General features: G+C 62.2%; 804 protein-coding genes, 21 tRNA genes, 6 rRNA genes, 3 other RNA genes, 16 pseudogenes and 7 riboswitches (2 of these 857 only partly in view). Of the genes and pseudogenes, 366 read left to right on the top strand and 484 right to left on the bottom strand.

Features of this window, described 5'->3' with window-relative positions:
• From AT984_RS22440 to AT984_RS08110, 5 genes are all read right to left on the bottom strand, one after another.
• Positions 1–677: the 5' portion of a toxin-activating lysine-acyltransferase gene (locus AT984_RS22440; protein WP_082679870.1), read on the bottom strand. The gene continues 64 nt to the left of window position 1, outside the view; the window shows 677 of its 741 coding nt (coding positions 1–677); its start codon is at positions 675–677; its stop codon lies off the left edge, out of view.
• A 129-nt stretch (positions 678–806) separates the two neighbouring features.
• Positions 807–1,745: a TraB/GumN family protein gene (locus AT984_RS22435; protein WP_082679869.1), complete on the bottom strand. Its 939-nt coding sequence runs from the start codon at positions 1,743–1,745 to the stop codon at positions 807–809.
• Positions 1,742–1,894, bottom strand: a complete 153-nt coding sequence (locus tag AT984_RS22915; RefSeq protein WP_156421947.1) for a hypothetical protein — start codon at positions 1,892–1,894, stop codon at positions 1,742–1,744. The genes AT984_RS22435 and AT984_RS22915 overlap by 4 nt, the downstream gene beginning before the upstream one ends.
• 274 nt (positions 1,895–2,168) lie before the next feature.
• Positions 2,169–2,510 (bottom strand): hypothetical protein, encoded by a 342-nt coding sequence (locus tag AT984_RS22910; protein ID WP_156421946.1) that lies wholly within the window; start codon positions 2,508–2,510, stop codon positions 2,169–2,171.
• A gap of 369 nt (positions 2,511–2,879) precedes the next feature.
• Positions 2,880–3,926, bottom strand: coding sequence for an HlyD family secretion protein (locus tag AT984_RS08110; RefSeq protein WP_197418280.1), 1,047 nt, complete (start codon positions 3,924–3,926; stop codon positions 2,880–2,882).
• Between AT984_RS08110 and AT984_RS23225 the strand changes: the two genes are divergently transcribed.
• Positions 3,907–4,332, top strand: a complete 426-nt coding sequence (locus AT984_RS23225; RefSeq protein WP_197418279.1) for a hypothetical protein — start codon at positions 3,907–3,909, stop codon at positions 4,330–4,332. The two genes, AT984_RS08110 and AT984_RS23225, sit on opposite strands and share 20 nt — an antisense overlap.
• 253 nt (positions 4,333–4,585) lie before the next feature.
• Here AT984_RS23225 and AT984_RS08105 read toward each other — a convergent pair whose 3' ends face one another.
• Both AT984_RS08105 and AT984_RS08100 read right to left on the bottom strand, forming a co-directional pair.
• Positions 4,586–5,785, bottom strand: a complete 1,200-nt coding sequence (locus AT984_RS08105; protein WP_058719666.1) for an IS256 family transposase — start codon at positions 5,783–5,785, stop codon at positions 4,586–4,588.
• A gap of 289 nt (positions 5,786–6,074) precedes the next feature.
• The gene (locus AT984_RS08100) at positions 6,075–7,247 is read right to left on the bottom strand and encodes a tyrosine-type recombinase/integrase (RefSeq protein ID WP_058719665.1); all 1,173 of its coding nucleotides are present in this window, start codon (positions 7,245–7,247) and stop codon (positions 6,075–6,077) included.
• Positions 7,248–7,358: 111 nt separating this feature from the next.
• Here AT984_RS08100 and AT984_RS08095 point away from each other — a divergent pair, with 111 nt between their 5' ends.
• The gene (locus tag AT984_RS08095; RefSeq protein WP_058719664.1) at positions 7,359–8,357 is read left to right on the top strand and encodes a DNA-binding protein; all 999 of its coding nucleotides are present in this window, start codon (positions 7,359–7,361) and stop codon (positions 8,355–8,357) included.
• 49 nt (positions 8,358–8,406) lie between these two features.
• Here AT984_RS08095 and AT984_RS08090 read toward each other — a convergent pair whose 3' ends face one another.
• From AT984_RS08090 to AT984_RS08080, 3 genes are all read right to left on the bottom strand, one after another.
• Positions 8,407–8,649, bottom strand: a complete 243-nt coding sequence (locus AT984_RS08090) for a hypothetical protein (RefSeq protein ID WP_156421945.1) — start codon at positions 8,647–8,649, stop codon at positions 8,407–8,409.
• A 207-nt stretch (positions 8,650–8,856) separates the two neighbouring features.
• Positions 8,857–9,528 (bottom strand): response regulator, encoded by a 672-nt coding sequence (locus AT984_RS08085; RefSeq protein WP_058719662.1) that lies wholly within the window; start codon positions 9,526–9,528, stop codon positions 8,857–8,859.
• Positions 9,525–11,480 (bottom strand): type IV pili methyl-accepting chemotaxis transducer N-terminal domain-containing protein, encoded by a 1,956-nt coding sequence (locus AT984_RS08080; protein WP_058719661.1) that lies wholly within the window; start codon positions 11,478–11,480, stop codon positions 9,525–9,527. Before AT984_RS08080 ends, AT984_RS08085 begins: the two co-directional genes overlap by 4 nt.
• Positions 11,481–11,872: 392 nt before the next feature.
• On the opposite strand from AT984_RS08080, the gene AT984_RS08075 reads away from it, so the two are divergent.
• Both AT984_RS08075 and AT984_RS08070 read left to right on the top strand, forming a co-directional pair.
• A complete protein-coding gene (locus tag AT984_RS08075; protein WP_058719660.1) occupies positions 11,873–13,054 on the top strand; it encodes a site-specific integrase in 1,182 nt (393 codons plus the stop codon).
• Positions 13,051–14,541 carry a tyrosine-type recombinase/integrase gene (locus tag AT984_RS08070; RefSeq protein WP_058719659.1) on the top strand — a complete coding sequence of 497 codons (1,491 nt, stop codon included), beginning with the start codon at positions 13,051–13,053 and terminating at the stop codon, positions 14,539–14,541. The genes AT984_RS08075 and AT984_RS08070 overlap by 4 nt, the downstream gene beginning before the upstream one ends.
• A 239-nt stretch (positions 14,542–14,780) precedes the next feature.
• Here the strand turns inward: AT984_RS08070 and AT984_RS08065 are convergent, their stop codons facing one another.
• Positions 14,781–17,069: a hypothetical protein gene (locus AT984_RS08065; RefSeq protein ID WP_082680311.1), complete on the bottom strand. Its 2,289-nt coding sequence runs from the start codon at positions 17,067–17,069 to the stop codon at positions 14,781–14,783.
• 469 nt (positions 17,070–17,538) lie between these two features.
• Positions 17,539–19,296: a peptidase domain-containing ABC transporter gene (locus AT984_RS08055; protein ID WP_197418278.1), complete on the bottom strand. Its 1,758-nt coding sequence runs from the start codon at positions 19,294–19,296 to the stop codon at positions 17,539–17,541.
• On the opposite strand from AT984_RS08055, the gene AT984_RS08045 reads away from it, so the two are divergent.
• Positions 19,295–20,421, top strand: a protein-coding gene (locus AT984_RS08045) for an IS3 family transposase (RefSeq protein ID WP_442952168.1) whose coding sequence is annotated in 2 segments (ribosomal slippage) — positions 19,295–19,538 and positions 19,538–20,421 — 1,128 coding nt in all. Because the reading frame shifts where the segments join, the coding sequence is not laid out codon by codon here. The genes AT984_RS08055 and AT984_RS08045 overlap by 2 nt on opposite strands.
• Here AT984_RS08045 and AT984_RS22430 read toward each other — a convergent pair.
• The 12 genes and pseudogenes from AT984_RS22430 to AT984_RS08015 form a co-directional block, all read right to left on the bottom strand.
• Positions 20,414–20,917, bottom strand: coding sequence for a cysteine peptidase family C39 domain-containing protein (locus tag AT984_RS22430; protein WP_082679866.1), 504 nt, complete (start codon positions 20,915–20,917; stop codon positions 20,414–20,416). The two genes, AT984_RS08045 and AT984_RS22430, sit on opposite strands and share 8 nt — an antisense overlap.
• 28 nt (positions 20,918–20,945) lie before the next feature.
• Entirely contained in the window at positions 20,946–21,794 is an 849-nt protein-coding gene (locus tag AT984_RS22425) for a CPBP family intramembrane glutamic endopeptidase (protein WP_197418277.1), read from the bottom strand.
• 51 nt (positions 21,795–21,845) lie between these two features.
• On the bottom strand, positions 21,846–22,022 hold the full coding sequence (locus AT984_RS22905) for a hypothetical protein (RefSeq protein WP_156421942.1): 177 nt from the start codon (positions 22,020–22,022) through the stop codon (positions 21,846–21,848).
• A 94-nt stretch (positions 22,023–22,116) separates the two neighbouring features.
• Positions 22,117–23,406: an HlyD family secretion protein gene (locus AT984_RS08040; RefSeq protein ID WP_058719654.1), complete on the bottom strand. Its 1,290-nt coding sequence runs from the start codon at positions 23,404–23,406 to the stop codon at positions 22,117–22,119.
• Between the two features lie 73 nt (positions 23,407–23,479).
• Positions 23,480–23,583, bottom strand: a riboswitch (cyclic di-GMP riboswitch).
• Between the two features lie 326 nt (positions 23,584–23,909).
• Complete coding sequence (locus AT984_RS22420) at positions 23,910–24,194, bottom strand: tyrosine-type recombinase/integrase (RefSeq protein WP_082679864.1); 285 nt, start codon at positions 24,192–24,194, stop codon at positions 23,910–23,912.
• Positions 24,187–24,504 carry a hypothetical protein gene (locus AT984_RS08035; protein WP_156421941.1) on the bottom strand — a complete coding sequence of 106 codons (318 nt, stop codon included), beginning with the start codon at positions 24,502–24,504 and terminating at the stop codon, positions 24,187–24,189. The genes AT984_RS22420 and AT984_RS08035 overlap by 8 nt, the downstream gene beginning before the upstream one ends.
• A 245-nt stretch (positions 24,505–24,749) precedes the next feature.
• Positions 24,750–25,106: pseudogene (locus AT984_RS22900) on the bottom strand (IS481 family transposase); the annotation flags it as partial.
• A 177-nt stretch (positions 25,107–25,283) separates the two neighbouring features.
• Entirely contained in the window at positions 25,284–25,748 is a 465-nt protein-coding gene (locus AT984_RS22895; RefSeq protein ID WP_156421939.1) for a hypothetical protein, read from the bottom strand.
• A gap of 381 nt (positions 25,749–26,129) precedes the next feature.
• Positions 26,130–26,279: a hypothetical protein gene (locus AT984_RS08025; RefSeq protein WP_156421938.1), complete on the bottom strand. Its 150-nt coding sequence runs from the start codon at positions 26,277–26,279 to the stop codon at positions 26,130–26,132.
• 109 nt (positions 26,280–26,388) lie between these two features.
• A complete protein-coding gene (locus tag AT984_RS08020; protein ID WP_197418276.1) occupies positions 26,389–27,234 on the bottom strand; it encodes an HlyD family efflux transporter periplasmic adaptor subunit in 846 nt (281 codons plus the stop codon).
• 208 nt (positions 27,235–27,442) lie between these two features.
• A riboswitch (cyclic di-GMP riboswitch) is annotated at positions 27,443–27,546 on the bottom strand.
• A 411-nt stretch (positions 27,547–27,957) separates the two neighbouring features.
• Positions 27,958–28,155, bottom strand: a complete 198-nt coding sequence (locus AT984_RS23940) for a hypothetical protein (protein WP_156421936.1) — start codon at positions 28,153–28,155, stop codon at positions 27,958–27,960.
• Complete coding sequence (locus AT984_RS08015; protein WP_058719649.1) at positions 28,148–28,852, bottom strand: hypothetical protein; 705 nt, start codon at positions 28,850–28,852, stop codon at positions 28,148–28,150. The genes AT984_RS23940 and AT984_RS08015 overlap by 8 nt, the downstream gene beginning before the upstream one ends.
• Before the next feature lie 886 nt (positions 28,853–29,738).
• Here AT984_RS08015 and AT984_RS08005 point away from each other — a divergent pair.
• Positions 29,739–30,377, top strand: coding sequence for a Cap15 family CBASS effector (locus AT984_RS08005; RefSeq protein ID WP_058719647.1), 639 nt, complete (start codon positions 29,739–29,741; stop codon positions 30,375–30,377).
• Positions 30,377–31,498 (top strand): hypothetical protein, encoded by a 1,122-nt coding sequence (locus AT984_RS08000; protein WP_082680310.1) that lies wholly within the window; start codon positions 30,377–30,379, stop codon positions 31,496–31,498. Before AT984_RS08005 ends, AT984_RS08000 begins: the two co-directional genes overlap by 1 nt.
• A 403-nt stretch (positions 31,499–31,901) precedes the next feature.
• Here the strand turns inward: AT984_RS08000 and AT984_RS07995 are convergent, their stop codons facing one another.
• Both AT984_RS07995 and AT984_RS07990 read right to left on the bottom strand, forming a co-directional pair.
• Complete coding sequence (locus AT984_RS07995) at positions 31,902–33,191, bottom strand: NAD(P)/FAD-dependent oxidoreductase (RefSeq protein WP_058719646.1); 1,290 nt, start codon at positions 33,189–33,191, stop codon at positions 31,902–31,904.
• Between the two features lie 45 nt (positions 33,192–33,236).
• Positions 33,237–34,601 (bottom strand): glutamine synthetase family protein, encoded by a 1,365-nt coding sequence (locus AT984_RS07990; RefSeq protein WP_082679863.1) that lies wholly within the window; start codon positions 34,599–34,601, stop codon positions 33,237–33,239.
• A gap of 155 nt (positions 34,602–34,756) precedes the next feature.
• On the opposite strand from AT984_RS07990, the gene AT984_RS07985 reads away from it, so the two are divergent.
• Positions 34,757–35,473 (top strand): TetR/AcrR family transcriptional regulator, encoded by a 717-nt coding sequence (locus AT984_RS07985; RefSeq protein WP_058719645.1) that lies wholly within the window; start codon positions 34,757–34,759, stop codon positions 35,471–35,473.
• A gap of 27 nt (positions 35,474–35,500) precedes the next feature.
• Here AT984_RS07985 and AT984_RS07980 read toward each other — a convergent pair whose 3' ends face one another.
• From AT984_RS07980 to AT984_RS07930, 11 genes are all read right to left on the bottom strand, one after another.
• Positions 35,501–36,931 carry an amidase gene (locus AT984_RS07980; RefSeq protein WP_058719644.1) on the bottom strand — a complete coding sequence of 477 codons (1,431 nt, stop codon included), beginning with the start codon at positions 36,929–36,931 and terminating at the stop codon, positions 35,501–35,503.
• A 39-nt stretch (positions 36,932–36,970) separates the two neighbouring features.
• Positions 36,971–38,491, bottom strand: a complete 1,521-nt coding sequence (locus AT984_RS07975; protein WP_197418275.1) for an aldehyde dehydrogenase family protein — start codon at positions 38,489–38,491, stop codon at positions 36,971–36,973.
• A 152-nt stretch (positions 38,492–38,643) separates the two neighbouring features.
• Positions 38,644–40,227, bottom strand: coding sequence for a flavin monoamine oxidase family protein (locus AT984_RS07970; protein ID WP_058719643.1), 1,584 nt, complete (start codon positions 40,225–40,227; stop codon positions 38,644–38,646).
• A gap of 8 nt (positions 40,228–40,235) precedes the next feature.
• Positions 40,236–41,600: an APC family permease gene (locus AT984_RS07965; RefSeq protein ID WP_058722166.1), complete on the bottom strand. Its 1,365-nt coding sequence runs from the start codon at positions 41,598–41,600 to the stop codon at positions 40,236–40,238.
• 46 nt (positions 41,601–41,646) lie between these two features.
• Complete coding sequence (locus AT984_RS07960) at positions 41,647–43,062, bottom strand: amidase (RefSeq protein WP_058719642.1); 1,416 nt, start codon at positions 43,060–43,062, stop codon at positions 41,647–41,649.
• Positions 43,063–43,123: 61 nt separating this feature from the next.
• Positions 43,124–44,014 carry a WD40/YVTN/BNR-like repeat-containing protein gene (locus tag AT984_RS07955; RefSeq protein WP_231741584.1) on the bottom strand — a complete coding sequence of 297 codons (891 nt, stop codon included), beginning with the start codon at positions 44,012–44,014 and terminating at the stop codon, positions 43,124–43,126.
• 177 nt (positions 44,015–44,191) lie between these two features.
• On the bottom strand, positions 44,192–46,585 hold the full coding sequence (locus AT984_RS07950) for an efflux RND transporter permease subunit (protein ID WP_058719641.1): 2,394 nt from the start codon (positions 46,583–46,585) through the stop codon (positions 44,192–44,194).
• 32 nt (positions 46,586–46,617) lie between these two features.
• On the bottom strand, positions 46,618–48,249 hold the full coding sequence (locus tag AT984_RS07945; RefSeq protein ID WP_156421935.1) for a DUF1302 domain-containing protein: 1,632 nt from the start codon (positions 48,247–48,249) through the stop codon (positions 46,618–46,620).
• Positions 48,250–48,276: 27 nt separating this feature from the next.
• Positions 48,277–49,629 carry a DUF1329 domain-containing protein gene (locus AT984_RS07940; protein ID WP_058719639.1) on the bottom strand — a complete coding sequence of 451 codons (1,353 nt, stop codon included), beginning with the start codon at positions 49,627–49,629 and terminating at the stop codon, positions 48,277–48,279.
• A gap of 195 nt (positions 49,630–49,824) precedes the next feature.
• Entirely contained in the window at positions 49,825–51,315 is a 1,491-nt protein-coding gene (locus tag AT984_RS07935; RefSeq protein ID WP_058719638.1) for an aldehyde dehydrogenase family protein, read from the bottom strand.
• Between the two features lie 17 nt (positions 51,316–51,332).
• Positions 51,333–52,538: a saccharopine dehydrogenase family protein gene (locus AT984_RS07930; RefSeq protein WP_058719637.1), complete on the bottom strand. Its 1,206-nt coding sequence runs from the start codon at positions 52,536–52,538 to the stop codon at positions 51,333–51,335.
• Positions 52,539–52,806: 268 nt separating this feature from the next.
• On the opposite strand from AT984_RS07930, the gene AT984_RS07925 reads away from it, so the two are divergent.
• On the top strand, positions 52,807–55,980 hold the full coding sequence (locus AT984_RS07925; RefSeq protein WP_197418274.1) for a tetratricopeptide repeat protein: 3,174 nt from the start codon (positions 52,807–52,809) through the stop codon (positions 55,978–55,980).
• Here AT984_RS07925 and AT984_RS07920 read toward each other — a convergent pair.
• The 6 genes from AT984_RS07920 to AT984_RS07895 all read right to left on the bottom strand — a co-directional run bounded on the left by AT984_RS07920 (position 55,964) and on the right by AT984_RS07895 (position 62,052).
• Positions 55,964–56,344, bottom strand: coding sequence for a hypothetical protein (locus AT984_RS07920; RefSeq protein WP_156421933.1), 381 nt, complete (start codon positions 56,342–56,344; stop codon positions 55,964–55,966). The genes AT984_RS07925 and AT984_RS07920 overlap by 17 nt on opposite strands.
• Before the next feature lie 138 nt (positions 56,345–56,482).
• Complete coding sequence (locus tag AT984_RS07915; RefSeq protein ID WP_058719634.1) at positions 56,483–57,190, bottom strand: Crp/Fnr family transcriptional regulator; 708 nt, start codon at positions 57,188–57,190, stop codon at positions 56,483–56,485.
• A 69-nt stretch (positions 57,191–57,259) separates the two neighbouring features.
• Positions 57,260–57,940 carry a DUF2894 domain-containing protein gene (locus AT984_RS07910; protein WP_058719633.1) on the bottom strand — a complete coding sequence of 227 codons (681 nt, stop codon included), beginning with the start codon at positions 57,938–57,940 and terminating at the stop codon, positions 57,260–57,262.
• Complete coding sequence (locus tag AT984_RS07905) at positions 57,933–58,601, bottom strand: OmpA family protein (protein ID WP_058719632.1); 669 nt, start codon at positions 58,599–58,601, stop codon at positions 57,933–57,935. Before AT984_RS07905 ends, AT984_RS07910 begins: the two co-directional genes overlap by 8 nt.
• Complete coding sequence (locus tag AT984_RS07900; RefSeq protein ID WP_058719631.1) at positions 58,598–61,318, bottom strand: DUF802 domain-containing protein; 2,721 nt, start codon at positions 61,316–61,318, stop codon at positions 58,598–58,600. Before AT984_RS07900 ends, AT984_RS07905 begins: the two co-directional genes overlap by 4 nt.
• 2 nt (positions 61,319–61,320) lie before the next feature.
• Positions 61,321–62,052, bottom strand: coding sequence for a DUF3348 family protein (locus tag AT984_RS07895; RefSeq protein WP_156421932.1), 732 nt, complete (start codon positions 62,050–62,052; stop codon positions 61,321–61,323).
• 306 nt (positions 62,053–62,358) lie between these two features.
• Here AT984_RS07895 and AT984_RS07890 point away from each other — a divergent pair, with 306 nt between their 5' ends.
• The 11 genes from AT984_RS07890 (at position 62,359) to AT984_RS07840 (ending at position 79,213) form a co-directional block, all read left to right on the top strand.
• Positions 62,359–62,802, top strand: a complete 444-nt coding sequence (locus AT984_RS07890; protein WP_058719629.1) for an MbcA/ParS/Xre antitoxin family protein — start codon at positions 62,359–62,361, stop codon at positions 62,800–62,802.
• An 18-nt stretch (positions 62,803–62,820) separates the two neighbouring features.
• Entirely contained in the window at positions 62,821–63,537 is a 717-nt protein-coding gene (locus AT984_RS07885; protein ID WP_058719628.1) for an RES family NAD+ phosphorylase, read from the top strand.
• 75 nt (positions 63,538–63,612) lie between these two features.
• The gene (locus AT984_RS07880; RefSeq protein WP_058719627.1) at positions 63,613–64,476 is read left to right on the top strand and encodes a hypothetical protein; all 864 of its coding nucleotides are present in this window, start codon (positions 63,613–63,615) and stop codon (positions 64,474–64,476) included.
• Positions 64,473–66,815, top strand: a complete 2,343-nt coding sequence (locus AT984_RS07875) for an ATP-dependent DNA helicase (protein WP_058719626.1) — start codon at positions 64,473–64,475, stop codon at positions 66,813–66,815. Before AT984_RS07880 ends, AT984_RS07875 begins: the two co-directional genes overlap by 4 nt.
• A gap of 122 nt (positions 66,816–66,937) precedes the next feature.
• Positions 66,938–70,276 carry an amidohydrolase family protein gene (locus tag AT984_RS07870; RefSeq protein WP_082679856.1) on the top strand — a complete coding sequence of 1,113 codons (3,339 nt, stop codon included), beginning with the start codon at positions 66,938–66,940 and terminating at the stop codon, positions 70,274–70,276.
• A 16-nt stretch (positions 70,277–70,292) separates the two neighbouring features.
• Entirely contained in the window at positions 70,293–70,754 is a 462-nt protein-coding gene (locus AT984_RS07865) for a GNAT family N-acetyltransferase (RefSeq protein ID WP_058719625.1), read from the top strand.
• A 97-nt stretch (positions 70,755–70,851) separates the two neighbouring features.
• On the top strand, positions 70,852–72,546 hold the full coding sequence (locus tag AT984_RS07860) for a hypothetical protein (protein WP_058719624.1): 1,695 nt from the start codon (positions 70,852–70,854) through the stop codon (positions 72,544–72,546).
• 212 nt (positions 72,547–72,758) lie between these two features.
• A riboswitch (glycine riboswitch) is annotated at positions 72,759–72,862 on the top strand.
• 9 nt (positions 72,863–72,871) lie between these two features.
• Positions 72,872–72,981, top strand: a riboswitch (glycine riboswitch).
• A gap of 52 nt (positions 72,982–73,033) precedes the next feature.
• Complete coding sequence (gcvT, locus tag AT984_RS07855; RefSeq protein ID WP_058719623.1) at positions 73,034–74,149, top strand: glycine cleavage system aminomethyltransferase GcvT; 1,116 nt, start codon at positions 73,034–73,036, stop codon at positions 74,147–74,149.
• Between the two features lie 115 nt (positions 74,150–74,264).
• Positions 74,265–74,642, top strand: coding sequence for a glycine cleavage system protein GcvH (gcvH, locus tag AT984_RS07850; protein WP_058719622.1), 378 nt, complete (start codon positions 74,265–74,267; stop codon positions 74,640–74,642).
• Between the two features lie 158 nt (positions 74,643–74,800).
• Entirely contained in the window at positions 74,801–77,695 is a 2,895-nt protein-coding gene (gene gcvP, locus AT984_RS07845; protein ID WP_058719621.1) for an aminomethyl-transferring glycine dehydrogenase, read from the top strand.
• Positions 77,696–77,821: 126 nt separating this feature from the next.
• Complete coding sequence (locus AT984_RS07840) at positions 77,822–79,213, top strand: L-serine ammonia-lyase (RefSeq protein WP_058719620.1); 1,392 nt, start codon at positions 77,822–77,824, stop codon at positions 79,211–79,213.
• Positions 79,214–79,278: 65 nt separating this feature from the next.
• On the opposite strand, the gene AT984_RS07835 is transcribed toward AT984_RS07840, so the two are convergent.
• Positions 79,279–80,055 (bottom strand): substrate-binding periplasmic protein, encoded by a 777-nt coding sequence (locus tag AT984_RS07835; protein ID WP_058719619.1) that lies wholly within the window; start codon positions 80,053–80,055, stop codon positions 79,279–79,281.
• A gap of 315 nt (positions 80,056–80,370) precedes the next feature.
• On the opposite strand from AT984_RS07835, the gene AT984_RS07830 reads away from it, so the two are divergent.
• Positions 80,371–80,898: an SRPBCC family protein gene (locus tag AT984_RS07830; protein WP_058719618.1), complete on the top strand. Its 528-nt coding sequence runs from the start codon at positions 80,371–80,373 to the stop codon at positions 80,896–80,898.
• Between the two features lie 69 nt (positions 80,899–80,967).
• Here AT984_RS07830 and AT984_RS07825 read toward each other — a convergent pair whose 3' ends face one another.
• The 5 genes from AT984_RS07825 to AT984_RS07805 form a co-directional block, all read right to left on the bottom strand.
• Entirely contained in the window at positions 80,968–84,207 is a 3,240-nt protein-coding gene (locus AT984_RS07825) for an efflux RND transporter permease subunit (protein ID WP_058719617.1), read from the bottom strand.
• A gap of 11 nt (positions 84,208–84,218) precedes the next feature.
• Positions 84,219–85,400: an efflux RND transporter periplasmic adaptor subunit gene (locus tag AT984_RS07820; RefSeq protein WP_082679855.1), complete on the bottom strand. Its 1,182-nt coding sequence runs from the start codon at positions 85,398–85,400 to the stop codon at positions 84,219–84,221.
• 164 nt (positions 85,401–85,564) lie between these two features.
• Positions 85,565–86,761, bottom strand: coding sequence for an MFS transporter (locus AT984_RS07815; RefSeq protein WP_231741582.1), 1,197 nt, complete (start codon positions 86,759–86,761; stop codon positions 85,565–85,567).
• Positions 86,758–87,864, bottom strand: coding sequence for a chorismate synthase (gene aroC, locus AT984_RS07810; protein ID WP_058719615.1), 1,107 nt, complete (start codon positions 87,862–87,864; stop codon positions 86,758–86,760). The genes AT984_RS07815 and aroC overlap by 4 nt, the downstream gene beginning before the upstream one ends.
• A 110-nt stretch (positions 87,865–87,974) precedes the next feature.
• Positions 87,975–88,445 (bottom strand): CBS domain-containing protein, encoded by a 471-nt coding sequence (locus tag AT984_RS07805; RefSeq protein WP_058719614.1) that lies wholly within the window; start codon positions 88,443–88,445, stop codon positions 87,975–87,977.
• Between the two features lie 98 nt (positions 88,446–88,543).
• Between AT984_RS07805 and AT984_RS07800 the strand changes: the two genes are divergently transcribed.
• Positions 88,544–89,848, top strand: coding sequence for an O-acetylhomoserine aminocarboxypropyltransferase (locus AT984_RS07800; RefSeq protein ID WP_058719613.1), 1,305 nt, complete (start codon positions 88,544–88,546; stop codon positions 89,846–89,848).
• 27 nt (positions 89,849–89,875) lie between these two features.
• A complete protein-coding gene (locus AT984_RS07795) occupies positions 89,876–90,676 on the top strand; it encodes an alpha/beta fold hydrolase (RefSeq protein ID WP_058719612.1) in 801 nt (266 codons plus the stop codon).
• A 6-nt stretch (positions 90,677–90,682) separates the two neighbouring features.
• On the opposite strand, the gene AT984_RS07790 is transcribed toward AT984_RS07795, so the two are convergent.
• The 4 genes from AT984_RS07790 to kbl all read right to left on the bottom strand — a co-directional run bounded on the left by AT984_RS07790 (position 90,683) and on the right by kbl (position 95,316).
• A complete protein-coding gene (locus AT984_RS07790) occupies positions 90,683–91,984 on the bottom strand; it encodes a glycerate kinase type-2 family protein (protein ID WP_058719611.1) in 1,302 nt (433 codons plus the stop codon).
• An 82-nt stretch (positions 91,985–92,066) separates the two neighbouring features.
• Positions 92,067–93,065 carry a MipA/OmpV family protein gene (locus AT984_RS07785; protein WP_058719610.1) on the bottom strand — a complete coding sequence of 333 codons (999 nt, stop codon included), beginning with the start codon at positions 93,063–93,065 and terminating at the stop codon, positions 92,067–92,069.
• A gap of 56 nt (positions 93,066–93,121) precedes the next feature.
• Positions 93,122–94,066: an NAD-dependent epimerase/dehydratase family protein gene (locus AT984_RS07780; RefSeq protein ID WP_058719609.1), complete on the bottom strand. Its 945-nt coding sequence runs from the start codon at positions 94,064–94,066 to the stop codon at positions 93,122–93,124.
• A 44-nt stretch (positions 94,067–94,110) separates the two neighbouring features.
• Positions 94,111–95,316: a glycine C-acetyltransferase gene (kbl, locus tag AT984_RS07775; RefSeq protein WP_058719608.1), complete on the bottom strand. Its 1,206-nt coding sequence runs from the start codon at positions 95,314–95,316 to the stop codon at positions 94,111–94,113.
• Positions 95,317–95,421: 105 nt separating this feature from the next.
• Between kbl and AT984_RS07770 the strand changes: the two genes are divergently transcribed.
• Positions 95,422–96,000 carry a helix-turn-helix domain-containing protein gene (locus tag AT984_RS07770; RefSeq protein ID WP_058719607.1) on the top strand — a complete coding sequence of 193 codons (579 nt, stop codon included), beginning with the start codon at positions 95,422–95,424 and terminating at the stop codon, positions 95,998–96,000.
• On the opposite strand, the gene AT984_RS07765 is transcribed toward AT984_RS07770, so the two are convergent.
• The gene (locus tag AT984_RS07765; RefSeq protein ID WP_082679854.1) at positions 95,991–97,283 is read right to left on the bottom strand and encodes a YihY family inner membrane protein; all 1,293 of its coding nucleotides are present in this window, start codon (positions 97,281–97,283) and stop codon (positions 95,991–95,993) included. The genes AT984_RS07770 and AT984_RS07765 overlap by 10 nt on opposite strands.
• Before the next feature lie 18 nt (positions 97,284–97,301).
• On the opposite strand from AT984_RS07765, the gene AT984_RS07760 reads away from it, so the two are divergent.
• Together AT984_RS07760 and AT984_RS07755 are read left to right on the top strand one after the other, a co-directional pair.
• Positions 97,302–97,727, top strand: coding sequence for a DUF2069 domain-containing protein (locus tag AT984_RS07760; RefSeq protein WP_058719606.1), 426 nt, complete (start codon positions 97,302–97,304; stop codon positions 97,725–97,727).
• Entirely contained in the window at positions 97,724–99,154 is a 1,431-nt protein-coding gene (locus tag AT984_RS07755; protein ID WP_058719605.1) for an FAD-binding oxidoreductase, read from the top strand. Before AT984_RS07760 ends, AT984_RS07755 begins: the two co-directional genes overlap by 4 nt.
• A 61-nt stretch (positions 99,155–99,215) precedes the next feature.
• Here the strand turns inward: AT984_RS07755 and AT984_RS07750 are convergent, their stop codons facing one another.
• From AT984_RS07750 to rpsO, 25 genes and pseudogenes are all read right to left on the bottom strand, one after another.
• Complete coding sequence (locus tag AT984_RS07750) at positions 99,216–102,419, bottom strand: efflux RND transporter permease subunit (protein WP_058719604.1); 3,204 nt, start codon at positions 102,417–102,419, stop codon at positions 99,216–99,218.
• Positions 102,420–102,423: 4 nt separating this feature from the next.
• On the bottom strand, positions 102,424–103,569 hold the full coding sequence (locus AT984_RS07745; RefSeq protein WP_058719603.1) for an efflux RND transporter periplasmic adaptor subunit: 1,146 nt from the start codon (positions 103,567–103,569) through the stop codon (positions 102,424–102,426).
• A 188-nt stretch (positions 103,570–103,757) separates the two neighbouring features.
• Complete coding sequence (locus AT984_RS07740) at positions 103,758–104,321, bottom strand: DUF1178 family protein (RefSeq protein WP_058719602.1); 564 nt, start codon at positions 104,319–104,321, stop codon at positions 103,758–103,760.
• A gap of 27 nt (positions 104,322–104,348) precedes the next feature.
• The gene (locus tag AT984_RS07735) at positions 104,349–104,969 is read right to left on the bottom strand and encodes an NUDIX domain-containing protein (RefSeq protein ID WP_058719601.1); all 621 of its coding nucleotides are present in this window, start codon (positions 104,967–104,969) and stop codon (positions 104,349–104,351) included.
• Positions 104,959–105,270 (bottom strand): DUF2818 family protein, encoded by a 312-nt coding sequence (locus AT984_RS07730; protein ID WP_058719600.1) that lies wholly within the window; start codon positions 105,268–105,270, stop codon positions 104,959–104,961. Before AT984_RS07730 ends, AT984_RS07735 begins: the two co-directional genes overlap by 11 nt.
• 10 nt (positions 105,271–105,280) lie before the next feature.
• The gene (gene nuoN, locus AT984_RS07725; protein ID WP_058719599.1) at positions 105,281–106,762 is read right to left on the bottom strand and encodes an NADH-quinone oxidoreductase subunit NuoN; all 1,482 of its coding nucleotides are present in this window, start codon (positions 106,760–106,762) and stop codon (positions 105,281–105,283) included.
• Between the two features lie 116 nt (positions 106,763–106,878).
• Positions 106,879–108,345, bottom strand: a pseudogene (locus AT984_RS07720) (NADH-quinone oxidoreductase subunit M); the annotation flags it as partial.
• Between the two features lie 21 nt (positions 108,346–108,366).
• Positions 108,367–110,424, bottom strand: coding sequence for an NADH-quinone oxidoreductase subunit L (gene nuoL, locus AT984_RS07715; protein ID WP_058719598.1), 2,058 nt, complete (start codon positions 110,422–110,424; stop codon positions 108,367–108,369).
• Positions 110,425–110,431: 7 nt separating this feature from the next.
• Positions 110,432–110,746: an NADH-quinone oxidoreductase subunit NuoK gene (gene nuoK / locus AT984_RS07710; protein WP_156421931.1), complete on the bottom strand. Its 315-nt coding sequence runs from the start codon at positions 110,744–110,746 to the stop codon at positions 110,432–110,434.
• A complete protein-coding gene (locus tag AT984_RS07705; RefSeq protein ID WP_058719596.1) occupies positions 110,746–111,396 on the bottom strand; it encodes an NADH-quinone oxidoreductase subunit J in 651 nt (216 codons plus the stop codon). The genes nuoK and AT984_RS07705 overlap by 1 nt, the downstream gene beginning before the upstream one ends.
• A 59-nt stretch (positions 111,397–111,455) precedes the next feature.
• A complete protein-coding gene (gene nuoI / locus AT984_RS07700) occupies positions 111,456–111,953 on the bottom strand; it encodes an NADH-quinone oxidoreductase subunit NuoI (protein WP_058719595.1) in 498 nt (165 codons plus the stop codon).
• A gap of 13 nt (positions 111,954–111,966) precedes the next feature.
• Entirely contained in the window at positions 111,967–113,025 is a 1,059-nt protein-coding gene (gene nuoH / locus AT984_RS07695; protein ID WP_058719594.1) for an NADH-quinone oxidoreductase subunit NuoH, read from the bottom strand.
• Between the two features lie 13 nt (positions 113,026–113,038).
• Positions 113,039–115,372, bottom strand: coding sequence for an NADH-quinone oxidoreductase subunit NuoG (nuoG, locus tag AT984_RS07690; RefSeq protein WP_058719593.1), 2,334 nt, complete (start codon positions 115,370–115,372; stop codon positions 113,039–113,041).
• 25 nt (positions 115,373–115,397) lie between these two features.
• Positions 115,398–116,750, bottom strand: a complete 1,353-nt coding sequence (gene nuoF / locus AT984_RS07685) for an NADH-quinone oxidoreductase subunit NuoF (RefSeq protein ID WP_058719592.1) — start codon at positions 116,748–116,750, stop codon at positions 115,398–115,400.
• Positions 116,751–116,768: 18 nt separating this feature from the next.
• A complete protein-coding gene (locus AT984_RS07680) occupies positions 116,769–117,278 on the bottom strand; it encodes an NADH-quinone oxidoreductase subunit NuoE family protein (RefSeq protein WP_058722162.1) in 510 nt (169 codons plus the stop codon).
• Positions 117,279–117,299: 21 nt separating this feature from the next.
• Positions 117,300–118,553 (bottom strand): NADH-quinone oxidoreductase subunit D, encoded by a 1,254-nt coding sequence (locus AT984_RS07675; protein WP_058719591.1) that lies wholly within the window; start codon positions 118,551–118,553, stop codon positions 117,300–117,302.
• A gap of 3 nt (positions 118,554–118,556) precedes the next feature.
• Positions 118,557–119,150 carry an NADH-quinone oxidoreductase subunit C gene (locus AT984_RS07670; RefSeq protein ID WP_197418273.1) on the bottom strand — a complete coding sequence of 198 codons (594 nt, stop codon included), beginning with the start codon at positions 119,148–119,150 and terminating at the stop codon, positions 118,557–118,559.
• A gap of 18 nt (positions 119,151–119,168) precedes the next feature.
• Entirely contained in the window at positions 119,169–119,645 is a 477-nt protein-coding gene (locus AT984_RS07665) for a NuoB/complex I 20 kDa subunit family protein (RefSeq protein WP_058719589.1), read from the bottom strand.
• Between the two features lie 110 nt (positions 119,646–119,755).
• Positions 119,756–120,115: an NADH-quinone oxidoreductase subunit A gene (locus AT984_RS07660; RefSeq protein WP_058719588.1), complete on the bottom strand. Its 360-nt coding sequence runs from the start codon at positions 120,113–120,115 to the stop codon at positions 119,756–119,758.
• 216 nt (positions 120,116–120,331) lie between these two features.
• Positions 120,332–120,416: transfer RNA gene (locus AT984_RS07655), tRNA-Leu, on the bottom strand.
• A gap of 200 nt (positions 120,417–120,616) precedes the next feature.
• The gene (gene secG / locus AT984_RS07650) at positions 120,617–120,988 is read right to left on the bottom strand and encodes a preprotein translocase subunit SecG (RefSeq protein WP_058719587.1); all 372 of its coding nucleotides are present in this window, start codon (positions 120,986–120,988) and stop codon (positions 120,617–120,619) included.
• Between the two features lie 46 nt (positions 120,989–121,034).
• Positions 121,035–121,775 (bottom strand): triose-phosphate isomerase, encoded by a 741-nt coding sequence (gene tpiA, locus AT984_RS07645; RefSeq protein ID WP_058719586.1) that lies wholly within the window; start codon positions 121,773–121,775, stop codon positions 121,035–121,037.
• A gap of 9 nt (positions 121,776–121,784) precedes the next feature.
• Positions 121,785–122,780 (bottom strand): NAD(P)H-quinone oxidoreductase, encoded by a 996-nt coding sequence (locus tag AT984_RS07640; protein ID WP_058719585.1) that lies wholly within the window; start codon positions 122,778–122,780, stop codon positions 121,785–121,787.
• Positions 122,781–122,801: 21 nt separating this feature from the next.
• Positions 122,802–124,940 carry a polyribonucleotide nucleotidyltransferase gene (gene pnp, locus AT984_RS07635; RefSeq protein WP_058719584.1) on the bottom strand — a complete coding sequence of 713 codons (2,139 nt, stop codon included), beginning with the start codon at positions 124,938–124,940 and terminating at the stop codon, positions 122,802–122,804.
• A 283-nt stretch (positions 124,941–125,223) separates the two neighbouring features.
• Complete coding sequence (gene rpsO, locus AT984_RS07630; RefSeq protein WP_058719583.1) at positions 125,224–125,493, bottom strand: 30S ribosomal protein S15; 270 nt, start codon at positions 125,491–125,493, stop codon at positions 125,224–125,226.
• Between the two features lie 422 nt (positions 125,494–125,915).
• Here rpsO and AT984_RS07625 point away from each other — a divergent pair, with 422 nt between their 5' ends.
• Positions 125,916–126,395 (top strand): Hsp20/alpha crystallin family protein, encoded by a 480-nt coding sequence (locus AT984_RS07625; RefSeq protein WP_058719582.1) that lies wholly within the window; start codon positions 125,916–125,918, stop codon positions 126,393–126,395.
• On the opposite strand, the gene tsaD is transcribed toward AT984_RS07625, so the two are convergent.
• From tsaD to uvrB, 9 genes are all read right to left on the bottom strand, one after another.
• Complete coding sequence (gene tsaD, locus AT984_RS07620; protein WP_058719581.1) at positions 126,388–127,443, bottom strand: tRNA (adenosine(37)-N6)-threonylcarbamoyltransferase complex transferase subunit TsaD; 1,056 nt, start codon at positions 127,441–127,443, stop codon at positions 126,388–126,390. The two genes, AT984_RS07625 and tsaD, sit on opposite strands and share 8 nt — an antisense overlap.
• A gap of 12 nt (positions 127,444–127,455) precedes the next feature.
• A complete protein-coding gene (gene fdx / locus AT984_RS07615; protein WP_058719580.1) occupies positions 127,456–127,794 on the bottom strand; it encodes an ISC system 2Fe-2S type ferredoxin in 339 nt (112 codons plus the stop codon).
• Between the two features lie 17 nt (positions 127,795–127,811).
• The gene (hscA, locus tag AT984_RS07610) at positions 127,812–129,668 is read right to left on the bottom strand and encodes a Fe-S protein assembly chaperone HscA (RefSeq protein ID WP_058719579.1); all 1,857 of its coding nucleotides are present in this window, start codon (positions 129,666–129,668) and stop codon (positions 127,812–127,814) included.
• A 4-nt stretch (positions 129,669–129,672) separates the two neighbouring features.
• Positions 129,673–130,191 carry a Fe-S protein assembly co-chaperone HscB gene (gene hscB, locus AT984_RS07605; RefSeq protein ID WP_058719578.1) on the bottom strand — a complete coding sequence of 173 codons (519 nt, stop codon included), beginning with the start codon at positions 130,189–130,191 and terminating at the stop codon, positions 129,673–129,675.
• Between the two features lie 81 nt (positions 130,192–130,272).
• Complete coding sequence (gene iscA / locus AT984_RS07600; RefSeq protein WP_058719577.1) at positions 130,273–130,596, bottom strand: iron-sulfur cluster assembly protein IscA; 324 nt, start codon at positions 130,594–130,596, stop codon at positions 130,273–130,275.
• 42 nt (positions 130,597–130,638) lie between these two features.
• Positions 130,639–131,034 (bottom strand): Fe-S cluster assembly scaffold IscU, encoded by a 396-nt coding sequence (gene iscU, locus AT984_RS07595; RefSeq protein ID WP_058719576.1) that lies wholly within the window; start codon positions 131,032–131,034, stop codon positions 130,639–130,641.
• A 91-nt stretch (positions 131,035–131,125) separates the two neighbouring features.
• Positions 131,126–132,340 (bottom strand): IscS subfamily cysteine desulfurase, encoded by a 1,215-nt coding sequence (locus tag AT984_RS07590; RefSeq protein ID WP_058719575.1) that lies wholly within the window; start codon positions 132,338–132,340, stop codon positions 131,126–131,128.
• Between the two features lie 29 nt (positions 132,341–132,369).
• Positions 132,370–132,903, bottom strand: a complete 534-nt coding sequence (locus tag AT984_RS07585; RefSeq protein ID WP_058719574.1) for a Fe-S cluster assembly transcription factor — start codon at positions 132,901–132,903, stop codon at positions 132,370–132,372.
• A 235-nt stretch (positions 132,904–133,138) separates the two neighbouring features.
• A complete protein-coding gene (uvrB, locus tag AT984_RS07580; protein WP_058719573.1) occupies positions 133,139–135,214 on the bottom strand; it encodes an excinuclease ABC subunit UvrB in 2,076 nt (691 codons plus the stop codon).
• 215 nt (positions 135,215–135,429) lie between these two features.
• Here uvrB and AT984_RS07575 point away from each other — a divergent pair, with 215 nt between their 5' ends.
• The 3 genes from AT984_RS07575 (at position 135,430) to rsxB (ending at position 138,908) form a co-directional block, all read left to right on the top strand.
• Entirely contained in the window at positions 135,430–136,632 is a 1,203-nt protein-coding gene (locus AT984_RS07575; RefSeq protein WP_058719572.1) for an amino acid aminotransferase, read from the top strand.
• Positions 136,633–136,875: 243 nt separating this feature from the next.
• Complete coding sequence (locus tag AT984_RS07570) at positions 136,876–138,189, top strand: polyhydroxyalkanoate depolymerase (protein ID WP_058719571.1); 1,314 nt, start codon at positions 136,876–136,878, stop codon at positions 138,187–138,189.
• Between the two features lie 59 nt (positions 138,190–138,248).
• On the top strand, positions 138,249–138,908 hold the full coding sequence (gene rsxB, locus AT984_RS07565) for an electron transport complex subunit RsxB (protein ID WP_058722161.1): 660 nt from the start codon (positions 138,249–138,251) through the stop codon (positions 138,906–138,908).
• A 30-nt stretch (positions 138,909–138,938) separates the two neighbouring features.
• Here the strand turns inward: rsxB and AT984_RS07560 are convergent, their stop codons facing one another.
• From AT984_RS07560 to AT984_RS07545, 4 genes are read right to left on the bottom strand one after another with little or no spacing between them, the layout of a single operon-like run.
• Entirely contained in the window at positions 138,939–139,745 is an 807-nt protein-coding gene (locus AT984_RS07560; protein WP_058719570.1) for a ChbG/HpnK family deacetylase, read from the bottom strand.
• A complete protein-coding gene (locus AT984_RS07555; protein ID WP_058719569.1) occupies positions 139,742–140,125 on the bottom strand; it encodes a GtrA family protein in 384 nt (127 codons plus the stop codon). The genes AT984_RS07560 and AT984_RS07555 overlap by 4 nt, the downstream gene beginning before the upstream one ends.
• A complete protein-coding gene (locus AT984_RS07550; protein ID WP_082679851.1) occupies positions 140,122–141,156 on the bottom strand; it encodes a glycosyltransferase family 2 protein in 1,035 nt (344 codons plus the stop codon). Before AT984_RS07550 ends, AT984_RS07555 begins: the two co-directional genes overlap by 4 nt.
• Positions 141,156–142,601, bottom strand: coding sequence for an ArnT family glycosyltransferase (locus AT984_RS07545; RefSeq protein ID WP_058719568.1), 1,446 nt, complete (start codon positions 142,599–142,601; stop codon positions 141,156–141,158). Before AT984_RS07545 ends, AT984_RS07550 begins: the two co-directional genes overlap by 1 nt.
• Before the next feature lie 95 nt (positions 142,602–142,696).
• Between AT984_RS07545 and nth the strand changes: the two genes are divergently transcribed.
• The 6 genes from nth to AT984_RS07520 all read left to right on the top strand — a co-directional run bounded on the left by nth (position 142,697) and on the right by AT984_RS07520 (position 145,419).
• Positions 142,697–143,341 carry an endonuclease III gene (gene nth / locus AT984_RS07540; protein ID WP_058719567.1) on the top strand — a complete coding sequence of 215 codons (645 nt, stop codon included), beginning with the start codon at positions 142,697–142,699 and terminating at the stop codon, positions 143,339–143,341.
• Between the two features lie 16 nt (positions 143,342–143,357).
• Positions 143,358–143,576: a cell division protein ZapB gene (zapB, locus tag AT984_RS07535; RefSeq protein ID WP_058719566.1), complete on the top strand. Its 219-nt coding sequence runs from the start codon at positions 143,358–143,360 to the stop codon at positions 143,574–143,576.
• Positions 143,573–143,896 carry a cell division protein ZapA gene (locus AT984_RS07530; protein WP_058719565.1) on the top strand — a complete coding sequence of 108 codons (324 nt, stop codon included), beginning with the start codon at positions 143,573–143,575 and terminating at the stop codon, positions 143,894–143,896. The genes zapB and AT984_RS07530 overlap by 4 nt, the downstream gene beginning before the upstream one ends.
• Positions 143,897–143,936: 40 nt before the next feature.
• Positions 143,937–144,113, top strand: a non-coding RNA gene (gene ssrS, locus AT984_RS23935) — 6S RNA.
• Between the two features lie 41 nt (positions 144,114–144,154).
• Entirely contained in the window at positions 144,155–144,610 is a 456-nt protein-coding gene (locus AT984_RS07525) for an EVE domain-containing protein (RefSeq protein WP_058722159.1), read from the top strand.
• A complete protein-coding gene (locus AT984_RS07520; protein WP_156421930.1) occupies positions 144,607–145,419 on the top strand; it encodes a sulfite exporter TauE/SafE family protein in 813 nt (270 codons plus the stop codon). Before AT984_RS07525 ends, AT984_RS07520 begins: the two co-directional genes overlap by 4 nt.
• A gap of 7 nt (positions 145,420–145,426) precedes the next feature.
• Here the strand turns inward: AT984_RS07520 and AT984_RS07515 are convergent, their stop codons facing one another.
• Positions 145,427–146,449, bottom strand: a complete 1,023-nt coding sequence (locus AT984_RS07515; RefSeq protein ID WP_058719563.1) for a GGDEF domain-containing protein — start codon at positions 146,447–146,449, stop codon at positions 145,427–145,429.
• 366 nt (positions 146,450–146,815) lie between these two features.
• Between AT984_RS07515 and AT984_RS07510 the strand changes: the two genes are divergently transcribed.
• From AT984_RS07510 to AT984_RS07485, 6 genes are all read left to right on the top strand, one after another.
• Positions 146,816–148,027 (top strand): NAD(P)/FAD-dependent oxidoreductase, encoded by a 1,212-nt coding sequence (locus AT984_RS07510; protein ID WP_197418272.1) that lies wholly within the window; start codon positions 146,816–146,818, stop codon positions 148,025–148,027.
• 194 nt (positions 148,028–148,221) lie between these two features.
• On the top strand, positions 148,222–148,434 hold the full coding sequence (gene rpsU, locus AT984_RS07505; RefSeq protein ID WP_007833691.1) for a 30S ribosomal protein S21: 213 nt from the start codon (positions 148,222–148,224) through the stop codon (positions 148,432–148,434).
• 147 nt (positions 148,435–148,581) lie between these two features.
• Positions 148,582–149,028, top strand: a complete 447-nt coding sequence (locus AT984_RS07500; protein WP_058719562.1) for a GatB/YqeY domain-containing protein — start codon at positions 148,582–148,584, stop codon at positions 149,026–149,028.
• A gap of 25 nt (positions 149,029–149,053) precedes the next feature.
• Positions 149,054–149,395 carry a TIGR01244 family sulfur transferase gene (locus AT984_RS07495; protein WP_058719561.1) on the top strand — a complete coding sequence of 114 codons (342 nt, stop codon included), beginning with the start codon at positions 149,054–149,056 and terminating at the stop codon, positions 149,393–149,395.
• 133 nt (positions 149,396–149,528) lie between these two features.
• Positions 149,529–150,137, top strand: coding sequence for a TRAP transporter small permease subunit (locus AT984_RS07490; protein WP_058719560.1), 609 nt, complete (start codon positions 149,529–149,531; stop codon positions 150,135–150,137).
• Between the two features lie 2 nt (positions 150,138–150,139).
• Complete coding sequence (locus AT984_RS07485) at positions 150,140–151,675, top strand: TRAP transporter large permease (protein WP_058722157.1); 1,536 nt, start codon at positions 150,140–150,142, stop codon at positions 151,673–151,675.
• A gap of 74 nt (positions 151,676–151,749) precedes the next feature.
• On the opposite strand, the gene AT984_RS07480 is transcribed toward AT984_RS07485, so the two are convergent.
• Together AT984_RS07480 and pmbA are read right to left on the bottom strand one after the other, a co-directional pair.
• Positions 151,750–152,832, bottom strand: a complete 1,083-nt coding sequence (locus tag AT984_RS07480; protein WP_058719559.1) for a TRAP transporter substrate-binding protein — start codon at positions 152,830–152,832, stop codon at positions 151,750–151,752.
• Positions 152,833–152,938: 106 nt separating this feature from the next.
• Positions 152,939–154,360: a metalloprotease PmbA gene (gene pmbA, locus AT984_RS07475; RefSeq protein WP_058719558.1), complete on the bottom strand. Its 1,422-nt coding sequence runs from the start codon at positions 154,358–154,360 to the stop codon at positions 152,939–152,941.
• A 167-nt stretch (positions 154,361–154,527) separates the two neighbouring features.
• On the opposite strand from pmbA, the gene yjgA reads away from it, so the two are divergent.
• Positions 154,528–155,103, top strand: a complete 576-nt coding sequence (gene yjgA / locus AT984_RS07470; protein ID WP_082679849.1) for a ribosome biogenesis factor YjgA — start codon at positions 154,528–154,530, stop codon at positions 155,101–155,103.
• A complete protein-coding gene (gene mog, locus AT984_RS07465; RefSeq protein ID WP_058719557.1) occupies positions 155,096–155,710 on the top strand; it encodes a molybdopterin adenylyltransferase in 615 nt (204 codons plus the stop codon). The genes yjgA and mog overlap by 8 nt, the downstream gene beginning before the upstream one ends.
• A 73-nt stretch (positions 155,711–155,783) precedes the next feature.
• On the opposite strand, the gene cysE is transcribed toward mog, so the two are convergent.
• Both cysE and AT984_RS07455 read right to left on the bottom strand, forming a co-directional pair.
• The gene (gene cysE / locus AT984_RS07460; RefSeq protein ID WP_058719556.1) at positions 155,784–156,560 is read right to left on the bottom strand and encodes a serine O-acetyltransferase; all 777 of its coding nucleotides are present in this window, start codon (positions 156,558–156,560) and stop codon (positions 155,784–155,786) included.
• A gap of 166 nt (positions 156,561–156,726) precedes the next feature.
• Positions 156,727–157,473, bottom strand: a complete 747-nt coding sequence (locus AT984_RS07455) for an RNA methyltransferase (protein WP_058719555.1) — start codon at positions 157,471–157,473, stop codon at positions 156,727–156,729.
• 174 nt (positions 157,474–157,647) lie between these two features.
• On the opposite strand from AT984_RS07455, the gene AT984_RS07450 reads away from it, so the two are divergent.
• The 9 genes from AT984_RS07450 to AT984_RS07410 all read left to right on the top strand — a co-directional run bounded on the left by AT984_RS07450 (position 157,648) and on the right by AT984_RS07410 (position 167,368).
• Positions 157,648–158,613 (top strand): inositol monophosphatase family protein, encoded by a 966-nt coding sequence (locus AT984_RS07450; protein ID WP_058719554.1) that lies wholly within the window; start codon positions 157,648–157,650, stop codon positions 158,611–158,613.
• Between the two features lie 109 nt (positions 158,614–158,722).
• Positions 158,723–161,308: a DNA mismatch repair protein MutS gene (mutS, locus tag AT984_RS07445; protein ID WP_058719553.1), complete on the top strand. Its 2,586-nt coding sequence runs from the start codon at positions 158,723–158,725 to the stop codon at positions 161,306–161,308.
• Positions 161,305–162,144 (top strand): alpha/beta hydrolase, encoded by an 840-nt coding sequence (locus tag AT984_RS07440; RefSeq protein WP_058719552.1) that lies wholly within the window; start codon positions 161,305–161,307, stop codon positions 162,142–162,144. The genes mutS and AT984_RS07440 overlap by 4 nt, the downstream gene beginning before the upstream one ends.
• A gap of 89 nt (positions 162,145–162,233) precedes the next feature.
• Complete coding sequence (locus AT984_RS07435) at positions 162,234–163,880, top strand: CTP synthase (protein ID WP_058719551.1); 1,647 nt, start codon at positions 162,234–162,236, stop codon at positions 163,878–163,880.
• Between the two features lie 15 nt (positions 163,881–163,895).
• Positions 163,896–164,186 carry a DUF1330 domain-containing protein gene (locus AT984_RS07430; RefSeq protein ID WP_058719550.1) on the top strand — a complete coding sequence of 97 codons (291 nt, stop codon included), beginning with the start codon at positions 163,896–163,898 and terminating at the stop codon, positions 164,184–164,186.
• A gap of 111 nt (positions 164,187–164,297) precedes the next feature.
• Entirely contained in the window at positions 164,298–165,584 is a 1,287-nt protein-coding gene (gene eno / locus AT984_RS07425) for a phosphopyruvate hydratase (RefSeq protein WP_058719549.1), read from the top strand.
• A 117-nt stretch (positions 165,585–165,701) separates the two neighbouring features.
• Complete coding sequence (locus tag AT984_RS07420; RefSeq protein ID WP_058722156.1) at positions 165,702–165,971, top strand: septum formation initiator family protein; 270 nt, start codon at positions 165,702–165,704, stop codon at positions 165,969–165,971.
• Between the two features lie 30 nt (positions 165,972–166,001).
• Positions 166,002–166,646 carry a nicotinamide riboside transporter PnuC gene (gene pnuC, locus AT984_RS07415; RefSeq protein WP_058719548.1) on the top strand — a complete coding sequence of 215 codons (645 nt, stop codon included), beginning with the start codon at positions 166,002–166,004 and terminating at the stop codon, positions 166,644–166,646.
• Entirely contained in the window at positions 166,643–167,368 is a 726-nt protein-coding gene (locus AT984_RS07410) for an AAA family ATPase (RefSeq protein WP_058719547.1), read from the top strand. The genes pnuC and AT984_RS07410 overlap by 4 nt, the downstream gene beginning before the upstream one ends.
• Positions 167,369–167,419: 51 nt before the next feature.
• Here AT984_RS07410 and hslO read toward each other — a convergent pair whose 3' ends face one another.
• Both hslO and AT984_RS07400 read right to left on the bottom strand, forming a co-directional pair.
• Positions 167,420–168,376 (bottom strand): Hsp33 family molecular chaperone HslO, encoded by a 957-nt coding sequence (hslO, locus tag AT984_RS07405; RefSeq protein WP_058719546.1) that lies wholly within the window; start codon positions 168,374–168,376, stop codon positions 167,420–167,422.
• A gap of 68 nt (positions 168,377–168,444) precedes the next feature.
• Positions 168,445–168,969, bottom strand: a complete 525-nt coding sequence (locus tag AT984_RS07400; protein WP_058719545.1) for a gamma carbonic anhydrase family protein — start codon at positions 168,967–168,969, stop codon at positions 168,445–168,447.
• Positions 168,970–169,079: 110 nt separating this feature from the next.
• Here AT984_RS07400 and AT984_RS07395 point away from each other — a divergent pair, with 110 nt between their 5' ends.
• Positions 169,080–169,883 (top strand): ferritin-like domain-containing protein, encoded by an 804-nt coding sequence (locus tag AT984_RS07395; RefSeq protein ID WP_058719544.1) that lies wholly within the window; start codon positions 169,080–169,082, stop codon positions 169,881–169,883.
• 62 nt (positions 169,884–169,945) lie between these two features.
• Positions 169,946–170,857, top strand: coding sequence for a DMT family transporter (locus tag AT984_RS07390; RefSeq protein ID WP_058719543.1), 912 nt, complete (start codon positions 169,946–169,948; stop codon positions 170,855–170,857).
• 58 nt (positions 170,858–170,915) lie between these two features.
• Here the strand turns inward: AT984_RS07390 and AT984_RS07385 are convergent, their stop codons facing one another.
• The gene (locus tag AT984_RS07385) at positions 170,916–171,386 is read right to left on the bottom strand and encodes an Lrp/AsnC family transcriptional regulator (RefSeq protein ID WP_058719542.1); all 471 of its coding nucleotides are present in this window, start codon (positions 171,384–171,386) and stop codon (positions 170,916–170,918) included.
• 138 nt (positions 171,387–171,524) lie between these two features.
• On the opposite strand from AT984_RS07385, the gene AT984_RS07380 reads away from it, so the two are divergent.
• From AT984_RS07380 to AT984_RS07330, 11 genes are all read left to right on the top strand, one after another.
• On the top strand, positions 171,525–172,832 hold the full coding sequence (locus AT984_RS07380) for an aspartate aminotransferase family protein (protein WP_058719541.1): 1,308 nt from the start codon (positions 171,525–171,527) through the stop codon (positions 172,830–172,832).
• A gap of 40 nt (positions 172,833–172,872) precedes the next feature.
• Entirely contained in the window at positions 172,873–174,186 is a 1,314-nt protein-coding gene (locus tag AT984_RS07375) for an NAD(P)/FAD-dependent oxidoreductase (RefSeq protein ID WP_058719540.1), read from the top strand.
• An 11-nt stretch (positions 174,187–174,197) separates the two neighbouring features.
• A complete protein-coding gene (locus AT984_RS07370) occupies positions 174,198–174,986 on the top strand; it encodes a gamma-glutamyl-gamma-aminobutyrate hydrolase family protein (protein ID WP_058722155.1) in 789 nt (262 codons plus the stop codon).
• 71 nt (positions 174,987–175,057) lie between these two features.
• The gene (locus AT984_RS07365) at positions 175,058–176,425 is read left to right on the top strand and encodes a glutamine synthetase family protein (protein ID WP_058719539.1); all 1,368 of its coding nucleotides are present in this window, start codon (positions 175,058–175,060) and stop codon (positions 176,423–176,425) included.
• A 37-nt stretch (positions 176,426–176,462) separates the two neighbouring features.
• A complete protein-coding gene (locus AT984_RS07360; protein ID WP_197418271.1) occupies positions 176,463–177,869 on the top strand; it encodes an aspartate aminotransferase family protein in 1,407 nt (468 codons plus the stop codon).
• A 203-nt stretch (positions 177,870–178,072) separates the two neighbouring features.
• Positions 178,073–179,188, top strand: coding sequence for a polyamine ABC transporter substrate-binding protein (locus AT984_RS07355; RefSeq protein WP_058719538.1), 1,116 nt, complete (start codon positions 178,073–178,075; stop codon positions 179,186–179,188).
• A gap of 43 nt (positions 179,189–179,231) precedes the next feature.
• A complete protein-coding gene (locus tag AT984_RS07350; RefSeq protein WP_058719537.1) occupies positions 179,232–180,335 on the top strand; it encodes an ABC transporter ATP-binding protein in 1,104 nt (367 codons plus the stop codon).
• Positions 180,332–181,279, top strand: coding sequence for an ABC transporter permease subunit (locus AT984_RS07345; protein ID WP_058719536.1), 948 nt, complete (start codon positions 180,332–180,334; stop codon positions 181,277–181,279). Before AT984_RS07350 ends, AT984_RS07345 begins: the two co-directional genes overlap by 4 nt.
• Entirely contained in the window at positions 181,276–182,157 is an 882-nt protein-coding gene (locus tag AT984_RS07340; protein ID WP_058719535.1) for an ABC transporter permease subunit, read from the top strand. The genes AT984_RS07345 and AT984_RS07340 overlap by 4 nt, the downstream gene beginning before the upstream one ends.
• Positions 182,158–182,239: 82 nt before the next feature.
• A complete protein-coding gene (locus tag AT984_RS07335) occupies positions 182,240–183,655 on the top strand; it encodes a DUF3138 family protein (RefSeq protein ID WP_058719534.1) in 1,416 nt (471 codons plus the stop codon).
• Between the two features lie 28 nt (positions 183,656–183,683).
• Positions 183,684–185,186, top strand: a complete 1,503-nt coding sequence (locus AT984_RS07330) for an aldehyde dehydrogenase (RefSeq protein WP_058719533.1) — start codon at positions 183,684–183,686, stop codon at positions 185,184–185,186.
• Positions 185,187–185,245: 59 nt separating this feature from the next.
• Here AT984_RS07330 and AT984_RS07325 read toward each other — a convergent pair whose 3' ends face one another.
• From AT984_RS07325 to AT984_RS07305, 5 genes are all read right to left on the bottom strand, one after another.
• Positions 185,246–189,544: an AAA family ATPase gene (locus tag AT984_RS07325; RefSeq protein WP_058719532.1), complete on the bottom strand. Its 4,299-nt coding sequence runs from the start codon at positions 189,542–189,544 to the stop codon at positions 185,246–185,248.
• Entirely contained in the window at positions 189,541–190,977 is a 1,437-nt protein-coding gene (locus AT984_RS07320) for a toll/interleukin-1 receptor domain-containing protein (RefSeq protein WP_058719531.1), read from the bottom strand. Before AT984_RS07320 ends, AT984_RS07325 begins: the two co-directional genes overlap by 4 nt.
• Positions 190,978–191,151: 174 nt before the next feature.
• The gene (locus AT984_RS07315; RefSeq protein WP_058722153.1) at positions 191,152–192,237 is read right to left on the bottom strand and encodes an MBL fold metallo-hydrolase; all 1,086 of its coding nucleotides are present in this window, start codon (positions 192,235–192,237) and stop codon (positions 191,152–191,154) included.
• An 8-nt stretch (positions 192,238–192,245) separates the two neighbouring features.
• Positions 192,246–192,665: a DUF6691 family protein gene (locus tag AT984_RS07310; RefSeq protein WP_058722152.1), complete on the bottom strand. Its 420-nt coding sequence runs from the start codon at positions 192,663–192,665 to the stop codon at positions 192,246–192,248.
• Between the two features lie 13 nt (positions 192,666–192,678).
• Positions 192,679–193,122 carry a YeeE/YedE family protein gene (locus tag AT984_RS07305; RefSeq protein ID WP_058719530.1) on the bottom strand — a complete coding sequence of 148 codons (444 nt, stop codon included), beginning with the start codon at positions 193,120–193,122 and terminating at the stop codon, positions 192,679–192,681.
• 181 nt (positions 193,123–193,303) lie between these two features.
• Between AT984_RS07305 and AT984_RS07300 the strand changes: the two genes are divergently transcribed.
• From AT984_RS07300 to AT984_RS07280, 5 genes are all read left to right on the top strand, one after another.
• Positions 193,304–194,215, top strand: coding sequence for a DMT family transporter (locus tag AT984_RS07300; RefSeq protein WP_058722151.1), 912 nt, complete (start codon positions 193,304–193,306; stop codon positions 194,213–194,215).
• Between the two features lie 57 nt (positions 194,216–194,272).
• A complete protein-coding gene (locus AT984_RS07295; protein WP_058719529.1) occupies positions 194,273–195,259 on the top strand; it encodes a succinylglutamate desuccinylase/aspartoacylase domain-containing protein in 987 nt (328 codons plus the stop codon).
• Positions 195,256–195,897, top strand: a complete 642-nt coding sequence (locus AT984_RS07290) for a DsbA family oxidoreductase (protein WP_058719528.1) — start codon at positions 195,256–195,258, stop codon at positions 195,895–195,897. Before AT984_RS07295 ends, AT984_RS07290 begins: the two co-directional genes overlap by 4 nt.
• Before the next feature lie 85 nt (positions 195,898–195,982).
• A complete protein-coding gene (locus tag AT984_RS07285) occupies positions 195,983–196,384 on the top strand; it encodes a hypothetical protein (protein ID WP_058719527.1) in 402 nt (133 codons plus the stop codon).
• A gap of 58 nt (positions 196,385–196,442) precedes the next feature.
• Positions 196,443–196,988, top strand: a complete 546-nt coding sequence (locus AT984_RS07280; RefSeq protein WP_058719526.1) for a PaaI family thioesterase — start codon at positions 196,443–196,445, stop codon at positions 196,986–196,988.
• Positions 196,989–197,021: 33 nt separating this feature from the next.
• On the opposite strand, the gene AT984_RS07275 is transcribed toward AT984_RS07280, so the two are convergent.
• Both AT984_RS07275 and edd read right to left on the bottom strand, forming a co-directional pair.
• Positions 197,022–197,654 (bottom strand): bifunctional 4-hydroxy-2-oxoglutarate aldolase/2-dehydro-3-deoxy-phosphogluconate aldolase, encoded by a 633-nt coding sequence (locus AT984_RS07275; protein WP_197418269.1) that lies wholly within the window; start codon positions 197,652–197,654, stop codon positions 197,022–197,024.
• Positions 197,655–197,704: 50 nt separating this feature from the next.
• On the bottom strand, positions 197,705–199,519 hold the full coding sequence (gene edd, locus AT984_RS07270) for a phosphogluconate dehydratase (RefSeq protein ID WP_058719525.1): 1,815 nt from the start codon (positions 199,517–199,519) through the stop codon (positions 197,705–197,707).
• A 264-nt stretch (positions 199,520–199,783) separates the two neighbouring features.
• On the opposite strand from edd, the gene AT984_RS07265 reads away from it, so the two are divergent.
• Both AT984_RS07265 and AT984_RS07260 read left to right on the top strand, forming a co-directional pair.
• Complete coding sequence (locus AT984_RS07265) at positions 199,784–202,153, top strand: mechanosensitive ion channel domain-containing protein (protein WP_058719524.1); 2,370 nt, start codon at positions 199,784–199,786, stop codon at positions 202,151–202,153.
• A 31-nt stretch (positions 202,154–202,184) separates the two neighbouring features.
• Positions 202,185–202,754 carry a YSC84-related protein gene (locus AT984_RS07260; protein ID WP_058722149.1) on the top strand — a complete coding sequence of 190 codons (570 nt, stop codon included), beginning with the start codon at positions 202,185–202,187 and terminating at the stop codon, positions 202,752–202,754.
• Positions 202,755–202,851: 97 nt separating this feature from the next.
• Here AT984_RS07260 and AT984_RS07255 read toward each other — a convergent pair whose 3' ends face one another.
• Genes AT984_RS07255 through AT984_RS07240 form a run of 4 tightly spaced genes read right to left on the bottom strand, consistent with a single transcriptional unit; the run spans position 202,852 to position 206,415 of the window.
• Positions 202,852–203,574, bottom strand: coding sequence for an ABC transporter ATP-binding protein (locus tag AT984_RS07255; RefSeq protein ID WP_058719523.1), 723 nt, complete (start codon positions 203,572–203,574; stop codon positions 202,852–202,854).
• A gap of 14 nt (positions 203,575–203,588) precedes the next feature.
• A complete protein-coding gene (locus tag AT984_RS07250) occupies positions 203,589–204,368 on the bottom strand; it encodes an ABC transporter ATP-binding protein (protein ID WP_231741581.1) in 780 nt (259 codons plus the stop codon).
• 14 nt (positions 204,369–204,382) lie between these two features.
• A complete protein-coding gene (locus tag AT984_RS07245) occupies positions 204,383–205,468 on the bottom strand; it encodes an ABC transporter permease subunit (protein WP_058719521.1) in 1,086 nt (361 codons plus the stop codon).
• 23 nt (positions 205,469–205,491) lie between these two features.
• Positions 205,492–206,415 carry a branched-chain amino acid ABC transporter permease gene (locus AT984_RS07240; protein ID WP_058719520.1) on the bottom strand — a complete coding sequence of 308 codons (924 nt, stop codon included), beginning with the start codon at positions 206,413–206,415 and terminating at the stop codon, positions 205,492–205,494.
• A gap of 334 nt (positions 206,416–206,749) precedes the next feature.
• Between AT984_RS07240 and AT984_RS07235 the strand changes: the two genes are divergently transcribed.
• Both AT984_RS07235 and AT984_RS07230 read left to right on the top strand, forming a co-directional pair.
• Positions 206,750–208,636 carry a sensor histidine kinase gene (locus AT984_RS07235; protein ID WP_231741579.1) on the top strand — a complete coding sequence of 629 codons (1,887 nt, stop codon included), beginning with the start codon at positions 206,750–206,752 and terminating at the stop codon, positions 208,634–208,636.
• Positions 208,629–209,972 carry a sigma-54-dependent transcriptional regulator gene (locus tag AT984_RS07230; protein ID WP_058719518.1) on the top strand — a complete coding sequence of 448 codons (1,344 nt, stop codon included), beginning with the start codon at positions 208,629–208,631 and terminating at the stop codon, positions 209,970–209,972. Before AT984_RS07235 ends, AT984_RS07230 begins: the two co-directional genes overlap by 8 nt.
• A gap of 30 nt (positions 209,973–210,002) precedes the next feature.
• Here AT984_RS07230 and AT984_RS07225 read toward each other — a convergent pair whose 3' ends face one another.
• Positions 210,003–211,025: an amino acid ABC transporter substrate-binding protein gene (locus tag AT984_RS07225; RefSeq protein WP_082679848.1), complete on the bottom strand. Its 1,023-nt coding sequence runs from the start codon at positions 211,023–211,025 to the stop codon at positions 210,003–210,005.
• Positions 211,026–211,238: 213 nt separating this feature from the next.
• Here AT984_RS07225 and AT984_RS07220 point away from each other — a divergent pair, with 213 nt between their 5' ends.
• Positions 211,239–211,871 carry a gamma-glutamylcyclotransferase gene (locus AT984_RS07220; protein WP_082679847.1) on the top strand — a complete coding sequence of 211 codons (633 nt, stop codon included), beginning with the start codon at positions 211,239–211,241 and terminating at the stop codon, positions 211,869–211,871.
• Positions 211,872–211,896: 25 nt separating this feature from the next.
• Here the strand turns inward: AT984_RS07220 and AT984_RS07215 are convergent, their stop codons facing one another.
• Positions 211,897–212,577, bottom strand: coding sequence for a nucleotidyltransferase family protein (locus AT984_RS07215; RefSeq protein WP_058719517.1), 681 nt, complete (start codon positions 212,575–212,577; stop codon positions 211,897–211,899).
• 219 nt (positions 212,578–212,796) lie between these two features.
• On the opposite strand from AT984_RS07215, the gene pdxH reads away from it, so the two are divergent.
• A complete protein-coding gene (gene pdxH, locus AT984_RS07210; protein ID WP_058719516.1) occupies positions 212,797–213,432 on the top strand; it encodes a pyridoxamine 5'-phosphate oxidase in 636 nt (211 codons plus the stop codon).
• A 61-nt stretch (positions 213,433–213,493) separates the two neighbouring features.
• Here pdxH and AT984_RS07205 read toward each other — a convergent pair whose 3' ends face one another.
• The 7 genes from AT984_RS07205 to AT984_RS07175 form a co-directional block, all read right to left on the bottom strand.
• Positions 213,494–215,623 carry a TonB-dependent receptor gene (locus tag AT984_RS07205; protein WP_082679846.1) on the bottom strand — a complete coding sequence of 710 codons (2,130 nt, stop codon included), beginning with the start codon at positions 215,621–215,623 and terminating at the stop codon, positions 213,494–213,496.
• An 88-nt stretch (positions 215,624–215,711) separates the two neighbouring features.
• Positions 215,712–216,113 (bottom strand): hypothetical protein, encoded by a 402-nt coding sequence (locus AT984_RS07200; RefSeq protein WP_058719515.1) that lies wholly within the window; start codon positions 216,111–216,113, stop codon positions 215,712–215,714.
• A gap of 7 nt (positions 216,114–216,120) precedes the next feature.
• On the bottom strand, positions 216,121–216,663 hold the full coding sequence (locus AT984_RS07195; protein ID WP_058722145.1) for a DUF3299 domain-containing protein: 543 nt from the start codon (positions 216,661–216,663) through the stop codon (positions 216,121–216,123).
• 59 nt (positions 216,664–216,722) lie between these two features.
• Positions 216,723–218,030, bottom strand: coding sequence for an ABC transporter permease (locus AT984_RS07190; protein WP_058719514.1), 1,308 nt, complete (start codon positions 218,028–218,030; stop codon positions 216,723–216,725).
• Positions 218,027–218,713, bottom strand: coding sequence for an ABC transporter ATP-binding protein (locus AT984_RS07185; RefSeq protein ID WP_231741575.1), 687 nt, complete (start codon positions 218,711–218,713; stop codon positions 218,027–218,029). Before AT984_RS07185 ends, AT984_RS07190 begins: the two co-directional genes overlap by 4 nt.
• Entirely contained in the window at positions 218,710–219,255 is a 546-nt protein-coding gene (msrA, locus tag AT984_RS07180; RefSeq protein WP_058722143.1) for a peptide-methionine (S)-S-oxide reductase MsrA, read from the bottom strand. Before msrA ends, AT984_RS07185 begins: the two co-directional genes overlap by 4 nt.
• 30 nt (positions 219,256–219,285) lie before the next feature.
• On the bottom strand, positions 219,286–223,230 hold the full coding sequence (locus tag AT984_RS07175) for a DUF748 domain-containing protein (protein WP_058719513.1): 3,945 nt from the start codon (positions 223,228–223,230) through the stop codon (positions 219,286–219,288).
• Positions 223,231–223,605: 375 nt separating this feature from the next.
• Between AT984_RS07175 and AT984_RS07170 the strand changes: the two genes are divergently transcribed.
• The gene (locus AT984_RS07170; protein ID WP_231741561.1) at positions 223,606–224,262 is read left to right on the top strand and encodes a YdcF family protein; all 657 of its coding nucleotides are present in this window, start codon (positions 223,606–223,608) and stop codon (positions 224,260–224,262) included.
• 182 nt (positions 224,263–224,444) lie between these two features.
• Here AT984_RS07170 and AT984_RS07165 read toward each other — a convergent pair whose 3' ends face one another.
• A complete protein-coding gene (locus AT984_RS07165; RefSeq protein ID WP_058719511.1) occupies positions 224,445–226,016 on the bottom strand; it encodes a UbiD family decarboxylase in 1,572 nt (523 codons plus the stop codon).
• A gap of 264 nt (positions 226,017–226,280) precedes the next feature.
• Between AT984_RS07165 and AT984_RS07160 the strand changes: the two genes are divergently transcribed.
• The 18 genes from AT984_RS07160 to AT984_RS22415 all read left to right on the top strand — a co-directional run bounded on the left by AT984_RS07160 (position 226,281) and on the right by AT984_RS22415 (position 242,596).
• Positions 226,281–227,144, top strand: a complete 864-nt coding sequence (locus tag AT984_RS07160; protein WP_058719510.1) for a lytic transglycosylase domain-containing protein — start codon at positions 226,281–226,283, stop codon at positions 227,142–227,144.
• Between the two features lie 37 nt (positions 227,145–227,181).
• Positions 227,182–227,319, top strand: a riboswitch (ZMP/ZTP riboswitch).
• A gap of 65 nt (positions 227,320–227,384) precedes the next feature.
• Positions 227,385–228,635: a serine hydroxymethyltransferase gene (gene glyA / locus AT984_RS07155; protein ID WP_058719509.1), complete on the top strand. Its 1,251-nt coding sequence runs from the start codon at positions 227,385–227,387 to the stop codon at positions 228,633–228,635.
• 21 nt (positions 228,636–228,656) lie between these two features.
• Positions 228,657–229,100, top strand: coding sequence for a transcriptional regulator NrdR (gene nrdR, locus AT984_RS07150; protein WP_058719508.1), 444 nt, complete (start codon positions 228,657–228,659; stop codon positions 229,098–229,100).
• A gap of 183 nt (positions 229,101–229,283) precedes the next feature.
• Positions 229,284–229,820, top strand: coding sequence for a GspH/FimT family pseudopilin (locus tag AT984_RS07145; RefSeq protein WP_058719507.1), 537 nt, complete (start codon positions 229,284–229,286; stop codon positions 229,818–229,820).
• A gap of 192 nt (positions 229,821–230,012) precedes the next feature.
• Positions 230,013–230,516, top strand: a complete 504-nt coding sequence (locus AT984_RS07140; protein WP_082679844.1) for a type IV pilin protein — start codon at positions 230,013–230,015, stop codon at positions 230,514–230,516.
• Positions 230,501–231,082 carry a pilus assembly FimT family protein gene (locus tag AT984_RS07135; RefSeq protein WP_058719505.1) on the top strand — a complete coding sequence of 194 codons (582 nt, stop codon included), beginning with the start codon at positions 230,501–230,503 and terminating at the stop codon, positions 231,080–231,082. The genes AT984_RS07140 and AT984_RS07135 overlap by 16 nt, the downstream gene beginning before the upstream one ends.
• Complete coding sequence (locus AT984_RS07130; protein WP_058719504.1) at positions 231,076–231,810, top strand: PilW family protein; 735 nt, start codon at positions 231,076–231,078, stop codon at positions 231,808–231,810. The genes AT984_RS07135 and AT984_RS07130 overlap by 7 nt, the downstream gene beginning before the upstream one ends.
• Positions 231,807–233,132 carry a pilus assembly PilX family protein gene (locus tag AT984_RS07125; RefSeq protein WP_082679843.1) on the top strand — a complete coding sequence of 442 codons (1,326 nt, stop codon included), beginning with the start codon at positions 231,807–231,809 and terminating at the stop codon, positions 233,130–233,132. The genes AT984_RS07130 and AT984_RS07125 overlap by 4 nt, the downstream gene beginning before the upstream one ends.
• 1 nt (position 233,133) lies before the next feature.
• Positions 233,134–234,357: a type IV pilus modification PilV family protein gene (locus AT984_RS07120; protein ID WP_058719502.1), complete on the top strand. Its 1,224-nt coding sequence runs from the start codon at positions 233,134–233,136 to the stop codon at positions 234,355–234,357.
• A 193-nt stretch (positions 234,358–234,550) separates the two neighbouring features.
• Positions 234,551–235,576 carry a recombination-associated protein RdgC gene (locus AT984_RS07115; protein WP_058719501.1) on the top strand — a complete coding sequence of 342 codons (1,026 nt, stop codon included), beginning with the start codon at positions 234,551–234,553 and terminating at the stop codon, positions 235,574–235,576.
• Between the two features lie 4 nt (positions 235,577–235,580).
• Entirely contained in the window at positions 235,581–236,738 is a 1,158-nt protein-coding gene (ribD, locus tag AT984_RS07110) for a bifunctional diaminohydroxyphosphoribosylaminopyrimidine deaminase/5-amino-6-(5-phosphoribosylamino)uracil reductase RibD (RefSeq protein ID WP_058719500.1), read from the top strand.
• Between the two features lie 49 nt (positions 236,739–236,787).
• A complete protein-coding gene (ribBA, locus tag AT984_RS07105; protein WP_058719499.1) occupies positions 236,788–237,924 on the top strand; it encodes a bifunctional 3,4-dihydroxy-2-butanone-4-phosphate synthase/GTP cyclohydrolase II in 1,137 nt (378 codons plus the stop codon).
• Between the two features lie 28 nt (positions 237,925–237,952).
• Positions 237,953–238,423, top strand: a complete 471-nt coding sequence (ribH, locus tag AT984_RS07100) for a 6,7-dimethyl-8-ribityllumazine synthase (RefSeq protein ID WP_058719498.1) — start codon at positions 237,953–237,955, stop codon at positions 238,421–238,423.
• Positions 238,420–238,926 (top strand): transcription antitermination factor NusB, encoded by a 507-nt coding sequence (gene nusB, locus AT984_RS07095; RefSeq protein WP_058719497.1) that lies wholly within the window; start codon positions 238,420–238,422, stop codon positions 238,924–238,926. The genes ribH and nusB overlap by 4 nt, the downstream gene beginning before the upstream one ends.
• 459 nt (positions 238,927–239,385) lie before the next feature.
• A complete protein-coding gene (locus tag AT984_RS07090) occupies positions 239,386–239,742 on the top strand; it encodes a hypothetical protein (protein WP_058719496.1) in 357 nt (118 codons plus the stop codon).
• Between the two features lie 183 nt (positions 239,743–239,925).
• Entirely contained in the window at positions 239,926–241,026 is a 1,101-nt protein-coding gene (locus AT984_RS07085) for a primase-helicase family protein (RefSeq protein WP_058719495.1), read from the top strand.
• A 65-nt stretch (positions 241,027–241,091) separates the two neighbouring features.
• Positions 241,092–242,218, top strand: a protein-coding gene (locus AT984_RS07075; protein WP_442952147.1) for an IS3 family transposase whose coding sequence is annotated in 2 segments (ribosomal slippage) — positions 241,092–241,335 and positions 241,335–242,218 — 1,128 coding nt in all. Because the reading frame shifts where the segments join, the coding sequence is not laid out codon by codon here.
• A 51-nt stretch (positions 242,219–242,269) separates the two neighbouring features.
• Positions 242,270–242,596 carry a tyrosine-type recombinase/integrase gene (locus AT984_RS22415; RefSeq protein WP_197418266.1) on the top strand — a complete coding sequence of 109 codons (327 nt, stop codon included), beginning with the start codon at positions 242,270–242,272 and terminating at the stop codon, positions 242,594–242,596.
• Between the two features lie 18 nt (positions 242,597–242,614).
• On the opposite strand, the gene AT984_RS22880 is transcribed toward AT984_RS22415, so the two are convergent.
• From AT984_RS22880 to AT984_RS07055, 4 genes are all read right to left on the bottom strand, one after another.
• Positions 242,615–242,785, bottom strand: a complete 171-nt coding sequence (locus AT984_RS22880) for a hypothetical protein (RefSeq protein WP_156421927.1) — start codon at positions 242,783–242,785, stop codon at positions 242,615–242,617.
• 14 nt (positions 242,786–242,799) lie between these two features.
• Positions 242,800–243,153 carry a hypothetical protein gene (locus AT984_RS22875; RefSeq protein ID WP_156421926.1) on the bottom strand — a complete coding sequence of 118 codons (354 nt, stop codon included), beginning with the start codon at positions 243,151–243,153 and terminating at the stop codon, positions 242,800–242,802.
• Positions 243,154–243,216: 63 nt separating this feature from the next.
• A protein-coding gene (locus tag AT984_RS07065) for an IS3 family transposase (protein WP_156421925.1) occupies positions 243,217–244,412 on the bottom strand; the annotation gives its coding sequence in 2 pieces (ribosomal slippage) (positions 243,217–244,154 and positions 244,154–244,412; 1,197 coding nt in all).
• 79 nt (positions 244,413–244,491) lie between these two features.
• On the bottom strand, positions 244,492–244,803 hold the full coding sequence (locus tag AT984_RS07055) for a hypothetical protein (RefSeq protein ID WP_156421924.1): 312 nt from the start codon (positions 244,801–244,803) through the stop codon (positions 244,492–244,494).
• 271 nt (positions 244,804–245,074) lie between these two features.
• Between AT984_RS07055 and AT984_RS07050 the strand changes: the two genes are divergently transcribed.
• Complete coding sequence (locus tag AT984_RS07050; protein WP_156421923.1) at positions 245,075–245,728, top strand: hypothetical protein; 654 nt, start codon at positions 245,075–245,077, stop codon at positions 245,726–245,728.
• A gap of 20 nt (positions 245,729–245,748) precedes the next feature.
• Here AT984_RS07050 and AT984_RS07045 read toward each other — a convergent pair whose 3' ends face one another.
• Complete coding sequence (locus AT984_RS07045) at positions 245,749–247,365, bottom strand: recombinase family protein (protein ID WP_082679841.1); 1,617 nt, start codon at positions 247,363–247,365, stop codon at positions 245,749–245,751.
• 27 nt (positions 247,366–247,392) lie between these two features.
• On the opposite strand from AT984_RS07045, the gene AT984_RS07040 reads away from it, so the two are divergent.
• From AT984_RS07040 to tolA, 5 genes are read left to right on the top strand one after another with little or no spacing between them, the layout of a single operon-like run.
• Complete coding sequence (locus AT984_RS07040; RefSeq protein WP_058719488.1) at positions 247,393–248,586, top strand: pyridoxal phosphate-dependent aminotransferase; 1,194 nt, start codon at positions 247,393–247,395, stop codon at positions 248,584–248,586.
• The gene (gene ybgC / locus AT984_RS07035; protein WP_058719487.1) at positions 248,583–249,017 is read left to right on the top strand and encodes a tol-pal system-associated acyl-CoA thioesterase; all 435 of its coding nucleotides are present in this window, start codon (positions 248,583–248,585) and stop codon (positions 249,015–249,017) included. Before AT984_RS07040 ends, ybgC begins: the two co-directional genes overlap by 4 nt.
• Positions 249,014–249,715: a protein TolQ gene (gene tolQ, locus AT984_RS07030; RefSeq protein WP_058719486.1), complete on the top strand. Its 702-nt coding sequence runs from the start codon at positions 249,014–249,016 to the stop codon at positions 249,713–249,715. The genes ybgC and tolQ overlap by 4 nt, the downstream gene beginning before the upstream one ends.
• A gap of 3 nt (positions 249,716–249,718) precedes the next feature.
• Positions 249,719–250,165, top strand: coding sequence for a protein TolR (gene tolR, locus AT984_RS07025; protein ID WP_058719485.1), 447 nt, complete (start codon positions 249,719–249,721; stop codon positions 250,163–250,165).
• Positions 250,166–250,184: 19 nt separating this feature from the next.
• A complete protein-coding gene (tolA, locus tag AT984_RS07020; RefSeq protein ID WP_058719484.1) occupies positions 250,185–251,123 on the top strand; it encodes a cell envelope integrity protein TolA in 939 nt (312 codons plus the stop codon).
• 26 nt (positions 251,124–251,149) lie between these two features.
• Here tolA and AT984_RS07015 read toward each other — a convergent pair whose 3' ends face one another.
• From AT984_RS07015 to AT984_RS07000, 4 genes are all read right to left on the bottom strand, one after another.
• Positions 251,150–251,554 (bottom strand): DoxX family protein, encoded by a 405-nt coding sequence (locus AT984_RS07015; protein WP_058722142.1) that lies wholly within the window; start codon positions 251,552–251,554, stop codon positions 251,150–251,152.
• 106 nt (positions 251,555–251,660) lie between these two features.
• Positions 251,661–252,452 carry an HvfC/BufC family peptide modification chaperone gene (locus AT984_RS07010; RefSeq protein WP_058719483.1) on the bottom strand — a complete coding sequence of 264 codons (792 nt, stop codon included), beginning with the start codon at positions 252,450–252,452 and terminating at the stop codon, positions 251,661–251,663.
• A complete protein-coding gene (locus AT984_RS07005) occupies positions 252,449–253,339 on the bottom strand; it encodes a DUF692 domain-containing protein (RefSeq protein ID WP_058719482.1) in 891 nt (296 codons plus the stop codon). Before AT984_RS07005 ends, AT984_RS07010 begins: the two co-directional genes overlap by 4 nt.
• A gap of 7 nt (positions 253,340–253,346) precedes the next feature.
• Positions 253,347–253,637, bottom strand: coding sequence for a BufA1 family periplasmic bufferin-type metallophore (locus AT984_RS07000; protein WP_058719481.1), 291 nt, complete (start codon positions 253,635–253,637; stop codon positions 253,347–253,349).
• Positions 253,638–253,782: 145 nt separating this feature from the next.
• On the opposite strand from AT984_RS07000, the gene AT984_RS06995 reads away from it, so the two are divergent.
• The 16 genes from AT984_RS06995 (at position 253,783) to AT984_RS06920 (ending at position 272,392) form a co-directional block, all read left to right on the top strand.
• Positions 253,783–254,343: a sigma-70 family RNA polymerase sigma factor gene (locus AT984_RS06995; protein ID WP_058719480.1), complete on the top strand. Its 561-nt coding sequence runs from the start codon at positions 253,783–253,785 to the stop codon at positions 254,341–254,343.
• Entirely contained in the window at positions 254,340–254,534 is a 195-nt protein-coding gene (locus AT984_RS06990) for a zf-HC2 domain-containing protein (RefSeq protein ID WP_058719479.1), read from the top strand. Before AT984_RS06995 ends, AT984_RS06990 begins: the two co-directional genes overlap by 4 nt.
• Positions 254,535–254,655: 121 nt before the next feature.
• On the top strand, positions 254,656–257,187 hold the full coding sequence (locus AT984_RS06985) for a GspE/PulE family protein (RefSeq protein ID WP_082679840.1): 2,532 nt from the start codon (positions 254,656–254,658) through the stop codon (positions 257,185–257,187).
• 28 nt (positions 257,188–257,215) lie between these two features.
• Positions 257,216–258,958 (top strand): GspE/PulE family protein, encoded by a 1,743-nt coding sequence (locus tag AT984_RS06980; RefSeq protein WP_058719478.1) that lies wholly within the window; start codon positions 257,216–257,218, stop codon positions 258,956–258,958.
• Positions 258,958–260,202: a type II secretion system F family protein gene (locus AT984_RS06975; RefSeq protein WP_058719477.1), complete on the top strand. Its 1,245-nt coding sequence runs from the start codon at positions 258,958–258,960 to the stop codon at positions 260,200–260,202. Before AT984_RS06980 ends, AT984_RS06975 begins: the two co-directional genes overlap by 1 nt.
• 266 nt (positions 260,203–260,468) lie before the next feature.
• Positions 260,469–260,861, top strand: a complete 393-nt coding sequence (locus tag AT984_RS23835) for a type II secretion system protein (protein WP_058719476.1) — start codon at positions 260,469–260,471, stop codon at positions 260,859–260,861.
• Positions 260,862–260,895: 34 nt separating this feature from the next.
• Positions 260,896–261,354, top strand: a complete 459-nt coding sequence (locus tag AT984_RS23830) for a type II secretion system protein (RefSeq protein ID WP_058719475.1) — start codon at positions 260,896–260,898, stop codon at positions 261,352–261,354.
• Positions 261,354–261,950 carry a type IV pilus modification PilV family protein gene (locus AT984_RS06960; RefSeq protein ID WP_058719474.1) on the top strand — a complete coding sequence of 199 codons (597 nt, stop codon included), beginning with the start codon at positions 261,354–261,356 and terminating at the stop codon, positions 261,948–261,950. Before AT984_RS23830 ends, AT984_RS06960 begins: the two co-directional genes overlap by 1 nt.
• Entirely contained in the window at positions 261,937–262,818 is an 882-nt protein-coding gene (locus AT984_RS06955; protein WP_058719473.1) for a PulJ/GspJ family protein, read from the top strand. Before AT984_RS06960 ends, AT984_RS06955 begins: the two co-directional genes overlap by 14 nt.
• Positions 262,819–262,846: 28 nt before the next feature.
• Positions 262,847–263,251: an agglutinin biogenesis protein MshP gene (locus tag AT984_RS06950; protein ID WP_156421922.1), complete on the top strand. Its 405-nt coding sequence runs from the start codon at positions 262,847–262,849 to the stop codon at positions 263,249–263,251.
• Between the two features lie 7 nt (positions 263,252–263,258).
• Complete coding sequence (locus AT984_RS06945) at positions 263,259–267,263, top strand: DUF6701 domain-containing protein (protein WP_058719471.1); 4,005 nt, start codon at positions 263,259–263,261, stop codon at positions 267,261–267,263.
• Positions 267,264–267,314: 51 nt separating this feature from the next.
• A complete protein-coding gene (locus tag AT984_RS06940; protein ID WP_058719470.1) occupies positions 267,315–268,349 on the top strand; it encodes a hypothetical protein in 1,035 nt (344 codons plus the stop codon).
• A 29-nt stretch (positions 268,350–268,378) separates the two neighbouring features.
• Positions 268,379–269,122, top strand: a complete 744-nt coding sequence (locus AT984_RS06935; RefSeq protein ID WP_058719469.1) for a PilN domain-containing protein — start codon at positions 268,379–268,381, stop codon at positions 269,120–269,122.
• A complete protein-coding gene (locus tag AT984_RS06930) occupies positions 269,119–269,964 on the top strand; it encodes a hypothetical protein (protein WP_058719468.1) in 846 nt (281 codons plus the stop codon). The genes AT984_RS06935 and AT984_RS06930 overlap by 4 nt, the downstream gene beginning before the upstream one ends.
• Positions 269,961–270,515 carry a hypothetical protein gene (locus AT984_RS06925; protein WP_058719467.1) on the top strand — a complete coding sequence of 185 codons (555 nt, stop codon included), beginning with the start codon at positions 269,961–269,963 and terminating at the stop codon, positions 270,513–270,515. The genes AT984_RS06930 and AT984_RS06925 overlap by 4 nt, the downstream gene beginning before the upstream one ends.
• A complete protein-coding gene (locus AT984_RS06920) occupies positions 270,512–272,392 on the top strand; it encodes a secretin N-terminal domain-containing protein (protein ID WP_058719466.1) in 1,881 nt (626 codons plus the stop codon). Before AT984_RS06925 ends, AT984_RS06920 begins: the two co-directional genes overlap by 4 nt.
• A 42-nt stretch (positions 272,393–272,434) precedes the next feature.
• Here AT984_RS06920 and AT984_RS06915 read toward each other — a convergent pair whose 3' ends face one another.
• Genes AT984_RS06915 through AT984_RS06900 form a run of 4 tightly spaced genes read right to left on the bottom strand, consistent with a single transcriptional unit; the run spans position 272,435 to position 275,550 of the window.
• Positions 272,435–273,256: a substrate-binding domain-containing protein gene (locus AT984_RS06915; RefSeq protein ID WP_058719465.1), complete on the bottom strand. Its 822-nt coding sequence runs from the start codon at positions 273,254–273,256 to the stop codon at positions 272,435–272,437.
• A gap of 20 nt (positions 273,257–273,276) precedes the next feature.
• The gene (locus AT984_RS22870) at positions 273,277–273,981 is read right to left on the bottom strand and encodes an ATP-binding cassette domain-containing protein (protein ID WP_058719464.1); all 705 of its coding nucleotides are present in this window, start codon (positions 273,979–273,981) and stop codon (positions 273,277–273,279) included.
• Positions 273,978–274,682, bottom strand: a complete 705-nt coding sequence (locus AT984_RS22865) for an ABC transporter permease (RefSeq protein ID WP_058719463.1) — start codon at positions 274,680–274,682, stop codon at positions 273,978–273,980. Before AT984_RS22865 ends, AT984_RS22870 begins: the two co-directional genes overlap by 4 nt.
• The gene (locus tag AT984_RS06900; RefSeq protein WP_058719462.1) at positions 274,675–275,550 is read right to left on the bottom strand and encodes a DMT family transporter; all 876 of its coding nucleotides are present in this window, start codon (positions 275,548–275,550) and stop codon (positions 274,675–274,677) included. Before AT984_RS06900 ends, AT984_RS22865 begins: the two co-directional genes overlap by 8 nt.
• A gap of 134 nt (positions 275,551–275,684) precedes the next feature.
• On the opposite strand from AT984_RS06900, the gene AT984_RS06895 reads away from it, so the two are divergent.
• Complete coding sequence (locus AT984_RS06895; protein ID WP_197418265.1) at positions 275,685–276,659, top strand: hypothetical protein; 975 nt, start codon at positions 275,685–275,687, stop codon at positions 276,657–276,659.
• A 46-nt stretch (positions 276,660–276,705) separates the two neighbouring features.
• On the opposite strand, the gene AT984_RS06890 is transcribed toward AT984_RS06895, so the two are convergent.
• Complete coding sequence (locus AT984_RS06890) at positions 276,706–277,656, bottom strand: IS481 family transposase (RefSeq protein ID WP_058719460.1); 951 nt, start codon at positions 277,654–277,656, stop codon at positions 276,706–276,708.
• A gap of 316 nt (positions 277,657–277,972) precedes the next feature.
• Here AT984_RS06890 and AT984_RS06885 point away from each other — a divergent pair, with 316 nt between their 5' ends.
• Positions 277,973–278,680: a substrate-binding periplasmic protein gene (locus AT984_RS06885; protein WP_156421921.1), complete on the top strand. Its 708-nt coding sequence runs from the start codon at positions 277,973–277,975 to the stop codon at positions 278,678–278,680.
• A gap of 95 nt (positions 278,681–278,775) precedes the next feature.
• Here the strand turns inward: AT984_RS06885 and AT984_RS06880 are convergent, their stop codons facing one another.
• The 3 genes from AT984_RS06880 to AT984_RS06870 all read right to left on the bottom strand — a co-directional run bounded on the left by AT984_RS06880 (position 278,776) and on the right by AT984_RS06870 (position 281,795).
• Entirely contained in the window at positions 278,776–279,753 is a 978-nt protein-coding gene (locus AT984_RS06880; protein WP_058719458.1) for an AlkA N-terminal domain-containing protein, read from the bottom strand.
• A 72-nt stretch (positions 279,754–279,825) separates the two neighbouring features.
• Positions 279,826–280,608 carry a LytR/AlgR family response regulator transcription factor gene (locus tag AT984_RS06875; RefSeq protein ID WP_058719457.1) on the bottom strand — a complete coding sequence of 261 codons (783 nt, stop codon included), beginning with the start codon at positions 280,606–280,608 and terminating at the stop codon, positions 279,826–279,828.
• Positions 280,605–281,795 (bottom strand): sensor histidine kinase, encoded by a 1,191-nt coding sequence (locus AT984_RS06870; protein WP_082679837.1) that lies wholly within the window; start codon positions 281,793–281,795, stop codon positions 280,605–280,607. Before AT984_RS06870 ends, AT984_RS06875 begins: the two co-directional genes overlap by 4 nt.
• Before the next feature lie 165 nt (positions 281,796–281,960).
• Between AT984_RS06870 and AT984_RS06865 the strand changes: the two genes are divergently transcribed.
• Together AT984_RS06865 and AT984_RS06860 are read left to right on the top strand one after the other, a co-directional pair.
• Positions 281,961–283,349, top strand: coding sequence for a phosphomannomutase/phosphoglucomutase (locus tag AT984_RS06865; protein WP_058719456.1), 1,389 nt, complete (start codon positions 281,961–281,963; stop codon positions 283,347–283,349).
• Positions 283,346–284,668, top strand: coding sequence for a 3-deoxy-D-manno-octulosonic acid transferase (locus AT984_RS06860; RefSeq protein WP_058719455.1), 1,323 nt, complete (start codon positions 283,346–283,348; stop codon positions 284,666–284,668). The genes AT984_RS06865 and AT984_RS06860 overlap by 4 nt, the downstream gene beginning before the upstream one ends.
• A gap of 139 nt (positions 284,669–284,807) precedes the next feature.
• Here the strand turns inward: AT984_RS06860 and AT984_RS06855 are convergent, their stop codons facing one another.
• The 4 genes from AT984_RS06855 to AT984_RS06840 form a co-directional block, all read right to left on the bottom strand.
• Positions 284,808–285,950 carry a branched-chain amino acid ABC transporter substrate-binding protein gene (locus AT984_RS06855; protein ID WP_058719454.1) on the bottom strand — a complete coding sequence of 381 codons (1,143 nt, stop codon included), beginning with the start codon at positions 285,948–285,950 and terminating at the stop codon, positions 284,808–284,810.
• Positions 285,951–286,330: 380 nt separating this feature from the next.
• The gene (locus AT984_RS06850) at positions 286,331–287,077 is read right to left on the bottom strand and encodes a hypothetical protein (RefSeq protein WP_058719453.1); all 747 of its coding nucleotides are present in this window, start codon (positions 287,075–287,077) and stop codon (positions 286,331–286,333) included.
• Positions 287,074–287,496, bottom strand: a complete 423-nt coding sequence (locus AT984_RS06845; RefSeq protein ID WP_058719452.1) for a DNA polymerase III subunit chi — start codon at positions 287,494–287,496, stop codon at positions 287,074–287,076. Before AT984_RS06845 ends, AT984_RS06850 begins: the two co-directional genes overlap by 4 nt.
• Positions 287,497–287,515: 19 nt before the next feature.
• Complete coding sequence (locus AT984_RS06840) at positions 287,516–288,985, bottom strand: leucyl aminopeptidase (RefSeq protein ID WP_058719451.1); 1,470 nt, start codon at positions 288,983–288,985, stop codon at positions 287,516–287,518.
• A 28-nt stretch (positions 288,986–289,013) separates the two neighbouring features.
• Between AT984_RS06840 and lptF the strand changes: the two genes are divergently transcribed.
• The 5 genes from lptF to AT984_RS06815 are packed head-to-tail and all read left to right on the top strand — an operon-like array spanning position 289,014 to position 293,802.
• On the top strand, positions 289,014–290,114 hold the full coding sequence (gene lptF / locus AT984_RS06835) for an LPS export ABC transporter permease LptF (protein WP_058719450.1): 1,101 nt from the start codon (positions 289,014–289,016) through the stop codon (positions 290,112–290,114).
• Positions 290,111–291,256 (top strand): LPS export ABC transporter permease LptG, encoded by a 1,146-nt coding sequence (lptG, locus tag AT984_RS06830; protein WP_058719449.1) that lies wholly within the window; start codon positions 290,111–290,113, stop codon positions 291,254–291,256. The genes lptF and lptG overlap by 4 nt, the downstream gene beginning before the upstream one ends.
• Before the next feature lie 5 nt (positions 291,257–291,261).
• Complete coding sequence (locus tag AT984_RS06825) at positions 291,262–291,660, top strand: sirohydrochlorin chelatase (RefSeq protein ID WP_058719448.1); 399 nt, start codon at positions 291,262–291,264, stop codon at positions 291,658–291,660.
• The gene (locus AT984_RS06820) at positions 291,657–292,601 is read left to right on the top strand and encodes a CysB family HTH-type transcriptional regulator (protein WP_058719447.1); all 945 of its coding nucleotides are present in this window, start codon (positions 291,657–291,659) and stop codon (positions 292,599–292,601) included. The genes AT984_RS06825 and AT984_RS06820 overlap by 4 nt, the downstream gene beginning before the upstream one ends.
• A gap of 13 nt (positions 292,602–292,614) precedes the next feature.
• Positions 292,615–293,802 carry a pyridoxal phosphate-dependent aminotransferase gene (locus AT984_RS06815; protein ID WP_058719446.1) on the top strand — a complete coding sequence of 396 codons (1,188 nt, stop codon included), beginning with the start codon at positions 292,615–292,617 and terminating at the stop codon, positions 293,800–293,802.
• Positions 293,803–293,864: 62 nt separating this feature from the next.
• Here AT984_RS06815 and AT984_RS06810 read toward each other — a convergent pair whose 3' ends face one another.
• Positions 293,865–295,895 carry a type IV pilus assembly protein FimV gene (locus AT984_RS06810; RefSeq protein ID WP_156421920.1) on the bottom strand — a complete coding sequence of 677 codons (2,031 nt, stop codon included), beginning with the start codon at positions 295,893–295,895 and terminating at the stop codon, positions 293,865–293,867.
• Positions 295,896–296,116: 221 nt separating this feature from the next.
• On the opposite strand from AT984_RS06810, the gene AT984_RS06805 reads away from it, so the two are divergent.
• Positions 296,117–296,821, top strand: coding sequence for a Crp/Fnr family transcriptional regulator (locus AT984_RS06805; RefSeq protein WP_058719444.1), 705 nt, complete (start codon positions 296,117–296,119; stop codon positions 296,819–296,821).
• 8 nt (positions 296,822–296,829) lie between these two features.
• On the top strand, positions 296,830–297,903 hold the full coding sequence (locus tag AT984_RS06800; RefSeq protein WP_058719443.1) for a phosphotransferase: 1,074 nt from the start codon (positions 296,830–296,832) through the stop codon (positions 297,901–297,903).
• A 71-nt stretch (positions 297,904–297,974) separates the two neighbouring features.
• On the opposite strand, the gene AT984_RS06795 is transcribed toward AT984_RS06800, so the two are convergent.
• Positions 297,975–298,718, bottom strand: a complete 744-nt coding sequence (locus tag AT984_RS06795) for a hypothetical protein (RefSeq protein ID WP_058719442.1) — start codon at positions 298,716–298,718, stop codon at positions 297,975–297,977.
• Between the two features lie 62 nt (positions 298,719–298,780).
• On the opposite strand from AT984_RS06795, the gene AT984_RS06790 reads away from it, so the two are divergent.
• Positions 298,781–299,482 (top strand): glutathione S-transferase N-terminal domain-containing protein, encoded by a 702-nt coding sequence (locus tag AT984_RS06790; protein WP_058719441.1) that lies wholly within the window; start codon positions 298,781–298,783, stop codon positions 299,480–299,482.
• 116 nt (positions 299,483–299,598) lie between these two features.
• On the opposite strand, the gene AT984_RS06785 is transcribed toward AT984_RS06790, so the two are convergent.
• The 3 genes from AT984_RS06785 to AT984_RS06775 form a co-directional block, all read right to left on the bottom strand.
• Positions 299,599–299,675, bottom strand: a tRNA-Arg gene (locus AT984_RS06785).
• 95 nt (positions 299,676–299,770) lie between these two features.
• Complete coding sequence (locus tag AT984_RS06780; protein WP_058719440.1) at positions 299,771–301,759, bottom strand: OPT family oligopeptide transporter; 1,989 nt, start codon at positions 301,757–301,759, stop codon at positions 299,771–299,773.
• Positions 301,760–301,988: 229 nt separating this feature from the next.
• Positions 301,989–302,065, bottom strand: a tRNA-Pro gene (locus tag AT984_RS06775).
• 229 nt (positions 302,066–302,294) lie between these two features.
• Between AT984_RS06775 and trxA the strand changes: the two genes are divergently transcribed.
• The 4 genes from trxA to AT984_RS06755 all read left to right on the top strand — a co-directional run bounded on the left by trxA (position 302,295) and on the right by AT984_RS06755 (position 306,342).
• Positions 302,295–302,624: a thioredoxin TrxA gene (gene trxA / locus AT984_RS06770; RefSeq protein WP_058719439.1), complete on the top strand. Its 330-nt coding sequence runs from the start codon at positions 302,295–302,297 to the stop codon at positions 302,622–302,624.
• 245 nt (positions 302,625–302,869) lie between these two features.
• The gene (rho, locus tag AT984_RS06765; protein ID WP_058719438.1) at positions 302,870–304,135 is read left to right on the top strand and encodes a transcription termination factor Rho; all 1,266 of its coding nucleotides are present in this window, start codon (positions 302,870–302,872) and stop codon (positions 304,133–304,135) included.
• Positions 304,136–304,284: 149 nt separating this feature from the next.
• The gene (locus AT984_RS06760; RefSeq protein ID WP_058719437.1) at positions 304,285–304,542 is read left to right on the top strand and encodes a type B 50S ribosomal protein L31; all 258 of its coding nucleotides are present in this window, start codon (positions 304,285–304,287) and stop codon (positions 304,540–304,542) included.
• Positions 304,543–304,692: 150 nt separating this feature from the next.
• On the top strand, positions 304,693–306,342 hold the full coding sequence (locus tag AT984_RS06755) for a hypothetical protein (protein WP_058719436.1): 1,650 nt from the start codon (positions 304,693–304,695) through the stop codon (positions 306,340–306,342).
• Between the two features lie 38 nt (positions 306,343–306,380).
• Here AT984_RS06755 and phoR read toward each other — a convergent pair whose 3' ends face one another.
• From phoR to pstS, 7 genes are all read right to left on the bottom strand, one after another.
• Positions 306,381–307,745: a phosphate regulon sensor histidine kinase PhoR gene (gene phoR, locus AT984_RS06750; protein ID WP_082679836.1), complete on the bottom strand. Its 1,365-nt coding sequence runs from the start codon at positions 307,743–307,745 to the stop codon at positions 306,381–306,383.
• 40 nt (positions 307,746–307,785) lie between these two features.
• Positions 307,786–308,487 carry a phosphate regulon transcriptional regulator PhoB gene (gene phoB / locus AT984_RS06745; RefSeq protein WP_058719435.1) on the bottom strand — a complete coding sequence of 234 codons (702 nt, stop codon included), beginning with the start codon at positions 308,485–308,487 and terminating at the stop codon, positions 307,786–307,788.
• 140 nt (positions 308,488–308,627) lie between these two features.
• On the bottom strand, positions 308,628–309,335 hold the full coding sequence (gene phoU / locus AT984_RS06740; RefSeq protein WP_058719434.1) for a phosphate signaling complex protein PhoU: 708 nt from the start codon (positions 309,333–309,335) through the stop codon (positions 308,628–308,630).
• 84 nt (positions 309,336–309,419) lie between these two features.
• Positions 309,420–310,205, bottom strand: coding sequence for a phosphate ABC transporter ATP-binding protein PstB (gene pstB / locus AT984_RS06735; protein ID WP_058719433.1), 786 nt, complete (start codon positions 310,203–310,205; stop codon positions 309,420–309,422).
• A 15-nt stretch (positions 310,206–310,220) separates the two neighbouring features.
• Entirely contained in the window at positions 310,221–311,123 is a 903-nt protein-coding gene (gene pstA, locus AT984_RS06730) for a phosphate ABC transporter permease PstA (protein ID WP_058719432.1), read from the bottom strand.
• Positions 311,120–312,133 (bottom strand): phosphate ABC transporter permease PstC, encoded by a 1,014-nt coding sequence (gene pstC, locus AT984_RS06725; RefSeq protein WP_058722139.1) that lies wholly within the window; start codon positions 312,131–312,133, stop codon positions 311,120–311,122. The genes pstA and pstC overlap by 4 nt, the downstream gene beginning before the upstream one ends.
• Positions 312,134–312,267: 134 nt before the next feature.
• Positions 312,268–313,308 (bottom strand): phosphate ABC transporter substrate-binding protein PstS, encoded by a 1,041-nt coding sequence (gene pstS, locus AT984_RS06720; protein WP_058719431.1) that lies wholly within the window; start codon positions 313,306–313,308, stop codon positions 312,268–312,270.
• Positions 313,309–313,513: 205 nt separating this feature from the next.
• Between pstS and AT984_RS06715 the strand changes: the two genes are divergently transcribed.
• Positions 313,514–314,014 carry a fasciclin domain-containing protein gene (locus AT984_RS06715; protein ID WP_058719430.1) on the top strand — a complete coding sequence of 167 codons (501 nt, stop codon included), beginning with the start codon at positions 313,514–313,516 and terminating at the stop codon, positions 314,012–314,014.
• A gap of 141 nt (positions 314,015–314,155) precedes the next feature.
• Here AT984_RS06715 and glmM read toward each other — a convergent pair whose 3' ends face one another.
• The 4 genes from glmM to AT984_RS06695 form a co-directional block, all read right to left on the bottom strand.
• Positions 314,156–315,487: a phosphoglucosamine mutase gene (glmM, locus tag AT984_RS06710; protein ID WP_058719429.1), complete on the bottom strand. Its 1,332-nt coding sequence runs from the start codon at positions 315,485–315,487 to the stop codon at positions 314,156–314,158.
• Positions 315,488–315,544: 57 nt separating this feature from the next.
• On the bottom strand, positions 315,545–316,384 hold the full coding sequence (gene folP / locus AT984_RS06705; protein ID WP_058719428.1) for a dihydropteroate synthase: 840 nt from the start codon (positions 316,382–316,384) through the stop codon (positions 315,545–315,547).
• A 61-nt stretch (positions 316,385–316,445) separates the two neighbouring features.
• Entirely contained in the window at positions 316,446–318,350 is a 1,905-nt protein-coding gene (gene ftsH, locus AT984_RS06700) for an ATP-dependent zinc metalloprotease FtsH (RefSeq protein ID WP_058719427.1), read from the bottom strand.
• A 196-nt stretch (positions 318,351–318,546) separates the two neighbouring features.
• A complete protein-coding gene (locus AT984_RS06695; RefSeq protein WP_058719426.1) occupies positions 318,547–319,227 on the bottom strand; it encodes an RlmE family RNA methyltransferase in 681 nt (226 codons plus the stop codon).
• A gap of 20 nt (positions 319,228–319,247) precedes the next feature.
• On the opposite strand from AT984_RS06695, the gene AT984_RS06690 reads away from it, so the two are divergent.
• Complete coding sequence (locus AT984_RS06690; protein WP_058719425.1) at positions 319,248–319,724, top strand: YhbY family RNA-binding protein; 477 nt, start codon at positions 319,248–319,250, stop codon at positions 319,722–319,724.
• Positions 319,725–319,860: 136 nt separating this feature from the next.
• Here AT984_RS06690 and AT984_RS06685 read toward each other — a convergent pair whose 3' ends face one another.
• The 5 genes from AT984_RS06685 to AT984_RS06665 form a co-directional block, all read right to left on the bottom strand.
• Positions 319,861–320,283 (bottom strand): DUF4149 domain-containing protein, encoded by a 423-nt coding sequence (locus tag AT984_RS06685; RefSeq protein ID WP_058719424.1) that lies wholly within the window; start codon positions 320,281–320,283, stop codon positions 319,861–319,863.
• A 13-nt stretch (positions 320,284–320,296) separates the two neighbouring features.
• Complete coding sequence (greA, locus tag AT984_RS06680; protein ID WP_058719423.1) at positions 320,297–320,773, bottom strand: transcription elongation factor GreA; 477 nt, start codon at positions 320,771–320,773, stop codon at positions 320,297–320,299.
• An 84-nt stretch (positions 320,774–320,857) separates the two neighbouring features.
• Positions 320,858–324,124 (bottom strand): carbamoyl-phosphate synthase large subunit, encoded by a 3,267-nt coding sequence (gene carB, locus AT984_RS06675; RefSeq protein ID WP_058719422.1) that lies wholly within the window; start codon positions 324,122–324,124, stop codon positions 320,858–320,860.
• Positions 324,125–324,137: 13 nt separating this feature from the next.
• Positions 324,138–325,298: a glutamine-hydrolyzing carbamoyl-phosphate synthase small subunit gene (carA, locus tag AT984_RS06670; protein ID WP_058722138.1), complete on the bottom strand. Its 1,161-nt coding sequence runs from the start codon at positions 325,296–325,298 to the stop codon at positions 324,138–324,140.
• Positions 325,299–325,569: 271 nt separating this feature from the next.
• On the bottom strand, positions 325,570–325,974 hold the full coding sequence (locus AT984_RS06665) for a GlcG/HbpS family heme-binding protein (RefSeq protein WP_058719421.1): 405 nt from the start codon (positions 325,972–325,974) through the stop codon (positions 325,570–325,572).
• Between the two features lie 158 nt (positions 325,975–326,132).
• On the opposite strand from AT984_RS06665, the gene AT984_RS06660 reads away from it, so the two are divergent.
• On the top strand, positions 326,133–326,828 hold the full coding sequence (locus tag AT984_RS06660; protein WP_058719420.1) for a Bax inhibitor-1/YccA family protein: 696 nt from the start codon (positions 326,133–326,135) through the stop codon (positions 326,826–326,828).
• Positions 326,829–326,987: 159 nt separating this feature from the next.
• Here AT984_RS06660 and rlmD read toward each other — a convergent pair whose 3' ends face one another.
• The 5 genes from rlmD to surE all read right to left on the bottom strand — a co-directional run bounded on the left by rlmD (position 326,988) and on the right by surE (position 332,083).
• Positions 326,988–328,352: a 23S rRNA (uracil(1939)-C(5))-methyltransferase RlmD gene (gene rlmD, locus AT984_RS06655; protein WP_082679834.1), complete on the bottom strand. Its 1,365-nt coding sequence runs from the start codon at positions 328,350–328,352 to the stop codon at positions 326,988–326,990.
• 54 nt (positions 328,353–328,406) lie between these two features.
• Positions 328,407–329,450, bottom strand: a complete 1,044-nt coding sequence (gene rpoS / locus AT984_RS06650; protein WP_156421919.1) for an RNA polymerase sigma factor RpoS — start codon at positions 329,448–329,450, stop codon at positions 328,407–328,409.
• 26 nt (positions 329,451–329,476) lie between these two features.
• The gene (locus AT984_RS06645; protein WP_058719418.1) at positions 329,477–330,361 is read right to left on the bottom strand and encodes a peptidoglycan DD-metalloendopeptidase family protein; all 885 of its coding nucleotides are present in this window, start codon (positions 330,359–330,361) and stop codon (positions 329,477–329,479) included.
• A 157-nt stretch (positions 330,362–330,518) separates the two neighbouring features.
• Positions 330,519–331,337: a protein-L-isoaspartate(D-aspartate) O-methyltransferase gene (locus AT984_RS06640; protein ID WP_058719417.1), complete on the bottom strand. Its 819-nt coding sequence runs from the start codon at positions 331,335–331,337 to the stop codon at positions 330,519–330,521.
• A complete protein-coding gene (surE, locus tag AT984_RS06635) occupies positions 331,334–332,083 on the bottom strand; it encodes a 5'/3'-nucleotidase SurE (RefSeq protein WP_058719416.1) in 750 nt (249 codons plus the stop codon). The genes AT984_RS06640 and surE overlap by 4 nt, the downstream gene beginning before the upstream one ends.
• Positions 332,084–332,191: 108 nt before the next feature.
• On the opposite strand from surE, the gene AT984_RS06630 reads away from it, so the two are divergent.
• Positions 332,192–333,166, top strand: a complete 975-nt coding sequence (locus tag AT984_RS06630; protein WP_058719415.1) for an NADPH:quinone oxidoreductase family protein — start codon at positions 332,192–332,194, stop codon at positions 333,164–333,166.
• A gap of 105 nt (positions 333,167–333,271) precedes the next feature.
• Positions 333,272–334,015, top strand: a complete 744-nt coding sequence (locus AT984_RS06625) for a LuxR C-terminal-related transcriptional regulator (RefSeq protein ID WP_058722137.1) — start codon at positions 333,272–333,274, stop codon at positions 334,013–334,015.
• A gap of 170 nt (positions 334,016–334,185) precedes the next feature.
• Here the strand turns inward: AT984_RS06625 and AT984_RS06620 are convergent.
• The 7 genes from AT984_RS06620 to uvrC form a co-directional block, all read right to left on the bottom strand.
• A tRNA-His gene (locus AT984_RS06620) sits at positions 334,186–334,261 on the bottom strand.
• A gap of 149 nt (positions 334,262–334,410) precedes the next feature.
• The gene (locus AT984_RS06615; RefSeq protein WP_058719414.1) at positions 334,411–336,321 is read right to left on the bottom strand and encodes a peptidylprolyl isomerase; all 1,911 of its coding nucleotides are present in this window, start codon (positions 336,319–336,321) and stop codon (positions 334,411–334,413) included.
• Between the two features lie 136 nt (positions 336,322–336,457).
• Positions 336,458–336,533: transfer RNA gene (locus AT984_RS06610), tRNA-Val, on the bottom strand.
• A gap of 23 nt (positions 336,534–336,556) precedes the next feature.
• Entirely contained in the window at positions 336,557–336,829 is a 273-nt protein-coding gene (locus AT984_RS06605) for an HU family DNA-binding protein (protein ID WP_058719413.1), read from the bottom strand.
• 317 nt (positions 336,830–337,146) lie between these two features.
• Positions 337,147–337,713, bottom strand: coding sequence for a CDP-diacylglycerol--glycerol-3-phosphate 3-phosphatidyltransferase (pgsA, locus tag AT984_RS06600; protein WP_058722136.1), 567 nt, complete (start codon positions 337,711–337,713; stop codon positions 337,147–337,149).
• An 82-nt stretch (positions 337,714–337,795) separates the two neighbouring features.
• Entirely contained in the window at positions 337,796–338,359 is a 564-nt protein-coding gene (locus AT984_RS22860) for a hypothetical protein (RefSeq protein ID WP_156421918.1), read from the bottom strand.
• Between the two features lie 325 nt (positions 338,360–338,684).
• Positions 338,685–340,604, bottom strand: coding sequence for an excinuclease ABC subunit UvrC (gene uvrC, locus AT984_RS06590; protein ID WP_058722135.1), 1,920 nt, complete (start codon positions 340,602–340,604; stop codon positions 338,685–338,687).
• Positions 340,605–340,844: 240 nt separating this feature from the next.
• Here uvrC and earP point away from each other — a divergent pair, with 240 nt between their 5' ends.
• From earP to AT984_RS06575, 3 genes are all read left to right on the top strand, one after another.
• The gene (gene earP, locus AT984_RS06585; RefSeq protein ID WP_058722134.1) at positions 340,845–341,909 is read left to right on the top strand and encodes an elongation factor P maturation arginine rhamnosyltransferase EarP; all 1,065 of its coding nucleotides are present in this window, start codon (positions 340,845–340,847) and stop codon (positions 341,907–341,909) included.
• 213 nt (positions 341,910–342,122) lie between these two features.
• Entirely contained in the window at positions 342,123–342,677 is a 555-nt protein-coding gene (efp, locus tag AT984_RS06580; RefSeq protein ID WP_058719411.1) for an elongation factor P, read from the top strand.
• A gap of 76 nt (positions 342,678–342,753) precedes the next feature.
• A complete protein-coding gene (locus AT984_RS06575) occupies positions 342,754–343,554 on the top strand; it encodes a GNAT family N-acetyltransferase (protein ID WP_197418264.1) in 801 nt (266 codons plus the stop codon).
• On the opposite strand, the gene ilvB is transcribed toward AT984_RS06575, so the two are convergent.
• Positions 343,530–345,281 (bottom strand): biosynthetic-type acetolactate synthase large subunit, encoded by a 1,752-nt coding sequence (ilvB, locus tag AT984_RS06570; protein ID WP_058719409.1) that lies wholly within the window; start codon positions 345,279–345,281, stop codon positions 343,530–343,532. The genes AT984_RS06575 and ilvB overlap by 25 nt on opposite strands.
• Before the next feature lie 99 nt (positions 345,282–345,380).
• Between ilvB and AT984_RS06565 the strand changes: the two genes are divergently transcribed.
• The gene (locus AT984_RS06565) at positions 345,381–345,854 is read left to right on the top strand and encodes an Lrp/AsnC family transcriptional regulator (RefSeq protein ID WP_058719408.1); all 474 of its coding nucleotides are present in this window, start codon (positions 345,381–345,383) and stop codon (positions 345,852–345,854) included.
• Between the two features lie 2 nt (positions 345,855–345,856).
• On the opposite strand, the gene AT984_RS06560 is transcribed toward AT984_RS06565, so the two are convergent.
• From AT984_RS06560 to AT984_RS06520, 9 genes are all read right to left on the bottom strand, one after another.
• Positions 345,857–346,270 (bottom strand): hypothetical protein, encoded by a 414-nt coding sequence (locus tag AT984_RS06560; RefSeq protein ID WP_058719407.1) that lies wholly within the window; start codon positions 346,268–346,270, stop codon positions 345,857–345,859.
• An 87-nt stretch (positions 346,271–346,357) separates the two neighbouring features.
• Positions 346,358–347,227, bottom strand: a complete 870-nt coding sequence (locus tag AT984_RS06555; RefSeq protein ID WP_058719406.1) for a 2OG-Fe(II) oxygenase — start codon at positions 347,225–347,227, stop codon at positions 346,358–346,360.
• 11 nt (positions 347,228–347,238) lie between these two features.
• On the bottom strand, positions 347,239–348,021 hold the full coding sequence (yaaA, locus tag AT984_RS06550; RefSeq protein WP_058719405.1) for a peroxide stress protein YaaA: 783 nt from the start codon (positions 348,019–348,021) through the stop codon (positions 347,239–347,241).
• Between the two features lie 71 nt (positions 348,022–348,092).
• Complete coding sequence (locus tag AT984_RS06545; RefSeq protein WP_058719404.1) at positions 348,093–349,457, bottom strand: TolC family outer membrane protein; 1,365 nt, start codon at positions 349,455–349,457, stop codon at positions 348,093–348,095.
• A 38-nt stretch (positions 349,458–349,495) separates the two neighbouring features.
• Positions 349,496–349,831, bottom strand: a complete 336-nt coding sequence (locus AT984_RS06540; protein WP_058719403.1) for a rhodanese-like domain-containing protein — start codon at positions 349,829–349,831, stop codon at positions 349,496–349,498.
• Positions 349,832–349,836: 5 nt separating this feature from the next.
• Positions 349,837–350,490 carry a protein-L-isoaspartate O-methyltransferase family protein gene (locus AT984_RS06535; protein WP_058719402.1) on the bottom strand — a complete coding sequence of 218 codons (654 nt, stop codon included), beginning with the start codon at positions 350,488–350,490 and terminating at the stop codon, positions 349,837–349,839.
• A gap of 49 nt (positions 350,491–350,539) precedes the next feature.
• Complete coding sequence (locus AT984_RS06530; RefSeq protein WP_058719401.1) at positions 350,540–353,683, bottom strand: efflux RND transporter permease subunit; 3,144 nt, start codon at positions 353,681–353,683, stop codon at positions 350,540–350,542.
• A gap of 16 nt (positions 353,684–353,699) precedes the next feature.
• Positions 353,700–354,899 (bottom strand): efflux RND transporter periplasmic adaptor subunit, encoded by a 1,200-nt coding sequence (locus AT984_RS06525; protein WP_058722133.1) that lies wholly within the window; start codon positions 354,897–354,899, stop codon positions 353,700–353,702.
• The gene (locus AT984_RS06520) at positions 354,896–355,615 is read right to left on the bottom strand and encodes a TetR/AcrR family transcriptional regulator (protein WP_082679831.1); all 720 of its coding nucleotides are present in this window, start codon (positions 355,613–355,615) and stop codon (positions 354,896–354,898) included. The genes AT984_RS06525 and AT984_RS06520 overlap by 4 nt, the downstream gene beginning before the upstream one ends.
• Positions 355,616–355,897: 282 nt before the next feature.
• Here AT984_RS06520 and AT984_RS06515 point away from each other — a divergent pair, with 282 nt between their 5' ends.
• From AT984_RS06515 to AT984_RS06485, 7 genes are all read left to right on the top strand, one after another.
• On the top strand, positions 355,898–356,722 hold the full coding sequence (locus AT984_RS06515) for an undecaprenyl-diphosphate phosphatase (RefSeq protein WP_058719400.1): 825 nt from the start codon (positions 355,898–355,900) through the stop codon (positions 356,720–356,722).
• Between the two features lie 144 nt (positions 356,723–356,866).
• Entirely contained in the window at positions 356,867–357,682 is an 816-nt protein-coding gene (gene map, locus AT984_RS06510) for a type I methionyl aminopeptidase (protein ID WP_058719399.1), read from the top strand.
• 4 nt (positions 357,683–357,686) lie between these two features.
• Positions 357,687–360,311, top strand: coding sequence for a [protein-PII] uridylyltransferase (locus tag AT984_RS06505; protein ID WP_058719398.1), 2,625 nt, complete (start codon positions 357,687–357,689; stop codon positions 360,309–360,311).
• A 21-nt stretch (positions 360,312–360,332) separates the two neighbouring features.
• Complete coding sequence (gene mnmH / locus AT984_RS06500) at positions 360,333–361,394, top strand: tRNA 2-selenouridine(34) synthase MnmH (RefSeq protein WP_058719397.1); 1,062 nt, start codon at positions 360,333–360,335, stop codon at positions 361,392–361,394.
• Positions 361,395–361,540: 146 nt separating this feature from the next.
• The gene (locus AT984_RS06495) at positions 361,541–362,332 is read left to right on the top strand and encodes a DUF2189 domain-containing protein (RefSeq protein ID WP_231741555.1); all 792 of its coding nucleotides are present in this window, start codon (positions 361,541–361,543) and stop codon (positions 362,330–362,332) included.
• A gap of 5 nt (positions 362,333–362,337) precedes the next feature.
• Positions 362,338–362,547, top strand: coding sequence for a DUF2788 domain-containing protein (locus AT984_RS06490; protein ID WP_058719396.1), 210 nt, complete (start codon positions 362,338–362,340; stop codon positions 362,545–362,547).
• Positions 362,548–362,554: 7 nt separating this feature from the next.
• A complete protein-coding gene (locus AT984_RS06485; RefSeq protein ID WP_058719395.1) occupies positions 362,555–363,184 on the top strand; it encodes a YitT family protein in 630 nt (209 codons plus the stop codon).
• 34 nt (positions 363,185–363,218) lie between these two features.
• Here AT984_RS06485 and AT984_RS06480 read toward each other — a convergent pair whose 3' ends face one another.
• The 7 genes from AT984_RS06480 to AT984_RS06450 all read right to left on the bottom strand — a co-directional run bounded on the left by AT984_RS06480 (position 363,219) and on the right by AT984_RS06450 (position 368,293).
• Entirely contained in the window at positions 363,219–364,088 is an 870-nt protein-coding gene (locus AT984_RS06480; RefSeq protein WP_058719394.1) for an alpha/beta hydrolase, read from the bottom strand.
• A gap of 214 nt (positions 364,089–364,302) precedes the next feature.
• Positions 364,303–364,377, bottom strand: a tRNA-Val gene (locus AT984_RS06475).
• 70 nt (positions 364,378–364,447) lie between these two features.
• Positions 364,448–364,522, bottom strand: a tRNA-Val gene (locus AT984_RS06470).
• A 95-nt stretch (positions 364,523–364,617) separates the two neighbouring features.
• Positions 364,618–365,340, bottom strand: coding sequence for a DNA polymerase III subunit epsilon (gene dnaQ / locus AT984_RS06465; RefSeq protein ID WP_058719393.1), 723 nt, complete (start codon positions 365,338–365,340; stop codon positions 364,618–364,620).
• A gap of 27 nt (positions 365,341–365,367) precedes the next feature.
• Complete coding sequence (lgt, locus tag AT984_RS06460) at positions 365,368–366,198, bottom strand: prolipoprotein diacylglyceryl transferase (RefSeq protein ID WP_058722131.1); 831 nt, start codon at positions 366,196–366,198, stop codon at positions 365,368–365,370.
• Positions 366,199–366,298: 100 nt separating this feature from the next.
• Positions 366,299–367,291, bottom strand: a complete 993-nt coding sequence (locus tag AT984_RS06455) for a tetratricopeptide repeat protein (protein ID WP_197418263.1) — start codon at positions 367,289–367,291, stop codon at positions 366,299–366,301.
• A 99-nt stretch (positions 367,292–367,390) separates the two neighbouring features.
• On the bottom strand, positions 367,391–368,293 hold the full coding sequence (locus tag AT984_RS06450) for a LysR family transcriptional regulator (protein WP_058719391.1): 903 nt from the start codon (positions 368,291–368,293) through the stop codon (positions 367,391–367,393).
• A 136-nt stretch (positions 368,294–368,429) separates the two neighbouring features.
• Here AT984_RS06450 and ilvD point away from each other — a divergent pair, with 136 nt between their 5' ends.
• On the top strand, positions 368,430–370,118 hold the full coding sequence (gene ilvD / locus AT984_RS06445; protein WP_058719390.1) for a dihydroxy-acid dehydratase: 1,689 nt from the start codon (positions 368,430–368,432) through the stop codon (positions 370,116–370,118).
• 206 nt (positions 370,119–370,324) lie between these two features.
• Here the strand turns inward: ilvD and AT984_RS06440 are convergent, their stop codons facing one another.
• The 10 genes from AT984_RS06440 to AT984_RS23750 form a co-directional block, all read right to left on the bottom strand.
• Positions 370,325–372,889 carry a glycoside hydrolase family 3 protein gene (locus AT984_RS06440; protein ID WP_058719389.1) on the bottom strand — a complete coding sequence of 855 codons (2,565 nt, stop codon included), beginning with the start codon at positions 372,887–372,889 and terminating at the stop codon, positions 370,325–370,327.
• 149 nt (positions 372,890–373,038) lie between these two features.
• Positions 373,039–374,874, bottom strand: a complete 1,836-nt coding sequence (ptsG, locus tag AT984_RS06435) for a PTS glucose transporter subunit IIBC (protein ID WP_058719388.1) — start codon at positions 374,872–374,874, stop codon at positions 373,039–373,041.
• Between the two features lie 18 nt (positions 374,875–374,892).
• On the bottom strand, positions 374,893–377,493 hold the full coding sequence (gene ptsP, locus AT984_RS06430; RefSeq protein ID WP_058719387.1) for a phosphoenolpyruvate--protein phosphotransferase: 2,601 nt from the start codon (positions 377,491–377,493) through the stop codon (positions 374,893–374,895).
• Positions 377,494–377,650: 157 nt separating this feature from the next.
• Positions 377,651–378,616, bottom strand: a complete 966-nt coding sequence (glk, locus tag AT984_RS06425) for a glucokinase (protein WP_058719386.1) — start codon at positions 378,614–378,616, stop codon at positions 377,651–377,653.
• 66 nt (positions 378,617–378,682) lie between these two features.
• Positions 378,683–380,215, bottom strand: coding sequence for a tryptophan halogenase family protein (locus tag AT984_RS06420; RefSeq protein WP_058719385.1), 1,533 nt, complete (start codon positions 380,213–380,215; stop codon positions 378,683–378,685).
• Between the two features lie 8 nt (positions 380,216–380,223).
• Positions 380,224–381,240 carry a cupin-like domain-containing protein gene (locus AT984_RS06415; protein WP_058722130.1) on the bottom strand — a complete coding sequence of 339 codons (1,017 nt, stop codon included), beginning with the start codon at positions 381,238–381,240 and terminating at the stop codon, positions 380,224–380,226.
• Between the two features lie 10 nt (positions 381,241–381,250).
• Complete coding sequence (locus AT984_RS06410) at positions 381,251–381,952, bottom strand: SapC family protein (protein ID WP_058719384.1); 702 nt, start codon at positions 381,950–381,952, stop codon at positions 381,251–381,253.
• Positions 381,953–381,968: 16 nt separating this feature from the next.
• The gene (locus AT984_RS06405) at positions 381,969–384,992 is read right to left on the bottom strand and encodes a TonB-dependent receptor (protein ID WP_058719383.1); all 3,024 of its coding nucleotides are present in this window, start codon (positions 384,990–384,992) and stop codon (positions 381,969–381,971) included.
• 174 nt (positions 384,993–385,166) lie between these two features.
• Positions 385,167–385,709: a substrate-binding domain-containing protein gene (locus tag AT984_RS23755; protein WP_197418262.1), complete on the bottom strand. Its 543-nt coding sequence runs from the start codon at positions 385,707–385,709 to the stop codon at positions 385,167–385,169.
• Complete coding sequence (locus tag AT984_RS23750; protein WP_197418261.1) at positions 385,690–386,211, bottom strand: LacI family DNA-binding transcriptional regulator; 522 nt, start codon at positions 386,209–386,211, stop codon at positions 385,690–385,692. The genes AT984_RS23755 and AT984_RS23750 overlap by 20 nt, the downstream gene beginning before the upstream one ends.
• 170 nt (positions 386,212–386,381) lie before the next feature.
• Here AT984_RS23750 and AT984_RS06395 point away from each other — a divergent pair, with 170 nt between their 5' ends.
• The 8 genes from AT984_RS06395 (at position 386,382) to AT984_RS06360 (ending at position 394,652) form a co-directional block, all read left to right on the top strand.
• A complete protein-coding gene (locus AT984_RS06395; protein ID WP_058719382.1) occupies positions 386,382–387,662 on the top strand; it encodes an ABC transporter substrate-binding protein in 1,281 nt (426 codons plus the stop codon).
• Entirely contained in the window at positions 387,659–388,582 is a 924-nt protein-coding gene (locus tag AT984_RS06390) for a carbohydrate ABC transporter permease (protein ID WP_058719381.1), read from the top strand. Before AT984_RS06395 ends, AT984_RS06390 begins: the two co-directional genes overlap by 4 nt.
• Positions 388,579–389,400, top strand: coding sequence for a carbohydrate ABC transporter permease (locus AT984_RS06385; protein ID WP_058719380.1), 822 nt, complete (start codon positions 388,579–388,581; stop codon positions 389,398–389,400). The genes AT984_RS06390 and AT984_RS06385 overlap by 4 nt, the downstream gene beginning before the upstream one ends.
• Positions 389,400–390,761, top strand: coding sequence for a GH1 family beta-glucosidase (locus AT984_RS06380; RefSeq protein ID WP_058719379.1), 1,362 nt, complete (start codon positions 389,400–389,402; stop codon positions 390,759–390,761). Before AT984_RS06385 ends, AT984_RS06380 begins: the two co-directional genes overlap by 1 nt.
• 20 nt (positions 390,762–390,781) lie before the next feature.
• Positions 390,782–391,666: a glycoside hydrolase family 16 protein gene (locus tag AT984_RS06375; RefSeq protein WP_058719378.1), complete on the top strand. Its 885-nt coding sequence runs from the start codon at positions 390,782–390,784 to the stop codon at positions 391,664–391,666.
• Between the two features lie 50 nt (positions 391,667–391,716).
• Entirely contained in the window at positions 391,717–392,766 is a 1,050-nt protein-coding gene (locus AT984_RS06370; RefSeq protein WP_058719377.1) for an ABC transporter ATP-binding protein, read from the top strand.
• A gap of 77 nt (positions 392,767–392,843) precedes the next feature.
• Complete coding sequence (locus AT984_RS06365) at positions 392,844–394,085, top strand: acyltransferase family protein (RefSeq protein WP_082679830.1); 1,242 nt, start codon at positions 392,844–392,846, stop codon at positions 394,083–394,085.
• 144 nt (positions 394,086–394,229) lie between these two features.
• Positions 394,230–394,652: a hypothetical protein gene (locus AT984_RS06360; RefSeq protein WP_058719376.1), complete on the top strand. Its 423-nt coding sequence runs from the start codon at positions 394,230–394,232 to the stop codon at positions 394,650–394,652.
• A gap of 48 nt (positions 394,653–394,700) precedes the next feature.
• Here AT984_RS06360 and AT984_RS06355 read toward each other — a convergent pair whose 3' ends face one another.
• The 3 genes from AT984_RS06355 to AT984_RS06345 all read right to left on the bottom strand — a co-directional run bounded on the left by AT984_RS06355 (position 394,701) and on the right by AT984_RS06345 (position 398,396).
• Positions 394,701–395,402 (bottom strand): YebC/PmpR family DNA-binding transcriptional regulator, encoded by a 702-nt coding sequence (locus AT984_RS06355; RefSeq protein WP_058719375.1) that lies wholly within the window; start codon positions 395,400–395,402, stop codon positions 394,701–394,703.
• A gap of 71 nt (positions 395,403–395,473) precedes the next feature.
• Positions 395,474–396,754, bottom strand: a complete 1,281-nt coding sequence (locus AT984_RS06350; RefSeq protein WP_082679829.1) for a DUF1501 domain-containing protein — start codon at positions 396,752–396,754, stop codon at positions 395,474–395,476.
• A gap of 49 nt (positions 396,755–396,803) precedes the next feature.
• Entirely contained in the window at positions 396,804–398,396 is a 1,593-nt protein-coding gene (locus tag AT984_RS06345) for a DUF1800 domain-containing protein (protein ID WP_197418259.1), read from the bottom strand.
• A gap of 282 nt (positions 398,397–398,678) precedes the next feature.
• Between AT984_RS06345 and AT984_RS06335 the strand changes: the two genes are divergently transcribed.
• The 22 genes from AT984_RS06335 to AT984_RS06230 all read left to right on the top strand — a co-directional run bounded on the left by AT984_RS06335 (position 398,679) and on the right by AT984_RS06230 (position 431,077).
• Positions 398,679–403,511, top strand: coding sequence for an NAD-glutamate dehydrogenase (locus AT984_RS06335; RefSeq protein WP_082679828.1), 4,833 nt, complete (start codon positions 398,679–398,681; stop codon positions 403,509–403,511).
• Positions 403,512–403,568: 57 nt separating this feature from the next.
• A complete protein-coding gene (locus tag AT984_RS06330; RefSeq protein ID WP_058719371.1) occupies positions 403,569–404,900 on the top strand; it encodes a DUF3422 family protein in 1,332 nt (443 codons plus the stop codon).
• 323 nt (positions 404,901–405,223) lie between these two features.
• Positions 405,224–405,925: a sensor histidine kinase gene (locus AT984_RS06325; protein WP_058719370.1), complete on the top strand. Its 702-nt coding sequence runs from the start codon at positions 405,224–405,226 to the stop codon at positions 405,923–405,925.
• Positions 405,922–406,608, top strand: coding sequence for a response regulator transcription factor (locus AT984_RS06320; RefSeq protein ID WP_058719369.1), 687 nt, complete (start codon positions 405,922–405,924; stop codon positions 406,606–406,608). The genes AT984_RS06325 and AT984_RS06320 overlap by 4 nt, the downstream gene beginning before the upstream one ends.
• A 120-nt stretch (positions 406,609–406,728) precedes the next feature.
• The gene (locus AT984_RS06315; RefSeq protein ID WP_058719368.1) at positions 406,729–407,298 is read left to right on the top strand and encodes a DUF4255 domain-containing protein; all 570 of its coding nucleotides are present in this window, start codon (positions 406,729–406,731) and stop codon (positions 407,296–407,298) included.
• On the top strand, positions 407,295–408,014 hold the full coding sequence (locus tag AT984_RS06310) for a hypothetical protein (protein ID WP_058719367.1): 720 nt from the start codon (positions 407,295–407,297) through the stop codon (positions 408,012–408,014). The genes AT984_RS06315 and AT984_RS06310 overlap by 4 nt, the downstream gene beginning before the upstream one ends.
• 33 nt (positions 408,015–408,047) lie before the next feature.
• The gene (locus AT984_RS22400; protein ID WP_058719366.1) at positions 408,048–409,991 is read left to right on the top strand and encodes a phage tail sheath family protein; all 1,944 of its coding nucleotides are present in this window, start codon (positions 408,048–408,050) and stop codon (positions 409,989–409,991) included.
• Between the two features lie 122 nt (positions 409,992–410,113).
• A complete protein-coding gene (locus AT984_RS06300) occupies positions 410,114–410,572 on the top strand; it encodes a phage tail protein (protein WP_058719365.1) in 459 nt (152 codons plus the stop codon).
• Between the two features lie 7 nt (positions 410,573–410,579).
• Positions 410,580–411,080 carry a phage tail protein gene (locus AT984_RS06295; RefSeq protein WP_058719364.1) on the top strand — a complete coding sequence of 167 codons (501 nt, stop codon included), beginning with the start codon at positions 410,580–410,582 and terminating at the stop codon, positions 411,078–411,080.
• A gap of 42 nt (positions 411,081–411,122) precedes the next feature.
• A complete protein-coding gene (locus AT984_RS06290; protein WP_058719363.1) occupies positions 411,123–411,326 on the top strand; it encodes a DUF5908 family protein in 204 nt (67 codons plus the stop codon).
• A gap of 4 nt (positions 411,327–411,330) precedes the next feature.
• On the top strand, positions 411,331–412,038 hold the full coding sequence (locus AT984_RS06285; protein WP_231741554.1) for a CIS tube protein: 708 nt from the start codon (positions 411,331–411,333) through the stop codon (positions 412,036–412,038).
• Between the two features lie 15 nt (positions 412,039–412,053).
• Entirely contained in the window at positions 412,054–413,844 is a 1,791-nt protein-coding gene (vgrG, locus tag AT984_RS06280; RefSeq protein ID WP_058719362.1) for a type VI secretion system tip protein VgrG, read from the top strand.
• 19 nt (positions 413,845–413,863) lie between these two features.
• Positions 413,864–414,163 (top strand): PAAR domain-containing protein, encoded by a 300-nt coding sequence (locus AT984_RS06275; protein WP_058719361.1) that lies wholly within the window; start codon positions 413,864–413,866, stop codon positions 414,161–414,163.
• Positions 414,164–414,165: 2 nt separating this feature from the next.
• Entirely contained in the window at positions 414,166–414,573 is a 408-nt protein-coding gene (locus AT984_RS06270; RefSeq protein ID WP_058719360.1) for a GPW/gp25 family protein, read from the top strand.
• An 18-nt stretch (positions 414,574–414,591) separates the two neighbouring features.
• Entirely contained in the window at positions 414,592–418,629 is a 4,038-nt protein-coding gene (locus tag AT984_RS06265; protein WP_058719359.1) for a hypothetical protein, read from the top strand.
• Positions 418,626–419,492: a hypothetical protein gene (locus AT984_RS06260; protein WP_058719358.1), complete on the top strand. Its 867-nt coding sequence runs from the start codon at positions 418,626–418,628 to the stop codon at positions 419,490–419,492. The genes AT984_RS06265 and AT984_RS06260 overlap by 4 nt, the downstream gene beginning before the upstream one ends.
• Positions 419,489–422,206: a hypothetical protein gene (locus tag AT984_RS06255; RefSeq protein WP_058719357.1), complete on the top strand. Its 2,718-nt coding sequence runs from the start codon at positions 419,489–419,491 to the stop codon at positions 422,204–422,206. The genes AT984_RS06260 and AT984_RS06255 overlap by 4 nt, the downstream gene beginning before the upstream one ends.
• Positions 422,203–424,875, top strand: coding sequence for a contractile injection system tape measure protein (locus AT984_RS06250; protein ID WP_058719356.1), 2,673 nt, complete (start codon positions 422,203–422,205; stop codon positions 424,873–424,875). Before AT984_RS06255 ends, AT984_RS06250 begins: the two co-directional genes overlap by 4 nt.
• Before the next feature lie 5 nt (positions 424,876–424,880).
• Entirely contained in the window at positions 424,881–426,218 is a 1,338-nt protein-coding gene (locus tag AT984_RS06245; RefSeq protein WP_058722126.1) for an ATP-binding protein, read from the top strand.
• Positions 426,215–428,857, top strand: coding sequence for an Ig domain-containing protein (locus tag AT984_RS22855; RefSeq protein ID WP_156421913.1), 2,643 nt, complete (start codon positions 426,215–426,217; stop codon positions 428,855–428,857). Before AT984_RS06245 ends, AT984_RS22855 begins: the two co-directional genes overlap by 4 nt.
• Positions 428,854–430,086 (top strand): hypothetical protein, encoded by a 1,233-nt coding sequence (locus tag AT984_RS06235; RefSeq protein ID WP_058719354.1) that lies wholly within the window; start codon positions 428,854–428,856, stop codon positions 430,084–430,086. Before AT984_RS22855 ends, AT984_RS06235 begins: the two co-directional genes overlap by 4 nt.
• Positions 430,031–431,077 carry an eCIS core domain-containing protein gene (locus AT984_RS06230; protein WP_082679823.1) on the top strand — a complete coding sequence of 349 codons (1,047 nt, stop codon included), beginning with the start codon at positions 430,031–430,033 and terminating at the stop codon, positions 431,075–431,077. Before AT984_RS06235 ends, AT984_RS06230 begins: the two co-directional genes overlap by 56 nt.
• A gap of 18 nt (positions 431,078–431,095) precedes the next feature.
• On the opposite strand, the gene AT984_RS06225 is transcribed toward AT984_RS06230, so the two are convergent.
• From AT984_RS06225 to AT984_RS06215, 3 genes are all read right to left on the bottom strand, one after another.
• Complete coding sequence (locus AT984_RS06225) at positions 431,096–431,803, bottom strand: riboflavin synthase (protein WP_058719352.1); 708 nt, start codon at positions 431,801–431,803, stop codon at positions 431,096–431,098.
• A gap of 38 nt (positions 431,804–431,841) precedes the next feature.
• A complete protein-coding gene (locus AT984_RS06220; protein WP_058719351.1) occupies positions 431,842–433,044 on the bottom strand; it encodes an ammonium transporter in 1,203 nt (400 codons plus the stop codon).
• A gap of 267 nt (positions 433,045–433,311) precedes the next feature.
• Positions 433,312–433,656, bottom strand: a complete 345-nt coding sequence (locus tag AT984_RS06215) for an ArsC family reductase (RefSeq protein WP_082679822.1) — start codon at positions 433,654–433,656, stop codon at positions 433,312–433,314.
• Positions 433,657–433,748: 92 nt separating this feature from the next.
• Between AT984_RS06215 and aat the strand changes: the two genes are divergently transcribed.
• The gene (aat, locus tag AT984_RS06210; protein WP_058719349.1) at positions 433,749–434,504 is read left to right on the top strand and encodes a leucyl/phenylalanyl-tRNA--protein transferase; all 756 of its coding nucleotides are present in this window, start codon (positions 433,749–433,751) and stop codon (positions 434,502–434,504) included.
• A gap of 28 nt (positions 434,505–434,532) precedes the next feature.
• Positions 434,533–435,267 (top strand): arginyltransferase, encoded by a 735-nt coding sequence (locus tag AT984_RS06205; RefSeq protein WP_058719348.1) that lies wholly within the window; start codon positions 434,533–434,535, stop codon positions 435,265–435,267.
• A gap of 43 nt (positions 435,268–435,310) precedes the next feature.
• Here AT984_RS06205 and AT984_RS06200 read toward each other — a convergent pair whose 3' ends face one another.
• The 3 genes from AT984_RS06200 to AT984_RS06190 form a co-directional block, all read right to left on the bottom strand.
• The gene (locus AT984_RS06200; protein WP_058719347.1) at positions 435,311–436,594 is read right to left on the bottom strand and encodes a putative Na+/H+ antiporter; all 1,284 of its coding nucleotides are present in this window, start codon (positions 436,592–436,594) and stop codon (positions 435,311–435,313) included.
• Positions 436,595–436,702: 108 nt separating this feature from the next.
• Positions 436,703–437,380 carry an exopolysaccharide biosynthesis protein gene (locus AT984_RS06195; RefSeq protein ID WP_058719346.1) on the bottom strand — a complete coding sequence of 226 codons (678 nt, stop codon included), beginning with the start codon at positions 437,378–437,380 and terminating at the stop codon, positions 436,703–436,705.
• A gap of 32 nt (positions 437,381–437,412) precedes the next feature.
• The gene (locus AT984_RS06190) at positions 437,413–437,934 is read right to left on the bottom strand and encodes a hypothetical protein (protein WP_058719345.1); all 522 of its coding nucleotides are present in this window, start codon (positions 437,932–437,934) and stop codon (positions 437,413–437,415) included.
• Positions 437,935–438,168: 234 nt separating this feature from the next.
• Here AT984_RS06190 and AT984_RS06185 point away from each other — a divergent pair, with 234 nt between their 5' ends.
• The 5 genes from AT984_RS06185 to AT984_RS06165 all read left to right on the top strand — a co-directional run bounded on the left by AT984_RS06185 (position 438,169) and on the right by AT984_RS06165 (position 441,173).
• Entirely contained in the window at positions 438,169–438,387 is a 219-nt protein-coding gene (locus AT984_RS06185) for a TOBE domain-containing protein (protein WP_058719344.1), read from the top strand.
• Positions 438,388–438,409: 22 nt separating this feature from the next.
• The gene (locus tag AT984_RS06180; RefSeq protein ID WP_058719343.1) at positions 438,410–439,006 is read left to right on the top strand and encodes an RBBP9/YdeN family alpha/beta hydrolase; all 597 of its coding nucleotides are present in this window, start codon (positions 438,410–438,412) and stop codon (positions 439,004–439,006) included.
• Positions 439,007–439,084: 78 nt separating this feature from the next.
• The gene (locus tag AT984_RS06175) at positions 439,085–439,732 is read left to right on the top strand and encodes a peroxiredoxin (protein WP_058719342.1); all 648 of its coding nucleotides are present in this window, start codon (positions 439,085–439,087) and stop codon (positions 439,730–439,732) included.
• A 113-nt stretch (positions 439,733–439,845) separates the two neighbouring features.
• Positions 439,846–440,799, top strand: coding sequence for a CysB family HTH-type transcriptional regulator (locus tag AT984_RS06170; RefSeq protein ID WP_058719341.1), 954 nt, complete (start codon positions 439,846–439,848; stop codon positions 440,797–440,799).
• A 77-nt stretch (positions 440,800–440,876) separates the two neighbouring features.
• Complete coding sequence (locus tag AT984_RS06165) at positions 440,877–441,173, top strand: hypothetical protein (RefSeq protein WP_058719340.1); 297 nt, start codon at positions 440,877–440,879, stop codon at positions 441,171–441,173.
• Positions 441,174–441,285: 112 nt separating this feature from the next.
• Here AT984_RS06165 and AT984_RS06160 read toward each other — a convergent pair whose 3' ends face one another.
• The 4 genes from AT984_RS06160 to AT984_RS23210 all read right to left on the bottom strand — a co-directional run bounded on the left by AT984_RS06160 (position 441,286) and on the right by AT984_RS23210 (position 444,336).
• The gene (locus AT984_RS06160) at positions 441,286–442,224 is read right to left on the bottom strand and encodes a DHH family phosphoesterase (protein ID WP_058719339.1); all 939 of its coding nucleotides are present in this window, start codon (positions 442,222–442,224) and stop codon (positions 441,286–441,288) included.
• 681 nt (positions 442,225–442,905) lie between these two features.
• Positions 442,906–443,328 carry a hypothetical protein gene (locus AT984_RS06150; protein ID WP_058719337.1) on the bottom strand — a complete coding sequence of 141 codons (423 nt, stop codon included), beginning with the start codon at positions 443,326–443,328 and terminating at the stop codon, positions 442,906–442,908.
• The gene (locus AT984_RS06145; RefSeq protein WP_082680302.1) at positions 443,316–443,915 is read right to left on the bottom strand and encodes a type II toxin-antitoxin system MqsA family antitoxin; all 600 of its coding nucleotides are present in this window, start codon (positions 443,913–443,915) and stop codon (positions 443,316–443,318) included. Before AT984_RS06145 ends, AT984_RS06150 begins: the two co-directional genes overlap by 13 nt.
• Before the next feature lie 13 nt (positions 443,916–443,928).
• A complete protein-coding gene (locus AT984_RS23210) occupies positions 443,929–444,336 on the bottom strand; it encodes a hypothetical protein (RefSeq protein ID WP_197418258.1) in 408 nt (135 codons plus the stop codon).
• A gap of 301 nt (positions 444,337–444,637) precedes the next feature.
• Here AT984_RS23210 and mads1 point away from each other — a divergent pair, with 301 nt between their 5' ends.
• The 4 genes and pseudogenes from mads1 to istB (AT984_RS06120) all read left to right on the top strand — a co-directional run bounded on the left by mads1 (position 444,638) and on the right by istB (AT984_RS06120) (position 448,230).
• On the top strand, positions 444,638–444,838 hold the full coding sequence (gene mads1 / locus AT984_RS06135; RefSeq protein ID WP_058719335.1) for a methylation-associated defense system helix-turn-helix domain-containing protein MAD1: 201 nt from the start codon (positions 444,638–444,640) through the stop codon (positions 444,836–444,838).
• Between the two features lie 76 nt (positions 444,839–444,914).
• Positions 444,915–445,661 (top strand): annotated as a pseudogene (locus tag AT984_RS06130) (DEAD/DEAH box helicase); the annotation flags it as partial.
• A 257-nt stretch (positions 445,662–445,918) separates the two neighbouring features.
• Positions 445,919–447,469 (top strand): IS21 family transposase, encoded by a 1,551-nt coding sequence (istA, locus tag AT984_RS06125; RefSeq protein WP_058718810.1) that lies wholly within the window; start codon positions 445,919–445,921, stop codon positions 447,467–447,469.
• Between the two features lie 23 nt (positions 447,470–447,492).
• The gene (gene istB, locus AT984_RS06120) at positions 447,493–448,230 is read left to right on the top strand and encodes an IS21-like element helper ATPase IstB (RefSeq protein ID WP_058718811.1); all 738 of its coding nucleotides are present in this window, start codon (positions 447,493–447,495) and stop codon (positions 448,228–448,230) included.
• Positions 448,231–448,340: 110 nt separating this feature from the next.
• Here the strand turns inward: istB (AT984_RS06120) and AT984_RS22850 are convergent, their stop codons facing one another.
• The 4 genes from AT984_RS22850 to AT984_RS06100 form a co-directional block, all read right to left on the bottom strand.
• The gene (locus AT984_RS22850; RefSeq protein ID WP_156421912.1) at positions 448,341–448,712 is read right to left on the bottom strand and encodes a hypothetical protein; all 372 of its coding nucleotides are present in this window, start codon (positions 448,710–448,712) and stop codon (positions 448,341–448,343) included.
• 325 nt (positions 448,713–449,037) lie between these two features.
• On the bottom strand, positions 449,038–449,865 hold the full coding sequence (locus AT984_RS06110; protein WP_058719332.1) for a hypothetical protein: 828 nt from the start codon (positions 449,863–449,865) through the stop codon (positions 449,038–449,040).
• Positions 449,866–449,870: 5 nt separating this feature from the next.
• Entirely contained in the window at positions 449,871–450,317 is a 447-nt protein-coding gene (locus AT984_RS06105) for a hypothetical protein (RefSeq protein WP_058719331.1), read from the bottom strand.
• 87 nt (positions 450,318–450,404) lie between these two features.
• Positions 450,405–451,352 carry a hypothetical protein gene (locus AT984_RS06100; protein WP_058719330.1) on the bottom strand — a complete coding sequence of 316 codons (948 nt, stop codon included), beginning with the start codon at positions 451,350–451,352 and terminating at the stop codon, positions 450,405–450,407.
• 50 nt (positions 451,353–451,402) lie between these two features.
• Between AT984_RS06100 and AT984_RS06095 the strand changes: the two are divergent.
• The 4 genes and pseudogenes from AT984_RS06095 to AT984_RS22385 form a co-directional block, all read left to right on the top strand.
• A pseudogene (locus AT984_RS06095) lies at positions 451,403–451,768 on the top strand (DUF2924 domain-containing protein); the annotation flags it as partial.
• The gene (locus AT984_RS06090) at positions 451,765–453,123 is read left to right on the top strand and encodes a recombinase family protein (protein WP_058719329.1); all 1,359 of its coding nucleotides are present in this window, start codon (positions 451,765–451,767) and stop codon (positions 453,121–453,123) included. The pseudogene AT984_RS06095 and the gene AT984_RS06090, both read left to right, overlap by 4 nt.
• Complete coding sequence (locus AT984_RS06085; RefSeq protein ID WP_058719328.1) at positions 453,120–453,551, top strand: hypothetical protein; 432 nt, start codon at positions 453,120–453,122, stop codon at positions 453,549–453,551. The genes AT984_RS06090 and AT984_RS06085 overlap by 4 nt, the downstream gene beginning before the upstream one ends.
• 123 nt (positions 453,552–453,674) lie before the next feature.
• Positions 453,675–454,535: a patatin-like phospholipase family protein gene (locus AT984_RS22385; RefSeq protein WP_197418257.1), complete on the top strand. Its 861-nt coding sequence runs from the start codon at positions 453,675–453,677 to the stop codon at positions 454,533–454,535.
• Between the two features lie 99 nt (positions 454,536–454,634).
• Here AT984_RS22385 and AT984_RS22380 read toward each other — a convergent pair whose 3' ends face one another.
• The 8 genes from AT984_RS22380 to AT984_RS06050 form a co-directional block, all read right to left on the bottom strand.
• A complete protein-coding gene (locus AT984_RS22380) occupies positions 454,635–455,111 on the bottom strand; it encodes an OsmC family protein (RefSeq protein WP_082679819.1) in 477 nt (158 codons plus the stop codon).
• Positions 455,112–455,418: 307 nt separating this feature from the next.
• On the bottom strand, positions 455,419–455,811 hold the full coding sequence (locus tag AT984_RS06080) for a tautomerase family protein (RefSeq protein WP_058719327.1): 393 nt from the start codon (positions 455,809–455,811) through the stop codon (positions 455,419–455,421).
• 47 nt (positions 455,812–455,858) lie between these two features.
• Positions 455,859–456,275 carry a MarR family winged helix-turn-helix transcriptional regulator gene (locus AT984_RS06075; RefSeq protein WP_058719326.1) on the bottom strand — a complete coding sequence of 139 codons (417 nt, stop codon included), beginning with the start codon at positions 456,273–456,275 and terminating at the stop codon, positions 455,859–455,861.
• A 444-nt stretch (positions 456,276–456,719) separates the two neighbouring features.
• The gene (locus AT984_RS06070; protein WP_058719325.1) at positions 456,720–456,968 is read right to left on the bottom strand and encodes a hypothetical protein; all 249 of its coding nucleotides are present in this window, start codon (positions 456,966–456,968) and stop codon (positions 456,720–456,722) included.
• Between the two features lie 16 nt (positions 456,969–456,984).
• The gene (locus AT984_RS06065; protein ID WP_058719324.1) at positions 456,985–458,193 is read right to left on the bottom strand and encodes an XRE family transcriptional regulator; all 1,209 of its coding nucleotides are present in this window, start codon (positions 458,191–458,193) and stop codon (positions 456,985–456,987) included.
• On the bottom strand, positions 458,190–458,861 hold the full coding sequence (locus AT984_RS06060) for an alpha/beta hydrolase (RefSeq protein WP_231741552.1): 672 nt from the start codon (positions 458,859–458,861) through the stop codon (positions 458,190–458,192). The genes AT984_RS06065 and AT984_RS06060 overlap by 4 nt, the downstream gene beginning before the upstream one ends.
• Positions 458,862–459,060: 199 nt before the next feature.
• The gene (locus AT984_RS23455; protein ID WP_231741550.1) at positions 459,061–459,903 is read right to left on the bottom strand and encodes a hypothetical protein; all 843 of its coding nucleotides are present in this window, start codon (positions 459,901–459,903) and stop codon (positions 459,061–459,063) included.
• Positions 459,904–459,915: 12 nt separating this feature from the next.
• Complete coding sequence (locus tag AT984_RS06050) at positions 459,916–460,926, bottom strand: Fic family protein (RefSeq protein WP_231741548.1); 1,011 nt, start codon at positions 460,924–460,926, stop codon at positions 459,916–459,918.
• A 196-nt stretch (positions 460,927–461,122) separates the two neighbouring features.
• Between AT984_RS06050 and AT984_RS22375 the strand changes: the two genes are divergently transcribed.
• The 5 genes from AT984_RS22375 to AT984_RS06025 all read left to right on the top strand — a co-directional run bounded on the left by AT984_RS22375 (position 461,123) and on the right by AT984_RS06025 (position 466,427).
• On the top strand, positions 461,123–461,530 hold the full coding sequence (locus tag AT984_RS22375) for a hypothetical protein (RefSeq protein ID WP_082679818.1): 408 nt from the start codon (positions 461,123–461,125) through the stop codon (positions 461,528–461,530).
• Positions 461,531–461,701: 171 nt separating this feature from the next.
• Positions 461,702–463,267 carry a recombinase family protein gene (locus AT984_RS06040; protein WP_257721173.1) on the top strand — a complete coding sequence of 522 codons (1,566 nt, stop codon included), beginning with the start codon at positions 461,702–461,704 and terminating at the stop codon, positions 463,265–463,267.
• Complete coding sequence (locus tag AT984_RS06035) at positions 463,264–464,166, top strand: plasmid partitioning protein RepB C-terminal domain-containing protein (protein ID WP_058719320.1); 903 nt, start codon at positions 463,264–463,266, stop codon at positions 464,164–464,166. The genes AT984_RS06040 and AT984_RS06035 overlap by 4 nt, the downstream gene beginning before the upstream one ends.
• Positions 464,163–465,044: a plasmid partitioning protein RepB C-terminal domain-containing protein gene (locus tag AT984_RS06030; RefSeq protein ID WP_058719319.1), complete on the top strand. Its 882-nt coding sequence runs from the start codon at positions 464,163–464,165 to the stop codon at positions 465,042–465,044. Before AT984_RS06035 ends, AT984_RS06030 begins: the two co-directional genes overlap by 4 nt.
• Before the next feature lie 18 nt (positions 465,045–465,062).
• Positions 465,063–466,427 (top strand): DUF3987 domain-containing protein, encoded by a 1,365-nt coding sequence (locus AT984_RS06025; RefSeq protein ID WP_231741543.1) that lies wholly within the window; start codon positions 465,063–465,065, stop codon positions 466,425–466,427.
• Positions 466,428–466,569: 142 nt separating this feature from the next.
• Here AT984_RS06025 and AT984_RS06020 read toward each other — a convergent pair whose 3' ends face one another.
• The 4 genes from AT984_RS06020 to AT984_RS06005 all read right to left on the bottom strand — a co-directional run bounded on the left by AT984_RS06020 (position 466,570) and on the right by AT984_RS06005 (position 470,999).
• Entirely contained in the window at positions 466,570–467,241 is a 672-nt protein-coding gene (locus tag AT984_RS06020; protein ID WP_058719318.1) for a hypothetical protein, read from the bottom strand.
• 135 nt (positions 467,242–467,376) lie between these two features.
• Positions 467,377–468,426, bottom strand: coding sequence for a hypothetical protein (locus tag AT984_RS06015; RefSeq protein WP_058719317.1), 1,050 nt, complete (start codon positions 468,424–468,426; stop codon positions 467,377–467,379).
• A gap of 11 nt (positions 468,427–468,437) precedes the next feature.
• The gene (locus AT984_RS06010; protein ID WP_058719316.1) at positions 468,438–468,971 is read right to left on the bottom strand and encodes an HD domain-containing protein; all 534 of its coding nucleotides are present in this window, start codon (positions 468,969–468,971) and stop codon (positions 468,438–468,440) included.
• A 27-nt stretch (positions 468,972–468,998) separates the two neighbouring features.
• Positions 468,999–470,999, bottom strand: a complete 2,001-nt coding sequence (locus tag AT984_RS06005) for an NUDIX hydrolase (protein ID WP_197418254.1) — start codon at positions 470,997–470,999, stop codon at positions 468,999–469,001.
• 151 nt (positions 471,000–471,150) lie between these two features.
• Here AT984_RS06005 and AT984_RS06000 point away from each other — a divergent pair, with 151 nt between their 5' ends.
• From AT984_RS06000 to AT984_RS05965, 8 genes are read left to right on the top strand one after another with little or no spacing between them, the layout of a single operon-like run.
• Positions 471,151–472,065, top strand: coding sequence for a WYL domain-containing protein (locus AT984_RS06000; RefSeq protein WP_058719314.1), 915 nt, complete (start codon positions 471,151–471,153; stop codon positions 472,063–472,065).
• 10 nt (positions 472,066–472,075) lie between these two features.
• Entirely contained in the window at positions 472,076–472,531 is a 456-nt protein-coding gene (gene brxF / locus AT984_RS05995) for a BREX-3 system P-loop-containing protein BrxF (protein ID WP_058719313.1), read from the top strand.
• Positions 472,532–472,553: 22 nt separating this feature from the next.
• Positions 472,554–476,306 (top strand): DUF6079 family protein, encoded by a 3,753-nt coding sequence (locus tag AT984_RS05990; protein ID WP_231741542.1) that lies wholly within the window; start codon positions 472,554–472,556, stop codon positions 476,304–476,306.
• 50 nt (positions 476,307–476,356) lie between these two features.
• Positions 476,357–479,197: a DNA methyltransferase gene (locus tag AT984_RS05985; RefSeq protein WP_058719312.1), complete on the top strand. Its 2,841-nt coding sequence runs from the start codon at positions 476,357–476,359 to the stop codon at positions 479,195–479,197.
• Positions 479,198–479,199: 2 nt separating this feature from the next.
• On the top strand, positions 479,200–482,043 hold the full coding sequence (locus tag AT984_RS05980) for a DEAD/DEAH box helicase (RefSeq protein ID WP_058719311.1): 2,844 nt from the start codon (positions 479,200–479,202) through the stop codon (positions 482,041–482,043).
• The gene (gene pglZ, locus AT984_RS05975) at positions 482,040–484,061 is read left to right on the top strand and encodes a BREX-3 system phosphatase PglZ (RefSeq protein WP_058719310.1); all 2,022 of its coding nucleotides are present in this window, start codon (positions 482,040–482,042) and stop codon (positions 484,059–484,061) included. Before AT984_RS05980 ends, pglZ begins: the two co-directional genes overlap by 4 nt.
• Positions 484,058–484,780 carry a hypothetical protein gene (locus AT984_RS05970; RefSeq protein ID WP_058719309.1) on the top strand — a complete coding sequence of 241 codons (723 nt, stop codon included), beginning with the start codon at positions 484,058–484,060 and terminating at the stop codon, positions 484,778–484,780. Before pglZ ends, AT984_RS05970 begins: the two co-directional genes overlap by 4 nt.
• 16 nt (positions 484,781–484,796) lie before the next feature.
• Positions 484,797–485,126 (top strand): hypothetical protein, encoded by a 330-nt coding sequence (locus AT984_RS05965; protein WP_058719308.1) that lies wholly within the window; start codon positions 484,797–484,799, stop codon positions 485,124–485,126.
• Here the strand turns inward: AT984_RS05965 and AT984_RS05960 are convergent.
• The gene (locus AT984_RS05960) at positions 485,094–486,044 is read right to left on the bottom strand and encodes an IS481 family transposase (RefSeq protein WP_058719307.1); all 951 of its coding nucleotides are present in this window, start codon (positions 486,042–486,044) and stop codon (positions 485,094–485,096) included. The genes AT984_RS05965 and AT984_RS05960 overlap by 33 nt on opposite strands.
• Before the next feature lie 215 nt (positions 486,045–486,259).
• Between AT984_RS05960 and AT984_RS05955 the strand changes: the two genes are divergently transcribed.
• From AT984_RS05955 to AT984_RS05945, 4 genes are all read left to right on the top strand, one after another.
• Entirely contained in the window at positions 486,260–486,949 is a 690-nt protein-coding gene (locus tag AT984_RS05955; protein WP_156421911.1) for a hypothetical protein, read from the top strand.
• 39 nt (positions 486,950–486,988) lie between these two features.
• Positions 486,989–488,143: a DUF262 domain-containing protein gene (locus tag AT984_RS23450; RefSeq protein ID WP_231741540.1), complete on the top strand. Its 1,155-nt coding sequence runs from the start codon at positions 486,989–486,991 to the stop codon at positions 488,141–488,143.
• Positions 488,144–488,287: 144 nt separating this feature from the next.
• Positions 488,288–488,824, top strand: a complete 537-nt coding sequence (locus tag AT984_RS23445) for an HNH endonuclease family protein (RefSeq protein ID WP_231741539.1) — start codon at positions 488,288–488,290, stop codon at positions 488,822–488,824.
• An 18-nt stretch (positions 488,825–488,842) separates the two neighbouring features.
• Positions 488,843–489,604 carry a hypothetical protein gene (locus tag AT984_RS05945; RefSeq protein ID WP_058719305.1) on the top strand — a complete coding sequence of 254 codons (762 nt, stop codon included), beginning with the start codon at positions 488,843–488,845 and terminating at the stop codon, positions 489,602–489,604.
• Between the two features lie 7 nt (positions 489,605–489,611).
• On the opposite strand, the gene AT984_RS05940 is transcribed toward AT984_RS05945, so the two are convergent.
• The 27 genes from AT984_RS05940 to AT984_RS05810 all read right to left on the bottom strand — a co-directional run bounded on the left by AT984_RS05940 (position 489,612) and on the right by AT984_RS05810 (position 514,726).
• Positions 489,612–490,076 (bottom strand): lysozyme, encoded by a 465-nt coding sequence (locus tag AT984_RS05940; protein WP_058719304.1) that lies wholly within the window; start codon positions 490,074–490,076, stop codon positions 489,612–489,614.
• Complete coding sequence (locus AT984_RS05935) at positions 490,073–490,549, bottom strand: hypothetical protein (protein WP_058719303.1); 477 nt, start codon at positions 490,547–490,549, stop codon at positions 490,073–490,075. Before AT984_RS05935 ends, AT984_RS05940 begins: the two co-directional genes overlap by 4 nt.
• On the bottom strand, positions 490,546–490,848 hold the full coding sequence (locus AT984_RS05930) for a DUF6127 family protein (RefSeq protein ID WP_058719302.1): 303 nt from the start codon (positions 490,846–490,848) through the stop codon (positions 490,546–490,548). Before AT984_RS05930 ends, AT984_RS05935 begins: the two co-directional genes overlap by 4 nt.
• A 76-nt stretch (positions 490,849–490,924) precedes the next feature.
• Positions 490,925–491,146: a hypothetical protein gene (locus AT984_RS05925; RefSeq protein ID WP_058719301.1), complete on the bottom strand. Its 222-nt coding sequence runs from the start codon at positions 491,144–491,146 to the stop codon at positions 490,925–490,927.
• Positions 491,139–493,157, bottom strand: a complete 2,019-nt coding sequence (locus AT984_RS05920; protein WP_058719300.1) for a hypothetical protein — start codon at positions 493,155–493,157, stop codon at positions 491,139–491,141. The genes AT984_RS05925 and AT984_RS05920 overlap by 8 nt, the downstream gene beginning before the upstream one ends.
• Before the next feature lie 3 nt (positions 493,158–493,160).
• Positions 493,161–493,556, bottom strand: coding sequence for a hypothetical protein (locus AT984_RS05915; protein WP_058719299.1), 396 nt, complete (start codon positions 493,554–493,556; stop codon positions 493,161–493,163).
• Positions 493,553–494,638, bottom strand: coding sequence for a hypothetical protein (locus tag AT984_RS05910; protein WP_058719298.1), 1,086 nt, complete (start codon positions 494,636–494,638; stop codon positions 493,553–493,555). The genes AT984_RS05915 and AT984_RS05910 overlap by 4 nt, the downstream gene beginning before the upstream one ends.
• A 3-nt stretch (positions 494,639–494,641) precedes the next feature.
• A complete protein-coding gene (locus AT984_RS05905) occupies positions 494,642–495,913 on the bottom strand; it encodes a hypothetical protein (protein ID WP_058719297.1) in 1,272 nt (423 codons plus the stop codon).
• A gap of 23 nt (positions 495,914–495,936) precedes the next feature.
• Complete coding sequence (locus AT984_RS05900) at positions 495,937–499,500, bottom strand: hypothetical protein (protein WP_058719296.1); 3,564 nt, start codon at positions 499,498–499,500, stop codon at positions 495,937–495,939.
• A gap of 1 nt (position 499,501) precedes the next feature.
• Complete coding sequence (locus tag AT984_RS05895; protein ID WP_058719295.1) at positions 499,502–499,909, bottom strand: hypothetical protein; 408 nt, start codon at positions 499,907–499,909, stop codon at positions 499,502–499,504.
• 10 nt (positions 499,910–499,919) lie between these two features.
• Positions 499,920–503,963 carry a tape measure protein gene (locus AT984_RS05890; RefSeq protein ID WP_058719294.1) on the bottom strand — a complete coding sequence of 1,348 codons (4,044 nt, stop codon included), beginning with the start codon at positions 503,961–503,963 and terminating at the stop codon, positions 499,920–499,922.
• A 3-nt stretch (positions 503,964–503,966) separates the two neighbouring features.
• Positions 503,967–504,611 carry a DUF6441 family protein gene (locus AT984_RS05885; protein ID WP_058719293.1) on the bottom strand — a complete coding sequence of 215 codons (645 nt, stop codon included), beginning with the start codon at positions 504,609–504,611 and terminating at the stop codon, positions 503,967–503,969.
• Between the two features lie 5 nt (positions 504,612–504,616).
• Positions 504,617–504,775, bottom strand: a complete 159-nt coding sequence (locus AT984_RS05880) for a hypothetical protein (RefSeq protein ID WP_231741827.1) — start codon at positions 504,773–504,775, stop codon at positions 504,617–504,619.
• A gap of 41 nt (positions 504,776–504,816) precedes the next feature.
• On the bottom strand, positions 504,817–505,218 hold the full coding sequence (locus AT984_RS05875; RefSeq protein ID WP_058719291.1) for a hypothetical protein: 402 nt from the start codon (positions 505,216–505,218) through the stop codon (positions 504,817–504,819).
• A gap of 11 nt (positions 505,219–505,229) precedes the next feature.
• Complete coding sequence (locus AT984_RS05870; protein WP_058719290.1) at positions 505,230–505,982, bottom strand: hypothetical protein; 753 nt, start codon at positions 505,980–505,982, stop codon at positions 505,230–505,232.
• Complete coding sequence (locus tag AT984_RS05865; RefSeq protein WP_058719289.1) at positions 505,979–506,173, bottom strand: DUF7210 family protein; 195 nt, start codon at positions 506,171–506,173, stop codon at positions 505,979–505,981. Before AT984_RS05865 ends, AT984_RS05870 begins: the two co-directional genes overlap by 4 nt.
• 5 nt (positions 506,174–506,178) lie before the next feature.
• Positions 506,179–506,625: a hypothetical protein gene (locus AT984_RS05860; protein WP_058719288.1), complete on the bottom strand. Its 447-nt coding sequence runs from the start codon at positions 506,623–506,625 to the stop codon at positions 506,179–506,181.
• 4 nt (positions 506,626–506,629) lie between these two features.
• The gene (locus AT984_RS05855) at positions 506,630–506,932 is read right to left on the bottom strand and encodes a hypothetical protein (RefSeq protein WP_058719287.1); all 303 of its coding nucleotides are present in this window, start codon (positions 506,930–506,932) and stop codon (positions 506,630–506,632) included.
• On the bottom strand, positions 506,929–507,948 hold the full coding sequence (locus tag AT984_RS05850) for a major capsid protein (RefSeq protein ID WP_058719286.1): 1,020 nt from the start codon (positions 507,946–507,948) through the stop codon (positions 506,929–506,931). The genes AT984_RS05855 and AT984_RS05850 overlap by 4 nt, the downstream gene beginning before the upstream one ends.
• A gap of 17 nt (positions 507,949–507,965) precedes the next feature.
• A complete protein-coding gene (locus AT984_RS05845) occupies positions 507,966–508,346 on the bottom strand; it encodes a head decoration protein (protein ID WP_058719285.1) in 381 nt (126 codons plus the stop codon).
• 1 nt (position 508,347) lies between these two features.
• Positions 508,348–509,577 carry a S49 family peptidase gene (locus AT984_RS05840; protein ID WP_058719284.1) on the bottom strand — a complete coding sequence of 410 codons (1,230 nt, stop codon included), beginning with the start codon at positions 509,575–509,577 and terminating at the stop codon, positions 508,348–508,350.
• Between the two features lie 9 nt (positions 509,578–509,586).
• On the bottom strand, positions 509,587–511,098 hold the full coding sequence (locus AT984_RS05835) for a phage portal protein (RefSeq protein ID WP_058719283.1): 1,512 nt from the start codon (positions 511,096–511,098) through the stop codon (positions 509,587–509,589).
• On the bottom strand, positions 511,098–511,319 hold the full coding sequence (locus AT984_RS05830; RefSeq protein WP_058719282.1) for a phage head-tail joining protein: 222 nt from the start codon (positions 511,317–511,319) through the stop codon (positions 511,098–511,100). Before AT984_RS05830 ends, AT984_RS05835 begins: the two co-directional genes overlap by 1 nt.
• Complete coding sequence (locus AT984_RS05825) at positions 511,319–511,711, bottom strand: hypothetical protein (RefSeq protein ID WP_058719281.1); 393 nt, start codon at positions 511,709–511,711, stop codon at positions 511,319–511,321. Before AT984_RS05825 ends, AT984_RS05830 begins: the two co-directional genes overlap by 1 nt.
• Positions 511,711–512,202 carry a hypothetical protein gene (locus AT984_RS05820; protein ID WP_058719280.1) on the bottom strand — a complete coding sequence of 164 codons (492 nt, stop codon included), beginning with the start codon at positions 512,200–512,202 and terminating at the stop codon, positions 511,711–511,713. The genes AT984_RS05825 and AT984_RS05820 overlap by 1 nt, the downstream gene beginning before the upstream one ends.
• Before the next feature lie 17 nt (positions 512,203–512,219).
• Positions 512,220–514,187 carry a phage terminase large subunit family protein gene (locus tag AT984_RS05815; protein WP_197418253.1) on the bottom strand — a complete coding sequence of 656 codons (1,968 nt, stop codon included), beginning with the start codon at positions 514,185–514,187 and terminating at the stop codon, positions 512,220–512,222.
• Positions 514,187–514,726: a hypothetical protein gene (locus AT984_RS05810; protein ID WP_058719279.1), complete on the bottom strand. Its 540-nt coding sequence runs from the start codon at positions 514,724–514,726 to the stop codon at positions 514,187–514,189. Before AT984_RS05810 ends, AT984_RS05815 begins: the two co-directional genes overlap by 1 nt.
• 117 nt (positions 514,727–514,843) lie before the next feature.
• Between AT984_RS05810 and AT984_RS05805 the strand changes: the two genes are divergently transcribed.
• The 4 genes from AT984_RS05805 (at position 514,844) to AT984_RS05790 (ending at position 516,520) form a co-directional block, all read left to right on the top strand.
• The gene (locus AT984_RS05805) at positions 514,844–515,041 is read left to right on the top strand and encodes a DUF6900 domain-containing protein (protein WP_058719278.1); all 198 of its coding nucleotides are present in this window, start codon (positions 514,844–514,846) and stop codon (positions 515,039–515,041) included.
• A gap of 98 nt (positions 515,042–515,139) precedes the next feature.
• On the top strand, positions 515,140–515,664 hold the full coding sequence (locus AT984_RS05800; RefSeq protein WP_058719277.1) for a DUF3489 domain-containing protein: 525 nt from the start codon (positions 515,140–515,142) through the stop codon (positions 515,662–515,664).
• Positions 515,665–515,693: 29 nt separating this feature from the next.
• On the top strand, positions 515,694–516,053 hold the full coding sequence (locus tag AT984_RS05795; protein ID WP_058719276.1) for a hypothetical protein: 360 nt from the start codon (positions 515,694–515,696) through the stop codon (positions 516,051–516,053).
• A gap of 98 nt (positions 516,054–516,151) precedes the next feature.
• Positions 516,152–516,520, top strand: a complete 369-nt coding sequence (locus AT984_RS05790) for a hypothetical protein (RefSeq protein ID WP_058719275.1) — start codon at positions 516,152–516,154, stop codon at positions 516,518–516,520.
• On the opposite strand, the gene AT984_RS05785 is transcribed toward AT984_RS05790, so the two are convergent.
• The 18 genes from AT984_RS05785 to AT984_RS05700 form a co-directional block, all read right to left on the bottom strand.
• The gene (locus AT984_RS05785; protein ID WP_058719274.1) at positions 516,484–517,755 is read right to left on the bottom strand and encodes a site-specific DNA-methyltransferase; all 1,272 of its coding nucleotides are present in this window, start codon (positions 517,753–517,755) and stop codon (positions 516,484–516,486) included. The genes AT984_RS05790 and AT984_RS05785 overlap by 37 nt on opposite strands.
• Entirely contained in the window at positions 517,752–519,161 is a 1,410-nt protein-coding gene (locus AT984_RS05780; protein WP_058722119.1) for a site-specific DNA-methyltransferase, read from the bottom strand. Before AT984_RS05780 ends, AT984_RS05785 begins: the two co-directional genes overlap by 4 nt.
• Before the next feature lie 315 nt (positions 519,162–519,476).
• Positions 519,477–519,893: a DUF6362 family protein gene (locus AT984_RS05775; protein ID WP_058719273.1), complete on the bottom strand. Its 417-nt coding sequence runs from the start codon at positions 519,891–519,893 to the stop codon at positions 519,477–519,479.
• The gene (locus tag AT984_RS05770) at positions 519,886–520,095 is read right to left on the bottom strand and encodes a hypothetical protein (RefSeq protein ID WP_058719272.1); all 210 of its coding nucleotides are present in this window, start codon (positions 520,093–520,095) and stop codon (positions 519,886–519,888) included. Before AT984_RS05770 ends, AT984_RS05775 begins: the two co-directional genes overlap by 8 nt.
• Position 520,096: 1 nt before the next feature.
• On the bottom strand, positions 520,097–520,561 hold the full coding sequence (locus tag AT984_RS05765) for a crossover junction endodeoxyribonuclease RuvC (protein ID WP_058722118.1): 465 nt from the start codon (positions 520,559–520,561) through the stop codon (positions 520,097–520,099).
• A gap of 128 nt (positions 520,562–520,689) precedes the next feature.
• Positions 520,690–522,981, bottom strand: a complete 2,292-nt coding sequence (locus AT984_RS05760) for a phage/plasmid primase, P4 family (protein ID WP_058719271.1) — start codon at positions 522,979–522,981, stop codon at positions 520,690–520,692.
• A complete protein-coding gene (locus tag AT984_RS05755; protein WP_045535108.1) occupies positions 522,978–523,232 on the bottom strand; it encodes a hypothetical protein in 255 nt (84 codons plus the stop codon). The genes AT984_RS05760 and AT984_RS05755 overlap by 4 nt, the downstream gene beginning before the upstream one ends.
• Positions 523,229–523,966, bottom strand: coding sequence for a PD-(D/E)XK nuclease family protein (locus AT984_RS05750; RefSeq protein WP_058719270.1), 738 nt, complete (start codon positions 523,964–523,966; stop codon positions 523,229–523,231). The genes AT984_RS05755 and AT984_RS05750 overlap by 4 nt, the downstream gene beginning before the upstream one ends.
• Positions 523,963–524,463, bottom strand: a complete 501-nt coding sequence (locus AT984_RS05745; protein WP_058719269.1) for a DUF6511 domain-containing protein — start codon at positions 524,461–524,463, stop codon at positions 523,963–523,965. Before AT984_RS05745 ends, AT984_RS05750 begins: the two co-directional genes overlap by 4 nt.
• The gene (locus AT984_RS05740; RefSeq protein WP_058719268.1) at positions 524,460–525,314 is read right to left on the bottom strand and encodes a P63C domain-containing protein; all 855 of its coding nucleotides are present in this window, start codon (positions 525,312–525,314) and stop codon (positions 524,460–524,462) included. The genes AT984_RS05745 and AT984_RS05740 overlap by 4 nt, the downstream gene beginning before the upstream one ends.
• A 10-nt stretch (positions 525,315–525,324) precedes the next feature.
• The gene (locus tag AT984_RS05735; RefSeq protein WP_024973179.1) at positions 525,325–525,951 is read right to left on the bottom strand and encodes a hypothetical protein; all 627 of its coding nucleotides are present in this window, start codon (positions 525,949–525,951) and stop codon (positions 525,325–525,327) included.
• A 5-nt stretch (positions 525,952–525,956) separates the two neighbouring features.
• Positions 525,957–526,805: an ATP-binding protein gene (locus AT984_RS05730; protein ID WP_058719267.1), complete on the bottom strand. Its 849-nt coding sequence runs from the start codon at positions 526,803–526,805 to the stop codon at positions 525,957–525,959.
• Entirely contained in the window at positions 526,802–527,284 is a 483-nt protein-coding gene (locus tag AT984_RS05725) for a hypothetical protein (RefSeq protein ID WP_058719266.1), read from the bottom strand. The genes AT984_RS05730 and AT984_RS05725 overlap by 4 nt, the downstream gene beginning before the upstream one ends.
• Positions 527,285–527,295: 11 nt before the next feature.
• Positions 527,296–527,559 (bottom strand): helix-turn-helix transcriptional regulator, encoded by a 264-nt coding sequence (locus tag AT984_RS05720; RefSeq protein ID WP_058719265.1) that lies wholly within the window; start codon positions 527,557–527,559, stop codon positions 527,296–527,298.
• An 85-nt stretch (positions 527,560–527,644) separates the two neighbouring features.
• Entirely contained in the window at positions 527,645–528,577 is a 933-nt protein-coding gene (locus tag AT984_RS05715; protein WP_058719264.1) for a hypothetical protein, read from the bottom strand.
• 13 nt (positions 528,578–528,590) lie between these two features.
• On the bottom strand, positions 528,591–530,027 hold the full coding sequence (locus AT984_RS05710; RefSeq protein ID WP_058719263.1) for a hypothetical protein: 1,437 nt from the start codon (positions 530,025–530,027) through the stop codon (positions 528,591–528,593).
• Positions 530,028–530,129: 102 nt separating this feature from the next.
• Positions 530,130–530,966 (bottom strand): hypothetical protein, encoded by an 837-nt coding sequence (locus AT984_RS05705; protein WP_058719262.1) that lies wholly within the window; start codon positions 530,964–530,966, stop codon positions 530,130–530,132.
• On the bottom strand, positions 530,967–531,245 hold the full coding sequence (locus tag AT984_RS05700; protein WP_058719261.1) for a helix-turn-helix domain-containing protein: 279 nt from the start codon (positions 531,243–531,245) through the stop codon (positions 530,967–530,969). It lies immediately after the preceding gene.
• A 227-nt stretch (positions 531,246–531,472) separates the two neighbouring features.
• Between AT984_RS05700 and AT984_RS22370 the strand changes: the two genes are divergently transcribed.
• From AT984_RS22370 to AT984_RS05680, 5 genes are read left to right on the top strand one after another with little or no spacing between them, the layout of a single operon-like run.
• Positions 531,473–531,664, top strand: a complete 192-nt coding sequence (locus AT984_RS22370; RefSeq protein WP_045535126.1) for a hypothetical protein — start codon at positions 531,473–531,475, stop codon at positions 531,662–531,664.
• Complete coding sequence (locus AT984_RS05695) at positions 531,664–532,116, top strand: DUF2924 domain-containing protein (RefSeq protein ID WP_013246687.1); 453 nt, start codon at positions 531,664–531,666, stop codon at positions 532,114–532,116. The genes AT984_RS22370 and AT984_RS05695 overlap by 1 nt, the downstream gene beginning before the upstream one ends.
• Positions 532,113–533,501: a recombinase family protein gene (locus tag AT984_RS05690; protein ID WP_058719260.1), complete on the top strand. Its 1,389-nt coding sequence runs from the start codon at positions 532,113–532,115 to the stop codon at positions 533,499–533,501. The genes AT984_RS05695 and AT984_RS05690 overlap by 4 nt, the downstream gene beginning before the upstream one ends.
• Positions 533,501–533,872 (top strand): hypothetical protein, encoded by a 372-nt coding sequence (locus AT984_RS05685; RefSeq protein WP_058719259.1) that lies wholly within the window; start codon positions 533,501–533,503, stop codon positions 533,870–533,872. Before AT984_RS05690 ends, AT984_RS05685 begins: the two co-directional genes overlap by 1 nt.
• Positions 533,869–534,348, top strand: coding sequence for a hypothetical protein (locus AT984_RS05680; RefSeq protein ID WP_058719258.1), 480 nt, complete (start codon positions 533,869–533,871; stop codon positions 534,346–534,348). The genes AT984_RS05685 and AT984_RS05680 overlap by 4 nt, the downstream gene beginning before the upstream one ends.
• Before the next feature lie 305 nt (positions 534,349–534,653).
• Here the strand turns inward: AT984_RS05680 and ssrA are convergent.
• From ssrA to ompA, 4 genes are all read right to left on the bottom strand, one after another.
• Positions 534,654–535,026, bottom strand: a transfer-messenger RNA (tmRNA) gene (ssrA, locus tag AT984_RS22365).
• A 13-nt stretch (positions 535,027–535,039) separates the two neighbouring features.
• Complete coding sequence (gene gph, locus AT984_RS05675; RefSeq protein WP_058719257.1) at positions 535,040–535,741, bottom strand: phosphoglycolate phosphatase; 702 nt, start codon at positions 535,739–535,741, stop codon at positions 535,040–535,042.
• A complete protein-coding gene (ubiG, locus tag AT984_RS05670) occupies positions 535,738–536,439 on the bottom strand; it encodes a bifunctional 2-polyprenyl-6-hydroxyphenol methylase/3-demethylubiquinol 3-O-methyltransferase UbiG (RefSeq protein WP_058719256.1) in 702 nt (233 codons plus the stop codon). The genes gph and ubiG overlap by 4 nt, the downstream gene beginning before the upstream one ends.
• A gap of 95 nt (positions 536,440–536,534) precedes the next feature.
• The gene (ompA, locus tag AT984_RS05665; protein WP_058719255.1) at positions 536,535–537,188 is read right to left on the bottom strand and encodes an outer membrane protein OmpA; all 654 of its coding nucleotides are present in this window, start codon (positions 537,186–537,188) and stop codon (positions 536,535–536,537) included.
• A 266-nt stretch (positions 537,189–537,454) separates the two neighbouring features.
• On the opposite strand from ompA, the gene gyrA reads away from it, so the two are divergent.
• The 13 genes from gyrA to AT984_RS05600 all read left to right on the top strand — a co-directional run bounded on the left by gyrA (position 537,455) and on the right by AT984_RS05600 (position 553,008).
• Positions 537,455–540,133, top strand: coding sequence for a DNA gyrase subunit A (gene gyrA, locus AT984_RS05660; RefSeq protein WP_058722117.1), 2,679 nt, complete (start codon positions 537,455–537,457; stop codon positions 540,131–540,133).
• 8 nt (positions 540,134–540,141) lie between these two features.
• The gene (locus AT984_RS05655; protein ID WP_082679816.1) at positions 540,142–540,741 is read left to right on the top strand and encodes a DUF2059 domain-containing protein; all 600 of its coding nucleotides are present in this window, start codon (positions 540,142–540,144) and stop codon (positions 540,739–540,741) included.
• A gap of 92 nt (positions 540,742–540,833) precedes the next feature.
• Positions 540,834–541,955, top strand: a complete 1,122-nt coding sequence (serC, locus tag AT984_RS05650; RefSeq protein WP_058719254.1) for a 3-phosphoserine/phosphohydroxythreonine transaminase — start codon at positions 540,834–540,836, stop codon at positions 541,953–541,955.
• Entirely contained in the window at positions 541,948–543,072 is a 1,125-nt protein-coding gene (pheA, locus tag AT984_RS05645; protein WP_058719253.1) for a prephenate dehydratase, read from the top strand. The genes serC and pheA overlap by 8 nt, the downstream gene beginning before the upstream one ends.
• A gap of 33 nt (positions 543,073–543,105) precedes the next feature.
• On the top strand, positions 543,106–543,984 hold the full coding sequence (locus AT984_RS05640) for a prephenate dehydrogenase (RefSeq protein ID WP_058719252.1): 879 nt from the start codon (positions 543,106–543,108) through the stop codon (positions 543,982–543,984).
• Positions 543,985–544,101: 117 nt separating this feature from the next.
• Positions 544,102–546,201 (top strand): 3-phosphoshikimate 1-carboxyvinyltransferase, encoded by a 2,100-nt coding sequence (aroA, locus tag AT984_RS05635; RefSeq protein WP_058719251.1) that lies wholly within the window; start codon positions 544,102–544,104, stop codon positions 546,199–546,201.
• Between the two features lie 159 nt (positions 546,202–546,360).
• The gene (gene rpsA, locus AT984_RS05630; RefSeq protein ID WP_058719250.1) at positions 546,361–548,070 is read left to right on the top strand and encodes a 30S ribosomal protein S1; all 1,710 of its coding nucleotides are present in this window, start codon (positions 546,361–546,363) and stop codon (positions 548,068–548,070) included.
• 250 nt (positions 548,071–548,320) lie between these two features.
• Positions 548,321–548,626: an integration host factor subunit beta gene (locus tag AT984_RS05625; protein WP_058719249.1), complete on the top strand. Its 306-nt coding sequence runs from the start codon at positions 548,321–548,323 to the stop codon at positions 548,624–548,626.
• 67 nt (positions 548,627–548,693) lie between these two features.
• Complete coding sequence (locus tag AT984_RS05620) at positions 548,694–548,993, top strand: lipopolysaccharide assembly protein LapA domain-containing protein (protein WP_058719248.1); 300 nt, start codon at positions 548,694–548,696, stop codon at positions 548,991–548,993.
• Positions 548,983–550,137, top strand: a complete 1,155-nt coding sequence (lapB, locus tag AT984_RS05615) for a lipopolysaccharide assembly protein LapB (RefSeq protein ID WP_058719247.1) — start codon at positions 548,983–548,985, stop codon at positions 550,135–550,137. The genes AT984_RS05620 and lapB overlap by 11 nt, the downstream gene beginning before the upstream one ends.
• Before the next feature lie 141 nt (positions 550,138–550,278).
• A complete protein-coding gene (locus AT984_RS05610; RefSeq protein WP_442952166.1) occupies positions 550,279–550,992 on the top strand; it encodes a glycosyltransferase in 714 nt (237 codons plus the stop codon).
• A gap of 19 nt (positions 550,993–551,011) precedes the next feature.
• Positions 551,012–551,983, top strand: coding sequence for a glycosyltransferase family 32 protein (locus AT984_RS05605; protein WP_058719245.1), 972 nt, complete (start codon positions 551,012–551,014; stop codon positions 551,981–551,983).
• On the top strand, positions 551,983–553,008 hold the full coding sequence (locus tag AT984_RS05600) for a glycosyltransferase family 2 protein (RefSeq protein ID WP_058719244.1): 1,026 nt from the start codon (positions 551,983–551,985) through the stop codon (positions 553,006–553,008). Before AT984_RS05605 ends, AT984_RS05600 begins: the two co-directional genes overlap by 1 nt.
• On the opposite strand, the gene AT984_RS05595 is transcribed toward AT984_RS05600, so the two are convergent.
• The gene (locus tag AT984_RS05595; protein ID WP_058719243.1) at positions 553,005–554,126 is read right to left on the bottom strand and encodes a glycosyltransferase; all 1,122 of its coding nucleotides are present in this window, start codon (positions 554,124–554,126) and stop codon (positions 553,005–553,007) included. The two genes, AT984_RS05600 and AT984_RS05595, sit on opposite strands and share 4 nt — an antisense overlap.
• 38 nt (positions 554,127–554,164) lie before the next feature.
• Here AT984_RS05595 and msbA point away from each other — a divergent pair, with 38 nt between their 5' ends.
• Positions 554,165–555,904: a lipid A export permease/ATP-binding protein MsbA gene (msbA, locus tag AT984_RS05590; RefSeq protein ID WP_058719242.1), complete on the top strand. Its 1,740-nt coding sequence runs from the start codon at positions 554,165–554,167 to the stop codon at positions 555,902–555,904.
• A gap of 64 nt (positions 555,905–555,968) precedes the next feature.
• On the opposite strand, the gene AT984_RS05585 is transcribed toward msbA, so the two are convergent.
• Both AT984_RS05585 and dnaE read right to left on the bottom strand, forming a co-directional pair.
• Positions 555,969–557,288 carry a patatin-like phospholipase family protein gene (locus AT984_RS05585; RefSeq protein ID WP_231741535.1) on the bottom strand — a complete coding sequence of 440 codons (1,320 nt, stop codon included), beginning with the start codon at positions 557,286–557,288 and terminating at the stop codon, positions 555,969–555,971.
• A 193-nt stretch (positions 557,289–557,481) separates the two neighbouring features.
• A complete protein-coding gene (gene dnaE / locus AT984_RS05580) occupies positions 557,482–561,105 on the bottom strand; it encodes a DNA polymerase III subunit alpha (RefSeq protein ID WP_082679814.1) in 3,624 nt (1,207 codons plus the stop codon).
• Positions 561,106–561,502: 397 nt separating this feature from the next.
• On the opposite strand from dnaE, the gene AT984_RS05575 reads away from it, so the two are divergent.
• The 5 genes from AT984_RS05575 (at position 561,503) to AT984_RS05555 (ending at position 566,937) form a co-directional block, all read left to right on the top strand.
• Positions 561,503–561,880: a hypothetical protein gene (locus AT984_RS05575; protein WP_058719241.1), complete on the top strand. Its 378-nt coding sequence runs from the start codon at positions 561,503–561,505 to the stop codon at positions 561,878–561,880.
• Positions 561,881–561,914: 34 nt separating this feature from the next.
• Positions 561,915–563,024, top strand: a complete 1,110-nt coding sequence (locus tag AT984_RS05570) for a TolB family protein (protein WP_197418252.1) — start codon at positions 561,915–561,917, stop codon at positions 563,022–563,024.
• Between the two features lie 72 nt (positions 563,025–563,096).
• Positions 563,097–564,881, top strand: a complete 1,785-nt coding sequence (locus tag AT984_RS05565) for a hypothetical protein (protein WP_058719239.1) — start codon at positions 563,097–563,099, stop codon at positions 564,879–564,881.
• A 62-nt stretch (positions 564,882–564,943) separates the two neighbouring features.
• A complete protein-coding gene (locus AT984_RS05560) occupies positions 564,944–565,603 on the top strand; it encodes a PEP-CTERM sorting domain-containing protein (RefSeq protein WP_058719238.1) in 660 nt (219 codons plus the stop codon).
• Between the two features lie 290 nt (positions 565,604–565,893).
• Positions 565,894–566,937: a peptidylprolyl isomerase gene (locus tag AT984_RS05555; RefSeq protein ID WP_082679812.1), complete on the top strand. Its 1,044-nt coding sequence runs from the start codon at positions 565,894–565,896 to the stop codon at positions 566,935–566,937.
• A gap of 89 nt (positions 566,938–567,026) precedes the next feature.
• On the opposite strand, the gene phnE is transcribed toward AT984_RS05555, so the two are convergent.
• From phnE to AT984_RS05535, 4 genes are read right to left on the bottom strand one after another with little or no spacing between them, the layout of a single operon-like run.
• Positions 567,027–567,851: a phosphonate ABC transporter, permease protein PhnE gene (gene phnE, locus AT984_RS05550; RefSeq protein ID WP_058719237.1), complete on the bottom strand. Its 825-nt coding sequence runs from the start codon at positions 567,849–567,851 to the stop codon at positions 567,027–567,029.
• Entirely contained in the window at positions 567,848–568,702 is an 855-nt protein-coding gene (locus AT984_RS05545; protein ID WP_058719236.1) for a PhnE/PtxC family ABC transporter permease, read from the bottom strand. Before AT984_RS05545 ends, phnE begins: the two co-directional genes overlap by 4 nt.
• A complete protein-coding gene (locus AT984_RS05540; RefSeq protein WP_082680300.1) occupies positions 568,693–569,547 on the bottom strand; it encodes a phosphonate ABC transporter ATP-binding protein in 855 nt (284 codons plus the stop codon). Before AT984_RS05540 ends, AT984_RS05545 begins: the two co-directional genes overlap by 10 nt.
• Positions 569,548–569,569: 22 nt before the next feature.
• Complete coding sequence (locus tag AT984_RS05535; RefSeq protein WP_058719235.1) at positions 569,570–570,436, bottom strand: putative selenate ABC transporter substrate-binding protein; 867 nt, start codon at positions 570,434–570,436, stop codon at positions 569,570–569,572.
• A 114-nt stretch (positions 570,437–570,550) separates the two neighbouring features.
• On the opposite strand from AT984_RS05535, the gene selD reads away from it, so the two are divergent.
• Positions 570,551–571,621: a selenide, water dikinase SelD gene (gene selD, locus AT984_RS05530; protein ID WP_058719234.1), complete on the top strand. Its 1,071-nt coding sequence runs from the start codon at positions 570,551–570,553 to the stop codon at positions 571,619–571,621.
• Positions 571,622–571,747: 126 nt separating this feature from the next.
• On the opposite strand, the gene AT984_RS05525 is transcribed toward selD, so the two are convergent.
• The 3 genes from AT984_RS05525 to AT984_RS05515 form a co-directional block, all read right to left on the bottom strand.
• Entirely contained in the window at positions 571,748–572,248 is a 501-nt protein-coding gene (locus AT984_RS05525) for an OmpA family protein (protein ID WP_058719233.1), read from the bottom strand.
• A gap of 87 nt (positions 572,249–572,335) precedes the next feature.
• Positions 572,336–574,621, bottom strand: a complete 2,286-nt coding sequence (locus AT984_RS05520) for an NHL repeat-containing protein (RefSeq protein WP_082679811.1) — start codon at positions 574,619–574,621, stop codon at positions 572,336–572,338.
• Between the two features lie 4 nt (positions 574,622–574,625).
• A complete protein-coding gene (locus tag AT984_RS05515; protein WP_058719232.1) occupies positions 574,626–574,880 on the bottom strand; it encodes a TIGR04438 family Trp-rich protein in 255 nt (84 codons plus the stop codon).
• Between the two features lie 211 nt (positions 574,881–575,091).
• On the opposite strand from AT984_RS05515, the gene AT984_RS05510 reads away from it, so the two are divergent.
• Positions 575,092–575,421: a c-type cytochrome gene (locus AT984_RS05510; protein ID WP_058719231.1), complete on the top strand. Its 330-nt coding sequence runs from the start codon at positions 575,092–575,094 to the stop codon at positions 575,419–575,421.
• 273 nt (positions 575,422–575,694) lie between these two features.
• Here the strand turns inward: AT984_RS05510 and acs are convergent, their stop codons facing one another.
• The gene (gene acs, locus AT984_RS05505; protein WP_058719230.1) at positions 575,695–577,656 is read right to left on the bottom strand and encodes an acetate--CoA ligase; all 1,962 of its coding nucleotides are present in this window, start codon (positions 577,654–577,656) and stop codon (positions 575,695–575,697) included.
• A 216-nt stretch (positions 577,657–577,872) separates the two neighbouring features.
• On the opposite strand from acs, the gene AT984_RS05500 reads away from it, so the two are divergent.
• A complete protein-coding gene (locus AT984_RS05500; protein WP_058719229.1) occupies positions 577,873–578,502 on the top strand; it encodes a TIGR00645 family protein in 630 nt (209 codons plus the stop codon).
• 6 nt (positions 578,503–578,508) lie between these two features.
• On the opposite strand, the gene nhaA is transcribed toward AT984_RS05500, so the two are convergent.
• Complete coding sequence (gene nhaA / locus AT984_RS05495; RefSeq protein ID WP_058719228.1) at positions 578,509–579,687, bottom strand: Na+/H+ antiporter NhaA; 1,179 nt, start codon at positions 579,685–579,687, stop codon at positions 578,509–578,511.
• Between the two features lie 131 nt (positions 579,688–579,818).
• On the opposite strand from nhaA, the gene AT984_RS05490 reads away from it, so the two are divergent.
• The 3 genes from AT984_RS05490 (at position 579,819) to AT984_RS23825 (ending at position 584,501) form a co-directional block, all read left to right on the top strand.
• Positions 579,819–581,372, top strand: a complete 1,554-nt coding sequence (locus AT984_RS05490) for a fumarate hydratase (protein ID WP_058719227.1) — start codon at positions 579,819–579,821, stop codon at positions 581,370–581,372.
• A 232-nt stretch (positions 581,373–581,604) separates the two neighbouring features.
• Positions 581,605–582,522: a GGDEF domain-containing protein gene (locus tag AT984_RS05485; RefSeq protein ID WP_058719226.1), complete on the top strand. Its 918-nt coding sequence runs from the start codon at positions 581,605–581,607 to the stop codon at positions 582,520–582,522.
• A 182-nt stretch (positions 582,523–582,704) separates the two neighbouring features.
• Positions 582,705–584,501, top strand: a complete 1,797-nt coding sequence (locus AT984_RS23825) for a methyl-accepting chemotaxis protein (protein ID WP_058719225.1) — start codon at positions 582,705–582,707, stop codon at positions 584,499–584,501.
• A 77-nt stretch (positions 584,502–584,578) separates the two neighbouring features.
• Here AT984_RS23825 and AT984_RS05475 read toward each other — a convergent pair whose 3' ends face one another.
• The 4 genes from AT984_RS05475 to AT984_RS23205 all read right to left on the bottom strand — a co-directional run bounded on the left by AT984_RS05475 (position 584,579) and on the right by AT984_RS23205 (position 588,007).
• Positions 584,579–585,358, bottom strand: a complete 780-nt coding sequence (locus AT984_RS05475) for a LytR/AlgR family response regulator transcription factor (protein ID WP_058719224.1) — start codon at positions 585,356–585,358, stop codon at positions 584,579–584,581.
• The gene (locus AT984_RS05470) at positions 585,355–586,344 is read right to left on the bottom strand and encodes a sensor histidine kinase (protein WP_231741534.1); all 990 of its coding nucleotides are present in this window, start codon (positions 586,342–586,344) and stop codon (positions 585,355–585,357) included. Before AT984_RS05470 ends, AT984_RS05475 begins: the two co-directional genes overlap by 4 nt.
• A 204-nt stretch (positions 586,345–586,548) precedes the next feature.
• Positions 586,549–586,959, bottom strand: coding sequence for a hypothetical protein (locus tag AT984_RS05465; protein ID WP_058719222.1), 411 nt, complete (start codon positions 586,957–586,959; stop codon positions 586,549–586,551).
• Between the two features lie 13 nt (positions 586,960–586,972).
• Positions 586,973–588,007, bottom strand: a complete 1,035-nt coding sequence (locus AT984_RS23205; RefSeq protein WP_197418251.1) for a tetratricopeptide repeat protein — start codon at positions 588,005–588,007, stop codon at positions 586,973–586,975.
• A gap of 336 nt (positions 588,008–588,343) precedes the next feature.
• Between AT984_RS23205 and AT984_RS05455 the strand changes: the two genes are divergently transcribed.
• Positions 588,344–589,348: an alpha/beta hydrolase family esterase gene (locus AT984_RS05455; RefSeq protein WP_058719220.1), complete on the top strand. Its 1,005-nt coding sequence runs from the start codon at positions 588,344–588,346 to the stop codon at positions 589,346–589,348.
• Between the two features lie 53 nt (positions 589,349–589,401).
• The gene (locus AT984_RS05450) at positions 589,402–590,151 is read left to right on the top strand and encodes a hypothetical protein (RefSeq protein ID WP_058719219.1); all 750 of its coding nucleotides are present in this window, start codon (positions 589,402–589,404) and stop codon (positions 590,149–590,151) included.
• 20 nt (positions 590,152–590,171) lie between these two features.
• On the opposite strand, the gene AT984_RS05445 is transcribed toward AT984_RS05450, so the two are convergent.
• Positions 590,172–590,792, bottom strand: coding sequence for a glutathione S-transferase (locus tag AT984_RS05445; RefSeq protein ID WP_058722113.1), 621 nt, complete (start codon positions 590,790–590,792; stop codon positions 590,172–590,174).
• Positions 590,793–591,227: 435 nt separating this feature from the next.
• Between AT984_RS05445 and AT984_RS05440 the strand changes: the two genes are divergently transcribed.
• Positions 591,228–592,361, top strand: a complete 1,134-nt coding sequence (locus AT984_RS05440; protein ID WP_058719218.1) for a PEP-CTERM sorting domain-containing protein — start codon at positions 591,228–591,230, stop codon at positions 592,359–592,361.
• A 34-nt stretch (positions 592,362–592,395) separates the two neighbouring features.
• Here AT984_RS05440 and AT984_RS05435 read toward each other — a convergent pair whose 3' ends face one another.
• Together AT984_RS05435 and AT984_RS05430 are read right to left on the bottom strand one after the other, a co-directional pair.
• On the bottom strand, positions 592,396–593,499 hold the full coding sequence (locus AT984_RS05435; protein WP_082679810.1) for an AraC family transcriptional regulator: 1,104 nt from the start codon (positions 593,497–593,499) through the stop codon (positions 592,396–592,398).
• On the bottom strand, positions 593,496–594,419 hold the full coding sequence (locus AT984_RS05430; RefSeq protein ID WP_082679809.1) for a GGDEF domain-containing protein: 924 nt from the start codon (positions 594,417–594,419) through the stop codon (positions 593,496–593,498). The genes AT984_RS05435 and AT984_RS05430 overlap by 4 nt, the downstream gene beginning before the upstream one ends.
• A gap of 235 nt (positions 594,420–594,654) precedes the next feature.
• On the opposite strand from AT984_RS05430, the gene AT984_RS05425 reads away from it, so the two are divergent.
• Positions 594,655–597,252 carry a TonB-dependent receptor gene (locus tag AT984_RS05425; protein WP_082680298.1) on the top strand — a complete coding sequence of 866 codons (2,598 nt, stop codon included), beginning with the start codon at positions 594,655–594,657 and terminating at the stop codon, positions 597,250–597,252.
• 17 nt (positions 597,253–597,269) lie between these two features.
• Positions 597,270–598,880 carry a phytase gene (locus AT984_RS05420; protein ID WP_082680297.1) on the top strand — a complete coding sequence of 537 codons (1,611 nt, stop codon included), beginning with the start codon at positions 597,270–597,272 and terminating at the stop codon, positions 598,878–598,880.
• A gap of 122 nt (positions 598,881–599,002) precedes the next feature.
• Here AT984_RS05420 and AT984_RS05415 read toward each other — a convergent pair whose 3' ends face one another.
• The 4 genes from AT984_RS05415 to AT984_RS05400 all read right to left on the bottom strand — a co-directional run bounded on the left by AT984_RS05415 (position 599,003) and on the right by AT984_RS05400 (position 606,044).
• Entirely contained in the window at positions 599,003–601,801 is a 2,799-nt protein-coding gene (locus AT984_RS05415) for a PEP-CTERM sorting domain-containing protein (protein ID WP_156421907.1), read from the bottom strand.
• Positions 601,802–602,030: 229 nt separating this feature from the next.
• A complete protein-coding gene (locus tag AT984_RS05410) occupies positions 602,031–602,705 on the bottom strand; it encodes a PEPxxWA-CTERM sorting domain-containing protein (protein WP_058719215.1) in 675 nt (224 codons plus the stop codon).
• 109 nt (positions 602,706–602,814) lie between these two features.
• Entirely contained in the window at positions 602,815–605,391 is a 2,577-nt protein-coding gene (locus AT984_RS05405; RefSeq protein ID WP_058719214.1) for a hypothetical protein, read from the bottom strand.
• Complete coding sequence (locus AT984_RS05400) at positions 605,391–606,044, bottom strand: hypothetical protein (RefSeq protein WP_058719213.1); 654 nt, start codon at positions 606,042–606,044, stop codon at positions 605,391–605,393. The genes AT984_RS05405 and AT984_RS05400 overlap by 1 nt, the downstream gene beginning before the upstream one ends.
• A gap of 243 nt (positions 606,045–606,287) precedes the next feature.
• Here AT984_RS05400 and AT984_RS05395 point away from each other — a divergent pair, with 243 nt between their 5' ends.
• The gene (locus AT984_RS05395; protein ID WP_058719212.1) at positions 606,288–608,075 is read left to right on the top strand and encodes a helix-turn-helix transcriptional regulator; all 1,788 of its coding nucleotides are present in this window, start codon (positions 606,288–606,290) and stop codon (positions 608,073–608,075) included.
• A gap of 225 nt (positions 608,076–608,300) precedes the next feature.
• The gene (locus AT984_RS05390) at positions 608,301–608,993 is read left to right on the top strand and encodes a PEP-CTERM sorting domain-containing protein (protein WP_058719211.1); all 693 of its coding nucleotides are present in this window, start codon (positions 608,301–608,303) and stop codon (positions 608,991–608,993) included.
• 53 nt (positions 608,994–609,046) lie between these two features.
• Here the strand turns inward: AT984_RS05390 and AT984_RS05385 are convergent, their stop codons facing one another.
• The 10 genes from AT984_RS05385 to AT984_RS05340 form a co-directional block, all read right to left on the bottom strand.
• Positions 609,047–610,267, bottom strand: a complete 1,221-nt coding sequence (locus AT984_RS05385) for a M48 family metalloprotease (RefSeq protein WP_082679807.1) — start codon at positions 610,265–610,267, stop codon at positions 609,047–609,049.
• Positions 610,264–611,166 carry a hypothetical protein gene (locus AT984_RS05380; RefSeq protein ID WP_156421906.1) on the bottom strand — a complete coding sequence of 301 codons (903 nt, stop codon included), beginning with the start codon at positions 611,164–611,166 and terminating at the stop codon, positions 610,264–610,266. Before AT984_RS05380 ends, AT984_RS05385 begins: the two co-directional genes overlap by 4 nt.
• 11 nt (positions 611,167–611,177) lie before the next feature.
• Positions 611,178–612,818 (bottom strand): hypothetical protein, encoded by a 1,641-nt coding sequence (locus tag AT984_RS05375; RefSeq protein ID WP_156421905.1) that lies wholly within the window; start codon positions 612,816–612,818, stop codon positions 611,178–611,180.
• A gap of 286 nt (positions 612,819–613,104) precedes the next feature.
• The gene (locus tag AT984_RS05370; protein ID WP_058722109.1) at positions 613,105–614,037 is read right to left on the bottom strand and encodes a hypothetical protein; all 933 of its coding nucleotides are present in this window, start codon (positions 614,035–614,037) and stop codon (positions 613,105–613,107) included.
• Complete coding sequence (locus tag AT984_RS05365; RefSeq protein WP_058719207.1) at positions 614,034–614,612, bottom strand: hypothetical protein; 579 nt, start codon at positions 614,610–614,612, stop codon at positions 614,034–614,036. The genes AT984_RS05370 and AT984_RS05365 overlap by 4 nt, the downstream gene beginning before the upstream one ends.
• A gap of 5 nt (positions 614,613–614,617) precedes the next feature.
• Positions 614,618–615,874, bottom strand: coding sequence for a 2Fe-2S iron-sulfur cluster-binding protein (locus AT984_RS05360; protein WP_082679806.1), 1,257 nt, complete (start codon positions 615,872–615,874; stop codon positions 614,618–614,620).
• Positions 615,871–617,049, bottom strand: a complete 1,179-nt coding sequence (locus AT984_RS05355; protein WP_082679805.1) for an AI-2E family transporter — start codon at positions 617,047–617,049, stop codon at positions 615,871–615,873. The genes AT984_RS05360 and AT984_RS05355 overlap by 4 nt, the downstream gene beginning before the upstream one ends.
• Positions 617,049–617,474, bottom strand: a complete 426-nt coding sequence (locus AT984_RS05350) for a DUF302 domain-containing protein (RefSeq protein ID WP_058719206.1) — start codon at positions 617,472–617,474, stop codon at positions 617,049–617,051. Before AT984_RS05350 ends, AT984_RS05355 begins: the two co-directional genes overlap by 1 nt.
• Before the next feature lie 148 nt (positions 617,475–617,622).
• On the bottom strand, positions 617,623–618,819 hold the full coding sequence (locus AT984_RS05345; RefSeq protein WP_156421904.1) for a DUF5666 domain-containing protein: 1,197 nt from the start codon (positions 618,817–618,819) through the stop codon (positions 617,623–617,625).
• Positions 618,803–619,627: a DUF6502 family protein gene (locus AT984_RS05340; RefSeq protein ID WP_058719204.1), complete on the bottom strand. Its 825-nt coding sequence runs from the start codon at positions 619,625–619,627 to the stop codon at positions 618,803–618,805. The genes AT984_RS05345 and AT984_RS05340 overlap by 17 nt, the downstream gene beginning before the upstream one ends.
• 80 nt (positions 619,628–619,707) lie before the next feature.
• Between AT984_RS05340 and AT984_RS05335 the strand changes: the two genes are divergently transcribed.
• Together AT984_RS05335 and AT984_RS05330 are read left to right on the top strand one after the other, a co-directional pair.
• On the top strand, positions 619,708–620,148 hold the full coding sequence (locus AT984_RS05335; protein ID WP_058722107.1) for a (2Fe-2S)-binding protein: 441 nt from the start codon (positions 619,708–619,710) through the stop codon (positions 620,146–620,148).
• Positions 620,149–620,160: 12 nt separating this feature from the next.
• A complete protein-coding gene (locus tag AT984_RS05330; protein ID WP_058719203.1) occupies positions 620,161–622,410 on the top strand; it encodes a xanthine dehydrogenase family protein molybdopterin-binding subunit in 2,250 nt (749 codons plus the stop codon).
• 82 nt (positions 622,411–622,492) lie between these two features.
• Here AT984_RS05330 and AT984_RS05325 read toward each other — a convergent pair whose 3' ends face one another.
• A complete protein-coding gene (locus tag AT984_RS05325) occupies positions 622,493–623,761 on the bottom strand; it encodes a mechanosensitive ion channel family protein (protein WP_058719202.1) in 1,269 nt (422 codons plus the stop codon).
• Positions 623,762–623,910: 149 nt separating this feature from the next.
• Entirely contained in the window at positions 623,911–624,846 is a 936-nt protein-coding gene (locus AT984_RS05320) for a histone deacetylase family protein (RefSeq protein ID WP_058719201.1), read from the bottom strand.
• Between the two features lie 67 nt (positions 624,847–624,913).
• Between AT984_RS05320 and AT984_RS05315 the strand changes: the two genes are divergently transcribed.
• The 4 genes from AT984_RS05315 to mltB are packed head-to-tail and all read left to right on the top strand — an operon-like array spanning position 624,914 to position 630,168.
• Positions 624,914–625,852 carry an AAA family ATPase gene (locus tag AT984_RS05315; protein WP_058719200.1) on the top strand — a complete coding sequence of 313 codons (939 nt, stop codon included), beginning with the start codon at positions 624,914–624,916 and terminating at the stop codon, positions 625,850–625,852.
• 22 nt (positions 625,853–625,874) lie between these two features.
• Complete coding sequence (locus tag AT984_RS05310) at positions 625,875–626,864, top strand: DUF58 domain-containing protein (RefSeq protein WP_058719199.1); 990 nt, start codon at positions 625,875–625,877, stop codon at positions 626,862–626,864.
• A complete protein-coding gene (locus AT984_RS05305) occupies positions 626,861–628,981 on the top strand; it encodes a transglutaminase TgpA family protein (protein WP_082679804.1) in 2,121 nt (706 codons plus the stop codon). Before AT984_RS05310 ends, AT984_RS05305 begins: the two co-directional genes overlap by 4 nt.
• 5 nt (positions 628,982–628,986) lie before the next feature.
• On the top strand, positions 628,987–630,168 hold the full coding sequence (gene mltB, locus AT984_RS05300; protein WP_231741533.1) for a lytic murein transglycosylase B: 1,182 nt from the start codon (positions 628,987–628,989) through the stop codon (positions 630,166–630,168).
• Positions 630,169–630,218: 50 nt separating this feature from the next.
• Here the strand turns inward: mltB and AT984_RS05295 are convergent, their stop codons facing one another.
• A complete protein-coding gene (locus AT984_RS05295; RefSeq protein ID WP_231741532.1) occupies positions 630,219–632,765 on the bottom strand; it encodes a DNA internalization-related competence protein ComEC/Rec2 in 2,547 nt (848 codons plus the stop codon).
• Positions 632,766–632,807: 42 nt separating this feature from the next.
• On the opposite strand from AT984_RS05295, the gene AT984_RS05290 reads away from it, so the two are divergent.
• The 3 genes from AT984_RS05290 to ubiM all read left to right on the top strand — a co-directional run bounded on the left by AT984_RS05290 (position 632,808) and on the right by ubiM (position 635,163).
• Complete coding sequence (locus AT984_RS05290) at positions 632,808–633,299, top strand: RidA family protein (protein WP_058719198.1); 492 nt, start codon at positions 632,808–632,810, stop codon at positions 633,297–633,299.
• 45 nt (positions 633,300–633,344) lie between these two features.
• Complete coding sequence (locus AT984_RS05285; RefSeq protein ID WP_231741531.1) at positions 633,345–633,836, top strand: disulfide bond formation protein B; 492 nt, start codon at positions 633,345–633,347, stop codon at positions 633,834–633,836.
• A gap of 67 nt (positions 633,837–633,903) precedes the next feature.
• Positions 633,904–635,163, top strand: coding sequence for a 5-demethoxyubiquinol-8 5-hydroxylase UbiM (gene ubiM, locus AT984_RS05280; RefSeq protein WP_058719197.1), 1,260 nt, complete (start codon positions 633,904–633,906; stop codon positions 635,161–635,163).
• 36 nt (positions 635,164–635,199) lie between these two features.
• On the opposite strand, the gene AT984_RS05275 is transcribed toward ubiM, so the two are convergent.
• The 4 genes from AT984_RS05275 to AT984_RS05260 form a co-directional block, all read right to left on the bottom strand.
• Positions 635,200–637,065, bottom strand: coding sequence for a gamma-glutamyltransferase family protein (locus AT984_RS05275; protein WP_058719196.1), 1,866 nt, complete (start codon positions 637,063–637,065; stop codon positions 635,200–635,202).
• A gap of 24 nt (positions 637,066–637,089) precedes the next feature.
• The gene (locus tag AT984_RS05270; protein WP_058719195.1) at positions 637,090–637,728 is read right to left on the bottom strand and encodes a CoA transferase subunit B; all 639 of its coding nucleotides are present in this window, start codon (positions 637,726–637,728) and stop codon (positions 637,090–637,092) included.
• On the bottom strand, positions 637,728–638,438 hold the full coding sequence (locus AT984_RS05265) for a CoA transferase subunit A (RefSeq protein ID WP_058719194.1): 711 nt from the start codon (positions 638,436–638,438) through the stop codon (positions 637,728–637,730). The genes AT984_RS05270 and AT984_RS05265 overlap by 1 nt, the downstream gene beginning before the upstream one ends.
• A 178-nt stretch (positions 638,439–638,616) precedes the next feature.
• Positions 638,617–639,399: a hypothetical protein gene (locus tag AT984_RS05260; RefSeq protein ID WP_058719193.1), complete on the bottom strand. Its 783-nt coding sequence runs from the start codon at positions 639,397–639,399 to the stop codon at positions 638,617–638,619.
• Between the two features lie 384 nt (positions 639,400–639,783).
• Between AT984_RS05260 and AT984_RS05255 the strand changes: the two genes are divergently transcribed.
• On the top strand, positions 639,784–640,761 hold the full coding sequence (locus AT984_RS05255) for a transglycosylase SLT domain-containing protein (protein ID WP_058719192.1): 978 nt from the start codon (positions 639,784–639,786) through the stop codon (positions 640,759–640,761).
• A 48-nt stretch (positions 640,762–640,809) separates the two neighbouring features.
• Here the strand turns inward: AT984_RS05255 and AT984_RS05250 are convergent, their stop codons facing one another.
• The 3 genes from AT984_RS05250 to nikR all read right to left on the bottom strand — a co-directional run bounded on the left by AT984_RS05250 (position 640,810) and on the right by nikR (position 644,679).
• Complete coding sequence (locus tag AT984_RS05250) at positions 640,810–641,652, bottom strand: SDR family NAD(P)-dependent oxidoreductase (RefSeq protein WP_058719191.1); 843 nt, start codon at positions 641,650–641,652, stop codon at positions 640,810–640,812.
• Positions 641,653–641,880: 228 nt separating this feature from the next.
• Entirely contained in the window at positions 641,881–643,968 is a 2,088-nt protein-coding gene (locus AT984_RS05245) for a TonB-dependent receptor (protein WP_197418249.1), read from the bottom strand.
• A 213-nt stretch (positions 643,969–644,181) separates the two neighbouring features.
• The gene (gene nikR, locus AT984_RS05240) at positions 644,182–644,679 is read right to left on the bottom strand and encodes a nickel-responsive transcriptional regulator NikR (protein ID WP_082679802.1); all 498 of its coding nucleotides are present in this window, start codon (positions 644,677–644,679) and stop codon (positions 644,182–644,184) included.
• Between the two features lie 239 nt (positions 644,680–644,918).
• Here nikR and gmk point away from each other — a divergent pair, with 239 nt between their 5' ends.
• The 3 genes from gmk (at position 644,919) to AT984_RS05225 (ending at position 648,164) form a co-directional block, all read left to right on the top strand.
• The gene (gmk, locus tag AT984_RS05235) at positions 644,919–645,539 is read left to right on the top strand and encodes a guanylate kinase (RefSeq protein WP_058719189.1); all 621 of its coding nucleotides are present in this window, start codon (positions 644,919–644,921) and stop codon (positions 645,537–645,539) included.
• Between the two features lie 24 nt (positions 645,540–645,563).
• Complete coding sequence (gene rpoZ, locus AT984_RS05230) at positions 645,564–645,767, top strand: DNA-directed RNA polymerase subunit omega (protein WP_058719188.1); 204 nt, start codon at positions 645,564–645,566, stop codon at positions 645,765–645,767.
• Positions 645,768–645,875: 108 nt separating this feature from the next.
• On the top strand, positions 645,876–648,164 hold the full coding sequence (locus AT984_RS05225) for a RelA/SpoT family protein (RefSeq protein ID WP_058719187.1): 2,289 nt from the start codon (positions 645,876–645,878) through the stop codon (positions 648,162–648,164).
• A gap of 42 nt (positions 648,165–648,206) precedes the next feature.
• Here the strand turns inward: AT984_RS05225 and greB are convergent, their stop codons facing one another.
• Positions 648,207–648,785 carry a transcription elongation factor GreB gene (gene greB, locus AT984_RS05220; RefSeq protein ID WP_058719186.1) on the bottom strand — a complete coding sequence of 193 codons (579 nt, stop codon included), beginning with the start codon at positions 648,783–648,785 and terminating at the stop codon, positions 648,207–648,209.
• A 44-nt stretch (positions 648,786–648,829) separates the two neighbouring features.
• Between greB and AT984_RS05215 the strand changes: the two genes are divergently transcribed.
• Positions 648,830–649,939 (top strand): CaiB/BaiF CoA transferase family protein, encoded by a 1,110-nt coding sequence (locus tag AT984_RS05215; RefSeq protein ID WP_257721172.1) that lies wholly within the window; start codon positions 648,830–648,832, stop codon positions 649,937–649,939.
• Positions 649,940–649,993: 54 nt separating this feature from the next.
• On the opposite strand, the gene AT984_RS05210 is transcribed toward AT984_RS05215, so the two are convergent.
• From AT984_RS05210 to hemC, 6 genes are all read right to left on the bottom strand, one after another.
• Positions 649,994–650,070, bottom strand: a tRNA-Arg gene (locus tag AT984_RS05210).
• A gap of 267 nt (positions 650,071–650,337) precedes the next feature.
• Positions 650,338–650,414: transfer RNA gene (locus AT984_RS05205), tRNA-Arg, on the bottom strand.
• A 61-nt stretch (positions 650,415–650,475) separates the two neighbouring features.
• Positions 650,476–651,723: a heme biosynthesis HemY N-terminal domain-containing protein gene (locus AT984_RS05200; protein WP_058719185.1), complete on the bottom strand. Its 1,248-nt coding sequence runs from the start codon at positions 651,721–651,723 to the stop codon at positions 650,476–650,478.
• A gap of 22 nt (positions 651,724–651,745) precedes the next feature.
• Complete coding sequence (locus AT984_RS05195; RefSeq protein WP_231741530.1) at positions 651,746–652,900, bottom strand: uroporphyrinogen-III C-methyltransferase; 1,155 nt, start codon at positions 652,898–652,900, stop codon at positions 651,746–651,748.
• On the bottom strand, positions 652,893–653,678 hold the full coding sequence (locus tag AT984_RS05190) for a uroporphyrinogen-III synthase (protein ID WP_058719183.1): 786 nt from the start codon (positions 653,676–653,678) through the stop codon (positions 652,893–652,895). The genes AT984_RS05195 and AT984_RS05190 overlap by 8 nt, the downstream gene beginning before the upstream one ends.
• Positions 653,679–653,680: 2 nt before the next feature.
• Complete coding sequence (gene hemC, locus AT984_RS05185; RefSeq protein WP_058719182.1) at positions 653,681–654,625, bottom strand: hydroxymethylbilane synthase; 945 nt, start codon at positions 654,623–654,625, stop codon at positions 653,681–653,683.
• A gap of 141 nt (positions 654,626–654,766) precedes the next feature.
• Between hemC and ppc the strand changes: the two genes are divergently transcribed.
• Positions 654,767–657,613 carry a phosphoenolpyruvate carboxylase gene (gene ppc / locus AT984_RS05180; RefSeq protein ID WP_058719181.1) on the top strand — a complete coding sequence of 949 codons (2,847 nt, stop codon included), beginning with the start codon at positions 654,767–654,769 and terminating at the stop codon, positions 657,611–657,613.
• 49 nt (positions 657,614–657,662) lie between these two features.
• Positions 657,663–657,866: a putative motility protein gene (locus AT984_RS05175; RefSeq protein WP_058719180.1), complete on the top strand. Its 204-nt coding sequence runs from the start codon at positions 657,663–657,665 to the stop codon at positions 657,864–657,866.
• Between the two features lie 48 nt (positions 657,867–657,914).
• On the opposite strand, the gene AT984_RS05170 is transcribed toward AT984_RS05175, so the two are convergent.
• From AT984_RS05170 to AT984_RS05155, 4 genes are all read right to left on the bottom strand, one after another.
• Positions 657,915–659,213: an ABC transporter ATP-binding protein gene (locus tag AT984_RS05170; protein ID WP_058719179.1), complete on the bottom strand. Its 1,299-nt coding sequence runs from the start codon at positions 659,211–659,213 to the stop codon at positions 657,915–657,917.
• Between the two features lie 14 nt (positions 659,214–659,227).
• On the bottom strand, positions 659,228–660,955 hold the full coding sequence (locus AT984_RS05165) for an ABC transporter permease (protein WP_058719178.1): 1,728 nt from the start codon (positions 660,953–660,955) through the stop codon (positions 659,228–659,230).
• A gap of 202 nt (positions 660,956–661,157) precedes the next feature.
• Entirely contained in the window at positions 661,158–662,003 is an 846-nt protein-coding gene (locus tag AT984_RS05160) for a LytR/AlgR family response regulator transcription factor (RefSeq protein WP_058719177.1), read from the bottom strand.
• Between the two features lie 65 nt (positions 662,004–662,068).
• Positions 662,069–663,184 carry a sensor histidine kinase gene (locus AT984_RS05155; RefSeq protein ID WP_082679801.1) on the bottom strand — a complete coding sequence of 372 codons (1,116 nt, stop codon included), beginning with the start codon at positions 663,182–663,184 and terminating at the stop codon, positions 662,069–662,071.
• 86 nt (positions 663,185–663,270) lie between these two features.
• On the opposite strand from AT984_RS05155, the gene argH reads away from it, so the two are divergent.
• From argH to AT984_RS05135, 4 genes are read left to right on the top strand one after another with little or no spacing between them, the layout of a single operon-like run.
• Positions 663,271–664,710: an argininosuccinate lyase gene (argH, locus tag AT984_RS05150; RefSeq protein WP_058719176.1), complete on the top strand. Its 1,440-nt coding sequence runs from the start codon at positions 663,271–663,273 to the stop codon at positions 664,708–664,710.
• Between the two features lie 13 nt (positions 664,711–664,723).
• Entirely contained in the window at positions 664,724–666,379 is a 1,656-nt protein-coding gene (locus AT984_RS05145) for a sensor histidine kinase (protein ID WP_058719175.1), read from the top strand.
• Between the two features lie 20 nt (positions 666,380–666,399).
• A complete protein-coding gene (locus AT984_RS05140) occupies positions 666,400–666,795 on the top strand; it encodes a YccF domain-containing protein (RefSeq protein ID WP_058719174.1) in 396 nt (131 codons plus the stop codon).
• A gap of 6 nt (positions 666,796–666,801) precedes the next feature.
• Entirely contained in the window at positions 666,802–667,500 is a 699-nt protein-coding gene (locus tag AT984_RS05135) for a response regulator transcription factor (RefSeq protein ID WP_058719173.1), read from the top strand.
• Positions 667,501–667,682: 182 nt separating this feature from the next.
• Here AT984_RS05135 and AT984_RS05130 read toward each other — a convergent pair whose 3' ends face one another.
• Positions 667,683–668,267, bottom strand: coding sequence for a hypothetical protein (locus tag AT984_RS05130; RefSeq protein ID WP_058719172.1), 585 nt, complete (start codon positions 668,265–668,267; stop codon positions 667,683–667,685).
• A 269-nt stretch (positions 668,268–668,536) separates the two neighbouring features.
• Between AT984_RS05130 and AT984_RS05125 the strand changes: the two genes are divergently transcribed.
• The gene (locus tag AT984_RS05125; RefSeq protein WP_058722101.1) at positions 668,537–669,022 is read left to right on the top strand and encodes a hemerythrin domain-containing protein; all 486 of its coding nucleotides are present in this window, start codon (positions 668,537–668,539) and stop codon (positions 669,020–669,022) included.
• Positions 669,023–669,027: 5 nt separating this feature from the next.
• Here the strand turns inward: AT984_RS05125 and AT984_RS05120 are convergent, their stop codons facing one another.
• Positions 669,028–669,888, bottom strand: coding sequence for a hypothetical protein (locus tag AT984_RS05120; RefSeq protein WP_197418248.1), 861 nt, complete (start codon positions 669,886–669,888; stop codon positions 669,028–669,030).
• Between the two features lie 512 nt (positions 669,889–670,400).
• On the bottom strand, positions 670,401–671,798 hold the full coding sequence (locus tag AT984_RS23820) for a methyl-accepting chemotaxis protein (protein WP_058719170.1): 1,398 nt from the start codon (positions 671,796–671,798) through the stop codon (positions 670,401–670,403).
• A 203-nt stretch (positions 671,799–672,001) separates the two neighbouring features.
• Between AT984_RS23820 and dinB the strand changes: the two genes are divergently transcribed.
• Positions 672,002–673,255 (top strand): DNA polymerase IV, encoded by a 1,254-nt coding sequence (gene dinB, locus AT984_RS05110; RefSeq protein WP_058719169.1) that lies wholly within the window; start codon positions 672,002–672,004, stop codon positions 673,253–673,255.
• 31 nt (positions 673,256–673,286) lie between these two features.
• On the top strand, positions 673,287–674,438 hold the full coding sequence (locus AT984_RS05105) for an alpha-hydroxy acid oxidase (protein WP_058719168.1): 1,152 nt from the start codon (positions 673,287–673,289) through the stop codon (positions 674,436–674,438).
• A 47-nt stretch (positions 674,439–674,485) separates the two neighbouring features.
• Here AT984_RS05105 and AT984_RS05100 read toward each other — a convergent pair whose 3' ends face one another.
• From AT984_RS05100 to AT984_RS05085, 4 genes are all read right to left on the bottom strand, one after another.
• Positions 674,486–675,058 (bottom strand): GNAT family N-acetyltransferase, encoded by a 573-nt coding sequence (locus tag AT984_RS05100; protein WP_231741529.1) that lies wholly within the window; start codon positions 675,056–675,058, stop codon positions 674,486–674,488.
• Positions 675,059–675,081: 23 nt separating this feature from the next.
• The gene (locus AT984_RS05095) at positions 675,082–675,459 is read right to left on the bottom strand and encodes a VOC family protein (RefSeq protein ID WP_082679800.1); all 378 of its coding nucleotides are present in this window, start codon (positions 675,457–675,459) and stop codon (positions 675,082–675,084) included.
• A 136-nt stretch (positions 675,460–675,595) separates the two neighbouring features.
• Positions 675,596–677,782 (bottom strand): S46 family peptidase, encoded by a 2,187-nt coding sequence (locus AT984_RS05090; RefSeq protein WP_058719167.1) that lies wholly within the window; start codon positions 677,780–677,782, stop codon positions 675,596–675,598.
• Between the two features lie 234 nt (positions 677,783–678,016).
• The gene (locus AT984_RS05085) at positions 678,017–679,330 is read right to left on the bottom strand and encodes a glutamate carboxypeptidase (protein ID WP_082679799.1); all 1,314 of its coding nucleotides are present in this window, start codon (positions 679,328–679,330) and stop codon (positions 678,017–678,019) included.
• A 243-nt stretch (positions 679,331–679,573) separates the two neighbouring features.
• On the opposite strand from AT984_RS05085, the gene AT984_RS05080 reads away from it, so the two are divergent.
• Both AT984_RS05080 and AT984_RS05075 read left to right on the top strand, forming a co-directional pair.
• Complete coding sequence (locus AT984_RS05080) at positions 679,574–681,130, top strand: methyl-accepting chemotaxis protein (RefSeq protein WP_058719165.1); 1,557 nt, start codon at positions 679,574–679,576, stop codon at positions 681,128–681,130.
• A gap of 241 nt (positions 681,131–681,371) precedes the next feature.
• On the top strand, positions 681,372–681,635 hold the full coding sequence (locus AT984_RS05075; RefSeq protein ID WP_058719164.1) for a hypothetical protein: 264 nt from the start codon (positions 681,372–681,374) through the stop codon (positions 681,633–681,635).
• 97 nt (positions 681,636–681,732) lie between these two features.
• Here the strand turns inward: AT984_RS05075 and AT984_RS05070 are convergent, their stop codons facing one another.
• The 7 genes from AT984_RS05070 to AT984_RS05040 all read right to left on the bottom strand — a co-directional run bounded on the left by AT984_RS05070 (position 681,733) and on the right by AT984_RS05040 (position 690,251).
• Entirely contained in the window at positions 681,733–682,086 is a 354-nt protein-coding gene (locus AT984_RS05070) for a hypothetical protein (RefSeq protein WP_058719163.1), read from the bottom strand.
• Between the two features lie 106 nt (positions 682,087–682,192).
• On the bottom strand, positions 682,193–682,762 hold the full coding sequence (gene dcd / locus AT984_RS05065; RefSeq protein ID WP_058719162.1) for a dCTP deaminase: 570 nt from the start codon (positions 682,760–682,762) through the stop codon (positions 682,193–682,195).
• Positions 682,763–682,820: 58 nt separating this feature from the next.
• The gene (locus AT984_RS05060) at positions 682,821–684,353 is read right to left on the bottom strand and encodes an ABC transporter substrate-binding protein (RefSeq protein ID WP_058719161.1); all 1,533 of its coding nucleotides are present in this window, start codon (positions 684,351–684,353) and stop codon (positions 682,821–682,823) included.
• 155 nt (positions 684,354–684,508) lie between these two features.
• Positions 684,509–687,574 carry an efflux RND transporter permease subunit gene (locus AT984_RS05055; protein ID WP_058719160.1) on the bottom strand — a complete coding sequence of 1,022 codons (3,066 nt, stop codon included), beginning with the start codon at positions 687,572–687,574 and terminating at the stop codon, positions 684,509–684,511.
• Positions 687,575–687,581: 7 nt separating this feature from the next.
• Positions 687,582–688,820 (bottom strand): efflux RND transporter periplasmic adaptor subunit, encoded by a 1,239-nt coding sequence (locus AT984_RS05050; RefSeq protein WP_231741528.1) that lies wholly within the window; start codon positions 688,818–688,820, stop codon positions 687,582–687,584.
• A 163-nt stretch (positions 688,821–688,983) separates the two neighbouring features.
• Positions 688,984–689,427 (bottom strand): ribonuclease HI, encoded by a 444-nt coding sequence (rnhA, locus tag AT984_RS05045; protein ID WP_058719159.1) that lies wholly within the window; start codon positions 689,425–689,427, stop codon positions 688,984–688,986.
• A 50-nt stretch (positions 689,428–689,477) separates the two neighbouring features.
• Positions 689,478–690,251: a class I SAM-dependent methyltransferase gene (locus AT984_RS05040; RefSeq protein WP_058719158.1), complete on the bottom strand. Its 774-nt coding sequence runs from the start codon at positions 690,249–690,251 to the stop codon at positions 689,478–689,480.
• 26 nt (positions 690,252–690,277) lie between these two features.
• Here AT984_RS05040 and gloB point away from each other — a divergent pair, with 26 nt between their 5' ends.
• Complete coding sequence (gene gloB, locus AT984_RS05035; RefSeq protein ID WP_058719157.1) at positions 690,278–691,096, top strand: hydroxyacylglutathione hydrolase; 819 nt, start codon at positions 690,278–690,280, stop codon at positions 691,094–691,096.
• On the top strand, positions 691,075–692,730 hold the full coding sequence (locus AT984_RS05030; RefSeq protein WP_231741527.1) for a transglycosylase SLT domain-containing protein: 1,656 nt from the start codon (positions 691,075–691,077) through the stop codon (positions 692,728–692,730). The genes gloB and AT984_RS05030 overlap by 22 nt, the downstream gene beginning before the upstream one ends.
• A gap of 59 nt (positions 692,731–692,789) precedes the next feature.
• On the opposite strand, the gene AT984_RS05025 is transcribed toward AT984_RS05030, so the two are convergent.
• The 4 genes from AT984_RS05025 to dnaX all read right to left on the bottom strand — a co-directional run bounded on the left by AT984_RS05025 (position 692,790) and on the right by dnaX (position 696,612).
• The gene (locus tag AT984_RS05025) at positions 692,790–693,182 is read right to left on the bottom strand and encodes an MAPEG family protein (protein ID WP_058719156.1); all 393 of its coding nucleotides are present in this window, start codon (positions 693,180–693,182) and stop codon (positions 692,790–692,792) included.
• Positions 693,183–693,247: 65 nt separating this feature from the next.
• On the bottom strand, positions 693,248–693,829 hold the full coding sequence (gene recR, locus AT984_RS05020; RefSeq protein WP_058719155.1) for a recombination mediator RecR: 582 nt from the start codon (positions 693,827–693,829) through the stop codon (positions 693,248–693,250).
• Between the two features lie 139 nt (positions 693,830–693,968).
• Positions 693,969–694,295, bottom strand: coding sequence for a YbaB/EbfC family nucleoid-associated protein (locus AT984_RS05015; protein WP_058722097.1), 327 nt, complete (start codon positions 694,293–694,295; stop codon positions 693,969–693,971).
• A gap of 52 nt (positions 694,296–694,347) precedes the next feature.
• Positions 694,348–696,612 (bottom strand): DNA polymerase III subunit gamma/tau, encoded by a 2,265-nt coding sequence (gene dnaX, locus AT984_RS05010; RefSeq protein ID WP_058719154.1) that lies wholly within the window; start codon positions 696,610–696,612, stop codon positions 694,348–694,350.
• Positions 696,613–696,656: 44 nt separating this feature from the next.
• On the opposite strand from dnaX, the gene AT984_RS05005 reads away from it, so the two are divergent.
• Complete coding sequence (locus AT984_RS05005) at positions 696,657–697,793, top strand: AIR synthase-related protein (RefSeq protein ID WP_058719153.1); 1,137 nt, start codon at positions 696,657–696,659, stop codon at positions 697,791–697,793.
• A gap of 55 nt (positions 697,794–697,848) precedes the next feature.
• Positions 697,849–697,945: signal recognition particle sRNA small type (gene ffs, locus AT984_RS22360), an RNA gene on the top strand.
• A gap of 258 nt (positions 697,946–698,203) precedes the next feature.
• On the opposite strand, the gene AT984_RS05000 is transcribed toward ffs, so the two are convergent.
• The 16 genes from AT984_RS05000 to AT984_RS04925 form a co-directional block, all read right to left on the bottom strand.
• Positions 698,204–698,542: a rhodanese-like domain-containing protein gene (locus AT984_RS05000; protein ID WP_058719152.1), complete on the bottom strand. Its 339-nt coding sequence runs from the start codon at positions 698,540–698,542 to the stop codon at positions 698,204–698,206.
• A gap of 153 nt (positions 698,543–698,695) precedes the next feature.
• A tRNA-Lys gene (locus tag AT984_RS04995) sits at positions 698,696–698,771 on the bottom strand.
• A gap of 91 nt (positions 698,772–698,862) precedes the next feature.
• Positions 698,863–698,938: transfer RNA gene (locus AT984_RS04990), tRNA-Lys, on the bottom strand.
• 53 nt (positions 698,939–698,991) lie between these two features.
• Entirely contained in the window at positions 698,992–699,813 is an 822-nt protein-coding gene (locus AT984_RS04985) for a tRNA threonylcarbamoyladenosine dehydratase (RefSeq protein ID WP_231741526.1), read from the bottom strand.
• Between the two features lie 85 nt (positions 699,814–699,898).
• Entirely contained in the window at positions 699,899–700,681 is a 783-nt protein-coding gene (gene ybgF / locus AT984_RS04980; protein ID WP_058719150.1) for a tol-pal system protein YbgF, read from the bottom strand.
• Position 700,682: 1 nt separating this feature from the next.
• Positions 700,683–701,231: a peptidoglycan-associated lipoprotein Pal gene (pal, locus tag AT984_RS04975; RefSeq protein ID WP_058719149.1), complete on the bottom strand. Its 549-nt coding sequence runs from the start codon at positions 701,229–701,231 to the stop codon at positions 700,683–700,685.
• Positions 701,232–701,320: 89 nt separating this feature from the next.
• Positions 701,321–702,637, bottom strand: a complete 1,317-nt coding sequence (gene tolB, locus AT984_RS04970) for a Tol-Pal system beta propeller repeat protein TolB (protein ID WP_058722096.1) — start codon at positions 702,635–702,637, stop codon at positions 701,321–701,323.
• Between the two features lie 255 nt (positions 702,638–702,892).
• Positions 702,893–704,383, bottom strand: a complete 1,491-nt coding sequence (rng, locus tag AT984_RS04965; RefSeq protein WP_058719148.1) for a ribonuclease G — start codon at positions 704,381–704,383, stop codon at positions 702,893–702,895.
• Positions 704,384–704,458: 75 nt separating this feature from the next.
• Positions 704,459–705,064, bottom strand: a complete 606-nt coding sequence (locus AT984_RS04960; RefSeq protein ID WP_058719147.1) for a Maf family protein — start codon at positions 705,062–705,064, stop codon at positions 704,459–704,461.
• Positions 705,065–705,083: 19 nt separating this feature from the next.
• The gene (gene rlmH / locus AT984_RS04955; protein ID WP_058719146.1) at positions 705,084–705,551 is read right to left on the bottom strand and encodes a 23S rRNA (pseudouridine(1915)-N(3))-methyltransferase RlmH; all 468 of its coding nucleotides are present in this window, start codon (positions 705,549–705,551) and stop codon (positions 705,084–705,086) included.
• Positions 705,552–705,566: 15 nt separating this feature from the next.
• Positions 705,567–706,373 (bottom strand): ribosome silencing factor, encoded by an 807-nt coding sequence (gene rsfS / locus AT984_RS04950; protein WP_058719145.1) that lies wholly within the window; start codon positions 706,371–706,373, stop codon positions 705,567–705,569.
• A 7-nt stretch (positions 706,374–706,380) separates the two neighbouring features.
• Entirely contained in the window at positions 706,381–706,995 is a 615-nt protein-coding gene (gene nadD, locus AT984_RS04945) for a nicotinate-nucleotide adenylyltransferase (protein WP_058719144.1), read from the bottom strand.
• On the bottom strand, positions 706,986–707,921 hold the full coding sequence (gene hemF, locus AT984_RS04940) for an oxygen-dependent coproporphyrinogen oxidase (protein WP_058719143.1): 936 nt from the start codon (positions 707,919–707,921) through the stop codon (positions 706,986–706,988). Before hemF ends, nadD begins: the two co-directional genes overlap by 10 nt.
• A 2-nt stretch (positions 707,922–707,923) precedes the next feature.
• Complete coding sequence (locus AT984_RS04935) at positions 707,924–708,568, bottom strand: 1-acyl-sn-glycerol-3-phosphate acyltransferase (protein ID WP_082679794.1); 645 nt, start codon at positions 708,566–708,568, stop codon at positions 707,924–707,926.
• Positions 708,565–709,845: a phosphoribosylamine--glycine ligase gene (gene purD, locus AT984_RS04930; protein WP_058719141.1), complete on the bottom strand. Its 1,281-nt coding sequence runs from the start codon at positions 709,843–709,845 to the stop codon at positions 708,565–708,567. The genes AT984_RS04935 and purD overlap by 4 nt, the downstream gene beginning before the upstream one ends.
• Positions 709,842–710,567, bottom strand: a complete 726-nt coding sequence (locus tag AT984_RS04925; RefSeq protein ID WP_058719140.1) for a YebC/PmpR family DNA-binding transcriptional regulator — start codon at positions 710,565–710,567, stop codon at positions 709,842–709,844. Before AT984_RS04925 ends, purD begins: the two co-directional genes overlap by 4 nt.
• Before the next feature lie 87 nt (positions 710,568–710,654).
• Between AT984_RS04925 and AT984_RS04920 the strand changes: the two genes are divergently transcribed.
• The 6 genes from AT984_RS04920 to AT984_RS04895 all read left to right on the top strand — a co-directional run bounded on the left by AT984_RS04920 (position 710,655) and on the right by AT984_RS04895 (position 717,837).
• Positions 710,655–712,196, top strand: coding sequence for a helicase HerA-like domain-containing protein (locus AT984_RS04920; protein WP_058719139.1), 1,542 nt, complete (start codon positions 710,655–710,657; stop codon positions 712,194–712,196).
• A 160-nt stretch (positions 712,197–712,356) separates the two neighbouring features.
• Positions 712,357–712,911, top strand: a complete 555-nt coding sequence (locus tag AT984_RS04915; RefSeq protein ID WP_058719138.1) for a DUF6622 family protein — start codon at positions 712,357–712,359, stop codon at positions 712,909–712,911.
• Between the two features lie 98 nt (positions 712,912–713,009).
• Complete coding sequence (locus AT984_RS04910; RefSeq protein ID WP_058719137.1) at positions 713,010–714,125, top strand: sensor histidine kinase; 1,116 nt, start codon at positions 713,010–713,012, stop codon at positions 714,123–714,125.
• A gap of 43 nt (positions 714,126–714,168) precedes the next feature.
• A complete protein-coding gene (locus AT984_RS04905; protein ID WP_058719136.1) occupies positions 714,169–715,011 on the top strand; it encodes a LytR/AlgR family response regulator transcription factor in 843 nt (280 codons plus the stop codon).
• A gap of 64 nt (positions 715,012–715,075) precedes the next feature.
• Positions 715,076–715,882, top strand: coding sequence for a MipA/OmpV family protein (locus tag AT984_RS04900; protein ID WP_058719135.1), 807 nt, complete (start codon positions 715,076–715,078; stop codon positions 715,880–715,882).
• 152 nt (positions 715,883–716,034) lie between these two features.
• Entirely contained in the window at positions 716,035–717,837 is a 1,803-nt protein-coding gene (locus tag AT984_RS04895) for a glutamine--tRNA ligase/YqeY domain fusion protein (RefSeq protein WP_058719134.1), read from the top strand.
• A gap of 86 nt (positions 717,838–717,923) precedes the next feature.
• On the opposite strand, the gene AT984_RS04890 is transcribed toward AT984_RS04895, so the two are convergent.
• Entirely contained in the window at positions 717,924–718,148 is a 225-nt protein-coding gene (locus tag AT984_RS04890; RefSeq protein ID WP_335338585.1) for a hypothetical protein, read from the bottom strand.
• Between the two features lie 203 nt (positions 718,149–718,351).
• Positions 718,352–719,770, bottom strand: coding sequence for an ATP-dependent RNA helicase DbpA (dbpA, locus tag AT984_RS04885; RefSeq protein ID WP_058719132.1), 1,419 nt, complete (start codon positions 719,768–719,770; stop codon positions 718,352–718,354).
• 224 nt (positions 719,771–719,994) lie between these two features.
• On the opposite strand from dbpA, the gene AT984_RS04880 reads away from it, so the two are divergent.
• Positions 719,995–721,761: a sensor histidine kinase gene (locus AT984_RS04880; RefSeq protein WP_058719131.1), complete on the top strand. Its 1,767-nt coding sequence runs from the start codon at positions 719,995–719,997 to the stop codon at positions 721,759–721,761.
• Between the two features lie 55 nt (positions 721,762–721,816).
• Here the strand turns inward: AT984_RS04880 and AT984_RS04875 are convergent, their stop codons facing one another.
• The 5 genes from AT984_RS04875 to AT984_RS23930 form a co-directional block, all read right to left on the bottom strand.
• Positions 721,817–722,203 carry a translation initiation factor Sui1 gene (locus AT984_RS04875; RefSeq protein ID WP_058719130.1) on the bottom strand — a complete coding sequence of 129 codons (387 nt, stop codon included), beginning with the start codon at positions 722,201–722,203 and terminating at the stop codon, positions 721,817–721,819.
• The gene (locus AT984_RS04870) at positions 722,200–723,213 is read right to left on the bottom strand and encodes a tRNA dihydrouridine synthase (RefSeq protein WP_231741525.1); all 1,014 of its coding nucleotides are present in this window, start codon (positions 723,211–723,213) and stop codon (positions 722,200–722,202) included. The genes AT984_RS04875 and AT984_RS04870 overlap by 4 nt, the downstream gene beginning before the upstream one ends.
• Entirely contained in the window at positions 723,210–723,716 is a 507-nt protein-coding gene (locus AT984_RS04865; RefSeq protein ID WP_058722095.1) for a YgjP-like metallopeptidase domain-containing protein, read from the bottom strand. The genes AT984_RS04870 and AT984_RS04865 overlap by 4 nt, the downstream gene beginning before the upstream one ends.
• On the bottom strand, positions 723,716–725,635 hold the full coding sequence (locus AT984_RS04860) for a M3 family metallopeptidase (RefSeq protein WP_197418247.1): 1,920 nt from the start codon (positions 725,633–725,635) through the stop codon (positions 723,716–723,718). Before AT984_RS04860 ends, AT984_RS04865 begins: the two co-directional genes overlap by 1 nt.
• Positions 725,636–725,796: 161 nt before the next feature.
• The gene (locus AT984_RS23930; protein WP_197418246.1) at positions 725,797–727,560 is read right to left on the bottom strand and encodes a helix-turn-helix domain-containing protein; all 1,764 of its coding nucleotides are present in this window, start codon (positions 727,558–727,560) and stop codon (positions 725,797–725,799) included.
• 375 nt (positions 727,561–727,935) lie between these two features.
• Between AT984_RS23930 and AT984_RS04850 the strand changes: the two genes are divergently transcribed.
• The 3 genes from AT984_RS04850 (at position 727,936) to AT984_RS04840 (ending at position 730,421) form a co-directional block, all read left to right on the top strand.
• The gene (locus AT984_RS04850) at positions 727,936–728,526 is read left to right on the top strand and encodes a 1-acyl-sn-glycerol-3-phosphate acyltransferase (RefSeq protein ID WP_058719128.1); all 591 of its coding nucleotides are present in this window, start codon (positions 727,936–727,938) and stop codon (positions 728,524–728,526) included.
• A complete protein-coding gene (locus tag AT984_RS04845) occupies positions 728,523–728,810 on the top strand; it encodes a VF530 family DNA-binding protein (RefSeq protein ID WP_058719127.1) in 288 nt (95 codons plus the stop codon). The genes AT984_RS04850 and AT984_RS04845 overlap by 4 nt, the downstream gene beginning before the upstream one ends.
• A 78-nt stretch (positions 728,811–728,888) precedes the next feature.
• Positions 728,889–730,421 carry a BCCT family transporter gene (locus AT984_RS04840; protein WP_058719126.1) on the top strand — a complete coding sequence of 511 codons (1,533 nt, stop codon included), beginning with the start codon at positions 728,889–728,891 and terminating at the stop codon, positions 730,419–730,421.
• Positions 730,422–730,484: 63 nt separating this feature from the next.
• Here the strand turns inward: AT984_RS04840 and minE are convergent, their stop codons facing one another.
• The 3 genes from minE to minC form a co-directional block, all read right to left on the bottom strand.
• A complete protein-coding gene (gene minE, locus AT984_RS04835; protein ID WP_058719125.1) occupies positions 730,485–730,745 on the bottom strand; it encodes a cell division topological specificity factor MinE in 261 nt (86 codons plus the stop codon).
• A 12-nt stretch (positions 730,746–730,757) separates the two neighbouring features.
• Positions 730,758–731,573 (bottom strand): septum site-determining protein MinD, encoded by an 816-nt coding sequence (gene minD, locus AT984_RS04830; protein ID WP_058719124.1) that lies wholly within the window; start codon positions 731,571–731,573, stop codon positions 730,758–730,760.
• Positions 731,574–731,666: 93 nt separating this feature from the next.
• Positions 731,667–732,416: a septum site-determining protein MinC gene (gene minC, locus AT984_RS04825; RefSeq protein WP_335338584.1), complete on the bottom strand. Its 750-nt coding sequence runs from the start codon at positions 732,414–732,416 to the stop codon at positions 731,667–731,669.
• A gap of 729 nt (positions 732,417–733,145) precedes the next feature.
• On the opposite strand from minC, the gene AT984_RS04820 reads away from it, so the two are divergent.
• The 5 genes from AT984_RS04820 to AT984_RS04800 all read left to right on the top strand — a co-directional run bounded on the left by AT984_RS04820 (position 733,146) and on the right by AT984_RS04800 (position 738,513).
• The gene (locus AT984_RS04820; RefSeq protein WP_058719122.1) at positions 733,146–733,334 is read left to right on the top strand and encodes a hypothetical protein; all 189 of its coding nucleotides are present in this window, start codon (positions 733,146–733,148) and stop codon (positions 733,332–733,334) included.
• Positions 733,335–733,520: 186 nt separating this feature from the next.
• Complete coding sequence (gene metG / locus AT984_RS04815; protein WP_058722093.1) at positions 733,521–735,566, top strand: methionine--tRNA ligase; 2,046 nt, start codon at positions 733,521–733,523, stop codon at positions 735,564–735,566.
• Between the two features lie 113 nt (positions 735,567–735,679).
• Positions 735,680–737,377: a SulP family inorganic anion transporter gene (locus AT984_RS04810; RefSeq protein WP_058719121.1), complete on the top strand. Its 1,698-nt coding sequence runs from the start codon at positions 735,680–735,682 to the stop codon at positions 737,375–737,377.
• Between the two features lie 32 nt (positions 737,378–737,409).
• Positions 737,410–737,613 carry a DUF3460 family protein gene (locus AT984_RS04805; protein ID WP_058719120.1) on the top strand — a complete coding sequence of 68 codons (204 nt, stop codon included), beginning with the start codon at positions 737,410–737,412 and terminating at the stop codon, positions 737,611–737,613.
• A gap of 102 nt (positions 737,614–737,715) precedes the next feature.
• Positions 737,716–738,513 carry a segregation and condensation protein A gene (locus AT984_RS04800; protein WP_082680294.1) on the top strand — a complete coding sequence of 266 codons (798 nt, stop codon included), beginning with the start codon at positions 737,716–737,718 and terminating at the stop codon, positions 738,511–738,513.
• 96 nt (positions 738,514–738,609) lie between these two features.
• Here the strand turns inward: AT984_RS04800 and AT984_RS04795 are convergent, their stop codons facing one another.
• The 3 genes from AT984_RS04795 to AT984_RS04785 form a co-directional block, all read right to left on the bottom strand.
• Positions 738,610–739,362, bottom strand: a complete 753-nt coding sequence (locus tag AT984_RS04795) for a response regulator (protein ID WP_058719119.1) — start codon at positions 739,360–739,362, stop codon at positions 738,610–738,612.
• A 127-nt stretch (positions 739,363–739,489) separates the two neighbouring features.
• Positions 739,490–739,945: a MaoC family dehydratase gene (locus tag AT984_RS04790; RefSeq protein ID WP_058719118.1), complete on the bottom strand. Its 456-nt coding sequence runs from the start codon at positions 739,943–739,945 to the stop codon at positions 739,490–739,492.
• Positions 739,938–740,579: a ParA family protein gene (locus AT984_RS04785; RefSeq protein ID WP_058722091.1), complete on the bottom strand. Its 642-nt coding sequence runs from the start codon at positions 740,577–740,579 to the stop codon at positions 739,938–739,940. Before AT984_RS04785 ends, AT984_RS04790 begins: the two co-directional genes overlap by 8 nt.
• A gap of 187 nt (positions 740,580–740,766) precedes the next feature.
• Here AT984_RS04785 and kefF point away from each other — a divergent pair, with 187 nt between their 5' ends.
• The 3 genes from kefF to AT984_RS04770 all read left to right on the top strand — a co-directional run bounded on the left by kefF (position 740,767) and on the right by AT984_RS04770 (position 743,809).
• A complete protein-coding gene (kefF, locus tag AT984_RS04780) occupies positions 740,767–741,396 on the top strand; it encodes a glutathione-regulated potassium-efflux system oxidoreductase KefF (RefSeq protein WP_058719117.1) in 630 nt (209 codons plus the stop codon).
• On the top strand, positions 741,393–743,213 hold the full coding sequence (gene kefC / locus AT984_RS04775; protein WP_082679791.1) for a glutathione-regulated potassium-efflux system protein KefC: 1,821 nt from the start codon (positions 741,393–741,395) through the stop codon (positions 743,211–743,213). Before kefF ends, kefC begins: the two co-directional genes overlap by 4 nt.
• Positions 743,214–743,377: 164 nt before the next feature.
• Positions 743,378–743,809 (top strand): DUF1841 family protein, encoded by a 432-nt coding sequence (locus tag AT984_RS04770; protein ID WP_058719116.1) that lies wholly within the window; start codon positions 743,378–743,380, stop codon positions 743,807–743,809.
• Between the two features lie 153 nt (positions 743,810–743,962).
• Here AT984_RS04770 and AT984_RS04765 read toward each other — a convergent pair whose 3' ends face one another.
• From AT984_RS04765 to flgA, 3 genes are all read right to left on the bottom strand, one after another.
• On the bottom strand, positions 743,963–744,364 hold the full coding sequence (locus tag AT984_RS04765; RefSeq protein ID WP_058719115.1) for a hypothetical protein: 402 nt from the start codon (positions 744,362–744,364) through the stop codon (positions 743,963–743,965).
• Positions 744,365–744,484: 120 nt separating this feature from the next.
• Positions 744,485–744,814: a flagellar biosynthesis anti-sigma factor FlgM gene (gene flgM / locus AT984_RS04760; protein WP_082680293.1), complete on the bottom strand. Its 330-nt coding sequence runs from the start codon at positions 744,812–744,814 to the stop codon at positions 744,485–744,487.
• Between the two features lie 124 nt (positions 744,815–744,938).
• Positions 744,939–745,673, bottom strand: coding sequence for a flagellar basal body P-ring formation chaperone FlgA (flgA, locus tag AT984_RS04755; RefSeq protein ID WP_058719113.1), 735 nt, complete (start codon positions 745,671–745,673; stop codon positions 744,939–744,941).
• A gap of 186 nt (positions 745,674–745,859) precedes the next feature.
• Here flgA and flgB point away from each other — a divergent pair, with 186 nt between their 5' ends.
• From flgB to AT984_RS04685, 14 genes are all read left to right on the top strand, one after another.
• The gene (flgB, locus tag AT984_RS04750; RefSeq protein WP_058722089.1) at positions 745,860–746,273 is read left to right on the top strand and encodes a flagellar basal body rod protein FlgB; all 414 of its coding nucleotides are present in this window, start codon (positions 745,860–745,862) and stop codon (positions 746,271–746,273) included.
• 46 nt (positions 746,274–746,319) lie between these two features.
• Positions 746,320–746,733 (top strand): flagellar basal body rod protein FlgC, encoded by a 414-nt coding sequence (gene flgC, locus AT984_RS04745; protein ID WP_058719112.1) that lies wholly within the window; start codon positions 746,320–746,322, stop codon positions 746,731–746,733.
• A 34-nt stretch (positions 746,734–746,767) separates the two neighbouring features.
• Positions 746,768–747,430 carry a flagellar hook assembly protein FlgD gene (locus AT984_RS04740; RefSeq protein ID WP_058719111.1) on the top strand — a complete coding sequence of 221 codons (663 nt, stop codon included), beginning with the start codon at positions 746,768–746,770 and terminating at the stop codon, positions 747,428–747,430.
• A 38-nt stretch (positions 747,431–747,468) separates the two neighbouring features.
• Positions 747,469–748,779, top strand: a complete 1,311-nt coding sequence (gene flgE, locus AT984_RS04735) for a flagellar hook protein FlgE (RefSeq protein ID WP_058719110.1) — start codon at positions 747,469–747,471, stop codon at positions 748,777–748,779.
• Positions 748,780–748,805: 26 nt separating this feature from the next.
• Positions 748,806–749,531 (top strand): flagellar basal-body rod protein FlgF, encoded by a 726-nt coding sequence (gene flgF, locus AT984_RS04730; RefSeq protein WP_058719109.1) that lies wholly within the window; start codon positions 748,806–748,808, stop codon positions 749,529–749,531.
• A 12-nt stretch (positions 749,532–749,543) separates the two neighbouring features.
• Positions 749,544–750,326 carry a flagellar basal-body rod protein FlgG gene (flgG, locus tag AT984_RS04725; RefSeq protein WP_058719108.1) on the top strand — a complete coding sequence of 261 codons (783 nt, stop codon included), beginning with the start codon at positions 749,544–749,546 and terminating at the stop codon, positions 750,324–750,326.
• Between the two features lie 8 nt (positions 750,327–750,334).
• Entirely contained in the window at positions 750,335–751,012 is a 678-nt protein-coding gene (locus AT984_RS04720) for a flagellar basal body L-ring protein FlgH (protein WP_058719107.1), read from the top strand.
• Positions 751,013–751,057: 45 nt separating this feature from the next.
• Positions 751,058–752,176, top strand: coding sequence for a flagellar basal body P-ring protein FlgI (locus AT984_RS04715; protein WP_058719106.1), 1,119 nt, complete (start codon positions 751,058–751,060; stop codon positions 752,174–752,176).
• A gap of 1 nt (position 752,177) precedes the next feature.
• Positions 752,178–753,047, top strand: coding sequence for a flagellar assembly peptidoglycan hydrolase FlgJ (flgJ, locus tag AT984_RS04710; RefSeq protein WP_058719105.1), 870 nt, complete (start codon positions 752,178–752,180; stop codon positions 753,045–753,047).
• A gap of 22 nt (positions 753,048–753,069) precedes the next feature.
• Positions 753,070–755,061, top strand: coding sequence for a flagellar hook-associated protein FlgK (gene flgK / locus AT984_RS04705; protein WP_058719104.1), 1,992 nt, complete (start codon positions 753,070–753,072; stop codon positions 755,059–755,061).
• A 93-nt stretch (positions 755,062–755,154) separates the two neighbouring features.
• Entirely contained in the window at positions 755,155–756,384 is a 1,230-nt protein-coding gene (gene flgL, locus AT984_RS04700) for a flagellar hook-associated protein FlgL (RefSeq protein WP_082679789.1), read from the top strand.
• 124 nt (positions 756,385–756,508) lie between these two features.
• Positions 756,509–757,687 (top strand): EAL and HDOD domain-containing protein, encoded by a 1,179-nt coding sequence (locus tag AT984_RS04695; RefSeq protein WP_058719102.1) that lies wholly within the window; start codon positions 756,509–756,511, stop codon positions 757,685–757,687.
• Between the two features lie 62 nt (positions 757,688–757,749).
• A complete protein-coding gene (locus AT984_RS04690; protein ID WP_058719101.1) occupies positions 757,750–761,304 on the top strand; it encodes a PAS domain S-box protein in 3,555 nt (1,184 codons plus the stop codon).
• Between the two features lie 199 nt (positions 761,305–761,503).
• Complete coding sequence (locus AT984_RS04685) at positions 761,504–762,115, top strand: response regulator (RefSeq protein WP_058722088.1); 612 nt, start codon at positions 761,504–761,506, stop codon at positions 762,113–762,115.
• Between the two features lie 75 nt (positions 762,116–762,190).
• Here the strand turns inward: AT984_RS04685 and AT984_RS04680 are convergent, their stop codons facing one another.
• Positions 762,191–763,609 (bottom strand): sensor histidine kinase, encoded by a 1,419-nt coding sequence (locus AT984_RS04680; protein WP_156421900.1) that lies wholly within the window; start codon positions 763,607–763,609, stop codon positions 762,191–762,193.
• Between the two features lie 316 nt (positions 763,610–763,925).
• On the opposite strand from AT984_RS04680, the gene AT984_RS04675 reads away from it, so the two are divergent.
• Genes AT984_RS04675 through AT984_RS04665 form a run of 3 tightly spaced genes read left to right on the top strand, consistent with a single transcriptional unit; the run spans position 763,926 to position 768,511 of the window.
• The gene (locus tag AT984_RS04675) at positions 763,926–764,348 is read left to right on the top strand and encodes an Hpt domain-containing protein (protein WP_082679787.1); all 423 of its coding nucleotides are present in this window, start codon (positions 763,926–763,928) and stop codon (positions 764,346–764,348) included.
• Positions 764,349–764,395: 47 nt separating this feature from the next.
• Entirely contained in the window at positions 764,396–766,600 is a 2,205-nt protein-coding gene (locus AT984_RS04670) for a putative bifunctional diguanylate cyclase/phosphodiesterase (protein WP_231741524.1), read from the top strand.
• 30 nt (positions 766,601–766,630) lie between these two features.
• Positions 766,631–768,511 (top strand): GGDEF domain-containing protein, encoded by a 1,881-nt coding sequence (locus AT984_RS04665; protein ID WP_058719098.1) that lies wholly within the window; start codon positions 766,631–766,633, stop codon positions 768,509–768,511.
• Between the two features lie 91 nt (positions 768,512–768,602).
• On the opposite strand, the gene AT984_RS04660 is transcribed toward AT984_RS04665, so the two are convergent.
• The 16 genes from AT984_RS04660 to flhD (AT984_RS04585) form a co-directional block, all read right to left on the bottom strand.
• Entirely contained in the window at positions 768,603–769,910 is a 1,308-nt protein-coding gene (locus AT984_RS04660) for a methyl-accepting chemotaxis protein (RefSeq protein ID WP_231741523.1), read from the bottom strand.
• A 176-nt stretch (positions 769,911–770,086) separates the two neighbouring features.
• Entirely contained in the window at positions 770,087–770,800 is a 714-nt protein-coding gene (locus tag AT984_RS04655) for an RNA polymerase sigma factor FliA (protein ID WP_058722086.1), read from the bottom strand.
• A gap of 18 nt (positions 770,801–770,818) precedes the next feature.
• Positions 770,819–771,670, bottom strand: a complete 852-nt coding sequence (locus AT984_RS04650; RefSeq protein ID WP_058719096.1) for a MinD/ParA family ATP-binding protein — start codon at positions 771,668–771,670, stop codon at positions 770,819–770,821.
• A 24-nt stretch (positions 771,671–771,694) separates the two neighbouring features.
• On the bottom strand, positions 771,695–773,401 hold the full coding sequence (gene flhF, locus AT984_RS04645) for a flagellar biosynthesis protein FlhF (RefSeq protein ID WP_058719095.1): 1,707 nt from the start codon (positions 773,399–773,401) through the stop codon (positions 771,695–771,697).
• Between the two features lie 79 nt (positions 773,402–773,480).
• The gene (flhA, locus tag AT984_RS04640; RefSeq protein WP_058719094.1) at positions 773,481–775,577 is read right to left on the bottom strand and encodes a flagellar biosynthesis protein FlhA; all 2,097 of its coding nucleotides are present in this window, start codon (positions 775,575–775,577) and stop codon (positions 773,481–773,483) included.
• Positions 775,574–776,764: a flagellar biosynthesis protein FlhB gene (gene flhB / locus AT984_RS04635; protein ID WP_058719093.1), complete on the bottom strand. Its 1,191-nt coding sequence runs from the start codon at positions 776,762–776,764 to the stop codon at positions 775,574–775,576. The genes flhA and flhB overlap by 4 nt, the downstream gene beginning before the upstream one ends.
• A gap of 229 nt (positions 776,765–776,993) precedes the next feature.
• Entirely contained in the window at positions 776,994–777,635 is a 642-nt protein-coding gene (locus AT984_RS04630) for a protein phosphatase CheZ (protein ID WP_058719092.1), read from the bottom strand.
• 14 nt (positions 777,636–777,649) lie between these two features.
• Positions 777,650–778,030, bottom strand: a complete 381-nt coding sequence (gene cheY, locus AT984_RS04625; RefSeq protein ID WP_442952164.1) for a chemotaxis response regulator CheY — start codon at positions 778,028–778,030, stop codon at positions 777,650–777,652.
• A 39-nt stretch (positions 778,031–778,069) separates the two neighbouring features.
• Positions 778,070–778,999, bottom strand: coding sequence for a flagellar motor protein MotB (gene motB / locus AT984_RS04620; protein WP_231741708.1), 930 nt, complete (start codon positions 778,997–778,999; stop codon positions 778,070–778,072).
• Positions 779,000–779,102: 103 nt separating this feature from the next.
• Positions 779,103–779,960, bottom strand: a complete 858-nt coding sequence (gene motA / locus AT984_RS04615) for a flagellar motor stator protein MotA (protein WP_058719089.1) — start codon at positions 779,958–779,960, stop codon at positions 779,103–779,105.
• 112 nt (positions 779,961–780,072) lie between these two features.
• Positions 780,073–780,801: a class I SAM-dependent methyltransferase gene (locus tag AT984_RS04610; RefSeq protein ID WP_058719088.1), complete on the bottom strand. Its 729-nt coding sequence runs from the start codon at positions 780,799–780,801 to the stop codon at positions 780,073–780,075.
• A 28-nt stretch (positions 780,802–780,829) separates the two neighbouring features.
• On the bottom strand, positions 780,830–781,366 hold the full coding sequence (gene flhC / locus AT984_RS04605) for a flagellar transcriptional regulator FlhC (RefSeq protein WP_058719084.1): 537 nt from the start codon (positions 781,364–781,366) through the stop codon (positions 780,830–780,832).
• A 38-nt stretch (positions 781,367–781,404) separates the two neighbouring features.
• Entirely contained in the window at positions 781,405–781,728 is a 324-nt protein-coding gene (gene flhD / locus AT984_RS04600; RefSeq protein ID WP_058722085.1) for a flagellar transcriptional regulator FlhD, read from the bottom strand.
• Between the two features lie 210 nt (positions 781,729–781,938).
• Complete coding sequence (locus AT984_RS04595) at positions 781,939–782,970, bottom strand: glycosyltransferase (protein WP_156421899.1); 1,032 nt, start codon at positions 782,968–782,970, stop codon at positions 781,939–781,941.
• Positions 782,971–782,991: 21 nt separating this feature from the next.
• Positions 782,992–783,528 carry a flagellar transcriptional regulator FlhC gene (gene flhC, locus AT984_RS04590; protein WP_058719086.1) on the bottom strand — a complete coding sequence of 179 codons (537 nt, stop codon included), beginning with the start codon at positions 783,526–783,528 and terminating at the stop codon, positions 782,992–782,994.
• Positions 783,529–783,691: 163 nt separating this feature from the next.
• Positions 783,692–784,015, bottom strand: a complete 324-nt coding sequence (gene flhD / locus AT984_RS04585) for a flagellar transcriptional regulator FlhD (RefSeq protein WP_058722085.1) — start codon at positions 784,013–784,015, stop codon at positions 783,692–783,694.
• Between the two features lie 353 nt (positions 784,016–784,368).
• On the opposite strand from flhD (AT984_RS04585), the gene AT984_RS23425 reads away from it, so the two are divergent.
• The 3 genes from AT984_RS23425 to AT984_RS04575 are packed head-to-tail and all read left to right on the top strand — an operon-like array spanning position 784,369 to position 787,477.
• Complete coding sequence (locus AT984_RS23425; RefSeq protein ID WP_231741522.1) at positions 784,369–785,016, top strand: glycosyltransferase family 32 protein; 648 nt, start codon at positions 784,369–784,371, stop codon at positions 785,014–785,016.
• A 2-nt stretch (positions 785,017–785,018) separates the two neighbouring features.
• Complete coding sequence (locus AT984_RS23420) at positions 785,019–785,696, top strand: methyltransferase domain-containing protein (protein WP_231741521.1); 678 nt, start codon at positions 785,019–785,021, stop codon at positions 785,694–785,696.
• Between the two features lie 2 nt (positions 785,697–785,698).
• The gene (locus AT984_RS04575) at positions 785,699–787,477 is read left to right on the top strand and encodes an O-linked N-acetylglucosamine transferase, SPINDLY family protein (RefSeq protein WP_058719085.1); all 1,779 of its coding nucleotides are present in this window, start codon (positions 785,699–785,701) and stop codon (positions 787,475–787,477) included.
• Between the two features lie 23 nt (positions 787,478–787,500).
• Here the strand turns inward: AT984_RS04575 and flhC (AT984_RS04570) are convergent, their stop codons facing one another.
• The 3 genes from flhC (AT984_RS04570) to AT984_RS04560 form a co-directional block, all read right to left on the bottom strand.
• On the bottom strand, positions 787,501–788,037 hold the full coding sequence (flhC, locus tag AT984_RS04570; protein WP_058719084.1) for a flagellar transcriptional regulator FlhC: 537 nt from the start codon (positions 788,035–788,037) through the stop codon (positions 787,501–787,503).
• 162 nt (positions 788,038–788,199) lie between these two features.
• A complete protein-coding gene (flhD, locus tag AT984_RS04565) occupies positions 788,200–788,523 on the bottom strand; it encodes a flagellar transcriptional regulator FlhD (RefSeq protein WP_058722085.1) in 324 nt (107 codons plus the stop codon).
• Positions 788,524–788,874: 351 nt separating this feature from the next.
• Positions 788,875–789,390, bottom strand: coding sequence for a tetratricopeptide repeat protein (locus AT984_RS04560; protein ID WP_058719083.1), 516 nt, complete (start codon positions 789,388–789,390; stop codon positions 788,875–788,877).
• 771 nt (positions 789,391–790,161) lie between these two features.
• Here AT984_RS04560 and AT984_RS04550 point away from each other — a divergent pair.
• The 9 genes from AT984_RS04550 (at position 790,162) to AT984_RS04510 (ending at position 798,014) form a co-directional block, all read left to right on the top strand.
• Entirely contained in the window at positions 790,162–791,001 is an 840-nt protein-coding gene (locus AT984_RS04550) for a flagellin N-terminal helical domain-containing protein (RefSeq protein WP_058719081.1), read from the top strand.
• 363 nt (positions 791,002–791,364) lie between these two features.
• Entirely contained in the window at positions 791,365–792,207 is an 843-nt protein-coding gene (locus AT984_RS04545) for a flagellin N-terminal helical domain-containing protein (RefSeq protein ID WP_058719080.1), read from the top strand.
• Between the two features lie 327 nt (positions 792,208–792,534).
• The gene (locus tag AT984_RS04540) at positions 792,535–793,380 is read left to right on the top strand and encodes a flagellin N-terminal helical domain-containing protein (RefSeq protein WP_058719079.1); all 846 of its coding nucleotides are present in this window, start codon (positions 792,535–792,537) and stop codon (positions 793,378–793,380) included.
• Between the two features lie 163 nt (positions 793,381–793,543).
• Positions 793,544–795,001 (top strand): flagellar filament capping protein FliD, encoded by a 1,458-nt coding sequence (fliD, locus tag AT984_RS04535; protein WP_058719078.1) that lies wholly within the window; start codon positions 793,544–793,546, stop codon positions 794,999–795,001.
• A 251-nt stretch (positions 795,002–795,252) separates the two neighbouring features.
• Positions 795,253–795,633 (top strand): flagellar export chaperone FliS, encoded by a 381-nt coding sequence (fliS, locus tag AT984_RS04530; RefSeq protein WP_231741520.1) that lies wholly within the window; start codon positions 795,253–795,255, stop codon positions 795,631–795,633.
• Positions 795,634–795,692: 59 nt separating this feature from the next.
• Positions 795,693–795,992: a flagellar protein FliT gene (locus AT984_RS04525; protein WP_058719076.1), complete on the top strand. Its 300-nt coding sequence runs from the start codon at positions 795,693–795,695 to the stop codon at positions 795,990–795,992.
• A gap of 64 nt (positions 795,993–796,056) precedes the next feature.
• Positions 796,057–796,830 carry a flagellar brake protein gene (locus AT984_RS04520; protein WP_058719075.1) on the top strand — a complete coding sequence of 258 codons (774 nt, stop codon included), beginning with the start codon at positions 796,057–796,059 and terminating at the stop codon, positions 796,828–796,830.
• A complete protein-coding gene (locus AT984_RS04515; RefSeq protein ID WP_058719074.1) occupies positions 796,827–797,348 on the top strand; it encodes a type II secretion system protein in 522 nt (173 codons plus the stop codon). Before AT984_RS04520 ends, AT984_RS04515 begins: the two co-directional genes overlap by 4 nt.
• A gap of 153 nt (positions 797,349–797,501) precedes the next feature.
• Positions 797,502–798,014, top strand: a complete 513-nt coding sequence (locus tag AT984_RS04510; protein ID WP_058719073.1) for a hypothetical protein — start codon at positions 797,502–797,504, stop codon at positions 798,012–798,014.
• Positions 798,015–798,054: 40 nt separating this feature from the next.
• On the opposite strand, the gene fliE is transcribed toward AT984_RS04510, so the two are convergent.
• On the bottom strand, positions 798,055–798,378 hold the full coding sequence (gene fliE / locus AT984_RS04505; protein WP_058719072.1) for a flagellar hook-basal body complex protein FliE: 324 nt from the start codon (positions 798,376–798,378) through the stop codon (positions 798,055–798,057).
• A 249-nt stretch (positions 798,379–798,627) separates the two neighbouring features.
• Between fliE and fliF the strand changes: the two genes are divergently transcribed.
• From fliF to tnpA, 14 genes are all read left to right on the top strand, one after another.
• A complete protein-coding gene (gene fliF / locus AT984_RS04500) occupies positions 798,628–800,328 on the top strand; it encodes a flagellar basal-body MS-ring/collar protein FliF (RefSeq protein ID WP_058719071.1) in 1,701 nt (566 codons plus the stop codon).
• A gap of 39 nt (positions 800,329–800,367) precedes the next feature.
• Positions 800,368–801,363: a flagellar motor switch protein FliG gene (gene fliG, locus AT984_RS04495; protein WP_058719070.1), complete on the top strand. Its 996-nt coding sequence runs from the start codon at positions 800,368–800,370 to the stop codon at positions 801,361–801,363.
• A 32-nt stretch (positions 801,364–801,395) separates the two neighbouring features.
• On the top strand, positions 801,396–802,199 hold the full coding sequence (locus tag AT984_RS04490; protein ID WP_082679786.1) for a FliH/SctL family protein: 804 nt from the start codon (positions 801,396–801,398) through the stop codon (positions 802,197–802,199).
• 113 nt (positions 802,200–802,312) lie between these two features.
• The gene (fliI, locus tag AT984_RS04485) at positions 802,313–803,695 is read left to right on the top strand and encodes a flagellar protein export ATPase FliI (protein WP_058722084.1); all 1,383 of its coding nucleotides are present in this window, start codon (positions 802,313–802,315) and stop codon (positions 803,693–803,695) included.
• 73 nt (positions 803,696–803,768) lie between these two features.
• Positions 803,769–804,239, top strand: a complete 471-nt coding sequence (gene fliJ / locus AT984_RS04480) for a flagellar export protein FliJ (protein ID WP_058719069.1) — start codon at positions 803,769–803,771, stop codon at positions 804,237–804,239.
• A 10-nt stretch (positions 804,240–804,249) separates the two neighbouring features.
• On the top strand, positions 804,250–805,689 hold the full coding sequence (locus AT984_RS04475) for a flagellar hook-length control protein FliK (protein WP_058719068.1): 1,440 nt from the start codon (positions 804,250–804,252) through the stop codon (positions 805,687–805,689).
• Positions 805,690–805,860: 171 nt separating this feature from the next.
• Positions 805,861–806,457 carry a flagellar basal body-associated FliL family protein gene (locus AT984_RS04470; RefSeq protein WP_058719067.1) on the top strand — a complete coding sequence of 199 codons (597 nt, stop codon included), beginning with the start codon at positions 805,861–805,863 and terminating at the stop codon, positions 806,455–806,457.
• Positions 806,458–806,488: 31 nt separating this feature from the next.
• A complete protein-coding gene (gene fliM / locus AT984_RS04465; RefSeq protein WP_058719066.1) occupies positions 806,489–807,493 on the top strand; it encodes a flagellar motor switch protein FliM in 1,005 nt (334 codons plus the stop codon).
• On the top strand, positions 807,483–807,920 hold the full coding sequence (fliN, locus tag AT984_RS04460; protein WP_058719065.1) for a flagellar motor switch protein FliN: 438 nt from the start codon (positions 807,483–807,485) through the stop codon (positions 807,918–807,920). The genes fliM and fliN overlap by 11 nt, the downstream gene beginning before the upstream one ends.
• 102 nt (positions 807,921–808,022) lie before the next feature.
• Positions 808,023–808,385, top strand: a complete 363-nt coding sequence (gene fliO / locus AT984_RS04455) for a flagellar biosynthetic protein FliO (RefSeq protein ID WP_058719064.1) — start codon at positions 808,023–808,025, stop codon at positions 808,383–808,385.
• Positions 808,375–809,148, top strand: coding sequence for a flagellar type III secretion system pore protein FliP (fliP, locus tag AT984_RS04450; protein ID WP_058722083.1), 774 nt, complete (start codon positions 808,375–808,377; stop codon positions 809,146–809,148). Before fliO ends, fliP begins: the two co-directional genes overlap by 11 nt.
• 74 nt (positions 809,149–809,222) lie before the next feature.
• Positions 809,223–809,492, top strand: coding sequence for a flagellar biosynthesis protein FliQ (gene fliQ, locus AT984_RS04445; protein ID WP_058719063.1), 270 nt, complete (start codon positions 809,223–809,225; stop codon positions 809,490–809,492).
• Position 809,493: 1 nt separating this feature from the next.
• Positions 809,494–810,258, top strand: a complete 765-nt coding sequence (gene fliR / locus AT984_RS04440; RefSeq protein WP_058719062.1) for a flagellar biosynthetic protein FliR — start codon at positions 809,494–809,496, stop codon at positions 810,256–810,258.
• A gap of 506 nt (positions 810,259–810,764) precedes the next feature.
• On the top strand, positions 810,765–811,121 hold the full coding sequence (gene tnpA / locus AT984_RS22350; protein ID WP_082679784.1) for an IS66-like element accessory protein TnpA: 357 nt from the start codon (positions 810,765–810,767) through the stop codon (positions 811,119–811,121).
• On the opposite strand, the gene AT984_RS04435 is transcribed toward tnpA, so the two are convergent.
• Positions 811,060–811,764, bottom strand: coding sequence for a TOPRIM nucleotidyl transferase/hydrolase domain-containing protein (locus AT984_RS04435; protein WP_231741519.1), 705 nt, complete (start codon positions 811,762–811,764; stop codon positions 811,060–811,062). The two genes, tnpA and AT984_RS04435, sit on opposite strands and share 62 nt — an antisense overlap.
• Positions 811,765–811,847: 83 nt before the next feature.
• On the opposite strand from AT984_RS04435, the pseudogene AT984_RS04430 reads away from it, so the two are divergent.
• Together AT984_RS04430 and AT984_RS04425 are read left to right on the top strand one after the other, a co-directional pair.
• Positions 811,848–812,090: pseudogene (locus AT984_RS04430) on the top strand (transposase); the annotation flags it as partial.
• Positions 812,091–812,301: 211 nt separating this feature from the next.
• Positions 812,302–813,333, top strand: coding sequence for an IS5 family transposase (locus AT984_RS04425; protein WP_058719059.1), 1,032 nt, complete (start codon positions 812,302–812,304; stop codon positions 813,331–813,333).
• Positions 813,334–813,466: 133 nt separating this feature from the next.
• Here the strand turns inward: AT984_RS04425 and AT984_RS04420 are convergent.
• From AT984_RS04420 to AT984_RS04405, 7 genes and pseudogenes are all read right to left on the bottom strand, one after another.
• Positions 813,467–814,449: pseudogene (locus AT984_RS04420) on the bottom strand (IS3 family transposase); the annotation flags it as partial.
• Between the two features lie 64 nt (positions 814,450–814,513).
• Complete coding sequence (locus AT984_RS22830) at positions 814,514–816,019, bottom strand: hypothetical protein (protein WP_197418245.1); 1,506 nt, start codon at positions 816,017–816,019, stop codon at positions 814,514–814,516.
• A gap of 2 nt (positions 816,020–816,021) precedes the next feature.
• Positions 816,022–816,783, bottom strand: coding sequence for a toxin-activating lysine-acyltransferase (locus AT984_RS22345; protein ID WP_082679783.1), 762 nt, complete (start codon positions 816,781–816,783; stop codon positions 816,022–816,024).
• Positions 816,784–816,826: 43 nt separating this feature from the next.
• Positions 816,827–817,789 (bottom strand): TraB/GumN family protein, encoded by a 963-nt coding sequence (locus tag AT984_RS22340; protein WP_197418244.1) that lies wholly within the window; start codon positions 817,787–817,789, stop codon positions 816,827–816,829.
• Positions 817,790–817,869: 80 nt separating this feature from the next.
• Positions 817,870–818,199, bottom strand: coding sequence for a Blp family class II bacteriocin (locus AT984_RS23195; protein ID WP_197418243.1), 330 nt, complete (start codon positions 818,197–818,199; stop codon positions 817,870–817,872).
• 120 nt (positions 818,200–818,319) lie between these two features.
• Positions 818,320–818,580, bottom strand: a pseudogene (locus tag AT984_RS04410) (integrase core domain-containing protein); the annotation flags it as partial.
• Positions 818,581–818,631: 51 nt separating this feature from the next.
• A protein-coding gene (locus AT984_RS04405; RefSeq protein WP_442952147.1) for an IS3 family transposase occupies positions 818,632–819,758 on the bottom strand; the annotation gives its coding sequence in 2 pieces (ribosomal slippage) (positions 818,632–819,515 and positions 819,515–819,758; 1,128 coding nt in all).
• 67 nt (positions 819,759–819,825) lie between these two features.
• Between AT984_RS04405 and AT984_RS04395 the strand changes: the two are divergent.
• Together AT984_RS04395 and AT984_RS22335 are read left to right on the top strand one after the other, a co-directional pair.
• Positions 819,826–820,221 (top strand): annotated as a pseudogene (locus tag AT984_RS04395) (Tn3 family transposase); the annotation flags it as partial.
• Between the two features lie 61 nt (positions 820,222–820,282).
• Positions 820,283–821,289 (top strand): annotated as a pseudogene (locus AT984_RS22335) (IS3 family transposase); the annotation flags it as partial.
• A 162-nt stretch (positions 821,290–821,451) separates the two neighbouring features.
• Here the strand turns inward: AT984_RS22335 and istB (AT984_RS04380) are convergent.
• Both istB (AT984_RS04380) and istA (AT984_RS04375) read right to left on the bottom strand, forming a co-directional pair.
• Positions 821,452–822,189, bottom strand: coding sequence for an IS21-like element helper ATPase IstB (gene istB, locus AT984_RS04380; protein ID WP_058718811.1), 738 nt, complete (start codon positions 822,187–822,189; stop codon positions 821,452–821,454).
• 23 nt (positions 822,190–822,212) lie between these two features.
• Positions 822,213–823,763 (bottom strand): annotated as a pseudogene (istA, locus tag AT984_RS04375) (IS21 family transposase).
• Between the two features lie 315 nt (positions 823,764–824,078).
• Here istA (AT984_RS04375) and AT984_RS04370 point away from each other — a divergent pair.
• Both AT984_RS04370 and AT984_RS22825 read left to right on the top strand, forming a co-directional pair.
• A pseudogene (locus tag AT984_RS04370) lies at positions 824,079–824,387 on the top strand (Tn3 family transposase); the annotation flags it as partial.
• A gap of 32 nt (positions 824,388–824,419) precedes the next feature.
• Positions 824,420–824,512 (top strand): annotated as a pseudogene (locus AT984_RS22825) (IS6 family transposase); the annotation flags it as partial.
• Positions 824,513–824,768: 256 nt separating this feature from the next.
• Here AT984_RS22825 and pilP read toward each other — a convergent pair.
• The 7 genes from pilP to istA (AT984_RS04340) all read right to left on the bottom strand — a co-directional run bounded on the left by pilP (position 824,769) and on the right by istA (AT984_RS04340) (position 832,381).
• Complete coding sequence (pilP, locus tag AT984_RS04360) at positions 824,769–825,215, bottom strand: type IV pilus biogenesis protein PilP (protein ID WP_082679780.1); 447 nt, start codon at positions 825,213–825,215, stop codon at positions 824,769–824,771.
• 12 nt (positions 825,216–825,227) lie between these two features.
• Positions 825,228–826,991, bottom strand: a complete 1,764-nt coding sequence (locus AT984_RS22820) for a secretin N-terminal domain-containing protein (RefSeq protein ID WP_156421895.1) — start codon at positions 826,989–826,991, stop codon at positions 825,228–825,230.
• Positions 826,992–827,006: 15 nt separating this feature from the next.
• Entirely contained in the window at positions 827,007–827,588 is a 582-nt protein-coding gene (locus tag AT984_RS04355; protein ID WP_058719052.1) for a TcpQ domain-containing protein, read from the bottom strand.
• A 153-nt stretch (positions 827,589–827,741) separates the two neighbouring features.
• A complete protein-coding gene (locus AT984_RS22815; protein ID WP_156421893.1) occupies positions 827,742–828,002 on the bottom strand; it encodes a hypothetical protein in 261 nt (86 codons plus the stop codon).
• Positions 828,003–828,339: 337 nt separating this feature from the next.
• Positions 828,340–829,866, bottom strand: coding sequence for an IS3 family transposase (locus AT984_RS04350; RefSeq protein ID WP_058719050.1), 1,527 nt, complete (start codon positions 829,864–829,866; stop codon positions 828,340–828,342).
• A 159-nt stretch (positions 829,867–830,025) separates the two neighbouring features.
• Complete coding sequence (gene istB / locus AT984_RS04345) at positions 830,026–830,862, bottom strand: IS21-like element helper ATPase IstB (protein ID WP_058719051.1); 837 nt, start codon at positions 830,860–830,862, stop codon at positions 830,026–830,028.
• On the bottom strand, positions 830,852–832,381 hold the full coding sequence (istA, locus tag AT984_RS04340) for an IS21 family transposase (protein ID WP_058722081.1): 1,530 nt from the start codon (positions 832,379–832,381) through the stop codon (positions 830,852–830,854). Before istA (AT984_RS04340) ends, istB (AT984_RS04345) begins: the two co-directional genes overlap by 11 nt.
• 131 nt (positions 832,382–832,512) lie before the next feature.
• Here istA (AT984_RS04340) and AT984_RS04335 point away from each other — a divergent pair, with 131 nt between their 5' ends.
• Complete coding sequence (locus tag AT984_RS04335) at positions 832,513–834,039, top strand: IS3 family transposase (RefSeq protein WP_058719050.1); 1,527 nt, start codon at positions 832,513–832,515, stop codon at positions 834,037–834,039.
• The gene (gene ltrA / locus AT984_RS04330; RefSeq protein ID WP_082679778.1) at positions 834,036–835,199 is read left to right on the top strand and encodes a group II intron reverse transcriptase/maturase; all 1,164 of its coding nucleotides are present in this window, start codon (positions 834,036–834,038) and stop codon (positions 835,197–835,199) included. The genes AT984_RS04335 and ltrA overlap by 4 nt, the downstream gene beginning before the upstream one ends.
• Positions 835,200–835,401: 202 nt before the next feature.
• Here the strand turns inward: ltrA and istB (AT984_RS04325) are convergent, their stop codons facing one another.
• On the bottom strand, positions 835,402–836,139 hold the full coding sequence (istB, locus tag AT984_RS04325; protein ID WP_058718811.1) for an IS21-like element helper ATPase IstB: 738 nt from the start codon (positions 836,137–836,139) through the stop codon (positions 835,402–835,404).
• A gap of 23 nt (positions 836,140–836,162) precedes the next feature.
• Positions 836,163–837,713 (bottom strand): annotated as a pseudogene (gene istA / locus AT984_RS04320) (IS21 family transposase).
• Between the two features lie 204 nt (positions 837,714–837,917).
• Between istA (AT984_RS04320) and AT984_RS04315 the strand changes: the two are divergent.
• The gene (locus AT984_RS04315; RefSeq protein WP_058719049.1) at positions 837,918–838,112 is read left to right on the top strand and encodes an integrase core domain-containing protein; all 195 of its coding nucleotides are present in this window, start codon (positions 837,918–837,920) and stop codon (positions 838,110–838,112) included.
• 81 nt (positions 838,113–838,193) lie between these two features.
• Here the strand turns inward: AT984_RS04315 and AT984_RS04310 are convergent, their stop codons facing one another.
• The 5 genes and pseudogenes from AT984_RS04310 to AT984_RS23925 all read right to left on the bottom strand — a co-directional run.
• Positions 838,194–840,320 carry a peptidase domain-containing ABC transporter gene (locus AT984_RS04310; RefSeq protein WP_156421892.1) on the bottom strand — a complete coding sequence of 709 codons (2,127 nt, stop codon included), beginning with the start codon at positions 840,318–840,320 and terminating at the stop codon, positions 838,194–838,196.
• A 29-nt stretch (positions 840,321–840,349) separates the two neighbouring features.
• Positions 840,350–841,501 (bottom strand): hypothetical protein, encoded by a 1,152-nt coding sequence (locus AT984_RS22810; RefSeq protein WP_197418242.1) that lies wholly within the window; start codon positions 841,499–841,501, stop codon positions 840,350–840,352.
• Between the two features lie 588 nt (positions 841,502–842,089).
• On the bottom strand, positions 842,090–842,455 hold the full coding sequence (locus AT984_RS22805) for a hypothetical protein (protein WP_156421890.1): 366 nt from the start codon (positions 842,453–842,455) through the stop codon (positions 842,090–842,092).
• A 70-nt stretch (positions 842,456–842,525) separates the two neighbouring features.
• The gene (locus AT984_RS04300) at positions 842,526–843,425 is read right to left on the bottom strand and encodes an HlyD family secretion protein (RefSeq protein WP_231741517.1); all 900 of its coding nucleotides are present in this window, start codon (positions 843,423–843,425) and stop codon (positions 842,526–842,528) included.
• Positions 843,426–843,512: 87 nt separating this feature from the next.
• Positions 843,513–843,596: pseudogene (locus AT984_RS23925) on the bottom strand (biotin/lipoyl-binding protein); the annotation flags it as partial.
• A 283-nt stretch (positions 843,597–843,879) separates the two neighbouring features.
• A riboswitch (cyclic di-GMP riboswitch) is annotated at positions 843,880–843,983 on the bottom strand.
• Between the two features lie 278 nt (positions 843,984–844,261).
• Here AT984_RS23925 and AT984_RS23415 point away from each other — a divergent pair.
• Positions 844,262–844,785 (top strand): annotated as a pseudogene (locus tag AT984_RS23415) (transposase); the annotation flags it as partial.
• Between the two features lie 126 nt (positions 844,786–844,911).
• On the opposite strand, the gene AT984_RS04290 reads toward AT984_RS23415, so the two are convergent.
• From AT984_RS04290 to AT984_RS04280, 5 genes and pseudogenes are all read right to left on the bottom strand, one after another.
• Positions 844,912–845,877, bottom strand: a complete 966-nt coding sequence (locus AT984_RS04290; protein ID WP_058719045.1) for an IS5 family transposase — start codon at positions 845,875–845,877, stop codon at positions 844,912–844,914.
• A gap of 609 nt (positions 845,878–846,486) precedes the next feature.
• Positions 846,487–846,708, bottom strand: a pseudogene (locus AT984_RS04285) (IS6 family transposase); the annotation flags it as partial.
• A gap of 21 nt (positions 846,709–846,729) precedes the next feature.
• Complete coding sequence (locus AT984_RS23920) at positions 846,730–846,813, bottom strand: cysteine peptidase family C39 domain-containing protein (RefSeq protein ID WP_442952183.1); 84 nt, start codon at positions 846,811–846,813, stop codon at positions 846,730–846,732.
• The gene (locus tag AT984_RS23410; protein ID WP_231741516.1) at positions 846,797–847,222 is read right to left on the bottom strand and encodes a hypothetical protein; all 426 of its coding nucleotides are present in this window, start codon (positions 847,220–847,222) and stop codon (positions 846,797–846,799) included. The genes AT984_RS23920 and AT984_RS23410 overlap by 17 nt, the downstream gene beginning before the upstream one ends.
• 418 nt (positions 847,223–847,640) lie before the next feature.
• Complete coding sequence (locus AT984_RS04280) at positions 847,641–848,348, bottom strand: biotin/lipoyl-binding protein (protein ID WP_197418241.1); 708 nt, start codon at positions 848,346–848,348, stop codon at positions 847,641–847,643.
• Positions 848,349–848,583: 235 nt separating this feature from the next.
• A riboswitch (cyclic di-GMP riboswitch) is annotated at positions 848,584–848,687 on the bottom strand.
• 401 nt (positions 848,688–849,088) lie between these two features.
• On the opposite strand from AT984_RS04280, the gene AT984_RS04270 reads away from it, so the two are divergent.
• Positions 849,089–849,724, top strand: coding sequence for an ArsR family transcriptional regulator (locus AT984_RS04270; RefSeq protein WP_156421888.1), 636 nt, complete (start codon positions 849,089–849,091; stop codon positions 849,722–849,724).
• On the opposite strand, the gene AT984_RS04265 is transcribed toward AT984_RS04270, so the two are convergent.
• The 16 genes from AT984_RS04265 to AT984_RS04185 form a co-directional block, all read right to left on the bottom strand.
• A protein-coding gene (locus tag AT984_RS04265; RefSeq protein ID WP_442952163.1) for an IS3 family transposase occupies positions 849,717–850,843 on the bottom strand; the annotation gives its coding sequence in 2 pieces (ribosomal slippage) (positions 849,717–850,600 and positions 850,600–850,843; 1,128 coding nt in all). The two genes, AT984_RS04270 and AT984_RS04265, sit on opposite strands and share 8 nt — an antisense overlap.
• 175 nt (positions 850,844–851,018) lie before the next feature.
• On the bottom strand, positions 851,019–852,929 hold the full coding sequence (locus AT984_RS04255) for a hypothetical protein (RefSeq protein ID WP_231741515.1): 1,911 nt from the start codon (positions 852,927–852,929) through the stop codon (positions 851,019–851,021).
• Positions 852,930–852,948: 19 nt separating this feature from the next.
• Entirely contained in the window at positions 852,949–854,721 is a 1,773-nt protein-coding gene (locus tag AT984_RS04250) for a hypothetical protein (RefSeq protein WP_156421886.1), read from the bottom strand.
• Positions 854,722–854,782: 61 nt separating this feature from the next.
• Positions 854,783–855,901: an integrase gene (locus AT984_RS04245; RefSeq protein ID WP_231741514.1), complete on the bottom strand. Its 1,119-nt coding sequence runs from the start codon at positions 855,899–855,901 to the stop codon at positions 854,783–854,785.
• Between the two features lie 344 nt (positions 855,902–856,245).
• A tRNA-Leu gene (locus AT984_RS04240) sits at positions 856,246–856,332 on the bottom strand.
• A gap of 209 nt (positions 856,333–856,541) precedes the next feature.
• A tRNA-Gly gene (locus AT984_RS04235) sits at positions 856,542–856,617 on the bottom strand.
• Positions 856,618–856,682: 65 nt separating this feature from the next.
• Positions 856,683–856,758 (bottom strand) — tRNA-Gly (locus AT984_RS04230).
• Between the two features lie 10 nt (positions 856,759–856,768).
• Positions 856,769–856,842, bottom strand: a tRNA-Cys gene (locus tag AT984_RS04225).
• A gap of 75 nt (positions 856,843–856,917) precedes the next feature.
• Positions 856,918–856,993 (bottom strand) — tRNA-Gly (locus tag AT984_RS04220).
• 207 nt (positions 856,994–857,200) lie between these two features.
• Complete coding sequence (gene lon / locus AT984_RS04215; protein ID WP_058719038.1) at positions 857,201–859,609, bottom strand: endopeptidase La; 2,409 nt, start codon at positions 859,607–859,609, stop codon at positions 857,201–857,203.
• A 122-nt stretch (positions 859,610–859,731) separates the two neighbouring features.
• The gene (clpX, locus tag AT984_RS04210; protein ID WP_058719037.1) at positions 859,732–861,000 is read right to left on the bottom strand and encodes an ATP-dependent Clp protease ATP-binding subunit ClpX; all 1,269 of its coding nucleotides are present in this window, start codon (positions 860,998–861,000) and stop codon (positions 859,732–859,734) included.
• Positions 861,001–861,118: 118 nt separating this feature from the next.
• Positions 861,119–861,727 (bottom strand): ATP-dependent Clp endopeptidase proteolytic subunit ClpP, encoded by a 609-nt coding sequence (clpP, locus tag AT984_RS04205; protein ID WP_058719036.1) that lies wholly within the window; start codon positions 861,725–861,727, stop codon positions 861,119–861,121.
• Positions 861,728–862,050: 323 nt separating this feature from the next.
• Positions 862,051–863,367 (bottom strand): trigger factor, encoded by a 1,317-nt coding sequence (tig, locus tag AT984_RS04200; protein ID WP_058719035.1) that lies wholly within the window; start codon positions 863,365–863,367, stop codon positions 862,051–862,053.
• Between the two features lie 23 nt (positions 863,368–863,390).
• A tRNA-Leu gene (locus AT984_RS04195) sits at positions 863,391–863,477 on the bottom strand.
• 203 nt (positions 863,478–863,680) lie between these two features.
• Entirely contained in the window at positions 863,681–866,827 is a 3,147-nt protein-coding gene (locus AT984_RS04190; RefSeq protein ID WP_058719034.1) for an efflux RND transporter permease subunit, read from the bottom strand.
• A gap of 17 nt (positions 866,828–866,844) precedes the next feature.
• Positions 866,845–867,987, bottom strand: a complete 1,143-nt coding sequence (locus tag AT984_RS04185) for an efflux RND transporter periplasmic adaptor subunit (protein WP_058719033.1) — start codon at positions 867,985–867,987, stop codon at positions 866,845–866,847.
• A 217-nt stretch (positions 867,988–868,204) separates the two neighbouring features.
• On the opposite strand from AT984_RS04185, the gene hpnC reads away from it, so the two are divergent.
• From hpnC to hpnE, 3 genes are read left to right on the top strand one after another with little or no spacing between them, the layout of a single operon-like run.
• Positions 868,205–869,056: a squalene synthase HpnC gene (gene hpnC / locus AT984_RS04180; RefSeq protein ID WP_082679777.1), complete on the top strand. Its 852-nt coding sequence runs from the start codon at positions 868,205–868,207 to the stop codon at positions 869,054–869,056.
• Complete coding sequence (gene hpnD / locus AT984_RS04175) at positions 869,053–869,901, top strand: presqualene diphosphate synthase HpnD (RefSeq protein ID WP_058719031.1); 849 nt, start codon at positions 869,053–869,055, stop codon at positions 869,899–869,901. The genes hpnC and hpnD overlap by 4 nt, the downstream gene beginning before the upstream one ends.
• Complete coding sequence (hpnE, locus tag AT984_RS04170; RefSeq protein ID WP_058719030.1) at positions 869,898–871,193, top strand: hydroxysqualene dehydroxylase HpnE; 1,296 nt, start codon at positions 869,898–869,900, stop codon at positions 871,191–871,193. Before hpnD ends, hpnE begins: the two co-directional genes overlap by 4 nt.
• Positions 871,194–871,226: 33 nt before the next feature.
• On the opposite strand, the gene AT984_RS04165 is transcribed toward hpnE, so the two are convergent.
• Complete coding sequence (locus tag AT984_RS04165) at positions 871,227–872,204, bottom strand: TIGR03790 family protein (protein ID WP_058719029.1); 978 nt, start codon at positions 872,202–872,204, stop codon at positions 871,227–871,229.
• A gap of 336 nt (positions 872,205–872,540) precedes the next feature.
• Between AT984_RS04165 and AT984_RS04160 the strand changes: the two genes are divergently transcribed.
• Positions 872,541–873,311 (top strand): IclR family transcriptional regulator, encoded by a 771-nt coding sequence (locus AT984_RS04160; RefSeq protein WP_058719028.1) that lies wholly within the window; start codon positions 872,541–872,543, stop codon positions 873,309–873,311.
• A gap of 106 nt (positions 873,312–873,417) precedes the next feature.
• Here the strand turns inward: AT984_RS04160 and pbpG are convergent, their stop codons facing one another.
• From pbpG to AT984_RS04125, 7 genes are all read right to left on the bottom strand, one after another.
• A complete protein-coding gene (gene pbpG, locus AT984_RS04155) occupies positions 873,418–874,473 on the bottom strand; it encodes a D-alanyl-D-alanine endopeptidase (RefSeq protein WP_082679776.1) in 1,056 nt (351 codons plus the stop codon).
• A 172-nt stretch (positions 874,474–874,645) separates the two neighbouring features.
• Positions 874,646–876,187, bottom strand: coding sequence for a 2-isopropylmalate synthase (locus AT984_RS04150; RefSeq protein WP_058719026.1), 1,542 nt, complete (start codon positions 876,185–876,187; stop codon positions 874,646–874,648).
• A gap of 65 nt (positions 876,188–876,252) precedes the next feature.
• Entirely contained in the window at positions 876,253–877,944 is a 1,692-nt protein-coding gene (leuA, locus tag AT984_RS04145; protein ID WP_058719025.1) for a 2-isopropylmalate synthase, read from the bottom strand.
• A 221-nt stretch (positions 877,945–878,165) separates the two neighbouring features.
• The gene (gene pssA / locus AT984_RS04140) at positions 878,166–879,008 is read right to left on the bottom strand and encodes a CDP-diacylglycerol--serine O-phosphatidyltransferase (RefSeq protein ID WP_058719024.1); all 843 of its coding nucleotides are present in this window, start codon (positions 879,006–879,008) and stop codon (positions 878,166–878,168) included.
• 87 nt (positions 879,009–879,095) lie between these two features.
• On the bottom strand, positions 879,096–880,112 hold the full coding sequence (ilvC, locus tag AT984_RS04135; RefSeq protein ID WP_058719023.1) for a ketol-acid reductoisomerase: 1,017 nt from the start codon (positions 880,110–880,112) through the stop codon (positions 879,096–879,098).
• A gap of 55 nt (positions 880,113–880,167) precedes the next feature.
• The gene (gene ilvN / locus AT984_RS04130; RefSeq protein ID WP_058719022.1) at positions 880,168–880,659 is read right to left on the bottom strand and encodes an acetolactate synthase small subunit; all 492 of its coding nucleotides are present in this window, start codon (positions 880,657–880,659) and stop codon (positions 880,168–880,170) included.
• 158 nt (positions 880,660–880,817) lie between these two features.
• Positions 880,818–882,611: an acetolactate synthase 3 catalytic subunit gene (locus AT984_RS04125; RefSeq protein ID WP_058719021.1), complete on the bottom strand. Its 1,794-nt coding sequence runs from the start codon at positions 882,609–882,611 to the stop codon at positions 880,818–880,820.
• Between the two features lie 256 nt (positions 882,612–882,867).
• Between AT984_RS04125 and AT984_RS04120 the strand changes: the two genes are divergently transcribed.
• The 4 genes from AT984_RS04120 to AT984_RS04105 are packed head-to-tail and all read left to right on the top strand — an operon-like array spanning position 882,868 to position 885,287.
• On the top strand, positions 882,868–883,434 hold the full coding sequence (locus AT984_RS04120) for an RNA polymerase sigma factor (protein WP_058719020.1): 567 nt from the start codon (positions 882,868–882,870) through the stop codon (positions 883,432–883,434).
• Positions 883,431–883,880 carry a DUF3619 family protein gene (locus AT984_RS04115; RefSeq protein ID WP_058719019.1) on the top strand — a complete coding sequence of 150 codons (450 nt, stop codon included), beginning with the start codon at positions 883,431–883,433 and terminating at the stop codon, positions 883,878–883,880. The genes AT984_RS04120 and AT984_RS04115 overlap by 4 nt, the downstream gene beginning before the upstream one ends.
• A gap of 13 nt (positions 883,881–883,893) precedes the next feature.
• Positions 883,894–884,739 (top strand): DUF3106 domain-containing protein, encoded by an 846-nt coding sequence (locus AT984_RS04110; protein ID WP_082679775.1) that lies wholly within the window; start codon positions 883,894–883,896, stop codon positions 884,737–884,739.
• Complete coding sequence (locus AT984_RS04105; RefSeq protein ID WP_058719018.1) at positions 884,736–885,287, top strand: RDD family protein; 552 nt, start codon at positions 884,736–884,738, stop codon at positions 885,285–885,287. The genes AT984_RS04110 and AT984_RS04105 overlap by 4 nt, the downstream gene beginning before the upstream one ends.
• Before the next feature lie 7 nt (positions 885,288–885,294).
• Here AT984_RS04105 and AT984_RS04100 read toward each other — a convergent pair whose 3' ends face one another.
• Both AT984_RS04100 and AT984_RS04095 read right to left on the bottom strand, forming a co-directional pair.
• Complete coding sequence (locus tag AT984_RS04100) at positions 885,295–885,633, bottom strand: P-II family nitrogen regulator (RefSeq protein WP_058719017.1); 339 nt, start codon at positions 885,631–885,633, stop codon at positions 885,295–885,297.
• Between the two features lie 42 nt (positions 885,634–885,675).
• On the bottom strand, positions 885,676–887,364 hold the full coding sequence (locus AT984_RS04095) for an NAD+ synthase (protein WP_058719016.1): 1,689 nt from the start codon (positions 887,362–887,364) through the stop codon (positions 885,676–885,678).
• An 11-nt stretch (positions 887,365–887,375) separates the two neighbouring features.
• Between AT984_RS04095 and AT984_RS04090 the strand changes: the two genes are divergently transcribed.
• Positions 887,376–888,548 (top strand): GNAT family N-acetyltransferase, encoded by a 1,173-nt coding sequence (locus tag AT984_RS04090; RefSeq protein ID WP_058719015.1) that lies wholly within the window; start codon positions 887,376–887,378, stop codon positions 888,546–888,548.
• A gap of 55 nt (positions 888,549–888,603) precedes the next feature.
• On the opposite strand, the gene ppa is transcribed toward AT984_RS04090, so the two are convergent.
• Entirely contained in the window at positions 888,604–889,143 is a 540-nt protein-coding gene (gene ppa, locus AT984_RS04085) for an inorganic diphosphatase (RefSeq protein ID WP_058719014.1), read from the bottom strand.
• Between the two features lie 253 nt (positions 889,144–889,396).
• Between ppa and AT984_RS04080 the strand changes: the two genes are divergently transcribed.
• Together AT984_RS04080 and AT984_RS04075 are read left to right on the top strand one after the other, a co-directional pair.
• Entirely contained in the window at positions 889,397–891,829 is a 2,433-nt protein-coding gene (locus tag AT984_RS04080) for a sodium-translocating pyrophosphatase (RefSeq protein WP_058719013.1), read from the top strand.
• A gap of 125 nt (positions 891,830–891,954) precedes the next feature.
• Positions 891,955–892,866: a hypothetical protein gene (locus AT984_RS04075; RefSeq protein ID WP_156421884.1), complete on the top strand. Its 912-nt coding sequence runs from the start codon at positions 891,955–891,957 to the stop codon at positions 892,864–892,866.
• Between the two features lie 99 nt (positions 892,867–892,965).
• On the opposite strand, the gene AT984_RS04070 is transcribed toward AT984_RS04075, so the two are convergent.
• The 22 genes from AT984_RS04070 to polA all read right to left on the bottom strand — a co-directional run.
• Positions 892,966–895,893 carry a hypothetical protein gene (locus tag AT984_RS04070; RefSeq protein ID WP_058719011.1) on the bottom strand — a complete coding sequence of 976 codons (2,928 nt, stop codon included), beginning with the start codon at positions 895,891–895,893 and terminating at the stop codon, positions 892,966–892,968.
• Positions 895,894–896,498: 605 nt separating this feature from the next.
• A 5S ribosomal RNA gene (gene rrf / locus AT984_RS04065) occupies positions 896,499–896,611 on the bottom strand.
• Between the two features lie 204 nt (positions 896,612–896,815).
• Positions 896,816–899,696 (bottom strand): 23S ribosomal RNA (locus AT984_RS04060).
• Positions 899,697–900,016: 320 nt separating this feature from the next.
• Positions 900,017–900,092, bottom strand: a tRNA-Ala gene (locus tag AT984_RS04055).
• A 15-nt stretch (positions 900,093–900,107) separates the two neighbouring features.
• Positions 900,108–900,184 (bottom strand) — tRNA-Ile (locus AT984_RS04050).
• A gap of 190 nt (positions 900,185–900,374) precedes the next feature.
• Positions 900,375–901,898, bottom strand: a 16S ribosomal RNA gene (locus AT984_RS04045).
• A 424-nt stretch (positions 901,899–902,322) separates the two neighbouring features.
• Positions 902,323–902,435, bottom strand: a 5S ribosomal RNA gene (gene rrf, locus AT984_RS04040).
• A gap of 204 nt (positions 902,436–902,639) precedes the next feature.
• A 23S ribosomal RNA gene (locus AT984_RS04035) occupies positions 902,640–905,520 on the bottom strand.
• Positions 905,521–905,840: 320 nt separating this feature from the next.
• Positions 905,841–905,916: transfer RNA gene (locus tag AT984_RS04030), tRNA-Ala, on the bottom strand.
• A 15-nt stretch (positions 905,917–905,931) separates the two neighbouring features.
• A tRNA-Ile gene (locus tag AT984_RS04025) sits at positions 905,932–906,008 on the bottom strand.
• Positions 906,009–906,198: 190 nt separating this feature from the next.
• Positions 906,199–907,722 (bottom strand): 16S ribosomal RNA (locus AT984_RS04020).
• Together the 16S, 23S and 5S rRNA genes with 4 tRNA genes alongside form the textbook arrangement of a ribosomal RNA operon.
• A gap of 497 nt (positions 907,723–908,219) precedes the next feature.
• A complete protein-coding gene (locus tag AT984_RS04015) occupies positions 908,220–909,728 on the bottom strand; it encodes a tripartite tricarboxylate transporter permease (protein WP_058719010.1) in 1,509 nt (502 codons plus the stop codon).
• Between the two features lie 10 nt (positions 909,729–909,738).
• On the bottom strand, positions 909,739–910,203 hold the full coding sequence (locus AT984_RS04010) for a tripartite tricarboxylate transporter TctB family protein (RefSeq protein ID WP_058719009.1): 465 nt from the start codon (positions 910,201–910,203) through the stop codon (positions 909,739–909,741).
• Positions 910,204–910,294: 91 nt separating this feature from the next.
• Positions 910,295–912,085: a GspE/PulE family protein gene (locus tag AT984_RS04005; protein ID WP_058719008.1), complete on the bottom strand. Its 1,791-nt coding sequence runs from the start codon at positions 912,083–912,085 to the stop codon at positions 910,295–910,297.
• On the bottom strand, positions 912,082–912,894 hold the full coding sequence (locus tag AT984_RS04000; RefSeq protein WP_058719007.1) for a spermidine synthase: 813 nt from the start codon (positions 912,892–912,894) through the stop codon (positions 912,082–912,084). The genes AT984_RS04005 and AT984_RS04000 overlap by 4 nt, the downstream gene beginning before the upstream one ends.
• A gap of 1 nt (position 912,895) precedes the next feature.
• Positions 912,896–913,384 carry a DNA-deoxyinosine glycosylase gene (locus AT984_RS03995; RefSeq protein WP_058722077.1) on the bottom strand — a complete coding sequence of 163 codons (489 nt, stop codon included), beginning with the start codon at positions 913,382–913,384 and terminating at the stop codon, positions 912,896–912,898.
• A 109-nt stretch (positions 913,385–913,493) separates the two neighbouring features.
• Positions 913,494–914,330 carry a TatD family hydrolase gene (locus tag AT984_RS03990; RefSeq protein WP_231741512.1) on the bottom strand — a complete coding sequence of 279 codons (837 nt, stop codon included), beginning with the start codon at positions 914,328–914,330 and terminating at the stop codon, positions 913,494–913,496.
• Between the two features lie 31 nt (positions 914,331–914,361).
• The gene (gene purU, locus AT984_RS03985; RefSeq protein ID WP_058719006.1) at positions 914,362–915,240 is read right to left on the bottom strand and encodes a formyltetrahydrofolate deformylase; all 879 of its coding nucleotides are present in this window, start codon (positions 915,238–915,240) and stop codon (positions 914,362–914,364) included.
• Positions 915,241–915,274: 34 nt separating this feature from the next.
• Positions 915,275–915,976 (bottom strand): lipoprotein-releasing ABC transporter ATP-binding protein LolD, encoded by a 702-nt coding sequence (gene lolD / locus AT984_RS03980; protein ID WP_058719005.1) that lies wholly within the window; start codon positions 915,974–915,976, stop codon positions 915,275–915,277.
• Positions 915,969–917,225: a lipoprotein-releasing ABC transporter permease subunit gene (locus AT984_RS03975; protein WP_058719004.1), complete on the bottom strand. Its 1,257-nt coding sequence runs from the start codon at positions 917,223–917,225 to the stop codon at positions 915,969–915,971. The genes lolD and AT984_RS03975 overlap by 8 nt, the downstream gene beginning before the upstream one ends.
• Positions 917,226–917,362: 137 nt before the next feature.
• On the bottom strand, positions 917,363–918,034 hold the full coding sequence (locus tag AT984_RS03970; protein WP_058719003.1) for a PEP-CTERM sorting domain-containing protein: 672 nt from the start codon (positions 918,032–918,034) through the stop codon (positions 917,363–917,365).
• 128 nt (positions 918,035–918,162) lie between these two features.
• Positions 918,163–918,556: the 3' portion of a DNA polymerase I gene (gene polA, locus AT984_RS03965; protein ID WP_058719002.1), read on the bottom strand. Its footprint extends 2,450 nt past the window's final position; 394 of the gene's 2,844 nt are visible here — the last part of the coding sequence; the start codon falls outside the window, past its right edge; it ends in the stop codon at positions 918,163–918,165.

The raw sequence follows: 918,556 nt of genomic DNA, 5'->3' as shown, positions 1-918,556 counted from the left end.
AGCTCTGCACGACCACTCTCAATACTTCTGATCGTTAGAAAGCATGGCTCCTCTGGAAACATCATCCCGCCAATATCCTCCGCAATTGAAGAAGCATTATCCTTTGTTATAACAAGGTCGCGAAAACACAAAGCATCACCTTCATTCCATTCGGATGAATGAATATCTGATATTGGTGTTGCGCGTAGCTTTTGTATCGTGTATTGCGATACCCATGCCCAACTTACGAATCCACTAGAAATACCTTTTTGATCAAAATATACCTTATTCTGCTGAATATTGAAGGTCGAAACTAACATTGCGTGTACTGAGCCAATAGATTTATCTAGATATTGTGGAGATCTTGCTAGCGCAGTCATTGCTTGACCGTAATTCAGAAATTTCTCTACGGTGGCAGTCATGCGATGCACGGCATTCATCGATGGCCTGCCACGATTCTTAAAACTAGCGTTAGGCTCGAAGCAATTGGCTTGCTGGATTCTTCCGTGCTCATCAAAATAAATGGAAATTTCCGCATCTTTAATTCGTGCATAAAAATCCTTAATTGAGAGTTTCGTTCGGACGGCCATGCCTTCCCGTGCAGTCATCGCCAAGTAATAACCCAACTTAATGCAAACTAGATCAACCTTGATATTACTCTGATCGCACACATCTTTGACGGAGTATAATTTCCTCATATTTTCATTAAGGACAGAGATCACTCTGTGTGAGAGTGCTTTGTTTGACAATGGTGCAAAGTTATTCTTGGTAAAACATCTCAAAAGGTCTTTTCATTTAATTTTAAAGCATCATTAAGGCCCTGAGTATTACCTGGAAATTCTAGAGTTTCCGGTTAAGCTGACGCATGTTTCTTTGCATCGTTGAACTTCATAACCATATCTCTGCAATATACTAATTACGCTATTATTTCCAATTAAGTGGGACCACCCAATAACGGCAAAAATTCTATTTACCGAGGAATTCAAATTTAACAAATAGGCGGCTTGTGTATTGTTCGCGGATTCCACATAGGTTGCCATCCATGGCAATGGACTGTCAGTTACGGCCATTTTAAAAGCAGCTACATCATCACCAGCGATGTACAATGACGCAAGGCTTTCAAGTGGCGTTGAATCCTTTTCATCCTGGCACGAAAATCGATTAATTGAATCTTCAAATACTTGGCTCCATCTATGTACATCGGAGTTAACAAATGAACGAAACTGACTAGCACCATCCTGAGTAAAATATATTGATTTACCCAGACTTTTCGCCATTACATGGATTTCAAAGTCGAAGCCTTTTGCATAAGACTGAGTTTCTTTTGTATTTTCGCAAGATAACGATATAAAATGGATGTATGGATGGAAGGTATTTAGGGTTTTCCAGGGAAGTTGGCGCTCTTCTGGGAGTTTTCTGACTAAAAATTTTATATTTTTGATCGCAGCTTCGCTCAAAACCCCCTGATCGAGTCTATGCCCTGCCATTTGTTCACTGAGGATGGAATTTATTTCTATTCCCGGGGTTTGTTCCCAGAAATTAGTTTCAAAAACTAATCCATCTGCTAAGGCAATGTCGGCCCTTAAGTCTGATATTTTTTGAAGAGAACTTATGTTATTCGGCCAAGCGTGAAGTGCTGCTAGCAACGTTATTTGTTTTCCGTCTTTTGCTGCGGAATACAAAGTAAATGCTGCTGAAATTTCCACACAAAAGACGGCCTGCAGCGCTACAACGACTCGAGTAATGAACAAAAATCTATTTTTCATTTTTCCGTTCTAAATAATTTGTAGGCACCCACAACTAGCACTGCCGAAGTTGCCGCAATCAGAAACGATCCAATCGCCCATTCAGGATAAATAAAAAACAGAGCAATCCAAATAAGTAGAGTAATGCCGAAACTTTTTGTCTTGCCCATAGTAATTTCATTCTATTATTCAAGTGGGATGATTCTAATTTAGTTTTTGCCTATATTTTTTTAATTGCTTTAAGATTTGCAATATATTTTTCTTGGGCAACTCTGTTTTATTATATTTATTTCATAAATTCTTCTGGATGTGGATATATTTGTAATCAGGAAGCCAGTCTACGTTTCTCCGAGTGAAAGCTGGCTATTTGGTGAAGAAGTAAATTTCTGAATATTGCCGTCACTTCATTAGGCAACAGGCCGCTCCTAGAGCGGCCCTTTTACTTTACGGCAACTGTCGAGCCATCATGCGGTATCCGCCGGAGCACGAGGGTGCGTTATACAGCGTGAAGCCTGCTGCTGCAGTTCCAGCAACGGCCGCGGCAGGCAAAGCAAGTTGTGCCTGGCCGAGATATATGGCCGCCTGGGCCCCAGTTCTGGCTCCTGCAACACCAGCAGCGGTCACGGCGCCAAGGCAACCTGCCGGACTAGACGCCGAGCCATTTGCTACTGCAATGGCACCATAGTGTGCAGCTTCTTCATCGGAGACAGATCCATCGCTATTTTCAAAGCACCAAAGATCACCTCCGCAAACGGCGGAAATTTCAAAGTCTTCCAGAGTTTTCATATTATCCTCAGTTTAAAAAATTCTTCTCATTCAATTGATCATTTTGAATTTGAAGAAGGGCTTGTCAGCGTCCTGACGAAGGTTTTCAGTTATTAGCTATTCTTTCGTTCGTTCACCAGCTCCATGAACTAGACAGGGTCTGCAAAACCACGGCCGCCGAAGCTGACGGGTAGCTTTACTCAGCCTGAACTCTGAAATGCGTAATGGCGTGCTGATTTCGTTCTCAATCTGTGCAAATTTCAACACCTTGCCCCTTTCGGCGTGTGGTTGACGCACTCATTCATCTGTTACCACCCCACCTCACGCCAACCGAATGGCCCAGAGGCTTTGCAGACCTTCCCTGGCTGCTTTCGTCTTGTGTCAATTTGTTCATGATCTGTGGTTCAGAGCCAAGACCGGTTCTAGCACCCACTGCCAGATGGCTCTGCGATCCTGCATTACATCGGCATCCAGTGCCATTCCGGCTTTCAGCAACTGCGTGTTGCCATAGGTGGTGATTGCCTGCTTTTTCAACTTCACACTAATCCGATAGAGGGGTTCATTGGCCTGGGCCGCCGTTAGTAAAGCCTGCCCCTGACCGACTGGCAAATCCTGCGCAGCAATGGGCGTTTCGCTAATGCTTTGCACCTCGCCTTCGGCCATCCCGAACTTCTGATAGGGGTAGGCGGCATAGCGCAGCCAGACAACCTGGCCAGGTTTGACGAACCCTGCCGTTCGGCTTGGCCCATAAAGTTGCGCCGCCAAGGCTGAGGCGCCCTGCTGCGCACTTTCAGGAATCAAGTTCACGAGCGTCTGCCCAGCCTGCACAGGCTGCCCGAGATGAATGGTGATTGCGCTCACCCGGCCTGACTGGGGTGCGGTGAGCGTTAATCCGCCACGGGCATCGTTCTCAGTGAATTCCTGGCTGAGGCTAGCCAGCCCACGATCAATTTGAGACAGGCTGGTGCTGCTGCTGGTTTCGTTGTTGAGCAGTTCTGCTTTTGTGGCCTGAATGTCGCGCTGCAGGGCGGCCAAGCTGCGCTCGGCGTTGCGCTCACGCAGTTGCACATCCAGCAGTTCTTCCTGCTTCTGCTGCAATTGCACGGCCGAAACAAAGCTGTCTTTCTCTAATTCGACGTAGCGAGTCAGACTCTTGGCCGCCAGGCCAGCTCGCAAGCGGTTGGTTTCCAGCTCAGCCTGAGCCTGACGTTCTTCGGCGGATAAGCTGCGCAGTCGGTCGTTGAGAGCTTGCTGTCGTTGACGTTGCTGCTGTTGCGTTAGCAGCCGCTCGGTTTCTAGCGTTTGCCGGCGTTGAGCCAAGGCCTGGGCGTTGAGGATTGCTGCATCACCAAGCGATGTTGTGCGCTCGCTTCGCAACCGCATCACCGGCTGACCCGCGTCGACCAGATCGCCTTCCTTGACCAGCAACTCAGTCACGACTCCGACTTGTGGGGCGCTCACGGTCAACATCCCGGCCGTTGGCATCAACAAGCCCGGTAGCTTGGCCTTGCGGGTAACTTCACCACAGATGGCAAAGGTGACCAAGGCCAACGCCATGGTCAAAGATACGCCGGTTACCCATGCAAAGCTGGGCGGGCGAGCGATGCGGATGCTGCCGAGCCACTGGGATTGGCTGGCGTGCATCACCTCTTGCCTGAACAGGCTGCCTCCACTAGACATATCAAATCCAGCTATCTTTTTTGTAGCCTACGGGCATTTTTTGGGCAGACTGAACTTTGGGATGAATGGCGACTCAAAGGGAACAAAAGGTCAAAAAAAGACCATCAATCAAAAGTCTGTTCCTCTTGTCATGATCCGCGAGTTCGGGATCTGCGTCTCTTAAGGCTTGTAAAGGTTGCTGTTCAGAATCGTTAAAGCCGAGATGGCGTGGCGTCGAGCGCCTGCCTTGTTGGCTCAGTAGACTGCCTGGCGCCAATAGGCTCCAGCATCTTCTCGCTCAGCTCGTGTTTCTCCGTCAGGCGCCTAAGGTGCGGATGCTGGCACGGTCCGGAATTCGGCTCGATCTGGGATCGCGTCCCGCGGAGTGGTGTAACTCAGTGAGCCCGGAGAGGGTCTCGATACGCGGGGACTGGGGTTCAGCGCTGAATGGCTGAGACCCGAGTCGGAACAGTATCGCTGAGGCTCTGCAGACCCTCAAGCTGCATGTAGCGGCGGTTCAAGCTCCACTCGTCGCTTTGCTCCGGCAACATGGCGCCCACGAGGCGAGTGATGGACGCGTCGTTGGGGAAGATACCCACGACGTTGGTGCGCCGCTTGATCTCGGCGTTCAGCCGCTCTAACGGGTTGGTGGAGTGAATCTGCAGCCAGTGCGCTCGAGGGAAGGCCATGTACGACAGCACCTCGTGCTCGGCGCTGTCCATCATCTTGGCCAGCTTGGGCAAGCTGGCGCGGAACTGGTCGGCAATGACGCGCCACTGCTGGTGCGCGTCCTGGGCTGACTCCTGGGCGAAGACGGTGGCAATCGCAGCACTGACCATGCGGCGCTGGGTCTTGTTGGCGTAGGCCAAGGCGTTGCGCATGAAGTGCACGCGGCAGCGCTGCCAGGGGGCCTTGAGCACTTTGGCGGCGGCGGCCTTCAGGCCCTCGTGGGCGTCAGAGATCACCAACTTCACGCCGCGCAGGCCGCGGCGCATCAGGCTGCGAAGGAAGTCGGTCCAGAACGTCTCGGCCTCGCTGGGGCCGGTCTTCATACCGATGACCTGGCGCTGGCCCTCGGTGTTGACTGCCACAGCCACTATCACCGCCACGCTCTGGATCGAGCCCGCCTCGCGCGCCTTGACGTAGGTGGCGTCGATCCACAGGTAGGGCCAGTCGCCCTCGATGGGGCGGGTCAGAAACGCACCCACCCGCTCATCGAGCTCCGCGCACAGCCGGCTGACTTGGCTCTTGGAGACCCCGCTCATGCCCATGGCCTTGACCAGATCGTCCACCGAGCGGGTGGATACGCCGTGCACGTAGGCCTCCTGGATGACGGCAGCCAAGGCCTTCTCGGCGGTACGCCGGGGCTCCAGGAAGGCTGGGTAATAGCTCCCCTGGCGCAGCTTGGGCACGCGCAGCTCGACGGTTCCGGCGCGGGTTTCCCAGGACCGATCCCGGTAACCGTTGCGGCTGTTGATGCGCTCGGCCGGGTTCTTCTCGTCGTAGCCGGCTCCGCACAGGGTGTCGACCTCCATCTCCATCAAGCGCTGAGTGGCGAACTGCACCATCTGGCGCAGTACATCGACATCGGCACCTTTCTCGGCCAACTCGGCCAGTGCGATAGTTGCGTTGGTCATCGTGATTTCCTCTTCAAGGATCAAGGTTGGTATTCGCACCTCAACCCTATCCGGAATCACGATGACCGCCTGACAAAGCGCGGTCGCCGCCGGGCGCATAGCCGCTTCGGGCTACGCCCTACGCGCCTGTCCGCCCGCCTTGAGACTTACACCACTTGCCGGGACGCGATCCGATCTGGTCGGCCAAGAATCAAAAGGTCGCCCAACTTTTGTGGTGTTCTAGCGGGCTAGCATTTACCTCAAACCACCAAGCATTGTGCGGGTCGAAGTGGCGTCGCGTGCAGGCCAACTACTTGACAGTCCATCCCGCTCGATGTGCTCCAGAGGTTGCGTCATGACGGGCGTCGTCTTCGGCGTGAACATAGGTGTTCGTGGTCGAAATGTTGGAGTGACCCAGGTTGTCGCGCACAACCTTGATATCCACTTGATTGCTCAGGTGGGACCCTGCGGTATGCCGCATCCAATGCGTTGAGGCTTGCTCGATGTGTGCCGCAGCGGCGGCATCCTCCGGGTTGCCGCTCTTCCTCAATCGGTCAGCGGTACCTCGCATCACAGATTTCACAATCTCATGCAGCGCCGTGCGGGCCATGGGTTTAACCGGTTTATGGAGAGGTAGCACCAGGGGCGTTGTTTCATCGTGTGCGCAAAGAGCCGGCAGGCCAAGCGAGCGTCGATATTGCATCAGCTCGCCCATCAACTCCGTCGTCGCTGGAATCAAGCGGGTCTTACCCCCTTTGCCCTTGACTTCTAACCACCACCGCTCCTTGCCATCAGCCCCGCGACGGCTAAAAAATCCTGCCATCGTGGTGTCGCAGACTTCGCTGACCCGTAAACCGGCGATGTACAACAAAGAAAACAGCCAGCGCACCCGTGCTGCCTGCGCACGCTTCCGCCCGGTCTCATGAGGCAAAGTTTCAATCGTAGTCCGCACGGCTTTCCAGTGATCCATAGGCAGGAAGCGAGTCACTCGCGGGGCCCGGTGATTGCGTTGACGCCTGGCCAGCGCCAAGGGATTGCCGGCCAAGTAGCCAGCGGCCACCAGCCAATTGAACAAACTGTTGATGATGGACAGCGCTTGTCGCACGCTCTGCGGGCTCAACGGTCCGGCAAATGGTCGCCACAGGGGTGAATGACGCGCTGGCTTCTGGCCAGGGGCAATCACCCACATGGCCTGGGGTGATGGGTTGGCCAAAAAGTGCTGATAAACCAGCAAGTCCTCATGGGTCAGGCTGGACAGCGCCACTCGGTGCTGCAGCACGCACCACATCAGCAGTCGCTCCGATTCCTTGCGATAGCTCGCCAACGTGGCGGGGGAGTCTGCATAGCGAGCCAGCCAGGCCAGGATGGCGGCGCGGTCCTCCTGTGCGGCGATTTGCATGTGGCCTTTGCCGCGATTGCTGCCGGCGCTGCCGTCTAACGAGTTGGGTGCGACCAAACTGTCAAAGGTGATGAGTTCTGGCACTCGATGATTCCAAAAGGTTGATTTTGATCAATTATGGACATTAGGCTGATTATGTCCATAGGAGAAATTCAAAGTCATGAATATAAACGCTTTACGTTGTATTATTTATGAATGAGCATTGAATCAGAAATCCAATCCGAGATCGAAGCCCTGAAAACCCGCTTCAGCGAGACCAAAACCCTGTACCGAGAGGCCTGCGCGCTGCTGTTTTTCCGGTACGGAATCACGCCCACTGCCAGCAAGCTCTACCAGTACGTGCGCAAGGGTTCAATGAGCGCACCGGCAGATGCCTTGTTCAATTTCTGGGAAGAACTGCGCAGCAAAGCCCGGGTACAGATCGACCACCCAGCACTGCCAGAGGCGCTTAAGGTTGCCGCCGCCGACGCCGTGCAGGTACTTTGGGGGCAGGCCACCGAGTTGGCCCGTACAGAGTTGGCTAGCCTGCGTGTTGAAGCGCAAGCCGAGGCAGCCAAAGCCGCGGCCGATCTGGGCGCTGAGAGGCAGCGCGCGGGGGGGCTTGAGGTCACGCTCAAGGCAATGGCGCATCGCGCCGAGGAACTGGCTGCCCAGCACCATGCGTGCGCGTCACTCCTAGAGGACGAGCGCCGGTGCCACGCAGCCACCACTGCAAAGGCCGACTCCCTGCAGCGCCAGGTAGAAGAACTGCAAGTCCTGCAGGAGCGGATTAGGGGGGATTTCAGCAGCGAATTGGACAAAGGGCGCGCAGCCATTGAGGCAGCGCATGAGCGCGCAACCGGTGCTGAGCGCCGGGCACTTCGCGAGATCGAGCAAGAGCGCGTCGCTCGCGCCGACGCGGAGAAGCAACTGGAAGCCATGCGCAGTCGGCTGACTGAGGTCGAACATCAAAGCCAATCGCAAGCCTTGGAATTCGCCACGAAAAATGCTCGCCTCGGCGCCGAATTGGAGACGGCCAGGAGCGCAGTTGCTGGATTCACCGCAACTTGTGACGGCCAAGCAAAACAACTGAAAGAGGTCATGCAGCAAGTCTCACAATTCAGGACCGAGGCCGAGACCTTGCGCAGCTTGGTCGAACAATTCAAACCGGCTGCGCCTTCAAAGTCAGTGCGCGCAAAACGCAGCGTCGGCTGATCGAAAAATTACGCAACAACAAGGACTTAGGTCAATTCCTGCGGATTTTTCAGGAATCACGGCCGACCCTCATCAAAAGCTCCATCGTTCGCCGCGCATTGGCACGGGTAGTTGCGTTGACGATGTTGGCGGCTTCAGCCTTGACCCAGTCTTGCTGAATCATGGTCCGGCTGACTTCGCCGAGAGCTTGCATCCGCGTCGAGGCCAATCCAATCGAGGCCACTAACAAGAGAATCAGGGTTCCGAAACCGGCACCGAGCAATACGCGCAGCGGCAAGTGGGCGGTCTTCATCAGCATCCCTCCGGGCTTGGGCCAAAAGCTACTTGCGCTGCTCGCGTGACATCTCTGAGAACGCCCGTGCGAAAGCGTGAGTTTTTGGATACTGCCCGTAGGCCGCGGCGATGGTCAATGTCATTAATACGGTTTCTTGAACTGCATCAAGAACAAAGCTTGGCGCACGAGACCTCGTGCCCAGCAAGACATGAAATCTCGCCGCGCTCAAGCGACCATGCCGCGCTCACTACCCCAAACTGCTGCCTGCACTCGGGAGCTGACCCCCAGCTTGCGCAAGATGTGCTGAACGTGGATCTTGACTGTGGGCTCGGCGATGCTCAGTTGCCGTGCGATTTCCTTGTTACTTGAGCCCCGGGTAAGTTCGCGCAGGATTTCTAACTCGCGGGGCGACAAAGGCAAGGGCTCGACCCGCTCAGGGTCTGCGCATGCTGCGGGCGCAACTGCTGCGGCGCTGCTGCGGAAGGCATTGAGCAGCTTGTGCGACATCTCGGGGCTGACCACCGATTCACCGCGCATGGTCCGTATCAAAGCCGCAGCCAAGTCCTCGCCGTCCACCGTTTTCAGCAGATAACCTTGGGCACCGTTGCGTAGTGCTTCGCTGAGGTCTTGCTCATCTTCGCTAACGGTCAACATCAACACCCGGGCGCCGGGCACCTTGCGACGCAACTCAGGCAGCAGGTCAACGCCGCGCATGCCGGGCATGTGGTTGTCCAGCAAGATCAAATCGGGCTGCAAAGTCAGGGCCGCGCTCAAGGCCTCACTGGCGTCGGCCGCTTCACCCAGTACCACCACGCCGTCTTCCTGCTTGAGCAAAGCGATCAGGCCACGGCGAAACAGGGTGTGGTCATCGACGACCAGGACGGAAATGGGCTTCATGTCAGGGCAGGGGACTGTTGGTTTTGCTGGGTCGAGGCATCCAAGGACAGCTCAGCTTTGCTGCTGGTGAATGCGCTTTGCATAGGCAGTTGCAGGCGCACACGGGTGCCGCCTTCGGGTGGGCTGTCAATGCTGAGCTGAGCACCTATGCGTTGGGCGCGCTCCCGCATGATCTGTAGTCCCACATGGATATGACTATCGTCAGGCGGCAGGCGCTGGAATCCACTGCCGTTGTCTTGCACCTCAAAGGTCCAGCGCGGCAGCTGCTCAACCCGCAGCGAGACATGATCGGCCTGGGCATGCTTGCGCACATTGGACAAGGCTTCTTGGATGATGTGTAGGACTTGAATTTGGGCATCGGGGGGCAGGGGGAGGCCGTCGCCTTGCAGGCTCAGATGGGTGCTGAGCCCGCTTTGGCGCTCGAACTTGCTCAGGGTGTTGCGCAGGGCATGTTCAATGTCTTCGTGGCCGGGCCGGGTGCGGAAATGCACCAGCAGCTCCCGCACATTGGCGTAACACTCCTTCACCCCGGCATCGATTTCGTCCACCGTGAGTTCGATTTGCTCGGGCCGGTTCTTGCTCATGGCACTTCGTAGCAGCTGCACTTGGATCTTCAAAAACGCCAAGACCTGGGCGATGGAGTCGTGCAATTCCTGAGCCAGCAGATTGCGCTCCTCCGATACCGCCATTTCGCGGTCGCGCGAAACCAAGCGGAGGTTGTCGACCTGCACCCCGAACTGGCCGACCAGGGCATCCAACAACACGCCTTCCGATTCACTCAGGCGGCGTTCGCTGCTGAAAAACAATTCCACCTCACCCACCAAGCGAGCGCCGGCCCGCATCGGAATGGACATCACGCTTTGAAAGCCCGCAGCTTCGCAATGCCCCAGCTTGGGGGTCGGCAAGGCCTGAATGGCAATCACCTTGGGGCCAGTGGGGGGCTGCGGCGAGGCTTGCAGCGTGGCGCCACAAGCACATTCGCCTTTGCGAAGACAGCGCTCCGCATCAATCATGGTTTGCGGCAAAGAGGCTTGGCCGAGTAGCAAAAGGCGCTCGCCATCTTCAGCCGCCAAACGCACCGCGCAGGCATCGGCACGAGCGATGCGAGCGAGTTTTTCTGCAAATGAGTGCGCCAGGGTCTCAAGGGTCTGATCCGTGAGGCCTGACATCTGGGCCACGTCATACAAGGCTTCCAGGCGTTCATTTTGCTGGGCCAAGTGCGCAGTCTTTTCTTTGACTTTGCCTTCCAGCCCTGCATAGGCCTGCTGCAAAGCAATAGCCATGTGGTTGAAGCCCTTGGCCAAGCTAGTGAACTCTTCAACCGGCGACTGCTCGTCCACACGCGCCGCCAAATTGCCTGCGCCCATCTGCTGTAAGCCATCGCGAAGCCGCTGCAGAGGCTGGATGATCCAGACAAAAGCCCCAGAGACAAAAGCCACCGAGGCTGCCACGACCAGCACCACAAGGCCGAAGCAAAGCGCGCCCAATATGGCGGTGCGCGCCGCAATGGTGTGCTCAATCGCCCCCACCAGTTCGTCCACCTTCGCAACAAATGCATCGGCTTGTTGGCGCAGTTCTCCCGCATCAGTTGGGCCCAAAAGACTGGCGCGGAAGATGGGCCATTGGTTTTCAACCAAGGCCAGGCGATCACTGCAGTCGGCAGTGTCCGGCACGAACAAAGGCCTTTGCGCATCACCCTTACGCAGGCCGCCCACCATCGCATCAAAGTTGCGCACGTCCTCTTGCAACTGTGTCTCTCGCTCCTCCGTATGCGACAGCGTCATCCGGTAGCTGAGCATGCGCATGCGGCCAGCCTCATTGATGGCACCGGCACCACCTTCCAACTGCCAAGACACCCATAAGGTAAAAGCGATCGAGGCGAGTGCTACCAGCAGAAAGCTGGTTTGAATAAGGGCCAGTTTTCCGACCAGGCTGCGAACGCGCGTAAACATGCGGCCACCATATGTGGCTGCGCGGAATGCGGTCTTGACCTGAGTCAAGCTTGTATGGTTGTGCTTTGGTCGATCGCGTAGTCCACACAGGGCCAAGAGTTCAAAACCTCGGTTGATCGCTGTTTCAAATTTGGCTTCTAGACGTGACTATTTCAGCGGTAGGCTTGGTACCAACTCCAGAAAGGGACTGGTTAACCCATTTGGTGGCCAGAATTTTGAAGGGTGTTATTGAAACTCCCTGGGGTCAGCATCCACTTGGATTGACAACCCAATCGGATTAATTTTACATAATACACATTGTCAGCATTCGGGGTAGTAATCTCAGTGTTGCGTTTGAAGATGCCCAGGAGTCTCTAAAATGGCTTTGGATACTCTGATATCGTTGCACAACAATGCTTACAAAAATCACCGACCGACGCCCGGTCCTTGTTGATGACCACCAACTTCCTCGGTACTGGCCGGCTGTCTGGGAACTGCTTCACGGGGCCAGTTTGGCCACCTCCACATTGGAAGAACGGCTGAGTCACATCGAAGCCTTCTATCAACATACGGAACTGGCCGGCGGGTGCCTGGATGACGCTATTGCCGACCTCGACTTTGACCTGCTGGCCACCGCGCTAGAGGCCTTCTTTGTTTCGCTCCGAAATGTCCCGGCACCGACGACGCGAGCTCAGAAGCGTTGGAACGCCGCGTTCCATTTCGTTCGGGACACCTGCAATCGAATCGCCTCCAACCCCAGGGCCGGCAATCGAATGGCTGATATCAAGGGGCAGATTGACAGATTGGATCGGCTCTACCTTGGGCTTCGACCGCTTAAGAAGCGGCTTGGAGCGATGCCCAGAGCGCTTCCGCGCTTAGTCCTGTCAGATTTGCTCGATGTCGCAACGCCCGGCAATGCAAGGAATCCGTTTCCTCGTGGCCAAACTCAATGGCGGGCGTACGCGCTGGTTTTGCTATTCCTCATCCAGGGTCTACGGCGAGGCGAAGCACTGACGCTGCGAGCTGACGCCATTCGCGCGGAGCGTGATCCCGCGACTGATGCCATTCGTTGGCGCCTTGCCGTGGAAACAAGTGACGGCGATGGAGACACGCGCGCCAATCGGCCGAGCATCAAGACCAGCCAATCAATCCGACAAGTCCCGGTATCAGCCCAGACGGCAGAAGCGCTACTCACCTATGCCGAAAACTATCGGGGAAGAGTCAATCACCCGTACTTGGTCAGCAGTGCACGCCGCTCACCGCTTTCCATTGCCGGCGTAACGAAATTGATGCAGAAGCTCTCGACGGGTCTATCTACAGAAGCCCGGCTTGAACTCAAAGGTCGGACTGGCACCGAAACGGTAACGGCGCACGCCCTCCGTCACACGTGCGCGGTCGTTCGCATGAAGCAGTTGCTAGCCAAGGAATCGACCACCGATCGAGCCATGATGCACTTGCGCAGCTTCTTTGGATGGTCCAAGACCTCAATGATGCCACTTCACTATGCCAAAGCAGCCTTGGATGAAAGGTTGAACGAGGTCTGGGAAGACGAGCTTGATGTCCGCCTGAACATGCTGCGGAGCTTGCCCCAATGATTCGCACTGCACCCACTGCTGATGACAAATTCGTCCTGGCGCTTCAATCTCTTCCGCAACTTCCAAGGATCATTCAATACGAAGACGACTACGACGAGCGGCTTCGTTCAATTCACGTCGAGGAGAGCGTAGACGCCGCTGATCTACACCTTTCAGGGGAGGTCGCAAAGCTGCATTTCAGTAAGTTTGAACCAAGGACTCGTCCCCTCCTCCGCTCATTCCTGTTCATCAGTCTGCAGACCCTTTCACCAGCTACGGTTATAAACCACTACAAGAACCTGATCCGGGTCGATGGTGACGATATCGAATTTCTGGCCCTTTCCAAGCCGATTGATGCGAAGGCATCTTGGCCTGTGATGTTGGCAAAGTATTCTGAGGAAATTGCTCTCGTGCTAAAGGCGCTGGTCGCGTTCCTCTGCCAAGCTCGCTTCAGTCAGTGGACTCCATTGCATGCCGATTTTGTCCGTACAGCATTGTCTGTTCCAAAAGGCCGTGATGCATACGCTTCTGTTCGCGCGGGTGACTGCTTTCTAAGCATTGATGAGGAGGCACGTCTAGTTCGGTGGATCGACGACACCGCACGATCTGCTTCCACGATGAGAAAGACGGAATTGGAAATTGCGTGCTTGGTCGTCTGTTCCTATCAAATGGGAATGAGGCCGAAGCAGTTGGGTATGCTTAGAAAGCGAGACTGCTCCGTTCGCCTTAGCGAGGTTGACGGCAGTGAAATCGTGCACCTCCAGTTTCGAATGCTGAAGCAAAGGGACACGAATCTGTCAGGACTGCCGCTGGTTCGCAAAGTCAAGCGCGAATGGGCCTCGCTATTTGTGGCCCTATGGGACCTAAAGAATTCTGACAGCGAAGACTCATTCTTGTTCGGCTTCAAGAGTCGATCAACCCTCAGTGCTGCGTTGATTGATCAACTCGACGAAATTCTTCCCAACGGCGGTCGCGTTGCCTACGATCTTCGCCATTCGCTGGCACAGCGCTTGGTGGATTCCGGCGCTAGTCATGAGGAATTGGCCGCAGCAATGGGGCATTCCGAACTGCGGACCGGTCTCGTCTATTTCCGCGCCTCTGCAAACCAAGCTGAGCTCGTGAACAAGGCACTCGGGGTCTCGGAAACCTATCGCACCGTGGCCCGGATTGCCACAGAAAGATTCATCGACGAGAGCGAATTGGCAAAGCTCCGGGGCGACCAGCAAATCGCGGGAGTTCCGCACGGCATTCCCATTTCCGGCATCGGTGGATGCAAGTCCGGTCAACCGAGTTGCCCGCTGAACCCAGTCACGGCTTGCTACGGCTGCCCCAAGTTCATGCCTGTGCGTGATCTCGCTCTCCACGAGCAGGTCCTCAGAGATTTCAGAAGCATCGTGCTGCTCTACAAAGACGTTGGCCACGGCGAAGTGGCGTCACCCGCATACCTACAACTCCAGCGGACTATTTCCGAGGTACAGGGTGTGATCCGTGAACTGGAGCGTGCATGAACAACGTGCTGAACTTCCAGGCTGCCCTGCCCTTTGCACACGACGCCAACCTTCGCAGTTCCTGCTGTCGCGCCTGCGCCTCTTCCAGCAACCCCCGACGCTCAACGTGCCGGGTGAAATCGCTGGCGTTTTTCACGCAGGAATGCAATCTTGCTACTGCGCGAGCGGTGATGTCCTCGTCGCGGGCAACCATGTCCGTCAGCAGCTCCCGCAGTTCGGAGTGAGAGGGATCCTTTGTCCTACGCACCATGTAGCACGCTCTGTCGTTGTGTAGAAGAAGTTTCCGAAAGATCCTTGCCGTCCGGGAAAACCGATTGCCCGGGCAGGGTTGTCATCAAGGCCTCCACCCCCTTGATCCGTTCCATCGCATGGGCGATCTGATTCGCCTTGCCCACGGTCCCATCGGGGCGTGCCTGCGCGCTCTCCAGCGCAATCTTCAACCGCCCGTGCAGCTTCAGGATGTTGTCCTGGTGCTCCGGCAAGTTCGTTGCTGACAGGTGCCGGCAGCCCGAGAAGCATTCAAGATGCTTGGGGCAAGGGTCCACGGTAAAGGAGTTCAGGCAAGTACCGTAAGGCGTTGCATGGAATCCGTCGGCCTCGGTTGCCAAGAAACGCAAGGCCGCCTCGTCGCCTTCCTTGGCCTGGATGTTCTTGAACTCACGAACGATGGGGCCGTTGGCTCGCCCGGCCTGGATCATCTTGGCTACCGTTGCGGCCTTGCTTGGACCGATCATGAGTTCCCATTCCTCAGGGAGCTCGATCTGGTCAAGTTCCTCGGCCAGGCTGCGATGATCGTAGTCGTAGCTCTGCGCCACGCTTCGTCGATTGAAGCGCTTGGAGATGATGGTGTCGGCAACGCCGAGGCGGAACAACTCGGTATTTTGAAGGTGGCGGAAAGCGTGGCTCTTGATGCTCAGCTTTCGGTCTTCGTCAGATTGACCATACATCGTAAACAGCGAAATGGCCTTTCGATCATCTGCGCCTAGCACAAGCTGAACCAGCGCCTCGTCGGCAATGCCAATCGATGACATCAACAATGGGTCTATGACGGTATCCCCTCGACCAGCGCCAACCGCCCTCTTCGGCATTAGGAACAGCATTTCCCAGGGCGCAATGGTGGTGCCGTTGTCGAGAAGGAGGGGGCTCAAGTCTGAAATCTTCGTCGGCTGATGCGCTGCGACAAATGCTTCAACTTCAGAGATGCGCAGATAGCTTCCCCGGATGCCTCGATCCTGACGGCTTCCGTCTGCTCGCCTTGGAATGAGCCCGAGCCCTCGGCGCTCAGCGGTGAAGTACCTACTGACCGCCGCCGAAAGCACTTCGGTAGACGCTTGAAGCGTCTGGAGATCAGCGAGGTCGCGCGCATCAAAGGAATCGGCATACCGGGAGATGGCGGCCTCAACCTCAGCCGAAGGTGTCGCCGCCCAGACTGGATTGCCCGACATGCGGACATACATTTCGACCGAATCAACAAGCTGATCTGGTGCGTACATCGGGAAGATACGGCCAGACTCATATTGCGCCTTGAGCGTAGCCCGCAGCGGCGCCGTCAACGCTGCAATCTCGTCCAGGGTGCTCTCCAACTGCTCTCGGAACATGTCCGGCACGAACTGCGTTTCCTCGTAGAGCTTGTTGTTGTCCTGCTTCTCCGCGAAGTGGCGGATTGAGAGGGTTTCGGAAATCCCGCCAAGTTCACCAGCAGGGCGACCCGAATCATCCACGTAAGCGCGAGTCCGCTTCCAGTCGAGCGGGAGGTGTGCGACCTCGCCAACACGAAGGCCAGTGAACAGCAGCACCTTGATCATTGCGAAGCGAAGCGCGTCGTTGAAGGTGCGAGGCTTCTCGGTGAAGACGATTCGAACAAGCTCCCAGAACGCACGGCGCTCCGGCAGTTTCTCCTCGGCCTTCCGCTCTGCCAAGGTCTTCGCCAGCTTCCTTGTGGTTTGAGCAAAGCGCGCCCGTCCTGCCCGCATCTTTTCTGGCCTGGAGAGCAAACCGCTCAATGGGCAGGCATTGAACAAATGGAGCGGATCGACGACGCTTGAGATAAACCCCAAGATGACAATAGTGCGGCCACGAGACGGTTGGAGCTCGTCCGAAATCTCGCAGGCAAGGCGAAGGTCTTCGGCTGTAGTCTCCCAAGGTTCCCGCCGAGAAATCGTGGCGACGAATCGAAGCGCAGCAGCTGCCTGGCTGATGTACGGAATACTCTTTTTTCGCACCCGCACGTGCTCGATCGTGTACGCCTTGATGAGGTCCTGCCAGGCTTTCGAAACAGGGCCGGCCTGTCGAGATCCGTCGAGAATCCCTCTCCGTTCCATCACTTGAAGGGCATCCTCGCACTCAGTAAACGTACGCAGGATGAGTTTCTTCGGGCGGCCATCGTTGGACATGCGCCTGAGATCCCACTCGAACCCCTTGGCGGCGTTTCCTGCTGCGTTGACCCGCATGTCCCAGTGGAACCCGGCATCAGAGGCAATTTGCTCGGCTTGCTCGATGAAAGCTGAAAAATTCGGATTCGCGGGCAAGGTGAGGCATGATGGAGCGCGAGCCACAGCCGAGAAGCTTCAATCGACCCAAGAACGCGTTCGCGAACTAGAGGCCAACGAAGCGGCTCGGGTAGCCAGTCACCTGGCCATGATTCATGCAGTAGCGGAGCTAGGCGGGACGGCGAAGTTGCTAGCCTTCTATCGCACGTACGCTGACATCCGAGATCGGCTGCACCGGCAAGGTGCCCTGCCCTCGCCGTTCGCAGATGCCAGTCGTCAGCAGCGATAAGCTCTTCGATGTCAATCATCTTCAAGTGGCCCAACCGGCGATACGGCTCGTTCAAGAATCACTGTTCTTTCACGGTGGGTGTGAACAGCGCGAGAAGGTCCTTCTCCGCCATGTCGGCGTGCAACTGCGGGTACGCCGTTTCATTGATGCTGTTCATCAGGTCATATCCTTGATGAGGTCGGTGTTACGCCGAATTCCGACTGCATCGTGGCCGCTGAACTAAGCCTGCCAAGTTTCAGTAGAGGCGGCGGGCACAGCTCTCGCAAGTTCCATCACCCGTCCTTCACGCACGATCACTACCCGCTGCGCGCCGGCAATCGTTTCCGGTCGGTGGGCGATGATCAATCGAGTCAGTGGTAAGTTGCTCAAGGCCGCGGTGACTGTGCGCTCGTTCTGCAAATCCAAATGACTCGTCGCTTCGTCCAAAGCCAAGATGCGCGGCATCTTGTACAAGGCCCGTGCCAGCAAGAGCCGCTGTTTCTGCCCTCCCGACAAACCCGAGCCCAAGTCGCCCACCAAGGTTTGGTAGCCCATGGGCATGCGGCAAATGTCAGTGTGTAGTTGCGCCAATTCCGCGCAGGCCTGAATTCGGGCCTGATCGGGCTGCACATCGAAGAAGGCGATGTTGTCGCTGAGTGAGCCCGTTAGCAAAGCATCCTCCTGCATCACCGTGCCGATCTGCCGACGAAAGTTCTGCAGGCCCAGCTGACGCACCGGCATACCGCCAAAAAGCACCTCGCCCTCGCTGGGTTTGAGCAGGCCCAACGCAATCTTGAGGAGGGTCGTCTTGCCGGCGCCCGAAGGGCCGGTGACGGCTACGCTCTCAGCCGCTTCCACGCGGAAGTTGGCATTGCGCAGAATCCAGGGCTCACCCTCGCCGTAGCGGAAACTGACGTCTTTGAGTTCGATGCTGGGCAACAAGTGCCGCAAATCGTTGGCAGGCGCGTCGTCCTTCTCGGGCGGCTCCAAGGCAATGTCGGCCAGGCGCTCCGCATGCAGGCCCAGCATCTTGAGTTCCACGGCGTAATTGATCAGGGCCGACACGCGGCCCGTGAACTGGCCCTTGTAGCTGAGGTAAGCGAACAGCATGCCCACCGTCATGGTCACAGCCCCAGCCTGCTGCCCCGTCATGATGAGCTTGGCACCCAGCCACAGCACCAGCAGGTTCTCCAGACCAAAGATGAAAGTGTTGGCCGTCGAAAACCCAATGCTCATCTTGGCCGTGCGCACATCGCGGTTTTGCACATCCACGATCAGGTTCTGCCAACGGGCACGGCGCTCTTCCTCCCGACCGAACAATTTGAGCGGGGTGATGGCGCGCAGGGTTTCCAGGAAATGGGTGTTTTCTTTGGCGGCCACCACCAAGCGCTCGGCTGCGGCATCGCGGAAGGGTCGGTAGGCCGCCCAGCGCAGAAGGCCGTAACCTACGACGGCTGTGACGGTCACCGCGCAAAGCGTGGGCGCATAGATCAGCATCATCACCAGCGCGGCCACGGCCATCAGGCCATCCAGCACCGCCTCAATGGCGGCCGTGGTCAAAGTCTTTTGAATGGCACTGACGGCGCCGAAGCGCGAGGTGATGTCGCCCAAGTGCCGCTTCTCAAAAAAGTCCACGGGTAAACGCACCAGATGAGCAAACACATTGCCCATCCACTGCAAGGACAAGGTCTGGCCCAAGACCATCACCATCCAAGACCGGGCCAGCCCGACAGCAGTCTGCACCACCAGCAGCAAGCCGAAGCCGATCACCAGCACTGACAACAGATCGCGGTCACCCGACGTGAGCACATCATCCACCACCATCTGGTTGAACAAGGGCGCAAGAACAGCAAACATCTCCAGCACCACGGCCACGGCGAAGATTTGCAGGAGCGAGCGCTTAAGGCCCATCACCTTGCCGGTCAAGGTGACCTGCACCCTCCCAGCCGTACCAGCGTAATGGAGAGGAAGTCCATCAACCAGGAGAATGATGGACATGAAAAAGAGCAGATTCACTGAGGAACAAATCATTGGGTTCCTGAAGCAGGCCGAGGCCGGCATGCCGATCAAGGAGCTGTGCCGGCAAGGCGGCTTCAGCGACGCCACGTTCTACAAGTGGCGGGCCAAGTACGGCGGCATGCAGGCCACGGATGCCAAGCGACTGCGCGAGCTCGAAGGCGAGAACGCCAAGCTCAAGCGCCTGCTGGCAGAGGCCCACCTGGACATCCACGCGCTCAAGGACGTCTTCGGCGTAAAGCCCTAGCCCCGCAGGTCAGGCGCGACGCGGCGACCCAGATGATTGCCCAGCACCATCTGTCCGAACGCCGCGCGTGCCGCCTGGTGGGGCTCTCCAGAGACAGCTATCGCAACCCGCCCGTGGTCGATGAGGCCACGCAGCAACTCAGCGCCAAGATCGTCGAGATCGCACAGGTGCGGCGCCGCTTCGGCTATCGCCGCATCCATGACCTGCTGCGCCCACAGTTCCCAGGCGTCAATCACAAGCGCGTCTATCGGTTGTACAGCCAGGCGCAGTTGGCGGTGCGCAAGCGCAAGAAGATCAGACGGGCAGCCAGCGAGCGCGTTCCGCTCACCGTGCCGACCCGAGTCAATGAGGTGTGGAGCATGGACTTCGTTTCCGACAGCCTGGCCAATGGCCGGCGTATCAAGTGCCTGACTGTGGCCGACGACTTCACGCACGAGTGTGTGGACATCGCCGTGGACTACGGCATCTCGGGCCAGTACGTGACGCGGTTGCTGGACCGGGCCGCGATCTTCAGGGGCTACCCTGCGGCGGTGAGAACCGACAACGGGCCGGAGTTCACCTGCCGGGCCTTCATCGCTTGGGCGCAAGCTCACGACGTGCGGCACATCCTCATCCAGCCAGGGCGGCCCATGCAGAACGGCTACATCGAGAGCTTCAACGGCAAGTTCCGCGACGAGTGCTTGAACGAGCACTGGTTCCAGACGCTGCCGCAGGCGCGCTCGGAGATCGCCATCTGGCGGCAGGACTACAACGAGGTGAGGCCGCACAGCAGCCTGGGTCGGATACCGCCGGCCGAGTTCGCGCAGCGCCACCGCACCAAGAACCAGGCGCCACCGGCTACACGCAACGAGATCAAGTAACCTTCAACCGGGACTTCCGCATGGCTGGTACGGCGGGAGGGGGCAGGTCAAAGGCTCGCAATGACACTTTTGGCGCCGAAGCTTGGGACTTGAACTCCCCATTGGGGCTCAACTCCAAAGCTACGCCGGTGAAGTGGCGAGAAACTTCAGCCATCGACAAATTCCTCTCACCAACGGCAGGGTCAAGGAGCACGACAGACTTCTTGCGGACGCTTTTGAGCACTACAGCATGATTTAAGTCCCAATGAAGGATACAGGGTGTCTGTAGCTCTTTCAGTTCCTCTAGTTCGAGTCTTAAAGCACGAGCCGAAAACCCAAATTCAGCAGCGTAGCCAGTCAATTGATTGAAGTTGGTTCCTTTTTTAGTACCAAGCGGAAATCGCCGGCGAACATCGGAAAGATTTACCGCTGCCCCATATGCGCTGCTAATCATGGCCAGACATGCTAGCCCGCATTCGCTAGTTTCTTGCTGAAGTTGGATGCTTATTTTAAGCATTGAGGTGACGCATTGGTAAGTTTGGAATTTAGGAGGTAGATTTTATATTTGAAGAGACTAAGCTTGCATTTCGCAATAGTCGCAATAAAAGTAAAATGGATACAACAATTGCGCACCGCTTCACCACTACAAATTCATTCACGCCTATATTTAATAAAGGGCCCGCAAACCAAACTTTACTGCCACCTGTAAGCAGTCCGGACCAGATGTTTGACCAAGAATGAAGTAAAATCGCAACCCATAATCTATGGCTCGCCCGATAAGCTAAGCCCAAGAATAGGCCCACGAATAATAGATCAATAAAAATTGGATAATGGGACCTGGCTGCCTCCCCGTGAAATAGTGCAAAAACTATAGATTGGAAAAATATGCAAGCTGGCGTTGACAAATTTGAGTGCTGCAACATTAATCTTAATAACACCCCTCGAAATAGAAATTCCTCTATTGCAGCAGCACTGATTATTATTGCCAGCGATATTGGAAGGAGCTGCCAGCGCATGACGCTATTGATTTCAATATCATTCCGAGAAACCAATGCAAAAACAATACAAATGAAGGGGAATGCTATTACCGGCAGGATAGCCAGAATGAAATTCGAAGCACTGGCTTCATTTGAGAAGAAATTCAACGGTCGACTGTAGATTTTTAATTGAAAGAACGATGATTTTTTATACAGAATAAATATTGCGCCTGAGATTGCAGCTTGAATCACAAAGAAAATTGCAGTCCTATAGAGGTAACTTACTTTCTCCGACCCAACTAGGTTTACAAAAGCGTCAGCAATGCAATGAGAGCTCCAGATCAAAAAAGTAAATATCGCGACAAATGTTGCCATACAAGCAACAATCTTCGCCGTAGAAAAAATAATCTTTTTCATGCAAAAATGTGGCCGCATGTCCGCGGCCACTTAATTTTAATGCCGCACGACTTAGAAGAGGCAAATATACCAAGCTTCTAACCAATTTCGGCCATTAGCGCCGAGGCATTGAATCAAATCATCGCGGGAGTTGACTTTACCCGTATAGTGATAATCATCACCCATACGAGTTGCGCCAACTTCACCGCAAGGAATATTATCAAGTTGCGAATCGCTCAGAACTTTCATTTCTCTACCTTTCACATATGCCCGATAACGGCCGGGCGTTCCGCTCCATGCTTAAGGCGAGTTCCAATATATGGATTTCGCCTTATGGCTCAGATTATTTTCCACCTGCCACAGAAATAATTGGTTCAAGCAACCATTCCCAAATCTTTCTGCTTTCTTGGCGTACATCCGCGTCAAGCGCCATGCCTGCCTTGAGCAGCTGCGTGTTGCCATAGGTGGTGATTGCCTGCTTTTTCAACTTCACACTAACTCGGTAGAGAGGTTCATTGGCCTGCGCCGCAGTGAGTAATGCCTGCCCCTGACCGACCGGCAAATCCTGCGCTGCAATAGGCGTTTGGCTAATGCTTTGCACCTCGCCCTCCGCCATGCCGAACTTCTGATAGGGGTAGGCGGCGTAGCGTAGCCAGACAACCTGGCCGGGTTTGACGAAACCCGCTGTTCGGCTCGGCGCGTAGAGTTGCGCCTCCAAGGTTGAGGCGCCTTGCTGCGCAGTTTCGGGAATCAAGTTCACGAGCGTCTGCCCAGCCTGCACCGGCTGTCCAAGATGAATAGTGATGGCGCTCACCCGGCCTGCCTGGGGTGCGGTCAGCGTCAATCCGCCGCGAGCATCGTTTTCGGTGAATTCCTGGCTGAGGCTTGCCAGCCCACGATCAATTTGAGTCAGGCTGGTGCTGCTGCTGGTTTCGTTGTTGAGCAGTTCTGCTTTTGCCGCTTGAGTGTCGCGCTGCAGGGCTGCCAAACTTCGCTCGGCGTTGCGTTCACGCAGTTGCACGTCCAGCAGTTCTTCCTGCTTCTGCTGCAGTTGCACGGCCGAGACAAAGCTGTCTTTCTCTAATTCGACGTAGCGGGTCAGACTCTTGGCCGCCAATCCGGCTCGCAAGCGATTGGTTTCCAACTCAGCCTTGGCTTGACGCTCTTCGGCGGCCAAGCTGCGCAGTCGATCATTGAGCGCTTGCTGCCGTTGACGTTGCTGCTGTTGCGTCAGCATCCGCTCGGTTTCTAGCGTTTGCCGGCGCTGAGCCAAGGCCTGGGCGTTGAGGATTGCCGCGTCACCCTGCGACGTTGTGCGATCGCTTCGCAGCCGTATCACTGGCTGACCCGCAGCGACCCAATCGCCTTCCTTGACCAGCAACTCAGTTACGACACCGACTTGTGGGGCGCTGACGGTCAGCATCCCGGCAGTGGGCATCAACAAGCCCGGTAGCTTGGCCTTGCGGGTGACTTCACCAAAGATGGCAAAGGTGACCAAGGCCAACGCCATGCTCAGCGAGATACCGGTGACCCATGCAAAACTGGGTGGCCGGCCAATGCGAATACTGCCGAGCCATTGAGCTTGGCTGGCCTGCATCACCTCTTGCCTGAACAACGCTTGCGTCAAAGCCATGCTCTCTGAACCCTCAAAGGATTCGAAGGCGGGCCGACTAACGCTGAGCTTGATGACGGCCTGAGGAACTCAGACCGGCAACCCCGCTATCTTGCGAAGGTCCCGTATTTAAAACGGAACCCTCCAACACCGGAGGCTTTGCGTCGCCGGCTCACGCCGGGTTTGCGATTCAGGCCCACCCTAAAAGGCATCGGCCTTGTTTTGATCCCAAAGCTGCCAATGCAACTTTGTTGGCAATCCATGACTTTGTTCATGAAGTGCTGATCCGGCGGCCAATCTAACTGTCGAGCTGAAAACTTGGTAGGCCCCACATCGAGGGGGGTATCAAAATATGTCGCCATGTGGTAAAGCAGCACTCAATCCAAGGAACGGTAACTCAGCGAGGTCGTAACTAGGCGGCGGCGGCAGACTTGGGCAGGTCAGCAGCCCAGTTGCACTGCACTGATTGCCAAGTCAGGCCTATTCGCCAATGCAAGGAGCTTGAGAGTTGCAGTTGCGCCTCTTCAGTTTTGTTGCCACCCCGCTCGATGAGCCCCCGACGTCGCATCATTGCGGGCATCGTCCTCGGCATGGACATAGGTGTTTGTGGTCGAAATGTTGGAGTGCCCCAGGTTGTCGCGCACGATCTTGAGGTCCACTTGATTGCTCAAGTTGGATCCTGCGGCATCCCGAACAGTCATTTCAGCGTGATGGCGGACAGTTTGGGCGCGCGCAAGCGCCTGGGTTGATGGTCGCTCAGCCTTGTCGAGCGCCAGAGTTGGAACATGAATCTCGTGGCCGTTAAGCATTCTCGTCGCATGCTGGGGGAACCATACGGGGCTTGAGCCAGGCGGGCAGCTTTTGAACGTCGATCATGACCACATCGTCTGCGACTTGCTCCAGATCCGCCAAGTAGGACAAGCCACTCTGGTGGTCCTCCAGTTCTAAGTCGATACCTGTCCAGCCAGGCTTGACCGAGTTCATGCGATCCTTGATGGCCGCCACGGGAACCCGACGATCCTCCGGAAGGACGTATTTCACCCGCGCGATAGAACTTCGGTCGGTGGCCGATATCGTTTGGAGCCCGTGGACGTCTCGGAGTTCCCAAAGCAGGAACATGCATTGACGCTCCTCGCGAGGCGTCATGCGTCCGCGCTCTATTGCATCACTCATTCTCTGGATGAGTTCGCAAAACCTGACCTGCTGCAGGCCAGAGAGAGGGGGGAGAGCTGAGCCATTGTTCATCGATGTGTGCAAGGTCCCATCAACGCTCTGCACCCGACGATGTGACCTGCAACCACTGCCGCAGATTCCAGTAATCGGCTGTCTACTTGACAGGGGAGCTTACGGTCAGCCGGATTGAGCTCAGCACGCAAGGCTCGCAGATTGCCGGCATCGTGCCGCACCAGGCAACGATTGAGCGCCGAACGCGAGACCTCGGCGTTGATGAATTCACGCGTGATGACGAGCAGATCATCCAGTGGCAGCAAGAGCATGCGGCGCAATGCAACAACGACAGCCTCTTCGCCGGCAGACAGGGTCGTGCAAAGCTTGTGGGGGCGGTGGCTCAGGTCGGCAGGCGCCTCACGGCCCTTCCATTTGCGAACTGTGGCCTTGGTGATGTTGTAGCGCCGAACCAGTTCGGCGATGGATTCTTGAGAAGCCCTGATCTCGGCACGAACCAGCGGCGTTGTGCGGGCTTGAGGGTGGATGCGGGTCAAAGGAAAGCCAGGTTGAAATTTGGATCGATCACGCCAAGCATGATGCTACGGGCTCGAAGCAGCGGCCAGCTTCGAGTGGGGACATGATCTCCTGGAATCCAACAGTTATGCAACGGTCTCAGATCATGGCGAGGCTGGCAAGGGCGCCTTCGCTGGAGTCTGATTGGAGGTGTAGCTTCATTTATGCAACTGTGCTCGAAGGCGGCGAATAATTGAGTAGGGACCTGTTACGGTTACAGTTTCACTATTTAAATATACATATACATCGCTCTCGTCCCACCTTAGAAAACTGGGCCCCTTTTGACAAAAAACCAGAGGCTCAACATCGCCGACATCAACATACCCAAGATATTTAACGTTTTCGAAAAATATATCCAAAGCGGCAGCGTCATCTCTATTAAATGAAAAAGTAGCTGGCAACGCGATCACAACAGAAACCAATGACCCAAGGCCGATCAGCATTACGAATACAACAGGAGATTCAATGTCAACCGAAATGTAGTCAAAAATTAGTTTTGAAAAAAAAATAGTTAGCGCCAAGCAAGCTGCCCAAGAAGTAAACTGCTTGAAAGATTGAAAAAGCAGAAGTCGTCGCCCAAGCGACAATCCCCAGGAAATATTTGAAATTGATCTCTTTGACATCAAACACTCCGGATTAAAATTCAACCGACGGCGCACGTGTGCGCCGTCAAGCTAATATATTACCTTACATAAACCTTGTAGACATAATACGAACCGGCGCCCACCATTCCTCCTATGATTGCACCGACTGGACCTGCGGCAGAGCCAAGAGTTGCGCCAAGGCGAGCCCCAGCCAGGTAGCTGCCAATTTGCGCTCCTCCGACAGTTACTCCTGCCGCAGTTACGGCGGACGCCAGATTCGCACCATTCACTTCATTCGTCTGCTCAAAAGTCAATACTTGCATACCAATTTCCAAGTTTCCAGGCAGATTCCGGGCGCCCGGTTCCCGCTTTAGGCACAGCGCCTAATATTACGAGTCCTATCGATTGTTTTGTTAAAAGCTAAATTCTTACCAATGCAGCCAACACCAGCTCCAACACCCACTCCCAAACCTTCCTGCGGTCCTGCATCACATCCGCATCCAACGCCATGCCAGCTTTCAGGGCTTGGGTATTGCCGCAGGTATTGATGGCCTGCTTCTTCAATTTCACGCTAATCCGATAGAGGGTTACCTGCGCCGCTGTGAGCAAAGCCTGTCCTTGACCTACCGGTTAATCTTGCGCGGCAATGGGCGTTTGGCTGATGCTTTGCACCTCGCCCTCAGCCATCCCGAACTTCTGATAGTGGTAGGCCGCATAGCGCAGCCAGACAACCTGGCCAGGTTTGACGAAACCCGCCGTTCGGCTCGGCGCATAAAGCTGAGCTTCCAACGCTGAGGCGCCTTGCTGCGCAATTTCTGGAATCAAGTTCGCGAGCGTCTGCCCGGCCTGCCTGGGGTGCGGTGAGCGTCAATCCGCCGCGAGCATCGTTTTCGGTGAATTCCTGGCTGAGGCTTGCCAGCCCACGATCAATTTGAGTCAGGCTGGTGCTGCTGCTGGTTTCGTTGTTGAGCAGTTCTGCTTTTGCCGCTTGAATGTCGCGCTGCAGGGCTGCCAAACTTCGCTCGGCGTTGCGTTCACGCAGTTGCACGTCCAGCAGTTCTTCCTGCTTCTGCTGCAGTTGCACGGCCGAGACAAAGCTGTCTTTCTCTAATTCGACGTAGCGGGTCAGACTCTTGGCCGCCAATCCGGCTCGCAAGCGATTGGTTTCCAACTCAGCCTTGGCTTGACGCTCTTCGGCGGCCAAGCTGCGCAGTCGATCATTGAGCGCTTGCTGCCGTTGACGTTGCTGCTGTTGCGTCAGCATCCGCTCGGTTTCTAGCGTTTGCCGGCGCTGAGCCAAGGCCTGGGCGTTGAGGATTGCCGCGTCACCCTGCGACGTTGTGCGATCGCTTCGCAGCCGTATCACTGGCTGACCCGCAGCGACCCAATCGCCTTCCTTGACCAGCAACTCAGTTACGACACCGACTTGTGGGGCGCTGACGGTCAGCATCCCGGCAGTGGGCATCAACAAGCCCGGTAGCTTGGCCTTGCGGGTGACTTCACCAAAGATGGCAAAGGTGACCAAGGCCAACGCCATGCTCAGCGAGATACCGGTGACCCATGCAAAACTGGGTGGCCGGCCAATGCGAATACTGCCGAGCCATTGAGCTTGGCTGGCCTGCATCACCTCTTGCCTGAACAACGCTTGCGTCAAAGCCATGCTCTCTGAACCCTCAAAGGATTCGAAGGCGGGCCGACTAACGCTGAGCTTGATGACGGCCTGAGGAACTCAGACCGGCAACCCCGCTATCTTGCGAAGGTCCCGTATTTAAAACGGAACCCTCCAACACCGGAGGCTTTGCGTCGCCGGCTCACGCCGGGTTTGCGATTCAGGCCCACCCTAAAAGGCATCGGCCTTGTTTTGATCCCAAAGCTGCCAATGCAACTTTGTTGGCAATCCATGACTTTGTTCATGAAGTGCTGATCCGGCGGCCAATCTAACTGTCGAGCTGAAAACTTGGTAGGCCCCACATCGAGGGGGTATCAGAATATGTCGCCATGTGGTATAGCAGCACTCAATCCAAGGAACGGTAACTCAGCGAGGTCGTAACTAGGCGGCGGCGACAGACTTGGGCCGGTCAGCAGCCCAGTTGCACAGCACTGATTGCCAAGTCGGGCCCATTCGCCAATGCAAGGAGCTTGAGAGTTGCAGTTGCGCCTCTTCAGTTTTGTTGCCACCCCGCTCGATGAGCCTCCGACGTCGCATCATGGCGGGCATCGTCCTCGGCATGGACATAGGTGTTTGTGGTCAAATGTTGGAGTGCCCAAGGTTGTCGCGCACGATCTTGAGGTCCACTTGATTGCTCAAGTTGGATCCTGCGGTATCCCGAACAGTCATTTCAGCGTGATGGCGGACAGTTTGGGCGCGCGCAAGCGCCTGGGTTGATGGTCGCTCAGCCTTGTCGAGCGCCAGAGTTGGAACATGAATCTCGTGGCCGTTAAGCATTCTCGTCGCATGCTGGGGGAACCATACGGGGCTTGAGCCAGGCGGGCAGCTTTTGAACGTCGATCATGACCACATCGTCTGCGACTTGCTCCAGATCCGCCAAGTAGGACAAGCCACTCTGGTGGTCCTCCAGTTCTAAGTCGATACCTGTCCAGCCAGGCTTGACCGAGTTCATGCGATCCTTGATGGCCGCCACGGGAACCCGACGATCCTCCGGAAGGACGTATTTCACCCGCGCGATAGAACTTCGGTCGGTGGCCGATATCGTTTGGAGCCCGTGGACGTCTCGGAGTTCCCAAAGCAGGAACATGCATTGACGCTCCTCGCGAGGCGTCATGCGTCCGCGCTCTATTGCATCACTCATTCTCTGGATGAGTTCGCAAAACCTGACCTGCTGCAGGCCAGAGAGAGGGGGGAGAGCTGAGCCATTGTTCATCGATGTGTGCAAGGTCCCATCAACGCTCTGCACCCGACGATGGATCAAGGCGTTCCGGATTTCCGCCGTAGCCTCGTACAGAGCTACCAATGCATCCCAGACGAGCTGTGAAATTTCCGTCATCTGGCCACCGAGATGAGTGCGAAGCGCCTTGATCTTTGCTGAAGCCTGAAACGGCACCTTTATCGTCGTAACCCTGCACAGGGCTAGCTCTACCGCCATGTCCAAAACCTTCCATGCTGCGATGAAAAACAGCGTCATGAGACGTCGACGCAGTAGGTTGGTCGCATGTGTGCAGCGGCCGTCGTGAAAATCGACTTCAAGGTGTATGCGAACACCATGCGCTGAGAATATGAAGGTCTCTGAAGACGCCACAAGCGACGCAACCGGCACCCCTTCGGCTAGAAGCTGCCGCTCTAGCTCAGTGCATTCGAGAAAATGAGATTTGGGCATAGCCAGTATTTTCTCGCTCCCCCTTCACCCCGAAGACTATGGCGCTGAGCAATTGCTGCCATTCTTTGGGCGACCATGATACGGCGCAGTTTAGTCAGTGCGCACGCCTCAGCGCCGCTGTAGGCCTGCCTGCAAACTCTGCATGCCCCGGGCCTGGGTGGACTGCCCCGGCTTCTGCGGAGGTCGGTTGGTGCGAGCCAGTCTGGCTTAGCCGGATTTGCGAGTTACCGATGGTAGTTCGCCTCGGCTTCAGTCGGCTGGACGGAGCCGGCCGCCGCCCCGGCGAACGCGGAAGCGTACCGCGCGTCGGCGCGTCAATGAGTTGATCACCCAGCAGATGCACCTAGCGCCCCCCCCCCGCCCACCTTGAAGGTCTTCCGAAATGCCGGCGGCTTGGCTGCTTCGACCCACAAGCGAAAGCTAAGCTTCATCGACGCGCTGTACGTCCACACCGAAGTTTTGGCGCGCCGCGTGGACTGGATGCCGTCGTCCTGAATCTGGCGGCGGACAGGTCTGCTGAAGCTCCGCTTAGTAAATCGATCAGCCCCCCGCATTCATGGGGGTTGGAGTCCGATTGCGCGCCCCGAAATCCAAACCTGCCGATGTTGGCGGGTCCTTTTGACGTTGACGTGCTTTCTTCGGTTGACCCAGTAGTAAGCCGCCCGCCCAAACAACAACGATCCGGGAATGAAGCTTGACGCCGACTAACGACCATGAATACGCCGTGCTGGGCGGAGTGAACCGTGCCAGCATCGGCCGCTACCTGGCCATCCTCTCCAGCTCGATCTCCGCCGGGCTGGTGTTCGTGCTGCTGCAGGCACAGAACTACGCCCAGACGATGGGCTTGGATGTCAATTTGCCGCCGATCGTCTTGTCGTTGGTCGGAGCCGGCGCGGTCTACACGGTGCTCTTCTGGCTCCTCAAGAACCACGCCTGGAAATGGCGGCCGCTGTCAGCGCTGCTCAAGGTACCCAACTTGGCCGGCACCTGGGACTGCAAGGGTGAAACCCTGGACCGTGACGGCAAGATCACCTACGCGTGGACGGCCGAGGTCACGATCATTCAGTGCTGGGACAAGCTGCGTGTGCGGCTAAAGACCTCGCAGTCGGGCTCGAACAGCATGGCAGCCGCGCTGACCCATGACAGCGTTGATGGCTGGCTGCTGCTCTACCAATACCGAAACGACCCAAGGATCGGCGAGCCCGAGCTGAACTCGCACGTCGGCACTTGCAGCGCGACGTTCTCTAAGGATCTCAAATCCGCCACCGCTGAGTACTTCAATGGTGTGGGGCGGGCAACGTTCGGCAAGATGACCTGGACCCGGAGGCAATGATGGCGCGCGATATCAATCAACGACTGCAGCAATTGCGCACGCGCCGCGACGGAACTGGCGGCACCGTCAATGAGGGGTTTACGCTGGACTCGCTCTTTGCCAAGTCTGCACTGCCCGTCGAATTGTGGGAGTCCCGCGGCAAGGCGGACCAGCCTCACACCCGTTACGCACTAGGCTCTATGCAAGCCGTCAGTGACACCTACACCAAGGTGAGCAAGGAAACGGCGTTTCGCGTCGCCAACCAGCTAAAGGACCGTCTAGCGAAGCGCGGCATCGTCGCGGAGTTCGAGCTGCAAGGCTCGGTTCCGCTCGACGTTCACATCAAGGGCGTCAGCGACGTCGACCTGCTGACGCTGGCCAGCGAACTGTTCTCGTACGACGTCAAGGGCTTCAAAGCGCTGCATGGCAAGTACTGCAATCCGGCAAAACGTACGGCGCTGGAGGTTCTGATCGAACTTCGTGGCCACGTCGAAACCGACTTGGCCGACGCCTTTTCCGCGGCCAAAGTGGACAAGACCGGTGCGAAGGCTGTCAAGATTTCTGGCGGCTCGCTGGCCCGCGACGTGGACGTTGTCCCCGCCGTCTGGTTCGATACCGCGCAATATCAGTTGACTGGCCTGGCCTCAGATCGAGGCACAAAAATTCTCGACAAGAAGGCCAGCAAGACCATCGAGAATCAGCCCTTCCGCCACATCGAGCTGATTGGCGCGCGCTGCGACAAGATCGGCGGAGGCCTGCGCAAGGCGATTCGCCTGTGCAAGAACATCAAAGCTGACTCTGACCGGAACATCACGCTTCCCAGCTTCGACATCGCTTCGACCATGTACCACGCAGACATGAAGGCCTTGCGCCTTGGATCCTTCTACGAACTCTCGATCCTTGCCGAGACGCAGCGGCATCTCGACTACCTCGCCTGCAATCACGGCGTGGCGAAGACCTTGTACGTGCCCGACGGCAGCCGATTGATCTTCGATACGAACGAGAAGCTGCGCAGCTTGAACGACCTGTCGCGCGACATGGACGAGTTGCTGGACGCCGTCTATGCGGAACACACTCCCGCCTATTTGGCGCAGTACCTCATGAGCGACAAGCGCCAAGCGATCAGCAAGCTGGCGGCTTGACCTCTAACTCCTGGGCTTCAGCCATCTTCGAGGCGGCGGCAGCCTGCGGTCAGCCCCGCTCCAGATCGAGTTCATCACGGGTTAGCGGCAGTGCCATCGGCGGGGGGCGCTGCGCTCGAATCGCGAGATAGAAGCTCCGAAGCGTCTTGCCCCAACAGATCAGGACTCACCTCAGTCGTCAGTCGCTAGACTTGCGTTGCGCCCGCCGAAGCAAACGCAACACCCAAACGTCCGAACACCTAGTCGTTCAAAAATTCAGCAAAAGCAAACGCAACGCTGAGCCGGTTTTGTGATTTGCAACGGATTTTGCGTGGATTTCGCAGCTTCTCCTGGGAAAGTAAACGCAACAGCGAACCCGAAGTACTTGGTTTCGATAAATTTTAAGCGTCGCCAACAACTAGGCTCAGCGGAATCGCTCAAGCTGCAGGTAGTACCACATCCCCAAAGCCAGCATCTTGCGCCCCAGCCAATCGCCCACCGGCGCGCGGACATGGTTGAAGCGCTGGAAGACGTCGAAGGTCTCGGTCTCGGCCATCACGGCGGCCGCCATCACCTCACCGACGATATGGGACGTGGCCAGGCCGTGGCCAGAATAGCCCTGCGCGAACAACACATTGGGGGCCAGTTTGCCGAGCTGCGGAATGCGATTGATCACGATGCCCATATTGCAGCTCCACTGGTAGTCGATCGCCACGCCGCGCAATTGCGGAAATGTGCGCTCGATGCAGGGGCGCAGCTCCGCGGCAAGGTCGCGCGAAGGTTCACCTGAATAGTTGGCGCCGCCACCGAAGAGCAAACGGCCATCCGCCGTCATGCGGTAGTAGTCGAGCACAAAGCGGCTGTCATAGACCGCCAGGTCATACGGATTGAGTTGGCTTGCCAACGCGCCCAAAGGCTCGGTCGTGACGATGCCGCCAGGCGCCGGAAAAATCATGCCGCTCAACTTGCGCTGCTCCAGCTGGTGATAGACATCACCGGCCAGCACGATTTGATCCGCAACGATGCGCCCCTGGGGCAAGCGCAACGAAGGCGTGGCGCCATGCACGATTTCCAGCACTGGGGAATTCTCGAAAACCAACCCACCCAAATCGGTCAATGCCTGCGCCTCGCCCAAGCAAAGATTGAGCGGATGCAGATGCATATTGCGGCGGTTGTAGATGCCACCGTGGTAAAGCGGCGTATCGAGAAAACGCCCAATGTCCTTGGCCTGCACCAACTCCACCTCATCGGCCATCCCGCGGCGAACCATTTCGGCATGGGCACGGCTGAACTCACCCATGGCCTTGGGGGTGTAGGCCGCGTGCAGATGGCCCATCTTGAGATCGCAGTTGATGCCGTATTGCTGCACGCGGCGGCGGATGATGTCGTGGCCGCGCCAACGCAGCATCCAGATGAAGTCGTCGGCCGCCTGCTCGCTCATTTGCCGCAGCAATTGGCGGCGCATGGCACCGTCCCCCGAGAGGCTGCCGGTCACCTGGCCGCCGTTGCGGCCCGACTGTCCCCAGCCGATGGATTGCGCTTCCACCAAAGCCACTTTGCGGCCGCGTTCAGCCAGCTCCAGCGCGGTGGCCACACCCGTGAAGCCGCCGCCGATAACGGCCACATCCACGCGAATTTCGCCCTCGAGCGTGGGATAGCGCCGGTCTGAGTTTCGCGTAGCGTTGTAGTAAGACGGCGTGACTTTTGCTTGCATAGGGAGAGTAGTTTTGTCGTTAGGCCAAGTAAGCATCGAGCCAATTCACGCCAGTTCGAGATAGCGCGCCAGCTCCCAATCCGTCACGCATTGATTGAAGCGCGCCACTTCTGACTGGCGGGTTTCAACAAAGTGATTCACGAACTCTGGACCGAACAATTCTTTGGCCAGGCTGGATTGGCTCATCGCGGCCGTGGCCTCGGCCAGGGTGGCGGGCAGGCGCTGCACGTCTTCCGCACCGTGATTGGCGCCGTTGACTGCCGGCAGCTCAAGCGCGAGCTGATGTTCAATGCCATAGAGGCCCGAGGCCAGTGCCGCTGCAATGGCGAGGTAGGGATTGGCGTCAGCACCAGCACCAGCACTGCGCGTCTCCAGCCGCAGCGATGAAGCCGCGCCGGGGATCACCCGCAGCGAGGCATTGCGGTTATCGATCGCCCAGGTCGGCTTGACCGGCGCCAGATTGTTGTCCACCAAGCGCTTGTAGCTATTGATGAAGGGCGCGTACATCGGCAGCAACTGTGGCAGGCCGTATAGCTGACCAGCGATGAAATGACGCATGGTGTCGCTCATGCCGGCCGCGCCCTTGGCATCATGGAAGGCATTGCGGCCATCGCGCCAAAGGCTTTGGTGCAGGTGCTGGCCGCAGCCGGGATAGTCCACCGAGAACTTGGCCATGAAGGTGTTCAAGAGCCCGTGACGGCGGCCAATCTCACGCACCGACTCCTTGAATAGCACCGCACGGTCGGCCGCTTGCAAAGCCTCGGTGTAGCGGATCGCGGCCTCAAAATTGCCGGGGCCGGCTTCGGTATGCAAAGCCTCCAGCGGCACATCCATGGCGTTCAGGCTGGCGAACAAGTCGCGCACAAACGCCTGCTGAGCATCGATGCGAAATGGCGAGTAGTTGGTGGCGCCATGGGTGGCGGTGAGCAGGTCGCGATAGCCCTTCTGGCGCACCGACAGCTCGGTTTCCGCCAGCACAAACCATTCGAACTCAACCCCGACCTGGGCCGTGAAGCCCATGCGCTCGGCCTTTGCCAGCACCCGTTTGAGCACCTGGCGCGGGCAGATCGGCAAGGGCTGGCCATCAGCCTGCACATGCTCGCCCAGGATCAACCAACGGCCATCATCCCAAGGCAGCTGGCGCGCGGTGCTGGGGTCTAGCCGCAAGCCAATGTCAGGGAAGCCGGTGTGAAAGCCGGTGAAGCTGACGCGGTCGTAGAGACGGTCCTCGATGTCCCAGCCGAACACCGCGCTGGCAATGGTGCCGCCGCCCTCCAACATGCTGGCCATCTTCTCGCCGCTGAGGTGCTTGCCGCGGCAGACGCCGTCGATGTCGGTGACGGCAAATCGCACATAGGGCTCTTTTTCCAACGCCGTCCGGGACAGCGGGTTCGCTGGCGCATCAGCCATGAATCGTCTCCAAAAAATTGCCCCTCATTGGCGGGGCGTACAGGACCGTAGCAAGGGTAGTCAGGCACATCTTCTCAGGGCACCTGCGTGGTAAAATTAGGTGCTTGCCCCCGGTGTCGTTATTCATCTGAATTTCTTTCGGAATCACCCTCGCAGTGGATCAACCCGTCCCCATCACACGACCTGCTCACAAGCCGCCCGGCAAGCGCCGCATTCCTCAACAGGAGCGCGGCATCAAGACCATCGAAATCATCTTGGCCGCAGCTGGCACCGAGATTGAGCAAGGCGGTTTGGCCAAGCTAACCACCAAACGCATCGCCGCCGCAGCGGGCCTCTCGGTCGGTGGTTTGTACGAATACTTCCCCAACAAAGAGGCCGTGCTTCATGCCCTGGCCAGCCGTTGGCTGGAGCAGATCAAAGACGCCATCGCCGGGATTCACCCCAGCCTGACCGGTTGCAAGGACTTGTTCCGCTACCTCACCATGGTCTACGAGGTGGTCAAGCCCCTGTACCAGCAGGTGCCCGGCGTGAGTGGTTTGATCTCGCTGCTGTCCTCGGTGCCCGAGTTGAAGGCCCTGGAAGACGATATCGATGTACAGGTGAATGGCCTGTTAGCGGATGCCATCCACTGCCTGGTCCCGCACGTCAGCACTGAGCAGTGCATGGCCGTGGCCCGCACCTTGACGATTCTGGATCATTACCTTTTGATCGAATCGATCTTGCGCGACCCCGCCAACGCCACACTCTACGAAGACCACCACCGCGTTTGTCAGTACGCGTTAGTGACCAATATGCTGCTGATGAATGAAAGAGAACGGGCCGCCACGCTTGTGAAGAACAAGGCCGCCCTCCCCTCAGCAAGCATCAGCTGAAGCCTGCATCAGCGCGGCTTAGCCCCATCAAGCCGCGGGTGGAAACTGATCGATGAAGAGGCGCGAAGTGCCGGCCAGCGCATGGTTGGCAGCAACCCGGAACACGGTCTCGTCGTCATAGGCATTGGCAACGATCTGCATCCCGGTGGGGACGCCAATGTCCGACAGCCCGGTCGGCGCAGCCAGCACCGGGTAGCGATTGAGCAAGTTGAAGGCCGGCGTCAGCACCCAGCCCAGGTAGGCATCGACATCATGGCCATCAAGCTTGAGCATAGGCTCCAGCACAGGGTCCTGATCGGCGGGCAGATCGCTGCTCAGCATGGTGGCGCAGACAAAGGCTGAGTAGCCCTGCCCCCAGACCTTTGCCTGCATATCGCGGTGCAATTGTTGGGCCAGGATGGCGCTGGGCATTATGGATACCTTCTTGTCCTTGCCCTTGTCGTGCAAGAAATTGACATAACTGCACAGCTTATCGGTCTCGGATTGCGGGATGTTCAGCATGAACTCATCGACAAAGATGGCGCGCAAGCCGTCGAGCAAGACCTGGTTGATGCGCTCTAAGTCCCAGTCCAGCGTGACTTCTTCGACCACAGCCCCACGGCTACGCAAGCCATCAAGCGCCTGCATCAGATTGCGGCGAACGTCGGCAGCCAAGGCCGGGTGGCCAAAGGCCGGGCTGTAGGCGATGCGCATGCCGCTCAAATCGCCATACGTCGTCGGCAAGGGCGTGTAGGGCAAGGTCGTATAGGACTTGGGATGCGGGCCGGCCAGCACGTTTTGCATCAACACCAGATCGTCAAAAGTGCGTGCCATCGGGCCTTCCACGGCCTGAACAAAGTACTCGTCCGTGGGGGTGCAGGCCAGGCGACCAAAGGGTGGCTTGAAGCCGTACACACCGCACAGCGACGAGGGAATGCGGATGGACCCCGCCATATCGCTGCCTGTGGCCAGCGGCGCCACGCCGGCTGCCAAAGCCGCGCCAGAGCCACCGCTGGAGCCGCCACAGGAATGGGCCAAGGACCAGGGGTTACCTGTCACCCCGTACATCTTGCTCCAGGTGTGACCGAGCACGCAGAACTCCGGATTGGTGGCCTGGAAATAGGGAATAGCGCCGGCCTCGAGCAGCTTGTCCACGATGGGGTGGTTCTCGGCCGCAATCCGGTCCTTGAAGACCAAGGACGCCATCGGCCGGGGCCAACCCTCCACGGCGGTTTCTTCCTTGATGATGACGGGCACACCCTCCAGCGCCCGGGCTTGCCCGGCACGGTAGCGGCGGCTTGACTCCTGTGCTCGGGCGCGAGCCTCCTCAGCAAAGATGCCGGCCGCGCAGTTGACGCTGGACTGCTGGCTGTGCGCGGTAGCCAGAACGGTTTCCAGATAGTTCACCGGATCCAGGGTTGCGGCCTTGAACCTTGCCAGCAATTCGGTGGCGCTCAAATATGTGTTTGCGTTGTACATGGCTGTTTTCGTTTGGAAAGAATGAGAAATGGCCTGCGCTCAGCCTTGCTGGGACGAGATAAATGCCTCGTCCGGGCGAGGCAGCCACCAGTCATGGATGCGGGGTTGGTGGTCCAGCACCACCATCTTGGTGCGGCGAAACGCGTCAAGGCCGAAGCGGCCGAGCTCACAGCCCAGGCCGGACATCTTGGCGCCGGAAAAGGGCAAGGCGTCGTTGTCGATCAGCGGGTTGTTGATCCAGACCATGCCGGACTCCAGCCGATCGGCCGCCTCCATGGCCTCGGCCAGATTGGTGGTGAAGACCGAGGCGCCCAGGCCGAATTCACTGTCATTGGCCAGGCGCAAGGCTTCGTCAAAGTCGGCCACGCGGCAGATCGCCGCCACCGGGCCGAAGCATTCTTCGCGCATGATGGCCATCTGTGGGGTGACGTCGGTGAGGATGGTGGGCTCATAAAACCAGCCGTTCGGCCAGTCGGGTGGAATGCGGCCGCCGCAGACCACCCGCGCGCCCTGGCTGACGGCCTCCGCCACCAAACGCGCCACCTTGTCGCGCGCCGCCTGGCTGACCAGCGGCCCGATCTCCGCCATGCCCATGCCATCACCCACACGCAATTGGCGGGTACGGCGGGCGAACTCGGCCACAAAGGCCTCATGCACCTCGTCCACGACAAAGAAGCGCTCCGAAGAGGTGCAGACCTGGCCGCTCAAGAGAAAGGCCGAGTTGACGCAGCCCGCCGCAGCAATCTCGATCGGTGCGTGGCGCGAGATGATCATCGGGTCGCTGCCACCTGCTTCCAGCACGCAGGGCTTCATGCGTTCGGCGCAAGCAGCTCCGACGGCACGGGCAGCCGCCACACTGCCCGTAAACGCCACGGCATGAGTGCCTGGCGAAGCAATCAAGCCCTGGGCGGTTTGGCCATCGCCAGGCAAGCAGCTGATCAAGCCGGGCGGCAGCGCCTCGAAATAGGCCATGAAGCGCAGCGTGGCCAGCGATGTCGCCTCGGCCGGCTTGATGATGCAGGCGTTGCCGGCCGCCAGAGAGGCGGCCACGGTCCAGCACATCAGCAAGAAGGGGTAGTTGAAGGGCAGGATGTGAACCGAGACGCCATAAGGCTCGTAGCGCATGTACTGGAAGGAACCGGTCTGGTTGGTTCCGGCCACCTTGCCGCCATCGTCGCGCGCCATTTCGGCGTAGTAGCGAAACACCGATGCACAGAGCGAGATTTCGCCCGCGGCATCCGGGTAGGGCTTGCCCATCTCACGGCACAAGAGCTGCGCCAACTCAGCCCGCAAGGGGGAGCTTTCAATCGCCTGCGCCACCGCATGCAGCAGGCCCGCGCGGGTCTGGGTATCGGTGCGCTTCCATTCGCGTTGGGCGCGCTGCGCCACGACTACGGCGCGTTCAATATCCGCCTCGGCGCAGAGCGGGTAGTTGCCCAGCGGCTCGAGCGTGGCCGGGTTGATCGAGGTCTTGAAGCGCTCAGACAGGGGCGCGAGGTAAGCGCCTGCTAGATAGACCTGGGCTTGGCGCGCATCAAACGGGTCGCAGTTCATTGACATATGAGATTCAAAAAAGTGGGATCAGCCAAAGGCGGCTATGAGGGCAATGCGATGCATGGCGGGGTGAGGCGCAGGCAGCAGCGGCGGCCTTGACGCGCAAGGGAGACGCGCGCCCTCCCCTGCATCAAGAGGCCGCCGAAACCAGCCGCACGTCAGCCCGCGCCGCGCAGGTCGGCCAGAATGGCCCGGGCGCAGTTCTGGCCGGTTTCCACCGCGCCATTGAGGAAGCCGGAGTGCAGCACAGAGGCGTGTTCGCCAGCGAAGTGGCAGTTTTGCTGCCGCACGCCGGCATAGCCGTAGTGGGCGGTGTAGCTGCCCACCGGGTGTGCGCCATAAGCGCCCTTGCTCCAGGGATTGCCGGGCCAGTAGTTCAGCAAGGCCCTGCCATTCCATAGCGGTTTGATGCCGGGAAAGACCAGGTTCAAGCTGTCGAGCATGGCCTCGGCCTTCTGGGCGATGGGCCGGTCATTCATCGCCACGGCTGCCTTGTCACCGGTGAAGCTGGTCAAAATGCCCGCCGTGCCGGCTTGGGCGCGGGTGACTTCCCAGCTGATCTGGTACCCGCCACTGTCGTTATCGCTCAGGCCGGTATAGCCCTGCTCGCGCCAGATGCGCCGATTGAACTGCAGCTGGAACTTGGTGTGCATGCCCATCGTGAAATTCTGGATGGTGGCCACCTTCCTGGCATCGAAGCCCGCACGGCTGTAGTCCACCGAACTCTGCAAGATCGAGAAGGGCAAGGCCAAGACCACATGGTCGGCCAGTACGCTGAGGCGTTGGCCCGCAACAGTGAAGCACAGCTTGTAAGTACCGTCTATGTTGCGCTCCACTGCGGTGAGCGCATGTCCTGTGCGGATCTGCGCCGGGTCCAGTCTTGCCGCCATGCCCTTGACCAAAAGGTCATTGCCACCGCGGATGTGGAAGCGCTCGTCCGAGCCCCTGGGTGCAAAGAAGCCCACCAGATCCAAGGCGCTTGCCTTGGACGCCGCCACGCCGGCTGAGGCATCCATCAAGACCTGCAGCAGCTGCCCCTGCCGCGAGCTCAGGCCGCCCGGCACATAACGGCTGATGTAGTCGGTGACCGACATATGGTCCAGCTCCCAGCCGCGCGGCGTGTATTGCTGATAAGTCTGCGGGAATGGCGCGGCCTTGTTGTCGGCGTCAAACTGCGCGGCGCAGGCAGCAAAGTCATTCACCTGCTCGTCCCAGGTGTAGCGGCCACCGGCAATCCAGAAGGTGAGCTCGCCGCCCTGGGCCGTATCAAAGGCCGCCAAGTCGTCCAGCTCCAGGCCCAGTTCGCGGGCCAGGCCGCGCAACTCACGGTGAGCGGTGTCAATCAGCTCACCGCCGTTCTCGGCGACCTGGCCGGGAAACGCGGTGGTGTTTGACCAGCAGCGCCCACCCAATCGATCAGACGCCTCATAAACCGTGGCGGTCAAGCCGGCCTTCTTCAACTCGTAGGCCGCAGCCAAGCCGCCCAAGCCAGCCCCAACCACCACGATGCGCGGCGGCGTGACAGGCGCCACACCGCGCCGTGGCCGCTTCTCTGCGGTGGCCGTAGCCAATAGCGGGGTTGTGCCCAGCATGGCGGCGGAACCGGCTGCTGCGGTCTTGAGCAGTTTGCGGCGCTCGATCAGAAGCGCCTGCGCTTCCCGGTTGGACACACCATGCTCGTTGCGCACGCGCGCCACGTCCATCACGTTCACCAGGGCTTGCATCAAAGGATTGCGAACCATCTTGACTCCTAAACGTTCTTCTGCGCGGGCTCGGCGGGGTTGGCGATCGTTGCCCCGGGCAGCCCGCTTCGAGACAACAGTCGATAGAGAAGGCCGAGCAGCAACCAGACGCCGCCGACGGTCAAGGCCATCTGCCCGAGATGGGTCAGGATGGTGAGAATGGTGGCGATGCCGACCATTGGCGCCACCACATGGGCCCACCAACGGCGCCCGGCATGGCGACCGAACTGCACCAGCACGGACAGATGCACAAACATGAAGCCGGTCAGCGCGCCAACGCTGATGAACATGGCCAGCTCACTGATGCGATCCCGCATCAGCAAGGCGATGGCCAGGGACACCGCGGTCGAGACAATCATGGCCATATAGGGGTTGCCATTGCGCGGATGAACCTTGGCCAAGACCGCCGGCAATGTGTGCTCACGCCCCATCGCGAACAGCACGCGGGCCACACCCACCTGCATCGGCAGCACATTGGGAACACCCACCACAATGACCAGGAACCAGGCCAGCGCAATGGCGGCCTGTGGGCCGAGCATGGCGCCCAAAAGGTCGTAGATCAGGCGTGCGGGGTCCTGCATTTCGAAGCCAAGCAGCAGATTGCCCAGCACCCAACCGCTCAGCACAAACAAGCACACCGTGATGGCCAGATTGGTCAGGATGGCCTTGCCGACCACGCGGGTGTCGCCATCCTTGACCTCCTCGGCCAAGGTGGACACAGCGTCAAAGCCCAGATAGCTCATCACGCAGACCGAGGTAGCGGCCAGCACGGCCGTGCCGTCCCATTGCGCTGGCGTGTAGAACGGCGCCAGGGTCAGCGCGCCGCTCCCCTGCCCTTTCAGCAAAGCGAACAGGCAGATCACGAGCACCCCGGCCAGCAGCATCAGTTGCAAGACCACCGACCACAAGCTCACGCGCGAGGTCACTGAAATGCCGAACCAGTTGACGGCGAAAGTCGCCAGCACCGAGATGACGACCCAAGTGCCCCGGTCAACGCCTGGTAGCAGCGTCTCCAGGCTGACCGCGCAAAGCGCATAGGTGAAGGCCGGCACCAGCAAGTAGTCCAGCAGAATCATCCAACCGGCCAGATAGCCGGCAAAAGGGCCCATCGTGCGGCCCGCAAAGCCGTAGACCGAGCCCGCACTGGGCATGGCCCGGGTCATGACGGCATAGCTGCTGGCCGTGAAGTAGACGCACAAGGCCCCAAGCAGATAGGCCAGGGCGATCAGGCCGCGCGACTCCTCCCAAACAAAGCCCGCCATCGTCAAGGGCGCGACCGGCGCGGTATAGGCCAGGCCGTAAAAGACCAAGTCCCGATAGCTCAGGGCGCGCTTGAGCTGGCCTTTCTGGCTGCTGTCGTTTTCGCTGCTCATGGTGGTGGCTCGCTTGTTTGTGGAGTTAAGGAGGCGCGCAGGGATTTCAGAGCGCCGGCCGGCGGCTTTGCCAAAGGGCCAGCTCAATGGCCGCACCGATCTGGAACACGGTCGCCTCATCCAAGGTGCGGCCCACCACCTGCACGCCCATGGGCACCCCATTGCTCGCCAGGCCCGAGGGCACGCTGAGCACCGGATGGCGGCTCAAGAGGTTGAAGGGATAGGTCATGGCGTCCGTGCGCAGCATCTCGTTGGCGTCAACACCGCCTTCGGCAGGGCTGCCGATGCTGGCCATGGTGGGGCAGATCAGCGCGTCATAACTGGCCATCACCTTGGACATCGAGTCATACATGCGGCCCACCACTTGGTTGGTGGCCAGGTACTGCTCGCCGGTGACATTCATGCCGTCGATGGCGAACTGGCGGATGTAGTCGCTGGTGGGCAGGTTCTGGCGCAGGATGCGGCAGGCAAACTCACGCCCGGTTTCAAAGCCCAGGCGCTGGAACACCGCGTCGGCGCCGTTATCGGCCCAGCCCAGCTTGACCGGCTCAACAATCGCCCCCTGATCGCGCAGCGCTTGCGCCGCCTGCTCTAGGCCGCGCAGCACATCGGCATGCACCTCAAACGTATCGAGGTCGTAGGACAAGGCGATACGCAGGCCCTTGACCGACTCAAAGGCCAGCGGCACTTCCAGCTTGGGCCTGATGGCGGCCGGATCGTCCGCGTGCGGGCCGTTCACCACATTGAACATCAGGGCGCAATCGGCCACGGTGCGGGCCATCGGGCCGATGTGGTTCATGGTGTGCAAGGCGTAGCCAATCGGCGTCACCGGCACCCGGCCATAGCTGGGTTTGAGGCCGACCACGCCGCAGTAACTGGCGGGGATGCGAATTGAGCCGCCAATATCCGAACCCGAAGCCATGGCCGTCAAGCCGGCCGCCAGTGCCGCGCCACTGCCGCCGCTGGAGCCGCCGGGCGTCATGGCCAGGTTCCAAGGGTTGCGGCTCACACCATGCCGCTCGGAGCGGGTGAAGCAGGCCATATAGAACTCAGGCACATTGGTCTGCGCGTGGATCACGGCGCCGGCATCCAGCAAGCGCTGAGTGATGGGCGCGTTGACCGTGTCGACTTGATTGCCCAGCAACCACGAGCCCTTGGTGGTGACCCAGCCGCACAGCGTGTGTTCATTCTTCAACGCCACCGGCAGACCTTCGAGGGCGCGCAGGGGTGCCTCGCTCTTGCTGTGGCGATTGCTGTAGCGCTGTTCCGAAAGGCGAGCGGCTTCTTGGGCTTCGTCCAAACGCTGGGCGCTGAAGGCATTGAGCTGCGGCTCCAGTTTCTCGGCCCGGGCTTGGTAGGCATTGAGCAGTTCCACCGGTGACAAAGCGCCCTCGCGAAAAAGCGCCAGTGCTGCCGTTGCAGGCAAAAAGCAAAGATCGTCGTGACTGATTGGCTTGGACATGGAATTGGCTTGAGCTGAGCTCAGATGATTGGATTGAGAACGGTGCCTAGCGCTAGGCTCGTCAGGGTTGTGAGGTCAAAGGGCCTTGGCCGGAGAACAGCAATGCGGGCTTGTTGGCATTGGCCAGCACCGCGGCGAGACGCGCGCGGTCCTGGCGGGGGGCCGCTTGATAGCTGGCGCCGTTGTCGGTGCTGAGCAGCTGCAAGCCGTCTTGCCCGACTGCCAGGCAGCTGCGCTCTCCTGTCTGCGCCCAGGCGGTGATGGCGGCTTTGGACTCATGCTGGATGCGATTCCAGCTGCGCCCGTTGTCGCCACTGCGGTAGAGCGCGCCACGCAGCCCACCCACCAGCAACACACCGTCCGGCATGGCAAGACCCGACCAGAAGGAACCGCGGTAGCCGGTGCTGAGGTAGTCCCAGCTTTGCCCACCGTCGGCCGAGTGCAAAACATATCCCTTCTCGGCCGCGGCATAGAGCGCGCCTCCGGGGCCGGCAAACAAGCCGAATAAATTGAGGTCGGCGCGCTGGGAGCCCGGCGGCGGTGCCAGCTCTTGCGTCTGCCAGTGGCGGCCGCCATCACGCGTCACCAGCACCAGGGACCACAGGCCCACGGCCACGCCGCGCTCGCGGTCAAAGAAATGCACCGCGAAGAGGGGCCGGTCCTGGCTCAGCTCGCTGCGCTGCAGCTGCCAGCGCTCTCCCCCATCCTGGGTGTGCAGCACCACGCCGCCATGCCCCACCGCCCAGCCTTCGCGCTCATTGGCGAAAGACAGCCCCGTCAGGGTCAATTGAGTGGGCACCACACTGGCCTGGCGCCAGCTAGCGCCGCGGTCGTCCGACAGCAGCACCGTGCCATGTGCCCCCACCGCCACGGCACGTGCGCCGGCCCAGGCGGCCGCCAGCATCGGCGCTTGCTGGGCGTGCGCCGAGCGCGTCGCTGGGCGCAGTTGCACCGGCGTCGGCGCAGGCTCGCTCGCCTGACCTGGCAAGGCAGCGGCAAATGCTACTGCGATGGCTATGGTGCGAAAAGCGGCGCGGAAGATGGCTCGAGAAGTCGCTGGGGAGTGGCCCCAAGCTGAGATTCGCGCTGATTCAAACATTGGCATATTCACTTTGGGTGGCCCGCTGCATCAGTGCTGCATCAGCCCAGGGACGCGGGCGGCTTGGGTGCGCGGAAACAAACGCTCCAGCCAGACTGCAAAAGCGGGCAGCGCGGTCATCGCCATGACCATATTGACCATGAACATAAAGGCCAGCAGCTTGCCCATATCGGCCTGGAACTTCAGCTCGGAGAAGGACCAGGTGGCCACGCCCACCGCCAGCGTGACGGCGGTGAAGATGGTGGCGGTGCCCACCTCCAGAATGGCTTGCTCCAGCGCCGCGCTGATCTCCAGGCCACGGGACAGATGCAGCTGCAAGCGGTTGTAGATGTAGAAGGCGTAGTCAACACCGATGCCCACGGCCAGCACCATCACTGGCAAGGTGGCCACCGTCAGGCCGATCTGCAGCTCCTTCATGAACCAGTAGCCGATGAAAGTGCCAATGGTGAGCGGCAGGCAGCAGGCCAGCACGGCGCGGAAGTCACGGTAGGTCAGCAACACCAAGGCGACGATGGCGGCGTAGACATAGAGCAGCATGGGCAACTCGCTCTGCTCCAGCGTCTCGTTCACAGCTGCCAGCACGCCGGCATTGCCTGAGGCCAAGCGAATTTGCACACCCGGCTCGGTATTGCTGGCGGCGAAGGCCTTGACGGCATCGATGACCCGGTGGATGGTGACCGCCTTGTGATCGTTCAGGTACAGATGCACCGCCGTCATGCTGCAATCCTTGCGCATGGTGCCGCGACCGCGCGAGATCTCGGTGGCCAAGGCCGCGAAGTTGGCGGCATCGAGCGGCACCGACTCCATCTTGGGATTGCCCTCGTTGTAGCCCAGGTTGTACTGCTTCATTTGCTCGGAGAAAGCGGCAATCGACAGCACCCCCTCCACCGGCTGCATCGCCCACACAAAGCGGTCCTGGTACAGGCCGATATTGACGTTGCCGCAAAAGCCGATGCCGGGGTCGGGCGCGGCTGCGCCAGTAGCGGACTTGGCCTCGAAGATGATGGTCAGCCAGTCCAGGCCGGTGTCGTAATTGCTGGCGATCGACACCGCGTCGAGATTGAAGCGCGCATCCGGGCGCAGCTCGGGCGCGCCAGGTAGCACGGTGCCCACCACCCGGCCATGGCTTTGCCAAACCGCCAGGCCAAACACCGCGCCCACCAACGTCAAGCAGATGGCCGCATTGCGCGGCTGCGCAATGCGCGCCAGCTTGCGCAACCAGACAGCGCGGGCCTCGCGCAAATTCATGGCGGCGTTGGCGTAGTCGGGGCTCATCTGGAAGAAGGACGCCAGCACCGGCAGCATGACCAGATTGGTGATGATCTTGAAGCCCACCCCCAGCGAGGCGGCAATCGCCAGCTCCCGCACCATGGGAATCGGAATCAGCAGCAAGGTGATGAAGGACACAAAAGCTGTCGCCAAGGCCAAGGTGCCGGGGATCAAGAGCCCCGACAAGCTGGCGCGACAAGCCTGCTCGCAGCTGCGGCCCAGTGAGACTTCACGGACGATGAAGTTGATCTGCTGCACACCATGCGACACGCCGATGGCGAAGACCAAAAATGGCACCAACACCGCCAGAGGATCGAGCCCGAAGCCAAGCAGATGCAGCGCGCCAAACTGCCAGATCAGCGAGGTGAAGGAGCACAGAATCGGCAGCAGCGTGAACAGCAGCGAGCGGCAGTACCAGTACACGGCTACTGCGGTGAGCAAGATGGCCAGGGCGAAATACACCAGCACCGAGCTTGCGGCATCGGCGATCTCGCCGATTTGCTTGGCAAAGCCGATGATCTCGATCGAGAAGTCGGCGTCCTCGAAGCGCTGGCGAATCTGCTCCTCGAGGATGCGGTTGTAGTCGACATAGTCGAGCTTGTGGCCGTCCTTATCGGTCTCGATCAGTTCGGCCGTGACCATGGCACTGTCTTGGCCACGCGAGACCAAGGTACCGATGAATCCCCCCTGAATCGCAGCGGCCTTGATCTTGAGAATCGCCGCTTCGTCCAGCGCTTCCGGCGTGATGCTGCCATCGATCAAGGGGTCGGCACGGAAGCCTTCTTCGGTGATCTCGTTGACAAAGCTATTGGGCGTCCACAGCGACTGCACGCCGAGTCGCTCCACATTGGGCAAGAACGTCACCGCTTGACTCACCTGGTAGAGCCGGCTCAGGCCGGCCGCTGTCCAGATCGTCCCCTTCTTCGCACGCACCACGATATTGAGCCGGTTGGCTCCCATCACGTCGTCACGATAGGCGTGGAAGGTATCCACATAAGGGTGGTGAGTCGGCATCTGCTTTTCGAAGCCGGCCTCCATGCGCAGCTGCTTGCCGAAGAAACCCATGGCCAGAGTCAGCGCAAGCAGCAGCCACATCAGCAGCTTGCGCCGGCCAAAGCAGAGGGCTTCGAAACGGTCGAGATAACGGTGAGTCATTGATCGCCTTGCCAGCAAAAAAGTCGTGCAGCTTAGAAATTGCGCGAAAGATTCAGGCCGATGAAGTCGCGGTCGCGGTAAGGCTGGTCAAAGGCGCTGTCGCCCCCCATGAAGCGGGCGTAATTGATCGCGAACTGCCACTTGGCCGGGTTCTGGATGAAGCTCACGATGTAATTGGCCGAGCTCGCGCCCTTCATGAAGGTGGCGGCGCCGTTCGGTGTGCGGCCCGAGAGTGCGCGGAAGTAGTACACCTCGGGCACCACCTGCCAGCCCGGAATCAAGGTGCCGTCGTAGACCCAGCTGAAGTCAAAGCTGAAACCCGACGAGTTCTTGGTGCCCACCGCCAAGGGCGTGCCCGCGACCGACTTCTCCTGTCCCCAGCCCCAGCCGCCCGCGGCAATCAAGTCATCGCCGTACTGCGTCTTCAAATTGGGGAAGCGGATCGCCACGGCCTCGGCCAGCAGCGTGCCGGAGTCAGCGCCCAAGACCTTTAGCAGTGTTGGCGAGGTGTCCGGGCTGAGGCTGAACAAGCCCGTCAGCGCCATCTGAATGCGCGCGCTGTCCACCGCGCAAGTGCCGTTCTGCGAGGCACAGCCATTGGCGGCATTGAGGGTCACCGCATCTTTTGGCCGGTAGGACACTTCGCCACCAATGGCCCAGTCGCCGAGCGGGAAGTTGGCCGACAAGCCGTACAGCTTGCGATCCTCGCCGTACACCCAGCCCATCGCCCCGTCCGGGTTGTTGAAGGTGAAGGTGGGTGACTTGTCGTGGTAGTTGATGACGTAGGCGCCCAGGTTCAGCTGTGTGCCTTGCGGCTGATAGCGCAGCGACACGCCCCACTGGCCGCTATTGCGCGCCTTGTCCTCTTGCAGGCCGTAGCTGTCGTGGCCTGCGCCCAGGCCATTGGAGACCGACCAGTAGCTGCCGGTCGGCGGCATGTAGTTGGCGTTCCAGCCCAGCTGCACATAGGCCTCGGCGTTCAAACCATTGCCCAGGCCGGTGGCCGCGCTGATGATGGGCGCTGGCAGGATGGCTTCCTTGATTTGCGTGCCGGGCTGCGACAAGCGCATCACGTCCACCGCGTTGGTGACGTTGATGCCACCTGGCACGAACAGGCTTTCGCCCCAACTGATGACCTGATTGCCGGCCCGCACGCGCACCGACTGATCGCCGATTTCGAACTTCTTGCTGACCCAGAGGTCCAGCAAACGCGCCTTGAACTTCAGATCGCTGCGCGCATCGTCGGCCAGGTTGCCGTCCAGGCCGGGCGGCGTGGTGGCGCTGGTCCAACCGGTGGTGCGGGTGGCCGCAAAGTCGCGCAGCCAGCTGACCCGCGCCATGGCCGTGAAGTTCTCCGGGAACTTCAGCAGCAGTTCATGCGAGCCTTTGAGGTAGCGGGTGAAGGCGTCGTTCTTGGCGTAGTTCAGGTCGCCCTGGTCACCCATGGCGCTGGTGATCGCCAGTTGCCCGGCGGGCCCGCCTTGATTGCCTTCAATGATCAAGGCCCCACTTGGCGCCTTGGTGCGAATGCCTGTGCCAAGGCTCAGCGTGGAGTCAAAGCTACCAGTGAAGTAGTCGGTGCTGAAGGTTTCAGCGGAGGCACCGGCGCAAGCGATGGCCGCAGCGGCGGCGAGCACGCCCGCCGCGAAATTTGGTTTTTTCACGAATTTCTCCTTGAGGATGGCGAGGCGTCAACGGTCGCTGATGGCGCGCAGGTTTTCGGAGGTGAAGAACGAGGGCTTCATGCGGTCACCGCTGGCCTCGGTCAGCCACCTGACGTCCGCGCCTGCAGCGACGGTGCTGAAGTCCAGGATGTAGCGGCCTTCCGGCAGGTTGTATTGGCTGAAGGCGGCCACGTCACAGGTGCCGGTCTCGTAGACCGGGATCAGGAAGCCCTCGCGCACCTTCCACAGCGCACCCTGCATGTCGTAGTCCTCGGCCAGCACCGCGTTCCAGCTGTCCTCATCGAGGTAGTAGGTGCGCTTGGGCGAGACATGGCGAGCACCCTTCTTCACGCTGGCTTCGACCACCCAGACCCGGTGCAACTCGTAGCGGCGCGAACTCGCCGCCAGCGCGTTCTTCTGCATCACCTCGGACGTCTTGGCCTTGAAGTCATAGGCCCCGAATACGTTGTAGGGCACCAGCATTTCCTTCTTGCCGACCAGCTTCCAGTCAAAGCGATCCAGAGTGCCGGTGAACATAATGGTCTCGTCCAGCAGATACTGGTTCTCGAAACCGATCTGCGGCGCGTCGTAGGCATAGGCCGGCAGGCGGCGCACGCGGCGCTGGCCCGGGAAGTAGTAAAAGGTTTCGCTGCTGGCGGTGTCGAGGTAGACATTGGCCGCCAAGGCCTGGCCGGCTAGCGCCGCCGGCGACTTGTAGCTGAAGTAGGTGAAGTACTCGATATTGCCCACGTCGGACAATTTGTTGGAGCCCTTCTTGCCCCAGGGATAGAACATGGTTTGTTCGAAGCCGGCCTGGATCCAGTCCTCGCTGCCGCGGCGTGGCGAGACGAAGGTGAAGCCATTCGGATAGTCGATGCCAACCCCGTGGTAGCGCATCTTCCAGTTCATCATGGCTTGCTCGCCGCTGGTGGGCGTGGGGAACGGAATGCCCGGCACCACCGCTTGCTTCAAGCTCCAACCGTCATCACCCAGCTTGGCCGTGCCGATGTTCTTCTTGGTGTTCTCGGCCACAAAGTCCGGCGCGCCGCAGCTGCGCCGCGTCGGGTAGACATCCATCTGAAAGCCGGGGTTTTGCTTGAGCAAGGCCAGTTGGCCGGGGCTCAGCTGCTCCGCGAACTGGGCCGCATTGCTGGCGGTGATCGAAGCGATGGGCTTGTCGCCCTTGTACTTCCAGTGATCCTTGCGCAGCTTGCCGTAGGACCAGCCCTCCACCGCTTGCGCCTCGTTGACCCAGGCTGGGATGCGACCATCCTTATTGCCCGCCACCTCCCCACCGAGCGGCGTGCGCCCGGGCCCAAGCGCGGGGGCATCGGAGGCGAAAGCGGCAGAACTCGCCACGGCCAGGGCCATCCCCGCCATCAGGCAAGACAGCGTTGTTCGGCGCAAGCGGGCTGCGCGTGTCCGATGTTCAAGATGCTGAAGAACCATGTTTGATCTCCCGTCTGATTGGTGGAGTTGCCGTCGCCGGCGATTGCGTCACGTTGAAACGCGTAAGACTGAACTTCGATTCACCCGATAAACAAACTTCAAGAACTTGCTGATGTCGCCCTCGGCTCACGCGGGCTTCGCCTTGTCCGGGTACCAGCCCCAGGGCTCATCGCTCACAAAACTGGTGATCTGCTTGATCTCCATAAAGGCCTCGATGCCGTGCCGCCCGAGTTCCCGGCCAATGCCCGAGGCCTTGTAGCCACCCCAGGGCAATTGAGTGAAAGTGGGTTGCGAGCAGTTGATCCAGACCACGCCCGCACGGAGCGCGCGCGCCACGCGGTCGCAGCGTTCTAGATCGGCCGACATCACCGCGCCTGCCAGGCCGTAGCGGCTGTCGTTGGCCAAGGCGATGGCCTCGGCCTCGTCGTCAAAGGCATTGATGCCAACCACCGGGCCAAACACTTCTTCGCGCCACAAGACGTGGTCGGTGGGGACATCGGTGAAGACGGTTGGCTGAAGAAAGTAGCCACGGGACAGATGCGCAGGCCGCTCGCCGCCCGTCACCAAGCGGGCCCCGCCTTGCACGCCGGCCGCAATGGCACCCATCACCTTGGCATGCTGCGCGGCGCTGACCAGCGGGCCCATCTGCACGCTGTCCTCATCGCCCCGCCCGATGGTGATTGCTTCGGCCGCGGCCTTCAAACGCGCCACCAGCGCGGCATACAAAGGCCGCTGCACCAAGACCCGCGAGGTGGCGGAACAGACCTGGCCCTGATTCCAAAAGATGCCGAACTGGATCCACTGCACCGCTTGATCGAGGTCAGCGTCGGCAAAGATGATGAAGGGCGACTTGCCGCCCAACTCCAGGCTGACTTTGCGGATGTCGCGTGCCGCCTCGGCCATGATCTTGGAACCGGTTGCCTGCGAGCCGGTGAAGGCCAGTTTGTCGACGCCCGGATGAGCCGCCAGCGGCGCGCCAGCCTCCGGCCCCGTGCCGGTAATCAGGTTAAAGACGCCGGCTGGCAGGCCGGCTGCGTGCAGGTAACGAGCCAGTTCACCGCAACTCAGCGGGCATAGCTCGGAAGGCTTGAGCACCACGCTACAGCCTGCAGCCAAGGCAGGCGCCACCTTCCAAGCCGCCATCAGCAGCGGGAAGTTCCAAGGCGTGATGGCACCCACCACACCGAGCGGCTCCTTGCGCACGCGGCAGGCAAAGCGTGCATCGCCCACATCCACCGCAGCCTCACCCTCGGCTTCGATTTGTTCAGCCATATCGGCGTAGAAATCAAAGCAAAAGGCGGCGTCACTGACATCCCAAAGCGCTTCTTTCAAAGGCTTGCCGTTGTCACGCAGCTCCAGCTGGGCCAGCGCTTGCTGATCCTGCCGGATGGCACTGGCCACGTGGCGCAACACGGCGGCGCGTTGCCCGGCAGCCATCCGTGGCCAAGGGCCGTGATCAAAGGCATGGCGAGCTGCCGCCACCGCTGCGTCGACATCCGCAGCACTGGCCGCCGCGGCCTGAGCGAACACCTCTTCGCAAGCCGGATCGATGACGTCCAAGTAGACGCCGCCGACGGGCTCGACGAAAGCACCGTTGATGTAGAGCTGGTGGCGCATGCTGGCTGCTGCCGTGTTCAAGCCAACTCGCGTGTCAGCGAGATCGCGAACTTGCGCTTTCTGGCCTCTTCAAAGTAGGCATCCACCTTGAAGTAGGCCTCTGGGGCGTAGACGCCGGGGCGACGCGGATCACGCAACATCAGCTGAACGGCGATGGAGGCGTTCATCGAGGTTGCCGCATCCACATAGCCGGCGTACATCGGGTCGGCATGAACCAGCACCTCGCAACGCACCGTGGCCGCTTGGCCGCCAACCCGGCCGTGCCCGATGGCGAAGTGGATCTCACTGCTCTTTTGCTCGGGAATCTGCGCTGCCTTCTCGCTGATATTGCGGCTGATGACGGCATTCAGCACATCCAGCGGGCGAACCGCGACGCCGTTGATCTCCACCGGCCGGTCGAAATCACCAAAGCCGGCCTTGACCAAGCCGACCCAGGCCTCATGCTCGCGCTTGGGCAGATGCAGCTTCCAGGTGAATTCCTTGATGCCCTTTTCGCGAATGCCCTCCGCCAGCGGCACAGTCAGCTGCTCGGAGTGGATCGAATACATGAATTCGCAACGCCCCCAAGGCTGCGGCAGATCGATCACTTCGATGCCGGTCTGCGGCGCGCATTCCACATGACGGCCATCCAGGAACTGCAAGCAGGGATGCGCGTACTCGGCCAAGACCGTCGAGACACTGTAGGGCGGCACCAGCACCGGATTCTCGGGGCCGGACAGTGTCGCGGCCCAGTAGAGCTTGATGCTGTCGATCTCATCGAGCTCATCCGCCACGGCGCGGCAGATCACATTCGACATGCCTGGATCGGCGCCGACGCCGAGCACGGCCACCACACCTTCGGCGCGGAAACGCTCATGCCACTCCAGCTGTTTGACCGTGTAGGTCCCCAAGCCACCCAGATCGACATAGTCCACCTTGGCAGCCAAGGCAGCCTCAAAAATGGCCATTTGAAAGCCGGCCAGCGTCGGCACTGAGTTGACGCAAATGTCTGAGCCATCGAGGGAGCGGGCGAGCGCCTGGGGATCGCTCACATCCAGCTCATGCAGCGTCAGGCGCGCGTCGTTGAGCTCCAGGGTCAAGGCCGTCATGCGCTCGCGATTGGAATCAAACAGCTTGATTTCCGCGACATCGACCACGGCGCGCTCAGACAACAAATCGCGAATGATGCCCTGCCCCATCATGCCCGCGCCGCCCAGGATGGCGATCCTTACCTTCTTGCTCATTGCCGACTTCCTTTTTGTGTTGCCCTCACTTTAAAGCCGAACCATCACTCGGCTTATGGTGGTTTCCCTAGAATTCAGAGAGAGCCCCGCCATTCACGCCACTCATTCAGCAACGAAGCATTCTCTAGGCGTGATGCTGAATTTTTCCGGGCAACATTGAATCGAAAGCTTCTTGCGGCCAAATTCATTAAGGCGAACTTTTAATCGGCTATTGAAAACCGGGGGGGCTGGTTCTCTGATGGGGTGCTGGCGAGCCGCGGCCACATCCATGACGAGGAGATTGGCGTCACCATGCCCCTTGAAACTTAGTGCTTTGAGCCTGCCCAGGCAGGACACCAAATCGGACCACCGGCAGCACATCCGAGCAGCCCTGGCGGCGCCAGCTACACCGGCCCGCCCAGCGGCGAGCCATATCAGCACCGAAGCCGGCGCTGATGTGCAAGCCCACCACGCCATGGCGCACTCGCATCGCATACCATCGGCCTGCGCCCCAGCCACCAAGGGCAAGGCCGCTCCTCAATTGGCACAACTCGATCTTGCTTGCCTGCTTTTGATCGACATCGTCGATAGCGCGGCGCTTTCTGAGCGCCTTGGCGACCAGCAAATGGCCCAGCTGTGGCTGGCCCATGACAAGCTGGCCCGCAGCCTGCTTCACGAATGGCACGGCCGGGAAATCGACAAGGCCGATGGCTTCTTATTGATCTTCGAGCGGGCCGGTGACGCGCTTGGCTTCGCCTTCGCCTATCACCAGGCCCTGGCGGCCCTGCCCGAGCCCTTGTTAGCGCGCGTCGGCCTGCATGCCGGACCCGTGACCCTGCGTGAAAACAGCCCCCACGATGTGGCCATTGGCGCCAAGCCGCTGGAAGTGGACGGCCTGGCCAAGCCGGTGGCGGCGCGAGTGATGGCGGCCGCACGCGGTGGGCAGACCTTGCTGAGCAAGGCGGCGCGTGAACTGCTGGGGCAAAACGAGCAAGGACTGATCTCGCACGGCCATTGGCGACTCAAAGGGCTGCCGGAGCCACTTGAATTGTTCGAGGCGGGCACGGCAGATGCCCCATTCCTCCCGCCACCCGATTCCGACAAGGCCTATCGTGTGGTCCAGCAAGCCGGCCATTGGCAACCGGTGCGGGACATACGCCACAGCTTGCCGGCCGAGCGCGACGCCTTTGTCGGCCGGCGCGCGCCTCTGCAGGAATTGGCCCGTCGCTTTGCCCTTGATGCCCGTCTGGTTTCAGTATTAGGCATTGGCGGCGCGGGCAAGACCCGCCTGGTCACGCACTTCGGTTGGACTTGGCGCGGCAACTACCCCGGTGGCGTCTGGTTTTGTGATTTGGCGGCCGCACGCAGCGTCGATGGACTTGCTTCCGCCGTAGCGCAAGGGCTGGGCATGCGACTGGACAAGCTCGATCCGGTCGAGCAACTGTGCCGTGCCATTGCGGGGCGTGGCCGCTGCTTGCTCATCCTCGACAACTTCGAACAAGTGGCACGCCACGCGGAAGACACCTTGGGCCAATGGCTAGACCGCGCCCCGGACGCCCACTTCCTGGTGACGACCCGCGAGGTGCTGGGCATTCCGGGCGAAGAGACCTTGGCCTTGGCCCCCCTGCCCTTGCCGGACGCCGAGAAGCTATTTTGGTTGCGCGCACATGCGGCGCGCATCGACTTTCACCCCAGCGACGAAGACCGCGCGGCCGTCGGCGCCCTCGCGCGCCTGCTTGACGGCTTGCCGCTCGCCATCGAATTGGCAGCTTCCAGAGTACGCATCCTGCCGCCTCGGGCCATGCTGGCGCGCATGAGCGAGCGCTTCAAGCTGCTGGCCAGCACTGGTGGGCGGCACGACAGGCAGTCCACGCTGCGGGCAGCCTTTGACTGGTCATGGGATCTGCTTAGCCCCGCGGAGCGCGCAACTCTGGCCCAACTATCGGTGTTTGAGAACGGCTTCAATCTCGCCGCAGCCGAAAGCGTGATCGATCTGAGCGCGTTTGCTGACGCGCCCTGGAGCGTGGACGCACTGCATTCGCTGGTCGACAAATCCTTTGTCCGAGCCATCTCCAGCGAGCGATTCGACTTGCTGGTCAGCGTACAAGCCTATGCCGATGAACACCTGCGTACCCCCGGGCGCTTTGCAGGCAGCGGGCCGGCCGCTTTGCGGGCGGCACAGGCCAGGCACGCGGCGTGGTTTGCGGCGCTGGGCCCGGATCACGCCAAGGACGGCAATTGCAGCGACCTTGACAACCTGATCGTCGCCTGCCGCAGGGCTGTTCATTGGGGCGACGGCAGAGTAGCCACCGGCGCCCTGGAAGGCGCCTGGTCGGCGTTGAGCTTGCATGGGCCGTTCAAGGTGGGCGTGAGCTTGGCACTGTCGGTATCGCAGAAGCAGAGCTTGGACGACGAGTTGACGGCGCGGGTCGAGTTGCTGCTGGCTCAGGCAAGCCATGCCAGCGGGGTCCTGCTGGACGCTAGGCGCCATGCCGAAGCTGCTTTACTCGCAGGGCAGGCAATTGGCCACAAGCGCACGGTCGCGGCCGCATCGATCTTGCTCGCGCAGCTATTTGCTCGCGAAGGCCAGCTAGAGGCCGCGACGCAGTTCGCCGCCCAGGCTTTGCAGCAAGCCCAGGCAACGCCAGATCCTCGTTTGGAATGTTCAGCACTCAACACACTGGGAATTCTGGCTTCCCAGGCAGGTCAGCTGGACGAAGGCAAGAGCAACTACCTCGCTGCATTGACCTTAGCGCGCAAGCACAAAGATCTGCATTGGCAAGCCAGCGTGCTCGGCAATTTAGGCATCTTGGATCTTGGGCGAGGCCACTTGGCGCCGGCCGAGCAGCATTTCGAAGCCACGCTCAAAGTTGCACGTCAGCTCGGTGACCGCAAATGTGAGGGCAATGCGCTTTGTAATCTGGGCTTGCTGCACCATTTGCAACAACGCGCCGATGACCCGATTACGCTCAGTCGAAACGCCTTGACGATTGCCAGAGAACTGGGGCACGCCCGTCTGGAATGCGTCGCCCTTTGCAATCTAGGCATCTTCATGAGCAATAAAGATCAGGCGATAGATGCCCTGCACTTTTTGCAAGATGCACTCAGCATGGCCCGGAGCTTGAGTGATCGTCAGTTGGAGGGGCAGGTGCTTTGCTATCTCGCTGGGGCGCATCTGCAACTGAAGCAGTTCGATCGGGTTCACAGCTGCCTACACGAGAGCCGGCCCTTGCTCGAAGCGGCCGACGACCAAAGCGGGCTCGGCGTTCTGCTCTGCATCCAAGCGCAGTGCGCGCATCTGCAAGATGAGTCCGAGGCCGCCCTTGCCTCGCTAGCTGCTGCCGAAGCTCTGGCCGCCCTCCTTCAGATCGGAGAGGCGACCGAGCTTGGCATGGCCCTGCGGCGCACTGCTGCACTGCTAGGCCCGGCCAAGCACGATGGCGACGCTATTCGTTATGAATGACGGGATCCAAAGACAGCGGCTGCCCCTGGCCATCCTTTAAGTTGACGTCGTATTTGAAGTCCTTGCGATCGATGTGCCGCAGCTTCTTGCAAGCGAATTTCTTGCCTTTGTTGCCAATAGGTCCGCAGTCGCCGTAGTCGCCATTCGCGTCTTTGATGACGATGCCATTGGCTGCAAAGGTGTAGCCATCAGTGTTCAGCGTCCATTCGATCCGATTCTGGTTCCGCGCCATATTCACCGGATCGGGAGCCACCTTGATCGCGCCGGCAGCAACTTGTACGTCCACCTTTCGGTCGGCGCCTTGGGCCATGGCGGCATGCGCCATCAGTGAGAGTCCAGCCAGCAATACCCATCGATTCAACATCGTCAATCTCCTTGAGTTTGGGCCGCCGATCCAGCGATCAGCCGAGCGGATTCTGTTCCGATTCCCCAGCTTGCGAAAGCCAGGCCGGTTGCGAAAAAGCTAAAGCTACTGAAGCAGCCTGCGCGCTGAAGCGGGCTTTCAAGCCGGAGCTTTGGGCTCGTCGACATCCGGCTGCAAGCGCTGCTGCAAGCGCCTAACGTCATTGCTCAGGCGACCAGCAATCATGCGCACCACCTCGAAGCCGAACTCGGGGTTTTGAAAGTACAGCTGCTTGAAGGTGGTCTCATCCATCGACATCACGGTGCTGGCACGCACGCAACGTGCGGTGCCAGTCCGCATGCGGTCGGGCGCGAAAAAGGCGATCTCGCCGAAGATCTGGCCGGGCTTGATTTGATAGCCGCCTTCAACGATCTCCACCTGCCCCTCCACCAAAAAGTAGAGCCGGTCAGCCAGATCGCCCGCCCGGAACAGCACGCTGCCAGCCTTCAGCTTGCGCTGCTTCATATAGGGGCGCAGCCACACGCCAGACAGATCAGCCGCCTCCGCCGAGGCGCGCACCCGGCGGGTGAGCCTGTGCATCTGCCAGGCCCGCACCAGATTCACCGGCAACAGCACCGCATGCAGAGCCAGCACCATCCATGCCTGGCCGAGTGCGCCGTAGATGACGAAGCCCACATTGCTGCCCACTGCCAGCCAGCGCAGCGGAATGATGGTCTTGACAATGGTGCTGGCGATGATCAGGGCGCCGGCCAGCAAGGCCGAAATGACCGCCACCACACCCTCCGGGTGCGAAAGCAACTCGGCAAAGCGAGCGGTGGCAGCCGTCAAGAGTTCGGTGTTGGACAAGGCACGCTCCTGGGCTTGGCGGGGCCAGTATGCATCAGCACCACGCACTGCGGTGCTAGTGGCTTGTGCTTAGCCGCGTGGCTTGGCGGCGGCCGCTTTCTTCGCCTGTGACGGGCGCGCTTTTGGCGGCGGATCCTGCGCGAACTGCTGCTCGTTGAACTGATCCAGCCACAGCAAGTTGTCCACGTAGCCGACGAAATGCTCGAGGTAGGCGGGTGAGATCTGCTGCATCAGGCTCAGGGTGCGATGCACGATGTGGTGCGAGTTCAGCGGTCCGGCGTTTCGCGGCAAGGCTTTGCGCGACTGGGCCAATTGCCGGTCCACGCTGAGCCGCGCCCAGGTGCGCCGGAAAAACTGCAGCTCCTGGGGTTCAGCTGGCGGACGCGAGGCCGCCGCTGCCTTTTGGCTTGATGCTGGGCCCGCAACTGGACCAACAGGCTGACCCAGCGGAGCGCCACCGGCCAGCTCTTTTTGACCTTGAATATGCCGCAAGAGTTCGGCCAATGGGCTTGGTTTGGGCTGGGGCGGTACTGGGCTCGCGTCGCTCTTCAGCGACGCGGCGCCCTGCTCTTCCACGCTGCCGCTCTGCGTCGCCAAACGCAGCGTGCTCAGCCGGGCTTCCAGCCGCTCACGCGCGCTGCCCTCGAGCGTGCTGGCCCGCCGGGCCATCACCTCGATCAGGCGTTGGCGCACCCGCGCCGAACTGGCCTGAGCGGGCGCTGGATTGAGCCGAGCGGCTTCATCAGCCATGTGGCGCTTCCGGCTTGTTGCGAGAGGGCCTGGCGATCGGCGCCATTTCCACCCGGCGGTTGCGCGAGCGGCCTTGCGCATCGTCATTGGGCGCTACCGGCTGCTCCGAGCCAAAGGCGGCGGCGAAGATGTCGGAGGACGGCACCGAAGCCTCGATCAGCGCGCGGGTGACCGTCAAAGCCCGCTGGGCTGAGAGCTCCCAGTTGTCGGCGAACTGCTGATTGCTGCCGCGCATCTGCCGGTCATCGGTGAAGCCGCTAACCATCAAGATCTCATCCCGCGCTTGCAGATAAGTCGTCAGCGGTCCGGCCAAGGTCTTGAGCAGCGCCCGGCCTTCGGGCTGCAGCTCGGCGGAATTGAAGGCGAACAGCACGCTGCCGCTGATGCCGATGCGGCCATGCTCCAAGGTCACGCGCCCGGCGGCCAAGGGAATGGCCAGCGCCCGCTCCAGCGCCTGACGCCGCTGCTCTTCCCGCTGATGCTTGCTGATCTCTTCTTGCAGCTTGGTGGCAAGCTCCAGCTGCGAGGCAATCGCCATCAGCAAAATCAGCACAAACGCGCCCAGCAGACCGGCCATCAGGTCGCCAAAAACGGCCCACACCGGGGTGGTGGCTTCCAGGCCAGCGTCTTCGCTGGCGTCGATGTCCAGACCTTCACTCATGGTGCTGAGGCAGTTTGAGCGGGTCGCGCGTCAGTGCGGCCGGAAGGTGCAGCCAGACGCTGCAAGTCTTCAATGATTTGCTTTTGCGACAGCAGGCTGAGATCGATCACCTCGCGCGCCTGGCTAACGTAGTAGCTCAGCTGCTCATCGCTGCGGCCCATGGCCGCGCCGAGTGCGGTGTCAATGCGCTGCAGGTGCGCGCTGAGCTTGTCATTCGACTCACAGAAGAGCTGCACCGCAAAGCCAAAGCTCTCGCCCAGGCTGGCCACCTCGACCGCGCTGCTGGTGACTTGCGCGGCCACATCGGCCAGTTTGCCGGTTTGCGCATCCAGCTCCGCATTGAACTGGCCGCCCACATGCTCAAGCATCTTGGCCGACGACGCTACCAGCGCGTCGATGGCGCTGCGTTGCTCCAGCGCCGATTGGTTCATGCCGTCCACTAGGCCGCCCAGAGTCGCCAGCACGCGGGCGCGTTCTTCCAGCATCTGGTTGTCGCGCGCCAGGCTGTCGGACAGTTGCTGGCGCAGCGCGCCCACCATATCGGCGGCGGCACGCGGGGCCTCGGAGGCCGACTGCATCAAGCGGGCAATCTCGTGGCTGGTGCTGCGGGCCTGCGTCTCGGCCTGGGCGGTGATCTCAAGCGCGGTGCGCTCCAGGGTTTCGCACACCCGCTGCTGCTGGGCCAGTGTGTCGGCGCCAGCGGCCTGCCATTCCTGGCGCAAGGATGCGGCCATGGCCTCCAGCGCCTGGGTCATGGCTTGCACGCGTTGCTGCTCATGCTGGCCAACGCTGTTTTGCAGCTCAGCCTGGCCCGCTTGCATCCGGCCCAGCAAAGCCTGGCCGTGCTGTTCGAACTGGCTGGCGGCACCCGCCAGCGCCTGCTGGTTTTGCTGGCTCAGCTGGCTGCTGACTTGCTCGTGCTGGCTCAAGGCCTGCTGCCAGCCTTGGGTAAGTTGTTGCACCGTGCGATCCAGGCGCTCGGCCACTTGCTCCAGATGACCACTCACCGAGCGGCTCATCAAATCCTGAGTGGCTTGCGCCTGACCGTTCATCCGGCTCAACGCCTCGGCCATCTCGGTCTGCCAAGCCAGGTGACGCTGGGCCACTTCATCCAGATGCGCGGCCGCAGCCGCCTTGATGCTGGCTTGCAGCGCTTGGGTTTCGCTGGCCATGCCGCTCAGCATGCTGGCGGCCTCGCCCTGCCAAGCACCATGACGTTGGGCCACGGCATCGAGATGCTGGCTGAGCGCACCACCCATGGCGCTGTGCAAGGCTTGCGTCTCACGGCCCAGGCTGCTGAGCGTGGCGGCGGTCTCCGCCTGCCAGCTGGCGTGGCGCTGGTCCAGCTGAGTCAGGTGTTGGCTGGTCGCAGCAACAACTTCCGCTCGCAGAGCCTGGTTCTCGGCGCTCTGGGCACCCATGGTCGCTGCCATTTCGCCCTGCCAGCTGGCGTGGCGTTGATCCAATTCGGACAGGTGCTGGCTGGCCGCCGCACTGATCTTCGCCTGCACGACCTGGTTCTCGGCAGCCATGGTGCGCATGGCCGCGGCCATTTCAGCTTGCCAGCCTGCGTGGCGCTGGGCCACTTCGGCCAGCAAGGCGCTGCTGCCTTGGGCAAAGGTAGTGGCAAAACCTTCATGGCTGGCGCGCACCGCGTCCACCACCGACAGGTTGCTGCTTTCCTGGCGCGCCAGCAAGGTCTGGCAGGCCGCGCTGATGGTTTGCGCGCTGGAGTCGAAGCGTGCGGACAGTTCCATCTGCTGCGCCTGCATGGCGGCTGTCAGGCTTTGCTGCAGCGCCTTGGTTTCGCTGGCGATGCTGCCCAAAGTGCTGCTGGCCACGGCATGCAGAGTTTCACCCGCACGTTGGGCACTGGCCTTGACGCCACTTTGCAAGGTTTGATCCAACGCCTGGGCCAAGCCGGTGTAAGCCGCGTCGGCCTTGGCGTGGAAACGTTCCTGGCTGGCCAGCAGGCGTTCATTGGCGAGTTCGGCTTGGCGCTCGATGCTCGCCATCAGCGCTTGCAAGCCATTCACCAAGGCGGGCATCTGCGTGGCTTGCTGCTGCATCAGGGCGAGTGATTCCTCGCGCTGATGCACGGCGGAGAAGCCGCGCAAATGGCCGGCAATGCATGCATCCAGGCGCTGCGCGACCTGCACACGCTCACGCCGGCACAAAGCAGCCAAAAGGCCCAGAGCCGCCGACGCCGCCACCCCGGCCACCGAAGTGCCAAAAGCCAGACCCAAACCCTTGACCGGGCCGACCAGCGAATTGCGCACCGCCACCAAATCCGACGCACTTTCCAGCGCCGCGCCAGTGCCGCGCAAGGTCAGCACCATGCCGACGAAGGTGCCCAACATGCCCAGCAAAACCACCAGACCCGCCAGCGTAGGCGCCAGGGCCGGGCCGGGCAAGGCCACAGGTGCGCCTTCTACCCGGCGGCGCACGGCATGGCGCAAGGTCGCCGGTACGGCCTCCAGCCAAGTGTTCAGGCTAGCGGGTGCTGCACTCAGACCCTCAATCGCTTGCGCCAAAGCTTGGGTCGCTTGCTGAAAACGGCGCAGCTCGAACACACCCATCAGATAGAAGGCAGCAATCAGCGCCGTCAACATCAAAGCCAAAGGATGGCTGCCCCAGTAGCCATAAGCCACCCAGCCGATCACGGCCAAGCCGGCCAGCAAAGTGGCCCAGCGAAGGAGTAGAAAACGTTTCATCATGATCAGGAACTTTGGGCAACTTGGGATTGTCGGAAGGCTTCCAGCAAGCCATCGACCGCTTGCAGGCGGAAGTCCAGCTCCGCTTGCAGCAAGGCGCGCATCTCGCGGTGGAACTGAGTCAGCCAGGGGGAATTTTCGCTGGTGGCCGGGCTTGGACTCGCGTCGGCCTGGGTGCGGCGCAGCTGGGCATAGCGCGGCGCCAAGCGGCCGGGCACACCGGCCAGCAATTCACGCTCGCGCGCGCCGAGTGCACGTTCCATCAAACCATCCAGCTCGGCCAGCTTGGCAAGGCCGGGCGACTGTTTGGCCAAGGCATCACGCAGGCGTTGGCGCAAGGGCCCAACTTGCGAGGCAAAAGCTTGCTGGCAGCTCGCGTATGCCTGCCTTTGCGCGGCGAAATCGGGTTCAGCCTCCCCTGCCACAACGCCATCGGTGACCCCGGCAGCAGCTTGACTGACGAGCTTTTGCAGGGCCGCCCGGGTATGTGCACAATCGGCTTCCAGCATCGCCAAGGCCTTGCTGCTCGCCACAGCCGGCCGCCCCACGCCTGGGGGTGCCTCAGCCAAAGCCGCTGACAGCTCAATGGCGTGGGTCCAGTCCAGCCATTGGCTCAGCCTTTGGGCAAAAGCGTCCGTGGAGGCGGGGCTGCCGGCGTCACCGAGCACCGCGAGTGCCGCGAGCGCGCGAACAAAACTCGATCCGGTTTGAGGGGTGGGCCGCGATTCGGGCGTCATGCTGCCAATCAATGTCGCAGAAGAAAAGTGGGGCTGAAAACGGGCGAAATCAGCACAAAAAATGGGCAAAAGGGGCGCAGTCTACTCCTGTCCGTGGCCGCGCTCGCTTGGCACGCAGCTCCGCTCAGGACGGCGACCTAGCGGCCACGCCGGGCGAAATCATGGGCAAGACCTGACCCTTGGCAGAGCCAATGCCCTGGCGGAGGAGATCACGGCGTTCGGCACTCGAATTCACTACCGGACTAAATATTTGATTAAATCCGCTAGCGAACGTAAACTGGCCATATCAAGGTTCAGGAGACCCTCATGACCCTCGCCACCGCCGCCCGTAAGTCCAGCGCCAAGACCACTGCCCGTGCGACCGGGACTGCCGGACCTGATCTGCAGTCCAAGGCCACCGCCGAGGGCGCGCTGCGTACTTTTTTCAATATCGCCGCGGCCTGGGGCCTGAGCAATGAGGAGCAGCAGCGCCTGCTGGGCTGTGGCCGCACGACTTTCTTCGACTGGAAGGCCGGTCGCGTGAAAAGCGGACTGGACGCCGCCACGCTGGAGCGACTTTCCCATGTGTTTGGCATTTACGCCGGCCTGCAAATCCTGCTACCCATCCCCGAGCGCGCCGATGCCTGGATCAAAAAGCCCAATACCGCACCCCTTTTCGGCGGCAGCAGCGCGCTGAGCCGCATGTTGGCCGGCCAGGTGTCTGATCTGTTCGTGGTGCGCCAGTATCTGGATGCGCAACGCGGCGGCTGAGTGGCGAATGAACGCCGCATGAGCAACAACTTTGCCTATCCCACCACGCAGTTGCACTGGCCCGACAGTTGCCGCCTGATCCCCAGCCGCTTCCCGCCCATCTCTTTGTTTGAACGGGTCTGCCAGGCGGCCGATCTGGATCTGGTGTTTGCGATTGAAGCAATCGGCAACCCGCGTTTGAGGGACGAGGTTGGTGAACTGAGCCTGGTGCCGGCCGAGCAGCGCCTGAGCGGCCCGGGTTGCAGCGCCATCATGGCCGCCTTCACCCACCTGAACCCGGACGGCAGCCGCTTTTCGGACGGCAGCTACGGCGTCTACTACGCCGCCGCCGATCTGGACACCGCGGTGGCCGAGGTCAGCTACCACCAGGCGCGCTTTCTGGCCTGCACACAGGAAGCGGCAATTGATGTGGACATGCGCTGCTACCGCGTTACCGTCAGCGCCACCCTGCACGATCTGCGCGGCCTGGGGAGCGCCCCCAAGCATCGCGCCCTTCGCGCCGTATATGACCCGCTGTCTTACGCGGCCAGCCAAGCGCTGGGCGCCCAGTTGCGCGCCGCCGGCAGCCTCGGTCTCGTTTACGACAGCGTGCGCAAGCCGGGCGGCCAATGCCTGGGCCTGTTCAATCCGCAAGCGGCGACGCCACCGGCACGCCAGGCCGAACATGTCACCCTGCGCTGGGACGGCACAGGCATTCATGAGTGGTATCTGAAGTCCGGCCATCACCGGATTTAACGGCAGCAGTCGCTCAGCCAGCCGGGCCCGCGGCATGCCAGCCAGCACCGCACACCACTGTACACTTGTACAGCCATGCTGCCCGCCCTGCCCCTCAAACCCAGCCGCGCCCACCTGAGTCGCCTGATGAAAATCTGGCGCTCGGCGGGCTGGCCCAGCCACGATGCCATCGAGATTGATCTGCTGGCCGCGCAGTGGGTCACGTTGGAGCCGCAGGCCAATGGCGCGGCCCTGCTGCGCCTGAGCCCCGCCGGCATCCAGCTGCTGGCCAGCTCGCGGCAGCAAAACCAGCGCGCCGCCAGTGCCCATGATCAATTGGCCGAGCAAATGGCCCGGCGCTTGCAGCAAGACGGTCGCATCGTGTGGCACGAGCTGTCCTTGCGCGCTCAGCTAAGCCAGAAAGACGAGGCGGCGCCGAGCTCGCAACAGAGCTGGCTGACTCAGGAATCGGAAGCGCCCTACGGGATGTCCGACAGTGCGCCGGCGCAGCACTCCTGGCGCATGGCCCGGCCAGATCTTTTTTCGGTACGCAACACCTCACAGGCCAAGTATCTGCAACCCCAGGTGCATGAGATCAAGGTCAGCCGCGCCGATCTGCTCTCAGACCTGCGCCATGAAGCCAAGCGTGAGTGCTACCAATGGCTCAGCAGCGAAGTGTTCTACGTCTTTCCGGCTGACATTGCCGAACCTGAGGAGCTGCCGCCAGAGTTCGGCGTGTGGCTGCTGCACGGCGCGGGCAGCACTGGCGACACAGCAGCGGGCACGAGGCTGGAACTAGCCCGCCCGGCCCGTCCAGTGAACCGAGTGAAGCAAAACAACAGTCAAGCGCATGAGTTGCCCTTCCCCGTCTGGCTGGCCCTGGCCAAGGCAACGCCGCTGCGCCGCGATGACGCACCCGCCGCCCAAACCGAACTGGGCGCACCGGACGACAGCCCTTGAGCACGAGTAGCGAAAGCACCTGCACGGTCGCCGTGCGCAGCTTGTGCGAGTTCACCGCCAAGCGCGGCGATCTGGACCTGCGCTTCACCCCCAGCCCGACGGCGCAAGAAGGCATGGCCGGCCACGCCTTAGTAGCCGAGCGGCGCGGGACGGACTATCAAACCGAAGTGAGCCTCAGCGGCTGCCACGGCGCCTTGCAAGTGCGCGGCCGCGCCGACGGCTTTGACGCCAAACGCCAGCGCCTGGAAGAGATCAAAACCTTCAAAGGCCGGCTCGAAGCCATGCCGGCCAACCACCGCGCCCTGCATTGGGCGCAGCTGAAAATCTACGGCGCCTTGCTCTGCGCCAAGCTGGGCCTGGACGAGCTGGAACTGGCGCTGATCTATTTCGACGTCAACAAGCAGACCGAAACCGCGCTGGTCGAAACCCATAGCCGGGCCGATTTGCAGGCCTTCTTCAGCCACCACTGCGATCAGTTCCTGGCCTGGGCCGAGCAGGAGGCGCAACACCTCCGCAACCGGGATGCCGCGCTGACGGCGCTGACCTTTCCCCACGCCCAGTTCCGCAGCGGCCAGCGCGAACTGGCGGCCGAGGTCTACCGCGCCGCCGTGGCCGGCCGCTGCCTGATGGCGCAAGCGCCCACCGGCTTGGGCAAGACCTTGGCGACGCTGTTCCCGCTGCTCAAGGCCGCACCGGGCCAGCGCCTGGACAAAATCTTCTTCCTCACCGCCAAAACCTCGGGCCGCGCCTTGGCACTGGACAGCCTGGCCACCGTGCACAAGCATGCGCCGGGGCTGCCGCTGCGCAGCTTGGAACTGGTGGCCAAAGAAAAGGCATGCGAACACCCCGACAAAGCTTGCCACGGAGAGTCCTGCCCGCTGGCCGAAGGCTTTTACGAGCGCTTGCCGCAGGCCCGCCAGGCCGCCATCCAACACGGCACGCTGGACCGCGAGACCTTGCGCCGGCTCGGCCAGCAATACAGCGTCTGCCCCTACTACCTGGGCCAGGAAATGGCGCGCTGGGCCGATGTGCTGGTGGGCGACTACAACTACTACTTCGACCAAAGCGCCATGCTGCACAGCATGACCGAGGCCTACGGCTGGCGGGTCGCCGTGCTGGTGGATGAAGCCCATAACCTGGTGAGCCGGGCGCGTGCCATGTACTCGGCCAGCGCGCGGCAAGACAGCCTGACTTCGCTGCGGCACAGCGCGCCGGCTCAGCTCAAAAAGCCGCTGGACCGGCTCAAGCGTTGCTGGACCGAGCTGGGCAAAAGCCATGATCAGCCCTTTGAGCTGCAAACGCTGCTGCCGGACAAGCTGCTGCAAGCGATGCATCAGGCCGTCAGCGCCCTTGGCGAGTACTTTCAAGACCACCCCGCGCAGCAGGATGAGGCGCTGCAGCGCTTTTACTTTGAAGCCCTGCAGTTCACCCGCATGGCCGAGGCCTTTGACGCCAACTCCCTGTGCGATATCGAGCGCGAGGATCTCAGCGAGGGTCAGGCCTTGCCTGGTGGCGGGGCCGCCGCAAGTAGCTTCCGCATGGGCGGCAACAGCCGTGCCAAACCTAGGCTGAGCTTGAACCTGCGCAATGTGGTGCCCGCACCTTTTTTGCGCCAGCGTTTCTTGAGCGCACACACGGTGACGCTTTTCTCGGCCACCTTGCAGCCGGCGCAGTTCTACACCGATCTGCTGGGCTTGCCGGATGGCACGCCTTGGGTGGAGGTGGCCTCGCCTTTTCAGGCCGAGCAATTGCAAGTCCACATCGCCGGCCACATCTCCACTCGCTACCAGCACCGCCAGACCTCGTTGCGCGCCTTGGTGGATGTGATGGCGCAGGCCTACGCCGCCATGCCGGGCAACTACCTGGCCTTTTTCAGCAGCCACAGCTATCTGCAAGAAGCCCTGCAATGCTTGCAGACGCACTACCCCGATCTGCCCTGCTGGGCACAGGGGCGGCGCATGTCGGAAGCCGAGCAGCAAAGCTTTTTGGCCCGCTTCACGCCAGAGTCCTGCGGCATCGCCTTCGCGGTGTTGGGCGGCAGCTTTTCCGAGGGCATCGACTTGCCCGGCGCCCGCCTGATCGGCGCCTTCATCGCCACCCTGGGCCTGCCCCAAGTCAACCCGGTGAACGAGCAATTCAAACGCCGCTTAGATGAATTGTTATGTCAAGGCTATGACTACACCTATGTCTACCCGGGTATGCAAAAAGTGGTGCAGGCCGCCGGCCGGGTGATTCGCACGGTGCACGACCAAGGTGTGATCCATTTGCTGGATGACCGCTACTTGCGCCGCGAGGTGCAGGCTTTGCTGCCGAGTTGGTGGCAGATCACGCCAGCATGACTTTTGGCACCCGCAGCGCTCGAAAAATCGAGGCCTGAAGGCTCGCAAACCTGCATGGAAAGGCGCTGTCGCGTGCAAACACCGAGCGAAAGCGCTGCGTTCAGGCGCTAAGCTGCGAGCCCATGAAAACCCAATTCTTTGCCCCCAGCGCCATCGCCTTGGCGACCCTGAGCTTGGCCCTGGTCAGCGGCCTCAGCCAGGCTGCCGAGACCACCACCCAGAACCCCGCCACCGACATCAAGGCCGCCGAGCCTGCCGCGTCCGCAGCCAAAGCCTGGGACGTCAACAAGCCGCCCGGTGTGGCCAAGACCGTCAACATCGACACCCGCAGCGGCACTTGGATGAGCGTGGACGTCAGCCCCGACGGCAAGACCCTGGTGTTCGACCTGCTGGGCGACCTCTACAGCCTGCCCATCAGCGGCGGCGAGGCCAAGCCGTTGACGCATTCCATCGCCTGGGAACACCAGGCCCGCTTCTCACCCAATGGCAAGCAGATTGCCTTCATCAGCGATGCCGGCGGTGGCGACAACGTCTGGGTCATGAATGCCGACGGCAGCAATCCGCACGCCATCAGCAAGGAAGACTACCGCTTGCTCAACAACCCGGTCTGGCATCCGAACGGCAAATACATTGCCGCGCGCAAGCACTACACCGGCACGCGCTCGGCCGGCTCGGGCGAGATCTGGCTCTACCACGTGGATGCGCCGGCTGCGTCCAACAAGGGCGTGCAACTCAACGAGAAGCCGAACTGGCAAAAGGATCTGGGCGAGCCCGCCCTGTCGCCCGACGGCAAATACCTCTACTACTCGCACGACACGACGCCGGGCAAGACTTTTGAATACAACAAAGACAGCAATAAGGAGATCTTCAAGATCTTCCGCCAGGACCTGAGCGATGGCTCGGTGGAGGCATTTGTGCAAGGTGCTGGCGGCGCCATTCGCCCCACGCCCTCGCCGGACGGCAAGTACCTGGCCTTTGTGCGCCGCGTGCGCAACCAGAGCACCTTGTTCCTGAAAGACCTGCAGACCGGCGTGGAACGCGCCGCCTGGGGCGGGCTGGAGCGCGACCTGCAAGAGGCCTGGTCCGTGTACGGCGTCTACCCCAGCTTCGCCTGGACGCCGGACGCCAAGCAGATCGTCGTCTGGGCGCAAGGCAAGCTCTGGCGCGTCGATCCCTTCAAGGCTGTGAATGGCGAGAAGGCCGATGGCAAGCAAGCTGTCGAGATTCCCTTCCATGTGAAGGACACGCGTGAAGTGCGCGAGGCCCTGCGCTTCGCGCAAGAGGTGGCCCCGGATCAATTCGGCGTCAAGCAGCTGCGTTGGGTCAATGTGGCGCCGGACGGCAAGCGTGTGGTCTATTCCGCACTGGGCCAGCTCTATCTCAAGGATCTGCCGGAGGGCACGCCCAAGCGCATCACCGCGCAGAACGAGGCCTTCGAGTTCTTCCCCAGCTTCTCGCGCGATGGCCGCGAGCTGGTCTATGTCAGCTGGAACGACGAAAAGCTCGGCAGCGTGCGCAAGCGCGATCTGGCCAGCGGCCGCGAGACCGTGCTGACGCCGATGCCAGGCAAATACCTCGCGCCGCAGTTCTCGCCCGATGGCAAGACGGTGGTCTTCGTCAAGGAAAAAGGCGGCTACTTGACCAGCCCCTGGCATGGCCTGGAGAACGGCGTGTTCATCGTCGCCAGCGACGGCAAGAGCGCGCCCAAGCGCATCAGCAAGAGCGGCGAAACACCGCAATTCGGCGCCAGCAGCGATGCGGTGTTCATCACCCGCTCAAGCATGAGCAGCGAGGTGGATTCGCAGCAAAAGCTGATCCGCATCAACTTGGACGACCGCAGCGAAACTGAAGTGGCCAAGGGCGAGTTCGTCAGCCAGTTCAGTGTGTCGCCGGACGGTCGGTGGCTGGGCTTCGTCGAGCGCGCCCATGCATTCGTGACGCCCTTGCCCATGGTCGGCAAGTCCATCAACGTCGGCCCCAAGATGGACGGCTTGCCGGTGCGCAAGCTTGATGTCAACGCGGGCGAAATGATGCACTGGAGCGGCGACAGCCATCGCGTGCACTTTGCCTACGGCGACGAGCTGTTCACCACCGCGCTGACCGGCACTGACAAGCCGGTGGCCACCGGCCAGAAGATCGGCTTCAAGCAGCCCAGCGACAAACCCAGCGGCAGAATCGCCATCACCGGCGCCCGCATCGCCACGATGAAGGGCGACGAGGTCATCGAGCAAGGCGTGATCGTGGTGGACGGCAACCGCATCAGCGCAATCGGCACGGCGGCGCAGGTGCAAATCCCGGCAGACGCCAAGCGCGTCGACGCCAGCGGCAAAACCATCATCCCCGGCCTGATCGATGCCCACTGGCATGGCGGCATGGCCGAGAACGAGATCATCCCGCAGCAAAGCTGGATCAACTACGCCTCGCTGGCCTTTGGCATGACCACCATCCACGACCCCTCCAACCGTAACAGCGACATCTTCAGCCAGGCCGAGCTGCAACGCGCCGGCCGGGTGGTGGGGCCACGCATTTACTCGACCGGCTCCATCCTCTATGGCGCCAAGGCCGGTGTGACGGCGGTGGTGAATAACCTCGACGATGCACTGACTCATCTGAAGCGCCAGCAAGCCGCCGGCGCCATCAGCGTCAAGAGCTACCAGCAGCCGCGCCGCGAGCAACGCCAGCAAGTGATCGAGGCCGCCCGCCAGACCAGCATGATGGTGGTACCCGAAGGCGGCTCCCTGTTTCAACACAATATGGGCATGATTGTTGACGGCCACACCGGCATCGAACATGCGCTGCCGCTGGCCGAGGTTTACGACGACGTGACCCAGCTGTGGACGCAAACGCAAGTTGGCTACACCCCCACGCTCAACGTCGCTTACGGCGGCCTGGACGGTGAGCATTACTGGTACGCCCGCACGGATGTGTGGAAGCACCCCATCCTGAGCCAGTTCGTGCCGCGCACGGTGCTCGAAGCGCGCAGTGTGCGCCGTCCTACCGCGCCTGAGGAGGACTTCAACGTGCTGCGCGTGGCCAAGACCGCCACCGCCTTGCAGCGCGCCGGCGTGCGCGCCAATATCGGCGCCCACGGCCAACGTGAGGGTCTGGGCGCCCATTGGGAGATGTGGATGTTTGGCCTGGGTGGCATGAAGCCGCTGGAGGCCATTCGCACCGCCACCGCCAACCCGGCGCATTACCTGGGCTTGGACAAAGACTTGGGCTCGCTGGAAGTGGGCAAGCTGGCCGATATGGTCATCATCAGTGGCGACGTGCTGGCCGACATCCGCAACAGCGACAAGATCAGCCATGTGATGCAAAACGGCCGCATGTTTGAGGTGCCGACGATGAATGAGGTGGTGTCGCGCAGCAAGGCCCGCAAGCCCTTCTTCTTCGAAGGCAGCAACGCCAATGTGCCGATCGACGAAGAGCTGATCAGCCACGGCCATGGTCATGGCGATTGAGCAAACAAGGACGAGTATGAGCAACACCAACATCGACTTTCGCCCGGCTCAAGCCGAAGACGCGGCGGAGTGCATACGCGTTCGCGGGCTGACGCGTGAGAACGCAGCGTCAGCGGAACGGCTGGCGGAGCTGGGTGTCACCGTGGCGTCTTGGGGCGAACAAATTCGCTCGGGCCAGCTGCCAGGTCATCTGGCCTTGCACCAAGGCCAGCTGGTCGGCTACTGCTTCGGCGACGTTGGCAGCGGCGAAGTAGTGGTGCTGGCCCTCTTGCCCGAGTTTGAGGGCCTGGGCCTGGGCAAGCTGCTGCTGCACAAGGTCATGGCGGAACTGCGCAGCCATGGCCATCAGCGCCTTTTTCTGGGCTGCTCGGACGATCCCGCCTCACGCTCTTACGGCTTCTACCGCCACCTGGGCTGGCGCTCCACCGGTCAGCGTGATGGCTTGGGTGACGAGATGCTGGAGCATGTTCTGAATTGATTCCACGCACTCGTCACAGTTGGTGACGGCAAGCGCAGGGCTGCTTTCTAAGCTTCAGCCACCAAGCAATTCGCTTGATGAAGCCCAGGAGAGTTCCATGCGCAAGCAGCATTCCCTCACCATCGGCCTGCTCGCCGCTGCCGCCCTCGCGGCTTGCGGCGGCAGCGGCTCAGACGTCTCAGACCCGGTGGTGTCCGAGACGCCCGCACCGGCAGCCACGCCCGGCACATTCACCCTGGCCGGTACTGCGGCCAAGGGCGCTGCCCTGGCCGCGGCCACGGTCAAAGTCAAATGCGCCACTGGCGCTGACAAAACCGAGACCAAGGCCGACGGCAGCTACAGCCTGACACTCACCGGCGCCACCCTGCCCTGCGCCCTTGAAGTGACGGGCACCGAAGGCAGCGTCTTTCACTCGGTCGTACCGGGCAGTGGTGGCAGCGGCAGCTACACCGCCAACATCACGCCCTTGACCACCATGATGGTGGCCCAACTGGCAGGAGCTTCACCGGCCAACTACTTTGCTGACTTTGGCAGCAACACCGCAGTTAGCCCTGCCGCGGTGACTCAAGCGCTCGACTACATCAAGACGGCAGTGGCCAGCATCACCGACCTCGGCACTATGAACCCGCTCAGCGACGCGCTGGTGGTCGGCAACGCCTTGGATCAGAAGATCGACGCGGTGATGAGTGCCCTGACAAGCGCCAAGTTGACACTGCAAGACGTCACCAACAATATCGCCAGCAACCCCGCCGCCCCGGCCGTACTCACGACCCCGCTGGCGCCCGCAGCCGGCACATGCGCCTGGCTTAAGAGCGGCAAGTTCCGCATGATCAACCCGGCCGAGCCCGACCCCAAATGGCGCCACCATGTGCTGAGCATCGATGCGAAGGCCCTGCAAGCCACCGATCAAGATGGTGTCAAACTGAACTTTGAAGACAAAGGCAAATGCCTGTTTAGCGTAACCGGCAGTTCAGACGGCAGCGCCACTGGCGCCCAGGTGATGGTAGCCAGCGGCGGCGTTTTGCTTGCGCACAACCAGCCCACGGCCAATGACCCGCGATCACTCGCTGTTGGTTTGCCTGAACAGAACTTGCCACTGGCGGAGATGGCAGGCACATGGTCGATTGCGGTCTGGGACAATCAATACTCAAATGCCACCGCCAATGGCCAGGTGGCCGTGCTTGGCGAGATCGAACTCGACGCCAAAGGCGCGATCATCAGCGACAAGGACTGCATCGGCATTCAAGCCTGCACGGCTGTTGCCGGTCCCTCGGCCACATTGACCAGCAATAGCACCGGCGGCTTTGATTTGAACCAAGGCGGTAGCAAGGTTGGCCGGGCTTTCCTCTACAAGTCGCTGGGCGGCCAAGCTGTCTTCGTCTTCGTCAGCGATGAGGGAAATTGGGGCGTCGGCACCCGCAAGCAAGCGCTGCCGGCGGCCTTGCCCACCGTAGGTTCGGTGAACCACTACCGCGAAGTCAGCCTGTCGGGCAACGGCAGCATCAGCGCTTTGCGTGAAGACAGCAACACCGTCACCGCCATTGATGCCGGCAGCCGAAGCGTGTCCCGTTTGCGGGCCAGCGATCAGCGCGGCGACAGCTATGTCTACGACAAGCCCCGCGACGGTCTGCGCTATCGGGCGCCCAATAGCTGCACCTTTGCGGGCGTACCCGGCAATTGCGCCGAAGTCGTCGGCATGCCACTGCAAGGCATGGGCATCAACCTGAGCCTGTCTACGGTGCTGACACCGTCCTCAGCGTTCTTCAACGTCACGGTTGGCAAACCGGACTGATGTGGGTGCAGAGCGGCCCATTGCGCAGCTGGGCCGCTCTGTTTCAGGTCAGGTCTTGGCGCCAAGCCAAACAGCACAAGATGCCAAGCAAAGCGCCATGCAATCGCTGACCATTCGCCCACGATAAATGCCCATTCGCGCCCAGTCGGGCGGCAGCCAGACCTTGAAAACACGCAAAAACTGACGCCCGCGTCGCAAAAGCATGGCTACAATCCGCCCCGTCAGGAGAGAGCTTTCTAGCGAAAGCCGCCGAAGGCGCAGTGGCACTGGTGATCCCACGCTGCGAACGCTCAGGCAAAAGGACTGACAAAACGCTCAAAACCGGGCGTTCCTCACTGGAGAGAGATGGGTCTTTGAGCCCATCCACTGAAGGGGCAAGCTGCGGGCGATATGCCGGCGGCCAATCTCTCAAGTAAAGCGGACAGCGAGGGCATAACCCCACCCAAGATGGGTGGGCCATTTATCGCCCTCGACCGAGTACCGCACCATGTCCGCCGACCTCCTCAAGACCCCCCTGCACGCTTTGCATATCGAACTCGGCGCCAAGATGGTGCCCTTCGGTGGCTACGACATGCCCGTGCAATACCCGGCCGGCGTGATGGCCGAACACAAACACACCCGCGCAGCCGCCGGCTTGTTTGACGTCTCCCACATGGGCCAGGTGCTGCTCAAGGGCGCCAATGCCGCTGCTGCACTTGAAAGCCTGGTGCCGGTCGACGTGATCGACCTCGACCTCTTCAAGCAGCGCTACGCCCTGTTCACCAATGAGGCCGGTGGCATCCTGGACGATTTGATGATTGCCCGCCGCCCCGACGACCTGTTCGTGGTGGTCAACGCTGGCTGCAAGGTGCAAGACATCGCGCACATGCAAGCCAAGATCGGCGGCCAGTGCGAAGTGATTCCTCTGCCCGAGCAAGCCCTGCTGGCCCTGCAAGGCCCACAAGCCGTGACCGCGCTGGCACGCCTGAACCCCGAAGTGGCCAAGCTGACCTTCATGACCGGCGGCTTCTTCAATTTGGACGGCATCGACACCTTCCTGACCCGCTCGGGCTATACCGGCGAAGACGGTTTCGAAATCTCGGTGCGCGGCGACCAAGCCGAAGCCCTGGCCCGCAAGCTGCTGGCTCAGCCCGAAGTCAAGCCCATCGGCCTGGGCGCGCGCGACTCGCTGCGCCTGGAAGCCGGCCTGTGCCTGTACGGCCATGACATCAACACCGAGATCACACCGGTCGAGGCTTCGCTGACCTGGGCGATCCAGAAGGTCCGCCGCGCCGGCGGCGCGCGTGCCGGGGGTTATCCCGGCGCTGCCGTGGTCGACCAGCAACTGGCCGAAGGTGCAGCGAAGAAGCGCGTCGGCCTGGTCAGCAGCGAGCGCATGCCGGTGCGCGAAGGCGCCAAGCTGGTGGACGAAGCCGGCGTGGAAATCGGCGTGGTCACCAGCGGCACCTTGGGCCCCACCGTGGGCAAGCCGGTCGCCTTGGGCTACTTGGCCAAGAGCCACAGCGCCCTGGGCACGCAGGTCTACGCCATCGTGCGTGACAAGCGCACGCCGATGACCGTCAGCAGCACGCCCTTCACGCCCAACGGTTACTACCGCGGTTGATCGCGCTTAATCCCGGCAAAGCCCAAAGCAACGCTGTCGATTCGCTGCCCACATTTCAGCCGCCTTTTCAGCCGCGTTCAACGAGAATTCCTTTTCACAAATTAACGGAGCCAGCATGAGCAACATCAAGTACACCAACGACCACGAGTGGGTCCAGATCGAAGCCGACAACATCGTCACCGTTGGCATCACCGTGCACGCGCAAGACGCGCTGGGCGATGTGGTGTTTGTGGATCTGCCCACAGTGGGTACCACCTTCGCAGCGCACGACGTGGCCGGTGTGGTTGAGTCGGTCAAGGCCGCTGCTGACGTGTACATGCCTGTGTCGGGCGAGATCACCGAGGTCAACGAAGCCCTGCGCGACGACCCGGCTCTGGCCAACACCGACCCGCTCAAGGCCGGCTGGTTCTTCAAGGTCAAGCTCAGCAACGCTGCCGAGCTGGACGGCCTGATGGACGGCACCGCTTACGACGAATTGGTCAAGAACAGCTGATTTGACTTCTTGGCAGGCTGGCGCGCTGCCACGCAGCGCCGCCACTCGCCAGCCAAGCCTCAGCGCTCATTGTCGGCATTCGCGGCAACGCGAATACCCACCTCCCGAATGAATGGTCGGCCGCCGCCACAAGCGCGGGCCGTCCCCAAGGATTTGCCATGTTGATGTCTGCCCTGCCCACGCTCGCTTCGCTCGAGAACGCCAACGAGTTCCACGCCCGCCACATCGGCCCCGATGCCGCTGACGAAGCCGGCATGCTGTCGGTGATTGGCGCCGCATCGCGCCGCGCCCTGATCGAAGCGATCGTGCCAGACAGCATCAAACGCAGCGCCGGCATGCAATTGCCCGCCGCCTTGACCGAGGCCCAAGCCTTGGCCGACTTGAAGGCCGTGGCCAGCCAGAACAAGGTGCTGAAGAACTACATCGGCCAGGGCTATTACGACACCCTGACGCCCGGCGTCATCCTGCGCAACATCCTCGAGAACCCCGCCTGGTACACGGCCTACACGCCTTACCAAGCCGAGATCTCGCAAGGCCGCATGGAAGCGCTGGTGAACTTCCAGACCATGGTCACCGACCTGACCGGCATGGCCATCGCCAATGCCTCGATGCTGGACGAAGCCACCGCCGCCGCCGAAGCTATGACTCTGGCCGCCCGCGTGGGCAAGAGCAAGAGCCAGACCTTCTTCGTCGCCGACGATGTGCTGCCGCAGACGCTGGAAGTGATCCGCACCCGCGCCGCACCCATCGGCTTCAACGTGGTGGTGGGCCCGGCCGCTGAAGCGGGCAAGAGCGAGTGCTTCGCCGCCCTGCTGCAGTATCCTGGCGTAAACGGCGATGTGCGCAGCTTGCAAGCCGCCGCCGACGCCTTGCACGCCCAAGGCGCGCTGCTGATTGCCGCGGCCGACCTGCTGGCCCTGACCCTGATCAAGGCTCCGGCCGAAATGGGCGCGGACATCGCCATCGGCACGACCCAGCGCTTCGGCATGCCGCTGTGCAACGGTGGCCCGCACGCCGCTTACATGGCCTGCAAGGACGAGTACAAGCGCAATCTGCCCGGCCGCCTGGTCGGCGTGAGCATCGACTCTCATGGCAACCCGGCCTACCGCCTGGCCCTGCAGACCCGCGAGCAGCACATCCGCCGCGAGAAGGCCACCTCGAACATTTGTACCGCCCAGGTGCTGCCGGCCGTGGTCGCCAGCATGTACGCGGTCTATCACGGCCCGCAAGGCTTGAAGCGCATTGCTCAGCGCGTGGCTGCCTTCACCGCGCTGCTGGCCCAAGGCCTGAAGTCGCTGGGCTTTGTCATCAACAACGCCAGCGCCTTCGACACCCTGAATGTGCAGACCAATGGCAAGACCGCCGAGATTCTGGCCGCCGCCCTGGCCGCCGGCATCAATCTGCGCCGCGCCTCCGCCACCACGCTGGGCATCTCGCTGGACGAGACCACGACCCGCGCTGATGTGCAGACCCTGCTGGGCCTGTTCGCTGGCGGCAAGGCCGTGGCAGGCTTTGATGCCTTCGAGAAGGGCATCGCTTCCTTGATCCCGGCTGAGTTGCAGCGCAGCAGCGGCTATCTGAGCCACCCGGTGTTCAACCGCTATCACTCCGAAACCGAAATGCTGCGCTATCTGCGCGCCCTGTCGGACAAGGATCTGGCGCTGGACCGCAGCATGATCCCGCTGGGTTCTTGCACCATGAAGCTGAACGCCACCAGCGAGATGATCCCCATCACCTGGCCTGAGTTCGCCGCCATCCACCCCTTCGCGCCGCGCGACCAACTCAAGGGCTATGAGTTGCTGAACGAGCAGCTCACCGGCTGGCTGTGCCAGGCCACCGGCTATGCCGGCATCAGCCTGCAGCCCAATGCTGGCTCGCAAGGCGAGTACGCCGGCCTGCTGGCCATCAAGGCCTTCCACGATGCCCGCGGCGAAGGCCATCGCAAGATCTGCCTGATCCCCGAATCGGCGCACGGCACCAACCCGGCCTCCGCCCAGATGGTGGGCATGAGCGTGGTTGTGACCAAGTGCGACAAGGAAGGCAATATCGACTTGGCCGACCTGAAGGCCAAGTGCGAACTGCACAGCGCCAATCTGGCCGCCATCATGATCACCTACCCCTCGACATACGGCGTCTTCGACACCCAGGTCAAGGAGATCTGCGCCCTGGTCAAGAGCCATGGCGGCCGTGTCTATGTGGACGGCGCGAACATGAATGCACTGGTGGGCGTGGCCGCACCGGGCGAGTTCGGTGGCGATGTGTCGCACCTGAACTTGCACAAGACCTTCTGCATCCCGCACGGCGGTGGTGGCCCGGGCGTTGGCCCGGTTTGCGTGGTGGCCGATCTGGTGCCCTACCTGCCGGCGCACCGCTCGGCTGGCTACGAGAGCGCCACAGCCATTGGTGCCGTGTCCGCCGCGCCGTTGGGCAATGCGGCCGTGCTGCCAATCAGCTGGATGTATGTGCGCATGATGGGCCCGGACGGCCTGCAAGCCGCGACCGAAGTGGCGATTCTGTCCGCCAACTACGTGGCCGCCCGCCTGGCCGATGCCTACGACATTCACTTCAGCGGCAATATCGCTGGCGTGAAGGGCGGCGGCGTGGCGCATGAGTGCATCTTGGACATCCGCCCGCTGAAGGACGCCACCGGCGTCGGCGCCGAAGACGTGGCCAAGCGCCTGATCGACTACGGCTTCCACGCCCCCACCCTGTCCTTCCCGGTGGCCGGCACGCTGATGGTGGAGCCCACCGAGAGCGAATCCAAGTTCGAGCTAGACCGCTTCTGCGACGCCATGCTGGCCATCCGCGCCGAGATCGACCAAGTCGCCAAGGGCAACTGGACGGCCACCGACAACCCACTGGTCAATGCCCCGCACACCGCCGAAAGCCTGCTGGCTGCCGAGTGGACGCATGGCTACAGCCGCGAAGTGGCCGCCTATCCGGTGGCCAGCCTGCGCCGCCAAAAGTACTGGGTGCCGGTGGGTCGCGTGGACAACGTCTACGGTGACCGCAATCTGGTCTGCTCTTGCCCTCCGATGAGCGACTACGAGTAAATCGCTGAGCAGGCTTGAGTTCAAGCACTGCGCATTTTTTGCTCATTGACTAGCCGGCCGCGCCCTGTGTGATCCACTGCGCCGCCGGCTTTTTTTGAACCTCACACATCCATCCGAGGAGGCCTCATGGCCGTTTCAGTTTTCGACCTGTTCAAGATCGGCATCGGCCCGTCCAGCTCCCATACCGTGGGCCCGATGCGCGCCGCTCGCCTGTTCTCGCTGCGCCTGAAGGCGGATGGCCTGCTGGCCCAAACCCACCGCGTGGTGTCGCAAATGTATGGCTCGCTGGGTGCCACCGGCAAAGGCCACGGCACCGACAAGGCCGTGCTGCTGGGCCTGGCTGGCCACGAGCCCGACACCGTGGATGTGGAGCAAGTACCCGCGCTGCTGGAGGCGATTCGCGCGGGTAGCCGCATCAAGCTGCTGGGCGAGCATGAGATCGCCTTCAACGAGGCCAAGGATCTGGTGATGTTTCGCCGCCAAAGCCTGCCCTTCCACGCCAACGGCATGCGCTTCATCGCCTTCGATGAGTTGGATCAACAAATTGCCGAGCGCACCTACTACTCGGTGGGTGGCGGCTTTGTGGTCAGCGACGAAATCGCGGCCGACGGCAGCAAGCAAAAAGTTATCGCCCCCGATGCCACCGTGCTGCCCTACCCCTTCAAGAGCGGCGACGATTTGCTGCAGATCTGCAAGACCCACGGCATCAGCATCGCCGAGATCATGCGCCGCAATGAACGCCACTGGCGCAGCGACGAAGAAACCCGCACCGGCCTGCTGAAGATCTGGCAGGTGATGCAGGACTGCGTGACGCGCGGCTGCAAGACCGAGGGCATCTTGCCCGGCGGCTTCAAGGTCAAACGCCGCGCCGCCCAATTGCACGCCGACCTGACCCGCAATCCCGAGGCGGCCCTGCGCGACCCGCTGCAGGTGATGGACTGGGTCAACCTCTACGCCCTGGCGGTGAATGAAGAAAACGCCGCGGGAGGCCGTGTGGTCACAGCGCCCACCAACGGCGCCGCCGGCATCATTCCGGCCGTGCTGCATTACTACACCCGCTTCGTCCACCATGCCAGCGATGAGGGGGTGATCGATTTCTTGCTGACCGCCGCGGCCATCGGCATCCTTTACAAAGAAAACGCCTCCATCTCGGGCGCCGAAGTGGGCTGCCAAGGCGAGGTGGGCGTGGCTTGCTCGATGGCGGCTGGCGCGCTCTGCCAGGTGATGGGTGGCACGCCCGAGCAAGTGGAAAACGCTGCCGAGATCGGCATGGAGCATCACCTCGGCCTGACCTGCGACCCCGTTGGCGGCCTGGTGCAAATCCCCTGCATCGAGCGCAATGCGATTGCCTCGGTGAAGGCCATCAACGCCGCCCGCATGGCTTTGCGCGGCGACGGCACCCATTTCGTGAGCCTGGACAAGGTCATCAAAACCATGCGCGACACCGGCGCCGACATGATGACCAAGTACAAGGAAACGGCCCGCGGCGGGCTGGCGGTGAATATCGTTGAGTGCTGATGGCGGCCGCTTGTTTGGCGCACGCTGAGGGCGACTGAACCTATGACCGCGAATGCAATGAAGGCCTAGCGCCCCATGGGCGCTTGATCGTTCGGCAACCAGCGCTTGTAGATGGCAGCAAAGCTGCCGTCCCGCTTCATGGCCTCAAGCTGTTGGGCCCAGGCCTTCACCAAAGCATCAGGGGTGTCTTTGGAGAAGGCGATATAGCCTTGCGAACTGGCATAGGTGTAGACCGCTTCCAGCGAACTTTCGGGCAGACCCGCCTGCGCCATGATGCCCGGCATGGACTGTCGCTCGGTGGCGAATAGCGGCGCGCGCTTGGCCAGCAGCATGCGCAGCGCAGTGACGGGGTCGCTGACCGGCACCAAATTCTTGAAGCCGAGGGTTGTTAGCTCTTCGGCGGTGAACCAATCCCGCACCACCAGCACCGATTCGAAACGCTTGGCATCCTCCAAGCTTCGCAAACGCAAGCCCCCTTGGGCAGGCGCGTAGATCGCGCTGTAAAAGGTCACCACCGGCCCTACCCACTTGAAGAGTGGCTCCCTCACCGGCGTACGCGCCATGGTGAACAAGGCGATCTGGCCCGGCCCTTGAACCTCTCGGTAGGCACGGCTCCAGGGCATGAACTCGATGGTCTGTTGCTGCTGCCCAAGCCGACGTTGAATCTCTTCGACCAGTTCGACGGCCAAGCCTTTGGAAACGCCGTTTTGGGTGAAGGTAATGGGGGGAAACTCCTCGCTCAGCAGCCTCAAGGTCGCCGCTTGGGACGCAGCTTGGGGCGCGGCTTGGGCCGAAGCACTCAGGCCAAGCCCAAAGCAAAACAACAAGGAAAGCAAGCGCATGAAACACCCGGGAAGCAGTCGCGGGCATCTTAGGTCGATTCAATAACCATGGGCTGGAGGCGGGACAAGGCAAAGTTCGGGCCATTGCCAAATTCGCCGCAATACCCCGCAATTCGTTCGCCACTTCCTGAACTCATCGCCCAAGCAAGCCGAAGCTGCTTGCCTGCTTGAGTGCGCGAATGCCCGGCCACTAGGGAGTTGCCCTGAACGACCCGCCAGGCCGATCGCCAAGCCTTAGCATGCGGCTTCGCAGACATTGGCCGTCGTAGGCAAGTGGCCAATGCCTGCAGCTACAGGACTTGAAAGGACGCCGAAATGCTCAAGAAAATTGGCCTCGCCCTCGTGGCATTGATCGCCGGCCTGCTGGTGTTCACCCTCACCCGGCCCGATGACTTTCGTGTGCAGCGGGAGATCGTGATCCAGGCGCCGCCGGAGAAGCTCATGCCCTTGCTGACCGACTTCCAAAAATTCGGACTCTGGTCACCCTGGGAGCATCTGGACCTCGCCATGCAGCGTGATTTCAGCGGTCCGGCCAGTGGCGTCGGCGCGGTTTATGCCTGGAAGGGTAATGACGAAGTCGGCAAGGGCCGGATGGAAATCCTCTCGGCCAGCGCCGACAAGGTGGTCGTCAAGCTCGATTTCTTAAGCCCTTTCGAGGCCCACAACACGGCTGAGTACACCCTCAGCCGCCAGGGCGAGGCCACCAAGATGAGCTGGGCCATGTACGGCCCGGCCAATTTCGTGACCAAGCTGATGGGCGTCTTCGTCAGCATGGACGCGATGGTGGGCAAGGACTTCGAGAGAGGTCTCAAGCAGATTAAGGAAGTCGCGGAGAAGCCCTGAGGTCACAAGAAAAAAGCCCTGCGGTCGGGAGGCCGCAGGGCTTGGCTTGGCTTGACTTAGGCGCCGTCTTTACTTAGCACCCTTGGCCACGAGTCCGTGCTCAAGACCCGCCGCCACATTCGTTTCCGGCGCTGGCGTTGGTGCTGCCTTAGGCTTGCGCTCCCGCACCAGATAGGAATACAGCACCGGCACCACCACCAAGGTCAGCAGGGTCGAGGTGATGACACCGCCGATGATGGCTCGGCCCATGGGCGCCTGGATCTCGCCACCGTCGTTGAGCGCAATCGCCATGGGCAGCATGCCGAAGACCATGGCCGCCGTGGTCATGATGATGGGGCGCATACGGATCAAGCCGGCTTGCAGCAAGGCGTCCGGAATGCTGGCGCCGCCCTTGCGTGCCTGGTTGGCAAAGTCCACCAACAAGATCGCGTTCTTGGTCACCAAGCCCATCAGCATCACCAGGCCGATCATGGAGAACACATTGAGCGTGCTGTTCCACAGCAGCAAGGCCAGCATCACGCCAATCAAGGCCAGGGGCAGTGAGGCCATGATGGCTAGGGGCTGCACAAAGCTGCCGAACTGGCTGGCCAGCACGATGTAGATGAAGATCACCGCCAGGCCCATGGCCGCCAACAAGCCGTTGAAGGCCTCGGCCTGCTGCTTGCCCGCACCGTCCACATTGAAGCTGATGCCCGGGGGCAGTTCGGTGGCCTTGATGAGCTTTTGCACATCGGCATTCACATCACCCGAAGGCCGCCCTTCCACGCCGGCAAACACCGCCTCGCGGCGCTGCAGGTTCTGGCGGCGGATCACCTCGGGGTTGAACACGCTCTCGATCGTGGCTACTTGGTCCAGCGCGATGGGCGAGCCGTCTTTGGCGAAGGCCACCGGCAGCTTGCTCATTTGCTCAATGCGCTGGCGTTGCTCCACCGGCAAGCGCAGCAGCACTTCGACCTGGTTGCCGTCCGGCGTGGTCCAGTAAGTGGCGACCTCACCGTTGACGTAAGCCCGCAGCGATGCGGCGATCTGCGGCGCGGTCAGGCCCAACTCGCGGATGGCGGAGTCCTTCAGCCGCACGGCGTAAGCCGGCAGGCCGGGTTTGACCGTCAGGTCCACATCCACCGTGCCAGGAATCTTCTTCAGCTTTTCTGCGAACTCTTGCGCCACACGGGTCAGGACCACGGGGTCGCTGCCCAAAATGGTGACCCAGACCGGGCGGTTAAAGCCCACGCTGGTTTCGATGCCGGGGATCTTGGCGATGTCGGCGCGGATGGCGTCCTCGATCTGCTTTTGCGTGCGCTTGCGCTCTTTGCGCGGCGTCAGCGCAATATTGAGCGAAGCTTGGTTGCGACCCGTGGCCATGCCCTCCCCGGTGCTGCCCACCACGGTGGAGAGCATGCGGATCTCGGGGTACTTGCTCAGCACCTCTTCCACCTGCGCCACCTTGGCATTGGAGCGCTCCAGGCTGGAGGCCACCGGCATGCGCAGCGTCACCTGGGTGAAGCCCTGATCGGTTTGCGGCGCAAACTCGCTGCCCACCAGGGGCACCAGGCCCAGCGCCACCACAAAGCTCATGACACCGGCCCACAACACCACACCGCGCGGGGTCAGCGTGGCCAGGCGCAAGCGCCGTGGCAAGGATTTGTCGCGCTGGCCTTGGGCGTCAAAAGGACGCGCAAACACAGGGACCGGCGGCACGAAGACCCGGTAGCGGCGGCCCGAGAAAGCCCAGCGCAGCAGGTTCTCGTAGGTGCTGTGCAGCTTGTCCATGCCTTTGTCGGTGGCGCGAATCATGGCGCCCAGCACCGGCACACGTTGCAGCTGCGCGCTCGGTGGATCCTTCCAGATCGAGGACAGCATGGGGTCCAGGGTGAAGCTAACGAACAAGCTCACCAGCACAGCCACCGCCACCGTGATGCCGAAGGGGTAGAAGAACTTGCCGATGATGCCGCCCATGAAGGCCACGGGCACGAACACCGCGCAAATCGCGAAGGTGGTGGCCATCACGGCCAGGCCAATCTCGTTGGTGCCGTCGAAGGCCGCTTGGCGGTGGCTCTTGCCCAGGCCCACATGGCGGACGATGTTCTCGCGCACCACGATGGCGTCGTCAATCAACAAGCCAATGCACAAGCTCAAGGCCATCATGGTCATGAAGTTGAGCGTGAAGCCAAAAGCATGCACGGCGATGAAGCTGGAGATCACCGAGATCGGCAAGGTCAGCCCTGTGATGATGGTGGAGCGCCAGCTGTGCAGGAACAAGAACACGATGGCCACGGTCAGCAGCGCGCCTTCAATCAGCGTGTGCTGCAGGCCGTCGAGCGAGCTCTTGACGAAGTCGGAGTTGGCGTAAATCAGTTCCAGCTGCACATCGCTCGGCAGGGTCTTCTTCAGCTCCGCCATCGCTTCCTTGACCGCCTCGCCGCTCTTCACCACATTGGCGTCTTGCTGCTTGAAGACATTGAAGGTCACGGCTTGCGCGCCGTTGATGCGGGCAATGCTGTCGGGTTCACGCTCGCGCTCCACCAACTGGCCCAGGTCGCCCAGGGTCAGCACCAGGTTGCCACGACGTGCCACCACGATATTGGCGAACTGCTTGGGGTCTTTGACGCGGCCCTCCACGCGCAAAATCGCATCCGCATTGCGGTCGGACAACAAGCCCACCGGCTGATCGGCATTGGCTTCTTTCAGCGCTGCGGAGATCTCCGCCGGCGTCACGCCATAAGCGCGCAGGCGCAGCGGGTCGAGGTCGATGCGCACCTCGCGGCTGACCATGCCGCCCACATCCACGCGGGCCACACCCTCGACGCGCGAGAGCCGCTTGGCCACGATCAGCTCACTCATCATCGAGAGCTCGCGGGCCGGGCGGGTCTTGCTCATCAAGGCCAGCACGACGACGGGCTGGGCGTTGTCCATCTGCTCGCGCGAGACGGCTGCCGGCTTGACGTCTTTGGGGAATACCGACTGCACGGCGGCGACGCGGTCGCGCACCTCCTGCATGGCGCGGTTCATATCGGCGTTGAGGCCGAACTCCACTTGCGCTTGCACGCGGCCTTCATAGCTGCGCGACATCACGCGTTCGACGCCGGCCACGGTGTTGAGCGCTTCTTCCAGTGGCTTGGCCACTTCGCGTTCCACCGCCTCGGGCGAGGCACCGGGGTAGCGCACGTCCACCGAGGCCACCGGGATGGAAATATCCGGCATGTTTTCCACGCCCAGCTTGGCGTAGGAAAACAGGCCCAGCACACACAAGGCCACCATCACCATGGTGGCGAAGACCGGGTTTTGAATCGAAATGCGGGTCATCCACATGGCGGCGCCCCTTAGCGAACGGCGGCCGAGCTGGCCACCTTGGTCTTGCTGGCCACCACGGCCACCTTGGCACCCTCTTTGAGGTTGTCAAAGCGGGTTGCCAGCACCTGAGCTTTGGCGTCCAGGCCTTGTAGCACCTCGACACGACCCTCGCGGGTATCGCGCCGGCCGGTGGTGACGATGCGGCGCACCAAGCTGCCGCCCTCGATCATCCAAACCTGATCCTGGCCGCCGCTGCTGCTCAGCGCGGTTTCGGGCAGGGTCAGGCGTTGCGTGTCGTCCGGCAGGGCCACACGGGCCATGGCGTATTGGCCAGCGCGCAGGGTTTCGCCCGGGTTGGCTAGCTCCAGCGTCACGCCGATCGAGCGGGTACCGGCTTCTGCCGCCGGGGCGATGCGGCTGATGCGCGCCTCCACCGTTTGCTCCACCCCTTCCACCTTAACCTGCACCGCCATGCCCGGCTTGAGGCGGCTGACCTCATGCGTGCCCACCAAGCCGGCCAGCTCCAGCTTGCTCAAATCAACAATGCTCAGCACTTGCTGCTCGGCCGCCAGCTTTTCACCGGCCACCGCATAGCGCTTGGCGACGATGCCGCTGATGGGCGCCACCAACGCTGCTTGCTTGTACAAAGACTGCGCCGTATCGAGCTGGGCCTTGGCCGACAGCACCTGCGCCTTGGCGGCTTCCTGTGCGGCACGCGAGGTATCCAGCGCGGTGGAGGCAATGAAATTCTGCGCGGCCAAGCCTTGGCTGGCCTTGAAATGACGCTCGGCCTGATCCAACTGGGCCTTGGCTGACTCCACCGCTGCGCTGCGCTCGGCAATGCGCAAGCGCAGCTCTTCCAGGTCGATCAGGCCCAGGGTCTGGCCGGCCTTGACCCGGCTGCCTTCGGCCACGGCCAGATTCAGCAGGCTGCCACCGGCCTTCGCCCGCACGATCACCGTGCCTGGCGCCACCAGCGGGCCGGAGAATTCAATCATGCCGGGCATGCTGAAACGGCCGGGCTGCGTGACCTCGGCGGGCGTGAACTCCAGCACCGCGACGGCGCCCTGCTTGTCGGCCGGCGCCTTGGGCTTGGCCTCCCCGCCTTTGCTGGCGTAGACCGCCAGGCCCGAGCCCGCCGCCAACACGGCAGCCAACGATGCCCCGGCAATCCACACCTTACGCTTTGATCCCAAGCGAATACTTGTCATGTCCGTCCCCTGTGCAATTAGCACCGGCCCACCGAAACGATTGATCTATCGGGCAGCCAGCGCAGTCTGAATGGGCCGGAGTGTAGGGACGGGCCTTGGCATTGCCAGGGCCACTGCGATGAACTGCTGAAAGCCGGGGATGATCTGCGCCGGCTCGGGATCAATCAGGAAGCAGCGTCGAGCTTCAAGCTACGCCAACAGCACCAGGCGCCGCCCAAGGCCGCCGCACTGGCGGCCCAGAACACGGCCGCATAACCTTGATGGGCGATCAGCCAGGCACCACCGACGCCGCCCAGCACGCCAGAAAAGCCATAGCCCAGCACCGAATACAGGGCCTGGCCGCGCCCGCGCAGGCGCCCCGGAAAATAGCGCGACACCAGCCCGATGCAGGCAGTGTGCTGAGCCGCGAAGGTGATCGCATGGGTGCATTGCGCCAGCAGCAAAACCGTCAAGCTGCCACCAAAGCCGGCGGTCAGGGCAAAGCGCAAGGCAGTCAGCAAGGCCGCGCCAATCAGCCAGTGGTGCAAGGTGCCGCGCTCCAGCATGCGGCCCTGCAGGGCGAACCAGGCAATCTCCACCAGCACCGACACGGCCCAGAGCAAGCCCACCGTCTGCTTGCCATAGGCCAGTGAATCAAGATAAAGACTGAAAAAGGCATACAGCGCCGAATGCGCCAGCACCGTCAGGAACACGCCGGCAAAGAACCAGGCCACCCGGGGCTGCGCCAGCACCTGGCGGATGGGCAGATCGGCGGCAACTTCCGAATGCGCGTGCGGCGTGGCGGCCTGCTCGGGCATGCGCCAGGCCATCAGCACCACCACGCCGAGCAAGACTAAGGTCACGGCACCAAACACCTGCATGCCGTAGACCTGAAAGAGCCAGCCCGCCAGCACCACGGTCAGCAAAAAGCCCACCGAACCCCAGACCCGCACGCGGCCATAGCGGCGCGCATCCATGCCGCCCTGGCCATCGCTGAGCTGCGCGGCCACCACCGTTTCGCTCAAAGGCACGATGGCGGCGTTGAAGCTGAACATCAGGAAGATGGCCACGCTCAGGCTGGCGAAATGCGGCGGCAGCAGCACAAAGCCCAGAGCCGCCACAAAGCTGGCCAAGGCCGCCCAGCGGATGATGGCTACGCGCTTGCCGCTGCGATCCGCCAGCGCGCCCCAGGCATAGGGCGCAAACAGCCGGGTCCAGCTCTGCAAGGACACGAGCACGCCGATGGCAAACACCGGCAGGCCCAGCTCCTTGTACCAAAGCGGTGCAAAAGGGTTGAAGCCGCCGATGGCAGCGAAGTAAGCGAAAGACAGGGCTGCGCAGGCGCGCAGCGTGCGCTCAGATGGCACCAGGGGCTGGTTCAAGCCTTGGGTGCCAGCGCGGCAATCGCCTCGATCGGCAGCTGCACATCACCACACTGAGCGCGGTGGCGCAGCACATGGTCCATCAGCACCAGGGCCAGCATGGCCTCGGCGATGGGCGTGGCGCGAATGCCAACGCAGGGGTCATGACGGCCAAAGGTCTCCACCACGGCCGGCTCACCGGCGCGGTTGATGGAGGCCTTGGGCGTACGGATGGAGCTGGTCGGCTTGATGGCAATCGAAGCCACGATGTCCTGGCCGGTGGAGATACCGCCCAACACGCCGCCCGAGTTATTGCTGGCGAAACCCAGCGGGGTCAGCTCGTCGCCGTGGGCGCTGCCGCGCTGGGCCACGACGCCGAAGCCCTCGCCGATCTCCACGCCCTTGACGGCGTTGATGCCCATCAGGGCGTAGGCGATATCGGCGTCGAGCTTGTCAAACAGCGGCTCGCCCAGACCCACCGGCACGCCGGTAGCCTCGACGCGGATGCGCGCGCCCACGGAATCGCCGCTCTTGCGCAGCGCGTCCATATAGCTTTCCAGCTCGGCAATCTTGCTGGCGTTGGCGGCGAAGAAGGGGTTGTTGCCCACATGCTCCCAGCCCTCGAAGGGAATCTCAATCTCGCCCAGCTGGGTCATGCAGCCGCGGAACTCCACGCCATGCTGCTGTTTCAGCCATTTGCGCGCCACTGCGCCGGCGCCCACCATCGGTGCGGTCAGCCGCGCCGAGCTGCGGCCACCACCGCGCGGGTCGCGCAGGCCGTATTTGCGCCAGTAGCTGTAGTCGGCGTGGCCGGGGCGGAAGGTGTCGAGGATATTGCCGTAGTCCTTGCTGCGCTGATCGGTGTTCTTGATAAGCAGGCAGATCGGCGTGCCGGTGGTCATGCCTTCATAGACGCCGGACAGAATTTCCACCGCATCGGGCTCATTGCGCTGGGTGACGTGGCGCGAGGTGCCGGGGCGGCGGCGGTCCAACTCGGGCTGGATATCGGCCTCGCTCAGGGCTAGGCCGGGTGGGCAACCGTCGATCACACAGCCGATGGCCGGGCCATGGCTTTCGCCGAAATTGGTGACACGAAACAACTCGCCGAAAGTGCTGCCTGACATGGGGAACCTATTTGCCTGCTGAGACTCAAGGATTCATTCTATCGGGGCATAAAAAAACGGCCCTCGCGGGCCGCTTTTGCGTCGTGCCGATTCAGGCTGAATGCCAAGCCTCACAGCTTGGATTCGCCCGCCGTTTCGGGGTTGTCTTCCACCGGCCAGTCGCGGATATAGGCCTTGAGCATGCGGTTCTCAAAGTCCTGACCATCCACCACGGCCTTGGCCACGTCGTAGAAAGAAATGACGCCCATCAGGGTGCGGCCGTTCAGCACCGGCATATAGCGGGCGTGGCGGCCCAGCATCATGCGGCGCACTTCGTCGATTTCGGTTTCGGGCGTGCAGGTCAGCGGATGGTCGTCCATCACGCTGCGCACCAAGCTGGTTCCGACCGAGCCGCCGTTGCGGGCGATCGCGGCGATCACTTCGCGGAAGGTCAGCATGCCGACCAGATCGCCATGCTCCATCACCACTAGCGAGCCGATATCACGCTCGGACATGGTGGCCACGGCCTGGGCCAAGCCCTCATCGGGGGTCACGGTGAACAGCGTGCCGCCCTTGACGCGCAGGATGTCGACGACTTTCATGGCTTGTTTACTCCTCTGAATCGGGCCTCAGCCCTGCAAGTCAAATACTGGTGAGAAACATAGCACACAATCTGCGCATCAAACAGGATGGAGACACCATGGCCGGCTATGCGGACCCCGCTTTTGACACCTTGGCGCTACACGCCGGGGCTGCCCCCGATCCGACAACGGGCGCACGCGCCACGCCCTTGCACCTGACGACCTCTTTCGTCTTCGACAGCGCCGAGCACGCCGCCTCGCTGTTCAACTTGGAGCGCGCCGGCCATGTCTACAGCCGCATCTCCAACCCCACCACCGCCGTGTTCGAAGAACGCGTGGCGGCCCTGGAAGGCGGCGTTGGCGCCGTTGCCACCAGCAGCGGCCAAGCGGCCTTGCACCTGGCCATCGCCACGCTGGCGGGTGCTGGCTCCCACATCGTCGCCAGCAGCGCGCTTTACGGTGGCTCACACAACCTGCTGCACTACACCCTAAGCCGCTTCGGCATCGCCACCACCTTTGTGCGCCCCGGCGATATCGATGGATGGAAGGCCGCGATTCAGCCCAACACCAAGCTGCTGTTCGGTGAAACCTTGGGCAACCCAGGCCTGGACGTGCTGGACATCCCGCGCATTGCCGACATCGCCCACGCCGCCGGCCTGCCCTTGCTGGTGGATGCCACCCTGACCACGCCCTATCTGCAGCGCCCCTTCGAGCATGGCGCCGACCTGGTCTACCACTCGGCCACCAAATTCCTCAGTGGCCACGGCACCGTGGTGGGCGGCGTGCTGGTGGACAGCGGCAACTTTGATTGGGAAGCGGCGCATGCCCGCCACGGCCTCTTCCCCGAGTTGTGCGAGCCCTATGCCGGCTTTCACGGCATGGTGTTCACCGAGGAAAGCACGGTGGGCGCCTTCTTGCTGCGCGCCCGCCGCGAGGGCTTGCGCGACTTCGGCGCCTGCATGAGCCCGCATACCGCCTGGCTGATTCTGCAAGGCATCGAGACCCTGTCCCTGCGCATGCAGCGCCATGTGCAGAACGCACAGAAGGTAGCCGAGTTTTTGGCCGGCCAGCCGGGCGTCGCCCGCGTGGGCTACCCCGGCCTGAGCAGCCACCCTGACTACGCGCTGGCCCAGCAGTTGCTGCCGCGTGGCTGCGGCTCGGTGTTCAGCTTTGATTTGAAGGGCACCCGGGCGCAGGGCAAAACCTTCATCGAAGCGCTGAAGATTTTTTCCCACCTGGCCAATGTGGGCGACTGCCGCTCGCTGGTCATCCACCCGGCGTCCACCACGCATTTCCGTATGGACGATGCGGCGCTGGCGCAAGCCGGCATCACGCCCGGCACCATTCGCCTGTCGATCGGCCTGGAAGATGCCGACGATTTGATTGACGACCTGAAGCGGGCCCTCAAGCTCGCCTCGAAGTAAGCCAGCCAGTGAATCGAGAACAGCACGATGAAATTGAGCGTTAACGGACATCAGGCTTATGCCTACACGGGCGGCAAGCCCCTGGACCCCAGCCTGCCCTGCGTCGTCTTCATCCACGGCGCCTTGAACGACCACAGCGTGTGGACGCTGCTGGCGCGCTGGTTCGCCCATCACGGCCACAGCGTGCTGGCGGTGGACCTGCCCGGCCATGGGCGCAGCGAGGGCGCGGTGCTCAACGATATCCCCGCCCTGGGCGCTTGGGTCTGGCAACTGCTGGGCGCAGCCGGCCTGAGCAAAGCTGCCCTGGTGGGGCACAGCATGGGCTCGCTGATCGCACTCGAGGCCGCCGCCCAAGCGCCCGAACGCTGCAGCCAGCTGGCCATGCTGGGCACGGCCTATCCGATGAAGGTGTCGGAAGCCCTGCTGAACACCGCCCGCGACACGCCCGATCGCGCCATTCAGATGGTCAACGCCTTTTCATTCGCCAGCTGGGCGGCTAAGCCGTCCTATCCCGGCCCGGGCAGCTGGTTGCAAGGCGGCGAGATTGCGCTCAAGCGCCGCATCCAGGGCAAGCAGACCGGTGTGAATCTGTTCGAGCACGACTTCCGCCTGTGCGACGCCTACGCGGGTGGCCTGGAGGCTGCGGCCAAGGTGCAATGTCCCGTCAGCTTCATCCTCGGTGAGCGTGACCAGATGACGGCGCCCAAGCAAAGCCAGGTTTTGGCCGATGCCCTCAAGGCCAAGGTGAGCCGCCTGCCCTGCGGCCACTCGCTGATGGCCGAGGCGCCCGATGCCTTGCTGGCTGCGCTGCGCGTGGCTTTGGCCTAGTGCGAATCAACGCAAGAGGATGGCGCGGAAGTCGTTGACGTTGGTGCGCGTCGGGCCGGTCACGACCAGATCATCCAAGGCCTTGAAGAAGTGATAAGCATCGTTGCGCTGCAAATGGTCGGCGGCGGATAGGCCCAAGTCAGCCGCGCGCGCCAGGCTGGCGGGGCTCAACAGCGCGCCGGCATTGTCTTCCACGCCGTCGATGCCATCGGTGTCGCAAGCCAGCGCATGCAGCTCGGGCACATCGGCGCCGCTCAGCGCCAAGGCCAGCAAGAACTCGGCATTGCGCCCACCGCGGCCGTTGCCGCGCACCGTCACCGTCGTTTCGCCACCGCTGAGAATCACGCAAGGCGCCGCCACCGGCTGCTGGAATTGGCGGATCTGCCGGGCGATGCCGGCATGCACCGCCGCCACATCGCGCGATTCGCCCTCCAAGCTGCCGCCCAAAATCAGCGGCAGCAAGCCATGCTGGCGCGCCACGGCAGCGGCGGCCTCCAGACTCATCTGCGCCGTGGCCAGCACCTTGACCTCGCGCGGGCCCGCCACGGGCTTAACCTGCGCAGGGCTCAGGTCCTGGCTGCGCAGCAGGTGCAGCCGAACCGAGTCGGGCATCTCGATGCGATGCCGCTGCAAGACCTCCAGCGCCAGGGCCGGTGTGCTGTGGCTGGGCAAGGTGGGGCCGGAGGCCACCACGGCCGGGTCATCGCCCGGCACATCGGAGATCACCAGCGTCAGCAGCCGCGCCGCGCCGCACGCCTCGGCCAGCTTGCCACCCTTGATGGCCGAGAGCTGGCTGCGCACGCAGTTGATCTCGCTGATGGGCGCGCCGCTTTTCAGCAACTGGGCGCAGACCTGGCGCTTGTCGGCGGCATTGACGCCCTCCGCCGGCAAGCTCAGCAAGGCCGAACCGCCGCCAGAAATGAGGGCGATGACCAGGTCCTCGGCCTGCGCACTGCCCGCCAGGGCCAGCATCTGCAGGGCCGCATCGGCGCTGGCGGAGTCGCTGTGCGGATGACCGGCCTGCAAGACCTGGATGCGCGAGGTCGCTTCGCCATGGCCGTAGCGGGTCACCACCAGGCCGGATACTTCCGCGCCGGGAGCCTGCACAGGCCAAGCCTGCTCCACCGCCAGCGCCATGCGCGCCGCCGCCTTGCCGGCGCCCAGCACAATCACCCGCCCCTGCTGCGGGCGCGCTGGCAAAGCCGGGCCGACCACCTGCAAAGGGTCAACCGCAGTGACAGCGGCTTGAAACAGCTTGAGCAGAAGTTCGCGCTCATCAAGCGCTTGGCTGGGGGCGTGCTGGGTCATGGTGGCGAGCAGTGAGTTCAAGCGGGGCGATGACGGTGATCGTACTCACAAAGGGACGGCAACCCAGCCCATGCAAGAAGACTCAGTTCCGATAGCCTATCCCCATATTGAGGCTATAGCCGTAGCGCCGCTCGGTCAGCGGGCTTGCCGCCGCGGGACCCAACAAACTCATCGCACCGGCGTTGGCATTGAACATCCAACGCGGCGTCAGCGCGCGAATGTAAGACAGACTCAGACCCAGCTCATTGAGCCCCGCTCCGGGCTCAAAGCTCTGACCCAGGCGCTTCGCGGCCGGGCTATCGGGCGGCACGCCGAAATAGCTGCGCATGTAGCGGCTATCGCTGGCACTCAGGCTCAGTCCGGCCATCAGCTCGCTGCTGCTGGAGCGGAAGAGGCGGCGGGCCAGATTCACATCGAAGTTGGCGCCGCCCTGTCGGCCCAGGGCATCCTGGCTCCAGGCGGCGGACAGCTGCCACTCGGGAGTCAGCACATAGCTCGCGTAAAAGCGCAGGCGCACGGTGCGCGGCACATCGGGCAGGCCCTCGGTGTAAGCGGCCGCCTGGCTGTCGCGGCCATTGTCCAAGCGCAAGCTCAGGCCCAGACGCAGCTTCTCGCTGCGCAGCAAATCACGGCTGGCGCCCGAGCCTGGGCCGATGGACTCAAGCCCGAAGCCCATCAAGCCCGCACCGCCGGAGCTGGACAAACGCCACTTGCCCCAACTTGCGGCCCACATGGGCTTCAAACCTGCCGACATGCGCCGGGCGCCCGCGTACTCGGGGTTGTAGCTGGCACTGGCACCGATCAGGTAGTGAAAGTCATCGCCCGGCATGGTGAACCAAGACGGTTCCTCTGCAGAGGTGACTGCGGGCGCAGGGGGCAAACCTGGGCCAGGCGCTTGGGCCTTTGTCAGGTCGGGCGTGGTCGCCGCACTGGCCGCAGCGTTGGCATTTGAGCCACCTGCCGCTGGCAAGGCGGCGCTGGCCGCTGCATCGGCCGGGGTCAGGGCTTGCCCCAGCGCCAGGCCGGGCTGTATCGCAGCCAAGCCAAGAAGCCAAACCAACGGCAGATTGAAGGGGGCCATGCGCCCCAGCTTAGCTGGGTTTGGCGCCAGAAACCGTCACCCCCTACAAAAGCGGATCAGGCGCGGGAAAGCGCGGCCAGTTCCTTGAGCATATCGGCCACGATGGCGCGCAAGTCGTACTTGAGCTGCCAGCCCCAGTCCTTGCTGGCCTCGCTGTCGTCGATGCGCTGCGGCCAGCTGGCGGCAATGGCTTGACGGAAATCGGGCGCGTAGCTGATCTCGAAGGTGGGCAGGTGCTCACGGATGGCGGCAGCCATCTGCGCTGGCGTGAAGCTCACGCCGGCCAGGTTGTAGGAGCCGCGCTGCTTGATCGCCTCCGCCGGTGCTTCCATCAGCTCGATGGTGGCGCGCAGAGCGTCAGGCATATACATCATCGGCAAGCCCTGACCCTGCTCCAGGAAGCAGCTGTAGCTGCCGGTCTTGAGGGCGTGGTGGAAGATGTCCACCGCGTAGTCGGTGGTGCCGCCGCCGGGCGGGGTTTTGTAGCTGATCAGGCCGGGGTAACGCAGGCTGCGCACGTCCACACCGTGGTTGGCGTGGTACCAAGCGCACCAGCGCTCACCTGCCAGCTTGGAGATGCCGTAGACCGTGGTCGGGTCCATTACGCAGGTTTGCGGCGTGTCATGGGTAGGCGTCGAGGGGCCAAAGGCGGCGATGGAACTGGGCCAGAAAATGCGCTCCAGCTTTTGCACCCGAGCCAGTTCCAGCACATTGAGCAAGCCCTTCATGTTCAAGTCCCAGGCCCACATCGGATGCTTCTCGCCGGTGGCCGACAAGGCGGCCGCCAGGTGATAGATCTGCGTGATGCCGTGGCGCTTGACCACGGTGGCCAGCGCGGCTGCATCGGTGACGTCCAGCATCTCATGCACCAGTTGCGGCACCCGGCCTTGCGGGGCCAGGTCGCTGGTGATGATGTTGACGTCGCCGTGGCGCAGGGCCAGCTCTTGGGCCAATTCAGAGCCGATCTGGCCGTTGGCACCGATGATGAGGATCTTGGTCATGTCTTTGAAACTGCTTGCTGACTTGCTACTGCTGAAGAATGGGCTCAGGCCTTGATCAGGCCCAGTTCGCGGCCGGCCTGGGTAAAGGCGGCCACGGCTTTTTCAAGATGCTCACGCTCATGCCCGGCGGACACCTGCACGCGGATGCGCGCCTGGCCCTTGGGCACCACGGGGAAGAAGAAGCCCACGGCATAAATGCCCAGCTCCAGAATGCGGGCGCTCAAGCGCTGTGCCATTACCGCGTCGTAGACCATGATGGGCACGATGGGGTGGGTGCCGGGCTTGATCTCAAAGCCGGCGGCCTGGATGGCGACGCGGAAATAGGCGGTATTGGCTTCGAGCTTGTCGCGCAGGGCGGTGGAGGCTTCCAGCAGATCCAGCACCGCGATCGAGGCGCCCACAATGCTGGGCGCCACCGTGTTGCTGAACAGATAGGGGCGCGAGCGCTGACGCAGCAACTCAATCACTTCCTTGCGGCCGGAGGTGAAGCCGCCCGATGCGCCGCCCAAGGCCTTGCCCAGGGTGCCGGTGATGATGTCGATCTTGCCAAACACACCGCGGTATTCATGCGTGCCGCGGCCGGTTTTGCCCAGAAAACCGCTGGCGTGGCATTCATCAATGCCCAGCAGCGCGCCGTACTGGTCGCACAGGGCGCGGATCTTGTCCAGCTGGGCGATGGTGCCGTCCATCGAGAACACGCCGTCAGTGAAGACCATGGTGTGGCGAGCGCCGGCCGCCTTGGCTGCTTCCAACTGGACCTGCAGATCGGCCAGATCGTTGTGCTTGTAGCGGAAGCGCTTGGCCTTGCACAGGCGAATGCCGTCGATGATGGAGGCGTGGTTCAGCTCATCGCTGATGATGGCGTCTTGCTCGCCCAGCAGGGGCTCGAACAGGCCGCCGTTGGCGTCAAAGGCTGCGGCGTAGAGGATGGTGTCCTCGGTGCCCAGGAACTTGGACAGACGCTGCTCCAGCGTCTTGTGCAGATCCTGCGTGCCGCAGATGAAGCGCACCGAAGACAGGCCGTAGCCATGCGTGCGCAAGGCCTCATGCGCCGCTTCGATCACTTGCGGGTGCGAGGACAAGCCCAGGTAGTTGTTGGCGCAGAGATTGATGACCTCGCGGCCGTCATTCGTGTGCACCACCGCGCCTTGCGCGCCGGTGATGACGCGTTCGCTCTTGTAAAGCCCCGCCTCGCGGATGCCGGCCAATTCGGCCTGGATATGGGCATAAAAGTCTTGCGTGCTGGCCATCGCTTGTCTCCCGCTGTGCGCTTGATGCACAATTCATTAAATTGAACACAGTTCGATATATCGAATTCGTGTGCAGTATCCAGGATTTCAAAACCAAGGTCAAGCATGTCGCTCACGAATCCAGAGAGTCTCGAGCCCCCCAAGGTGGGCGCCACTTTGCAAGCGCTGCGGCAAGCACAGGGCTTGTCGCTGGACGAGCTCTCACGCCGCGCGGGGGTGTCCAAGTCCATGTTGTCGCAGATTGAACGCAATCAGGCAAACCCGACCGTCGCGGTGGTTTGGCGCCTGGCCAATGCCCTTCGGGTGGAGCTGACGGAGCTGCTGGGCGGCGAGCGCAGCGCGCCGCCGGCCATCGAAACCGTGCCCGCCCACGCCACACCGGGCATGAGCAGCCCGGACGGGTTGTGCCAATTGCGCATCCTCGGGCCCATTGATCTGGCCGGGCAATTCGAGTGGTATGAGCTGACGGTGCAGCCCGGCGGTGCGCTGGAATCCGCCGCTCATCAGCCCGGCTCGCGCGAGCACTTGAGCGTGCTCAAAGGCCATTTGGTGGTCAGCGCCGGCGGCGCTTCACAGACCCTGAGCGCCGGCGAAACTGCGCGTTATGCGGTGGATGGGCCGCACGCCATTCGCAATAGCAGCAAGCAGCCGGCGGTGGCCTTGCTGGTGGTGCTTCACGCCTGAGGGGCGCCCTGCGGCTCGGCGAGCAAATCAGCCAGCAAATCAGCCAGCGTCAAGCGATCCCAGTCACTGCGCTGCCACAGCGGCGCCAGCGCGGTGCTTCGTTCGGCCAGCATGGCATTGAGCAGCCGGTGCGCAGGCGTCAGACTAGGCTGGCAGAGCAGCACCAAGCGCTGCGCCCCGCCCTCTTCCAGGCGCCCGATCCAGTCCAGGCCAACGAGGCTATCCAGCACGCCCTCTAGCTGCAGCGGGTCCACTCGGATTGCATGCGCCAGCTGCGAGCTGGCCAGGCCGCCCTGGCCCGTGCCCTGCACGCGCCACAACTCACGCAACACATCCAGCGCCAAGGCAAAACTCACGCCCGGCGTATCCGGCCGGCGCGGCATGCCGCCGCCCAGGCTGGGCGCATTGGCTGCCAGCACGGCGCCGATCAGCATGATCACCCAGCCCAGGTAGAGCCAGATCAGGAAGATGGGCACGATGGCAAAGGCGCCGTACAGCGTTGAGTAAGTCGGCACTGCTTTCAAGTACCAAGCCAAGCCAGACTTGGCCGCCGTGAAGGCCAGGGCAACAAATAGCCCACCCACCGCCGCATGGCGCCAGCGCACATGGGTATTGGGCACATAGTGGAACAAGCCCGCCACGCCGCCCGCAAGAATCAAAACCTGCACCACATTGAAGCCGATGAACCAGTTGCCGGCCAAGTCGCCCAGCAAATCTCGGCCCGTGGTGACGGCATAGCTGGTCAGCGCGATGCTGCCGCCCAGAATCAGCGGGCCCAGCGTCAAAGCCGCCCAGTAAACCAGCACGCGTTGCGCCAGGGGACGCGGCCGCTTGACCCGCCAGATCAGGTTCAGGGTGCGGTCGATGGTCAGCATCAAGGCCAGCGCGGTGATGCCCAGAAAAGCCAGGCCCATGGCACCCAGGCCCTTGGCCTTCATGGCGAACTGGGTCAGGCCCGTCATCACCGGCCGGGCGATGTTGATGGGAATCAGGTTTTGTAGAAAGTACTTCTCCAAGGCGCCCTGAAAAGAGGAAAACATGGGGAAGGCGGTGAACAAGGCCAGCATCACGGTGATCAGCGGTACCAGCGAAATCAGCGTAGTGAAGGTCAGGCTGCCGGCGGTCAGGCCCAGGTGTTCTTCCAGAAAACGAGTGCGCAGATTGACCAGAACCAGCCACAAGCGGCTGCTACGAATGCGGTCGAAATGGCGGCTGGGCGCGGATGCGGAAGTGCTGATGACAGGGCGCAAGCTGTGGCCCTTGGACGGAGAAGAAATGCTCATGCTGGCTATGATGCCAGCATGTCGTCCACCACGCCCCTCACACCTACCTCCCGCACCCAAGCCAGCCAGCGCGAGGCGATGACCCGCCTGCTGGCCCTGGGCTCGCTGATCGCCCTCTTCCTGCTCTGCTTAGCTTGGGAGTTATGGCTGGCGCCCACCGGCCGCGGCACCCTGGCCATCAAGGCCTTGCCCCTGCTGCTGCCCATGCTGGGCTTGTGGCGCTACCGGCTCTACACCTTCCGCTGGCTGAGCCTGATGATTTGGCTTTACTTTGCCGAAGGCGCCGTGCGCGCCACCAGTGAAGCCGGCCCTGCGGTCTGGCTGGGATCGCTGGAAGTGCTGCTGAGTGTGCTGATTTTTGTGGCCTGTGCCATGCATGTGCGCTTGCGCATTGCCGCGGCCAAAGCCGCGAACGCGAACAGCACTGAACCTGCAAGCGCATGAATCAAATGTCCTTGCTGACGGCGCTGCGCGATTTGCTCGGCGAGGCAGGCCTGCGTGTTGGCTTAGCGAGCGGTGGCACAGAGGAGGATTTGTCAGCCTTTGAAAAAGACTGGCGCGGCCGCTACCAAGGCCGCGCCCTGGCAGTGGCCAGCCCCAGCAACACCGAGCAAGTCGCCGCCGTGGTGCGCCTGTGCGCGGCACATGGCGTGAGCATCGTGCCGCAAGGCGGCAATACGGGTCTTGTGGGCGGCGGCGTGCCGGATGCCAGCGGCAGCCAGATCCTGCTGAGCTTGCGGAGACTGCATGCCGTGTGCGAACTCGATGAAGCGAACTTGACCCTGACGGTAGAAGCCGGCTGCAGCTTGCAAGCTGTACAGGAAGCCGCCGCTGAAAAGGGCCTGCTGTTCCCGCTGAGCCTGGCCTCGGAAGGCAGCTGCACCATTGGCGGCAATCTCGCCAGCAATGCCGGTGGCACGCAAGTGCTGCGTTATGGCAATGCCCGCGAGCTGTGTCTGGGCCTGGAAGTGGTCACAGCCAGCGGCGACATCTGGTCTGGCCTGAGCGGCCTGCGCAAGGACAACACCGGCTATGACCTGCGCCACTTATTCATCGGCAGCGAGGGCACGCTGGGCATCATCACGGCGGCCACGCTCAAGCTCTATCCGGCACCGAAGGCGCAGCTGACGGCCCTGGCCACTTGCGCCGATCTGAATGCCACGGTGGCCTTGCTGGCCTTGGCGCAAGCCCAGGTGGGCGCTTCGCTGACGGCGTTTGAGTTGATGAACGATGCAGCCATGACCTTGCTGCGCCGCCATCTGCCGCAGCTGGTACAGCCCCTGGCGCCCAGCCCCTGGACGGTCTTGCTGGAACTCTCAGACAGCGAAAACGAGGCCCATGCGCAAGCGCAGCTGGAGCAGCTGCTGAGTGAGGCCGTGGACCGCGGCCTGGTGCAAGACGCCGCTGTCGCCCAAAGCCTGGCGCAGAGCCACACCATGTGGCAGCTGCGTGAGTCGATCTCCATGGCGCAGAGCAAAGAAGGGCTCAATATCAAGCACGACATCGCCCTACCCGTTTCGCGCATCCCCGCCTTTGTGGCGGCCACCGATGCGGCTTTGCGGGCGGCCTTCCCAGGCGTGCGACTGATCACCTTCGGCCATCTGGGGGACGGCAATCTGCACTACAACGTGCAAGCACCCGAAGGTGTCAGCGCGGCGGAATTTCTGGCCACGCAAGAGCCAGCCATCAACCGTCTTGTCTACGACGCGGTACAGCAGTTTGGCGGTTCGATTTCGGCCGAGCACGGCATCGGCCAGCTCAAACGCGAGGAGTTGGCGCAGCGCAAAGATCCGGTCGCCTTGGCGCTGATGCGGTCCATCAAGAGCGCGCTGGACCCGCAGGGTGTATTCAATCCAGGGCGCTTGTTGTAAGCCCCAGCTGCCGCAACGCGGCAACTGGGACTGACCCTTCAGCCCCTAGCGCCAGGGCTGCTTAGCGACCCAACACCGCGCGCTGGCCCACCAAACGGCCAAGCAAACGGGTAGCTAAGCGCCACACCAGGCGCAGCATCAGCAAGGCCATCAGCGCTTCGCCCACGGTCAGACAGAAGGCCACAAAGCTGCCCCAACGCGGTTCACGCCGGTGGAACTTGGCGATGGCGCGGTCGCGGGCTTGCTCGATGCTGTCGTAGAAACTGGGCACCACCAACAAGGTCAGCAAGGTCGAGGTAATGGTGCCGCCGATGATGGCCACGGCCATGGGGCGATAGAACTCGCCCCCCTCGCCGATGCCGATGGCCACCGGCATCATGCCGGCGATCAGGGCAAACGTCGTCATCAAGATGGGCCGCAGGCGCTTGCGGCCGGCTTGCATCAGCGCTTCCTCACGGTCAACGCCCTCGGCCTCCAACTGGCGCGCGGCGTCGAGCAAGAGGATGGCGTTCTTGGCCACCAAGCCCATCAACATGATCACGCCAATGAAGCTCATCAGATTGAGCGTGCCCTTGGTCATCAACAAGGCCAAGACCACGCCGATCAGCGAGAGCGGCAAGGACAGCATCACCGCCAGCGGCGCAGTGAAGGAGCTGAACTGCATCACCAAAATCAGATACATCAGTCCGATGCCGCTGATCAGGGCGATGCCCATGGCGCCAAACACTTCTTCTTGCTCGCGCGAGGAGCCTTCCAGGTCGATGCCATAGCCGGGCGGGTAGCTCATGGCCTTGGCGATCTTCATCGCGTCTGCAGTCACCTCGCCGGCCGAGCGGTCTTGTGCGTTGGCGGCCACGGTGATGGTGCGTTTGCCGTCGGCATGCTCGATCTTGGACGGGCCGCGACCCATGCTGACCGTGGCGATCTGCTCCAGCGGCACCATCTGGTTGGTGCCGGTCACGGCGATGGGCAGGCGCTCGATATTGCTCAGATCCACCCGGTCATCGGGATGCAGGCGCACGGCGACATCGCGGGCTTCACCGGTCGGGTCAACCCAGTCGCCCACCTCAACGCCGGCAAAGGCCACGCGCAAAGCTTGTGCCGCATCGCCCACCGAGATGCCCAGGGAATTGGCCAAGCCGCGGTTCAGCTCGATCTGCAACTCGTTCTGCGGATCTTGCTCGGACAGGCCCACGTCCACCGCGCCCTTGACCTGGCGTAGCTTGGCCATGAATTCAGTGGTGATCTCCTGCAGCTTGCGTGAGTCGGGCCCGGAGAAGCGGATCTGCACCGGCTTTTGCGCGCCGTTGTTGAAGTCGTCCAGCACCACATACTCGGCGCCCACCAGGCGGGCCACTTTGCCGCGCAGGTCCACGGCGATCTCGGCGGCCGAGCGCTTGCGCTCAGTGCTCTTGCCGATGTCCACATAGATGCGACCACCACCCGAGTTCACATTGCTGTTCGTGGCCACCACTTCCGGGATGCTGCGCGCCAACATGGCGGCGCCCTCGAGCTTGCGGCGGGAGTATTCCAAATTGCTGCTAGCCGGGCTGCGCACATCAATCGCCAGCATGCCGTTGTCGGAGGCCGGCAAGAAACTTGAGCCGCCGAACTTGGCTTGCAGAACAATCGCCGCGATCAGGCTCAGCACCGCAAAGGCCGCCATCCAGCGCCGGTGATGCAAGGCCCAGGCGATGACGTTGCCGTAGCGGTCGCTTTGATGGTCAAACCAGTCGTTGAAACGGGCGAGCTGCTTGGAGATGCCGGTCTTGGGCGCATGGTGATGGCCCGGTGGGTCGCCCCAATAGGCCGACAGCATGGGATCCAGGGTGAAGGAGATGAACAAGCTCACCAACACCGAGGCCACCACGGTGACGGCGAAAGGTCGGAACCATTCACCCGCACCGCCGGGCATGAAAGCCACCGGCACAAACACCGCCACGATGGAGAAGGTGGTGGCGGCCACGGCCAGGCCGATTTCGGCGGTGCCGTTCAAAGCTGCGCTGCGCCGGTCGGCGCCGCGCTCCATATGCCGCACGATGTTCTCGCGCACCACGATGGCGTCATCAATCAGCACGCCGATGGCCAGTGACAAGCCCAGCAAGCTCATGAAATTGAGCGTGAAGCCACACAGCCAAACGGCGATGAAGGCGGCAATCACCGAGGTCGGCAAGCTCAGCGCCGTGATCAGGGTGGAGCGCCAGGAGTTGAGGAAGATGTAGACCACAAAGATGGTCAAGCCGGCGCCGAACACCAGCGCGTGGATGACGTTGTTGAGGTTGTCTTCCGCTTCCTTGCCGCCGTCGCGGGTGATTTCCAGCTTGCTGCCCTTGGGCAGGTTGGCATTAAGCTCATCGATCAGCTTGCGCACTTGATTGGCCACCGTCACGGTGGAGGCATCGCGCGCGCGGTTGATGGACAGGCCCACATTGGGGTGGCCGTTGCGCACGCTGAAGCCGCTGAGCTCGGCAAAGCCATCGCTGATCAAGGCCACTTGGCCGAGCCGGATCAGCTCATTGCCGCTGCGGCGAATGACAATTTGCTGGAACTCCTCGGGGCTTTCGATACGGCCGGCCAGGCGGATGCTTTGATCCTCCAGCGTGCCACGCACCTTGCCCACCGGGGCGCTGACGTTCTGGCTGCGCAAGGCATTCACCACCTCGGACACCGAGACGCGGTACTCGCGCAATTTTTCGGCCCGCAGCAGCACGCTCAACTCGCGTTTGAGCGCACCGTTCACATAGACCACCGAGACGCCGGGGATCCCGCGGAACTTGTCCGCCAGCTGATCCTCCGCCAAGCGGGAAATTTCGGCGTGGGTTTGGGTGGTGCTGGACAGGGCCAGCTGCATGATGGGCTCGGCGCTGGGGTCAATGCGCTCGATCACCGGCTCGCGGATTTCTGTCGGCAGCTTGTAGCGCACCGTGGCGATGGCGTTGCGCACCTCCTCGGCCGCCTCGATCATGTTCTTCTTGAAGTTGAAGATCAGAAAGAAGCTGGCATTGCCTTCACGCGCGGTGGCCCGCACCCGACTGATGCCGGAAATGCTTTGCAGAGATTTCTCGATGCGGTTGAGCACCTCGCGCTCCACCGTTTCGGGTGATGCGCCGGGGTAGTTGATGTTGATCACCAACATCGGCTCTTGCACATCCGGGATCTGGTTGACGCGCAAGTTCTTCAGGGCCAGCAGCCCCAAGCACATCAGCGAGATGATGATGACCAGGGCCGCGATGGGCTTTTTGATACTGAAGTCTGAGAGAAACATGGGTTTACCTCGCTGCGCTGGCGGCAGACGCAGCGCTCGCCGGTGCCGACTTGCCCACCAAGGTGACGGCTTGGCCATCACGCAGATTGGAGCCGGGGCTGCGCAGAATCATGTCGCCCTCGGCCAGGCCGGAGCGCAGCGCGTAGTTGCCGCGGCGGCTATCGCGCTCGCCCAATTCGAGCTTGACCTTGGCGAGCTTGCCGTCCTTGACCCGCCAGGCGTAGCTGGCGTCACCCACGCGCAGCAAGGCCGCTTCGGGCAGCATCAGGCTCTTGACCGAGCTGGACTCCACGCGCCCTTCGGCATACAGGCCCGACACCTCGGGGCCCTTGCCACCATCGAAATCCACCAGCACCTCGACTTGACGGGTGGTGGCATTGGCGGCGGCATCAACGCGGCGGATCTTGCCCTGGAAATCGCTCTTGGCGTAGCCGTTGACGCGGAAGTTCACCACTTGCCCGACTTGCAACTCTTGCATGCGATCGGCCGACACCAGGCCTTCGAAACGCATGCTGCGCGGATCGATCACCTTGACCAATTCCTTGCCGATCTGGGCCGTGTCGCCGATGGACACCTTGCGTTCGCTCACGACACCATCAAACGGTGCCCGCACTTCGGTGCGCGTGAGCAACTGGCGGGCCGTGACCACACGGGCCTTGGCTGCGACCAGATCGCTTTGCGCGTTATTGCGGCGCTGCTCGGCATCTTCCAGCGATTGCATGGAGCTCATGCCCTGCGCCTGCAAGGTCTTCTGGCGTTGGTATTGGCGCTCGGCTTGTTCAAACGATTGACCGGCAGCGCGCGCGGCTTCACTGGCCGAAGTCAGACCGTCGCGAATGGCGGTGTCATCCAGATGCACCAGCAATTCACCGCGCCGAACCGTTTGGCCGTTTTCTTTGAGCACCTGCTGCACCACGGCAGACACCTCGGCGCGCAAATCAGCCTTTCTTTCGGGCTGCACCGAGCCGGTGATCACCGGCCCGACGGCATAGGCGCCCACGCGCAGGCTGAGCAAGTCCTCTGGAGCAATCAACAGTGTTGCGGCCGAGCCTTCTGCTGCGCTCGCCCCACTGGCGGCCGAGGCCGCTGCAGCCGCCTTGCCATCCGCCGGCTTGCCACATGCGCTGAGCGCCAACACACCTAGCAACATCAACGCCGCTGGCAGGGCGCGAGCGCGGAGAAGGCTAAGAGATGGTGTCGGCGACGCGCTCGTGCGGGCAGTCGAGAAAGAAGGCAGGAAACTGGCGGGGGACATCGGGCGAACTCCGAACTATTGTTTTGGCTCGCGAGCTTATCCTGAATCAACGTCCCTGCCGTTGGTCATGCACAGCTTTGACCCTATTGCAGAGGACCCTTGAGGCCCTGCGGCAGCGGCAAGGTGACAACGTCGATGCCTTCATCCAGCAAGGCCGCCGTTTCGTCGGCACTGGCTTGGCCGCGGATGCCGCGCTGCTGCGACTCTCCGTAGTGGATTCGCCGGGCTTCTTCGGCAAACTGCGAGCCCACATCCTCGGTATTGGCCAGCACCTGTTGAACCGCTTGCAGCAATTGCGCTTGCAAGCCCTGCAAAGCCTCTGCCGAATGACCCAGCGATTCGGCAGGCTGCGATGGCGCGGCAACAGGCGCCACCGAATTGGCATCAACAGGGCGGCTAGGCGCAACCGCGGGCGTTGACTCCGCCGCTGGCGCTGTCGTTTGAGGCCCCGCTTGATTGCCAGCCTTCGAGGCGCGCAAATGGGAGACGTTGAGATGCGGAGCTGTTGGCATGCGGCTGATGCGTTGATCGCTGCACATGGGGCATGTGAGCAAGCCACTGGTGGTCTGCGACTCGAAGTCGCTGGCTGAGCCGAACCAGCCTTCAAAGCGATGACCGTGGCTACAAGCCAGATTGAGAACGAGCATGTGAAAGGGAAATCGACCGGCCAGCGCTCAGGCCGCCGGCTGCCAGTCCAGCGCCCAAGCGCCCGATTGCCAGCGCTGCAGCCAAAGCAGGCCGATCAGGGTCTTGGCATCGGTCAAGCTGCCGTCGGCAGCCCAGGCTTCCAATTCGGCCGCGCTGTGGCTGACCAACTCCAGGAACTCGCCTTCGTCCAGATCTTGGTGCCCGGCCACTAGGCCGCGCGCAAAGAAGATCTCGATGCCTTCGTCGGAATAGGCAATGGCGTTGTGCAAAACACCGGCATGGGCCCATTCGCGCGCACGGTAGCCAGTCTCTTCCAGCAACTCGCGCTGCGCGCACCGCAAGGGCGCTTCGCCGGCATCGAGCTTGCCAGCGGGGAACTCCAACATCACCCGGCCCATGGGGTAGCGGAACTGGCGCTCCAGCAGCAAACGGCCGTCGTCCAGCAGAGGCACGATCATCACAGCGCCGGGGTGGCGGATGTACTCGCGGGTTGCGACTCGGCCATCGGGCAGGCGAACATGATCGCGCTGCACTTTGAGGAAATGGCCGTCGAAAACTTTTTCGCCTTGGACTAAGACCTCGCGCAGATGCGTGTCCTCAGCGTCAGGGCTAGCGCCCTGCCCTTCACCTGGCAACTCAGTCGCCATGACGACGGCGGCGCAGATAACACCACACAAAACCCGGGAAGCCCAGGGTGATGAAGAGGCAAAAGGCAGCGGCGTAAAACTCCCAGCCCTGCGGCTGACGCTGGCCCAAGCGTGCCTCGAGAGCAAAGCCCAGGGCCAGGCTCAAGCCCGCCATCAGCGCCAATTCCAGCAGGCGCCAGCCCACAGGCTTGCGCGCGTGGTCCGGGCCAAAGAAGAAAAAGATGCGTTCGGAGAAATAAGGCAGGTTGGCGGCCAGCACAGCAGCCGCCAACACCAGCCAGACGGCTGTGGTCTGATCCATCAGCGGGAGTTCAGGTCGCCAGCGTCTTCACGATGGCTTGCGCGCACCAGGCCATCAGGCCACCAGGCAGCAAACCGAAGACCAGCACGGCAGCGCCGTTCAACGACATCACCAAGCGGACATCGCCAGGGGCCGTCAGCGGTGCGCGGTCGGTGGGTTCGTCGAAGAACATGACCTTCACCACACGCAGGTAGTAGAAGGCACCGATCAGGGACACCACCACCGCAAACACGGCCAGGTAAAGATAGGCGGTCACATTGCTAGACACGAGAGCCTGCAGCACCGACAGCTTGGCGTAGAAACCAGCGGTAGGCGGAATGCCTGCGAGCGAGAACATAAAGATGCTCATCACAGCGGCATACCAGGGGCTGCGCTTGGCCAGGCCGGCCAGATCACGGATTTCCTCGGCCTCGTGCCCTTGGCGCGACATCAGCAAAATCATGCCGAAGCTGCCCAGCGTCGTCATCACATAGACGATGGCGTAGAACATCGCCGAGCTGTAGGCATTGGCGGCCGACAAGGTGTTGTCATTGACCACGCCCGAAGCCAGGCCCAGGAGCATGAAGCCCATCTGAGCGATGGTCGAGTAGGCCAACATGCGCTTCAGATTGGTCTGCGCAATCGCGGCCAAGTTACCGACCAGCAGGGACATGATGGACAAGACCACCAGCATCTGTTGCCAGTCGACGGCCAGACCGATCATGCCTTCCACCAGCAGGCGCACGGTGATGGCGAAAGCTGCCAGCTTAGGCGCGGCACCCAAGAGCAAGGTCACAGCCGTGGGCGAACCTTGGTAGATGTCAGGCACCCACATATGGAAAGGCGCGGCACCGAGCTTGAAAGCCAAGCCGGCAGTGACGAAGACCAGACCGAAGATCAGCACCGACTTGTTCGCTGCACCCGTGCTGATGACCTTGAAGACCTCAGGGATCGACAGCGAGCCGGTGGCGCCGTACATCATCGACAGACCGTAGAGCAAGAAGCCGCTGGCCAAAGCGCCGAGCACAAAGTACTTCATCGCAGCTTCGGTGGCGTTGGCATTATCGCGGCGCAGGGCCACCAGGGCATACAGCGACAAGCTCATCAACTCCAGGCCCAGATAGATGACCAGGAAGTTGTTGGCCGACAGCATCACGAAAATGCCCAGCAAGGAGAACAGCGTCAGGGTGAACAACTCACCCTTGAGCAGTTCGCGCGAGGCAGCGTAAGGCCGGGCGTAAACCAGCGTGACGATGGTGGCCACGCAGGCAAAGAAAGCCAGCAAATGCCCCATCGGGTCGGAAACCACCATGCCTTGCATGGCATAGACCGTGTCGCCGGCGCTGAAGTAAGACAGGTGCATGGTACCGACCACGGCCACCGTCAGCTGCGTCAGCCAGTAGGTCGGGCGGCGCTGGGAGTCAGTCACAAACAGATCCACGATGGCGATGACGCAGGTCATGACCAGGAGGATGATTTCGGGATAAACCGCGAGCCAGTTCATATTGTTCATTTGTTCTCGGCCCTTGATCAGTTAGCGCTGGCCGCCGAAGCGGCTGGCTCTGCCACGACATCAGCCGCTTCAACCACTTCTGCCGCTTCAGCAGCCGGCACAGCAATCAGCGTAGGCAGTTTGGAGGTGCCCACATGCTTGAGCAACTGGCTGACCGACTTGTCCATCACATCGGTGAAGGGCTTGGGATAGATACCCATGTACAGCACCGCAATCGCCAGCACAGCCATCATGCCGAACTCACGGGCATTGATGTCGGTCAGGTTCTTGACGTTGTCATTCGTGACCGGGCCGAAGTAGACGCGCTTGTACATCCACAGCGAGTAGGCCGCGCCGAAGATTAGCGCAGTCGAGGCAATCGCGCCAAGCCAGAAGCTGTACTTCACGGTACCCAGAATCACCATCCACTCACCGACGAAACCAGCGGTGGCAGGCAGGCCGCAATTGGCCATGGTGAAGAAAAGGGCGAAGGCTGCGAACTTGGGCATGGTGTTCACCACGCCGCCGTAGGCTGCAATTTCACGCGAGTGAACGCGGTCGTACAGCACGCCGATACTCAAGAACATGGCGCCCGACACAAAGCCGTGCGAGATCATTTGCACCAGGCCACCAGAAACACCCAGGTCGTTGAAGATGAAGAAGCCCAGGGTCACAAAACCCATGTGCGCGATGGACGAATAGGCCACCAGCTTCTTCATGTCTTGCTGCACCAGCGCAACCAGACCGATATAGACCACAGCGATCAGGGACATGGCGATGATCAGCCACGACCAGTGATGTGCAGCGTCCGGAGCGATCGGCAGCGAGAAGCGCAGGAAGCCATAAGCACCCAGCTTCAACATGATGGCAGCCAGCACCACCGAACCGCCCGTGGGCGCTTCAACGTGGGCGTCGGGCAACCAGGTGTGCACGGGCCACATCGGCACCTTGACCGAGAAGGCGGCCAAGAAGGCGAAGAACAACAGCGTCTGCGTGTGCATCGGCAGCGGCAGCTTGTGCCAAGTCTGGATGTCGAAGCTGCCAGCAGCTGCGAAATACAGATACAGCAGGGCGATCAGCATCAACAGCGAACCGGCGAGCGTGTAGAGGAAGAACTTGAATGCTGCGTAGACCCGGTTCGGGCCGCCCCAGACGCCGATGATGATGTACATCGGGATCAGCGTGGCTTCGAAGAAGACATAGAACAGCATGCCGTCCAGGGCAGAGAACACGCCGATCATCAGACCCGACAGCACCAGGAAGGCGCCCATGTACTGATTGACGCGCTTCTCGATCACTTCCCAAGCGGCCACCACCACAATCACGGTGATGAAGGCCGTCAGTGGCACGAACCACATCGAGATGCCGTCCACGCCCAGGTGGTAGCGGATATTGAAGCGTTCGATCCAGGGCTGGTTCTCGACGAACTGCATCGCAGCGCTGGCATTGTCGAAACCGCCGATCAGAGGCAAGGTCACAGCAAAGCTGATCAGTGCAGCCAGCAGCGCAAGCCAGCGCACGGCCTTGACCTGATCATCACGGCCCAGGGCCAGCAAAATCAGGCCGAAGGCGATGGGCAGGAAGATTGAAAGACTAAGCAACATATTTTTGTTCTCCGCCCCAGGTCACAGACCCAGACCCATCAGGGTCTTGAATTGAGGACCGATATAGGGCCACAGCTGCCAGGTCATCAAGCCAATGACACCCAACATCATCACCAAGGCATACCAGTACAGATGGCCGGTTTGCACGCGTCGCACCAGACCTGCCACGCCACCGACGGTGCGGGCCGAGCCATTGATGATGACACCGTCAATCAAGCCCACATCGCCGCCCTTCCAGAAGGCCAGGCCCAAGCCACGCGCGGCCTTGGCCAACACGTTCTCGTTGAACCAGTCCATGTAGTACTTGTTCTCCAGGATGTTGACCAGCGGACGCAGCACGCGGGACAGCGTCGCAGGGATGCTGGGAGCGACCATGTAGAACACATAAGCCGTGACCACACCACCCAAAGCCAACCAGAACGGCAGCGTCATCAAGCCATGGCTGGCCATTGCGGCAGCGCCGTGGAACTCAGACTTCAGCTCTTCCATCGCGTGATGCAGTTCGTGGTTGACCACGATGGCACCGTTGAAGAAGTCACCATGCAGCATCGGTCCGATGGTCAGGTAGCCGATCACCACCGAGGGGATCGCCAACAAGATCAGCGGTGCCGTCACCACCCATGGCGACTCGTGCGGCACGTGCGGCTCGTGATGACCATGGTCGTCATGGTGATCGTGCTCGCCCGGGAAAGGCTTGTGACGGAAGTTCTCCTTGCCGTGGAAGACCAGGAAGTACATCCGGAAGGAATAGAACGCTGTAACGAAGACACCTGCAGTCACCGCGAAGATCGCGAACTGTGCGCCCGGCAGATGGCTGGCGTGCACGGCTTCGATGATGCTGTCCTTGGAATAGAAACCAGAGAACAGCGGCGTGCCGATCAGTGCCAAGGAACCCAGCAAGGACGTGATCCAAGTGATGGGCATGTACTTGCGCAGGCCGCCCATATTGCGGATGTCCTGGTCATGGTGCATGCCGATGATCACCGAGCCAGCGCCGAGGAACAACAAAGCCTTGAAGAAGGCGTGCGTCATCAGGTGGAACACGGCAACCGAGTAGGCCGACACGCCCAGCGCCACGGTCATATAGCCCAGCTGCGACAAGGTCGAGTAAGCCACCACGCGCTTGATGTCGTTCTGGATAATGCCCATGAAGCCCATGAACAGCGCCGTGATCGAGCCAATCACCAGCACGAAGTTCAAGGCCGTGTCCGACAACTCGAACAAGGGGCTCATGCGCGAGACCATGAAGATGCCGGCCGTCACCATGGTGGCGGCGTGGATCAGCGCGGAGATAGGCGTCGGGCCTTCCATCGAGTCAGGCAGCCAGACGTGCAGAGGGAACTGCGCGCTCTTGCCCATGGCGCCAATGAACAAGCAGATGCAAGCCACCGACAACATCATCCAATCACTGCCCCACAGCGGCGCGGTGAAGGCGATTTGAGCCAGCTCGTCCTTCTTGGCGAACACTTCGCCGTAGTTCAGCGAACCGCTGTACGCGACCAGCAGGCCAATGCCCAGGATGAAGCCGAAGTCACCCACGCGGTTGACCAAGAAGGCCTTCATATTGGCGAAGATCGCGGTCGGCTTGGTGTACCAGAAACCGATCAGGAGATAACTCACCAGGCCCACGGCTTCCCAGCCGAAGAACAGCTGCAGCATATTGTTGCTCATCACCAGCATCAACATGCTGAAGGTGAACAGCGAGATATAGCTGAAGAAGCGCTGGTAGCCCGGATCCTCTTCCATATAGCCAATGGTGTAGATGTGCACCATCAGCGACACAAAGGTCACCACGCACATCATCATCGCCGTCAGGCTATCGACCAAAAAGCCGACTTCCATCTTCAGGCCACCCACCACCATCCACTCGTAAATGGTCTGGTTGAAATGCGCGCCGTCATTGACGACGGCATTGAGCGTCATCGCCGACAAGATGAAGGAGATCAGCACGCCGAGAATCGTCACGCTGTGGGCGCCACGGCGGCCCACTTGCTTGCCGAAGAAACCCGCGACCACGGCGCCGACCAGCGGTGCCAGCGGCACCGCCAGCAACATGTTTTGAGAAAGTTGTGCAGACATACAGCGATCAGCCCTTCAGCGAGTCGAGTTCATCGACATTGATGGTGGCGCGATTACGGAACAGCACGACCAGAATGGCCAGGCCGATCGCCGACTCGGCCGCCGCCACGGTCAGGATGAAGAACACGAAAACCTGACCCTGCATATCGCCCAGATAGTGCGAGAAGGCCACGAAATTCAGATTCACCGCCAGCAGCATCAATTCGATCGCCATCAAGAGCACGATCAAGTTCTTGCGGTTCATGAAGATGCCCACGACCGACAGGGCGAACAAAACCGCGCCCAGCGTCAGGAAATGGCCCAATGTAATTGCGGCACCCATCATGCAGCTCCCTTGCTGTTCTCGGCTGCTGCCGTTGCCTCAACGGCTGGCACTTCCACCGTCGGCGCCATCTTGACGATGCGCAGACGATCGCCCTTCTTCACCTTGACCTGGTCGCCAGGGTTCTGGCTACGCGAATCCTTGCGGCCACGCAGCGTCAGGGCAATGGCAGCAATGATGGCCACCAGCAGCAGGACGGCCGCAATTTCCAGCGGGTAGAGATATTGCGTGTAGATCGCGATGCCCAGCAGCTTGGTGTTACCCAGCTGCAAAGCCAGCGCGCTCGGTTCGGGCGCAGCGTTCAGGCGGAAGCCGCCCATCAGCACAGCGGCCATTTCCAGCGCCGCAAAGGCACCGACCAAACCGCCCAGGGGCAGATGTTTCCAGAAGCCTTGGCGGACCTTGTCGCTGTTGATGTCCAGCATCATCACGACGAACAAGAACAGCACCATGACAGCGCCGATATAGACCAGCACCAGCGTGATAGCCAGGAACTCGGCCTTCAACAGCATCCAGATACAGGCTGCATTGAAGAAGCCCAGAATCAGGAACAAGGCAGCGTGCACGGTGCTCGGCGCCGTGATCACACGGAAGGCCGAACCCAGCAGCACGGCCGAGAAGATGTAGAACAAAACGGTTGTGATATCCATGCGATTCCTGCAAGCAAACCACTAAGGCAAGACCTGACCCCAAGGATCAGGCCCGGGCTTCAGCGGTACTTGGCGTCGGCCTCCTTTTGGGCTGCGATCTCGGGTTCGAACTTGTCACCCACAGCCAGGAGCATGTCCTTGGTGAAGTACAGGTCGCCACGCTTTTCGCCGTGGTATTCGAAGATGCTGGTTTCAACGATCGAATCAACCGGGCAGCTCTCTTCGCAGAAGCCGCAAAAGATGCACTTGGTCAGATCGATGTCGTAGCGCGTGGTGCGGCGTGAACCGTCTTCGCGCACATCGGACTCAATCGTGATCGCCATTGCCGGGCAAACCGCTTCGCAGAGCTTGCAAGCAATGCAACGCTCTTCACCGTTTTCATAACGGCGCAGCGCATGCAAACCACGGAAACGCGGCGACAGCGGCGTCTTCTCTTCCGGGAATTGCACCGTGATGTTGCGGCTGAAGAAATGTCGACCCGTCAGGGCCAGGCCCTTGAACAGCTCGATGAGCAAAAAGCTCTTGAAGAAATTAATGGAGGAACTCACTGCAGACATGTTTGGCCTCAGCTCACTTCCAAATATTCATAGGAGACTGAATCCACAGGCCGATCACGACCAGCCAGACCAGAGTCACAGGGATGAAGATCTTCCAGCCCAGACGCATGATCTGGTCATAGCGGTAGCGCGGGAATGAGGCGCGCACCCACAGGAAGACAGTAACGACCAAGAAGGTCTTGATGCCAAGCCAGATCCAGCCTGGAATGAAATCCAGCGCCGCGAACGGTGACAGCCAGCCGCCCAAGAAGAGCGTGACGGTCAGGATGGATACCAAAATCATATTGGCGTACTCAGCCAAGAAGAACATGGCGAAGGACATGCCCGAGTACTCGACCATGTGGCCGGCCACGATTTCCGATTCACCTTCCACCACGTCAAAGGGGTGACGGTTAGTTTCTGCCAGACCCGAGATGAAGAACACCACGAAGATCGGCAGCAGAGGCAGCCAGTTCCAGGACAAGAAGCCCAGGCCCATATTGGCGAATGTGCCCTGCCCTTGCTGGACCACGATGGCGCTCATATTCATCGTGCCGCTGATCATCAGCACCACCACCAGGCAGAAGCCCATGGCGATTTCGTAACTGATCATTTGTGCGGAAGCACGCAGCGCGCCGAGGAAGGCGTACTTCGAGTTCGATGCCCAGCCGGCGATGATGACGCCGTAGACCTCGATCGAGGTGATCGCCATCAAGAGCAGCAGGCCGGCATTGACGTTGGCCAGCACCACATCGGGGCCAAAAGGGATCACGGCCCAAGCGGCCAGAGCCGGCATGATGGTCATGATCGGGCCCAGGAAGAACAGGCCCTTATTGGCCGCCGTGGGGCGGATGATTTCCTTGAAGATCAGCTTGACCGCATCGGCGATGGGGGTCAGCAAACCGTAGGGACCGACGCGGTTTGGGCCGGGACGAATCTGCGTCCAGCCAATGGCCTTGCGTTCCCACAAAGTCAGGTAGGCCACACAGACCATCAACGGTGCCACCACCGCGATGATCTTGATCAGCGCCCAGACGACGGGCCAAGCGCCGCCGAGCAAGCCAGCGCCAGATTGGTAGAGGGTTTCAATCATTGCTGTTATTACCTCAGGCCTTGGTCACATTCAGGCTGCCGAAGGCAGAGCCCAGGGCCGCTGTTTCGGGCAGGCCGGCAGGCACGCGCACCACATTGGCAGGCAGCTTGGCGTCGAGCTTGGCGGGCAGTTGCACGGTGCCGGCATCGTCCTGGCTGACGCGCACTTGGTCGCCCACGCTCAGGCCAAGCTGTGTCCACAAGCCTTGAGGCAAAGTGGCAACGGCGGCTTCGCGGGCATCACTGCTGAGCTGCAGCGAGCTGGCGTTACGGACCAGCGCATCGGTCGCGTAAATCGGCAGATCGGCCAGACGTTCCAGTGCGGCAGATTGAGCTGCACCAGCGTGAACCACAGCGCTACCGCTATTGTTCAGGCGGGCCGACAGGTCCAGATCAACACCGAGTGCCTCGGCACGAACCTGTTCCGAGCTCTCTTGCTGGAAGCCATTCAGGGCCAACAAATTGCCCAGCACGCGCAGAATCTTCCAGCCCGGACGGGTCTCGCCCAAGGGCTTGGCCACGCCGACAAAGCTTTGGGCGCGGCCCTCGGCATTGACGAAGGTGCCCGAAGTTTCGGTGAACGGCGCGGTAGGCAGCAAAACGTCGGCGTAGTCCAGACCGGTCTTGAACGGGCTCATCACAACGACCATGTCGATGGCGGCCAATGCCTTTGCCGCAGCAGCCGGGTTGGCAGCATCGAGCACCGGATCGGTGTTCAGCAGCAGCAAGCCCTTCAGCGGCGAGCCGGCTGACAGCATCTGAGCGGCGTTCAAACCACCGTTGACTGCTTGAGCGCCAACCAGTTGCGCACCCACCGTATTCGCAGCGGCAGTGAGATAACCCACGGTGGCGCCGGTTTGTGCGCCGATCCAGTTGGCCAAGCTCAACAGGCTAGCGGCCTGCGGATGTTGCGCAGCGGCATTACCCAGCAGAATCGCTTTGCGTTGACCCGACAGCAGCGAGGCGGCAATGGCTTGCGCTTCGGCGCTGGCCGAACCAGCCGCTGGTGCTGCCACGCCGTTGGCAGCGGCCACGGCAGCCGCCACATCGGCCAAGGTTTGCACCCAGGCGCTCGGCGCCACGGTGGCACGGGCGCGCACCGGCATCAGCCAGTCGTCCGCATTGGCGTGAATGCTGCTGACCTGCGCGCCGCGGCGAGCGGCTTGGCGCAGGCGCTGTGCAAACAGCGGATGATCCTTGCGCAGCGACGAGCCGATCACCAGCGCGCGGTCCAATTCGGACAGCGAAGCGACCGAGCGGCCCAGCCAATGGGCTTGACCGGCAGGTGCGGCATTGCTGAAGTCAGCTTGGCGCAGGCGGTGATCAATGTTCTCGCTACCCAGGCCACGCACCAGGGCGGCCAGCAGATGTAGTTCTTCAACCGTGCTGTGCGCGGAAGCCAGGGCACCGACGCCATTGGCACCATGCTCGGCCTTGATGACCTTGATGCCGTTGGCGATGTATTCCAGCGCAGTCGTCCAGTCAACCGTCTTCCAAGCCCCGCCCTGCTTGATCATCGGCTGGGTCAGGCGTTGGTCGCTATTCAGCGCTTCGTAGGAGAAGCGGTCGCGGTCGGCGATCCAGCATTCGTTCACCGCGTCGTTTTCCAGCGGCACCACACGCATGACCTGGTTGTTCTTGACCTGAACGATCAAGTTGGCACCGGTCGAATCGTGCGGGCTGACGCTCTTGCGACGCGCCAACTCCCAAGTGCGGGCGCTGTAGCGGAAGGGCTTGCTAGTCAGCGCGCCGACCGGGCAGATGTCGATCATATTGCCCGACAACTCCGAGTCAACCGTGCGGCCGACAAAGGTCTGGATCTCGGCATGCTCACCGCGGTGGGCCATGCCCAACTCCATCACGCCGGCGATTTCTTGGCCGAAGCGCACGCAGCGGGTGCAGTGAATGCAGCGGCTCATTTCCTGCATGGAAATCAGCGGGCCGACATTCTTCTGGAACACCACACGCTTTTCTTCGGTGTAGCGCGACTTGCTGGCACCGTAGCCCACGGCCAAGTCTTGCAACTGGCACTCACCGCCTTGGTCGCAAATCGGGCAATCCAGTGGGTGGTTGATGAGCAAAAACTCCATCACGCCTTGCTGGGCCTTCAGAGCCTTGTCGCTCTTGGTGCGCACGATCATGCCTTGCGTGACCGGCGTGGCGCAGGCAGGCATGGGCTTGGGCGCCTTCTCCACGTCCACCAAGCACATACGGCAGTTGGCAGCGATGGAGAGCTTCTTGTGATAGCAAAAATGCGGGATGTAGGTACCGGCCTTTTCAGCGGCATGCATGACCATGCTGCCTTCCTGGACCTCTACCTTCTGGCCGTCGAGTTCGATTTCAATCATTGCTTGTTCGTCCTGTCCTGCTGCTTCAGACCGCGGCCGGCACGAGAGGCGTCTTGTGTTCGATCAAGTGAACGAACTCGTGTTTGAAGTTCTTGATCATCGCCCGCACCGGCATCGCGGCGGCATCACCCAGGGCGCAAATCGTGCGGCCTTGAATGTTGTCGGCCACCGAATTGAGCAGGTCGATGTCTTCTGGCTTGCCATGGCCGTTGGCGATGCGCTCGACCACACGGTGCATCCAGCCCGTGCCTTCGCGGCAAGGCGTGCACTGGCCACAGCTTTCGTGGGCGTAGAAGTAGCTCAGGCGCAGCAGGCTCTTGACCATGCAACGCGAATCGTCCATCACGATCACGGCGCCAGAACCCAGCATGGAGCCGGCCTTGGCGATCGAGTCGTAGTCCATGGTGCAGTTCATCATCACCTCAGCGGTCAAGACCGGCGAGGAGGAACCACCAGGAATCACGGCCTTCAGCGTGCGACCCTTGCGCACGCCGCCCGCCAGTTCCAGCAGCTTGGAGAAAGGCGTGCCCAGCGGAATCTCATAGTTGCCGGGGCGCTCAACGTCACCCGACACCGAGAACAACTTGGTGCCACCGTTATTGGGCTTACCGATTTCCAGATAGGCCTGGCCGCTGTTGCGGATGATCCATGGCACAGCGGCAAAGGTTTCGGTGTTGTTGATGGTCGTCGGGCGGCCATACAAACCGAAGCTGGCCGGGAACGGCGGCTTGAAGCGCGGTTGGCCCTTCTTGCCTTCGAGCGATTCCAACAGTGCCGTTTCTTCGCCGCAGATGTAGGCGCCGAAACCGTGGAAGGCGTGCAACTGAAAGCTGAAGCCCGAACTGAGGATGTTGTCACCCAGGAAACCGGCTGCACGAGCCTCCTCAAGCGCTTCTTCGAAACGGTCATAGACCTCGAAGATTTCGCCGTGGATGTAGTTGTAGCCGGTCTTGATGCCCATGGCGAAGGCGGCAATGATCATGCCTTCGATGACGATGTGCGGGTTGAACATCAAGATGTCGCGGTCCTTGCAAGTACCCGGCTCGCCCTCGTCGGAGTTGCACACCAGGTACTTGTCGCCAGGGAACTGGCGCGGCATGAAGCTCCACTTCAGGCCGGTGGGGAAACCCGCGCCACCGCGGCCGCGCAGGCCAGAGCCCTTGACCTCGGCAATCACCTGGTCTTGCGTCAGCGGTGTACCTTCGGGCGCGCCCTCGCCTTTGAGAATCTTGCGCAGCGCGGCATAGCCGCCACGGGCGACGTAATCCTGCAAACGCCAGTTCTTGCCGTCCAGGCCGGCATAAATCTGCGCGCCGATGTGGCGATCATGGAAACAGGTCTCTTGACCCGTGGACTGAAATTTGGAGAGATCCAGCATGCTTGTTCTTTCCACCGGTCAGTTCTTGGCAGCGTGAGCTTTGAGCACGTCCACCAACTCGTCCAGCCGCTCATGGCTCATGAAGCTGCACATCTGGCGGTCATTGACCAGCATCACCGGTGAGTCGGCGCAAGCACCCAGGCACTCGCTCTTTTGCACGGTGAACAGGCCGTCGGCGGTCGTGCCGCCCTCTTCCACACCGAGCTTTTCGCACAGGTGGTTGAGTGCCTTTTGACCGTCGCGCAACTGGCAAGGCAAGTTGGTGCAGACGTTCAACTTGAACTGACCCAGCTTGCGCTGGTTGTACATGTTGTAGAAGGTCGTGACCTCGTAGACAGCGATGGGCGGCATGCCCAGATATTCGGCAATGGCGTCTTCGCTCGCGCGCGAGACAAAGCCGATTTCCTGCTGCACGATGGCCAGGCAGGCCATCACGGCCGAAGACTTTTGCTCGGCCGGGTATTTGGCGACTTCGCGGGCAAAGCGCGCGGCCGTGGCCTCGCTCAATTGATAGGTTTCAGTACTCATCATCGTTTTTCGCTGGTTGCCTCAACGATCAATCTCGCCGAACACGATGTCCATGGTGCCGATGATGGCCACCGCGTCCGCAATCATGTGGCCACGCCCCATCTCGTCCAGCGCAGCCAGATGCGAGAAGCCAGGCGCGCGGATCTTCAGGCGGTAAGGCTTGTTGGCGCCGTCGCTGACCATATAGATGCCGAACTCACCCTTGGGGTGTTCCACCGCAGCATAGGCCTCGCCTTCGGGCACATGGAAACCTTCGGTGAAGAGCTTGAAATGGTGGATCAACTCCTCCATATTCGACTTCATATCCACGCGCGATGGCGGCGCCACCTTGTGGTTATCAGTGATCACCGGGCCGGGATTGGCACGCAGCCAAGCCACGCATTGCTGGATGATGCGATTGCTCTGGCGCATTTCTTCAACGCGCACCAGATAGCGGTCGTAGGTGTCGCCGTTGGTACCGACCGGCACATCGAAGTCCATTTGCGCGTAAGCGTCGTAGGGCTGCTTCTTGCGCAAGTCCCAGGCAATGCCCGAGCCACGCAGCATTGGACCCGAGAAGCCCAGATTCAGTGCACGCTCAGGCGTCACGACGCCAATGCCCACGGTGCGCTGCTTCCAGATGCGGTTATCGGTCAGCAGGGTTTCATAGTCGTCAACGTTCTTCGGGAAGCGCTTGCAGAAGTCTTCGATGAAGTCCAGCAGCGAGCCCGAGCGGTTCTCGTTCAAACGCGCAATCGCCTTGGCGTTCTTGATCTTGCTGACCTTGTATTGCGGCATGCTGTCCGGCAGGTCGCGGTAAACGCCGCCCGGACGGAAGTAGGCTGCGTGCATGCGCGCACCCGACACTGCTTCGTACATATCGAACAGATCTTCCCGCTCGCGGAAGCAGTAGATCAGGATGTTCATCGCGCCGCAGTCGATGCCATGCGCGCCCAACCACAGCAGGTGGTTGAGCAAGCGGGTGATCTCGGCGAACATCACGCGGATGTACTGCGCGCGCAGGGGCACTTCCAGGCCCATCATCTTCTCGATGGCCAGGCAGTAAGCCTGCTCATTGGCCATCATGGAAACGTAATCCAGTCGGTCCATATAAGGCAGCGACTGGATATAGGTCTTGCTTTCGGCCAACTTCTCGGTGGCGCGGTGCAGCAGGCCGATGTGCGGGTCAGCGCGTTGGATGACTTCACCGTCCAGCTCAAGCACCAGACGCAGCACGCCGTGCGCAGCCGGGTGCTGGGGACCGAAGTTCAGCGTGTAGTTTTTGATTTCGGCCATAGCTCAAATACCGCCGTAGTTTTCTTCGCGGATGATGCGCGGCGTGATCTCACGCGGCTCAATCGACACGGGTTGATAGACCACGCGCTTGGTCTCTGCGTCGTAACGCATTTCGACATGGCCCGAGGTCGGGAAGTCCTTGCGCATCGGGTGGCCGATGAAGCCATAGTCGGTCAGGATGCGACGCAGATCTTCGTGGCCATCAAAGATGATGCCGAACAGATCAAAGGCTTCGCGTTCAAACCAGTTGGCCGCATTCCAGATGGGCGTCAGCGCAGCCACGCAGGGGAAGCTGTCGTCGGGGCAGAACACCTTCAACCGCAGACGCCAATTCTTGTTGATCGACATCAGGTGGCTCACCACCGCATAGCGCTGACCTTCGTAAGCGCCATCTTTGTAGGCACTGAAGTCCAGGCCGCAGAGGTCGATCAATTGCTCGAAGCGCAGTTCCGAGTGGTCGCGCAGGATCTTCGCCACCGCCAGATAGTCTGCGGCAGCGACCTGCAAGGTGACCTCGTCGAACTCGGTCTTGAGGTTTTGAATCTTCCCGCCAAGCGCTGACTCCAGGGCCAGCTTCAGGGTGTCAAGTTTGCTCATCAGTTCAGACCCTTGGCGTCAACGTGCAATGGTGTTTTCGCGGCGAATCTTGGCTTGCAGCTGCAAGATGCCGTACAGCAGGGCTTCCGCGGTGGGCGGGCAGCCAGGCACATAGACGTCGACCGGCACGATGCGGTCGCAACCACGCACGACCGAGTAGCTGTAGTGGTAGTAGCCACCGCCATTGGCACAGGAACCCATCGAGAGCACCCAGCGCGGCTCAGCCATCTGGTCGTAAACACGGCGCAGGGCCGGCGCCATCTTGTTGCACAGCGTGCCGGCCACGATCATCAAATCGCTCTGCCGTGGGCTGGGACGGAACAACATGCCGAAGCGGTCGATGTCATAACGGGCTGCACCCGCGTGCATCATCTCCACCGCACAGCAGGCCAGACCGAAGGTCATGGGCCACAGAGAACCGGTCTTGGACCAGTTGATGAGCTTGTCGACCGAAGTGGTGACAAAGCCTTCTTTCAATACGCCTTCAATACCCATTGCAAGCTTCCAATCGTTCGGGCCGCGCCGGGCCAACCCATCGGCCAGCCGCCAGGCTGGCAGTCCCTCAAGGAGTCACCCGACACTGGGGTCGGGCGAGGGGCATTATTTCATTCCCAATCCAGGGCGCCTTTTTTCCACTCGTAGATAAAGCCTACGACCAGAATACCCAGGAAAATCATCATCGCCCAGAAACCTGCCGAGCCAATTTCCTTCAGCGTCACCGCCCAGGGAAACAGGAAAGCAATTTCCAGGTCAAACAAAATGAACAAAATGGCCACGAGGTAGTAGCGCACGTCGAACTTCATTCGCGCGTCTTCAAAGGCCTCAAAGCCACATTCGTAGGGGGAGTTTTTCGCCGCATCAGGGCGATTGGGGCCGAACAGAAAGCCGAGCACCTGAGGCGCCACGCCGACGCCCGCGCCGACCAGGATGAAGAGGATGACGGGTAGGTACTGATCCAAGTTCATGGGTGACGCTCTCTCAGAACTGCTTCAGGCCTCCAAGCCCTCCACAGCGATTTCCACAAAAGCAACGGGCGCGCCGCCAGCGAATTCTTTCGCCTACGGACTGCGCCCGCCTGATCCCCTGCTTATTTGCCCGAAAGATATTTCGAACAACTCCGCTTCGGGGCGCTTTGGCCAATATTCCACGGGCTCCAACCCTTGGATACTAACCGATGTATCTGGTGCCGTCGGCGAGACTCGAACTCGCACAGCTTTCGCCACTACCCCCTCAAGATAGCGTGTCTACCAATTTCACCACGACGGCTATATTCAAATTTCTTGGCCTGAACCAAGTAAAGACTAACTAGAGTTGCGTGAGGAGTTGCTATCTAGTCAGCCTCGAATTCTATACCGAAAATTTCACGCCTTTAGCGAACTCAAGACAAATTCTGCTTTTTTGACGCGCAATGTTCGGGGTCCTGCGTCGCTCACAAGACACAGCTTGCGAGCGACGCCTTCACCGAATTACTTCGAGGCAGAGGGAGCAGGCGTGTCCACCGCAACAGGTGCGGCGCCAGGGATGGCAGCAGCGCCGGAAGCAGCCGGCGCAGCGGGCGCTGCCTTGTCAAGAATCGTCTCGGTCGTCGAAGCACCGCTACGGCTATTGGACATATAGGCCAGGCCCAGGGTGCAGACAAAAAACACCGTGGCGCAAACAGCTGTGCTGCGCGACAAGAAGTTGGCGCTGCCCGTGGCGCCAAACAAGCTGCCGGAGGCGCCGCTGCCGAAGGACGCACCCATATCGGCGCCCTTGCCATGCTGAACCAGTACCAGGCCAATCATTACCAGGGCGCTCAGCAACTGCACCACTAACACCAAATTCATCCAGAATTGCATCTCAAAAGCTCCAAAAATCTCAGGCAAAAAAACAAATCGATTGCGATCAAGCTGCCGCGCGGCAGATCACGCTGAAGTCGCCAGCCTTCAAGGCGGCGCCACCAATCAAACCACCATCAATGTCAGGCATGGCGAACAGCTGGGCCGCGTTATCCGGCTTGACGCTACCGCCATACAGAATGCGCATCGCGTCAGCCTTCTGCGTGGCCGCCTGCAATTGCATGCGCAACACGGCATGCACAGACTGCGCCTGCTCCGGGCTGGCCGTCAGGCCCGTGCCGATTGCCCACACCGGCTCATAAGCCAGCACGATTTCACCGATGCAATGCGTCAAGGTGTGAATCACCGCAGCCAGTTGGCGCTTGACCACGACCTCGGTTTGACCCGCCTCACGCTCAGCCAAGGTTTCGCCAACGCACACAATGGGCGTCACGCCATGCGCCAGCGCAGCCTTGGCCTTATCGGCCACCAGCTGATCGCTTTCAGCATGAAAGGCGCGGCGCTCTGAATGGCCAACGATGACATAGCGGCAGCCCAAATCAGCCAACATGGCCGATGACACTTCACCCGTGAAAGCGCCCTGCTCATGTGCCGAGCAATCTTGCGCACCAAAGGCAATGGCCTGACCCGTCAAGGCCAGGGCCGTTTCAGTGATGTAGGGAAACGGCACGCAAACCGCCACATCGGCGCTCCACGGCCCCGCCTCGCGCAAGCCCGCCAACAAGGCGGCATTGCTGGCGCGATTGCCATGCATCTTCCAATTTCCGACCACCAGTTTCTTACGCATACTCAAATCTCACTCCCTACCCCAGCTCAGGACAATCTTGCCCACGTGCTCGCCAGACTCCATCAAGGCATGCGCGGCCGCCGCTTCATCACCCGACAACTCACGGTAAATCACCGGCTTGATCTGGCGCGCCGCCAACTTGGGCCAAACGCGCTCGCGCAACTGCGCGCCAATACCTGCCTTGAAGGCGAGCGAACGCGGCCTCAGGGTTGATCCGCTGATGGTCAAACGCCGCCGCAACACCGCACCGGCATCAAAGCGAGCATCCAAGCCACCTTGCACTGCAATGATGACCATGCGGCCATCGTCGGCCAGGCACTGCACGCCACGCTCGACGTAGGACCCAGCCACCATATCCAAAATCACATCGACGCCGCGCCCCGCCGTGGCGGCCTTGACCTCAACCACAAAGTCCTGGGACTTGTAGTTGATGGCCACGTCCGCCCCTAATTGCAGGCAGGCCGCAGCCTTGTCTTCGCTACCGACGGTGACGATGACCTTGGCCCCAAAGGCCTTGGCCAACTGAATCGCCGTCACGCCAATACCGCTGCTGCCACCATGCACCAGCAGCGTCTCGCCAGCCTTCAGGCCCGCCCGCTCGAACACATTCGACCAAACGGTGAAAAAGGTCTCCGGCAGGCTCGCCGCCTCGGCCATGGTCCAGCCAGCAGGCACCGGCAGGCATTGCGCCAAGGGCGCCGTGCAAAGCTCGGCGTAGCCGCCACCCGCCACCAGGGCGCAGACAGCGTCCCCAAGCTTCAAGCCAGCCGCAGCCAACTCTGCCGCATCACCCGACACAATGCGCCCCGCCACTTCCAGGCCCGGCAAATCGCTAGCCCCGGGAGGTGGCGGATAGGCACCCTTGCGCTGCAACACGTCAGGGCGGTTGATGCCGTAAGCCTCAACAGCGATCAGGCACTCACCCACACCCGCCACGGGATCCGGCCGCTCGACGAGCTGCAGAACCTCGGGGCCGCCGGTTTGGCTAATAGCAATGGCTTTCATGCCTGATCCTGTACCAAGAACTTACTGCTGAGCTTCTGCGTCAGCAGCAGGTGCGACAGGCGCCGCGTCACGGTCGATCAAGGCCTTCATCGACAGCTTGATGCGACCCTTCTCGTCGGTTTCCATGACCTTGACCTTGACGATCTGGCCTTCCTTGAGGAAGTCGGTCACCTTCTCGACGCGCTGGTGAGCGATCTGGCTGATGTGCAGCAGACCGTCCTTGCCAGGCAGCAGATTCACGAGTGCACCGAAGTCCAAGATCTTGGTGATCGGGCCTTCGTAGACCTTGCCGATTTCGACTTCAGCGGTGATCTCTTCGATGCACTTCTTGGCGTGCTCAGCCTTGTCAGCATCGGTCGAAGCGATGGTGATGGTGCCGTCTTCGCCGATGTCGATGGTGGTGCCGGTTTCTTCGGTCAGCGCACGGATGGTGGCGCCGCCCTTGCCGATCACGTCACGGATCTTCTCGGGGTTGATCTTCATGGTGTACAGACGCGGCGCGAATTGCGACACCTCGGTATTGGCCGTGCCCATGGCTTCCACCATCTTGCCCAGGATGTGCAGACGGGCTTCTTTGGCTTGCGCCAAAGCGACCTGCATGATTTCCTTGGTGATGCCCTGGATCTTGATGTCCATCTGCAGAGCAGTGATACCACCGGTCGTGCCAGCCACCTTGAAGTCCATGTCGCCCAGGTGATCTTCGTCACCCAGGATGTCGGTCAGCACGGCGAAACGGTTGCCGTCCTTGATCAAGCCCATGGCGATACCGGCCACGTGAGCCTTCATCGGCACACCAGCGTCCATCAAAGCCAGGCAGCCGCCGCAGACCGAAGCCATCGACGAGGAGCCATTGGACTCGGTGATCTCCGACACCACACGCATGGTGTAGGGGAAGTCTTCCTTGTTCGGCAGCGCGGCGATCAGCGCGCGCTTGGCCAGACGGCCGTGGCCGATTTCGCGGCGCTTCGGGCTGCCCACGCGGCCGGTTTCGCCGGTGGCGAAAGGAGGCATGTTGTAGTGCAGCATGAAGCGGTCTTCGAACTCGCCAGCCAGCGCGTCGATGCGCTGTGCGTCACGGTCGGTGCCCAAAGTCGCAACGACCAGAGCTTGCGTTTCGCCACGGGTGAACAGGGCCGAGCCGTGCGTGCGGGGCAGCAGGCTGTTGCGGATTTCGATCGGGCGCACGGTGCGGGTGTCGCGGCCGTCAATGCGGGGCTCGCCGGCCAGGATCTGACCACGCACGATGCGGGCTTCGATCTCGAACAGCAGGCTTTCCACCTCGACCTTGTCGAACTCAATGCCATCAGCCTTCAGGCCGGCGAACACATTGGCCGTGACGGCGCGGCAAGCCTGAGTGCGAGCTTGCTTGTTGCGGATTTGATAGGCAGCAACCAGGGCTTCATCGGCCAGAGCGCCAACCTTGGCGATCAGCGGCTCGTTCTTGGCAGGCGCAGTCCAGTTCCAGCTCGGCTTGCCAGCGTCGCGCACCAACTCGTTGATGGCGGCGATGGCCACATTGCCTTGCTCATGACCGAAGACCACAGCGCCCAACATGATTTCTTCCGACAGGCCATCGGCCTCGGATTCCACCATCAGCACGGCGGCTTGCGTACCCGCCACAACCAGGTCCATCTTGCTGTTGATCAGCTCGGTCTTGCCGGGGTTGAGGATGTACTCGCCATTCACATAGCCCACGCGCGCAGCGCCGATGGGGCCATTGAAAGGAATGCCAGACACGGCCAGCGCGGCGCTCGACGCGATCAAGGCGGCGATGTCGGCTTGCACCTCAGGATTCAAGGACAGAACGTGCACGACGACCTGAACTTCGTTGTAGAAGCCTTCCGGGAACAGCGGGCGGATCGGGCGGTCGATCAGGCGGCTGGTCAGGGTCTCCAACTCGCTGGGGCGGCCTTCACGCTTGAAGAAGCTGCCAGGGATCTTGCCGGCGGCGTAGGTCTTTTCCAGATAGTCAACGGTCAGCGGGAAGAAATCCTGGCCGGCCTTGGCTTCGGTCTTGGCGACCACAGTGGCCAGAACGACGGTGCCTTCGATATCAACGACGACGGCGCCGCTGGACTGACGGGCGATTTCGCCGGTTTCCATGGTGACGGCGTGGTTGCCCCACTGGAAGCTCTTGGTGACTTTATTGAACAAACCCATGTATCTCTCCTTTATGCCTGTAGCCCGCACATGCGGCGCTCCAGGCTATTTGCCAAGGCGGCTTGTCGGCCCGCCTCAAAACCGGGAGTGAGTCTGGGTTTGGCGGGATGCCATTCCAGTGCGTCTGAGCAACTCAGCAGTTGCAGAAGCGTTGGAATGACACAGCAGCGCCACGTCAGCTCAACTCCAAACAATCAAACTCTCAACGGATAAAAAACAAAGAGCCTGTGCAGGTGCAATACCCAGACAGGCTCTGTTGTTTCACGCGTTGTTCACGCGTTCATTACTTACGCAGACCCAGCTTCTGAATCAGGTCGGTGTAACGCACTGCGTCCTTGGACTTCAGGTAGGCCAGCAGGCTCTTACGAGTGTTGACCATCTTCAGCAAACCACGACGGCTGTGGTGATCCTTCATGTTTGCTTTGAAGTGAGGCATCAGCGCGTTGATGCGAGCGGTCAGCAGAGCCACTTGGACTTCCGGCGAGCCGGTGTCGTTGGCGCTACGGGCGTTCGACTTGACGATGTCTGCTTTGTTGATATCGGCGACTGACATGTTTCCGTTCCTAGATATCGGAAGCCGCCGGGCTGCGCGAATCGCAGCACACAAACGGTTTCCAGGTTTTTGACTTGCGGCCAAGGGTGAAACCGACCCTTGCCGTGCTCTTTCAGCGACTTCAACTACTTGGCAATTGCTTGGTCAGCACTATTCGTCGCTACTTGCTTTGCCACACCAGGCGAACCTGACGCAACAAAACCCGCTGATTATAGACCAGATTCATCCGCGCTCCAAGGTCGTGCCGGGCAGCCCACGCAGTTGGAGACGCTTGCCGCACTTCCAAGCTAGGGTTTGAAGAAATTTTTTGGGCTTGAATCAGCGCCGGGCAGGCCAATTTGGCAAAGCATGGGACGGCAACGCAGCCACACGCAAACCCGGCAGCCAGCGTCCCTCCACCTTGACACCCTCAGGAGCCCCGCATGTTTGTTCTGCCCATCAACACCCTGTCCCGCCACTCGCAACGCCATTCGCAGCACCAGGCCAGCGAGTTCTCGCGCCGCTTGGAGAGCATGTTTCACGCCGATGCCGACCAGGCCATGACCTTGCGCAGCCCTGCTCTGGATGTGAGTGAAACCGCGACCGCCTACACCTTGCAGCTGGACATGCCCGGCGTCAGCAAAGAGGCGATCAAGATCAGCATCGAGGGCCGCCGCGTCAGCATTGATGCCGAGCAGGCCAAGCCCGCCCCAGCCCCGACCAATGCAGACGCAAGCCAGCCGCCTGCTCCCGCCGCCCAGTTGCTCTACCGCGAACGGGCCCTGACCCGATACTCGCGCAGCGTCAGCCTGCCGCAGGAAGTCAATCAGGCCGACTCGAATGCCAAACTGGAAAACGGCGTGCTGACCCTGACTCTGGTGAAGCGCCAGGCCGCCGGCGCCAGCCATCTGACGGTCAGCTGATCGCCCCCAAGGGCCATCGCGGCTTGATCTCGAAAGCGCCGGCACCCTGCCCCGTCGGCGGCAAGATGGCCATGCCGCGCTGCAAGCGCATGGCCGCGGCCATGGCGATCATGGCGCCGTTGTCGGTGCACAGGCTCAACTCGGGGTAGTGCACCCGCACGCCGCGTTTGGCGCAAGCCGCATTGAGCTGCTCGCGCAGCACGCTGTTGGCGCCCACGCCACCCGCCACGACCAAGCGCTTGAGCCCCGACATCTTCAGAGCCAGCATGGATTTTTTGACCAGCACTTCGACGATGGCAGCCTGCGTCGCGGCGGCCAAATCGGCTTTTTGCTGATCAGTCGGCGCCTCGCCCAAGCGTTTGACCTGGGTGAGTACCGCGGTTTTCAAACCCGCAAAGCTGAAATCAGGCTTGCCACTGTGCAACAGAGGGCGCGGCAGCTCAAAGGCCGTGGCATCGCCGAACAGCGCCAACTTGGCGAGATGCGGGCCGCCGGGATAAGGCAAGCCCAAAAGCTTGGCGCTCTTGTCGAAAGCCTCACCGGCCGCATCATCAATCGTTTCGCCGAGGATCTCGTACTGGCCGACCTCGGCAACTCGCATCAGCTGGGTGTGCCCACCCGAGACCAGCAAGGCCACAAAAGGGAATTCGGGCGCGTCGGCCGACAAAAAGGGCGACAGCAAATGGCCCTCCAGATGATGGATGCCCAGGGTCGGCTTTTCCAGCGCTGCCGCCAGCGACACCGCCACACCCGCGCCCACCAGCAAGGCGCCGGCAAGACCTGGCCCCTGGGTGTAGGCGATCAGATCCACATCCGCCAAGGCGATGCCTGCCCCAGCCAAGACCTCGCGGGTCAGCGGGATGACCCGGCGAATGTGATCGCGCGAGGCCAATTCGGGCACCACGCCGCCGTAGGCTTGGTGCATGCTGATCTGGCTGTGCAAGGCCTGGGCCAACAACTGCGGCGCTTCAGCCGAACCCGGCGCAGGCACCCGCACCAAGGCCACGCCTGTTTCATCGCATGAGGATTCGAAACCGAGAACCAACATGGCGACGCGAACTCAGTGGTTTTCTTTGGCGTGATTGATCGAGTACTTCGGGATCTCGATCGTCACATCCTGCTGGCCCAGAATCGCCTGGCAACTCAGGCGTGAGTCAGGCTCCAGACCCCAGGCGCGGTCCAGCATGTCTTCCTCAGACTCTTCCATCTCGGACAGCGAGCGCATGCCCGCCCGCACGATGACGTGACAAGTGGTGCAGGCGCTGACCATATCGCAGGCGTGCTCGATGGCGATCTTGTTGTCCAGCAAGGCCTCGCAGATCGAGGTGCCGGCGGGTGCGCTGACCGTGGTGCCCTCGGGGCAGTATTCGGCGTGAGGCAGGATTTTGATGATAGGCATGGTGCGTGGCCGTCCGACTAAATTTGTTCGATGCTGCGGCCGGTCAAGGCCTTGTGGATGCCGCGGTTCATGCGCGCGGCGGCGAAGGCTTCGGTGCCATCGGCCAGGGCCTTGACGGCCGCGTCGATGGCGTCAGCATCCTCGCCTTGCGCCGTATCGGCCAGGGTCTGCTGCAAGGCGGCCAAATCGGCGCGCTCGGTCGCGCTGAGCAAGTCACCATCGGCCGCCAGGGCCGATTGGGTGGCCAGAATCATGCGCTCGGCCTCAACCCGCGCCTCACGCAATTTGCGTGCAGTCATATCGGTCTCAGCACTGGCGAAGCCGTCTTTGAGCATTTGGGCGATGGCATCATCAGACAAGCCATAGCTGGGCTTGACCGTGATGGCCGCCTCCACGCCTGAGACCATTTCCTTGGCCGAGACACTCAGCAAACCATCCGCGTCGACCTGGAAGGTCACCCGGATACGCGCAGCACCCGCCACCATCGGCGGAATGCCGCGCAGCTCGAAGCGCGCCAAGGAGCGGCACTCGCTGACCAATTCGCGCTCACCCTGCAGCACATGCAGAGCCAAGGCGGTTTGCCCATCTTTGAAAGTGGTGAAGTCTTGCGCCTGGGCCACGGGGATGGTGGCATTGCGCTCGATGATGCGCTCCACCAGGCCGCCCATGGTTTCCAGACCCAGCGAGAGCGGAATCACGTCCAACAGCAAGATCTCGCCATCGGCCGCATTGCCGGCCAGCTGATTGGCCTGAATGGCGGCGCCCTGCGCCACCACCTCGTCGGGGTTCAGATTAATCAGAACCTCGCGGCCAAACAAACCACTCACCGCAGTGCGCACGCAAGGCATGCGGGTGGAACCGCCCACCATCACCGTGCCCTGCACCTCGTCGGCCTTGACCTTGGCGTCACGCAAAACACGCCGCACGGCTGCCAGGGTCTTGGCCAGCAAGGGCTGAGCCAATTCATCAAACTGCGCGCGGCTAACGGCAACATTCAACGCGCCGATGTCCAGCGTGGCTTGCACTTGCGCCTGATCCTGGCTGGACAGCAATTCTTTGGCGGCGCGCGCCGCCACCAGCACGGCACGCTTGTCATGCGCCGTTTCCGGCGCCAGGCCGGCTTGAGCCAAGGCCCAGTCGGCCAGCAGGCGATCAAAATCATCGCCACCCAGGGCTGCATCGCCGCCGGTGGCCACCACCTCAAACACGCCCCGGCTCAGACGCAGAAGCGAGATGTCAAAGGTGCCGCCGCCCAGGTCGTAAACCGCATAAAGCCCTTCGCTTGCATTGTCCAGGCCATAGGCGATAGCAGCGGCAGTGGGCTCATTGATCAAGCGCAGCACGTTCAGGCCGGCCATCTGAGCCGCATCCTTGGTGGCTTGACGTTGGGCGTCGTCGAAATAGGCCGGCACGGTGATGACGGCACCGAACACATCGTCGGCAAAAGTGTCTTCAGCGCGGAATCGCAGCGTGGCCAGAATCTCGGCCGAAATCTCCACCGGCGATTTGGCGCCGTGGCGAGTGTTCAGCGACACCATGCCAGGCGTGTCTTCAAAGCGGTAAGGCAGCTTGCCCGCTTCGGCAATATCCGCCAGGCGCCGTCCCATGAAGCGCTTGACCGAGACCACCGTGTTTTCGGGATCTTCGGCCTGCGCCGCCAGGGCTTGGGCGCCGATTTGGCGGCGGCCTTCGTCCAAATAGCGTACCGCCGAGGGCAGAATCACCGCGCCCTGCTCGTCCGGCAAGCACTCGGCCACGCCGTGGCGCACGGCAGCCACCAAGGAATGCGTGGTACCCAGGTCAATGCCCACGGCAATGCGCCGCTCATGCGGATTGGGCGATTGGCCGGGTTCGGAAATTTGCAAAAGTGCCATGTTTTTATTGTCCTAGGGCGTCTAGCCGGCGGTCGATATCGGCGCGGAAACGGTTGATGAACATCAACGCACGCACTTGCTCGGCGGCCGCGGCCGCATCATTTTTTTCGTCCAGCAACTGCTGGACCGTGTTCAAAATGGCGGCCTCGCGCTGGGCCACCTCGGCATCAATGGCTTGCACCTCGGCCTCGCCGCTGGCTTCATCCAAGCCTTCACGCCAAGCCATCTGCTCCATCAAAAACGCCGCCGGCATGCGGGTATTGCTTTCAGCCTGCAGAGGCACGCCGCGCAACTCGCACAGATAGGCCGCGCGCTTGAGCGGGTCGCGCAAGCGCTGCTGCGCTTCATTGACCCGCATTGCCCATTGCATGGCCAGGCGCTGCGCAGCCGCGCCCTCGGCCACGAACTTGTCGGGATGCACCTTGGCCTGCAGCGCTTTCCAGCGGGCGTCGATATCGGCGCGGTCCTGGGCCTGCTGCTGCGGCAGGCCGAACAAGCTGAAATCGTCGTCGCTGAGTTGCATGAGTGGGAGGCTGCGTTGAAGTTCAGAAGTCATTAAAAAGGCGCGGACACCAGGCCGCGCCTCTACACAAGGAGCGGCACTTTACACGCGGAAGGACTCACCGCAGCCGCAGCGATCTTTCTCGCGCGGATTGCGGAACTTGAATCCTTCGTTGAGGCCTTCGCGAACGAAATCGAGCTCGGTGCCTTCCAAATAGGGCAGGCTTTTGGGGTCGATCAGAATCTTCACGCCGTGACCTTCAAACACCACATCCTCGTCCGCCACTGCGTCGGCGTACTCGAGTTTGTAGGCCAAGCCGGAGCAACCGGTGGTCTTCACGCCCAGGCGCACACCCACACCGCTGCCGCGTTTGGCGATGTAACGCGTCACGTGGCGGGCCGCCGCTTCGGTCAAGGTCACTGACATGCAGACTCCTTCTTCTTGTTTTTTACTCAGTCGCCCGAGGGCTTACTGCGCTGCCGCGCCGTGCTTGGCGCGATAGTCATCCACGGCCGCCTTGATGGCGTCTTCGGCCAAGATGGAGCAGTGGATCTTGACCGGCGGCAGAGCCAGCTCTTCGGCGATTTGCGTGTTCTTGATGTCCAAAGCCTGGTCCAGGGACTTGCCCTTGACCCATTCCGTGACCAGCGAGCTCGAGGCAATCGCCGAACCGCAGCCATAGGTCTTGAACTTGGCGTCTTCGATCAAACCGGTGACCGGGTTGACCTTGATCTGCAACTTCATCACATCGCCGCAGGCCGGCGCGCCGACCATGCCGGTGCCAACCGTGTCGTCGCCCTTTTCAAAAGCGCCGACGTTGCGGGGGTTTTCGTAGTGGTCAACAACCTTGTCGCTGTAAGCCATGATGTTCTCCTAGTAGTTGGCAGCTGGGCGGCTCGCTAGCCACTCAGCCTGCCCACCGCGGATCGCAGTCCGCAGTGGAATCTTGTCAAGATCAGTGGGCAGCCCACTGGATGGTGCTGATGTCGATGCCGTCCTTGTACATATCCCACAGGGGCGACAGTTCACGCAGCTTGGCCACACGATCCTTCAACGTGGCAATGGCGTAATCGATTTCTTCTTCGGTGGTGAAGCGGCCAATCGTCATGCGCAGGCTGCTATGTGCCAACTCGTCGCTGCGACCCAGGGCGCGCAAGACATAGCTGGGCTCCAGGCTGGCCGAGGTGCAGGCCGAGCCGGAAGATACGGCCAAGCCCTTCACGCCCATGATCAGCGACTCGCCTTCCACATAGTTGAAGGAGATATTCAAGTTGTGCGGCACGCGGCGCTCAAGGTCGCCGTTGACGAAAACCTGCTCGATGTCTTGCAAGCCGCTCAGCAGGCGCTTGTGCAGGGCCAGGATGCGGGCGTTGTCCACCGCCATGTCTTCCTTGGCGATGCGGAAAGCCTCGCCCATGCCGACGATCTGGTGCGTGGCCAGGGTGCCCGAACGCATGCCGCGCTCATGCCCGCCACCGTGCATCTGCGCTTCCAGACGGATGCGCGGCTTGCGGCGCACGAACAGCGCGCCGATGCCCTTGGGGCCATAGGTCTTGTGCGAAGCCAGGCTCATCAAGTCGATGGGCAGCTGGGCCACATCGATCTCGATCTTGCCGGTGGCTTGGGCCGCATCGACGTGGAAGATGATGCCGCGCTCGCGGCACAAATTGCCAATGCTCACCACGTCTTGAATGACGCCGATTTCGTTGTTGACGAAAAGCACCGAGACCAAGATGGTGTCGGGGCGGATCGCGGCCTTGAACTTCTCCAGATCCAGCAGACCGTTTTCTTCGACGTCGAGGTAAGTCACCTCAAAGCCCTGGCGCTCCAGCTCACGGCAGGTGTCCAGCACCGCCTTGTGCTCGGTGCGCAGGGTGATGATGTGCTTGCCGCGGGTCTTGTAGAAATGCGCAGCACCCTTGATGGCGAGATTGATGGACTCGGTCGCGCCCGAGGTCCAGACGATCTCACGCGGATCGGCGCCGATCAGGGCGGCGACTTGCTCGCGAGATTTTTCAACAATCGCCTCGGCTTCCCAGCCCCAGGCATGGCTGCGCGACGCGGGGTTGCCGAAATGCTCGCTCAACCAGGGCACCATGGCGCTCACAACGCGCGGGTCAACCGGCGTCGTTGCGCCGTAGTCCATATAGATGGGGAAATGCGGTGTCATCTTTTTATGCCAGAAAAGGGGGTCAGATTTTATTTGGTGAAAGCATTGCCCAAGGCGAAGACCGAATTCGGCGCCGTGATGCGGATGGGTTTGAGTACCGGCTGCGAGGAGATGGCGCGCTTGATCGACGCTTCCTCGATCGTCACGCCCTTGGCCAACTGGTCTTCAACCAGCTTGCGCAAGGACACGGAGTCGAGGTACTCGATCATTTTTGCGTTCAGGCTGGTCCAGAGCTCATGCGTGATGCATTTGCCGGTGTTCTCGCCCATGCAGTTTTCGTGGCCGCCGCAGCCTGTGGCATCTAACGGCTCATCGACAGCGACGATGATGTCGGCCACCGTGATTTCGCTGGATTTGCGACCCAGCGAATAACCGCCGCCCGGGCCGCGCGTGCTTTCCACCAGCTCGTGACGACGCAGCTTGCCGAACAATTGCTCGAGGTAAGACAAAGAGATCTGCTGGCGTTGACTGATGGCCGCCAGGGCAACCGGGCCGCCGTTTTCACGCAGGGCCAAATCAATCATCGCGGTGACGGCAAAACGACCTTTGGTGGTAAGGCGCATCGAACTCTCCTTCGCTCAACAAAACCCGGGCGCGAGGATTTATGTACGGCGCGCCTTGGGAGTCACTCGCGGCACGATAGTCGCGCGTTAACCCTGGGTTATTTCCGACTATTTTACTCAATTACTGCCGCGCTTGCTGCCACCCCGATTCCACCGCACCGGAACTAGGGCTTTTAGCCCCGCAGCCTTGCGCGCCCAATGCGCCCGAGCGGCAGCTCAGCGCGGCCGGGGTCCGTCAGCTTTGAATATGGTCATGCACCACGGCGCCGAAGGCCTGCTCACGCAGCTGCGCCAACTGATCCCGCACGCGCGCCGCCTTCTCAAATTCAAGATTGCGCGCATGTTCGAGCATCTGCTTTTCCAGCAAGGCCATGCGTTTGCTGAGGTCTTTCTCCGACATCTCCTCCACCGCCGCCACTTGCAGCAGCTTTTGATCGTCGCGCCCCGACTTCTCGGAGTAGACGCCGTCGATCATGTCCTTGATGCGCTTGACGATGGAGCGCGGCGTGATGCCATTGGCCTCATTGAAGGCCAACTGCTTAGCGCGCCGGCGCTCGGTCTCGCCCATGGCCTTGCGCATGGACTCGGTGATGCGATCGGCATACAGAATCGCCTTACCGCGCAGATTTCGGGCCGAGCGGCCGATGGTCTGGATCAGGCTGCGCTCGCTGCGCAAGAAACCTTCCTTGTCGGCATCCAGAATCGCCACCAATGACACCTCCGGAATATCCAAGCCCTCGCGCAGCAAGTTGATGCCGACCAGCACATCGAAGGCGCCCAGGCGCAGGTCACGCAGAATTTCCACCCGCTCAACCGTATCCACATCCGAGTGCAAATAGCGCACCTTGACGCCGTTGTCGCTGAGGTAGTCGGTGAGCTGCTCGGCCATGCGTTTGGTCAGCGTGGTGATCAGCACGCGCTCATTGAGCTCCACCCGCTCGCGGATTTCTTGCAGCACATCGTCGACCTGATGGGTCGCGGGGCGCACTTCAACAATGGGGTCCACTAGGCCGGTGGGCCGCACCACTTGCTCCACCACCTGGCCCGAATTCTCTTGCTCGTAGGCCGCCGGCGTGGCGGTCACGAACACGGCCTGGCGCATCTTGCGCTCGAACTCAGCAAACTTGAGCGGCCGGTTATCCAGGGCCGAGGGCAAACGGAAACCGTATTCCACCAGCGTGGATTTGCGCGCCCGGTCACCGTTGTACATGCCGCCGAACTGGCCGATGAGCACATGGCTTTCATCCAGGAACATCAAGGCATCGGCGGGCAAATAGTCGATCAGCGTGGGCGGCGCCTCGCCCGGCTGGGCGCCGCTGAGGTGACGGGTGTAGTTCTCAATGCCCTTGCAGTGGCCAACTTCCTGCAACATTTCGAGGTCGAAACGTGTGCGCTGCTCGATGCGCTGGGCCTCCACCAGCTTGCCATCGCGCACAAATTCACCCAGCCGCGTGCGCAGTTCTTCCTTGATGCCGTCCATCGCGGCCAACACGCGCTCACGCGGGGTGACGTAATGGCTGCTGGGGTAGACGGTGAAGCGCGGAATCTTCTGGCGGATCTTGCCGGTGAGGGGGTCGAAGAGTTGCAGGCTCTCGACTTCGTCATCAAACAACTCGATGCGCAGCGCCAATTCCGAATGCTCGGCCGGGAAGACATCGATGGTGTCCCCGCGCACGCGGAAGGCGCCGCGGCTGAACTCAACTTCGTTGCGGGTGTACTGCATGCGAATCAGCTGCGCGATCACATCGCGCTGGCCCATTTTGTCGCCGTGGCGCAAGGTCATCACCATCTGGTGATAGTCAGCCGGGTTGCCGATACCGTAGATGGCCGAGACAGAGGCCACGATCACCACATCGCGCCGCTCCATCAAGCTCTTGGTGGCGGAGAGGCGCAGCTGCTCAATGTGCTCGTTGATGGCGCTGTCCTTCTCAATGAAGAGATCGCGCTGCGGCACATAGGCCTCGGGCTGGTAGTAGTCGTAGTAGCTAACGAAATACTCCACCGCATTGTTCGGAAAGAAATCCCGAAACTCGCTGTAGAGCTGGGCCGCCAAAGTCTTGTTGGGCGCAAAGATGATGGCCGGGCGCCCCAGGCGCGCGATCACATTGGCCATGGTGAAGGTCTTGCCCGAGCCCGTCACGCCGAGCAGGGTTTGAAAACTCAGGCCGTCGTTGATGCCCTCGCACAGTTGCGCAATCGCCGTGGGTTGATCGCCGGCGGGCGGAAAGGGCTGAAAAAGCTGAAAGGGCGAACCCTCAAAGGACACGAATTCGCCCTTGGGACGTTCGGCCAATTCATTGGCTTCGTCCATGAGCTTGACGGATGAGGAATCTTGCATGCTGGGTCCCGGGAATCACGGCCAGTCCGGCAAGTGACCGGGCTGGCGTCGCCGCAGCCCGTAAAATCGTGGCGCTGCGCAACCCGACAGATTAGCGCAGACTGGCCCGGCCCGCTTGAGCGAGTCGTCCAGCCCCAAGATCTGCCACCCCTCCTTCCGTTCACGCCAACGTCCCGTCAGGAACTTCCATGTCTTTGTTTGCCGCCGTCGAAATGGCCCCCCGCGACCCCATCTTGGGTCTCAACGAGCAGTTCAATGCCGACACCAACCCCGCCAAGGTCAATCTGGGCGTGGGCGTGTATTTCGACGCCAATGGCAAGCTGCCCTTGCTGCGCTGCGTGGCCGAGGCGGAAGCCGCCATGCAAGCCGACCCCAAGGCACGCGGCTACCTGCCGATCGACGGCATCGCCGCCTACGACAAGGCCGTGCAAGGCCTGGTGTTTGGCGTCGACAGCGCCGTGGTGCAAGCCAAGCGTGTGGCCACCGTGCAAGCCATTGGCGGCACCGGCGGCCTGAAGATCGGCGCGGATTTCATCAAGCGCCTGAGCCCCTCGGCCACCGTCTTGATCTCTGACCCCAGCTGGGAAAACCACCGCGCACTGTTCACCAATGCCGGTTTCACCGTTGGCACCTACCCCTACTACGACGCCGACAAGCTGGGCATCAACTTCGATGCCATGCTGGCCGGCCTGAACGCCGCCGCTGCCGGCACCGTGGTCGTGCTGCACGCTTGCTGCCACAACCCGACCGGCTATGACCTCAGCCCCGCCCAGTGGGACCAAGTGGTCGCCACCGTCAAGGCGCGCGGCCTGGTGCCCTTCCTGGACATGGCATACCAAGGCTTTGGTGAAGGCATTGCCGAAGACGGCGCGGTGATTCAGCAATTCCTGGCCGCTGGCCTGGACTTCTTCGTGTCCACCAGCTTCTCCAAGAGCTTCTCGCTCTACGGCGAGCGTGTCGGCGCGCTGAGCGTGGTTTGCGCCTCGGCCGAGGAATGCAGCCGCGTGCTGAGCCAGCTCAAGATCGTCATCCGCACCAACTACTCCAACCCACCAACCCATGGCGCTCAAGTGGTGGCCAATGTGCTGAGCAACCCCAGCCTGCGCGCACTGTGGGAAGAAGAGCTAGCCGGCATGCGCCTGCGCATCCGCGCCATGCGCACGGCCTTGGTGGCCGCCTTGCAAGCCGCTGGCGTGACCCAAGACCTGAGCTTTGTGACGCGCCAGAAAGGCATGTTCAGCTACTCCGGCCTGAACGCTGCGCAAATGCAGCGCTTGCGCGCCGAGTTCGGCATCTACGGCGTGGACTCGGGCCGCATCTGCGTGGCCGCCTTGAATGAGCAGAACCTGCCCGCCGTCGCTAAGGCCATGGCCGCCGTGATGCGCGGCTGATTGCTGAGCCAATTCGCCAAACCCGCAAGTTTGGCGTAAGAAATCGGCAGATTTGATTCCGTTGCGGTTTTTGCGGAGTGACGGGATCAGATTTGCCGGTTAGCCTTAGGCTTACGTCAAGTGATCCGCCCTCCGCTTCAAGTCAAAGACAGGCGGTGTTTGGCCCATTGTCAAAATTGCTGCACTGCACAATTTCTGGCATGATGGCCTCACTTCCCCCATCCGAAAACGCGAGTCAATCCCATGCTGTATCAACTTTTTGAAACCCAGCGCGCCCTGATGAGCCCCTTCTCGGAGTTCGCCAGTGCTTCGGCCAAGCTCTACAGCCACCCGCTGTCGCCCTTTGCGCATTCCCCGATGTCGCAGCGCGTTTCGGCCGGTTTAGATCTGATGCACCGCCTCGCCAAGGACTATGAAAAGCCCGAATTCGGCATTCGCGGCGTTGAAGTGGACGGCGTTGAAGTGGCGGTGCAGGAGCTGATCCCCATCACCAAGCCTTTCTGCCGCCTGTTGCGCTTCAAGCGTTACACCGATGACCCGGCAGTGCTGCTGAAGATGAAGGACCAGCCCACCGTGTTGGTGGTTGCGCCCCTGTCTGGCCACCACAGCACCTTGCTGCGCGACACCGTGCGCCAATTGCTGAAGGACCACAAGGTCTTCATCACCGACTGGACCGATGCCCGCATGGTGCCGCTCGAAGTGGGCGCCTTCCATCTGGACGACTACATCAGCTATGTGCAGGACTTCATCCGCCACGTCGGCCCGGACTGCCATGTGATCTCCGTCTGCCAGCCCACCGTGCCGGTGCTGGCCGCCATCTCGCTGATGGCCTCCGCAGGCGAGCAAACGCCGCGCAGCATGACCATGATGGGCGGCCCCATCGACGCTCGCAAGAGCCCGACCGCCGTCAACAACTTGGCCATGAACCGCAGCTACAGCTGGTTCGAAAACAATGTGATTTACCGCGTGCCGACGAACTTCCCGGCGGCGGGCCGTGCGGTCTACCCCGGCTTCTTGCAGCACACCGGTTTCGTGGCCATGAACCCGGACCGCCACCTGACCTCGCATTACGACTACTTCCTCGACCTGATGCGCGGCGACGATGACAGCGCCGACTCGCACCGCCAGTTCTACGACGAGTACAACGCCGTGCTGGACATGCCGGCCGAGTACTACCTCGACACCATCCGCGTGGTCTTCCAAGACTTCTCGCTGGTCAACGGCACCTGGGATGTGAACGGCCAGCGCGTGCGCCCGCAAGACATCACCGGCACCGCCTTGCTGACCATCGAAGGCGAGCTGGACGACATCTCCGGCGCCGGCCAGACACGCGCCGCCCACGGCTTGTGCTCAGGCATTGCGGCGGACCACCAGTTCCACTACGACGCTATCGGTGCCGGCCACTACGGCATCTTTGCCGGCCGCCGCTGGCGCGACAATGTCTACCCCGAAGTGAAGAGCTTCATCCTGAAGTACGACCGGCCGGATGCACTGAGCCAGAGCAGCAGCTCCAGCACCCCCGCCCCCCGCAACAGCCGCAGCAAGAAGAGCGCTTGACCCCTCCGAGTTCCACCAGCCCCAGCCGTTCCGTCAAGCCAGAAGGCGCTACCCACAGCATCACCCTCACGCTGACGGAACGTATTGACGCGGCCCTGCCGCAGACCCAGTGCACCCGCTGCGGCTACCCCGACTGCCGCAGCTATGCCCAGGCCGTGGCCGAGGGTAGCGCCGAGATCAACCAATGCCCGCCGGGCGGCGCCGAAGGTGTGGCGCGTCTGGCCGCGCTGACCGGGCGCCCCGCCCTGCCCCTCAACCCGGACTTTGGCAGCGAAGGCCCGCGCCTGCTGGCCGTCATTGACGAAGCCTGGTGCATTGGCTGCACCTTGTGCATCAAAGCTTGCCCGGTGGACTGCATCGTCGGCGCGCCCAAGGCCATGCATCTGATCGTCGATGCCCAGTGCACGGGCTGCGAGCTTTGCATTCCAGCCTGCCCGGTGGACTGCATCAGCATGGTCAATGTCAGCGGCGAACAAACCGCTTGGGCCGCCTGGAGTGCGCCCCGGGCCGAACATGCCCGCCAACGCCACGACTTCCACCTCAAGCGCATGGCGCGCGAGCCGGGCGAAAACAGCCTGCGCCTGCAAGCCAAGGCCGAAGCCAAGCTGGCCGATTTGGCCGCCGCCTCCAAACTCACCGCTCCCAGCGATCTGGAGCGCAAGCGCGCCGTCATCGAAGCTGCATTGGCCCGGGCCAGGGCACAGCGCCAGGGCGGCTGAGGGCGATTCAGCGCGGCAAGGCGGGCGCAATCAGGCCTGCGGCCAATCCTCGCTCATGCCCAGTTGCACGCCCAGGCTGGCCAGCAATTCGCCGGCCTCGCTGCTGAGCCAGAACTGACGCTCGCGCATCCGCGCGGCACGGATCGGGTCGGGCCGGGTTTGGGTGCCGCCAGCGCGTCCGGGGTGCGTCATCATCAAACCGCCATCAGGCAGTGAAGCCAACCAGCCCGCCACCAACTCGGCGAAGCTGATCTTTTCGTCAAAGCCGTAAACGCCCGCGAAGTCGGTATTGCAGCGCAGCCCTGCCCGGCGCGCCCCGCGCCGCAGCGCTGCAGCGCCCAGGCCTGCAATCACGGCGGCCTTAGTCCCGCGCCAAGTCTGGTTGCGGGTCGAGCGCAGAGCGCAAGCCTGGCCATAACGCGTCGTCAAGGCTGACAGCAATTCCTCACGAATCACCGGCAATTGGTGCACATGCTGGTGCCCGTCCACATAGCTGGGCGCCTGCTTCATATGCGCCTCAAAGGCATCGAGCTGGTTGGCAATCCAATCCCGCACCGCCCCGCGCGGCAACTGGCGGAAATAACTCAGTCGGATCCAAACCGACAGGCCGCGACCCGGGGCATAGGGTGCAAACTCGTTCACATCCAGATGCAGGCCGTAGTCGGCGGCGCCCTGCCGCTCACGCAAGGCGCCGGCCCAGGTCGGCCAGGCGGGCGACAAGACCATGCAACTGGTGGCGCTCAGCCGGCCGGCGTCTATGCATTCCAGAATGCCTTGGCTGACGGCATCATCAAAGCCAAAGTCATCTGCGCAGATCTGAATTCGCTTGGCGCTCATCCTGCCGCCAGCCTGTTGCGAAAGGCCCAGAAGCGGCTCAAAACCCAGGTCATCACGGCCACCGCCACCAAGACGATCAACAGCGCCAGGCGGTACTCCAGGCCCATGCCCAGCAGCACGGCGTAAAGCAGTTCATTGCAGACAAAACCCAGCACCGCCACTAGGGCAAAACGCGGCAAAGCCGATTTCACCGTGGCCTGCTGCGCCGCAAAGCTGAGCCGGTGATGGCCCAGGAAGCTGACGCCAAACGCGATCAGAAAACCGGCCACATTTGCCGCCAGAGCGGGCAATTGCCACTGCGAGACCAGAAGCCAGACGACCGAGAAATGCACCGCCGCCGCGCTGGCTCCAACCAGGCCGAACCAGAGCAGCGAACTCACAACTCCTCCGGCCCGCTCAAGGGCGGTGTCAGCTCCTGCACCAGGTAGAGCGGGCGCTGCTTGACCTCGTCGAACACGCGGCCCAGGTACTCCGCAATGATGCCCAAGCAAACCAGCTGCACACCGGCCAGAAAGGTGATCGATGCCGCCAAAGTGGCAAAGCCCGAGACCGGATTGCCCAGAAACACCTTCTCCAGAATGATCCAGAAGGCAAAGAACACCGAGAACACCGAAACCACCATGCCCAGCAGCGACACCATGCGCAGCGGCACTTTGCTGAAGGCCGTGAGCCCCACCACCGCCAGCGACAAGAGGCGCATGAAATTGAAACTGGTCTCGCCATGCGCGCGCGCATCCGGCACGAACTCAATCGCCTTGGACTTGAAGCCCACCCAGGCGAACAAGCCCTTCATATAACGCGCCCGCTCGGGCAAGCTGCGCAAGGCCAGGACCACGCGGCGGTCCAGCAGGCGGAAGTCGCCGGCATCCGAAGGCAGCTCAAAGCGCGAATCGCGCTGCATCAACCAGTAGAAGAACTTGGTGTAGCTGCGCCGCGCGACCGACTGCGACTCACGCCGGCCGGTCTGCACGCCGTAAACCACGTCGTAACCAGCGCGCCACAGCGGCAGCATGGCCAAGACGGTAGCAATCGGATGCTGACCGTCTGCATCCATGCTCAGCACCACATCGCCCTCTGCGGCATCCAGGCCAGCCGAAAGCGCGGCCTCTTTGCCGAAATTGCGCGACAGGCGCAGCAGCCGCACCGGCAAGCCTTGCTGGATCAAACTGTGCACCACCAAGGCGGTGTCGTCCTTGCTGCCGTCATCCACCACCAACAATTCCAGCCGCCGCGCCTCACCGGCCAATTTGGATGTCAACTCGGGCAAAAACCAGGCCAGATTGGCGGCCTCGTTGAAGGCCGGCAAGACAACAGACAGCAGACCCGGCTGGGCGCGCTCCGGCGCCGCCACACCCTGTGAGGTGGCCAGTGAGGTGTTCAAATTGGAGGTCGAAAGGTAGGTCTGTTGCATCAGCGTGTGGATCCTGCGACGCCGTCGTCGCGCAGCAAGCATTGTTCCTTGTTGCAGGCCAATGCTGCACTGGGGCGGGAAGATTTTTTCGGCACCGGCACGACGATATAAGCCGCCGCGCCGGGCTGACCAGGCATGCCTTCATAGAGCCGGCCGGAAGTATAGAAAAAGGCCGAATACGGCGGCTTGGCCTGATAGGTCAGGCGGCAATCCTGGGTCGGGCAAGCCGCCTGGTAAGCCTGAATCAGAGGCAGATCCGAGTGTTGGCGACCCACTTCGGGGAGTTTGATGAAGAAGGCCCAGGTGTAGACCAGGCCCAAAATCCCGGCCAAGCCCCAGGCCGGGGCGCGCGCCCAGGACTTCGCCGGCAGAACCATCACGGCCAAAATGGCCAGGCCCGGCAAGGCCGTCATCGCATAAGTGAAGATCAGGTTGCGCGCCATGCTGAACAAAAGCAGCGGCGCCAGGGAGATACACAAGGCATAGCAGGCCAGCTCCACGCCGCCTGAGCTACGCAACTGCGCTAGCACCGCGCCCTTGCCTTGGCGCAGGCGCAGCAGCGGCAGGCGGGTCAATAGCAAAAGCACAGCCGGCAAAGCGGCCACTGCCGTGAATGCCCAGATGATGCCCAGGGGCTGCGCGTGGGCGAAGCCGTAGCGGTCGCCCTTCCAGCCGGGCTGCAAGAAGCGCATCACATGCTCACCGAGCACGAAATACTGCAAAAAGCCGGGCGTTTTGAGTTCCGCCACGATGTACCAGGGCAGCGAGAGCCCTAGGCAGATCAGCCACACCGAAGGCATGCGCAAGACCGTCCACACCAGCGCCCAATGGCCGCGCCAGCCCGCGTGCATCAAGATGGGCAGCAAGGCCAGCACGGCAGCCGCCGGGCCCTTGGTCAGCAAGGCCAGCGCCATGCCAAATCCCAATATGCGGGCGGCCTGAACACGTGCTTGGCCCTCACTTTGCAAGACCCGCCACCAAGCGGCCTGCACCAGCATCACACAAGCGCCCAGGGTGGCGTCCGTCATCACCGCGCCGGCACTGATGAAGAACAAGGGGCTCAAGCTCAAAACGCCCAAACTGGCCCAGACCTGCACCCGGCTCAGGCTGGCGCTCAGCATCCAAGCCAGGGCCACCAGGCTCAGCACGCTCCAGCCCACGGCCGGCAGGCGTGCCGCCCATTCGCTGACGCCAAAGACCTCAATCGACAAGGCCTGGCCCCAGGTGGACAGCGGCGGCTTGGCCCAAAACACCTCGCTGGGCGTGATGTGCGGGCTGATCCAGTCGCCCAGGCTGACCATCAGGCGGGCAATCTCCGCATAGCGCGCTTCGGTGTGATCAGTCAGCGGCATGGTGGCTAGGCTGAACAAGCGCAGCAGCAGCAACAGCCCCAACAAAATAATCCAGGGGCGTGCGGCGGAGCGATTCTCGGAAGGCAGGTTCATGGGAGGCGAAAATGCGGGCGGTGATGAGGCAACAAGACAACGGGCGCCATCATGCCTGAGCTTTGGCAACGATGGGCAGTGGACAATGCCGCCCCATGAACAGCGCGCAAATCCAAACCTTCTTCCACACCCTGCGCGCCGCCAACCCGTCGCCGCAGACCGAGCTCGAATATGCCAGCGTGTTTGAGCTGCTCGCGGCCGTGCTGCTATCCGCCCAGGCGACCGATGTCGGCGTCAACAAGGCGACGCGGCGCTTGTTCCCGGTCGCCAACACGCCGCAGAAGATTGTCGACTTAGGCCTCGAGGGCTTGAGCGACTACATCCGCACCATCGGCCTCTACCGCAGCAAGGCCAAGCACCTCTTTGCCACCTGTCAGATCCTGCTTGAGCAGTATGGCGGCCAGGTGCCGCGCACCCGCGAAGCCCTGGAAAGCCTGCCGGGCGTGGGCCGCAAGACCGCCAATGTGGTGTTGAACGTGGCCTTCGGCGAGCCCACCATGGCCGTGGACACCCATTTGTTCCGTGTCAGCAATCGCACCGGCCTGGCGCCCGGCAAAACGCCCTTGGCGGTGGAGCTTGGCCTACTCAAGCGCATTCCGGCGGAATTCATGGTCGATGCCCATCATTGGCTGATCCTGCATGGGCGCTATGTCTGCAAGGCCAGGCAGCCTTTGTGCGCTGCCTGTGCAGTGGCCGCCCAGTGCGACCATGGCCGCCGCCTACAATCAACGATTGATTAGATAGCCACGGGAAGCCATGCCAAGCCTGACCGACCTGCTGGAACGCGTTGAGCGTTTGCTGCTGCGACACGATGAACTGAAACGCACCAATGCCTTGCTGCAAGAGCAAGTGCAGCAATTGAGCCAGGAGCGCGACAGCCTGCGCTCGCGCTTGAACGCGGCCCGCGCCCGCATCGATGCGCTGCTTGAGCGCCTGCCCGTCGACAACGATTCCGGAAAGAACCCTGCACCATGAAGCAGATGGAAGTCACCATCATGGGACAAAGCTATTTGCTCGGCTGCCCCGAAGGCGGCGAGGCTGCGCTGGGACAAGCCGTTAGCCAGGTGGACAAAGAGATGTGCGCCATCCGCGACTCCGGCCGCGTCAAGGCGCGCGAGCGCATTGCGGTGCTGGCCGCATTGAACCTGGCTTACCAATTGGCCGAAGGCGGCAACACGGCGACCAAGCCCGCCAGCCCGAAGCCCATCGACAACAACTTGCCCGACTTACCCGATCTGGCCGGCCTGATGCGTCGCCTGGATGAAGCCCTTGGGCATGACGGGCATTTGATCTGAGTGCCGGGGCCGCCTCGCCGGCAGGCCTTAGAATCACTTCCGTCCACTGCGTTTGCGTGAGTCCTATATTTCCTTGAACCAATGCGCATTGCGCCCGGGCTTGGAACATATCCTCTGCAGGTGTGATCATCTCGCGTCAGATGAACCCGAAGCTTGGCTGACCTCGCCCACCTGAACCTCCGGTTCAGGAATGCGGCTCACGGCTCGCGGTGGACACCTATCTGAACTTTCAAAGCCCGGGCCTTGAACTACTGGTTGATGAAGTCCGAGCCCGCCGAGTGCTCGATTGACGATCTGGCACGAGCGCCGGCACAGACGCTGCCTTGGGTGGGCGTGCGCAACTACCAAGCCCGCAATTTCATGCGCGACGCGATGCGCGTCGGCGATGGTGTGCTGTTCTATCACTCGTCATGCCCAAAGCCCGGCATAGCCGGCCTCGCGGAAGTGGCCTCCGCGGCCTATGTCGACGCCACGCAGTTCGAACCCGACAGCCCCTACTTCGACCCCAAGTCCTCACCTGACGCACCGCGCTGGTTGCATGTGGATGTGCGTTATGTGCGCAAGACCCAGCTGCTGAGCCTAGCGGATTTGCGCTCCGAGCCACGCCTGCAAGGCCTGCGCATCCTGCAGCCAGGTAGTCGCCTGTCCATCACGCCAGTTGAGCCCCAAGACTGGGCCCTGCTGCAAACCCTGTTGAAAGACTGTCCCGCATGATCGATCCCTTGCTGCTGGTCGAGCTTTTGGCCCTGGGCCTGGTCGCGGGTTTTCTGGCCGGCTTGCTGGGCATAGGCGGCGGCATGCTGATGGTGCCCTGGCTGACTTGGATTTTGTCGCAGCGCGGCGTGGACGCCGGCATGGCTGTGAAGATGGCCATCGCCACCTCCATGGCCACCATCATGTTCACCTCGTTGTCGAGTGTGCGTGCGCATCACAAGCGCGGCGCCGTGCGCTGGGACCTGGTGCGCGGCCTGGCACCCGGTATCTTGCTGGGCGGCTTGATCGGTGGGGCGGGCATCTTCGCGCTGCTCAAAGGGCGCTCGCTGGCCTTGGTTTTCGCGGCCTTCGTGGGCTTTTCGGCCTTCCAGATGTTGCGCAATAAAAAGCCCAAGCCCAGTCGTGAGATGCCGGGCACCTTGGCCCAAATCGGCGTCGGCACCGGCATTGGCACTTTGTCTGGGCTGGTGGGGGCGGGCGGCGGCTTTGTGTCGGTGCCCTTCATGACCTGGTGCAATGTCGCCATGCACCAAGCCGTTGCCACCAGCGCCGCACTCGGTTTTCCGATTGCACTGGCCAATACCGTGGGCTATGTGGTGAGCGGCTGGAGTCTGCCAAGCGCCCTGCCCGGCGCCTTTGGCTACCTTTACCTGCCGGCCTTGCTGGTGATCGCCTCGGCCAGCGTCAGCATGGCGCCGCTGGGCGCGCGCGCCGCCCACGCCATGAATGTGCAGCAGCTCAAACGCGCTTTTGCCGGACTGCTCATCCTACTGGCGAGCTATATGCTTTACAAAGGCCTGCAGGCCTAAAAAGCGCTCAAGCCTCGAAGGAAATCGAGGCCAAGACCACCTGATTGCCGCCGCGCCGCTGGGCCTCGGCCACCGCCGCCTCGCTAGCTGCCTGTAATTCGTCCTTCTTAGACGCGGTATGCGGGAAACTGGATACCCCCATGGACAGCGACAAGCCCATATCGAGCCCGTTCGTCACGATGATCTGGGTGGCGCATTGGCGCCGCAGCTGTTCCATGCGCGCATGCGCGGTGGCCAAGCCCACGCCAGATAGCAAGACGGCAAAGTGCGTCTCACCGATGCGGCAAGCCGCGTCCATGGCGCGGGTATTGGCGCGCAGCATGCGGCCCATGCCTTCGAGCAGGCGCTCATTGGCCTCAGCGCCGATTTGCTCCACATTGGCCGGCAAGGGGTCCAGCGCGATGATGACCAGGGCGAACTCCCGGTGCTCGCGGGTGGACAAATCAATTTCACGCAGCAGCTGGTCGTCGAACTGGGCGCGCAGATAGAGGCCCGACAAATCGTCGCGGCCACTGCCCTGCTGCAACTCGCGCCGCACCTGTTCCAGATTCTTTTGCTGCTGCTCGATCTGCAGCAAGGCGCGCTGCAAATGCGACTCGCGGTGGCGCTCTTCGGTGCGCTCGTGCCACACCGCCAACAAGAAGTCTTTGTTCAGAGCGATGCGCGTGACGGTGAACTCGCGCCGGCGGCCACCCAGCTCCAGCCTGTGTTCGCTGACCACCACCGACTGCTGCGCCATCACCGCCTGTTCGACCCGGCGGATGCTGACCGCCTCTTCGGCGCGCATCAGCTCGCTGTCATTGCTGCCCACCAGGGTGGCTTGTGCAAACAACTGCGCCAGGCCCGCGCTTGCAAAAACATAACGCCCGGACACCAGTGACTTGACGGCTGCGAAGTTGTTCAGGGGCTCGATCAAGCCAACCCAAGCGGCGGCGACGCCTTGAGCCAGCTCGGCATGCGCACCAAGCCATTGCTGCAAGCTGCCCGGCGGGGGCGAAGTGTCATCGCGCGAAAGGGCTGAAATGTCCATGAATCCTCGAAAATTAGCCATGACAAACAAGTAGCCCTGCGGCAGCACTACACATCAGCAGCCATCGCAGATCACAACAGAGCGAATGTAGACGCGCTCTACTTGCCTGAGCAAGAGTCAGGGCGCTGTAGCGCACACTTTCCCCCTAGGTTGGCAGTGCGGTCGATGGTACCCACAACATGCGGCGTTAGCAGGCCGAAAAGCATAGCTTTTTGCGCGTTTGATTGGCTTGCCGCCACTCAATCAAGGGGTATTCGCGCATTCTTGACCAAGGCCGGCCAGCGCCAACTGCCGTTTAGCCTTTCGGCGGGACAATAGCGAGCCGCGCAACACGGGTTTGCGCGAACTGCCGGAAAAATTTTGAACATGCAATTTGACTTGATCGTGGTGGGTGCTGGCGCAGCTGGCTTGTTTTGCGCCGGCATGGCTGGGCAACGTGGCCAGCGCGTTTTGCTGATCGACCATGCCGAAAAGGTGGCGGAGAAGATCCGCATCTCCGGCGGCGGGCGCTGCAACTTCACCAACCGCGATGTCGGCCCGGCCAACTTTCTGTCCGACAACCCGAATTTCTGCCGCTCGGCCCTGGCTCGCTACAGCTCACAAGACTTCATCAGCCTGGTGCAAAAGTACGGCATCGCCTTTCACGAAAAGCACAAAGGCCAGCTCTTTTGCGACGACTCGCCCGAGCAAATCATCGCCATGCTGCTGCGCGAATGCGAGCTGGGCGGCGTGCAGCGCTGGCAGCCCTGCACCGTGGCCAGCGTCCAGCACAGTGCTGAGCGAGGCTTCGAGCTGGAAACCTCGCGCGGGCCGGTGCAGGCACCGCGCCTGGTAGTTGCCACGGGCGGCCTGCCGGTGCCGAAGATTGGCGCTAGCGACTGGGGCATGCGCCTTGCGCAACGTTTCGGCCACAAAATTGTCGAGCCCCGCCCGGCCCTGGTGCCGCTGACCTTTGACGCCGAGGCCTGGGCGCCCTTCGCCAGCTTGTCCGGCTTGTCGCTGCCGGTCGCGGTCAGCACCGGCAAAGGAAAAACTCAAGGGCGCTTTCTGGAGGATTTGCTGTTCACCCACCGCGGTTTGAGCGGCCCAGCGATTCTTCAGATCTCCAGCTTCTGGCAAGAAGGCCAGGCACTGCAGATTGATCTGGCGCCAGAAGCGGATTTGGGCGAGCAGCTGCAGGCTGCCAAAAGCGATTCCAAGCGCCAGCTCGGCAATGTGCTGGCAAGCCTGTTCCCGCAGCGCCTGGCGCAGGCCTGGCTGGAACGCTTAGGGCTGCAGAGCCAGCGACCCATGCCGGAATGCAAGGATAAAGACCTGCAAACCCTGGCCACCCAGCTGCAAGCCTGGCAGCTCACGCCCAATGGCAGCGAGGGCTGGCGCAAGGCCGAAGTGATGCGCGGCGGGGTCGATACCCGCGAGCTGAATTCGCAAAATATGGAGAGCAAACGGGTGCCTGGCCTTTACTTCATTGGCGAGGTGATGGATGTCACCGGCTGGCTGGGCGGCTATAACTTTCAGTGGGCTTGGGCCAGTGCAGCAGCTTGTGCACGTTCCCTGGACGCAAATTTGTCAAATTGATAAATTTCAGGCTACAATCTTCGTCTTTGCTGGCAAACCATGCGCGTCGATTCGCCACTGATCCAATATAAAAATTGGTTTGGTGCTGAGGCGGATTTCCGGATAAGCCGTTTCAGACGCTTTTCAGAACGTAGTTCAATGTTCTAAAAAGTGACTGGCGAACACCGAGCGCTACTTGAAGGAATTACCTTTTCATGACCACTATTCGCGTCAAAGAGAACGAGCCATTTGATGTGGCACTGCGCCGCTTCAAGCGCACTATCGAAAAACTGGGCTTGCTGACCGATCTGCGCGCCCGCGAGTTTTACGAGAAGCCCACGGCTGAGCGTAAGCGCAAGAAGGCTGCTGCCGTCAAGCGTCACTACAAGCGCGTGCGCAGCATGCAGCTGCCCAAGAAGCTGTACTGATCCCTTCGATACTCGCAAGTAGCCCCGGCGTCTTGCGAAGTTCAGAGATCTGCTAGAAAGAGCCCGCACAGGACGCTGTCGCGGGCTTTTTCTTTTACTACCCCACCATTTCCACGAATTACCTTCCCTCTCTGCCAAGGACTAGCCATGAGCTTGAAAGACCGCATCACCGACGACATGAAGAACGCCATGCGCGCCAAGGAAGCCGACAAGCTGACCACCATCCGTGGCCTGCTGGCAGCCGTGAAGCAAAAGGAAGTGGATGAGCGCGTGGTGGTGGACGATGTGGCCTTGATCGCCATCGTCGATAAGCTGGTCAAGCAGCGCAAAGACTCCATCACCCAATTCATCGCCGGCGGTCGCCAGGATCTGGCCGACAAGGAAGCTGCCGAGCTGAGCATCCTCGAAGCCTATCTGCCGCAGCGCATGTCGGCCGAAGAAATCACGGCTGCCGTGGGCGCCATCGTGAGCGAATTGGGTGCCAAGGGCGCCGCCGATATGGGCCGCGTGATGGCCGCCGTCAAGGCGCAGCTGGCAGGCAAGGCCGATATGGGCCTGGTGTCGGGCGCCGTCAAGCAAGCCCTCAGCAACTGAGTTCTGCCCAAGCGAGGTCAGCATCATGAGCCTACCTATCCAAGCCCTGACGCCTGAGCTGTGCGTGGCCCCGCAATTGGCGCCACAAGCGATGCAGGAAGCCGCAGACGCCGGTTTCAAGAGCGTGATCAACAACCGCCCCGATTTCGAAGGCGGCCCCGATCAGCCCACCAGCGCCGACATGGCCCAAGCCGCCGCAGCAGCGGGCTTGGCTTACCAGCATCTGCCCGTGCAGGGCGGCTACCAGTCGCCGGAAGAAATTGAAGCCTTCCGCGCGCTGCTGGACAGCCTGCCCAAACCGATTCTGGCCTTCTGCCGCTCAGGTGCGCGCTCGTCGCGCCTGTTTGCAGCGGCTTCGGCACTCTGATTCCTCGGTAGTTTCCCTGGATCAGCGGCGTTTCGCCCGGCAAGGGCAGCGCGCCTCGCTACAGTGACACATCGGGCGCTTTGCGCCCTTCACTTTTTGTTGGTTGGCCCAAGCCGCCAGCAGAGGATGTGTCATGAATGCCCTTCTTGCCCTCGCCCGGGCGATCGATCGACTCAGCGCCCGCTTTGGCCGCCTGGCCAGCTGGGCGGTGCTGCTGTCTTGCCTGATCAGCGCCGCCAATGCGCTGGTGCGCTACGGTTTTGACTACAGCGCCAACGCCTTCACCGAAATCCAGTGGTACCTCTTTGCTGCCTGCGTGATGCTGGGCGCGGCCGAGGTGCTCAAGCTCAATGAGCATGTGCGGGTGGACCTGCTTTACAGCCGCCTGTCCGGGCGCGGCAAGGTCTGGCTGGATCTCCTGGGCCTGGTGTTTTTCCTGCTGCCCGTGATGGCCTATCTGGCCTGGCTTTCCGCCGATATGTTCTGGCTCAAACTCAGCACCGGCATGCAGCCGGGCGATAGCGTGGCCAGCCTAGGACTTGGCCCCTATCTGTGGAAGCTGTTCAGCAGCGGCGAAGTGTCGGCCAATGCCGGCGGCCTGATCCGCTGGCCGGCCGCGCTGCTGCTACCCCTGGGCTTTGGCCTCGTTTGCTTACAAGGCTTGGCCGAGCTGATCAAGCGCGCGGCCTGGCTGAACCATCGCCTGGAGATGGACATTCACTACGAAAGGCCGCTGCAATGATGATGGCGATGGAGAGCTTCCCGCCGCTGATGTTCGCGGGCCTGATCGCCGTTCTGCTGATTGGCTTCCCTGTCGCCTTTTCGCTGGCGTCCCTAGGCCTGGCTTGCGGCTTTTTTGCGGTCTCGCAAGGCTGGTTCCCGGCCGAGTTCATGAGCAATCTGCCGCAGAACGTCTTTGGCATCTTGTCCAACGACTTGCTGCTGGCCATCCCTTTTTTCACCTTGATGGGCGCCCTGCTGGAGCGCTGTGGCCTCGCCGAGGACATGCTCGACTCGATGGGCCAGCTCTTCGGCCCGGTGCGCGGCGGCCTCGGCTATTCGGTCATCATCGTCGGCTTCATTCTCGGCGCCATCACCGGCACGGTGGCCGGCCAGGTGATTGCGATGGCGATGATCTCGCTGCCGGTGATGATGCGCTACGGCTACAACATGCGCTATGCCACCGGCGTGCTGGCGGCCTCGGGCACTATCACGCAGTTGGTGCCGCCCTCGCTGGTGCTGGTGGTGCTGGCCGATCAGCTGGGCCGCTCGGTGGGCGATATGTACAAGGCCGCCTGGGGCCCCTCGATTCTGCAGGTGCTGATCTTTGCGATCTACACCTTTGCGCTGAGCCGCATCAAGCCGGACTATTTACCGGGAGTGCCAAAGTCGGCCCGCACCCTGCAAGGCTGGGCGCTGTGGAAGAAATGCCTGCGCGGCATCATCCCTTCCGCGATTCTGATCTTCGCCGTGCTGGGCAGCATGGGCGGCTTGCCGGGCATCAACACCGCCATTTGCACCCCCACCGAGGCCGGCGCCATGGGCGCAGTCGGCGCCTTCATTCTGGCCGCCCTGCATGGCCGCCTGAATTGGCCCCTGGTGCGAGAAGCCATGGCCGGCACCATGCGCATCACCGCCATGGTGGTGTTCATCCTGATCGGTTCACGCACGTTTTCGCTGGTGTTTCAGGGCGTCGAGGGTGGCATCTGGATCGAGCAATTGCTGAGCCATTTGCCAGGCGGGCAGATCGGCTTCTTGATCGCCGTAAACATCTTCATCTTCTTCCTGGCCTTCTTCCTCGACTTCTTCGAGATCGCCTTCATCATCCTGCCCTTGCTGGGACCGGTGGCTGACAAGATGGGCATCGACCTGGTCTGGTTCGGCGTGATGCTGTGCGTGAATATGCAAACCAGCTTCATGCACCCGCCCTTCGGCTTTGCGCTGTTCTATCTGCGCGGCATTTCCGACACCTTGTTCAAAAGCGGTGCCATCCCGCGCAAGGTCGAATCGGCCGACATTTACATGGGCGCCATTCCCTGGGTGCTGATGCAGCTGATCCTGGTGGCGGTGGTGATATTTGTGCCGCAGTCGGTCACCTTCTTCCTGGACAAGGAGAAAGCCGTGGACATGAATCAGGCGACCGAGTTGCTGCAGAACATGGGCAAGGCCGCGCCAGCACCAGAACCAGCTTCTGGCTCAAGCGCCCCGGCAGACGGGGCTGAAGATGACCCCATGGCGGCTGTGCGGCGCGCTATGGAACAGGATGCCGCCAAGAAGTAAGGCCTGAAAAGACGCCCCACCCATCAGGCCTGTTCCGCACTAGTGCGGCCCGGCCTGATCTAGGTCACTCTTGCTTAGAGCTTTTGCGACTGCATGAAGTCGTCGAACTTCGCCTCGGTGAAGCGGAACCAGATGTTCTGGTCGCGGCGGAAGGTGGCGAAGTCTTCGTAGACCTTCTTCCAGCGCGGATTCTTGGCCGACAACTCAGCGTACACCGCTTGCGACTCCTTGAACGCGATGTCCATCACGTCCTTGGGGAAGGGGAAGAGCTTGGTGCCCGAGCCCACCAATTGCTTGAGCGCCTGAGGATTTCGGGCGTCGTACTTGGCCTGCATATCCACATGGACCATGGCCGAGGCGCACTCGACGATGGCCTTGTACTCGGCGGGCAGGCTGTCAAAGGACTTGGTGTTGATGAAGAAGTCCACCTGCGGGCCGCCCTCCCACCAAGCCGGGTAGGCGTAGAAAGGCGCCACCTTGTTGAAGCCCAGTTTCTGGTCGTCGTAAGGACCCACCCATTCGGCCGCGTCCACCGTGCCCTTTTCCAGGGCCGAATAGATTTCGCCACCCGGCAGATTCAGCGGCACCGTGCCCATGCGCTCCAAAATGCGCCCGGCGAAACCGCCGACGCGGAACTTGAGGCCCTTCATATCCGCCACCGACTTGATTTCCTTGCGGAACCAGCCGCCCATCTGCGCGCCGGTATTACCGCCGGGGAAATTGATGATGTTGTAGCCGCGGTAGAACTCGCGCATCAGCTTGAGGCCATTGCCCTCCACCATCCAGGCCGTCATTTGCCGGCTATTGAGCCCGAAGGGAATGGCGCAGCCCAGGGCGAAGGTTTCGTCCTTGCCGAAAAAATAATAGGGCGCCGTATGCGCCATCTCGACCGCGCCGCTTTGCACGCCGTCCACCACCTGGCCCGGCGGCATCAACTCGCCGCCGGCATGGGTGGAGATTTGGAACTTGCCACCGCTCATCTCGCCAACCTTCTTGGCGAAGAGCTCGGCCGCGCCGTACAGCGTGTCCAGCGACTTCGGGAAGCTCGAGGCCAGGCGCCAGCGGATGGCCGTCTGCGCATGCACCACAGCGGGCGCGGCGCCGGCGGCCAGAACACCGGCCAGGCCGGCGTGGCTAACGAAGGATCGACGTTGCATGAAAGGTCTCCTGATCGGTTGTGAGTTTTTCTATCACAACGATTCTAGGGAAGCCTCTCCACCCTTCCGCAGGGGCAAACCCGCCCTGCCCCTCGGCCCATCAACTTTAGCTGCCGGCGAGTTTCATTTTGCTGATCAGCAGCGAGCCGACCGTCTTGCCGCCCATGGTGTAGGTGTCGCGGCCGATGCCGATGATGTTTTGGAACATCTCCGGCAGGCTGCCGGCAATCGTCACCTCATGCACGGGGAAGGCGATCTCGCCGTTCTCAACCCAGTAGCCGCTGGCGCCGCGCGAGTAGTCGCCGGTGACGTAGTTGACGCCCTGCCCCATCAGCTCGGTCACGAACAAGCCCGTGCCCAGACGGCGCAGCATGGTGGGCAGGTCATCGCCCGGCGCAGTGAAGCGGCTGGTCATGCGCAGATTGTGCGAACCACCGGCATTGCCGGTCGTCTTTAGCCCCAGCTTGCGGGCTGTGTAAGTGGACAAGAAATAGCCTTGCAAAACGCCGGCGTCGACCACCTTGCGGGCACGCGTGGTAACGCCTTCGTCGTCGAAGGGCGAACTGCCCTTGCCCTTGCGCTCATGCGGATCCTCGGCGATGTCGATGTGCGAGGCCAGCACCGGCTTGCCCAGGCTGTCGAGCAAAAAGCTGGCGCGGCGATACAGCGCCCCGCCGCTGGTGGCCTGCACCAAGGCACCCAAGATGCCGGCGGCAGCGGAGTTCTCGAACAGCACCGGCACCTCGGCCGTGGCCACACGGCGCGACTTCAAACGCGACAAGGCGCGCTCGGCGGCATAGCGGCCGATGGCCTCGGGCGAAGCCAGATCATTGGCGTCGCGCATGGAGCTGTACCAAGCGTCACGCTGCATATTCGCACCGCGCCCGGCAATAGGCGCCACCGAGATGGAATGGCGCGAGCTGGCATAGCCACCACGGAAGCCGCGGCTATTGCCCGAATAGAAATGCGAGGTCTGGGCCGAGACAGCAGCGCCTTCGCTATTGGTGATGCGCTTGTCAGTGGCGAAGGTCGCGGCCTCGCAGCGCAGGGCGATCTGCGCAGCCTCGTGCGCGTCGATGACCCAGGGGTGGAACAAGTCCAGCTCCGGGCGGGCGCTGGCGTCCAGCGACAAATCTTCCGGGTCAGGCAAGCCGGCAACGGGGTCTTCGGCCGTGAAGCGGGCGATGTCGAAAGCAGCGCGCACCGTGTCGCGCAGGGCCTTGGGCGAAAAGTCGGAAGTGCTGGCATTGCCGCGACGCTGGCCCACATAGACCGAAATGCCCAGGGACTTGTCGCGGTTGCGCTCCACATTCTCCAACTCACCCATGCGGGTGGACACCGACAGGCCGCAGCCCTCCGACACCTCGGCCCCGGCGTCACTGGCACCGATGCGCTTGGCCTCGGCCAACACATCCTCGATCAATTCCTGAAATTGCTCCACCCGATAGGCAAAACCGCTGCCTGCGGCGGACGATTGGGCGGACTGAGCGGGGGAAATAGGTGAGGAAGGCAGGTCGAGCTTGGGCATGAATATGAGCTTTGGGAGTGAAGCGGCCGACAAATCAGCAAAGCCGTAAGGCCCGGCTGGGCGGCAAAGCGCAGAACTGGGGGACAATCATAAGGTCGCGGAGCCATGCCAGCGCATCCGCAGCCGCTTTACTCAAAGCGCGCCAAAACCAGCAGCACCGCAGCAATATGAGAACACAAGAAGAATTCCCCTCAGAGGACGACGACTTTGATCGTCCCAGTAAAAGCCAGCTCAAGCGCGACATGCTTGAGCTGCAAGATCTCGGCGAAGATCTGCTGACCTTGCCGGCCAGCCGTATCGATCCCTTGAATTTGCCCGAAATTCTGGCCGACGCCATCAAGGCAGCCAAGAAGATCACCGCCCATGAAGGCCGCCGCCGCCAGATGCAATACATCGGCAAGCTGATGCGCCGGGTCGATCCTGAGCCACTGCGCGAGGCCGTTGCCGCCTTCAAGCTTGGCCATGCCAAGGACAGCCTGGCCCTGCACCAGAGCGAAGCCTGGCGCGAACGGCTGCTGAAGGATGACGCCGCCCTGCAGAGCTTCATCCAAGAGCACGAAGGCATCGACGTGCAACAACTGCGCAGCCTCGTGCGCGCCGCCCGCAAAGATGCTGCGCTGGAGCCTGAAAAGCGCAGCGGCCGCGCCTACCGCGATCTATTCCAGTTCATCAAGGCTGAGCAATTGCGCGTCAACCCCAAGGAGGCAGCTTCCGACCCCGATGAGGAAGCCGCCGATGAGTGAGGCGAAGCCTGCGCCGACATCGGAGCCGGTGCGCATTGGCATCGTCTCCATCAGTGACCGGGCCAGCAGTGGCGTTTACGAAGACAAAGGCCTCCCGGCCTTGCAAGACTGGCTGAGCCGCGCGCTGCGTAACCCGGTCAGCTTCGAGCCACGCCTGATTCCCGACGAGCGCGCGCTGATCGCCCAGACCTTGCGCGAACTGGTGGACGAGGCCAAGTGCGACCTGGTGCTGACCACCGGCGGCACCGGCCCGGCGCTGCGCGATGTGACGCCCGAGGCCACACTGGATGTGGCGGACAAAGAAATGCCCGGCTTCGGCGAGCAGATGCGGCAAATCTCGCTGCGCTTTGTGCCCACAGCCATTCTGTCTCGCCAGGTGGCGGTTATTCGCGGCCAAGCCTTGATCATCAATCTGCCCGGTCAGCCCAAGGCAATCGCCGAAACACTGGAAGGCCTCAAGAGTTCAGACGGCGAAACCCTAGTCGCCGGCATCTTTGCGGCCGTGCCTTATTGCATCGATCTGATTGGTGGGCCGTACCTGGAATGCCGCGAAGAAGTGATCAAGGCATTTCGGCCGAAGTCCGCGCAGCGGCCAGTAGCCGGCTAAGTGCAGAGCATGGCGGGAGCCATGCCCGGCCCCAGATGCGCGAGCCAAGCAGTTTCGCGAGACGCGCAGTTGCTTACTTGACCAAGCGGCTCAGTGAGGCCGCATCAAAGGTCTCATCCTGCTGCGCATCATCCGGCACGCAATTGCCCATCTTCTCGCCCGAAGCGGCCGAGAGTTTGCACACCGCCTGCCAGAGCAAGGCAATTTGATGGTCTTGCAGGGCTGCGCTGTCAATCAAGCCGCGCATGGCTTGCGCCATCGGGTCATCGCCTTGCGACACACCGTAGGCCGAAAAACCCATGCGCGCGGCCACTTCCTCGCGCTTGGCATCGGCCTTGGCCTCGATGATGCGGGCCGGGTTGCCCACGGCGGTGGCGCCGGCCGGCACCGGCTTGGTGACCACCGCGCCCGAGCCCACGCGGGCACCTGCGCCCACCGTGAACCCGCCCAACACGCAGGCATTGGCGCCGATGATGACGCCGGCCTCCAGCGTCGGGTGGCGTTTGGCGCCCTTGACCAGCGCGGTGCCGCCCAGCGTCACGCCTTGGTAAATGGTGCAGCCTTCGCCGATTTCGGCCATCTCACCGATGACGATGCCCATGCCGTGGTCGATGAAGACACGGCGCGCGATGGTGGCACCGGGATGAATTTCGATGCCGGTGAAAAAGCGCCCCAGGTGCGAGATGAAGCGGCCCGCCCATTTCAGCCCATGGGTCCAGCACCAGTGCGCCACGCGATGGAACATCAGGGCGTGCAGGCCGGGGTAGCAGGTCAACACCTCCCAGGCGGATCGCGCAGCAGGGTCGCGCTCAAGAATGCAGGCAATGTCTTCGCGCAGGCGATTGAACATGATGGGGGCGTGGGCGGGGAGCCGGATCGGAACAGGGGCCGGCCAGTTTAGCGGGCCGCGCCGAATCACGTCAGGCGCACCCTTGAAACGGCTGCCTAGCCAGGGCTTTAATCGGACGGCCCAACGATCAGATAGCCGGCCAGTCCGCGAATCCGACCAGCCGACTTCAGTCTTCGCTATTCGATCCCGTCTTGGCGCCCGCAGCCGCCGCAGTCTTGAGCATGGCGCGCGCCACGCCGCGCCAGATATGCACTTCTTCCTTGGTCAGCTGCGCGCGATTGAACAGCTGATTCAGGCGCGGCATCAGCTTGCCGGGGAGTTTGGGGTCTAGATAGTCAATCGCCTCCAGCCCTTGCTGCAGATGCGTCAGCAAGCCTTGCACGGCGGGCATATCGGCCAGCTGCGGGTCAGGCGTGCGCGCCTGCACCGCAAATCCACCCAGGGCTTGGCGCCAGTCATAGGCCAAGAGCTGCACGGCTTGGGCCAGATTGAGCGAGCCGTAGTCGGGGTGGGTGGGAATCGACAAGACGGCGTGGCAGCGATACACATCCTCATTGCTCATGCCGTAGCGCTCGGAGCCGAACACCAGCGCCAGTTTGTGATCGCTGGCGGCCAGCTCGGCAAACAAATCGCGCGGCGCGCGCAGCGGCGGGCCGAAGTCGCGCGGCGTCATGGCCGTGGCGCAGGCAAAGGTGCAGCCGTCCAGGGCTTCATCGAGCGTGGCGACGATGCGCGCGCGCGCCAGAATGTCGGCCGCGCCACTGGCCATGGCCACGGTTTCTTCCTGACACAGCACATCAGCGAAGCGCGGCGCCACCAGCACCAACTCGGAAAAACCCATCACCTTCATGGCCCGGGCCGTGCTGCCCACATTGCCCGGATGGCTGGTTTGAATCAGAACAAAACGTGTCATAAGTTGGCCGCCGCACAGCAAAGCTCGACGCGCACAGGTTTAAGCGGTTAAAATCAGGGATTATCCGGGGTCGCTAGCTCGACTCTGCGAGATGCTCTTTATTTTTGCCAGTCCACCTCACCCGCTGCCTTTTCTTCGCAAAAGCGTCAGCGGTCAAATATCAAGGTTCTACGAATGACGCAGCAAGCCGCTCTCCATCCCATGCTCAATGTCGCCATCAAGGCGGCGCGTGCAGCTGGTGCCATCATCAATCGGGCCTCCATGGACCTCGATATTCTGCGCATCAACACCAAGTCGCCCAATGACTTCGTGACCGAGGTGGACCAAGCCGCTGAGCAAATCATCATCGAAACCCTGTTGCAAGCCTATCCCGACCACGGCATCCTCGCCGAAGAGTCGGGCCGCGAGCATGGCAACAAGACTTCTGAGTTCGTCTGGATCATCGATCCGCTGGACGGCACCACCAACTTCATCCACGGCCTGCCGATGTACTGCGTGTCGATCGCGCTGGCGCATCGCGGCGTGGTGCAGCAAGCCGTCGTTTACGACCCCACCCGCAACGATTTGTTCTACGCCACCAAGGGTCGCGGCGCCTTCATGAACGACCGCCGCCTGCGCGTGTCTAAGCGCACCCGCCTGAGCGACGCGCTCATCGGCACCGGCTTCCCCTTCCGCCGTGGCGACAACTTCAAGCGTTATATGAAGATGTTTGAAGCCGTGATGGTGGAATGCGCCGGTCTGCGCCGCCCAGGCGCCGCCGCCCTGGACCTCTGCTATGTGGCCGCCGGCTACTACGACGCCTTCTTTGAAACCGGCCTGCAGCCTTGGGATGTGGCGGCTGGCTCTCTGATCATCACCGAAGCCGGTGGCCTGATCGGCAACTTCACTGGTGAGTCCGACTTCATGCATCAGCGCGAAGTGCTGGCCGGCAGCCCCAAGATCTACGGCCAACTGGTGCCTATCCTGGCACCCTACACCCGCGTGATCAAGGAAGAAGAAGCCGCTGCCGACGCCGCCGGCGTGGGCAAAGACAGTGCCGCCGCCGCAAACGCCGCTGATGCCGTGGCCGCAGCCGCCGCGCCGAAGAAGCGCGCCGCCGTGCGTATCCGCAAGGGCGAAGAAGGCGACGAACAAGCTTAAACAAAGCAATCCACACGAAGGGAACTAAACTCCGTCCCAAGCTTCGTGTCACACCAAACAAAGCCCTCTTCCGAGGGCTTTGTTCATTTTTCCGCCCATTTCCTCACTCATGAGTCAAACCCCAGACTTCTCGGCCCACACCCCGGTGATGGCGCAATACCTGCGCATCAAGCATGAACATCCGGACGATCTGGTGTTTTTCCGCATGGGGGATTTCTACGAAGTCTTTTTTGACGACGCCCGCCAAGCCAATGCCTTGCTGGACATCACCCTGACCACGCGCGGCCAAAGCGCGGGCGAGCCGGTGGTGATGGCCGGTGTGCCGGTCAGCGCGCTGGAGTCCTATCTGGCCAAGCTGATCAAGCTGGGCGTGCCGGTGGCGATTGCCGAGCAGGTGGGCGATGTGGCCACCAGCAAAGGCCCGGTGGAGCGCAAGGTGGTGCGCGTGGTCACCCCCGGCACCGTGACCGACACGGAATTGCTGGCCGACAAGCAAGACTCGGTGCTGATGGCCGTGGTCACGCAAGGCAAAACCTACGGCCTGGCGTGGCTGTCGCTCACCCAAGGCCATATCGGCTTGGCCGAATGCAGCGACAAAGAGCTGCCCTCCTGGCTGGCGCGCTTGAGCCCGGCCGAGGTGCTGGTGGACCGCGAACGCCAGCCCGCCGCAGTGCTGGCCGCGCGTGCGCCCATCACCAACCGCCCCAGCTGGCAGTTCGACAGCGCCCTGGGTGCACGCAAGCTGTGTGAGCAACTGGCCGTGGCCAGCCTGGCCGGCTTCAATGCACAAGAGTTGAAGGCGGCCCACGCCGCCGCTGCCGCCTTGTTGAGCTATGCCGAACACACCCAGGGCCGTGCCCTGGCGCATGTGAAGGCCTTGACGGTACAGCGCAGCGGTGAGCTGCTGGACATGCCTCCCGCCACCCAGCGCAATCTGGAACTGGTGCAGACCTTACGCGGCGAAACCTCGCCCACGCTTTTGTCCTTGCTGGACAGCTGCCGCACTGGCATGGGCAGCCGCGCCCTGCGCCATTGGCTTTTGAACCCCAAGCGGCAGCGCACCGAAGCGGTGGGCCGCCACGATGCGATCGACGCTTTTTTGCGCAGCAGCCCCGAGCCGCTGCGCGAAAGCCTGCGCCAGGTTTCGGATGTGGAGCGCATCGCCGCCCGCATTGCCCTGCGCCAGGTAAGGCCACGCGAGCTGGCGGGCTTGCGCGCCACCTTGCAAGCCTTGCCCGCCCTGCACAACACCTTGCCGGCAGGCAGCGCCTTGATTGACGAGCTGGCCGCCGGGCTGCGCGCCTCGCCGCATATCGAAGAACTGCTGCGCCGCGCGATTGCCGAGGAACCGGCAGTGCTAGTGCGTGACGGCGGCGTCATCGCCAGCGGCTTTGATGCGGAGCTGGACGAGCTGCGCGCCATCAGCCAGAACTGCGATGCGTTTTTGCTCGACCTCGAAACCCGCGAACGCAGCCGCACCGGCATCGCCAATCTGCGGGTGCAGTACAACCGGGTGCATGGCTTTTACATCGAGGTCACGCAAGGCCAGGTGGACAAAGTGCCGCTGGACTACCAGCGCCGCCAGACGCTCAAAAACGCCGAGCGCTACATCACGCCCGAGCTGAAGGCCTTTGAAGACAAAGCCTTGTCGGCGCAAGAGCGGTCCTTGTCGCGCGAGAAGCTGCTGTTTGAGCAGATCCTCGACCAGTTGATTGAAGAATTGGCACCGCTGACCCTGCTGGGCCGCGCCCTGGCCAGCCTGGATGCGTTGGCCGCACTGGCCGAGCGCGCCAGCAGCCTGGGCTGGTGCCGGCCCGAGTTTGTCAGCCAGCCCTGCATCGCCATCACCGCAGGCCGGCACCCGGTGGTGGAAGCGCGCCTGCGCGAGACCGGCGCGGGTGAGTTCATGGCCAATGATTGCCAGTTCGACGCCCGCACCCGCTTCGCCGTCATCACCGGCCCGAATATGGGTGGTAAGAGCACCTTCATGCGCCAGGTGGCTCTGATAGCCTTGCTGGCGGCCATGGGCAGCTATGTGCCGGCCACTGCCTGCCGCCTGGGGCCGCTGGACGCCATCCACACCCGCATCGGCGCGGCGGATGACCTCGCCAACGCCCAGTCCACCTTCATGCTGGAGATGACCGAGGGCGCGGCGATTTTGCACAGCGCTACCGAACAATCGCTAGTGCTGATGGATGAGATCGGTCGCGGCACCTCCACCTTTGACGGCCTGGCCCTGGCCGGCGCCATCGCCAGCCATCTGCACGACAAGACCCGCGCGTTCACGCTGTTCGCGACGCACTATTTCGAGCTGACCGAATTCCCCACCAAGCACCCGCAAGCCATCAACTGCCATGTTGGCGCGGTGGAGAGCGGCGAGAACATCGTCTTCCTGCACGAGATTCAGCCCGGCCCCGCCAGCCGCAGCTATGGCGTGCAAGTGGCACGCTTGGCCGGCATGCCCGCCAGCCTGGTGCGCCAGGCGCGCGCGACGCTGGAAGCGCTAGAAGCCAAGGCCAGTGCAGGTGACGTACAGATCGATTTGTTTGCCGCGCCACCGGAACCCAGCAGCCCTGCCGCCGAGGTGACAAGTGCGTTGCAGCAGGCGATGAATGATGTGAACCCAGACACCCTCAGCCCCCGCGAGGCCCTGGACCTGATCTACCAACTCAAACAACTGAGCCTTCCCGCATGAGCGCCGCCGCCAGCAAGACCCTTGTTTTCTCGCACGCCAATGGCTTTGCCTCGGGCTGCTACCGCGTGCTGTTTGAAAGCTGGCGCGCTGCTGGCTGGCAGGTCCACGCCCTGCCCCAATTCGGCCACGACCCCAAATTTCCCGTCACCAGCAACTGGCCGCATTTGCGCGATCAGCTGATCCATTTCATCGAGCGCGAAGTTCAGCCGCAAATGACCACGCCGGGACCGGTGATGCTGCTTGGCCACTCGCTGGGCGGCATGCTGAGCTTGCTGGCCGCTTGCCGGCGTCCCGATCTGGCCCAGGGCCTGCTGCTGCTGGACTCCCCCGTTTTCACCGGCTGGCGCGCCCATAGCGTGCGGGTGATGAAGGCCACGCGCTTGATGCCGCGGGTGTCTCCGGGCCGCATTGCCCAGCAACGCCGCCACGAATGGCCCGACCGGGCCGCGGTATTGGCCCACTTTGCCGCCAAGCACAAATTCGCCCGCTGGGACCCGCGTGTCTTGCAAGACTATGTGGACAGCGGTTTCGAAGAGCGCCATAGCAAGACGCATATGAAGTTTCACCGCGAAGTGGAAACCCGCATCTACGACACCCTGCCGCATCACCTGGGCCCCTTGCTCAAGCGCCACCCGCCGCAATGCCCGGTGGCCTTCGTGGCCGGCACCCAATCCGAAGAGCTGCGCCAGACCGGGGTAGGTGCCTCCAAAGCCCTGGCCGGCAGCAATTTTCACTGGATGGAGGGCAGCCATCTTTTCCCCTTCGAGCGCCCCGATGACACGGCCGCTTTGGCCCTGCAATTGCTCGATGTGATGCGTGCGCAGCGCGCGCTCTGACATCGTCGACACGGCTTCGCCCGAATTCGGGCCGCCACCTCGCTATAATCACTTTTTACCACCACAGCGTTTTTGAGACGCTGCAAGACATGACCAAATACGTCTACGTCACAGGCGGTGTGGTGTCCTCACTCGGCAAGGGCATCGCATCAGCTTCTTTGGCTGCCATCCTCGAATCGCGCGGCCTTAAAGTCACCCTCATCAAGCTCGATCCCTACATCAATGTGGATCCGGGCACGATGTCGCCCTTCCAGCACGGCGAGGTCTTCGTGACCGAAGACGGCGCGGAAACCGACCTCGATTTGGGCCACTACGAGCGCTTCATCACCACGCGGATGAAGAAGGCCAATAACTTCACCACCGGCCAGATTTATATGTCCGTGCTGGAGAAGGAACGCCGCGGCGACTACCTGGGCAAGACCGTGCAGGTCATCCCTCACATCACCAACGAAATCCAGGATTTCGTGCGCCGTGGCGCCGGTGCTGGCACGCCTGACGCCGTGGATGTGGCGATCGTGGAAATCGGCGGCACGGTGGGTGACATCGAGTCCCTGCCCTTCCTCGAAGCCGCGCGCCAGATGAGCCTGAAGGCCGGCCCGAACAACGTCGCCTTCGTGCACTTGACCTATGTGCCCTGGATCGCTGCAGCCGGCGAGCTGAAGACCAAGCCGACCCAGCACACAGTGCAAAAGCTGCGCGAAATCGGTATTCAGCCCGACGCCTTGCTGTGCCGCGCTGACCGCCGCATCCCCGACGACGAGCGCGAAAAGATTTCGCTCTTCACCAATGTGCCCGAGTACGGTGTGATCTCCATGTGGGACGTCAACACCATCTACAAGGTGCCACGCATGCTGCACGAGCAAGGTCTGGATCAGCTGATCTGCACCAAGCTGCAACTGAACACCCGCTCGGCCGATCTGAAGCGTTGGGACACCCTGGTCAACGAGGTTGAGAACCCCGCCAAGGACGTCACCATCGCCATGTGCGGCAAGTACACCGACCTGTCGGACAGCTACAAGTCGCTCAACGAAGCCCTGCGTCACGCCGGCATCCACAACCACTCGCGCGTCAACATCGAGTATGTAGACAGCGAAATGCTGACGGCCGACAACATCGATCAGTTGAAGCAATTCGATGCGGTGCTGGTGCCCGGCGGTTTCGGCAAACGCGGCGTGGAAGGCAAGATTCTGGCCGCCCAATATGCCCGCGAGCACAAAGTGCCTTACCTGGGCATCTGCCTGGGCATGCAGGTCGCCACGATCGAATACGCACGCCATATGGCAGGCCTGGCTGGCGCTAACTCGACCGAGTTCGATCCCGAGTCGCCGCATCCGGTGATCGCCCTGATCGACGAGTGGCAAGACGCTGACGGCAGCATCCAAAAGCGCGACGAGAAGAGCGACCTCGGCGGCACCATGCGCCTGGGCGCGCAAAGCTCGGACGTGGCCCCCGGCACGCTGGCCTATGACATCTACGGCCCGGTTGTGACCGAGCGTCACCGCCACCGTTTTGAAGCCAACGAGCAATACCTGGAGCGCCTGCAAAGCGCCGGCCTGGTGATCTCGGCCATCACCCAGCGCGAAAAGCTGACCGAAATGGTCGAGCTGCCGCGTGCGGTGCACCCCTGGTATGTGGGCGTGCAATTCCACCCGGAATTCAAGTCCACCCCTTGGGACGGCCACCCGCTGTTCACGGCCTTCATCAAGGCCGCCCTGGATCACAAAGCCGCAGCGTGAGCCTGAACTGACCGCATGAGCAGCGCCTACATCCTTGCCAACGTCCAAGTGACCAACCCCGTCCAGTACGGGGAGTACATCAAATTCTCCAGCCAGGCCATGCAAGCCCATGGCGCGGAGGTTTGCGTGCGCGGCGGCAAGGTGGAGGTGCTGGAAGGGGACTGGGCGCCCGAGCGCGTGGTGCTGCTCAAGTTCCCTTCGCTGGCTGCGGCCAAAGCGTTTTACGAATCCCCCGAATACAGCCAAGCTCGGCAGGCCCGCGCCGGCGCCGCTGTGATGCGCATGGTGTTGATCGAAGGCGTTTGAGACCCGCAACACAAGACGCGGCGGCAGCCGTCCTCTTGTTCTGCGCTGGTAACGCAAAACTGGCACCATGCACGGCTTGAATTGAGATTTTGACCTTTTGGAGACTGAAGAATGAGTGCCATTGTTGACATCGTCGGCCGCGAAATCCTTGACAGCCGCGGCAACCCCACCGTTGAGTGCGATGTGTTGCTGGAATCCGGCGTGATGGGCCGTGCCGCTGTGCCCTCGGGCGCCTCCACCGGCTCGCGTGAAGCCATTGAACTGCGTGACGGCGACAAGAGCCGCTACCTGGGCAAGGGCGTGTTGAAGGCGGTTGAGCACATCAACAGCGAAATCTCCGAAGCCGTGCTGGGCCTGGACGCTTCCGAGCAAGCCTTCCTGGACCGCACCTTGATCGAGCTGGACGGCACCGACAACAAGGGCCGCTTGGGCGCCAACGCGATGCTGGCCGTCTCCATGGCCGTGGCCCGCGCTGCGGCCGAAGAATCTGGCCTGCCCCTGTACCGTTACTTCGGCGGCATGGGCGCGGTGCAACTGCCGGTGCCGATGATGAACGTCATCAACGGCGGCGCACACGCCAACAACAGCCTGGACCTGCAAGAGCTGATGATCATCCCCGTCGGCGCACCGAGCTTCCGTGAAGCCGTGCGCTGGGGCGCGGAAGTGTTCCACGCGCTGAAGAAGATCTTGCACGACAAGGGCATCAGCACCGCCGTGGGCGACGAAGGTGGTTTCGCGCCTAGCGTCGAGAACCACGAAGCCGCCATCCAGATGATTCTGGACGCGATTGCCCTGGCCGGTTACACCGCTGGCGAGCAAATCGCCATCGGCCTGGACTGCGCTGCCAGCGAGTTCTACAAGGACGGCAAGTACGTGCTGGAAGGCGAAGGCGGCCTGCAGCTGACGGCCCAAGAGTGGACCGATATGCTGGCCACCTGGTGCGACAAGTACCCCATCATCTCGATCGAAGACGGCATGGCCGAAGGCGACTGGGATGGCTGGAAGCTGCTGACAGAGCGTCTGGGCAAGAACGTGCAGATCGTGGGCGATGACTTGTTCGTCACCAACACCAAGATCTTGCAAGAAGGCATCGACAAGGGCATCGCCAACTCGATCCTGATCAAGATCAACCAGATCGGCACCCTGACCGAGACCTTCGCCGCCATCGAGATGGCCAAGCGCGCCGGCTACACCGCCGTGATCTCGCACCGCTCAGGCGAAACCGAAGACTCGACCATTGCTGACATCGCCGTCGGCACCAATGCCGGCCAGATCAAGACCGGCTCCATGAGCCGCTCTGACCGCATGGCCAAGTACAACCAGCTCCTGCGCATCGAAGAGGACCTGGGCGATGTGGCCTTCTACCCCGGCCGTAAGGCTTTCTACAACCTGCGTTAAAACAGGTTTGGTGCATTGAGATGCGGCCCTGGTGCGAATTGCACCCGGGCCGTATTGCTAATTGCTCACGTCATTCGGCCGCAAGAATTGGCCACGAGCTTTGGTTACACTGCCAACGTGAAATCCATCAGCTTCATCCTCGCTGCGTTTTTGCTCATCATCCAGGCTCAGCTCTGGCTGGGCAAAGGCAGCCTGCCGCGCGGCGCCCAGCTGCGTGAGGAGCTGGCCAAGGCCCAAAGCGCCAATGAACAAGCGCGCGGCCGCAATGCCCAAATCGAGGCCGAGTTGCGCGACTTGCGCGAGGGCCTGGAGATGGTGGAAGAAAAAGCCCGCAACGAGCTGGGCATGATCAAACCCGACGAAATCTACGTCCAAGTTCGGCGCTGAGCTTCCCGAATCGCTTTAGCCCAGAACCCCATGATGGACGACCTGCTGCAGTTGCTGCAACCCCTTCTGACGCCCGCCTTCACCCTGCTGGGCAGCCCGATTACCTGGACCGAAGTGCTGGCCTTTGTGATGGCCGTGTGGATGGTGATCTGCAATATGCGGGTCCATGTGCTGGCTTGGCCGCTGGCCATCCTCAGCTCCTTGCTTTACTTCTTGCTCTTCTGGAACGGCAAGCTGTATGGCGAAGCCTCACTGCAATTGATGTTCGCAGGCCTGGCCGTTTGGGGCTGGTGGCAATGGCTGCGCGGCAAGGATGATCAAGGCCAGCAACTGCGCGTGCGGCGCCTGAGCCCACGCGGCCTGGGCGCGGCCGTGCTGCTCACCCTGCTGGCTTGGCCCGTGCTCGGCCTGTTCTTGCATCACCAAACCGACTCCACCCTGCCTTACTGGGATGCCCTGCCGACGGTGGCCAGTCTGCTGGGCCAGTGGTTGCTGGGACGCAAGTACCAAGAAAACTGGTCGGTGTGGGTGTTGGTCAATATCGTCAGCGTGACCCTCTTTGCCTACAAGGGCTATTGGCTCACTGTCGTGCTCTACGCCGTGTTCATTCCCATGTCTGTGGCCGGTTGGCGCGCTTGGCAAAAGCAGCTGCCCGCCGCTAGCCACGCCGCATGAGCCTCTCTAGCCCTACGTCCCCGATTCAGCCGCAGCCGGGCTTGTTGATCGCCTTGTTGGGCGCCGAGAGCACCGGCAAATCGGTGCTGGCCCAGGGCTTGAGCCAAGCGCTTGAGCAGGCCACCGGCCTGCGCTGCACCACCGTGCCCGAGTATTTGCGCGCGTGGTGCGACCAGCATGGCCGCACCCCACTCGCCAGCGAACAGCTGGACATTGCCCGCATGCAAGCGGCACACATCGATGCCGCCGCCCAGACCCATCAGTTGGTGGTCTGCGACACCACGCCGGTGATGACGGCCGTCTACAGCCAGCTGCTGTTTCAAGACAGCAGCTTGTGGCCCGAGGCCCTGGCCTTTCAGCGCCGCTGCAGCCTCACCCTCGTCACCGCGCTGGACTTGCCCTGGGTGGCAGACGGCATGCAGCGCGATGGCCCTCAGGTGCGCGCGCCGGTCGATGCCGCCCTGCGCCAAGGCTTGATTCAGGCGGGCTTGAGCTGGTCGGTGGTTTCGGGCAGTGGGGCGGCGCGGCTGGAATCAGCACTCAACGCCGTCAGCCCCTTGCTGATGAAACGCCATGGCGTGCCCGCCATGCCGGCACGCGGCTTGTTCACCCGCTTAGATGAGCGCCAAGCCAATCTGCCGGCGTGGCAATGGCTGTGCGAGAAATGCGATGTGCCGGAGTGCGAGCACCAGAGCCTGCGGCTGGCGCAGAAACTGGCCTAAGGATAAAAGCCAGGGCCGCTGCAAGCAGCTCGCCCTGCGCCCTCAAAGCGTTTACTGAACCGTCTCGGTGCCGCCGGGCTGGGCCAAGTCCGCCGCGAAGAGCGCACCCATGTCCACGGCATCGAAGTGATATTGCAGGCCGCAGAACTCGCAGCCGATTTCCACATTGCCACGCTCGGCCAGAACGCTGTTAACTTCCTCCACACCCAAGCCCTTGAGCATCTGGCCAACCCGTTCACGCGAGCAGCTGCAGGCAAAGCGAGGCGTCAGCGGCTCGAAGCGGCGCACGGTTTCTTCCCAGAACAGGCGGCGCAGCACGGTGTCGGCATCCAGGGTCAGCAACTCCTCGGACGTCAAAGTCGCGGCAAGCATGCTGATGCGATTGAAGGCATCCGACAAGCCGATGTCGTCCTCATGCTTGCTGCCGCCCAAATTGCCCACGCCCTCCAGCGGCAGGCGCTGAATCAAGAGGCCGGCGGCCATCTCGTCGTTGGCGGCCAAGACCAGCTTGGTGTCGAGCTGTTCGGACTGCAGCATGTAATGCTCCAGCACCTCGGAGAGCTTTTGCAGCGGCTCGCGCTGGTCGCCATGCAAGGGCACCACGCCTTGGTAGGGCTGCTGGCCCGGGAACTTGTCCTTGGGGTCCAGGGTGATGGCGCAGCGACCTTGGCCGTGCACATTCAGCATGGCTTCGAGTTGCGCGCCCTCGGGCACCTCGCCCACCAGCTTGGCGGTGGCACGGAAGCTCAAATCATGCTGCGCTTCGGCCACGGCCAGCTTGACCGGCCCGTCACCAAACACCTGCAGCACCAAGGCGCCGTTGAACTTGATATTGCTCTGCATCAGCACGGCTGCCGCGGCCATTTCGCCGAGCAAGGCGCGCAACTCCGGCGGATGGGCACCGACGGTCTCACGGCGCTTGAGCACCTCACGCCAGCCTTCGGTCAGGCGCACCAAGATGCCGCGCACGGGCAGGCCTTCGAACAAGAATTTGTGCAGTTCACTCATCAGTCAATTTCTCTAATTCAGTGGGTGACAGAGTGAGTCGCTGTTGGCGCGAGGTCTGCCACGCCGGTTCAAGCCAGCTTCTTCAGGCCGCGCGCGTAGGCGCGGCCGTTCTCGATGTAATGGGCGGCGCTGAGCTTCAGGCCTTCGATCTGCTCGGGGCTCAAGGGGCGAATCACCCGCGCCGGGCTGCCGACGATCAGCGAGCCGTCCGGGAACTCTTTGCCCTCGGTCACCAGCGCGCCCGCGCCCACCAGGCAATGCTTGCCGATCTTGGCGCCGTTGAGCACGATGGCACCGATGCCGATCAGCGAATAGTCGCCCACCGTGCAGCCATGCAGCATCACTTTGTGCCCCACGGTCACGCCCTCGCCCAGCACCAGCGGAAAGCCATGGTCGGCGTGCAGCACCGAGGCGTCCTGGATATTGCTGCGCGCGCCGATGGTCAGCGATTCGGTATCGCCACGCAGCACCGAGTTGAACCACACGGTGACATCTTCACCCAGCGTGACCCGTCCGATCACCTCGGCGCTGTCGGCCACCCAAGCCGAATCGGCGACGGTGGGGGCATCCTCATCCAGTTGATAAATGGCCATTGCGTTTCAAACTCCAGGGCAGGCACTGCAGAGCTATTGCCCTGCTTGCAGCAAAAACGAATGATTTTACCGGCCAGCCCAATTCCGCGTGCAGGCGGGACAATGTGGGCATGGAAATTCGTCGCCGCGCCCTGGAAGTCCTCCGTATCCCCGACCCCGCCCTGAAAGCCGCCGCCGCCCGCGAGCTCTATCAAGCCGCCTTGGCGCAAGTGCAGCAAGGCCTCGCGCTGGATACCGACACCGTCTTCACTACCCCTGCCGACCTGCCCGGCCGCCCGGTCCGGCCACGGCTGCTATCGGCCTTGCAAGTGCCGCATCGCTCGCCCTTCACCCGCGAGGGCAGGGCTGCGCTGATTCACGCCATTGCCCATATCGAATTCAACGCCATCAATCTGGGCCTGGACGCCGCCTGGCGCTTCGCCGGCATGCCAGTGCAGTTTTATCTGGACTGGCTGCAAGTGGCCGCCGAAGAGGCCCTGCATTTCAACCTGCTGCATGAACATCTGCAGCAGACCCTCGGCCATACCTACGGTGACTTTGATGCCCACGACGGCTTGTGGACCATGGCCGAAAAAACCGCTGCCGATGTGCTGGCCCGCATGGCCCTGGTGCCGCGCACCTTAGAAGCGCGCGGCCTGGATGCCACGCCGCCCCTGCAGGCCAAACTGGCGCGTGCAGGGGATCAACGCGCGGTGGACATTCTCGACATCATCTTGCGCGATGAGATCGGCCATGTGCAGATTGGCAACCACTGGTACCGCCACTGCTGCCGCGAGCGCGGCCTGGACCCGATTGCGCTCTACCCCGAGTTGGTGGCGCGTTATGAGGCGCCGCGCCTGCGGCCGCCCTTCAATTTCGATGCCCGTGAAGCCGCCGGCTTCAGCGCCGAAGAGCTGGCTTACTTGCGCAGCTGATAATTGAGGGCTTTGCCGCCCTTAGCCCGCCCTTCCCGGCTCTCCCTGCCTCAGCTTCCTCCATGACACGCGTTCAAGCCAACTTCCTGCTCGTTTTCATCGCTCTGATCTGGGGATCGGCCTTCGTGGCCCAGGCGCAAGCCATGGCGCATCTGGGGCCTATGTTGTTCACCGGCGTGAGGTTTTTGATCGGTGCGCTGGTGATCACGCCCTTCGTCTGGATGGAGTGGCGCAAGCAGTCGGCCCGCGGCAAGGCATTGAAGCCGCGCGACTTCGGCAAGATCGGTGCGCTGGGTAGCTTGCTGGTTTTGGGAGCGGCCATGCAGCAAATCGGCATCGTCAGCACCACGGTCACCAATGCCGGTTTTCTGACCGCGCTCTACGTGCCCTTGGTGCCGGTGCTGGGCTGGCTGCTCTTGCGGCAGTTGCCGCATTGGTCGGTGTGGCCGGGGGCGCTGGCCTGTTTAGTGGGGGCCTTCTTGTTGTCGGGCGCGCAGCGACTGGAGATCGGCACCGGCGACCTCTGGGTGATCTGTTCGGCCCTGCCCTGGGCGGTACATGTCTTGATGGTGGGCCGGGTGGCTGATCACATGGCCGCCCCCTTTGCCGTTGCCTTCGGGCAGTTTGTCGTCTGTGGTTTGCTGGCCCTGGCCTGGGGCCTGCTGTTCGAGACCAATCAATGGGCCGATGTGCAAGCCGCGCTGAGCCCCTTGCTCTACACCGGCGTGTTGTCGGTCGGCGTGGCTTTCACCGCGCAGGTGGTGGCGCAGCGTTACGCGCATGCAGCGGACGCGGCCATCATCTTGTCCTCCGAGACCTTGTTCGCCGCCGCCTTCGGCTTCGTGCTGATGGGCGACCGGCTCAGCCCCGCCGGCTGGCTGGGCTGCGGCCTGATCTTCGTCAGCATGGTGATGGTGCAGTTGCTGCCTACCCTGAGCAGCTTGCGCAGCAGCTGGAATTCGCGCGAGGCGTGACGCACTCAGCAGCGGCCCACTCCAGATGGGGCGAGCCGCTGCTGAGGGATGAGCCGGCCTACAACTCGAAAGCCGTAGTCTTCTTGACCGTGCGCAGCACCAACATGGAGTTGGAGCGCGCCACGCCGGGCAGATGCATCAGCACATGGCTGTGCAGGCGCTCCAGATCCTCGGCGTCCTTGTACGCAAAGCGCAGCAGGTAGTCGTTCGTGCCGGCGACGTAAAAGCAATCGAGGATCTCGGGAATATCGCGCACCGCTTGCTCAAAAGCGCCCAGCGCCTGCGGCGTCATGCGTTCCAGATTGACGATGGTGTAGCTGGTGCCCGGCTGGCCGATGGCCTTGGGGTTGATCAGCGCCACATAGCCGCTGATGACCCCCGCCTCCTCCAGCGCCTTGACCCGCCTCAAGCAGGCCGAGGGCGATAAGTGCACCTGCCCGGCCAGCTCCACATTGGAGAGCCGGCCATCCTTTTGCAGGACATTGAGAATATTGCGATCAATCGCATCCAAATTCACTTCCGAACTCATTTTTCGAATTTTCTGCCGCTAGAGCGCAAGATCATCGCACGAACGTGCAAAACCGAGGGTTTGACCGAGCCAGCAAGCGCAAGCACATTGCGCGCCACTCTCTCTAAACTGAGCGTCAGTTAAAGGAGTGCTTGGCCCATGTCTCAGAACCTCGATGCTTACTGGATGCCCTTCACGGCAAACCGGCAATTCAAAAAATCTCCGCGCCTGATCACTGGCGCTGACGGTATGTATTTCCGCGACGACAAGGGTCGCCAGATCCTCGACGGCGTGGCCGGTCTGTGGTGCGTCAATGCCGGCCACAACCGCCCGCGCATCGTCAAGGCGATTCAGGAGCAAGCCGCCGAGCTGGACTTCGCCCCGCCCTTCCAGATGGCGCACCCCAAGGCCTTCGAGCTGGCCACGCGCTTGGCCGAGATCAGCCCGGCCGGCCTGAACAAGGTTTTCTACACCAACTCCGGCTCCGAATCGGTGGAGACGGCGCTGAAGATGGCAATCGCTTATCACCGCGTTCGCGGTGAAGGCGCCCGCACCCGCCTGATCGGCCGTGAGCGCGGCTACCACGGCGTGAACTTTGGCGGCATCTCGGTCGGTGGCATGGTGGGCAACCGAAAGATGTTCGGCACCATGTTGGGCGGTGTGGACCATATCCGCCACACCCATGATCCGATGCGCAATGCTTACTCGGTCGGCCAACCCGCTTATGGCGCCGAGCTGGCCGATGATCTGGAGCGCATGGTCGCCCTGCATGATGCGTCCACGATTGCGGCCGTGATCGTCGAGCCCGTGGCCGGCTCCACCGGCGTGCTGATCCCGCCGCAAGGCTATCTGCAGCGCTTGCGCGAGATTTGCGACAAGCACGGCATCTTGCTGATTTTTGACGAGGTCATCACCGGCTTCGGCCGTACCGGTCAGCCCTTTGCGGCCCAGACCTTCGGCGTCACGCCCGATCTGATGACGGTGGCCAAGGGCCTCACCAATGGCTGCGTGCCCATGGGCGCGGTGCTGGCCAAACAGCACATCTACGACACCTTCATGACCGGGCCCGATCATTTGATCGAGTTCTTCCACGGCTACACCTACTCGGCCCACCCACTGGCCTGCGCCGCGGCCATCGCCACCCTGGACACCTATGCCGAAGAAGGCCTGCTGACCCGCGCCAGCGAGATGCAAAACTACTTCGCCGAGAGCCTGCACTCCCTCAAGGGTGAGCCGCATGTGATTGATGTGCGCAATATCGGCCTGGTCGGCGGGGTGGAATTGGCGGCCTTGCCGGGCGAGCCGGCCAAGCGCGCCTTCAATGTGTTCCTCGATTGCTGGGAACAAGGCTTGCTGATCCGCACCACAGGTGACACCATCGCCTTGAGCCCACCGCTGATCATCGAGCGCAGCCACATCGATCACATCATCGCCACCCTGCGCGCAGCACTGCGCCGGGCCGCCTAAGACTCATCCGAGCCAAGCAACGAGGATTTGCCTAGCGTTTATGACTTTACTGAGCATCGACCGCGAGCTGAGCCGCGACTCCTACTACCAGGCCAGTGCCACCCGCACTGAATCATTCGCCCCCTTGCAGGAGAGCATCAGCGCAGATGTCGTCATCGTCGGCGCGGGCTTGGCGGGCTTATCGGCAGCGATTGAGCTCGCGCAAGCCGGCCGCCAAGTGGTGCTGCTGGAAGCAGGATTGGTCGGCGGCGGCGCCTCCGGCCGCAACGGCGGGCAGGCCATCCACGGCCTGGCCTGCGACCAAGAATCCATCGAGGCCCAGGTCGGCCTGAGCGAAGCCAAAAAGATCTGGGCCATGACGCTGGAAGCACTGGACATCGTCCAGCAACGCTGCAGCGAGCACCAGATTGAAGCCGACTGGCAAAACGGCTTCCTCAGCCTGGCTACCTCGCCGGGCAAAGCCCGCCAACTGCTGCAATGGCAGCAGCGCATGGCCGAGGTCTACGACTACCCGATGACGCCGATCTCGGTGCACGAAATCCAAGACTGGATTGCCAGCCCGCGCTTTTGCGCCGGCGTGCACGACCCGCGCTCCGGCCATCTGCATCCGCTGAAATACTGCTTGGGGATGGCGGCCGCAGCACGCAAACTGGGCGTGCGGATTTTTGAGAATTCCGCCGTCACCCGCCTCGACGAGGGTCAGGTCTTGACCGTGCACACGGCCCAAGGCCAGGTGCGGGCGGGCCAGGCCCTGCTGGCCGGCAACGTCTATCTGCAGGAAGTCGCCCCCAGCTTAGCGCCCGCACTTGGTGCACGCATCATGCCAGTCGGCACCTATATCGTGTGCAGCGAGCCGATTGAAGCCAACCGCATGCAAGCCTTGATTCCCAGCCGCTCCGCCGTGTGCGATACCAACTTCGTGCTGGACTATTTCAGGCCCACGGCCGACCAGCGCATCCTTTACGGCGGCCGGGTCAGCTACAGCACCGCCTCGCCACGCTCGGTGAAGGACAGCATGCGCCAACGCCTGCTGCTGAGCTTCCCGCAACTGAGCGATGTTGGTATGGAATATGCATGGGGAGGGTTTGTGGATATTTCTATGAATCGCGCGCCAGATTTTGGTCGCCTCGGCGCCGCCCGCAACGTTTACTACTTGCAAGGTTTCTCGGGCCATGGCCTGGCGCTGACAGGCCTGGCCGGGCGCGTGGTGGCCGAGGCCATGCAAGGCGATAGCTCACGCTTCGATGTATTCGCCCAGTTGCGCCATCACCCCTTCCCGGGTGGCAAACTGTTCCGCATGCCCGCGCTGGTTTTGGGCATGGCTTACTACCGTTTGAAGGACTTGTTAGCGTGAAGCGCGAATCCATGAACCGAAGCAAGCCGCTGGTGTTGGTGCCGGGATGCAATCGACCCGTGGGCGATCACCCCTTCCACATCGTCGGCAAAAAGTACATCGACGCGGTGCGCCTGGCCGGCTGCCTGCCCCTGGTGGTGCCGGCCTCCACCGAGGACGAGTTGGACGAGTTGATGGCGCTGGCCGACGGCCTGCTGCTGACCGGCTCACCCTCGAATGTGCACCCCAGCCATTTCGATGAAGAGGTGCACAACCCCGAGTTGCCGCTGGACCCGACACGCGACGCCTGGACCCTGCCACTGATTCGGGCCGCTGTAGCCAAGGGCCTGCCCATCTTTGCCATTTGCCGTGGCTTTCAAGAAACCAATGTGGCCCTGGGCGGCAGCCTGCACCAAGCGGTGCAAGAACAGCCCGGTTTGCAAGACCACCGCGCGCCGGAGAACCAGCCGCCCGAGATTGCCTACGCGCCGCAGCACCCGGTCAACATCATGCCCGGCGGCGTGCTGGAGCAATTGCTGGGTCACGGCACAGTGATGGTCAATTCCCTGCACGGCCAAGGCGTCAAGCAATTGGCGCCGGGCTTGCGCATCGAGGCGGTCGCGCCCGATGGGCTGGTGGAAGCCTTCAGCGTTGAAGCCAGCCCCGGTTTTTCGATCTGCCTGCAATGGCACCCGGAATGGCAAGCGGCGCAGAACCCCGTGTCCATGGCCTTGCTGCAGGCCTTTGGCCAGGCCTGCAAGGACTACCGCGCACGCAGCAATAAACCCATGGTGGAGGCGGTTCGCGACCCTGAGACGTAGTGCCTTTGTTCGCTGGTCTAACACCCCCGGGTGCCTAGGGCCCCGGGTTCATCGACGAACAAAGGAATCTCATGGTTAACCGCAACAACTTCACCTTCAGCGAACTCGAAACCTGGCTGCAAGAGCAGCGCGTGACAGAAATTGAATGCCTGGTGCCGGACTTGACCGGCGTGGCGCGCGGCAAGATTTTGCCGCGCCAGAAATTCACCGAAGACCGCGGCATGCGTTTGCCCGAAGCGGTGGTGGCGATGGGCGTGACGGGCGAGTTCCCGGAAGAAGGCCCCTACTACGACGTCATCAGCCCCAACGACCGCGATATGCATTTGCGCGCCGACCCCACCACGGCCCGCCTTGTGCCTTGGGCAGTGGACCCCACCGCGCAAATCATCCACGACTGTTTTGACCGCGACGGTGAGTTGGTGCCCTTCGCCCCCCGCTCGGTGCTGCGCCGTGTTTGCGGCTTGTTCGAAGCCGAGGGCTGGGACCCAGTAGTGGCACCTGAGCTGGAGTTCTATCTGGTGGCCCGCAATAGCGACCCCGACATGCCGCTGAAGCCGCCCATCGGCCGCTCCGGCCGCGCCGAGACTTCGCGCCAGGCTTACTCCATCGACGCCGTCAACGAGTTCGATCCCCTGTTCGAAGACGTCTACGAATACTGCGAGAAGATGGAGCTCAACGTCGACACCTTGATTCACGAGGTGGGCGCCGGGCAGATGGAAATCAACTTCTTCCACGCCCACCCCATGGGCTTGGCCGACGAGGTGTTCTTCTTCAAGCGCACGGTGCGCGAGGCGGCGCTGCGCCACGATATGTTCGCCACCTTCATGGCCAAGCCGATTGCCGGCGAGCCGGGCAGCGCCATGCATATCCATCAAAGCGTGATCAACAAGAAGACCGGCCGCAATCTGTTCAGCAACGAGGACGGCTCGGCCAGCGATGAATTCCACTGGTACATCGGCGGCCTGCAGAAGTACATTCCCGCCGCCATGGCCTTGTTCGCCCCCTATGTGAACAGCTATCGCCGCCTGGCCCGCCACACCGCCGCCCCCATCAATATTCAATGGGGCACCGACAACCGCACCGTCGGCATCCGCTCACCGCTGGCGCCGCCACAAGCGCGCCGCATCGAGAACCGCGTCATCGGCGCCGATGCCAACCCCTATGTCGCCCTGGCCGCCACGCTGGCCTGCGGCTATCTCGGCATCAAGAACAAGATCGAACCCTCGCCCGAGTGCAAGGGCGACGCCTATCTCGGCGACTTCCAGCTGCCACGCAGCCTGGGTGAAGCGCTGACGCTGCTGCGCGAAGAGAAGGAACTCGCGGCCATCTTGGGCGAGCAATTCGTGACCGTCTACACCGAGATCAAGGAGATCGAGTACGCCGAGTTCATGAAGGTCATCTCACCTTGGGAGCGCGAGCATCTGCTCTTGCATGTTTGAACCCGCGCCGCCCGACACAAGATTTCAGGAGAAGCTCATGAGCCACAACCCAAGCTCCAACACATTGACCAGCAAACGCAGCACCGCCGAATGGCAGGCCGCTGACTCGCGCCACTTCCTGCACCCCTTCACCGACTTCAAGGGCCTGGCCCAGAAGGGCGCGCGCATCATCGAGCGTGCCGACAACATCTACCTCTGGGACAGCGAGGGCCACAAAATCCTCGACGGCATGAGTGGCCTGTGGTGCGTCAACGTGGGCTATGGCCAGCAGTCGCTGGTGGACGCCGCCACCGCGCAGATGAAGCAACTGCCCTTCTACAACGCTTTCTTCCAGACCTCCACCACGCCGGCCATCGAGCTGGCCGAAGTGCTGGCCGAGATCGCGCCCCCCGGCTTTGAGCATGTGTTCTTCACCAGCTCGGGTTCGGAAGGCAATGACACCGTGGTGCGCATGGTGCGGCGCTACTGGGATGTGCTGGGCCAGCCCGAGCGCCAAATCATCATCGGCCGCAACAACGGCTATCACGGTTCCACCATGGCCGGGGCATCGCTGGGCGGCATGAGCGGCATGCATGCACAAGGCGGCCTGCCCATCCCCAATATCAGCCATATCGAGCAACCGCATTGGTTTGAGCTGGGCGGCACGCAAAGCCGCGAGGAGTTCGGCATCACCGCCGCGCGCTGGCTGGAAGAAAAGATCCTGGCCGTGGGCCCAGAGCGGGTGGCGGCCTTCATCGGCGAACCCATCCAGGGTGCTGGCGGCGTGATCGTGCCGCCATCGACCTACTGGCCCGAGATCCAGCGTATTTGCGATAAATACGGCATCTTGCTGGTCAGCGACGAAGTGATCTGCGGCTTTGGCCGCACCGGCAACTGGTTCGGCTGCGAAACCGTCGGCTCCAAGCCCGACCTGATGACCTTCGCCAAGGGCGTCACCTCCGGCTACATCCCCCTGGGCGGTGTGATGGTGGGTGAACGCGTGGCCCGCGTGCTGATCGAGCAAGGCGGCGAGTTCAACCACGGCTTCACCTACTCCGGCCACCCCACGGCCTGCGCGGTGGCCCTGGCCAACCTGAAGCTGCTGCGCGAACAAGACACGGTGCGCAAGGTGCGCGAAGAGCTCGGCCCCTATCTGGCCAAGCGCTTTGCCGAACTCAATGAGCATCCACTCGTGGGCGAAACCCAGACCTGCGGAATGATGGGCGCGGTGCAGTTGGTGAAGGACAAGGCCACCCGCCAGACCTTCGACGGCGCACTGGAAGTCGGCATGATGTGCCGCGCGCACTGCTTTGCTAACGGCCTGATCATGCGGGCTGTGGGCGACCGCATGATCGTGGCGCCGCCGCTGGTGATGACGCTGGCGCAGATCGACGAAATGATGGTGCTGATCAAGCGTTGCCTGGATCAGACGCTGGCTCAACTCAAGAGCCAGGAACTGCTTTGATGTTGCTTGGCGGGGCTGACACAGCCCTGCCCTTTCCATGGCAGATCGGGCTGACACAGCCCCGCTTTTGTCATGGCGGATGGGGCTGAATGTCGCCCCCTTCGGGTAATGGCGGATGGGGCCAAGCTGTACCTAGCCCTAGACTGATTTTTGACAGTTTGTCCCTAGCTCAACCTCGCTCAACACTTCAGGAGTGTCACTTCATGATCGCTAAAAATCTTCGCCGTCTGGGCTGCCTGAGTTTTGCCATTGCGGCTCTGCTGGGCGCCAATGCCCATGCGCAAGAAGAAGAAAAGGTCTTGAACGTTTACAACTGGTCGGACTACATCGCCGAAGAAACGCTCAAGAATTTCGAGAAGGAAACCGGCATCAAGGTGCGCTACGACATTTTCGACAATAACGAAATCGTCCACGCCAAGCTGGTGGCCGGCAAGACCGGTTACGACATCGTCGTGCCCTCGAGCTACTGGGCCAAGTTGCAGGCCGACGGCGGCCTGCTGCGCAAGATCGACAAGTCGCAGATCCCGAACTACAAGAACCTTGACCCCGATCTGCAGGCCCAGCTGGCCAAGCTCGATCCGGGCAATGAGTACATGGTGAACTGGCTCTGGGGCTTCACCACTGTCGGCATCAACGTCGACAAGGTCAAGGCCGCGTTGGGCAGCACGCCTATGCCGGACAACGTCTGGGATCTGGTCTTCAAGCCCGAGTACATCTCCAAGCTCAAAAGCTGCGGCGTGAGCTTCCTGGACTCCGCCACCGAAGTGGTGCCGGCCGCCCTGCACTATCTGGGCAAGCCCGCCTACAGCAAGAGCCTGTCTGACTACGCCGCCGTGCCCGCACTGCTGAAGTCGATCCGCCCCTCGGTCACGCTGTTCAGCTCCTCGGGCTATATCAACGATATGGCCAATGGCTCGATCTGCCTGGCACTGGGTTGGTCCGGTGACATCAACATCGCCCGCCAGCGCGCCATTGACGGCAAGACCGGCCAGAAGATCGAAGCGCTGATTCCGAAAACCGGCGGCATCATCTTCATGGACACCATGGTGATCCCCGCCGATGCCAGCCACCCCGGCAACGCGCACAAGTTCATCAACTACATCCTGCGCCCCGAGGTCCACGCCAGCTTGACCAACAAGGTCTTCTACGCCAATCCCAATAAGGAGTCGAAGAAGTTCATCAAGCCCGAAGTGGTCAACAACCCCAGCGTGTTCCTGAGCGATGCGGATATGAAGCGCATGGCCGCGCCCGACGCGATCAATAACGACGTCCGCCGCCAGATGACGCGCATGTACACCTCGTTCAAGACCGGCCTGTAAGCAGCGGCTTCGGCGCGCATAAGAAAACCTTCGAGGAGGAGCGATGAGCTCAAGCCCGGCCTATCTGCAAATTCAAAACGTAGTGAAAGACTTTGGGGGCGGCTCCATCGCCGTCAACAATGTTTCCATCGACATTGCCAAGGGCGAGATCTTCGCGCTCCTGGGCAGCTCGGGCTGTGGCAAGACCACCTTGCTGCGCATGCTGGGCGGCTTTGAGACGCCCACCAGCGGCCGCATCATCTTGAACGGGCAGGATTTGGCGGGCTTGCCGCCCTATGCCCGGCCCATCAATATGATGTTCCAGAGCTATGCCTTGTTCCCTCACTTGACGGTGTGGGACAACATCGCTTTCGGCTTGCGGCGCGATGGCATGCCCAAGGATGAAATCGGCTCTCGCGTCGAAGCCATGCTCAAGCTGGTGCAGTTGGGCAAATTCGCCAAGCGCAAGCCGCATCAGCTCTCAGGCGGTCAGCAGCAACGCGTGGCCCTGGCGCGCAGCCTGGCCAAGAAGCCGCAACTGCTTTTGCTGGATGAACCCCTGGGCGCGCTGGACAAAAAGCTGCGCGAAGAAACCCAGATCGAATTGGTCAACATCATCGAAGACGTGGGCGTGACCTGCGTGATGGTGACCCATGACCAGGAAGAGGCCATGACCATGGCCACCCGCATCGCGGTGATGAGCGAAGGCAGCATTCTGCAAATCGGCGCGCCGGCCGACATCTACGAAACCCCGGCGACGCGTTTCGTGGCCGACTTCATCGGCAACGTCAACATGATGGAAGGCAGCTTGTCGAGCGACAACCCTGACCACGTCATCATCGACTGCGCCGACTGCCAGCATTACGTCGGCCACGGCATCACCGGCGTGGCGGGCATGGCCGTCAGCGTGGCCTTGCGGCCCGAGAAGATTCGCCTCAGCACCGACAAGCCCGCCAACCCGCTGGGCGAGTACAACCAGGTGCTGGCCAAGGTGCGTGAGCTGTCTTATTTCGGCGCCTTCACGCTCTATCACCTGCAGCTGCCCAGCGGCCAGATCATCAAGGTGAGCGAAAGCAATCTGGAGCGCCACCGCAGCGACCCGCTGACCTGGGACCAAGAGGTCTGGGCCAGCTGGTCGCCCACCTCGCAAGTGGTGCTGACGCAATGAGTGCGCCCAGCCGTTCCCTCCTGCCTGCCCGGCTGAGCAAGCTATTGCGCGGGCGCAGCCTCGTCATCGGCATTCCCTATGCCTGGCTCTTGATCTTTTTTGCCCTGCCTTTTTTGATCATCCTGAAGATCAGCGTTTCCGAGATGGAGACGGTGCACTTCAAGGACCTGACGAGTTATACCGACGGCGTCTTTCACATCGCCATCAAGACCGCCAACTACCTCTTCATCACCCAAGATGATATGTATGTGCGGGCCTATCTGATCAGCCTCAAATACGCCGCCGCCACCACCCTCGGCTGCCTGCTCATCGGCTACCCCTTTTCCTACTTCATGGCGCGTGCCAAGCCCAATCTGCAGCCTGCCCTGCTGATGCTGGTGATGCTGCCCTTCTGGACCAGTTTCTTGCTGCGCGTCTACGCCTGGAAAGGCCTGCTGGGCGAAAACGGCTGGGTAGCCAATGCCATCGAAGCGCTGGGCTTTGATCGCGTCTTGCTGGCAACCGGCCTGATTCCGGCACTGGGCAATTTGATGCACACGCCCTTCTCGCTGGTGGTGGGCATGGTCTACACCTATCTGCCCTTCATGATCCTGCCGCTCTACGCCAATCTGTCCAAGATGGATCTGCGTTTGCTGGAGGCCGCCAGTGATCTGGGCGCCACGCCGTGGACCGCTTTTTGGCGCATCACGGTGCCGCTGTCCAAGGCGGGCATCATTGCCGGCTCCATGCTGGTGTTCATTCCCTGCGTGGGCGAGTTCGTCATTCCTGAGCTGCTCGGCGGCCCGGAGACCTTGATGATCGGCCGCGTCTTGTGGGACGAGTTCTTCAGCAATAACGATTGGCCCATGGCCTCGAGCGTGGCCGTGGTGATGGTGCTGCTGATCCTGGTGCCGCTGGCGCTGTTCAGCAAGTACCAGGCCGAAAGCCAGGAGGCCCGCCCATGAGCGCCGAGATCAAAAGTAACGCCAAGCGCGCCCTCTTCGGCCCCGGCTTCACACGCGGCTTTGGCCGCAGCTGGCTGAGCCTGGGCTTTTTTTTCCTCTACCTGCCCATCCTGGCCCTGATCGTCTACTCGTTCAACGACTCGAAGATTCCATCGGTCTGGGGTGGCTTCACCATGCGTTGGTACAGCGCCTTGCTGGAGGACCGAGAAGTCTTGAACGGCCTGCGCCTGTCGCTGGAGATTGCTGGCCTGACGGCCTGCGCCTCGGTCATCCTCGGCACCTTCGCCGCCTTCGCCCTGGTCAAGTACAAGCGCTTCACCGGCCGCACCTTGTTCACCGGCATGGTCAATGCGCCGCTGGTGATGCCCGAGGTCATCATCGGCTTGTCTCTGTTGCTGATGCTGGTGTCCATGCAGCGCGCCACCGGCTTCCCCGAGCGCGGCGCCATGACCATCTGGCTGGGCCATCTGCTGCTGGGCATGTCCTATGCCACGGTGGTGATTCAGGCACGCCTGACCGAGCTCAACCCGCAATTGGAAGAGGCGGCCATGGACCTGGGCGCCAAGCCCATGCAGGTGTTTGCTTTGGTGACGCTGCCGATGATTGCGCAGTCCATGCTCTCCGCCTGGCTGCTGACCTTCACCTTGTCGCTGGACGATGTGGTGCTCTCGGCCTTCCTGTCCGGCCCCGGCTCCACCACCCTGCCCCTGGTGATCTTCTCGCGAGCGCGGCTTGGCGTCAGCCCCAGCATCAATGCGGTGGCCACCGTGATCATCGTGGTGGTCTCCATCGGCGTGGTGCTGGCCAGCTACTGGATCGCCCGCAAGGAGCGCCAACGCACCCTTGAAATGATGGCCGCCCAGCGCAGCCACGGCTGAGCCAGTCAACAAGCTCAGCGCGCCCGACATCTCAGTTCACCCCATTCACCCAATTTCAACCCTCAATGCGGAGTCCCACCAAATGAAGAAAAAAGCATTTGCAGCCCTGCCTCTGGCCCTCAGCCTGGCCCTTGCCGCGGCCTACCCTGGCTCCGCCCTGGCGCAAAGCAATGAAGAGTTGTTGAAAGAGTTGCGGGCCCTGCGCGACCGCGTCGGTCAGTTGGAAGACAAGCTCAAAGCGGCCGAGTCCAAGCCAGCAGCCACCGCGCCGCAATGGGGCATGACCCCGCAGCAAGTGCAGGACTTCAACCGCATCGCCGTCAAGACCGAGGCGCTGGAAGATGCGCAGGAGATGCTGGGCATGAAGAACCTCAAGGTCTCGGGCTTCCTCGACCCGACCTTCATCTACAACCGCAACAACAATAGCGCCGGCTTTCAGCTCTTCAACAAAGACGCCTACGGCTACGACAACGGCTACTTCGGCATGGCCGCGCTGGACATCACCAAGGAAATGGAAGGCGGCACCAAGTGGCGCCTGACCCTGGCGCCGGAGCGCGGCGCGGGCGCTTCTTTCAACACCGGCTCCATCGTGCATGAGGCCAGCGTCAACATCCCGCTGGGTGACTTGCAGACTCGCCTGTGGCTGGGCCAAATTCCGGACTGGACGGGCTATGAAATCACCCTGCCGCCCGGCAACAAGCTGATCACCCACAACCTGCTGTTCGACTTCACCGCGCCCACCGCCTACACCGGCGCCGTGATGGACCTGACCATCGACAAGTGGTTGGTCAAGGTCGGCCTGGCTAACGTCAACAATGCACGCAAGTCCAGCGGCAACAAGACGCCGGCCCTGATCTACCGCGTGGACTATGCCAAGGGCGAATTCCAGGGCTTTGGCTTCACCGGCCTGCACGGTAAGGCTTACAACTATGCCGCCGACGCCCTCGATGCGAACGGTGACCTGCGCTTTGCCGGCGATAACGGCCGTGACACCCGCGTCGATATGCTGGAGCTTGACGCCTATTTCATTCGCGGCGACTGGACCCTGCAAGGCCAACTCAGCTGGGGCCAGCAGCGCAAGAGCGCCATCTTCAACGAAGACGGCCAGATGCGTGATGCCACCTGGACCGGCGTGTCCGCCCTGGCCGCCTATAAATTCATGCCGCGCTGGGAGATGGTGGCGCGCGCCGACTACCTCAGCAATAGCAAGAACGGCGGCGGCTTGTTCGGCTACAGCAGCGACGACGGCCGCAACGGCCTGGGCCGCGGCTATGGCTTTGCCTGGGATGATGCCAACCCCGATCCGGAAGTCGCCAGCAAAGGCGCCAACCGCTACGAGTTGAGCCTGGGCTTCAACTACCTCTTCAACGCCAACACCACCTTCAAGTTCGAGTACCGCTTTGACGGCTCCGACCGCGCCGTCTTCATGGACCAAAGCACCGGCAACTGGCGCAAGAACAACCATCTGCTGGGCACCTCGATGGTGGTCAATTTCTAAGACGACAAGCGAATAGAGAAGGAAGACCATGAGCGCCACACCCCCTGCCATCGACTGGCATGCTCGCGCCCGTGCGCTGACGATTGACGGCCGGCCTTTCATCGGCGGCCGCCGCGTCGACAGTGTTGACGGCCAGAGCTTCGAGTGCATTTCCCCCATCGATGGCCGGGTGATCGGCAGCGTTGCGCGCGGCCAAGCGGCCGACATCGACGCCGCCGTGCGTTCGGCCCGCGCAGCCTTTGAGGACGGGCGCTGGTCGCAGCGCGCGCCGGCCGCGCGCAAGCGCGTCTTGCTCAACTTTGCGGAAAAAATTCTGGCCGCCAAAGAAGAGCTGGCCCTGCTGGAGACGCTGGACATGGGCAAGCCCATCCAGTATTCCCTGGGCGTTGACGTGGCATCCACGGCACGCTGCATCGCCTGGTACGCCGAAGCCGTGGACAAAATCTACGACGAAATCGCGCCCACCGGCCCGAACGCCTTGGCCCTGATCCAGCGTGAGCCCATGGGCGTGATCGGCGCCATCGTGCCCTGGAACTACCCCATGATCATGTCGGCCTGGAAGCTGGGCCCGGCCCTGGCTGCAGGCAATTCAGTGGTTTTGAAGCCGAGCGAAAAGTCCCCACTGACCGCGCTGCGCCTGGCTGAATTGGCACTAGAAGCTGGCCTGCCCGAAGGCGTGTTCAACGTCGTACCCGGCTTTGGCCACGAAGCCGGCGAGGCCCTGGCCTTGCACATGGATGTGGATGCGATTGGCTTCACCGGCTCCACCCGGGTCGGCCGCAAGATGCTGGACTACGCGGGCCGCAGCAATCTGAAGCGCGTCTACAACGAGCTGGGCGGCAAGTCGGCCTTTCTGGTCTTCCCCGATTTCGACGATTTGAAACGCGCTGCCGCCACTGTGGCCGGCAGCATGTTCTTCAACCAGGGCGAGAGCTGCAATGCGCCCTCACGCGTGCTGGTGCATGAAAGCATTGCGGACGAGTTCGTCGCCCTGCTCGCTGCCGAGGCCCCGCAATACCAAGCCGGCGATCCGCTGAATCCCAAGACCGTGATGGGTGCTTTGGTGGACGAAGGCCAGCTGCGCACCGTGATGGGCTATATCGACAGCGGCCGCAGCGAAGGTGCGCGCGTCGTGGCCGGCGCCGAACAAGCACGCATCGACACTGGTGGCTACTTTGTGCAACCCACCATTTTTGACGGCGTGACGCCAGAGATGAAGATTGCCCGCGAGGAGATCTTCGGCCCGGTGATGAGCGTGCTGCGCTTCAAAGACGAAGCCGAGGCCGTATCAATAGCCAACAACAGCCCCTACGGCTTGCAAGCCAGTGTGTGGAGCAGCCATATCGACCGCGCCCACCGCGTGGCCCGCGCCCTGCGCGCTGGCACCGTGCACGTCAACCAATATGACGAGGACGATATGACCGTGCCCTTCGGCGGCTACAAGCAAAGTGGCAACGGGCGCGACAAGTCCCTGCATGCTTTTGACAAGTACACCGAGCTGAAGACGACCTGGTTGCGCATCAATAAGTAAAGCAAGCACAGTGGCGGGCGAGCGGCGCACTCCGCCGCCCCGCAACTATTCCCCGCCCCCTATTTGCTCAGACCCCACCAGCCAGACTGCAGTGAGTCACGCAGTCTGCTGCTGGTGTTTTCTTTGAGCCAGGCTTGGTCATCTGTCGTCAAATGAAGCTGCTGCTTGGCCCGCTGCTTCAGATCAGGCAGCGACTGTACGCAAGCACTGCAGGGCGTCAGCAAGGCATTGCCGTCGTCACCGACCGAGATGATTTTCTGCCCGTCCGGATGAAAGGCCGCCAAATTGATCTTGCCGCGGTGGCGCCCCAGCAAGGCGGCTTTTTCCTGCCCGGAGTTGGCATCCCAAACTCGAATGCTGCCATCGGCGCCAGCGGTGACAACGAACTGGCCGTCCGGGCTGAAGTCCGCCGAGCTGAGGGAGCTGCTATGCCCGCCGGCCAGCTCGCGCGAGGGCGGTGAACGGTCTGCCTGCAAATCCCTCAAATCCCAAACACGCGCGGTTCGGTCAACGCTGGCGGTAACCAAGCGCTGGCTGTCGGGGCTGAAGTTGAGATCCCGCAGGTCCCCTTGATGCCTGTCCAAGGTGGCCAACAATTGCGCCTTAGCCGCAGCGCGCGACCACAGCATCACCACATTGCCCGCCGCTGCGGCGATCATCTTGCCGTCGGGGCTCAGGGCTAGATTGGTGCAAGCCGTAGCGCCGCAACTGAGCTCCTGCAGCTTGGCTGAGGCAGGCGCTTCGTCTGCACTCTCGGTCAGCACCTTGTTGGGCCACAGGCTGATCGCACCGCTTTGGTCCAGCAAGCCGAACTCAGGCCTTTTCGAGTCAAAGTAGGCGGTGACGCTGCGGCTCAGCCAGGCAGGGGTGTCGATCGCCGCGCCATCCTTGTCCAGGTCAAGCAGCCACAGCTTGCGGTCGGCATAAAGGTTGTATTCCTGCGAGTACACCATCGCCAATTTGCCATCGGCCGAGAAGCGCGCGGCATAGGTGGTGTGGCTGATATTGAGCGAATTCCGCGCGCCCGCATCAAGAGGCTTAGCCGCATGCGCCTGGAAATGCTCGGAAGCGACGGCGTTCTCCGCTGAAGTTGCAAGCGCTGTTTGGGCGGCGCTGCCGGACAAAGGCCTGAACGCGCAGGCGTATTGATCCCCGGCCCCTGCACTTTCCGCACGACTGCCCGATTCGCCGCAAATCATCAACAAGCGATCCACCCCCATTTCCAAGCTGCCTGCGGGCGACAGCGCAAAAACACTCTGCGGCCTCTTGCTGGCCAGTAGCAAGGTAGGAGGGTTGAGCCGCCAGATGCGCAGGGTGCCGTCAAGGCTGCTGGTGATGACGCGGCGCACCTCCTGCCTATCTGTGCTTTCCGCCCCGCCCTGACCACCCGGCTTGCCCTGCTCATGCAGCATGGCATGGCTGATCGAGCTGGTGTGGCCACGCAAGGTGGTCAGCGGCACGATGGATCGGCTGGACCAAAGCCGTGCCGTGCCGTCGGCACTGGCAGAGACCAGCAATTCGCCGTCCAGTTCCGACGCGTCCAGCAAAGTGACCCAATCATCGTGGCGGCGCTCCTCATGTTGCTGCTCATTGCTCCACAAATTGACGCGCCAGTCCGACACCGTGAGCAGCAAATTCTTGTCGTCTGCCCGGTCGAGAAACTGCACTTGGCTGACGCTGCGCTCATGCCGTAAATGATGGGCCGCCTGGGCTGCCGGAGGCGCATCCGCCCCGGCCAGCTTGCCTTTGTGCAAATCCAAACGCCACACGCGGGCAAAGCCATCGTCGCCGGCTGAGGCCAGCAAATCCGGCCGTGACTTGCTGAAGCTCAGGTCATTGATGGCAGCGCCATGGCGCAGCGGCCCGACCGTCCCAGGCTTGGCTTTGTCGCCATGAATCCAGGCCTGCTCGCTTCCCGGCCCTTGCCGCCATATCTGCACCTGGCCGCCACTATCGCCTGCAGCCAATAGCGCGCCATCAGGCGAATAAGCCAAGGCCGTGGTGGGTGAGTTGCTGATCGGACTTAGCAAACGCTGCTGTTGCGACACGCTGCCAGGCGCGCCCAAGGACCAGCGTGAGAGTTGGCTAGACCAATCGCCCCCAACGCAACTGGCGCTCAATTCCGGCTTGCGCGGGTTGAGTGCCACCGCCCAGCTGACCGCATCGTCGGCGCAAAACAGCTGAGTATTCAGTTGCCCATCAGCCTCCAGCAAGCGCAGCAGGCCCTTGCTGTTCAGCACCAGCACACGCCCGTCATCCAGCAGCCAGGCCCTGGCCAGCTTGCCCAACTGCTCTGGCAGCTTGAGCTTGAGTGCCCCCAACTGCTCAGCGCGCAGCACGGACACCTCGCCACGCTCAGCCGTATCCATCAAGCGCTGGTCATCCAGAATCCAAACCGTGGCCTCGCTGGCCACCAGCAAGCGCTTGCGATCCGGGCTGTAGCGGGTCTCAATCACCGGCGCATCGAAATCAACAATTTGCTCGGCAGCAGCCACCTCCAGCGCCGCCATGGCGCGGCGGAACGCGAACTCGGCGCGCTCGTTATTGCCGTCTTTCTCCAAGGCCGCCAAAGCCAGCGCGGCGCTGCGGGCTGGATCCTGGACGATTTGCAAAATGGCCTTGGCACCCCATTCACGAGACAAGGCCTGGCGATGCAAGATCTGGCCGTACAAAGCCGCCAGCACAGACACGCCCGTCACCAGCGCCGCCAAGCCGCGCAAGCCCCACAGCATGCGGCTGGACTTGCGCCGCTCCTTTTCTTGCACCGCAGCGCTCTTGTCCAAGAAGCTCTGCACCAGATGGAAAGCGGCGCCAGCTTCTTCGTCTGTGCCCCCCATGCACAGCTTGACCCAAGCCGCATTGGGATGGTTGCGCTGCTGCCAGACGCGTGCGCGCTCCAGGCTGCGGCCATGCCACAGTTCACCATTGGCCTGTGCGTGCGCCCGGGCATCGCCGACCAGGCGCAGCAAGGTGGCTTTGGCCTCGGCCTCTGCCACCACCCAGTCGCGCAGGCGCTGCCACTGCCGAATTAAGCTCTCGTGCGAGATGTCGATGATGGCATGCGCATCTAAGGGCTGGCTGCCACCGGGCACCAAAAAGGCGGTATCGCTTTGCCGGTAGCGTTCCACCACCGCCAGCACCTCGGCCTCACCAGCCGGTCCACGTTTGCAGATGGCGCATAGCTGCCCCAGCTCGATGGGGCGGCGCACTTCGGTGCCTTCGGCCATGCGCTCGGTCAGGGCGCGGAACACCCGCTCGACCGCGCCGCCGGGCTCGCCCAACGGCCCCAGGCTCAGCCGTGCTTCATCGGCATGGCGCGACAACGCATCCACCGCCGCGCCGATCTTCTCGTAATCGCCTAGATCGATGGGACGGCCGCCCTGGCAGGCTTGGGCCCAATGCCGCCAAGTGCGCGATAAAGCGTGCTGCATGACTGGCAAATCGTCAAAGTCCGAACTCACATCGTTGAGCAGGCGCTGCACCAGGCGCGGCGCAATCTGCGCGCCACGCCACTCGATCGGCTTGACGATGGCGTCCTTGCGCTGCTGCCGCGTCAGCCGTGGCACCAAATAGCCACCGGCACTGACCGCCTCGGGCAGACCGGGGAAATCGGCGCAACCGCCCAAGGTGTCGGAACGCATGGTCAAGACCACACGGATGCGCGAGGCGGGGTCTCCCGCCGCGTGCAATAGCAGTTTCACAAAAGCGCTGGCTTCCTCGGTATTGGCCATGCGCTTGAAGCGAAACAACTCCTCGAACTGATCCACCACCACCAGCAAGCGCACCCCCGGCGGCAGATGGGAGCGGCGCACCAACTCCACCAGCGCCATGCCGCCCATGCGCAACTGGCCGCAGATCGAGGCCACGCGCCGCGCGGCAGGGCTGAGTTCTTCGGGCTCGGCGTTGTCAACCGGAGTGGCCGGATCAGTTGCAGCCGCGCCGGGGAGCGAGTCGATTGGCGCCGGCGCCATTGCCGTCACTGCCGGCTCTGGCAGGTCTATCGGTAAGGCGGCGGGCTCAAGCCTGGCCGCTTCAGCCGCTGGCAAACACTCGGCCAGCACGGCAGCCAGGTTTTGCAGCGGCTGAATGCCCGGCCGCATGACCACCGCCCGCCATTCGGCCTCATCGTCCTGCTCGTGCCGGCGTTTGAGTTCGTTCAGCAAGCCGGCCTTCACCAGGGAAGACTTGCCGCAGCCCGAGGCCCCCGACACCGCCACCAGCGGCACCTGGCTCAAGCGCAAGAGCAAGGCCTCGATCTGGCTTTCGCGGCCAAAAAATCGATCTGCTTCGCTAGGCTCGAACGAGCGCAAACCCGGAAAGGGATTGGCCGCCAGCAGGGCCTCCAAGCTCGCCGTCATTGCCGGGTCCGCCCCAGTGTTTGCGCCTGGGCCACGAAAGCGGCCAGGCCATCCCCACCCGCCGCCTGCGCCCGCAAGACCGTGGCCTTGCTGCTGACAAAGGCAGCCTTCTCAGCACTGGGCTCGCCGCAGATATAGACCGCCAGCCGGCTCTTGCTGCACAGGCCCGCGAGCTCGGGCAGGTCCAGCAAGTCGTAGACCCATTCCTCCTCTTGCTTCCCCCAGAAGATCAAGGCCTGCTCGCAGCCGGCCAGGGTGCGCTGCAGACGCTCGGCGTCCTTCGCCTTGCTGCCGCTGAACTTGATCGGGCGCGGCTCGGCACTGAGTTGATCAACCAGGCGCCCTTTTAGCTCGCCCAGCTCCGCCACATCGCCCTCTTCCACCAACAAGGCCAACTCCAGCGGCTTGCTCGGCGCCGCGGCAATCGGCTTGGGCAGCATGTCCAGCATCTGCGTTTTCAGCTCCTCGAGGCTGCCTTGCAAATAGTCGACACCTTCGTTGGCAAGCTCTTGTTCGATGAACTTAACCAAGTCCTGCTTGCTCGGGTCGGTGTCTGTGCCGCTGCCGTTGCCCGTTCCTGCACCAGCCTGAATCCATACCAAGGGGGCGGGCATGCCGCGTTGCTGCATGCGGGCATGGGCGCGTTCGAGTTGCTGGCGATCGCGCTGGGCGGTCAGTGACTCAATGGAAGCACTGCGGGCGACCAGATGGATGCTCAGCAAGGCCTTGTCCAGATCAGCATCCATGCGCGCAGCGCAGTCATCCGCATTCCACAAATACTCGGTTTCCGGCACGACCAGATAGCCGCGTTGACGCAAATCGGCGCGCAGGCGTTCGCGCTCCTGAATCAGCTCCGGCCCCACCCGGGCGATGAACACCGTGCCCAGGGCCTGTTTTTTTTGCCGCCCCAGCAATTCCTCTAGCGCCACGCTGAGGTCTTGCACCATGCGGCTCATGCGCTCCCAGTAGTCGTCTTTGTCGCGGTTGGGGTCCAGTTCGCGCCAGGCTTGCGCGTCTTGCTTGAAAAACTCGTAGTGGCCGATTTCGCGCAATTCGGCCGGCAACTCATCCGGGCTGCGGCTGGGGTGCTTGAAGATGGGCACCAGCTTGCAGCGCTCGGCGCCGCCGGCTGCTTTCAAGCGGCCCAGAAAGCGATCGAGCTCCTTGCGACATTCATCGCTGTCGAAATAGGTGCGCGAGATCAGGGCCAGGAAAATCCCGGTCGATTCCAACGCTGCCGCGATCTCGGGCCGCCAGTAATCACCGGCGCGCAACTCTGCGGTGTCACGCCAGATCGCCACCTCGCCCACCCGGTCGCGCAGCTCCGAGCGCAGATGGCTGCAAAAGCTATCCACCCAGCGATCGGGCGAATCATTCGCCGCGCGGCGATAGCTGATGAAGAGATCGTTCTGGTATTGCGGCAGAAAACTCATGCGCTCACCCCCGTGCAGGGAGCGACGCCCAAGCTCGCGACACTACTTGCGGCTGGCCCTGCTGAGCGCGAGTATCACCCTTGGGCTCAGCATTTCAAGCCCAAGTGTGAACAGTGGCGGTGATGCCACGGCCCAACTCCTCAGGCTTGAGGACTGGCGCCGCCAGCGCTGCGTTTACTGCCCGCCCGCCTCCACCGGCAGGCCCTCGGCACGCCAGCGCAACATGCCGCCGTTCAAATTGGCTACCAAGCCAAAACCCGCTTTGCGCAAGAGGACGGTAGCTTGGGCCGAACGGGCGCCCGAGCGGCACACCGCCACCACCGGCCGGCTGGCGTCGAGTTCTGTCGCGCGCTGGGCCAGCTCAGACAGCGGCAGCAAACGCGCGCCGCGCAAATGGCCCAGCACATCGCTGAACTCCGGCGCTTCACGCACATCCACAATCTGGATGCTGGCACCGTCACTGGCGGCCAGGCGTTCATACAAGGCATTGGCCTGAATCTCCCAGATGCCGCTGAAGTTGCAGGTCAGCGGCGCCCAGTTCATCTCGTTCGGGGTCAGGTCTTGCGCCTGCGGTTGACCGCAGCGCAAATTGGCCGGCACGGCAATGTCCATCAGCTTGGGGTGCGGCAGGCCCAGGTGGTTCATATAACCGGCGAAGTCGGCCTCGTTGATGTCGCCGCCCAGGCGGGGGTTGAAGCGCCGCTCTTCCTCCACACTGGTCACCGTCAAGCCACGGTAGTCATGGCCGGGGTACAGCAGGCAGCTGGCAGGCAGGCTCAGCAATTGCTCGCGCACCGAGCGATACAACTGGCTGGGGCTCCCTTGCTGGAAATCGGTGCGGCCGCAGCCGCGGATCAACAAGCTGTCGCCTGTGAAGGCCTTGCTTTGATCGTCCAGCACATAGCTCAGGCAGCCGCTGGTGTGGCCGGGTGTGGCCCGCACTTCGACAAAACGCTGGCCGAACATGACGCGGTCCCCATGCCGCAGCGCCCGGTCCACATTGGCGGCACCCGCTTGCTCGGCCAGCAGGATCTGGCTGCCGCAGGCTTGTTTGAGCAGCCAGGCGCCGGTCACATGATCGGCATGCACATGGGTGTCCAGGCTGGCCACCAGGCGCAGGCCCAGTTCACGCAACAAGGCGATATCGCGGCGTTCGTTCTCGAACACCGGGTCAATGATCAAGGCCTCGCCCGAGATCGAATCGCCCAGCACATAGGTGTAGGTGGACGATGTGGGGTCAAACAATTGGCGAAAGATCAACATCTGCGCTACTCCTGATTCCGAGCCGAGAAAAAATCAACCAAGCCCATGCCCAGCAGCATGGCGGGTACAAAGATCCAAGCCTCAGGCAAACCGCTGCTCAAGGCCACCAAGGCCGGGCCAGGGCAAAAGCCGGCAACACCCCAGCCAACACCAAACAAAACGCCGCCGCCGATCAAGCGCCAGTCAATGCGCCGGTCCTGCGGCATCTCGATGCGATCACCACTCCAGGCGCGCTCACGCCGCTTGGCAAGCGCAAAGGCCAGCAGACCAATGGCAATGGCCCCGCCCATCACCAAGGCCAGGCTCGGGTCCCAGGCACCGAACAAATCCAAAAAGCCCTTCACCTTGGCCGGATCGGTCATGCCGCTGAGCAGCAGGCCAAGGCCAAACAAAAGCCCACTCAATAAAGCCAAAACGAATCGCATCACGCCAGCCCTCTCACCCAACATGCCGCAGCACCAGCACGGTCACAAAACCCGCGCCCATGAAGCAAAGCACATTGACCAGCGAGCGCAAGGACAAGCGGCTCAAGCCGCAAACACCGTGGCCGCTGGTGCAGCCATTGGCTAGGCGCACGCCAACACCCACCGCCAGGCCGGCGAAGACCAAGCCCCAGGTCCCCACATCCACCCGCGCGCTTGGCAAAGGCGCAAGCAAACGCCACAGCCATGGGGCCAGCAGCAGCCCCAACAAAAAGGCCAAGCGTGTCAGCTCAGGCCGCCAGTCGCTGCGGGTGAACAAGGCCCGAATTGGGCTGGCGACGATGCCGGAAATGCCGGCGATGCGGCCATTGCCGAGCAAAAACAAGGCGCTGGCAAGGCCGATCAGCAGGCCGCCGGCCAAGGCAGTCCAGGGGGTGAAAGATGTCCAGGCGATGCTCATGAGGGAAAAAGAAAGCTCAAGGCTTGTTGAAGAGTTCTAAAAAGTTGAAGTGGCGCTGCGCCAGCGGCGCGGCCCGGGGCGGGGCGGCGGTCTCTCAGTTTAGCCTTCAGGCCAGCGCCGATTGGCGCAAAACAAACCCGCGCTGGGGCGGGCTTTGGCCGCACAAGGCATGATGCCGGCCATGACTCGCAGTCCAAACCTTCACACACCCTGGGCCGCCTACGCCTGCCTGGCCCTCAGCACCAGCTTGGTCGGCAGCTATGTCGGCTTGTCTAAGCTCTTGGTAGCCGTGTTCCCCGTGTTCTTGCTAGCTTGGCTGCGCTTTGGCATGGCGGCGGTGCTGATGGCGGCGTGGCTCAAGCCAGCCAGTGGCGAAGCGGCCTTGGACCGGCGCAGCAAAATCTTGCTGTTCTGGGAGTCCTTCATCGGCAACTTCCTGTTTTCGATCTGTCTGCTGTTCGGGCTGCAGCACAGCTCAGCCGTGGTGGCCGGGGTGATTTTGGCGGCCATCCCAGCGGCGGTGGCCTTGCTGAGCCGGATATTGCTGGGTGAGCGCATTGCTGCTCGCGTCGGCTGGGGGATTGCCCTGGGCGTGGCCGGCATCGCCTTGGTGGCGCTGGAGCGCGGGCAAATCACAGCGCAAGCGAACACGCCAACATCGGCGCTGGGCGCCCTGCTGCTGATCGGCGCGGTGTTCTGCGAAGCCGCTTATGTGGTGATCGGCAAAAAGCTCACCGCCCAGGTCTCGCCCAAACGCATCAGCGCGCTGATCAATCTTTGGGGCCTGGTGCTGGTGACACCGCTGGGCCTTTGGCAGGCGCAGAGCTTTGATTTCAGCCTGCCCAGCTTGTCTATCTGGGGCTTGCTGCTGTTTTACGCAGGGGCCGCCAGCATGGTGACGGTGTGGCTGTGGATGACGGGCTTGCGTCAAGTGCCGGCCGCCAAGGCGGGCGTATTCATGGTCTTCCTGCCGGTGGCGACCGGCTTGGTGGGCCTGGCACTCGGCGAGCGCTTGAGCCCCGTACAAGCCCTGGCCTACGCGATGGCGCTTGTCGGTGTTCTGCTGGCGACAGCACCGTCCCGGCGTGCATGAGAAACTGGCACCTCAAACCAATTCCAGGCAAGACCTGACCCTCATTCACCCGCACCCATGAGTTCTGTTCCAACGCCCACCCATCTGCGCAGCCACCAATTCGCGGGCCTCAAAGCCGGCCCTCGCCTGCTGGTCAGCGCCGCCGTGCACGGCAATGAAGTCTGCGGCGTGCAGGCGATTGAGGCCGTGATGGCCGAACTTGACAGTGGCCGCCTGACGCTGCTGCGCGGCACGCTCACCCTGGTGCCCATCGTCAACCCGCTGGCGCATGCCCTGGGTCGGCGTGAAGGTGAGCGCAATCTGAACCGCAATCTGCGCCCGCCGGTGATCGCCCAAGATTTTGAGGATCGCATCGCCGCGCGCCTATGCCCCTTGCTCGCCAGCCACGATGTGCTGCTGGACCTGCACTCCTTCCAAGGCCAGGGCCAGCCCTTTGTGATGCTGGGCCCGCGCGACAACCAAGGCGAGTTGGAACCCTTTGCCTGGGCCGCCCAAGAAGCGGCCATGGCCGCCTGCCTTGGGCCGGCGCGCATTGTTGAAGGATGGCTGTCCACCTACGCCCTGGGTCTGCAACGGCGTGCCGCCAAAGGCAGCGACGGCTCGCGCGCCCAGGCCCTGGTGCAAGACCCGCATTACGGCGTTGGCACCACCGAGTACATGCGCTCGCAAGGCGGCTATGGCCTCACCCTGGAATGCGGCCAGCACCAAGATCCCGGCGCGCCGGAAGTGGCCCGGCTGGCAATTCTGCGTACCCTGGTCTTGCTGGGCATGATTGACCCAGCGGCAGTGGAAGCCCACCGGCCGGCCATCGCGCCCGAGTTGCTGCAGCTCTACGAAGTCATCGACCGGGAGCATGCCGATGACAGCTTCGAGCGTGAATGGGCCAGCTTTGACGCCGTGGAACAAGGCCAGCGCATCGGCACCCGCCACGACGGCAGCCCGGTGCTGGCGCCAGCGGCGGGCCGCATCGTTTTCCCCAATAACAAGGCCCAGCCAGGCCAGGAATGGTTCTACCTGGCGCGGCCCAGCGAGCGCAAATTATGAAAATCGATTTTGTCTCTGATGTTTCTTGCCCTTGGTGCGCCATCGGCCTGAAGTCCCTCGAACAGGCCCTGGCTCGCGTGCCCGAGCTGCAGGTGGACTTGCACTTCCAGCCCTTCGAGCTGAACCCGCAAATGGCGCCGGAAGGCGAAGAGATCAACGCCCATCTGGCGCGCAAATACGGCGCAGGCCCTGAGCAAATGGCCCAAACCCGCGAGATGATTCGCGAGCGCGGCGCGGCCCTGGGCTTCACCTTCACCAAGGGCGCACGCGACCGCATCTACAACACCTTCGACGCCCACCGCCTGCTGCACTGGGCCGGCATGCAAGGCGGCGAGGCGCAAAAAACCCTCAAGCACGCCTTGCTGAAAGCCTACTTCACCGAAGGCAAGAACCCGGGCGACACGGCCGTGCTGCTGGAAGCCGCCACGGCCGCCGGACTCGATGCGACCGAGGCCGCCGAGGTGCTGGCATCGGGCCGCTACGCCGATGAAGTGCGCCAGGCCGAGGCCTTCTGGCAAAGCCAGGGCATCAACTCGGTGCCGGCCATCATCATCAACGAGCGCCATCTGATCTCGGGCGGCCAGACGCCTGAGGTGTTCGAACAGGCCTTGCGTCAAATCGCGCAGCAGATGCCCTGAGCGGCATAGGCGCCAGACTTCTGCAAGTCTGGCGCCCTACACTCGGGCAGTTCGAAACACCAACCCCGAGACGACAGATAAAGCGATGAGCGACTGGGCACAGCATGGCGAGTTCACCTTGCACTGGCAGGGTGATGTTTTGATGGCCAATTACAGCGGTACTTGGAACGAAGAAGCCGCCCGCCAATTGCACAAAAAAGCCACGCTACTTTGGCAGATGCGTGATGGCCGCCCTTGGGGCCTGCTCAGCGACGGCCGGCAATGGGAAGGCGGCACGCCCGAGGCCCTGGAATTGTGGTGGGGCTTCTTCGAAGACGGCGTACGCCACGGGCTGCGGGCCGCGACCGATATCTTGCCCACCAGTTTCCATGGGCTCATGGTGCGTGCTTTGAAAGAGCGCGCCGAGCAGCTAGCCCTGTATCGGCGCAGTGACAGCATCGAAGACGGCTTGCGCTGGTTGAGCGCCCAAGGATTCAACAGCGACTGAAGCGCTGGCTTGCCAACTAATTCAATCCGGCCGAGGGGCCGCTAGGGAGGCGACTGAAATGAACGACACCCATACCCAAGTCTTGCAGCAATGGCAAGAGGAAGAAGCCGCCGTACGGGCGAAGCTGCAGCAAGCCGTGGGCGTTGCCCGCCTGGATCAGGTTCGCGACCTGAGCGGGCTGGAGGCCATGCAAGCCATGCTGGACGGCGAGCTGCCGCCGCCGCCCATCGCCGAAACGCTGGACTTCATGCTGATATCGGTCGCACCTGGCGAGGCCGTCTTTCAGGGCCGCCCGCTGCGGCGCCACTACAACCCGCTGGGCACCGTGCACGGCGGCTGGTTTGCCACCTTGCTGGACTCGGCCCTCGGTTGCGCGGTGCACACCACCATGCCGGTGGGTCGCTCATACACCACGCTGGAATTCAAGGTCAATCTGGTGCGCGCACTGACCGAGCGGGTGCCGCTGGTGCGCGCCATCGGCAAGGTGGTGCATTCAGGCCGCCAGGTGGCCACGGCCGAAGCCAGCTTGGTGGGCCATGACGGACGTTTGTACGCCCACGCCAGCACCACCTGCCTGGTGTTCGAGATGCCGGAGCAGACCTGAGCGCGCGCCGGTCTTGCGGCCGGCGCTCGGACCTTAGCCGCGCGGAATCGCCGCAGCCTCAGCCGCCAGGCGAGTGATGCGGGCCCAATCTCCCGAATCAATCGCGTCTTGCGGCGTCAGCCAAGAGCCGCCGCACACCTTGACGTTGGCCAGCTTCAAAAACTGCGGCGCCGTTTCCAGCGTGATGCCGCCGGTGGGGCAAAAAGCCACATCCGGGAAGGGGCCGCCCAAGGCCTTGAGCAGATTGATGCCGCCCACCGCCACGGCCGGGAAGAGCTTGAGAAAGTTGTAACCCGCAGCATTGGCCTGCATCACCTCGCTGGCTGTCGAGACGCCGGGCAGCAAAGGCAGATCCAGTTCATGGCAGGCCGCACCGATGGCGTCGGTGTAACCGGGGCTGACGCCGAATTGGCAGCCGGCGTCACGCGCCGCTTTCACATCCGCGACCGAGCGCAAGGTGCCGGCGCCAACAATGGCCTCGGGCACCGCACGCGCCATCGCTTCCATGGCCTGCAAAGCCACCGGCGTGCGCAGCGTCACTTCCAGCACACGCACGCCACCGGCCACCAGGGCTTGGGCCAGCGGCACCGCGTCTTCCAGGCGCTGAATGACGATGACGGGAATGACGGGGCCGTAACTGGCCAGGCTGAGGGTATTGATGCTCATGTTTGTTCTTGTCTAGTGAATGGGTTTCAGGCGCGGTGATGCGAACTCGCTTAGAGCCAGCTGACCGCACCCTCTTCGGCCGTGCGCACATTGCGGCGCATGCCGGCAAACAAATCCCGGCCCAGGCCATGGCCGTTTTCCAGCACTTGCTCGGGCGTGATCCGCGCGTGTTCACGGGCGGCCCACTCTTCCGCCGGCACCAAGGCCTGCAAATCGCCCGAGACGGCGTCCATGCGCACGATGTCGCCATCACGCAGCTTGCCCAGCGGCCCACCGGCCAGGGCCTCGGGGCTGACGTGAATGGCAGCGGGCACCTTGCCCGAGGCGCCACTCATGCGGCCATCGGTCACCAAAGCCACCTTGAAGCCCCGGCCTTGCAGCACGGCCAGCGGCGGGGTCAGCTTGTGCAACTCAGGCATGCCATTGGCCTGCGGGCCTTGGAAGCGCACAACCACGATCACATCACGCTCCAGCTCACCGGCGTTGAACGCCGCCAACATGGCTTCTTGCGTGGTGAAGATGCGGGCCGGGGCTTCGATGATGTGGCGGTCATCCGGCACCGCCGAGACCTTGATGACGGCGCGGCCCAGATTGCCATCCAGCAGCTTGAGGCCACCGGTGGCACTGAAAGGCGCATCGGCGCGGCGCACCACGGAATCGTCACCACTGGCAGGGGCCAGGTCTTGCCAGGCCACTTGGCCATCAGCCAAATGCGGCACGCGGGCAAAGGGGCGCAGCGAATCGCCGGCCACGCTCAGCACATCTTCGTGCATCAGGCCTGCATCCATCAGCTCGCGGATCACAAAGCCCGGGCCGCCAGCCGATTGGAACTGGTTCACATCGGCAGCGCCATTCGGGTAGACGCGGGACAGCAAAGGCACCACACCGGACAGCTCCGAGAAATCGCTCCAGTCGATCAAGATGCCGGCCGAGCGCGCCACCGCCACCCAATGAATCAGGTGATTGGTGGAGCCGCCGGTGGCCAGCAGGGCCACCATGGCGTTGACGATGCAACGCTCATCCACCAGGCGGCCGATGGGGGTGTAACGCGCCCTGGCCGTGATCGCCAAGGCGTTGCGCACGGCCTCACGCGTCAGCGCTTCGCGCAGCGGGTCGTGCGGGTGAATGAAGGCGGCACCCGGCACATGCAAGCCCATGGCTTCGAGCAGCATCTGGTTGCTATTGGCCGTGCCGTAGAAGGTGCAGGTGCCCGCGCCGTGATAGGCCGCCGATTCGGCCTTGAGCAATTCCTCACGGCCGACCTTGCCTTGGGCATAGAGCTCGCGCACCTTGGCTTTTTCATTATTCGGCAAACCGCTGCTCATCGGCCCGGCCGGCACGAACACGCAGGGCAAATGGCCGAAGTGCAAGGCGCCGATCAAGAGGCCCGGCACGATCTTGTCGCATATGCCCAGCAGCAGCGCCGCGTCGAAAACATCGTGGCTGAGGCCAATGGCCGCGCTCATTGCGATGTTGTCGCGCGAGAACAAGCTCAGCTCCATGCCCGGCAGGCCTTGGGTGACCCCGTCACACATGGCGGGCACGCCGCCGGCCACTTGCACGGTGGCACCTTGCTTGTGCGCCTCGTCGCGGATCAGGGCCGGGTAGGCTTCGTAAGGCTGATGGGCCGACAACATATCGTTGTAAGCGGTGACGATGGCCAGATGCGGCCCCTTCTCCGCCACGATGCGGAACTTGTCATTGGCCGGCATCGCCGCCACCGCATGCGCCACATTGGCGCAACCCATGCGTTCCACGCCGCGCTTGCGGCCCGCCATGCGGTCAATCTGCTGCAAATACTCAGCACGCGTCGAGGCGCTGCGCTGGCGAATGCGATCGGTGACGGCAAGCAGGGTCTTGTTCATACGCAGGGCCGTGTAACTCGGCTTAGTGAAAATTAGTAACCATATTACAAGATTCACCCCGCCTCCGGGTTACATCAGAGGTACGAAGCAAGGCCATTCGGTCGCAGCACGCACCGCCCAAGGCGCCGGGAAGATCAAATCTTGCCACTTGCTTGCGGCGAAGTGGGCCATAGGCATGCGAGGATCGCGGCTTGCATTTTCTACCCACCGCCCTGCGGACCGCACCCCATAGCCTCGACACCTGACCCGACGCCCGCCCCGCCCATGTTCAGCAAACCGCTCAGCGCCAACGCCACTCTCAAGCCAACACCCATTGCCGCCGCGCTGTACCGGCTGATTGAGATTGGCGCTCTCCTCGGGCTTTTGCATTTGGGCCTGCACGCCAGCAACGCGCTGGCCATCGAGCTACCCAAAGGCCTTGTGCCGGAGGCGGTGCGCACGCAGATCAACAGCATTGGCGCACCCGCGGCGACCAGCGGCAAGGCCGCCAGTTCAGCCACAGCAAGCGGCACCGACTGGGCCGCCCGATTGGATGCGGCGCGTGCCTATCACCAGCAATTGCAGCTCAAAAGCAGCGAGAGCGAGCCTTTGCTGCCTGAGCGCACCTTGGCCGCCGCGCGCCGCCTGATGCTGCTGTCCGCCCAGCTGCAAACCAGCATGGAGCCCAGCGCCAATGGCGGTGCCAATGCTGCGGGCGGGCCAGCAGCCGCCACACTGACCCCGCTGCCCGGTCTGCCGCCCTACAGCATGATCGATGTGGATGCCCTGCGCGATCAGCTCGACGCTTTGCTGGGGCGCCAGGCGGGGCTGAAAATGCAGGGCAAGTCGCTGGAGACCGAGGTGGCCGCCGCGGTCGAAGCGCGCACCAGCGCCGAAGCCACTTTGCGCCGTCGCCAAGACCAGGCGGCGCAGCTCCGCTTGGCCGATGGCCAGAAAAAGGCCGCGGCTCAGCTGGAACTCAGTCAGATTCAAGCCGAAGTCGCCGACCTTGAAGTGCTGCAGGCCGATCAAGCCCGCAGCAAGGCCCGCGATGCCCTGGAAAGCCTGGCCCAGCCCATTGCGCAGTTGCAAGCCGAGGTAGCCCGCGTCAGCCCGCATCAAGAACTGTCTGACGCCGAACTGCGCCGCCTGACCAAGGAATTCGCCAAGGAAAAAGACCGCGCGACGGCCGAGCGCCTCAAGCTGGAAGCCCAGATCGGGCGGCTGCAAAGCGCCGAGCTGCCCAGCTCGGGCGCCGAGAGCCTTCGTCTGGAGCTTGAAGCCCTGCGCATGGCGCTGAGCGGTCTGCGCGAACTGGAGTCCCTGGCCCGCGAGAAGACCCGTCTGTGGCAAGCCCGCCAAGCCGCCTGGGCGGCGGGCGATAGCGCCGAGAAAAAGCAGGCCGCGGCCGAGAGCCTCAATCGCGGAGACGAGTTGGTGCTGGGGCGGCTGCAAGGTGCGGCCAAACAAGGCGACTTCCTGCGCGCCGAGTTACGCGGCCAGGAGGCGCGGATGCAGGACATGGCGGCTGACGACGTCCACCGTGCCGAACAGCAGCGCATCTTGACGGCTTTGCAAACTCAGCTGAATGTGCGGGAGCGCTTGATTTCGGAGCTCAGCCGCGCCCATCTCTTGTTGACCCGCAGCCGTGCCGATATGGGCCTGGGCCTGCAGCCCGACGATGCCAAGAGCTGGCTCAAGCAGCTGGCCAGCTGGTCGGCCGGCTTTGCCGCTTATCTCTGGAATTACGAGCTCTTCAGCGCCACCGAGAACACGCAGATCGACGGCAATGTCGTCACCGTCGACTACGGCGTGACCGTGGGCAAAAGCCTGGGCATCTTGATCATGCTGGGCGCGGGTTACGGCCTCTCGCGCTGGTTGTCTAACGTGCTGATCAATCAGATGGCGCGGCGCCTGCATCTCTCGGCCGCCTTGGCGCGCGTGCTGCGGCGCTGGTTGAACACCATCTTGCTGTTGGTCGTCTTGATGATCGTGCTGAAGCTGGCACGCATCCCGATTACCGCCTTTGCCTTCCTGGGTGGCGCCTTGGCGATTGGCGTTGGCTTTGGCGCGCAAAACGTCATCAAGAACCTGATCAGCGGCATCATCATCTTGTTCGAGCGCAAGATCCGGGTCGGCGATATTGTCTCGGTGGGCGGTATCTCGGGCACGGTGCAAACCGTGGATTTGCGAGCCACCACCTTGCGCGGCTTTGACGGCATTGATGCCATCGTGCCCAACTCCACCCTGCTTGAAAACCAGGTCAGCAACTGGAACGGCAGCAGCCCGGACATCCGCCGCGTGATCCTGGTCGGCGTGGCCTATGGCTCCGATGTGCGCCGGGCCACGCAATTGATCACCGACTGCGCCGCCAATCACCCCAGCGTCTTGCAAGACCCACCGCCCGAGGTCTTCTTCGACGACTTCGCTGCCGATGCGCTGAGCCTGCGCCTGCAGTTTTGGTTTCGCCTCAACGGCCCGCGCAGCGGCGCCGGGGTGGACAGCGATTTGCGCTTTGCCATCAACGACGCCTTGGCCGCCGCCGGCATCTCGATTGCATTCCCGCAGCGCGATGTGCATCTGGATCTAGTGGGCCCGATCAAGGTGGCGCTCGAAACAGCACCCAGCACCGACCAGCCAGCGACACCGCGCTAACCACCCGTTCTTTCAACCGCAAGGAATGTTCATGAACAAACGACTTTTCTTCTCGGCACTGGGCCTCACCGCACTGAGCCTGGCTGCCACGCCCGCCTGGGCGGATCAGTACCAGAACACCATCAAGGCCTTTGCCAAGGCCGAGCAGAGCGGCAAGATTGCCGAGACGGCCTATGGCTACGCGGTCTTCCCGACCATCGGCAAGGCTGGCTTTGGCATCGGCGGCGCCTACGGCCAAGGCCGTGTCTACGAGAAGGGCAAGCACATCGGCAATACCTCGATGACTCAGCTCAGCGTGGGCTTCCAACTCGGCGGCCAAGGCTTCAGCCAGATCATTTACTTCGAAGACCAGGCGGCCTTGAAGACCTTCACCAAGGGTGAGTTCGAATTCGGCGCCGAGGCCTCGGCCGTGGCCATCACCGCGGGTGCGGGCGCCAAGACAAGCACCACCGGCTCATCGGCACAGATCAGCGGTGACCGGGAGAACGCCAAATCGGTCGGCGCTTACAACCACGGCATGGCCATCTTCACCCTGCCTCAGGGCGGGCTGATGTATGAGGCCACCGTCAGTGGGCAGAAGTTCAGCTACAAAAAGAAGTGAGGCTGGAATGGCTCGGCTTCGCACAAGCCGAGCTGTTCGATCAAGGCGTACAGCGGGCTTGTTCGCCCGCTGTACTGGCCCGATTCACTGACGCGATTTACTCACCCAAATAAGCCGCCCTAACCTTCGGGTCATTGAGCAAGCTCATGCCCTCCCCGCTCATGGTGACTTCGCCGGACTCCATCACATAGCCGCGGTTGGCAATGGCCAACGCGCGGCTGGCGTTTTGCTCCACCAGCAGGATGGTCACGCCTTGCTTGTGGATGTCGCTCACCACTTCGAAGATCTTGTCCACCATGATGGGGCTCAAACCCATGCTGGGCTCGTCCAGCAGCAAGACTTTGGGCTGGGCCATCAGCGCGCGGCCCATGGCCAGCATCTGCTGCTCGCCGCCGCTCATGGTGCCGGCGAGTTGGTCTTTGCGCTCTTTGAGGCGCGGGAAGATGGTGAAGACTTTGTCGATGTCGGCCAGGATTTGCGCCTTGTCGCTGCGGATGTAGGCGCCCATCTGCAGGTTCTCGGTGATGGTCATGCGGGTGAAGGTGCCTCGGCCTTCGGGCACCATCACCAGGCCTTGCTTGACCAGATCCCAGCTGCCCTGGCCCTTGATGGCTTTGCCCAGGTACTCGACGCTGCCGTCGGCGATAGGTTGCAGGCCGGTGATGGCTTTGAGGGTGGTGGTCTTGCCCGCGCCGTTGGCGCCGATCAGGCTGACCAGCTCGCCTTGGCGCACTTCGAAGCTCGCCCCTTTGACGGCCTGAATGCCGCCGTAGGCCACCTTCAGGTCGCTGACCTTGAGCAATACATTGTTGTTCGACATGGTCACTGCTTCTTTTAATGGTTGGTGTGGCCCGCGCCCAGATAGGCTTCGATGACCTTCTCATTGCGCTGCACGTCGTAGGGCGTGCCTTCGGCGATTTGCTTGCCGTAGTCCAGCACCGTGACGCGGTCGCACAAGCCCATCACCAGCTTCACATCGTGTTCGATCAAGAGGATGGTGCGGCCGTCTTTGCGGATGCGGTCGATCAGCTCGCGCAGCACCACTTTCTCGGTGGCGTTCATGCCCGCGGCCGGCTCGTCCAGGGCGATCAGCTTGGGGTCGGTGGCCAGGGCGCGTGCGATCTCCAGGCGGCGCTGGTCGCCGTAGCTCAGGGTGCGGGCTTTGAAGTCGGCGTACTTGCCGATGCCCACATAGTCGAGCAGCTCTTGCGCGCGCTTGGCAATGGCCGCTTCTTCCGCCTTGAAGCTGGGGGTGCGCAGCACCGCGCCCAGCAGGCCCGAGCCCGAGCGCACGTGGCGGCCCACCATCACGTTCTCCAGCGCCGTCATTTCAGCGAAGAGGCGGATGTTCTGGAAGGTGCGCGCAATGCCGGCCTTGGCCACTTGGTGCACGGCCTGCGGGGTGTAGGGCGCGCCGCCGAGCTCGAAGGTGCCAGCGTCCGGCGTGTAGAGCCCGGTGATGACGTTGAAGAAGGTGGTCTTGCCTGCGCCGTTGGGGCCGATCAGGCCGTAGACCTGACCCTTCATGATTTTGATGCCCACGTCGCTGAGGGCTTGCAAGCCGCCGAAGCGCTTGGACACGCCGCTGACGTGCAGAACGATTTGATCTGTCATGTTGTTCTCCTCGCTCATTTCTTCGTCGGCACAGGGGCGGCCTTGCCATGCTCAGGGGCGGGCCACAGGCCACGCGGGCGGATCAGCATGATGCTGATCATGGCCAGGGCCACCAGCAGCTGGCGCAGGATGGCGGCGTCCAGGCGACCGCCGGTCATTTCTTGCAGCGGGCCGGCGGCGTAGCGCAGCACTTCAGGCAGGGCCGACAGCAGCAGCGCGCCCAGGATCACGCCGGGGATGTGGCCGATGCCGCCCAGCACCACCATGGCCACGATCATCACGCTCTCTTGCAGGCTGAAGGACTCCGGGCTCACAAAGCCCTGGAAGCTGGCGAACATGGAGCCGGCGACACCGCCGAAGGTCGCACCCATGCCGAAGGCCAGCAATTTGAGATTGCGGGTGTTGATGCCCATGGCCTTGGCGGCGATCTCGTCTTCACGGATGGCCATCCAGGCGCGGCCAATGCGGCTGTTCTCCAGCCGGTAGCAGATCAGCACGCTGAACACCACCAGGGTCAGGAAGAGGTAGTAGTACAGGGTCACCGAGGGCAGCGTGGTGCCGAAGATTTCCAGGCCCTTGCCCAGGTCAACGCCGAAGAAGTGAATGGCGTCGATCTGGCCGATGCCGCGCGGGCCGTTGGTGATGTTGGCCGGGTGCTCCAGATTGTTCAGGAAGACGCGGATGATTTCGCCAAAGCCAAGCGTCACGATGGCCAGATAGTCGCCGTGCAGCTTCAGCGTGGGCGCACCCAGCATGACGCCGAAGAAGGCCGCCAGGCCCGCGCCCAGCGGCACCACGATCCACAAGGGCGAATGCAGGCCATCGGGGAAGGCGGCGCGGAAGGCTTCGAAGTTCTCACTCAGGTGCGGGCTGCTCAGCAGCGCGAACATATAGGCGCCGACGGCGTAGAAGGCCACATAGCCCAGGTCCAGCAAGCCGGCGTAGCCGACCACGATGTTCAGGCCCAGAGCCAGCATCACGTAGAGCAAGGCCAGGTCGATGATGCGCACCGGGCCGTTGCCCAGCTGCTGCGCGAACAGCGGCAGCACCAGCAAGCCGATGGCCGCCAGGCCGAAGACGAAGAGTTTGTTCTTTTGCATATTGAGTTCTCCTTCAGCCACGCTCAGGCACGGTCGGCCACACGCTCACCCAGCAGGCCCGAGGGTCGCAGGGTCAGCACCAGGATCAGCGCCACGAAGGCGAAGATGTCGGCGTAATGGCTGCCCAGCACGCCGCCGGTCAGATCACCCAGATAGCCCGCGCCGATGGCTTCGATCAGGCCCAGCAAGACGCCGCCCACCATCGCACCGGCCAAGTTACCCACACCGCCCAGCACCGCGGCCGTGAAGGCCTTCAGGCCAGGCATAAAGCCCATGGTGTGTTGCACCGTGCCGTAGTTGGCCGCCCACATCAGGCCGGCCACCGCGGCCAGGGCCGCACCGATCACAAAGGTGGTGGAGATGATGAAGTCGGGCTTCACGCCCATCAGGCCGGCCACCTTGGGGTTCTCAGCCGTGGCGCGCATCGCGCGGCCCAGCTTGGTGTGATTGACCAGCCACATCAGCGCGGCCAGGATCACCACCGTCACGCCCAGAATCAGGCACTGCGTCACCGAGATCACCGGGCCACCGAGGTCGATGGGCGTGGTGGGCAGCAGCAGCGGGAAGGGCTTGGGGCTCGGCTTCCAGATGATCATGGCCAAGGTCTGCAGCAGCAGCGACATGCCCATGGCCGTGATCAGGGGGGCTAAGCGCGGCGCATTGCGCAAGGGCCGGTAGGCCACCTTCTCGACCACGAAGTTCAGCGTCACGCAGGTCACCACCGCGCAGCCCAGCGCGATCAGCATCAGCGCCCAGCCCGGCAGGCCCGAGTCCGCCAGCGCCGTCACCACCGTCCAGCTCACCATACCGCCCACCATCAAGATCTCGCCATGCGCGAAATTGATCAAGTTGACGATGCCGTACACCATCGTGTACCCCAGGGCCACCAGGGCATACATGCTGCCCAGCACCAGACCATTGATGATCTGTTGCATAAAAGTTTCCATGCTTGAGTCCTTTGCTGCTTTTTTTCGGGAAGCGACAACAGGGTTGCCGCGCTGATCTGCGTCAAAGGTTTGCAATCCACGTGCCAAAAATCGCGCAGCGCGGGTATTCACCGAGGGCGCCCTATGCCGCGGCGGCCGCGCCAGCAGCCCCGGCGCCGGCATTCGGGCGGAATTCGACACAGGGGCTAGCCGGCGAGTGCGGAATCTCACACAACACCCTCCCCGGCCTCGTCCAAAACCGTGCGCGGCGTGGCACTTTCAAGCTTGCGCACTGCGCGACAGCGGCGCCAGCTTTAGGCACACTGGCGGGCTAATGCCCAAGCCCCACTTACTTTTGCACTCAACTTCCGGCCAACGCTGGCGCAATCGGCTCAGCCATCCCAGCATCGTGGCCAGCCTCACCCTGGCCTTGATCGCGCTGGGCCTGAACATCGGCCACAGCCTGAGCGAGCGCGCCGGCATGGAGCAGCTCGCCGCCGTGGCCGCCGAGCGGCTGGAGCTTTACGCCGCCAGCCTGGAAGCTCAGCTGGCACGCTACGACTATCTGCCCAGCCTGATCGCGATTGACCAGGATTTGATGACTGCGGTGGCGCAGCCCGGCGATACGGCAGCGCGCCAGCGTGCCAGCCGCAAGCTCGCGCGCATCAATGTTCGTGCGGGCCTGGGGCTGATCTTTATTTGCGATGCACATGGCCGGGTGATCGCCTCCAGCGACGACTACGCCAGCAGCCATGCCATCGCGCCCAAGCAAGAACCGCCGGCCGAGACCTTGATGCGGCGCCTGGGCAAACAGATTGGCGCCGGCAGCGGCCAGTTCTTCGCCGCCAACGAGGCCAATGCCAGCACCGACTACTTGCTCAGCCAAAACCTGCAACGCGACGGCAAGGTCGTTGGCCAAGTGGTGGTGATGCTGAACCTGGCGCCGCTGGAGGCGACCTGGGTGGATCAAGGCATGCGCTCACAAGGCGAAAAGCTGCTGGTGGTGGACAGCAATGATGTGGTGATCATGTCCTCGGTGCCGGCCTGGAAGTACCGCTTGCTCAACCGGGGCAGCGCCGCGAAACACGCCGAGCTTCTGGCCAGCGGACGCTATGCCAGCCATCTAGGCCCCGATCTGGCCCTGGCCACCGAGGATTTGAACCAACAGGACACCAGCTTGGTGCAAGTGCCCGCGCTCGACGGCGAGACCCGCAGCCGCCCGCTGTTGGCACAAGAGAGGCCCATCGTGCCGCTGGCCCTGCGCCTGGTCACCTTGTCAGACCCCAGCGAGGTCTGGCGCCATGCGCGCTACGCAGCCTGGGGCGGCGCGGCCGTGGGCGCCAGCCTGGGCTTGGTTTTGCTGTACCTGGCCTATCGTCGGCGCGCCCTGGAGCAACTGTTCCGCGCCAGCGAGGCCTTGAAGCAAGCCCACAGCGAGCTGGAACAACAAGTGGCCGAGCGCACCCAGGAACTGCGCCACAGCAATAGCGAGTTGAAGCATCAGATCAATCAGCGACTGCAAGCCGAGGACGAATTGATGCAGGCCGGCAAGCTGGCCGTGCTGGGCCAGATGTCAGCCGGCATTTCGCATGAAATCAACCAGCCCCTGACGGCCCTGCGCGCCCTCTCCCGCAACAGCCTGCTGCTGCTGGAGAAAGGCCGCAACAGCACGGTAGCCGAGAACCTGCGCGCCATCGATGCCATGGTGGAGCGCATGACCGCCATCACCCGCCAGCTCAAGAGCTTCGCCCGCAAGGCCGAGGCCGCGCAAGCGCCGGTCTCGCTGCTGGCGGCGATTCAGGGCGCGCGCACCCTGCTGGAGCACCGCATTCAGGCCGAGCAGGTGACGCTGAACATCGAGGTTAGCGAGCAACTGCGGGTGAGCTGCGACGGCAACCGGCTGGAGCAGGTCTTGGTCAATCTGATCGGCAATGCGGTCGACGCGATGCAAACCAGCGCGAGCAAGACCCTGCGCATCTACACCGACATGCATGAGGCCCGCCTGAGCCTGCTGATCAGCGACAGCGGCGCGGGCATGCCCGAGGACTTGCTGCCGCGCCTGTTTGAACCCTTCTTCACCACCAAACCCGCCGGCCAAGGCCTCGGGCTGGGCCTGGTGATTTCATCGAAAATCGTGCACGAATTTGGCGGCCAACTGCGCGCCCGAAACAACCCGCCGCCGGCCACCGGTATGACGTTTGAGTTTGATTTGGCCCTGAGCCCGAAAGAGTCCCATGTTTGAGGGTTACAAGATTTTGTTCGTCGAAGACGACCCGCCGGTGCGCGCCAGCCTGACCCAGACCCTGGAGTTGGAAGGCCTGGAGGTTTGCGCCTGCGCCAGCGCCGAGGAAGCCCTGCCCCATATCCAGGCCGGCGCGCAGATCGTGGTGGCCACCGATGTGCGCCTGCCCGGCATGAGCGGCTTAGGCCTGCTGGACCATGTGGTGGCGACCGACCCCAACATTCCCGTCGTGCTCGTCACCGCCCACGGCGATGTGGCCATGGCGGTGCAAGCCATGCGGGTCGGTGCCTACGATTTTCTGGAAAAGCCCTTCGCGCCGGAGCGCTTCATCGACACCCTCAAGCGCGCGCTCGACAAGCGCGTGCTGCGCGTGGCGGTGGATGAGTTGCGCGGCCAGTTGCAGCGGCGCAGCGGTGTGGAGGCGGTGTTGCTGGGCAACTCCAGCGCCATGCAGCAGGTGCGCGCCCAGGTGCTGAATCTGGCCGACACCTCGGCCGATGTGATGATTCTGGGCGAGACCGGCACCGGCAAGGAATTGGTGGCGCGCTGCCTGCACGACCAGAGCAGCCGGCGCGACCGCAACTTCGTTGCCATCAACTGCGGCGGCCTGCCCGAGGCCTTGTTCGAGAGCGAGTTGTTCGGCCATGAGCCCGGTGCCTACACCTCGGCCGGCAAGCGGCGCATCGGCAAGATCGAGCATGCCAACGGCGGCACCCTGCTGCTGGACGAGATCGAAACCATGCCCATCGCCCTGCAGATCAAGCTGCTGCGGGTGCTGCAAGAACGCCGGGTCGAGCGCCTGGGCTCCAACGAAGAACTGCCCATCAATGTGCGGGTGATCGCCGCCACCAAGGCCGATCTGCGCGCCTTGAGTGAGCAAGGCAAGTTCCGTGGCGACCTTTACTACCGCCTCAATGTGGCCACCTTGCAACTGCCGCCCCTGAGCCAGCGGCGCGAGGATATTCCGCTGCTGTTCGAGCATTTCGTCGCCCAGGCCTGCGCCCGTTATGAGCGCCCGGCACCGGAGTTGTCACCCCAGCGCCTGCGTGAGTTGATGGCGCATGACTGGCCGGGCAATGTGCGCGAGGTGCGCAATGCGGCCGACCGCTTTGTGTTGGCCATCAACAGCCAAGAAGGTGCGAGCGCTCAAGCGGATGGCGAGCCCGGCCACACGCTGGCCCAACAGATGGATCATGTGGAGAAAGCCTTGATCGAACAAGCGCTGCGCAAATGCCAGGGCCGCATTCCTGCGGCGATGGAGTTGCTGGGAACGGCCAAAAAGACGCTTTACGACAAGCTGCACCGGCATGGCATCGAGCTGGAAAAATTCCGCTGACCGGAGTCAGCGCATCAACAGCTCGGCCGACTATCGATAGGCCGCGGGGTCGGCCGAGTCCGTGGGCTTTTGCACCAGGCGTTTAAAAGCCTCGCCCATGGGCAAATTCAGATTGATGCCGCGCGGCGGAATCGGTGACTGGAACCATTTGCGGTACAGGGCCTGAATTTCGCCGCGTTGGTAAATGCCCGCAATGACGCCGTCCACCAAACTCTTGAATACAGCGTCATCGCGCGGCAGGCCGATGGCATAGGGCTCGACCGAGAACACCTCGTCCGAGATCACAAAGTCCTCCGGCCGCGCCGCGCTGATCTGCGACATGCGCAGCAGCACATCGTCCATGGCATAGGCGGCAGCGCGGTCGGTCAGCAGCAGGCGAAAAGCGTCATGGTCGTCTTGCCCCACCACAATGCGCATGCCGAGCTGCTGGTTCAGATTGGCCTGATGCAGCAGCTGGATGCTGGTGGTGCCGATGGTGGAGGCCACCGACAGGCCTCGCAAATCGTCGAGCTTGCGCAGCGGTGCCACGCGTTTGGACATTAGCCGGGTCTGGGCCAGAAAGATCGTCAGCGAGAAGGACTGGGTCTTTTGCCGCTCCAGCGTGTTGGTGGTGATGCCGCACTCCAGATCCACTGTGCCATTGGCCACCAAGGGCATGCGGGTGGCAGAGCTGACCGGCAGGTATTTGACTTCCAAGGCAGGCAGATCGAGGCGCTGCTTAATCGCCTCCACCATCTGCGTGCAGAGATCAATGGAGTAGCCCATGGGCTTGAGCCGCGCATCCAGATAGGAAAACGGTGGCGATGCGGCCCGGTAGCCCAACACGATCAAGCCGGTGTCGCGGATTTTTCGCAAGGTGTTGGAGCCCTCCCCGCTGGCCAGGGCTGATGCCGGATTGCCTGATACGGTGCTTGCGGCTACTGGGGGAGCTGTGCTCGGTGATCCGGGAGACACCACGGGGCTGGCACTGGCGGCCACCGGGGCGGGCGAAGCTGCAGCCCAAACCAAGTCGGGCGTCGCCAAGCCCAGAAGACTCAGGAGGACCGCACTCATGCCACCGGCGGTACGAAGGCGCAAAACTTGGCGGTGAAGAGAGAGGAAGAGTCTGTTATCCATGCGGCCGCACATTGTCGCCAAGCCCACCGAGCGGACAAGCGGCAAAACCCCATTGCGTTTTGCGCAATGCGCCGGCGCCATTCGCACGGGACAATGCGCCCCCAACTCGCGCTGGGCGCAAGGCCTGCAAAGCTATGGCAGCATGGGTGCATGTCGCCATCAAGACCTGACCCCGAGTTACCGGCCATCATTCAAGCCCTGCCCGCGCGCAGCCAAGCGCTGTATCGCCAGGCGGAGCAGCAATGGTGCCGCCAGCAAGGTCTGCTGCTGTTTGCCTACGGCTCACTGATCTGGAAGCCCGGCTTCGAAGCCGTGGAGCAAGGCCCGGCACAGGTGCACGGCTTTCACCGCGCGCTGCGCCTGCGCTCACTGGTCAACCGAGGCAATGCGGCCCAGCCCGGCCTAGTGCTATGCCTCTTGCCGGGCGGCAGTTGCCGGGGCTTGTTCTACCGCGTGAGTCCGGAGCAAAGCCCGGCCGTGCTATGCGAGTTGTGGGCACGCGAAATGGTGGTGGGCTCCTACCAGCCGCGCTGGCTGAACTGCCTGAGCAGCAGCGGCCCACGCCGCGCACTGAGCTTCACTCTGGAGCGGCAAAGCCCTGGTTTGGTGCCGCACTTGAGCGACGCCGCCCTGCTGCAAATTTTCGAAGCCGCCCATGGCCGCTACGGCAGCACGCTGGACTATCTGCAACGCACGGTGCAGAGCTTGCAGGCCCACGGCATCCGGGACCGGGAGTTGGAGCGGCAGCTGCATTTGGCGGCGCAGCAGGGTTTGCTCGGCTGAGGCCAGTCTGCCTGAACGCGACTCGTCAACCGACCTGCCCGCGCAGGCGATCCAGGTCTTCGACCGTGTCCACATCCACCAGCACGCCGGGATCGTCGATGTCCACGGCCTGCGAGGGATAACGGGCCAAGATGCGCCGCGCGCCCTCGTCGCCTTGCAGGTCAACCAACTCGGAATACAGCTCGGCGTTGAAACCCACTGGATGGCCTTGGCGGCCCTTGTACTGGGCGAAGGCCACCGGGTATTGCTCCAGCGCATCGGCCACGGCCAAGATGCTGCTTGCGCGCAGCAAGGGCATATCGGCCGGCATGATCAACCAGCCTTCCGCATCACCGCTGGCGCGCACCCCGGCCGCAATCGAGTAGCCCATGCCGACCGGGCTGGCCCGACCCTGCTGATCCATCTCGGGCAAGACCACCAGGTCCACCGAAGCGACCCAGCCCTGCACCAGGTGCAATAACTTAGGGGTCGTGACCACCACCAACTGCAAGCCTGTGGCCATGGCATTGCGCAGGCTGCGTGACAACAGGGTGTCTCGCGAGGCATCGTCGATATCGGCTTGGAAGGCCTCGTCTTCGGCTGGCATGGGGGATGGCTCGCCACCGGTGTCTGCACCGAGCCGCTGCGCCAGCTTATGGCCCTGGCCGTGAAATCTGATACCGCGCCCTGCCGCAAGCACGACCAGCGCCGGTCGCCTTCTTTTCATCCTGAACCTTATGTTTTTCCCCAGTGTTGCCCGATCAAAGCGCCGAGCTTGCACTGACCGTCAGCATGCCGCCCGGGCCGCCAGCGTGGAAGTGGGGCCAACACCTAAGGTGTTTTACGCACCGACTGGGCCTTGCAGGCGTGTTCGGCACGCTGGGCGTGATGAGCGCGTCACCCAGGCGCCAGTCCGGCAATGCCCAAACGTCGCATACTTAGGCCTATGAGCAAACTATCCGACCTCCGCAAGAGCTACGAACAAGGCGAACTCGATGAAGCCTTGAGCGCCGAGCAACCCCTGGCCCAATTCAAGACCTGGCTGGATCAAGCCCTGGCCAGCGAAATCCCCGAGCCCAATGCCATGACCCTGGCCACGGTCGGCGCGAACGGGCAACCGTCCACCCGCATCGTGTTGATCAAGGGTTTTGATGAGCGCGGCCTGGTTTGGTTCACCAATTACGACAGCCGCAAAGGCCAAGAGCTGGCGCACAGCCCGCTGGCCGCACTCCAGTTCCACTGGGTGGAGCTGGAGCGGGTGGTGCGCATCGAAGGTCGGGTCGAGCGTGTCGACGGCGCCGAGTCCGACGCCTACTACCGCTCGCGGCCGCTGGATTCCCGGCTGGGCGCCTGGGCCTCACCGCAAAGCCAGGTGATCAGCTCGCGTGGCGTTTTGGTTACCAATGCCGCCAAAGCCGCCATGACTCACGGACTCAACCCCGAGCGCCCACCGCATTGGGGCGGCTACCGCCTGGTGCCCCAGCGCTGGGAGTTCTGGCAAGGTCGCCGCTCACGCTTGCATGACCGGCTGTGCTATCGCCAAGAAGGCGGGCAGTGGATCAAGGAGCGCTTGGCGCCTTGATGACTTGAGTCCCCTGCCACGCCCTGACGCGTCCTGACGCGCTAAGTCAGGCCCTTTCAGCTCAGAAGCGAACCTGCACCCCGGTGTGCAGAGAACGACCGGCCATAGGGCTCAGCTCGCGAATGGTCGCCACCGAGGTCGCGCTATAGGCCAGCTTGTTGGTGATGTTGTCCAGCTTCAAGTACCACAGCGCGTCGGACTGACCCAACATGAACTGGCGCGCAATGCTGGCCTTGAGCAGGCCGTAACCCGCCGTGGGCGTGTCCAGACTAGGCACCCGATCCTGGCGGGCCGACAGACGCCATTCCAGTCGGCCGGACCACAGCCCGCTCTGCGCATCCAAGCCGAAGCTGGCGCGCAGCGGCGCCAGCCGCGGCAAAGCTTCGCCGGTGGCGCGGTTCTCGCCGCGCACGCCGTCGAGCTGGGCCGACAGGCTCAGCACCGTACCAGCCCCTGCGAAGGCGGACATCGCCGCCGGCAAGGTCCAGCGTCCTTCCAGCTCAAAGCCCTTCAAGGTGGCCGGCACCGATTTGAAGGCGTAGACCGGCATGCCTTCGATCTCGGGCTCGCCGGTGGCATCCAGCGCGATATAGCTAGAGAAGCGGGTCTGGTAGACATTGAGGCGCAACAAATGCTCGGCCGTTTTCCATTGCAGGCCCAGGTCAACACCCTTTGCTTTTTCCAGGCCCAAGCTGGCGTCACCACGCTCATAAGCTCCGCTGGCCACATGCACGCCATTGGCATGCAGCTCGTAAAACATCGGCGCCCGTTCGGTGCTGTTGAGATTGGCGTTGAGGCTCAAGCCTTGCGCGATCTGCGGCAGGCGGTAGCTCGCGCTGAGCGAAGCGCTGCGCGGCTTGTAGCGCTGTGTTACGGCTGGGCCGAAGCGCGGCTCGGCGCCAGCGGCGTCGCCTGCGGACTCAATCCGCACCGACTCCAAGCGGCCACCGAGCGACAGGCTGAATGGCCCGGCCTCGTATTGCTCGAGCACAAAGATCGCCGCGTTCTCGGTTTTTGAGCTGGGTACCAGCGCTTCGGCGCCTTCGGCACTGAAGTCCGACTTTTCCCATTGCACACCGACCATGCCGTGGACGGGGCCGAGCGCGCCATGCTGCGCTTCAAGCCGCAAATCATGGCCCACGCTCTTGAACACGGTCCCAACTTCGCCCGTGCCCTCCACTTCCTTGTGTTCGTAATTGCTGCGGCTCAGTTGCCAGCTCAAGCGCTGCAGCAAGGCCGCAGTGTCACCTTCTGCAGCGCGCCATTCGCCGGCGGCGGCGAAGCGTTGGCGCTGCATCTTGATCTTGACGTCGGGCTCCACCGTGACGCCGTAGTCATTGCGGTAGTCATCCACCGACACGCCGGCATAGCCATTGCTGAAGACATAGGAGCCGCCCAAGGCGCCACCATGGCTATCAGCGGCGGAATTGCGCACCTGCTTGCTGCGGCCATCCTCGCTGGTGAATTCGGGCGTGCGCAGGTCGCTGGCGCGGCGCGCGGCCAAGTCGGCATGCCAGGCAAAGCCGCTCGGGCCCGTGCCGGTGCCGCCGTCCAACACCACAGCGCCACTGCGTTCGGCCGCCGCGCCGCCCAGGCGCAATTCGGCCGCGCCGCTCAGGCCGGCTTGGGCCTTGCGCGGAATGCGGTTGTCCAAGGTGTTGACCACGCCGCCAATGGCATTGCCGCCGTAGAGCAAGGCAGCAGCCCCGCGCAGCACTTCAATCCGGTCGACCACCAAAGGGTCCAGGGGCACGGCATGGTCGAAGCTGAGGCTGGACGCATCGACCGAGCTGCCCGAATTGCTCAGCATGCGCACCCGGTCGCCGTCCAGGCCGCGAATGGTGGGCCGGTTGCTATTGGGACCGAAATAGGTCGAGGCCACGCCGGGCAGACCGTCCAGGGTCTCACCCAGGCTGGAGGCGCGGCGCAGGATCAGGGCGTCGCCCTGCAAAACGTCGACCGCTTGGGTCAGCTCGCCCGCACGCAGGGGGTTGCCGGTGAGCACCACGCGGTCCAGCTTTTCGGCCGAAGCCGCATTGCCGGCCACAGCAGCCGCCGTCGCATTGCCGCTTGGGGCAACTGGCCCCTGCTGAGCCAAGGCTGGCGCAGCGATGAAAGAGGAAAAGCCGGCCAGGCAAAGCAGGCTGGCGCCGACGGCCAGGGGCCGACGCGCAAAAGTTTTTGTTCGCATAAATCACTCGTTAGCCAGCGCCGAGAAGCTTGTCGGCGTGGCAGGCATGAAAACGCCACTCACCCGCGGGTGAGTGGATCGCTGGGATTCATGCCGAGTGAGGGGGACCGCGCGCGCCGCGCTTCCAGAATGGCTGCGCCGCGGCGCTGGCCGGCGCCTGCTGCAAAAAGCGCAGCGGGCTGAGTTCGGCCAAGACCACCGGCGCCGCAACATGCGGCAGATTGTCTTGGGCGATATGGTCGAACACCGAGCACACGTTGTCGCCCAGTTGGTGGCCCCACAGCGTCAAGCTCGCTGAGGCAATACGCCCCACGTCTTTCGTCTGAATTTGCGACTGAACTTGAGCCAGCCCCACAGGCCCGGCCGTGGCGTGAGCCACCCGGTGCCAGTGACCCAGGCCTTGAGCGGCGAGCAAGCACAGCGCGCACAGCCAAGCCAGCCAGATGCTTCTGGCTTGCCCGCGTGGACGCTGATCAAGGTACCGGCTCATCGCATGCTCAGGGCTTGCTGACCACGGCTTGGCCCTCATTGACCCGGTAGAACAGGCCGTAAGGGTCGTCATTGAGCACCGCCAACACGCCCTGCACCGTCACCGGCTCTAGGCTGTAGCGCACCGGCTCCTTGGTGCGCACTTCGATCAGCCCTTCGGCGCCGGCCGGTACGCAAAAGGAGCAGGAGGTGGGCACGGAAGACAGCAGGAAATGCTTCTGTTTGTCGCCCGGCTCCAGCGGCATCATGAAGCCCTGGACCTTGACGGTCTTCTTGTCCAGGGCTTGCACTGCGCTCGGAAAAATGGGGATCAAACGCGTCTTGTCAGGCTTGGTCGTCACCGAAGACAACAAAGCCCAGGTCAGCACGCCCTCTTTCTCCTGCAAGGGTTTGAAAGGACTGCGCGGATCGTGAAAGCCCGGCCCCTGGCCAATCACCGGTGCAGGCTGCGCCCATACCGAGTCCATCGGGGTGATCGAGCCGATGAGGCCCAGGGCCAAACCTGCGGCCGCAGCAAGCCCGGCGGCAGATCGACATTGAAAGCGGGACATGGTCTTGTTCATCTCAGCCGCCATTGTGCCTGCGCCACCGGTCACCTGCCCAAAGTCACTCAATGCGGCGCCTGCAATAACTCGGTCACATCCAGGCGGTAAGCCCGCCAAGCCGGCCAAGTCGCGGCCAACAAGGCAAGGCCCAGGCCCAGTGCCGGCAGCATCAACTCGATCCAAGAAAACCACCAAGCGCTGACGGCCAAGGACTGCTGCTGGGCCATCAAGACGCCCAATCCTGCCGCCAAGCCGTGACCCAGAGCCAAACCCAGCAAACAGGCCAGGCCGCTCAAACTCAGGGCTTCCAGCGCGATCAAACTCGCCACCCGCGCGGGGCTGGCCCCCAGCATGCGCAGCATGGCCAGATCGCTTCGCCGAGCACGTACCGCGTGCAAGAGCGCCACAAACACCGACAGGCCTGCCGAGATCAGCATCACCAGGCCAAAGCCGCGCAGCACCACCTCACCTGCCCCCACCATACGTTGCAAGCGGGCGGTCTCCAGCGCGGGTGCGCTGGCCTGCAAGCCCGGCTGCGCATTGACCCAGCGCGGCAGGCTGATGGCGGCGAGCGGACTGCGGTAGCTCAGCAGCACCATGGTGATCTCGCGCGGCTGGGTGGGGGTTGGCAGGCTGACCGGGGCGGCCTTGCCATGCGCCCCGTGATCGTCGTCATTTTTGTCGTGATCGGCGTGGTCGCCGTGATCTTCTTTGCCGGTATGCGTCTCTTTCACCGTCGCCGCACTCGGCGTTTGATGCATTTCATGACTGATCCACACCGAAGCCAAGTCGGTCAACACCAGCCGATCCAGCGCCCCGCCCTGCGCGGCCAGCACGCCCACCACGGTGTACAACTGCTCACCATGCGCATCGCCCTGCTCACCCAAGCCGTGGCTGCTGCTGAACTGCTGGCCCAGGGTCAAGCCAGTGCTGCGGGCCACTTCAGCCCCCAGCACGGCTTGCATGGGCTTAGCCCACAAACGCCCTTCAGCCAAGCGTGCCCCACCGATCTCCAGGTATTGCGGGGTGGTGCCGACCAGCCGGAAGCCGCGCACGCTATCGCCCAGCGACAGCGGCACAGCACGCGCCACCAAAGGGTGCGCGCGCAAAGTCTCGAGCGTGTCGAGGGGGATATTGCCGGTGGGCACATCCAAGTGAAAGACACCCGCCAACATGATTTGCATCGGGCTGCCCTTGGCACCCACCACCAAGTCAATGCCCTGCAGATCGCGGCGCATGCCGGCATCGAGCTGCTCACTCACCACGATCACAAAGCTGATCGCACCTAGCCCCAAGCTCAAGAGCAGCAGATTCAAAGCCGCCGTCAAAGGCTGCGACCACAAATAGGTCCAGGCCATGCGCCAAAGCCTCATGCCGACGCTCCCAAATCCAAGGTCTGAAAGCCGCTGGCCTCTTGGGCCTGCGCCAGCAAACGGGCGTCGTGCGTCGCCACCAACAAGGAGGCGCCGGAATCCGATGCAGCCTGCATCAACAAGGCCATCATCTGCGCGGCATGCTCATCGTCCAAGCTCGCACTGGGCTCATCGGCCAACAAGATGCGCGGCCGGCGTACCAAGGCCCGCGCCAGCGCCACCCGCTGGGCTTGACCCACACTCAGCTGATGCGGCTTGCGTCCGCCCAAGCCTTGCAGGCCAAGACTTTGAAGCAAGCCTGCCGCCCGCTCGGTGTCAGGCGGCAGGCCGGCGCAAAGAAATGGCAGCGTGACGTTGTCCAGCACCGTCAAGGCACTGCTGAGGTGCAAGCGCTGTGGCACAAAGCCCAGGCATTCACCCCGCCAGGCGTCCCGGCGGCGCTGGCTCAGGCTTTGCAGCTCCGTGCCTGCGATCAAGACCTGACCCTCGCTGGGGCTCAACAAACCCGCCAACAAGGCCAGCAAGGTCGACTTGCCGCTGCCGGACTTGCCGCGCAGCAGCAGATGCTCCCCGGTAGCCAAATGAATATCAGCAAAGCGCAGCGTTTGCCCCGTGTCAGCACCGGCACGGCTCGCAGGCGGGTAACGGTATTGCAGGCCACGCGTCTCGATCAAAACAGTCAAGCTCGCACCAAGCTAGCAAAAGTGGCCTGAAATTTATCCACCTTGGGGGCCACCACAAAGGCGCAATAGCCCTGCTCCGGGTTGCGGGCAAAGTAATGCTGGTGATAGGCCTCGGCCGCGTAGTAATTGCGCTCAGGCAGCAGCTCGGTCACAACGCGACCTTGATGCGCCTGCTGCGCCTGGGCCAAAACCTCGCGTGCCTGAGCCTCTTGCTCGGCATTGTGGAAATAGATGCCCGAGCGGTACTGGCTGCCCACATCGGCGCCTTGGCGATTCAAGCTGGTCGGGTCATGGATGGCGAAAAAGACTTCGAGCACTTCGCGCAGGCTCAGCTGACGGGGATCGAAATCCACCCGCAGCACCTCGGCATAGCCGGTATTGCCCGAGCAAACTTGCTCATAACTGGGTTGAGGCCCCAGGCCATTGCAATAGCCCGACTCGACCGCGTGAACGCCACGCACTTGCTCGTACACCGCCTCCAGGCACCAGAAGCAACCACCACCTAAGGTGATGCGCTCAAGGTTTGACGGCGACACATCCATACTGCTCATAACAATCCAATTCAAAAAAGGTCAGTCGCCGCCGAGCTTGAGCTCGACCAAGGGCTTCCAGCCGCTGTCACCGGCTTCGGCCGAGTGCAGCTTGGGTGCGGCCACAAAAATGCGTTGGTTGGGCAAGCCCTTGGCAATCAGCCCGTCGCGCACCGCCACGCCGCGCGCGAGGCTCAGTGCATGCGCCGTCTCTTCATTGACGGTGTAGCTGGCCAGCATAAGGCTGCGCATCTCGGCCACAGAAATGTCTTTGGCAAAACCCAGCATATTGCGGGGCTTGTTGGGCAGCTTGGTCGCCTCGTAAACCACCTTGAGCAGACGGTTGCGCTCGGCTTCGCTGAGCGTGAGTTCGGCCGCGGCTTGGGCATCCGCGCCGGCAGTCTGGCGGCGCTGCAGCTCCAGGCGCTTTTGCGCCAGCAAGGCCGCATCCAACTGCGCCTGCTGCAAGGCACTGCGCTCCAGGGCCAGATCGGCCCAGCCAGTGATGGTCAAGGCCAGCGTCGGCTTGTCTGCCAAAGACTTGGCAATTTTCTCCAGCGTGGCGGGGTTGCTCGGCTGCGCACTACCAAGTGCGAACTCGATTTGGCTGTGCTCACTACCACCGACACCCGAGAGCAGCGAAAACGGCGACGTCAGAGCCTTGCCAATTAGGTTGATGATCAGCTTGAAAATCACCCCACCGACACTGAATTGCGGATCGTTGAGCGAGCCCGAGACGGGCAACTCAACATCGATCACGCCATCGCTGTCCTTCAGCAGTGAAACCGCCAGGCGCACCGGCAGCTTGGTGGCATCCGGGCTATTGACGGCCTCGCCAAAGGTCAGCTGATTCAAAATCAGTTGATTGGAGGCTTTCAGCTGGCCGTCGGGATCGATTTTGTAGGCCACCTTGGTGGACAACTTACCGCGCTCGATTTGGTAGCCGGCGTACTTCTCGGCATAAGGAGACATCGGCGCCAGTTCAATATCGGTGGCCGAGGCCTTGATATCCAACATCAAGGGCGCCCCCAAGGGATTGAGCGCACCATCAATCGCCAGCAAGCCGGTGCCGGCGACCCGACCGCGCAATTGCAAGGGTGCCATCTCGGCGCGGCCGCTGCGCACCGCACCCAGGCCGCCTTGCAACTCGGTCAGCTGCGCGCTGTAGTTCGGTCGAATGAAACGGTCGGCAAAGTCCACCCGGCCTTTGCTAAGGGTTGTTTGACCGAGGCTGATCTGGATCGGCAGGTTTGCACCTGGCGCGGCATTGGCTGCGGCACTGCCCGGGGCAGCGGACGCAGCGGGAGCATTGGATGTAGCGGGTGAAGCCACCAGCGCAATACCCACTTCGGATGCCGGTTTGGCCTGCACCGCAGCCTCGGGCTCGGCGCGAATATCACTCAGGTTGAGGCGCCCCTTCTCGTTGATCAAGACGCTGGCATAGAAGTCATTCAGGCGCAGCTCCTTGACGGCCAAGTCGGGCTTGCTGCCGGGCTTCATTTCAAAGCGTACACCGTCCAGGTGGAAGGCCTGCCAGGTCAGCAAATCCGTGCCGGGCAGACCCATCGCGGCTTGCTTTCGCCCTTGCTGCAGACTCAAATCGGCCAGCAACAGATCGCCATTCACATTGACCTGCCAGTCTTTGGGCAGCTGGCGCACATTGAAGTCACCGCGCCATCCCAGGTCGACACGTTGCAGGTTCAAGTCCAGGCTTGGATCCATATAAGCACTGAGCAACTGCAGCGGCAAACGCTCGGCCCGCAACTTGCCACTGGCCGCCAACGGCGCCAAGGCAATATTGCCCTGCCAGCTAAAGCTACCCGGCGAATTCGCCGCGGCCTTGGAAAGCGCGGACAGTGGCCTGGCGGGAGCCGAGGCCTGCTGCCCCTTGCGCGAAGCAGCTTGCTTGGCAACCGCCTCACCCGCAAGCTTGAAGCTGAGTTGCGCCGGGCTGCTGCCCGATGCTTTGGGCCAAGCCAGTTGGCCTAAGCGCAAAGTCAGCTGTTGGACACTCAAATTGGCCTGGCCACCGGGTGCGGCCGCATCTTGCAAACGCACCGAACCACGATTGAGCTTCAAATCACGCAGGGCCACTTGCCAGTCGGTGGCTGACTTTGAAGTCGAAGCGACGGGAGCTGTGGACGTGGCCACGCTCACACGCCCAGCGTCGTCCTCACCCCCTAGCTTCAAGACCGGGCGGCCACGGGGCACTGGCTTGCTCACAGCCTTGGCAGACTCAGACTGCGGCAAAAGGGCTTGCCAGTTCCAATCATTGTTCTTTGCACGCGCCAGCATCAGGCCGGGGGCATCCAGACTCAATTCACCCAGCTGAACGGTCTTGGCGCCATACGCCATGTCGAGGCTATCCAACTTGACGCTGTCCAGGCGAAGCAAGGGCTCGCCTGTTGGCGACTTGGCTGCCCCAAGAGCCAACTGCTCGATCAGCAAATCTTGCACACCCACTTGCAGCCGAGCCAGCGGGTCAGCGTCCAAAGGCTGGGTGACACCCAGACTCAAGCGCCCGGCCGCCTTGGCCTTGAGCTGCATCGGCAACTGGGCCGCCCAATAGGGCTCAAACCACTGCAAGGCCAGCTGATCCCATTGCAGATCCAGCTTGGCTTCGGCGGCACTCAGGCTGCCCTGCCCCTTCAAATTGGCGGCCGCCACAGCAGACTCCGCCTTCTTGCCGCCGGGCTTGGCTGCCGCCCCTTCGGGCTGGATCTGCATATCAAAGCTCAGCGGCGTGAGCGCCTTCAAAGGCCATTGCACGGTGCCCAGCTCCAGCTTGAGTGCTTTCGCCTGCAAAGCCGCCTTGCCCGGCACGGACGCATCGCGCCAGTTGACTTGGGCATCACCCAGGCTGAATTTGGCCAGGCTGACAGCCCAAACCGGCGCTGCGGGAGCGGAAGGAACGGCTTTGGCTTGCTTTTGGTCTTGCACGTTTGCCGCGGGGGCAGCAGAGGCAACAGGCGCAGGCGCTGCCGTGGGCAGCCAGAGTTGGCCTGCGGCATCGCGAGCCAGATTCAGGCGCAAGCCCTGCCAATTCACCTCGCCAAAAGCCAATTTCTGTTGAAAAGGCTGCACCGCCTGCATGCCAATGCTCAGCTTTTGCCAGGCCAGCCAGGGGCTGCCGCCCGGCTGCTGCAAATCAAATTCACTCAAACCCACCCGGCCGTTGATATCAAGCTTAGGGGCATGTTTGGGCGGCTGCTGAAAGCGCACGGTGAGATCCGCATCCACCTTGCCGGCAGCCAAGCGCAAAGGCAAACCGGCGGGTACATAGGGGATGTAGGGCGCGAGATCCAGGCTGCCCAGTTTAAAACGCAGCGTGGCATCACGTTCCGTTGAAAAAGGCAGGGCCTCGACCTGGCTACCAAATTCCACCCCGTTCAACTGGCCCGAGACGGAGGGCTGAACCAGCACCTTCACATCGGCATCACGGGTCGACAAAAAGGGCAGCCCAATATTCAGATGCGCCAACTCATGTTTGCGCGCCATCGGCCGGTCGTCGAACAAGACCTGGCCCTGGTCCAGCGTGATGTTGTAGAGCGCCAGCGCCGGCGGCGGGCCGGAAGACGGCTCGGCCGGCTTGGCGCTGAATTTGGCAATCAGGTCATCCACATCGTAGGCACCCGGCGCCGTACGGCTCAGCCTGAGCACGGGCCGGCTCAAGGCCAAGGACTCAATCACGGGGACGAAATGCCAGAAGGTGCGCGCCGACAGGGCCACCTTCGCCTGCGCCATCTCAAACAAAGGCGGATCCTGGTCCGTGCGGCCGGCAATGCGCAAATCCTTTAGTTCCAGCGCCAAGCGCCAGGGCTGCACGCTGACCTCGCCGATCGTGACGGTTCGGCCCAATGCCTCACTCGCAATCCTGGCCCCAGTGGACTGGATGACTCGCGGCAGAACAAATACCGCAGCAGCCATCAAGACCAGCAAACTCAGAACAAAGCCGGCAAGCCAGCGCAGCCAGCTCTTCTTGGGCAAGACAGCGGGGGGGTGTTGGCGAATGTGGGCACGTCAGTGATGTCTAGGCTAGGTGACGGGGTTTTTGACTGAATGAGCGTCCAAGGGTGAATCAATCCAAAAACCGATCCAGCATCAGCCGCCAAAGCCACGCAACTTCAGCAAGCTCGCTGCGGCGCAGTGCGCTTGCACGAGACCTCTCGGGAGAGGCGATGATGTCGCCGCTCCTGCTCATGTTTGGATTTTGTCGTGAATCTGACTCTGCTCTACCCGGAATTGAAACCTTTTCTTGTGGCCGTATTACTACCGCCCGGTCCCTTTCTCGCCCTGAGCCTGGTGGGCGCGGCCGTGCTGCGCCGCCATCGCTGGCGCGGCCGCCTAGTTTTGAGCCTGGGCATGCTCGGCATTTGGCTGAGTTGCACCGAGGGGTTTGCACAAATCCTGGCGGAAAAGCTCGTTCATGCCCCCCCCGCCGTGAGCGCTGAGACGCTGCAGCAATTAAAGCTTGAATCTCAAGCCGGAGAAAAGTTGGCCGTTTTGGTGCTCGGTGGAGGCGCACGCAACAATGTGCCGGAGTACCAAGGCCCGGCCCTGAAGCTCGTCAGCGAGGAGCGACTGCGCTACGGCGTGTGGTTAGCCAGGCAAATCGATGCGCCCTTGGGTTTTAGTGGCGGCATCGGCTGGGGCGCACGAAATCTCAGCATTTCAGAGGCTTCGGCGGCTAAATCCAGCGCGCAAGAAACCTACAAGCTACCTTTGCGGTGGGCCGAAGGGCAATCGCGCGACACCCATGAAAACGCCCAACTGAGCATGGCGATGCTACGCGCCGACGGCATCCAAACCGTGGTTCTCGTCACGCACGATTTGCACATGCCGCGCGCCATGCGCGCTTTTTCACAGGCAAACCCAAGCCAGATGCGCTTGGTGGCGGCGCCGGTCGGTTACCGCCGCGATGGCCCCTTCGATTGGCAAGACTGGAGCCCCAGCGAAGAGGGATTGCCTCGGGTGCGCTATGCCATTTACGAGTGGCTTGGGCAAATATCGGGCCGCTGAAGCAAAAGGGGCGCCCGAAAAGTAGAAACCCCTTTCAGTCCGAAGTCTGAAAGGGGTCGGATGGCTGACGCCATCAATGGAGCTCTACCGCGATTTGCCGAAGGGCTCCTGGCGCGCAATGATTGCGCCAGTGAAGATGCCTGTAAGAGGCTTTACAACACTAGTGCAATTGATAAGGCTATTCAAGGAGAAGTTTTGCTTTCCTTGGAAAAAAGCTCATCAAACAAGACATTGGCGCGCGCCTGCACGTCTGGCGTCATCACAATGGTTCGGCCCCACTCCCGAGTGGTTTCGCCGGGCCATTTATTGGTCGCATCCAAGCCCATCTTGCCGCCCAAACCGCTCACCGGGGAGGCGAAGTCCAGGTAGTCAATTGGTGTGCCCTCCACCAAAGTGCAGTCGCGCACCGGGTCCATGCGGGTGGTGATGGCCCACACCACCTCTTTCCAGTCCCGCACATCCACATCCTCATCCACAACAACGATGAACTTGGTGTACATGAACTGGCGCAGATAACTCCACAAGCCAAACATCAGCCGTTTGGCATGACCCGGATAGGCCTTCTTGATGGAAATCACCGCCATGCGGTAGCTACAACCCTCGGGCGGCAGGTAGAAATCAATGATTTCGGGAAACTGCTTTTGCAGGATGGGCACGAACACTTCATTCAAGGCCACGCCAAGAATGGCCGGCTCATCGGGCGGCTTGCCGGTGTAGGTGGAGTGGTAAATCGGTTGTGGTCTTTGCGTCAGCCGCTGAACTTCGAAGACCGGGAACCAGTCTTGCTCGTTGTAATAGCCGGTGTGATCACCGTACGGTCCCTCCAACGCGTGCAAATAGCCGCCCTTCTCTTTCAATGGCACGCCGTCCTCGCTGACACCCACAAAGCCGGGCGCGGCGATGGGAATATGACCTTCCAGCACGATTTCGGCGCTGGCGGGCACTTGCAGCATCTGGCCTGCCTCGCCAACACCGCTATCCACCAACTCGGTTCTTGAGCCACGCAGCAGGCCGGCAAACTGGTACTCCGACAAGCTGTCGGGCACTGGGGTCACGGCACCCAAGATCGTGGCCGGGTCGGCACCCAGAGCCACCACGATCGGGAAAGGCTGGCCTGGATTGGCCAAGGCGAAGTCCCTGAAATCTAGGGCACCGCCGCGATGCGCCAACCAGCGCATGATCAATTGCTTGCGACCAATTAACTGCTGTCGGTAGATGCCCAGGTTTTGGCGCTGGCGCGGCCGGGCGATGCTTTGCGGCCCACGGGTGACGACCAAGCCCCAAGTCAGCAAAGGCGCCACATCGCCGGGCCAACAGGTTTGAATCGGCAACTTCTTCAAATCTACATCGCTGCCTTCGAACACCTCTTCTTGACATGGAGCGCTACGCACTTTCTTCGGCTTCATGTCCCAAAGCGCTTTTGCCATGCTCATCAGACGGCCGGCATCTTTGAGCCCACGCGGCGGCTCAGGCTCTTTCAGGCTGGCCAAGACATGGCCCACGTCACGCAACTCCTGCAGGCTTTGAGCCCCCATGCCCAAGGCCACCCGACGCGTCGTGCCAAACAAATTGGTCAGCGCGGGCGTTTGAAATCCCGTCGGCTGCTCGAACAGCAATGCGGGGCCTTCGGCGCGCAAAACGCGGTCGCTCAAGGCCGTCATCTCCAGAACCGGCGAGACCGGCTGCTGAATCCGGCGGAGCTCCCCCAGGCCCTCCATTTGGCCAATAAAGTCACGCAGATCTCTGTACTTCATATTGATTAGTTATATAAAACCGGTCGTTTAAGCTTGACGGGTTATTTTTCAACCCTAGAATTTGCCAAACATTGGAATTCAAGGGTTTACCCGCGCCCACCCCAGGACTGCTTGGAGGGCGTCAACCGCTGCTGATTAATAGGTCGCCCGTCTCGTTTAGCTTTGGCCAAACGACTTCGGCGGATCGACTGATTATCACTTTCGTGTCTCGGATCGAGAGCGCTTGTCGCCCGACCCGAGCATGACTGAGAACAAAGGAGTTGCATGACAGCGCGCCACGATCTTTTATCCCTTGCCCGCGGCACCCGTGCCACCTTGTCCCTGTTCGTCAAGGACATCGGCCAAGGGCTTTTAGTTGTTAGCCACAATAGTTTGGCCCTGCTTGGCTTGGCCGTTGTGGCCTTGGGCTTGGTCTTTGTTAGCCAAGCCGATCTGCGTCAAGACCTTGAAGGCCAAGCCCTGGGCTGGCTGAATGCCCGGGAAGAAGCCCGCGCCCAGGCCGACGGCAACACCTTGTTCGCCGTCTCCGAGCCCAATGCCGTGGACCGCGCCACCGCCGCTGATCCAAAAGACTTGCCGCGCCAGCAAGCTGCCGTGGCGATGTGGTTGTCGCGTCGCTACAAGGTCGCACCGGAACCCATCAGCCGCTTGGTCCAAGAAGCCTGGGCCATCAGCCGCAAGGCTCAATTGGAGCCCACCCTCATTCTGGCCATCATGGCGGTTGAGTCCAGCTTCAACCCCTTTGCGCAAAGCCCGGTCGGCGCCCAAGGCCTGATGCAGGTGATGACCCACGTGCACAACGACAAATACGAAGCCTTTGGCGGCAATTTGGCCGCCTTTGACCCCATCACCAATTTGCGTGTGGGTGTGCAGGTGCTCAAGGAGTGCATTCAGCGTGCTGGCAGCTTGGACGAAGGCTTGCGCTACTACGTCGGCGCCGCCAATCTGCCCGATGACACGGGCTATGCCGCCAAGGTGTTGGAACTGCACGAACAAATGAAGAGTGTGGCGACCGGCCGGCCCGTTCAAGCCAAACCGATCCGCGAAACCAGCCCGATGGCCAGCGCCACGCCGCTGGCTTCTGCCGATACCGACGTGACAGCCTCAAAAGTCGCGCTGGTTCAATAAGGCAAATCCTGGGCCGGTGCGCCCAGAGGCTACACTGATGGCTTCGCGCGACTGGCGATCAGGATCATGACGCCCTGCTACAGGGCGATGGTTTGAGGTGGTGGACCACCGGGGAGCGCGAACGGTTCATGGATTTGGTCCTGAACTGAATTTGCCGTTCGCCTGGGCCGTCCTGCTTGAAAACCTCGGCTGATGAGGTTTTTGTCTGCAGCGACTCCACTTCTACCGCAAGCCACCATCATGTTTGACCGCAGCACATCCACACTTGCCCTCGTTGACCCCGATTTGTGGGCCGCAGTTCAGAACGAGAACAAGCGCCAAGAAGACCATATTGAACTGATTGCGTCTGAAAACTACACCTCGCCCGCTGTGATGCAGGCCCAGGGTAGCCAGCTGACCAATAAGTACGCCGAAGGCTATCCAGGCAAGCGCTACTACGGCGGCTGCGAGTACGTGGACGTGGTCGAACAACTGGCCATCGACCGCCTGAAGGAACTCTTTGGCGCCAACTACGCCAATGTGCAGCCCAACTCTGGCTCGCAAGCCAACCAAGGCGTTTTCTTCGCCCTGCTGCAACCGGGCGACACCATCATGGGCATGAGCCTGGCCGAAGGCGGTCACCTGACCCACGGCATGGCCCTGAACATGAGCGGCAAATGGTTCAACGTCATCTCCTACGGTCTGAATGCCAAGGAAGAGATCGACTACGACGCCATGGAGGCCCTGGCCCGTGAGAAGAAGCCCAAGCTGATCATCGCCGGCGCCTCGGCCTACAGCCTGCGCATCGACTTCGAACGCTTTGGCAAAATCGCCAAAGAAATCGGCGCCTATTTCATGGTGGACATGGCGCACTACGCCGGCCTGATCGCCGCGGGCGTCTACCCCAACCCGGTGCCGCATGCCGACGTCGTCACCTCGACCACCCACAAGAGCCTGCGCGGCCCACGTGGCGGCATCATCTTGTGCAACGATGAAGCCATCGCCAAGAAGATCAACTCGGCCATCTTCCCCGGTATCCAAGGTGGCCCGCTGATGCACGTCATCGCCGGCAAGGCCGTGGCTTTCAAAGAAGCACTGACACCTGAGTTCAAGGCCTACCAGGCCCAAGTGGTCAAGAACGCCAAGGTCCTGGCGGACACCCTGATTGAGCGCGGCCTGCGCATCGTCTCTGGCGGCACCGAAAGCCATGTGATGCTGGTGGACCTGCGCCCCAAGAACCTGACCGGCAAGGAAGCCGAGGCCATCCTGGGCGCCGCCCACATGACCTGCAACAAGAACGGCATTCCCAACGACCCGCAAAAGCCCATGGTGACCAGCGGCATCCGCCTGGGCACGCCCGCCATGACCACCCGCGGCTTCAAGGAAGAACAGGTTCGCATCACCGCCCACCTGATTGCCGACGTGCTGGACAAGCCGCACGACGAAGCCAATCTGGAAGCCGTGCGCGTCAAGGTTGCCGCGCTGACCCGCGACTTCCCGGTCTACCGCTAAGCAGCAAAGGCAAGCCCGTCGATGCGTTGTCCTTTTTGCAGTCATGGCGAAACCCAGGTCTCTGAGACCCGTGAATCGGATGAAGGCGATGTTGTACGACGCCGGCGGCGCTGCCTCGGCTGTGACAAACGCTTCACCACCTACGAGCGGGCCGAAATCGCCTTGCCCGTGGTGGTTAAGAAAGACGGCACCCGCGCCGACTTCGATGCGAAGAAGCTGCGCGCCTCCATGCAACTGGCCCTGCGCAAGCGGCCAGTGAGCATTGAACAGATCGACGCCGCCCTGGCTCAGATCGAAGAAACCCTGTTAACCAGCGGCGCCCGCGAGCTGCCATCCACCCGCTTGGGTGAGTTGGTGATGCGCGAATTGAAACGCATCGACAAAGTGGCCTATGTGCGCTTCGCTTCGGTTTACCGCAGCTTCGAAAACGTGGATGAGTTCCGCAAGCTGATCCGGGATATTTAACCCGGGACAGGGCCCGCGACAAAGCGGCGCGTCGAATCCGCTTGGCCGATGCCAATAAATCGAAGCACCCGCAGCGACAAGACCCCCACTTTTGGGGGTGCCACTCCCCCCTTCGGTGGGACAGAAAGCCACCTGACCGACGCCTAAATTGTGTTCATGCCACTGAACATTTAGGAGTCCATCATGGCCAATACCCAACATTCATCACGGGGCATCAGCCTGGTCGAGGTCTGCGTGGGGCTGTGCATGAGCGGCATCTTGACCGCGCAGGCGGTTCCCGCCTTCGAGCGCATGCAGCAGCGCCAACGCCTGCAGCTTTCCGCGCAAACCCTGATGACCGACATCCAGCAAGCGCGCAGCGAAGCCGTGCAAAGCGGTCAAACCGTCTATCTGCGTTTCAGCCAAAGCAATCAGGGCAGTTGCTACATCATGCACACCGGCAGCTCTGGCCAATGCCGTTGCGACGATGGCGGTGTGGCCGCATGCACCACCAAAGCGCAGTTGATCAAGCTGCAATGGTTGCCTGCAAGCCAAAAAGTGTCGCTCAGAGCCAATGTTCAGCAACTCAGCTTTCAGGCCCGCCAAGGAACCGTCACCGCAACCGGCAGTGTGGACGTTCAAGGGGCAGCGGGCGAGAGCATTCGCCATGTGGTGAGCATTGCCGGGCGGGTGAGAAGCTGCAGCCCCCAAGGCGCCATGGCGCAATTCGCGACTTGCTAACTGATCGCACGTCGGAACGCTTCAGCAAGACATAGGCGGGAAGCCCCACGATTTTCTTCGCCGAGGGAAGAATTACCAATTCGATGACGAAAACCTCACCGAACAAGCCTAGAGCCGACGGACGCGCCAGATTGGTCGACAAGCGGTAAAGCACCTACACCCGCCGCCACACTCGCTTCCCATAATCAAAGCATGTCAAGCAACCGCTGCATGTCTAGGAATGTCTGTCGCTCGCAGTTCATGCAAGCGGGCTTTAGCTTGGTTGAAGTGATGATCACGGTCGTCATCGTCGCCGTCTTGGCCATGGTTGCGCTGCCCGTCTTTCAGAAGCAGATTGCAAAGGGCCGGCGCGCCGACGCGATCGGCGCCTTGTCCACCATTGTTCAAGCTCAAGAGCGCCTGCGCAGCAATCGCGGCAGTTATGCCTCGACGATGGAGGATGCTGAGTTGGCGAAATTGGCCTTCGCCAACAACTTGACGCCCAAAAGGCACTATCAACTCAGCCTTGTCGGCCTTGGCAACCCACCCGACTTCACCTTCGGCTTCATCGCCCGGGCTGCCGTGAGCAGCGATTCACCCCAGGCGAATGACAGCGACTGCGCGACCATGTTCATCCAGCTCCGCGGGGGCAATATGAGCTACGGCGCAACCGATAGTGCGGGCAGCGACAGCAGTCGAAAATGTTGGCCGCGCTGAATCGCAAAGCACTGCCCGGCTTGACCTTGGTCGAGTTGATGATTGTTGTTGCCGTTTTGGGCATCGTCCTGGCCGTCGCGGCGCCCTCTTTCATTGACTTGCTGAACCGGCGCCGCGTGCAACTCGTAGCCACCAATCTCAGCAATGACCTGGCATTCGCGCGCGCCGAGTCCGGTTTGCGCCCGGATGACGTCATCGTCTATTTCAAGAAGACGCTCACCATGAGTTGCTACACCATTGCCTACGGCAAGGGGCAATTCGGCAGTTGCGACTGCACCCAAGCGCCGGGCTCGGCCTGCAATCCAGCCCTGACCAGTATTCGCGAATTGAAGACAGAGCAGGTGCTCGACAGCTCCGGCGTCATTTTTGTCGCTACCGGAGATTGGCCCGCCTGGGCCGCCAATCGCTTTGCTTTTGTTGCCCCGCAGATGTTGCCGACCTATAGCAATGTCGCCATCACCGTGACCGGAACCGGCGGCAGCAAGATGCGGGTCCAGCTCAACGGCATGGGCCGAGTTCATATGTGCAGCCCGAACGGGAGCTTCAGCGGGGTGGCGCAATGCTGAACGCACGCGCTTCAAGTCTCGGCCAGCCGCTACGACAGCGCGGTCTGAGCTTGATCGAGATGATGGTGGGCATCACGATCGGCATGATCGTGGTGGCGGGCGCCAGCGTCATGCTCACCCAACAATTGGCCGAGCACCGCCGTTTGGTGCTGGAAACCCAGATACAACAAGATCTGCGCGCAGCGTCTGACTTGATCTTGAGGGAGTTGCGCAGAGGTGGGGCTCACGCCGTTGCCGAGCGTTTGGTCTGGGCGCCCGGCAGCGGCATCGCAGCCCCCATCACCAACGACTACGCCAAGCAAACCGCGGTGCCAGCGACGCAGAACCAAGTCATCTACAGCTACTTCAGCCATGATGACCGGGGAGGCCCCAACCCGCTCAACCCCGAGGACAATCTTTCCGCCAACAACGAGCGCTTTGGCTTTCGGGTCAGCAATCAAACGCTGCAATTCATGCTCGGCAATGGCAATTGGCAGCCCTTGACCGACCCACAGACGCTGCTGATCACCAATTTCACGATTCAGCAGCAGAGCCAAAGCGTCTCCCTGATCGACAGTTGCGAGATTTCGATATGCCCGGCGGGCAGCGCGACCTGCCCACCCCAGCTGCAGGTCAAGCGCTTTGACATCAGCTTGACCGGCAAAGCTGCTCATGACGACCAGGTGCAGCGCACGCTCAAGGTCAGCAGCCGCATGCGCAATGATGAGATCACCGGAGCGTGCCCATGAGTACGCTAACCTCAATCGCAGCAACGAGGGCAGCCACCACCCCGACTCGGGCAAGCCAAGGCGGCGCCGCGACCCTGGTGGTGGTGATGGTGCTGTTTCTGATCATGGCCATGATGGCGGCATTTGGCAGCCGCAACTTGATCTTTGAGCAGCGCGTGGCCAGCAATTACTACCGGGCCGGTGTGGCGCTGGAAGTTGCCGAGGCTGGCATTGAATGGGGCCTGGCCCAACTCAATGGCCTCAATATCGACACCGCCTGCGTGCCCAATGGCGCTGGCCCGAACAACTTCAGGCGGCGTTACCTCAAGATTGACCCGGCCAACCGCAACATCACGCCGGTGAACCCACCAACGGCTTCCACTGACTGCGTCCGCAACGGTGCTTTGGGCTGGGTTTGCCAATGTCCGACCGGCCCTTTGCCTGCGCGTCTGCCGCTGCCCAGCGAAAACCAGATGCAACCCCGATTTGCACTGACATTCAAAGCCATCGCCACGCCGGTGGATCGGCCCGGCGTGATTCGCCTCTACAGCGAAGGCTGCACCGACAGCGGCACGGCCAACTGCGACATCAAGAGCCAGTTCGCGCGCGACGCCTCGCTGGGCATGTCCAACGTCACCGCTGATATTGCCCTGGTCAGCGCGTTGAAAACGCCACCCATCACGCCGCTGGTGGTCAGCGGCAGCCTGGATCTTGGCCCCAATGGCATCGGTCTGCACAATAGTGAGCCGCGCAGCAGCGGCCTGCTTTTGACCACTGGCGCCGCCCTACCCACCTTCACCGGCACAGCCGCAGACCGGCTTGAAAGCCTGCCCGGCACACCAGGCACTCAGGCCATGTTGGGCAATGACCCGGGCTTGACCAATGCTGCTGGCGCTCAAGTCTTCAAGCAGTACTTCGGTATGTCCTTGGCCAGCTATCGCGACCAACCCGCAATGCGCATGATCACCTGCCCGCAAGGCGATTGCGGCGCAGTCTTGCTGGCGGCCTACAACAGTGGGGTACGGCTGGCCTGGGTGGACGGGCCCTTGACCATCACCAGCAATATCACCCTAGGCGCGGCCACCAGCCCGATGGTCATCGTGGCCAATGGCGCCGTCACACTGAACGGCCCCATGCAACTGACCGGCCTGCTTTTCAGCAACGGCAACCTGGTCTGGGACAACGGCAGCGCCATGCCGGCCTTGCTGACGGGCGCACTGATCGTGGCGGGCCAAATGGCAGTCAGCGGCACGGTCGACCTTTGGTACCGGGCCGCCGTGATGGACGAGTTGAGCAACCGCGCCGGCAGCTTTGTTCGCATCCCCGGCGGCTGGTGGAACTGAGATGGACAAGTTCGCGCGCCCTCCTCGTCCAAGCCAGCTTTCTGCGCCCAATGGCCAACTAGGCGTGGCCTTGCTGGAAGCCCTGGTGGCGCTGCTGATCATGTCTTTTGGCATGCTGGCGCTCGCCGGCCTGCAAGGCAATCTGCGCCAAAGCGCTGATCTTGCCAAGCAGCGCGGCGAGGCAGTTCGCCTGGGTCAGCAGGAAATGGAACGCCTGCGCAGCTTCAGCCAATTGCCCGCGCCTAACCCGCCCAATGCGGGCGTACGGGCTTTTGAGGACATCACCGAGCCGCCCAACGGCGTGGCTGGCACCTTCAGCGCCGATACCAACACGACCTTCACCGTCACCCGGCAGGTGACCGACATCGCCGAGCCGCCGCAAAAAGCGCTGCGCATCAACGTCAGCTGGACAGATCGCACCGAAGGCGCGCAATTCATCATCCTGGACAGCATCCTCTCCCGCACCGACCCCATCCTTGGCGGCGGCTTGGCTTTGAGCAGCAAAGCGCCTAGCGCGCGCCAGCCCAGCAACCGGGATGCCAATATCCCAACCCCAGCCAAAGACCTTGGCAACGGCAGCAGCGCCTTCAAGCCACTGACGGGTGGTGATGTGGTGTGGGTCTTCAACAACCTCACCGGCGTCATCACCGGCGTGTGCAATATCCCCGCCACGCCCATGGTCGATTTGGTGGCGACAGATGTGGACTCTTGCAAGAACAACACCCTGGGCTATTTGCTCAGTGGCTTCGTCAGGTTCTCCGATGCCTCACCCAGCGACCCCGGCAAACCGCTAGGCCTGGCCCTGCCGATGGACCTGAACTTGGCCTTGACCCAGTCCAGCGCGCTCACACCCAGCTACCAGTGCTTCAACAACGCCCCCATCACCTCGCCCTCGACCCAGACCTTCGTCACTTACTACTGCATCGTTTACCCAAATGCCGACACGCCGCCGATCTGGTCGGGCCAGCTGACACTCACCGATATCCCTTTGAGCGGCATTGGCGCCCGCACGATCTGCCGCTACAGCGCCGACTACGACGCTAACGGCAGCATCAGCAATGCCGAACATCCCTTGGTCTACAGCAAGGTCACCGGTTCGCTGGCGCGGCAAAACTTTCTGGTCATTCCTGGCACCGAAACCTGTCCGGCTGGCCACGACATCGACCCTGCCCAGGGCTTTTTCAGCAATACCGCCACGGTGCGACACCAGCCCAACGGCATTTAGGCCGACCAAGCGCTCTGTGCGCCCTGCGCGAGTGCGCCCCGTGCGCCTTTTTGAGGTTTTTTGCCTTGTTCGCCAGTGACTCGATTGACCGGCATTCGCCGAGCACCCCACCAGACCCTGAGACAATCCTCCTTTTGCCCGTCGACCAAGTCGGCGGGCATTTCCGCACTACCGGCGTACAAGGATTGCAGCAGTGTTCAAGAACCTGATGGTTTACCGCATCGGCCCCAACTGGCAGGCCACCGTGGAACAGATTGAAGAAGCGCTCGAGAAGCAAATTTTCGTGGAATGTGGCGCCACGCAAGCCCAAACCATGGGCTGGACCCCGCCCCGCGGCATCCCTCACGCCCCCCTGGTCGAAGACGTTGGCGGCCACTGGCTCTTGAAGCTGATGCTGGAGCAGCGCGTGCTGCCCAGCTCGGTGGTCAAGCGCCGCGTTGACGAAATGGCCGCCCGGGTTGAACAAGAAACCGGCCGCAAACCCGGCAAAAAGGTCAGCAAGGAGCTGAAGGAGCAAGCCACGCTGGAATTGCTGCCCATGGCTTTCACCAAGCAGTCCAGCATCCGCGTCTGGATCGCGCCGGCCCAGCAGTTGTTGATGATTGACGCCGGCAGTGCCAGCCGCGCCGAGGAAGTGGTTACCTTGCTGATCAAGGAACTCGCGGGCCTGAACCTGCACTTGATCCAAACCGCCGAATCGCCCGCCGTGTGCATGGCCGCCTGGCTGATGGACGGCGTGCCGCCGGAAGGCTTCACCATTGACCGCGAATGCGAGCTCAAGAGCGCGGACGAGATGAAGTCCGTGGTGCGCTATGCCCGCCACTCGCTGGACATTGACGAGGTGCGCCAGCACCTGGCCGGCGGCAAGGCGCCCACCCGCCTGGCCATGAGCTGGAGGGACCGGGTGTCCTTCATGCTCACCGACACCATGCAGATCAAGAAGATCAGCTTTTTGGACGTGGTGTTTGAAGGCCGCGAGTCCGCCGACAAGGATGAAGCTTTTGACGCAGATGCGGCCATTGCCACCGGCGAGCTGTGCAAGCTGATCCCCGAGCTGATTGACGGCCTGGGCGGTGAGCATGACTTCCTGGCCGCCGGCGCCGCGCTGGCCGCCCTGCCACCCACCTTGAGCGGTGAGCCAAGCGGTGAGCCAGCGAGCGAATCGCCTACATCAACAGCTTCCGCCACCACCACTCTCGAAACCGCCCCCTGGGATTGATGCCATGAGCGCGCCCCAGCACCATCAGAGCGCCCTCAGCGCCATGCAGCACGCCCTGGCTCTGGCCGAACAGGCCGTGGGCCTGACGGAGCCCAACCCACGGGTGGGTTGCGTCATCGTCGATGCGCAAGGTCAGGTGCTGGGCATCGGCCACACACAGGCCGCCGGCCAAGCCCATGCCGAGGTGATGGCGCTGCGCGATGCGCAGGCGCGCGGCGCGGATGTGCGCGGCGCCACCGCCTACGTCACGCTGGAGCCCTGCTCCCACCAAGGCCGCACAGGCCCTTGCTGCGACGCGCTGATCCAGGCCGGCCTGGCCAAGGTGGTGGCCGCCATAGGCGACCCCAACCCCCAGGTGGCAGGCCAAGGCATGGCCCGCCTGGCGACCGCCGGCGTGCAGACCGAAGTGGGTTTGCTGGCGGAACAAGCCCGCGAGCTCAATATCGGCTTTTTCTCCCGCATGCAACGCGCCCGCCCCTTTGTGCGCCTGAAGATCGCCGCCTCGCTGGATGGCCAAACCGCCCTGGCCAACGGCCAAAGCCAATGGATCACCGGCCTGCCGGCACGCACCGACGGGCATGCCTGGCGCAAGCGCGCCGGCGCGGTGCTGAGCGGCATTGGCACCGTGCGCGAGGACGACCCGCGCCTGGACGTGCGCCTGGTGCCCTGCGCGATGCAGCCGCTGCGGGTGGTGATCGATTCGCGCTTGGAGATGTCGCCCGGCGCCAAGCTGCTGAGCGAACCCGGCGGGCCGGTGCTGATCTTTTGCGCACTGGACGAGGCTGAGATGATGGGCGACGGCTCTGCTGCAGCTTCAGCCGCCGCCTTGCGCGCCGCCGGCGCCGAGCTGCAAAGCCTCGGCAACGGTCAGGGCAAGGTCGACTTGAGCGCGGCCATCCTTGAGCTGGGCCGCCGCGGCATCAACGAGTTGCATATCGAGGCAGGCGAAAAGCTCAACGGCTCGCTGCTGCGCGCTGGCCTGGTGGACGAATTGCTGGTTTACCTGGCGCCCAAGCTGCTCGGCCGCGGCCGCGGCATGGCGGATTTGGGTGGGCTCACCCAGCTGCAAGACGCTTTGAATTGGCAGTGGTTGGACTGCGTGCCGGTGGGTGATGACCTGCGCTTGCGGGCGCGCCGCGTGCCGACCGAAGCCAAACTCTAGGCCCTACGCCAGCAAGGCGGCCGAGGCCGCCTACAATCGGGGGATGCCCATGTCATCTGCCCCCCACGCCCCGGTCACCAGCACCGCCATCGCCCCCGTCCATGAGCTCGTTGCCGAGCTCGCCGCTGGCCGCATGGTCATTCTGGTTGACGAAGAAGACCGCGAGAACGAGGGCGACCTGGTTCTGGCCGCCGACCATGTCACCCCCGAAGCCATCAATTTCATGGCCAAGTTCGGGCGCGGCCTGATCTGCCTAACCCTCACCCGCGAACGCTGCGAAAAGCTCAATCTGCCGCCCATGGCCACCCGTAATGGCACCAAGCATGCCACGGCCTTCACGGTGTCGATTGAAGCCGCCACCGGCGTCACCACGGGCATCTCCGCCGCAGACCGCGCCCGCACGGTGCAAGCCGCCGTGGCACGCGATGCCCAGGCCCGTGATCTGGTGCAGCCGGGTCACATCTTCCCCCTGCAGGCTCAAGACGGCGGCGTGCTGATGCGCGCAGGTCATACCGAAGCCGGTTGCGACTTGTCCAAAATGGCCGGCCTGACGCCCTCCGCCGTGATCTGCGAGATCATGAAGGACGACGGCACCATGGCCCGCCTGCCGGACCTGATCGAATTCGCCAAAGAACATGGCCTGAAGATCGGCACCATTGCCGACCTGATCGAACACCGCAGCCGCAATGAAAGCCTGGTGCAACGTGTCGGCCAGCGCAAGCTGCAAACCGCCCAAGGCGAATTCGACTGCACCATTTACCAAGACCGCACCGGTGGCACCCACTTGGCGCTGAGCCACGGCCAGTGGCAAGCCGGCGACGACGTGCTGGTGCGCGTGCACGAGCCCCTGTCGGTGCTGGACCTGCTGGACGTCAGCACCACCGGCCACGCCTGGCCGCTGCCCGCCGCGCTGGCCGAGTTGCAACGTGCCCCTTGCGGCGTGGCCGTGCTGCTGAACTGTGGCGAAGACGCCGCCGGCCTGCTGCAACGCCTGCAGCCTGAGCAGCAAAACGCCGCCCCGGCCGCCAAGATCATGGACCTGCGCACCTACGGTGTGGGTGCGCAAATCCTGCGTGACCTGGGCGTGCAACGCATGCGCTTGTTGGGCAACCCGCGCCGCATGCCAAGCATGACCGGCTACGGCCTGGAAGTCACCGGCTTTATGGCCGCAGGCGAACGCGCCTGATCGACCTAAACAAAAAAACCAACAGCATATGCAAGCATCAGACAAGGGACAGGCCAGCAGCGCTTCGCTCAACGGCGAAGACCTGCGCATTGGCATCGTGCAAGCCCGCTTCAACAACGAAATCACCAGCCGCCTGGCCCAAGCCTGCCTGGAAGAGCTGGCTGCCTTGGGCGTGGCCGAACACCATATCCGCCACGTCACCGTGCCCGGCGCACTGGAAGTGCCCATCGCCCTGCAAGCCATGGCTGACAGCGAGGACTACGACGCCTTGGTCGCCCTGGGCTGCATCATTCGCGGTGAGACCTATCACTTCGAGTTGGTGGCCAACGAAAGTGGCGCCGCCGTCACGCGCATTGCGCTGGACAATGCCACGCCGATCGCCAACGCGATCCTGACGGTGGAAAACGAAGAACAAGCCTGGGCGCGAGCCGAGGAAAAAGGCCGTGATGCGGCGCGCGTAGCGGTCGAGATGGCCAATTTGATGGAAGAACTTCAGTGAGCACAAACGACAGCGCCCCGGCAAAAAAGCCCGCAGCAGGCAAGACTCCCGCTAAGCGTGCCCAACCCAAATCGGCCCGCCGGCGCTCGCGCGAAGCCGCCCTGCAAGGCCTCTACCAGTGGCTGATCACGGGTGATGACGTCGCCACCATCGACGCCCATATGCGCGAGCAAGAAGACTTCGGCAAGGCCGACCGCGCCCACTTCGATGCTTTGCTCAACGGCTGCATCCTGGAAGCCGTGGATCTGGACGCCGTGCTGGCCAAGCATGTTGACCGCAAGACCACCGAGCTCTCGCCGATCGAACACGGCGTGCTGATGATTGGTGCTTACGAACTCAAGCATTGCCTGGACATCCCCTACCGCGTCGCCATCAACGAAGCGGTCGAGCTGGCCAAGTCCTTCGGCGGCACCGATGGTCACAAGTACGTCAACGGCGTGCTGGACCGCGCTGCCGGTGATCTGCGTCCGACCGAAGTCGCCGCGCGGGCCAACAAGGGCTGATCAGCCGATCACAGTCCACTGAAGCCGACTCAGCCGACGATTAGCGCCGAATGAAGCTCGCCGCCCGGCTCGATCACATCGAGCCCTTTTACGTGAACGTTTAACCAATAAAACGTACTATATCCCGCGTATTGGGCCTCTTTATTTCACGATGTGGAATAAGGAGGCCTTTTTGCGTCCGTATCACCAAAACTGGGTGATCGAAGCCAATTTCTGATTGCAGACATCTGCAAACCACTCAGGCAACCCCACCGCTATAAACACAAAGGGCGCTCAATCGAGCGCCCTTTTTTTGTTGTTTTTCTAATTATCACAAAGGTGAAAAACCTAGGAAAAGTTACAGGTGTAACTGTGTCAACTAACTACAAAACCACCTAGGCGTGCAAGCTTGCAGTTGTTAAATTTCGTATCACGGTGCACCGAAAAAGCCACATCCAAACAAATCTAGGGTAATTGATCATGTCATTTCTGTCCAATCTCGACCAGTTCGGCCAAGGTATCAACCGTGCATCCGTGACGCTTGCGAAACCACCTCGCGCTCGTTTTGTCGCTGCAGCTTCGGAGCAAATTCGCCAAATCGAAACCAACTCTAGCTCACCCAGTAATTGGTATATCCAAAACAGTGATGGCACTGTGGATGTCACGTTGCGCAATGGTGTCGCTATTTTGAAGGTTGGCGGTGCATCCAAGCGCCGTTGCGCCAATGCCGACGCGGCTACCGCATACATCAAGGCAGCAATTACTGCTGTTGAAGCCGGTGAATTGGATGAAATGCTGGAAGCTACCCAGCTCAAGCGCAAGCCCAAATCCGCCTAATCAGGTATTGAGTGAGTCGCGGGCCTCCCCCAAAACTGGGGGACTCCCTGACTTTCCAATGATTTTTCACAAAAGATCAAATTATCCAGAACTAACCAACTGGATAACTCCGCACGCTCGTTCGCCACCCCGGCCCTTCCCGGGCCGGACCCCGAACTTGCCGTGCACAGTCGGATTCACACCATGACTAAAAAATCGCTCGAACTCATTCGAACTCGCGCACTCATCGGGAAGTTGATCGAACAAGTCGCTGACCCAAAAGACAAGGCCGACTTCCTGGCCGCACTGCAAAACCCTGACATCTCAGACAGCATTGAACTTCTGAATGAGCTTAAAGGCATCGTCAATGCCGCAAGTCCTGAAGTTGCTGCTGTCGAAGAAAAAGTGTTCGCCAGCAAATCGGAGGCAATGGAATTCCTTTCCAGCACGGTCTTTCCGATGATCAGCAGTCACTTCCGTTTGTTCAAAACCTCGAAGCTTCGACAAGATGAGTACATCGTCATCAACAGAGACTGGCTCGATGACGCCCGAATCTATGACACCTATGCAAGCCCCTTCGATGTCGCAGACCGTTTAGCGTCAATCGGCATCCCAAGCACCGTGCACTACTTCACCCAGAGTTCAGGTGGCAAGTCATCCGTGCAAAAGCTGAATGTTTTGTCGATGTGGCGGCGTGACCCGCAGACGCAATCTGGTCGCCTTAGCACGTTGCAGTACATCCCAGGTGCTTCCGACATCGTTGGCTATGCATTCAACACGTTCAAGGATGTCTCCGTTACCGCTGTCCCTGATGTAGACCTCAGCATCTTTCTTGGGCACATGCAGGACAACTTGTGCAACGGGAACACCCTGCACTACGAGTACTTGCTGAACTGGCTTGCGCACTTGGTTCAACATCCATCCAAGAGGCCGATGACTGCTGTTTCAATCATCGGCGGGCAAGGTACTGGCAAGGGCATCTTCATCGATTTCATTTCCAGAATGCTTGGTGGCCGGAGGAACTGCAACACCACTACTTCGCCGCAGGACACCAAAAACTTCAACACCGCTATCGCTGGCAAGCTTTTTGTGGTGTTCGATGAGGCCACGTTTTCAGGTGATCACCAACAGTCTGACTTTATGAAGAAGTTGGTGACTGAGCCGTATGTTCGGATTGAGCCAAAAGGCATCGATGCCTATGAAGTCGAAAACTATGTTCGGTGTTTCATCACCTCGAACAACATGGAATCGGCAGTTCCAGCCACCATCGGTGCGCGGCGTTGGTTGATTATTGAGTGCAAATGACCTGCACCCTCCCAGCCGTACCAGCGTAATGGAGAGGAAGTCCATCAACCAGGAGAATGATGGACATGAAGAAGAGCAGATTTACTGAGGAACAAATCATTGGGTTCCTGAAGCAGGCCGAGGCCGGCATGCCGATCAAGGAGCTGTGCCGGCAAGGCGGCTTCAGCGACGCCACGTTCTACAAGTGGCGGGCCAAGTACGGCGGCATGCAGGCCACGGATGCCAAGCGACTGCGCGAGCTCGAAGGCGAGAACGCCAAGCTCAAGCGCCTGCTGGCAGAGGCCCACCTGGACATCCACGCGCTCAAGGACGTCTTCGGCGTAAAGCCCTAGCCCCGCAGGTCAGGCGCGACGCGGCGACCCAGATGATTGCCCAGCACCATCTGTCCGAACGCCGCGCGTGCCGCCTGGTGGGGCTCTCCAGAGACAGCTATCGCAACCCGCCCGTGGTCGATGAGGCCACGCAGCAACTCAGCGCCAAGATCGTCGAGATCGCACAGGTGCGGCGCCGCTTCGGCTATCGCCGCATCCATGACGTGCTGCGCCCACAGTTCCCAGGCGTCAATCACAAGCGCGTCTATCGGTTGTACAGCCAGGCGCAGTTGGCGGTGCGCAAGCGCAAGAAGATCAGACGGGCAGCCAGCGAGCGCGTGCCGCTCACCGTGCCGACCCGAGTCAATGAGGTGTGGAGCATGGACTTCGTTTCCGACAGCCTGGCCAATGGCCGGCGTATCAAGTGCCTGACTGTGGCCGACGACTTCACGCACGAGTGTGTGGACATCGCCGTGGACTACGGCATCTCGGGCCAGTACGTGACGCGGTTGCTGGACCGGGCCGCGATCTTCAGGGGCTACCCTGCGGCGGTGAGAACCGACAACGGGCCGGAGTTCACCTGCCGGGCCTTCATCGCTTGGGCGCAAGCTCACGACGTGCGGCACATCCTCATCCAGCCAGGGCGGCCCATGCAGAACGGCTACATCGAGAGCTTCAACGGCAAGTTCCGCGACGAGTGCTTGAACGAGCACTGGTTCCAGACGCTGCCGCAGGCGCGCTCGGAGATCGCCATCTGGCGGCAGGACTACAACGAGGTGAGGCCGCACAGCAGCCTGGGTCGGATACCGCCGGCCGAGTTCGCGCAGCGCCACCGCACCAAGAACCAGGCGCCACCGGCTACACGCAACGAGATCAAGTAACCTTCAACCCGGACTTCCGCATGGCTGGTACGGCGGGAGGGGGCAGGTCAGGTGAGTATCAATGCTGATACTGCACGGGTTTTGAGGAAATGGCGTGCTGTTTGTGAGTCCGAATACATCTACTCAGGCCAGCGTGGAAAACTCACAACTGCTGCCTGGGGACGGATGATCAAAGACTGGTGCAAAGCTGTTGGCAATGAAGGAAACTTCTGCGGGCACACAGCACGAAAGACCTTCGTGCGGGTCCAGTACGACGAGTTCGGAACGTCGCTTCCAGTGCTGATGACCATTCTGAACCATAGCTCAGAGCGGATCACACTAGGCTATATGGGCCGTCTTACCGAAGACGTTGAACAAGCTTACTCCAACGCCATCTGACCCAATACACCGCATAGCTCAATCAAAGCTTGCTTCTGGCCGCTCGGTCTTCTTGCCGCGCTCCTTGCCAGCACTGTCATTGTGTGCCGCTAACTGGTCTTTGATCTGCCTGAACATTGGTGGCAATGTGCAATGACTGCCCCAGTAGTGGCGCTTGAAGATAGCGATGGGCTGCTTTCTGTTGCTCATGGTGTGGGTTCCTCTTAAAGCGCACGACGAGCGTGTGTGAGGTCCAGCAACTGGGTCTTGGTGCAATTGCTGTTGTACTTCGCATTGCTGGTCATCACCGTACCTTGAACGGAAACCACATGCTCAACATTGACGCCACTGAAGCCGTTCTCGGCTCTCAACGTAACGCATACAAGTGACCCATCGTCAGATGTCAGCACTTCTTCAAATGCAACTGACGCGGGATTTCTGGCCGACTTCTTGATGGACTCAAGAGCGCGGACTACGCGTTGAAAGCGGACTTCGACTCGCGCATTCTCGGCAATTTGCTCCGGCGTCAACGGTGGCTGTACAGGTGCTTGTTCAGCAGCGGGCTTTGAAATCAGCACGATTGCCGTTACCAGTGCAAAGCCTGACCTTGCCCCTCTTCCCCGGAGTTCTTAGCAACCTTGTTACGCGGCTTTATCCTGCTGGGCCGCGTGCCAGTTTTTCTCAAACGTCATGGGGCTGACGTAGCCCAGGGTCGAGTGAATTCGACTGTGGTTGTAGAAGGTCAACCAGGCAATCACTTCATCCTTGGCCTGCCGTTTTGTGCTGAACTTCTGACCGTGTAGCCGGCCCACTTTCAGTCGCCCCCACAGGCTCTCCGTCGGCGCATTGTCCCAGCAATCACCCTTGCCGCTCATCGATGAGCGCATGCCGAATTTCTTCAAGTCGCCTTGAAATTCTCGGCTGCAATACTGGCTTCCGCGGTCGCTGTGGAAAATCAGCCCAGGCGCCGGTCGACGCCGAAACCAGGCCATGCGCAGGGCGTCCGTGATCAGGCTGGTTTGCATATGGTCCTGCATGCTCCAGCCCACCACTTGCCGGCTGTGCAGGTCGACGACCGCCGCCAGATAGAGCCAGCCTTCAGCCGTCTCGATGTAGGTGATGTCACTGGTCCACTTCTGATTCGGAGCCTGCGCCTTAAAGTCCCGCCGCAGCAGATTTGGCGCCACCGGCAGGCTGTGCTTGCTGTCCGTGGTCACAACAAATTTGCGCTGGCCGCGCGCACGAATCCCGTGACGCTGCATCAACTTGCGCACCCGTTCCTTGCCCACTCGATGTCCACGCGCAACCAGCTCCTTGGCCATGCGAGGCCAGCCGTACTCCTGACCCACTTCGCCATGGACTGCGCGGATGTGGGTCAGCACCGCTTCATCGCTCAAACGCGGCGTGGCGGCCTTGCTGGGCCTTCTGGCGGCCTTGGCCTTCTGGTGTTCGAAATAGCCGCTCACGCTCACATCCAGGACCTTGCAGCTCAGGCTAACCGGCCACTGAGTCTTCATTTCTTGAATCCAGGCGTACCTTGCAGAAGATCCTGCGCAAAGTACGCCGCCGCTTTTTTTGCGATGTCTCGCTCCATCGTCATCCGAGCCAATTCGGCCCTCAAGCGCGCTAACTCCATCTGCTCAGGCGTCACAGGCTTGTCGCCGGCTCCGCTCAACTTCCCGTCCTCGCTGAGCCGTACCCAGTTGCTCAGACTGGCCTTGGGTATGCCCAAAATCTGCGCCGTCACCGCGGCCGACTGCCCGCCCTTGACCAGGCGAACCGCCTCCATCTTGAACTCCAGCGTGTACTTGCCACGCACCTGCTTTTGCTGACTCATTTCATCGTTCCTCGCTCTGATTTCATCACGAGCTAAGAACTCCGTTTTTTGGGGACAAGGTCACATAGCCATTTGCCAATTACGGCGTATCCGCCTTTGAGCTTCGTGACTTGGAAAGCTCGGTTCGCTGTATTGACAGGGTTTTGCCCTGCTCCGCAAGCAGAGACTTTTGCTCTGCCAGAAGCTCACGCTGATTTTTCAGCACCGCCTTCAGCTCCGACAGGTTTGTATTCTGCTCAGAGAGCGCTACCTTTTGTTCATTAAGAGCTTGGCTCACATTGCCGCTCCGGTCGGCGGGCTCAACCTTCACAATCAGTTCATGTGCTTGGGCCAACATGGAAGTGAACGCAAGTGCTGTAACCAATGCCGTGGAAAAGAGTCGAAAACTCACGTTGAAGTCTCCCTAAAGGTGAACGGAAAGCCAGTATGCCTAACGTCCTGTATGGCGCCCATTGGCGCAGAGTACTGCCAGGGGCCGCAACGCAATCGCGCCTCCAGAAGTTCATCACAGTTTAGCCGTTAGGTCGGCTAGTAGCCGCTCAAGTTAACTGTTCGCGCACTCTACGCGCAGGAACTCAGCACTCAGGTGCTTCGATGACGTGTGAAGTGCTTCCTGCCACCGATGTGGCACCATCAGTGCACATTCTGGGAGGGAAGGAAAAATGGTCAACAAGCTATCACCGGGACACAAAATTGCGCCAATTTCCTTGTATTGCACCTACATGGATGACATCAAGGCCCGTATCAATCGGATCAACAAGATAATTGTTGTGGGTCATTCCCCAATGAAGAGTGAGCCGTGGGACACAGAGGTGGTGTTCCTCTTCTTGCGCAAGAGTCTTGAGCAACTGGTGTTCTCCTGGCTTGTGGCCAACAAAGACGCGTACGCTGATGCGCATAAGGACTTCGCCACCAATTGGAAGCTAAAGAACCTCATCAAACGCATAGCCGCGCTGAATGAGGACTTCTATCCAAAGCCCGTGCTGTTTCCAGAACATGCCAATTCCAATGGGGTCAAGCAACTGGCGGATGTGGAAGACGGGTTTCTTACCTGTGATGAGCTTGAGACGCTTTACGACCTGAGCAGCGAAGTCTTGCACACGTGGAACCCCTATAGACCAGGGGCATGGCATCTGGATACCGGGAAGTCAATAGCTGAGTGGGTTCAGCGCCTACAGCGCTTACTCGATCATCATTACATCCGACTGCTGGACGGTTCTGTTTGGCTTGTTCAAATGGTTCACCCAGTTGACGGGAAGACTCATGCTTTTCTAGCGGCACCTGCTCCGGGTGGAGTCACTGATCTGGCAACCTAGACCCGTCCAATCACCGCATATCAGCACTCAGGTGCTTCGATGACGCGTGATTCGCCACCGACAAAGTGAATGTTGGCGTACCGCTGTTCAGCGGTTTCCTTCGCATCTCGGCCCATCGGGAACATTTCGATGCGCTCAACTACTTGATGGATTTCCGTTGAAATCTTCTCCCGCAGCACACGCAACTGGACCTCATCGGTGGTGTCTCTCAAGGCCCTAAACAAGACCAACCACCCTTGCGGAACGGATGCAACCGAGCTACCCCGAGACACCATCGCATGCACTTTGCGCTCTTGTTCAGCGTGCAACTTTTCAGCAGCTTCAAGATCGTCAATTGCTTGATTCAAGAGCTTCACCATGCCTTTCGCACCTTCCGCAATGGACTCTTGAATGTTGGTGATCTTTGAATTCAATGAGCTGACCTTTGCGGCCAAGGTCGCCAAAGCACTCCGTGCAGCATCCATGTCCGACGCGTCTTTGGCACCGATGACCTTGGCAAAGTCGATGTTGGTCAGCCAGAACAACATGTCCTTTTCGAACTCATCAATCGACCAGCCATGCATCCGGCACTCGGTGCTGCCAGTTCTCGCGCCGTAGCATCCGAAGTACTTGGTCTGAATCTTGGTCTTCGTGGATGTGTAGCTCCCAATGTGCATCGCTGAATTGCAGTACCCGCATGTGAGCAAACCGCTGAACAAGTTCGTGACCGTTTTGCCCTTGCGCGTTGATGCTTTGCCCTTGGCCCGTGTTGCTCGTTTTGACTGCAAGAACACGAACTCGTCGTAGCTAATGACTGGTGGGTAGAAGCCTGGAATGACCTCATCAACACCCTTGACCTTGATGCCACCGTACAGGGCAGGATTGATCAGCACCTTTTGGATGTATGACGGTTGCCAGTGATGTTCCGTACCGTTTTCAGTCCGTTTATCGTCTTCCTTCTGGGACCGTGACCAAGGCGGTGTGTCTTGGTTCAAAAGGTTCACGATGCTGTGATTGCCAGCACCGTCCATTGCCAGCTTGACGATTCGCTTGATGACCTCTACACGCTCAGTGTTGAGGCTGTAAGTTCTGTTCCTCGGTGGTCCGTCCACGTTGATCCACATCGGCACCATGCCCGTCATTGGCTTCTTTTCCGTAACGGCAAGCTGCCTTCTCCGCTCCCATGAGTCACACAACCGGTCTGACTTCAAGTTGCTCTCAGCGTTGGCCCGGTTCATTTCCATCAGCGCTTCGAAAAGCTGGAACATGTTTTGGTCAATGCTGGCTGTGGAGAACTTCTTTGGCGGATCGGTCAGCGTGACCAAGTTCAGACCAGCTTCCACGATGGTCATAAAGATATTCAGGGCTTCACGCGGGGTGGCCCGAGAAAGCCTATCGAAGCTTTCTATAATCAGGGTTGCACCACTTGGGACCTTTCCCGCCTGAATCGCCTGCAAAAACAGGCTCAACGCACCTTTGTTGACGTTCGTTTTGTCCCAAGCTGAAACGCCCAAATCCCTAAAGCTCAACGCACGGTCTATGACCAAGCCGTTGGCTGCGGCGTACGCTTCCGCTTTCTCTACCTGCCGGATCAATGAAGAACCCTCGCTTTGCGCTGAAGAGCTGAATCGAGCGTACGAAATTGCTATGTTTGACATGTGTTGCCCACCTCACAGGTACGGAATTTGAAGCTGGCTGAACGTTTACGTTTTATTGAACCATTTTACGTCATGGAATGTGCCAAGGCCGCCAGCGAGATCGCTCGCGGGCCTTTGTGCGACCCGGCCCAGGGTGGCCGGCCCATGATTTACCTGAACATCGGTGAGCCTGACTTCGGTGCCGCGCCAGCGGTGCAAGCCGCGGCACAGGCCTGCATCAGCCAAGGCCTGACCCAGTACACCGCCGCCACCGGCTTGCCCGCATTGCGCGAGGCCTTGGCGGCCTGGTACCAGCAGCACTTCGGCCTGAGCATTGCGGCCGAGCGCATCGTCATCACCGCTGGCGCCTCGGCCGCCTTGCAACTGGCCTGCCTGGCCTTGTTCGAGCGCGGCGACGAAGTGCTGATGCCCGACCCTTGCTACCCCTGCAACCGCCATTTTGTGGCCGCAGCGGATGCCCGCGCCGTGCTGCTGCCCACCGGACCCGAACAACGCTTTCAACCCAGCAGCGCGCAAGTCAGCGCCGCCTGGGGGCCGCAGACTCGCGGCGTGGTGCTGGCCTCGCCCAGCAACCCCACCGGCACCTCGATCGAGCCGGCCGAGTTGCGCGCCATCGTCGAGACGGTGCGTGCCCACGGCGGTATCAGCATCGTCGATGAGATCTACCTGGGCCTGAGCTACGACCCGCGCTTTGCCGGCTCGGCCCTGGCGCTGGGCGAGGACGTGATCTCGGTCAACAGCTTTTCCAAATACTTCGGCATGACCGGCTGGCGCCTGGGCTGGCTGGTGCTGCCGCCGGACTTGGTGGCGCCCATAGAAAAGCTGGCGCAAAACCTCTTCATCTGCCCTTCCACCATCGCCCAGCACGCCGCTTTGGCCGCGTTTGAACCCGCATCCATCGCCGAGTTCGAGCGTCGCCGCGAGTTGCTGCGCGAACGCCGCGACTTCATCGTGCCGGCCCTGCAAGCCCTGGGCTTCAAAGTGCCGGTCGTGCCCGATGGCGCCTTCTATGTGTGGATGGACTGCAGCGATCTGCACCCCAATGCCTGGGACTTCGCCTTTGAGCTGATGCACAGCGCGCAAATCGCCCTCACCCCCGGGCGCGATTTCGGCCGCATCGGCGCCGAGCGCTGGCTACGCCTGTCCTTCGCCAGCAGCCTGGAAGATTTGCAAGCCACCGTGGCGCGCCTGAGCGAGGTGCTGCGCCCCCGCCGCCCATGACGACCGCGTACAAGCATTCCATCAGAATTTATTGGGAAGACACGGACGCCGGCGGCGTCGTGTTTTACGCCAACTACCTGAAGTTTTTCGAGCGTGCCCGCACCGAATGGCTGCGCGCCCTCGGCTTCGAGCAAGAAGCCATGCGCCACGCAGAGGGCGCCATGTTCATCGTCAGCAGCACGCAGGTGCGCTACCTGCGCCCCGCGCGCCTGGATGATTGGCTGACCATCACGGTCGAGATTCACGAACTGGGCCGCGCCAGCATGGTGCTGTTCCAGCAAGCTTGGCGCGCTGACACGCTGCTGAGCGAAGGCGAGATTCGCATCGGCTGTGTAGCCAGCGACATTGTGGCCAGCAAGGGCCAAAGCCAAGACTTCAAACCCACCCGTATTCCTGCCGCCTTGTTTGCGGCGCTTGTCGAGCAAAAATGAACCAAGACCTTTCCATTGTTGCCCTGATCCTGCATGCCAGCCTGGCCGTCCAGCTGGTCATTACTGCGCTCTTGCTGATGTCCCTGGCCAGTTGGAGCGTGATCTTCAGCAAGCTGATTTCCATCAACCGCATCAACAAGGGCAACGAGGATTTCGAGCAGGAATTCTGGTCCGGCAAAAACCTCAACGAACTCTACAGCGGTGTCTCCAACCGCACCGACGGCGCGCCGCTGGAGCGCATCTTCGCCTCCGGCATGCGCGAGTTCTTGAAGCTGCGTGAGCGCCGTGTCACCGAACCCAATGCCTTACTGGACGGCGCCCGCCGCGCCATGCGCGCAAGCTTCCAGCGTGAGCTCGATGCGATGGAAAGCAATCTCTCCTTCCTGGCCTCGGTGGGTTCGGTCTCGCCCTATGTGGGCTTGTTCGGCACCATCTGGGGCATCATGCATGCCTTCGTCGGCCTGTCCAATCTGACCCAGGTGACCCTGGCCACGGTGGCGCCCGGCATTGCCGAAGCCCTGGTGGCCACGGCCATCGGCCTGTTCGCCGCCATCCCGGCCGTGCTGGCTTACAACCGCTTCGCGCGCCAAATCGACCGCAGCGCCATCACGCTGGAATCCTTCATCGAAGAGTTCAGCAATATCTTGCAGCGCAACGCCAGCCAGCCCCCGGCCGGCGCAGCCAGCCACAGCCGCTAAGCCATGGCCGCCATCAGCTCGCGCGGCTCACGCCGCCGCCGCACCATCAATGAAATCAATATGGTGCCCTTCATCGATGTGATGTTGGTGCTGCTGATCATCTTCATGGTCAGCGCCCCGCTCATCACCACCGGCCTGGTGGACTTGCCCAGCGTGGGCAAGAGCCGCGCTCAACCCGAGCATGTGATCCATGTGATCGTGGGCGCCGACGAGAAGCTCAAGCTCAAGCTCGACAAAGAAGAGGCCGAAGGCATTAAGCTCAACCACCTGGCCGACCGCGTCAAGAGCGCGCAAGCCGGCGAGGCCAGCACGCCCGTGGTGATCTCGGCCGACAAGAGCGTCAAGTACGAGGCCGTGGTCAAGGTCATGGACGTGCTGCAAACCGCTGGCATCCAACGCGTGGGCCTGGCCGTGCGCAGTGGTGCGAGCAACGACAGCAAGGCGCCCTGACCCGCAGATGACTGCCGCGATGAACGCCTTCTCGCTTCCCGCCAAAGACCCTTTGCGTCCGCCCGCAGCGCCCGGCCTGGGGCGTGGCCTCGGCTTTGCCGTGATCGCCCATGCCGCCTTGCTGGCGGCCTTGAGCGCTGGCGTGAGCTGGCGCAGCGAAAGCACGCCGGCCTTCGAGGCCGAGCTGTGGTCCGCTGTGCCGCAGGCCGCCGCGCCCAAGGAGCAATTGCCGCCCGAACCCGAGCCTGAGGCCGAGCCCATCAAGCCGCCGCCCAAGCCCGTGGTGGCACCACCTCCTCCACCGCCGCCGCCCGATTTGCAGGCCGAGCGCGATGCGGAGATCGCCATCGCCAAGGCCAAAGAGAAAAAGAAGAAGGACGAGCTGGAGGCCAAGCGCTTGGCCGAGCTCGAAGCCCAGCGCAAGAAGGACAAGGAACGCGAAAAGGCGGAGCGCGAGCGGCTGGAGAAGCTGGAGAAACTGGCTAAGCAAGAAAAACAAGAGAAACAAGAAAAGCAGGCCAAGCTCGCCAAAGAAGCCAAGGACGCTGAAGCCAAAAAGCTCAAGGAAAACGCAGCCGCGACGGCCAAGGCCGAAGCGCAACGCCAGGAAAACCTGCGGCGCATTCAAGGCCTGGCAGGCGCCAGCGGCGCACCTGACTCGCGCGGCACGGCCCTGCAGTCCAGCGGCCCTTCGGCCAACTATGCGGGCCGCATCAAGGCACGCATCCGGCCCAACATCATCTACCCCGAGACCGGCGTGGCCAACCCCGTCGCCGAGGTGGAAGTGCGCACCGCGCCGGACGGCAACATCATCGCCCGCAAGCTGCTCAAGCCCAGTGGCGACAGCGACTGGGACAACGCCGTGCTGCGCGCCATCGACAAGACCGAGACCCTGCCCCGCGACACCGACGGGCGGGTGCCTTCGGTCTTGGTGATCAGCTTCAAGCCGCGGGAGTAAGGCGGCGCGGCTAGAGGCCCGGTGGCTTAAGCGCGCCGGCCCAGCCATGCGTCCAAGGACCAACGCCCCGAGCCCCACAGCGCCACCAACAGCAAGAGCACGCCCCAAAGCTGGTGGCCGGCCAAGGCGGCCGGGGCCAACTCGCTCAAGCTAAGCACCGCCATCAAGTTGACGACGCTCAGGCCCAGGGCGGCAAAACGCCCGCCCAGGCCCAGCACCAATAAGACCGGCAGGACCAACTCGCCCGCGGTGCCCAGGTAGGCGGCCAGCTCAGGAGGCAGCAGGGGCACGTGGTATTCGTCTTCAAACAAGGCCAAGGTGCTGGACCAGTCACGCAGCTTGGACAGGCCAGACAAAAAGAACACCTGGGCCACGTAAAGGCGTGCCAGCAACAGCCCTAGCGACTGCGCTTGGCTCAAGAGTTGCCGCATCCAAGTCGGCAGCGGTCGGCCAGTCGGGTCGCTGAGTTGCGAGCCCAGGCCGGGATCACGGCACAGCCGCAAGAAAGCAAATGCGATGGTTTTCATTCGATCGTCCTCAAAGATTTGAATCGCTCGGTGATGGCGAAATCGGGCCGGCCGCATCCGCTTGGACGGGCGCCAATGTTTCGACCGCCTGTACCCACCCTCGCTGCAAGGCTTGTTGAAGCCAAGCGCCGAAGTCAAAGTCCGGCGCCGCGGCCAAAGCCTCCTGCAAGGCACTGTCGAGGTCGCGCCCTTGCAGCGTGGCGGCCATCAACGCAGCATCGCCCGCACCCAAGATCTGCTGCTCGGCACGCCAGACTTCGCGCCACACCAGCACATGCTGACGCGGCTGTTCCGCATTCAGGCCACAGACCTGCGGCAGCAAATGCAGGAGGCACAACCCCGGCCTAAGACACAAGCGCAGCACCTCAGGCGACTGGCTTTGCAGCAAGTTCAAAGACTCAACATCCAGTCGGCTGTCTGCAGCGCGTTCGGCCGCATGCCTAGCCCAGCCCAGGCGGGCCAAATCGCACAGCCACGCCTCCACGCCGGGCTGAGCCGCCAAGAACTCAGGCAAGGCCTGACCCCATTCAGCCAAGTCACCCTGGCTGGGTGGGCTGGCGCGCCAGAAGGCCCAGGCCAAGGTGTCAAATGACGCCTGCCCCAGCTCATTCAACAACAGCGGATGGGCGGCAGCCAAAGATCGCGCCGCCAGCCCTTGAGCATTGCGGCGATAGGTCTGGATGCCATCCGCCTCGGTAAGTCCAGGCAGAGCCCGCCAGCCTGTCGCCGCCAACAGGTCTTGGGCCTTGTCCCAACTGCCGGCCTGTATCGCCGCCAGCAAGGCTTGCTGAGCGGCGATCATGATGGCTCCGGCTGCGCCACCAGGGCGCACTCGGCCATGATGCGCTCGGCCTGAGCCGCCTCGTCCAGCAGCACCGCGAGTTCCGGCACATCGTTGTCCCACTCGATCAGGCTGAGTTGTGGCCCAAAGCGCTGAACAGCATGACGGTAGACCTGCCAGACCTCCGGGCCGACCCGGCTGCCGTGGTCGTCGACCACGATGCCGGGCAGTTCGGCATGGCCCGCCAGATGAATCTCACCCACCAAGCCCGGGCTCAAGGCATCGACCCAGGCACAAGCCGCATCGGCCGCTGCCGCTTTGTCCAAGCCCGCATTGCGGGCGTTGACGACCAGATTGTTCACATCCAACAGCAGGCCGCAGCCGCTGCGCTGGCACAGCTGATTGAAGAATTCCGGTTCAGCCAGAGTGTCATTGCCCCAGGCCAGATAGGCGCTGAGGTTCTCCACCAAGATCTGGCGCTGCAGGCGCTCCTGCACTTGTTGCACATGCCGGCACATCAGATCCAGGCTGGCATCAGTAAAGGCAATCGGCAGCAGATCGCTGCCATGCACAAAGCCAGGCCCCATCTGACTGGCCGGCACGCGGGCGAAGCTGGCGTGCTCCGACACCCGCAGCGGCTCGACGCGAGCCACCAAATCCGCCAGCTGATCCAGATGAGTGCTGTCCAGCCCGCAGGCCGAACCCAGCGACAGGCCTACCCCATGCAGGCTGATGGGGTAATGCTCGCGTGCCCCCATCAACACCGCCATGGCCGCGCCGCCGCTGGCAAAGAAATTTTCGGAATGAAGCTCCAGAAAGCGCAGCGGTGGGCGCTGCGACATCAGGCTTTCGTAGTGCGGCTGTCGCCAGCCAATGCCCACCGATGATGAGGTCTCCTGAAGCTTCATCACTGGCTCACTTCTTGGCGGCCTTCATCTTGGCCTTGGCCTCTTCGGCACTCATGCCGCCAAGGCTCTTGCATTGGCCTTTGGGCACATAGTTCCATTCCTCAGCGGCGTCACCCGCCTTGGACTGGCCGGCACAGGAATGGCTGCCGCTGAGGTTGGCGCAGTCGTTTTGGCCGGCCTTGGCAATGCCGTAGCACTTCTCGCGGGCGACTTTGTCGTCAGCTGCGGCGGCTTGAGCGACCAAGCCAAGAGACAGGGCGCCCGCCAGGGCGGAAGAAACAAGCAGGGAAGTTTTCATGGTCGGTCCTCATTGAGGTTGAAAAAGGTTGAGGGAGTCAAAGCGTCTGTGAATTCAAGCCAACAGCGAATCACTCGCCCCACTAGGTCGCACCAGCCCCAGTCCTACTTACACTGCGCACAAGAAAAATTTTCGAGAGCCCCGCATGACCGACATGGCCAACCGCCTGCAAGCCCTGCGCCCCCAGCTGCTGAAGTACGCCCAGCTACAGCTGCGCAATGCCGCCTGGGCGGAAGATGCGGTCTCCGAGACGCTGCTGGCCGCGCTGGAGAAGCCGCAGAGCTTTGCCGGCCAGTCGCAACTCAAGACTTGGCTGATCGGCGTGCTCAAACACAAGCTGGTGGACCAGATCCGCCGCAATAGCAAAGAAATGTCCACCACCGCCGAAGACGGGCAAGACCTCGATGAAGACTTGTTCCGCCCCGATGGCCATTGGCGCGAGACCCCGCAAGACTGGGGCGACCCCGAACACTGCCTACGCCAGCAGGACTTCATGCGCGTGCTGGAGGCCTGCGTGGAGCATCTGCCGGGCCAGCAAGGCCGCTTATTCATGATGCGCGAATGGCTGGAGCTCGATAGCGATGAAATCTGTAAGGCGCTGGGCATCAGCTCGACCAATCTCTGGGTCATGTTGCACCGCGCACGTTTGCGCCTGCGCGAATGCCTGCAACTGAACTGGTTCGATGCCCAAGGATCCCAAGCATGAGCAAGCCCATGCGCAACTGCCGTGAAATCACCGCCCTGGTGCTGCAAGCCGAAGACCGTCGGCTGGGCCTGGGTGAACGCCTGAGCGTTCGCATGCACATGCTGATTTGCAAGGCCTGCCCGCGCTTCCTCAAACAAGTCAGCCTGATGCGCAAGGCCAGTGCCCGCTGGCGCAGTTATAGCGAAGAGTAGGCCCGCTGTTTGTGGCAATTCCGAGCTTCACCCCGAGCCGCGCCAAGTAGCATCCGCCTCACGTGCAGTGTGCGCGTGGTCCGCCCTGCCCGCCCTGCCTGATACGACCCTGGAGATTTGAATGCGCGATTTGTCTGCCCCGCTAGCCTGGCCAAATGGCAAGCCAGAGGCTGGTGTGGGCTCCGCCGCTCAGCCCGCCGACAAGCCTAGCTTTGTCTGGCCCATGCCGCCTTATGCGGCCTACCCGCTGGCCTTGCCGCAAACCTCGGCCGAGCCCTGCGAGGTGCTGGGCACCAATGGCAGCCGCAGCCCCGGCCATCTGATCCTGCTCGCACCGTCGGAGCGGGTAGCGCAAATCATGGTGCCGCCGGCCCGCCATGCGATTCCGCTGAAGTTCACCCAATTCCGCGTGCTCAAGCTGCTGCGCCCGGTGCAAGTGCCGCCGCACGACGACACCTTGGCGCTGGATGAACGCCCCCGCAGCCCCTTCAAGCTGCGCTTTGTGGGCGGCGGCGAACTCAAGGGCCGCACCATCGGCCATGTGCAGAATGAGCTGGGCCTGTTCCTGTTTCCGCCTCTGAGCGACCGCGACGACTCCGTGCTGCGCGTCTTCATCCCGAACGAGTCGCTGGACAAATTCGAGGTCGGCGAGCGCATCGGCGATGTGCTCTTGAAAGAAAACCTCGCCACCGCCGCGCAGATCAACGAAGCCGCCTTCGCGCAGCAGGAAATGCGCTCGCGCCGGGTGGGCGACATCTTGGTGGCCGAGCGCATCGTCAGCGCCGAACAGCTGATGATGGCGATTGAACAGCAAGCCCGCATGCCCATGGTGCGCATCGGCGAAGCCTTGCTGGCCTTGGAGCTGATCACCGAGGAGCAACTGGAATATGCGCTGGAGTTGCAGCGCGAAGACCGCTCGGTACCGCTGGGTGAGTTGCTGGTGCGCCGCGGCATCGTCAGCCGCCAGGCCTTGCAATCGGCCCTGGCCCGCAAGATGGGCTACCCGATTGTGGACGTGGACGCCTTTGCCATCGAGGCCGATGCGGTCAAGACCCTGCCCTTCGCCGTGGCCAAGCGCCTGGAAGTGCTGCCTCTGCTGATCCGCGATGGCCGCCTGATCGTGGCGATGGAAGACCCAACCCGCCGCGAGGCGCTGGATGAGGTTGAGTTCATCTCCCAACTTAAAGTCACCCCAACGCTGACCAAGCTGGGCACCCTGGCGCTGGCCATCCCGATCACCTACGAGCGCTACGGCGGCGACAGCGTCAGCCGCAGCGAGTTGATGCCCAGCATGCCTGGCATGGACTTCTCGCTCGACCGGGCCGACCAGCTGATCGAAACCCTGGAGCGCGAGGTCAATGGCCGCGAAGGCCGCGACGGGCGCGACGACGACACCCCGATCGAGCAAAGCGACAACTCGCTGGTGCGCCTGATCAACACCATGATCATCGACGCCAGCACGCAGGGCGTGTCCGACATTCACATCGAGACCTATCCGGGTAAGGAAAAGCTCAAGATCCGCTTCCGCCGTGACGGTGTGCTCAAGCCCTATCTGGAGCTGCCCAACACCTACCGCAACGCCATGATCGCCCGCATCAAGATCATGTGCGAGCTCGACATCTCCGAGCGCCGCAAGCCGCAAGACGGCAAGATCAATTTCGCGCGCTTCTCACCCCAGCACCGACTGGAGCTGCGCGTGGCCACCATCCCCACCAATAACGGGCTGGAAGATGTGGTGATGCGTTTGCTGGCCTCCTCCAAGCCGCTGCCGCTAGAAAAGCTGGGCCTGACCGCGCGCAACCTGGAAGAGCTCAAAAAAGCCGTCGCCCGCCCCTACGGCATGGTGCTGTGCGTGGGCCCGACGGGCTCGGGCAAGACCACCACCCTGCACTCGGCGATGAGCTATATCAACACGCCCGAGCGCAAGATCTGGACCGCCGAGGACCCGGTGGAAATCACCCAGGCCGGCCTGCGCCAGGTGCAGGTCAACCCCAAGATCGACTGGACTTTTGCCAAGGCCTTGCGGGCCTTTCTGCGCGCCGACCCGGACGTGATCATGGTGGGCGAAATCCGCGATGAGGAAACCGGCGAAATCGCCGTTGAAGCCTCGTTGACCGGCCACTTGGTGATGTCCACCCTGCACACGAATAGCGCGGCCGAGACCATCACCCGCCTGCTGGACATGGGCATGGACCCCTTCAACTTTGCCGACTCGCTGCTGGCCGTGCTGGCCCAGCGCCTGGTGCGGCGCTTGTGCACCAGCTGCCGCACTTCGCAGCCCATCGCCCAGGCTGAGCTGGACGAAATGCTGGACGACTATCTGAAGATCTACCCCGCGGAAGCCCGCCCGCCCCGCCAAACCGTGCTGGACGAATGGACCAAGGCCTACGGCCAGAACGGACAGATCCTGCGCTACCACAGCCCCGGTTGCCCGGTCTGCGAGAACAGTGGCTTCAAGAGCCGCGCCGGCCTGCACGAGCTGCTGGTGGTGTCCAAGACCTTGCGGCGCCAGATCCAGACCGGCGCACGCGCCGAGGAACTGCTGCAGACCGCCCTGCTGGAGGGCATGCTGTCCTTGCGCCAGGACGGTATTCTCAAAGTCTTGCAAGGCATCACCACCATGGGCGAGGTCCGCGCCACCAGCAACGCCTAGAGAACCTAGAGAAAAAAGAAGAGACGATATGGACGCCGATCTGAACCCCAGCCCCGCCAACAGCAGCGCGGCCGCGCCGCCGAAGAAGGTCAGACTCGGCGACGTGCTGGTCCAGCAGCAGCTAATCTCCGAGCAGCAACTCAGCCAGGCTCTGGAGTTGCAACGCGCCAGCGGCAAGAAGCTGGGCCGCTTGCTGATCGACGCCGGACTGATCACCGAAGAGGCCCTGGCCCATGTGCTGGCGCGGCAGCTGCGCATCCCCTTCGTCAACCTCAAGACCTTCCCGCTCAAGACCGAGCTGGTGCGCCTGCTGTCCGAAACCCCTGCGCGGCGTTTCCGCGCCATCGTGCTGGAAGATCGTGGCGAGGCCTTGCTGGTGGCCATGGCCGACCCGCTGGACCTGTTCGCCTACGACGAGCTGAGCCGCGTGCTCAAGCGCCGCATCAGCATGGCCGTGGTGGCAGAAAGCCAATTGCCCACAGCCTTTGACCGCCATTACCGGCGCAGCGAAGAAATCAGCGGCCTGGCCAAGGCGCTGGAAAAAGACATTGGTGACACGGTCGACTTCGGCGCCTTGCAGGCCAGCGTGGGCCAAGAGGGCGCGCCCGTGGTGCGCCTGCTGCAAAGCGTGTTCGAAGACGCCACTCAAGCCGGGGCGTCCGATGTGCACATCGAGCCGCAAGAGGGCGAGCTGCTGATCCGCACCCGTATCGACGGCGTGTTGCAGACGCAGACCCATGCCGACAAGCGCATCGCCGCCGCCCTGTCGCAGCGGCTCAAGCTGATGGCTGGCCTGGACATATCTGAGAAGCGCCTGCCGCAAGACGGCCGCTTCACCCTGCGCCTGCGCGACAAAACGATTGATGTGCGCCTGTCCACCCTGCCCGGCCAATACGGCGAGTCGGTGGTGATGCGTTTGCTGGGCCAGGGCACAGCCATCCGGCGCCTGGGCCAGATCGAGATGCCAGCCGATATGCTGGCGCGCTTTCGCGAGATCCTCGGTCAGCAATCGGGCATGGTGCTGGTCACCGGCCCCACCGGCTCGGGCAAGACCACCACGCTCTACGCCGCCCTGAGCGAGCTCAATGCCGAACAAAGCAAGATCATCACCGTGGAAGACCCGGTGGAATACCGACTGCCCGGCCTGACCCAGGTGCAGGTAAACGAAAAGATCGAGCTGGACTTTGCCCGCGTGCTGCGCGCCACCTTGCGCCAAGACCCGGACGTGATTCTGGTCGGTGAAATGCGTGACCCGCAGACGGTGGAGATTGGCCTGCGCGCGGCCATCACCGGCCATATGGTGCTGTCCACCCTGCACACACGCGATGCGATGAGTACGCCGTTCCGCCTGCTCGATATGGGCGCGCCGCCCTTCATGGTCGCCACCTCGCTGCAAGCGGTGATCGCCCAGCGCCTCTTGCGCGCCGTGTGCGAGCACTGCGCAGAAGATCATCACCCGAATGCGCAAGAGGCCGCGTGGCTGGCGGCAGTGGCCGGTGCAGACGCTGCCGGCATCACGACTCGCAAGGGCGTGGGTTGCTCACAGTGCAATGGCACCGGCTATGCCGGGCGCCGCGGCATTTACGAGATGCTGGAGATGAATGCCGATATGGCCGTGGCCGTGCAGCGCGGCGACGCCGCCGGCTTTATGCAAGCCGCCCGCCTCAGCCTCAAGGGCAAGACCCTGGCCGACCGCGCTCTGGCACTGGTCAAGGCGGGCAAGACCTCGCTGAGTGAAGCCATGCGAATCTCTTTTGACAACGACGACTGATGCAAGCCTTTGCCTGGCGAGGACGCAATAACCGCGGCGAATTGCTGGATGGCGTGATCGACGCCACCGACGCCGATGCGGTCGCCGCGCAACTGATGGCCGGTGGCGTGATCCCCGTCAGCATTGCCCTCAACGGCGGCAGCGGCGCCAGCATCAGCGCGCCCCAGCAAGACTGGCTGCAGATGCTGCAGAACCGGCCGGTCAGCACCGAAGACTGTCTGGTCATGACCCGCCAGCTCTACACCTTGCAAAAAGCCGGCGTGCCCATCCTGCGCTCGCTCGCCGGCCTTGAGGCCTCGACCGCACAGCCCGCCATGATTGCCCTGCTGCAAGACCTGCGCGCCAGCCTGGACCAGGGCCGCGAGTTGGCCACGGCCATGGGCCGCCACCCCAAGGTCTTCAGCCCCTTCTACATCGCCATGGTGCGAGTGGGCGAGATGACCGGCAAGCTGACCGAGGTGCTGCTGCGCCTGTCCCAACACCTGGAGTTTGAACTCGACATCCGCGCCCGCATCAAGCAGGCGCTGCGGTACCCGGTAATGGTGCTGGTGGCAATGGCGATTGCCATCATCGTCATCAATATCTTCGTGCTGCCCACTTTCGCGGCCGTGTTTGCCGGCTTCAAGGCCGAGCTGCCACTGATGACCAAGCTGCTGCTGGGCTTTTCCGCCTGGACCCTGCGCTGGTGGCCGATGGTGATTGCCGGCAGCGCCGGCCTGGTGATGCTGATCCGCAGCTATCTGGCCACGCCGAACGGGCGCTACCGCTGGGACCGCCGCAAGCTGCGCCTGCCGATTGCCGGCGAGATTGTGCTCAAGGCCACGCTGGCCCGCTTCGCCCGCAGCTTTGCCCTGGCCTACAGCTCGGGCGTGCCCATCAGCCAGGCCATGACGGTGGTGGCGCAGACGGTGGAGAACGCCTACATCGGCAGCCGCATCGAGCAAATGCGTGACGGCGTGGAACGCGGTGAAAGCATTTCGCGCTGCGCTGCCGCCTCCGGTGTCTTCACGCCCATCGTCTTGCAGATGATCGCCGTGGGCGAGGAAACCGGTGAACTGGATGGGCTGATGCTAGAGATCGCCGGCATGTATGAGCGCGAAACCGACTACAGCATCAAGGGCCTGTCGGCCTCGATCGAGCCCGTCTTGCTGCTGATCATCGGCGTACTGGTTTTGATCCTGGCACTGGGCGTGTTTCTGCCGCTGTGGAACCTGGGCCAGGCGGCCATGGGCCGGGGTGGCTGACAGGGATGGCCGATAGGGATGGCCGATAGGGATGGCGAGGGCGTGATGAAGTGCACGCACGCGCAGGAAGCAAAAGGGATTAGCTTGGCAAAAGTCTGCAATATCTCAAACAAGGCCAAGGTCGCCCGATATAGAGTGTGAAACATAGCTTGAGCCTTGCTTGCCGCTGCCAGACAAAGATGGCAGCCACAGCAATCAAGGTATTCACTGCATCAATGGCATTGACGATTTCTCCGACATTCCGACTCCCCAACCGAAGGACAAACATGAAAAAGCAAGCCGGCTTCACTTTGATCGAACTCGTCATGGTCATCGTCATTCTGGGCATCTTGGCCGCCGTGGCCTTGCCCAAGTTCGTTGACCTGAAAACCGATGCCAAGCAGGCAGCAGTGGCCGGTGTAGCCGGTGCCCTGAGCAGCGCCTCGGCCGTCAACTACGCTGCCCGCAAGGCCAAGGGCGCCACCAGCGCGACCACCGCCATCACCACCTGCGGCTCCGTCGCCAATGCTTTGCAAGGCGGCATGCCCGCCACTGTCGTGATCACCCCGGCCATTGCCGCCTCGGCTGTGCCGGCCGACACCTCGGTGGCCACCTGCACCGTGCAAGACTCCGTCGACAACACCATCACGGCCAGCTACACGGCCATCGGCATCCTGTAATCGGCGGGCTCGCCCGGCCAATCCCAAACCCCTTGTGTTCCAGCCTTCACAAGACCGGGCCAGGGGCTTTACGCTGATCGAGCTGGTCGTCGTCATGACGATGATTGGCGCCCTGGCGGTCTTCGCCTTGCCGCGCCTGCTGGACACCGAGATGTGGCGCTTACGCGCCTTCTCGGATGACTTGCAAAGCCAGATGCAAGCCATGTTGCGCCTGTCCCTGGTGCAACGCCGCCCCATCGTCGCCAGCATCAGCGGCACGGGCGCCAGCTTTGCCTACGCTGCCGGCGGCGCGCTGGGCACCGTCAGCTGCCCAGCCACGTCCAGCCCCTGCATCGCGGAGAGCGCGGTCCGAACCATTACCTTCAACCACGCCAACAGCGGCAGCAGCATCACCTCCACCGCTGCGGCCATGCCCGTCACGGTCAGCGTGGGCGGCTTCAGCCAGGCCTTTGTGTTGGAGAACGAGACCGGCCTGTTCTACGCCAGCCCATGATGAGCACGCGCGCCTCTACCGCCACACGCTCCCTCATCCGCCCCACGGCCAGGCCCCAACGCGGCTTGTCCATGATCGAGCTGATCATGTTCATCGTCGTCATCGGCGCGGCGCTGGCGGGGGTCTTGAAGATTTTTGTGCAGGCCGGCGCCAGCAGCGCCGACCCGCAAATGCAACGCCAGGCGCTGGCGATTGCCGAGTCGCTGATGGAAGAGGTGCAGCTGCAAGCCTTCACCTATTGTGACCCCGACGACGCCAATCTGGAAACTGCGGCCAGCAGCGCCGGCTGCGCCAGCCAGGTGGAAAACCTCGGCCCCGAGGCCGGGGAGACCCGCTTCGGCACGCCGCAGTTCGACAATGTCAATGACTACATGGGCTATGCCATGAACGCCGGCATCGTCGACATCAACAACGTCGCGGTGTCAGGTCTTGCCGGCTACAGCGCCAACATCGATGTGGCCAACGCGGCGCTGGGCAGCATCAGCCAGGCCAGCGGCGACGCGCTGCTGATCACCGTCACCGTCAACGGCCCCGGCGGCACGCAAGTCGTACTCAGCGGCTACCGCAGCCGGCACTCGCCCAATGCCGCACTTTAAGCATTTGCCTCTTGCTGCACGGTCCGGCCGCGCCCGGAGCCAGGCCGGCTTCACCTTGATCGAGGCGGTGATCGTGATCGTGCTGACGGGCATTCTGGCCGCCATCGTCAGCGTCTTCATCGTCTCGCCGGTGCAGAACTATCTGGCCACCGCCGCCCGCGCCCAGCTGGTCGACCAGGCCGACACCGCCATGCGCCGCATCGCGCGCGACCTGACCCTGGCCCTGCCCAATAGCGCCCGAGTCACTGCGAATGGTCTGAGCCTGGAGCTGATTCCCACCACCGGTGCGGCGCGTTATGCCACCCAAGGTGCCGACCCGCTGCAGTTCGGTGTGCTGGACACCAGCTTCAATCTGGTCGGTCCGGGCCTGGACCTAGGCAACAGCCAGCAATTGGTGTTCTACAACCTCGGCCCCGATGTGCCCGACGCCAATGCCTATGCCGATAACTCATCGGCCGTCACGCAGGCCACCTCAAACCGTCGCAGCGCCAGCAATGGCGCCGGCCCGGCCACCAGCATCAGCCTCAATTCGCTGGCCGCCCTGCCGGTGGGCTTGTTCGCCGAGCCCTATCGGGTCTACGCCGTCAGCGCCCCGGTCACCTACCGCTGCGACCTGAGCGCCGGCGTGCAGACCCTGAGGCGCTATCAGAACTACGGCTTTATGCCCAACCAACCCGACCCGCCCAGCACCGGGAGCAGCACCGTGCTGGCCACCGGCGTGAGCGCCTGCAATTTCAGCTATGCCCCGGCCGCCGTGGCCGCGCGCGCTGCGCTGGTGACGCTGAAACTGACGCTCAGCGCCGACACTCGCTCCGGCACCGAGTCGGTTTCGCTCTACCATGCCATCCACATTGACAACCTGCCCTGAGCCGCGCCCTTTGATGAGAGGATTCACCTTGATTTCCATGCTCTTCATCTTGGTGGTGCTGGCGGCGCTGGGCGCGGCCATGGCCAAGTTCAGCATGCGCCAGCAGCTCGGCAGCAGCAGCGAGTTGGCGGCGGCCAAGGCCATGCAGGCCGCCAATGCCGGGTTGGAGTGGGCTAGCTTTCAAGTGCTTCGCCCAGCGGCGGCGCCCGCCTGCTTTGGCGCCACCAATATCGCCCTGCCCGGCAATCTGAGTGACTTTGTGGTCAGCATCAGCTGCAACCTGAGCAGCGGCAGCGACGGCGGCAACACGCTGAACTTCTACCAAATCACTGCCACCGCCTGCAACGCGCCGAGTGCGGGCGCCTGCCCCACCACTGCGGCGCTCAACCCCAGCTATGTCGAGCGGCAATTGACACGCCGCTTGGTGCGCTGAGCCCACCATGGTGAACAGGCTGAACCTCCTCTTGCACTGGCGTGCATTTTTCCTGGCGCTGGCACTTTGCCTGAGCCTGCCTCTTGCCCAGGCTGCGGCCTACAGCTTCCCCGGCAATCTGCCGCCGGGCTGCAGCGCGGCCGGCAGCAGCTACACCTGCGGTTCACTCGCCCTGAGCACCGGCGACAGCATCAGCATCAGCGCGCCCAAGCCCGCCAATATCCGCTTCACCGGCACGCTCGACATCAGCAATAGCGCCACCATCAATGCGGGCGGCGTGGCCAGCGATCTCAATCTGACGGTCAATGGCGCCCTGACCATGGCCTACCAAACCGTGATCATGGGCAATGTCACGGCGGGCTCTGTGAACACCGTCAACAACGGGCTGGTGATTGGTGGCAGCGTCACCGCCACCAGCGGCAGCATTCAGCTGCAAGACTGCGCCGCCATTGGCGGCACCATCAGCAGTAACGCCGGCAGTATTGCCGTGGGCCAATTCTGTGTGGTCAACGGCGGCATCAGCAGCAGCAGCGGCAGCATCACGACGGGGATGAATAGCCAGATCAAGGGCAATTTGAACAGCGCCGGCGCCATCAATGTGGGCCAGGCCTCAATCGTCACTGGTACGGTGAGCAGCACAGGCAGCACGGTGGATCTGGCCTACCAGGCCCAGGTCAGCGGCAGCATCAGTGGCGCGGGCAAAGTCACCCTGGGCCAGGCCGCCATCATCGGCGGCGACGTTAGTGCTGGCGGCAGCAGTGCGATCAGCCTGGACTTCCAAACCCAGGTCAATGGCAATGTCAGCACGATTGGCCCCATCACGGTGAGCCAGCAGGCCGTCGTCAGCGGCAAGATCACCGGCGGCACAGGCGCCATCAATTTCGGTTACGGCGCCAAAGTCGTCGGCGATGTCAGCAGCAGCAGCGGCACCATCTTTTTCGAGCAAGCCAGCATCGCCCAGGCCTGCGTGCGCTCCACTGCATCGGCCAGCATCACCCTGGGCTACACAGCAGCCATCAACAGCGTGTGTTGCGGTGCCAGCTGTGGCAATGCCTGCGTGATCAACAACACCGGCGGGGCCATGCCGCCCGCCTGCCTGCCAACACCTGTTGCCGACTATCACTTCGACGAATGCAGCTTCAAAGGCACGTCCGGCGAAGTCATTGACAGCCGCGGCAAGTACCCTGCCACCGCCGTGAACGGCGCCAGCAGCAGTGGCACGGCGCCGACTGTGCTGGACCGGTATGCCGATCTCTCCGCCAGCACGGGCCTGCGCTATATCAGCCCCAACACGGCCATCCCCCTCCCCAGCGCCTGGAGCCTGAGCGCCTGGATGAAAACACCGCTGTCCACCGGCGGCAGCCAGTACCACATCCTGGCCGCGGTCAATGGCGGCGGTGATCTGTTCTATATGGATGACAAGAACGGCTTTTTGTGGGGCGCTTATGTGCCCGGCAGCATCGTCAACGGCACGTTCAAGTTCAGCACCCTGGCCGCTGGTTGGCACCACATCGGTCTGGTGGGCAGTGGCGGCAAAACCTCGCTCTATGTGGACGGCGTCTTCAAGGAAACCATCAACCAGCAAGCCAAGGGCAGTCTGGCCTTCATTGGCGCCTCCTGGGACATTGACGCCGGCACCCGGGAAGGTCTGAACACCCAGCTGGATGAGTTCATGGTCTTTGACAGCGCCATCTCGGCCGCCAATATCAGCACCATCTACAACAATCAAAAAGCCGGCAAAAACTACGACGGCAGCGCCCGCACACCGAGCAATTGCACCCCAGCCATTGGCAGCTTTGTGGTCAGCAGTGCCAGCGCGGCCTCGACCTGCACGCCGCAAACCTTCAGCGTGACCGCCAAAGACGCGACCGGCGCCACGCTGATCGGCTACACCGGCAGCATCAAATTGAGCACCTCCACCGGCAAGGGGGATTTTGCTGTTGGCAGCGGGCCGGCGCCCAGCGGAACCCTCACCCCGGGGGCAGCCAATAGCGGACAAGCGACCTACACCTTTGCCGCCGGGGATGCCGGCGTGGTCAATCTGCGCCTGAGCCACAACCTGGCCCAGAACCTGGTGATCACCGTACAAGACAGCAGCGTCGCCGCCGCCGTGGGCAGCTCCGGCAGCATTCAATACCGCGACAACGCCTTTGTCTGGAGCGAAGACATGGGCAACCAAATTTTCGGCAGCAATGTCGCCGTGGCCGGCCGGAATCACGATTTGCAAGTAGCACTTTGGAAAAAGGATGCCGTCACAGGCAACTGCGCCATCGCCACCGACTACAGCGGCAGCCGTAACCTCAAGCTTTGGCGCACCGACAACGGCGGGCCCTGGACGGCGCCCAGCATCATCAGCCCGGCACTCAGCGTTCCCGCCGCCCGGCCAGGCGCCAACAACCTCATCGGCCTGAGCTTCACCGCCGGTGTGGCCGGCATGAACCTAGCCAGCACCGACATCGGCAAGTTCAGCCTCAATCTCGACGATGACAGCTTGCTGTACGCCGCCACCACCATCAGCGGCAGCCTGGGCGATCTGACCCTGCGCCCCTTTGCCATCACCGTCACCGGACTGACTCTGGGTGGCGTGAGCAACCCCGGTGGCAGCCTGTTCAGCGACCCCAAGTTCGGCGCGGCAGGGGCCACCTTCAGTGCCACCCTGGGCGGCTATCGATGGAGCGCATCGGCTGACACCACGAACAGGGGCGCTTTCGACACCACCGCCTCCCTGGCCCAGGTCACGGCAGGCGGCCTGGCGCCAAGCTTTAACAGCCCCATCACCCTAAGCCCGGTGGCGGGTAGCCAGACCCCGAGCACCGGCGTGCTGGGGGTGCTTAGCAATGCCAGCGCCACCAACCCCACCATCAGCGGGTTTGTAGGCGGCACGCTGACGGTGAATGACCTCAAGTACAGCGAGGTGGGCAGCTTCTTGCTGAACACCACTGGCGTGCTCAGCAATTTCCTGGGCACGGCCGGGCTCAATCTCAACTCCACCGTCTTCGTCGGCTCGGTGCAAAACAATCGCATAGGCCGCTTTGTGCCGGCCGGTTTTGTGGCCAGCAACACTATCCTCAGCGACCGCTTGGCGGCCGCCTGTTCACCCATTTCCACCTTCACCTATCTGGGCGAGGCCTTCAAGCTCGGCTTCACCCTGACCGCCCAAAATGTGCAGGGCACCACCACCCAGAATTACACCGGCGCCTTCGCCAAGCTGGACCTGGCGGCGGCCAATGCGCTCAACCCTGCGGGCATCAATGGCACAACGCCCTTCAAGATCGGTGCGCGGCTGAGCGCCACCAGCAGCGGCACTTGGAACCTGGGCCAATCCACCAACGCGCAGCTCAGCGCCACCGTCTCACGCCTGAGCACACCCGACGGCCCCTTCCCCGGAAGCAGCTTCGGCATCGCCCCGGTGGACAGCGACGGCGTGGGCATGATGAGCTTCAACCTGGACACCGACAGCCCACCCAATGGCAATGACCGGGCGGCGCTGCGCTCGGTGCTGGCGCCATTGACGGCGGTGCCGGTGAATCTGCGCTTTGGCCAGCTGCGCTTGCAAAACGCCATCGGCTCGCAAAACCGCGACCTCAGCATGCGCGTGCTCGCGCAATACTGGGACGGCAGTAACTTTGTAACTAACACACTGGACAGCTGTACTTCCATCGATTCCAAAGCGCTGAATTACGGAAACTACCGCAAGACTTTGACTACCAGCGATGGCCTCTCGCCCGTCAAAACCTACAAGCTGCTCAGCGGCGCCAGCAGCCTGACCTTGAGTAAACCCGGAGGGGGCCGCAGTGGCAGCATGGATGTGGCCTTGAGCTTGAGTACCGTGAGCGATCAAAGCTGCTTGCAAAGCTGGACACCCGGCGTGGCGGCCACTTTGGCGGCGGGTTTGGCCTATCTGCAAGGGCCTTGGTGCGCGGGCACGTACAGCAAGGATCCTTCGGCGCGGGCGACGTTTGGCCTCTACCGCGGCTCTGACAATGTGGTGTATCAGCGCGAAAACTATTGATTGAAGTATTGACCTGCGCCTGACTTGTTTTCACGGATCGGACTATTCCAGATGAGATGGCCTTGGGGCAAACAACGCAACACCTTACGCCTGAGCGTGCGCTGCCACGACGGGCTATTTGCCTATGTATTGACCGATCAGGCCCAAGCGACTGACAAGCCCCTTGAAGTGCTGCAATGGGGTGTGTTGCGCAATCTGGCCGATGAGGCGGAGGCGCGCGCCAAAGCCATTCGCAGCCTGGGATTGCATGCTGGTGAGGTACTGGCCCTGCTGGAGCCCAGCCAATATCAAATCCTCAAGGTCGACACTCCCAATGTGCCCGCTGGTGAGTTGAAAGCCGCCGCGCGCTGGCTGATCAAAGAGCTGGTGGAAGTGCATCTGGATGACCTGACCCTCGACGTCATGCATGTGGGCGGCGATGTGCCGCGCACCCAGCGCCAGTTGTTTGTGGTGGCGGCGCGCAATGCGGCCATCACGGCGCTGAGCAGCACCTGCCAGGCCGCTGGCCTGAGCCTGAACGTGGTGGACAGCTGGGAATGCGCACTGCGCAATGTGCAGACCGCACAGGCCCGGGCTGACGCCATGCCGGAGCGTGCCACCGCCGCCTTGTTGATGCAGGGCGAGCAGTGCCTGCTGACCATCAGCGTGGGTGGCGAGCTGTTCTTCACCCGCCGGCTCGATGGCGACCCGCGCCTGACGGCGCGCGCCACCGGCAGCCAGACTCACAAGCCGCTGGAAGAAGCCCCGCTGGGTTTTGAGTACACACCGGGCACCAGCCTCTCGGGCTTGGGCATGGGCATGGGCGAGGACAGCGAAGAGTCGGTGCTGATCATCGAGCTGCAACGTTCCATCGACCTGTGGGAACGCTCCTGGCCCGAGTTGCCGCTGGCGCGCCTCTACCTGCTGGTGGCCGAGCATGGCGATCAGCTGGCCAATTTGATGCAGCGCGAGCTCGGCCTGCGCACCCTGGCGATACAGCTACCCGCGCTGTTCAGCGGTATTGCCGCTGACGCCGATGCCGCGCAGCTCAGCGAGTGCCTGCCCTTGCTGGGGGCTGCCCTGCGCCAAGAAACCCGCGCACTCTGAGGCCCAGGACCCAATCACCCGACCCCGCCATGGCCCAGCAAATCAATTTACTCACCCCCATTCTGCTTGCGCCGAAACGCTATTTCTCGGCCCTGACCATGGTGCAGGCCATGGCCATGCTGCTGGCGGCCACGCTGGCTTTGTGCCTGTGGCTGAACCTGCAAGCCCAGCAATCTAAGCGCGACTTTGCCCAGGCCCAAGCCCGCGGTGCACTTGAATTGCAAACCCTGACCCAAGCCCTGGCCGCGCTGCCGCCACCGGTGGATCCCAAGCTCTTGGCCCAACAGATCAATCAGTTGGAACTCTCCAATCAAGCGCAGCTGCTGACCCTCAACATCCTCAACGGCGGTTTGGCGGCAGAAGGCTATCGGCATTCCGACCTGCTCAAGTCTCTGGCTCAGACCGTGCCCGCCAGCGTCTGGCTGGGTTCGCTGCGCTGGATGCCGGGTCAGCTGGAACTCAACGGCGCCACTCTGGACCCAGTGGCGCTGCGTACCTGGCTGGAACGCCTGGCCGGGCAGCCACTCTTGGCTGGGCTGCAACTGGGCTCGGTGAAGGTGGAGAAATGGGGGCCTGACGGCCCGCTTGGTGGCGAGGCCAATGATCCAGCAGGAACTGCTGCTGCACCAGCCGCCTGGCTGAGCCCTTCCACGCCGAAGCCACGCCCCGGCTTGGCGGTCTGGTCCTTCCGCGTCGTCAGCGCACTGCCTGCACCGGCCAACAAGCTGGGCGCCCCCGGCGCCAGCGACCTGAAAGCAGGCACAACACCATGATGGCCGGCAACAAAACCCTGAGCAGCTGGCAAGCCACATGGCAGAGCTGGGCCAAGCGCATTGACGCGCTCAGCCTGCGGGAGCGCGCCTTCATTTTTCTGTGCCTGGCCGCCATCTTGATTGCGATTGCGGACAGCCTGGTCATCACCCCCCTCAAGCTGGAAGCCCAAGCTCTGGCCAAGGCCCAGCTCAAGCAGAACCAAGACCTCAAGCTGCTGCGGGACCAATTCACCGCCAGCGCCGCACCGCTTGGCGCCAGCAGCGCCCCAGGCGGCCAGGACGAGGGCAGCCAACTCAAGGCCCGGCTAGCCGCTGCCCAACAACAGCAAGCCCAGCTGCGCCTGGCCGTGGACGCTGGCTTCAAGAACCTGCTGCAAAGCCAAGTGCCGGGGAGCAACACGGCCACCGCTGGCAGCAGCAAGCAACAGATCCCGCAGCAATTGCCCGAACTTTTAGCCACCCTGCTCAAACAGCACCCGGGCCTGAGCCTGCTCAAGCTGGCCAGCCTGCCGGAGGGCCAAGGCCCTGCTCAGTTCGCCACCCAAGCGAACAGCAAAGGCATGAGCCAAGCGGCCCCGCAAGCTGCCAACGCGGCAAGCGCCGCTAATCCCGGGAATGCCGCGATTGCCGCCAATGCCGCCAATGCCGAGATGCCCCTGACCTGGCAAGGCCTGGAACTGCAAGTCGCTGGTGAGTATCTGGATCAAATGCGGTATCTGCGCCAGCTCGAATTGGCCCTGCCCCGCTTGCACTGGGGCGAACTGCGCCTTTGGTCGCAGGGGGATGGCAAGCCGGTGCTGCTGCAAGTGCAAGTCTTTCTGCCCAAGGCTCGCGCATCATGAGCACCAAATCCAACACCAACCACGCCCGCTTGCTGGGCCTGATCGGCTTGCTCAGCGGGCTCGCACTCGTATCGACACAGGCCTTGGCGCAAGCCAGCGCGGCGCCGGCTGCATCAGCCTCAGCCACCGCCCCCAGCAGCCGCGAAGAACTGCGCGACCCCAGCGCCTGGCCGGCCGAGCTGCGCAGCCCGGCGCCAGGGGCGGCTGGCGCAGATAGCGATGAACACAGCAAGCGGGCGGTGCAACACATCACCATCCGCGAGGGCAAAGCCTTTGTGGTGGCCGGCGGCCGCTTACTGCCGGTGGGCGCCAAGCTGGGAGACGCCACCATCGTGCGGATTGAAAGCCAGGCCGTCTGGCTGCGCGATGGCCGCGGCACCCGGCGTGAAGCGATCTACCCCGGCATTGAAAAACACGCCACGGCCCCGGTGCCAAGCGGCGCTGCCCCTCGGGCGCCCAAGCAGACCGCCAAGCCCAGCCCAAGAACAACAAGCCCCAGCGCCACCATGAATTCGACGACACCCAGCGCCAACCTCCAGGAGAAACCATGAAGCTCAGGCGCCATCACTCAGCCAGCCCCCGCCTTGCCAGCGCCCTCGCCCCCAGCATGGCGCTTTCGGCACTGCTGGCCCTGCTCTTGGCCGGCTGCGCCGACAAGCCTTTGCAACTGGCCCAGCCCCGCACCGAGCTGCGCGATGAACTCGACGCCGCCAATGCCGCGAACAAGGCCAACGCAGCCCGCGCCGCCGCTGCCGCCAATGCAAATGCTGCGGCTGCAGCTGCGGCAACGCCAGCCCCGGCGCCTGTACCGGCTGCACCACCCGAGCCGCGTTTCGATCTGGTCGTCAACGGCGCGCCGGTGCGCGATGTTTTCCTCTCGCTCGTCACCGACACGCGCTACAGCATGCTGGTGCACCCCTCGGTGAACGGCTCGCTCTCGGTCACGCTCAAGGGCGTCACCGTGCGCGAGGCGCTGGAGTCGCTGCGCGACGTCTACGGCTACGACTTCAAGTTTGATGGCCGCCGCATCACCGTCTTCCCGCCCACCATGCAGACCCGCATCTTCACGGTCAACTATCTGCAGCAGCAGCGCGTGGGCCGCAGCGAATTGCGCGTCAGCTCAGGCGCCGGACAAAGCACCAATGCGGGCAGTACCGGTAGCACCACGGGCAGCAGCAACGGCAGCACGAACAACACGGGCGGCGTGCCTCAGCAGCAAGAAAGCTCGCATGTCGCCACCAGCACCAAGAACGATTTTTGGGCCGACACCACTGCCGCCTTGCGCGCGCTGGTCGGCACCGAAAGCGGCCGCAATGTGATCGCCAGCCCCCAGGCCGGCACGATTGCCGTGCGCGCCATGCCGGACGAAATGCGTGCGGTCGAAACCTTTTTGCGCAGCACCAAACTGGCGGTTGAACGCCAGGTGATGCTGGAAGCCAAGATCGTGGAAGTGGAGCTGCGCGAAGGCTTTCAGAGCGGCATCGACTGGTCGGTGTTGGGCAAGAACGGCGCCATCGGCCAGACCAGCATCAACCCCAGCATCCCCACCGGCGTGAACACCATCGTCAATCCGCTGGTCAGCAATAGCAATGGCCTGCCGGTGATGTCCACCGCCATCCCGAATCCGAACTGGCCCGATCTAGTGCCCATGCTTTCACCCGGTGCGGGCGCCTTCGGCCTGGCCCTGTCGCGCGGCAACTTCCAGGGCTTGCTGAGTTTTCTGGAAAGCCATGGCGACACGCAAATCCTCTCCAGCCCGCGCGTGGCCACGCTGAATAATCAAAAGGCGGTGCTCAAGGTCGGCTCGGACGATTACTACGTCACCGGCATCTCTGGCAGCAACACCACCAATAACAACACGAACAACAACACCAATACCAACACGCCCAGCGTTCCGACGCTGACGCTCACGCCCTTCTTCTCCGGCATCGCGCTCGACGTCACGCCGCAGATCGACGAAGAGAACATGATCACCCTGCACATCCACCCAGCGGTGACCTCGGTGACCGAGAAGGTCAAGCAGATCGATCTTGGCACGCTGGGTAACTTCCGCCTGCCGCTGGCTTCCAACAGCATGAACGAAACCGACACGGTGGTGCGCATCCCCGACGGTTACATCGTGGCCATCGGTGGCCTGATGCAGATGGAATCCAACCGCAAAGGCTCCGGCCTGCCCGGCGCCGACAGCAATCCCATCACCAGCACCTTGTTCGGCAACCGCGCCAACAGCGGGCGCAAGCGTGAGCTGATCGTGCTGATCAAGCCCAGCATCATCCGCAGCGCCGAGGACTGGGAGCAGCACAACCGCGCGGCTTCGATGGCCTTGTCAGACATGGACGAAAAAGCCCGGCGGGTGATCACCGTCAATGGCAGCCGCGGTAGCAATGACGGCGCTGCCGATCAGACGCCACCGGCCAACAAGCACTGAGCAAGAAATGCCGAGCTTGCCGCGGCAGCCGCGGCCTCTCGGTCAGCGCGTGGCGTTTGGAAAAAACAGCTGCTCGCCCGCGATTTTGTAGCTGGCGATCTGCGCTTGCCCCTTGGCTGACACCAGCCAATCGGCCAAGGCTTGCGCCTCCTTGAGCTTGATGTGCGGGTGCTTGGCGGGGTTCACCACGATCACGCCGTAGGGGTTGTAGAGCCGCGCATCGCCCTCCACCAACACGGCCAAATCGCCACGGTTCTTGGTGAAGGCGGCCCAGGTGCCACGGTCGGCCAGCACATGGGCGTTCAGGGCCGCGGCCATGTTCAGCGCCGGGCCCATGCCGCAGCCGCATTGCCGATAGCGTTGCGCCAGGCTTTGCACCGGCTCCACATTGATGACCTGCCACAGGCGCAGTTCGGCCGCATGGGTGCCGCTTTTATCGCCGCGCGAGACAAAGCTCTGCGCGCTGGCACCGGGCAGTTTGGCCAAGGCCTGCAGCACATCGCGGCCACGCAGGCCAGCAGGGTCACTGGCCGGGCCGATCAGCACAAAGTCATTGGCCATCACCGGCATGCGCTTGAGGCCAAAGCCCTCGGCCACAAATTTCTCCTCGGCCGCCACATCGTGGACCAGCACCACATCGGCGTCACCGCGCCGCGCCAGGTCCAGGGCCTGGCCCGTGCCCAGGGCCACCACCTTGACCTGGATGCCGGTGTCGGCAGTGAAGCGCGGCAGCAAATGGGCGAACAAACCCGATTGCTCGGTGGAGGTGGTGGAGGCCAGCACGATGCTGGCACTCGTCGGCGCCGCAGGCTGAGCCGCCCGAGCCAAGCCACCAGCGGCCAGCAGCAAGCCGCCGAGTACCATCGTCAAAAAGAGTTTGCGTTTCAAAACATCTCCCCTCGTAAAAACTGATCGGCTGCGGCCGGCAGCGGCGCGCCGAAAAACTGCGCCACCGGCGCATCGGCCAAGACCTGACCCTCGTGCAGATACAGCACCCGGGTGGCCAAGCGTTTGGCTTGGCCAAGATTGTGGGTGCTCATCACCATGCTCAAGTCCTCGGCCGCAAAGCCTTCGATCACCCGCTCCACCTCGCGCCGCGCGCCCGGGTCCAGATGCGCCGTGGGCTCGTCCAGAAAGAGCAGCTCCGCTTGCAGCGCCCAGGCGCGCGCCAAGGCCAGGCGCTGGCGTTGCCCGCCGGACAAGGTGCAGGCATCGCGCCCGGCCAGGGTCTGCAAGCCTACGCGTTGCAGGGCAGCCTGCGCCCGCTCGGCCCGTTCCTCAGCGGGCACACCGGCCAGCCACAAAGCCAAGCGCAAATTGCGCTGCACCGACAGGCGCAGGAAAAAAGGTTGCTGGAACACCATGGCCTGGCGCGGCAGCCGGCCCAGGCCCGGCAGCGGATGCAAGACCCGACCCTCAGCGGGTAGCAAGCCGTGAAGCAGGCGCAGCAAACTGGTCTTGCCGGCACCATTGGCGCCGATCAAGGCCAACCGTTCACCGGCATGCACGCTCAGCTGGCAAGGTGCCAGCACCTGCCGCCCGCCCAGGCTCAGGCCAGGATGATTGAGTTCAAGCAAGAGAGCACTCATGCAGCAGCTCCCCGCGCTTGGGCCTTGAGCAAAAGCGCGCTGAGCCCGTTGAGCAGGCCCACCACCACGAGCAAGGTCACACCTAAGGCGATGGCCCGCGGCAAATCGCCTTTACTGGTTTCCAGCGCGATCGAGGTGGTCATGACCCGGGTGAAGCCCTCGATATTGCCGCCCACCACCATCACCGCGCCCACTTCGGAGATGGCGCGGCCAAAAGCGCTCAGCAACACCACCAACAGCGCGCTGCGCTGATGCCAGACCAGCAGCAGGGCCGCCTGCGGGCCGCTGGCGCCCAGGGAGCGGAGCTGCTCGCCGCCCTCTTCCATGGCTTCGGCCAAGCGCGCGCGGGCCAAAGCGGCCACCACCGGCAGGATCAGCACGGTCTGTGCCAGCACCATGGCCCAGGGCGTGAACAACAAGCCCCAATGCCCCAAGGGCCCGGAGCGCGACAGCAGCAAATACACCAGCAAGCCCACCAGCACCGAGGGCAGCGCCAGCCCGGTGTTGAGCAACAAGACCCAGGCCTGGCGCCAGCGTGAGGCTTGCGGCAGCGCCACCAACCAAGCCGCCAGCGGCAAGCCCAGCAGCGTGGCCAAGGCACAGGCGCTGCCGCTGACCAGCAAGCTCAGCGCCAACACGCGCAGAAGCGGGCCGTCGGCCTCGGCCAACAATCTCAGAGCCTGAGCCAGGGTGTCAAGCATGGCTGCGCGGCTTGAGCAGACCCAAGGCCAAGGCCGTGCCCAGCAAGACGATGGCGCAGCCCGCAGCCATGTGCAGGGTGAACAACTCGCCTAGGAACAAGAATCCCCACAGCACCGCAAACACCGGAATCAAAAAGGTCACCGCAATCGTGTTGGTGGGGCCGATGCGGCTCATCAAACGGAAATACAGCAAGTAGGCCAGCGCCGAGCACAGCAGGCCAAGCATCAACACGCCCATCCAGGCCTTGGCACTAGGCATAGCCTCGGGCCAGTAAAACAGCGCCGGCACGGCCAACAACAGTGCCGCGAACACTTGGCTGCCGGTGGCCACCGCCATTGGCTGGATGTGCACCGTGTAGCGCTTGCTGAAGTTGGCAGCCAGGCCGTAGCAAAACGTAGCCAGCAGACAAGCCGCCAAGGCCCAGCCGCTGCCGCCGGGTTTGAAGGAGGCCTTGTCCCAAGCCAGAAACAGCACACCCGCAAAGCCCAGGGCCAAGCCGAGCACGCGCCAGCCACTCAGGCCCTGACGCAGCCAGGCCCAGGCGATCAGCGCGCCCCACAGCGGCGTGGTGGCATTGAGGATGCTGGACAGGCCTGCCGTGATAGACAGCGCCGCGAAGCTGAACAGCGCAAAGGGAATGGCACTATTGAGCAGGCCAATCACCAGCAGCGGCTTCCACTCGCGCCGCAACTCTCCCAAGCCCTGGCGCGCCGCCAGCAGTGGCAGCAAAGCCAGGCTCGCCACCGTCACCCGCAGCGCAGCCATCACCAGCGGGCCGAACTCATGGGCGCCCAGACGCATGAACAAGAACGTGGCGCCCCAGATGGCGGCAAGCGCAAACAACTCAAACAGATCAAGGGATTTCATCGGCGGGGCTCGGAGGACGGAGGCGAAGCATACTGCCGAGCGAGGCTCAAAGCGGTTTACAACGCTTCGTCGCGACGACCGGACGCCCCGGCCCGGATGAGGCCTGGACGAAGTCCTTGCGATGAAGACGAGCCATGCCTAACAGCGCCGATGAACGCAGAGGAATACCGACTGATGCTAAGCAACAAGCCTCAGCCCGTGCCGTCGCAAGCGCGCCTGGTGCCGCTGAAAAGTCAGGTTATTCTTTGGGCATGAGTATCCAAGCCCGCCGCCCTCTGCTCGTCTTTTGCTTGTTGCTCACTGCGCTGCTGGCATGGCTACCTCAGCTCGATATCGTCGCCAAGGAACGAGTCGATGCGGGCCTGAAACGCGCCTTGATCAGCTTCGCAACAGCGCGAACGCTCAATGGTGTGGTGTCGACCTTGCAAGAAACCACCCTGTCATTCCAGCCCATGGGTGTTGGCGTCACAACAGCGCCAGGGCAAGTCTTGGACCCGATCAATGATCTGATCGAACAGTTCTCGAGCCTCATGCTCGGCGCCACGGTGTCTTTCGGGCTTCAAAAAGCCCTGCTTGCCATTGGCGCACAGCCCACAGTCAAAGCCTGTATCGCTATGGCACTTCTGGCGGCGGCGCTGGCCGTCGCATGGCGCGGGCAGATGCCCAGATTTGCCCGTGTGGTCTTGACCGCTTTGCTCCTGATCCGCTTCGCCGTGCCTGTCGCCGCGCTGGGCAGCGATGCCTTCTTCCATGCCTTTTTGAAGGATGACTACCAAGCCAGCCAACAAGGACTGGCGCTTTCCGCTGGGGACATGCATGGGTTGGTCACGGACGCCAGACAGCAGGCGAGCGCTGCAGCACCGCCATCCCTGGCAGACAGATTCAACCAGGCGATCAAGCTGCCCGACATTGGCGCTTTTGCTGAGCAGATCAAGCAGTCCGCTGAGCAAGCGATCAATCATCTGATTCAACTGATCGTCGTGTTTCTGCTTCAAACCCTGGTCGTGCCCCTGCTGCTGCTTTGGCTGATGATTGCTGCGGTCCGTGCAGGCCTGGGCTCGGCAGCCACTGCCGGCTGGGCGCCGCCCAAGCAAGCGGCCATTCGCTGATACCGGCCATGTGGAGCGCCAAGCAAGCGATCGGGCTGGCCATCGACTAGATGTGAAGAGTCAAGACGTTGTTGCCTGAATCAGGAAGACGGGACATGGGCGGGCGGCATCCAATGCCGTGATGCGGTCGATGCCAGTTGTAGTGATGAATCCATCGCGCCAGCGCGCTGGTTCTGTCGCGGGAGTGCTGGTAGGTCTGGCTGTACGCCCACTCTCGCAGTGCCGATTGAATGAACCGCTCGGCCTTGCCGTTTGTTTGTGGACGGTAGGCCCGCGTGAAGCGATGTTTGATGTTCAACTCAGCGCAGGCCTGCTTGAAGTCCTTCGACCTGAACGGCGAGCCGTTGTCCGTGAGAAGCGCTCGCACCGTGACACCCAGCCCCGCGTAGTAGCTCACTGAAGCCTGCAGGAAGGCCACTGCGCTGCTCTTGCGCTCATCGGGGTGAATCTGCGTGAACCCGATGCGGGCGTGGTCATCCACGGCCACAAACAAGACTTCCCAGCCTGCGCCGCCGAACGTGTCTGCGCGGTTGCCGGTTACGCGATGACTGGGTCGCTCAATACGCCCGAGCTTCTTGGTATCGATGTGCAGCAGGTCGCCAGGCGCTTCATGTTCATAGCGCACGACAGGCTCAGGCGGACGTAGATCGCTGAGCTTGGACAGGCCGGCTCGTCTGAGGACGCGGCTGACGGTGGCCTTGGAAACGGTCAGGCTGGAGGCAATGCTTGCTTGCAGCATGAACTTGCGGCGCAACTCAACGATGGCAAGCGCCTTGCCCGGCTCAATCGCTCTGGGCGACTTCTGCGGCCTTGAGGACTTGTCGACCAGGGCGACTTCGCCTTGAGCAAGGTAGCGCCCAAGCCACTTGCGGGTCGTCATCTCGCTGACACCATGAGCCTTTGCGGCTTGCGCCACAGTTTGGCCTCTCAATGTGATGTCCTGAACCATTTCGATTCGACGCACGTAGGTCAATCGGGCATTCTTATGAATGTTCATCTGGGTTGTCCTCCTGAGCTGACTGGGGGTTTGGCGATTTCCAGTCTCTCAGAACCAGTCCGGGTGAACACCCGATACAACCTATTGGAACTTCACAACTAGATGCCCTCGGCCGGCTGGAGCCCGCGAAACACCGCCTGTGCAGTGACAAGCTGCCGCTATGCCAAGATCAGGCGAGGCAGGCGTTCCCAAGCCCGCCAGGCGGCCGAGCTGACTCTGTTAGATTGGGGCGGTGGCTACCTTTTCCTCGCGCTTCCAGATCCGCCGCAAAGTCGGGCGGCTGCAGGCTGCTTTTATTCTGCTGCTTGCGAGCGCCATGCCTTGGGCCGGAGCGGCGGAGTTCAAAGTTGACCTGATCCAGCTCGACCCCTGGGCCAAGCCCAACCCAGACGCGGCACTCAGAACCAAAGAGCCATTGATCGGCATCATCGTGGACTTGCTTCATGAGTTTGAACGCCGCAGCGGCCACACCACCCGCCAATCCTTGACGCCTTACGCCCGGGTCGAGCGCGACCTGCAGCAGGGCGATATCGACTTCACCATCATGGCCTGGAGCGACACGCGCAGCAGCTATGCCAAGCGCGGCACGGCCTTGGTGGCGCTTGAATTCGGCGTGATGGCGCGCCAAGGCATCTCGATCAAGCGATACGAAGATCTGAAAAACATCGTCACAGCAGCGCCGCGCGGCTTGAAGGTGGATCCGCGCTTCGACAGCGACTCAAGCATGCCTAAGGAGTTGGTGCGGGACTACACCCAAGCCATCCGCATGGCCGTGGCTGACCGAAAAGCCAAGGCGGTGGCCGGCGGGCTGGCCAGCTTGAACCATTTGATACAGCAGTTCGGCTTAGCGGGCGAGTTCGGTGATGTGCTGGTGCTCAACACCAGCTACTTGACGGTGGCTTTTTCCAAACAGTCCAAGCAACTGGCAGCCGAGGCGCAAGTCAATGCCGTCTTTAAAGCCATGGTGGACGATGGCACGGCCAAGCGCATTTTTGAGCGTTGGATGTTCCCGCCCAAGAACTGAGCGCGGCGAAGCCTCACCTCCAGGCTGATTCGCTAAGCTTCGCGGCAAGTGGCCAGCGCGCCAAGCGCACCCAGCGCGGAAGCAGGAATATGCGCCTAGCGCTTTGCTTGCAGCGTTGCCGCCCGCCACAGATGCAGCACCGCGTAGCTGCGATAGGGGCGAAAGGCTTCCGCCCGCTGGGCATAGGCGCCCGGGCTCAGTGGTTCAGGCAAGCCCTGGCTCAGTTGGCGCAGCAGCACCACGTCCTTGGGCGGAAAGGCATCCGCCCATGACCAGCCACGCATCAGCATGTAATGCGCCGTCCAGGGCCCGATGCCGCTGATGCCTTGCAGTTCCAGCAGCGCGTGCTTGAGCTGAGCGGCTTGTTCTTCTGGCTGGGCATCAGCATCCTGCGCTGGCTGCCAGGCTTGCTGGGCATAGGCCAGCTGATCCCAGCTGCGCGCCAGGCTCAGCAGGCAATCGGCGCGGCGCCGGATGATGCCCAGCTCAGCGATCTGACCAGCCTCCAGCTCAGCCACATCGCTGACCCGGGGGAACAGACGCAAAGGCGCCGTCAAACCTGGCGGCCCTGGCTCGTTCAGCGGCCGCCCGAAGGCCTGCACAAAACGCTGCGCCAGGGTGCGCGCTGCTGCCACCGTGATTTGCTGCCCCAGCACGGCGCGCACGGCCAGCTCAAAGCGGTCCAGGCAACCCGGCAGGCGCAGGCCAGGATGGCTAGCTGCCAAGGGCCCCAGCCCATCTATGAGGGCTTGCGGATTGGCGTCCAGGTCCAGCCAGCGGCGCAGCATGGGCAGCAGGCTATCGATGATCGTCGGCTGGGCCCGCAGAGCCGCAGAAAAGCTCAGCGCCACGACGGAACGCTCGGGCTGAAACTGCAGGCTCAGCCAGCCTTCAAAGGCCTGCCCCTGCGCGCTCAGCCCTTGCACGCTGCGCGTAATGCGCAACTGCGCCTGATCGACCTGCTCAATGCTGGCAATGGCGCGATCAGCCAGAAACTGCAGCAAGGCCTCGACGTGATAAGGCGCTTGATAGGGCAGAAGAATTGCCGCGTCGAAGGGATTCAGGGCAGTCATGGGCGCCGATGATAGGCGGGCGGAGAACAAGCGCCCATTACTGCCCAAGGTGCTGAGGCGCGAATGCCCCAATCACATGGCTTTGAACAAATGCACATAGGCACGGCTGACCGGCAGTTCACGGCCATGGCCCTTGATGCGAACGAACAGGCGGCTCAGCTCATCGCGCCGGGTGCCGGCCAGATGGTCCAGATTGATGATGGTGGAGCGGTGCACCTGCCAGAACTTGGCCGGGTCCAGCTGGGCAAGCAAGTCGATGATGGGCGTGCGGATCAGATGCTCGGCAAGCGCCGTCTGCACCACCGTGTATTTGTCGTCTGCCTGAAAGAACAGTACCTCGTCCACCGCGATCTGATGCATCAAGTCACCCTGCGCGGCCCGCACATAACGCAGGCGCTGTGCAGAAGACGCTTGCGCCCCGGCGGCAGCGCCCACCTGCCCTTGCAGCAATTGCTGCAAAACGCCAGCCAGCGCTTGGCCATCGGGCTGCGGTGGCGCCTGCAAGGCGGCCCGTACCCGCTCCAGTGTCCGCGCCAGGCGTTCGGTCTTGAGAGGCTTGAGCAAGTAGTCCAGCGCCGCCGCCTCAAAGGCCTGCACGGCGTACTCATCAAAAGCGGTAACGAAGATCACCTTGGTCTCGCCCTCGATGCCCTGGGCCACCTCCAGGCCGTTGAGGCCGGGCATTTGAATGTCCAAAAAGGCCAGATCGGGCTGCAGCTCCTCAATCTGCGCGGCTGCCTCCAGGCCATTACGGGCCACGCTGAGGATGTTCAATTCGGGCCAGAGCTGGGCCAGCTGAAGCTTGAGGTGCTGGGCCAGATGGGGTTCGTCGTCGGCGATCAGTGCGGTAGTCATGTGGCGAGACGCTTGCTGGTGGCTGTGATTGAAGGGTTCGTGCTGCTGGTCAGGGTGAGTGGCAGGCTGATCTGAGCCAGCGTGCCAACGGGCTGCTGCGCTTGAAGTGTGAGCGCAGCGCGCTCGCCAAAGCGTGTTTGCAGGCGCGAGCGGATATTGCTCAGTGCGATGCCATTGCCCGATCGGCTACCCGCAGCCCGGCGCGGCGCCTCCAGCCCCAAGCCATCATCGCTGACACTGATCAAGAGCTGGCCCTGCTGCTGGCTGGCGCGAATGATGATTTCGCCGCCGTCCACCTTGGGCTCCAGCCCGTGATGCACGGCGTTTTCCACCAGGGGTTGCAAGAGCAAGGGCGGCAGCCTGGCGGCGCGCAAATCCGCCGGCACCTCGATGCGAAAGCGCAGGCGCTCGCCCATGCGAATCTGCAGCAGCGTGAGGTAGCTCGCCACCATATCGAGCTCCTCGCCCAGGCTGGCTTCGTCATGGCGAATCTGGCCCAGACTGGCGCGCAAATAGTCGGTGAAGGCCTCCAGCATCAGCTTGGCGCGCGGTGCATCCACATCCATCAAACCATGCACATTGGCCAGGGTGTTGAACAGAAAGTGCGGTTCGATCTGCGCTTGCAAAAGGCGCAGCTGCGCATCGGTAGCCTGCAGACGCAGAGCTTGATTGCGGTTGCGGATTTTCCAGAACACCCAGTTGACGGCCGTGATGGCCAGGCTGATGAGCAAGAAAGTGCCCACCGTATCGGCATTACCGAAGAAGCCGCCGAACATATCCCGCTTCAGCAAGAGGCCCACCAAGATCAAGCCAATAGCCATGCCCAGGCTACAGCCCAAGATGCTGAAACCGCCGAAGAACAAGGGCGACCACCACCCGCTCTTGCCGCGGTCCAGGCGGGCCAACATGGCGTCGCTGAGCCCCAGCTCCAAGCTGCGCCACATGGCATGAAAGGTCAAGGTGATGCTGCCGCTGATGATCAAATTGATGCCGAAGACGGCCCACAGCGCCGACCAATCGCCCAGATGTTTGCGATTCATCAGCCCGCCAATGAAGGTGAAGAACAAGGCGAAGGCCAAGGCAATGCCCAGGTCAACCAGCAGGCGTGCCCAGGTCGGCTCGCTGCGATGCTTGCGCAGCACAAAAAAGCGGCTGAACGTGTAGGACATGGTGGTTTTGAATGTCATGGCCCGCAGTGTATGCAGGGCTGCGCACCCACCCTCGCCGGTGCGCGACGAATCGACAGCCGCGCCGACGGCTGCGCATGAAACCGGCTTGAACCGCAGTGCCACGGCGCCTGCATACAATCCGCCCACATTTAGATAAACGCACTACTCCTGGAGCAGCCATTCATGCAAGTTCAAGCCGCCGCCTTCAAGGCCTATGACATCCGTGGCGTTGTGGGCACCGCCCTGACGGAAGAGTTGGCCGAGCACCTGGGCCGCGCCTTCGGCACCGAAGCCCGCAAGCTCGGCGAGAAGGCCGTGGCCGTGGGCCGCGATGGGCGCTTGTCCGGCCCCAGCCTTTCGGCTGCCTTGATCCGCGGCCTGCAAAGCACCGGCCTGGATGTGGTGGACCTGGGCGCCGTCACCACCCCCATGCTGTACTACGTGGCCGCCACCCGCGCCAAGCATGGCTGCTGCAGCGGCATCATGGTGACCGGCAGCCACAACCCCAAGGACTACAACGGCTTCAAGATGGTGCTCAAGGGCGCCGCCGTGTTTGGTGAGCAGATCCAAGACCTGCGCCGCCGCATCGAAGCCGAAGACTATTTGACCGGCAAGGGCCGCGCCGCCGCCATGGACGTGGTGCCGGAGTACATCCTGCGCATCGTCAAGGACTGCAAGCTCAAGCGCCGCATGAAGGTGGTGGTGGACAGCGGCAACGGCATCCCCGGCGCCACCGCACCGGCCATCCTGCGCGCCCTGGGCTGCGAGGTAATCGACATCTACTCCAAGGTGGATGGCGACTTCCCCAACCATCACCCCGATCCTTCGCGCCCGGAAAACCTGGAAGACCTCAAGCGCATCGTGCACGCCTGCGATGCCGAGCTGGGTCTGGCCTTTGACGGCGACGGCGACCGCCTGGGCGTGGTCACCAAGGACGGCAATATGATCATGCCGGACCGCCAGATCATGCTGTTCGCGGCCGACATCCTCAAGCGCAAGCCGGGCTCGGAAATCATCTTCGACGTCAAGTGCACCCAACGCCTGGCCCCCTGGATTGTTGAACACGGCGGCAAGCCGCTGATGTGGAAGACCGGCCACAGCTTCGCCAAGGCCAAGCTGCGTGAAACCGGCGCGCCGCTGGCCGGCGAGTTGTCGGGCCATATCTTCTTCAAAGAGCGCTGGTACGGTTTCGACGACGCGATGTACTGCGCCGGCCGCTTGCTGGAAATCCTGTCCCGCGCCGCCGATCCCAGCGCCGTGCTGAACGCCCTGCCCAATAGCTTCAACACGCCCGAAATCAATGTGCCCTGCGCCGAAGGCGAGCAACACGCGGTGGTGACGCAGCTGCAAGCCACGGCCAAGTTCCCTAACGCCAAGGAAGTGGTGACGATTGACGGCCTGCGGGTGGAGTACAGCGATGGTTTCGGCCTGATCCGCGCTTCCAACACCACGCCGGTGCTGGTGCTGCGCTTTGAAGGTCACACGCCCGAGGCGCTGGAGCGCATTCAGCACGAAGTGCTGGGGCAGCTCAAGCTGGTCAAGCCCGACGCCGTCTTCGCGGCCGGCCATTGAAACAGGCCGAGCGCTTCGCAGAGCGCAGCAGCCGCTGGGCCTATGCCGCCCTGCTGAGCCTGCTGGCGCCGGCCTATCTGCTGCGCCTGTGGCGGCGCGGCAAGGCCGAGCCGCTTTACCGCCAGCACATCGCGGAGCGCTTCGGCGCCTATCGTGGGTCCGCAGCTGAGCAAGGCTGGGTTTGGGTTCATGCTGTGTCATTGGGCGAGACGCGTGCCGCTGCGGCCTTGGTCACGGCCATGCGCGCGCAGCAGCCGGATATGCGCCTGCTGCTGACCCACAGCACCGCCACCGGGCGTGAAGCCGGGGCGGCCCTGCTGCAGCCCGGTGATGCCCAAGCCTGGCTGCCCTACGACACCCCCGACGCGGTGCGGCGCTTTCTGCGCCACTGGCAGCCGCGCCTGGGCGTGCTGATGGAAACCGAGGTCTGGCCCACGCTGCAGTTTGAATGCGCCAAGGCCGGGTTGCCGCTGTTTCTGGCCAATGCCCGCTTGTCCGAGCGCAGCCTGCGCCGTGGCCAACGCTTCGCAGCCCTGCTGCGCCCGGCGGCCCAGCGCTTGCGTGCGGCCTTGGCGCAAACCGAGGCGGACGCCACTCGCCTGCGCGCGGCAGGCGTGAGCGATGTGCAGGTGATGGGCAATCTGAAGTTCGACATGGCGGTGGACGAGGCCTTGCTGGCGCGCGGCCGCGCCTGGCGCGCCCAACTGGGGCGCCCCGTCTTGATGTTGGCCGTCAGCCGCGAAGGCGAAGAGGCCCAGCTGCTGCAGGCCTGGCAAGACCTGGCACTGGGCAAACAGGCGGGTGAAGCGCCACTGCTGCTGATCGTGCCGCGCCACCCGCAACGCTTCGATGAGATCGCGGCATTGGTGACGGCAACTGGCCTGCGCCTGGCACGCCGCAGCAGCTGGCAGGGCGCGGCCGATTCACCCGATTCACCCGATGAGGCCGCCTTGCAAGCCCAGGTCTGGCTGGGTGACTCGATGCGCGAGATGGCGCTGTATTACGGCCTGGCCGATGTGGCCTTGCTCGGAGGCAGCTTCGCCCCCTTGGGCGGACAAAATCTGATCGAAGCGGCGGCCTGCGCCTGCCCGGTGCTGATGGGGCCGCACACCTTCAACTTCGCCGAGGCCTCCAGCTTGGCCGAGCAAGCCGGTGCGGCGCAGCGTGTCAGCGATATAGCTGGGGCGCTCGCTCAAGGCCTGAGCTTGTGTGCGGATATGCCGCGTCGCCAGGCCATGTCCACACAAGCACTGCGATTTGCGAACCAACACCGCGGTGCGGCCGCACGCATGGCTGAATTCATCTTGCAAAAGGGCTGAGGCCATCAGCCAGGCCTGCCAGCTAAGCACTGCTCGGCCTTCGTCGCTGCTCAAGCGACAAACCAATCTGCGGCGCTCAATGCGCATAAAAAAAGCCCGCTTGCGCGGGCTTTTGATTGAGCTTGTGGCTGATTGAAGATCAGCGAACCACGGCCAACTCAGAGCGGTTGCCGCCCTTGTAGGTGTACATGGTCAGAGCGCCGTTCTTGATGTCGCCCTTGTTGTCAAAGGAGATCATGCCGGTCACGCCCTTGAAGCCCGTAGTCTTGGCCAGCACCGGCAGGTACTTGGCAGGCTCGGCAGAACCAGCCTTGACCATGGCATCGACCATCACGTTGACGGCGTCATACACATAAGGTGCATAGACCTGCACTTCCAGTTTGTAGGCATCCTTGAAGCGGGTCTTGAAAGCTTCCATGTCCTTCTTGGACTCGCCTTCCACGCCACCGGCTTCCGCACAGATGACTTGGTCGTCGGCCATGGTGCCAGCGGCCAGCTTAGGCAGCTCGGAGCTGCAGATGCCGTCGCCGCCCATGAACTTGGCGCTGATGCCCAGTTGCTTCATCTGGCGCAGCATCGGGCCGGCCACGGCGTCCATGCCGCCGAAGAAGATCACGTCGGGCTTCTTGCCCTTGAGTGTGGTCAGGATGGCGGAGAAGTCAGTTGCCTTGTCGTTGGTGAATTCGCGGCCAGCAATCTTGCCGCCAGCAGCCTTCACGCCTTTTTCGAACTCATCAGCAACGCCTTGGCCGTAGGCCGTGCGGTCGTCGATGACGGCAATGACCTTGCCCTTGACGGAGGTGACAGCGTACTTGCCCAGGGTGCCGCCCAGATGGACGTCATCGGCCACCACGCGGAAGGCGGTCTTGTAGCCGTTGCGGGTGTACTTGGGGTTAGTCGCCGAAGGCGAGATTTGCGGGATGCCGGCTTCGAAGTAGATCTTCGAGGCGGGGATGGTGGTGCCGGAGTTCAGGTGACCGATCACGCCATTGACCTTGGCGTCAGCCAGCTTTTGAGCAGCGGCCGTGCCTTGCTTTGGATCGCCAGCATCATCTTCAGCCAGCAACTCAAACTTGGCGGTCTTGCCACCGATCTTGACGCCCTTTTTGTTGAGCTCATCGATGGCCATGCGAGCACCCAGCTCATTGTCCTTGCCCAGGTGGGCGATGCCGCCGCTGGTCGGACCCACGTGGCCGATCTTCACCACGACTTCTTGCGACATTGCCGCGACGCTAGACAACAACGCAATCGCGCCGACCACAACGTTCAATTTAACTTGCATGAATTACCTCCGAATTGGAAGAAGGAGAGCTGTGTTTTCGTTGATTGTTCAACCCCTCAAACATACCCCAAATCGAGGGCCCGCAGATAGGGGGTTAGTCTGGAAAACGGCCCTCCACCGTCAGGCGTTAGGGGGTGTTGCAAAGGCATCTACGCAGTAGCCACAACAAGCACCAAGGCGGCGCAGCAAGGCCGGCAGGGCCGATGCCTTGGGCACTCCGGCGCACCAGTTCAATGCAGGCGCAAGTGCGCCGACCTAGTGAGTTTGAAATTGCTCTTGAAGAATGAGCAAGAGACGGCAAGCAGTCGAGATAAACCCTAGTGTTGCAAGGTGGCGGCACTCAGCACGCGCCACTCACACAATCAGCGCAATCCGGCGGGTCAGCCTTGCGGCAACTGGCGCTTTAAGCTGCGCCACACCGCGCTTTCGACATGGGCATGCAACTGGGCGCGCATGGTCATCACGGCCTGCTCCAAGACCTCGTCCAAGACTTGGTCGAGCGCCTCATCCACCGCCAGCGCAATGGCTTCCTTGATGGCCTGTTCTTGACCAGCAAATGCTGTCCGTAGCGGCTCGGCCAACGTGCTCGGCGCGCTCGCAGGCGGGGGCAGGACGGGCGCCAAGGCTTGCGGCAAGACCGGAGTCGGCGCCAGCGCTGGATGAGCCGATGCAGACTCAAGTGCAGGCGCAGGCACTTCGGGCCCAGCCAGGTCAAAGGCCAGGTCGAGGTCGGGCGTGTCAGGCGCCGTGTCAGTCAAGGTATACGGCGCAGTCTCAGATGACTCAGGCAAATTGAAGATCGCAGCGCTTTGCTCCGCGACATCCAACTCAGGCAAAGTCAGATCCAATGCGGCCGGCAGTTCTTGCGCCAAAGGCCGAAGGAACTCACCTTCAAGCGGATCGGACAAATCGGGCACGCTGTCCACCGCCAGCGTCAATTCCGGCAGCTCCGGCAATTCCGGCACTGCCGCCAATGGCGGCAACTCGGCAACACCGGCCTCCGCTGCCCTTGCTCGGGGCCGCGGCGGCAGGTCAAGATCCAAGTCCAGCAAAAATGCCAGATCGGCCGGCTCCACCACCTCGGTCAGGGTGGGCACCACCCGCTTGGGCGCCACCGAGCCCGTCATGCCGCCACCTTGTGATGCTTCACCGCAAAGCCCAGGGCCTCGTACTGCTTGTAGCGGCGGCGCCCGGCCTGCATCTGCGCCGGGTCTTGCGACACCACTTCCAACACGCGCTGGAACTCCTCGAAGCCGGCAGGCATCTCGGGTCCGACGTTGAGCAGCATCTCGCGATGCGGCAGGTCTTGCGCAGTTTCAGCCAGCAAAATAGGCGTGAAGCGGGCATCGACGCCCTCCCCACCCACGCGGCCGTGCGGCACAAACTCTGCCGTCTCGAAGTCCCAGAGCTTGGCATCCAGGCGCTGCAACAGCGCCTCCGGCCCGCACACCCCCACCCGTGCGCCGCCGCGCTGCGCCTTGCGCAGCAAACGGCACAAATACAGCAGGCGTTCGGGCACGCCCGTGTAAAACGTCACTTCGGTCATGCGCAGGCTCGGTCCGGCATCAACGTGCTTGCGACAAGACGAAGTGCGTCAGCAAGCCCACGGGACGGCCGGTGCCGCCCTTGGCCGCGCCGCTCTTCCAAGCCGTGCCGGCGATGTCCAGATGGGCCCAGCGGTACTTGTCGGCAAAGCGCTGCAAGAACTTGGCTGCGGTGATGGAGCCGCCTTCGCGGCCGCCCACATTGGCGACATCGGCGAAGTTGCTCTTCAGGCCTTCTTCGTACTCATCGTCCAAAGGCATGCGCCAGCAAGGGTCCAGAGCCGCGTCACCGGCGGCCGTCAGGGCGGCGGCCAGTTCGTCGTCACTGGCGTACATGCCGCTGCGCACACCGCCCAGGGCGATCACGCAAGCGCCGGTCAGCGTGGCCACATCCACCACCACCGCGGGCTTGAAGCGCTCGGCATAGGTCAGGGCGTCACACAGAATCAAGCGGCCTTCGGCGTCGGTATTCAGGATTTCGATGGTCTGGCCGGACATCGAGGTCACCACATCGCCCGGCTTCACAGCGCGGCCATTGGGCATGTTCTCGCAAGCAGCGATCAGCACCACCAGGTTCAGCTTGGGCTTCAATTCGACCACAGCGCGCAGCGTGCCCAGCACGCTGGCAGCTCCACCCATATCGAACTTCATCTCATCCATGCCGGCACCCGGCTTGAGCGAGATACCGCCCGAATCAAAGGTAATGCCCTTGCCGACCAGCACCACCGGCGGCACGGTCTTGGCCGCACCGTCATAGCGGGCGACGATGAAGCGCAGCGGCTCGTCCGAGCCCTGGGCCACCGACAAGAAAGAGCCCATGCCCAGCTTCTCAACAGCCTTCTTGTCCAGCACTTCGACCTTGATGCCATGGCTCTTGCCGATGGCTTGCACTTGCTCACCCAGGAAGGTGGGCGTGGCGTAGTTAGGCGGGCGGTTGGCGCACTCTCGTGCCAATTCGATGCCGGCGCCGATGGCTTGGCCGCGGGCCAGACCCTTCTTCACCTCGGCCAAGTCTTCCTTGTCGACCAGCAAGCTCAGCTTGACCAACTTGGCCGCAGCAGGAGCGCTGGGCTTGGTATGGGTGTAAACATAGGCCGAATCCTGCGCGCCCAGCACGAACTGCTCGGCCAGGCTTTCCACCGTGTCTTCGCTGCCTTCAAAGCCCGCGAAAGCCACGGCAGCGTGAGCCGCGCCGCGACCCTTGAGCTGAGCCAATGCGGCTTGCAGTGCGGCACGTGCGCTCTTGAGCGTGTTCTTGCCGGCGGCAGCCAGCACCAGGCGCGGGGCCTTGACGCCAACAGCGCGCTGCAGCACCAGGGTCTTGCCGGCCTTGAATTCGAAATCGCCCAGCTTGACGGCGTCCTTGACCAGGGCGCTCAGCGTCGCGTCGAGCGTGGCGGGCAAAGCCTCGCCGCCCAAAACCACGATCAATGCATCGGCATTCACGCCGGCCAATGCGTCCAGGGACGCGGTCTGTGTACGAAAGTCCATAATGTCGCCGAATAGATAAAGTGCGCGAATGTTATTCGATTCCACCGTACGTCGAGAGTTGGCCCGCAGCTTCGGCGTGACCCTTGTGGTCATCCTCACCATTGTTTTGACCATCATGCTGATCCAGACCCTTGGTCGGGCAGCGGGTGGCAATGTCGCGCCTCAAGATGTGATGCTGCTGATGGCTTACGCCTCGCTGGCGCATTTGCCAACGATGTTGTCACTGTCAATGTTCATTGCCGTGGTGTCTTCGCTGGGCCGCATGTACCGCGAGTCGGAAATGACCATCTGGTTCGCCAGCGGCATCGGTCTGGCGCGCTTCGTGCGCCCGGTGCTGCGCATGGCTGCGCCGGTGATCGCGGTGGTGATTCTGCTCAATCTGCTGCTGTGGCCCTGGGGCAATCAGAACAGCACCTTGCTGCTGGAACGCTTTCAAAAGCGCAGCGATTTGTCGCGCGTGGCACCCGGCCAATTTCAAACCTCGCGTGACGGCAACAGCACCTTCTTCATTGACCGCGACAGCGAAGACGGCCGCACCGGCCGCAATGTCTTCATCCTGACCCAGCGCGGCGACAGCGAAGCCATCACCACCTCGGCCAAGGGCCAAATCGTGCTTGAAGGCGATGACCGCTTTCTGGTGCTCGATCATGGCCAGCGCAACGAGACCAACGAGAAAACGCAAGAGAAAAGCCTGGCCCGCTTTGAAGAATACAAAGTGCTGGCCGACAGCCAGGCCATGCGCACGGCGGACCAGTTGCCGCCCAAGGCGCTCTACACCCCGGATCTGCTGCGCAACCCCAACCCCAAAAACGATGCTGAACTCACCTGGCGCTTCGGCATGATTCTGGCCAGCCTCAATATGGTCATGCTGGGCATCGGCCTGTCAGCCAGCAACCCGCGCCGCGCCAATAACTGGAACTTGCTTTTCGCCATGTTGGCCGCGGTGGTCTATTTCAATGTGGTCAACCTCAGCCAGTCCTGGGTTGCCAACTCGCGCACGACCGCGCCACTGGCTTTGCTGGGCGTGCACGGCGGCGTGTTCTTGCTGGCCATCGGCCTGATGTGGCTGCGTGACCAAGGCAACCGCCTGTGCTTGCCGCGCTTCAAACGCAAGGTGGCCGCCGCATGAGGACCGTCCGCCGCCTGCTTTACCGCGACATCCTGGGCTCGGTGCTGTTTGTCTCGGCCGCCTTTTTGTCGCTGTTCTACTTCATTGACTTCGTCGATGAACTGGAGCGCATGAGCCGCATTGGCGCCGGCGCCGCGCGCGCCGCCCTGCTCTCGCTGATGGTTTTGCCGGGGCATTTGTACGAGCTGATGCCGATTGCCGTGCTGATCGGCAGCATTTTTTCGCTCGCCCGCATGGCGCAGTCGAGCGAGTTCACCATTCTGCGCACCGGCGGCCTCGGGCCGCGCCGGGCTTTGGCGCTGCTGGCCACCCTGGCCTTGGGCTTCGCCGCCCTGACCTTTGTGGTGGGCGACTATATGGCACCCTACTTCGACAAACAGGCCGACGCCATGCGCGCCCGCCTCAGCGGCAATGTGGCCAGCGGCAACCGCGGCGCCTGGCTCAAGGAGCACAAGCTGGTGGACGGGAAAGACCACAGTTTTGCCATCAATGTGGGTCAGGCCACGGCCTCCGGCGCATTGCAGGACGTGCGCATTTTTGAGTTCGACGCCAACGGCGGCTTGGTCTCGCGCATCGAGGCCAAGACGGCCAAGGTGGATGGCAAAGGCCAGTGGCTGTTATCCGAGGTTGAGCGCACCGACTGGCTGGCCAAGCCGGCGCAGCCCGTCGATGCCAAGAAAGCTCGCCGCGCGGACGACGCCCTGGCGGTGACGCATTGGCGCTTGCCCAGCATGAGCTGGGACAGCAGCCTGCATGCCGGCGTGGTGGCCGCAGCACTGCTGCCCACGGTGTCCATGTCCACCATCGAGCTCTACCGCTACACCGAACACCTCTCGGCCCAGGAGCAATCTGCGCAGGCTCAGAACATCGCCTTCTGGCGCAAGGCCTTCTACCCCTTTGCCTGCTTCGTGATGGTGGCGCTGGCCCTGCCCTTCGCCTATTTGCATGGCCGCTCGGGCGGCATCAGCCTGAAGGTGTTTGGCGGCATCATGCTGGGCATCAGTTTTGTGCTCCTAAACAATGTGGCTGGCCACGTGGGCATCTTGAACAACTGGACTCCCTGGGTCGTGGCGGCCTCGCCCAGCCTGGCTTATTTGGGACTTTCGCTGGCCGCTTTTGGCTGGTTGGTGCGTTACCGGTAAACGATATGGACGGACTTCTGCTTTTCGCGCACGGCGCCCGCGACCCCTTGTGGGCCCGCCCTTTTCACGCCGTTGAGGCCAGGGTGCGCGCCGCCCGGCCGGGCCTGCCCATGGTGCTGGCCTACCTCGAGTTCATGCAGCCCGAGCTGGAAACTGCGGCCCACCAATTGGCCGAGCAGGGCTGCACACGCATCCACATCGTGCCCATGTTCCTGGGCACCGGCGGCCATGTGCGGCGCGACATCCCGCCCATGCTGGAACGTCTGCAAAGCCATTACGGCACGCGCATCGAATGGCTGCTGCACCCAGCGCTGGGTGAGCAAGACCGCGTTTTGCAAGCCATGACCGACGCCAGCCTGGCTTGGCTGGACGCCAGCCCAGCGCCTCAGCAGGAGCCCTCATGAATCTGCACCAATTCCGCTTTGTGCAGGAGGCCGCGCGCCGCAATCTCAATCTGACCGAGACCGCCAAGGCCTTGTTCACCTCGCAGCCAGGTGTCTCCAAAGCCATTCTGGAATTGGAGGAAGAGCTGGGCGTTGACATCTTCACCCGCCACGGCAAACGCCTGCGCCGCATCACCGAGCCGGGCCAGCAGGTGCTGGCCGCCATCGAGATCATCATGCGCGAGGTCAGCAACCTCAAGCGCATCGGCGAGGAATACTCCAAGCAGGACAACGGCACCCTGTCCATCGCCACCACCCACACCCAGGCCCGCTATGTGCTGCCCAGCCCGGTGTCGCAGCTGCGCAGGCAACTGCCGCAGGTGCGCGTCAGCCTGCACCAAGGCAACCCCGAACAGGTCGTGCGCTGGTTGCTGGACGACAGCGCCGATGTGGGCCTGGCGACCGAATCCCTGGCGCAGATCGACGAGTTGGTCAGCCTGCCCTGCTACGAATGGCAGCATGTGTTGGTGGTGCCCAGCGATCACCCGCTGGCCCAGGTCGAGCGGGTCAGCCTCGATAAATTGGCGGCCGAGCCCATCGTCACCTACCACCCAAGCTTCACCGGCCGCACCCGCATCGACCGGGCCTTTGCCGCCCGCCACTTGCAGCCCAATATCGTGCTGGAGGCGATTGACTCCGACGTCATCAAGACCTATGTTCGCCTAGGCATGGGCCTAGGCATCGTGGCCGAGATGGCGGTGCGCGAAGACCCGCCCGGCGGCGACCTGGTGTCGCGCCCCTTGGGTCATTTGTTCGGGCAGAACGTCACCCGCATTGCCTTCAAGCGCGGCGCCTATTTGCGCAACTATGTTTACACCTTCGCCGAGCTGCTGTCGGACCGACTCAACCGCCATCTGCTGGAACGCGCCATGAGCGGAGACGCCAGCGACTACAGCCTCTAACTTCTGATTCACCGTGACTGCCACACCGAGCCCGACACCCCAGATCGACAGCCGCTTGCCGCAGGTCGGCACCACCATCTTCAGCACCATGTCGGCGCTCGCGCAGCAGCATGGCGCGGTCAATCTGGGCCAGGGCTTCCCGGACTTCGCCTGCGACCCGGCGCTCATCGAAGCCGTGCATGCCGCCATGCTGCAAGGCCATAACCAGTACCCGATGATGAGCGGCGTGCCGGCACTGCGCGAAGCGGTGGCCAACAAGATCGCCACGCTCTACGGCCACCGCTACCAGGCCGACAGCGAGATCACCATCACCGCTGGCGCCACGCAAGCCATCTTCACCGCCCTGCTGGCCATCGTGCATGCGGGTGACGAGGTGATTATTCTGGAACCCTGCTACGACAGCTACGCGCCCAATATCGAGCTGTCTGGCGGCGTGGTGGTGCGTGTGCCGCTGGATGCGGCCAGCTTCAGGCCCGACTTCGCGCGCATCAAAGCCGCTATCACGCCCCGCACCCGCGCCATCATCATCAACAGCCCGCACAACCCCAGCGCCACGGTCTGGACGGCTGAGGAGATGGCGCAGCTGGCCGCGCTGCTGCGGGACACCGACATCCTGTTGATCAGCGATGAGGTCTACGAGCACATGGTCTTCGACGGCGCCGCCCACCAAAGCGTGGCCTGTTTCCCCGAATTGGCGGCGCGCAGCTTCATCATCTCCAGCTTCGGCAAGACCTATCACGTCACCGGCTGGAAGGTGGGCTATGTGGCGGCACCGGCGAGCCTGAGCCGCGAGTTCCGCAAGGTTCACCAATACAACGTGTTCACTGTCAACACGCCGATGCAGTTCGGACTGGCCAGCTTTATGCAACAGCCAACACCCTATCTGGAACTGCCGGCGTTTTATCAGCGCAAGCGCGACTTCTTCCGCGCCGGCCTGGCCGGCAGCAAGCTGCGCATGCTGCCTTGCGAGGGTAGCTATTTCCAGTGCGTGGACATCAGCGAAGTGGCAAGCTTTGCGGCCACGGGCCAGCAAGGCGATCAGGCTTTTTGTGAATGGCTGACCCGCGAAGTGGGCGTGGCGGCCATTCCGATGTCAGCCTTCATCGCCAAGCCCGAAGGCCCGCAGAACATCGTGCGCTTTTGCTTCGCCAAACGTGACGAGACCTTGACTCAAGCTCTGGCCCTGCTGCGCGAACTCTGAGTCAAAGGGCCGCCGCCAGCCCTGCTGCGCGGCCTGCTCCTCCACCGCAGCCAACGCCGTCCTCAGATCTTGCGCGGCGCGGGATCGTCCAACAAGATGTCTACGCCCGGCTCATTCGTCGGGGTGGCCTGCGGGGCTTGCCAGACCATGGTGGCCATCAAGTCCATGCCGGCCGCGCCGGTGGCATCGGCATCCAGGGGCAAGAAGAGATCGATGTCGTCGCTGCGCACCTCATGCTCCGACAGATCGCGCGCCACGCTGTAAAGGAATAGCAATTCCCGGTAAGCAGGCAAATCAAAGCCGGTCGTGCCCAGATTGCCTTCAGACAGCAACTGCTGCAAACAAGCCATGCTGGCGCCACTGTCCGACCACTGCAGCTGTAGCAGGCGCAGGGCATCCGGATAGTCGGCCAGTTCACGGCCATGGTTCACGTCATCGCCCCAAGTCGGCGCCACGGCACCGAAGCGCTCCGCAAAGCTCTGCGCCACCGCCGCGAACTCGGCCTGCTGACCGTGGCTTTGATGGATCTCCATCAGTTTCAAATAGGGCAAGGCACTGGCCGTGCCGGTGCGAATGCGCTCCTGCAGCAGTTCAACCGCCGATTCGGTTTGGCCAAGCACCAGGAAGAAGTCCACCTGCTGCTCCAGGTCGATCAGCAACTCGACGCTGACATGCGAGTCCAACGATGGGCCGGCCGGCGTGTTGCCGGTGTGCCAGGTCAGGTCCTCATCCAGCAGTTGCACGCTCAGCGGCTCGGCGGAGGCTACGGGCGAGGCAGCGACATGGTCTGCGGGCAGAAGTTCCAACTCCAGCGCCGCACCAGCCGCTGCATCAGCGGGCGGCGCGTCGGCGTCGCTCGCCAATTGGTAGGGCAAGACAACGGTCTGCTCATCGACGGGCTTGGCGCCATCAAGCGGCACTGGCACGGTCGTGCTTGGCGCATCCGAGGCGGCAAGCGCCGCAGCTGCCGCAACAGGCGTAGCGACAGACACGGCGGCGCCTGTACCGGCATCTGCCGCAGTGGCCGGGCCGTCACCCTCGCGCCACCACGCACGCTCATGCAAGATCCGCTCTCGCCTACGGCTATGCCAGAGGAAGGCCACCGCGCCACTCAAGGCCAGCACAGCCACGCCCAAGATGATGGTCAGCGGCCCCGGTTCGCTGGGCGCTTGGGTGGGCGCCAACTGCGAGCGCAGGCTCTGCAACTTGGCCTCGGTTGCCTGGCGTTCGCGGCGCATCGCAGCCAAGCCACTTTCCACCGCTTGCAAGCGCTGCAAAGCTGCGCTCATCTCGGCGGCACCCGATGCCGCGGCTGCCGCTGCTGTGACTGCGGCGGCCCTTTCCAGCACGGTATTCGCCAAGGCCTGCTGATCCAACTCCGGCGCATCCAGGCGCAGCTTGGCGGCTTCCTTGGTGCCCGGTTTACTGATCTTTTGTTTGCCAGCCCCGTTGCTGCGCTCCGCTTGCGCTGCTGTCTGCGGCTCAACTTGACGCTTGCGCGCCGGCTGAGCCGTCGCAGACGCGGGCTCGCTGGATACGCGAGCGGCCACCGCCTGGCCCGCTGCTGGCGCGGCCGAAGCTGTCGACACAGCAGAACCCGCCGCCCCTATATTGGCCATGGCCGCCTGCAGTGCGGGCGAAAGCCTGCGCAACTGGGCCGCATCGGCTTCGGCCGAGGGCGGGATGGCTGTCTTGCTATCGGGTGGGTCGATCAGCGCGCTGTACTGGCGCACAAAACGAACCGGGCAACCCAGGCTGAGGGTGACGTTGACGATGGGTTCATTGACCGGCACAAAGCTGCGAACGCGCACGGCGCGGACGCTGCCTTCGGTCAGCCCCTCCAGTTGCACACGCACTTGAGCGGGAGACAAGCGGGCCTCGCCCACAAACACTTCCACCTGGACACAATCCAAGCTTAAGGTTTCATTAGCCCCCAGATGAACCGGAAATGCCAGGTTCAGGGACTGACCCAGGGCCGACTGGGCCGAAGGCCGCTCGACGCCCAGGGCTGCTGCGGACCCCATGGCGCCTGTGGCCATCACTGTCAGCAAGGCCAAGCGAATGGGATTGGCGCACCAACGATGAAAAGGCACTGAAAATTCTCGGTCCATGCCGGGTTTGTGATGTTTTGAGCACTCTAGCATGAGCCATACCGGCGCCGGCCTTCAGCCACCCCTGATTCGAGCAGGCCGCGCCAACGCCACCAAGAAACCACAGACTGGCCGCGTAAAAGCCCTCGGCAGCAGGCACGCCAAAGCTCATAGACAATAAGCCGCATCACAGCAGCCTCCTGCTGTCACGTCAGCGACTGAGCATGAATAGTACGGTTCTTACAATTCTCGAACGCAACAACATCGAATCGGGTTCGTGGTTCTCCAGGCTCTCTCCCACACTTCGCAGCGACATCCTTTCCCGAGCGTCCGTGCGACGTTTGGGCGACGACAGTTTGCTGAGTTGCCGTGGCGAGCCGGCCGAGGAATGGGTGGGCGTCGCCAAGGGTGCGGTGCGGGTGAGTTCGGTGTCTCTTGCCGGCAAGCAAGTGGCACTGACCTATGTCGAGCCGGGCACCTGGTTTGGCGACATCTCGCTGTTCGACGGTCTGCCGCGCACGCACGATGCCACCACCCACGGCGAGACCACCTTGCTGATCGTGCGCAAGCCCGATTTCAGGGCCTTGCTGCAAGCGCACTCGGAACTCTACGAAGCCCTGCTGCGCCTGAACTGCCGCCGACTGCGTCTGATGTTTGACACGGTCGAGGACCTCAACACCCGCCCGCTTGCCTCGCGGCTGGCCAAGCAGATTTTGCTGCTGGCACGCTCCTACGGCATTGAGCAAGGTGAGGAGATCCGCATCGGCCTGCAACTGGCGCAAGAAGACCTGGCCCAGTTGCTGGGCGCCTCGCGGCAGCGGGTCAATCAGGAACTCAAGGGCTTTGAGCGAGATGGTGCTGTGCGTGTCGAGCCCACCCGTTTGGTGGTGTTAAACAAAGACAAATTGCTGGCTATCGCCAGCCGATAAGCAAAAAAATGGATGCATTCACCGGTACTCGCGCCCTCACCCAAAGCCTTGATCTGGAGGCACTGAGTACTTGGCTGACTGCCCATCTGCCGGGCTTTGCCGGCCCCTTGAGCATCGAGCAGTTCAAAGGCGGGCAGTCCAACCCGACCTACAAACTCATCACACCAAGCGGCAGCTATGTGATGCGCAGCAAGCCCGGCCCGGTGGCCAAGCTGCTGCCCTCGGCCCACGCGATTGAGCGCGAGTTCACCGTGATGCGCGCCCTGGCCGACAGCGCCGTGCCGGTACCGCAGATGCTGGCCTTGTGCGAAGACGAATCCGTGATCGGCCGCGCCTTCTACATCATGGCTTTCATGCCCGGCCGCGTACTCTGGGACCCCAGCCTGCCCGGCATGACGCCGGCTGAGCGCGGCGCCATCTTTGATGAAATGAACCGCGTCATCGCGGCCCTGCACAAGGTCGACTTCAGCGCATGCGGCCTGGCCGAATACGGCAAGCCGGGCAACTATTTCGAACGCCAGATCGGACGCTGGAGCAAGCAGTACCTGGCCTCGGTGACCGAGCCCATCCCGGCCATGGATGAATTGATTGCCTGGCTGCCGGCCCACATTCCCGCATCGGCACGCGACCCCAGCGAGGTCGCCATCGTGCACGGCGACTTCCGCCTCGACAACCTAGTTTTCCATCCCGATAAGCCCGAGGTGATGGCGGTGCTGGACTGGGAGCTGTCGACCCTGGGCCACCCGCTGGCCGACTTCAGCTACCACTGCATGACCTGGCATATCCAGTCCTCCGGCGCAGCGCGTGGCTTGGGCGGTAAAGACCTGGCAGCCCTGGGCATCCCGGATGAGCTCAGCTATGTGCGCCGCTACTGTGAGCGCACCGGCCGCGCCGATGTGGACCGCGTGATGCAGGACTGGAATTTCTATCTGGCCTACAACCTGTTCCGCATTGCGGCGATTCTGCAAGGCATTGCCAAGCGCGTGGTGGACGGCACCGCGTCCAGCCAGCAAGCCCGCGAGGCCGGCGCCGGCGCCCGCCCGCTGGCGGAATTGGCCTGGCAGTTCGCGCAGCGGGGCTGAAACAGCCAGGCATCTCGATACAGCACCCGGCAGGCCCGGGTTGACGAGGTCAATCGCTGGGCTGGAGCGCCTCAGTTTTGCGGCACATCCTCATCCGGAGTGGAGCTGTGCCAGGCCACCGAGGTCGTGGTCGGCCAGGGGCCGCGCTCAGACAACTTCCCATTGATCCGCAACGCCTCACGGCAGGCGGATTCCAGCACCCGCACCAGGGCCTGAATCTTGGGCAAGGTGGGCTCGGTCATGGCGGTACGCAAATAGACATTGCCGCGCATGGTCATCAGCACAAAGGGATGGCCCTCGGGCAACAAGTCCTGGCTGGCTTGGGCCAGGATTTCACTCAACTCACCCTCCAGCCAGTCGGCGGCCAAGGTCTTGTTGACACCCAAAGCGCCAAAGCGCTGGCGCACCAGCTTGGACGAGATAGTCGTCACCTTGGGGAACATCACCAACCAGCGCATTTCCTCCGGCGTATCGGTGTCCACCCGGGTCTTCAAGGTATCGGTGTAGGCCTCAAAGACGGTGCGCTCCAGCACCTCCATCAACTGGCGGCACAGAATCATCATTTGCAAGTCGCTGTGCAGGCGTAACTCGCAGCGCATGCGCAACTCGGTGCCCTCGATGTAGGCGCGCTGTGACGCCCCCCATTCGATGCGCAAGCTGCCGGGCATGGCCTTGGGCTGCTCAATCAAGAAACCACGCCCGTCCTTGGCGAGCCGGAACTGCCCCTGCCGACTCTCCGCCCAATCATGGATGGGTCGCCAACGCGCGGCATTGGCGCGTGCGATGAACCAGTGTTTAACTTGCTTTAAAAACATGAACTAGCACAATGAGTCAGCGCAGGCCGAGGGACCCGCGTCAAAGGTAAGAGAGGCAAACAATGATCGATCTTTACTCATGGGCCACGCCAAACGGCCACAAAGTTCACATCATGTTGGAAGAATGCGGCTTACCCTATCGGGTGATCCCCGTGAACATTGGCACCGGGGCACAGTTTGAACCCAAATTTCTCAAGCTAAGCCCGAATAACAAGATTCCTGCCCTGCTAGACCCCGACGGGCCTGACGGCAAAGCCATTCACTTGTTTGAATCCGGCGCCATTCTTCTCTACCTCGCAGGCAAGACCGGCCGCTTTCTACCGCCTGATACACACGGCAAATACGAAGTCCTGCAGTGGCTGATGTTCCAGATGAGCAGTGTCGGCCCCATGCTGGGTCAAGCCCACCATTTCCGCGTCTACGCCAAAGAAAAAATCGACTACGCCATTCAGCGCTACAGCAGTGAAGCACAGCGACTTTACGGCGTGATGAATACCCGCCTGGCCAGCAGCAAATACATCGGTGGCCCCGAATACAGCATTGCCGATATGGCCGTCTTCCCCTGGTTGCGCTCCTGGAAAAGTCAGGGCGTGAAAATGGGCGACTACCCGTATCTGAAGGGCTGGTTCGATGAGATCGCCGGCCGCCCGGCAGTGCGGCGCGGCCTGGAGGTGCTGGCCGATATGCGCCAGGCACAACTGGATGAGCAAGCGCATGAGGTGCTCTTCGGCGAGCAACAGTACCGCAAACATCCCCTGCACTGAAGCCAAACGGCAGTCGCCCGGGTTCGGCACACACGAGCGACGCGCCGCCAAGCCAGCAAAAGCCAAGAGCGCTTTGCTAACGATGAGGGTCAGAGGGGAATGAGAGGCCAGAAAACTGGCCCGACCAGCAAGAATCGAACTTGCAACCGCCCGCTTAGAAGGCGGGTGCTCTATCCAGTTGAGCTATGGTCGGTACGCGGGAGGCTGGCGCCTCCACAGGGAGCGTGATTGTGCCATGGCGGCAACAGCTGCCCGGCCTCACAGAGGCCTGACGGCCGCGTCCGGGTTTTAACCCAGCATGACGTTGACGATGGCGTTGCCGATGCCCATCAAGGCAGCACCCGAGATCAGGCCGGCGCAGATCGGCTCGCAGCCTTCCACCCAAACGCGATTGCCGGGCGTGCCAGGTGCCTTGTGGCGGCGACCCATCAGCCAGAACAGCAAGGCACCGGCGAACATGGCGATCACCGACTCAGGCGGCAGCACCACACCCAGACCGATAGACACGGCCGACAAGGGGAAGCGACCCTTGAAGATGATGCGCGCAATCTCGATGGCAGCCGCGCAAACCGCCGCCACCACCATGGCCACGATGGCCGAGGCCGGCAGGCCTTGCACGCCCTTAGCGATGATCTCGGCCACGCCCTTCCACTGCAGGGCAGCAGGCATGGCGAATTGCTCGGACACGATGGTCGTGGTGGAGCGCAGGCCATTGGCATCGGCCGGCAGGAACAGCAAGAAATACAGCGGCACGCAAGCCATCACGCCGGCAAAAATGCCGATCACATGGCCGACGGCCTGATGCCGCGGCTTGCCGCCCAACATATAGCCGGGCTTGATGTCGGACAGCAGATTGGCCGCATTGGAAGCCACTTCCGAAGTCATGCCGGCAGGCAACAAATTGCTGGCCGGGTTGGTTCGGTCAATCGCACCCATGGTGAACTGGGTGATCTTGGACAGCGCGCCGGTCGGCGTCCACGAAGTCAGCGCCATGGCATTGGTGCAGATCACCGTCAGCACAAAGATCAAAGGCAGGGAGATCAGGGCGAGCAGCCACGGCACACCAAAAAAGGCGTGAGTGACCCAGGCGCCCAGCACGCTGAAGATGGGCACACCAACAAAGGACACCCACAGCGGCACTTCGATATCGGCCAACAGATCCGGGCCTTGCTCGGCCGCACTCTTCTTCTTACCAAGGCTCTTGAAGGCGCTGGTGAACAGCTCCGGCTTGGCCAGCAGGCCCACCAAAGCACCCACCACCATCATCGTCACACCCCACCACATCGACCATTGGTTGACGATCTCGGCGCGCGAAATTGGCACCAGGCTGCCATTAGGCGCGACGCGCTGAACGATGTCGCCCGCCTGAATCATGATGGGGGCCAGGATGACGAAGTTGACAAAAGAGCCCAGCAAGACGCTGCTAGCGACGGCGATGCCCATCAAGCCACCAACGCCCAGCATGGCCGCGTCCAGCGTGAAACGCAGACCCAGCGTGCGGAAGTCCACACCCAGAATTTTCGGGATCCACAAATCAGCCTTGACCGCCGCCTGGTAGTAATAGGTATCCAGGCGCTCATGGAAGGTCCAGGGCGCGCTCATGCCGGCCCACTGATCCATGCGCAGGATCTTGAACTGCAAGAGCTTCATCCAGCCGTCGCTGACCAGCGCTTGGTAGAGGCCCGTGCCCACAGCCACATAGCCCAGCAAACGCGCCTTGAAAACACCACTGCCGGCATCGCCGTTGTAAAGCGAGTCCAGCACCACGCCACTGGCGCGACCTTCGGGGAAAGGCAGTTGTTCTTCATTGATGAAGCGGCGCTTCATCGGGAAAGCCACCAGCACACCCAGGATCGAGACCACAACGATCCAGATCATCATCTGCCACCAGGGAATGATGCGCCCGGTGATCAACATATAAGCCGCCAGGCTCGAGAACAAAGGCGACACCGCATAGCCCGCCGCCGTGGCGATGGACTGGGTGCAGTTGTTTTCGAGAATCGTGTAGTCGCTGGTCAGGCCCGAATTATTCAGGGCGCGAAACAGGGCAAAGGACAGAATCACCGAGGTCAGCCCAACCCCGATGCCGATGCCCGTCTTGCCGCCGATGTAGAGCGATGTCGCTGCCAGAACGGCGCCGAGCAAAAAGCCCGTCAGCGCGGAGCGCAGCGTCAGCTGCGGCATATCGCCACGGAAGATGTTCTTGAACCACCACTCGTCTTTTTGCGCCCGCGTCCAGTTGCGGATCTGCTCGTCGGTCAATTGTTGGATAGCCATGACTGCTGTGTTTGATTTTGAAGGCTCTTGATCGAGCCTGTATTGGCGTCAGTGAAGGTCGATAGACCCGAAGCGGCGAAGTGTCCGTGCTTCCAAGCCCTTTGTTAAGCAGAGCTTACCCAAAGGCGTGGCATCAAATTGCGCAGACTCATCAATACGAAACGACTCAGGCCGGAAATGAAAAAACCCGCTGCAAGCATTGCTCACAGCGGGTTATCCAATTGGGTCTTGGTCGGGGCGGCGGGATTCGAACTCGCGACCCTCTGCTCCCAAAGCAGATGCGCTACCAGGCTGCGCTACGCCCCGACTAAGACAACTATTCTAGCCTGAGTTTTTGGGCCGCGCGAGATATTTCTAAAAATTATTTCAAGAACGCGAAAGCCAAGGTCGCGCCACACAAAAAACCGCCCCGCCCGCCCGGCCTCAGCCTTTGTGTCAAAATCAATTGGCACAAGGCCGAATGCCTGCCGTGCCACCTCCTTCTAGCACTGCAGCCAACCAGCGGCAACACAACAAGCCCGTCCAAGGACAAGCAATGAGCAGCGAACTGATCAAACATATTTCCGACGCCTCTTTTGAGACCGATGTCATCCAAGCCGGCAAGCCCGTGCTGGTGGACTACTGGGCCGAATGGTGCGGCCCCTGCAAGATGATTGCCCCCATCCTGGACGAAGTCTCCAAGGACTACGGCGACCGCCTGCAAATCACCAAGATGAATGTGGACGAGAACCGTGAAGTGCCCGCCAAGTTCGGCATCCGCGGCATCCCCACATTGATGTTGTTCAAGGACGGCCAGCTGGCCGCCACCAAGGTTGGCGCATTGTCCAAGACACAATTGACTGCCTTCCTGGACGCTAACCTATAATCATTCGAAATTGCCGTTGCGGGCGCCGGTTCAAACGGGTTCGCAGCGTTCGCAATTTGCCAACTCGCCCTGCTTAGTCTTCTTGAAAGACTCTGGCGCGAGGACTCGGCACCCAAGCTCCCGCGTTTATTTCTTGCGTTGCGTCTTTTGCCTGCCCCTGGTTTGGCGACAAACGCTTGCTGGTTGCCGAAGTATTTGTCACCGGTCCTTGGCAGGATCTTTGACCCCCTACCGGGTGTTCACCCATGCATCTTTCCGAACTGAAAGCGCTTCACGTCTCCGAGCTCATCAAGATGGGCGAGGCGCTGGAGATCGACAACGTCGCCCGCATGCGCAAGCAGGAGTTGATGTTTGCGATCATGAAAAAGCGCGCCAAGGCTGGCGAGCAAGTCTTCGGCGACGGCGTGCTGGAGGTCTTGCCTGACGGCTTCGGCTTCCTGCGTTCCATCGACGACAGCTATATGGCGTCCACCGACGACATCTATCTGAGCCCGAGCCAGATCCGCCGCTTCAATCTCCACACCGGCGACATGATCGAAGGTGAAGTGCGCGTGCCCAAAGACGGCGAGCGCTACTTTGCCCTGGTCAAGGTCGACCGCGTCAACGAACTGACGCCCGAGGAGAGCAAGCACAAGATCATGTTCGAGAACTTGACGCCGCTGTTCCCACGGGAACCGTTCAAGCTCGAGCGCGACAACTTCAAGGGCGAAGAAAACATCACCGGTCGCATCATTGATTTGATCGCCCCCATCGGCAAAGGCCAGCGCGCCCTGATCGTCGCGCAGCCCAAGACCGGCAAGACCGAGATGATGAAGAGCATCGCGCACGCGCTGGTCGCCAATCATCCCGAGTCGCACCTGATCGTGCTGCTGGTGGACGAGCGCCCCGAAGAAGTGACCGAGATGATCCGCACCGTGCGCGGTGAAGTGATCAGCTCCACTTTCGACGAACCAGCCGCTCGCCACGTGCAAGTGGCCGAGATGGTGATCGAACGCGCCAAGCGCCTGGTGGAACTCAAGAAAGACGTGATCATCCTGCTGGACTCGATCACCCGCCTGGCTCGCGCCTACAACAACGTCTTGCCTTCGTCGGGCAAGGTGTTGACCGGTGGCGTGGACGCCAACGCCCTGCAGCGCCCCAAGCGCTTCTTCGGTGCGGCGCGTAAGGTCGAAGAAGGCGGCTCGCTGACCATCATCGGCACCGCGCTGATCGACACTGGCAGCCGCATGGACGAAGTGATCTACGAAGAGTTCAAGGGCACCGGCAACTGCGAAATCCATCTGGATCGCCGCATGGCCGAGAAGCGCGTCTACCCTTCGATCTTGATCAACAAGTCCGGCACCCGCCGCGAAGAGTTGCTGCTCAAGCCCGAGATCCTGCAAAAGAGCTGGATCTTGCGCAAGCTGCTCTACAACATGGACGAGATCGAGGCGATGGAGTTCGTGCTGGACAAGATGAAGTCCACCAAAAACAACCTCGACTTCTTCGACATGATGAGGCGAGGCGGCTAAGTTGGGCTTCTTGGTGCAGGCCTAAACCTGCACCTTCGGCGCAAGGATTCGTCCACGCGCCATTCTTCGGGCTATAATCCCGGTTTTACTTCGTCAGCAAGTGCGTCACATGGTGTGACGTGGCTGCCGGCACTGCAGCGAGATCTCCCATGAAAGACGGCATTCACCCTAACTACCGCGACGTTTGCTTCGTGGACCAATCCAACGGCTTCAAGTTCGTGACGCGCTCGACCATGGGCAGCAAGGAAACCGTCAAGCTGGAAGACGGTCGCGAAGTGCCGCTGGTCAAGCTGGAAACCACCAGCGAATCGCACCCCTTCTACACCGGCCAACAAAAGAGCATCGACAATCTGGGCGGCCGCGTCGAGAAGTTCCGCAACAAGTTTGCTGGCTTCGCCAAGAAGTAAGTTACGCATTCACTCCTTCGGGACTGAATCCAAAAAGGCAGCTCAGGCTGCCTTTTTTTCGTCCCTGCGTGAGCACCCGCGCCGCAGGACTGCGTGAGTCTGCGGCATGATGTTGGCTCATCAGTAAACTCAATCAGAAACCGCCCCCGCGTGAATCTTCCGACACCCGCCATCGTTGCCGAGCGCGGCGCACAGCGCATGCCTCGCCTGGCCTTGATCCTGTTCTGCGCCGCCTATGTCCTGCCTGGCCTGTTCGGCCGCGAACCCTGGCGCAATGCGGACCTGAGCGCCTTTGGTTTCATGAGCAGCGTGGCCAGCGGACATGCACCGTGGTGGCAACCCAGCATCGCCGGCATTCACGCCGATGGTGGCCCCCTGCCCTATTGGGTCGGCGCCATGGCCATCAAGGCCATGCCTATGCTGGAACCGGCCTTGGCGGCACGCTTGCCCTATGGCCTGATTCTGGTGCTGGTGTTGATGCTGGTTTGGTATAGCTGCTTCCATCTGGCCCGCACCGAGGCCGCCCAGCCAGTGGCCTTTGCCTTCGGCGGCGAAGCGCAGGGTGTGGATTACGCCCGCGCCATGGCTGACGGCGCGCTGCTGGCCCTCATCGCCTCCCTGGGCTTGCTGCAACTGGGCCACGAGACTACGCCGGAACTGCTGCAGTTGCTCGCGAGTTCACTCTTTCTCTACGGCTTGGCCGCGGCGCCATTTCGCCTGGCCAAGGCACGCTGGGCGGTGATGTTGTCGCTGCCGGTGCTGGCCGCGAGTGGCGCACCTGCCGTGGCGCTGGCATGCGCAGTCGTCGGCGCCGTTCAATGCAGCAAGTCCAGCTATGCGCAGGTGCGCGAGTTGGCCTTGTGGATTCTGATTGCCGGCATGCTGGCTGCCATCAGCGCCTGGGAATTCAATGCCTGGGCCTGGCGTGTCAACATTGAAGCCGCACCTGCGACCATACTGGATTTTCTGAGTTTGAGCGCCTGGTTCAGTTGGCCGGCCTGGCCTTTGGCACTGTGGACCTTGTGGCGCTGGCGTGCGCATTGGCAGCATCGCCATATTTTCGCGCCCCTGAGCCTGGCCTTGATTGCCATGCTGACCAGCTTGCTGATGGACAACTCGGACCGCGCCTTGCTGCTGGGCCTGCCCGCGTTGGCCGTGCTGGCTGCATTCGCCCTGCCCACTTTGAAGCGGGGCTTTGCCGCGGCGATGGACTGGTTTTCGGTGTTCTTCTTCAGCGCCGGTGCGCTGTTCTTCTGGATCTACTACCTGTCGATGCAGCTGGATTGGCCCAAGACGCCCGCTGCCAATCTGCGACGCCTGGCCGACGGCTTTGAGCCGCAGTTCAATGCCCTGGCTTTGACGGCAGCCCTGCTGGCCTCAGCCGCCTGGGTGGCCCTGGTGCGCTGGCGCACGGCACGCAATCAACATGCTTTGTGGAAGAGCTTGGTCTTGCCTGCGGGCGGCGTCGCCCTGTGCTGGCTGCTGGCGATGACCATTTTGCTGCCCTTTGCCGACTATGCGCGTAGCGACAAGGCCTTGATTGCACGTCTGGGCCGCCACCTGCCGCCCGCCATCAACTGCTTGGCAGCGCCCGATCAATCCATGGCCACACTGGCCGCCATCGAGTTTCATGGCGGCTGGCTGGTGGACGCCAAGCGGCCCCTGAGCGAAAGCGCTTGTGACTACGCGGTGCAAGCCGCAGGCGCCGCAGTGCCCGCCAACTGGGTGCTGGTGGCCCATGAACAGCGGCCAACCGACCGCAAGCCAACATTCAAGATCTGGAAGCGAGCCCTGCCCTAGCGATAGCCAAGGCAGGCTCCCGCGCCTGACTCAGAAAATCAATCAGCCAGTTGCCGATCGGCGAACGCCGCCTCAACACCTAAGGCTGCCTCAGCCCCATGCCGCACACGAACAGCAGGGAAGACCAGATTGAAGCGCGAGCCCTTGCCGGCCTCGCTTTGGATTTGCAATTCGCCGCCATGCCGCTGCACCACATGCTTGACGATAGACAGGCCCAAACCGGTACCGCCGGTTTCCCGCGAGCGGCTGCCGTCCACACGGTAAAAGCGCTCGGTCAAACGCGGCAAATGCTCCCGGGCAATGCCCAGGCCGGTGTCATTGACGCTCAGCTCACCTGAGCCATCGGCCAGGTCACGCCAAACGACATCGATCTGCCCACCGGCCGGCGTGTAGCGCACGGCATTGGTGACCAAATTGGCCGCCGCACTGATCAACTCGGACTCCACGCCCGCCAGGTCAATCTGAGTGGACTGCTGCACCTTGATCTGATGCTTGCCACCGGACAAGGCCAGGGCATCGGAGTTAATGCGAGCCAAGATCGCGTCCAAGGAGACCCAGCGATCGGGCGCGGGGCGCGGGCTGCCCTCCAACTGCGCCAGGGTCAAGAGGTCACTGACCAGCCCTTGCATGCGCTGTGTTTGCTGGCCCATCAAGGTCAAGACGCGGCGGCGCTCCACTTCTGTGAGTGGCAAAGAACTCATGGTTTCAATGAAGCCCGACAACACGGTCAAGGGCGTGCGAATCTCATGCGAGACATTGGCCACGAAGTCGCGGCGCATCGAGTCGGAGCGTTCACGCTCGGTGATGTCTTGCGACAGCACCAGCTTCATGCCTTCGCCATAACGACGGATCACCACAGACAAGGCACCGAAACCGCGCACATTGCGCAGCAGCAAGGTCTGCTCGAAGCTGCCCTCTTGCAAGAAGGCCACAAAGGCGGGCGAGCGCACGAGGTTGGTGATGCGCTGGCGCAGGTCGCGTTGCGGGTCGAGCGAAAAATGGTCGGCCGCCACCCGGTTGCACCAAAGAATCTGCTCCTGCGCGTCCAGCATCAGCACGCCGTTGGGCGAGGCTTCGATGGCGGACAGGAACTGGTCCAGTTGCAAGCGCTCGCGGGCAATCACCTTCTCGCGATCGCGCACGGCACGCTCAATACGGTAGCCGAGTTCACCCCACAGCCCCGTGTCACGAGGCGCTGTATCCTGCTGGGAGCCCCGCAGCCATTGCAAGAGCCGATGCCCTCGCACGGCGTCAATCACGACCAGAGCACCTACCGCGCTGGCAGCTCCCAAGGTTTCAGCCAAAAAGGGTAGATCGAAGAAACGGCCTGTCCACCAGCCAACCATGGCACCCAGGCACACCGCCAAGGCCGCCAAGACAAAACGAGGCAAGAGCCAACTCACGGTAGATTCCGGTTGATTGTTGAACGAAGGCCTTGCAGCCTTAGGCTTGCAAGGCGCTGAGTTGCTGGGTCAGGCGGTAACCCGCACCTCGCACGGTCTCGATCATGCGGGCGCAGTTGACGCGCTCCAAGGCCTCCCGCAAACGCTTGACATGCACGTCAACCGTACGCTCTTCGATGAACACATGGTCGCCCCAGACGCGGTCCAGCAATTGCGAGCGACTGTGCACCCGCTCAGGATGGGTCATGAGGAAATGCAGAAGGCGGAACTCAGTCGGACCCAGCTTCACTTCCGAGCCTTCGCGGCTAACCCGGCGTGTGCCTGGGTCAAGATTGAGGCCACCAATTTCCACTTGCGAATCCAGCGCCTCGGGTGCTTTGCGGCGAAGCACCGCACGAATCCGCGCCAGTAGTTCATTGGTCGAAAACGGCTTGGTCAGGTAGTCATCAGCACCTGCGTCAAGACCTGACACCTTGTCAGTCTCCTCGGCGCGGGCCGTCAGCATGATGATGGGCAATTCCTTGGTGCGCGGCGCACCGCGCCACTGGCGGGCCAATGCCAAGCCGGATTGGCCAGGCAGCATCCAGTCCAGCACCACCAAGTCGGGCAGCACCCGGTCTACTTCATATTGGGCTTGATCGGCGCTTGCCGCGATCGTGACCTCGAAGCCAGCGTGACGCAGGTTGATCGAAATCAGTTCGGCAATCGCCGACTCATCTTCCACCACAAGAATACGGCTCATTGCGATTCCTTCAATTACTCTAGGCTTGCTGCTCAGACGAGCACGAAACCACACTCACCGGCGCGGGCCTCATCGAGGCCTGGGGCGAACTTGACTTTGCATGCAGAGGGGCCATGGCTCAAAACGCCATGGCAGCGAAATCAGCGGACCATGGTCTCAACGGCTTCCGGCGTGTTGTGACGCACGTCGGTGCCCTTGACCACGTAGATGATCACTTCGGCCAGGTTCTTGGCATGGTCACCAACGCGCTCGATGGCCTTGGCAACAAACACCATGTCGATGGCGGAAGAGATGGTGCGCGGATCTTCCATCATGTAGGTGATCAGCTTGCGCATCAGGCCGTCGAACTCTTTGTCGATCTGGTCGTCTTGCTTGAGCACCTCGATCGCGCGTTCCACGTCCAGACGGGCAAACGCGTCCAGCGCCTTGCGCAGCAGCGCAATCGCCAACTCGGCCTCGAAAGCCAGGTCAGACATGGGCAAACGCAGACGGCTGGAAACACCCGAATTGATCAGGCGCTGCACCGTGCGTGCGACACGCGCGGCCTCATCGCCCACGCGCTCGAGATTGGCGATGGTCTTGGAGATCGCGATCAGCAGGCGCAGATCACGAGCGGTCGGCTGGCGTCGCGCGATGATGCTGGAGAGGTCGCGGTCAATGTCCACTTCCATGGCATTGACCTGCTCTTCTTGCTTGAGCACGGCGCTAGCGATCTCGCTGCTGAAGGAGGTCAGGGCCAGCACAGCTTGTGCCACCTGCGATTCCACCAAGCCGCCCATTTCCAACACCCGGGTGGAAATGCCGCTCAGCTCGGCGTCGAATTGCGTGGAGAGATGTTTGTCACTCATGGCGAGTTCTCGTTTCAGTTTTCGAGGCCCGATGGGCTGGCCTCAGTCCCTATTCAGATTCAAGCACTGGGCTTGTTTGATGCGTCAGCCGAAACGTCCGGTGATGTAGTCCTCGGTGTCCTTGCGCTTGGGCTTCATGAACAGCTCGGCCGTCGGGCCAAACTCGATCAGGTCACCCAGGTACATATACGCCGTGTAGTCCGAGCAACGCGCGGCTTGCTGCATGTTGTGCGTCACGATGGCGACCGTGTAGTCGTTTTTCAGCTCGTGAATCAACTCTTCGATCTTGCCGGTAGAGATCGGGTCCAGGGCCGAGCAAGGCTCGTCCAGCAACAAGATCTCTGGCTTGATCGCGATGCCGCGGGCAATGCACAAACGCTGCTGCTGACCGCCGGACAAACCGGACCCGCTCTGGTTCAGCTTGTCTTTGACTTCATTCCACAGCGCTGACTTTTTCAGCGCCCACTCCACGCGCTCGTCCATTTCGACGCGAGGCAGGGTTTCAAACAAACGCACGCCAAAAGCGATGTTGTCGTAGATGGACATCGGGAAAGGCGTGGGCTTTTGAAAGACCATACCGATCTTGGCGCGGATCAGCGAGACGTCGTCCTTGCTGGTCAGAATGTTCTGGCCATCGAGCAAGATTTCGCCTTCGGCGCGCTGGTCGGGGTAGAGCTCAAACATGCGGTTGAGCGTGCGCAGCAAGGTGGACTTGCCGCAGCCCGAGGGGCCGATGAAGGCGGTGACCTTCTTCTCTGGGATGTCCAGATTGATGTTCTTCAGGGCAAGGAAATTGCCGTAATAGAAGTTCAGATTACGTACCGAGAGCTTGGCCCGCTCGGTCACGGGCATTTCAACTTTGGCGTCCATGATGTGATGTTCCGCTCAGTGCTTGTTCTTGAAGAGGATGCGCGCCAGGATGTTCAGCAGCAGCACGCCAATGGTGATGATGAAAACGCCTGCCCAAGCCAGCTTCTGCCAGTTTTCGTAGGGGCTCATGGCGAACTTAAAGATGGTGACAGGCAAGCTCGCCATGGGCTGGCTCATGTCCGCCGTCCAGAACTGGTTGGACAGGGCCGTGAACAACAGCGGCGCCGTCTCACCCGAGATGCGGGCCAGTGCCAGCAAGATGCCGGTCAGCACACCTGCACGGGCGGCCTTCAGCGTGACGGACATGATGACCTTCCACTTCGGCGTACCCAAAGCGTAAGCCGCTTCGCGCAAGGCGTTGGGGATCAGGCTCAGCATGTTCTCGGTCTGGCGGATCACCACCGGCATCACGATCAGCGCCAAGGCCAGCACACCGGCAAAGCCAGAGAAGGAGTGCATGCGGGCGACGATCAGGCCGTAGATGAACAGGCCGACCACGATGGAGGGTGCGGACAGCAAGATGTCGTTGATGAAACGCACCGCGCTGCCCAGCCAAGTCTTCTGGCCGTACTCAGCCAGATAGATGCCGGCCAGGATGCCCACTGGCGTGCCCAGCACGGTTGCCAGACCCACCATCATGAAAGAGCCGTAGATGGCATTGGCCAGGCCGCCGGTTTCCGCCAGTGGCGGTGGGGTCATCTCGGTGAAGGTAGCCAGGCTCAAGCCACCCAGACCCAAACGTACCGTTTCAAACAAAATCCACAGCAGCCAGAACAGGCCGAAGGCCATAGACGCCAGGGCCAAGCTCAGCGCAATGGCATTGACGCGCTTGCGCTTGCGGTGCATGGCCAGACGCTTGCCATCCAAGGCGATGGAGGAGGCAGACGCGGTGGACGCCGCAGTCGTGATGGTGCTCATGTGCGCGTCCCTTCATTCTTCTTCAAGCGCGACAACAGGATCTTGGAACAAGCCAGAACCACAAAGGTGATGAAGAACAGCACCAGACCCAGATAGATCAAGGACGCTTGGTGCAGGCCCTCGCCGGCTTCGGCGAACTCATTCGCCAGCGCCGAGGTGATGCTGTTGGCCGCCTCGAAGACCGACAGCGAATTGAGCTGATTCATATTGCCGATGACAAAAGTCACCGCCATGGTCTCACCCAAGGCGCGACCCAAGCCGAGCATGATGCCGCCCATCACACCGGTCTTGGTGTAAGGCAAGACAACACGCCACATCACCTCCCAGGTGGTGGCGCCCAGGCCGTAGGCCGATTCCTTCAGCATGGCCGGCGTGACCTCGAACACATCACGCATCACCGCGGCGATGAAGGGGATGATCATGATGGCCAAAATAATGCCGGCCGACAAAATGCCGATACCGACCGGCGGGCCAGACACCAGGGTGCTGAAAAACGGCACGCCTTCGAGCAACTTTTGCAGCGGCTGCTGAACATAGGTCGCCAAGATTGGACCGAAAACCAGCAGACCCCACATACCGTAAACAATCGAGGGCACCGCGGCCAGCAACTCAACGGCAACGCCCAGAGGACGCTTGAGCCAGTTGGGCGACAACTCGGTCAAGAACAAAGCGATACCAAAGCTGACCGGCACGGCGATGATCAAGGCGATGAAGGAGGTCATCAAGGTGCCGTAGATCATCACCAGGCCACCGAACTTCTCCTGCACCGGGTCCCATTCACTGGTCCACAAAAAGCTCAGGCCGAATTCGCGAATGGCCGGCATCGCGCCGATCAGCAGCGAAATGATGATGCCAACCAGCAAAGCCAGGGTCAGCCAGGCTGCGCCGTGCGCCAAAAATGAAAACACGGTGTCAGCCCACGGCGCAACCGCGCGCCGCGTTGGCGGACTGCTTCTGGGCTGAGTCTTTTCAGCCTCAGCACTGGAATCAAACTTGTTGGCTGGGAGTATTGCGGCCACGGGGCCTCCGCATGCTAGTGCGTTGATGATGGAGAAACTGCGTCTGCTGACGCAAGAACATCCGGGTCAACTGCACTGAGTCAACCCGGATTGTGTCTAGAGACCAAATGGCCTTTGGACTTTGATTACTTGATGCTGATGGCCTTGCCGGAAGCGTCCTTGAGATTGTCGGCCCACTGCTTGCGCACCAGATCCTTCACAGCGGCGGGCAGCGGCACATAGTCGAGCTCATCAGCCGTCTTGTCGCCACTGGCGTAGGCCCAGTCGAAGAACTTCAAGGTAGCGGCTGCAGAAGCCGGCTTGTCTTGCTTCTTGTGCATCAAGATGAAAGTGGCGCCAGTGATGGGCCAGCTGTCTTTGCCGGCTTGCTCGGTCAGCACTTGGTAGAAGCTCTTGGACCACTCAGCACCAGCAGCAGCGGCCTTGAAGGCTGCATCGCTAGGCGCCACGAAAGCGCCGGATTGGTTCTTCAGCAGAACGTGAGACATCTTGTTTTGCTTGGCGTAAGCGTACTCAACATAGCCAATCGAGTTAGGCAGGCGCTGCACGTAGGAGGAAACGCCTTCGTTGCCCTTGCCACCAGCACCAGTAGGCCAGTTGACAGCGGTGCCCTCACCGACCTTGGCTTTCCACTCGGCATTCACCTTGGACAGATAGTTGGTGAACAAGAAGCTGGTACCCGAACCGTCAGCGCGGCGCACCACGGCAATGGTGGTGTCGGGCAGAGGCACGCCAGGATTCAGGGCGGTCAAAGCGGCGTCATTCCACTTGGTGATCTTGCCCAGATAGATGTCAGCCAACACAGCGCCAGTCATGCGAACTTGACCAGGCGTGATGCCCTTGATGTTGAGCACCGGAACCACACCGCCAATGACGGTGGGGAATTGAATCATGTCGTCCTTGGCCAGGTCTTCGTCTTTCAACGGCGCATCCGAGGCACCGAAGTCAACGGTCTTGGCCTTGATTTGCTTGATGCCAGCACCCGAACCCACCGATTGGTAGTTGATACGGACGCCGCTGGCCTTGTTGTAAGAATCGGCCCACTTGGCATAGATTGGCGCCGGGAAGGAGGCACCAGCACCCGTGACATCCTGTGCATGCACCAAGGGCAGCATGGCCAGGGTGGCAGCAAGTACAACACCAGCGCGGACTTGAGCAAACTTCATATGCAACCTATCACTCTCAGGGTTAACGATGGGGCGAATGCTATGACTTAAATATGACATCCACGTGACATGCACCGAGACTGCGGCAATTCGCTCGCAATATTACAGGCAATGACAAGGTCACATTAAGTTCATTGAACCGTCACATTTGCTGCCTAAGCTCACGGACATGCATCCATCCACCTCACCTTACTCTGGAGCTTCGATGAAGTTGAATACCGCACGCCGGACATTGGCGCTTTGCAGTGCTGCCGCGCTGGTTCTTGGCCTGAGCGCTTGCGCCACCCCCGCTCCTACCCCAGTCTCCCTGGCTGAGACTGTGGCCCGTACGCCTCAGCTCAGCACCTTCAGCCAATTGATTGAACAAGCTGGACTGAAAGCCGAGCTGAACGCAGCCGGCCCGCTGACCGTGTTTGCACCGAGCAACGAGGCATTCAAGGCCGTGCCCGCCAAGACCATGGAAGCCCTGAATCAGAATCCAGCGCAGCTGAAGGCTGTGCTGAGCTACCACCTGGTGGCCGGCAAGCTGGCAGCCGCCGACATCAAGAATGCCAACGTCGCGACACTGAATGGCGCCACTGCCGCAACAGCACGCGCCGGCAGCTTTGTGACGATTGAAGAGGCTCTGGTTCAGGACGGCGAACTGAGCGCCAGCAATGGTGTTGTGCACGTGATCGACCGCGTGCTGACACCTCCAAAGAAGTAAGGCACGAGATCAAGGCCGACCACACGGGTTCGAGCCTATAGAAAAGCCCCGGCAGGTCAGACCTGCCGGGGCTTTTTCATTTGGCTTCGACTAGTTCAAGCCAGTCCCGGCACCCGCGCCGAGCGGGCAAACAGGCCCTCGTCAGGCATTCACTGCCTTGACCAGGCGTTCGGCGCATTGCTTGGCCACCTGCGCATCACTGGCTTCCACCATGACCCGCAGCAAGGGCTCCGTGCCCGATGCGCGAATCAGGACCCGGCCGCGCGAACCCAGCTCAGAGGTCACCTCGGCCTGCTCACGCGCCAAGTGGGCATTGCTCTTCCAATCCTGGCCGGCTTGCAGGCGCACATTGATCATGGTCTGCGGGAACAAGGTGACTGGCGCCAACTGTTCAGCCAAGGACTTGCCCGTGCGGCTGACCGCCTGCAAGATCAGCAAGGCGCTGACGATGCCGTCACCGGTGGTGTGCTTGTCCAGCGCCAACAAGTGGCCGCTGCCCTCGCCGCCCAACTCCCAACCCCGCGCTGCCAGCTCTTCAAGCACATAACGGTCACCCACCTTGGCGCGCACGAAATCAACATCCAGCGCCTTGATAGCCAGTTCCACCGCCATATTGGTCATCAAGGTACCCACAGCGCCCGGCACCCGCAAACCTTGACCCAGCCTGTCGGCCACCATCACATACAGCAACTCGTCGCCGTTGTAGAGTCGCCCTTCGGCGTCGACCAATTGCAGTCGGTCGGCGTCACCATCCAGCGCTACGCCGTAATGCGCACCGTGCTCTTTGACCGCCTGAACCAAAGCCGCCGGTGAAGTCGCACCGAAACCTGCATTGATATTGAACCCATCCGGACTGCAGCCGATGGAAATCACCTCGGCGCCGAGTTCATGAAAAACGTCCGGGGCCACGTGGTAAGCCGCGCCATTGGCAGCATCCACCACAATCTTCAAGCCCTTGAGGGTCAGGTCTGAACCAAAACTGTTCTTGCAGAACTCGATATACCGACCGCGCGCATCAGTGATGCGGCGAGCACGACCCAAATTTGCCGAATCGATCCAGGTAGGCGCATCTTCCAGCGCCGCTTCAACAGCCAGCTCCCAAGCGTCGGGCAGCTTTTCGCCCTTGGAGGAGAAGAACTTGATGCCGTTGTCGGCAAAGGGGTTGTGCGATGCGCTGATCACCACACCCAAATCCTGACGCAGAGCACGCGTCAGATAGGCCACACCGGGCGTGGGCAAGGGGCCAGTCAGTTGTACATCCACGCCGGCCGAGGCAAAACCAGCCTCCAGGGCAGATTCGATCATGTAACCCGAAATACGGGTGTCCTTGCCAATCAAAACACTTGGGCGGCCGCCTTGCTTGCGCAGGACCTGACCTACGGCATGCCCCAAGCGCAACATGAAGTCAGGAGTAATGGGGCCTTGACCCACAGTGCCGCGAATGCCATCGGTTCCAAAATACTTGCGAGTCATGAAAAGCGAACTCCTGATTGATTTGAGCTTATTGTCAGCCAAGATTGAGACGCCACTTCAACCCTCCCTCTTCTGGGTGGCTGCTTGAAACACTTTGACTGCGTCCACTGTGGCGGCCACATCATGAACCCTGAGCACGGCAGCCCCGCGCGCCATTGCCAGCATCGCAGCCGCCACGCTGGCGGGCAGACGCTGTTCCACCGAACGCCCTGTCACGTCACCCAACGAGCGTTTGCGGGACCAACCCACGAGAAGCGGGTACCCTAGGCCGAGCAATTCGGCTTGGCGAGACAACAAGTCAAAGTTCTGCGGTGTCGTCTTGGCAAAGCCATAGCCGGGATCCAGCACGATGCGCGCCGCTGCAACGCCAGCATCCCTCAAGGCCTTTACTCGGAACTGCAAGAACTCAGCTACTTCAGCCACCACATCGACATAGTCGGTGAGTTGCTGCATGGTGCTTGAGTCTCCACGCATATGCATGGCGCACAGGCCGACGCCCGCGTGGGCACTCACCAGTTGCATAGCCTCGGTGGACTGAAAAGCCTGAATGTCATTGAGGATATCGACACCGAGATCCAGCGCTCTCGCCATCACCTCTGGTTTCCAGCTATCCAAGGACACAGGAACGCCCATGCTCAGCGCCGCCCGAAGCACAGGGGCGACTCGTGCCCACTCCTCCTCGACGCTGAGCACTTGAGCGCCAGGGCGGCTCGACTCCCCACCGATGTCTAGGATGTCAGCCCCCTCCGCGAGCAACTGCTCGCAATGCGCAATGGCCCGTGCCGCATCGCCGTACTGCCCGCCGTCCGAAAAAGAGTCCGGCGTGACATTGACGATACCCATCACGCGTGGGCTGCTCAGATCAATTTGAAATCGGGTGGTTTGCCAAAAGCTCATCGGGAATAAAAAAGGGCCAGTCCCGCAAGACCAGCCCTTTGAGTTCGTTCAAAGAAAATTATCAGGCCGCAGCGGGTGCGCTGTCGGTATTGACCGGCGGTGGTGTGCCGTCGGACTTGCCACCACTTGGGGTTGTCCAATCCTTAGGAGGACGCGGCGGCTTGCCGCTCATGATGTCGTCGATCTGGTCAGCATCGATCGTCTCGTACTCGAGCAAGGCCTTGGCCATGGCGTGCATCTTGTCTTGGTTCTCTTCGATCAAGTGACGCGCAATGCCATATTGCTCATCGATGATGCGGCGGATCACAGAGTCCACCTTGCGCATGGTTTCTTCGGACATGCTGGTCGTCTTGGTGACCGAACGGCCGAGGAAGACTTCACCCTCGTTTTCCGAGTAAACCATCGGGCCCAACTCATCGGTCATACCGTAGCGCATCACCATATCGCGAGCGATCGAGGTGGCACGCTCAAAGTCGTTCGACGCGCCAGTGGTCATTTGGTTCATGAACACTTCTTCGGCGATACGGCCACCAAACAGCACTGAGATGGTCGAGAGCATGCGCTCCTTGTCCAGGCTGTAGCGATCGCCTTCAGGCAGCTGCATGGTCACGCCGAGGGCACGGCCACGCGGAATCACAGTGACCTTGTGCACCGGATCGGTCTTAGGCATCAGGCGAGCCACCAGCGCATGACCGGCTTCGTGGTAAGCCGTGTTTTTGCGCTCCTCTTCCGGCATGATCATGGACTTGCGCTCGGGGCCCATCATGATCTTGTCCTTGGCCTTCTCGAAGTCGAGCATCTCGACCACGCGGCCACTGCGGCGAGCCGCAAACAGCGCTGCTTCGTTGACCAGATTGGCCAAGTCAGCACCGGAGAAACCAGGTGTACCGCGGGCCAGGATGTCGGCTCGAATGTCCTGACCGACCGGCACCTTGCGCATATGCACATTGAGGATCTGTTCGCGGCCACGCACGTCCGGCAGGGTCACGTAGACCTGACGGTCGAAACGACCGGGGCGCAGCAAAGCCGGATCAAGAATGTCGGGCCGGTTGGTGGCCGCCATCACGATCACACCCAGATTGGTCTCGAAGCCGTCCATCTCCACCAGCATCTGGTTAAGGGTCTGCTCACGCTCATCGTTACCGCCGCCCAGGCCAGCACCGCGATGACGACCGACCGCGTCGATTTCGTCCACGAAGATGATGCAGGGTGCGCTTTTCTTCGCTTGCTCGAACATATCGCGCACGCGGGCTGCGCCCACGCCGACGAACATCTCGACGAAGTCAGAACCTGAGATCGAGAAGAAAGGCACCTTGGCCTCGCCAGCAATCGCCTTGGCCAACAAGGTCTTGCCGGTACCAGGAGGGCCAACCAGCAGCACGCCGCGCGGAATGCGGCCGCCGAGCTTTTGGAACTTCTGCGGGTCCTTCAGGAAGTCGACCAACTCCTTGACCTCTTCCTTGGCCTCGTCGCAGCCAGCCACATCGGCAAAGGTCGTGGTGTTATTCGCCTCATCCAACATGCGGGCCTTGGACTTGCCGAAGCTGAAAGCTCCGCCTTTGCCGCCGCCTTGCATCTGGCGCATGAAGTAAACCCAAACGCCGATCAAGAGCAGCATGGGGCCCCAGCTGATCAGCATATTGACCAGGAAGGAAGGCTCTTCACGCGGCTTGACATCAAACTTGACGCCAGCTGCGCGCAAGTCACCCACCAGACCGCGGTCCAGATAGGTGGCCGTGATGCGCAGCTTCTTGCCATCATTGGTTTCCGCCAAGATGTCAGTGCCAGCGCCGCCCTCTTGCAAGGTCACGGACTTGATGCGGTGCGCCTGAACTTCATCGAGAAATTCCGAATATCCAAGCTGATTGCCTTGGCTTGCACCTCGATCGAACTGCTTGAAGACAGTGAACAGCACCAAGGCGATCACTATCCAAACAGCTACCTTCGAGAACCACTGATTGTTCACCGCGACTCCTTCATTCAATTCGGCCCAGCTGCACTCGTTGCAGCCATGTGCACGGCATATGGGGTTGATTCTATTGCAGTCAAGGCCCTGAGCTGCTTTTGCTTAGGCCCGCCATTTGTCAGGCATTACCGCGATTACCGCTCTGCGCCCACTGCGAGGCCATTCCGGCATTCAAGCCCAAGATACACGCCCAAGTTCAGGGCCGGGGCGCCTTCAGCCCGATGCCAATCAGGAAGGTCTCTGAGGACCGATCCCGTGAGGCCTTGGGCTTGATCGGCTTGACCTTTTTGAAGGTCGCCTTGAATTGCTCCAACAGCTGCGTGTAACCGCTACCGTGGAAGACCTTGGTGACCAAGGCGCCTTCAGGCTTCAGGTGGCGTTGCGCGAAATCAATGGCCAATTCAACCAAGCCAGCGATCCGCGCAGCATCGACGTTTTCAATACCCGACAGATTGGGGGCCATGTCCGAAACAACAAGGTCCACGGCGCGCCCGGCCAGCGTATCTTCCAGTGCCTTCAAACATTCTTCGTCCTGGAAGTCGCCCTGCAGGAACTGCACGCCTTCGATCGGCTCACAAGGCAGCAGGTCCAAGGCGATGATGGTGCCGTTCAACTGCCCAACCGCCGCACCACCCACACCCGCCACCGTGGGGGCGAAACAACGGCGCAGATACTGGCTCCAGGCGCCCGGCGAAGCCCCGAGATCCACCACCACCTGGCCGGGGCGAATCAGCTTGAGCTCCTCGTCAATCTCCTTGAGCTTGTAAGCGGCGCGGGCACGGTAACCATCCCGCTGCGCCATCTTGACGTAGGGATCATTGATGTGATCATGCAACCACGTCTTATTAAGTTTTTTGCTTTTTGTCTTGATCTTCATGTTGCACGGATAATACGCGTATGCCTGCGATTCAATTGAACCCTGCCCAGCGCAAGGAAAAACGTTCCGAAGCCCATCACCTCGACCCCGTCGTGATGATTGGTTCGGATGGACTAACCCCGGCCGTGGTGAAAGCCACCGACGCCGCCCTGAACTCTCACGGCCTGATCAAGGTCCGCGTGTTCTCGGATGACCGAGCCAACCGCGAGAGCATTTTTGCCTCCTTGTGCGGCGAGCTCAATGCCGCGCCGATTCAGCACATCGGCAAGCTGCTGGTCATCTGGCGCCCCATCCCCGAAAAGGCGGATGACGAGCGCGAAGCCGGCGGCAAGGGCGCTCCCCGTGTTGTCAAGATCGTCAAGTTCTCCAAGAGCGGTAACCATCGCCCGCAGATGAAGAAATTGCGCGTTCTCGGCAATGAGCGGGTCGCTCAAGGTGGTGAGATCAAGCGCGCCAAGCGCCGCATCACCAGCGTCAAGAAAATGGCGCAAGACTGAGTCTGATCAGGCAAGCCAGCTGGCTTGCCTTGTCTGCCTCAAGCCAAACCGGGCCGACCGAGTGATCTGGCTCGGCTAAATTCAGGCACAAAGCCTTCAGCCTTCGAACCGGGCCACAGAGCCTCAACGGACCCGATCAGTTCTTGCTGACTCGCCAAGCCAAGGCCAAGACCAGCAAGGTCTTGAGCCCGTAAAACCCCAGCGACACGCTGTGCAAGGCCATGAATGACCATGCGCCCTGCCCGGCTTTGGCCGCAGCCATCATGGGCTGCAAGGCGTAATAGCCCGCCACCGTGCAGAACAGCGCACTCGCCGGCAAAAAGAAATTGGCCGACAAGGCCGGGCCGCCACCGTCGCGCGCCATGCGGCGCTCCATCAGCATCAGCAACATCGCTGCCGCTAGGCTGATGGCCGCTTCCTTCTCAAACAATTTGGCCACCACCAAGCCGGCCTGCGCGCGCTCAAGCGCATCAAATGCGCTTGGCGCAGCCACCGTGGCCACCGCCAAAAGCAGGCCGCCCCACAGGGCAGCCAGCAAGACGCGTGAGCGACTCAGCACGGAGCGGCGTGACTCAAACGTAGCGCACCTCGACCACTTCGTAGCGCTTGACGCCACCAGGCGCCATCACGTCGGCCACATCACCGGCCTCTTTGCCGATCAAGGCGCGCGCGATCGGCGAGCTGATCGAAATCTTGCCCAGCTTCAGGTCCGCTTCGTCGTCACCCACGATCTGGTAGGTCACCTCGGCACCGCTGGCCTCTTCTTCGAGCAAGACCGTTGTACCGAAAACGATGCGGCCACCAGCGTCCACTGTTGCGGGATCGATGATCTGCGCGGCAGCCAGCTTGCCTTCGATTTCGAGAATGCGGCCTTCGATGAAGCCTTGCTTGTCTTTGGCCGCCTCGTACTCGGCATTTTCGGACAGATCGCCCTGCGCACGCGCTTCGGCGATCGCATTGATCACCGCATGCCGCTCGACACTTTTGAGTCGATGCAGTTCTTCTTTGAGCTTCTCAGCGCCGAATGTGGTGAGGGGGATGGTGGCCATAGTTGTAAACCTTGAAAGACAAAATGAATCCGCCGCTGCTGCTCCAAGCTGGAGCCGCGGCGGCGGAGTTCGTTGGTGCGGAGTTTAGACCAGTTCGGCGTGCAACTCTTGCAGGGATTGCACCAGCAAGCCGTCTTGGTGCTTCATGCCTTCCACGGCGGCTTCGCAGCCGGCCATGGTGGTGTAGTAAGTCACGCGGGCAGCCAGGGCTGCTTGACGGATGTGGCGGCTGTCGGCAATCGCGGTGCGAGTCTCATCCACGGTGGTGAACACCAGCTGAATCTCGCCGCCCTTGATCATGTCGACGATGTGCGGGCGGCCATCCTTGACCTTGTTGACCACACGCACCGGCACGCCAGCCTCGGCCACTGCCGCTGCCGTGCCCTTGGTCGCCACCACGCCGAAGCCCAGGGCATGCAGATCCTTGGCCACGGCCACGGCACGTGCCTTGTCGGCATTCTTCACCGTGATCAGCACATTGCCTTGGCGCGGCAGACGCGAGCCGGCACCCAGCTGGCTCTTCAACATCGCTTCACCGAAGGTGCGGGCAGCGCCCATCACTTCGCCAGTGGAACGCATCTCGGGGCTCAGAATGGGGTCCACGCCCGGGAACTTGTTGAAAGGGAAGACAGCTTCCTTGACACTGAAGTAAGGCGGAATCACCTCGGCAGGCACGCGACCCAAACGATCCTTCTGGTCCTTGAGCTTCTGGCCAGCCATGCAGCGCGCAGCGATCTTGGCCAGTTGCTGACCGGTGGCCTTGGAAACAAACGGCACTGTGCGCGAGGCACGCGGGTTCACTTCCAGCACATAGACCGTGGCGCCTTCCAGGCCACCAGTGACGTCACCTTGAATGGCGAATTGCACATTCATCAGGCCCACCACCTTCAGGGCGCGAGCCATGGCCGCCGTTTGACGACGCAACTCGTCCTGCAGGGCAACCGACAAGGTGTAAGGCGGCAGTGAGCAAGCCGAGTCGCCGGAGTGAATACCAGCGGCCTCGATGTGCTCCATGATGCCGCCGATCATCACATCGGTGCCATCGCTGATGCAGTCGGCATCAACTTCAACCGCGTCTTCCAAAAAGCGATCCAGCAGCACCGGCGACTTGTCGGAGACACGCACCGCTTCGCGCATATAGCGCTCGAGGTCCTTGTCGCCGTGCACGATTTCCATCGCGCGGCCGCCCAGCACATAGCTGGGGCGCACCACCAGCGGATAGCCGATTTCATTGGCCAGGGCCACGGCCTGGTCTTCGGTACGCGCGGTGCGATTGGGCGGCTGCTTCAGGCCCAGCTCGTGCAACAGCTTCTGGAAGCGCTCACGGTCCTCGGCCATGTCGATGCTGTCAGGCGTGGTGCCGATGATGGGCACGCCGTTGGCTTCCAGGTCCAGGGCCAGCTTCAAAGGCGTTTGGCCACCGTACTGAACGATCACGCCGACGGGCTTTTCCTTCTCGACGATTTCCAGCACGTCTTCCAGCGTCACCGGCTCGAAGTAGAGGCGATCCGAGGTGTCGTAGTCGGTCGACACGGTCTCGGGGTTGCAGTTGACCATGATGGTCTCGTAACCGTCTTCGCGCATGGCCAAGGCGGCGTGGACGCAGCAATAGTCGAACTCAATACCTTGACCGATACGGTTCGGGCCACCGCCCAGCACCATGATCTTCTTGTTGTTCGTCGGCTCGGCTTCGCACTCTTCCTCGTAGGTCGAATACATATAGGCCGTTTCGGTCGAGAACTCGGCCGCGCAGGTGTCCACACGCTTGTAAACCGGGCGCACGCCAAGGGCGTGACGGGCACGGCGCACATCGTGCTGATTGCTAGCCAAGAGCTTGCCCAGACGCTTGTCCGAGAAGCCCTTCTTCTTCAGCAGACGCATTTCGTCCACCGACAGCGAGGCCAACACGCGACCAGCCAGCGATTGCTCGATCTGCACCAATTGCTCGATCTGCGCCAGGAACCAGGGGTCGATGGCCGTTTCTTCAAACACTTCGGCCTGACTCATTCCCAAGCGGAAAGCATCCGCCACGAACAGAATGCGCTCAGGGCCGGGCTCGCCGATCTCTTGCACGATTTCTTCGCGGTCGGTGCTGCGCTCGGTCAGGCCGTCAATGCCGGTCTCCAGGCCACGCAAGGCCTTCTGGAAGCTTTCCTGGAAGGTGCGGCCCATGGCCATCACCTCACCCACCGACTTCATCTGCGTGGTCAGACGCGAATCGGCCATCGGGAACTTCTCGAAGGCGAAACGCGGAATCTTGGTGACCACGTAGTCGATGCTGGGCTCAAACGACGCCGGAGTCACGCCGCCGGTGATGTCGTTGCGCAGCTCGTCCAGGGTGTAACCCACAGCCAGCTTGGCAGCGATCTTGGCGATCGGGAAGCCGGTGGCCTTGGAGGCCAGTGCCGAGGAACGCGAGACGCGCGGGTTCATCTCAATCACGGTCATGCGGCCGTTCTTGGGATTGATCGAGAACTGCACATTCGAGCCGCCTGTGTCCACGCCGATTTCGCGCAGGATGGCGATGGAGGCATTGCGCAGCAGTTGGTACTCTTTGTCGCTCAGGGTCTGAGCCGGCGCCACGGTGATGGAGTCACCGGTGTGCACGCCCATGGGGTCCAGGTTCTCGATCGAGCAGACGATGATGCAGTTGTCTTTGCTGTCGCGCACAACCTCCATCTCATACTCTTTCCAACCAATCAGCGACTCTTCGATTAGCAACTCATTGGTGGGCGAGAGGTCCAGGCCGCGCTTGCAGATTTCCTCGAATTCCTCGGGGTTGTAGGCGATGCCACCACCCGTGCCGCCCAGCGTGAAGCTGGGGCGAATGACCATCGGGAAACCGGTGCCACCGATCTCAGAGGTGATGCGCTTTTGTACCGCCAGCGCTTCTTCCATCGAGTGCGCAATGCCGGACTTGGCCGAGTCCAGGCCGATCTTGGTCATCGCATCCTTGAACTTCAGGCGGTCTTCGGCCTTCTCGATCGCCTTCTCATTGGCGCCGATCATCTCAACGTTGTACTTGGCCAGCACGCCATGCTTGTGCAGGTCCAGGGCGCAATTCAGCGCGGTCTGGCCGCCCATGGTGGGCAGCACCGCATCGGGCCGCTCCTTGGCAATGATCTTCTCGACCACTTGCCAGGTAATGGGCTCGATATAGGTGACGTCGGCCGTGTCGGGGTCTGTCATGATGGTGGCAGGGTTGCTGTTCACCAGAATGACTTTGTAGCCCTCTTCGCGCAGAGCCTTGCAGGCCTGGGCGCCGGAATAGTCGAACTCACAAGCCTGGCCAATGATGATGGGGCCAGCGCCGATGATGAGGATGCTCTTGATGTCTGTACGTTTTGCCATTGTCTTTACTCCATCAAGCCTTCGCCATCAGACTGATGAAGCGATCAAACAAATACGAAATGTCATGCGGGCCGGGGCTGGCCTCTGGGTGACCCTGGAAGCAGAAGGCCGGCTTGTCGGTGCGAGCCAAGCCTTGCAGCGTGCCATCAAACAAGCTGATGTGGGTGGCACGCAGATTGGCAGGCAGGTCTTCCGCCACCACCGCAAAACCGTGGTTCTGGCTGGTGATGGAAACGCGGCCGTTGTCCAAGTCCTTGACCGGGTGGTTGGCACCATGGTGGCCAAACTTCATCTTGAAGGTCTTAGCACCTGAGGCCAAGGCCATGATCTGGTGGCCTAAGCAAATGCCGAAGGTCGGGATGCCGGCTTCGATCAACTCAGAAGCCGCTTGAATTGCGTAATCGCAGGGCTGCGGGTCGCCGGGGCCGTTGGACAGGAACACACCATCGGGCTCCATGCCGAACACCACCGAGGCGGGCGTCTGCGCCGGCACCACCGTGATCTTGCAACCGCGCGAAGCCAGCATGCGCAAGATATTGCTCTTCACGCCGAAGTCGTAGGCCACCACATGGAAGCGCGGCTGAGTCTGCTCGCCATAGCCCTTGCCCAGGGTCCATTCGGTCTGCGTCCAGGCATGCGTCTTTTCGGTGCTGACCACCTTGGCCAAATCCTGGCCGGCCATGTTTGGAGCGGCTTGGGCCAGCGCCACGGCTTGGGCGATCAATTCCGGCGTGATGGCCACACCCAGCGGCAAGGCCATGATGCAGCCGTTTTGCGCGCCGGTGGTGCGCAGCAGGCGGGTCAGACGGCGGGTATCGATATTGGCAATCGCCACCGTGCCTTCATCCTGCAAGTACTGACCCAGACTACGGGTCTCGCGGAAGTTGGACGACAGCAGAGGCAATTCTTTGATGATCAAACCAGCGGCATGGATCTTCGAGGCCTCGACATCCTCGTCGTTGACGCCGTAGTTGCCGATGTGCGGATACGTGAGGGTCACGATCTGCCGGCAGTAGCTCGGGTCAGTGAGGATTTCTTGGTAGCCGGTCATGGCGGTGTTGAACACCACCTCGCCGACTGTGTGGCCAGCAGCGCCGATGGCGCTGCCTTTGAAGACCGTGCCGTCTGCCAGGGCGAGAATCGCGTGGGGGGTATGGAGCAGATCGGACAGCACGGGGGACTCCGGTAGAGTGCGCGCCCAGCTCTGCTCATCGACTTGGCGCACCGCACATCGCACATCGCGTATCGTGGTGGCAAGAAGTGACCTGAGTCCGGTGAAGAAACTGGTTTGAGTTTCGCTGGAGGCGGTAGGTTGCGGGTAAACCTGCTAAGTATACCCGACCAGGGTTATCACCAGTCGCTACACAAAACTTTTGACCCGCATGTGACAAGAATTACCAGCTTGCCACGCTCCGCCGAACCACCACCGAACCATCGCCGATCACTCAGTTCAGCGCAGCAATTCCTGCGCGTGCGATCTGCGCATCCTCCGTGGATTTGACCCCGCTCACCCCAACGGCGCCCACGCATTGCCCGTCCACCAGAATCGGCACGCCACCTTCCAGCAGGCCATTCAAGCCAGGCGCGCTCAAAAACGACACGCGGCCTTGGTTGATGATGTCTTCGTAAATCTTGGACTCGCGCCGACCCAGTGCCGAGGTATGGGCCTTGGCTGGGGCAATCTGGGCCGAAATGGCCGCGGCACCATCCAGGCGCTGCAGCCACAGCAGATGGCCACCATCATCAACAATGGCAATGCTGACTGCCCACTGATGTGCCAGCGCTTCCGCTTCGGCGGCCGCGGCGATCAGCTTGACTTCAGCCATGGAAAGATAGGGCTTTTGCTTCATGGGATTGATTTTGTGAGTGGAGCCCCCACTTTAGCTTGTCAGGGCCAAGGCCCGAGCCTCGGCCACGCCCGTCAAACCGGCTACAGTCGCGGCAGTTGCCTCAGGGCGGGCACCCATGCCCTCCTCAGCAGCTTTGAACTAATTTTCGGAGGACTGTGATGAACGAAACCCTACAAACCCAATACGGCGGCACCGCCGGCGCTGGCATGGCGCTCGAGCGCCAACGCGTGCTGCGCAATACCTATTGGCTGCTGGCCTTGTCCATGGTGCCCACGGTGCTGGGCGCCTGGGTGGGCGTTTCCACCGGCATCATGGCCGCCATGGGCACGGGCATGAGCATGATCGTGTTCTTTGCCGGCGCCTTCGGCCTGATGTTCGTGGTCGAGAAGACCAAGAACAGCAGCACCGGCGTTTACGCCCTGCTGGCCTTCACCTTCTTCATGGGATTAATGCTGTCGCGCCTGCTGGCAAGCATTCTGGGCTTCCGGAACGGCAGCAGCCTGATCATGATGGCCTTCGGCGGCACTGGCGCCATCTTCTTCGCCATGGCCTCGCTGGCCACGGTGATCAAGCGCGACCTGTCCGGCATGGGCAAGTTCTTGTTCGTCGGCGCCATCATCTTGCTGGTGGTGGGCGTGGTGAACATCTTCTTGCAATCCTCGGCCCTGATGCTGACCATGTTGGCTCTGTCCATGGCCGTCTTCTCCGCCTTCATGCTCTACGACATCAAGCGCGTGATTGATGGCGGCGAGACCAACTACATCTCGGCCACACTGGCGATCTACCTGGACATCTACAACGTGTTCCAGAGCCTGCTGTCCCTGCTGGGCATCTTCGGCGGCGAGCGCGATTGATGACCCTCCCCCGCAGGCGCTGACGCGCCACCCCCTCAAGGGGGCGAGGCCGATGGACCGGCAAAGCCGGATCCACGGGCTCCACTTGATGGCGCACCCGCTTCGCGGCGCATAAAGAAACAAAGGGCCCTCGGGCCCTTTGTTCGTTTCAGACCCGGCTCAATTGCCAGAGTCGAGTTCAAACACCGCAATGCTCTCGACATGTGAGGTGTGCGGGAACATATTCACCGCACTGGCCGCCGTGCAGCGGTAGCCGGCCACATTAACCAGCAAGCCGGCGTCGCGCGCCAGAGTGCTCGGATTGCAACTGACGTAAACAATCCGCTTGGGCGGCTGCCAGCCAGGTGCCAGGCTCGGGTCTTGGGCGATATCAGCCACCGCTTTTGCCAAGGCGAAAGCACCATCCCGCGGCGGATCGACCAGCCATTTGTCGGCCACGCCATCGGCCGCCAACAAGGCCGGCGTCATCTCAAACAGATTGCGCGCCTCGAAGCTTGTCTTCTCCGCCAAGCCGTTGGCTCGGGCATTCTCGCGCGAGCGCTGCACCAAGGTCTCGCTGCCTTCGATGCCCAGCACCTCGCGCGCCTTGGTGGCCAGGGGCAAAGTGAAATTGCCCAAGCCGCAGAACCAGTCGATCACCCGCTCATCCTTCTGCACATCCAGCAGGCGCAGCGCACGGCCGACCAAGACGGCGTTGATATGGGGATTCACCTGAGTGAAGTCGGTCGGCTTGAAGGGCATCACCACGCCAAACTCAGGCAGGCTGTAAGCCAATTGCGCCCCGCCCTCGTCCAGCAAATGCACCGTGTCCGGCCCTTTGGGCTGCAACCACCACTGCACATCATGCTTGGCCGCGAAGTCGCGCAAGCGGGCCTTGTCCGCATCAGGCAGCGGATTGAGGTTGCGCAGCACGAGTGCAATCACCGAGTCACCCATCGCCAATTCGATTTGCGGCAGACGGTCGCGCTCATCCATGCTGGCGATCAAGTCGCGCAGCGGCATCAATAAATCACTGACGCGCTGCGGCACCACCTTGCAGACCTGCATATCCGCCACATAGCGGCTCTTGCGCTCGTGAAAGCCGATCAGGACCTGCGCCTTTTTGGGCACATAGCGCACCGAGAATCGAGCGCGGTAGCGATAGCCCCAGGTTGGCCCTTCAATAGGCCGCAACAAGGTTTCGGCCTTGACCTTGCCCAAGTGCCAGAGGTTGTCCTCCACCACCCGCTGCTTGACGGCCACTTGCGCACCCGCGTGAAGGTGCTGCATCTTGCAGCCCCCGCAGGCCCCGGCATGCAGGCCAAAGTGCGGGCAACCGGGCGTCACGCGCTGCGAGCTTTCATGCCGCATCGCCGTCATCGTGCCCTGTTCCCAGCTATTTTTTTTACGGCCGGTAGTGACCTGAACCTCTTCACCGGGCAATGCGCCCTCGATGAAAACCACCTTGCCATCCGTTTTGTGGGCCACGCCCTGCGCGTCGAGGTCGATGGATTCGACCTTGAGCCATTCTGAATCTTGAATCATGGGCGCGATTATCCCAGGCTCCGCAAAGCCCATGCACGCGGCGGCCGCCCCGACCTAAAAAATCGAATCGCGATCGATGCCGTGGCGCATCATGTTGCGCTTGAGCTTGGCCAGCGCTTCAATCTGAATTTGCCGAATGCGCTCGCGCGTCAAATGCAAGCGGGTGGCCAGCACATCCAAGGTTTCAGGCTCACGGTCAGCCAAACCAAATCGCCCGGCCAAGACCTCGCGCTCGCGTTCGCTCAAGGCAGCCAGGCCGTGCGAGACCAAGTCCTCCAACTCATGACTGAGCCGCAGGCCGAGCGGATCAATGGCCTGCTCATCGGCCACCAAATCCATCAGTGACTCGCCCCCCTCGCCATTGCGATCCACAGGCGAGTCGAGCGAGCTGGGCAATTCGGCGTAGGCCAGCAATTCGGCCACATCCTCCACCGGCCGGCCAACAGCGGCCGCCACATCTTCGACCCGAACCTTGGCCCCGACGCCATGCTGGCTTTGCAAGGCCTCCAGCGCACGCCTGGCCTTCAAGACTTGATTGAGTTCGCGCACGATGTGCACCGGCAAGCGCACCAAGCGCGCCTGATGCATCAGCGCGCTCTCAATGCTCTGGCGTATCCACCAGCTTGCATAGGTCGAAAAACGAAAACCCCGCTCAGGCTCGAACTTGCCGATGGCGTGCATCAAACCGAGGTTGCCCTCCTCGATCAAATCACTCATCGGCAGGCCGCGGCCCAGATAGTTTTTGGCGATGCTGACGACCAAGCGCAGGTTGTGCTTGATCATGGCCTGGCGCGCAGCAAAGCTGCCGGTTCGCGCCTCCAAGGCGGTGGCGTATTCAGCTTCCGGGCTGAGGAGTGGGGTGCGGCGAATATCGCGTAAATAAGCCTGCAAGGCATTGCCGGGATCCGCCTCGGCATCGAACTCGCTGGCGTGACCGTTCAGGGTTGCCGGCGGTTTGGCCAAGCCATCTTCATCCGACATTGCGTCGGACGACGCAGCATGGGAGGCCGCCCCTTCCAATGCGCCTAACGCAGCATCAATGGCAAAGGGCGCATGGCCCGCAGCGGATCTCGATGAGGGGGCGTCAGCATGTTTCATGACGCCTCACCCCAAGCCTAGCGCGTTCAGCGGCTAGGCAAAACTCTGGCTGGATCGAGCAATTTGCCTTGGCGGCGAATCTCGAAGTGAAGCTTGACCTGATCTGCATCGCTAGACCCCATCTCGGCTATCTTCTGCCCCTTGCGCACAACCTGATCATCCTTGACCAGCAAGGCTTGATTGTGGGCATAAGCACTGAGGTAGCCGGCATTGTGCTTGATGATGATCATCTGACCATAGCCCCGCAAGCCCGAGCCAGCATACATGACCCGGCCGTCGGCGGCAGCCAAAACTGCATCGCCCGCCTTGCCATTAATGTCCAAGCCCTTGTTGTTGCGAGCCTCATCAAAGCTGGTGATCACGCTGCCTGACGCAGGCCAAGCCCAGCTGATGTCGTCCTCTTCAATCTTGGCCGGCGCTGCCGTGGCGGCAGCGGTGGACGCAGGCGCTGAAGCAGCTGCTGCTCCCGGCGTCTTGGCATCCAGCGGGCGCGTTTCCACCTTGGCCGATGCCACCGGCTTGGCGCTCACCGAAGCAGCATCCACACCCGGCTGCACCACGCGCAAGACTTGGCCGACCTCGATCACATTGGGATTGTCGAGCGCGTTCCACTTGACCAGATCGCGCCAGCTCTGCCCGTTCTCCATCGCGATGCGGATCAGGTTGTCGCCGGGCTTGACGGTGTAGTAGCCAGGCTTGCCGGCATTCTCGATACCGGGCAAAGGCTTCACATCGCTGGCCGCGGGCGCAGGCGTGGCCGCTGCGGATCCCGTGGCCGGTTTGCCAGCCTTGACCGGTGTGCGGTCTTCAACCGGGGCCTTGTTCAGACTGGTGCCGCAAGCAGACAGCAAGGCCAGCAAGCCAGCCGACACCAGCGCGAGGGAAATGCGGGAGAGAGAGTTCTTTTGCATGCGTTGATTCGCTGACTGATTCAGTGAGAGTTCAGAAGGCCGATGAAGCTGCATTCAATGCTGCATTTTCATGCCAGGCCTAAACGATAAAGAACGACGACTGAGTGCGCCGCCTGATGGCGATCGATTGACGGAAGCAAGACCCTGCCGCAGCGACTCACAACACGCCAGATTTTAAAGGCACGAAGTGGACGGCCTCGTACTCGCTGCGCACAAAGCGGCTGACTCCTGAATCGACCAGATGATCCACCACCACCAGCACCTGGCCCTGCCCGCCCGGCGCAACCATCGGCGCCACCAAACGGCCGCCAGGCGCTAACTGAGCCAACCAAGCGGGCGGCAAATCGTCACCACCTGCAGCGGCGATGATGCTGTCAAACGGTGCACCGCCTGAATAGCCCAAGCGGCCATCGCCATAAATCAAACGAATCTGACTGAGCTGCAACGCTTGCAAATTGGCATGCGCTTTATCGTGCAAGGGCCGCAATCGCTCGATCGATACCACTTGGCGCGCCAGACGCGCCAAGACCGCAGCCTGGTAGCCACAGCCGGTGCCGATCTCCAGCACCCGACCCAGAGAACCGAGTTGCCGAGCCGCGCCGCCACCCATGAGAATGGCAATCATGCGGCCCACGACCGATGGCTTGGAAATCGTCTGGCCATGACCGATCGGCAAGCTGGTGTCTTCATAGGCTTGGATCGCCAGGGCGCTGTCGACGAACTCATGCCGGGGCACTTCGGCCAGCGCTTGCAACACGCGCTCGTCCTGCAAGCCTGCCAGCTGAAGGCGCTGCACCATGCGGCGCCGCACATGCTGCGAATCCATGCCCAAGCCGCTAGGTGGCGCCAAACGGGCGGCATCGGCAGCGGCTTCACGCAGATGACGCTGCGGCATCAAGACCTCGCGCGAACTGCTCCCCAAGGCTTTTTGCAAACCCGCCGGGAAGCGCTGCGGCTTATTGGCCGGCGTTGTCATGCCTTTTGACCGAGGCGCGCCGCCCACTCCGGCAACACGGCATGATGGGTCAGATCCACTTGCAGCGGCGTGATCGACACCTCGCCTGCAGCCGTAGCGTGAAAGTCGGTGCCTGCGCCGGCCTCACGGGCATCGCCCGCCGGGCCGATCCAGTAAATCGTCTCGCCGCGCGGGCTTTGTTGTTTGATGACCGGCTCACTGGCATGGCGGCGCCCCAAGCGCGTCACGCGCCTAGGCAAGCTCAGCGCATCGGCCCGGTTCGGAATATTGACGTTGAGCAAAAAGGCTTTGTCCAAGCCGCCTTGAATGACTTGCTCCACCACCTGGCGGGCCAACGCGGCGGCGGCATCCAAATGACCCCAGCCCTTCTCAACTTGAGAGAACGCAATCGAGGGGATGCCAAAAAGATAACCCTCAGTTGCCGCGGCTACCGTCCCGGAATAGAGCGTGTCATCACCCATATTGGCGCCGTTATTGATGCCCGAGAGCACCAGATCGGGTTTGTAGCCGAGCAAGCCGGTCAGCGCCACATGCACGCAATCCGAGGGTGTGCCGTTGACGTAGCGAAAGCCATTGGCCGCGCTGAACACCGACAGCGGCCGCCCCAGCGTGAGCGAGTTGGACGTCCCGCTGGCATTCTGCTCGGGGGCGATCACTTCGATCTGACCCAAACCTTCACAAGCCTTGACCAAAGCATGCAGCCCGGGAGCAAGGTATCCGTCGTCGTTGGCGATAAGTATGCGCATGGCGGCATTGTAGGCATGCCGTCACCTGCGCGACCCACCTGCCCCCTGAAGCCTGCCTATCATCGTCACTAAATTTTTTGACTTGAACATCACGCGAAAGGTTGCCCCATGCATGCTTGGCTTTGTGAAGATCCGCTTGGCCCCGAGGCCCTGGTTTGGCGTGAGTTGCCCACGCCGAGCCCAGCCGCCGGCGAGGTCTTGGTGGCGATCAAGGCCGCCAGCCTGAACTTCCCCGACCTGCTGATCGTGCAGGGCAAGTATCAGATCAAGCCTCCCCTCCCCTTTGTGCCGGGCGCTGAGTTTGCCGGCGTGGTTGAAGCCGTCGGGGCTGGCGTCACAGGCTTCAAGTCGGGCGACGCCGTTGCCGCATTTGCGGGCACAGGCGGCTTTGGCAGCCATGCCTGCGTATCGGCCAAGCAATTGATGCCCCTGCCGGCCGGCTTCCCTTTTGAGGATGCGGCCGCCTTCATCTGCACTTATGCCACCAGCCACCACGCCCTGCTCGACCGCGCGGGCCTGCAAGCCGGTGAAACAGTGCTGGTCTTGGGCGCAGCAGGCGGCGTCGGCACGGCGGCCATACAGATCGCCAAGGCAGCAGGCGCACGCGTCATCGCAGCCGCCTCCAGCGATGAAAAGTGCGCGCAGTGCATGGCGCTTGGCGCCGACATCAGCATCAACTACAGCCAAGGTGATTTGCGCGCGGCCATCAAGGAAGCCACAGGAGGCAAAGGGCCCGATGTTGTCTTCGACCCGGTGGGCGGTGACTTGTTTGAACCGGTTTTCCGCTCCATTGCCTGGCGCGGCCGCTACCTTGTGATCGGCTTCGCCCAAGGTCAAATTCCCGCCTTGCCACTCAACCTAGCCCTGCTCAAAGGCGCTTCGCTGATGGGCGTGTTCTGGGGCGAGTTCGCCAAACGGGAACCCGCAGCCAATGCGCAGATGATGGGCCACCTCGCACATTGGTACGCGCAGGGCAAGGTCAAACCTGTGCTGGATTCGGTGCTGGAGATGGCGCAATTGCCAGCCGCATTTGCCCGCATGGCCAGCCGCCAAGTCATCGGCAAGGTCGTGCTGCACAACTGAGCCAAGGGCTGTGGCCGCAAAGGGTGAGGATTCGCCTTGCGGCCTCCTCCTGCTCGATATCTGCGCTTTGTGAGATACGATGAAAGCTATCTGGAACAATTCGTCATGGCAGTCAAAGTACTCATCATTGAAGACAACCCGGTTGCCCGCAGCTTTCTGTGCCGAGTGGTACGAGAGAGCTTCAGCGACCCGATGGAAATCATCGAGGCCGGCGACCTTGAAGGCGCCCGCCGACACACCGCCGCACTGGCCGAGAGCAGCCCCGGCGCGTGCTTCAAGCTGGTCCTTGTGGACCTTGAGTTGCCCGACGGCAATGGCATGGAGTTTCTGGCCGAGTTGGCGGGTACGACGACGATCAAGATCGTCACCACGCTTTACTCGGACGACGACCACCTTTTCCCCGCCCTGCAATGCGGCGCCGACGGCTATTTGCTGAAGGAAGACCGCTTCGAAGTGCTGGTCGAAGAGTTGCAGCGCATCGTGCGCGGTCAGCCGCCTTTGTCACCAGCCATTGCGCGCCGACTGCTGTCCCACTTCCGCCCCGGTGTGGCAAGTGACAGCAGCCCGATGGCACTCAACTCAGGTTTTGGCGCGCTGTCATCCACCGCCACCTTTGCCAGCGGCCGCGGCGTCGTGCTGGACCCACCACCCGAGTGGGAACGTCTGACCCCGCGCGAAAGCGAAGTGCTGACCTATCTCAGCAAAGGCTTCACCATCAAGGAAATCGCTAACCTGATGGGCATCAAGTGGTTCACGGTCAACGACCACATCAAGAGCATCTACAAAAAGCTCAACGTCTCCAGTCGCGCCGAGGCGGCCGTGCTGGCCAGCAAGCAAGGGCTGGTTTGAGTTAGAGCCAAGCGAAGACGCAAAGCAAAAGGGACCTGTCAAACAGGTCCCTTTTTTTGGTCAACGTTGTTGCGTTAACGATGCGCCGGGCAGCAAGCTCAAGCGCACAAAGAAAAACAGGCCCTTGAGGGGCCTGTTTTCTAGCAGACTAACAAGAGCCTGCATTTTCTTGGGGTGGCTGATGGGACTCGAACCCACGACAAACGGAATCACAATCCGTGACTCTACCAACTGAGCTACAACCACCGCTGAGACTCTCATTGTAGTACGACTTTTAGGTCGACTTAAGAGTTTTTGAAAAAAATTTGAAACTATTGAGCTTATTGCCTACCTGCAGATCGACTCACGCCGACAGGGCTCAAGCGCCCCGCCGCCATGAATCTGTCAGTATCAGCTTACTGCTGAGCCGCCGAAGCAGCCGCGCCAGGCGCCTTCACCACGGCCTTGAAACGCGCCTTCAGGGCTGCGAGGTAGGCCTGTGATTCAGCCGCGCTCCAGGCTTGCGCGTATTGCTGAGCAGCACGCTTGCCGTCGATCACAGCCGGATCACGATCTTGCAGCTTGTTGAGGCGCGCCACCACGTAGCTGCCATCGCCCGCATCCACGCCCACATAGGCCGGGAGCTTGCTGGCATCGGCCGCCAACACAGCCTCCAGAACCTTGCGCGGCAGACCGCGCGATTGCGCGCGCGACACCAGGGTCGGCTCACTCAGGCCTGCGGCATCGCCACCCTTCTTCAGGGCTTCGAGCTTGGCCTCGCCGGCCTTAGCTGCTTCCGCCGTGGCCAATTTGTTCAGCACCTGGGCACGAACGCGATCCCGCACCTCGGCCAAGGCTTGCATCTTGGCGGGGTTGTGCTGGACCACATGAGCGGCAGTCATCTGATTCGGCGCAGTCTCAACCGCCTCGGTGTTTCGCTTGTTACGCAGCGCGTCGTTACCGAACACAGCCTCCAGCAGCTTGGCCGATGCCAAGGGGCCCACAGCACCAGGTGCTGGCGTACGCTGCAGGGTGGCAGTAGCGATGCTCAGCTTGAGCTTGTCAGCCGCAGGCTGCAGGCTATCGGCCTGCTCGTAGACCATATTGCTGAACTGCTCGGCGGCTTCCGAGTAACGCTTTTGGGCCAGTTGCTTGCGCACCTCGGCCTCCACTTCGGCACGAACGGTGTCGAAGCCCTTTTTGTCGCCGCCACGCACGCCGGTCAGTTCGATGACGTGGTAGCCGAAGTCTGACTCGATGGGTGCGCTGATTTCGCCCTTCTTCATGGCGAAGACGGCGTCGTCAAAAGGCTTAACCATGGCACCACGACCAAAGAAGTCGAGGTCACCACCATTCACGGCCGAACCCTCATCTTGGGAGTTCTTGCGCGCCAACTCGGCAAACATGGCCGGGTTCTTGCGAGCCTGGGCAGACAATTCTTCTGCACGCGCCTTGGCTTTGCTGCGCTCTTCCGCAGAAGCCGACTTCTCGGCCTTGATCAAGATGTGGCTGGCGCGACGCTCTTCAGCCACGGCGTAGCGCGAAGCGTTCTCGTCATAGTATTTGCGCAGGTCTTCTTCGCTGAAGCTCACGCCCTTCTTCAAGGCCTCCAGGTCCAGCACCAAGTACTGGATTTGGGCGCTCTCGGGCAGCTGGAACTGCGCGGCATTGGCGGGGTCTTTGTAGAAGGCTTCCAGCTGCGCTTCGGTCGGCTCAATCTTGGCCGCAAAGTCCTTGGCGTCGAAGCGCTGCAATTGCAGCTCGCGCTGCTGCAGCAGTGCGTCAAAAGCCACATTGGCATTGGCGCTACTGGCCAAGCCAGAAGCCGTCACGCCCAGCGTGACTTGACGCAGGGTCAGGTCTTGCCGCAGACGCTCAACAAACATCTGCGAGCTCATGCCTTGCGCCGCAATCACTGACTTGTTGACGGAACCATCCGGGTTGCGCAGGAAGGCGAACTGCGGGTCATTCAGGAACAAGGACTGCAGGCGCTCATCGCTGACGATGAAATGCTGATCCTTAGCCGCTGCCTGCAGCACGCGCTCACGCACCAAGCCCTCCAGGGCTTCCTTCTGGGCTTCCGGCGAATCCAGCAGCTTGGGATCCAGATTGGGCATCTGCGCGCGCATGCGCTCAGCCTGCTGACGCTTGGCGTTATCCCACTCGGTTTGCGTGATCTTGTGGCCATCGACCGTCGCCACGCTGGCATTGGCGCCGTCCATAAAGCTCGTGTAGCCCTGCATGCCCACCAAGGCAAACGAAGGCAGGATCAGAATCAGCAGAATGAACTGAAACAGGCGCGTGTGTTTACGGACGAACTCAAACATCGAAAAACCTCAGACATGCATGCGAATGCGACAAAGGCGAACCGAGGTCCGCCTTTGAATGAGCTGGCATTGTGGTTGATGCCATGCACCAAATCGAAATCAATCGAACTTGGTACCGTACTTCCATTGAAATTTTTGGTGGGTGCTGACGGGCTCGAACCGCCGACCTGCGCCGTGTAAAGGCGACGCTCTACCAACTGAGCTAAGCACCCGGAAGGCCTGAAATTATACGGGATTAATTGACCGCATCTTTCAAAGCCTTGCCAGGACGGAATTTTGGCACCTTGGCGGACTTGATTTTGATGGCATCCCCCGTGCGTGGGTTGCGGCCCGCACGCGCAGCGCGCTTGGTGACGCTGAACGTACCGAAACCCACCAGCGACACCGTGCCGTTCTTCTTCAACGTGGTCTTGACACCGACTATCACTGCTTCCAAAGCCCGCGCCGCCGCAGCCTTGGAAATATCCGCTTGCGTGGCAATGTGATCGATCAGTTCAGACTTATTCACGAAGAGTCCTCTCAAATTTGAAATCAAGGCATGCGCTTGATGCCACGATTCATGGGGCTGGATGGGGCTGCATTTGCACCACGGCCACGCGAAAAAACCCGGCCGGAGCGCTTATCGGAACAAGCCGACAGTGGCGCAGGGAAGCGGATTCTATGGGATTCCGAAGGGCTTGGATTGCCGGGAAAAGTCCTGATACAAAGTGCTGGCATTTGTGCCCGGACACCATCTCAGCAGGCTTGCTTTTCGCACCACAAGGAACGAGGCCGAATTCAGAGCGGAAACTCGCTTGAACCCGTTTCAACGCAAGCCAAATCAGTTCATCGTGCCTTCGCGCGAATTTCGGGCAAGGCTTTTTGGAGGTAGTAAACCATGGACCAAATGGTCAGAATCACCGCCAAATAAATCAGCCAGGTGCCCCACAGTTTGGTCGAGATCAGGCCGAACAAGGGGCCATCAAACAGCAGGAAGGGAATCGCCACCATCTGCACCGTGGTCTTGAGCTTGCCGACCATATGAACGGCCACACTGCTCGAAGCGCCAATTTGCGCCATCCACTCGCGCAAGGCCGAGATGGTGATCTCGCGGCCGATGATGACCAAGGCCACCAAGGCATTGACTCGCCCCAACTCCAGCAAGATCAGCAGCGCAGCGCAAACCAGAATCTTGTCAGCCACCGGATCCAAAAAAGCCCCGAAGGCGGAGGTTTGATTCAGCTTGCGCGCCAGATAGCCGTCGAGCCAGTCCGTCAGCGCCACCAGCACAAAGAGGGCTGTGGCCAAGAGATTCTGGCTGTCTTTGGAGATGTCCAAATAGAACACGCCCACAATCAGCGGAATGGCGACGATGCGAGCCCAGGTGAAGAGCGTAGGCAGTGTGAAGAACATGCTGGGCATTGTGCACAACAAAAGGGCACGATTCCGGCTTCGCCTAGGCCCACTGTCGCTTTATTGATTCAAGCAGCCCGACTCAGTCCAGCGTACGCGGCTTGAAGCGGCGCTCGTCATTGAACAAAAAGGTCTCGGTGAACTTCCAGGGCTTGGGCATGGCGGCCACATTGCCAAAGGGTGCCGCACGGTGAATAGCCTCAATGGCCAATTGCACCGTCTCCGGCGCTTGGCCCGGCTTGCGCAACACATTGACGCGCTTGACGCTGCCGTCTTGGTTCAGCTCGACTTCCAGCACCGGAATGGCCAGCAAGATATCCGGCACCAAGCCCATATAGCTGCGCTCCGGATTGGCCGCCACCAAACGCTGCGCGGCTTGCAGGCGCAAATCATCAGGCTTACGCACCGCCTTGGGTGGTGGCAAGCTGACGCTGGGTTTGGCGCTGGGCCCGGGTGCGCTGGGCGAGCCGGGTGTCGGTGTGCGCCCACCCTGCCCGTCTCCGCTACTGGCCCCGCTCGGCGTAGCCGGACTGGATGGGCCCGTTGGGCTGACCGAGCCCGTGTTGACAGAGCAGCCGCCCAGCAAGGCCGCCAAGCCAAGCCCGAGGGCCAGATTCTTGAAGTCGTATTTTTCAGTGCTAGACATAGTTTTTTTCTCTGGCAATATATTCAGGCCCGGCCTCGCTGCAGCACACGGTAGATTTCCTCAGCAAGGTCGCGTGCTCTGCACTTCAGCCTTGTCGCTTGTTGCGAGCCAAGTCCTTCGGCAGGCGTCGCAAGCGCTGCTTGCTCGGTCCGGCCTCAGTGAAGCACGCGGTAGATCTCTTCGGCACGCTCGCGTGTTCTGCACCTCAGCCTTGTCGCTTGTTGCGCGCCAAGTCCTTCGGCGGGCGTCGCAAGCGCTGCTTGCTCGGTCCGGCCTCAGTGCAGCACTCGGTAGATCTCTTCTGGAAGCTCGCGTGTTCTGCACCTTAGTGCAGCACGCGGTAGATTTCCTCAGCAAGCTCGCGTGAAATCCCCTTCACCGTCGCAATCTCCTCCACGCTGGCTTGAGCCACCCCTCGCACACCGCCGAATCGCTGTAGCAGTTGGGCGCGCTTTTTGGGGCCAATACCGTCAATGTCTTCCAACCTCGAGCTGCCCGTGCGCACCGCCGCGCGCTTGGCCCGCATGCCGGTGATGGCGAAGCGGTGCGCCTCGTCGCGAATCTGCGCCACCAACATCAGGGCCGCCGAATCGCGCCCCAAACCGATTTTGCTGCGGCCATCGGCGAAGACCAGCTCTTCCAGGCCGACCTTGCGGCCCTCACCCTTTTCGACGCCAACGATCAAGCTCAGGTCCAGGCCCAGCTCCTCAAACACCTCGCGCGCCATCGAGACCTGCCCACGGCCACCATCCACCAAGACCAGATCCGGCAAGCGCCCGGTACCGAGCTGCGCGGCTTCGGCCAGCTTGCCGTAACGCCGAGTCAAGACCTGACGCATGGCGGCGTAGTCATCGCCACCAGTGATGCCTTCGATGTTGTAGCGGCGGTACTGGCTGCTCTGCATTTGGTGCGACTCAAACACCACGCAAGAAGCCATGGTGGCCTCGCCCGCGGTGTGACTGATGTCGAAACACTCGATGCGAAAGGCATCCAGCTCCTGCACCGACATATCCAGGGCATCGACCAAAGCGCGAGTGCGAGCCTGCTGCGAGCCCTCTTCAGACAAGAGACGCGCCAGCGCCAACTCCGCCCCCTTGACGCACATCTCTTGCCAGATGCGGCGCTGCGCACGCGGCTGCGCCTGCGTGGTGACCTTGAAACCGGCTTGCTCGGTCAGCGCCTGTGCCAGAGCCTCATCCACCGGCTCGCTGACAACGATCAGTGAAGGCACCGCCGCCTCCAGATAGTGTTGGGCCATAAAGGCCTCCAGCACCAAGCGCTCGGGCGAGTAGTCAACGGCTTGACCGGCGCCACCGTCCTCGTCCTCATCGGCCAGGCGCAGCGCCGTAGCTTCTTCGACATGCTTGGGGAAGAAGGCCCGGTCCCCCAGATGCCGGCCACCGCGCACCATGGCCAAGTTGACGCACGCCCGCCCGCCTTGCACCTTGGCCGCAAGGATGTCCACATCGCGGTCGCGCCCGGTGGCACTGTTTTCGTCCATGGACTGCTGCTGCAGCACCTTGGCCAGGGCCTGGATTTGGTTGCGCAGCTCGGCCGCTTGCTCAAACTCCAGGCGATCGGCATGCGCCATCATCTGCACCTGCAAGCCGTCCATCACCTCTTGGGTGTCGCCCAGCAAGAAGCGTTCAGCGTGGCTGACGTTGCGGGCGTAGTCCGGGCCTTGGCCCTCGGGCACGCAAGGGCCGGAGCAGCGGCGGATCTGATAAAGCAAGCAAGGCCGGCTGCGGTTATTGAAGACCGTGTCTTCGCAGCTGCGCAGCTTGAAAACTTTTTGGATCAGCTGGATCGATTCCTTCACCGCCCAGGCGCTGGGGAACGGCCCGAAGTAGCGATGCCGCCTATCCACCGCGCCGCGGTAGTAGCTCAGGCGCGGGAAGGCATGGCCACTGAGCTTGAGATAGGGGTAGCTCTTATCGTCCTTGAACAAGATGTTGAACTTGGGGTTCAGCGTCTTGATCAAATTGTTTTCCAGCAGCAAGGCCTCGGCCTCGGTGCGCACCACCGTCGTATCCAGGCGGGCGATGCGCGCCACCATCATGCCGATGCGGGTGCCGCCGTGGTCTTTCTGGAAATAGCTGGAGACGCGTTTTTTTAGGTGCTTGGCCTTGCCGACATAAAGCACCTGGTCTTGCGCATCGAAGTAGCGGTAGACGCCGGGCAAGCCGGGTAAAGCCGCCACCTGGGCAAGAATTTTCTCGCGGCGCTCGCGGGCGGCCTGCTCCATCTCTTGCACGCGCTGGGTCTCGGCGGCCTCGATGAGTTGGCGCTCGGCGCTCCACTCGGCTTGCTTTTGAGCGCCGAGTTGGGCTGCGTCATCGCTGGCAGTGGGGCCTGCAGTCGAACTGAGTGGGTCGGCTTGCCCCAGCGGCTGGTCTTTCGACACGGGTTCTTGCATCTCGGGGTCTGGCATCTCTGGCACTTGCATCAGCCGGATTGTGCCGCCCCGGATAATCCCCCCATGGGAATGCAATGGGATTTGTTTTGCCGGGTGATCGACAACTACGGCGACATAGGAGTCAGCTGGCGCCTGGCCCGCGATCTGGCCGCACGCGGCCAAGGGGTGCGCTTGTGGCTGGACGATGCCGCGCCGCTGCAGTGGATGGCGCCGCAGCCGCGCCCGGCGGGGATTGATGTCTTGCCCTGGGGTGACCCGGCGGCCGACCTCAGTGATAGCGATGTGGTGATCGAAACCTTCGGCTGCGAATTGCCCGGAGCCTTTATCGCCCGCATGGCCGCGCAAGCGCGCCCGCCCCTGTGGCTCAATCTCGAATACCTCAGCGCTGAGGCCTATGTAGAACGCAGCCACGGGCTGGCTTCGCCGCAATTCAGCGGCCCCGGGCGCGGCTTAGCCAAGTCATTCTTCTACCCCGGCTTCACCGAACGAACCGGCGGCCTCTTGCGCGAGCCCGGCCTGCTGCAAGCGCAGGCGCGCTTTGATGCCCAGGCTTGGCTGGCGGCGCAAGGCATCCAACGCCCCAAACCGGAAACGCAAATCGTCAGCCTGTTCGCCTACCCCAATGCCGCCCTGCCCGAGTTGCTGGACGGCTTGGCGCAGCAAGATTGCCTGCTGCTGGTCTGCGCCGGCCAGGTGCAAGAAGAAATGCTGGCACTGCGCCGCGCCCAGGCCTTGCCTGCAGGTCTGCAGTGGCAAGCCCTGCCCTACTTGAGCCAAAGCGACTTTGACCATTTGCTCTGGGCCTGCGACTTCAACTTCGTGCGCGGCGAGGACTCTTTTGTGCGCGCCCAATGGGCCGGCAAGCCCTTTGTGTGGCAGATTTACCCGCAGACGGACGGCGCCCACGCGCCCAAGCTGGAGGCTTTTATGGACCGCTGGCTGGCTGGGGCCGACAGCACGATGGCTGCCGACTACCGCCAACTCTGGCGCAGCTGGAACGGCCTGCAAGCCTGGCAAGGCCTGCCTTGGCCAGGGACTTTGGCATTGCGCCACGCCCAAGATTGGCGTGATCTTTTGACGCAGCAAAACGATCTCACCAGCCAGTTGCTCGGCCTCGCCCATAAAACAAGCTAAAATCCAAGGCTTTGCCGCGCCACGGGAAATCGTTTTCTGAATATTTCTTGCCGACGCGGGCAATGAATCAATTGCATTATTGGCCAGTAGGGGCGCGCATAGCATGCAAAAGCCCGCTGCGAGAGTGAACCAGGCTGAATCAGACGACAAGCCACTTTCGCGCCAAGCCAAGCCCCGTAACACCTGTCCATCCCAATATCGGAACGAACACCCATGAAGATTGCACAAGAAATCCGCGCCGGCAACGTGATCATGCACGGCAAGGACCCGATGGTCGTGCTGAAGACCGAATACAGCCGTGGTGGCCGTAACGCCGCCACCGTGCGCATGAAGCTCAAGAGCTTGCTGAACAGCTCGGGCACCGAAGTCGTGTTCAAGGCCGACGACAAGATGGACCAGGTCATCCTGGAAAAGAAAGACTGCACCTACACCTACTTCGCTGACCCGATGTATGTGTTCATGGACACCGAGTACAACCAGTTCGAAGTGGAAGCCGAGAACATGGGCGACGCCCTGTCCTACCTGGAAGACTCCATGCCCGTGGAAGTGGTGTTCTACGACGGCAAGGCCATCTCGGTCGAACTGCCCACCTCGCTGGTGCGTGAAGTGACCTGGACCGAGCCGGCCGTCAAGGGCGACACATCGGGCAAGGTTCTGAAGCCTGCCAAGATCTCCACCGGTTTCGAAATCCCCGTGCCAATCTTCGTGGCCCAGGGCGACAAGATCGAAATCGACACCCGCACGCACGAGTACCGCAAGCGCGTCTAATTGCTGCACGCAGCTTTAGACGAGTTCAAAAAAGCGCACCTCGGGTGCGCTTTTTTTATGTCAAGCAGGGATGCGCATGAGCCTTGATTCGCAACGATTGTTTGAGGCCTATGTGCACGACCAGCAGGACCTGCCCCTGCCGGGCTACGCGCTTGAAGCCCTGCCCCATCTCCGCCGCCACATCCCCTTGGGCGCGGCCGCGGACCATGAAGCCCTGCTGTGCTTCGCGCGCTTAAGCCCGGGCGACGAGTTAGCGCAGATCCAAGCGCAGATTGAGTTTTTCCGGGCCCGCAAGCAAGACTTTGAATGGAAGGTCTACGCGCTTGATCAGCCCACTGATCTCAAGCAGATGCTGGAGTCGCAAGGCTTTCTGGCCGATGACCCCGAGGTGTTCATGACTTACAGCCTGCGCGGCGCCAGCCGACCGGCGCGGGCGCTGCCAGCAGGGGTGGAGATTCGGCGCCTCAGCAGGCCAGAACAACTGGATGACATCTTGCAGGTGCAAGCGCAAATCTGGGGCCGAGACTTCGAATGGCTGCGGGCCAAATTGGCCACTAGCCTAGAACAGCCCGAAGCCATCAGCCTGTTTTGCGCCTATGCCGACGGCCAGTCCATCGCCAGCGGCTGGACCGACTATCCCGCCGGCTCACGCTTTGCCGAATTACATGGCGGCGCCGTCTTACCTGCCTGGCGCGGGCGCGGCGTCTTCTCTGCCCTGCTGGATGTCCGCATCAGAGACGCCGCCCAGCGCGGCTACGAGTGGCTGGCAGTAGACGCCGCACCGATGAGCCACCCGATTTTGCTGGCGCAAGGCTTCACGCCCGTCTGCATGACCTGGCCGCTGCGAAAAGCTCACACCCAAGCCTGCGCCGAATAGGCCCGGTCTTTGGCCAGCCAGACCTGATCGTGCCCGGCGCCGGCCGGAATCATCGGAAAACAGTTTTCCTCGGCTGCCACTTGCACGTCCAGGAAGAAGGGGCCATCAGAGTCCAGACAGCGCAGCAAGGCCACGTCCAGCTCCTCGCGCCGCGTCACCCGCAGCGCCTGCCAGCCAAAAGCCTGGGCCAGTGCGACAAAGTCAGGCAAGGCCTCGGTGTAGCTGTGGCTGTAGCGGCCCTCGTGGATCAGCTCTTGCCATTGCCGCACCATGCCCATGCGGCCGTTATTGCACAGCACCAGCTTGACCGGCAGGCGGTGCTGCACGGCGGTGGAAAGCTCCTGAATATTCATCAGCACCGAGGCGTCACCGCTGACGCACACCACCGGCTTGCCCGGATGTGCCACCTGCGCGCCGATGGCCGCGGGCAGGCCGTAGCCCATGGTGCCGGCGCCGCCTGAGGTCAGCCAGCGCCGCGGCCGCTCGAACTGAAGATATTGCGCCGCCCACATCTGATGCTGGCCCACATCGGTGGACACGATGGCATCGCGGCCGTTCAAAGCGGCCTGCAAGCGACTCATCAAGGCCTGAGGCAAGACCTGACCCTCGCAAGTGGACTCATCAAAATGCAACGAGCGGGCCGCGCGCCAGTGCTCGATTTGCGCCCACCATGAACTCAGGTCGGCTGCCTCCGCCTCACCCCAGGCATCCTCCAGAGCCACGAGACTAAGGCCGCAATCACCCAGCAAAGCCACATCGGCCCGGCGCACCTTGTTGATCTGCGTGGCCGCCACGTCCAGATGGATCACCTTGGCGCCAGGACAAAAGCGATCCAGGCGGCCGGTCACGCGATCATCAAATCGGGCGCCAACGCAAATGATCAGGTCGGCATGGTGCATGGCCAGATTGGCCTCCAGCGTGCCATGCATGCCCAGCATGCCGATGAACTGTGGCTCACTGGCCGGGAAGGCGCCCAAGCCCATCAGCGTCAAGGTGCAAGGCGCCCCGCTGCGGCGCAGCAAGCGTGCCAGGGCCGCGCAGGCGGTGTCTCCGGAGTTGATCAAGCCCCCGCCGCCGTAAAACACCGGGCGGCGCGCAGCACGCAGCAGCGCAATGGCGGCAGCCACTTGCTCGGGCGCTGGCGCTAAGGCCGTATCGCCTGACACAGCCCTTGGCAGCGGCGCGCAAAAAGGCTGCGACAGCGGTGCTAGCTGGATGTCTTTGGGAAAGTCCACCAGCACCGGCCCAGGGCGCCTACCGGCCGCACAGGCGAAGGCTTGTGCCACGGTGGTGGCGACCGCATCCGCCGCACGGATCTGCACATTCCACTTGGTCACCGGCTTGGAGATGCCCAAGGCATCGCATTCCTGAAAGGCGTCGGTGCCGATGGCGGTGGTGGCGACCTGCCCGCTGACGCACAAGACCGGCACCGAATCACACAAGGCGTCCAGCAAGCCGGTGGTGGTGTTGCTCATGCCGGGGCCGGAGGTCACAAACACCACGCCGACCCGGCCGGTGCTGCGCGCATAACCCTCTGCCGCATGGACAGCGGCCTGCTCATGGCGCACCAGCACGTGGCGCAGGCGCGGCTCGCCATGCAAGGCGTCATAAAGGGGCAGCACAGCGCCACCGGGGTAGCCGAACACGGTATCCACCCCCAGGCTCAGCAGGCTGGCGATGAGGGCTTGGGCGCCATTGGCGGCGCGGGTTTCAGAGGCGAGATTCATGCCTCCACTGTGCCCAAAGCCGGGCGGCAAAGGCTTTCGAAATTCTTGTGATAAAAACGAATTTCAGCAAATCCTCCTGCCAATTCGACATTTCACAGAATGAAACTGGATAAATTCGACTTTGCCATTCTGCGCGCGCTGCAGCAGGATGCCCGCATCAGCCTGCAAGAACTCAGCGCCCAAGTCGGCCTGACCAGTTCGCCCTGCTGGAGCCGCATCAAGCGCATGGAAGAAGACGGGGTGATTGAAGGCTATGCCGTGCGCGTGAACGCGGCCAAGGTTGGCCTGGCGGACACGGTGATCGTGCAGGTCACGCTGGACAATCATTCGGACCAAGCTTTGGCCGACTTTGGTCGCGCGCTGGAGCAAATTCCAGAAGTGCTGGAAGCTTTTTTGGTCTCGGGCGACTACGACTACTACGTGCGCATCGCGGTGGCAGACACACGCGACTACGAACGCTTACTGCGCGAGCGGCTCTACCAAATCCCCGGCATACGCCACAGCAAATCGAGCTTTGTGCTGCGCCAGCTCAAGCAGAGCCAGCTGCCGCTGCGCGCCGGGGGTGGTGGCTGAACTCAGTGTGTCCGCTTGGTCTTGGCTGCGGCCTTGACGCCGGACTTAACACCTGCCTTGGCGCTGGACTTGGTCCCCGCCTTGGCCTGGCTCTTGTTGCTCGCTTTTTTGGCGGTCTTGTTGCCAGACTTGGCCTTGGCCGCACTCTTGCCGCTGGCAGCCTTGCCCTTAGCCGCCTTCTGGCCAGACTTGGCGTTCTTGTCGGCGCGGGCCTTCTTGCTGCTTGCTTTGGCCTTGGCCTTGGCTGTAGGTGCCGGTGCAGGTACCTGCGCGGCAGGCTCAGGACTGACACGACCGGCCACCGCGGGCGGCATCGGCTGGTCCACGGCAATGGCTTGAGACTGCTGCGGAATTTGCTGCGCCAGGGCCACACTGCTCACCAAGCTGACCAGGGCCAAGAGCATCAATTTTTTCATCCAGGGACTCCAATAGGTTCAGATGCCAAATCGAGGAGGTGACGGCATCACTGCGCGCGATTTTAGTGGCGCGTCAACATGACCCGATCAGATGAACTCGCCTTCACGCATCCACTTGGTTGCCACCCACTTCTCACCTTCCAGCACCGGCGCGCCGCCGTGCAGAGTTTGCGTACTGGCGTCGGGCCGGTCGTAGCTGAAGAACACCGCATTGCCCTTGACGGGCGAGACGGCCAGCTGGATGTCCGGAAACACCGTGGCGCCCCCCGCCAGCGGCGTGTTGAGGTAGATCACCAGGGTGCCAACACGCTGCCCGCCGCGGGCCAGAATCGCCGGCGTGGCGGGATGCTCGGGGTCGAAGTAATCGTAATGCGGCTGATACTCGGCGCCGGGCCGGTAGTGCAGCACTTGCAGGCCTTCGCCGTTTTCCACCGGCCAGTTCAGCAAGGCGGCGATGCGGGCTTCGACGCGCGCAATCAAGCCGTCCTCACCGCGCCGGAAGAACATGCCGTCGCTGGTGCGGGCGCTGTTGACCTCGCTGCCACTGGCGGCGTCGGCCACCGTCTCTGAGCGCGTCAGGCGGGGCTCGGCCTGTGCGATCAAGGCATCGCATTCGGCATCGGACAAGATGCCACCAAACACCACCACCCGCGGTTGCGCCAGGGTCAGCAAAACCTTGACCTCATGCCCCTCCACCCACAAGCTGTTGGCGCCTTTGTTCAGCTCGGGCTCAGGCAGGCGACCCGAGGGTGGCAGGTTGCGCTGGGTCGCGGTGAATGCCTTCAGGGCGGGCAATTGCTGCTGCGCCTCCAGGACCTCGCGCAGGGCTTGATTGGCCACCGCTGCATCCCAACCGCTGGCACGCATCGCCGCCAGCACCTTGTCCTGGCCATGGCCTTCTTTGAGCTGCACTGCGATCCAGCGGCGCACTTCCACAGTCACCAATTGCTGCGACATCCCCTGTCCTTTCAATCCACGCGGCGACGGAATAACAAACGCTCGGGCGTCGACAACTCGGGCTCAAAGGCATAGCCCTCGGCATCAAAGCCCTGCAAGCCGGCCGGCGTATCAATCCGCTGAGTAATGGCGTAACGCGCCATCAGGCCCCGCGCCCGTTTGGCGAAAAAGCTGATGATTTTGTACTGGCCGTTCTTCCAGTCTTCGAACTGACATTCAATCACGCGCGGGCGCAGGCAGCGGCGGTCAGCGGCCTTGAAATATTCCTGCGAGGCCAGGTTCACGATGACAGGTGACACATCGGCCGCAGCCCGGGCATTCAGATGCTCGGCCAGGCCATCGCCCCAGAAGCTGTACAGGCTGGCACCGGCCGGATTGGCCAGACGCGCGCCCATTTCCAGGCGATAGGGCTGCACCAGATCAAGCGGGCGCAAGACCCCGTAGAGCCCCGAGAGAATGGCCAGGTGCTGCTGCGCCCAAGCCAGATCATCCAAGCTCATGGTCTTGGCCGAGAGGCCGCCGTACACATCGCCATCAAAGGCAAAGGCGGCCGGCTTGCTATTGGCATGATCAAAGTGCGGCACCCAGCTTTGATAACGGTCCACATTGAGCGTGGCCAGGTCCTCGGACAAATGCATCAAGGCCGCCACCTCGGCGGCCGACTTGGCCTTGAGGATTTGAATCAAGGCCTCGGACTGCGGAACAAACTGCGGCTGGGTGCTGAGGGCCTGAACCGACGCGGGGGTCGGCGTCTCATAATCGAGCGCCTTGGCGGGAGAGATCAAATAGAGCATGCAGACATTTTCGCTTTAGCAAAAACAAGCAAACCCGCCGCAGCGGGTTTGGGGCGTCAAAAAAGACGAGCTTACTTGGCCAGCAGCTGGTTCACCGAGCTGATATCGGCAGCGCTCAGCTGCCCGGAGGCTTGACGCAGCTTGAGGCCGTTGACGATGACGTCGTAGCGCGCCTTGGCCAGATCACGCTGGGTGGTGAAGAGCTGGAACTGCGCATTCAACACATCCAGGTTGACGCGCACGCCCACCTTGTAGCCCAGTTGCGTGGCTTCCAGGGCCAGCTTGGAGGACGACTCGGCCGCCTCGTACGCCTTGACCTGGGCGCTCAGAGACTGCACGCCAAAGAAGGCGCGCTTAGTGCCTTCGGACACGCTGCGGCGGGCGAAATCGAGGTCATTGCGTGACTTCTCTTCCAGCGCCAGCGTTTCCTTGATGCGGTTCTGATTGGCGCCACCCGAATAGAGCGGGTAGTTGATGGACAAGCCCACATTGGCCGAACGCGTCGTGCCTTCGCCAAAGGCGCGTGCAGCAGTGGCGTCCTTCAGACTGTTATTGCTGTTCTGCACATTGATGGCACCGCTCATGTCCACCGTCACGCCATCTACAGCGCGCGCCTTGGCGGTTTCCAGCGTGGCCACTTCAAGGCCCAGCTTGGCCTTGCGAATGGCGGGGTGCAACTCATCGGCCTGGCTCACCCAGGGCTCCACATTCACCGGCATCACGGCCGGCAGGGCCACCGGCACGGCCAGGGGCTTGGGCACCACACCAACACGGCCCACCAGCTGGTCCAGGGTCACACCCTTGACGCGCAGATCGTTGTCTGCGGCCAGTTCAGTGGCCGTTGCCAAGTCGTAGCGAGCCTGGGTTTCACGGGTGTCGGTGATGGTGGCGGTGCCGACTTCGAAGTTGCGCTTGGCCGAGGCCAGCTGTTCGGCGATCGCTGCCTTGGAGGCCTTGGCGGTGCCCAGGGCATCTTTGGCGGCCAGCACATCGAAATAAGCCTGCGCCATGCGCACGATCAAATCCTGCTCGGCAGCTTCCAAGTCGGCTGCGGCCACGCTGAGGCCACGCTTGGCTTGCTCGATGGTGCGGGCATTGGCGGGGTTGTACAGCGCGTACTTGCCCTGCAAGCTGCCTTGCACAACCAGCGAGTTGTAGTTGACGCCGTTGATGGGCTCGGTGCGCTGCACAGATGGGCCGACGCCAACGCCCAAGGTGGGCCGAGCCAGCGCCTCGGCCTGAGCTGCCTTGTACTGGGCCGAATCGGCCTGAGCGCGAGCCGACAGATAGCTGGCATCAAAGCCGCGCGCCGCGTCGTACAACTCCTGCAGGCTTTGCGCTTGAGCACCAGCGGCCGAGCCAAAGGCCAGCAGCAGCGCCAGGCCCAGGCGGTTCAAGGGGGTGAAACGCGATTGGATTGCACGACGGTCAGACATGGGCGTCCTTATGAACTTGGAGTTTGAACTTGAAGTAATCAATATCTTGGCACAGCCGGGTCCACGTCTTGGGACCATGCATCGATGCCGCCGGCGAGGTTATAGACGGAATCAAAGCCCTGGCGCTGCAAAAATGCGACGACTTGCAGACTTCGCATCCCGTGATGGCAATAACAGACGATGGGCTGCGCCGGGTCCAGCTCGCCAAATCGCGTCGTCACCTGCCCCATGGGCATCAGGTTCGCACTGATGCCATCAAGGCGGATGCTGGCCAGCGCGGCCTCCCAGGGCTCGCGCACATCCAGCAGCAACGGTTTGAGCTCGGGGCCGGCTTGGCACATTGCCAGCACCTCGCGCGGGCCGATTTGTTGCATCGAGCTCAGAAGCTGAAGCTGCTGTGCTCGGCAAAACCGTGCAAGCGCGGCGCGGCAGTGTCGAACAAGACTACGCTGTTGAACTGCTTGTCGGCTTGGCGGGTCACCAGGGTGGCGCGCATCACCGGCGCGTCGCCCACGATGGCCAGCAGGCGGCCGCCAACCTTGAGCTGATTCAACAATTGGGCCGGCACCTCAGCCACCGAGCCCGACAGCAAAATCGCGTCGAACGGTGCTTCGCCAGGCAAGCCAGCAAGGCCGTCTTGCGCCTGCACCACCACATTGCGCACGCCCGAGCGGCGCAGATTCTCTTTGGCCAGCGCCACCAGCTCAGGATTGCTTTCCAGGCTGAAGACGCGCTGGGCGCGGTGGCCCAGCAAGGCGGCCATGAAGCCGCTGCCGGTGCCGATTTCCAGCACCTTCTCGTGGCGCGCCACATTCAGGGCCTGCAGCAAGCGGGCTTCAACCCGCGGGGGCAGCATTTGCTGGCCACCGGGCAGAGGGATTTCCGTATCCATGAAGGCCATGGTCTTGTAGACGGCAGGCACGAAATCTTCGCGCTTAACCACGGCCAAAAGCGCCAGCACGCCCGCGTCCAGCACATCCCAGGGGCGGATCTGCTGTTCGATCATATTGAAGCGGGCTTGTTCGATATTCATCTTATTTCCTCGTCAAAGGACATCATCGTCCGGTCGGTCTGCGGCAATTTTAGTGGCCCGCAAACTTAGCCTTGAACCAATTCGCCAAATCATCCAGATAGCAATAGATCACCGGCACCACCACCAGGGTCAGCAGCGACGAGGTGATCACCCCGCCGATCACGGCCTGCCCCATCGGCGCGCGCTGCTCCGAGCCCTCGCTCAGCGCGAATGCCAGCGGCACCATGCCGAACACCATGGCCAGCGTGGTCATCAAAATCGGCCGCAGCCGCACCTTGGCGGCGTGCAGCAAAGCCTCCTCGCGGCCCATGGGCTCGGCGTCCACCCCGTAAGCATGCTCACCCTGGCGCGATCGAATCGCGAAGTCGATCAGCAAAATCGCGTTCTTGGTCACCAAGCCCATCAACATGACGATGCCGATGATGCTGAACATATTCAGCGTCGAGCGGAAAGCCAGCAGCGCCAGCACCACGCCGATCAAGGTCAGCGGCAGCGAACTCATCAAGGCCAGCGGCTGCAAAAAGCTCTTGAACTGGCTGGCCAGAATCATGTAGATGAAGATGATGGCCAGGCCTAGCGCGCCCACGGCGTAGGCGAAGGACTCGTTCATATTCTTGGTCGAGCCGCCAAAGCTGTAGCGGTAGCCAGGCGGGAAGGCGGTGTCGTCCAGCACGCGCTTGATCTCAGCCGAAATCTCACCGGAGCTGCGGCCCAGGGCGTTGGCGTCGATGGTGATCTCGCGGTTCATATCGCGCCGGTTGATCTGGTTCGGACCCGTAGAGGGGCGCACATCAGCCACCTGACTCAGGCGCACCACGCGCGGCGTGCCGTCGGAGGCGGCCGCCACATTGATGGGCATGCGCTGCAGATCGGCAATGGCGTCGCGACTGTCGGGGCCGAGCCGCACGATCACGTCGTAGTTCTCGCCATCGGGCGCCCGCCAATTGCCCACCGTGGTGCCGGCCACCATGGTGCGCAAGCTATTCGCCAGGCTGTTGACATTGAGCCCCACATCGGCCGCCGCGTCGCGCTTGACCTCCACCGACACGGTGGGCTTGTTCGGTTTGAGTGTCGTATCCAGATCCACCAGGCCGGGGATCTTGAGCAAGCGGGCTTGTACCTGCTTGGAGATGCGCTCCAACTCCCCCAGGTCCGGCCCTTGAATGGAGAACTGCAAGCTCTTGCCGCCACCCAAATCGGTCTGCCCGATATTGGTGACCGTGATGCCGGGAATGCGCGCCAGCTTCTCGCGCATGGGCGTGACCAGCTCATTGACGCTCAGCTTGCGGTCCTTGCGATCCTGCAGGCGCACATAGGTGGCGCCGTAGATCTTGCCGGCCGCAAAGCCGCTATTGATGGTGGTGACGGTGTAGAGCACCTCAGGCATCTGGCGCAGGGCCTGGTCGATCTGCTTGGCGCGGGCCTCGGTCACTTCCAGGGCGGAGCCGACGGGGGTGTAGAAGTTGATCTGCGTCTCGGACATATCCGCCTTGGGCACGAACTCCTTGCCTACGGCGGACAACAAGGCACAGCTGCTCAGCAAGGTGGCCAAGGCAATGGCCAAGGTCTTGCCCTTGTGGCGCAGGGACCAGACCAAGACCGTTTGGTAAACCGCCGACAGCCATTCGGTGAAGCGATCAAAGGCGCCAGTGATGCGGCCCAGGGTCCTGTCGTACAAGGTCACCGGCGGGCCTTTGTGCACGCCATGCGCTTGCGGGTCGTGCCAGACGCTGGAGAGCATCGGGTCCAGGGTGAAGCTGACGAACATCGAGATCAGCACCGCCGCAACGATGGTGATGCCGAACTCGTGAAAGAACTTGCCGACGATGCCGCCCATGAAACCGATGGGCAAGAACACCGCCACGATGGACAAGGTGGTGGCCAGCACCGCCAGGCCAATCTCTTGCGTGCCGTCCAGCGCGGCCTGCTTGGGTGAGGCGCCCATCTGCACATGGCGCACGATGTTCTCGCGCACCACGATGGCATCGTCAATCAACAAGCCCACGCACAGGCTCAAGGCCATCATGGTGATGTTGTTGATGGTGAAGCCGAAGATGTACATGAACAAGAAGGTGCCGATCAGCGCAATCGGCAAGGTCAGGCCCGTGATGATGGTGGAGCGCCAGGAGTTGAGGAACAAGAAGACGATCAAGACCGTCAGCGCCGCGCCCTCGAACAAGGTGCGCTGCACATTGGCCACCGAGACGCGAATGGCGCGCGAGTTGTCGCGATTGACCTCCGTGCGAATGCCTGGGGGCATGCTGGTCTGCGCGTTCTTCAGGGCGGCGTACAAGCCATCCACCACCTCGATGGTGTTCTCGCCCTGGCTCTTTTGCACGCTCAGCAAGACGGTGCGCTGGCCGTTGTAAAGCGCCAGGCTTTCCACTTCCTGCGGGCCGTCCACCACATCGGCCACTTGCCAGAGCTTGACCGAGGCGCCGCTCTTGCGCGCCACCACGATGTCCTTGAACTCCTCGGGCCGCTTCAGGCGGGCATTGATCTGCACCACCTGTTCTTTCTCGAGCGAACGCAGATTGCCCATGGGCAGTTCCTGGTTCTCGCTCTTCACCGCCGCCAGCACTTGGTCCACGGTGATGCCCATGGCCTCCATGGCCTGCGGCCGCAAACGTACCTGGATCTGGCGCTGCAGGCCGCCCACCAAGCTCACCGAGCCGACGCCGCGCACATTCTCCAAGCGCTTGAGCAAGACCTGCTGCGCCCAGGTGCTCAGCTCTTGCGTGCTGTGCTGATCACCATCACTCAACACCGCCACATTGAAGATGGGCGTGCTTTGCGGGTCAAAGCGCGAGACGCGCGGCTCTTTGACTTCGTCACGCAGCAAAGGCCGGATCAGCGCCACCTTCTCACGCACGTCTTCGGCGGCCTTGCGGCCATCCACATCCAGATTGAACTCGATGATGACCACCGAGCTGCCCTCGTAAGAGCGCGAGGTCAGTGCACTGATGCCCGCCACCGTGTTGACCGCCTCCTCCACTTTCTTGGTGACTTCGCTCTCCACAATCTCCGGCGAGGCGCCGGGATAGTCCATCTGCACCACCACGGTGGGGAAGTCGATATTGGGGAACTGGTCAACGGACAGGCGCTGATAGCTGAACAAGCCCAGCACCACAAAGGCCAGCATGACCATGACGGCCATGACGGGGTTTTGAATTGAAACGCGGGTGAACCACATGCTCGGTGCTCCCGGCTCAGCGCTGTGCGCCGGAGGCTGGCTTGGCGGATGAAGCGGCTGGCGCCGTCGCATTCACAACCGCATTCACCGTCGCCAAGGTCACCGGCGTGCCATCGGCCACCAGGCCAGCCGTACCGGCCAGCACCTGGCTGCCTTCGACCAAGCCCAGGCCCGCGCTCGTACGCACTTCCACCGCGGCCTTGCCGCCGACCTCGCCCGCCGGGCCCACATCCACCGTCACCGCCTGAACCTTGCCGCCGTCAATCTTCAGCACATAAGGCCGCGCTTTTTCCAGACGCAAGGCCGATTGCGGCAGCACCAAGGCCTCATGCTCGTCCAGCAAAAGCTTGCCGCGCGCGAACATGCCGTGGCGCAAACCCGGCTGACCAGGGATGCTCAGATAAACCAAAACCGCGCGGGAACCGGCCTGCGCCATCGGGCTGATGCGGCTCACCACCGCTTGCACATCCTGCGCCAGGCCTTCCACCTGCAGCCGCGCCTTGGCGCCCACCCGCACCGCAGCCGCGAACTCGGGCGCCAAGGTGGCTTCCATTTCGAGCTGACTCAAATTGACGATCTCCAGCACCTTGGCATCAATGGCCAGGCGCTCACCCGGTTGCGCAAAGCGCTGCGAGACCTGGCCAGAAATGGGGGCGATCAAACGCGCATCGGCCTGGGCTTTGCGCGCCAGCTCCACCGCCGCCATGGCGGCCATCAAGTTCGCTTGGGCTCCCGCCTCACTGGACACGGCTTGCTCCATGGCCGTGGGCGAGATAAAGCCTTGGGCCACCAGGGCCCGGTTGTTCTCCAGCGTGCGCTTGGCAATATCGAGCTGCGAGCGGCTGGCGGCAGCCGTCTGCTCGGCCTGGCGCAGGCGCCAGTTCAGTTCGGTGGCCTCAATTTGGCCCAGGGATTGGCCGGCACGCACCGTGTCGCCCTCGCGCACGCTCAGCTGGGCCAGTTCGGCCGCGACCTTGGCCTTGATCACCGCGCTTTCCAGCGCGCGCACATTGCCCGAGATATCCAAGCTGCTGACGAAGCGCTGGCGCTTGAGCGTCAGCACATCGATGGCGGCCAACTCCAGCCCGAGGGCGGGCTTGGCGGCAGCCTGCGAGGCCGCCGCAGCGGCCTGCCGGGATTTCATGACATTGACACCCACCACACCCGCGCCCACCAGAACCGTCAAGGGCAGCGCAATCTTCAACCAAGTCTTCATCGAGAACATTCTTTCGTGAGCGGAGGGATCGGTGGGGTTAGTGAACTTGAGGCTGCCGCTTGCGGATGGCACAGGCCGCGCAAGAGCAGATCCAGATGCACGGCCAACACGGCCGGCGGGTCGATGCTCGGGCCCTGCAACTGATGCGGACCAAAAGCCTGTTTGAACAAAATCATGTGCAGCATGGGGCCGATCAAGACATTGACCGTTTCATCCACCGGCACGGCGCGGAACTCACCTTGGTCAATGCCGCGCCGCAGCAAGGCACCCAGCACCTGGTGGGTAGGCAAAATCACCTCGTCCATATAGAACTGCGCCAACTCGGGGAAGTTGCCCGCCTCGGCCAGCATGATTTTGCAGATGCCGCCCAAAGCGCCCTGCCCGACCTGGCAGAGCCAATCTCCCATGACACGGCGCAGCAAATCGGCGCTGCTGCCAGTGTGCAGGGCCACTTGGCTGGCGCTGTCGGCAATATGAATCGCGAGGCTGTTGCGAACCACCGCCTTGAACAGCTCTTCTTTGCTGGGGTAGTAGCGGTAGAGCGTGCCCTTGGACACCCCTGCTCGGGCCGCCACCGCCTCGCTGCGCGTGGCAGCAAAACCGCGCTCGACGAACAAGGCCAGCGCCGCGTCCAGCAATTCCTGCGGGCGCGCTTGTTTACGCCGCTGGCGCGGCGGCGTGGCAGTTGGCGATGCTGAAGACGAGGCGGCGTTCAAAAGCGGGTGTGCGGCGGTGAAGGAATCAATCCGTGAGCGAGCGAGCGAACAGGACAAACAATCCGGCAAGCCAGACGCCACAGAGTTATTGACTGATCGGTCAGTAATGTATTCGCCCGGCCCGGCCGGGGTCAATCCTTGCGCGCCCTCAAACCACAGCCTCTTCTTCTCTTAGCGGGCCACAGCCGGGAGCCAAACGATCGATTCAAGCGGCGCCCACGCGGAAGGGAGCTGACACAGGCGCACGCTATCATCGCGCCCACCTCGAAACTGGAGTTTGCGTTGGATACTGTGTTGTTGATCAAGGCCGCGATCATGGGGATCGTTGAAGGCCTGACCGAGTTCTTGCCGATTTCTTCCACCGGCCATTTGATTTTGACCGGCTCCCTGCTGGGTTTTGACGACGCCAAGAGCAAGGTCTTCGACATCGCCATCCAAACCGGCGCCATCTTTGCCGTCATCCTGGTGTACTGGCAGCGTCTGCGCGACACCGTCGCCGGCCTGGGCTCCGACGCACGCGCCCGCCGCTTCACCAAAAACGTGGCCATCGGTTTCTTCCCGGCCGTGGTGCTGGGCCTGCTGTTCGGCAAGGCCATCAAGGCGCATCTGTTTACTCCCACCGTGGTGGCGAGCACCTTCATCATCGGCGGCTTCATCATCTTGTGGGCCGAGCGCCGCCAAAGCGCAGTGGTGCGGGTCGAGAACGTGGACGATATGAGCCCGCTGGATGCCCTGAAAGTGGGCATGCTGCAATGCCTGGCCATGGTGCCCGGCACCAGCCGCTCAGGCGCCACCATCATCGGCGGCATGCTGATCGGCCTGTCGCGCAAGGCGGCCACTGATTTCTCCTTCTTCCTGGCCATCCCGACCCTGATTGGCGCCGGTGCCTACAGCCTGTACAAGGAACGTGCCCTGCTGAGCACGGCCGATCTGCCCATGTTCAGCGTCGGCCTGCTGTTCTCCTTCCTGAGCGCCTGGGTCTGCGTGCGCTGGTTGCTGCGCTATATCTCCAGCCACAGCTTTGTGCCCTTTGCCTATTACCGCATCGTCTTCGGCGTGATCGTGCTGGCCACGGCCTGGAGCGGGCTGGTGGTTTGGGCGGATTGATTTCGCCCCAGGTCATCGCAGCCTGAGCCCTTCAGGCTGCAAGGACTGACTGCAACTGCCGGGCGTGGGGCTTTGTCCGCGCCACGCGAGGGTGACTCAAGCCCGCCCCGGCATCAGCCTGACACCCAAGGCTAAAATCGCCGGATGACGATCACCCTCAAAACCGGCTCCGACATCACCGCCCTGCGCATCGCCGGGCGCCTGGCTTCCGAAGTGCTGGACATGCTGACACCGCATGTCCAACCCGGCATCACCACCGAACAACTCGACAAGCTGGCGCATGACTACATCGTCAATGTGCAGCAAGCCATTCCCGCGCCGCTGAACTACACGCCCGCGGGCTATATCCCCTACCCCAAGTCCATCTGCACCTCGGTCAACGATGTGATCTGCCACGGCATCCCGAATGATCGGGCGCTGAAGAATGGCGACATCGTCAACATCGACGTCACCGTGATCAAGGACGGCTGGCACGGCGACACCAGCCGCATGTTTGTCGTGGGTGACAAGGGCTCCATCGCCGCCAAGCGCCTGTGCGCCTTCACCTATGAAGCCATGTGGAAGGGCATTGCCAAGGTCAAGCCGGGCGCTTACTTGGGCGACATCGGCCACGCCATCCAGACCTTTGCCGAAAACGCCGGCTTCAGCGTGGTGCGCGAGTTCTGCGGCCACGGCATCGGCCAGGTCTTCCACGAAGAACCGCAAGTGCTGCACTACGGCCGCCCCGGCACCCTGGTGCAACTCGAGCCCGGCATGGTGTTCACCATCGAGCCCATGATCAACCTCGGCCGGCGCGAGATCAAAGAACACAACGACGGCTGGACCATCAAGACCAAGGATCGCTCCTTGTCTGCCCAGTGGGAACACACGCTGATCGTGACCGACACCGGCTACGAGGTGTTCACCCTGTCGGCCGGTAGCCCGCCGCCGCCGGCCTTCATCACCGCCACCAGCACCTGAGGCCATGGGCAAGCTGCCCGCGCCTGCGCTCGCTGCGCCACTCAGCAGCGCCGATATGAGCGACCTGCGTCAACGTTTCAAGGCCGGCAAAAAGGCCTTGCTGGACGAATTCGCCCAGGCCCGCCCCACGCTGACCGCATCGGCCACGCTGCTGCGCCGCTTGGCGCGCCATGTTGATGCGCATCTGCAGCTACTCTGGGCCGCGGCGCAAATGCCGGCCGGCGCGGCGCTGGTGGCGGTGGGCGGCTACGGGCGGGACGAGCTCTTCCCCTATTCCGACGTGGATGTGCTGGTGCTGCTGCCCGATGGGGTGGAGGCCCATACCAGCGGCGCCATCAAGTCCGGCATCGAAGCCTTCATCACCGCATGCTGGGACACCGGCCTGGAGATTGGCTCCTCGGTTCGCACACTGGACGAATGCCTGATCGAAGCCGGCGCCGATGTGACGGTGCAGACCGCCTTGCTGGAGTCACGCTTGCTCTGCGGCGCCCGCGCCCTGCACAAGCAGATGGAAGCGCAGCTGATGGCCAGCATGGACGCCAGCGCCTTCCTGCGCGCCAAGACGCTGGAAATGCGCCAGCGCCATACCAAGTACGAGGAAACGCCCTACTCGCTGGAGCCCAACTGCAAGGAAAGCCCCGGCGGCTTGCGCGACTTGCAAGTGCTGATCTGGATCGCCCGCGCCGCGGGCTTGGGGCAGACTTGGCGGGAGCTGGCGGCCAAAGGCCTGATCACCAAGTTTGAAAGCCATCAGCTGCAGCGCAACGAAGGCCTGCTCAAGCTGATCCGCGCCCGCCTGCACCTGATTGCCGGCCGCCGCGAAGACCGCCTGGTGTTCGATTTGCAGACCGCCGTGGCCGAGAGCTTTGGCTACACCGCCAGCAAGGCGCAGCGCGCCTCCGAGGTGCTGATGCGGCGCTACTACTGGGCCGCCAAGGCCGTCAGCCAACTCAACCAGATTCTTCTGCTGAATCTGGAAGAGCAGGTCAATGGCTCGCAACAAGGCCTGATGCGCAATATCACGCCCGAATTCCTGGACCGCGCCGGCATGCTGGAAGTGGCCAGCGACGAGCTCTACCAGCAGCAGCCCCACGCCATCTTGCGCACCTTCTTGCTGTATCAGCAAACCCCTGGCATCAAGGGCTTGTCGGCGCGCACCCTGCGCGCGCTCTACAACGCCCGCGAGCTGATGGATGCCAAGTTCCGCCGCGACCCGGTGAACCGCGCCACCTTCATGGAGATCCTGCGCCAGCCCGAGGGCCAAACGCATGCCTTCCGGCTGATGAACCAGACCTCGGTGCTGGGCCGCTACTTGTGGGTGTTCCGCCGCATCGTCGGCCAGATGCAGCATGACCTGTTCCACGTCTACACGGTGGATCAGCACATCTTGATGGTGCTGCGCAATGTGCGGCGCTTCTTCATCCCCGAGCATGCGCATGAGTACAGCTTTTGCTCGGCCCTGGCCGCGCAGTGGGACAAGCCGGAGCTGCTCTACATCGCCGCCCTTTTCCACGACGTAGCCAAGGGCCGTGGCGGCGATCATTCGGACTTGGGCGCCGTCGAGGTCAAACGCTTCTGCCGCGACCACGGCCTGAACAAGGACGATACGGCGCTGGTCTGCTTCATGGTGCAACACCACCTAACGCTTTCCCGTGTGGCCCAAAAAGAAGACCTGTCCGACCCCGAGGTGATTGCCGCTTTCGCCGCCAAGATGCGAGATGAGCGCCACCTCACCGGCCTGTATTTACTCACCGTGGCCGATATCCGCGGCACCAGCCCCAAGGTCTGGAATGCCTGGAAGGGCAAGCTGCTGGAAGACCTCTACCGCGTCACCCTGCGCGCCCTGGGCGGCGCCCGGCCGAATGCCGATGCCGAAATCGAGGCCCGCAAACATGAGGCCCGCAATGCCCTGGCCCTGCACAGCATGTTGCCCGGCACCGAGGCCCCGCTGTGGGAGACGCTGGAGCTGAGCTACTTTGCCCGCCACGAAGCCAGCGAACTGGCCTGGCATGCGCGCTCGCTCTGGCGCCATGTGGGCGCGGGCCAGGCCATCGTCAGCGCCCGACCCTCACCGGTGGGCGAAGGCTTGCAGGTGTTGGTCTACTCGCCCGACCGGCCCGATCTGTTCGCCCGGCTATGTGGTTACTTCGACGGCGCCGGCTTCAATATCCTCGACGCCAAGGTGCACACCACGCGCAATGGCTATGCGCTGGACACTTTCCAGGTCGCCAGCCCGGACCTTGACCTGCATCACCGCGATCTGGTCTCGCTGGTGGAAACCAAGCTGAGCCAGACCCTCAATGCGGCCGGGCCTTTGCCGGAGCCGCGTCGGGGCCGCCTGTCGCGCCGGGTCAAGAGCTTCCCCTACACGCCGCGCATTGCGCTGCGGCCGGATGAGCGCGGGCAGCGCTGGTTGCTGTCCATCAGCACCACCGATCGCGCCGGCTTGCTCTATGCCATTGCCCGCGTGCTGGCGCGCCATGGCATCAATTTGCAGCTGGCCAAGATTTCCACGCTGGGCGAACGGGTCGAAGACACGTTCCTGGTCGACGGTCCCTCCCTGCAACTCAACCGCGCGCAGTTGCAGATCGAGAGCGAATTGCTCGACGCCATCGCCTTGCCCAAGTAAGCCAAAGACCAAATTGAAATCATGAGCCCACGCCCACAAGTCATCGACGCGGCGCAGGCCCTGGCCGCCCCACAGGCATTCGACGCCGTCATCGACGTGCGCAGCCCTTCCGAGTTTGCCGAGGATCACTGGCCCGGCGCCCTCAACTGGCCGGTGCTGGGTGATGAGGAGCGCCGCATCGTCGGCACGCTCTACAAGGCCTCGCCTTTCGAAGCGCGCAAGCTCGGCGCCGCCTTGGTGGCACGCAATATCGCCAAGCATCTGGACACCCACGGCGCGGACTTGCAACGCAATTGGCGCCCGCTGGTCTACTGCTGGCGCGGCGGCCAGCGCTCCGGCGCCATGCATTGGTTCTTGGGCCAGATCGGCTTCAAGTCCCTGCAATTGGTGGGCGGCTACAAGGCCTACCGTGCGGAAGTGCGATCCGGCCTGGAAACCATGCCGCTGGGCCTGCAGCTGCGCGTTTTGTGCGGCCGAACCGGCACGGGCAAAACCCGTTTGCTGCAGGCGCTGCGCGCCCAGGGCGGCCAGGTGTTGGACCTGGAAGGCCTGGCCCTGCACCGTGGCTCGGTGCTGGGCGCGCTGCCGGGCCAGCCCCAGCCCAGCCAGAAGCGCTTTGACTCCCTGTTGTGGCAAGCCCTTAAGTCCATGGACCTGAGCCGGCCCATCTTCGTGGAAAGCGAAAGCCGCAAGATCGGACAGCTGCGCCTGCCCGAACCCCTGCACGCTGCCATGCGTGCCAGCGCCACGATTTTCTGGGTCGACATGCCCGACGAGGCCAGAGTGCAGTTGCTGCTGCAGGACTATGCCCATTTCATCCAGCAGCCCGAGGCCTTCTGTGCACTGATGGACTGCCTAGTGACCCTGCGCGGCCGCCAGAAAGTGGAGCGCTGGCAAGCCCTGGCTCGCGACGGCGACTTCGCCAGCGTCTTCGCCGAGCTGATGCGCGAGCATTACGACCCCGGCTACGAACGCTCACTCAGCGGCCACTATCCCCAGCTGGCGCAAGCCCAACGCTTGCATCTGGCCGATGGCGAGAGCGCCAGCCTGAACGCAGCGGCCGCGCAATTGCTGCAAGGTTGAGGCGCGCAGCATCCCGCCAAAACCCCAAGGGCGCCGAGGCGAGCAGCGGTCAATAATGCAGCGAAGAGTTTTTCCGATCCGGACCTGACTTGATGTTGCTCAAGCCGCTTTGGCGCGCTGCGCGGCATCATCCACGCTGACACATCATGCCCATGCTCGAAACCGAAAAAGCCCTGCAGCAATCACGCCAGTTTGGCGTCAAGCCCATTCCCCTGTTGCGGCCGCTGGGCTGGCTGGCGCGGGGCTGGCAAGATCTGCTGCGCTGCCCGGGCGCCTCGCTCCTGCACGGCCTGGCGATGGCCCTGGTGGGCGGTCTGATTCTGTGGCTGGCCCGCGATCGTTTCTGGTTGCTGGCCGGCGCCTTCAGCGGCTTTTTGCTGGTGGCACCCATTCTGGCTACCGGCCTGTATGTGATCAGTCGTGATCTTGAGATGGGCCGCGAGCCCAGCCTGGCCCATGTCATCGAAGCCTGGCGCCCGCGCGATGGCCGCTTGGTTGTCTTCGGCGTGCTGCTGGCGTTTGCCGGCATTGGCTGGGTCACCACTTCGGCCGCCCTGATCACCGGTTTTGCCGAAGCCCCGATCAACACACCCGATCAATTTTTGCGCCATGTGGTGCTGAATGAAGACTCGCATCTGTTTGAGGCCTGGCTGGGCCTGGGTGCCTTGCTCGCCGCGCCCATGTTTGCCTCCACCATGATCGCGGTGCCGCTGATGCTGGACAGCAAGGTCGGTGAAGTCAGCATCCTGGGCGCGGTGTTCACCAGCTGGCGGGTGGTGATGGAATATCCGGCCCCCGTGGCCTTGTGGGCCGCCCTGATCATGCTGCTGACCCTGTTGGGCATGGCTTCGGCCATGCTGGGTTTGATCGTGGTCCTACCCTGGTTGGGCCATGCCAGCTGGCATGCCTACCGCGACCTGGTGAAGAAAGCGCAGTAGTCGCCATGTTTGGATACACCGAGCAACAAATCGCCCAGTTCGGGCTGACCTGGGGCGTCACCGCCTTCATGGTCTATATGATTTTCATCATCCTGCAGCTGGCTCGCGAGTCCAAGGCCGGGCGCTTCGGCACCTTTGTGCTCTTGCTGGCCCTGGGCTTCGGCATGATCGGCTTCATTGCCAAAGGCATCATCAAATGGTGGATGAACGGATGAACAAGGCATGAAGCCCATCGACAAACTGCGCGCGGCCAGCCGCAGTTTCAAGCACAGCAATTTCGAGGACGTGCAGGCCCTGATCACCGGCACCTTGTTCGTCGCCCTGGGCGTAGCCTTGTTCAAGCAAGTCGGCATGTTGACCGGCGGCACGGTGGGCATCGCCTTTCTGATTCACTACGCCTCGGGTCTGCCTTTTGGCGCCCTCTTCTTCACCATCAATCTGCCCTTCTACTGGCTGGCCTATCACCGCATGGGCCCGGCCTTCACCGTCAAAACGGTGCTGGCCGTGGGGCTGATGTCGGTGCTGAGTGAGATCTTGCCGCGCTGGCTGCAGTTCAGCCTCCTCAATCCCATCTTCGCCGCCATCGCCGGGGGCTTGCTGATTGGCGCGGGCATGCTGATTCTGTTTCGCCACCGCGCTTCGCTGGGCGGGCTCAATGTGTTGGTGCTCTATCTGCAAGAGAAAAAGGGCTGGCCAGCCGGCTATGTGCAGGCCGCGCTGGACGGGCTGATCTTGCTCAGTTCACTGGCCTTTGTGTCGCCCAGCCGTGTGGCCCTGTCCTTGCTGGGCATGGCCGCCATCAACGCCGCCTTGGTCGTGAACCACCGGCCGGGCCGCTACACCGCCGTCTGAAGCTAAGGCTGAGACTCTCGCGGCCGCCTGCCGCTCAGAGCAAAGGGCTGTACCAACGCAGATCCAAGAGGCGCCGGGCCAGCAAATGGCTTCGGCCGGCCGGGTCCGCCAAGTCATGCAGGATGTCGAAGTGGTTGCAGCCTGCAATCTCCTCGCACACCGGCACCGCGCGCGCACCCCAGGCCTGGCGGATCAAGCGATTCTGGCGCTTGAATTCAGCACTTTCATCGGCACCCACCACGGCGTAGAACGGCGCCTCGGGCGCCGGGAAATGCACCGGGCTCAAGCGCCGCACGGCCGCGGCGTCGAGGCGCAAATCGGCCTGCAGAAACGGCGTCTTGCGAATCGGCTCAAGATCATGCACGCCCGATACCGACATCGCTCCCTTGATCAAATGCCGCGGCAGATCACAGGCCACCGCCTTCCAGTCGCAACAACTGAGCATGGCCGCCAAATGCCCTCCGGCCGAATGGCCGATCAGCACGATGCGATTGGGGTCGCCGCCATAGTCCGCCGCATGGCGCCAGACCCAGGCCAGGGCCTGAGTCAGCTGCAAGGGGATGCGGTCCATGCTGACCTCAGGGCATAGCGCGTAGTTGGGGATGACCACCATCGCACCTTCCTCGGTGAAGGCGCTGGCCAGAAACGACATATCCGACTTGTCCAAAGCGCGCCACCAGCCGCCATGCAAGATCACCAGCACCGGGGCTTGCGAGACATCGCTCGGAAACACATCCAGGCGCTCGCTGGGCGCCGCCCCGTAGGCTAGATCAAGGCTGCAAGCCATCTGCTCGCGCACAAAGCGCGAAGTGCTAGCCCAGCGCTCCAGCAGCACGGCGCTATCGCTCACGCGTGCCCGGTTGTTGTACTGGGCATCCAACCAGGCGGGCGAGCGGGACGACATGGGCAAAGGCCTTTCTAGCGCATCAAACGACGATGCTTCAGTGTCGCCAATCATGGGCCTTGCGGCCTCAACAAATGCCCTAAGTTTTGCGCAGCCGCTACAAGCGAACTGCATCCCCGAGTGAACGCCAATTGAGCGCCAACCGAGCGCCAAATTGATTTGCAGGGCACAAAGAAAAAACCCCGCCAAGCCATACGACTTGACGGGGTGATTCTGGTGGGCGGTGCAGGGTTCGAACCTGCGACCCCTGCCGTGTGAAGGCAGTGCTCTACCGCTGAGCTAACCGCCCGGTATTTGGGCCTGCGACAAAAACTTTTAGAACAGTGAAGTCGATACGGTTGTCGACCAATCATCAATTCTGGTGGGCGGTGCAGGGTTCGAACCTGCGACCCCTGCCGTGTGAAGGCAGTGCTCTACCACTGAGCTAACCGCCCGGTATTTGCGTCGCTGCAGCAAATTTCTCGTTTGAGTTATTTGCTAACCGGGAAGCCCACGATTATGCCATGCTTTTTTGAGCCTGGCGAGAATTTCATGCAGAAATTACGTCTGCACTCTTCCAGACCCGTTTTCCGCCGCTGGCTTTGTCCAGCTCCAGCAGCACTTTCTCGTGCGCTTGCAACTCCTCATCGCTGGCCGACAACACCGGCAAAGAGAAGCTGCTGAGGTCCACGGCAGCCACACGGTATTCGCCGTCTTCGCCACTGCCCTCGCCCGCATCGTCCATCACCAGCGAGTCTTGCCCGCGGGTCAGGCGGATGTAGACCTCGGCCAGCAATTCCGCGTCCAGCAAAGCGCCGTGCAGCTTGCGGTTGGAGTTGTCCACTTCCAGGCGGCGGCACAGGGCGTCCAGCGAATTGGCCTTGCCGGGGAACATCTCGCGCGCCATCAGCAAGGTGTCGCGCACGCTGCCCACCACATCGGTGATGGGGCCCAGCTTGAGACGCTTCAACTCCGCATTGATAAAGCCAATGTCGAAGGGCGCGTTGTGAATCACCAGTTCCGCGTCGGCCAAGAACGTCAGCAGTTCGGGTGCGATCTGCGCGAACAGTGGCTTGTCGGACAAAAACGCCTCGGTCAGGCCGTGAACACGCAAGGCGTCCTCATGGCTGGCGCGTTGCGGGTTGATGTAGATGTGCAGGTTGTTACCGGTCAGCTGACGGTTGATCATCTCAACGCAGCCGATTTCAATGACGCGGTCACCGCCCTCGGCCAGCAGGCCGGTGGTTTCGGTGTCGAAGAAGATTTGACGCATAGTTTTTGAAAGTAACTGGGCGGAGGGTCAGGTCTTGCTAGCCACCGCTTGCTGCGAATGCGGCTGGCGCTGCTTGCTGGCCCACAGCCAGATCAGCAGGCCCACCACAATCATGGGCAAAGACAGCCATTGACCCTGGCTCAGATTGAGGGCCCGCAGGCCCAGGAAGTCGTCTGGCTGGCGGAAGTATTCGGTGACGAAGCGCTGCACGCCATAGCCCATCAGGAACACGCCGGAGACTTGGCCCGTCAGCCGCGGCTTCTTGGCGTAGAACCACACGAGCAGGAAGAGCAACACGCCTTCGCCAATGAATTGATAAAGCGGCGACGGGTGCAAAGGCAGGGGCGAACCCGATTGCGGATAGACCATGGCCCAAGGCAGGTTCGGGTCGGCCGGCCTGCCCCACAACTCACCGTTGATGAAGTTACCGATGCGTCCCGCTCCCAGCCCGGTAGGCACGCAAGGCGCAATCAGGTCGGTGACCTGGAAGAAGCTGCGGCCGCGCAGCTTGGCAAACAGCGCCATTGCCGCGATCACGCCCAGCAAACCGCCGTGGAAGGCCATACCGCCCTTCCACACCGCGAACACCTCGCCAAGGTTGTGGATGTAGTAGTCAGGCTTGTAGAACAGGACATAACCCAGGCGCCCACCCAGCACCACGCCCAGCACGCCGAAGAAGAGCAAATCGTCCACGTCCTGGCGGGTCCAGCCTTGCGAGGCCCATTCCGGCTGCGACACGCGCTTGCTGGCCAGCCAGATGAACATGCCAAAGGCGGCCAGATACGTCAGCCCATACCAATGAATGGCGAGTGGGCCGAGCTTGAGAGCGATGGGGTCGAATTGGGGGTGAACCCACATGGGAAATCCTTCTGAAATCAGCCGCGCATCATAGTGTGGCGGCTTCTTGGCCCAGCGCTGAGGCGGGAAGCTCAAACATGTTCAGGCCAGTGAAATAGCCTTAGCCCAGGGCGCCCAAACTCTTGCGGGCGTCCTTCAAATGGCCGGGCTCGGCGCGTTTGCTGGCCAGATAGCGGCGGTAAGCCTGCTTGGCCGGCTCAATCTGCCCCACCGCGACCAAGGCGTCGGCCAGACGGTGGTCGATGGGCAAGCCTTCCGCGCCAGCCAAGCCGCTGGCTTGCTCAAAGAGCGGAATGGCCTCGGCGGGCTGCTCCAGCTCCTGGGCCAAGCGGGCCAGATAGTAGTAAGCGGCGGCCTGCTTGGGCTGGTCTTTTTGCAGCTGGCCATACATGCGCTTGACGCGATCAAACTGCTTGTCCTTGATCCAATGCCGACCCAGCTCGCCGTAGGCATTGCGCACATCTTCGGCCAAGGCCGCATCGTTGCCGACGCGCACGGCCATCAACTCGCGTTCCGCCTCGTCCCATTTGTCTTGGCGCGCTTGGATGAGCGAGCGCAACAGCCGCGCCTGCTCCGGCTGTTTGCTGCGGATAGCGGTTTCCAGCTCACGCGCCTTGGCCACGCTGCCCCCCAGAAACTCCGGGATCAGCAAATAGATCTGAGCGAGCTTGCTGCGCGCTTCAAACAGCTCGGGGTCCAGCTCCAAGGCTGTGCTCAGGCTGGCCCGCACCTTGGGCAAGAGGCTCAGGGCCTTGAACTTGCTCTCGATCAGCACCTGCTGCCCCAGCACCCGCGCCAGGGCCAGATGGCAAACCGCCTCGCGCGGCGCGCGCTCCACACATTGCTGAGCGGTCTTGGCGGCGGCGTCCAACTGGCGAGCGTCATAGCCCGCGGTGGCGGCAATGGCCTTGGCGGCCAGGGCCTGGCTGTCATCCGGCGTTTGAGCCAGCCGCTGCTGCGCCGCCTGCTCAAGCGCTTCGAACTTTTCGGCCTCCAGCAGTTGCTGCCACTGCGGCTCTTTGAACACGACAGCATGTGCGAACTGGCTGTTCAGCAACAGGGCAAGACCTGCCCCCAGCATGCGCAGCGACACTTTGGATGAGCGGGGGCTGCGCTGAGACTTATGGGTTGTGTGCAAAGGTTTGATGCCATGCGGCCGCAATGAGAACGGCCTAATTATCGGCGGCCCGCATCAGACGCCGGTCGAGGGCGCAATTTGCCCCGCAATATGCTCGACAAAGCGCTGCACCGTCGGTGCGCAGTCGCGCCGCCAGATCAGGCTGGTCTCACAAGTGGGTGCCAAGGCCTGCACCGCTTTGTAAGCCACCCCGGCGCGGCCAAAAGCCTGCACGCTGGCCGGCACCCAGGCCGCGCCAATGCCGGCCGACACCAGATTGACGATGGTTTGCATCTGGATGGCCTCTTGCACGATGCGCGGCTGCCGCCCTTGGGCTTGATAGAAGCCCAGCACCGCATCAAACAAGGTGGGTGCAATGGCGCGCGGAAAGATCACCAACGGCAAGGCCAGTACCTGCTCGGCCGTCAAGCTGGGTGCCGCGGCCTCGGGCTGAGCGGTGCTGACGGCCAAGACCATGGCTTCGCTGGCGATGCTCAGGCGCTCAAAGCCCGGCGGGCATGCGCCGGGCGCGTGAATGATGAAGCCCGCGTCCAGCTCGCCGTTTGCGAAGTCGGGCAACTGCACATCCAGGGTGGCCTCACGCAGACTCAAGGAAATGTCTGGGTAACGCTCGCGAAAGCCGCGCAGCCAGCGTGGGAAGTCGCCATAACCCACGGTCGACACAAAGCCCAGCTTGAGCTCGCCGCGGCTGCCGCTGGCCGCGGCGCGAACCAAGGGCCCTAAGCCCTCGGCCTGCGCCAGCAAGGCCCGCGCCTGCGGCAGCAAGGCCGCACCGGCCGGCGTCAAGGCCACGGTGCGGCTGGTGCGCGCCAGCAGCGGCACGCCCAGCGACTGCTCTAACTTCTGGATCGCCTGGGTCAGCGGCGGCTGGGTCATGTGCAGGCGCTGGGCGGCTCGGCCGAAGTGCAGGTCTTCGGCCACGGCCACAAATTGACGCAGGCTGCGCAAGTCGGTCATTGATATGAAGGTTAGATTGATTCAGTGCGAATAATATATTTGATAAAGCAATGTCGGCAATTCATACTCGCGCATCGCTTGGCCGATTGACCCATCAAAAAGCCAGCCTACCCCGCTATCGCAGGAGACATCAGCCATGAGCAGCACCCCCGCCAATCGCCGATCCAAGAACATCACCGAGGGCGTTGCCCGCGCCCCGAACCGCTCCATGTACTACGGCATGGGCTATCAGGAAAGTGACTTCGGCAAGCCGATGATCGGCGTGGCCAACGGCCACTCCACCATCACGCCTTGCAACTCCGGTCTGCAAAAGCTGGCCGATGCGGCCGTGATCGGCCTGAAAGAGGCCGGCGCCAACCCGCAGATCTTCGGCACGCCCACCATCAGCGACGGCATGGCCATGGGCACCGAGGGCATGAAGTACAGCCTGGTCTCGCGTGAGGTGATTTCCGATTGCGTGGAGACCTGCGTCGGCGGTCAGTGGATGGACGGCGTCATCGTCATCGGCGGCTGCGACAAAAACATGCCCGGCGGCATGATGGGCATGCTGCGCGCCAATGTGCCCTCGCTGTATGTCTACGGCGGCACCATCCTGCCAGGCAAGCACAAGGGCCAGGATCTGAACATCGTCAGCGTCTTTGAAGCCGTGGGCCAATTCAGCGCCGGCAAGATGAGCGAAGAAGACTTCTGCGCCATCGAGCGCAAGGCCATTCCCGGCAGCGGCTCCTGCGGCGGCATGTACACCGCCAACACCATGAGCTCCTCCTTTGAGGCCCTGGGCATGAGCCTGCCCTACTCCTCGACCATGGCCAATGTCGAAGACGAGGTGGTGCAAAGCGTCAAGAAGGCAGCTGCCGTGCTGGTCGAAGCCGTCAAGGCCGACCTGAAGCCGCGCGACATCGTCACCAAGCAGGCGATCGAGAACGCCGTGGCCGTCATCATGGCCACCGGCGGCTCCACCAATGCGGTGCTGCACTTCCTGGCCATTGCCCATGCGGCCGAGGTGGACTGGACCATCGACGACTTCGAGCGTGTGCGTCGCCGCACGCCGGTGCTGTGCGACCTGAAGCCCAGCGGTCAGTTCCTGGCGATTGATCTGCACCACGCCGGCGGCATCCCCGCAGTGATGAAGGAGTTGCTCAAGCACGGCCTGCTGCATGGCGACGCCATGACCATCACCGGCAAGACCGTGGCAGAGAACCTGGCCGATGTGCCCGAGCTGCGAGCCGATCAAACCGTGATCCGCCCGGTGACGAACCCCATCTACGCCGAAGGCCATCTGGCCATCCTGAAGGGCAATCTTTCCCCCGAGGGCTGTGTGGCCAAGATCACCGGCCTGAAGAACCCGGTGATGAGCGGCCCGGCGCGGGTGTTCGAAGACGAGCAATCGGCCCTGGCCGCCATCATGGCCGGCAAGATCGTCGCCGGTGACGTCATGGTGCTGCGTTACTTGGGCCCCAAGGGCGGCCCAGGCATGCCCGAAATGTTGGCCCCCACCGGCGCCCTGATCGGCCAAGGCCTGGGCGAAAGCGTGGGCCTGATTACCGACGGCCGCTTCTCCGGCGGCACCTGGGGCATGGTGGTCGGTCATGTGGCGCCCGAGGCCTATGAAGGCGGCGTGATCGCGCTGGTGAAGGAAGGCGACCGCATCACCATCGACGCCCATCAGCTGCTGCTGGAGTTGCATGTCGATGCGGCCGAGTTGGCCACCCGCAAGGCCGCCTGGGTCAAGCCCGCGCCGCGCTACACCCGTGGCGTGCTGGCCAAGTTCGCGAAGAACGCCTCCAGCGCCAGTTCAGGCGCGGTGTTGGACAAGTTCGAATAATTGCGCAGCAATTGCCTTGGTCAAGAAGACCAAGGCTGCCACGGCGAAGCGGTGGCAATTCGAACTTGCGCTACAAATTTGAATCGCGCGAAGCGCTAGCTTGGCCTACTCGGCCAGGCCTGACGTAGCGAAGCTGCGTCAGTTCAAATTTGGAGCACAAGTTTGAGTAACGCGAACTGGTCCCAGTTCGCGCTAACTCAAACCCTCTACGGGCACCGCACACTCGGCGCCGGCACCGCCTCAATGCGGACATGGTGCAAGACCAAGTCCAACTCCCCACTCGTGCTCAACGCAAACGGCGATAGCAGCATATCCAGCTTGGCCGTAGCAAAACACGCCATGCTGATCGACAAGGTTTCCCACTGATCCGGCTTGGCATTACGCAAGGCCTGCGTGATGGAACGCTCAGCCAAGCAGTCGGTGCCGCAATTCATGGCCAGCTTCACCTCGGCCGTGGGTGCATGCTTGACCCGAACATCAAACACCAAAGCCTTGGCCGCAAGGGCCGAGTAATCAACACGCTCCTTGGCGAAGAAGCCTGCGCTGGCCGCAGCCTTGCCATTCCATTGCAACTGAATGGCATCCTCCTGCACCAGGCGATCTACCGCACGGTAGCTGATGGCCCCCAGGCTGGCCACATTGGAAGTGACGGTTTTGCTGTGATTCAGATCGTCCGCCAGCATCAATTGCCAAGGCTCCAGCGTGCGGTTCTTGAAGATGGTGGCCGTTTGTGCAGACTGCTTTGCAAGTTGCCAAGCCTCAGACAAATCATCACCCATTGAATTCTTGTCCGCATACGTCAGCCCATAGCCACGCGGGAAAAGCGGCCCACCACCCTCGCCTTCATTCTTTCCATAGGCCAAGCTTGGCGCTTGGTCGGGCCGAGCCGGCCAGGCAAAAGACAGCTTGCCTTTGAAGTCGAAGCGGACAGCGTTCTTTGCATCACGCATGATCACATCGGCCACGCCCGCACCTTCGGTGCCCGGCTGCCAGATCACCGCAAAAGCATCCGATGCATTCAATTCCGGATTCACCCACAGCGGCCGCCCGGTGATGAAGAGCGAGACGACCGGGATGCCCTGCGCCTTGAACTTCTTCAAGAGTTGCAATTCCTTGTCGGAGGCGAAATCCAGCTTGCTGATGTCGCCCTGCATCTCGGCATAGGGGTTCTCGCCAAACACCACCACGGCGACATCTGGGCGGTCTTGATAGTCGCCATTGACGCTCACAGTCACCCGGCTGCCATTCGCTTTGGCCGCGGCGGCCATGCCCTGGTAAATCGAAGTGGCACCGGGGAAGTCGCTATTGACATTGCCCGTGCCCTGCCAGGAGATGCTCCAGCCGCCCGCTTGCTTGCCGATGTCATCCGCCCCATCTCCAGCCAGCAAGATCTTGCTGCCGGCCTTGATGGGTAATAACTGGTGCTTGTTTTTCAGCAAGACCAGCGACTCGCGCACCGCCTGACGCGCAATTTCGCGATGCGCGGCAGCGCCCAAGACCTCATTTTTACCAGCGAGCGCATAGCTCGATGGGGCACCACGATCAAACAGACCGGCACGCATTTTGACGCGCAGGATCCGGCGCACCGCGTCGTCCAGGCGTGCCAGTGGAATTTCGCCGCTTCTGGCCTGAGCCAGGGTGTTTTCATAGAGCAGCTTCCAGTCTTCCGGCACCATGAAAATGTCGATGCCGGCATTGATAGCCTGGGCGCAATTGTTTCGGGTGCAGCCCGGCACAAACTCATGGCCGCTCCAGTCGCCCACCACCAGGCCATCGAAGCCCATATGGTCTTTGAGAATGTCGGTCAGCAGGTATTTGTGGCCGTGCATGCGATCACCACGCCAGCTGCTAAAGGACGCCATCACCGTTTGCACGCCCGACTCAATCGCGCTGACATAGCCTTGGGCGTGCAGCCTGACCAACTCGGCTTCGCTGGCATCGGTTTGGCCACGATCAATACCGCCTTGCGTGCCACCGTCGCCGATGTAGTGCTTGGCGGTGGCAATCACATGCTGATCGGAGAGAAAGCCCTGGGCTCCGGGCTCGCCTTGAAGGCCCTCCACCATTTTTCCGGCATAGGCTTTGACGATCTCCGGGCTTTCGGCGTAGGACTCGTAGGTGCGGCCCCAGCGGGCGTCGCGCGCCACGGCCACCGTCGGTGCGAAGCTCCAGCCAATCCCGGTGACGCCAATTTCGCGAGCCGTGGCTGCACCGATCTGTTTGATCAAGTCTGGGTTGTTCGCCGCACCCAGCGCGATATTGTGGGGATACAAGGTCGCACCGATCACATTGTTATGACCGTGCACCGCGTCCGTGCCCCACATGATGGGAATGGCCACACCGTTCTCGCTCGGCTGCATCGAGGCCTTGTAAAAGCCATCTGCCAAGGCCACCCAATCCTGCGCCTTGGCAAACTTGTCATTGCCGGGGAAGCTACCACCGCCATTCAGCACCGAGCCGATGTGATATTTGCTGACATCGGTCAGGCTGATGTGGCGGATCTCGGGCTGTATGGTTTGCCCGACTTTTTGTTCCAGGCTCATCTTGGCAATGAGCGCGTCAATCCTCTTTTCCATGGCCGGGTCTTTGGCGACGCGGCTGATGGGTTTGGGCCAAAGCGCGGGGTTGCCGCTCATCGTCGTAGCGCTTGTTGCCGCCACCGCTGCCGGCGAACTCACGACCGGTGCGGCACTTTGGCAGGCCGCCAGCATCCAAACACCCGCGGCATAGACCGGCAGATGGGACAAATTGCGTTTCAAGAATTGCGTCATAGGGCTTGCCTTGCCATCAAGGGTTCCAGGGCCGCCATCAGCGGGCGGCAGCGAATGAACAAAAAGAGAAGAAAAGTCAGGGGCAGCGCCGATGGCTACTGAGAGCCAGCCGGACGGCGTGAATGCCTGCCCTCCTCTTGCCGGGACTGCTACTGCATGGCCTTGGCGAACTGAGCCGCATCGCTGCCAACGATCAGATGCAGGGTGTCCGCACTGACCCGCATCACCGCATTGGCCCCCGCCTTACTCGCCGCAGCTTCATCAAACTGAGCAGCGTCGAGCAATTGCACCCGCAGGCGGGTAAAGGCCACGGCCTGCAAGCTGCGTAGATTGGCTTTGCCGCCCAGCGCGGCCAAGAGCGGCCCGGCAGCTTCGGCCACCCAGGGAGAAATGGGCTGCTCAGCGCTGCCGGCATCCACCGCATGACTCGCTGCGCCTGTTGAACCCGCTGCACCCGCTGGTCCAGTCGAAGCTGGGCTGGCTAAGGCCTCGCCGCCATCGGCTTCCGCGCCAGCCACTGCCAGATAGTCCTGCATCTCACCTTTGAGGTTCTCAGCTGCGGGGCCAAAAATGGCCTGAACACCGCTACCCACCACGACCACCCCGGCGGCGCCCAGCGCCTTGAGCCGCGCTTGATCCACTTTGCCGGGCGTCTTCACCGTCACCCGAAGACGTGTGATGCAGGCATCCAGATTGACGATATTGCTACGGCCGCCAAAGGCCAGCACCAGATCCAGTGCACGGCCAAATTGACCGTTACTCGTCACCACTTCCGCAGCGTTGCTCGGCGTGCTGCCATCCGCCTCGACTTCACGGCCCGGTGTTTTGAGGTTGAACTTGACGATCACGAAGCGGAACACGCCGTAATAGATGGCCGCATAAATCGGGCCGAGCACGAACACATACCAAGCGTGTTGGGCCTTATCCCCGATCAGGTTGAACATCAAGAAGTCGATGCCACCTTGCGAGAAAGTGAAGCCCATATGCATGTGCAAGCTATTGGCCAGAAACTGCGCCGAGGCGGCCAAACAAGCGTGCAGGAAATACAGCACCGGGGCGACGAACAAAAATGCAAACTCGATGGGCTCGGTGATGCCGGTCAAAAAGGACGTTAGTGCCGCCGACACCATCATGCCGCCCACGGCCAGCTTCTTCTCAGGCCGGGCGGTGTGCCAGATCGCAATCGCGGCAGCCGGCAGGCCGAACATCTTGAACAAAAACGCGCCGGCCAAGATGCCCGCCGTCGGGTCGCCGGCGAAGAAGCGGTTGATGTCCCCGCTGACCACCTTGCCGGAGGCGTCGGTGAAGGAACCCATCTCAAAGAAGAAAGGTACGTTCCAGATGTGGTGCAAGCCGAAGGGAATCAGCAAGCGCTCAAAGAAGCCGTAGACCGTGGCGGCGGTGGTGGGGTCGCTGACGGCGGCCCAATGCGAGAAGGCCTTGATGGCGCCACCAATCGGCGGCCAGATGAAGGCCAGCACAACGCCCAGCACCAATGCGCCGAGCGCAGTGACGATGGGCACAAAGCGCTTGCCGGCAAAGAAGCCCAGGTAGGCCGGAAGCGAAATTCGGTAGTAGCGGTTGAACATCATGGCGGCCATACCGCCCGCCAGGATGCCGCCAAACACTCCGGTTTGAATCGAGGGCTGGCCCATGATCATGTCGGGCTTGATGCCAAGAATGCCGGCCATCACGCCCAGCGTCACCGTCATCACCAGAAAGCCGATGGTGGCCGCAATCGCGGCCACCCCATCGTTCTGGGTAAAGCCCAGGGCCACACCGATGGCAAAGATCAGCGGCAAATTGCCGAAGATCACATCGCCCGCATTCTTCATCAGCGACAGAATCGCCAGGAACACGGCATTGCTGGTGTGAAAGTCGGTGGCGCCCAGGCCGAGCAGCAAGCCGGCCACCGGCAGCACCGCGACCGGCATCATCAAGGCCTTGCCGATTTTTTGCAGCGCCGAGAAAGCGTTTTGGAACATGACTGTGGTCTCTTGTTTTTAAGTTGTTGTTGTTTCGGCAATGGCTGCGAAGGCTGCTAGGCGGGCACGCACCTCACGGGCGCTACCCAGCAGCAAGACCTCGCGCGCCAGCTGCTGGCACGCGGCCAGGCTCAGGCGTTTGACTTGCGCCTTGATGGCGGGAATGGCGGGCACCGAGACTGACAGCTCTGTCACCCCCAGGCCGATCAGCACCGGCACGGCCAGCGGCTCAGACGCCAGGCCGCCACACACGCCAACCCATTTGCCATGCTGGCTCGCGCCCTCGCAGCTCATGGCGATCATCTTCAGCACGGCCGGGTGCAAGGCATCGGCCTGTTTGGCCAGCTGCGGGTGGCCGCGGTCCATCGCCAGCGTGTACTGGGTCAGGTCATTGCTGCCGATGGAGAAAAAGTCCGCCTCGCGGGCGAATTGCTCGGCCAGCAGCGCAGCCGATGGCACCTCAATCATCAAGCCGACTTTCACATCGCCGACGCCCAACGCCGCTTGCTCTTCGGCCAAGATGCCGCGGGCTTCCCGCCACTCGTCCAAGGTGGCGATCATGGGGAACATGATGTGCAGCTGCGCCAGCGGCGCGGCGCGCAAGATGGCACGCAACTGGGTGCGGAACATAGCTGGCCGCGCCAAGCTCACCCGCACGCCGCGCAGGCCCAGGAAGGGGTTGTCCTCCTTGGGCAGGGGCAGATAGGGCAAGGGTTTGTCACCGCCGACATCGAGCGTGCGAATCACCAGCACCCGCTCAGGCCCGAGGGCTTGGGCCACGGCGCTGTAGGCCTGGGCCTGCTCTTCCTCGCTGGGCGCCGTGTCGCGTTCATCAAAAAGGAATTCTGAACGCAGCAAGCCCACGCCTTCGGCGCCATGCGTTAAGCCCTCAAGCGTGTCGGCCGCATTGCGCACATTGGCCACGACCTCGATGCGCTGCCCATCCAAGGTGGTGGCGGGCAGATGCGCCTGCGCCGCTTCTTCGCTGCGGCGCTGCGCTTGTTGCGCCATGCGCAGCCGGGCCGAATCAAGCGCTGCGGCATCGGGTGCGGTTTGCAGAACGCCGCTGGAGCCGTCAAGTACCACCTGGCTGCCCTCGGCCAGATTCAGCGCTGCGGCATCAATGCCGCAGATGGCCGGAATGCCCAGTGAGCGGGCCAGAATCGCCACATGGCTGGTGGCGCCGCCAGTGGTGGTGCAAAAGCCCAGCACCTTGCTGCGATCCAGGGCGGCGGTGTCGGACGGGCTCAACTCCTCGGCAATCAGAATCGAGTTGTCAGGGACTTGGATGGCCGTCTGCGCCACCCCAGCCAGCAAGGCCAGCACGCGCCGCCCAACGTCGCGGATGTCATGGGCACGCTCGCGCAGCAGCGCATTGTCCAGCGCCTCCAGCTGGGCGGCAGCGCCGGTGTAGGCGCTGCGCCAGGCGTAGCCCGCGCTGTCTCCGGCGCTGATACCGGCAATCGCGGCTTCGAACAAATCGGGGTCGGCGAGCAGCTCTTGGTGAGCGCTGAGGATTTGCGCCTTGCTGGCATCAGACAGTGCAGCCTTGAGGGTCTCCAGCTGGGCATGGGCTTCATGCAAGGCGGCGTCCAGACGGGCCCGTTCATGCTTGGGCGTGCCACCCGTTTTTTTGACATCAATCGCGCCCACGCGGAACTGCACGATCTGGCCCACGGCCAAGCCGGGAGAAGCCGACACGCCCACGAGTTCTCCGGCCGCAGCGGCGACAGTCCGCGCCGCCACCGGGTTAGCGGAAGCTGCAGGTTCGGCGCGAGCTGGCGCAGGCGAAGCCGCCTCAGCAAGGTTCTCGCCACAGCCTTGCGCCAGCAACTCTGCCAGCGCCGAAGTCGCCTCGGCCGCGTCGGGCCCCGAAGCCTGAATCAGCACCTCATCGCCCTGCTTGGTCGACAGCGCCATGACGGCCACCAAAGACTTGGCATTGGCCTCTTTGGCGCCCAGCACCAGCCGCACATCAGACAAATACTTCTTCGCGGCAGCGGCCAGCACCGCAGCGGGCCGGGCGTGCAAGCCTGCCGGGTTGGGCAAGCGCACGGGGGCTGAGCGCTGTGTGCTAGTTGAACTGCTGTCGCTGCCTTGGCGACTGGTGGCCGCTGTCTCGGCCAAATCCAGCACCATCAAAGTGTCTTGGCCGGCCACGACGCGGCCACGCGCCGGCGCAATGCGAGTCACAGACTCCCCATTGGCCACCACGATTTGCGTCAGCAAGCTGCGTGCGCCCAGGGCCACCGCATCGGCATCGAAGCGAATCAGCGCCTGGCCCGCCGCCACGCGCTCCCCTTGCTTGACCAAGGGGCTGAATCCCGCGCCCTTGAGCAAGACGGTATCCACGCCGATGTGCAGCAAGATCTCGGGTCCGGCGTCGCTGGCGATGGTGAGCGCGTGATGGGCGTCGTGCAGCTGAGTGATCCGGCCTGCCACCGGTGCGAGCAATTCATTCGAAGTGGGGTCCAGCGAAATGCCGTCGCCCACCATCTTTTGCGCAAACACGGGGTCGGGCACCTGCTCGAGCGGCAGCAAGAGGCCCGAGAGCGGCGCCAAAAGCGTGAGTTGCCTGAGTTGCGTAGTTTGGTTTTTTTTCGTACTGCTTGCTTGCATGGCTTGAGAAAAAGTTGGGAGGCGCTCTGCCCCTAGAGGCAAGGTTGCTCAGGGCCTGTTGACCGAAACAGGCGAGCTGCTCGGATGCTGACCGCCACGCGCCACGGCCAACATCCCTACTCTGAAGTTGTCATGGCGGCTGAGCACCGGCCCCTCGTTACAAACCAAGATCCAGCGCCCGCGAGGCGCCATCCAGGGCCGGCGAAACCGCCGCATCAATGACAAAGCAAGGAATGGCGGCCAAGTAGTCAGCGAAGCGGCCCTTGCCTTCAAAGCGGGCACGGAAGTTCGACTGGCGTAACTCCTTGAGTAAACGAGGCGCCACGCCGCCGCCGATGTAAACGCCGCCCCGCGCTCCCAGGGTCAGGGCCAAATTGCCGGCCACGCTACCCAGGAAGTTGCAGAAGAGCTCAATCGCTTGCTTGGCCAGGACATCGCCTTGCTCGGCACGCAGCAAGACCTCGGGCGGGGTCAGATCGGCCAAGTCTTGGCCGGCGATTTCAGCGCAGGCCCGGTAGAGATTGACCAAGCCCGGCCCGGAGAGCGCCCGCTCCGCCGACACATGGCCAAAGCGCAAGCGCAGGCGAGCGACCACCGCATCCTCAAAAGCATCTTGGCCCGCCAGCGTGGTGTGCCCGCCCTCCCCCGACAAGGGACACCACGTGCCATTGGGCAGGGCCAGCAGGCCGGCCACACCCAGGCCGGTGCCGGCGCCCAGCACCGCCAGCGGCTCGCCGGCGACCGAGCTGCCGCCGTCCAGGGCATGCAACTGGCTGGAGTCCAGGCTTGGCAGGGCCAGGGCCAAGGCGGTGAAGTCATTCACCACCGACAGGTGCTCCACGCCCAGATCGCGCTTGAGCGCCTGGATCGAGAAGGACCAATTGCCATTGGTCATACGCACCTGATCACCGTCGATTGGATTGGCAATGCCCAGTGCGGCGGCCTGCGGCCGAGCCGGGGCATGCTCCGCCACATAACTTGAAATCGCGTCGGCAATGGTTGGGTAGTCGGCACAACGGTAGTTCACACAGTGGGCCACCGGCACTTCGGGTGCCTCGACCCATGCAAAGCGGGCATTGGTCCCGCCGATATCACCCAACAAGCGGGGGTAGGTTTCGGTCATCACAGCTTCAGTTTGCAAAAAAGAGGAAAGCCATCAAGGCGGAGAAAACTCCGCCTTGCGCGTCGTTCAGGCCGCGGCACGGTAAGGCGCACACAAGCGCTCCACATAGGCGGCATGGGGCGGCAAGGTGGCCAGGCGCTGCGAGACCTGGCGGCGGATGTGCTCCAGGAACTGCTGCAACTCCGCGTCGCCCATCAAGTCAGCCACCGGATGGTGATGGCGCGGGCTGATGCCCTGCCCCAGCATCACCTGGATCCAGGAGTTTTCGGCGAACAACTCGTCCAGCGGACGGAACACCCGCGCCGTTTCGGTGAACAACTCGATCCGGTGGCGCAGTGTCTCGGGCACGGCCATCGTGCGCACATGGCGCCACAAATCAGAGTCGTCCCGCTCGGTCACGTGATAGTGCAGGATGATGAAGTCGCGGATGTGCTCAAGGTCATCCTGCGTCTGGCGGTTGAACTCGACCCGGTCCACCTCACGCACACCACCGGCAGGGAACAAGCGCATCAAGCGGATCGCCGCGCGCTGGATCAGGTGGATGCTGGTGGACTCCAGCGGTTCGATGAAACCGCTGGACAGGCCCACCGCGATGCAATTGCGATTCCACACCTCGCGGCGCTGGCCCGGTATGAAGCGCAGCAGGCGCGGCTTCATCAAAAGCTCGCCTTCAACATGGCGGGTCAAGACCTCAGGCGCGTCAGCATCGGACAGCTCGCGGCTGCTGTAGACCAGGCCATTGCCCACCCGGTGCTGCAGCGGAATGCGCCATTGCCAGCCAAACGGGTGCGCGATAGAGCGGGTGTAAGGCGGGGCCTCGCGCACCGAAGCGGTCTGCACCGCTACGGCACGGTCGCAGGGCAGCCAGTGGGTCCAATCCTCATACGGCACACCCAGGGTCTCGCCCAGCAAGAGCGCACGAAAGCCGGTGCAGTCGATGAACAAGTCGCCTGCCACCAGGGCGCCATCGCCCAGGCGCAGCGCGCTCAAGTCGCCGTCGGGCGTGACGCGCAGCACCTCGGTGATCTTGCCCTCGATGCGCTGCACCCCATGCGCCTCGGCAATGCCGCGCAGGTAACGCGCATAACGCGTGGCATCGAGGTGGTAGGCGTAGTTCATGCCGTTTTGCGGCAGATGGGCAAAGCGGTTCTCTTCGGCGGCGCGCAACTCCAGGCAATAGTCGCCGTAGCGCTGTGCCAAGCCGCGCTGCCGGCCTTTCAGCCAGAAGTGCTGGAAGCCAGCACTCCAATGATCTTGGCCGGTCAAGCCGAAGGAGTGGATGTAGTCCTCGCCGGGCGCCTTCCAGCCTTCGAACTTGATGCCCAGCTTGAAGGTGGCCTGGGTGGCGGCCATGAATTCAGCCTCTTTGATGCCCAGCAGTTCGTGGAACATATGCAAGGCGGGAATGGTGGCCTCGCCGACGCCGACGGTGCCAATCTCATCGGACTCCACCAGGCGGATCTCGAGCTGCTTGCCCATCAGCTTGCCCATCAGGGCAGCCACCATCCAGCCGGCGGTGCCGCCACCGGCGATGACGACGCGGCGCACCGCTGACGCGCTGCTGCGGGCACTCTCGGTCGGAAAAGCTTGAACGTTCATTTGCAGCCTTATCGATTGAGTTTTTTCATCAGCCATGCACGCATGCGGCGCATGGCGGTTTCGTCAAAGGGCGCGAGCAGGCCGCGCGCTTGGGCAGGGATATGCGCGGCGGTGCTGGCATCGGCCTTAAACACATAGTGATCAAAGAGCGCGCGCCAAGCCTGCCGCTCGGCCGGCGGTAAATCACGCAGTGTGGCCAAGGCCAACCACAGCGCCGTGTTGGGCGAATCTGCCCACGCGGGGCTGCGACGCCACCAATAATTGACCAGGGCATTGAGCCCATCCAAACCCTCGACCTGATGCCACCACAGGCTGGGTATGTAGATCGCATCGCCGGGCGCCAACTCCGCCACCTGGGCCCGCGCCAGGGCTTGGGCAAAACGTGGGAAGCGCTGCAAATCAGGCTTGGATGCATCGGCCAGGCTGATGGGCTGACCGGCCGGCGTCAGGTCCAGCGGACCCACGTACAAATCGCCCACCGCGTCGGGCGGGAACAAGGTGAAACGCCGCCGACCGGCCACACAGCAGGCGATGTTAGAGGGCCAGTCCTGATGCGCCGGCACCGTGATCTGGTTGCCCATCCACAAGCTCACCAAGGCCTCTTCTGGCGAGTCCAGCTGCAGCGCGTGGCTAGAGCGAAAACCAGGCAGGCAGGTGTCCACCGTGGTCGAGCCCATGTACAGATAGGGCGAAGGGCTTTGCTCGCGGCAGGCCAGCAACTGGTCCAGCAACTGATCAAAGCGCAGGAACTCGCGGCTGAAATTGAAGCCGCTGAAATCTTCGTTATAGGCAATGCGCCCCTGGGTCGACGGCGCCATGCGGAACACGCCAACGGTGGCATCGCGCCAGTACGACTTCAGGCAAGCGGCTGCCGCTACCGAAGCATCTCCGCCCGCCTGCTCGCAGGCTTGCACCAGAGGCCAATGCGAGACCAAGCCGCGCAGCACACAGGGCTCGTCCATGGCGAGCAGCTGCGGCGGCACCTGGTCGGCTTGATCGACCTTGAATTCCCTGAGGGCTTGCATGAGTGCAATCTCAAGCCAGAGCCAGCCGCTGTTCGCGCTCAAGCAAGGCTGGAATCCTTGCCAACGAGGCAACAGCCATGGCAATGGCAAACCAGTGCCCCGCCTCGTGCAGCGCAGCCACCGCCGTGCCCGGCAAGGCCGCGAGGCGCTCTTCGTCGATGACGTAATAGCCGGCCACACGGCGCACCGAGCCGTCAGCTTGCTCGATGTCCAAGCTCATGGGCTCCAGCAGTTGGTACTGCAAGAGTGCATCAATGAAGTCGGGCAAGGTCTGCATGCCTTCGTGCAAGGCCTGCAGCACCGAGACCCGGCGCTCCAACAGCGGCGACTGCCCGCCATTGGCTAGAAAAAGTGGCGCGCCTTCGCTCAAGCTCAGGCGCGGGCTGTCCAAATCAATATGGACGACCCAGCCCTCGCCATCACGACCCACCAGCAAGGGCTGGCGCTCCAGGGCCCAAGGTAAATGGCCGGCCTCCCAGCCGCGCGGCCCCAAAAAGCTGCTGCGCGATTCCAGCAAACCGAGCAAGGCCACCGGCTGAAAGCGGCTGGCGTCGCCGCTTTGCTGGAACACGATAGGGAAATGCGCCTGCATCTGCTTGAACTCTGCGGGCACCGTGGGCACGGCACTCACAGCATCACCCCAAGCGGCATCCAGCCGGGTCTGCAGGCGCAGATCCCGGTGGGTCACGTTATCAAGCAGAGCAGCACGCATCGGGTCGTCTCGTCGGTCAGAAGGTGTAGCGCGCGTTCAAGCTGTAGCGACGGCCCGTTTGGGTCGAGTACAGCGTCTCTTCCTTGGCGCGACCGTGGACGCGCTGGAGACCGTCGTTCAGATTGAGCGCCTCGAAGTTCAAACTCAGGTTCTTGTTGAACTTATAACCCAGGCTGAGGTCCCACTGACCGTAGGCGTCGGTGTAAGCCGGGCCTGCGGAGCCGAACACATCCGCCGTGGTGCTGCTCAGGAACTCATCGCGCCAGTTGTAAGCGGCGCGAACGCTGAAGTTGGCATTCTCAAAGAAGCCCACCAAGTTGGCCGAGTTGCCCAGACCTAAGAGCGCGTTCTGCTCGGTCAGATTGCTGTTGTCGTACTTCAGGCCCGACTTCACCAAGGTGTAGTTGGCGGCCACACCAAAGCCGCTGCTGCCGAAGGCGTGCTGGACATTGAACTCCACGCCCTTGATGTGATCACTGCGCTGATTGCTGGGCGCACTGATGGTGAACACGGCTTCCGGATCACCCGCTTGACCCGCAATGGTGCCAACGGGATTGCCGGTGCCATCGAAGCCGGTGCGCACCACACCACGCGTGCCGTTATAGGTGTTCAAGATGTAGTTGCGAATGCAAACCGCATCCTTGGTCGCGCAGTTCTTCGCCACCGCTTCGGTGTAGAGCGGGCCGTTGATCGGCGTAGTCAAACCAGCCGGCTTGGACTGCAGCGAGCTTGAACCAATGAAATTGCTGATGTTCTTTTTGAACAGACCCAGCGACGCATAGCTGGCCTTGGCGTAGTAGAACTCGGCCGAGAGGTCAAAGTTCTTCGACAGCAGCGGCTTCAAGGCCGGATTGCCTTGGCTGCCCGAGCCGCCATTGACACGGAAGTCCGACAAGGTCACGCCACCCTGAATCGCCCCCCAACCCGGGCGGCCAATGGTCTCGCCATAGCTGGCCCGCAGCTTGAGCTTGTCGCTCAGCTCTGCCTCGTAGTCGATGCTGGGCAGGTAGTAGTTATAGCTGCCTGAGAGCGAGGTGAAGTCTGATTTGCCCTTGACCAGCGCAAACTCATTCGCGCTCACCCAGTTGATGCCCGTGACGATGGGCACCAAGGCCTGTGAATCCACCGTGGTGCGCTCATAGCGCACACCCATGGCCACATTCATCGGCACGCCCCACTCCCAGTCCTTGTAATACTGGACGAAGGCGTTAGTGGATTTCTCTTGCGTGCGGCGGTCGTCGGTGAAGTCCGACGAGGGTACAAACCACTTGTCGCTCTTGTCGGCCTTGATCGCTGCCGCGCGCACCGCCTCAAAGTCCCACAAATAGAAGTTATTGAACAAGCCGGCGCCGTTGGCGGCACCAAAGGAATGGGCAAAGTAGTCCTGCAGCTTGGCCGGCTTCCACAGCCCGTCGTCATAGTCGGAGGGCTTGTTGTGGCCACCCCAATCGTCTTGCTGCACATTGGCGTAAGCCGTGCGGTTCTTCACCTTGGTGAGGCCCACGCCGAAGTCCAGACCCGAACTCTCAGACAAGACGTACTTGCCCTTGAGCTGCGCCTGGTCGATCTCGTTGCGCATATAGCTGTTGCGGAAAGACGAGCCGGTCACCTGCATCAGGCTGGGCGCGGTCGCTGGATCACCGTGCAGGCCAATGCTCAGGATCGGGAACTTCTGCGAGAAGTCGGCCGTGGCAAAAGCCCGGTTCTGCATCGACACGCCCAGGGTCGAGTTGCTACCGTAAGGGCTATCCGCGGCCGATGTGGCGGTGGAGTGATGGACGTCAAGGTCAAAGGACAGGGTGTTCGAGGCCTTCCAAGCCACGTTCAAGCCCGTCGATTGGTTGGTGTTCTTGGTGCCGTAGATGCTGCCGGCCATGGCCACGTCGGCGGGGCCTGTGACCGGATAGGTCTCGGTGTAATTCGTCGGCGTGGCGATCGGGCCATTGGTCCAGCTGGAGGACGATGGGCCGAAATTGAACCAGGCCGACAACTCGGCGCGCTTGGAGTGGATCTTGTTTTCCGAGTAGGTGTGATCCAGGGTGGCCGTCAGATCCTTAATGGGGCGGAACTGCAAGACCAGCTGACCATTGGTGCGGGTGCGCTCAAAAGCGTTCAAGCTGTAACGCAGCTCTTGTGGCACCACATACAGATCGGTGGGCTTGGGGCGATTGGTGATCTTGTCTGCACCCGCCTGGCCCGGCAGCGGGATGGTGCCCCAGTTCTGCTCATCGCCCTTGAAGGTGCGCCAGCCGGCATCCACCGCCGCCTGGTTGTAGCCGCCATTACGCTTTTGGTAGCTGCCCACCAAGGCGATACCAAAGGTGCCGTCGGCAAACACATTGCTGTAGATGCCCGAGACTTCGGGCGTGATCTGCGTGCCCTTCATCGAGTCAGGCAAACGCTTGTTCGATTCATCGCTAACCAACTTGGCGCCAATGCTGGCGACCAGTTTGGGGTTGTCCAGCGGACGCGCGGTCTTGATATTGATGGTGGCGCCAATGCCGCCGGTCGGTGCATCGGCTCGGCTGGTCTTGTAGACCTCCAGGGCAGCAATGCCTTCGGAGGCCAGATTGGCGAAGTCAAAAGAGCGAGAGTTCGAAGCAAAGGTAGCGCCCAGGCTGGAGGCCGGCATCTGGCGGCCGTTGAGCAGCACGAGATTGAAGTCGGGGCCCACGCCACGCACCGTCACCTTGGAGCCTTCGCCATTGCTGCGGTCAATGGACACGCCGGCAATGCGCTGCATGGACTCGGCCAAGTTGGCGTCGGGGAACTTGCCGATTTCCTCGGCCACGATACCGTCCACCACCCCGCGCGCATTGCGTTTCAAGCTGAGCGAGGTCTCCAAGCTTTGCCGAATGCCGGTCACAACAACCGTATCGAGTTGCTGCGCGTCTGGCGATTTGGGCGCAGACGCAGCTGCGGAAGGGGGTACCGGCGCCGCATTTGTGCTCTGCTGAGCCTGTGCGTTCATGCCGGCCACCAAAAGGCCGGCCGCACTGGCCAATAGGGACAGACGGCAGACGGGTCGAGTGTGTCTCATGGGCTTGTCTCCGATATGTTTTTGAACTCTTATGACATGAACAACGCTGAAAGCGCTTTCATTGACCGAAAGAATCCCCTATTTGCAAGCGCTTTCAAATTGGGGCGCACCCTAGGTTGGCGGGTTTGAGCAACGCAAAAGCCGCGTCACCCAGCCCTTTCCCCCTACTTTGAATTAGCGCGCAAGCCGGCGGGCGGACTCGCGCATCACCAACTCCGGCGCCGCCAGATTGACCGCCGGCATTGCGCCCTGCAGCAAGGCCAACATGGCTGCCGCGGCCTGGGTGCCCGTCTCGTAAACCGACTGCCGCACCGTGGTCAAAGGCGGCATGGTGTAGCGCGACATGGTCAGGTCATCAAAGCCCACCACCGACACATCATCCGGCACCCGCAAATTGCGGCGCGACAAGCCCAACATCGCGCCATAAGCCATCTGGTCGTTGGAGCTGAAGATGGCGCTGAAACCCACCTCCCGCTCCAGCAAGCGGCTCACCGCCAACATGCCACCCGCCTCGGTGTAATCGCTTTGCACGATCAGCCGGGGGTCCACCGGAATGCCGGCCGCAGCCAGCGCATCCAGATAGCCGCTTTGCCGTTCAATCGCGTCTTCATGGATCAAATCGCCCTGCAGCAGGGCAATCCGACGATGGCCCAGATCAATCAGATGCTCAGTCGCTAACTTCGCACCCGCTCGGTTATCAAAACTGAAACTGAACAAGCCGCTGGGGCTGGGCTGCCGCCCCCACCACCGATGGCAGATTGGCCAACAACGCCTTCAACTCCTGATTGCTGAGCCGCCCCGCCAGCACAATCACCCCGTCGACCCGGCGCGAGAGCAGCGACTCAATCGCCTTACGCTCATCCACCTCGTTCCAATTGCCGCTAACAAAAAGCGGCACATAGCCGGCAGCCTCCAGCGCCACTTCGATGCCGCTGAGCGCCTCGCCGTAAAAGGGGCTGGCAATGCGTTGGGTGACCACGCCCACGCTCATGGTTCGGCCGCCCGCCAAGCCGCGCGCCACCGGGTTGGGCCGGAAACCCAGTTCACGGATGGCTTCATCCACCGCCGCTTTCTTCGCTTCGCTGACGATGGCCGTGCCATTCAGAATGCGTGAGACCGTACTGGGCGACACGCCCGCTCGCAAGGCCACCTGCTCCAAGGTGACGACACCCTCCGTGCGGTTTGAAGGCGCTTTCTTGACGGGCGATTTGCTGGGCACAGAGCCTCCTTGAGTCGATGGTTACTCAGTGTAAGACGAGCGATGCCTCTCAGTTCGCCCCGAGCACCCGCACGGTGCTAGGGTTTACGCTGCTGGGCTTGAAGGCTGCTTGCACTCAGAATTATGAAAACGCTTTCAAGCGTACTAAAACGATAAATTCCGAGACATCCATGCCACACCCTTGCAGACGCCGATTGCTGGCTGCCGCCGCGCTGGCGCCAGTCACCAGCCTCGGCCGTGCCGCCTCAAGCGCAGCGCCGCAGCGCTTGGTGATCGCCGCCTTTCCGATGGTGGACCAGATCATCAAGAGCGCCCTGCCCGCCTGGCGCGACGCGCATGGCGGCATTGAGGTCGAGGTGATCAGTCGCCAGTACGACGACCACCACACCGCCATGACCACCGCCTTGTCCTCCTCCAGCGGCGGCCAGCACCTGCCGGATGTGATGGCGCTGGAGACCATGTATATGGGCCGCTTCTCGCTGGGCGCGGGCTTGCAAGACCTCTCGGTCGCCCCTTATCTGGCCGAGTCGGTGCGTGATCGCTTTGTGCCTTTCGCCTTTGAGCAGGCTCGCAATCGCAGCGGTGCTGTGGTGGCCTTGCCGACCGATATCGGCCCCGGCTCGCTGTTCTACCGAGTCGACCTGCTGCAACGCGCCGGCCTGCACATCAAGGACTTGTGCGAGAGCTGGGAGAGCTATGTACAAGCCGGCGTGCAACTCAAGGCCCGCACAGGCGCCTACTTGTTCGCCCATGCCCGCTACCTGAAAGACATCGTGCTCTTCGCCAGCACGCCCGCCGGCCAAAGCATTTACTTCGACGCCCAGGGCCGCCCCAGCATCACTTCGGCGCACTTCCAACGTGCATTCCAACTGGCGCAGCAATCGCGCCAACTGGGGCTGGACGCCATCGTCGACACCTGGCGCAATGACTGGAGCGAACATCTGCGTCGCGGCCGTCTGGCCACCGAACTCACCGGTGCCTGGATGGCCGGGCAATTGGCCAATAGCGTGGCGCCCGCGACCAAGGGCTTGTGGCGGGTGGCGCAGCTGCCGGGCCAGAGCTTTGCAGGCTGGGGCGGTACCTATTACGCCATTCCGCGCCGCTCCGATCCGGCCAAGAAGGCGCTGGCCTGGGACTTGATCCAGCACCTGACGCTGAACCGCGACCTGCAACTGCGCGCATTCAAAAGCCAGGACGCTTTCCCGGCCCTGCTCTCGGCCCATGAAGACCCGTTTTTCGACGAGCCAGTGGAATTCCTCGGCGGCCAGCGGGCACGCCAGCTGTGGCGCGAGGCGGCAAGGCGCATTCCGGCTCGGCCGCTGCACCGCCAAAACAAATTTGCCGAAGAGGTGGTCAATGGCGAGCTGGACAACGTGCTGATCTACGGCAAAGCCATTCCCCAAGCCCTGGCCGACGCACAGGCCTTGCTGATGCACCGCGCCACACGATGAAGCTCCCATCACGCCATCAGCATCGCCCTCGCCGCCACTGGCTGCCCGACCGCTGGGCGCCCTATCTCTTGCTCAGTCCCTTCTTGCTGCTGTTCGCGGTGTTCGGCCTGTTCCCGCTGCTGTTCTCACTGTGGATGGCCTTCCAGAGTTGGGAGCCGACCGCCGGCCTGGAGGCCATGCGTTTTGTCGGCAGCGAGAACTTCACCTTTGTGCTCGGCGACGCTTGGTTTTGGAAGTCTTTGCAAAACACCTTGTGGCTGGCGGTGGTTTCGGGCGTGCCCCAGCACTTGGTGGCCCTGCCCCTGGCGGTGTTTGTGAACCAGGCTTTCGGACGCCATGGCCATGCGGTATCGGCCGCCTACTTCTTGCCCTACATCACCTCGACGGTGGCCATCGCCATGATGTTCACCTCGCTGCTGTCCACCGACTACGGCCTGATCAATGTGGTGCTGCACAGCGTCTTCGGCATGGAGCCGATCAACTGGCTGTGGCAGCCGCAGACCCTCAAGCCTGCGGTGGCCATGGTGGTGTTCTGGCGCTATCTGGGCTTTAACCTGGTGCTTTATTTGGCCGCGCTGCAAACCATTCCGCGCGACCTGTACCAAGCCGCAAGGCTGGATGGCGCCGGCGCCTGGGCGCAGTTCCGCTACATCACCTTGCCGGCGCTGCGGCCCATGATTTTGTTCGGCGTCACGCTGAGCATCATCGGCGGCATGCAGCTGTTCGAGGAGCCCTTCATCCTCACCAGCGGCCGCGGCGGCCCCGGCCAAGCGGCGATGACGGTGGCCATGTATGTCTATCGCCTGGCTTTTGACTTCAGCGACTTCGGCGCCGCCAATGCCATCTCCTGGCTGCTATTCGCGCTGCTGGTGCTGATCACCTGGCTGACCAATAAAGCCTTCAAGGAGAGACAGGCATGAAGGCCACGCCATCCCGCCTGGCCGCCTATGCCGTGGTCGTCTGCGGTGCCCTGCTGATGCTGGCGCCCTTCTACTTCATGTTCGTGTTCGCCACGCAATCGAACGCGGCCATCTTCAATGTGCCGCCACCGCTGTGGTTCGGCGGTGAGCTGGAACGCAATATGGCCACGCTGACCAGTCGCCTGCCCTTTTGGCGCAACCTCGGCTGGAGCTTGTATGTGGCCTTGATGTCCACCGCGCTGACGCTGCTGTTTTGCTCCATGGCCGGCTATGCCTTTGCGATGCTGGAGTTCCGCTTCAAGCAGCCGCTCTTTCTGCTGGTGATGGGCACGATGCTGGTGCCGCCCTTCATGACCATGATTCCTAACTTCATGGTGATGGACGCTTTAGGCTGGATCGACACCCACCGCGCGCTCTACATCCCCGGTGCCGCCAGCGCCTTCGGCATCTATCTGATGCGCCAATTCGCTGCCGCATCGGTGCCGGCCGAGTTGCTCAAAGCCGCGCGCATCGATGGCTGCAGCGAACTCGGCATCTACTGGCATATCGCTCTGCCGCTGATGCGCCCGGCCTTGGGCACCCTGGGCTTGATCACCTTCATCGCGTCCTGGAACAACTTCATGGCGCCCCTGGTGGTACTGCGCAATGCCGACAACTACACCCTGCCGCTGGCCCTGCGCGGCCTGCAAAGCACCGTCAACACCGAGTGGGGCGCCATCATGGCCGGTTCGGCCATTGCGACCCTGCCCCTGATCGTCCTCTTCGTCATTTCCTCCCGCCAACTGATCGCCGGATTGACCGCCGGCGCTGTCAAGTAATGCAAGCCACTCACATGCACCAGCAATTTCCCGCCGACTTCCTGTTTGGCGTCGCCACCAGCAGCTTCCAGATCGAAGGGGCCGTCCATGAGCACGGCCGGGGCGAGTCCATCTGGGATCGTTTCTGCCGCCAGCCCGGCGCCATCGCCGATGCCAGCAATGGCGACATCGCCTGCGACCATGTGCATCGCCTGGAAAGCGACCTCGATCTGATCGCCTCCCTGGGCGTCAACTGCTACCGCTTCTCCATCGCGTGGCCGCGGGTGCAAGCCCTGGGCCAGGGCGCCTTCAGCAGTGAAGGCATGGATTTTTACCAGCGCCTGGTTGACGGCTTGCTCCAGCGCGGCATCAAGCCCGTCGCCACGCTCTACCACTGGGATCTGCCGCAAGCGCTGCAAGACCAAGGCGGCTGGGCCAACCGCGAGACGGTGCACCGCTTCGTCGACTACGCGCGCCATGTGCAAAAGCAGCTGGGTGACCGCCTGCACATGATCTCCACCCACAACGAACCTTGGTGCGCCGCCACCCTGGGGCATGACGTTGGCATTCACGCGCCCGGCATCAAAAACCGCGCGATTGCGGCGCAGGTATCGCATCACCTGATGCTCAGCCACGGTCTGGCGCTGCAGGCCATGCGCGCCGATGGCGCCACGGCCAATCTGGGCATCGTGCTGAATATGGGTCCCAGCGTGCCGGCCTCACCTATGCCCGAGGACATCGCCGCCGCCCGCCGCGCCGACGCCCTGAGCCGCCGCTGGTACAGCGACCCCTTGCTGCGCGGCCTCTACCCGCAAGAGATCATCGAGGAACTGGGCGCCGAAGCACCCAAGATCGAAGCCGGTGATATGGCCGCCATCCAAACGCCCATGGACCATATGGGCATCAACTACTACACGCGCCATGTGGCACGCGCCTCGGGTGAACTCTGGAGCGCACGCGCCCACGGTCTGCCGGTGTCAGAAATGGAGTGGGAAATCTACCCCGAAGGCCTGACCGACATCCTCTGCCTGATGAAGGCCGACTACCCGCATCTGCCGCCGGTCTTCATCACCGAGAATGGTGGCGCCTTTCCAGATGCAGCCATCGCCGACGGCCATGTGCAAGACCTGGATCGCAAGCGCTATTTGCAAGAACATATTGCCGCCCTGGCCATGGCGCGTGAGCGCGGTGTGCGCGTCGATGGCTATATGGTCTGGAGCCTGATGGACAACTTCGAATGGGGCTATGGCTATGCCAAACGCTTTGGCATCGTGCATGTCGACTACGACACCCAGCAGCGCACACCCAAGGCCAGCGCGCTTTGGTACCGCGACTTTCTGAGCCAATGGCGCGGGCTGAAGCCAGTGAGCGGCCAGGCATGATGCAAGCGTCCCGGCTATCCATGACCGCGCCGAGACTGCTGCGCCCGCTGATGTCTGCTGTGCTGGCCGCCTTGGTCGGCTGTGGTGGCGGCAGCGTGGGGGCAACGCCGCAAGGCGCTTCTCCAGCCGCAGCTCCCGCAGCGCCTGCAGCATCCACTTGGGCCCTGCTCTGGTCGGACGAATTCGACGGCCCGGCCGGCAGCAGCCCCAACCCGGCCTTCTGGAACCATGACCTGGGCAACCAGGAGAACAATGGCTGGGGCAACCACGAGTTGCAGTACTACAGCGCCTCAAACCGAAACAGCTTTATCGATGGCAAAGGCTTCCTGGTTTTGAAGGCCGAGCCCAGTGCCGACGCCGGGCTCTGCTGGAACAGCAAGCCTTGCGCTTACACCTCCGCTCGCATCCAAAGCCAGGGCAAGTTCAGCTTCACCAACGGCAAGATCGAGGCCCGCATCAAAGTGCCCAGCGGCCAAGGTCTGTGGCCGGCCTTTTGGAGCCTGGGGGCAGACAAGCTGCCCTGGCCGGAAGTGGGCGAAATCGACATCATGGAGTTCGTAGGCAAGACGCCCAATGCCGCCTACGGCACGGCCCACGGCCCCGGCTACTCGGGCGCCCAAGGCATAGGCAAGCCTTTTGAATTCAAGCAAGCGGTGGCCGAGGACTTCCATGTCTTCAGCATCATCAAGCGGCCCAATGAAATCATCTGGTTGATTGACGGCCAGCAATACCACCGCCTCACACCCGCGAGCTTACCGGCCGGCAGCAGCTGGGTGTTTGAGCGACCCTTCTACTTGATTCTGAACCTGGCCGTCGGTGGCGACTGGCCAGGCTCGCCCGATGCCAGCACCGCCTTCCCCGCTCAGATGAGCGTGGACTGGGTGCGCGTCTACAAGGAAAACTGAATGTGCCCCCATATTTTCCGCAGCGACCCGCATCTCGATAGGGGCAGCAATTGAGCCAAGTTCGCATCCAGAATCTGAACATCAGCTTCGGCGCCCATACCGTCATCCCGAAGTTAGACCTTGAGGTCCAAGCCGGCGAATTCCTCGTGCTGCTCGGGCCCTCGGGCTGCGGCAAGTCCACGCTGCTGCACAGCATCGCCGGCCTCATCGCCATCACCGGCGGCAGCATTCATATCGACGGCCAAGACATGAGCCACGCCCAGCCCAGCGAACGTGGCCTGGGCATGGTGTTTCAGAGTTATGCGCTCTACCCGCATATGAGCGTGCGCGACAACCTGGCCTTTCCGCTGCGCATGGCCGGCCAGTCCAAGGCCGAGATGGACAGCCGCATCGCCAAGGCCGCCGCCATGCTGCAGCTGGAGCCCTTGCTGGATCGGCGACCCGCCCAACTCTCGGGCGGCCAACGCCAGCGCGTGGCCATTGGCCGCGCCGTGGTGCGCGAGGCGGACTTGCTGCTGCTGGACGAGCCCTTGTCCAATCTGGACGCCAAGCTGCGCACCGAGCTGCGCCGCGAACTCAAGCAGCTGCATGCACGCCTGGGCAATACGATGATTTACGTCACCCACGACCAAGTCGAGGCGATGACGCTAGCCACCCGCATCGTCGTCATGCACCAAGGCGAGATCCTGCAAATTGGCAGCCCGGCCGAGGTCTACGAGCGGCCGCGCAGCCTGCGCGTGGCCAGCTTCGTGGGTTCACCGACCATCAATCAATTCCAGGGAGATCTGCACCAGGGTCAGTTCAACGCCGGCCCGCTGCAACTCGGCGGCCCCAAGGGAGTGACGGAATCGGGGCAAATCAGCCTCGCCGTGCGCCCGGAAGATGTCTTGATCGGCGCCGATCAGCCCTTCAGCGCCAAAGTGGATTTGGTGGAGCCGCTGGGCAACCAACATCTGCTGTGGATGTCCGCCGGCGAGATCAGTCTGTGCGCGGTCTTGCCGGGCCAAGCCACCCTGGCCGCCGGTGATGCGGTGCGCTTCGGCTTCGATCCGCAGCGCCTGCATTGGTTTGACAGCCAGGGTCAGCGAATCGGCAATTGAGCGCAGGGCTGGCTGGCAATGAGAGCGGTGGCATGATGCGCGGCCCTCAAGCCCACTTCATGCCCCACTAGCGCCCGATGCCACCCCACGCCAACGCCCTCCCGGCAACCCACGCTGCCCATGTAGCCCATGTAGCCCATACGGGCACCCGCCTGCAAGGCCTGGACACCTTGCGTGCCCTGGCCATTTTTCTGGTCTTCGCCGCCCATTACATGAACTTCGTCACCGGCCGGCCGACTTTCGGCTGGGCCAGTGAGGTCGGCTGGGTCGGGGTGGACCTCTTTTTCGTCCTGAGCGGCTACTTGATCGCCAACCAGATCTTTGCGGGTCTGGTGCGCGGGCAAACGCTGTCGCTGAAGAATTTCTACGCGCGCCGCTTTCTGCGCACCTTGCCAGTCTTCTATCTCGTGCTGGCGGCCTACTTTGCCTTCCCCGCCTTCATGGGCGGCAAGACGCCGCCGGACTTGTGGCGCTTCCTCAGCTTCACCCAGAACTGGCAATTGCAGCCCGGCACCGCCTTCTCGCATGCTTGGTCGCTGTGCGTGGAAGAGCAGTTCTATCTGCTGCTGCCCGCCGCCGTTTTGCTGGCACGGCGCTGGGGCAAAGGCCGCTTGGCCTTGGCTTGGCTGGCGATTGCGGGCTTGATTGGCCTGGGCATGCTGGCGCGCCACATCTTGTGGGGCCGTTATGGCCTGGAGGCGGGTGGTGCCGTGCAAGGCTACTACCCCAATCTCTACTACGCCACGATCGCGCGAGCCGACGCGCTGCTGCCCGGCGTGGCCGTGGCCCTGCTGAAGAACTACCACCCCGGCGCCTGGGCGCGGGTGCAGGCACGCGGCCAATGGGTGCTGGCGGGCGGCCTGCTGGCCTGCGGCGCGATGACGTATGGGCTCTTGACGGGCTATTACATCGAGGGCTATGGCTACGGCTGGGCCATGAGCACGTTTGGCTATTCACTCAACGCCTGCGCCTTCGCGATTCTGTTGGCCGCTGCCCTCAGCCCCGTCTCCAGCCTGGCGCGCCTGCGGGTGCCGGGGGCGGCGTCCTTGGCGCTGTGGTCCTATTCGATCTACCTCACCCACAAGGCGGTGATGTTTGCCTTGCCCAAGCATTTGCAGCCCTTGGGGCTGGAGCGGCAATCGGGCCTGATGCTGCTGGCGGTTGCGGCCGTGTCGGTGGGCCTGGGCTGGCTTTTGTATCGCTGTGTTGAGCTGCCCTTTATGCAATGGCGTGACCGGCTGGTGCCCAGCAGCTTTGCCGGCCCGCACCTTGATGTGACGGGCAGCAGCGCCCCAATGAGTCAAAGCCGCTTGGCCTGAATTGGCCCATCCGCACCGGCAACGTTCTATCCGTCCGAAGGTGCAGTTGGTCGCTCAGGCGCTGGCAGATTTGTTCATCACTCGGACACTGGCAGCCTCTCGGGTCGCAAGACCTGACCCCACACTTATCCGAGCGACATCACCATGACACTTCTGCACCGCGCCACAGCCAAAAAATCGAATACCTCAGCGACGTCGTCGACGCTGCGCCAAGCCCTCGGCCGACACCTCGCCATCGTTGCGGGCGCCAGCCTGGCCCTGCTGAGCGGCTGCGCGGTGATCGTTGCCCCCGACCATGATGGCAATATGAAGATGCGCCACGTCGGCGGCAAGACCAAGTTCGAATGCCGCCAGAGCGGCAGCGGCGAGTGCCATTACGCGCTCTACACCAGCCAGTGCAAAACCAGCGAGAGCAATAGCGGCAAGCCGGCCACCACCTGCACACATCAAATCGTCGAGCAGTTCAAGCTCAGCGAAGGCCAGACGCGTGAGTTCAGCGATCTGCCCAGCGGCTACAAGCAGTGCATGAAGACCAGCCAAGCGCCGGAAGTGCCCAACTGCAACTGAGGCCAACGAGGCACCTGAGGCACTAAGGCCTCAGGCACGCAGCCTCAATCAATCACCCAGGCCGACGTAGACGTTCTGCACATCGTCGTGCGCGTCGATGGCGGCCAAAAAGGCTTCAACTTCTTCCATTTCCGCGGCACCCAGGCTGAGCGGATTCTTGGGCCGATAGCCCAGCTTGGCGGAGTGCACGGTGAAGCCGAAGTTGGGCAAGGCGCGGCTGACCAGATCCAGATCGGTCGGCTCGCTCAGGAACAGGAAGGCGCCCTCCTCGGCCGGCTGCACATCTTGCGCGCCGGCTTCGATGGCGGCCTCTTCTGCGTCCACGCCGGCGCGGCTGGGTTCGGCTTCAATCATGCCCACATGATCGAACTCCCAGGCCACCGAACCGGATGATCCCAGCTGCCCTTTGCGGAACAGCACGCGGATCTCGGACACGGTACGGTTGATGTTGTCGGTCAGGCATTCCACGATCACCGGCACGCGGTGCGGGGCATAGCCTTCGTAAGTGACATGGTCAAAGTGCACCGCCTCGCCCAGCAGACCAGCACCTTTTTTGATCGCCCGCTCCAGCGTTTCACGCGGCATCGAGACCTTGCGGGCCGCTTCCACCACCATGCGCAGGCGCGGGTTCATATCGGGGTCGGCACCGTTACGGGCCGCGACCATCAGCTCCTTGCTGAGCTTGCCGAACAGGCGGCCACGTGCATTGGCGGCCAAGTCTTTATGTTTTGCTTTCCACTGTGCGCCCATTTTGGCGACTCCTGCGTCTTGTCATTGAATGGACGCAACTGTAAGTGATGAAGCGCGCCCGGGCCTGCCGCTCAGCTGCGCAAGACCTGGGCCTCGCCACGCCAGCGCCCCGGCGCCGCCGGGAAAACCTCGGCCAGCGCGGCTTCGCTCAAGCCCAGATGGCTTTGCAGAATCGGCCGCAAGACCTGGCGGAAGTCTACCGCCACGGCCAAGTCGCGCCCATCCACCAGGGCCGAGCTTTCCAGCCCCGGCCATTCACCCAACATGCGCCCGCCGGCCACCGGGCCACCCAGCAGCCAGATCGCATTGCCACGGCCATGGTCGCTGCCCAAGGTGCCGTTTTGATGCACGGTGCGGCCGAACTCGCTCATCACCACAATCACCGTGTCCTGCAAAGCCGGGCCCAGGCCCTGGCTCAGCGCCTGCAGCCCTTCGCCCAAGGCCTTCAGGCGATTGGCCAGCTGGCCTTGCGCAGCACCTTGATTGATATGGGTGTCCCAGCCGCCCACCGCGGTGAAGGCGAGCTGGGTTTGGCCGTCGTTGCGGATCAGCTGCCCGAGCCGGCGCGCATCGGCCGCGAAGGAGCGCGCCGAGGGCGCACCCGCATCGCCGCTGGCATTCATGGCCGGCTCCCGCTCCCCGGCCATGCTGCGCTGCATTTGCCCGCGGCCCGCCAGCGCGGCCTGAAAGCTGGCGCCCAGCTTGGCGTCTCCGGCGTACAGGCGCTCCAGGCCTTGCTGCAGATCGGCTTGGTCAATGGCTTTACCGGCCAAGGCCTTGGGGCCAAGCCCCAGGCTGGCCACAGCGGCGGGGCCGGCAAAAATGCGCGGCGGCGTCGCGCCCATGGCCACGCCACGCGTCGGGCTGGCCGGCCCGGGCAGTTGGCCGAGCAGGCGATTCATCCAGCCGCTGGGCGTGCTTTTGAGCCCAGGCGTGCCGGACTCCAGATAGTCCTGCGCATCGAAGTGCGAGCGTGTGGGGTCGGGCGAGCCGCTGGCATGCACGAAGGCCAGGCTGCCTTGATCCCAAGCCGGCTTCAAGCTCAGCAAGGCCGGGTGCAGCGCGAACAGGCTGTCGAGCTTGAGCGCGGCACCCTCTGCGCTGCCGGGCGGCACCAGGGCCAGGTCAGGTCGCGCCGGGGCGTAGTTGCGGTCTCCTACCGGCGCTACGACGCTCAGGCCATCCACCGCGCCGCGCAGCATGATCACCACCAACTTGCGCTGGCTCAGTGGGCTTCCGGCCGCAGCGCCGGCCCAGGCCTGGGGCAAGCCGGCCAGGGTCCAGCCGGCGGCCAGGGCGCTGGCTTGCAAAAAGCGCCGCCGTGGGCTGGGGGTTGGCGTCTGATCGTTCAAGTCACTCTCCTCGTTCGTCTATGCCTGTTCGCTGCCTGCAAAGAAATACTCAGCAACGCATGAAGTCGGGGCTGCCCAAGGCCAGGGCCACTTGCATCGCCAAAGGCTCTTTGGCGATGGCCGTGCGCGTGTCCGCGCTGAGCTGCGCGAACAAGCCGCCATGCGCGGCCAGGCCCGCCGCATCGCCAGATCGGGACAAGCGCTTCGCCAGGTTGCCGGCCAGTTGCACCCGTTGGGCCAGGGCATCGGCATTCATCCAGGCGGCCGCCACCGCCTTGTAGCCGTCCGGCGTCTGCGCGCCGTACAGCGGCATGCCTGCCTGGGCCAACCAGCCCAGCAAGGGCCCGACTTCGGGCGCATTGACACCCAAGGCACGCAAGCTGGACAGCAGGTATTGGTAAGGCGTCTTGAACTTGGCGCCAATGTTGGCGGATTGCCAGAACTCCTCGGCTTCCACCAAGCTGCGCATCAGGGCGCGCAAATCACCCCGGCTCTCCAGAAAGCGGGCCTGCAGGCGCTGCACCAGGGCGGGCGGCGGCGCATCGGCCACAAAGGCCTGGGCCAGCTTGAAAGCGATATGGCGTGCGGTGGCCGGGTGGGCCGCCAAAACGTCCAGAGCCATCTCGCCTTCCGCTCGGCCAGCGGGCGGCACGCTGCGGCCCAACCATTGCTTGCTGCCGCCGTCATGGCGGCGCGGGTCGAACTCAAACAAGTCGGCGCCATTGGCGCCTCCGCCTTCAATCACCGCTCGGCGGTAGTTCACCGTCCAGCCTGTGAAGATGCGCGCCAGCTCGGTGACATCTCGCTGGCTGTAGCCACCGTCCACGCCCAGCGTGTGCAGCTCCATCAATTCACGGGCGTAGTTTTCGTTCAGACCGGTGGGGCGGGCGGCAGCAGGGGGGGCTCCGGGGGCAGATTGCAGGGCACGCGCTGGCGGGCGATAGCCGGGGGCCACGCTCAGCACATTGTCCAGATAGATCAACATGGCCGGATGCTTGGCCACCGCCCCCAACATCTGGCGGAAGTTGCCCAGCACATGCGGGCGAATGGCCTCGCGCTCGTAGCTGCCCACCAAGACACTCACCGGCCCCTTGCCAACAAAGACATTGAAGTGGTTGAACCAAAAGTCCACCAGCACTTCCTCCAGCTGGGCCGGGCTTTGCAGGGCCCGCCAGATCCGCTGACTGCTGGCCTCCAGCACCACGGGGCGAACGAACTCGCGCCGGGCGTTCTGGGCCTCGGCCGGCTCGGCCTTGTTAGCTGGCTCACCCGTGCCTGGCGCGGCCGCCTGGCGCTTGGCCTCGCGGCCTGCCTTGGCGGCTTGGCGAAAGCGGCTCAGCAACTCGCCCTGGCTGAGCTGCAAGGTCGGCATGGCGGCCAATTGGCCCTGCAGTGCGGGCGGCAAGTTGAGCGGCGAGCCACCCAGTTGTTGGGTGAGGAAGTCTTGCAGCCAGGCCTGCGGGCCCTGGCTGGCGATGGCCGCGACGTCCACGGCTGTTGGGCCGAAACCCAGGCGATTCAAGGCGTGCAACGCGCCCTGCTGGCCCGCATGTGCCTGACCGGCGGGCGGCACCGCCGGGCTTGTGGACTTGGTACCCATGCTGCCCTCGGCCCGCAAAGCCAGACTTGGCAGCAGACTCATTCCTGCCAGCGCTTGCAGGCCTTGCCGTCGGTTCAACATCCTGCCTGTCCTTTCATATGATGGCCCCCAGTTGATGGCACCCAGTTGATGCCCCCAGTTGATGCCCCCATTCGCCCGGCCACCGGCCGGGGTCACGTCATGCTGCGCATCTTGCCCGGCCAAGCTTCAGCCAATGTTTCCGAAGCGCAAAGCTTTTCAAACGGCGCTAAAGCTGCACGTAAAAACCGCAGCCACACCGCCATGCGCTTGAGGCACACTCATGCCTACAAGGAGACATGAGCGATGACTGATCCACAAGAACTGCTTCAACGCGAACAAATCGACGCCGTTCTGGCGCTGGCCGCCAAACACCCCCACGCGGCCCAGTACAAAGGCATGCTGGAAAGCTTTGGCCGCGAGTATTTCGCCCGCCTCGACCCGGACGATCTGCTCAGCCGCAGCCCGGAAGACCTGCTGGGGGCCCTGCTCTCGCATCTGCAATTTGGCGCGCAGCGCCAAGCGGGCCAGACCCTGGTGCGTGCGATGAGCCCCTCGGTGGCCGAAAACGGCTGGGCCTCGCGGCACACGGTGATCGACATCGTCAACGATGACATGCCCTTCCTGGTCGACACCACGACCATGGAAATCAACCGCCACGGCCTGACCCTGCACCTGATCGTCCACCCCATTTTTGCGGTGGAGCGCAATGACAAGGGCCAGCTGCTGGCCATCCACCCGCGCAGCGAGTCCGGCAGCAATGCCGCACTCAAGCGCGAGTCCTGGATGCATATCGAAGTGGACCGCATGGTCGACGCCCAAACGCGCGCCGACCTGGTGGCGGGCATCGAGCGCGTGCTGGCCGATGTGCGCGTTGCCGTGGGCGACTGGCAGGCCATGGTGGCCAAGCTGCGCGCGGTGACCGCCGAGCTGGACCAAAGCCTGCCCACCGTGCCGCCCGAGCAGGTGCAGGAAAGCCGCGCCTTCCTGGAATGGCTGGCCGACGACCACATGACCCTGCTGGGCTACCGCTGCCACGACCTGATCAGCCACGAGGGCCAAGACGCCCTCAAGCTGCAAGCCGGCAGCGGCCTGGGCCTGCTGCGCGAAACCGCGCAAGAAAAGCTCTCCAGCAGCTTTGCGGCCCTGCCGGTCAATGCCCGCGCCATGGCACGCGCGGCCCAGCCCATGCTCTTGATCACCAAGGCCAATACCCGCTCCACCGTGCACCGGCCGGGATACACCGATTACGTTGGCATCAAGCGTTACGACGCGGCCGGCCAGGTGATCGGCGAACACCGCTTTATCGGCCTGTTCACCTCCACCGCTTACAGCGCCCGCGTCTCCGAGACCCCGCTGCTGCGCGGCCGCACCCAGGCCATCACCGAGCGCGCCGGCCTGCCGCCGGGCGGCCACTTGGCCAAGGCCTTGCAGCACATTCTGGAGACCTATCCGCGCGACGACCTCTTCCAGATCTCGGACGACGAGTTGTTCGAGACCTCCCTGGGCATCCTGGCCCTGGGCGAGCGCCAGCGCCTGCGCCTCTTCGTCTGCCACGACCCGTTTGAGCGTTTTGTCTCTTGCCTGGTCTATGTGCCGCGCGAGGCCTATTCCACCGATTTGCGCATCAAGTTCCAGGCCATTTTGATGGCGGTGCTTAAGGGCAGCAGCGCTGAGTTCGATGTGCAACTCAGCGACGCCGTGCTGGCTCGCATCCACTTCACCGTGCGCACCACCCCGGGCCAAACGCCCAGCTACGACCGCAAGGAAGTCGAAGCCAAGCTGGCCGCCGCCGCTCGCCGCTGGGATGACGATTTGCGCGACGCGTTGATCGACGCCGAGGGCGAGGCCCGTGGCATCGAGCTGTTCAAGCGCTGGGCCGGCGGCTTCCCGCTGGGTTACCGCGAGCGCGTCAGCGCACGCGCCGCCGTGCCAGACGCGATCAAGATCGCCAGCCTGACGGCCGCGCAACCTCTGGCACTGGCGCTCTACCGCCCGCTGGGCGCGCAGCCCGGCACGCTGGGTTTCAAGGTCTATCACCGCGGCGCGGCCGTGGTGCTGTCCGACAGCCTGCCCATGCTGGAGCATATGGGCGTGCGGGTGCTGAGCGAGCACAACCACCGCATCAGCAGCGGCGACGAGTCCGCCGCCCTGATCTCTGTGCATGACTTCGAGCTGCAAGCCCAGGTCTCGGACGAGATCGAACCCGAAGCCCTGGCGCGCCTGTTCGAAGACACCTTCGCCCGCGTCTTCAAGGGCGAGGTGGAGAACGACGATTTCAACCGTTTGGTGCTGCGGGCCGGTTTGGCCAGCGACGAGATCGTGGTGCTGCGCGCTTACGCCAAATACCTGCGCCAGATCGGGTTTGCGCTGTCGCAGTCGGCCATCGAGGCCACGCTGGCGGCGCACCCACGCATCGCGCGCATGCTGGTGACGCTGTTCAAGCTGCGCTTCGACCCGCAAGCCCAGGATGAGCTGGGCGCCACCGCACAGGTCAACGGCATTGAGCGGGCGCTGGAAAAGGTCAGCAATCTGCAAGAAGACCGGGTGCTGCGTCAGCTGCTGGCTCTGATTCAAGCCACGCTGCGCACCAACTTCTGGCGCACCGGCGTGGGCCATAGCGGCGACGCCGGGCCGCGCCGCAGCTTCCTGTCCTTCAAGTTCGACTCTGCCGCCGTGCCGGGCTTGCCGGCGCCGCGTCCGCTGTTCGAGATTTTTGTCTACTCACCGCGGTTCGAAGGCATCCATCTGCGCGGCGGCAAGGTGGCCCGCGGCGGCCTGCGCTGGTCGGATCGGCCGGAAGACTTCCGCACCGAGGTGCTGGGCCTGGTGAAGGCACAGATGGTGAAGAACACCGTCATCGTGCCGGTCGGCAGCAAGGGCGGCTTTGTGCTGAAGAAGGCACCGCCATCGTCCGACCGCGAAGCCTTCATGAAAGAAGGCGTGGCTTGCTACCAAGACTATCTGCGCGCCCTGCTCGACTTGACCGACAACCTCGCCGGGGGTCAGGTCTTGCCGCCGCCACATGTGGTGCGCAAGGACCAGGACGACCCCTATCTGGTGGTGGCGGCCGACAAGGGTACGGCCACCTTCTCTGACTTCGCCAACGCCGTCAGCGCCGAATACGGCCACTGGCTGGGCGATGCGTTCGCCTCCGGCGGCAGCGTCGGCTATGACCACAAGGCCATGGGCATCACCGCGCGCGGCGCCTGGGAAAGCGTCAAGCGCCATTTCCGCGAACTCGGTGTGGACACACAAACCACCGACTTCACCGTGGTGGGCGTGGGCGATATGTCGGGCGATGTGTTCGGCAACGGCATGCTGCTGTCCAAGCACATCCGCTTGCTGGCGGCTTTTGACCACCGCCATGTCTTCATCGACCCCAATCCGGATGCAGCGGTTTCCTTTGCCGAGCGGGAGCGCTTGTTCAAGCTGCCGCGCTCAGCCTGGACGGATTACGACGCCAGCCTGATTTCAGACGGCGGCGGTGTCTGGGCGCGCTCCGAAAAATCGATCCCGATTTCGCCCCAGGCCCAAGCCGCCTTGGGCATCAGCGTGGACCGCATGGCGCCCAATGATTTGCTCAGCGCCATCCTGAAGGCGCCCGCCGACCTGCTCTACAACGGCGGCATTGGCACTTACATCAAGTCGGCCGGCGAGGTGCATGCTGAAGTTGGCGACCGCGCCAACGACAGCTTGCGCATCAACGGCGCCGAGTTGCGCTGCAAGGTGGTGGGCGAAGGCGGCAATCTGGGGGCCACCCAGCGCGGCCGCATCGAAGCGGCCTTGAACGGCGTGCGCCTGAACACCGACGCCATCGACAACTCGGCCGGTGTGGACACCTCCGACCACGAGGTCAATATCAAGATCTTGCTGGGCATGGCCATGGGCGACGGCGAGATGACGCTCAAGCAGCGCAACACCTTGCTGCCGCAAATGACCGAAGAGGTCGCCAGCCTGGTGCTGCGCGACAACTACTTCCAGACCCAGGCGCTGTCCATCGCGCACCGCCAGGGCGTGCAGATGATCGAGCAGCAGGCCCGCTTCATCCGCTTCCTGGAACGCAAGGGTCAGCTCAACCGCGCCATCGAGTTCCTGCCCACCGATGAGCAGATCGAAGAGCGCAAGGCACGCGGTCAAGGCCTCACCACGCCGGAGCTGGCCGTGCTGCTGGCCTATAGCAAGATGTGGCTGTCGGACGAATTGATGGCCTCCGATCTGCCCGAAGACGGCTGGATTGGCGCGGCGGTTGAGCGTTACTTCCCCGCGCAGCTGCGCGAGAAGTTCGCCGGCTACATCCCGCGCCACCCGCTCAAGCGCGAGATCATCGTCACCCATGTGCTCAACAGCATGTTGAACCGGGTTGGCTCGACCTTTGTGCACCGTTTGAGTGAATCCACCGGCGCCAAACCGGCGCAAATCGTGCGCGCCTACCTGGCCACCCGCGAGGTGTTTGGCTATGTGCCGCTGTGGATTCAGATTGAGGCTTTGGACAACAAGGTGCCAGACGCGGTGCAGGCTGAGATGATCGAAGAGCTGGGCCGCCTGGGCAGCCATGCCACCACCTGGTTCCTGCGCTCACGCCGCCTGAACGAGCCGATGGAGCAGGTGTTTGCCCGCTTCACCCCGGCCGTGGAAGTGCTGCGCGCCCGCCTGGGTGACAGCGCGGGCGATTCCAGCCGCGCCCAGGCCTGGGTGGAAGCCGGTGTGCCCAAGGCCTTGGCTCAGGCGGTGCTGCAGGCCGAAAGCCTGTTCGCGGCCCTGGACATTGCCGAGATTGCCGACGCCACCGGGCGCCCGCTGCAAGAAGTGGCCGATGTACACGCCAGCCTGGGCCAGCGCCTGGGCCTGGCACGCCTGAGCCAGCAAATCGATGCCCTGCCCACCGCCAGCTACTGGCAGGCGCAGGCCAAGATGGCCCTGGGCGACGACTTGGCCGGTCTGCAACGCGGCATTGCCAGCGATGTCTTGAACGGCAAAGCACAGGGCGATGCGGCCTTGCTGCTGGGTGAGTGGGAGCAACGCAGCGGCGACGCTTTGGAGCGCGCCCAGCGCCTGCTGAGCGAGCTCAGCGAGGCCAAGGGCGTGGATCTTGCTATGGTGTCGGTTGCCTTGAGAGAACTCAGAAACCTGGCCTAGTCGCGGCGCCCCTTTTTGGGGGGGCGTCAAAGCGGGCCCAACTGAAAGCAGCCCGCCATGCCGACGCAAGAACCACGCAGCAGCCTTCCTCCCGATGACCCGCTGCGTGCGCTCTTACACAACGAAGTACACGCACGCCCTTCGGCGCGCATCCGCCTGCCGGCCCTGGTGGTCTGTGTGGCGGTGCTCAACGAAGGCGTGACGCGTGCCGACGAATGGGCCCACCTCAAGCGCCTGCCCGGCCAGCAAGACCTGACCCTCGATGCACTGAACGACAACTTTCTGCGTCTGCGCACCGGCGGCCACACCTTGAAGTGGGAACGCCACAGCGAGTTCACCCGCTATGCCGTCGTGCAAGCCCTGCCCCCACAGGCGGTGCTGGCCGCGCGCGCGGATGAGGTGGAGTGGCTGTCCAGCCTGGTGGTGGATGCCCAGTGGCTGAGCCAGATCCCCGGCCGCACGGTGGCCGCCGTCAAGCTGGTGATGTTGGAACAAGACATCAGCGTGCCCCAAACTGCCCTGGACCTGGCCACGGCCTGGTTTGGCGGCCGCACCGTGGTGGCCTCGCTGCTGGGCCACGGCCACTCGATGGTGGTGACCGACCTGGACCTGCGCCCCAACGGCTTCGAGCGCATGCTGGTGATGGCGCCGCCCGGCACCTCGCCCGCCCGGACCGGGCGCATCTCGCAGCGCCTGCTGGAGCTGGAAATCTACCGCCTGATGGCCTTGCGCGGCCTGCCGGTGGCCAAGGATCTGGGCCCCTTGCTGGCCGAAGCCGAGGCCGGCCTGGCCGAGGTGACCCAAAAGCTCGAAGCCCGCAGCGCCTCGGAAGCCGATCTGCTGGACACCCTGATCCACATCGCCGCCGGCGTAGAGCGCGCCACCGCAGAACACGCTTATCGCTTCTCGGCCACACAGGCCTACAACACCCTGGTGATGCAGCGCCTGGTGGAGTTGCGCGAGAAGCCGATTTCAGGGACACAAACCTTGGGCGAGTTCATGCAACGCCGGCAATCCCCCGCGATTGCCACCGTGGCCGCCACTGCGCAGCGTCTGGCCGGCTTGTCACAGCGCATCGAGCGCAGCAGCGGCCTGCTGCGCACCCGGGTGGACATCGCCGCCGAAGCCCAGAACCAGCTGCTGCTGGCCAAGCTGACGCGCGGCCAGGAGTTGCAACTCAGCTTGCAGACCACGGTGGAAGGCCTGTCCATCGCCGCCATCAGCTACTACATGGTCAGCCTGATTCATTACGGCGCCGAGGCCCTGCACAGCGCCGGCCTGCCGGTCAACCCCAACCTCACTGTGGGCCTGGCCATCCCCTTGGTCTTGGTGGGCGTGTGGAAGGCCACGCAACGGGTGCATGCCAAATTGCACCAGAAGCTGCATTGAGGCCAGCCAGGCCCGCTTCTTCATTCAAGCTAGGGATGGAGCGGGCAAGAACTGACCCCGCGAGGCCTATCGAAGCGCCCGGCAGCGTGGCCGTGGAGCATGCCGTCGGGTGCCACGGCCGCCTAAGTCCCCAGGTGACAAGCCCTTTCTCGCAGCGCGCACCAGGCTAACCCAGCAGTTTGATGGCAACGCGACAACCCATCTGCTGCAAACTTTGACAGCTTGACGGGCTAAGGCAAAGGCTTTTACGCTCGCCGCTCTAGCGCTGATGATGCGCTCAGGGGGCGGGGGACTCGATGACAGCTGCATTGCCAAATGCGCAGATGATCAGCGCCAACAGCTCGGGGGCCGCCTCGCTCATGGCGCCTGAGCACGTCCCCCAACTGGCACAAACCTTACACGGTGAACTGGCCCAGCTACTCAGCTTGGCCCTGATTCAGCTACGACTGCTGCGTGAGCAAGCGCCCAACTTCCGCACCGCCAGCGGCGGCCTCGACCAAGTGCAGCAGCTGGTCCAACAAGCCCTGCAAACCACACGCAGCCTGCTGCAGCGCCTGGAGGACTTGCCCGCACAACAACTGCTGCCAGTGGACGACTTGGCGCGTGAGCTTCAGCTCAGCGTGGCGCGGCTCAGCCAGGGCTGCGGCCAGGCCATCCGCTTGACGATTGCCGCGCCCCTGGCCCGGCTGCCGCGAGAGGTCAGTCTGGCGCTGCTGGAGGTCGGCCAGGAACTGCTGCTCAACGCCTGCAAGCATGGTCACCCCGGCAGCGTGGCGGCTAGCTTGATCGGCCATGGTCCGGGCTTAAGCCTGAGAATCAGCAGCCAGGGTCGGTGCGCCGCCCCTGAGTCGAATGGCTCATCATGGCCACAGGACACCGCCCACAGACCCATGGGCTTGAGCCTGGCGCAAGCGCGTTTGGCAGCCATTGGCGCGCGCCTGCGCTGGCGGCAGGCTGCGGACGGCAGCGTGCAAGCACGCGTCAGTTGGGCACCACCGGCACTGCCCGCCGGCACGCCGCCATGAAGATCCGCGTCATCGTCGCGGACGATCATCACATCGTTCGCGAAGGACTGATCTCGCTGCTGGAGCGTGAGTCCGATCTCGAGGTGGTGGCCCAGGCGCGCGACGGCATGGAGTTGCTGCGCCTGGCCCGTGAACTCGAACCCGATGTACTACTGATTGACATTGCCATGCCCTGCATGAACGGCATCGAGGCGATGCGTCGCATCCGCCAGGAACAATTGCCTTGCAAGATGCTGTGCCTGTCGGTGCACTCACAAATCTCCCAAGTCCGCGCCGCGCTGGACGCCGGCGCCAACGGTTATGTGCTGAAGGAAAACTCTTTTGACGAGCTGGCCCGTGGCATCCGCCGCGTCATGGCGCAGCAGCTGTTCTTGAGTGGCGAGTTGCTCGACGCAGTGCTCAAGAACCTGCAACAAGCGCAAGCCCCCGATGAATCACAACAACGCACCAGCTGCGGCATGCTGACACCACGCGAGCGCGAGATGGTGCAGCTGCTATCGGAGGGCTATTCGGCTCAGGAGATTGCCCTGCACCTGCACCTCAGCGCCAAGACGGTAGCCACCCATCGCGAGCATGTCTTCGCCAAGCTCAAAATTCAGGGCATTGCCGAGCTGACGCGCTTTGCGCTGCGCGAAGGCTTGTCCAGCCTGGAAGCGGTGCGGCCGCGCTCGCGCCCGAACTGAGCCGCCACTGCGCCAGCGCCGAGTTCAGTTCAGGGTTTACGCGATCAGCAATTTGCTGATGCAAATTCAGCCTGCAGCCGATGGCGGGCGGGACGCGCAAGGCCTAGTCTTGTGCCCATCATGATCGATGCCGCACTCGGCCAAATGGCCGGCCAACTCAACCAGCATCTGCGCCTGCGCTACCAGGTGCCGGATGATCTGGCCGTGCTGTCGAATCTGCATGAGCAAAGCGGCGCCTTGGTGCCGCAAGTCGCCAACAAACTGGTGCTGTTTCTGGCCGGTGTGGAGCGCGACACCATGGCCCACCGCGTGGGACAGTCGGTCAGCATCAATAGCCAGTTACGGGGTGCCGACCCGGTCTACCTGAATTTGCTGGTGATGTGCGCCGCCAATTTCAGCGGCAACAACTATCCCGAGGCGCTCAAGTTCTTGTCCAGCGCGATCAGCTTTTTTCAGGGCAAACCGGTGATCGACCACCAGAACACGCCCGAGCTGGATGAAAGGCTGGAGCGCCTGGTGCTCAATATCGAAAACCTCAGCAGCTCCGAAATGCACAGCTTGTGGGGCATTCACAGCGGACGCTATCTGCCTTCGGTGCTGTACCGGGTGCGCATGGTCAGCATGGATTCGCAGCAGATTGAGCTGCGCGAAACGCCTATCCACCAAACCCAGACCCGGGGCCTGTCATGAGCGATCTCATCCGCGATCGCATGCTCAGCTACCAGGTGCTGGCCCAGGCGCAAGTGGCCCATCAATACTTCCCCGCCGGCCAGACCCGCGACCTCGAGTTCCGCCCCTGCGAATGCGCCCAGGCCCTGATCACCCGCCACCAGCTGGTGCTGCGCAGCAATGCCCAGTCACTCACGCTGCTGGCCCCCAGCACTAGTTTGCGGGCGATTTGGGAGGAGCGCCCCGCGCATGATTTGTGCTGGACCCTGGCCTCGCGCGACCGCCACTTTTCCAACTACAGCGAAGCCCTGCCCTTGCTGCAACTGCGATTGCCGCTGGTCAAACCTGGCATCGAAGACTTTGAGGCCTGGCTGCAAAGCCTGGCCGACAACCGCCAGCAAGTCACCATCAAGGCCAGGCGCAGCATCTGGAAGTTCTTGCTCGTGGGCGATTGGAGTGACCACCGGCTGCAGTTGCTGGACGCCGATCAGCGCGTGCGCTTCGAGGCCGGCGCGCCCGAGCGCCTGCCTGATGGCCGACAGGCCCAAGTCTTTCGCTCGCGCAAGCGCTTGCTGATGTGTGAACGCCCGAGCCTGCGGCTCGAGCTACACGATGTCGGCGTGGACCCACCGCGCCGCTTGCTGGCACGCCTGCCCGGTGCCAGCCCACGCACCCTGAGCTATGAGTTCAACCGAGGCCACCGCTGGCCAGTCAGTGAAATCTTTGTACAGCGCTAAACAGTCGCCCGCCCACCGAACCAGGAGATCAAGATGGCTGCAATGAAGACGCCTGGCGTCTATATCGTCGAGAAGAATGCCTTTCCCAACTCCGTGGTCGAAGTGGCCACGGCCGTGCCGGCCTTCATCGGCTACACGGAAAAGGCCGATAACCACAACACGCCCCTGAGCATGAAGCCCTGGCGCATCAGCTCCATGGGCGAGTACGCCCAGTATTTCGGTGGCTCTCCCAAGCCGCTGTTTGAGGTCAAGGCCGTCGCAGCCGGCGAGGACAGCCACTTCAGCGCCGAGACCAGGGCTGACGACCCCAAAAGCGCCGCCGGCTACATGCTCAGCAAGGTCAAGGGCAGCAAGGGCGGGGACTACGGTCTCTACAACGCCCTGCGACACTTCTTCCAGAACAATGGCGGCGCCTGCTACATCGTCTCGGTCGGCAACTACACGCAAGAGCTGGATGCCGATGCTTTCACCGCCGGCATCGACGAGTTGCTCAAGGAGCAAGAGCCCACCATGCTGGTGATCCCCGAGGCGGTGCGCTTCGACCGGGACACCTGCACCGCCATCCAGCAAGCCATGCTCTCGCATTGCGGCGACCGCATGCGCAACCGGGTTGCCATTCTGGATGTCTGGGGCGGTGACAAGGCCCGCAACAGCCCGGAACCCGACGGCGACCCGGTGGCCAAGTTCCGCAACAGCCTGGGCATCAACTTCCTCAACTTCGCCTCGGCCTACTACCCCTGGCTCAATACCGGTGTGGTGGGCGAGAAGGAACTCAGCTTTGAGAACATCGCCAGCAGCAGCGCCGCTACCGTCAAGCAGTTGCTACGCGCCGAGCTGAAACTGCCCGACGCCCGCCCGGACGCCAGCAAGCCGCAGCAGCGCTCGCTGTTTGACGCCATCGAAGGCATCACCGCCGATCTGGCCAAAACCGAACGCGCCGCCCTGCGCTACAAGGCCATCATCGAAAAAGCCAAGGCCGCACAAAAAGCGCTGGACGAAGCCAAGGCGGCCCAGGCCGCACTGGCCGCTAAGACTGAACCCGCCCCCACGGCTGAGGAGACGAGCGCCGCCGATACCGCCGTGACCGAGGCCCAGGCCGCACTTACCGCCGCCGGTGATCCCGAGGCCGCCAAGCTGGCCCTGAGCGCGGTGGAAAACACCTTGCAAGACCCGGCCCGCCAGGCCGCCATCGACAAGGCCAAGGCCGACGGCGGCGACGCTGCCGCCCAAGACGCCGCCGCCAAGGCCTGGGACGAGGCCGAGGCCCTGCTGCCCTGCCCCTTGACGACGGCAGAGCTGGCCGCCGCGGTGGAATCGCGCCACGCCCTGCTCAACAAAACCCTGGCCAATGCCAGCGGCGTGTTCAACACCATCCTCACCGAGATCCGACGCCAGCTCAATATCCTCGCCCCCAGCGCCGCCATGGCCGGGGTGTACACCATGGTGGACAACACCCGCGGCGTGTGGAAGGCACCGGCCAATGTCAGCCTGAACGGCGTGATCTCGCCCACGGTCAGCATTTCTGCGGTGGACCAGGAGGACCTCAACGTCACCGCCCAAGGCAAGTCCATCAATGCCATCCGCAGCTTCATCGGCGAAGGCGTGCTGGTCTGGGGCGGCCGCACCCTGGACGGCAATAGCCTGGACTGGCGCTACATCAATGTGCGCCGCACCATGATCATGTTGGAAGAGTCTTGCCGGCTTGCCGCCAAGGCCATGGTGTTCGAGCCCAATGTGGCCAATACCTGGGTCACCATCAAAAGCATGATCACCAACTTTTTGACCAGCATCTGGAAGCGCGGCGGTTTGATGGGTGCCGTGCCGGAAGACGCCTTCAGCGTGCATGTCGGCCTGGGCGAGACCATGACGCCCGACGATGTGCTCGAAGGCATTTTGCGGGTGACCGTGCTGGTGGCCATGGTGCGGCCGGCCGAGTTCATCGAAATCACATTCCAGCAGCAAATGCCCAAGTCCTAAGACCTTTCACGGGCGCATGCGAGTTCATCCAAGGTTTGGCCGCCCGACCTGAGCGCGGCTGAGCAAGACGAGCCGCATAAGCCCCACAGAACAGCATTCAAGAAAACTTCGCGGAGCAAATCATGGCTGATGACGGAAGCAAGCAATCCACCAATGTCTGGCCCCTGCCCAAGTTCTACTTCCAGGTGAAGTGGGATTCGGCGGTGATGTCGTTTGAGGAGGTGTCCGGCCTGGACGCCGAAGCCCAGCCCATCGAATACCGGCATGGCGACAGCCCGGTGTTCTCGGCCATCAAGATGCCGGGGCTGAAAAAGTTCGGCAATGTCACGATGAAGAAGGGCGTGTTCAAGTCTGACAACAAATTCTGGGACTGGTTCAACTCCATCAAGATGAACACCATCAAGCGCGTGCCGGTGACCATCAGCCTGCTCGACGAAGCCGGCGCCCCCACCATGGTCTGGACCCTCAACAATGCCTGGCCCACCAAGGTCACCGGCACCGACTTGAAGGCCGAGGGCAATGAGGTGGCGGTCGAATCCATCGAGATCGCCCATGAAGGCCTGACCATCGCCAACGGCTGAGCCGCGCATGGCCACCAAGCCGTCCGCCGCCAAAGGCAGCGGTCCTGCCGCCTCACTGCAGGACCTGCCGGTTGCCTTCGCCTTCAAGGTCGAGTTCTTCGGCCTGCCCGAGGCAGGCTCGGCCGTGCAGTCCTCCTTTCAAGAGGTGTCCGGCCTGGAACAAAGCCTGGAGACGGAAGACGTGGCCGAAGGGGGCGAGAACCGCTTCATCCATCAGCTGCCCGCCGCCCCCAAAGCGCGCCGCCTCAAGCTCAAGCGTGGCCTGATCGACCGCCAGTCCCCCTTCGTCAAATGGTGCCGCAAGGTGCTCGAAGGCGGTTTGAACGAGCCGATCAAGCTGGCCAGCGTGAAGGTGCAATTGATCAACGCCGCCGGCGACCCGCTGCTGGTGTGGTGGTGCCGCAATGCCTACCCAGTGCGCTGGGACATCGACCCCTTCAACTCGACCAGCAATGAGGCCGCCATCGAGCAGATCGAACTGGCCTATCAGTACTGCAGCTCGACCTGAACCGCGTCACCGCGCAAGAGAAACCTTAGCAAACTCAAAGCCATGCCCATCGAAGTCCGCCAACTGCTGCTCAAGGCTCGCGTTGAAGCCCCGCAAGACTCGGGGGATGAGGCTGCGCCCAAGTCAGGCAGCTGCGCTGGGCAAGACTCGCAAGGCTGCGACGAACGCGAACAACTCAAGCAAGAAATCCTGGCCGAATGCCGGCGCTGGCTGGCCGGCCATTTGCAAGAGCTGCGGGAGCGTTGACCTCATGGCCGCCACCGCCCTGCCCGCCTCGGGTGCCAAGCAGCCCCTGTCCATCACGCGGTGTTCGGTGGGCAAGGACGGCAAGGTCTATGTCGAGGATAAGAAGTTCTACAAGCTGGTGATCAACCCGGCCGAATTCACCCACCAGCGCAGCATTTGCTACAACACCACGCGCACGCCGGGCCAGGTGGGCAACCCCGGCCGCTTCAATGCGGTCAACCCCGACACCATCAGCTTCCAAGTGGTCTTTGACGGCACCGGCGTGGTGCCGCATCCGCAAGGCAGCGATGTGCCCAAAGATGTGGCCGGGCAGATCGAGGCCATGTCCCGCATCATCTACAACTACAACGGCGAGTTCCACGAACCCAACCATGTGCAGCTGCTCTGGGGCACGCTTATTTTCTACGGTCGCCTGCAGTCCATCAGCACCCAGTACACCTTGTTCAGCCCCGGCGGTGCGCCGCTGCGGGCCAGAGCGCAGCTGGCCTTTCTGGGCTTTGTGTCGGCAGCCGAAGGGCAGCTGCGCGCCAACCGTTCCAGCCCCGACCTCAGCCACGCGGTGGAAGTGGTGGAAGGCGATACCCTGCCCTTGCTGTGCCTGCGCATCTACGGCGACAGCCGCTACTACCCGCAAGTGGCCCGCTTCAACGGCCTGCGTGAGTTCCGCCGCATCGCCCCCGGCACCCGCCTGCACTTTCCGCCGCTGGCCTGAAGCAAAAGCCCAACCATGAGCGCGCCCTCGCCCCTCCTCGATGCCGAAGGCCCGCTGCGCATCAGCGTGAGCTGCGCTGGCAAGGCGCAGCAAGACCTGGCCCTGATTTCGCTGAGCGTGCGCCATGCCCTAAATGCCCTGCCCTGGGCGCGCCTGGTGCTGGCCGACGGCGATATGGCCAAGAACGAAAGCCCGCTCAGCGATGGCGAGCTGTTCAAGCCGGGCACGGCCATCCAGATCAGCTGCGGCTATGGCGACCAAGAAGCGTCCATCTTCAGCGGCATCGTGGTGCGCCACGGCCTCAAGATCAGCAGCAGCAACGACTGCCGCCTGGTGGTTGAATGCCGCGACGCCGCCTGCAAGATGAGCCTGGACCGCCGCAGCGCCAACTACGTGGAGCAAAGCGACGCCGACATCTTGCAAAGCCTGATCAGCAATGCCGGCCTGCAAGCCGATGTCAGCAGCAGCGCGATCACCCACAAAGAGATCGTGCAATACCACTGCAGCGACTGGGACTTCATGCTGGCCCGCGCCGATGCGCTGGGCTGGCTGGTCAATGTGCAGGCCGGCAAGGTCAAGGTGGCGCCGCCTGACACCAGCAGCCCGCCGGTGCTGAGCCTGACCTGGGGCCAAGACCTGATGGAGCTGGACGCCGACATCGACGCCCGCCGCCAATGGAGCGCCGTGCAGTGCAGCGCCTGGGACCCCAAGGCGCAAGCCCTGGTGCAAAGCGATGATGCCAAGCCCCAAGCCCTCAATGCCCAGGGTGATCTGGACAGCAAGACCCTAGCCAAGGTGGCCTCCCCAGCCACGCTGGCCCTGCAGAGTTGCGCACCGCGTAGCCAGGACGAATTGAATGCCTGGAGCAAGGCGGTGCAGAGCAAGGCGGGCCTGGCCCGCATCTGCGGCCAGATGCGCTTTCAGGGCAGCGCCCTGGCCGTGCCGGGCAGCCTGATCACCCTGGCGGGCGTTGGCGCGCGCTTCAATGGCGATGTCTTCGTCAGCGCGGTGCAGCATGACTTGAGCGATGGCAACTGGATCAGCAGCGCCGAGTTCGGCCTGGCGCCCACCTGGCATGCCAGCCGCCCCGATGTGATGGACATGCCCAATGCCGGCCTGCTGCCCGGCGTCAGCGGCTTGCAAACCGGCGTGGTGCTCAAGCTCGACGGCGACCCGGAGGGCGAGAACAAGATCCAGGTCAAGCTGCCCACCATGCAAGCCAGCACCGAGGGCGTGTGGGCGCGGCTGCTGCAGTTCCATGCCTCCAGCGGCTTCGGCAGCTTCTTTTTACCCGAGGTGGGCGACGAGGTGGTGCTGGCGCACTTCAACAACGACCCCAGCCACCCCGTGGTGCTGGGCAGCCTCTACAGCAGCAAGCACGCCCCGCCCTACGCCCTGGCCGCTGAGAACAATACCAAGGCCCTGGTGACCCGCTGCAAGCACAAGTTCGAATTCAATGAGGAAGACAAGATCATCACCCTCAGCACCCCGGGCGGCAACCAGATGGTGCTGGACGACAAGGACAAAAGCATTCTGCTCAAAGACCAGAACGGCAATACCGTCAAGCTCTCCAGCGCCGGCATCGCGCTCGACAGCCCCAAGGACATCACCCTCAAGGCCACGGGCAATATCCAGCTCACGGCCACCCAAGGCGTCAGCATCAAGGCGGACATGGACGTCAAGCTGGCCGGCATGAATATCAGCGCCGAAGCCCAGGTGGGCGCCTCCCTCAAGGGCACGGCCACGGCGGAGCTGTCGGCCAGCGGCCAGACCACCGTCAAAGGTGCCATGGTGATGATCAACTGACGCACGATGGAGCCAAGCCATGCCACCCGCCGCCCGCCTCACCGATCTACATGTCTGCCCCATGCAGACGCCTGGCCTGCCGCCGATTCCGCATGTCGGCGGCCCGGTCATCGGGCCCGGCGTGCCCACGGTGCTGATCGGCAAATTGCCGGCAGCGGTGGTCGGCGACAACGCGGTTTGCGTGGGCCCACCGGACAGCATCGTGATGGGTTCCACCACGGTCATGATCGGCTCCAAGCCGGCCGCCCGCGTCGGCGACCCCACAGCCCATGGCGGCAATGTGGCGCTGGGCTGCTTCACCGTCATGATTGGAGGTTAGTGATGTCGTTTCTGGGCCGCGGATGGAGCTTCCCGCCACGCTTTGACGCCAAGCGATCGGTGCTGATGGTGGAAGACCTGGCAGACATTCAGGAGAGCCTGCGCATCCTGCTCGCCACCCGCTGCGGCGAGCGCGTCATGCAGCCCAGCTACGGCACCTATCTGCACCGCCTGGTGTTTGCCGAACTCAATGAGCAGACCCTCACCGAAGCCAAGGACATGCTGCAAAAAGCCGTGATGTTCTTCGAGCCCCGGGTGGAGCTGGAGCAGATCGACGCCCATATCTCCGAGCAGGATTGGGCCTGCCTGCAGCTGCAGCTGATCTACCGGGTGCGCAGCACCAACACCCGCCACAACCTGGTCTACCCGCTGTATCTGGACCAGGCCTCCAACCCGGTGCGGGCCGTCTAAGCCGCCAGCACACACAGCATGCGCGCGGGCACCCAACAAGACGAGCGGCTCAGCCCTGCGCTGCTGCCCGGCTATTTCTGCCCAGATGAGTGGCCGCTGGCGCTGCGCTTGCGACTGGCTTTGCTGCAGGCCGGGCAGCTCGCCTTTGCCGATGGGCGTGGCCATCTCGGCGGCAGCTGGGCCGAGGCGCTGGCGCAGGACAGCAGCTTCATCCTGGCCGAGATTGCCGCCTTTCAGATCGAGCGCCTGGAGGCCCGCGTGCTGGCCGACTTTGCCTGGATCGCGCCGCCCCAGCAGTGGCAGCATTGCCTGGGCCTGATCCAGCAAATCAACCGCTGGTGCCACAGCCTGCAAACGCAAGCGCCCGAACTGGCGCTCAATCAGGCCATGCAGCTGCGCATCAGCGTGGACCTCGGGCCCTTGCTGTCCGCGGCCCTGGCGCACGCCGAGTTGCAGCAAGCGCCTGGGAGCGAGGCCGAGTCCGCGCTGCTTGGGCTACACCCGAGTTGGCAACGCAACTGGCCCGCCATCAGCAAGCCGCCGGCAAGCGCTAGTGGGAGCAGCGCCAGTTCAGCGCAGCGCGATCTGCGCCAGCTCTGGCTGGGCTTGTGCCGGGCGCTGCGCCAGTTCGCCCGCCTGGCCGAGGCCGCCTTGCCTGGCAGCCTGTGTAGCGGGCGGCATGAGCCCGCCATGGGTTTGCTGCTGGCGCATCTGCAACTGATCCAGCGCAGCCGCGCGCCACTCAATCGCTTCGGGGAACGGCTGACCGATTTCTACTACCGCGAACGCCTGGGCTTTGCGCTGCGCGCGGCCGAGCCCGACCGGGTGCACCTGATCCTGAGCCGTGACCCGCGCTTCGCCAAGCCGGTGGAGATCACGCCGGACACGCTCTTCGTCGCCGCCAAGAACGCCGCCGGCCAGGCCCCGCTCTTCCGGGCCGAGCAAGCCCTGGAGCTGAGCAATCTGCAAGTGGTGCGCCTGCTGACACTGCGGCTGGAGAGTAGCCCCATGATCTCGCCCGAGCTGGAGTTCGGCTATGCCACCCGCGCGGTGGCCACCGACATCCCACTGGCCAGCCCCAGTGATGCCGCGCAGCCGCGCGCGCCGAGCTGGCCCGTGCTGGGCGGCGCCAAGGGGCCGGGCGCGGCTGATGCCCGCCAAGGTTTGGCGATTGCTTCGCCCTTGCTGGCCCTGAGCGAAGGGCAGCGTGAGATCGAAGTGCGCTTGCGCCTGCGCCACCCGGCGCAAAGCGAGGGCGGGCTCGCCGCGCTGCTGGCGCGCTGCCATGCGTGTGAGCAAGCGCCTGAGCTGTACCAAGCGCTGGGCCGCTTGCTGGCCGCTTGGCTATGCGACCCGGGCATGGCGCTGGCAGGCGCGGACTTGAGCGAGCTGCAAGCGCACGTCGGCAAGGTCTTGGCGCAAAGTGCGCGCGCCGAGGTGGATGTGGATGATCCGCTCTCGCTGCTTTTCCCCTTGCGCAAGCGGGCCGCCGGGGCGCCAGGGGATTCGGCTGAATCGCCATCTGGCGCTAGAGCGCTGGCGCCAGCGCCGCAGCGCGAGCTGATCTTCGAGCGTCTGCTGCGCGGCATGTGGCAAGCCCAGGTCAGCGTGCCCGAGGGCTGGCTGCGCATCGATGACGAGTTCTTCGTCGGCCTGCAGCCCGCCGAACACAAGAAGCCGGAGGGGGAAGCGAAAGCAAAGACGACAAGGCCCCAGCAGCCGCCAGGCGCGGGCCAAATCTGCTTCACCCTGAGCTTGCGCCCCGATCAGCCGCCGCTGTGCGCCTGCGTGCCCGAGCAGCATGGCGCCGGCTGGCCGGCACTGCCGGTGCTGCAGCTGCGCTTGCAAAACCAGAGCCGCATGTTCGGCGCCAGCCTGATGCAGCAGCTGCAGCTGGACTTGGTGGACTTGCAGGTGCAGGCCAGCGAGCTGCGCAATTTGCAGCTGCACAACCAGCTCGGCCGGCTTGACCCCAGCAAACCCTTCCAACCCTTCGGGCCCTTGCCCAAGCACAGCGACTATCTCGTCTTCAGCCACCGAGAATTGCTCAGCAAGCCCCTCGAAAGCCTGACACTGAAGCTGCACTGGAGCGGCCTGCCCAGCGTCGGCAATCGGCTGGATCTGGCCGCGCACTACCAAGGCTACCCCGAGGGGCCTTGGGATGCCGAGCGCTTCAAATGCCAGCTCAGTGTGCTCTCGGGTGGGCGCTGGCGAGAGGCGCTGAGCCCGCCGCAATGTCTTTTTGGCATGACGAGCAATGCAAGCCTGGCAGACAGTTCGGGCAGCGCCGCCAACCTCGACTTTGCCGGTGCAGAGCTCATGCTGGCCAAGGCCGATCTGCTGCGCCTGCATCGCCCGCATCGCCCGCATCTGCTGGCCGCGGGCCAGGAGTTCATCTACAAGCTGTCCAGCCAGCAAGGCTTTTTCCGCCTGAGCCTGGCCGAGCCGCCGCAAGCCTTCGGCCACGCCCTCTATCCCCGCCTGCTGACTGAGGTGCTGAGCCAGAATGCCCGCGCCAAGCTGGGCCGCGGCCTGCAGCCGGCGGCCCTGCCGGCCGAGCCCTACACGCCTTGCCTGGACGGCTTCAGCCTGAGCTATCGCGCCTCCGAAACCATCAACCCCGCCGCGGCCAATAGCGAGCTGATCCACCTCACCCCCTTCGGCATGAGCCCGCTGCGCCTCGGTCTAGGGGGAAGCAAGGGCGGCAGCCCGGTGCTGCAGCACTGGGCCCATGCCGGGCAGCTGCTGATCGGCCTGGCCGCGCCGGCACTGGAGGGCGCTGCGCCCGAGGCCAGCGGGGTGCTGAGCTTGCTGTTCCAGCTGCAAGCCACCGCCGCGCAAGACAGCCCCGGCGAGCTGGCTGCGCCGCGCCAATTCAGCTGGGCCGCCTGGTGCAGCGAGGGCTGGCGCGAGCTGGAGCCGCACCGGGTTTTGCTGGACAGCACGCTGGGCCTGCTGCGCACCGGCCTGGTGATGCTGGATCTGCCCAGCGGCCTGAGTCAGGGCTGCCCCGATCTGCCGCCCGGCTTGTTCTGGCTGCGCCTGGGGGCTGACAGCCAGCTGGACCGCCTGGCCCCGCTGCAAGGCTTGTGGGCCCAAGCCATCAGCGCCCGCCGTGTTGTGCCGGCACGGGATGGCCTTGCTGCAGCTGCCTCCGCAAACAAGCCAGCCAGCGCGGACGACACCAGCCTGCCCCCCGGCAGCATCAAAGCCAGCCATGCGCCACTGCCCGGCCTGCAAAGCATCCAGCAGCCACTGGCCTCTTTCGGCGCGCGCCCGGCCGAAGACCTCAGCCAGCTGCGTACCCGAGCCGCGGAACGCCTGCGCCACCGCGGCCGCGCCAGCACGCCTTGGGATGTCGAGCGCCTGGTGCTGCAAGCCTTTCCCGAAGTCTTCAAGCTGCGCTGCCAGCCCCAGGGTCAGGCCGGCGCAGGCGCGGAGGCAGCGGGCTGCATCGTCGTCACCGTGGTGCCGGCAGCCATCGTCAACCTTGGCAGCGCCGCCGAGGACGGCACCGAAGCGCGCCGCCTCGACGCCGCCACCCTCACCCGCATCCAGCAGTTCCTGGCCCAGCGCTGCGCGCCCGGCGCGCGCATCATCGTTCGCAATGCCAGCTACGAGCGCATCCAGGTGCGCTGCGCACTGCGACTCAAGCGCGGCGTGCAGGCCGGGGATCGCTTGCGCCAGCTCAACCAGATCTTGCGCGACTACCTCTCGCCCTGGCGGCCCAGCGGCATCACCGCCCGCTTCGACTGGAGCTTGCGCAGCGATGAGGTGGAAGCCCATCTGCGCGCACAAGACGCGGTCGACACGGTGGGCCAGGTCTCGCTGCTGCAAATCGTGCGTGACGACAGCGGCCGCTACCAGCTGCGTGACACCGCCGCGCACGCCGCGAACCAGGTCGTCAGGCCCTTCAGAGATTGCAGCCTGGCCCTGCCCACCCGCGGCCACCAGCTCGATCTTGAGCCCGAGCCCGGCCGCCGCGGCCCGCAAGTCAGCGGCCTGGGCCGGCTCAGCCTGGGTGGCAGCTTCATCATCGGGAGGGCCGGTGCATGAAAGGCAAGAACCGCGAGACCCTGAAGAACTATTTCTCGGACGGCAAGCTGCCGACGCAGGAGCATTTCGCCGAGCTGATCGACTCGATGCTGAATATGAGCGACGAGGGCTTCAGCAAATCCGTCAAGAACGGCGATGAGATCTACGCACCCTACGGCTACCACCACCTGCAAAGCTTCTACCGCGAGCAAGACCCCGCCATGCCCCGCTGGCGCGTCAGCCTGAGCAAAGATGCCGACCAGTTGCTGCTGCACAGCGGCAATGAAGAACAACCCCAGCTCTGCCTCAACCGCGAGCAAGGTGTTGGCGTCGGCACCCTGCAGCCCCAGGCCGCCCTGGATGTGCAGGGCGCCGTGCGCAGCAGCGGGCGGGTCGGCAGCTACGCGGTCAAAACAGCGCTTGCCAATGGCAAATGGCAGCCCCTGACCGAAGAACTCGAAGGCTGCCAGGGCTTTGAAGTGGTGGCCGGCGCCGGCCTCTTGGGCAGTGGGCATTTCGGCCTGCTGCACGCCATCGCGCTGAACGCGTTCAACCCCGGCGGTGGCTGGTTTGGCGGGCGCTTTGACGAGTTTTTCGACTGGCTGCGCGGCCGCTTCCAATGCCGGCGCGGCATCCGCCAGACCCAGGCCTGGTGGGGCCGGCGCTGCGACCGTCTGGAAGTGCGCTGGAAAGGCACGAGTGGTGAGAACGCGCGCTACCGGCTGGAAATCCGCAGCGCCTGCAACTTCGGCAAGGGCCGCCAGATCAAGGTGCAGCTGACCCAGCTTTGGTTCGACCCGCTGATGGGCGGCAAAGCGCCCGACGCGCCTGCTGGGCAAGCAAGCGCAGCAGCAGCTGCAGATCAGCACGGAGCCTCGCCATGACGCGCAGCCTCAGCAGCATCGCCAGGCTGGCGCCATGGTCACGCCAGACCGATGCGCCGCTGGGCGAGCTGGCGGCCCATTTCGCCTCGACCCCAAGCCCCGCCGACACCACTGACCCCAGCGCGCTGAGCTTCGATGCGCTGCGCCAGCAAGCCATTGCCCATGCGCAGGCCGCCAGCGGCGAGCTGTGGACCGATTACAACCTGCACGATCCCGGCGTTAGCCTGCTGGAAGTGATGTGCTACGCGCTCACCGAAGACATCTACAACGCTGAGCGCAGCGTGCCCGAACTGCTGGGCTTGGATCAGGCCGCCAGCGCCCAAGACTGGCAAGACTACGCCCTGCACCCGGCGCCTGCCGTGCTGCACTGCCGGCCCTGCAGCGAAGACGACTATCAGCGCAGCCTGCATGAGATGTTGCCCGGCGCCCGCCAGCTCAATATTCGCGCCCTGCGCGACGCCGGCGGCACCGGCCTGGGCCTGTGGCGCCTGAGCTTGCTGGGCAGCGCGGCCGCCAAACCATCAGGCCCTGGTGCAGCCATACCTACGGCTCCCGACCAAGCCCACGCCCAAGCCAGAAGCTTGGCGCGCGCCTATTGGTCGCAACGCAATCTGGGCGAAGACCTGCAAGGCATGCCGCAAGCCCTGCGCCCGCGCTGGCTGGAAATCGACCTGCAGATCCAGGTGCAAGGCAGCCGCGACCTGCTGGATCTGCTGGGCGAGGCCATGCTGCGCTGCGACGACCTCATCGCCGCCCGCCCGCAGCGCCAAGCTGTCAACCCAAGCAAGGGCTTGCGGGATCCCGATGACGAGAGCGGTCCACCGCAAAGCCTGGGTCGCATCGACGATGCCACGCTGCAGCAAGGCCGCGCCCCTCAGCTCTACCTCAGCGATCTGGCACGCCGGCTCAGCGCCCTGGAAGGCGTGGCGGGCCTGCCCCGCCTGAGCCTGCGGGTGGACGGCGCCACGGTAACGGAGGCCATGCTGGACTGGCGCGGCAGCGACTGGGCCCTGGCCCTGCGCTGGCCCAGCAGCCCGGCCGATCTGCAAGGCTGGCGCGTCTATCGCCAAGGCAGCGCATCCAGCGCAGGCAGTCCCGGCAGCGATCAGTCCTATTTGCGCGAAGAGAACCGCGTCCAACTCCCGGTCGACGCCTTGCTGCGGCATCTGCGCGATGTGCAAACGGCGCGCCGGCCGCTGCAAGCGCTGCAGCCGCTGGCTGCGCAGATAGCCGGGCCTAGCGCAACGCCCCCATCGGCATTGCGCGCGCAAGCCCATGCCAGCTACTACCCAGCCAGCCAGCAGCTGCCCTATATCTACCAGCAGCAAGGCCCGGGCCGGCTGCAGTGGACCGGCTATCTGGCCTTGTTGGAGCAATGGCTGGCGCAGGCCAAAGCGCAGGCCGAGCACCTGCCGCAGCTCTACGCCATCAGCGCCACCACCGACAAGGAGAGGTCGGCCAAGCATGGCGAACACAGCCACATGAGCGGGGCTCAGCCCAGCTACTGGTGGGCGCTGCTGCGCGATGCAGAGTTGGCCGGCATGGATTCGCTCTACCTCGACTCGCCCGAGGCGCTGGAAGCGCAGCTCAGCTCGGCGGCTGATGACAAACATGAGCGCCAGATGCGGGTGCTCGATCATCTGCTGGCCCTGCACGGCGAGGCCCTGGATTTCAGCGAGTTGCAAGGCCTGCCCTGCTACTTCGGCCCCGAGGCCTGGGCCGCCCATTTGCTGAGCCGAAAACAAGAGATGGCCGCCCATGTGCTGCGCTTCACCGCCGGCCGGCATGCGGCCTTCGACTACAGCCGCCGCTCCATCGCCCAGGGCACAGACAGCAACACCAGCAGCAATACCAGTGTCTTGCAGCAACGCTTGAGCCTGCAGCTGGCCTTCGCCCACAGCCACAGCCGCCCTTTGTGCAGCGCGCTGGCACCGCTGGAGGCCCTGGGCTTGGACTTCCATGAAGCCGCCGCCGCCGCCCTCACCCTCAAGCTAAACCGTCAGCGCCCCACGGCCAGCAGCACGCGCAGTCATCACGGCCCCCAGCTGCGCGCGCAAGATCTGCGCCTGAGCCAAGCGCCCGACTGGCCCGCCCTGATTCAGCACATCCCGGCCTTGCGTGGCCCCCAGTTGCCCGCCGTCTTGCGCGCCTCCGTGTGGCCCGAACACTTTGAGTTTGCGAGCACGGACCAGGGCCCGGTCAACCTGCTGCTGCAATTGCCCGATGAACAGCTGACGCTGGCCCAGGCCAGCACCCTGGCCGCCGCGCAAGACCTGGCCCTGCAACTGCACGCCGCCGCCTGCCAGCTGCAGCGCGACTGCGAGGGCCTGCATCTGGTCGAGCATGTGCTTTTGCGCCCCGAGCAAGACGCTGAGCTCGACAAGCTGCCGCCCTTCTTCAGTCACCAAATCAGCCTGGTCTTCCCGGCTTGGACGGCGCGCTGCGCCGATGCACGCTTCCGCGCCCTGGCCCGCCAACTGGCGATGCAAGCCGCCCCGGCGCATTTGCATTGCCGCTTGCTGTGGCTGAGCTTGGCGCAGATGAAGCAGTTCGAGCGCCTCTACCAAACCTGGCTGATCGCCAAGATCGACCACTGCCAGGCGGCGCTGGCCAGCAGCGAAGACCCGGCCAGGCAAGCCACCGCCAGCGTCCGCCTGAGTCAACGCGCCCAAGCATTGGCGGAGTTCCTGCAAACTTGCGAGGCGGCGCCATGAGGACGTCCACACATCGCATCGAAACCCTGTGCTGGGAGGCCGACTTTGCCAGTGCCCGCTCGGCCTGGGCCGAGCAAGATCGCCTGGCCCGCTTCCTCAAGACCGACGCATTGGCGCAAATCAGCCAAGCCTTCGACCGCTGCCTGGGCCAACACGGCCAGCCGGGCCAGGTCTGGCGCATCGACAAGCTGGCGCTCGATCTCGGCACCCTGCGCTTGCAAGACGAAGAATCGCAATGGGCCCAGCAGTTGCAGCAAGCCCTGGACTTGGCGCTGGACCGTTGCCGCCTGGCTGAACCGGGCCAGGCCGGGCTCAGCACCCTCTGCGCGCCGGCCCATGAGTTGGCGCAGTTCCTGCATTTTGTGCAGCATGGTCATGCCCACTGGGCGCTGAGCGGCCAGGCCGCACGCAGCCTGAACGACACCGTATTGCATCTGGTGCGCAGCCAAGGCCAGCAGTTCTGGACCGCCTTGCAAGCACTGCCTGAGGCCACGGCGGTGCAGGCCCGGCTGGCCAGCATTGCGCCGCTCAGCGGTTTGCAAGCCCTGCTGGCACAGCGTGACCCGCAACTGGCCCATAGCTTGCTGCTGCTAGACCAACACTGGCTAGCGCCCTTGCATGCCAGCGGCAAACTCAGCAGGGGCCAGCAGCGCCGCCTGCAGCAGGCCAGCCGGGTAGCCGCCTTGCAAGCGCTATGGGGCAGCAGCGGCGGCGGCCTCAAAGCCAGCCGCCGGCGCGCCTTGCTGGCAGCCTTGCGACAAGCGCAAGCCAAGGAGCTGGGTGATAGCGCGCCCGCCGGGCCAACAGCAGCAGTTGCCAAGCTCGGCCAAGCCCGCCAGGACAGCGCGCGAATTACCAGTTCGGCGCCAGATTCGACCCTTGCCCTGCAGGATCAGCCGCTGGCCCGCTATCTCTTGCAGGGCCTGCAGCAAGGGCCGGGCCGAGACAGCGCCGGCCAAGCCCGGCCGCTTGCGCCCGACCCAAGCGCCGCACCGCCCCACACCTGGGACGCCGCCCTGGCAAGGCTGCGCTTAGGGCTGTCACGCGCGCGCAGCCACCCGGCGGAGCAAGCGCGCATGCGCGGCCTGCTGATGCCCCTGCTGCGTATCCGCCCGCAGGCCTTGCGCCAGGCGCTGCAAAGCTGGGCCCAGCAAAGGCAGAGCCGCCGCCAATGGAGCCTGGCCCTGGACGCGCCGACGCTGTGGGAGGTGATGGCCTTGTTGGCCCAAGCCGACGCCGGGCCAGGGCGCGCAGCCAAGAGCATCAGCCCAGCCTCCGCCCCGCAGCCCGCGCCGCCGCAATGGGCCGACTCCTTGCGCCAGACGGCCTTGCGCATGCTCAGTCAATGCCCCGCCGCCGGCCGCCCGGGCCTGAGCCAGTTACAGGCCTTGTTGCTGGAAGCCTGCCTGGCCCATGTGGCCAGCGGCCGCCGTATGCCGGACTCGCACAGCGGCTGGCAAACCCTGTGGCAATCCGCCTGGCAAGCTTGGCAAGGCGAGGACGCGCCGAGCCAGCCATCAGGCGCAGCGGCCACCACGGCGCCCACCACAGCGCCAGTAGCCGCGCAAGCCAGCGCGAGCGTGGCCAAGGGCGCCGCCAAGAAGAACGCCACCTCGCCCCCGGTGCCTGCACCACCGCCCCAAACCGCCCCACAAGGCAAGCGCCCACGCAACAGCACCGACACCATCTTGCAAGACCTGGCACAGCGCCTGCAGCACCAGCGCTGGGGCTGGTGCGAACGCCTGCGCCTGGCACGGCTGCTGGAAACCCGGCCAGCCTGCGAGCGCTGGTTGCAGCTTTTTGACGAACCCCAACGCTGGCGCTTCCTGCAAGCCCAGTTCGGCCCCGCGGCGCAAAGCCTGCGGCAACGCTCGACCCGCTTGCTGCAAGTACTCAGCCACAAGCTGCAAGCCCCCATGCGCGCCCTGCAAAGCCATTGGCAAACACTCTGCAAGGCCTTGTTCATCGACGGCCTGGGCGCCGACCGGGCCATGCTGCGCAAACACCAGGCTTTGCTGCTGGCCGAAGCCGGGGCGACAGGCACTGCGCCGCCACCCGCCAGCTCACCCACATTCGCGCCAAGGCGCCAGCGCCAAGACAAAGCCGGCACCAATAGCCAGGAAAGCGAAGTCATCTGGGTACGCGACGGGGGTCAGGTCTTGCTGGCCGTCTACGCCGAGCGCCTGTTCGGCCACCTGGGGCTGACGCAAGCCCGGCAATTCGTCGACGAAGCCGCCCGGGCACGGGCAGTACTTTGCCTGCAGGCCCTGGTGCATGGCCCGGGGCAGAGCGAGGAGCCCGATTGGGTGCTGTCCAAACTGCTGTGTGGCGCCGCGCCGGGAAGCTTGTTGCCGCTGTGCGAGCCCGTCGATCCGGCGCAAGAAGAACTGCTGGACGGCTTGCTGGGCTCAGTCATTGAGCATTGGAAGGCGCTGGGCAAGACCTCGGTGCAAGGCCTGCGTGACAGCTTTTTGCTGCGCGAAGCGCGGCTGCAAAGGCTCAAGCCGGCCGAAGGCGATGAAGCAAACCCCAGCGTTGGCACCGGGCAAGCATGGCGGCTCAGCGTTGAGCCACGCGCCTACGACATGCTGCTGGACCGCCTGCCCTGGAGTTTTTCCCTCATCAAGCTGCCCTGGATGGGCGGCGCCTTGCATGTGGACTGGCGCTGATGGCCATGGACAGCAATCCCATCCACGCCCAGGCCTTGAGCCAGGAACTCGACTGGTTCGGCCAGGTGCTGACCCAGCGCCTGGAGCACCATTTTCAGCAAAGCGGCGCCGGCTTGGCCCAGGCGCCCGAGCCCCCGCAGCTGGACCCTGCCAGCCAGTTGGCCCAGCTGATCACCCAACTGGCGCTGGGCAAGGCCGAGCGGGCCCTGCTGGCCCTGGCCCTGTGTGCCCATCTGCGGCCCGCCGCGCTGGACCTGCTCTTCATGCGCAACCAGAACCTGGACCGCGGTTTTACCGAGTTCGGTGGCCAAAAAGCCCAGGGCCATGGCGGCTTTTTGCCGACCGGCGAAACAGCGGCTTTTGTCATCGCCGGTGAGGATCTATCCGCACGCTTGGCGCTGCTGAACCTGTTCGACCCACAGCACGCCTTTTCCCGCCATAACGTGCTGCAGCTGCTGACCCCAGCGCCCGCCGAGCCACAGCTCAGCGGCGCTTTGGCGCTCAGCGCCGAGACCCTGCAACTGCTTTGCACCGGCCACAAGGACAAGCCAGACTTCAACGCCCAGTTTCCCGCCAAGCTCATCACCAGCCCGCTGACTTGGGATGATTTGGTGCTGGCCCCCGAGGTGATGGACGAAGTCTTGCAGCTGACGGCCTGGATGAATTGGGGTAGCAGCCTGATGCAGGACTGGGGCCTAGCGCGCAGCCTCAAGCCCGGCTACCGCGCACTGTTCTACGGCCCGCCTGGCACCGGCAAAACACTGACCGCCACCTTGATCGGGCAGAAGTGCGCGGCGGATGTTTACCGGATAGATCTGTCCATGGTGGTGTCCAAATTCATCGGTGAAACGGAAAAAAACTTGGCCCGCGTGTTCGACCAAGCCGAGAACCGCAACTGGATTCTGTTCTTCGATGAGGCCGATGCCTTGTTCGGCAAGCGCAGCGCCGCCAACACCGCCAACGAGCACCATGCCAACCAGGAGATTGCCTATCTCTTGCAACGCATCGAGGACTTCCCCGGCATCGTCATACTGGCAAGTAATTTGCGCGGCAATCTGGACGAAGCCTTCTCGCGCCGCTTCCAAAGCATGGTGTACTTCCCCCTGCCCGATGCGCCGCAGCGCCTGCGCCTGTGGCGCAATATGCTGGCGGCGGACTACCTCAGCCCGGAGTTGGATCTGAAACAGGTGGCGCAGCAGTACGAGATCTCGGGCGGGGCAATTGCCAATGTGATTCGCCATGCCGCCTTGAGCGCTAGGCGCCAACAACGCAACAAGATCTTGCCGGCTGAATTGCGCGCCAGCTTGGCCAAAGAACTGCGCAAGGAAGGCAAGACCTTATGAACCACCGGCTGCCTCGACCCGTGGCCGCCCTGCTGGGCTTGGCGCTGGGATTGCTTGGACTGCCTTTGGTGCCCGCTTCCACGCCAGTGCCTGCGCCAGTGTCCTCGCCAGCATCCACAGCGACATCCGCGCCGGCAGCAGCCGCCACGGCCTCGTCTGCCGTGGCATCGACCAGCACTAAGCCGGCAAGCCTTGCATCCACATTGCCAGCCTGCAGCAGCGACGCCTCAGCCTCCGCTTCAAGCACGGCCAAGCCTGCCACAGCCAACTGCCTGCCCAACCCCACCTTCAATTTAGACATCAGCACGGCACGCCTGCCCTCGGCCCTGGTGGGGCGCCAGTATCTGCACCAAATCCTGGCCCTGGGCGGACAAGCACCGCTGAGCTTTGCCCTCGCCCAAGGGCAGTTGCCGCTAGGCCTGAGCCTGAGCGAGACCGGCGCCATCTTCGGCAAGCCCAGCCAGCCCGAAACCCAGGCCTTTGAGGTCAGGCTCAGCGACGCTGATGGGCGCAGCGTGACCCAAGCCTACACACTCAAGGTCAGTGGCGCACCTGGCGCCAGCAAGCCCACGGCAGCGGCAAGCAGCGCGTCCGCGCCCAAGCCAGCACCGCCGCTGAAAACGCTCAGCGCGGCGGACGCCCAAGGCCTGACGCCGGAGCCGCCGCGCACTGCCATCACCACCTACCAACTGCCCGCCAATTTTGTCGAGCAGCTGAAGGCGGCCGCCGAAGCTGCTCAAGCGGCGGAGGCCGCGGCTGCAGCCGAAGCGGCGCAGCAAGCCGCCCAGCAAGGGACTGAGCCCCTACCCAGTAGCGAGCCCAGCGTTTCCGCAGCATCAACAGCAGGCAATGCGGCCACCGCGCGCCCCGCAGCCGGTGCGGCAAGCGCAAACCCCTCCTCCTCCACCGCAGCCACCGCCGCCGCAGAGGACATGCCTGTGCTGCCCGCCGCGCAGCTCAAGCAAATCGAGAAAATCCTGCAACCGCTCCTGGGCGTCGAATACCCGACTCGCCATCTCTTCGAGGCCGCGCTGGACGCGCAGCTATGCCAATTCAGCCGGGCCTTGCTGAACAGCAGCGCCGCCAAAGAAGGCAAAACGCCCCCCAGCGACAGCGAATTCGCCCGCGCCTGCCCGCCCGACTGGGCCGCACTGGCGCGCAAGCCCCCAGCACCGGCCCAGGCCAGCAAGCCACTGGCCTGGCAAGACCTGGCCCCCAGCATCTTGCCGCCGGACTTGCGGCGCACCGTGATCAACTTGGCGGCGGCCAAGCCCGCACACCCGGTCGGCATTCAAACACCCATCGTGCTGGACGGCGCCGACTGCGCCTGCCTGCGCGATGACCTGACCCAGCCGATCATCGCCTTCTACCCCGCCTGGCTGGCGCCCGCACCGGATGCGAACAAGCTCGACTTCAGCATGATCAACCGCATCAACTTCTTCGCCCTGGGCTTCGCCGGCGAAAGCCTGGCCGATGCCCGGCCGCAAGACTGGCCGGAATCACACACCCAGTTCATTCGTGAGGCCCGGCGCCACGGCAGCAAGATTGACTTCACCATCTACCGCAATGACTGGCAATTTCTGGCCACCGAGCCCGCCGGAGAGCGCGCGGCGTTGACGCAAAGGATGCTCGACCAAATCCCGCCGCAAGCGCGTGCCTTGATCGACAGCTCGCTGCAAGACCTCGCCTCCCGCGCCAAGGCCGCCATGCCCGGTTTTGGCGAGGTACAGACCTTAGGCGACGGCATCACCCTATTCTTTGATGAAGCGCCCGCCGGAAATGATCCCTTGCGCCCGCGCTTCGAGGACTTCTTCCACCGCTTCGTACTGGCCATGGCGTCGGAACTCAAAAAGGGCGGCCGGCCCTATGCGCTCAACATCGTCGTACCGGATCATCTTTTAGGCGTCACTGGCAGTTATGACATCGCCCGCCTGTTCGACTTCATCAAGGCGGTGGAAGAGCCGCGCATGCAAGAAGACCGCATCGCCGAATCGAAAACTCCCAGCGGCTACGAGCCCGGCAGCCAGGTCACGCTGCGCTTCATCGTGCTGCTCTCAGAACCCAGCAAGCTGAACAAAAAAACCTTGCGCGCCCTGATCGAGAACGCGCCCGAATTGCATGGCAATAACCGCCGCATCTTTCTGCGCAAAATCGTTCCCCTGCTGTCGCTGCCACAAGCCAATGAGCAGCAACTCGACGATGACCTGATTTACGCCGAAGACAATTTCGGCGGCATCGCCTTTTGGCCCTTGCCGCTGGCAGGCGAGTACTGGTCACCCGCGGCGGCCAAGAGCTTGCTGGCGGTGTTCAGCAGCCAAGCCGGCAATAGCCTGGACAGCGCCATCTGCAGCTTCGTCTGCATCCAGCGCTGGTGGGTGCGCCTGGCCTTTGAGTTGCTATTGCTCATCGGCCTGCTGAGCGTACTGCTCTTGCAACTCAGCTGCGAACTACGCGCCAAATACGGGCGTTACGCCTTGCTAGGGGGTGTCCCCACGCTGATCGTCGGCGCCATGCTGCTGCACTGCGACCCGGCCCTGGCCCGCGTCCGTGAGGGCAGCGGGCAGACCATTGTCATGCTGGGCCTGCTCTTGGCGCTGGCCTTGTGGACCCTGTTCAAGCCCAAGGTGAAGCCGCCATGAAGCAAAGACAAAACGCCCCAGCCAGCCACGCCGAGCGAGAGCCCTTGCAAGCCGCAGCCTTGAGCAGCGCTGCCTCGGTGCAAAGCGACAGTTTTGGCGCCAGCACAGAGGCCAACATCAGCCCCCGCCAGCTGGCTCAAGGCGCATTGATGACGCAGCTGATGCGCAGCGTCGCCCCACCTGCGGCGCCACAAACCGGCCCCGCAGGCGCCGGCGTGGTGCAGCGCAAAGGGCGCGTTGATCTGAGCAAGATTGAAGATGAAGACAAGCGCAAACGCATTGCCGAGCAAATTCGAGTCGCTCGGGAACTGCGAATCTCAGAAAAGCAGACGACGCGAATGAACTGGCTACCGAGCCGAGTGACCACTGGGCTCAGCGAGGACCAAATAAAGGCACAGGCGGATCTGTCGGACGACAGCTACAACAGCGGCATGGAGGCGGCACGAAAAAAATATGGCCAGACCCTCAAAGGGATTCGCGATGAGCATGGCCTAAACGCTGAACAGTACCTAGACGGTGAGCGCTACTACGGCGTCGAAACAAACGGCGTATTCAAACGCCCAGGCGATGATGGCAAAGAGTATGTCAAGGGACACAACGACACCTTCATGCCCCGCTACATTCGGCGCGAACTTAACCAATTCGATATTGCCAAGATTGACGGCAACAAAGATTTGCTTCCCACCGGCGCAAGCCACCATGGCGACGGCGGAAAATTCGGAGAGAAAAAGGCCACGGACCCATTGCACGGGACACCTTTCACCAAAACGGACCGCGAGTTTCTGCAACAGAGTTTCGGCGGCGGTACGAATCAAATTGCCTTCAGCCACACGGCGAGCAAACACCCGATCCTAAGTAATGCACACGACAACTTCGGAGCGCCCAAACCCGGCGAGGAGTTGCAACCACACGGAAGAATCGTGACCGACCTGTCTAAGGTCGATCAGTCTGACCGATTCGCACAATGGACATTGGCACCAGAAGACCAAGGTGGACACAAGATACGCCGGCCCGAGAGCGATTTTCCAGCCACTTGGATGGGGCGTAGGAAGAAGGTCATCCGCAGTGGTTACCGCAATATGGAGGTATTGACCTCAACCGTTCCCAGCAATTCAATCGTTGCGCGCGAGAACACTTGGGAGACCGGCAACCCCTTGTTAGGCGGGGTTTCCAATGCAGGTCAATGGTTCAGCGGCGTCAAGAAGGACAAGGAAAAGAAAGTCATTTGATCTATTCAGTTCGGGGAGTAGGAAGATGAAAACTCGCATTACCCAGCCAGCACGGCACAGCCATGACGAGGTCCACACTGCACGCGGCCCGGCGCTGGCCAGCCAGACCGCCGATGACAGTTCACGGCAGACTCTCCAACGCGAGCAAATTGCGCAGCTCAAGGGAGTTGGAGCCCCAGGCGCTCGCAACGCACTGCCTGCCGCTCTGGCCAAGGGCATCGCACAGCTAAGCGGAGTTGATCTGGCTGGTGTCAATGTGCACCGCAACTCCGCGAAACCGGCACAACTCAATGCCCTGGCCTATGCCCAGGGACAAGACATTCACCTGGGGCCCGGCCAAGAGCAGCATTTGCCTCATGAGGCCTGGCACTTGGTGCAGCAAGCACAAGGCCGGGTGAGCTCAACCCGGCAGCTCAAGGGCACCAACATCAACGACGATGAGGCGCTTGAGCGCGAAGCCGATCAAATGGGCGAACGCGCCCTGCAACAAGTCAACGGCGCCCACGAAAGCGGCTGCGCTTGCGGCAGCTGCCTAAGCCCGAATTTCAGCGCATTGGCGTCCGCCCCGCCCCAGCAGGAAGCGGTGCAGCTGATGTGCGACCGGGGGCATGCTTTCCACAACAACGGACCTTGCCCGGATGGCGACGTTTTGGATCGCACCCAAGAACGAGGCGTCAAGCTGGGCAACAAGCACAAGGCAAGTTCAAAAAAGAGTGGCGTCAGCAAATCCACGGCAAAGGTTCAAGAGCGCATCGAACGCCATATCAACGCGGCCGTGCAGGGGAATTCGTCAAAGGCGACCTATGGTGGTCGTGAAGGTCAAAACCTACTTTGGGAGGTAGCGCGAGCGACCCAAGCCAAGCAAGCACTGCGAGGCTCCAGGCGCGTACTCCAGCATCCCGGAGGTGGCGGCGAGGATGATCCCCTGGATCTCTTTGAAGACGGCCGAGGAAACCACTCCGATACCGACTCGGAGTCCGACTCGGAGTAGGCCTCAGGCCTCTGGCGCTTATGCCTTAAGCGTCTTCACCGGCTCAGCCAACGCATCCAAGCTCTGCCCCTGCTCCGCCAGCAACTTCTCCAGCGCCGGCAGCAAAGGACCCAGCTTTTCTTCCAGCGCATCCCGCACCGTGTCCACAAAGACCTGGGTCTGGCGTTCGATCTCGATATTGAGCGCTGCGCCCTCGGCCTTCTCGCCGAAGGTGGTGGCGCGCAAGGTTTCGGGGATGAGCCAGACTTCGAACCAGCCGGCCTTGCGGTCGGACTCGGCCACCGTCAGGCTGGCGCCGTTGATGGCGATATAGCCCTTGCTGAAGATGTAGCGCATCCAGGGTGCGGGCACTTGAATGCGCAGCACATGGTTGTTCTCAGGGCGGCGGATGCTGGCCAGCGTGGCCATGAAGTCCACATGGCCGGACAAGGGGTGGCCACCGATTTCGGCGCCGTCGCGGGCTGCGCGCTCCACATTGATGCGGCTACCGAGTTGCAAGCCGGCCAAGGTGGTAAGGGCCAGGCTTTGCTGCATCACGTCGAACTCGGCCTGGTTGGCATCCACCAGGCGGGTGACCGTCAGGCAAACGCCGTCGCAGGCCACGCTGGCGCCGATTTCCAGCCCCTCGCAGAATCCCGGCGCGAAGGCCAGGGTGAAGCTGCGCAGACCGGGTCGGTCAGTGAGGGCCGCGACCTGCGCGATGCCTTGAACAATGCCTGTGAACATGGGAAGAACGATGCCAGAACGAAAACAAGGCGCTGAGCTTACCAGCTGACCTCACGCTCGGGCGTGGCGCCGATCTTGTGGATGGACAGGTCGGCGCCGTCAAACTCTTCTTCCTGGCTCAGGCGAATGCCGACGAAGCGCTTCAAAGCCCCGTAAACTAGCAAGCCGCCGAGCGCGGCCCACACCACCCCCATCAAGGTGCCGATCAACTGCGCCATCAGGCTGACGCCGCCAATGCCGCCCGCCCAGCTGCTGCCGAAGATGCCGCAAGCAATGCCGCCCCAGGCACCGCACAAGCCATGCAGCGGCCACACGCCCAGCACATCGTCGATCTTCCAGCGGTTCTGGGTCAGAGTGAACATCTGGACAAAGATGATGCCCGCCACCGCGCCCACCACCAGGGCGCCCACCGGATGCATCAGGTCGGAACCCGCGCACACCGCCACTAGGCCGGCCAAGGGGCCGTTGTAGGCAAAGCCGGGGTCGTTACGGCCGGCCCAGGTGGCCGCCAAAGTGCCACCCACCATAGCCATCAGGCTGTTCACCGCCACCAGGCCGGAGATCTTGTCCAGAGTCTGGGCGCTCATCACATTGAAGCCGAACCAGCCCACCGCCAGCACCCAGGCGCCCAAGGCCAGGAAGGGAATGCTGCTGGGCGGATGGGCGCTGATGGCGCCGTCCTTTTTGTAGCGATTCATACGCGGGCCCAGCAGCATCACGGCCGCCAGGCCGATCCAGCCGCCCACGGCGTGCACCACCACGCTGCCGGCGAAATCGTGGAACTCCGCGCCAAAGCTGGCTTTGAGCCAGGCTTGCACGCCGAACGCCTGGTTCCAGGCCACGCTCTCGAACAAGGGGTAGATCAGGCCGACGATGACCGCGGTGGCGATCAGCTGCGGGCCGAAACGGGCGCGCTCCGCAATGCCGCCGGACACGATGGCCGGGATGGCCGCCGCGAAGGTCAGCAGGAAGAAGAACTTCACCAGCTCATAGCCGTTCTTGGCCGCCAGGCTCTCGGCGCCGGTGAAGAAATGCGTGCCGTAAGCCACCCCGTAGCCAACCAGGAAATACGCCACGGTAGAGACCGAAAAGTCCACCAAGATTTTCACCAGGGCATTGACCTGGTTCTTCTTGCGCACGGTGCCCAGCTCCAGAAAGGCGAAGCCTGCGTGCATGGCCAGCACCATGATGGCGCCGAGCAAAATAAATAGCGCATTCGCGCCTTGACTGAGGGTCTCCATGAAGCTGCGTGGCCTTTTCTCTCGTCTCGCTGTGGGGGAAAGACCCCGCGCCGGCGCAGCAAACTGGACAAGAACTGCCGCAGCAACGCACCAAGGTCGGGATCTACCGCACCGAAACAGCAAGAACGATGCCCACATTGGCGCAGCGCAGGACCGCTGCCCCTGGCGCTATTCGCACCAATATGCAGCGTTTCGCACAAAAACAGTGCCGTCACGCCTCAGAGTGGCGCAATACGACGCTCAGGCCGAGGCGGCCCGCTCAGCGGCTCAGAGGTACTGCGCGAACAATTCCGGCTTGAAGCTCAAGCTCAAACGACCATCAGGCCATTCCACAATGGGGCGCTTGATCACGCTGGGCTGGGCCAGCATCAGGGCCAAGGCACTGGCGGCGTCCACCACACCGGCCTTGTCGGCCTCATCCAGCTTGCGCCAAGTGGTGCCGGCGCGGTTGATGACCGCCTCCCAACCCAGCTCGGCCAACCAGCGCTGGGCCTGCTCGGCCGGCACGCCGGCTTTTTTGAAATCGTGAAATTCAAAGGCCTGACCATGCTCGGTCAGCCAGGTGCGCGCCCGCTTGACCGTGTCGCAGTTCGGAATACCGTAAACAATCATTGTCTTCATGCCGCCAGTTTAGGGCTGGCCCTTGCCACCGCCGGCCGCCAGCCCGCCGCCAGCCCATCGCCAACCGCTACCATGCAGGCAAGATGATTGATTGGCTTGACGACTCCACCCTGAGCTTCCCGCCCAGCAGCCGCGCGCTGGGGCCGGAATCCGACGCGCCGGGCCTGCTGGCCGCGGGTGGCGACCTCCGCCCCGCGCGCCTGCGTGCGGCCTACTCGCAAGGCATCTTCCCCTGGTACGGGCCGGGTCAGCCGCCGCTGTGGTGGGCGCCTGATCCGCGCATGGTTTTGCAGACCGCGAACTTCAAACTCTCGCGCTCGCTGCGCAAGACGCTGAGCCACTTTGTGCGCTCGGCCGAGTGTGAGATTCGCGTCGACAGCGCCCTGCCCGAGGTGCTGGCCGCCTGTGCCGAGGCGCCGCGCGAAGGCCAATCTGGCACCTGGATCCTGCCCGAGATGCAGGCCGCCTACCTGGCCTGGGCCCAGCAAGACGGCTGTGTGCACAGCATTGAAACCTGGATGGGGGGCGAATTGGTGGGAGGGCTGTACGGCGTCAACCTGGGCCGCATGTTCTTCGGCGAATCGATGTTCATGCGGCGCAGCGATGCCTCAAAAATCGCCCTGGCCGCGCTGATCTGCCTGTGCCGGTCGCATGGCATTACCTGGATCGACTGCCAGCAAAACACCCGCCACCTCGCCTCCATGGGCGCGGCCGAGGTGCCGCGCACGGCCTTCGAAGCGCATTTGGCTCAGGTCTGCCCGCAAGCTGCGCCGACGGCATGGCACTATCATCCCGCCCTGTGGACCCAGCTCGGCGGCAGCTTTGCCGATGAGTGCTAAGGTCCCAACCCCACTGACCCGCCCCGCCGTGACCTACCCCAAGGATCTCCCGCTCGCCAAACTGCAGTTTTATGCCACTGCGGCCTATACCTGCAGCTATCTGCCGGGTCGGCAAGCGCGCTCGCAAGTAGCAACGCCCAGCCATCTGATTCACGCCGACGCCTACTCAGGTTTGGTTGAGGCCGGCTTTCGGCGCAGCGGCTTGTTCACCTACCGGCCGCACTGCGATGGTTGCAAGGCCTGCGTGCCGATGCGCATCCCGGTGCAAGAGTTCCGCGCCACGCGCAGCCAGCGGCGCGCCTGGACGCAGCATCAAAACCTGCAAGCCCGGGTGCTTCGTTTGGGCTATAGCCAGGAGCATTACGAGCTCTATCTGCGTTACCAGACCGGTCGCCATTCCGGCGGCGGCATGGACAACGACAGCGTCGACCAGTACACCCAGTTCCTGCTGCAAAGCCGCATCAACTCGCGCCTGGTGGAGTTCCGCGAGCTGCAGGCCGATGGCAGCAGCACGCTCAAGATGGTGTCGATTCTGGACATCCTCAGCGACGGCTTGTCGGCCGTCTACACCTTCTACGAGCCCGACGAAAATGCCAGTTATGGCACTTACAACGTGATGTGGCAGATCCGCCAGGCCAAGGACTTGCAGCTCTCTCACCTCTACCTGGGCTATTGGATCGCCGAAAGCCCCAAGATGGCGTACAAGGCCAAGTACCGCCCGCACCAGCTGCGCCTGGATGGGCAGTGGGTTCAGCAGGACTGATTCAAGCGGAGCCGACTGGCGCCGCGTTCAGCCCCGCAGTCGATCAAAGGTATTTGAAAGCGGCGGCCGCCACCAAGGTCGGCAACAAGGCCGCCATCAGCAAGCCCAGAGGGTGCACAGTCTGGCGATCGAAATGCGGGCGCAGCACCGCAATGCCCGCCGGGTTGGGTGCGTTGGCGATGATGGTCAAGCCGCCGCCCGTCACAGCGCCGGCCACCAGCGCGTACTTGAAGCCCTCTGAAAGCCCTTCCACCAGAGAGCCCAGATAGGTCAGCGCGGCGTTGTCGGTCACCGCGGTCAAGAGCGTCGCGCCGTAGAACACGGCCTCGCTGCTCATGCTCATCAAAACCGGTTGCAACCACCATTGCTGCTGACCACCCAGCACCACCAAGCCAGCCAGGAAGAAGGCCACCAACAAGCCCTCACGCAGGATCAGCCGATCCTGATGCCGCTGATAGGCGGTGGCCACGCCGAGGAAGAACAAGAACAAGCCCATGAACACCGCCGGATGATGGGCGAACAGCACCACGCCGGCAAGAAACATCAGGTGCACCAGCACCAAGGCCTTGGGCACCGGCGGCGCATCGGTGGCCGCCGCCTCTTGCAAGGGCAAGCGCGCCAACTCCTTGCCAAATATCAGGGCCACGCCGGCGGTGTTCACCGCAATCGCCACCGCCGCCTTCCAGCCGAAGGTGGCCAGCATGAAGCTGCTGTCCCAGCCCCACTTAGCTGCCACCATCAAGACCGGTGGCGCGGCAAATGAAGTCAGCGTGCCGCCGATGGAGATGTTCACGAACAGCACACCCAGGGTGGCGTATTTCAATCGTGTTGAGATTGGCCGGGCGAAGAAGTTCTCCGCCAGCATCAAGGCGGCCAAGGTCATGGCCGCCGGCTCAGTGATGAATGAGCCAAGCAAGGGCACCAACACCAAGACCAGCACATACATGCCCACGCTGCCCGGCAGGGGCAGGTTGCGCGCGATCAGGCGCACGGCCGCCATGGCGGACTGAAGAATCGGCCGGGTGCCTGCGATCACCATGATGGCAAACACAAACATCGGCTCGGTGAAATTTCGGCTTTCGAGGTAGGTGATGGCCTGATGCTCGCCCTGCACGGCAAACATGAACAGCATCAGCACCAGGGCCCAGAAGCCGAACACCACCTCGACCTCGCCCAGCAAATGCCACAGCCCCGCATGGCGGGGGCGGCTGTGCGCGAGGTTCTCGAAAAACTTGGTGGAAAAAGTGTGAATCAGCGCGATGGCGAACACGAGGGCAGCAAACACCTCGGTGGCATGGCTGGCAATAGCGGGAGGGATCTGGAACATGCTCGCACAAAATTGGCGAGGCGGCCCGACCTTCGCTGTTCACCTGCCCAGCCGCCCATTGCGGCCAAGCACCCGGAGGCATTTTACCTGCCGCGTATCAGATCCAATTCAGAACAAGGCGCCAAGCTCCAACCCGGTCCAGCGGGTCAGGAACGCCAAGCCGCGCTGCGCAACATCCACCAGCACATGGCCCATCATCAGCGCAAAGGCAAACGCTCCCGAGCCCACCACCGCCGCTGCCAGCAAGGCCAGACCATCGCGGAACATCCAACCCAGGCTCAGCAGCACAAGGCTGATGCTGGGCAGCACATTGCCAAAAGGCACCGGCAGCAAGATCAGCAAGCCCATCAAAGCGATCCATAAGCGCCAGCCCTTGTGGGTGCGGCGATGGCTGGCCCAGTGCCAGCGCGCCTTCATCAAGCGATCCGACAAGCCATACATCCAGGCCAGGAATTTCAGGCAGCGACGTGACCACTGCGCATTCAAGCGCACCCGGCTGAGCCGCTCGGGCACGATGCGCTCATCCAGCGCCGTGCTCCAGCGCCACGCCAGGGCGAAGATCACAAAGCTCAGCAGCGTGCCCACTCCGGCCAGGGGCATCACACTCAGCACCGCCATCAGCAGCAAGAGCACGGCGGCCGAGGCCTCACCGTGCAAGCGCAGCAGATCGGGCAAGGACAGGTCGCGCACGCCGCCCAAGACTTTGGCCTCGGCAGGTGCTACTGCGTGATCGTGAAGATGCTCCTGCGCGGCGCGGCGAAAGGACTCGGCCAGTTGCTTGGACATGGGCTAACTATCTAACTAACGCTTCGCTGGGATCAGATGCCGGCCTGCTGGCGCAGCTGCTGCACGCTGGGCACACGGCCCAGCAGCACATGGGCAGCACCCGCCAAGACCAACATCACCACCAGGCCGAAGAGCCACAGCAGCCAAATCACAGGCTCCAACCAACCCATGGCCGAGCCCAGCAGCGGCAGCACATCGCGCGCGCTGTTGAGCAACCACAGCACGCCGTCCTGCGCCAATTTGACGGTGGCCGGATCAATCCACAACGCCAGGGCCGGTGGCAAAGGCATGGTGGCGGCGGCCGTTCCCAGTTGCTCCGCCTGACCCGAGGCCAGCAGGCCGGCCGCCCATTCGCTGACCGTCACGAACAAAAGGGCCGCACCGGTCCACAGCGCGGCCAGCATGGCGAAAACAATCCAAACGGCAATCTTCATCGGGTAACTTTGTGCTGCGTCTGCAGCGTTGGCAAGCGTCAAGGGTGGCGAAGCAAAGCCGAACAGGCCCGCTTCGAACAGGCTTGCAGGATAGGTTTCGGCCTGCGTCTTGGAAACCATGCCGAGGCTGAATGACGCTGCGCTTTTTACGAACAGTCCGCCGCTAAGCCCATGGCATTTGCAGCGATTGGCGCGCTCATCGCACAAAACACGCGTCGCGCAAGAGTCGCTCAAGGCGCAGGCCCGAACCTGCAGCAGCCCATATGCGGCCAGGGTATGAGCAAGTGCGAACGCATTCCTTGGACCGCGCGCAGGCCCTCCTTAAGCTGACGGCACGCAATCAGAGGAGGCTCCATGAGCATCACCGCCATCAATGTCCGCAACCAGTTTCGCGGCGTCATCAAAGAAGTCATCGAAGGGCCTGTCGTGTCCGAGGTCGATGTGCAGACGCCCAGCGGGCAGATCGTCACCTCGGTCATCACCACCCGCTCGGTGAAGGAGTTAGGCCTGATGGTGGGCCGCGAGGTGGTGGCGCTGGTGAAGTCCACCGAAGTGTCGATCGCCACTCTCTGACGTCCAAGAAGGAGCGCCCGCCATGCTGAGCAATCCCTACCGCAGCCCACGCTTATTGATCGTCCCTGGCTTGCACGACAGCGGCCACGGCCACTGGCAAACCTGGCTGCAACAGCAGTTCCGCGACTCACGCCGGGTGCAGCAGCGCGATTTCAGCCAGCCCGATCTGCAACGCTGGGCTGACCGCATCAAGACCACGCTGGACGCCGCCGGCCCCGGCGAATGGATTGCGGTGGCCCATAGCTTTGGCGCCTTGGCCCTGGTGCGCCATCTTGCAGACCATGCTGACAGCCCCATCCGCCAAGTGCTGCTGGTGGCCCCGGCCGAGCCCGACAGATTCGGCCTGGCCGAGTCCTTGCCGCATCACCGCCTGCCGGTGCCCAGCAGCCTGATTGCCAGCCAGAACGATCCCTGGATGAGCGCCGCCTCGGCCCTGCGCTGGGCTTCGCGCTGGGGTTCCAACTTCAGCAATCTCGGCGCAGTCGGGCATATCAACACCGAATCCGGCTTTGGCCCCTTCCCTCTGGCCAAGCGCTGGGTGGAGGCCGCCAAGGCCCGCGCGGCGCGCGAGCATCGACCCAGCCATGCGAACTTCAGCGAATGGTCGTTCGCGGTTTGAGGCCTCGTGGTCTCCATGCTGCAGACACCAAGAAAACTAACCCTCATTTCACCTGCACCCCAAAAAGGAAATACAAGCATGCCAAGCCTGCGCCTGGGCGACCTCGCCCCTGACTTTGAACAAGCTTCCACCGAAGGCCCGATCAGCTTCCACCAATGGCTGGGTGATAGCTGGGGCGTGTTGTTCTCGCACCCGGCCGATTTCACGCCGGTCTGCACGACAGAGTTGGGCCGCACGGCCAAGCTCAAAGACGAGTTCTCGCGCCGCAATGTGAAGGCCATCGCCCTGTCGGTGGACCCGCTGGACAAGCATCTGGCCTGGATCACCGACATCAACGACACCCAGGGCACCGAGGTGAATTTCCCTATCCTGGCCGATGCCGACCGCCGTGTCAGCGAACTCTACGACCTGATTCACCCGAATGCCTCGGCCACGCTGACCGTGCGCTCGCTCTTCATCATCGACCCGGCCAAAAAGGTTCGGCTGATCATCACCTACCCGGCGTCCACCGGCCGCAACTTCAACGAGATCCTGCGCGTCATCGACTCGCTGCAGTTGACCGAGTACCAAAGCGTGGCCACGCCGGCCGACTGGCAGGACGGCGACGATGTGGTGATCGTGCCTTCGCTGCAAGACCCGGAACTGCTCAAACAGAAGTTCCCGCAGGGATTTGAAGCCGTGCGCCCTTATCTGCGCTACACCACCCTGCCCAAACGAGCCGCTTGATCCTTGTGAGGGCGGCATTGCCGCAATTGCTCATATCGTTAGCAGAAATGCTTGGAGGACAAGCGCAGCCTCTTTCTCTAACAATGGAAAACAAATAACGACTGAGGCTGAGCGTGAATTTCCAACAATTGAGATCCGTCCGAGAAGCGCAGCGCCGCGGCTTCAACCTCACCGAAGTAGCCCTGGCGCTGCACACCTCGCAGCCGGGCGTCAGCCGCCAAATCAGGGAGCTGGAAGACGAACTGGGCATTGAGATTTTTCACCGCGCCGGCAAGCGCCTGACCGGCCTGACCGAACCGGGCCGCAATGTGCTGCCCATCGTCGAGCGCTTGCTTCACGAAGCCGACAACCTCAAGCGCGCCGGTGATGACTACGCCCAGGCCGGCAGCGGCACGCTGCGCATCGCCGCCACGCACAGCCAGGCCCGCTACGCCTTGCCGCCGGTGGTGCGCGACTTCCGCGCCGCCCATCCCGATGTCACCTTGCACCTGCAACAAGGCTCGCCGCAGCAAGTGGCGCGCCTGCTGCTGGACGGCGAGGCCGATGTGGGCATTGCCACCGAAGCACTGACCCAGTACACCGAACTGGTCGCCCTGCCCTGCTACCGCTGGACCCACAACATCATCGTCCCGCTGGGCCACCCCTTGGCAGCCGAGGCCGAGGCGCTGGCAGCCGAGGGTCAGGTCTTGAGTCTGGCCCGCTTGGCGCAGTTCCCTATCGTCACGTATGAGAGCGGCTACACCGGCCGCGCCCACATCGACGACGCTTTCAGCAAGGCCGGGCTGGAGCTCAATGTGGTGCTGGCCGCGATGGACGCCGATGTGATTAAAACCTATGTCGATCTGGGCTTGGGTGTGGGCATCGTCGCGGCCATTGCCTACGACGAGCAACGCGACCAGCATCTGAGCGCCATCGACGCACGCCATCTGTTTGCCGACAATTTGACCCGCTTGGCCGTGCGCCGCGACGCCTATTTGCGCGACTACATCTACGCCTTCATCGCCACCTTTGCCGCGCCACTGGACCGCGCCACCGTAGATCAGGCGCGCAGCGGGCACGGCGACTGAGAGTCCGGAGGCCGAGCCAGACCACGCTTAAGCGCGGCCAAAACAGCTCGCATCTTATTCGGGCACCTTGCGTTTGCATGAGTCCCGCCTGTGTTGAGCCAGCGATTAGCAAGCCAGCCGCCAGCCGCCAACGCCCTACCCAACCAGACCACATCAAGGTCAGCCGCAAGGCAGGCAAAGTGCCGTGCCAGTTTGATCACTGGCGCAGCGAAGTCGCGCTGCGCAATAACGAGGATGGCACGCAGAGCTTCATCACCATCTCGCCCGGCATCAGCGGCATCGAATTCGTGCGTGACGACAAGGCAGGCAAGCCCACGCTGATCCTGCGCGATGCGCAGCACGAATACCGCTTCGAGCAGGTGCGCAAGTCCTGAGGCCAGGCGGGTCTAGCGAGGCCAAACGGGGTCTAACGCTCAGCGGGATTCAACAAGAGCGGAAGGCCCGGGCGATCGCCTCAGCTTCCGCTGCCCTGCCTCCCCTCAGCGCTCAAGCTTGGGCGTCGCCGCTACCTTGCGCATTGAACTCGCCGCCCAGCAACTCCGGCAAGCGGGCCACGCCCATCCTGAATCCACAGGCTTGAGCGTGCCCGCCACCGCCCAGGCTCTCGGCCAGCGGGATGCAATCAAAGTTGCGCTGCGAACGCAGCCCGCATTTCACTGCTCCGCCAGCGCCGGCACTCCACATCAAAGCAAAAGTGCCGGACTTGGCCGACAACAAATCACCGACAAGGCTATGGAACATGCCCGGTGCATTGACCATCAAACCGGTGATGCCGTTGAAGGTCAGCGGCTGGGCACCCTCCGCCAGGTCGGCACACAGCTTGCGATATTTCTCGTCCATCGCCGCGCCACGCGCCATGAACGCTGCCGTCTCGTCGGGGCTGAAAGCGGCAATTTCTTGCCAGCGCTCAAACTCCTTGGCTTCCATGTCCAGCGCCGACAAATAGGCGCCGCTTTCGGGGTATTGCCAGGCCCAGATGTCGCGGTCTTCGATGAAGCGCACCAGATCAGGCAAAGGCTGCTCGGGCAGGAAGAACTCCCAGGCCAAGCGCGCGCCTGACTTGCTCATATCGAAATGCACCACACCACAGCGGCATTGGAAGCCGCTGAGCTTTTCAGCCGCGCTCTTGTGATGATCCAACATCACCAACTTGGCGGCAGCCGCATCGATGGCGCTCAGAATCTCCGCCGGAAACGAGAAGTCGAGGATGTAGACCGCACGCCCGTCGACCGGCGGCAGATCGGCCAGGCTCTGCACCTGCCCATGATCGAGCCCCAGGAACTCGGCTTGGCCGCCATAAAACAGCCAGGCGGCCAGCGCCGCAGCAAAACCGTCAGGGCAGCCTTTGCCGTGATACAGCACCAGCGGGTTTGGATCCTCAAGCGAGGGGGCAAGCAAAAGTTGCAAAGGGAGAATGGATTTCATAGGGAGCGAATTGTCCCCGCACTTTTCTACCCCGCCCGATGTCCTCTCGAAATAAGAACCTGAAGGGTGCCAGCGCTGTCCCCCGAAAAGGCGTCGCGCAAAAATGGCATTTGGCGCCATCAAATGACAAAAAAGGCCTGAGTCATTGATGACTCAGGCCTTTTTGACTTCTTAAAAATGGTGGTGGCTGCGGACCCGGGTTCAATTCCGTGCAAGTGTGGCCCTACTAGACCGCGCTTGACGCATCCGAGCCCTGCGGAAAGATGCGGAAGTCTGGACCAGTTCGGGGCGCATCCTCATTTATCCGCATGATTCCGCATCTGTTCAAGTCACCATTTCGAGTCGTCATCTTCGAAAGTGGCGCCTCTACCGGTCGCGAAGTCTCCCATGCGGACACTGCCATCGGAACTCGTTGAGCCCCCCAGGCTGGTAAATAGACTCCCATCACTGCCGACCACCGTGGGGCCAGTTCTCGTGTAGGTGGTCCCGCTTGAAGAAATGCTGACGTCGTCGCTGACTTTGTTGATGGTCTCGCCCGTTGATGAGACCCAAGTGCGATCACTGACCTTCGTCAGAACCTCACCTTGGTTCGATTCTGAAATTCCGAAAAGCCGCTTGAAGAACATAAAGCACCTCCGCGTTTCATTTTGTCAGATCAGCCTATTTGGGCAACCGGCCACGTCAAATGCCCAAAGGCAGCATGCGCGCATCAACTCCGAACGATTGCAACTCTCTACGGAAATGCGTCATCGCCAACGGAAATGACTGCGAAACGAGCATGTACTGATAGACCTCTTGTTCAAACAAAGGCGCCACCTGCTCCTCTACAACGCCAGCTGGATATTCGTACTTGGCTTCGTAGCCAGCAGTAAATTCAGCAGCCTTCTCACCGCTATCAGCTTGCTTTGCAGTCGCGACAAAATCAATTTTCACAATCGCTTGAAACTGATTTTCTTTTTCGGTTTCAATTGCGAGACCAACTTCAATTGTCTGCGTTAGCTCCAACGTCAGTGGCTGCGCTTTTTGGGTCGATACAGGATTTTCGCCATGAAATCGAGTCGCTCGAAAAGACACCAACTTGGGTCTTACGTTCAATGCTTCCATCGTAAGTCCTCGTTCAATTCATCAGCCGGCTGGTATCGATGCGTCGCCGCAATCAGCGTAGGCGCAGAAAACCCATTGCCGAACTCAACCTGGATTACGTTTGTAGCCGTCGACCTGAAAACTTTTCTTGGCCCACTCACTTGCTTAGGACCTTTGGGGGCCAATTCCGCAACCATTCCCTCTTGCTCAACGAGTGACCAAAATATTTGTTCGCTCTTCAAGACGAGTCGCAAGAGCTTATCCATCGACTCGGAATGCGCAACATCGTCATTTTCGTACTTGCTAAAAGCAACAGGACCCCCACCAAACAGCCTTGCAGCTTGCTTTTGGTTAATGCCGAAACGATTGCGCAAGGCACAAATTTCTGCACCTGACAACAAGCCATCAACTGACTTTCGAAAAGCCAAAACGGCACGTTTATTCAAGCGACTCTCATCCGCGCTTGCAAAATCAGAACCACACGCATCACAGCATTTGTAATGCATTGGCACCAGTCCCTTTTTCCCTTTGTACTCGGTCTCAATTTGATCAGCGTGATTCGTCACGTGACCTTCACCGCAGACCGAGCAAAGCTCATTGGCACTCATGTTTATCCCCATCTTAGGTGTGACAAGAAACCGTCAACACCATTGTTCCAAGCTTGTTGATCGCAAACTTCACAAAATAGCTGATCACCATTTCCTTGCCTGCAGTTGGAACCCACTCTCTCTGATTGACACAATAGGCATCACAAGCCGCCCATGCGCCTTTTCCGTTCTCGCACCATTCAGAATCAATGTAGTCACGGCTACTGAGCTTGTGAAGCAAGCCGATGACATCGTCATGGCCCCACGCCAGATCCTGAACGTTTTTGACGCAATCCTTCGTCCACAGTACAAGACCGGTCCCCTTCTCGGTTATCGACCTCACACGACCCAAGTCGTATAGCGGCCCACCAGCAATCTTCTCTCCCCCGCCCTTGGTGGGGAGTGTTGTACTGTACTCCGAAATGACGTGAAATTTTACCATCGTGGTAATTCTAGAGAAACTTTGATGGCGTACTGTGTTTTTGAACAGGTTAAACGACCCAGCCTTACCTTGGCTAACTGTCAGACGCTCTCCGTTACAGCATCATAGTGGCAAGCGCTCGAACTCTGAGACGGCAACACATCCTCCCGCCGCTGCCCCTCAACTTGTCACCTTTCTTCAGCGGAGGTTGCCGCCACCGACACGCTTCCAGTTCTAGGCATAGTCAACAATGGGTGAATGTGGGAAAATTGGCCAAACTTGGCAATCGTTTTTCACTGCAGGCAAAAGCTGAAGGTAACTGATGACTGATACAGATGGCGAAATTCTGACGCTAGAAGAGGTCGCCGCGTACCTAAAGGCTGGTAAGCGGACGGTCTATCGCCTTGCCCAAAAGGGTGAGATCCCGGCGTTCAAGCTGGGCGGCACTTGGCGATTTCGTCGATCCGAGCTGGACAGTTGGATCGCCGAAAGCATCAACAAAAAGAAGCCGGAGGCAGAGTGACCGTGCGCCAAGTCTGTAACCGAATCACTTCTGCTCAGGAACACAGGGAGGATCGCCATTGATAACGCAGCAGCTTTTGACGCAGCATCAAAGCCAGTACTACGCGTGGCTTTTGACGCGACGTGCGGCAGGTGACACGGTCGAGTCGCTGGCATCCACCCTCGTCGACTCACAGGTTGACCTCAACCCGCATCAGGTCGAGGCGGCCCTCTTCGCCTGCAGCAATCCGCTGTCGCGCGGAGTCATCCTGGCGGATGAGGTCGGGCTCGGAAAGACCATCGAGGCTGGTCTCGTCATCTCGCAGCGCTGGGCCGAGCGCCGTCGCCGCATCCTGATCATCGTGCCCGCCAACTTGCGCAAGCAGTGGCATCAGGAACTGCAGGACAAGTTCAGTCTGCAGGGCCTGATCCTTGAGGCCAAGAACTACAACACCATCCGCAAGCAGGAACGGCAGAACCCATTCCTGATGGCATCGGGGCCGGTCATCTGCTCGTACCAGTTCGCGAAGTCAAAAGCGGACGACATCAAGGACATCGACTGGGACTTGGTCGTGCTCGACGAAGCGCATCGTCTGCGCAATGTCTACAAGACCAGCAACGTCATTGCCAAGACCTTGAAAGAGGCGTTGGCCCGCGTTCATTCCAAGGTGCTGCTGACCGCCACACCGCTTCAAAACTCGCTGCTGGAGCTCTACGGTCTGGTCAGCATGATCGATGACCGAGTCTTCGGCGACATCGACAGCTTTCGATCCCAGTTCACTGCTCAGCCCAGAGAGCAGGCGTTCGCCGCACTGCGGACCCGGCTGGCACCAGTTTGCAAGCGAAACGGCACATTGATTCCCAGAATCAAACTCTGCTGCGACATCGTTGCGAACTCGGTAGCCGCAAGTCGCGCAGGGAGTGAGGTGCGTATTTCAGCCCATCCCGGCCACCCATTTCAGCGGAACGCGGACAGCGTTTCAGACGAAGGCGGACACCATTTCAGGCTGATCGCGGACAGCGTTTCAAACTGATCCCGGACACCCCTGGCGCGCGCAAGTGACCTGAGCCGTAGGCATGCTGACCGATTTTTCGGTCCGTCATGCCCACTCCCAGGATTCACATGCGCCAACTTCGACAAACCCTTCGACTTCACCTTGAATCTGGCCTGAGCATGCGCGAGTGTTCGCGCGTGCTTGGCATCGCCAAGTCGACCGTCAATAGCGTCGTTATGAAGGCCCGCGCCGCCGGTGTGGACTGGGCCGCCGCCCAGACGCTGGACGATGCCGCCTTGGAGGCTCGCTTGTACGGCCCCGCTGTGCCTCGGTCCAGCACCCAGCTTGAGCCCGACTTCGCCCTCGTCCACCAGGAACTCAAGCGCCCCGGCGTCACCTTGCAATTGCTCTGGGAGGAGTACCAGCGCGGTCTGACCGACGCCGGCTCGCAAGCCTACAAGTACACCAGCTTCTGCGTGAAGTACCGCGCCTGGGTCACCGGCCTCAAGCGCTCGATGCGCCAGGTCCACCCGGCCGGCGAGCGCCTGTTCATTGACTACGCCGGCCAGACTGTGCCCTTGGTGGACGCTGCCACCGGCGAGATCCGGCAAGCGCAGATCTTCGTGGCCGTCCTCGGCGCCTCGAACTACACCTTCGCCTGCGCCACGCCGACACAGACAGCAGCCGACTGGGTCGGCGCCATCATGGATGCGCTGGAGTTCATGGGTGGCGTGCCCCGGCTGATCGTGCCGGATCAGGCGCGCGCCCTGATCGCCCGGCCCGACCGCTACGAGGCCACGCCTAGCCGTCTGGTCGAAGAGTTCTGCGACCACTACGACGTGGCGATGCTGCCCGCGCGTCCTGCTCATCCCCGCGACAAGCCCAAGGTGGAGGTCGGCGTGCAAATCGTCGAGCGTTGGATTCTGGCGCGGCTGCGGCACCGGCGCTTCTTCACCCTGGCTGAGCTCAACGCCGCTGTCCGGGAGTTGCTGGTGGACCTGAACGCTCGGCCGTTCAAGAAGCTACCCGGCTGTCGGGCCAGCGCCTTCGCGGCCTTGGATCGGCCGCTGCTCAAACCCCTGCCGGCAGCGCGCATGCCAATCGCCCGCTTCAAGCGCGCCCGGGTCAATATTGACTATCACGTTGAACTCGATGGCCATTACTACAGCGTGCCGCACCGGCTGGTGCGCGAGCAGGTCGAGTTGCGCATCACTTCGACCACGGTGGAGATTCTGGCGGGCCAGCAACGCGTGGCCGTGCACGCCTACAGCGTCCGGCGCGGGGCGCACACGACGGCGCCCGAGCACATGCCGGCCTCCCACCGGGCGCACCGAGAGTGGACCCCAGCCAAGCTCATCGCTTGGGGTGAGCACATCGGCGTGGCCACAGCCGCCGTGGTGCGCTGGCAGATGGAACACCGGCCGCACCCCGAGCAAGGCTACCGCTCCTGCCTCGGCCTGCAAAGCCTGGCGCGCCAGTTCGGCCACGAGCGGCTGGAAGCGGCCTGCGTTCGCGCCATGTCGATTCGCTCGCCGACCTACCAAAGCGTCAAGTCGATCCTGGCCACCGGCTTGGACCGGCAAGCCGCGCCGGCCCAAGCCACGCAGGCCGCACTCCCGCTGCATGACAACGTGCGCGGCCCCGATTACTACCACTGACCCCACTGAAGAAGGAGAAGCTCTTGCTCAACGAACACACCCTGGATCAACTGCGCAGCCTGCGCCTAGACGGCATGGTGCAGGCGCTTACCGATGGCGCCACCCGCACGGCAGCGGCCGAGCTGTCCTTCGAGGAGCGGCTGGCCATGCTGGTGCAACGCGAGGTCGATTGGCGCGACGGCAAACGCCTGGCCCGGCTGCTCAAGGCGGCCAAGCTCAAGGTCAGCAGCGCCTGCATCGAGGACATCAACTGGCGAGGCTCGCGCGGGCTGGATCGCAGCCTCATCACCCAACTGGCGGGCTGCGACTGGCTGCGCCACGGCCACAACGTGTTGCTCACCGGGGCCACGGGTTGCGGCAAGACCTGGCTCGCATGCGCGCTGGCCCAGCAGGCGGCACGCCAGGGATTCGCGGTGTTGTACACGCGGGCGCCGAGGCTGCTGGAAGAGCTGCGGGTGGCCCACGGCGACGGCTCCTTCGGCCGGCGCCTGGCACAACTGGCGCGCATTGACCTGCTGGTCATCGATGACTTTGCGATTGCACCGGTCACGGCGGCCGACCGTAACGACCTGCTGGAGTTGCTCGACGACCGGGTCGGCAGCCGCTCGACGCTCATCACCAGTCAGCTACCCGTCTCAAACTGGCACCAATGGTTGGATGACCCGACATTGGCCGATGCCATCTTGGACCGGATCGTCCATTCGGCACAAAAGATCGCGCTCAAGGGCGAGTCGCTGCGCAAGAAACAGGACTCGGTATGAGCACCAAACCAACCACCGCAGAACCGTCCGGGCCAGCCCAATTCAGGCTGATCGCGGACACCTGAGCTACCATCAACCCAGGCACTTGCGCGCACCCAAACTGTCCGCGATCAGTTTGAAACGCTGTCCGCCATCACGCTGAAATGACTGTCCGGGATCGCTGAAATCCGCAGTGAGGCTACAAAAAGGGAAAAAAGCGGTCCCAAGCGTCCATCCTTGAGCGACAGGAAATAGCACTGATGGTCGCACCAGTCGGGGCGGTTTCTGAGCGCTGCCAGATTGACCCGCACCTCCTGTTCCTCTGCATCAAAGACAGGATCTTCTTCAGCATGATTTGTTCTGGCCAACCGGTATCGAACGATCAACGACCTGCTTTCTAACTCGCGCGAGATGGAAACTTGGTGGAATGCATAGGGATGAAGAAGCGGGTTGCGTACTGCAATGACTTTCATGGTCGCCCCCATCAGCAGCAGCAGTCGCAAGCACAGTTGCAATTGCAGTTGAAGTTGTACTGGGTTCTTCGGACAGCAATCTGGCTGCCGTTGTCCACCAGCTCATCGCGCACAAAAGATGCGCTGCCGCAGTTAGAAACTACGGATGTTGCGTTATTGCCCACCGGGCTGCAGTTGCCTGTGTTACCCGGGCAGTTGCCAACAAAACAGTTGGCGATAGTGCTGAAAAAGTAGTCATGCAACCAACCGTAGTTCGCGGTCCACATAGAGCCACTGTTGTTCATGTACATGTCCCAGTTACCGTCGGACTTCAAAAAGCCCAACCGTCACCCGCAATGCGTCAATGAAGGCTCGGTCAGAGTTGCGCGAATTCAAGATGGCCCGGAAAAGCGCGCGACGGTACCGTTCGACCCAGTGCCTCGCCCAAGGCGACAGCCTCGACCACTCGCTTGACTGTCTGCCGTGCAGCCTTGTCGGTCGTACCGAAGGCCTCCGAGAACGGTTTTCGGAGCTGCCTGGCTTCCAAGTCGCTCACGCCCAGGCCTTCGCTGATCCGCAAGATGAATGCAATCAGATCGGTGTAGGTCTCGGCAAACGCGACGGCCTCTGAGATGCGCTTGGTCATCTGCCGATCCAAGTCGTCACCTAGCCCAAAGGCTTCGAATGCGTTCTTGGTTACACCCCGTTGAGGCGTCTCCGACATCGGCAGGCTTTCGGCCAGACGCTTCGTAGTGCTTTGGCGAAGCAAGTCACCCCAGGCCAAGTTTTCCGCAGCGCTTTTTGTTAGCACTCGGGTCAGGTATTCAGAGGTCTGGAACGCCTCCCGAATCTCTTTGCGACTGACTTTTCCGGCACCCTCCGTGAAAGCCATCGTCTCTACCCATCGAAGCACGTATGCGATAAGGTCCGAATAGGTTTCTGCAAAACCTACGGCTTCAGACTCCCGCAGCGTCAACTGCTTAGTTAAACCTTCAGCCAACGCCAGAGCTTCGCTGGATCGCTTGGTCCAATTCCATCCAGTTGACTCCACCAGCGCCAGAGTCACTGCCACGGCTACGTTGTATACAGCTGGATAGGCCGTGGTCCAGTTCTTCCCGGCGCTGGCGCTCGACCAAGTAAAGCCAGCCGATGCCCAGGTGTACCTCGCTCCCTGGGTCTCGCTGACCGTCACCGTATCGGGCATCTCGATCAGCTCATCGTGAAGGTGAAGACCGCCGTCAGACTGTCATCTGCACCCTTGTTGACCACTGGGAAGACCACGCGATCGAGCATGATGCCCCCAGTCGCTGCGTTGAATACGCCGGCCTCCGTCAAGGCACCCGTGCTGTCCCCCGCCAGGAAATCCGCGCTGAAGGTGAAAGTCTTGGTGCCCGCCGTGTGCGCGTAGGTCGCGGCATTTCGGTCAATTTCGGTCACCAGCGCCGACTGGGTTGCAGCCGCCGCGGTCGTGCCGGTGCCCAGCGCAATAAAGCCCATCACGGCGGGTCGGCTGGCGGCTTTGCCAATGGCGTCAGCAATGAAGTCAAAGCCGACGTTGACGATGATGTTGTCTTTGTGGACCGTCTCGACCTCACCGCTTGCACGGCGAAGGATCAGGGTCATAGCACCGTGAAGCTGCATGGATTCGTCGATCATGAAAAGTCCTCGTGAAATGGAAAAAGAAATGGCGCTGTCTCTTTCGAGAGCAGCACCACGGTTGGGGATGGATTGAAAATCTGAGGGCTAGTACAGACGCAGACTGGTAAAGGCCCCGATTGGCGCAAACGCCGAACTGGCTGACTCCACATCACCTCCCATCCGACCGACAAAAAGCCGTCGCTCGGTGGCGGTCTGGCACACGCCGATACAAACGCGGTCCGTAGCCGAGACCCCAAAAGGCACGCTCACGCGCCTGGACAGTTGGTCCTCGAGAAAGAACGCCCCCGTCGTAGCGTCATAGCGCACCAGGAGCGATCCTGCGGGACCAAGAGCCGCCCAGATCACACAGGTTGTGACCTCTGACGGTATGAACCAAAAGGAGGTGTGAAAAACCGACGGGATATTCACCGACCAAGCCACCCGGGTGGTGTCTTTGACCATCAGGCCGTCGCCATATCGGCCGGCGGCATAGGCGACGCCTGCCGCCTGGCTCGAGACTGGATTTCCTAGCCCTGCGGTAGAACCGTTCAGACGCCATCCGTAGACTTCGCCGGCTTGCAGTGCATCTTCCCGGGCGATCTGGAAGCGGGCATCCACGTTGGCAATCGCGCCGTCATAGGCCCACTGGCGCCTCGCAGCATCGCTGCTCCAAGGAAAATTCGCCTCCAGCCATGTGGTCCGGTCATCAACCGAGGCCCCAAGGCTATTGAGCAGCGTGTTCTGGGCTCGGATGGGTGAAACAAGGTCCACCTCAAAGAGGTACTCAGCCGTCTGGGCACCGGTGCTCATACGCAGGGCGTTTCGACCGTTGACCGAGACGACAGAAGCGAAGTGCTTGGTGCCGGGAAATCCTAGCGCCTGCTCATCGCGTGCCAGGATCAAATTGGCGTTCTGCGGCTGAGCAACCACCGTCGACACAAAGGTCGGCGTATCGCTGTAGATGCCTGGGGAGGCAATCGCCTTGATCCAAAACTTGCGCTCTCCGTCAAACCCTGAGGGCAGCGTGTAGCTGGTGGACTTGACCTCAGCCACAAAGAGCGAGGCATCCCAGGCCGCGCCCTCACGCAGTTCATACCCACAACCGGCAATTCCTGGAGCGGCGCATCGCCTTCCGGTTGCAAGAAATCGAGTTCCGCAAGATCGATCGCAACATGGTGGATCGCAACAAGCGCCGGATCCAGGCCATCATGGATTCGGGCCAAAACAAGAAGCTGGAGCGCGACTTCCACCTGATAGCTGGCACGCTACTCACCCGCGAATACCAGGGCAAGGAATACCAGGTCATGGCCACGGTCGACGGCCAGTATGAATTCGAGGGGCGCCCGTACCGCAGCCTCTCGCGTATTGCCAAGGAGATCACCGGCACGGCATGGTCTGGGCCCGTGTTCTTCGGATTGAAGACCACTGCCGCGTCCAAGACGCCGTCGAAGAAGGGAGCACGCAAATGAGCGAGGCCCTGAAACGCCGCCAGCGGTGTGCCGTGTATTGCCGTGTGTCCAGCGACGAGCGCCTGGACCAGTCCTTCAACTCCATAGACGCCCAGAAGGAGGCAGGCCATTCCTACATCGCCAGCCAGCGCAGCGAAGGCTGGATACCGGTAGCAGACGACTATGACGACGGGGGATTCTCCGGCGGCAACATGGAGCGGCCCGGATTGCGCCGGCTCATGAACGACATTGAGGATGGCCGCGTCGACATCCTTGTGGTCTACAAAATCGACCGCCTCACCCGCAGCCTGGCTGACTTCTCCAAGATGGTCGAAGTGTTCGAACGTGCTGGAGTGTCCTTCGTTTCGGTGACACAGCAGTTCAACACCACAACCAGCATGGGCCGACTGATGCTCAACGTGCTGCTGTCCTTTGCGCAGTTCGAGCGGGAGGTGACCGGGGAGCGCATCCGCGACAAGATCACGGCGTCCAAGCGCAAAGGCATGTGGATGGGCGGCGTACCGCCGCTGGGCTATGACGTGAAAGACCGCCGACTGGTTCCCAACGAACGCGAAGCAAAGATCATCCGGCACATCTTCACGAGGTTTGTTGAACTGGGCTCCACCACCAAGCTCATGAAAGAGTTGCGCATGGATGGCGTCACGTCGAAGGCCTGGACCACCCAGGACGGCAACGTCCGAGAGGGCAAGCTGATTGACAAGGGGCTGATCTACAAGCTCTTGGGAAACCGGACCTACCTGGGCGAGTTGCGGCACAAGGAGGAATGGTTCAAAGGCGAGCACCAGCCTTTGATCGAACCCAGCACCTGGGAAGCAGTGCAGTCCATCTTGAAGGTCAGCCCGCGCACCCGAGGTAACAACACCCGCGCGACCATTCCCTTCCTGCTCAAGGGCATCATCGAGGGTGCCGACGGTCGGGCGTTGACCGTGGCCTGGACCCGCAAGGGCGCCGGCAAGCTATACCGGTACTACATCCATACCCGCGAAAATAAGGAGCACGCTGGAGCGTCGGGTCTGCCGCGCCTACCGGCGATCGAATTGGAAGCTAACGTGGTCCAACAACTGCGTCGGATCCTCCGCGCTCCAGACCTCAAGGCCCGAGTGGCTCAACTCCTGACCGCAACAGACAACCAGGCTGACGAAGCCAAGGTGTGCATCGCCATGTTGCAAATTGATAAGGTCTGGGACCAACTATTCCCGGCAGAGCAGGAGCGCATCGTCCGCCTCCTGATTAAGAAGGTCGTGGTCACGCCCCACAACATCGAAGTGCAGTTTCGCCCGAATGGCATTGAACGACTGGCGGCGGAACTGAAACTTCCAGATCACGCAGAAGCGGCTGAGGAGGTCGCAGCATGAACGAGATCACGATAAGTGCGACTGGCGAAGCCGACATGGTCAGCGCTAGCAATGGCAGCCTGAACGTGACCATCCCGATCAGGATCACAAGGCGCGGCCGTCGCAAGGCAGTGACCCTGCCAGACGGCACGGCTTTGCAGCCGCGTGCGTGGGACAACCAGCCCACCCCGATGCAATTGGCCTTGGTCCGTGGCCATCGATGGCTGGCCATCCTAGAGTCTGGCAAGGCACGAAATCTGGCAGAGGTTGCCGAGATGGAAGGCATGGACCGGGCCTACGTGAGCCGGATGGTCAATCTCACCACTTTGGCACCGGACATCGTGGCTGCTATTCTGGACGAGTCATTGCCGGACCACGTCACGCTATTTGATCTGTCGTCAGGAACTCCCCTGATTTGGGAGGAGCAACGAGCGATGTTGCGTCAGTGAGTCTGGGTTTATTTGATAGGGATGTTCAGCCTTAGATCTATCAAAGCGTCATTTGTTGAAGTACCCACGACAAGATTGATCAAGTAATAATCCTTCTTTTGCTAGTTCGGAAAGCGTGTGTCGATGTCATTTTCCCCAACAACATTGCGTCTAGAAAAAATCGAGACCCTGGTTTTTGCTGGAGGCGGAAACCGTTGCTGGTGGCAAGCAGGCGTCATGTCGCACCTCTTGGACCGCGGCTGGCGGCTGCCAGCTACACTTATCGGTACGAGCGCTGGTGCTGCAATCGCCACATCCCTATTGACCTGCTCGGCACGCGATGCGCTTATTGCCTGCAAACGGCTTTACGGTCAAAACAATCAACTTTTCGATTGGCGGTCACTCGCTCAACTGAAGCTGAAATTTGCACATCAGCATATCTATCCTGCTTGGATTGAGTCTTTTACAAGCGATCTGCACCTTGAAAGATTGCGTGCTGCTCCTTCAGATTTAATCGTAGCCATCACCCGCCCTGCAAGAGCGCTTGGTTTAGCAGGGAGCCTTCTAGTAGGATCATTTGCCTATCTACTGGACAAGAAATTGGCCCACAGCATCCACCCTAGACTGCCGCGCTATCTTGGTCTGCGACAAGAGTTTTTAAGTCTTAAGGCTGCTGCCGACGGACAGTCCGCTAGGACGCTTTTGCAGGCAGTTGCAGCAGCAGCACCATTCATGCTCGCGCAGCGGATTGGAAGCGAGTGGGGCTTTGATGGTGGGTATGCCGACAACGCACCTATCCCACCTCAGACGAGCGAGCAAAAAGCAAAGACACTTGTCCTTCTGACCCGGCATTACCCTGACCTGCCGCCTATCTTCGAGTGGAACGAGAGATGTTATTGGCAGCCCAGTCAAAAGGTTCCAGTTTCTACGTGGGACTGCAGACCCAACACATCTGTTGACGCTGCCTTCGAACTTGGACTTCGGGACGGCGCTTCTGTGGGATGAGCAGCGGGCGCTCCTTAATTTTTGACATTTGCACTGCTCAGTGTCTGTATGGCGGGACGTAACCAATTGCGGACATTGAGTGGCGGTGTTCGTAAATGCTTATCGAGCGACTACATTGAAAGTTGGCTCATAGCTCACGGGAAAATTAACTGATCGAGCAATAAAGCAAAAGTCATGAACTTTATGGTGAAGTTCACCAGCAAACTCCAAATCTACGCCCTCTTGCACTGAAATTTTTGGACGGAGAACTGCAGAAAGAAACCGTCCTGCGCCATTCGGCAGAGTCTCGCCTTGGCCAACCGGATCGTCACGGTAGCCTGTAACAACGATCCCAGCATTGCTCGCAAGATGTAAATACCAAAGCATGTGGCATGCGGACAAAGCCGAAATCAGAAGATCTTCAGGATTCATCTTGGTTGGATCACCTCCAAGGAGAGGATCATTCGAACAATGAATGATGTCCTTGCCGGGCAAAGCAATATCCCAAGTCCGGTCGTAACCTTTGTAGGCGCGGGTTCCCTCTCCACGGTTTCCAGTCCAGATAATTGAGGAAGCGAAATCGTGTAGCTTTGCCATGTCTTGACCTTTTCATTTACAGGAAGAATCTCTAGCGACTTTGGTTCGTAGTTTAGTCCATGCAGAATTGAAGAGGCTTGTCCGCCCGATCCCGCTGCTGCTTGCCGGAACTTCCGGTTCTGCCCGGCTCCTGCTACATGAGCAGGTTACTTGGCTCAAGCAACTGGCAGTGCTGGCGGATGTTGAATGCGTAGCTGGAGCGCGCAAGTTCGCATGGCGACTTCAACAGGCTGCTGTTGCAGGCATCGGCGTTGCAGCAGACGTCTACGATTTGCGATTTACGTCTCTCAGCTCAGCAATTCAAAAATCATGAGTTCTGGTATCTGTATTCTTGAGTTCTTCCGCCATATCCATAAGTGGCCGCTCTTACATCTTGGATATAGACGTAGCTTTTTTCGTCAAGTTCACCCAATAATTTTTCAAACCCTGTGAAAGCTTCAGCGATGTATCTCGCCTTTTCGTCTTTGGTATTTGTTTCGTCTGTGATTTTGATGTCGAAATAGACACTATTTTTGCCAAGATCGCGAAGAGACTTTCCTCCGATTGACCAGTGATCACGGGAAACATAATCGATAGCAATAGCCGTCAGTTCCGGCTTTTTCTTCAAAATGCGCGACGTAATGTCCAGCAGAAGCGAATTGATCTGACTGGTCAGATCTGGTGATGGGTCCGAGCTCACTTTGACATTGAGGATGGGCATGGCATTTCTCCTTTGGTTAGCTATGCAACTATCTACACAAAAAAATATCAATCAATCGCGCTGCTGATTGTTCGTAGGCGACTCACGATTCCATCAAACTCCTCTGCCCCAAGCAGGGATTTGAACTTCTTGGTAACTTCCCCACTGGCCGCATTTAGCTCATCAAAAATCTGCAGTGCGTGGTTCGTTGGAAATATTTGGACACCTCGAGAGTCCTTATTTGAGCCGCGACGTTCAATCAATCCTAATTGGGCCAAACCATCAAGACTGCGCGAAGCAGTCGGCTTCGTGATGTTCATTTCTTTGGCAAGCTCAATTTGATGATGTCCTGGCTTGGTGAGAATGACTCGCAGCATGAACGCCTGCGATGGCGTCAATCCAAATGGCTTGAACGCAACTGACCACTCCCTCTCCAGTTTTCTGGCCAAGGATGTCGTGTTGAAGTAAAGGCAATGATCGAACATGCGTGTAGTCTACAGAAAAATGGTTAGCAATGCAACCATTTCAATCTTTGCTTGGTAGCCAATGCTGAAATCAAACTGCTCGATTCGTCCACTTGTAAGTCGTTGATCTTGTTGGCGCCTGCCGGAGGGCCTTGTGGACTTCGGCCCGTTCCCGGGCGTGAGGAATGCTGAGAGAAATGGTCGGAAGAGAGAGAACCGGACGCAGAACCGCCCTAGTGGTGCGGTTGGCGAAGTCCGCAAGTTTCCGCAGGAACCCGCAAGAACACGGGGCGGCACACGCCAACAGACGAAAAAAATCCCCAACTCAGACGAGTTGGGGATTGTGTATTGGTGGTGGAACACGGAACCGAACCCGCGTCCGCTTTCGGAACCAGATAGTAACGCATGGGCCTTGGGGGCGTCGATTCGACGATTTGGCCATTCGAGAGGAGTCGGCTTCCTGTCTCAACGCTGCTTATTGGCCTGGGACAGTACCGAGGCCGCAAGTTCCTTGGTCTCCTTTGCGTATCGGTCGCTGGCCAAAACGCGCGCAGCCTTGTCTTCCATCTTGGCCCCGGTCTGTTTGTCGCCACTGCGCTGAGACAGTGCCGAAGCGGCCAGGCTCTTGGCCACTTGCGACGAACTACTGCTTTGCAGCGTTTCCGACGCCAGTCGACCAACTCGTGAGGACGTCTGCTTTGTGTTCTTGGGCATCGCTGTTCCTTTCACTTCAGGATTTGGAGACGGGCCGGAGCGGCACCACCTTATTGCCTTGGGCCGGTTGGTCATCAACCGGCCTATGGGTTGCTTTCAGTCGCGCAAACTCCACGACATTGGTTTTGCCCTGGAAGTAGCCTTCGGGCAATCCGGCGAGTGCCTCAACGTCGCCCGCAGCCAGTCCGATGTGCCTCGGAATGGCTTCTAAAGGCATGACCTTTTCTTCGACCAGCAGATCAATGGTGCGACGAAGCAGGCGCGGCTGCTCTGGTCGACGGTCCTCGTCTCCGGGTTCCGATTTCGCACCCCACCGAGCAGAGCGACGCTTGAAAAGCATCATCGCGCCATCTTCATCCAGCATCTCAAGTGCCTTGAGCCGCATGATGATCGCTGCCGCCGATACGCCCCAACGACGCTTCAGCAGCAACAAATCATCCAGAGTCGGAGGCACGCGAACTTCGCTGGCGAACGTTTCGGCGGGCAGCAAAAATGCGCCTGCGAAACGGTGTGCCTGCGCTTCCATCATTTTGTGACGCGCGTTGTCTGTCGTGCGCTGAATGTGACGATGCAGGATCAGATGCCCGACCTCGTGGGCAAGATCGAAGCGACTGCGGTACCCATTGTTTTTGTCGGCGGACAAAAGAATGAGCGGTCGCCCCAATGCTTCACTCCAAGCCGATAGCCCTTCGATCTGAGCGATGCCGGTTTCTTCCCGGACGACGATCACTCCAGCGCCTTCCACTGCCAGCGCCAAGTCTTGAATCGCCGAACGGCCCAAACGCCACAGGTCTCGGCATTCGCTGGCAGCCTGCTCGATGTCCTCGTTCGTGATCTCTTCTGGATCGGTGTAATCGCGAGAGGGCAAATTGACATCGGGGTAGTCAACATACTCCATCAGGGCAGCCGCCACGTCCTGGGCCCACTCAAGGCGGGCCTCCAGCATGGCTCGTGCAGCGACGTGCGCTGAAGCGTTGCTGCGAAAAAGCGGCAACGACAACTTCGCCCCAGGCGCACGCGTAAACCATTCCGGCGTGACGTTGACCACGCCAGCAAGGCGTTCAAGCGCGTCACGCTCGGGCGCTTGCGTTCCTGCGCGCCACTTACTGACGGTCGCCGGAGACACGTCGACCATTGAGGCCAACTGGACTTGAGTCAGACGACGGGCCGCAAGAATTTGGCTAAGTCGATCTTTCTGAAATCCTTGTACACCACCCCTGCTCATGATCCTGTTCCGTCTTTGTCTTGTTGTTTGCCAATGTTCTTCTTCAGCTTCGGCACAGCCAAATCGTCCTGGCCTGCTGTCGGCTGCTGGTCGTAGCGCTTGATAAATGCGTCAATGGGTTCCCGGAAAAGCCAGCCTTGCATGTGGCGATCTGGAACCGCGATTTCGATGGAGACGGGTGTTTCCGGCTGGCTGTACAGCGATCCTGCAAAGCAGGCCACGACGAACACAACCGCTTGGGATGGCTCCACGTAGCCTGAAAAGAGTCCGGGTTGTACCAGCGGCTCGATGGCTGCGTTCGCCAGGGACATCTGTTTTCGGGTTTCGCTACGCCGCCCGCTGTTCCAGACTCCATACTTGGTGTTGAACCGTGCCAAGGTGAAGATCCCAGACCGGCCTGTGACGATCCGATTGCCGCGTAGCGGTGAAGGAGATGCGTCTGCAACGGCGAGTGCGCGATGGAAGGACTCGTTCATATGGAAGTGGCGCAACTGCCCCACCACGCTGGGCAAGTGCCCGTCATCCATCCCTCGCGCTGCAGCATAGGCACGTTGAGCGCCGACCAGCTTGGCGTCTTCGAGGCCCATGACAAGCTCACGCGGAATATTCCTCACGAGCAGGTCATGGATCGTTTCTTGGTTCGGCTGGGCCATTGGCAACTCCGTCATCGGGTTTCGTTCAAGCGGATTCTATCATCGAATAGTTTCGCTTAAAAGAGACTTCTCAACAAAATGATGCGATTGAGGCTGTAGTCACCGAGACTTGTAGATGCCAACCAGATAGGAACGCATCGATCTTGAGTCCGCGATTTCAAAGGTTTGACCACTTCACATGCTGAAATCGCAAACGTCGTGCAACGTCGGGGCCTTAGCGACCCGCAGCGAGGGTCTCGAGGCGGTCAGTCACTTTTGCCGTCAACTGCTGGAGCCCCTCACCGTTGTTGAGGTACTGGATGTAGCGCAGGTGACGGAGATCAAACGGCACGTCATCAGCGGACTGGGTGATCAAGATGACATCCTTACCCAGGGAGTGCGCAATTCCGGCCTCGTAGAACACGTTTGCATTCTTTCCGGTCAGATCGCAAATCACCACGCTCGATTTGCAAATCAATGAAACCACATCCTGAATGATCGCATCGTGGTTCCAGATGTCATCGGCCCTTTTGCACTTTTTCCCAACCGCTTCAGCCGCCGCACCCAGTGCTGCGTAGACACCGTCAAAACCCGCACTAAAAGGCATCATGGCTGACACCATCCGATTATTCGCAGGCTCGGGGCTCAGCTGAAATACTTTTGGCGTCGGCAGATCACTGTACAAATTCCGCAGCAATGCCTTGTAAAGATCAGCGTCCTTTATTGCCCAATGTGTACGACTGAACTCAAATTCTTCGATCCCAAGCTCCCGGGCCATCCGCAGCAGTGACGAATTCGGAATCGGACGGATGGCGGGATCAACCGCATATTCGATTTGAAAATCTGTGCCCGAAAGTTTGAGCTGCGTGATGGTTCCGACATACGCAACCTGGTTTCCTGCGCCCTGAGTTTCGGACATAAACAACGTGGGCAGTTTTGCCACCGCATTGATATCCAGAACTTTATTCGGCATGAAGCGCTGAGCAATGGCGGCGTCGGTGTACTCCAGTACGCGGCCACTGCCGAACGAGTCACGATGGGGCTCCCAGCCACCGCCCGAAACGATCAAATTAAACATCCATCAATCCCATCACTTGAGTTCGTACCAAACACCACGCCCGCTGCCCTGCTGATTCAAATGACCGTGCTCGACCAGGTTGCGGAAATGTTGCTTCAGCGTGTTACGGCTGACACCCGTCAATTTGATCGCATCGCCAATCGTGACGCGCCCGTGCTCGCGGGCAAATTCGACGATCTGCAGTGACAGCTCGGGCAAGGCAGCCAATACGATCTTCTCGCGCTCCACCTTCTTTTCAAGCCGCCGTACCTGCTCGGCCAGTGACCGCAGGAAGAACACCAGCCACGGTTGCCAGTTGGGAGCATCGGTCCGGATGGACCCCTGCGTCTGCCGCAAGGCTAGGTAGTAAGCCTCTTTATTCAGCTCGATCACGCTCTCCAGTGAGCTGTACGGCACGTAAGCGTAGCCTGCCTGAATGAGCAACAAAGTGGTCAAGACACGACTGAGGCGGCCATTGCCATCTTGGAACGGGTGGATCTCCAAGAACACCACGACGAAGATGGCAATGATCAAAAGCGGGTGCAACTGCGCCTTGTCGCGCTCCCCATTCACCCAGGCAACCAATTCAGCCATCAGACGCGGCGTGTCGAACGGGCTTGCCGTCTCGAACACGATCCCGATCTGCACACCGTTTTCATCGAAAGCGGCCACGCTGTTTGAGTTGGTCTTGTACTGTCCGCGGTGCCGCGAGTCCTTCTCACTGTGGCGCAGCAGGATCTGGTGCAGTTGCTTGACGTGGTTCTCGTTGAACGGAATGTCACGCCAGGAGCTGAACACCAAGTCCATCAGTTCGGCGTAGCCAGCCACCTCCTGCTCATCACGGGTCTCGAAAGACTGGATGGCCAGGTTGGAAAGCAGCTTCTCCACTTCCCTGTCGGACAGCTTGCTGCCCTCGATACGGGTTGACGACCCGATGCTCTCGATGGTGGCCACCCTGCGCAAGGCAGACAGACGATCAGGCGCAAGGGTGCCCAAGGCACGCCAAGCGCCTTTGAACTCATCAATCCGAGCGATCAGGCTCAAGATCTCGGGGGTGATCTGAAGGGTGTCAGAGCGAAGCATAGAACCAATAATACACCCAATAACACCCATTTCTCAAGATGTGAACCCTGCGGAGTCCCAACGGAAGAATGGGTGTGAATGGATGTTTTATTGGTTCACGCCCTGCGGCTTGTGGTGCTCAGCAGTTCCCATACGAATTTTCGTATGGAGAAATTTGATGAGCACCAAAATTTGCGCTTGCTGTGCCCAGTCTTTCCAGCCAGACCCACGCGTCAAAAACCACACCTACTGTTCAGCAGCGGACTGTCAGAAAGAACGACGCAAGGCGTGGCGACAAACCAAAATGAAGACGGACCCCGACTACCGTGACAACAAATCCCGTATCCAGCGAGACTGGCTGGATCGTAATCCCAATTACTGGCGCGAGTACAGAAAGAAGGACGTCAACAAACCGCAGCCATCATTTTCAGAATCCCCGGTCGCCGACAGGCCAATGTCCGGTCTGTACCACATCAGATTCGTGCCAAACACGGACCTTGCTAAGAGCGACGCGTGGATTGCTGAAATTACCCCTGCTTGCATAAGTTGTCCATGCAAAGTGAACGCGTGCAAAGACTCCACCTGATCGACAGCTGATTTCATTGGCATTACCGTTGCGCCCAAATGAGCTCTCGAACACCTGCATGGCAACCGCCTCAACGGTACCTCGACGCTGGCAACCACCGGCGCCACAGCTACAGATGAAGTGAAACGCAGGGCCCGAGAGCACCAATCAAAAATTGTGTGATCGGTCCCTATGCAATCAGAAGAATCAGAAAGTGGAAGGCCAGACCAACCTGCCTTGTTCCGAGCCGCCGAATACGTCCGGATGTCGACCGAGCACCAACAGTACTCGACCGAAAACCAGGCCGACAAGATCCGCGAGTACGCTGCTCAACGCGGCATCGAGATCGTGCGGACCTATGCCGACGAAGGCAAAAGCGGTCTGAACATTGGCGGGCGGCTGGCGCTGCAGCAATTGATCAAAGACGTGGAGTCCGGTACCACCGACTTCCAAATGGTGCTGGTGTATGACGTCAGCCGCTGGGGCCGGTTCCAGGACGCTGACGAAAGCGCCTATTACGAGTACATCTGTCGCCGCGCTGGCATCCACGTCACCTACGTGGCCGAACAGTTTGAAAACGACGGCTCACCGGTTTCCACCATCGTCAAAGGTGTCAAACGTGCCATGGCGGGCGAGTACAGCCGGGAACTGTCCGCCAAGGTGTTTGCCGGGCAGTGCCGCCTGATCGAATTGGGGTACCGGCAAGGTGGCCCGGCCGGTTACGGCCTGCGCCGCGTCCTGATCGACCAGAGTGGCTCCGTCAAAAGTGAGTTGACTCGTGGAGAGCACAAAAGCCTGCAAACGGATCGGGTGATCCTGATGCCAGGCCCCGACTCCGAGGTACAGACGGTCAACCAGATCTACAAGTGGTTCATCGATGGCGGCATACCGGAGTCGGAAATCGCGGCCCGACTCAATGGCCAGGGAATTCGTACCGACTTGGACCGGGATTGGACCCGGGCCACTGTCCGCGAGGTGCTGACCAACGAAAAGTACATCGGCAACAACGTGTACAACCGGATCTCCTTCAAGCTCAAAAAACACCGGATCACGAACCAACCGGACATGTGGATCAAGAAAGAAGGCGCCTTCGAGGCGATCGTGCCGCCGGAGGTGTTCTACATGGCTCAAGGCATCATCCGGGCCCGGGCGCACCGGTTCAGCAGCGAGGAGTTGATCGAAAAACTGCGCAACCTGTACCAGCATCGTGGCTTTTTGTCGGGTCTGATCATCGATGAGGCCGAAGGGATGCCGTCGGCCGCCGCTTACATCCACCGCTTCGGCAGCCTGATCCGGGCCTATGAGGCGGTGGGCTTCACCCCCGATCGGGACTACCAGTTCCTGGAGGTCAACAAGTTCCTGCGCAAGCTGCACCCGGAAATCATCGGTCAGACCGAACGGGCAATCGCGCAACTCGGTGGCACGGTCGTGCGAGACCCGGCCACCGACCTGCTGACGGTGAACCGGGAGTTCAGCATTTCGGTCGTTTTGGCCCGGTGCCAAACCCACGACAGCAGGCGTCTGCGCTGGAAGGTTCGCTTCGACACCAGTCTGGCACCTGACATCACGGTGGCCGTGCGCCTGGACCAACCGAACCAAGCTCCACTGGATTACTACTTGCTCCCGCGCCTGGACTTCGGCCTGCCACGCATCAGCCTGGCCGAACACAACGGCATCGAGTTCGAGAGCTACCGCTTTGACAGCCTGGACTATCTCCACGGCATGGCAGAACGTACCCGCGTCAGGAGGGCCGCATGAGCAAAGAACATCCGTCCAGCAATCTCCAGATGATTCCGATCGACAAGATCGAAGTCCTCAATCCGCGCGACCGCAATGGCCGAATCTTCGATGACATCGTCGGAAACATCAAGAACATTGGCTTGAAGAAGCCGATCACGGTCACGCCGCGCAAGGACGGCGATGGCCGGGAGAAATTCTTGCTGATCTGCGGTGAAGGTCGGCTCAAGGCCTTCAAGTCCCTGGGCGAGACCACCATCCCGGCCATGGTCGTCGATGTCAGCGACGAAGACGGTTTCATCATGAGCCTGGCTGAAAACATCGCCCGCCGCCAGGGGCGAACCCTGGAGTTGCTGGCAGGCATCGAACAGATGCGAGATCAGGGCTACGACAAAAAGGCCATCGCCCAAAAGACGGGGCTTGGCCAGGACTACGTTCATGGCATCTTGCAGTTGCTCAAAAACGGCGAGGAGCGGCTACTGATTGCGGTTGAAAGTGGCCGCATCCCGCTCAACGCTGCGCTGGCCATCGCAGGGGCTGGTAGTAATGACAAGGACATCCAGGCGGCCCTGCAAGAGGCCTATGAAAACGGTCAATTGCGCGGCAACCACCTGATCCAGGCGCGCAAGGTCATCGAAAAGCGCCGATCGCTGGGGCGGTCAATCGCAAGGGGGGCTCCGCGCAAGGTCCCGGACGTGACGTCCTCCAGCCTTATCAGGACGTACCAGCACGAGGTCGAACGGCAAAAGCTCATGGTCAAGAAGGCGGAATTCGCCCAGCAGCGACTGCTCTTCGTGGCTGAAGCCATGCGCCAACTCATGGCCGATGAGAACTTCACCAACCTGCTGCGCGCCGAGGGGCTGGATAGCCTTCCAAAATACATTGCTGAACGCGTCTGGCCCGCAGGAAACGCCTCATGACGCAAAGCAACCTGGGATTCATCCCTGACCCCATTACGGTGGCCTTCGACAAACTGTTGCCCTCTCGCAAAGCCCCTGACGGTCTCATGAGTTCGCGCAAGTTCAAGCAGATCATTTCCTCCATCGATGCCGTTGGCCTGATCGAACCCCTCACGATCGCCAAAGCAGACAGGACCAGTGGTATGCACCTGCTGCTGGACGGGCACATCCGAATGTTTGCCTTGCAGGAATTGGGCTTCACTGATGCTCCATGCCTGATCGCCAAGGACGACGAGAGCTACACCTACAACAACCGTATCAACCGGTTGTCGACCATCCAGGAGCATTTCATGATCCGGCGGGCGGTGGACCGTGGCGTCACACCGGCTCGATTGGCGAAATCATTGGAACTGGACCTGGAGCACATCACCAAGAAGATCAACCTGCTGGACGGGATCTGCGCGGAGGCTGTTCGACTGCTCAGGGACAAGCACTTTTCGGCCAACCTGAGTCCGGTCCTGCGCAAGCTCAAACCGACGCGCCAGGTCGAGTGCGTCGAACTGATGGTGGCCACAAACAACATCACGGTGTCCTACGCCCAGGCCTTGCTGGCGGCCACGCCCCCAAACATGCTGGTCAACGAGGGAGGCCCAAAGAAAGTCAAAGGTGTCACCGCCGATCAAATGGCGAAGATGGAGCGCGAAATGGCAAACCTGGAAAGTCAGTTCAAGCTGGTCGAGCAGTCGTACGGGCAGGACGTCCTCAACCTGGTGCTGGCCAGGGGCTACCTGACGAAACTGCTGGACAACGAAGCCGTGATCCGGTTCCTGTCGCAGAACAACCCCGACATCCTGCGCGAGTTTTCGGGGATCGTCCAGGCCACGGCTCTGGACAAGTAGTGAATGCAGGGCCCTGGAATGCCCGGGGAGGATGTGTCAGATCCTCCGCTCGGCTCCTCCCTTGATGAGGTTACGCCTTTTGCGAACTCAGGAGCTGGCATCCATCGCAATGCGCCGCACCCCCACCGGTCTTGCCTTTACGGCTTGGTTGGCGAGGTGGCCTGTGCTGGCGGCGAGGGAACGGAAACCAATCCCTATGCCATCGCAGCCAATTTCATCGCATATCTTTCCTGCGCCATTGGTCGGGGCGTGTACCTGCCCATTGGGAATACTTGGCACCACACTCGAATTTTCTGCCTGCACATCGGGCGCTCGGGGCGCGGCCGCAAAGGCGACGCCGTGCAACTTGTCTTGCGAATCGATCAGGCCCTGCGCGAGTTGGATGATCGTTTTGCACCGCAGATTCACCGTGGCGGCCTGTCCAGTCGCGAGGGCCTTGTGGCCCTGATGCACGACGGCTATCGACAAGGCAAACAGGAAATTCCGGCGATTGACGACAAGCGATTGTGGGTGGTCGAGTCTGAATTCGCGAACGTGCTGCACCAGGGACGCCGCGAAGGCAACACGCTGTCCGCAGCGTTACGAGATTGCTGGGACGGCGTCAGTCTCAAGCCCGCGACGAAGTCGAACCGGATGTACGCCAGTCATCCACACGTATGCCTCAGTGGCGCGATTTCGCCCAGTGAACTGACGGAAATGATGACTGCTCGCGAGTTGACCAATGGCTTTGCCAACCGGTTTCTGATGATCTGGGCCGAGCGATCGCAAATCTTGCCTTTTCCGAAAGCGACACCACAGGCCACCGTGGACGCCTTGGCAAGCAGGGTTCTGGAGATACTCAGATTCACAGGAGCCGATCAGGTGGATCAGCGCGACCACTTGCGGATGGAGTTGTCTGCGCAGGCACAGTGGCGGTACGCCCAACTCTATCGAACCGAACTCAACGAGGATCAGGGTAGCGAAGTGGTCAATTCGATGCTGGAACGCCGTTCGCCGATGTTGCTGCGCTTGGCGATGTTGTTCGCGCTGACCGATTTGCAGACTCGAGTCGATGTGCCGCACATCGATGCAGCGATGGCTTGGATACAGTACATCACGGCATCCGTCCGGTACGTTTTTGTGAGTGCTGCTGACGATGCCAGGATGGCCCATGCGCTCGAACTTTCCAACCGAGTGCTGGCTTTCCTGCACGAGCGAGGTCAGGCCACGCGCAGTCAGATCAGCACAGAATGCTTCCGTGGCAAGGTGCCGAAGTCGTTGATCGATGACAGTCTGCAATGCCTTCTGACGAGTACGCCGCCAAAGATTACTGTGCGGCAGGCCGACCGCAGCGACGGCGCACCTGGCGCGCCACTGCGGTTGTACAGGCTGGCAGCGCCATAGCGCCAGGCTGAGGGGGAATTTTTCGCTGACTTCGCCGACGTTGGTCACCCGCAAGTGCTTGTCGCATCACTAATTTCGCTGATTTCGCTGATTTCGCCTAAGTCCTTGCACGGACGTTACCAAGAGAAAATCCAAAACTGGGTCACATCCTGTAGCGCATTGGCGCGGATTGCTTTTCCTTGATCAGTTTGCCAATGAGGTTGCTGGTTACGCCGACATCTCGTTGGTCAAGTGTCAGAATTACCTTCTGGGACTCATCAAAGCGACCCTGCTCTCGGTACAGCTCTGTAAGCTCCATGGTGTACCCAGGCCGCGAGGCGAAGCCCCATTTCTCCAGTATCGCGCTCAATAGCTTCATGTTTTCAAGCTGCGCGTCTGTGGCTTCGAACGCCGGATACGTGAACGGGCTGTCCACCGGCCTGCTGTAGCTGGGCGGTTTCTGGCGGCGCAACTTATCCCACCAAGTTCGGCGATCGGGGTTGGCGGCCTCCCATGCCGCCTTGGTGGTGGCTTCTTCCGCATCCCTGTGCTGACGGTAAGCCTGTCGATATTCGTGATTGAGATGTCGCCAGTACCCGAGCCTTGCCGCAACCTCCATTTCCTCGCTTGCTGCCTTGGAAATGCACTCGGGTAAAAGCTCATCTGGTACACGATCCATATACGGCAGCTCCGAGGAGTCAGCGGCATCGACTGCGACCATGTCTTTCAGCAAGACAAATTGACCGCAAGTGCAGCGACGAATCCCCTCATCGTTAGGCATGAGTGAGTACTCTCGCCAGCCGTCGGTCCAGTATTCGAATGCCGAAAAGTTCATCGACACATACCTGGGAAAGGAATACTGTGCCCCACAACACGTCGAAGCCATAATTCTGACGCCACGAACAATGGTCATACTGAACTTTGCCTTGCAAGCTCACCACAGCCGCGAGCGCTGTCGAGGTTCCGAGATTTACCCAAGGCTGTATCCATCACGATCCGGTTCAATCATGCTGTTTTCGAGTATCTGCGTCACACCCATCGACAGCACTTCGTTTTCCGACTCGGGGAACCCGTAGGTATCAAACAGGTAATTAACGGCTGCAAATCCTCTCTCCAGAAAGTGCTTCAGACCTTTCGAATCGATGTGCGCGGCACCGGGTGCGACTTCAATCGCCGAGGCCAAACACATTGCGACCACTTTGATGGACTCATCTGCCTGATTGAAGAAAAACAGCCAGAACGGCCATTCGGCATCCAGCGCGCGCAAGTAATGGCAGACCTCAGAAATCTCGTACAGCTCTCGCGGATCACTGTCATACCCGCTGATCATCAACGACAAGCGCCCCTTGTAGGCCCATGCGTGTTCAGGGCGTTCGACAGGAACGAGGGACCGGAGGAAATCGAGAGAGCTTTCAACATCCATATCATCGATCAGCTGCCTAGTGATAACAAAAACCACCGGGTCAGTTACTGCAGGTCGCAGGTCGAAAAATCGCTTTGTGGTTTCCGCTTGCTCTTCTGCTCCATCGTCATCCAGATCCTCGTCATCCTCATCTTCCTCGAGTTCGTCGTAGCCATCCTCGTGGCGCGCGAGAAACTTCGTGATGCGCGAGTTCGAATAATTGGCTGCCGCTGACAACAACTCATCCTTCAGCTTGCTGACAATTTCATCTTCTGAGACAGGGACGTCACGAACGCCGTCTGTGTCTGCCTGGTGGTCATCAACATAGTCCGAACCCTCGTCGGTAACTGCCCACAAGGCCATGCGCGCGTCCCTATCCAGCAACTCGACGAAGCCAGTCAAAAGACCCTCCATAGTCTCGAGGTAGGCATCCCAAAAGATGGACTCTTCCTGTTGTACCTGGACGCAAATCTCCTCCCACACATTTTTCAGGCCCGAGTCATCTCCGGAGAGCATTTCATTGGCATCCATCTGCTCCAAAGCCGCTATGGAATCCTTGATGAGCTTGTCGCTCAGTTGCCTTGCCCAGGCTGCAACGATGTGCTGTTCGATTCGCATCCGCGCCACCGTTAAAGCAGTTCAGCCTGTCGGCCGTACAGCTCGTCAAAAACAGCCTCTAGCGCAGGATGCACACCACGAAGCCCTGCCACAACCCTTGCTGCCCAGTCAAAGTACTCCCGTTTTCGGTCAGCACTCCAGTCCGCTGGCGGGGATGCCAGGATGTCCCTGAGATTGCAGATCTTGTCGGCCAGCTTGACGAGTTTGGCCTCCGGCGAAATGTGCGGGGCATGGCGTACCTGTTCTTCTTTTCGCACCGCCTTGTCGAGACTCTTATCGTCGGTCACCTCCAGCACGATGCCAGTCACCTTGGCGCCGAAGATGGCCGCCAGTTCCTTAGCAGTGGTTTCTGTGTCCTCAACGGTGTCGTGCAGCAGTGCGGCACAAATTACTTCCGGCGTTTCAACTCCCCCCTCAACGGCCAACACACTGGCCAACGCCAGGGGGTGATTGATGTACGGGGACGCATCGGCATCCTTTCGACGTTGGTTCTTGTGTTTCTCGGCCGCAAACTGGGCTGCCTTCACAATCGCTGCTGCACTCATCTCTGCTCCCTTCTTTGCATTTAAACCTCACTGTTCTTCATCTACGAAGATTTTCAGGACATTGCCCCATTGATCCCAATCGATCACAAGGCCTTTTTTCTTCCGGGTCTGCAAGGCCTTGAAAACTCGATCGCAAAACTCCGAATGAACCGCCAGAGGATGAAGTTGAGTCCACGGGTGTGCATCAAGCTGCTTCAGGGCACTGCGCCACGTTCCCACCCAGGGACGCTCCGGCAGATCCGTCATATCCTCATCGTCCTCCAGTGCAGATTCATTGGTTTCAACCCGGAACTGCCAGCCCTCGGGAGACTGCACGCCGTACAAGGTCAATGAACCACCTTCGGAACCCACGTCGACGATGACCTGCTTATTCCCGGCTCCGGCGGCAATCGGCACCCACTGAAAGTCGCTCAAGGTCTTCCCGCCAGACAGCACCGTATTGGTGCCAAGAAGAACTGTCACCACGAACTGATGAAGCGCGTTGAGTTGAACCAGCGCGTGCTCCTCCCAATTGGCGGCAGGGTCCTGCAAGAAACCACCCAGCATTTCCTGCAACTTGGCAATTAGCGCAGTCATGCCGTTACCGATGATCTCTGCCAGGTGCTCGCCCTGGTCGCTGCCGCTGAGGTACTTTTTGATGTAGCCCCCCATCTGCTCGGCGCTGTGCCAACCCGGCATCCGGGTGTAGCCCGCGTTGTCATCCGTAAACGCTGCAATCACCTTCCCTACGGCTTCGACGAAGTCTTTCTCGGTCGCTTCTTCGGCCAACGCGCGAATGGCGACGTCGAAAATCTCTTTGACCAGCGCAGTCACCACCTCTGGTGATCCGAGGTATTTCGGCTGCATGGCCAGACCCATTGCCTTCACGAAGCCATCCACCTCCGGCTCCTCCAACGGCTGAAGCAGGTGGTACCGAATGATCTCCTCCAGCAGCTTCAGGTCTTCATCGTCATCCGTGTTGCTGTACTCCCGGTTTTCCCGGTTCACGATCACGTCGGTGACGTAGGCGCCACCCTTGGGGTCAAAGGCGAATCCCACGTCAAAGATCAGGACGCCAGTCCAGCTCCGGTGCATCCTTAGCCGGTCGCCGGTGAAGTACAAAAACCACTTCTGCTCCATTACCGTGGGTAAGAAGCCGCGCCGGATGTTCGCCATCTCATCGGGGTTGAAGCGCAGCTTCGGATAGAGCACGGTGTGCCGCTCAGGCATGGACTTGAGGTCCGTCCAGTCTTCCGGCTGGACATTCGGGTGTTCCTTGTAAGCGATGATCCCGGCCACCTTCTCCGCCGCGTCAAGAATGGCCAGATCCCGATCGCGACCTTCGGCGTTTGGTGACTGCCGAAGCAGATCGCGAGCCTCATCAAAAATTACCCAACGCAAGGCAGCGGTCTGCCAGCTCGGCTTCGCAGGGGGATGCTTGGCATCCATCACGTAGTAGCAGGTGTTGGACGAGGAGCCTTTGAAGACGCCTGGGACGCTGATGCGGATTTCCGCGTCATAGCCCGTTTTCTCTCGCACGGCGCGGATGGCAGCATCGCGCGGTGACTCTCCCTCCTTGGCCACGGTCTTGGCAAAGGTCCAGGCATACCCGCCGTGGTGCTTGGCTGGCTCGCGAAGAAGGACTTTGTGCCCACCACTGACCACCACGCCACCATAGCTGTCTGCGGTGGGTTCTGTTTCGACAAAATTTGGGGAGGTCTGCAACTGGTAGAGCACATCCCAAACCTGGTGATACAGGCTCGCGCGCTTTGGCCCCTGCTTTTTGGCCACCTCTGACTTGAAGTTGCCATAGTCCAAGTTTTCGATCATCCGCGCCATGGCGGCGGAGACCTCGGCGCGCGGCGCGACCGCCCTGAAACGGTAGTCGGTATCGAGACTCTCCTGGATCGGCCCCAAGCCAGGAAGATAGTGCTGCTTGAGAGCTGCCAGGTCGCTACGGACTCGCGAGCGCACCGTCAACGTGCCGTTCTGCTTGTCGCCCGGCTTCTGTACAACGCTGAAAAATCCGACGGAGGTGATGAGCCACATAGTTTTGCTCTCCTTGACTTGCACAATCATACTTCAATCAGACTCTTTTTGATGCTGATTATTTAACTACAGGATCGTATCGACACACAACAATCGACCCTTTATACTCTCGACGATCTACATCAGTCCACTTGGAATCGAGTAACAGAAGATGACCACAGATCGCCTACAAGAACTTGGACACGCCCAGCGTGACCGAATGGCGTACATCGAGCTGCGACTATGGTTCGTGGGCGAAATCCGCCGCCAGGACATGGCGTCCCGCTTCGGAATCCAAACAGCCGCAGCTACCCGAGACCTGGGGCTCTACAAAGAGATGGCCCCAGCAAACATCGAGTACGACGGGAGCTCCAAGACATACATCATTGGGCGAGCGTTCACGCCTCTGTTTGACTTTCCGGCCGAGCGAGTCCTGACGTGGCTGGCTGAAGGCTTTGGGGATGGAGAACCGGTCCGCTCCCGCACCGGTATCACCTGCGACATTCCCAACAAGCTGGGGCAGCCCGATCTCAGCACGCTGGCCAGCATCACCCGGGCCATCAGTCACAAGTGCCCCGTGCGAATCAAGTACCAATCTGTCGAAAACGGCCAAAGCGAGCGTGAGATCGTCCCTTTCGCCTTACTGGACACTGGCTTGCGCTGGCACACCCGCGCCTTCGACCGCAAGTCGGGTGAGTTTCGAGACTTTGTGCTGACCCGGATTCAAGACCCTGCCGTGTTGAAAGATGCCCATGTTGAGGCACATGAGCGTCCTGATCAGGATATCCAGTGGACTCGCATCGTTGAACTGGAGCTCGTTCCCCACCCAGATCAGTCACGACCAGAGGTCACTCTGCTGGACTACGGCATGCGCGATGGCCTGCTCAAGATGAATCTGCGCGCCGCCACTGCCGGTTATGTGTTGCGCAAGTGGAGCGTGGACTGCTCCCCCGATCACAGCCTGCGAGGCCCTGAATATCGACTGTGGCTGCGGGATCACCTGGCGCTCTATGGCGTGAAGAACGCGCTGCTCGCACCCGGCTACCGCTCGCCTGACCACCTTCGGCCAGAAGCCGAGGCGGAATGAGGGGCTGCTGATGCTGACAAAACTGGAACGGTACGTAGACCAGCTTGGTGAATTGCACACAAAACTCATCGTGCTGGCTGGGCCGCGTGGCAGTGGCAAAACCAAGTTGCTACAAGAGTTGGGAACCAAGCTGGGTGTCCAGCCGCTGAACGTCAACTTGGAGTTGGGGCGTCGCTTGTCGGCTACGCCGCACGCAGCGCGTGGCTTTTCTGCGGGCCAGCTGCTGCGGGATATCGCTGACAAGCAGGGTAAAGAAGAGGTGCTGCTGCTCGACAACATCGAGTTGTTGTTTGAGCGTGGCTTGGAGATCAATCCGCTGGATCTGATCAAACGACTGGCGCACTCCAAGCGCGTCGTGGCCGTTTGGCCCGGCGAACTGCGCGGGAATCGGCTGTATTACGCCGAGATGACCCACCCGGAATACCGCGACTACGACGCTAATGGCGTGGTCGCACTTGAGATTTAAAGCTTAGGGGAACGAGGAAAACATGGCTAACAAGATGAAATACGGTGATCTGGTCCAGTTCGAGCAAATCGAATCGGTCATTCAATTGCTCGACGCCGGGCGGCCCGATGAGGCCAAGAAGCTCGTCACCACCTACGTCATTTCCGATGACATGGCCGAGCGGATCGCCAAGCTCATGATTCCTCAAATCAGCTTCGACGACACCGTTGACCATAAAGGTGTGCTGATCGTCGGCAACTACGGCACGGGTAAGTCGCACCTGATGTCGGTGTTGTCGCTGGTGGCCGAAGATGCGGCCTACGCCCCTATGCTTCGCCATCCGAAGGTGGCCGAAGCCGCTGCGTCCATCGCGGGCAAGTTCAAGGTGCTGCGTATCGAGGTGGGTGGTCTGGAGATGCCCCTGCGCCAAATCATCACCCGCAGGCTGCAAGAGTTCCTGGCCAACCTTGGCGTCTCCTACACGTTCCCCACGGCCGACCAGGAGCTGGACAACAAGCACTCCTTCGAAGAAATGATGGGAGCGTTTGAAGACGTCTACCCGGGCCAAGGCATTCTGTTGGTGGTGGACGAGTTCCTTGAATACCTCGATTCCCGTCGCGGCCACGAACTGGCACTCGATCTGGCCATCCTGCGCCAGATTGGCGAAGTCACCAAGCACCTCAAGTTCCGCTTTGTTGCAGGTGTGCAGGAAGCCATTTTTGATAGTGCCCGCTTCGAGCACGTGGCCAGCAGCATGCGCCGCGTGCACGAACGCTTTACGCAAATTCTGATCGACCGCAATGACGTCAGCTTTGTGGTCGCCGCGCGCTTGCTCAAAAAGAGCGCCGATCAGCAAAACAAGATCCGCGAGTACCTCACGCCGTTCACCAAGTTCTACGGCTCCATGAACGAACGCATGGACGAATACGTCCGACTGTTCCCCGTTCACCCGGACTACCTCAAAACCTTTGAGCAGATCCATTTCGCCGAAAAGCGGGGCGCACTGACCACCATCGAAGCCGCGATGAAGGCGCTACTGGACCAGGAAGTACCCACCGACAAGCCCGAGCTCATCAGCTACGAGAGCTACTGGCAGACCATCAAGAAGAATTCTGCGTTGCGCCCAGATGCCAACATCAAGGAAGTCCTGCGCGTCTCCGATGTGCTGGAGTCTCGCGTGCAGCAGTCGTTCACCCGGCCAGCCTACAAAGGGATGGCGCTGCGCGTCATCAACGCACTGGCCGTGCATCGCCTGACCACCGGCGGCGACATTCACGTGCCTATCGGCCCCACCGCAGCAGAGTTGCGTGACGCCCTCTGCTTGTTTGACCCAACGATTGCTGACTTGCCCGGTGATGCGGCCGAGAACTTGCTCTCAAAGGTCGTGACGGTCCTGCGGGAAGTGCTCAAAACCGTCAACGGCCAGTTCATCTCTAAAGCCGCTGACACCGAGCAGTACTACCTCGACCTGAAAAAAGACATCGACTACGACGCGCAAATCGAAAACCGCACCGGTAGCCTCGATGACGACCAACTTGATCGCGCCTACTACGCGGCCCTGCTGCAGCTGGTTCGAGAGAATCCGAACGATCCAAGCTACGTCTCTGGTTTTCAGATCTGGCAGTACCAGATCGAATGGCAGGAGCGCCGTGCCGATCGCATCGGTTACCTGTTCTTTGGTGCGCCGAACGACCGGCCCACGGCCCAGCCCGAGCGGGACTTCTACATCTACTTCATCCCGCCATTCGAAAAACGCAAGTTCACAGACAACAACCTGTCCGATGAAGTCTTTTTCCGTCTGAAAGGCCTGGACGAAGACATCAAGCGCCACCTGTCCTCCTACGCTGCGGCGCTGGAACTGGCTTCCACCGCCAGTGGCGGGGCCAAGGCCATCTACATGTCCAAGGCCCAGGACTTCCTCAAAGCCATGGGTAAATGGCTGCAGGAAAAGCAGATGACCGCCTTTGAAGTGACCTACCAGGGCAAAACCAAGACCCTGCAAGACTGGTCCAAAGGCATCTCCCTGCGCGACCGTGCGCGCCTTGGGCCGGATGAGCGCATCAACTTCCGCGATGTGGTCAACATCACTTCTGGACTGGCACTCAGCCAGCACTTTGTGGATCTGGCCCCCGAGTACCCCACGTTCTCGGTTCTGTTTACTGAAGCCAACCGCAAGCAACTGGTCGGCAATGCGCTGCGTGCCCTGGCCGGTGGAAACCGCACCAAAGACGCCGTGGCCATCCTGGATGCACTGGAACTGCTGGACGGCGATCGCATCGAGCCCGCCAGCTCCCGCTACGCCCAGGAAGTGCTGAAGCGCCTGAAGGACAAGGGCCACGGCCAGGTGCTCAACCGCAGCGAACTGCTCTCGGGCACTGCGGATGTCGAATACTTTGCGCCCATCAAGTACCGCTTGGAGCCCGACCTATTGGTCACCGTGCTGAGCGGCTTGGTTTACTCCGGTGACTTGGTGCTGTCCATCACCGGCGACAAGATCGACTCCGGCAAGCTGGTGCAACTGGCTGAACGTTCGCTTGAAGACCTCAAGCAGTTCAAACACATCGAAGCGCCCAAAGAAATCAATGTCGCCGTGCTGAAGGCCTTGTTCGAGTTCTTTGGCTTGGCCTCCGGCTGGGCGCAAAAGGCCACGCAGGGCGACCCGGAATCGGTGCGTGAACTGCAAGACCGCATCAGCGTCATGACGCCACGCGTGCTCAAGGCGGGCTCGGATCTGCAACAAGGCAAGCTCGGCTTTTGGGGCCAAAACCTGCTGCGCGAGGAAGAATCCAAGGACTGGCACGCCCGGCTGGATTCGCTCAAAAAGTTCACCGAAGACCTGTCGCCGTACAACACCGTCGGCAAGCTGAAGAATCTGCGCGTCACCCAAGAGGACATCGAAGCGCAGAAAAAGAATCTGGAGGTCCTGGCCGCCGTTGAGCGCATGCTCGATCTGGTGGTGGAGCTGGGCAGCACGGCAGCCTACCTGTCGCAAGCCGAAATGGTGCTGCCTGCTGCGCACGAATGGGTCAAGCAGGCCGAAGCCGCCCGCAAAGCGATGCAAGAAAAGCTGAGTAAAGACCGCACGGCGGAACACGCCAGCGAGTACCGGCAAACGCTCAACCAGCTCAAGAAGGACTACATCAACGCCTACATCGCCAGCCACACCAAGGCGCGGCTCGGCGTGTCAGAAGAAAAGAGCCGCAACACCCTGCGCAACGACCCGCGTCTGCAAGGCCTGCGCGTCTTGGCCGGTGTGGAGATGATGAACGTCAGCCAGCTCACCACGTTTGAAGAGTCGCTGAACGGCCTCAAAAGCTGCTCAGCACTGGACGAGCCGACGTTGAACACCGTCGCGGTGTGCCCGCACTGCCAATACCGCCCCTCTGCCGAGCAGTTGGAGCTGAGCATCCCCGCCGCCAAAGCACTGCATAAGCTGGATGACGATCTGGATCAGCTCATTGCCAACTGGCAGCAAACCCTGCTGGAAAACTTGGAAGACCCCTTCACACAGGAAAGCCTTGGCCTGTTGCCGGACGCCAGCAAGAAGCTCATCAACGCATTCTTGTCGTCACGCACGCTGCCAGACCCCATCACCAGCGAGTTTTCCAACGCCGTGCAGATGGCACTGGTTGGTTTGGAAAAAGTCGTGGTCAAAGGAGACGAGATCAAGCAAGCGCTGCTGTTGGGTGGTTCACCGGCCACGCTCAAGGACGTGCGCGAGCGCTTTGAGGCCTTCCTGAAAGAGCGCTGCAAGGGCAAGGAAGATCCGGAAAAACTGCGCTTCATCATTGAGTGATGAATCTCCGATCGCATGGCGATGAACCGAAGAATTTGAGGAATTAATGGATGAGTGATCTTTTTCAAAACCACGCGCCCCAATCTGGTCCAGTGGAATGCCTTGGGAAGACTTTCCCAACCGACGAGGCCCGTCGCGAGCATTATCTAAGCCTACTCGCAGAAAAGCTCAAAGATCCAACATTCCGAAAACTCGATGGGTTTTCAATCGGATCTGACGAGCATATTTTGGAACTATCCGATCCACCCTATTACACCGCGTGTCCAAACCCATTCATTGAAGACTTTGTTAAGCATTTTGGACGCCCTTACAGCTCAACTGAAAGCTATAGCAAGGAGCCGTTCACAGCTGATGTGAGCGAGGGAAAAAACGATCCCATTTACACGGCACACAGCTATCACACAAAAGTTCCGCATAAGGCAATCATGCGCTACATCCTGCATTACACGGTGCCGGGTGATTTTGTCTTGGATGGCTTTGCTGGCACAGGGATGACAGGTGTCGCTGCTAGGCTGTGTGGAGATAAATCAGTAGTCGAGTCGCTCGGATACAGAGTAGATCAGCACGGCAATATTCTTGCCCCAGTCAGCGACGAAAAAGGTGCTGACTGGAAAGTATTTTCGAAACTTGGGGCGCGTCACGCAATTTTGAATGATCTATCGACAGCAGCAACCTTCATTTCACACAATTACAACTCTCCATTGGATTTAGATCTACAAGAGGCAAAAGCCAAAAAGGTATTGCGCCAAATAGAAGATGAATTCGGCTGGATGTTTCAAACATTGCATCAGCCTGACGCCAATCAAATATCGTTAGCCATTAAAGAGATCGGCGCATCAAGCACTCCACAACTTAGTGGTCGTATTGGTCGGATAAATTACACGGTGTGGTCTGATGTATTTTCGTGCCCAGAGTGCGCATCAGAAATTATCTATTGGGACTCAGCTGTAGACAAAAGTGACTTCCAAGTAAAAGAAGTATTCGATTGCCCGTCATGCGGAAAAAATTTGAACAAAAAGGCACTAGACCGCCTCTTTGTCACTCAATTAGACCCGGTGACTGGCGAAGAGCGGCGTTTCGTAAAACGGCGGCCGGCACTAATTCACTATTCAGTCGGGAAGTCATTTTTTACCAAAGGGCCTGATTCGGCAGACCTAGCCCTCGTTGAAAAGATTGAGTCAATGCCGGTCACCCGGTATGTACCAACCGAGTCCATCCCCAAAGGTGACAAGACCAGTGACCCAATGAGTGTTGGCATAACCAAGCAACATCACTTCTACACTCGCCGTAACCTAGAAATTCTTGCCGCCTACCGAGCAGGAACCCGGCCATTGAGCTACGCATTCAATCTCACATCCACAGCACAGGTGGCATCACTAATGTATCGGTTCCGTTCTCAGAACGGAAGTCTGGGAGCGGGTGGAGGACCTATGAACGGAACTCTTTATGTTCCGTCGCTCATTAAGGAAATACCAGCCATTAAGCTTTTGAACGAGCATGTCGATAAGACGTTCCGCATGAAGCGATTAATTTCTGCTCGAGGTGGAAATGTAGTTTCTACGGGCTCCATGGGAGCATTGGCAAGCGTAGGCAGCGCCTCACTTGATTACATCTTTGTTGACCCACCTTTCGGAGGGAATCTGATGTATTCGGAGCTAAATTTCTTAACCGAAGGGTGGCTTGGGGTCCGGACCAATTCAAAATCTGAGGCTATCGAAAACAACAGTCAATCCAAATCATTGGACAGCTACCGTCGACTAATGACTGGTTGCTTTGGTGAAGCATTTCGCACACTTAAGCCCGGACGTTGGATGACAGTCGAATTCTCAAACAGCCAAGCTGCCGTGTGGAATGCGATTCAAACTTCTTTGCAGGAGGCAGGGTTTGTAGTCGCCAATGTCTCTGCCCTGGATAAGAAGCAGGGAAGCTTTAACGCTGTAAATAACAAAACCTCCGTCAAGCAAGATCTAGTAATTTCAGCATACAAACCAAATGGAGGACTTGAAGATAGATTCGCCAAGGCCGGCGGAAGCGAGGATTCAGTTTGGGATTTTGTCAGAACTCACCTGCACTACCTGCCAACAGTGAAGGTCAAAGATGGTCAATTAGAGTTCATTTCCGAACGAGACCCTCGGATTATTTTTGACCGGATGGTGGCATGGTTCTTCCGCCACAATGTCCAGGTCCCAATGTCTACGCAGGAGTTTCAAGCTGGATTGGTTCAACGCTTCATTGAGCGCGATGGAATGATATTTTTGGCCGATCAGGTAACTGAGTACGACAGAAAGCGATTGCAAGTTGCAGTTGCGCCGCAAATGGAGATGTTTGTTTCTGACGAACGCAGTGCGATCGATTGGTTAACGGATTTCTTAAAGCGTCGGCCTTCTACGTATCAAGAAATCCACACTGACTTTATTAGTCAACTGGGCGCTGGCTGGAAGAAGCACGAATCCAAACCTGAATTGAACGCCTTACTGGAGGACAACTTCATCCAGTACGACGGCACTGGTGAAGTGCCCAGTCAGATCCATGCATATCTGTCCTCAAATCATAAAGATCTTCGTAACTTGGACAAAACCGATACTGCATTGATCGCCAAGGCTAATGACCGCTGGTACGTACCCGACCCGAATAAAGCTCAGGATTTGGAGAAGAAGCGAGAGAAGGCCCTACTTAAAGAGTTTGATCACTATCGCGGCTTTACCGGGCGTCGTCTGAAAGAGTTTCGTCTCGAGGCTTTGCGGGCTGGCTTCCGTGCCGCGTGGGCCAGCAAGGATTACGCAACGATCATCAGCATCGCAAAGAAAGTACCAGACGATGCACTGCAGGAAGACGAAAAGCTGCTCACCCTCTATGACATGGCGTTGACCCGCACAGAGGACGGGCTCTGAGCGTGGCGGGCGGTGGCTTCAACGTTGGCGATTGGTGCTGGCTGACGCGGCAGGCTGCGTCGTGCCGCGTCATCGATCGGCAAGAGGTGTGGGGTGAGAGTGCCTACCGGGTCTGGCTTCCAGCCAAAGACGCGGTGGTGAGGGCGCGTGCCTCAGACCTTGCGCCGCTCGATAGTGTTCGCCCGACGGTGGAGGAAATCCTGCACACCACTGCGGCGGCCAAGCTGCTGGATGCGCTGGAAGACAACTTGTTGCTTGCGCCCATCCAGTCCAGCGTAGTGCCTCTACCGCACCAGTTGTACGCACTGAATCGCGCCATCAGCCGCGACCGTATCCGCTACCTGCTGGCCGATGAGGTCGGCTTGGGCAAGACCATCGAAGCCGGGCTGGTGCTGCGGGAGTTAAAGCTGCGGGGCCGGGTAAAGCGCGTGCTGGTGGTCGCGCCCAAAGGGCTGGTGCGCCAGTGGCAGGCTGAAATGCGTTTGCATTTCGGTGAGCAACTGCAGTTCATCGAACCCTCTGAGTTGGCGGCGTTTCGCCAATGGCGTAGCGGCAACAAAGGGGACGAAGACAACCTGTGGCGTATGCACGACCAGGTGATCTGCTCCTTGGATTCGGTCAAGCCGATGGAGAGTCGGCGTGGCTGGAGTCTGGAGCAGCTCAACAACTACAACCGCGAGCGCTTTGAAGACCTGATCTCTGCCTCCTGGGATCTGGTCATCATCGATGAAGCCCACCGCATGGGCGGCAGCACCGAACAGGTGGCGCGGTACAAGCTGGGGGCAGCGCTGGCCGAAGCGTCGCCTTACCTCCTGCTGCTGTCGGCCACACCGCACCAAGGCAAGACCGACCAGTTCCTGCGCTTGATGCAGTTGCTGGACCGCGAAGCCTTCCCCGACGAGAGCAGCGTAAACCGCGATCGCGTGCGGCCATTTGTGATTCGCACCGAAAAGCGCTTGTCGATCAACGCCGATGGTCAGCCACTGTTCAAGCCGCGAGTCACCCGGCTGCAAGCGGTGGCTTGGCAGGCACGCCACAACGCGCAGCAACGCTTGTATGAGGCCGTAACCGACTATGTGCGCCACGGCTACAACCAGGCAATGGCCGCCAAGCAGCGCCACATCGGCTTCTTGATGATTCTGATGCAGCGCTTGGTGACGTCCAGCACGGCCGCCATTCGCACCACGCTGGAAAAGCGAATGGCACTGCTGGAGGAGCCGCAGCCACAGCCCTCGTTGTTTGAGAACACCAACGAGGAAGACTGGGCTGACCTGGACGGCCAGTCGCAGGTCGATTTGGCCATGCAGGCCACCGGATGGGAGCTGGAAAAGTCCGAGGTGGAAACGCTGCTCGATCTGGCCCGCGAGACCGAAGCCTCGGGCACCGATGCCAAGGCAGAAGCCTTGCTGGAGCTGATCTACAAACTGCAACAGGAAGAAAACGATCCGGCCCTGAAGGTGTTGCTTTTCACCGAGTTTGTGCCGACCCAAGCCATGCTGGCCAATTTCCTGGAAAGCCGTGGCTTCTCGGTGGCCACCCTTAACGGCGGCATGGATCTGGATGCACGCAGCAAGGCGCAAAAGGCGTTCTCACAAGACGTGCGCGTGCTGATCTCGACAGACGCTGGCGGCGAAGGTTTGAACCTGCAGTTCTGCCACGTCATCGTCAATTTCGACATGCCTTGGAACCCTATGCGCATTGAACAGCGCATTGGCCGCGTCGACCGTATTGGCCAGCGGCACGTGGTGCGCGCCATCAACTTTGTGCTGGAAGACACCGTGGAGCATCGGGTTCGCCAGGTGTTGGAAGAAAAGTTGGAAGTGATCGCCCAACAGTTCGGCGTGGACAAGGCCTCTGACGTGATGGACTCTGCGGAAGCGGAGCCTTTGTTTGAAGAACTGTTCGTACACGGTCTGCAGAACCCAGCTTCAATCGAGCAAGAGTGCGATGTGGTGGTCTCGCAGTTGCGCGAGACCTTGGCCGAGTCAAAAAAGAGCAGCGAATTGCTCTCGGACGGGCACGAGCTTGAAGCGGACGATGCCCGCAAATGGCGCGACCACCCCGCACAGTTCTGGCTGGAGCGGGCCATCACCTCTGGCTTGGCCGCACGCGGCGGCGCAGCAACCAAGGTGGGCAAGGCGTGGCGTGTGACTTGGGCGGATGGCAGCGAAGCAGCGCAGGTGTGTTTTGACGCGCGCACCGCTGACGAGAACCCTGAGATTGAGTGGGTGACGCTGGAAGACCCGCGCGCACGCGCAGTGATCAGCGAGTTGCCCCGCTTTGTGGCGGGCCAACCCTTGCCAGTGATTCGGGTGACGGGCCTGCCTGATTCTGTGAGCGGAGTCTGGTCACTCTGGGAGATCAGCCTTGCGGCAGAAGGCTTGAACCGCAAGCGTTACCTGCCCGTTTTTACCAACGAAGAGGGCCGCGCTTTTGTGCCGACGGCAAAACGCGTGTGGGATTTGCTGCTGACCGAAACAGTGGTCGTACACGGGGTCAGCGGCACCGAAGAGGCGGTTAAATGGTTTGACGCAGCACTCACGGCGGCAAAAGCCCAGGGCGAGCGGATCTTTACCGAGATGCTGGAGGCGCATCGGACCCGACTGCAAGAGGAGCGGGAGCGTGCTGACTACGCCTTTGAAGCAAGGCAACAGGCTATCGGCCGCATCGGGCTGCCTGCTGTGCGCGAGCATCGCCGCAAGCGCCTGCAACAAGAACACGACGCCAGACTGGCTGCATTGGCCGAGGCTGCGGCCAGCGTGCCGGATCTGAACGCGGTAATGATGGTACGCGTCTCCGCCGAGGTTCAGCCCGGCGAGAGCGTGAGGGAGACACAAAGCACATGAGCCAGTGGATTGAACGAATTCTCAGCCGCTTCACAGCTGATCTCGACCGGCTGTGGGTGGCCTGCGATCCCGATGACGTCTTGCTGGACGAGCGTTTGTTGGCCGAACTGCGCAGCCGTGGCTTCGAGGTGCTGTTGTACGAAGACCCTTTTGTGTTCCGTACAGAGTTTGAGGAGCGATATCGCGCCGCCTGGGACCGAGGCGAGCCCGGCCCAACGCCCGCTGTGGTCGTGCACTGGCGCGGCGCAGATCCCAATGAGCTGCCTTGGGACCTTGGGCACTATGGTCGTGCCGTAAGTCTGGGCTTGGCACAGTTGTTTCCGCGTTTGGCTTACAACGTAGTCAAGCAGCTTGAACCCGAGCACTTTGCCGCCTTGCTGGAGGCGCACGACACTGAGCTGCAGGGTGTTCGCGGCGATAACGAGTCCAAAGATTTCATCCTGGAGCGGGTCTATCAGCTGGCACCGCGCTCCAGCATTCGCACGGAAAGTGATTTCTGGCGTGATGTGCTGCGGATGCACTTTGCCAATCGTGCGCTGCCCCAGGTCTTTGCCGAGCACGCAGCCAGCATCATCCAGAACAAGGGACTGCTTGCAGGCCTTCCGGTGGCCACGTGGCTGTCGTCGAAAAGTGCTTTGCTGCGCGTGGTGCAGGAGGCTTGGCATCGCTACCTGGCGAAGTTGGGCATGGAAGGCTCACGCATTGGCGAGCCGCCACCCCCCGATTACGTGGCAAAAGTCGATATTCCGTTTGCGCACTCGGATGTGCAATCCATCGTTGATTCGATGTTCTTGAATGGCTCCTTGCACCCGCTGGTCGTTGAGGTTGTGCCAGTTGAAGCGCCAGGCTGGATCAAGGCCGGGATTGTGCAAGACCCGCAAGCGCGCAACGCTTTTGTGAAAGAGGGAATTGCCAAGATGATCGAGGCGATTCCAAGCGCGACGGCTACGCACAAGGCCTGGAGCGAGTTTGCCAAGCAGTACGGCGAAACTCTCGCCCGCGTGCACGATCTGGGCAATGCCTATGGCACAGACGGTTTGGCAGAAGTGCAGGCTCTCGTGAAAACGCTGCAAGAACAGTCGGATGCGCAGCTACAGGCCTGGGTGGCTGCCAAGCACTATGCGGATCTGAGCACGCTCTCGTTCCACAACGGGCCGGTGATGGTGCATCGGATTCCCGACTATCTGAGCTCTCGCCGGAAAGCGCTCGGGGCCGACAAAATCGCTCTACTGGTTTTTGATGGCTTGGCCTTGGACCAGTGGGTACAGATTCGGGAGCGGTTAGTCGAGGCGACGAAGCGCTTTGCGTTTGATGAAGGTACTTCCTTCGCTTGGCTCCCCACCGTGACCTCGGTGTCACGACAGGCCCTGTTCTCTGGCCGTAAACCGCGCGAATTTGAAGAGTCGATCGGCCATACCAACAAAGAAGAATACCTGTGGAAGGCCTATTGGCAGGAGCAAGGCGTCAAGCCAGGCGAGATCTACTACCAGCGTTCTTTGCGGCAGATTGAGCAGCTGGATGCCTTGCAAGCCGCGCTGGACGATCGTAGGCCCAAGGTGGTAGGGCTGGTGGTCGACGAAGTGGACGACCGACTGCACAAGGAACGCTCCAAACAAGATGTGGCCTTGTGGATCGCGAACTGGTTGAAAACAGGCTTCGTCGATCGCTTGTTTGCGCTGCTGCTCGACAGAGGCTTTCACATCTATCTGACAGCGGATCACGGCAACGTTGAAGCCGTTGGCGTGGGTCGTCCATCCGAAGGGGATGTTCCAGAAGCCCGTGGCGAACGGGTGCGCGTGTATCGCAGTGAATCGTTGTTGGCGAAATCCGCAGCGGCAAATGCCAACTCGGTTCAGTTGGACATCGCTGGACTACCGGCGGGCTATATGCCCTTATTCGCAGGTGGCCGAACGGCTTTTGTTCCCGATGGTGAGCAAGTGGTCGTCCACGGTGGCATCTCGGTTGAAGAACTGATCGTGCCGTTTGTGAAAGTTAAATATGTGATTGGAAACGAATGAATACATCAGCCCCTCAGATTGGGTTCGATCGGTTCATTCAGCTTGATTGGGCGGCTGCGGCACTACGAGTTCGTGCGGGTACAGCTGGGCTAGATGATCTGAATGCACTGCTCGACGCAGCTGAACTTGGCGTGGAAGCCAAGAAAAAAACACGAACCGTCTTGAACCGGCTGTGGTTGGAGCCACGCGCCGAGCTGGTGGACTACGCCGACCGGGCAGCGGCTCTCTACAAAAGCCAGCCCGGCACACCAATTCCGGCACTGTGCTGGGGCGTGGCCATAGCCTGCTATCCGTTTTTCGGGAAAGTGGCTGAGTTGGTGGGTCGCTTGTCGGCTATCCAAGACGACTGCGCGGCTGCCGAAGTGCATCGCCGTATGAGCGAGATCTACGGCGAACGCGAAGGCACGCGACGCATGACCAATATGGTCATCCAGACACAAGCAAGCTGGGGCGCGGTAGAGCGTGTCGAGAAAGGCAAGCGCGTCATCCGTCTTGCACCGACGTCAATCGACAGCGACGAACTGACGGTATGGCTCATCGAGGCAGCTGTGCGCTACGTCGGCAAGCCTGTTTCAGTTCATAGCCTTCAATCACTGCCTGTCCTGTTTCCGTTTGGCTTGACGAGACCTTTGGCATACGTAGTGTCGAACTGCCCATACCTCGACCTCCGGTCGGAGGGGCCGAGTAACCAGTTCGTCGCTTTGCGCAGCACGATATGAGAAAGAGACTTGGGCGATGACAGGGTCGAATCCAACATCTGGCCAGGAGCCGAAGAAGAAATCGCTGAAGTTGTTGCTTCGCTCAAAGCCTGCTGCCGAGGTTGACACGGCGGCTGGCCGCATCTACCTCTACCCACTGCGGGTAAGGGATATGACCGATTTCGAAAAGCTGGAGCCTGGGGAGGCTGTCAATCAGGTCAGGAACTTCCTCACCAGTATTGCCAGCCTGACCGTGGAATCCGATGAGGCTCCGGAACGGATTCCTCTCGATCCTGAGATCGCGAAGACGCTTTCGGTAGATGAAGTCGAGCAGCTAGCTGTGAAGAGTCAAGACGTTGTTGCCTGAATCAGGAAGACGGGACATGGGCGGGCGGCATCCAATGCCGTGATGCGGTCGATGCCAGTTGTAGTGATGAATCCATCGCGCCAGCGCGCTGGTTCTGTCGCGGGAGTGCTGGTAGGTCTGGCTGTACGCCCACTCTCGCAGTGCCGATTGAATGAACCGCTCGGCCTTGCCGTTTGTTTGTGGACGGTAGGCCCGCGTGAAGCGATGTTTGATGTTCAACTCAGCGCAGGCCTGCTTGAAGTCCTTCGACCTGAACGGCGAGCCGTTGTCCGTGAGAAGCGCTCGCACCGTGACACCCAGCCCCGCGTAGTAGCTCACTGAAGCCTGCAGGAAGGCCACTGCGCTGCTCTTGCGCTCATCGGGGTGAATCTGCGTGAACCCGATGCGGGCGTGGTCATCCACGGCCACAAACAAGACTTCCCAGCCTGCGCCGCCGAACGTGTCTGCGCGGTTGCCGGTTACGCGATGACTGGGTCGCTCAATACGCCCGAGCTTCTTGGTATCGATGTGCAGCAGGTCGCCAGGCGCTTCATGTTCATAGCGCACGACAGGCTCAGGCGGACGTAGATCGCTGAGCTTGGACAGGCCGGCTCGTCTGAGGACGCGGCTGACGGTGGCCTTGGAAACGGTCAGGCTGGAGGCAATGCTTGCTTGCAGCATGAACTTGCGGCGCAACTCAACGATGGCAAGCGCCTTGCCCGGCTCAATCGCTCTGGGCGACTTCTGCGGCCTTGAGGACTTGTCGACCAGGGCGACTTCGCCTTGAGCAAGGTAGCGCCCAAGCCACTTGCGGGTCGTCATCTCGCTGACACCATGAGCCTTTGCGGCTTGCGCCACAGTTTGGCCTCTCAATGTGATGTCCTGAACCATTTCGATTCGACGCACGTAGGTCAATCGGGCATTCTTATGAATGTTCATCTGGGTTGTCCTCCTGAGCTGACTGGGGGTTTGGCGATTTCCAGTCTCTCAGAACCAGTCCGGGTGAACACCCGATACAACCTATTGGAACTTCACAGCTAGCCGAAGCCTACGTGCAATCTTCTGGGTGGCAGACGGTCAGGGAAGACGGTCAGGATCACAAGCCTCCGTCGAGGGAAGAAGGTAAAGCGGCTTCGGCTTACCTGATTCGGCTGATGCAGCATGAAGTCGAACAGCAAATACAGGCATCGAAGCAACTTCGCGAGAAGATGCTTGGCTCCAGTAGTGGCCTATTCGATCAGGTGCGTAAAAGCACATCTGCATTGGGCTCAACTTTGAGCGCCTTCGAGAAGCTCACCAAGCCGTCGCGCGAATCGACGCTGGAAATCCATCCCATCCACACTGATCACTTCAGTAGGGTGAACAATTTGATGGCTGAGCAAGCACGCGAACGAGCGAAAGAGCGTGCTGAAGAAATGGCGTTGACTCGTCTCACTGGTCAAATGACCGCCGAATCCGCCAAAGCACTCAAAGACTTGGTAGACGCAGCGACGACCATGATGGAGCAGATGGAAGCGCGCGACCAGAGAACTGATCAGGCGACGCGTACGCAAATCAAAATTGCGCTGTGGTCTGTCGCCTCTTCGGCAGTCTTGGCGTTAGTCGCAGCAATACTTGCAGGCTTCTCATACTTCCAAGACGGTGAGAACAACACCGCCGGTGATCAGTGGCAAGCGAAAGTGTTGACCGCCATCGAGCAGGGAAATCAGCAGCGTTCCGCTCTTGAACGAGAAAATCAGGCGCTTCTGGAGCAGGTGAAGTCGCAGGGTACCCGCCTCGAGGGTTTGGAGGCGAGTCAGCGCACCACCGCTAAAGCTGCGGCATCAAAGCAAAAGCCTGATTAAAAGGTTAGCGCGACAAACAAGAATGACAAGGATCGGAATATGGCACGTATCGAAAATCACAAATACAGCATCGAGGAAGCCTTTAGGGAGTGCTTCTACATCGTCCCAGACTACCAGCGCGAGTACGTCTGGACGGACAAGGAAGTGCATCAGCTGCTGGAGGACATCGGTGAGCAAATCGATGCGGGCACGACGCGGGAATATTTCATCGGTACCGTATTGGTATCGCCGACCGACCAGAAAAACCACTATGAGGTCATCGACGGCCAACAACGGCTGACCACGTTCTTCCTTCTGCTGTGCGCGCTCAAACATCTGTTCCAGGGTGAGCCCCAACGGCAGATGATTTCGGGGCTGATCTCGACCAGCTATGTGGACAGTGACGGTGAGGTGCGCACCAACCTGAAGCTGGAGCCCCGTTACGAGAGCGCGGGTGAAGTGATGGCCAAGCTGGTGGAATTGGATGCCGATCCACAGACGGTGCGCGCAGGTATTCAGGCTTCAGGTATCGCCAGCTTCGGCTCCCTGGAAAATCTGGTCAACGCCTACAGCACGCTGTACCGCTACCTGAAAGATAACTACGACGATGCCCCCAAACTGAAGAAGTATTGGGGCTATCTGGCCAACAACGTGGTGTTCATCCAGATCTCCACCGACGTGAGCAGCGCGCTGAAGATCTTTGAGACCATCAACGAACGCGGCGTGGGCCTGAACCCGATGGACTTGCTGAAAAACCTGCTGTTCACGCAGGTCAAGCAAGCCCAGTTCACCCAACTCAAGGACGAGTGGAAGAAGATCACCAAGCCGCTGGAGAAGCAAAAGGAAAAGCCGCTGCGCTTCCTGCGCTACTTCCTGATGGCCAACTACGTCATCAAGAACGAACGCGGGGACGCGGTAGTCCGCGAGGACGAAATCTACGACTGGTTCATCGCGAAGGACAACGCGGCACTGTGCGATTACGCAGGCAAGCCCTTCGAGTTCGTGCGCAAGGTGATCCGCAACGTCGAGCACTACCTGGCCTTCGCCAATGGCCTCGGTAACGATGGCAAGCCGAGTCTGGCGATGGACAGCCTGAAACGGCTGGCAGGCGGCGCGTTCAGTTTGCACTTCGTCCTGCTGCTGGCGGCAGCGAATTTCCCGAAGCAGCTGTTCGACCATTTCGTGGCGCAGCTGGAGAGCTTCCTCTTCTACTAAATCTTCACCAAAACGCCGACCAAGGATCTGGAGCGCAGCTTCTCACAATGGGCAGACGAGCTGCGCGCGATTGCGGAGACGACTGATCAGGTCAAGCAAAAGGTTCAGCTCAACATATTCGTCGCCGATCGTTTCGAGAAGAATATGGCGGGCAAGTCACAGGAACTGGCCGATGCCCTCAAACGCTTCACCCTGTACTCGATGCAGCAATACAGGACGCGTTACCTGCTGGCTCGGCTGACGCAGCACGTCGAGATGGCGTTCAGCGGGCTGAAGGTGCCGGGCAGCCTGGAGCCATTCACCAATCTGGAAATCGAGCACATCCTGCCCAACAAGCCAGAGGACGATCTGCGCGGCAAGTGGGTCACCGAAAACCCGGGGATGGTCTACGACGACTACAAAAACAGGCTGGGCAACCTGACCTTGCTGGAGAAGCCCATCAACATCGTCGCGGGTAATGATTTCTACACCGCCAAACAGTCAGAGTACAGCAAGAGCGGCAACTACCTGACACGCAGTCTTGTCGCGCTGACCGACGTTGGGCAGAACACGTCCATTTCGCGGATCAACGCCAAGCTGGAGGCATTCCCCGGATGGAATGCCGCAACCATCGAAAAGCGGCACGCAATGCTCATCGCTTTGGCGCAGGACGTCTGGAAGACGACGCCTATCGATGTTTGATGCGAAAGGTGAGCCACTGTGACCAAGGATCGCTCATTTATTGATCAGGTTGCTACCAACACCGAGCAAGAACCGGCCGTGGTCAGTCGGGTCATCGAAGAGTTCTGCCTTGCTCTGCGACGGGAGCTCGACGAGTACAAAGGAATCAACGGCGACTACGTCGGCGAGCAACTCCATTGGGATATCGGCAATCGAGCATTTTTTCACCTCCTCGGCTTTCTTGATCAGTTCTCCGAAAAGTATCAATGGGAACCGGGCTCGGCCCGTGAGTATGTCTCCCGCCTATTCACCGAGGATGAGTGGAAGCCCTTCAGTCAAGAGTATTTCAGCGCGAAGACCCCCGACGATCCACCGTCCGCAGCACCCGCAAGCGGCCTGCTCGAAGAATTTTCCTCGGCGGCATATGCTTGCGCGATGAGCCTGATGAGCAACGCCAACTACGTCCAGAAGGAGCTTCCGACCGTCGAGTTGCCCACAGATATTCGCGCTTCGGTCGAGTCCCTTTGTGCGGACTGGATCGGAACTAAACACGATGTCATCCACGAACTCGACGAATTGCAGGAGAGCTCAAACGTCGAAGATCGGATTCGCCGCATTATGAGCTGGCTCGGCGAGGATATGGTCAAGCTCCAAGAGCAAGTCCGCAGGTTGGAGACGCTGGCCACAGCAGAAGACCGTTACAGGCTGGCTTATCTATTGGTCGGCGAATCCGGTGGAAACATTCTGCGAAGTTTCGTTGCCGCTGGCGAGTCTGCGGATCGAGTGCTTGAAGGACGCTGATCAGAGATCAGGTGTTGCGAAGTAGCCAAGCTGCCTCAGCCGCTCGCCGTGTAACCAGCCCCGGCAGCACTTTTCCTCCACCATAGACCCATCGCTGAACCTCCTTGGCGGAAGCGGCCCAGTCCCTCTGATTGATCCGTCGCCGCAGCGTCGACGTCTGCAGCCGCCCAGCCCCAAGGTTGAAGGTGAAATCCACGATGGCCGCGAGCCGCCCTTCGTGCTCGGTGGCCAGCACCGGGCAGTGACGCAGCGTTGCTGCGAGCGCCGTCTGCAGGTCACGCGCCAAATAGACTTCTGCTTCGGACTCGGTGATCGGCGGGTGCGTCGACTGGCACAGATGGCCGTAGCCAATCGTCCAGTAGCCCGCTGGGCAGATGTACGGATGCGCGCGGCCCGGATCGGTCCTCGGCACCCGGTGGAACCCCTCGAAGCGCTTGGCCAGCTCGATGGCCGTTTTCGGCACCCCGGTCACGAGCGCACCCGGTCGAACACGCGCCCGAGGAACCAGAAGTTCAGAACCCCAGCCCACAGCGCCTGATCGGCTTCCGTCCAGGCATGCAGGATCGCGGCGCCCCAGCCAGCGCCAGCGGTGACGGCAGCCGCGAAAGCAGCCGTCTTGGCCGCACAGTACAGCGCCATGAACCAGTAGGTGATTACCGGGCGCACGCTGATCGACAACGCGTCAGCCCAGCGCACACCGGTCTTCTCACCTTGGGTTCGGACGGCCTCGCGCAGCGCATCGACGGCACCGACATTCCAGGCGGCTTCAGCACTCGCGCCGATTTCGGCCATCCGCTGCGCCCCGCGAATTTTCTCGAACTCCAGCGCCTTGTCCTGCATGGCCAGCTCGTGGCCGCGTTCGCCCTTGCGGTCCATCCACTTGAGGATTTCGGGCGCGAGACGGAAGGCCCCGCCCAGGAGGCCACCGAGCAAGGTCTCGATCATTGGGGACCTCCCATCAGCTTGAGCTTGATGGCGGCGCCGACCAGCAACGCGGCCAGGATGCCAGTGGTGGCCACCTTGATGGTCGTCTGCCAAGCCGTGCGGCGGGCATCGCGCCAAGCCTCCAGCAGATCGCGCAACTCCCGGATGTCGCGGGCTGCGTGGCCGTTCTCCAATCCAAGATGGGCGAGACAGCGCTCGGCACCACGTTCGGCGGCACGGTCAAGCAGATCGTCGAAGTCCTCCTTGCGCAGCAGAAGCATGTTCTCGACAAGTACGGGCTGTTGTTCGGGTTCGGTCATTTGCTTTCTCCAGAAATGCGAAACCCGCCCGATGCGTGAACATCAGGGCGGGTCTCAGGGTTGAATCAGTTGGGTTTCAGATCTCGATGATTTCCAGCGTCAGGCTGGGGGCGATGCCTTCGATGGCGTCGTCGCGCACGAACACCTTCTGGCCAAGGGCCGCAGAGCCCCGCGCCTTGATTCGGCCACCACCGGGCAATGCGACCGTGACCACGCCGGAGCCGACATCGATCACAGTGCCCGCCTGCAGCGGCGGGTCGGGGATCAGTTGGCGAAACTGCTCGTAGAGGTTATGCATAGGCCTGCACTCCCAACGTCTGCCAGACCTCGGGCATCCCGGCTTCCACCTGCGTCGCCCGGACGATGCCCAGCCGCGTCACGCTGCCGTCCTGGTACTCAACGAACGCACCCGGCTCGATGATCCCGGTCTCGGCGAGCACCGGCAGGCGCAAGCTGACCTCGATCTGGTGGCCGGTGTCAGCCAGCACGGCGATGCCGCGCTGCCTTGCGGCAGCGGCCTCGGTGATCAGCGGATCGACGACCATCGGTGCCAGCACATCTCCGGCAGTCCCGGCTCGGGTCACCTGCCCGAGCACGCCGATGTCCTGCCCGGAAACGAACACTCGGTTGTACGCAGGCTTTTCCAACCATCGCAGCGACTCGCGGGCGACGGCATCGACGGGCAAAACGAAATCGGGTGTAACGGTGCTCCACTCCCACGGGGCCACGGGGTAGCGATGGCGCACGCGAATGGTCTGGGCCGATGGGTGCGGGATCAGGTATCCACCCACAGCGCCAGCGATTGCCGTCAACGCCTCGATCCACGTTCCCTGCTGCGCGAACGCACCGGCTGGCACGTTCCAGTCCGTCAGGCCCCAATCGACCGTCCAGCCCAGCGGGATGCCATTGACCGTGAGCACGTCGTCCATCAACTGCCGAGCAGTGCGGCCCTCGGTGTTCGAGAACGTCATCACCGGCGCGTAAGGTGGGGCCAGAACGGCGTTGTGGCCCCGGCCGGAAATGCGGATGCTCGCGTCGCCAAAGATGCGCTCGCGGCTGATGCTCTCGGCCAGCACGCGAAACGGGGTGCCGTTGACGCTGGCCACGAGTTCGACGGGCCCGGATGCGCTGCCGGGCGCGACCAGGGCCTCGGCTCTGGCAGGCAGCACCGCATCGAAGCCCCACGCCCATGACGATGCATCGAGCGACAGCGAGAGATTGAACACCGGCACCGGCGCGCCATCGGACACGCGGTACAGGGTCACGTTGTTGATCACGAAATACACCCTCCGAACAGGAACGACCACCGGCTCCCCATCGGGAGGCGGTGGGTTGATGTGGTTTTCACAAACGAACAGCAGGTCGCTGCCTGCCGGTACCAGCGCGGCAAACAGCAGATGCGCACTCGGCGTGTAGCAAGGCTGCGGTGCGGGCGGCTCTGGGATCACCCAGACGCTGATCCCCGGCGGTGGCGGCACGGCGTCCTGATACCGGCCACGCCATCCTTTGAGTAACGGGCTGGCACTCTGAAAATCACTCCCCTGGCTCTGGGTGAGCAGCCGTGCAATCTGCCAAAAGCTCACCCGCCCCGCGCGCTTGGTGCGATCACCGTCCTGATGCCGGAACCGCGTGGCATGCCGTATCGGGTCTGCGTTCTGGAACAGACCTTGTCGGGCCGCCGCAAAACGCGTGGCGTCCTGGTGCGCGAACCACGTCGAATCATGCAGCCGGATCGCATCCTGGTGGCGAGCGCCTCGTTGCTCAGGCGCTGCCGCCAGCACCGGCGGCAACCTGTGCTCGATGCCCTGCGGAATACCCAAGGTGCGTCGCCAGAACGCGTCCCAACCTGCCGGAGTAGCGGCAGCGTCCTGCTGGCCCTGCGTGGCGCCTCCCTCGGTCTGACTCGCCACCTGCCAAGGGTGCGCGGTCTGGCCCACCGTCGGTCGCTGGGTACGCGAGTAGTACCCGACCTCGCCAGAGAACACGACACCGGGAAGACTTGCACCCGCCACGTCCAAGGGCACGCTCGGGCGCAGCAACAGCGTGCTGACCGTCAATGCAGGTAGCTCGGCCAGCAGTTCGGCCCGCGCTGGCGGGATAAACTTGATCGCTACGACCAGCAACGGCAGGTTGGCCGCCACCACGACGTCGTCGCGCGGAGCGATGAAGCTCGCCCCGAACACCAATTCGGCGTCTGTTGCTGCGGGTTGGTCGAACAGCAGGTCGACCAGTGGTGGCCCGATCTGAATGCTGACTCCGGGCACTGGCAAAGTGGCGGCCAGCGTCAGTTCGCTGGGTGCGCTTGGCACGGCCTACCCCAGAATCGCAGACACCATCCGGGCATCGCCACCCAGATAGAGGTTGGTGCTGGCCAGCTTCACGTCACCGCTGCCATCGGTGCCGCTGCAGTCCAGATCCAGGGCGGTCACCTCATTGCCGTTGACCAGCCGCGCCCACGTGGCGACGCCGGTACTGGTGATCAATCCATCCTCCTGTTGCGTCAGCGTGAGGAGTCCGCCCGTAATCGTGCCTGCGGGCTTGGTGAGTCTGATCTCGACCAGCATCGCGCTGGCAGGCGTCGTCGCCGGGGTGGCGGGTCGCGTACCGCCGTAGATGCGCAGACGCGCCGGGTTGCTGCCTGCATCCAGGAATGCCAGGGTACCTGCCAACCGCGCCTCGTTGTGTTCGACAGTGATGGCGACGGTCACGGCATCATCTCCGGGCGCAGGTTGTCCGCAATCACGGCGCGGTACATCTGCTTGTAGTCGTAGCTGACCACGGTGTATCTCTGGGACGGATCGATCAACTCGAACAGGTACGCACCGGTAGCGTCGCTCCAGGTTTCGGCCACCAGAACGCGGGCGTTCTCGCTGACCAGTTGCACTCGCCGCACCAGGGGCTGGTCGGGCTGACCCTTCTCCTTGACGGTTCCGGCGATGAAACCGTGGCCACTGAAGTGGATGTTCTTGCGGCCATTCGGAATCGCATGGAAGTGCCAGTCGTAGCCACCACCCCGGTTCCACAGCTCAGAGTTGGGGCTGTTCAAGCGCATCAGGTCACCGTCGGCGTTGACGCCGATGTTGGCGGCAGGATCAGGAAGCACCGACGTCGACCCACCCGCCAGCGGCAGCAGGTCATCGGCTGCGTTCACCGCCACCGTCGCTGGAAATGCGGGCAGACCTGAAGGTGTGTCACCCGCAATTGCGTGGACACGAGCGGTCGCCCCGTAAAGGAACACGCCCGGAATCAGCTTGCCCCGGTAGGCAGCATCGCCGATCTGGAACATCAGCACGCCACCAGCCTTGAACTGAATCAGCCGCGCCCACGGCACACCATTGGCGTCGAAGGCTCCGACGATCACCTCACAGCGCAATATCAATCGCTGGCCGACATTGAAAGTCGGAGCCACGTCGGCAACACCAGCGACGGGCTTGGCTCCCTCGTTGATGCCCCCCGATACCGCCGCGCCGTCACCGAAGCCGCTGTTCCAGCGCGACACGCTCCACGAACCGTCCAGATGGGCAAACCGGTAGCCTTCGGAGCCATTGCCGGTGGTCATCCACAGGCCGATGTGTTTGCGGGCGCTCGGGTCGGTCAGCAACTCGACATCGGCCTCGAACCAGAAATCGCCGTGGGCGGTTTCGTTGAAGCGCAGGATGGACTGACTGTTGGGGGTCGAGATGTCGATGGACTGCTGCACGCTGTTGTGCGTCGCGGACATTCCACCGAGGACTGCGGTGTAGCCGGTGGCAGGAGCCGTGGCGAAGGTTTCGCTCAGCGGGTAGCTCATGGCTTACCTCCACGGCCCGGTGATGTCGAACGCGATCTGCGCGCCTTCGGTTTCCGAGCTGTACTGCGTCCTGACCAACAGGAAGCGCTTGCCCGACTGACCGACCACGTTATCCACGATGGTCTGATCGCTGTAGGGTCGATCTTGCGGCATCCACAGCATCCCGGGCAAGATGCCACGCATATGGCCGTCCTCCTGCCGCACATAAGTAGGCAGCAGCCACAAGCTGTAGTCGGCTCCGTTCGGAAACGGCGTTGGGCCTCGGCCGCAGATTTGCTGGCCGTTGTTCGTGTTCAGGGAAGTCAGCCCGAAGCGAACCGGGTTGCCGAGCTGGGTGTGATTGCGCAGCAGGACTTTGCCCGTGAAGTCCAGGGATGAAACCAGCCCGTAGCCGTTGTACTGCCCCGGGTAGCTCGAATAGCCGCTGCTGCTGTTGCTCCAGTAGAGGTCGTCAGCGCAGAGCACGGTGCAATAGTTGTCGCCGGGCTTGAAGCCGCTGATGTCGCCGAAGCAATACGAGCTGCGCCCGTACCAGCCGTATCCGGCAGCATTGGTGCAGAACAAGAAGAACAGCCGGTCATCGCCGATGAGCACCCAGTTGCGGTTTCCCCCGCCGCTGTCACCAGAGTTGTCGTAGCCGCTGGTGCGGCCGTGGTACCACTTGTACCAACCCCACTGGCCAGTTTGAACTTGCTTCCAGTTCTGCGTCGGGTTGTTCGGGTCGTAGGGGGCCTGCGCGCCGACGATGGTGTCGATGTCCGACAGGTCTTCCACGATTCCGACATTCGCCCACTTGGCCCAGGTGGTCGTGTAACCCGGCGTCTTGAGACTGTCGTCGATCAGCAGGATATTCTGCGGTGACTGCGGGTTCTTGCTGCGGTAGGCTGCCTTGCCCGTCCCCGCGAATGGCTTCTCCCACCCAAGCGGAGCCACCTTGGCGCTCAGGTTTGTGGTGGTCGTTGCGGGTGACACCGGCGTGCCCGTCACCGCGTAGGTGAAGGTGGTCATGGTCGTCGTCAGCACGCGGAACGATCCGTTGTACTCGGGCTGCTCGGCTCCGGCGACCAACACCACCTGATGTGGCTGGTAGGCGTGGCCCGCCGTGATGGTGGCGGTGGCCACGCCATCGGCGAAGGTCAAGGTGTCGATGGCCTTCAGCGCGAAACCGTTGACGAGGCAGGCATCGAGCATCGTCACCAGATCGCCCCAGTTGTTGGAGATCTGTGGCGCGCCGGTCATGCCGCTGTTGAAGTATTTGACGGTCAGGTCGGTCATTTCATGGGTTCCTGTCTACGAATTCAGGGTGTGTCCACGTCGCCGCGAATCAGCAACGTGAAGTTGTCGGCGGGCACGGACTCCGGCCCCTGCTGGACGGTGCGCACCACCCAGACCGGGAACTGCGCGCCGACGGTGTTGAAGCGAAGCACGTTGCCGGTGGCCCAGCCATTGCCCCAGCCGAGCGCGGGCAGATGGAAGTACGGCACGCCGGTCGCCGGGTTGTTGGGCGCGCAATCCGCACTGGTGTTGCCCGTGGCGATCACGCCGACGTTCTCGCCGATGACTTCGAACGAGGTGCTGTTGGTCAGGCGCACGATCCAGCGTTCGGTCAGTGCGCCCCGGTTCGTCACGCGGATGGGGTACTGCGTGTTGTTGAACGTCGCTGTCGCCGAACTGCCCGACAAGGCATCCGACCACGCGCCGTTCCACGTCGACTGATCGAACACCAGATTCACGCGGGCAAACAGGTCACCGGCCACTAAGGCGCTGGAGACGTGACTCCCCAGCGGATATTCGTGCGTCAGGGCGCGCGTGAAACTGATCTCGCCGCTGATCTGCACATCCCGCACCACGGCCATGTCCTCGATCCGGTGCTCGATGGTCACGGGCTGGCTGTAGCCCGACACGTTGATGAAGGTGACGGTGCCCGCTTCCAGATCGGTGGAGTACCCGGTGTGGATCACCGCTCCGTCGTGGCCGACGACGCGCACGCGCGACAGGCGCACTCGAGCGCAGTTGATGGTCTGGCCGTTGCTGACCGATGTAGTGATCTTGCCGGTGTGACCCACCACGGCGAAGCCGCCCGGGCGAAAGATCGGCACGCGCCCATCGCTGGGCAGGCGCACCGGATCGATGCCAAGCAAATCAGCGTCCAGCGGCAGATAGCTGTAGGCCACAGCGCTGTAGCGAACGCTGGATACAGCCACTGGCTCGGGTCGGAAGATCTTGCCGTCCGTGCCCACCCGGTCGGCGGCGTACCAAGGCTGGCTCTCGTTCCCTGCCGCCGTGACCATCGTTCCGAAGCGAACGCGCACCAGACCGGTCTCGTAGTCGACGCTGCCGCTGATGCCGGTTGCCTCGATCTTGCCGTCAATTCCGGCTGTCACGTTTTGCGTGCCACCAACCGCGCGGGCGTACTGGATCGACAGCGACCCAGGACGAAGCGGTGCCGCGCCAGTTCGGAACACGAACTCGCTGGAGATGTTCTCGCCGACCGTGGTCACGCAACTGGCTCGCGTGATCGCGTTGTTCGTGCCCGCCGTCCAGGACGTCAGCGCCACGTCCCCGGACAGGTAGTTGATCGTGCCGCGCGTGACCCAGCCACTGGTGGTGAACTCCCGCAGGGTGCCCTGGCCGTTGTCGCCCCAAGGCTGCGCGCCACTGATGGAGAGAAGCACCGTGCCCGTCACCACCTGGGCATTCACCCCCGGTACCAGCTTGAAGGCCGGGAGGAACTGGAACGTCTCGGTCTGGTTGCTGGTCGAGCCCGCGCTGTTGTAGCGCAGCTTGACGTAGCCGGACTCGTCGTTGGGGTACAGCGATGGCGCATCGACGTAGGCGATGCCGCCGTAGTTCAATCGCCACCGACCGGTGCCGTTGATGGCGACTGCCGTGTAGACCGGGCGTGGGATACGGATCGAGACATCCGGATTGAAGGTCACCTGACCGGTTGCGTAGTTGACGGTGCCAATCGAGATCCCGTTCAGCACTACACCGCCGTTCCCGTCATCTCGGGCGATCTGGGTGGGGTCGCGCCAGATCGAGACGGCGATACCCATCTCCTGCAATTGAGCGAAGGTGTACGCGCCGAGAACCGCCTCGTCGGTGAACGTGTTCCACTCGACTTCGAGCGAACCCGGCTCGATGGCCCCAAGGGTCGCGGTGACCGGCAACAGCCCCGATCCGTTGCGTGACGGATGCGCAAACGAATCTTCCTGCTTCGGGCCCGCTACGTAGCTCACGGTGAGTTGCGTGCCCACCGCTGGCAGCACATTGGGCGCGAAGTCCACGCGGTTCTGCGCCACGCTCAGACTGCCGGTGGCCGCACCAGACAGCACGCCGGAGGTGGCCGCCGTTGCCGTCTTGGTGCCGCCATACTCCCAGGACACCGTGAGCGAGCCGGGTTGTACCGCCGTCCCTGCGGGCGGATTCAATGCAAGACTCTGCGCCGCCTTGAGGGTGGTCGATGGCTGCTGCGTCTCCTGCGTCGGCACGTTCCAGGTCAGCACGAGCGAACTGCCGACGTCGGGCAATGCGCCCAAGGTGACGACGAACGCGCCGGTGTTCCGGTTGAAGGTGCCCGCGCCGTAGCTGGCGTCCAGGCCCTTGAGGGAGCCGTTGCCACTGTCGGAAAGCACATACCAGCGCCCTTGGGCCATGTAGCTGATCGACAGCGTGCCGGGCTGCGGCACCGGGTTGACCGTACCCACGTAGGACTGGCTGCGCGACTCGGGCGTGACCGGGATCTCCGAGCTTTGCGGCGCACGCAAAATCTGCGCGGCAGGCGTGTAGGTGACTGCTTTCGCGTTCGACATCGTCCCCGAGTTCAGGGTCAGGATGCCGTTGGCGTAATCGATGATTCCGACCGTCCCGCTGGCGGTTTTGAGCAGGCCTGCGTCGTCAAAGATCGTGATGCCGTCCGTTCCGATGGTCAGTGACCCTGGCAAGCAACCGCCCGGCAGATTGAATTTGATGCTGGTCGTCCATGCGTGGCTGGCCGTGTAGCTCACCGCGACGGCCCCTGGTACTGGCAGTCCTGCTGCCGCATACGGCGGCACGAAGGAAATGGGCGTCTCGGTCTGCGCGCTCGGCACCAACTGCGTGTAGATCGAGGTGCCCTTGATCGTGAAGTCGCCGACAGCGGCGGCCTGCGTCAGCGGTACTACCCCGACGTAGGTTCCGGCGTCCGCCACGACCGTGTCGCGCGTCTTGGTGCTATTCGCGGCGCGAGTGAACGTGCGACTTGCGGGCGAGCCGGTGAAGTCGTAGCGCAGGGCGTCGCTGATGTCGACCGTGACGATGCTGGCCTTGTAGTCCTTGTCACCGTCGTAGGTGAAGGTGCGCTCGACGACAGACACCGAGGTGGCCCGGACGTACTGCTCCTTCTGGGTGCCCAGCCCCTCGTTCTCGATCAAGACCAGCGTCTGGCCGACATTGGGAACTGTGTCGGTGGTGCGCTGTAAAAGCTGAATGACGCGCTGGCCCGCGATGTGGTTCTCGAACAGGTAGCCCGCCCACTCGGGGCCCTTGTTGAGGTAAGCCTCGATGCGGACTTGCGCCTGCTCGCGGGTGTCGAAGGTCTTTTCGGTGCTGAACAGCGTGACGCTGACGCGCGCATCCTGCGGCGGCTCAGCCACGATCACGTTGGCACCGAAGTAGGTGTCGGTGTCGTCGGTCTGCACCGAGACAAAGGACTTCCGCAGGTTGACCCGGCCTCCGGCGCGGTCCAGTTCCGAGATGTCAGGGAAGATGGCGTTCGAGACGCCATCGGCGATGGTGTTGCCCGTGGGCGCGCCACCGCCCTCGGGCACGTCCGCCATCACGGCGGACTTCAGCAGTTTCACGTCGCCGGATTGGATCGGCATTTCAGATCTCCAGAAATCGAAGGGTCAGGCGATAGAAATCGGTGTCGGCACGGGCCGGGATGCCCAACACCGGCTCGGCTTCGATGGCCGTTTCTGCGTGGCGGAATGCGACGGTGAAGGAGCGGCCATCGGAGAAGGTCAAGCCGAAGCGACCTGTGGCGCTGCCGACTGGAAGCGCGGCCCAGGCCCGCAGTTGTTCGACCGTGGCCCGCGTCACCCAAGCCATGTCGGGTGCGCCCACCAGCGTGATGGGACGACCGGCTTGCCGGGTGGCAGACTGGATCAACAAGGCTCCGGTGATGAGGTAGGACGTATTCGCCACGGCGGGTGACCACGCGTGCTCATCACTCCAAAGCAAATCGTCAGGCAATGGCAAAGCCACCCCGGCATCGAGGTTCGTCAGTTGCATCGGGAATCCTTCATGCAGTGCGGGCGCGGGCAGCGTCCAACAGTTGCAGCAGACGAGACTCGTCTCGTGCGTCTACGGTGGCGTTTACCTTCTGCTGTCCCGAGGACAGTTCCACGCGCACCGTGCGGCTGGGCCCGGCATCGCTGGCCAACACCGGACGGGCCAGCCGCGACCCGCTGGGTTGCACCAAGCCACCCGTGGCGAAGCCCTGAACGCCCGCCAGCGCTCTACCGGCCAGGGCTTGCGCCGGAGCCGACAGGTTGTTGATCGCCTCGAAGAAGCCAGCGCCGTAGCGGGATACGGCATCCTTGTTCACGACGAACTCGCCCGGCGTGAGCATCGCCGGGACGGTATCGGACTTGGCCATACCGCCGCGCCGGTAGAACTCGCCCTGGTTCTGCTCCATGTAATCGATCAGCTCGCGCTCCAGGTCTTTGCCCCAGAGCAGCGGCTGGGCCATCGCCTGCCGCCACGTCTGCTTGATGCGCTCCAGGTTCTGTCGCTCGTTGCCGGTGAGCGTCTTGCGGCTGATGAAGTCCTCCAGCGCACGCCGATCCTGCTGGGCCTGCTTGCCGTAGCTATCCATCGTCTTGCTGCGCATATCCAGACTGACCGAGGCACCGTAGTTCCACTGGAGCCAATTGGTGTACTCGTTCATCCCCTGTAGGCCGAGGTCGATCATCTTCATCGCCTCGACTGCCTCCCGGTTCTTCTTTGGTGTGCTGGGCGTGCCATCAACATCATTGCCGGATGGGCGCTTGCCGCCGCCCAGCATCACCGCGCCGCCAGTAGCAAACCGTGCCACGCCATTGGCCAGACGCGAGAGCGCGCCGCCGCCATACTTCTGCACCGCAGCTTTGCGAATCACGAAGGCACCGGCATCCAGAGTTCGCGGCACGGTGTCGTGGTGGCCTGAGCCGGGAACCGATCCGCCACTCATCCGAGGAAAGGCCGAGGCCACCGCGCCGCCATCGGCATAGCGGCGCACGCCACCGCCCACCAAACCGCCGGTCGCGTTTGCCTCCACCTTGCGCACGTAGATCGTGTGTGTGCTCGAGGTATTGGCCCCGTTGAGACTCATGATTTCGGCGCGGGCCGCATCGGCGTTGGTGCTGACCTGATGCCGGGACTCGGTCTGGATACGATCCAGCGCCTTGATCATCCCCTCGACGTTGGTGATCGCGGCCTGCGCCTTCTCGGTGGCCACCTTCAGTTCGAACTGCGAGTTCTGGTCGGCGTAGGTCTTGAGCTTGTCCAGCGCCTCCTTGGCCTTGGACACGTCGGCATCGACAGGCAGGGTCTTGCCTTCCTTCAGCAGCTGCTCGTACTGCTGCAGCTTCTTCTCTGCCTCCTGCAAGTCGGCCTGAATCTTGAGCAGGTACTCCTTCTCGGCGATGGCCTTGTCGAGGTCAGCGATTGCTTTGTCGAAGCGGGTCGTATCGGCATCCAGCGTGACCTTCAGACCGTCTTTCAGCTTGGCCGTGATCTGGTCGATCTGGTTTTCGGTCTGCGTGAAGGTCTGCTGAATCTGCTCGCGCGCAGTCAGCGCAGCCTGTGCAGCCGTCTGGTGCGCCTTGGCTTCGGCATCCAGGGTCTTGTTGAGAATCTCCTCGGACTCGCGGATGCGCTGGATGGCTTGATTGACGCCATCCTTGCCCTGTGCGATCTGTGCGTCGGCATCCTTGGTCTTCTGGGCCAGTTCAGCGCGCAACGCGTCTGCTTGGCGCATCAGGGCTTCTGCCTGCGCGTATTCCTGCTTGCGGTAGGCATCGCGGGACTGCGATTCCAGTTGGGTGACCTGAGAAACCGCCTGCTCGGACTGTTTGCGGGCGTCCTCACCGCGCTTGGCTTCACTGGTTTGCGAGCTGGCCACCTGCGAGGCCAAGTCCATCGCCTTCTGGGCAAGTTGCCGCGCCTGCTCGAACTCGCCATTGGCCAGCGCCTCGCGGGCCTTCCCCTGGTACTCGGCGATCTGACGCTTGCGGTCCTCCGTGGCCTCGAAGTCGGTCATTCCCTGACGACGGATGTCGCGGACACGTTCCTCGGTCGTCATCGAGAGCTGGCGCTTCTCCTCCTCGATGCGTTTGATCTCGGCCAGATGCCGGTTGGCCTCGGCGTTGAGCGCGTCGATGTGCTGCCGGTACTCGGCCAGCGCCTGCGTCATCGTCTGGCGCTTGGTGGCCAGGATGTCGTTTTCGACCCGCTGGACGTTGGCGCGGCGCTCTTCTTCCGTCTGACCCTGGCGGCGGGCCGACTCGATCCGGGCTTTCGACTCATCGTCAATGAGTTTTAGCGTGTCGGTCGTGGACTGCCGCCGCAGCGTGGTCTGCTGCGTGAGTGCATCCGTCAGCAGCTGCGTCGACTTGGTGATCAGCGCCGCTTCGGACTGCTTGGATGTCTCCAGCGCCGACTGTTCCTGCTGGTAGCGCGCCTTGACCGCTTCGATCTGCCGCAGCAGGTTGGCCTCAACGATGGACGTCAGGCCCTTGTAGGCCTCGGCCATTTTGGCGGTGGCGTCGTTGACCGTCTGATTGGCCTTGCCGACAGCCTGCTCGACCTCACCGAGGCGGGATTTCAGCTTCTCCAGAGCGCTGTGGACGGCCTCAATGCCGCGACCGACCGCTTCCTGCGTGCCCTGGCGCACAGCCTCCAGCCGCTTGGCGATCTCCTCGGCGGTCGTCGCGGCGGTGTTCATCGCGCCCTTGGCCGCTTCCGCCCCGCGAGAGGCGTCGGCGTACATCTGCGCGAAGATCTGGTTCATCTCCGCAAGCCGTTCCTCGTGGCGCTTGGTGGCCTCGGCAATCGTGTCCGACGTGAAGATGGCGGCGAAGGCTTCCCAGCGGTAGCGCAGCTGCTCAACCGCCTTGACCAGCATCTCGACCATGAAGATGCCCGCCTTGCGGACGATCTCGAATTTCTCCGACAACCAAGTCCCGATCTCCCAGCCGACCAGGAACGCGCCCAGCACGGCGAACGCCGTCTTGAGCACGCCGACGCTGGCTACGGCGGCCGACACCGAAAGATTCGCCGTCGTCCACGCCGCAGCGGTGGCGCTGGCGGCGGTGACGGCCGCCGCACCGGCGGTCTGCCACGCCGTGATCAGCGCCGGGATCAGGCGGTAGATCAGCACGGCCAGCCCGACTTCGGCGATGCGCTTGAGCCACTGCATCACCGTGTCGAGGTTGTTGGCAAGAAAGGTCAGCGCCTCGGCCAGCTTCTTGGTCAGGCCCGTAGATTCATCGACCCGGTTGATCCACTGCCCGAAGGCATTGCGCAGGCGCTCGAAGGCCTGGCTCACCGTCTGCGGCAGTTGGGCGTACTCGCTGGCCAGCTTGTCCTTCTGGCTCATGAGCGCGTTGACCACCACGTCAGCAGTCAGGCGGCCTTCTTCGGCCAGCTTGCGCAGCCGCCCGATGGGCACATTCAGACCATCGGCCAAGGCCTGCGCCAGACGGGGGCTGTTCTCGACGACGGAGTTGAATTCCTCTCCCCGCAGCACCCCGGAGGCGAGCGCCTGCCCGAACTGCAGCAGGGACGACTGCGCCTCGGTGGCCGATGCGCCCGACAGGCGCAGTGCCTGCGAGATGCTCTCGGTGATCGTGAGCGCGTCCTTCTGCTCACCACCCAGCATCCGCACGGCCTGCTGGAGCTTGCCGTACAGGGTGGCCGTTTCCTGAATCGGCACGCCAATGCGCTGGGCGATGTCGAACAGGGCCGCTTGCGCGGTGGTGAACTCACGCTGGCCCGCCGTCGCCAGCTTCAGGCGCGCGGACATCATGTTCCAGGCGTCGGCGATCTGGACGATCTCCTGCACCTTGCCAGCGGCCCAGCTGATCGACAGGAAGGCCAGCAACTGCGTCTTGGCCGTTGCCACCTGATCGCCGAAGGCTGACATCCCGGCCTTGACCTCAGCCATTCCGGCGGCAGCCTTCGCTCCAGCGGTCTTGGCGGTGGTCGACAGCTCACCGAGACTGCGCTCGGCCGACGTGATGGCACGTTTGAGCCCATCGTCAGCCCCTTCGAGCGCGACGAGGATGGAAATTCGCTTGGCCATGAATCAATCCACCGTGCTGATCTGCTTCTCGACCGCCGCCGCCAGACGCGGGATACGACCCGCGACCAAGCGCTCGACATCAAGGCGCTTCCTGAGCGCAACCTTGGGCACCAGGACGGCAATCGGGATGTCCGCGCCGCGCTTGAGGCGCTTGATGCCCTCTGCTTTGCGGTAGCGGCGCTTGAACCCCGCCAGTGGCCGGTCGTGCTCTTTGATGTTCTCGGCCATCAGGACGATGTTTCCCTTCGCGTTCTTGATGAAATAGGCATTGCCGCCGCGCATCAGCTCGGCCACCTGCGCCTTGAAGCGCTTGCGGCCAACCCGACCGTTCAGTGGAATCAGCATCCGCCCGGCAATCTGGCCGCCGGTTTCGTGCATCCCCGACCACGGAATGCGCGAGCCCACGTAGAGCGCTGGCAATCGGTTCGGGTCTTTGTCCAACACCTTGGCGCTGAAGCCCTTGAGGAAGGACTTCTTGACCACGGCTATCTGGCTGGCGACGTGGCTGCGCACGTCCTGCTTGAGTTCGACTGCCTCGCTGGCAATCGCCCGAGACACCGCCTTCTTGACCTTGTCGCGGAACTCGCCGCCCCAACGGCGCAACTGCGCCTGGGCGGCTGCGCTATCGATCTGGATGGAAATGCGCATGATCGTCAGGCACGGTCGGCGGCTTTGTCGGTGAGTCGGTCGAGGGTTTGGTCGAGGTGGCGGGCATCGCCGCGCGTGCCGATGGCAATCACGGACAGCAGCCGTGCATCGCGGGCCGCATCGGTGCGCGCCGTCGCTGCGACGAAGCCGCGCACCTGCGCCAAGGTGTAGTCGAGGATGTCCGGCAGGCGGTGACCGTGCTCGATCAGGTGCTGGACTGCTTCGAACCAGCCACCGCTTTCACGATGGGCGGCAGCTTCACTTGGCCGAACAGACCGTCGAGCTTCGGAATCACCGTTCGGGTAAAAAAATCGGCGTTCACCTCTATCACCTTGGCCGCCAGCAGGATGGCCTCGTCGGCCGCCAGCTCATCGACCCAAGCCCGAGGTTTGCCGACGGCAATGGCGATGGCCGACAGCAGATCGTCGCCGCGCTCGCCGAACAGCGCCAGCCAGTCGATGTCGGAGGCAGTGAGCTGCTGCATCACCGGCGAGATCGCCCGCAAGAAACCGGGCATCTGCCCGACCTTCAGCGGTTTGATGGCCAGCGGCTCACCGTCGATGACCAATTCGACCGACTGCGGAATCAGGGTGTCCAGATCACTCATGGTGGACCCCATCAGAGTTGCACGATGCGGCCGAACTGGCCCAACACCGCATCGAATGGCTTGGTGGTGTCGGCCAGCAACGAGCCTTCCAGCTCGAACTTGTTGTACTCGTCCGAGATGAAAGAGATTTCCTTCAGCGGATCGAAGGCCACGCGGTAGAGCTCGACCAGCACCTTGGCATTCCCCTGGGCCGTGTTGATGCCTTCGAGCCGCAGGAAGCGCTCCGGCAGTGCCTGCGTGAAGATACCGATCTCGGTGGCCACGCCATAGGCATAGCTGGCCTTGAACGGTGCGGTGAGGCCGGTGGTATCCAGAAACTGGAGGGCACCGAAGTCGGGATCAGCCGTGTAGTTCGCGCCCAAGGCCAGGGTCGCGGGCGTGCCTGCCGAATCCACCACGACCAAGGACGACACTTTCGGGTGGGCCAGGAAGTAGCGGTCGCCCGCAATCGGCGTGGCACCGCCCACCGGCTCGGCGGTGACCGTTCCCGGCGTGCCGACGACGTGGTTGCCGTACAGGGCCAGCGCAAGGTTCTCCTTGGTGAATTCCTCGATGGTGAGGTTCACGGTGGCGGACTTCTGCTTGACCATTCGGTGATCGAGCGAGCGCTGGCCGGTCTGGCTCTCGTAGTGCTCCAGGACGTCGGTCTTGAGGGAGAGCTTCAGCTCGGCGACGTTGCCGGGCGAGCGCACTTCGATAGGAAGGCCGTCGGTGTCGCGCTTGCCGAGGAAGACGCGGCCTTGAAAACTGGCATAGGTGCTCATTGCTTGGGTTCCTTGCGTTGGAGGGGTTTGGGTTCGGGAATGAATTCAGCGGTTGAGGCGGTCGGCTCCGGCGTGGCGATGTCGTGCGCGATCAACCAGTCGGCTGATGTCGCGTCGATCTCGATCCGGTCACCGACGCCATACGTCTTGCCCGCGTGGGTGTGCGGGCGCATCAGGACAAGTTGGGTCATAGGTGTCATCCAAGGGTTGCAAGGTCATTGGCCAGCGTCCGGTACGTCAGCCGATAGCGCGCCGGGATGGCCACGGCCACCGCATCGGCGTCCTCGACCTCCCACTCGCTTTCCTGCTCACGGATGCCCAGCGCCAACCCACCAAACGTGCCGTCCGCGAACAAGGCGGCGTGCGCGGCGGTAAGCAGGCGGTCGGCCTCGGTTTCGGGAGACGCGGGGGGAACGGCACGGGCCAGCGCCACGACGCGAACGGTCAGTTCGCGGGTGACGCGGTCATTGGCGCGCTCGGTGATGGACTCGGCCTCGGGAAACACCGCCAGCGCTGGGCATTGCTCTCGGCTAATGGCCGCCGTGGGCGACCGGTGCAACGTGGCCCCGAGGCCTTCGACCGCCGGACGGGCAGCCGCCATCACCGCCAGCAGAATCCGCTCGCGGATGGAGTTATCCGCCATGGGTTTACAGCCGAGTAAGCTTGGCGCGGATCTCGGAGCCGTCACCCACGGCCCGGATGTCTCGCACCTGGAAGGACGTGCCACCGATTTCGACGACTTCGCGGGCAACAAGTCCCCCGAACGCCGTGACCGGGTAGGTCATCTCGTAGTCGGTGCTCAAGGTCAGGCCGTCGAGAAGGGACTCATCCGGCGCGGCAAAGCCGACCTGATGCCTTTGCGATGGCGCACCGTTCGACGGATACCAAAGGCATTCCTTCAGCAGCCCAGCGTTCGCGGCCGACTCATAGATCTGGGCGACCAAACTCATACGCCACCACCCATGACGAGCCTGACCAGAACCCCGGGACGATGGCACATCGGTAGCGGGTTGGCCTGAGTGTGCAAATCTGTGCCCCGGTCGAACTTGCGCGGCTCCTGCTTCGCATAAAGCGGCTGGCCCATCGTGTTGACAGTCTCGTTGAAGTCGGCCGGCGCAAAGTAAGTTCCGAAGGTGTCGATGGTGCCCAGAGGGAACGCATGTGCTTCGCCAGCAGCGATGAAGCGACGAACCGTCTTGTTGACATCAGTCGCCTTGCCTCGGTACTCCTCGAAAGTGATGCCGCCAAAAGTGAAGCCACGGCGAACATCATTGATAAGGACGGCGCCTTGCTGCCAGTTCGTGAAGGCAGTCTTGACATCCTTATGGCCGGTCAATGCCTTGAAAAACTCTGGAGAACACAAGCAGTGGACTCCCGTCATGAACTCGCCGAGAAGCGCTTCTTCGATGATGCCCAACACATCAGTGCATTTGCCTTTGACGTCAGTGCCAGTAGTCGGGCTGCTGATTTCGAAGTCCACACTCTGTTGATCGATGCCAAACTCGTCAAACAGGTTGTAGATACGGCTGCCGTCGGCGTCGAGGATCTCGCCTTTCAACGCCCCCATACGCAAGTGCTCTAGGGTGATGGCGTGCTTGTTGCGCATCGTCTCTAAGTGTTGGGCCAGCACTCCGGCAATCGACTCCATTTCGGTTTCGCTGCCAAACGCACGTAGACCTTGAACCTCCTCGGGCAACACAACGTCGTCGTGCGGGATGTGCGGAACGACGAAGGAACGGACGGTTCGCTTGCCACGCACATTCACTGTTCCTGGAGAGCCTGGCGGCTGGGTCGGAAGGAGGTTCAGGACACCGGCGCGCTCTTCAACAATCACCTGGCGCGTTCGAACCGGCTTGGGCGGAAACAGATTCAACTCCTCCAGGCGTCCGTAGCGGTTGGGGATCAAGTTGATGGCTGCAGTCATTGATGCCATCGAAAATGCCGGACTGATGAATGGGTTTTGCATATTGAGTCTCCTTGGCGTTAGGCGCCGATACGCACCAGGACGCCCAGTGCTTTGAGTTGTTGGATCGCTGCTTGCTGCTCCGCAGTCGTGATGCCGGTGGGCCAATGTAGTGCGTGGTCTGACACGATGGCGTGACGCGCCACCATCAGCCCGTCGTTGCGGTCGGCGAGAGCAGCATCGGCGTCCTGCATCAGCACACCAGCGGAGTACTGGCTGCCATCGGTAGCCGACGGGTCGATCTGCTTGACCTTGCCCGTGGCAGTGACCATCCCGACGACCGCGCCCAGCGGCAGGGTCTGGCCTGCGACCACGGTGACGCGGTCGCGCGAGTAGAGGTTCGGGGCCTCGTACTTGAGCAGGTCGCCCAAGTTAATCGATTCAGAAAACACGGTGGGCATCTCAGATCTCCTTCTTCAGTGATGCGGACTTGGCCGCGAGCTGCTTCGCGGCATCGAGCAGCGGGTTGCTCGTGGATGCAGCAGCATCGGGAGCGATGCGGCTGACGATTTCGGGGGACGCTTCGGCCTTCGCCGCCAGCAACTGGCTACGTACCTTGGCGGGTGATGCCTTCGCTTCGAGGAAGCCCGCGATCAGGTCGGTGCGCCCGGCCAGGGTGCAGGTCTGGGCGACCTCAATCGCGTCGGCCACGGTCATGGCGGTGGCGGCCGCCGGTTGAGAAGAACTGCCAGCAGGATCAGCAGCAAGCCGATCAGGAGCAGCGGGGTCGGTTCGATCATTCATTGATGACTCCATCTGGGGGTTGCTAAAAAGACCGGAGTGGCTTGCCGCCAACTTCGGGAGTGGGGAAACGGATTCGAGGAGCTGGGCGAGCGCGTCGTCGAAGGTGCCGATGGCATCGGCCAGCCCGATGGCAACGGCGGCTTGCCCGAAGAACAGCCCGGCCTCCGTGTCGCGCACGGCAGATGCCTCGATGCCACGGTTGCGGGCCACCGTCTCGACGAACAGGCCGTAGACGCGATTCACCTCGCCCTTGAGAAAGGCGTGGGCTTCGCTGGAAATCGGCTCGTGCGGGTTGAGATCGTTCTTGCGGTCGCCCGCAAAGACCGCCGTGTAGCGAACGCCGTCTTGGGCATCCTTCTCGGACTGGTCGACGTGCATCGCAATGACACCAATCGAGCCGACGCCACCGGTGCGCGACACGAACACCTTGCTCGCCGCAGATGCCAGGGCGTAGGCCGCCGAGAACGCCATGTCATTGGCCACCGCCCAGACTGGCTTGATGCTGGACGCCGCACGGATGCGGTCGGCCAGATCGAACACGCCGCCCGACTCGCCACCCGGCGAGTCAACGTCGAGCAGGATGGCGGTGACATCCGGGCTGGCCAACGCGGCGTCCAACTGGGCGGTCAGCCCTGCGTAGCTGGTCAAGCCGGATTCGGCTTCCAGGCCCACGGTGCGTCGCACCAGCGTGCCGTGGATGGGGATGACCGCGACCTTCGTCGTCTGTGTGGCTGTGGGACGCACGGGCGGCGTGAAGCCCGAGGGTGCAGCCAAATCAGCCAAGCCGATCCGGGGGCCGAGCACGGACAGAATCACGTCAAGTTTTGGGCGATGGATCGCCAGCGGCACACCGTAGAGGCGTGCCGCCAAATGGGGCAACAGGGTCATGGGAATCCTTCAGGCAGACGGTGAGTCGCCGGTTTGAGTGGTGTCTGCAGCGTTCTTGTTCGGCTCGGCGCTTCCGCCGTCCTTGGAGGTGCGGCGCGGGTCGGAGTCGAAGATCAACCCGAGGTCGTCGGCGCGCTGGTTGTCGGCGGCGATCTCGCGGTCAACGTCTTCGGCGTCGTAGCCAAAGGCGGAAATGGCTTCCGAGCGGCTCATCAGCCCGGCGCGGATGGCCAGCAGCATTGCCTTGAACTCCTTCTCGGGGTCGACCCACTGCCAGCCCTGGGGAATCCACTTCACCTGCAGGTACTGGCGGCGACGGGCTGGGCCGCCACGAGCGAAGCCGGGAGCTTCGATTGCACCGGCAAGCACGGCCTGCTTCATCCACGCGGCCCACACCGGACGGCACATCTGATGCACAAGAACCCCGTGCTGCACCATCTCGCAGCGACGCCGGAACTCCAGCATCCCGGCGCGAATGGACGAGTAGTTCACGCCTGTGAGGTCGCCGGTCAACTGCTCGTAGGTGACGCCGATGGCAGCGGCGACCGCACGGAACTGCGTGCGCAGGAACTCGCCATACGAGCCACCGACATCGGCTGGGTCAGAGAACTTGATGTCCTCGCCGGGCTCCAATATCTGCAAGGTGCCCGGCTCCAGACCGGCCAGCGCGATGCCATCGCCATCGGCAGCACCTTCGCCCATCAGGTTGTCCTCCGGGTTCTGTCGTGTGACAAAGCCAGCGAACATCGCGGCGGTCTTCTTGCGCACCAGTTCGGCGTCGTCGTACTGGTCGAGTTCGTTGAGCTTGACCAGGGCCCGCGACAACCACGGCTCGCCCCGGATCTGGCCGGGACGCAGCACGCGGAACAGGTGGATGACTTCCTTCGCATCGATGCGCACCGTGTCCATCCCGCCCTGGCCCGACATCGGAGCCAGCCGACCGTCTTCGGGGTGCGAGCGGTACAGGTGGTAAGCAACGCGCCGCCCGAGGCTGTCGAATTCGATGCCAGAGCGCACCACGTTGCCCGAAGGCAGATCGAGGTTGAGGCTGATTGGCAGATGCTCGGGCTCCAGCAATTGAAGCTGCAGAGGAACAACCAGTCCGTCCTCCGGGCGACGCGGGCGCAGCCGGATCAGGCATTCACCGCCTTCGAGCATCGCGCGGCAGGCTAGTGCCTGCAGGCCATAGAAGTCGGTCTGACCTGCAGCGTCGGCTTCCTCCGTCCAGTCACGCCACAGCGCCTGCACGTCGGTCTTGAAACGCTCGTCTGCTGCCAGACTCTGCGGCTTGATGCCGGTGCCGACAGCGTTGGACACGAAGGCCTCGATCCCGGCCTGCGCCCAGGCATTGCGGCGCACGAGGTCGCGGCTCTTGATGCGCAGTTCAGTGTTGGTCGCCAACATCGCGGCGACCGCGCCGGGGTTGCCGGGCATCCACGCCAGCGAACGGCGGCCACGGCCAGCCGCTTCGTGGACGGGTGGCTGGCCGAACAGGCTTCGGATCTTCGAATACCAGGCCATCAGAACCCCTTCGAGGTCGTGACCCGGATCTGGCGCGGCGCACCCGGCCATAGACCGGTGGCGGCTGCCTGTTCCAGGATGCCGCGCTTGACCTCGCGGATCGCGGCCTTCAGTTCATCGACCGAGCGGTACTCGACGGTCTTGTCGCCGAAGCTGACGCGGCGTTCGCCCTTGGCGAGCGCGGTCTCCAATGCCTGGAGTTGGACTTCTGTGTAGGCCATCAGCGGTACACCACGAGGTTGATTTCAGAGGAGTCGTCAAATGACGCCGCAGCCGTCGCACAGGAGATGTCAACGTACTGCGCGGTCTTGAGGTCAGAGCTAGCGCGCACGATGGCTACGCGCTGCTGGCCGGTGTTGGTGCTGCTGCGGGCGAGCGCCGTCCAGCAGTAATTCGCATCCGGCATCGCTACCGCGAAGTGCACGCGGTACCGGCCAGCCGCCGTGCGCACCACGCTGGCGACGTTGAGCGCGCTGGCAATCACGACTTGACCGCCCACGTAGCCGAAGCTGACCCAAACCCGGGCAACGCCGGGATGGGTGGCGTCGATCTTGGTCTTGACCTCGAAGCCAATGCGCGCCGCCAAGGCGGCGATGCTGGACGCAAGACTCATCAGGCCAGCGCCCCGTCGAAGATCACGACGAAGTCGGTATCGGTGTTGCCAACGTCGCTGGCCGCGACCGCCCCGATGTTGGTACGGGCCTGCAGCTGCTCGGCTACGGTCAAGGTCTGCGCCGCGTCGAAGCGAACACGGAGATTGACCGCAGCCAGAATCGCATCTAAACCGCTGGTGCCGTTCTGCAGCGCCTGCTGGATTTCCACCAGGGTGTCGTAGGCGGCGTCGGCACCACCCAGAATGTCGGCCTTGAGCGCGTCCAGCAACGACACGATCTTGTTCGACGAGTAGGTGCTGGTGGTGGCGATCTGGTTGTCATCGATGGCCATCGCGGACAGAACCGCTGCCTTGAGCTCGTTGATGGCAGCGACCAGACTCGACTTGTCGTTGGTGGACAGGCTGGCCAGACTGCCTGCCGTCGCACGGACGTCGTTGAACTCCTGAGCAACCCGGATGACCAGGCTCTCGATACGGGTGGCAAGACTCATGAAAACTCCTCTGAAAATCAGGACAGCCAGCGGCTCTTGATGACGCGCCGCCGTGATGGGGTTGCAGAAACAGAAAGGCCACCTCGTTGGGTGGCCTCGTCTGGGTCGAATGCTTGAATCGGGGGCGGCTCATCCGGTGGCCGTTCCATCCCGAGTTGCCGCTCCAATTCGCGCCAGTGGCGTTCCTCGAAGCGATCCAGGCCCGCCGCCGATGCGGCCGCGCGGGCGTACACGTAGCAGTCGAGCGCTTCATTGCGCTCGCGCATCTTTTGCCACTCGCGCACCGGGAAGCCGTTGCGGTCGCGGCGGGTAATCAACTGTTCGGCGCAGAGCTGCTGGATGAACTCCGCGTCGATCTTGGGCAGGTGGACGAACCCCGTCGGGTAGACGGTGGTCACGCCGTCCTCGCTGACGTCCGCGCCCTTGCGCAGGTTGTTGTAGAACTCCAGCTTGGCGATGCCGACCGCCACCGAGAACACCTTGATGCCCCGGCGCAGCTTCTTGCCGCCTTGCGAAACATCGATGGCCGTCGGCGTGCCGATCAGGGCTGCGCCGCGCGGCACCCCCTTCACGGGCATCACGCGCGGGTCGCGGCAGGCGCGCACGAAGGCGTAGGCCTCCTGCGTCGCAAAGCCAGTGTCCAGGGCGAAACGGGCCAGCGGCATCGCCGCGCCCGAGGCGTGCGTCCAGTTCTCGGCAAGCAACTCGGCGAGTCGCTTCCACACCGCGTCGCGGGCGGTGTCGCCCATCAGCACGCGGTGTTCGACCAGCCAGGACTCCTTGCCACGCCCGAACGCCCAGATGGACGCCTCGATGCGATCCTTCTGCACGTCGGCAGCGCCCACCAGGAGCAATCCACCCGGTGGCACCGTGCCGATCCGGTATTCCTCGCGGCGCTCGACCAGCCGTTGCCAGTCGGGGGCTTCGCCTTCCTCGACCCAGGTCTCACCCAGTTCGGTGTTCTTGAAGGTCTTGATGGCGGCCGCCGACCCCGACTCCTTGTTGACCGAGCTTTCCCACGCGGCGGCAATGTCGCGCCAACCGCGCCAGCCGACCGGGCTGTAAAGCGACGACAGGTGAAACCCCGCCGTCTTGCCCGTGCCATCGCTGATCATCGCGCGCCATTCGCCGTGCTCCAGCATCCAGGTCTTGTGGTGCTCGGCAATCGACTCGTCGCACGATTCGCAGATGTACGCCGCCGTGTCCGGTTGACCCTTCTCCCATCGCAACTGCTCGAAGCGCAGCCACTGGCGATGCGAGCAATGTGGGCACGGCACGAAGTAGCGGCGCTGGTCACTGGCTTCGTACTCGCGCTCAATGGCCGACGCCCCCGAGATCGTCGGCGTCGACACGATGAAAATCTTGCGCCGAGCGAAAGTTCGCGTGCGCGCTTCGGCCAGCGAGATCGCATCGCCTTCACCCTCGACGTCCAGCGGATAGCCGTCGACCTCGTCGAGGAACAGATACCGCACCGGCATCGAGCGCAGTCCGACCGCGCTGTTGGCCCCGGTCATCACCAGCACACCGCCCCGGAACTCCTTGGCCAGGATGGTGTTGCCCGAGTCGCGAGAGCGCGCCGGGGAGATCAGTTCGCTCAGCGCCGCCGACTCCTCGATCAACGGATCGATCCGCTGCTTGGAATTGCGCTTGGCCATATCCACCGTCGGCCATACCGCCATCATCGGCCCCGGCGCGTGGTGGATCACGTAGCCGATCCAGTTCGAGCCCATCTCGGTCGCACCGAGCTGTGCGGCTTTCATGAACACCACGCGCTCGACTGGCGAGGTCGGCGACAGGCAGTCCATGATGGCCTTCAGGTAAGGCGTGCGGCTGGTACGCCAGCGCCCGGGCTCGGCGGACGCCTTGCTTGAAAGCATCCTGTGGCGATCCGACCATTCGGACACCGAAAGCAGAGGATCAGGTGTGAGCCCTTCGCGCCACGCGCGCTCGATTTCGGCAGCGCCGTCGTATTCAACATCCAGCATCAGTCCACCCGGGGCCGCAGTTCGCCAAGTTCCTGCAGGTGCTCACGTACCGCCGCCTCCAGGGCGACGTGCATCGTGTGCGGATCGATATTGAGCTTGGCCGCCATCTGCGCCGAGATGCGCGCGGGCCAGTTCAGCCACGCATCGCGCTCGGAGCGCGCCAGCTTGAAAACGTGGGCGATGGCCTGCGGCCGATCCACCAACTCGCCCTTCAGTCGGGCCAGACGCACCTTGTTGGTCTGCGCCTTGACCACCTCGTTGACCGTGCGCGCCTGAAGCAAGGACGCGCCGCCAGCAGGTAAGGCGGCAGGCCCCTCACCGGCAACACCCGAACCGCCCTCCGGTACGGCGGCCTTTACAGCCTTGGCTCGCGTTCCGGACTTCGGCATATCGGAGTTGCGAGCCCACTCGCGATCAGCACGGTCGGCATCAATGGTGCCGTCGGCCTCCGGCGTGATCCGACCTGCGCGAATTGCCTTGTGAACAGCGGTGTCGGTCACACCACGGTGACGGGCGTAAGCGCGAATCGAAATGCCCATTTTGAGAACCGGTTACCCCTTCAATCATTTTTTCGACATTCACTCGAAATCAGCTTGGCTTCTCTCTGGAACAGCGCGTTCATACGGACGTCATCAACACCATCAAAGGAAGCAGCAATGAGCAAGTTCGAACAACTCCTGACCCAGATCGCACAAAACAAGCTGGGCATTGAAACCCTGGAAACCCGCAAGTCAGACAGCCTCGACTTCCACGACGTGGCGGTCTGGTGCCTGCGCGACGCCCTGGAGGCCGCGTTCAACGCAGGCGTCGAACAAGGCCGCAAGGCGGCGAAGTCGGACGCGGCCAACAGCTGATCAAGAACCTTCGAAGCCAAGCAGAAAACGCTTGGCTTCACTCCCGAACAGCGCGTTCATCACGTCACCCCATCAACCCCTTGCACAAGGAGAAGCAAATGACCACCACCCAACTGACACCCGCCCAGCACGCGATCCTCGCCTACGCCCTCGAACACACTGGCGGCAAGATCGATTGGTTTCCCGAAAACATCAAAGGCGGCGCACGCAAGAAGGTGCTCGACGGCCTGTTCAACCGCGCCCTGATTACCTCCAACGGCACCCACTGGTTCGTTGCCGCCAAGGGCTACGACGCGATGGGGCGCGAACGACCTGCACCTGCGCCAGTGACCGCCGACTCCGAACTCGACGCAGCCGTGACGGCAGCCGAGGCCACGTGGGCGCAAGAAAAGGCGGTCGCCAAGCCCCGCACCCGCGAGAACAGCAAGCAGGCCACCGTGATCCAGATGCTGCAGCGCCCCGAGGGCGCAACCGTGCAGCAGATCTGCCAGACCACCGGCTGGCAGGCGCACACGGTGCGAGGCGCCTTTGCCGGGGCCTTCAAGAAGAAGCTCGGCCTGACCATCGTCTCGGACAAGGCCCAAGGTGGCGAGCGGGTCTACCGGATCGCCGCAGAAGCCTGATCGACACGCCAACACCCAGGAGAACATCCATGAGCACCATGACCATCACCATCGAACGCACGCCTCGCACCCTGCAGTTTGGTGACACCACCTTGCAGGTCGAGGAGTTGAGCCTCCGATTGCCGTTTGCCCGCAAGCCTGCCGACTTGGACGAAGTTGGCGGCCTGGGTCAGACCAAGGTTTACGTCACCGAGACGAAGGAACTCACCGTCGACGAGTTCGATGCCTTTGCCCGCAGCCTGTTGGTATCGCGCGACTGGCTGCGTGGCAAAGGTGGCGGCACCGGCGACGGCTATCTCTGCGTCGAGGTCACCGCACCGGGTCGCCCCTACCTTTACGTGAATCCAGAGGGCGGCGACTACGCACGCTACGTAGCCCGTCTCGGGTGATCGAAATAGATTGAGAAAGAAGCCAAGAACAACTTGGCTTCTCAATCGAACAGCGCGTTACTACGGGTGTCGCAACGATCAACCCCAAGGAGCCAGAGATGAATACCAGCCAACAGATCCCCGCCACCCAGAACGAAGCCTGGGGCTTCTGGGGCACGATGAACGAACACGCCATCGCCGCGTGGCCCCTGGCGATGACCGCCATCTCGGACGCCACCAGCCAGCCCCTCGAATCAGTCCAGGTCTTCCTCGACAGCCGCCACGGACGCCACTTTGCGGACGATGTGCAAAACGGGCTGTACGGGGGCCAGACCCTGGCGGACGCGATCACCGCCGCCACCCAACAGTGGATGGGCTGGACGATTGGCCGCCAGACCAGCAAGCAGTACGGCATCCCGCGCGGCCTGCCTTACCTGACGGGGTTCGTGATTCATTGCGAGATCGCGGAAGAGTCGCTCGCCGCCTGATCATCGAACAGCGCGCCATCTGACTCACGGGTGGCTTGCTTGCCAGTCCATTCCTGCCAGCGGCGCACGATCACGTCCGCGTACTTCGGGTCGAGCTCGATCAGCCGTGCCAGCCGTCCTGACTTTTCGGCGGCGATCAGTGTTGTGCCGGAACCACCGAAGGGATCGAGCACCACGTTGCCGGGGCGGCTCGAATTGCGAATGGCGCGCTCGACCAACTCCACCGGCTTCATCGTCGGATGCAGGTCGTTCTTCTGCGGCTTCTTGATGTTCCATACGTCGCCCTGGTCGCGGTCGCCGCACCAGTGACGCTGCGCGCCCTCGGGCCATCCGTACAGGATTGGCTCGTACTGGCGCTGGTAGTCGGCCCGGCCCAGCGTGAAGGTGTTCTTGGCCCAAATGATGAACGTCGACCACTTTCCACCGGCGGCACGGAACGCTGCCTGCAGCACATCCAGTTCGCTGGACGACATCGCCACGTAGATGCCGCCCCGGCAGTTCCCGATGGTCGGCGTCAGCGCCGCCAGCAGGAAGTCGTAGAAGCCGTCGCCGAGGTTGTCGTTCAGGATTGCGCGATCCTTGCCCCGCATCTTGTCCTTGGCGCTGTTGGCGTAGTTCACGTTGTACGGCGGGTCGGTGAAGACCATATCCACCGGCTCGCCATCGAGAACCCGGTCGTAGCTCTCAGCCACGGTGGAGTCGCCACACAGCAGACGGTGGCCGCCCAGCAACCAGATGTCGCCCGGGCGCGAGACGGGTGTCTCTGACACGTCGGGCACCGCATCGTCATCTGTTTCGCCTTCGCCATCCGGCTCGTCGCCCGCCATCAATTCGGCAAGCGCATCGGCATCGAAGCCGGTCAGCGACACGTCAAAGTCGTCATCCTGCAGTGATGCGATCTCGATGCGCAGCATCGCGTCATCCCAGCCTGCGTTCTCGGCAATGCGGTTATCCGCGATAACCAGTGCCCGGCGCTGCGTCGCGCTCAGATGATCGAGCACCACCACCGGCACCACCGCCAGCCCGAGCTTCTGCGCAGCAGCAAGCCGTCCGTGACCAGCGACGATCACACCGTCGCTACCGGCGAGGATCGGGTTGGTGAATCCGAACTCGGCAATCGACGCAGCGATCTGCGCCACCTGATCGTCCGAGTGGGTGCGCGCATTGCGGGCATAGGGCAGCAGCTTGGCGGTCGGCCACTGCTCGATCTTGTCGGCAAACCACGAGGCGGTCATTGCGCTACCTCCGTGGTGGCCAGACGTTCACTGGCGACGTGATCGAAGGATTGGTCGGTGACCAGCAGCGTGACGGGCACACCGGGGTGGTTCTGCTGGAAGCGCTTGATGGCGACGTCCACGTACTCCGGCGCGATCTCCACGCTGCGACACACGCGCCCCGTGCGCTGCGCGGCCAGCATCGTCGTGCCACTGCCACCGAAGGGCTCGAACACAACGTCGCCGATGTCCGAGTAGGCCTCGATCACGAACTCCGGCAGCGCCACCGGGAACACGGCCGGGTGGTCGATGTCCTGACCGATCTTGCCCTTGTGGCGCATCACGCGGATCACCGAGTCGGGAATCCGGGTGTCCTGCGTCGGCTGCCCCTTGTGCGTCCAGCCGCCGACCTCGCCGTCCTTGCCGCGCATCGCCGTGGATGAGCCATCGGCGCGCAGATGCGATTCCTGGCCCGCGTGCTTGCAGGGCACGATCTTGTTTGGCTTGCGGCTGGCGCGGTTGAAGTGAAACACGAACTCGAAGCTCGGGGCGAAGCGGCCCGCCCAGTCACCGGGCATCCCCGGTCCCTGATCCCAGACGTACCAAGCGAAGCGCCGCCAGCCCTGCGCGCGCATCCAGCCAAGCCACGCATCCCAATACGGGATGACTTCGTTGTCGCGGTGGATCAGCCCGAGGTTGACCAGCACCTGCCCGTCGTCGGCCATTGGCACCTTGGCGAACACGCCGCGCATCAGGCCATCCCAATCGTTGATGCCGCTGGAGGTGTAGTCGCGCTGGTTGCCATAGGGCGGTGAGGTGAAGCACAGCCGGGCCGAATCGTCCTGCATCAGCGTGGCGACTACGGCCGTGTCGGTGGCGTCGCCACAGATCAGACGATGGGAGCCAATTGCCCAGACATCGCCGGTGCGGGACACTGGTACGACCGGCGCATCGGGCACATCGTCAGCAACGTCCGACTCGTCGGCATCGGGCTCCTGATCGACGTCATCGGTTTCCACCTCGTCAGCGAGCAAGGCCTCGATCTCGGCATCCTCGAAACCGGTCAACGCAAGGTCGTACCCGGCCTCGGACAGCTCAGCCATTTCCAGCGCCAGCATCTCCTCGTTCCAACCGGCGTCGAGCGCCAGCCGGTTGTCAGAGATGACGTAGGCACGCTTCTGCGTGGGCGAGAGGTGTGCCAGTTCTATCACCGGCACCTGATCCAGCCCGAGCTTGCGCGCGGCGGCCAGACGACCGTGGCCCGCAATGATCCCGTTGTCGCCGTCCACCAGCACCGGATTCGTCCAGCCGTACTCGACGATGCTGGCGGCGATCTTGGCCACCTGCTCGTCAGTGTGCGTGCGTGGATTGCGGGCGTAGGGGATCAGCGCCTCGACCTTGCGGTACTCGACGTTGAGCGTGTTCAGAATCGATTCCTCAAATAGAAAGCCCGCCGACGGAAAACCGTGGGCGGGCTCGTGATGGGTGCGGACTGGGGCGGGTGCAAACTGCAAACCCTGCAAACCTTGGTTTGCAGTCGGACGCTAGGCGAATGCCGCGCTCGCGCCCCCCGCATTGCGATTTGGGAAGGAAGGACCCCTTTTGCCTGGGCCCATCGCCTCAACCGTCACCGCTGTCCAGAAGATAGCCGAAATACTACCCCCGACCGGGCTGTTTTGTTGCAGGGCTTCCGGGCCTCGAAACGGACAAGCAAGGCAAAGCAGGGACCAGCGCGGCAAGCATTACCCTAAATTGCCCACGTTTTTGGAAAGCAACCGCACGCCTTCGCTGTTGAGGTTCGCAGCCACGATCTCCATTGCCCTCTGCCAACGCCGCCACGCCGTCGTCCGGTCGCAGGCAAAGCGAATCGTGATGTCCCTCCAGCCGTAGCGCTTGGCCCGCATCCACACGAGGTGGCGCTGCTCAACCTCGAGCCACTGCACCCAGCGCATCGTCTCCAGCATCCGGTCGATGGCCTCGGGGCTTGGAGGGAAGGGTCGGTACATCTTCTCGTCGGCAGCAAAGGCTTCCCACTCCTTGCGAACGAAGGCGGGCCAGCAGTTGAAGTAGCCTTGCACACGCACAGGGGGCAGACGTCGTCCGGTGGTGGCGGCCTCTTCGAAGCGTACTGCAACGTCGTCAGTTGTCCACTCAGCCATGACGTGTCCCTCCTGGCCCGTACAGGCGTTCACCAATGCGTCGCACGATCTCGCGTTCGATGAAGTCCAGACGGTCGTCGGACGCGTTGACCACCAGGATGTGTTGATCACGCCAGCCACGTTCCTTGATGGCGTCCAGATCCGTGGCTTGCGGCTGCAGCCGACCAAGGGGGCAGCGGTATTGGGGTGTCGGCACCTTCACGTCACACCTCCTGTGTCTCGATGGCCCAATGCAGCAGGGCCAGCGCGTCGGCCTCGTTGTCATCGACAGGGGTGTGACCACGTTCGCGGACGGACGTGATCATTTCGTCCTTGCCCGCATTGCCTTTGCCGGTCGCGTGCTTCTTGATCGTGCCAACCGGAACGCCCTGGTAAGGGATGTTGTGATGCTCACACCACGCGGTCAGGTGCCCCATGAACCCACCGTAGGCGTGCGCCGCATCAACGCCCGCGTGCCGTCGAACTTCCTCGAAGAAAACCGCGTTGATGTGATTGCTGGCCGAGAGGAGTTCGTTGAGCCAGCGCTTGAATCGAAGGAATCGCATTCCGCCGCCTTCGAATCGCTGCGGCTTGAAGTGCTCCGTGCCGCTGGTGATGGTGCCGTCCAGGTGCTGCAGAGCCCACCCGGTGTGTGTGCCCAGATCAAGGGCCAGGATTGTCGTGTTCATCGTCTTTACTCCGTGTTGGGTGGGCGAGTGACGGATGCGACGGGTTGTCAGGACAACGTCCTTTATGTGCGCGCACGTGTAGCGCGTCAATCAGGAAACCCGTCAAATCCGTCACTCGCCCGGATTGGTCAGTCATCGCGGTAGGGGTATGCGTGGCTGTACGGCTTGGGCCTGAGGGCGATGCCCGCGATGGCGCGAGCCCCTCCGGTCAGCCGACATTTCTCGAACTTGCGAGTCGCCATCAGCTCCGAGAAGCGCTTGACCGAGCCCACGTACTCGCCCGCGCGCTCGGCCCATTCGCGCCAGTCGGCGAACAGTTCAGAGACGCCTTCACGGTGGGACTTGGCCAACAGACAGCGTTCTTCGATCCACTGCCCGAGCGCGTCCTCGGCCTCGAAATACTCCTCGGTCGCCGACACCACGCTGGCGGGCGGCTTCAAGCCCTGGCGTTGCCAACGGCTGCAGCCCTCGACGGCCCACGCCAGAATCCCATCGCGCTCCTTGAGCAGCTTCTCGGTCAGCCTACCGTCGCGGCGCTCGGGCGGGATCGTCACCGTGAACGGGATCAGGTGAAGTCGGCGCTTCATCGCCTCGTCGACATTGCGGATCGACGGCTTGTGATTGCCCGCGATCACCAACTTAAACTGCGGCAGATACTCGAAGAAGTCCTGGCGCATGAAGCGCGCGGACACCTTGTCGCCGCCCGTGATGGCCTTGACCTTGGACTCGTTCCAGCGCCGCCCTTGCTCGGTTTCGATGGATGACACGAAGCGTGCGCCGCGCAGCCCTGCGAGATCGGTCGGGTGCCGGTCGTTGCGCGCCTCCATGAACGTGTCCATCGGCGCGTTGGCCGCGTAGTCGCCCAGGATGGTGGTCAGCACGTTGACGAACACCGACTTGCCGTTCGCGCCTGTGCCGTACAAGAAGAACAGCGCGTGTTCGCTGGTGACGCCCGTCAGACAGTAGCCAACCATCAGTTGCAGGTAGGCCATCAGATCGGCGTCGCCACCGGTGACATCCGTGAGGAAGGCTCGCCACGTCGGGCAGGCGCTGTCCGGATTGCCCTGTGGCGTGGCCGTGGTCACCTTGGTCATTCGGTCATCGCGCCGGTGCGGGCGCATCCGGCCCGTGCGCAGATCGACCACGCCACCAGGGGTGTTCAGCGCCCAGATATCGGCGTCCCATTCCTCGGCGGTGGATGCGTGCTTCGGGTCGGAGCGCGCGATCTTTTCAACCGACGAGATCGTGGCGGAACTGGCCAGCTTGCCCTTGAGCCTCGGCGTGTCCGCTTTCAGCGAGGCGTTGCGGCAGATGCCCCTGGAGAGATGCGACACGTAGAGCACCTGATCGGGATTCCAGCGCACACCCGTCCAGACCAGCCACTTGCCCCAAAGGGCACAGTAGCGCCAGTCTTCGCCATAGCGGCGGGTGAAAGCGCTGGACAGGCCATCCTCGGTCGTCCAATCAATGCCCGTCAGCAGGTCTGGCGAAGGTGCTTCCTCCACCGAGCGCATCACCGGCATCCGCTCGCCGACGGCCAGAAAGCCACCGACATCGAAGCCTTCGGGAATGGCGTCGGCGGCGTCCCACCCCTCCGGCTTGTCGTCGGGCGGCATGAGGATGGCGACCGAGGTCGCGCCTGCGTGCAAAATCGCTTGCGAAGCCCGGTCGGCATAGTCCCACCCCGGCGCATCGCGGTCGGGCCAGATCAGAACCGTTTTGCCAGCCAGTGGTGACCAGTCGGTCTTGTCGACCGGGGCATTGGCACCGTGCATAGCCGTGGTGGCCACCACGCCGCTGGCGATCAATGCCTGCGCGCACTTCTCGCCCTCGACCAGGACGATGTGGCTTGCCGCAGCAAGGCCGGGCTGGTTGAACAGCGGGCGCGGCTCGGGCGGGGCCATCTTGCGGCGTTTGGCGTCCCACGGTCGGAATTCCTTCTTGCCACCCGGTGGGTCATAGCGGTAGACGACGGCGATCAGCTTGCCAACGGCATCGAAGTAGTCCCACTTCGCCGTAGCCGGGCCGAGGTCGTCGACCGGCGCTTCCTTCTTCGTTTTGCGCACCGGCACCGACCGCGACCGCCCGAGCAGGTCAGCAGCGGCATCCAGCACGCGGGGAAAGTCGCTGTGAACGTTGATGCCGCAGTAGCCGCCGATCAGCGCATAGATGTCGCCGCCTGAGTTGTCGGCACGATCCGTCCACAGACCGGCCTTCTCACCTTCGAGCACCACCTCGAGGCTGTCACCTGGACTGCCGAGGATGTCGCCGATCAGGAACTTGCCACGGCGCTTCTTGCCAGCCGGAAACATCGTGGTCAGCACCGACTCCAGTCGCGCCAGCAGATCTGCGCGAATCTCGTCTCGTTCAGACTCCCTGTTGTGCTCCGCAGGTTGGGTTGTGTCGTTGAAGTCGATCATTCGGCTCCCTCGACAGGTGCGTCCGCATCCTGAGCATCACGGCCCTGAACGGCGGTGCTGCGCGTGGCCCACGCAGAGAGTTCGGACAGGCGGTAGCGCACCAGACCGCCCATCAGGTAGTGCGGAATCCGGTACTTGGTGCGCATCGCGTGGTCGGCGAACCAGTAGTACGGCAGGCGCAACGCGGCGGCCGCCTGCTTGGCATCGATCATCGGCTCGATGCCGGTGGCCGGGGTGTTGTTGTCGGTCATGCTTGTGTTCTCCAGCAGCGGTCTTGCCACGCGCACATCCGGCACTCGAAGTGGGTCGGGTCATTGAAGGCGCGCGGCAGGAGTTCGCCTGCTTCGGTGGCCGTGATGACCTTCACCGCCCGATCTGACATGCGCTGGGCCAGGGCTGCGTCAAAGAGCACGGCCTCGGTGTAGATCTCCATCGTGTCGGCGTTGAGCGCCGTGAAGATCGCCGGGTGCTCGTGCAGTTCGAGATAGGCTTGGTAGATCGCCACTTGCGCGGCGTAGACGGGCTTGGCCACGGCGAGCCGGTTCTTCTCCAGCTCGCGCCAGGACTTCATGCCCAAGCACTTGTTTTCCCAGAGCGCCGGGTAGGCAAAGCCCTCCGGGCCATCGACGATGACACCGTCGATGTGGCCCTGCAGACGGCCATCAGCCACGGAGAAGCCAAACTGCTCGCCATCGGCCCTGCGGGTACGCAAGTCGAAACCGGCGTCGCGCAGCCACGCGACCATGCAGTCCTCCATGACGTGGCCGCGCTCGAAGATGCGCAGCATCCGGCCCGGGGTGTCCCGGCCGTGATCGACGGGAGCCTTGGCGTACTCAAACTGCAGCGCACGCTCGCAGGCAGCGCCCAACCGCGAGGCACCAAGATACTGGCGCTCGGACTGCTGGGCTCGCGCCCGCTGCATCCCGGCGTCGACCAGCGCAGTGATCTGGCCCGAGATGCTCGAAGTGGAGTTGAAGTCCATCATGGCTTCTTCCCCTTCGCTTCTTCCCAAGGCAGGTCGTCCTCCAGATCCGCGAACGGATTGGCTGCACTCGGTGTCATGGGGTCGGGCGTTGGCGGCATGCCGCGCACGGGCGGGTACTTGCTTGTCTCGTGGTGCTCAACCATCGCCTCGGTGTAGCAAGTGACGATGGCGTCGATCACCTGCAGCGCCTCCGCTTCGGAGTAGTTGCCCAGCGGTTTGGTGAAGCCGATCTCGCCCGCCGCCTCGCCGAAGGACTTGAGGCACTTGCGCATCGCGGCCAGCTCGATATCAGAGGGATCGATCATGGTGACCCCCTTGATGTCGCTGCGACCATCCTTGGCGCGCAGCCAGTTGCCGTACATCGCGTGGAACGCGGATTGGCAGCGCTGCGAGCAGAACACCCAGTCGATGGGGTAGCGCCGGGGATCGCCGATACCGTGTCGGTTGTCGGTGTGACCGAATCCCCGGGCCTGTCGTTTGCAGACCCAGCATTTCACGCCCCCTCCTCAAAGTCTTCGGCCAGCAGCGCCAGCTGCAGCGCGCCGCCAGCGAAGGCCGCTTCACAGCGGCGGTCGAAGTCGCGGTAGCAGGTCGAGCTGCGCGCAATGGCGGTGACCGCGTGAATCTGCGTTTCCAGACGGGCGAGGCCCTGATCGGACAGCCACTGGTGGTGCTTCTGCGAGATGCCCTTGCGGGCGCGAATCTCGTCGATCAGCGTGGCGGGCAGCACCGGGCCGTAGACCCAGCGCTGCGTGATCTGACCGACAACGTGGGGCGGGTTCTGGTCGTGGCCCTGGTACTTCCAGCCGAACAGCCGGTAGATGGCGCGGTAGTAGTCCGGGTGGAAGCGGCGCTCCCACGAAGAGCACGACTGGCGCAGCAGCTTGGAGATCAGTTCCTGCAACGCCTCAGGCGCACGGTGGTACTGGTAGCCCGTCGCCTCGTCGATCAGCGCGACCTCGCCGGTGGTGGCCAGCGCGCGCATGATCTTAAGGCAGTTGGGCACGATGCCCTGGCGGGCCTTGTGCAGCGTGCCATTGATGGCGGCGCTCACCACTGCGGACGCGACGTCCGCAATGATTCCGGCAGGGAAGAACTGTGCCTGCCGCCCTGACGGCAACAGAATCGGCTCACGAGTTTTCTCCAATGCCGACAAGGAGTTAGGAGCGAAGTCGGCAAGAAACCGGGCAAATCGGCCACCCTTGTGCGTCTCGTGGAAACCCAGCAGCTTGGCCAGTTGGCGACGAACGTAGCCACGCTCGCCGCCCTTGAGGACGACGGCCTCGCATTGCAGATCGCCGAAGCGCACGACGCCGTAGTGACTGGCAGTGAGGACGGATGCATTCATAGCCGTCTCCTCACTGAGCCCAGGACGGTTTGCCCGTCACTGGTGCCCGTTGCGGGGTGGGCGCGGAATAGGCCGGGGCCGCCTGCGCGGGAGCGCCGGAGTTGCCACCGCCCGGACTGCCCTTCGGCGGCACACCTTTCAACTTGGCGTAGTCGGGGTGGTCGGGCTCGACTGCCAGCTTGACCACGTTGCGGTCTTGACCCTTCGCGTCCTTCTCGATGTCGACGCGCGCCAAGAACTCCAGACCGTCCAGTTCGGCGAAGCCATTGATGCGGCGCGCGGCGGCGGCCTGTGGGCTGTTGTCCTGCGGGTGGACGTTGCGGGCGCTGTTGAGCGCGGCCCGGATGAAGCTGCGCCCCATCTGGCCCCAGGTCGGGCCTTTCTTGGAGAGCAGGCCGACGTTGCTCCACATCTTGCGCTTGGCATGATCGCCAGCGGTGACCACAAACTCAGCGGCCAGATAGATGGAACCGGTCTCGAACGATTCGGTGGCGTAGCCGCCACCCCAGCCTTGCTCGGGGTCGTCATAGCCACCCGGCTTGATGGTCATTCGCACCGGCACGACGGTGCCCTTGGGTATCAGATCGAAGCCGGATTGCTGAGAGTCGGCGTCGTTGAAGTCATTCCATGCGGTCATTGCGATTACTCCTGAGATTCGATGTGTGCGGGGTTGGCGGCGCTGGCTGGCGCGGGCACAGCGCCCGCGCACTTGTCGATCAGCGCGCCGAGATGCGGCGGCTCCAGCAGGTCGAGACGACCGCTGCGGTCTTTGGCCGGGAAGCCGTAGGGATTGACGGTGTGCGTGATGAAGGCGCGGTAGGAACTGCCGTCCTCGGCCTTGATCTCGGCCAACGTCACGACCTCATCGACGATGCCGGGCAGCTCCAGGCTGGTCTTGCTGCCTTCGATCTGCGGGACGAACACCTTGCGATTGAAGTCATCCAGTCGCTCATCGAGGATCGCCACGAACACCACGTTCTTGCCACGGGCGTGCTGCAGGTGGGTCAACGCGCCGATCATTTCCTGGCCGAGCAGCCCGTAGGCCGCGCGCAGATCGGGCTTGCCGGAACGATCACTGACCGCCCCGGGCTGCGTCTTGCACCACGCAAAGCACTGGCGAGACAGTTGCGTGATCGAGTCAAGGAAGAAGGTCTGGTAGCGACCAAGCTGCGTCGCATCGCCAAACTTCTCGATGACGTGGTCGTAGTGCGCCTGCGAGAACGCGCTCTCCGGCGGCAGCGACTTGTCCGGGCCTGCGAGGAACACGAAGAAGTCGCGGCTCTCGGGCCAGGACGCCGGGCGGATGGTGTCGCCCGGCCAGTCGGCGACCGCCAAGTCGCCTGCCTCGATGTCAAGGAACAGCGTGGTGGCGGGGTCGAGGTCTTTGAGCCGGGACGTCTTGCCGATGCCGGACTTGCCCAGCATCAGCAGCTTCACGCCCTTGCGCTCGGCCATCCGCTCGACGGCGGACACGATGGGTAGCCTCTTCATGCCTCACCCCCATCGGTGCTCAGGGTGAAGGACGGCTTGCCGGAATCGACCGTGCGGGCGGCCGCGAATTGCTGCTGCAACGCAGGCGGCCAGTTGATGTACCGGGACTCGGACACCGAGAGCTTGACGTCGAGGTAGCCCTCGACCTTCTCGCCCGAGGCCACGATGCGCTCGGCGATTTCGCCCAACTGTTTCTGGTTCCAGCTGACCTTTTTGGGCAGCTCGAACTTGATGTGCATCGGGCCGTCGCTGATGTGGGCGGTACCAAAGTCACGGCCGGATTCACGCAGTGCGACACGGGCCTGCTCGCCGTAGCACTGTTCCAGCGCCGCATCGAACTTGGTGCGAGCCTTCTTTAGCCAGTCGATGGCAGCATCAAGGTTCTTGTCGACCTCGCACTTCTGCTCGGGCGGCAGCGCGGCCAGTTGGCTCACAGACATCTCAGCGATGTCGACGGGGAAGATGGTCAGATCGCTCATGGCCGTCCTCCTCACTGGTACGCACGAGTGAAGCTCGAGTAGCGCGAGACGCGGCGCTCGAAGGCTTCGATTTCGTGCAGGAGGTAGGTGACCCGGCGACCGAGCTTGCAGTAGATCGGGCCGAGCTGCTCTTGACGCCAGCGGCGCAGCGTCTTGACGGAGAGCCCCCATCGGATGGCGAGCTCGTTTTCGTCGAGGGCGATGCAGGTTGCACCGCCGGGATTCATCCGGCTGGGATTCCGACCGGATTCGATTGATGGAACTTGGGTTTGCATTTCGATGTGCCTCCTAGATGAAATGGGCACATCGAAGTCTCCGCACGGGTTTATGGCCCGTGTCTGGTTTGATTTATGGGCGCGTTTATGGGTTGCGTCGCAGGCGGTATTTGCCGCGCTTGACCAATGCGATCACTTCCTCGCGTTCAGCCTTTCCGCCGAACGCGTCATCGAACGACTGGTAGCCGGTATTGGCGATCCTGTTGACCTCGGCCCAGGACACCTCTGGCGCGTTCTTCCCGTCGGCACTCCACATCTGCTTGACTATCTTGGCGCGCTCCGGAGACAACTCACGCGACTCGGTGAAGTGCGGCAGCTTCAGTCGATTGCCTTGGAAGAATTCAACCGGCTCTGGCGCACCGCTGGGCGTGACGTAGCCACGCAGCACCCTGTCGAATGCGTTCGCGTCGAAAACGTCCTGACCGTCGTCCACGCGAACGAACTCGTCCAGCCCGCGCATGACATGGTCACGGGGCAGATCAACGGGATCTCGCAGATGCCGCAACACGATGCCGTCACGCGGCCAGATCGGATCACTCAACACCGAGTTCATCGCGGTAGCAGGAGCACGCTCCCACGCTCTGGCAACGAACACCGGGGCGAAATCGTGTGTGCCAGCGATTCGTACTTCCCCGAGGTGCCACAGGTGGCCCGGCACGCGTTGTCGGCGGTCGGATCGTCGTCGATCTTCGATGCCGATCAAGGACGCCAAGTCGGCGAGCCACGCATCCACCTGGAGGGCATACAGCGCGATGTCGGCAAGAGGCCGCTCAGATATTCGTGACCGCTGCTGGGGACTGCGGTATCGGTACACCGCCGCATCCTGATCGATCTCAACCTCGACTTCCTGCTCCGAATCCAGGACGGGCACCATCACATGGGTAAGGTAGTCCTCTTCCGTGATCCATCGTCGCTGCAGAAAAGCCGGTCTGCATCGCCCGAGCGCGACCGCCCTGACGCGGGAATCGACCCGTGGCAGCCGCTCCAGCACTGCCAGAAAGCTCAGATGTGGCGACATTTCGGTCGCGCCTTCAGAACTCACGGAGCACCCCAATGCGCGTGAGCTGTTCCAGCACGCGCTTGCGGTCATCCTCGGTCTTGCTCTTGTCGTTCAGGCCGTTCGGCGACGTGATTTGTACGGCAACGTTGTGGGCCTTGCGGTGCGGCTGTTTGGCCATTCGGAATACCAGCTTCACCTGCGCCAGCGTGTAGCCCGTGAGGTCGTCGATGCCATAGTCGTCGTAGGCGACCTGATAAATCTGGCGGGCATCACGCCTATCCTTACCGATCAGCATCGTGCTCGACAGATGCTGGATCAGATCACGCCCATTGGCCGCATCGGTGGTTTGCTGCTCGAACGTTCGGGCGACCTTGATCTGCAGGATCGAGATCTTTTCGATGCCCGCCACTCGCTCCTGCTCGATGCGCTTGAGCATCGCCGGTGTCGAGAATCCGAACAGGTCGAACTCGCGCATCGGCATGTCGTTGATCTCCCCGTCGCACGCCAAGACGACATCGCGGAAGATCGTCGCCAGTTCACGGCGCACCTCACGGTCTTCGCAGAACACGCCGAGCGCACCGGTGCCGGGCTCCCAAGAGAAGCTGGCCGACATCGCTGCAGGTTCCTCGTGCTCGACCACCTCACCGTTGGCAACCTGCCGGAAGTGCGCTGTCGACCCGTTGAAGGTTGCAGTCAGGGTGTGCAGGAGCACGGGCGTGACCTCGTCAGAGTCCTTGCCGCCGCAGCGGTCGGCATGCGCGAGATCACGGCGCGTGAACTGCTCGATGATGATTTGGTCGGAAGCCACTTGCGGAAACAGCGCCGAAATGCGCCCGCGCAACACACCCTCAACGTCGGCATCAATGCTCGGCACCACGCCCTTCGGGCCGAGGTAGTGGCTGGAGTAGTTCTCGCTCTTCCACTGCCGATGCATCACCTGCAAGCGCTCGGCGTTGTCGAAGCGCTGATCGCGCTTGGCACCGACCTCCGGAAAATCCTGCCGCAGACAGAGGTGCAGGGCGCGGCTATACCGGTCACTGGGCGTGGCCAAGACGGCAGCGTCGCTGGCGTCTTGGTCGTCAAGGAGGGATTGGACGGCCTGCGTGCCGTACTCGTCATCGAGCAGCACCACGCGCTCGGCCGCACGCTCGATGTGCTGCTGGGCGTCCGAGCCGAGCTTGGCGACGGCGTGGAACATCGCCTTGCGCGACTGCACCGCCAGGATGCCTTTGGCAGCGTCTGTCAGCGCCGCAATTTCCGGCAGCGACGTAGCGCTGGCGCGCTCGACCAGGAGCAAAGCGAGGCCGGGGCGCTTGGCTTTGCGCACCAGGGTCACGAAGTGCTCCATACACGGCAGGATTTCCGGGCCATCGTCCGGTTGGCGGGATCGCGCCTGCTTCGCGGACTGCTGCTGCGCGGCGGTCGGCTGGTTGTGTTCTTGAGCTGTGATTTGTTCGTCCGCTGGCATAGGCAATTTCCTTTACTAAACGAAGTGCGCGATTGCGCGAGTAGTTAACTGAATGGTTCAAAAAAAGCCGACACGCAGTCGGCGGCGGGATGAAGGCTTTGATCAGAAGATCTTGGCCCCCGGCTTGAGAAGGCCATACCGCTCCATCCGCACCTGGATGAACCGCCGGTTGACGCCGAAGCGCTTGGCCACGGCCTTCTGCAAACATTCGATGTCGCCATCAGCCGTCAAGTGAAGACTGGTGCCGGGCAACTCGGGGTCGAGCGACGGGCTGCGATGGATCGTCACGCCGTGTTTCGCAGCCATCTCTTCGACAGCCAGATTCAAGCGCTGGCGCGGCACCAGCAACGATCCCATGAACTCGTTGGCACGCAGCTCGGCGAAGTATTCTTCCTTGGTGGTGTGGCCCGGAATCGCCAGCGAGGGCGTCGCAGCCGCCTCGGCCACGGGCGTGACTTTCGCCAAGTGCTCGACGTCGCGTGTGGTCGTGCGGTAAGCCCGCCGCGCCGCGTCGCTGGGCTCATCGAACAGACCCGGCCCCTTGCTGGCATCGACGATCCATCCTGGCGCATCGAAGATGGCGTGGCCGAGCTCGTGCCCGAGGGTGCTCAGTACCAACTCCTCGCTGGCGTTCACGCCAACCGGTGACACCGACACCATCGCGGTGTCCGGCACGCCAGGATCGTACTCACAGATGCCCAGGACAGGGTTCCCGCGCTCGTCATGCACGACGTCACCGGTGCCCACGAACAGGTCGAACACCACACCATTGATCTTCAGGCCGGAGATGGCGCTCAAGGTCGTGAGCGGGATGGCATCGGCAGCCGGGTCCACCAGTTGCTGGCGGGCCAAGACGGCGATGCCCTCAATCTCGGAGTTCCTGATGTAGCTGGGGCGCTTTCGGTCGCAATGCCGGTAGCCAAGAGTCAACACCGGCATTCACTTGTCCCCCGTCGCTTGCTTGCGATACATCCGTACCAGGCCCCCCACGTCGTCGCGCATGTCTGGCGGAAGGCGGCTGGCCTCAACAAAAGCGTCGTCGACATTCTCGCCAAGGATTTCTGCTGCCTTGCGGATCAGCTCGTCCTTGGGCGGCTTCTCGATGTCGCGCTCTATGCGCGACCAGTAGGCAGGCGAGATGTCCAGCTGCCGGGCGAAGTCATTCATCTGAATGCCCTTCGCCTCCCTCTTCTGTCTGATGTAGGCACCAAATGCCATGTTATGACCCAATTGCGTGATTAGTTAATTGACGTCATCGTATCGAGCAGATCGAAGCCTGTCAACTGTTTCGTTAACGCGCAATACGGTTCCCTGCCAGACAGGCACCGCTGGCCTGCCGGGGCATCGAGGCCGAGCCACCAAATGAGCCCGATTACCCGGAATTGCCATCCGCTTCGGAACATCGCGCACATCATCTGTGACGGTTGCAATTCCTCGGAGCCGTCATGAAGAACCTCGAACTCGCATCTCCCTCAGAGATGTCCGCCAGCGCCCGCGCTGGTGAAATCACCGCCATCCTTGCGGCCGCCATCGTCCGCACCGTCGTCGCAGAAGCGCCAAAACAGAGAGAAGTTGGCCTTGGCTTCCTGCCCGACCAGCGCGTTCATACAACCCCCTATCAACAGGAGAAGTTGTAATGAACGAGAAACAAGCATCAGTCGCCGCGCGGATCGCGGAGCTATCGAGCCTGCCCATCGCCGAGCTGTGGCCAGTGTGGGATCGATACTTCAGCAGCCGCCCCATCAACCCAAACCGCGTCTTCATCGAGTCGCGCATCGCCTACAAGATGCAGGAGGAAGCCTTTGGCGGTCTGGCGCACAACACGCGCCAGCGCCTGGAGGCCATCGGTGCCAAGCATTCCAAGATCAAGCTGCGGGCACGGCCGCGCGACACCAACTTCGCGCCCGGCACGGTGCTGCTGCGCGAGTGGGGCGACCGCGAGCACAAGGTGGCGGTCACCGCCGAAGGTCTGTTCGAGTACGAGGGCAGCACCTTCAAGAGCCTGACAGCCGTGGCCCGGCAGATCACCGGCACGCACTGGTCGGGGCCACTGTTCTTCGGCCTGACCGGCAAGGCAGGTGCGCAATGAGCGACGCCACCCAAATCGCCTCTCCCAAGGCACGCAAACGTTGCGCCGTCTACTGCCGGGTGTCGTCGGACGAACGCCTTGACCAGGAGTTCAACTCCATCGACGCGCAGAAGGAGGCTGGCCACGCCTACGTCGCCAGCCAGCGCGCCGAGGGCTGGATTCCGGTGGCCGACGACTACGACGACCCCGGCTTCTCCGGCGGCAACACGGATCGGCCTGGGCTAAAGCGCCTGATGGCCAACATCGAGCGCGGCCAGATCGACATCGTGGTGGTCTACAAGATCGACCGCCTGACGCGCAGCCTTGCCGACTTCTCCAAGATGGTCGAGGTGTTCGAGCGCCAGGGGGTGTCGTTCGTGTCGGTCACGCAGCAGTTCAACACCACCACCTCGATGGGACGGCTGATGCTCAACGTGCTGCTGTCCTTCGCCCAGTTCGAGCGCGAAGTCACCGGCGAGCGCATCCGCGACAAAATCGCTGCCAGCAAACGCAAAGGGATGTGGATGGGTGGCGTGCCGCCGCTCGGCTTCGATGTCGAGAACCGCCTGCTGGTCATCAACGACACCGAGGCGGCGGTGGTGCGGCGCATCTTCGAGGAAATGCTGACCATCGGCTCGCCCACCCAAATTGCCGCCAACCTGACGCTGGATGGCATCACGACCAAGGCGTGGACAACACAGGACGGTCAGACACGGGCAGGCACGCGCATCGACAAAAAGTACCTGCACAAGCTGCTGCGCAACCGCATCTACCTCGGGGAGTTGTCGCACAAGGGCAGTTGGTACCCGGGCGTGCATCAAGCCATCATCGATCCCGGGCTGTGGGGCCGGGTTCACGAGGTGCTGGCCAAGGACGGTCACACCCGGTCGGTGGAAACCAAGATCAGGTCGCGCACCGACGCCTTGCTGCGCGGCCTGCTGTACGCACCTTCAGGCGAGCGGATGTACCCGACCTACTCGCGCAAGAACGGGCGCAAGTACCACTACTACGTGTCCAAGTCGGAAGCGAGGTTCGGCGCGCCGGGCAAGAGCTACGAGCGCCTGCCCGCGCCGGAGATCGAAGGGGCGGTAGTCGCCCAGATCCGAACGGTGCTGACCAGCCCCGAAACCGTGGCGTCGGTGGTGCGGCACATCCAACGCAACGGGGCCCAGATCGACGAGGCCACGACCGTGATGGCGATGGGACGGCTCAACAACGTGTGGGATCAACTGTTTCCAGTCGAGCGCCACCGCATCGCCAATCTGATGATCGAGCGCATCGATCTCGTCCACGCGGGCGAGGTGCAGGGAATCAAGGTGAAGTGGCGTGAGGTGGGTTGGAACGCGCTGATCAAGGAGTTCGCCCCGGACAGCATCGGTGCCGAACTGTTGGAGGTCGAAGCCTGATGGACGAGTCGATGGAAACCTTTGTGCCCCTGACGTTTCGCCGCCGAGGCGTCCAACGCGTGGCTGCCGACGACCGGCACGTCCACGACGTGACCCTGCTCGACGGTGTGGCACGCGCCTTCTACTGGCAGCACCTGCTGGACACCGGCGCAATGCAAAGCGGGTCGGCCATCGCCCGCGCCGAGAAACTGCACCACTCGGTGGTCAACGAACTGCTGCGCCTGACCCTGCTGGCCCCCGACATCATTGAGCAGTTCATGGCGGGCAAGCAGCCACGGCGGCTGACGCTGATGTGGTTTCAGCGAAACCGCCTGATGGTCGACTGGCACGCCCAGCGCCAGCTCATGGCCACCTTCGAGGAGGACGTATGAGCAGGAAGCATCGCGGCCATGCCAAGGGCGACCCGGTGACGTATCAGACACCGCTGCCCGCTGGCGGCGTGCAGATGGAAACCTTCCTGCCCTGGACGCTGGTGCGCCGGGGCCTGAAGAAGCAGGTCATCACGCCGCTGGACGCGCCGCAAGAATTCCTGGACGAGGCCCGCCGTGAGCGGCAGGTGCGCGAGATGGCGCAGGACACCCCCTTGATGCGGGCGCTCGGCCTCGCACACCACTGGCAGCGCCTGCTGGACGAAGGACGATTCAGTTCGATGACCGAGATCGCGGCAGCCGAGGGCATCGACCTCGGCCAAGCGAGCAAGATGAGCCGACTGGCACAACTGGCCCCCGACTTGATCGAAGCCATCGCCCTGGGCCGCCTAGATGTGGGCGTCAGCCAGTTGCTGCGCGGCAGGTTGTCGGCGTCCTGGCTGGCCCAACGTGAGGCGCTGGTGGCAGGCTGGCGCTGATATCCGTGCCGCACCGACCCGCCGCCGCAAGGCGGTTTTTTTGCGCCATTCGCTGTCTCGGTCGCGCCCGCTAGAGCAAGCGAAGAAGCAAACCGATGGCCCGCAAACCCGCGCCAACACACGACTTGGGGCCTTGAATGCTCAAGAGGGCCGCAGAGATCAGAGAGAGAAAAACGGCGGAATGCGCGCCTGGAACGGCGACTTCCGGAGGGGCGTGCTCAAGAGGCAAGGGCCGGAAACCGCGCCAACACAGGGGGAACGGACAAAAAAAATCCCAACCGGATAAGGGTTGGAATTTCACATTATGGTGGAGCCGGCGGGAATTGAACCCGCGTCCGCAAACCATCACCGGGCAGTTCTACATACTTAGCCTTCTGATTTGAATCTCACGGGCCAGAACGCGCAGGGGCACGCTTTCTTTCCCGCCAGTCACTTAATCTCGTTCTGTACCGAGTAACCCGATCCAAAACCAGCCCATGTGAATGACTTCTCAGCCTGTTGTCTTGCGACTTGGGCCCGGCCCATGGGCCAACCGTTGAGAAGCTCACGCGCAATTAAGCGGCGAGTGCGAACGTAGAGTCGTTTGCAGTTACTTTGTTTCCAGTGGTTTTACGAGCGAACTGGTGCTCGGTATGCCCTACTCCGGATCCGCATCCACGTCGAAACCTGGTCGGCCCCAGAACTGTGTATTTTAGGCCACTCCGAGCACTTGCAAGAGCTCCGCCGGGCTAGAAAGCACAATATCTGCGCCCCAAGCGCTCACTGGCAGCCCATTTCCCAGATATCCCCAGGCCGCAGCGGCAGTTTGCATGCCGGCGGCGCGCCCCGCGACGATGTCACGCTCGTCATCACCGACGTAAATGCAATGCTCGGGCAGCACGCCGGCACGCTTGGCCGCTTCCAACAAGGGAGCGGGGTGTGGCTTCGCGTGCGGCGTGGTGTCGCCACCCACGACCGCTTTGGCTGCTGCCCGCAGGCCCAATGCTTCGGTCAAAGGCAAGGCAAAGCGTTCGGCCTTGTTGGTCACCACGCCCCAGCCCAAGCCCGCAGACTCCAAGCCCAGCAATAACTGCTGGACCTGATCGAACATGGTCGTTTCTTGCGCGAGCCTTTGCTCGTAGCGGTCCAAGAACTCGGCTTTCATAGCCTCGTAGTCCGGGTGATGGGGCGCGATATCCAAGGCGGCACCCAACATGCCCCGTGCGCCAGCGCCCACCAAGGGCCGCAACACAGCCAAAGCCAAAGGCGGCAGGCCGCGCGCGTGACGCATCTCATTGGCAGCACCCGCCAGATCGGGCGCGCTATCCACCAGGGTGCCATCCAAGTCGAACAGCACCGTGGTCACTAGGCTGGGGCTAGGCAAGCCCAGCTTTTCTGTCAGCACGGCGCTCATGCGAGCTTGCGGCAAGCCAGCAGATAGTTGACGTCGGTATCGCTGCCCAGGCTATAGCGCTGGGTCAAAGGGTTGTACGTCAAACCGCGGCTGGCCTGCAATTCCAGGCCGGCGTTGCGGCAAAACTGAGCCAGTTCTGACGGGCGCAGGAAGCGCGCATATTCATGCGTGCCAGCCGGCAGCATCTTGAGGATGTATTCCGCACCAACAATCGCCAGGGCAAAGGACTTGGCATTGCGATTGAGCGTCGACAAGAAGACCCAGCCACCCGGCTTCACCAGATCGGCACAGGCTTGCACCACCGAGCCCGGGTCCGGCACATGCTCCAGCATTTCCATGCAGGTCACGGCATCAAAGCTGGCGGGACGCTCGATGGCAAGGGCCTCGACGGCAATCTCGCGGTATTCCACATTCTCAGTACCCGCCTCCATCGCATGCAGCTGAGCGACGCGAAGAGGTTTGGTCGACAAATCAATGCCCAAAGCACTGGCGCCGCGGCGGGCCAAAGAATCGGTCAGGATGCCACCACCGCAACCCACATCAAGCACCGTCTTGCCGGCCAGCGGGCAATAGCTGGCAATCCAATCAAGCCGCAGCGGATTGATTTGGTGCAGCGGCTTGAATTCGCTCTCAACATCCCACCAACGATGGGCCAGGTCGCCAAATTTGGCTAGTTCTTGGGGGTCTGCATTGATCATGGCTGGAATGGTAATAGCTACTGCCAAACAGGGGCGAAAAAAAGCCCCGCACAGGCGGGGCCTTCTCGCACAAAGCGCCCGAGGGCGCTTGGCAATTACTTAGCGCGGGTACCGACGACTTCGATTTCCACGCGGCGGTTCTTGGCGCGGCCTTCGGCAGTCTTGTTGTCAGCAACAGGAGCCTTCTCGCCCTTGCCTTCGGTGTAAACGCGGTTCTTCTCAGCACCGGCGCCAACCAAATAAGCCTTGACGGCTTCAGCACGCTTGACCGACAGCTTCTGGTTGTAAGCATCGGTACCAACGCTGTCGGTGTGACCGACGGCGATGATGACTTCCAGGTTAATACCCTTGGTCTTGGCCAGCAGGTCATCCAACTTGGCCTTGGCTTCAGGCTTCAGAGTCGCCTTGTCAAAGTCAAAGAAGGCATCAGCAGCGAAGGTGACCTTCTCGCTGACCGGAGCCGGGACGGGCTTCGGAGCAGGAGGAGCAGGAGGCACCACCACTGGAGGAGCAACGGGAGCCGGTGCCTCAACCTTAGGAGCGGGCTTCAGTGCGCCATCGCATTCGGCCGCGGCAGTTGCCGGGGTCCAGTTGGCATCGCGCCAGCAATATTCGTTGGTGCCGTTTTTCCAAACGGTGCCATCAGTTGCACGCCAGTTGTCGACCGTCTGCGCGAAAGCGCCGGACGATGCGAAGGCAGCGACCACAGCGACGGACATCAGCGACGCCACTCGATTCAATTTCTTCATGATTCTCCTCTCAAGGAATGCCGCAGTTGCCCTGCGAGTGCCCAGTAAGTGCTTGAACAAAACCTTAGATAGATCCCCGAATGCGGGTTTCTCCTAGGGACTCATCGATTGTGCCATAGGGCACCGATGGCTTCGTATTGTGGCGGCGTCGAACCGCAGAGTTGGCAATATTGTTGCGATCCTGCTACAGCCGCAGGCCTTTAGAATCACGGCTTCCGTCTCTAACGATGCAGGCTCACCTGATGGGTGCGGCCGCGCACAAGCGCATGACCCAGTTCGCCAAGGAAACATTGCCCATCAGCCTCGAAGAGGAAATGCGGCGCTCATACCTCGACTACGCCATGAGCGTGATCGTTGGCCGTGCACTCCCCGATGCTCGCGACGGCTTGAAGCCGGTGCACCGCCGCGTTTTGTTCGCGATGCACGAGTTGAACAACGATTGGAATCGGGCGTATAAAAAATCGGCTCGTATCGTTGGCGACGTGATTGGTAAATATCACCCACACGGGGATACCGCCGTCTACGACACCATCGTGCGTATGGCGCAGGATTTTTCTCTGCGCCATATGTTGGTCGATGGCCAGGGCAATTTCGGTTCGGTGGACGGCGATAACGCTGCGGCCATGCGATATACCGAAATCCGCTTGGCCAAAATCGCCCACGAAATGCTGGCCGATATTGACAAGGAAACCGTCAATTTCGGACCCAACTACGACGGCTCGGAAAAAGAGCCGCTGGTCTTGCCAGCCCGCCTGCCCAACTTACTGATCAACGGCGCCACCGGCATTGCCGTGGGCATGGCCACCAACATCCCGCCGCACAACCTCAACGAGGTGGTGGATGCTTGCCTGCACTCGCTGAAGAACCCGGATTGCACCGTCGATGAGTTGATGGAAATCATCCCGGCGCCTGACTTCCCGACCGCCGGCATCATCTATGGCCTGTCCGGTGCCCGCGACGGCTACCGCACCGGCCGCGGCAAGGTGGTGATGCGCGCCAAGGTCCACTTCGAGGACATCGACCGCGGCAACCGCCAAGCCATCATCGTTGACGAGATTCCGTATCAAGTTAACAAGAAAACCCTGCTCGAGCGCATCGCCGAGTTGGTGCACGAAAAGAAGATCGAAGGCATCAGCCACATCCAGGACGAGAGCGACAAGTCCGGCATGCGCGTGGTGATCGAATTGAAGCGCGGTGAAGTGCCCGAAGTGGTGCTGAACAATCTGTACAAACAGACGCAGCTGCAAGACACCTTCGGCATGAATATGGTGGCGCTGATCGACGGTCAGCCCAAGCTGTGCAACCTGAAAGACCTGATCACGGTCTTCCTGGAGCACCGCCGTGAAGTGGTGACGCGCCGGACGATTTTCGAGTTGCGCAAGGCGCGCGATCGCGGCCATGTGCTGGAAGGCCTGGCCGTGGCCATGGCCAATATCGACGAGTTCATCGCCACCATCAAGAACTCGCCCACGCCGCCCGTGGCCAAGGCCGCCTTGATGGCCAAGAGCTGGGATTCCTCGCTGGTGCGCGAGATGCTGGTGCGCGCCGAAGGCGACACGCCTGGCGGCCGCAATGCCTTCCGCCCCGAAGGGCTGGAGCCGGTGTTCGGCATGCAGTCCGACGGCCTCTACCGCTTGTCGGACGACCAAGCCAGCGAAATCCTGCAGATGCGCTTGCAGCGCTTGACCGGCCTTGAGCAGGACAAGATCGTCAGCGAGTACAAGGAAGTGATGTCGCAGATCGCCGACTTGCTGGACATCCTGGCCAAGCCCGCCCGCGTCACCGCCATCATTGGCGAAGAATTGGTGCAAGTGCGCCAGGAATTCGGCCAAACCAAGATAGGCGCACGCCGCAGCGCGATTGAACATAACGCCCAGGAACTGGGCACCGAAGACCTGATCACGCCCACCGATATGGTGGTGACGCTCTCGCACACCGGCTACATCAAGAGCCAGGCGCTGAGCGAATACCGCGCGCAAAAACGCGGCGGCCGCGGCAAGCAAGCCACCCAGACCAAGGACGACGACTGGGTCGACCAACTCTTCATCGCCAACACCCACGACTGGATTCTGTGCTTCAGCAATCGTGGCCGCGTCTACTGGCTGAAGGTGTGGGAAGTGCCGCAGGGTTCGCGCAATTCGCGCGGCAAGCCCATCGTCAATATGTTCCCGCTGCAGCAAGACGAGAAGATCACCGTCGTGCTGCCTTTGACCGGTGAGTTCCGCAGCTTCCCCGAAGGTCACTTCATCTTCATGGCCACTGCCCTCGGCACGGTCAAGAAGACCTCGCTGGAAGACTTCTCCAACCCCCGCAAGGCCGGCATCATCTCGATCGCACTGGACGAAGGCGACCACCTGATTGGTGCCGCGCTGACCGACGGCAAGCATGACGTGATGCTGTTCAGCGATGGCGGCAAGGCCGTGCGCTTTGACGAAGACGATGTGCGTCCGCTGGGCCGCACCGCCCGCGGCGTGCGCGGCATGATGCTCGAGCCCGAGCAGCGCCTGATCGCCATGCTGGTGGCCGAGGACGAAACGCAGAGCGTGCTGACCGCCACCGAAAACGGCTACGGCAAGCGCACCTCCATCACCGAGTACACCCGCCACGGCCGCGGCACCAAGGGCATGATCGCCATCCAGCAAACCGAGCGCAACGGTCGCGTGGTGGCCGCCACCCTGGTGCGCGCAGAAGACGAAATCATGCTGATCACCGACCGCGGCGTGCTGGTGCGCACCCGTGTTTCGGAAATCCGTGAACTGGGCCGCGCCACGCAAGGCGTCACCCTGATCGCGCTGGATGATGGCTCCAAGCTCTCGGGCTTGCAGCGCATCGTCGAGAACGACGCCAACGAAGGCAATGCCGCTGAAGCCAGCGACGCTGCTGACGCCTCCAACGAACCAGCCAACCCGACCGACGACGCTGGCGACGACACCACCAAGGAATAAGCTTGAACATGACCACCAAGTCCATGAAGATCATCGCCGCCACCGCCTTGGCTCTGTGCGCCAATCTGAGCTTTGCGCAGTCCGCCACCTCGACCGCCTCGCCGGCCAAGAAGGAAATCATCGCCAAGCTGCTGTCCCTGCAAGCGCAGAGTTATGAGCAGCTGGCCCGCGGCGTGCTGCAGCAGCCGCTGGGCAATCTGATGCAAGGTGCGGGTGCCGCCCTGCAGCAAGTGCCAGCCGAAAAGCGCGAGGCCACGGCCAAAGCAATCGAAGCCGACATCAAGAAGTTCGTCGAAGACAACACGCCGATGATCCGCGACAAGGCCGTCAAGCTGGCCCCATCCACCGTCGGCGCAGTGCTGGACGAGCGCTTCAGCGAGGATGAGCTCAAGCAATTGCTGAACTGGCTGGAATCGCCGGTCAACAAGAAGTTCGGCCAAGCCAGCGGCGAGATGCAGAAGTCGTTGATGGACAAGCTGATGGCCGAAACCGGCCCCACGCTGGAGACCCGCTTCAAGACACTGCAGCAGTCGATTGGCAAGCAGCTGGGCATCCAGCCGGCCGCATCAGCACCGGCCTCGGCCGCCAAGCCTGCAGTCAAGAAGTAAGCCCGCTTAGGCTCGCGACACAAGGCACCCAGCCAGGCTCGGTGCCTTGATTCGCGACAGCACCCCTCATCTGCCGCCCTCGCCCCAAGTCCATGACCCAGCGCCCTTTCAATTTCTCCGCCGGCCCGGCCGCTCTGCCTGAAGAAGTCTTGAGCCAGGTGGCCGCCGAGATGCTGGACTGGCATGGCAGTGGCATGAGCGTGATGGAGATGAGCCACCGGGGCCCCGAGTTCACGGCGATCTGCGCGACGGCCGAGCGCGACCTGCGCGAGTTGCTGCAGGTGCCAAGCAATTTCCACATCTTGTTCATGCAAGGCGGCGGCTTGGCGGAGAACGCCATCGTGCCGCTGAACCTGTCGCGTGGCGGCGAAGTGGATGTGGTGGTCACCGGCTCCTGGTCCAAAAAAAGCGCCGAGGAAGCGCGGCGTTATGCCGACGTTGGCATTGCCGCCGATGGCGCGCCGGCCAAGTTCAGCACCATTCCCGCACCGGCCAGCTGGCAGCTGCGCAAGAACGCGGCTTATGTGCACATCTGCAGCAATGAAACCATCGACGGCGTCGAATTTCATCAACTGCCCGATCTGAAGTCACTGGGCAGCGATGCGCCCTTGGTGATTGACTGCTCCTCACACCAGCTCTCGCGCTCGATTGACTGGTCCAAAGTCGGCCTGGCCTTCGGCGGCGCGCAAAAGAATATCGGCCCAGCTGGCCTGACCCTGGTGTTTGTGCGCAAGGACTTGCTGGACCGCGCCCTGGCCATATGCCCGTCGGCCTTTGAGTTCAAGACCGTGGCCGCGGCCCAATCCATGTACAACACCCCGCCGACCTTTTCGATCTACGTGGCCGGCCTGGTGTTCCAGTGGCTCAAACGTTTTAGCTATGCCGGCAAGACCGGCGTGGCCGCCATCGAGCAGCGCAATATCGACAAAGCCGCCCTGCTCTACGGCGCGCTGGACGCTTCGAATTTGTTTGAAAACCGTGTGGCGGCCGATTGCCGCTCACGCATGAACATCCCTTTTTATCTGCGCGGCGAGTACAACACGCCGGCGCTGAACGCGGCCTTCCTGGATGGCGCGAAAGCACGACAACTGCTGCAACTCAAAGGCCACAAGTCGGTGGGCGGCATGCGTGCATCGATCTATAACGCCATGCCACTGGAGGGCGTGCAAGCCCTGGTGGCATACCTGAAGGATTTTGAGGCACAACATGGCTGACACTCCGGCTGGCAGCGAAGGCACGAACGCCGCGCCAGCAAGCGAATTACTGGCATTGCGCGATCAGATTGACGCGCTGGACAAGACACTGCTCGATGTATTGAACCGCCGCGCCAAAGTGGCCGAGTTGGTGGGCGAGGTCAAGCGCCGCGAAGGCACGCCCTTCTTCCGCCCCGACCGCGTGGCGCAGGTGATCGAAAAGATCAAGGCCGCCAACCCCGGCCCGCTGCAAGGCGAACATGTGGCCGCCATTTGGCGCGAAATCATGTCGGCCTGCTTGGCACTCGAGTCCCCGCAACGCGTCGCCGTGCTGGGCCCGGTGGGCACCTTCTGCGAGCAAGCGGCGATCGAGTATTTTGGCGGCGCTGCCGACCTGATTTACTGCGCCAACTTTGACGAAGTCTTCCACGCCACTGCAAGCGGCAGCGCCCAATATGGCGTGGTGGGCGTTGAGAACATGACCGAAGGCGTGGTGACACGCTCGCTGGACTTGTTCCTGCACACCCCCACCCATGTGGTCGGTGAAGTCAGCCTGCTGATCCGCCACAATCTGATGTGCAAGGAAAATTCCTTGGCCGGCATCAAGGCCGTGCTGGCGCATCCGCAAGCCCTGGCGCAATGCCAGAACTGGCTCAACAAGCATTTGCCCGATGCCGAACGCCGGGCCGTCAGCAGCAATGCCGAGGGCGCCCGTCTGGCCGCCAGCAACCCCGAGTGGGCGGCCATTGCGGGCGAGCGCGCCTCCACCATTTTCGGCCTGCACATCGTCGCCCACGCGGTGCAGGACGAGGCTTACAACCGCACCCGCTTCGCTGTGATCTGCCTGCCGCAGACCATGGCCACGCCGCCGGCCACGGGCCGTGACTGCACCAGCCTGATCGTCTCGGTGCCGAACCGCCCCGGCGCCATGCATGACCTCTTGGTGCCACTGAAGACCCATGGCGTGTCGATGACGCGCCTGGAATCGCGCCCGGCACGCACCGGCCAGTGGGATTACTATTTCTACATTGATCTGGACGGCCACCCGACGCAACCCCATGTGGCGGCAGCCTTGGCGGAGTTGCGCGAGTTGTGCGCCTTCTTCAAGATCATTGGCGCTTACCCAGTGAAAGCCTAAGTGCCTAAGCAAGGCCCGAAAACCCGAAGCAGTATGTACAAGCAACTTGGCGTGATTGGCTGTGGCCTGATGGGCGGATCGTTTGCCCTGGCGATGAAGAAGGCCGGCCTGGTCAAGCGCGTCATCGGCTATAGCAAATCCCCCTCCACCACCGAGACCGCCAAGCGCCTGGGTGTGATCGACGTTGCCGCTGAGTCGGCCTTGCTGGCCGTGGCTGGCTCGGACATCGTGCTGGTGGCCGTGCCCGTGTCCGCCACCGAAGCCACACTCAAGGCGATTCGCGATCTGATCACGCCGCAGATGCTGGTGATGGATGTCGGCTCCACCAAGTGCGATGTCACTGATGCCGCCCGCGCCGCCCTGGGTGACCGCCTGTCCAGCTTTGTGCCGGCCCACCCGATTGCCGGCAAGGAAAGCGGCGGCGTTCAACATGCCGAGGCCGCGCTTTACCAAGGCCGCCAAGTCATCCTCACGCCCCTGCCTGAGACCAGCCCGCTCGCAGTGCAAAAAGCCACCGATGTGTGGTCCAAGCTCGGCGCGCAGGTGCTGAAGATGACGCCCAAGAATCACGACGCAGCCTTTGCGGCAGTCAGTCATCTGCCGCATCTGCTGGCATTCGCCTATTTCCAGTCGGTAGCAACCCAGGCTTCCGGGCGCGACTTTTTGAGCCTGGCCGGCCCCGGCTTTCGCGACTTCACCCGCATCGCCGCCAGTGACCCGGCCGTCTGGCGCGATATCCTGATGGCCAACAAGGCCGAAGTTCTGGTGCAGGCCCAACGTTTTCGCCAGACCCTGGATGCGCTTGAAGCCTTGATCAAGGCCGACGATGCCGCCGCGCTGGAGGCACGCATCCGCTTGATCTCCGAAGCGCGTGCGCAATGGCAAATGGGCGCGCCGCGTTTGCTCAAGTAGCCGCCAGCTATTTCCGCAACGCTTTTCGCAGCCCGCCCAGCAGCAGACGCCGCAGCCGACACCGCCGTAGATAAAACCACGTGAACCACCTGGTTTGCGCCCCAACTGTTCACGCCCATGTTCAAGACTCCTTTCCTCGACCTCCCTCCGCTGCGCAGCGCCGCGGGCACCGTGCGTTTGCCGGGCTCCAAGAGCATCTCCAACCGTGTGCTGCTGCTGGCGGGTTTGTCAGAAGGCCGCACCGCCGTGCACGACCTGCTGGATTCGGACGACACCGCCGTCATGTTGGCCTCGTTGAAAGAGCTGGGCTGCGTGCTGGACACCGGTCACGACGGCGTGCTGCATGTCACCGGCATCGGCGCGCAACTGCGCCAGCGCGAAGCCAAGCTTTTCCTCGGCAACGCCGGCACCGCCATGCGCCCCCTCACCGCGGCATTGGCCCTGCTGGCCGCCACTCAAGGCGCCAGCTTCGAGCTCAGCGGCGTGCCGCGCATGCACGAGCGGCCCATCGGTGATTTGGTCGACGCCCTGCGCCTGCTGGGCTGCCAAATCGACTGCCTGGGCAATGAGGGCTACCCACCGTTGCGCCTGAGCGGCCCCTCCGCGCTCAAGCTGGACCAGCCCGTGCGCGTGCGCGGCGACGTGTCCAGCCAATTCCTCACCGCGCTGCTGCTGGCCCTGCCCTTGGTGGCGACCGAGCAGGCCGTGGTGATCGAGGTGACGGGCGAGCTGATCTCCAAGCCCTATGTCCACATCACCTTGGCTCTGCTGGAGCGCTTTGGCATCCAGGTGCAGCGCGAGGGTTGGCAACGCTTCACCATCCCGGCCGGCAGCCGCTATCGCTCGCCCGGTGATATTCACGTCGAGGGTGATGCCTCCTCGGCCTCCTACTTCGTTGCTTTGGGCGCCATCGCGGCCAATGACGAAGCCCTGCGCATCGAAGGCGTGGGCCACGCCAGCCTGCAGGGCGATGTGCGCTTTGTCGAAGCCGCCCAGGCCATGGGCGCGCAAGTTGAGATGGGGCCGAACTGGCTGGAAGTGCGGCGCGGCGCTTGGCCGCTGCGCGGCATCGAGCTGGACTGCAACCACATCCCCGACGCCGCCATGACCCTGGCGGTGATGGCCTTGTATGCCGACAGCCCCACCACATTGCGCAATATCGCCAGCTGGCGGGTCAAGGAAACCGACCGCATCGCCGCCATGGCCACCGAGCTGCGCAAGCTGGGTGCCGAAGTGGAAGAAGGCAGCGACTGGTTGCGCGTTCACCCGCTGCGCGAATGGCATGCCGCCGCCATCCACACCTACGACGATCACCGCGTGGCGATGTGCTTCTCGCTGGCCGCCTTCAACGGCTTGCTGGCGGATCGCGCCCCGGAGCGCATCAAGAACGACCCACAACAAGCGCTCAAGCGCGGTGCCGGTGGCGAGCAACAGGGTGAGCCCGACGCCGCCGTGCCGGTGCGCATCCTCGACCCGCAGTGCGTAGCCAAGACCTTCCCGGACTATTTTGAAACCCTGTTCTCGGTGGTCGAGGCGCGCGCGCAAGACATCCCGGTCATCACCATCGACGGCCCCACTGCGTCAGGCAAAGGCACGCTTGCCGACCAAGTGGCCCATGCCCTGGGCTACATCATTCTCGACTCCGGATCGCTCTATCGCGCTTGCGCGCTGGCGGCTGACCGGGGCGAGGTCGACCTCAACGATGGCGCGGCCGTCGCGGCCGTCGCCGGTGGGCTGAACCTGAGCTTCAAGAATGGCCGCGTCTGGCTGGACGAAGAAGACATCACCGACGAGCTGCGCCGCGAAGCCACCGGCCTGATGGCCTCGCAGGTGGCCGCACACCCAGCAGTGCGCACCGCGCTGAACCAATTGCAGCTGAATTTCCGCCGCTTGCCGGGCTTGGTGGCCGACGGGCGCGATATGGGCACCGCCGTCTTCCCCGACGCCCAGCTCAAGGTATTTCTCACGGCCAGCGCCTCAACGCGCGCCGAGCGGCGGTATAAGCAATTGATTTCCAAGGGGTTTTCGGCTAATATCGTGGGCTTGCGTGAAGATTTGGAGAGCCGGGACGCACGGGATAAAAACCGCGCCGCATCGCCTCTTCTAGCTGCCGCAGACGCACAAATGCTCGACAACTCGGCCCAAACGATTGAGGAATCACTCGATTTGGTGCTGGATTGGTGGGCACAAAAAAGGCCATTTGCCGTTCAGCGTTGAACGACAAATGACCCGGCCGAGGCCTTAAAAACCGAAGCCAAAACGTCGCCAGGGCTCCATTGCCCCGGCGCTGTCAACAACCTAACCCGTAAAGCCCTCACAGGCCTTGCACCCACCGCCTGCGAACAAACGCTTGTTGCAGCAGGTCCAGGAAACCTCATGTCCCAAACCCAAACCGCAGCTTTCGCTCCTGACTCTTTTGCCGCCATGTTCGAGGAGTCGCTGCAGCGCTCCGACCTGCGCGCCGGTGAAGTGATCTCGGCCGAAGTCGTGCGCGTTGAGCACAGCTTTGTGGTTGTGAACGCCGGCCTCAAGTCTGAAGCCTACGTGCCAATCGAAGAATTCAAGAACGACCAGGGCGAGCTGGAAGTTCAAATCGGCGACTTCGTTTCCGTGGCGATCGACGCCATCGAAAACGGCTACGGCGACACCATCCTGTCGCGCGACAAGGCCAAGCGTCTGGCCTCGTGGCTGTCGCTGGAAACCGCACTGGAGTCGGGCGACTTCGTGACCGGTACCGTGTCGGGCAAGGTCAAGGGCGGCCTGACCGTTCTGGTCAATGGCATCCGCGCTTTCCTGCCGGGTTCCCTGCTGGACACACGTCCGGTCAAGGACATGAGCCCGTACGAAGGCAAGACCATGGAGTTCAAGGTCATCAAGCTGGACCGCAAGCGCAACAACGTCGTGTTGTCGCGTCGTGCCGTGGTCGAAGCTTCGATGGGCGAAGAGCGCGCCAAGCTGCTGGAAACGCTGGCCGAAGGCGCCATCGTTCAAGGCGTGGTCAAGAACATCACCGAATACGGTGCGTTCGTGGACCTGGGCGGTATCGACGGCCTGCTGCACATCACCGACATGGCATGGCGCCGTGTCCGTCACCCGAGCGAAGTGGTCACGGTTGGTCAGGAACTGACCGCCAAGATCCTGAAGTTCGATGCTGAGAAGAACCGCGTTTCGCTGGGTCTGAAGCAGCTGGGCGACGATCCTTGGTTCGGCGTTGCTCGTCGTTACCCCACCAGCACCCGCCTGTTCGGCAAGATCACCAACATCGCTGACTACGGCGCATTCGTTGAAATCGAGCCGGGCATCGAAGGTCTGGTGCACGTGTCCGAAATGGACTGGACCAACAAGAACGTTGCTCCTTCCAAGCTGGTCACCCTGGGCGACGAAGTCGAAGTCATGGTTCTGGAAATCGACGAAGACAAGCGTCGCATCTCCCTGGGCATGAAGCAATGCAAGGCCAATCCTTGGGAAGATTTCGCTGAAACCGTCAAGCGCGGCGACCGCGTCAAGGGCCCCGTCAAGTCGATCACCGACTTCGGCGTGTTCGTTGGCCTGGCTCAAGGCATCGACGGTCTGGTGCACCTGTCCGACCTGTCGTGGAACGAAACCGGCGAAGCTGCTGTGCGCAACTTCAAGAAGGGCCAAGAAGTCGAAGCCCTGGTTCTGGCCGTGGACGTCGAGCGCGAGCGCATCTCCCTGGGCATCAAGCAGCTGGACAGCGACCCGTTCACCACCTACACCACGGTCAATGACCGCGGCATGACGGTGACCGGCAAGGTCAAGACTGTTGACGCTCGTGGCGCCGAGATCGAACTGGCCGACGAAGTGCTGGGCTACCTGCGCGCTTCCGAAATCAGCCGTGACCGCGTTGAAGATGCACGCAATGTGCTGAAGGAAGGCGACGAAGTCTCCGCCCTGATCGTGAATGTGGATCGCAAGACCCGCAACATTCAGCTGTCGATCAAGGCCAAGGACAACGCCGACAACCAAGAAGCCATGCAGCGCCTGAGCGCCACTGCTGAGCGCGAAAGCGCCGGCACGACCAGCCTGGGCGCCCTGCTGCGCGCCAAGCTGGACAACCAAGGCTGAGACCGGACATAAATCCCGGAAGGGATTTATGCCTGTCGAAGGCCCAAACGCGATACACGCGTTTGGGCCGGGCAAGCAAGGGTGAGATCAGTGCGCTGTGCTAATCTCACCTCGCTCAAAAAAGGGCTCGTCACTTCCAAGTGCGAGCCCTTTTCAATCCTGTCGCCCCAGGTTTTGCGCAAGAGCTTCTGCCTTTGATTTCTTGCGCAAGTCCTCGGACCCTCCATCGACCGTTTCAGACAACACCACAATGACTCGTTCCGACCTGGTTGCTCTGCTGTCAGACCGCTTTGGCCAACTGGCCCAGCGCGACACCGAATTTGCCGTCAAGACGATTCTGGACGCCATGTCCGACGCCCTGGCGCGCGGCCACCGCATCGAAATTCGCGGCTTTGGCAGCTTCACCGTCAACCGCCGCCCGCCACGCAAGGGCCGCAACCCACGCAGCGGCGAGCAGGTCTTGATCCCTGAAAAACTGGTTCCTCACTTCAAGCCCGGCAAAGCCTTGCGAGAAGGCGTGGACGCCAAAAGCTCGCTCGAAGCCAGCGCGCCTTAAAGTCGGATCAACACCGACAGCGGCTTTGCGCAGAGGTGTGCCGCGGCACCCGTAGAATGCCTACTCCATGCGCATCTTCATCTGGCTTTTCAGAGCCTTCCTCTTCTTCACGCTCTTCGCCTTCGCGCTGAACAACAGCCACGAAGTCGTGGTGCGTTGGTTCTTTGGCCATGAGTGGCATGCCCCCTTGGTCATCATCGTGCTGACGGCCTTCGGACTGGGCTGCGGCTTTGGCGTACTGGCCATGGTGCCGGCCTGGTGGCATCACCGCCGGGTTGCCAAACGCGCGCCGCTTGAAGACAACGCGGCGGCCACGCCAGCCGCCACCGATCCCCTGCCCCCTACCGCGATCCACGATGGAATTTGACCTGCGCTGGCTGCTGTTCGCGCTGCCGGCGGCGTTTGCGCTGGGCTGGTTAGCCTCCAAGCTCGATGCCCGCCAGTGGAAGCGCGAACAGCGCGATGCCCCCAAAGCCTATTTCAAGGGCTTGAACCTGTTGCTCAACGAGCAGCAGGACAAAGCCATCGACGCCTTCATCGAAGCCGTCCAGAACGACCCCGACACCTCCGAGCTGCACTTCGCGCTGGGCAATTTGTTCCGCCGCCGCGGCGAGTATGAACGTGCCGTGCGGGTGCACCAGCATCTGCTGGCCCGCGGCGATCTGCCGCGCGCCGAGCGCGATCGCGCCCAACATGCGCTGGCGCAAGACTTCTTCAAAGCCGGCCTGTTTGACCGTGCCGAGGAAGCCTATGCCGCGCTGCGCGGCAGCGCCTTCGAGAACGAGGCAGAACTGGCTTTGCTGAGCCTGTTCGAACGCTCGCGCGAATGGCGCAAGGCGGTCGAAGTCGCGCGCCATCTGGAGCAAGCCGGTACGGCATCTTTTGCCACCCGCATTGCACACTACTTGTGCGAACTGGCACTCGAAGCGCTGGCGCGTGAGCAGATCGACGAAGCCAAGGGCCTGCTGCAAGAGGCCCGCAAGGCTGCGCCCCAAGCAGCACGCGCCCATGTGCTGACCGGCCAAATGCTGGCCCGCCGCGGCCATGCCGAAGCCGCCATGGCCGCTTACGCCGAGCTGCTGGCCCTGAACCCCGAGGCCTTCAATCTGGTCGCCAAGGACTATGCCGAGGCTGCCTTGGCTTGCGGCAGCGGCAGTGCTGAACGCGCGTTGGCGACCCTCAGCGCCCAGTACCAGCGCACGCCGGGCTTGCATCTGCTGGGTGCCATCGCCAAGCTCGAGCCCGCCGCCGCACAGCAACGCCAGCGTCTCACCGAACACTTGCGCGAGCAGCCCAGCTTGAGCGCAGCGCGCAACCTGCTGGCCGTCAGCGCCTCCAAGCTCAGCGAAGAGGAAGCGCCCCTGGTAGGCGTGGCCCTGGACCGCGCCGCGCGCCCGCTGCAACGCTATCGCTGCGCCGCCTGTGGCTTTGAAGCCCAGCACTATTTCTGGCAATGCCCCGGTTGTTTGAACTGGGACACCTATCCGCCCCGTCACGTCGAAGAACTATGACCCACCCCCGAAGCGCTACCGCGCGTCCCCCTCAAGGGGGCGGCGCCAGCAGCCCGGCAAAGCCGGTTCTGCGGCCCCTGCTTGGCTTGGACATGAGTTCCGCGAAAGATTGAAATGAGCGCTACACGAGTCATCCTCTGCATGAAATGGGGAACCAAGTACGGCCCCGAATATGTGAACCGGCTCTACGCCATGGTGCGCCGCCATCTCGTGGGCGAATTCAAGTTCGTTTGCCTGACCGACCGCACCGAAGGCATCCGCGCCGAGGTGCAGTGCTTCCCCATCCCCGAGCTGACCTTGCCTAATGGTGAGCCCGAGCGGGGCTGGAAAAAGCTGACCACCTTCAGCCCCGACCTCGGCCAGCGCTACGGCCTGCAAGGCACGGCCCTGTTCCTGGACTTGGATGTGGTGATCGTTGACGACATCACGCCCTTCTTTGAAGTGCCGGGCGAGTTTTTGATCATTCACGACTGGAAGCGCCCCTGGCGCATCACCGGCAATTCCTCGGTCTACCGCTTCGAGTTGGGCGCGCACGATGACGTGCTGACGCAGTTCTGCGCCAACCAAGCCCAGGCCAAGGCCGATTTCCGCAACGAGCAGGCGTTTTTGACCGATGTCTTGCACAAGCAAGGCAAGGTCAAGTACTGGGAGTCCAGCTGGTGCGCCAGCTACAAATACCACTGCTTACCCGTCTGGCCGACCAGTTATTGGCGTGAGCCCTTCATCCCCAAGGGCGCACGCATCCTGATCTTCCACGGCGTGATGAACCCGCCCGATGCCCTGGCCGGCCGCAACAACGGCAACTGGCGCCATGCGCGCCCGGCGCCCTGGATCGCCCAGCACTGGTGCGAGTGAGCGTAGAAGGCGTGATGGCATGACGGTCTGGGCAGTTCTGCTGGGCGTGCTGCAACTGCTTGCGGCCGTATTGCTGCTGGTATTGGGCTGGGAAGTGCTGCGGATTTTGCGCGCCCGGGTGCCGGCAAGCGCCCAACAAGTAGCCATCGGCAAAGCCCCGCTGCATGCACCTGCCGCCATCCCGAAAATCATCTGGGCCTATTGGCATGAAAGCCCACCGCCGGCCTTCATTCAGCAATGCCAGGCCAATTGGCGCCGATTTGCACCTGACCATGAATTGCGCCTGTTGCACCAGGGCAATTTCCGACAATGGCTGAAGGACGAGGACGGCGCCCTGCTGAGCCGGCTCGATGCCCTGCCCCATTACCGCCAAGCCGATTGGCTGCGCCTGCAATTGCTGGCGATCCATGGTGGCCTGTGGGTCGATGCCTCGATCTTGCTGTGTCAAAGCCTGGACTGGGTGCATCAAGCCCAGCGCGAGCACAAGGCCGAGTTCGTCGGTTTTTATATTGACCGCTTCACGACCCGGCCCGATCAGCCCATCGTTGAAAACTGGTTCATGGCGGCCCCGCCCGAGAGCCCGTTTGTCAGCGCGCTGGCCGCTGAGTTCGAACTGGCCATCAGCTTGGGCGAAGCGGCCTATCTGGACCGCTTGCGTGAGCAAGGCAAGCTCGACCGCGTGGTTCAAGGTCTTGGCCCTAAGGACCAGCAATACCTCATCATGCATGTGGCCGCGGCCGTGATTCTGGATGCGGGTGAGCAGGCCTATCGCCTCGCCCTGACCCGCGCGGAAGACTCTGCCTTCGCCTTTCACAAGGCCCTGGGCTGGCGCAAGCGGCATCTATTTGCCCGCCTGGCCTGGACGCCCTGCCCCAACCGCCTGCCGGTGCTGATCAAGCTGCGTGGCGGTGACCGACGCGTCTTTGAGCGTGGCGTGGCCAAGGGTCAGGTCTTGCCAGGCAGCGCCCTGGCCAAACTGCTGCAGCGCTGATGGCTCAAACGCCCACGCCCTGGCTCAGCATCCTGCTGCCGGTCTACCGGGTCGAAGCCTATTTACTGGCCTGCGCTGACTCGATTCTTCAGCAGGCCGATGCCGGGGTGGAATTGGTCTTCGTGGACGACGCCTCACCCGACGCCTCGGCCGCCTTACTGACCCAACTACAGCAAACCCACCCGCGCCAGGTGCGCGTGCTGACGCAAAGCCATAACCAAGGCGTCAGCGCGGCACGCAACCGCCTGCTCGACGATGCGCGTGGCGACTACCTCTGGTTCATTGACCCGGACGATTTGGTCGAGCCTGGCGTCATCCCCAAGCTCAAGGCCTTGATTAAGGCCGAGACACCGGATCTGATCATGTGTGACTTCCGAGCCTTCGAGGATGAGAGCGGCCGCGTGCGCAAGCCGCGCCTGGCCCATGTCAGCACTTTTGAGGGCGAAGCCGGCAGCACAGGCCATTTGTGCCATGACCGCGACGCCTTGATCCAGGGCCTGTTCAAGGCGGGGCAGCTGCACCCCTGGTCCAAGATCATCCGCCGCGCCATCTGGCCGGCCGAGCTGCGTTTCCCCCTGGGCCGCATTTTCGAAGACCTAGCCGTGCTGCCGCGTGTGGCTTTGCAGGTCAACAGCTACCACCACGTGCCCGAGGTCTGGGTCGGCTATCGCCAACGCCCCGGCAGCGCGCTGGCTAATTTGTCGGCAGCCCGCATTGACGACTGGATGCAGGCCCTGCTGGGTTACGGCGCGGCAATGAAGGCGAGCGGCACACCCTTCCATGCACAAACCGAGTTTGAGGTGGCCCATTTCAGTGCCCGCACCTTGCTGCGCGCCTGCAAGCGGCGGCGGGCGCTCGGCAACACCGATGCCAAAGGCGATGCCGCCGGCGACCTGAAGCGATTTGCTCAGGAATGGCGCCTCTCTTCGCCGCTGACGGCAGGCCAACTGCTGCAAGCCTATCTGCGCCGCGGCATGGTGCTGCGCGCCCTGCAGTTCTGGCTGTGCCTGCGCCGCGCGAGTTAGAGCGAGAGCAACAAATCCTCGTAGCGCTGGGTCATCAAGGCCACGCCATGCTCGCGCAAAGCCTGCTCACGCGCTGCCGCGCCCAAGGCGGCGGCAAACAACGGATCGCGTAGCAATCGCGCCAAAGCCTCAGCCAAAGCCGCAGCATCTCCTTCAGGCACCAGCAAGCCGGTTCTCTCGGGTTCCAACAAGCCCTCCACCCCCGGCACCAGGCTGGCCACACAGGCACAGCCGGCCGCCATGCCCTCCACCAAGGCCAAGGGCATGCCCTCGTAATGGGTGGACAGCACGCAGATCTGCTGGCTCATCAGCAGCTGCGGCATCTGCGCGTAATGGCCGAGAAATTCCACCTGCGCGCCCAGGCCCAACTCGCTCACCAGCCGCTCTGCGGCCAGCCGGTAGTTGGCCTTGCCCGCGCCAGCCAGAAAGAGCTTGGGGCGCAGGCCTTGCTGGCCCAGCAGGTGCACCGCGCGAATCAGGGTGAGATGGTCCTTCTGGCGCGCAAAGCGGGCCGACATCACCAGCCCGGGCGCGCGTTGTGCAAAGTCTTGCTGCGCAGCGGCGTCAAAGCGCTCCAGCTTGACGCCATTGGGAATGGCCAGGGTCTTAGCCTCGGGCAAGCCCATCTGCACCAAGCGCCGCCGCACGCCTTCTGACACGCCCACCAGCTTGGCTGTGTAGCGGCTCAGCCAGCGCGACTGCGCGGCACGCCAGGCGCTATAGCGCTCGCGGCTGTTGTGCTCCACCTGCGCCAGGGCCGGCACCTTGGCCAACAGCCCAGCCCAGCGGCCGATCAAATGCTCGGGGAAGCCATGCGCCATCAACACGGCCGGCCGCCACTCCACACACAAGCGCCGCAAAGCCCAGATCGTGGCCAGATGCGACCAGCCCGGCAGCACCTCCACCCGCAGGCCGCGCTCGCGCAGCGCTTGCACCCGGGCGGCATCGGTATTGCGTTTGCGGCGCAACACCAGCATGGGCTCGATGCGCGTGCCGGCCAGCGAGGCCAAGCACAAATCAACGGCCACCTGGGTGGCACCGGAAAACCCACCGGTCACGAAGTGCAGCACGCGCACGCGATGCGTCGGCGCGACGCTTGAATTCTCTGGAACGCTCATGCCGGGCAGTATAGAAACAGCGGCGACAATGGCCGGCTATGAGTGAAGATTCTTCCGACCTGCGACCCATCGCACGGCGCTTGTCCGTCTACGTCAAGCCTTACAAATGGGGCGTTGTGCTGACCGTCTTGGCCTATCTGGGCCTGGCCGCGACCGAGCCGCTGATCCCTGCGCTGATCAAGAACGTGTTTGGTGATGGCTTTGCCAAGCAGTCCTTTTCGGTCTGGTGGGTGCCGGTCGTTTTGATCACCCTGTTTGCCCTGCGCGGCCTGTTCGGTTTTCTGGGCCAATACCTGCTGAACTGGACGGTCACGCGCTCGGTGATGGATTTCCGCGCTGCCTTGTTCGACGCCCTGGTTCGCGCGGATGCCCGCGTCTTCACCAGCTTGCAGCCGGGCACGGCGGTGACAAAGGTGGTCAATGACCCGCAGCAAATCATGTCCATGCTCAGCGGCCCGATGCTGAGCATCTTGCGCGACGGACTGCCGGCCCTGGCCATGCTGGGCTATCTGTTCTTCTTGAACTGGCAGCTGACCCTGATGTCGCTGGTGACGACGCCGGCCATGGCCTGGGTGGTGCAGCAAGTCAACAAGCGCATCCGCCGCATGGGCAGCAAAACCTATGACGCGCAACTGCACTTGGTCAACAAGGTCGACGACGTGACCCGCGCCTGGCGCGTGGTGCGCAGCTTTGACGCGGCCGACCATGAGCGCGCGGCCTTTAAGGGCTTGGCCGAGGAAGTGCAGCGCAATGCCTTGAAGACGGCCGCCGCCGGCGCGCTGAGTCAGCCGCTCTCGCAGCTGATTGCCAGCGTGGGCCTGTCGGTCATCATCTGCCTGGCCTTGCTGCAAGCGCGCCAGGCCAATACCGGTGTGGGCGAGTTTGCCGCCTTCATCACCGCCCTGCTCTTGCTGACCTCGCGCCTGCGCCACCTCAGCGATTTGATGCCCCCCATCACCAACGCCTTGGTGATCGCGCGCGGCTGCCTGAGCATCATGGACATGCCGGCCGAGCCCGACCACGGCCAGCGCACGCTGAGCAAGGTGCGCGGCGAGCTGGCCTTGCAAGACGTGCGTTTGCAATACCCCGGCGCCGAGCGCCCAGCCCTGAACGGCCTGACTATGCATTTCAAGGCCGGCCAGACCACTGCCCTGGTGGGAAGCTCAGGCGCAGGCAAAAGCTCCATCATCCACCTGCTGCTGGCCTTTGGTGAACCAGACCAGGGTCAGGTCTTGCTGGACGGCGTGCCCATCAACGAGTTGAAGAAAAGCAATCTGCGCCAGCAGTTTGCGGTGGTCTCGCAAGACATCGTGCTGTTTGATGCCTCGGTGGCCGACAACATCGCCTACGCCCAGCCGCGCGATGACGCCAAGCTGGAGCAAGCCTTGCGCGCCGCCCATCTGTGGGACTTTGTGCAAAAAGAGCTGCCACAAGGCCTGGACACCCTGGTCGGTGCCAACGGCAGCAAGCTCTCCGGCGGCCAGCGCCAGCGTCTGGCGATTGCTCGGGCGCTGTATCGCGACGCGCCGATCTGGGTCTTCGACGAAGCCACCTCGGCACTGGATACCGAGAGTGAACGCGCCGTCCAGCAAGCCCTGGAGCAATGGCAAGGCCGCAAGACCCTGATCGTGATTGCACACCGCCTGTCCACCATCCGCGCGGCGGACACCATTCAGGTGATGAGCCAGGGCCGTGTCACCGAAAGTGGCACCCACACCGAACTGCTGGCCCGCGACGGCGCCTATGCCGCGATGGTGCGGGCGCAAAACGGCGAGTGAATAACTGACTGACTGAGTGAGCGAAGCCTAGCGGGCCAGCATGCCTCGCTGGCTTGCTTGCAGGCTAAACCCGTGCCGGCTCGCTCGCCAAGCCGGCCGCTTCCACAAAGCCGCCACGCCGGCGGCGCATGGCTGCCGCATCGATCTGCGGCGGCTGGGTCGGCCAGCCAAAAAACTGCTGAACCTCGGTTCGCCGGGCCAGCGTGTCGCGCATGCCCAGATTGATCAGCTCATTGGTGAAAGGCGGCTCAAACAGCAAATAGCTGGTCAGCGCCGAACCGCTGGCCCCTTTGCCTTCCCCCGCCACACCCACACTGCGCAGCAAGCCTTTGATGGCGGGCGGCAAAGCCCCCTGATGCTCGGCCGCCAACTCATCCAGGCGGCGGCTGGGCGCGATCACCATCACATCAATCGGCCGCAGCGGCGTGTTTTCGCGCGCACTGGCGGGCAGCAGAGATAGCGTGTTGTTGATGCGCTGCAAGCGCTCAACGTCCACCGCCAGCGCATCCAAAAAGATGTTCGACAAAGCATGACCGGCGATCTGCGCCATGCTGGGCGCGCCTTCCACCAGGGTGCGGCGCTCTTCCTCTCCCTCGGGTTCATTCATGCGGCCGGCGCCAATCACCAGTACCCGCTCGGCTCCCAGATGGACGGCGGGCGAAATGGGCGCGCTCTGGCGCATCGAGCCATCGCCAAACCATTCCATCTTTTTACCCAGCGTCAGCGGCTGGGCCGGGAAGATGAAGGGAATAGCCGAGGAGGCCAGCAGATGCTCCACCGAGATCTTGGTGGGCGTGGCAATGCGCTGCGAGCGAAACCAGGGCTTGACCGCCTCTCTGGCTTGATAAAAGGTCACATGGTGGCCCGAGGTGTAGCTCGAGCCACTGATCGCCAGCGCCTGCATATGGCCGTCGGTCAGCATTTGCTCGACCCGGTCCATCTTGATCCACTTGTGCAGCAGATGACCCAGCGGCGAGTTGTCCAGCAAGCTGCGCGGCCGGGTGCGGCGCCAGCGCGCCACCGCCCAGCCCAAGCTCATCATGGTCATCCAGCGCGCGCCGGTGCGGATCACACCAAAGGCATCTGCGCAGTAGATGTCTTCCACATGCAGGTTCTGCCACAGATGCACCAGGCCATCGACGGCGGAATCAAAGTCGTCGGCATAGCAGGCCAAGGTCCCGGCATTGATGGCGCCGGCGGATGTGCCGGCCACGATGGGGAACGGCGTTGGGCCGGCCAAGCCTGCATCGCGCCGCAGCTGCGCCAGTGCCGCCAACACGCCGACCTGGTAGGCCGCACGCGCGCCGCCGCCGGTCAGGATCAGACCGGTGGCGGGTGTTGTCCGAGCAGTCGGAGCGGAGGCGGGGCTTGGCGTGTTCTGCACAGGGTGGATGAATGGCTATGCGAGCCATCATCGCTGAATTTGCGCGCCAATCGCCCGGAAAAGCAGGGTAAGCCGGGCCCTTGTTCTAGGTCACGCGGCTTCGCCCGGCCAATCTGTCGAAGCAGGCAACCTGGCGAAAGGGCGGTGGGCGTAGTGCGTTTGACCCCGGCACCGCGAGCCCCCTGCCTGGCGCTTACTCGTAGGCAATCTGGGCCGGCGGCAAGGCAGCGGCGGGCGCCTGTTTAGCCGCCGCTGCAGCAGCGCTGCTGCTGATTTGCGCCAAGCGGGCCAGCGCCTCATCACAGGGCCAGAAGCGGCTGTCCTCGCCCAGATCAATCCTGAACTCGGCGCCCTCTTGCTCGCCGGTCAAGAAGTGATGGGTGACGATCTTCAAGCCCTGGGTCAAGGTGCCGGCCTCGGTTTCCACCCGCTTGGCTGGCCATTGTTTGACGACGTCTTGCAGCGGCGGCAGGGCCGTGCGCACCGGCACATAGAAATGCTTGCCATTGCGGGCGCGCGCGCTGGCCAGGTCCATCACCTCCAGCACATTCATGCGGAAGCCACCCGAGAAGCGGTCCATCTGCACCTTGCCGCGCATGATCAGCAGCTCGTCATCCACCAGCAGCTCCTTGGCGCTGTTGAGCAGCTCTTCATTCGCCACGCATTCGATCGAGTCGCTCTTGTCGTCGAGCTTGAACAGCGCCACCCGACCACGGTTGCCGTTGATGATGCGCAGATCGCTGACGATGCCAGCCACCTGCACCGGCTCGCGAATCTCGGTGCAATTGGCAATGCGCAGGCGAACCATGCGGCGGACTTCTTCGCCGCTCTGGTCGAACAAATGGCCGCTGAGGTAGAAGCCGATGGCGGTCTTCTCCAGCGTCAGCCGTTCCTTGATGCTCCAGCTCGGCACATCCACCAAGTCCGGCTCGGCGGTACTGGAAGCATGGCTGTCGCCAAAGTCGAACAAGCCGCCCTGGTCGGCATTGGCCTCCAAGGTTTCGGCATGGGTGTAGCCTCGTGCCACGCTGGCCAGCAAGCGGGCACGGTCGGGCTCCAAGCTGTCAAAGGCGCCGGCCTTGATGAGCGCCTCGACCACCCGCTTATTGCAAGCCTTCCGGTCGATCCGCGAGCAAAAGTCAAAGAAGCTCTTGAACGGCCCGCCTTCGGTGCGCTTGGCGACGATGGAGTCAATCGCCCCCTTGCCGGTGCCCTTGATGGCGCCCAGGCCGTAATTGATGCGCTTGGGCCGCGCGCTGCTGACGGTGGGCTGCGCCCAGTTCGGGAACACCCCGTCGCCCGGCATGATGGGCTCAAAGCGGTGCACACCGAGATTGACGTTAGGCGGCTCAAAGTCGATACCGAAGAGCTTGGCGTCATTCAACAAGACCTTGAGCTTGTCGGTGTCGTCCATTTCGATGGTCATATTCGCGGCGAAGAACTCCGCCGTGTAATGCACCTTCAACCAGCCGGTGTGATAGGCCAGCAATGAGTAAGCAGCAGCGTGCGACTTGTTGAAGCCGTAACCCGCGAACTTTTCCATCAGGTCGAACACATCGTCGGCCTGCTTTTCATCCAAGCCGTTGACGGCCGCGCCCTTGCGGAAGATGGCGCGGTGCTCGGCCATCTCCTCGGCTTTTTTCTTACCCATGGCGCGGCGCAACATGTCGGCGCCGCCGAGGCTGTAGCCACCCAGCACCTGGGCGGTCTGCATCACCTGCTCCTGATAGACCATGATGCCGTAGGTTTCGGCCAGCACCGGCTCGGTCAGCGGGTGCGGGTACTCCACCACTTCCTTGCCATGCTTACGCGCGACGAAGGTGGGGATCAGGTCCATAGGGCCCGGGCGATACAGCGCGTTCAGCGCAATCAGGTCTTCCAGACGCGAGGGCTTGGCATCCTTCAACATGCGCTGCATGCCGGGGGATTCAAACTGGAACACGCTTTCCGTCAGGCCGTCGGAGAAGAGCTTGTAGGTGCGGCGGTCATCCAGCGGGATGGTCTCAAACGCAAAGCTCTTCTGATCGGGGTAGCGGGCGACGATGAAGTCTTTGGCCAGCTCCAGAATGGTCAGCGTGGCCAGACCCAAAAAGTCGAACTTGACCAGGCCGATGGCTTCAACGTCGTCCTTGTCGTACTGGCTCACCGCGCTGGTGCTGCCGGGCTGTTGATACTGCGGGCAGAAGTCGGTGATCTTGCCCGGCGCAATCAGCACGCCCCCGGCGTGCATACCGATATTGCGCACCATGCCCTCGACGCGGGCGGCCAGCTTGAGCAGCTCGGCCACTTCTTCCTCCTGGGCCTCGCGCTCATTGATCTCTGGCGCCTCGTGGCGGGCGTAGATGACTTTTTCTTTGTCCGGATCGAAGTTCTCGGGCAGCTTGGCCAGCGTCACCGTCTTGCCCGGCGGTGCTGGAATCAGCTTGGCGATGCCGTCCACCTGGCCATAACCCATGCCCAGCACGCGGCCGATATCGCGCAGCGCCGCCTTGGCCGCCATGGTTCCGAAAGTAGCAATCTGGCTCACCGCCGGCAGGCCGTATTTGCGCTTGACGTAATCGATCACCCGGTCGCGATTGCCCTGGCAGAAGTCGATGTCGAAGTCGGGCATGGAAACCCGCTCAGGGTTCAAGAAGCGCTCGAACAGCAGGTTGTACTGCAGCGGGTCCAGGTCGGTAATCAAGAGCACATAGGCCACCAGCGAACCGGCACCCGAACCCCGGCCCGGCCCCACCGGGCAGCCGTTGAGCTTGGCCCATTTAATGAAGTCACCCACGATCAGGAAGTAGCCGGGGAAGCCCATCTTGATGATGGTGCCCAGCTCGAACTCCAGGCGCTCGACGTAGCGCGCGCGCTGCGCTTCGCGCTTGGCCTCGTCCGGGTAAAGCATCTTCAGCCGGTCTTCCAGGCCCTCGTAGGAGAGCTGGCGGAAGTACTGCTCCATCGGCATCGGCGTGACGCCGTCTTCCAGCAGCGGCGTGGGGAAGTTGGGCAGCTGCGGCTTGCCCAGCACTAGGCTGATCGAGCAGCGGCGGGCAATCTCCAACGTGTTGGCGATGGCCGAGGGAATGTCGGCAAACAGCGCCTCCATATCGGCCTGGCTGCGGAAATACTGGCCCGGCAGGAAGCGCTTGATGCGCTTGGGGTTGGCCAGGGTCTCGCCTTCGGCCACGCACACGCGCGCCTCATGGGCCTCGAAATCGTCCTCGCCCAGGAACTGGATCGGGTGGGTGGCCACCACCGGCAATTGCAGCTCGGCGGCGAAGGGCACGCTGGCTTGCACCAAGGCCTCTTGGCCGGCCAAGCCGGCGCGCTGCAACTCGATGTAGAAGCGATTCGGGAAAATCTCGGTGAAGCGCCGCGCCCATTCCAGCGCGCGCGGCTTGTCACCCGCCAGCAGCGCCGCGCCCAGGCCACCGAACTGCGCGCCGGAGAGGCAAATCAAGCCCTCGTTCAACTCACGCAGCCACTCCCACTTCAGGCAGGCCTGATTGCGCTGCACGTTCTGAATCCAGCCGCGCGAGAGCAATTCGCACAGATTCAGATAACCCTGTTTGTTCTGCACCAGCAGCAGCATGCGGGAGGGGTTCTTGTCCGAGCCCTCGGGCTCCAGCCAGCAGTCGGCGCCCAAAATCGGCTTGACGCCTTTCTTCCGGCAGGCGTTGTAAAACTTGATGCCGCCGAACATATTCGCCAAGTCGGCAATGGCCAGGGCCACTTGCCCGTCTTTGGCCGCGGCAGCCGCCGCATCATCGGTTCTGAGGGTGCCGTCAACGACGGAAAATTCGGTGTGCGTGCGCAGATGTACAAAAGCCATAGAGCATTGTAGGCAATGGGCCAGCCCGAGACGCCTGAGCAGTGTCCAGGCCGGCGCCCGCGAGAGGCGCTAGACGGTGCCAATCGAGCTTGCTGCTGCCGCCAAGATGACAGGCGCAGGCCGCGTCCATCAGGGCCTCCGACACAGTTGGCCTGGCACATCCCATAACTGAAGGTCCTCGCGCAAGGACTTCTGTCCGGCCTTCATCTCTATCGCGCCACTGAACGCAAATGCCTCGCATTTCCCTCATCAAACCGAAGGTATTCATCCCCCTCAATCGCGGGGGTAGCCAGGTAATTTCGCACTTTGTGCGATTGCCGGATCGTTTTTGAAGTCGCACGATAGCTCCGCTGTCGCTGCGGTCGCAGTTGCGGTTCGAAATACCTAGGAGTTCGCCATGGAATTTCAGTTCGTCCGCCCCTTGAGCCAGCGCGCTCGTCAGGCTGCGGCCTTAACCCTTGTTTGCCTGCCCCTGCTGTGTTCGGCGCAAGGCATTGCCATTGCCAAGGTCCCCGCACCCAGCTTGGCTGGCCCTTCGCTGGTGCAGGCCACCAAGGGCGCAGTTTTTGAGGGACGCGGCTACCCACCGAACACCGCGGTGTCGATCGCCATGCAGGCACCCAATGGCGTCGAGTCCCAGTTTTCGGTCATGGTCACTCCGGCGGGCACACTCACTTACCGGGTCCCCTCCAGCATGGCCGGGCCTCACAAGCTGAGTGTTCTGGACAGCTCGGGCAAGGCCTTGGCCAGCACCAATTTCATCGTGACGCAGTGAGGCCGCGATGATGCAGTCTCGGCGAACGAAACTCTTGAACTGGCGCCAGCCAAACCGGCTCAGCTTGGTGGCTGCCGCAGCAGCCCTGCTTGCAGCCGCAACGGTCGGCCAAGCAAGTGAGCCCGCGGGCGGCCTTGCTACTGGCACCGCCGGTGTCGCTGGTGCATCGGTGGCGAGTGTGGCTTATGTGTCCCTGCGCGGCGGCGACCCGCAAATCTGGGTGCAAAACAGCCAGGGGCGTGAGCAGGTTCTCACTCAAGGCAAGTCGCTCTACGCCCAACCCGCTTTGGCCAGCGATGGTCGATTGGCCTATGTGGCGCGAGAAACCGGCCGCCCGGTGGTCTACACCATGAACGGCGACGGCTCCGCCCAGCAGCGCGTATCCGCGGGAACAGATGCTGAGATGGCGCCCAGTTGGTCGCCAGACGGCCGATCACTCGCCTTCTTTGCGCTGGACTTGCAAAGTGGAAAGTCTGTGCTGCGTTTGGTCAACCTTCAAACCAAAGCCAGCGCCACCCTCGCCGGCCCCAGCCTATCCATGGGGCCAGCGCCAGCCAGTTGGTCTGCCGACGGCAAACGGCTGTGTTTTCTGGGCCAGGATGCCAAAGGCCGCACCCAGGCATTCGTCGTCCAGCATGACGGCAGTGGCTTGAAGGAGCTGAGCAGCAAGTTCGCGCCACGCGGCGCGGCCTGGGCGGAGTTATCCCCCGATGGCAAAAACGTCGTTTGGGTTGCCGATCTCCGCGAAAAGCGCTCACATCTGATCGTCACCGACGTTGACACGGCTCAGTCCACCGACCTCACCGCCGACGTGGTGGCCTCGCACGAATCGCCGCGTTGGTCTGCTGACAGCCAATACCTGGTTTTCTCCAGCACCCGTGATGACCCCGCAGGCACGCGCACCGACATTCACACCATGAAGTTCGATGGCAGCGAGTTGCGCAACCTCAGTCACCACCCCGCAGAAGATTTCGATCCGAAATGGAGCAGCGACGGGCGCCACATCATCTTTGCTAGCTTGCGCAGCGGCACCTCGCTGCTCTACCAAGTGGATCTGCAAGGCAACAAGACCGAGGCACTGGCGCAGCATGCCTCGCATGACATGGAACATTCGGTGCGGCCTGTGGCCCTGCTGGCGCGCTAACTAGGCTGAGCTTTCAACCAACCCAGCCAGGCTGCTTTCACGAGCGAGTCCGGCGACGACAAGGATCTCACCATGAACACCACTGCTTCAAGGCCAACAAGCCGCCAGATTCGCAGCGCCACCCGTGAAGCCTCACTGGCCATCGGGCTGCTGACGGCGCTCAGCCTTTGTACTGGCGCCAATGCCGCATCCAAGACCTACACGCTGGACGCAGATTTCGATCTGGGCATTCTGTCCGGCGTCAATCACACCGGACCCAACAACAATCAGCTGCAACTGAACACCACGGGGACAACTTTTCCCGTGATGTGGATCGCCAATGCCGGTGAAGACTCCGTGAGCAAGTTCGACACCAATGCCAATATCGAACTGGCCCGCTACCGCACTTGGTTCGGGCCGGCTGGCCAAGCGGGCCACATCAACCATCTGGGCAACGCCTACTCGGGCCCCGCGCCGTCGCGCACCGCGGTGGACATCAACGGCAATGCCTATGTGCTGAACCGCTGGTTTGCCAACCGCAAACCGGTGCTGCTGAAGCTGCTGAGCGAAGGCTTTATTGACCGCAATGGCAACGGCATCATGGACACCTCGACCGGTGCGGTAGCGCTACCCATGGCTGACACCAATGGCAACGGCGAAATCGATGACAACGAAATCACCGATGAGCGTATCGCCTGGGCCGTGCAGGTCGGCGACCAAAATGGCCTGGGCCGCTCCCTGTGCATTGGCACCGATGGCAATCTGTGGGTTGGCATGTTCAACACGCAGCGCTATTACAAATACAGCTCGGTCGATGGCAGCTTGTTGGCCGGGCCGGTGCAGACCACGCCAACGGCGGGCCAACCTAACTCGGGCGCGTGGCAGCCTTATGGCTGCTTGATCGACAAGAACGGTGTGCTCTGGAGTGCCTCGCTGGGCGGCCCCCTGGGCAAGATCACCAACACCGCCAGCAACACCGGGCCCTATACCGTCGCCTCCTTCCCAGGCGGCATGTACGGCATTGCATTGGGCAATGACAAGGTCTATACCGGCAGCAATAATCGCGTGTTCGACCCTGCAACCAATACCTCCGCAGCGATCGCTGGATTGACTGTGAGTTCTGCAGGCATCGTCGTTGATGGCTCCGGCAACATCATTGCCGGCACCGACACCGTGCAGAAGGTGTCACCAGCGGGCGTAACTTTATGGACAGCGCCATTGCAGGCAGGCGGCGCCTACTCAGTCGGCATTCAGGTGGACGCCAACAATGACATCTTCCAGATCGGCTATGGCTCCAACCGGGTACACAAATACCGTGGCAGTGACGGTGCACCACTGGGAACCTTCCCCGTCGGCAGCGTGCCTTACACCTATAGCGATGCCGCCGGATTCGCTGCCCGCAACTCCACCACGCCCACGGGGACCTGGACGGTGACCCATGACGGCGGCGCTGCTGGTGCCGCCTGGGATCGCATCAACTGGACCGATTCAGTTCCCGCAGGTAGCGCCGTCATCGTTCAGTACCGCAGTGCCGATCTGGCAGCCAACCTCCCCGCTTTGCCCTATCAAACTGCCAGCAAGAATGTGCCCTTCACCGCCAGCGGCCGCTTCATCCAGGTCTTGACCCGTTTGAATGCCAACACCAGCAACGACTCGCCCCTGCTCTACGACCTGACCATCAGCGCCAAGATCACCGCCTGCGACGTGGATTTAGACGGCGATGTGGACACAACCGACCTGGCCCTGATTCGCGCCGGCATCGGCAAGACGCCCACCGCCGGTGATCCTCGCGACGCCAATGGAGACGGCCTCATCGATGCGCGAGATGTGCGCGCCTGCACCTTCAAGTGCACCCGTGCCAACTGCGCTGCGAACTGAGCCTTCATCCACATGCGAGTCACTTGCGACTTGAACCAAGCTGTTTCCTCAAGGAGTTTGAAATGAAAATGAAAACACTTGCCATCGCCGGCAGCGCGCTGGTCTTGCTGATCTCGGGCGCGCAAGCAGCACCAGTGCTCAGCCTCAGCCCAGTGGTGTCCTCCCAACTGGTGGGCAACACCTTCTCCTTGGACGTCAAGATCACCGGCTTGGGCAGCGAGATTGTTTCGGTGTTCGATCTGAACATCTACTTCAATCCAGCCCAACTCAAAGCCGTCAGCTACAGCCTGGGTTCTGGCTTAGGCGGCCCCTGGACGGATCTTGGACTGGATCCGGCTGCACCAGGATCACCAACAGACTCGTTCGATCTGTTCGCATTCTCCAACCTTGTCGACCCGTTGGACTCGCTGACCGACGAGGCCTTGGCTGCGGCGCAAACGGACGACAGCTTCGTCCTGATGACCCTGAACTTTCAGGCCATTGGCGCCGGTGTCTCGCAAGTCTGGTTTGGAGCCGGCGCCAATGAGCGAGACCTGGTGGGCCGGAATGCACTCTTGCTTCAGGACGTGCAGTTTCAAGATGCCTGCGTTGCTGTCAACAGCCCCACCGGCGGCAACAATAGCTGCAACCAGATTCCCGAGCCCAATAGCTATGCCCTGCTAGGTCTGGGCCTTTTTGCCGCATTTGCGCCGACTTTTGCCCGGCGGCGTAAGGAGGACTGATTTCGCTGAAGTAGGTCCGACACAGAAAAGCCGCGGCACAGGCCGCGGCTTTCTTTCGACTGCGCATCCCTGGTCGTCAGGCATTCGACTACCGAGTTTCCGATGACTGCCGCTAGAACCGGGCTCCAGGGATCTCATCGAAACGTCCGCAGGCAAGAGTTCGCGGCCTTTGGGCAAGCCCGGCGCCCAGCCATTGCTGACACGCAGACGCAGCGACGCTAGGCGTTTCAAGCAACTGGTGCCGCACGGCCGCAGCACGTATGCTGCGGCCCCAAAGGAGAACCGCCGTCATGCCCAAGACCCACGCCGCGTTTCAATCGGCACCTTTCTGCTTTCGAGCGATTCACACAGCAGCGTTGAGCGTTGTGGCCGCAGCCGCCCTGCTCTTGGCCATCACGGCGCCAAGCCCGGCGCAGGCTGCGACGGACAAGAGCGCCTCGCTGACAAAGCACAACGCAAAGACCAAATCAAAGTCGCCCAGCGCCAAAAAAGCCAAGCCCCTGAGCAGCAGCGAAGTGATCAGCCAGTCGCCCGACAGTGATTGGCGCGACCTGGATCCGCAGAACACCGTGGCGATGGAACTGCCCCAGGGTCAGGTCTTGATCGAACTGGCGCCGCGCTTTGCGCCACGCCATGTGGCCAATATCCGCAGCCTGACGCAGCAGGGCTATTACGACGGCCTGGCCATCGTGCGGGTGCAAGACAACTTCGTCACCCAGTGGGGCGACCCGGACGGCGATGACCCAGCCAAAGCCCGCAGCCTGGGTGCAGCCAGCGCCAAGATTCCGGCCGAGTTCAGCATTCCTTATCGAGGCCTTCCACTGACCCGCATGGCCGAAGCCGATGGCTGGGCGCCGGTCACGGGTTTTGTGGACGGCTTCCCCGTGGCCGCTGCGCCTAAGCAAAACAAGGCCTGGCTGGCGCATTGCTACGGCATGGTGGGCGCAGGCCGCAATGAGGCGGCGGACTCCAGCACCGGCGCGGAGCTTTACGCCATCATCGGCCACGCCCCGCGCGCCCTGGACCTCAATATCACCGTGGTGGGCCGCGTGCTCAAGGGCATGGACTTGCTGGCCAGCCTGCCGCGTGGCAGCGCCGCCATGGGTTTTTACGATAAGCCCGAGCAGCGTGTCGCCATCCAATCGGCCCGCTTATTGGCCGACATCCCTGCCTCTGAGCGCCCTGCCCTGCAGGTGATGCGCAGCGACAGCAAGAGCTGGGCGCAGTTGCTGGATGCGCGCCGCAACCGTGGCGGCTGGTATGTGCACAACCCCGGCCGCACCGAACTCTGCGGTGGCCTGCCACCAACGCGACCGGCCAAGGTGGCGGGCTAAGTTGGCGGGCAGCGCTGCCAGTCAAAAGCACCTGCCCCACAAGCACAGAGCCAGCACGTTGGGCTGGCTCTGGATGAAGACCCCGGCTGTCAGGCCAAGGCCTTGCGCAACCGATCACTCGCCGCATCCACCAACAAGACCAGAATCAGCATCGCGCCCACCAGCGTGGCCGTCTTGCCCATCTGGAACAGGCTCAGGTGGAAGGACAACATCTGCCCCAGCCCGCCCGCCCCCACCACGCCCAGCACGGCGGCGGCACGGATATTGTTTTCCCAGCGATAGAGGCTGTAGCTGATCAACTGCGGCAAGACTTCCGGCAGGCTGGCGTAGCAAAACACCTTCAAGCCGCCCAAGCCCTGGTTGCGCAGGGCGCGGGCGGAGTCGGCCGGGGCGTTCTCCAGCGCGTCAGCAAACAAGCGCCCCAAGACGCCCGAGGTGTGCGCCGCCAGCGCCAAGGTGCCGGCCATAGGCCCCAAGCCAGCGGCAATCAGCAGCAAGCTGGCCCAGACCAGCTCAGGGATAGCCCGCAAGGCGTTCAGCAGCCAGCGCAGCGGGCGGCGCTGCCAATGGGCGGGCTGCCCCGCCAGCTCGGGCGGATGCGCGGCACCCAGGGCCAAGACCAGACCCGCCACCACGGCCAGCAATGTGCCCAAGGCCGACATGGCCAAGGTCTCCACCCCGGCCCATAGCACGCGGCGCAAAAACTCAGGGCTCAAATCGGGCGGGAAGAACTCACCCAGAAAGCGCCCCATGCTTTGGGCCGAGCCGACTGAGAACATCTGCCCCCACTGCAAGTCCAGCGACCAGAAACTGGCCAGCACCAAAGTCAGCAGCACCAGCATCAGCAGCATGGCCTGGCGCCGTGCGCGCCGCAGCGCCGCGGGCATGATCAACAACTCTTGATTCACGCTCATGCCAAGCTCCGCCGCAGCCACACACCCAGGCCATCGGCCAGGGCCACCAGCAGCACAAACACCAGCAAAATCGCCGACACCTCGCCGCCGCTGAACATCTTCATGGCCGAATCCAGCTGCTGACCCAAGCCACCCGCCCCCACCATGCCCAAGACAACCGAAGAACGAATCGCGCATTCCCAGCGGTAGACGGTGTAGGAACTCAGCTCCGCCGCGTTCTGCGGCAGCAAGGCATAAAAGAAGGCCTGCAAGCGCCCGCTACCATTGCGCAGCAAAGCCTGGGTGGGCGTGGCGTCACCGCTTTCCAGCACCTCGGCATAGACCTTGCCCAGCATGCCGGCGTAGCTCAGCGCAATCGCCAGCACGCCGGCCGTCGGCCCCAAGCCCACCACGCGCACGAAAATCAGCGCCCACACCAGCTCCGGAACGCTGCGCAGCAGCACCAACAAACCGCGCACCGCTTGGCGCAGCAGCGCGCTGCCCCAAGCCATGCGCCCGCTCAAGGCCGAGACCGAGAGCACCCGCGTCGCCAGCAGCGCCAGCGGCACGGCCAAGAGCAGGCCCAAGGCCAAGCCGGCAGTGGCCATAGCCACAGTGCGCCAGGCCTCGCGGGCCAGCATCAGCAAGAACTCTGGGCTGTGGGCGGGCGGGAAAAAGTCGGCCAGAAAGCGCCCGGTGACCCGCAAGTTGTCGGCGTCCAGCAGTGTCCAGGGCTTGAACTCGCTCAGCTGCAGCATCGGCCACAGCAGCAAGGCCGCAAAGGCCAGGCCCAGCAGTCGGCCGCGCCAGGCGGGATCCTGCAAGGACACTGACGAAACCCCTACGGGCGGCTGGCGCAGACTCAACGGCATGGGTAGACCACCTGGGTGGCGGCGCCCTGCGCCAGCGCGTCCACCGGCTGCAGCGACGGCAAGGCTGCAGCTGGCGCCAGCAGTTCATCCTCATGCTGCGCGTAAAGCTCACGCAGCAAGGCCGGGCTGACTTCGGCCGCAGGCAGGTCGAACCAAACCTGACCCTCGCGCAAGCCCACCACACGCGGGAAATGCGCCAGCGCCAGCTCCACATGATGCAAAGAAGCCAGCAGGCTAACGCCACGCGCGCGCGCCTCATCGCTCAAAGCCTGCAAAGCCTGCTTGGCGCGTTGCGGGTCCAGGGCCGACAGCGGCTCGTCCAACAACCACAGCCGCGCCGGGCTTACCAAGACGCGAGCCAAAGCCACCCGCTGGCGCTCACCGCCAGAGAGGCGATCCACCCGCTCAAACAACTTGTCGGCCAGATCAAAGCGGGCCAGAGCCGCATGCGCGGCCGGCAAATCGCGCGGAGCGAAAAGCGAGATCAGGCTGGCAGCCAAACTCCAGCTGGGCAGGCGCCCGGCCAGCACGGCTGTGACCACCCGCTGGCGCGGCGGCAAAGGCGGCGTTTGCGGGGCCAGGATCAGCTGGCCACGCAATGCCTGCAAAGCCTGCGGTGTCAAAGCCCAAGGATCCTGGCCTGCGACACGCAGCTGACCACCGCGCGGCGGCAAAGCCGCCGCCAGCAGCTGCAGCAAGGTGGTCTTGCCGGCGCCCGAGGGGCCGATCAGAGCCAATTGCTCGCCCGGCTCCACGCGCAGGTTCAGCCCGCGCAGCACGTCGGCCTGCGAGGCCGCCCGCCCCTGCGGGCTGGCCTGCACGCCCTGCAGATCCAATATCGGCATCGCCATCTTCAACGTCGCGTCATCACAGCAAATTGGCGTTGCGGGCGGCAGCCTCGATGCCCTTGTAGTTCTCGGCCTGGGTGGGAATGAAACGTGTGGCGCGTTGCAAGTCCAGAATTTCCTTGCCTTCGGCGGTGTCGGGGCTGAGCTTCAGGAAAGCCGCCTTGAGCTTTTCGCGCTGGGCGGCGGGCATATCGGCATGCACGGTCCAGTTGTAATCAAAGTAAGCGGGCGTGGTGTAGAACACCTTGACGCGCTCGGTATCGACCTTTTTCTCGGCCACAAACTTGTCCCACACCGAGATGTTCAAGGCGCCGGCTTGCACCTTGCCGGCGGCCACTGCGGCGATGGTCGCGTCATGCGCGCCGCTGAAGGCCACGCGGCGGAAGTCGCGCTCCGGGCTCAGGCCGGCTTGCAAGATGAAGCTGCGCGGCATCAGATGGCCGGAGGTGGAACTGGCGGAGCCGAAGGACACGTCCTTGCCCTTCAAATCGGCCAGGCTCTTGATGCCAGGCTCGGCGGTGATGAAGACCGAGCGGAACTTGGTGTCTTCCTCGCGCTGCACCAGCGGAATCACTTTACCGCCCGAGCGGGTATTGGCCTGCACAAAAGTGAAGCCACCGAACCAAGCCAGATCCACCTTTTTATTGACCAGGGCTTCAACCGCAGCCGCGTAGTCGCTGACCGGTGTGAACTCGACCTTGACGCCGAGTTGCTGCTCCAGATAACGCACCAGCGGTGCGGCCTTGCGGGCCAACTCGGTGGGTGACTCATCGGGAATGGCGGTCACGCGGAACACCGTCGTCTGAGCCATCGCCGGCAAAGCCAGCACCGTGCTGGCCAGCAGGGCTTGGAGAAGGCTGCGGCGCAGGGAAGAAGTCGATGTCATGGGAATCCTCGTTTGAGTAAATTTCGCTGGAAGCTCGGTATTGGAACTCATCCGGAACACGTTTGCTGGGCACTGCTACATTTTGGGCAATAGCACTTTTGCGCCCCTAGCCCCATGACTGAGTCCAATCACAAAACCGAACCCCGCCTCACCTCCTTGTCGCACGGCGGCGGCTGCGGTTGCAAGATCGCGCCAGGTGTCTTGTCCGAGATCCTGCGCGGCACTACGGCCATGCCGGTGCCACCCGAGTTGCTGGTGGGCATTGAAACGGCCGATGATGCCGCCGTCTACCGCCTCAACGATGAACAAGCGCTGATCGCCACGACCGACTTCTTCATGCCCATCGTCGACGACCCCTTCGACTTTGGCCGCATTGCCGCCACCAATGCCATCAGCGATGTCTACGCCATGGGCGGGCGGCCCATCATGGCACTGGCCTTGGTAGGCATGCCCATCAATGTGCTGTCAACCACCACCATCGGCCGCATTCTGGAAGGTGGCGCCAGCGTCTGCCGCGCCGCGGGCATCCCAATTGCCGGCGGCCACACCATCGACTCGGTGGAGCCGATTTACGGCCTGGTCGCCATGGGTCTGATTCACCCCGGCAAGGTCAAGCGCAATGCCGATGCGCGGCCGGGCGACGTGCTGGTGCTGGGCAAGCCGCTGGGCGTGGGCATCATGTCCGCCGCGCTGAAAAAGGAGGCCCTCTCTTCAGAAGGCTACGCCTTGATGATGGCCACCACGACGCAGCTCAACACGCCCGGGCCGGACCTCGCGGCCTTGGACGGCGTGCATGCGCTGACCGACGTCACCGGCTTCGGTCTGGCTGGCCATGCGCTGGAGCTGGCGCGCGGCTCGGGCCTGCAAGTGCAGATCGACTGGCCGCAAGTGCCGCTGTTGTCTGGCGTGGCCGAGTTGGCCGGCCAGGGCTTCATCACCGGCGCCTCCGGCCGCAACTGGGCCGCTTACGGCCACGAGATCGAGCTAGCGCCTGAGTTGAGCGGCATCCCGCAAGCCCTGCTGAGCGACCCGCAAACCAGCGGCGGCCTGCTGGTGTCTTGCGACCCGGCTTGCTTGCCCGAGGTGCTGGCCATCTTCGCCCGCCACGGCTTTGCCCAGGCCACGGTGCTGGGCCAGGTGCAAGAGCGTGCGGAAGGGGCCAAGCCCTTGCTGGTCAAGGCTTGATACCGGCTTAAGCAAGCAGCCAAGCCAGCTGCAAGAAAAGAAAAAGCCGCCCGAGGGCGGCTTTCTTGTTCCTGGCTGCGAGTCGATCGCATACATGGCCAACTCGACAGCGCGAGTGCTCAACACTCAGTCGATCAAACGGATTTCCACACGACGGGCCTGCTCGGCCGGGCCGTCAGCCAAGGTCGATTCAGGCTTGCGCAACAGCACGCGCGCAGGTTCCACGCCGGCATCCTTCAAGGCATTGCGGGCTGCCACAGCGCGGGCCTTGGCCAACGCCACGTTCTTGGCTGGGTCACCGCTGGCGTCATGGAAACCGGCGATCACGATCTTGCGGCCGGGGGCGGCCAGCAGCACTTCGATGGCCTTGGCCAGATCGGCAGCGGCCTCAGCCGGCACACTGTACTCGGCGGTGGCGAAGAACACGGTGCCGACCAGATCGCCGCTCAGCGGGATGTCGATCAGCTCAACTTCTTCGACCTGCACCACAGCCGCAGGAGCGGCCGAGCCACGGTGCATTTGATTGAACACGATGCGACCCAGCAGCACCAGCAGCACTGCAGCCACCACTAGGCCGACGATCCACAGGGCGGCGCGTTGGCTGTCGTCTTGTTGTTCAGATGCCATGAAAACTCCAATAAAAAGTGAATGAAAACCGGTGAAAAATTCGAATTCAAATCTGATTCTAGAGGCCTGCCCGAGTTCGGCCGTGACCTAGTACAAAGTCACCGCCACATCCCGGCCCCGCAAAGCTTTATTGCCTGAAAAATCCTGGGCATGAATGCGCAAGATGTAGTCCCCTGCCGGCAAATCGCGGATCAACCAGCGCCCTATTGAGACCTGACCCCCGATGGCCGAGTTCGTCGCCACATAACGGAAGCGGGTCACCGCAGCGCCATGCACGGTGATGCCGCTGCTGGGCGCGTAAATCAGCTTCACCGCCTCGTCGTCCACCGGCATGCGGTCGAAGCTCTGGGTCATGCGGGGCTGCTCAAAACCGGGCGCAGGCTGGCCATCGGGCAACAGGACTTGATAACCCAGGCTGTGCAGGCCCAGGCGGCGGCGCGGCTCGTTGTCGTCCACCTGATCCCAGGCTTCCACCACGATTTGCAGCCCGGCCTCGTCTCGCTGAACTTGCAAACGAGCGGGTAGTTTGGCCTGTGCCTGTGCTTGAGCTTTGTTGCTACCCTTGCCAGGCTTGGCGGGCTTGGCGGCGTTAGGCTCAGGCGCGCCCAGCTTGCGACCCGAGACGTCGTAAAGCGCCACCGCCTCGATCACCGGTGCCACCGTGTCCCGCATGCCGGCAAAGCCCAGCTGAAGGGGATTGAGCTGGTAGCCACCGACACCCAAAGCCAGATGCACATGGGCCATGCTGTTGATGCTGCCGAGCTTGTCGCCCGCCGCGAAACGGGTGCCGCGCCGCACCCGCATGCGCTCGGGCTTGCCCGCCTCGTTGACTTGCAGCAGGAAGCGAGCCGGATCGAAGACCCGGCCCTTGGCGTCACGCCCCACCTTCATGTGGATATAGCTCAAGCGATCCAGAGCCAAGCCCTCACCCTGGGCGCCCAAGGCCCAGGTCGCCAACGGGCTGGCCACTTTGGCGTCGGCAATTGCCAGCACCTCGCTGCCCACATCGCCGCGCACATCCAGGCCTTCGTGCAGATGATCGCGGCTCTCGCCGCGGTAATTGCCACGCACCTCGCCGGGCGTACCCACCACCTCATGCCAGCTCAGTTGTGGCTGCACGGGCCAACGCTGCGCGGTAGCGGGCAAGGCCAGATCGCTGGCCGGGCCGACGCCAGCAACGGCACCCGCACCGGCCGCCAGCACCGAGTTCGGCAACTCCGCCGAGGGCATTTGCGGCAAGAGGCGGTGCACGCGGTAGCTGGCGGCGTCAGCCAAATAGACCGGTCCGGCCGGGTCCAGCGCCAAACCGGTGATGCGGCCAAAGCGAACGCTGGGGCCTCGGCTCAATACATGCACCTCACCGGCGGGCGACACCTGCAGCAAAGCGCCGTTTCTTTGCACGCCCACATACAAAAAGCCGTCATGCGCCACCGCAATACTCATCGGCCGCCACAAGGGCTTGTCTTCATCAGCTGGCAAATCCGGGTCGGTGCGCAGCAGGGTACTGACCTGACCCTCGGGCGTGATGCGGCGCAAGGCATTGTTGCGCGCGTCGCTCACCCACAGCTGGCCCTGAGCATCCAGCGCCAAGGCAGTGGGCATATCGAAGCGGGCTTGCTCGCCCTGCCCGTCCTGATAACCAGGCATGCCGCCGGCCAGAGTGCTGACCTGGCCCTGCGGTGAGATGACGCGAATGCGGTCGTTATAGCTGTCCGCCACGTAGACGCGGCCCTGGCCATCCACCGCCACACCTAATGGGCCATTGAAGCGGGCCTGATTAGCCGCACCGTCGCGCCAGCCGGGCTGGCCATCACCGGCCAAGGTGCTGACCACACCCTCTGGCGTGATTTTGCGAATTAAGTGGTTACCGGTATCCGCCACCAAGAGATTGCCCTGGCGGTCAAGCGCCAAGCCGCTGGGGGTGTGGAAGGCGGCTTGCGCGGCCGGGCCGTCCCGCCAGCCCTCCACCCCGCTGCCGGCCCAGGTGCTGACCTCGCCACTGGGCAAGACGCGGCGGATGCTGTTGTTGTCGCCGCCATCGGCGACAAACAACACGCCCGTTGCGCTCAGAGCCAGACCGTAGGGGTCAGAAAAGCGCGCAGAGCTGGCTGATCCCGCGCTCCGGTCAAGCTTGCCGCTGTGGCCGTCACCGGCCAGCAGGCCCACGGACGCCACCCCACCGAAGGGCGTGGGCACGACCAGGGGCACCACCTTTTTGAATATCGGCTTGGCGGCCTGTTCAGGATGGTGGCCAAGCCAGATTCGCACCGCCAGCCCGGCGGCCAGCAGCAGCGTGAGGATCAGTGCGAGGGGAATAAGCCAGGGTGAACGTGAGCGACTGCGGGAACTCGAAGCAAACGAGGACAAAGCCATGTCCTCACTTGCCCTTTTTCTTGGCCTTGGGATCGATCTGGCCCAGGGCGTCCATCGAGCGGGCGCGGCGCTGAGCCTTTTTTTCATCCATTTGGCGCATGGCATTGCGCTGGGTCAAACCGCTGGCGTCGGCAAAGGTCCACCATGCCGCGGCCAAAGCGAAGGGGACGCACAAGGCCCACCAGCTCCAATCGGCCACCGGCGCCACATCAAGAATCTTCAGCGCCAACAAGACCACACCGATCGATACAAACCACATGATTTCCGCTCTCCAAGCCGCTTGACCGAGCCAGGTCAAAACAAGTTCTGCTGCCGCCCCTCATGGGCGCACACCGCGCAGTTCAAACTCAAATCAGCCCGCCGGCCACACTACACTGAGGCCGGCATCGCCGTGTTGAACTGATTGGCACAAGACTGTAGTCCACATCTCCTCGAACCCGTTTTTTGCTGTGCCTTTTGAAAGGAAAAAAATGAAACTGTCCACGTTCTCCCGCACCCTGTCGCTGGCCTGTGCCGGCCTGAGCATCGGCCTGGTGGCCGGCCCGGCCTTGGCCAGTGCCGAACTGGCGCAAAAGAAGAACTGCATGGCCTGCCACGCAGTCGACAAGAAGCTGGTCGGCCCCGCCTACAAGGATGTGGCAGCCAAGTACGCCAAGGACAAGGCCGCCGTGGCCACTTTGTCGGCCAAGATCGTCAAGGGCGGCGCCGGCGTCTGGGGCCCCGTGCCTATGCCTGCCAACACGCAAGTCAATGAAGCCGAAGCCAAGCAGTTGGCGACCTGGGTGCTGTCGCTCAAGTAAAGCGCGCGCTAGCGGCGCCGCTTTGGCGCCGACTCATCAGCCAGACAAGTAAAAGGCCCGCCGGAGTGATCCGGCGGGCCTTTTTTTTCTGGGACTAGCAAGGGCGGTTGCTATGCCCTGCTTGTTCAAGCAATCAATCAGTAAGCCTGACCGAGTTGATTCGCAAGATGGCCGGGTTTTGGTGCTCTCCCACATCGCTTCGCGATATGAGTGAGCCCCGAACCCGCCCGCGCTCTCGCGCCACCACGCTACCGCGTGGCCTCAATCAATCGCTCAGTAAGCCTGACCGAGTTGATCGAGGATGGCCGGGTTCTCCAAGGTGCTGGTGTCCTGGGTGACGGACTCGCCCTTGGCGACCGAGCGCAGCAGGCGGCGCATGATCTTGCCAGAGCGGGTCTTGGGCAAGTTGTCACCAAAGCGGATGTCCTTGGGCTTGGCGATGGGGCCAATCTCCTTGGCCACCCAGTCGCGCAATTGCTTGGCGATGGCTTTGGCTTCGTCGCCTTCAGGACGAGCACGCTTGAGCACCACGAAGGCGCAGATGGCTTCGCCGGTGGTGTCGTCCGGGCGGCCGACCACGGCGGCTTCGGCCACCAAGTCAGTGCAACTCACCAGGGCCGATTCGATTTCCATCGTGCCCATGCGGTGGCCGGACACGTTCAGCACATCATCGATGCGGCCGGTGATGGTGAAGTAGCCCGTCTCGGCGTCACGGATGGCGCCGTCGCCGGCCAGGTAGTAGCCCTTCAGCTCAGCGGGGTAGTAGCTGCTCTTGAAACGCTCGGGGTCGTTCCAGATGGTGCGGATCATCGACGGCCAAGGCTTCTTCACCACCAGAATGCCGCCGGTACCGTTGGGCACATCATTGCCCATTTCGTCCACGATGGCGGTGGTGATGCCCGGGAAGGGCAAGGTGCAGCTGCCCGGCACCAGCGGGGTCGCACCCGGCAGCGGCGTGATCATGTGGCCGCCGGTTTCGGTCTGCCAGAAGGTGTCAACGATGGGGCAACGGCCGCCACCGACATGCTTGTGATACCACTCCCAGGCAGCGGGGTTGATGGGCTCGCCCACCGAACCCAGCAAGCGCAGGCTGCTGAGGTCATAACGATCAGGGTGAACGGCGGCATTGCCTTCGGCGGCCTTGATCAGCGAGCGGATGGCGGTCGGCGCGGTGTAGAAGACGGTGACCTTGTGCTTCTCGATCATCTGCCAGAAGCGGCCGGCATCCGGGTAGGTGGGCACGCCTTCGAAAACGATCTCGGTGCCGCCCAGAGCCAGCGGGCCGTAGGTGATGTAGCTGTGGCCGGTGACCCAGCCGATGTCGGCGGTGCACCAGAACACATCGGAATCCTTCAGGTCGAAGGTCCATTTGGTGGTCAACGCGGCAAACAGCAGATAGCCGCCGGTGGAATGCTGCACGCCCTTGGGCTTGCCGGTGGAGCCGGAGGTGTAGAGCAGGAACAGGGGATGCTCGGCCTCCACCCACTCGGGTTCGCACACCGAGGCCTGGCCTTGCAGCACATCGTGCAGCCAGAGATCGCGGCCTTCCACCCAATTGATCTTGCCGCCGGTGCGCTTGTAAACAATCACGTCGCGCAGGGTCGGGCAGACGCCGCCTTCAAGGGCTTCGTCAACAATGGCCTTCAGCGGCAAAGCCTTGCCGCCACGGGCTTGCTCATCGGCGGTGATCACCATCACGGCGCCGGCGTCCTGGATGCGGTCACGCAAGCTCTGGGCCGAGAAGCCACCGAACACCACCGAGTGGGTGGCACCGATGCGGGCGCAAGCCTGCATGGCGGCCACGCCTTCGATGGACATAGACATATAGATGACCACGCGGTCACCCTTTTTGACGCCACGCGCCTTCAGCGCATTGGCCAGCTGGGCCACGCGGCCGAGCAGTTCGCTGTAAGTGACCTTGGTAACGGCACCGTCGTCGGCTTCAAAAATCAGCGCGGTCTTGTCGCCCTTGCCGGCCTCGATATGACGGTCCAGGCAGTTGTAGGACACATTGAGCTTGCCGTCTTCAAACCACTTGAAGAACGGGGCTTCGCTGCTGTTGAGCGTCTTGGTGAAGGGGGTTTGCCAGCTGACGAACTCGCGCGCCAGGCGGGCCCAATAACCTTCGTAGTCCTTCTCGGCCTCGTCAACCAGGGCTTGGTAGCCCGCCATGCCCTTGACGTGGGCGTTCGCCTGCCATTCGGCGCTGGGCAGATATTGGGCGTTCTGAGTCATGAGCTTGTCTCCTCTGAGGGGTTAATCTGCAATCCGTGCTCGCGCTGAATGTCATTCAATTCGCAAGGCATTGACGCGACTGTGCATCGCATCTCTGACGAAGCGCTTACTCAAATCGACACAATGCTGACCCAGCGAACTTCTCCGTCAATGGCCGCGCACGGCAGTTGACGGACAAGTTCTTAGAATCGCTCACCCCAAAGACTCGAGGAATCCATGTCCACGCCCCCCACCCACCTGCGCCCACTCCCTAATTTGATCTTCGCCAGCCGCTGGTTGCAGCTGCCGCTCTATCTGGGCCTGATCCTGGCGCAAGCCGTGTATGTGTTCCAGTTCTGGACCGAGTTGGTGCATCTGATCGAGTCCGCTTTTGGCAACCAAGAGGCCTTGGCCACCTTGGTGAAAAGCATTGGCTACAAGGCCACGGCGATCAAGGATATGTCCGGCGCGGTGATCGGCTACGAGCCCATCGCCAAGCTCAACGAGACGATTTTGATGCTGGTCGTGCTGGGCCTGATCGACGTGGTGATGATCTCCAACCTGCTGATCATGGTGATCGTGGGTGGCTACGAAACCTTTGTGTCGCGCATGAATCTGGACGGCCACCCGGATCAGCCGGAATGGCTCAGCCATGTCAATGCCTCGGTGCTCAAGGTCAAGCTGGCCACCGCCATCATCGGCATTTCCTCCATCCACCTGCTCAAGACCTTCATCAACGCCGATAACTACAGCGAGAAGACGCTGATGTGGCAGACCTTGATCCACGTCGCCTTCCTGGCCTCGGCACTGGCGATTGCATACACCGACAAGCTGCTCAGCAGCGGCCACCCGCCGGCTGAGCACTGAACTGGCTCAGGAGGATTGATTGGCAGCCTTGTGCAAGATCCAGGCGGCAATCGCCCCGGCCAGCAGCGAGCCGCCCAAGACACCGAGCTTGACCTGAGTTTCAAACTCCGGCCCCAGGCCCTCAAAAGCCAGGCCGCCGATGAACAAGCTCATGGTGAAGCCGATGCCGCAGAGCACGCAGACGCCAAAGAACTGCGTCCAGCTGGCACCCGAGGGGCGGCTGGCCGCCCCGAACTTGATCAGCAGCCACGAGCTGCCAAACACCCCCACCGCCTTGCCGACCAGCAAGCCCATGGCGATGCCCATGGGCAGCGGCTGCAAGAGTGCCGCCGGGCTCATGCCGGCAAACGACACGCCGGCATTGGCAAACGCAAACATCGGCAGGATCAGGTAGGACACCCAAGGGTGCAGGCCATGCTCCAGCGTTTCAAGCGGCGAGCCGCCGTGCTTGTCATGCATGGGGATGAACATCGCCGTGGCCACCCCGGCCAGCGTGGCATGCACGCCTGACTTCAGCACGCACAACCACAGCAGCAGGCCCACCGCCAGATAGACATCGCTGCGCGTCACGCCGGAAAAATTCAGCGCCCACAGCAAGAACAAGCAGCCGCCCGCCGCCGCCATCATCGGCAGTGAGAGCTGCTGGGTGTAGAAGAGCGCGATCACGACGATAGCGCCGAGGTCGTCGATGATGGCCACCGCCGTCAGAAAGATCTTCAGCGACGCGGGCACCCGCGAGCCCAAGAGCATCAAGATACCGATGGCAAAAGCAATATCCGTGGCCGCGGGAATCGCCCAGCCGCGCAAGGCCTGCGCATCGCTCCAGTTGAAGCCCACATAAATCAGCGCTGGCACGACCATGCCGCCCAGGGCGGCCACCGCCGGCAGGATTGCCTGCTTCAGGCTGGCCAGCTCGCCCGCCACGAACTCGCGCTTGATCTCCAGGCCCACCAGCAAGAAAAACACCGCCATCCACAAGTCATTGACCCAGACGATCAGCGGCTTTTTCAGCACCAGGGCGTCAGTGCCAAGACGCAACTCACCATTGATCTGGGTGAAGCCCTGGTAGAGATGGCTCAGGGGGCTGTTGCTGATGATCAGCGCCAAAATCGCCGCCAAGGCCAGCACGATGCCGCTGCTGGATTCGCTGGCAAAAAACTTTCGTAGTGACTGTGTCATCAGCATAGGTCTCTCCAGGCGCACCGACCAAGGGCGCGGTATTCAGTAAACTGGCGGGCAGTGTCTCAGAGTTTTTTGTCAGCGCGACCCAGGCTTTGGCTCGCGCGGACACGGTCTCCCCTAAGCCCAGCGCACCTATGACTACCTCAAGCTCCACCCCCATCCGCTACGCCGACCTGGTTGAAAGCGTGGCCGCCGCCCTGCAGTACATCAGCTACTACCACCCGGCCGACTACATCGCCCATTTGGCGCGCGCCTACGAGCGCGAGCAAAGCCCGGCCGCCAAGGATGCGATCGCGCAAATCCTGACCAACTCGAAGATGTGCGCCGAAGGCCGCCGCCCGATCTGCCAGGACACCGGCATCGTCAATGTCTTCCTCAAGGTCGGCATGAATGTGCGCTGGGAAGGCTTCCCCGGTTCGCTGGAAGACGCCGTCAACGAAGGCGTGCGCCAGGCTTATAACAACGCCGACAACAAGCTGCGCGCCTCGGTGCTGAACGACCCGATCTTTGAGCGCAAGAACACCAAGGACAACACCCCCGCCGTCATCAGCGTCAGCATCGTGCCCGGCAACACGGTGGACGTGATGGTGGCCGCCAAGGGCGGCGGCAGCGAGAACAAGAGCAAGTTCATCATGATGAACCCGGGCGACAACCTGGTGGACTGGGTGCTCAAGACCGTGCCTCTGATGGGTGCCGGCTGGTGCCCGCCGGGCATGCTGGGCATTGGCGTCGGCGGCACCGCCGAGAAGGCCATGCTGCTGGCCAAAGAGTCGCTGATGGAAGACATCGACATGTTCGATCTGCTGGCCCGCGGCCCGCAGAACAAGCTCGAAGAGCTGCGCATCGAGCTGTACGAAAAGGTCAACGCCCTGGGCATTGGCGCCCAAGGCCTGGGCGGCCTGACCACGGTGCTGGACATCAAGATCAAGACCTACCCCACCCACGCCGCCAGCAAGCCCGTGGCCATGATCCCCAACTGTGCCGCCACCCGCCACGGCCACTTCGTGCTGGACGGCTCCGGCCCCGCCTTCATGACCCCGCCCAGCCTGGACCTGTGGCCCGATGTGCAGTGGGCGCCCGACTACAACAAGAGTCGCCGCGTTGACCTGAACAAGCTCGACAAGGCCGAAGTTGCCAGCTGGAAAGCCGGCGACACCCTGCTGCTGAACGGCAAGATGCTGACCGGCCGCGACGCCGCCCACAAGCGCATTGCCGACATGCTAGCCAAGGGCGAGCCGCTGCCGGTGGACTTTGCCAACCGGGTGATTTACTACGTGGGCCCGGTTGACCCGGTGCGCGAAGAAGTGGTCGGCCCCGCCGGCCCCACCACCGCCACCCGCATGGACGGCTTCACCCGCATGATGCTGGAGAAGACCGGCCTGATCGCCATGGTCGGCAAGGCCGAGCGCGGCCCCGTTGCCATCGAAGCGATCAAGGACAACGGCAGTGCTTATCTGATGGCCGTGGGCGGCGCCGCCTACCTGGTGAGCAAGGCCATCAAGGCCGCGCCGGTGGTGGGCTTTGCCGACCTGGGCATGGAAGCGATTTACGAGTTCGACGTGGTGGACATGCCCGTCACCGTGGCGGTGGACGCCAGCGGCACCAATGCCCACAGCACCGGCCCGGCCGAGTGGAAAGAGCGCATTGCCAGCGGCAAGAGCGTGAACATCCCCATCGCCAGCGCCTGAGCAAATTGAGCGCATTCAGCCGGCTCTGAATTGAACCGCTGCCAAGGGCAGGAGGCATCGCGATCCGCGAGGCCTCCTGCCTTTTTTTGTCCGCTACGCCGAGCCATTTGGCTTAAGCCTGTGAACTTGTGCGCTTGAGCTTGATCGTCTCAGCGCAAATTGCCCCGCAAACCGCTCAAGCGGCGCAGAATCTTCCTTGCACCCTTTCGTGCCGCACACGCCCCCTTCACGCATGGAACTCCCCTCGAGCGATGAGTTGGCCCGCCACCTGATGGCGCTGCATGAGGACAGCCCGGCGCCTACGGCGTTGTTCGATCAGGACGATGTGCTGCGCTATGCCAACCCGGCCTTTTGCCAGGCCTTTGACACCCGGCCGGACGGCCGCACGCGCTGGATCGACCTGATGCGCGCCAATCTGGCCAAAGGCTGCGGCAATGTGGTGTCTTCAAACGATCAAGAAACCTGGTTGGCGGCGGCCGCGTCACGGCGGGGCAAGCAAGCGTTTCGATCCTTCGAGGCCGATCTGCGCGATGGGCGCTGGATCTGGATGAGCGAGACCACCCACGCCAATGGCTGGATGCTGTGCAGCGCCTGCGACATCACGGCGCTGAAGGTCGATGACCGGGCTTTGCGGCAAGAGCGCGACAAAGCCTTGCGTGCGGCCCAGAGCGATCCCTTAACCGGCATCAGCAATCGCCGCCATGTGATGCAGCAGTTGGAGCAGCAGGTGGCGGCCTTGAACCAAAGTGCAACCTCCTTGGCCCTGGCGCTGCTGGACCTGGACCACTTCAAAGCCATCAACGACAGCTTTGGGCACGACGCCGGGGATGCGGTGATTCGCGACTTTTCCCGCCTGCTGCAACAAAGCAGCCGGCGCGGTGACGGCTGCGGCCGCATTGGCGGCGAGGAATTCATGCTGGTGATGGGCGATGTCGACGAAGCCCAGGCTCACAGCATTCTTGAGCGCCTGCACGCCTCGGTGAGCCAGTCACGCCCCTTGGCCGATCACCCTGAGCGGGGCTATACCTATTCGGTCGGGCTGGCCCTGGCACGCCCGGGCGAGTCGGTCGCGCAGCTGTGCAAACGCGCAGACTTAGCGCTGTACGAAGCCAAGGCCGAAGGCCGCGATCGCTGCTGCCAAAGCCCCTGACATCAGGGGCTGCCACGAAGCTGGCTGCGGACTAAAGCAAAGGCTGAGCATGTGCCCGTTGCTTGAGAAAGGCGCCGCAGCCAAGCCGGGGAAACACCCAGAGCGCAGACGCCAGCTTGCGCTATGCGATCCGCCAGGCCCGCCCTATCATGGCCCGACCGCCTTGTCTGCCGGAGCTGCCCATGCTGAAGACCATCAAGTCCCGCTTGATTGCGGCCTGTATCGGTATCGTGTTTGTCGCCATCGCCCTGGCCACGACGATCAGCTACCAAACGGTGAAAGCCACCGTGCTGCAGCAGATTGACGAACAGCTCAGCGAGCAAGGCCGCACCCATGCGGACATGATCTCGATCTGGGTACGCTCACAAAAGAATATCGTCGCCTCCCTGGCCCCCGCTTTGCAGGCCAGCGACCCCGGCCCGGCTTTGCAACAAGCGCTGAGCGCCGGCGTGCTGGACCTGGCCTATCTGGGTGCGGCCGACAAACGCATGGTGTCGGTGCCCGACCGCAAACGCGCCGCCGACTACGACCCCACCGCCCGCCCCTGGTACAAGCTGGCCGCCGGCTCCGACAAGCCGGTGCTGACCTCGCCCTACATCGCCGCTTCCACCAAGAAGCTGGTGGTGACCTTCGCCGCGCCGATCCGCGAAGGCGGCGACTTGAAAGGCGTGGCCGGCTCGGATGTGCCTTTGGATGAGGTGGTGGCCGATCTGGCCAAGGTCAAACCCACACCCAGCGGCTTTGCCTTCTTGATCGACAAAAGCGGCAAGGTCGTCGCCCACCCCAAGGCCGAGCTCGCGCTGAAGCCCGCCAACGAGGTGGCGCCGGGCATCGAAGCTTTGATGGCGGGCAAGGCACAGGCCGACGCCCTGCCCATCTTGCGCATTGGCGAGCAGGACTTCTTTCTGAAGTTCTCGCCGGTCGGCGACACCGACTGGACCCTGGTGACCGCTGCCGAGCAGACGGAGGCCTTGAAGGCGCTCTCGCAATTGCTGCGCAACGCCAGCATCGGCCTGATTCTGGTCGTGGCGGCAGCGGCTTTTCTGGCCACCTTGCTGGTCCGGGCCCTGCTGGCGCGCTTGGTCAGCGTGCGCAATGCCATGGATCAGATTGGTTCGGGCTCAGGTGACTTGACCCAGCGCCTGGGCACCGAAGGCGAAGACGAGTTGACCGAAATCTCGCGCGCCTTCAACCAGTTTGTCGGCCAGATCGAGGATGTGATGCGTGATGTGCGCCACACCGCCGAGTCGATCGCAGTGGCCTCGCGGGAGATCGCCGTCGGCGGCCAGGATCTGAGCGCTCGCACCGAGCAGACCGCCAGCAATCTGGAGCAAACCGCCTCGGCCATGGAAAGCCTGACCGAAACGGTGCACCGAAGCACCGAGAGCGCCAATGCGGCCAGCGGCCACGCCAGCACCTCAGCAGACATTGCCAATCGTGGCGGCGTCGCGGTGGGACGGGTGGTGACCACCATGAACGACATCAGCAATAGCTCTAAGCGCATTGCCGACATCATCGGCACCATCGACGGCATTGCCTTCCAAACCAATATCCTGGCCTTGAATGCCGCCGTTGAAGCAGCCCGTGCCGGTGAGCAAGGGCGTGGATTTGCCGTGGTGGCGTCCGAAGTGCGCTCACTCGCGCAGCGCAGCGCGGAAGCGGCCAAAGAAATCAAAGGCCTGATCGGCACCAGTGTGGACCGGGTGGAGGAAGGCGCCCGACAGGTTGCGCAAGCGGGCAGCACCATGGACGAGATCGTTGGCAGCGTTGCCAGTGTCACCACCATCATTGCCGACATCAGCGCCGCCGCGGCCGAGCAGAGCCGCGGCATCGACGAGATCAATCTGGCCATCTCGCAGCTGGACCAGATGACGCAGCAGAACGCCGCGCTGGTCGAGCAGTCCGCCGCTGCCGCCGAGAGCCTGAAGGATCAGGCCGCCCACCTCAGCGAGGTAGTGAGCAGCTTCAAGATCAGCTGAACCCGGCAGCTCCGCCATACGCCCAGGTGACCGGCAAGGCTTTGCCGCTCTCCTGGCAAGGCCTGCCTTCCTGCCGCCTACATCTCTTTGAACAGAGACAAATAACTGCGGCTCACCGGCAGGCGCTCGCTGCGGCCTTTGAGCTCAATGTCGGCGGTCTCGTTCTCGCCCCGGGTGACGCGGCGTATCGCGCGCAGATTGACCACCACCGAGCGGTGCACCTGGGCGAACTGATGGGGGTCAAGCTGGGTCAGCAAATCCTTCAGCGGCATGCGGATCAGGGCTTCCGCCACCTGGCCTTCGTCGCGGTAGGCGACCAAGGTGTATTTGCTATCGCTCTTCAAGTAATCGATGTCATCGACCGGAATCATGCGCAGCGAGGCGCCCACGCTGGCGCGCACCCAGCGCAGGGTTTCGGGCTTGTCGAGCTTGAGCCGCTCGGCCAATTGCGTCAGCAAGGCTTCTGAATGCACGGCGGGCTGGGCCTGTTGCAAGCGAGCCTTCAGGCGCGCTACCGTTTCGCTCAAGCGCGCCGCGGTGACCGGCTTGACCAGATAGTCGAGCACGCCATGCTCAAAAGCCTCCAAGGCATATTGGTCAAAAGCGGTGACGAAGACCAAGTGCGCGCGTTTGCCGATATGGCGGGCCACCTCCACGCCGCTCAAGCCCGGCATATGCACATCGAGAAAACAGATCGTCGGTTGATGCTGCTCGAACATCTCGATCGCCTGGCGGCCATTGCGGGCTTGCGCGACGATTTGCAGCTCGGGCCAGGTGGCGGCCAGGCGGGCCTCGAGGATCTCGCGCAACAGCGGCTCATCATCGGCAATCAGTGCGGTCGGGGCGGTCAGGCTCATGGCTTGGGCTCACTAAATTCAATCGTCACTTGCACCCCATGCGGTTCCACCTCGCGCAGCTCCAAACTGGCCGTGCCCCCGTAGGCCCAGTGCAGGCGTTCACGCAGCGCCGCCAGGCCGGTGCCTAGGCCGCCGCCGGTGGCCTGCAGGCCCACACCGGTGTCCACCACGCGCAGGCGGCAACGGCCAGCGTCCAGCAGCTCCGCATACACATCGATACGGCCGCCCTCTTCGCTCGGGTCAATGCCGTGCTGCACGGCATTCTCCACCAGGGTCAGCAAGCTCATCGGCGGGCAGCGCAGCAGATGCACGCCGGCGCCGATGTGCAACGCAAAGGCCAGGCGATCCGGCATGCGCATCTGCATCAGCTCCAGATAGGCCCGCACCAGCTCCAGTTCCTGACCCAGCGTGTTGGCCGAGCCGTCCAGGCGCGGCACGGCGGCGCGCAAATAGTCCGTGAGGCTTTGCAGCAGTTGCGGCGCGCGCGGTGAACCCGCCTCCACCAGGGCCTGCACATTGGCCAGGGTGTTGAACAAAAAGTGCGGCTGTGCCTGAGCCGTGAGCAGGCGCATGCGGGCGTCCAGCGCCTGACGGGCCAGCTCGCTGCGCTCCAGATCGAAGTCAATCGCCTGCTTTTCCACCTTGGCCTCACGCTGGCGCAGCAGCGCGGTCAAAGCCACCCAGGGCGCCAAAAGCGTGCCGGAAAACGTCATGGTCATGAAGCCCATCAGGCGCTGCGGTTCATCCCAAAATTCCGGGGCGCCCGCCGCCGTGCCCAGCTTGTAAAACAGAAAGACCGAGACCGGCACCACCAAGCCAACAGCCAGCACCTGCAAGGCCCAGCGCGCCAGCCACTTGGGCAATCGACGAGGCCATTGCTCGAACAAGCCAAAGGCCAAGAGCACCACCAGGCCGGTGACAAACACCCGCAGGGGCAGGCGAAACGTGAAGTTCGAGTACGTGAGATTGAGCAGAAAAGTCAGCAAGATACAGATCGTGGCGACCGTGCGCACACGGCGCCAACCGAACAGAGCTCGCCAATTGAAGGACAGCGGCAGAACACTGATTGGAGCGTTTGTAGAGGATGGCATCACGGCAGAATACTCGAGTGAATGGCGGGGAGCTGGTGCAGCGCCTGTGAGGGAGGCGGCGACGGACAGCCTGGCCAAGAAAACAAAGAAGGCCCCGACCTAACGCCAACGCTGCGCGGGCTTGCTGAAGTAATGGTGGGCGATATAGCGCCATGGCAGCACCAACGGCGTCAGCACTATGCCCATCAAGCAGGCAAAAGCGGTCTCTTGCACATTCGGCGTCATCGCCCCACCCCGCCACAGCGGGTAGGCAATCACCAGCAACCACAGCGCCTTCCAGACCAGCTCATAGATCAGCAGCGGCAGCATCTGCAGCGGATAGCGCAGCCCCCAGACACAGAGCATGGCCAGGCCGAGCAACATCGCCGCCAACACGCCACTGCGCTGCGCCCATTGCTCGCTGTACTGCCGCATGACCGGTCCCCAGCTGAGCGCCAGCCCCACGGTGATCAGCAAGTAGAAAGCGCGCAGCAGGTTCAGGCGCCAAACGGGAAGGTCTTGGTCGATCATCTTCATTCCTCCTTTAGCCGAGCTTGGCCAGGCTCTTGCGGGCATCGTCGACATTGGCCGGGTTCGCGCGCTTGTTGGCGATGAAGCGCTCGTAGGCCGCCTTGGCCTGCACCTTGTCACCCTTGGCCAGATAGGCGTCACCCAGACGGTGGTCTATGGGATAGTCCTCGGCACCGCTCAGCGTCTTGGCGCGCTCCAGGCTGCGAATCGCCTCCTCGGTTTGACCTTGGGCGGCATGGACACGCGCCAGCCCGTAATAGCCACTGGCCTTGCTGGGCTGATCACGAATCAGGCCCTCGTACAAGCTCTTAGCCTTGGCCAAATCTTTGCCATCTTTCAAAAACGTCAGCGCCAATTGCATCGTGGCTTCGCGGACCTCATCTTGCATGGCGGACTCCTTGCCGGGCTTAAGCCCTGCCAACTCCCGCTCCATCTCGCCCCACTGCTTGGCCTCACCGGCAATGAAAGCGCGGATCAGGCGCGCCGTTTCGGGCTGGCTGGTACGCACGGCGGCTTCCAAGTCTTTGGCCTTGCTGACGCTGCCGCCCATCATGCCGGGCACGGTCAGATAGAGCTTGGCCAGTTGCACCCGGCCGGTGAAGCTGCCCGGGTCCAGCTCCAGCGTGCGGATCCAGGCCGCCTTCAAGCTGTCCAGCATGCGCATGGCCTTGAACATGCCCAGGCTGAGCATCTGCAGGCCGAGGTTCTGCGCCGTCGCCAGATGGCAAACCGCCACATTCGGGTGCTGGTCCACACACAGCTTGGCCTGCTTGGCGCCGGCCTCAAGCCTCTTGGCGTCACCGGCATCGCTGAAGCTCAGCGCCAGGGCCAAGGCCGCACTGGCTTCGGCATCGGCGGCATTGACCTTCAGGCGAGCCTGGGCCAGTTGCTCCAGTTCGCTGAACTTGCCTGCGTCTTGCAAGGCCTCCAGTTGCGCGTCTTTGAAGACGGCCGCATGGGCGGAACCAAGCGCCGTCGCCAGCGCCAAGCTGGCCAAAACACTATTGATTGAACCGGGTGTGCGGGCTTGAGAGTTTTGAGTCGTCATGGCAGTGCTGCGGTGTTGTGAGGGGCTTGAAGCTGCGACAGCAAGAACAAGCCGGCGCTGCGAAATGCAGGAATTCGGGAAGACGGTGCCATTGTGTTGAGCAGGCCCGACGCATACACAGCCGCCCCGACGAGCCACGAAGCGCGGGTTTTCAGCCACGGTGCTGCCGGACGAGTGGCGCCAAGATGGCGCGGCCCGCGGATCAGCGGCCGCAGGCGCCGCTGGTCTTGGCCGGGCGTCACTCATCCCTGTAATTGCGTCTCCGATCCGGCATGGCTTGGCCGCGCGCCCACTGGCAGGGCACAGTCGGCCCCTTACTCCACAGAGAGCCTTGTCATGAAAAAAGTTCTGCGTTTCCTGCTGCGAGGCTTCTTGGCCCTGACTGCGCTGCTGGCCGTGCTGGCCAGCCTGTTCGCCTACTTCCTCTACACACCCGATCCCGAATTGCCGCAACTGTCCGGCAGCTTGACCAAGGCCACCATCGAAGTGGCCGGCGTGAAGCGCAGCTACCGAACCTATATACCCAAGGACCTGCCCAAGGGCGCGCCGCTGGTCTTGGTGATGCATGGCTCGGGTGAAGGCCCCGGCCAGATCCGCGTCGGCACCGGCTACGCGTTTGAACGCCTGGCCGACCAGCATGGCTTCGCCCTCGTCTACCCCAAGGCCTACGCCTCTGACTGGAACGACTGCAGCCGCATCGGTGACAAGGAACTGAACGGCGTCCGCGGCGACGACGTGGGCTTCTTGGCCGCCCTGGTCGACAAATTGGTCGCCGAGCTGGTGCTCGACCCGGCGCGTGTGTTTGCGGCCGGCGTTTCCAACGGCGGCTCGATGGCGATGCGCCTGGCGTTGGAGCAGCCGAGCCGCTACAAGGCGGTGGCCGCCGTGGTTGCCAACATACCGGCGCCGCAGAACTTCCAATGCAAGCCGGCGGCGCATGAAGCCACCTCGGTGATGATCATGAACGGGACTGAAGACCCCTTGGTGCCCTATGCCGGCGGCGAGATCAATTTGCTGGGCCTGTTCTACAAGGGCGGCCCGATCATTTCATCCCGCGCCTCGGCGCAGTATTTCGCCGATTGGGCCCAGCTGGGCGGCGCCCCCCAAAGCAGCGAGAAGCTCGTTGCGGCCGGTGTGCGTGTTGAGCAGAACCGCTGGAGCCCGGCCAACAACAGCAGCAAGAGCGATGGCAAGGCCGAGGTGGTGCTCGTGAGCATTCATGGCGGCGGCCATGGCCTGCCGCAACCCTACTCGCAGCGCCCGCGCTTGCTGGGCCCCTCACCGATGGAGCCGAATGGCCCGGCCATGATCTGGGCCTTCTTCGAGCGGCAGCCCAGCTAAGCCGACCAAGCCAGTACGTTTTTGCACTGAATTTAGAAGTTATTGAGAACAACATGACGGTCCTCACCATCAGCCCCGAGAGTTCCCCTCTGGTTCACGCCGCCGCTGCGGCTGTGCTGTATCTGCATATCGGCGCCGGCAGCGTCGGCATCTTGTCCGGCGCGGCCGCCTTTGTGTTCCGCAAGGGCACGCCGCTGCATCGGCTGATCGGCAAGATCTTTGTCGTATCAATGCTGATCATGTCCGGCATCGGCGCCTGCGTGGCGCCGTTTCTGCCGACACCCGAACGCGCCTCGGTGATCGCCGGCATCCTGACCTTCTATCTGGTCTTGAGCTCCTGGATGGCGGTCAAGCGCAAACCGGGCCAGATCGGCGGCTTCGACTACAGCCTGTTGCTGAGCTCGCTGAGCATCACCGGCGCAGGCGCCTACTTCTTTTGGCTCGCCATGCAAAACCCACGCGGCATGCTGGACGGCCAGCCGGGCGCGGCGTTCGTCATGTTCATGATCATCGGCAGCCTGGCGGCGGTGGGCGATCTGCGCCTGATTCTGAAGCGCGGTGTCACTGGCGCCACCCGCCTGGCGCGCCATCTCTGGCGCATGACGGTGGCCTTGTTCATCGCAGCCAATTCGCTCTTCCTGGGTCAGCCGCAGGTGTTCCCGAAGGCGGTGCAAAAGTCCGGCTTGTTGAATGTGCCGGCGCTGCTGATCCTGGCCTTGCTGCTCTACTGGCTGGGCCATGTCGGCTACGGCGCCTCCAAGCGCCGCCGGCTGCATAAGTCAGCAGGCCTGCAGGGCGCTTGAGCTGATCGGGCCTGGCCTGATTAGGCTTGAACGCTGGCGTAGTACTGCTGGATGGCCGGGGTCGCGGCGACGCGCTCCAGATGGGCCAGCAAATCGGGCGCGACCCGCGCCACTAAATCGGTGGGCACATGGTCCAGGCGGCCGGAGTTGAGCCAGCGCACGAGCACAAACACCTTCAGGTCGGCAATGGTCAGGCGCTGGTCGGCAAAGTATTGGCCGCCGCGCGCGCGCAGCTGGGTCTGCAGCCAGCACAGGTAGAGCGTCAGCGGACCTTGAACCAGGGCCTCGCGCGCCAGCTTCAAGGCATCCGCCTGCAGGCCAAAGGTCTGACCCAGCTTGACGTTGACATCCTCCAGCGCATCGATGACCTCATCGCACAACAAGGCCTGATAGGCATCCGTCGGGTAGAGGCCGGCCAGCTTGCCGACATAGCGGGTGATGGCATCGCTCTGCGTGACTTGCTGGCCATCGACGTGCAAGGTCGGCACCTGGCCGAAGGGCGTGGACTTGCGAACTTCGGCGAACTCAGCAAATGGGAAGCGGTCGTCCTCGAAAGGGATATTGCCAATCCGCATGGCCAGGCGTGCGGGCTCGCCACGGCCACCGTGGGTGTCGAAGTAGGTCAGTTTGAGTTGCGGCATGGTGATCATCGGGTGGGTATGCCTGAGGCAGGCGGGGTTGAAGCGTGTTGCGCATGCTACGCCGAATGCGTAACGGCTTCAGCGCGGCCCGCTGCCTTTGGCAAGGACCAGCAAGCCCGGCTGACAAGCCCAAAACTGGGCGATTGACGGCCTCGTCGGGTGGCTGCGCTGAATGCGTGGCCCTTGCAAGCTTTTTGTTGACCAGGATCAACGCAAAGCGCCATGGCAGGCTCATGCTCGGCAATCGCTAGCGCTCGCGAATTGAGTCGTGGCGAGAGGCCGATGGCTGCAGCGCCATCTCTCCCTTGCTCCATTTCAATGCATGGAGCAAAGCAGCCAAGCGCTGGCAGTTGGGCAAACAGTCTTGGAGCATTAGTGAGGGCACCACTCGGCCAATCATGGCCGGGCGCGGCTCCCGCTAGAACAGGAGTTGATATGCGAGTCTCGAATTCTCAATCGGTCGCAGCAAACCTGAGTGGTATTGCGAGCGCGGTCTTGATATCGCTGGCGCCAAGCCCGGCGTCAGCCGCCGTGATCGGCTTTCTCGGCAACTTCGATGTCATCAATGACACCGGCAAGACCGCCCACGGTTTCGAGATCGAACTCGAAGGCCTGCATGCCAGCGATATCACCGACACCTTTGGTGGCCCTGGGCGAGGCTTCCCCACCGGCCGGGGCTTCGGGCCCGGCAGCGTTGAGCGCTATGGCTCGCCAACGATCGTCGAATACACAAACGGCGCGGTCTTCGGCACCAAGGTCATCTACCAAGGGCTTTTCAACGGCAGCGCCTGGGACTACGGCACACCCAGCGGCAGCTTCATGACGCCGGGTGACAACTGTTGGTCAGGTGGCGGGCTGGGCTACAACGCGACGACACCCTGCGACCACTTCGGCGTCGGCACGACCAAGAACGCCAGCAAAACAACCTATAGCTGGTTGACGGAAACCGCCCCCAACTCCGGCATCCTGAACAACGGCGTGGTGAACTTGCCGGCCCCGGTTTGGAACGTGCTCCCCGCCCCACCTCCCCCTGCTGGCCAGCCACCTGCCCCGCCGGTGGTTGCCGCCGTGGTGCAAGCGCCGGCCCCGATTCAAGCGCCGGAAAAGCCCGAGCCTCAATGGGGCGATGCGCTCTGGGTCAAGGTCTTCACAACCGAGTTGGAAGACACACCAAAGCTTGAGGACTTGGTCGGCGGCAATGCCGCCATCAACAATATGCACACCGAGACTGAATGGCAATTGCTGCAAAAGGACCCGGGCAACCCACTCTCCGGCGTATTGGAGAGCGGTTACGGCGTACCCGTCGGCCCCAAGGCCGCTTCTATTCTGAGGCGCTATGAGTTCTATGACTTTGGCGGCGTCTACGACCCGGAAGATCACCACGCCATTCTTGAAGGCAATGACTCCAACCCCCTTGGCGCCGATGTGGGCCACTACCTCGGTGCGCAGAACGGCGCAGTCAATCTGAACGGCAATCTCGCGGCTGTCCCAGAGCCCAAGACCTTGGCCCTGATCCTGGCCGGACTGGCTGCTATGGGATTCTTGATTCGCCGCAAGCAAGGCGTTTGATTTGCGCGGGGTCTCGCGCCGCAGCGCCCTGCCCTCAGGCCAGCAAACTGGGCACCAGCCCGGTCCAGCGCTTGAATGAGCGGCGGAAGTTACTGCGGTCGTGAAAGCCCAGTTGCAGAGCCACCCCCTCATTGCTGCGCCCTTGCAGCAGGAGCAGGTAAAGCGCGACATGGGTGCGCACCTGGTCGACCTGGGCCTGGTAATGGGTGCCATGCTGGGCCAGGTGGCGCTTGAAGGTGGCGCTGCTGACGCCAAAGAACGCGGCAGCCTCGTCCAGTGAGGGCGCTTCGCGATAGCGCGGCAGCAGATGATCGTAGAGGGCGGCCAGCAGGCCGCGCGCGCGCGCCGCGGGCTCGGCCCCTTGCGCCAGCGCCTGGGCAGCCATGCCGCCTTGCACCCCACGGGGCCAGGTCTTGCCCAGCCAGGCCGCGGGCAAGCGCATCGCATCCACCTGGCAATCGAACTGCAGCTCAGGCCCCAGAAACACCGCATGCTGCGACAAATCACGCGGCTGGGTGCGGTTGAAGCTGTAGCACCAAGGCAGGCGCACACCCCCCAACCATTGGCACATGGCGGTGACCGCACTCATCTGCAAATCGACCACAAAGCCGCGCTGCGCCGCGGGCAAGCCGCAAGCCTCGGTCCACAGCAGAATGATCTCGTCGCCATGGCGCAGCAGGCGCGGCGTGAGCAGCGGCGACAAGCGCCCGGCGTGCGTGATCAGCAACTCCAGGGCCTGGCCCAAATTCTCGGCCTGACTCAGCGCATGGCTGGGCAGGCCGTAGTGGCCGGGCAGGCTCAGCTGGCCCAACACAAAGGCCGTGTCGGCCGAGGCCAACTCTTGCTGCACCACCGCCATCAAGCGCAAGAGCTGCTGGGGGCTGAGCAAGGCCGGCGCCGTGCCAGCGGCGCCCAGGCCCGCCGCCTCTTGCAGCTCAGCCGGCCTGAGGCCGCGGCTGCGCGCAAACTCCAGCAGCAAGACCGGCCAATGCTCCCAGGCCAGGCAAGGGCTGCTGAGTTGATAGGGTTTTGACGCCACCGGCGCTGGCGGCGGCAGCAAGCCACTCAGGGCCGCCGCCAGCGCCAGGTCTTGCGCGGAGTCGGCCACCGGCGGCTGCGTCACCACCGGGCTGCTCATGGCGCCTGCCGCAACTCATGCGCCAATGCCAGCAATTGCTGCTCGGGCGGGCGGCTCAGGCTCATCTCGGCCCAGGCACTCTGGCCGCTGAGTTGCAGGCGCTGGCCACTGCGGCTGTGGTGAGCCAGGCTGCTGAGGGCCTGGCGCAGATGCTCGGCCTGCAAGCGCGCGGCTTGGCCGTCAGAGCCCGGCATCAATACGCAGAAGCGGTCGGCCGCATAACGGCACAGCAAATCGTCTGGGTGCAAATTCAAGAGCAGCAAATGGCTGACGGCTTGCAGCAAGCGGTCGGCCTCAGCCAGGCCCAGTTCACGCGCCACTGAGTCAAAGCCCTTCAGGCTCAACATCAGCAAGGCACCGGGCCGGCGCATGCCTTGCTCAAGCGCGATCTGCGCTTGCAAATAGTTCGCATCACCCAGCTGGGTGATGCCATCCATGCTGCGATGCTCGCGGAACAAGCGTTCGCGCTTGAGCAATTGCTCGGTCAGCGCCCGCTGTTCCTGGCGCCAGTGATGCAGGCCCAGGGTTAGGAGCAAGGCGCCCAAGGGCACCAGCGTCGATTCGAGCCAGTTGTCCCAAACAATGGCCTTGGGCAGGCGCCAGAACTCGTCCAACAAGTCCACCCACTGACCGAGCAAGATGGCAGCCAGGCCAAGGCAGAGCAGATCGGTCACGCGCCCACCCGGGCGACTCAGGCGCAGTTGGAAGAGCCATACCCCCGCCATCACCCCCATGCCGCCTTCGCCCACGATGTCCACCCAGCGCCATTGCGCCAGCGGTTTGAACTCACCCAAATTGGCAAAAGCCCAGAGCAGCGCAGCCATCGGCAAAGCCAGTAGATGAGCGATATGGCTCAGCCCCAGCACGGGGGCCAGGGGGCCGGGCTGCAAGAGTTTGAGAAAGGCGCGCGCTGAAACCATCGCTGCGCATGCTAACGAGCGAATGTGACAGGGTCGTCACAAAGCAGTGTTGTGGACGGACGGGGTGCGAAAAGCTCAAGCCAGCCTGGCATTTGCGCCGATCGGTCCCCTGGCGGGGCCAGATGACCAGCTGTCACGGAGCCGCCATTTGCCCTGCCTAAGGTGCGAACCCAAGGCATGCATGTGCCGCCCAAAGACTCCTGAACTTCACCCGAAATCGACAATGTCCACCGCCATGAACTCACCCCGCCCCGCCGCCAAATCCCGCCTCCAGCGCCCAGCGAACTTGGCCGCCCTGCCACGCCTGAGTGCCCTCAGCCTGTGCCTGCTGACCGCCTTGGCAGCGCAAGCCCAAAGCGCGGCGGCACCCGCCAAGGAAGCGAGCAAAGCCAGCACCAGCGCCAAAACGCTGGACACGGTCGTCGTCACCGGCCAGGCCGCCAGCCTGCGCAGTGCACTGGACAAGCAGCAAGCTGCGCAAGGCGTGCTCAGCGTGGTCCATGCCGACGGCATCGGTCAGCTGCCTGACAACAACGCGGCCGAAGCCTTGGCCCGCATTCCCGGCGTGTCGGTGGAACGTGACCAGGGCGAAGGCCGCTTCGTCCGCATCCGTGGCCTGGGGCCGGACCTGAACGCCGTCAGCATCAACGGCACGCTGGTGCCCTCGGCCGAGGCTGACCGCCGCGCCGTCGGCCTGGATGTCGTACCCGCTGGCTTGATCCGTTCGCTGGTGGTGACCAAGACGGCCTTGCCCGAGCAAGATGCCAACTCCCTGGGCGGATCAGTCGAGGTGAACACCTTGTCGGCCTTTGACCAAGCGGGCCGCTTCCTGACCCTGTCGGCCGGCGCCAACCACTCCAGCCTGACCGGCAAGGCCCGCCCCACGGCCGCGTTGATTTACAGCGACCGTTTCTTCGCCAACACCTTGGGCGTGGCAGTGGCCCTGAGCACGGACGAGCGCAGCTTTGGCTCCAACAATGTGGAAAGCGGCGGCGCCTGGGACCTCAGCGGCGCCCAGCCGGCCCTGAACAAGCTGGAGCGGCGCAGCTACACCATCACCCGCGAGCGTCGCGGTGCTGCGCTCAACCTCGATCTGCATCCCGATGCGACTCAAAGTTACTACCTGCGCAGCTTCAGCAGCCGCTTCACCGACACCGAGACGCGCCAGGCCCAGACCCTAGAGTTCACGCCCGCGCTGACCGTGGGCGCCACTGGCACGGCCAAGGCCGCCCGCAGCCTGAAGGCGCGTGAAGAGATCTCGCAGATTGACTCGCTGAGCCTGGGCGGCGAGCGCCGCTTTGGCGACTGGAAGCTGCAAGCGGCAGTCGGCGCCGGCCGCGCCAGTGAGAACAAGCCCGACACCTTGTCCGGGGCCACCTACAAGAACGCCAGCACCCTGAGCGGTATTTCGTTTGCCGACAGCCAGCAGCCCATCATCAGCGGCCCGGCCGCCCTGGCCAGCGCCAGCGGCTTTGCGCTCGACAAGATCAAGCTGGAAAAGAGCCTGGCCACCGACCGCGAGCGCAATCTGAAGCTGGATCTCTCGCATGAGCAGGAGTTCAATGGCCTGGAGTTGGAACTCAAGGGCGGCATCAAGCTGGCGCGCCGGCAAAAAGACAATGAACGCGATGTCTGGAGCTATGGCAGCAAGGTGCTGGCCAAAGCGCCTTACAGCTTCAGCAAGGATCAACTGGCGCTGGCTGCCGTGGTGGCCGATGGCATGCCGCGTTATCCCTGGGGTGACTTGGGGCCGAATATGAGCGAAGCCGCCGTTCGCGGCCTGGTCGCATCCTTGAAGCCGGCCGACTTCCGTGAGGCCAGCGACTCCGCCGTCAGTGACTATCGCATCAAGGAAGACAGCGACGCTGCCTATCTGCAAGCCCGCATCGAGTGGAAGTCCACCCAGCTCATCACCGGCCTGCGCCACGAATCCTTGGCCATGGACGCGTCGGGCACCGGCAACAAGAAAGGCACGCTGAGCCCGCAGCAAACCAGCACCAGCAGCCATCACTGGCTGCCGGCCCTCTTGCTGCGCCATGATCTGCAAAAAGACACGCAGCTGCGCGGCGCCTACACCCAATCGGTGGTGCGGCCAACTTTCGGCCAGCTCACCCCCGGCTTCATCATCGACGACAAGACGGCCGAGTTCGGCAACCCCGAACTCAAGCCACTGCGCTCGCAAAACCTGGACTTCGGCATCGAACGCCGCCTGGACCGCGACGGCGCGGTGTCGGCCTACGCTTTCCACAAGAACATCAAGGACTTCGTCTACCGCAGCAATCTGGCGGGCCAAGGCGCCTGGGTCGGCTTCGACTCGGCGCTGACCTATGCCAATGGCGACGCGGCCAAGGTCAGCGGCCTGGAGTTGTCATACGGCCAGGCCTTGCGCAGCCTGCCCGCGCCGCTCAACGGCTTGATCGTCGGCGCCAATGCGACGCTGGTGACCTCCGAGGCCACGATTGGCGGCTACAAGGCCGGCGTGTGGCAGCAACGCAAACTGGCCCTGCCCAGCCAGTCTGACCGCAGCGTCAACCTCAGCCTGGGCTGGGAGGGCTATGGCTTCAGCAGCCGTGTGGCGGCCAATTACAAGTCGGCCTATCTGCTGGAAGTGGGCGATGTGCTGAACGCGGCCAAAGACATGTGGGTGGACGCACAAACGCAAGTCGATCTGTCGCTGCGCTATGACATTAGCCCCAAGCTGCAAATCAGCTTCGAAGCGCTGAACCTGCGCGACACGCCCTACTACGTCTACGCCGGTCAGCGTGCCCTGAACACGCAGTACGAGCAATATGGCCGCAGCTACAAGCTGGGCCTGAAGCTGGCGGTGTTCTGATGCGCAGCCCTTCGAACATGACATCGCTTTTGAACATCGCTTGCGCACTGAGCGTCTTGCTTGGCGGCGCCACCGCACAGGCCGCCACCTCGCTGAAGCTGGATAAATCCGGTCTGCAATTACTGGATGAGAGCGGCCGCGAATTGGACCGACTCAAGCTGCGCGCCAAGCGCTGGGATCAGCGCAGCGAGGGCAATGACGCCGCCACGGGCTCTGCCACTGCAAGCAAGGGCGGGCCGGAAAACGTGGCCGTCTTGCTGGACGCTGACCGCGGCCGGCCTGTGCTGGTGCGCTCACAGGGTCAGGTCTTGCGGGCCAGCGATCTGCCCGAGCCCGGCTTCGCGGTCGATGGCCTGTGCCTGCATCGCGACCCGCAGGGGCTGCTGCACCTCTTCTTGCTTGGCGAAGAGGGCTTGAGTGAGCAATGGCTGATCAGCGCCGACAGCGCCCGCCCCTTGCGCCGCCTGGCCACCGCGCCCGGCGTGTCGACTTGCCGGGTGGATGATGCCCGCCAAGTGCTGCAGGTGCAGGAGCCCAGCGTGGGCCTGTGGGAGCATGGCACCGAGGTGGAAGGCAAGCCGCAGCGCCGCCTGCTGAAGAGCGCGGCGCCTGCCGCCGCCCTGCCCGCCAGCACGGCAACGGCCAAGCGCTACGACTGGCCAGTGCTGCAAGCCAGCGCGCAAACCGACCCAGTGGCGCGCTTCGGTGATGCGGCCGACGATCCCGCCATCTGGGTGCACCCGCAAGACCGCAGCCGCAGCCGGGTGCTGGGCACCAATAAGAAGCAAGGCTTGTTGGTCTATGACCTGCAAGGGCGAGAGTTGCAGTTGCTGGAAGTCGGCCGCATCAACAATGTTGACCTGCGCCAGCGCATCCTGACCGGCGGCCAGAGCTTCGATCTGGCCGTGGCCACCCAGCGTGACGAAAACGCCTTGGTCTTGTTCGGCATCGAACCCAGCGGCCAAGTGCGTGAGTTGGCCCGCCTGCCTACCGACTTGAAGGACATCTACGGCCTTTGCGTCGGGCGTACGCCGGATGGCCAGTTGGACGCCTTCCCGAACGACAAAGACGGCCGGGTGCAGCAGTACCGCGTGGAACTCAATGCGCAAGGCCAATGGCAGGCCCGCCTTTTGCGCGCCTTCAAACTGGCCAGCCAGCCCGAGGGCTGCGTGGTGCACGAGGCGGAGCAGCGCCTATTTGTCGGCGAAGAAAAGCGCGGCATCTGGGCCGTGGACGCACGCGCAGATGCGCCGGTCAAGCCATTCATGGTGATGCCGGTGGGGGCGGAGTTGCAGGCCGATGTGGAAGGCCTGGCGGTCTACCAGGGCCGGGACGGTGGGCCCAGCTATTTGCTGGCGTCCTCGCAAGGCAATCACAGTTATCTGGTGCTGGATGCCAAACCCCCGTTTGCCTTGCGCGGCGGCTTTCGCATTGGCATCAATGCCAAGCTGCAAATCGATGGCACTTCGGAGACCGACGGCCTTGAAGTCAGCTCGGCGGACTTTGGCGGCGTTTATGGCCGCGGCCTGATCGTGGTGCAAGACGGCCACAAGCGCTTGCCCGATGGCCCGCAGAACTTCAAGTACCTGCCCTGGTCAGACGTCGCGCGAGCGCTGAAGCTGCATTGAGATCCAAGGCTGATGTGAGCACCCGGACCATGGTGGTCGGGCGCCCCTGTGAGCAGATGTAGCCTAGGCGGACCCTGCTGCTAAGTTGCTGCGGTGCGGAAGTGCAGCAGCAGCAGCCGAGTTCAGGAGCGCCGCCGTGCTGCAGCTGCTGACACTGTCATCAGCAAGCCCGATAGCATCAATGCCCAGCTGCCCGGTTCCGGTACCGAGAACACGGCACCACCATCGGCACTGAAGCTGAAGTTGCTGATGGTGTAGGCGTCGGCCTGCGCCGAGAAGCTGGCGGTGGCAAACAGGCTGTGATCCAAATTGCTGTCTCCACCCGCAGCGCGCGTGCGGAAAAAGGTGTCCACATTGAAGCCGCCACTGGCCTGGAAGGCTGTCGGGTCGGTGTTCCCAAGAAAGCGAAACTCGACCTTCAGCGCCGATAAGTCCAGCTGCGAGCCCTCGCCGAAGACCAGCTGGTCGGTCTTGAAGCCACCGGCGCCGTCGCTCTCCACTTCCAGAATCAGGCGGCTGCCAGCGCCGGCCGAGTAGGCGCCATTGATGGCAAACGTGCCGGGGGAATTACCCGGGCTGAAGATGCCGTAATTGGTGACGGTGCCATTGATCGTGCCATTGCCGCCGAGAAAGCCGTTGCTGCCGATGACCACGGTCGGCGCGTTCAGCACACTGTTGTTGATGACCATGGTGGCACTACCGCCATCGGCACTGCCCCCGGCGGTCTTGTGCCGACCCACGCCCACCCAGCCGGCCGTGATGCTGGAGTTCTCGCTGACGATTAAGGTGCCGTCCGAGCCCGACAGGCGGCCGATGTAAAGCGAGCCGTCACCTAGGTCGATGCTGCTGCCGCCACGCACACGGGCAAATGCGGAGCCGTCTCGGCCCACACTCATGGTCGCCAAGCCAGGCGCGGCCGTGATGTGGATGGACGAACCGCCGGATAGCGTCAAGCTGCCATCGCCCAGCGGGTGCACGCCGGAACCACCCAAGTTCAGGCTGGCGCCTGCGGAAGCCATATTACTGAGGTTCAGCACGCTGCCATTGCCAATCGTGGCGACACCGATGCCACCGCCTACGCCAATGCTCAGGCTGGCGCCCGCAAGGTTGTTACCGGTTTGCTGCCCACTCAGCTTGAGTGTGGCGCTATCCACTGTCAACACGCCAACCCCGCCGGCGCGGCCGACCAGCATATTGGTGGCACTGACCATGCCCTGGTTCTGCACCGTCAGCTGGCCATTGGCCTGCGGCCCGTGACCCACACCGATATAAGCGTCACCGCCAGTGACTGCGATCTCCGACCCTGCGCCAGACACCAGCGCGACGCCCTTGCCTCCGATCGTCGCATCGTTGTAGCCGCCAACGATCAAGGATGTCGACCGGCTATCCGCCACCGTCGAGACTGCCTGGCCATTCAACAGCAGCTTGCCACCGGCGCTGATATTGAGCTGACCAGTGCCCTCGCGCCCCACCCGCATAACCGGATTGAAGGCCTCGCCAGGCCCCCCACCTGGCAGTACTGACGCCGCACTGATCAACAAGGTCGAGCCCGCGCCGCTGATGTTCAGCGTGCCGGACGAAGCCGCATCACGACCGATATTGACAGCCGTGCCAGCAGGGCGCGAATCCACTGCCTGCAGACTGATCTTGCCACCGCCACTGATGGTCACGATGCCGGTGCCGCCGCTGCGGCCGATGTCAAAGACACCGTTCGAGGCCCCGCCGTTCGCGGTCGCTGAGGCCGTGCCGTCAATACGCAACTCAGAGCCCGCCCCGTCCACCACCAATTGTCCAAACGAGGCATTGCGGCCGACCGACAAATAAAACATGCCGCTGGCTTGGGCGCCTTCGCGGATCTCCAGCGAGGCACTGCCCAGAGATTGGCCGACCTGCAAGACGCCCGCATCGCCGCTGAACAACAATTTGGAACCAGCGCCCCGCACACCCATATCAGTGCGCCCACCACCACCGCTCAGGTTCAAGTAGTTGTAGACGCCTGCTACGCCGTCGATATGCATCTGACCGCCATCGCGGATATCGATATTGGCCACCGCATAGCGATCCAGCCCGGTAGAGATGCCGGCACCCGGGTTGACAACCGCGCCGGTGAGGTTGTCCCAGGTATCGCCGCCCACCACGGTCCAACGCGATCCAGCGCCGCTGATCAACACATTGCTGACGCTGCGCTCATAGCCGGTGCTGGAGCTGTCCCATTGACGGGTGCCGATCTGAGCGCGGTCGGTCTTCAGTTCTGCACCCGCGAGCACATTGACATTGGCCGTCACCGTGGCGCCCGGCGTGCCGTAGCTGTAGCCAACCAGATTCTGGATCCCCAGACCGGGATGGCCGATGAATAGCTGGCTGCCGATGCGCACTTGGCTGCCAGCACCGGTCAAATTCAGCGTAGCGTTGTCACCCGCTGCACCGCCGACAAAGGAGTCGCAGTAGTGGAACTGAATCAGGCAGGCCTCTCGCTGGGTGCTGGTATCCAGCGTGGCGCCGGCGGCCACGGTCAGTGTGCCCTTGCCCCAGTCACCAATCAGCAGGCGCTGGGTCTGCGCGCCCGTGCCATTGCCAAGCAATTCGATTCGGCTGCCTGGGCCACTCAGCAGGCCGCTGCCATTGCCGTTGCCGCCATTGCCAAAACTCAGGCGCGCCAGCTGCAAAAAGGAGCCTCCATCTACCGACAAGGAACCATTGCTGCCCGCACCGATCCAGAAGGCAGCACCGGGCGCCAAGGTATCGCCCGGCCCAAGTAGGCCGCCCGCGGGGTCCGAGCCAATGCTGCCGCTCGTCGAAATACCTGCTTGCGCGGGCATGACCCACAGCGGCAGCGCTGAGGCCAGAGCAATCAAGGCGACAGGCTTTAGTTTGAAACGCTGCGGAGCAGTGCCGCGCGCTGATGTAAGGGGTGATGCCATGAGCTGATCCTCGTCGGTCGCTCCGACACAGGCGCCGGGGCGGAACGAGAATAGGCAGGCGGTTTCTTCAAGTCATCATCAATCCGAGGACAGCCCGTTTACATCTCAGAGCCAAGAAGCCTGGGCCGCAGCGGGAGAGCCCGCCCTCCAATGCAAACGGGACAAGCGAAAGGCGCTTGTCCCGGCAAGTTTCGCGCTAGGCGATTTGGCTAGGCTTGGTGACTTCAGCTTAAGCGCGGCGGCGCCGTGCGGCCGCACCCACCAGGCCCAAGCCGGCCATCAGCAAAGCATAGCTGGCGGGCTCGGGCACGGCGGCGATGCTGCCCAGGGTCAAATCATTGCTGGCCACCCAGATGGGGTCGCCATTGGGCTGCACGGCGCTGACCTGAAATGCGGTCAGCTGGCTGGTCGAGACGAAACCAAAGAAGCTGCCGGGCGTGGTGTTGTCCACCGTGAACAGCTTCTCGGTGCCATTGGCGTCCAGCACATTCAGGCGGATGGACTGGCCGGGGGCATACGTGCCGTCAGCATTGGTGCCAAAGAAGAAACCACCGACGGCATTGACCTTGTCGGAGAAATTGCCGAAGGTCAGATAGTCGGTCGCAGCGTCGGTGGACAACCAGGCATCGCTGTCGCTGCCGGCGCCGTAAAGCAGCGAGTTCTTACCCTCGCCGGCCACCGACCAGGCCAGGTAGCTGTGCTCGCCCGCCGTGCGCTCGACATAGTTTGGCCCAAGGGCCCAGAAAGGCAGATCGTTAAATGTGTCCACACCCGGCGCTGCGATGGCGGCCATGTACGCAGCCTGAGAGGTGTAGAACGTGATCTCGGCCTGAGCGCTGGAGCTGCAGCCGAACAGCGCGGCAATGGCCAGGACCGGGGCGGTGAAGTAGTGGGTGGCTTGCATGGAATTCCTCGAGGTTCTAAGAAAAATTGACGGGAGCAAGGCGGCGCTGTTTGTTCGGCAAACCATCAGCGCCAAGCCTTGCTCTTTAGGGAGTCCCTAAGCCCCGGGCTTAGAGAATTTCGCAGCGGCCCAGGCGCGCACCGGCCTTGACCTTGGCAGCGGCTTGTGTCGGGAAGGCCACCAAACTGCTGCTGCCGCCTTCGCAGACATAGACCTTCTTCATGTCGACATACCAAGTCATCTGCAGGCCGGTCACACCGCCAACCAGGGTGTTACCGGGGCCGTTGATGCTCAGTGGGTTCTCCATGCCGTACTTCTCGGCTTCCACCACGCCTTGCTTGCGGAAGAACTCGTTCAGACCCAGCCAGCCAATGTCTTCCACCCACATAAAGCCGGCGATACTGGTGAAGAAGCTGCCGACGCGGGCGATGATGACGCGGCCGTCGTCGTTGATGCCGTTGAGTTGCTGCTCCGGCACGCCGAAGTTGGCTTCGACCCAGGCCGGGCCTTCGACCTTGCAGTGGTCAATGCCGTCCCAGCTACTGAAAGGGAAGTCGATGCAGTACTTGGGCGAGCTGATGCTGCGGAAGGCGCTGGGTTCGGTCCCCAAGGTGGGGTTCCAGATCAGCACGCCCTTCTCGGTGGCCAGGGGCACCCGCAGGCCATCGTTGCTGACCAGGTCCGCCGCATAGGCACCGGTCAGAGGCGTCAGATCGATCGGAGCGCCTTCCTTGACCCAGGCATAGGCATTCGTGCCATTGCCTTGACCCACCACCACGCCGCCATCACCGGAGACGCCAGCGGCGCGAATCCAGGGCATCCACTCCATATTCAAGCCATCCAGGCGCAGCGGGCGGCCACCCTTTTTGGCGGTCCACAAATACGGCGCCACACTCAAGGTGCCGAGTTGGGGATCAAAGTCACCGCAGCTGCCATCGGCGTTCTCGTAGGTGCTGAAACCGACGGCCGCTGTGCCCTTGCGGTTCATGCCCCAGCCATAGCTGCTGATGTGGCCACCCCAGCTGTCGCAGCGGTTGCTCAATGCACCCAGCGGCTTCAAGGCATTGGTGTCGTAGTCCCACAGCGCCATCTGCTTGAGCGTGAAGGGCTGGCCATCGGGGTCCACTTGAATCTGGCCGTCGAAGTTGGCCTCCACCATCATGAAGCGGCCATCACCCGTGATGTTGCTCATGGCCGAGGAAAGCAGATCCAGCTCCTGCGGCAGCAAGCGTGGGCCGGTCTTGACGTCCCACACAAACGGCGTGTCGTAGCCCACCATGCCGCCAGCGCGCAGGCCGTCGTCCGACAAGCTGGTCAGGTAGCCGGCCGTCAGAAAGCTGTATTGCACGCCATCGGTACTGCCGTTGAAGATCAGTTTGGCGGTCTTGGTGACGCCGGCCTCGGCCTTGATGGCCGTGGCCACGCAAGGCTTGTCAGCCAGGACGTCATTCGATTCGCCCTCGTTCCAATACTCGGCTTGCGACATCAGCATGGTGGGCTGGGTCGGGTAGCCGCCGCGGTTGATCTCTTCGGTGTAGATCTGATAGCTCTCGCCCGGCTTCAGGTTGTTGATGCGGAAGCGCCCGTCGGGGCCGATCTGCCCTTGCGTTTGGTCACCCGACATCACCGAGATCGCGTCGCCCAGCGGATCCTTGACGTTGCGCGCAATGATGTTGATGCCGCTGTAGCCGGTCTGGCCGTCCTTGAGCACCAAGGTGCCGGCGATCGAGCCGGTCTTGCTGAGGTAGTCGGCCGTGGGATAGAGGTTGGAGATGCCGGCGATATCGTCGGCCCGGTCCACCGTGCTCATCTCATAGCCGGCCGAGCGACCCTTGGCGAGATTGTGCGAGTCGATGAAGGGGAACATCGTCTCGATGTGCTTGGGGTCGATGTGGCTGGCGACGGGGCCGCGCAGCCAGTGGTGAACCGGCGCCACGCAACCGGGCACGCCGGGATAGAGGTCGCGGCCAAAGCCAGGCTCGCTGAAATAGGCGAGTTGGCCATTCGTTTGCGAGTGCGACAGATTGATCGCATGGCCGAACTCATGCGTGAAGATGCCCGCATAGCGCGTGCCATTCACGTCCGCCGGCGGCTGGCTGCGCTGGCCGGCGGGTGGGGCCTCATGATCAACCATCCAGCCATTCATCACGGCGGTGGCCTTGACGATGGTCTCGGGGAAGCCGTCACCGTCGCGGTCTTCGGCGATCTCGGGCATGGCGATGCCCAGCACCTGATCGCGCGGAGCGCCGAAGAACTCCTCCAGCACGCGGCCGTCCACGTCATAGATCACGTAGAAGCCACCTTCGTTGTAGTGGCCGTAGACCAGGCTGGCGGTGGCGCCGTCCTTGACGTCTTGCCCGATGCTGGGCACCTTGCTGAAGGGGATGAATTTGGCCGGGTCGGTTTCAGCGCGCCAAGTGGACGTGCTGACCGAGCTCCACTGCTTCAGGCTGAAGGCAGTGATGTTATTGGCCTGCGCTTCGCTCAAGAAGACCGTGCCGTCGTTCTTGAGGCTGAAGGCGCCGATGTCGGTATAAACCTTGATCGGGCCTTGGCTGGTGTCCCAGCGCAGCGGCTTCAGATTGGCCGGATTGTTGTTCAGCAAGAGGGGGCCGGCCGCCTGGGCGCTGCCCAGCAAAGCCAGGACGCAGCTGGCAAGGGCGCAGCGTTTGAAGTTCTTGTTCATCAGCGCATCTCTCCAGTGCCAATCCAGTTGTTCTTCACCGCACGGCTGACCAAGCCTTGCAGCACATTCACATCCACAGGGCCCGAGGTCGTGCTCAGCATGCTGGTCTCGGGTGCGCGCAACAGATCACGAGTCGAGACTTGAACACCTTCGAACAGGCCGACGTTGTTGAAGCTATTGGCGGCCTTGCCGGCATTGATGGTGAGCTTGCCTTGGGTCAGGCCGACCGGGGTGCTGAGGCCGGTTCGGCTGGCGGGCTTGTTCATGAAGGTCATGACGCGCTCACCCACACGCCAGGAGGGCATGCCTTCGATCTTGGCCGGCAGCAGGTAGCGGCCGTCGTCCATCTTGCGAGCTTTCAGCAGGCCGAATTGGCGGAAGGTGTAGCTGCTCTTGAGGGCCAGGTCTTGCTTGGCACTGCCGGTGACCTTGAGCGTGACTTCGGTGTAGGGCACGCCGTCCTGGATGCCGTCCTTGACCGAGGTGACTTCACCGCTGACGATGATGTCGGCCTTGGCAATCATCTGGCTGAGGTTTTGCGTGGGCAGCTGCGTTGCCTGGGCCAGCGGCGCCAAGCTCGCTGCGCCCAAGGCCAGCAGCCCAGCCAACAGGCCGCGCCTTGGCGGCTTGGAAAAGGGAGCGAAGAGTTTCATCGGGTATGACTCCAGTAGTGAAAGCGTTTGTGTTCGCGACAAGGTCAACCTTATCGACTCGACCCCGCCTGATCCCCCCCCGCCACGGGTGGAACAAGGGGGCGGCGGTCCAGGGAAACCCTGGCGGAAGTGACTTACACCCCTGGTTTGAGGGGGTGAAAAAGGGGTAACGCAGGGTTCACACGGGGTGCTAGCGGGGGTCCACAGGCCGTTTCACGACCCAAGTCAGCCTAGACTCAAGCCATGAAGTACTTGGTGGATCAACAAGAACTCCTGAGCTTGGAAATGGCTGCTGCCACAGCCACTGCGCCAGCACGCCCGCAGGCCTTGCTGGCCCTGGCCTGGCAGCTGCGCCAGCGCGACAGCCAGCGCGCCCTGAGCCTGCTGGCTGACATGAAGCAGCAGCTGTCCCACCACCCTTTGGCACCACAGGACTTGAATCGCCTGATGCTGTGGGCGGCTTTGACCGAATGCGAAGTGGCTGCACTGCGCTGCGAACTGGACGCGGCGCAAGCCTGGCTAGATGCCGCGCGGGCCGCCTTTGACCCCGCTGCCGACAGCTTGGCCGCCGGCGACGCCTGCCTGGCCGAGGCTGGCTTGGCCAAGGCTTTGGGCCAGCGTGAGCGCGAAATGCAGGCACTGGAACATGCGCTGGGGTTCTATGCCCGCGCCGATGACCCACAACGCAGCGGCCTGGCGCTGGGGCTGCTGCGCTGCGAGCGCAGCGTCACCCAGACGGGGCCGGCCAAGGCGGGCGATGTGCCGACAGGAGCTTGGCCGGGAGACTCGGAAGACGCCTCGCCGGCGAATGCAACAACGCAAGCCGATGCCATCAGCCAGGCTCTGAACGAGGCCGCCCAAGCCTATGGCTTGTGCATGCGCCAGCCAGCCGAAGCCGCTGCCCTGTTCACTCAAGCGGCGCAAACCTGCCTGCACATGGGGCTCGTCCGGTTCTATTGCATCCTCAGCATGAACGCCAGCAACTGCCAGCTGGCCCTCGGTGAGTTGGAACAAGCCTCGCAAGGCTTTGAGGCCGCCGCCGAGCGCGCCCGCCACACCGGCTGGCCGCTGCTGGTCGGCATGACGCAGACGCAGGTGGGCAGGCTCTTGCGCTTGCTGGGCCGGGGGCAGGAGAGCCTGCAGGCGCTCAACCAAGCGCTGCTGCAACTGCGGGTGGCGCCGGCGGGCCTGGCCACCGCCTTCGCCTGCAGCGAGCTGGCCTACACCTTGTTCGATGTCGAACGGCCGCTGGACTCCATCGAGGTGATGAAGGAGGCCATGGGTCTATACCGGCAATGGCACTCGGACATCAACCTGGCGCTGGCCTCGGCCCGGCAGGCGCGCAGCTTGGCCACGGTCGGGCGCATCAGCGAGGCCTTGGCCGCCGTGCAAGAGGCGCAATCCCTGGTGGCCCAGCATGACTACGCAGCGCTGACGGTCGACATCAACGAAGCCCTGGCCGAAGTGCACCGCCGCAGCAAAGAGCCGCTGCCCCCGCCGCCCGACATGACCGCCCCCACCGCCACCATCCACTACGCCCAATGCGCCCTGACTCAGGGCATGGACATCAAGGGCTGGAAGCCGCCGCCCGCCTTGCTGGACTATCTGGCTGACGCCTGGGCTGAGGCTGATCAGATGACGCAGGCCTATTCCTATTCCCGCATGGCGCGGCTGGCCGATCAGCAAGAGAGCGCTGTCAATGCCAAGGATCCGCGCGCGCTTATGCACTTGCTGAGTTATCAGCAGTTGGAGGCGGGCACTGGCAACACAGCGTATGAAATACCCAGCACACCGGCACACACCGAGCCCTGGATGCCGCCACATGGCAGGCTGCTGTCCAGCAAAGAGCAGGCCGTGCTTCAATTGCTGGCGCGCAATTACTCCAACAAGGAAATTGCCCAGTCCTTGGGCGTCAGCGCCGAGACCATCAAATGGCGCTTGAAGGCCATGTTCACCAAACTCGAGGCCGGCTCACGCAAGCATGTGGTGACACGCGCGCGCACCTTGGGGCTGCTGAGCGCCAAGGTTTGAACCCAGGCTGATAGCGGGATTGCTGGCGACGCCTTGGGGCGGCAAAGCCTGAACAGCCCGACGCTCCTGGCCTGGACTTCAAACTAGGCCCACCCGTCGCGGGTAGTCAGGATTTCCCTGCTTTGCTCGGCGCTGCACTATGCCGCGCCTGGGCCCTTCCCTAGCATCGCTTGTGCCCATGGTGAGATGTTCTCACTGCGGCACCACTAAAAGGGAAGCAAGCATATGAGTCAAATTTCCAAGTTGATTTTTGCCGGCCTGCTGGCCGCTGCCGTCAGCTCGCCCGCCGCAGCCGCAGGCGTTCGAGTTGAGCTGGGTGGCAGCGTTGAGTACAACGGGATCCAGGGCGGGCTGAGTGGCGTCGGGGCCGGTGATCGCGCGGTGATGAGCTTCATCGTGGACTCGAGCAACTTCCTCGATAGCGAGAGTTTTCCTACACGCGGCTATCGCATCGATCTCAACAGCTTTGATCTCAATATCGCCGGCGTTCATATGAAGCTGGATATCCCCCAAGCCGGCACAGGCGACGCCTTTTTCGTGCTGCGCGACAACGACCCCGGCGTGGACGGCTTCTTCCTGTCCCTGGGTACCGATGTCCGGGTGCCCCTGGCCCTGCGCATACCCGGCCTGGCGCCCGCCCACGAGCTCGAATTTGGACGCACCTTCAGCGTCGACACCACCTTGCATTCGCTCAATATTCTGGATGCCGTGGGCAAGTACGGTTTCGAGGACATGTCCTCCTACCAATGGACCATTGGCCGCTTCGGCAACTACGGGCTTGAGGTCAGCTACGAAACCATCAGCATCACTGCGGTGCCGGAGCCGAGCACGGCCGCCCTCATGGGGCTTGGCGCCTTGGTTTTGCTAGGCGCTAACGCTCGATCCAAGCGCAATGCCCGCCTGACCGAGCTGGGTTAAGGCTCGCGGCGACCCAGCGCGGTCGCGGGTGGGTCGCTGAGCGCAAGCGCCAATCAGCGCCCCGCCTTCTTGCCCTCAGACTGGGCCTTGGCGTCCGCTGGGCCGGCCGCAACAACTTTTCCGGTACGGCCTGCCTTGCCGGCCTTGCCCTTGTCGCCCTCAGCCGACTTCGGTCCGGCAGCAGTGGGTTCAAACACAAGCCGGCGTGCGAAGTTCTTGGCGCGCTCTTCGGTGGCGGGGTGCTCGGCGTCATAGCCGCCTGTGGCAAAAGCGCTGCGGAAGGAGTCCCAGGCCGAGCTGGGGTCCACGGCAGCCAGGCGCAACCATTGCGCGGCGCAGGCATCGGCCTCCAATTCCTGCTCGTCGTTGAAGTGCTGCTGCATGCCGCGCACATAACTAACCAGCTGAGGGATGGTGAAGGCGAAGAACATGCCGTCGCGCAGCGGCTCAAAACTGGCGCCACGCTGGGCCCGCGCCAGCAACTTCTTGCCCAGGTCCCAGCCGTCCTTGCTGGACAGCAGCGAGAACTGCAGATGCTTGAGCGCATGGCGTTTGTAGATATGGGCCATTTCATGAGCCAGCACAAACTCAGCGCCCAGAGTGTTCTCAGACATCAGGTTCAGCATGCTGGTTGAGATTTGGATGCGGCCGCCGAACTTGGCAAAGGCGCCGTCAGCCAACTCCGGGTTGACGCGAATCCCCACCTCGCCCGGGAAGTCCTGCGTTAGCTGGCGGAACTTCTGCGACTGCTGTTGCAACTCATCCAGCGCCAAGCGCTGCAAATCCTTCAACTCCGGCGGACGGCCACTCAACTCGTCAGCCACCGAGCCCAGGCGCTGCTCCACGCTGGCAGGAATCCAGACGGTGGTCTGGGCCAGATAGCGCAGCATGCGGCGGTCGTCATCGCTCAGATCGGAATACTTGAAGTCACTGTCCACCAGAGCTTGCAGACGCAGGCCGGCCTCGGTGCCGCCGTACTCCATCAGCTTCTCGCTGATATCGAACTTCTCCTGCACTTTTTGGCACTGGCGGTCGGGGGCCAGCTCGGCGGCGATCTCAGCAGCGCTCTTCTTGCCGCGCATGTTCGGGGCCTGGCCTGGGGCAAGAGAAGCAGCAGTGCCGGGTCCACTGGCCGCGGTGTCGGCCTGCCGAATCACGCCTGCTGACGTCGGCGCCAACATCTTGAACAGGTCAGACAGCTGAGCCTGTGCCGCTTCGGCGGCCAGCAAAAGCAAACTGCCCGCCAGCACAGCAGTGAATGAGGATGCTTTCATGGTGCACTCCCTTGTTCGTGCAGCAGGGCATCCCACCACAGCTCGTTGTCGACCAGCGTGTCGTACCAGGCCAGTGCCGGGTCTTGCCCCTGGGCGCTGCGTTGCTTTGCCAGCTGCTGCAACTGCTGGGCGCTCTTGCCGGAAATGGTGGAAAACTCGCCACGCGCCAACACCTGGCCGGCGCCATCCAGCAAGCTGTATTCATAGACCGAGCCGGCTTGCAAGGCATTGCCCGGCACTTGCAGCCGGCCTTCGCTGACGCTCAAACTTTGCTGCGCCGCATAGGGCGGCCGTGCCTGGCCACGGGCGATGCGCAGTTGCAGCTGCCGGCCCTGCAGGGCTGCAGCCCCCAATCGAACCTCGCGGCCCTGCTCAGCGGGCAGGACCACGCCGCAGGGCAGGCCCAATGTGCAGGGCTCGCCTTCGCCGCCTGGCAGCGCTGCACGGCTGTCGATGCCATGCCCCCCTACTGCCGCCGTCTTGGCCATGGCTTGCTTTTGCACGCAGTCGCTGGTGATGATGGCGCAGGGCTTGTCCGGTGGTTTGGCCTCGAACTGGGTCTGCACCCTGCCCTGCGCACCTGGCAGCAAACTGAGGCGCAGCCAGCGGCCTTTGTGCAGATAGCCCAGCTCCACCTTGCCCTGCTTGACCTCGATGGATTTGCAATCAGCAAAACGCGTCCACAGCCCTGCTTGCAGCGGCATGTTGCTTGAGCTGGCCGTCGACACGACGCAGCTCGCCTCGCTGCAAGCCAGCATGCAATGGCCGCTGAAGTCAGTGCTGGCTGAAGCTTTGGCCAAACCGGTCAGGCCCATCAGAAGTAGGGCCACCAGCGTCATCGCGGCAGCGCCGTGCCTAAGTACCCAAGTGGGTTGGCAAGGGTTCGGTGGGGTGTTCATGGCGAATTCCCTCACTTGATTTTCAATAGCAGATTAAAGAAGCCGGCCAACACGATCAGCACATAGAGCGCCCAAGCCAGAAGTCGATCGGAACGCCGGGCGCGGAGCAGACGGAGGTCGCGTTGATCCTTGTTGTGGGCTCGATGCGCACCGTGGGCATGGTGCTCGCGCCCATGCTCAGCCGCGTGCGCGGACGAATGCGCAGCCTCGCTCCAACCTTCGACATAGGTATGCAGCAAGAGCCCGATCAAGACATAGATCGGGTTGAACCAGAAAAAGCAATGCACCATCAGGAAAGCCGCCAGGTAAAGGCTGGCCCAGAACAGCAAAGCACCGAGCAGCATGGGCGTTAGCGCACTCAGCATCATCCAAAGCTGCGGCCAGCCTGGCTTGAGACGGTGCAACAAGACCATGGCTGGCGTCACCAGCAGCACAAAGACAAGACCAATGACAAGGTCAACAAAGGCGCCCCACCAAGCAAAACGCCCCTGATCACTGAGCGGCTTGTCAAGGCTCAAAGCCTGCAAGGCATGAAAGGTGGCGCCGTTGACCGGCGCGGGCAAGGCCGCCGGGGTCGGCAGTTGGTCGTAGCCGCCACCACCATCGACCGAGAGCAGCAGAATCGGCGCCGTCAGCGGCATGGTGCGAAGCTGCGCCACAACATCATTGCGAACCGCACCCGGATCGTCCCAGCCCTTTTGCAGCTCTCGCCGATCGGACTCGACCGGGCTGAAGATCAGGCGTTCGCTCTGCAGCAAGGGCCAGTTGTAGTAACGGTCTTCCCACTCGTGCGCATCGGCCTTTCTCTCCTCAGAGACGGGCGCGGGGCAATTGCCCTCGATGGGTAGGCCTCTGGCTTGGCGGCAGGCCATGGTCAAGGCGCAGGCCTTGGCTTTGTGCTCGGCATTGCCCGCATGGATGGCATCACCGGGCTGCCACAGCGCATGGCTCAGCGTGCCCAACGCCGGGAACCAGGTGGGGGGCTCGCCCAGTTTCCGGTGTGACTGCACGGTCGCAAAGCTCAGCGGCCCCTCGGCTTGGCGGCGATGCACCAGCGGTGAAGCGAAATAGAGTCCATATTGACCATCAACCGGCGGGACCGTGACGTTGCAATTCGCCGGGCCGCTCATGAAGCCCGCCACCCGGGCTTTGTCGGTTTCGCCCTCGCCATGCGGCAAGGTGATCACCACCACATTGATGAACTTGCGCAGGCGCTTCAGCACCTCGCTGGCCTGGTCTAAAGGCTCGCCGGGAAGCGGTGCCAGGTCAAAGTCGATGGCCAGCACTTGAGGCAGCGCACGGCGGCCCTGCTGCTTTGCCGCAAGGTGAGCTTGCTGCAGGTTGTCGGCCAGCGCGTTCAAGATCGCGATCTGCCCAGAGCGGTCCAGCGGGCGCGCGCCCTGCAGGCGTTCGACCGTCTCGTAGTCTGGCTTGGAGGCCTCAAAAGCCTGCATGCGCGCATGAGCGCCAAGCTCGATCAATTGAACCGACAAGGGCTGCTCCGACGTCTCCGCCACCTTCTGCATTTCTCGGCTCACGACGGCACCGCTCAATTCGTGCGTTCGCACCAGCACGGCAGAAGTCACTCGGTAATCGATTTGATGGATCACTTCAAGATGAAAGGCATGCAGCAGCACGGTGAGCGCCGTCATCAGCAGCGCCGCCACGGCACCCTTGACTAGATGCTGCCGACAATGGGCGAAAAAACCCTCACTCCCATCCCAGTTCTTCTCGAGGCCGCTCATCCGCATCCTTGAAGTGGCCGCCTCGAACGATGCGTCGGGCCTGGCGCTTAGGCGCGACTGTAGACAGCAGCGGCAACAAGCCTTCACGGTGTCTTTCCCTGCTCATCCACAACTTTGAGGATGCGAGCAAGGCGTGGCGGTCGATTGGAGCCGGCCAGCGGCGCCTGATCCGCTTAATCCGCTTGATGTGCGCTCAGTCTTTCTCCCGGCCGGACCCCGACGAGCGGCCCTGCTGCCGCTCGCCACCCTCCTCGTCCGCGCTGCGGTGGCAGCGCGCGCAGTTCTGAAGATCCTGAATCCCTTCTTCCTCGTGCTCGGCCCGAACATTGGCCGGCGTGTGTTCGTGGCAGCCAAAGCAGGTGTAGCGGCGATAGTCCTTGTTGATGTGGCAGGTCTCGCAGCTCGCCTTATGGTCACCGTCGAGTTGAAACATCGCATCGTGATCAAAAGTAGCTGGCTTCCAAGCTTCCGGGCGATGGCACTGCGTGCAACTGTCCTTGACTTGGCGATGCAGCGAGTCGGCCGGCGCCTTGTGGCAGCTCTCGCAGCGGGCCAGTTCAGCCGCAGGCAGGGCTGCATGCTCAAAGCTCGCCGGCGTCCAGCCCTGGACTTTGTGACACTGGGTGCATCCAATGCTCAGCCTCTGATGCATGGCGTTGCTGGGTGCAGCATGGCAGGCTTCGCAGCGCTCACGGGTCTGCTCGCGCAGCATCTCGTGCGAAAAGGGCTTGCGGCTGGACTGTGCCAGCTTGGGGCCGGCATGATCGCTGTGGCAGGCCATGCAGTTTTGCACCTCCAATTCCTGGTGAAACGCGGTCTTCAGGCGACCTGACGCGCTTGTTGATACCGACCTTGCTGCGGCGGCCGGTTCGACGGCAGGCACAGCCAGGATCGCCACCCCCTTGCTGGTACGCAGTCCTATATCAGCCAGCGCATGGCAGGCCATGCAGCGATCGGCACTGACGCCGCGCAAAGGCGCATGGCAGGCAAAACAGTCGGTGCTCAGCTCGGCATGCGCGGGCACAAGCGGACCGGGGCCAAGCATCAGATGTGGGTAGACAAAAGCTAACACCAGCAAGGCCAGCAAGTTGGCAGCGATCAGCCACCACAGCCAGGGGCGCTTCACTTCCAGCCCCAAAAAAGAAACACCGCCACGATATGGGCCAGCGCCAACACGGCAAAAGCCAGGGTGATGGGGAAGTGCACCGCGCGCCATTGCTTGACAGCGTCAAAGGTCAGGCTGTCCCAGTAGCTGCGCTCGGCCAGTTGTTCGGCGTTGAGGCCCTCCACACGCATCTGCTGGCGCGCGGCTTCAAGGCGGCGGCGCGCGCGTTCGAGCAAATACTTGCCGCTCAAGCCACTGGCCACATTGATCAACATCGCCCAAACAGCCAGCCAGGCCAGGATGGCATTGAAGTGGATGCCGGCATGAACCAAGACCAGCAAAGAGCCCGCCCAAGCCATGAACTCATGCCAGCGCAGCAACTTGGCCGGTTGGCCCCAGCGAATCACTTTGCGCTTGCGCAGCGAATAAGCCAGTGAGGCCAAGATCAGCAACGTGCCCGGAATGCCAAGCCAGCGCCCAATCCAGACGGCATTGAGCAAATGCAGCGCGGCATCGCACAGCAAGGCCAGCGCCCCCAAGGCAAGCAGCGACAGGAAAAAGGGCAAGACTTCGCGGCTGAGCAGGCGTGCTTGCATGGCAGTCAGGCCTCCAGCACCAAGGCCGAGGCCGGTTTGCCGACGCACAGCAGGCAAGCCCCTGAGGCGATGTCGTAATCAGGCGGCTCGGCATAGTCCACCCTGCCGGCAAGAAGCTTGGTGGCGCAAGTGCCGCAGCTGCCCGAGCGGCAACCTGAGTCCACCGCCACGCCATGGCGTTCCGCAAAGTCCAGCAGATTGGCGTCCCGGCCATCCCAGACCAGGCTGCGGCCGGAACGAGTGAACTTGATGTCCAAGGCGACCGACGCTGCCGGCAAGGGCTCATTCGTCATCGGCAAAACAGGCCGCATGGAGGCCGGGCCGAAGGCTTCGAAATGGAGATCCTCCTTGCTAACTCCCCATTCGCGCAGCGCCGGCACCAGGCTTTGCATCATTGGCGGCGGCCCGCAGACATAGAACTGGTTTCGGCCAGGCGGCAGGTGCATGCGCAAGAGCGGCAGGTCGATATAGCCGAGATGCTGATAGCCCCGGCCCAGCACGTCATCACGCTCAGGTCTGCTGTAAACCACATGGATCTTGAAAGCCGGGTGCGCCTGGGCCAGCGCCTCCAGCGTCTGCTTGAAAGCATGGTCGGCACTGCTGCGTACGCCGTAGTAAAGCTGAACCACCCGCTCGGGCTGCTGCGCCAGACACCAGCGCAGCATGCTCATCATGGGCGTGATGCCAATGCCGCCGGCAATCAGAATGGCCGGCGTCGTGGTGGTCGCATCTGTATCGATATAGAAATGGCCGGCCGGTGCCTTGACCTTCAACACATCACCAACCTGCACCTCATCATGAAAAAACGTAGACGACAGGCCCGCTGGCAGCGCCGCTTGCCCCAGCGGCGGCGGCACACGCTTGACGGTGATGCGGTACTCGGCCGGGTCGGGCCGGTCCGACAGCGAGTAGCAGCGGGTCAGCAGAGACTGGGGCCCAGCTACTGCCCCAGCGTCGCTAGGCAATTGCAGCGCAAAAGTGAGGTATTGGCCCGGCTTGAAGGTCGGCAGCGGCGCACCATCCAGCGGCTGCAGATGAAAAGAGCATTGCGTCTGGGCGGCATCTTCGAAATGCCGGCGCAGCACGCGGAAGTCGCGCCAGCCTGGCCAGGCGCTGGCAGCTGACGAGGGCAGCGGCGCATCGATTGGCGGCTGCGGGGCTGCGAGCCGGTGCCGCACGCGCCACAGCAGCACACCCACCCCGGCGGCCATTTGAATCAGCAGCGCGGCGCAGATGAGGCTCAGCAATTGCAAGGCAGTCATGCGGGTCTATCGGGTGTGATCACCGGCTCGCTTGTCCAGTCGGTTCGGCGAGTCGCCGCTTCAGCCTGCCTGCCCGGCACTGTCTCGCCGCCGCTGGGCAGGGCGTGCGGCCCGCTCGTTGCAGTTGTTGCAACCGCCGCATCCGCTGCAGCCAACAATGGCGGCGCAGCCAGCGCCAGATGCCAAACCGCAATGAATAGCGCCGCGATGGTGGGGCCGATGATGAAGCCGTTGAGCCCGAACACCGCCATGCCACCCAGCGTCGTGATCATGACCACATAGTCCGGCAAGCCGGCATCTTTGCCGACCAGCACCGGGCGCAGCAGGTTGTCGACCAAGCCGATCACCAAGCTGCCATAGGCCAGCAGCGCCAGGCTCTGCCAAATCTGCCCGCTGAGCAAGAAATAGGCAGCCACCGGCAGCCACACCAAGCCGGCACCGATCATGGGCAAAAGCGACAAGAACGCCATCACCACCGCCCAGAGCAGCGCACCCTTGACCCCCAGGAACCAGAAGGCGAAACCACCCAAGATGCCTTGAATGCCAGCAATGAGCAGGCTGCCCTTGACCGTGGCGCGCACCACGGCCATGAATTTGGCCAGCAATTCCTGCTTGAACTGCGGCGGCACCGGCAGCGCCAGCACGGCAATGCGTGCCAACTCGACCCCGTCGCGCAGCAGGAAAAATGCCAAATACAGGGCCACGCCCAGGCTGGCAACAAAGCCAAAGGTGTCAAGCCCGATGCCAAAGGCCTGGCCCGCGATGAATTGACTGCCCTGCGCCAAGGCGTTGGTGAGTTGCTGCAGCAGCTTGTTGAAGTCCGCCACGCCGGCATGCTGCAGCAGCGCAGTGACCCAGGTGGGCAACGCATCAAACTGCGCACGCAGATAGAGGGCAGGATTCCATTCGCCGGTGGCGATGTGTTGGTAGACGATAGATGCTTCACGCCCCAGGGATGCGGTCACCACCGCGAAGGGCAAGACCCCCGCCACCAGCACCAGCAGCATCACCACGCCAGCGGCCACATTGCGGCGCCGCTGCACGCGCGGCAGCAGCCGCCGATAGAGCGGCGCGAACAAAATGGCAATGATCAGCGCCCACAGGATGGCGCCGTAAAAAGGCTGCAGAATCCAGCCCAGGGCCAGCGCACTGAGGGCCAGGAGCAGCGGCGGCATCACACCGCTGAAACAGCGGCCGTGTTACCGGCCAGCCGGGCGCAGGCGCTGCGCAGATGCTGTTCGGCCGCGTCGGCAACAGCCTGCAACTCGGGGCCGACCATGCTGCCAACCAGGCGCACCATGATTTGCGGATCCAAAAAACCCACCACGATATGGCCCGGTGAGGCTTCACGCACGATCACATTGCAGGGCAGCAGCAGGCCGATGTCCGGCGCCGCCTGCAGGGCCTGATGAGCCAAAGTGGGTTTGCAAGCGCCGAGGATCCGGTAAGGCAGCATCGCCAGGCCGAGCTTGTCTTGCAGCGCGGCCTGAACATCGATCTCGCTCAAGACCCCGAAACCTTCGCTTTTGAGCGCGTCAACCGTCCGGGCCAGCGCCTGCTCGAAGCTGGTGTCGGTCAAAGTCGTCGTGAAGCCGTACATGGTGCTGCCCTTCCTGCCGGTGGATCCGTCGGAGCCTCCACCCTAGAAGCGTCACCAGCAAGAGTCTGTTCGGCAGCGCACACAAGGGCACGACCAAGCGAACTCGCGGTCGCGCCCGGGCCCGGGCGCGACCGCGAGTCCAAGGGACTTACTTCTCCACGCGCAGCCGGCTGGCTTCCAGCAAGGTTTGGCCGGGCACCCAGCGGGCCAAGCCGGCCAGCTTGCGGCCCACACGCAGGTCCTTGGCCGAGCTGCTCTCAAAGCGTGTGGCCGCGGACCAGTGCAGCAGCATGCCGCCAACGCTGATGGTCTGGCGCACGCCGTCCAGGGCATCAATGCGGCCATTGATCTCCACCGGCTCGGCGGCCTGCGCCACCACCTCGCGCGCCACCAGCACGCCGCCACTCATGCGGCCCGAGACCTCGACTTCGGAGCCCGCCATCAGATCGGCCAGGCCCTCGATCACCGCCTGTGAGGCATCGACCGGCACGCCATCCAGCGCAAAGCGCTGCGCGCTGCTGAATTGCGTGACCCGCCCTTCCAACTCAACCCGCGCGCCCTCGGGCGGGCGAAGCGCATCCTCGCGCAGCGCCAGCAAGGCAGGGTGACCATCGGCGCCCACAGCGCCCAGCACCAGACGCACCACGGCGCCGGGCTCAAGCCCGGCGGGCAGCAGCGCCGGATCAGCCGCGCGCGCCTGCAGGCTACCCACCTGCACCAGCCCGGTGGCCCGGTCGATGCCGCTGAGCAAGCCGCGCAACATATCGGTATCACCCGGCAAGGCCAGGGCCACACGGCTGGCCACCACCTGAGCGCGGGCCAGGTCGAGCTGGCCCCAAACCCGCAAGCTGCGGCCGGTGCCGCCGGCACCGATGCCGTTGATGCCCCACGCCGAGGCCGGCACCTTGACCCGCTGGCCCAGGATGATGGCGGTCTGCGCATCCAGCCAGGTCGGCATGCCGCGCAGCTGGGTGTCCACCACCAGGGACTGCACCAAGGCCAGGTTGCGCCCGGCCAGGCTCATGATCTGCCCGGCCTGCACTCGGGCCGTCATGCCGGGTTCGATCTCGTTGACCCGCAGGCTCTGGCCGTCGCCGTCCCTCAGCTGCGCGCCGGCGGTGACCAGCTGCACGCCGCCGACGCTGATCGGCGCCACGGCAGTCACCGTCGCACTCAAAAAGCTGCGCTTCACGATGCCGGTGCCGCCGGCGCCTATGCCAAGCGGATGACTGGTCGGCTGTTCAGTGACGGTCTCGCTGCCGCCGCAGGCCGATAAAGCCGCGCTGCCAGCGAATGCGAGCAATAAATGGCGCCGGGACGGATTCAACTCAGGACTTGGCTTCATGATCGTTCTCGGGTTCGCTGAAACTAAAAAGACCCAGGCGGGCGCGGTGCGTGCCGCTCAGGCCGGCGGCTTGATCCTCGGCCACGCGCCGCTCCAACTCAGGCACGACCTCGGCTAATACGCGCTGCCACTGCTGCGCGGCGATCTCGCGGATCGCCGTCGCCGTGGGCTCGCTGAGTTCATCGGCAAAGATGGCTTGTTCAAAGTGCCGCCGGTCGCGGTGAATGACATTGGCGCTGGCCGCGGCGAGGTGGTCGCCGACATTGGCGCCGAGGAAGCCAAACATCTGCGCATCGTCCTTCTCGGGCACAAAGCGGTCGGGCTCCAGCAGCACGGTCTGGCCGTCCTCGCTCAGGCGCGCCAGGCCCAGGCGCAGCATCTCGTCGAGCAGGCTGCGCGGGTGCACATGGCGGGTGATGGACTGAGCCAGTGTTTCAAAGCTGGGTGACTTGCCGGTGCGCGGCAAGGCGCGCGGCTGGCCGGCCTCGTCACGCAGCTTCTTGGCCGTGCTCCAGCGCAGATAGAGCTGGTTGACGGCCGAGGGCTTGGCCGCCGCGTTCTGGTCGGGTGCGGCGCTCAGCCTGGCCACCTCGCGCCGGCTCAGGCCCGTGGCTGTGGCGACCTGGCTCACGTCGCGCGCCCCCACCCCGCCGGCGGCGCGCTTGGCTTCGCGAGCGGCGTCCACAAAGGCTTGCTTGAGCGCCTCCTCGGCCTGGTCATAGGGCAAGCCCTGCGCCACGCAAAGCCGCGTGAGCGGCAGCAGCACAGACTCAAGAGCCCGCAGTAACAACTCATTGCGTTTTTCCATTTGACAGAAGAATTCTACGCGCGCAAAGTTAAATGCGCAATTTGTGCATTTCGCCAAATGCTCAGCCAAAGGAGCCTCTCATGCCCAGCTACACGCTCAACGTCAATGGCAAAGATCGCCCGGTCACCGTCAGCTCGGCAGACATGCCGCTGCTGTGGGTCTTGCGCGATGTGCTCAACCTCACCGGCACCAAATACGGCTGCGGCATCGAGGTCTGCGGCGCCTGCACCGTGATGGTCAACGGCGAGCCGCAAAAGTCCTGCGATATGGACGTTTCCTCCGCGGTGGGCAAGCGCATCGTCACGATTGAAGGCCTCTCGCCCGACCGCAGCCACCCCGCGCAAAAAGCCTGGATCGCCCACCAAGTGCCGCAATGCGGCTACTGCCAGTCGGGCATGTTGATGGCCACCGCCTGCGCGATGCAGGCCGGGCATCGCGGCGCCTCGATCGCTTCGGAACTCAGCAATGTCTGCGTCTGCGGCACCTACCAGCGCATCAAGAGCGCTGTGACCACGCTTTAAACAGGACTCATCATGCGCACTCCTCCCCTTCAACGCCGTGAGTTCCTCGCCTCCACCGTCGCCAGCTCGGTGGCTTTCACCCTGGGCTTCCAGCTCGATGGCCGCGAGGCCCAGGCCGCCACGCCAGGCACCCCTAACGCGACCCAGGTCAACACCTGGCTGAGCATTGGCGCCGATGACAGCATCACCCTCACCGTGGGCGCCTCCGACATGGGCCAGGGCTCGGTGCAAGGCCTGGCGCAGATCCTGGCCGAGGACCTGATGGTCAACCCGGCCCGCGTCCGCATCGCGCAAGGCGGGCCCACCTTGGTGACACCCGCGCCGGTGGGCAGCGCCATCAACACGGTGGGCTCCGGCGTCACCCGCAACAATTTCTGGCGCTTGCGTGACGCCGGCGCCATCGCCCGCGAGACCCTGGTGCAGGCAGCCATGAACCGACACGGCGACGCCTCCCGCAGCAGCTACACGGTGCTGGACGGCGTGGTCAGCCACAGCAGCGGCGCGCGCTACAGCTATGGCCAGCTGGCCCCGGCCGCCGCCTTGCTGACGCCACCCGCCAGCGCGCCCCTGGTGCCCGGCGCCCAGCTGCGCTGGATCGGGCAGGCGCTGGAGCGGCAAGACATCCCGAGCAAGGTGGACGGCAGCGCCCGCTACGGGCTGGACGTGCGCCTGCCCGGCCAGGTTTTCGCGGTCGTCAAGCATTGCCCCACCTTTGGCGGCAAGCTGGCGGCAACGCCGGCCAAGCCGGGCGCGGCGATCGCCCTGGTGCCGCTGTCGGTAACGCCCGGCACCGCGCGGGGCGCCGATGTGGCGGGCAATATCAACGCCGTGGCGGTGGTGGCCAGCACCAGCTGGGACGCGATGCGCCTGGCCCGCAGCCTGGGCGTCAAATGGCTGCTGCCCGCCAATGCCGCTGCGCTCAATAGCGCGCAAATCCTGGCCGACGCCAAGGCCTTACTCAAAAGTGCCCCACCCTTTGTGGCCGGCGCCGCCAACCCGCCGGGCACCTGCTACACGGTGGAGGCCAGCGCCAGCAACCCGGATGCCGCCCTCGCCCGCAACGACGTCAAGCGCCTGGACGCGACCTACTCCCTGCCCTATGTGGCCCATGCCTGCATGGAGGTACTGAACTGCACGGTCGACTATGTGGCCGGGCAGCGCTGCGACGTTTATGCGCCCACCCAGTCCGCGCGCAATGCGCTGGCCATCACCATGCAGCTCACCGGCCTGCCTGAGAGCGCGGTGCACATCCACACCACCCTGCTCGGCGGCGGTCTCGGCCGCAAGGCCGAGGTGGACTTCATCGCCCAAGCGGTGCAGCTGGGCATGGCCTTGGGCCGGCCGGTGCAACTGGTCTACCCACGCGAGGAAGACTTCACCCACGATCAATACCGCCCCATGGCCGCCGTGCAGGTGCGTGCCGCGCTCGACCCCGGCCAGGCCGTCGCGGGCTGGATCTACCGCAATGTCTCGCCCTCCATTCTTGGCCAACGCGGCAGCGTCTTGGGCCCCAAGGGCGACAGCCAGGGCTATGAGGCGGCTCAAGCTTTGCCCTATGCCTTTGGCGCGCGGCGGGTCGAGTGGGTCAGCCACCCCTCGCCTATCCCGGTCGGTTTCTGGCGCTCGGTGGGCGCTTCGATCAACACCTTTGCGGTGGAATCGGCCATCAATGAGCTGGCGCAAATGGCGGGCCAAGACGCGTTGCAATTCCGCCGCGCCCGCCTGACCGACCCGCGCTGGATCGCAGTGCTGGATGCCGTGGCCGGCGCCAGCGGCTGGAGCAGCCCGCCGCGCGCCGGCAGCGCCCGCGGTGTGGCCATCGGCAGCGCCTTCAACACCATCGTGGCCATGGTGGTTGAGATCACCGGCAGCAGCCTGAGTAACTTCAAGCTGAGCCGGGTCTGGCTGGCTTGCGACAGCTACCTCACCGTCAACCCGCGCAATGTGGAGGCGCAGCTGATCGGCGGCGTGGTGCACGCCATCAATGCCACGCTCTACGGCCAGCAGACCTTTGTGAATGGCGCGGCGCAGCGCAAGAACTTCAACACCAACCCGATGATCCGCTTGCAGCAGATGCCCACCGTCTCGGTCACCCTGATCCCCAGCCCGGCGGAACTGGACCGTACTCAGGCCATCGGCGGCGTGGGCGAGTTGGGCGTGCCCAGCTTCGCACCCGCACTGGCCGGCGCGCTGCTCAAACTCACCGGTCAGGCGGTGCGCAGCTTGCCTTTGTTGCCGACGGCAACGATGGGAGAAGGCTGAAACAAGGGAAGGAAGCGACTGGCCGCGCCATCCTTCCAAGGCCCCGACCCGCCGCGGCGGGCGGCGGTTCAAGGCAGTTCAATCAAGACTGCCGCACCACCCGCTGCGGGAAGGGGATCTCCACATTCAGCTCATTGAGCAAGCGCAGCAGGGCCATATTGACGTCAGAGCGCGGCCCACCCTGGCCGTTTTGCGGGTCAGCAATCCAGAAGTACAGGGTCAGCTCCAGGCCATCGGCGGCGAAGCTGCTCAGCTGAACGCTGGGCTCGGGCGTCCTCAGCACCCGCTCCACGCTCAGCGCCGCGGCAACCATTTTGGGGAACAGGCTGTCGAGATCGGTGCCGTAAGCCACCGTTACCACCGTGTTGAGCAGCACCTGCGGGTCGGCCAGCGACATGTTTTCGACCCGCTGGGTGATCAGCATCTCATTGGGCAGAATCGCTTCGCGGCCGCTGAGCGCGCGGATGACGGTGTAGCGGGTGTTGATATCGCTGATGCGGCCTTCAAAGTTATCCACCTTGACCATATCGCCGATGCGCAGCGAACGCTCCGCCAGGATCACAAAGCCCGACACATAGTTGGACGCCAGCTTCTGCAAGCCAAAGCCGATACCCACGCCCAGCGCGCCGCCCAGCACACCCAAAGCGGTGAGGTCGATCCCGGCCGAGGACAAGGCAATCAACAAGCCGCCGAACAAAAAGATCGCCCGCGTCGCATTGGCGGCAATCTTGCGCAAGGACAAATCCATCGTGCCGCCGCGCAACAAGCGGGCTTCGATCAAGGAAGAAATCCACAACGACACCACCAGGACGATGACGGCCGAGAAGGCGCCTTCGACCAGATTGCGCAGCGTCATCTGCGAGCCGCCCATCTTCCAGCGGATGTCCTCAAACTCCTTCAGCACAAAGGGCAGGATGCCGGTGACCCACAGAATCGAGCCGCCCCAGGCCAGCCAGGAGACAGTGCGCTCCAGGGTCTTAAGCATCTTGGAGTCGGGAAAGGCCGCGCCCAGCACCCGCACGCTCAGGCGAATCAGCACCAGCGACACCAAGACCGGCACCGCCAGCTTGAACACCGCCGGCGACACCCCCACCAGCGGCAAGGTGCGCTTGGCAATGATGGCCAGCACCAAGGCCAGCACCGGGAACAAGACGCCGTCCACCACATGGGTGCCGAACAGCACCGAGTTAGTCCGATGCGGCACCCGGCGATTGATCAGGTTCACCACCAACCACGACACGCCCAAACAGGCCAGAAAGACACCCAAGCCCAGCAAGGCGGTCGGCGTCAGCAGAGATTGCAGCAAGCCCTGGAGTTCGGCGAGGTCGAAAGTGCTGTTGGTCTGATTCATGCGGATGAGTGGGGGCAAACAAGAAGATCGCCATTTTCACCGACTCGCCGAGCGGCCTGTGCGGCCCATGCACCCCGAGTGTCCTGGGCGTCACGCTGAGACAGCATCAAGCTTCGGTCGGGCTAGGCTCAGACTGAGCCCGGCCTCACTCAAACGCCAGACATCGCCCGCAAATGCACGCCGACGCTGCGCGCCAAGGCGCCCAGGTGGTAGCCGCCTTCCAGGCAGGAAACGACGCGGCCCTGGGCATGAGCTTTGGCCACATCCATGATGCGCAAGGTCAGCCATTCGTAGTCGGCCTCGACCAGGCCGAGTTGGCCCAGATCATCATCCCGATGGGCATCAAAGCCAGCCGAGATAAAGATCATCTGCGGCTTGAAGCGCTCCAGCGCCGGCAACCACATGGCCTCGACCATCTCACGCACCTCGCCGCCACGGGTATAGGCGGGCACCGGCACATTGACCATGTTCTCGCCTTTGGGCACGGCGCCGCTGTAGGGGTAGAGCGGGTCCTGGAAGATGCTGACCATCAGCACCCGGTCATCGCCGGCAATGATGTCCTCGGTGCCGTTGCCATGGTGCACATCGAAGTCCACGATGGCCACGCGCTTGAGGCCGCGCACGTCCAGGGCGTAGCGGGCGGCAATCGCCACATTGTTGAAGAAGCAAAAGCCCATGGTCTGGTCGCGCGTGGCGTGGTGGCCGGGCGGGCGCACCGCGCAAAAAGCGTTCTCATGCGTGCCGTCCAGCACCAGCCGGGTGGCTTGCACCGCGGCGCCGGCGGCGCGCAATGCCGCCGCCCAGGTGTGCGGGTTGGCCACCGTGTCGGGGTCCATGGCGTGGTGGCTGCCATTGGCCGCGCAGGCCTGCAGCACCTCGGCCACCTCGCTGACATAGCCGTGGGTATGGGCGCGCTCCACATCGGCCATGCGCACCTCTTCGGCTTCTAGGCGCACCAGGGTCTCGCCGATGCCGCTGGCAATCAGCCAGTCTTCAATGGCATCCAGCCGCTGCGGGCACTCGGGGTGGCCTGCGCCCATATCGTGGCGGCGGCAGTCGGGATGGCTCAGGTAGGCAGTGGACATGGGGCGGGCAGCTTTTAACTGTTTTTCCAAGGGATGGCCCGTCATGAAGTTTGCTATGGTGTGACGCATGAGTTCCGCATCACGCCAACAAAGCACTGCACTTCTGACAGCCCTTCAGCAGCAGATTAGCACGATCATCAAGGGCAAACCGGCGCAGATCCGCGACTGTGTGGCCTGCTTGATCGCCGGCGGCCATTTGCTCATCGAGGACTTGCCCGGTGTGGGTAAAACGACCCTAGCCCATGCCTTGTCGATTTCCATGGGCTTGAAGTTCTCGCGCCTGCAGTTCACCGCCGACCTGATGCCCTCGGACTTGCTGGGCGTGACGATTTACGAGCGCGAGAAAGCGGCCTTCGAATTCCACCCCGGTCCGGTATTCGCCCAAGTGCTGCTGGCCGATGAGATCAACCGCGCCGGGCCGAAGTCGCAAAGCGCCTTGCTCGAAGCGATGGAAGAGCAGCAAGTCAGCGTGGACGGCGTCAGCCACCCCCTGCCCCAGCCTTTTTTCGTCATCGCCACCCAAAACCCCAGCGAACAGCTCGGCACCTACCCCCTGCCCGAGTCGCAGCTGGACCGCTTTTTGATGTGCATCTCCCTGGGCTACCCCGACCGCGCCGCCGAGCGCGAACTGCTCAGCGGGCAAGACAGCCGCGAGGCCATGCGCGCCCTGCAGCCGGTGATGTCGCCCGCCGCCGTGTTGCAGGCGCAGGCCGATGTGCGCGAGGTTCATGCCTCCGCCGCGCTGCTTGATTATTTGCAGGCCCTGCTCGCAGCCACCCGCTCGGGCCAGTGGTTTGCCGAAGGGCTGAGCCCGCGTGCGGGCCTGGGCGTGCTGCGCGCCGCCCGCGCCCGCGCCCTTCTGGACGGCCGCGACTTTGTGGCGCCCGAAGATGTGCAAGCCATCCTGCCCCAGACCATTGCCCACCGCCTGGTACCCAAAGCGGGTGCGGGACGCGGCGCTCGTGAGCAGGTGCGCGCGATGATCGAAGCCATCGCCCTGCCCTGAACCTTGGCCAGACATTAGCGCCATGCTCAAGCAAACCTGGCAAGCCTGGTGGCTGGCCCGCCACCCGCGCAGCGACACGACCGAGCTGACCCAGCGCAATGTCTACATCCTGCCCAGCCGCCCCGGCCTGTTTTTTTGCGCCACCCTGGCTCTGCTGCTGGTGGCCTCCATCAACGACCAGCTCAGCCTGGGCTATTTGCTGACCTTTTTGCTCACCGGCGCGGGCCTGGCCTCCATGCACCTGACGCATGCCAATCTGCACGGCCTGAGCCTGGACCTGAAAACCCCGGAGCCGGTATTTGCCGGCGATGAGTTGCAGCTGGAACTGCGCCTGCACAACAGCGGCCGCGCCCGCTTCGGCATCGGCGTGCATGTGCAGGGCGGGCCAGAGCAAGACATCGCCTGGACCGATGTGCCCGCGCTCGGCCACGCCTTGCTGACGCTGCGCCTGCCCGCCGGCCCGCGCGGCCACCAGCCCCTGCCGGGTTTGCAAATCGTCACCCGGTTTCCGCTCGGGCTTTTCCGGGCCTGGAGCATCTGGCGGCCGGCCGCCAAAGCCTGGGTCTACCCACGTGCCGAAACACCCGCCCCGCCCTTTGCCGCGCCCCAAGCGGCCGGCGAAGATGGCCAGCAAGAGGCACAACCCGCCAGCGCCACGCCCTCGGCCCAAGGCCAGGACTTTGAAGGCGTGCGGCCCTATCGGCGCGGCGACGCGATGCGCCAGGTGATCTGGAAGAAAGCGGCGCTGAGTTTTGAGCAAGGCACGCCCTTGTGGGTGCGCCAGACCCAGGCCCCCGCCAACCGCGCCCTGTGGCTGGACTGGCGCGACTGCGCCGGGCTGGACAGCGAAGCCCGGCTCTCGCGCCTGAGCGCCTGGGTGCTGGCGGCGGAGCGCCTGCAGCAACCCTATGGGCTGCGGCTGAATCAGGGCGCCCCCCTGGCTCAAGACCTCGGCCCCGCGCACGCACGCCAGTGCCTGGAAGCCCTGGCCGCCTTCGGAGTGAGTTCATGAGCCCGCTCAGTGCCGACAAGCACGGCCTGGCCCGCGCCTGGCAGCAGCAAACCCGCGACAGCCGCGACACCTTGTTCCTGCTGCTGGGCATCGCCGCCACGCTGGCACCCCATTTCGCGCATCTGCCGCTCTGGGCCAGTGCCATCACCGCCTTGATTCTGGGCTGGCGCGGCCTGCTCGCTTGGACCAGCCGGCCGCTGCCCGGGCGCTGGATGCTGGTGCTGGTCTTGAGCATTTCGGTCGGGCTGACCTGGCTGAGCCACCGCAGCCTGATCGGCCGCGAAGCCGGCGTGACCATGTTGGTGATGCTGATGGCGCTGAAAACCCTGGAGCTGCGCGCCCGGCGAGATGCTTTTGTGGTGTTCTTCCTCGGCTTCTTTCTGGTACTGACGAATTTTCTCTACTCGCAGTCCCTGCTCACCGCCGCCTGGACCCTGCTGTGCGTGTGGGCGCTGCTGAGCGCGGTGGTGCTGGCGCAAATGCCGGTGGGCCAGCCCAGCATCAAGCTGGCCGCTGGCCTGGCGGCGCGCAGCACCATGTTCGGCCTGCCGGTGATGCTGCTGCTCTTCATGCTATTCCCGCGCATTGCGCCGCTGTGGGGCTTGCCGGCCGATGCAGTGGGGCGCACGGGTTTATCCAATCAGCTGGATTTCGGCGCCATGTCCGAGATCGCCAATGACGATGGCATCGCCATGCGCCTGCGCTTCCAGGGCGAGCCACCACCCCCGGCCGCGCGCTACTTCCGTGGCCCGGTGCTGGCCCAGTTTGATGGCCGCAGCTGGCGGCCCGCCGGGCAAAACTGGCCCGGCGCCAGCGACAACTTGCAGGTGCAAGGCCCCGCCCTGAATTACGAGCTGACGGTGGAGCCACTGCGCATCCAGGTGCTGCCCTTGCTGGAGATGAGCCCGCAGACGGTGGGCAGCGAACTCGACCTGGGCGGCATCAGCGTGACCCGCTCGCCCGAGCTGCAATGGACGGCGCCCCGGCCCATCACCGAGCGCCTGCGCCTGAACGCGCAAGCTTTTTTTGACTATCGCCACGGCCCCCTGCAGCCCAGACTGGCGCTGCAAAACTACCTGGAGCTGCCGCCCGGCCGCAATCCGCGCAGCCTGCAATGGGCCGCCGACCTGCGCCGCCAGCCGCGCTTTGCCGGCATGAGCGCGGAGCAGATCAGCCCCGCCCTGGCCGCCGCCGTGTTGCAGCATCTGGCCACGGCCGACTTCGCTTACACCCTGGCGCCGGGGCGCTACGGTGAAGTCACGCCGCACCTGATCGATGAATTTTGGTTCGACCGGCGACTGGGCTTTTGCGAACATTTCTCCGCCGCTTTTGTGGTGATGATGCGCGCCATGGGCGTGCCGGCCCGCATCGTCACCGGTTTTCAGGGCATGGACCCGCTGCCGCAAGACGGCTACTGGATCGTGCGCAACAGCCATGCCCATGCCTGGACCGAGATCTGGGTCAGCGGCCGGGGCTGGCAGCGCGTTGACCCCACCGCCGCGGTGGCGCCCGAGCGCATACGCCAGGGTCAGGCCTTGCAGCCCGCGCCCGGCGCCTTGGGCGCGGCCCTGGGTCAGCTCAACCCAGACTTGTGGCGCAGCCTGCGCGGCGGCTGGGAAACGCTCAACAACCGCTGGCAGCAGCTGGTGCTGAACTATTCGCGCCAAGACCAGTTCGACTTGCTGAAAAGCGTGGGCATCGCCAGCCCAGACTGGCTGGCCTTGGGCCGCGTCAGCGCCGTCTTGATTGCCTTGCTGGCCCTGGGCGGCGGCATCTGGTCGATCTGGAGCAGCCGGCCACGCGATGCTTGGTCGCGCCAGCGGGCGCAAGTCGTGCGGGCCTTGCGCGGGCTTGGCCTGGACGCCGCCCCACACCAAGGCCCCCGCCAATGGGCCACGCTCTTGCAGCAGCGCTTCGGCGCCGAAGCCGCTGCGCCCAGCCTGGACCTGCTGGCCGAACTGGAGCAAAGCCGCTATAGCCCGGCCGCGGCACCACAAGGCTGGCGCGACCGCCTGCGCTGGCGCCTGGCTTTGCGCCAAGCGCTGCGACGCCTGCGCCATACTGCCGACCCAGCATCCGGCGCCAGCGCCCCACCTCATCCTTCTTCTTCGCACTGAGCCTCATGCCCGTTTCATTCGCCAACTGCCGCCGCCCCTTGAACCACCTCAAGTCAACAAAGCGGCTGCTTGCTGTGCTGGCCGGGATTGGATTGGCCCTCGGAGTCGCGTGCGGCCCGGCCAATGCTGCGGCGAATACGACCGCCAAGAAGAAACCGACGAACACCAGCAAGCCCACCAAGGCCCACAAGAGCGCGGCAGGCAAAGTGAATGACAAAGCCCCGCAGCCCTTCGGCCAGCGCCCCGAGCCGATGCAATTCGCCGACGACTTGGCCGCCGCCCAAGGCTGGGACGAGGCTGCCCGCCTGCAGCTGCGTCAACAGCTGGCCCAGGCCAAGAGCATGCCGGTAGTGCAGCGCCTGATCATGCCGGCGGCGGCAGGCACGGCCAAAGACTGGGCGGCTTACCGCGCCCGCTTTGTCGAACCCAAACGTCTGCAGGCTGGCCTGGAGTTCTGGGAGCGCCATGCCGCCGCCCTGGCCCGCGCGGAAAGCCAGTACGGCGTGCCGGCCGAGTTGATCGCCGGCCTGATCGGGGTAGAAACCTTTTACGGCCAAATCACCGGTGGCTTTCGCGTCATCGACGCCCTGGCCACCCTGGCCTTTGACTTCCCCAGCGGCCGCAGCGACCGCAGCCCCTTCTTCCGCAGCGAGCTGGCCGAATTCATTAAGCTTTGCCAACGCGAAGGCCTGGACCCGCTGAACGTCAAGGGCAGCTTTGCCGGTGCCATGGGCTGGCCGCAATTCATGCCCAGCAGCTGGAACAAATACGCCATCGATTTCGACGGCGATGGCCATGTGGACCTGCTGAACAGCCCCGCCGACGCCATCGGCAGCGTGGCCCATTACCTGGCCGAATTCGGCTGGAAACCCGGCATGCCCACCCACTACAGCCTGGCCATGCCGGTGGAAACCTCCGCCCGCGCCGCTCTGCTGGCGCCCGACATCAAGCCCACATTCAGCCTGGCGCAATTGCAAGCCCTCGGCGCCGTGCCCTCAGAAGCCGCCATGGAGCACCACGGCCCCTTGGCCGTAGTGGAGTTGCAAAACGGCAGCGCCGCGCCCAGCTACTGGCTGGGCAGCGAGAATTTCTATGCGCTGACACGCTACAACTGGAGCAGTTACTACGCCTTTGCCGTCATCGACCTGGGCCGGGCTCTGGCTGATTTGCGCAAGGCGCGTCCCTGAGGCAAGCGGGTTTCCGGTGAGTTGGGGCTGCTGATTGCATCACGCCGCCGTCAGTCCCTCAAACCCACATCGCCATCAGGCCAAGGCCCCATCTCAGCACTCACCGGTGCAGGCCGCCAATGCCAAAAGCGCAGACCCAGCTCGCGCTGGCATTCGCCAAGGTAGACCGGCCAAGATGTTGGCGCTGCCTCGCTGCGCCAGCGCCAGGCGCCACATTCATCGGACCGAAGCAGCGCAATCCCCTGAGCCTGATAACGCGCCGCCACGCCGGGCGCGGGGTGACCGAAGCGGTTGCGATAGCCCATTTGCGCCACAGCCACTTGCGGCGCCACGGCGGCCAAGAACTCCGCGCTGCTGGAGGTCTTGCTGCCGTGGTGCGGCACCAGCAGCACAGTGCTGCGCAGGGCCTGCGGGCCTAGTTGTTGGACGAGTTCAAGCTCTTGCGCCGCCTCCAGGTCGCCGGTCAGCAACGCGGTCTTTCCTGAAGCCAAGCTGCGCAAGCGCAGCACGCAAGACATGGCATTGCTTTTGAGACCTTGCACATAGTGCTCGGCACGCGGGTGCAGCAGCTCAAACGCGACGCCGTCCCACACCCAGGCCTGGCCTTGCGTGCAGGCTTGTAACAACACGCCGCGTGCAGAAGCCTCGCGCAGCAGGCCATGCTCGGGCTCCAGCGAGCTGTGCAGCAAGCCGATGGGCATACCGGCCAGCAGCGAGGCGGCGCCGCCCACATGGTCGCTATCGCGATGGCTCAGCATCAGGCGATCCAGGCGCGCTACGCCCAACGCCCGCAACAGGGGCAGCAGCACGCGCTGGCCGGCATCAATACCGGGCGCGAACTGCGGGCCGCTGTCGTAAAGCAGGCTGTGCGTGGCGGTGCGCACCAGCACGGCATTGCCCTGGCCGATGTCGGCCGCCAGCAATTCGAAATCGCCCTGGGCCGGCTGCCAGGGGGCCGGCCACAGCAGCGGCAGCGCCATCGGCAAGCCCAGCAGACGCAGGCGCCAAGGCAAGGGCAACACCAGCAAAGCCCCTGCGCACAAACCCGCCGCTTGCGCCCACAGCGGCGCCACCGGCAGCGTCCACACAGCCCAAGGCAGCTGCGCCAGCCCATGCAAATAGGCCATCAGCCCGCGCACGCAGCCTTCTGCCAACCACCACAGACTGGGCAGCAAGGCGCCGGCCAAGGACAGCGGCGCGATCACAAAGCTGACCAGGGGAATCGCCAGCAAATTGGCCAGCAGGCCGACGACCGAGATCTGCTGGAAGAACAGCAAGCTCAGCGGCGTCAGGCCCAGGGTGGCCACCCACTGGCTGTGCAGGCCCGCTTTGAGCTGGGCGCGCCAACCGCCAGCAGCGGTCTGCTCGCCACCGTCGCTGCCGCTGGCCATCAACAAACCAACCGCAAAGAAGGACAGCCAAAACCCCGCCTGGCTGATGGCAAATGGATCGATGGCCGTCACCACCACGGCCGCCGCCAACAAGATCAAACTCCAGGGCCAGCGCAGCCCCAAGCTGCGCAGCACGGCCACACTCAACAGCATCCACACGGTGCGCTGCGCGGGCACGCCCCAGCCCGAAAAGAGCGCATAGCTCAGAGCGGCCAACACCCCAGCCCAGCGTGCCGCCGTCACCGCCGGCAGCCTGAGGCAAACCCTGGCACTGCGGCGCCACAACCAGCCGAACAAGCCCTGCATGCCCCAGGCAAACATGGTCACATGCAAGCCGCTGACCGAAAGCAAATGCGCGACCCCGGTGTCGCGGAACAAGCCCCAGTCGGCCTTGCTGATGGCCGCCTGGTCGCCCAGGCTCAGCGCCGCCAGAATGCCGGCCACGGCGGGGTCGCTGACCTGAGCTTGCAGAGCTTGTCGCAAGCGTTGGCGCCAGCTGTCCAAGCTCCACCAGGGCGCGGCCTGCAGGCGCTTGTTTTTCGCTGGAGCGCGCGTTTGAGCGTCTCTCACCACACCGGTGGCGCGCAGATCCTGTTCGAATAGCCACAACTCGTAATCAAAGGCATGGGGGTTCATCAAGCCATGTGGCTGCTTGAGCCGGGCGAGCAGTTGCCAGCGCTCGCCCGCTTGCAGGGCCGGTGGGGCCTGCTCCGGCGCGGCGTACCAGCTCAGCAGCAGGCGGCGCGGCAATTGCGCGCTCAGCGCCTGGCCGCTTTGCGGATCCAGCCCCGCCGCCAACTCGAACTCGAAACGCCAGCCCGGCGCGCCACCAATGCCTTGCACCGCCGTGGGCAGTGAGGCCACCCGACCTTGCAGCAGCAGATCGCGCCCTTCCCAGGCGGCCGGCAGGGCTTCATCCAAACGCAGTTGGGCGCGCCAGGCGGCTTGGGCAAAGGCCAGCACGCTGATAGCAAAACACAGCGCCAGCAAGGCCAGCAGCCTGCGGCGGCGACAGATAAATGCCAAAGCCAGTGCAATCAGTCCCAGCAGCGCCAAGCCCGCCAGCGTCAACACCGTGGGCAAGACCCGCAATTGCTGCAGTCCGGCCAAGCCCAGCAGCCAAGCAATGGCCGGCAGCGTGGCCTGCCAAGCGGTCGGCAATGATGAGCTGGGCTGCATGGCGGCGCCGAGTTCCTCGCGTTGCACGGTGTAGGATGCCCGCCATTCATCCTAAGCCAGAGTCCCCTCATGAGCACCAACGCCAACACGACTGCCACTTCCGTCTACGAGCAACTCAGCAAGCTGGGCATCGAATTGCCGCCCGTGGCCGTGCCCGCTGCGGCCTATGTGCCCTTTGTGCGCACCGGCAATCTGATTTTTGTCTCCGGCCATATCGCCAAAAAAGACGGCAAGCCCTGGGTGGGCCAGCTGGGCCGTGATGTGGACACCGCCACCGGCAAGGCCGCAGCGCGCGCCATCGCCATCGACCTGATGGGCACCCTGCACGCCGCGGTGGGCGATCTGAACAAGATCACCCGCATCGTCAAGCTGATGAGCTTGGTCAACAGCACCAGCGACTTCACTGAGCAGCACCTGGTCACCAACGGCTGCTCCGAGCTGTTCGCCGAGGTCTTCGGCCCGGTCAAGGGCGCACATGCCCGCAGCGCCTTTGGCGTAGCGCAAATCCCCATGGGCGCTTGCGTTGAGATCGAGATGATTGTCGAAGTCGCTGCCGACTGAACTGACTGAATCTCACCCAAGCCGACGAAGCCCGAGCCCGCCCCTATGTTCCTCACGCCCTCGAAAATGCCCGGCAAAGTGCTGGGCGGTATTTGCTTGGCCAGCCTGGCCAGCCTGGCCTGCGCGCTGATCGCCCAACACAGCTTCGGCATCAAGCCCTGCCCCTGGTGCGTGCTGCAGCGCGGCATCTTCATCTTGATCGCCCTGGTCTCAGGCCTGGGTTGGCTGCTGCAGAAAACGCGCCCGGCCCGCCAAGCGTCCCTGGCCTTGGTACTGCTGCTGGCCCTGGCCGGCTTGGCTGCCGCCTGGTATCAGCATGATGTGGCGGCCAAGATGGCCTCCTGCGACCTGACCCTGGCCGACCGCATCCTGACCGGCCTGGATCTGGAAAACCTGCTGCCCTCGGTTTTCATGGTCACCGCCTCGTGCAGCCAGGCCGCCGCTTACCGGCTGCTGGGCCTGCCCTACGAGTTCTGGAGCGGCTTGCTTTACCTGAGTTTTGCGCTGCTGAGCCTGCAGGCATTGCGCAAGCGCTGATCCGCATCAAGCCCGGCGGCGCCGGGCCTGATTAAGCTGCTGGGCTTGTGCACCCCGAGTCCGCAGCATGCCCAGCTCCAATCCCACTCCTGACGTTCTGATCATCGGCGCCGGCCCTGCCGGCCTGAGCATGGCCTGCGCTCTGGCCGACGAGGGCATACGCAGCTGCGTGCTGGAAGCCAGCCCGCTGAGCCACTTGGCCGAGCCGGCCGAAGACGGACGCGAGATTGCGCTGACCCATCGCGGCATGGGCATCTTGCAAACGCTGGGCCAGTGGCAGGATCTGCCCGCAGCCGAAATCGCGCCACTGCGCCAGGCCCATGTCTTCAACGGCCAAGGCGAAGCACTGAACCAAGGCTTTCTGGGCTTTGATGCCAGCGGCAGCGGCCGTGACGCACTGGGCTATCTGGTCGCCAACCATTGGCTGCGGCGCATTGCCTATCAGGGCGCACTGCGGCGCAGCGAGATGATCAGCATCCGCGCCGATGCCCGGGTCAGCGGCATCAGCTTGCAGCCCCAAAACGCCACGCTCCAGTTGGCCAGCGGCGAGACCCTCAGCGCCCCCTTGCTGATTGCCGCCGACAGCCGCTTCTCCGCCGCCCGCCGCTGGGCCGGCATTGGCGCCGAGATGCGCGACTTCGGCCGCAGCGTGATCGTCTGCCGGGTGCGGCACAGCCTGCCCAACCAAGCCACCGCGCTGGAGTGTTTTCACTACGGCCATACCTTGGCCATCTTGCCGCTCAACGGCCAATGCAGCTCGGTCGTGCTGACCCTGCCGGCCGACCAAGCCAACACCATGCTGGCCTGGGACGAAGCCCAGTTCTGCCGCTGGGTGGGCGAACAATTGCACGGCCGCCTGGGCGACTTGAGCCTGGCCGGGCCGCGCCACTTCTACCCACTGGTGGCCACCTACGCGCACCGCTTTGCCGGCCAACGCCTCGCTTTGGTGGGCGATGCCGCCGTGGGCATGCACCCGGTGACGGCGCATGGCTACAACTTCGGCCTCTACGGGGTGGAGCTGCTGGCTGGCATCTTGGGTCAAGCGCACAAAGCCGGCGCGGATCTGGGCGCCAGCGCCGGCCTGCAAGCCTATGCGCAAAGCCATCGGCGCCAGACCTGGGCCATCTACCAAGGCACCAACACGGTGGTGCGCTTGTTCACCGATGAGCGCCCCGCCGCCAAGCTGCTGCGGCGCGGCGTGCTGCAAGCGGCCCAGCACCTGCCGCCGCTCAAAGCCTTCATCACCGCCCAGCTGACCGGCCGGCAACCGCCGCTGTTGCGCCAGTTGCAGCAGCTGCGTGCCATGAATCCCCTGCGCCGGGCCTGAAGGCCTGAGTGATCGTTGGCGGGCAGCGGCCGCCCGTCAATTGCCCTGCACCACCCCGTCGCGGCGCGGGTCGGCCGCGCCGAACCAGCCCGGGCCACGCCGCTCGATGGCTTGCAAGCCACTGGGCAGATCGGTCTGAATGACGCGGTGCCCCAAGCCCTGCAACTCGCTCACCGTGCTGGCCGGAAAGAAGCCACTCTCCAGCAGCAAGGGGCCGTTGAAGGCGCCGAAATTCGGCAAGGCCACGGCTTGCTGGGCGTCCATGCGCCAGTCATGGCTGGCCAGCAAGGTCTTAGCGACGTAATGAATGATGGCCGGCCCGCCGGGCGCGCCCAAGCTCATCAAGAGGCGGCCGCTGGCACGGTCGAACACCAGGGTCGGGCTCATGCTGGAGCGCGGGCGCTTGCCCGGCTCGACCCGGTTGGCCACCGGCAGACCCTGGGCATCGCGCGGCTGCAGGGCAAAGTCGGTCAGCTGGTTATTGAGCAGAAAACCGCCAGCTAGGCCAGTGCCGCCATCGCTCATGATGCGGGCGCCAAAGCCGGCCTCAATCGAGGTGGTCATGGCCAGGGCGTGGCCGCCGGCATCGATGATGCTGATGTGGCTGGTGCCGTACTCAGGCTGCTCGGCCTGCGGCGCCCAGCTCAGGCGCAGCGGCGCAGGCTGGCCGGCCGCCACCTCACCCTGACTGCGCGGGCCAATCAGGGCCGCGCGTTGGCGCAGATAGTCGCTGGCCAGCAGGCTGCGCCAGTCGCCGCCCGGCGCGGGCACGAAATCGGGGTCAGCGATGTACTTAGCGCGGTCCGCGTAAGCCAGATTGGAGGCCTCGGCATAACGGTGCAACCAGGCGGCACCCGGCAGGCCCTGACTCAAAGCTTGAGCGGCATCTTGCTGCGGCAACATGCCCAGAATCTGCATCAAGGTCAGATGACCTGAAGACGGCGGGCCGAAACCGCAGACTTGCCAGGGCGCACTGCTCTGCCCGCGCCAATCGGTGCACAGGGGCTGGCGGAAGATGGGCCGGTAAGCGGCGAGATCAGCCTCGCTGAGCAGGCCCGGGTTGCTCGCGTGGCCACGCACCCGGCGCACGATGTCTTGTGCCACCGGCCCAGTCAGAAACGCATCCGCCCCGCCCTGCGCCACCCGTCGGTACACCGCCGCCAGGGCCGGGTTGCGCAGCAGATGACCTGCCGGCAAAAGCTGGCCTTGGGCATCGTAAAAATAAGCGGCAGCTTGCGGGTCTTGACGCAGCGCCGTGTCGCCCTGCAGCAGCTTGACGCTGCGGGCCGAGAGCGGATAGCCCTGCTCACACAAGCGGATGGCCGGCTCAAACAAGCGCGCCCAGGGCAGCTTGCCGAAGCGGGCATGGGCTTGCTCCAGCATGCGCAGCAGGCCAGGCGTGCCGACCGAGCGGCCACCCACCACCGCCTGGCGATAGCCCATAGGCTTGCCGTCGGGGAGAAGGAATAGGCGCTCATCGGCCGCGGCCGGCGCGGTCTCGCGGCCGTCGACGGCACTGACCGATTGGCCGTCCCAATACATCAGGAAGGCGCCGCCGCCGATGCCGCTGGATTGCGGCTCCACCAGGCTCAGCACCAGTTGCACCGCAATGCCGGCATCAAGCGCCGAGCCGCCGGCATTGAGCATTTCCAGCCCCGCCGCTGCCGCCAGCGGATGGGCGGCGGCGACGGCTTGGTGGGCATTGCTCCAGCCCGGCTTGTCTTGCCAGCCGCTGGCGGCTTCGGGCATGACGGGTGCCGAGGCCGATGCTGATGCGGCGACAGGCTGCTTTTGAAGCGGCCCGCCGATGGGCTGAACCGAGCCGGCACAGCCCGCCAGCGCAGCGACCAGCAGCAAGGAAAGCGGCAGTAACTGTGACTGAGGAAGTCGCGTGAAACTCATCGGGGCGGCCGCGCTAGCGCTTGACTAAATCAGCGCCACGCCGGTCTTGCTCTGCACAAACTCACGGGTCACACCGTCGGCCAGTTCGACCAGCTTCAGGCCCGCAGGCGTCACGTCCATCACGGCCAGGTCGGTGATGATGCGATTGACCACGCCCACACCGGTCAGCGGCAAGCTGCAGGTAGGCAGAATTTTCAGATCCTCGCTGCCGTCCTTTTTGCGCGCCACATGCTCCATCAGCACGATCACGCGTTTGACGCCGGCCACCAGGTCCATCGCGCCACCCATGCCCTTGACCATCTTGCCCGGAATCATCCAGTTGGCCAGGTCACCCTTTTCACTCACCTGCATGGCGCCCAGGATCGACAAATTGATCTTGCCACCGCGAATCATCGCGAAGCTGTCGTGGCTGCCAAAGATGCTGCTGCCGGGAATGGTGGTGACGGTTTGCTTGCCGGCGTTGATCAGGTCGGCATCGACCTCATCCTCGGTCGGAAAAGGGCCGATGCCCAGCATGCCGTTCTCGCTTTGCAGCCAGACTTCCTTGTCGGCCGGCACGAAATTCGCCACCAGGGTCGGGATGCCAATGCCTAAGTTGACGTAGAAACCGTCTTCCAACTCTTGAGCCGCGCGGGCGGCCATTTGGTCTTGGGTCCAGGCCATCACTTCTCTCCCTTGACGGTCAATGTGCGTTTCTCGATGCGTTTTTCGGGGCTGGCGTTGACGACGATGCGGTGCACATAAATGCCGGGCAAATGCACGCTGTCGGGGTCGATGCTGCCGGTTTCCACCAGCTCTTCCACCTCCACCACCGTCAGCTTGCCGGCCATGGCCACGGCCGGGTTGAAGTTGCGCGCGGTGCGGCGGAACAAGAGGTTGCCGCTCTTGTCGGCCTTCCAGGCCTTGACCAGGCTCACGTCCGGGTTCAAAGCGCGTTCCATCACATAGGTGTGGCCGTCTTCAAACACGCGCAACTCTTTGCCTTCGGCCACCAGGGTGCCGACGCCGGTGCGGGTGTAGAAGGCGGGGATGCCGGCGCCACCGGCGCGCAGCTTTTCGGCCAGCGTGCCCTGGGGCGTGAACTCCAGCTCCAGCTCCTTGGCCAGGTATTGGCGCTCAAACTCTTTGTTCTCGCCCACATAGCTGGAAATCATCTTCTTGATCTGGCGCGTTTCCAGCAACTGGCCGAGGCCAAAGCCGTCCACGCCGGCGTTATTGGAGATGACGCTCAGGTCTTTGACGCCGCTGTCCCGCAGGGCGGCAATCAAGGCCTCGGGGATACCGCAAAGGCCAAATCCGCCCACCGCCAGCAACTGCCCGTCACTGACGATGCCCTGGAGCGCGGCGGCCGCGCTGGGGTAAATCTTGTTCATCGATGCGCTCTTTCGCTAGTGCATTACAGCCCGCAAGCGTACTACCGAAGCTGGCGCTACGGGCTTACGTAGATTCGCCTAAGCGGAGCACCCGATGGGCAAACCGGGCTAGACGGGAGGCTGGCAAGTCGGAACTGGCTGACTAGGCCTACGCAAGGCTTAAGCCAGGAATGCGCTGTCAGCGCCCTGACTGCGGGCCAGACAAGCCTTCGGTATAGGGCAGCAAAGCCTTGGCCGCATCGATGCGCAAGGCCAGCGGCGCGGCCTCGTCGTTCATGACCTTGAGCAGAAACTGCTTGGCGTCGAGATTGCTGGGCGGAAGTGACTGCGGCCCGGCGGGGTCGGCGACTCTGGAGTCGGCAATTGAGGTGACTTGGGCCGTCGGCTCCGGGCACAGCAAGGCCATAGCGGACTCGAACTCGGCGGGCTGGATGGTGCGCAGGCCTCGCAGTAAATCGGCCTGCCCTTCTTCGCTGGGCGGAATATCCAGCCACGGGGTTTCGGCAAAGACCGGTGCCAAGTCCGGTGCCACAAAAGCGGACCATTGCTCGCTCTTGCGCTGCTGGGGCGGCAAAAGTTCGCCCGAATCGGTGCCTTCAACTGAAGCCGGCCAAACGCTGATGCGGCGCAGCGCAAGCTCAGGCAGATAGCGCTGGCGCAGCGCCTCCAAAAACGCTTGCGCTTGGGCCACGGCCACCGGCTGGACGAGCGGAAACCAAAGCTCAATCGCCTCTAGACCCGAGACGGCAATCGCCGGCGCCGGCAAAGCCAGATCAAGCTGCACGCCGCGCCAGACCAGGCCCAGCTCGCGCCAGTCGGCCGCTTGTGCCAAGCCCAGGCGCATGGCGCGCACACGACCTTGCGCATCGAGCAAGCCGCCGGCGGTGTGCTCGGCGCCCGTGGCCGCAGCGTCGGGCGCGGGCCTGAACAGACGATTCAATTCGGACTGCAAACGATTCATGACAGGGAGCAAGAGGGGGAAGGCAGAGGAAATTTAGAGGCAAACGCCGACTGGGCGCCGGCGGCGCAAGGCACACAGTGCGTCTGCATGGGCACTCGCCTGGCCGGGGCGATGATAGCCCTGCGCTCAGCCCTGTCTGCGTATGCCGCTACCGGCGCATCAAGCCCAAAGCCAACGGGGCGGCAAGGTCAATAGCACTAAGCACCAAGCCACTCCCCCCAAGTCCGGGGCGGACTGAGATGACAAAACCGCCTCACAGCTGCCAGACTAGCGCTGCCGCTTTCGCGGCTGCGGCGCCTGCCGGGCTCAATTTGCCAAGCTAGGCATGAGCCACACGGCCCCAAGCGCTCAAGCTTCACCCAAACACGAGCCCATCCGCCGCCCATGTCCACCCCCATCCGTCTGCTGCTGTGCTGGAGTGCCCTAAGCCTGTGGCTGGGACTAGCCTCGGCCCAAGTGCTGACGTTGGAGTCCCTGCCCCGGCCCAGCACGCCGCCGGCTGAAGCCGGGCCGGTGGTGCCAGCCCAGGTGGAGCGCTGGCGGCGGGAGGGTGAGGCTTATGAGCACGGCAGCGACGGCATGCCCCGCGACGCGGTGATGGCCGCCCAGCTCTACTGCCGCGCCGCGCGCTATGGCGACCCCGTGGCCCAGTTCAACCTGGCCTGGATGCTGACCAACCCGCGTGGCATTGCCCGCGACGATGCCCAGGCCGCCCATCTCTTCGCCGCCGCGGCCGAGCAAGGCATGCCGCAAGCGCAGAATATGCTGGCCGCCATGGGCACGCCGCAAGGCCCGCCGCCGGCCTGCCTGCGCCCGCCCGACAGCGACCCCGCCCCTTTGCTGGCAGCAGCCAAACGCCCCCGCCAAGCGGCTTTGCCGCCGCCCGCGCCGCCGGCCAATGCGCCCCAGGTGATCGTGCACTATGTCGATTTGGTGGCGCCGGACTATCAGTTGGCGCCCCATCTGGTGCTAGCCGTGATGGCGCGGGAGTCGAACTTCAACCCGCTGGCCGTGTCGCCCAAGAACGCGCAGGGCTTGATGCAGCTGATTCCGGACACCGCCGCCCGATTCAAGGTCAGCAAGCTCACCGACCCGACCCAGAACATCCGCGGCGGCATGGCCTATCTGCGCTGGTTGCTGGCTTATTTCGAGGGCGATCTGAGCCTGGTGCTCGCGGCTTACAACGCCGGCGAGCGTGCAGTGGAGCGCTATCGCGGCGTGCCGCCCTATGCCGAAACACGCAACTATGTGCAGCGCATCATCGGCGCGCTGAACGGGCAGCGCTCCCACCCCTTCGACGCCAGCATCACGCCGCCCTCACCGGTGCTGGGGTTGATGCGCGCACCCTTGCCGGGGAAATAAGAAGCCTCGCTCGTCTGGGACTCCGGGGCCCGGCAGAAACTCAGCAGCTCAGGCTTTCGACAGCGTCCGCTTGAAAGCCTTGAAGGCTTTGGCTGCAATGCCGTCCGCCACGCCGCGCGCCAGGCCACCCAAATGGCGGCTCAAAAACACCGTCAGCTTGGGCCTAAAGCCCGGCACGATCTCAAACTCACGCCGTGCAATGCCTTGCAGCATGGCGCGGCAAGCCGGCCCCACCGTCAAGCAACCGGCAAAGCCCTTCATCGCCGCCGACACGGGGTGCAGCGTCCGGCGCTCTTCCTGCATCAGCGGCGTGTCGATCTCACCCGGGCAGCACACGCTGACGTCGATACCCTTGAGCCGCCACTCGATACGCAGTACCTCGGCCAGGCCCACCGTGCCGTACTTGGAGGCGCAATACGCGGCATAGGCGAAATTGCCCACCAGGCCGGCCAGCGAGGCCACCAAGACCAGGTGCGCGCCCTGGGAGAGATGCGGAAAAACGGCGGCCGCGAAATTGCGTGAGCCGATCAGATTGACCTGAATCACCCGGCCGAACTCCGCAGCGCTGAGTTCCTCAAAAGGCTTGGCGATCTGCATGCCGGCCGAGTTGATGGCCAGATCCGGTGCGCCCAGGTCTTGAACTGCCTGTTGAATCACCTGCTGCAAAGCCACGTCGTCCGACACGTCGGCGCTATAGCTTTCAAAACGCTGGTCAGCGCGCAGCGCCAGGGCTCGCAATTCAGCCACCACCTGCGGCGCCAGCTTGCGATTGATGAGGGCGATATGGGCGCCTTCCCGCGCCAGTTGCTGGGCCATTTCCCGCCCGATGCCACTGCCACCGCCGCTGATGAAGACGGTTCGCGGGGGCTGATGTTTCCAGGGCAGACTCATGGCTAGGCGTTTTCTCTCAAAAAGGCGATGAATGACGATGGTCAGCTCGGCTCGGCTAGGCTCGACGCTGAGCTGACTCTTGGGTCGCCGGCTGAACCCGCTGGCGAGCGGACGGATCATGCCCGAATCTCACCGTGGCAGCGCAAGCGGCCGTCTCACCGAACCTTCCATCACCCCCACGCCACCTGCCCACGACAAGAGCTTGGCGTCCTAGCGCCGTCCAAGCGGCTAGTGGAAGCTGTACTTGAGCGTCATTCGCAGGCTGCGCGGCTCGCCCGGGTGGTAATGGCGGTCTTCCACCGGCGCCGCCTCGCCCGGCAGTTGCGAGGCGTAGCGGTACTCCATATCGGCGAAACGGGTGTTGCTAACGTTGAGCACATCCAGGCCCACGCGCCAGTTGCGGCTCAAGCCAAGGTCGAAGTGCGCATTCAAGACCGTGCTGGCCGCACCGACTTGGCTGCCGTCCTCGTTCAGCTGTCGCGGGCCGATATGGCGCAAGCGCAGCGCCGCTTCCCAGGCCTGGCTGGGCCGATAGCTCAGGCCGGCGCTGAAGGTGCGGCGCACCGCGCCTTCGATGTAGGCGGCGGAGAGATCACCATCGTCGAAACGCGCGCGGGTAAAGCTCGCGTCAGCGTCCAAGGTCCAAGCCTTGTTCGGCTGCCACACCGCCGCGAACTCCACCCCGCGGCGCAGGCTGGGCCGACCGGCTTCGGTGGCACCCGCATCGCCCACATAAACCAGCTCAGACTGCAGCTTCAAGGTCCACAGCGCGGCGCTGAGTTGCAGCTCCGGCGTGGTCCAGGTGGCGCCTAGCTCGGTGCCGGTGGCGCGCGCCAGCGGCGTGACCCGGTCAACCGCTTGACCGTAGCTGCCGGAGCGCGGATCGGGGTCGACACTGATCACCGTCCCCCGCGCATCATTGCTGTGGAAACCTTGCCCCCAGTTCGCAAACAAGCCAATTTCCTGGCTGGGCGTGAAGGCCAAGGCCACTTTGGGCGAAAGGATGTGGGCCTGACTGTCGCCGCTATTGGCCGGCGTGTCCGAACGCACCTTGAAGCGGAATTGGTCGGCGCGCAGGCCAAGATGGCTGCGCAGCCAAGGATTCCACTGCGTGGCCTGGTCGATGAAGCCGCCCAAGCTGGTTTCATCGACCCGGTCCTCACGCACGGTGGCATAGGGCTGGCGGGATTGGGTCAGTTGCAGGCCCAAGGGGCCGATACGGTCATGGCGGAGTTGCAGGCCGACCGTCGTGCTTTGCGCCGCGCCCAGGCCGGCATAGCGCCAAGTCTGTGCCAGCTCGGCGCCGAACTTATTGCGCTGATCTTGCTGGCGGAATTGATCCCCGTGCTGGGCATCGGTGGCGTAGCTGAAGTTGGAATACAAATCCAGGCTGTAACGCGCCAAATAGGCCGAGGCGCGCCAAGCGCCTTGATGGTTGAGGCCATTGGCCTGCCAGCTCAGGGCCGCCAAGTCCGTCTTGCCGCCACTGCTGGGGTCCAAGGAATCGAACTCGCCGATCAAGCCGCTCTTGACCGCCCGCTCCGGGATCTGGTCGGTCGCTGTCCATTTGGCGCGGTAGAGCATGGCCGTCAAGCGCCAACCCTGGTTCAAATCGCCCTCGGCATAGCTGGCCACCAGATTGTTCTTGGCCAAACGCTCGGGCACCGTCCAGGGCCCGTCATTGCCGAGCACTTCTGCCGCCAGCAGCAGCCGGCCGGGCGTACCCGACTCACCCAGGCGAATTTGATCCCAGGAAGCAACGGCCAAGAGCCGGCGGTAGCCGTTCTGCCCGACGGAGGCGGCGATGAAAGGTGCGTCCACGCGGCTCACATAGTCAATCGCGACCGCACCCGCGGTGGCGAAATCGCCATCACGGGCCAGGTAGGGTCCTTTGCGATAGCTGAGTGAATCGACCAACTCGGGAATCAAGAAGTTCAGGTCCGCATAGCCTTGCCCATGCGCGTGGCTGCGCTGGTTCACCGGCATGCCCAAGGCGTAGATGCTGACGTCGGTGCCATGGTCCAGATTGAAGCCGCGCAGAAAGTACTGGTTGGCCTTGCCGTCGCCGCTGTGCTGGGTGACCACCACCCCGGGCACCGTCTCCAAGACCTCAGCTGGGCGCAGCCAGGGGCGCGCCTCAATCTGCTCACGCAAGACCTGACCCTCGGTGGCGGATTGAGGCTTTTCGTCCACCGCGACGGCGGCGCCGCTGCCGCTGATCAGCACCTGCGGCAAGGTGTTGACGCCCGCAGCCTGCGCCCCAGCACCCAGCGCCCAACAAGCCACGGCCTGCAACAGCGTAAAACGCCAGCGCATGAGCTGCTGGCTGAGCGCCGGAGCAGCCCGCACAGACCGGCCCGGCTGCAAGTTGATCGTCGTTAAGTTGTTTTTCAATTTCTTCATACAAGCTCTGGGCCGAAGGTCTGGCGGTCAAACACGGTGAATCGGATGAGAGGTGGAACTCGCCCTTGGGCGAATGCAGGCTTGGGCGCGCCCGCGCCCAAGCTGTGGGGCAAAAAGGTCAGGCCATCAGGTTGATGGCGTCAGGTGCTGATGCTGAGCATCGTCGTGACGCCCGTGATAGCTGTGGTGACCGAGATGGGAATGCGGGCCATGCCCGCCACCCTGATCCACGCTGATCAAATTGAGCTTGCCGTGCATCACGCCGCGCTCTGCGCACACCGCGTCGGCAAAAGCGCGCACCTGCGCCGTGGGGCCGCGCAGCAGCACGGTTTCAAGACAGAACTCGTGGTCCAGATGCGCGTGCATGCTGGCCACAGTGAGTTCGTGATGGGCATGCTGCAGCTGCGTCACCCGCTCCCCCAGATCACGCTCGTGATGCTTGAACACATAGGACAAGCAGGCCACGCAAAGCTGGCTGCTCGCATGGGCTTGGCGGCCACGCTCCAGCTCGGCGCGCAGCAGATCCCGCACGGCTTCCGATCGGTTGGCATAGGCCCGCGCGGCAATCCAGGCATCAAACTCTTGCGCCAGCTTTTCGTCGAGTGAAATAGTGAAACGGTCCAAGATCGGGCTTTCGGCAGTGAACCGGGCGCACCTTACGCGGGAGATATGACTGGGCGATGTAGGTCCATACGGTCGGCGCGATCTCACTTGCTCGCCGCTCCGCGGAGAGTGCTCAGCCCCCGCTCGGCAAGAGGCAACGCGGCCAGGCACAAGCCGGCCGGCCCGGCTGCGCCTAAAATGTCGCACCCCCGCCCAGGCTCATCCAGGGCGGCAAGCCAGCCCACTCAAGACCTCAGCACATGGAATATCCAGGCAATCTCTTCGTCGTCGCAGCCCCCAGCGGGGCCGGCAAATCCAGCTTGGTCAAGGCCTTGCTGGAACTGGACTCCAAGCTGGATGTGTCGATCTCGCACACCTCACGCGCGCCGCGTGGCCAGGAGCAACATGGCCGCGAGTACTGGTTCACCAACGCGGACGAGTTCCGCGCCATGGCCGCACGTGGCGAGTTCTTTGAATGGGCCGAGGTGCATGGCAACCTCTACGGCACCTCGCGTTCGGCCATCGAGGCGCGCATGGCCCATGGCGACGATGTGGTGCTGGAGATCGACTTCCAAGGCGCGCTGCAGATCAAGCAACTCTTCCCCTACGCGGTGCTGATCTTCATCTTGCCGCCCAGCTGGGAAGAGCTGGAACAGCGCCTGAACCGCCGCGGCGACACCGACCCGGCCGTGATTGCCCAGCGCATGAGCAATGCCCGCATCGAGGTCGCGCAGGCGCAAAACTTCGATTTCGTGGTGGTGAATGCGGTGTTTGACACCGCAGTTTTCGATTTGAAGTCGATTGTTCACGCGCAGCGGTTAAAATACGCGGCTCAGCGCCGGAATCGCTCTGCCGTGTTCCGCGCTCTCGAACTTCCCTGATTGACCTTTGGACTGGAAAAACACATGGCCCGCATCACTGTCGAAGACTGCCTGGTAAAGATCCCCAACCGCTTCCAGTTGGTTCTGGCCGCCACCTACCGTGCTCGCATGCTGAGCCAGGGCCACACGCCCAAGCTCGAAAGCAAGAACAAGCCGGGCGTCACCGCGCTGCGCGAAATCGCCGCTGGCGAAGTGGGCATCGAGATGCTGCGCAAGGTGCCGGTCTAAGCCTCAGCGCTTACCAGTACGCACAGAGGGCGCCTGCGGGCGCCCTTTTTCTTGCCCGCAACAACCCTGCATCGCATTCACCCGGGTTTGATGCTGTAAATTCGGCGCATGGGTTTCCGAACTTTTGCCTTTCCCCGCCTGCCTGCCGCTTTGAGTGGCCTGCCCGGCCTGCGCGCGGCCTCAGCCCCTGAGCCCACCACCGCCGAGGCCGCCTCGTTTGACGCCCTGGTGCACCTGCTGCACTACCTGCCCAAGGCCGACATCAAGCGCATTCGCGAGGCCTACAAGTTTGCCGACGAGGCCCATTTGGGCCAGTTCCGCGCCAGCGGTGAGCCCTACATCACCCACCCGATCGCAGTGGCCGGCATTTGCGCCGAGTGGCGCCTGGACGCCCAAGCGATCATGGCCGCGCTGATGCACGACGCAATGGAAGATTGCGGCATCACTAAAACCGAGTTGATCGAGCGCTTTGAAGCGCCCACCGCCGAGTTGGTGGACGGCCTGACCAAGCTGGACAAGCTGCAGTTCTCCACCAAGGAAGAGTCACAGGCCGAGAGCTTTCGCAAGATGCTGCTGGCGATGGCGCGCGATGTGCGCGTCATCCTGATCAAGCTGGCCGACCGTTTGCACAATATGCGCACCATGGACGCGATGGCGCCGGTCAAGCGCCGCCGCATCGCCCGCGAGACGCTGGACATCTACGCCCCCATCGCACACCGCCTGGGCCTGAATCAGATCTACCGCGAGCTACAAGAGCGCAGCTTCTCCCACATCCACCCCTGGCGCCATGCGGCCTTGAGCAAGGCCATCTCCAAGGCGCGTGGCAATCGGCGCGATCTCGTCTCGCGCATCGAGCGCGATGTGCTCAAGGCCTTTGGCGAGTCGGACGTCAAGGTCGAGGTGCAAGGGCGCGAGAAGACCGTCTACTCGATCTACCAGAAGATGCGCGACAAGCACCTCAGCTTCGCGCAGGTCAGTGACATCTTCGGCTTTCGCATCGTCGTGCATGAATTGCCGCAATGCTATTTGTCGATGGGCGTGCTGCACCAGCTCTACAAGCCCCAGCCCGGCCGCTTCAAGGACTACATCGCCATCCCCAAGCCCAATGGCTATCAGTCCTTGCACACCACCCTGGTGAGCCCGCTGGGCACGCCGGTGGAATTCCAGATTCGTACCGAGGCCATGCACCTCGTGGCCGAAAAAGGCGTGGCCGCGCACTGGCTTTACAAGAACACCGCGCACAGCCAAGGGGCACAGAACGCGCAGCAGCTAGGCTCGCGCTGGCTGCAGTCGCTGATCGATATTCAAGACGAAACCCGTGACGCCAACGAGTTTCTGGAACACGTCAAGATCGACCTGTTCCCCGACGCGGTCTACGTCTTCACGCCCAAGTCCAAAATCATGGCCCTGCCGCGCGGCGCCACGCCGGTGGACTTTGCCTATGCCATCCACTCCGATGTGGGCGACCATTGCGTGGCCGCGCAAATCAACGGTGAACCGGTGCCGCTACGCACCGAGCTGCGCAGCGGCGATGTGATCGAAATCGTCACCGCCACCGGCGCCCGCCCCAACCCGGCTTGGCTGAGCTTTGTGCGCACCGGCCGGGCGCGTTCCAAGATTCGCCATTTCCTGAAGAATCTAGAGCAAGACGAATCCCGCGATCTGGGCGAAAAAATGCTGGCGCAAGCCCTGCGTGCCGAAGGCCTCAGCCTGCCCAGTTTGGACGATGAAGACAATACGGCCGCGCAGCTCTGGCAGCAGTTGGCGCGCTGGGCTGGCAACCGCCATATCGACGAATTGCTGGTTGAAATCGGCCTGGGCCGCAAGATCGCCACCATCGTGGCCAAGAAGCTGGCCCGCATGCTGGCCGAGCAAGGCCAGCGCCCCGATGCGGTGATGCTCACCATGGGCCGCTTCAGCAGCGAGGAACTGCCCGCCCAGGGTCAGGTCACGCTGGACGGCAGTGAAGGCGCCTCGGTGCGCCTGGCCGCCTGCTGCCGGCCGATTCCCGGCGACGAGATCAAGGGCTATCTGGGACGCGGCGAAGGCCTGTTGGTGCACACGGCGGAATGCCAGGTCGGGCGCAAGCTCTTCCAGCGCGACAGCGAGCATTGGATCGCCGTCAATTGGGCCGAGGAGCTGACCCGCCCCTTCGAGGCCGCCGTGTCCCTGCTACTCAACAACGGCAAGGGCGTGCTGGCCCAAGTGGCGCAAGCCGTCAGCAGTGCCGAGGCCGACATCACGCACATCCAGATGAGCGATGAATCCCAACACCGCGAAACGGCCGAAATGAGCTTGCTGCTCTCGGTGCGCGACCGCCTGCATCTGGCCGATGTGCTGCGCACGCTCAAGCGCTCGCCCGCCGTGCTGCGGGTCTGGCGGGTTAAGCCGACCTAGTACCACTCCGGCAATCTCCGACTTAGGCCGGAGAACCGTGGCTCAGGCCTTGCCTTCGGTGCTGGGCGCCGGGTACTTCACCTCCAGCACCTCAATCTGCTCGATGCCGCCCGGCGTCATCAGTTGCAGCTCATCGCCCTCGCGCGCCTTCAGCAGCACCCGGGCAATCGGGGCAATCCAGCTGACCTCGCCGGCCAGGTTGTCGGCCTCGTCGATGCCCTTGATGGTGATGGTGCGCTCATCCCCCTTGGCGGTGGCGTAGGTGACGGTGGCGCCGAAGAAGATCTGATCGCTGCCGTAGTGCAAGCTCGGGTCGGCCACTTCGGCGATGTCCAGGCGCTTGGTCAGAAAGCGCAGGCGGCGGTCGATTTCGCGCAAGCGCTTCTTGCCGTAGAGGTAGTCACCGTTTTCCGAGCGATCGCCATTCTTGGCCGCCCAGGAGACGATTTCGACGATTTTGGGTCGTTCTTCGTCCAGCAAGCTCATGAACTCGGCGCGCAGCCGGGCGTAGCCTTGCGGCGTCAGGTAGTTGCGCGTGCCCGGCGGTATGGCGGGCAGTGAGGGGGAGCCGTCCTCGTCATCGTCGGGCCCATCGTTTTCCTTGGTGAATGCCTTGTTCATGCCGTGTATTGTCTGCGCTGTGCAAAGGCAATCAAGGAGGCATCTTGCAAGAACAAAAAACGAACGGTCCGCTGAAGGGATTGAAGATTGTTGAAATGGCCGGCATCGGCCCCGCTCCGTTCTGCGGCATGCTACTGGCCGACCTCGGCGCCGAGGTAACCGTGGTGGAGCGCCCCGCCGCCCTGCGCAGCCTGAACACCGGCGACGCGCTGAACCGCGGCAAGCGCTCCATCTGCCTGGACCTCAAAACCGAACTGGGCATGCGCGCTGTGACCGCCCTGATCAATCAGGCCGACGCGCTGATCGAAGGCTACCGCCCCGGCGTGATGGAACGGCTGGGGCTTGGGCCTGCGGTATTCGAGGCCAGCAACCCCAAGCTGGTCTACGGCCGCGTCACCGGCTGGGGCCAAAACGGCCCGCTGGCGCACGCCGCCGGGCATGACATCAACTATGTGGCCCTCACCGGCGCTTTGTCGGTGGCAAGCCGCGCCGGACAAGCGCCTAGCCTGCCGGCCACCTTGCTGGGCGATATGGCGGGTGGCGCGCTGTTTTTGGCCCTGGGCCTGCTCAGCGCCCTGCTGGAATCACAACGCAGCGGCCGCGGCCAGATCATCGACGCCGCCATGGTCGATGGCGTGGGCTGCATGAGCGCGCTGATTCATTCCCTGCGCGGCACCGGCATGTGGCCGGATGCGCCGCAGCACAACTTCTTCCTGCACAGCTCGCCCTTCTACGACAGCTTTGAATGCGCCGATGGCCGCTACGTCACCCTGGGCGCCATCGAGCCGCAGTTTTATGCCGAATTGCTGCAGCGGCTTGATCTGCAAGATGTCGACCCGCAAGCCCAGTTCGACACCCGCCAATGGCCCGCCCTGCGCGCCCGCGTGGCGGCCCGTATCAAGGCCAAGCCGCAAAGCCAGTGGCAGACCCTGCTGGAGGGCACGGACGTTTGTTTTGCGCCCGTCCTGAGCCTGGAGGAAGCCGCCAGCCACCCGCACAATCTGGCGCGCGGCAATTTCAGCCGCATCGACGGGAAATTGCAGCCCAGCGCAGCGCCGCGCTTTTCACGCAGCCAATTGCGCCCGGCACAGGCTGGCACAAAGCCCGGCGCGGATACCGAGGCGATTCTGCGCGAATTGGGTTTGGCGAGCTGAAATTGAAAAAGCCTCGATGATTACTCATCGAGGCTTTTCGTTTTTTTCTTATTTTGGTGCGGCTGGCAGGATTCGAACCCACGACCCCTTGGTTCGTAGCCAAGTACTCTATCCAACTGAGCTACAGCCGCTTCAAGCCCTCTACTATAGCATGCTTTTTTTGAGTGAATTCAAATATTTTTGAATTTCAAACATTTCTCAGAGATTTGAACTTTTGCTAAGCGCCTGGGTACCTGTAGATACTCAAACGGCCTAGGCTTCAAACCCTGTGAAACTGCAAACTACAGAATCAGACCCTTACATAAAAAGGGCCCGACTGATTTCTCAGTCGGGCCCTTCTATTTTCTTCTTCAATCCGAAACTTGATTAGCTATTCACTGATCAAGTTTCTTCTTTGTTGGTGCGGCTGGCAGGATTCGAACCCACGACCCCTTGGTTCGTAGCCAAGTACTCTATCCAACTGAGCTACAGCCGCGAAGCCTTGCACTATAGCATGGTTTTTTCCGCTTGCACAGAAATTTCAAATAATCGACACATCAATGCACGCCGGCGGCCGCCTCGAAGCAGCGCGCGCGCCGCTCCATATCGCCATCCTGCGTGGCCAATTGAGCCAGGGTGAGCCAGCTACGGCGCCGGGCGCTGGCGGCCACGCTGTGGTCTTCGCAGACCTGTTCCAGGATCAGGCGCGCCTTGCCCCACAGCTGGCGCTCGGCCAGGGCGTGGCCCAGGGCGTAGGCCAGATGCTTGTCACGCGGGAAGCGCTGCACGGCAGACTCCAGGCGTTGCAGCCATTCCGGCGCCAAGCCCGGCAGCACCGGCACCAAGGCCTCGGCCAGCACCGCGCGCTCATCCGCCGGCAGCTCGCCGATATCGTCCCAGAAGGGGCGCAGCCAGCCGCGCCCGTCATCTGGTGAGCCCAGCGCCGCTGAGCGGCTGGCGGCCCGGCAGGCCACCAGCACATCGCGCCGGTCGGCGCTATCGAGCTGCTGCCAGACCTGGCGCAGCTGATCCACATCGCGGGCGCCTTCCAGCGCCTCAAAGGCCAAGGAACGCAAGAGACCCTGCGCCGCCACCTTGGAGAAGCCCTGGTGCTTGGCCAGCAGGCGCGCCGTGCGCAAGGCTTCCAGGTATTGCTTGGACAAACGGCTGGCCTGCAGCTTCAGGCGCAAGGCCTGGGTGCGGCGGGCCACACCGGGGCTCAGATCGGCCAGCAGGTCGAACGCGCGTTTGGCGTCCCGGTCATCCAAAGCCCATTCCGCCGCCAACAGCAAAGCGCCCTCTTCTTGCGCCTTGCCGGCGGAGCTGCGCTTGGAGAAGTCCAGTGCCAGCGCCAGTTGCTCGTCGCGACGCTTGCGGTCTTGCATGCGGTGGGCACTGCTAGCGGCCAGCAAATGGCCCAGCGCCAAGAAGCCGTGGTCACGCTCCAGCTCAGGCGTCTGCGCATGAATGGTCAAGGCACGCTGCGCCGCTTTTTGCGAGCGGCCGTAGCGGGCGCCAAAGAACTCGGCCAGGCCTTCACGCAAAGCCAGCTGGGCGCTGCGCTCGCGCTGCGCCAAACGCCATTCCTTGGCACGCTGGGGCAGGTTGATCAGGGCATTGATGGTCTGAATGGCGGTGACCAGGGCGAAGCAGCTGCCCACCAGCACCAGCAAGAACAGATTCAGCGACACATCCAGGCGCCAGCCGCTCCAGTAAAAACTCGCCAGCCCGTCGTTGCGGCCCAGGGCCAGGGCAGCCACCACGGCCACCGTGAAAAGTAAAACCAACCAAATGATGGTGCGCATGAGACTCAAGCTCCCATCATCATCAACGGCCGGCCGCAGCGGCGGACAAAGCGGCCAGCGTGTCGTCCGGGCGCGGCACCACCACCTGGCGGGCCTGGCCCGTCACCTGGCGCAGCAAATCGCTGGCGGCCTTGACCTTCAAGGCACGGCCATCGAAATAGCGGGCCAGCATCTCCTGGCTATCGCGCAGATCGGCCTGCGCCGTTTCGAACTGCCGGCTCAGCAAGGCCAGGCGCGCGTTCAGCAAACGCAACTTGAGGTTCTCGCGCAGGAAGAAGGCCTGCTCGGGGGCCAGCAACACGGCTTCTGGATGATCGATGCGGGTGACGCGGATCAGACTGCGGGTTTCATGCCAGACCAGGGCCGCGGTATCGCTGAAGGTCTTGCTGGCCTGCGCCCACCACAGCGCCAGGCTACCACTGTCAGCAGCCTTGTCGCCCGCGCTCCCAGCTTTGGCAGGCTTAGCGGCAGACTTGCTGCGTTCATCCTGGGGCTTGGGCTTCACCGCCTCGGCCTGTTCAGCATTGACGATGAGCGGCAATTCGTCGACCAGTCGCACCACCTCGTCGAGCTTGATGGTCAGCGTCGACACATCGACCACGCTGACCGCCTTGACGCGGTCCATATCCCGCGCCACGGCCCGGCGCACACCTTCCATGCGCGGCTGCTTGTAGCGCTGCAGGCGCTCGTCGGCCAACTTCAGGGTGATGACCAGGGGCTCGGCGCTGCCGGTGATGGCTGTTTGCTGCAGGGCCACGCGGATCGAGGCTTCGATGTCCCCAATCACGTTTTCGTCCCGCGAGCGCGACATGGACTGGATCAGCTCCTCCAACTGCCCGCGCTGCAAGGCCACTTCAGCCAGGCGTGCATCCAGCAGGGCCACTTTGGCGGCGGTGTCGCGGGTCAGGTCTTGCGAACTTTTGGCGGCGCTGCGGGCTTCGCTGGCATTGCTTTGCACAAGCTCTTGGCGGCGTACCAACTCCTGCTCCAGGCTCTGCTGCCGGCTCATGCTTTGCCATGCCAGGCCCAGGCCGCCCAGGCTCAGCAGGGCCAGCAGCCCCGCAGTGACCGGTAACCACATAGGCAGTGCAGGCTGAGCTGCGGGCAGCGCTGCGCCAGCTCTTGGGGCGCCAAGCTCGGGCGCCGACTCGATGGGGGTTTGTTGGGTATCACTCACGGTGAAAATGATTGTAGGGGTCGCCCTGCAGACGGCGCAGGGCCTGCTGGACTGCTTGCGGGTCGGGTCGCGTCAAAACCACATGTGTCAAACCCAGCTCACGGGCGGCGGCGGCAATCCGCTCATGGGTGCAGATGCACAAGGCTTGCGACCAGTCCTGGCCCGGCTCGGTCAAGCTGGCCAGATGGCCCACCCCTTCGGCGCTGCTGAACAACCAAACATGCTCGCGCGGCTGCGCCAGGATGCGGGCCAGCAAGGCCTGCTCGGGCGGCGCCAACACCGGGCAACGGCGGCGATAAATGCAAAAAGCCTGCGTCTGGGCGCCGCGCTCACGCAAGCGCTCGGCCAGCCATTCACGCCCGCCTTCGCCACGCAGCAGCAAGACCGATTTGCCTTGCCAATCCAAGCCGCTCAGCAAAGGCCAGAGGTGTTCTGAGTCCAGGCTAGCGGCATCCGCCGGCGGCTGAACAATCAGCGCGGCCGGCACGCCAAAAGCCTGCAAGGCCTTGGCGCTACCCGGCCCGACGCAGGCGGCCAGGGTTTGCGCAGGCCATGCCTGGCCCAGCGGCTGGCTGGCAAAGAAATGCTCCACCGCATTCGGGCTGACAAAAAATGCCAGCGCCGCCGCAGGCAAAGCCGCCCAAGCCAGGGCCGCGTCGCGGCCATCGCTGGGGGCAATTTCCAGCAAGGGCAGGCTCTCGGCCTGCACGCCCAGGGCCGCCAGCTTTTTCTGCCACTCGGGTGCCTGACCCTGAGGGCGGGTCAGCACCAGGCGCATGCTCAGCAAGCTTGCGGCAAATAGCGCGCCGCACCCTGCTCGCGCAAGGCTTGGGCGGCCTGCTGGCCCAAGGCCTCGGCCTCGGCCTCGCTGGCCACGGCCGCTTGCAGTTGGGCGCGCAGCAAGGGGCTGCTGGGCAACTCGGCATTGCCCAAGGCCGTGGCGAGGATCAGCTGATCGCCCTGCCAATGGCCATGGGCCGCCAACGGCACGCTGCAGCTGCCGCCCAGCGCGCGCGACACGGCGCGTTCGGCCAAGGTGGCCAGCCAGGTCGGGCGGTGGATCAGGCTCTGGATTTGCGCCTTCAATGCATGGTCGTCAGCGCGCAACTCCAGGCCCAAAGCGCCTTGGCCGGCACAGGGGATCATCGTGTCAATGCCGAAGCGGGCGCGAATGCGCGCACCGGCGCCCAAGCGCATCAGGCCGGCGGCGGCCAGCACGATGGCGTCGTAGCCGCCGTCGTCAAGCTTGCGCATGCGGGTGTCGAGGTTGCCGCGCAAAGGCTCAATGCGCAGGTCCGGCCGCAAGGCCAGCAACTGCACCACGCGGCGCAGGCTGGAGGTGCCGACTACTGCGCCCTGCGGCAGTTCGTCCAGGCTGGCGTAACGGTTGGACACCAGGGCGTCGCGCGGGTCTTCGCGTTGCAGGATGGCGGCCAGCTCGAAGCCCTCGGGCAACTCCATCGGCACGTCTTTGAGCGAATGCACGGCCAGGCGGGCACGGCCCTCTTCCAGCGCCGTTTCCAGCTCCTTGACGAAGAGGCCCTTGCCGCCCACTTTGGACAGGCTGCGGTCCAGAATTTGATCGCCTCGGGTGGTCATGCCCAGCAGGCTGACGCTGAGGCCCAGCTCGCCCTCCAGCCGGGCTTTGACATGTTCGGCTTGCCACAGAGCCAGGCGGCTCTCACGGGTGGCAATGATGACGGCTTGATTGTTGGTTTCGCTCATGACCGGATTATCAAACAGGCCGCGCCCGCATCGCAGCGCCGAAGAAACTGATAAAGTCAGAAACAAGTAACTTCGTTACATCGCGGCGAGCGCCCATTGGCGCCCGCCAGGTATCTCCGGTCCCCAACCTCGAGCCTCGCCATGCGTTCCAAGTCCAGCCAGCCCGCCAAACCAGCTTCCCTGCCCGCCAAGAAGGCGCAGCAACGCAGCGCGGTCGATAAAAACCAACCGCTGACCGATGACATCCGTCTGCTGGGCCGCATTCTTGGCGAGGTGATTCGCGAACAAGAGGGTCGCGAGGCCTATGAGCTGGTCGAAAAAGTGCGCCAGCTCTCGGTCGCCTTTCGCCTCAAGCACGATGCCCAAGCGGGCAAGAGCTTTGACAAATTGCTCAAGAGCTTGAGCGGCGAGCAAACCGTCAGCGTGATTCGCGCCTTCAGCTATTTCTCGCATCTGGCCAATATCGCCGAAGACCGCCACCATGTGCGCCGCCGCGAGGTGCATGAGCGGGCCGGCAGCCTGCAAGCGGGCTCGCTGGCTTTCGCGCTGGAGCGCTTGCATGAAGCCGGCGTGCGCCCGGCCGAAATCGCCAAGACCTTGCAACACGGCTTTATCTCGCCGGTGCTGACGGCCCACCCCACCGAGGTGCAGCGCAAGAGCATTCTGGACGCCGAGCGCGCCGTGGCCCAGCTGGTGGAGCAGCGCGACAGCCTGCACACCGAGCGCGAGCTGGCCGCCAACGAGGCGCTGATCCGCGCCCGCGTCACTCAGCTGTGGCAGACCCGCATGCTGCGCTACAGCAAGCTGACGGTGGCCGACGAGATCGAAAACGCCCTGTCCTACTACCAGGCCACCTTCCTGCGCCAGATCCCCAAGCTCTACGCCGAGCTGGAAGAAGCCCTTCCCGGCCATGACTTGGCGAGCTTTTTGCGCATGGGCCACTGGATTGGTGGCGACCGCGACGGCAACCCCAATGTCACCGCCCAGACCCTGCGCCATGCGCTGAGCCGCCAGTCGGAAGTGGCGCTGCGCCACTATCTGACCGAGCTGCATGAGCTGGGCGCGGAGCTGTCGATCTCCTACCGCCTGGCCCAGGTCACGCCCGAGATGCAGGCCCTGGCCGAACGTAGCCCGGACCGCAACGAACACCGCATGGACGAGCCCTACCGCCGCGCCCTGACCGGCATGTATGCGCGCCTGGCCGCCAGCCTGACCCAGCTCACCGGCACCGAGGCCTTGCGCCACGCCGTTGCACCGCAAGCGCCCTACACCGGCCCCGAGGAGCTGCTGGCCGATCTGCGCATCATCGAAAGCTCGCTGCGCCAGCACCATGCGCAAGCCTTGATCGCGCCTCGCTTGGCGCCGCTGATGCGCGCCGTGCGCGTGTTCGGCTTCCACCTCGCCACGCTGGACCTGCGCCAAAGCTCCGATCAGCACGAAGCCGTGCTGGCCGAGCTGCTGCAAGTCGCCCGCCTGCAAGCGGACTACAGCGCGCTGGACGAGTTGCAGCGCCGCGATTTGCTGATCCGCCTGCTGCAAGACGCCCGCCCCTTGCGCGTGCATGGCGCCGCCTACAGCGAGAAGACGCTGGGCGAGCTGGACATCTTCGAAGCCGCGGCGGAGTCGCTGCAACGCTTTGGCCGCGAGTCGCTGCGCCACTACATCATCTCCCACACCGAATCGGTCAGCGACCTGCTGGAAGTGCTGCTGTTGATGAAGGAAGTGGGCCTGCTGCGCGGCACCTTGGATGAGCCCGAGGGCGCCATCTGCGACCTGATCGTCTCGCCCCTGTTCGAGACCATTGGCGACCTGCGCCTGGCGCCGCAAATCATGGCCGAGTTCTACGCCTTGCCCGGCATCGCAGCGCTGATCAAGCGCGGCGGCGCCGAGCAAGACATCATGCTGGGCTACTCCGACTCCAACAAAGACGGCGGCATGTTCACCAGCAGCTGGGAGCTGTACCGCGCCGAGATCGCGCTGGTGGAGTTGTTCGACGACTTGCGCGCCCAGCACGGCATCACCCTGCGCCTCTTCCACGGCCGCGGCGGCACCGTCGGTCGGGGCGGCGGCCCAAGCTACCAGGCCATCCTGGCCCAGCCTCCCGGCACCGTGAACGGCCAGATCCGTTTGACCGAGCAGGGCGAGGTGATCGCCTCCAAGTACGCCAACCCCGAGATCGGCCGCCGCAATCTGGAAACCCTGGTGGCCGCCACCCTGGAAGCCACCTTGCTGCATCCGACCAAGAGCGCGCCCAAGAGCTTTTTGGCGGCGGCGCAAGCGCTGTCTGACCTCAGCTACAGCGCCTTCCGGGGCTTGGTCTACGAGACGCCTGGTTTTGCCGAGTACTTCTTCTCCGCCACGCCGATCCGCGAGATTGCCGAGCTGAACATCGGCTCACGCCCGGCCTCGCGCAAACCCACGCAGGCGATTGAGGATTTGCGCGCCATTCCCTGGGGTTTCAGCTGGGGCCAGTCACGGGTGGCGCTGCCGGGCTGGTGCGGTTTTGGCTCGGCGGTGCTGAACTTTCTGGGCGAGCCCGGCAGCGATCAGCACAAACAAAACCTGGCCCTGCTCAAGCGCATGGACAAGCAGTGGCCCTTCTTCCGCACCCTTTTGTCCAATCTGGACATGGTGCTGGCCAAGACCGATCTGGGTATTGCCCAGCGCTATGTCGACCTGGTGGTGGACAAACGCCTGGGCAAGAAGATTGCCGCGGCGATTCAGACCGAGTTCGACCGCACCGGCCAGGCCCTGGCCTTGATCACCGGCGAGGCCAAGCGCTTGTCCGGCAACCCGGCGCTGGCGCGTTCCATCGAGCACCGCTTCCCCTATATCGACCCGCTGAACCATTTGCAGGTCGAGCTGCTGCGCCGCTACCGCGCCGCTCCGGCCGACACCCGCGCCCAGGACCCCAGCCTGGAGCGGGTGCAGCGCGGTATTCATTTGTCGATCAACGGGATTGCGGCGGGCCTGCGCAATACGGGCTAAGTTTTTGGCCCGGGCGGTCGATAGCAGGGGTTCACTGGGAGCAATCAGCATGGACCTCAGCAACACCGCCCTCGTCAACAATGCCGGCAACTCAAGCGCCGGCACGGTGCAGGCCGCCGCCCAGCTGATGGTCTTGCGCAAGGCCATGGACATTCAAAGCCAGGGCGCGCTGGAGTTGCTCAACTCGGTGCCGCCCGCGCCTGCCCTGGCCAGTTCAGGCAGCTTGGGCACGCGGCTGAACGTCTACGCCTAGACGACAAGCTCAACCGGCCCGCTGGCCGGCACTCAAGCAATCAATCAGTCAGTCCTCACCCGACTCCGGCAAGTGAATCATGCCGGTGTGGTAGTTGTACTCGAACACCTCGCCGTAGCGCGCCCATTCAATCGCCACCTTGAGCACGCGCTCGGCTTCCTGCGCGTCCATGCTTTCCTGCAAAAGTTTGAGGAAGGGTTCTTCGCGCAATTCGCCGTCGTCTTCTTGCTCCAGGCTGTGGCGGATGAAGGCGGCCAGGGGCACATGGGCCAGCAATTGTTGGCCAAAGATTTCGCGGCGGAACTCGTGCTCGCCGGCCACATAGCGCTGCCCCAGGGGCGTGATGAGGATGTCGCCATGCTCCAGCGTGGCCAGGCCCAGGCGATGCAAGGCATCGGTGAGCGGCAGCAACTCGTCGTCGGTGAGCTCGCTTTCCTCGGCCAGTTGCGGCAGGTCGGCGCGGCCCTTGAAGCTGTCCTCGGACAACAACTCCAGCAGGCTTTCCATGCGGCCCACATCGGCCTCGGGCAAGCGGTCGGACAAATGCGGGCGCTGCGCATGGGCATGACCCAAGTCGGTGGGCGCGGCGCCGGCCGTCATCAGGCCGTAGACCTCGTCGATCAAGTCGCGCACCTCGGCGCTATCGGCATCCCGCGGATGCGGCAGGCGAATCGGCAACTCGGCGCGCACCCGGCCCGGGTTGCTGGAAAAAATCAGCACCCGGTCGGCCATCATCACCGCCTCTTCGATGTTGTGGGACACCACCAGCATGGCTTGCGTGGGCATCTCGCCGCCCACCCAGAGCTCCAGAATTTCATTGCGCAGGCGCTCGCCGGTCAGCACGTCCAGGGCCGAAAAGGCCTCGTCCATCAGCAGCACGGCTGGCTCCATCACCAGAGCGCGGGCCAGGCCAACGCGCTGGCGCATGCCGCCCGACAACTCGCGCGGCAAAGCGCCCTCAAAGCCGGCCAGGCCAATCATCTCGATGGCCGCATCGGCGCGCTTGGCCCGCTCGGCCGGGCTGATGCCACGCGCCTCCAGGCCAAGCTCGACGTTTTGCTGCACCGTCAGCCAGGGAAAAAGCGCGAAGGACTGAAACACCATCGCCACCCCCGCCACCGGGCCAAAGATGGGCTGACCCTGGTAGCGCACATCGCCGCCGTCGGCCGCGATCAGGCCCGCCATGATGCGCAGCAGCGTTGATTTGCCCGAGCCGGACTGGCCCAGCAAAGCCACGATCTCGCCCTTTTCCAGCCGGAAGTCCACGCCTTCAAGCACCGAGCGCTGGCTGCCGTCCGAGGACTTGAAGCTCTTGGCGACGTTCTTCAGTTCAATCAGGGTACTCATCAATCACATCGCTCTCAAAAATGCATACGGGCTTCGGCCAGGCGATACAGGCGCCGCCAGACCCAGTGGTTCAAGGCCATTACGAACACGCACATCACGCCAATGCCCAGGGCGATGCGAGGGAAGTCGCCGATCGCCGTCATGTGCTGGATATAGCTGCCCAAGCCCTGGGCCTGCAAATTGGTGTCGCCCCAGCTCACATACTCGGCCACGATGCTGGCGTTCCAGGAACCGCCGCTGGCCGTGATGGCGCCGGTGACAAAGCTCGGGAAAACGGCCGGCAGCAAATAGCGCCGCCACAGCAACCAGCCCTTGAGGCCCAGATTCTTAGCCGCATAGCGCAGCTCGGAAGGAATCGTCGACGCCCCCGCCACCACATTGAAAAGCAAATACCACTGCGTGCCCAGAATGATCAGGGGCGAGAGCCAGATGTCGGGATTGAGCTGCCACTTGACGATCAGAATCACCGCCACCGGGAAGACCAAGTTCGAGGGGAAGGCCGCCAGAAACTGCGCCAAGGCCTGCACCCGCCCGGCAATGCGCGGGTTCAGGCCGATCCACACGCCGATGGGCACCCAGATCAGCGAGGCCACTGCAATCAGCACCAGCACCCGGCTCAGGGTGTAGAGGCCCAGCTTGAAGACATGGCCCACCTCCTGCCAACCCACCTCGCTGTGGATGAAGATGCCCAGCCGCCACACCGCAAACAGCACCAGCGCCGCCAGCAATGCATCCCAGCCACGCTCCCACAAGGGATTGACCGGTTTGACGCGGGCGCGGATGGAGCTGCCATCAAAGCGCCGGCGCGTGAGGCGAAAACTCGCCCCCAGCCAGCGCGCAGGGATCAGGCCGATGCGTTGAATCAAGTCGGTGCGGCGTAGCCAAGTCAGCAGCCAAGAGGTGGGCGCGTTCTCATTGCCCGATTCCTCAAAGCGGAACTTGTCGGCCCAGGCCAGCAGCGGGCGGAAAAACAATTGGTCGTACAAGAGAATGCCGATCAACATGGCCAGGATGGCATAGCCAATCGCCTGCAAATCGCTGGCCGCGATGGCCATGGCGATGTAGGAGCCCACGCCCGGCAACTTGATGTCTTGATTGGCCACCGAGATGGCTTCGGAGGCCACGACGAAGAACCAGCCGCCGGACATGCTCATCATCATGTTCCACAGCAAGCCCGGCATGGCAAAAGGCAGCTCCAGGCGCCAAAAGCGCTGCCAGCCGGAGAGCTGAAAGATGCGCGCCGCCTCCTGCAACTCGGCCGGCACGGTGCGCATGCTTTGGTACAGGCTGAAGGCCATATTCCAGGCCTGCGAGGTGAAGATGGCGAAGATGGCCGCGCACTCCACGCCCAGCAAGCTGCCCGGAAACAGGGCGATGAAGCCGGTCACGGTGATGGACAAAAAGCCCAGGATGGGAATCGACTGCAGGATGTCCAGCATGGGCACCAGCACTTTTTCTGCCGCCCGGTACTTGGCCGCCAGCGCCGCGAACACGCAGGCAAACACCACCGAGGCGGCCAGCGCCAGGAACATGCGCAATGTGGTGCGCAGCAAGTAATAAGGCAGGTAAGCGGGATCGAGGCTGATCGGCAGGGCCTCGCCCACTTGAAAAGGCTGGGCCATCTGCGAGCCCGCCAGCGCCAGCAAACTCAGCAGGGCCAGCACCAAGGGCAGCAAGGCCCAGTCCCAGCGGTTGCCGCTGGCCTCCACCACCTGGCGGGGGAAAAAACGCTTGTCAATCATGGCGGCCCGATCAGGAGGCATGCGCGGCGCAACAATGGCTGCGGCAGGGGAGAAATTTCAGGTGCCGGATGGTAACGGCGCAATGTGAAGAACTGTTGCCCCGGGCGGCAGCACGCGCCGCCGATTCCTCGGATGACTGTTCAGCGACCTCTGCCCTGGGCTATTCGCCCACAACGGCACCCACGGACGCACGCGTGCTCGATCAATCACCGCCCTGCCGGCTGGCCAGTGCTTCACGCACGGCTGCCACTTGGCGGCGCGACACGCTCAGCCACTCGTTCACCGTCGCCACCCGCAAGGCCCATCCTTCGCTGGCTTCAGCGGCCTCGGCCGAATCTTTGTCCAACGGCGAATCGGCGGTAGGCTGCGGGCCGCCGCGCAGCAACTCGCGCACGGCCGACTTTGCCACCAAGGCATTGCGATGCACCCGCAAAAAGCGCCCTTCCGGGCCGCCGAAGCGAGACTCCAGCTCAGACAAGCTGCCGTCCATCACATAGCTCTGCGTGGCGGTGCGCAGGGTCAGGTATTTGAGGTCGGCCTTGAAGTACAACACCTCGGCCAGCGGCACGCGGATCAGGCGGCCGCGCAAGGTGATGGTGATGAACTCGGCCGGCTCCAACTCGTCCAAATCACCGCGCTGGCTGTGCGCCGCCGCGCGCTCCTCCAAGCGCTGGGCGACCCGTTGCAGCGCGGCCTGCAGGCGTTCACGGCGAACCGGCTTGGTCAGATAGTCCATCGCATCCAGTTCGAAGCCGCGCAGGGCATGTTCGGCATGCGCGGTCACGAAGACCACGGCCGGCTGCGCCGGATGGGCGGCCAGGGCTTCGGCCAGCTGCAGGCCGTCAGCGCCGGGCATTTGGATGTCCAGCAAGATCAGGTCGCACGCATGATCACGCAGCCAGGACTGCGCTTGCGAGGCCGTGCCCGCCTCGGCCACCACCTGGGCGCGTGGCTCGGTGCAAGCCTCCAGCAAGCTGCGCAGGCGCAAGCGGGCCAGGGGCTCATCGTCAACCAGCAAGACGGACAGGTTTGCAGTGGCAGCAGTCATTGCGAAAAAGATTACAAAAGCGTGCAGAAAAAGAGATTGGGTGGCAAGCGTCGCGAGCCCTATTTTCAGCTCGGCAGCACGATGCGCACCGTGAAGCGGCCGGGCTCGGACGACAACTCAAACCGGGCCGACACATCATGCATCAAGCGCAGGCGCTGGCGCACATTGCGCAGCGCCATGCCGTGGCCTTGCGTCCGCGCGGGCAAGCCCACGGTGTTGCTGACGCGGATCTCCACCTCGCTGCCGCGCCGCAGGGTCTGCACCGTCACATCACCGCCCTGCTCATTGGGCTCCACGCCGTGGCGCACCGCATTCTCAACCAAGGGCTGCAAGAGCAAAGGCGGCACGCGGGCACCACGCGCTTGCGGATCGAGTTGCCAGCTGATGCGCAGGCGCTCGCCAAAGCGGGTCTGCTCGATGTGCAGATAGCGCCGCGCCAGCTCGATTTCTTCATCCAGGCTCACCGCCGTAGTGGCATCGGCCAGCGCCACGCGAAATAGCTCGCTCAAGTCCTCCAGCAGGTCCTCGGCCTTGCTGGGGTCATGGCGCACCAGGGTGATGGCGCTGTTGAGGGTGTTGAACAAAAAGTGCGGGCGAATGCGCGATTGCAGCTCCACCAGCTGCGCCAGGGCCGCGGCCGGGCGCTGCGCACGTTCCCGCAGTTTCAGCCAGGTCAGCAGCAGTGCCGCCATGGCGGCGCCCGCCAGCCCGACGCTGGCCAGGCGAAAGCCGCTGCTGGGCTCCAGATTGGCAATGGTCAACAAAGCCCAACCCAGCCAGGCGCTGACGGCGCCCAACGCGCTGAGACTGAACCATTGCCAGGGCTCGGGCAAATGCGCCAGCACCCGCCGCGCCCCGCACACCACCAGCAACCACAGCAAAACCGCCGACATGGTCACCACCGAGGCGCTGGCCATCCAGCCGGCCCATTGCACAAAACCACTGGCCGCCTGCGCCAAGCCCAGGGCCAGCAAGCCCTGCACCGCCAACACGGCACGCAGCACCAGGCCGACATGGCAGACATCAAAGGCCCGCTCGGGGTCGAACAAGGGCAGCACCGCCGCCTCGTCCGCCGGCTTCACGCTCGTCGTGGCGGGGAAACCGAGGATGCTGGTGAGGCTGGTGCTGTCGGGCCACTCCGATTCCGCCTCAGCGGGGCGCTTGGTTTTTTTATCAGACATCGTGCCTCGTTAGAATTGCGAGCTTCCTGCCGGGATTGTGCGTCAGCACCGCCCGCGCCCTTTTCCCTCCCCTTCAGCCCGCCACCATGACCGCTTCCGCCGACAAGCCCAGTGACAACCAACTCGCCAACAAGTCCCAAGCCTGGTCGGCCCTGTTTTCGGAACCCATGAGCGAGCTGGTCAAGCGCTACACCGCCAGCGTGTTTTTCGACAAGCGCCTGTGGGCCGCCGACATCCAAGGCAGCTTGGCGCACGCCGAAATGCTCTTGGCCCAAGGCATTCTGAGCGCTGAGGACCATGCCGCCATCGAGTCCGGCATGGCGCAGATCAAGGGCGAAATCGCCGCCGGCCAGTTCGACTGGAAGCTGGACCTGGAGGACGTGCACCTCAATATCGAAGCCCGCCTGACCGAGTTGGTCGGCCTGCCGGCCAAGCGCCTGCACACCGGCCGCAGCCGCAATGACCAGGTCGCCACCGATGTGCGCCTGTGGTTGCGCAGCGAAATCGACGAGTTGCTGCAACTGCTGAGCGCCTTGCAGCTGGCCCTGGTCGAGGTGGCGGAGAAGAACGTCGAGGTGATCCTGCCCGGCTTCACCCATTTACAAGTGGCGCAGCCGGTGAGCTTCGGCCACCATCTGCTGGCCTATGTGGAAATGTTCGCCCGCGATGCCGAGCGCCTGGTGGACGCACGCCGCCGCGTCAACCGCCTGCCCCTGGGCGCGGCCGCCCTGGCCGGCACCAGCTACCCGCTGGACCGCGAGCGCGTGGCTCGCACACTAGGCATGGTGAATGACAAAGGCGAAGCCTGCGTCTGCCAAAACAGCCTGGACGCCGTCAGCGACCGCGATTTCGCGATTGAATTCAGCGCCGCTGCCGCCCTGGTGATGGTGCACATCTCGCGCCTCTCGGAAGAGCTGATTCTGTGGATGAGCCAGAGCTTTGGTTTCATCGACCTGGCCGACCGTTTCTGCACCGGCTCCTCCATCATGCCGCAGAAGAAAAACCCCGATGTGCCCGAGCTGGCGCGCGGCAAGACCGGCCGCGTGGTCGGCCACCTGATGGGCCTGATCACCCTGATGAAGGGCCAGCCCCTGGCCTATAACAAGGACAACCAGGAAGACAAGGAACCGCTGTTCGACACGGTGGATACCTTGAAAGACACGCTGCGCATCTTTGCCGAAATGGCCGCTGGCATCACCGTCAAGCCCGAAGCGATGGAGCGTGCAGCCTTGAAGGGTTATGCCACCGCCACCGACCTGGCCGACTATTTGGTCAAGAAGGGCTTGGCCTTCCGTGATGCCCATGAGATCGTGGCCCATGCGGTGAAGACCGCCATCGCCCGCGGCCTGGACCTGAGCGCCCTGCCCTTGGCCGAGCTGCAGAAGTTTGATGCCCGCATCGGCGAGGATGTGTTCGAAGTGCTGAGCCTGCGCGGCTCGCTGAACGCCCGCAACATCCTGGGTGGCACCGCGCCCGCCCAGGTGCGCGCCCAAGTCGCACGCCACCGCGCCCGTCTGGCCGCCTGACCGGCCAAACACCATGCTCAAAGCACGCCTGGGCCTGTGGTTGGGCGTGCTGGTGGCCTTGGTGGCCACCCAGTTTGCGGTGGTGGTGTGGCTGGTCAACCAGTCCGAGCTGGAGCGCTCCCGCAGCTTGCGCGCCAAAGACGCGCTGGTGCAATACATCGCCCTGGCCGCGGACAAGCAGCGGCTCAAGGTCTGGTTCGCCCAATACCTGCTGACCGACCAGGCGCCGGTGGCCCTGCGCGACCAGTATTTGCAGCGCATGCAAACCGCGCTCAATGAGCTCGAACGCCTGCACCGCGAAGAGCAAGCCGATGCCAGCGGCCTGGCCGGCGAGGCGCCGCTGACACGCCAGCCGCTCGACGCGCTGCAAACCAACTTCCGCGCCTTGCGGGCGCAGATCCAGCAGGCCCAGCCCCATATCCCCCACCCGAACCCCAGCACCGAGCGGGCCAGCGTGTGGAGCGAGATGCTCAGCGTTTTCGACATCTCGGAGGGCCAGGACATGCGCGCCCTGATCGCGCAAGCCATCACCCAGCAGCAAGCCCACAGCACCGCCGCCGAGGCCGCCGCCCAAGTGGCGCTGCAGCGCTCACGCAATGTGGCGATCTACAGCATCTTGAGCACCATCATCCTGTCGATCGGCTTTGTCAGCTACTTCGCCTGGGACATCAGGCGCCGCATGCGGCCCTTGTTGGACGGCACCCTGGCGCTGCAAGCCGGGCAGCTCGAGCATCGCATTGGCGCCACCGGCCGCGATGAATTCGGCCGCCTGGGGCAGAGCTTCAACCGCATGGCCGAAGAGATTCAGCTGCACCGCCGTAACGAGGAAACTCAGCGGCAGCGGCTCGAAATTGCCGTGGCCCAGCGCACCGCCGACCTGCACCAGGCCAATGCGCAGCTGCTGGACATTGACCGCTCGCGCCGCCAGTTCTTCGCCAATATCAGCCACGAATTGCGCACGCCCACCACCGCCATCCTGGGTGAAGCCGAGATCACGCTGCGCCGCAGCGGCCACGCCGAATCGCTGTACCGCGACGCGCTGGAGCGGGTGGCCAGCATTGCCCGCCAGCTCGGCGCCCGCATTGGTGAGTTGATGGCGGTGGCGCGGCAGAGCGAGGCCGGCCTGCAGCCGGAGCTGAGCCTGATCGACCTGACGGAGCCCTTGCGCGCCGCGCTGGAACAGGTGCAGGCCACGGCGGCACAGCAAGCCCATCAGCTGCAATGGTTCAACGACGCGCAAACCGCAATGCCCTCAGAGCCGCCGCAGCCATTGATGCTGCGCGGCAGCCTGGACAAGCTGACCCAGCTCTTCACCATCGTGCTGGACAACGCCCTGCGCTACAGCCCGGCGGGCGGGCAGATCAGCGTCGAAACTCAGCCCGCACAAGGCGGCGCTGAGTGGCAAGTCACCATCAGCGACACCGGCATCGGCATGGATGAACAAGAACTGCCTCTGGCCAGCGAACGCTACTGGCGCTCCGAGCGCGCACGCGCCATGCGCCCCGAGGGCATGGGCCTGGGCCTGACCATCGCCGAGGACATCGTGCGCGCCCATGGCGGCCGGCTCAATCTGCTGGCCCGCGAGGGTGGCGGCACGCGGGTGCTGATCAGCTTGCCCGCCGCCTTGACCGATAGCACCAGCAACACCGGCGACAAAGACAACAACTGAGCGACAGAGGGAGAAACACCATGCGAACGATAGGCAATATCTTGTGGTTGATTCTGGGCGGCTTTGTCATGGGCCTGGGCTGGTGGCTGGCTGGCGCGCTGGCCTTCATCACCATCGTGGGCATCCCCTGGGGCCGCGCCTGCTTCGTGATCGGCCAGTTCGCTTTTCTGCCCTTCGGCCGTGAGGCTGTGGACCGCGCCAGCGTCACCGGCCAGCAAGACATTGGCACCGGCCCCTTGGGCCTGCTGGGCAACATCATCTGGTTTGTCTTCGCCGGCGTCTGGCTAGCCATGGGCCATTTGGTCTCGGCCCTGGCCTGTTTCATCACCGTCATCGGCATTCCTTTTGGCATCCAGCACCTCAAACTGGCCGTGCTGGCCTTGATGCCGATTGGCAAAACCATCGTCACCCGCTGAGCCAATATGCCCCACCTCTTGATCGTGGAAGACGACCGCCGCGTCTCCGATTTTTTGAACCGCGGCCTGCGTGCCGAGGGCTATCAAATCACGGTGGTGGAGCGAGGCGACCAGGTCGCCAAGAGCGTGGAGCAGTTGCAGCCCGACTTGGTCTTGCTCGATGTGATGCTGCCGGGCATCAGCGGCGTCGAGGCCTGCCAGCGCCTGCGCGCCAATCGCTGCCGACTGCCGGTGCTGATGCTCACGGCCATGGACGCGGTGGAAGACAAAGTAGCCGGCCTGCGCTGCGGCGCTGATGACTACCTCACCAAACCCTTTGCCTTTGAGGAATTGCTGGCCCGCATCGAAGCCCTGCTGCGCCGCGCTGAGCAGCATGCTCAGGGCGAACCGGCGGGCAAGGCCCGCTTGTTGACGCTGGCCGATTTGGTCTTTGACCTGGATCGCATGCAAGTGCGACGCGCCGAGCAGGCGCTGGTGCTGACAGCGCGCGAACTGGCCCTGCTGGAGCTATTGATGCGCCACCCAGGGCGGGTGTTCAGCCGCGAGCGCATTCTCAACACGGTGTGGGGCTACAGCGAAGACCCCCTGACCAATGTGGTGGACGTCTACATCCGCCGCCTGCGCGCCAAGATTGACGAGGGCCACACGCCTGCGCTGATCCACACCGTGCGTGGGCTGGGTTATCGGCTTGATGTGAATCCGTGAGCGGGCGACTGTTCTGATGCGTGAGTGGCGAAGGCCCTGGCGCTTGCAAGCGCTTGGGTGCGCGGCCTCAGAACTACTCGGGTGTACTGAGCCCGCGCACAAACTCCATCGGAGTTTGTGGCTGGCGAAGGCCCAGGCGCTTGCAAGCGCCTGGGCCCGAGGGCGGTCTGTCACGCAAAGTCTTAATTTGCGTACGGCAATGACGAGTGATGCAGCACGATGCGCACGGTGCCGGTGTCGTCTTTCTTGAAGGTCCAGGTCTTGTCCACGGTGGTGACCTTGCCGGCTGCGTCGGTCATGGCGACTTTGCCCATGGTGTTGGCCACATCGCCGTTGATGTGCACGGCGGCGTTGCTGATCTCGACCTTTTTCCAGCCCTTGAGTGCGAAGCCCTTGTCGTTCGGGAAGGCTTTGTCGCCGCCGACGAAGTAGGCCAAAGCGCCTTCCTTGGTGGTGCGGAAGGTTTGCGGGTTGGTAGTCAGCGTAGGCTTGAACAGTACCGGGCCGAGGTTATAGCCATAGGCTGCATCCAACACGGCGCTGGCGGTGGCTTGGGCCTTGGCGAAGCCGCCGGCGGTGTAGTCGTCGCTGATCTTGACCAAGGCGTCGCCCCAAGCTTGCTGCGCGGCGTGAACTTCGGCCAGCGAAATATTGGCGTTGTAAACGCGGGCCTCATTGGCCACCACGCTGGACTGCGCCACCGCGCTGCCGGCCACGAAGGCCATGGCTGCAGCCAGGGACAAGATGCTGGAATTGAGCTTTTTCATGATGCTGAGCCTTTGTGCGCCGAAGTGAGGCGTCGTGCGCTTGTTTGGGGTTGGTTTCGAAGCAAATCTGTGCCGATCGGCACTGACTTGATTCTCAAATTCCCGCGCGGCTGCCCGCATGAATGGCAGATGAACCGCAGCCCACAAACAGATGAACGGCAGATGAACAGCCGCGCCGCGCACGGCTCAGCCCGCTTGCGAACGCCATCAAAGCCCTCTTGATCCAACGCAAGCGCAAAGCCTCGCCGCTTGCGCTAAGCTCGCCGCCCATGAGTACCCTCACCTGGACCGACGACCTGGCCCTGCAACACCCGCAGATTGACCAGACCCATCAAGAATTCGTGGCACTGCTGAACCGCTGGGGTGACGCGGTGAGCGCTGGCGATGAGTCAAAAATCTTGCCGCTCTACCAAGAGCTGCTGGCGCACACCGAGGCCCATTTCGGCATGGAAGAAGGCTGGATGGCAGCCACCGGCTTCGCCCCCGACAACTGCCATACCAAACAACACACGATGGTGCTGGACGTGATGCGCCAAGTGCTGGTGCACGCCCAGGCGCATGGCGACTTCGAGCCCATGGGCAATCTGGTGCCCGAACTGGTGAAATGGTTCCCGGCCCATGCCGAGATGATGGACGCGGCGCTGATTTTCCATATGAATCAGGTCGGCTTTGACGCGGCCACCGGCCAGCTCGCCAAGCCACTGGCCACAGAGGCGACCAGCATCAGCTCCTGCGGCAGCAATAGCTGCGGCTGAAGCAATCAAGGCCGGCCGTTTGATGGGCTTCGGTAGGGGCGCAAGGCCTCGGGGTAGGCCAGTGATTCAATCACCGGCCGCCACTCGGGGTCGACGCGAAACTCAAGCACGCAGCGCCGCAAAAATGCATTTAACTCGACTTGAGAGCGGTCGCTCATCAAACGGCGCTCCACCGTGAGGCGCGGCTTGGCGGCGACATAAAGCCAGCTGTCCAGGCCAGGAATCTGCTCGCGGAAAAAAGGCAAGGCGGCGGCCTGCACAAAGGTCACGTCGATGCGGCCAAGTTGCAGCTTGCGCAGATTGGCCTCGCCGCCCACGCCGTCCTCGCGCCGCACGCGGCCAGCCGCAAAGGCGGCGTCCATATCGGGTAGTTGCCGGCCTCGAATGGCGCCAAACACCAGGCCGTCAAATGAGCTGATGTCAACAAAGTCCACCGGCTTGTCGCGCCGGGATGCGACCCAGACCGCGTCCCGCAAGAGTGGCTCGCTCCACCAGTACTTCTGCATCGTCGGGTCAAGCATGAAGTCCGGCCCCACCCAGGCCACCACGCCCAACCAGCCCGGGCGTGACAGCACATCTCGGTCCAGGCGCGCACGCGGGATCTCGCTCGCCACAAACTGATAGCGGCCGCCGGACTTGCGGCTCAGCCAGCCGGCCAACTTGTGGCTCAGATTGCCAGCCAAGGCGGGGCTGTATGGCGGGTCGGTGTAATAGCTGTAGAGCGGCACTATCTCCGCCGCAGCCGCGTTCTGAGCCATCGGCACGCTCGGCCCCTGGAGCACCAACGCCGCGGCCAAGCGCAGACACCAACGGCGAGCCTCGCAGCGTGGAGCGCCACTTGAGCGCAAGCTCCAAGTCTTGGCCATGGTTCTGTCAATTCCTGTCAACGCGGCTAGACCACTAGCATGACGCAGCAGCATAGCAACTCGCGCATTACCTTGGGCGAAAAGCAAGCCGGCGTCAGCCCATGCTCATAACCCGCCAGCGCCGGCAAGCGCCCTGCAGCACGGCGAGCCCAAAAAGAAAAGTCGAGCTCGCTGACCCTTCAGTCCTACGATGACTCGACTTGCCTACCCTTCGCTTGCCGCGGCAATGCTCGGCATTATTGGCCGATACCGACTGCCGCCGTACCTCAACTGCTCTCCGTCCTCCGTGCGCCGGTCAGCTCGAAGCCGACTCTTGCGCCGCTCTCGCGTGTCGCCGCAGGAATTGGACTCCCCTCCTCGCCACGCAGCCCTCGTTGGCCGGAGACGAGCATAGAGCCCGCCCCGCTTTTCCGCCACCTGTTAGTCCTGACAGGTGACGTAGGGACAGCTCACCAGCTTCTGAACCGAGCGGCTTGACCGAAGGGCGGAGGCAGCGCAGCGGCAGGCCGACTTCAGTGCCTAGCCATCTTGAAGGCAGAAACCGCCTCACTCAAGACCGCGGCATGGTCACGCAGGCTTTGCGCAGCGGCGGCGGACTCTTCCACCAGTGCGGCGTTCTGTTGGGTCATCTGATCCAACTCGTTGACCGAGGCGGTGACCTGGACGATGCCCTGACTCTGCTCGGCGGCCGAGGTGGAGATCTCGCCAATGATGTCGCTGACCTGCTTCACCGAGGCGACGATATCGCCCATGGTCTGGCCGGCATCATTGACCAGGCGCGAGCCGTCTTCCACCCGCGCCATGCTGTTACCGATGAGCCCCTTGATTTCACGGGCAGCCTCGGCGCTGCGCTGGGCCAGGCTGCGCACCTCGCCGGCCACCACCGCAAAGCCACGCCCTTGCTCACCAGCCCGAGCGGCTTCAACGGCGGCATTCAGGGCCAAGATATTGGTCTGGAAGGCAATGCCGTCGATCACGCCAATGATGTCGCCGATCTTGCGTGAGCTGGTGTTGATGTCATCCATGGTGCTGACCACCTGGCTCACCACATCACCGCCTCGCTGCGCCACCGCGGCCGCCGAATGGGCCAGCTGGCTGGCGGTGCGGGCAGAATCCGCGCTCTGGCTGACCGTGCGTGTCAGCTGCTCCATGGAGCTGGCAGCACGCTGCAGATTGCTGGCGGCTTGCTCCGTTCGGGTGGACAGATCCAGGCTGCCGGAGGCGATTTCATCGGCCGCGGTGCGGATCGAATCGGTGCTGCCACGCACCGAGGCCATGGCATCTTCAACCGCGCCGAGTGCGTCCAACATACGCAGCGTCGTCGGTGCCTTGCTTTGCGTCTGGATGGCAGCAAAGTCCACCTTGCCGTCTTCGGTGCGCAGGCGCTGGGCAATTGTGTTGAGTTCCTCGCCCACCGCAAAGTCACGCCGCGCGCCGGCGGCCAGCACCAGCAGCACACCAGACTCGGCCACCACAAAGGCGGCATGCTCCAGCACGATGCCCAAGCCCGGCTTGGTGAAGCAGATCGGGCCCCAAGCCCATTGCTGGAAATAGTTGAAGCTCAGGTGGTGCAAAGCGACAGTCACCGCCGCCACCAGAATCGGCACCGGGCTTCGGTAGACGGCCGTCACGGCCAGAAAGGCGAAGACGCTGAAGTGCGCCTCGGTGTGGCCGCGCGCCACCTGTATCATCAGCGCCACCATGGCCATGCCCAAAAATGGCAAGCCTAGCTGGGAGCCCGAACCGCCACCGGACACCCAGGCGACGGCCACCGATGCCGCCAGCAAAAGCAGGCCCAGCCCCAAGGCCAGACCAAAGTTATCGTAAGCCGCCCCATAGCCCAGGCAACCCAGCAGCAGCAGCAAGATGGCACTCAGCAGGATGCGATCATTGGTTCGTATGGCATTCATTCGTATGGCTCCAGAAAAGAGCTGCTCTTTGCAGACCAAGAACAGCCTACGCACGTACGCACGCACGGCTTACATGCGAGTTTCGGCGGCCAAGCAAGAGCAAGAGCCGTGAAGAAACCCCGGTTTTACCGATTTGTTCGTGGCCACGTGGGTCTGAGGAAGGCTGCGGCCTGCGTGGATTCATCGCGCCACAATGGATGCCGATGAGCAGCCCTCCCCTCTCAAAACCTGACGGCCCAGCCCCCCTGCCCGAGCGCCTGATCGCGCATCTGGACATGGACGCTTTCTACGCCTCGGTGGAGTTGTTGCGCTACCCCGAGCTCAAAGGCCAGGCGGTGGTGATTGGCGGGCGCCGCGCCCATGCGCCGGTGGACCTGCCCGACGGTACACGCCGTTACGCCCGCTTGCGCGACTACACCGGCCGCGGCGTCGTTACTACCAGCACCTATGCAGCGCGGGACCTGGGCGTGTTCTCCGGCATGGGCTTGATGAAAGCCGCCCTGCGCGCGCCCGACGCCATCCTCTTGCCGACGGACTTTGATGCCTACCGCCACTACTCGCGCCTGTTCAAACAGGCCGTGGCCGAGGTGGCGCCGGTGATTGAAGACCGGGGGATTGACGAAATTTATATCGACCTCAGCGAGGTGGCCGGCGTGCGCGAGGCCGTGGGCCACGACCCGCAAGGTGGCCTGCGCGCCGTAGCCCGCGAGATCAAGAATTCGGTGCTGCGCGCCACCGGGCTGACCTGCTCGATCGGCATCACGCCCAACAAACTGCTGTCCAAAATCGCTTCCGAGATGGACAAGCCCGATGGCATCACGCTGTTGATGGCGGATGAGATCGAGGCCCGCATCTGGCCGCTGGGCGTGCGCAAGGTCAATGGCATCGGCCCCAAGGCGGGCGCCAAGCTGCTGGCCTTAGGGCTGGAGACGGTGGGCGATGTGGCGGCCGCCCCGCCTGCGCTGCTGATCGAGCATTTCGGCAAGAGCTTTGGCGCCTGGCTGCACGAAGCCTCGCACGGGCGCGACCAACGCGCGGTAGTCACCCACAGCGAGCCGGTCAGCATCAGCCGCGAAACCACCTTCGAGCGTGACCTCCACGCCGTGCATGACCGGGCCGAGCTGGGCGCCATCTTCACCCGCTTGTGTGAGCAGTTAGCGTCTGACCTGACGCGCAAGAACTACCTCGGCCGCACCGTCGGCATCAAGCTGCGCTTTGAAGGCTTTCACACCGTCACCCGTGACCTCACGCTGGATGCCCCCACCCAGGACGCCCAAGCCATACGCCGCGCCGCCGGTGCCTGCCTCAAACGCGTGCCGCTGGACAAACGCATACGCCTGCTCGGTGTGCGCATGGGCAGCTTGAGCCGCCCCGGGGAAGCCCTGAGCCGCAAACGCAGCAAACTAGCCGCTGCGGGGCTTAGCATCCCAGTGGCCGAGAATCTCAGCTTGTTTTAACCGCGGCCCCAACGCTAAAAGCCCACGCCCCATGCCCACCATCACCTGCATCGAAGACCTGCGCGCCTTGGCCGAAAAGCGCGTGCCCCGCATGTTCTACGACTACGCCGACTCCGGCAGCTGGACCGAAGGCACTTACCGCGCCAATAGCTCGGACTTCGCGCCCATCCAGTTCCGCCAGCGCGTTGCCGTGAACATGGAAAACCGCAGCCTGGCCACGCAGATGGTGGGCGTGGACACCAAAATGCCGGTGGCTATTGCGCCCACCGGCCTGACCGGCATGCAGCATGCCAACGGAGAAATGCTGGCGGCAATGGCGGCCAAGAAGTTCGGCATCCCCTTCACGCTCTCGACCATGAGCATCTGCTCGATCGAGGACATTGCCGCCCACACCCAAGCGCCTTTTTGGTTCCAGCTCTACATGATGCGCGACCGTGACGCCATGGTGCGCATGATCGAACGCGCCCGCGCCGCGCGTTGCAGCGCCCTGGTGCTGACGCTGGACTTGCAGGTGATCGGTCAGCGCCACAAAGACCTCAAAAACGGCCTCAGCGCGCCGCCGCGCCCGACCCTGCGCAACATCCTCAATCTGCTGACCAAGCCCCGCTGGTGCCTCGGCATGGCGGGCACGCGCCGCCACACTTTTGGCAATTTGGTCGGCCATGTCAAAGGCGTCAGCGATATGAGTTCGCTGGCGGCCTGGACCAATGAGCAGTTCGACCCGCGCCTGAGCTGGGCCGATGTGGAGTGGGTCAAAAAGCAATGGGGCGGCAAGCTCATCCTCAAAGGCATCATGGATGTGGAAGACGCCAAGCTGGCGGCGCAAAGCGGTGCCGACGCCATCATCGTCAGCAACCATGGCGGCCGGCAGCTGGACGGCGCCGAGTCCAGCATCCATGCCCTGCCCCGCATCGTGGCCGCCGTGGGCGACCAGATCGAGGTGCATATGGACAGCGGCATCCGCAGCGGCCAAGACGTGCTCAAGGCCTGGGCCCTGGGCGCCCGCGGCACCTATATCGGCCGCGCTTTTCTCTACGGCCTGGGCGCCATGGGTGAAGCCGGTGTGACCAAGGCGCTGGAGATCATCCACAAGGAATTGGACGTCAGCATGGCGTTTTGCGGCCACACCCAGATTCAATCCGTCGGGCGCGATATCTTGGTGCCCGGCAGCTTCAAGCTCTGAAGGCGGGCGGGCAGCAAAGCTCAGCCCGCCTTGGCCGCCACGCCGATTCAAGGCGTCGGCTGCCTTGGCGCCTCGTAGGCATAAAGCATCAACTCGCGGGCACCCTCGGCGCTATCGCCCAGCGGGTGCGGCATGGTTTTTTCATAACGCAGCCCCAGTTTTTCAAGCAGCTTGATCGAGCTTTGATTGCCCGGGCGCACGGTGGCCAGCACGCGCCGCAGGCCTAGCCGCGTGTGCGCCAATGCCAGCACCGCCGCGGCGGCCTCGAAGGCATAGCCCTGGCCCCAGAACTCGGGCAAAAAAGCAAAGCCGATGTCCACATCCTCCAGATAGGGCCGCTGGGCCAGGCCGCAAATGCCGACAGGGGCGACCGGGCCCATGGGTCCAGCTTGGTCCTTGAGCTCCACGATGTAAAAGCCAAAGCCCAGGCGACTCACCATCTCAACCGGGCCGTTCAAGATATAGCTTTGTGCATCGGCCAGGGTCTTGACGCCACGGTCGCCGATGAAGCGCAGCCATGAGGGCTCATTCAGCAGGCGCAGCATGAAGGCGGCGTCATCCACCGTCATGTGGCGCAAGCGCAGGCGCTCGGTCGTCAGAACGATCACGGCCTCAGTCATCAGCGGGGGCTCTGCCGGGCCGCTCATTCGGTCGGCAAATGACATACAGCCTCGACGTTATACCCGTCCGGTCCGATCACGAAGGCGCCGTAATAGTGCGGGTGGTAAATCTCGCGGATGCCGGGCGCGCCATTGTCTTTGGCGCCGGCTTGCAAGGCGGCCTCGTAAAAGGCCCGCACCTGGGCGCGGTTCTCCGCTGCAAAAGCGATGTGCTGGGGCGCGGCCACCGCGCCGCTCTCGCCCTGACCAAACCAGAACTGCGGCCGGCCTGCGCGGCCAAATCCCGCCCAGCCTTTCACTTCCAGCACCAGGCTGATGTTCAGCGGCGCCAAGGCTTGGGCAAAGAACTGCTTGGCGGCGGCATAGTCGCTGACGGGGATGCCAATGTGGTCAAGAATCATGTGTGACAGACCTGAAGTTGGAGAAGTCGACAAAGAAAAAGGGCTGCTCGCATTGTGCAAACAGCCCTCTCGTCAGCAAACCCCTACAAGCTGGGGTCTGGCAGTTCGCGAAGCTTGATCCGCGCTGCCTTGCTGTTTACTTCACACCCATTTCGCCCAGCAGGCGCTGGGCCTTGTCGACCACCTTCATCTGCCACAGCATGTAGCGGGCATCCAGGCAGATGCTGCGCGACTTCTTGGCGTCGAAGTCCCAGCTGTCGATGACGCTGTCCAGCGTGCCGTCAAACAGCAGGCCAACCAGCTCGGCGCGGTCGTTCAAAACCGGCGAGCCGGAGTTGCCACCGGTGGTATCCAGCGTGGCCAGGAAGTTGACCGGCACCGAGTCCAGGGCGGCGGCGCCGTAGTTGTCAAACTTGCGTGCTTGAATAGCGGCCAGCTGTTCGGCCGGCGCATTGAACTCGCCTTCGCCCTTGTGCTTGGCAGGAATGCCGCGCAAGGTGGTGAAGGCATGCCAGTCGCCACCGTCCACCGCGCCTTTGCGGCCCTCGACCTTGCCGAAAGCCACGCGCAGCGTGCTGTTGGCATCGGGGTAAACGGCTTCGCCCTTGCTGGCCTTGAAGGCGATCAGGGCCTTCATGGTGTTGCCGTAGGCTTGGTTGATTTGGCCAGCGATTTCCTTGTCGCGGTTTTCGCGCGCCTCGTCATCGGCATACAGGGCCACGGCGGCCTTGATGAAGGCGTCGTCGCTGGCCTTGAAGCCAGCCACATCGCTCTTCAACCAAGCCATGCGATCGGCCTTGTTGGCCAGCTTGCTGGCGGCGTAAACCACATCCAGGCGGGCCTTGACGGCCGCCTCATCCATGCCGGCTTGCAGGCCCAGGGCAGCCAGCATCGGCGCGTTCAATTGCGAAGCGGGCTGGGCCAGGTAACGGGCCAGGAAATGGGCGGTCAAGCGCTTGTCGACTTGCTCGTCGTAACGCTTGTCCAGCGCTTCCAGGCCTTGGCTCAGGCGGCGTTGGTCACGGGCTTGGAAGCCGGGCTTGCGCTCGGCATCGGCCTTGGCTTGCTGATGGGCGTTTTCCAGCAGGGTGCGGGCGGTGCCCAGCAGACGCGGGGCGCTCAGGTCCAGCAAGATCTCAGCGCGGGTAATGGCTTGCCGTTGGGCCAGCAGGCTTTCCACCTTGGCGATATCGGCGCCGTAGAGCTTGTTGCGGGCAGCGTCGGCGCTGACCCACTGCTTCAGCTCGGCAAAAGCTTGGCTCTTGCGGGCAAGGATGTCGCTGCCCTCGTAGCTGGCTTGCTGGCCTTGCAGGTTCTTGAAGTAATTGCCCAGGCCGGCCACGCGGTCGGCCATGGCGATTTCGGCTTCGCGGCGGCCGGCGGTTTCCTGCTTGATCAGGGCCAGCTGCTCACCCATCAGCTTGATGCGGGTGGGTTGCTCCCAGCCGAAGGCGAAGTCCACCTCAGCGGGCAGGCGGTGGCGGTTGGTGCGGCCGGGGTAGCCGGTCACCATGACGAAGTCGCCTTCATTCAGCGGCTTGGAGGCCAGCTTGAGGAAGTGCTTGGGCTCGTAAGGCTTGTTGGCGGCGTTGAAGTCGGCCGGCTTGCCGTCCGGGCCGACGTAGGCGCGGTAGAAACTGTAGTCGCCGGTGTGGCGGGGCCACATCCAGTTGTCGGTGTCGCCACCGAACAGGCCCACACCCAGCGCGGGCGCATGCACCAGGCGCACGTCGCGGATTTCCATCTGCTTGATCAACTGGTACTGCAGGCCGCCGTAGAAGCTGGCGACTTGGCAGCGATGGCCGGCGTCTTGCTCGCAAGCCGCGGTCAGGGACTTCTGCTTGGCTTCGATGGCATCGACGCGGGCCTTGCCGCTCAAGCCTTGCGTCTTGGCGTCCAGCACCTTGTCGCTGACATCGCTGACGGCCACGGTCACATAGACACGGCTGCCGGGCGCGGCCGGCAACTCATCGCTCAGGGACGCGGCCAGGAAACCGTTCTTCAGCAGGTCTCGCTGGGGCGTGGAGTTGTACTGGATGCTGCCGTAGGCGCAATGGTGGTTGGTCACCACCAGGCCTTGGGGCGACACAAAAGAGGCGGTGCAGCCGCCCAGGCTGATCACGGCGCCCATGGGGAACTCGGTCAACTGGGTCAGCTTGGCCGGATCCAGCTGCAGGCCGGCGGCCTTCAGATCTTTAGAGATTTGGGGCAATTGCTGGGGCATCCACATGCCCTCGCCCGCTTGCGCGGAGGCCACCAGACCCAAGCTCAGGGCCAGCACAGCGCCGCCAGGCAAACCGTAGGAATTCTTCTTTTGTGTCATGGGCGTTCAGTTTCTCAGGCTAGGTTCAACAACAAAGCCGCGAAGCCTACAGGCTGGCGGCGGCATTGCCAAAAGACATGGGGGGGAAAAGTTTGCAGCGCCGGATTGGCGCTGCAGATAGCAGACAGGACCGGGGCTTCAATCACTAAGCGATTTAGCGGTCTAGCGACTCAGCAACTCATTCGCTAACTCGGCCGCCTGGACCCGAATCGGTCACCTCGGCCGAGCAGGCATTCAAGGCTGCACAGGTACCTCGCCACGCGAGAAGGCCATCACCATGCCCGCGGCCAGGTACAGGCGCGGCACGATGGAGCTGATCAACACATACTCCGCGTCGCTGGTGTGGGCGCCGGCGCCGCGCAGGCCAAAGCGCTCCACCACCGGGCCACGGGCGCGAAGCCCAGCGAATGCGGCATCTGTGCCGCCGCCGGCCGCCACCGCATCAATGCGCAGCTGCAAGCCCAGTTCGGCATAGACGCGCCGGGCATGTTCGGCAAAGGCCTGCGACACGGGTGTGACCTCCAGGGGCGGGCGGCGGCGCTCAAATTTCAGCTCAACCCGCGCTTCGGGCAAAAGCCGGTTCTGAATGCGCTGCTGCAGCTTTTGCTCCAGCGCGTCGTAGTCCTGCACCCGCAGCACCCGCACATCGGCCTCGGCCGTGGCCAGCGGCGGGATCATATTGCGCACAATGCCGGCCTTGGCCATGGTCCAGTTGAGCTTGACGCCCGTCAGCGGGTCGGACAAATCACGCATCTGCAGCACTTGATGCGACAACTCATACAAGGCGTTGACGCCGAACTGCGGCGCACCGCCCGCATGAGTGGCGCGGCCATGCACCGTCAGGTTCACCGAGGCAATGCCGGCGGTGGCCAGCGACAAATGATCAGCCGTCGCGCCCGAGCCTTCGAAAGACATCACCGCATCATGCTCGGCGCCCAAACGGGTCAGGATGGCGCGCGAGCCGGGCGAAGAGATTTCTTCATCCGCGTTGAAGAGCACGGTGATCTGGCCGTAGTCCTCAAAATTCAGCGACTTCAGCACCGCCAGCAGATGCAACACAGTGGCCAGGCCTTGCTTGTCGTCGGCAATGCCCAGGCCGTAGGCCCGGTCTTCGCGGATACCGAAAGGCTGGCGCGCCAACATGCCGGCCGGGTAGACGGTGTCCATATGCGCGATCAGCAAAATCTTCTTGCTGCCCTTGCCGCGGAATACGGCTTTGACATGCTGACCCAGCTCTTCCGGCGTGTCTTCCATGCGGTAGACCTCGCTGGGGGCCAGCAGTTCCACCTCGCCGCCGAGGGCGCGCAGGCGCTCCGCCAACACAGCCGCCAGTTGCTTGAGCCCCGCGAGCTCACGGCTACCGGTCTCGATATTGACGAACTGCTCCAGGCTTTTGAGCAAAGGCGCTTGCTCCCGCTGGGCCGCGGCCAGCAGCTGAGACTGGGGTGCCGTACCGGCGGCCCAGGCCGAGCCCAGCAGCATCGGGGCGCAAAGCGCAAGGGCGGACAAGACAGACGTAAAACGCGGGGTCCGCTGTGCAGTGGGCATGGCAAGGCTTTCGCTTGAGGGCTATGGGAGCGGGCGATTTTAGGTGGGCCGCACAGCAACGGCTGCCGCAAGAAACTCAGAAATGGCCGAGAAAAGACGAAGGACAAGCCGGTTTCGCGCTCGCCGTGAAATACCGAGCAAAGCACGGGATTTTGACCGTACATCTTTCGCGTTACGCGGCATACTCATCGACAGAAAGTTGGCGCCGGGCCACCGGCAGCACTCAGCTCAAGGGGACAACGCATGACGATCCGTCGACAACTGCTCCTGGCCTTTGGCGCACTCGCCGGGCTCTGCCTTCTGGTCGCACTGCTGGCTGTCACCGCCCTGGGGCAGTCCAACGAGGCCTTCGTCAGCTTTGCGGAGGGCAGCAATCAGCGCTCACAGCTGCTGAGCCGGCTGGGCGGGGCGATGAAAGACCGCGCCATTGCCACCCAAAACCTCTTGCTGGCCAATAGCCCGGCCGAGCGCGAACAGCAGGCCGCTGCGGCCAGCGCCGCCCACAAGGAGGTGCAGGAGTTGCTGGGCCGCTTCAACAGCGCCGTCGCCGCCGCCACCGATATGGATGAGGCCGCCAAGCAAGCCGCCAACGAGGCCAAGCAGCTCGAACAGACCTACGCGCCGATCGCGCTGAACATCATCAATATGGGCCTGACCGGTGACCGTGACGAGGCCAGCACCCGCATGAATGCCGAGGGCATTCCCTTGCTGGTGAAGATGAATAAGCTGCTGCGCCATGACACCGAACTGGCCGAGCAAGATGCTCAGCACAAAGCCCAGGCGGCGCAGGCCAGCATGTGGCGCTGGCGCTTAGGCCTGATGCTGGTCTCGGCCCTGGCCTTGTTCGCCTCGCTGGCGGTGGCCGGCGTGATCATCCGCAATCTGCTGAGCGCCCTGGGCGCTGAACCGGTAGCACTGCGACGCGCCGTGGGCCGGGTGGCGAATGGCGACCTCAGCGATATCGAGGGCGGCGAGACTGCCCGCCCGGGCAGCGTGCTGGCCTCGGTGGTCACCATGCAGGCCAGCCTGGTGGCGCTGATCTCGCATGTGCGCGATGCCGCCAACCAGATCGCCACCGCCTCTTCCGAGATTGCCGTTGGCAGCCTAGACCTTTCTAACCGCACCGAAAGCCAGGCCGCTTCGCTGGAAGAAACCTCGGCCACCATGGCCACGCTGAGTGACACGGTACGGCTGAACGCCCAGAGTGCCGAGCAAGCCAATCACTTGGCCCGCGGCGCCTCCGAGATTGCCGTCGAAGGCGGCAAGATCTTCGGCCAGGTGGTAGACACCATGAAGGCCATCAACAGCAGCTCGCACCGCATCGAAGACATCATCTCGGTGATCGACGGCATTGCCTTCCAGACCAATATCCTGGCCCTGAACGCCGCCGTCGAAGCGGCGCGGGCGGGCGAGCAAGGCAAGGGCTTTGCGGTGGTGGCCTCCGAAGTGCGCAGCCTGGCCCAGCGCGCCGCCAATGCCGCGAAGGAAATTCACGCCCAGATCGCCACCAGCGTGCAACAGGTGGAAGACGGCTCAAGCCTGGTGGACCAGGCCGGGGTCACCATGGGCCGGGTGCTGGGGGCGATTCAGCAAGTGAGCGAAATCGTCAACACCATCAGCTCCGCCAGCAAGGAGCAAAGCCAGGGCGTCTCGCAGATCGGCGAGACGGTGACCCAACTGGACCAAGCCACCCAGCAAAACGCCGCCCTGGTGGAAGAAAGCGCCGCCGCCGCCGAAAGCCTGCAGCAGCAGGCCCGCGCCATGATTGAAGTCGTGGCCACCTTCAAGCTCCAGCACTGAAATCAAGCTCAAACACCAAAAATAGCACCCCCAAGAAAGGGCTAGCAGTTCAAGCCCATCAAGCCATGATTGAAGCTGGGGCCACTTTCCAGGTCCAGCGCTGAATTCAAGCCCAAGCACCCAAAATAAATAACCCAAAAAGGGCTAGCAACTCACCCTCAAATGGCGGATAAAGAGGCTGACGCGAAACTGACAATTGTCAGCTTCGCGCCGCCTTCCAATCTGGCTGTGCGAGGTGGGTATGACTCTGCTGCAACTGACCCAAATCAAGCGCTGGCTGCTGCTGCATCAAGCCCGCCACCCGGTAGAGCTTTACGCTTGGGATCTGGTGCTGACGGCTTGGGTGATGGCTTGGATATCGCTGCCGGTGCTGCTGCTTCTGCACGATTGGCCCCTGCTTCCCCTGTGCCTGATTGGCTATGTGCTGCCGAACGGCTACGCCAGTTGGCGGCGCGGCCTGCATCGCAGAGGCCGCCTGCGCTGCGATTGGTTGACAGCACTTTGACCTGTAGCCAGGCCAGAAACGACAAAGCCCTCGACGATCGAGGGCTCAGTTATGGAAGCGCAAGCTTGAGCTTGCCGGCACGCGAGGGCTCAGCGCCTCAATGCACCAAGCCAATCCATGCACCGGCCTGCTGGTAGCTATTGAACAAGTGCATCGCCAAGTCACGCAGAGCCGGGTTGGCGCTGCCGTGGCCTTGGGCTAGGCGCTCGCAGGCGTACAGGCGGTCGTACATCATGCGGGTGGCTTGCACGCTGACGCCGTCTGCGGCCATCAAAGCCTGAAAGCGCTGCAAATCGGCCGGGTCAGCGGGGCCGACGACGGGCATGCACAGATCCAGCATCTGATGCTGCGGGCGCAGGGACGGATCCACCGCCACGGCCACGCCGTCCAGGGCATACAACGGCAAAGCGTTGTGCTGATGGTCAGGGATGAGGTGCAGCGGGATGATCATGGGGCGGCCTCGGCAGAGAAGCGGTGAAGCAAGGAACAGCTTCATGATGCCGGGCTCGCGCCAAACTTAAATCGCAAAAAGCCGGTGTTTCACCGGCTGATTCCATTCAAGTTTTCGGCAAGGTCACGCCGGTCTGGCCCTGGTACTTGCCGCCGCGGTCCTTGTAGCTGGTCTCGCAGACTTCGTCGCTCTCGAAGAACAGCACTTGCGCGCAACCTTCGCCAGCGTAAATCTTGGCCGGCAGCGGCGTGGTGTTGCTGAACTCCAGCGTCACATAGCCTTCCCACTCGGGCTCGAAGGGCGTGACGTTGACGATGATGCCGCAGCGCGCATAGGTGCTCTTGCCCAAGCAAATGGTCAGCACATTGCGCGGGATGCGGAAGTACTCCATCGTGCGCGCCAAGGCAAAGCTATTGGGCGGGATGATGCAGTGGTCGCCTTCCATGTCGACGAAGCTTTTTTCGTCGAAGTTCTTGGGGTCGACCACGCTGCTGTAGACATTGGTGAAGACCTTGAACTCGGGCGCGCAGCGGATGTCATAGCCATAGCTGGAGGTGCCGTAGCTGACGATCTTCTCGCCGGCGGCGTTGGCGCGGATCTGGCCGGGCTCAAAGGGCTCGATCATGCCGTGCTGCTCGGCCATGCGGCGTATCCATTTGTCGCTCTTGATGCTCATCGGGGGCTTCTCTCTGGTCTGCTGTGCTGGCGCGGATTTTACGGGCAGGCCGCGAGCCTCAGCGCAGGGTCACGCCATCAAAGCGGATGGTGCCGTCCACACCGAGCTTGAAGCCGACCACGTTCTTGCGCAGGGCCACACTCATGGCCCCATTGGCAATCGGACTCCAGGGCAACTGCTTCATCGCGATCTGCTGGGCTTTGGCGTAGAGCTTTTTGCGCTCGGCCACATCCAAGGTCTGCTTGGCCGCAGCAATGGTGGCGTCGTAATCTTTGTCGCAGAAGAAGCTGGCACTTGCCGCGCCGCAACTCAGTTGGCCGGCCGTGCTGGCGGGCTCGGCCTCGCCGTTCCAGCCCAGCAAGGCGGTGTCATGCTCACCAGCGTCAATGCGTTTGAGGTACTCACCCCACTCGTAGGTGACGATCTTGGCCTGCACGCCCACCTTGGCCCAGTCGCTTTGAATCATCTGCGCCATCAGTTGGGCATTGGGGTTGTAAAAGCGCTGCACCGGCATGGCCCACAGCGTGATGCTCAGGTCTTTGACCCCGGCTTTTTGCAGCAGCGCCCGCGCCTGCTCGGGCGCGTAGGGCTGCGCTTTGAGCGAGCCGTCATGCGCCCAGTTGATCATGGGCAGGAAGGAATCAGCCACCACACCACCCTTGCCGAACACGGTTTTGATGATGGCCGGCTTGTCGATGGCCATGTCCAGCGCCTGGCGCACGGCCAGCTTGTCCAGCGGCGGCTTTTTCAGATTGAAAGCCAGAAAGCCAATATTCATGCCGGGGGCGGACTGGATGGTGATGCCGGGGTCTTGTTGCAACTCGGCCAGATCCACCGAGCCGGTGATGGGCGCGATATCGCACTCATTGCGCTTGATGCGCTGGGTTCTAACGTTACGGTCCACGGTGATGGCGTAGACCAAGTTGTCGCTCAGCGGCACATCCTTCAAAAAGTAGCTGGGATTGCGGCTGTAACGAATCACGCTATCGGGCTGAAAGCTCTTGAACACAAAGGGGCCGGTGCCCACCGGCTGGGTGGCGATTTGGCCGGGCTTGCCACTGCGCAGCAGCTGAGCCGCATATTCGGCCGACTGGATGCTGGCAAAGGGTGAGCTCAAGCTCCCCAGAAACGAGGCATCCACGCCGCTGAGCTTGATCCGCACCTCGTCCTCGGCCAGCTTGTCGACGCTGAGGATCAGCTTGTCCCAGCCCAGCGAAGGCACATAGGGCGAGATGGTGGGATAGGCCTTCTGAAAGCTGCTCTTGGGGTCCAGCAAGCGGGTGAAGGTGAACAGCACATCGTCGGCATTGAAGTCACGCGTCGGCTTGAACCAGGCCGTGCTGTGGAACTTCACGCCCTGGCGCAGCTTGAAGCGGTAGGTCTTGCCGTCCGGACTGATGCTCCAGCTCTCGGCCAGCGAGGGCAGGATCTTGTCGCTGGCCAAATCGCTGTCGACCAGGCCCGAGTAGATCGGCAAGGTGGCAATGTGATCGACGCCCGAATCCGTGTTGGCCGGGTCAAAGGTCTTGGGGCTGCCTTGCGCGCAAAAGCGCAGAGTGCCGGGCGCGGCCTGGGCCGTCTTGGCTGACATGACCGTGCCTGTAAGCAAAACAGCCAAAGCAAGAAGCAAAGGGGACGAGCGACGGCAAGCAAATTTCACGGCAGAGTCCCGAAGTGGCAGGCGCTGCATGGTCGCATGCGCCGCCAGCCGCGACTCTGTCATAAATACCCTTAACTCAGCCGCGCTTAGTCCGCGCCCTCCACCGCCGGCGTCATGATGGCGCCGGGCGTGCTCTTGCGCGCAAACAAGCTGTACATGGTGGGCACAACAAACAGGGTGAGCAAGGTGCCCAAACTCATGCCGCCCACAATGACCCAGCCGATTTGCTGGCGGCTCTCAGCCCCCGCACCGCTGGCCAGCGCCAGAGGCAAGGCACCCAGCACCATGGCGCCTGTGGTCATCAAAATGGGACGCAGGCGCAGTGCAGAGGCTTCCACCACCGCCTCCATCACCGAGCGGCCTTGCTGGCGCAGCTGATTGCTGAACTCGACAATCAAGATGCCATGCTTGGTGATCAGGCCCACCAGCGTGATCAAGCCGATCTGCGAATAGACATTGAGCGTGCCGCCCGACCATTTCAGCGCCAGCAGTGCACCCACCATGGACAGCGGCACCGACAGCATGATGACGAAGGGGTCGATGAAGCTCTCAAACTGCGCCGCCAGCACCAGGAAGATGAAGAGCAGCGCCAGCACAAACACCAGGCCCAGCGCACCGCTGCTGCTCTTGAACTCGCGGGACACGCCGTTCAACTCGGTGGCATAGCCCAAGGGCAAGAGCTTTTTGGCGGTGGCATCCATGAAAGCCAGGCCCTCGCCGAGCGAATAGCCCGGCGCCAGATTGGCAGTGAAGGCGACCGAGCGGCGTTGGTTGAAGTGGTTCAACTCGCGCGGGCTGACCGCCTCGCGCACCTTGACCAAGCTGCTCAGCGGCACCATCACATCGCCACGACCACGCACAAACAGACGCTCAATCTGCTCGGGCGTGGCGCGGCCGGCGGCCTCGGTCTGCACCATCACATCGTATTGATCGGCGCCGCGCTTGTAGCGCGTGACCGCACGGCTGCCCAACATGGTCTCAACCGTGCGCGCAATCGCGTCCACCGACACGCCCAGATCGGCCGCCCGCTCGCGGTCCACATCCATGAAGAGCTCGGGCTTATTCAGGCGCAGGTCGTTGTCAGGCTGGATCAGGCCCGGGTTCTTGGCCATCTCGGCCATGAAGCTTTGCGTCAGCGTGGCCAGATTCGCATAGCTGTCGCTGGTGACCACCACAAAGTTGATCGGCCGCTCACGGAAACCCTGACCCAAGCTGGCAGGCGTGATGGGGAAGGCTTGCACGCCAGGCAGCAGATTAACCTGCGGCAGCATGCTGCGGGCGATTTCTTGCGTGCTGCGCGTGCGGTCGCCCCAGTCCACGGTGCGCAAAATGGCAATGCCGGAGTTCACGGTGGCGCCACCGGCGAACAAAAACGCGCGGTCAAATTCGGGGTAGCCCGCGGCGATGCGGTCCACTGCGTCCAGATAGCGGGCGGTGAATTCCATGGTCGCGCCATCCGGCCCGGTGATGGGCATGAAGACCACGCCACGGTCTTCCACCGGGGCCAGCTCGGACTTGGCAGTGCTGAACAAATACCAGCTGCCCGCGCCCGACACCAACATCAAAGCCACCACTGCCCAACGCATGCCCAAAGCCCGGCGCAAGGCGCGGGCGTAGCTGTCGCTGATGGCGACCAGCACCCGCTCCATGCCCTGGTCAAACCGTGTTGGTTTGGGGTTATGGCACAGCAGCTTGCTGCACATCATGGGGGTGAGCGTCAGCGCCACAAAGCCCGACACCACCACGGCGCCGGCCAAGGTCAGCGCGAACTCAACGAACAGCCGCCCGGTGCGGCCGGGCGTGAAAGCCAGGGGCGCGAACACCGCGGCCAAGGTCATGGTCATGGCCAGCACGGCGAAGGCAATTTCTTTCGCGCCTTTGAGTGCAGCTTGAAAGGGCTCCAAGCCCTCTTCGATATGGCGGAAGACGTTTTCCAGCACCACGATGGCATCGTCCACCACCAGGCCGATGGCCAGCACCAAGGCCAGCAAGGTCAAGGTGTTGACGGTGAAACCGGCGGCGGCCATCAGCGCAAAGCTGCCGATCAAGCTGATCGGAATCGTCACCAAGGGGATGATGGAGGCGCGCAGCGTGCGCAGGAACACAAACACCACCAAGGCCACCAGCACCACCGCTTCGGCGATGGTGTGATAGACCGATTGGATCGAACGGTCAATGAAGATGGAGTTGTCATTGGCCAACTGCACCTTGATGCTGTCAGGCAAATCGAGCTGCAATTTGGGCAGCATCTCGCGCACCCCAGCCGAGACCTCCAGCGGGTTCGCTGTCGCCTGGCGCACCACGCCCAGGCTGACCGCGGGAACACCGTTCAGGCGCACCCGCGAGCGCTCGCTGGCCGCAGCCTCTTCGATCCGCGCCACATCCTTCAAACGCACCGGCGCACCGCTGCTTTGCTTGACGATGACCTCAGCAAACTCGGCCACCGTGTTGATGTCGGTGCGCGCCGTCACGCTGAATTCGCGCTGCTGGCTCTCGATGCGGCCGGCCGGAACTTCCAGGTTCTGGCGCCGCAGAGCGTCTTCCACATCCTGCACGGTCAGCTTGTAGGCGGCCAGGCGGTCGGCATCGAGCCAGATGCGCATGGCGTATTTGCGGTCGCCGCCGGTCTGCACATCGGCCACGCCGGTGATGGTTTGCAAGCGCGGCTTGACAACGCGCTCCACTAAATCGGTGATCTGCAGCGGGTTCAGCGTTTCGCTGGAGAACGCAATCCAGATGGTGGGCTGCGCATCGGCTTCCACCTTGGCCACCACCGGCTCATCGGCCGCATCAGGCAGGCGCCCGCGCACCCGGGCGACCCGGTCGCGCACATCGGCGGCGGCCACATCGGGGTTTTTTTCAAGCTTGAAGCGGGCAGTGATCTGGCTGTTTTCGGTGCGCGAGCTGGAGGTCAGGATCTCCACCCCGTCGATGCCGGCGATGGAGTCTTCCAGCGGTTTGGTGATCTGCCCTTCGATCACCTCACTCGATGCGCCCACCAAGCGGGTGCTGACCGTCACCACCGGCTCGTCGATGCGCGGGTACTCGCGCAGCGACAAGCGGCCGAAGGACACCAGGCCCACCAGCAAGAGCAGCAGCGACATCACCGTCGCGAAGACGGGGCGGCGGATGGAGAGTTCAGAGATCTTCATGCGCGGCTCACTTGCTGGCTGCGCTGGCGGGTGGGTTGGTAGCAGCGCTGCCCGAGGCTGCCGCAGCAGAAGCTTGGCTCGCCCCGCGGGCCTTGCCCTGCTTGTCCACATCCACCACAGTCAAGGCCTGACCCTCACCCTTGAGCAATTTGCTCTGCCCGGCCGTCACCACCCGGTCGCCGGCTTGCACGCCTTCAAGCAATTCCACCTTGCCCGGCATGCGCAGGCCCAGCTTGGCTTCGATGCGCTGGGCCTTGAAGCCACCCGCGCCATCGGCCACCAGCTTGATGATGTACTGCTTGCCGCCCTGGGGCACCAAAGCCTCTTCCGGCACCAGCAAGGCGTTTTGATGTTTGGAGAACTCAACCCGCACACGCGCGAACAGGCCGCTGCGCAATTCGGCATGGGCGCCGGCCAGCTTGGCACGCACCAGCAGGCTGCGGCCATTGGCCTCCAGCGTGGTGTCCAGCGCTTCGACCAAGGCGGTAAACGTGCGGCCCGGCAAGGCGTCCAGGCTCAAGCCCACCGTTTGACCCAGCTTGAGTTGCGGCACAAAACGCTCGGGCAGGCGGAAGTCCACCCACATGGTGGAGGCGTCTTCCACCGCGATCAAGTCGCTGCCATCTTTGACGTAATCGCCCAGATTGACGGCACGGATGCCCGCCACGCCATCAAAAGGCGCGCGCACCTGCATGCGGCCCAGCTGGGCGCGGCTCAGGGCCACTTGCGCCTCAGCCACTTGCAAAGTCGCCAGGGCCTGATCCACCACGCTGGCACTGACAAAGCTTTGCGCCAGCAACTCGCGGTTACGAGCCAGATTGGTTCGCGCGATGCTGGCTTGCGCCTCGGCTTGCTGTAACTGCGCGGCTTGCAGGCTGTCATCCAACTGCACCAGCACCTGGCCCTGGCGCACCCGCTGACCATCCACAAAACCGAGCTTGGTGATGCGGCCGCTAACCTCAGGCTTGAGCGTCACCGACTGGCGTGCGCGCAGGGTGCCCACGGCTTGCGCGTCCACCGACAAGTCCAGCGCCTCGACCCGGCCAGCTTCGACCGCGATGGCGCTGGCGGCACCCTTCTTCTGCGCCGCCCCGCCATTGGCGTCTGGCTTGCCATTGGCACCGCCCAGCGCACTTGGCGCGCCGTTCTGCCAGAAATAGGCGCCACCGGCCAAAAGCAGCAGCGCGAGCACGGCAACGGGCTTGACCCAGGACTTTGGCTTCATATTCTTTTCGTTCAGCGTCATGCGTGAGGTTCTCCGAGCGCGGACTCTACGGGCTTTGGCAGGCAAAGCCAGCCAACAGTGGCATGAAGGGTCATGAAAGACCGGATGCTGGCCATGAACGGCGGTGATGGCGCAGTCTCAGCCCCGCTCAGCCTAGATCAATCAGCCAGCGTGGCTGTTTGGATTAACGCCCGGCCAGGCTCACGCCCCGATTGGCCAGGCCGTCGGCCCGTTCATTGCCCGGGTCGCCGGCATGGCCCTTGACCCAGCGCCACTCGACTTGATGCAGCTTGCGCAAGGCGTCCAGGCGCTGCCACAGGTCAGCGTTCTTGACCGGCTTGTTATCGGCCGTCTTCCAGCCACGGCGCTGCCAGCCCGAGATCCACTCGGTCATGCCTTTGCGCACATATTCGCTGTCGGTGAAGACGGTGACCTGGCAGGTCCGCTTGAGCGAGGCCAGTGCCTCGATCACGGCCGTCAACTCCATGCGGTTATTGGTGGTGTTGGCCTCGCCGCCGAACAGCTCTTTCTCATGCCCACCGGCACTCAGCCAAGCGCCCCAGCCGCCGGGGCCGGGGTTGCCCTTGCAAGCACCGTCGGTGTAGATCACAACCACGGGCTTGGGCATGGCAGGCGCAGCGGCGCCGGGGGTACTCGGACTAGGACTAGGGGCTTGATTCATGGATTCTCGAAAATGGACTTCTTGTGATGCTGCCTAGCCACCACCGGCGCGGCCGCGACCCGGTGCTGTTTTTTGCGTTGACGCTCCAGCCCGACCAAGCGCATGCCGCGCACCCGCTTGACCGCCACCAGAAAATAAACCGCGCCCAGCACCGGCCACCAGCGAGAGCCTATGCCCTCCACCCAGGACCAGCGTTGCAGCCAGCGCGTGCTGCGCAAAGGCGGCGCGTAAGCACCAAACTGCGCGGCATCAACCTCAAAATTCAGCAAGCGCAACCAGTCGCGCAAGCGCCAGTAGCCGATGAACTCACCCTCCTGGGGCAAGAACATGGGGCCTTGGCCCGGCAGCACGGAGCCGAGATTCTGCCTCAGGCCCCACAAGCTGGCCGGATTCAAACCCGAAATCAAGAGCCGCCCTTCGGGCCGCAAGACCCGCTCGGCCTCGCGCAGCGCCTGGTGAGGGTCATGCGCAAGCTCAAGCGCGTGCGGCAGCAATAGCAAGTCCAGGCTATTGCTGTCGAAAGGCAGGGCATCGAAGTCGCACAACAGCGTCGCTTGTGCGCACTGCGGGCCGTCGCTGGCCAGCCAGCGGTGCGGCATGCGGTTGCTGCGCAGGCCGGCCAATTCGGGCAGGCCCAGCTGCAGCGCGTGAAAGCCAAAAATATCGGCCACGGCCTCATCGAAGCGCGACTGCTCCCAGGTCAGCAGATACTGGCCGGGAGGGGTCTGTAACCAGTCGGTCAACTCTATAATCGAATCTTCGCGTGTCATGGATCTCGCCGCATGAACAAGGCAGTATGGAATTAGTTGCAGGCCGCCCATTCACTGGCACGGTTGTGGCGATCAAAGCCTTCAGCGACAACTACATCTGGATGCTTCACGACGGCCAACAAGCCATCGTCGTCGATCCGGGTGACGCGAGCCCGGTTCTGCAAGCCTTGTCGGCCCTTTCCCTGCGTCTGGCAGGCATTCTAGTGACGCACCACCACGGCGATCATGTGGGCGGCATTGAGGCCTTGCGCCCGCATCTGCACGGCCCCGTCTACGGGCCCGCCAGCGAAGTGATTCCGCAGCCTTGCATTGGTCTGCACGGTGGCGACACCGTGGACTTGCTGGGCCTGCACTTTCAGGTCATCGACGTGCCTGGCCACACCGCCGGCCACATCGCCTACTTCCTGGAACACGCCGCCGATGCGGACGCCCCCGCGCTGTTCTGCGGCGACACCTTGTTCTCGGCCGGCTGCGGCCGCCTGTTCGAAGGCACGGCGGCGCAGATGCACGCCTCCTTAAAGACGCTGGCCGCCCTGCCTGCCGCCACCCGGGTGTTTTGCACCCACGAATACACCTTGTCGAATCTGCGCTTCGCCCGCGCGGTGGAGCCCGCAAACCTGGCCCTGGCCGAGCATGAAACCTGGGCCATCGCCCAGCGCGAGCAAGACCTGTCCACCCTGCCCTCCAGCCTCGCGCTGGAGCTGCAGATCAACCCCTTCCTGCGCTGCAGCGAACCCGCCGTGATTGCCGCGGCCGCCAGCATCCATCCATCGGTGACGCCCGCAGAACTCAGCCCCGACACCACTTTCGCCCGCTTGCGGGCATGGAAGAACGAATTCCGATGATAAAAAACAGCCGCCCAAATTCTGCCACCCTGCCCCTGGTGGCGCTGATCAGCCTGCTCTTGAGCGCATGCGCCAGCACCAGCACCGACACAGCGGGCAATGGCGCCACTACCCCCAGTGATCGCCATCTGCAAGCGCGCACCTGGAGCCCCTCCGGCAGCACCAGCGCCAAGACCGGCCTGCCGGCAGCAGCCAACAGCGAGGCCGGCGGCGCCTTGCTGGAAGACAGCCTGAACCCCGGCATGGTGATCGATCTGGACGCCCTGCAGGCCCGCGAAGACTTGTGGGTGCGGGTGCGCAGCGGCTTTGCCATGCCAGAGCTGGACAACGATTTGGTGCGCAAGGCCGAGAACTACTACAGCAGCCGCCCCGACTACGTGGCCCGCATGACCGAGCGCGGCAGCCGCTATATGTTCCACATCATCGAAGAAGTGGAAAAGCGCGGCATGCCCACCGAGTTGGCCCTGCTGCCCTTCATCGAGAGCGCCTTCAACCCGCAAGCCATGTCCACCGCCAAGGCCTCGGGCATGTGGCAGTTCGTGCCGGCCACCGGCCGTGACTTCGACCTCAAGCAAAACATCTTCCGTGACGACCGCCGCGATGTGCTGGCCAGCACCCGCGCCGCGCTGGATTACTTAAGCCGCCTGAACAAGAAGTTCGGCGGCGACTGGCAACTCGCGCTGGCCGCCTACAACTGGGGCCAGGGCAATGTGCAGCGCGCCATCGAGCGCAATCAAAAAGCCGGCCTGCCGACCGACTACGACAACCTGCGCATGCCCGATGAAACGCGCTACTACATCCCCAAGCTGCAAGCGGTCAAGAACATCGTCTTGAACCCGCAGAAGTTCGCGCTGACCCTGCCGCCCATGGCCAACCACCCCTATTTCCTGAGCGTCAATATTGACCGCGATATGGACTTGGCCGTGGCTGCCCGCCTGGCCGGCATGAGCGTGGATGAGTTCAAGCAATTCAACCCACAGATGAACAAGCCGGTGATGCTGGCGGCCAAGACCACGCAAGTGCTCTTGCCCTACGACAACGCGAGCGCCTTCGCGGTCAATCTGGCCGCGCACCGCGGCCCGCTGGCCAGCTGGACGGCCTGGGTTGTGCCGCGCACGATGAAGTCGGCCGAGGCCGCGCGCCAGGTCGGCATGGCCGAGTCCGAGTTGCTGGACGTCAACAAGATCCCGCCGCGCATGCTGGTCAAACAGGGCTCCACCTTGCTGGTGCCACGCTCCGCGCAGCGCCAAGAGGATGTCTCCGAACACCTGGCCGACAACGCCAGCCTGGCTCTGGCCCCCGATCTGCCGCCGCTGCAAAAGCGCAGCCTCAAGGCCGGCAAGGCTGACACCGTGGCCTCGCTGGCGGCACGCTATAACCTCAGCGCCTCGCAGGTCGCGCAGTGGAATAAGGTGGATGCCAAAGCGCGCTTCAAGCCCGGCCAGACCGTGGTGATCTACACCGCCACAGGCCGCAGCAGCGAGAAGCTCGCGCAGCAAAAACCTGCCAAGAGCCGCAATGTGCAAACCGCCAGCAAGTCCAGCAGCAAGCCCGCTCGCAGCAACGCCAAGCCCAGCGGCCGCTCCATCACCGCCTCAGCCGACACCGGCTTTCGCCAAGTCTCACATCGCTGAACTTGCCGGCCCGGCGATTGCGCAGCAATCCCGGGCCGACGCTTGTTTCAGGCTTTGCTTCAGGCGATGAAGAACAGAGCGACGCTGCATGCCAGGCCTGCTCCCCACACCAGCGAGCGCAAGGTGGCCAGGTTGGCGACGTAAAGGCCGATGTAAACCACCCGCGCCGCCACAAAGCCCAGCGCCAGGTTGTTCACCAACTCTTGCGGCGCATGCATTTGCTGGGCCACCAGCACGCCGGCAATGAATAGAGGCAAGGCCTCAAAGCTATTCGCCTGCGCCGCATTGGCACGTGCCTGCCAACCGCTTTGCTTGGCCAACCAGGCACGCGGGTTGTTGTTGTCATAGCCGTCGCTGCGGCCCATGCGCGAAAAGCCCTTGACCTTGGCCAGCAAGGCGCAAACGATGGGCAGCAAACAAGCGATCAGGATGGCGGTGTTGGCAAGGGTCATGTCGGCTTTTCAGATGGAGGGAAGGAATGGCGCCTTGAAAAGGCGCCCGGATTGAGGGCAGCGCCCTAACGGCGATCCACCAGGGCATGGGCGATGGTGCCCAAGTCCACATATTCCAGCTCGCTGCCCACCGGCACACCGCGCGCCAAGCGCGTGGCACGAATGCCGCGGGAACGCAGCGCCTCGGCCAACACATGGGCCGTGGCTTCGCCCTCAGCCGTGAAGCTGGTGGCCAAAATGACTTCGGTAACGCCGGCCTCCGCCGCACGCGCCAGCAATTCAGCGGCGCCGATCTGGCGCACGCCCACGCCGTCCAGCGGGCTCACACGGCCCAGCAAGACGAAGTAATAGCCTTTGTAGGAATTGCTGCGCTCCAGCGCCGCCTGATCGGCCGGCGACTCAACCACGCACAACAAGCTGGCATCGCGCCCAGCATCGGCGCAGATATTGCACAGCGCCGTTTCACTGAAGGTGTGGCAGCGCTGGCAGTGGCCGATTTGCTCGGCCGCCGCTTGCAGCGCCAAGGCCATGCTGCGCGCGCCATCGCGGTCATGCTGCAGCAGGTGATAAGCCATGCGCTGGGCCGACTTCTGGCCCACGCCGGGCAGGCGCTTGAGCGCCTCGATCAGCTGATCAAGAACCGTCATGCGCGCCGCAACACCGCAGCGCGCTCGCCAACACTTGCGAAAGTCCTGCCGCAGCCAAAGCTAGCGTCGTGGCGGCGTGGCCACGCAAGCAAGCACGCCCCATTGGCGGGGCGGCACAGAGCGCATGAAGGCAAGGTCATCAGAAGGGGAACTTCATGCCCGGAGGCATGGGCATGCCGGCGGTCAGCTTGCCCATCTTTTGGGCGCTGACTTCTTCGGCACGGCGCACCGCATCGTTGAAGGCGGCGGCCACCAAGTCTTCCAACATGTCTTTGTCGTCCGCCAGCAGGCTGGGGTCGATGGTGACGCGCTTGACGTCATTCTTGCAAGTCATCAAGACCTTCACCAAGCCCGCGCCGGACTGGCCTTCCACCTCAACAAAAGCCAGTTCCTCCTGCGCCTTCTTGAGGTTGTCTTGCATGGCCTGGGCTTGTTTCATCAAGCCGGCGAGTTGACCCTTCATCATCTTCAATACTCCTCTAAATTCAAAAAATATGGCTCAGCAACACCCGAGAGTGTCAGTGCGCCTTGATTGAGCCCGGCACGATGCGTGCGGTCTTGAACTGAGCCAGCAACTGCTGGGCCAGCGGGTCTTTGATGACGATTTGCTCCACCGCACGCTGCTTGGCCTGGGCGGCGGCCGCATCGCGCAGGGCGGGCGAATCATGGGCCTGGCCGGCCTCCATCTCGATTTGCACGCTTTGCTGCAGACCGGCTTCCAGCGCGGCTTGCAGCTTGTCGCGCAGCGCGGGCTGGCGCAGCGATTCTCGCTCGACACGCAGGCGCCAGATCTGAATTTCACCCTGCTGCTCGAAACCCACGCACTCCGAGCGCACGGCCAGTTCACGCGTGAGGGCGGTCAAGCCCAGCGGGCGGATCAGCTCAGCCCAGCGCTCGCCCAGCGCCGTGGGCCGCAAGGGCACGTCTGCGCCTGCGGTTGAGAGGTAAGCATTGCGCTCGGCCGACGAAGGACGGACACGATCGCTGGGCGACCAGTCTTCGCCTTCTGCCTGCGCTTCACCGCCATCATTCAAATCCGATGGGCCGTAGGGCCGGCTTCCGCCGCCTTCATCGTCGGCGGCCGGCGCGGCATCCAACCAGGGCGGCACATCATCCTCGGGCTCAGGCTCGGGCTTGTGCACCACCGGGCGCGGACGCAGGCGTGCGCTGTGGCTGGCGTCCGCCTCGGGCGCGCGGGCGCGAAAGGCGGGCGCAGCTGGGGCCGGAGCCGGGGGTTGCTCGGGCGCCGACACCGCAGCAGGAGCTACAGGCGCAATAGACGCAACAGGTGCTGCCGAGGCAACGAACGGCGGCGCAGCCGGCTCAGCCGCTTGCAAGCCGGCCGCCATCGCTACCGGCGGCAGTGCCGCTGCAGATGCGGGTTCAGGCGAAGGCTCCGGGGCTGAAGCAGGCTCTGGTTCGGGTTCTGGTTCAGCCTCTGGCGACGCGGCGGCAGGGGCTGTCGCGGACGTCGCGGCTGCTTGCATCGGCGCCATCTGCACAGGTTGCGCCGATGCGTCAGCGCGTGGCGCAGCGGCATGGACAACGGCCGCTGAATTGCTAGCAAACGACGCCGCGGGCGCAGCCGTTGTCGCAACAGCTGATGCCGCAATCGACCGGGCCACGGGACGCGCAGCAGGCTTCACGAGCGCTTGTCCGCCTCCACTAGAAGAACCCGAACCTCCCGCAGGGCGGAAGCTGAGCATGCGCAGCAAGACCATCAGCATGCCGGCATATTCGTCCGGCGCCAGGGCCAGCTCTTGGCGGCCATGCAAGGCCATGCTGTACATCAGCTGAATTTCATCGGCCGGCAGCATGGCGGACAGACGCATGGCTTCGGCGGTATCGGGGTCGGATTCGATCAAGGCGCCAGGCGCGGCTTGGGCCACAGCCATTTGCTGCAACAAGCCCGCCAAATCCTCCAGCATGCCAGCCGCAGACAAACCCAGGCTGCGCAGACCATCGGCCTGCGCCACTACGGCGGCGCCGTCAGCCGCAATCAAGGCGTCCAGAATCGCCACCACATGGCCACGATCCACCGTGCCCAACATCTGGCGCACGCCCTCTTCCACCAGGCTGCCGGCGCCAAAAGCAATCGCCTGGTCGGTCAGCGACAGCGCATCGCGCATCGAACCGCGTGCAGCGCGGGAGATCAAGCGCAGCGAGCCCGCATCGGCCGCCACATGCTCGGCCTGCAAGACCTGTGTGAGATGGCTCAGCACCGTCTGCGGCGCCATCGGCCGCAGATTGAACTGCAAGCAGCGCGACAACACGGTGACCGGCACTTTTTGCGGGTCGGTGGTGGCGAGCACGAATTTCAGATAGTCCGGCGGCTCCTCCAGCGTCTTCAACATGGCGTTGAAGGCGGTGTTCGAGAGCATGTGGACTTCGTCGATCATGTAGACCTTGAAACGGCCCATCACCGGCTTGTAGACCGACTGATCCAGCAGCTGCGAGATCTCCTCGACGCCGCGATTGGAGGCCGCGTCCAGCTCAACATAATCCACAAAACGGCCGGCATCGATGTCGCGGCAGGCATCGCAGACGCCGCAAGGCGTGGCGGTGATGCCGCCCTGACCATCCGGCCCGGTGCAATTGAGGCTCTTGGCAAGGATGCGCGAGACCGTGGTCTTGCCCACGCCCCGCGTGCCGGTGAACAGATAGGCGTGATGCAGACGCTGCTGCGTCAATGCATTGGCCAAGGCCTGCACCACATGCTCCTGACCCACCAACTCTTCAAAGCTGTGGGGACGGTACTTTCGCGCGAGAACCTGGTAACTCATGCGCCGGATTCTAAAGGCTCGGACCTGACCGATAATCCAACCCCATGAGCACGCACGCCCCCTCCTCCCCCTCCTCCGCGAATGACACCCTCAGCTACGAACAAGCCGGTGTCAATTACGACCTGATCGACCCGCTAAAGATCAGCGCCCAACGCGCCGCTGCGGCCACCGGAGCCCATCTGGCCGGCCATGGTTTCAGCGAGGTGCTGGCCTCGCGCGGTGAGTCGGCCTATGTGGTTGACGTCGGCCCCTTCTACATCGCCTCCATCGTCGAATGCCTGGGCACCAAGACCTTGGTGGCTGACGAAATGCGTCAGCTGACCGGCAAGAGTTACTACGACGGCATCGCCCAAGACACCATCGCCATGGCCGTCAACGACCTGATCACAGTCGGCGCCACGCCTCTGGTCGTTCAAGCCTACTGGGCAGCTGGCGGCTCCGACTGGTTCGGCGACAAGCAACGCGCCCAAAGCCTGGTGGAAGGCTGGAAGCGCGCCTGCGACGTTTGCCAAGTGGCTTGGGGCGGCGGCGAAACGCCCGCTCTGGCAGGCATCGTCGAAGCCGGTCGCATCGACCTGGCAGCCTCCTGCACCGGCTTGATCAACCCCAAGGAGCGCCTGTCGGTGGGCGACAAGCTGGGCGCCGGCGACGCCATCGTGTTGCTCGCCTCCAGCGGCATCCACGCCAACGGCCTGAGTCTGGCGCGCAAACTGGTCGAGCGCCTGCCCCAAGGCTATCTGACCGAAATCGAACCTGGCCTGAGCTATGGCGACGCCTTGCTGGCGCCCACAACGCTTTACTCGCCGGTCACTGAGGCCCTGTTCAAGGCCGGCATCCAGCCTCATTACTGCGCCAATATCACCGGCCACGGCTGGCGCAAGCTGCTGCGCCACCAAGGCAAGTTCACTTACCGCATTCACACCGTGCCGCCCGTCACGCCGGTGCTGAAGTTCATGCAAGAACACGCCAAGCAAGACGACCGCGAGGCCTATTCCACGCTGAATATGGGCGCGGGCTTCGCCATCTTCGTGCCCGCTGCGGACGCTGCTCGCACAGTTGAAATTTCCAAGGCCTGCGGCATTGATGCCTGGGTGGCGGGCCAGCTGGAAGAAGGCGAAAAACAGCTGCTGATCGAGCCGCTGAACATTCGCTTCAGCGACGACGATTTGCAACTTCGCTGAAATGAACTAAGGCAATTGGCCGAGGCCGCCCTGCGCCTCGGCTACAATGCGCTTTGACGGGCCTCCTCGCATGGAAGCGCGGCCAACCGGGTCAGATGGGGAACCAAGCAGCCCTAACCGTTGTGACCAGTGCCGGGGCAAGGCTCGTCAACCCCACCTTCCCATACCCTCCCAATGGGACCAGCATCGCCCCAGCTGCTGGAACTTGGCGACATCTTTCACGATGAATCGCCGGTGGGCATTGATCCACCCCACCCAAACTGCCTCACATACTTGCGATGCGCCAACACGGCACAGGCAGCAAGCATTCGCCAATCGGCCGCCTGGCAATTGACCAGCGAACCCGCGCCTCGTCATCAAGCGAACCATCAAGCCCAGCACCTCAACAAAGGGCCAGGCACAGCACCGCACTAGTTTCGAGGGCCGTCTGACGCCTCAGCCTGCTTCAATCGCTGGCGCGCCTCCTCCAAGCCGCCGTAATTCTCAAGCCTCGAATAACCGAGTTGCTTGAGTGATTCCAGAGCAATGGCAGAACGCCGTCCGGATCGGCAATACAAGACAATCTTGTCGTCCTTGGCAATATTGAACTTTGAAATCTCTTTGGCGATTTCACTGTGCTCGATATTGAGTGCGCCACTCACATGGCCTTCGGCATACTCCGCCGCGCTTCGCACATCAATAACAACATCCTTCGCCTGCGCGACAAGCGCGCTGAATACAAGCGAAGCCAGCAGGACGATCTTTTTCATAGGGCCAAGCCTCAGGCAAGACAAAGAACCAAAGCCAAACTTTAAGAGTAGCGCGGCCGCAAAAGAAGATGCGAAACCCAGATTCAAAATTAAATGCACAATGAAAAAAGCACCGAGTGCTTACGCATTCGGTGCTTTATCCAATCTTAATTTTGGTGGGCCCTGAGTGACTCGAACACTCGACCTACGGATTAAGAGTCCGCTGCTCTACCAACTGAGCTAAGAGCCCTACATTCGAATTCGTTAATTTCTCAACGTTTCCGAGCTTCACATTCTAGCATGAATTTTTTAGTATTACATACTAATTTCACACTAAATTCTGGTGGGTCGTGCGGGACTCGAACCTGCGACCTACGGATTAAAAGTCCGCTGCTCTACCAACTGAGCTAACGACCCGAACCTTGCGAAGCCTATGATTCTAATACCGAATTCATGTCGAGTGCAAGAACTTATTCAAAATTTCTTTCAAGAATCTTTTTGACCAGCTCGGCGGCGGCCGCCATGCCGAAGCTGGCGGTCACCATCACGCTGGAACCGTAGCCGTGGCAGTTGAGGCTGCCGTCCACATCGCAAGCCTCGCCCTCCTCTTGCTGCGGCAGGTGCACGGCCTCACGCGAGAACACGCAGGACACGCCAAGCTTGCCCTTGCGCGGCGCGGCATATTGCTGACGCAAGCGCTGGCGCAGAGATGCAGACAAGGGGCAATGCGTCACATCCGCCAGGTCCGCCACGCTCAACAAGCTCGGCTCACGTTTGCCGCCAGCCGCGCCAACGGTCACATAAGGCAAGCCTCGGCTTCGCGCCCAGGCAGCCATCACCGCTTTGGCGCGCACTTGGTCACAAGCGTCGATGACACCGTCCAGCCCTGCATCCTCGCCCAAGAGCCCTGGCCAGTTCGCTTCGTCAACAAACTCCTCAATCACCCTCACATGGCAGCCCGGGTGAATGTCGGCCACACGCTGGCGCAAGGCCTCGGCCTTGGCCATGCCGACGGTGCTGCCCAGCGCTTGCACCTGGCGATTGATATTCGACTCAGCCACCTGATCCAAATCGATCAGCGTTAGCGAGGCCACGCCGGAACGGGCCAAGGCCTCAACAGCCCAAGAACCCACACCGCCCAAGCCCACGACAGCCACATTCGCATTGCGAAGCCGGGTGTAGGCCGAAGCCCCGTAGAGCCGGCGCAAGCCACCGAAGCGGCGCTCCGCATCGGCAGCATCAAGAGGATCCTGGTCCAGGCTGGCGGGGGTCATCACATGAGGTTCAAGCATGGCTGGATTTTAGTGGCGCACAAAAGAAAGGGCCCTGCATGCAGGGCCCTTGAAAGCATTTTTGACGCTGGCGAGCAGCGCTTGATCAACGCAGCGCAGCCATGCGCTCCTTGGCGGCCTTGGCGGCCTCGCTAGCGGGATAGGCCTTGATCAGGTCCTCCAGGCTGCGGCGGGCGGCCTTGGCATCCTTCAGCTCGATCTGGCAGTTCGCCAAAGCCAACAAGGCTTCAGCGGCACGCGGATGCTCGGGGTTGCCGGAGATGAATGCCTTGAAGGTGGCAATCGCCTCTTTGTAGTCGCGCTTGCCGTACAGGGCATTGCCCAACCAGAAACGCACCGAGTCGCTGTAGCCGCTGGCCGGGAAGCGCTTGCCGAAGCTGGCGAAGGCGTTGGCGGCTTCGGCGAAATCGCCGCGCCGCACCAAGCCCATGGCCGCGTCGTACTGACGGCGCTCTTCGGGGTCGACCTGAAACTCGCGGCCATCCAGGCTGACCTTTTGCGGCTCCAGCGGCTTCAAGCGCGAGTCCAAGGCCTGCGCCTGGTCGTTCAGCTTGCGCTGCGTTTCCGACAGGTCACGCGCCAGCTGTTCGTTCTGGCCGCGCAGCTTGGCAATCTCGCTGCGCAAGACATCGATCTGCGCATTCAGATCCAGCACGCTGCGCCGCAGAGGCTCCACCTGGTTTTGCAACTGGGTGTTCATCTGGCGCTGCGCATCCTCGCTCTGCTGAGCACGGGTACGCAACTCGATGATGGCTTTGCGAGCATCCTCGTCTTCAAACAAGCCGGCATTGGCCGGCAGGCTCAGCGAACAACCCGCCGCCAGCGCCAGCACCAATGCCCAAGACCCGCGCGAACGCAGCAAGCTCATTTCACTTGTCCTTCAGCTCAACGCGGCGATTCTTCGCCCATGCGGCTTCGTCGTGGCCGGCGTCAGCGGCACGCTCTTTGCCGAAGCTGACGGCTTCAACCTGGTTGGCGTTCACGCCCAGCAGGGTCAGCGACTTGGCCACGGCCTCAGCACGCTTTTGGCCCAGAGCCAGGTTGTACTCACGTCCGCCGCGCTCGTCGGTATGGCCTTCCAGGTTCAGCGACAACTTGCGGTCGTTGTTCAAGCGCTTGGCGTGCGCGTCGATCAGGCCGCGGTTGTCTTCCTTGACGGTGTAGCTGTCAAAGTCGAAATACACCACGCGCTGGTTGGCCACAGCAGCGGTCAGCTGCGCGCCCAGGTCCACGGTCTTCACGGTGGACTCAGCCATAGGCTGGGTGTTGGCGTTGCCAGTATTGCTGGTCGAGGCCGTGACAGGGCGGGTCTCGACAGGTGCCGGCTCATCCAGCTTGACGGCGGAACCGCAACCAACCAGCGCAGCGGCGGCCAGCAGAGACAGGGCATAGCGACTCAGATTCGCGTTCAGTTTCATTGAAAACACTCCTTTTTATATTCGCAAGCAATTGCGGTCAGTGATGAGGCACCCCGGATGGGGCAAAAAATTGGTTGGGCAATCAGCCCTCAACGGGTGAACGGGCCCCACACGGGCTCGCGCACATCGGCCAGGGTGGAAATCAGCTTGGCTTTGATCTTGCCGTCGAGCGTGCTGGTCATCAGCACATCGCGGCCGGCCGCACGGGTGGCGTAGACCAGCAAGCGGCCGTTGGGTGAGAAGCTAGGGCTTTCATCATCATTGCTGTCGCTGATCTGCTGCACCACGCCGCTGGCCAGATCCATCACGCAGAGCCGGAACGCACCGCCACCCAAGCGGGTGATGTAGGCCATGCTGCGGCCGTCCGGGCTGATGGCCGGGCTGATGTTGTAGGCGCCGTTGAAGGTCACGCGCTCGGCGCCGCCACCGGCCAAGGCCATGCGGTAGATCTGCGGGCTGCCGCCACGGTCGCTGACGAAGTAGAGCGAGCGACCATCGGGCGAGAACGCGGCCTCGGTGTCGATGGCCGAGCTTTGCGTCAGGCGGCGCAAGCCACCCCCGTCGCGGTTCATGATGAAGAGTTGCGAGCCGCCCTCGCGCGACAGCGTCAGCACCACTTGCTGGCCATCGGGCGAAAAAGTCGGCGCGCTATTGCTGCCTCGGAAGTCGGCCAGCACGCGGCGCTTGCCGGTGGACAAGTCTTGAATCCAGACCACGGCCTTGCGGGCCTCGAAGGACACATAGGCCAGTTCGCGGCCTGACGGTGACCAAGCCGGTGAAATGATGGGGTCAGGGCTTGCCAAAGCCACTTGGCCGCCCTCGCCGTCCGAATCGGTGATGCGCAAGGCATAACGGCCACCGGCCTTGGTGACATAGGCCATGCGGGTGGCAAACACGCCGCGCTCGCCGGTCAGCTTTTGGTAAATGGTGTCGGCGATGCGGTGGGCCGCCAGACGCACATCTTCAGGCGTCACCGCATGGGCTTCGCCGCCCATGTCCTGGCCCTTGACCACATCCCACAGCTTGAAGCGCAGGTCGATGCGGCCATCAGCCAAGCGGTTGGCCGAGCCGGCCGCCAAGGCGTCCGCATTGCGGCCACGCCACTCACTCCAGGCGGGCGAAGAAGTCTCAGACAGGCCAGCCGGCGCATCGATGATGCGGAACTGGCCGCTGCGCTCCAGGTCGGCACGAATGATGGACGCCACGGCTTGGCCGCTGCGCGACTCATCGCGGAACTCAGGCAGGGCAATCGGGATTTGGCTGCCGCCAACGCCGGAAATATCGACGCGGAACTGCGCTTGCGCAGGACGGGCAAAAGTCGCCAATGAAAGCGCTGCGGTACTCGCCAAACCGCCCAAAGCAGCGCGCCGTGACAAGAGGAAATTCTGAGGAGAACGGAATGTCATGCAGGGATGTTTGCGGGGCCAGGTGAACAATCCGGTTCAAACCACCGGCGGCGACAACTCTCGCTATTCTGCACTAGCAAGACAGGCACAAGCTGTAGGCTTGTTTCTGTCTGTTGCTATGAATTGCGGCCGGCCCCGGCCCATGCGGCCAACCTCAACGCCGATCATTATCGCGCCCAGCCCTACGCCCAAGTTGCCGACATGGTGCCAAAAGTGTTGGCACTTTGTACCGAGGCGGCTGACAAGCGCACAGCGCTACATCAGCACGATGTCGTAATGCTCGGTCTGGTTCGAGGGCTCGGCCGTCAGCGAGATCGGCTTGCCGATGAAGTCCGACAAACCCGCCAGATGCTGGCTCTCTTCGTCCAGCAGCATCTCCACCACGTTCGCCGCGGCCACGATGCGGAACTCCTTGGGCGAGAACTGGCGTGCCTCGCGCAAGATCTCGCGCATGATGTCGTAGCAGACGGTGCGGGCTGTTTTGACCTGCCCGCGGCCTTCGCAAGTCGGGCAAGGTTCACACAGCATGCGCGACAGCGATTCCCGCGTGCGCTTGCGCGTCATCTCCACCAAGCCCAGCTGGGTGAAGCCACCCAGGGTGACCTTGGTGCGGTCCTTGGCCAACTGCTTGCGGAATTCACTCAGCACGGCCGATTTGTGCTCGTCCCGCGTCATGTCGATGAAGTCGACAATGATGATGCCGCCCAAATTGCGCAGGCGCAGCTGGCGCGCGATGGTGCCGGCCGCCTCCAAATTGGTCTTGAAAATGGTGTCGTCAAAATTGCGCGCACCGACAAAGCCGCCGGTATTGACGTCAATGGTGGTCATGGCCTCGGTCTGATCAAAGATCAGATAGCCGCCCGACTTCAAGTCCACCCGCCGCGCCATCGCCCGGCCAATCTCGGCATCGATATTGTTGAGGTCGAAGATCGGTCGCTCGCCGCGGTAATGCTCTAGCTTGGCGGTGGCGGCCGGCATAAAGGTCTCGCCGAAACCGTGCAAGACATCGAACTGCAGCTTGGAGTCGATGCGAATGGAGCCGGTGTGTTCGTTGACCAAATCGCGCAGCACCCGCTCCACCAGGCTCAGGTCCTGATGCAGCAAGCTGGCCGGGGGCGAATTGAAAGCCTTCTCACGGATGCGGCTCCAGGCGCGGCGCAGATAGGCAATGTCGGCGCCCAGCTCTTCGTCGCTGGCGTCTTCGGCATTGGTGCGCAGAATGAAGCCACCGCCGCCGCCGTCCTCCGGCTTTCCGACCAAGGCCTGCACCCGGCTGCGCAAGGCTTCACGCGCCTCGGGCGAGCCGATCTTTTGCGAGATACCGATGTGATCGTCTTGCGGCAAAAACACCAGCATGCGCCCGGCGATGCTGATTTGCGACGACAGGCGCGCGCCCTTGGTGCCGATGGGGTCCTTGATGACCTGCACGGTCAAGGTCTGACCCTCGAACAAGAGCCGCTCAATCGGCGTGGCCACCCCCGCATCGGCATGGTGGCTGCTGCGGTGCTGGCCGGTCGAGCCTGCGACATAGAGGTCGGCCACGTGCAAGAACGCGGCGCGCTCCAGGCCGATGTCAATGAAGGCGGACTGCATGCCGGGCAAGACCCGCGCTACTTTGCCGAGGTAGACATTGCCCACCAGGCCGCGTTCCAGGGTGCGCTCGACATGAAGCTCCTGCACCGCGCCGTTTTCGACCACGGCAACGCGGGTCTCCTGGGGCGTCCAGTTGATCAGAATATCTTCCATGGGCTCTCGAACCTTGAATGCTGTCGTTTGCCCGGCTTCCATACGATGCACGGGCAGACGACAAAATTCACAACATCAAAAATGCAAACCGAATTGCTTGAGCAACTGGGCCGTCTCGAACAGCGGCAAGCCCATGATGCCTGAATAGCTGCCCTCGATGCGAGAAATCCAGGCTGCGGCCTGACTTTGAATCGCGTAAGCACCGGCTTTGCCAAAAGGCTCACCGCTGGCCACATAGCGGCGCAATTGCTCGGAGCCGACCTCGGCAAAGTCCACCGTCGATACGCTCAAGCCCGCTGTCTGCTGCGTCGGCAAGCCCACGGCCACGGCAGTGATGACGCGGTGACGGCGCCCGGCCAGCAGCTCCAGGGTTTGCAAGGCTTCATCGGCGTCCAGCGGCTTGCCCAGGATTTGCCGGTCAAGGGCCCCTGTCGTGTCTGAGCACAGCACTGGCGCGAGCGGCAAGCCGCGTGCTTCCCGGCGCGCCAGCGCCGCCGCCAGCTTGGCCTGCGTCACCCGGGCCACATAGGCTTCAGGGTCTTCGTCCGGCAGCACCAACTCCAGCGCTTCGGCGTCTTCCTCGGGACCGGGCAGCAGCAGCTCGTAGCGCACACCCAGCTGCTCCAGCAACTGGCGGCGGCGTGGGCTTTGCGATGCCAGGTAGATGAATTCAAACGACATGGCGTGCGCTGACCTTCTCTTATTCGCGGTGATAGGGGTGGCCGGTCATCACCGTCCAGGCCCGGTACAGGCCTTCAGCCAGCAAGACGCGGGCAAAGGCATGGGGCAAGGTCAGGTCTGACAGGCGCAGGGTTTCATCGGCGGTGGCTTTGAGGGCGGGCGCCAGCCCGTCCGGGCCGCCGATGATCAAGGCCACATCGCGGCCATCACCCATCCACAGCTTCATGCGCTCGGCCAGCTGCATGCTGGTGCGGCGCTCGCCACGTTCATCCAGGATGACGCGGCGCACGCCCTTGGGCAGGGCGGCTTCGATGCGGGCAGCTTCGGCAGTCATCAACTGCTCCGCCGTTTTACTGCCGCGCGTCTCGGCCTTCACCGCCTTCAACTCCAGGCGCATCTCGGGTGGGAAGCGCTTGGCGAAGTCCTCATACGCACTATCGGCCCAGGCCGGCTGACGCTGGCCCACGGCCACCAAATACAAACGCATGCGCTAGACCGTCAATCAGCCGCGCGGTGCTGCCTTCTTGGCTGCCGGCTTCTTGACTGCAGCAGCCTTGGTGGCGGCGGGCTTCTTGGCGGCAGCGGCCTTCACGGCGGGCTTGGCGGCAGCCTTGACTGGCGTTTTGGCTGCAGGCTTGGCGGCCGACTTCGCAGCAGGACGCTTCACCGCCGCCGTCTTGGCGGAAGCGGACTTGACGGCAGCCTTCTTGGTGGCGGGCTTGGGCGCGCCGACCTTGATGACCTTGTCCACCGGGGTCTTGACGCCCACGGTGCGAGTCACGCCCTTCTTGGCCACAACCTTCTTGGCAGCAGGCTTGGCTTCGGACGCGGCCGTCTTCTTGGCAGCAGGCTTCTTGACCGGCAACTTCACCGGGCCCTTGAGTGCTTCTTCCTTGGCGCTGGCGCGAACCTTCTTCTTCGGTGCGGCTTCGTCGTCGGAGGCCTTGACCAGCTTGGTCTCGCCATCGTTCAACTTCATGCTGACCAGCTTGCCGCCCCAGATTTCCTCCAGGTGGTAGTAGTCACGGATGGCCGGCTGCATCACATGCACCACGGCGGCGCCGCAGTCCACGATGATCCATTCGCCATTCTCTTCGCCCTCGCAGCGCAGCACTTGCATGCCGCGCTCTTTGACGGTCACGCGCACGCTGGAGGCCAAGGCCTTGGTCTGGCGATTGCTGGTGCCCGAGGCGATGATGACGCGCTCGAACAGCGGCGACAGGTGCTCGGTGTTGAAGACCAGAATGTTCTGGGCCTTCACATCTTCCAAACCATCGACGATGGCGCGTTGCAACTTACGAATGTCCATTCAGGTATTACTCACTGTAGAGACGGTGCTGGGCAATATACCCCGCGACCGCATTGCCCACCAAGGGGCGGATGTCCTCAGCGCGGGCAGCCATCTCGCGCACTTGGGTTGATGAAATGCACAACTCTGGCATCGCCAGCTTGTGAACTTTTTGCAGCAATGCCGGCTCCTCAGCCAGCATCTCGGCCGAAGCCTGAATTTCTTGACCCGCACGTGCAGCTACCGCCACCGTGACCAGGCCCACCAAGGCACGCCACTCGCGCCAGGTGTGCAGGCGCGCGAACTGGTCCTGGCCAATCACCAGGAACAACTCATCACCCGGATGCGCCGCCAGCCGCCCGCGCACGGTGTCGATGGTGAAGCTGGCGCCGTCACGCACCAACTCGCTGTCGTCCACCGCAAAACGCGGCTCGCCCGCCACCATCAGCTCCACCATGGCCCGGCGATGTTCGGGCGAAGCCAGGCCGCGCCCGGTTTTCTGCCAGGGCCGCCCGGCGGGCAGCCACAGCAGTTGATCAAGCTGCAACTGATCCAGCGCGCAATGCGCCAGGCTCAGATGCGCGAGATGAACAGGATCAAAACTGCCACCGAACAAGCCCGTCCGTGTAGCAATCACAACCATAAATGGGTGGCCGGTTCATGCGCCCAGTCGCGCGGCCGCAGGAATTCGCTGTAGAGCTTGGACTCTTGCGTGCCGTCTTCGGGCGCCCACTGATAACGCCATTTCACCACGGGTGGCATGGACATCAGAATCGACTCGGTACGCCCGCCCGATTGCAGGCCGAACAAAGTGCCGCGGTCAAACACCAGATTGAACTCGACATAGCGGCCCCGGCGATAGGCCTGGAAGTCGCGCTCGCGCTCGGTGTAGGCCAAGCCCTGGCGGCGCTCGACGATAGGCAGATAAGCCGGCACAAAGGCGTCACCCACATCGCGCAGCATGGCGAAGGCGGCGTCAAAACCGCCCTCGGCGTAGTCATCAAAAAAGATGCCGCCGATGCCACGCGGCTCGTTGCGGTGCTTCAAGAAGAAATACTCGTCGCACCAAGTCTTGAAGCGCGGATAGAGCGCCTCGCCATGGGGCTTGAGTGCTTGTTCGCAGACACGGTGGAAGTGTTGGGCATCGCGCTCGAAGCCGTAATACGGCGTCAAGTCCATGCCGCCGCCGAACCACACCACCGGCGGCGCATCTGCCGGCAAGGCGGCGAACATGCGCACATTCATATGCACCGTGGGCACAAAAGGATTGTGCGGATGGATCACCAGCGACACACCCATGGCCTCAAACGGCGCACCTGCCAGCTCCGGCCGATGCTGGGTGGCCGAAGGCGGCAAGACCCGACCCCGCACATGCGAGAAATTGACGCCACCGCGCTCGATCACCGCGCCACCTTCGATCAGGCGGGACAGGCCATCGCCTTCCAAGCGGCCGCCGGGCTCGCGTGTCCAGCCGTCGCTGATGAAGTCGCCGCCATCGGCTTTTTGCAAGGCCGCGACGATGTTCGCCTGCAGATCAAGCAGGTACTCGCGCACGAGTTGAGTGTTCATCGTCATGATTTCATCCTTATCGGACTGGCCAGCGCCGGATTAAAGCCGTGCTGGGCGCTGAACGTCTGCGCCATCAGCGCGAGGTCGGTGGCCGGGTCGCCGCCCGGCAGCATGAACTGCCGCAGGCAAATGGTTTTGCTGGCGTAGTCGAAATAAGCCAGCCCTGCCGGCACCTGGGCCTGTAGCGCCACCTGATAGGCGCCGGAGCGCCAGCCCTTGGCCAGCGAGCGCGTGCCTTCGGGCGCCATGGCTAGCCAGTACATCTCGCCGCGAGCCTGCGCCGCCAGCATGTCTTGCACGGTGTCGCTCACCAGGCCTTGAGGACTGTCGCGCCGCACCGCCACGCCACCCAGCCAGCGCACCCAGGCGCCGAACAGGGGCAGGCGGAACAAACTGTCCTTGGCCCAAAAACGCAGCTGCAAACCCAATGCCCACTTGGCCAGGATGCCGACCACGAAATCCCAGTTCGAGGTGTGCGGGTAGACCAGGATCACGCCCTGCTTGGCCGGCAAGCCGTCAAACTCCAGGCGCCAGCCGGCCAAGCGCAGCAGGCGCTGCGCCCAGGCACTGCCCTGCAAACGCAGTTGCTGGGGGCTGTCGGCCGCCGCGAACAAGCGCGGCTGGGGCAGAACGTCGCGTCCGCTCAACGTTTCACCGCGCGGTGTCCGATGTCCTGGCGGTACTGCTTGCCTTCGAACTGGATATTGACCAGAGACTCATAGGCCAAGGCCTGCGCCTTGCGCACCGACTCGCCCAGGGCGGTCACGCACAAGACCCGTCCGCCCGAGGTGCGCAGCTGACCATCCACCTCAGCGGTACCGGCATGGAAGACCATATGGTCTTCGGCATCGGCCGGCAGGCCGGTGATGGCATCACCCTTGCGCGGCGACAGTGGATAACCGCCGGCCGCCATCACCACGCCCAAGGCGACGCGGCGATCCCATTGCAGCTCGACTTGATCCAGCGTGCCGTCGGTGGCGTGCAGCAGCACTTCCAGCAGATCGCTCTTGAGCCGCATCATGATGGGCTGCGTCTCGGGGTCCCCCATGCGGGTATTGAACTCCACCGTGCGCGGCTGACCTTGCGCATCGATCATCAGGCCGGCGTAGAGGAAGCCGGTGAAGGGAATGCCGTCACGCGCCATGCCCTGGATGGTGGGCATGATGATTTCATGCATGGCCTTGGCATGCACATTGGGCGTGACCACCGCGGCGGGCGAGTAAGCACCCATGCCGCCGGTGTTCGGGCCTTCGTCGCCATCCAGCAAACGTTTGTGATCCTGGCTGGTGGCCAGGGACACCACGTTCTTGCCGTCGCACAAGACGATGAAGCTGGCTTCCTCGCCCTGCAGGAATTGCTCGATCACAACCCGCGCACCACCTTCGTTGTGCACCACGCCCAGCTTGTTGTCGGCCAGGATCCAGTCGATCGCCTCATGCGCCTCGGCCAGGGTCATGGCCACAACCACGCCCTTGCCGGCTGCCAGGCCGTCGGCCTTGATGACGATGGGCGCGCCCTTGGCGTCGACATAGGAATGCGCCGCGGCCACATCGCTGAAGACCTCGTACTCGGCCGTCGGGATGGCATGGCGCTTCATAAAGTCTTTGGCGAAGGCCTTGGACGACTCCAGCTGAGCGGCGGCCTTGGTGGGGCCAAAAATGCGCAAGCCGCGGGCACGGAACTCGTCCACCACGCCGGCGGCCAAATAGGCCTCGGGGCCGACCACGGTCAGCGCAATCTTGTTCTCAGTCGCGAAATCAGCCAGCGCCTTCACGTCGGTGATGGGCACGTTCTTGAGACGCGGGTCACGCGCCGTGCCGCCGTTACCGGGGGCCACAAACACCTGGCTGACCCGTTCGGCTTGCGCCAGCTTCCATGCCAGCGCATGTTCGCGCCCGCCATTACCCAGAACCAGAACCTTCATTCGTTGATGCTCGCATTGTGGAAAACGTCTTGCACGTCATCCAGGTCTTCCAGCACGTCGAGCAGCTTTTGCATGCGCGTCGCGTCCTCACCCGTCAGCTCGATGGTGTTCTCAGCCCGCATGGTGACACCGGCGATTTCCGCCGTCAGCCCCGCGGCCTCGAGCGCGTCCTTGACCGCTTCGAATTCAAACGGGGCGGTCAGCACCTCGATGGCGCCGTCGTCGTCGGTGATCACATCCTCGGCGCCAGCTTCCAGCGCCACTTCCATGATCTTGTCCTCATCGCTGCCCGGCGCAAACACCAGTTGGCCGCAATGCTTGAACTGGAAGGACACCGAGCCATCGGTGCCCAGATTGCCACCATGCTTGCTGAAGGCATGACGCACTTCGGCCACGGTGCGGACCTTGTTGTCCGTCATCGTGTCGATGATGATGGCCGCGCCACCGATGCCATAGCCTTCGTAGCGGTTTTCTTCGTAGTTCACGCCATCGAGATTGCCGGAGGCCTTGTCGATGTTGTACTTGATGCGGTCGGCGGGCATATTGGCGCCCTTGGCCTTGTCCACTGCCAAACGCAGACGCGGGTTGTCCTTGATATCAGGTCCACCGTGGCGTGCCGCCACCGTGATTTCGCGAATGATGCGAGTCCAGATCTTGCCGCGCTTCTCGTCTTGCCGGCCCTTGCGATGCTGAATATTGGCCCATTTGGAATGACCCGCCATATGGCTCCTGCTCCTGCTGCAGAGGCACAAAGGCCCTGCACTTTAGTTGGTTAGACTGCGATTTTAGCTTTGCGCGACGCACCCACCATGTCCGACCCGATTCTGCTGGCCCGCCACGCCACCGTTGAGTGCTTTTTGCTGCCCGCCCTGGCCAACCGCCACGGCCTGATCACCGGCGCCACCGGCACCGGCAAAACCATCAGCCTGCAGACCCTGGCGGAGAGCTTCAGCCGCCTGGGTGTCCCCGTCTTCATGGCCGACGTGAAGGGCGACCTGACCGGCATCTCGCAGACCGGGGCGGCTTCCGCCAAGCTCTTGGCCACGCTAAAAGAGCGCGGCATCGAGCCCCCAACACCGCTGGCCTGCCCCACCACCCTGTGGGATGTGTTCGGCGAGCAAGGCCACCCGGTGCGCGCCACCGTGTCCGACATGGGCCCGCTGCTGCTGGCCCGCATGCTGGACCTGAACGAGACCCAGCAAGGCGTCTTGCAAATGGTGTTCAAGATCGCCGACGACAACGGCTTGCTGCTGCTGGACCTCAAAGACCTGCGCGCCATGCTGCAGTATGTGGGCGACAACGCCAGCCAGTTCACCACCCAGTACGGCAATGTCTCGGCCGCCAGCGTTGGCGCCATTCAGCGCGGCCTGCTGCAGATCGAAACCCAGGGCGGCGACAAATTCTTCGGCGAGCCCATGCTCAATATTGCCGACTTCATGCAAACCGAGCGGGGTGCGGGTGTGATCAACATCCTCGCCGCCGACAAGCTGATGAACGCGCCGCGTCTCTACGCCACCTTCTTGCTCTGGATGCTGAGCGAGTTGTTCGAGCAATTGCCCGAGGTGGGCGATCTGGACAAGCCCAAGCTGGTGTTCTTCTTCGACGAAGCCCATCTGCTGTTCAAAGACGCACCCGCCGCCCTGGTCGAGCGCATTGAGCTGGTCGTGCGCCTGGTGCGCTCCAAGGGTGTGGGCGTCTATTTCGTGACCCAAAACCCGCTGGACATTCCCGACACCGTGCTGGGCCAGCTGGGCAACCGCGTCCAGCATGCCCTGCGCGCCTTCACCCCGCGTGACCAAAAAGCCGTCAAGGCGGCGGCCGAGACCATGCGGCCCAACCCCGGCCTGGATGTCGCCGCCGCCATTACTGAGCTGGGCGTGGGCGAAGCCCTGGTCAGCCTGCTGGATGAGAAAGGCCGGCCCAGCGTGACCGAGCGGGTGTTTGTGCTGCCACCGGGCAGCCAAATCGGCCCGATCAGCGCCGAGCAGCGCCAGCAGCTGATTCAAGGCTCGCTGGTGGCCGGGGTCTACGAAAAAATGGTGGACCGGGAATCGGCCTTCGAAAAACTCAAGGGCCGGGTCGACGGCAAGGGCGGCGCGGCCGGCCAAGCAACAGCGCCCGGCGCCCCCGGCACCGCGGCACCCAGCGCTGCAGAAGGCGAAGGCTGGCTGGGCGGCTTAAAAGACGTTTTATTCGGCAGCACCGGTCCGCGTGGCGGCCGGCATGAAGGCCTGGCCGAAGCGGCCGCCAAATCGGCCATTCGCTCGATGAGTTCCACGGCAGGTCGCGAGATCATCCGTGGCGTGCTGGGCAGCATTTTGGGTGGTGGCGGTAGCAGCCGGCGGCGCTGATCGCCCGGGGAGCAGGTACCGAACCCGCACCGCTGGCGCCCGTGCAGAGCACTTCGCGCCCACTGAGCGCGCACTGTCGCAAGCGCCTGGCCGGGTGGGCCTCGCTTTCGCATGATGGCGGCACTCACCACTACACAAGCCAACACCAGGCCACGCCATCATGCAAGCACTCAGCACCATCCCCAGTCACGTCCCCACCTGGGTTTGGGCCCTCCTGGCCCTCTTGCTGGCCCTGGGCCTGCGCCAGAGCCGCGACCAATACCTGCCGCGCGGCCGACTGGTGCTGCTGCCGCTGATCTGGCTGGCTTATGGGCTCTGGGGTGTGCGCAGCAGTTTCGGCCATGAGTTTGTGCTGATGCTGGCCTGGGCCCTGGGTCTGGTGTTGGGCATGCAGCTGATGCGACTGTCTGGCCTAGCTGGCCTTGTGGCCGGCAGCCATTTCGACGCCCAGCGTGACCGCTACTTTGTGCCTGGCAGCTGGTTGCCAATGGTCTTGATGCTGGCCCTGTTCGGCGCCAAGTTCGCCTTGGGCATGAGCCTGGCCATGCACCCGGAGCTTGCGCAAAAAGCCAACGTGGCATTGAGCTTCAGCGCCTTGTTCGGCGCCCTGTCGGGGGCCTTGCTCGGGCGCTCACGTACTATCCTGCGCACAGCCTCCGCCGCATCCACCACAGCTACTGCAGCAAGCCCGCGGGGTCAGGTCTTGCCGGCATAACTTGCCATCTCATTTGCCATGCCCTTTCACACGCCACACATCTTGAGTGCACCGCCCCTGCTTTTCGGCCACGGCGCCCAGCGCCAGCCAGCGCCGCTATGAGCTGGGCCGGCATCGCCATCCCCGCCGACTTGTTCGGCCGCGCCTTGCGCCAGGCCAGGCTGGTGCTGATCATTGCCCTGATCGCCGCGGGACTGGTCAGCATGATGTGGCGGCAGCCCTTTTTGCAGTCCTTCATCTTCTGCCTGTGCATCTCGATTTGCTGCTCGGCCCTGATTCAATCCCTGAGCGCCGGCGCCACTTACCTCATCAACCGCTGGCGGCCTGAGCATCTGCCGCGCGCCACATGGCCGGGCTGGCCCCTGATGATCGTTTGCCTGGTGTTGGGTACCGCCATGGGTTTCATGGTGGGCAATGTTGTGGGTGAAGCCCTGACCGGCCTGCATGGCAATGGTTTCTACACCGGCAACTGGCGACAAGGCTTGCTGATGCTGGCGGTGTCGCTGCTGCCGGGCGTGCTGGCCACCAATTTCTTCGTCAACCGCAGCCGCCTACAAGCGGCCCAGGTGCAGGCGCAAACCGCCCAGCGCTTGGCGGCGGAGAACCAGCTGCGCCTACTGGAGTCGCAGCTGGAGCCGCATATGCTGTTCAACACCCTGGCCACCTTGCGGGTGCTGATCGGCAGTGAACCGCAGCGGGCCCAAGCCATGTTGGACCAGCTGATTGCTTTTTTGCGCGCCACCCTAACGGCGTCGCGCAGCGGCAGCCATCCCCTGCGCGATGAGTTCGCGCGGCTGCAGGACTATCTGGCCCTGATGCAGATCCGCATGGGCGCGCGCCTGCAACCACGGCTGGAACTGCCGGCCGAGCTGGCCGAGCTACCCGTGCCGCCCCTGCTGCTGCAGCCCCTGGTGGAAAACGCCATCAAACACGGCCTGGAACCCAGCCTGGACGGCGGCGAGTTGCGCATCAGCGCCAGCCTCAGCGGCACCCCAAAAGCCCCGGAATTGCTGCTGCAGGTGCAAGACAGCGGCCTGGGCTATCAGCCAAGCGCGTTGCCGCGCCCGAGCGGCAGCGGCTTCGGCCTGCATCAGGTGCGTGAACGCCTGCTCACCCAATTCGGCCCCCAGGCGAGCCTGACCATTGCCGCCCTACCCGCCCCGGCCAGCGGCACCCTGGCCAGCATCCGCCTGCCGCTGCCAACACAAGTTTGATCACCGAACATCACCCGTCAGCACCACCCGTTAGCGCCACCCGATGAATCCGCCCACCGCCCTGATCGCCGAAGACGAAACCCTGCTGGCCGAGAACCTGCGCCAGGAACTGGACAAGCTCTGGCCCGAATTGAGCATCAGCGCCATGGCTCCGCATGGCCAAGCGGCTGTCGATGCTGCCCTGCGCCTGCGGCCGGACATCTGCTTCCTCGACATCCGCATGCCCGGCATGAGCGGGCTGGAAGCGGCCGCCGCCCTGGCCGATGCCTGGCCGGACGATGAGCAACCCTTCCCCTTGCTGGTCTTCGTCACCGCCTACGACCAATACGCCTTGCAGGCCTTCGACCTAGCCGCAGTGGACTATGTGCTCAAGCCGGTACTGCCGGAGCGGCTGGCGCAGACCTGCTCGCGCCTGCAGCAAGCGCTGACGCAGCGTCGCCAGCAGCAGGGCCAAGGCGAAAGCGCTGGTGCGCCCAGCATGCAGGCTGCCGTGGATCAGCTGCGGCAGCTGCTTCAAACGCCAGGCCTGGGCGGCAACGCAGTGCTGGCGCCCGCCCAGCCACCCTTGCGATTGCTGCAAGTCGCGGTCGGCAACACGGTGCTGATGGTGCCGGTGGACGAGGTGATCTATTTCGAGGCGGCGGACAAATATGTGCGCGTGCTGACGGCGCAAAAAGAGCATCTGATCCGCATCTCGCTGCGCGAGTTGCTGCCGCAACTCGATGGCCAACGCTTCTGGCAAGTGCATCGCAGCGTGGTGGTGCGCAGCGACGCGATTGCCCGCGCCGTGCGGGATGAGCTCGGCAAGCTGACGCTGCATTTGCACGGCTCGCCGGACAAGCTCGCGGTCAGCCGCATGTATGCCCATCTTTTCAAAGGCCTCTGAGCCCATCGGGTGACGCAAAGCGTAGACAATGCCAGCCATTCCAAACCCACTGAGCCCCTTCCACATGCGCAAGAACAATCGCCCGCTTTTCGCTGCCCTCGCCCTGCTCGCCGGCTTCAGCCTGGGTGGCGCGGCCCAAGCGCAATCATTCGACGCTTTCCGCAACTACGGCGCCAAGATCAATGAAGACGGCGGCACCATCGGGCTGGGCGCCATTTACGCCAATAAATACCGTGGCGCCAAGGATCACAAAGGCCTGGTCGCACCGATCCTGGACTACCGCTGGGCCAATGGCTTTTTCGCCGGCACCCGCAACGGCCTGGGCTACGATTTCTCGCGCAGCGAAGGCACGGCCTACGGCCTGCGCCTGACCGCCGACACCGGCCGCGATCAGGACGATGACGCGCATCTGCGCGGCCTGGGCGACATCAAGATTCGCCCCGAAATCGGCGGCTTCTACAACCTGGCGCTGAGCCACAGCGTCTCGTTCACCAGCTCGCTGCGCTACGGCTCGGGCAATAAGCAAAAAGGCCTGGTGGCCGATCTGGGCCTGAGCTATCACATGCCGCTGGCGCCACAATGGGTGCTGGGCTTTGGCGCCGGTCTGAGCATTGTCAACAGCGACTATATGCAGGACTACTTCGGCGTCTCGGCCGAACAAGCCAAGAACAGCGGCCTGGCCGCGCATGAAGCCAAGGCCGGTGTGCGCGATGTGCGGGCCAATGTGTTGCTGAACTATTACCTGAGCCAGAAGGCCGGCGTGTCCATCGGCGTCTCGGCCGGCCAGTTGCAGGGTGATGCCAAGAACAGCCCGGTGACGCAGAAGTCCAGCAGCTACACCGCCATCCTGGGCTATAGCTACCTGTTCTGATCCGCCGGCTTGCAAGCCTGTTACAAGTCTCTTTGCAAGCGTCTTTGCACACCGCTGTGCGAGCGCCGGGGCTGCTGCCCCGGCCGCGCCGATAAAATCACTCCCCCACTCCAATTTTTCTGAGGGCCGCCTGCGCGGCCACAAGACACCCGATGTCCCATCCCAACGAAGAAGCAGCCGCCGTCAAGCCCAGCAATTTCCTGCGCGCCATCATTGAACGCGACCTGGAACAAGGCGGGCTGCAGGGGCGCCACTTCGCCGGCACACCGGGCGACGCCGCTCACCACGCGGCCGGCCCCCTGGACGCCGCCAAGATTCGCACCCGTTTCCCGCCCGAGCCCAATGGCTATCTGCACATCGGCCACGCCAAAAGCATCTGCCTGAACTTCGGTCTGGCGCGTGACTACGGCGGCATCTGCCATCTCCGCTTCGACGACACCAATCCCGAAAAAGAAGAGCAGGAATACGTCGACGCGATCAAGGAAATGGTCGCCTGGCTGGGCTGGAAATGGGACGTGACGGACGCTGCGGGCCAGAGCCACTCGCACCTGTTTTACGCCAGCAATTACTTCGACTTCATGTACAGCGCGGCCGAGTATTTGGTCAGCGCGGGCTTGGCCTATGTGGACGAGCAAACGCCCGAAGAAATGCGCGCCAACCGCGGCGATTTCAGCAAGCCCGGCGTCAACAGCCCTTTCCGCGACCGCACGCCCGAGGCCAATTTGCTTCGCTTGCAGGAAATGAAAGACGGCCTGCACGCCGACGGCTCGATGATTTTGCGCGCCAAGATCGATATGGCCTCGCCGAACATCAATATGCGGGACCCGGCGCTCTACCGCATCCGCCGCGCCACCCACCACAACACCGGCGACCAATGGTGCATCTACCCGATGTACACCTTCGCGCACCCGATCGAAGACGCGCTGGAGCGCATCACCCACAGCATCTGCACGCTGGAGTTTGAAGACCAGCGCCCCTTCTACGACTGGTTGCTGGGCAAATTGGCTGATGGCGGCCTGCTGACCCATCCGCTGCCCAAGCAGTACGAATTTGGCCGCCTGAACCTGAGCTATGTCGTCACCAGCAAGCGCAAACTGCGCCAGTTGGTGGACGAAGGCCATGTCACAGGCTGGGACGACCCCCGCCTGCCGACCCTGGTGGGCATGCGCCGCCGCGGCTACACGCCAGAGAGCATCCGCAATATGGTCGAAGCCACCGGCGTGACCAAGAGCAATGCCTGGCTGGACTACTCGGTGCTGGACGGCTGCTTGCGTACCGACCTCGAAGGCAAGGCCGCCCGCGCCAGCGCGGTGCTGGACCCACTCAAGCTCAAGCTCAGCAACTGGGCCGAGCTGTTTGGCAGCGCCGAGCACCGTGAGCCCTGCAGCGCCCCTGCCCACCCGCATCACCCCGAAATGGGCACGCGCCAGTTCACCCTGGGCCCCGAGGTCTGGGTTGAGCAAGAAGACTTCATGGAAGTGCCCAGCAAGGGCTATCACCGCCTCTTCCCCGGCAACAAGACCCGCCTGAAGTACGGCTATGTGATCGAGTGCACCGGCTGCGAGAAGGATGCCGATGGCAAGGTCACCGCCGTGCTGGCCAATGTGGTGCCCGACACCAAGAGCGGCACACCGGGCGCGGACAGCGTCAAGGTCAAGGGCGTGATCACTTGGGTGGGCGCGCATGAAGCCGTGGCGGCCGAGCTGCGCCTCTACGACCGCCTGTTCACCGAGGCCCAGCCGGATGCCGGCGAAGGCGATTTCATCGCCGCGCTCAACCCCAATAGCTGCCGTGTGGTGACGGGTTATTTGGAGCCTTCACTGGCCGCCTGGCCGGCTGCACAGCAAGTGCAGTTTGAGCGCCACGGTTACTTCGTCAGCGACCGTGTTGACCACCGTGCCGACAAGCCGGTGTTCAACAAGATCACCGGTCTGCGCGACGGCTGGGGCAAATAAGCCCTGAGGCTGCAAAACAAAAATGCCGAAGCTGAAACTTCGGCATTTTTTTCGTCCTTACTTTCTATTGCCCTTTGGGTTCGGCTTCAGCCCTCGCAGGCCTGAACCTCGGGCGACGCGTATTCACGCCCCACCACCGCCCGGGCGAAGAGATAGTTCTCTAAAGCCTTGGCGCTGAGCGCATCAAGCTGCACATCGCCGCGTGCATTGCAGGGGAAGGCCAAGGCCTTGCCGGTGTGAAACAGCGACTGAAAACGCAGCTCAAACTGGCTCGCTTGCTGCTCCGGTACGTCTAAAGAATTCATATCCATCATTTACTCCCACGCTGCCGAGATACTCTCCGGCACCGTGATGCAAGACTAGGCCCCAGATAAGGGGGGCACCATGTGCATACGTCTCGAAATAACGTCGGCGAACGCCTACGCGTGCACTAGGAATCGCACCGACACGAATTTGTCACGAATGTCGGTGGTTGGCAGGCGGCCCGGTTTGGGCTGCCGCCGCTCAGATCAACTCAGCTCAGCTCGACCAGATCGGCCATGCGCCGCACCTTGACCTTGCGGCCCTTGAGCTTGCCGTCTGACAAGCGCTTGACCGCCTCGCGGGCAATGCTGCGCTCCACCGCCACATAGCTGTGGAATTCGGTGATATTGATCTTGCCGACCTGCTCGAACTTGAAGCCTGCCTCACCGGTCAGCGCGCCCAGGATGTCGCCGGGGCGGATCTTTTCCTTACGGCCACCGAGGATCTGCAAGGTATCCATCGGCGGCTGCAAAGCACCACCAGCGCTGGGCGTGAGCGTCTCAAGCCCTTGCCAGACAAAGGGATAGCCCTGCATCTGCTCGATGCGGCCGATGCGGCCCATCTCATCCAGGCTGGCCAGGCTGAGCGCCAGGCCTTCAGCGCCAGCCCGCCCGGTGCGGCCGATACGGTGGGTGTGCACTTCCATATCGGGCGTCACCTCGACATTGATCACGCACTCCAGCTGGGCAATGTCCAGGCCACGCGCCGCCACATCGGTCGCTACCAGCACCGAGCAGCTGCGGTTGGCAAACTGGATCAGCACTTGGTCGCGGTCACGCTGCTCCAAATCGCCATGCAAGGCCATGGCCACAAAGCCCTGGCCGCTCAGCACCTCGACCAGATCACGGCACTGCGCCTTGGTATTGCAAAACGCAATCGTGCTGGCCGGGCGGAAATGGTTCAGCAGCAAAGACACAGCGTGCAGACGCTCGGCCTCGGTGACCTCAAACGCCAGTTGGCGAATGCTGGTCGGTGCCTGCACGGCGGCCGTGTTCAGCTTGACCTCCTTGGGCTCACGCATGAACTGCGCGCTCAGCTTGGCAATACCTTCCGGATAGGTGGCAGAGAACAGCAAGGTCTGGCGCTTCTTGGGTGCTTGCTTGGCAACGGTGACGATGTCGTCAAAGAAGCCCATGTCCAACATGCGGTCGGCTTCGTCCAGCACCAAGGTATTCAAGGCGGCCAGATTCAGGCTGCCGCGCTCCAGATGGTCCATCACCCGGCCGGGTGTGCCCACGGCGATATGGCAGCCAAAACCCAGGCTGTCCATCTGCGGCTTCATTGGCGAGCCGCCGCACAGGGTCAGCACCTTGATATTGTCGGCAGCGCGCGCCAGGCGACGGATCTCCTGGGTGACCTGGTCCGCCAACTCGCGGGTCGGGCACAGCACCAGGGCTTGCACATCGAAGCGGGCGGCGTCCAGCTTGTGCAGCAGCGCCAGCGAGAAGGCGGCGGTCTTGCCACTGCCGGTTTGCGCCTGGGCAATCAAATCCTGGCCGGCCAAAGCCAAGGGCAGGCTAGCGGCCTGGATAGGCGTCATCTGGTTATAGCCCAGCTGCGCTAGGTTGGCCTGCATGGCCGCGCTCAAGGGAAGTTGAGCGAAAGAGAGTTTGTCGGTGGAGGCGTTCATCGACTGATTATCCCTGCTTGGCCGCAGTGGACGGTTTTTTGCGCTTCTTTCCGTTCTTTTGACAGCAAGAACATGGGCAATAAACGCCAATTCGGCGGCCATTGTCTGGCTATCATCAAGACTAGACGGCATACAGCGCGCACCGACGTGGCACGCCGTCTCGTCTTGCCCCGAGCCAGCGCGTCCGGGGTTCATGCCCAAGGTCGCAGCCACCCAGGGATGCCATGACAGAAGCCGACGTCGCGCCGCCGATGCCCTCCACCCTCGAGCTCGATAACCGGGCCGAAGTCCAGGCACTGCGCCTGCAGCGCCGGGTGATGCTGATTGCCGCGTTGGTGATTGTGCTGGCCTGGATCTCGATCAGCAGCCTGCTCTGGCTGCGTCGCCAAGACGCCATCGACAACCAGTTCCAGCAAAACGCCAATCTGGCCCGTGCTTTTGAGGAGCAGACCGAGCGCGTGCTCGAAGCCAGCAACCAAGCCACCCTGCGCGCCCGCGACGGGATTGCCAGCGGCCGGGCGGAGCCGGACGATCTGGTGCGCTTTGCCAATGAGACGGGCCTTGCACCCAAGATCTTGGCCCAACTGGCTTGGCTGGATGTGAGCGGGCGCCTGGTGGCCACCAATCTGGACCCCGCAGGAAAAAAGTCGGCCGGCATTGATCTCTCCGGCCGTGATCACGTGCGGATCCACCTGTCCCCGCAATCGATGCCGCTACTGGCGCCGCTGGCGCAGCCGGATGACCTCTACATCAGCACGCCAGTGCTGGGCAAGGTGTCGAATAAATGGACCATCCAGCTGTCCCGGCGCATCACCGACCCCAGGGGCCGTTTGCTGGGCGTGGTCGTGGCCTCGCTGGACCCCAGCTATTTTGAAGAAGTGTTCCGGCGCGTTGACCTGGGGCGCGAGGGTGGCGTGACCTTGATCGGCCACGACCTGGTCATCCGCGCACGGGTGATTGGCGGCAAGGCCGCCAAACAGGGCGCCGCCTTGCCGCCCAATTCGGCCTTTGCCCTGCAAGCCTTGGGCAAGGAGGAAGCCAGCTTGATCGGCTACGGCTCGGTCGATGGCGTCGCGCGCCTCGTCACCTCCCGCCATACCAACAAGTACCCGCTCTATCTGCTGATTTCGGTGGGCCAAGATGAGGCGCTGGCGCACTGGCGCAACGCCGCCATTGCGACCGTGGTGCTGACCTTGCTGCTCAGCCTTCTGATCACGGCCGCCGCCGCCGGCCTGGTGAGCAGCCTGCGGCGGCAAGAACGCAGCACCGCCGCCCTGCGCCGCAGCGAGGCTCAAGCCCAGGCAGCCAACCAGGCCAAGAGCGAGTTCCTGGCGGCCATGTCACACGAGTTGCGCACGCCCCTGACCAGTATTCGCGGTTTTGCCGAGTTGATGGAGCAGCGGCTGGAGGACCCTAAATTCCGCAAGCAGGCCGGCTTGATCCGCAAAGGTGCCGAACACCTCAGCACCCTGCTGACCGAGATTCTTGACCTCGCCAAGGTTGAGGCCGGCGGCATGCGGCTGAATCAGGAAGTGGTGGACCCTCGCGCCCTATTGCAGGGCTGCGCCGATTTCTTTGCCATCTCGGCCGGCAACAAGGGCCTGGACCTGCAGGTTCGCATCGACGAGACGCTGCCGGCCACCTTGAATTGCGACAGCTTGCGGCTCAAGCAGATCCTCAACAACCTGCTCTCCAACGCCATCAAATTCACCACCGAGGGCAGCGTGACGCTGTCGGCGGAAATGCAGCCCGGCTGCATCGTCTTTCATGTGGACGACACCGGGCCGGGCATTCCCGCGAACGTGCAGCAGACCATCTTTGAAAAGTTCCGCCAAGCCCATGCGCTGATCAGCACCGAACATGGCGGCACCGGCCTAGGCCTGGCCTTGTCGCGTGGCCTGGCCGAGTTGATGAAGGGCCAGCTGAGCGTGCACTCCAAGCTGGGGCATGGCGCGCGATTCACGCTGAGCCTACCGATTCAGCCCCGCTGATCGGCGCCTGCTCGAAGCCGGCCTGTGGCCATCAGCCAAGCATGGGCCCGAGGCCTCAACCGCCGGCTTGCTTGACCGTCCAAGTGCCTTTTTTCTTCAACAACTCAATCACCCGCTCGCGGTGGTCGCCCTGCACCTCGATCACGCCGTCTTTGACGGTGCCGCCGGAGCCGCAAGCGGCCTTCAGCTCCTTGCCCAGAGCAATCAGCTCGGGCTCGGCCAGCAGCACACCTTTGACCAGGGTGACGCCCTTGCCGGCGCGGCCCTTGGTTTCGCGCGAGACGCGCACAATGCCGTCGCCCTTGGGCAGCACCGGGCGGCCGCAGCGGCAGTCGGCCTTGGCCTGGCGGCATTCCGGGCAGGTGCGACCGGTTTCGGTGGAATAGACCAGGCCGCTCAGCGCGCCCAGGCCAGAGAGAGATTTATTGTTTGACTTGCTCATGCGATGCAGCTTTCTTCCTGTTCCAACTCGCCGGCCGGCTCGCTCACTTCCACCCGCGCTTGCGCCACCGGCTGCAAGGGCGCCGGGCCGAACATCTGCAGCGCCAGCTCCTCGGGTGAGTTGAGGGTGCGCAGGCGCAGATAGGCTTCTTCAGCCTCGGGGTAATGTCGGCGCAAATAGTGCAGCCATTGCTTGAGCCGGCCGGCCTGGTGGCGATGCGCCACATGGCGCTGCACCTGGGCGAAAAACACCTGCATCAGGGGCAGCAGCTGTGCCCATGTCAGCGGCGCCGCATCGGGGTTGCGGATCGCCAAGGCCAGGCCCGGGTTGGCCACCATGCCGCGGCCCAGCATCAAATCGTCGCAGCCGCTTTGTGCACGGCAATTGGCGGCGTCGGCCGGGGTCCAGATCTCGCCATTGGCGACCACCGGCACGCCCACCGCCGCGCGCACCTCAGCAATGCGGTCCCAGTAAGCGGGCGGCTTGTAGCCATCGGCCTTGCTGCGGGCATGGATCACCAACTCTTCGGCGCCGGCTTCCACCATCGCCAGCGCGCAGTCCAGGGTGCGGGAATAGTCCATATAGCCCAGGCGCATCTTGGCGGACAAGGGCATTTCGGCCGGCATGGCGCGGCGCACGGCCGCGACGATTTGGCCTATCAACTCGGGTTCGTCCAGCAGCACCGCCCCGCCCCGATGCAAATTGACGCATTTGGCCGGGCAGCCGAAGTTCAAATCAATGCCAGCTGGCCCCAGGGCCGCCAGCTTGGCCGCGTTCTCAGCCATGCAGTTCACGTCCGAGCCCAGCAGCTGGGCGCGCACCGGCACCCCGGCCGCCGTCATGCCGCCGTTGAGCAGCTCCGGCACGATGCGGGTGAAGACACGGTTAGGCATCAACATATCGGTGATGCGGATGAACTCGGAGACACAGCGGTCCACCCCGCCCACCTGCGTCAGCGCGTCGCGCAGCATGTGGTCGAGCAGGCCTTCCATCGGCGCCAGCAAAATCATGCGGCACTCCCGGCTTGCAAGTCCAGATGGGTCAGATACAGGCGCAGATCAAACTCCAGCTGTCCGTAATTGGGCTCCATATGCTGGCAGAGTTGATAAAAGGCCTTGTTGTGATCCAACTCCTTCAGGTGCGCCAACTCATGCACCACGATCATTTTCAAAAACTCTGCCGGCGCCTCACGGAATAGCGTAGCCACGCGAATCTCGCGCTTGGCCTTGAGCTTGCTGCCCTGCACCCGCGAGGCGCGGGTATGGGTGCCCAGGGCATGCTGGATGACCTTTAATTTGGCATCAAAGCAAACCTTGGCCAGCGGCTCCGAGCTGCGCAAAAAGCGCTGCTTGAGGGCTTGGGTGTAGTCGAACAAGGCCGTGTCGCTGCGCACCTCGTTGACTTCGGGGTAGCGCCGCGCCAAGGTGGCGCCCAGGCGGTCACTGGCAATCAGCTGATGGACCTGGGCTTGCAGTTCGGGCGAATAGCCACTGAGATATTTGAGAGGCGGGATCACGGCAGGGCTGGAGAGGCGGGAAAGTGCCGCGCCACCCAGCCCTCAAAGGCCGCACACATGGCGTCGTCACCCTGCATATTGTCGGCGATCAGCTCAGCCCCATGGATCACGCGGATCTGCGCATCCAGGGAGGAATGCGCAAGCGGTGCCTGTACAGGCGATTGGACACGGGCCTCAGCGGCGGCCAAACTGCGCTGTTCACGCGCCCAGGCCTCAGTCACCGACTCATTGCAGGCCTCGGCCAGATAGCGGGCCGAGAAGCCCTCGCCGGTCAGGCTGCGCAGCGTGGCGTCGTGGTCGATGCTGTTGCCGGGCACCCAGAAATGCTCACGCAAAGCCGGTCCGATGGCCGGGTTGTCGCACAGATAGCCGTGCTGCTTCAGGAAATGCGCGCGCGTCTGATAGACCGCCATATGGGCCAATAAATAGCCCTGGTAAGAGGCCGCCGATTCCTGGTTGAGCAGATGCGGAATCGCCAGCATGGGCCGTGGGCTGACCACGCCCAGCACCCGCAGCTCGGTGGCGCGGGCCAGGGCCAGCACGGCGTCGGCCGTCAATTCCTCATCCGCCATGGCGTAGAGCGCGGCCTCGAAGTAGGGCACGACGGCAATCGAGCGTTCTTCAAAAGCGCGCATCGGCTGGCTGCTGGCGATGCGGGCGTGGATCAGCTCGTCCGGCATGGCTTCGCCAGCCGCATTCTTGGCATAACGCTTGAGCCAATCGGCATCGTTCAAAAGGCTGTCGCAGAACATCGACTGCGTCTCGGCATAAGCCATCGAGGTGGGCGCGAACTCCTGGGCGAAGCACGGCGAGTTTTGCGCCACATTCGACATATGCGCCGCATGCCCGCCCTCGTGGAACAAGGTGTTGATGCCGCGCAGGCCGCTGCCCAGCTGATCGGGTTTGGCAGTGGCGGTGAAGTTGACGGCGGCCGGCACCCAGCGGCCCTGCGCGTCCAGGTAGCAAGGCACGGGGCTGTGGCAAAAGCCGTTTTGATATTTGCCCGGCCGCTCCAACAAATCGAGCTGCAAGGTGGCGCCGCGATAGCCAATGCCCAGGCGCTTGAAGCTCTCCACCCAACGCCGCAGCGCCGGGCCGAAAGGCATGTAGGCGTCCATGCGGCGGATCACATCGCCGCTGCTGTGAAAGCGCAGACTCCAGGGCTGCAAGGCCTGCTCACCAAAGCGAGCGCGCAAGTCGGCCAGGCAACGCTCATGAGCGGCCTGCGTGCGCTGCACAAAGTCATCGAGGATGGCCATCAGCGCGGCCGGCGTCATGCGCTCGTTCTTGCGCAGCTTGAGTTCGAAATAATTGCTGAACCCCAGCGCCCGGGCCAGGCGGTTGCGCAGCTTGATGATGTCCAGCAAGCCATTGGCCAGCACCCAGGCCTCGATCTGCTCAAAGCCCTCGAAGGAGCTGCGCCGATAGGCCTCCACCGGGTTGGTGGCGGCATTTGTGGCCAGCATGGACAGCGAGGCCACTTCCGCCTCCCCGCGCTCGTTCAAATGCTTGATCTGCAGCTCGCGCTTGTTCGCGAACAAGGCCGCTTCGGCCTCGATCAAGGCCTGCATCAAGACTCGCCCCTCCTCCTTGTCCACGATATTGGCTTCGAACAAGGCCAGCCAGCCGCGCAGGCCGTGTTGCAGGGCGGCAAGCTCGTCGGCTTGCTGCTGCGGCGCTGGTTGTGCTTGCGCCAGCCGCTCCAGCTGCGCCAGATGGCTGCTCGTCAGTGTCAGCTGTTCGGGGTCGGAGATGAAAGCCTTGAAGGCCTGCTCTGCCGCGGCGAAGCCGGCTTGATCCGCGGAGGTGGCCATATACGTGGCCCAGAACAGCTCCTCCTTGGTCTTGTGAACCAAGTTGTAACGCTCGTTCAGCTGATTGAAGTAGTCGCGGGCGGCTTGCAGCATGGTGGGCATGGGCGGAGAGTCGGCAAAGCCGGCAGCTTAGCGCCTGCTGAGCAGCTGGTGGGCGGCAGATGGGCGGAAGGTGGTGCGCTCCAACACGCAAATCAGCTCTATGGCAAGAAAGACTCAGCGCGGTGTTCGAATCCGCGCCCTGGCAAGCGACCTGAGTCGGCTCAATCCGGATACTGCAACATGCCCAGCGTGCGCGCCCGCGTCACCGCATGTTTGCGGGAACAGGCTTCGAGTTTGCTGAACATGCCTTTGAGGTGCCATTTCACCGTTTCAGCCCCGACGCCCATGGCCTGCGCAATTTCCTTGTTCGAGTAATTGCGCGCCAGCAGTTGCAAGACGGCCTGCTCTTTGCGGGTCAGCAAGTCCATTTGTTGCGATGGCGCTGACGGAAGCAGCGGCACCGGCGGAGCTGCGCGAGCAGCAGCCACGGCCTGAGCCGCAGGAGGCCCCGTGTCCTGCGGCTTGGTGGCCATCTGCACGCCCAGCACCTGCAAGAGCGCCCGCGGGTTCCTGAGCCGCCCGCCCCCGTCCTGCACATGCGCCAGCCGGGCTTGGCGCGAATAGGCATAAGCTTGGCGCATCTGATCGGCCTCCGCACACGCATCGGCCAGATAGTCCAGCAAGGCGGCCGGCGGCCGCCAGCCGCGGATCAGCCGGCCCCGGTCCAGCGCCGATTCCGCATAGTGAATGGTGGCGGTAGGTGCAGTCATGCCGGCCGGCGCCGGCAGGTTCTGCGCGCCGCGGCGGTGCAACTCCGCCAGGGCACCGCTGATTTCCACATCCACCAGCGGGCAGCCAAAACGCTCGCTCAGCGCCTGCGCTTCTTGCAGCGCCACCATGCTTGCATCGATTTGCCCCAGCTGCGCCAGAGCATGGGCCTGCCGGGCCAAAGTCATGGCCAGGTTGGCCATCGCGCAGCCGGCACGGAAGAGCTGGATGGCCTCCCACATCACATCGACCGATTCCCGCACCTGTCCCAGGGCATGCAAGGTGAAAGCCAGCTCACTGCAGGCAAAAGCTTTACCCTGCCCCTGCGGCAAGCCGCGCATTTGCAGCAGCGCCTCATTCAGCGCCGCCAGGCTTTCCTGATGCCGGCCCAGGTGGCGCAAAACCCGGCCGACCTGGGTCTGCGTCATGCCCATCAACAGGGGCCAGCCAGTTTGGCGGGCGCGGTGCGCCGGCGCCTCAAAGCACTGGGCGGACGCCTCCATATCGCCCAAGGCCAAGCAAGCATTGCTGGCATTCATGCTCATGATGCAATGGAAGCGCAGCAAGCCCATGTCCAGCGCCAAGGCCGCTGAGCGATTGAACAGCTGCGCGGCTTCGGCGGGTTGACGCAAGCACAAAGGGAAGGCCTGCGCGGCCAGCGCAAAGGCCTGCTCGGCCGCGTTGCACGAGTCCACTTCTTCTTGAGGAACCGGCCCCGGACTCGCATGCGAGGTGCCACGATCGCAAGCCAGCATGCCCGCGGCAATGCCCCAGCGCTGGCGATCCGATGACTGGGCAAAACACGCCAAAGCCGACTCCAGCGCATGCACTTCGCGCTCACGATCCCCGCTGAGCTTGGCCAGCAAGGCCTCAGCTAAAAAAGCATCGCCCGACGCATGCGCATCAACACTAGGCCGCAGATGATTGCGGGCCTGATCCAACTCGGCTTGAGCATCGGCCATACGCCCAAAAAGGCAGGCGGTTTCGCAGGCTACCAAGGCCGCACGCGCCATCACGGCATTGGCCTCAGCAAGCGGCAGTCGATGGCGCGGCAGCCAGCGCCTGAACTCAGCCAACAAGGTCTCGGCACGCCGGCTATCGCGTTGCCGCAAATGCCAGGCCAAGCTCAACAAGGTATGCAGGCGTGACACACCTGCCGCCGCCTCGAGCCCCTGCTCCAGACCTTCCAGAACTTGCTGCCTAAGGACGTATTCCATGCAAACAGTCTAGGACGCACGCGTCGCCGCTCACCCCGTCGAATTCCCTAGCCCCCCTATGTTCAAGGGGTGCGCAGAGCGCGCACCGCTGCTGTGCACACCTGCGCGGCGAAGCGCACCAAGCCAAGACACCGCGGCGCGCACAGGCCACTGCCCATCGTCCACAGTGGCTGTGGACAAGTCCGTGCATAGCCTGCGCACGCCGTCGCTAAGTGATTGACACCAAAGCGCAAACCCTGGAATGCCTCATATTGAGGCATTCCATTTTGAACGCCAACGCTGGCGCGAGATAATCCTCCCCTTCCTAGGGCATGCAAGCGCCCTTCTTCGGCCCTTGCGCCTGTTTCGCCAGTTTCGCCCGCTCCGCGGCTCACCATGCACAGAACCATTTTCACCACACCTATCGTCAACACCGTGCTGCGCACCTTGTCGATTGGTTTTCTCAAACTCACCGGCTGGAAGATCGAAGGCGCGCTGACACCCGAGCAACACAAAAGCGTGTTGATCGCCGCCCCCCACACCAGCAACTGGGATCTGCCCTACACCTTGATGGTTGCCTTTGCGCTGCGCCTGAACATCTACTGGATGGGCAAGCGGCAAATCTTTCGCTTCCCCTTCGGCGGCGTGATGCGCTGGCTGGGTGGCATCGAGGTCAACCGCGAGCAGTCCAGCAACTTGGTCGCCGCTTCGGCCGCGGCCCTGCGTGCGGCCGATGGCCCGGTGCAACTGATCGTTCCGCCCGAAGGCACGCGCAGCAAGACGCGCTACTGGAAGACCGGCTTTTACTGGATTGCCCACGAGGCGCAGGTGCCCATCGTGATGGCTTATATGGACTACGAGCGCAAGCTCAGTGGCCTGGGGCCACAGTTCAAGCCCAGCGGCGACATCGAAGCCGATATGCTGGCCATCAAGGCCTTCTACGCGCAATACAAGGGCAAGAACTGGCAGCAGTTCGATCACAAATGACCTCACCTAACTCGCCAGCATCGCCGGCATCATCCGCCGCCAACAAGCCCAAAGACCCGCTGCACGGCCTGACCCTGGAGGCCATCGTCACCGCGCTGGCCGACTACTTTGGTTGGGATGAACTGGGCCAGCGCATCGAGATCCGCTGCTTTCAGTTGGACCCCAGCGTGGCATCGAGCCTGAAGTTCCTGCGCAAGACGCCGTGGGCCCGCGCCAAGGTGGAAAGCCTGTATCTTTTCATGCTCCGCGAACAGGCCCGGCAGAATCCTTCGGCCAATCGCTGACCCGCCAGCCTGATATCACCCGAACGCCCGCCGCGCGATTGAGCGGAAGAAAGAACGATCTAAAAAAGAGGGATTGCCATGCAGAAGTGGATTTCCGCCGGCGTGATTGCCTGCGTCGTGCTGTGGGGCTTGTTGGCACCACAGCACATGCAGGCCTTTTTCAACGGCGCCTTGGCGCAAGTCACGCGCAACTTTGGCTGGCTCTATTTGTGGATTGTTTTGGGCCTAGTGCTGATGTGCCTGCTTTTGGCATTCAGCCGCTATGGCGATCTCAAGCTGGGCAAGGAGGACGATGAGCCAGAGTTTTCCTCCGGCAGCTGGTTCGCCATGCTGTTCTCGGCCGGCATGGGCATAGGCCTGGTGTTCTGGGGGGTGGCCGAGCCAATCTCGCACTTTCTCAACCCGCCGCCCGGCGTCGAGGCCGGCACGCCCGAGGCCGCCAATGCGGCCATGCGCTACAGCTTTTTCCACTGGGGCCTGCATCCCTGGGCGGTCTACAGCCTGGTCGGTCTGGCCATTGCCTTCTTCCAGTTCCGTCGCGACAAGCCGGCGCTGATCAGCTCGGCCACCGATGCCCTGCCTTGGCGCCATGCGCGCCGCATCGGGCCCTTGGTCAATATCCTGGCCATCGTGGCCACGGCCTTTGGCGTGGCGGCCTCGCTGGGCGTAGGTGCCTTGCAGATCAATGCCGGGCTGCAGCGCATGCTGGGTCTGCCGGTCAGCATCAATTCGCAGTTAGTCATCATTGCCGTCACCACCGCGCTCTTCCTTTTGTCGGCGCTCAGCGGTGTGGGTCGGGGCGTCAAGTGGCTGTCCAGCGCCAATCTGATTCTGGCGGCCTGCTTGGCCCTGGCGATTCTGCTGCTGGGGCCTACGGTGGCCATCATCGATACCTTCACCAATACCCTGGGTGCCTATTTATCTGATTTCGTACGCATGAGCTTGCGCATGACGCCCTTCCGCGCCAGCGAATGGGTGGGCAGCTGGACGGTGTTTTACTGGGCCTGGTGGATTTCATGGTCGCCCTTTGTGGGCGTGTTCATCGCCCGCGTCTCGCGCGGCCGCACCATCCGCGAATTCATTCTGGGCACCGTGCTGGCGCCGACCTTGGCCGCGGCGCTGTGGTTCTCGATCTTCGGTGGCACCGCCTTGCATCTGGAAATTTTCAAGGCCGTGCCCATCGCAGCGGCCGTCAAGCTCGATGTCGCCACCGCCATGTTCGCCATGTTTGATGCCCTGCCGCTGGGCGGCCTGATGAGCGCGGTGGCGACCTTGCTGGTGGTGGTGTTCTTTGTCACCTCGGGCGACTCCGCCACCCTGGTGCTGAGCATGATGAGCAGCGGCGGCAAGTCTGAGCCCGACAACAAAACCAAGCTGCTCTGGGGCCTGCTGGTGGCCTTGATCGCGGCCAGCTTGCTGATGGTGGGCGGTGTCAATGCGGTGCAAACCGCCACCATCGTGTTCGCCCTGCCCTTCTCGGTCGTGTTGGTGCTGATTGCCGCCTCGCTTTGGCGAGCGGTGCGCGAAGACCAACATGCGCAGGACAAGCTGGAAAAGGCCATGCGCAAGCGGCTGCGCCAGGGCTTGACCGAGGCCGATCAAGGCCGCTGACAAACATCAGCACTGCAAAGCAAAACGGGGCCCCAAGGGCCCCGTTTTTTTGTGCAGCGTAAATCAGCGCGCCGACTCGGGCAGCTCGATCTTCACTTCCAACACTTCCAGATCACCTTCGTGCTCGACGGTGACCTTAAGGTCGTTGGGATTGATATTGACGTACTTCGAAATCACCGCCACCAGCTCGCGCTGCAGCTGCGGCAGGTAATCCGGCTTGGCGTTACGGCCATTGCGTTCGTGCGCAAGAATCAGCTGCAGGCGCTCCTTGGCGACATTGGCCGTGGTCTTCTTCTCGCCGAGAAAGAAACTCAGAAATCCCATCGCAGCGACTCCTTATTTGCCGCCGAACAGGCGCTTGAACAGGCTGGGCTTGACGGCCTCGATGAAGCGCATGGGCTTGTCTTCACCCAGGAAGCGGCTGACCACATCCTTGTAGGCCTCCGACACGTCCGTGCCTTGCATATGGATCGCAGGCGAACCTTGGTTCGAGGATTGCAGCACCACTTCCGACTCAGGAATCACACCGATCAGCGGCGTGCGCAGGATCTCGTGAATGTCTTCCAGCGACAGCATATGGCCGCCCTCAACCCGGTTCGGGTTGTAGCGGGTGATCAGCAAATGCTCTTTGATGGGCTCTTTGCCGTCGATGGCGCGCTTGGTCTTGCTATTGAGCATGCCCAGGATGCGGTCTGAGTCGCGCACCGAAGACACCTCGGGGTTGGTGACCACCAAGGCCTCGTCGGCGAAGTGCATGGCCATCAGGGCACCGGTTTCGATGCCGGCCGGCGAGTCGCAGACGATGAAGTCGAAGTCCATGGCCTTGAGCTCTTCGAGCACACGCTCCACGCCCTCGACCGACAAGGCATCCTTGTCGCGCGTTTGCGAGGCGGCCAGGATGAAGAGCTTGTCCAGCTGCTTGTCCTTGATCAGGGCTTGGCTGAGCTTGATCTCGTCGTTGATGACATTGATCAGGTCATAGACCACGCGACGCTCGCAACCCATGATCAGGTCGAGGTTACGCAGGCCGACGTCGAAGTCGATCACACAGGTCTTGTGGCCGCGCAAGGCCAGGCCGGTGGCAAAGCTCGCACTGGTGGTGGTTTTACCCACGCCGCCTTTGCCGGAAGTCACTACGACTATCTTGGTCATCGAATTCAATCCTTTCAAAATCTCTTGGCAGGACCGGTTCAGGGCCGACCCATCTGGTTCAAATCTGCAATCTCAAAACAAGTTCGGCCGGCCTCAGAGCTTGAGCGGCTCCATCACCAATTTCTCGCCTTCCAGCCGAATCTGCGCAGCCTTGCCCAAGACGGTGTCGGGCAAGGGGTTTTCGGTGGTGCGATAGGTGCCGGCGATGGCGATCAACTCCGCTTCCATGCTCATGGCGAAAATGCGTGCCTCGGTATTGCCCTTGGCGCCGGCAATGGCCTTGCCGCGCAGCGGTGCGTAAACGTGGATGCTGCCATCGGCAATCACCTCGGCGCCGTGGTTAACCAGGGCCAGCACCACCAGATCACCGCCCTTGGCATAGACCTGCTGGCCGCTGCGCAAGGGCTTGTCGATGATCAGGGTCTTGGCGCTGCTGCCTTCAGCCGGCACGGGCACTTCGACGATGACCTCACGAACAACTTCGCGCACCACTTCTCGAATTTGAACCGGAGCATCGTCGGCGCGGGGGCGTGAGGCTTGCACCTCGTCAGCGGGCGCCTCGGCCAAACCCAGGCTCAGGGCCTGAGCCAGCTCATCCGGACGTGCGCCCATGATGGCCACCGGCTGCAGGCGGTACTGGCGCAGCAAGGCCAGCAAGGCCGCCACGTCGAGCAAAGCGGCCGCATCGGCATCAGCGGGCAATTGGCTGAAGTCCAGCAAGAGCGGGTCTTGGCTGAACAGCTCGGGCGTATCGCCCCATTTGCTGGCCAGGGCGGTGCTCAGTTCGGCCAAGTCGGCGGACTTCAGCACCAGCGCAAGCAAACTCAGGCTGGCGCTCTTCAACTCGAAACATTCAGCGTTTCTGGAACCCGTCCGAGCCGCCGCTCCTCCCGTCTGTGCCATCTGTGCCTGAGTCATCGAGTTATTGTGTAAATCGTGTGATTTTAGCTGGACGAATGTGGCAATCCCTCAGGCATTGCCCGCAGGATTCACCTGAGCCCTGCCCAAATTTGAGGCAAGCCAGCAAAGTCTCAAGCCCATCAAGCACTTAGCGGAACTACCGCCAAGCCACCCACAAAGATATCCACAGCGGATGGGGATAGCCCCGGGCTTTTCGAGTGACTCGCCCCAAAAAAATCGATCATTTCTGTGTTAGCGCGCTTGACTTATCCCCATTTTTGGCCTGAGTCAAGCCTTTCCAAGCACCAGCCGGGCAAGTCCCTAGCCCTCTCGGCCAGCGACGCTAAGTTGTTGATTCATATTGAATGCCATCGACTGCTTCGAAATGAGGCAAGCTAAGCTGATGCACGCTGGGACAAGGGTTTGGCGGCCGCTCAGGGGCCTTGTCCACAAAGTTATCCACAGGAGCAGTGGATAGTCTTGCTGTGCTATAAAAATCAGTCACTTAGCTGTCATGTTTGAAGTATTTCTGAGCTTCCTTCGCTAAGTCGCCTAGCGTGATTCCGGGACGCTGAATGGCCTGTTTGATCGCCCGTCTTGGCGACTAAGGCCTCGCTGCGGTTACATTGAAGGCAAACCCGCGCATCGCGGACCTCTTGCAGGAGCACGGCATTGGCCACACCCAACTACTCATACGAAAAACGCCAACGCGAGCTGGCCAAGAAACGCAAGACCGAAGAAAAGCGCATGCGCAAGGCCAACAAGCCTGAAGGCGAAGCCGATGCGCCGGCCGATGGCAGCGAGCCGGCCGAAGGGGCAGAGCCCGCAGCCAGCAACGAAACACCTGGCAGCGCCGCCTAAGCGGACACAGCGGACTCAGCGGACTCAGCGGGCCGCACTGCGGCCCGAAACTCAGCATCGAGCGCCAGCCCAAGTCCTCAGCGACAGGGCTGCGCCTAGCGAGGCTTAGAGCCCCGAGGCGCCTCTGCGGACTGTGGCCCTAAAATGGTGGACTTCCCGGCGTTGCCCGGGGCAAAAAAAGCCATCATGACCCGCAAGCTCTTCGTCACCACCGCCCTTCCCTACGCCAACGCCAACTTCCACATTGGCCACATCATGGAATACACCCAGGCCGATGTCTGGGTGCGCTTCCAGCGCATGATGGGTCAGGAGGTGCACTTTGTTTGCGCCGACGACGCGCACGGCGCGCCCATCATGATTGCGGCCGAAAAGGCCGGCAAAACGCCGCAGCAATTCGTGGCCGACATCGCCTCGGGCCGCAAGCCCTATCTCGACGGCTTCCACATCAGCTTTGACAACTGGCACTCCACCGACGGCGCGGAGAACCATGAGTTGTCCAAAGACGTCTACCGCGCCCTGCGCCGCCAGGAACTGATCGATGTGAAAGCGATCGAGCAATTCTTCGACCCCGAGAAGTCGATGTTCCTGCCGGACCGCTTCATCAAGGGCGAATGCCCCAAGTGCGGCGCCAAGGATCAGTACGGCGATTCCTGCGAAGTCTGCGGCGCCGTCTACGCGCCGACCGAAGTCAAGAACCCCTACTCGGTGCTGACCGGCGCCACGCCCATCCTCAAGAGTTCGGAGCACTACTTCTTCAAGCTCAGCGATCCGCGCTGCATCGCCTTCCTCGAAGAATGGACGCAATCGCCGGGCCGGCTGCAGCCCGAGGTTTTCAACAAGATCAAGGAATGGTTCACCAAGGACGAAGAGGGCAAGGGCGGCCTGGGCGACTGGGACATCAGCCGCGACGCGCCTTACTTCGGCATCGAGATCCCCGACGCGCCGGGCAAGTATTTCTACGTTTGGCTGGACGCACCGATTGGCTATCTGGCCTCGCTGAAGAACTATTTCGGCAAGATCGGCCGCGACTTTGACGCCTTCCTGGCCGACCCCGAGGTGGAGCAGATCCACTTCATTGGCAAAGACATCACCTATTTCCACACCTTGTTCTGGCCCGCCATGCTGCACTTCAGCGGCCGCAAGACGCCTGACCACGTGTTCGTGCACGGCTTCATGACCGTCAACAACGGCGAAAAGATGAGCAAGAGCCGCGGCACCGGCTTGGACCCGATGAAGTACCTCAGCCTGGGCCTGAACGCCGAGTGCCTGCGCTACTACATCGCCGCCAAGCTCAACGGCCGGGTCGAGGACATCGACTTCAACCCGGAAGACTTTGTCGCCCGCATCAATAGCGACCTGGTTGGCAAGTACATCAACATCGCGTCGCGCGCCGCCGGCTTCCTGAGTAAGCGTTTCGGCGGCCATTTGTCCGGCGATGTGGGCGTCGAAGGCCGCACCTTGCTGGACGGTCTGCGCGCCGATGCCGCAACAATTGCCGAGCTGTACGAAGAGCGCGAATTCGGCAAAGCCTTGCGCGAGACCATGCTGCTGGCCGACCGCGTCAACGAGTATGTGGATCAGAACAAGCCCTGGGAATTGGCCAAACAAGAAGGCAAGGACGCCGTGCTGCAAGACGTTTGCAGCGTCTGCATCGAAGCCTTCCGCCTGCTGACGATCTACCTCAAGCCGGTGCTGCCCGCGCTGGCCGCCAAGGTGGAAGCCTTTTTGCGCGTCGAGCCCCTGCAATTCAGCGATGCCGCCCGCGCACTCGGCGCCCATCAGATCGGCACCTATGAGCATTTGATGCAGCGCGTCGACATCAAGGTGGTCGAGGCCTTATTCGAAGCACCGCCTGCGCCGAAAGTGATTCCCGGCGGCGAAGACACCGCGCCCGAGATCAAGATCGATGACTTCAGCAAGGTCGATCTGCGCATTGCCAAGATCGTCAAGGCCGAGCATGTGGAAGGCTCCGACAAATTGCTGCGCCTGACCCTGGACGCCGGCGAAGGCCGCCTGCGCAATGTGTTCAGCGGAATCAAGAGCGCCTATCAGCCCGAACAGCTCGAAGGCAAGCTGACGGTGATGGTGGCCAATCTGGCGCCACGCAAGATGAAATTCGGCATCAGCGAAGGCATGGTGCTGGCCGCCAGCCACGCGGACGAGAAAGCCAACCCCGGCATCTTCGTGCTGGAGCCCTTCCCCGGTGCGCAGCCGGGCATGCGGGTGCGCTAAGCCTCTTCTCTGCTAACGCGCAAGCCTGTCGCAAGCTTGCCTCGCCAGACTCGGGCCGTCCTAGCGACGGCCCGAATTGTTTGCGCCCTCGTCAGGCGCACAATGGCTCAGACATGTTTGACAAGCTGCACCGCTTCCACCCGCGCTCACTCGACCTGCTCAAGGACTATTCCCGGGCGCGCTTTGTCGCTGACCTGGGCGCCGGCTTCACCGTCGGTGTAGTGGCGCTCCCGCTGGCCCTGGCCTTTGCCATTGCCTCCGGCGTGAAGCCCGAACAAGGCGTGTTCACGGCCATCATCGCGGGCTTTTTGATCTCGGCACTGGGCGGCTCCAGTGTGCAGATCGGCGGGCCGGCGGGCGCCTTCATCGTCATCATTTACGGCATTCAGCAGCGCTACGGCCTGGGCAATCTGCTCATCGCCACCATCCTGGCCGGCGGCCTGCTGCTGGCGATGGGGGCTTTGAAGCTGGGCGTACTGGTGCGCTACATCCCGGTCAGCATCGTCATCGGCTTCACCAATGGCATTGCCATCCTGATCGGCCTGTCGCAGCTCAAAGACTTTCTGGGCCTGCAAATCGACAAGATGCCGGCCGACTTTTTCAGCCAGCTGGCCGTGCTGAGCGAGCACTGGCGTGAGGTGCAGCCCTGGGCGCCGCTGGTCGGTAGCGCCTGTGTCTTGATCGTCGTGCTCTGGCCCAAAACCTATGCCATGGACCGCGCGGCACAAGGCTTCAAGCCCAAACTGCGGCGCTGGATGTCGCAACTGCCCGGCACGGTGATTGCCCTGGCTGCGGCCACCGCCGCGACCTACTTGCTGCATCTGCCGCTGGACACCATCGGCAGCCGCTTCGGCGGTATTCCGCAGGGTTTGCCCAGCTTCGCCCTGCCGGACTTCAGCTGGAGCAGCGCGCAGATGCTGCTCATCCCAACCATCACCATCGCCTTGCTGGGGGCGATCGAATCGCTCTTGTGCGCCCGGGTGGCCGACAAGCTCACTGAGCTGAAGCGTCACGATCCCAACCAAGAGTTGATGGCCCAAGGCATCGCCAATATCGTTACGCCCTTTTTCGGCGGCATTCCGGCCACCGGCACCATTGCCCGCACCGTCACCAATGTACGGGCTGGCGCCAACAGCCCAGTGGCGGGCATGGTGCACGCGCTGTGCTTGCTGATCATCATCCTGGTGGCGGCACCGCTGGCGGCGCATATTCCGCTGGCGGCGCTGGCCGGCATTTTGCTGGTCGTGGCCTGGAATATGGGAGACTGGCATGAGTTCGCACGCCTGCGCCATTTCAGCCTGCCCTACCGGACGATTCTGCTGGGCACCTTTGTGCTGACCGTGGTGTTCGACCTGACCGTGGCGGTGGAAGTGGGTCTGGTGCTGGCCTGCGTGTTTTTCATCTACCGCATGAGCACCTTGTTCAAGGTCGAGCCGATGGAGCTGCCCTATGTGGCGCCCGCCATCACCCGAAGCAGCAAGGTCTATCAGCTCTATGGCTCACTCTTCTTTGGCGCCGTGGGTAAGGTTGAAAACTTGGCCTCGGTGCTGGGCGTCCAGCACCACACCTTGGTGCTGGACGCGCAAATGCTGATCTCCATGGACAGCTCGGGCCTGGACGCCTTGCAGCAGTTGCAAAGCACGCTGGAGCGGCAAGGCCAAAAGCTCATCTTATGCGGGCTCAACGAGCAGCCCGCCAGCTTGATCCAGCGCGGCGGCCTGGCCGAAGCGCTGGGCGCCAAAGGCATCTACCCCGATCTGTCGGACTGGCTGCTGAGCCAGATGCAGATCACGACGCCAAAGCCCCTGTAAAATCCACGTTTTTCCCTCACACACTCATCAAAATGCCATTGTTCTGGAAAGCCTACAAGTCCGAAGCCAGCACCTTCATCGATGAGCTGAAGGCCAAGCGCCCGACCCTGGAGCAAGAACAACGCGCCGGCCGTGCCCTGCTGTGGGACAAGAACGTGGATCGCGCCGCCCAGGCCGATTACCGCGCCGCCCGCGTTGAGCAGCAGCCCTACGTCTACCAGACCAAATCCAATTAAGCAGCGCTGCCACGCCGGCTTGTGAGCCAGAACACCGAGCTCAGCCTGCCGCCACTGCCCGAGGCGGATGATGCGCAGGCGCTGCCTTCGGCTGCCGCGCTGATGCCGGAGGTGGTGGACAACGTCGCCGTGGCGCGGCTCTACGGCGAGCCGCTGTTCCAGATGCCGCTGGACCTCTACATCCCACCGGATGCGCTGGAGGTTTTTCTCGAAGCCTTTCAAGGCCCGCTGGACCTGCTGCTCTATCTGATTCGGCGGCAGAACTTCAATATTCTCGACATCCCGCTGGCGGATGTGACCCGGCAATACCTCAGCTATGTGGACCAGCTGCGCAAGCACAATCTGGAGCTGGCCAGCGAATATTTGCTGATGGCGGCGATGCTGATCGAGATCAAATCTCGCATGCTCTTGCCGCCCAAGAAAACCGATGACGGCAGCGAGCCCGAGGATCCCCGCGCCGAGCTGGTGCGGCGCTTGTTGGAGTACGAACAAATCAAGCTGGCAGCCGCCAAACTCGACGCCCTGCCCGTTGTTGGCCGCGATTTTCTGCGCGCCCAGGTGCATATCGAGCAGTCGCTGGAAGTGCGATTCCCCGACGTCGAAGCGGTCGATCTGCGCGACGCCTGGCTGGACATCCTGCGCCGCGCCCGGCTGGTTCAACACCACCGCATCAGCCGCGAACATTTGTCGGTGCGCGAGCACATGAGCATCGTGCTGCGCCGCCTGCAGGGCAAGCGCTTTGTCGAGTTTGAGAACTTGTTCGATGTCTCACGCGGCCAGGCCGTGCTGGTGGTGACCTTCATCGCCATGCTGGAGCTGGCCCGCGAGCGCCTGCTCGAGGTCACCCAGGCCGAGGCCTTTGCGCCGATCTATGTGCGCCTGACTTATCAGCCCAGTTGACTGGAACCTGGCCGGCCAAGCCCGAACAATGCCGCTTCGCTAGGCCGCTGAAGCCGATCACACCGAGCAGACCGAGCCCTCAGGGCTGCAATCCGCTCAAGGCTGCCCGTTGCGCCAAGTCGAGAAATGCGCATCGGGCTGCTTTTGCACCAGCTGCCCCACCGCCAGCACGGCCTGCGTGCGCGAACCCACGCCCAAGGCCTTGAGCACGGCGGCCACATGGTCCTTGATGGTTTCGACCGACACGCCCAGTTCGCGGGCGATGATTTTGTTGGGCTTGCCTTGCAGCAACAAGGCCAAGACATCGGTTTGGCGCGGCGTCAGCGACAGGCTTTCCAGCCCGGTGGCGCCCTGGAAGTTGGAGGCCATGGCCTCTTGCTGAATCTGCTGCAGGCGGCTGTGCTGGTTCTGCGCCGCCGATGGCGCGCAACTGGCGGCGGGCGGCGCGGCGTCCGCGCCCAAACTCATGGGCGGAACATAAATGCCGCCGGCCATCACCAGCTTGAGCGCTTGCGACAACAACTCGGTGCTATTGCGCTTGGGCACAAAACCCATCGCGCCCTGGTCGATGGAGCGGATCACATCGCTGGATCGGTCGGAGGCGGAAATCACCACCACTGGCAAGGCCGGATAGTTTTCGCGGAACTCGTCCAGCACATCGAAGCCGCTGGCGTCACCGAGTTGCAAGTCAAGCAAGACCAGATTGAAGTCATCGCTGGCCTGCAGCGCGGCGCGCGCAGCCGCCGCGCTGTCGGCGCCCACCACATGAACATTGCTGCCCAAACCTTCAATCACCGTTTTCAAGGCCGACAAAATCAACGGATGATCATCGATCAGCAATACCTTCATCTGCCCACTCCCCACGTCCACGCCTCGATCTTCATTTGGGGGCGAATGATAGGTCAGGGGCTGGCCCTTGGGCATACCCCCTATGGGTGGGTTGCGTCGCAGCGCCGATGCTGCCTATTCGAGCCGACTATTCGAACTGGCGGGTCAGCGATTCGGCCACGCAGACGGGCTTGTCTGATCCTTCGCGCTCCACGCTCACCTCAATGCTGATCTGGGCGCCACCGCCGGACAGGGGCTCGCAGCTCTTGAGCGTGAAGCGGCCGCGCAGCCGGCTGCCCACCGGCACAGGCGCGGGGAAGCGCGCCCGCCCCAGGCCATAGTTCAAACCCATGCGCACCGAGCGGATGCGGAAGGCGGTTTCAAAGAATCGCGGGATCAGGCTGAGGGTCAAAAAGCCATGCGCAATCGTGCAGCCGAAGGGGCCGGCCGCAGCGCGCACCGGGTCGGTATGGATCCACTGCTGATCATCGGTGGCATCGGCGAACTGCTGGATGCGCGCTTGATCGATCAAGATCCACTCGCTGACGCCAATCTCTTGCCCTTGCAGGGCGGCCACTTCGGCCAGGTTTGCAAACTCACGCATCGCGATGCTCCAACCAAGTCAACACAGGCTGCCATTGCTGCAGGTCACGCTCGACCCGACTGGGCGCCACATCCCACAGCGTCAGGCCACGGGCCGCCAGCTGCACATAGTTTTGGGTATCGCGCAAGAAACCCAGAAAAGGCAGCTTCAACTCCGGCACGAACTGCTGCAACTGCTCCAGCGACAAAGTGCCATCCTTGGCGCGCATGCCAAGCAAAGCGATGTCGGGGGGCTGCTTTTTGTGCGCCAGCTCGCCCAGCAAATCCTGCAAATGCTGAACGAAGTCGAAGGTGGCTTGAATATCAAACAGGCTCGGCTGCATTGGGATCAGGATCTTGTCCGCCAGCTTGTACAGCGCCTTGAGCCGCTTGCCCCCCAGACCGGCCGGGGTGTCGATCACCACATGACTGACGCCCTTGGGCGGCTTGACGGTCAGTTCGCCATCAAAGTCCCACCCCTGAATGGCCGGCAGCTGTGGCGGACGCAGGCTGAGCCAGCGGCGCGAGGACTGCTGCTTGTCCGCGTCCCCCAACATCACCTGGTGGCCGCGCCAAGCCAGCGCCCCCGCCACATTGGTGGACAGCGTGCTTTTGCCGACACCACCCTTGGGGTTCGCAATGAGGATCACGGGCATATTGACTTCCTTGATTTGAGGCGGCGCACCGGGCTCTGGCGGCAAGCAGACTGGGTGCTCGACGCGCCAGCGACTGGCGCTCACTTTCCGAGGCTTCAATCTGTGACGAATGAATCCTCGTGCGGATTGGCTGCGCGCAATGGTAGCGCCAGAATTTTTCGGGCGAACTGCGGTTAGGCTGTGCGCCATGAGCCCTGTTTCCATCCTTTTAGCCCACCCGGACCTGGCCCAGTCGCGCGTCACGCGCGCCCTGGCGCAGGCCGTTAAGGCCGCTGCCAGCCCCTTGCTGGATTTGCGCGACCTCTACCGCCTCTATCCCGATTACGCCATCGACCTCGCGCAAGAGCGCCACATGCTGGCGCAAAGCCAGATGGTGGTGCTGCTGCATCCCTTTCACTGGTACGGCATGCCCGCCTTGCTCAAGCTCTGGGTCGACGAGGTGCTGAAGTTCGGCTGGGCCTACGGGCCTGGCGGTGAGGCGCTGCGCGGCAAGACGCTTTGGCTGGTCAGCTCCACCGGTGGCCAGGCCGAGTCCTACAGCGCAGATGGCCATCACGGCCACGCCATCGACGCCTTCTTGCTGCCCTACCAACAAATTGCCCGCCTGTGCGGCATGCAATACCGGCCGCCGCTGCTGCTGCACGGCGCGCATCGCGTTGACGAGGCCGAGCTGCACCAACATGCCCTGGGCTTTGTGCAGGCCTTGCTGAATTTTTCCAATCCATCGGCCGCCCAGCCGCCCAGCCTTCCGGAGATCGAGTTGGATGCTCGCCCTGCCCTGTTCAGCCCCCTGGCACAGCCAGGCAGCCGCCGATGATCACGCATTCTTGGCTTGACCTGCCGCTGGTCTTTCTTGCCGCAGCCGTGCTGGCCGTGCCCTTGGCGCGCTGGCTGCGCTTAGGCGCCATCCTGGGCTATCTGGTCGCTGGGGTGCTGATCGGGCCCGCGGTGCTGGGTCTGGTGAGTGCGCCGGAGACGATCCTCGAAGTGGCCGAGTTCGGCGTCGTCTTGATGATGTTTCTGGTCGGGCTGGAGCTAGAGCCCACGCGCTTGTGGGCGCTGCGCCGGCCCATCTTCGGCTGGGGCACGCTGCAGCTGCTGGGTTGCACGGCGCTGCTGTTTGGCCTGGCGCTGCTGCTGGGCCAGCCTTGGCGCTTGAGTCTGGTGGTGAGCTTGGGGCTGGCCATGTCGTCCACCGCAGTGGCCATGGCCGTGCTGGCCGAGCGCAATGTGGGCCGCACCACGGCGGGTGAAGCCATTCTCAGCGTCGCCCTGCTGCAAGACATTGCCGCCATTCCCATCCTGGCCTTGGTGCCGATTCTGGCCGCCAGCGGCGCCAGCGATAGCGGCCACGGTGGCTGGCAGGCGCTCAAGGCCGTCGCGGTGGTGCTGAGCATCATCTTCGGCGGGCGTTTGCTGCTGCGCCCCGCGCTGCGCTGGATCGCCCGCAGCCGCACACCCGAGATCTTTACCGCCGCCGCCCTGCTGCTGGTGCTTGGGACGGCGGCCTTGATGCATGCCGTGGGCCTGTCGATGGCGCTGGGGGCTTTTCTGGCCGGCGTGCTGCTGGCCGACAGCGAATACCGGCGCGAGCTGGAAACCGATCTGGAGCCCTTCAAAGGCCTGCTGCTGGGCCTCTTCTTCATCGCCGTGGGCATGGGGCTGGACTTGCGCGTGTTGGTCACCCAGCCGGGACTGGTGCTGGCCTTGCTGACGGCCTTGCTGCTGCTCAAATCCTTGCTGCTGGCGGGCATGGCGGCATGGATGAAGATTCCGCTACTGGAGCGGCCCTTGTTCGTGATCTTGCTGGCCCAGGGTGGTGAGTTCGGCTTCGTGGTGTTTCAGCTGGCGCAGAGTTCGGGGCTGATCGATGCCTCCCAGAACTCGGCCCTGGTGGCGGCGGTGGCCTTGTCACTCGCCTGCACGCCACTGCTCTTGCTGCTGGCTGACCGCCTGCTGCTGCCCCGCTTGCTGAGCCGCGCCCAACCGAACCAAGCCGAGCAAGAGCCACCCAAACCCACGCCCATCATCATCGCGGGCTTTGGCCGCTACGGGCAGATCGTCGGCCGCCTGCTCTACGCCAATGGCTTCGAAGCCACCGTGCTGGACCAGGACGCCGAGATGATCGAGCTGATGCGCGAATTCGGCTGGCGGGTGTTTTTCGGCGATGCCACCCGACTTGATCTGCTACGAACAGCGGGCGCAGCCGAGGCCAAGATTTTGGTCTTGGCGGTGGACGATGTGGCCCAAAGCATCGCCATTGCCGAGTTGGCGCACAGCCATTTCCCGCAGCTCAAAGTGGTGGCCCGGGCTCGCAATGTGCAGCACTACTTCCGTCTGCGCGAGTTGGGCGTGACGCTGATCGAGCGTGAGACTTTCGACGCCGCTTTGATGAGCGGCCGCAGCGCGCTGGAATTGCTGGGCCTGCAGCCGCATGCGGCGCGCAAGCTGGCCTGGCGCTTCCGACAGCTCAACCTCGATCAGTTAGAAAAGTCAGTACCCATTGCCAAGGACCGGGCGGCCTTGATTGCCGTTGCCAAACAGGGGCGCGAGCAGCTGGAGCAGCTCTTCGCCGAGGAAAGAGCGGCGGGGCGCAGGCCGGGCTCGGATCAGCTGCCCCAGGATTGGACCTGAAACTCAGTCAGCGCATGGCGCCGTCAAAGGCAATGACGGCGCGGGATCAATCCCGCCCGGTTGACCTCCGCACGATGGAAAAGCACGCAAAGAATGGCCTTGCCTTTCAACTTGGCGCCGGGGCCCGCAGACACGCCGCGCGCCTGCGGCGACAATAGCGCCCTATGTTTGCCCCGTCCCAACTCGAAGTCCGTCGTTTTTTCTGTGCCACCTATCGCAAGCTGCGCGCTGGCGCGCCGCTGATTCCCATGGAGGTGATTGCCGCCGACTGGATCAGCGAGCATCCCGAGTACCACGCCGAGCTTGCCGATGAAGAGGCTGCTTTGGCGGCGGTCTACAGCGTAGAAGAAGGCCGCACCAACCCCTTCTTGCACTTGTCCATGCATCTGACGATCACCGAGCAGCATGCCATCGATCAGCCGCACGGCATCCGCCAGGCGGTGGATTTACTGGCCTCGCGCCGCAACTCACTGCATGAGGCCCACCATGCGGCCATGGACTGCCTGGGCGAAATGATCTGGGCCTCGCAGCGCAGCGGCCTGCCACCCGATGGTCACGCCTACCTGGACTGCGTCAGTCGCAAAGCAACCAGCTGAAGCTCAGCCGCGCAGCGGCAAGTCATCGCTAAGTGGGCTTTTCAGCCAAACGCGCAAGGCTTAAACCTCAGACTGAAGTCCCCACAGGCAATAAAAAAGGCCACGCATGCGTGGCCTTTTTCTGCTGCCCACAGGGGCTTGGAAAGTCGAAGTTCAGGCCTGGATCGATCCGCCCAGCGTCTTGCGCTCGTTCTTGCCCATGGCCGAATACAGGCCTGTGGCCTCACCGGGCATCAGCACATCGATGGCGCGGTCCAGCGCAGCGGTTGCCCGTGCCAGCGACTCACGCTGGGCGGCGACCCGACCACCGGCTTGCACCAGGCGGTTACGCAGATGGGGCGGTACGCTGCCACTGCGGGCGGCTTCACTGAATGAGCTAATGGCCAGAGCCAGTGCTTGATGCAGCTTGGCGGCGTTTTGCTCAATGGCTTGGGTGTCGCGGCGCAGCAGGGCCTCGCCCAGCAGGTTCAAGCAGGACTCAACCTCCATCAAAGGCTGCTCCAACTGCTCACTCAGAGCGGCGTTGTTCGTGTCAGTAGGCGGCAAAACTTGCATGACTATCCCCGCCATCAGGCGTTGAGAAGCGTTCAGTCCGCGCCTTGTTTGAGGAGGCGCGCGGAAGTCGTCTGTCTATCCCTCGCTGGCGGTCTGTGCGTCAAGCGCAGACCGTCAGGCTCAATGAGATGACATGCGACCCATCAATTCCTGTGCATTGGCAATCAACTTGTCGGCCACCGCCTCGGCGTTGACCGTGAACTTGCCGTCGGTAATGGCTTGCGAGATCCGGCCGACCTTGGCGGTGTCAAAGCTGCCATCGTCCGCCACGCCTTGCAAGAGCTTGGTGGCCGTGCTCGACAGCTGAATGGTGGCGCTGGCCTGTGGTGCTTTGCCTGCCGGCGCGCTGCTGCCGGAGGCCGGCGCACGCGCTGGCTGGCCGGCGGCGGAGGATTTCTTCTCCGTGCCAACCGCAGTCGCGGCGATGTCAGGGCTGTTAGCGATCTTCATGATGTTCTCCATAGGTCTGAGCGAACCCAAACCTCGACTACGTTGTCCGGGGTATCGACAGGGGACATGAAACCTTTAGAACTTTCGACAACAAATTTGGGCGAATAGCGACCTGCGGATGCTTTCACAACAGCACCTCAACGCGTCGTTCTGCAATGGCGCGGCCGGTCACAACCCGGCCGTTCTCAAACTTGATCTTGACGTTCTGGCCCTCCAGACCGACACCCAGCGCCTGACCCTCGCCAGCTACAGAATAACCCGGCCCCGAGGCCAGCACCGTCACCCTATCACCGGCGGCAAAGACCTGCCGCTGTTTCAACACATTGTTACGCACTGCCTCGCCTGCGGCCAAAGGTCGCAGCAAGGCCCGTCCCACCAGCGCTGCGCCGTCGGTGAAAACGGCGCCAGGCTCGGCAGCTATATCTATTTCGGCCGTTGCCAGCTGAGCTTGAGTCAGCACCACCCCGGAAGCCAGGGGGTCGGCGGCCACAATGGCGCGGGCGTAAACCTTGATCCGCACCGGCAAACTCACATTCCAACGTGATGGCCCCTCCACACAGCGCAGGCCGATACGGGTAGCGCCCCACATTTGCAAGCCGGCGGGCAGATAGGGCTGAACCTGCGCGCATGGCGCCAAGCGCAAACGCGGATCCAACTTGCCCACTTCCACCTCCACCCGTGCCTGGGCGGGCAAACCAGCCGCAACGCCTTGGGTGGCGATCTGCTGCACACGCTGCAATACATCGCTGCCCAGGCCAGCCCCCGCTTGCGCGGCCGCAGCCGTCGCAATCAAGGCGAACAAGCCCCCGAGCGCCAAGTGGCGGGCGGTGCTTGTGGACTGAGGGCGAATTTGGAACATGGCTGAACTTTAGGCCTGAGACCGTGCCGACCTTGGGCCGAAATGCACAGCAAAGGCGCTGCTTATCCCGCTAATGTTTTGCTGCGTCGCCAAACACAATCCGGTCACATCGTCATATGCCCTCTTTGCGCACCGGACTCTCATAGCCCGGCCCCAGCAAGAAGGTCGACGCGAAGGATGACCATCATGTTGAATCGATTGACCGATAGCTTGAACTTCCAGACCCAGGCCCTGACCCTGCGGTCGGAACGCCAGCGCATGCTGGCCAGCAATATCGCCAATGCCGACACGCCCGGCTACCAGGCCCGCGACATGAATTTCGCCAAAGCCTTGCGTGACGCCACCGCTGGCGCGCAAGGCCCCGGCAGCCTTGCCAACACGCAATCGGGCCATATCGCGTCAGCCACCGGCACCCGCAGCGATTCCGAAATGCTCTATTCCACCGCCGCCCAGACCAATCTGGACAGCAACTCGGTCGACATGGACCGCGAGCGCGCCAACTTCGCCGACAACGCCGTCAAGTACGAGGCCACCCTGCGCTTCATCAACGGCACAGTGCGCACCACGCTCGACTCGATGAAGTCGCCAAACGCCGCTTAAGCGGCTTTAGCGGTTTTAGCGGCCTGGCAACTAGGAGCAGCCCCACATGTCCATGTTTCAAATCTTCAATGTCTCTGGCAGCGCAGTCAGCGCGCAGAGTCAGCGCCTCAATGTGGTGGCCAGCAATCTGGCCAACGCTGACACGGTGGCCGGGCCCGACGGACAAGCCTACAAGGCCCGCCAAGTGGTGTTCCAGACGGCCCTGGTCGGTGCCGGCAATGACATGGGCGCAGCCGGCGTGCGGGTCAGCAATATCAGCGAGGACCAGACCCCCGGCCGCAAGGTGCATGACCCCAAGCATCCGCAAGCCGATGCCGAGGGCTATGTGACGTATAGCAATGTCAACACGGTCGAGGAAATGGTCAACATGATCTCGGCCTCGCGCTCCTATCAAAACAATATTGAAGTCATGAGCACGGCCAAAAACCTGCTGCTCAAGACCCTGCAGCTCGGACAATAACGAGCGCTAGCCTGACCCAACCGGAGTGTCTTCCATGGACTTCAGCACCCTCAACACCACCACCAAGGCCGCAGGCAGCAGCGCCAACACCGTGGCCAGCGCCACCAGCCCCAAAAGTGTGCAGGACACGCAGGATCGCTTCCTCAAGCTGCTGGTCGCGCAGATGCAGAACCAGGATCCGATGAACCCCATGGACAACGCCCAGGTGACCAGCCAGATGGCGCAGATCCAGACGGTCAGCGGCATCAGCACCCTGGACAACACCGTCAAGTCGCTTGGCAATCAGTTCAACCAGATGCAGGCGCTGCAAAGTGTGTCGCTGGTGGGCCGCTCGGTCAGCTTCGAAGGCAATCAACTCAATATCAGCGGCGGCAAAGGCATTGGCAGCTATCAGCTGCAATCCCCCGCCACGGCGGTCAAGTTGGAAGTGCTCAATAGCGCCGGTGTCGTGATCGACACCCAGCAACTCGGCGCCCAGGGCACGGCCAAACAAGACATCAGCTGGGCGGCCGACAAGGTTGACCCGAATGGCAAATACACCTTCCGCATCACCGCCACCAAGGGCACGGCCACGGTGGGCAGCACGACTTACGCAGAAGACAAGGTGATGGCCGTCAACACCAGCGGCACGAGCCTCAAGCTGGAATTGCAAAGGCTGGGCCTGGTCGACTACAGCAGCGTCAAATCAATTGACTGACTGAGTTTTCACAAAATCCTCTCACCGGACGAAACATCATGAGCTTCCAACAAGGCCTCTCTGGTCTCAACGCCTCCAGCAAGAACTTGGACGTGATTGGCAACAACATCGCCAACTCCGCCACCTACGGCGCCAAATCGTCGCGGGCCGAGTTCCAAGACGTCTACGCCGGCGCCCTGAACGGTGCGGGGGCCAACTTGGTGGGCATCGGCACCTCTCTGGCAACCGTGGCCCAGCAATTCACCCAGGGCAATATCACAACCACCGAAAGCCCGATGGACCTGGCCATCAATGGCGGCGGCTTCTTCCAGCTCAGCGACGGCCTCAACCCGGTGGAGTACAGCCGCAACGGCCAGTTCAAGGTCAGCCGCGATGGCTATATCGTCAACAACAACAATCTCAAACTGCTGGGCTATCCGGCCGATGGATCCGGCATCGTTCAACCTGGCTTGGCCCAGCCGCTGAAGCTCCCCACTTCGGGCATCGCGCCTAAGACCACTTCAGAGATCACCACCGAGTTCAACCTCGACTCGCGAGCCAAGGTCACCGCACCCGATGGCGGCGGCATCGACATGAAGAGCCCGAAGACCTATAACAACGCCACCTCGCTGACGGCCTATGACGCCAAGGGCCAGGACGTGGCGGTGACCCTGTATTTCCAAAAGGGCCCCACCGACCCCACCGATGGCAGCACCACCTGGAACGTCTTCGCCACCGCCAATGGCACGCCGTTCGAAACCGACTCGGAAGGCGCCGCAATTGCCCTGGATGACAGCGGCAACCCGACCACGCCCTACACCACGATCACCTTCCCGGCCAACGGCGGCTCGCCGATTGCGCCGACGACCAAGATCAATATGGACATCCCCCCCGGCAAGAATGCGCAAGGGGCCGACACCTTGGGCATCGCCGGCGTGAAATTCGACATGCTGGGCGCCACCGAAAACGGTTCCGGCTTCGCCGTCACCAACCTGACTCAGAACGGCTATGCGCCGGGTCAACTGGCCGGCATCTTGATTGAGAACAGCGGCATCGTGATGGCACGCTACTCCAACGGCCAATCCAAACCCGCCGGCCAAGTGGAGTTGGCCTCCTTCCGCAATCCGCAAGGTTTGCAGCCCATGGGCGGCAACGTCTGGGCCCGCACCTTTGCCTCGGGTGAGGCCGTGGTCGGCGTGCCGGGTGACGGCAATATGGGCAAGCTGCAATCCGGCGCGCTGGAAGAAAGCAATGTCGACCTGACGGCCGAGCTGGTGAATATGGTGACCGCGCAACGCGCCTACCAAGCCAACGCGCAGACCGTCAAGACGCAAGACCAGGTGCTGCAGACCATCGTCAACCTGCGTTGATGAAGTTCGCCTGAGCAGGAGCCGCCATGGACCGCATGATTTACCTCTCGATGGCAGGCGCCAAGGCCTCCATGCAGCGGCAAGACACGCTGGCCAACAATCTGGCCAATGTGTCCACCAACGGCTTTCGGGCCGAGTTGCAGGCCTTCCGTGCCGTGCCGGTGCAAGGCAGCGGCGCCAGCACCCGCGCCTACGCGCTGGAAACTACCACCGGCTACAACCCGGAGCCGGGCGCCATCATGGGCACCGGGCGCAACCTCGATGTGGCGATGAAGGACAAGGCCTGGCTGGCCGTGCAAAGCCTGGACGGCACCGAAGCCTATACCCGGGCCGGCGCCCTGGATGTCAATTCAGAAGGCCTGCTGGTGATGCGCAATGGCCTGCCGGTGGTGGGCGACGGCGGCCCCATCAGCATCCCCCCCGACACCACGGTGGCGATCGGCAGTGACGGAACCATCACCGCCAAGACCGACACGGGCAAGCCGACCACGGTCGGCAAGCTCAAGCTGGTCAGCTCCGAGGCGCCGCTAACGCGCGGGCCCGACGGCCTGTTCCGCGCCGCCGACGGCGACTTGCCCGCCGACGAAACCGCCCGCGTGCAAGACGGCGCCCTGGAAGGCTCCAACGTCAGCCCGGTCGAAACCATGGTCAGCATGATTGCCGCGGCACGCCAGTTCGAGCAGCAGATGAAGCTGTTGCAAATCGCCCAGACCCAGGGCCAGCAATCCGCCAAGCTGCTCGGCACCACTTAAAGGACACCCACCATGATCCGCTCACTCTGGATTGCCAAGACCGGCATGGAGGCTCAGCAGACCCAGCTGGACACCATCTCGAACAACCTCGCCAACGTCGCCACCAACGGCTTCAAGCGCTCGCATGCGGTGTTCGAGGATTTGATCTATCAAAACCTGCGCCAAAGCGGCGCCAACACCACCGAGCAAACGCAACTGCCCACCGGCCTGCAGCTCGGCCTGGGTGTGCGCCCCGTGGCTACCTCGCGCATCTACAGCCAGGGCAATCTGCAGCAGACCACCAACAATCTGGACCTGGCGATCAAGGGCAATGGCTTCTTCCAGATTCAGCAGCCCGACGGCACCACGGCCTATACCCGCGATGGTTCCTTCCAGCTCGACGCCAACGGCCAGATGGTCACCAATAACGGCTACACGCTGCTGCCGGGCGTCACCATTCCCAATAACGCGCTGAGCGTGTCGATTGGCAATGACGGCACCGTCAGCATCACCGTGCCGGGCACGCCGAACCCGCAAACGGTCGGGCAGATTCAGTTGGCCAATTTCGTCAATCCGGCCGGCCTGGACCCCAAGGGCCAGAACCTGTTCACCGAGACCGCCTCCTCCGGCACGCCCAGCACCGGCGCGCCCAATGCCAACGGCTTGGGCGCCTTGCAGCAGGGCTATGTGGAAACCTCCAACGTCAATGTGGTGGAGGAATTGGTGGCCATGATCCAGACCCAGCGTGCTTACGAGTTGAACTCCAAAGCCGTGCAGACCTCGGATCAGATGCTGCAAAAACTCGCGCAAATTTGAGCCAAGCCATGAATAGCCTGTCCAAACTCAGCCTGGCCTTGCTGGCCGCATCCCTGAGCGCCTGCGGCACCATCTACCCCGAGCCCCGCGTGGAGCTGCAGCACATGCCGGTGGTCAATCTGCCGCCCTTGCCGGTGGCCGCGCCCAGCAATGGCTCGATCTATCAGGCGGTGAGCTACCGGCCGCTGTTTGAAGACCACCGCGCCCGCCTGGTCGGCGACACCTTGACGGTGCAGATCGTCGAAAAAATCAGCGCCAGCCAAAGCTCCACCAGCGCCATCGACAAGACGGGCAGCATCGCAGGCAATGTGACGGCCATCCCCTTTGTCAGCCCGGGCGCCTTCGCCCGCGCCTCCGCCGCCGGCACCTCGGCCACCAAGTCCGCGGGCAAGGGCAGCAATGAAAACACCAACGATTTTTCCGGCAGCATCACGGCTATCGTGACCGCCGTGCTGCCCAACGGGCACTTGATGATCTCCGGCGAGAAGCAGATTGGCGTCAACCATAACGTCGATGTTTTGCGGTTTTCCGGCCAGGTTGATCCGCGCGCCATCGTGCAAGGCAATACCGTGCCCTCGGCGTCTATCGCCAATGTGCGCATTGAGCAGCGCGGCCGCGGCGCCACGTCGGACGCGCACGGAATAGGCTGGTTGTCGCGCTTCTTTTTAAACCTTTCACCGACTTAAGTTTGCGCAGAATCGGTCGTAGGAGTCCCTCACTTCACGACCATCATGCAAACCACCACATCACGTCTTTTCGGGGTCTTGGCCCTGAGCCTCAGCCTGCTGGGCTGGAGCCCAGCCGCCAGCGCCGCCCGCATCAAGGAAGTGGCGGCCGTGCAAGGCGTGCGCAGCAACTCCCTGACCGGCTACGGCTTGGTTGTGGGCCTTGACGGCACCGGCGACCAAACCACCCAAGCGCCCTATACCGGCCAGAGCTTGACCGCCATGCTGCAGCAGTTTGGCGTCATCCTGCCGCCGGGCGTGACCATGCAGCCCAAGAACGTGGCCGCCGTGATGGTCACCGCCTCCCTGCCCGCCTTCGCCCAGCCTGGCCAGCAGCTGGACATCAACGTATCCTCCGTCGGCAACTCCAAGAGCTTGCGCGGCGGCACCCTGGTGACCACACCTCTGCGCGGCGCCGATGGCCAGGTTTACGCCATGGCCCAGGGCAATCTGATCGTTGGCGGCGCAGGCGCCTCGGCCGGCGGCTCCAAAGTGCAGATCAATCACCTCTCGGCCGGGCGCATCCCGGCCGGTGCGACGGTGGAGCGCTCGGTGGCGACCCCGCTGCAAAACGGCGAATACATCCAGCTCGACCTCAACGCGGCCGACTACAACACCGCCCGCGCCGTGGCCCGTGCCATCAACAAAGCCAAAGGGCCAGGTCTTGCCCAAGCCGTAGACGGCCGCGTGGTGCGCGTGCGTGCACCCATCAATCCGGATGAGCGGGTCAACTTCCTGGCTGATCTGGAAGTCTTGCCGCTGGAACTCAGCGAGCCCGCCGCGCGCATCGTCATCAACGCCCGCACCGGCTCGGTGGTGATGAACCAGGCCGTGACCCTGGCCGCCTGCGCGGTGGCGCACGGCAGCCTCTCGGTCACCATCAGTTCAACCCCGGTGGTCAGCCAGCCCAATGCGCTGTCTGGCGGGCAAACGGTGGTGAGCGAGAAGACCGATATCTCCATCAAACAAGAACCCGGCTCGCTGATTCAGCTGCCTGCCGGGGTCAAGCTGGCCGAAGTGGTGAAGGCGCTCAACTCCTTGGGCGCTACACCGCAGGATCTGCTGGCAATCCTGCAAGCGATGAAGAGCGCCGGCGCGCTGAACGCCGAGCTTGAGGTAATTTGACATGGCTCTCTCGGCAAGCAATCTGGCCGGCAGCCTGGGCAGCAGCACCGGCACCGACACCCGCAGCATCGAAGCCCTGCGCTCGGCCGCCGCGCGCGACCCCAAGAACAGCATCCGCGAAACGGCCAAGCAGTTCGAGTCGCTCTTCATGCAAGAGGTGATGAAAAGCATGCGCGCCTCCACCATGGCGACGGGCATGCTGGACAACCCCGGCACGCAGATGGGCACCGAGATGCTGGACACCCAGTTCGCCGGCAAGCTGACCGGCCTGCCCGGCGGCCTCTCGGACGCGATTGCACGCCAGCTGCAGCGCCAGATGGGTGTCAGCGACAAGGCCGACGCCGCCAAGACTTTGCAACCCTTGCCCGCCATGGCCAAGAAGGGCATCGCCCCGCATGTGCAGAGCTTTATCCAGCAGCACGATGGTGCGGCCAAAGCAGCCGAGGCCAGCACCGGCATCCCAGCCAGCTTCATGCTGGCCCAGGCGGCCCATGAGTCGGGCTGGGGCAAGCGCGAAATCAAGGGTGTGGACGGCAGCAACTCCTTCAACGTCTTCGGCATCAAGGCCACGCCGGGCTGGACCGGCAAGGTCGCCGAGGTTCAAACCACCGAATACATCGACGGCAAGGCACAAAAAGTAACGGCCAAGTTCCGCGCCTACGGCAGCTATGACGAAGCCTTCAAAGACTACGCCAAGCTGATCGGCAGCAACGACCGCTACCGCAATGTGGTGGCCCAAGCCCAGGGCGGCAGCGCCGAGGGCTTTGCCCGTGGCTTGCAAAAGGCCGGCTACGCCACCGACCCCGAGTACGCCAGCAAGCTGGCCAAGGTCATCAACACCACGGTGCGCGTGCAGCGCGCCCTGGCCTGATCGATAACAAGGACACAGCCATATGGGCGCACTTCTGGGCATAGGCATACGCGCGATGTTCGCCAACCAGGCGGCCTTGCAGGCCGTCGGGCAGAACATTGCCAACGCCAACACGCCCGGCTACTCACGCCAGTCGGTGGTGTTGACGACTCCCGAGGGCCAGTTCACCGGTTCAGGCTATTTCGGCAAGGGTGTGTCGGTGCTGACGGTGGAGCGTTCGCACAATGAATTCCTGACCAAGGAGGCGGCCAGCAGCAAGGCAACGGCCTTCATGGATCAAACTCGCGCCGCCTCTTTGGGCCAGCTGGAAAAGCTGTTTCCGCCAGGCGAGAGCGGCATCGGCTACGCGGCCGGCCAGTTTCTCAATGCCATGGTGGATGTGGCGAGTCGCCCTTCCGACCCCTCCTCGCGCCAGGTGGTGCTGGGTCGTGCGACAGAACTCGCCTCGCGCTTTTCTGCCGCCGGCCAGCAATTGGTGGATTTGCAAGCGGGTGTGGTCAGTGACTTGAAGGCCAATGTGGCCGTGGTCAACCAGATCACCAAGCAGATTGCCGTAGCCAATGACCAAGTGGCACGCGCCAATGGCAACGGCCACGCACCTAACGACTTGCTCGATCAGCGCGATCAGTTGATCTCGCAACTCAGCCAATACATTCAAGTCACCACCCTGCCCGCCTCCGACGGCACCGTGGGTGTCTTCATGGGCGGCGGCCAGCGCTTGGTGCTGGGCGCCAACTCGCAAGAGCTCAAGATCACGCCCGACCCCTACGACGGCAAGCGCGCCCAGGTCAGCATCGATGAGTCCAACGGACCTCGCGCGCTTGATGCCAGCGTGCTGACCGGCGGCTCCATCTCGGCCTTGGTGCAGTACCAAGACATTGATCTGCAGGACGCTCGCAATCTGCTGGGACAGATGGCCGCCGCCATGGCCACACGGGTCAACGACCAGCAGGCCTTAGGTCTGGACCTGTCCACTACCCCAAGCAAGGGTGGCCCCATCTTCGGCATCGGCAGCCCCCGCAGCCTGCCGGCAGCCACCAATGCACGCAATGCCGACGGCAGCTTCGCCGCGAGCGTCAAGCTGAGTATCACGGACGCCAGCCAGTTGCAGGCCAGCTCCTACAAACTGAGCGTGGATCCCGCTGGCACGGGCGCCTTGCAACTGGTGCGCCTGAGCGACGGGCTGACTCGCACCGTTGCCAACGGTGATACGGTGGACGGCTTCAAGATCGACCTGGCCGACGCCGCCCCCGGCGCGGGTGACTCCTTCTTGCTTGAGCCGGTGGCCCAAGCCGCTGTGGATATGAAACGGGTGCTGGACCGAACCACCGGCATTGCCGCAGCCTCACCGCTGACCGCCAGCGCCAGCGTCAATAACAAGGGCACGGCCACGGTGGACTCGATGTACGCCGTCAACAGCAAGGTCGACCCGAGCAAGGCGCCGATGTCCATCGCCTTCGGCACACCCGCCGCAGGCAGCAGCCAGGTGCCATACACCCTGACCCTGAACGATGGCAGCGTCTACACCGGCGATTGGACCTCCGGCCAGCCCATCGGCAACCAGCCGGGTGCCACCCCGCCCATCGACCTGGGCTTTGAGCTCAAGCTCAACGGCGTGCCCAAGGCCGGCGACACCATCACGCTGGACGCCACCAAGTTCACTACCGCCAACAACGGCAATGCCAAGGCCTTCCTGAACATCCAGACGGAAACTTTTGTCGGCCGACGCACCCTGCCCGATGGCAGCATTGCCCTGGGCAGCACCATCAACGATGCCTACTCCTCAGCCATGAGTGAGATCGGCTCGCGGGTGCAGGGCAGCAATTATTTGGCCACCGTGTCCACCTCGGTGGCCGCCAATGCCGAGGCCACCCGGGCCGGCCAGGCCGGCGTCAATCTCGATGAGGAAGCCTCGCGGCTGATGCAGTTCCAGCAAGGCTACCAAGCCGCAGCCAAGGTCTTGCAGGCCGCGCAAACCATTTTTGACGAGCTGCTCAAGCTGGCTTCGCGTTGATGGCGATGAATAGCTTCAAAGCCACTCACAACGCTCAGGCCACGCCGTTTCACTCAGGCTGTTCGTCACGCAATCCCTAAGGAGCCATGAATCATGCGCCTCGCTACTTCCAATATGTTCGACGCCAGCATTGCCAATTTGCAGCGTCGCCAGCAAAAGCTCCAGGAAACACAGGGTCAGCTCACCTCCGGCAAGCGCATCGCCCAGGCCAGCGATGACCCAACCGGCGCCGCGCGCGCCGAGCGTGCTTTGGTCAGCATCGGCCGCGTCGATGCCAATCAGCGCGCCCTGGAAGCCAGCCGCAACAGCATGATCCTGAGTGAATCAGCGCTGGGCGATGCCGGCGAGTTGATGCAACAAATGCGTGAAGCCATGATGGCCGCAGGCAATGCCAGCTACAGCGATTCCGAACGCGCCGGCCTGGCCAACAAGATCGCCGGCCTGCGCGATCAACTGCTCACCATTGCCAACCGCAGCGACGGCGCCGGCGGCTTTTTGTTCGGCGGCCAAGGCTCGGGCACGCCACCATTTCTGGACCAGAACGGCGGCGTCACCTTCACCGGTGTTGGCGGCAGCATTCAGACCGGTAATATGGACAACTTCGCCCTCACCATCGACGGCGATCAGGCCTGGCAGCAAGCCCGCTCGGGCAATGGCAGCTTCGTCACCGGCCCAAATGGCAATACCGCTGGCGCGAGCACGCCACCAAAGGGCTGGATCGACAGCGGCCGGGTCACCAACCCCGGCCTGCTGACCGGCAATAACTACAACATCGTGATCAGCGGCACTGCGCCTGCGCAGACCATCGCTGTCACCAATACCGACACCGGCGCCGCCGTGCCGCTGGATGGCAACCCCACGGGCACGTTCACCCCCGGCAAGGGCATCAGCTTTGATGGCATGGCCATGACCATCTCGGGCAAGCCGGTGGACGGCGACCAGTTCAGCATCAAACCCTCCAGCAACGACCTCAAGGTCTTCGACGTGCTGGACAAGGCGGTGGCCGAGTTGCGCGCGCCTTTACGTGGGCAGGCGGAGATCTCGCAGTCCAACTCCAACCGCATCCGCGACCTCGACGCGGTGATGAGCAATCTGCAAAATGTGCGCAGCCAGGTCGGCGAGCGCATGAATAATCTGGACGGCACCGAAACCCGTATGGCCGCCCTCAAGCAATACAACAAGTCCGAGCAATCGGCGGCCGAAGACCTGGACATGACTCAGGGCATCTCCGACTTCCAGAACCAGCAAACCGGTTATGACACCGCACTCAAAACCTATGCGATGGTGCAGCGCATGACCCTGTTCCAGTACATCAACGTTTGATCCCCGGGTGAGCCGCCAAACACGGCGGGCCGGCTGGGCATTTGCTTGCTTAGCCCCAGGCACTTAGCCCGACACCGAATTCGACCCAGGCCACGGCCACTTTTTCTCTTCGAGCACAGGACTCATGAACTACTCACATTTGGGTGCAGTCGCACTCGCTTACGCCCCTCTGATCGATGCCCAACGCATGGTCACCGCCACCCGCCTGACGGTGGTGCCGGTTCGGCCTGATGCCAAGCTCGATGGCGCCGAAGTCCTGGCCTGCCTGAACGAAGTCTGGCCCGCCGGCGGCGGCCAGGTCATCCTGCATGTGCTGAGCGAAAGCCTGCTGCTTGAGTTGCTGGGGACCGAACTGCCGGCCCATGTGCAACTGGAAGTGCCGGCCTTTATGTGCAGCGATGCCGCAGTGGCCGAGCAATTGCAAACGCTGAAGAAAAAGGGCAATGTCCTGCTGCTCAAGGGCGTGCCATCGCAAGGCCTGGCACCTGAGTTGAACGCCTGTTTCAAGCAGGTGGTGCTGGGCCCGGACGACGAGGCCCGTGGCAGCGCGGAGCTCAAGCTGCCGCGTTTGATCAGCGGCCTGCGCAGCGCTGCCGATATTGATGCCGCCTTCAAGCGCGGCGCACAAGGCGTCATGGGCTGGCCCATGCAGGGTGCGTTCGAGCCCGCCCCCGGCGCGCCACGCAGCGATATTCAGGCCGACCTGCAAGTCATCGTCGAGCTGATGTCGCGAGTCGACCAGGACGAAGACATCGAGCGCCTGGAGCAAACCCTCAAGCGCGACCCCAGCCTGGCCTTCAAGCTCTTGCGCTATCTGAACTCGGCCGCCTTCGGCCTGCCGGTTGAGGTGTCATCCTTCCGCCACGCCATCATGCTGCTGGGCTACCCGCGCCTCAAGCGCTGGCTGGCCCTGCTGCTGACGACCGCCAGCAAAGACCACAGCATGCGCCCCATCATGTACGGCGCTCTGCGCCGTGGCCTCTTGATGGAAGAGCTGGCCAAGAGCATGAGCGACAGCGAGCTGCGCGATGAGATGTTCATCTGCGGCCTGTTCTCCCTGCTCGACCATATGCTCAAGCAGCCCTTCGACAAGCTGCTGCAATCGATCCCAATGCCAGAGCGCGTGCGCCAGGCCCTGGTGGACGGCAGCGGCCCCTACCAGCCCTATCTGGCGCTGGTGCAAGCGATCGAGAACGAATCCATCTTCGACATTCGCAGCGCGGCCGAGGGCCTGATGCTGGGTCTGGAAGAAGTCAACCAATGCGTCTTGCGCGCCCTGGCCAAGGCCGCCCAGTTGGAGTGAGCGGCCGACTCCTGCAGCCGCGCGCTCCGGGAGTCGGGGCCGGGGCCGTAAACTCCTCGGCAATGCCAGCCTCCTCCGCCACGCCATCGCCGCTGACCCAGCTCTCGCTGCTGCCCCAGGACTTAGCCGCCCTGCAGGGCTTGCTGGGCTTGGTCAGCGACCCCGTGCTTTTGCTGGGCGAGGCACTCGATGTGCTGGAGGCCAACGCCGCCGCCCAACAGCTGCTGGGCCAAGGCCCGGGCCAGCAAGCCAAGCCCTTGCACAGCTTGCAAACCAGCCATGGTGGCCGCTTGGGCGACTGGCTGCGCCTGGCCAGCCGCGCCATGCAAGACGGCCGCCGCGGCCCGCCAACCCCGGGCCTGAAGCTAGATCACGGCCAACGTGCCTCGCTCACCCTGGTGCCCCTGCAAGCGCAGGAGGAACATGCGGCGCGCTGGCTGCTGCATGTGCGGGCCGAAGAAAAAAACAAGCCCGGTCTGAGCAAACGCCCCGGCCAGCCGGGCAGCGAGAACCCACCAAGCGCCGCCGCTGAAAAGAGTGCTGACGGCGCGCCTGAAGCCTTCAACCCTGCAGCCCACGACGCTCAAGCCGAGCCGCAAGCCCATCAAACCGCCGCCCCGCTGCAAGGCCGTGAGCAAGTGCTGCGCGAGCAAGCCGAACGCACCCAGGCCGAGCTGGCCCAATGGCTGGCGCTCAGCCCGCTGCCCATGGTTTTGTTCGACGCCACCGGCCTACTGCTCAAAAGCAACCGCGCTTTCGCCGAGCTTTGCCTGCAAGTCCCGGTGACCCTGCAGCAGGCCGAGCCGGCCATGCAGCAATTGCTGGGCTGGGAAAACAAGCAAGCCAGCGAACTGCTGAGCCGAGCCAGCGAGCGCGTGCAAACGCAGGCCAGCCTGATCGACCCCGCCGGCCGCACCCGCTGGTTCGCCGGCCGCATCCAGCCGCTGGACAGCTCGGCCGCCAGCAGCAGCCTGCCGCGCCGCTATATGGCGGTGCTGGAGGATCGCAGCGCCGATCAGGAGCGCGATCTGGCCTATCAGCAAATGGACGCGCTGATGGACACCGCCAGCGTGGGCCTGGCCACCTTCGCCCAAGACGCCGGCTGGCTGCGGCCGCGCAGCTCAACGCGTGGCGCCAAGCAACAGGGCGAGGCCCGCCGCAACACCTTGACCGGCCTTCAAGGTGTGGGCCGCGATATCGTCGAGCCCGGCTCGCTGGCCGAGTTTGAACGCCTGCAGCGCGCCCTCAAAAAGGGCGACCGGGTGGAGGTGCGCTACGCCGTGCGCCACCCCGAGCTGGGGCGGCGTTGGCTCTTAACCCGAGTAGAGCCGGGCCAGCTCAGCTCCGGCCAACGCACCACCTCGGTCGTGACCTTGGACGTCACCGCCCAAGCCCAGGCCGAGAACCGCAGCGAGCAGCTGCTGCACGAGTTGCGCACCATCATGGATGGCGCCGGCCTGGGCCTGGCCTATTTCCGCGGCGACAAGCTGCAGCGTTGCAATCACGGCTTCGAACATATGCTGGGGCTGCACGAGCCCATGCCCATCGGCACGCCGGTGGCGCAGATGTTCGCCGCCCTGCCCGAGTTGTCCGCCCAATTGCAAGAAGCCTTGGCCCAAGCCAGCGACGGGCAAGATTTTGAAGCGGAGTTTTTGCAAGTTGGCAGCGAAGCCTCACAGCCGCGCTGGCTGTCCCTGACCCTGCGCCGAGTCGCCCAGGATGCAGATGAGGACGAAGGCAGCCAGCGCCCCGGTGGCAGCAAGAGCAGCGAAACCATTGCCGTCATCAGCGACATCAGCCGCTTGAAGGCGCAGCAGGCCGAATTGGAAGCCCTGGTGCAAGACCGGGAGATGATGTTCAGCCTCTCAGACGTGGGCATCGCCATTCAGCGCAATGGCCGCATCACCCGCGCCAATGACGCATTGGCAGCGCTGACCGGTTACCGCATCCACGAACTCAGCGGCCTGGCTCACCGGGACTTGTTCGAAGATCCGCAGGAGGTCGAGCATTACAGCGAGGCGGTGCAAGAAGACTTGCACAAGCATGGCCTGTGGCGTGGCGAGCGACGCGTGCGCCGGCGTGACGGCACCACCTTGTGGATGCAGATCAGCAAACGCGTGATGCGCCCCGGCGCGCCCGACGAAGGCCTGATCGTCACCTTTGTGAACGTGGACGACCGTTGGCGCGCCCAGCAATCACTGATGCTGCAGACCGAGCGTGAACGCGCCGTGCTGGACTCGGTGCTGGTGGGCATCGTCACCGTGGGACGTGGCGGCATCGAGTGGATGAACCGCTCGGCCCGGCGCATGTTCGGCGGCGACCTGAGCGAGTTCGCAGGCCAGAGCATGAGCATGGTGGCCACACCGGACGCCAAGCACCCCTTCCGCCACACCCATTACCTGGACGAGTTGACCGAAGGCGAGACCGAGGCCTTTGAATGCCGCTTGAAGGCGCTGGACGGGCGCGAGTTCTGGGTCGTGGGCAACGCGGTTGTGACCGGCTCGCGCCATAGCGGCCGCCAACTCACCTACGCCTTGCTGGACATCGACCGGCGCCGCCAGGCCGAGGCGCAGTCTCAGCAGGCGCAGGCCTCGCTGAGTCGCATCATCGAAGCCGCGCCGCTGGCCATCAGCTTGCACGACGCCAAGACCCTGGCCGTGGCTCAGATCAATCATGCCGCCGCTACGCTGGCCGGGCGCAGCGAGCAGTCCTTGCTGGGCGCCAGCCCCGAGGATTTGTTTGGCCGTGAGCAGGGCGAGATCATCCGCCGCGACATGCAAGAGGCTCTGGCGGCAGGCGCCGTGACCCAGCGCGAATACCGCCTGGGCGAAGGCGAGAACATGCGGGTCTGGGACGCACGCTTCTTGCATCTGGCTGGCACCACTGACGGCTCGGAGGCCAATGAAGACGGCTCACCCGAACAATTGCTGCTGGTGGCCAGCGATGTGACCGAGCACCGCGCGGCTGAAGAGGCGCGCCTGCACGCGGCCATCTCCCAACGCGAGTTGCTGGTGCGCGAGGTGCATCACCGCATCAAGAACAATCTACAAGGTGTGGCCGGCCTGCTGCAGCAGATCGCCACACGCCGCCCCGAGGTGGCGCCGGTGATCAGCGAGGCCGTCGGCCAAGTGCATGCGATTGCACAGGTCTACGGCCTGCAAGTCGGCAGCTCCGGCCCGCTGATGGTGCGCCGGGTGATGGAAGCCATCATCGGTTCGGTCCAACGCATGTCGGGCCGCACCATCAACACCGTGATTGAAGGCGAAACGGCTGACCAGTCCTATGCCTGGGCCTTACCGGAAGCCGAATCGATTCCGATTGCGCTCACACTCAACGAATTGCTCACCAACGCCATCAAGCACAGTCCTAACAGCGATGTGCAGTGCACCCTGATCTGCGGCATTGATCAGGTAGCGGTGGAAATCGTCAACCCCGGCCAGCTGCCGCCCGAGTTCAACCTCACGCAAGTGCCCGGCGGCGTCTCGGGCCTTGGCCTGGTACGTGCCCTGCTGCCCCGCCGCAGCGCGGTGCTGAGCCTGAGCCAACGCGGCGACCACGTGGTCTGCCGCGTCGAGTTGCTGCCCCCGAGCGTGAGCTTAGGCGTGGCAGCACCCTGAGTGCGCGCCGCTCGTGGTGCCAGGTTTTGCCTCCCGTCCGCAGCGATTGGCATGATTCACCGCCTGCCCGGCCCCAGCGCCACTCAGACACGAGGGCAAGGGCGCCACAGCCATCAACGCAAGCTCGGTGTTTCAGCGACAATGGACACCGTGAGGTCAGCATTTGCTCGACCCGTTTTTCGCACAGGAACCCCCGCAGGTGAGTAGCAAGGGCAAGATTCTGGTGGTTGACGATGACCGGCTGGTGCTGGCGACCTTGACCTATGGTCTGGCCCAGGCCGGCTTCGAGATCATCGACGCCGACAACGGTGACGACGCTATTTTGCTGGCGCGCGAACATCGGCCGGAACTGGCCCTGCTGGATATCCGCATGGAAGGCATGAGTGGCTTTGATGTCGCCGCCTATCTGCGCGAGTACCTGCAAATCCCCTTCATGTTCTTGTCGGCCTTTGCCGACGAAGAGACCGTGGCCAAGGTGAAAGAGCTGGGCGCCGTGGCCTATCTGGTCAAGCCGCTGGACATTCACCAGATCGTGCCGGCGGTGGAAGCCGCCTTTGCCAAGCGCGGTGCCACACCTGCCCCACAGCCCTTGCGCGGCCCGCTGGGCAAGGCCGCAGCAAATGCCGTGCTGGAGCAGACGGCGGCGCTGGCGGTGGGGATTTTGATGCACCGCTATTCACTCTCGCGGCAACAAGCACTGGCGCGGCTGCAAGCCCTCAGTGACGCCGAAGGCCGCAGCCTAGATGATCAATCGCTGCGCTTGGTCGAGGCCACCGAAATGCTGGCCATGCCCGGGCAACTCAACCCCTGAATCTGCGCTGAGGCACCGCTAGGCTGAGGCGAGCCTAAGTCTTCAATGCACTCCGGGTCAGCGAAGCTTGGCCGTTCAGGCTGGCAATGTGAAGTAAAACTTGGCACCGGCGCCGACTTCAGATTCGGCCCACACTTCCCCACCGTGGCGGCGCACGATCCGCCGCACCGAGGCCAGACCCACACCGGTGCCCTGGAAGTCACTGGCGCTGTGCAAGCGCTGGAACACGCCGAACAAGCGGTCGGCATAGCGCATATCAAAACCCGCGCCGTTGTCGCTGATGCGGAAGATCCAAGGGCCCGGGCCATCCCGCTGCGCCTCGAAGCGGATCTCAGCCTGCTCGCACTTGCTGCTGTACTTCCAAGCATTGCCCAGCAAGTTCTCCAGCACCATGCGCAACAAGACCGGGTCGCCCTGCGTCGTCATCAGGGGCTGGATGTGAACCGTGACCTTGCGCTGCGGCGCGCTACGCTGCAACTCATCCAGCACCAAATCCGCCAATTGCGACAGATTGACCGGCTGGCGCGCCAAGGGCTGCGAGGACAACTGGCTCAGCGACAGCAGCGAATCAATCATGCTATTCATGCGTGAGGCCGCGCCCATCACCCGGTCGAGATGGTCGTTGCCAATTCGGTCCAGCAAGCGGCCGTAGTCCTCTTTCAAAATACGGGCAAAGCCCTCCACCACACGCAGCGGCGCACGCAAATCATGCGAGACGGTGTAACTGAACGAGGCCTGCTCCTGCGCCTCAAAGGCCTGCGCTTGTAGCTGAGACTGCAGCTGTGATTGCAATAGATTCGCCTGCGCCTGCTCGCTCACTTGCTTCTGCGTCTGAGCTTGGGCCAACATCACGGCGGCACCGGCGGCCATGGCCTGCTCATCAATCACCGCCAGCTTCTTGGCCACCCCTTGGTAGCCCTGGAACTGCCCTTGCTCATCCCAACAAGCCAGGCCGAGCAAGTCCCAGTTGCCGCCGTCACCAGCAAGCGCCTGCACCCGGCAGTCGATTTCGGCAGGCTGCTGCTTCAGCAAGGCTTGCAGCCCCTCAGCGTCGGCAGAGCCCTCGAGGCTCAGCAAGCCAAAGCGCTCCCAGCAGGGCTGTCCGGTAGCCGGCAAGGGTTCGGCACCATTGACATGCCAACTCAGCAAACGGTGTTGTGGGTCACTGTGCCAGCGGCCATCAGCCTGCTTGGCCAGCAACTGTTCCCAGCGCTGGTTCTGCGCCCGCAGCACACCCAGGCTGTGGCCGAGGGCCTGCCGCGTTAGCTGCCGGCTCAGGTAAAACGCGGCGCCAGCCACGAGGACCAAGATCAGCAAGCCGAACCATGCCAGCAACATCACATGCCCGAAACCCGCACCCGGCCCCTGGCTCATCGCCAAACCCAAAGCCAGCGGCCCCGGCAAAAGGCTTGCCAGCGCGAGCAATAGAAAGGGGATTTTGGGCCTCCAGGCCCTGGAGTGCGCGGTGTGGTGAGCATCACGGACACTGTTCATGAGCGGCATTGTAAGGATCATGTGCAGCCCCAAACCAAGCTCAAGCGCGACACGCGCCGCCCCGTGAAGCCGGTTGGCACAAGAGCTTGGCGCCAAAGCGCCAAGAAAGGCACGGAAACACCCCAAATTCCCTGGGCTGACAGGCCGATATCGCTATGACTATCAAGCTACATTGCAGCTTGCAGTTCTGTTTTTAAAAAAATAACTCGCATGGCTTGTGGCTGCGCGCACATTCCCGGTGTTTTTGGCACCGGACCTCAAAAGCCCAGCCCCACGCCCCTGCGAACCTAACTAACGCTCAGCACGCCTTTTGAACATGCAGCCGCGTCCCTTGCCAGAATCTTCGTCACCTGACCGTAGCAGCGAATGGACCGTTCCCGAAGGTCTCGACGCGCAAGCGCTTGAGCGCCTGTTTGAGCTCGACCCGGATGGCAGCAACAAACTGGTGGAGCGGGTGATCGAGGCCTATTTGAAGTCCCTGGATCGGCTGCTGCCGGACCTGCAGCAGGCCCGCGCCCCCGAAATGGACCTCAATGTGGTTCGTCACGTCAGCCATACCCTGAAGTCTTCGTCGGCCAGCTTGGGCGCGTTGAAGGCCTCCGCCTTGTGCGCCGAGGTCGAATTGATGGCTCGGAATGGTGAAACTGGCGGCCTAGCAGCGAAACTAGACGATATGCTTGCAGAGCTTGCTCAGGTGAAGCAGGCCTTGTCGACGATGCGCATGCCGGGGCCCCAATGATTTCAGTTGGCACATTGCACGATGACGGTGATCCGAAGCAACCCAAGGTGCTCTTGGTTGATGACGATGAAGTCAATCTGCTGCTGACCGCCTCGGCCCTGCGCAGCCGCGACTTCGAGGTCAGCGTGGCTCACGGTGGCCAGCAAGCCCTGGACATGATGGCGCAGAGCGCGCCCGACATCATCGTGCTGGACGCCATGATGCCGGAGATGGACGGCTTCGAAACCTGCCGCCGCCTGCGCGAGTTACCCGGTTTCGAATCCACCCCGGTGCTGATGTTGACCGGCCTCGATGATGAGGCCTCCATCAATCTGGCCTACCAGGTCGGTGCCACCGATTTCTTCGTCAAGTCGCCGCAATGGAGCTTGCTGTCCGGGCGGCTGCGCTATTTGCTGCGCTCATCCCGCACCCGTATCGAGCTTGAGCGCAGCAAGGCCAAGCTGGCGCGCGCGCAAGACCTGGCCCGCATGGGCAGCTTCGAGTGGCAGCAGCAACGCGGCTTTCATCTGGCCGCCGAGGCCTTGCGTGTGTTTGGCCGCGGCCCGGCCGAGCGGCTTGATTTCATCGGCGTGATGCGCATGGTGCCACATGAGGAGCGGGTTTTGTTCCTGCGCCTGCTGCGCGATGTGCTGGCACACAACTCGGTGCTGGTCACCGATTTGGCCGTGACCTTGCAGGACGGCCGCCAACGCGTCGTCCACATCGAGGCCGAACCCGAGTTCAACGAACAAGGCAATGCCAACGGCTACACCGGCGTGATGCAGGATGTGACCGACCGCCGCCAGGCTGAGGACCGCATCCGCCAGCTGGCGCATTTCGACGCCCTCACCGGCCTGCCGAACCGGCGCCAGCTGATCTGGCGGGTGGAACGTGCCATCGAGCAGGCCCGCCGCGGCAGCCACGAAGTGGGCCTGCTGCTGATTGACCTGGACCGCTTCAAGATCATCAACGACACCCTGGGCCACCAAGCCGGTGACGAATTGCTGGTGGAAGTGGGCCGCCGCCTGCGCGCCTGCGTGCGCCACTCAGACCAAGTCATGGAAGGCATGCTGGAGACCGTCGGCGGGCGCTCGCATCGCTCGCTCGAAGCCGTGGGCCGACTGGGCGGCGACGAGTTCGTCGCCCTGCTGCCCGAGATCGCTGACGAACGCGATGCCGAGCGCGTTGCCGGAAGGGTGCTCGAAGCCCTGCGTGAGCCCATCTTCATCTCCGGCCAGGAGTGTTTTGTCACGGCCAGCGTGGGCATTGCCATCTACCCGCGCGATGGCCTGACCATGGCGGATCTGCTGCGCAATTCCGACGTGGCCATGTACGCGGTGAAGTCGCAAGGCCGCAATGCGGCCGCGCTCTACACGCCGCAGCTGGCCGGCCAGGGACGCGAGAAGCTGGAGCTGGAAAGCGCCCTGCACAAGGCACTGGAACGCGGCGAGATCGTGCTGCACTACCAGCCCAAGATCGATGTGCGTGGCGCGCGCATGGTGGGTGCCGAGGCCTTGATGCGCTGGAAGCGCGGCGACAAGCTAATCTCCCCTGCCGATTTCATCCCGCTGGCCGAAGAAACCGGCCTGATCGTGCCGCTGTCGGAATGGGCGATCAAGGAAGCCGCCCGCCAAGCCAAGATCTGGCAGCTCAACTTCGGCTTTTCCGACTCCATCGCGGTCAATCTGCCCAGCCGCATGTTCGAACGCTCCGATCTGGTCGAGCACATCCACCAATGCGTCAGCAGCTACGGTGTGCCGCACCGCTCCATTCAACTGGAGATCACCGAAAACAATCTGATGAAGGATTTGCAGAAGGTCATTCCGGCCCTGCACCGCCTCAATGAAGTAGGCGTCGAAATCTCCATCGATGACTTCGGCACCGGCTATTCCTCGCTGGCCTATCTGACCACCCTGCCGATCTCGGAGGTCAAGATCGACCGCACTTTTGTGCGCGACCTGGGCATCACGCCGCAAAGCTCGGCCGTTGTCACCGCCATCATCGCCCTGGCACGCGCCATGGGCCTGCGCGTGATCGCCGAAGGCGTGGAGACCCTGCGTCAGATGGATGTCTTGCACCGCCTGGGCTGCAGCCTGATGCAGGGCTTTTTGTTCAGCAAGCCGCTGCCCCCCGAGGAGGTGGAGCTGTGGCTGGCGCAGACCGTGCTGCCGCGCAAAGCGCCCTGGATCGCGCGGGCCGACGCTGAGGCGCAAGAACTGCGAGACATTGAACCTGGCAATGGCACGCACCGCCCACAGGGCGGTCGCCGTTGAACAAAAAAGTTAGAGTAAAAGGTCCTAGTCATGGATGAGCGACGCAGCTCCCGCGCGCCCGCCGGCGCCACCAGCGCCCAGATCGCCAAAGCCGCTTTTCTGCGCCTGGCCCAAGCGCAACTGGAGCCCACGCCCGAGAATTACGCCCGCGCCTACGCCGTGGAGTCGGGTACCGAGGCCACACCAGCCGCTTTACCAGAGCGCGCCCAGACACTGCTTACCAAGCTGCTCGCATTGGGTGTGAGCGGCAGCCAGGCCCGCCTTGATCTGCAGGTGTGCGTGCGCGAATCGCGCTGGGACGAGGCGCTGCGCCAAGTCGAGCGCCTGCAACAAACCGTCGGCCCTGTCGCGCAAGCTGAGGCTCTGGCCCAGGTGCTGGAGCGCCTGATCCGCGGGCTGGAGCGCGGCGGCCGCCAGTGGACCGTGGCACGCAAAAAAGACGGCTTGCAGCGCGTGCTGGAAGGCAATCGCAGCGACAGCCAGCGCTTGATCAAGCGCCTGCAACAGTTGGTGGCCAGCTGGGACTCTGACGTGGCCGACAGCAGCATCGCCACCTCGGATGACGCCGGCGGCACGCCCAGCCAGTTCTTCATGGATGAAGATGCTGGCCTGTCCAATTTCGGCGCCGAGGCCGATGAGCCCTTTGAGCCAGCCTCTCCGTCCAGCGCGACCAGCCCGGCCGCAGACGCCGCCCAGTGGCCGCAAATTGAATCCAGCCTGCACGCCACCGTGCAGCACGCCCTGCAGAGCCCCGAGGGCTATGCGGACGAATTGATGGGCGAGCTCAAGGCCGCGCAGCTGCAACTTCAAGTGCAAGGCGTCAGCCCGCAAGCCGCTGCCCAGATGGAGCAGCTGTGTCAGCGCGCCCGCCACCTGCTGGATCACCGCCAGCATATGTTCACCGAGCTGGGCCAGCTATGCCGTGAATTGAGCGCCAGCTTGGTTGATTTGGCGGAAGACGACTCCTGGGCGCGCGGCCAGTGCGAGGCCATGAACAACACGCTGGAGCAAGGCCTGAGCGGCCGCGGCGTGCGCTCCGTCACCGAGATGCTGGGCGGCACGCGAGAACGCCAGCGCGCTCTGCGAGAGGATCGCAAAAAGGCCCGTGATTCGCTCAAGTCCATGATCCACCAAATGCTGGCCGAGCTCGGTGAGTTGGGCCAGCACACCGACCGTTTCCAGAGCAGCGTCGGCCGCTATGCCGAGGTGATCGAAAAGGCGGATAGCCTGGAGAGCCTGGCAGGCGTGGTGCGCGAGATGGTGGAGGAAAGCCGCAGCGTGCAGTCCCTGGTGCAGCAAACCCAAGCGCGCTTGAGCAGCGAACATGACAAGGCCAATAGCCTGAGCCAGCGCGTCGAAGCGCTGGAAGGCGAGTTGCTACGACTCTCCAACGAGGTGCAAACCGATCAGCTGACGCAGATCGCCAACCGCCGGGGCTTGCTTGCCGCCTTCGCTACCGAGCAAGCCAAGCTTGAGCGCGACAGTGGTGACGCCGTCAGCGAGGGCGATACCCAACGCATCGCCCTGGCCTTGCTGGACATCGACAACTTCAAAAAGCTCAATGACAGCTTGGGCCACGGCGCCGGCGATGTGGCGCTGAAGTCTTTGGCCGAACGGGTGCAGGCTTCGCTGCGCCCCGGTGACCTAGTGGCGCGTTACGGCGGCGAAGAGTTCGTACTGATGCTGCCGCGCACCCCCATCGAGGAAGCCCAGGCCGTGCTGCAACGCCTGCAGCGCGCGCTCTCGGCCAGCTTATTCATGCACGAAGGTCGGGATGTGTTCGTCACCTTCTCGGCCGGCGTGACGCTGTACCGAGCCGGGGAAACGCTGGAGGCCGCCCTGGACCGCGCCGATGTGGCGCTGTACGAAGCCAAGCACACCGGCAAGAACAGGGCTTGCGTGGCGCCTTGAGGGACTGCCCGAGCGGCAGCTTAATGACGGGAGGCCGCTGCAACAGCGGAGTCGGCCATGAGCGCATCAACGCAACAGCGGCGCGCCGAGCTTAGAAGTTGAACGCCAGGCGCAGCCCGCCCCAATGCCTGCCGCCCACCACGATGGGCGCAGACACCTCCTTCAAGAGCACGAACTTGCCCCCGCCCATATCGCGCCGATAGGTCTGCAACAAAAAAGGCCGCTGGTTGCGCGCCGAGACCAGGCCGGTGCGGTCATTGAAGATGCGCCGGTAGCGGCTATTGGCGGTGTTCCACACCACATCACCGGCACGCTGCGGCTGGCAATACTTCTTGTTGTGAGCGGCCACATAACCGTTGCGGTCCACGGCAATGCAATAGACCACCTTGTCGCTGAAATCGAGCATGCGCTCTTGAACCGCCGGGAACAGTCGGTCGGCCAGCGCCACGAACTGAGTCAGATGCTGGGCCGGATTGCTGCCCGGTATGGCTTGATAGTGTTCATCAAACAACTGGGCCAGCTGAATGTCGCCGCGCTGCAGGGCCTGGGCCAACAAACCGGCGATTTCCGCCGCGGCTTGCTGTGCGGCCTGGATAAAAGGCGCGTCCTCGACCTCCACGCCAGAGTCGGCGATCTGCTCGATCACCTGCTCCGAGAGTCTCAAGAATCGGTCGCTGCAGGAAAACGCGGCGTCCAGCTTGACCATGGCTTGCTGAATCTCGCGCTCTAAATCCGCCACTCGGCCACCCAGAGCGCCGATGGTCTTCTCGCTTTGCTCGGCCGAGGTATTGATCTGCCCCACATCCGCCTGCACTTGTGCAAACGCTTGATGAATGGCACTGCGGTTGGCGTGGCCGGGGTCATTGCGCAACTCGCGGCTGAAGGCCTCGATGCGTGTGTCCAGTGCGGACACCGTACCCATGATGGCTTTGGATGAGTTTTCCACTTGTCCGGCCAAAGCCTTGACGGCATCGGCCACGACACCAAAACCGCGCCCGGCCTCGCCGGCTCGCCGCGCCTCGACCGAGGCATTGAAGGCGACCAAGCGCGTCTGCAGGGCAATTTTTGTGATCTCGGACGCCGCGTCCGAGACCTGGTGCAAGGTTTGAACAATGCCGCCGACTTCATTGCCAACGCCGTCCAGCGCCTGGCTGGCGCGCACCACGGCGGCTCCGGATTGGGTGGTTGAACGACTGATGGCCGATTGCGCTTCGCGCACCGAGGCCAGATCCTGCGACAAGGCACCCATGGCCTCGGCTTGGGCAAGCACGACTTTTTGCGTGTCTTCCAAGAGCCCGCGCACCTCGGCGGCGTCTTTGCCAACGTTGGAAATGGCGCGGGAGATCTGCTGCACCACCTGCTTCATGGCCGCAGCGGTGCCGCTCGCAGAGGTACTCAATTCAGAGGGGGCTTGTGCTGCCGACTGGGCTGCGGCTGGGCCATTCGGCCGGGGTGTCCACCAGAACCGCATCAATCTGCCCTCACTTGATTGCTTGCTTACTTGCTTGCACAAACCGCTGGCGGTGGCTCTCGGGCGACGCTGCCAGCCTTTGTTTCAGACCTTGTTCGCCGAACTCACCAATCGCGCAACTTCACCCGCAGGCGGGCAATGGCTTGGCTATGCAACTGGCAAACCCGCGATTCGGTGACCTTCAAGACTACCGCAATCTCTTTCAGATTCATATCGTGCTCGTAGTACATGCTCATCATGAACTGCTCGCGCTCGGGCAGGTTCTTGATGGCTGCCACCAGGGCCTCGCGCATGCGATGGTCCTGCAGCTTGAGCATCGGGTTGTTGCTGTGATCGGCTACGTGGCGATCCAGGAAGTCTTCATCACCTTCGTCACCGGACATATCTTCCAGGTAGACCAGCTGGGTGCCGCGCACCTTGCCGAGCAACTCCTGATAGTCGGCGAGGCTCACGCCCATCTCGGCGGCAATTTCGCTTTCGGCCGGGGCGCGACCGAGCTTTTGCTCCAGCTTGCGCACGGCGCCTTCGATATCGCGTTGCTGGCGGCGGGTGCCGCGGCTCATCCAGTCACCACCGCGCAGCTCATCGAGCATGGCGCCGCGGATGCGCTGGGTGGCGAAGGTTTCGAACTGCACGCCCTGACCCACGTCGAAGCGCGAGAGCGCGTCGGTCAGGCCGATCAGGCCGACCTGGATCAGGTCGTCGATTTCGATATTGGCGGGCAGCTTGGCGATCATCTGGTGGGCCAAGCGGCGCACCAACGGGCTGTACTGTTTGATGAGGGAGGAGTTATCGAGGCGGCCTTTGGCGGTATACATCTTCAGCTCCAGCTGCAATCAGTAAATGGCGGCGACGGCCGGGCGAGCGACGGTGCGGGCAGGCTGTGGCGCCGAGGGGCGCATCAGCGAGCGGGCCACGGGCCGCAAGGGGCTGGCATCGACCGAAGCCTCCAGCGCCGCACCCGGAGGGGCGGCCATCAGCAACTCACGCGCCAGATGGCGCACTTCAGTCGAAATCGGGGCGCTGCTCGGTGTGCGTGGGTCCAGGCAAGCCCAGTCACGCAGCACCGCGCCAAGGAAACCATCGGCACAGCTGCTCAGTTGTTCGGCAATCCGCTCCGACATGCGTAGCTGCGGCGAGCAAGCCATCAGCAGGCTGTAAACCATCAGACCGGCACGTCCGGCCAACCACTTCATGCCAGCATAAGCGTGGGTGACGCTGTTGGCATCGGTATCAGCCAGCAAAACCGGGCGCACTTCACGCAGCGCGACCACACGGGCCAACTCCGCCGCACTGGCGTGCAGCAGCACCACATCGGCTTGCGGCGCGGCTTCGGTCACCACTTCAAGAAACTGTGCGGCCGAGCCCTTGGCATTGATGTAGCGCATCGGCAGGCCACGGGCGGCCAAGTAGGAGACGTCTTTGGACAAGCTCTCCACACAAGCGCCCAGGTCCACCGAGGCCAGCTCGGACGGCGTGGGCGCGGACTCGGCGGCATCCACCACCAGAGTATGCAAACCCAGTTCGGCAAAAGCCGCGCAAAGACCTTCCAGGAGCACGCCCGCACCCATGACATGCGGATTGCTGACCACTGGAATAAAGCGCACCCGCGAGCTGGCAAACAGCCGGCGCAGGCCATGGGCCTGATCTTGCGGGGCAAGGGTATGAGGATTGACGTCGCGCATCATGATGGCTGGGATCCCAGGTTTGGTCTAGTGCGTGCCCATAGCGGCGGCACTGCGGGGGCTGAGCGCTGGCCCACCGGCAAAAATCAGATTCACATCGGCACTGTCCATGCGCCAAGCGCCGGCGGCTTGGCTGCGCAAGGCGCGCTGCACCAGAGCCTGAGCCGACAGGCGATGCCAGTCTTCCGGCACGCGCTGGCCATTGGTCACGCCCAGCACGCGCAGCTTGTGGCGGATCAGGGTGTCCAGGGCGGGCGCGAGTTTGACGGCTTCGTCGATCTTGGAGAGCACCACGCCTTGGCACTCATGTGCGCGCCAGGCGGTCACCACATCTTCAATCGTTTCGCCCTGCTGTGCGGCGTTGACGACCAGGATCTTGGTGATGCTGCGGTGTGCCAGCATGTCCAGCAATTCATTGGTGCGGCTGTCGCGCTGGGCCATGCCGGCGGTGTCGATCAAGACCATCTTCTTGGCCGACAGCAAGTCGAGCAAATCTTCCAGCGAGCTGCGGTCATGCGCGGTATGCACCGGCACGCCGAGGATGCGGCCGTAGGCGCGCAGTTGCTCGTGAGCACCAACCCGATACGCGTCCAGCGTGATCAGGCCCAGCTGCGCCGCACCGTGGCGGGTGGCAAAGGCGGCAGCCAGCTTGGCGGTAGTCGTCGTCTTGCCCACGCCGGTAGAGCCGATCAGGGCGAACACACCGCCCTGCTCTTCCAGTGCCGGCATGGCCTCACCGGTGAGCAGATTGCGTGACAACACGTTGGCGGCCCAGCTGGTTTCGTCGGCGGTTTCGCCGTGCGCACCGGGCTTGAATTCGTTCGGGCAACCTTCGACCAGCTTGCGCACCAGGGCGGGCGAGAAGCCCACTTCCAGCATCTTCTGGGTCAGGCGGGCCTGGGTCGGCTGGCGTTGCAGCTTTTCCATGAAGGCCAGGGCGCCGAAGCGCTCTTCAATCAAGCCCTTCATGCTGCGCAGCTCGTTCATCATGTCTTGCTGATCGCGGCGGCCGCGGCCGGGCAGATCAGGCAGCTCGGCGCCCATGGCGGCCAGGCCGCTGAGTTCTTGGGCGGCGGCAGGCATGCGGATCTCATCGCGCAGCACCGGCGGTGTGCGGCGGGCAGCAGGCGCGGCAGCGGCCGGGGCGGCTTCCACCGGACGGCGCGGCTGCATGGCTTGCAAAGCTGCCTGAGCGCGCTGCTGGCGCGCGGCGGCCAGATTGCTGACGCCGGGCTGCTCAACGGCCGGCTCGGGCTGCAGGGCCAAGGGGTCGGGCAGGCCATCAATCTCGGCCTGGCGGCGCTTGAGCACGCGCTCGCGCACATAGTCCTGGAAGGACAAGGTGCTCATCGCCAGGGTTTCAACATCCTGGCCCACGTCATCGGCCGGGTCGTTGTAGCCAAAGCTCGGTTCGCTGCGCTGCTGCAACTGGCTGCCTTGCTGACCGGCGCGAGCTGCAAAGCTCTTGCCTGCGGGGGCCGCAGACATAGGTGCCGGCTGGGCGGTATTGGGGGCACCGGCCGGGCGGGCTTGCACACGGCCGGGCGAGCTGATGCGGGGCGCTGTGGCGGCCACACGCTCGATCTGCGACATGCCCTCGGGCGCCATGGCCAGCACTTCCACGCCTTCGGCGCATGGCTTGTTGGACAGCACCACCGCATCATCGCCAAAAGCCTTGCGCACCAGGGCCATGGCTTCGCGGGAATTGCGGGCAGTAAAGCGTTTCACGTTCATAAGGCCTCCTGCCGAGCCACCTTAGCGGTGGCACGCGCCACCTCGAGGGGCAGCGAACGGATGTGAGTGTGGAAGCCGCTCATACGGTGCCTCCGATGATCGATCCGATACGGATGGAATGAGTTTCAGGAATCTCGCTATGGCCCAGCACCTTGAGGCGCGGCGCGGCACGCTTCAGCAAGCGGGCCATGGGGGCACGGATCAGGTCGGGCACCAGCAAGCAGGCCGGCACACCGCGATCTTCTTGCGACTGGGCGGTTTCGGCGGCGCTGCGGGCCAAGGTGTCGGCGACACCGGGGTCCAGGGCGGCGCCGTGGGGGGAATTCAAGGCTTGGGTGACCAGGCGCTCCAGCTCGGGCTCCAGGGCGATCACGTCCAGCTCTTTCACCGGGCCGTAGATCTGCTGAACGATGGCCGGTGCGATGTGCACGCGAATGCGGCGGGCCAGCTCGGCCGGATCGGTGATGTTTGCGTTCTCGGCCACGCTCTCGACGATGGAGCGCATGTCGCGGATGTGCACGCCCTCTTCCAGCAAGAGCTGTAAAACTTTTTGCAGTGAAGCGATGCCGAGCATTTTGGGTATCACGTCTTCGATCAGTTGAGGCGCTTGTTTGGTCAGGTGTTCCACCAACGCCTGGGTCTCCACACGGCCCAGCAACTTAGCTGCGTGGACTTGCATCAAGTGTGAAAGATGGGTGGCAATCACGGTCGAGCAATCAACAACGGTAAATCCGGCCATTTGCGCCATATCACGCTGCCGGTCTTCGATCCACACCGCCGGAAGGCCAAAAGCGGGGTCGGTGGTGGCCTGACCGATCAATTTCTGGGTCGCGTGTCCCGGATTGATGGCCAGCCACATGCCGGGGAAGGCCTCGGCCTCGCCGATCACCGCGCCGCGCAGGGACAAGCGGTATTGGCTGGGCCGCAGCTCCAGGTTGTCACGGATGTGGACCGAGGGCGGCAAAAAGCCCACTTCTTGCGCAAACTTGCGCCGCACGCCCTTGATGCGGCTGAGCAGATCGCCTTCGCGGGATTTGTCCACCAAGGCAATCAGGCGGTAGCCCACCTCCAGCCCCAGGGTGTCCACCGGCACCAAGTCATCCCAGCTGGCTTCAGCGTTGGGCTCGGGCGTGGTGGCGGCGGAGGTGGTTTGGCCCAGCAGCGCCTCGGCATCCGTCGCCTGTTGCTTGGTGCGCAGCCACCAAGCCAGGTAGCCCGTGCCCCCGGCGACCAGCAGGAACACCACATGCGGCATGCCAGGAATCAGACCTAGCAGGGCGATCACACCAGCCGTGATGGCCAGGGATTTGGCCGAGCCGAAGACCTGCTTGCCGATCTGGCTGCCGATGTCTTTGTCGGTGCCCACGCGGGACACCACCATGGCCGCAGCGACCGAGATCAGCAGCGCCGGCACCTGGGCGACCAGGGCATCACCCACCGCCAGCAGGATGTAGGAATTGGCCGCCTGGCTGGCCGACAAATCATGCTGCGCCACGCCGATGATGAAGCCACCGACGATATTGATCACCAGAATCAAAATGCCTGCCACCGCGTCGCCGCGCACGAACTTGCTGGCACCGTCCATGGAGCCGAAGAAGTCAGCCTCGTCGCCCAGCTCGGCGCGGCGGCGCTTGGCCTCTTTCTCGTCGATCAGGCCAGCATTCAGGTCGGCGTCCACCGCCATCTGTTTGCCAGGCATGGCATCCAAGGTGAAGCGCGCGCCGACCTCGGCGATACGCTCCGCACCCTTGGTGACCACGATGAAGTTGATCACCACCAGAATGGCAAACACGATCAAACCGACCGCGAAGTTGCCGCCGATCAGGAAATGCCCGAAGGCCTCAATCACCTTGCCTGCAGCACCTGTGCCGGTATGGCCCTCCAGCAGCACCACGCGGGTGGAGGCGACGTTGAGCGACAAGCGCAGCAAGGTGGTCAGCAGCAGCACGGTCGGGAAGGCCGCAAAGTCCAGCGGCCGCACCATGCTCGAGGCCACCATCATCACCATCACCGCCATGGCGATATTGAAGGTGAACATCAGGTCCAAGGCGAAGGGCGGCAAGGGCAGCACCATCATGCCCAGCACCAGAATCACGGCCACGGGCGCACCCAGCGCGCTCAACACGGCGGCACGCGGGCCCAGCAAGGCTTGCAGCTTGGCAATCAGCGGGTTCATGTGGCCTCAGCTCCAAAATCGTCGTCATTCGCCGGGTCTTCGGGGCGGAAGCCCGGCTTGTTGTGCGGATCCAGCTCCGGCGGCACTTGCGGGTCGGGCTGATCGGGGGCAGCCGTGCGCGCCGCCATGGCTTGCTTGAGCTGATACACATAGGCCAGCACCTGCGCCACGGCGCCGAACAGCACAGCCGGAATTTCATGGTCCACTTTCGCGTGGGCATAGAGCGCACGCGCAAGTACCGGCGACTGCAGCACCGGCACCTTGTTGTCCTTGGCCAGATCGCGGATCTTCATGGCCAGCAAATCAGCGCCCTTGGCCACCACTTTGGGCGCGGCCATGCTTTTGTCGTCGTACTTCAGGGCCACGGCATAGTGGGTGGGGTTCATCACCACCAGGTCCGCGCTGGGCACAGCGGCCAACATGCGACGCTTGGCCATCTCGCGCATCTTGGCGCGCATGCGGCCCTTCATCTCCATATTGCCTTCGTTTTCCTTCATCTCCTGCTTGACCTCTTCACGGGTCATGCGCATGCGACGCATATAGAGCTGGCGCTGCATCGGCACGTCGATAACGGCAAACAAGGCCAGCGCGATGCCCAGCAGAATCAACCCGCCCATCAGCTGATGACCGGCATAGGCCAGCGCCGCCGGCAGCGGCACGGACATGATGCCCACATAGGCCGCCAAGCGGTCTTTCAGCACCATCGCGCCGATGATGCCGAGCACCAGGGCCAGTGCCACCGCCTTGGCCGCTTGGCCCAATCCATGGCCGCTGAACATGCGGCCCAAGCCGGCCAGCGGATTGAGGTGGGAGAACTTGGGCGCCAGCGGCTTCATGGTCCAGTTCCAGCCGCCTGAAGCGATATTGCTGGCGATGCCCACAGCCACCAGAATGGCCGCAATCGGGCCCACGATGGCGATGAAATTGAGCGTTAACTCACCCAGCCGCTCAGCCATCAAAGCGGGCCGGGCCAACATCTGCGCATCAAAGTGCAGCGAGCGGGTGAGCATTTTTTGCAGGCTGTCGATCACGCTAGGCCCGCCCACGCTGAGAATGGCGCCGCCCGCCACCATCATGGCGAAATGCGGCAGATCACGCGAACGCGGCAGCTGGCCCTCGGCCCGAGATCTCTCGATCTTCTTGGCTGAGGCCGGTAAATTTCTGTCTTGTGCGTCTTGGTCGGCCATGGCAATTGGGGGTGGGCGAGCTTAGATAAGCTCGCCTTGCCATTGTTTGCCGGGCGACGAAAAACTTAAGCCGAAAAAGGCCGGGGAAAGCGGCGGTGATCCGGCGTCAGTTTGCTGACACATGAGCCCCTAGGGCCACACCGCAATTCAGACCAGGCAAGCCGCCAGCTACAGACGCAAAAAAACCCGCCTCAGCGGGTTTCATCCAATCAAAGGCCTGGCTCGCGCTTCAGAAGCCCAAGCTGGCCAGCAAATCATCCACTTCACCCTGATTGGCCACCACATCGGTGCGACCTTCGGGGTTGACCACGGGGCCTTGCAGAATGCTGGGATCCACCTTCTCACGCTGCTCGGGCGGCACCACAGACACCAGCAGCTTGACCAAGCTGTCTTCCAAGTCGTTCGCCAGCGTCACCACCTTGGCCACCACTTGACCGGTCAGGTCATGGAAGTCTTGCGACATCATGATGTCGGTCAGATGGCCGTCGATATTGGCCGTGCGGGCCTCGACTTCTTTGACGAAATTCAAAATCGCGCCGCTGGCCACGGCCTTGACCGGGTCGGCCACGATGGCCGCGGCCATCGCATTGGTGGCGGCCGTGATGTGGGCGTGATCGGCCTTGGCCTGATCCACCGAGTTCAGCACCTTGTTGGCAGCTTCGGCCGTCTTGGTGGCGATATAGCTCAGGCGGCTGCGCGCGTCGGGCAGGCCATCGGTTGCAATCTGCAACTTGGGCATAACGCCCAGTTGCTGCATGGTGTCGTGCAGAACGCGGGTGATGGAACCGATCTGCTGAAACACCTCAGGCGAGACGGTCAGCGGATCGGTGCCCTGATGCAGTTTGCTCAATTCATCTAATTGAATTTGCATGGCCAACTCCCGGTTCAGGCCGCAGCGGCCAGTTTTTGCATGATCTTCATGACCTTCTCTTCCAAGGTGGCCTTGGTGAAGGGCTTGACGATGTAACCGGCAGCGCCTGACTGGGCGGCCAACACGATGTCTTCCTTGCGGGCTTCGGCCGTCACCATCAGCACCGGCAGGTGCTTCAGATTGGCGTCTGCCTTGATGGCGTTGAGCAATTCGAAGCCCGTCATATTGGGCATATTGATGTCGCTGACCACGAAGTCGAACTTGGTCTGCTTGAGCATATTCAGGGCTTCCACCCCGTCTTCGGCTTCTTCGCAGTTGTTGTAGCCGATCTCCTTCAACAAGCCGCGCACAATGCGCCGCATGGTGGAAAAGTCATCGACGACCAAAAATTTCATGTCTGCACTCATGGCATTCCTCGCTGGGGCTAAGTGGTTTTATCGGGGCGTGGCTTTGGAACTTGAGGAAATATTTTTCCCGACTTCAGGCTCGGCGGCTTTGGCTTCTGCTTCAGGCTCAGCGTCTTCATCTGGCACATTCTTCAAAACTGCATCTTCAGCGTCGCGGTTCATCACAATGATGCTGATGCGGCGGTTGATCGCACTCTGCGGCTGCTTGCTATCGAGCAGTTTGCTGGACGCCAAACCTTGCACACGCAAGGTGCGGGACTCCGGCAAACCACCCAAAATCAATTCGCGCCGGGAGGCATTGGCGCGATCCGCCGATAACTCCCAGTTACTGTAGCCGCGGTCACCGCCCGGAAAGGGCTGAGCATCAGTATGCCCTTCCAAGGTCAGCCGGTTTGGCACTTCAGACAAGACATTGCCGAGTTCCTGCAGCAACTCACGCATATAGGGTTTCACAACTGCACTGCCGCTGTCAAACATCGGCCGGTTGCCTTCGTCAACAATTTGGATGCGCAAGCCCTCTTTGGTCATATCCAGCCGGATTTGACCACCCAGATTGGCAAGTTTGGCGTTACTGGCCAGCACATCTTCGACCTTGGTCTTGAGTTGTTCCAGCCTGGCCTTCTCAGCCTTGCGCTGCTCTTCCTTGAGGGCACGCAAATTAAAGGTGCGCTTGGGCGCCTCGACATCGCCTGATTTGACTTGGCCGGTCTCGCGGCTGAGGTCCTTGCCACCGCCCTTAACGACGCTGGAGGAATCACCCGATCCCGAGCCACCTGCCATGGCAATCTTCAGCGGCGAGCCGAAATAGTCGGCAATGCCCTTCTTGTCGCCCTCGGTGGTGGAACCCAGCAGCCACATCAACAAGAAGAAGGCCATCATGGCCGTCACAAAGTCGGCGTAAGCGATCTTCCAGGCGCCGCCATGCGCTGCATGACCGCCCTTCTTGACCTTTTTGATGATGATGGGCTGGAGCTTTTTGGCGTCACCAGCCATGGCGCAGCTCCGATCGTGATGGATTCAGGAGCAGGCGAATGAAATATTTGCGCATCACCCTCCCCTTCTACTTCTTCTTCACGTGGGCTTCCAACTCGGTGAAGGTTGGCCGGTCGCCGGAGTAAAGCACCTTGCGGCCAAACTCGATAGCGACTTGCGGCGCGTAGCCTTGCATGCTCGCCAGCAAGGTGGTCTTGATGCACTGCAACTCTTTGCCAGCGTCTTCCACCTTCTGCTCCAGCAGACCTCCCAGCGGTTCAACAAAGCCATAGGCCAGCAAAATGCCCAGGAATGTACCGACCAGAGCGGAACCGATCATGCCGCCCAGCACAGCCGGGGGCTGACCCACCGAACCCATGGTGTTCACCACGCCCAACACGGCAGCCACGATACCGAAGGCTGGCAAGCCGCCGGCCAAACGGCCAATCGCGGCAACAGCAGCATGCTCTTCCGCGTGGTGGGTATCGATCTCGGCGTCCATCAAGGACTCAATCTCGTGGGCGTTCAAATTGCCAGAGACCATCATGCGCAGATAGTCGGTGATGAACTCGGTGACATGGTGGTCATTGCCCACCGTCGGGTATTTCTGGAAGAGCGCCGAGGAGTGCGGATCTTCCACGTCCTTTTCAATCGACATCAGGCCCTCTTTGCGGGCCTTTTGCAAAATGTCGTACATCAGGGCCAGCAACTCCATATAGCGGGCTTTGCTGAACTTGCTGCCTTTGAAGCAGGCGCCCAGCCCCTTCATCGAGGCCTTGACCACCTTCATCTGATTGTTCGCCAAAAAGGCGCCCGCAGCTGCGCCGAAGATGGTGATCATCTCGAAGGGTAAGGCATGCAAGATGACGCTGATATTGCCGCCGTGGGCAATGTAGACGCCGAAGATGCAGCCTAGCGCGATAAGCCAACCGATGATGACAAACATGTTGATTTCTAAATGGACTTAGCCAGCCATATCGGCCAGAACCTCTTACGCTTGAGTGTGCCCGTGCGCTGGGCGGGGTAATCCGCGCAAGTGGCAGGTCTTGCCCCGGTAATCAATTGGGGCTGCGGTACAGCCACAGGCAATGCCCGCGCGGCAAGTCCACCTGAGCCAGGGGCGCCTCACCCGGCACCGCGAAATCCAGGCTGACCAAATAAGCGCCGGGCGCCAGTTCCGCAACGGCCTTAGCCCAGACTCGTGGCATGGACTCGGGCCGCTGAAAGACGTAAATCATCTGGAAGCCTTGCCAGCTCTGGCTCCACATATCACCGCGCTGGATCTCAGCCCAGGGGCAAAGCAAGCGAGCCAGCAGCGCCAGCAAGCCACTCCACTCCACGCCGGACAAGTGTGCCTGCGGGTAGCAGCGCCGCAATTCACGCAGGCCATGGCCCAGGCCGCAACCGGCATCCAGCACGCGCGCACCTGCAGACAAGGGCGCCAAGGCGGCCAAGTCTTGCAAGGCATTGCGCGGGGTGGGAAAAAGCGGAGCATCGCCCCAGCTGCGGCGCGGGTAGGCCAGCGCCAGCAGCGCAAACGGCAGCAGCCAGGCCCAGCCGGGTAAGTCACGCGCGCCTGCCGTGATCAGCAAGGACAGCGGAAAGCCCCCTGCCACCATCAGGCGGCGCCAGCGCGGCGCCTGCAACATGGCCGAGGCCAGGCCCAATAACGCAGCCGCCAGCATGGCCACCACCGCCTGCAACTCAGCCTGACGCAGCAGGACAAAAAGTGCCCAGGCCAGCGCCCAGGTCAACAAGGCCGGCAGGGGCCAAGGCAGCACAAACATCGTCAGGCAGACTTGGTTTTACCTGGCTTCAGTGCATCTGAATCGCGCCCTGCGCGCGGCCCTTGCCAGCGCGGGCCGGTGGGTTGCACATGCCGCAAACATAGTGACGGGCAATCTCATGCGGATGCGTCACGAATTGACCGCCGCAGGTGCTGCACTTGGTCATCGTCAACATGCCGTTGTCGATGAACTTCACCAGGCGCCAAGCGCGGGTCACCGACAACATGGCTTCCAGGCCTTGGGCTTGCGTCTGCTCTTGATAGAGCTGATAGGCCTTGATGACCGCATCAATCTCATCCAACTCCGAGACCTTGTTCAGGTACTCATGCACATTCAAAAACAGCGAAGCATGAATATTGGGCTGCCAAGTCATGAACCAGTCGGTCGAGAACGGCAGCTGGCCCTTGCTGGGGCTCTTGCCCGAAACTTCCTTGTACAAGCGCAGCAGGCGCTCGTAAGACATATCGGTTTCAGACTCCAACACTTGCAAGCGCGCACCCAGGTTGATCAAGGTGACCGCACGTTCGATCTGGCGGGCTTCGGTGAGGATGCTTTTATTGCGCATGATGGTGTCGTCTCGTCAGTTCTTGTTAGGTGGCGCGATCAGGCGGCTTCTTGATGGCGGCCAGCCATCAGGATGGAAGCGTGCAGGCGGCTGATGCCGTCGTTGGCGGCCGACTTGCCGTGGCTGGTCAGCAGGCCCCAGACCAGATCGTCGTCCATGCGGAAGCGGCACAGCAAGGTGTTGCCCGAGGCAATCTTCATCAGCTGAGCGGGGCTCAGCGTGCTGATCAGCGTAGCGGTGTCTTCGGAGATGCCCAGGCGGTAGAGCGCTTGCTCGGGGTCCTGGCGGATCAGGCTTTGCGCCAGCATCAGGTAGTTCAGATTGGCTTCACGGATCTCGGCGAGGATTTGGTCTGCGTTCATGGTGCTGGGCTCCGGGGGCAAAACTGTTGTGTTGATTTCGTATCAAGCTGAAACAGATTGTGAAGCTCGGAACAAACTCCCAACATCGGCGCTTTTCCGTCACTGAAGTCCCCTTTCTTCCCTGGGGCTTGTCAGGTTTTTTCCTACAAGAGGCGAGATGCGCTGGCCTCCCTGCCCTGTTCTGCGCTTGTCCCGCCGCAGCGGGCCAATTCAAGCGGCGTAGGCCTGGCGCATGGCTGCAGCTTCTTCCGCCCGCCCCGTGCCTTCCAACACCAGCGCCAGATTGTGGGCCGCCAGATGGCTGCCGCGGCCGGCCACAGCGCCGCTTTGCTCGGGGCGCTCGCCAATTTCCAGGCAGCGCCGCCAAGCGTCTTCGATCATAGGCAGCAGTAACTCGGCCTGCTCGGGCGCGTCGGCGGCCCAATCCAAGAGCAAGTCGCCCAGGGCGAAGAAGAAGTCAGGAGATTCGGCACAAACCACCAACTGGGTCTCAGCAAATTGGATGGCAGCCTCATGCTGCTTGAGCTGCTTAAGCCCGAACAGGCGCCGCGCCACCAGATCGGCCCACCACGTGGGGCTGTCGCTCAACAAGTCAGCGCTGCGAGCAAAGAAGTGCTCAGCCTCGGCATAGTCTTCGTACACCGAGCAGTCCTTGCCCATCTGGTAGCAGAGGTAAGCGTCATCCGGGCGTTGCGCGAGCGCCAACGCCAGCAGGGCCTTGTTGCGACCCTTCTTCGATTGCAGGCGATCGGGCAGATAGCCATCGTGGCCAATCTGCAGGGCCAGCGGCCGCAGGGGCAAGTTGTGGACCACCTGCTCATGGATGCGCCCGGCATAACGCAGCTGGCCGGGAAGCACGCGCGAGAGGCGCGAGCGCGCCACTTGCTGTTGCCCGTCGTGGAACTGATCCAGCAGTTCGATGCTGCCGACAAAGTCGGGTCGGGTGTGACGCAGGGCGGCCAAAGCCTCACCGCCGCTGATCAGCCATTCATCGGCGTCCAGCACCACATGCCAATCGGCATTGGCCAAATCAAGGGCGGCGTTGCGCGCGGCAGCGAAGTCATCACACCAGGCAAAGTGCGCCACGCGAGCACCGGCCGCAGCGGCCAGCGCCGGGGTGGCGTCGATGGAGCCGGTGTCCAGCACCAGCATGTCGTCGACCCAGGGCTTGATGCTTTGCAGTAAGCGCTCAATCTGCCCCGCCTCATTGCGGGCGATCAAGACCAGGGCGGTTCGGAACATGGGCAGCTGGGACAGCAAGACTCAATGCATCTGAATTGCGCCTTGCGCACGGCCCTTGCCGGCGCGGGCCGGTGGGTTGCACATGCCGCAAACATAGTGACGGGCAATCTCATGCGGATGCGTCACGAATTGACCGCCGCAGGTGCTGCACTTGGTCATCGTCAACATGCCGTTGTCGATGAACTTCACCAGGCGCCAAGCGAGGGTCACCGACAACATGGCTTCCAGGCCTTGGGCTTGCGTCTGCTCTTGATAGAGCTGATAGGCCTTGATGACCGCATCAATCTCATCCAACTCCGAGACCTTGTTCAGGTACTCATGCACATTCAAAAACAGCGAAGCATGAATATTGGGCTGCCAAGTCATGAACCAGTCGGTCGAGAACGGCAGTTGGCCCTTGCTGGGGCTCTTGCCCGAGACTTCCTTGTACAAGCGCAGCAGGCGCTCATAAGACATATCGGTTTCCGACTCCAACACTTGCAAGCGCGCACCCAGGTTGATCAAGGTGACCGCACGTTCGATCTGGCGGGCTTCGGTGAGGATGCTTTTGTTGCGCATGATGGTGTGTCTCTCGATCTGGTTCTGTATTTGTCTTGCGAGGCCAGCGCCGGGCCGCTCCCAAGCGGCCCCGCCTATCGAATCAACTGCGGGCCCAGCCCGCTGATGATTCGAACCCTCTCGGAGGGTGCTTGCCTGTACCCAGGCAAGCGGGTGTCAGTGCTCAGGCGGCTTCTTGATGGCGACCGGCCATCAAAATAGAGGCGTGCAGGCGGCTGATGCCGTCGTTGGCGGCCGACTTGCCGTGGCTGGTCAGCAAGCCCCAGACCAGATCGTCATCCATGCGGAAGCGGCACAGCAAGGTGTTGCCCGAGGCGATCTTCATCAGCTGAGCGGGGCTCAGCGTGCTGATCAGCGTAGCGGTGTCTTCAGAGATACCAAGGCGATACAGCGCTTGTTCGGGGTCCTGGCGGATCAGGCTTTGCGCCAGCATCAGGTAGTTCAGATTGGCTTCACGGATCTCGGCGAGGATTTGGTCTGCGTTCATGGTGCTGGTCTCCGGGGGCAAAACTGTTGTGTTGATTTCGTATCAAGCTGAAACAGATTGTGAAGCGCAGAACAAACTCCCAACATCGGCGCTTTTCCGTCACTGAAGTCCCCTTTCTTCCCTGTGGCTTGTCAGGTTTTTTCCTACAAACCCGCAATAAGCGCCAAGCAATCATCCAGTTCATCCGATCGAGAAAATTCCGGGCTGTCATAGGAGAAACAGGCCTCGAAAGCGACCCGCAACAGGCCTTTTGCCCTTGATCTTTGTTTGTAAGGCAAAGCCCGCTCTTTTCCAGACTTGGCCGGCAAGGCTGCAGGCCTACATTCGGAGGCAACACCATCCAAAGGCAAGGCATGCCCATGATTCCCCGCACCATTCACGTGATCTGGGTTGGCGACGAGAGCAAGCGCCCCGACAACTGCATCGACACCTGGCGCCAGCACAATCCCGACTGGCAGGTGCGCGTCTGGGGCAATGAAGAACTGGGCAGCTATGGCTGGATCAATTCCAAACATATGCGTGATATGGCCAAGCGCGAACTCAACGGCGTGGCCGACCTGATGCGCTGGGAGATTCTTTATCACGAGGGCGGCTTTGTGGTCGATGCCGACAGCATCTGCCAGCGGCCGCTCGAACCCTGGCTGTTCGAAGGCGAGGCTTGCGCCTGCTGGGAGAACGAACTGGTGCGGCCGGGCCTGATCGCAGCCGGCTATGTGGCCTCCAAGCCCGAGAACCCCTTCTTCGGCCAGATGATTCTGGACCTGCAGAACCAGCCGCGCGTCGACGACCGCATGGCCTGGCAAAGCGTCGGCCCGCTCTTTCTGACCGAATGCCACCGCATGCACCAATACGCCGACCTGACCATCTGGCCCAGCCACTTCTTCATTCCGCGCCATTTCACCGGCGCCGAGTACACCGGAGGCGGCCTGGTGTTCGCCGACCAAGCCTGGGGCAGCACCCTGAACAATTACAACGAGCTTTACAAGCGAAAGGTCGCCTGAGCATGAGCGCCCTGCCCCAAACGCCCAGCTTGCCCGTCTCCACGCTGGAGCTGGCCCACGCGCCCTACTTCGTGCAGAAAGTTGCCGTCAGCGAAGAGCTGCGTGGCCGCTCCCGCCTGGATGTGTTCCAACCCATGTGCGCCGGTAAACGCGTGCTGCACGTGGGCTGCGTGGATTGGCCCATCACCAATCTGAAGCAATCCCTGCATTTGCAGCTCGATGGCATTTGCGAGCTGGATGGCTTCGACATCAATATCGAGGCCTTCGAGCAGATGCAGCCGCATTTGAAAGGCCGCCTGTTCAGCAGCTGGGACGATGTACCCAAAGACCATTACGACTTGGTGCTGGTGCCCGAGGTGATGGAGCATGTACCCGATGTGCAGGGTTTTTTGCAGCATCTGCAATCACTGGGCGCCGCGCAGTATGTGATCACCGTGCCCGATGCCTTCAGCTGCTTCCGCCAGCACTTTGACTACAGCAGCGGCGCGCAGACCTTTGTCGAAGTGGTCCACCCCGACCACAACTGCTGGTACACGCCCTACACCCTGGCCAATGTGCTGCGCAAGTACACCAGCTGGGACTTGCAAGGCATGTGGTTCTTCAACCGCATGTCCTTGCTGGCCATGGCGGGCCCGGCCGCAGCCCAGGTCGATGCAAGCGACGCCGAGGCCAGCGCCTGAGCATGAAAGTCAGCAAGGCAGCAAAACCGGCAGCAGCGCAGACAGACAGCATCGCCCCTGACTTGGCGAGCAGCCTGCGCCTAGCCCAGGCAGCCATGCAGCAGGAACGCTTTGCCGACTGCGCCCAGCTGCTGCGCGCTTGCCGCGACCCGCAAGCCGGGCAGTCCAACACCTTCCAGCGCCTTTTGGGCGAAGCCTTGCGCCGCAGCGGCCAAGCGCAGGAGGCCGTGGGCGTTTTGATGCAAGCACTGGCCCTGCGCGCCGACGATGAGCAAGCGTTTTTGCAGCTGGCTTTTGCATTTCAAGATCTGCAAATGCCGCAAGAAGCGGCGGAGTGCTTTCGCGCTGTGGCCGACTTGCAGCCCAATAGCGTGATGGCCCAGGCCTATTTGGCGCACGGCGACCAGCAAGCCCTGCGCTGGCAAGACTTCGAGGCCAATCAACAAAGCCTGCTGCACGCCATCCGCGCCAAGCCCGCCGATGCGGCCGATGAATTCGGCGTGCCCTTTGCGTTGATCGGCCTGCCGCATCTGCCCGCAGATCTCCTCAAGGTCGCCCGACTCAGCAGCCGCTACCTGACCCGCGGCATCAACGCACTGCCGCCACGCCAAGCCAAGCCCTTGGCGGCGGGTCGGCGCTTGCGCATTGGCTATTTGTCGGCGGACTTTCACGACCACGCCACGGCCGCCTTGCTGGTTGAGGTGCTGGAGGCGCGTGACCGCCAGCGCTTTGAGGTGATCTTGTTTTCCCATGGGCCGGACGATCGCTCGGCCATGCGGCGGAGGCTGCGCCAAGCCTGCGAGAGTTTCATCGACGTGGCCGGCCTGAGCCTGGCCGCGATCGCCCAGCGCATCCGCGCCGAACAGATCGACATCATCATCGACCTGAAGGGCCACACGGCCCAAAGCCGCTTTGCCGCCCTGGCCTATCGGCCCGCGCCGGTGCAAGTGGCCTGGCTGGGCTTTCCGGGCAGCAGTGGCGCCGACTTCATCGACTACATCATCGGTGACCCGCATGTCACCCCGCTGGACCAGGCTAGCGCCTACAGCGAACAGATTGCGCAACTGCCACGCTGCTATCAGCCCAATGACAGCCAGCGCCTGCGAGTCGGCGGCTCCGCTTTGCCAAGCCGCGCGGCACTGGGCTTGCCTGAGCAGGCGTTGGTACTGCTCAGCGCCCACCCAATTTACAAAATCACTCCGGCCCTGTTCGTGGCCTGGATGAGCACTCTTCGGCGCTTGCCTGGTGCCGTGTTGTGGCAGCTCAGCGGCGGGGCGGCACTTGATGCGCAGTTGCAGCGAGAAGCAATGGCCCGTGGCATTGCCGCCGAGCGCCTCGTCTTTGCGCCGCGCCTGCCCATGCATGAGCATCTTCAGCGCTTGGCAGCCGCCGACCTGGCGCTGGACAGCTGGCCCTGCAATGGCCACACCACCACCAGCGATGCCTTGGCCGCAGGCCTCCCCGTGCTGACCTTGCGCGGCGAGTGCTTCACGCAGAGCGTGGCGGCCAGCATCTTGGGTGCGGCCGGCCTGGACGAGTTGGTGTGCAATAGCGCGCAAGACTACATCGACCGAGCCTGCGCCCTGGGCGAGCAACCCGAAAAGTTACTGGAATTGCGCGGACGCGTACTGAAGGGGCGACAAGCCCTGTTCGACGCCCCACGCTTCGCGCGTGAGTTGGAAAGCTTGCTGCTACGCATGTGGGAACGCGCCGAAGCCGGCTTGGCGCCGGCCGCATTGCCAGCCATGCCGCCGGCCGAGCTAGCACCCAAAGTCAGCTGACTCCGCGCGACAAGCTCAAGGCCTCAGTGCATCTGAATCGCGCCCTGCGCACGGCCCTTGCCGGCGCGGGCCGGTGGGTTGCACATGCCGCAGACATAGTGACGGGCAATCTCATGCGGATGGGTCACGAATTGACCGCCGCAGGTGCTGCACTTGGTCATCGTCAACATGCCGTTGTCGATGAACTTCACCAGGCGCCAAGCGCGCGTCACCGAAAGCATGGCCTCCAGGCCTTGGGCTTGCGTCTGTTCTTGATAGAGCTGATAGGCTTTGATGACCGCATCAATCTCATCCAACTCCGAGACCTTGTTCAGGTACTCATGCACATTCAAAAATAGCGAAGCATGAATATTGGGCTGCCAAGTCATGAACCAGTCAGTCGAGAACGGCAGTTGGCCCTTGCTGGGGCTCTTGCCCGAGACTTCCTTGTACAAGCGCAGCAGGCGCTCGTAAGACATATCGGTTTCCGACTCCAACACTTGCAAGCGCGCACCCAGGTTGATCAAGGTGACCGCACGTTCGATCTGGCGGGCTTCGGTGAGGATGCTTTTGTTGCGCATGATGGTGTCTCGTCGTGTGTCTTCGGATCTAATTTGCGGGGCCAGCGCCGGGCCGCTCCCAAGCGGCCCCGCCGTCCGGGTCTACCGGCAGGTCAAGCCTGCCGAAGACCCGACCCCCTCGGGGGGTGGCTGCGCGTATCCGCGCAGCCGGGGGTCAACAATTCAGGCGGCTTCTTGATGGCGGCCGGCCATCAAAATAGAGGCGTGCAGGCGGCTGATGCCGTCGTTGGCGGCTGACTTGCCGTGGCTGGTCAGCAGACCCCAGACCAGATCGTCATCCATGCGGAAACGGCACAGCAAGGTGTTGCCCGAGGCAATCTTCATCAGCTGGGCGGGGCTCAGCGTGCTGATCAGCGTAGCGGTGTCTTCGGAGATGCCCAGGCGATAGAGCGCTTGCTCGGGGTCCTGGCGGATCAGGCTTTGGGCCAGCATCAGGTAGTTCAGATTGGCTTCACGGATCTCGGCGAGGATTTGGTCTGCGTTCATGATGCTGGGCTCCGGGGGCAAAACTGTTGTGTTGATTTCGTATCAAGCTGAAACCAATTGTGAAGCTCGGAACAAACTCACAACATCGGCGCACTTCCGTTCCTGAAGTCCATTTTTCCCGCACCTGCTTGTCAGCGAACTTCCTACAGGCAAACGCCTAGGCCCGCCGGCCGATCTCTCGGGGCGGGTGCAAATAGGTCAGTGGACTGGCTAAGTTTGGCTGGGACGCCAAGGCCGCCTGAGTCAGGCGCCGCATAGTCCGGCCGGGACGCTCTAACTGGAACAGTCGATAGAGCAGTCGAGCAAGCGGGCAAGCCGCCAGATCAGCCCGAGCAGGCTGATTGGGAGCTATCAGTCGGCAGCGGTCGCTGCGCCACCGGTCAGCGCGCTCAGGCGCTTCATTTCTGTTTGCGCCACCGGCAGCAAGTCAGGAGATTCCATCTGCAAGTTTTGCAGGGCTTCGCCCGTGAGCAAGCGCTGCAGCACTTCGCGCGCACGCAAGACCTGACCCTGGCCGGACAGCGCGAAGGCCAGGGAGTACAGGCTGGCGCCATGATTAGGTTGCAAAGCCAGCGCACGCTCGGCTGCGGCCTGGGCGTGAACCAACTCGCCTGCGCTCAGCAGCAGTGCGGCCATATCGCTGAGCAAGTCATGCGCCATCGGCTCATGCTCCAGGGCGATTTGCAACAAGTTCAGGCCCTCACCCAAGCGACCTTGCGCGGCTTCGGCAAAAGCCATATTGCGCGCTTGAGCCAGCAGCAATGCGGCCTCCACGCTGATCGTGGACTCCGAGGAATCAGTATGGATCGCCTGCATCTGAGCAGGCAGCGTTGCGGATTGCGACTTGGCTTGCGTCATGGCATGCATAGGGATCTCCAAGAGTTTCTACAGCTTTTGCTCTGCAAAGGCCCAGACTGATCGGGTGACCTGCACAGATGCGTGAATGACTCTGATGGCTAGGCGGCAATGCAAGAAACAGCACATACCGCTCGACTTCAGTGCAACGAACTTTAGTGCCCTAGCCCCACCCCATTCGTGAGAAAAGGCCGGACTAGCAGCCGCTTCTCCAAGCCTGCTCGGCGCGCCACGCACCGAAAACAAATCAAAGCCTGCGGCTTGCGCCACTCCTGCAAACACAGGCTCTTTGTTTCAGCAACAGAGCAAGTTCGTCAAACACTGAATGCGCCATCGCGTCATCGCGAGAGGCCACATTCATCAAGCAAAGGCCACGAGCAAGAACCAGCCACTCCATTCAGCCACAAGCAAAGTGCAGCGCCCTGCCTTCTTCGCCGCCCTCAAGGGTGGCCGCCGACCCCAAATTGGCCGATCGAAGAAACAAAGCCGAGCCACCCCTGCTTTTCAACAGATCAAGCCTATTGACAAACAGCCCTAAAGTTTATTTGGCGGCTGTCCGATACCCATTTCAACGGGTTCGGAAACGGACACGTGGTCCGGTAAGAAGGCCGCAACTAGGTCCTCCCTTCACAGGGGGTCAAAGCTGCATCAGTTGACTAAGCCGGGCGAGGCGGGGGGCTTGTTCATGAGAACAAGACTCCGCGTAACGGATGCCCTCTAAAGGTGTTCGCAACACGTCGGCGCTATGCCGGAAAAACTTTGTAGCTGAAACAGGAGTGAATCATGCCCGCAATCATTAACACCAATCAGTTGTCGCTCAACGCACAGCGCAACACCGCGACCTCGCAAGGCACACTGGCTACCGCCATGCAGCGCCTGTCTTCCGGCATGCGCGTCAACTCCGCCAAGGATGACGCCGCCGGTCTGGCCATCGCCGACCGCATGACCAGCCAAGTGCGCGGCATGAATGTGGCCATCCGCAACGCCAACGACGGCATCTCGCTGGCGCAAACCGCTGAAGGCGCGCTGAGCAAGGTCAGCGATTCCCTGCAGCGTATGCGTGAACTGGGCGTGCAAGCCCGTAACGCCACCAACACCACCACTGACTTGGATTCCATCGGTAAGGAATTCGGCCAACTGGGCGCTGAAATCACCCGCGTGCTGGGCGGCACCACCTTCAACGGCAAGGCCATCTTGGCCGGCGCCGCAGGTACGCAAACCTTCCAGATTGGCGCCAACACGACGGACAACGACATCGTTGACGTGGCCACAACCGATCTGACCGCGGATGCCTCGATCACCGCCGTCACCGGCGCATCGATCAGCAATACCGACACCGCTGCCACGCTGAAGACCGTCATCGACAATATTGATACGGCCATCACCACCGTCAGCGGCCAGCGCGCCACCCTGGGTGCTTCGCAAAACCGCTTTGACGCCGTGACATCCAATTTGATGATCTCGGTGGAAAACCAAAGCGCCGCGCGCAGCCGGATTCTGGACGCGGACTACGCCTCGGAAACCGCCAACCTGAGCCGCTCGCAGATCCTGCAACAAGCAGGTAACGCGATGATCGCGCAGGCCAATCAGCTGCCACAGCAAGTCCTGACCCTGCTGCGTTGATGATGGCTCGGAGTGAGTCGCAAATACCGACTCACTCCAGTCTGCAGCCCCATTAACTCAGCAGTATTTCTCACTCAGACAGCTCATGAAAAAGACGCCGCAAGTCCCTTGACAAGCGGCGTTTTTTGAAAAAAGGATTTAAGTCAATCACTGGTGTCGTCGATAAGCAATTCAACGGGTCCGAGGAATTAGATGGACTACGTGGTCCGGTCAGCCGGCTCTCCAAAGAGCAGGACGCGGACGGTGCAAAGGCCAGGCGCAAGCCCGACATTTGCTGGCAAAAGCCACCTGTTATGGGCGGCCTTTTATCGACCGTGAAGCCCGGATTTCCGGCAAGTCTTAGTACACACCAAAGGATTGAACATGAGCCAAGTCATCAACACCAACCTGATGTCCCTGAATGCCCAACGCAATCAGTCCACATCACAAGGTTCCCTCGCCGTTTCCATGCAACGCCTGTCGTCCGGCATGCGCGTCAATTCCTCCAAGGACGACGCCGCCGGCTTGGCCATTGCTGACCGCATGACCAGCCAGGTGCGCGGCATGAACGTTGCCATCCGCAATGCCAATGACGGCATCTCGCTGGCGCAAACCGCTGAAGGCGCGCTGAGCAAGGTCAGCGACGCACTGCAGCGCATGCGTGAACTGGGCGTGCAGGCTCGCAATGCCACCAACACCACCACCGACCTGGACTCCATCGGCAAGGAGTTCACCGAATTGGGTGCGGAAATCAACCGCGTGCTGGGCGGCACCACCTTCAACGGCAAGGCCATCCTGGCCGGCGCCGCGGGCACACAGACCTTCCAGATTGGCGCCAACACAACAGACAACGACATCGTTGACGTGGCCACCACAGATCTGACCGGTGACGCCACCATCACCGCCGTCACCGGCGCCTCGATCAGCAACACCGACACCGCCGCCACGCTGAAGACCGTCATCGACAATATCGATACGGCCATCACCACCGTCAGCGGCCAGCGCGCCACTTTGGGCGCCTCGCAGAATCGCTTTGACGCGGTGATCTCGAACCTGCAGGTGTCGGTGGAAAACCAGACCGCCTCCCGCAGCCGCATCCTGGATGCGGACTACGCTTCGGAAACCGCCAACCTGAGCCGCGCACAGATCCTGCAACAGGCCGGTAACGCCATGATCTCGCAGGCCAATCAGTTGCCGCAGCAAGTGCTGTCCCTGCTGCGAGGCTAAGCCGAAGCGGCAAGTCTTTAGCGCCAGGCAAGACCTGACCCTCACTGACTCACGCGACTCCGACCTCTGGTTCACCCCAGGGTCGGAGTTTTTTTATGGCCGTTGTTTTGGCCCTTTATTGGCCTTTTGAATCGCTCAAGCACTCAGAGAATTTGCTCATCGGGTTGAAAGTGATTGAAGCCTGAGGTCCGGACCGAGTGGGCCGCCCAAACAAAAGGGCGATTGCTTGGATTGACCGGGCTGAGTTGCCTGCCACGTCTCTCGTGAGCCAAGCAGGCAGATCACCCCGGCCCCGCCGGAATCACCGGATTTTGTAGGAGTGCTCAAATGCCGCAGACCATTAATACCAATATTGCCTCGCTTAATGCGCAGCGCAATCTGAATATGTCGCAGGGCTCGCTGTCCGTGTCCATGCAGCGGCTCTCGTCCGGCATGCGGGTGAATTCGGCCAAAGACGATGCCGCCGGCTTGGCCATCGCCGAGCGCATGAACTCGCAAGTACGCGGTATGAATGTGGCGGTGCGAAATGCCAACGACGGCATTTCGCTGGCGCAAACGGCTGAAGGCGCCTTGTCCAAAGTCGGCGACACCTTGCAGCGCATGCGTGAACTGGCGGTGCAAGCGCGTAACGCCACCAACACCACCTCCGATCTGGACTCGATCGGCAAGGAATACACCGAGCTGGCAGCGGAAATCACCCGCGTGCTGGGCGGCACCACCTTTAACGGCAAGAAGATCTTGGGCGCCGATGCGGCCGTGCCACAAGACTTCCAAGTCGGCCCCAATACCGGTGCGGAAGACATCATCACGGTGACGACCACCGACATGACGCAAGACCCCACCGTGGTCACCGTGACTGGCACGACCATCTCGAATGTCGACACCACCGCGACGCTGAAGGTCGCGATCGACGCCATCGACGCGGCGATCAATACCATCAGCAGCCAGCGCGCAACTTTGGGCGCGTCGCAGAATCGCTTTGAAGCGGTGATCGCCAATCTGCAGGTCTCGGTGGAAAACCAGAGCGCCGCCCGCAGCCGCATCATGGATGCGGACTACGCGGCGGAAACCTCGAATCTGAGCCGCACACAAATTCTGCAGCAGGCCGGTAACGCCATGGTGGCCCAGGCCAACCAAATGCCGCAGCAAGTGCTGTCCCTGCTCAAGGGTTGATGGCGCAGCAACTCATTAGCGTCAACTTGGGTTGACGCTCAGAGGCGGTTAGGCATCAAGCCTGAACCGCCTTTAGTTTTTTGCGCAATGGCCGATAGGCCGTAAGCATGCAGTACCCGCCCGCCCAAGCAAGGGCTGCGGCGCGCAGGCAAAGGAGAGAAAAATGGCCACCATCACATCCACCGGCATTGGCAGCGGGCTCGACGTTGAGACCATCGTCTCCAAGCTGATGTCGATCGAACGCCAGCCGGTCGTCAATCTGCAAACGCGCGCCACCGCGCTAGAGGCCAAGCTCTCGTCCTACGGCAAGTTGCAAAGCAATATCAGCACCCTGAAGGACGCGGCCACCAAGCTGAACAATCCGGACATCTGGGGCGCCAATTTATCGACGTCCTCGGACGCCACCGCCGTCACCGCAGCCACCAGCCAAAGCTCGGTGGCCGGCAACTATGCCGTCAAGGTGACTCAGCTGGCCAGTGCGCAAACCATCAGCAGCACAGCCTACCCGGCCAATGCCACCACGGTCGGGCAAGGCTCGCTGACCATCGAACTCGGCGCCTGGAACGCCACCAACACCGGCTTCACGCCCACGGCAGGCAAGTCTGCCGTCACGATCAATATTGGCGCCGGTGAAGACAGCCTCACCGCCGCCCGCGACAAGATCAATTCATCCGGCGCCGGAGTCGTGGCCTCGGTGGTGACGGACAGCCAGGGCGCGCGCCTGGTGCTGCGCTCAGCCAGCACCGGCGCCAGCAACGGTTTTCGCGTTTCCGCTAATGAAACAGCGCCCGGGCCTAATGGCGGTGCAGGCCTATCCGCCCTCGCCTATGACCCCAGCAATGGCGTCAACACCGCGACCTTGGCGCAAAGCGCCAAAAGTGCGATGGGCACCATCAACGGCATTGCCGTGGTGTCTGAGACCAACTCGGTGGCCAATGTGATTGACGGCCTGACCGTCAACTTCGCCAAAGTGACGTTGGATGCGACCGGCGCGGCCAGCGAAGTCAATCTGACCGTGGGGCCGGACAAAGAGGCCATCAAGAAGGCCATCACCGACTTCACCACCGCCTACAACGCCTTGGCCACCTTCATGAAGGAGCAGACCAAGTTTGTACCCAAGTCAGGCACCACGGCCGCCACGGCAGGACCGCTGCAAGGTGACAGCACCGCTATTGGCCTGCAAGGCCAGATGCGCAGCTTGGTCAGCAGCTCCAGCACCTTGGGCGGCAGCTTGACCCGCTTCGCCGATATCGGCCTGGACCCACAAGCCGATGGCACGATCAAGATCACCACGGCCAAGCTCGACAGCGCTCTGGGCAAGATGGGCGACCTGAAAAAGCTCTTCTCCGGCCTCGACAGCGCCGACGCCAACAACAACGGCTTGACACAAAAGATCCGCGACCTGACCGACAAGGTGCTGAGCTTCGACGGCTCGCTCAACTCCAAGCAAACCGGTTTGCGCGACTCCATCAACCGCAACGGCAAGGACCAGGACGCCATCAATTTGCGGCTAGCCCTGGTCGAAAAACGCATGCGCACCAGCTACACCTCGCTGGACAAGAGCATGGCCAGCCTGAGCGGCCTGCAAAGCTACGTCACGCAGCAGTTCGGCGGCAAATAAGACTGAGTTCGGCCGGGCAAATGCCCTGTCAACGCCCTGCGCAGCCACTGGCTCGCAGGGCGTTTTTCATTTCCGCGGCCAAGTGTGAACTTGAGCATGAATAAAGCCTAGTTCAGACTAAAAAAGATCAATTCGAGCAACTCAAGTTTGCCGACGAGGCGTCGAAAACTATTCAACACAGCACAACTTGGGACGCAAATATGTACGGTAGCACCTCATCCCCTTTCGCATCGCGCACCCAAAGGGCGTCGATGTACAGCAAAGTGGGACTGGAGACCGACGTGCACGGTGCCAGCCCGCACCGACTCATCAGCATGCTGTTTGACGGCCTGTTCGATGCCATGACCCAAGCCCGCGGCGCAGTCCAGAACGGCAATAACGAACTCAAGAATCGCGCCCTGACCCGTGCCGTGCGCATTCTGGATGAAGGCCTGAAGGCTGGGCTGAATCTCGACTCCGGCCCCCTGGCTAAAGATTTGAACGACCTGTATGCCTATCTGTGCATGCGCCTGACCCGTGCCAACCTGCACAGCGACGCGGCGGCGATTGAGGAATGCCAGCGCATCCTCAGCCCGGTTCGCGAAGCCTGGACGGCCATTGGCAGCAATAACGAACTGCAACGCGCAGCCTGATGATGAAGCAATCCAAGGCAACATCCAATCAACACCCAAAGTCTCTAGCGGATCTAGCGATGAATACTCAACTCTTGAGCTACTACGAAGCCATTGAACAAGCCAGCGCCGACATGTTGAGCGCCGCCCGTTGCGGCAATTGGGATGAGGTGGTCAAACTCGAAGGCGCTTGCGTGCTGCTGATCTCGCAGCTCAAGCATGCGGCCTCGGCCAAGCAACTCGCCCCGGATGAAGCCAAGCTGAAGACGCGCATCATGCAGCGCATCTTGGTCAACGACGCTGAGATCCGCCACCTGGCCGAACCCTGGCTGGACGATCTGGACCGCGTGATGACGGGAAAAAGCAAAACTCTGCATTGATCGGCCAGAATGCACTGCGGCCGCCCACAAGGGGCCGGCCGCAGCGCCATCTTGTAGACCTTTGATGACAAGCCAAACCACCTCCCCGCCATCGCTCGCCGCGCCCGATCAGGACGCCGCGGGCGATTTCCGCATTCAGACCCCGGCCGAAATCCTCCAACTGCTGCAGGGGCTGCAGCGCGAACAGACCCGCATCAGCCTGCACGGCGCCAATGGCGCTTGCGTGCAGAGCTGCTTGAGCGCAGTGAATGCGAGCGAGGCTTCGCTGGGCTTTGATGCGCATCGCCAAGACCCGCAGTTGCAGGCTTTGCTGAGCGCCGACGAGGTCACGGCCGTTGCCTATCTGGATCAGATCAAGCTGCAGTTCGAACTCGACAGCCTGATGCTGCTGAACAGCCCGCAGATCAGCAATGGCACCGTGCTGCGTGCGCCATTGCCCGGCACGATGTACCGCTTTCAGCGCCGCCAGGCCTTCCGTGTGCGCCCCAACACCCGCACGCCGCAAGCCCGCCTGCCCGACCCACAAGCGCCCGAGCAGCAACTGCGCCTGCGCATCCTCGACCTCAGCCTGGGCGGACTGGCCTTGTTGTGGCCCGAAGACCAGCCGCCGCCGGCAATCGGCACACCCATCCCTTCGGCCCAGATCGAGCTGGACCGCGACACCCGTTTCGAGGCCAGCTTGCGGGTGCAAAACAGCCGCGCCGACCCGGACGGCGGCCTGCATCTGGGCCTGGTGTTTGAGCGCATTGATGCCGACGCTCAGCGCAGCTTGCAGCGCTTTGTCGACCAAATGCAAAAACTCGGCCGTTTGCTCAGCAAGCGCCCCGCCGCAGCGTGAACGGTCTTCGCCACGGTCACTCAGAAGTCAGCCGTGGCTTCACGCTGCTGGAAGCGGTGACCGTGATCGCCATCACCTGCATCTTGCTGGCGGCAGCCATACCCAGCTACCAGCATATGCTGCAACGCCGCCAGCTCCAGCAGGTGGCCGAGTTGCTGGCACTGGACATGCGACATGCGCGTGAATTAAGCGTTAGTGAAAACCAGCTCATTCACATCAGCTACCGCGCTGGCAAAAAATGGTGCTGGGGTGTCAGCCGGAACCAACCCTGCGATTGCAGCGGCAACACGCCGGGAGCCCGCTGCAATATCGCCCAGATGGACAGCAAAGAATATCCGCGGGTGCTGCTGGACATCGCGCAGGACTCCGCCTTCAGCCCCGGCCTGGGCCAGGTCGCGCAAACCGGCGCAGCAGCTTTTCGCACCGAGCGTGGCCAAAACCTGCGTGTGCAGTTGAACCCCTTGGGCCGGCCGCAAGTTTGCGGGCGTGACGCACCTGGCGGCGTGGCCTGCCCCTAGCGCCAGTGATGGCGGCCGTAACTGCCATGACGGCAGCGGCGCGATGTACAAAACCCCTGGAATGCCAAGTATTCACGCCTGGCGGCCACTCTCACACCCGCCTCCTCGCCCTCGTCATCAAGGCTAAACGCCGGCGCACCAGACTGCGGCGCCATGCAGCCTCAAGACCGCCCCCAGAAAACCGCCGCCGCCCGCGCCTACCTGAGTCAGCAGCCCGGCCAGCACGGCGCACCAGTAGCTCAGCCGATATTGACGCGCGCCCAGCGCATGCTGCTGATCACGGTCGACGGCCAGCGCAGCGAGTCTGAGTTGTTGAGCTTGGCGCGCAGCCTCGGGCTGGACGCAGCCGTGCTGAGGCAGTTGGAAACGCTAGGCTTGATCAGCCGCCCGAATGCAAGCGAGCAGGCCCAGCAGCGCGAACGTGCCGCCGAGCAAGACCGCCGCACCCGAATGCTGGCGGCGGCCAAACTTTTTGCGCTGGAGCTAGCCAGCCGCATGCTGGTCGGCCAGGACGGCAGGCTGCGTGAGCAGATGCGGGCGGTTCAGAGCGAATCGGCCTTCTGGGATTGGCTGGCGCAGTGCGAAAGCAGCATCACGCTGGTGGCTGACGCCGAACGGGCGGCGCTGTTTCGCCACCGCGTGGCCGCCAATCTGCCCAGACCTTAGCGCGCGATTGGCAGGAAAAGTCTGACAGCGGCAAGCGCCATCACACCTGCATATTCATGATTTCGCTGTAGGCGGAGACCAAACGGTTGCGCACCTGCAAGGTGGCTTGAAAGCCGATCTGTGCCTTCTGCATGGCGACCATGGTTTCTTCCAGGCTCACCGTCGGGTTGTCCAGCTGGACTTCGCGCTGCAGGCGCGTGGCCTCGGTCTGCGCCTGGCTGACGCCTTTCATGGCCTGGGCCATCGCGTCACCGAAGCTGGCGCCACCGACCGCCTTGGGCTTGGCCAAGGGCTGACCGTTCACGGCCAAGCCTGCCCGGGAGGCGGCTTGCGCGAAATCGAACGGTTTGAGCTTCAGGTCCATCGTGACTCCATCCCACCAGCAACTGCGGGACGCAGGAGTGGCGATGGGAAGAAGTCTAGGGCGCGGCGGCCTCGCCTGAAGAACGGAGATAAGCGCCCTTCCTCGGCTTGTTCCCAGCTTTCTTAAGGGTGCAAATCCGAATAATTCACTCATTCCTGCACTTTCCCGTGCGGCCGTGAATTAGCTCACATCCGATTCAAGCCACGGCACACACCGCCGCCCTTCACCGCAAGCATTTCCGCTCAGCTCATGGACAACGCGATCAGCCCCAACGTCACTGCCCTGCCCCTCGCCGTCACCCCCGGCGAGCAGAGCTTTGGCGCCCGCCTGGTGGCCATGCCCACACGCAGCAAGGTGATGATGGCCGCCGGCCTGGCCGTGCTGGCCGGCGCCGTGCTGGCCATGACCTTGTGGAGCAACCAAGGCGACTTCCGGCCGGTGTTCACCGGCTTGTCTGATAAAGACGGCGGCGCCGTCATCGCCCAGCTGACCACCTTGGGCGTGCCCTACCGCAACGATCCCGGCGGCACGATCTTGGTGCCAGCCAGCCAGGTCTACGACGTGCGCATGAAGCTGGCCTCGGCCGGCCTGCCCAAGGGCAGCACCGTCGGCTTCGAGCTGATGGACAAAAGCTCCATCGGCCAGACCCAATTCAATGAACGGCTGAACTTCCAGCGCGGCCTGGAAGGCGAGCTGACCCGCACCATCACCGCCCTGGCCGATGTGGCCGATGCGCGCGTGCACCTGGCCATGCCGCAGCAAAACGGTTTTTTCCGCGAACAGCAAAAGCCCAGCGCCTCGGTGATGCTGACCCTGCGCGGCGGCCGCACCCTGGATCGCGCCCAGATTGCTGGCATCGTGCATCTGGTGTCGGCCAGCGTGCCTGAGCTGGCGCCCAAGGCCGTCAGCGTGCTGGACCAAACCGGCGCCCTGCTGTCCAACACCAGCGACAACGGCAATGGCCTCGACAGCCAGCAGCTGCAATACAAGCAGCAAATCGAAGCCAATATCAACAAGCGCATCTACGAGCTGCTGGAGCCGGTGGTGGGCCGCGAAAACCTGCGCGCCACCGTCACCGCCGATGTGGACTTCTCGCAAGTCGAATCCACCGCCGAGGAGTTCAAGCCCAACCAGGGCCAGAACGCCAGCGCCGCGGTGCGCAGCTCGCAAACCAACGAATCCACCAACGGCACGCCCGCCCTGCCCACCGGCGTGCCGGGTGCCGCCACCAACCAGCCGCCCGTGCCGGCCACCGCGCCCATCACCGGCGCCTCGGCCCCGCTGCAAGTTGCCGGCGGCAGCGCCACGAACAGCTCGCGCCGCGAGGCCGTCACCAATTTCGAACTCGACAAAACCGTGCGCGTGGTGCGCAACGCCACCGGCCAGGTGCGTCGCCTGAATGCCGCCGTGGTGGTGAACCACCGCTCCAGCACCGACCCCAAGGGCAAGGTCAACACCATTCCCGTGCCGCAGGAAGAGCTCGACAAGCTGACCGCCCTGGTCAAGGAAACCATGGGTTTCAGCCAGGAGCGTGGTGACTCGCTGAAGATCATCAGCGCCCCCTTCATGAGCGACAAGCAAGACGCCGCCGACCTGCCGCTGTGGAAGCAGCCGCTGGTGCTGGACATGGTGCGCGCCGCGGCCGTGCCGCTGGCCCTGGTCTTGGTGGCGCTGATTGCCGTGTTCGGCATGGTGCGCCCAGCCATCCGTGCGGCCTACCCACCGCCGGTGGAGCCTGTCGCTGGCAAGGAAGGCGAAGGCCCGCAAGAACTCAACGCCATCGTCGACGACGAAAACCAACTGCCCGCCGTGCTGGGCGCCAACGGCTTGCCCGCCCTGGAGGCCCCGGTCTCCAACGACAAGCTGGAGCGTGCCCGTGCCCTGGCCCGCGAGAACCCGATTGCCGTGGCCAACATCATGCGCAGCTGGATGACCGGCGAAGCCGCCTGAGCACGCCCTCACTGAACGCACCAAGAGACCAGCACCATCATGGACGAATCCGGAGTAGAAGACGCTGCCATCTTGCTGATGTCACTCGGCGAGGAAGAGGCTTCCGAGGTCTTCAAGCATTTGCAGCCCAAGGAAGTGCAAGCCCTGGGCGAGACGATTGCCAAGCTCAAGGTGGTGGCGCGCGAAAAGGTCGAGCAAGTGTTGACCCGCTTCGACGCTGTGGCCGCCACCCAAAGCACCCTGGTCAGCGACACCGACGAGTATGTGCGCTCGGTGCTGCGCAAGGCCCTGGGCGACGACAAGGCCAATTTGCTGCTGGACCGCATTCTGCAAGGCAGCGATGTCTCCAGCATCGAAAGCCTGAAGTGGATGGACGCGACCTCGGTGGCCGAGTTGCTGCGCAACGAACACCCGCAAATCATCGCCGCCATCCTGGCCCACCTGGACTATGACCAGACCAGCTCGGTGCTGCGCGTCTTCACCGAACGCCAGCGCAACGAAGTGCTGGTGCGCATCGCCACGCTGGACGGCATTCAGCCCCTGGCCTTGAAGGACCTCAACGAAGTCTTGAGCCAGGTGCTGGCCGGCGGCGAGCGCATGAAGAAGTCCAATTTGGGCGGCGTCAAGACCGCGGCCGAAATCATCAATATGTTGGGCTCCAGCGTGGAAGCCTCGGTGCTGGACTACATCCGCGAAGCCGATGCCGACCTGGCCCAGAAGATCATGGACAACATGTTCACCTTCGACGATCTGGAGAAGGTCGACGACAAGGGCATCCAGGCCGTGCTCAAGGAAGTGCAGAGCGAGTCGCTCATCGTCGCCCTCAAGGGCGCCAGCGCCGAGCTGCGCGAGAAGGTGTTGCGCAATATGTCCTCCCGCGCTGCCGAAACGCTGCGCGAAGACCTCGAGTCGCGCGGCCCAGTGCGCCTCTCCGAAGTGGAGTCCGAGCAGAAGGAAATGCTCAAGATCGTGCGCCGCCTGGTGGACGAAGGCACCATCGTCCTGGCCGGTGGCGGCGACGACCAGTTCGTTTGATCTATTGATCGATTACCCAAGCGCTGAATCCCATGAGTGCCGCCAGAACGCCCCCCCGCCAAGTGCCGCCGCCGCAGCGCGAAGGCAATGCCCCGCGCAGCAGCAGCTATAGCCGCTTCATTCCGCGCGAGGAGTTGCAAGGCTTTGCCGCCTGGAACCCCGACGCCCTGCATGGCGCGATGAACGAAAAGCGCCCCTCGGTCAGCGCACCAGCGCCCACCCCGAGCACGCCACCCGAGCCCGCAGCTGCGCCCGAGCCGGATGTTTCCGAGCTGCTGCATGAAGCCCGCCAGTCCGGCTACCAAGACGGTTACCGCGACGGCATGGCCGCGCTGGACGCCTTCAAGCAAAGCTTCGCCAAGCAGATGGCCGGCCAAATTGGCGCGTTGGTGAAGAATTTCGACGCCGACTTCCTGGCCCTGGAAGGCGAGATGGCGCAAGCCCTGGCACGCTGCGCGGTGGAACTGGCACGCCAAGTGGTGCGCAGCGAAATCACCCAGCGCCCCGAGCACATCGCCAAGGTCGCGCATGACGCGGTGGAGGCTTTGCAGCTCTCGGCCAAGCATGTGCGGGTGCGCGTCAACCCGGCGGACTATCCGCTGGTGATCGACGGCGCCGGCGAAGAAATGCGTGCCCGCGAAGCGCAAGTGCTGCCCGACCCCGATGTGGCGCGCGGCGGCTGCAAAGTGGATTCAGACATCAGCAGCGTTGACGCCACGCTGGCGACCCGCTGGCAGCAAGCCGCCGCCGCCATGGGCCAAGCCTCGCTGTGGGAAGACCGCCGCGCCGGCGCTGCGCCCGCCGCCCCTTTGGATGATGCGGAGCTGGCGCCATGAGCGGCTTTCAAGACCTCGACCTCGCAGACCTGAGCACCGGCCAAGGCGATGCCGAGCCGGGCCCGGAGCGCTACAGCACCCGCCCGGGCCGCTGGCAGCAATATCTGCAAGACATGCAAGCCTTTGCCGGCAACCCGGTGCCGCTGGAGTCGCAAGGCAAGCTGGTGCGTGTGGCCGGCTTGGTGCTGGAAGCAACTGGCGTGAAAGTGCCGGTGGGCTCGGTTTGCGAAATTCAAATGCCCAGCTCGGGCGCCAACCCCCAGCGCGGCCTGCGCCCGGTGAATGCCGAGGTGGTGGGCTTCTCGGGCGATCGCGCCTATCTGATGCCGACCGATGAGATTCAAGGCCTGTCCAGCGGCGCCATGGTGCTGCCACGCGCCCTGCCCCTGATCGCCCCGCAACTGGGCATGCCCCTGCACCCCTGGCGCCGTGGCGAAGACCGCGGCCTGCATCTGCCCATGGGCGAAGGCCTGCTGGGCCGGGTGGTGGATTCGCACGGCCATCCCCTGGACCGCCGCGGCCCACTCCACGATGTGCATGCCGAACCGATGGTGCGCCGCCCCATCAATGCGATGGACCGCGACCCGGTGCGCACACCGCTGGACACCGGCGTGCGCGCCATCAACAGCATGCTCACCGTCGGCCGCGGCCAGCGCCTGGGCCTGTTCGCCGGCACCGGCGTCGGTAAATCGGTGCTGCTGGGCATGATGGCCCGCTTCACGCAGGCCGATGTGATCGTGGTCGGCCTGATCGGCGAGCGCGGCCGCGAAGTGAAGGAATTCATCGAAGACATTCTGGGCAATGAAGGCCTGCACCGCTCGGTCGTGGTGGCCGCGCCCGCTGACGCGCCGCCGCTGGTTCGCATGCAAGGCGCCCACTACGCCACCGCCATTGCCGAAAACTTCCGCGACCGTGGCCAGCATGTGCTGCTGCTGATGGATTCGCTGACCCGCTACGCCATGGCCCAGCGCGAGATCGCCCTGGCGATTGGCGAGCCGCCGGCCACCAAAGGCTATCCGCCCAGCTGCTTTGCCAAACTGCCCCAGTTGGTGGAACGCAGCGGCAACGGCCTGCCCGGCGAAGGCTCCATCACCGCCTTCTACACCGTGCTGAGCGAGGGCGACGACCAGCAAGACCCCATCGCCGACGCCGCGCGCGGCATTTTGGACGGCCACATCGTTTTGAGCCGCGAACTCGCCGAGGCCGGCCATTACCCCGCCATCGACATCGAACGCTCGATCAGCCGGGTGATGACCAATGTGGCCCCACAAGCGCACATCGAGGCAGCTCGTCGCTGCCGTCAACTGCTCGCTAAATACAACAAAGCGCGCGATCTGATCCAGCTGGGTGCTTATGTACCTGGCAATGACTTCGAGCTGGATCTGGCCGTGCGCAGCCATCCCGATATCAACCGGCTATTGCAGCAAGACATGCACAGCCCGGCCTCCTTGGCCGACAGCGTCCGACAACTCACAAGCGTAGTTAAGGACGCCTGAGATCTGTCGATAAACCCGAGAAGCAAGACTCAGCCGCCGCGGCCCCTTGCCTCTCTTTTGCGGAGTTAGCACCATGAGTTCAAGCAATCTGCAGGTCCTCACCATCTTGCTGGAGCGCGCCGAGAGCGAACGCGACGAAGCCCTGCGCATCTTTCAAGAAGCAGAAAAGCGCGCCACCCAGGCCCGCAACCAACATGGCGAGCTGAACCAGTACCGCAGCGACTACCAGCAGCGCTGGACCCAGCAGTTCGCCTCGCACGGCACCATGGACATCGTGGCTTGTTACCAAAGCTTCGGTGGCCGCCTGGACGAAGCCATCAGCAGCCAGGGCAATATCACCCAGTACGCCGACCAGCGCCAAGCCGCCGCCCGCGAAAAGCTGCGCGAGACCGATATGCGCGTGGCCGCCATCAGCAAGCTGATTGAGCGCCGCCAGCAGGAAAAGAACCGCGCCGTGCAGCGCCAGGAGCAAAAAGCCTGCGATGAACAAGCCGCCCGCACCCTGCAGTCGGCCTACAACCCTTTTGTGCGCCTGAGCGCTTGAGGTCCGCAGCATGAGCAGCTTCGTCAACAACCTCTCCCGCAGCGACTCGGCCCGGGTCAGCAACCCCGGCGCCAAGCCCAGCAGCCAGCCCGAAGGTGCTAGCGGCAATTTCTCACTCATGCTGAGCAAGTTTGTGCCGGCGACACCCCCGGCGCCGACCCCACCGCCGGTGACCACCACCCCGGTGATGGACAGCGCCCGCCGCGATCAAGAACGCTTGAGCACCGCCAACCGCGAAAACAGCCAAGCGCAAGAGCGCGACAGCCTGGAGCGCAGCGCGGCGCAGCAACAGCAAGAAAGCCGCAGCCAAGCCCTCAAGCGCAGCAACACTTCGGCCGACAAAGCCGGCCGAGGCGCGACCCAAGCCGGCGCCAAGCCTGATGGCGCCACCGTGTCCGGCAAAGCCACGGCGAAGGCTGAGGCCACGGCTGAGGGTGTCGATGCGTCGGGTGAACTGAAGAACACCAAGGCCAAGGCCGCGGCCAGCGAGCAGTCCGAATCCGCCACCAGCCAAGCCCCCAGCACAGCGCAGGCTGAGCCCAATGCCAGCCAGATCGCCGCAGCGGACCCACGCACGGCCAAGCTGCTCGGTGGCCAGAATGCGGCCGACAGTGCCGGCACCGAAACCACCGACGACGCAACAGCCAGCACCGATCCCGCCAACGGCCAAGCCATCGCTGGCCCAGGCGGCAAGCGCTCGGCCCAGGCCGCGCTGGGCCGCCAGGAACTGAGCGCCGAGCAGGCCAAAGGCCAAGCGGCAGCAACAGCCACCTCAAGCGCAGCCAATGCTGAACCCAGCTTTGCCGGCCAAATGCAAGCCGCCAGCCAGGCGGCAAGCACGGGTCTGAGCGCCGCGACACCGGCCAAGGCTGAAGCAGCCAGCGCCGATGTGTTGGCAGCACTCAGCCAAGCCGGCCCTGCGGCTGCCTCGGGCGCCAGCGCCGATGTGGCGCCGCTGAACCAAGCCGGCAGCGCTGCAAGCGCCAGCCAGATCAGCCTGCCCCAGCCCTTGCACAGCGCAACTTTTGCGCCCGAGATGGCGGCGCGCCTGAGCGTGCTGGCCTCGCAAGGCGTGCAAGAAGCGCATTTGCACCTGAACCCGGCCGAGATGGGCCCCGTCGCGGTGCAAATCGTGGTGGACGGCCAGCAAGCCCAGGTTTCCTTCCACGCCGAAAACGCGCAAACCCGCGAGGTGTTGGAACGCGGCCTGCCCGATCTGGCGGCCGCCTTGCGTGAAAACGGCCTGACCCTCAGCGGCGGCGGCGTGTTCCAGCAGCAGATGAGCCAGCAAGGCCAGGCCAGTCAAGGCCAGGGCCAAGAGGGCACGAGCGCCTCGCGTGGTGTGCGTATGGGCAATCGCAGCCTGATTAACGTCGACAATGGCAACAGCCTGAGCACCGCAAGGCCAATGCCGCGCAGCACGCAAGGGGTGCTGGATCTGTACGCTTGAGTTTGGGCATGAAGGCAGGCCTGAAGCCAGGCAGCATGAGCGGGCAGCCGGCCGGGGTCGATTAAGCGAGCCGAGGCCCTTCTTTTCGCCGCTTGAGCCAAACGCCTGGCCTCAATAATCAGCCTCAAGCCCAATGCTGGGCCGCCACCGTCATCACAGGAGTTCGCATCCATGTCCGCACCCGCCGCACCCGCCGCAGACGCACCCAAGGGTGGGGGTAATAAAAAGCTGATCATCATCATCGCGGCCGTGCTGGTTTTGGTGCTGGTGGGTGGTGGTGCCGCCTTTCTCTTGCTGAAGAAGAAGGCCCCTGCCGAAGGCGAGGACGGCGCGGAAGAAGTGCATGAACCCGCCCCTGTCCACGCCAAGCCCAAGCCTGGCACGCCTCCAACGTTTGTGCCGCTGGATCCCTTCACGGTCAATTTGTCGGACAAGGATGTGGACCGCTTCGCCCAAATCGGCGTCACCCTTGAGGTCGTTGACGCAAAAACCGCTGATCAGATCAAGGCCTACCTGCCCGCCATCCGCAGCAATGTGCTGATGCTCTTGTCGCACAAGTCCTCGGTCGAATTGCTGACCATCGAAGGCAAGGAGAAGCTGGCGCGCGAGATCAAGCGCGAGTCGGTCCGGCCCATGGGCATCGAGTTGGACGACGAGGATGAAGAAGATCCTCCGCCAGACACCGTCAAGAAGAAAAAGAAGAAAAAGCGCCAGCATGTCGAAAGCCCGGTGACCAATGTGCTGTTCTCCACTTTCATCGTCCAGTGAGCCTGAAGCCTTCGCGCATCGGTGATTCAGCATGAATCAACAAATACTTTCACAAGACGAAGTCGACGCCCTTCTGCAAGGCATCACCGGTGAGAGCCAAAAGCTCGACGCCGAGGAGGAGCAGGTCGGCGGCATACGCGACTACAACCTGGCCAGCCAGGAGCGCATTGTTCGTGGGCGCATGCCCACGATGGAAATCATCAACGAACGCTTCGCCCGCAATATCCGTGTGGGCCTGTTCAACTTCATCCGCAAGAGCCCGGAAGTCGCCATCGGCGGCATCAAGGTGCAGAAGTACAGCGCCTTCTTGCGCGAGATCGTGGTGCCCACCAACTTCAACATCGTCTCGGTCAAGCCGCTGCGCGGCTCCGGGCTGATCGTCTGCGACCCGACGCTGGTGTTCGCGGTGATTGATTCGCTGTTCGGCGGCATCGGCAAATTCCATGCGCGCATCGAAGGGCGTGATTTCTCTGCCACCGAGCAGCGCGTGATTCTGCGCCTGGTGGAAGTGATCACCGCCGAGTATCACAAGGCCTGGAAGGGCATCTATCCGCTGGAACTCGAATTCCAGCGCTCGGAGATGCAGCCCCAGTTCGCCAATATCGCCACACCCAGCGAGATCGTGGTGTCCACCTCCTTCACCCTGGAAATTGGTGAAGTCAGTGGCACGGTCTACTTCTGCATCCCTTACGCCACGCTGGAGCCGATTCGCGATGTGCTGTACTCCACCACCGTGGGTGACAGCACCGAGCCGGACCGCCGCTGGGTCAATCTGCTCAAGCACCAGATTCAAGACGCGAAGGTCGAGTTGGTGGCCGAGTTGGGCACCGCGCCCGCCACGGTAGAGCAGCTGCTGGCCTTCAAACCCGGCGACTTCATCGAGCTGGACCTCGAGTCGCTTATCAAGGCCAAGATCGACGGCGTGCCTGTCTATGACTGCCATTACGGCACCACCAACGGCAAGTACGCCATCAAAGTTGAACAAATGTTGACCGCCCCCGACCAGGGTTGGCTGGGAGCCCGCAATGTCACCTGATACCCCATCCTCCGAAGAACAAGACGCAATGGCGGCCGAATGGGCCGCTGCCCTGGCCGAAGCCAAGCCCAACGATGTGGCCGAAGAGGTCAGCGCGCCCACCGAGCAGGTGGCGCCGGCCAGCTTCGCCAATTTCTCGCCCACGCCCAGCAATTTGCCCAGCGGCGACATCAATATGATTCTGGACATTCCCGTCCAGTTGACCGTTGAGTTGGGCCGTACCCGCATTCCCATCAAGAACATCCTGCAACTCGCGCAAGGCTCGGTGGTGGAACTCGATGCCCTGGCGGGCGAGCCCATGGACGTGCTGGTCAACGGCTACTTGATCGCCCAAGGCGAGGTGGTGGTGGTGAATGACAAGTTCGGTATTCGCCTGACCGACATCGTCACGCCCTCCGAGCGGATGCGACGCTTGTCCAAGGGCTGAAATTGGCGTCAGGCAAAACCTGACCCCCGATTGGAGTCAAGGCCGCTTTGCGGCCTTTATTGTGCGGTTTGACACAGCGCCCTGCTGGTGACAATCAAACCCATGAACTCGCCCTTCCTCCCTTTCCTGTGGTTTCTGGCCATTCTGTGCCTGATCCCTCTTGCCCTGTGGCTGCTCAAGCGCAGCCCCATGGGTGGCAGCCTGAACCCGCAAGGCGTGATGCGCGTTGTCGCACAGCTGCCCATCTCCCCCAATCAAAAACTGCTGACGGTCGAGGTCGGCCAAGGCGATCAGCGCCGTTGGCTTGTCCTGGGCGTCACCGCCCAGCAGATCTGCACCTTGCACGAGATGGCGCCGCAGGCTGAAGCCACAGAGAGCGCGGCTGCCGTGCCATTTGCGCAGATGCTGGGCGCGCGCTTGCGTGGGCAGGGCGCCGCCAAGGCTGGGGAACATGATGCGTCTTGACCCTCGCTGGATGAAGCGGGCGCTGGCCTTCTCACTGCTCACGGCATTGTCCGCGGCGGCCTGGAGCCAAGCGGCAGGCAACCCACCGCCGGCCACGCTGCCCTTGCTGATCGGGCAAGGCTCGGGCGGCAGCAATTACTCGGTGCCGATCCAGACCCTGCTGTTCTTCACGGCACTGGGCTTTCTGCCGGCCATGCTCTTGATGATGACCGGCTTCACCCGCATCGTCATCGTGCTGTCCCTGATGCGTCAGGCCTTGGGCACGCAAGCCGCGCCGCCGAATCAGGTGATTGTGGGCCTGAGCCTGTTCCTGACTTTTTTCGTCATGAGCCCGACCCTGGACAAGGTCTACGCCGATGCTTGGCAGCCTTATAGTGCAGGCCAAATCGGCTTCGAAGAAGCCGTTAAGCGCGCCGAGCCGCCAATGCGTAACTTCATGCTCAAGCAGACCCGGCAGGCCGACGTAGCCCTGTTCACCCGCCTGGCCAAGCTCGACAGCAGCATCAAGGCCGAAGATGTGCCCTTCAAGGTCCTGGTGCCGGCCTTTGTCACCAGCGAGCTGAAAAGCGCCTTCCAGATTGCCTTCCTGATCTTCATCCCCTTCCTGGTCATCGACATGATCGTCAGCAGCGTGCTGATGAGCCTGGGCATGATGATGCTGTCGCCCGTGCTGGTGGCACTGCCCTTCAAGCTGATGCTGTTTGTATTGGCCGATGGTTGGAATCTGCTCCTGGGTTCGCTGGCGGCGTCTTTCGTCACCTAGGCGCAGGCAAGACCTGACCGCATTGCGAACCACTCCAGTCGAACAACAAGAAACCACAGGCAAAGAGAAGCACCATGGATGCACAACAAGTCTTCACCTACGGCCAACAAGGTCTCTACATCCTGCTGCTGGTGTCGGCGCCAATTCTGCTCACCGTGCTGCTGGTCGGCGTGCTGGTGAGCGTGTTTCAGGCCGCCACGCAGATCAACGAAGCAACGCTGAGTTTCGTGCCCAAGGTGATCGCCGCGGTGCTGATCTTGGCCATCACCGGGCCATGGATGGTGAACACCTTGGTGGAGTACATCCAGCGCACCTTACAAGCCATTCCGCAAGCCGTCGGCTGAGATGATTTCCTTCACCGAAGCTCAGCTGCTGGCGTGGTTGAACCCACTGCTGTGGCCCTTCATCCGCACCATGGCACTGTTCGCGGGCATGCCCATCTTCAGCCAACGCAATGTGCCGATGCGCGCGCGCATTGGCCTGGCCATCTTTATCTCGATGGCGGCCCAGCCCTCGCTGCCGCCCATGCCTCTGACGCCGCTGGACTCACTGCCAACGCTGCTGCTCTTGCTGGGGCAGCAATTGCTGATCGGCCTGTCCATGGGCTTTGCCGTTCGGCTGGTGTTTGCCGCGCTGGAGTTCGCGGGTGAGTTAATCGGCCTGCAGATGGGCCTGAACTACGCCGGCTTCTTCGACCCCGCCACGGGCAGCCAGGGCACAGGCACTGCACGCTTTTTTGGCAGCATGGTGGCTTTTCTATTCATTGCCATCAATGGCCACCTGCTCTTGATCAATTCCTTGATTCAAAGCTTCCACGTGTTTCCGATCGGCGACGAGCCGTTTCGCTTTCTGCGCGTGACGCAGCCGCAGACCTGGGGCGCCGAAATCTTCCGCATGGGGTTGTGGATCGCCCTGCCCTTGATCACCATGCTGATGTTCGTCAACTTGGTGCTGGGGGTGATTTCACGTGTCGCGCCGCAGATCGGCGTGTTCTCGGTCGGCTTCCCGCTGACTGTGAGCATCGGCCTGATCGGCATGGTGGCTACCCTGCCGCTGATGCAAACACCCTTTATGGTGGCTCTGGAGCGCATGCTCGCGGCATTCACCTAGCTCGCTGCCGCCTTGCTTGGGGCGTACATGCTATTCAAGCGTACTCAGTGGCCACAGAGGCGCTAGAGGCAATTTGCGTCACCGATCCATGGGCAAGTACCAAGCCCAGCCCAACAAGGGCCGGAGAGGCCCTTCACGCCAATCTATCCAAACATCAATGTGCTGGTGCCCAGGACGGGACTTGAACCCGTACGACGTTTAAGTCGAATCTTTATTAGGCTGTTATGAGCTTATGGACAATTAAGGCGCCGCATGAATCAATACCTTGGCGCGCCAGTAGTGTCCATTCAATGTCTTACGTTATGGACAATTCTGAGCCCCTTCGTCACTCAAATGTCCATAGGTACGCAGCCAGAACTCACCGGCTTCGCGCCCCCTCTGCAAATCGGCCAAGTACAGTTTGAACAGGTCGACACGCCGATGGAGTGTATGCGTCCGGCCATCCCATCTTGAATTGACCCGTCGCGACTGGAAGGATCGTGTCCACGTAGAACAAGGTGGACACGATGGCAAGCGACAAGCCTACGAGGCGACGGAACTACAGCGATGCGTTGAAGACGCAGGTGATGGCCGAATGCGAAGTGCCGGGCACTTCGGTAGCGAAGGTGGCCCTGGCCCACGGCATCAATGCCAATGTCGTGCATCGTTGGCGGCAACTACTGCGTGAGGGCAAGCCATCACTGCCCGCGATCTCAAGCGGCTTCGTCCCGGTATCGCTTGCGTCGGCGCCTGTGCCATCGGAGTTTGTCGCCAGCGCCGACATTCGGGTTGAGCTGCGCCGTGGCGCTATTGCCATGACGATCAACTGGCCGACGTCGGCCACGGCCGAGTTCGCCGCGTGGACCCGTGAGGTACAGCGTTGAACAGCGTGTCGCCGGCATCCGTAATCGTTTTTGCCGCAGGGGTCGCGCCAATGAGCGCGTCGACATCGTCCAGGGCTGGCACCCAGGTTTTTAGGGTGGCATTGTTGGTTTTCTGGGCAGCGCCCAAAGCCGGTTGGACTGATGAGCCGCCCGTCGCTGTCAAGCTGTCCAGGTCGGTGACGATCAGTGTCAACAGGCCCAGATGATCAATCAATGGAAGCAGACGATGGGCGTGGCTACCGCCCTTCTCCAGCAAGGTGACGTAGCTCTGATGCAGCACCTTGTAGTGAGCCCGAATGAAATTGGGGATGAGCATGCGCTCAGCTGGACCCTCGACGAGGATCGCTGCGTCGGCGAAGAACAGGTCGGCGTGCTGCGCACGCAAGTACCGTGTGACGAAGCGCTCGGTCTCCGTGCCCTCCCCGAACACCTGCGACAGCTTGACCACCGTCGACACCGGCACCTTTGCCACCATGCCGGCCGGCAGCCTGCGGAAATACCGCAAGCTGGAGAACGGCGTCTCGTGCGCAACGTGGCTCGAGTGCGTGCTGACGATCAGTTGCGTGCGCAGTGCATCGTTTTCTCCCAGCTCTGGACGCCTACGCAGCAACTCGTACGCCTTCTTGATGAAGACTTGCTGCACCTGTGCATGCAGGTGCGTAAGCTCACCCACCAAGTAGACAACTGAAATCAGAGAATGCGGCCCAACCCGAAAGGAAGAGGCCCATGAGGAAGAGCAAGTTCACGGAGAGCCAGATCGTGGCGATCCTCAAAGAAGGCGAGGCAGGCATGCCTGTGGCGGAGGTGTGCCGTAAGCACGCCATCAGCGCGCCGACGTATTACGCGTGGAAGAGCAAGTACGCGGGCGCGACGGTGTCGGACCTGACGCGCATGCGCGAGTTGGAGACAGAGAACGCGCGGCTCAAGCGCATGTACGCGGACTTGGCATTGGAGAACGCCGCGATCAAGGGTAATCCCCCCGTTTTACATTGAATCGAGAAGTAGAAAGGGTCATGCAACGTTGGCCAGTCGCTGCTTGGGGGTGATGCCGCCCAAGGCCATATTTGGGCGGTCGTGATTGTATTTCCACATCCACTGGGTGGCGAACAGCTGAGCCTCTTGAGACCGCTGCATAACATCCCTAATGCGCGCAACTTGAAGATGCGGTGCAATACAGGGCATGGACAGTTTCTTCCTGATGGGTGCCAAGCCGCTGGTTCAAGACTCGCCGACGATGAAGTTGCACGAGTTGCTGGATTGGGTTGAGATCAGCCACAAGCTCAAAGGCTTGTACAAGCGTGAGGCCAGTAATGGCGGCGGACCTGAGCCCTATGCGCCGCTGGCGATGTTCAAGCTGATGCTGCTGGGCCAGTGGCATGGTCTGTCGGACACGCAGTTGGAGCATGCGCTCAAGGTTCGACTGGACTTTATGGTGTTCACTGGCTTCGAGCCCGGTGACGACAGCTTTCCTGATGCCACCACCATCTGCCGCTTCCGCAACCGATTGGTGACGGCCAAGCTCGATCAAGTGCTGCTGCGCCGGGTCAATGTGCAACTTGAAGGCCAGGGGCTCAAGGTGGCCGGCAGCCGGGGCGCCATCATCGACGCCACGATCATCGAGAGCGCGGCTCGGCCGAATCAACACATCGAAGTCGATGAGGACGGCCAGGCCGATGTGGTGGACAGTGCAGACGACGAAGCCCGCTGGGTCAAGAAAGGCAAGGACGCCTTCTTCGGCTATCGCGGCTACAGCGCGGTGGACACAGAAGATGGCTATGTCGAGCACGTCGAAGTCCACCCCGCCAACCAAGCCGAAGTCAACAAGTTGCCCGGCATCGTGGAGGCGCTCGCAGCGCAAGGCGTCCAGCCTGAGGGTGTGCTGGCCGACAAGGGCTACGCGAGCGCAGCCAACCGGGAGTACCTCAAGAACAAGGGCATCGGCGACCTGATCCAGTTCAAGGGGAGCCGAGGCAACCCGGTGCATCCTTTGCAGACGCAGATGAACCGGGCCATCGCCACGCTGCGCTACAAGGTCGAGCAAGGCTTCGGGACAATGAAGAGAAAGTTCCACCTGAGCCGAGCGCGGTACTTTGGCGCGGCCAAAACGCAGGCGCAAATGGCGTGGGCGGCGCTGGGTGTCAACCTGCTCAAGGCGATGAGGAAGCTGCAAAGCGGACGGCTGCAGCCGTGTGCAGGGAGTAGTCCGTCTTGATGGGCCAAAGGGCCCGAAGGAAGGGCCGAAAACCCTTCAAAACGCTCTAAAACCGAGCGATTTTTCCGCATCATGGAATCCTCGCCTGCCGCTGAGGTGGGCGAGTTTGCAGAGCGGGTTATGCAGCGGTCTCCTCTTGCAAATCGGACCACAGGTATTGCGACAACCACTCATAGCGCACCGTCCTGTTGAAGCGCTCGACATAGGCGTTTTGCTGCGGGTTACCCGGCTGGATGTGGTCGAGTTTGATGCCCCAGTCATGTGCCCAACGCTGGATGGTTGCGCTGATGTACTCGGGGCCGTTATCGCAACGAATGACCTGTGGTTTGCCACGCCAAGCAATGATCTGCTTGAGTGCCCGGATGACGCGCTCTGAGGGCAGCGAGAAATCTATTTCGATGCCCAACGCTTCTCGGTTGAAGTCGTCAATGACGTTGAACAACCGGAAGCTGCGCCCGTCCTCAAGTTGATCGTGCATGAAGTCCATGGACCAGACTTCGTTGATGGCCTGCGGCACGCTCAAGGGCTCAGGCTTGCCCCGCACCTGCCGTTTACGCGGTTTGATGCGCAAGTTCAGCTCCAACGCCCGGTAAACCCTGTAAACGCGCTTGTGATTCCATGGGAAGCCTTTGACGTTGCGCAAGTACAGGTAACACAGGCCAAAGCCCCAGTGGCGATTGTTGTCCGTCAGCCGCATCAGCCAATCGGCGATTTGATCGTCCTGGTCATTCTTCTTGACCTCGTAGCGGTAGCATGACTCGCTGACTGTGAAGATGTTGCAGGCCAGCCGGATGCTGGTGCCACGCTGGGCCACCACTTCTTTGGCCATCTCGCGGCGGCGAGACGGCCGCGTTACTTTTTTGCAAGGTACTCCGCAGCAATCTCGGCCTTGAGCTTTTCCTCAATGTACATCTTCTTGAGGCGCCGATTCTCCTCTTCGAGTTCCTTCATGCGGGCCATGAGGGAGGTGTCCATGCCTCCAAATTTGGCTCGCCATTTGTAAAACGTGGCGGTGCTGATGCCGACCTCTCGGCATAGGTCGGGAACGGGCAAGCCTGCCTCAGCGCGTTTGAGCGCATCCATGATCTGGCTGTCGGAAAACTTGGACTTCTTCATGTAGAAATTCTCTTCGAGAAATTTCTACTTCTCGCGCCAGTGGTTTGACGGGAGGATTACCTAACTACCTCCGAAAAACGGGACGAGCCGACTTGCCCGCGCGCTCAGTAGGGTCTTCTATGACGTTATCGGAGACCTTTTCGGATACGAATTGCCTCACAAACGCTTCATCGACGCCAAGCGCGCAACTACTTTGTCCTTTAATCGCTTCAAAGAAGTCATTTCTTAGATTTGGTTTGTACAAATCAGGGCGGCTTCGAGTTAGGCGCAGACATTGCTCTGAAGCCTTTTGCCAATTGCATTCATGAACAAGGCTCCGAACAGTTGCCGCCAACGCTGTAAGATGCTTCGGAATCCGCTCACTCCACAACGAACTAAAATCCCATATGGAATCATCGTAGCGTCCAGGCACGAATAGGTCGATTGATCTCTGTTGCGCTCTCGAAATTAAAGCATTTGTAAGGTTCCTGATGTCGCTGGAGCCCTGCCCTCTAAGTGCGGCTTCAGCCGTCGCATTGTCGACGCCAGCCAGCCGTAGGGTCTCAAATGAAACGTAATCCATAAAGTCAGCAACGCAAGCGGATTGGCGATCGGCAATGAAATTGTCATTGATTTCAGGAACCCCTAAATGCCTTGCGAGGTAATAGTAAACGGACCTCATGGCGGTCAAGATGGCATTGATCCTACCGTTGAATGGATCCGGCATGTATGACGTTGCCGCCCTTTCCCACGACGGCAATGCTGTAGCCGCACCAAAATCTACTAGCCGCCCATCGATAGATATGTTCGAAGACGTGTTGTTCCCGTGTGATAGCCGATGTACGAAGCCATACGCAAGTTGATGCGACCACCGGCGCCATAGAGTATCAAACACCTCTATCAATTCATTTTTACCAATCAAATCTTCTGCACATCGAATCATTTTCATAACCCTGGCAGCGTCTTCCTGCCCTTCGAACTGGTTAAGCGATTCGAAGCCAATTGCGCGTTCGAAATGCGCTGGTCTGAGAAACAGTTCACGAATCAGCAGGACTCGTCTCTCAACCGCTGGAACGACTCCGGCGGGCCATAATTGATCGATTCCAGTGTCAATAATGCCGCGGACTGGAACAGCACCGTAGGGGAAATCGTGTTGTACAACCAAGGAGTAGATTGTCTCCCTTACGCATTCCTCAAGATATGCGCCGCCGGAGGCATGAGCCAGTCGCGTCGATGCTCCGACTAGCGGTGTGCGACCGACACCTTTGATTTGAAGCCCCCCAACGATTGCATTTCTTCCGCTCCCGCCATTTTTGCCTATGCCCGCGCCACCGTATCGATCGGCGACGCCGCAAGTTTGACTCTCAACACAGGACTTGATAGTGTCCGCTGTAACGTAGGAGCAGGCAGATACAAGGGCTGCTATGTTGTCGGCATAGTTTGCATAGGCATTAGCATTGGAAGCCGGTGGCGTAAGTATCCAAAGCGGCTTAGGATCATTAAGCTTCACAAGCTTTAGGGGTACGTGCCCGCACTCACTGGTCAGAAGCACACGTGCAACTGCAGAGAGTTTCTGGTCCGTCGCTTGCATAGCTACGTTGCTTGATTCTGATTAAACTGATTAACGAGCCACTCGCGCAAAGCACCACGAGCCTCGCCAGCTACGCTCGTTGCCACGCTTCTATCCAGTTTTCCAGAATATGTTGAAATTCTACACATTGGCGCCGTAGGAAACAGCCCCCCAGATAGATCGGCGGCAATTTCCTCAGCCGACAGACTGGATGCTGCAAGGTTCCTAAACCAAAGGCTAGATCCTTCGTTCCATTCGGACGGATGTATCCGCGCATTGGCATCAAACGAAACACGTTCAGCAGTTGCATCAGATATCCAGAGCCAAACCAAGACTCCGGTAGGACGTCCATCGACACCTCGATATACTTTAAACTGCTTCAGCGAAACGGCTGTTCGGGATAAATCCCAAGCCTGGCCAAGAAGTATTTTTGAATAGTTCTCGCTTGAGGCCAATCCGAACAAAATCTCTCCGCATTGCAGTTGCGTTTCGATTATGTCGGTAACTTTATCTCGTAGTACCAAGTTTTCAAGTGGCGAGCGATCATCATTTTTTCCACCCTGTATGTACCGACCAATTCGACCATGCATATCAAAATTGAGCTCTGCATTCCGTTGCTCTTTTGCTCTCGCCTGCTTTAACAAGAATCGAGACAATGGTACCCGGAGCTCATCTCTTCGCAGCCTGCGAACTGCCCAGTATGTCCTAAGGTAACTTAGGGCCAAAGTCGGGTTCGGCACGCCGATTTCTTTGATAACGTCAAAATCTCTCACAACTACATCCATCTAAAAGCCTTGCTTTTCCTATATCAAGGTTGTTGTCTGGAGCTTACTGGATCTCGGTTGCGCCCTCATAAACGGTAACTTGTACACCAATACGTTGTAGTTCGCTAGTTAGCGAATCGCGATCACCACACTCATGGTGTGCGCCGACTAGAAATAAGGTGCTGTGCGCTGAGCGCAGCTCTCTTAAAATTGCCCTTGCAAGATTTTTATTTCGCGCAGTAATGGTATTTTTTTGTACAGCTTCAATGCCATTTGACCTAGAGTATTCACTCTCCAAAGAGCACAAGCCGCTTATATCCTGAGCTACCCACGCGTCAATGCTCCGTGCCGCATGCAAATCTAGGGTGTTTTTGAAGTCATGACTCGATAAAACATGGTGCGCATGTCGGAGATACGTTAGTGCCTCAGCCGGATTCAATTTTGTCCCAAAGGACATCGCGGCCTCGTAATCTTCCAGAAAGCATAGGTCAGCCCAAGGCTTGGCGTCCACGAGTTGCTGATCCGGACTTATTCCGAGTGGACCGATCGGCGTAGTGCTAAGGACCGCATCTGCAAGGTAGTAGTCCGAAAACAATTCAAACTCTTTTGCTGCGGCTGGTTTTGCGCCAATGGCCTGGATCAACTTTGCAATCAGATTGGCTCGTATTTCACGTCGCCTAGGAGTATTTGTATTGCTGGCTTGCTCAGCCGCTATTGATTTACGTGCGAGCCGCGAATAAACGTCCTTGGCTTGCCTGGCGGAGCTTGGTTGCTGCATCTCAATGCAAAGGCGCTCAGATTCGCTGATTGCTGAGATCCAACTGGAGGGTAGCTTGAATTTTGGCGCGGCGCCATGGGTCGATAGTACAAGGTAGCCGGCGCCATTTTCCGATCTTAATAAATGTACAGTCTGCGCACTACAGCTGGTTACAAGGCAAGCAGCAAGTAAGATAAGGACGACGATTTCGAATACAAACGTCAACGCCCACGACAAGAAGCTATTAACTTTACTTTCATCTTGTTTCATTACTTTCACCAAAATCGCGCGCTCAAAGGGATCTGGAATTCGAAGCAGGCGGAATACCTGCTTCGAATTCTCAAATGGAATCAGTTGGCGCAGACAAATGCTGCGGCGAGGAATCCGCCAGCTCGGCCGAATCGTGCGCCGATGTTTGCGCCAGCTGGAGCACCAATTCCACCAGAGGGGAGAGCGCCGGCGACGCCACCGATGACGGCACCGATGACGGTACCGGTAATCGATGTCACTGCGACACATGTGCCCATGCCCATCCCGCTGGATGACTGCCAACTAGTGCTCGAAATGCCATTTTCGCCTGTCGCGTAGTCGTCCTCTTCGATGGAGCCTTCGGCAGTCTCACGCCCCCAGTGATCGCCACCAGCGACCATGGAAAGTTGCAGTTGATCAAGTTCTTTCATGATTTACATTTAGGTTTGCCGGCAATAAAGCGGTGCCGGACTTCCGCATTCACTGTATTGAAGTTATTGGTTTCGCTAATGTGGTTTTTAAAACCAGGATGCCAAGCGTAAGCTCCCCTGTCAAGAGGACAGTTGATTTCTAGAGTCTGCAGCAGTTGTGGTGATCAGTCTGGGCATGAACTGCTTGGGCGGTACGCCCCCAAGTGCATCATGCGGTCGGTACTCGTTGTATTGGGTCAGCCAATCGTCGGCGATGGCTTGGACTTGTTCGATGGAGCTGAACAGGTAGGCATCAAGCACCTCCGTTCGGAACGTCCGGTTGAAGCGTTCGATGTAGGCGTTCTGGTTGGGCTCGCCAGGCTCGATGTAGTTCAAGGCAATATGACCTGCCCCCTCCCGCCGTACCAGCCATGCGGAAGTCCGGGTTGAAGGTTACTTGATCTCGTTGCGTGTAGCCGGTGGCGCCTGGTTCTTGGTGCGGTGGCGCTGCGCGAACTCGGCCGGCGGTATCCGACCCAGGCTGCTGTGCGGCCTCACCTCGTTGTAGTCCTGCCGCCAGATGGCGATCTCCGAGCGCGCCTGCGGCAGCGTCTGGAACCAGTGCTCGTTCAAGCACTCGTCGCGGAACTTGCCGTTGAAGCTCTCGATGTAGCCGTTCTGCATGGGCCGCCCTGGCTGGATGAGGATGTGCCGCACGTCGTGAGCTTGCGCCCAAGCGATGAAGGCCCGGCAGGTGAACTCCGGCCCGTTGTCGGTTCTCACCGCCGCAGGGTAGCCCCTGAAGATCGCGGCCCGGTCCAGCAACCGCGTCACGTACTGGCCCGAGATGCCGTAGTCCACGGCGATGTCCACACACTCGTGCGTGAAGTCGTCGGCCACAGTCAGGCACTTGATACGCCGGCCATTGGCCAGGCTGTCGGAAACGAAGTCCATGCTCCACACCTCATTGACTCGGGTCGGCACGGTGAGCGGCACGCGCTCGCTGGCTGCCCGTCTGATCTTCTTGCGCTTGCGCACCGCCAACTGCGCCTGGCTGTACAACCGATAGACGCGCTTGTGATTGACGCCTGGGAACTGTGGGCGCAGCACGTCATGGATGCGGCGATAGCCGAAGCGGCGCCGCACCTGTGCGATCTCGACGATCTTGGCGCTGAGTTGCTGCGTGGCCTCATCGACCACGGGCGGGTTGCGATAGCTGTCTCTGGAGAGCCCCACCAGGCGGCACGCGCGGCGTTCGGACAGATGGTGCTGGGCAATCATCTGGGTCGCCGCGTCGCGCCTGACCTGCGGGGCTAGGGCTTTACGCCGAAGACGTCCTTGAGCGCGTGGATGTCCAGGTGGGCCTCTGCCAGCAGGCGCTTGAGCTTGGCGTTCTCGCCTTCGAGCTCGCGCAGTCGCTTGGCATCCGTGGCCTGCATGCCGCCGTACTTGGCCCGCCACTTGTAGAACGTGGCGTCGCTGAAGCCGCCTTGCCGGCACAGCTCCTTGATCGGCATGCCGGCCTCGGCCTGCTTCAGGAACCCAATGATTTGTTCCTCAGTAAATCTGCTCTTCTTCATGTCCATCATTCTCCTGGTTGATGGACTTCCTCTCCATTACGCTGGTACGGCTGGGAGGGTGCAGGTCAGCATCAACAAGGCCAACTTTGCCATCTTTGACTGGTTCAAGGCGGCCTTCGCACCGCGCTTTACCGACGCCAATGCCCAGCTCAAGGAGTTGTACTGCGTCGATGATCCGGACCTGTACGCAAAGCACCTGGTCAAACCGGCCGGGCGCATCGACCTGCAAGCCATCGAGGTTGAAAAAGAGGGCATCGACCAGATCGTGGCCACGCTGGCGCTCAAGGACATGACACAGGCTGCACTCATCCGCAAGATTTGCACCTACAGCACATCCAATCCAACGCGGCGGGCGGTGTTCGAGTACGACAAGCTGATTCGCAGCATTTACACGTTGCGCTACCTGCGAGACCCGCAGTTGCAGCGCAACGTGCACCGCTCACAAAACCGCCTTGAGTCCTACGGTAATCCTCCCGTCAAACCACTGGCGCGAGAAGTAGAAATTTCTCGAAGAGAATTTCTACATGAAGAAGTCCAAGTTTTCCGACAGCCAGATCATGGATGCGCTCAAACGCGCTGAGGCAGGCTTGCCCGTTCCCGACCTATGCCGAGAGGTCGGCATCAGCACCGCCACGTTTTACAAATGGCGAGCCAAATTTGGAGGCATGGACACCTCCCTCATGGCCCGCATGAAGGAACTCGAAGAGGAGAATCGGCGCCTCAAGAAGATGTACATTGAGGAAAAGCTCAAGGCCGAGATTGCTGCGGAGTACCTTGCAAAAAAGTAACGCGGCCGTCTCGCCGCCGCGAGATGGCCAAAGAAGTGGTGGCCCAGCGTGGCACCAGCATCCGGCTGGCCTGCAACATCTTCACAGTCAGCGAGTCATGCTACCGCTACGAGGTCAAGAAGAATGACCAGGACGATCAAATCGCCGATTGGCTGATGCGGCTGACGGACAACAATCGCCACTGGGGCTTTGGCCTGTGTTACCTGTACTTGCGCAACGTCAAAGGCTTCCCATGGAATCACAAGCGCGTTTACAGGGTTTACCGGGCGTTGGAGCTGAACTTGCGCATCAAACCGCGTAAACGGCAGGTGCGGGGCAAGCCTGAGCCCTTGAGCGTGCCGCAGGCCATCAACGAAGTCTGGTCCATGGACTTCATGCACGATCAACTTGAGGACGGGCGCAGCTTCCGGTTGTTCAACGTCATTGACGACTTCAACCGAGAAGCGTTGGGCATCGAAATAGATTTCTCGCTGCCCTCAGAGCGCGTCATCCGGGCACTCAAGCAGATCATTGCTTGGCGTGGCAAACCACAGGTCATTCGTTGCGATAACGGCCCCGAGTACATCAGCGCAACCATCCAGCGTTGGGCACATGACTGGGGCATCAAACTCGACCACATCCAGCCGGGTAACCCGCAGCAAAACGCCTATGTCGAGCGCTTCAACAGGACGGTGCGCTATGAGTGGTTGTCGCAATACCTGTGGTCCGATTTGCAAGAGGCTCAGCTGTTCGCTGCGGATTTCAGCGATCCCGGACAGTCATTTCAGCGTGATGGCGGACAGCGTTTCAAACTGATCGCGGACAGGTTGGGTGCGCGCAAGTGCCTGGGTTGATGGTAGCTCAGGTGTCCGCGATCAGCCTGAATTGGGCTGGCCCGGACGGTTCTGCGGTGGTTGGTTTGGTGCTCATACCGAGTCCTGTTTCTTGCGCAGCGACTCGCCCTTGAGCGCGATCTTTTGTGCCGAATGGACGATCCGGTCCAAGATGGCATCGGCCAATGTCGGGTCATCCAACCATTGGTGCCAGTTTGAGACGGGTAGCTGACTGGTGATGAGCGTCGAGCGGCTGCCGACCCGGTCGTCGAGCAACTCCAGCAGGTCGTTACGGTCGGCCGCCGTGACCGGTGCAATCGCAAAGTCATCGATGACCAGCAGGTCAATGCGCGCCAGTTGTGCCAGGCGCCGGCCGAAGGAGCCGTCGCCGTGGGCCACCCGCAGCTCTTCCAGCAGCCTCGGCGCCCGCGTGTACAACACCGCGAATCCCTGGCGTGCCGCCTGCTGGGCCAGCGCGCATGCGAGCCAGGTCTTGCCGCAACCCGTGGCCCCGGTGAGCAACACGTTGTGGCCGTGGCGCAGCCAGTCGCAGCCCGCCAGTTGGGTGATGAGGCTGCGATCCAGCCCGCGCGAGCCTCGCCAGTTGATGTCCTCGATGCAGGCGCTGCTGACCTTGAGCTTGGCCGCCTTGAGCAGCCGGGCCAGGCGTTTGCCGTCGCGCCAATCGACCTCGCGTTGCACCAGCATGGCCAGCCGCTCCTCGAAGGACAGCTCGGCCGCTGCCGTGCGGGTGGCGCCATCGGTAAGCGCCTGCACCATGCCGTCTAGGCGCAGGCTGCGCAGTTGATCCAGGGTGTGTTCGTTGAGCAAGAGCTTCTCCTTCTTCAGTGGGGTCAGTGGTAGTAATCGGGGCCGCGCACGTTGTCATGCAGCGGGAGTGCGGCCTGCGTGGCTTGGGCCGGCGCGGCTTGCCGGTCCAAGCCGGTGGCCAGGATCGACTTGACGCTTTGGTAGGTCGGCGAGCGAATCGACATGGCGCGAACGCAGGCCGCTTCCAGCCGCTCGTGGCCGAACTGGCGCGCCAGGCTTTGCAGGCCGAGGCAGGAGCGGTAGCCTTGCTCGGGGTGCGGCCGGTGTTCCATCTGCCAGCGCACCACGGCGGCTGTGGCCACGCCGATGTGCTCACCCCAAGCGATGAGCTTGGCTGGGGTCCACTCTCGGTGCGCCCGGTGGGAGGCCGGCATGTGCTCGGGCGCCGTCGTGTGCGCCCCGCGCCGGACGCTGTAGGCGTGCACGGCCACGCGTTGCTGGCCCGCCAGAATCTCCACCGTGGTCGAAGTGATGCGCAACTCGACCTGCTCGCGCACCAGCCGGTGCGGCACGCTGTAGTAATGGCCATCGAGTTCAACGTGATAGTCAATATTGACCCGGGCGCGCTTGAAGCGGGCGATGGGCATGCGCGCTGCCGGCAGGGGTTTGAGCAGCGGCCGATCCAAGGCCGCGAAGGCGCTGGCCCGACAGCCGGGTAGCTTCTTGAACGGCCGAGCGTTCAGGTCCACCAGCAACTCCCGGACAGCGGCGTTGAGCTCAGCCAGGGTGAAGAAGCGCCGGTGCCGCAGCCGCGCCAGAATCCAACGCTCGACGATTTGCACGCCGACCTCCACCTTGGGCTAGTCGCGGGGATGAGCCGGACGCGCGGGCAGCATCGCCACGTCGTAGTGGTCGCAGAACTCTTCGACCAGACGGCTAGGCGTGGCCTCGTAGCGGTCGGGCCTGGCGATCAGGGCGCGCGCCTGATCCGGCACGATCAGCCGGGGCACGCCACCCATGAACTCCAGCGCATCCATGATGGCGCCGACCCAGTCGGCTGCTGTCTGTGTCGGCGTGGCGCAGGCGAAGGTGTAGTTCGAGGCGCCGAGGACGGCCACGAAGATCTGCGCTTGCCGGATCTCGCCGGTGGCAGCGTCCACCAAGGGCACAGTCTGGCCGGCGTAGTCAATGAACAGGCGCTCGCCGGCCGGGTGGACCTGGCGCATCGAGCGCTTGAGGCCGGCGACCCAGGCGCGGTACTTCACGCAGAAGCTGGTGTACTTGTAGGCTTGCGAGCCGGCGTCGGTCAGACCGCGCTGGTACTCCTCCCAGAGCAATTGCAAGGTGACGCCGGGGCGCTTGAGTTCCTGGTGGACGAGGGCGAAGTCGGGCTCAAGCTGGGTGCTGGACCGAGGCACAGCGGGGCCGTACAAGCGAGCCTCCAAGGCGGCATCGTCCAGCGTCTGGGCGGCGGCCCAGTCCACACCGGCGGCGCGGGCCTTCATAACGACGCTATTGACGGTCGACTTGGCGATGCCAAGCACGCGCGAACACTCGCGCATGCTCAGGCCAGATTCAAGGTGAAGTCGAAGGGTTTGTCGAAGTTTGCGCATGTGAATCCTGGGAGTGGGCATGACGGACCGAAAAATCGGTCAGCATGCCTACGGCTCAGGTCACTTGCGCGCGCCAGGGGTGTCCGGGATCAGTTTGAAACGCTGTCCGCGATCAGCCTGAAATGGTGTCCGCCTTCGTCTGAAACGCTGTCCGCGTTCCGCTGAAATGGGTGGCCGGGATGGGCTGAAATACGCAGTTCGCCACCCAGTGGATGTGGAAATACAATCACGACCGCCCAAATATGGCCTTGGGCGGCATCACCCCCAAGCAGCGACTGGCCAACGTTGCATGACCCTTTCTACTTCTCGATTCAATGTAAAACGGGGGGATTACCCTACCACCAGTTGCGCGCGGCCATTGCCCAGGTGGGCGGCAAGAAGGAGCTGACGGGCCAGACGGACATCGATATCGAGATCAGCAACCAGTGCGGCCGCCTGGTGGCCAACGCCATCATTTACTACAACGCGGCCATCCTGTCGCGGTTACTGGAGCGGTGCCAGGGCAAGCCCAGGGCGTTGACGCTCATCATGTCAACCTCGCCGGTGGCCTGGCGGCACCTGCTACTGGGCGGGCATTACACCTTCGAGGATGGCGGCAAAACGATTGACTTGGACGCGCTACTTGATGGGCTGGATTTGGAGTGACGGAAATTTCGGCGGTTTGTGGTTCAACCCCCGAGACCATGCACATGATCAAGAAGGGGCAGTTGCGCTACCCCGACGGGCAACGTCCGTCCGCCGCAGCGCAGTTCTACAGCCTGGCGTTTTGAGACTCGGCGACCACATCAACTTGCCACGTCAATTGACTGTTATCGCGACAGAACCCTTTTCGACCCCTTCAACGGGATCGCAAAAACCGGCCTGAAATTGCCCGTCTGCTGACTTGCGAACTAGGCCCCACCGCCCATCCATTTCGGACAAGGCTTTAAGCCTGGACCGGCCCGGCTTACCGTTCTCATGCCGCCAAGACATGCCCAGGGCAAACAGCCCCGGCACTCCGTCAAAGCTATGCGCTAGGGTCACCATTTAGAGCCTCAGCGTGACAACTTGCGAACCACGGGAAACCGTCACGCTGGAGCTCTTCAAGCCCGTGACAAGCCAGCCGCCCGGCAGGGACTCACCGACCCGCGCCGTTTTGCGAATCCCCGCGCTGATGACGGTCGCGGAAACCTGCTCGCCCACGCTTGTGATCGACACCAGGGAAGGCGCGGGCATTTCTACCGGCGCCGAGTTGCTGGGCGAGCGCGGCGGCGGCGCAGCCGGTGGAGGGCTTGCCGCCCCCTTCTTTTGGTTGGCCTCGACAATCTCGGCCTCTTGTTTCGCCACATCAAGACGAACTTTGTTCAGCGCACGCTGAGCTTGCAATGCCGCGAGCTTATCGGCGGCGGTTTCTGTGGCCGATACACCACCGACCAGACAGGAGGAACCAACAGCCAGGCACAACGACAATTTGGCGATTTGTTTTGTTTTCATAGTGGCTACCTTTTAAACGCCAGGCAGAATATGTGGAGTGACAAGGGTAATTGTCAGCGTCCGAGAATGATTGCGGTTTGTGCTTGCGCCGCCGATCCCAACATTACTTTGATTCGACCAGTTATCACTAGTATTGCTAACGCTTATTTCTGTCGCGCCCTTCGGAATAACCAAATCAGTCGCGTTTTTACCGCGCGATAGTGTTGGGGCCGTGATTTGCTGGAACGTGGCACCTTCACCAGTCGCAAACTGAGGCTTGCCCGTCAATTTCGATTCCGTGTTACTGAAGCTCAAAATCACCGTGCCGTTATCCGAAACATTCGGAATAATGGTGAAGAATGAGCCATAAGTAACCATTCCAGGGGTCAAACCAGGAACGCCCGTACCGCCAGCCGTGCCGCCACCTGTTGCCGGTGTCGTGCTTGCGAGATAGCTGAAGTCGGTCACATCCAAAACGACCGCAGGCGCGCGATTTCTAGCGTGAATGATCGACGTTTTTTCATTCACGATCTTTCCATAAGCATCAAGCGCTGAAAGCGAGACTTTCGACCCGTCATATCGACCACCGCCGCCCGTATCTTTGAAAGACAGAGAACCCGGCGAACCAAAGTCACCACCAGCGACACCAGCAGGCGGTGAAACCACCAGGCCCCAGCCTGCCGCACCGTTAGCATTCAACGCCTTATAGAGAACATTAAAGTCGGCGCCGAGATTCGTTCCCTCGTTGACCACAAAAGTAATAGTCCTAATTTCAATGTCTACGCGAGTGCGCAGCTTCGAATTTTCGGAGTTGATGAAAGAACCGATTCGGTCAACAATACTTTTTGAGTCGGTGACAACAAATGTCCCCGTTGCGCGGTTCGGTGTTACTTTCCCAGATGGCGACAACATACCGCGAACGGCCTCGATATAATCATTCCAGGGCTCGAATTTGCTAGACAGACTAGAGGTAGACGTATTGCTTGCCGTGGAAGAGCCACCGCTGCTATTACCGCCAGATTGCGAGCCAAGCGAAGTTTGGCCGCCGCCGCTCGTAACATCAGAAACGTCAATTGCTTGCGGCAGCAAATCAACCGAGAAAGTGCGGGTCATCAGACGGTAAAAATAAATTTCGCCGTTTGAATAATCCCAACTCAAACCCGCAGCCCCTGCAATCAGATTCAAGTAATCCGACAAGTCGCCGTTGAAATTGAGCGGCACCATTGTCTGAGCCGGTATCTGTGTGGGCTGGCTCGGCATTGGTAAAGTTTGCGCCGCCTGGCCTTGGGTGCGAGTCGCCGCCAGGTTTGCAGGCAACGGCCCGCCATTGGGGGCCGCTTGCGTGACCGAAATTGACCCCATGGCCATAACTGGCGCAGTAACCGGCGCAACAGCCTGCGCACTCGCCCCGCTCGACTGCGCCAGGTTCGTGTAAATGTCGTGATTGAACCGGACAGCGAGGCCCGTCGATTCACGTACATTGCGCGCGGCCTCGACAAAATGCCCTTCAGAGCGGCCGAAGTTAAGCGAAACCTTATTGAACTTCGCGGGTAACGAAATGCCCGACCGTAATGGGATCGCCTCCGAACCGAGGTAGTTCCCTTTAATGCGCAAGAACGGCGGTTCTTGTGCGTCCCTGAGAACGGCCGCAGGATTGGGAATGTCAGAAATGGTTTTTTCAGCCAGGGCCGCGCGCGTGTCAACCTGGCTACCTGTGACGGCGCAGCCGCTCAAGACAGCGGCGGAAATTGCCAAAAGCGCGGCCTGACCATGCGAACGATGGTTTTTAATTTTCATGGGAACACCCGCGCTTTAGCGCTTGCAGGATTGAGATTCGTGAATGATGCGAATAACGTTGTCGAACGCGCAGGCGTGCAACCGATATTCGCTAAAGCGCGTATCAACCATGACTTGGGTGATGGCCTCATCAAACGTGCCGACATAGGCGGCGCGAAGGGCTGCTTTGTCTTTGGGTGCATCCCAGACAAGAGGAATGTCTGCCCGCTCTGCCCAACGCTTCAGGGCGCGCGAAAGCGTACCGTCTGCCGCGTCGATTTCCCACCGCTGCGGCGGCTCAACAGGAGGCGATACCTCGGCAATTTCAGCCGCCTTATTGCTCGACTGTACCGGCACGGCGGCCGGTGCTGATGCTGCTACGGAAGCAGCTACAGGGAACGCGATAGCAGCGGAACTCTGCGCGCCCGCCGTGGCCGTCTGGTTTGTCGGCGCTGTCAGCCCCGAATTGCCTTGCAATTGCGGGATTCCATTTGCCGCCGCAATGCTTGAACTGCCGACCGGTTCGGCCGGGTGAACCTCTTTCACTTGCCGCAAGATTGCGGCCGAAAGAGGGGCATTGATTTGATGCTCTTTGGTGTAAGCAGAAACTTTGCTCATTCCCGCATCTGGCGAGGTGTTCGCACATGCTGCAAGTACAGAACTCAGACACCCAACAGCAACCAAATTTTTAAATCTCATTTGCGCTCCGCGTATATCCTTGGCGAATGCCAATTTATCAGGGCAAATGCTAACACTAACTTTTATTTTTTGTCATCGTTTTTGCGTGGAATTTGCGCCAAGTCCTAGAACGTTTTTTACTTCCTTAACCGGCACCATGATTCCGTGCTCTTTGAATAGTCTTGAAATCTCGCTTGGGGTGTAATTTTTCAGCGCATGTAGCTCCCGAATTTGCGGTGTATAGCGTTTCAAAATTTCTTCTAATTTCAGAGTCTTTGGAGGCAGCGCTGGCGCTTCAGAAAGTGCCTTTGCCAGTTCTTCAACTTTATCGACGTGATAAATCTTTGCGCGCATGGTGGGTTTAGCTCTGCTTTGTGGATTGATTTCACTCTCATTCTATGAGAGCTTGCAAGCTAAGTCCTCGGCACACGAACACTCGAACAAGGGGGTGAAAGAAGGCTATTTCAGTCTACTTTTTTCGCGTGCGCGAAAAAGCGGTTCTGTCGCGATAACAGTCAATTGACGTGGCAAGTTGATGTGGTCGCCGAGTCTCAAAACGCCAGGCTGTAGAACTGCGCTGCGGCGGACGGACGTTGCCCGTCGGGGTAGCGCAACTGCCCCTTCTTGATCATGTGTGTTGGCGCCGACCGAATATTGAGCCACCGGGGATGCGGACAAAAACTTGGACTGGTTATGCGGCGATGCCAACTTGCCGACGGTGCTGCGCCGGGCTGCGAAAGCCAAGTGAACTCTTAATCCGGACCTCGTTGTACCAGCGAATGTATGCATCCAACGCAGCAATGAACTCCTCGATGCTTGTCGAGAGCCAGTTGCGAGCGAAGAACATCTCGGTCTTGAGCCGACCGAAGAAGCCCTCGCATGCCGCGTTGTCCGGCGAGCATCCCTTGCGTGACATCGAGCGGACCAGCTTGGCTTCAGAGATTCGAGCTAGCCAGCCTGGCCATCGATAGTGGCCGCCCCGATCGGAATGCACCACCGGCTTTTCGCCACTTGCTGCGACCTTCTCGATCGCAGCGTCCAGCATCGTATTGACCAACTCCGCGTTCGGCCGAGTGCCGATCGACCAACTCACGACCATGCCGTCGAAGCAATCAATCATCGGAGATAGATATACCTTGCCGGCCGGAATTTGGAACTCCGTGATGTCGGTGAGCCACTTCTCATTCGGCGCGCCGGCATTGAAGTCTCGGTTCAGCACGTTGTCGGGCGCTGGACTGATCTCGCCCATGTAGGAGCCATACCGACGGCGTTTGCTTGTCGCGGCGATCAAGCACTCCTGCTTCATCAGGCGGCGCACGACCTTCTCCGAGATACGCACGCACTGATCGCTCAACGACGCGTGGAGCCGCCGGTAGCCGTAGCAGCCATAGTTCTGCTCGAAGATGTTGGTCATCGCCTGACGCACGTCCGCGTACTTGTCATCCACCCCCAGCCGTGCCCGATGGTAGAAGTAGGAACTGCGCGGCAGGTCCACTTCGCACAGCAGTTCGGTCACCGTGTAGGTGGACCTCAGGGCATCAACCAGCAGCGTCTTCTCCCGGTTCGTCAGACGCTGCTGATCGATGCCCAGCTCTTTTTTTAAGAACTCATTCGCCTTCTTCAGCACGTCCTTCTCGAGCTGCAGCCGGCGAATGTCGTGTTGCAGCGTTTCGAGCTGTTGTGCCAAGTCTGCCCGGTCTGGGCTATCAAGGGCGCGTTGCTTGAGCTTCATGGATGCGGGTGCGTCATGGCCGAGTAATTGATTCTTCCACTTGTACAGCGAGCCCCGCGACACGCCGACCTCGTCGGCGACTGCCTGCGCGCTGGCCGGGCGCGTGCACAAGGCAATCACTGCAGACTGCTTGGCTTCCGGCGCCAGTTCCTGCATTCGACCGACGACGCGCGTTGGCTGGGGGTGAAGCTCTTGCAGCCACGCGTGTAGCAATGACCGGCAGGGATAGCCCAGAGCCTTGACGGTCACAGCGATGCACCGGCCGTGCTCAAGGTAATGCTCGACAGCGAGCAGCCTATCCCCCTGAGAAAACTTTGCAGTCCTGTTGTAGCCGGCGCGTAGGTCTTGGCTCTGTTCGTACTCGCGGTACCAGGTCTTGAGCGCGTTCTTCGTCGGATATCCCAGCTGCCGAATGGTCAAGCCGACTCGCTTGCCCAGCTTGATGTACAGCTGCACTGCTCGAAGCCGATCCTCGTATGTGTACATGAACTACCTCCAGGTAGTCCAAGAAATCGTCCGCATCCCCACCGTGCCGACTGAATTTTGAGCCAGGCAAACGTGCCGGGTTTTGATGCCCGACTGTGGATAAGTGTAGGTCGTGTGGTTCTTGCTTGACCTCCTTCCTGTGCTGAAGCTGGTTTTGAATCAGTCCGTTTTGGCCACTTCTGGTGGCTCCGTCTTGCCGCCTTTTCGAGTCTGCTCCCTGGCCTTGATGCGTGTCTTCGCGACCGCTGAGCTGTGCAGTAGTCGGTAGCTCTCGTTGCCGGTTTCGACGATGTGGCAGTGATGCGTGAGTCGGTCCAGCAGCGCCCGGGTCATCTTCGCGTCGCCGAACACGCTGGACCACTCAGCGAAGTCCAGGTTGGTTGTGATCAGGATGCTGGTGTGTTCATACAGCTTGCTCAGCAAATGGAACAACAAGGCTCCGCCGGCTTGGCTGAAGGGCAAGTAGCCCAGCTCATCAAGAATGACCAAGTCCATCCGCAGCAAGCTGGTGGCGATGCGCCCGGCCTTGCCTTGCGCCTTCTCTTGCTCCAGCGCATTGACCAAGTCAACCGTCGAATAGAAGCGCACGCGTTTGCCATGCTTGGTGATGCCGGCCACGCCGATGGCGATGGCCAGATGTGTCTTGCCGGTGCCGGGTCCACCCACCATCACGACGTTGTGCGCGCTGTCAGTGAACTTCACCCCGGTCAGTTGAAGGATCAGCTGATGGTCCACCTCGGCACCGTCGAAGTTGAAGCCGGCCAGGTCGCGGTGGAGCGGGAATTTGGCCGCATGCATCTGGTGACTGACCGAGCGTAGCGCCCGGTCGGCGGCCTCGGCTTGCAGCAAGTGCTCCAGCAGCCAGAGCGAATTCTGCGGCCCGGACTCCATACCGAATCCGCCGCCGCTCTCGCTTTGTTCAAGCAAATCGGCCCAGGCGCCGGCCATGCCGTTCAAACGCAGTTGTTTAAGCTCAACCACCACATCACGCTTCATGATGCACCTCCTCGCTGCCGAGCTTGTCACGCAGGCGGTCGTACTGCGCGGTGTCGCTGCAAACAGGTTTGGAGACCTGCAGCACGCCGTCCACAGGCGCGGGTGCTGACGGCTCATTCAAGCGGCTCAGCACATTGACCACATGTTCCACGCTGACGCGCCCCGACGGCGGCAGCTTCTCCAGTGCCAATTCGACCGCCACCAAGACGGTGTCCAGCCCCGCCTTCGGCACGATGGCCAGCACCTTCGCCATCACGCGGTCACCGCCTTCCTCGCGCAGCAAGCCCCGGCGAAGCCTTTGCAGCGGCTCAGGCAGGTCGCTGAACGGCGCACCATTTCTCAATGCACCGGGTTTGCGCTCCAGCAGCGGCACATAGTGCTGCCAGTCGTAGTGGGTCTGCCCACGGTCCGACAGTCGTTCGTGCCGGGCCACCACGGCGTCATCCGCCACCACCACGACATGATTCGGATACAGCCTGACGCTGACCCTCTGGCCTGCCCACTCGCAAGGCACCGAATAGCGATTGCGCGCCATCGTCACCAGGCAGGTACTGCTCACTCTGGAGGACTTCTCGACATAGCCATCAAACGCAGCAGGCATTGGCATCAGGTGCAGGCGCTCATGCTCCAGCATCTCGGCCAAGCTGAACTGCTCATGCACCGGGTGTCGGACCTCCTCCCACAGCGCCCGGCAGCGTGCCGCCAACCAGACATTGAGCTCGGTGAAGGAGCCAAAGCGCTGCTGGGCGGCGTCAATCCAAATGCGCCGGAGGCTGTCCTGCACATTCTTCTCCACGACTCCCTTCTCCCAGCCCGAGGCCACATTGCAGAAGTCGGGGTCGAACAAGTAGTGCGCGCACATCACCCCGAAGCGCTCGTTGACGACCCGGCCCTTGCCCTTCAAGACCTTGTCCACAGCCGTCTTCATGTTGTCGTAGATGCCGCGCCTGGCCACGCCGCCCAAGGCCGCAAAGCTGCGGGTATGGGCATCGAATAGCATCTCGTGCCCCTGGCTCGGGTAGGCCACGAGCCAGAACGCCCGGCTGGCGCACAGCTTCATGTGCGAGACCTGCATGCGGTAATAGATGCCGCCTACAACCAAACCTTCCTCGCTCCAGTCGAACTGGAAGGCTTCGCCCAACTCAAACGTCAGCGGTACAAAGGCACTCACCAATGCCGCCTGGCCTTCGCCCTGACGCCAATCGCGGATGAAGTCGGTGAGGCGCGAATAGCTGCCCTCGTAGCCGGCAGCCTTGATCTCTGCGAACAAGGCTCGACCCGTGCGACGCTCATGCTTCGGGCGATGCCCGTCAGCCTTCAGGGCTTGCCTGATCGTCTCGTGGAAAGCCGTCAGCTTATTGGCCTGCTCAGCCCTGCTGTACTTTGGGCTGGCCGACGGCGCCGGGCCATTCAGCCACTTCGCCACCGTGTTGCGGGACAAGCCAGTCATGCGCGAAATCTCGCGCACCGACTTCTTGTCTCGGCGGTGCAAACGCCGGATCTTGCCAATCATGTCCATGGTGATCACTCCTTGCACCCCGCTGCTTAAAAAAGCAGCAGAGTAGGTGAAACACCTGGCTCAATTTTGGGTCGGCACAACCCCTAAAAGTGGGGATGCGGACGATTTCTTGGACTACCTGGAGGTAGTTCATGTACACATACGAGGATCGGCTTCGAGCAGTGCAGCTGTACATCAAGCTGGGCAAGCGAGTCGGCTTGACCATTCGGCAGCTGGGATATCCGACGAAGAACGCGCTCAAGACCTGGTACCGCGAGTACGAACAGAGCCAAGACCTACGCGCCGGCTACAACAGGACTGCAAAGTTTTCTCAGGGGGATAGGCTGCTCGCTGTCGAGCATTACCTTGAGCACGGCCGGTGCATCGCTGTGACCGTCAAGGCTCTGGGCTATCCCTGCCGGTCATTGCTACACGCGTGGCTGCAAGAGCTTCACCCCCAGCCAACGCGCGTCGTCGGTCGAATGCAGGAACTGGCGCCGGAAGCCAAGCAGTCTGCAGTGATTGCCTTGTGCACGCGCCCGGCCAGCGCGCAGGCAGTCGCCGACGAGGTCGGCGTGTCGCGGGGCTCGCTGTACAAGTGGAAGAATCAATTACTCGGCCATGACGCACCCGCATCCATGAAGCTCAAGCAACGCGCCCTTGATAGCCCAGACCGGGCAGACTTGGCACAACAGCTCGAAACGCTGCAACACGACATTCGCCGGCTGCAGCTCGAGAAGGACGTGCTGAAGAAGGCGAATGAGTTCTTAAAAAAAGAGCTGGGCATCGATCAGCAGCGTCTGACGAACCGGGAGAAGACGCTGCTGGTTGATGCCCTGAGGTCCACCTACACGGTGACCGAACTGCTGTGCGAAGTGGACCTGCCGCGCAGTTCCTACTTCTACCATCGGGCACGGCTGGGGGTGGATGACAAGTACGCGGACGTGCGTCAGGCGATGACCAACATCTTCGAGCAGAACTATGGCTGCTACGGCTACCGGCGGCTCCACGCGTCGTTGAGCGATCAGTGCGTGCGTATCTCGGAGAAGGTCGTGCGCCGCCTGATGAAGCAGGAGTGCTTGATCGCCGCGACAAGCAAACGCCGTCGGTATGGCTCCTACATGGGCGAGATCAGTCCAGCGCCCGACAACGTGCTGAACCGAGACTTCAATGCCGGCGCGCCGAATGAGAAGTGGCTCACCGACATCACGGAGTTCCAAATTCCGGCCGGCAAGGTATATCTATCTCCGATGATTGATTGCTTCGACGGCATGGTCGTGAGTTGGTCGATCGGCACTCGGCCGAACGCGGAGTTGGTCAATACGATGCTGGACGCTGCGATCGAGAAGGTCGCAGCAAGTGGCGAAAAGCCGGTGGTGCATTCCGATCGGGGCGGCCACTATCGATGGCCAGGCTGGCTAGCTCGAATCTCTGAAGCCAAGCTGGTCCGCTCGATGTCACGCAAGGGATGCTCGCCGGACAACGCGGCATGCGAGGGCTTCTTCGGTCGGCTCAAGACCGAGATGTTCTTCGCTCGCAACTGGCTCTCGACAAGCATCGAGGAGTTCATTGCTGCGTTGGATGCATACATTCGCTGGTACAACGAGGTCCGGATTAAGAGTTCACTTGGCTTTCGCAGCCCGGCGCAGCACCGTCGGCAAGTTGGCATCGCCGCATAACCAGTCCAAGTTTTTGTCCGCATCCCCAGTGGCTCAGTTTTCGGTCGGCGCCAACAGCATACCGGGCAACGCCCGTTAGGCGGCAGTACATACCAAAGCCTGACGGTAAGCGGCGCCCGCTTGGTATTGCCGCACTGGAGGACAAAATCGTCCAGCGCGCGCTAGTTGCTGTGCTCAATGCCATCTACGAGGAAGAATTCCTCGGCTTCTCGTATGGGTTCCGGCCCGCAAGAGGCCAACACGATGCGCTTGATGCACTGGCAGTGGCGGTTAGCGATACGAAGGTGAACTGGGTGCTCGATGCGGATATCAAGGGATTCTTCGATACGATTAACCAAAACTGGCTAGTCAAATTTTTAGAGCACCGGATAGGCGACGAGCGCATCATCCGTCTTGTGCGCAAATGGCTCAAGGCGGGCGTGTTGGAAGAAGGTCAACTCAGCGTTAGTGATCAGGGTACGCCGCAAGGAGCAGTGATTTCACCGTTGCTTGCAAACGTATACCTGCACTACGTGTTTGACCTGTGGGCCAAGCAATGGCGACGGCGAGAAGCCCGTGGCAACATGATCGTCGTGCGCTATGCCGACGATGTGGTTGTGGGTTTCGAGCACGAAGGCGATGCAAGGCGCTTCTGGGATGCGATGCGAGTACGCCTCGAGCAGTTTGGGCTCGAACTGCACGCGGAGAAAACACGGTTGTTGGAGTTTGGCCGCCATGCGGCTGAGCGGCGTAAGCAGCGCGGTTTAGGAAAGCCGAAAACCTTTGCGTTCTTGGGGTTCGTCTTCATATGCGGAAAGTCTCGGCGTGGAGCGTTCCTGCTACTGCGTAAAACAAGAGGCGACAGGATGAGAGCGAGGCTTCAAGACATCAAGGCGACGCTGCGCAAACGCATGCATGCCCCAATTGCAGATCAAGGGCGATGGCTCAAATCTGTGGTGACGGGCTACTTTGCATACCACGCCGTGCCCACGAACGTGCGGGCACTGGGTGCGTTTCGACACCACGTCACCGACCTATGGCGGCGCACGCTCCGGCAGCGCAGCCAAAAAGACGGCATGACATGGGAACGCATGAAGCGCATCGCAGATTCTTGGCTCCCAGCTCCCAAAATCCTTCACCCGTGGCCGCAGCAGCGATTTGCCGTCAAGTACCCGAGATAGGAGCCGTATGCGGGAATTCTGCAAGTACGGTGCGGATTTCAGCGATCCCGGACAGTCATTTCAGCGTGATGGCGGACAGCGTTTCAAACTGATCGCGGACAGGTTGGGTGCGCGCAAGTGCCTGGGTTGATGGTAGCTCAGGTGTCCGCGATCAGCCTGAATTGGGCTGGCCCGGACGGTTCTGCGGTGGTTGGTTTGGTGCTCATACCGAGTCCTGTTTCTTGCGCAGCGACTCGCCCTTGAGCGCGATCTTTTGTGCCGAATGGACGATCCGGTCCAAGATGGCATCGGCCAATGTCGGGTCATCCAACCATTGGTGCCAGTTTGAGACGGGTAGCTGACTGGTGATGAGCGTCGAGCGGCTGCCGACCCGGTCGTCGAGCAACTCCAGCAGGTCGTTACGGTCGGCCGCCGTGACCGGTGCAATCGCAAAGTCATCGATGACCAGCAGGTCAATGCGCGCCAGTTGTGCCAGGCGCCGGCCGAAGGAGCCGTCGCCGTGGGCCACCCGCAGCTCTTCCAGCAGCCTCGGCGCCCGCGTGTACAACACCGCGAATCCCTGGCGTGCCGCCTGCTGGGCCAGCGCGCATGCGAGCCAGGTCTTGCCGCAACCCGTGGCCCCGGTGAGCAACACGTTGTGGCCGTGGCGCAGCCAGTCGCAGCCCGCCAGTTGGGTGATGAGGCTGCGATCCAGCCCGCGCGAGCCTCGCCAGTTGATGTCCTCGATGCAGGCGCTGCTGACCTTGAGCTTGGCCGCCTTGAGCAGCCGGGCCAGGCGTTTGCCGTCGCGCCAATCGACCTCGCGTTGCACCAGCATGGCCAGCCGCTCCTCGAAGGACAGCTCGGCCGCTGCCGTGCGGGTGGCGCCATCGGTAAGCGCCTGCACCATGCCGTCTAGGCGCAGGCTGCGCAGTTGATCCAGGGTGTGTTCGTTGAGCAAGAGCTTCTCCTTCTTCAGTGGGGTCAGTGGTAGTAATCGGGGCCGCGCACGTTGTCATGCAGCGGGAGTGCGGCCTGCGTGGCTTGGGCCGGCGCGGCTTGCCGGTCCAAGCCGGTGGCCAGGATCGACTTGACGCTTTGGTAGGTCGGCGAGCGAATCGACATGGCGCGAACGCAGGCCGCTTCCAGCCGCTCGTGGCCGAACTGGCGCGCCAGGCTTTGCAGGCCGAGGCAGGAGCGGTAGCCTTGCTCGGGGTGCGGCCGGTGTTCCATCTGCCAGCGCACCACGGCGGCTGTGGCCACGCCGATGTGCTCACCCCAAGCGATGAGCTTGGCTGGGGTCCACTCTCGGTGCGCCCGGTGGGAGGCCGGCATGTGCTCGGGCGCCGTCGTGTGCGCCCCGCGCCGGACGCTGTAGGCGTGCACGGCCACGCGTTGCTGGCCCGCCAGAATCTCCACCGTGGTCGAAGTGATGCGCAACTCGACCTGCTCGCGCACCAGCCGGTGCGGCACGCTGTAGTAATGGCCATCGAGTTCAACGTGATAGTCAATATTGACCCGGGCGCGCTTGAAGCGGGCGATGGGCATGCGCGCTGCCGGCAGGGGTTTGAGCAGCGGCCGATCCAAGGCCGCGAAGGCGCTGGCCCGACAGCCGGGTAGCTTCTTGAACGGCCGAGCGTTCAGGTCCACCAGCAACTCCCGGACAGCGGCGTTGAGCTCAGCCAGGGTGAAGAAGCGCCGGTGCCGCAGCCGCGCCAGAATCCAACGCTCGACGATTTGCACGCCGACCTCCACCTTGGGCTAGTCGCGGGGATGAGCCGGACGCGCGGGCAGCATCGCCACGTCGTAGTGGTCGCAGAACTCTTCGACCAGACGGCTAGGCGTGGCCTCGTAGCGGTCGGGCCTGGCGATCAGGGCGCGCGCCTGATCCGGCACGATCAGCCGGGGCACGCCACCCATGAACTCCAGCGCATCCATGATGGCGCCGACCCAGTCGGCTGCTGTCTGTGTCGGCGTGGCGCAGGCGAAGGTGTAGTTCGAGGCGCCGAGGACGGCCACGAAGATCTGCGCTTGCCGGATCTCGCCGGTGGCAGCGTCCACCAAGGGCACAGTCTGGCCGGCGTAGTCAATGAACAGGCGCTCGCCGGCCGGGTGGACCTGGCGCATCGAGCGCTTGAGGCCGGCGACCCAGGCGCGGTACTTCACGCAGAAGCTGGTGTACTTGTAGGCTTGCGAGCCGGCGTCGGTCAGACCGCGCTGGTACTCCTCCCAGAGCAATTGCAAGGTGACGCCGGGGCGCTTGAGTTCCTGGTGGACGAGGGCGAAGTCGGGCTCAAGCTGGGTGCTGGACCGAGGCACAGCGGGGCCGTACAAGCGAGCCTCCAAGGCGGCATCGTCCAGCGTCTGGGCGGCGGCCCAGTCCACACCGGCGGCGCGGGCCTTCATAACGACGCTATTGACGGTCGACTTGGCGATGCCAAGCACGCGCGAACACTCGCGCATGCTCAGGCCAGATTCAAGGTGAAGTCGAAGGGTTTGTCGAAGTTTGCGCATGTGAATCCTGGGAGTGGGCATGACGGACCGAAAAATCGGTCAGCATGCCTACGGCTCAGGTCACTTGCGCGCGCCAGGGGTGTCCGGGATCAGTTTGAAACGCTGTCCGCGATCAGCCTGAAATGGTGTCCGCCTTCGTCTGAAACGCTGTCCGCGTTCCGCTGAAATGGGTGGCCGGGATGGGCTGAAATACGCAGTACGGATCTGTGCGGGGGGTGCTCAGCAATGGGCATCCCTACCGCGATCGACCTCTACCTGTTCAGCTCCATCGAACAAGTCCAAGCCATCGCCGACGATTGGCTGACCCAATACAACGAGTACCGACCGCATGACGCACTTGGGGGCGTACCGCCCAAGCAGTTCATGCCCAGACTGATCACCACAACTGCTGCAGACTCTAGAAATCAACTGTCCTCTTGACAGGGGAGCTTACGAGAGCCCACCGCCAAAGACGAAGCCCGGCGCAAGGCCGGGCTTCATTGGGTGTTTGGTCGTCAAGAACTACGCCTGCCAAGTTTCAGTAGAGGCGGGTACAGCTCTCGCAAGTTCCATCACTTGCGCGTCACGCACGATCACCACCCGCTGTGCGCCAGCAATCGTTTCCGGTCGGTGGGCGATGATCAATCGAGTCAGAGGCAAACTGCTCAATGCCGCAGTCACTGCGCGCTCGTTCTGCAAATCCAAATGACTCGTCGCTTCGTCCAAAGCCAAGATGCGCGGCATCTTGTACAAGGCCCGTGCCAGCAAGAGCCGCTGTTTCTGTCCTCCCGACAGACCCGAGCCCAAGTCGCCCACCAAGGTCTGGTAGCCCATGGGCATGCGGCAAATGTCTGCATGAAGTTGCGCCAATTCCGCGCAGGCCTGAATTCGGGCCTGATCGGGCTGCACATCGAAGAAGGCGATGTTGTCGCTGAGTGAGCCCGTTAGCAAAGCATCTTCCTGCATCACCGTGCCGATCTGACGGCGATAGTTCTGCAGGCCCAATTGGCGGACCGGCATGCCACCGAACAAGACCTCGCCCTCGCTGGGTTTGAGCAGGCCCAACGCAATCTTGAGCAGGGTCGTCTTGCCTGCGCCGGAGGGGCCGGTGACGGCTACGCTCTCACCCGCTTCCACGCGGAAGTTGGCATTGCGCAGAATCCAGGGCTCACCCTCGCCGTAACGGAAACTGACGTCTTTGAGTTCGATGCTGGGCACCAAGTGCGGCAAATCGTTGGCAGGCGCGTCGTCCTTTTCGGGCGGCTCCAAGGCAATGTCGGCCAGGCGCTCCGCATGCAGGCCCAGCATCTTGAGTTCTACGGCGTAGTTGATCAGTGCAGATACTCGGCCGGTGAACTGGCCTTTGTAACTGAGGTAGGCGAACAGCATGCCCACGGTCATCGTCACCGTCCCGGCTTGCTGGCCCGTCATGATGAGCTTGGCACCCAGCCACAGCACCAGCAAGTTCTCCAGCCCGAAGATGAAGGTGTTGGCCGTCGAAAAGCCAATGCTCATCTTGGCCGTGCGCACATCGCGGTTTTGCACATCCACGATCAGGTTCTGCCAACGGGCGCGGCGCTCTTCTTCCCGTCCGAATAGTTTGAGCGGGGTGATGGCGCGCAGGGTTTCCAGAAAATGGGTGTTCTCTTTGGCGGCGACCACCAGGCGCACGGCGGCTGCGTCACGGAAGGGCCGGTAGGCCGCCCAGCGCAGGAGGCCGTAGGCTGCGACAGCGGTCACTGTCAACGCGCACAAGGTTGGTGCATAGATCAACATCATTACCAAGGCAGCCAAAGCCATTAGACCGTCCAGCACTGCCTCAATCACTGCTGTGGTCAGGGTATGTTGAATTGCCCCGACTGAACCAAATCGCGACGTGATATCGCCGAGGTTGCGTTTCTCAAAGAAGTCGACTGGCAGACGCACCAGGTGAGAAAACACGTTTCCAGTCCATTGCAGTGAGAGAGTTTGGCCTAGAACCATCACCATCCAAGAACGGGCTAAGCCAATCGCCGGTTGCACTAGCAAGAGCAGGCCAAAACCAATGACTAGCACCCCGAGCATGTTTCTGTCCCCTGACGTTAGTACATCGTCAACTACCATCTGATTAAACAGCGGGGCAACAATCACAAACATTTCCAGCACCACGGTCACCGCGAAGATTTGGAATAGCGATCGTTTAAGGCCTGAAACTTTTCCTGTCAGCGCACTCAATGACACTTGCTTCGCCGGGGCTTGGGACTTGAACTCTGCATTTGGGCTCAACTCCAAAGCCACGCCAGTAAAGTGGCGAGAAACCTCAATCATACTCAGGCGACGCTCGCCTACTGCAGGATCCAAAATTATGACGGCTTTGCCAGATCGCGTGACCTTCTTGAGTACAACGAAATGGTTTAAATCCCAATGGAGAATGCAGGGTGTTTGTAACTCATGAAGTTCATCTAGTTCGAGACGGATGGGTCTCGAGGAAAAGCCTAGCACTGCCGCATGGGCAATCAGTTGTTGAAGTGTGGCACCTTTGATGCTGACTGAAAAGCGACGCCGCAACTCAGCAAGATCTAGATTTAGCCCGTGAGCGTAGCTAATCATGGCAAGACTTGCCAATGCGCATTCTGACGAGGTGCTTTGCAGTACTACTTTTATAGCCATAATTTAATGAATGGTCACGCGGTTCTCGCTTATTTGTGGCTTATCCATTGCGCTGATTTATTGACAACCTCAAGTATTTCCCGTGTCCAGCGCAAAGCCTCATCAAGGTTAGATGTTCTGCCCCCGTGAAGACTGTTTTCAATAATTCTTACCTCGCACGGCGCATATCGTGATCTAGGAAATATTTCGTTGCAAAGGTCCTTTGATGGAGGCTCTGCGAGCCAATCCAAGCTGCCATGCACAAAAAATACTGGGCCTTCAAAAGTGCTCAACCGGTCAGAAATGGGCGTTGTGTCTGTGCTCCACTGTAGATATCTGCGTTTTTGATATTCCGTCCCTGTAAATATTAAATTTTCCGGCCAATCCTCTGTCATTGTAGATTTCATTTTATCCATTCTTCGACTGATGAACCAGCCTTGTACGATATCAAAAAATTCTTTCGTGTATTTATCGCCAGCGGGTTGAATTGCGTTCAATACTTGGGCTTCAAATTCATCGACTTCTCCTGGATCGGCCGCTTTTGCTGTGTTGTAAATTTCGATGCGACTGAATATCCGACCCTGTTTGTTGCTTCTTATCAGTTCATTAACCGCATGAAATATTGCAGGGTAATTCTTTTGATAGAGAATCGTATCTTGCAAGCTTTTTGTCGGTGAGGCTATTCCGATAAACGCATCGATTTTTGCCCTTTTTTGACTGATTATTTTTGATGCGAGGAAGCCGCCTAGTGAGTCGCCGACCAAAAGAAGGGGGCCTGCAAATCTTTCCTCGATTAGCCGAATAGCCTCTGCCGTGTCGAATTCAAAGTCAATAAGCGTTTGTTTTTCGAAGTCACTTTTCTGTAGGCAAATTTCTTGAATATATTTCCACTTTTCGAGCTGTTGTGAATTTTCTGCGAGACAATTCTGTATTGATTTAATCCCGCCAAAACTGAAACTTGCGACGCGCCAACCCTGCTCTAGTAAAGTTACTATGAGTGGATCAATAAGTCGATCTTCTTTGAATTGACAAAAATTGTTTTTAAAGCAATAAAAACTAGCCTCCATTCCATCGCTGCCGGGGACAAAAAGGATAGTTCCGAGTTTGTGGCCGGGCTGCTCCCAAATTCCCACGCCATCACTAATTTTGTATGTAATTAGTTGTTGGCTTTGTTGAATTGTTTGCGCATTGCAAGAAATCAAGAAACAATAGATCAAGACTAGAAAGATGCAACGTCTCATGATCGCAATTAGTTACCAGTTAAGAAACTTGGTGGCTGTTTAAGGCCATGCCTGGCTATAAAAATTGGGCGCGCGTCGGCGCCCAACCTTTAGACCATCTCAAGGAATCTGGGTGCCACGCGGGGGCACAGGTCGAATCGCTTTACAATACACTGTCATTGTTTGTTTGGCTGAGTCGTATGTAACAGCTAGTTTGAAGCTGGCATCTCCAAAAGCAACAACTTTACCGTTGAGCCCCCCCGACCCTTCAACTTCCCACGCGGAGGGGACGTCGTTCATCACTAGCGTATGATCCGTGTTTGTTCCATAGGTAAATCCTGGGGGGCAAAAACTTCGGACGCCTTCAATTACCACTCTTTCTAATTGAACTGGTTCGACTGGCTTGACCAGCAGAACGGTGCCATTGTCAAGGCCATTACCAGCTCCGCTAACGTAGCTTAGTTCATGTGTCGATACGCTTCTCATAGCTCTCCTTTTCCTGAAGACGCAGTCAGGAATTCCGCCTCCAGATATTCTGGAAATATAAATGGTTGTTAATGAGCAACTATTTCAGGTTTTATCAAGGGATTTGGGTTCCTGGGGTTCTACTTCTTGCCACGTAGTTGAATGTGAGAGTCTGCTTTGCGCATCATAGGCTGCGGATAATTTTATGCTTGAATTTGAGATGTTTATGGTACTCCCATTCAGCCCTAGCGCATTACCTAGATTCCATGATGCCGGAATTTCGCTCATAATTAATTTTCTGTATACTTTGGTCTCATATAGGTCATAGTTTCTGAATTCATTTTGCAATTCTGCCAACACCAGGGGGGCTATGCCTGTAGGCTCGATAGGGCGAACTAGCTGGACGTTTTCAAGTGTGATTGTTCCTGTTCCAGAAACTGAATCAAGTTCTACGGTGGTGAGCTTCCTCATAGGGTCTCCAATGATTTCCCGAAAGGTCGGTCGGGACTCCCGATTCTGGTTGCGGTATTCTTTGGTGATTTCATTTCAACGTAAGTAGCGGCTCTAATATCCATTCCCAGATTGCTCTTTTGTCCTGGGTCACATCCGCTTCGAGGGCCATGCCGACTTTGAGCACCTGAGTGCTGCCATAGGTTTTGATTTCTTGCTTTTTTAACTTCACGCTGATTCGATAAAGCGGCTCATTTGTCTGCGCCGCCGCCATGAGCGCCTGGCCCTGACCAACTGGTAAATCCTGCGCGGCAATCGGCGTCTGGCTGATGCTTTTCACTGCACCTTCTGCCATTCCGAACTTTTGGTAGGGGTACGCCGCGTAACGCAGCCAAACGGACTGACCGGGCTTTACAAAGCCTGCCGTTCGGCTGGGGGCGTAAAGTTGGGCTTCCAACTCTGAATTTGCGTGTCCTTTACTTTCTGGCACCAAGCTCAGCAAGGTTTGACCTGCTTGCACAGCTTGACCAGGGTGAATGTCGAGCGCAGTGACTCGGCCTGCCTGGGAGGCCATCAGCGTCAGTCCACCCCGAGCGTCGTTTTCTGTGGTCTCTTGGCTGAGGCTGGCCAGTCCGCGATCCACCTGAGCCAGGTTGGTGTGGCTGGCAGTTTCGTTGTTGAGCATTTCGGCGCGAGTGGCTTGAATGCCTCTTTGCAAGGCTGCTAGGCTTCGCTCGGCATTGCGCTCGCGCAGTTGTACATCCAGCAACTCTTCCTGCTTTTGCTGCAATTGCACGGCGGAGACAAAGCTTTCTTTCTCTAGTTCGGTGTAACGGGCCAAGCTCTTGGCGGCCAAGTCAGCGCGCAGGCGGTTTGCATCCAGCTCGCCTTGCGCTTGGCGTTCCTCGGCGGCCAGACTGCGCAGCCGGTCATTCAAAGCGTCTTGACGCTGGCGTTGCTGCTGTTGCGTCAACAAGCGTTCGGTGTCCAAGCTGGCACGGCGTTGGGCCAAGGCTTGGGCGTTGAGGGTGGCAGCATCGCCCAAGGGAGTGTTGCGCTCACTCTTCAAGCGCATCAACACCTGCCCGGCTTGCACCAGTTCACCCTCATGAACCAGCACCTCCGTCAAGACGCCAGCCTGCGGCGCACTCACAGTCAACATGCCGGCCGTCGGCATCAGCAACCCTGGCAGCTTGGCCTTGCGGGTCACTTCACCCCAGATGGCGTAGCTCACCAAGGCCACTGCCATGCTCAGCGAGATACCGGTGACCCATGCAAAACTGGGTGGCCGGCCAATGCGAATGCTGCCGAGCCATTGAGCTTGGCTGGCCTCCATCACCTCTTCCCTGAACAACGCTTGCGTCAAAGCCATGCTCTCTGAACCCTCAAAGGATTCGAAAGCGGGCCGACTAACGCTGAGCTTGATGACGACCTGAGGAACTCAGACCGGCAACCCCGCTATCTTGCGAAGGTCCCGTGTTTAAAACGGAACCCTCCAACACCGGAGGCTTTGCGTCGCCGGCTCGCGCCGGGTTTGCGATTAAGACCTGCCCTAAGAGGCGTCGGCCTTGTCTTGATTCCAAAGCTGCCAATGCAACTTTGTTGGCAATCCATGACTTTGTTCATGAAATGCTGATCTGGCGAGCAATCTAACTTTCGAACTGAAAACTTGGTAGGCCCTACATCGAGGGGGTATCAGAATATGTCGCCATGTGATAAAGCGACACTCAATCCAAGGAACGGTAACTTAGCGAGGTCGCGTAAGCTCCCCCACCAAGTAGACAACTGAAATCAGAGAATGCGGCCCAACCCGAAAGGAAGAGGCCCATGAGGAAGAGCAAGTTCACGGAGAGCCAGATCGTGGCGATCCTCAAAGAAGGCGAGGCAGGCATGCCTGTGGCGGAGGTGTGCCGTAAGCACGCCATCAGCGCGCCGACGTATTACGCGTGGAAGTGCAAGTACGCGGGCGCGACGGTGTCGGACCTGACGCGCATGCGCGAGCTGGAGACAGAGAACGCGCGGCTCAAGCGCATGTACGCGGACTTGGCATTGGAGAATGCCGCGATCAAGGACGTACTGTCAAAAAAATTCTGACGCCGTCCGTGAAGCGGCAGGCGGTCGAGGTCATGGTGACCGAGCACCGCTTGTCGATCACGCGAGCCTGCCACGCCGCGGGCTTGTCACGGGCGGCGTACTACAAGGTGCCACCGTTGCCACAGGAGAAGGATGCCGAGGTCATTGATGCGCTCAACGGCATCGTCGAGCGCAACGGTCGCTGGGGATTCTGGAAGTGCTTTGACCGTCTGCGCCTGGATGGTCGGCCATGGAACCACAAGCGGGTCTGGCGGGTGTTAACCAGTCCAAGTTTTTGTCCGCATCCCCGGTGGCTCAATATTCGGTCGGCGCCAACAGAACATGCGGTCCTTGGCGACCGAATTCAGGCCGGGGTCCTGTGGTTTTGCGCGTTGCAGACGCACTCATGCCTGCGCCGCCTGCAATATCCGTTTCCTGGCCATCCACAGATTGCTCAGCGCAAACAGCGTGACCAGTTGCGCCGTGTTCTTGGCCAGGCCGCGATAGCGTACCTTCACATGGCCGAACTGGCGCTTGACCACGCGGAACGGGTGTTCGACCTTGGCTCGAATGCTGGCCTTGAGCTTCTCCAGTTGGTCGATGAGCTGATGGCTGGCGCGCGTCTTGTCCAGCGCGCGCCGCTTGCCGGGCCGCATGGCCACGTGCCAGGAGGCCTGAATGTCCTTGGCATCGTCGCGCTTGTCGGCGCCCTGGTAGCCGGCATCGGCGAAGACATCGCTCTCTTGGCCATGCACCAGCGCGTGTGCTTGGGTCACATCGCTGACGTTGGCCGCCGTGCCCACGACCGTGTGCACCAGCCCGGATTCAGCATCGACGCCGATGTGTGCCTTCATGCCAAAGTGCCATTGGTTGCCCTTCTTGGTTTGATGCATCTCGGGGTCGCGCTTGCCGTCCTTGTTCTTGGTCGAACTCGGCGCGGCAATCAGCGCGGCGTCGACCGCCGTGCCTTCCTTGAGCATCAGCCCCTTGGCTGCCAGCGTGGCATTCACCTCCTCGAGCATTTTCTGGCTCAGCTCGTGCTTCTCCAGCAGGTGCCGAAAGCGCAGGATGCTGACACGATCAGGCATCCGGCTCATTCGGCCCAGGCCCGCGAACTCCCGGTACAGCGCCACATCGAACAGCGCCTCTTCCATGGCCATGTCGCTCAAGCCAAACCACTGCTGCATGAAGTGAATCCTCAGCATCGTCTGCAGCTCAAATGGCGGCCTTCCGGTCTTCGCCACCGGCGCGTGGGGCGTAATCACAGCCAGCAATTCGCCCCACGGCACCACGCGTTCCATCTCGTCGAGAAACACGCGCTTGCGTGTTTTCCTCTTGCTCAATTCCAGGCCAAGATCGTCTTGCTTCATGCCGAAATTCTTCTAACCTTCACGCCTCGACACCACCGGGACAAGTGCGGGTTTTGAACACCATCCCTAGCAGGCTGCTGAAATACCTCCCGACAACTGGAAAATTGACACTTCCGATGGTCATCTACCCCTTGCTAGGCTCAGAAAAATGGCTTGTAGGCCGTTCTATGAGGTCGAACTTTTGCCACGGGCAGCATAAAAACAGTATTCCAGCAGCCTGCTAGGTTTCGCATATAAGTCCTTTGAAAGTAAAAATAGGAGGAATGTCAATCGGGTCCTCCGCTTGCCCGGGCATATTTCCCCCAAAGTCACCAGAAATAACATGGGGTAATTACAAAAATAATGATGAAGTTTTTCAGGGTCGGCTGAAAAAGTGGTTGGCAAAAATTAATGACAAGTTTCTAGTCAATTTTCAGAATTGAAGCGCAGCCTCGCCCTTTGTGGCGCAAGAAATTGGCATGCCGCACGTTAAAAAAGGGCGAGTGCCTTTCGAGCAAGTCTTCCAAAATAGAATTTGCTCGGCGAGCTAGCCCAACGGCTGCCGCTGAGGTGCGCGAGTTTGCGGAACGGGTTATGCAGCGGTCTCGACCTGGTGTTTGCGTTGACGGAAGACTTGGCCAACACCGGCAACATCTTGACCGCCCAGCGATGGACCGTCGCATGATCGACCGACACGCCGCGCTCGGACATCATTTCCTCCAGGTGGCGAAAGCTCAATGGATAAGCCGCGTACCAGCGCACGCAAGTCATCATGATTTCCAGCGGAAAGTGCATGCGCTTGAGCACTCGGCGAAGGGCGGCGTTGATTGCGACTTTGTGGAAATCGTCCATGGCGGCCATTGTCTCAAACGCTTAATGCGACAGAACCCCATGTGCACTGCAGATCATAGCAAGGGCTGCGAGTGCGCATTCGCTGGATTCAGACTGGAGAATCATCACTCTTCTTCTTGAGTAGCTTTGAAAATCCAGAAAATACTCCAAGACAAACCAGAGACGAACCCAATTCAATTAAATGATCCCCGTAAACCGCCCCACCAATAGCGATCATACCCACCCCCACTAGCAAAATAAATAACCACAAATACGAAAATGAGGCAAGCCTTCTTGATGAATTCCTCCGCCTGAATAACCTACTAAAAAACAACGCAACCAACCCAACGACAACAAAATCAATAACACCCATCAAAGCTGGAAACAAGTATCGCATATAAAACCTATAAAAACTTGCAATGTCGATATTCAACCTCACAAGTTGATGCAAAAAGTTAATAGCTAGGCGGCTGAGGAATCCGAGGCCGTTGATTCCCCATGCCCCAGAGTTGTGAATAGCCTGTTTTCGCTGCAAGGCCAACTGCCCCAGCTAACGTGGCGCCGCCACCAAGTCCGACTACTGTTGCAGTGACTCCTGCTCCCAATACAAATGCGCCAAGTTGTTGCGCAGAGTTGGTCGTATAGGTCGCAGTCTGTCCATTGACATTCGCGTAGCCGGTGATTTGTGTACTATTATTTGACAGGACTTGAACGGTAAAGGTGAATGACACTCCTATACTTGAATCCCAACACGAAACATATCCACCACCGCCGGCACTACCACCATCATCAGAAAAACGTTGAAAAACACACTCGAACTCGCCACCAGAGACAGATGAAATTTCTTCAGGAGCTATAATTCGCATTGTACGACCTTTAAAAAATCTAGAAACGGCTAACTTTACCCAATAACCTTAGAAACAAGGATATTCTTCAAATATTCGTCTACATTTTTAGGGATGGTGTTCAAAACCGGTAAAGCCGAGCTGGGGTGACGACAGCTCGGCTTTACCGGTTTTGAACACCATCCTTAGTCCACCACGTGCATCGTTTTCAGTGAATTCCTGGCTGAGGCTAGCCAGCCCACGATCGACTTGAGCCAGACTGGTGCTGCTACTGGTTTCGTTGTTGAGCAGTTCTGCTTTGGTTGCCTGAATGTCGCGCTGCAGAGCGGCCAAGCTTCGCTCGGCGTTGCGCTCACGAAGTTGCACATCCAGTAGTTCTTCTTGCTTCTGCTGCAATTGCACGGCCGAGACAAAGCTGTCTTTCTCTAATTCGACGTAGCGGGTCAGACTCTTAGCCGCCAGGCCAGCTCGCAAACGGTTGGTTTCCAGCTCAGCCTGAGCCTGACGTTCTTCGGCGGATAAGCTGCGCAGTCGATCATTGAGCGCTTGCTGTCGTTGACGTTGCTGCTGTTGCGTCAGTAGCCGTTCGGTTTCTAGCGTTTGCCGGCGCTGAGCCAAGGCCTGGGCGTTGAGGATTGCTGCATCACCCAGCGATGTGGTGCGATCGCTTCGCAGCCGAATCACCGGCTGACCCGCTGCGACCAACTCACCTTCCTTGACCAGCAACTCAGTCACAACCCCGACTTGTGGGGCGCTGACGGTCAGCATGCCCGCTGTCGGCATCAGCAGGCCTGGCAGCTTGGCCTTGCGGGTCACTTCACCCCAGATGGCGTAGCTCACCAAGGCCACTGCCATGCAAAGTGACAAGCCGGTGACCCAGGCAAAGCTGGGTGGGCGGCCGATGCGAATACTGCCGAGCCATTGAGCTTGGCTGGCCTGCATCACTTCTTGCCTGAACAACGCTTGCGTCAAAGCCATGCTCTCTGAACCCTCAAAGGATTCGAAGGCGGGCCGACTAACGCTGAGCTTGATGACGACCTGAGGAACTCAGACCGGCAACCCCGCTATCTTGCGAAGGTCCCGTGTTTAAAACGGAACCCTCCAACACCGGAGGCTTTGCGTCGCCGGCTCGCGCCGGGTTTGCGATTCAGGCCCTCCCCATTTGGGTATGAGCCTTGTCCTGATCGCAAAGAAGCCGAAGCAACTTTGCTGGCACTCCATGACTTTGCTCATGAACTGCTGACCGTATGACAAATCTAACGGCAAAATCACGAACTCGCACTCCCCCATCTTGCAGGGGTAGCAATCCACCAGACTCTGTGCTAGGGATGGTGTTCAAAACCGGTAAATCCGAGCTTGGGTGACGACAGCTCGCAGCATCTGGTGCGCATGTACTCGCCATGGGCCGCGATTTGATGAGCAGGCGGTCCTTGGCGACCGAATTCAGGCCGGGGTCCTGTGGTTTTCCGCGTTGCAGACGCACTCATTCTGAAACAGCGTGCAAAACTTTCCAGATTCCCGGGGTAAACAGCGTCCAATAGTTTCCACCCTGGGGTGTGCAACCATCCGGCGTTTTCGCCGGGGAATCTGGGGTGTTAAACATGGAAGTTATTGCCGAGATCCGGCGGCGGCATTTGGTCAGCAAGGAGAGCATCAGCTCCATCGCGCGGGATCTGAACTTGTCGCAGCCCACGGTGCGCAAGCATCTACAAACTATTGAAGCGCTGGGTTATGTTCGCCAGCATCAGCCTGCGCCCAAGCTGGGCTGCTTTCAAGCCACGCTGGAGAGTTGGCTGCAAACCGAGCGCCACCTGCCCAAGGCTCAGCGGCGCACAGCCAAGCGTTTGTTTGAAGGCTTGCAGAGCGAAGGCTATCGCGGGGCCTATGACAGCGTGCAGCGTTGCGTGAAGCAATGGAAGTCCGCGCAGTTGGCGCCAAGCATCAAGGGCGCATTCGTGCCGCTGGTGTTCGTGCCGGGAGACGCCTGCCAATTTGACTGGAGCCAGGAGCAGGTGGACATTGACGGCGTCGTGCAAACCGTCAAAGTCGCGCACTTTCGTTTGGCCTATAGCCGGCAGATGTTTGTGGTGGCCTATCCACGCGAGACGCAGGAGATGGTGCTGGACACTCCTCATGACCTGCCCCCTCCCGCCGTACCAGCCATGCGGAAGTCCCGGTTGAAGGTTACTTGATCTCGTTGCGTGTAGCCGGTGGCGCCTGGTTCTTGGTGCGGTGGCGCTGCGCGAACTCAGCCGGCGGTATCCGACCCAGGCTGCTGTGCGGCCTCACCTCGTTGTAGTCCTGCCGCCAGATGGCGATCTCCGAGCGCGCCTGCGGCAGCGTCTGGAACCAGTGCTCGTTCAAGCACTCGTCGCGGAACTTGCCGTTGAAGCTCTCGATGTAGCCGTTCTGCATGGGCCGCCCTGGCTGGATGAGGATGTGCCGCACGTCGTGAGCTTGCGCCCAAGCGATGAAGGCCCGGCAGGTGAACTCCGGCCCGTTGTCGGTTCTCACCGCCGCAGGGTAGCCCCTGAAGATCGCGGCCCGGTCCAGCAACCGCGTCACGTACTGGCCCGAGATGCCGTAGTCCACGGCGATGTCCACACACTCGTGCGTGAAGTCGTCGGCCACAGTCAGGCACTTGATACGCCGGCCATTGGCCAGGCTGTCGGAAACGAAGTCCATGCTCCACACCTCATTGACTCGGGTCGGCACGGTGAGCGGAACGCGCTCGCTGGCTGCCCGTCTGATCTTCTTGCGCTTGCGCACCGCCAACTGCGACTGGCTGTACAACCGATAGACGCGCTTGTGATTGACGCCAGGGAACTGTGGGCGCAGCAGGTCATGGATGCGGCGATAGCCGAAGCGGCGCCGCACCTGTGCGATCTCGACGATCTTGGCGCTGAGTTGCTGCGTGGCCTCATCGACCACGGGCGGGTTGCGATAGCTGTCTCTGGAGAGCCCCACCAGGCGGCACGCGCGGCGTTCGGACAGATGGTGCTGGGCAATCATCTGGGTCGCCGCGTCGCGCCTGACCTGCGGGGCTAGGGCTTTACGCCGAAGACGTCCTTGAGCGCGTGGATGTCCAGGTGGGCCTCTGCCAGCAGGCGCTTGAGCTTGGCGTTCTCGCCTTCGAGCTCGCGCAGTCGCTTGGCATCCGTGGCCTGCATGCCGCCGTACTTGGCCCGCCACTTGTAGAACGTGGCGTCGCTGAAGCCGCCTTGCCGGCACAGCTCCTTGATCGGCATGCCGGCCTCGGCCTGCTTCAGGAACCCAATGATTTGTTCCTCGGTGAATCTGCTCTTCTTCATGTCCATCATTCTCCTGGTTGATGGACTTCCTCTCCATTACGCTGGTACGGCTGGGAGGGTGCAGGTCAACCGGAGCCAGCCTCCAGGGCTACTGCATCGCTATTGATTGTCGCTCCCAACGCCTTCAATCGTCCAAGAGCTTCGAAGTACTTGCCCACCTGACTCTTAGCGCTCATTAACTACCTCCCTCCAGATGAGCTTGCGCCTTGAGAAGCACCTCCAGATGTCGCGCCTCAAGCCGATGCTCGACGCTTCCGCACATCTCTCGCTCCAGGGTGAGCACTAACGTTTTCTGAGACCGCACGACTGCCTGCAGCCTCTTGGAGAAGACCACCATGTTTGGGCAGTTGGACTCCAGGCAGTCGTATGGGATGGGCTCCAGCGGCTGGACCTTGCATTCCTCCGTCGAGACACAGCCACCCAGTACGGTTTCACGAAAGGCGAGTTTTTTCTCCGTGAACAGCCTAAGAGTAGCCGCGCGGCTACGTGATTCCAGAACGCCCGACATCCGCTGCACACCCACGCCACCAAAGAAGTTCTCGTCGGAGAACAGCAAGCCGAGGATGTAGCCGAAGTAGCTACTCTCCGTCTTAGAAGCACTCCATTCGTGGCTGAAGTGATCCTTATCAAAGACCAGGTTGATGGCGCGTGAGTAGCCGTCAGCGTAGTAGGACGTCATCTCCTGCGTGATGTGTTGTAGCTGCGCCTTAAGTGCAGGCAAGGTCACCATGCCAGAACGGTGGGCGTAAACCGCCAAGCTTCGTCGTAACTGGTGGAAGGCCAGCGGCCAGCGGTTGCCTACCTTTATATCGTCACGCTGCCAGTCTCGTTCCAGCTCCAACCTGTCAAGTTCGTCGATGTCCGCCTGCTCGACCAATGGGCACAAGCGATTGCGCAGCAGGGCAAAGGCAGCAACTAGGGTTTGGCCGTTCTTGCATCTGAATGGGCTCGCAGTCGAGGGGAAGAGAAGGGCCTGCTGACTGCCGTTTGGGAGAGCCTTCGTTTCGGCCAGGATAGTCCGGGCAATGCGCTTTGCCAGTTCGACGGCCCGCCCCCCCTGGCGACTCGTAATCCAGGAGGCCGGTGTCTTCTGACCGTTGTTCAGCTTTTGGGTAAAGCCGTGGAGCTCGTAATGTGTCGCGCCTAGGTGCTCAAATGTACGGATGCATCCCTGCAGCGGAAGGGTGAAAACTTCACCTTTCCGCATGCCGCTGAAGGCTGCGACATTGAGCATTAGCCCAACCTGGCATTCACTGATGCGTCCGGCTATGTAGTGTTCGAGCGACACCATCGAAGCAGGGTCATAGCCAAGAGGTCGCAGAGTCGCTATCACGTCGGCTAGCGCCTTGGCGCGGTAGGTCTTTCGCTTCGATGGCGAAGCCCCGATGGGAATAGCCCGGGACGCTGCCATGCTGCAGTGATATGCATTGAGGAGCACATCGATATCGCGTTCGACCAGATCCATGTGCGCAGCCAATCCCGCAAGGATGCCGCAGTAGACGCGAGAGGGGATAAGAGGTGTCTGGCGGGAATCGGGGCGCGCATCCGTCGTCGAGCGCAGCGCCTGCCTAAGCGCTTTGAGTTCGATTCCTGGCTCCAGACCCAGCGCCTCGCTGTGGCGCCAGAGTGTCTGTATCAAACCTGGCATCAGTTCGATGTAAGAGGTGGTCAGAGATTCCGAATCCTCGGAGACCCACTTTGGGTTCGTAAGCAGCGTGAATAGATCCACGCCGCGGTGGCTGGCCTTGCCCCACCAAGCGGCAATCGCATAGTTCGCAATCCTGATGCTCATTGGCGCTCGGACTTTACCTGCGTCGATATAGAGCCACATCAACGCCTTGTGCTGCTCACGTATGCGAGCAGCCAGCTCGGGGCCGGTCGAGCCCCCAGCAGCTAGGAAGTGCAGCATGAGCGCTGACGTGCCGTCGGCACTCATGCTGGTGAGATTCCAGGAGACATCTCCGTAGCGCGAAACCACCCTCCCCTCCGCATCGCGGCTGACAATTGTCTCGGCGGGGAAATAGGCCGGGAAGGTGCCAACAAGCGAAGCGGAGGGCATGGTGAGACGCAGGTCGGGGCTAATCATGCTCCAGCCCCCCCGCTGTTCACAACGCTTCACCCGAGCGGTCGGACAGCATCCCCAGCAGATGCAGCTGCTGCAGTTTCGACGACCAGTAGCTAGTCAAGTTGCCGCCCTCGTCGACGTCGTATCGCACATCTTCATAGATCTTAGGCACTCGCAGCCGGATCTCTCCCAGAAGGGCATCGATGCGATCGACGATAGCAAGATAAACACGCTCAACTATGACCGAGTCGAACTGAAGCGGGACGATACGTTTGAGCGCCGCGCGGCAAGACATCAGTTTGCGCAAGTCCACCTCATCGGCGTGCAGGCGGTAGTTGTCGCAGAAGAAGCAGCCCTCGACCTTGTTGCAGTCAGGCTGTACCTGCAGAGTAGAGCGGAACGGAGAGGGATTGCCATAGTCCGCACAAGCTCCCGCCGGAACGGACTCAGTGGCAGATGACGCCAGATTGCCAGCAGAGCTCGCAAGGATGGTCTTCTCCAGGGAGCCGAGATACTGCCCCAGCTCGACCGCACGCAAGCCCTCCTGCGCCTTGCAGTAGGCACGTACAGCCGTCTCCACACTGTGCCCCATGACCGCCGCCGCCACCGCGACTGTTTCGCGGCGTACAAGGTGCTGCTGCTTGTAGGCGCGCAACTGCCGCAGCGTCACCGGCGGCAGCTTCGCACCAATCGACGAGAACTTCTTGCGAAGGCTTTGAAGGAAATAGCGTGCGAGCGGTTGGACGGAAGTTGGGCTGATCACGCTGCGGAGCTGTGAGTACACATCGCTGTACCCGCCCTGCACGTACAGCGGGCCGATGTCGTCGCAGCCGAGGTGCTCTATGAACCGCTTGCGAATACGCAGGTACGTCGGCAACCGCGTCGCCGTTAGGGCGGTCAAGTGCACTGGTACGAGTTGGCCGCCAGCACGGAACTTGACTGCCCGGTACCTCAGGCTCACCTTGTCGGGTTGCGACAACTGGTCGTTCAAGTCCTCGGGCTCCTCAAAGCCCTGCAGCACCGAGAGATTCGCGCCCGAGTCAGCTAGTACAAGGACTGCGAAAGCGACGCACGCCAAGTCCATTACACGGGCGTCTGTGTAGCACTCGGGCAGCTCGTAGATGCGCGGGTCGCCCCCCGCAGACAGGTGCAAACACCGTGCCGATCCAAGGGAGTTTTCGCCCGCGATCTCGCGCAGCACTATCCCTGCTGCGGAATCAAAGACTGCCTGCACCATCGACACAAAAGCTTGCACAGCGTCATCTACCGGAGCAGCTGTACCGACCCACTGCCGGTAGGCTAGCGGCTCAAGACGGTCCAGGTAGTTGCGGTCATGAATCACCGACAAACAGGCGATCGCGTTGTGATCGCGCTTCGCCACGCTGCCGGGCAATAGTTGATGGCTCTGCAGACGCGCGCGTAGGTAGGAGTGGTAGTCCCGAAGCGCCTGAAACGCGATCTCGGGGTCGCTCAGCACCCGCTCGAACTGCCCATGGTGTTCGGCCTGGTCTGCCCAGGCGAGGAAACTCGATAAACACTTGAGGCGACCATCGACTGAGGCCGGGCGGGCGTTGTCGTGCCGGCACCACTTCGACAGGCGGTCAAGCACAGCCGGCATCACAGCAACTCGGGCCGACGACAGTGAAGAGCAGTCGAACATGGCGCTGCCGCCACGGCCCGACTTGCGGCGCAGATAGCACCAGAGGTGTATGTGGGCCCGCAGCCGATCTGCAAGATCAAGCACGGTACGCTCCGGCACAAGAATCTCGGGCGGCAGATCGAAGGGGAACTTGACGGAAGCGAAGGTCGCCACAAGGCTTGGCCTGTTCTGCATCCAGCCCGGGGCTCGCGAAGCGACTCTTGGCACGGCCACTTCACAGTCCCTGGAGAAAGCCAATTAGGTGACTGCCCCAGCCAGCCTGGGCACGCTCAATGTGATGTACTCGTTCCCGGTACTCCAGATAGTTGTCAGTCGTGCGCGAATTCTTGTGCCACATGAGCTTACGCAGTTGTTCCCGTGCCAGGAGGTAGCTTGAGCGGGATGCTTCAACACCTTCTGAACCATCAACGCGTGTTGCGTGATCGACCCAGTTCATGCCGAATGTTGCGCGCAGGTCGTGAAACCGATACTGGAAGCTCGGCAAGGTCTTGCGAACTTCAGGGATAACTGCGGATTCTATGAACTCGCGCAGGCGTCTGCCATCCCTCGCCGAACGCCGCAACGGCATGCCGGTATCACGCAAGACGTTCCGATCCTCCTTCGACTCGTAGTAGGGCTGCCCATGCTGCGTGAGGAAAAGGTAGTTAAAGGGATCTTCACCCAACTGAGATCGACTGCGTCGCCTGCGGGCCTGCTCCGACACTGCGTAGGCGTGCAACATCTCATACAGCTCACGCCCCATCGTGAGATACACGCCCGTGATGTCGCGCTTGGTATCGATGCCGGTACCTGGCCCGCAGCGTAGCTTGTAGGGCCATTGCCTGACTTCACTCGATGGGCGAACAAAATCTCGCACACGCAGCGTTAGCACGGTCATTTCCCGAGCCCCCGAGAATAGCGCGACCAGATGCATCAGATTGCACACCAGGTTGTCCAACCGCTTGAGCGCGGCAATCAAAGCCTTCTGCTCTTCGACTGACAGCGGACGGAGCTTGGCGCCGTCATCAATGGTCTCGTCCCAGGCGTCCTCACGCCTCGGGGCCTTGATTGAAACGTCGGTCGTCGTAACCTGCGCGACTTGATTGAAGCCCGTCGAATCCCGGTATCGAATGCCAACGCTCCTGTCGACCCACGGCGCATTCGCTGGCGCGAATCCCAGGCGCGGGTCCGTCATCAGGAAACGGTAGAGGCCAACTACGTTCGACATGCGCCGCTTTGCGGTGTTCGGCGCGAGTTCACGAGCGTTGATCTGCTCAATCAAATGGGTGCGGAAAAAATACGTAGGGCGCAGATACTTATCGATGGCTGAGAAATCATCCCACTCCAAGGCCACCTCGTCGAGATATGCCTTGTAGGCCGCCAGATCCTGGGCAACTGGTCTCAGAGACGCTATGCCTAGCGGCTTGGCGCGCGCTCGCTCAATAAGCCATAGACACGCGGGCGCCCAGGGGGCGCCATCGCTGCCAAGAACTAAAGGAAACGTCGCAAACGAGGTCCAGCGTGCCTGGCTATGGTTCCACGGAGCACGCCAGTACTTGACATGCCTCCCCCCGTGCCAGTGATCGACCGGCAAACAACCCGGACCGGCTCGGTCCGACGCTACCGTCAGCCTTAGCCTGGGGAGCGTGAAGACTGAGGTCGACTGCGCTTCGATAGACACGACAAAGGCCGCATCCGTGGTGCCGGCGGCGGGACTTGAACCCGCATTTCCGCAAAGAAGAGGGATTTTAAGTCCCTTGCGTATACCAATTTCGCCACGCCGGCAACGGACACATCAATGATGATGTGTACATACTATGGATTCAGCCGAATCTCGTCAACTAAGCAATAACAGCCGGATAGCGGATTTTAAGTCCGCTGCGTCTACCAATTTCACCACCCGGGCGGGCGTGCTTTGCGCGAGATTATCACCGCATCGCAAAGCTGATTTTCCAACTGAAAAAGGGAAGCCGTATGGCTTCCCTTTTCGTATTTGGAGCGGGAAACGAGACTCGAACTCGCGACCTCAACCTTGGCAAGGTTGCGCTCTACCAACTGAGCTATTCCCGCATTGCCGGTCAATGAGACTTGCGACTCACTGCCATGCTTGGTACTAAAAATTCCCCAGATTTCTCTGGAGCGGGAAACGAGACTCGAACTCGCGACCTCAACCTTGGCAAGGTTGCGCTCTACCAACTGAGCTATTCCCGCAGTGATTTCTTGGAGGCGCGATCCAGAGTCGAACTGGACTAACCGGATTTGCAATCCGGGGCATAACCGCTTTGCTATCGCGCCTTAAGAACTGTTAGTCTGGGTCTTGGTGAAACCCGGACTAAAAAAGGAAGCCTGAGCTTCCTTTCTTTCAAATTTTGGAGCGGGAAACGAGACTCGAACTCGCGACCTCAACCTTGGCAAGGTTGCGCTCTACCAACTGAGCTATTCCCGCATTGTCTTGACGACACCTCACTTCTTCCCGCGTAGTATTTGCTGATTTATCAAGAACCGAAGTTTTTGACTTATTTACAAACTTGCGCGTTTCGAAGCAAGACCAAGATTGTATGCCGGATTTAAGTGCCTTTGCAAGCTTTTGAGAGATTTCTTCAAAAATCTTTCAATCTCTCCACTTCAACCCGGCTCGAACCTCAAACCGAGATCAATGTGTAGCCGCAGGCGCGGCCACCACATCACCGGGCTTGGCCGCCACGGCGGGCTCTTCATCCGGCAGGGGCTGAGGCATGGATTCCAGGGCCACTTCCAGCACCCGGTCGATCCAACGCACCGGCACGATCTCAAGCTGGTTCTTGACGTTCTCGGGGATGTCTTGCAAGTCCTTGACGTTGTCCTCGGGAATCATCACCGTCTTGATGCCGCCGCGGTGAGCCGCCAACAGCTTCTCTTTCAAGCCGCCGATGGCAGTGACTTCCCCGCGCAAGGTGATCTCACCCGTCATGGCCACATCAGCGCGCACGGGAATGCCCGTCAGAGCCGACACAAAGGCCGTGGTCATGGCTGCACCTGCACTGGGGCCATCCTTGGGCGTGGCGCCGTCAGGCACGTGGACGTGCACATCGCGCTTCTCAAAGAGCTCGTCCTTGATGCCTAAGCGGCGGGCGCGTGAACGAACCACCGTGCGAGCAGCCTCGACCGATTCCTTCATCACATCGCCCAGCGAGCCGGTGCGGATGATATTGCCCTTGCCCGGCATGGCCGTGGCTTCAATGGTCAGCAGATCGCCACCCACTTCGGTCCAAGCCAGACCCACCACTTGGCCGACCTGATTCTTCTTCTCGGCGCGGCCGAAGTCGTACTTGCGCACGCCCAGGAAGTCGTTCAGATTGTCTTCGGTGACGACGGCCTTGCCCTCGATCGTCTTGAGCGCGATGCCCTTCACCACCTTACGGCAGATCTTGGAGACTTCGCGTTCCAGCGAGCGCACGCCGGCTTCGCGTGTGTAGTAGCGAATGATGCCGCGGATGGCGGATTCGGTGACTTCCATCTCCGAGTCCAGCACGCCGTTGTTCTTGCACTGCTTGGGCAACAAGTAGCGCTGAGCGATATTGACCTTCTCGTCCTCGGTGTAACCCGACAGGCGGATCACTTCCATCCGGTCCAGCAGCGCTGGCGGAATATTCATCGAGTTCGAAGTGGCGATGAACATCACGTCGGACAGGTCGAAGTCGACCTCCACATAATGGTCGCCAAAGGTGTGGTTCTGCTCGGGGTCCAGCACTTCCAGCAGGGCCGAAGACGGGTCGCCACGGAAGTCCATGCCCAGCTTGTCGATCTCGTCCAGCAGGAACAGCGGATTGCGCGTGCCGACCTTGGACAAGCTCTGCAGCACCTTGCCCGGCATGGAGCCGATATAGGTGCGGCGGTGGCCACGAATCTCGGCTTCGTCACGCACGCCACCCAAGGCCATGCGCACGAACTTGCGGCCGGTGGCGCGCGCCACGGACTGCCCCAGCGAGGTCTTGCCCACGCCCGGAGGGCCGACCAGGCAAAGAATCGGCGCCTTGACCTTGTCCACGCGGGTTTGCACCGCGAGGTACTCAAGGATGCGGTCCTTGACCCGGTCAAGACCGTAATGATCTTCGTCCAGCACTTGAGCGGCGTTGACCAGATCGTGCTTGATCTTGGTCTTCTTGCTCCAGGGCAGATTGACCAAGGTCTCGATGTAGTTGCGAACCACGGTGGCCTCGGCCGACATCGGCGACATCAGCTTGAGCTTCTTCAGCTCGCCATCGGCCTTTTTGCGGGCGTCCTTGGGCATCTTGGCGGCCTGGATCTTCTTATCCAGCTCTTCCAGATCAGCACCTTCTTCGCCGTCGCCCAGTTCCTTCTGGATCGCCTTGACCTGCTCGTTGAGGTAATACTCGCGCTGGCTCTTTTCCATCTGGCGCTTGACGCGGCCACGGATGCGCTTTTCCACCTGCAGGATGTCGACCTCATGCTCCAGCAGATCCAGCAGCGTCTCCAGACGCTTGCCGACCTCGGACAAGTTCAGCACCGATTGCTTGGCGTCGAGCTTGAGCGGCAGATGCGCAGCAATGGTGTCGGCCAGACGACCGGCGTCATCGATGCCACCGATGGAGGTCAGGATCTCGGGAGGAATCTTTTTGTTCAGCTTGACGTACTGGTCAAACTGCTGCGTCACGGCGCGGCGCAGGGCCTCGATCTCGGGCTTGGTGTCCGGCTCGGGCGGGATGGGCATGACCTCGGCGACGAAGTGTTCCTCGCCGTCGGTGATGGTTTGCGTGGTGGCGCGCTGCAGGCCTTCCACCAACACCTTGACGGTGCCGTCGGGCAGCTTGAGCATTTGCAGGATGCTGGAGACGCAACCCACTTCAAACATATCGTCCGACTTGGGCTCATCCTTGCCGGCGGCTTTCTGTGCCACCAGCATAATTTGACGGCCAGCTTCCATCGCCGCTTCCAGGGCCTTGATGGACTTCGGGCGCCCCACGAACAGCGGGATCACCATATGCGGGAACACCACCACATCGCGCAAGGGCAAGAGCGGCAGCGTGATGAGTTCCGCAGGCAGAACGGGATGACCAGACATGTAAACCTCTCTTTCTCAGCCCTAGCTGCGGGCTGAGCGGGCAATTGCAAGACGCCGAACAAAACAGAACAGGCGGTGATTCACCTGTTCATTCGGGGCTAGATAGATTGGTTGATTGATGCTTAGGCGCTGGCCTTGGCTTGCTCTCGGTAAACCAGCAGAGGTTTGGCGTTCTCGTCGATGGTGTGCTCATCCAGCACCACTTTGGCCACGCCGTCCAGCGCGGGCAGCTCGAACATGGTGTCGATCAGCGAGAGCTCCATGATGGAGCGCAGGCCACGTGCGCCGATCTTGCGCGCCAGCGCCTTCTTGGCAATAGCGGTCAGGGCCGAGGGACGAATCTCCAACTCCACGCCGTCCATCGCGAACAATTGCTGGTACTGCTTCACCAGGGCGTTCTTGGGCTCGGTCAGGATCTGAATCAGCGCGTCTTCGGTCAACTCGCCCAAGGTCGCCACCACAGGCAGTCGGCCCACCAGTTCGGGGATGATGCCGAACTTGATCAAGTCGGCCGGCTCCACCTCGCGGAAGATCTCGGACACGCGACGCTCGTCCTTGCTCTTCACCGAGGCACCGAAGCCAATGCCGGTTTTCTCGGAACGGTTCTGGATGACCTTCTCCAGGCCATCAAACGCACCGCCGCAGATGAACAAGATATTGGTCGTGTCGATCTGCAAGAAGTCCTGATTCGGGTGCTTGCGGCCGCCCTGCGGGGGCACCGAGGCCATCGTGCCTTCCACCAGCTTCAGCAAGGCTTGCTGCACGCCTTCGCCCGACACATCGCGGGTGATGGAGGGGTTGTCGGCCTTGCGGGAGATCTTGTCGATTTCGTCGATGTAGACGATGCCGCGCTGGGCGCGCTCGACGTCGTAATTGCAGTTCTGCAGCAGCTTCTGGATGATGTTTTCAACATCCTCACCGACATAACCCGCCTCGGTCAGGGTGGTCGCATCGGCGATCACAAACGGCACGTTGAGCAGGCGGGCCAGCGTCTGAGCCAACAAGGTCTTGCCGGAACCGGTGGGGCCGATCAAGAGAATATTGCTCTTGGCCAACTCAACCGAGTCCTTGGTGCCAGCCATATGGCGCAGGCGCTTGTAGTGGTTGTAAACCGCCACCGACAGCGTGCGCTTGGCAACATCCTGGCCAATCACATACTGGTCAAGGCTGGCCTTGATCTCGCTGGGCACGGGCAAGTCCGACTTGCTGGCGCGCGCCGCCGGCGTGTCGGCAGGCACTTCGTCGCGCACGATGTCGTTGCACAGCTCGATGCATTCATCACAAATGAATACCGACGGGCCAGCAATCAACTTCTTCACTTCATGCTGGCTCTTGCCGCAGAAGGAGCAGTACAGGACTTTTTCGCTGGAGTTGCCTTTTTTCTCGGCCATGGATCTGCTTGTCTTTCAGGCGTTAATGCCTGCTGTGATGATAGTTCAAACGCATACGGGGCCCTTAGCTTGAAAAGGGCCCCCTTACGCTCGCTGTTAGAAGCGGCAATTCAGCGGATCAGGGGCGCTTCTCAAGCACACCATCAACCAGCCCGTAGGCCTGCGCTTCGGCGGCGGACATGTAGTAGTCACGCTCGGTGTCGGCCTGGATTTTCTCCAGGGTCTGGCCCGAACGCTCAGCCAGGATGCGGTTGAGTTGTTCACGAGTTTTGAGAATCTCGCGCGCATGAATCTCGATGTCCGTGGCCTGGCCCTGTGTGCCACCCAGCGGCTGGTGAATCATCACCTTGGCATTGGGCAGCGCAAAGCGCTTGCCCTTGGCACCCGCAGCCAGCAAGAAGGCGCCCATGCTGGCGGCCATGCCCATGCACAAGGTCGAGACCTCGGGCTTGATGAAGTTCATGGTGTCAAAGATGGACATGCCGGCCGAGACGCTGCCGCCGGGCGAGTTGATGTACAAGAAGATGTCCTTGTCCGGGTTCTCGCTCTCGAGGAACAACATTTGCGCCACCACCAGGTTGGCGACCGCGTCATTGACGGGGCCCACCAAGAAAATAATGCGCTCGCGCAGCAGGCGGCTGTAGATGTCGTAGGCACGCTCGCCGCGGCCCGACTGTTCGATGACGATGGGCACCATGCCCAGATTGTTGATTTCCAGCGCGCTCATGTAGGTCCTCTGAAGAAAGTCTCTATGGATCAGGTGTTGGGGCTGATTATGTCGCCACAAGACCTGACCCTTTGAATTTGGAGCTTATCCGCAACTTGGCACGATTCAGCTGAGCCCGAAACCGAGCCCTGGGCACAAGCGCCAATGCGCGCAATACCGCGGGGTCAAGCCCTGCGTTGCTAGTTGCCATCGGCGCCCTGCCCCGAGCCCAAATCAGCTCGCCGCCCTCCGCCGAAAAAACCGGACAAGAGTTCCGAGCCAAAAAGCAAAAAGCGCCGCCCTTGCGGTACGGCGCTCTCTTCAAGCTGATGATCGGGTGAGGATCAGTTGGCTTGTTGAGCCATCAGTTCGTCGAAAGGCAGAGCCTTGTCGCTGACCTTGGCCTTGGCCAACACGAAGTCGGTGACGTTGTTTTCAACCACAACGGCCTCCACTTCGGCCAGGCGATTGCGGTCGCTGAGGTACCAGCGCACGACTTCGGCGGGCTTCTCGTAGCTCTGAGCCAGGTCTTCGATATGGGCTTGCAGTTGCTCAGGCTTGGCTTGCAGGTTGTTGGAGCGAACCAACTCACCCACCACCAGACCCAGGCGCACGCGACGCTCGGCTTGCGGGCGGAAGATTTCTTCGGGGATCGGCGCCTTGTCAGCATCCTTCACGCCACGCTTCTTCAGGTCTTCACGGGCCGCAGCCACCATGCGCTCGGTCTCACCGGCGATCAGGGCATTGGGCACGTCGAGTTCAGCGGCAGCGACCAGAGCGTCCATCACGGCGCCCTTGTTGCGAGCCAGCACGCGGAACTTGACTTCGCGCTCGAGGTTCTTCTTGATGTCGGCGCGCAGGCCTTCAACGCTGGCGTCGGTGATGCCCAGGGACTTGGCAAAAGCCTCGTTCACTTCCGGCAGATGCTGGGACTCGATCTTCTTGACCGTGACCAGGAAGTCGGCTTCCTTACCAGCGACGTCCTTGCCGTGGTAATCCTCAGGGAACGCCAACGGGAAGGTCTTGGAATCGCCAGCCTTCATGCCGCGCACGGCCTTCTCGAACGCTTCCAGCATCTGGCCTTCGCCGATGATGAATTGGAAGCCTTCGGCCTTGCCGCCTTGGAAGGGCTCGCCATCGAGCTTACCTTCGAAGTCGATGGTGACGCGATCGGTGTCGCCGGCCACATCGGCTGCGCCGCGCTGGGCGAAGCTGCGACGCTGCTTGCGCAGGATCTCAACCGTCTTGTCGATGGCTTCTTCGGTCACTTCGCTGACAACGCGCTCGACGTCGGCGTTAGCCAGATCACCGATCTTGACTTCCGGGTAGACCTCGAACGTGGCGTCGAAAGCCATCTGGCCTTCAGGCGACTCGTCCTTCTGGGCGATGCGGGGGGCGCCGGCCACGCGCAGCGCGGCTTCGTTGGCGGCGGCCGAGAAGGCCTCACCCAGCTTGTCGTTCATGACTTCGTACTGGACGGAGTAGCCATAACGTTGTGTGACCACGCTCATCGGCACCTTGCCGGGGCGGAAGCCATCGGCCTTGACGGTGCGAGCGAGTTTCTTCAGACGTTGCTCGACTTCGCTGTTGATGTCAGCAGCCGCCAGCGTGAGCGTGATGCGGCGTTCGAGCTTTTCGAGGGTTTCGACGGTGACAGCCATAGTTGACTCAATACAAAGTTATCTGGTGCGCGGGGCCGGACTCGAACCGGCACGCCGGTGAAGGCGTCAGGACCTAAACCTGGTGCGTCTACCAATTTCGCCACCCGCGCTAGAAGGATTTCAGGCCCGCTCTTCCGGCTGATTGGCGCCAGACTTCTGGCACCAACACAACCGAGCAAGCCTGCGGCATTTCGGCAAACCGTGGATTGTAGCCACTTGCGGAGCCGATTTTCGCGACCCGGTGAAACCCCGGGTCGGAAATCTGCGTCAGCCCGCTTTCTTGGGGCCCTTTTTCGGACCCTTTTTCAACTCTTTACTCGGGCCGTTTGATACGGAACCAGGCCGCGTACATGGCCGGCAGCGCCAGCAAAGTCAGCGCCGTGGCTACGATCAAACCGCCCATGATGGCCACGGCCATCGGGCCCCAGAACACGCTGCGGGACAGCGGCACCATGGCCAGCACAGCGGCGGCAGCCGTCAGCACAATGGGGCGGAAACGCCGCACTGCTGACTCGACAACAGCCGACCAATCGGGCACGCCACGTGCGCGGTCTTGCTCGATCTGGTCGATCAGGATCACCGAGTTGCGCATGATCATGCCCATCAAGGCAATCACGCCCAGCAGCGCCACAAAGCCGAAGGGCTGATTGAAGATCAACAAGGCTGCAGCCACACCAGCAATACCCAGCGGGCCGGTCAGGAACACCAGCATGGCGCGCGAGAAACTTTGCAGCTGCAGCATCAGCAAGGTGAAGATGAGGAACAACATCATCGGCACACCGGCCGCGATCGAGCCCTGGCCCTTGCTGCTTTCTTCCACCGCGCCGGCCACCGAGATGCTGTAGCCCACCGGCATCTTGGCCTGCAAGGCCTGCAGCTGCGGCCACACCTGGGCGGTGACAGTGGCGCCCTGCATGCCCTCAGCCACATCGCCCTGCACGGTCACCGCGTAATCACGCGCTTCGCGCCACAGCACGCCGGGCTCCCAGGCAAAGCTGACCTTGGCGATTTGCGCCAGTGGAATGGAACGGCCACTGGACGTGGGCACATAGGCATTGCCAATATCGCTGATCGCATTGCGCTCATTCAAGGGCTGACGCAGCACGATGTCGATCAGGCGATCGCCATCGCGGTACTGACCAATCGTGCTGCCCGAGAACATGGTGCGCGCGGCCTGCGCCAGCGCCTGGCTGCTCACACCCAGGGCGCGCGCCTTGTCCTGATCAACCTCCAGGCGCAAGACCTTGATCGGCTCGTTCCAGTTGTCATTGACGCCACGCATATTCGCGTTGGCGGCCAGAATGACCTTGGCTTGGTCACCCCATTGGCGCACCTCTTGCGCATTCGGCCCGGCGACACGGAACTGAACCGGGTAAGGCACCGGCGGCCCATTGGGCAGCAGCTTGACGCGAGCCCGCACCTCCGGGAACTCGGCCGCCACCAGCGTCGGCAAGCGCTTGCGCAGGTCCTCGCGCTCATGCAAATCCTTGCTCAGGATGATGGCCTGGCTGACATTGGCCTGCGGGAAGATCACATCCAGCGGCAAGTAGAAACGCGGCACGCCGCTACCGATCCAGGTGCTGACCGACTCCACGCCCTGCTCCTTGAGCATGCGGGCCTCGAAGCGCTTGGCGACTTCGCGGCTTTGCAAAATGGTGGAGCCTTCGGGCAGGCTCAGGTCGACCAGAATTTCCGGCCGCGATGAATCTGGGAAGAACTGCTGCTGCACACGGCCCATGCCGACCATGCCCAGCGCAAAGGTCAGTACCGTCAAGCCAATGGTTTTCCAGCGATTCAGCACGCACCAACGCACCAGGCTGCGGAAGCGGTTGTAGAACGGGGTGTCAAACAACTCATGCGCCTCGCCACCCTCGTTGGACTTGTGAGTACGCAAGAGCAAGGCACCCAGATAGGGCACGAAATAGACCGACACCAGCCAGCTGATCACCAGCGCCGCGGCGGTGACCGCAAAGATGGCGAAGGTGTACTCACCCGTTTGTGACTTGGCCAGGCCGATGGGCAGGAAGCCGGCCGCGGTGATCAAGGTGCCGGTCAACATGGGCATGGCCGTAGCGTCGTAGGCGAAGGTGGCCGCCGTCATCTTGTCGTAACCCTCCTCCAGCTTACGCACCATCATCTCGACAGCAATGATGGCGTCATCCACCAACAAGCCCAGCGCGATGATCAGGGAGCCTAGCGAGATTTTGTGCAGACCCACGCCCCAATAAAACATGGTCACAAAGGTGATCGCCAGCACCAGCGGAATGGTGATGGCCACCACCATGCCGGGCCAGATGTCGATGCGCAGCGGCTTGGTGTGCAGACCCAGCGAGATGAAGCTGACCGCCAGCACGATCACCACTGCTTCGATCAGCACCTTGATGAATTCGTTCACCGAGCGGGTCACGGCTCGGGGCTGATCCTGAATCTGCTCCAGTTCAATGCCGGCCGGCAACTGGGCGCGGATCTGCGCGGCAGTCGCCTGCAAGGCCTTGCCCATGGCCACGATGTCACCGCCCTTGGCCATGGACACCCCCAGCGCAATCACATCCTTGCCCTGATGCCGCACCATGACGGCCGGCGGATCGGCGTAGCCGCGCGTGACCTCGGCAATATCCGACAGGCGCAGGCTGCTGGCCTGGCCGGTTGTTGCATTGACAGCTCGGATCGGGAAGTCCTTCAGTGCCTGCACCGACTGGAACTGACCCTGCACCCGCACTTGCAGGTTGCCGCTGCCAGCATCCAGGACACCGCCGCCTTCGATCGCGTTTTGCGCGCCGATCTGGGCAATCACCTGGTTGAAATCCAGGCCCATGGTGGCGACCCGCTTTTGCGAGATCTCAACAAACACCTTCTCGGCCTGCACGCCGAAAGGCTCCACCTTGGCCACATCGGTCACCTTGAGCAGAGCCGAGCGCACCCGGTCCGCATGGGCACGCAACTCATCAAACGAGAAGCCCTGCGCCGAGAGCGCAAAAATACTGCCGTAGACATCGCCAAACTGGTCATTGAAGACCGGACCGACCACGCCTTGCGGCAAGGTGTGCGCCATGTCACCGACGCGCTTACGCACCTGGTACCAGACATTGGGCACCTCGCCAGCCGGCGTGTGCTCCTTGAGCTGGAAGATGGTTAGCGATTCACCCGGCTTGGTGTAGCTGCGCACCCGGTCGGCGAAGGGCACTTCCTGCAAGGTCTTCTCGATCTTGTCGGTGACCTGCTCAGCCACCTGCTCGGCGGTGGCGCCGGGCCAGAAAGCCTGGACCACCATCAGGCGCAGAGTGAAGGGCGGATCCTCATCCTGACCGAGCTGGAAATAGGCCGCAAAGCCCATCAGCATCAACACGACCAAGAGATAGCGCGTCAGCGCCGGATGCTCCAGGGCCCAGCGCGAGACATTGAAATTTCGGCGTCCACCGGCGCCTGCGGGCTTGGATGACTTGACTGGCTTGCTGCTCATGAAGGCGGACTCCGGGCTTACTTGGAAGCCGCAGGGGCCGCACTCGACACGGTCGCGCCCGCCGCAGCGGGCTGCACATAGCGGCAGACCTTCTGGCCAGCCTTGAGCACATGCACACCCGCCACCACCACCTCCTGGCCAGCCACCAGGCCGCCAGCGATCAGCACCTCATTGCCATCGGCACCACCCACTTGCACCGGCTGCGCCTTCAAGGTCATGCTGGCCGGGTCCAGCACCCAGACCGAACTATTGCCCTGATCCTGGCGCAGTGCGGCCAGCGGCAGCTTGATGACTTGCTCGACACGGGGGGTTTGCAGGGTCACGGTGGCGGTCTGACCTAGCTTGGTGTCCAGGCGTGCCACATCGGCCTTGACCATGAAGGTGCGCGTGACCGGGTCGGCCGCCGCGGACAACTCACGCAGCACCGCCGCACGCGGCGGCTGGCCCGAGCCCCACAGCGTGAACTTCAAAGAGCCTGGCTGGCTGGCCGCGGCGCGGAACTGATCCAGCTGATCCTCAGGCACGGCAAACACCACATCGCGCGGCCCGTCTTGTGCGATGCGCACAATCGGTGTGCCGGCCGACACCACCATGCCCGGCTCGGCGTCCACGCCGGTCACCACGCCCGCCGCATCGGCCAGCAAGCTGGCGTACTCGGTCTGATGGCCCTGCGCCTCGCCCTGCGCCCTGGCTTGGTCGAGCTGCGACTGCGCAGCCTTGAAGGCGCTGTTGCGGCGCTCCAACTCCGCAGCGCTGATGAAGCCCTGCTGTTGCAGATCGATGAAACGCTTGTAATCGGCGGCGGCCTGATCGCGATTCGTTCTAGCGGCGGCCACGGCGGCATCGGCGGCGCTGCGGGCCAGCACCAGATCTTGCGCGTCGAGTTGTGCCAGCAATTGCCCCGGCTTGACGGCATCCCCCAGATTGACCTTGCGCGACAGCAGCTTGCCACCCACGCGGAAGGACAGGCGGGATTCGACCCGCGCGCGCACTTCCGCCGCGTATTCAAAACTCGTGCCCACCGGCGCCGTCCGCAGCACCAGGGTGCGCACAGCCCGTTCGGGTTCAGCCGCCGGTTCTGGTTTGCCGCAGGCCACGAGCAGCACGCTCAGGCTGAAAACAGGCGCCAAGCGCAAGAACCTGGAAGATCGCAAAGACATGGATAACCCCGAGATGCAGAACTCAGGCGCGCATCAGCGCCACCCAAAAAGGCAGCGTCATGCGGGGCCAGAACCCTTATTGACTGATTGGTCAGTAATGTATGCAAGGGGCTAGTGCCTGTCAAACCAGCAGTTCGCGCTGCCAACTCAGGCGTAAATGCGCCTTGACAGGCAGCCAAGCCGCTGACCGGCCCAATTCCCCGACACAATCTCGCCCGTGAACATTGACCACTACGAAAACTTTCCCGTCGCCTCCTGGCTGTGCCCCAAGCCGCTGCGCCCGCCCATCGCGGCCATCTACCATTTCGCGCGCACGGCCGACGATCTGGCCGATGAAGGCGATGTCAGCACCGCGCAACGCCAGGCCGATTTGCAAGCCTATCGCGCCGACCTGCACGCCATCTTCCAAGGCCAGGCTTGCTCGCCGCGCTGGGCCGCCCAGGTGTTTGAGCCGCTGCGCCACGCCAGCCTGCAATATCGGCTGCCCCTGCGCCTGCTTGACGATTTGCTCGACGCCTTCGAGCAAGACCTGCACCAAAACAGCTACGCCGACCGGCCCGAACTGCTGAACTACTGCCGCCGCTCGGCCAACCCAGTGGGCCGCTTGCTGCTGCATCTCTACGGCATTGATGACGCCCTGGCCCTGCAGCGCTCCGACGCCATTTGCAGCAGCCTGCAGCTGATCAACTTCTGGCAGGACTTCAGCCGCGACGGGCCGCGTGGCCGCGTCTACGCCCCGCGCGCCGACCTGCAGCGCCACGGCCTCAACGAAGATCAGCTGCGCCGATGCCAAGACAGCCCCGCCGCACGCACCCTGATTGCCGAGCTTTGCACCTGGGCGGAGGACTTGATGCACCAGGGCGCGCCCCTGGTCCACCAGATTCCAGGCCGGGCCGGCTGGGAATTGCGCTTGGTGGTGCAAGGCGGGCTGCGCATTCTTGAGAGAATCCGCGCCATGCAATTTGCCAGCCTGACTCAGCGGCCTCAGATCGGTGCGCTGGACGCGCCGCGACTGCTGCTTCGCGCCATGCTGATGCGCCCCCAATCCAACCAGAAGGAAACCTCGTGAGTCCCGAGCAGTACGTGCAGGACAAGGCAGCCAAGAGTGGCTCTAGTTTTTACTACGCCTTCTTGTTTTTGCCGCCACCCCGGCGCGCCGCCATCACCGCCTTTTACGCTTTCTGCCGCGAGGTGGACGATGTGGTGGACGAAACACAAGACGCCGGCGTGGCCGCGACCAAGCTGGCCTGGTGGCGTAAGGAAGCCGCCAGCGCCTTCGCCGGCCAACCCCAGCATCCGGTGATGCGGGCCTTGATGCCCCATTGCCAGAGCTATGACATCCGCCTAGAGCACCTGAACGCCGTCATCGACGGCTGCCAGATGGATCTGGAGCAGACCCGTTACCTCGACTTCCCCGGCCTGCAGCGCTACTGCCACCTGGTGGCCGGCGTGGTGGGCGAAGTGGCGGCCTGCATCTTCGGCCAGACCCAGCCGCAAACCACCGCTTACGCCCATAAGCTGGGCCAGGCGATGCAGCTGACCAATATCATCCGCGACGTTGGCGACGACGCCCGCCGGGGCCGCATCTACCTGCCGGTGTCGGAGCTGCAGCAGTTCGAAGTCAAGGCGCACGAAATCCTGCAGCGCCAAAAGCCCTGGGGCTATAGCGAGCGCTTCACCGCCTTGATGAAGTTCCAGGCCGAGCGCGCCCACCGCCTTTACGACGAAGCCTTTGCCCTGCTGCCCGAGGCCGACCGCCGCACGCAAAAGCCGGGGCTGATGATGGCCAATATCTACCGCGCCTTGCTGCGCGAGATTGAGGCGGAAAACTTCCGCGTGCTGGAGCAGCGCATCTCACTGACCCCGGTGCGCAAGCTCTGGATCGCCATGCGCACCAACTGGACGGGCCGTTGAGCCCAACGCCTCCGCAGCAGCGCGGGCGCAAGCTCGCCATCATCGGCGGCGGTTGGGCCGGGCTGGCGACCGCCGTCAGCGCGGTCCAGGGCGGCGCCGAGGTCTGCTTGCTGGAGATGGCCCCACAACTGGGCGGCCGCGCCCGCAGCCTGGCAGCTGACGACAAGCAAGCGCTGCTGGACAACGGCCAGCACATCCTGATCGGCGCCTACACCCAGAGCCTGACCTTGCTGCAGACCCTGGGGGTCGATCCCGAACACGCTTTTTTGCGCACGCCTTTGCGTCTGCGCTACCCGCGCCACGAAGGCTTGCGCTTGCCCAGCGGCGCCCCGCTGATCAGTTTCACGCGCGGGGTGCTGGCCAACCAGGATTGGCCCTTGTCGGCACGCCTGAGTTTGCTGATGACCGCCGGCCGCTGGCTGCTCAAAGGCTTCCAGTGCCCGCCGGACTGGAGCGTTAGCACCCTATGCGCCGATCTACCCCGCTGCGTGCGAGAAGGCCTGATTGAACCGCTGTGCGTGGCTGCCCTCAACACCCCGGCCGCGCAAGCCAGCGCCAGCACTTTCTTACGCGTGCTGCGCGACGCCTTGTTCAGCGGCCCAGGCAGCGCCGACTTGCTGCTGCCGCGTTTGCCGCTCAGCGCCTTGCTGGCCACGCCGGCACAGAACTGGTTGCTCGCGCATGGCGCCGAGCTGCGCCTGAGCCATCGGGCGCAAAGCCTGCAGGCCGACGGGGCGGGCTGGCGCCTGGACGGTGAGTTTTTCGACCAAGTCGTGCTGGCCTGCACCTCGGTAGAGGCAGCCCGGCTGTGCCGCGACATTGCGCCGGCCTGGTCACAGCAGGCCCAAACCCTACGCTTCGAGCCCATCCTAACCGTCTACCTGCACAGCCCGGGCAGCCGCTTGCCGGCACCGATGGTGGCCTTGCAAGAAGGCCCGCAAGCTCCCGCGCAGTTCGCCTTCGATCTGGGGCAGTTGGGCACCCAGCCGGGGCTGTTCGCTTTCGTCATCAGCGGTGCGGCGCCGTGGGTCGGGCATGGCTTGGCCGAGAGCGGCCGCTACACCCTGGCGCAAGCCATTCAGGAATTCGACTGGGCCACACCACCAACGGTGTACCGCGTGCTGGCAGAAAAACGCGCCACCTTCGCCTGCACACCGGGCCTGTCGCGCCCGCCTATGGCGATTGCGCCGGGCCTGTGGGCAGCGGGTGACTATGTTGCCGGCCCCTACCCCGCCACGCTGGAAGGTGCGGTGCGTGCCGGGCAAGCGGCTGCCGCACAGGCCTTGCGTTAGCGACTCAGCGGCAGCGATATGGGCTGAGATCGACTAGAACTTCGGCGCAAACGGCGCCGCCAAAGGCTCGCCGATGAACACGCCCTGCCCGGGCCACAACACGCTATGCCAGTAGGCCTCCAAGGCCGACAAGCCCTGCACATAGCTCAGCAGCAAGACTTGAGGATGAGGGAACTTCTGGCGATGGTTGCAGGGCTCGCTGACCGTGCCATAGCTGGCGGTGGCGCCTGCCTCCAGCCAATCGAGGGCACTCATCTGGCCACTGTCGGGGCGGCGCTCCAGCTGACCGCCAAAGGAGGTCAGGTGATCGGCCAGGGCGCCCGGCAACCAATCCACCTGGTCAAGACCTGGCACCACCGCCAGCCCAGTTTGGTAGATCAAGGTGCGGCGTAGCGGCGGCAACTCTTTGTGCGCCGGCGTGTGCGCGTCCACACCCAGGCCGCGCAGCGAGCTCGCCGGGGGAAACAGGGTGGATCGCACATTGCGCGCCGTGTCCGCCGTGCTGACGAAATAGGCATTGGCGGGGAGGAAGCCAGGCAGGCTTTGGTCGGCCGCAATGCCACGCTCAATCAAGGCTTGTGCACTCTCCACGGTGCGCGCCGCCAGCAACATGGACGGCCGCAGGCCCAAATCGCCAAATGGCTTGGCACCCTGATAGCTGAAATAAGGCGAGGGCTTGGACGGCGCGCAGCCATTGCTGCAGAGCTCCGCCTGATAGCCCAGCGCCAGCGCGCCGGTGATGGAGTTGCAGACCACGGCGAAAGGCTGCGTCCAGGCCAGGGCCAGGCCCTGTACCTCGGGCCCAAGCTTGCTTTTGATCTGCGCCTGCAAGGCCTCGAACTCATCGATCGTCAAGCTGGCCCGCACCGGCAATGGAAGCCGCAGCACATGGGCTTCGGGAATGCCGCGCCGGCGGGCGTAATACTCGCCCACGGCGACTGAGTAGGGGTCGGCCGTGTTGATCACCAAACCCAGCTCGGCCGCCGTGATGCGGCCTTGCAGGCGGGGCATGCGCAACCAAGTGGGCGCCGCTGCAGTTTGACTTGGCGCCGCACTGGCAGGCGGGGTGGAAGCGGGGGTCGCCCCGCCGGCCGGCGCTGATGCTGATGCTGATGCTAATGCTGATGCTGATGCTGATGCTGATGCTGATGCTGATGCTGATGCTGATGCTGATGGCGATTGCGCCTGCGCCTGCGTCACAACCAGCTCCAGCGCCAGCAGGCCCGCCAGCAGCATCATGGCCCGGCCTGCCGCCTGCCGCCAAGCTGTTGCGGAGCGGTCACCATATCGAGGGGCGAATCTACTTTTCGCAATACAAAACAAAGAAATCTCCCGCACAATCAACGCATGAAAAACACAGAGGAAAAAACGCCTGCCATCCAGGTTTTGGAGCGCATGTTTTCGCTGCTGGATGTGTTGGCCAGCCACCAGGATCCGGTCTCGCTGAAGGAAATCAGCGCCAGCACCGGCCTGCACCCCTCCACGGCCCACCGCATTCTCAACGACTTGGCGATTGGCCGCTTCGTTGACCGGCCCGAAGCCGGTAGTTATCGCTTGGGCATGCGCATGCTGGAGCTGGGCAATCTGGTCAAAGCCCGGCTGGATGTGCGCGACGCCGCCATCGGGCCGATGCGCGAGTTGCACAAATTCACCCACCAGCCCGTCAATCTATCGGTTCGCCAAGGCGACGAAATCGTCTACATCGAGCGCACCTACAGCGAACGCTCGGGCATGCAGGTGGTGCGCGCTGTAGGCGGCCGCGCGCCCTTGCACCTCACCTCGGTGGGCAAGCTCTTCCTGGCCAGCGATGACCCCGCGCGCGTGCGCAGCTATGCGGCCCGCACGGGCCTGGCCGGCCACACCCGCAACAGCCTCACCGATATTCAAGCGCTGGAGCGCGAAATGGCCCTGGTGCGCCAGCGCGGCGTGGCGCGCGACGATGAAGAACTGGAGCTCGGCGTGCGCTGCATGGCCGCCGGCATCTACGACGACCAAGCCAAGCTGATTGCCGGCCTGTCGATCTCCGCCCCGGCCGACCGGCTGGAGGAGTCTTGGATGGTGCGGCTGAAGGAAACCGCCGGGCAAATTTCAGCCGAGCTGGGCTACCGGGGCGGCTGAGCCACAAGCGCCAAGCGGCCACAAAAAAGCGCGCTCATCGAGCGCGCTTTTCATTTGGGGATTCCGCAGCTGGCGGAATCACTGAGGCCAATGCTCAGGCCAACCTTCAGCCCGCAACCTTGATTTTGCTGTGATTGAGTTCAGCAGGGTTGCTGATGATCCACTTGCGCACCCGCTCTGCATCGCCAATCCGCGAATACTTGCCGGTCGAATCCAGGAACACCATGATCAGCTTGCGGCCGGCCATGCGGGCCTGCATCACTAGGCAGCGACCTGCCTCGTTGATGAAGCCAGTTTTCTGCAGACCAATATCCCAGCCCGGATTACTCAGCAAGCCATTGGTGCTGTGGAAATTAACCTGGCGACGACCCAGCGCGACCTGATATTCACGCGAGGTAGACAGCTCGCGCAGCAGCGGCACCTCATGCGCCACCTTCACCAGGGCGGCCAAATCCTTGGCGCTGGACTGGTTGCGGCTAGACAGGCCGGTGGGCTCAACATAATGCGTGTCGGTCATGCCCAGGCTCAAGGCCTTCTGGTTCATGGCCGCCACAAAAGCGCTCAAGCCACCGGGATAATTGCGCCCCATCGCATTGGCGGCACGGTTTTCCGAGGACATCAAGGCCAAGTGCATCATCTCGCCGCGCGTCAGCGTAGTGCCGACGGACAGGCGCGAGCGGGTGCCCTTCTCCGAATCGATGTCTTCGTCGGTGATGCTCAGCTTTTCGTCCATGGCCTGGCCGGCATCCACCACCACCAAGGCTGTCATCAGCTTGGTGATCGAGGCGATCGGCAACACGGCCGAAGGATTCTTGGAGAACAGCACCTCGTTGGTGTCTTGATCTAAGACCAGCGCGACGCTGGACTTCAGATCCAGCGGGTCTTCCACCGCATGCAAACCATACAACTGGCCATAAGTCGGCTTAGCAGCCACGACAGCAGCACCAACAACCGCGGCCTTGCGAACGCCGGAGCGCGCTTGCACCGTGGTCTTGGCTTTGCGCACGCTTTTGACTTGCGGCTTCTGGGCATCAGACTTGGCCGCCGTGGAAACCTTGGATTTGGCGCGTGTCGCCTCGGCTTGCGCGGGCGCCACCAGACCCGTGGCCGCCAAAGCGGCGCACAAGACGGTGCGCGACAACAATGAATAAATGTTCTTCAACTCGGTCCCCAGCGACTATCACTCAGTTTAAGTGATCAGGAAAACACACGCAAGATCAATCGCTTAAACGCGGCTCTTAAAGTCAAGCCTCGTCCAAATACGTGTTCATCGACGACCCCAAATCTAACGCACATGTCGGCCCGACCGATGACTAAGTGGGGCCGGGACTTCCCTAACCCTGCGCCGCCACACGCTCCAGCTTGCTGCGCAGCTTGTTCAGCGCGCTCAAATACGCTTTGGCGGACGCAACCACGATGTCGGGATCAGCCCCCACGCCATTGACGACGCGGCCGGCATGCTGCAAGCGAACTGTCACCTCGCCTTGCGATTCTGTGCTGCCACTGGTGATGGCATTGACCGAATAGAGCAACATCTCGGCACCACTTTGGGCGGCCGACTCAATCGCCTTGAGCACGGCATCCACCGGGCCGTTGCCCTCACTCTCGGTGCGGTGCTCCGCCTCACCGGCCGCGAAGACGACGCTGGCGTGCGGCCGCTCGCCCATTTCGGAGCGCTGCGCCAAGGCCACCAGGCGGTAATGCTCTTGCTCGGCGGTGACCGACTCATCCATCACCAGGGCGATGATGTCTTCGTCGAAGATTTCGTTCTTGCGGTCGGCCAGATCCTTGAAGCGCACAAAGGCGGCATTCACCTCGGCCTCTGACTCCAAGGCAATGCCCAACTCCTGCAGGCGTTGCTTGAAGGCATTGCGGCCGCTCAGCTTGCCCAGCACGATTTTGTTGGCAGCCCAGCCCACGTCTTCGGCGCGCATGATTTCGTAGGTGTCGCGCGCCTTGAGCACGCCGTCCTGATGGATGCCCGAGGCGTGCGCAAAAGCGTTCGCCCCCACCACCGCCTTATTGGGCTGCACCACAAAACCGGTGGTCTGCGAGACCAGGCGGGAAGCGGCCACGATGTGGGAGGCGTCGATATTGCAGTCCAGGCCGAAGTAGTCGCGCCGGGTCTTGACCGCCATCACCACCTCTTCCAGCGAGCAATTGCCCGCCCGCTCACCCAGGCCGTTGATGGTGCACTCGATCTGGCGCGCACCGCCGATTTGCACGCCAGCCAAGGAATTGGCCACCGCCATGCCCAGGTCGTTATGGCAATGCACCGACCAGATCGCCTGATCCGAGTTGGGCACGCGCTCGCGCAGAGTCTTGATGAAATTGCCGTACAGCTCGGGAATGGCGTAACCCACCGTGTCAGGGATATTGATGGTGCGCGCGCCTTCCTTGATGACGGCCTCGACGACCCGAGCCAGAAACTCCGGGTCCGAGCGATAGCCATCTTCGGGCGAGAACTCCACGTCATCCGTCAGGTTGCGAGCAAAGCGCACCGCCAGAATGGCTTGCTCCAGCACCTGCTCGCGCGTCATGCGCAGCTTCTTCTCCATATGCAACTCGCTGGTGGCAATGAAGGTGTGGATGCGCGAACGCGCTGCACCCTTGAGCGCCTCGGCGGCGCGGGCAATGTCGCGGTCATTGGCGCGTGCCAGCGAGCAGATAGTGCTTTCGCGCACCGCATCGGCAATCGCCTTGACGGCTTCAAAGTCACCGATGCTGGACGCGGCAAAACCGGCCTCAATCACATCCACCCGCAGGCGCTCCAACTGACGGGCAATGCGCAGCTTCTCGTCCTTGGTCATGGAGGCGCCGGGGCTTTGCTCGCCGTCACGCAAGGTGGTGTCGAAAATGATCAGTTGCTGGCTCATGGCTGGAGATCCTTTAGTCGCGGATGCGGAAGTTTATTGATTCAATCGATGAAGCGCGCGTTCGATCACTCGACCGCGATGGCGGCGCGCGCCAGGCTCAGCTGGCCTTTGCCGGCCGCCCGGTTCAGGCCGGAAACCACGGCTTTGAGTGAGGCCGACACGATATTGGCATCGACGCCCACGCCGAACAGGGTCAAGCTCTCGCCGATGCGCAATTCCAGATAGGCCACGGCGCGGGCATTGGCGCCACTGCCAATGGCATGTTCGTGATAGTCCAGCACGCGCACCGCGGCGCCGAGCTGGCTCCTCAAGCCGGCCACAAAGGCATCGATCGGGCCGGTGCCCTGCCCGTCGATTTGCAGCGTTTGGCCGGCCACCTGAGCTTGGCCGCGCAGGCTGGCAGCGCCGCCCGCCGCTTCCTTGAGTTGCGCTTGCACGCTGGTGCTGGCCAGGCCGTATTCGCCTTCAAAAATGCCCCACAGATCGGCGGCGGACAGCTCTTTGCCTGCATCGTCCATCACCGCCTGCACCACCTGGCTGAATTCGATTTGCAAACGGCGCGGCAACTCCAAGCCGTACTCGGTTTCCAGCAAATAAGAAATTCCGCCCTTGCCCGACTGGCTGTTGACCCGGATCACCGCGTCGTAGCTGCGGCCCAAGTCCTTGGGGTCGATGGGCAGATAGGGCATGTCCCAGATATCGCCTTCTTTACGGGCGGCAAAGGCCTTCTTTATTGCATCTTGGTGCGAGCCCGAAAAGGAGGTGTAGACCAGATCGCCCACATAGGGATGGCGCGGATGCACGCTGAGCTGATTGCAATGCTCCACACAGCGGCGCACCTCGTCGATGTCCGAGAAATCCAGCTGCGGGTGCACGCCCTGGGTGTAGAGGTTGAGCGCAATATTGACCAGATCGACATTGCCGGTGCGCTCGCCATTGCCGAACAAGCAGCCTTCGATGCGGTCCGCCCCGGCCATCAGCGCAAACTCACCCGCCGCCGTGCCGGTGCCGCGGTCGTTATGCGGATGGACCGACAAGATGATGGCCTCGCGGCGCGCCAAGTGGCGATCCATCCACTCGACCATATCGGCAAAGATATTCGGCGTGGAATGCTCCACCGTGGCGGGCAGATTGATGATGCACTTGCGCTCCGGCGTCGCACCCCAGGCCTCGGTCACCGCGTCCACCACCTGCTTGGAAAAAGCCAGCTCGGTGCCAGAGAACATCTCGGGCGAATACTGAAAAACAAACTCGGTGCCCGCCTGGGCGGCAGCCAGTTCACGCACCATGCGGGTGTGATGGGTGGCGAGTGCCACGATCTGCGCTTCATCCAGCCCCAGCACCACCCGGCGCATCACCGGCGCCACGGCGTTGTAGAGATGGACGATGACGCGGCGCGCGCCAATCAGCGATTCGAAGGTGCGCTCAATCAGGGGCTGCCGCGCCTGCGTCAAGACCTGGATCGTCACATCCTCGGGGATGTGGTTTTGCTCGATCAACAGGCGCACAAAATCAAAGTCAGCCTGCGAGGCGGAGGGGAAGCCGACCTCGATTTCCTTGAAGCCGATCTTCACCAGCATCTGGAACATGCGCAGCTTGCGCTGCGGATCCATGGGCTCGATCAAGGCCTGATTGCCGTCGCGCAGATCGGTGCTCAGCCACAGCGGCGCCTGCGTCAGCTGGGCATCGGGCCAAGTCCGGTCGGGCAAGGCGATGGGGGCAAAAGCGCGGTACTTGGTCTGTGGCTGCTTCAACATGGGGAATGCTCCAGAGTGATTGATTTGCAACCCACAGACACGAAAAAAGAAACGGCCCGCTGCAGATTGCATACGGGCCGTTGAGATCAGATTGACGTTCTTGTAGAGACGCGCGCGATCACCGAACCCGTGGGGTTCCTAGTAGTAGACCGAGCATGTTCAACGAGAAATTCATGGCGTCGAATATAGCACGCGAGAGCCCAGGCGCTTGGCGCCCGAGCTTATTGATGCAAGCCCTTTTCATCAGGCTCATCCGTCGACGTCGCAATCACGCTGACCGGCTTGCCCTTCAGCTTTTTGTAGGTGTAGACGGCATAGCCCGACAGGCCGTAGACACAGAACAAGAAGAACAGCACCCGCGGCGGGTCGATATTGATCACCGCGATCAAGAGCGCAATCGCCACGATCACGATGAAGGGCACCGAGCGCTTGAAGCTCACGTCCTTGAAGCTGTAGAACGGCACGTTGGTGACCATGGTCAGGCCGGCATACAAGGTGACCGCAAAAACCAGCCAAGCCTGCATCGGCTGGGCATGCACATTCTTAAAGCCGGCTTCATCCATCACCCACACCAGGCCGGCCAGAATGGCCGCAGCCGCCGGGCTGGGCAAGCCCTGGAAGAAGCGTTTATCGACCACGGCCAGATTGGTATTGAAGCGTGCCAGGCGCAAGGCCGCGGCAGCGCAATACACAAAGGAGGCGAACCAGCCCCATTTGCCCAAGCCTTGCAGGCCCCAGATGTACATGATCAGGGCCGGCGCGGCGCCGAAAGACACCATGTCGGATAGGCTGTCCATCTGCTCGCCAAAGGTGCTTTGGGTATTGGTCATGCGGGCCACGCGGCCGTCCAGGCTGTCCAGCACCATGGCGCTGAAGATGCCGAAAGCGGACTGCTCGAAGCGCCCGTTCATCGCCATCACGATGGCGTAGAAACCGCTGAACAAGGCCGCCAGCGTGAACAGATTGGGAAGAATGTAAATACCCTTGCGGCGCGGGCGCAGGGGTTCTTGGAATTCGGTGTTGTCGTCTTCGGGAAGATCGACGGAGGTCTTTGGCTCAGTCATGGGGCGCAAGGATACAGCAGACGGGCCATGGAAAAAGCCGCGTGGCCTGCAGGCGCACGCGGCTCTTGGCACTGATCAGCTCAGGGCTTAGTTCTTCGACTTGTCGACCAGCTTGTTGGCCTTGATCCACGGCATCATCGCGCGCAGCTTCTCACCCACTTGCTCGATGGGATGCTCGGCGGTCAGGCGGCGGCGGCTCAGCAGAGTCGGTGCGCCGGCCTTGTTTTCCAGGATGAAGCTCTTGGCGTATTCGCCGGTCTGGATGTCCTTCAGGCACTGACGCATCGCGTCCTTGGTGGCTTCGGTGACGACGCGCGGGCCGGTCACGTACTCGCCGTACTCGGCATTGTTGGAGATCGAGTAGTTCATGTTGGCGATACCGCCTTCATAAATCAGGTCAACGATCAGCTTCAGCTCGTGCAGGCACTCGAAGTAAGCCATTTCGGGCGCGTAACCGGCTTCGGTCAGAGTTTCGAAACCGGCCTTGATCAGCTCCACCGCGCCACCGCACAGAACTGCCTGCTCGCCGAACAAGTCGGTTTCGGTTTCTTCGCGGAAGTTGGTTTCGATGATGCCAGCCTTGCCGCCGCCATTGGCGGAGGCGTAGCTCAGGGCCAGATCACGGGCCTTGCCGGTCTTGTCGGCGTAGACGGCGATCAGGTGGGGCACGCCGCCACCTTGGGTGTAGGTGCCACGCACGGTGTGGCCGGGAGCCTTAGGCGCCACCATCCAGACGTCCAGGTCAGCGCGGGGCGTGACTTGACCGTAGTGCACATTGAAGCCGTGGGCGAAGGCCAGCGAAGCGCCTTGCTTGATATTGGGCTCGACTTCGTTCTTGTAGACCTCGGCGATTTGCTCGTCGGGCAGCAGAATCATCACCACATCGGCGGCGCGCACGGCGTCGGCGATTTCGGCAACCTTCAGGCCGGCGTTCTCGGCCTTGGCCCAGGACGCGCCGCTGCGGCGCAGACCGACGGTGACCTTGACGCCGCTGTCGTTCAGGTTTTGTGCGTGGGCATGGCCTTGTGAGCCGTAGCCGATGATGGTGACGTTCTTGCCCTTGATCAGGCTCAGGTCAGCGTCTTTGTCGTAATAAACGTTCATGTCGTGCTCCAGGGTAAAACGGTGTGTTGGGTAGAAAAATTCGGGGAATTCAAGTTCACAGGCGCAGGATGCGCTCGCCGCGGCCGATGCCGCTGGCACCGGTGCGCACGGTCTCCAGAATGGAGGCCCGGTCGATCGAGTTGATGAATGCGTCCAGCTTGGACGAATCACCGGTCAGCTCAATGGTGTAGGTCTTCTCGGTCACATCGATGATGCGGCCACGGAAGATGTCGCTGGTGCGCTTCATTTCCTCGCGCTCTTTGCCGACGGCGCGCACCTTGATCAGCATCAGCTCACGCTCGGTGAAATGGCCTTCGGTGAGGTCCACCACTTTGACCACTTCGATCAGGCGGTTCAGATGCTTGGTGATTTGCTCAATCACCTCGTCCGAGCCGGTGGTGACGATGGTCATGCGCGACAGCGAGGCGTCCTCGGTGGGGGCAACCGTCAGGCTTTCGATGTTGTAGCCACGGGCCGAAAACAGCGCCACGACGCGAGACAGCGCGCCTGCCTCGTTCTCGATCAGCAATGCAATGATGTGTTTCATTTGACTCGTCCTTCGCGCTCTTCAAACCGGCAGCGGTAACTGCCGGTTCTTGGCCACGCTCTTCGATTGATGGGAGTAGGTATCCAAACTCGAAATCTTGTTTGCCGGGCCATTGGCCGTGCGCGGTAACGCAGCGGCCCCAGCCCCGCTCACAAGACTCAGAGGTCTTCGGACCCCAGGCGCATTTCGGAAATGCCCTTGCCGGCCTGCACCATGGGCCAGACGTTTTCGGTCTGGTCGGTGCGGATGTCCAGAAAGACCGTGCGGTCTTTCAAGCGGATGGCTTCTTTCAAAGCGCCCTCCACATCTTCGGGCCGGGTCACCAAGAGGCCCACATGGCCATAGGCCTCGGCCAACTTGACGAAGTCGGGCAGCGCTTCCATATAGCTATGGGAGTAGCGGCCGCCGTAGTCCAGTTCCTGCCACTGCCGCACCATGCCCAGATAGCGGTTGTTCAAGGCGACGATCTTGACCGGCGTCTTGTACTGCTGGCAGGTGGACAGCTCCTGAATGCACATCTGGATCGAGCCTTCGCCCGTCACGCAGAACACATCCGATTCCGGCTTGGCCAGCTTGATGCCCATGGCGTAGGGCAGGCCCACACCCATGGTGCCCAGGCCGCCGGAGTTGATCCAGCGGCGCGGCTGCTCAAAGCGGTAGTACTGCGCCGCCCACATCTGGTGCTGACCCACATCGGAGGTGATGTAAGTGTCGCGATCTTTGGTCAGGCGGCACAGGGTCTCGACCACCATCTGCGGCTTGATGACCTCCGTGGACGGCTTGTAGACAAGGCAATCCTTGCGGCGCCATTCATTGATTTGGCTCCACCAGGCGTTGATGGCGGCCGAATCCGGCAAGGCGCGCGCTTCCTTGATCTGGAAGATCAATTCCTGCAGCACATCCTTCACATCACCGACGATGGGGATGTCCACCTTGACCCGCTTAGAGATCGACGAAGGGTCGATGTCCACATGGATGATCTTGCGCTCAACGGAAGCGAAGTGGGCGGGGTTGCCGATCACCCGATCATCGAAACGCGCGCCCACGGCCAGCAGAACATCACAGTTCTGCATGGTCATATTGGCTTCGAAGGTGCCGTGCATGCCCAGCATGCCGAGGAACTTGGGGTCGCTGGCCGCCGTAGCACCCAAGCCCATCAAGGTGTTGGTGACCGGGTAGCCCAGCAGATCGGTCAGCTCGCGCAACTCGGCGCAGGCTTCACCCAAAATGACGCCGCCGCCCGAATAGATATAAGGGCGCTTGGCCTGCAGCAGCAACTGCACAGCCTTGCGGATCTGGCCGGAGTGGCCCTTGCGCACCGGGTTGTAGCTGCGCATCTCCACATGCTGTGGGTAGGCGAAATTAGGCAGTTTGGCCATCGAGACATCCTTGGGGATGTCCACCACCACCGGGCCGGGGCGGCCGGTGCGGGCGATGTGGAAGGCCTTCTTCATCGTCACAGCCAGATCACGCACATCCTTGACCAGGAAGTTGTGCTTGACGATAGGCCGGGTGATGCCGACGGTGTCGCATTCCTGGAATGCATCCAGGCCAATGGCGGGTGTCGGCACCTGGCCGGTCACAATCACCATCGGGATCGAGTCCATATAGGCGGTGGCGATGCCGGTGATGGCATTGGTCACGCCAGGGCCCGAGGTCACCAGCGCCACGCCGACATTGCCGGTGGCACGGGCATAGCCGTCTGCGGCGTGCACGGCGGCTTGCTCATGGCGCACCAGCACATGCTGGATGGTCTCTTGCTTGAAGAGCGCGTCGTAGATGTAGAGCACCGCGCCGCCTGGGTAGCCCCAAAGGTATTGAACACCTTCGGACTGCAGACAACGGATCAACGCTTCGGAGCCATTGAGCTCAGACGAGGTCGAAAAATTGGGGGGAGTAATGTGCGACTGTGCCGCGGAGGCACGCTTGAAGTCCGCGCTTTGCAATTCCATATAAAACCTTTGTGAATTTCTCTAACGAAAAACCATCGGTGCTCCTACTCGCACCCTTGTGAGGTGGACTCGGAACCTGCGCAATCAAAAAACATGGCGCCCCGGTTGGGCAGCCAGCTTGAGACCAGAAAATTCATTGTGCGAAGCAGCATTATGCACCGAGTTCGCACAGCTCCGGCTGGAGTGACTAGTCAATTCGCTCGGAATGCGATACTGCGCCCACATTTGCCAGCATCGGGTTCGCCCATTTCCCTCCTTGGCCACCGACAAAGAACTCAACGACTTCCTGAAGAGCGTGGACCGCCGCGCCTTCAAACGCACCGCCTATTTGGTGCGTGACGATGATGGCGCACTGGACATCGTCCAAGACGCCATGATCAAGCTGGCGGAAAAATACTTCGACCGCCCGGCGGCGGAGCTGCCGCTGTTGTTTCAGCGCATCTTGTCGAACGCAACCATGGATTGGTTCCGTCGTCGCAAGACACGCACGGCCGTCATGCAGAACATGTCGGACTTCGAATCCAACGACCCCGACAGCGATTTCGACCTGATGCAGATGCTGGAGGGCCAGGACGGCGCCCTGGGCGCGCTCAGCGCGGCCGACGAGGTTTCGCGGGTGCAGATCTTGCATGCGATCGAAGCCGAGGTGGCTGAATTGCCCGAACGTCAACGCGAAGCCTTCCTGCTGCGTTACTGGGAGGAGTTGGACGTCGCGGAGACGGCCGCCGTCATGGGTTGCTCGGAAGGCAGCGTGAAAACGCACTGCTCGCGCGCCACCCATTCATTGGCAAAATCGTTGAAGGCCAAGGGGATCACACTATGAGTACAACAACACATTTCGCGCAGGAGCTGGATGCCCGCGTGGCACGCTTTGGCCTCAAAGTGGCGGCCAGTCTGAGCGAGGCGAACGACACCCTGCCCCACGATATTTCCGAGCGCCTGCGCGTCGCCCGCGACCAAGCCATGCTGCGCGCCCGCTCGGCCCGTGCCGCCCAGGTGCAATTGGCGCCCAAAACGGTGCAAGGCACCGTGCAAATGGGCGCCACTTTGGCACTTGGCGGCGGCCCTTCGCCGCGCTGGCTCAAGTTCGCCTCTGTTTTGCCCCTGCTGATGCTGGTGCTGGGCTTGGCGCTGATTCAGCAAAGCCAGTGGTACCAACAGATCAACGCCTCGGCCGAGGTCGACACCGCCTTGCTGGCCGACCACCTGCCGCCCGCCGCCTACAGTGACCCCGGCTTCACGGAATACCTAAGCGAAGAACAACAGTGATGATGGGTATTGCATGAAAGAGTCAGCTATCGCCTTCGCATTGGTTTTCACGCCATGGCTGAGTTGGGCCCAGGTCAGCGACAGCTCCTCCGCACCCGTGGCCGCGCCCCCTGCCGGCATTGCGGTCGCCGCCAGCGCGGCCCCGGCAACAGCGCCAGCCATTGGCGTGGCAGCATCGAGCCCAGCCACGGTCGCAGCCACAATCGCAGCCAAACCAACACCCATTCCGCGCACCACCAACTCGCCACTCTTGTCCGCGCCAGCCTGGAAGAGCCTGAGCCCAGCCCAGCAGTCGGCCTTGCAGCCCCTGGAGCGGGACTGGAACAAGATGGACGACTTCGGCCGTAGCAAATGGCTGGAGATTGCGGCCCGCTACCCCGCCCTGCCCGCGGTTGAGCAGGCCCGCCTGCAAGAACGCATGCACAGCTGGGCTCGCATGAGCCCGGCCGAGCGCCAGCAAGCGCGCCTGAGCTTCCAAGACGCCCAGCAACTCAAACCAGATGCTCGTCAAGCCAAGTGGGAGGCCTACCAGGCCCTAACGCCCGAGCAGCGCCAGGCTTTGACCGAAAAGGCAGTGAGCAAGCAGATCAAGCGCAATGCCGCGCCCGGCCAGCAAGAAGCCGGCGCACAGCAGCAAGCCAAATCCAACCTGATCCCCTCCACCAGCAAGGGCTTGCCGAATCGTTCGGTGGCGCCTGCCGTGGTGCAGGCCAAGTCGGGCGCCAGCACGGTGCTCATCAACCAGCGCCTGAGTCAGCCCAGCCACCAGCAAGCCGGCCAGACCAAGGTGTTTGCCGACCCCAGCTTGGTGGACAGCAAGACCCTCTTGCCCAAACGCACGCCCCCGCCCCAGCAATGAGTTCTATTGAGACGACAAGCGCCGCGCCAATTGAGCGGCCCGGGCTGGCGCGCCGCATGGCCGCCTTCATGTACGAAGGCGTGCTGCTTTTCGGCGTGGTTTTTGTGGCGGGCTATTTCTTCTCGGCCATGACTCAACAACGCCACGCCATGCAGGGCCAGCATGCCTTGCAGGCTTTTTTGTTCGCGGTGCTGGGCATTTATTTCGCTTGGTTTTGGTCGCGCGGCGGCCAAACGGTGGCGATGAAGGCCTGGCATATCCGGGTGGTGGACCGCCAAGGCCTAGCCTTGAGCCAAGCGCGCGCCTTGGCGCGCTATGTGCTGAGCTATCTGTGGTTTGTGCCCGCGCTGCTCAGTGCCTGGGCTGCAGGCCTGCACAGCACCGGCGCCATCATGGGCGCCCTGCTCGCCGGCATTGCCGCTTATGCCTTGCTAGCATTGCTGCTGCCGCAAAAACAGTTTTTGCATGACGTGCTGTGCGGAACGCAGCTGATCACTCAGCTGCCGGTTAAGCGCGAGAGAAAACACGCGCTGAAAAACGCGCGCTGACGAAAGCTTAAACCGCGTCTTCGTCGGTCTCTCCAGTGCGGATACGCACCACCTGCTCCACCGGCGTGACGAAGATCTTGCCGTCACCGATCTTGCCGGTCTTGGCGGCCTTCAGGATGGCGTCGATGCAGCGCTCCACATCCTCGTCCTTCACCACCACCTCGACCTTCACCTTGGGCAGGAAGTCGACCACATACTCGGCGCCGCGATACAGCTCGGTGTGGCCCTTCTGACGGCCAAAGCCCTTGACCTCGGTGACGGTCAGGCCGGAAGCACCCACCTCGGCCAGTGATTCACGCACTTCGTCGAGCTTGAATGGTTTGATGATGGCGGTGATCTGCTTCATGGACTTGGGTCTCCGAATGGTCAATAAGAGGGCTTGCTTGATTTAAGCACGGAACTTTGAGGTGATTGGATAGCGCCAATCACGACCGAAAGCACGGTGGGTGATGCGTATGCCCACCGGCGCCTGCCGGCGCTTGTATTCGTTGATCTTGATCAGGCGGGTGACGCGTTCCACATCGGCCGGGGCATAGCCGGCCTGAATGATGTCTGCGATGGACTGATCCTGCTCCATGTAGAGCGCCAAGATGCCGTCCAGCACCTCGTAAGGCGGCAGACTGTCTTGATCCTTCTGGTCGGGCCTCAATTCGGCCGAGGGCGGGCGCGTGATGATGCGCTTCGGGATCACCGGGCCAATGCTGCCATCGGCGCGCCGTGTGGGCTGCTGATTCTTCCAGTTAGCCAGGCGGAACACCAAGGTCTTCGCAACATCCTTGATGACCGCAAAGCCTCCCGCCATATCGCCGTAAAGCGTGCAGTAGCCGGTGGCCATCTCGCTCTTGTTGCCGGTGGTCAGCACAATCGCGCCGAATTTATTGGACAAGGCCATCAGCAAAGTGCCGCGGATACGTGCCTGAATATTCTCTTCGGTGGCATCCAGCGGCAGGCCGGCGAACTCATCGGCCAGGCCGGCATTGAAGGCCTCGAACATGGGCACGATCGATTTCTCGTCGTAGCGCACGCCCAGGCGCTCGGCCATATCGCGGGCATCGATCCAGGAAATATCGGCCGTGTAGGGCGAAGGCATCATCACCGTGCGCACCCGGTCGGCACCCAGAGCATCCACGGCAATCGCCAGCACCAGGGCCGAGTCGATGCCGCCGGACAAGCCGATGATGGCACCAGGAAAACCGTTCTTGCCGATGTAATCGCGCACGCCGGTGACCAGGGCGGCCCAGGCTTGCGCCTCCATTTCCGGCAGGGGCACGACCTGGCCCTCAACGCTGCCGTCGGCGCTCACCTCGACCAGGGTCAAGGCTTCTTCGAACATCGGCGCGCGCGCCGCGACCTGGCCACGCGCGTCCAGGGCAAACGAGGCACCGTCAAACACCACCTCATCCTGGCCACCGACCAAGTGCGAATACAGCAGCGGCAAGCCCACATCAGCGACCCGCTCGGCCATGCGCTGCTCACGCTCTTCGACCTTGCCCAAATGGAAGGGGGAGGCATTGAGGACGCACAGCACCTGGGCGCCAGCAGCCTTGGCGGCACGCGCCGGCTCGGCAAACCAGGCGTCTTCACAAATCGTCAGGCCAAAGCGCAGGCCATCGACCTCAAACACCACCGGCGCTTCGCCGGCATCACGGCCGGAGACAAAGTAGCGGCGCTCATCAAACACCTGATAGTTGGGCAATTCGCGCTTGCAATAGGTCCGCAAGACCTGGCCCCCTGCCAGCACCGAAGCGGCATTGAAGCGGGCCGGCACGGCCCAGCTTTTGCTGCGCTGTTCGGCCGCACCGGCCCGCTGATAGGGGTGACCCACCACCAGATGCAGGCCCACGCAATCGCGCAGCTCATGGGCGATCCAGCGCAAGGCCTCGTCACAGGCCTCGATGAAAGCCGGACGCAGCAAAAGGTCTTCCGGGGGGTAGCCACATAGGCTCAGCTCTGGCGTGAGCAACAATCGGGCGCCTGCGGCGTGCGCGCGACGGCCCCACTCGACCATCTTTTGGGCATTGCCTAGGATGTCACCGACGGTGACATTGATTTGCGCCAGCGCGACTTTGACGGACATGAGGATTTGGATTGAATACGAGGCCGCACGATTATGTCATTCGGGTTCACAGCGACCCGCACGCGCTGCCACTCGAGGCCTGGAACGCACTGCTCACCGCCGCCGTCCAGCCCACCCCCTTCATGCGCCTGGAATACCTGCGGGCCATGCACGCATCAAACAGCGCCGTGGCGGCCAGTGGCTGGCAAGCGCAGTTCATCAGCGTGTGGCTGGACGAGACGCTGGTGGCCGCCTGCCCGGCCTATCTGAAAAGCCACTCCTACGGCGAATATGTGTTTGACTGGGCCTGGGCCGATGCCTACCAGCGCCATGGCCTGGCCTACTACCCCAAGCTGCTGGTGGCGGTGCCTTTCACACCGGTGCCGGGCAGCCGCTTGCTGGCCCTGGACGACGCCGCGCGCAGCGCCTTGATGCAAGGCTTGCAGGCGCTGGCCAGCCAGCAAAAGCTCTCATCCGCCCACCTGCTGTTTGGCACCGAGCAAGACCATGCAGCCGCGCAAAATCAGGGCTGGATGGCGCGCCACGGCGTGCAGTTTCATTGGCAAAACCGCCAGCCCCTGCCCTACGCTTCTTTCGAGGAATTTCTCGCCTCGATGCAACGCGAGAAGCGCAAAAAGATCCAGCAAGAGCAGCGCCGTGTGCGCGAGGCCGGCATTGTTTTTGAAGCCCGCGAAGGCGGGCAAATCACGCCGGCTGACTGGGACTTTTTCTACCGCTGCTACCAACTCACCTACCGCGCACACCACAGCACCCCCTACCTAACGCGCGATTTCTTCACCCAGATGAGCGAGCACATGGCCGCCAACTGGCTGCTCTTCATCGCCAAACGGGAGGATGGTGAGCGGGTCGCCGCATCACTGATCGCGATTGACCCCAGCACCGGCGCAGCCTATGGCCGCTACTGGGGCGCGCTGGAGAGCATCTCCTGCCTGCACTTCGATGCCTGCTACTACCAGCCGCTGCAATGGTGCATTAGCAAGGGCTACCGCCGCTTCGAGGGCGGGGCCCAGGGCGAGCACAAGATGGCGCGTGGCCTGCTGCCGGTGCCCACCCAATCCAGCCACTGGCTGGCGCATGCCGGCTTCAGCGACGCGGTGGCGGACTTTCTGGCCCAAGAAGGCCAGGCCATGCGCGGCTACGTCAATGAGTTGGAATCCCACCTGCCCTTCAAGCCCGAGCCATAAAAAAAGCGCCGTGCTTTCGCGCGGCGCTTTTGCTGGGCAGGCTTGAAACGAAGGCTTAGGCCTTGTTAGCGGCCTGGTAGGCGGCCATGCCCGAGACGATCTCGGCCTTGGCGGCTTCAGGGCCTTCCCAGCCCTTGACCTTGACCCACTTATTGGGCTCCAGGTCTTTGTAATGCTCGAAGAAATGCTGGATCGCGTTGAGGCGCATCTTATTGACATCCTCAGGCTTTTGCCAGTGGGTGTACATCGGCAGGATCTTGTCGATGGGCACGGCCAGCAGCTTGGCGTCGCCGCCAGCTTCGTCGTCCATCTGCAAGACGCCGATAGCGCGGCAAGTCACCACCACACCAGGGGTCAGCGCGAAGGGGGTGATCACCAGCACATCCACCGGGTCGCCGTCGTCAGACAGCGTTTGCGGGATGTAGCCATAGTTGCACGGATAGTGCATGGCCGTGGTCATGAAGCGGTCGACGAAGAGCGCGCCGCTCTCCTTGTCCACTTCATACTTGATCGGATCGGCATTCATCGGGATCTCGATGATGACGTTGAATTGCTCGGGCGCCTTGGCGCCAGGGGTCACGTTGTGCAGGCTCATGGGATTGTCAATTTGCCGAGGGGAAACCCGGATTCTAAGGGCAGGCCTTGCCCAGAACTGACGTGATGATGATTCCAATCAACACACCCTTGTTTACCCGCACACATTGGGTAAACACCCACACGCCTCAATTGCATTGCCGCAAGCCCATCCCTTAAGCTCAAGTGGCGTGACCTGACCCCAAAAGGCGCAGGCCTATTTGCATACGGACATTCCATCCATTACGGCAATCACTAGAACGGGAGACAGCTACATGTCGACGAGTTTGGCGCTGTATTTTGCTTTGGCCTGCGGCTTTGCCGCAGTGCTCTATGGCTTCATTCAAAGAAGCTGGATCTTGAGCCAGGACGCGGGCAATGCCCGCATGCAGGAGATCGCTGCGGCGATTCAACAAGGTGCAGCCGCCTATCTGGCGCGGCAGTACAAGACCATTGCCATCGTGGGCGTGGTCCTAACCCTTTTGATCGGCGCGTTTCTGGACCTCACCACCGCCGTGGGCTTTGTGCTGGGCGCATTCTTGTCGGGGGCTTGCGGCTTCATCGGCATGAATGTGTCGGTGCGGGCGAATGTGCGTACCGCTCAAGCCGCGACCAAAGGCATTGGCCCAGCGCTGGACGTCGCCTTCAAGGGCGGCGCCATCACCGGCATGTTGGTGGTGGGCCTCGGCCTGCTGGGTGTGAGCCTGTTTTTCTGGTACTTGAGCGGCGGCGAGAAGGTTGACGCCGCGACGCTGAAGCCGCTGCTGGGCTTTGCCTTCGGCTCCTCGCTGATCTCCATCTTCGCCCGCCTGGGCGGCGGCATCTTCACCAAGGGCGCCGATGTGGGCGCGGACTTGGTGGGCAAGGTGGAAGCCGGCATCCCCGAGGATGACCCACGCAACCCGGCCGTGATTGCCGACAACGTGGGCGACAACGTCGGCGACTGCGCCGGCATGGCCGCCGACTTATTCGAAACCTACGCCGTCACCCTGATCGCCACCATGACGCTGGGCGCCTTGATGGTGGCCAACGCGCCAATGGCCGCGGTGCTTTACCCGCTGATGTTGGGCGGCGTGTCCATCATCGCCTCCATCATCGGCTGCTACTTCGTCAAGGCCTCGCCGGGGATGAAGAATGTGATGCCGGCCTTGTACAAGGGCCTGGCGGTGGCAGGTCTGCTCTCCCTGATCGCCTTCTACTTCGTCACCAATGCCGTGATCCCGGATGACGCCCTAGGTGCCGGCACGCAGTTGCGCCTGTTCGGCGCCTGCGCCGTGGGCCTGGTGCTAACGGCCGCCCTGGTTTGGGTGACCGAGTTCTACACCGGCACGCAGTACTCGCCGGTGCAGCACATCGCCCAGGCTTCCACCACCGGCCACGGCACCAACATCATTGCCGGCCTGGGCGTGTCGATGCGCTCCACCGCTTGGCCGGTGCTGTTTGTTTGCGCGGCCATTCTGTGCGCCTATCAACTGGGCGGCCTGTACGGCATCGCCGTCGCGGCCACCTCCATGCTCAGCATGGCTGGCATCGTGGTGGCCCTGGATGCCTACGGCCCCATCACCGACAACGCCGGCGGCATCGCCGAGATGTCCGAGTTGCCCAAAGAAGTGCGCGATGTGACCGACCCGCTGGACGCCGTGGGCAACACCACCAAGGCCGTCACCAAGGGCTATGCCATTGGCTCGGCGGGCTTGGCCGCGCTGGTCCTGTTCGCGGATTACACCCATTCGCTGGAAAGCCGCGGCATCTCGGTGGCCTTTGATTTGAGCGACCCCAAGGTGATCGTCGGCCTCTTCATTGGCGGCCTGATCCCCTATCTGTTCGGTGCCATGGCGATGGAGGCTGTGGGCCGCGCCGCTGGTGCGGTAGTGGTGGAAGTGCGGCGCCAGTTCCGTGACATCAAAGGCATCATGGACGGCAGCGGTAAGCCCGAATACGGCACCGCCGTCGACATGCTGACCACGGCAGCCATCAAGGAGATGATCATCCCCTCGCTGCTGCCCGTCGTTGTGCCGGTACTGGTAGGTTTGCTCTTAGGCCCGGCCGCCTTGGGTGGCTTGCTGATGGGAACCATCGTCACGGGCCTCTTCGTTGCCATCTCGATGTGCACCGGCGGCGGCGCCTGGGACAACGCCAAGAAGTACATTGAGGACGGCCACCATGGTGGCAAAGGCTCTGAAGCACACAAAGCCGCCGTCACCGGCGACACCGTGGGCGACCCCTACAAGGACACGGCCGGCCCGGCGGTCAACCCGCTGATCAAGATCATCAACATCGTGGCCCTGCTGATCGTGCCGCTGCTGCCGGCAACCGTCAGCATCAAACCCGTGGCGGCCACCCCGCACGCGGTCACGGCGCCCTTGCTGGCCGATGTACCCAGCGTGCGCACCAATAGCGACGGCTCGGTCGCCTTCTACTTTGCCAGCGGCAAGGCTGAGTTGGCGGCGGATGCGGCAGGCGCGCTGGCGGCCGTCGTCAGCGGCGCTGCGGCGGGCAAGCAGGTGATTCTCAGCGGCTACACCGACGCCAGCGGCGACCCGGCCAAGAATGAGGAATTGGCCAAGCAGCGCGCCTTTGCGGTGCGCGATGCGCTCAAAACCGCCGGTGTCGCGGAGGACAAGATCGAGCTGAAAAAACCCGAAGTCCTAACCGGCAGCGGTGACGCCGCCGAGGGCCGCCGCGTCGAAGTACGCTTGCAACCCTAAGCTGCCGAGGAACCCAGTTTCAGACGATGGAATAAACAGCCCGCATGCGGGCTGTTTCTACTTTGAAGCGCCCCACTAACAGGCCACAATCAGCCCATCCGAAAATGCAGCCCGAACAGCCCCACATGTCGATGTCCTCTTCCGCGCTGTCCCGCCATGGCCTAGAACGCCGCCGCAGCCAGCTGAATGATCTGCATCGCTTTCTGGCTCAACAGGAGCAGGTCTTTGTCACGCTGCGCGAGCAGGTCCAGGCATTCGTGGATCGCTACACGCACAGCTTGGGCGAGCATTACCTGGAACTGGACGCGCTGGAATCGCAGCTGCATTGCGCCACCCATTACCTCGCCGAAGCCTTGCGCCGCAATGGCATCGAAGTGCCCTTGCCGCGCGCCCCGCAGGCCACCGCCCTGCCGGTGCTGCCTCAGCTGCCCACAGGCACGACCCTGCCGGCCCCGCCGGAAGCCGGGCAGGTCGAGCTGGCCCCACCCAGTTTGAAGACCTTGTATCGCCGCGCCGCCATGCGCATGCACCCGGACTTTGCCGCCAGCACGGTCGAGCGCCAGCGCCGCGAACAGGCCATGATGACGGTCAACGAGGCCTATGCCGCCAATAATCGCGCGCAGCTTGAGGCCTTGCTACTGGCTGCGGGCGAAAGCCCCTTGCGGGTGATGGGCGGCAACGCCGACGCCATGCAGACCTGGCTGACCCGCAGCGAGCAAATGGTGCAAGGCCGCCTGCGCGTGGTGCAAGCGCATTTGATCGCCCTGCAAGCTCACCCCATGCATCAGCTCTGGCAGGCCATTGCGCAGGCCGAACTCAAGGGCCTGGATCCCCTGTGCGTGATGGCCAGCCGCCTGCGCAGTCAGATCCAAGAGCGCCGCCGCGAGCTTTACATCGGCCAGCGCCTGCTGCCCGAATCCAGCCTAGCCCAAGCCTTTTTGCGCCGCCGCGTGGAACGCATGGGTGTGGCCCCCATGGCTGGCGCCGCAAGCAGCCAGCAAGCCAGGCGCAGTGCGCCGGCTGAGCAGCCGCTGTAAACCAGCGTTAGCCCTGAGCGGGCCTGTCGGCATGGCATGGCCTCGCCACGCATTCAACCAAGCTCGCCGCTCGACAGGGCCAATTTGGCCCAGCAAACCTCAATCCGCCGAGAGTGAAATGGTGGCCGGCGCCACCGGCAGCGGCAACTCACGCCCCTCCCACAGCAAGGGCTTGCCATCCGCTGCAGCGCGCGGCAGGCTCATGCTGCCAGGCCAAACCAGACGGGTCGGCGCACCGGCCTGCTCCAGCGTCAAGCGCCAACCCCAATCCGTGCGTTCAAGCGCATAGCTCAAGGGCCCGTAAGCCGTGGCAAGGCCGCGCACGGTCACATCGCCCTGGCTCAGCCACTCCGGCTTAAAACCCGCGCCGATCAACAACTGGCCTGGCTTCTCGCGCTCAAAAGCGAAGATATCCAGGGCCGAGCGGATGAAGTCGGATGACACCCAGGCATGCGGCATTTCACCCAGAAAGCGCGGCTCGCGCGCCTCCGGCAGTACCACCTCGGCCCATTGATTCCAGCCCGCCGGGCGCTGATGCTTGAAGAAGAAATCCAGCATGGCATGCGCGCGTTCCGCCTGGCCGAGGCGCACGAAGGCACACACCGTGCGCAACTCATATGGGGTGTAGTCCGTCCAGGTGCGCTGGCCTTCGCTGCGCGCATTCATCTCGCTCCAGTAGCGCTCAAAGGTGCCCGCCAGCAAGCTGGCCGGCAGCGCGTCTTGCGCCTGCGCCGGGTCAAGCGCGATTGAAGACGAGGTCGGGTCGAAATCCCCCCGGTCTGCAGCGCCGGCAATGGTGTCGATATGGAAGCGTTTGGCCGTTGCGGCAATGCTGGCCATCAACTCACCTTGAAACTCATCCCGCTGCGCCGCCCATTGCTCTGCCTGCTGATGCTGGCCCATAACGCGCGCCATGATGACGGCATCCTTGTAGCCACGCAGGGCCCAGAAATCGTCCCAGTAAGAGTAGGCCGGCTTGTCCGCATACCCCTCGTGGCTGATCGATGGCGGCATCAAGCCAAACAAATGGGCCCGCTCAATTTGGCGATTATTACTTTTGCGCTCACGCTGTCGCAGGCTCTCCATCCAGCCCATCACGGCCTGCACACGCGCCCAATGATGTTGCAAGAAATCATGGTCATGGCCGTGCCGCCAGACCTCAGCCACCGCATAGAGATATTGGCCTTGGCTGTCGTATTCATCCACAGGGTCGACACCGCGCACATCCACGCAGCAAGGCACCTTGCCACCGACGAAGACTCGATCGCCATACCAGTCGACGAAATCGCGAGCAGCCTCCAACTCGCCCATACGCAACAAGGCCGCAGCCATCATGGCGCCTTCGCGTATCCAACTGCGTGGGTAGGACCGAGTGCCGGGGCGCAGTACCACGCCGTCGCGTGACATCAAGATATGGGCCAATGAGCTGCGCAGGCTGTTGACGATAGGCTGCGCGCGGGCCGGCGCCTGGATGCTGACGCGATTGAGCCGCTCACGCCAAAGTGCCGCCACCAGATCCATGCGTTGGGCCAACTCCGCGGCCCCCAGCTGCCCCACCCTGCCGGGTTTGACGTCGGAGCCACTCAATGGCGCCACCCAACCCAAGGTGCGGGACTCACCTGGGGCGAGCAAAAAGCGGAACTGCAACATGCCCGAAGCCAACTCTTGCGGATCGTTCAGGCTGCCAAGATTTGCGCCACCCAGCAAGGCCTTGAGGGTCAAGCCCCCGTCAAAAGGCAGGCCGGTGATGAACTGCGGCACTTCGGTGGGGTGAGGCCCCGCCGCACCGTTCACCAGCAGTTCATTGTTCTGCCAGCGCAGGCTGCGCACCGCGCTGGCCCCACCCGGCATTGCCAAGTACTGCTGCGGCGGGTTCACCTGCCAGGGGCGTACAGCCAGTGCGAGGGTGTAGAGTTGCTTGCGCTCGCTCGTATTGCGCAGAACATAACGCGCCAACAAATTGGGCGACTGGCGCGGGCCATCGGCTGCAGCCTCCACGTCGAGACTGAACGCCGGATGTTGCCAATGCACCGTGGGCAGCGGCAAATAGCCATCGCGCAGGCTCTGCGTCACTGCCACGTTAGCCCAGCTAACCACCGTGCCGTCGTCCAACTTCACAACCGGCTCGATGCTGTAGGCGCCGCGGCCGACCTCCAGAGCACCGTCTTCACTCATCAGGGCTGAACGTTGGCCGCCTCCGTCCACGCCTACCAGCGTCCAATAGTTCTGCTCACCCAACCAGGCCCGCGGAACATCACCACGCGGCACCTCAGCCCGAGGCTTATCCTGGGCCAAGCTCGCCAAAACAACATTGATATTCGGCCATTGCGTAGCCGAACGAAGCTCCAGCAAGGGTTGCGCCATCACACTAGATTTGATGCGCAACCAGCGTGACTCACTGTCGGGCAAAAAGACGGCATCCAAGCCACCGTCACTGCCCTTGACGGTGCGCAAAGACTGCCAAGCCTTGCCATCCTGGGACGACAAAATCTCGTAATTGATCCCGCGAGCAAATGCCGGCCAACGCAAGGCCAAACCATTGAACTCGCGCGGGCTATGGAAATCGAAATCGACGAAGCCGCTGTCCACCAGCACCTTGGGCTCGATCACATTGATTGGCTCAGGCACCCGTTCGATCAAACTGAGATTCGCCAAACACAATGAGCCTTTGCCACCGGCACGGTCTCCAGCCCCAGAGGAAATGACAAACTCAATGCTTTGCGTGCTGCGCAAGCGCTTGTCTTTCGCCGGCCCACCAGCGAACTCAATTTGCCTGCTGCGCAGTTTCAGCTCGCTGTATTTGGCCGGCAAAACAGTGGCCGGCTTGTTGGCCCACCAGGCGTTCTCGCCAGATCCATCAAGTAGCTTGATCTGCAAATCATTGGGCCCACCAACGCCTTTTAGCTTGGTCAACAACTCGAAGCGCTCAGGCCAATTCACCGACAAGTTACGCCGCATCACGGCGTAACCGACGACTCCGCCAAAGTCATAGTCCAAGCACAGGCCGCCACCGACCTCGTGGCGCAAACTGGCTCGAACCTGCTCAGAGCCCGATGCTGTCCACGGAGAACTTGCAACAGGCGACCTCGCCGCCTTGCTGGCCTTAGTCGACGCCTGCGGCAACGAGGCGGCCTTGAAGTCGTCCAGCACTTCCACGCGTGTGCCAAGCTTCTGCACCGGCGTTGGCTGATCTGCTGAACTCGGCAAGGACATCATGGCCGTTGCCATTGACATCAAAGCCCCCGCGACATCGCCTCGAATCAACCTCACTTGACGCTCCTCATCATTGAGCGCGCTTGGCTCAATACCCCACCAGACGAACCAGAAGGTAGCGCGACTGCCGTGTCAACGCAGACCACTCATGCACCCACCGCCAGCAGGCAGACCCAAATTTCTCGCTGTAGACGCGGCGGCTGAACTATGAACCGATTATGCAGGTAAGGCCGTGAAAGCTATGCTTGTTTGCCCAAGTAGCCGATTTAAGCGATATGACGCGAAACGGCTGTAAGCGGTTAACACGATGATTGACCAAACGCGGCGACGGCAACTGAACAGCAATAGCCCAATCAAAAGCGGCGCCCCAAAGCAAAAAACCCCCAACTCTTGCGAGCTGGGGGTTTTGCTTAATATTAGCCTGACGATGACCTACTTTCACACGGGAATCCGCACTATCATCGGCGCTGAGGCATTTCACTGTCCTGTTCGGGATGGGAAGGAGTGGGACCGCCTCGCTATGGTCATCAGGCTTAACTGGTTGATCTGCTGTTCAATCGCTCGAACAACCGATCCAATTTGTAGAGTCGTATTATGACACCGTTTGAGGGTTTGTCATATTACTCGAATCAGCTTTTTTGATTGCGCTAACACCGACTTCTTTGAAGAACGGTATAACTTGTATTGACTACTCAATAATCCTTGAACACGTTCATTTCTGAACTGTCAAAGTTATAGGGTCAAGCCTCACGGGCAATTAGTACTGGTTAGCTTAACGCATTACTGCGCTTCCACACCCAGCCTATCAACGTCCTGGTCTCGAACGACCCTTCAGGGGGCTCTAGGCCCCGGCAAGACTCATCTTGAGACGAGTTTCCCGCTTAGATGCTTTCAGCGGTTATCTCTTCCGCACTTAGCTACTCGGCGATGCCACTGGCGTGACAACCGATACACCAGAGGTGCGTCCACTCCGGTCCTCTCGTACTAGGAGCAGGCTCTCTCAATCTTGCAGCGCCCACGGAAGATAGGGACCAAACTGTCTCACGACGTTTTAAACCCAGCTCACGTACCTCTTTAAATGGCGAACAGCCATACCCTTGGGACCGGCTACAGCCCCAGGATGAGATGAGCCGACATCGAGGTGCCAAACACCGCCGTCGATATGAACTCTTGGGCGGTATCAGCCTGTTATCCCCAGAGTACCTTTTATCCGTTGAGCGATGGCCCTTCCATACAGAACCACCGGATCACTTTGTCCTACTTTCGTACCTGCTCGACTTGTCAGTCTCGCAGTCAAGCACGCTTATGCCAATGCACTATCAACACGATTTCCGACCGTATTTAGCGTACCTTCGAACTCCTCCGTTACACTTTGGGAGGAGACCGCCCCAGTCAAACTGCCCACCATACACTGTCCCCAATCCCGATAAGGGACCAAGGTTAGAACCTCAAACACACCAGGGTGGTATTTCAACGTTGGCTCCATGAGAACTAGCGTCCTCACTTCAAAGCCTCCCACCTATCCTACACAGATCTGTTCAAAGTCCAATGTAAAGCTACAGTAAAGGTTCATGGGGTCTTTCCGTCTTTCCGCGGGGAGATTGCATCATCACAAACATTTCAACTTCGCTGAGTCTCTGGAGGAGACAGTGTGGCCATCATTACTCCATTCGTGCAGGTCGGAACTTACCCGACAAGGAATTTCGCTACCTTAGGACCGTTATAGTTACGGCCGCCGTTTACTGGGACTTCAGTCAAGAGCTTGCACCCCATCATTTAATCTTCCAGCACCGGGCAGGAGTCACACCCTATACGTCGACTTTCGTCTTTGCAGAGTGCTGTGTTTTTAATAAACAGTTGCAGCCACCGATTCTCTGCGACCCCATTCGGCTCCGAGAGTAAATCTCTTCACCTAATAGAGGCACACCTTCTTCCGAAGTTACGGTGTCAATTTGCCGAGTTCCTTCTCCAGAGTTCTCTCAAGCGCCTTAGAATACTCATCTCGCGCACCAGTGTCGGTTTGCGGTACGGTCAATCTGTAACTGAAGCTTAGTGGCTTTTCTTGGAAGCAGGGTATCACTCACTTCAAGTGCAAGCACTCTCGTTATCACGCCTCATCTTAGCCCCCCGGATTTGCCTAAGGGGCATGACTACACGCTTGAACCAACACTTCCAACCGTTGGCTGAGCTAACCTTCTCCGTCCCCACATCGCATTACAGATCGGTACAGGAATATTTACCTGTTTCCCATCAGCTACGCATCTCTGCCTCGCCTTAGGGGCCGACTCACCCTACGCCGATGAACGTTGCGTAGGAAACCTTGCGCTTTCGGCGAGGGGGCTTTTCACCCCCTTTAACGCTACTCATGTCAGCATTCGCACTTCTGATACCTCCAGCAGGCTTCACAACCCACCTTCACAGGCTTACAGAACGCTCTCCTACCACGTGCAATAAATTGCACATCCGCAGCTTCGGTAACTGGCTTAGCCCCGTTACATCTTCCGCGCAGGACGACTCGATCAGTGAGCTATTACGCTTTCTTTAAATGATGGCTGCTTCTAAGCCAACATCCTGACTGTTTTAGCCTTCCCACTTCGTTTCCCACTTAGCCAATTTTGGGGACCTTAGCTGGCGGTCTGGGTTGTTTCCCTCTTGAGTCCGGACGTTAGCACCCGGTGCTCTGTCTCCCAAGCTGTACTCATCGGTATTCGGAGTTTGCAATGGTTTGGTAAGTCGCCATGACCCCCTAGCCATAACAGTGCTCTACCCCCGATGGTAATACTTGAGGCACTACCTAAATAGTTTTCGGAGAGAACCAGCTATTTCCAAGTTTGTTTAGCCTTTCACCCCTATCCACAGCTCATCCGCTAATTTTGCAACATTAGTCGGTTCGGACCTCCAGCACCTGTTACGGTACCTTCATCCTGGCCATGGATAGATCACTTGGTTTCGGGTCTACACCCAGCGACTAATTCGCCCTATTCGGACTCGATTTCTCTACGGCTTCCCTATTCGGTTAACCTCGCCACTGAATGTAAGTCGCTGACCCATTATACAAAAGGTACGCAGTCACCTTGCGGCTCCTACTTTTTGTATGCATACGGTTTCAGGATCTATTTCACTCCCCTCCCGGGGTTCTTTTCGCCTTTCCCTCACGGTACTAGTTCACTATCGGTCGATTACGAGTATTTAGCCTTGGAGGATGGTCCCCCCATATTCAGACAGGATTACACGTGTCCCGCCCTACTTGTCTTACGCTTAGTTCCACACCGCAGCATTTCTCATACGGGGCTATCACCCGCTATGGCCGGACTTTCCATTCCGTTCTGATATACACGATGCTAAAACGTAAAGGCTATTCCAATTTCGCTCGCCACTACTTTCGGAATCTCGGTTGATGTCTTTTCCTCGAGCTACTGAGATGTTTCAGTTCACCCGGTTCGCCACAATGACCTATGTATTCAGTCAGAGTTACCGCTCGCGCGGTGGGTTTCCCCATTCAGAAATCTCCGGATCAAAGCTAATTTGCCAGCTCCCCGAAGCTTATCGCAGGCTATCACGTCTTTCGTCGCCTGTAATCGCCTAGGCATCCACCATATGCACTTAGTCACTTGACCCTATAACTTTGACAGCGCTGACGGCACTGTCGGTCAAGAACTCGTACAGACCCCATTCATGAGTCCATACGTTATTGAGTATTTACGCGTTACGCCGTTCTTCATATCTAAACAATTTCTTGCTCAGTTGAAGTCTTGTGTTTGACGCAATCAAAATGTTGCCGACGGCACGGTGTCTAGTCCCCTTTACGAAGAGACTAAACTTTCCGTCGACAACGCTGATTCGACTCTACAAATTGTTAAAGAACAATGCCAATAAAAACTGGCAAACCACAACATCTTCTATAGACGCTCTGGTTTGCCAACTTCGAGTAAATACATGGTGGAGGATGACGGGATCGAACCGACGACCCCCTGCTTGCAAAGCAGGTGCTCTCCCAGCTGAGCTAATCCCCCGGGAATTAAATTCCGTGGTGGGTCTGGCTGGATTCGAACCAGCGACCCCCGCCTTATCAAGACGGTGCTCTAACCAACTGAGCTACAGACCCACGCGTTCTTCTCGCGTGCTCCTGAGCTCAGACGCTTACCTTAGAGGCCAGCTCGGCAGGCTCACGCTTTTTGTATTTGCTCTTGCAGTTGTTACTACAGCCGATAAGTGTGGGCGCTTCAATCTGAGTGCATGTGGATCTCGCTCATGCTGAATTACAAGTAACTCAACCGTGGCTCGACCATTTCTAGAAAGGAGGTGATCCAGCCGCACCTTCCGATACGGCTACCTTGTTACGACTTCACCCCAGTCACGAACCCTGCCGTGGTAATCGCCCTCCTTGCGGTTAGGCTAACTACTTCTGGCAGAACCCGCTCCCATGGTGTGACGGGCGGTGTGTACAAGACCCGGGAACGTATTCACCGCGGCAAGCTGATCCGCGATTACTAGCGATTCCGACTTCACGCAGTCGAGTTGCAGACTACGATCCGGACTACGACCGGTTTTCTGGGATTAGCTCCCCCTCGCGGGTTGGCAGCCCTCTGTACCGGCCATTGTATGACGTGTGTAGCCCTACCCATAAGGGCCATGATGACCTGACGTCATCCCCACCTTCCTCCGGTTTGTCACCGGCAGTCTCATTAGAGTGCCCTTTCGTAGCAACTAATGACAAGGGTTGCGCTCGTTGCGGGACTTAACCCAACATCTCACGACACGAGCTGACGACGGCCATGCAGCACCTGTGTTCAGATTCTCTTTCGAGCACTCCCACATCTCTGCGGGATCTCTGACATGTCAAGGGTAGGTAAGGTTTTTCGCGTTGCATCGAATTAAACCACATCATCCACCGCTTGTGCGGGTCCCCGTCAATTCCTTTGAGTTTCAACCTTGCGGCCGTACTCCCCAGGCGGTCAACTTCACGCGTTAGCTTCGTTACTGAGAAGAAACCCTCCCAACAACCAGTTGACATCGTTTAGGGCGTGGACTACCAGGGTATCTAATCCTGTTTGCTCCCCACGCTTTCGTGCATGAGCGTCAGTACAGGTCCAGGGGATTGCCTTCGCCATCGGTGTTCCTCCGCATATCTACGCATTTCACTGCTACACGCGGAATTCCATCCCCCTCTACCGTACTCTAGCTATGCAGTCACAAAGGCAGTTCCCAGGTTGAGCCCGGGGATTTCACCTCTGTCTTGCATAACCGCCTGCGCACGCTTTACGCCCAGTAATTCCGATTAACGCTTGCACCCTACGTATTACCGCGGCTGCTGGCACGTAGTTAGCCGGTGCTTATTCTTCAGGTACCGTCATTAGGTCTCTGTATTAGAGAAACCCGTTTCTTCCCTGACAAAAGCGGTTTACAACCCGAAGGCCTTCTTCCCGCACGCGGCATGGCTGGATCAGACTTGCGTCCATTGTCCAAAATTCCCCACTGCTGCCTCCCGTAGGAGTCTGGGCCGTGTCTCAGTCCCAGTGTGGCTGGTCGTCCTCTCAGACCAGCTACAGATCGTCGCCTTGGTGGGCTTTTACCCCGCCAACTAGCTAATCTGATATCGGCCGCTCCAATTGCGCGAGGTCTTGCGATCCCCCGCTTTCACCCTCAGGTCTCATGCGGTATTAGCCACTCTTTCGAGTAGTTATCCCCCACAACTGGGCACGTTCCGATATATTACTCACCCGTTCGCCACTCGTCAGCTTAACCTGTTACCGTTCGACTTGCATGTGTAAGGCATGCCGCCAGCGTTCAATCTGAGCCAGGATCAAACTCTACAGTTCGATCTTGCTTTTTACTCAACGGAATCGACTAAAACCATTTGCATGATTCCAATCTTAATTTCCGTGAGCGTTTAAAGTCTAAGAGACTTGGCTGCAGTCACCTGCAACCAGCACTCATCTTCAAACGCCCACGCTTATCGGCTGTGAATTATTAAAGAGCTCAAGCAACTCCGGCCTCAGCCTTCGTTAACTTGTTTGCCACCGACTTGACGTCAGCAGCACAGAGATGGGATTGTGTCAGAAGTTTTCACTATCGTCAACACCTATTGCATCAAGATTTTCATCTCGCCGCCATCTTCTGCTTCGCATCACCAGACTCTCGCCTGGCGCATCCGCAAACACAAACCCTGCACGCAGCAGCTTGTGTCTACAGACTGAAGACAGAAACGCCCGGCCAAGTGACCGGGCGTTTTGCTTAATATTAGCCTGACGATGACCTACTTTCACACGGGAATCCGCACTATCATCGGCGCTGAGGCATTTCACTGTCCTGTTCGGGATGGGAAGGAGTGGGACCGCCTCGCTATGGTCATCAGGCTTAACTGGTTGATCTGCTGTTCAATCGCTCGAACAACCGATCCAATTTGTAGAGTCGTATTATGACACCGTTTGAGGGTTTGTCATATTACTCGAATCAGCTTTTTTGATTGCGCTAACACCGACTTCTTTGAAGAACGGTATAACTTGTATTGACTACTCAATAATCCTTGAACACGTTCATTTCTGAACTGTCAAAGTTATAGGGTCAAGCCTCACGGGCAATTAGTACTGGTTAGCTTAACGCATTACTGCGCTTCCACACCCAGCCTATCAACGTCCTGGTCTCGAACGACCCTTCAGGGGGCTCTAGGCCCCGGCAAGACTCATCTTGAGACGAGTTTCCCGCTTAGATGCTTTCAGCGGTTATCTCTTCCGCACTTAGCTACTCGGCGATGCCACTGGCGTGACAACCGATACACCAGAGGTGCGTCCACTCCGGTCCTCTCGTACTAGGAGCAGGCTCTCTCAATCTTGCAGCGCCCACGGAAGATAGGGACCAAACTGTCTCACGACGTTTTAAACCCAGCTCACGTACCTCTTTAAATGGCGAACAGCCATACCCTTGGGACCGGCTACAGCCCCAGGATGAGATGAGCCGACATCGAGGTGCCAAACACCGCCGTCGATATGAACTCTTGGGCGGTATCAGCCTGTTATCCCCAGAGTACCTTTTATCCGTTGAGCGATGGCCCTTCCATACAGAACCACCGGATCACTTTGTCCTACTTTCGTACCTGCTCGACTTGTCAGTCTCGCAGTCAAGCACGCTTATGCCAATGCACTATCAACACGATTTCCGACCGTATTTAGCGTACCTTCGAACTCCTCCGTTACACTTTGGGAGGAGACCGCCCCAGTCAAACTGCCCACCATACACTGTCCCCAATCCCGATAAGGGACCAAGGTTAGAACCTCAAACACACCAGGGTGGTATTTCAACGTTGGCTCCATGAGAACTAGCGTCCTCACTTCAAAGCCTCCCACCTATCCTACACAGATCTGTTCAAAGTCCAATGTAAAGCTACAGTAAAGGTTCATGGGGTCTTTCCGTCTTTCCGCGGGGAGATTGCATCATCACAAACATTTCAACTTCGCTGAGTCTCTGGAGGAGACAGTGTGGCCATCATTACTCCATTCGTGCAGGTCGGAACTTACCCGACAAGGAATTTCGCTACCTTAGGACCGTTATAGTTACGGCCGCCGTTTACTGGGACTTCAGTCAAGAGCTTGCACCCCATCATTTAATCTTCCAGCACCGGGCAGGAGTCACACCCTATACGTCGACTTTCGTCTTTGCAGAGTGCTGTGTTTTTAATAAACAGTTGCAGCCACCGATTCTCTGCGACCCCATTCGGCTCCGAGAGTAAATCTCTTCACCTAATAGAGGCACACCTTCTTCCGAAGTTACGGTGTCAATTTGCCGAGTTCCTTCTCCAGAGTTCTCTCAAGCGCCTTAGAATACTCATCTCGCGCACCAGTGTCGGTTTGCGGTACGGTCAATCTGTAACTGAAGCTTAGTGGCTTTTCTTGGAAGCAGGGTATCACTCACTTCAAGTGCAAGCACTCTCGTTATCACGCCTCATCTTAGCCCCCCGGATTTGCCTAAGGGGCATGACTACACGCTTGAACCAACACTTCCAACCGTTGGCTGAGCTAACCTTCTCCGTCCCCACATCGCATTACAGATCGGTACAGGAATATTTACCTGTTTCCCATCAGCTACGCATCTCTGCCTCGCCTTAGGGGCCGACTCACCCTACGCCGATGAACGTTGCGTAGGAAACCTTGCGCTTTCGGCGAGGGGGCTTTTCACCCCCTTTAACGCTACTCATGTCAGCATTCGCACTTCTGATACCTCCAGCAGGCTTCACAACCCACCTTCACAGGCTTACAGAACGCTCTCCTACCACGTGCAATAAATTGCACATCCGCAGCTTCGGTAACTGGCTTAGCCCCGTTACATCTTCCGCGCAGGACGACTCGATCAGTGAGCTATTACGCTTTCTTTAAATGATGGCTGCTTCTAAGCCAACATCCTGACTGTTTTAGCCTTCCCACTTCGTTTCCCACTTAGCCAATTTTGGGGACCTTAGCTGGCGGTCTGGGTTGTTTCCCTCTTGAGTCCGGACGTTAGCACCCGGTGCTCTGTCTCCCAAGCTGTACTCATCGGTATTCGGAGTTTGCAATGGTTTGGTAAGTCGCCATGACCCCCTAGCCATAACAGTGCTCTACCCCCGATGGTAATACTTGAGGCACTACCTAAATAGTTTTCGGAGAGAACCAGCTATTTCCAAGTTTGTTTAGCCTTTCACCCCTATCCACAGCTCATCCGCTAATTTTGCAACATTAGTCGGTTCGGACCTCCAGCACCTGTTACGGTACCTTCATCCTGGCCATGGATAGATCACTTGGTTTCGGGTCTACACCCAGCGACTAATTCGCCCTATTCGGACTCGATTTCTCTACGGCTTCCCTATTCGGTTAACCTCGCCACTGAATGTAAGTCGCTGACCCATTATACAAAAGGTACGCAGTCACCTTGCGGCTCCTACTTTTTGTATGCATACGGTTTCAGGATCTATTTCACTCCCCTCCCGGGGTTCTTTTCGCCTTTCCCTCACGGTACTAGTTCACTATCGGTCGATTACGAGTATTTAGCCTTGGAGGATGGTCCCCCCATATTCAGACAGGATTACACGTGTCCCGCCCTACTTGTCTTACGCTTAGTTCCACACCGCAGCATTTCTCATACGGGGCTATCACCCGCTATGGCCGGACTTTCCATTCCGTTCTGATATACACGATGCTAAAACGTAAAGGCTATTCCAATTTCGCTCGCCACTACTTTCGGAATCTCGGTTGATGTCTTTTCCTCGAGCTACTGAGATGTTTCAGTTCACCCGGTTCGCCACAATGACCTATGTATTCAGTCAGAGTTACCGCTCGCGCGGTGGGTTTCCCCATTCAGAAATCTCCGGATCAAAGCTAATTTGCCAGCTCCCCGAAGCTTATCGCAGGCTATCACGTCTTTCGTCGCCTGTAATCGCCTAGGCATCCACCATATGCACTTAGTCACTTGACCCTATAACTTTGACAGCGCTGACGGCACTGTCGGTCAAGAACTCGTACAGACCCCATTCATGAGTCCATACGTTATTGAGTATTTACGCGTTACGCCGTTCTTCATATCTAAACAATTTCTTGCTCAGTTGAAGTCTTGTGTTTGACGCAATCAAAATGTTGCCGACGGCACGGTGTCTAGTCCCCTTTACGAAGAGACTAAACTTTCCGTCGACAACGCTGATTCGACTCTACAAATTGTTAAAGAACAATGCCAATAAAAACTGGCAAACCACAACATCTTCTATAGACGCTCTGGTTTGCCAACTTCGAGTAAATACATGGTGGAGGATGACGGGATCGAACCGACGACCCCCTGCTTGCAAAGCAGGTGCTCTCCCAGCTGAGCTAATCCCCCGGGAATTAAATTCCGTGGTGGGTCTGGCTGGATTCGAACCAGCGACCCCCGCCTTATCAAGACGGTGCTCTAACCAACTGAGCTACAGACCCACGCGTTCTTCTCGCGTGCTCCTGAGCTCAGACGCTTACCTTAGAGGCCAGCTCGGCAGGCTCACGCTTTTTGTATTTACTCTTGCAGTTGTTACTACAGCCGATAAGTGTGGGCGCTTCAATCTGAGTGCATGTGGATCTCGCTCATGCTGAATTACAAGTAACTCAACCGTGGCTCGACCATTTCTAGAAAGGAGGTGATCCAGCCGCACCTTCCGATACGGCTACCTTGTTACGACTTCACCCCAGTCACGAACCCTGCCGTGGTAATCGCCCTCCTTGCGGTTAGGCTAACTACTTCTGGCAGAACCCGCTCCCATGGTGTGACGGGCGGTGTGTACAAGACCCGGGAACGTATTCACCGCGGCAAGCTGATCCGCGATTACTAGCGATTCCGACTTCACGCAGTCGAGTTGCAGACTACGATCCGGACTACGACCGGTTTTCTGGGATTAGCTCCCCCTCGCGGGTTGGCAGCCCTCTGTACCGGCCATTGTATGACGTGTGTAGCCCTACCCATAAGGGCCATGATGACCTGACGTCATCCCCACCTTCCTCCGGTTTGTCACCGGCAGTCTCATTAGAGTGCCCTTTCGTAGCAACTAATGACAAGGGTTGCGCTCGTTGCGGGACTTAACCCAACATCTCACGACACGAGCTGACGACGGCCATGCAGCACCTGTGTTCAGATTCTCTTTCGAGCACTCCCACATCTCTGCGGGATCTCTGACATGTCAAGGGTAGGTAAGGTTTTTCGCGTTGCATCGAATTAAACCACATCATCCACCGCTTGTGCGGGTCCCCGTCAATTCCTTTGAGTTTCAACCTTGCGGCCGTACTCCCCAGGCGGTCAACTTCACGCGTTAGCTTCGTTACTGAGAAGAAACCCTCCCAACAACCAGTTGACATCGTTTAGGGCGTGGACTACCAGGGTATCTAATCCTGTTTGCTCCCCACGCTTTCGTGCATGAGCGTCAGTACAGGTCCAGGGGATTGCCTTCGCCATCGGTGTTCCTCCGCATATCTACGCATTTCACTGCTACACGCGGAATTCCATCCCCCTCTACCGTACTCTAGCTATGCAGTCACAAAGGCAGTTCCCAGGTTGAGCCCGGGGATTTCACCTCTGTCTTGCATAACCGCCTGCGCACGCTTTACGCCCAGTAATTCCGATTAACGCTTGCACCCTACGTATTACCGCGGCTGCTGGCACGTAGTTAGCCGGTGCTTATTCTTCAGGTACCGTCATTAGGTCTCTGTATTAGAGAAACCCGTTTCTTCCCTGACAAAAGCGGTTTACAACCCGAAGGCCTTCTTCCCGCACGCGGCATGGCTGGATCAGACTTGCGTCCATTGTCCAAAATTCCCCACTGCTGCCTCCCGTAGGAGTCTGGGCCGTGTCTCAGTCCCAGTGTGGCTGGTCGTCCTCTCAGACCAGCTACAGATCGTCGCCTTGGTGGGCTTTTACCCCGCCAACTAGCTAATCTGATATCGGCCGCTCCAATTGCGCGAGGTCTTGCGATCCCCCGCTTTCACCCTCAGGTCTCATGCGGTATTAGCCACTCTTTCGAGTAGTTATCCCCCACAACTGGGCACGTTCCGATATATTACTCACCCGTTCGCCACTCGTCAGCTTAACCTGTTACCGTTCGACTTGCATGTGTAAGGCATGCCGCCAGCGTTCAATCTGAGCCAGGATCAAACTCTACAGTTCGATCTTGCTTTTTACTCAACGGAATCGACTAAAACCATTTGCATGATTCCAATCTTAATTTCCGTGAGCGTTTAAAGTCTAAGAGACTTGGCTGCAGTCACCTGCAACCAGCACTCATCTTCAAACGCCCACGCTTATCGGCTGTGAATTATTAAAGAGCTCAAGCAACTCCGGCCTCAGCCTTCGTTAACTTGTTTGCCACCGACTTGACGTCAGCAGCACAGAAGCGAGATTATGACCTATTTTCTTCAAGCCGGTCAAGCGCTTTAAAAACTTCTTTCGATATGTTTTTCAACGCCCTCACTTCACGCTACAAAACTGAATTCTCATTCAGCACTGTCTCGTTGCCGAAACAAACTTCTCTGTAGCGAAGCCCTCTACTGTAGCACAGGAATTTTGAGGGCCGCCAAACTTTCGGCAGATTATTGTGATGCCTGAGCAAGGCAGGGGCGCCAGCCCTGCACTCAAAAGGGAGGCGGCGCAGACAGCACAGCGACTCAATCCTCCTGAAACGCTTCCTCGCGTTTGCTCTTGATGGTCGGGAGCATGACCACCACGACCATCAACAGCGCCGCAATCAGCAGACCTGCCGACAAGGGGCGGGACATGAAGGTGCTCCAGTCACCCCGCGAAAGCAGCAACGCCCGGCGCAGGTTCTCTTCCATCATCGGGCCCAGAATGAACCCAAGCAGCAGGGGCGCCGGTTCACAACTGAGCTTGTAGAACACATAGCCGACCAGAGCGAACAGCGCAGTCATATAGACATCGAAGCTGTTGTTGCTGAGGGTGTAAGTACCGATGCAGCAAAAGACCACGATGGCTGGGAACAAAAAGCGATACGGCACCGTCAGCAGCTTGATCCAAATGCCAATCAACGGCAGGTTCAAGACAACCAGCATCAAGTTGCCAATCCACATCGACACAATCAGCCCCCAAAACAACTCCGGGTTGCTGGTCATGACCTGCGGGCCGGGCTGAATGCCCTTGATGGTCATGGCGCCGACCATCAAGGCCATGACCGCATTCGGCGGAATACCCAGGGTCAGCATGGGAATAAAGCTGGTCTGTGCGCCGGCGTTATTGGCAGACTCCGGACCGGCCACACCTTGGATCGCACCTTTGCCAAATGGGATGCGCGGGCGTTTGACGATCTTCTTTTCCAGTGTGTAGGCCGCGAACGAAGCCAGCAAAGCCCCGCCTCCAGGCAAGACGCCAAGCACCGAACCAAGCGCCGTGCCTCTAAGCACCGAGGGCCAGGCCTCCTGAAAGTCTTGTCGCGTCGGCCAGAGCCCCTTCACATCATTGGTAAAGACTTCCCTATCCTCTTCCGGCTGGCCCAGGTTGGCGATGATCTCGCCAAAGCCGAACACGCCCATCGCGATCACCACGAAGCCAATGCCATCGGTGAGTTCAGGAATGTCGAAGGAAAAGCGCGGCGTGCCGGAGATCACATCGGTATTGATCTGCCCCAGCAGCAAGCCCAGCAGAATCATCGCGATGGCTTTGATCAGCGAGCCTGAGGCCAGCACCACGGCGCCCACCAAGCCAAGAACCATCAGCGAGAAGTACTCCGCCGGGCCAAAGCTCGAAGCCATGACGATCAAGGGCTGCGAAAAGGCGGCGATGAACAAGGTGCCCACACAACCCGCGAAGAATGAGCCCAGCGCAGCCGCCGACAAAGCCGCCCCTGCCCGCCCCTGCCGCGCCATTTGATAGCCATCGATGGCGGTGACCACCGAACTGGATTCGCCCGGCACATTGATGAGAATGGCCGTGGTGGACCCACCGTACTGCGCGCCGTAATAAATGCCGGCCAGCATGATCAAGGCCGGGGTGGCATCCAGCGCGTAGATAGAAGGCAGCAGCATGGCGATGGTGGCGACGGGCCCAAGGCCCGGCAACACGCCAATCAAAGTCCCCAGCACCGCGCCGCCAAAGGCATAGAGCAGGTTTTGCCAGGTCATCGCGACATGCAAGCCCAGCGCCAAGTTATCAAATAATTCCATGCCTAGGCCCTCAGCCGCCGAACATCACAGGCCAGACTGGAAGCTGCAGCTTCAAGCCCCAAACGAAGAGCACCCAACTCATGGCCGTCAGAATCAGGCTGTTGAGCAAAGCATCTCTCCAGCGGAACTGATTCCCAGCCAAGGCCGACATGGTGACCAAAATCGGCAGGGTCAGCACCAGCCCCAAGCGCGGCAAGGCCAAGCCGAACACGATGATGGCGGCCACGATGATGAGCAGCGGCTTCCAGGCGATCTTGCCGATCGGGTCGCCCCCGTCGGACTCGATGCTCAGCGCCTTGAACAAGACCATGCCGCCCATCAAGGCCAGCAACACACCCAAGAAGAATGGAAAGTAGGCCGGCCCAGGCTGGGCGGAAGAGCCAAACTTGTAGCTCATACTGCCCCAGGCAAAGGCAACGCCGACCAGCACAAAGATCAGCCCCGACCAAAAATCCCGCTGACTCTTGATTTTCATTTTTTAGCTTCCATTCCTCGAACATGCGGCGCCGATGAAGTGGCTAACATCCCGGGAGGCAAAACCTGACCCCGAGACGCTCGGCCAAGCATCAACTTTGCCACTGTGGCGTGCTGCGCAAGATCTCTTCCAGCGTTGTAGCTCCCTCAGCCACCTTCATGGCCCCTGCCAGGCGCAAGGGCCGCAGCCCCTCCTGCATGGCTTGACGGCGCAGCGCTGAAATATCTGCGACGGGATGCAGGTGCGCCTTGACCGACTCGCCAATGGTCAACAACTCGTACAGCCCTGCCCGGCCCCGGTAGCCGGTATGGCGGCATTCCAGGCAACCCACCGGCTTGTAAGGCTTCACGCCGCCATTCATGCGCCAGTGTTTGAGCATCTCGTTCAAAGTGTCGCGCGTCACGGCCGGGTCGGGCACCTTGCAATGCGGGCACAGGGTGCGCACCAAGCGCTGGGCCAGCACGCCAATCACGGTAGCGCTGATCAAGTACGAAGGCACACCCAGATCGGTCAGGCGGGTGATGGCCGATGCGGCATCGTTGGTGTGCAGGGTCGAGAACACCAGGTGCCCAGTCAAGGCGGCCTGAATCGCCATCTCGGCAGTGGCCAAGTCGCGGATTTCGCCCACCATGATGATGTCGGGGTCCTGGCGCATCAGCGCTCGCAGGCCTTCGGCAAAACCCAGATCCAGCGCGCTTTGCACCTGGGTCTGGTTGAAGGCCGGCTCGATCATTTCGATCGGGTCTTCGATGGTGCAGACATTGACCTCTTCGGTGGCCAGGCGCTTGAGCGTGGAATAAAGCGTGGTGGTCTTGCCGCTGCCCGTGGGGCCGGTCACCAAAATGATGCCATGCGGCTGCGTCACCAGCTTTTCCCAGCGCTCGTTATCGTGGCTAGAAAAACCCAGCTTCGCCAGATCCTTGACCGCGGTGTCGGGGTCAAAAATCCGCATCACCATCTTTTCACCGAAGGCGGTGGGCAGCGTGGACAGGCGCATTTCCACCTCATCCCCGGCCGGGTTGCGGGTCTTGATGCGACCATCCAGGGGCCGGCGGCGCTCCACCACATCCATGCGACCCAGCAGCTTGATGCGCGAGGTCATGGCACTCATCACCGTGGGCGGCAATTGATAGACGGTATGCAGCACGCCATCGATGCGGAAGCGAATCACGCCCATATCGCGGCGCGGCTCCAAGTGGATGTCGCTGGCGCGCTGATCAAAAGCGTACTGCCACAGCCAATCCACCACCTGGACCACGCCTTGGTCATTGGCGTCTAACTGTTTATTGCTACGACCCAGCTCCACCAATTGCTCAAAGCTGGCGGCCTGGCTGGACTCGCCCGCCTTGGCTGCCGCCCGCACGGACCGCGCGAGCGTAAAAAACTCGGTCGTGTAGCGCGCAATCTCCAGCGGGTTGGCCACCACCCGCTTGATGGGCTTGCGCATATGCGATTCGATCTGCGCAACCCAAGAGGTATCAAAGGGCTCAGACGTCGCAATCGTCACATCGAGCAAGCCGACCTGCACCGGCAAGCAGCGCTTGGCCTCGGCATAGCCCACCGACATCACATCGCTGACGCGGCCGACCTCCACCTTCAGCGGATCGATGCGCAGATAAGGCAGCTTGGCGCGTCCGGCCACCCATTCGGTCAGTGCATCCACATCCAAGGCCTTGCCGTTGCTGAGCCGGGTCAGGCCGGCATGCCCCAGGCGCACCAAGGGATGCAAAGAGCTGTCGCCGGCCGCAAAGCGCGATTGGGTGCGCAACACCTGGGCCTCGTCGATCAAGCCGTCTTCCAGCAGCCAATGCAACATCGCCCGCCAGTCCAGCCGGCCTTCGAGCGGGCTGGCTTTGGGTGCGGAGGTGGCTTTCACGCTCATGTTGTGGACTCGGCTTGCAGCTGTTGGATGATGTTTAAAGGCAAAGGCCGCACCAGGCGCAACCACTTCCGCGCCGGCAGGCTGAACTGCGACTCGATATTAGCCGCTCTGCGTTCCAGTTCTTCGCGATCCGGCACCGCCACACCTCGGGCCGCCACCACAATGGTGTTGCCCTCCTTGGTCGGCGCCAAACTCCACACCTGATCGGAGCCGAACACCTTGGCGATGCGCAAGGCGCTGCGGGTGAAGCTGGCATCACGGCCGAATAGATTGACCGTCATCAGCCCGCCCTCGCTCAGCAAGTCGCGGCAGTGGGCGTAGAAGGCCTCATCGTCCAGCACCGGCGAAGCGGCGTCGTGATCGTAGAGGTCGATATTGAGCACATCGGCCGTGCCGGCCTGCTGGGGCTCGGCCACCCAGCTGGCGGCGTCGGCATTGACGACCGTGAGCTTGGCATCGTCCTCGGGCAAATGAAACCAGGCCCGGCAGGCGCTGATCACGGTCGGGTTGATTTCCACCGCCGTGGTGCGCATACGCAGCATCTTGTGGCAAAAACGCGTGATGGCCGCAGCCCCCAGGCCCAGTTGCACGGCATGACCCTCGCGCAACTGCGCCGACTCGCGCCACAGCATCCACACCATCATGCGCTGGATGTACTCCAGCTCCAGCTGCTGCGGCTTGCGAATCCGCATGGCGCCCTGCACCCAGATGCTGTCCAGATGCAAAAAGCGCACGCCATCAAATTCCGACAGGGTGGCGGGCGCCCACACGGGTTTGGCGCCGCTCTTGTTTTTCTTATTGCTGATCATGTCACTCCAAAAGGCCATGGCGCTCAAACACCTCTCGCCAGGCCGCCAATTTGCGTTCCATCGTCCAGCTGGCGTGCGCCGGGCTGGTGGACGGCAGTTGATAGACGGGCAGGCCCAGGCTTGCGGTGATGCGTTTATGCCGGGCCGATTCCCCGCCATTGTGGGCGATTGCCTGCAGCCGCGGCATCTTTGCCGCCAGTCCCAGCAAATCATTGGGCTGGGCGGCCTGTATCGCCGCGTCCAGGCTGCCCTGTCGCTCGCAAGAAGCGTAGACATCCCAGATCGCCAAGCCGCGCTGGCGCGCAACCTCCAGGCGCTGCGCATAGGGCTGCGCCTGCAAGTCCTGCTGCCACAAGGCCGACAAAATGGGCCAGAACTGATTGCGCGGATGACCGTAATAAGTCTGCGCGGCCAGCGAGGCCACGCTTGGGAAGCTACCCAAGACCAGCAACTTCGCGCGCTCGGACCAGACCGGGGCCAAACCCTGCAGACGGACGGCATCAGGCCATGGGCCTGATCCGGCGTGGGAAAGCTCCGCCCCAGCACCAGCAGCATCAGCGGCACCAGGATTAGTCATCGAACGCTTGCTCGTCATCGTCTCAAGCGATGGTTGCCGCCAGCTTGGGCAGGGCCGCGCAGGCATTGGCACTGGTGATGGCTGCGGTTTGTGCCAGCGTCCAGCCGCGCAAATCGGCCAGGCTGGCGGCAATGCGAGGCAGCTCGGCGGGCTCATTGCGCCCGGTCACAGCGCCCTGCTCCCGCTCGGCAGCGGTCTTGTAAAGCCAATGCGGGGGAATATCGGGCGCGTCGGTTTCCAGCACCAGGGCCGACTCGGGCAGGCTTTGGGCCAGGCGACGAATCTGCTGGGCGCGCTCGAAGCTCAGCGTGCCGCCAAAGCCCAGCTTGAAACCCAGATCCACAAAATGCTGAGCCTGCTGGGCGCTGCCGTTGAAGGCGTGGGCAATGCCGCCCGGCACCGGCTGCCGCCGCAAACCCGCGAGCAGCTGATCCGCACTGCGCCGCACATGCAGCAGCACCGGCAAGCGGTGGCGACCAGCGAGCTTGAGCTGCTCGGTGTAGAAAAAGCGCTGCCGCGCGGCATCCAGGCCGGGCACAAAGAAGTCCAGGCCGATCTCGCCCACCGCGACCAGGCGCGGGTCATCGCCGTAGCGAACTAGCAACTCGTCCAGCAGGGTCAGGTCTTGCTCGCGGGCCTGCGGCGTGTAGAGCGGGTGGATGCCCAGCGCATAGCTCAGGCCATGGGCATGGGCCAACTCCCGCACCGTGTCGAAATTGAAGGCCGCCACGGCAGGCAGCACCAGTTGCCCCAGGCCGGCGGCGCGCGCCCGCTGCAGCACCGCGCTGCGGTCGGCATCAAACTCCGGCGCGTCGAGGTGACAGTGGCTGTCTATCCACATGCCGGCGGCTGGCTGCATACCTCAGCGCTCAGTGGCCAGCGATCAACGCTTAGCGAAAGACCACCGTGCGGTTGCCATTCATCAGCACCCGGTGTTCGGCATGCCATTGAATCGCCCGCGCCAGGGTCACGCATTCCACATCGCGGCCAATCGCCACCAGTTGCTCGGGCGCCAGGCTGTGGTCAATGCGGGCCACTTCCTGCTCGATGATGGGGCCTTCGTCCAGATGCGAGGTGACGTAATGCGCCGTGGCGCCAATCAGCTTGACGCCGCGCTCATGCGCTTGGTGATAGGGCTTGGCGCCCTTGAAGCTGGGCAGGAAGCTGTGGTGGATATTGATGGCCCGGCCGGATAAATCGCGGCAGAACTCGGGCGAGAGAATTTGCATATAGCGCGCCAGCACCACCAGATCGATGTCGTTGTCAGCCATCACCTCGCGGATCTTGGCCTCCTGCGCCTGCTTTTGTTCCTCCGTCGCGCCCAGCAAGGGGAAGTGATGGAAAGGAATATTGTGCGAGGCGGCCAGTTGATAGAACTCGCGGTGGTTGGAGACGATGGCCGGAATCTCGATCGGCAAATGCCCGGTTTGCACCCGGAACAGCAAATCGTTCAGGCAATGGCCCAGCTTAGACACCAGCAACAGCACCCGCGTCTTGACCTGCGTGTCCACCAACTCCCAGTCCATTTGCAGGCCGGCAGCCAGGGGCGCGAAGGCTTCGCGCAAGCGCTCTTGCTCGGCACCGGCGGCGCATTCAAACTCGATGCGCATGAAAAAGCGCTGGTGATCGGCGTCGCCATGCTGGGCCGAGGTCAGGATATTGCCGCCATGCTGCAGCAAAAATCCGCTGACGGTGTGGACGATGCCGGCCTTGTCGGGGCAGCTCAGTTTGAGGATGAAACGCTTGGCGCTGCGAGGACTGTTGCTCATCGATGACTTCTCTAATTCTTCAATTCTTGAATACTCAGGCTGCTACAGCAGCGGCTTGTTGAACATGGCCACCCACCAGATTCAGCTGGGCCTGGCACTGTGCCGCCAGGCTCTGGTCGTGGGTCACCATCACAAAGGCCGTGCCCTGCTCTCGCGCCGTGGCCAGCATCAGCTCGAACACGGCTTGCGAGGTGTTGCGATCCAGATTGCCGGTGGGCTCATCCGCCAGCACACAAGCCGGTTGCGTGACCAAGGCGCGTGCGATGGCCACCCGCTGGCGCTCACCACCCGATAACTCGGCGGGCCGATGCTTGAGGCGCGCGGCCAGGCCAACGCGGCTCAGCATCGCCGCCGCCCGCTCACGCGCCTGGGCTTGCGGCATGCGGCGGATGCGCAGCGGCATGGCCACATTGTCCAGCGCGCTGAACTCGGGCAAGAGGTGATGGAACTGGTAGACAAAGCCGAGATGCTGGTTGCGCCAGTCGCCCCGCGCGCTCTCGCTGAGCTGGCTCAGGTCCTGGCCCAGCAAGCTGACGCGGCCAGCCGAGGGCTTGTCCAGCCCGCCCAGCAAATGCAGCAAGGTGGACTTGCCGGACCCTGAGGCACCGACGATGGCCAGGGTCTGGCCGCGAAACACCGTCACATCCACGCCAGCCAGCACGCGCACGTCCAACTCGCCTTCCTTGAAGCGGCGCTCCAGGCCCAGGCCTTGCAAAACAATCTGGGCTTCACTCATAACGCAGCGCCTCGGCGGGTTGCACGCGGCTGGCACGCCAGCTCGGGTAAATGGTGGCCAGGAAGGCCAGGATCAGCGAGGTAATGACGATGGGCCAGATGTCGGCGCTTTGCGGGTCGCTGGGCATCTTGTTGATCAGATAAATGCTGCCGGGCAGGAAGCTGGTGTTGAGCACCCGCTCGATGAAGGGCACGATCACATCGATATTGAAGGCCACCAAGAGGCCCAGTCCCACGCCCGAGAGCGTGCCGATCACGCCAGAGGTTGCGCCTTGCACCATGAAGATGCCCATGATGGAGCGCGGGCTGGCCCCCAGGGTGCGCAGAATGGCGATATCGGCCTGCTTATCGGTCACCGTCATCACCAGGGTGGAAACCAAATTGAAGGCCGCCACCGCGACGATCAGGGTCAGGATGATGCCCATCATGCGTTTCTCGACCTGCACCGCGTCATACCAATTGGCATTGCTGCGGGTCCAGTCACGCACCCGGATCTCCGGGCCCATGCTGCGCATCAACTCATTGCCGACCTCGCGGGCCTTGTAAACGTCTTTCAATTTCAGCTGCACGCCGGACGGGCCGGTGACGCGGAACAGCTTGGCGGCGTCGGCCACATGAATCAGGGCCATGCCGCTGTCGTACTCGTAATGCCCGGCATTGAAGGTGCCCACCAAGGTGAACTGCTTCATGCGCGGCACGGTGCCGGCGGGCGAGACATCGCCGCTGGGCGAAACCACCGTGACCTTGTCGCCGACCCGCAGCCCTAAGCTGCGCGCCAACTCCGCCCCCAGCACGATGTGCCAGGCGCCCGGTGTCAATTGCGCCAGGGGGCCGTCCTTGAGTTGGGCAGCCAAAGGCGTGACATGACTCTCCGCCTCGGGCTCGATGCCGCGCACGATGGCGCCGCGCATCTCGTCGCCGCGCGCCACCAGCACCTGCGAGGCGATGAAGGGCGCAGCCGCCTGCACGGCCGGGTTCTCGGCCGCCTTGGCCGCCGTGGCTTGCCAGTCGGGCAAGGCGTCACCGTTGTAGCTCATCAGCTCCACATGGGCGATCACCGACAACATGCGGTCGCGCACTTCCTTCTGGAAGCCATTCATCACCGACAAAACGATGATCAGCGCCGCCACGCCCAGCGCGATCCCCAGCACCGACACGCCAGAGATAAAAGAGATGAAGCGGTTGCGCCGCCCACCACGTCCGGCGCGGGTGTAGCGCCAGCCAATCTGCAATTCATAAGGCCAATTCATGCCCGGCATGCTAACTGAGGCAAGCCAGACGCCGCCCCAGGGCGAAGCGCCTCAGCGACAAGCCGCACATCAAAAGGCAAGAAAAAAGCCCGCGCGGCGAAGCGCCGGGCGGGCTTGAGGTGTGGAAAGCTGAAAACTCAGGCAGTTTTCTCGCGCCCGGCGTTGCCACCACCGCCGCCTTTGGCCTGGCGGCGGGCAATGCCGCGCGCGCTCAGTAGCGCCATCAGGCCCAGCGCCATCAAGCCATAGCTTGAGGGCTCGGGCACCGGGCTGACGCCCAGGCTCAGCGTGCCCGACAACCATTTGCCGTCCGTTGGCTCGACGCCGTTGTCCACGCCCTCAAAGAACTCCAAACGCAGCAGGCCATCCTCACCGACCTGGAAGGCCAGGCCGTAATCGACCAGATTGGCGCTGCCGCTGTAGTGCGCGCTGCCGCTGTGCTCATCATTGATGCCGGGCGTGAAGGCCACAAGGCCGGCGCCGGAGCTGGGGCCCAAACTCAATTTGATGTGCGACAGCCAGCTCGGGTCGAAGGCTTGCAACTGCAAATCCCAGCTGAGCGAGTTGATCAGCGCATTGGCACCCACCTGCACGTTCAGCACCGTGTTGAAGGGGGAGCCCAGCGCATCCTTGCTATCAATGTCGCTGACATCCAGCACCAGACCGCTGCCCGCAAACGCCGCGAAACTGGTCAGCGGCGGCGTTTGGGCTGATGCTGGCGTGGCGGCTTGCGCGGGCGCTGACAAGCCCCAAGCCAAGCCCAAGGCGGCCATCAGCCACTTGAAATCAGCCTTGTGCGTGCATGTCATGTGCCACCCCTTTTCTCACTTGAGCTTGCGTGAACTTGCTTGAACGAAAGGCCGGCGCAAACCGCACCTCAGCCAGCCGCAATTTGGCACAGCCCGCATCAATTTGAAATGGGGTGAGGCCCCCGACTTCAGTGGGCCTCGTCCCAGTTGGCGCCCACGCCCAACTCGGCCAGCAAGGGCACCCGCAGCGCCGCCACACCGGCCATCAGGCGCGGCACTTCGGTCTTGACCCAGTCCAGCTCTGCGTCCGGCACCTCGAACACCAGTTCATCGTGCACCTGCATGACGATGCGGGTGAGCTTGCCCTGCTCATCCAGGGCGGCCTGCACCGCGATCATGGCCAGCTTGATCAAGTCCGCCGCCGTGCCCTGCATGGGCGCGTTGATGGACTGGCGCTCGGCCCCGGCCTTGCGTGGGCCGTTGCCGCCCTTGATCTCGGGCAGATAGATGCGCCGGCCGAACAAGGTTTCCACATAGCCCAACTCGGCGGCGCGGGCCTTGGTGTTGTCCATATAGTGCTTC

This window comes from Paucibacter sp. KCTC 42545, assembly GCF_001477625.1.
In the GTDB taxonomy this organism is placed as follows: Bacteria; Pseudomonadota; Gammaproteobacteria; order Burkholderiales; family Burkholderiaceae_C; genus Paucibacter_A.
This window is presented reverse-complemented; position numbering and strand designations above follow the sequence as displayed.

What these genes read in the sequence shown, in the direction of transcription:
- AT984_RS22435 (WP_082679869.1), bottom strand. Translation starts at nt 1,745, where the DNA reads ATGAAAAATAGATTTTTGTTCATTACTCGAGTCGTTGTAGCGCTGCAG.
- AT984_RS22915 (WP_156421947.1), bottom strand. Translation starts at nt 1,894, where the DNA reads ATGGGCAAGACAAAAAGTTTCGGCATTACTCTACTTATTTGGATTGCT.
- AT984_RS22910 (WP_156421946.1), bottom strand. Translation starts at nt 2,510, where the DNA reads ATGAAAACTCTGGAAGACTTTGAAATTTCCGCCGTTTGCGGAGGTGAT.
- AT984_RS08105 (WP_058719666.1), bottom strand. Translation starts at nt 5,785, where the DNA reads ATGACCAACGCAACTATCGCACTGGCCGAGTTGGCCGAGAAAGGTGCC.
- AT984_RS08095 (WP_058719664.1), top strand. Translation starts at nt 7,359, where the DNA reads ATGAGCATTGAATCAGAAATCCAATCCGAGATCGAAGCCCTGAAAACC.
- AT984_RS08090 (WP_156421945.1), bottom strand. Translation starts at nt 8,649, where the DNA reads ATGAAGACCGCCCACTTGCCGCTGCGCGTATTGCTCGGTGCCGGTTTC.
- AT984_RS08085 (WP_058719662.1), bottom strand. Translation starts at nt 9,528, where the DNA reads ATGAAGCCCATTTCCGTCCTGGTCGTCGATGACCACACCCTGTTTCGC.
- AT984_RS08080 (WP_058719661.1), bottom strand. Translation starts at nt 11,480, where the DNA reads ATGTTTACGCGCGTTCGCAGCCTGGTCGGAAAACTGGCCCTTATTCAA.
- AT984_RS08075 (WP_058719660.1), top strand. Translation starts at nt 11,873, where the DNA reads ATGCTTACAAAAATCACCGACCGACGCCCGGTCCTTGTTGATGACCAC.
- AT984_RS08070 (WP_058719659.1), top strand. Translation starts at nt 13,051, where the DNA reads ATGATTCGCACTGCACCCACTGCTGATGACAAATTCGTCCTGGCGCTT.
- AT984_RS08055 (WP_197418278.1), bottom strand. Translation starts at nt 19,296, where the DNA reads ATGTCCATCATTCTCCTGGTTGATGGACTTCCTCTCCATTACGCTGGT.
- AT984_RS22430 (WP_082679866.1), bottom strand. Translation starts at nt 20,917, where the DNA reads ATGCTTAAAATAAGCATCCAACTTCAGCAAGAAACTAGCGAATGCGGG.
- AT984_RS22425 (WP_197418277.1), bottom strand. Translation starts at nt 21,794, where the DNA reads ATGAAAAAGATTATTTTTTCTACGGCGAAGATTGTTGCTTGTATGGCA.
- AT984_RS22905 (WP_156421942.1), bottom strand. Translation starts at nt 22,022, where the DNA reads ATGAAAGTTCTGAGCGATTCGCAACTTGATAATATTCCTTGCGGTGAA.
- AT984_RS08040 (WP_058719654.1), bottom strand. Translation starts at nt 23,406, where the DNA reads ATGGCTTTGACGCAAGCGTTGTTCAGGCAAGAGGTGATGCAGGCCAGC.
- AT984_RS22420 (WP_082679864.1), bottom strand. Translation starts at nt 24,194, where the DNA reads ATGCTTAACGGCCACGAGATTCATGTTCCAACTCTGGCGCTCGACAAG.
- AT984_RS08035 (WP_156421941.1), bottom strand. Translation starts at nt 24,504, where the DNA reads ATGTTCCTGCTTTGGGAACTCCGAGACGTCCACGGGCTCCAAACGATA.
- AT984_RS22895 (WP_156421939.1), bottom strand. Translation starts at nt 25,748, where the DNA reads ATGTCAAAGAGATCAATTTCAAATATTTCCTGGGGATTGTCGCTTGGG.
- AT984_RS23940 (WP_156421936.1), bottom strand. Translation starts at nt 28,155, where the DNA reads ATGCTTAACGGCCACGAGATTCATGTTCCAACTCTGGCGCTCGACAAG.
- AT984_RS08015 (WP_058719649.1), bottom strand. Translation starts at nt 28,852, where the DNA reads ATGACGCTGTTTTTCATCGCAGCATGGAAGGTTTTGGACATGGCGGTA.
- AT984_RS08000 (WP_082680310.1), top strand. Translation starts at nt 30,377, where the DNA reads ATGGCGCGCGATATCAATCAACGACTGCAGCAATTGCGCACGCGCCGC.
- AT984_RS07995 (WP_058719646.1), bottom strand. Translation starts at nt 33,191, where the DNA reads ATGCAAGCAAAAGTCACGCCGTCTTACTACAACGCTACGCGAAACTCA.
- AT984_RS07990 (WP_082679863.1), bottom strand. Translation starts at nt 34,601, where the DNA reads ATGGCTGATGCGCCAGCGAACCCGCTGTCCCGGACGGCGTTGGAAAAA.
- AT984_RS07980 (WP_058719644.1), bottom strand. Translation starts at nt 36,931, where the DNA reads ATGTACAACGCAAACACATATTTGAGCGCCACCGAATTGCTGGCAAGG.
- AT984_RS07975 (WP_197418275.1), bottom strand. Translation starts at nt 38,491, where the DNA reads ATGTCAATGAACTGCGACCCGTTTGATGCGCGCCAAGCCCAGGTCTAT.
- AT984_RS07970 (WP_058719643.1), bottom strand. Translation starts at nt 40,227, where the DNA reads ATGGTTCGCAATCCTTTGATGCAAGCCCTGGTGAACGTGATGGACGTG.
- AT984_RS07965 (WP_058722166.1), bottom strand. Translation starts at nt 41,600, where the DNA reads ATGAGCAGCGAAAACGACAGCAGCCAGAAAGGCCAGCTCAAGCGCGCC.
- AT984_RS07960 (WP_058719642.1), bottom strand. Translation starts at nt 43,062, where the DNA reads ATGTCCAAGCCAATCAGTCACGACGATCTTTGCTTTTTGCCTGCAACG.
- AT984_RS07950 (WP_058719641.1), bottom strand. Translation starts at nt 46,585, where the DNA reads ATGACTCACCGTTATCTCGACCGTTTCGAAGCCCTCTGCTTTGGCCGG.
- AT984_RS07940 (WP_058719639.1), bottom strand. Translation starts at nt 49,629, where the DNA reads ATGGCGGGGATGGCCCTGGCCGTGGCGAGTTCTGCCGCTTTCGCCTCC.
- AT984_RS07935 (WP_058719638.1), bottom strand. Translation starts at nt 51,315, where the DNA reads ATGCGCCACCAGCTCTACATCAACGGTGCTTTCGTCGAGCCCGTCGGC.
- AT984_RS07930 (WP_058719637.1), bottom strand. Translation starts at nt 52,538, where the DNA reads ATGAGCAAGAAGGTAAGGATCGCCATCCTGGGCGGCGCGGGCATGATG.
- AT984_RS07925 (WP_197418274.1), top strand. Translation starts at nt 52,807, where the DNA reads ATGACGAGGAGATTGGCGTCACCATGCCCCTTGAAACTTAGTGCTTTG.
- AT984_RS07920 (WP_156421933.1), bottom strand. Translation starts at nt 56,344, where the DNA reads ATGTTGAATCGATGGGTATTGCTGGCTGGACTCTCACTGATGGCGCAT.
- AT984_RS07910 (WP_058719633.1), bottom strand. Translation starts at nt 57,940, where the DNA reads ATGGCTGATGAAGCCGCTCGGCTCAATCCAGCGCCCGCTCAGGCCAGT.
- AT984_RS07905 (WP_058719632.1), bottom strand. Translation starts at nt 58,601, where the DNA reads ATGAGTGAAGGTCTGGACATCGACGCCAGCGAAGACGCTGGCCTGGAA.
- AT984_RS07900 (WP_058719631.1), bottom strand. Translation starts at nt 61,318, where the DNA reads ATGATGAAACGTTTTCTACTCCTTCGCTGGGCCACTTTGCTGGCCGGC.
- AT984_RS07895 (WP_156421932.1), bottom strand. Translation starts at nt 62,052, where the DNA reads ATGACGCCCGAATCGCGGCCCACCCCTCAAACCGGATCGAGTTTTGTT.
- AT984_RS07890 (WP_058719629.1), top strand. Translation starts at nt 62,359, where the DNA reads ATGACCCTCGCCACCGCCGCCCGTAAGTCCAGCGCCAAGACCACTGCC.
- AT984_RS07885 (WP_058719628.1), top strand. Translation starts at nt 62,821, where the DNA reads ATGAGCAACAACTTTGCCTATCCCACCACGCAGTTGCACTGGCCCGAC.
- AT984_RS07880 (WP_058719627.1), top strand. Translation starts at nt 63,613, where the DNA reads ATGCTGCCCGCCCTGCCCCTCAAACCCAGCCGCGCCCACCTGAGTCGC.
- AT984_RS07870 (WP_082679856.1), top strand. Translation starts at nt 66,938, where the DNA reads ATGAAAACCCAATTCTTTGCCCCCAGCGCCATCGCCTTGGCGACCCTG.
- AT984_RS07865 (WP_058719625.1), top strand. Translation starts at nt 70,293, where the DNA reads ATGAGCAACACCAACATCGACTTTCGCCCGGCTCAAGCCGAAGACGCG.
- AT984_RS07860 (WP_058719624.1), top strand. Translation starts at nt 70,852, where the DNA reads ATGCGCAAGCAGCATTCCCTCACCATCGGCCTGCTCGCCGCTGCCGCC.
- gcvT (WP_058719623.1), top strand. Translation starts at nt 73,034, where the DNA reads ATGTCCGCCGACCTCCTCAAGACCCCCCTGCACGCTTTGCATATCGAA.
- gcvH (WP_058719622.1), top strand. Translation starts at nt 74,265, where the DNA reads ATGAGCAACATCAAGTACACCAACGACCACGAGTGGGTCCAGATCGAA.
- gcvP (WP_058719621.1), top strand. Translation starts at nt 74,801, where the DNA reads ATGTTGATGTCTGCCCTGCCCACGCTCGCTTCGCTCGAGAACGCCAAC.
- AT984_RS07840 (WP_058719620.1), top strand. Translation starts at nt 77,822, where the DNA reads ATGGCCGTTTCAGTTTTCGACCTGTTCAAGATCGGCATCGGCCCGTCC.
- AT984_RS07835 (WP_058719619.1), bottom strand. Translation starts at nt 80,055, where the DNA reads ATGCGCTTGCTTTCCTTGTTGTTTTGCTTTGGGCTTGGCCTGAGTGCT.
- AT984_RS07830 (WP_058719618.1), top strand. Translation starts at nt 80,371, where the DNA reads ATGCTCAAGAAAATTGGCCTCGCCCTCGTGGCATTGATCGCCGGCCTG.
- AT984_RS07825 (WP_058719617.1), bottom strand. Translation starts at nt 84,207, where the DNA reads ATGTGGATGACCCGCATTTCGATTCAAAACCCGGTCTTCGCCACCATG.
- AT984_RS07820 (WP_082679855.1), bottom strand. Translation starts at nt 85,400, where the DNA reads ATGACAAGTATTCGCTTGGGATCAAAGCGTAAGGTGTGGATTGCCGGG.
- aroC (WP_058719615.1), bottom strand. Translation starts at nt 87,864, where the DNA reads ATGTCAGGCAGCACTTTCGGCGAGTTGTTTCGTGTCACCAATTTCGGC.
- AT984_RS07805 (WP_058719614.1), bottom strand. Translation starts at nt 88,445, where the DNA reads ATGAAAGTCGTCGACATCCTGCGCGTCAAGGGCGGCACGCTGTTCACC.
- AT984_RS07800 (WP_058719613.1), top strand. Translation starts at nt 88,544, where the DNA reads ATGGCCGGCTATGCGGACCCCGCTTTTGACACCTTGGCGCTACACGCC.
- AT984_RS07795 (WP_058719612.1), top strand. Translation starts at nt 89,876, where the DNA reads ATGAAATTGAGCGTTAACGGACATCAGGCTTATGCCTACACGGGCGGC.
- AT984_RS07790 (WP_058719611.1), bottom strand. Translation starts at nt 91,984, where the DNA reads ATGACCCAGCACGCCCCCAGCCAAGCGCTTGATGAGCGCGAACTTCTG.
- AT984_RS07785 (WP_058719610.1), bottom strand. Translation starts at nt 93,065, where the DNA reads ATGGCCCCCTTCAATCTGCCGTTGGTTTGGCTTCTTGGCTTGGCTGCG.
- AT984_RS07780 (WP_058719609.1), bottom strand. Translation starts at nt 94,066, where the DNA reads ATGACCAAGATCCTCATCATCGGTGCCAACGGCCAGATCGGCTCTGAA.
- kbl (WP_058719608.1), bottom strand. Translation starts at nt 95,316, where the DNA reads ATGGCCAGCACGCAAGACTTTTATGCCCATATCCAGGCCGAATTGGCC.
- AT984_RS07770 (WP_058719607.1), top strand. Translation starts at nt 95,422, where the DNA reads ATGTCGCTCACGAATCCAGAGAGTCTCGAGCCCCCCAAGGTGGGCGCC.
- AT984_RS07765 (WP_082679854.1), bottom strand. Translation starts at nt 97,283, where the DNA reads ATGAGCATTTCTTCTCCGTCCAAGGGCCACAGCTTGCGCCCTGTCATC.
- AT984_RS07760 (WP_058719606.1), top strand. Translation starts at nt 97,302, where the DNA reads ATGTCGTCCACCACGCCCCTCACACCTACCTCCCGCACCCAAGCCAGC.
- AT984_RS07755 (WP_058719605.1), top strand. Translation starts at nt 97,724, where the DNA reads ATGAATCAAATGTCCTTGCTGACGGCGCTGCGCGATTTGCTCGGCGAG.
- AT984_RS07750 (WP_058719604.1), bottom strand. Translation starts at nt 102,419, where the DNA reads ATGTTTCTCTCAGACTTCAGTATCAAAAAGCCCATCGCGGCCCTGGTC.
- AT984_RS07745 (WP_058719603.1), bottom strand. Translation starts at nt 103,569, where the DNA reads ATGTTGCTAGGTGTGTTGGCGCTCAGCGCATGTGGCAAGCCGGCGGAT.
- AT984_RS07740 (WP_058719602.1), bottom strand. Translation starts at nt 104,321, where the DNA reads ATGCTCGTTCTCAATCTGGCTTGTAGCCACGGTCATCGCTTTGAAGGC.
- AT984_RS07735 (WP_058719601.1), bottom strand. Translation starts at nt 104,969, where the DNA reads ATGGCGACTGAGTTGCCAGGTGAAGGGCAGGGCGCTAGCCCTGACGCT.
- AT984_RS07730 (WP_058719600.1), bottom strand. Translation starts at nt 105,270, where the DNA reads ATGGATCAGACCACAGCCGTCTGGCTGGTGTTGGCGGCTGCTGTGCTG.
- nuoN (WP_058719599.1), bottom strand. Translation starts at nt 106,762, where the DNA reads ATGAACAATATGAACTGGCTCGCGGTTTATCCCGAAATCATCCTCCTG.
- nuoL (WP_058719598.1), bottom strand. Translation starts at nt 110,424, where the DNA reads ATGTCTGCACAACTTTCTCAAAACATGTTGCTGGCGGTGCCGCTGGCA.
- nuoK (WP_156421931.1), bottom strand. Translation starts at nt 110,746, where the DNA reads ATGGGTGCCGCAATTACATTGGGCCATTTCCTGACGCTGGGCGCGGTT.
- AT984_RS07705 (WP_058719596.1), bottom strand. Translation starts at nt 111,396, where the DNA reads ATGGATATCACAACCGTTTTGTTCTACATCTTCTCGGCCGTGCTGCTG.
- nuoI (WP_058719595.1), bottom strand. Translation starts at nt 111,953, where the DNA reads ATGTCTGCAGTGAGTTCCTCCATTAATTTCTTCAAGAGCTTTTTGCTC.
- nuoH (WP_058719594.1), bottom strand. Translation starts at nt 113,025, where the DNA reads ATGATTGAAACCCTCTACCAATCTGGCGCTGGCTTGCTCGGCGGCGCT.
- nuoG (WP_058719593.1), bottom strand. Translation starts at nt 115,372, where the DNA reads ATGATTGAAATCGAACTCGACGGCCAGAAGGTAGAGGTCCAGGAAGGC.
- nuoF (WP_058719592.1), bottom strand. Translation starts at nt 116,750, where the DNA reads ATGCTGGATCTCTCCAAATTTCAGTCCACGGGTCAAGAGACCTGTTTC.
- AT984_RS07680 (WP_058722162.1), bottom strand. Translation starts at nt 117,278, where the DNA reads ATGAGTACTGAAACCTATCAATTGAGCGAGGCCACGGCCGCGCGCTTT.
- AT984_RS07675 (WP_058719591.1), bottom strand. Translation starts at nt 118,553, where the DNA reads ATGGCCGAAATCAAAAACTACACGCTGAACTTCGGTCCCCAGCACCCG.
- AT984_RS07670 (WP_197418273.1), bottom strand. Translation starts at nt 119,150, where the DNA reads ATGAGCAAACTTGACACCCTGAAGCTGGCCCTGGAGTCAGCGCTTGGC.
- AT984_RS07665 (WP_058719589.1), bottom strand. Translation starts at nt 119,645, where the DNA reads ATGGGTATTGAAGGCGTATTGAAAGAAGGCTTTGTCACCACTTCGGTC.
- AT984_RS07660 (WP_058719588.1), bottom strand. Translation starts at nt 120,115, where the DNA reads ATGAACTTGGATCAGTACCTACCCGTCATCCTCTTCATCCTGGTCGGC.
- secG (WP_058719587.1), bottom strand. Translation starts at nt 120,988, where the DNA reads ATGCAATTCTGGATGAATTTGGTGTTAGTGGTGCAGTTGCTGAGCGCC.
- tpiA (WP_058719586.1), bottom strand. Translation starts at nt 121,775, where the DNA reads ATGCGTAAGAAACTGGTGGTCGGAAATTGGAAGATGCATGGCAATCGC.
- AT984_RS07640 (WP_058719585.1), bottom strand. Translation starts at nt 122,780, where the DNA reads ATGAAAGCCATTGCTATTAGCCAAACCGGCGGCCCCGAGGTTCTGCAG.
- pnp (WP_058719584.1), bottom strand. Translation starts at nt 124,940, where the DNA reads ATGGGTTTGTTCAATAAAGTCACCAAGAGCTTCCAGTGGGGCAACCAC.
- rpsO (WP_058719583.1), bottom strand. Translation starts at nt 125,493, where the DNA reads ATGTCAGTCGCCGATATCAACAAAGCAGACATCGTCAAGTCGAACGCC.
- AT984_RS07625 (WP_058719582.1), top strand. Translation starts at nt 125,916, where the DNA reads ATGTTTGTTCTGCCCATCAACACCCTGTCCCGCCACTCGCAACGCCAT.
- tsaD (WP_058719581.1), bottom strand. Translation starts at nt 127,443, where the DNA reads ATGTTGGTTCTCGGTTTCGAATCCTCATGCGATGAAACAGGCGTGGCC.
- fdx (WP_058719580.1), bottom strand. Translation starts at nt 127,794, where the DNA reads ATGCCTATCATCAAAATCCTGCCTCACGCCGAATACTGCCCCGAGGGC.
- hscA (WP_058719579.1), bottom strand. Translation starts at nt 129,668, where the DNA reads ATGGCACTTTTGCAAATTTCCGAACCCGGCCAATCGCCCAATCCGCAT.
- hscB (WP_058719578.1), bottom strand. Translation starts at nt 130,191, where the DNA reads ATGCAACTCAGCGACGACGATTTCAGCTTGTTCGGCCTGCCGCAGCAG.
- iscA (WP_058719577.1), bottom strand. Translation starts at nt 130,596, where the DNA reads ATGTCAGTGACCTTGACCGAAGCGGCGGCCCGCCACGTGACGCGTTAC.
- iscU (WP_058719576.1), bottom strand. Translation starts at nt 131,034, where the DNA reads ATGGCTTACAGCGACAAGGTTGTTGACCACTACGAAAACCCCCGCAAC.
- AT984_RS07590 (WP_058719575.1), bottom strand. Translation starts at nt 132,340, where the DNA reads ATGACACCGCATTTCCCCATCTATATGGACTACGGCGCAACGACGCCG.
- AT984_RS07585 (WP_058719574.1), bottom strand. Translation starts at nt 132,903, where the DNA reads ATGCGCCTTACCACCAAAGGTCGTTTTGCCGTCACCGCGATGATTGAT.
- uvrB (WP_058719573.1), bottom strand. Translation starts at nt 135,214, where the DNA reads ATGGACGAAGCCAATGAATTGGCCGAACGTCCCAAGGGCGAATTCGTG.
- AT984_RS07575 (WP_058719572.1), top strand. Translation starts at nt 135,430, where the DNA reads ATGTCTTTGTTTGCCGCCGTCGAAATGGCCCCCCGCGACCCCATCTTG.
- AT984_RS07570 (WP_058719571.1), top strand. Translation starts at nt 136,876, where the DNA reads ATGCTGTATCAACTTTTTGAAACCCAGCGCGCCCTGATGAGCCCCTTC.
- AT984_RS07560 (WP_058719570.1), bottom strand. Translation starts at nt 139,745, where the DNA reads ATGAGCGCCAAGCGAATTCAGATCTGCGCAGATGACTTTGGCTTTGAT.
- AT984_RS07550 (WP_082679851.1), bottom strand. Translation starts at nt 141,156, where the DNA reads ATGCAACAGACCTACCTTTCGACCTCCAATTTGAACACCTCACTGGCC.
- AT984_RS07545 (WP_058719568.1), bottom strand. Translation starts at nt 142,601, where the DNA reads ATGAACCTGCCTTCCGAGAATCGCTCCGCCGCACGCCCCTGGATTATT.
- nth (WP_058719567.1), top strand. Translation starts at nt 142,697, where the DNA reads ATGAACAGCGCGCAAATCCAAACCTTCTTCCACACCCTGCGCGCCGCC.
- zapB (WP_058719566.1), top strand. Translation starts at nt 143,358, where the DNA reads ATGCCAAGCCTGACCGACCTGCTGGAACGCGTTGAGCGTTTGCTGCTG.
- AT984_RS07530 (WP_058719565.1), top strand. Translation starts at nt 143,573, where the DNA reads ATGAAGCAGATGGAAGTCACCATCATGGGACAAAGCTATTTGCTCGGC.
- AT984_RS07525 (WP_058722159.1), top strand. Translation starts at nt 144,155, where the DNA reads ATGAAGTCCGAGCCCGCCGAGTGCTCGATTGACGATCTGGCACGAGCG.
- AT984_RS07520 (WP_156421930.1), top strand. Translation starts at nt 144,607, where the DNA reads ATGATCGATCCCTTGCTGCTGGTCGAGCTTTTGGCCCTGGGCCTGGTC.
- AT984_RS07515 (WP_058719563.1), bottom strand. Translation starts at nt 146,449, where the DNA reads ATGGACATTTCAGCCCTTTCGCGCGATGACACTTCGCCCCCGCCGGGC.
- AT984_RS07510 (WP_197418272.1), top strand. Translation starts at nt 146,816, where the DNA reads ATGCAATTTGACTTGATCGTGGTGGGTGCTGGCGCAGCTGGCTTGTTT.
- rpsU (WP_007833691.1), top strand. Translation starts at nt 148,222, where the DNA reads ATGACCACTATTCGCGTCAAAGAGAACGAGCCATTTGATGTGGCACTG.
- AT984_RS07500 (WP_058719562.1), top strand. Translation starts at nt 148,582, where the DNA reads ATGAGCTTGAAAGACCGCATCACCGACGACATGAAGAACGCCATGCGC.
- AT984_RS07495 (WP_058719561.1), top strand. Translation starts at nt 149,054, where the DNA reads ATGAGCCTACCTATCCAAGCCCTGACGCCTGAGCTGTGCGTGGCCCCG.
- AT984_RS07490 (WP_058719560.1), top strand. Translation starts at nt 149,529, where the DNA reads ATGAATGCCCTTCTTGCCCTCGCCCGGGCGATCGATCGACTCAGCGCC.
- AT984_RS07485 (WP_058722157.1), top strand. Translation starts at nt 150,140, where the DNA reads ATGGCGATGGAGAGCTTCCCGCCGCTGATGTTCGCGGGCCTGATCGCC.
- AT984_RS07480 (WP_058719559.1), bottom strand. Translation starts at nt 152,832, where the DNA reads ATGCAACGTCGATCCTTCGTTAGCCACGCCGGCCTGGCCGGTGTTCTG.
- pmbA (WP_058719558.1), bottom strand. Translation starts at nt 154,360, where the DNA reads ATGCCCAAGCTCGACCTGCCTTCCTCACCTATTTCCCCCGCTCAGTCC.
- yjgA (WP_082679849.1), top strand. Translation starts at nt 154,528, where the DNA reads ATGAGAACACAAGAAGAATTCCCCTCAGAGGACGACGACTTTGATCGT.
- mog (WP_058719557.1), top strand. Translation starts at nt 155,096, where the DNA reads ATGAGTGAGGCGAAGCCTGCGCCGACATCGGAGCCGGTGCGCATTGGC.
- cysE (WP_058719556.1), bottom strand. Translation starts at nt 156,560, where the DNA reads ATGTTCAATCGCCTGCGCGAAGACATTGCCTGCATTCTTGAGCGCGAC.
- AT984_RS07455 (WP_058719555.1), bottom strand. Translation starts at nt 157,473, where the DNA reads ATGACACGTTTTGTTCTGATTCAAACCAGCCATCCGGGCAATGTGGGC.
- AT984_RS07450 (WP_058719554.1), top strand. Translation starts at nt 157,648, where the DNA reads ATGACGCAGCAAGCCGCTCTCCATCCCATGCTCAATGTCGCCATCAAG.
- mutS (WP_058719553.1), top strand. Translation starts at nt 158,723, where the DNA reads ATGAGTCAAACCCCAGACTTCTCGGCCCACACCCCGGTGATGGCGCAA.
- AT984_RS07440 (WP_058719552.1), top strand. Translation starts at nt 161,305, where the DNA reads ATGAGCGCCGCCGCCAGCAAGACCCTTGTTTTCTCGCACGCCAATGGC.
- AT984_RS07435 (WP_058719551.1), top strand. Translation starts at nt 162,234, where the DNA reads ATGACCAAATACGTCTACGTCACAGGCGGTGTGGTGTCCTCACTCGGC.
- AT984_RS07430 (WP_058719550.1), top strand. Translation starts at nt 163,896, where the DNA reads ATGAGCAGCGCCTACATCCTTGCCAACGTCCAAGTGACCAACCCCGTC.
- eno (WP_058719549.1), top strand. Translation starts at nt 164,298, where the DNA reads ATGAGTGCCATTGTTGACATCGTCGGCCGCGAAATCCTTGACAGCCGC.
- pnuC (WP_058719548.1), top strand. Translation starts at nt 166,002, where the DNA reads ATGATGGACGACCTGCTGCAGTTGCTGCAACCCCTTCTGACGCCCGCC.
- AT984_RS07410 (WP_058719547.1), top strand. Translation starts at nt 166,643, where the DNA reads ATGAGCCTCTCTAGCCCTACGTCCCCGATTCAGCCGCAGCCGGGCTTG.
- hslO (WP_058719546.1), bottom strand. Translation starts at nt 168,376, where the DNA reads ATGAGTGAACTGCACAAATTCTTGTTCGAAGGCCTGCCCGTGCGCGGC.
- AT984_RS07400 (WP_058719545.1), bottom strand. Translation starts at nt 168,969, where the DNA reads ATGGCCATTTATCAACTGGATGAGGATGCCCCCACCGTCGCCGATTCG.
- AT984_RS07395 (WP_058719544.1), top strand. Translation starts at nt 169,080, where the DNA reads ATGGAAATTCGTCGCCGCGCCCTGGAAGTCCTCCGTATCCCCGACCCC.
- AT984_RS07390 (WP_058719543.1), top strand. Translation starts at nt 169,946, where the DNA reads ATGACACGCGTTCAAGCCAACTTCCTGCTCGTTTTCATCGCTCTGATC.
- AT984_RS07385 (WP_058719542.1), bottom strand. Translation starts at nt 171,386, where the DNA reads ATGAGTTCGGAAGTGAATTTGGATGCGATTGATCGCAATATTCTCAAT.
- AT984_RS07380 (WP_058719541.1), top strand. Translation starts at nt 171,525, where the DNA reads ATGTCTCAGAACCTCGATGCTTACTGGATGCCCTTCACGGCAAACCGG.
- AT984_RS07375 (WP_058719540.1), top strand. Translation starts at nt 172,873, where the DNA reads ATGACTTTACTGAGCATCGACCGCGAGCTGAGCCGCGACTCCTACTAC.
- AT984_RS07370 (WP_058722155.1), top strand. Translation starts at nt 174,198, where the DNA reads ATGAACCGAAGCAAGCCGCTGGTGTTGGTGCCGGGATGCAATCGACCC.
- AT984_RS07365 (WP_058719539.1), top strand. Translation starts at nt 175,058, where the DNA reads ATGGTTAACCGCAACAACTTCACCTTCAGCGAACTCGAAACCTGGCTG.
- AT984_RS07360 (WP_197418271.1), top strand. Translation starts at nt 176,463, where the DNA reads ATGAGCCACAACCCAAGCTCCAACACATTGACCAGCAAACGCAGCACC.
- AT984_RS07355 (WP_058719538.1), top strand. Translation starts at nt 178,073, where the DNA reads ATGATCGCTAAAAATCTTCGCCGTCTGGGCTGCCTGAGTTTTGCCATT.
- AT984_RS07350 (WP_058719537.1), top strand. Translation starts at nt 179,232, where the DNA reads ATGAGCTCAAGCCCGGCCTATCTGCAAATTCAAAACGTAGTGAAAGAC.
- AT984_RS07345 (WP_058719536.1), top strand. Translation starts at nt 180,332, where the DNA reads ATGAGTGCGCCCAGCCGTTCCCTCCTGCCTGCCCGGCTGAGCAAGCTA.
- AT984_RS07340 (WP_058719535.1), top strand. Translation starts at nt 181,276, where the DNA reads ATGAGCGCCGAGATCAAAAGTAACGCCAAGCGCGCCCTCTTCGGCCCC.
- AT984_RS07335 (WP_058719534.1), top strand. Translation starts at nt 182,240, where the DNA reads ATGAAGAAAAAAGCATTTGCAGCCCTGCCTCTGGCCCTCAGCCTGGCC.
- AT984_RS07330 (WP_058719533.1), top strand. Translation starts at nt 183,684, where the DNA reads ATGAGCGCCACACCCCCTGCCATCGACTGGCATGCTCGCGCCCGTGCG.
- AT984_RS07325 (WP_058719532.1), bottom strand. Translation starts at nt 189,544, where the DNA reads ATGACGGCGAGCTTGGAGGCCCTGCTGGCGGCCAATCCCTTTCCGGGT.
- AT984_RS07320 (WP_058719531.1), bottom strand. Translation starts at nt 190,977, where the DNA reads ATGAGTTTTCTGCCGCAATACCAGAACGATCTCTTCATCAGCTATCGC.
- AT984_RS07310 (WP_058722152.1), bottom strand. Translation starts at nt 192,665, where the DNA reads ATGCGATTCGTTTTGGCTTTATTGAGTGGGCTTTTGTTTGGCCTTGGC.
- AT984_RS07305 (WP_058719530.1), bottom strand. Translation starts at nt 193,122, where the DNA reads ATGAGCATCGCCTGGACATCTTTCACCCCCTGGACTGCCTTGGCCGGC.
- AT984_RS07300 (WP_058722151.1), top strand. Translation starts at nt 193,304, where the DNA reads ATGACTCGCAGTCCAAACCTTCACACACCCTGGGCCGCCTACGCCTGC.
- AT984_RS07295 (WP_058719529.1), top strand. Translation starts at nt 194,273, where the DNA reads ATGAGTTCTGTTCCAACGCCCACCCATCTGCGCAGCCACCAATTCGCG.
- AT984_RS07290 (WP_058719528.1), top strand. Translation starts at nt 195,256, where the DNA reads ATGAAAATCGATTTTGTCTCTGATGTTTCTTGCCCTTGGTGCGCCATC.
- AT984_RS07285 (WP_058719527.1), top strand. Translation starts at nt 195,983, where the DNA reads ATGAGCGACTGGGCACAGCATGGCGAGTTCACCTTGCACTGGCAGGGT.
- AT984_RS07280 (WP_058719526.1), top strand. Translation starts at nt 196,443, where the DNA reads ATGAACGACACCCATACCCAAGTCTTGCAGCAATGGCAAGAGGAAGAA.
- AT984_RS07275 (WP_197418269.1), bottom strand. Translation starts at nt 197,654, where the DNA reads ATGAGCATCAATACCCTCAGCCTGGCCAGTTACGGCCCCGTCATTCCC.
- edd (WP_058719525.1), bottom strand. Translation starts at nt 199,519, where the DNA reads ATGAACAAGACCCTGCTTGCCGTCACCGATCGCATTCGCCAGCGCAGC.
- AT984_RS07265 (WP_058719524.1), top strand. Translation starts at nt 199,784, where the DNA reads ATGTTCAGCAAACCGCTCAGCGCCAACGCCACTCTCAAGCCAACACCC.
- AT984_RS07260 (WP_058722149.1), top strand. Translation starts at nt 202,185, where the DNA reads ATGAACAAACGACTTTTCTTCTCGGCACTGGGCCTCACCGCACTGAGC.
- AT984_RS07255 (WP_058719523.1), bottom strand. Translation starts at nt 203,574, where the DNA reads ATGTCGAACAACAATGTATTGCTCAAGGTCAGCGACCTGAAGGTGGCC.
- AT984_RS07250 (WP_231741581.1), bottom strand. Translation starts at nt 204,368, where the DNA reads ATGACAGATCAAATCGTTCTGCACGTCAGCGGCGTGTCCAAGCGCTTC.
- AT984_RS07245 (WP_058719521.1), bottom strand. Translation starts at nt 205,468, where the DNA reads ATGCAAAAGAACAAACTCTTCGTCTTCGGCCTGGCGGCCATCGGCTTG.
- AT984_RS07240 (WP_058719520.1), bottom strand. Translation starts at nt 206,415, where the DNA reads ATGGAAACTTTTATGCAACAGATCATCAATGGTCTGGTGCTGGGCAGC.
- AT984_RS07230 (WP_058719518.1), top strand. Translation starts at nt 208,629, where the DNA reads ATGTTTGAGGGTTACAAGATTTTGTTCGTCGAAGACGACCCGCCGGTG.
- AT984_RS07225 (WP_082679848.1), bottom strand. Translation starts at nt 211,025, where the DNA reads ATGAGTGCGGTCCTCCTGAGTCTTCTGGGCTTGGCGACGCCCGACTTG.
- AT984_RS07220 (WP_082679847.1), top strand. Translation starts at nt 211,239, where the DNA reads ATGTCGCCATCAAGACCTGACCCCGAGTTACCGGCCATCATTCAAGCC.
- AT984_RS07215 (WP_058719517.1), bottom strand. Translation starts at nt 212,577, where the DNA reads ATGAAAAGAAGGCGACCGGCGCTGGTCGTGCTTGCGGCAGGGCGCGGT.
- pdxH (WP_058719516.1), top strand. Translation starts at nt 212,797, where the DNA reads ATGAGCAAACTATCCGACCTCCGCAAGAGCTACGAACAAGGCGAACTC.
- AT984_RS07205 (WP_082679846.1), bottom strand. Translation starts at nt 215,623, where the DNA reads ATGCGAACAAAAACTTTTGCGCGTCGGCCCCTGGCCGTCGGCGCCAGC.
- AT984_RS07200 (WP_058719515.1), bottom strand. Translation starts at nt 216,113, where the DNA reads ATGAGCCGGTACCTTGATCAGCGTCCACGCGGGCAAGCCAGAAGCATC.
- AT984_RS07195 (WP_058722145.1), bottom strand. Translation starts at nt 216,663, where the DNA reads ATGTCCCGCTTTCAATGTCGATCTGCCGCCGGGCTTGCTGCGGCCGCA.
- AT984_RS07190 (WP_058719514.1), bottom strand. Translation starts at nt 218,030, where the DNA reads ATGAGGCTTTGGCGCATGGCCTGGACCTATTTGTGGTCGCAGCCTTTG.
- msrA (WP_058722143.1), bottom strand. Translation starts at nt 219,255, where the DNA reads ATGGATGTGTCGCCGTCAAACCTTGAGCGCATCACCTTAGGTGGTGGT.
- AT984_RS07170 (WP_231741561.1), top strand. Translation starts at nt 223,606, where the DNA reads ATGCTCGGCATTTGGCTGAGTTGCACCGAGGGGTTTGCACAAATCCTG.
- AT984_RS07165 (WP_058719511.1), bottom strand. Translation starts at nt 226,016, where the DNA reads ATGAAGTACAGAGATCTGCGTGACTTTATTGGCCAAATGGAGGGCCTG.
- AT984_RS07160 (WP_058719510.1), top strand. Translation starts at nt 226,281, where the DNA reads ATGACAGCGCGCCACGATCTTTTATCCCTTGCCCGCGGCACCCGTGCC.
- glyA (WP_058719509.1), top strand. Translation starts at nt 227,385, where the DNA reads ATGTTTGACCGCAGCACATCCACACTTGCCCTCGTTGACCCCGATTTG.
- nrdR (WP_058719508.1), top strand. Translation starts at nt 228,657, where the DNA reads ATGCGTTGTCCTTTTTGCAGTCATGGCGAAACCCAGGTCTCTGAGACC.
- AT984_RS07145 (WP_058719507.1), top strand. Translation starts at nt 229,284, where the DNA reads ATGGCCAATACCCAACATTCATCACGGGGCATCAGCCTGGTCGAGGTC.
- AT984_RS07140 (WP_082679844.1), top strand. Translation starts at nt 230,013, where the DNA reads ATGTCAAGCAACCGCTGCATGTCTAGGAATGTCTGTCGCTCGCAGTTC.
- AT984_RS07135 (WP_058719505.1), top strand. Translation starts at nt 230,501, where the DNA reads ATGTTGGCCGCGCTGAATCGCAAAGCACTGCCCGGCTTGACCTTGGTC.
- AT984_RS07130 (WP_058719504.1), top strand. Translation starts at nt 231,076, where the DNA reads ATGCTGAACGCACGCGCTTCAAGTCTCGGCCAGCCGCTACGACAGCGC.
- AT984_RS07125 (WP_082679843.1), top strand. Translation starts at nt 231,807, where the DNA reads ATGAGTACGCTAACCTCAATCGCAGCAACGAGGGCAGCCACCACCCCG.
- AT984_RS07120 (WP_058719502.1), top strand. Translation starts at nt 233,134, where the DNA reads ATGGACAAGTTCGCGCGCCCTCCTCGTCCAAGCCAGCTTTCTGCGCCC.
- ribD (WP_058719500.1), top strand. Translation starts at nt 235,581, where the DNA reads ATGAGCGCGCCCCAGCACCATCAGAGCGCCCTCAGCGCCATGCAGCAC.
- ribBA (WP_058719499.1), top strand. Translation starts at nt 236,788, where the DNA reads ATGTCATCTGCCCCCCACGCCCCGGTCACCAGCACCGCCATCGCCCCC.
- ribH (WP_058719498.1), top strand. Translation starts at nt 237,953, where the DNA reads ATGCAAGCATCAGACAAGGGACAGGCCAGCAGCGCTTCGCTCAACGGC.
- AT984_RS07090 (WP_058719496.1), top strand. Translation starts at nt 239,386, where the DNA reads ATGTCATTTCTGTCCAATCTCGACCAGTTCGGCCAAGGTATCAACCGT.
- AT984_RS07085 (WP_058719495.1), top strand. Translation starts at nt 239,926, where the DNA reads ATGACTAAAAAATCGCTCGAACTCATTCGAACTCGCGCACTCATCGGG.
- AT984_RS22880 (WP_156421927.1), bottom strand. Translation starts at nt 242,785, where the DNA reads ATGAGCAACAGAAAGCAGCCCATCGCTATCTTCAAGCGCCACTACTGG.
- AT984_RS07050 (WP_156421923.1), top strand. Translation starts at nt 245,075, where the DNA reads ATGGTCAACAAGCTATCACCGGGACACAAAATTGCGCCAATTTCCTTG.
- AT984_RS07045 (WP_082679841.1), bottom strand. Translation starts at nt 247,365, where the DNA reads ATGTCAAACATAGCAATTTCGTACGCTCGATTCAGCTCTTCAGCGCAA.
- ybgC (WP_058719487.1), top strand. Translation starts at nt 248,583, where the DNA reads ATGACGACCGCGTACAAGCATTCCATCAGAATTTATTGGGAAGACACG.
- tolQ (WP_058719486.1), top strand. Translation starts at nt 249,014, where the DNA reads ATGAACCAAGACCTTTCCATTGTTGCCCTGATCCTGCATGCCAGCCTG.
- tolR (WP_058719485.1), top strand. Translation starts at nt 249,719, where the DNA reads ATGGCCGCCATCAGCTCGCGCGGCTCACGCCGCCGCCGCACCATCAAT.
- tolA (WP_058719484.1), top strand. Translation starts at nt 250,185, where the DNA reads ATGAACGCCTTCTCGCTTCCCGCCAAAGACCCTTTGCGTCCGCCCGCA.
- AT984_RS07015 (WP_058722142.1), bottom strand. Translation starts at nt 251,554, where the DNA reads ATGCGGCAACTCTTGAGCCAAGCGCAGTCGCTAGGGCTGTTGCTGGCA.
- AT984_RS07010 (WP_058719483.1), bottom strand. Translation starts at nt 252,452, where the DNA reads ATGATCGCCGCTCAGCAAGCCTTGCTGGCGGCGATACAGGCCGGCAGT.
- AT984_RS07005 (WP_058719482.1), bottom strand. Translation starts at nt 253,339, where the DNA reads ATGAAGCTTCAGGAGACCTCATCATCGGTGGGCATTGGCTGGCGACAG.
- AT984_RS07000 (WP_058719481.1), bottom strand. Translation starts at nt 253,637, where the DNA reads ATGAAAACTTCCCTGCTTGTTTCTTCCGCCCTGGCGGGCGCCCTGTCT.
- AT984_RS06995 (WP_058719480.1), top strand. Translation starts at nt 253,783, where the DNA reads ATGACCGACATGGCCAACCGCCTGCAAGCCCTGCGCCCCCAGCTGCTG.
- AT984_RS06990 (WP_058719479.1), top strand. Translation starts at nt 254,340, where the DNA reads ATGAGCAAGCCCATGCGCAACTGCCGTGAAATCACCGCCCTGGTGCTG.
- AT984_RS06985 (WP_082679840.1), top strand. Translation starts at nt 254,656, where the DNA reads ATGCGCGATTTGTCTGCCCCGCTAGCCTGGCCAAATGGCAAGCCAGAG.
- AT984_RS06980 (WP_058719478.1), top strand. Translation starts at nt 257,216, where the DNA reads ATGGACGCCGATCTGAACCCCAGCCCCGCCAACAGCAGCGCGGCCGCG.
- AT984_RS06975 (WP_058719477.1), top strand. Translation starts at nt 258,958, where the DNA reads ATGCAAGCCTTTGCCTGGCGAGGACGCAATAACCGCGGCGAATTGCTG.
- AT984_RS23835 (WP_058719476.1), top strand. Translation starts at nt 260,469, where the DNA reads ATGAAAAAGCAAGCCGGCTTCACTTTGATCGAACTCGTCATGGTCATC.
- AT984_RS06960 (WP_058719474.1), top strand. Translation starts at nt 261,354, where the DNA reads ATGAGCACGCGCGCCTCTACCGCCACACGCTCCCTCATCCGCCCCACG.
- AT984_RS06955 (WP_058719473.1), top strand. Translation starts at nt 261,937, where the DNA reads ATGCCGCACTTTAAGCATTTGCCTCTTGCTGCACGGTCCGGCCGCGCC.
- AT984_RS06945 (WP_058719471.1), top strand. Translation starts at nt 263,259, where the DNA reads ATGGTGAACAGGCTGAACCTCCTCTTGCACTGGCGTGCATTTTTCCTG.
- AT984_RS06940 (WP_058719470.1), top strand. Translation starts at nt 267,315, where the DNA reads ATGAGATGGCCTTGGGGCAAACAACGCAACACCTTACGCCTGAGCGTG.
- AT984_RS06935 (WP_058719469.1), top strand. Translation starts at nt 268,379, where the DNA reads ATGGCCCAGCAAATCAATTTACTCACCCCCATTCTGCTTGCGCCGAAA.
- AT984_RS06930 (WP_058719468.1), top strand. Translation starts at nt 269,119, where the DNA reads ATGATGGCCGGCAACAAAACCCTGAGCAGCTGGCAAGCCACATGGCAG.
- AT984_RS06925 (WP_058719467.1), top strand. Translation starts at nt 269,961, where the DNA reads ATGAGCACCAAATCCAACACCAACCACGCCCGCTTGCTGGGCCTGATC.
- AT984_RS06920 (WP_058719466.1), top strand. Translation starts at nt 270,512, where the DNA reads ATGAAGCTCAGGCGCCATCACTCAGCCAGCCCCCGCCTTGCCAGCGCC.
- AT984_RS06915 (WP_058719465.1), bottom strand. Translation starts at nt 273,256, where the DNA reads ATGGTACTCGGCGGCTTGCTGCTGGCCGCTGGTGGCTTGGCTCGGGCG.
- AT984_RS22870 (WP_058719464.1), bottom strand. Translation starts at nt 273,981, where the DNA reads ATGAGTGCTCTCTTGCTTGAACTCAATCATCCTGGCCTGAGCCTGGGC.
- AT984_RS22865 (WP_058719463.1), bottom strand. Translation starts at nt 274,682, where the DNA reads ATGCTTGACACCCTGGCTCAGGCTCTGAGATTGTTGGCCGAGGCCGAC.
- AT984_RS06900 (WP_058719462.1), bottom strand. Translation starts at nt 275,550, where the DNA reads ATGAAATCCCTTGATCTGTTTGAGTTGTTTGCGCTTGCCGCCATCTGG.
- AT984_RS06895 (WP_197418265.1), top strand. Translation starts at nt 275,685, where the DNA reads ATGCCTAACAGCGCCGATGAACGCAGAGGAATACCGACTGATGCTAAG.
- AT984_RS06890 (WP_058719460.1), bottom strand. Translation starts at nt 277,656, where the DNA reads ATGAACATTCATAAGAATGCCCGATTGACCTACGTGCGTCGAATCGAA.
- AT984_RS06885 (WP_156421921.1), top strand. Translation starts at nt 277,973, where the DNA reads ATGCCTTGGGCCGGAGCGGCGGAGTTCAAAGTTGACCTGATCCAGCTC.
- AT984_RS06880 (WP_058719458.1), bottom strand. Translation starts at nt 279,753, where the DNA reads ATGACTGCCCTGAATCCCTTCGACGCGGCAATTCTTCTGCCCTATCAA.
- AT984_RS06875 (WP_058719457.1), bottom strand. Translation starts at nt 280,608, where the DNA reads ATGACTACCGCACTGATCGCCGACGACGAACCCCATCTGGCCCAGCAC.
- AT984_RS06870 (WP_082679837.1), bottom strand. Translation starts at nt 281,795, where the DNA reads ATGACATTCAAAACCACCATGTCCTACACGTTCAGCCGCTTTTTTGTG.
- AT984_RS06865 (WP_058719456.1), top strand. Translation starts at nt 281,961, where the DNA reads ATGCAAGTTCAAGCCGCCGCCTTCAAGGCCTATGACATCCGTGGCGTT.
- AT984_RS06855 (WP_058719454.1), bottom strand. Translation starts at nt 285,950, where the DNA reads ATGCAAGTTAAATTGAACGTTGTGGTCGGCGCGATTGCGTTGTTGTCT.
- AT984_RS06850 (WP_058719453.1), bottom strand. Translation starts at nt 287,077, where the DNA reads ATGACGGGCTCGGTGGCGCCCAAGCGGGTGGTGCCCACCCTGACCGAG.
- AT984_RS06845 (WP_058719452.1), bottom strand. Translation starts at nt 287,496, where the DNA reads ATGACCGAAGTGACGTTTTACACGGGCGTGCCCGAACGCCTGCTGTAT.
- AT984_RS06840 (WP_058719451.1), bottom strand. Translation starts at nt 288,985, where the DNA reads ATGGACTTTCGTACACAGACCGCGTCCCTGGACGCATTGGCCGGCGTG.
- lptF (WP_058719450.1), top strand. Translation starts at nt 289,014, where the DNA reads ATGTTATTCGATTCCACCGTACGTCGAGAGTTGGCCCGCAGCTTCGGC.
- lptG (WP_058719449.1), top strand. Translation starts at nt 290,111, where the DNA reads ATGAGGACCGTCCGCCGCCTGCTTTACCGCGACATCCTGGGCTCGGTG.
- AT984_RS06825 (WP_058719448.1), top strand. Translation starts at nt 291,262, where the DNA reads ATGGACGGACTTCTGCTTTTCGCGCACGGCGCCCGCGACCCCTTGTGG.
- AT984_RS06820 (WP_058719447.1), top strand. Translation starts at nt 291,657, where the DNA reads ATGAATCTGCACCAATTCCGCTTTGTGCAGGAGGCCGCGCGCCGCAAT.
- AT984_RS06805 (WP_058719444.1), top strand. Translation starts at nt 296,117, where the DNA reads ATGAATAGTACGGTTCTTACAATTCTCGAACGCAACAACATCGAATCG.
- AT984_RS06800 (WP_058719443.1), top strand. Translation starts at nt 296,830, where the DNA reads ATGGATGCATTCACCGGTACTCGCGCCCTCACCCAAAGCCTTGATCTG.
- AT984_RS06795 (WP_058719442.1), bottom strand. Translation starts at nt 298,718, where the DNA reads ATGTTTTTAAAGCAAGTTAAACACTGGTTCATCGCACGCGCCAATGCC.
- AT984_RS06790 (WP_058719441.1), top strand. Translation starts at nt 298,781, where the DNA reads ATGATCGATCTTTACTCATGGGCCACGCCAAACGGCCACAAAGTTCAC.
- AT984_RS06780 (WP_058719440.1), bottom strand. Translation starts at nt 301,759, where the DNA reads ATGGCTATCCAACAATTGACCGACGAGCAGATCCGCAACTGGACGCGG.
- trxA (WP_058719439.1), top strand. Translation starts at nt 302,295, where the DNA reads ATGAGCAGCGAACTGATCAAACATATTTCCGACGCCTCTTTTGAGACC.
- rho (WP_058719438.1), top strand. Translation starts at nt 302,870, where the DNA reads ATGCATCTTTCCGAACTGAAAGCGCTTCACGTCTCCGAGCTCATCAAG.
- AT984_RS06760 (WP_058719437.1), top strand. Translation starts at nt 304,285, where the DNA reads ATGAAAGACGGCATTCACCCTAACTACCGCGACGTTTGCTTCGTGGAC.
- phoB (WP_058719435.1), bottom strand. Translation starts at nt 308,487, where the DNA reads ATGAGCCGTATTCTTGTGGTGGAAGATGAGTCGGCGATTGCCGAACTG.
- phoU (WP_058719434.1), bottom strand. Translation starts at nt 309,335, where the DNA reads ATGAGTGACAAACATCTCTCCACGCAATTCGACGCCGAGCTGAGCGGC.
- pstB (WP_058719433.1), bottom strand. Translation starts at nt 310,205, where the DNA reads ATGGACGCCAAAGTTGAAATGCCCGTGACCGAGCGGGCCAAGCTCTCG.
- pstA (WP_058719432.1), bottom strand. Translation starts at nt 311,123, where the DNA reads ATGAGCACCATCACGACTGCGGCGTCCACCGCGTCTGCCTCCTCCATC.
- pstS (WP_058719431.1), bottom strand. Translation starts at nt 313,308, where the DNA reads ATGAAGTTTGCTCAAGTCCGCGCTGGTGTTGTACTTGCTGCCACCCTG.
- AT984_RS06715 (WP_058719430.1), top strand. Translation starts at nt 313,514, where the DNA reads ATGAAGTTGAATACCGCACGCCGGACATTGGCGCTTTGCAGTGCTGCC.
- glmM (WP_058719429.1), bottom strand. Translation starts at nt 315,487, where the DNA reads ATGACTCGCAAGTATTTTGGAACCGATGGCATTCGCGGCACTGTGGGT.
- folP (WP_058719428.1), bottom strand. Translation starts at nt 316,384, where the DNA reads ATGAGCTTTTGGCAAACCACCCGATTTCAAATTGATCTGAGCAGCCCA.
- AT984_RS06695 (WP_058719426.1), bottom strand. Translation starts at nt 319,227, where the DNA reads ATGAAGATCAAGACAAAAAGCAAAAAACTTAATAAGACGTGGTTGCAT.
- AT984_RS06690 (WP_058719425.1), top strand. Translation starts at nt 319,248, where the DNA reads ATGCCTGCGATTCAATTGAACCCTGCCCAGCGCAAGGAAAAACGTTCC.
- greA (WP_058719423.1), bottom strand. Translation starts at nt 320,773, where the DNA reads ATGGCCACCATCCCCCTCACCACATTCGGCGCTGAGAAGCTCAAAGAA.
- carB (WP_058719422.1), bottom strand. Translation starts at nt 324,124, where the DNA reads ATGGCAAAACGTACAGACATCAAGAGCATCCTCATCATCGGCGCTGGC.
- AT984_RS06665 (WP_058719421.1), bottom strand. Translation starts at nt 325,974, where the DNA reads ATGAAGCAAAAGCCCTATCTTTCCATGGCTGAAGTCAAGCTGATCGCC.
- AT984_RS06660 (WP_058719420.1), top strand. Translation starts at nt 326,133, where the DNA reads ATGAACGAAACCCTACAAACCCAATACGGCGGCACCGCCGGCGCTGGC.
- rlmD (WP_082679834.1), bottom strand. Translation starts at nt 328,352, where the DNA reads ATGATTCAAGATTCAGAATGGCTCAAGGTCGAATCCATCGACCTCGAC.
- rpoS (WP_156421919.1), bottom strand. Translation starts at nt 329,450, where the DNA reads ATGAAACATGCTGACGCCCCCTCATCGAGATCCGCTGCGGGCCATGCG.
- AT984_RS06645 (WP_058719418.1), bottom strand. Translation starts at nt 330,361, where the DNA reads ATGCAAAAGAACTCTCTCTCCCGCATTTCCCTCGCGCTGGTGTCGGCT.
- AT984_RS06640 (WP_058719417.1), bottom strand. Translation starts at nt 331,337, where the DNA reads ATGACAACGCCGGCCAATAAGCCGCAGCGCTTCCCGGCGGGTTTGCAA.
- surE (WP_058719416.1), bottom strand. Translation starts at nt 332,083, where the DNA reads ATGCGCATACTTATCGCCAACGACGACGGATACCTTGCTCCCGGGCTG.
- AT984_RS06630 (WP_058719415.1), top strand. Translation starts at nt 332,192, where the DNA reads ATGCATGCTTGGCTTTGTGAAGATCCGCTTGGCCCCGAGGCCCTGGTT.
- AT984_RS06625 (WP_058722137.1), top strand. Translation starts at nt 333,272, where the DNA reads ATGGCAGTCAAAGTACTCATCATTGAAGACAACCCGGTTGCCCGCAGC.
- AT984_RS06615 (WP_058719414.1), bottom strand. Translation starts at nt 336,321, where the DNA reads ATGTTTGAGTTCGTCCGTAAACACACGCGCCTGTTTCAGTTCATTCTG.
- pgsA (WP_058722136.1), bottom strand. Translation starts at nt 337,713, where the DNA reads ATGTTCTTCACACTGCCTACGCTCTTCACCTGGGCTCGCATCGTCGCC.
- AT984_RS22860 (WP_156421918.1), bottom strand. Translation starts at nt 338,359, where the DNA reads ATGTCTAGCACTGAAAAATACGACTTCAAGAATCTGGCCCTCGGGCTT.
- uvrC (WP_058722135.1), bottom strand. Translation starts at nt 340,604, where the DNA reads ATGGAGCAGGCCGCCCGCGAGCGCCGCGAGAAAATTCTTGCCCAGGTG.
- earP (WP_058722134.1), top strand. Translation starts at nt 340,845, where the DNA reads ATGCAATGGGATTTGTTTTGCCGGGTGATCGACAACTACGGCGACATA.
- efp (WP_058719411.1), top strand. Translation starts at nt 342,123, where the DNA reads ATGAAGATTGCACAAGAAATCCGCGCCGGCAACGTGATCATGCACGGC.
- AT984_RS06575 (WP_197418264.1), top strand. Translation starts at nt 342,754, where the DNA reads ATGAGCCTTGATTCGCAACGATTGTTTGAGGCCTATGTGCACGACCAG.
- ilvB (WP_058719409.1), bottom strand. Translation starts at nt 345,281, where the DNA reads ATGAATCTCGCCTCTGAAACCCGCGCCGCCAATGGCGCCCAAGCCCTC.
- AT984_RS06565 (WP_058719408.1), top strand. Translation starts at nt 345,381, where the DNA reads ATGAAACTGGATAAATTCGACTTTGCCATTCTGCGCGCGCTGCAGCAG.
- AT984_RS06560 (WP_058719407.1), bottom strand. Translation starts at nt 346,270, where the DNA reads ATGAAAAAATTGATGCTCTTGGCCCTGGTCAGCTTGGTGAGCAGTGTG.
- AT984_RS06555 (WP_058719406.1), bottom strand. Translation starts at nt 347,227, where the DNA reads ATGTCGCAGCAATTGGTGACTGTGGAAGTGCGCCGCTGGATCGCAGTG.
- yaaA (WP_058719405.1), bottom strand. Translation starts at nt 348,021, where the DNA reads ATGCTCTATTTGATCTCTCCCGCCAAGGCGCTCGATTATGAGACGCCG.
- AT984_RS06545 (WP_058719404.1), bottom strand. Translation starts at nt 349,457, where the DNA reads ATGTCTGACCGTCGTGCAATCCAATCGCGTTTCACCCCCTTGAACCGC.
- AT984_RS06540 (WP_058719403.1), bottom strand. Translation starts at nt 349,831, where the DNA reads ATGCAACAAATCGGCCCGCGCGAGGTGCTGGCAATGTGCCAAGCCGGC.
- AT984_RS06535 (WP_058719402.1), bottom strand. Translation starts at nt 350,490, where the DNA reads ATGAATATCGAACAAGCCCGCTTCAATATGATCGAACAGCAGATCCGC.
- AT984_RS06530 (WP_058719401.1), bottom strand. Translation starts at nt 353,683, where the DNA reads ATGTGGTTCACCCGCGTTTCAATTCAAAACCCCGTCATGGCCGTCATG.
- AT984_RS06525 (WP_058722133.1), bottom strand. Translation starts at nt 354,899, where the DNA reads ATGAAGACTTGGTTGAAGATTGCGCTGCCCTTGACGGTTCTGGTGGGC.
- map (WP_058719399.1), top strand. Translation starts at nt 356,867, where the DNA reads ATGACGATCACCCTCAAAACCGGCTCCGACATCACCGCCCTGCGCATC.
- AT984_RS06505 (WP_058719398.1), top strand. Translation starts at nt 357,687, where the DNA reads ATGGGCAAGCTGCCCGCGCCTGCGCTCGCTGCGCCACTCAGCAGCGCC.
- mnmH (WP_058719397.1), top strand. Translation starts at nt 360,333, where the DNA reads ATGAGCCCACGCCCACAAGTCATCGACGCGGCGCAGGCCCTGGCCGCC.
- AT984_RS06495 (WP_231741555.1), top strand. Translation starts at nt 361,541, where the DNA reads ATGCCCATGCTCGAAACCGAAAAAGCCCTGCAGCAATCACGCCAGTTT.
- AT984_RS06490 (WP_058719396.1), top strand. Translation starts at nt 362,338, where the DNA reads ATGTTTGGATACACCGAGCAACAAATCGCCCAGTTCGGGCTGACCTGG.
- AT984_RS06485 (WP_058719395.1), top strand. Translation starts at nt 362,555, where the DNA reads ATGAAGCCCATCGACAAACTGCGCGCGGCCAGCCGCAGTTTCAAGCAC.
- AT984_RS06480 (WP_058719394.1), bottom strand. Translation starts at nt 364,088, where the DNA reads ATGTCGTCCCGCTCGCCCGCCTGGTTGGATGCCCAGTACAACAACCGG.
- dnaQ (WP_058719393.1), bottom strand. Translation starts at nt 365,340, where the DNA reads ATGCGTCAAATCTTCTTCGACACCGAAACCACCGGCCTGCTGGCCGAG.
- lgt (WP_058722131.1), bottom strand. Translation starts at nt 366,198, where the DNA reads ATGTGGGTTCACCCCCAATTCGACCCCATCGCTCTCAAGCTCGGCCCA.
- AT984_RS06450 (WP_058719391.1), bottom strand. Translation starts at nt 368,293, where the DNA reads ATGACCGACTTGCGCAGCCTGCGTCAATTTGTGGCCGTGGCCGAAGAC.
- ilvD (WP_058719390.1), top strand. Translation starts at nt 368,430, where the DNA reads ATGAGCAGCACCCCCGCCAATCGCCGATCCAAGAACATCACCGAGGGC.
- AT984_RS06440 (WP_058719389.1), bottom strand. Translation starts at nt 372,889, where the DNA reads ATGACGCAATTCTTGAAACGCAATTTGTCCCATCTGCCGGTCTATGCC.
- ptsG (WP_058719388.1), bottom strand. Translation starts at nt 374,874, where the DNA reads ATGTTCCAAAACGCTTTCTCGGCGCTGCAAAAAATCGGCAAGGCCTTG.
- ptsP (WP_058719387.1), bottom strand. Translation starts at nt 377,493, where the DNA reads ATGCAAGCAAGCAGTACGAAAAAAAACCAAACTACGCAACTCAGGCAA.
- glk (WP_058719386.1), bottom strand. Translation starts at nt 378,616, where the DNA reads ATGACCGAAACCTACCCCCGCTTGTTGGGTGATATCGGCGGGACCAAT.
- AT984_RS06420 (WP_058719385.1), bottom strand. Translation starts at nt 380,215, where the DNA reads ATGAACGTTCAAGCTTTTCCGACCGAGAGTGCCCGCAGCAGCGCGTCA.
- AT984_RS06415 (WP_058722130.1), bottom strand. Translation starts at nt 381,240, where the DNA reads ATGCAAGCCCTCAGGGAATTCAAGGTCGATCAAGCCGACCAGGTGCCG.
- AT984_RS06410 (WP_058719384.1), bottom strand. Translation starts at nt 381,952, where the DNA reads ATGCGTGCTGCTCTGCTTGATAACGTGACCCACCGGGATCTGCGCCTG.
- AT984_RS06405 (WP_058719383.1), bottom strand. Translation starts at nt 384,992, where the DNA reads ATGAGACACACTCGACCCGTCTGCCGTCTGTCCCTATTGGCCAGTGCG.
- AT984_RS06395 (WP_058719382.1), top strand. Translation starts at nt 386,382, where the DNA reads ATGCCACACCCTTGCAGACGCCGATTGCTGGCTGCCGCCGCGCTGGCG.
- AT984_RS06390 (WP_058719381.1), top strand. Translation starts at nt 387,659, where the DNA reads ATGAAGCTCCCATCACGCCATCAGCATCGCCCTCGCCGCCACTGGCTG.
- AT984_RS06385 (WP_058719380.1), top strand. Translation starts at nt 388,579, where the DNA reads ATGAAGGCCACGCCATCCCGCCTGGCCGCCTATGCCGTGGTCGTCTGC.
- AT984_RS06380 (WP_058719379.1), top strand. Translation starts at nt 389,400, where the DNA reads ATGCAAGCCACTCACATGCACCAGCAATTTCCCGCCGACTTCCTGTTT.
- AT984_RS06375 (WP_058719378.1), top strand. Translation starts at nt 390,782, where the DNA reads ATGACCGCGCCGAGACTGCTGCGCCCGCTGATGTCTGCTGTGCTGGCC.
- AT984_RS06365 (WP_082679830.1), top strand. Translation starts at nt 392,844, where the DNA reads ATGCCACCCCACGCCAACGCCCTCCCGGCAACCCACGCTGCCCATGTA.
- AT984_RS06360 (WP_058719376.1), top strand. Translation starts at nt 394,230, where the DNA reads ATGACACTTCTGCACCGCGCCACAGCCAAAAAATCGAATACCTCAGCG.
- AT984_RS06355 (WP_058719375.1), bottom strand. Translation starts at nt 395,402, where the DNA reads ATGGGCGCACAGTGGAAAGCAAAACATAAAGACTTGGCCGCCAATGCA.
- AT984_RS06345 (WP_197418259.1), bottom strand. Translation starts at nt 398,396, where the DNA reads ATGAGTCTGCTGCCAAGTCTGGCTTTGCGGGCCGAGGGCAGCATGGGT.
- AT984_RS06335 (WP_082679828.1), top strand. Translation starts at nt 398,679, where the DNA reads ATGACTGATCCACAAGAACTGCTTCAACGCGAACAAATCGACGCCGTT.
- AT984_RS06330 (WP_058719371.1), top strand. Translation starts at nt 403,569, where the DNA reads ATGCCGACGCAAGAACCACGCAGCAGCCTTCCTCCCGATGACCCGCTG.
- AT984_RS06325 (WP_058719370.1), top strand. Translation starts at nt 405,224, where the DNA reads ATGATCAGCGCCAACAGCTCGGGGGCCGCCTCGCTCATGGCGCCTGAG.
- AT984_RS06320 (WP_058719369.1), top strand. Translation starts at nt 405,922, where the DNA reads ATGAAGATCCGCGTCATCGTCGCGGACGATCATCACATCGTTCGCGAA.
- AT984_RS06315 (WP_058719368.1), top strand. Translation starts at nt 406,729, where the DNA reads ATGATCGATGCCGCACTCGGCCAAATGGCCGGCCAACTCAACCAGCAT.
- AT984_RS06310 (WP_058719367.1), top strand. Translation starts at nt 407,295, where the DNA reads ATGAGCGATCTCATCCGCGATCGCATGCTCAGCTACCAGGTGCTGGCC.
- AT984_RS22400 (WP_058719366.1), top strand. Translation starts at nt 408,048, where the DNA reads ATGGCTGCAATGAAGACGCCTGGCGTCTATATCGTCGAGAAGAATGCC.
- AT984_RS06300 (WP_058719365.1), top strand. Translation starts at nt 410,114, where the DNA reads ATGGCTGATGACGGAAGCAAGCAATCCACCAATGTCTGGCCCCTGCCC.
- AT984_RS06295 (WP_058719364.1), top strand. Translation starts at nt 410,580, where the DNA reads ATGGCCACCAAGCCGTCCGCCGCCAAAGGCAGCGGTCCTGCCGCCTCA.
- AT984_RS06290 (WP_058719363.1), top strand. Translation starts at nt 411,123, where the DNA reads ATGCCCATCGAAGTCCGCCAACTGCTGCTCAAGGCTCGCGTTGAAGCC.
- AT984_RS06285 (WP_231741554.1), top strand. Translation starts at nt 411,331, where the DNA reads ATGGCCGCCACCGCCCTGCCCGCCTCGGGTGCCAAGCAGCCCCTGTCC.
- vgrG (WP_058719362.1), top strand. Translation starts at nt 412,054, where the DNA reads ATGAGCGCGCCCTCGCCCCTCCTCGATGCCGAAGGCCCGCTGCGCATC.
- AT984_RS06275 (WP_058719361.1), top strand. Translation starts at nt 413,864, where the DNA reads ATGCCACCCGCCGCCCGCCTCACCGATCTACATGTCTGCCCCATGCAG.
- AT984_RS06270 (WP_058719360.1), top strand. Translation starts at nt 414,166, where the DNA reads ATGTCGTTTCTGGGCCGCGGATGGAGCTTCCCGCCACGCTTTGACGCC.
- AT984_RS06265 (WP_058719359.1), top strand. Translation starts at nt 414,592, where the DNA reads ATGCGCGCGGGCACCCAACAAGACGAGCGGCTCAGCCCTGCGCTGCTG.
- AT984_RS06260 (WP_058719358.1), top strand. Translation starts at nt 418,626, where the DNA reads ATGAAAGGCAAGAACCGCGAGACCCTGAAGAACTATTTCTCGGACGGC.
- AT984_RS06255 (WP_058719357.1), top strand. Translation starts at nt 419,489, where the DNA reads ATGACGCGCAGCCTCAGCAGCATCGCCAGGCTGGCGCCATGGTCACGC.
- AT984_RS06250 (WP_058719356.1), top strand. Translation starts at nt 422,203, where the DNA reads ATGAGGACGTCCACACATCGCATCGAAACCCTGTGCTGGGAGGCCGAC.
- AT984_RS06245 (WP_058722126.1), top strand. Translation starts at nt 424,881, where the DNA reads ATGGACAGCAATCCCATCCACGCCCAGGCCTTGAGCCAGGAACTCGAC.
- AT984_RS22855 (WP_156421913.1), top strand. Translation starts at nt 426,215, where the DNA reads ATGAACCACCGGCTGCCTCGACCCGTGGCCGCCCTGCTGGGCTTGGCG.
- AT984_RS06235 (WP_058719354.1), top strand. Translation starts at nt 428,854, where the DNA reads ATGAAGCAAAGACAAAACGCCCCAGCCAGCCACGCCGAGCGAGAGCCC.
- AT984_RS06230 (WP_082679823.1), top strand. Translation starts at nt 430,031, where the DNA reads ATGCAGGTCAATGGTTCAGCGGCGTCAAGAAGGACAAGGAAAAGAAAG.
- AT984_RS06225 (WP_058719352.1), bottom strand. Translation starts at nt 431,803, where the DNA reads ATGTTCACAGGCATTGTTCAAGGCATCGCGCAGGTCGCGGCCCTCACT.
- AT984_RS06220 (WP_058719351.1), bottom strand. Translation starts at nt 433,044, where the DNA reads ATGGAGACCCTCAGTCAAGGCGCGAATGCGCTATTTATTTTGCTCGGC.
- AT984_RS06215 (WP_082679822.1), bottom strand. Translation starts at nt 433,656, where the DNA reads ATGATTGTTTACGGTATTCCGAACTGCGACACGGTCAAGCGGGCGCGC.
- aat (WP_058719349.1), top strand. Translation starts at nt 433,749, where the DNA reads ATGATTGATTGGCTTGACGACTCCACCCTGAGCTTCCCGCCCAGCAGC.
- AT984_RS06200 (WP_058719347.1), bottom strand. Translation starts at nt 436,594, where the DNA reads ATGTTCCAGATCCCTCCCGCTATTGCCAGCCATGCCACCGAGGTGTTT.
- AT984_RS06195 (WP_058719346.1), bottom strand. Translation starts at nt 437,380, where the DNA reads ATGTCCAAGCAACTGGCCGAGTCCTTTCGCCGCGCCGCGCAGGAGCAT.
- AT984_RS06190 (WP_058719345.1), bottom strand. Translation starts at nt 437,934, where the DNA reads ATGGTTTCCAAGACGCAGGCCGAAACCTATCCTGCAAGCCTGTTCGAA.
- AT984_RS06185 (WP_058719344.1), top strand. Translation starts at nt 438,169, where the DNA reads ATGAGCATCACCGCCATCAATGTCCGCAACCAGTTTCGCGGCGTCATC.
- AT984_RS06180 (WP_058719343.1), top strand. Translation starts at nt 438,410, where the DNA reads ATGCTGAGCAATCCCTACCGCAGCCCACGCTTATTGATCGTCCCTGGC.
- AT984_RS06175 (WP_058719342.1), top strand. Translation starts at nt 439,085, where the DNA reads ATGCCAAGCCTGCGCCTGGGCGACCTCGCCCCTGACTTTGAACAAGCT.
- AT984_RS06165 (WP_058719340.1), top strand. Translation starts at nt 440,877, where the DNA reads ATGAGTCCCGCCTGTGTTGAGCCAGCGATTAGCAAGCCAGCCGCCAGC.
- AT984_RS06160 (WP_058719339.1), bottom strand. Translation starts at nt 442,224, where the DNA reads ATGAAATCCATTCTCCCTTTGCAACTTTTGCTTGCCCCCTCGCTTGAG.
- AT984_RS06150 (WP_058719337.1), bottom strand. Translation starts at nt 443,328, where the DNA reads ATGGAAGCATTGAACGTAAGACCCAAGTTGGTGTCTTTTCGAGCGACT.
- AT984_RS06145 (WP_082680302.1), bottom strand. Translation starts at nt 443,915, where the DNA reads ATGAGTGCCAATGAGCTTTGCTCGGTCTGCGGTGAAGGTCACGTGACG.
- AT984_RS23210 (WP_197418258.1), bottom strand. Translation starts at nt 444,336, where the DNA reads ATGGTAAAATTTCACGTCATTTCGGAGTACAGTACAACACTCCCCACC.
- mads1 (WP_058719335.1), top strand. Translation starts at nt 444,638, where the DNA reads ATGACTGATACAGATGGCGAAATTCTGACGCTAGAAGAGGTCGCCGCG.
- istA (WP_058718810.1), top strand. Translation starts at nt 445,919, where the DNA reads ATGCCCACTCCCAGGATTCACATGCGCCAACTTCGACAAACCCTTCGA.
- AT984_RS06110 (WP_058719332.1), bottom strand. Translation starts at nt 449,865, where the DNA reads ATGCCCGATACGGTGACGGTCAGCGAGACCCAGGGAGCGAGGTACACC.
- AT984_RS06105 (WP_058719331.1), bottom strand. Translation starts at nt 450,317, where the DNA reads ATGATCGACGAATCCATGCAGCTTCACGGTGCTATGACCCTGATCCTT.
- AT984_RS06090 (WP_058719329.1), top strand. Translation starts at nt 451,765, where the DNA reads ATGAGCGAGGCCCTGAAACGCCGCCAGCGGTGTGCCGTGTATTGCCGT.
- AT984_RS06085 (WP_058719328.1), top strand. Translation starts at nt 453,120, where the DNA reads ATGAACGAGATCACGATAAGTGCGACTGGCGAAGCCGACATGGTCAGC.
- AT984_RS22385 (WP_197418257.1), top strand. Translation starts at nt 453,675, where the DNA reads ATGTCATTTTCCCCAACAACATTGCGTCTAGAAAAAATCGAGACCCTG.
- AT984_RS22380 (WP_082679819.1), bottom strand. Translation starts at nt 455,111, where the DNA reads ATGGCAAAGCTACACGATTTCGCTTCCTCAATTATCTGGACTGGAAAC.
- AT984_RS06080 (WP_058719327.1), bottom strand. Translation starts at nt 455,811, where the DNA reads ATGCCCATCCTCAATGTCAAAGTGAGCTCGGACCCATCACCAGATCTG.
- AT984_RS06075 (WP_058719326.1), bottom strand. Translation starts at nt 456,275, where the DNA reads ATGTTCGATCATTGCCTTTACTTCAACACGACATCCTTGGCCAGAAAA.
- AT984_RS06070 (WP_058719325.1), bottom strand. Translation starts at nt 456,968, where the DNA reads ATGCCCAAGAACACAAAGCAGACGTCCTCACGAGTTGGTCGACTGGCG.
- AT984_RS06065 (WP_058719324.1), bottom strand. Translation starts at nt 458,193, where the DNA reads ATGAGCAGGGGTGGTGTACAAGGATTTCAGAAAGATCGACTTAGCCAA.
- AT984_RS06060 (WP_231741552.1), bottom strand. Translation starts at nt 458,861, where the DNA reads ATGACGGAGTTGCCAATGGCCCAGCCGAACCAAGAAACGATCCATGAC.
- AT984_RS23455 (WP_231741550.1), bottom strand. Translation starts at nt 459,903, where the DNA reads ATGTTTAATTTGATCGTTTCGGGCGGTGGCTGGGAGCCCCATCGTGAC.
- AT984_RS22375 (WP_082679818.1), top strand. Translation starts at nt 461,123, where the DNA reads ATGAGCACCAAAATTTGCGCTTGCTGTGCCCAGTCTTTCCAGCCAGAC.
- AT984_RS06040 (WP_257721173.1), top strand. Translation starts at nt 461,702, where the DNA reads ATGCAATCAGAAGAATCAGAAAGTGGAAGGCCAGACCAACCTGCCTTG.
- AT984_RS06035 (WP_058719320.1), top strand. Translation starts at nt 463,264, where the DNA reads ATGAGCAAAGAACATCCGTCCAGCAATCTCCAGATGATTCCGATCGAC.
- AT984_RS06030 (WP_058719319.1), top strand. Translation starts at nt 464,163, where the DNA reads ATGACGCAAAGCAACCTGGGATTCATCCCTGACCCCATTACGGTGGCC.
- AT984_RS06025 (WP_231741543.1), top strand. Translation starts at nt 465,063, where the DNA reads ATGCCCGGGGAGGATGTGTCAGATCCTCCGCTCGGCTCCTCCCTTGAT.
- AT984_RS06020 (WP_058719318.1), bottom strand. Translation starts at nt 467,241, where the DNA reads ATGAACTTTTCGGCATTCGAATACTGGACCGACGGCTGGCGAGAGTAC.
- AT984_RS06015 (WP_058719317.1), bottom strand. Translation starts at nt 468,426, where the DNA reads ATGCGAATCGAACAGCACATCGTTGCAGCCTGGGCAAGGCAACTGAGC.
- AT984_RS06010 (WP_058719316.1), bottom strand. Translation starts at nt 468,971, where the DNA reads ATGAGTGCAGCAGCGATTGTGAAGGCAGCCCAGTTTGCGGCCGAGAAA.
- AT984_RS06005 (WP_197418254.1), bottom strand. Translation starts at nt 470,999, where the DNA reads ATGTGGCTCATCACCTCCGTCGGATTTTTCAGCGTTGTACAGAAGCCG.
- AT984_RS06000 (WP_058719314.1), top strand. Translation starts at nt 471,151, where the DNA reads ATGACCACAGATCGCCTACAAGAACTTGGACACGCCCAGCGTGACCGA.
- brxF (WP_058719313.1), top strand. Translation starts at nt 472,076, where the DNA reads ATGCTGACAAAACTGGAACGGTACGTAGACCAGCTTGGTGAATTGCAC.
- AT984_RS05990 (WP_231741542.1), top strand. Translation starts at nt 472,554, where the DNA reads ATGGCTAACAAGATGAAATACGGTGATCTGGTCCAGTTCGAGCAAATC.
- AT984_RS05985 (WP_058719312.1), top strand. Translation starts at nt 476,357, where the DNA reads ATGAGTGATCTTTTTCAAAACCACGCGCCCCAATCTGGTCCAGTGGAA.
- pglZ (WP_058719310.1), top strand. Translation starts at nt 482,040, where the DNA reads ATGAGCCAGTGGATTGAACGAATTCTCAGCCGCTTCACAGCTGATCTC.
- AT984_RS05970 (WP_058719309.1), top strand. Translation starts at nt 484,058, where the DNA reads ATGAATACATCAGCCCCTCAGATTGGGTTCGATCGGTTCATTCAGCTT.
- AT984_RS05965 (WP_058719308.1), top strand. Translation starts at nt 484,797, where the DNA reads ATGACAGGGTCGAATCCAACATCTGGCCAGGAGCCGAAGAAGAAATCG.
- AT984_RS05960 (WP_058719307.1), bottom strand. Translation starts at nt 486,044, where the DNA reads ATGAACATTCATAAGAATGCCCGATTGACCTACGTGCGTCGAATCGAA.
- AT984_RS05955 (WP_156421911.1), top strand. Translation starts at nt 486,260, where the DNA reads ATGCAGCATGAAGTCGAACAGCAAATACAGGCATCGAAGCAACTTCGC.
- AT984_RS23450 (WP_231741540.1), top strand. Translation starts at nt 486,989, where the DNA reads ATGGCACGTATCGAAAATCACAAATACAGCATCGAGGAAGCCTTTAGG.
- AT984_RS23445 (WP_231741539.1), top strand. Translation starts at nt 488,288, where the DNA reads ATGGCGGGCAAGTCACAGGAACTGGCCGATGCCCTCAAACGCTTCACC.
- AT984_RS05935 (WP_058719303.1), bottom strand. Translation starts at nt 490,549, where the DNA reads ATGATCGAGACCTTGCTCGGTGGCCTCCTGGGCGGGGCCTTCCGTCTC.
- AT984_RS05930 (WP_058719302.1), bottom strand. Translation starts at nt 490,848, where the DNA reads ATGACCGAACCCGAACAACAGCCCGTACTTGTCGAGAACATGCTTCTG.
- AT984_RS05925 (WP_058719301.1), bottom strand. Translation starts at nt 491,146, where the DNA reads ATGCATAACCTCTACGAGCAGTTTCGCCAACTGATCCCCGACCCGCCG.
- AT984_RS05910 (WP_058719298.1), bottom strand. Translation starts at nt 494,638, where the DNA reads ATGAGCTACCCGCTGAGCGAAACCTTCGCCACGGCTCCTGCCACCGGC.
- AT984_RS05905 (WP_058719297.1), bottom strand. Translation starts at nt 495,913, where the DNA reads ATGACCGACCTGACCGTCAAATACTTCAACAGCGGCATGACCGGCGCG.
- AT984_RS05900 (WP_058719296.1), bottom strand. Translation starts at nt 499,500, where the DNA reads ATGCCGATCCAATCCGGCGACGTGAAACTGCTGAAGTCCGCCGTGATG.
- AT984_RS05895 (WP_058719295.1), bottom strand. Translation starts at nt 499,909, where the DNA reads ATGCAACTGACGAACCTCGATGCCGGGGTGGCTTTGCCATTGCCTGAC.
- AT984_RS05890 (WP_058719294.1), bottom strand. Translation starts at nt 503,963, where the DNA reads ATGGCCAAGCGAATTTCCATCCTCGTCGCGCTCGAAGGGGCTGACGAT.
- AT984_RS05885 (WP_058719293.1), bottom strand. Translation starts at nt 504,611, where the DNA reads ATGCGCATTTCCATCCAGATCGATAGCGCAGCCGCCCAGGCGCAGTTG.
- AT984_RS05875 (WP_058719291.1), bottom strand. Translation starts at nt 505,218, where the DNA reads ATGAGTGATCTGGACACCCTGATTCCGCAGTCGGTCGAATTGGTCATC.
- AT984_RS05870 (WP_058719290.1), bottom strand. Translation starts at nt 505,982, where the DNA reads ATGAGCACCTATGCCAGTTTTCAAGGCCGCGTCTTCCTCGGCAAGCGC.
- AT984_RS05865 (WP_058719289.1), bottom strand. Translation starts at nt 506,173, where the DNA reads ATGACCCAACTTGTCCTGATGCGCCCGCACACCCACGCGGGCAAGACG.
- AT984_RS05860 (WP_058719288.1), bottom strand. Translation starts at nt 506,625, where the DNA reads ATGGCGGATAACTCCATCCGCGAGCGGATTCTGCTGGCGGTGATGGCG.
- AT984_RS05855 (WP_058719287.1), bottom strand. Translation starts at nt 506,932, where the DNA reads ATGAGTTTGGTCGCCCAGATCTATGAGTCGGCCGCGAACGCTGGGCTG.
- AT984_RS05850 (WP_058719286.1), bottom strand. Translation starts at nt 507,948, where the DNA reads ATGCAAAACCCATTCATCAGTCCGGCATTTTCGATGGCATCAATGACT.
- AT984_RS05845 (WP_058719285.1), bottom strand. Translation starts at nt 508,346, where the DNA reads ATGCCCACCGTGTTTTCTGAATCGATTAACTTGGGCGACCTGCTCAAG.
- AT984_RS05840 (WP_058719284.1), bottom strand. Translation starts at nt 509,577, where the DNA reads ATGACCCTGTTGCCCCATTTGGCGGCACGCCTCTACGGTGTGCCGCTG.
- AT984_RS05835 (WP_058719283.1), bottom strand. Translation starts at nt 511,098, where the DNA reads ATGGCCTGGTATTCGAAGATCCGAAGCCTGTTCGGCCAGCCACCCGTC.
- AT984_RS05830 (WP_058719282.1), bottom strand. Translation starts at nt 511,319, where the DNA reads ATGGCCTACACAGAAGTCCAACTCCAGGCATTGGAGACCGCGCTCGCC.
- AT984_RS05825 (WP_058719281.1), bottom strand. Translation starts at nt 511,711, where the DNA reads ATGAGTCTTGCGTCCAGCATCGCCGCCTTGGCGGCGCGCATTGGCTTC.
- AT984_RS05820 (WP_058719280.1), bottom strand. Translation starts at nt 512,202, where the DNA reads ATGAGTCTTGCCACCCGTATCGAGAGCCTGGTCATCCGGGTTGCTCAG.
- AT984_RS05815 (WP_197418253.1), bottom strand. Translation starts at nt 514,187, where the DNA reads ATGCTGGATGTTGAATACGACGGCGCTGCCGAAATCGAGCGCGCGTGG.
- AT984_RS05810 (WP_058719279.1), bottom strand. Translation starts at nt 514,726, where the DNA reads ATGGGCATTTCGATTCGCGCTTACGCCCGTCACCGTGGTGTGACCGAC.
- AT984_RS05805 (WP_058719278.1), top strand. Translation starts at nt 514,844, where the DNA reads ATGAGCAAGTTCGAACAACTCCTGACCCAGATCGCACAAAACAAGCTG.
- AT984_RS05800 (WP_058719277.1), top strand. Translation starts at nt 515,140, where the DNA reads ATGACCACCACCCAACTGACACCCGCCCAGCACGCGATCCTCGCCTAC.
- AT984_RS05795 (WP_058719276.1), top strand. Translation starts at nt 515,694, where the DNA reads ATGAGCACCATGACCATCACCATCGAACGCACGCCTCGCACCCTGCAG.
- AT984_RS05790 (WP_058719275.1), top strand. Translation starts at nt 516,152, where the DNA reads ATGAATACCAGCCAACAGATCCCCGCCACCCAGAACGAAGCCTGGGGC.
- AT984_RS05785 (WP_058719274.1), bottom strand. Translation starts at nt 517,755, where the DNA reads ATGACCGCCTCGTGGTTTGCCGACAAGATCGAGCAGTGGCCGACCGCC.
- AT984_RS05775 (WP_058719273.1), bottom strand. Translation starts at nt 519,893, where the DNA reads ATGGCTGAGTGGACAACTGACGACGTTGCAGTACGCTTCGAAGAGGCC.
- AT984_RS05765 (WP_058722118.1), bottom strand. Translation starts at nt 520,561, where the DNA reads ATGAACACGACAATCCTGGCCCTTGATCTGGGCACACACACCGGGTGG.
- AT984_RS05760 (WP_058719271.1), bottom strand. Translation starts at nt 522,981, where the DNA reads ATGATCGACTTCAACGACACAACCCAACCTGCGGAGCACAACAGGGAG.
- AT984_RS05755 (WP_045535108.1), bottom strand. Translation starts at nt 523,232, where the DNA reads ATGACCGACAACAACACCCCGGCCACCGGCATCGAGCCGATGATCGAT.
- AT984_RS05750 (WP_058719270.1), bottom strand. Translation starts at nt 523,966, where the DNA reads ATGATGGACTTCAACTCCACTTCGAGCATCTCGGGCCAGATCACTGCG.
- AT984_RS05740 (WP_058719268.1), bottom strand. Translation starts at nt 525,314, where the DNA reads ATGAATGCATCCGTCCTCACTGCCAGTCACTACGGCGTCGTGCGCTTC.
- AT984_RS05735 (WP_024973179.1), bottom strand. Translation starts at nt 525,951, where the DNA reads ATGACCGCATGGAATGACTTCAACGACGCCGACTCTCAGCAATCCGGC.
- AT984_RS05730 (WP_058719267.1), bottom strand. Translation starts at nt 526,805, where the DNA reads ATGAAGAGGCTACCCATCGTGTCCGCCGTCGAGCGGATGGCCGAGCGC.
- AT984_RS05725 (WP_058719266.1), bottom strand. Translation starts at nt 527,284, where the DNA reads ATGAGCGATCTGACCATCTTCCCCGTCGACATCGCTGAGATGTCTGTG.
- AT984_RS05720 (WP_058719265.1), bottom strand. Translation starts at nt 527,559, where the DNA reads ATGCAAACCCAAGTTCCATCAATCGAATCCGGTCGGAATCCCAGCCGG.
- AT984_RS05715 (WP_058719264.1), bottom strand. Translation starts at nt 528,577, where the DNA reads ATGTCGCCACATCTGAGCTTTCTGGCAGTGCTGGAGCGGCTGCCACGG.
- AT984_RS05710 (WP_058719263.1), bottom strand. Translation starts at nt 530,027, where the DNA reads ATGCCAGCGGACGAACAAATCACAGCTCAAGAACACAACCAGCCGACC.
- AT984_RS05705 (WP_058719262.1), bottom strand. Translation starts at nt 530,966, where the DNA reads ATGCCGGTGTTGACTCTTGGCTACCGGCATTGCGACCGAAAGCGCCCC.
- AT984_RS05700 (WP_058719261.1), bottom strand. Translation starts at nt 531,245, where the DNA reads ATGGCATTTGGTGCCTACATCAGACAGAAGAGGGAGGCGAAGGGCATT.
- AT984_RS22370 (WP_045535126.1), top strand. Translation starts at nt 531,473, where the DNA reads ATGAAGAACCTCGAACTCGCATCTCCCTCAGAGATGTCCGCCAGCGCC.
- AT984_RS05695 (WP_013246687.1), top strand. Translation starts at nt 531,664, where the DNA reads ATGAACGAGAAACAAGCATCAGTCGCCGCGCGGATCGCGGAGCTATCG.
- AT984_RS05690 (WP_058719260.1), top strand. Translation starts at nt 532,113, where the DNA reads ATGAGCGACGCCACCCAAATCGCCTCTCCCAAGGCACGCAAACGTTGC.
- AT984_RS05685 (WP_058719259.1), top strand. Translation starts at nt 533,501, where the DNA reads ATGGACGAGTCGATGGAAACCTTTGTGCCCCTGACGTTTCGCCGCCGA.
- AT984_RS05680 (WP_058719258.1), top strand. Translation starts at nt 533,869, where the DNA reads ATGAGCAGGAAGCATCGCGGCCATGCCAAGGGCGACCCGGTGACGTAT.
- gph (WP_058719257.1), bottom strand. Translation starts at nt 535,741, where the DNA reads ATGAGCGCCGTGCTGACAGAAAAGCTGGGCTTGCCTAGCCCCAGCCTA.
- ubiG (WP_058719256.1), bottom strand. Translation starts at nt 536,439, where the DNA reads ATGATCAATGCAGACCCCCAAGAACTAGCCAAATTTGGCGACCTGGCC.
- ompA (WP_058719255.1), bottom strand. Translation starts at nt 537,188, where the DNA reads ATGAAGAAATTGAATCGAGTGGCGTCGCTGATGTCCGTCGCTGTGGTC.
- gyrA (WP_058722117.1), top strand. Translation starts at nt 537,455, where the DNA reads ATGACCCAGTTCGCCAAGGAAACATTGCCCATCAGCCTCGAAGAGGAA.
- AT984_RS05655 (WP_082679816.1), top strand. Translation starts at nt 540,142, where the DNA reads ATGACCACCAAGTCCATGAAGATCATCGCCGCCACCGCCTTGGCTCTG.
- serC (WP_058719254.1), top strand. Translation starts at nt 540,834, where the DNA reads ATGACCCAGCGCCCTTTCAATTTCTCCGCCGGCCCGGCCGCTCTGCCT.
- pheA (WP_058719253.1), top strand. Translation starts at nt 541,948, where the DNA reads ATGGCTGACACTCCGGCTGGCAGCGAAGGCACGAACGCCGCGCCAGCA.
- AT984_RS05640 (WP_058719252.1), top strand. Translation starts at nt 543,106, where the DNA reads ATGTACAAGCAACTTGGCGTGATTGGCTGTGGCCTGATGGGCGGATCG.
- aroA (WP_058719251.1), top strand. Translation starts at nt 544,102, where the DNA reads ATGTTCAAGACTCCTTTCCTCGACCTCCCTCCGCTGCGCAGCGCCGCG.
- rpsA (WP_058719250.1), top strand. Translation starts at nt 546,361, where the DNA reads ATGTCCCAAACCCAAACCGCAGCTTTCGCTCCTGACTCTTTTGCCGCC.
- AT984_RS05625 (WP_058719249.1), top strand. Translation starts at nt 548,321, where the DNA reads ATGACTCGTTCCGACCTGGTTGCTCTGCTGTCAGACCGCTTTGGCCAA.
- AT984_RS05620 (WP_058719248.1), top strand. Translation starts at nt 548,694, where the DNA reads ATGCGCATCTTCATCTGGCTTTTCAGAGCCTTCCTCTTCTTCACGCTC.
- lapB (WP_058719247.1), top strand. Translation starts at nt 548,983, where the DNA reads ATGGAATTTGACCTGCGCTGGCTGCTGTTCGCGCTGCCGGCGGCGTTT.
- AT984_RS05610 (WP_442952166.1), top strand. Translation starts at nt 550,279, where the DNA reads ATGAAATGGGGAACCAAGTACGGCCCCGAATATGTGAACCGGCTCTAC.
- AT984_RS05605 (WP_058719245.1), top strand. Translation starts at nt 551,012, where the DNA reads ATGACGGTCTGGGCAGTTCTGCTGGGCGTGCTGCAACTGCTTGCGGCC.
- AT984_RS05600 (WP_058719244.1), top strand. Translation starts at nt 551,983, where the DNA reads ATGGCTCAAACGCCCACGCCCTGGCTCAGCATCCTGCTGCCGGTCTAC.
- AT984_RS05595 (WP_058719243.1), bottom strand. Translation starts at nt 554,126, where the DNA reads ATGAGCGTTCCAGAGAATTCAAGCGTCGCGCCGACGCATCGCGTGCGC.
- msbA (WP_058719242.1), top strand. Translation starts at nt 554,165, where the DNA reads ATGAGTGAAGATTCTTCCGACCTGCGACCCATCGCACGGCGCTTGTCC.
- dnaE (WP_082679814.1), bottom strand. Translation starts at nt 561,105, where the DNA reads ATGGCTTTTGTACATCTGCGCACGCACACCGAATTTTCCGTCGTTGAC.
- AT984_RS05575 (WP_058719241.1), top strand. Translation starts at nt 561,503, where the DNA reads ATGGAATTTCAGTTCGTCCGCCCCTTGAGCCAGCGCGCTCGTCAGGCT.
- AT984_RS05565 (WP_058719239.1), top strand. Translation starts at nt 563,097, where the DNA reads ATGAACACCACTGCTTCAAGGCCAACAAGCCGCCAGATTCGCAGCGCC.
- AT984_RS05560 (WP_058719238.1), top strand. Translation starts at nt 564,944, where the DNA reads ATGAAAATGAAAACACTTGCCATCGCCGGCAGCGCGCTGGTCTTGCTG.
- AT984_RS05555 (WP_082679812.1), top strand. Translation starts at nt 565,894, where the DNA reads ATGCCCAAGACCCACGCCGCGTTTCAATCGGCACCTTTCTGCTTTCGA.
- phnE (WP_058719237.1), bottom strand. Translation starts at nt 567,851, where the DNA reads ATGAGCGTGAATCAAGAGTTGTTGATCATGCCCGCGGCGCTGCGGCGC.
- AT984_RS05545 (WP_058719236.1), bottom strand. Translation starts at nt 568,702, where the DNA reads ATGCCGTTGAGTCTGCGCCAGCCGCCCGTAGGGGTTTCGTCAGTGTCC.
- AT984_RS05540 (WP_082680300.1), bottom strand. Translation starts at nt 569,547, where the DNA reads ATGCCGATATTGGATCTGCAGGGCGTGCAGGCCAGCCCGCAGGGGCGG.
- AT984_RS05535 (WP_058719235.1), bottom strand. Translation starts at nt 570,436, where the DNA reads ATGACATCGACTTCTTCCCTGCGCCGCAGCCTTCTCCAAGCCCTGCTG.
- selD (WP_058719234.1), top strand. Translation starts at nt 570,551, where the DNA reads ATGACTGAGTCCAATCACAAAACCGAACCCCGCCTCACCTCCTTGTCG.
- AT984_RS05525 (WP_058719233.1), bottom strand. Translation starts at nt 572,248, where the DNA reads ATGGCATCTGAACAACAAGACGACAGCCAACGCGCCGCCCTGTGGATC.
- AT984_RS05520 (WP_082679811.1), bottom strand. Translation starts at nt 574,621, where the DNA reads ATGGCTTTGTCCTCGTTTGCTTCGAGTTCCCGCAGTCGCTCACGTTCA.
- AT984_RS05515 (WP_058719232.1), bottom strand. Translation starts at nt 574,880, where the DNA reads ATGTGGTTTGTATCGATCGGTGTGGTCTTGTTGGCGCTGAAGATTCTT.
- AT984_RS05510 (WP_058719231.1), top strand. Translation starts at nt 575,092, where the DNA reads ATGAAACTGTCCACGTTCTCCCGCACCCTGTCGCTGGCCTGTGCCGGC.
- acs (WP_058719230.1), bottom strand. Translation starts at nt 577,656, where the DNA reads ATGACTCAGAACGCCCAATATCTGCCCAGCGCCGAATGGCAGGCGAAC.
- AT984_RS05500 (WP_058719229.1), top strand. Translation starts at nt 577,873, where the DNA reads ATGTCCACGCCCCCCACCCACCTGCGCCCACTCCCTAATTTGATCTTC.
- nhaA (WP_058719228.1), bottom strand. Translation starts at nt 579,687, where the DNA reads ATGCTGATGACACAGTCACTACGAAAGTTTTTTGCCAGCGAATCCAGC.
- AT984_RS05490 (WP_058719227.1), top strand. Translation starts at nt 579,819, where the DNA reads ATGACTACCTCAAGCTCCACCCCCATCCGCTACGCCGACCTGGTTGAA.
- AT984_RS05485 (WP_058719226.1), top strand. Translation starts at nt 581,605, where the DNA reads ATGGAACTCCCCTCGAGCGATGAGTTGGCCCGCCACCTGATGGCGCTG.
- AT984_RS23825 (WP_058719225.1), top strand. Translation starts at nt 582,705, where the DNA reads ATGCTGAAGACCATCAAGTCCCGCTTGATTGCGGCCTGTATCGGTATC.
- AT984_RS05475 (WP_058719224.1), bottom strand. Translation starts at nt 585,358, where the DNA reads ATGAGCCTGACCGCCCCGACCGCACTGATTGCCGATGATGAGCCGCTG.
- AT984_RS05465 (WP_058719222.1), bottom strand. Translation starts at nt 586,959, where the DNA reads ATGATCGACCAAGACCTTCCCGTTTGGCGCCTGAACCTGCTGCGCGCT.
- AT984_RS23205 (WP_197418251.1), bottom strand. Translation starts at nt 588,007, where the DNA reads ATGACGACTCAAAACTCTCAAGCCCGCACACCCGGTTCAATCAATAGT.
- AT984_RS05455 (WP_058719220.1), top strand. Translation starts at nt 588,344, where the DNA reads ATGAAAAAAGTTCTGCGTTTCCTGCTGCGAGGCTTCTTGGCCCTGACT.
- AT984_RS05450 (WP_058719219.1), top strand. Translation starts at nt 589,402, where the DNA reads ATGACGGTCCTCACCATCAGCCCCGAGAGTTCCCCTCTGGTTCACGCC.
- AT984_RS05445 (WP_058722113.1), bottom strand. Translation starts at nt 590,792, where the DNA reads ATGCCGCAACTCAAACTGACCTACTTCGACACCCACGGTGGCCGTGGC.
- AT984_RS05440 (WP_058719218.1), top strand. Translation starts at nt 591,228, where the DNA reads ATGCGAGTCTCGAATTCTCAATCGGTCGCAGCAAACCTGAGTGGTATT.
- AT984_RS05435 (WP_082679810.1), bottom strand. Translation starts at nt 593,499, where the DNA reads ATGAGCAGCCCGGTGGTGACGCAGCCGCCGGTGGCCGACTCCGCGCAA.
- AT984_RS05430 (WP_082679809.1), bottom strand. Translation starts at nt 594,419, where the DNA reads ATGGTTTCAGCGCGCGCCTTTCTCAAACTCTTGCAGCCCGGCCCCCTG.
- AT984_RS05425 (WP_082680298.1), top strand. Translation starts at nt 594,655, where the DNA reads ATGAACTCACCCCGCCCCGCCGCCAAATCCCGCCTCCAGCGCCCAGCG.
- AT984_RS05420 (WP_082680297.1), top strand. Translation starts at nt 597,270, where the DNA reads ATGACATCGCTTTTGAACATCGCTTGCGCACTGAGCGTCTTGCTTGGC.
- AT984_RS05415 (WP_156421907.1), bottom strand. Translation starts at nt 601,801, where the DNA reads ATGGCATCACCCCTTACATCAGCGCGCGGCACTGCTCCGCAGCGTTTC.
- AT984_RS05410 (WP_058719215.1), bottom strand. Translation starts at nt 602,705, where the DNA reads ATGCAAGCCACCCACTACTTCACCGCCCCGGTCCTGGCCATTGCCGCG.
- AT984_RS05405 (WP_058719214.1), bottom strand. Translation starts at nt 605,391, where the DNA reads ATGAACAAGAACTTCAAACGCTGCGCCCTTGCCAGCTGCGTCCTGGCT.
- AT984_RS05400 (WP_058719213.1), bottom strand. Translation starts at nt 606,044, where the DNA reads ATGAAACTCTTCGCTCCCTTTTCCAAGCCGCCAAGGCGCGGCCTGTTG.
- AT984_RS05395 (WP_058719212.1), top strand. Translation starts at nt 606,288, where the DNA reads ATGAAGTACTTGGTGGATCAACAAGAACTCCTGAGCTTGGAAATGGCT.
- AT984_RS05390 (WP_058719211.1), top strand. Translation starts at nt 608,301, where the DNA reads ATGAGTCAAATTTCCAAGTTGATTTTTGCCGGCCTGCTGGCCGCTGCC.
- AT984_RS05385 (WP_082679807.1), bottom strand. Translation starts at nt 610,267, where the DNA reads ATGAAAGCATCCTCATTCACTGCTGTGCTGGCGGGCAGTTTGCTTTTG.
- AT984_RS05380 (WP_156421906.1), bottom strand. Translation starts at nt 611,166, where the DNA reads ATGAACACCCCACCGAACCCTTGCCAACCCACTTGGGTACTTAGGCAC.
- AT984_RS05375 (WP_156421905.1), bottom strand. Translation starts at nt 612,818, where the DNA reads ATGACGGCGCTCACCGTGCTGCTGCATGCCTTTCATCTTGAAGTGATC.
- AT984_RS05365 (WP_058719207.1), bottom strand. Translation starts at nt 614,612, where the DNA reads ATGCAAGCACGCCTGCTCAGCCGCGAAGTCTTGCCCTTTTTCCTGTCG.
- AT984_RS05360 (WP_082679806.1), bottom strand. Translation starts at nt 615,874, where the DNA reads ATGACTGCCTTGCAATTGCTGAGCCTCATCTGCGCCGCGCTGCTGATT.
- AT984_RS05355 (WP_082679805.1), bottom strand. Translation starts at nt 617,049, where the DNA reads ATGCCGCCGCTGCTCCTGGCCCTCAGTGCGCTGGCCCTGGGCTGGATT.
- AT984_RS05350 (WP_058719206.1), bottom strand. Translation starts at nt 617,474, where the DNA reads ATGTACGGCTTCACGACGACTTTGACCGACACCAGCTTCGAGCAGGCG.
- AT984_RS05345 (WP_156421904.1), bottom strand. Translation starts at nt 618,819, where the DNA reads ATGAAGCCAAGTCCTGAGTTGAATCCGTCCCGGCGCCATTTATTGCTC.
- AT984_RS05340 (WP_058719204.1), bottom strand. Translation starts at nt 619,627, where the DNA reads ATGGAAAAACGCAATGAGTTGTTACTGCGGGCTCTTGAGTCTGTGCTG.
- AT984_RS05335 (WP_058722107.1), top strand. Translation starts at nt 619,708, where the DNA reads ATGCCCAGCTACACGCTCAACGTCAATGGCAAAGATCGCCCGGTCACC.
- AT984_RS05330 (WP_058719203.1), top strand. Translation starts at nt 620,161, where the DNA reads ATGCGCACTCCTCCCCTTCAACGCCGTGAGTTCCTCGCCTCCACCGTC.
- AT984_RS05325 (WP_058719202.1), bottom strand. Translation starts at nt 623,761, where the DNA reads ATGAATCAGACCAACAGCACTTTCGACCTCGCCGAACTCCAGGGCTTG.
- AT984_RS05320 (WP_058719201.1), bottom strand. Translation starts at nt 624,846, where the DNA reads ATGTCCACTGCCTACCTGAGCCATCCCGACTGCCGCCGCCACGATATG.
- AT984_RS05315 (WP_058719200.1), top strand. Translation starts at nt 624,914, where the DNA reads ATGAGTTCCGCATCACGCCAACAAAGCACTGCACTTCTGACAGCCCTT.
- AT984_RS05310 (WP_058719199.1), top strand. Translation starts at nt 625,875, where the DNA reads ATGCTCAAGCAAACCTGGCAAGCCTGGTGGCTGGCCCGCCACCCGCGC.
- AT984_RS05305 (WP_082679804.1), top strand. Translation starts at nt 626,861, where the DNA reads ATGAGCCCGCTCAGTGCCGACAAGCACGGCCTGGCCCGCGCCTGGCAG.
- mltB (WP_231741533.1), top strand. Translation starts at nt 628,987, where the DNA reads ATGCCCGTTTCATTCGCCAACTGCCGCCGCCCCTTGAACCACCTCAAG.
- AT984_RS05290 (WP_058719198.1), top strand. Translation starts at nt 632,808, where the DNA reads ATGAGCACCAACGCCAACACGACTGCCACTTCCGTCTACGAGCAACTC.
- AT984_RS05285 (WP_231741531.1), top strand. Translation starts at nt 633,345, where the DNA reads ATGTTCCTCACGCCCTCGAAAATGCCCGGCAAAGTGCTGGGCGGTATT.
- ubiM (WP_058719197.1), top strand. Translation starts at nt 633,904, where the DNA reads ATGCCCAGCTCCAATCCCACTCCTGACGTTCTGATCATCGGCGCCGGC.
- AT984_RS05275 (WP_058719196.1), bottom strand. Translation starts at nt 637,065, where the DNA reads ATGAGTTTCACGCGACTTCCTCAGTCACAGTTACTGCCGCTTTCCTTG.
- AT984_RS05270 (WP_058719195.1), bottom strand. Translation starts at nt 637,728, where the DNA reads ATGGCCTGGACCCAAGACCAAATGGCCGCCCGCGCGGCTCAAGAGTTG.
- AT984_RS05265 (WP_058719194.1), bottom strand. Translation starts at nt 638,438, where the DNA reads ATGAACAAGATTTACCCCAGCGCGGCCGCCGCGCTCCAGGGCATCGTC.
- AT984_RS05260 (WP_058719193.1), bottom strand. Translation starts at nt 639,399, where the DNA reads ATGAATCGTTTGCAGTCCGAATTGAATCGTCTGTTCAGGCCCGCGCCC.
- AT984_RS05255 (WP_058719192.1), top strand. Translation starts at nt 639,784, where the DNA reads ATGTCCACCCCCATCCGTCTGCTGCTGTGCTGGAGTGCCCTAAGCCTG.
- AT984_RS05250 (WP_058719191.1), bottom strand. Translation starts at nt 641,652, where the DNA reads ATGAGTCTGCCCTGGAAACATCAGCCCCCGCGAACCGTCTTCATCAGC.
- AT984_RS05245 (WP_197418249.1), bottom strand. Translation starts at nt 643,968, where the DNA reads ATGCGCTGGCGTTTTACGCTGTTGCAGGCCGTGGCTTGTTGGGCGCTG.
- gmk (WP_058719189.1), top strand. Translation starts at nt 644,919, where the DNA reads ATGGAATATCCAGGCAATCTCTTCGTCGTCGCAGCCCCCAGCGGGGCC.
- rpoZ (WP_058719188.1), top strand. Translation starts at nt 645,564, where the DNA reads ATGGCCCGCATCACTGTCGAAGACTGCCTGGTAAAGATCCCCAACCGC.
- AT984_RS05225 (WP_058719187.1), top strand. Translation starts at nt 645,876, where the DNA reads ATGGGTTTCCGAACTTTTGCCTTTCCCCGCCTGCCTGCCGCTTTGAGT.
- greB (WP_058719186.1), bottom strand. Translation starts at nt 648,785, where the DNA reads ATGAACAAGGCATTCACCAAGGAAAACGATGGGCCCGACGATGACGAG.
- AT984_RS05200 (WP_058719185.1), bottom strand. Translation starts at nt 651,723, where the DNA reads ATGCGCACCATCATTTGGTTGGTTTTACTTTTCACGGTGGCCGTGGTG.
- AT984_RS05190 (WP_058719183.1), bottom strand. Translation starts at nt 653,678, where the DNA reads ATGCGCCTGGTGCTGACCCGCCCTCAGGGTCAGGCACCCGAGTGGCAG.
- hemC (WP_058719182.1), bottom strand. Translation starts at nt 654,625, where the DNA reads ATGAGCGAAACCAACAATCAAGCCGTCATCATTGCCACCCGTGAGAGC.
- ppc (WP_058719181.1), top strand. Translation starts at nt 654,767, where the DNA reads ATGCGTTCCAAGTCCAGCCAGCCCGCCAAACCAGCTTCCCTGCCCGCC.
- AT984_RS05175 (WP_058719180.1), top strand. Translation starts at nt 657,663, where the DNA reads ATGGACCTCAGCAACACCGCCCTCGTCAACAATGCCGGCAACTCAAGC.
- AT984_RS05170 (WP_058719179.1), bottom strand. Translation starts at nt 659,213, where the DNA reads ATGAGTACCCTGATTGAACTGAAGAACGTCGCCAAGAGCTTCAAGTCC.
- AT984_RS05165 (WP_058719178.1), bottom strand. Translation starts at nt 660,955, where the DNA reads ATGATTGACAAGCGTTTTTTCCCCCGCCAGGTGGTGGAGGCCAGCGGC.
- AT984_RS05160 (WP_058719177.1), bottom strand. Translation starts at nt 662,003, where the DNA reads ATGACTGCTGCCACTGCAAACCTGTCCGTCTTGCTGGTTGACGATGAG.
- AT984_RS05155 (WP_082679801.1), bottom strand. Translation starts at nt 663,184, where the DNA reads ATGTCTGATAAAAAAACCAAGCGCCCCGCTGAGGCGGAATCGGAGTGG.
- argH (WP_058719176.1), top strand. Translation starts at nt 663,271, where the DNA reads ATGACCGCTTCCGCCGACAAGCCCAGTGACAACCAACTCGCCAACAAG.
- AT984_RS05145 (WP_058719175.1), top strand. Translation starts at nt 664,724, where the DNA reads ATGCTCAAAGCACGCCTGGGCCTGTGGTTGGGCGTGCTGGTGGCCTTG.
- AT984_RS05140 (WP_058719174.1), top strand. Translation starts at nt 666,400, where the DNA reads ATGCGAACGATAGGCAATATCTTGTGGTTGATTCTGGGCGGCTTTGTC.
- AT984_RS05135 (WP_058719173.1), top strand. Translation starts at nt 666,802, where the DNA reads ATGCCCCACCTCTTGATCGTGGAAGACGACCGCCGCGTCTCCGATTTT.
- AT984_RS05130 (WP_058719172.1), bottom strand. Translation starts at nt 668,267, where the DNA reads ATGAAAAAGCTCAATTCCAGCATCTTGTCCCTGGCTGCAGCCATGGCC.
- AT984_RS05125 (WP_058722101.1), top strand. Translation starts at nt 668,537, where the DNA reads ATGAGTACCCTCACCTGGACCGACGACCTGGCCCTGCAACACCCGCAG.
- AT984_RS05120 (WP_197418248.1), bottom strand. Translation starts at nt 669,888, where the DNA reads ATGGCCAAGACTTGGAGCTTGCGCTCAAGTGGCGCTCCACGCTGCGAG.
- AT984_RS23820 (WP_058719170.1), bottom strand. Translation starts at nt 671,798, where the DNA reads ATGAATGCCATACGAACCAATGATCGCATCCTGCTGAGTGCCATCTTG.
- dinB (WP_058719169.1), top strand. Translation starts at nt 672,002, where the DNA reads ATGAGCAGCCCTCCCCTCTCAAAACCTGACGGCCCAGCCCCCCTGCCC.
- AT984_RS05105 (WP_058719168.1), top strand. Translation starts at nt 673,287, where the DNA reads ATGCCCACCATCACCTGCATCGAAGACCTGCGCGCCTTGGCCGAAAAG.
- AT984_RS05100 (WP_231741529.1), bottom strand. Translation starts at nt 675,058, where the DNA reads ATGACTGAGGCCGTGATCGTTCTGACGACCGAGCGCCTGCGCTTGCGC.
- AT984_RS05095 (WP_082679800.1), bottom strand. Translation starts at nt 675,459, where the DNA reads ATGATTCTTGACCACATTGGCATCCCCGTCAGCGACTATGCCGCCGCC.
- AT984_RS05090 (WP_058719167.1), bottom strand. Translation starts at nt 677,782, where the DNA reads ATGACACAAAAGAAGAATTCCTACGGTTTGCCTGGCGGCGCTGTGCTG.
- AT984_RS05085 (WP_082679799.1), bottom strand. Translation starts at nt 679,330, where the DNA reads ATGCCCACTGCACAGCGGACCCCGCGTTTTACGTCTGTCTTGTCCGCC.
- AT984_RS05080 (WP_058719165.1), top strand. Translation starts at nt 679,574, where the DNA reads ATGACGATCCGTCGACAACTGCTCCTGGCCTTTGGCGCACTCGCCGGG.
- AT984_RS05075 (WP_058719164.1), top strand. Translation starts at nt 681,372, where the DNA reads ATGACTCTGCTGCAACTGACCCAAATCAAGCGCTGGCTGCTGCTGCAT.
- AT984_RS05070 (WP_058719163.1), bottom strand. Translation starts at nt 682,086, where the DNA reads ATGATCATCCCGCTGCACCTCATCCCTGACCATCAGCACAACGCTTTG.
- dcd (WP_058719162.1), bottom strand. Translation starts at nt 682,762, where the DNA reads ATGAGCATCAAGAGCGACAAATGGATACGCCGCATGGCCGAGCAGCAC.
- AT984_RS05060 (WP_058719161.1), bottom strand. Translation starts at nt 684,353, where the DNA reads ATGTCAGCCAAGACGGCCCAGGCCGCGCCCGGCACTCTGCGCTTTTGC.
- AT984_RS05055 (WP_058719160.1), bottom strand. Translation starts at nt 687,574, where the DNA reads ATGAAGATCTCTGAACTCTCCATCCGCCGCCCCGTCTTCGCGACGGTG.
- AT984_RS05050 (WP_231741528.1), bottom strand. Translation starts at nt 688,820, where the DNA reads ATGACGCTGAACGAAAAGAATATGAAGCCAAAGTCCTGGGTCAAGCCC.
- rnhA (WP_058719159.1), bottom strand. Translation starts at nt 689,427, where the DNA reads ATGCCCAAGCCCGTGGTTGTGATCTACACCGACGGTGCTTGCAAGGGC.
- AT984_RS05040 (WP_058719158.1), bottom strand. Translation starts at nt 690,251, where the DNA reads ATGACACGCGAAGATTCGATTATAGAGTTGACCGACTGGTTACAGACC.
- gloB (WP_058719157.1), top strand. Translation starts at nt 690,278, where the DNA reads ATGGAATTAGTTGCAGGCCGCCCATTCACTGGCACGGTTGTGGCGATC.
- AT984_RS05030 (WP_231741527.1), top strand. Translation starts at nt 691,075, where the DNA reads ATGGAAGAACGAATTCCGATGATAAAAAACAGCCGCCCAAATTCTGCC.
- AT984_RS05025 (WP_058719156.1), bottom strand. Translation starts at nt 693,182, where the DNA reads ATGACCCTTGCCAACACCGCCATCCTGATCGCTTGTTTGCTGCCCATC.
- recR (WP_058719155.1), bottom strand. Translation starts at nt 693,829, where the DNA reads ATGACGGTTCTTGATCAGCTGATCGAGGCGCTCAAGCGCCTGCCCGGC.
- AT984_RS05015 (WP_058722097.1), bottom strand. Translation starts at nt 694,295, where the DNA reads ATGATGAAGGGTCAACTCGCCGGCTTGATGAAACAAGCCCAGGCCATG.
- dnaX (WP_058719154.1), bottom strand. Translation starts at nt 696,612, where the DNA reads ATGAGTTACCAGGTTCTCGCGCGAAAGTACCGTCCCCACAGCTTTGAA.
- AT984_RS05005 (WP_058719153.1), top strand. Translation starts at nt 696,657, where the DNA reads ATGAGCACGCACGCCCCCTCCTCCCCCTCCTCCGCGAATGACACCCTC.
- AT984_RS05000 (WP_058719152.1), bottom strand. Translation starts at nt 698,542, where the DNA reads ATGAAAAAGATCGTCCTGCTGGCTTCGCTTGTATTCAGCGCGCTTGTC.
- AT984_RS04985 (WP_231741526.1), bottom strand. Translation starts at nt 699,813, where the DNA reads ATGCTTGAACCTCATGTGATGACCCCCGCCAGCCTGGACCAGGATCCT.
- ybgF (WP_058719150.1), bottom strand. Translation starts at nt 700,681, where the DNA reads ATGAGCTTGCTGCGTTCGCGCGGGTCTTGGGCATTGGTGCTGGCGCTG.
- pal (WP_058719149.1), bottom strand. Translation starts at nt 701,231, where the DNA reads ATGAAACTGAACGCGAATCTGAGTCGCTATGCCCTGTCTCTGCTGGCC.
- tolB (WP_058722096.1), bottom strand. Translation starts at nt 702,637, where the DNA reads ATGACATTCCGTTCTCCTCAGAATTTCCTCTTGTCACGGCGCGCTGCT.
- rng (WP_058719148.1), bottom strand. Translation starts at nt 704,383, where the DNA reads ATGGAAGATATTCTGATCAACTGGACGCCCCAGGAGACCCGCGTTGCC.
- AT984_RS04960 (WP_058719147.1), bottom strand. Translation starts at nt 705,064, where the DNA reads ATGTCGTTTGAATTCATCTACCTGGCATCGCAAAGCCCACGCCGCCGC.
- rlmH (WP_058719146.1), bottom strand. Translation starts at nt 705,551, where the DNA reads ATGCGTTTGTATTTGGTGGCCGTGGGCCAGCGTCAGCCGGCCTGGGCC.
- rsfS (WP_058719145.1), bottom strand. Translation starts at nt 706,373, where the DNA reads ATGGACATTCGTAAGTTGCAACGCGCCATCGTCGATGGTTTGGAAGAT.
- nadD (WP_058719144.1), bottom strand. Translation starts at nt 706,995, where the DNA reads ATGGTTGTGATTGCTACACGGACGGGCTTGTTCGGTGGCAGTTTTGAT.
- hemF (WP_058719143.1), bottom strand. Translation starts at nt 707,921, where the DNA reads ATGAACACTCAACTCGTGCGCGAGTACCTGCTTGATCTGCAGGCGAAC.
- purD (WP_058719141.1), bottom strand. Translation starts at nt 709,845, where the DNA reads ATGAAGGTTCTGGTTCTGGGTAATGGCGGGCGCGAACATGCGCTGGCA.
- AT984_RS04925 (WP_058719140.1), bottom strand. Translation starts at nt 710,567, where the DNA reads ATGGCGGGTCATTCCAAATGGGCCAATATTCAGCATCGCAAGGGCCGG.
- AT984_RS04920 (WP_058719139.1), top strand. Translation starts at nt 710,655, where the DNA reads ATGTCCGACCCGATTCTGCTGGCCCGCCACGCCACCGTTGAGTGCTTT.
- AT984_RS04915 (WP_058719138.1), top strand. Translation starts at nt 712,357, where the DNA reads ATGCAAGCACTCAGCACCATCCCCAGTCACGTCCCCACCTGGGTTTGG.
- AT984_RS04910 (WP_058719137.1), top strand. Translation starts at nt 713,010, where the DNA reads ATGAGCTGGGCCGGCATCGCCATCCCCGCCGACTTGTTCGGCCGCGCC.
- AT984_RS04905 (WP_058719136.1), top strand. Translation starts at nt 714,169, where the DNA reads ATGAATCCGCCCACCGCCCTGATCGCCGAAGACGAAACCCTGCTGGCC.
- AT984_RS04900 (WP_058719135.1), top strand. Translation starts at nt 715,076, where the DNA reads ATGCGCAAGAACAATCGCCCGCTTTTCGCTGCCCTCGCCCTGCTCGCC.
- AT984_RS04895 (WP_058719134.1), top strand. Translation starts at nt 716,035, where the DNA reads ATGTCCCATCCCAACGAAGAAGCAGCCGCCGTCAAGCCCAGCAATTTC.
- AT984_RS04890 (WP_335338585.1), bottom strand. Translation starts at nt 718,148, where the DNA reads ATGGATATGAATTCTTTAGACGTACCGGAGCAGCAAGCGAGCCAGTTT.
- dbpA (WP_058719132.1), bottom strand. Translation starts at nt 719,770, where the DNA reads ATGAACGCCTCCACCGACAAACTCTCTTTCGCTCAACTTCCCTTGAGC.
- AT984_RS04880 (WP_058719131.1), top strand. Translation starts at nt 719,995, where the DNA reads ATGACAGAAGCCGACGTCGCGCCGCCGATGCCCTCCACCCTCGAGCTC.
- AT984_RS04875 (WP_058719130.1), bottom strand. Translation starts at nt 722,203, where the DNA reads ATGAGCAAGTCAAACAATAAATCTCTCTCTGGCCTGGGCGCGCTGAGC.
- AT984_RS04870 (WP_231741525.1), bottom strand. Translation starts at nt 723,213, where the DNA reads ATGATTTTGCTGGCGCCGATGGAAGGCCTGCTCGACCACATGCTGCGC.
- AT984_RS04860 (WP_197418247.1), bottom strand. Translation starts at nt 725,635, where the DNA reads ATGCCCACCATGCTGCAAGCCGCCCGCGACTACTTCAATCAGCTGAAC.
- AT984_RS23930 (WP_197418246.1), bottom strand. Translation starts at nt 727,560, where the DNA reads ATGGAATACGTCCTTAGGCAGCAAGTTCTGGAAGGTCTGGAGCAGGGG.
- AT984_RS04850 (WP_058719128.1), top strand. Translation starts at nt 727,936, where the DNA reads ATGCACAGAACCATTTTCACCACACCTATCGTCAACACCGTGCTGCGC.
- AT984_RS04845 (WP_058719127.1), top strand. Translation starts at nt 728,523, where the DNA reads ATGACCTCACCTAACTCGCCAGCATCGCCGGCATCATCCGCCGCCAAC.
- AT984_RS04840 (WP_058719126.1), top strand. Translation starts at nt 728,889, where the DNA reads ATGCAGAAGTGGATTTCCGCCGGCGTGATTGCCTGCGTCGTGCTGTGG.
- minE (WP_058719125.1), bottom strand. Translation starts at nt 730,745, where the DNA reads ATGGGATTTCTGAGTTTCTTTCTCGGCGAGAAGAAGACCACGGCCAAT.
- minD (WP_058719124.1), bottom strand. Translation starts at nt 731,573, where the DNA reads ATGACCAAGATAGTCGTAGTGACTTCCGGCAAAGGCGGCGTGGGTAAA.
- metG (WP_058722093.1), top strand. Translation starts at nt 733,521, where the DNA reads ATGACCCGCAAGCTCTTCGTCACCACCGCCCTTCCCTACGCCAACGCC.
- AT984_RS04810 (WP_058719121.1), top strand. Translation starts at nt 735,680, where the DNA reads ATGTTTGACAAGCTGCACCGCTTCCACCCGCGCTCACTCGACCTGCTC.
- AT984_RS04805 (WP_058719120.1), top strand. Translation starts at nt 737,410, where the DNA reads ATGCCATTGTTCTGGAAAGCCTACAAGTCCGAAGCCAGCACCTTCATC.
- AT984_RS04800 (WP_082680294.1), top strand. Translation starts at nt 737,716, where the DNA reads ATGCCGGAGGTGGTGGACAACGTCGCCGTGGCGCGGCTCTACGGCGAG.
- AT984_RS04795 (WP_058719119.1), bottom strand. Translation starts at nt 739,362, where the DNA reads ATGAAGGTATTGCTGATCGATGATCATCCGTTGATTTTGTCGGCCTTG.
- AT984_RS04790 (WP_058719118.1), bottom strand. Translation starts at nt 739,945, where the DNA reads ATGCGTGAGTTTGCAAACCTGGCCGAAGTGGCCGCCCTGCAAGGGCAA.
- AT984_RS04785 (WP_058722091.1), bottom strand. Translation starts at nt 740,579, where the DNA reads ATGCCCGTGATCCTCATTGCGAACCCCAAGGGTGGTGTCGGCAAAAGC.
- kefF (WP_058719117.1), top strand. Translation starts at nt 740,767, where the DNA reads ATGAGCCCTGTTTCCATCCTTTTAGCCCACCCGGACCTGGCCCAGTCG.
- kefC (WP_082679791.1), top strand. Translation starts at nt 741,393, where the DNA reads ATGATCACGCATTCTTGGCTTGACCTGCCGCTGGTCTTTCTTGCCGCA.
- AT984_RS04770 (WP_058719116.1), top strand. Translation starts at nt 743,378, where the DNA reads ATGTTTGCCCCGTCCCAACTCGAAGTCCGTCGTTTTTTCTGTGCCACC.
- AT984_RS04765 (WP_058719115.1), bottom strand. Translation starts at nt 744,364, where the DNA reads ATGCAAGTTTTGCCGCCTACTGACACGAACAACGCCGCTCTGAGTGAG.
- flgM (WP_082680293.1), bottom strand. Translation starts at nt 744,814, where the DNA reads ATGAAGATCGCTAACAGCCCTGACATCGCCGCGACTGCGGTTGGCACG.
- flgA (WP_058719113.1), bottom strand. Translation starts at nt 745,673, where the DNA reads ATGTTCCAAATTCGCCCTCAGTCCACAAGCACCGCCCGCCACTTGGCG.
- flgB (WP_058722089.1), top strand. Translation starts at nt 745,860, where the DNA reads ATGTTGAATCGATTGACCGATAGCTTGAACTTCCAGACCCAGGCCCTG.
- flgC (WP_058719112.1), top strand. Translation starts at nt 746,320, where the DNA reads ATGTCCATGTTTCAAATCTTCAATGTCTCTGGCAGCGCAGTCAGCGCG.
- AT984_RS04740 (WP_058719111.1), top strand. Translation starts at nt 746,768, where the DNA reads ATGGACTTCAGCACCCTCAACACCACCACCAAGGCCGCAGGCAGCAGC.
- flgE (WP_058719110.1), top strand. Translation starts at nt 747,469, where the DNA reads ATGAGCTTCCAACAAGGCCTCTCTGGTCTCAACGCCTCCAGCAAGAAC.
- flgF (WP_058719109.1), top strand. Translation starts at nt 748,806, where the DNA reads ATGGACCGCATGATTTACCTCTCGATGGCAGGCGCCAAGGCCTCCATG.
- flgG (WP_058719108.1), top strand. Translation starts at nt 749,544, where the DNA reads ATGATCCGCTCACTCTGGATTGCCAAGACCGGCATGGAGGCTCAGCAG.
- AT984_RS04720 (WP_058719107.1), top strand. Translation starts at nt 750,335, where the DNA reads ATGAATAGCCTGTCCAAACTCAGCCTGGCCTTGCTGGCCGCATCCCTG.
- AT984_RS04715 (WP_058719106.1), top strand. Translation starts at nt 751,058, where the DNA reads ATGCAAACCACCACATCACGTCTTTTCGGGGTCTTGGCCCTGAGCCTC.
- flgJ (WP_058719105.1), top strand. Translation starts at nt 752,178, where the DNA reads ATGGCTCTCTCGGCAAGCAATCTGGCCGGCAGCCTGGGCAGCAGCACC.
- flgK (WP_058719104.1), top strand. Translation starts at nt 753,070, where the DNA reads ATGGGCGCACTTCTGGGCATAGGCATACGCGCGATGTTCGCCAACCAG.
- flgL (WP_082679789.1), top strand. Translation starts at nt 755,155, where the DNA reads ATGCGCCTCGCTACTTCCAATATGTTCGACGCCAGCATTGCCAATTTG.
- AT984_RS04695 (WP_058719102.1), top strand. Translation starts at nt 756,509, where the DNA reads ATGAACTACTCACATTTGGGTGCAGTCGCACTCGCTTACGCCCCTCTG.
- AT984_RS04690 (WP_058719101.1), top strand. Translation starts at nt 757,750, where the DNA reads ATGCCAGCCTCCTCCGCCACGCCATCGCCGCTGACCCAGCTCTCGCTG.
- AT984_RS04680 (WP_156421900.1), bottom strand. Translation starts at nt 763,609, where the DNA reads ATGAACAGTGTCCGTGATGCTCACCACACCGCGCACTCCAGGGCCTGG.
- AT984_RS04675 (WP_082679787.1), top strand. Translation starts at nt 763,926, where the DNA reads ATGCAGCCGCGTCCCTTGCCAGAATCTTCGTCACCTGACCGTAGCAGC.
- AT984_RS04665 (WP_058719098.1), top strand. Translation starts at nt 766,631, where the DNA reads ATGGATGAGCGACGCAGCTCCCGCGCGCCCGCCGGCGCCACCAGCGCC.
- AT984_RS04655 (WP_058722086.1), bottom strand. Translation starts at nt 770,800, where the DNA reads ATGTATACCGCCAAAGGCCGCCTCGATAACTCCTCCCTCATCAAACAG.
- AT984_RS04650 (WP_058719096.1), bottom strand. Translation starts at nt 771,670, where the DNA reads ATGATGCGCGACGTCAATCCTCATACCCTTGCCCCGCAAGATCAGGCC.
- flhF (WP_058719095.1), bottom strand. Translation starts at nt 773,401, where the DNA reads ATGAACGTGAAACGCTTTACTGCCCGCAATTCCCGCGAAGCCATGGCC.
- flhA (WP_058719094.1), bottom strand. Translation starts at nt 775,577, where the DNA reads ATGAACCCGCTGATTGCCAAGCTGCAAGCCTTGCTGGGCCCGCGTGCC.
- flhB (WP_058719093.1), bottom strand. Translation starts at nt 776,764, where the DNA reads ATGGCCGACCAAGACGCACAAGACAGAAATTTACCGGCCTCAGCCAAG.
- AT984_RS04630 (WP_058719092.1), bottom strand. Translation starts at nt 777,635, where the DNA reads ATGCAAATTCAATTAGATGAATTGAGCAAACTGCATCAGGGCACCGAT.
- cheY (WP_442952164.1), bottom strand. Translation starts at nt 778,030, where the DNA reads ATGAAATTTTTGGTCGTCGATGACTTTTCCACCATGCGGCGCATTGTG.
- motA (WP_058719089.1), bottom strand. Translation starts at nt 779,960, where the DNA reads ATGTTTGTCATCATCGGTTGGCTTATCGCGCTAGGCTGCATCTTCGGC.
- AT984_RS04610 (WP_058719088.1), bottom strand. Translation starts at nt 780,801, where the DNA reads ATGTTTGTGCTGCCTTGGCCCCTGCCGGCCTTGTTGACCTGGGCGCTG.
- flhC (WP_058719084.1), bottom strand. Translation starts at nt 781,366, where the DNA reads ATGCGCAATAAAAGCATCCTCACCGAAGCCCGCCAGATCGAACGTGCG.
- flhD (WP_058722085.1), bottom strand. Translation starts at nt 781,728, where the DNA reads ATGAACGCAGACCAAATCCTCGCCGAGATCCGTGAAGCCAATCTGAAC.
- AT984_RS04595 (WP_156421899.1), bottom strand. Translation starts at nt 782,970, where the DNA reads ATGTTCCGAACCGCCCTGGTCTTGATCGCCCGCAATGAGGCGGGGCAG.
- flhC (WP_058719086.1), bottom strand. Translation starts at nt 783,528, where the DNA reads ATGCGCAACAAAAGCATCCTCACCGAAGCCCGCCAGATCGAACGTGCG.
- flhD (WP_058722085.1), bottom strand. Translation starts at nt 784,015, where the DNA reads ATGAACGCAGACCAAATCCTCGCCGAGATCCGTGAAGCCAATCTGAAC.
- AT984_RS23425 (WP_231741522.1), top strand. Translation starts at nt 784,369, where the DNA reads ATGCCCATGATTCCCCGCACCATTCACGTGATCTGGGTTGGCGACGAG.
- AT984_RS23420 (WP_231741521.1), top strand. Translation starts at nt 785,019, where the DNA reads ATGAGCGCCCTGCCCCAAACGCCCAGCTTGCCCGTCTCCACGCTGGAG.
- AT984_RS04575 (WP_058719085.1), top strand. Translation starts at nt 785,699, where the DNA reads ATGAAAGTCAGCAAGGCAGCAAAACCGGCAGCAGCGCAGACAGACAGC.
- flhC (WP_058719084.1), bottom strand. Translation starts at nt 788,037, where the DNA reads ATGCGCAACAAAAGCATCCTCACCGAAGCCCGCCAGATCGAACGTGCG.
- flhD (WP_058722085.1), bottom strand. Translation starts at nt 788,523, where the DNA reads ATGAACGCAGACCAAATCCTCGCCGAGATCCGTGAAGCCAATCTGAAC.
- AT984_RS04560 (WP_058719083.1), bottom strand. Translation starts at nt 789,390, where the DNA reads ATGCATGCCATGACGCAAGCCAAGTCGCAATCCGCAACGCTGCCTGCT.
- AT984_RS04550 (WP_058719081.1), top strand. Translation starts at nt 790,162, where the DNA reads ATGCCCGCAATCATTAACACCAATCAGTTGTCGCTCAACGCACAGCGC.
- AT984_RS04545 (WP_058719080.1), top strand. Translation starts at nt 791,365, where the DNA reads ATGAGCCAAGTCATCAACACCAACCTGATGTCCCTGAATGCCCAACGC.
- AT984_RS04540 (WP_058719079.1), top strand. Translation starts at nt 792,535, where the DNA reads ATGCCGCAGACCATTAATACCAATATTGCCTCGCTTAATGCGCAGCGC.
- fliD (WP_058719078.1), top strand. Translation starts at nt 793,544, where the DNA reads ATGGCCACCATCACATCCACCGGCATTGGCAGCGGGCTCGACGTTGAG.
- fliS (WP_231741520.1), top strand. Translation starts at nt 795,253, where the DNA reads ATGTACAGCAAAGTGGGACTGGAGACCGACGTGCACGGTGCCAGCCCG.
- AT984_RS04525 (WP_058719076.1), top strand. Translation starts at nt 795,693, where the DNA reads ATGAATACTCAACTCTTGAGCTACTACGAAGCCATTGAACAAGCCAGC.
- AT984_RS04520 (WP_058719075.1), top strand. Translation starts at nt 796,057, where the DNA reads ATGACAAGCCAAACCACCTCCCCGCCATCGCTCGCCGCGCCCGATCAG.
- AT984_RS04510 (WP_058719073.1), top strand. Translation starts at nt 797,502, where the DNA reads ATGCAGCCTCAAGACCGCCCCCAGAAAACCGCCGCCGCCCGCGCCTAC.
- fliE (WP_058719072.1), bottom strand. Translation starts at nt 798,378, where the DNA reads ATGGACCTGAAGCTCAAACCGTTCGATTTCGCGCAAGCCGCCTCCCGG.
- fliF (WP_058719071.1), top strand. Translation starts at nt 798,628, where the DNA reads ATGGACAACGCGATCAGCCCCAACGTCACTGCCCTGCCCCTCGCCGTC.
- fliG (WP_058719070.1), top strand. Translation starts at nt 800,368, where the DNA reads ATGGACGAATCCGGAGTAGAAGACGCTGCCATCTTGCTGATGTCACTC.
- AT984_RS04490 (WP_082679786.1), top strand. Translation starts at nt 801,396, where the DNA reads ATGAGTGCCGCCAGAACGCCCCCCCGCCAAGTGCCGCCGCCGCAGCGC.
- fliI (WP_058722084.1), top strand. Translation starts at nt 802,313, where the DNA reads ATGCAAGCCTTTGCCGGCAACCCGGTGCCGCTGGAGTCGCAAGGCAAG.
- fliJ (WP_058719069.1), top strand. Translation starts at nt 803,769, where the DNA reads ATGAGTTCAAGCAATCTGCAGGTCCTCACCATCTTGCTGGAGCGCGCC.
- AT984_RS04475 (WP_058719068.1), top strand. Translation starts at nt 804,250, where the DNA reads ATGAGCAGCTTCGTCAACAACCTCTCCCGCAGCGACTCGGCCCGGGTC.
- AT984_RS04470 (WP_058719067.1), top strand. Translation starts at nt 805,861, where the DNA reads ATGTCCGCACCCGCCGCACCCGCCGCAGACGCACCCAAGGGTGGGGGT.
- fliM (WP_058719066.1), top strand. Translation starts at nt 806,489, where the DNA reads ATGAATCAACAAATACTTTCACAAGACGAAGTCGACGCCCTTCTGCAA.
- fliN (WP_058719065.1), top strand. Translation starts at nt 807,483, where the DNA reads ATGTCACCTGATACCCCATCCTCCGAAGAACAAGACGCAATGGCGGCC.
- fliO (WP_058719064.1), top strand. Translation starts at nt 808,023, where the DNA reads ATGAACTCGCCCTTCCTCCCTTTCCTGTGGTTTCTGGCCATTCTGTGC.
- fliP (WP_058722083.1), top strand. Translation starts at nt 808,375, where the DNA reads ATGCGTCTTGACCCTCGCTGGATGAAGCGGGCGCTGGCCTTCTCACTG.
- fliQ (WP_058719063.1), top strand. Translation starts at nt 809,223, where the DNA reads ATGGATGCACAACAAGTCTTCACCTACGGCCAACAAGGTCTCTACATC.
- fliR (WP_058719062.1), top strand. Translation starts at nt 809,494, where the DNA reads ATGATTTCCTTCACCGAAGCTCAGCTGCTGGCGTGGTTGAACCCACTG.
- tnpA (WP_082679784.1), top strand. Translation starts at nt 810,765, where the DNA reads ATGGCAAGCGACAAGCCTACGAGGCGACGGAACTACAGCGATGCGTTG.
- AT984_RS04425 (WP_058719059.1), top strand. Translation starts at nt 812,302, where the DNA reads ATGGACAGTTTCTTCCTGATGGGTGCCAAGCCGCTGGTTCAAGACTCG.
- AT984_RS22830 (WP_197418245.1), bottom strand. Translation starts at nt 816,019, where the DNA reads ATGCAAGCGACGGACCAGAAACTCTCTGCAGTTGCACGTGTGCTTCTG.
- AT984_RS22345 (WP_082679783.1), bottom strand. Translation starts at nt 816,783, where the DNA reads ATGGATGTAGTTGTGAGAGATTTTGACGTTATCAAAGAAATCGGCGTG.
- AT984_RS22340 (WP_197418244.1), bottom strand. Translation starts at nt 817,789, where the DNA reads ATGAAACAAGATGAAAGTAAAGTTAATAGCTTCTTGTCGTGGGCGTTG.
- AT984_RS23195 (WP_197418243.1), bottom strand. Translation starts at nt 818,199, where the DNA reads ATGAAAGAACTTGATCAACTGCAACTTTCCATGGTCGCTGGTGGCGAT.
- pilP (WP_082679780.1), bottom strand. Translation starts at nt 825,215, where the DNA reads ATGAAAACAAAACAAATCGCCAAATTGTCGTTGTGCCTGGCTGTTGGT.
- AT984_RS22820 (WP_156421895.1), bottom strand. Translation starts at nt 826,991, where the DNA reads ATGAAAATTAAAAACCATCGTTCGCATGGTCAGGCCGCGCTTTTGGCA.
- AT984_RS04355 (WP_058719052.1), bottom strand. Translation starts at nt 827,588, where the DNA reads ATGAGCAAAGTTTCTGCTTACACCAAAGAGCATCAAATCAATGCCCCT.
- AT984_RS22815 (WP_156421893.1), bottom strand. Translation starts at nt 828,002, where the DNA reads ATGCGCGCAAAGATTTATCACGTCGATAAAGTTGAAGAACTGGCAAAG.
- AT984_RS04350 (WP_058719050.1), bottom strand. Translation starts at nt 829,866, where the DNA reads ATGTACACATACGAGGATCGGCTTCGAGCAGTGCAGCTGTACATCAAG.
- istB (WP_058719051.1), bottom strand. Translation starts at nt 830,862, where the DNA reads ATGAAGCGTGATGTGGTGGTTGAGCTTAAACAACTGCGTTTGAACGGC.
- istA (WP_058722081.1), bottom strand. Translation starts at nt 832,381, where the DNA reads ATGGACATGATTGGCAAGATCCGGCGTTTGCACCGCCGAGACAAGAAG.
- AT984_RS04335 (WP_058719050.1), top strand. Translation starts at nt 832,513, where the DNA reads ATGTACACATACGAGGATCGGCTTCGAGCAGTGCAGCTGTACATCAAG.
- AT984_RS04315 (WP_058719049.1), top strand. Translation starts at nt 837,918, where the DNA reads ATGGGCATCCCTACCGCGATCGACCTCTACCTGTTCAGCTCCATCGAA.
- AT984_RS04310 (WP_156421892.1), bottom strand. Translation starts at nt 840,320, where the DNA reads ATGGCTATAAAAGTAGTACTGCAAAGCACCTCGTCAGAATGCGCATTG.
- AT984_RS22805 (WP_156421890.1), bottom strand. Translation starts at nt 842,455, where the DNA reads ATGAGGAAGCTCACCACCGTAGAACTTGATTCAGTTTCTGGAACAGGA.
- AT984_RS04290 (WP_058719045.1), bottom strand. Translation starts at nt 845,877, where the DNA reads ATGAAGCAAGACGATCTTGGCCTGGAATTGAGCAAGAGGAAAACACGC.
- AT984_RS23920 (WP_442952183.1), bottom strand. Translation starts at nt 846,813, where the DNA reads ATGATTCTCCAGTCTGAATCCAGCGAATGCGCACTCGCAGCCCTTGCT.
- AT984_RS04255 (WP_231741515.1), bottom strand. Translation starts at nt 852,929, where the DNA reads ATGATTAGCCCCGACCTGCGTCTCACCATGCCCTCCGCTTCGCTTGTT.
- lon (WP_058719038.1), bottom strand. Translation starts at nt 859,609, where the DNA reads ATGTCTGGTCATCCCGTTCTGCCTGCGGAACTCATCACGCTGCCGCTC.
- clpX (WP_058719037.1), bottom strand. Translation starts at nt 861,000, where the DNA reads ATGGCCGAGAAAAAAGGCAACTCCAGCGAAAAAGTCCTGTACTGCTCC.
- clpP (WP_058719036.1), bottom strand. Translation starts at nt 861,727, where the DNA reads ATGAGCGCGCTGGAAATCAACAATCTGGGCATGGTGCCCATCGTCATC.
- tig (WP_058719035.1), bottom strand. Translation starts at nt 863,367, where the DNA reads ATGGCTGTCACCGTCGAAACCCTCGAAAAGCTCGAACGCCGCATCACG.
- AT984_RS04190 (WP_058719034.1), bottom strand. Translation starts at nt 866,827, where the DNA reads ATGAGCAGCAAGCCAGTCAAGTCATCCAAGCCCGCAGGCGCCGGTGGA.
- AT984_RS04185 (WP_058719033.1), bottom strand. Translation starts at nt 867,987, where the DNA reads ATGTCTTTGCGATCTTCCAGGTTCTTGCGCTTGGCGCCTGTTTTCAGC.
- AT984_RS04165 (WP_058719029.1), bottom strand. Translation starts at nt 872,204, where the DNA reads ATGCCCCGCCTGCAAGGCCGCATCACGGCGGCCGAGCTGGGTTTGGTG.
- AT984_RS04160 (WP_058719028.1), top strand. Translation starts at nt 872,541, where the DNA reads ATGAAAAACACAGAGGAAAAAACGCCTGCCATCCAGGTTTTGGAGCGC.
- AT984_RS04150 (WP_058719026.1), bottom strand. Translation starts at nt 876,187, where the DNA reads ATGAGCCAGCAACTGATCATTTTCGACACCACCTTGCGTGACGGCGAG.
- leuA (WP_058719025.1), bottom strand. Translation starts at nt 877,944, where the DNA reads ATGTTGAAGCAGCCACAGACCAAGTACCGCGCTTTTGCCCCCATCGCC.
- pssA (WP_058719024.1), bottom strand. Translation starts at nt 879,008, where the DNA reads ATGACTGAGCCAAAGACCTCCGTCGATCTTCCCGAAGACGACAACACC.
- ilvC (WP_058719023.1), bottom strand. Translation starts at nt 880,112, where the DNA reads ATGAACGTTTATTACGACAAAGACGCTGACCTGAGCCTGATCAAGGGC.
- ilvN (WP_058719022.1), bottom strand. Translation starts at nt 880,659, where the DNA reads ATGAAACACATCATTGCATTGCTGATCGAGAACGAGGCAGGCGCGCTG.
- AT984_RS04125 (WP_058719021.1), bottom strand. Translation starts at nt 882,611, where the DNA reads ATGGAATTGCAAAGCGCGGACTTCAAGCGTGCCTCCGCGGCACAGTCG.
- AT984_RS04115 (WP_058719019.1), top strand. Translation starts at nt 883,431, where the DNA reads ATGAGTACAACAACACATTTCGCGCAGGAGCTGGATGCCCGCGTGGCA.
- AT984_RS04110 (WP_082679775.1), top strand. Translation starts at nt 883,894, where the DNA reads ATGAAAGAGTCAGCTATCGCCTTCGCATTGGTTTTCACGCCATGGCTG.
- AT984_RS04105 (WP_058719018.1), top strand. Translation starts at nt 884,736, where the DNA reads ATGAGTTCTATTGAGACGACAAGCGCCGCGCCAATTGAGCGGCCCGGG.
- AT984_RS04100 (WP_058719017.1), bottom strand. Translation starts at nt 885,633, where the DNA reads ATGAAGCAGATCACCGCCATCATCAAACCATTCAAGCTCGACGAAGTG.
- AT984_RS04095 (WP_058719016.1), bottom strand. Translation starts at nt 887,364, where the DNA reads ATGTCCGTCAAAGTCGCGCTGGCGCAAATCAATGTCACCGTCGGTGAC.
- ppa (WP_058719014.1), bottom strand. Translation starts at nt 889,143, where the DNA reads ATGAGCCTGCACAACGTGACCCCTGGCGCCAAGGCGCCCGAGCAATTC.
- AT984_RS04080 (WP_058719013.1), top strand. Translation starts at nt 889,397, where the DNA reads ATGTCGACGAGTTTGGCGCTGTATTTTGCTTTGGCCTGCGGCTTTGCC.
- AT984_RS04075 (WP_156421884.1), top strand. Translation starts at nt 891,955, where the DNA reads ATGTCGATGTCCTCTTCCGCGCTGTCCCGCCATGGCCTAGAACGCCGC.
- AT984_RS04015 (WP_058719010.1), bottom strand. Translation starts at nt 909,728, where the DNA reads ATGGAATTATTTGATAACTTGGCGCTGGGCTTGCATGTCGCGATGACC.
- AT984_RS04010 (WP_058719009.1), bottom strand. Translation starts at nt 910,203, where the DNA reads ATGAAAATCAAGAGTCAGCGGGATTTTTGGTCGGGGCTGATCTTTGTG.
- AT984_RS04005 (WP_058719008.1), bottom strand. Translation starts at nt 912,085, where the DNA reads ATGAGCGTGAAAGCCACCTCCGCACCCAAAGCCAGCCCGCTCGAAGGC.
- AT984_RS04000 (WP_058719007.1), bottom strand. Translation starts at nt 912,894, where the DNA reads ATGATCAGCAATAAGAAAAACAAGAGCGGCGCCAAACCCGTGTGGGCG.
- AT984_RS03990 (WP_231741512.1), bottom strand. Translation starts at nt 914,330, where the DNA reads ATGCAGCCAGCCGCCGGCATGTGGATAGACAGCCACTGTCACCTCGAC.
- purU (WP_058719006.1), bottom strand. Translation starts at nt 915,240, where the DNA reads ATGAGCAACAGTCCTCGCAGCGCCAAGCGTTTCATCCTCAAACTGAGC.
- lolD (WP_058719005.1), bottom strand. Translation starts at nt 915,976, where the DNA reads ATGAGTGAAGCCCAGATTGTTTTGCAAGGCCTGGGCCTGGAGCGCCGC.
- AT984_RS03975 (WP_058719004.1), bottom strand. Translation starts at nt 917,225, where the DNA reads ATGAATTGGCCTTATGAATTGCAGATTGGCTGGCGCTACACCCGCGCC.
- AT984_RS03970 (WP_058719003.1), bottom strand. Translation starts at nt 918,034, where the DNA reads ATGACATGCACGCACAAGGCTGATTTCAAGTGGCTGATGGCCGCCTTG.